The following is a 922,746-nucleotide window of genomic DNA, read 5'->3' on the forward strand; positions in this document are numbered from 1 at the left end:
GCCGGCGCCGTCGGTCGAGATGAGCTCGAGGACGGACTCGCTGACCTCGATGTAGCCGGCGAGCTTCTTGCGACGAGCGCGGACGTCGGCTCCGGCGACGCTGTAGAAGCAGTCCATCGGCGAGAGGAGCCGGCGAAGTAGCGTCCTCGTCGTGGCGGTTGTAGGCGCGGATGGTGGCCAGATACGCGAGGAAGGCCTCGCGCGCGACGGCGGGGATCGGGGCGGAGGTCGGGGTCGGAGCGGGCGGGTCGATGCTGGCGACGGCGGTGGGCGACGGACGTGCGGGCTCGGGGTCGGCGGCCGCGGGGCTCGACTGCCAGACCACGACGAGCACGGCGACCGTCGCAACGGCGCTCCACGCCAGCCAGGCGATGCGGCGGGCCTCGGCTCGTCGGAGGGCGTCGAGCAGGGCCGCGAGGTCGCGGTGCCTTCTTCGCCGCCCTGCTGGCGGCCGTCTGCTCGGCCTTCCTGTTCCGAAGCCGACCGCGAGCAAGCCCACGAGCCCGATCGCAGCCCCGCGCAGGGCGGCGGGGCGGACGCCTCGCCAGTGCGGTTCGCTGCTGCAGGCGCGGGCGCCCATCCGCGAGCGGCTCGGCGGCCTTTGATGTGCGTCACAGAACCCCTCTCGCCGTGCCCTTCGCATCGATCGATGCCCCCTCGTCCCAAGACTTCCCGGCAGAGCGAGGACGGTGACGACGCTGGATGCATCGAGTCGTCCTCCGACTGGAACACCCATCAACGGTCCACCTGTCGAGGCGACAGGTCGAGCTTACTGCCAGAAAGCAGAATGAACGATGACGACATGGAACAGGCTGATCCCCGGGTTGCTGACCGTGATCTTGAGCCCTCTGCTGCTCGCCGGCTGTGGAGCCGACGATTCCGACGAACGGCGCGAGGCCGATGTCCTCGACGTGACGGGAATGTCCGCTCTCGCCGCCGTCGAGGTCGACCGCATCGCGGGAGACCTGCTCCCCGAGCCCGTCACGCTCCTCGTCGAGACTGACGACGCGCTCACCCACAGCCGTGACGACGATATCGCGCTCGAGATCCCTAAGGATCCCGGCCGTCCTATCGCGCTGCGGGATCCGACCGGACGCGCGATGTTCAGCTTGCACCTGCCCGAGGCGATCGCCGCCGGCCCCGGCGCCGCAGCGGCGCCCGGACGCGTCGTCTACCGTGGCGCTGCCCCCGACACGTCGGCGCTCGTGCAGGTCAATCAGACCGAGGCCATCGCCTCCTTCTCCGTGCTGACGATCATCGACGGGCCCGCCGCTCCGGACGCCTTCACGTTCACCCTCGAGGTGCCCGAGGGCATCACTCTGGAGCTGCTGGCCAGCGGCGCGATCGAGCTGCGCGAATCCACCTCGGACGCGACCACGGCCGACGACACCGCGCTGGCAGTCATCGATCCGCCCTGGGCGCGCGACGCCGAGGGTCAGGCGGTGCCTGCTCGCTACACCCTCGATGGCCACGAGCTCACGCTGCACGTCGATCACCACGGCGCCTCGTATCCGGTGATCGCAGATCCGGCTGTGACGACCAACTGCGGCTTCGCCTCGTGCTCGATCTACTGGTCGCGAGTGACCACCAAGGAGATCTTCAACCACATGGACTCCATGGGTCCCGGTGGAGCGCTGGCGGCGTTCGGCTGTCCACACGCGCCCAGTGGCGCCGACAGGGTCGCGTGCCTGGCCGTCGCGGTCGGGGGCGCCGCCAGCCCGGTCTCGCTGGTGGCGCTGGGGCATATCATCGCCAACGCCGCCATCCACAACAAGTGCCTCAAGATCACCCGGACCCGCGGTGCGGGGGTCCCGACCTACGTGTCGACCAACAACGGCAAGTACTGCCATGACTGCTCGGTCCAGGGCAACGGCGACCGCGGGCTCGCGCTGCTGATGCTCGGCGGGCTTTTGTACATGCGCAAGCGCCGTCGCTGCAGCTGACCCGCATCGAACCGCGCCCGCGCCACGCGGGCGCGTCATCCCGCCGTCCACGAACCTCCATCACGATACCCCCATGCCCGACGCCACCCGGACCTTCGCACTATGCTGCCTCCTCGCCGCCTGCACCGACGAGGGCTCGTCCGCGAGCGTCGCGGCGTCCCACGACTCCGAGGCCGAGATTTCCGCCGTGACCTACCACGGCGCCGTCAAGGCCATCCTCGACGCCAAGTGCGTCCAGTGCCACGCCTCTGGCGGCGTCGGCCCGTTATCCCTGCAGACATACGAGGAGGCGCGCGTACTGGCACCTGTCTTGGCGGACATGCTCGCCGCCCGCATCATGCCGCCGTGGCCGCCCGACGACTCGTGCCGGGCGTACCGGCACGATCGCTCGCTGAGCGAGGAACAGGAGCGACTGTTGCTCGAATGGGTGGACCAGGGCATCGCCGAGGGAGATCCGACCGAATCCCTCGGATCGCCCTCGGGCTCGCAAGACGAGCTCGAGTACGACATCACCCTCGCCCTGGACGAGCTGTACACGCCGGTCCTCTTGCCTGACGAGTACCGCTGCTTCCTTTTACCCTGGCCCTCGGAACAGGGGCGGTACATCACCGGGCTGGGGGTCGTCCCGGGCGACCGCCAAATGATCCACCACGTCGCCGTGTACGCGATCCCGCCCGCCGACGTCGCCGTCTATCGAGCCCTCGACGACGCCGATCCCGCGCCGGGATACGTCTGTTACGGCGGACCCGGCGGGGGCGACACCGGCGCGGGATGGCGCGCCTCCTGGCTGCGCGTCTGGGTGCCTGGTAGCACCGACGACGCGATGCCGGAGGGCACCGGCATTCGCATCGAGCCCGGGTCCATGATCGCCGTGCAGATGCATTACCACACCCCAGCGAGCGCTCAGCCCGGCCCTACGCGCATCGCCTTCAGGACCGCGGCCGCGGTCGCGCGTCCCGCGGTCGTGCTCCCCTTCACCAACCCGTTTTGGGTCGACGGAAGTCAACCCATGCGGATCCCCGCAGGAGACGCCGCCGTCACACACAGCTTCGAATTCGATGTCGCACCGTAGCGGATCGTCGCGGAGAACCCGGGGATCGCAACGAAGGAGCTGATCTCGAAACCGAGCGGGATGCCGGCCGCCAACGGCTCGCACGAGTCCGGGACCATTTACAAGGCGTGCCTGACGTTCGTCCAGCACATCACGCAGACCGCCCCGTACGCCCGCCAGCTGCTCGTCGAGGGCTTCAAGGGCAACATCGCGGAGTTCATCCTGTTCATCCATTTCGTGTTCAGCTGCCTGCACCGCAGAAGCGACCTCCTCGATCGCTCCCCCGAGCTCGACGGCGAGCGCGACCGTCCGTTCCCGTTCGCGCTCGACCGAACGTCCCGCGATCCCCGTGCCACCGCCCAGGCGCTGCACCGCGTGCGCGACCTGCGTCGCCTGTTCATCACGAACGCGCTCCGTGACATGCTGGCCAGAGCTGAAGACCTGCCGAAATACCTGCCAATCTCGCAGGCCGAGCTGATCCTCGAAAAACAGCGCCTGGAGCTCGAGCTCAACCGCGTGCGGGCCGACGGCAAGCACCAGAGCGCCAGGCTCGACAGCCTGCAACAACAATTCCTGCAACAGACCGCCGAACGCGACCACCTGAAGGCGGAACACGGCCAGTTGAAGGACGAGTGCGCCCGGCTGGAGCACGAACGGGCGCTGCTCCAGCAACGGCTCGACTCCAGCAGGCTGGAGCCCGTCGTTCGTCTGTGGAAGTTGGCCCTCTCGGCGCTCAGGTCGTTGAAGCAGGCCAGCTTGTCTCGATGGCACAACCTTCAGAGTACGCTGAGAGCGTTGGTCTCCGCGAATGGGCGCGCCAGGCCACAATTGCCGGAGTGCGTGAGCGACTCCGCGGATACCATCGTCAGGACCGTCAACACCGAACCGCGCCAGAAGCCCCGGAACGTCGCAGCGTCCCCACGCATTCCTCCTCCGCTCCGCGCGCCACACTCTCCGCCCGGTGTGCGACCGCCGCAATGAGCGTCCCCGCCGCCGGCACCCTCGACCTCCGCGATGCGTCCGATGACCCGCGTGCTCCTGATAGGCAGCGCCTACGGCGGACTCGCCGTAGAGCCCAGCGTCGACAGCATGCACTCCTGGCTCTTGGGGAGGCTCTGCGGCGAGGACGAGATCGATCGGTTGGTCGGCGCACGGGCCAACCGCGCCGAGGTCCTCGCGGGTCTCCGCCGCCTGGCAGACGAGGACCACGGCGACGCGCCGGTCATCGTCTACTACGCTGGCCACGGTCACCTCTATCGCAGCGAGCTCGGCGCGTCCGAGCCTGGATCTCACGTCGCCTACCCGTTGCTGGTGACGATCGACCTCGACCGCTCGACCGGCGGAACGCTTCGTAGCGTGTTCGCCTCCGAACTGAGCCGGGAGCTCCGACGGATCGCACGGCGCGCACGCAACCTGACCGTTATCCTGGACTGTTGCCACGCGAGCGGCATGGTCCGCCTCGACGACGATATCGACGAAGATGTCGCGCGCAACTGCGAGCAGGCGCTCCACCGCGAAGCCTGCGCGCGTGTCGTCGAGAAGCGTCCGCTTGCGGTCCGCGGCCCGCGGCCCGACAAGCCGCCGACGTTCGCCGATCACGTGGTGGTTGTCGCCGCGAGCTCAGCCGGCGGCCGGGCCTACCCGCACCCCGCCACCGGGCGCATGCTCTTCACGGATGTCTTGCTCGCCGCGCTCGAGTCGCACACGACCTGGGACGCCGTGCTCGCCGCTACCCGCGCGGCCGTGCAGGAGGTATGGCCGATCCAGCAGCCCGCCGTGTTCGGCCCGCGCTTCCGCAGGCCGTTCTCGCTCTCGGAAGACCTCGCCGGACAAGACATGTATCGCGTGGAGCGCGTCGGTGGCGACGTCGTCCTCATGGCCGGGGCGCTGCACGGCATCGACCGCGGCGATCGCTTCGAGCTCCTCTCGAGACCCGGCGCGGCAGGTAACGGCCCGCTCGTCGCCGTGGCGCGGCCCGCCACGATCGACCCCGATCGCACACGCTTGCGAGTGCCGCTCGCCGTCGAGGCCCTCCCCCGGGTGTGTCATGCGCATCGACGCCGCGGCGGAAGGCTACCGGCGGTCATCATCGATTGCGACGCTCCTTCGGTACGGCGTCGACTCACGGAGCTCGTCACCGCCGCCGAACTTCGGCTGGTAGACCATGCGCCCGACCTTGCCGCCCGCCTCGAGGTCCTCGAGCGGACGCTGCACGTCCGTGACTGTCTCGGCGATCTGGTCCATCTCGCGGCTCTCGACAGACTCTGCGAGGATCGACTGTCTCGTTGTCTCCGTCGCCTGGGCACCTGGCAAGGCGTGGCCCGCTGGCTGCTGGGAGACCTCAGCAGCCAGCCGCTTCGCCGCTGCTATGAGCTGCGCTGGGGCACCGCGACCGGATCCGGCATCGTCTCGGTGCCCGGCCCGATCCGGGCTCGTCCCGGCGCTCTGCTCGGCGTGTCCCTGCACAACCTCGACCGGGGCGCTCCCGAGCTCTACGCCCACACCTTCCGGATCCGCGCAGACCGTGAGATCGAGGCGTGGTCCTCGGGGATCGGCGCGCAGTGCTTCGCCGCGCGTCAGTGCGTCACCGTCGCCGACCAACTCGCCGATGGTACGCGCGCGTATCGTATCTGCGCACCGCCGGCGCTGCCCCCAGGCTCCTATCGCGAATGGACTCTCGTGTGTGTCGCTGGCGAGGCTTTCGACCCTGACGCCATGGTGACCCCACCTGCTTTCCGCACGCTGTCATCCGGTCTTCGCCGCACGCCGAAGCCGTCGGCGCGCGGCGAGCCGCGCCCGCGAGCGTTCGATGTCCTCGTATTCCCCTATACCCTCGACATCCCCGGAGCTGACGAAGACGCGTGACATACGAGGGCGAGCCTCGTATGTCACGCGAGCGCGCACAGACGAACGCTGCGCACAGACTCCTCGAGGCGGCAGAGAGCCCGGCCCCGCCTGCTCTCACTTATCGTAGCACTTACACTTGAGATCGAGGAATCCTTCGCAATACCCGCCGTCGTAGTCGACGCTCTTGCAATGCTTGTGGCACTTGCCGTCCGACGGACAACCGAAGCCCTCGGCCGTCTCCGGAGGGTTCGTCAAGTCGTCGGTTGCGCCGTCCCGAGGCTCCCTGTCCTCGGTTCCCGCGCCCTCCCCGGCACCAGGCACGATGGAGGCGGCCTCGAGATCCGTTTCCCCGAGCTCGTCCACCGGCGATTCGAAGCGCTTGCCCGGGCCTGCGGGCAGTTCGCTGGTGGGGCCCTCCCGCGACTTCGTTATGCTTCCCGTCCCGAGCCCCTCGCTCGTCGTGCCGCCTCGCTCGAGCACCTCGAACTCGTTGGGATCGTCGCAGCCGGACAGCAGGGTCAACCCGACCAGGATGCTGGAAAAATGCTTCTTCATTGTCATGCATCTCCTTCGCCAGGTAGGTGCCGCGCTCGGCCTGCCTCGATCGGCACAATGAAGCGTTTGCACGATAAATTTGCCGCAAGGAGCACCCCCCGCCGCAGCGTGCGGAGCGAGAGAGGCCGGTCCGCCGACCAGCTACGTCGTCCGCTCGGGCTCGGACACCGGCCGCGCACTCGGCGCACCCGAGGGCGCATCCTCCCGCCCTAAAGCCGAACGTCGGCTCTGGTCACGTGGACCACGAAGAAGTTGGTCTCGAACTAAGCGTGTAGCCGGCGTTGTTGCGCCCTCGCCCTCGTCGCCCAACCGGGCGCACGCGCTCGCGGCCTTCACCAGCGCCCTGCCCGCCTCAGCCGCGGCCCCGGTGTTCTTCGCGCGCTCGGCTCGCAGGCGCGGCTCTTCCCGATCTCCATCCACCGGCGCAGCTCGTCGCCGGCGACGCCTCGCCGCGCTTCTTTGGTGATGATGGCCGGCGTCGCGGTACTCGCGGTCGGCGGGATCGCGTGGAGCATCAGCGGCGCGACGAGGCGATCGCCCGCCGGCAACGGCGGCGCCACGCGACGATCCACAGCAGGAAGAACAGGCTCGGTGGCGGCGTCGACGAGGAGCGGCAGCCGCAGCCGCTCGCGTCGTCGTCGTCCCCTTCCGCGGGTGACGAGCCGCCCGACGTGTCGCCGGCGCTCGCGTTCGACGTCGCCGTGTCGTCGGCGTCCATCGAAGTCGCCGACTCGGTTGGGGTGCCGCCTTCGTCCGCGCCATGGCTTCCGCCCTCGCCCCCGCCCTCGCCCCCGTCCGCGCACGTGCACGCGCCGGGCTGGCCCGGCGCGATGCAACCTTCGGCGCAGCTCGCAGCGTCGTCGCCGTCGCACGTTTCGTGCGGCTCGACGATGCCGTTGCCGCACATGCTCGCGCTCTTGCACGATTGCCCCGGGCACGAGCAGTCCTCGGCGCAGGCGCGAAAGCTCTGCCACATGCACTCGCCGAACGGGCGCGAACGATTGCCTCCGTTCGCGTTGTTGCCGTCGAGCTCGGGCACGCGGCCGCCCCCTGCGATGCAGCCGCCCATGCCGTCGGGACCGTAGTCGACGCCGTACTCGCCGCCGATCGGCGCGCAGTCATCCGGCTGCGTCAGCGCGCCGTGCTCGACCCAGCGATCCGCATACGCGAGCACGACGTCGCCGTTCACCGGCCAGTTCGCCTGCAAAGCCGGCATGATCCGCATCAAGAGCGCGGTGTACTGCGTCGGCTTCGCCGTGTTGTCCTGATACCAGCCGCCGGGCTCGAAGCCGCCGTCGATGGAGTGGTACGGATCGCGGATGGTCCGCGTCGACTGATCACCGAAGTCGTTCCAGTACGCCGCCTCGTCGCCGGTCGGCTGGCCCCACAGCGCGACGCCGCCTTCGCCCGCGTAGTAGCTCGCGCTCTCGAAGAAGCGCTCCTCGTCGATCGCCGCGAGATCGGCGAGCATCTCCGCGTCGGCGAGCATCGTCGCCGCGAACACGTACGCGTGCAGCTTGCCGCCGCCGTTGCCTCCGCCGCCGCGGAACAGGCTCGCGCCCTGCCGGTCGACGCCCCACACGTCGATGCCGTGCTGCACGTAGCCGACGAGCACGGGCATCTTCGTCGCGAGATCCTGCTCGGGCGTGCACGGCGGTGCGTCGCAGACGTCGGCCAGGTGCAGCCACCCATGCACGTCGGTGTCGTCGGCCCAGATGTCGGTCGACCACGGCCGGCCGTTCGGGATCGCATCTTCCGGCGGCATCAGATCGCACGTGACCGAGTCGCTCGTGTAGTCGAGCCGCAGGTGCCGCGTCCACGCCTCGGCGGTTGCGAGCGTGGGCACATCGGCGCAGTCGGCCGACAGCCGCGACAACAATTGCGTCTGCAACGTCGCCGCGGACAACGTCGGCTTGTCCGCGCCGACGAAAGGCGGACGAAACGCGGTGCTCGGATCGTCGGGCGCCGCGTCCACGATCGTCACCACCGCGGCGAACCGTCCGCATGATTTCTCGTCCGCATCGCCGTCGCAATCACCGACGGGATTGTCGGACACGTACTTGACGACCGAGCTGTTCGCTTCGACGTCGAGCGGCAAGCCGACCGCGTCGGCGTAGTCGCCGAGGCGATCGTCCCAGCGCTGCGGTCCGTTCGGATCGGGATTCACGTCGGCACCGTGACGACCCGGCGCACCGTCGGGCGTGATCGCGGCGATAGTGATCGCTGCGCCCGAGGCGACGACGAAGAACTCGCCCGTCACGTACTGCCCGCACTCGTACGCTTCGGCGAAGCGGAACGTGATGTCGTTGCCGGGGCCCGACGGGGCCGCGTAGCGCAGGCAGGGTCCGTCGCCGTCGGCGGTGATCGTGCCGTCGCACCCGCAGTCGGCGTGGGCCTCGGCCTCGGGCAACGCGATCGCTAGCACCGTCGCCAGCACGAGGCCCATCTGTGCATGAACATTCGAAGCGAATCTCGGAAGCAAGGGGGGCCTCGTCTCGGTGTACCGTCGGCCGGCGAAGGGTTGGCAGCGTCTACTGAGTGCGCTTGGGAAATTCCAAGCCACAGTACTCTCGCCGGGTCCAGTGCCAGAACACCGAGGGTCCGCGGATGAGGGCCGGGGCGGCACCCCCGTCGACCTTTGGGATCGTCGGACCGACGATCCCGCGTGAGCGGGGTTAGGGCGTGATGCGACAGCTCCCGCACCTTGCGCTGGCCGGACAGCGCGACCGCGTTGGTCAGCCAGATGAGCAGCGAATTGCTGCCTTCGATTAGGCCAGGGCTGCCGAACCAAGCGGAGGCGAGCGGGGGGTCAGTCACAGCTCGCCAACTTGCGTCCCCGGCAAGCCCTGCGGACGCTCCCCGAACCACCGATCGCCGAACCGACCCCCGAGCCAGCGGCCGCCGCCATCGGCTGACCGAGGCGGCTCAGCGCGCAGGCGCGGTTGAAGTGGGCGAGCCGGTGTAGTCGCCCTTGCGGTGGAGCTTGAGGGCGTCGCTGTTGTGCTTGTGGGCGGCCTTCGGTTGTTCGCGCAGGTCGCTGGACACCGCCCTGCCCGACCACGTCGTCGTGCTGGCCGACGACTTCCTCCACCTCACCGGCCACGACCCGCTCACCGGCGCCGAGCAGGGCATCCATCGACGGGAAGCGCTGCCCCTGGGCCGCCCGGAGGCAGCGCTCAGACCCGCCGCGGCGCTGACGGGTCTCGCGCGCATGGTGCAAGAAGCGACCGGACGGCACGTTCAAAAAAATCGCAAAAACCCGCAACGGTTCCCGTCTCCTTGTCGGCCTGGGCGATCGCGCCCGGTTCAGGGAGGAGCGCGCATGCAAACGGGATCGTAACGTTGGCCATCGCTGCCGGGGGCGGGCTCGTCATCCATGCGGTGACATTCACGGCCAACTCCGTCTGCGCCAACGTACAGCTCACCGAGACACCGGCAACGCCGCGACAGACGCCGAGAGGAACCCTCGACGACACCGGCGCGGACGAGGTGATGCGCACCAAGACGGCCGCGATGGTGCGCATCATGACCCTGCTTCACGGCGGCCCACTCCCTGCGCGCTCCCGTCGTCACCCGATGGCCCGGCGATCGTCGCCGGCAGAGTTCACGCGCGCGTGAACTGCAACGCTCGAGGGCACAGCGTCGTGCCCACTTTGTCTGAAGGTCGAACACATGAACAAAATCATCGTCATTTTTGCATCCCTGTCACTCGGGCTCGGAGCGGGCTGCGCGGGCGGCCTGAAGCTGGACAGCAATTCGCTGTTCAAGAAGAAGGCGGACGAATCGTCGGCTGCCTCGCCGGAGGCCGAGGTCGCCGCGGCGGGCGCGTCGGACAAGCCCACCGCGACCCCGCCCGCCGACCCCGCCGCGGAGCGGCGCGCGTACTACCAGCCGCTGATCGACGACGTCGATAAGCTGCAGCAGCTGCTGCCGGCGTGCTGTCAGAGCGAGGACTTTCTGCTGGAGCTCACGTCGCCGTACCCGAGCCATGAGTTCGTCAAGCAGTACAAGTCCGCCTGGTCGCACAAGTCGATGCGTAAGGCCGAAGACCTCGAGACGCCGGAGTGGAAGGCCGTCGAGGCGAAGTACGCGGAGCTCGACGAGGCGCTCGCCGCCGCGGTCCGCCTGCCGAAGGACGTCTACAAGGCCAAGGACGCGAAGCAGCTCAAGCGGATCTTCTCCGACTACGCCGCGAGCCACACCAAGAAGCCCGTCGTCGACGTCGTGCTGCTGTACGACGACTGGGGCCGCAAGTCGGGCAGCGAGTGGCACGGCGACCAGTTGGTCAACTACGATCAAGGGTTCATGCGCGGGTTCGTCGTCGTCAAGGGAGACTCGGGCAAGGGCGAGGTCTGGGAATTCACTCCGCGCAAGGATTTCCTGGACGGCGGGAAGGTCAAGTTCGACGTCTACGTGCCGGCCGAGGTCACGGACATCGCGCTCTCCTCCGTCGCCGCGAAGTAGGCGGAGCGCCGCGCGGCGCTCGCCTCGTTCCGCAGGGCGCGCTCGAGAGCGTCGCTCTGGCACGCCGCGGCCGCCTCGGCAAGGCCGAGGACGGCCTCGCCGGGCTGCACGCGCCCCTCGGCCTGCGCGCCGAACCGCGTTGCCCTGCGAGCACCTCGCGCTGGTGGAGCGCGCCTGAGTACGTCGTCGCCTGTGATAACGTGGCGACGTGCCCCGGCTCGCCCTCGCCGTCCTCCTCGTCGCCGCCTGCGGCCCGGCGACCGCGAACAGCGACAGCGACGCGACGACCGACCCCGCCACCATGGCCGGCACCTCGGGTGATTCGCCCACGCCGACCCCATCGACCACCACCGAGAGCACCACCCCGACGACCTCGGGCACCACCCCCTCGGGCCCGTCCTCGCAGTGCGGCCCGCCGTGCGAGCACACCTGGGAGTACGACTCGTTCCTGATCCCCGGGATGGTCGAGCCCGACTTCCGCTGCCTGACCCGCGTGCGCGGCGACCTCACTATCCCCGGGAACGCAGCTCACCAGCCTGATCGGTCTCGGCGCACTCGAGCACGTCGAACACATGTTCCAGCTCAGCGATTGCTCGGCTCCGTCCCTCCCCGGCCTCCACGGCCTCCACGGCCTGGATTCGCTGGCCCGCGTCGAGTCGCTGAACTTGCTCGGCCTCACCGGTCTCACCACCCTCGCTGGCGCACCGCTCCTGACCGAGCTCGCTCACCTCGACATCGTCGACAGCCCCGCGCTGCCGCAGGCCGCATTCGACGCTTTCCTCGCCCAGCTCACCGCCCCGCCGCTCGCCTGCCTCGGCCCGGAAGGCGACTGCATCTGCGTCACCCGCCCGTTCTGAGGCCGTCGAGCGCCACATCCGCGGTCCCCAGTGGGGTCCCGATCACCCACCCACGCCCCGTCTCCGTAGCTCGCCGCCGCTCCGCTCCGACGCCCCAAGATATTTGAGCCGTGCCGGCGCCGCGCGGGCACTTGACCCTGGGCACCTCCCATTGACCGCGCACTCACGACGCAGCGGCGTCGCCACGGGCACGCTGCTCTCCACCACTCGCTTCCTCGAAGAGGACGAGGCCTTTCTGCACGCGCTGCGGAGCGGCCACCGTGGCGCCGCGGCGGCCTTCTTCGAGCGCCACGCCGATCACGTCGAGCGGGTGCTCGTGCGCGTGCTCGGGGTCGATGCGGAGATCCCCGACCTCGTGCAGGAGGTGTTCCTCCGCGCGCTGCGGGGCATCGGGGACTTTCGCGGTGGACCCGACAAGCTGCGCGGATGGACGACCCGGATCGCCGTGTTCACGGCCCGCGGTTGCATTCGGCGTCGGCGGGCGCGATGGTGGCTGCGATCGATCGCGCCGGAGGAACTGCCGGAGCCACAGGCCGACGACGCGTCGCCCGAGCTGGCCCACGCGGCCGCGGGAGCGTTGCGGCTCTTGCATCGGCTGCCCGTCGACGAACGCATCGCGTTCTCGCTGCGGTACCTCGAAGAGATGGAGCTGCGCGAGATCGCGGAGGCCTGCGACACCTCGCTCGCCACGATCAAGCGCCGACTCGCCCGCGCCCAGGGTCGCATCCAGCGGCTGGCGGCCCGCGACGCCACGTTGAGCTCGTGGCTGCAAGGAGGGGACGGATGACCGATCCAGAGACCCCACTCGAGCGGTTGGGCGTCGCCATGGCGCGGATGCAGGATCACGGGCGCGCGGCACTGCCGAAGGCCAGGCTCGCCGACGTGCTGGCCGCCCTCGATGCACCGCGTCGCTCGAGCCGCCCCTTCCTGGCCGCGTTCGTGGCCACCGCGGCCGCGGTCTGTGTGCTCGCGCTGGTGTTGTTGCGCAGCCGCGAGGACGGATCCGCCGTGGTCGCGGGCGAGCCTGCGGCCGATCCGGTGGCGATGATGGGCGCGTACGTCACCGCACCGGCCGAGCAGGAGCTCGTGATCGAGTTCGCCAGCGGCGGCGAGTTTCGCCTGCATCCCGGTGGGCGCGCACGCGTCGAGCGGGCCGATGCCGACGAGGCGCGTGTCGTCCTCGTGTCCGGCACGGCGACGGTCGCCGTCCCCGTCGATCTCGCGACCCCCTGGCAGGTGAGCGCCGGACCGTTCACCGTGAGCTGTGCGACGTCCACGTTTACGATCACTTGGCGGCCGGACGAAGCGAGCTTCGCGGTCCAGGTACAGCAGGGTGAAGTCACCGTGCTGGGTCCGATGGCGGGGGAGACCCATGCCCTCGAGACGGGGCAGTCGTTGCGCATGGATCTGCACGACACCGCCGTCGTCCCGACCTCCCAGCCCGCGCCGAGCCCTCCTTTGCCCACCGCCGTGCTCCCCACCGCATCCGAGGCTCCGCCGCCCGAGCTCGAACCGCCGCGGCGCACCACTCGGTCGGCCAAGCCCGAGGCCGCGCGATCGATCGCACCGACGCCGCCGACTCCCCCCGAGGCCGCCGCCGAACCCTCGTGGCAACAGCTCGCGCAGCTCGGCCGCTATCGCGACGCCCTCACCGAAGCCGAACGCATCGGATTTGCCGACCTCGTGAGCTCCTTGCCGGCCGCGGACCTCCTGCGTCTGGCCGACACGGCTCGCTTCGCGCGCAACTCCGGGCGAGCTCAGAAGGCGCTCACCGAGCTGCGCCGGCGATTTCCCGACGCGCCGGAGGCCGGCACGGCCGGGTACATGCTCGGCCGCATCGCCTTCGATCTCGCGGCCGACTACGATCGCGCCACGCACTGGTTCTCGACCTACCTGAACGAGCATCCCGAGGGCCCGCTCGCGAAGGAGGCACTCGGGCGCCTGATGGAGTCGCAGGAGCGCGCGGGCCGGGCGAGCGAAGCGCAGGCGACCGCAAGACGATATCTCGCGCGCCATCCCGAGGGTCCACACGCTGATCTCGCGCACCGGCTCGGTGCGCCTTGAGCCTGTCGGTGCCGCTCGCATTCGCCTCCTTCGCGCTCGTCGCATCGCTGCTGGGCACCGGGCCGGCGCCGGGCGGTGCAAGCGATCGCGTCGCGGTGGTCGGTGGTGCCGACGACGAGACGATCGTCCGTCAGCTTCGCGCCGAGCTGTCCGCCCTCGGTTTCGAGGTGCTGGCACCGGAGGCCCCCGCGGAGGACGACGATGAGAGCTGGGCCGACGACCTCGGAGCAGTCGCCGCGATCCGAGTGGTCGAGCACGAGGCGCTCGAGATCCGCATCGTCGATCGTGTCGCCAGCAAGTCGGTGCGGCACCGCGTAGCGATTCCACAGCCGCACACGGAGGAGGACGCCCGCATCGTGGCCATGCGTGCGATCGAGCTCTTGCGGGCCAGCCTGCGCGAGCCGCAAGAGGTGCCCGTGGTCAGCCCGCCTCCTCCCAAGCCATCCACGCCATCGCCGACACGCCCCGCGGCCCCGCGCTTCTTTATCCATCTCGCTCCGGCGGTGGCCGGTAGCCCGGGCGGCCTCGGCCCATCGCTTCATGCCCTGCTCGGGCTGCGCTGGATGCCGCATCCGCACCTGGGGCTCGCGATCCAGGCCCTCGCACCGACCGTGGGCACCGTGGCGCGCGGCCCTGAGGGCACCGCGCAGATCCACACCGCGCTCGTGCTCGCCGGGTTGCACGTGTCGTTCGTGCCCCCGAGCGCACGCTGGCAACCCGACGCAGGCGTTGGGATCGGTCCCGCCTTCCTGCGCATGCGAGGCTCGGCCGCCCCGGCGTACGGCGACGCTACCGACGTCGTGACGTCCGCCGCACTCGTGGCCCGGTTAGGCCTGGCCGTCGCGCTGCGCCCACGGATTCGTCTCCGCCTCGACGGCCACATCGGGGCGCTCGTGCCTCGACCACTCGTGCGTTTCGCCGGTCGCACGGTTGCAGACTGGGGGCGACCCTTTGGCATCGGTGTCTTGGGGGTCGAAATAGTGCTCCCGTGATCGCGTGATTGTTGAGCCGCGGTGGGCGGGTCGGGACACTTCACGGTCCGGAGGAGTTGACGTGCGTCCCACCATTCTTTTGCTGATCGGTTCCGCTCTCGCCTGCCAAGCTTCGAGCGCAGGTGATCCCATCATTACCGGTAACGGCTCCACGACCGGAGATGCGAACACGACGGAAGGTACGGGCGCGACCGGGCCTGACGACGGTGACACGAGCCCGACGGGGCCCGGGCCCGACGACGGTGGCACGAGCGTGGGCGGCACCGACGGCGAGCCGGTGGACTGCGAGGCCCTCACCTGCGAGTCGTGGTGCGACGAGGGCACGTGGGGCGGACCGATCCCCACGGCCGAGACCGACGTCGTCGTGCCCGACGGCAAGGTCGTCCTGCTCGACTGCGACGCCGAGGCGAAGACCTTGACCATCGAATCGGGCGGCGCCGTCAAGGCCTCGCGCTCGACCTCGTCGACCTTGACCGTGCACGGCAACGTGATCGTGTGGGGCCGGCTCGATCTCGGCACGGAGGACGACCGGGTTCCGGCCGACGTCGTGGCCGAGCTCGTGTTCGCCGGCATGCACGACGACGACTACGTCGGCACCCCGAGCACGGTGTTCGGGGGGGAGGAATTCACGCCGCCCGTCAACACGCCGCTCGAGATCCTCGACACGGACGTGGGCCTGTGGGTGATGGGGCGTGGTGTGTTCTCTGCGGCCGGCGCCCTCAAGCAGTCCTGGTCGAAGTTGACCGACGGCACCGCGCCGGGCGATCCGACCCTGTCGGTGGAGGATGCCACGGGATGGCAGCCCGGCGATCGCGTGCTGCTGACGCCGACAACCGAGATCGCCGAGGCCGACTTCGCCGACCAGTTCGACGAGGCCACGATCGCGTCGGTGAACGGCCCCGAGGTGACCTTGGCGAGCGCGACCGCGTTCGAGCACGCGGGCTGCACGGATTGTGTGCGCCGCGGTGAGGCGGCCAACCTCACGCGCAACGTCGTCGTGCGTTCGTTCGACGCCACCGCCCACGCCCACGTGATCGTCGGGGAGGAGGGCGTCGCGCAGCTGGACAGCGTCGAGCTGCGCTGGCTCGGACCGCTTCGCGACTGCACCGCCGCCGACGAGCCGGCCCGCAGGTCGCCGCTGCGGTTCCATCAGCAGGCAGATGCCTCGGAGACCTCGTTCGTGCGGCACACCGCGATCTGGGCCAGCGGCAAGGACGGCATCGCCATCGAGCACAGCAACGGCATTGAAGTGACCGACGTCGTCGTCTACGACACGCAGGAGACCGCCGTGGCGCGCACCTACGACAACAGCGCCTGCGGCCTGCGCTGCACCGAGCGCGAGAAGTTCGAGCCGCGCGACAACGACTTGACCCACGTGCTCGCCGCGCGGGTGGCCGTACCGAACCGCGCCGAGGGTTGTGCTGCGATCGGCGGAGCCATCGCGATCTTCGCCGGCGGCGGAGACTCGCTGGACTGTGTCGTCACCGGTACTGCCTACAACTATGGCACTTTCGGCAACGTGGCCGCGTTCCACTGGTCGGAGACGGGCTCCGGCATGGCCCCGGCCGACCGCTTCGAAGGCGTCGTCGCGCACAACAATGCCGGCAACGGCATCTCGAACTGGCAGAACAACACGCGCAACGACACGCCCTACACCGCCAGCGCGTGGTCGAACGGAGCCCACGGCATCCTCCACGGGGCCTACGGCAACAGCATCTCGTACCAGAATATCGTCGCGATCGACAATGCCGAGCTCGGGTTCGCCATCAAGGGCATCAACCCGGACGAGGTCCCGCGCATCGAGGGCGCGACCTTGGACAACGGTGGAGTCATCGACTACACGTTCGTGCCCGAAGTGGCGCTCGTTCTCCGCGACTTGACCTTCACCGGCGAGCGCTCGCCCGCGTTCACGCAGATCCACGACGCGTGCAGCGGCGGCGACGAAACGGACCCCCAGGACGGCGAGTGCATCTTCGCCTGGCTGCGCATCGAGAACCCGGTGTTCCCGGCCGGCGTCGTCCCGTTCGACTTCGGCTGGCACCAGAACCTGCACACCGTGTGGGAGGTGCGCGGATTCTCCCATCCCGACTATCCGGACTTGCCGGCGAACTTCGACCTGTATCGCGCGGACAACATGGTCGCGGGGGGCAGCTACCACGCGGACTTCGACGCCTGGCTGGTGCCGCAATGAGGCGCGCGGTCTGGATGCTCGGATTGCCGTGGATCCTGAGCTGCACCGCGGGATCCGACGACGAGCTGCAGGCGCCGCTGGTCCTGCCGCTCGAGATCCTCGGCCCGGCCGGTACGGAGCGGATCGCCGACGTGTGGCTCGACGAGACCCAGCTCGCGGCGGCCGACTCCGCGGCGCTCGTGCTCACCCTGCACAACGTCGTGCAGCCCGGGTCGGCGGAGCTGGTCGTCAACGAGGGCGAGGCCATCGACGTGAGCGAGCCGTTCGTGCATCCGGACGGGCGCGTGGGCACGGCCGAGATAGCGATCGACCCCGGGCTCCTCGTACCGGGGGTGAACCACCTGGCCTTTCGCTACCCGCGTCAGGTCGTCGACGCGGGGGCGGCCGTCTCCGGGTATCGCGTCCTGCACGTGGCGCTCCGCATCGGCGACACCACACACGTGCTCGGCGAGCCCGACGAGGCGCCCGAACGGTGGCGTCCACTCCGAGACGACGCGGCGTCCATCGAGCGGGGCCGCTCGTACTTCCAGGACGTCGCACGCGACGGCGGACCGACGTGTGCGCGTTGCCATGCGGACTCGGGCGCCGATCTCCAGTACTACGCGTTCTCCGATCGCAGCATCGTCGAACGCGCGATGTTCCACGAGTTTTCGCGCGCCGAGGCCGAGGACCTAGCGAGCTACATTCGCAGCCTGCCCGTGCCCGCGGAAGGGCGACCGTATCGGCCAGCGTTCCAACCGGGCTCCGACAACCACGGCGCCGCCGGAGCGGGGCCGGAGTCCATCCTGCCCGACGACGCGAGCTTCGGCGAACACCTCTGGGGCGCCGCGAGCTTGCCCGCGGATCTGCCCTGGGACTGGCCGGAGACCGTCGACACGTTCGTGCTGCCGACGTCGATCGCGGTCCCCACCTTCGGGCGCTGGCTGCCGCGAAGGATCGACGAACGCTGGTTCACCCGCCGGGACGGAGAGCTCGCCGTCGCCGAGGCCGCGCTGGCCGACAATCCTTCTCTCGAGCACGCGCAGGCCTTCATGACCGCGGCCATGGCCGTGGGTCGGGAGCTCCTCGTGGAGGAGGGCGATCATCTCGCGCGAATCGACTTGCTGCGCTACGCGGCGGTCAAGCTGTGGGACTGGTCGCGACGCAACGGCTTTGACGATCTCGATCACGGCATGCCGGACGGCAGCCCGGCATTTCCGTACGAGGTCGGGTTCGCGTTCTTCGAGGCCGCCGATGCCCCGGGTGGGGTGCCCGCACCCATGGCGCAGACCCTGTCGTGGTGGTGGGCCCAGCTCGCAGCCAATCCCGGGCGCGGCCTCTCGACCGGTCAGCGCCCGCTCGACTACGAGGACGTGCTGACGGCGGCCGAAGCCGGCGGCGCGGGGCCGAACGAGATCGCGTTCCTGCACCTGTACGGAAGCTGGGAGGAGTCGCGCGGGCCGGTGGCCGACAAATGGGGCACCGAGCACGGCCCCGTGCGGCTGCTGGCGGTTCCGATGCGACGCCTCGACCCGGCCGGCCGCGCGACGATCCTGCGCCGCTTCTTCGCCAGGCAAGCCGAGTTTGTCGCCGAGGGCGGCGTGCTGACGCAAGCGCACCACATCGCCCTGTCCCAGGCGTGGAATCAAGGCTGCGCCGAGCTCTCGGCCGCGCAGCGCGATGCCCTGCGCGCCGCGGCCCCGGCCGAGATCCGACCGGACTTGGCCGGCTGTCCCTGAGCCGGCGACGGTCGCTCCGCCTGCGCGGCGTCGCGGACGTCGAGCAGGTCCCGCAGCTCGTCGGCGTGCGCGAGGTACTCGTGCAGCCCATCCGAACACAGCAACAGCCGGTCGCCGGCCATGAGTAGCCGGTGATCAGCTCCCTGGTCGTCCACCCGAAGACGGTAGGATCTCGACGCACCGAACGACCCGCGCACCGGGCCACTCGAGCTCGAAACCCGCCTCGGGACTGCCGAAGTCGGGTTCCTGTGCGTCGAGCCAGATTTACTTAACCAAAATCTAACTCTCTTTGCGGCCTGGAGTGGCAACCAGGGGCAAGGGGTGGCAAACCCTCACCTCCCGAAACGTATATATCGGCACCATGCGGTCGAATAGTTCTTCCGCGTGGCCGGCTTCTGCTGGGAGAGGTACTCTGCCTCGAACCTCTTCCAGAACTCCTTCAAAGTCTGGACGGTCCCCTGGGTCTTCTTGACGATCCTGTGCGCGGGAGCAGGTGCAACGATTGTCTCTTCTGCAGATGCAGCGACTCTCTCCTTTCTGGTCTCACAACCCAAGAGCTCGCTCCACACATCGCGTTTGCGGGTCTCCGCCCATGCAAACGCGCCAGCCTTATCCAGTCCCTCCGGCGCGACGCGTTTGTGACGCAGGCGCGGGAGGCCTTTGGACTTGTCGGCGGGGATGGTGAAGGTGACGAGCATTCGAGCGCTGTTCTTGTAGTTGTAAGGGCTGACGTTGATGTTCACGGCGCGGCGCTTTCCGCCGCGGGTCTCCGCTCCCAAGTCCACCAGAGGATGGGTGGCAAGTTCAGGCGCGAACTCAGATCGCCGGAGACCGCTCCATTTATGTCCGAAGAGACATGCTCGCTCGGCGGCCCCTCTATATTGTAAGGATAGGAGTCGTTGACGAACCCACCCGGTCTTTTCACCCTCGCCACGTCCCACCTCCCAACCTGCTCTATCTTCTTCGACGCCCGTCCGCGATGCGGAGCCCGCAAGTCCGCCCGGGCTCTCCCTATCGATCCGGTCGCACCAGCACGGCGTGCGACGTGCACAGGTTTCGTCTGGATTCAGCGCGCTCGCCACCCGCCGCGTCGCGCATCGACGTATTCCGACCAGCGCCCTTCGGCGGCGCGGACCGGCAGACCGAGCTCGATCAGCTCGGGCCCGTAGATGGGCCACTCGTGCGGGGCGTTCTGGCCCATGAAGACGGCCATCGCCTTCTCGACGCCCGCGGCGCCCTGGGTGGCCTGAAGCCGCGCCCGCAAGGTGCTCTGGAGGTGCCGCCGCATGGCGTCCTCGTACTCGCGGGCGGTCGCGTGGAGGCCGTCCTCGTCGCCGGCCTCGATGTGCTTCGCGCGCCGTCCGAACAACACCGGGTCCACTGCCGAGAGCGCCGCGTTCCGGCCGATGGCGATCTCACGGGCCCCGAGCGCGATCAGGGTCCCGCCTGAGAGCGCCATGTACGGGACCAGGCGGACCTACGGGAGCCCGCGAGTCCGCAGGGCGGCCGCAACATGTATCGGCACACCCGCTCGAGCTGCTTGCGGTCGCGACCGTCGACGGTCGTTGCGGCGTGCAGATGCATGCTGAACGCCGTCACCGTCAGGGGCGGTCGGGTCACGGGCTCGCACGGCGGAGCCAGGTGCTCGAGGTCGGCACCGACGACCCGCGGGACCAGGCCGAGTACCCCGACATCGACCTGCGCGCGACCCCCGAGGGCTACGTGCACCGCGACGGCGCGCCGTACCCGCGGCGCGAGGGCTGAGCGGCGTTCGCGGGCGAAAAAAATCTGCAATTGAAACGCGGCTCGCCTGGAACGACGCGGCGCCCGTGTGCATGCGGGGCGCGACCCTGATGGACTACCCCGACGCGTGCGCTCGACGTGCCGGTGCGAGACCGCTGAGGCGAGATCGATCCGCGCCGCGATGGAGCGCGCTCCATCGCGGCGGCGGGCCTCGCCGGCGGCGAGCTCACTCGACGTCGATGTCGGTGAGGGAGTCCGGCAGCGGGCCCGAGGGCTGCGCGGCGCGAGGCTTCATGAAGTTCGCCTGCGAGGGCTCGCGCATGAAGGCCGGCGGCGGGACGTCGCGGCTGTTCATGGAGTCGCCGAGGCCGGGCTCCTGCCGGGCGAAGAACGCGAGGATCGGCTTGACGCCGGCGATCTGCTCCTCGGTGGCGGCGTCGCGGATCGCCTGGTCGGCCAGCGCGGCGGCCATCGACTCGCGGATCTCGGCGATCTCCGCGTCGAGCTCGGCGATGCGTGCGGTGCCGTCGTCGATCACCTTCTGGGCCCGCGCGCCGCCCTCGCGGATGAACGCCTGCAGCGCGTCCACCTCGGCGCTCGCGGCCTGGATGATCTTCTGCGTCGGGACATCGAAGGCGGTGAACGCCGCCTCGACGATCTGCCGCTTCAGCGCGGCCGGCGAGTTCTCCGGCAGGCTCCGCAGCAGGTCCTGAGCCTTGGTCACGCGCTGCTGCTGCTCGACCTCGACGCCAGCCCGGCGGAGCACCGCCGGGAAGTCGATCTCGGTCGGGTAGCGCTCGGCGAGGCGAAATTGGGGCGGGGGCGGGGGAGCGGGTGGCTGGATCGGCATGGGTGCGGGTGCGGGTGCTGGTGCGGGTGCGGGTGTGGACGCGGGGACGGGTGCGGGGAGGAGCGCGGGCATGTCGTCATCGACATCGATCGGGCGGCTCCCGAACAGGCCCTTCAGGAAACTCATCAAGCCCATGGTCTGGCCCTCTCTGGCATGGGACCGACTTTACTCCATTTTTTGAGGGGGCGCGCTTAAGCGGTTCGAAGGGGGAATTTCGTCGAAGTGTCGAGTACGAGAACGCTTGGAGGTCCACGGAGCAGGGTCAGTTCGTGAACCACGATGCTCGACCTCGAACAGCTCTACAGAGCTCTCGGTCGGCAGGTATCGTGAACCTGGGCCCGGCGGGCACGCCGAGACGGACTCCTCGTCGGGCAAACGACAAGGGGCACGCCGAGACGAACTCCTCGTCGGGCAAACGACAAGGGAGGCCGAGCGCGGCGCTGGAGGCCGGTGCGGTCTACCGGTGAACAGCAAGAGCGGCGCTGGAGGTCACGACAAGGAGGCCGAGCGCGGCACTGCGTCCGCTCGGCGTCGCCACCGCCGGGACCGCCGCGCGCTTCCTCGCCGCCTTGCTGGCCGCCTCCCCGGTCGCCTGCCTCGTCGACGGCAGCGCCCGCATGCGCGAGCGGCCCATGGAGGGCATCCTGCAGGCCCTGCGGGCCCAGGGCGCCGACATCGTCTGCCGCGGCGCCGACGACATGTTGCCGTGCGAGATCAGGGGGCGCCCGCCTGATGACGTCGGCGCCGCGGCCGCGGCGGCGAGATCCGCCTGGCCCGTCCGCCGAGCTCCCGGTTCATCTCCGCCCTCCTGCTGGCCGCCCCGCTCGCCGCCGCCCCGCTGCGCATCGTCCTCGAGCAGGGCACCCCGGCGCGGCCCTACGTCGACATGACCCTCGCCTGCCTGCGCGACTTCGGGGCCGAGGCCGCGTGGGTCGAATCAGATGTCCTTCAGGTCAGCCCGGCCGAGCTGCGCGGGCGCGACTCCTGGTCGCGCTCGCTTCGGCGAGGTGCTCGCGCGCATGGGCGCCGCGGTCGAGCAGGGCGAGCACGACACTCTGGTCCGAGGGACAGGTTCGCTGCGCGGCGTCGACCTCGACCTGGCCGACATGCCCGACACCACCTTGACCGCCTGCGCGCTTGCGCTGCACGCCGCCGGGCCGACGCGGATCCGCGGCGTCGACGTCCTGCGTCACCACGAGAGCGACCGGATCGCCGCCGCCGCGACCGAGCTGCGCAAGCTCGGCGCCGCGGTCGTCGAGCACGACGACGGCCTAGACATCGCCCCGCCGGCCCGCATCACCGAGGGCGCCGCGATCGACACCTACCGCGACCACTGCGCCATGGCCTTCAGCCTGGCCGGCCGCGTCACGATCCGCGACCCCGGCCCGGCTGTCGGGGAGCGCCTGGACGGCGTCATGGGCGAAGGGCGGCCGCAACATGTATCGGCACACCCGCTCGAGCTGCTTGCGGTAGCGACCGTCGACGGTCGTTGCGGCGTGCAGATGCATGCCGAACGCCGTCACCGTCAGGGGCGGTCGGGTCACGGGCTCGCACGGCGGAGCCAGATGCGGACCCTGTAGTCCGAGCTGTACGCAGGCAGCAAGCGCCGGGTCCACGTCGCGGTCGTCGTCCTCGGCGACAGCGGCGACGACCTTGTGGACCTGCGCGAGCACGGCCGTCAGCCGCACTGGCGTCGGCGTCGCCACGGGCAAGAAGCGCACGTCAGCGCCGAGCTCCTCGAAGGCGTCAGTGACGAGGCAGTGCAAATACACGTAGAGGCCGAGGTCGCTGCGGAATCGCTGGACCACCGTGAACACCCCTGCGGAAAGCGGCCCTACCGAGCACAGCCCGTGACTCTCTTTGACGGACCACCGCATATCGTGCATCACCGCTCGCGCGAGGCCCTCAGCGACTTTCGCCAGGAGCACCTGGTCGTAGCCCAAACGCACTGCCAGCGGTCCCTCGAAGGAGAGGACCCATTGCCTGTCGCCGACCGCTGGCAACACGTGGTCGACCAACAACGCCGCTCCTTCCGCCATCCGCCGACCCATGCACGACGGGCAGAATCCCCGGCCCTTACACGAAAACGGTACGAGCAGCTCGTCGCCACACTGGCGGCACGCCGTCCGCACGAAGCCCTTCTCGAAGTCGCCGCACTCCGCGAACGCTTCGAGCTCCGCATTGACGAACTCCGGTAGCGCGCGCCCGCCCTCCTCGAGGCGCGCGAGGAAACCCGGCAGGTGGCGCCGGACGAGCACGGCGGCATCGCTGTCGTGGGTCTGCCGCGGGACGTAGATGCCCGGCCTCGCGCAGGCGGGCATGACGCTCGCCCCTGCACCCGCGCTGCCGCGCGCGACCCGCTCACCAAGTGGGCGAGATTCCTACCGAACCCCCACGCCTCGTCGTGACGTCCTTGGCCTGCAGACCGGCCGGGTGGCCCGCCCACTGGACGGCCGCCACGGGGCTGCCACCCATCCACCCAAGAGCGACGACAGCAAGGACCGCCGGCCGAGACGATTACCCGACATCGTCCGGGTTTTGGGGCAGATTTGTGGCAGCCAGAGGCACCCAGAGGCAACCCGTGGCAAGTCGCCCTCCCCGCCAAAGCGCCTCCGGGTGGAGACCCGCGGCGTTTTGGCAGCGGAGGGGCATCTGGCGAGGATGGGTCAGAACTTGTTCCACAGGTACTCAGTATCTCCCCGCCGGCGTGGAGATACGGGCATTTTGCGCTACGAACTTAACACTCGTAACCTCGGCCTAACCCTTTCGGGCTCGGGCGTTGGCGTTGGGGCCGGAGCAGGGACCCCTTCGTCCAGGCGGGCGATGCCGGCCTTCATGGCCTTGGCCGCGTTGCGGACGTGCATGTAGCCCTCGGTCGTGCTGGCATGCTTGTGGCGCGCTAGGAGCTGGAGCTCGTTCAGGTTCGCTCCCTTCTCGAGCAAGAGCGTGATGAAGGTGTGCTTCCCCTTGTGAAAGCCCCTCCAATCGACTCCCGCTCTGCTGGCCAACTCGATCATGTGCTTGCGGAACGCGCTCTCCGACATCCAGGCGTTCCGCTCACCCGGGAAGACGTGGTCGGTCAGCTTGCGATCCTTCCGCGCCTTCGCTAACTCGGAGCGGAGCCGAGTACGCATCGGCACGGACACCGCCTTCTTCCCCTTCGGGCACTTGAGGCCGGTCCTGTGCGCCGAATGCCTGACGTGGATTTCGCCGTTCCTGAGATCCACGTCGCACCACCGGAGGGCCAGCATCTCGTTCCGCCGGAGCCCGGCATCCAGACTCAGCAGGAGCGCCAGCACCCCGAGCTCATCCCCTTCCGCGGCGGCGAGGAGCAGTTCCATTTCCTCGTCCGTGTACGGATCCTTTTCGGCGGCATCCTGTGTCTTCAGCCGCTTGATCGTGGGAACCCCGGCTAGCTTCTCCTTCTCGACCTGTTTTGGCTCAGCTGGAATGGGACACGCCCCGGCCTGGTAGAAGGAGCCGGGGCAAGGACCGCCCATGAGCAAGAAGACACGTCGTCACCACACCCCTGACCAGAAAATCAACCTGCTGCGTCGACACCACCTCGAGAAGGTGCCGGTGTCGGAGGTCTGCGAGGGCGCCGAGCTGCAGCCGAGCGTCTTCTACGGCTGGCAGCGCCACCTGTTCGAGCACGGCGCCGCGGCGTTCGGGGAATCTCGCAAGCGCGTCGAGACTAGCCGGGAGCAGGAGCTGCTCGCGGAGAACGAGCGGCTCAGGGCTCGTCTGGCCCGCAAGGACGAGGTGATCGCCGAGGTGACCGAGGAGCTGGTCCGGACAAAAAAATCTGTTGGGGAGCCCTGACGGACCGCTGGGTTCCCCACGACGAGCGCGACCAGGTCGTCGACTTTGTGCACAGGCTGTCCGAAAAGACAGAGGTGCCGCTCGTGAAGTTCGTGGAGTGGCTGGGCATCGCCCGCGCCAAGTTCTACGAGTGGCGCCGGCGATACGGCAAGCTCAACGAGCACAATGGCAAGACCCCGCGCGACCACTGGATCGAGCCCTGGGAGCGTCAGGCGATCGTCGACTATTTCGACACGCACCCGCTCGAGGGCTATCGGCGGCTGACCTTCATGATGCTCGACGACGACGTCGTTGCCGTCAGCCCCGCGACCGCCTACCGCGTCCTGCGGGCGGCCGGTCGCCTCGATCGTCATCGACCGAAGCCGAGCAAGAAGGGCACCGGCTTCGTCCAGCCCCTCGGCCCGCACGTGCACTGGCACATCGACATCGCCGTCATCACCATCGCCCGCGTCTACTACTACCTGTGCTCCGTCCTCGACGGCTACAGCCGATACGTCGTGCACTGGGAGTTCCTCGATCGCATGACCGAGGCCGACGTCGAGCTCATCCTCCAGCGTGCCCTCGAGGCCCACCCTGGCGCTCACCCGCGGGTCATCTCCGATAACGGCTCGCAGTTCATCGCCGGCGACTTCCGCCGCTTCATCGACCTCGCCGGCCTGACCCACGTCCGGACCTCGGTGAACTACCCGCAGGCCAACGGCAAGATCGAGCGGTATCACCGGACCCTCGACAAGAACACCATCCACGCCGTCACGCCCGACGGCGCCCACGCCACCATCGCCACCCGCATCGACCACTACAACAACCACCGCCTTCACAGCGCGATCGGCTACGTCAGCCCGCGCGACAAACTCCTCGGACGCGAGACCGAGATCTGGGCCGGCCGCGATCGCAAGCTCGAGGCAGCCCGAGAGCTCCGACGCAAGCGCCGAGAATTGGACCACCTCGGCACCGCCGCGTAACTTCTCTCGACCCTCCACTTCACCCTCAGCGTCTCCGTTCGTCAACCCACCCTCTGTCCCGTTCACGCTGAGCCAATACACCGGAACTGAACCACGACTATCCGGCCCTCACCGCCGCTCGCCCGTATCCCCACGGTACCGCCGCTCGCCCGTAGATTTTTTCTTCGAGTCGCCATCCAGGCCGACCTCCTGCGTCACCTTAATACAGACGCTCAAACTTCCCCGAATCGGGAGAAGCCCAACTGAACGTCGCCGTCGATGTGTCGCTACTACGAGCGATGCCCGACATCGAACCAAGACAGGAGGATCATCATGTTGAGCACCATCTCGATGTTTTTCACGTTCGCACTCGTGATCTCCGGCCCCGCGCTCAGCGACGCCCCGGAGATGGACGAGCCCGGACGCGGTCCGGCCGTCCTTGCGGACCAGAGCGCGGAACAGGCTCGCGCGGAGTGCCTTGAGGTCGACCAGTCCAGGCAATACGAGGCGGGCATCTTCGGTCGAAGCGGCGACGACCACTACCCGATGAACGGGAAGACCATCACCCGCGTCGACCTCCAGGTCGACACGGGCGGACACGCGAGCGCACAGATCAACAAGCAGGACAGCACCGAGGTGGTGGTCCATTGGTGGGTCGATCTATTCTCGAGTGTCAGCTACACCCTCAAAGTCTGGGTGGAGTGCTGAGGTTCTGGGTGCCGGCGGCAGCGCTGCAGCGCCGCCCACGGCGGGTTTGACGACCTGGCCGCTTACGCATTCGGAAACTGCGCAGATGGGCCGCGCACCGTCGACTCGGCGTCGAGGTGAGCGGGCCCATCTGCCGGTGAGGGACCGCGCCCTCGTCCGGCTCTTGTAGCTCGCCACAATGGTGTTGCTGTTCCGGCGGCGCCAGGGAACAATCAGCCCGCTCAGCCGGGCGTGCATGCAGCGATCGGCTGCGCGTCCCCGATCTGCAGCGCCTCGACGGACGGAGCGAACATGTCACCGAAATCCTCGCGCTTGAGCGCCCCGCCGTCATAAAGCAGGGCGATGTCCGGCACCGTCTGCTCGATGGACAGCAGCTTCTCCGGGGAGGTGCCGATCTCGGCCGCGGCGAGCGCGGTGGTCAGCTCCACGCGGAGAAACGCGAAGTCCGCGATCCGGATCGGCTCGATCAGTCCACCGTCGTCCGCCTCGATCACGACCGGAACTTGGACTTTCTCGAGCGCCTTCATGAAGCTGTCCGAGTCCGTTTGCTGGAGGTCCATCACGTTCCCCTCGGGGTACAGGTTCTTCACTCCGACGATCGATTGTGACACATAATCCTCCATGTTGCTCATGATGTGAGCGCGGATCTCGTCGGCCCTGACGATGATCCCGGACACGTGGCAACCCATGCAGGAGATCCCGTTGACCACCGCGATCTCGTCTTCCTCGTTGTCGAGGTCCTTTACGATTTCAATCGGTGCCTTGTCGAGACGCTGCCCGAGATGGTTGACGATCGCGTAGGCCTGGAACCCGTTCGGCAGCGAGAAGATCACCTCGCCGCCGTCCGCCTGGAAGTCGAGCGGGTGCGCGAAGATGTTGCGCAGACCGTTTCTGTCAGCGAAGTCGAAGCTATGCCAGAAGTACCCGTCGCTCGAGATTTCCTGCCGCTCGACGATCCGGTTCACCTCCGCCACCCCGGAGCTGTAGAAGCCGGCCCGGGCGACGAGGTCCAGCGCCTGGTTGTTCTGCTCCGCGAGTGCATTGGCGGCCAGGTCGTCGATGCCGCTCTTGGCCGCGGCGAGTTCGGCCAGGGTCGCCGGGATCCGGAGGATCTCATGGTACAGCGGCGGACGCGCGACGATGTTCATGAACGACCGCCCCGGCTGCACGAACAGGGTGACCTTCCTGCCTTGTTCGTTCTTCAGGGCGTCCTGGATCGCGGCGGCGACGGGGTAGGCCTCGTTGACCCCATAATCGACCGAATACGGGTTGGCGCAGGCGATCTTGTCCCACAAGTCGGCGTCCCAGCCGAAGAGGCGCAGGTCGATGCGAAAGATGGCATCGTGGCTACCGGCGATCTCCACCGGGAAGGCGGGTTTCGACTTCTCCGACAGGCTGTTGAGCAGCTTGGTCAGCGCCTGGCGGTAGGTCTTCAGCTGAGCGGGGCAGTAGCCGGCGTTGTAGACGTCGATGAAGGAGATGTAACGCTGGAACTGCCGGTCGTTGGGATCGAGTTTCGACAGATCCGAATGGATCATGTCGAGCCACTGCTCCATCGTCACGGGTGCCTCCGGCGCGCACCGCGGCTCGCTCTGAGGGTCGGGACTTCGGCCGCCGCCCGGAGCGCTGCATTCGCCGATCCATGCCCCGAGGACCGCCATCTCTTCCGTGGACACCCCAGCCTGCGACGGGGGCGGCATCTCGCCCAGAACAATCCTCTGATAGATGAGCGAGTTGGCCGGATCTCCGGGCACGATCTTGCCGGTGGCCATCATCGCGTCGAGGTCCGTGATGTTGCTGAATTCCTCCTTGCCCTGCTCGCCGTGGCAACTTCCGCAGCGCGTCTGCAAGATCGCCTGAGTTTCGAGGCGTCGAGACTCGCATTCGGGTGCCGGCGGCTCATCGGTGGTCGAAGAGGCATCCATGCCGGTGCCAGAGGTGCCGGTCGTATCGCCCTCTGTGGCCGAGGTCTCCGGATTTACGCCATGGCTGCAGCCGTCGCAGCCGACTGCAGAGATCGTCAAGACATGGAACGACACGAGCGTGGACAGTCTCGTGGTCGACTTGAAGGAACAACGCATGATTCGCTCCTGAAGGGTCGGGGTTGGACTGGGTTCGACGATTTCACTGAACCGACTTCGTGACGAAGGCTCTCGCTGAACCTCGACGAGGTCCTAGGAGTCCCAGCAGTTGCTGGGCTGATCGTTGATATGCACCCAGAACCGTGTGTCGGGGACGTCGCCGAACGCGTACCAGGTCCAGCCGCCGCCTCCGTCGTGAAACTCGGCCATCCGCCAGCCGGGGCCGTAGCTGTCCGTGCAGAGCAGATCGGCGGCCCCAAGGCTGGTGAGGGCGGTCCCCTGGACAGCTACGGTCGTGGCGATGGTTCCGCCGGTCCATCCGTTGTAGAAATCCGTCTGCAGACCGTTCGGCTTCGCGGCCGCGCTCGGCTTGATGCACAATACAGGGAGGGCCGTCATGCACGACGTATCGCCGGAGTAAGGGTCGCAGCTCGAGCAACCGACGTGGGCGATGCCCCACTGTGCGTCGTGGTCGAGCTTCGCCCACGTCATGCCCTGGCGCCCCGAACATGCAGGGTCGGCCGCGAGCGGGGAGGCCCTCTCCACGCTCTCGTCGCTTCCCGCGTCGCTCTCCTCGCTGGAGGCGGACGACATGGCCTCGTCGCATCCCCCGCCGAGCAGGGCCAGCATGAGCATGAACTTACACATGGCTGAACTTCGCATTTGCGCGCTCCGTTTCGCGCCGGGTTCCCCCGGCTGTTCGTCACCGTCGTAATGTTCAGTGACCGAGCTCGACGGGGCGGATGGTTGTCCGCGTGACGCAGGGAATGACCGGTAGCGCAGGAGCGCGGAGGAGACCGCGACCCCGACGCGGCGCCCGCCGCGGCGACGGCCTGCAGCGCCGGCGAACACGCCGTTGCCCGCCCTGCGGCCTCGTCCATAAGCAGTCGTACGGGAGGGACCATGCACCGCGACCTCAAGGAGTTCTCTGACGACATCGAGCTGGCGCGGGCATGCGCGAGCGGCGATCTCGACGCGCGTCGCCGCCTCGTCCGCGAGTATCACCCGCACTTGCTGCGATTCTTCGGCAACAAGGTGGCGCGGGCACATGTCGGCGATCTCGTGAACGACACCTTCATCCGCCTCTTCGAGCGAGGCCTGGGCGCCTACGGCGGCCAGGGGCGGCTCCGATGCTTCATCCTGGGAGTCGCCTATCGTCGTGCCCTGGAACACTTTCGCGACGACGAGCGCGTCGCCCACCGCGACTCCTGGTCCGGCGACCCGTCCGATCGCCGCCCCTCTCCCAGCCGAATGTCCGCGCAGAAGCGTCGACGGCAGGACCTGTGCGCCGCGCTGCAAAGACTGCCCGCCAAGCTCCAGACGTCTCTAGAGCTCTACTACTGGAATGGCCTCACGACCGACGAGATCGCGGCGGTCGTGGGTCGGCCGACCGGCACCGTGCGCTGGGAGCTCCGGCGAGCCCGCGAATTGCTCAAGGAGTCGCTCGAGGCCGCCGACTTCGACGCCTCCGAGTGGCTCGATACGCTGTCGACGAGCTCAGCATGAGGGAGCCGAAGATGCACATCGATTCGTTGTTCCGTGCAGTGACCGGCCCGTGCTCGACCGACCGGCTCGACGTCGAACTCGTGGAGGCTCGACTCGTCAGTCCGGGCTGCGCGCCGCGGATCGGTCGCTTCATCCTGATCGAAGAGGTCGGCCGCGGCGGCATGGGCGTCGTCTTCGCCGCGTTCGACGCAGAGCTCGAGCGCAAGGTCGCCGTCAAGCTCTTGCACGCGGACGTGCCCAGGGAACGGCTCCTGCGCGAGGCCCAGGCGCTCGCAAAAATGGATCATGCGAACCTCGTCACGATCTACGAGGCCGGGGAGGACCACGGTCAAGGCTATATCGCCATGGAGTTCGTCGACGGCCGCTCCCTCGCCGAGCTGCAGCGCCAGTCGCCGGCTCCCTGGCGCCACTGGCTCCGGATCTATCTCGAGGCCGGCCGGGGGCTCCATCACGTCCACCTGGCGGGGCTCGTGCATCGCGACTTCAAACCCGACAACGTACTGGTTCAACGCGACGGCCGGGTGGTGGTCGCCGACTTCGGCCTGGCCAAACTCAGCGCTGTGACCGCCCCAGGATGCGCCGATACGGACCCGGGAGACGCGACGGACGACCGCTTGACCCACGCCGGCGCCAGGCCCGGGACGGTCCGCTACATGGCGCCGGAGCAGCTCATGGGTGACGACTGCGACGCGCGCAGCGATCAATACAGCTTCTGCCTCGCGCTCTGGCAGGCCGTTCACGGCGAGCTGCCGCTGGGGATCCATGAGCGCGACCAGATCGACGCGTGGCGCAGCCTCGGCCACAAGCGACTGAAGACGCCGATGTGGTTCCGGCGAATCTTGCTACGCGGCCTCCACCCGGAGCCTCGCCTGCGCTGGCCGTCGATGGAGGCCCTCCTCGACCGGTTACAGCAGGACCCAATCGCGCAATTGCGGCGAGCTGCGCTCGGGGTATTCGCCGGACTCGCCGTCGTCGCAGTCGCGTGGCTCGTGCGCGAGTACCTCGACGCGGCGGCCAACGAGGCGCTCGCCGAAGCGGCCGTGAGACAGTCCCAAAGCGAACTCGCGGAGCTCGTGCAGCACCGGCTCGACGACGTTCTCACATGGGCCACCTGGCGCGAACGAGACCCGGCGGTCAGGTCGAACTTCCTCGTCGACGTCCGCGATCCCGACGCGACGACGGAGTGGCGCAATGCCGCGATCGACACGCTCCTGCGCCCGAGCAGCCTGGCGATCCTCCGTGGGCACTCCGGCGAGCTCCGAGGGGTGGCCTTCTCGCCTGACGGCCGGCTCGTGGCGACTGCCAGCCTCGATCACACGATCCGCCTGTGGCGATCCGACGGCCAGGAAGAGCCTCAGCCTCCGCTTCGCGGGCACACCGACGCGGTGCATCTCGTGGCCTTCAGCCCCGACGGTCGGTTGCTGGCCTCGACCTCGCGTGACAGGACGGTGAGGCTATGGGACCTCTCCCGGCCAGGGACAGCGCCGCAGGTCCTCGTGGGCCACCAAGGTCCTGTTTGGTACGTGGCCTTCAGCCCTGACGGCCGCTGGCTCGCCACTAGCGGAGATCACGGCCAGGTGCTGCTCTGGCAGCGGAGCGACGACGGCCTCGACTTTCGCTCGAGTGGTGCTCTCTTGGGGCACGAGGGCGACGTCTGGCAGGTCGAGTTCAGCGCCGACGGCCGCCAGCTCGTCTCGGCCGGAGACGACCACACTGCGCGGATCTGGTCGCTCGAGACGCAGACCCTTCTTCGGATCCTCCCACATGACGGCAACGTCCTGCGCGCACACTTCAGCCCTGATGGCACGAAGGTGGTCGCCGCGTCCCAGACCGCGGCGCCGCGCGTGTGGCGGGTCGCGGACGGCCAGCGTCTCCATACTCTCGCCGCCGATGGCCAGGGGGTGCAGGATGCGAGGTTCGATCCCTCGGGCGAGCTGATCGCCACTGCAGGAAATGATGGGTCTGCCAAGCTCTGGTCCGCCGCCTCCGGCCGGCCGCTCCGCAGGCTGAAGCTCGGCCCTGGAACCTCGGCGATCGCTTTCTCGCCCACGGGCGATCTGTTCGCGGCGGCGTCCCCCTCCGGAGACGTCCGGGTGTGGCGAACCGAAGGGTACGGCGGCGCATACGAACTCATCGGTCACCAGGCATCGGTGTTTCAGCTCGAGTTCTCCGCCGACGGACGGTACCTCGTCGCTTCATCGTACGATCGCACCGCGCGGGTGTGGGACGCGGACGCGCTCCGCCACGGGCCCTCGCAGCCCATCCTCGAAGATGTACCGAACCGGGGGCTCGCCTGCGCCAGCGCGACTCTGTTCGCGCTGGCCAGGGAAGATACGATCGAGCTGCACGACCGTGAGACCGGTCGACTTCGACGACGATTGCACGTCCCCGCCGGAACTGCGAGGTGGTGCGTCCTCAGCCCGGACTCACAGGCCATGCTCGCGCTCGCCACCGACGGCGCCTTGTACCGCTGGGACCTGTCCCGCGACGATCGCGAGCTCCTCGTGTCGACCGACGCGAACGAGTTCATCTTCGCCACCGGCGGTGACGCGCTCGTCGGCCATCAGGACGGCAGCATCTCTCTGTTCAACGGTACCGGTGAGCGCATCGATCGCGTGAAGGCCCACGCCAAGGCGGTCAACAGCTTCTCGGAGCTCCTCCAGGGGCGATACATCGCCTCGGCGGGCGTCGATGGAAGCCTGGTGCGTCTCGACGTCTCGGACGGCCTGCGCCCGCAAGAGCTCTCGCCGCCGACCGGATTTCGCCTCGCCGGCAACCGAGGATGCGCCGACCGCGGGCTGCTGCCCGTCTGGAATTCGCGCAACGGCAGCGTGCTCCTCTGGGACATCCCGCGCGGCGTCATCGCGCATGAGTTCGGCGGCAAAGTCCCCAAGTGGGTCGACCTCGATTGCAAGCGCAACCTCCTGGCGATCATGCCCCGGAGCGGGGGTATACAGCGATGGACACTCGGCGGCAGCAGGCTCTCGCCTCAGCCGCCCGGCCTCGGCGGAGGTGCGTGGAGCGCCGTCTTCAACGACGAAGCGGCGCTGCTCCTCTTGAGCGATCTTCACGGCGGCTTGCGGATCTTCGAAGCCACCACCTTCACGGAGAAGGCCGCGCTAGAGGACGTCGGGACGCCGCTCCAAGTCGGCGGGGACGACGGGGCCCTGCTTTTGATGAGCCCAGCGGGCGGCGTCACGCGGATCGAGCTCTCCGCGCTCCTGCGCCCGAACGACGAGCTGCGAGTCGAACTTCGCCGGCGAACGACGGCCTGTCCTGACCTCGAGCAATGGCGAGCGGTGTATTCACAAGACGAGGCGGGAGCCCGCCGAGCGGCGGAAAAATGCGCCGCCCGTCACGGCCGCGGCGCGCCGGGGCTCGCTTCATGGTAGGCGCAGGGGCGGTCAACATCCCCCCGGCACAGGGTCACTTTCAAGGTTTCTGCTTCCTTGCTTCCTCCTTGGCCAGGCTTTCCTTGGCGCACCACGACGCGGTTCGTCGCACGGTTAGTGCGCCGGGATAAACCGGCAGAGAAGGAGGAGATGAGAGAGCTCCACATCGAAGGAGTAGCGACCCACGATGACCCCGAGTCCTGCGCCGGCACCCGCGAGGGTGCAGGTGAAGCGTCGGACAGGGGCACGTGCAGGCCGGGTATTGAGCCGCGAAATCAGATTCTTCAGGGCGCCGACGCTGTTAACTGGAGCGGAAGGCAACACGCACCGAACCGAGAGCGCGAGGCGCGGTGCGGCCCTGCGCGGTCGGAGACCCCGTGCATGCACGGAACCTCTCTGCGCGAGAACCGGGAGAGCTCCGGGGCGCCCATTGCGATGGCGTCGCTAGGGGACGCGTCGGGGAAGGCCATGAGCCGCAAGCCGACGATGCACGGCCCGGAGAAGTCAGACGGGCTCGTAGTACCTACGAAGTCGCCGAATAAGGCCGGTCCGGCGGCGGCGGAGGTGATGGAGGGAAGGAGCCCGGCCAAGGGGAACACGGAAGGGCAAAACGCGCCCCGGACACAGTGCCGGACCAGCGTGCCCAACGCGGCGCGGATCAGACGTGCGGCGATGTCGGCGCTCTCGCGGCGCGCCAGGGTCCAAAATCTCTCGCGCGGGCCGCGTCTCATACGACATTGTCAGGTAGGGGATCGGAGGGAGATCTCGCGCCAACCGTGCGTCCCGTACTCGCGTCGGATCAGTAATCGCAGGAAGCGACCTTCGTCATGGCACAGATCTGGGCGGTGCCATCGACGAGGTTGGGATTGTACACGCTGCTGATCTGCAGCTCGCCGACGGTCGCGTCAGTCGTCGAGGCTCCGTTGTTGTTCGAGGTCACCCGGGGGCTCGTGAAGATGCCCGTGGCCTGCCCATCGCTGTGCGACCTGCTGAGGTCAAACCAGAAGACGCTGGTCGGCGATGCGCAGCGTTTCGGCACGTTGACGCAGATCTGCGTGGTCGGGATCTCCATGCGCACGGCGAGCGACGTGATGCTCGCCGTCTGCGGCACCTCGATCTTGCAGTGGACGACTGGTGTGACGAGGCGCTGCCACATTGTGTGGGAGAGCAATTTAATCCACGCGCACTCTGCGGTGTCCAGCCATCCTGCCGCGGTCACCGAATCGGCGTTGAAAGACAGGCTGACGTTGGACTGGTGTCGATTGAGGGCGCCCGGTCGATCCTCAAGCCGGATGATCGAGCAGCCGTCCGGGAGCGGCCACCTCTCGGTGAGCGACACGGGCTTCCTGTCCTCGCACGAGGTGTTCTCGAAATAGAAGATCCGCTGCTCCAAGCGGCGGGTCTCGGCCTGGGGACAGGCGTACGAGATCGAGCCGGTGAGCGCCAGTCGGGTCGAGAACGCAGGTGGCACGCACATCGGGATGAACAGGTCCGATACGACCTTTCCACGGCGGTCTCGGGGCCGCACCCGGAGTTGCAGGCAGCGCCCGGCGTTCTCCGAGATCAGGGCAACATCGAAGACGACGGAGACCGAATTGGCGCTACCCCCCGCCTGCGCCTGCAACACCTTGAGCCGGGACTGCCGATTATCGTCGTATAGTTCGACCGTCGGGGCGCTCCTGTCCCAGAGTCTGAAGCCATGAAGGGTCGCACGCCCGCCGCTGGGTGGAACGACGCTCGGTGAGTGGCCGTCGAACTTCAGGTAGTCGAGCCGTGGTCGCCCCGGCTTGACGAATGGTACGCCGGTGCGCAGCTCGAGCAGCATCGTCTGTAGCCCGGCCGAGAACGATTCGATGTTCTGAAACGCACACCGCTGCTGGGTCGACAGCAGATTGCTAGCCCGCTCCGTGACTGAAAGTAGCCTCCTGGCGACCTCTTGTACGTCCAAACCAAGCCTCGTCAGCGGTACGTTCAATTCATCGTGAAGGAGTCGTCGGAGCTGTTCCGTCGTGATCCCGAGCTGCGTGGCGAGCTGTCCTGCCGTGATCCCTGCATCTCCGAATCCCGTCGCAATGACATTCCTGAGCGACTTCATGACTAAATCCACGGCGCCGAACAGCGCCGCCCCGGTGAGTCCGGGCGGCACCAGCGCGATCGCACTTGCCGGCTGGGCCGTGCTGGAGGCCGCCGAGCCGGACGGGCTCGTGGGCTCCGTCGGTACCCGAGGAGTCGACGCTTGCCCAGCGCATCCGAGACCGTGCGTCTGGGAGAGCAGAGCGGCGAGCACCACGCCGAACTTCGATCCTTTCCTACGGAACACGGACGAGCGCGACAGGTCGCCGGGGCGCACGAAGGGACAGCTCGAGGGGGCGATGATCATGACGAGATCCTGGAGGGGATGCGGGATGCCGATGCGCGCAGGAGCGACTGAAGACAAGGTCTCCAGTGCGTGCGGCCTCGCCGCGCCACCTCGGGCCGCGTTGCTGTGCAGAGCGTGGGTGATCGACCGCCACTGAGGCGGGCGTCGTCCATGATGGCGCGGGGCGCACCGAGTTCGAGGGCGTCGTCGTCGCCGGCGACGCCACCCGAGGCACCGGCCGCTCGGCCGTCGGGGTCGGTGAAGGCGTCAGCGAACAGGCTGCGGCTCGTCCTCGCCGGCACGTTGCTCAACGAGGATACGCCGCCGGTGAGAAGAAGGTGAGCGCCAGGTATTTGGGACATGTCCATGAGGACACCAAGGGCGACCCGTGAAGCGCGGCGCGGCTTACAGCATGTAAGCGTCGGTCATCAGGCAGAACATCGGGTCGCCGGGCTGCCCGATGTAGGCGCCGCGACCGTGCGGTGGATGATAGCGCGAGCGCTCAGTCGATACTCATGTTCGCCAGCGGACGCAGAAACATGTCCTCGGCTGGAGTGGCCGCGTGCTCGCCGGCCAGGTGTCGGCGGAACGCAAGCCGGAGCTCTCGCGCGTCCGTGTGACGGAGGCTCGTCATTTATTGCTCTTGGCTCGATTACACTTGCGGCACAAGATCTGAGCGTTGGCTGGAGTTCCATCGCCTCGGCTTGAACGCGCGATAATGTGGTCAAACTGCCACTCGTTCTCAGGCGGGGTCACCTTTCGCAAAGATCTCGAGGGCCTCACCGTCACGACTCCGCAATGCTCACATGCGACATTGCCGCCGTGCCTGGAACGATTCTCTTGAAGAATCCCTGGCTTGTCTCTAGAGAGAAACTTCATCCCAGCCCTTGCTCCTCCTGCGGATCCTGGGCTGCGAGAGCTTGGTTCGAACGATCGATAGGGCTTCGAGGGATGCTGGAAAGGCATCCCATCCCTACGCTCGCGCGTGGTTTAATTTTGCTCTATTTTATTTTCATAGGTTCAAAATAGTCAGAACGTTGTCTGTTCTGGGGCCTGCACCATAGCCAACGATCGATGCTGAGCTCGAGATCTTGTCTTCAGCTATCGGGTAGCAGTGGTTTTTGAAGACGGGCAAGTTGCTACAACTCCAAGTTCTTCAAGGATTGCCGTCGACCGCCGTCAAGATTCCATGCGGCGCGAGATTGGCGGCGGAATCCGGGGTGAATCCCCGACGAACTTCGGTTTGCTGTCGTAGCTGCGGAAAACGGCCCATCGTGATCGCCCAGATCGGTCCATCGTGATCGCGTAGATCGGCATCGTGATCGCGCCGATCGGCATCGTGATCGCGTAGATCGGCATCGTGATCGCGCCGATCGGCGTCGTGATCGCCCGGATCGGTCCTCGTGAGGACCGGCGGCGAATGCGCCTGCCGGCCAGGGCACGGAGATACCTGGCGTGGTACGCGCAGCCGCAAGCGCGAGGGGCGAGGTCGACGCTGAATCACCGGCCATTTCGCGTGGGAGGCGAAATGGCGACGCAGCGACTGACCATGAAGAACATCCGCGAGATCCTGCGCCAGAAGTGGGCGCTGCAGCGAAGCCACCGGGACGTGGCTGCGAGCCTCGACGTCAGCGCCGGCGTCGTCGGCAAGGTCGTCGGCAAGGCCAGCGAGGCTGGCCTCACCTGGGACGCGGTGCAGGCCCTCAGCGACGAGGAGCTGGAGCGCGTCGTCTACGACGGCGAGCCGGCGTCGCAGGCGCGGCCGCTGCCGGACTTTTCGTACATCCACACCGAGCGGCGGCGCAAGGGCGTCACGCTCGCGCTGCTGCACATCGAGTACCTCGAGAAGCACCCGAACGGGTACCGGTACACGCAATTCTGCGAGCTGTACCGCGCGTGGCTGAAGCGGCGCGGTCTGACCCTGCGGATCGACCATGTCGCCGGCGACAAGGCCTTCGTCGATTACTCCGGCAACAAGCTTCACATCGTCGATCCGAACACTGGCGAGTGCATCGCGGTCGAGCTCTTCGTCGGCGTGCTCGGGGCCTCGAACCTCACCTACGCCGAGGCGAGCATGACGCAGCGCGGCCACGACTTCATCGCCAGCAACGCGCGCATGCTCGAGTACTTCGGCGGCGTCCCGGCGGCGCTGGTGCCCGACCAGCTCAAGGCCGCGGTGACGAGGCCGTGCTGGTATGACCCGAAGATCCAGCGCACGTATGCTGCGCTCGCGGAGCACTACGGCACCACCGTGATGCCCGCCAGGCCCGGCAAGCCGCGCGACAAGGCCAAGGTCGAGAACGCCGTGCTGATCGCCCAGCGGTGGATCGCCGCCCGCCTGCGCGACGAGGTCTTCCACTCGCTCCCCGAACTCAACGCGCGGATCGCCGAGCTACTCGAGGACCTCAACACCCGGCCGATGAGGAAGTACGGCAACATCAGCCGGCGCGCGCTCTTCGAGCGGATCGAGCGATCCGAGCTATGCCCGCTGCCCGCCGTGCGCTTCGAGCACTGCGAGTGGAAGACCTGCCGCGTCAACATCGACTACCACGTCGAGATCGATCGGCATTACTACTCGGTGCCGTACACGCTCGTCGGCGAGGCCGTCGAGGCGCGCTTCACCGCGACGACCGTCGAGCTCCTGCACCGCGGCAAGCGCATCGCCTCGCACCCGCGCAGCTTTGTGCCCGGGCGCCACACCACCGATCCCGAGCACATGCCCAAAGCCCACCAGCGGCATGCCGACCGCTCGCCGAGCCGGATCCTCGCATGGGCCAAGCAGATCGGTCCGAAGACCGTCGAACTCGCCCAGGCGCTCATGAAGGAGCGCAAGCACCCCGAGCACGGCTATCGCGCCTGCCTCGGCATCCTGCGCCTCGGCAAGACGTACGGCGACGCGCGTCTCGAGGCCGCGTGTGCCCGCGCCGTCGTCGTCCGCGCGCGCTCGTATCGACACGTCGAGTCGATCCTCAAGAACGGCCTCGACCGCGCCCCGCTGCCCGACCTCCCCGCCGACACACCGGCCGACAAGCCCGAGGTCCACGAGAACATCCGCGGCCCTCGCTACTACAACTGACCGAAAGGATACATCGATGATGAATCAGCAGACCATGGAGAGGCTCAAGGAGATGCGGCTGAACGGCCTCGCCGCCGCCTGGCTCGAGCAGCAGTCGCGCACCGACTACGCCGGCCTCGGCTTCGACGAGCGCCTCGGCCTCCTCGTCGACTCCGAGTGGATGAGCCGGCAGAACGCCCGCCTCAAGCGCAACCTCAAGGAGGCGCGCCTCAAGCTCGGCAGCGCCTGCCTCGAGGACCTCGACTACGACGACCGCCGCGAGCTCGACAAGCCGCTGATCCGCCAGCTCGCCACCTGCAACTGGGTCGCGCAGCACCAGAACATCGCCATCACCGGCCCGACGGGCACCGGGAAGTCCTTCCTCGCCTGCGCCCTCGCCCAGCACGCCCTCCGCCGCCGCTACCGCGCCATGTACCGCCGCACCTCGCGGCTCTTCGACGAACTCGCGCTCGCCCGCGCCGACGGGACCTATGCAAGATTGCTCGCCAAGCTCGCCCGCGTCGACGTCCTGATTCTCGACGACTGGGCCATGACCCCGCTCGGACCGGCCGAGCGAAGAGACATGTCCGAACTGATGGAGGATCGATTCGGTGAACGCTCCACCATCCTGACCAGCCAGCGCTCGCCCGAGCTCTGGCACGACCAGATCGGCGACCCCACAACCGCTGATGCGATTTGCGATCGCATGCTCTCCCAGTGCCACCGCCTCATGCTAAAAGGCCCATCACGCCGCAAGGAGGTCGCCTCCCAGACCTGAACACCCCATCAGCGTCGCTTCGCTCCGTCCGCGCCGAGCCCGCAACCGCGTCGCTCCGCTCCGACCTCCGGAGTGATCACGATGACCGATCCACGCGATCACGATGGCCGGAATACGCAGTAGCTGCCGACCGCACCGCATCGGCCAGGAGCAGCGGTGTTCGTACACCGGCTCGCGGTCGAGTTGCGCGAGCGTAAGAGCCTATCGGGGAGGTTCAGCTTAAGTTTCGGATGGTGTTACGAGCGACGATGCGCGCCCGAGCCCGGCGGCCAGGCGGCTGCAAATCTTTGCGATCCGCTCCAACCCCTCGCGGCGACGGCACCTCGAAGACGGGCGACTATGTGGCCGTCGGTTACGCCAACGGCAGCGAGCGCTCGGGACACACCATGGAGGTCGGCGAGCGCCGCGGGTGCCGCGCCCCGTCTGCGTCCGAATGCCGAGTTGTTGCTGGAGGAGCGGCCGTCGGGAGCCTGACATCCACGTCCCTGCGCGGCCCCTGCGCGATCGGCCCTCGGAAGGAAGAGGGGTAGTCCGGCAGAGATGCGGCTACTTGCGCCTCGATCCCCCGCAGGCGGGGCTACACCCGCGCACTCGGCGCGGTGCCCCCTGACGTCTCAGCTCGAAACCCGCCTCGGAACTACCGAAGGCGGGCTCCTGTCTGTCGAGCCAGATTTACTTCACCAAAATCTAACTCTTTTTGCGGCTTGGAGTGGCAACCAGAGGCAAGGGGTGGCAAGACCCCTCCTCCCGAAAAACCCCGTGGACAGCAGAAGCGCGGGCGTTTGACGGTTGCCGGGTTTTTGCGGGAGGTGGCCGGCGGGTCAGAACTTGTTCCACAGCTACAAGCTCTCCAACCTTTGGGTGCCCCTATGCACGGGCGATTCTCCGAATAGCCTGGAAGATGGATGGCTAAGGCTTTTGCACATTATCTGGCACCACGTGCAAAGTGGTGCCAACGCGGTGCCAGGTTCGTTCTTGATGAGTGTCGACGTCGAGATTTGGCTATCGACGTCTTGGCGGAGGCATCGGCTCCACCACACGATGTCAATCCTTGCCCCCATTTGCACAAATCTGACGCAGGGTCCGCCGGAGTGGGCCTCGCGGAGTTCGCGCCAATTCCTCACGAAGGCCTTCCTAACCGGCTGTAGCGGTCATCCCGCCAGGGGTGCGCAGTACTCGAATAACCGTTCATCTCCCAGAACCCGAGCTTCTCCCGCGTCAGTAGCTCGATGCGGCTTATCCACTTCGAGCCTTTCCACGCGTACAGCTGCGGTGTGATCATTCGGACCGGTCCGCCGTGTTCGACGGGCAGGTCGTGGCCGTCGACCGTGTGGGCCAGCAGCACGTCGGGCTTGAGCGCCTCTTCGAGCGCCACGTTGGTCGTGTAGCCGTCGTAGCCGTGGCACATCACGTGGACCGCCGCCGCCGTCGGGTGCACCAGCGCCATCAGCTCGGCGAAGCGCACGCCGACCCATTGCATGTCCATCTTGGACCACGACGTCACGCAGTGGAAGTCGCTGGTGTCCGTGGTCTGCGGCAGCGCCATGAAGGCGGCCCAGTCGAGCGTGATCGGCTGCTCGACCGCGCCGTCGATCTTCAGCTGCCACTTCTCCTTGGGGACGATAGGCTTGCGCCCGAGATCGAGCACCGGCCACTTCTTCGTCACCGTCTGGCCGACCGGCAGCTTCGGCATCCCGTGGCGGTTCGGCGGGCCCGAGCCCTGCGGGCGCGCATCGGACAGCGCCGGCGTGTCGCGCATCCGCTGCTCCCAGCGCTCCATCAGCTTGCGCCGCGCCTCGACGATCCGCCGCTCCTTGTCTTCCGCGTCCTCGCTCATCCCCCACATTCTACTCGAGCGCGCCCGCGCGGCCGAGCGACCCCCGCCGGTACGGCCCCCCGGCCGGGCTTAGCGGATCGCCGGGCCCAGGCGCACCCCGGCGAGTCATCGACGCCGCCTACTCTCGCGCCCTCGCCTGCCCTGCGCGAAAGGGCAGGCCCATGTCCAACATATGCTCGATGGGACATGCCCGATCGGGCATGTCCCTCGCGCCATGCTCACTCGAGCGAGCCGACCATCACCAGGAACTCCTCTTCGCTGAGGATCTTCAGCGGGGCGCCGGCGGCGATCAGGTCCTCGGCCTTCTTCTGCTTGCTCGACTTGGCGCCGCGGCCGGCGCCGACTACCAGGAAGGACAGCGCCTTCGTCACGCCGGAGGGCACCTCGCCGCCGAGGGCTTGCACGCGGGCCTGGGCGACCTCGCGGGTGAACGCCTCGAGAGTGCCGGTGAACACGAAGCTCTTGCCGGACAGGGCCGCGCCCTCGACCGGGGCCGGCGCGGCCTCGCCGGGCAGCACCGTCACGAACTCGAGCAGCGCGTCAATCAGCTCCGCGCGGGCTGCCAGGCCGTGGACGATCGCGTCGGCGATCGCGTCCTTGATCCCGCGGACTGCCGTGAGGTCGGCCTGGTTGAGCTCGCGGATCCGCTCGAGGGTGCGAAACTCGCCGGCCAGCAGCAGCGCGTTCTGCTTGCCGAGGTGCTCGATCCCCAGCGCTTGCAGGAACACCGCCAGCGGCAGCTCGCGGTGCGCCTCGATCTGGTCGATCAGGTTCTGCGCGCTCTTCTCGCCCAGGCGCTCGAGCTCCTGCAGGTCGACCGCGCGCAGGCGGTAGTAGTCGGCCGGCGTGCTGAGCAGCTCCGCGTCGACCGCCGCGCCGATCACCTTCGGACCGAAGCCCTGCAGGTCGATCACCTTGGCGAAGTGCTCGAGCTCGCCGAGGCGGGCCTGCACGCACTTCTTCGGCTCGGCGCACCACAGGTTCTCGCCGTCGCGCTTCTTGCGGCGCTCGATCGGCCCGCCGCAGGCTGGGCACTGCGTCGGCAGGTCGAACGGGCGCGACGCCGGGCCCGACTCGACCACGCGCTCGACGTTGGGGATCACCCCGCCGCGGCGGGTCACCTCGACGCGGCAGTTATGGGTCAGGCCGAGCGACTCGAAGATGTTGAGGTTGTGCAGGCTGGCGCGGCCGATCCGCGCCCCGCTGAGCTCGACCGGCTCGAGCAGGGCCACCGGCGTGATCACGCCGGTGCGGCTGACCGACCAGAGGATGTCGAGCAGGTCGGTCACGCCCGAGTCGCCCTGGAACTTGTAGGCGATCGCGTAGCGCGGGTGATGGCCCGTGAGCCCGAGGCGCCGCTGCTCCTTGACCGAGGCGGTGCGGTAGACCACCCCGTCGATCTCGTAGTCGAGCTCCGGCCGGTTGCGGGCCCAGCGGTCGTAGCTGGCCTGCAGCCCGGCGCGGTCGACGAACTCGTGGTCGATGCCGCCGAGCCCGAGCTTCTTGAGCAGCTCGAACTTGTCGCGCTCGCTGTCGAACTCGGGGCCGATGATGTCGTAGGCGAAGAAGCTCAGGTGCGCGTTGCGGGTGTTCTTGCGCTCCTTCTGCTTGATCGACCCGGCCGTCAGGTTGCGCGGGTTGGCGAAGTCGCCCTTGAACTTGGCGAAGTCGCTGAGCTTCATGTACAGCTCGCCGCGGACCTCGAGCTCGACTCCGTCCGACGCGACGGTGCGCGGGATGTCCTTCACCTCGAGCGCGTTCATCGTGATGTCCTCGCCCTCGGTTCCCGAGCCGCGGGTGGCCGCCATTACCAGCTTGCCCTTCTTGTCATAGCGCAGGCTGCAGGCCACGCCGTCCATCTTCGGCATCACCAGGATCTCGCTGCTGAACTTGCCGGCCCAGCTCTGCAGATCGGTCTCGTTGTAGCACTTCTCGAGCGACAGCATCGGCCGCTGGTGGCGGACCGCCGCGCCGAACCGCTGCTCGGGCGCCAGCTGCAACGCCTCCTCCGCGTCCATCGCCGGCGCCTCGGCCGCCTGCGGCCCCATCTCGTCGAGCACCGCCGCGTCGGGCCGCAACCGCTTCAGCCGCTCGATCAGCTGGTCGTACAGCGTGTCCGGCAGCGTCGGCACGTGGTCGTCCCAGTACTCCTTGTTGGCCCGCCGGATCAGCACCTCGAGCTCGTCGGCCGTGAACGAAGGCAGCCGGGCGTTCACCGCGGCGGCGTCGAGGGTCTGCAGGTCGGAGGCGGGGGTCGTCGAGGCGCTCATGAGCGGCCGGGATGCTAACAAACCCGCGCCCGCCCGTCGCCCGCTCGCTTTCGCGCACACAGCGGGAGGCTGCAGGGGGCCCTGCAGCGAGTCGGCCAGGCCTGCAGCGCCACGAGCGAACGAACAAGCGTCCCCATCTCGGCGACTTGGCCCCCGCGACCCGCGAACGCCTGCCACCCGTGGTCGCCGCGCCGCTTACTTCTGCACGGAGCTCTGACTTCAGGCATCGCTGGGATGACTTCGCTGCCCGGCCGGCCCAGCCAACGTCATGTTAGGGTCGCCGTACATGATCGAGAGGATCGAGTTCGACCCCGAGATTTGCCGAACGCTCGGCCTGCAGAGCACCGAACTGCGGGGACTGAAAGATCTGGTCGTGCTCGCCGGTCCCAACGGGCAAGGCAAGTCGCGCTATCTCCGCGCGCTGGCGACACAGTGGTCGACGATTGACATGTATATTGGCAGGCTGCTGGCCAACCTCGGCTTCCACGATCGCTCGATCGACGAAGCTACGCCCGAGGAGCTCGGAGCCTTCTTTGTGGAACTCAGCACCGCATTTGCCGCAGAGATGCCCGGCGAGAAGCGACAGCAGCTCGAACGATACGCTGCGACCCTCGAATCCAGGGCTGAAAGCCATCGGCGCATCACCATGAGCGCCACGATGCTCGATCGAATACGCGTGGACCGCCGCTTGCCCAGACTCGTGCATGTCGGTCACCAGCCCTTCAAGAGCTCCGCGCAGGATTTTCCGCTGTCCACCCTGACGCAAAGAGCCGTGGATCACCTGAAGACGATGGCGACCTGGCTCTACCTCAAACAACACCCCGAGTACCAGACCTCGCGCGCGGGGAACATCGCCGAGCTCGACGCCTTTCAAGCGATCCTAAAGGCTCTCCTGGATACCGAGCTCGAATGCGGCGGTCTCGAAGAACGTTCTTCGTCGTTTTCGGGGCAGCCGGTCCTGTTCGGCCGACCTCTCCAGTCTCAGGAGCTCTCGGAGGGCCAGCGCATTTTGCTAGGTTGGGCGATCCTGATCCATCAGGAGGCGGGACAGATCCGCGGCGCGATCCTGCTGTTCGACGAGCCCGAGTCCCATCTTCATCCCGAAGTTTGCATCCGGGCGATCGATCGCCTTCGCGCCTCGGGTCCGGCGCAGATCTGGGTAGCGACGCACTCTCTGCCATTCCTCGCGTACGCCGGGGCCGAGCGTATATTTTCGGTGGTCGGCGGGAAGATCGGGTACGCCGGCAATGCGGTGATCCAGGTGCAGGACGCGCTACTCGGGGGGACCGAAGGCCGTGCGCGCTTGCGCAGCTTTCTTGCCGACGCGGATGCGATCGCTATCGCGGCCTATGCCCAGCAGTGCCTCGTACCCCCGGTGAGCGTGCCTGGCCACGAGCGCGACCCGCAACCGGCAATGGCCCTGGCGGCGCTCCGGAGGCGCATCGCCGCCGGGGAGCCCGTGCGTGTCCTCGATTATGCGGCCGGTCAGGGCCGCATCGCCCAGGCGCTGGCGAATATTCCCGACGCCGAGCGCTCAGCGCTTCGCTATTACGCCTACAACGACGCGGAGCACACGAGCCCAGCCGAGCACGAGCTTTGCCGTCAACGCGTCGCCGCGCTGGGGCAGGGGCCCGACGATGTATACTATGTCGACGACATCCGCGCGTACCAATCGCCTGCGACCGCCCACATGGACGCGGCATTGATGTGCAACGTCCTCCACGAGATTCCCCCCGACGCATGGATCCACACCTTCAAGAGCATCGCCCGGGTGCTCGCGCCGGCTGGGCAGTTGATCGTGATGGAAGACCAGCGCATCTCCGTCGGAGAGATGCCGCACGCCAAAGGATTCCTGGTGCTCGACGTGATCGAGATGGGGGCGTTGTTCAACGTGCCCCAAAACGCGCTGCGCACGTTCGACGCCTTGAACGGTCGCCTCACGCTCATCGAGATCCCGCGCGACGTCCTGCTGAACGTCTCTCCCGCGACGATCACTGCCGCGCTCGAGCGAGTGGCGGATCGAGCTATCAAGGGAATAGAGCGCTGCCGCCGCCAAGCCGATGGAACACGGGCTCACGCGCGAGGCCGAGAGCATGCGTTCTATACCATGCTGTACGCCAATGCGCATATCGCCTTGAAGACGTATCGCTGACTCGGCACGCCGCGAAGAAGCGCCGACCCTCGCGCGCGGAGCATCCGACTTCGCCACACGGATCGCGTCGCGGCGATCGACCTGCCGCCTGACAAAAGAAGCCCGACCACGCCCGCCCCGCTCGCGGACGCGAGCGCCCGGGTGCCATGATCGGCGAGGCGACCATGACGGCGGTGTCGTGCGGGTGCGCGGGTTCGCCCGTCGGAACGCCCGCAACCCTGCCGTGGCCCTCATCCGGCCCGTGGCACGCCTCTTGAAGAGCTCGGGGAACCTATGACTTCCCGCGCCTGTAGTCCCCTGCGTCTGGCTCTCCTCGCTCTTCCGCTCATGACTCTGGCCGTCGGCTGTGGCGACGATTCGGGCAGTGATTATGGTGGCAGCGCCACGAATGCGAGCTCGCCGAATTCGGGCAGCGGCAGCGACGGTGGCACCGGCGACGGGCCGGGCGACAGCTGGGACCCGGGCGATTCGGGCGGCGCCGGCACCGACGCTCCCGGCGACACCGGCGCTGGCTCGAGCGCCAGCGATTCGGGCGCCGATCCGACCGGTGCCGGCACGGGCACCGGCGAGGCCGAGAGTGACAGCGACACCGGCGGCGAGGAGCCGATCGATCCCGGCCAGCTGACGGCCGGCGAGTGGCGAGACCTCGACCACTGGGACTTCTGGATCGGCCTGCTCGGCGACGAGACGTGGTCGTCGATGGAGAAGCTGTGGAAGCTCTATACCAGCCAGCGCTTCGCAGTGGTCGCGGTCGCCGACCAGGTCCCGGTGGTCGACGCCGACGTCGTGCTGCTGGCCGGCGACCAGCAGACGGTGTGGACCGCTCGCACCGACGTGCGCGGCCGGGCCGAGCTGTTCAACGGCCTGCTCGGCGCGCCGGCCGAGGGTCCGTTCACCATTCAGGTGACCTCGGGTGAATCGACGGTCTCGATCGCCGATGCTCAGCCGTTCGCCGGCGATCCCGCGATCGCCAGCCTCGACGGCGCCGAGGCGCCGGCGAAGGTCCTCGACCTGCTGTTCATGATCGACACCACCGGCTCGATGGGCGACGAGCTCGAGTACCTGCAGGTCGAGCTCGCCGACGTGATCGCGGAGATCCGCGACAACATCGGCCAATCGTTCAAGATCCGCCTCAGCGTCAACTTCTACCGCGACCACGGCGACGAGTACCTGGTGCGCGAGTTCCCGTTCACCGAGGACATCGACACCGCCCTGGCCGACCTCGCCGCGCAGAACTACGACGGCGGCGGCGACTTCCCCGAGGCCGTCAGCGAGGCGCTCGATTCGACGATCCACGGCCACGACTGGAGCCCCTCGGCGGTGTCGCGCCTGGCGTTCCTGGTGCTCGACGCCCCGCCGCACGACAGCGCGCCGGACCTCTCGCTGATCCACGAGAGCGTCGGCGACGCCGCGGCCGCCGGCGTGCGCATCATCCCGGTCGCCTCCTCCGGCATCGACAAGAGCACCGAATTCTTCCTCCGCTTCGTCGACATCGCCACCGGCGGCACCTACGTGTTCCTCACCAGCCACAGCGGGATCGGCGGCGAGCACATCGAGCCGACCATCGGCGAGTACCAGGTCGAGCTGCTCAACAAGCTGCTGGTGCGCCTGATCAGCCAGTCGGTCCAGGGCGTCTGATTCGCCGCTCCGTGCGTTTCTCGAGACGAGAGCACGCGCTCTGCAGCGCGTGCTCTCGTCGTCGCGCGTTCCAGGGCCGGGGTGGGCGGATCGGCGAGCATCGCTGGGCCGGGCCAGTGATCGGCCGCCTCGAAGAGGCGAGGATCCGATCGAGCGTGCGCGGGGCGACGAATCGCGCGAGCGCGCCAGCGACGGGCCGGTTGCACGTTCGCGCGGATGAACGACGTACGCTGCCGGGATGCCGTCGTCCGACCCCTCGTCGTCACAGAAGACGCGACCTCGTGCGGGTGGGCGGCCTGTGCCATCCTCGGCTCTCATGCCAATCTCGCCTCGCCTCGCCGCGCTCGCGCTCTTCTCGGCCCCTCTGGCGAGCTCGGCTTGCGACCGCCCCGGCGATCCGACGAACGCCGCCGGGGCAGCGGAGGCGCCCGCGACCGACCCGTGGACGCTCGCGACCCTCGAGTCCCTGGGCGAGCGCGCCGCCGTGGTCGCAGTCGTGCGTCACGACGCCTGGCCGGCCGTGAACGCCCGCCTCGCCCCGCTCACGCCGCACTTCGGCGAGCAGCAGCTCTCGCGTACGGCCCTACTGCTGGCCGGCCAGTTACCTGTCTTTTTGCACATGCTCTTTGGACCAGCGGCATCAGCCGCTCCCCCGCTGACCGGCCTCGATCCGGCGCGCCCCCTCGTGCTCGCGCTCGACGAGCCGGCCCTCGCCGCCCCGGCCGGCCTGCTCGCCGCCGAGCTCTCGCGGCACCCGGGAGCGCTGCCCGGTCTGCGGCACGAGCTCGTGCTCCCGGCCGTCGATCCCGCCGGCCTCGCCGACGCGCTCACGCGCTGGTTCGACGGCCTCGGGCGCCAGGAGCCCGCCCTGGCCGCCGCCACGCCGGGGGCGCGGGCGTGGGTGCTGGGACCCGGCGATCTCGCCGCGGTCGTCCCCGCCGCCGACGCTGTCCGCGTCGTCGGCCTGCAGCGCGCGCTCGTCCCCGCCGGTGCCTCGATCGAGAGCGTCCCGCCGGCGCTGCGGGGCGAGCTCCTGCGGGCGAGCCCACCGGCCGCCGCTCGCACCACCGGGCTCGCGCTGGCGGCCGCGAGCGGCGAGCCGCTGGCCGTGTTGCTCCGCCCCCGCGTGTTGCCGGCGCTGCTGCAGTGGCAGCGCGCCCGTGCGGCCGCCGACGCGCTCGCGCTGGCTACCCACGTCGAGGGCGCCCAGCTCCGCCGCGCCTCGCTGGCCGCGCTGCTGCGCTGCGAGAGGGCGTTCGGCGACGGCGCCGTCGACCTCGACGACTGGCTGCTGACCGCCGCTGACGACCCGCACGGGCTGCGCCTCCGCGTCACGGCCGGCCTAACCCCGGCGGGCGCGCAGGCCCTCGGCGATCCGTCGGCCCGCGAACCGCTGGCGCTGCGCGGCCCCGCGGTCGCCAGCGCCGCCGTGCGCCTGACCCTCGTCGATCGGCCGGACCCGGGCGACGGTCGGTCGCTCCGGCTCGACGCGGCCGAGGCCCTGGCCGCCTGCGAAGATGTCCTTCCATACATGCTCTTTGGGACACCTATGTCCGCGCTCCGGGGCCCACGCATCAACATTCCCGCGACCCTCACCGCGCAGGTCGCTATCACTGCTCTCGCCGGCGACGACCTGCGCGGCGCGGTCGCCCTCGACCTCCCGGCGACCATCGCCATCGCGCCGCTGCAGGCCTTCGCCCGCCAATTCGTCACCGGCCTCGGCCGCGAATTCGTGCTGCACGACGAGCTCGCGGGCGAACGCCAGCGCGTGTCTTTCGGCATCGGCGTCGATCCGACGACCGTGTTCGCCGACACCACCGAACCAGTCGGGCTCGCCGCCGCCCGCGTCGACCTCTCCGTCCTCGCGCCGGCGCTCCGTCCCTTCGCCCCCGATCTCGTCGCGCCATTGCAGACGTATCGCAGGGCCGCCCTCGACCTCGGGCGCGAGGGCTCGCTGCTGCGCGGCGAGCTCGTGCTCGACGACGGCGAGCCGCTCGCGGCGCGCCCGCTGCCGGATCCCGCGAGCCTCGTCGGGCCGGCCCGCGCTGCCGCTGCGTCCTCCCCGGGCCTCGATTGCGCGCGCTCGTTCATCGCCCAGGCGATCGATACGCTCGACCTGGCCCGCCCGCCCGCTGCCCCGCCCGCGGGCGAGGCGCTCGATCGATCGCTCGCCGCGGCCGAGCCGGCGCTGCGCTGCGTCGAGGCCGATCCCGCGACCGCCGCCCACGCCCCCGCGCTCCGGCGCATGCTGCCGCTCGCGCTCGCCGACCTGCTCGCCGACGCCTTTCGCCCCTCCGAGGCCGCGCGCGTGCTCGCGGGCCCGTGCGAGGCCGGCGACGCGTTCGCGTGCCGGCGGCGCGCCGAGCTCGCGCAGCTCCCCGACGTCGCGCTGCCCGGGCTGCACTCCAACTGTCCCACGCACCACGCTCGCCACGCCCATCGCCTCGCCCTCGCCGGCGACCGCCTCGCCCTCGACGACCGCCCCGTCGCCGACCTCGCCGCGCTGACGCAGCAGCTCGCCGCGCTGGCGGAGGAGCGGGACCCCAGCCTCGAGCTGGCGATCGACAGCGCCACCACGTTCGCGGCCCTGCGCCCGCTGCTCGCCGCGCTGTCGCTCCGTCGCGACCTCCGCCTCGGCATCGTCGCCGGCCACGACCGCGGCATGACGACGTCCTATCAGATCCCCATGGCCGCGCCGCAGATCGCCGCCAGCCCGCCGACGTCCTCGCAGCTGGCGCCGATGCCGGCCCACCTGCGCGTCGGTGCCCTCGTGCTCACCGGCGACGGCACCGCGCTGCGCATGCGCACCGGCACGACCGCGCTCGGCAGCTATCCGTACCTGCACGCGACCACGATCGAGGCCGACGCGCGCGAGCGACCCGACAATCACCTGCCGCCGATGGTCGTCGCCACCGAAGAGACCCCGTGGTCGACCGTCGCCGTCGCTCTCGCCGGCACCTGCGACCCACACGCGCTCGCCGAGGACGTCGACGTGCAGGCGCTGCTCGGCCCGCCCGATCGCAGCGTATCGATCTTATGGGACCCCCACGGCCCCAAACCCCTCTCGGTCAAGCCGAAGGCGCGCGGCCCGAACAACATCAACTCCGGCCTGTTCAGCGCCAAGCCCCGCGTCGAGTACTGCTACGCCCGCGCCCTCGCCGACGCGCCCGCGCTCGCCGGCAAGGTCGTCGTCGAGTTCGCGGTATCGGCCGCCGGCGAGCTCGGCGCGGTGACGGTCGCGTCCTCGACGCTGCGTCACCCCGAGGTCGAGCGCTGCATCGTCGACGCGATCGAGCGCCACACCTCCTGGTCCTCGGCCGACGCGGACGCGGTGATCCGTTGGCGGTTCGACTTCACCCGCCGATGAGATGTCCCCGGCGGGTTCGGCGGCGAACCCATCGAGCCGACCATCGGTGAGTACCAGGTCGAGCTGCTCGACAAGCTCGCATCATGACATCATTCGGCGCACAGGCCCGCGACCGTACGCGCGTGCGGCGAATCGGGGAATGCTCGCACCAGCTCGGCCGCCGCTGCGCGGGCCTCTGCGCGCCGGCCGAGCTCGCACTGCGCCTGCGCGGTGAGCAGCATGCGCTCTTCCACCAGGTGGCCGTTCGGGAACTCGCGGGCGTGCTGCTCGAGGGAGGTCAGCGCCGCGCCCGGATCCTTGCGGCCGAGGGCCCCGCGAGCGGCTCGCAGCAGCGTCAGCTCCGCGTCCAGCCCCGGCATGTCCTTCGGGACATCTGCCGCTCGCGTCCCCGACTGCCGCGGCCGCTGCTCTTGCGGCGCGACGGTCGGCGCCGCCTCGGGAGCGGCCGACGAAACCGCCTCGCGCACCACCGGCGCCCCGCCGCGGGCCTGCGTCGCCTCCGCGCTCGTGTCGGTCGCCGCCGCCTCGTGCGCCGCCTGGCTGCCCGCGTCGCCGGTGTCCCGCTGCAGCAGCCGCGCGCGCGCTCCGACGACCAGCAGCAGCACCGCGGCCGCCACCAGCACCGCGCCCCACATCAGGTCGCGCCGGCGCGTCGAGGGCCGCACCGGCGGCGCCTCGTCCTCCTCGCCGATGGCCGCCTGCAAGCGGGACCACGCGGCCGCGCGCGCGTCGGCCGGCATGCGCTCGCTGCGATAGGCGGCGACGATGTCGCGGCACTTCTGCTCATTCAGACTCTGCGGATCCATCGCGACCTCCGGCGACGAAGCTGGCGAATCGCCTGCGCGCGCTGTTGAGACGGGAATAGAGGGTGTTGAGATTGACGCCGAGCTGCTCGGCGATCTCGGGCACCTTGAGGCCCTCGAGCTCGGCGAGCATGAACACCAGGCGGTGCTCCTCGGACAGGGTGGCGAGGAAGCGATCGACGAGCGCCCGCGCCTCGATCGCGGCGACCACCTCGTCAGGCGCCGGCCCGGAGCTCGGCTCGGGCGCGACCGTCAGGCGGCGCAGGTGACGGGCGTGGCTGCGCCGGTGGTGCAGCACCACGTTGCGGGTGATCCCGAACAGCCACGACGGCAGGCTCGCACGCCCGTCGTAGTCGGCGAGGCGGCGGTGGACCACCAGGAACACCTCGTGGAACGCGTCGTCGCGGCCGGCCCCCTCGACCCCGAAGTTGCGGAGCAGGCGCCACACGAAGTCCGCGTGGTCGCGGTAGACCTGCTCGAGCGTCGGCGTCGACCTCGGTCGGGGGCTGGGTTCGTGGGCGGCGGTCGGCTTCACGGCGACTTGTTGTGGTTTCCCGGCTCGCCGCCGATCCGTGAGCTCAGCCGGCCCTGCCGCGCCCGAACCGGAATTCGAGCCCCAGGGCCGCCCGCAGCGACACCGGCGCGATCGTGAACATGCGCCCGAGCCCGGCCGCGCTGAACGTCCCGCCGAGCAGCGGCACGCCGACGTCTGCGCCGAGCCAGAGCGCGAGCCAGGGCCGCGGCGCCCACGCGACCGCCGGCCCGAACACCACCGCCAGCCACGCGATCCGGTCGGTCCGCCCGCCCTGGAACCCGACCCCCTCGCCGAGGGCCTGCCCGCCCTCGAGGCCGCCACACAGCGGAAACTCGACCTGCCGCGCCCGCAGCACCCCGCAGCCGCGCGCGCCCACGGCCCACAGCCGCACCCGCGCCCCCGCCTGCGGATCGATCTGCGTGTACTCGGTCGTCGGCGCCCGGTACAGCCCCGTCACCTCGACCCGCCAGCGCCGGCCCAGGAGCCCGCCCGCGAGCCCGACCGCCGGCCCCACCCGCGGCGTCCCCAGCGCCTCGAGCCCGCCCGTGACGCGCACGAACCCTCGTAGCCGGGTCGCGCGAGCGGCTGGCTTCGGGGACATGTCGGAAGAGACATTCCCTTGGATGGGGCCCGGCCGAGTCACGCCAGTGCCCGCCGCGGGCTCCGGCGCCCGCTCGACCGGCGCGACTTCCGTCCCCGGGGGCAGATCGGACGCGCCGACATCGCCTGTCCCGAGGGACATATCACTCGCGCCGACCTCGGCCGAGGATGTCTCGTAGGACATGTCCTTCGGAGCGAGTTGGCCCGGCTCGGCGCTCGGCGCCGGCACGATCGCCCCTTCGGCCGGGCGCGTGAGCACGCCAGGGTCGACCACCACCGCGGTCACGAACGCGGCCGCGTCGCCGATCTCCGCGCACGAGCGGCCACGCAGGGTCCGCTTGCTGCGGCCCTCCGCCGCCTCGAGGTCGAGCGTCGCCGACCAGCGGCCCTCGGCCTCGCGGCGCACGTCGACGCTCACCCGGACCGGCCGCGACTCGGTGGCGCCGGCGAGGTAGCGCGCGAGGCTGTCCTGAAAGCCATGTTGAGCGCAGCGCGGATCGCCGCGCCAGGTCACTTCGATGTCTTGCGCAGGCAGCGCGGCGACGAGCGCGAGGACGAGGGGTCCCACGGCCGGGAGACTAGCGCGCCCGCGGCCCCGGCCCGGGGAGAATTTTCGCGACCCTGGCTCACGGAACTCGACCCGGCCGGGAAACCACCCAGCGCATGTCTATCGACTCCGACCTCGCGTGCGATCGATTCGCCGTCGCCACCATCCTCTTATCGACCGCTATCCTGGCCTGCGCCCCGCCTCGCGGCGACCTCGGCGTCTATACCGAGAACGACCCCGCGGACAGCACCGAGAGCGCCGGGACCACCAGCGGCGCGCCGACGTCGAGCGGCGGGCCAGACGCGCCGGAGCCGGCGAGCGAAGCGGCGTGCGCCGAGCAGACCGATCTGAGCGCCGCCTGGCACAACGTCGTGTTCGACCCGGACATCACCGCCGACGACTTCGCCGCCGCCTGCGCGGTCACCGACCTGCAGCTCGATCCGGCGCACCTCTTCCTCGACTGTGCCGGTCAGGGCGTGCGGATCGCCCTCGGCGACGCCCAGCTCTCGCCGCTCTTCGCCGTCGGCGACGCGGTCGCGCTCGACTACCGCTCGCTCGGCAACCGCTACGAGACATGGTTCACCCTGCGACGGCCGGACAGCGAGGCCACGCTCCTGCTCGCCGGCGTCCGGGCCGTCACCCTCGCCCCGGCCGGCGCCCCCGACTTCTTCGCCCCGTGGACCATGACCTCTGGCGCGGGCGCGTGCCCCATCACGCCCACCTGCGAGTCGCCGCGCGAGAAGCTCGCCGTCGAGTTCAGCCACGCGGACGGCGCGACCACCGTGCTCCCGCCGTCGCGGACGATCTTCGGCGCCTCTGCGCGCTACGAGCTGAACGTCGGCACTGCCCTCCTCAACTACCGCGAATTGCCCGGGTGCGACCTCACCGATCTCTCTCCGCACAACTTCGCGGCGCGGATCGTCCTCGCGCCCGCCCCGTGATCCAGCCCCTTCATCCATCATTACACCCACTCGAGAAATAACACTACCATGCAGACCCTCCCCCGCATCCTCGTCATCCTCCCCGCCCTGCTCATCCTTGGCTGCCTCGCGCCCAAGGGGAACCTCGGGCAATACACCGACTCCGACGGCGGAGAGACCGACGGCGCCACGACCGGCGGCGACGAGACCACCACCGCCGACGCGGGCACCACCCTCGAGAGCGAGACCAGCCCCGACGATCCGCCGCCGGCCTGCGCCGGGCCGGACGAACCGACCTCGGAGTCGGCGGAGTTCCTCTTCGACCCCCCGCTCGGCGGCGAAGGCTTCGCCGGCGAATGCGAGGTGAGCGCGATCGAGACGAATCAGGACGTCACCCAGGTCGCGCTGACCTGCGGCGAGCAGGCCGTGCAGCTCCGCCTCCAGCTCGACGAGCCGCTGGCTCAATTCGCGGTCGGAGACCCGCTGGTGCTCGACTATCGCGTGCAGATGTCGTTCGGCATCAGCGAGTGGTTCAGCCTGCGCTCGCCGGCCCCCGACGGCGCCCTGTTGCTCGGCGGCGTCGCGGCCGAGGCCCTGGTGCCCCCGAACGCCGACTCGTTCTTCGCCCCGCTGACCATGACGCGGCAGGACGGCGTGTGCCCGACGACGATCGATTGCGACAACCTGGAGGAGCCGATCGCAGTCGAGTTCACGCACGGCGACGACACTGCCGTGGTGTTCGCCCTGCACAGCGCGGTGATCGGCGAGTCGTACCGCGTCGGCGCCAGCACCGCCCGCAAGCACTACAGCGAGGCGAACGACGGCCTGGGCGGCTTCTGCGAGGTGTTCGACGTCCCCGAATACTACTACCGCCTGATGTTCCACCGCCTGGGCGAGTGATCGACGACTGCCCAGGATCCGGACGCGCGTCTGAATGTCCCTTCAGGACATGCTCTTTCAGGCATGTCAAGACGCGGTCCGGCTCGGCCGTTTGCCCCGCACCCTGTTCACGATCTCGGTCAGCGACGCGATCAGCACCTCGGGCGTGTACTGCGGCGGCGGGCGCAGCACGGCCTCGAGCACTGCGGCCCCGGTCATCGTCGCCAGCAGGTATATGGTGGCGTCGGGCACCATCGCGGTCTTGACCGCGCGCGCGCGCAGCTCGCGAGACGCGAACGCGATCTCGAGCAACAGCTCGCGCGCCTGCTCGACCGCGGGGATCTCCCACAGGAACGGGACCTCGCGGACGAGCACCGTGACGATCGAGCGCCGCTTGTGCACTGCGGTGAATATCGCCGTGATCCAGGCCCGCATGGCGTCCTCGTGCGGCGAGTCCACCAGCGTCACGTGGGCGCGCAGGTCGGCCACCAGCTCGTCCAGCACGTGGCGGACGACCTCGGCGACCAGCGACTGCTTATTGGGGAAGTACTCGTACAGCGAGGCGATACCGACGCCGGCGAGGTCGGCCACGTGGTTGGTGGTCAGCGCCTCGTAGCCGTCCCGCTCGAGGATCCGAGCACCGGCTTGCACGAGCGCGAGGTAGGTCGCCCGCGCCCGCGCCTGCGTGGGACGCTTGCGCGGCGAGAGCGAGGGTGGGGTGCGTTTCTTGGCCATGCGTGGAACCCGAGTCGAGCCGAGCGGTGATTCTGATACAGTTGTGGCTTCGAAACCGCACCGCCGACCGGCGCGCGCTGGCGTCATCCGCTCGCGCCGGAGCCGTGGGCCGGCGCGTACGACGAGGCGCGCCGGACCGCGCTCGGGGTCGAATGGGGTCCATCACCCTCATGGGCCGCATGAGGGCCGATGTTCGCCCGGGAAACCGAGTACCTCCATTCAGGCGTGGTGAGCGACGACCATGGTGACGGCGCCCGCCAGGCGAGAAAATGACCTCCAGCGGGCGATTACCGGCTGATCTCCCGGGGGCGACGCGCAGACCGCACGGTCTTACGGGGATCCGAGTATGATCGAGCTTTGCACGGGACTATCCTCGTGGTGAGGCGAGAATTCGATGTCCATTGCCACCCGCGTCGTCGCGTTCGCGTCCTTGATGATGTCTCCCTGCGTGGCTTGCTCCGACGTCCCCGCCGCGGGTGGAGACGGCGGCTCGTCCGCCACCGACGAGGGGGACGACTCGACGACCACGGGTGTCGACTCGACGGCCACGGGCGTGACCCCGACGACCACGGGCGTGACCCCGACGACCACGGGCGTGGACCCGAGCGGGACCGACTCGGAGAGCAGCGGCGACGAGCCGCCGCAGGGCTGCGTCGATTCCGACGCCCCTTGGCTGCAGGGCTACCCGATCCCTCGTGAAGATTCCCTACCCGGCGATCCGGTGCTCGGGCTCGATGCGCTGCTCACCGAGGACTACGTGTCGTGCGGGATCCCCTGGGAGCTGTTCCCGATCGCACAGCCCCTCCTCGGCACATACGCCGACGGGCCGAGCCTCGCCTGGCGCCCGGGCAAGAACGCCCAGGTCCCGGCCGGGTGGAACGTGCTCGAGATGAAGGACGGCTCGGAGCTCGTCTCGCCCAATTGCTTCAACTGCCACTCCGCGAGTTCAACGGCGAGCTGATCCTGGGTTTGGGTCGCCACGACGCCGACTTCACCAGCGACCTGTTCGCGCTGATGCAGCTCGTGCCTCCGCTGCCGGCCTTCACCGACGCGGGCAAGGCGTTCAACAAGTTCCTCCAGCGCTTCGCGGTGGTCGGTCCGGCTTCGATCATGCTCACGGCCGGGACCAACCCGGCCATCGAGTTCGCGTTCATCCTGCTCTCGCACCGCGACCCGGTCACTCTCGAGTGGTTGGACGAGCCGATCCAGGATCTGCCCGAGGACATGATGATCCCCGCCGATCCTCCGCCGTGGTGGCATTCGAGGAAGAAGGCCACGCAGTTCGCCAATGGCATGTCTCGCGGCGGCGACCACCGTGGCACCATGATCCTGGCCTCGTCGCTGTGTACCGACACCACGGCCGAGGCGGCGGTGATCCTCGACTATTTCATCGATGTCGTGGCCTACCTCGAGTCGATCGAGCCGCCCCAGTACCCCTATCCCGTCGACACCGAGCTCGCGGCTGCCGGGGAAGAGGTGTTCCTGTGTCACTGCGCGGGCTGCCATGGCAACTACAGCGCCGACGGGGAGAACGACTACTACCCCAACATGCTGATCCCGCTCGAGCTCATCGGCACCGATCCGGTGTTCGCCGCCTACGGCGCGGGAGAGTTCAACTACCTCGAGGAGTGGTTCGAGTCGAGCTTCTTCGGGGCAGTCACCCAGCTCGGGGTCACCGAGCCGTTCGTCGGCTACGTGGCGCCGCCGCTCGACAGCGTGTGGGCCAGCGCGCCCTACTTCCACAACGCTTCGGTCCCCACGCTCGACCTCGTGCTCGACAGCGGCGCGCGCCCGACGTACTGGAAGCGCGTCGACTTCGACAGCACCCACTACGACTGGGGCGCCCTCGGCTGGCCGTACGAGGTGCTCGACCATGGTCAGGACCAGGCGGGACCGCTCGAGCAGCGCAACCTCATCTACGACACCACCAAGCCGGGGCACAGCAACGCTGGCCACCCCTTCGGCGACGCGCTGACCTCCGAGGAGCGGGCAGCGGTGCTCGAGTACCTCAAGACGATCTGAGCGGCTCCTGTCCGCGAGTCAGCGCCCGCCGCAGCGACGGCTCGCACGGCTCGCGTGCGAGCCGTGAGACGTCCGTCAGCGCCCGTCGCGGCCGGCGAGCTCGCAGATCGCGGTGACCAGGTCGAACGGCTCGCACGGCTTGCCGAGGTGCTTCTGGTAGCCGGCGAGCAGCGCCCGCGTGCGGTCCTCGAGCCGCGCGTAGGCGGTCAGCGCCAGCGCCGGCGTGCGCCCGCCGTCGCCGACCGGGCGCTGACGCAGGCGGCGCATCCAGTCGTAGCCGTCCTCGCCGGGCATGGCGATGTCGGACACGATCACGTCGGGCCGCTGCTGCGTGACCAGAGTCAGCGCCTGCTCGCCGTTCTCGGCGGTCAGCACCACGGCGCCGGTCGGCTGGAGGAACGCGGCGACCAGCTCGCGCGCGTCGCGTTCGTCGTCGACGATGAGGATCTTGAGCCCGCGCAGGTCGGCCTCGCGCGGGACGGCCTCGCCGACGGCCGGGCCCGCGGCCGCGCCGGAGGCCACCGCGCTGACGCGGCCGGCCTGGCTGGCGCGGGTCGGCAGGCGCACCACGAACTCGGCGCCCTGGCCGACCCCGTCGCTGTGGGCGGTGATCGTCCCGCCGTGGCCCTCGACCAGGTGGCGCACGATCGCCAGGCCGAGCCCGAGCCCGCCGTGCTGGCGCGTCGTGCCCGAGTCCTCCTGGCGGAACTTGTCGAAGATGTGCGGCAGGAACTCGGCCCCGATCCCGCGGCCCGTGTCCTTGACGGTGATGACCACGAGGTTGCGCCCGGTCAGCTCGAGCGCCACGTCGACCTTGCCGCCGCGCTCGGTGAACTTGACCGCGTTGCTCAGCAGGTTCCACAGGATCTGCTGCACGCGCTCGGCGTCGCAGACCAGCGGGATCACCGGCGGCTCGGGCCAGAACGCCAGGCGCACGCCCTTCGCCTCGGCGGCCGGGCGGACGATGTCGAGCGCGGCCTCGGCGATCTGGACCAGCTCGGCCGGGCCGACCCGCAGCTGCAGCTTGCCGGTGATGATGCGCGTGGTGTCGAGCAGGTCCTTGATCAGCCCCGCCTGCGCCGACGCGTTGCGGTCGATGGCGTCGATCGCCTTCTGCCGCTGCTCCTCGCTCAGGCCGGTCCGCCGCAGCACCCGCGACCAGCCGAGGATCGCCTGCAGCGGCGTGCGCAGCTCGTGCGACACGACCGCGAGGAACTCGTCCTTGGCCCGGTTGGCCGCGTCGACGCGGGCGCGCTCGCGGCGGGACAGCTCGAGCAGGCGGGCGTTGTCGAGGGCGAGGGCGATCCGGCGCCCGAGCTCCTCGGCCAGGGCGAGGTCGTGGTTGTCGTAGAGCCGCCCCGAGCCCTTCCACGTGCCGACCGAGAGGGTGCCGAGGATCGCCCCCTGGACCGGCAGCGGCACGATCGCCGACGAGCGGACCGCCAGCGCGGTCAGGGCCTCGTGGTGCGCCGAGTCGCGGGCGATGCCGGCCAGGATCGCGTCGCTCTCGGGCACGAACAGCGAGCGCCCGCTCGCCATCACCCGCGCGTAGGTGTGCTCGCCGTCGCGGTCGAGCGGCAGGCGGCCCTGCGCCGCCACGTAGGTGCGCAGGCGGGTCTGCGTCGCCGGGTCGATGTGGGCCACCGCCGGGACCGCGAACGAGCCGTCGTCGCGGCGCAGGTGGATCACGCACCAGTCGCCGAAGCTCGGCACCACCAGGTCGACCACCCGCGCCAGGGTCGCGTCGCCGTCGAGCGACTCGGCCAGCACGCGCCCGGCCTCGGCCAGCAGCGCCATCGCCTCCTCGGCCCGCTTGCGCCCGGTGATGTCGAGCACCGTCTCGACGATGCCCTCGATGTTGCCCTCGAGCACCCACGGGTAGTAACTGACGAGGAAGTGCCCCGGCAGGCCGTGGCGCTGCGGCAGCATCACCGACACCTCGACGTCGCTGATCGTCTCGCCGCGGTCGCGGACCCGCTCGAGCATCGGCTCGATCAGCGGCGCCACCCACGGCACCACCTCCGACAGCCGCGCGCCGAGGTGGACGTCGACCGGCTGGTCGTTGATCGTCGCCAGCGCGCGGTTGATCCGGCGGTAGCGGAGCTCGCGGTCGAACACCGCGAAGCCGATCTGCGCGCCGTCGAGGATCGCCGTCAGCTCGGTCTCGGCGCGCCGGTGTTCGCTGACGTCGAACATCGACGCGACCATGCGCGTGGGCCGGCCGACCGTGTCGCGGGCGATCCAGCCGCGGTCGAGCACACGGACGAAGTTGCCGTCGCTGCGGGCGAACCGGTACTCCTCGACCCAGCGCTCGGCGCCGTCCTTGATCGCGCGCTCGACCCCGACCGCGACCCGCTCGCGGTCGTCGACGTGGATCCGCGCCAGCCACCAGTTCATGTCGTCCTCGACCTCGTCGGCGCGGTAGCCGAAGCGGGTCGAGATGGCCGCGTTCCAGCGGGTCTCGCCGGTCTTCACGTCCCAGTCGCGCAGCGCCTCGTTGGTGGCGCGGTTGACCAATTCGTAGCCCTGCTCGGCCCGCACGCGCTCGGTCAGCTCGAGCACCGTCGCCGCCACGCCGGTGACCGACCCGCGCGTGCGCACCGGGTAGAAGCACACGTACCAGGTGCGCTCGCCGTACAGGTTGAAGTGGTCGGTGGCGTACGGCACCCCGGTGCGCAGCACCTCGGCCAGCAGCGGCATCGTCACCGCCAGGTGCGGCGAGATCTCGCTCGGCGTGCGGCCCAGGTGCGACGCGGGCGACGCCCCGTTGAGCTCCGCCAGCGCCCGGTTGACCCGCACGTAGCGCAGCTCGCGGTCCAGCAGCGCCAGGCCGACCGACGCGCCCTCGAACAGCGCGTCGAGCTGCGCCCGCACCTCGTCGTCGCCGTGGAACGCCGCCAGCGCCGACGCCAGCTCCCGGCTCGGGCCGATGCGCGGGCGCATCGCGTGGATGTCGGTGGCGGTGCCGACCCACCGCTCGACCGGTCCGGCCGCCAGGCGGACCGGCTCGACGCGGGCGCGGTGCCACCGGAGGTCGCCGTCGCGGCGCCTGACCCGGAGCTCGCACTCATAGGGTTCTCCCCTGCCGAGGGCCTCGGCGTGGCGGGCCGCCAGCGCTTGCAGGTCGTCCGGGTGGATCACCCGGGCCATGACCTCGACCGGGGGTAACTGCTCGGGCACGCCGGCGTAGCGGAACCAGGCGGTGTTGACGAATTCGAGGTCTCCGGCGCCGCCATGGGCCCAGAGCAGGTGCGTCACCGCGTCGGCGAAGCGCCGCAGCGCAACTGTATTTTGAGACAGGTCCGACGCTGATGGGGGTCCAGCGGCCCCCGCTCGCGGCGGATCTCCCGACTCGCGCTGCACTGGGCAACCGTAGCACGAACGCCCCGCCGCCCGGCTGCGGCGGAGGGGCCTCCGGCGGCCGACGCGGACCGGGGCTTGGGGGCGGCAGGAAACTCGCGGCGCCGCGAGCGTCCGTGTACCGTTGGCGCGGGAGCCGAAGCATGCCCTCGCAGTTGACCGACGCCGAATGGAGCCAGCTTCTGTCGCGGATCGAGCGAGGCGAGTGTACGCCCTTCCTCGGGCCCGGCGTCGCCCTCGGTCGGCTGCCGCTGCCGGGCGACCTGGCGATGCGGTGGGCCGACGAGTATCAGTACCCGCTCGAGGACCGCTGGAACCTGCCGCGCGTGGCCCAGTACCTCGAGCTCGAGAAGGGGCCCCGGTGGCTGCGCGAGGAGCTGGCCAAGGCGCTGGCCGACGCGACCGCGGCCGAGGCCGGCGGCGACGTGCTGCAGCTGCTCGCGGAGCTGCCGTTCACGACGTACGTCACCACCGGCTACGACGACCTCCTCGCGCAAGCCCTGCGCGCCGCCCAGGTCCGCCGCGACGACCGCCGCACGCCGCGGAAGCCGCGGCTCGACTTCTGTCGCTGGCACGAGACGCTGCGCTCGGCCGCGATGCCGACCCCGTTCGAGGCCGACCCGCACTACCAGCCCTCGGCCGACGAGCCGTTCGTGTTCCACCTGCTCGGCCAGGCCGCCTTCCCGCAGTCGCTGGCGCTGACCGAGACCGACCACTACGACCTGTTCGTCGCCACCGCGCGCCACCCGAACACCGTGCCGCCGTCGGTGCACCGGGCGCTGCGCGGCGGCCCGCTGTTGTTCATCGGCCAGCCGCTGACCGACGCCAACTTCCGCGCCCTCGCCCGCAGCCTCGGCGGCGCTCACTACGGCGGCCTGCAGGACGGCACGCTCTCGGTCCACGTGCGCCCCGAGGGCAACGACGCCGCGATCCGCTACCTCGAGCGTCACTTCGGCGAGCAGCGCATCAAGCTGTACTGGGGGACCCCGCTCGAGTTCCTGCAGGAGCTGCGCGAGCGCTGGCTCCGCGACCACGAATAGCGCCCCGGAGGTCCATGTCCGCACCCAAATCAGGCCCGCAGAGCCCCTTCCCCGGACCCCGCCCCTACGAGGCCGGCGAGCGCGACCGCTTCCACGGCCGCGCCGGCGAGCGCCGCGACCTCGCGGCCCTGGTGGTCGCCAACCGCCTCACCGTGCTCTACGGCCCGACCGGCGCCGGCAAGACCTCGCTACTGGCCGCCGGCCTGGTGCCCGAGCTCGAGCGGGCCGGCTTCATGGTCATGCCGCTCGCGCGCCCCGGCGGCCTTCTGCCCCCGGGCACCAACCCGATCCACCTGCGCAACGTCTACAGCGCCAACGTGCTGATGCACTGGCACCACGGCGACCTCGACGGCGTCGTCAAGCACACCATCACTTCGTACCTCGAGGCGATGCAGGACCCGCGGCCCGAGCGCCCGCTCGCCCTGATCATCGATCAGTTCGAGGACCTGTTCGCCACTCACACCACCCAGTGGGAGCAGCGCGAGGCGTTCCTGCGCGAGCTGGTCGAGTGCCTCGCCAAGCCCGAGCGCGGGGTCGAGGAGCGGCCGGTGCGGGTCTGCCTGGCGATCCGCGAGGAGCAGCTGGCCGAGCTCGAGCGCTACGCTCCCCTCCTCCCCGACCTCTTGCGCGTCCGCTTCCGCCTCGACCCGCTGCGCCGCCCGGCCGCGATCGAGGTCATGACCCACGCCGCCGGCGGGATGTTCTCGCGGCCCGACGCCGAGAAGCTGGCGACCGACCTCGGGCACCGGCGCGTGCGCACCTTCGGCAAGCTGGCGCTGGTCCCCAGCGAGTTCGTCGAGCCGATGCAGCTCCAGCTCGCGTGCGACGAGAAGTGGCGCCGCGGCGGCAGGAGCGGCGCGATGGCCAAGCCGCGCGACCCCGACGAGGCGCTGATCCGCTACCTCGACGCCGGCATCGCCCGTGCCCGCGCCGGCTGGAACTCGGAGGCGAAGATCCGCCGCTTCATCGGCGACAAGCTGCTCACCCCCGAGGGCGCCCGCAGCGCGGTGATCCGCGGCAAGCGCAACACCGGCGGCCTGAACAACAAGCTGGTCGACCGCCTCGAGCAGGAGCGGCTCGTCCGCGCCGAGGAGCGCCTCGGGACCCGCTGGTACGAGCTCGCCCACGACCGCCTGCTCGAGCCGATGCGCCTGTCCAATGCGACATGGTTCGAAAGCCAGCGCCGCCGTCGCCGCGCCCGCCGGATCGCGCTGCTGCTGCTGCTGCTCGTCGGCGTCGGCGTGGCCGGCTGGTTCGGCGCGCAGTGGGCCCTCGCCCGCTATCAAGGCCTCGAGGGCGAGAAGTCCGGGGTCGAGGAGCAGCTCGCGGACGCCAGCCGCACCCGCGAGGCGCTCGAGCAGTCGCTGGCCAAGGCCGAGGGCGCCCACGCCGTCGAGCGCCTGCGGGCCCAGGCGCGCGGCCTCGACGTCGACCTCGTCGGCCTCGCCGACGACGTCCAGGCCGCCCGCGGCGTGATCGCCGAGATGGCCAGCTTCAGCCCGCGCGGCCGCGACAACGAGCCGGCCGACCTCACCAACTTCGTCGCCGTCGCCGCCGAGCTGCCCGGCCTCGGCGCCCGCCTCACCGGCCTGGTCCAGCGCCACGGCGAGCTCACCGCCGAGCTCACCGCCGCGAGCGCCGCCCGCCCGGTGGTCGAGGCTGACCTCAAGGCCCTGGCCAAAGAGACAGCCTCGCGCGGCCCCGAGCTCGAGCGCCTGCGCGTCGAGCTCGACGCCGCGGCCGCCGAGCAGACCCGCCAGCGCGCGCGCGTGCTGGCCGAGGTGGCCGGCTTCGAGGCCCCGCAGCGCGGCGCCAGCGGCGACGCCCGGGCCCGCGAGATGGCCCGCGAGCTGTGGCGCGACGCCTTCTTGCTGCTGCAGCGCGGCAGCACCGAGGACGCGCGCGGCCGGTTCGAGCGGGCCCACCTGCGCGACCCGGCGAGCGCCCCCTCGTGGGACATGCTCGGCCGGATCGCCCAGACCAGCGGCGACCTCAAGACGGCCGAGCAGTCGTACCGCAAGGCCCTCGCCCAGGCCCCCGACTACGGCCCCAGCCTCGGCAGCATGGCGTCGCTGTACCTCACCAAGGAATGGTTCCTCGACGCCGAACGCTGCGCCCGCGAGGCCCTGGCCGTCCAGCCGGACCTGCTGAGCGCCCGCATCGTCCTCCGCGCGGTCCAGCAGCGCGGCCAGAGCGAGGTCGAGAGCGACGAGGAAGGCCTGAGCCCGAAGAACCCGTGCGTCCGCGGCACGGCAGCCCCGGCGACCGCCCCCGCGGGCCCGCCCGCCAGCCCCGAGCCCGCCAAGCCGGCCGAGTGAGCCCGGCTTCGCGCACCCAGCCGCTCGCCCGGGCGGCTCGGCGCGGCCGCAGATCTGCGCCGGAACGCCCGCGAATCGTGGCACCGCGCGCAGTTCCTCGCCCCTGACCGAGCCTCCGCCTATGCTCGATCGGGCACCGAGCCCTGCCGTCCTCGATGACGAACGAGCCCGCCCCAGACCGCCCAAAGCGCAACGCGCCCGTCGTCCCGGTCCCGACCCCGACCGCGCTCCAGCCCGCCCCGACGACGCGACCGGCCCCGCCCGCGCCCGGCGCTCCCGACAGCGAATGGCAGGTGTGCGAGGCCGACCTGCCGGCGGTGATGGACGCCCTCACGCCCCTGTGCAAGCAGCTGAAGCTGCGCGATCGCTCGTCGCGCGACCAGGTGCACTGGCACCTCGAGCTCCTGCACCTCGAGCTCTGGATCGACGTCACTGCCGTGGCCGACGGCGAGCGCACCCTGGTGGGCGTGCAGATCCGTCCGGTCCGGGGCACCTTCGTCCGTCCGCCGGACACCTTCCTCCGCGATTACCTCGCCCTGATGGCGGCCCTGTTCGTCGTGCTGTCCCTCAAGAGCGGCGAGCCCGGGTCGATCGCGCTCGCGCTCTCGATCTTGAACCTCCCCCTCCTGGTCATCGCGCTCGCCGGCGGCGGGCCTTGGCGACGCCACTTCCGCGCCCAGGAGACGTGGGCGAGCGAATGGCGGCGCGAATTCTGGGCGGCTCTGCATGGGCGAGTCGGCCCGCGCGCGCTCTATCGCTGAACGCGTCCCCCCGAACGAGCAGACGGGGCTCATGTCACGAACCAGCGGCCTGGGCGAGCCGCCGACGATGACGCGACCTGCCGTCGCGGTCCTCGCATTCTCGAACGCGCGCGACCCATGCCGCACATTTTGCGAATGTCCACAGTCGCGCCCTCGGCCGCGCGCGCGGTCGTCGTCCGCCGCCCCCGGCCGACGCGCCCGCAACCCTCATTCCGCAGCGTGCAGTCCATTAAGGACAGCGCGTCGCCATCGGCCCACCCGGGCGTTTGTGCGCGGTTCGTCCGCCTCCGTCGACCTCGCCGTGCCCGCGCCTGCTGCGCATATCCTCAGGGCTTCTCGCATGTATCGATGCTTTGCACGCTGCCGAAGAGCGGCCGCGCGCGCCGGCGGTCCAGATCGATGCATTACCGAGCGGGCGCGCCGACGACGAATGCTGTTCCATCGCCAATCCATGGCGAGCGGAGCCGCCCATCGATACGCCGCCGTGCGAGATAACAATGAGTAGAGGCGCGTCGGGTGGCACGAACCCGTTCGGCGGACGAATGAGCGATCTCGCCGCGCCCGGTCCGCGGCGACGATAGCGACCTTCAGCCCGGTTCCGCCCCTGTTTGACGCCCTGCTCAGTCCGGTCCATCTAACCGGCGCGCCGGTCATGGGCCAAAAGGCGGACTGCGCACAATGGACTGCCCGTCGGGCAATCGCTCGATCACCACACAGCAGCGGCGAAGGCATCCGCAGGCCCCGAGGAGCCGGCGAGACGCCTCGTCATGCCGCACGCGATGCCCGGGCAGAGCGTCGCGAGACCGAAGCACGACGAACACATGCGAGAGTGAGGAGACATGGGAAAGCAGCAGATGGACAACAATGAGATGCAACTGCTCAACCAGGCGATCCAGGCCGCATTGCAAGGCGGATTCGGGCAGCAGTTCGGCGGCTTCGGCGGCCAGCTCCCCGAGGGCCAGTTCGAGAAGCTCGGCGACCTGATGCACGAGCGGGTCCGCGAGGCGATCCGCGAGAAGGTCGTCGAGGCGTTTCACGAGCGGCTGATGGAGGTGATGAAGGATCGCGTCCGTGACCTCGTGCGCCAGCGCCTGGGTCAGGAAATCCGGAACGCCCTCCTCGAAGGCCATGGCGCACCGGGCGGCTTCAACCTCGACACCGTCACCACTCGCTTGAGCGAGCGCTTCAGCGAGATGGTGCATGAACGACTCGTCGAGGCCATCCGCGAGCGGGTCGGCGACGCCCTCCGCGAGCGACTTCACAACACGATCCGCGAGGCCGTCAGCGAGGGGCCGACCGCGCAATTTTTGGACTGGAACGCGACGGAAGGCATCGCCTTCAAGATCCGCGAGCGCATCGAGACCGAGATCCGCGAGCGCGTCGTCGACATGGTCCGCGAGCGGCTCCGTGAGGCGATCCGTGAGCGCGTGCAACAGGCGTTCCGCGAGCGGCTCCCGGAGGCCCTGAACGCGGCCCTCTCGCAGAAAAAGGCGAAGGGTGGCGATCTCGAGGTCATCGTGATGCTCGTCCGTGACAAGCTGATCGACACGCTCGAGAGGCGCCTGGGCGAGGGCATGCGGGACCGCCTGCGTGAGATCATCCGCGACGGAGTGGAAGAGATCGTCCGCGACCGCCTGCGCGAGGCGGTCCGCGCGGCGCTGGCCGAGAAGTTCAGCGGCGGCCAGCTCGGCGGCAACGCAGGTTACTACCCCGGCTTCGGCGGGCAGAACGGCGGGCAGCAGGGCGGCTTCGTGATGGAGCAGCTCCGCGAGCGGATCATCGAGAACGTCCGCGACCGCGTCGGCGAAGCGGTGCGCGAGCGCCTCGAGACGCGCATCAAGCAGAAGATCGAGGACACCCTCCGCGAGCGGCTGGGCGGCGCCCTCCAGTCCGTCCTCGCCGAACAGACGACGCTCGGCGGCGGCTTCAACCCCGAGTATATCGTCGAAGCCCTGCGCTATCGCCTGGCCGAGAACCTCCGGTACGACGTGTCCGGCGCGGTCTTCGAGAGCGTCGGCGACGCCGTGCGTGAGCGCTTCGGCGAGGCGCTGCGGACCGCTCTCTCGCAACGATGAGCGGTCGCTACCCGGTCGGCCGCTGGCGCTCCACCACGACGTGAGCGTCCGACCGGCTCGATCGTATGATTCGAGCGAATGGGGTCGTCAGGCAGGCCGCGGTTCCGCGGCGTGCCCGTGCGGCGCGTGTGCCACACCATCGGCCGCGCGTCGCGCCTGCGTGCCTCGGGTGGACGATGAGCCGCCCGTCGCCGGCGCTCGCGTGCCGGCGGCGCCGTCGACCGCTGCCCCGGCCAGCACCACGCGCGGGCCTCGTGACGCACGTCAGCCCGGAATCACCTCCGTCTTGCAACCGAACAGCAGGTTGATCTTGCTGCCCTGCGGGGCCGCCGAGACCTTGTCGCAGCTCACCGGGCAGAGGATGATGTTCTTCGGCGCGGCGTTGTCATCATAATACCAGCCGCCGAGCAGAGGATCGCAGGCGACGGCGCCGTCCACGTGATAGAGGGTCTCGGGGACGCCGACGTTCTGGTCGATGAACTCGACGTTGACGTAATCGGGGTCGAGCGTCTCGCCCATCGGAGGTTCGGGGATCTGCCACTGGCACGCGAGCGGCTCGCTGCCCTGGATGATCTTCGTCGCCAGATCGTCGAACAGCGCCTGGAAGGTCGGCGTGCAGGCCGGGTTGCCGAAGCTGCAATTGCAAATATCGCCGCTCACGCCGCCGGTGGTGTTGACGATCTGCTGCCACACCTGGCCGACCTGGGCCGAGTTCGGACACGCGGAGTAGGCGTAGATGCCGGACATCCGCCAGGTGCGATTACCCATGCCGTCCGACATCATCGGATCGATCGCGGTATAATCCGCGATGAACCCGTTCGGGTTGTTGTGGTACTTGCCAGCGTCGCCCGAGCTCTCCTCGGCGTTGCGGGAGTCGTCGTCGGTGACGATGACGATGTATTTGCGCACGCCCGGGCGCAGGTGCGGCTTGTACACCGGGAACAGCTCGACGAGCTTGCGCGCCCCGTCGACGCTCTCGATCGGCCCCGGCGGGGTCGGCTGCGAATAATGGAAGTAGTTCGGCAGCTTGGTGTCGGCCGGGCACACCCCCGAGCCGAGCGGCGCCGGCACGCAGATGCCCGGCAAGATGAGGAACGGATCGCCGGCCAGCATCACCACGTGGACGTCGATGCCGCTGTTGATGATCTGCTGGCTGAAGCTGTTGATGTTGGCCTGCACCTGCGCGGCCTCGTCGACCATGCTGCCCGAGGTGTCGACCGCGAACACGATGTCGACCGGCTCGTAGGTCTGCTTGGCCTCCTCGGAGATGGAGCGGCAGATCTCCCCGGTATCGTCGGGGGGCGGGCCGCTGGTCTCGACAGTGCCGACATCGAGCTTCGGGGCCCCACCCGAGGTCGGGTCGCCGGGCGTGGTGCCGGTGCTGCCGTCGCTCGTGACGGTCGAGGTCGGACCGCCGTCGGTCTCGCCGCCGCTGCCGGCCGACGAGGACTCCGTGCCGGCCGACGAGGGAGCGGTCCCGGCCGAGCTCGTATCCGCGGTGATGGGCCCGAGCGAGTTGATGCCGGAGGCGGAGGTGTGCTCGGTCCGGCCGCCGTCGTCGCCACACGCGGACAGACACACGAGCGAGGCCAGCAGCGGGATGGCACGAGGACGCGAAGGCATGGCCCGCATCGTCGCACAGGTGGCCGCTGCACGCACGCGAGCCCGGTTCGCCTACCGGGGGAGCCAGCGTGGGGGCTGCTTGCCACGCCGACGAACACGCGAAAATCACGAATCCGAGGGACACCGTTTCATCGAATCACCCCGGAATCGCGGGTCGGGTCGCTACGGCCGCCCCGACCAGAACCCCTCACGCGCCCGGTACGTAGGTGACCCACTCGCCTTCTGCCAGTGAGAACGTGTCGCAGGCCGGCAGATCGCAAGCCACATCGGCGCCGGCGAGGCGCTGGGCTTCGAGGCAGAGCGCGCCGCCGGCCGACCACACCGCCTCCATCACGCCGAGCTCGCCGGGGCTCACCACCGTGCCGGCCGCGTTCTCCCAGTGGAGGGGCGTGCCGTTTTGCGTATAGCTGTGGCCGTCGCCGCAGTAATCGGCGGTGATCATGCGCAGCGTCGCCTGCCGCTGCGCCAGGCTGGCGGCGTGGCCGGCGCCGTCGAAGTCGGACTGCGGGCCGTAGTTCATCAATTGCAGCTTCGCCGCCGCCGAGCCGGCGCAGGCGAACGTCAACCAGCGGGGCTTGTCGGCCTGGATCGTCTTCGTCTCGAGGTCGTAGGTCTCGCCGCCGATCACGGTCACCGCGCTGGTGAGGACGTCGAGCAGGTCGCCGGTACACACATTGCGCACACCGATGAGCGCGTCGAGGTCGGGGTACACGAGCGTATAGGTAGAAACCTGCGGCGCGCCCTCCGCCCACGAATCGATCTTCTGGTGCCCGAGCACCGTGATCGGCAGCGGCAGCAACGAGCCCTGCGACTGGACCAGGATCGTCGCGCCGATCAGCTGGGCTCCGCGCAGCGTGGTCCCCTGCGCCGAGCGGGCCACGAGCGCGCCCTTCTCGACCCCGAGCTCGAATTTCTGCAGGCTGAGCAGCCCGAGCGCCGGCGGGACGAAGCCGATGATCCGCACGCCCTCGGCGTTGGCGAGCCCGTCGAGGTTGAGCTCGCGGATGGCCTTGCCGTTGACCTCCGCGGAGTTGAAGCCGCAGCGCCACACCGGGCAGGTCGTCGAGCCGCCGTCGCGCGCCTCGATCGCCTCATCCACCCATTCATCGTCGGGGAGCGCCTCCACGCATCCGCTCGCCAAAACACCTACACCCGCGATTATGCCGCCAACACCCCGAACCCGCATAAAACCTCCGCCCCCGACGCCGTCGGACACTAAACCCCAGCGCCCGTCTTCGTCAAGCACAATGTGATGATCCTATGCGCTGTGATGAATCCGCGTGCAACCCCTACTCGCACCTCCAGCGATGATTCGCCGTTCAGCGACCGCGGGCCTTCACGCGGAGGCCCTCGATCGCCGCCACCCGCCAGGCGAACGCGTCGCCGGCCCCGCGGAACCACTGCTCGGCAGCGTCGAGCTCGGCGAGCGCCCGCTGCCGGTCCTCCTGGCCCTGGCCGGCCAGCAGCACGCTCGCCAGCTCGACGCGGGCTCGCGCCAGCAGCCGCGGCAGCGACACGTCGCGCGCCTGGGCGGCGACGGTGATCGACGCCAGGCCGGCGACCGCGTCGGTCAAATGCTGGCGCGCCTCGGCGAGCTCGCCCTGCGCGGCGAGGTTGAGGCCGAGGCACAAATGAAGCTCGGCCTGCTGGACCGCGAGCCACCATTCGCCGCTCGCGCCCGACGGCGCAAAGGCGGCCCGCAGTTCGGCGATCTCGTCGCCGACCGGGCCCAGGCGCAGCGCCGCATAGCCGCGGATCAGCGCGATCTCGGGGCGCGTCAGCGCGGTGTCGTCGGGCGTCAGCCGCCGCACCAGCGCCGCCGCTTCGCGCCAGGCCGAGCGAGCCGCCGCCGGCTCGCCCGCCTCTTCGTGGCGCTGGCCGAGGTGGGCCAGGCACATCGCGCGCTGGGCCACGCGGTCGGCGGCGAACCGCTCGAGCACCGAGCAGCCGCGCTCGAGCACCTCGGCGGCCATGCGCGGATCGGTGAGCGAAACGCTGGCGACGATGCGAATCACCGCGCTGTGCGGGTGGGCCGGCCCGAGCTCGGTCTCGAAGATCTCGAGCGCCCGCAGCACCAGCATCTCGCGCTCGGCCGTGCCCGAGACCACCAGCGCCAGGTTGCTCAGCGTGAAGCCGACGTCGACGTGGCGCGGGCCCAGGGCCGCCATTCGCACCGCCAGCGCCTCGCGCAGCGTGACCTCGGCCTGGTGCAGGTCGCCGATGGCGAGCAGCGCCGAGCCCATGCTGTTGAGCACCTGGCCCGACAGCCGCGCCGGTCCCTGCAAACGCGCCGCGTATTCGCGGGCGAGGGCGATGTCCTCGCGCGTCTGCTCGGCCTGCCCGAGCTCGCGGCTGCGCCGGTGGATCCGCAGCGCCAACGCCTCGAGCGCAGTCTCGTCGACCTTGGCCCCGAAGGCCGTCAGGTAGGCGCGGGTCAGCAGCGCCTCGTCGTCGGCCCAGCGGCTGTTCATGTGAATCGTCAGCCGGGCGCGGGCGAGCAGCGCCTCGGCCAGGGCCGGCCGTGAATTGCGGGTATGGGCGGCGGCCAGCACCTCCTCGGCCAGCTCGATCGCCGCGACCTCGCGACCGGCGCGGTCGAGCGCGCCGACCCGCTCGAGCCGCGCGCGTTGATCGGCCAGCGCCGCCCGCAGCGCCGGGTCTTCGGGCAGCGGCGCCTCGCTGGCCAGCGCGCGCAGGTCGGCGCAATCGTCGACCGGCTGCAGGCCGCGGATGATCTCGAGCCCGCGCGCCGCGACCTCGCCGTCGGCCGCGCGCAGCACCGCGATCGCCTCGCGCAGACCGGCCTTGCGCTGCGCCAGGCACACCATTCTTTGATCGAGCAGCGCCTCCGAATTCTCACCGCGGCGGTGCGCCAGACACGAATCTTTGTGCGCGGTCATCCAGCCGCCGGCGTAGCCGTCGAGCGCGGCGGCGATCGGCGGCCACAGCTCGGTCGAGTGATACGGGCCCAGGCCTGCGAAGCGGCGATCGATCTCCTCGCGCTCGCTCGCGCCCCAGATCGCCGCGATCTCCTGCCCCGAACCATTGCAGGTCTCGTCGACCGGCGCCGGCCTGGCCGCCAGGTAGCCGCCCGCGCCGGCCAGCAGGGCCGCCAGCGTCGTGGCGGCCAGGGTCGGTCGCACGCGCGAGCGGCTGCGGTCGAGCGCTCGCAGCAGATCTTCCATCGAAGGCCAACGCGTCTCGGGCTCGGGCCTGAGGCCGCGGGCGATCACCGCGAGCAGCCAGGCCGGCACGTGGGTGCCCGCCGGCGGTGCCCGCAATTCGCCGTACCCGACCGACAGCGCGATGCTCTGCGTCGTCTCGCCGGCGAACGGGCGCTGGCCGTACAGCGCCTCGTAGAGCGCCACGCAAAAGCTGAATTGATCGGAGGCCGCGCTGACGACCTCGGCGCGGAACTGTTCCGGCGACATGTACGCCGGCGTGCCGACGAACTCGCGGCCGACCCACAGCGGCAATTCGGCGCCTGAACCGGCGCGCAGATGGGGCTCGATGCGGGCGGTCGTGGTGGCACACAGGCCGAAGTCGAGCACGCGCACCCGGCCGTCCTCGCCGAGCATCGCGTTGGCGGGCTTGAAGTCGCGGTGGACCAGCCCGGCCGCGTGGGCGGCCGCCAACCCGGCGCCGGCCTGGCGATACACTGCCACCACTTCTTGCCAGCTGCGGGAGCGCTCCTCGGACCAGGCCTGCAGCGTCTTGCCGCGGATGAATTCCATCGCCAGGAACACGTCCTGCCGGTGCGTGCCGACGTCGTGGACCACGACCACGTTCGGGTGGGACAGGCGGGCCATCGCCTGGGCCTCGCGCAGCAGGCGGGTGTTGCCGCGGGACGAATTGTCCTGGCTGCGGGTGTGCAAGATCTTGAGCGCGATCTTGCGGTCGAGCTCCGGGTCGTAGGCCGAATACACCGCCCCCATCGCGCCGCTGCCGAGGCGGTCGAGCACCGTGAAGCGCCCGATCGTCTCGCCCGGCTGGACCGAGACGTTTCGCGTCGACACCCGCACCGTCTGGCCCGACTGCGAGCTCACGGTGCTGCGCGTCGGGCCGCGGCCGCCGGCGCCGACCATCGCCGCGCCCTCGACCAGCAGCGCCCGCGTCGTCTCGGCCCGCCGCCGCAGCGCATCCGGGTCGGCGTCGCCCTCGCCCGCGTCGGTCCATACCTCTTTATCTCGCTCCACCGCGAGCGTACGCGCCAGCGCGTCCAGCAGGTCGCCCCATCCGTCGGTGTCGGACACGGTCACACGAGGCGGCCCGGCCGACAGCCCGCGCCGCAGCGCGCGACGGATGCGGCGCAGCGTGGTGATCCCGACCCGCTGCCACGGCACGTGGCGCAGCCACCCGCGGACCAGCGCGGCGTCGTCGGGGTCGCCCAGCGCCTCGAGCAGCCGCGCCGCGTGCTCGCGGATCGTCGCCTCGCCGGGCTCGTCCTCCGAGGACACCGCCGCCGCGCTGAGGCGGATGAGCACGGCGATGGCCGTCAGCACGCTGGCCTCTTCGGCCGAGCGCGCCATCTCCTCCCCGGCCTGGACCAGCAGGTCGCGCGACTGACAGGGCGCGGCTTTGCGCGCCAGGATCCGCGCCGCCAAATCGAGCCTGTGCAGGTCGAGCTCGGAGAAATGATCCCAGGCGCCGGGAATCGGGCGGTGAGGTGAATCCACGGCGACTTCGTCCGGCGGCGCTTCGGTGTCTTACAAGACGCGCTCCAACCGATCAAGCGAGCCGCGGACCGGGCCGCGGATCTCGACATTAATTGTGGTGCAGGCGAACTTCACCCGCCGCCGCTCCTGGTTCGCGCTGATAGAACGCGTTCCGGGGCGCAATGGAACGTCGTTTCCGTGGCAATACGTTGTTGCAGACGGCGAACTTTGATTCATCTTTCCGAGCGACTGCAGTTCGTGGCCGCGCGCATCGGTGTCGGACAATTCAACACCACCGCGAGTCGCCGGCGTTCCGGCCCATTGCGGGCAACGGTCGCCCGTCCGCACAAAGGTCCGCAGCGCCGCGGACACGGACACGCCGTCGGGCCGGCTGCGCGTTCGGGTCCGCCAGTCGCCAGTATAACGATTGTCGAGCCTTTGTTCGCCGACCGAGATTACGGTGAATGCCTGTTCGCCGCGATGTATTGTCGAGTCCGCTCTGACCAATTCAACTGACGGCGAGTGCGTCTCTCTCGTCGCAGCAATGATAACAGTGTTAGCGAGAAACAATTCTCGGTCGGAATGTACGCCGCCGCGTGAACACTGGCAGAACGCCTACTGACGAGCCCGCGTGGGGCTCTATCGGCGGGCGCCGCATCTTGCGCCGCCGGGTCGGAGGTGGTCGCTGATGCGCACCCTGCCGTTACGCCGCGACGGCGTTCGATCGCCGTGAATCCCGGGAATCTCCGGTGCTTGTGGCCACCCGCACATCTGCGGACCGGGGCGTCGAGGGTCATGGGATTGGCGCTTGACCGAGGATATGGGCCATGAGAGTTTCGACCCGCGAGAATAGTGAGAGCGCCGCCTGTGCGCGGCGCGTGGGAGGATCGAGGTATGGACATGCGACGCAATGAATTACGTCTCTTCGCACTGGCGACTGCGCTGACGTTCGGTGGGTACGCCTGCAATAGCGATCAGCTGATCGACACGGCCACCGACACCGCGTCGGACTCGGCCTCTGCCGGCCCCGCGTCCGCCACCGACACGGCGAGCGCGAGCGCCAGCGCCAGCGCCAGCGCCAGTGTCAGTGCCAGCGCCAGCGCGTCGGCCACGGCCACGGACAGCCAGAGCGGCTCCGATTCCAACTCGGACTCGCAGGCCACCACGCCCACCGAAGGGCAGGTCTCGGCGACTGACTCCGACGGCTCGGATTCGATCACCGACTCCAACGGTCCGGCCAGCAATTCCAACACCGACTCCGTCGGCACCGTCAGCGACAGCGACGGCACCGATTCTGTCGGCACTGTCAGCGACAGCAACGGCACCGACTCCGTCGGCACTGTCAGCGATTCCAACGGCACCGTCGGCACCGACTCCATGGGTACCGTCAGCGACAGCAACGGCACCGTCGGCACCGACTCCATGGGCACCGTCAGCGACAGCAACGGCACCGTCGGCACCGACTCCATGGGCACCGTCAGCGACACCAACGGCACCGACTCCATGGGCACCGTCAGCGACTCCGACAGCGACTCCGACACTGCAGGCCTGTGCGAGCCGGGACCGGGCGACAGCAACTGCGACGCCTGTCTCAAGGCCAACTGTTGCGACGCCTGGATCGAGTGCAACGAGGACGTCGACTGCCTGTGCCTGCTGGGTTGCGCGGAGAACGGCGGCAACGCGGTCTTCTGCGGGCTTCAGTGCCAGGTCAGCATCCCCACGCTGCTCAACACGGTCAACAACGTCCTGGGCGAATGCGGCCTGCTCGGCGAGTGCGGCCTGGCAGTGTGCCCGATCTTCGGGTTCGTGCTCTGATCGCCCGCGGGCGCCCTCGGCCCCGGACCGAACGTGACTCGACCGCCGCGCCTGCGGTCGAGTCCGCCAGTGTGGTTTTCTCGTGACCCAGTTTGATTCCAAGGAGAATGGCATTGAAGACACTACGCAGGAACACGCTCCTGGTCGCGCTCGCGGTGGCCGGAGCTCCATTGACCGAGGCCAGCGCCGCCGAGAAGGATAAAAAGACGGCGAGCGAAAAGTCCGGGATCCGGCGGTACCACCCCGAACGCAACACCGCGGAGATCGGCATCTTCCTCGGCACGGCGGTATTCGCCCGCTACCACGATTTCTACGACCCCGCGACCGCTCCGCAGGAGCGTCTGCGACGGCCGTCGTTCGAGGGCGGCTTGCGGGTGGCCTACTTCCCGCTGAGCTTCCTCGGCCTCGAGCTCGAGGGCGGAGCACTGCCGGTCACCTACGACCCCGGCGGGAGCGCCCTGCTCTACACCTTCCGCGGCCACGGCATCCTGCAATTGCCGTTCTTCCGCGTGGTCCCGTTCATCCTCGGCGGCTACGGCTTCATGGGCCTGCGCTCGAAGCCCGAGGTCGCCGGCAACGACATCGACCCGATCGGCCATTACGGCGTGGGCGTGAAGTTCCACGTCACGCGCATGTTCACCCTGCGCCTCGACGCCCGCCACCTGATCGCCGCCCAGGCGGCCCAGCAGACCGACGGCACCAGCCACCTCGAGGTCCTCGCCGGCGCCTCGCTCACGCTCGGGCGCAAGAAGCCCGCGCCCGCCGCGAAGGAGGATCCGGACCGCGACCACGACGGCGTGGCCAACAAGGACGACCAGTGTCCGGACGAGCCCGGCGACCTGCCCAACGGCTGTCCCGACCGCGACTCCGACGGCGACAAGGTGTTCGATTCGAAGGACCAGTGCCCGACCGTCCCGGGCATCGAACCCGACGGCTGTCCGCCGCCCGACCGCGACCGCGACGGCTTCCTCGACGCCGACGACAAGTGCCCCGAAGAGCCCGGCGTCGCGCCCGACGGCTGCCCGGTGCGCGACAGCGACGGCGACAAGCTCCTCGACCCCGACGACAAGTGCGTCGACAAGCCGGAGACTCGCAACGGCTTCGAGGACACCGACGGCTGCCCCGACGAGCTGCCCGCGGCAGTCACCCGCTTCACCGGCGTCATCAAGGGCATATACTTCGACCTCGGCAAGGCCAGCATCAAGCCGACCTCGAAGAAGACGATGGACGGCACGGTCAAGGTGCTCAAGGACTTCCCGGACCTGCGCGTCGAGATCGTCGGCCACACCGACAACACCGGCTCGCGCGAGGTCAACGTCGACCTGTCGCGCCGGCGCGCCGAGTCCGTCCGCGACTACCTGGTCGGCGCCGGTATCTCTCCCGAGCGCCTGCAGACCCGCGGCGCCGGCCCCGACGAGCCGATCGCCGACAACGGGACCGCGAAGGGCCGCGCCATCAATCGCCGCATCGAGTACAAGCTGCTCACCGAGTGAACCGCGAGCCGACCATCGCCGAAAGCTCGCCCTGCGGCGGCGAGCCTCGGCGAGCTCCGGAACACCACCGACCCGTGGCCGCGAGGCCTCCCTCCCGGCACACGAATCACAGCTCGCCGTCGACCTGGAAGGCGGCGGGCTCATCCCCCAAGCTGCTGGCCACGTAATCGCTAGGCGCATACGACGCCGGGGCGCGCCGTCGACCTTGAGACGGCAGACTTCGGCGTGCTCATCACAAGCTGTCGACGAGGGATACGCGAGACCTCCCTCGGCCGACGCCCGACGCCGGAGCTCGCCGTTTGGCAAGGCGGTGAGCTCCGGCGTGTTTTTCATGAATTGCCGACGAGCGCCTGCAGCCGATCGATCAATTGCGCGACGAGCTCGCCAGGAGCGGGCTCTTGTCCGCGCCCTGCACGACTGACGGGATCGTCATCGGCGCGGCGCGCCTGCCTGCCGCCGGGGCCGACGTCATGGTCAACGTCGACCCCGAGCTCGAGGAGCAGCCGGAGCTGGACGCGGGCGCCCTCCTCGCCGCTGTCCGACGGATCCTGACGATCACGACGGCGCAATGGCGGCAGATCGTCGACACGATCGCCGAGGACATCGAGGAGGCGGTCGGCGGCGAGGAGGTGATCGAGACCACCGACCTGCGCGACGATCTGGCTGTGCGCTCCGTGGTCGTCCTCCCCGACGCCGTCCTGCTGTCCTTCGCCGCGCCGAAGCAGTTCCCCGACAGCTGGATCCGGGCGCAGCTCGGCGACGATTTCGAAGTCGTCGAAGTCATCGTCGACGAGAAAGACGACGGCATCGAGACGGTCCAGTTCGAGTCCGCCGACGACCTCCTCGATCATCTGAGCTCGAGCGACGAAAGCTGAGCGCGTCGCTCGTTTTCAACGAAACGCAGGATAGAGCGGCAGCGGCAGCGCCTCGGGCCAGCGCCGCTGCAGCGCTTCCAGCAGCGCCTCGGCGGTGCCGCGCAGGGCGGGCAGGCGCTCGGAGGTAGCGGCGGCGACGAAGGCCTCCAGGCGCGCCAGGATGCGCGACCGCGTCGAGGCGATGCCCCACGGGGCGTCCTCCGCGATCGCCCGCTCGAGCAGCCACCCCAGCGACACGATCAGCCAGTAGCCGCCCATCGCCGCCAGCGCGGACTCGAAGCTCCGGTCGTCGTGCGCCGCCGGACAGCCGCGCGCCAGCTCGGCGCGATAGGTGCGCTCCACGCGGCTCAGCACCGCCTCGGGCAAGCGGTTGGCGCACCAGCAGGTCGGGAACTGCAGCCGCGCGTGGGCTCCGTCGCGCAGGGCGTGGCCGAAGCACCCGAATTCGAAGTCGATCAGGCGCAGGCGACCGCCGCCGTAAAAGACATTGTCGGGACAGGGGTCGCCGTGGATGTAGGCGAGAAAGGGCCCGGGGTGCGCGATTGCCTCGCAGATCGTCGCCACGTCGTCGGCGACGCCCGCGGCGGCCGGCGACCCGAGCCGCTCGAGCTGACCGCTTACACGATCGGCCTGCTCGCGCAGCTCGTTCGCCTGCCGGAGGCACGTCGCAGCGACGCCCGCGGACTTCGGGTCGACCGCCCGCGCGATCGCCTCGAAGCGAGCCTCGTGGCCGATCGTATCGGCATGCATCGCGCCGAGGCGGCCCGCGAGGGCCAGGAGCCCTGCTCGGCCCCGGCCGCGTCGCCTTCGAGCAGCGGCTCGACCAGGCTGTGATGCTCTCCGAGATCCTCGAGGACGATGAGGCCGCGGGCCCGGTCGCCGCCGTAAAAGCGCGGGCCGTGCGGCGATTCCCCGGCGACCTCGCCGAGGAATTCGGCGCCGGCCCAGTCGCCGAAGAACCGCCGGACATCCCACGAGTCGACCGCGTCCGGGTCGTAGGCGTCCGCCACGACCTGCTTGACGATCACGCGGGTCGGGCCGTCGGCACCGGCGACCGTGCAGCGCAGGAGCAGGTTGCGGCGCCCCTCCTCGCTCACGCGTTCGGCCGCGGTCACCCGCACCGGAGCCTCCAGGCCGGCCGAGAGCAGGGCCTCGACCGCTGCGCGCTGCCCCGTGAACGGATCTGCGTGGTCCGGGTCGGCAACGCTCACGCGAGTTTTTTTAGCATGGCGACGATCCCGAGGTGCCCCCGCGAGCACTCCCGAGCACAGTCCACACCCGCCGTCCTCTGCGCAGAAACTGCGCCAGCGCATCGACCTGCGCGCCACCTCCTCTTCACGGCGAGCCGTCCTCGCCGCAGAAGCTGCGCAGCACCTCCGCCGAGCCGCCGTGGCGTGGGCGGGCGCCCGCCCACGCCCGCCCACACGGCCCTGCGAATTTTTCTTGTGACCCCCGTGCCTCGAGCCGTGTGTATAGGTCAGCCCCTCCGCGGCGGGTCGAACACGGCCTCGGGTCTCGGGGCGAGCGTTGCCACACGACCCAGCCTCGCCTCGACCTCGATTTTTCGTGTGACCCCGACGACCCGGCCCGTGTGAGTACGGCAGACCCTTCGACGACTGACTTCAGCTCATGACACGCGTCCTCGTATCCCTTTTCACCGCTGTCCTCCTCTCGACCTCCGCCTGCGCCACGACCGTCCAGGCGCCCACCCACGCGCCCGCGCTCGGCTCCGACGCCAAGATCGTGGCCAAGAAGAACAAGACCGGCACCTACGCCGTGACGCTCGACGTCACCAACCTGGCGCCGCCGTCCCGCCTCGACACCGAGGCCACATCCTTCGTCGTATGGCTCGTGACCGGCGATCTGCCGGCCGTGCGGGCCGGCGCCCTGGCCTACGACGAGGGCGACCGCCGCGGTCAGCTCGAGGCGAGCTCGCCCAGCTCCGCGTTCAAGGTGCTGATCACCCTCGAGAAAGATCCGGCCCCGGCGAGCCCCAGCGGCAAGGGGATCTTCAGCGCCGACGTGGTGGCGCGCAAGTGAGTCCATGTTTCTTCGAATATGAGGCCGGCCCCGACCGGCCCATCTGCTGACACTCTCTTTTGAATAGAGAGTCTATTGAAAGATCGCCCGCCGCGCCCGCGAGGACGCGCGGGCAGCCGCGCCCTCGCGTCCGGCCGCGACGCGCCGCTGCCGACAATGGACAGAAGACATGAGACACCAATATTCACAGCGCCGCGCGCCCCTGTCGCCGCTCGCCAATCACGCCACCCGCGCAAGCAGGGCCGGCGATCGACGCGAACCACGATGACCCCATGAAGCCATCCTGCGGGGCGCACCTCGTGAGCCCGCGCCCTCTCACGACCGATTCGAATGCGGAGACCCCAGCATGTCGCTGCACCTCACGCCGCTGCCCTCCGGCGCCGCGGCCGGCCCCACGCGGGCGCTTGACCTCGACCCCGCGTCGGGGCCCGGAGCCCATGTCTGCCGCGACGTCGGCCTCCCGGCGCCCGTGCGAGAGCTCGCGCGCCACGGCCGATTTGCCGCCCCTCGCCGTCCGGGCGCCGCGCTCGCCGTCGACGCGAACGACCCCGTCCCGGGTCACCCCGTGGCGCCCGGCGCCGCCGCTGCGGACCCCTGCGACGCGCTGCACGAGACTCACGAGGCGCCGCGCGGCCGCCGCGAAGGCTGGTGGAGCGCTTGACATGCCGCGCTCGCAGGGCGAAATCGGGGCCGCCGACGGACCCCAGGGCGAATTCATGACGATCGAGCCCGACGACGCCTCGCTGGTGCGAGCGGCGGCCCAGCGCGGCCTCCCCGGTCAGCTCGCGTTCGAGACCCTCGTCGATCGCCATCAGCAGTGGCTGGTCCGCCTGCTGGCGCACCTGCTCGGCAACCAGAGCGACGCCGAGGACGTGGCCCAGGACGCGTTCGTCCGCGCCTTCCTGGCGATCGAGCAGTGCGGCGACGGGACCCGCTTCCGCGGCTGGCTCCGCGTGATCGCCCGCCGCCTGGCCTTCAACCACCGCCGCGACTCGCGGGCGCGGGCCCGCTACGAGGAAGAGAGCGGCCTGCCGATGACGCTCAGCGGCGAGTCGATGACCGGCCAGCTCGGCGAGCGCGACCTGCTCAAGCGGGTCCTCGGCGAGCTGGCCTACCCCTACCGCGAGATCATGGTGCTGCGCTTCGTCGAGGAGCTCCCGCTCAAGGAGATCGCCGAGGTGCTCGAGATCGGCGAGTCGGCGGCGAAGATGCGGCTCACGCGGGCGCGGACCGAATTTCAGCGCGAGTACGCGAAGCGAGGAGGTCGACGTGGCGACACCGGACTTGCTTGAGTCGGACTGGATCCACGGCGTCTTCGAGGTGCTGCGCGAGGAGCTCGTGTCGCTCGCGGCCGACTTCGGCGACCGCGTCAAACACGAGATCGATCAGGTCGCGGCGGTCGAGGCGGTGCGGCCGCCCAGCGCGGTCGCCCTGCTCGCGTCGGTCGCGGTCGAGACGGGCAACATCGCCGGCTCGCTGCTGACCGCCAGGACCACCGACGATTCACACGACGAGGAGGACGAGTGATGTTCAATGATCTTGCTCAAGAGGTCAGCAGGCTGTTGCCGACGGCCGCGCTGTTTGTCGCAGTCGTGATCGGCGGACTCGTCGCCTCGGCGATCGCCAGCCGCATGGCGCGCTGGGCCATCGAGAAGTCCGGGCTCGACGCCCTGGCCGAGCGCGCCGGCGCGGCCCGGCTGCTCTACGCGATCGGGGTCCGCAAGGGCGTGGCCCACCTCGTCGGCGGGCTCGTGTGGGCCGCCGGCCTGCTCGCCACCGGCGCCGCCGCGGCCGACATCCTCGGCCTCGAGGCGCTGTCCGCCGGCGCCGCCGCGCTGATCGCCTTCTTGCCGCGCCTGGCCGCCGCCGGCCTGGTGCTGTGCGTCGGCGCCGGCGTGGCGGGGGTGGTCCGGCGCGCCGCGATCGGCTTCGGCCAGCGCCGCGGCGACGTCGACCGCCCCGAGCTGCTCGGCAACCTCGCCTACTACGGCGTGATGACGGTGGCGGTGATCGTCGCCGGCGATCAGGCCGGCCTCGAGACCTCGCTGATCGAGACCCTGCTGATCGTCCTCGCCGCGATCACTGCCGCCGCGATCGCCCTGGCGTTCGCGCTCGGCTCGCGCCATTCGTTCCACAACCTCGTCGCCGGCCACTTCCTCAGCCGATTGGCCCGCCCCGGCGACACCCTCCGCGTCGGCGACGTCGAGGGCGTGGTCATCCGCTACTTCGGCGTGTGCGTGGTCCTCAAGACCGCCGAGGGCGAGGTCGCGGTGCCCTGCAAGGTGCTCCTCGATCACAACATCGGCCTGTCGCGCCTCGGCGCCAAGGCCCGCGCCGACCTCGACAGCCGACCTCCCGACGAGGTCTGAATCGCCCGCAGCGCCGCGCGGCGGCGCTGCCCGAGAGTGATAGCCGACCGCAGCGGACAGGCGCCGCTGCCCGGACGAGTGACACCGCAGCGATCGTCGTGACGCGCCCGTCAGGCGCGGCACCGCGGCCTCGTCTGCCCACGACCGGCCAATGTGCCAGTGCGTTCGCGGCGCCGCTGACGCTGCGATCAGGTCCCAACCCTGGATGGAGTAGTGCGATGCCCTCTGAGAACCAACAGCGAGGCTGGCATACTGGCGACGTGTCGGGCTCCGAGACACGGGCGGCGAGCGCCAGGGCGGCCGCGACCACCGTCGAACAGAGCGGGGCGGGCCCGGGTGCGCCGCCGCCCGCGTCGAACCCGGAGGCCACCCTCGAGGCGACGTACGACGACCTGGCCCGGCACACCCCGGAGGAGCGCTCGCCCGTCGCCGAGGCCGACGCGCCCGGCGATCGACTCGGGCGCTACCGCCTGCTGCGCGTGCTCGGCCAGGGCGGCATGGGCGTCGTCTACGTCGCCTACGACGAGCAGCTCGACCGCCGCGTCGCCATCAAGCGCGTCCGCACCGACTCGCGAGGCAGCAGCGCGCACGGGCGGATCCTCCACGAGGCCAAAGCGCTGGCCCAACTGTCGCACCCCAACGTGGTCCAGATCTTCGAGGTCAGCGCCTCGGCCGGGCGGATCTTCATCGCCATGGAGTACGTCGCGGGCCGCACCCTGCGCGCGTGGACGACCCGCTGGCGCGCCGCCGGCGGATCGCAACGAGAACTCTTGGACATGTTTGTTCAGGCAGGTCGTGGCCTGGCCGCCGCGCACGCGCAGGGGCTCGTCCACCGCGACTTCAAGCCCGAGAACGTGCTCGTCGGCGACGACGGCCGGGCGCGCGTGGTCGACTTCGGCCTGGTCACCTGGGGCGACGAGGGCGACGAGCCCGCGCCCGCGCCCGCCGCCGACGAGCGCGGCCCGCAGCTGCGACTGACCGCCGCCGGCGTGCTCCTCGGGACGCCCGCGTACATGTCGCCCGAGCAATTCGCCGACCGCCTCGCCGACCCGCGCTCCGACCAGTTCAGCTTCTGCGCCGCGCTCTACGAGGCGCTGTGCGGCGCGCGGGCGTTCGCCGGCGAGACCGTCGCCGAGCTGCACCGGGCGGTCCTCGCCGGCGACCTGCGCGAGCCGGGCGAGCGCGTGCCGCCGTGGCTGGCCGCGGTGCTGCGGCGCGGCCTGTCGCGGCGGCCGGAGGACCGCTTCCCGTCGATGAGCGAGCTGCTCGACCGCCTCGCCAGCGACCCGCTCGCCGCGCGCCGTCAGCGGCTCCGCGTCGCCGGGCTCGCCCTCGCCAGCGCCCTCGCGTCAATGCTGTTCGTGCTGCTGGCCGTCGAGCTGCGCGAGCAGTGGCTGCGGGCCCAGGTCGAGCGGGCCGCCGAACGCTCCCTGGCCGCCACCGAGGCGCGCATCGCCGAGGCGCGCGCGGCCGGCGAGCCGGGCGCGGGGGCGCGGGCGTTCGAGGCGTTCGTCGCCGACCCGCGCCACGACGGCACCCCGGCGCTCGCGCGCGCGTGGCTGCACGAGGCGGCGCGCCGGCGCGACGACGGCGACAGCGACGCCGCGCGCACCGCCTTCGCCTCGGCCTACGTGCGCGCCGCGGCGCCCGACCAGCAGCTCTTGGCCCTGGTCGGCCTGGCCCAGCTGTTCCGCGCCCGGCTCGAGTGGGACGCGCTCGCCAGCCTGTTCCGCCAGCTCGACCACGAGCACCCCGGCGCCGCGCCGGAGCTGGCGGAGCTGCGGCGCGACGTCGCCTTCGGCCAGCGCGACTTCGCGGCCGCCCGCGCCGAGCTGGCCCGCGGCGGCCCTGCCAGCGTGCGCGCCCTCGCCGAGGCGCTGGTCGGCGCCAGCGCGACCGGCTACCGCGACGTCGAGCGCGTCCACGTCGAGGCCGACCGCGTGGTGGTGCTGCCCCTTCACGACGACCCGCGCGCGGTCCACATCGCCGCCCGCGCCCCCGGCCTGCCGCCGCTGCGCGCCTTGCCGGCCGCCGCCGGGACCCGGACGCTGCAGGTCGCCCCGGGCGAGCCGCTGTTCGCGGTGGGCCGCGGCTACGAGAGCGGCCTGCCGGTCACCCTCTACCGCGCCGACCCGGACGCCCTCACGCCCCTGCTCACCTGGGACGAGGAGGTCCCGACCGCCATGGCCGCCGCCGACCTCGACGGCGACGGCGTGCGCGAGCTGTACGTCGGCACCAGCGCCGGCCGCGAGCTGATCTCGCTGACCCCGCGGGAGGGCGGCCAGTGGGAGCGCCGCGTCGTCTACTCCGAGACCGACACGCTCGAGTCGAGCCCCAGCGGGCTCGCGCCGGTCGACCTCGACGGCGACGGCACCCTCGAGCTCGCCGCCAGCTTCACCGGCTGGCGCGCCTACGACGTCCGCCTGCTCCGGCTCGACCCGGCGACGCGGACCCTGCGGACCGTCGCCCGCGACAAGCTCGGCATGGTCCTCGGCCTCACGCCGCTGCGCGGGCCCGGCGGCGCGCCTTTGCTGGTCGCCCACAACATGCACGTCGACGCCAGCTCGCTGGTGTTCCCGCCCGACCGGCCCCACGGCGACCCCGCGGGCCTCTACGTCTACGCGCAGGCCGGCGATCGCCTGGTCCGGCGCGACCGGCTCGCGCACCCGCTGCCGCCCGGCGCGGTCCGCTTCGACTCGTGGCCGCCCAAGGTCGGCGACGCCAACGGCGACGGCCGCGACGACATCGCCCTCGAGTTCGCGCGAGGCGGCCGCACGCACACCCTGTTGCATCTGCAAGAGGACGACGGCCGCTTCACCCCGGTGCTGCTCGGCGAGCTGCAGGTCCTCGGATTCGCGCAGCTCGACGACGACGCCGCCGACGAGCTGCTCGCCAACGTCCCCGAGCCCGATGGCGGCACCCGCCTATGGGTCGTCGGCGCCGGCGAGGAGGCGCTCGCGCCGGTCCCGACCCCGCCGGCCCCGACGGCGGCGCCGGGGCTCGACGACCCGGCCTGGAACCGCACGTGGCGCCACGCCCAGACGCTGCAGAGCCTCGGCCTGCTCGACGACGCCGCCCGCGAGTTCGCCGACCTCGGCCGCCGCGCCTCGCGGCCGACCTCGCGCGCCACCGCCTACTACACCGCCGCGGTGCTGCGCGAGCGCTCCGGCCGCGAGCGCGAGGCCCAGGCGCTGTTCCGCAGCGCGAGCGAGGCCCCCGAGCTGGCCGCCGACGCGCTGCAGGGCGCGATGCGGACCCAGCTCCGCCTCGGCGACTACGAGGGCGCGCAGCAGACCCTGGCCGCGCTCGATCGACTGCCCGCGCTCGCCGGCGCCGTCCGCCAGGCGCTCGCGCAGCGCTGGGCCCCGCTGGTCGCCGTCGGCCGCGAGCGCGTCGACATCGGCTTCGACCGCCCGCTCGCGCCCGCGTGGACGCTCGACAAGCCGCTCGGCCTGCGTCACCGACCCGGCGCGCGCAGCCTGGCGCTCGCCGCCGACACCGCGGGCGCGCTGGCCTCGCTGCCGGTCGCGTGGCGGGGCGAGATGATCGAGCTCGCCGCGGACATCACGGTCGCCGAGACCGAGTGGGGCAGCGGCTTCGAGATCGCCCTGGTCCCCGAGGCCGACGCGCCGACCGCCACGCCGACGGTCTGGCTCGGCGCGCACACCCTCGGCACCAGCCGCGGCGGCGTCGAGGTCGCGCGGGTGTTCATGTGCGGCCTGGGCGAGCGGCGCCTCGGCGACTTCCAGCAGCCCCCGCTCGCGCCGCGCAGCACCGCGGTCGCCACCCGCCTGACCATGCGCGTGTCGGTGATCCCGGCCCTCGACGAGATCGCCTGCGAGCTGACCCTGCCCGACGGCACCTCTCGCACCCTGCGCGAGCCGCTGACCGGCGAGCTCCCGCCCGCGGGCCGCCATCGCCTGGTCCTGCGCACCCACGACCAGGACAATTCGTGGCTGACCGCCGAGGTCCACGCGGTGACCCTGCGCGGCTTCGCGGCCATCGACGCGCCGCCGGCCGACCCCGCGCGCGCGAGCCTCACGCGCGCGCTCGTCCGCGGCGACCCGGTCGAGGCGCTGGCGCGCTTCGAGCAACTCGGCCCGCTCGCGCCGCCCGAGCAGGTGTGGCGGGCCCACGCCCTGCTGCAGGTCGGCCGGATCGCCGAGGCGCGCGCCCTGCTCGGCGCCTTGCTCGCCGCGCCGGGGCCCGTGGAGCCGACGCTGCTGACCGCGCTGCGCGCCCGCCCCGAGCTGCTCGGCCCGCTGCTGCGAGAGCTCGACCCGGAGCGCTTCCTCGCCGAAACCCACGCCTTGTGGCGCAACACCGCCGTCAACCACCTCGCCGATCCACGGGCCAGGGACGCGCTGCTCGCCGTCCTCGCCAGCTTCGACGCCGAAGCGCTGACGCGCCCGACGCAGCCCCCCGACCGCCGCGCCCGCGCCTGCGACCTGCTGACCTGGCGCGCCCGCGCGTACCTCCAGGCGGGTGAACCGGACCACGCCCGCGCCGACTTCGAGCGCGCGCTGGGCCTCGCCGCCGCGCTCGCCCCCGACACGCCGCAAGCGGCAGAGCGCTGGCTGCTCTGGCTCGACCTCGCGTCGCTCGCCGCCGCGGCCGGCGACGTCCCCCGCGCCCGCGGGGCGATCGACCGCGCCCTCGCGGAGAGCGAGATGCCGCTCCTCGTCGCCGACGTCGTGCGCGCCCGCCCCGAGCTCGCGCCCCTCGCCCGCGAGCAGTCCACGCCATGAGTCGACGACGTCGCCCCGCGGCGGCGACATGTCTCATGAGCCAGCTTCGCCTGGTCTTCGAGCCAGCTCGAGAATCAACGCGAGCCTGCGCCGCCGTCGCCGACGACCTGGCTCCGTCAGGACGTATGGAAGAAGAGCCCGTCCTGGGTCAGGCCGCCGGCCGCTTGAAGCAGATCACGAGGTCGTTGGTGTTGCCGGCGTAGAGAGAGAGCGCGGCGATCTCGAAGCCCTGGGCGCCTGCGGCCTGGGCGCGCTCGCTCGCCTCCTCGTCGTCGTCGACGTGCTCGCAGTATTGTTGCCACTTGGTGGCTGCGGGGTTCGGCGGGAACGCGGTCTGGGCCTGCGCGCCGCGCATGGCGTTGGCGCTGCATCCGAGGATGATACCGGCGAGGACGAGGGCGATGGACTTCCACGAGGTCGACTGCATGTTCGCGGGCAATCTGTCACACGGCCACGGACCTGTCGAGACGGTCCCGAGCATCGGTCCGTTTCGTGATCACAGGCGCTGCAGACCACACGCCATGGCGTCGTAGATGGCGTGGGTGACGGCCCGGAAGGTGAATCCCTCGGCGGCTCGGTCCGCCCGCCTCATCGCGCGGAGCGGTTCTCCGACGCCGCGGCGCGGAGCTCGTGCCCAGTGATGCCCAGTGATGCCCAGTGATGCGGTCGATCCGACGATTCGCTGCGGCGCGGGACGGATCGTCCGATTCCCCGCTCGGCCAGCGAGGCTGTCGGCCCGTCACTCCAGGCGCATGAGCTCGACCGCACACGTCTTTTCGCCCGAGTACGTCACCGTCCCGGCCAGCGCATCGTCGCTCTCCAGCGCGAGCTCCACCTCGTAATCGATGCGGCGCCCGTCGTCGCAGGTGATCGTGCGGGCGAAGCTCACGCTGTCCTGCCAAGCGTCCACGATGGGCGGGTCGCCCCCGCACAGCGCAGCGTCCGGTAGACCCAATGATGTGAAGAGCAGCGCCGCCTCGTCATTGGACGAGCCGGCGACGACGATCGTGAGGAGCACGGAGGTGTCGTCGTCTTCCGCGACCTCGCACGCCTGCGTGTGGCCCTTCCATTTGCCCATGAGCGGCGGCTGTCCGCAGCCGCCCAGCGCGAGGCTCGAGATCGTGAAAACGACGAAAAGAACGAACTTGTACATGACGCACTCCTCACGAGTCTTGCTGCCGCTCGTGTCGATGACACCGGCTATCGCAGCCAATGGCATAGCCGCCCGCCATGCACTGTCAAGGCCGCGGCGGCAAGGACGATCTGCGACCGGCGTCACAGGCACGGCCGCGTCCGATCGGCGTCCGCCTGCCATCTCGAACACGCGCTGTCGCCCATTCGTCATGGTTTTGAACGTCGAGCCGCCGTCGCAGCAACGCCGCCCCCAGCGGCCGCACAGGCGCTCCGCCGGCGACCGCGACCACGGGCTCTCCGAGTCGGCGCACGCGAGAATGCGATTCGCACTGTGAATATCGATCAGGCCATCCGGGCAGACGGGTCCATGCGCGAATCCCACGAGGTGGCTCGGCGACGCCTCGACGCCGTCCGAGTTGCCCCCTCGACGCCGCTCTTGCGGCGAGCGCATCGGCCCCGTCTGCCGCCCCGAAGAACCTGTCCCAAACGCCAGGTTCTTGCGAGGCTTCTCGAGCCATGGCTACTTCGCCTGGTCTTCGAGCCAGGTCTTCGCCACCGCCAGGGCCGCGTCGGCCTCCGAGGGCACCGCGTCGAGCGGGTCGAGCTGCACCTCGGCGACCACCGGCACCGGCAGGTGCGGCTTGACCCCGCGGCCGGGCAGCGGCTCGCCGCCGGCGCCGACGAAGCGGCCGGTGCTGAGCTTGATCGCCCAGCCGTTGCCGAGCTCGTGGATGCTCTCGACCGTGCCCTTGCCGAAGGTCGGCGCGCCGATCAGCGTCGCGCGCTTGTGGGTCGCCAGAGCGTCGGCCAGGATCTCCGCGCCCGACGCAGTCTCCGGCCCGATCAGCGCCGCCAGCGGCAGGTCCTTCCAGCGCCCGTCGCCCTTGGCCGCGGCCGCCTTGCCGGGCTCGTCGCGCCCGGTGGTCGTCACGATCGCCTGGCCGTCGCGCAGCAGCGAGCCGGTGACCTTGATCGCCGCGTCGAGCACCCCGCCCGGGCACGCCCGCAGGTCGAGCACCAGCGACTCGGCTCCCTGGGTCTGCAGCGCCGCCACTGCCGCGTCGAACTCGGCCGGCGTCGTCTCGGCGAACCCGCGCAGGCGCAGGTAGCCGACCTTGTCGCCGATCAGCTTCGACTCGACGTTTTGGATCGCCACGGTCTGGCGGACCAGCTTCTCGTGCCACTCCTCGGTGTCGCGCTGGACGAACAGGTCGATGGCGGTGCCGGCGGGGCCGCGGATCTGGTCGACGATCTCGACCATCGGCTTGCCCTTGATCTTCGCCCCGTCGATCTCGAGGATCCGGTCGCCGCGCTGCAGCCCCGCAGTGGCCGCCGGCCCGCCGGCGATGGTCTCGCGGATCACCAGCACCCCGGCGACCTGCTCGATCATCACACCGACCCCGACGATCGTCCCGCCGGTGCCGTGCAGCAGCTCGGCCAGCTCGCGCGGCGCCAGCAGCTCGTTGATCGGGTAGGTCGTCGGCTGACCGAGCCGCGCCAGCATGCCCTCGACCGCGCCGGTGTAGAGCGTGCCAGGGTCGATCGCCGCGTCGACGTAGTGCTCGGCGATCAGCTGACGGGCCTTGGCGAACGCCTTCTCGGCGTCGGGCATCGCCTCGGCCCGCGGCTTGGCCGGCGCCTTCGTCGACGTCGTCGCCGGCGCCTCGACCAGCGCGGGCCCCTCGACGGGCGCCTCCTCGGCCGCCGCCGCCGCGTCGTCGGTCGCCGGGTCGCAGGCGAACAGGGCCAGAGTCAACAGCGAGAGCGGTCTACGCATTTTTCTCATGAGATGTCTCCAGGGTCAGGTGCATTGGATTTTTTGAGAGCAGGCCGATCGTCGCTCGTCGGAAGCTCGGCGTCGCTCGTCGAGGTTCTGCCGGATGCGTCATGAAGCCTCGATCGTCGCTCCTCAGAGGATCGGTCGGTGGATCAGCGGCGGCGCGGCGGCGTCGTAGCCGCGGACCCGCGGGGACGTCGAGGTCGCCACGTCGTCGCGCCCCGACTCGCGCACCAGCCACAGCGCGGCAGGCAGCACCAGCGCCGCGACCACCGCGTACGCGGGCACCGGCCGCTGCACCAGCGCCAGCCCGCGGCGCCACCAGCTCGGGCGGAACTCGCGTTCGACGGCGGCCCGCAGCCGCTCGCGCACGGCCGGCGGCGGCGCCTCGTGGGCGGCCTGCAGCGCCCCGTCGAGGTCGGCGCGCAGGCGGCAGTAGGCCACCGCACAACCGGCGCATTCGGCCAGGTGCCGCGTCACCGCGCGGCGCGGCTCGGGGGCCAATTCGTCGTAGGCGTAGTCGATCAGCGACGCGTCGCACTCTTCACATTTCATCGGCGGAGCCTCCCTCCGTCAGCAGGCGACGAAACGCCTGGGTGGCGGCGTGCAGCCGCGATTTGATGGTCCCCTCGGCGACCCCCATGAGCCCGGCGATCTCGCGGTAGCTGAGCTCGCCGAGCTGCTTGAGCAGGATGAGCTGGCGCTGCGCCTCGGGCAGCGCCGCCATGGCCGCTTGCACTCGCGCGGCCTCGCCGATCCGCACGTCCGGCGGCGCCGCCTCGGCCGGCCGCAGCTGCACCTGGGCCCGCTCGCGCAGCGACGCGTGGCTGCGTTCGCTGCGCTGGGCCATGAGACAGGCGTTGCGGGCCACCGCGAACAGCCACGGCGCGAATCGCCCGCGCCCGGGGTCGTAGCTGCGATCGCGCAGCACTTTTAAAAAGATGTCTTGAAACAGGTCGTCGGCGACTGCGGACTCGCCGACGATCCGGCGGATGTAGCCGTAGAGGCGCCGCTCGTAGCGCCCGTAGAGCCGGTCGAAAGCCGCCAGCTCCCCGTCGCGCAGCGCGACCACGAGCTCTTCGTCGGGGACCTCGGGCATCCTCGTCGCCAGGTATGCCCGAGCCGGGCGATTCGTTCGCCGGTTCGCGCCGCCCCCGACGACCCGCTGGTGCGAGATCGCACAGCCCCGCGCGCCCGCGCTCCCACCGCGCGCTCCTGCTACTGTCGCCGCCGATGCCCGCGCCCGCGCTCGCCCGCCTGCTCGCCCGCCCCTCGTCGCTCCTGGCGCTGCTGCTGGCCTGCGGCGGTAGCGGCGGGACCACGACCACGGAGTCCGCCAGCACCGGCGACTCGAGCTCCGGCACCACCGCCGAGACGACCTCGACGTCGTCGCCGACGACCTCGACCTCGACCGCGACCTCGGACGAGCCGACCTCGAGCTCGACCTCGACCACCACCGGCGAGCTCACCGACACCGGCGTCGGCCCGACCAGCGAGACGACCACGACGACGGGCGACCTCACCACCGGCGAACTCTCGACGACGACGACCACCACCTCGTCGACCTCGACCACCGACGACACCACGACCACCGGCGACACCACCACCAGCACCTCGACCGGCGACACCACCACTGGCGACACCACCACCGGCGAGCCCGGCGAGCTCGGCGAGCTCTCGGGTGATTGCGGCCTCATCGATCTCATGGAGCTCGAATCACCGGAGCCGTTCGTGTTCACCGGCGCGATCGACTTCGGCGTGGTCGGCTACGACTATGACCTCTTGACCGCGGGCGGCCAGCAGATCTACGACGAGGGCAACCTCAACCCCGGCTCGCTGTACTCGGAGATCGTCGCCTACGAGGTGCTCGCGCGCTGCGAGACTGCGGCGCTGCTCAAGACCGAGGCGACGATCGTCTACACCAACCCGATGGGCAAGAAGACCGACTTCCTGGCCGAGATCGACGGCCTCAAGGTCGGCGTCAGCGTGGTGCGTGCGGTCGGTTTTCCCAAGGACGCCCCGTGGACGGTCGCCCAGGCCGACACAATTTTAAAGGGCAAGCTCGGCGACATCAAGCTCAGCAGCGCCAACGTCGCCCCCGCGGACGCGTGGGTCAAGCAGATCTTGAGCGTCGTCGCCTACGGGCCGATGCACAAAGAGAGCCTGCTGACCGCATACGCGGCCCTGGACCCGGCCCTCAAGGCCGACACGATCCTCGTCATCACCGTCACCGACGGCGACGACGCGTTCATCTACAACTGAGTTTCCTTAACGAAAACTGCCCTGAAAGACAGGTGCAGGAACCGGCAGCGAATGGGCGCCCCGTAGCTCGAGAGCGCCGCCCCCTTGCTCCTTCGCTAGCAGCGCCAGCGCCACGACGTCGTGCTCGCTCGCAAGGCCCGCCGCCGACCTCGGCGACCCGACAACTGCGGCGTATCGGACCTCGGCGGCGAGCACTCCGCCCCGGAAGCGGCGGGGCCGACTGCTCGCTCGGCCGCGCTGAGGCCGCTGCCCGTCACGCCGAGTCCGCTGGAAGAGTTGCCGCCGCCGCTTGCTCGAAGTTGCCGCGTCGGTGCCCTCATCCACGCTGCCCGTCATGGTCCTCCCCTCGATCCCCCTGCTCATCGCCGCTTCGCTCTCCACGGCGCCTGCTGCCAGCGCGGCGCCCACGACGCCCGACGAGTTCCTGGACAGCCTCCAGACGCCGGTCGGATTGGAGAACGTCCGGCCTGTCGTGGAGCTTCAGAAGGTCGGTCGAGTGTCCATCGCCGTGCATACCGACGACGACGGTTCGGGGGTGGGTCTCGTCGCCGTCGGCGAGACGGTCATCGCCGAGTTGAGGTTCGCCGAGGGGTCGACGGCCTGGGAGACAGCGGACTTCTCGGCCCTCAATCTTGCGCAGGTGCACGGGATTGCCGCCAGCATCATGCAGGTCTGGCACGAAGATGCGGTGATCGAGGCGTTCACGGCCGCAACGGTCGACGACCGGGACCTCAAGTGTAAAGTCGCCGGCTCGCTCGTTGGTGCCACTGCAGGCATCCTGGTCGGCGCCGGTTGCGGGATCTTTTTCAAGAGTCCGGTCGGATGTGGCAAGGCCGCAGGAACCGCCTTCGGTTACGCTTCTTTTTACATCACGGACAAGTGCAACGGCGCGCAGAATCATCGAGAGTGAGAAGGCTTTGGATCCGCAAGACATCGCGCAGTACAGGCCCCTGCCGCCGCAGCGGTGGGGTTTCCTGCCGACGAATCGATTCTGGTATCACGCCTCGCTGACCCCCATCTCCCTCGTCTTCTGGGCCGGCGCCGCCGTCTTCTTCACCGGCTTCGATCTCTTCGCCCTGGTGTGGTGGCAGCAGTCGCTCGTGTGGATGGTATTTTGGTGGGTCTGGGGCGGGTTGGTGGAGCGATTCACCAGGAGGTACCTGGCGCGCCGGCGGATGCGGGCGCTCGCGGGTCCACGAACGGCTCTCTCGGAGAGCCTCGAGGAGGTGGCCGTCGAGGCGCCTGCGGGCGAGCTGGCGCCCCTCGCAGAGCGGCCCGTTTTGCCGTCGCCCGCTCCTGTGCCGCCCCGAACTCTGGAATCGAGGTTGGCACTCGTGCAGCAGGTCGAGTCGTGGGACCTCGCGTACGAGAGGCTGTTCGGCCGCGGCGCAGAGGTCGCCCAGTTCGCGTTCAACCTCGCGTTCGGGCTGGCGATCTTCCATCCGAGCTGGTTCGTCAAGTTGCTGGGAATCCTGGCGCTGCTCGCTGCTGCACGCGGCGTCGGCTCGTGGGAACGCCGGGCACTCGGACGCGTGCGCGCAGCGCTCCCACCGAGCTCGGTATCCGAGTAGCGTTCGCTCTCTCGCCGGCCACGCACCGACATGTCCTTCAGGACATCTCACTCGCCGCGCAGGCGCGCGCGGTAGCCTTCCGGCGTCTCGCCGGTCCAGCGGCGGAACGCCCGGAAGAACGCGCTCGGGGCCGAGAAGCCGAGCAGGTACGACACTTCGGAGAGCGCCTGCGGGCCCGCCAGCAGCTCGGCCGCTCGCTCGCGCCGCACCGCGTCGACCAGCCCCGCCAGCGTCTCGCCCTCCGCTTGCAGCTTGCGCTGCAGGGTGCGCGGCGCCAGGCCGAGCTCGTCCGCCAGCTCGAGCAGCGTCGGCGCCCCGCGGTGCAGCCGACGGATGATCTGCAGGCGCACGCGCGCGCGCAGCGAAGCATCGGCCGGCAGCCGCGACAGCTGCCCGCGCGCGAACCGTTCGAAGAACGCGTGCATCGCCGCGTCCGCGCCCGGCATGCGCAGCGCCAGCTCGGTCCGCGGCAGCACCAGCTCGTCGCACAGCGCCCCGAACTCGACCGGCCCGAGCGCGCGCCGCAGCGCCGCGTCCTCGGTCGGCCCGCGCCGCAGCCGGACCGCCTTCACCGCCAGGGCGCGGCCGAGCCAGCGCGGCCCGTTGACGAGGAAATCGAGGAAAGTGACCTCGGCCATCCACGCGTGCGCGCGGCGGGGCGGACCGAACGGGGTGTAGCGCAGCGCCACCGAATCGTCGCCGAGCCGCACCGCCTCGAAGCGCTCGCCGTCGGTGTACAGCGCCTGGAACGCGACGAAGCGCTCCAGCGCCGCGCCGAGGTCGGGGCAGGTCTGCAGCAGGAAGCCGAGCGCGTCGAGGTCGCCGGCGTCGAAGGCGGCGACGAAGCGCAGGCTGGCCGCGTCGCCGAGCCGCTCGCACACCGCCTCGATCAATGCGTACACCCCGAGCAGCGGCACGCGAGCGTCGGGGTCGGCGAGCGCCGCCGCGCCGAGGCCCGAGCGCGCCAGCAGCTCGTCAGCCAAGAGCCCCCCGCTCTCCGCGAACGCGAGCAAGCGCGCCGGGAAGTGCGAGCCCATGGTCGGCTCGGTCGCCGGGTGGCGCGCTCGGTCAGTCGTTCTGGCGCGGTGCATGAATGCGGCCCCGGGCTCGCTGCGCCACTCTTTCCGACGCGCCGGGCCCCGCACAGGATAGCCGGCCCGCGCGGAGCCGACGACGATGCGCCACGAACCTCTGACCCACATCCGCCGCGACCACGCGGAGTCCATCGAGGACGCGTGGTACGCGGTCGCTCGCGCCCGCGCGGTGACGCGAGGTCGCCCGCTCGCCCTGCGCCGCTTCGGCCGCGCCCTCGCGCTGTTCCGCGGCGCCGATGGCCAAATCGCCGCAGTCGACGCCGCCTGCCCGCACCGCGGCGCCGACCTGGCCGCCGGCCGCGTCGTCGACGGCGCCCTGCAGTGCCCCTATCACGGCTTCCGCTTCGCCCCTGACGGTCATTGCGTCGCAGCTCCTTGCGAGGGTCGGGCCTTCCGGATCCCCGCCGAGCTCGCCGCCCGCACCTACCCCGTCCGCGAGGCCCACGGCTTCGTCTGGCTGTGGTGGGGCGCCCCGCGCGATGACTACCCCGAGCCGTTCTGGCCTGACGGCATGCCCGACGGCGAGGGTTGGCGCACCGCCACCGGCGCGCTCGAGTGGGACGTGCCGCTGACTCTGGCGATCGAGAGCAACCTCGACATTCACCACACCCCGTTCGCGCACCGCCGCGTCACCCCAGGCCTCGGCCACCGCCTCGATCCGTACGAGGCCCGCCTCGACGGCGACACGATCTACAGCGGCGGCACCCTGCGGCGCGACGACGGGCGCCCGTGGGACGGCCGCAGCGGCCTCGGCATCACCTTGAACTGTCACTTCCCCGCGCTGATCTTCGGCGAGTTCCGCGGCGGCCGCTTGCTCGTGGCGTTGGCCCCGATCGACGCCACCCGCACCGCGCTGCTGTTCCGCTACCACCTCGACGTGCCTGTGATCGGCGGCCTGCTGGCGCGGCTGATGGTGCGGGCCGAGCTGCGTCTGGTCCAGCCCGACGATCTCGCCCAGCAGCGCGCCGCGGCCCGCTCCGGCCTGCCGCTGCACGCCTGCCGCTTCGTCCCCTCGGACCGCGCGATCGTGCTGTGGTACAGCCTCTACCGTCGCCGCCTCGCGGCCCAGCGCGCCGCCGTCGCCCAATCATGACAGTCGGCCGACGCCGGCGAATACCCTGACTGCCACGAACGCCGCACACGTCGCATTAAAAAACGATGACGCGGGCCGGGGTCCGGCGCCCGCGTCATCGTCGATCCACTCCGCGGATCGGGCCCTACGGGGGAATCAGGCCCGGGTCGCGGCGAAGCGGCGGATCTCCTCGCGGAACCACGAATCGGCCTCCTCCGTGAACTTGTAGTTCTCACGGATGTACGCCATCGTGTCCTTCTCGACATCGGTGTACTTGCCGCCGTCGGTGACGGCGCCGATCAGCTGCTTGGCGTCGGTGAGGGAGATCCGGCCGTCACCCTTGCCAGCGGTGGTGCGCTCGGCGATCTCGAGCATCTGCTTGTCGAACTTCTTACCGTCGATGATCTTGTAGTACGTCTCGGACATGGTGCCGGGGACGATACCGAACATGGCGGGCTCATGCATGTCCGCTCATCGCCGGCGGCGACGGGCGAATGCGAGCAGGACCAGGAGCATCGCCGCCGGCGGGCGCGAGTTCGCGCGGCAGCCACAACCATCGTTCGTGCCGTCCGAACCGGCGGTCGCGCCCGAATCGCTCGCACCATCGCTGCCCGACGCGTCCGTCAGTCCCCCGCCGGTCGGGCCGTCACCGGTGGTCGCGGTCGTGGTCGGACCCGAGTCGCCGCCCGACGGGTCGGGGCCCTCGGTGGGATCGCTACCGCTCGTCGGACCGTCGCTGGTCGGGCCGCCGCTGGTGTCGGGGCCCTCCGACGTCTCGCCGTCCGACGTCTCGCCGTCCGACGTCTCACCGCCCGAATCGCCGCAGGCGGGCGCGGGCGCGGTCTCGTCGACGTTCTCGGGGCGCGGGCCGTAATGCGGCGCCTCGCACCCGGCCTCGAGCGCGCCGAGGTCCGGGGCCGCGCCGAGGAACCCGCCGAAGCCGGTCAGCGGCGCGCCGGCGTCGACCGCGAGTGAACTTTGGGACAGGCTCACGTCGACCTCGTCGACCACCGGCATGTAGCTGGCGGGCGCGACGTAGCCGCTGGCGAAGATGTCGTCGCCGAGCAGCGTGCCGTGGGCCTCGAACACCCCCGCGGCCTGCATCGCCGCGAAGTCGGGGTAATCGCCGATCCCCTCGAACTCGAACTGCCCGTCGGGCCAGTAGCCGTTGTAGTCGATCTCGCCGTTGGCCGACGGCGCGCTGAACAGCACCGTCTGCCCGCCCTCGGGCTCGGCGCGGGTGACGTAAAGGTTGTTCAGCAGGCGGAAGTCGTGCGCGGTGTCGGTGGTCTGGACCTGGTTGGCGCGGCTGGGGCTGACGAAGGTGTTGTGGAGGATGACCGCGCCGACGGTCTCGCCGGTGTCGCTGTTGGCGTGCAGCTTGGTCTGCTCGTCCTTGACGTTGACCACCACGTTGCGCAGCGCGTAGGCCGGCCCGCCGAAGATCGGCTGGAAGCTGAGCGGCGAGTACGAGTTGAGCAGCAGGTTGCGCATCGCCCGGGTGTTGCCGGTCGAGCCGTCGAGCTCGATCGCGTTGTCGTAGGCCGAGCGGGTGATGTTGCCGTAGATGTCGATCGCCCGCGCCCCGTCCTGCGCCGTCTTGATCGCGTCGCCCCAGCCGACCATCTCGTTGTGACACACGACGTGGCCGAAGCCCTGGACGACGATGCCGTCGACGTTGGCGTTGACGCCCCCGTCGTCCGAATAGACGTTGGGCCATGCCAGCGGACCGACCAGGGTGTTGTCGCACAGGTAGAAATCGAGCTGGTCCTCGCGCGCGCCGATGCCGAGGTTCACGTCCTCGATGTGGACGCGCCGGACCACGTTGCCCTCGGCGCCGGCGGTCTGGAAGCGGATCGCCCGGTTGGCGTTGCGGATCGTCAAGCGCTCGATGTGGACGTGGCTGCCGTAGACCTCGATGACGTTGCCGCCCGCGCCCTCGCCGTCGAGGATCGTGCCGTCGCTGCTGGCGCCGCGGACGACGATCGGGTCCTCGGCGGTGCCGCTGCTCTCGATCGACCAGGTGCCGCCATAGGTCCCGTCGGCCAGCTCGATGACGTCGCCGGGCTGGGCCGCCCCGAGCGCGTCGCCGAGCTCGCCGGCGTCGCTGACCTGGATCACCTTGGGCGCGGCCGGGTCGCCCGGCACCGGCCGCGTCGTCGCGGTCACCGTCCACGTCTCGTCGAGGCCGTCGGGGTCGACCGCGTGCAGCTCGAGCTCGTAGGTCGTGTCGGGCCGCAGGTCGAACACGCTGCCGGCGAACTGCTGCGGCACCTGCAGGTTCACCACCTCCGGCCGCACGCGGAACAGCGGCACGCCGACCTGCCATGCGGCCTCGCCCATCGGGCGGTAGCGCAGCTCGATCGCCGCGTCGCGGTCGTCGTCGTCGCCGATCAGCACCTGCACGCCGAGCGTCACCACAGTCGGCCGGTCGAGCACTGTCTCGACGATCGTCAGGTTCTCGGCCGCGAGCGCGGGCGCGGCGGTCAGCGTCAAAGTCGTAATCGTAAGGAGCGGGAGCGTACGCATGCCCGCGCAGCGTAGACAAAAACCGCGGGCGGTTGCGCCCGGGGCCGGGCCGCGGCGACGTGGGTAAGCCCGGGGCCTGCGCCCGCTCGCGCCGGCAGTCGCGGGCCCACACGCGCGATCATTTGACGTCGAGCTCGATCGTGAACTGCTGATCGCTGCCGAGCAGGTAGCGGTCGAACAGCGGCGAGTAGCTGCGCACGTGCATGGTCTTGCCGTCGGGCAGCAGCTCGAGCAGGCGCAGGTAGCCCTCGCCGCCGAGCTCGCGCATCTGATAGTTGGCCAGGATCTGATGCACCACGTTGCCGCGGTCGGTGATGCTCTCGAGGTAGCCGGTGCCATCGCCGAGCACGTGGCCGTTGAGGGTGAGCACGAAGCGGTGGCGGCGGATCAGCTTCTGCCACAGCTCCTCGCCGTCGTTGACCCCGCCCGGCGTGTCGTACTCGTGCGGGTTGAAGTCCTGCGGGAACGCAGGGTCCTTGTGGTCGTAGCGGCGATCGTTGTTGTTGAGGTACGCGTGGGTGACGAAGATGCCGAGGCGGTCCGGGTGCTGCTCCATCACCGCGTTGGCCCAGTCGATCACCGCGTCGCGCGGGCCCCACTCGAGCATGACAGCGATCCACTCGTGGCCGCCGGCGGAGAACAAATGATAGGTGTTGTCGAGCTTGCCCTTCTCGAAGGCGCCGCCGAAGCTCGGGCTCAGCGCCGCGTCGTCGAAGTCGAACCATTCGTTCATCTTCGTGTCGCGGGTCGACGCGTCGCCGGAGGGGCCGTAGTCGTGGTTGCCGGGCACGATCCCGTACGGCACGATCCCGTCGAGCAGGCTCATCGAGCCGCTGGCGCGCCGCCACTCGAGCTCGGTGTTGTTGTTGACGATATCGCCGAGGTGGAACGCGTAGGCGATGTTCAGCGCCTCGGCGTTGCGGGCGATCCACGACGTCTGGGCGTCGAATACGCCGGGGTAGCGCAGCGAGTAGACCTGGGTGTCGGGCAGCACCGCGAACAGCGTCGAGTCGGCGGTGAACGGCAGCGACTGCGGCGGCGGGGTCGGCTTGATCGGCATCGTCTTGCGCACGCACACGCCCTCGACGTGGGCGGCGAGGTTGGCGAAGAAGTTGGTGATGAAGGCCTCCTGCTGCAGGTCCGAGCCCATCGGCGCGTCGAGCGGCAGGCTGGCCAGCACGATCCGCCCCTGGCCGTACGCGCCCTCGAGCAGCGCCCCGTTCGAGCCGTCGCCCGCGCCCGCCAGCACCACCTCGAAGCCGCCCTGCTCGACGAAGGCGTCGCGTCCGAGCTCGCCGCGCCACGCCAGCCGGCCGCCGTCGATCTCGATGCCCGCGAGCAGCGGATGATCGGGGTCCAGCACCTCCAGCTCGACCAGCTTGGCCGCGCCGCGCCGCGCAGTGTGGGTCGTCGGCAGGAACGGCGGCACCGCCTCTGCGGCGGCCGACTGCGCCAGCTCGAGCACGACGTTGGCCTCGTCGACGAAGAAGTACAGGTCGTCGGCGTAGCTCTGCATGTACTCGGCGTATTCGGGCAGCTCGCTGGCGCCCGAGCCGAGCACGATCAGGCCGTCGAGGCCCCACGGGGACTGGTCGAGCGGCAGCGGACCGACAGTGAAGCCGGCCGCCTCGAGGCGCGCGCTCACGCCCTCGTAATCGGGGGCCATCACCCACGCGCGCGGCTCACCGTTGCCGCACGGCACGTGTTCGGCCTCGCCGAACGGCGCCGGCGTCGCCCCGTGACAGGCCGCCGAGAAGACGTATCCACCGAGGAAGATGCCCGTTCGCCCGCTCCGCCAAAACGCCATGCACCGAGCGTATCAACCGGGTGCATCAGCCTGGCGGAGGCGCGGCAATTTTTCGTGCGCGATTGTCACGACCAAGTGCCAGCGCGGACAGCCGGACCGCGCGCCGACCTTGCGAAGGTGGAAGCCAATTGTCACGACCGCGTGCCGGCGCGGCGAACCGGCTCGCGGGTCGACCTTGCGACTATGGAAGGATCGGCTTGGTGTCGCCCGACAGCGCGCGAATGACCCCACACGCCAGCCGGGCCCCGGAGTTACCGGCCGGCTCGGTCATCAGATCGTCCGGGTCGGCGTGGACGACCACCGAGCGGCCGAGGACCCCGCGCGGCCCGGTGTCGAGGGTGATGATGTCGGTGGTCATGGCGATCGCGGCCCGCCCCCCGGCGTCGGCCTCGATGTTGCCGAGGTCGCCGAGGTGGTGCTCGGGCCCTTCCGGCCCGCCGTGCATCTTGTGCTCGGGGTTGAAGTGCGGCCCGGCGCTGCTGCCGTCGGCCGCCGAACAGTCGCCGAACTCATGAATGTGGAAACCGTGCAATCCGGGCGTGAGCCCCTGGATCTGCGCGCGCACCCGCATGCGATTGGCGGTGACCCGGGTGAACTGCACGGTGCCCCGCACGCCGCTGCCGGCCAGCGGCTCCAGCGTCGCCAGCGCCGCGCCCTCCTCGCCGGACGACGAGGAGAAGCAGGCGAGCGGCCCCAGCAGCGAGAATAGCGAGAGCGCGGCGATGAACGAGGTCAATGGGCGCATGTGTGGACTCCTCGATCCGCAAGCGTGGGCCAACCCCCGACACCGGCAACCACGCGCACGCGACGACTCGCCCCCGGACGGGCCATTCGCGGCGACCTTTCAGCGATGAATCCTGTAGGGCCCGTCAGCTCGCGCTCCAGCGGCCCCGCCGCGAGGTCCGAAGCGCGAGGGGTCGATCTCCGCCGCCCGCCTCGCCCCCGGCGGGCCCTGCGACGCCCGCCCAGCCGTCCGCCCGGCAGCCGCGACGGACGCCGCGCGCAGCTCGATATGCCTCAAGGGACATGTCCATCCCCCCCGATGACTTTGCGCCGCGGGCGCCGCGGATCTGCCCGAAAGGACATATCCGCGAATGCGTGGCCTTGCCTCAGCCGATCAGCTCGCCCCAGAACGGAATCGCAGCGGTATCGACGGTCGCGGGCCGCTCGTACTCGGCGTCGACCAACTCTTGCAGGAGATAATCGCGGAGGTCTCGGCCGTAGACGATGATGTCGCTCTGCCACACCGACAGCACCAGCGTCGGGCCCTCGGCGAGCACGTAGCGATGGCCGTAGATCGGCAACAGCCGCGGCGCGCCCGCCACCAGCGTCTCCACGCGGGCGCGCCGCTCGTCCGCTTCGCCGGGCCGCGGGCCCCAGCTGTCGGGCCACAGCACATTGTTTTCGACGTCGAATACCAGCCCGTCGACGAGCTGGGCGAACGCCGCGCGGATCGCCGCCTCGTCGCGCTGCCAGTGGTAGAAGCCGGGTGCTTCGTCCGCGACCAGGCGGTCGTCGTCGTCGAACCCCGCGCAGAACATCCGCGGCTCGGTCGCGTGCAGCACCTGCAGGAACAGGCGATGCTCGGCCGGAAAGCGGACGTCGAATCGCTGCTCGACCTCCGCCAGCTCGGCGTCGGACAGCCCGCCCGTCCACCGCGTCCCGCGGCGCCAGTCGCAGCCGCCCGCGCCGTTTTTCTCGAAATCCGCGAGCGTCGGCTCTGCGCCGCGGCTCCACGCCTCCTCGGTCTTGGCGCCCAGCCACCGCAGGAACGGCTCGCCGAATTCGCCCGGGACTGTCTTCGTGGGCCGCTTCTTCGCCATGCGAGACTCTGGCGACAGCCTATCACACCGCGCCGCTTCGCCGGTGCTCGCCACGCGGACTGCCGGCCTCGAATCAATCGGGAACGCGCCCGCGCGGCCTTCGACGCGACGGAGTCAGTCCGAGGTCGCCGCGCGTACGCGTCGAGCAGCGATTCGTCGGACCAGCTCGACCCTCGGCGCCTGAGTCCGAATCGACATGTCCGTTCAGACATGTCCAATGAGCGCCGCGAACCTCCCCGACCTTCGCCGCCGCCCGCGCCGCTGCCCGCTGCCGATCCGCCTGCGTCCGCACATCCGCCTCCCGCGCCGTATCGGCCCGTGCGCGCGGCGCCCGGCCGGCGCGTGCGTCACTCACGGGTTTGCCATGTCGACCGGCCGGGGCATCCGCCTGCGCACGCTCTCGTGGGCCGTCACCCTCGTGGTGCTCGGCGTGGCGCTGGCGGTCACTGCGGCGCTGGTACTCTTGACCAGCTACATTCATCAGACCAATGACAGCCTCGCGGCCTCGGTCGAGAGCGTGCGATTGACGCGGGAGATCGAGCTCACCCTCGACCTGCTGGCCCACGTCGGCCCCGACGACCTGACCGCCCGCCACCTCCGCGGCGACCTGCGCGAGCTGTTGCAGGAGGCCGGGCACCACGTCCTCACCTCGCAAGAGGCCGCCACTCTCGTCGAGGCCGCCAACCAGATCGATCTGTATCTCAACGCAACCCGCGACCACCTGATCGCCCCGATCGAGCTGACGCGCCTGCGCGGCGCGGCGCTCGACGCCACCGATCGGTTCGTCGCGGTCAACGTCGCCCAGTCGCTGATCGCCCGCGAGCGGGCTGACCATTGGGACAGGCTCGCCAACCGCATCGGCCTCGGCTGCGGCGCCTTCTTGCTCGGCGCGGCCGGGCTGCTGGCCTGGTGGCTGCGGACGCGCGCGTTCCAGCCGCTGATCGGCCTGGCCGCGACCATGGAGGCCTTCGCCCGCGGCCGCCGCGACGCCCGCGCCGACGAGGTCGGCCCCCACGAGCTGCGCGAGATCGCCGGCCGCTTCAACGCCATGGCCGACGTGCTCGCGGCCCAGCGCGCCGCGCAGATGACCTTCCTCGGCGGCGTCGCCCACGACCTCAAGAACCCGCTCGCCGCCCTGCGCCTGGCCCTCGCCGCGCAGGCCCGCGATCCCGACTCGGCCGCCCGCACCCGCCGCACCTCGAGATCGTCGAGCGGCAGACCAGCCACCTCGGGCGCATGGTCGGCGACTTCCTCGACATCGCCCGCATCGAGGCCGGCAAGCTCGAGCTGCGGCCGGTCGACGCCGACCTGCGTGAGCTCGTGCGCGAGTCGGCCGCGCTGTTCGACGGCTACCCGCACCACCAGCTCGCCCTCGAGCTGCCGGACGAGCCGGTCGCCATCCGCTGCGACCCGCTGCGCGTGACCCAGATCGTCGTCAACCTGATCAGCAACGCCGTCAAATACTCGCCGCAGGGCGGCCCGGTCGGGATCGCAGTGAACGCCACCGACGAGCTCGCCACCGTCGCCGTCCGCGATCACGGCATCGGCATGAGCGAGGCCGAGGTGCGGCGGATCTTCGAGCCCTTCTCGCGCGTGGGCCTGTCGCGCGACGCCATCCCCGGGGTCGGCCTCGGCCTCCACGTGGTGCTGCAATTGGTCCGGGCCCACGGCGGCACCGTCGACGTCGACAGCGCCCCCGGCCGCGGCTCGACCTTCCGCGTCCACTTGCCGCGGCGCGGGCCCCCAGGCTGAGCGCCGGCGGAGGGCCATGCCGGGCGACGCCAGATCGCGCGCGCCGTCACGACGCCGCGGGTCGCGATGATGACGAGCGCACGACCTCGCCGTCATGTGGGATACCCCGGAACCGGCCCGATTTGCCCGCAGCCGCCCTCTTGCCGCGAAAGACGGCGTGGCCCGGGACTTGCTCGGTACACCGGTCATGCACAACCATCGCGCTCTTCGCGGCCTCGCTTGCGCCCTCTCCCTCCTGCTCGCCTGCACCGACAAGGGCGGCGACACCACCGAGGAGACCGGGACCGAGGGCACGCAGACCACCGACGCCGCGACCACCGACGCGCAGACCACCGAGACCCAGCCGACCGACGCGCAGACCACCGACGTCGAGACCGGCGCGCCGGTGGCCGGCTGCGAGTGCGCCGACGGCGATCCGTGCAGCGTGGAGCTGTGCGAGACCGCCTCGCTCGTCGAGGACGAGGACACCGGCGGGCAGGACGAGACCCAGCTCGAGCTCGCCCTGACCTGCGCGCTCGAGGCCCTGCGCGACCGCAAGGTCGGGCACATCGGCTGGCACGTGCGCAGCGGCGCCGGCCAGATCGACGAGCACGGCCACTTCGAGATGTTCGGCGACGGCACCGCGCGCTCCACCAGGGGCGGCGTGGCGGACCTGTGCGAATGGATCGTCGACGACGTCACCGTCGTGACCTTGAAAGATCCGTCCGTGTTCGCCGGCTGCCTCACCGAGCCGGCGATCGAGAAGCGCTTCTCCTGCCTCCGCCAGGCGGAGCTGGACTACCAGTCGACCTGCGTCGAGGGCGAGACCGACTGCAGCGGCGTGTGAGCCCTGCGCGGGCCACCGGGCTCGCGCGTGCACTCGAGCAGCTCCGCTCGACGCGCCCATCACAGAAGGGCGCGAATCACTCCTGTCGGCGCCCGCGCGAATCACTTCGGGCGCGGCTCGATCTCGGCGCTGGTCGTGCGCGTCAGCGTGCCCGTCTGGCACGTCAGCGCGACCTCCGGGAAGTGGAACACCCCCGCGTAGCCGCGCTCCTTCGCCTTCGGATCGTCGACCGCCTTGAGCGTGCCGTGGTAGAGCGTCTGCTGGTCGCGGCACACCTCGGGCACCTTGCTCGCGGTCAGCTCCTTGCCGCCGTTCTGCATCGGCGTCGGGTCGGCGGCCTCGCCCACCGGGCAGGACAGGAGCGCCAGCACCATCTCGTTGCTCGGCGCCGAGTCCAGGACCCCGAGGCCGAGGCCCATGCGCTCGCCGGCGAGCGGACCCTCGCCGAAGCTGTCGCCGGACTTGTAGACCCAGCGGACCTGTTCGGCGAAGCCGCCGCGCAGCTGGCCGTCCGGGACCTTGCAGTAGGGCACGTCGATCACTTTGTAGGCCGACGGCTGGCCGCACGCGGCGACGAACAACGACACGAGCACGAGGGAGCTGGCGCGCATGATGAGCGAGGTCTAGCACCGGCGCGCGGCCCGCCGCAACGCTCGACGAAACCGCCCTTCAGCTCTTCTCGGCCTCGGCGAGCAACTGAGGGGCGAACAGCTGCTGCAGGTCGGCGCCCTCCAGCTTGACGAAGCCGAGCTTCTGCGCGTCCTCGGCGTTGCGGATCAGCGCCGCCGGCACCGGGTCCGACGTGAATTCGAGGTTTTGCCACGCGCGGTCGATCGTCGCCGGGGCCAGGGCCTTCCCGGTGACCTTCTTGATCGCCGCGTTGGCGACCTCCCGGGCCTCGCCCGCGTGCTCGGCGATCCACTTGTTCGCGGCCGAGTGGCCGCGCAGCAGCGCCAGCAGCGTCGGCCGGCGGGCCTCGATCTGGCCCTTGCGGGCCAGCAGCACCGTGGTGGTGTAGCGGCGGTCGGGCCACAGGTCGCGCTCGTCGACCAGGACCTTGCCGCCGCCCTCCAGGATCAGGCGGGTCGCCCACGGCTCGGGCACCCAGGCGCCGGCGATCTCGCCCGACTGGAAGCTCTCGAGCGTCTGTGCGTTCTCCTGCGGGGTGACGCTGACGTCGCCGCCGCCGAATTCGTCGACCTTGAAGCCCTGGCCGATGAGCCATGTCCGAAGGGCCACGTCCTGGGTGCCGCCGAGCTGCGGGGTGCTGACCTTCTTGCCGCGGAGGTCGTCCGGCCCGCCGACCTCCGGGCGGACGACGAAGAACGCCCCGCCCGTGGCCGCGCCGGCGATCACCTTCACCTCGCCCTTCGACTTGACGTAGGCGTTGACGGCCGGGTTGGGCCCGACGTACGTGGCGTCGAGCGCCCCCGACAGCAGCGCCTCGATCGCCGCCGGCCCGGCGTTGAACGTGAACGTCTCCAGCGCCGTGCCCTGGGCCGCCAGCGCCTCGCGGAACAGCCCGCGCTCGACCCCGACCAGCGCCGTCGCGTGGGTGATGTTGGGGAAGTAACCGAGCCGCAGCGCCCCGGTGTTCTCGCTCGACGGGCGGCACGCGCTGGCGACGGCGAGGGCGGGGAGGCAGGCGGCGAAGCGGCGGCGAGACAGCGTCATGGCTGGGAGGGGTTTACCATAGTGGATCTCCTCCAGCATACTGAATCTCGCCGGACCTGGCGTCCTCGGCCGGTCCTGGGCTACCTCTCGCCCCGCGCGCCATGCTCCATCTGCTCCTGTTCGCCGCGCTCGCGCCGGCGCCGCCGCCCGCAGCGCCGCCCGCCGACCCCGACCGCTTTTATCCGCCGGCGCGCGAGCACCTGCTGCTCGCGCCGGCGACCGTGGGCGACGGGCCGCTCAAGTTCACCCCGGGCAAGGGCCTCGAGGTCAAGAGCAAGGACGGCCGCTACAGCCTGTCGCTCAGCCTGCGCACCGGCTTCATGTACAGCGGCCGGCGCCAGGGCGGGGCGGCCTACGACCACGCGTTCGAGATCCGCCGCCTGCGCCTGGTCTTCTCCGGCAACGTCTTCAGCAAGTCGATCAAGTACTTCGTGCAGCTGGCAGTGGCCCCGCGCGAGCTCAACTTCGTCGACGGGACCGCGCGCAACGGTCCGCTGCTCGACAACTACGTGGTGTTCGACCGCCTGCGCGACGCCAACCTGCGGATCGGCCTCTACCGGGTCATGTACACCCGCGAGCGCAACATCGCCGACATCAACCCGCTGCTCATCGACCGCTCGCTGGCCAACGCCGAGTTCAACGTCGACCGCGACATCGGCCTCGACGTCCGCTCCGAGGACGTCGGCGGCCTCGGCAAGCTGCGCTACTACGCGGGCGTCTTCATGGGCGACGGTCGCGACCAGAACCGCTTCAGCGACCCGGGCCTGATGTACACCGCGCGCGTCGACTTCCTGCCGTTCGGCCTGTTCGACGACTACGAGGCCAGCGACCAGACCCGCCTGCGAAGGCCGAGGCTCAGCCTCGGCTTCGCCTACGCCTTCAACGACCGCGCCCGCAACAACCGCGGCGTGCTCGGAAGCCCGCCCTCCGACGGCGGCACTACCAACTATCACAACCTCACCACCGACATGATGTTCAAGTGGGCCGGCTTCAGCCTCGAGGCCGCGTTCCTGTGGCGCCAGGGCCGGCGCAACCCCGGCCACGCCGTCGACGACATGGGCGCCCCGCTGCCCGTCGAGGCGGCCCGCAACGGCCACGGCTGGATGGTCCAGGCGGCGTTTTTGATCCCGCGGACCGGCCTCGAGCCGGCCCTGCGCACCAGCGGGATCCGCGGACTCGGCCTCACCTCGATGCCCGACCGCAACGAGCTCGGCGGCGGCCTCAATTATTACTTCGCCGGTCACAACCTGAAGCTGCAGCTCGACTACTTCCGCACCTGGGACCGCGACGCCGCCGATCTGGCCGGCGACCTGGTCCGCCTGCAGCTGCAAGTCGCGCTGTGACTCGGCCCGCAGCGCGCCGCTGTGGGCCCGAGAACGCTGTCAGATTATCGCTCGGGCGCGGGCGCGCCTTGCACGACGAGAGGGGCTTGCCCATTACGTTCGGCGTGCATGGTGTGCCGGTGGAGCCGCACGACCGGTTATTCGCAGCAGCTGTCCTCGGGGACAGCTTGCGAAGGAGCGCAGACGCGGGCGACCGGCCGGGCTCCGCGGCCGTCGGCGGCCAGGACCCGACCCTCGTCGCCACCCTCGAGACGCGGCCTCGCCGCCGCCCCCGCTCGCTGTGGCCGCCGACCGAGGCGCCCTCGACCGGCGAGACCCGCTACGTGTTCGGCGAGGTGTTCGCCGCCGGCGGCCTCGGCGTGGTCCGGCGCGCCCACGACCGCCGGCTCGGCCGCGTGGTCGCCATCAAGGAGCTCCTGCGCGACAGCCCCGACGCCCAGCGCCGGTTCGCCCGCGAGGCGACGATCACGGCCCGCCTGCAGCACCCGAGCATCGTGCCGCTGTACGACCTCGGCCGGCGGTCCACCGGCGAGCCGTTCTACTGCATGAAGCTCGTCGACGGCGCGAGCCTCGACGCCAAGATCCAGCAGGCCCGCGACCTGGCCGAGCGCCTGCGCCTGGTCGAGCACGTGATCGCGGTGGCCGACGCGATCGCCTACGCCCACGACCAGCGAGTCATCCATCGCGACCTCAAGCCGGCCAACGTGCTGATCGGCCGCTTCGGCGAGACCGTGGTGATCGACTGGGGCCTGGCCAAGGACCTCGCGCGGCCCGCCAGCGACGTCGAGGTCGATCAGACCGTGCGCTCGGGCGAGCGCAGCCGCATCGACGAGGACCTCACCGAGGTCGGGGCGATCGTGGGCACGCTGCGCTACATGCCGCCGGAGCAGGCCCGCGGCGAGTCGGTCGACGCCCGCAGCGACGTCTACGCCCTCGGCGCCCTGCTCTACCACGTGCTCGCCGGCCACCCGCCGTACGCCGAGGCGAGCGGCCCGGCGCTGGCGGCCCGGGTGATGGCGGCTGACCTCGAGGACCTGCGCGAGCGGGTCCCGGGCGTGCCGCGCGAGCTGGCCGCGATCGCCCACCGGGCCACCGCCGCCCGCCCCGAGCTGCGCTACCCCAGCGCCGCCGGCTTCGCCGAGGACCTGCGCCGCTTCCAGGCCGGCCGCATGGTCTCGGCCCACAGCTACACCCTGGCCGAGCGGCTGCAGCGGTGGATCCGGCGCCAGCGGGTCCTGCTGGCGTTCGCCGGCCTCAGCGCGGCCGCCAGCTTCTTCGCCTTCAAGGCCCACGAGGCCAGCTTCGACGTGTGCAGCGGCGGCGCCGCGGCGATCGCCGGCGCCTGGGACTCGCCGCAGCGGCGGGCCGCCGCCGACAACTTCAGCGCCGCCGGCCCGGCCTTCGCCCTCGAGGTGTGGCCACGCGTCGCCGCCTCGCTCGACGCCTACGCCTCCGCCTGGACCGCGCAGCACCACGAAGCCTGCCTCACCCACCGTCGCGGCGAGCAGTCCGATCATCTGTTCGACCGCCGCATGGCCTGCCTCGCCCAGCGCAAGGCGGCCCTGGCCGAGGCGGCCACCTTGCTCGGCGAGCGCGACCCCGAGGTCTCCCTGCACGCGCTCGAGCTGGTCGGCGGCTTGCCGTCGCTGGCGCGCTGCCACGACGTCGCCGCCCTCGACGCCGCAGTCGCGCCGCCCGCCGATCCCGAGGCCGCAGTGCGCGTGAGCGCGGTGCAGGACGGTCTGGTCAAGGTCGCCGCGCTCGACCGGGTCGCCCGCACTCCGGCCGCGCTCGCGCTGGCCGACGAGCTCGTGACCGAGGCCGAGGCGATCGGCCACGCGCCGACCCTCGCCGAGGCGTTGCTGCGGCGCGGCGAGCTGCGCCTTCACGATGACGCCGACGACGCCGCCACCCGCCTGCAGCTCGCCCAGCTCACTGCCGTGCGCGCCGGCGCCGACGAGATCGCCGCCGAGGCCGCCGCCCTGCTGGTGTTCGTGCGCGGGCGCCAGGCCGGCGGCACCGAGCGCGGGCTGTCCGAGCTGCCGATGGCCGAGGCGCTGGTCGCCCGCCTGCCGCCCCACGATCCGCTGCGCGGCCTCCTCCTCAACAACTCCGCAGTCCTGGCCCGCTCCGCCGGCGACCACGAGCGGGCCCGCCGGTTGCTCGACGAGGCGCTCCGGGTCCAGCGCGCCGCGCCCGGGCCGGCGCGGGTCGAGGTCGCGTACACGTTGACCAACCTCGCCATGCTCGTCGAGGACCCGGCGCCCCGCGAGGCCGCCCTGCGCGAAGCCCTGGCGATCCTCGAGCGCGAGCTCGGCCCGGCGCACGCGCGGACGATCGAGCTGCGCGTGCTCGTCAGCGTCTACACCCTCGATCCCCGGGTCGCGCACGCCCTCCTGCGGCCCGGCTGCGACGCGCTCGAGCGCTTCTCGCCCGGCGCCTCGCCGGTGCGCATCCGCTGCCTCGCTCACCTCGCCCATCACGCCGACGAGGCCGGCGACGAGGACGCCGCCACTGCCCTGCGGATCCGCGCCCTCGGCCTCATCGACCCGCGCTCCACTCTGGTCGAGGACATCGTCGTGCGCGCCCACCTCGACCTCGTCCGCGGCGCCCACGACGACGCGGTCGTTCGCCTGCGCGGCGTCCTCCTGAGCGACCTCGCCGGCGACACCTGGTGGGTGCGCGAGCGTCGGGCCGGCGTCCTCCTGTTGCTCGGCCTCCACCTGCGCGCCCGCGGCGACCTCGCCGCCGCCCGCACCGCCTTGCAGGCCGCGATCGACGACTTCGTCGCGGTCGCCGCCACCACCAGCAGCGTCGTCAGCGATCAGCAGCTCGCACGAGCCCGCGTGGCCCACGCCGAGCTCGCGATCCTCGGACCCCCCGATCCCGAATGGCAGGCTCAGGCTTTACGCGACCTCGACGAGGCCGACCGCTGGTACGCCGCGGCCGGCGTGGCTTACGCGTGGCGCCGGCACCAGCTCCGCGCCCTCCGTCGCCGCTTGACCGACCCCGCCTGAGATCGCCCGCGGACTCGCATCCGACCTCGGAACCCGGAGTTCCCCTCGTCACCGACCTTACGAGCAGACTGCTGCAGCGCCGCGCGCCTGAGTTCGCTCGCCCCCAGGGGGTCTGGAGGCCCGAAAAGCCGCGTTCGCCGGCCGCGCAGATCCGCCCGCCCTCGATCTCGGCCACAGGGCCCGCGCCCGAAATAAACATTCGGCGCTATAGTTTGAGCTCGATGACCGCCGCTCGCGCGACAATCCTCCCCGCCGGTATCACTCGCTGGGCGCTGTCCGCCGTCGCCGCGGCCGCGATCGTGGCCGCCTCGACCGCCGACGCCGCCGCCGACGCGCCAAAGATTTCCACCAAGATCACCGCCAAGGGTGAGGTCGTCGCCAGCGTGACCCTCGCCGCCGCGCCCGCCGCCGTGCGCGAGGTCCTCGGCAGCGCCGAGCGCTCGCACGGCCTCTCGCCCTTCACGGTGTCGGCCAAGGCCTCCCCCGACGGCAGCTGCGAGCGCGTCAAGCTCAAGACCCGCGGCCTGCTCTCGCCCTTCGAGCTCGAGACCCGCCGCTGCCCCACCGCCCACGGCTGGAAAGAGACGCTGATCGCCTCGGAGCACTTCGTCGAGTACTGGAACGAATGGGTGGTCGAGGACACCGGCGCCGGCGGCTCGAACGTCACCTTCAGGACGCGCACGATGCCCAACGTCGCCGTCCCCGAGGCGATCATCCAGTCCGAGACCCGGCGCGTGCTGGCCAAGCTGATGCACAACCTGTCCGCAGCGGTCGGCGGCGGCTGAGCGCGAGCGCCCCGGGGGCGCTCGAGCTTCTCGCCGCCGCACGCCCGTGCGACCCTCGCCGCGTGCCGCAGTGGTCGCTCGTCTGGCGCCTCGCGCCGTGTCTCCTCGCAGTGCTGCTCGTCGGCTGCATCCGCAGCCAGATCACCGAGGTCGAGCAGCAGTCGTTCGGCACCCGCACCTTCGCCGCCGGGTACGAGGCGACCTTCGCCGCCGCCCTCGACGGCCTGCGGGCGCTCGGCTACCAGCCCCTGTTCGTGAGCGCCGCCCAGGGCCGGATCACCACCACGCGCCGGCAAGCCGGCGCGACCGCCGGCATCGGCCTCGCTGGCACGTTCGCGGCCCCGCTGTTCCGCCAGTACGACCTCCGGCTCGTCCGCGTCGATCCAAGTCACACCCGCGTCATCGCCCACCCGCGCTGGTACGAGGGCGAGCGCGACCGCTCGCACGAGGCGGTGTGGCAGATGAGCGGCCGGGACGGCGAGTACGAGCACTGGCGCGCCCTGTTCGCCGAGATCGAGCGCGGCTGCAATCGCCAGGGCAGCAAGCTCACCGAGGCCGAGCTGCAGTCGCTCGGCACCCGCACCTTCGCCGCCGGGTACGACGCGACCTTCGCCGCCGCCCGCGACGCCCTGCCGGCGCTCGGCTACCAGCTCCAGTTCGCGAGCGCCGCCCAGGGCCAGATCACCACCGCCCGCCGGCAAACCGGCGTGAGCGCCAACACCACCCTCGACAGCGTGTACGTGCTCGCGGAGTTCCGCCAGTACGACCTCCGGCTCGTCCGCGTCGATCCGGGCCACACCCGCGTCGTCGCCCGCCCGCGCATCTACGAGGGCGAGCGCGACGTCTCGCACCTGGCGGTGTGGAAGATGAGCGGCCAGGACGGCGAGCCAGAAAACTGGCGCGCCCTGTTCGCCCAGATCGAGCTCGGCCTGTGAACATTTCCCAAAAGACATGTCTGTTTCTACATGTCGATATGAACATTGTATTTCGAGCATGTCCTTGGGGTCATGCAATTGGACGCGTCCAGCATCGCCGCGGGCGTTCACGATCACGTGCTCGCCACGCTCCGCCCGCGCCCTCCTCGCCGCAGACACCACGGCGTGAGCGCGGGCATCCACCATCCCGCGCTCACCATGAACCGCGCGCCCCGTGGGCAGCCGGCCGCCCACGGCGGGCGGTGAGCGCGGAGCGACGAGCCGGCGCGGGCCGGCGCGTCACGAGCGCGGCACGGTCGCGCCTCGCTGCAGCCGGGCCGCGATCGCCTGCAGCGGCGCGGCGAGCTCCGCCGGCTCGATCAGCGTGAACTCGACGCCCGCATGGACGATCAGCGCGGCCAGGGCCTCGGCCGAGTCAGCGCCGATGACGAACACCGAGCCGCTCGCGTCGGACGACTCCCGCAGGCCGATCCACGGCGGGACGCGCTCGGCGATCGCCTCCGGCGACGCGTGCAGGCGCACGCGAGCCTGCTGGCGGTACGGCGCCACGGCGATCGACCGCGACACGTAGGTGGCGACGTCCTCCGGCAGCTCGCGCGGCGAGAACCGGGCGCCGCGCGCCAGCTTCGGCGCCACGCGGTCGACGCGGAACGTCCGGAAGCTCTCGCGGCCCTGGTCCCACGCGACCAGGTACCAGACGCGACCGGTATGCACGAGGCGCAACGGCTGGACCTGGCGCGTCGTCGACTGGCCCTGCCGGTCGCCGTATTCGAAGCGCAGCTCGACCTCGTCGCGGCACGCAGCGGCGATCGTCGTCAACACACCGAGGTCGACCGCGGTCCCCCTGTCGAGCAACGACAGGGTCACTCCCGCCAGCGCGCCGAGGCGCCGGCGCAGACGCGACGGCAGGAGCTGATCGAGCTTGGCCAACACGCGCAGGGCGACGGCCTGCAGGTTGGCCACCGTCCCGGCGGCCCCGAGCGCGACGGCCACCGCCAGCGCCTCGTCGTCGTCGAGCAGCAGCGGCGGCGTCCTCGTGCCTGGGCCCAGGCGGTAGCCGCCGCCCGGTCCCGAGGACGCCTCGATGGCGTAGCCGAGCTCGCGCAGCCGGTCGACGTCGCGCCGGATCGTGCGGACATCCACCTCGAGCCGCTCGGCGAGCTCGTCCCCGGGCCACTCGCGCCGGGCCTGGAGCAGGGAGAGGAGCCGCAGCACCCGCGTCGAGGCCTTCACCGACCCAGGATAATCGAGGACCGATCCTGTCCTCAACCCCGGCTATGACTGGCGGCGCGTCGCAGACGCGAGAAAGGCAGCACGATGAGCGACACGACCAAGGAAGCGGGAAACGGTTCGAAGCGGACCTACCACGGGAGCTGCGTGTGCCGCAGGGTGCGCTTCGAGGCGGACATCGACCTCTCGCAGGGTACCGGCAAGTGCAACTGCACGAGCTGCTGGAAGCGACGCTGGTGGAGCGTCAAGGTGCGCCCGGCCGACTTCCGCGCGCTGGGCGGCGAGGAGGAGCTGAGCAAGTACCGGCCGGGCGCCGCGAGCGGTCACGGCGGGCACTGCAAGCACTGCGGCGTCACGCCGTACGGCTTCGTCGACGCGGCGGAGTGGAACGACGGCGAGTACGTGTCGGTCAACGTCGCCTGCCTCGACGACCTCGAGCCCGCCGACCTCATGGCGGCGCCGATCCTCTTCATGGACGGCCGCAACGACGACTGGTGGCACCCGCCTGCCGAGACGCGGCACCTGTGATCCTCGCCCTCACGGCCGGCGCAGCAGCAGCAACTTCAGCCACGTGCGTGGCATGGTCGCCGGCTCGCTCAGGCCCAGCGTCGGTACGCTCGACCCGGGCGGGACGTACGTCCCGCCGACGTGGTCCCACAGCGTCAGCAGCAGCGAGTGATTGCCGATCTGCGTCGGGTCGGCGCTGTGGTGCAAGCGATGCACCTCCGGCGTATTGAAAAACCGGGACAACCACGGATTGCGCGTGTCGACCCCGGTGTGCGACGACAGCCCGAGCGCGGTGTCGAACATCGCGTAGGCGAAGATCACGTCCGGCGCGAACCCGCAGGCCACCAGCGCCAGCACCGGCAGCGTGCGGAAGAAGAACACCAGGAGCGGCGCGTTGACCGTCGACATCAGCGCGTAGAGCTCGCGCGGGTAGTGATGCAGCGCGTGCATGCGCCACAGCAGCGGGTGCTCGTGCGACACGCGATGGATCGCGTAGGCGGCCCCGTCGGCGACGACGAAGCCGAGCGGCGCCGCGATCGCCAGCGGCAGCGACGCGGCCGGCCCGAAGCCCTCGGCGCCGAGCCACAGGGCCAGCTGTGCCGCCACGATCCCCCCGGCCCCGTCGAGCACCCCGCCGAACGCGAAGAACAGCGCGTCGCGCGGCACCTCGCGCAGCCGCGGCCGCCAGCGGCCCACTGTCAGCTCGAGCGCCGTCAACACCACGAGAAAGCCGGTCGCAGTCGCCCCGATCATCGGCCCCCGCGGTGAATCGGTGACCACCGTATAGGCCGTCAGCGCCGCTGCCACCAGCAGCGCCGTCGGCATCAGCCCCCGCCGGACCGCCACCTCCAGCCCACGTGCGACCTCCCATTTGCGCCCCGAAGTCATCTCCGCATCGATTGCCCGCATCGTCATTCGCTGACCCTCCTGCAACGTCATCGTCCAGCCTCGCGCCCATGTGCGCGTCGCCGCCCTCTCTCATGATTTCGCGGCGCAGCTCTCCACGTTCATCACACCGCCGAGGCCCCCGACGAGACCGGCGCAGTTCGGCTCGCACATCACCCGGTCTCTGTCAGCTCGCCCATGCCTCGCGCTCACGCGAGAGTCCGCGCTCCTCGCAGCCGCGCTCGCGCAGCTCGCCGTTCGCCGGTCTTTCCGCGTCGTCGGCTTTTTTCACCTCGAACTGCGCTCCTCCTCTCGTGCGACCCTCCGCGGCGCTCAGGCGTGGACCCGCCGCCAGTAATCGACGATCGCCCGCGCCCGCTTGCCCGTCGGCTCGGCGTAAGGGATCAGGCGCTCGAGCGGGTAGTCGGCCGGCAGGCAGCGGGCAGGTAGCGCAGGTTCGTCGACGAACGTCACCCGGTAGTGTGCCGGGCCCGCGGCCAGCCAGCGGCGGGCCGCCTCGTCGCCGTCGATTCCCGGCGCGTGCAGGTACCCCTCCAGCTCGCGCTCGAATCGCGCCAGCACGCGGGCCCGCTCCTTGACGTCGAACAGCGCCACCAGCCGCCGGTCGAGCGATGGATCGGACTGATCGGGGCAGCGGAACAGGAACAGGTGCTGCGACAGCCCGTGCGCCGCCACGGCCTCCTCGATCGGCGCCGTGTCGATCTGCCCGTTGATGTACACGTTCTGCGCCAGCTTCTGGAAGCCGTAGCTCTTGAGCGCGTCGCGCACGACCTGCCGCTCGCGCGTGTCGCCGGCCTCGAACGAGAAGATCGCCAGCACGTAGCCCTCGGGCCGCGCGAACCGCTGCTGCACCGCCAGCCCGATCGAGCTGCCCGGCGCCCCGAGTCGGTAGCGTGTCGCGCCCTCGTCGTCGAACGCCTCGATCGCCCCGCTGCTGCGCAGCCGCGACAGCGCCGTGCGGATGGCCCCCGCCCCGTGCCCGGCGAACTCCGCCAGATCGCGCATCCCCGCGGCCGTCGCGTGCGGCAGCCCGGCCAGCAGCGACGTGGATCCGCGAAACACCAGCGGCGCGATCAGCAGCTCGTTCAGGGACACGGCGTGGCGTTCGAGGAAGGACATGGGGCGCGTTACACGTTCGACTGCAAGTATCTGCATCTGTGTAACACGAGAAATCGGCCCACACAAGCCCCCACCGGGCGCAGTCTCGCGCAGCTCGGGCGCGACCTGGTCGCTATGGCCCGATCTGCCCGCTGGAGCTGCGCTCGCCTCCTCATGAACGCGGTCGTCGACAACTCATGGACATGCTCCGAGAGACATGTCCATCTCGGCACCGCGCCGGGTCGGGCGCCAGGCCAGCCGCCAGACTGGGGATCGTCAGACCCCGCCGGACGCGAGCATCCCTATATGCTCGAAAGGACATGCACCCGAGAGCATGCTCTCCAGTACATGTCCTTCCGGACCTGTCCGAAGGAGCCTGTCCCTCGGACCACGCCTCCGCGGCCTACTCGCCGGCCTTGCGGGCCGCCTCTTCGATGCGGCGCTGCTCCTCGGCGTCGATCACCCCGTCGCGCAGCGCTCGCTCGACCTCGCGGCGGACCGCCTCACCGGCGCGGACCCGGGCCTTCTGGACCCGCTTGGCCTCCTCGCCCGCGCGGCGGGCCTCGGCCTCGGCGCGGCGGCCCTCCGCCTGGATGCGGCGGCCCTCCGCCTCGATCTGCAGGCGCTCGCGCTCGACCCGGCGGGCCTCGTGCTGCGCGTCGCGCTGGGCCTCGCGCTGGATCCGCTTCGCGTCCTCCACGACCCGCTTGTGGTCGCGCTCGAGGCGACGCTGCTCGCGCTGCAGCTCGGCCTGGGCCCGCGCGCGCTCGCCGGCGGAGGCTCGCAGCGAGCGGGACACCTCGCGCTCGACCTCGTCGGCGATGCCGTCGACGTCGAGGTGCTCCAGCGCGTCGGTGAGGCCGGCGAGGTCGAGGTGTTCGACCTTGCGCTCGACCTCCGCGGCGATCTTCTCGGCCCGCCCGGCCAGCTCGGCGAGCTGCTGCGGGCTCAGCTCCGGCGCGCGGCGGGCCAGCGCCTCGGCGCGGCGCTTGAGCTCCTCGATCTTGGCAGCGTCGAGCTTGCTCGCCTGCTTGGCGATCGCCGCCGCCGCGCGCTCGAGGTCGCGGAGCTGCTTGGCGTCGATCACCTTGGCCTGGACCGCCAGCTTCCCGCCCTCGCGCACCAGCTTCTCCGACACCCGCGGCACCACGACCACGCGCCGCTGCGACCCGCCGTGCTCGTCGGAACAGCTGTCGTCGTCGTCGTCGTCATGGTCGTGCTCCACTGCGATGCGGAACGCGGGCGGCGACGGCGGCGTCGGCGGCGTCGGCGGCACCGGGCGCACCGGACCCACCGCGTGCGGCGGCCTCGGCGGCGGCACCACGTACTTCACCTCCGGCACGAACACCTGGACCGACGAGCCCGGCCGCCCCTGCTCGCGCAGCTCGGTCGCCTTCCGCTCGTGCCGCTCGGCCTTGCGCAGCGCCCGGCGCTGCTTCACCGACCGCGGATCGGCGACCACCTCGGGCGGCGTCGGCGGCGTCGGTGCGACGCCCAGCATCGTCGGCGTCGGCGGCGTCGTCCAGGCGCCCAGCGCCGTCGTCGGAGGCGGCGTCCAGGCGCCCAGCGCCGTCGTCGAGGGCATCGTCGGGGCCACACCGAGCACCGTCGCGGCCTCGGGGGCCGCCGACGCGAACACCGGCTCGGGCATCAGCTCCGGATCGGGCGCCACCGGCGGTTCGGGCACCTCGGCGCGCGCGACCGACAGCGACAGCCCCGGCGCGCCGAGGCCGACCATCGCCAGCAGCGCCGCGCCCAGCAGCCCGCGCCAGCGCTGGGCCCAGCGGCCGCGCTCGCGCTCGCGGGCGTCGAGCAGGCGCTCGACCCGGCGCACCAGCAGCGAGCTCTTGCCCGCCATCGGGCTGGCGAACTTTCCAGCCATGTCCGTGCCGCCGGGCCACTGCGCCACCTCCGTCAGACAGCGCGCCAGGTGCAGCCCCGACCCGGTGTGGCGGACCGCCCAGTCGTCGCACAGCTCCTCGGCCGCCTCTTGCATCCCGCGGCGGGCCACCCGGTTGAGCGGCTGGAAGAACAGCGCCGCCTCGAGCACCGACGCCAGCACCTGCCAGGCCGGATCGCGGCGCAGCACGTGGGCCAGCTCGTGGGCCAGCATCGCCTCTTGCTGGCGCGGCGCCAGCCCGTGCGCCCGCGCCGGCACCACGATCTCGCGGCTCGCCAGGGCCATCGGCGAACCTACCCGTTCGGACATGGTCAAACGGACACTGTCCTGAGGGACACGTACGTGCGCCATCAGCCGCAGCAGCCGCTCGCGCAGCGGACCCTGGCGCAGCGGCGTGCGCCCGCGCAGGCCCCGACGCAGCCGGACCGCCGTCATCCCCAGGCGGCCGAGCGAGGCCGCCGCGCCGAGCCCGAACAGCCCGGCGAAGATCCACGCGGTCAACCCGGCCTGCGACTCGCCGGCCGGCGGCGCCCCGGGGGCCAGCGGCGGGGCGGGCGGGACCATCGGCGCCATCATCGGCGGCGCCGTCGTCGGCGCGCCCAGCATCGCCGGCTCGATCACCGCCGCCGGCTCGACGAACACCGCGTGGTCGATCCGCACGTGCGCCGGCGCGGCGAACACCGCAGTCACGCCCTCGTCGGAGACCATCACCACCTGCGGCTCGCAGCCGACGCAGCCGTGCAGCTGCGGCATCATCACCGGCGCCGCCAGCTCGACCACCTGCGGAGGCGGCGGCGCGGTCGCGGTGTCGGGCGCCAGCGGCGGCTCGCCCGGCGCCAGCGAGCCGGCCTCGACGTGCATGCTGCCGAGCAGCGGCTCGACCCCGAGCCCCGTCTGCAGCGTCGCCGTGAACAGCCCCCCGACCAGCGACATCTTCCACAGCAAGCTGCGGGTCAGCGAGTCGAGCGGGAGGAAGCGGGTGAACGCCCACACGCCGCCGATCAGCACCGAGCTGTGCACGAAGTACGTGCCCAGCCAGCTCACCACCGTGTGCACCGCCGGATCAAACATCGTCGTCGTCCTCCGCGTCGCCGGATCTCTGGGCCAGGAGCTGCTTGAGCCGCGCGACGTCGTCCGGATCGACGTCCCTGTCCACCACCAGATGGCTGACGAGCGCCGACACGTCGCCGCCGAAGAAGTAATCGGTGACCCGCGACAGCATCGAGCGCCGAATCTCGTCTTCCGTGACGAGCGCGCGGTAGATGAACTGCCGCCCCTCGACGCGGTGCGTCACGGTGCCCTTCTTCTCGAGCCGCGACAGCATCGTCGACACCGTGGTCGGCGCCAGCTCGCGATCCTGCTCGAGCAAGGCCGTGTGGACATCGGTCGCGGTCGCCTCGCCGCGGTCCCACAAGATCCGCAGCAGGCCGAGCTGCAGATCGCTGAGTTGGTGTGACTCGCTCATGAACGACAGCCGTAGTACTACACGTGTAGTAGGGCGTCAAGCGGCCGCACCGCCGACTTCTCGCTTCGACCCCACGAGCTTGCACCCGGCTTCCTCGCGCGATATGCGCGAAGCCGCCGGGACTCCTCTCGACTCACCGCGCTCTTGTGACGGTCCAGCCCTTCGCGTCGCGCGATCCGATGTTTCTGGCGCTCCGGTTCATCGGTGCGCCAAGCGTCGAGGTAGGCCTCGGTAGCAGACGGCACTGAAGCGATCTGCCCCGCGATCGACGTCGACGCCCTCCATCCAGCCCGGAGGACCCATCTACAATGGCCGCGGAGGTCGCCGTGCCGCGTCGCTCGCTCCTGTTCGCAGGGCTCTTCGCAATCATCCCCTCGTCCGCCGCCGCGGCGCCCTGGCAGATCGATCCATCCCGCCTGCTGCCCGGAGTCGAGGGCGTGTCGCAGAAGGTCGAGCTCGTCGACCTCGACGCCGACGGCTTCGTCGACCTCGTCTTCGCCAACAGCCGCGGCAGCGCCACCGGCAGCGACGCCGACGCCCAGCCCAATCAGCTGCTGCGCAACGACGAGGGCCAGGGCTTCAGCGAGTGGCCCGGCGTCTTCGAAGAACCCGACAACGCCTATGTCATCAAGGCCGGCGACATCGACGGCGACGGCGACTCCGACCTCGTCGTCGGCGTCAACTTCCACGGGCAGAGCCACCTCCTCCTCCACGACGACGGCGCCTTCGTCCGCCACGACATCCTCCCCGGCACGCCCTGCAACATCGGCGATCTCGAGCTCGGCGACCTCGACGGCGACGGTGACCTCGACATCCTCGCCGCCGACTGGGGCATCCATCCACCGTTCGGCCACCCCGACGACGTCGGTGGCCCGCTGCGCCTGTGGCTCGGCGACGGCCACGGCGACTTCAGCGACGGCCAGGCCCAGCTCCCGCTCGGCACGGAGGCCTTCGTCGCCTGGTCCTTCGACCTCGAGCTCCTCGACTTCGACGGCGACTTCGACCTCGACGTCGTCCTCGCCTCGCGCGGCCCGGGCAAGGCCCTCGCGCTGAAGAACGACGGCGCCGGCAACTTCACCGTCCACCCGATCGCCGCCCTGCAGCCGGCCCTCGGCAAGGACATCAACACCGCCTTCGCGTCCGCCGACCTCGACGGCGACGGCGACCTCGATCTCGTCACTCTGGCCGACGGCCGACCTCCCCGAGCTCGACAACAGCGTCGGCGTCCTGCTCGCCGACCTCGACCACGACGGGCGCGACGACGCCGCGGTCGCAGTCGCCGACCCGAACGTCGCCAACGCCGTCCTGTTCGGCAGCGACGACCCCGACGGCGTCCCGGAGGACCTCGCCCCGCCGCACATCGCACCGATGGTCGTCCCCTACGATTTCGAAGTCCACAACGGCGACACCATCAGCCTCCGCGCGCGCGTCCACGACGCCAAGATCCCGGCGCGGTGGCACGATTTCCGCTTCGACCCCGAACGCGGCGATCCGGTTCACCACCGCCGTCTTCCCTACCTCGAATTCGCGAGGGTCGGTTCCCCGGACGAATTCCTGGCGCTCGCCGAGGACGACCCGCAAAAGCACGTCGTCGCGGGCGTGTGGTACGGCGAGGCCCTGTGGCGCTTCACCATGAACGTCCCCCCATGGGAGCCCCTGGCCGGGCGCATCTACTGGCGGGTCTGCGCGATCGATGCCGCCGACAATCAGCATTGCGCCGAGCCCTCGCAGCTCTCCGTCGATCCACCGGCGACGTGCGGCGACGGCGTCGTCGATCCATGGGAGCTGTGCGACACCGCCTTGCCTGGCAACTGTACCCAATGCCAGGCGATCTGCGGCAACTGCATCCGCGAGCCGATCGAGGACCCGCTGAGCTGCCCCGAGGACGGTGCGTGGGGCTTCCCCTGCAACCCCGACACCGGCCTCGCCAGCTGCGGCGACGGCGTCTGCGAGCCCGACGAGGAGGATTCATGCCCCCACGACTGCGGCCCCGACGGCAGCAGTGACAGCGGCGCTGGGGAGAGCGACAGCGCCACCACCGGCGGCGCCGAATCCGAAGACGGCTGCGGCTGTCGCGGCGACGCCACCGGCAGCGCGCCCGGCCTCGCCCTGCTCCTCCTGCTCGGCCGCCGGCGAGCGCAGCGAGTCGTGTGATTCCGCCGAGCCCGGGCGCACCCGTCACCTCGGGCGCACCGCAGTTCGTCCGATCGTCACCGCGCGGCCTCGCGTTCGCTCGCGCGCGCAAGCCCGCGCTTGTCGGCCTCGCGGCCGGCGGATACGCTGGCGATCGTGAACCCTCCCGGCACTGAATTCGACGAGGTCGCTCTCGGGCTCAAGGCCTCCACCGGTCACCGGGTCGCCGGCGCGTTGATGATCGTCAACGCCGCTCTGGTCCTGCTCGAGACCTTCATGATGCCGGGCTCGGGCAAGTCCGATCTGCTGCTGACCCCGAGCTTCCCCGTCACTGCGCTCATCGACATCGCCCTCGGCGTCAGCCTCCTGAGCGGCAGCGCCGGCGCGGTGCGGCTCAGCGTCATCCGCGTCGCTCTCGGCCTCGTGCTGTTCACCCTGATCCGCCTGCTCGCCGGCGAGTGGCTGGCCGCGGGCATGCAGCTCGGCGTCAGCGTCGCCTTCCTCCTGCTCCTCCTCGGCCACCCGCGCAGGCTGCGGATCGGCGTCGCCGCGGTGCTGTTCGGCCTCTACCTCGCGCTCGAGGGCCTCGGCCTCTACATCGTCCTGTCCGGCCAGAACCCGCTCGCCCGCGCCGTGCTGAGCGCCCGCGGCGAGCTGACCGGCGAGCCCGCTGGCGACGTCGTCGGCGAGCTCGTCGACTACCGCCTGCGCGCCCCGTCCGACCGCTGGTACCTGCGCACCGGCGAGGCCGCGCGGCGCGACAACCCGCTCGCCGATCGCTGGCTGATCCGCCCCGACCTCGACGCCCACATCCTCGTCATCGCCGAGCGCGTGCCCGACACCATGGTCCCGCTGGCCCCCTTCGTCGACACCGTCGTCGGCAACATGCGCAGCGCCGCCACCAGCTTCGAGCTGCTCGACACCGCCCCGCTGCCCGGCTACCCCGACACCGGCAAGCTGCTGCGCATGCGCGCCACCGTCGACGGTCAGAACATCGACTACCTCGCCGGCCTCGTCACCGCCTACGGCTCGGCCTATCAGCTGATCGGCTTCACCGGCGCGTCCAACTTCGCCGCGGTCGAGCCCGAGCTGCGCGCCGCGATCGAGTCGTTCGCCCTGCCGGCCAGCGCCGCCCTGCCGCAGGGCGCGGGCCGGGTGGTCGGCAACGCCGCGCCCTACGCCATCACCGCCCCGAACGAGCGCTGGATCACCGCCTCGCCGGAGATGCTGGCGCAGCAGAACCCCGACAGCGACCGGTGGATCGTGCGGCCCGACGTCGACGCCCACCTCACCGTCGTGCTGGAGCCGCTCGGCGAGGAGACCACGCCCGCCGCGCTGATGCAGCAGATGCCCGAGCGCATGCGCGGCAGCTGGCCGACCGCCAACTTCCACCCCGACGAGCCGCTCGCCGGCACCCACGCGAGCGGCCAGATCCTCCACGCCAGCGTCGCCGGGGCCCAGGGCGCGTTCGAGATCGACTACGCCCTCTACGTCGTCGGCCTGCGCGCCTTCCACGTCATCGCCATGGCCCCCGCCCCCGCCTACCCCGGCGTGCGCGACGAGCTGCGCCGGGCCCAGCTGTCGTTCGACCCCCCCAACGACTGAAGCGCGCGCCTTTCCGTTCGGACATGCCCCTGAGGACATGCTTTATCGAGCATGTCCCTTGAAGCATGCCCCGAAATACAGGCCGCTGCCCGCGCGCGGACGTCTGCGGGCGCGCCCGTGAGGCTTGAATTCGTGCGCGCTTTCGAGTACCTCCGAAGGATGCACCGTCGTCCGCGCCCGTGGCTCGCGCTCGTCGTCTTCAGCACCGCTTGCGCCGGCGGAGGAGAGCCGCAGGCGACCGACTCGGCGAGCTCGCCCTTCGTCACCATCGGGAACGGCGACAGCGACACCAGCGAGGGCGAGACCGACACGACCACCACCACCGGCCTGCCCGACCCGACGACCACCACCAGCACCACCGGCACCACCGACCCGGGCGAGCTCTCGACCACCACGGGAATCGGCCCGACCGGCCCCGACACCACCGGCGACCCCGACACCACCACCGGCACCACCGGCGAGCCGCTCGACCCGTGCCCGCAGATCCGCACCAACACCCCGAACGACCTGCTCAACGTCCGTCCGACCCCGTCGACGGCCATGGCGACGATCGCCACCCTGCCCGACGGCACTGTCCGCGACGTCCTGGCGATCGTGCAGGGCGAGAGCATCAACGGCGTCGACACGTGGTACCAGATCGAGGGCGACTGGCCCGCGGGCTACGTGTTCGCCAGCTTCGTCCAGTGCATCCCGGAGCAGCCGCCGCCCGACGAGAGCGGCTTCTTCTTGCCGCTGCAGTGCGGCACCAGCACCACGATCACCCAGGGCAACAACGGCGACTTCAGCCACATGGGCAACTCGGCCTACGCGTTCGACTTCTCGCTGGCCTCGGGCACCCCGCTGGTGGCGATCGCCGACGGCACGGTCAGCAAGCTGTACGCCGAGACCATGCCGGGCGACCCCTGCTACAACGGCGGCGGCCAGGAGTGCAACCCGTACACCAATTTCGTGACCCTGCTGCACAATGACGGCACCGGCTCGGTGTACGCGCATTTGAGCGCGGTCCAGGTCAGCATGGGCCAGGTCGTCCCGCGCGGCGGCGTCGTCGGCCTGACCGGCTCGACCGGCTGGTCGACCGGCCCGCACGCCCACGTCGCCCGCCAGGAGAACTGCGGCAGCGGCTTCTGCCAGTCGATCCCCGTCTCGTTCGAGGACGTGCCCGACGACGGCGTGCCGGTCACCGGCGAGACCGTCACCTCGCAGAACTGCCCGTGAGCGGCCGTTCATGTACCCGCTCGCGCCGTTCCAGTCGACCGACCGCGCCAAGCTGCACGCGGTGATGCGGGCCTTCCCGCTCGCCACCCTGATCTCCGCCGGCGCGCCCTGGCCAGCGGTGACGCAGGTGCCGCTCGTCCTCGACGACGCGCGCGGGCCCCACGGCGTGCTGCTCGGCCACTTCGACGGCAACAACCCCCACGGCGCCGCGCTGCGCGCCGACCCCCGCGTCTACGCGCTGTTCCACGGCCCTAATCATTACATCAGCCCGTCGATCTACCCGACCGAACAGTACCCCGGGTGGAATTACGTCACGGTCCATGTCCACGCGCTCGCCCACCCGCTCACCGACCGCGAGCGCGTCGCCGACATCCTGTTCCGCCTCGCCGAGCTGCACGAGCCGAAAGACTCCGGCTATCGCCTCACCCGCGAGCAGCGGAACTTCGAGCGCTTCCTCGACATGGTGTTCGGCTTCGAGCTCGAGATCGCCAGTATGCGCGCCATTTTTAAATTGGCGCAGGACAAGGGCGACGCGCAGGCGCAGATCGCCGCCGATCACCTGGCCGAGGTGACGCAGACCGATCTGCGGCCGCTGCTCACCGCCCTGCTCGCGCCCGAGAAGACCTGACCTCCAGGACATGTCGCCGTTCACGGCGAGATCAGCTCGCCGCCCTTCATCACGCCGCGGACCCCGTGGAGCAGCACGCGGATGTCGGTCAGCGGGTCGCCGTCGACCGCGACGATGTCGGCGAAGTAGCCGACCACGACCCGACCGACCCGGTTTTCGACGCCGATGCTCGCCGCGCCCCGGATCGTCGCCGCGCGCAGCGCTTCGAGCGGGGTCATGCCGGCATCGACGAACCACTCGAGCTCGCGCGTGTTCTCTCCGAACCCGGAGAACACCGCGTCCGAGCCCATCGCAATCTCGACCCCGGCGAGGTGGGCCAGGTTGGTGGTGGCGAGGTTCAACGCGATGTATGCGTCGAACTCTGCCCTCATCTCGGGGTCGTACTGGAAGTAACCGAGGTTGTCCCGGTAATAGCGGTTGTGGTCGATCGTCGGGACGTAGGTGATCCCCGCGGCGATCATGTCCATGAAGTCGATGGCGTCGAGGCCCTCGGGATGCTCCATGGCGTCCGGCCCGGCCATGATCACCAGCCTCGCGGTGTCCGCGTGGTACGCGTGGATGGCGATCGGCTTGCCGAGCAGGTGCGCCTCGTCGACCGCGGCCGTGAGCTGCTCGAGGGTGAAGGTCGAAGTGCAGACGAGCGTGTCATCGCTACAAGTGTCGGCATACACCTTGATCAGATCGGCGCCCTCCGCCACGTTTTGCTGGATCCGGGTCTTGATGGGCTCGATCGAGGGCACCGGCCCGGAGATGCCTCTCCCGGCGGTGTAGATCCGCGGGCCGACGAGTCTCCCCGCAGCGCTGTCCTCACGCATCCGGGCGAGGATCGGCGCCCCGGCGCCGGCGCCCTTGTCGATCACAGTAGTCACGCCGAGCTTGACCGTCTTCTCCGCCGCCTGGCGTGCCAGCACCTCCACCACCGCCGGTTCTTCATTGAGGAGCCACCATCTGCGCGACCATGGCTCGGTGCCGGGCTCGTCGTCGGTCTGAAAGGAGAAGTGGGTGTGCGCGTCGACGAGCCCGGGGACGCCGCTGTAGGCGGACCAGTCGATGATCTGCGCGCCGCAGGGAATTTTCGCCTCGTCGGTCTCGATGGCGAAGATCCGATCGTCGCGCACGATCACGATCGCGGGCGCGAGGACGCTGCCGTCCAGCGGATCGATCAAGCGCCCGAGCTTGACTGCACGATCGGCGCTGTCGCAGACGCCGGTCAAGTTGCTGCCGGCCGAGCCCCCGAGGCAGCCGACGAGCGCGAAGATGAAGCATCCGAGGCTGCCGAGTCGGGCCGCCGTCCCCAAAAGATCACGCGCCATTTCGACCCGGCGCGGACACTGCGCAGAATGAAAGGAGACGAAGACAAGAGCGGTGCATCCTCCTGCATACGATATAGAAAGACGAGCCGTCGATCCCCCGCTCCGACACGGCCCTCGACGCATGACTTGTCGCACGGAGGCCGCGTCCGGACTCGCGAAACCTCCCAGGGCGGCTCGAGAGACGACCGCCGCGAACCGCTCACGGGCAACAATTGAGGCGATTGCACACGTCGGCGTTCGGGTCCGTCAGTCCCGGCGAGCAGTGGTTCTCCACGATGCCATTCGTCAGACAATCGCAGGACCAGGGGGCCTCGCTGGCGAGCGTGCACTGGACCCGCCGCTCGCCCCTGTCCTGAGCGCACACCGCGATCACGTCCTCGTCGTCGCCCGGATCGCCGTCGCACACGCGCGGCTCGCCGCACTCGCCCGTGCCGAACACCGGGGCGCTGCAGCCGTTCGACCGGCACTCGCTGGCGGACACGCACGGCTCGCCGTCGGCGCTCAGCGCCACGCACAGCGGCTTTTCGGCCGACCAGTCGCAGCGCGTCCCGGCCTCGCAGCGATTGTCGGGGCACTGCTCGCCGACCGCCGGCAGCATCGCGCAGGTGCCGTCCTGCCATTGCGACGCGCCGCGACAGAACCCGCGGATGCACTCGCCGTCGCCGCGACACTTTCCCGCGGGCGACACCTTGCCGGTCAGGACCCGGCAATCGCTCAGCCCCGCGTCGGGCGGCCGATTCTGCACCGCGTACTCCTGGCAGCTCATCGCATTCAGCCGCTCGACGCAGGCCGCCGCCGCCTCCCCGTCCCATGCCGACCGCCCCGCCAGCGCCGAGCCCGCGACGCCGCGCTCGAACTCGACCAGCCGAGGCCCGTAGAACTCCTCGCAATCGGTCGCGTCGGCGACCGCCTCCTGCGGGAACGTCAGGAACAGCCGCCGCCGATCGACGGGCGAGCAGCAGTCGAACACCTTGGCGCAGGCCGCCTGCGAGAAGCGCCGGCCGAAGCCCGCCGGCGACAGCACCGCCGCGCCCTCGGTCTCGCCGCCGGTCGTGTCCACCACGCCGGTCGTGTCCACCCCGGCCGGCGAATCGGTGTCTTGCGTCCGCTCGGCGCAGGCGGACGACAGTAAGAGCATTGCGCCGACGAGCGAGCTTCGGATCATCACCCGGCAACGCTACGGCGCACCGTCGGCGCAGCAACGCGACCGTCGGCGATCGCTCCCGGGCTCGCCTGCGCCGGCCTCTACCGAATCAGCGGACTCTGCTGAACCATCGCCCGGCGCGGGCGACGTTGCAGCGAGCAAGCGACGGCGCTCGCCGCGTCACAGGTCGAACACCTTGTCGAACCGCAGCAGTTTGAAGATTGCCAGCGGCTGACCATCGATCCCGGCGATCCGCACCTCGCCGCCGAGCTCGCGGGTGTGCTTGTAAAGCGCGACGACTGCGGCCACACCCGGGGTCTCGATGTTCGTCAGCTCGGCCATGTCGAGGACGACGTGACGCCGGCCTTCGGCGACCAGCGCGTCCGTCAGCGCCGCGAATTCACGGACCGAAGTCCCGTCGAGGCTGCCGCTGAGAAAGAGGGTGCTCTGTTCGCCGTCGTCGCTGCGGGTGAAGGCCATCGCGCCCAGGGTACCCCCACGGCGGCGCGAACGCGACGCCGTCAGCGCGCGCGTCCGCGATCGTACCGCGCGCCCGCGCGCGGCTTTCAGCCCTCGCGCGGCACGAAGGCAGTGTCGGCCAGGTCGCCCTGCTCGAAGCCGAAGAAGATCCGCATCTGCTTCTCGAGGAAGTCGCGGCCCTCCTTCGACTGCAGGTCGAGGCGGTACGTGTTGATGAACTTGGGCGACTCGCGGATCCACATCTGCCACGCCTGGAGGCTGATGTTTTCGTAGAGCAGCTGGCCGAACTCGTTGGGGAACGGCTTGAACGGCAGGGCCGGCAGGTCCTGGTCGAGCTTCTTGCAGTGGACGATGCGGGGCGTGTTCATGTCGTCTCCGTCAGGGCCTTGCGGACCGTGTCGACCGCGTCGGCGATCTTGATGCGCTCCTGGCGGCGGTCGTCGCGGTAGCGGATCGTGACCGTCTCGTCTTGCAGCGTCTGGGTGTCGACGGTGAGGCAGTAGGGCGTGCCGACCTCGTCGTGGCGGGCGTAGCGGCGGCCGATCGCGTGCTGCTCGTCGTACTTGGCGTTGACGCCGGCGCCGAAGAACGCCTCGACCACCTTGCGCGCCACCTCGGGCATGCCGTCCTTCTTGACCAGCGGCAGCACGCCGACCTTGATCGGCGACAGGCGCGGGTGCAGGCGCAGCACCGTGCGAGCGCCCTTGCCCTCGGCGTCGGCGGGCTCCTCGTCGTAGGCGTCGCACAGCGCGGCCAGCACCCCGCGCGTGGCCCCGGCGGCCGGCTCGACCACGTGCGGCACGTAGTGGCGGCCGGGCTTGCCGGTCTCGGGGTCGACTGCCTCGGGGTCGAAGTAGGTCAGCTTCTTGCCCGAGCCGGCGGCGTGGGCCTTGAGGTCGAAGTCGGTGCGGCTGGCGATGCCCTCGAGCTCGTCCCAGCCCCACGGGAACTTGTACTCGACGTCGTAGCAGCCATCCGAGTAGTGGGCGAGCTCGTCGTCGTCGTGCTTGCGGAAGCGCAGGTTGTCGACCTTGATGCCGATCGACTTCCACCACTTCATGCGCTCGTTCATCCAGTAATCGAGGTACTTCGGGCCCTCGCCGGGCGGCACGAAGTACTCGCACTCCATCTGCTCGAACTCGCAGGAGCGGAAGATGAAGTGCTCGGCGGTGACCTCGTTGCGGAAGCTCTTGCCCATCTGGGCGATGCCGAACGGGACCTTGAGCGACAGGCTCTGCTGCACGTTCAGGAACTGCACGAACATCGCCTGCGCCGTCTCGGGCCGCAGGTACACCGACGACGCCGCCAGCGCGCCCTCGACCCTGGCCCGCAGCGCCTTGTCGTCGGCGCCCTCGGCCATCGCCTTGCGCACGATGTCGACCACGTCGCCGATCGGGTCGACCGGGCCGAGGCTGGTGCGGAACATCAGGTTGAAGCGGCGCTCGTCGCTCAGGAACGGCGAGCCGCAGTTCGGGCACACGTAGCCGGCCGCCCCGGCCTTGGCGCCGTTGAGCGTGCTGCCGTCGCGCTGCAGCTTGACGCCCGCCTCGGTCAGCTTCTCCTGCGCCGCCTTGGCCCGGCCCTTGTCGCCGAGGGTGATCGGCGCGTCCTCGCCTTCGGCCTTGCGCGGGGCCTTGTCGGCCCGGAAGCGCTCGCCGCAGACCTTGCAGTCGACCAGCGGGTCCGAGAAGTTGGCGAGGTGGCCGCTCGACTGCCACACCTCCGGCCGCATGATGATCGACGCGTCGATGCCGACCACGTCCTCGCGGCTGTGGACCATGAAGCGCCACCACTCGCTCATCAGGTTGCGCTTCAGCTCCGAACCCATCGGGCCGTAGTCGTAGGCGGAGCGCAGGCCGCCGTAGATCTCGGAGCTCTGGAACACGAAGCCCCGTCGCTTGCAGAGCGACACGATCTTGTCCATCAGGTCCGGTTTCTGGCTGTCTTCCATGGCGGCCGCGAGGTGTAGCACAGGGCTCCGGCCAGGCGCTACGGCCGGCCCGGGACCTCGCCGGGGCTGTCCGCGGCGGCGGCGGCCTGGCGGGCGACCAACCTTGCGTAGACCCCGCCCCGCGCCAGGAGCTCGCCATGGCGCCCGGTCTCGGCGATCCGCCCGTGGTCGAGGACGACGATCCGGTCGGCGTCGCGGATCGTGCTGAGCCGGTGGGCGATGACCAGGGTCGTGCGCCCACGCTGCAGCACCTCGAGCGCGCCCTGGACCAGGTGCTCGCTCTCGGCGTCGAGCGCCGAGGTCGCCTCGTCGAGGATCAGCACCTTGGGGTCGCGCAGCAGCGCGCGCGCGATCGACACCCGCTGCCGCTGACCGCCGGACAACTTCACCCCGCGCTCGCCGACCACCGTGTCGTAACCTTGAGGGAACTCGCGGATGAAGCCGTCGGCGTTGGCCGCCCGCGCCGCCGCCTCGATCTCCGCGTCGCTGGCCTCGAGCCGTCCGTAGCGGATGTTGTCGCGGACAGTCCCGCTGAACAGCACCGGATCCTGCGAGACCATCGCCATCGACCCGCGCAGGTCCTCGAGCCGCAGCGCCCGCAGGTCGTGGCCGTCGAGCAGGATCGCCCCCGCCGACGGGTCCCAGAAGCGCAGCACCAGCCGGCCCAGAGTCGTCTTGCCCGAGCCCGACGAGCCGACCAGGGCGCACACCTCACCTGGCCGAATGTGCAGGTCGATGTCGCGGACCACGGCGACGTCGCGGTCGCCGTAGGTGAAGGACACGCCGACGAAGCGGATCTCGCCGGCCAACGCGGGGTTCGGCACCGGCGCCGGCGGATCGGCGATGTCGGGCGGGGTGTCGAGGATCTCGAAGATCCGCGCGGTCGCGCCAAAGGTCGACTGCAACCCGCCGAGCAGCTCGGCCAGCGCGCCGACCGAGCCGGCCACCATCAGCGTGTAGAAGATGAAGCTGGTCAGCTCGGCGGCCGTGATCTCGCCCTCGATGACCATGCTGCCGCCGAGCCAGAACAGCCCCGCGATCGCGGCGAAGGCGAAGAAGCTGATCACCGCCGCGAACCAGCTGCGAGCGATCGCCCGCCTGATGAACAGCCCGAAGGTGTTCTCGATCGCGCCGCCGTAGCGCCGCACCTCGTAGTCCTCGCGCGTGAACGCCTGCACCGTCTCGATCGCCGCCAGGCCCTCCTGCAGCGCGCCGCTCGCGGTCGCCAGCTCGTCCTGGGCCTTGCGGCTGAGCTCGCGGATGATGCGGCTCCAGTAGTTGGCGGCGATCATCAGCGCCGGCACCACCGCCAGCATCGCCGCGGTCAGCTTCCAGTTCATCCAGAATAGCACCGCGATCCCGCCGACCAGCGTCAGCACGTTACGCAGGAAGATGCTGAGGTCCTGGCCGACGGTGCTCTGCAGGCGCGTGACGTCGTCGGACAGGCGCGACAGCAGCTCGCCGGAGCGCGTGCGGTGGAAGAAGCTCTGCGGCATGACCGCCAGGTGGCGGTAGAGCGCGACCCGCAGGTCCGCGACGACCCGCTCGCCGAGCCAGGTCATCAAGTAGTGGCGGAAGAACACGAACACCGCCTGCGCCAGGAACACCACCAGCAGCAGCACGGTGTTGTCGCCGAGCTCGCGGTAGGCAGCCTCGGTGTCGGCCGCGGCCGCGTTGGTGAACGCAGCCTCGGCCAATGCGCCGAAGTAGTACGGGTACACCAGCCCGAGCCCGGAGGCGATCACGAGGCACACCAGCGCGGCGACGAGCCGGCCGGTGTACGGGCGCGTATACGAGAAGACCCGCCGCAGACGCTCGACGGGCTTGATCTTCTGTTCTGGGGCGCTCTCGACCACACTCGCGGGCGGCTGGAGCACGAGCGCGGGGCGCGGCGGCTGGGCCATGGGGGACCGCAGCCTAACACGTCACTCGGGCCGCCTGACGGTTCCAGCCGGCCCGCGCGTCGGGGCGACTCACTGGCGCAGGCGGAGCTTGCCGGTGAGACCGGTCAACGTGATCTCCAGCCCGCCCATGGTCGTCTGCTGGAACACGATGTGGTCGTCGCTGGCGAAGTCGAGCGTGATCTGCTCGCCCGCGTTGCCGACGCTGATGTTGCCGGCCGGGAACGAGCCCGGCACGTCCTCCAGCGGCGACTCACCCGGCATCGCCAGCGCCTCGTTCGACGACTCGGTGATGTTGAGGATGCCGTTGACGAGGATGTTGTGGACCATGTCCATCATGCCGGTGAGCGTGCCGGCGTTGTGGTCGGAGACCGTGAACGGGAAGCCGACCGCGAACGGGTCGACGCCGGTGATCACGAGCTGCTGGATGACGAGCTTGACCGTGAGGATGAGCGGGATCTCGCAGGTCAGCTCGGGGGTGTCGGCGAAGTTGAGCGCGGCCGCGAAGACCTTGGCGGTGCCCTCGTCGTCGATCGTGACCTGCACGTCGCCGCCGGTCGCCACCAGGCTGACCGGGAACTCACAGCCGATGCCCATCTTGGCGCTCGCGGTCGAGTCGAGCTTGTTGAACTCGGGCGGGGCGCCGTCGGCGATGGTGAAGGTCAGCGGCGCGTCACACACGTTGCCGACGCTGTTGCCGTCGAAGTCGAGCTGATTCGGGTTGGCGTCGCAGCGGCAGTTGTCGTCCTTGTTGGCGATCGTGTCGCCGTCCTCGTCCGCGTCGTCGGCCGGCGCCGCGCAGTCGCCCGGCATCACCCCCGTGGTCGTGCTCGTCGTCGGAGTGGTGGTCTCCGTCTCCCCCGTGGTGGTGGTCGTCGTCGTCGAGTCGTCCGTCGTCGTCGGAGTGGTGGTCTCCGTCGTCGTCGTCGTCGTCGTCGGTTCGGTCGACGTCGGCTGGTCCGTCGTGCTCGTCGACGTGTCGGTCGCCGAGGTGTTGCCGTCGTCGCCGCACGCGGCCCCGACGAGGATCAACGAGGAAAGCAAGGAGGTATGCAGACGGGAGAGCATTCCTGCCTTTTATCACAAGCCCGCCGCGCGCGAAATTTCTCCAGGGTTCGCCCGGGCCCCCGGCAACGGCTGCGTGGGCGGTTTTCCGGGCCCGCTGGCGCCAGGGGCCGCTCGCCCTCGCCGGTCCGAGGGCGACCGCCGACGTGGATCCATGAGGCGTCTCGCTCCGGAAGAAGGGCTCGCGACCCGCGGCATCGGTGGTCGAGCCGCACGCCGGACACACCTCGGGTCGTCGACCTTCGCGGGCTCGGGCCGACCACTTGCCGCCGGCGCAGTTCTCCTCGACAGCGTCGGCCGCCGATCTCCCTGACCCACACTTTCTCCAGACGACCGGCTTGCGACAGTCGCTACTCGGAGCCGCGGCTGAGCGTGCGAGCTCGCCGACGCCGCCGACCGCGCCGCGCGACGACGGCGCATGATCGCCTCGCTCGCACGTGTCGGACTGCGACGACGTCGACGCGAGGTGTGGACTGGTTCGCACGGCTGCTTACATTCGCGACGGGCCGTCTGCGACGACGCTGCGGCCCGCGCCGACCCGGCAGAAGCGCTTCGCACGGCGCTGCGGGCGGCGCGGCGGGCTTTTGCGGTTTTGTGGTTCTCCGACCCACTGGCTACGGCCGATACGGTCGCCAGCAACTCGAGTAGCCACCTCTCCTGCCGCTCGTCACAACCCGTGTAATTTCGAAACGTTGCCGGTCGCGAAACCTGGCACATACTTCGCTAGTCGAAGAGTCAAGTAAGAAGGAGCCCTGTCATGGACGCACTCGCTTTTATCGCCCTCTTCGGCCTCATCCTCCCCGCGGTCGCGGCCGCGACCACCGAGGTCCGCGACCGGATCGAGAGCAACCGGCTCCACCGCGAGGTGCTGCGCACCTTCGCGGTTGCGAAGTCCGAGTGAGGCCGAGAATCTTTTCCACCCGCACGGGTGACTTCGTCCCCCCCTGAACGTCCCCGTGCATCACCGACGCCCGCGAGCCCCACGGCTCGCGGGCGTCGCCCTTTTTTTTAGAAACTCGACGCCCGCGAGCCACACGGCTCGCGGGCGTCGCTGTTTGCTCGCTCCGCGTCAGCTGGCCTGGCGCGCCGCGACCTCGCGCCGGTTGTCGCCCAGCACCGTCGAGATCGTGCGATCGATCCACGCGCCGATCGGGCTGTGGACCAGGCGGTCGGCCATTCGCCGGACTTGCGGGACCTGCACCCCACGCGCGAGCGCCTCGCCCGCCCAGAACTTGGGCAGCATCGACGCCGCCAGGCGCGCCCGGTAGCTCCCGGTCGCCAGCATCGACAGCCCGCGCTCGCTCTGGAAGTGGCGCGTGACCACGTCGGCCGCGATGCAGCCGCTCTCGAGCGCGAAGCCGATGCCCTCGACCGTGCCCGGCGAGACCAGGCGCGCCGCCTCCCCGACCCACATCGCATGCGCCTCGGCGACCGGCCCGACGCGGTTCGTGATCACTGCAGGGTGACCCATCCACTTGCCGACCTGCTCGGCGTCGCGGAGGCCGTCGCCCCAGTGTTCGTCGAGCAGCTCCTGGAACAGCGCCTTGAGGCGACCGGCCTCGGGCGCGTTCTCCGGGATCGTCAGGCCGATGTTCACCACCTCGCCGGGTTCGGGGAACATCCACGCGTAATAGCCGGACAGCCGGCGGTCCCACACCATGTGAGCAGTGCGACCATTGTAGGGCGTCCCGCGCCACCAGCCCATGATCGTGCGGATCGTCGTCTTCGGCTGCTCGTCGCGCGAGAACCGCGACGGCGAGCCGTCGGCGCAGATCACCAGATCCGCCTCGATGTCGCCGCTCTCGGCCTTGACCCCGCGGACCTGGCCGGACGGATCGCGCAGCAGCTCGAGCACCTTGGTGCCCTCGCGCAGCTCGGCGCCGTGCTCCACCGCAGTGCGCACGATGCCGTGGTCGAGCTCGACGCGCGGCACCACCCACGCCTCGATCCCCGCGTGCAGGCTCTGCTCGCCGCCCTGCGGTCCGCGCACCAGCATCGTGTCGATCACCCCGTGCTGCGGCGCGAACCGCTCGCGCAGGCCCAGCTTGACCAGCACGTCGAGCGCGTGCGGCGACAGCCCGCTGCCGCACACCTTGACGCGCGGGTACTGCGACTTGTCGAGCACGAGCACCTCGAAGGCGCCCGTGCGCGCGAGCGACAGAGAACAGGCGCCTCCCGCGGGACCGGCGCCGACGACGATGACTCTTGGTTTTCGCATATGCATGGACCCTAATCCAACGACGCGCACGGTGGACGACCACTCGCTGCGTCGAATGCGATCGACGTCACGTCAACGAGTCGACGATCGATTGTCAGATCGGTGCGACGACGTGCACCGCTTGCGAACTCCCGGGTCGCGTGACCCCGGGGATCGCCGCGGCTCTAGCCCTGAGTATCGAGGCCCAGCGTCGGGGGTCCGCCTGCCGGCGACTCGGGAGTATCAGGGGTGGAGAGAGCCTCGCGTACCCACAGTCCGACATCGCCGGGACCCACGGGTGGGAGTCCGCGACGCGCCGCGTGCAGCCACAGGGACAGCTCCGTGAGGTCGACGAACCGCTCCGCAGGTTGCTTGGCCATGCTGCGGCGGAGCAGCTCCGGCAGCGGGCTCGGCAGCGCCGCGAGCTCGGGGTCCTCGGGCAGCGGCATGCGGCGGATGTTCTCCATCGTCGCCAGCGGCCCGGGGCCGTCGAACGGCCGCCGGCCCAGCAGCAGCTCATGGAGCGTCACCCCGAGCGCGAACTGATCCGAGGCCGCAGTGACCGCCTCGCCGGCGACCTGCTCGGGCGACATGTACGCGAACTTGCCCTTCACCATGCGCCCCCAGGTGATGTCGCGCAGCGCCGTCGCCTTGGCGATCCCGAAGTCGGCCAGCTTGATGTCACCTGTCCTCGAGACCAGGATGTTGCCCGGGCTCACGTCGCGGTGCACGAGCCCCAAGGGCCGACCGAGCTCGTCGTTCAGCGCGTGGACGTAGACCAGCGCGTGGGCCACCTGCTCGGCCAGCCACAATGCCAGCCCCAGCGGCAGCGGCCGGCGGGCCAGCAGGGCCGCCAGGTCGGCGCCGTCCACGTAGTCCATGACCACGAAGTAGGCCCCGAAGTGCAGCCCGAGATCGTGGACGTGCACCAGGCCCGGGTGGCTGAAGCGCGCCCCCATCTTCGCCTCCGCGATCAGCAGGCGCTCGATCTCCGCGCGGCCGCGGTGCTCCGGGCGCAGCAGCTTGAGCGCCACCTGCTTCTCGAACCCGCTGGCCCCGTAGCGCAGCCCGAGCAGCACCTCCGCCATCCCGCCCCGGCCGATCCGGCGCACGACGCGATACGGCCCGAGGGTCGCGGGGAGCGGTTCGCTCACGAGGGGCCAGACTACGCGCTGTCGCGCGCCCTGTCTCCTCGTCCGCCGGCCCGCGCTTTCCCGCCGGGGGCCGCTATGCTGCCGCGGTGAGCTCGACCGTCGCCACCGTCGCCCTCGGCCACCCCAACTTCCCGGCCGCCGACGCTCGCCCCGCGCGCTGCCAGGTGGTCGTCGTCGAGGGCCCGGACATGGGCCGCGCCGCCGCGCTCGCCAGCGCCCCGCTCGTCGTCGGCACCGACCCCGCCTGCGACCTCGTGCTGCGCGACCCCCGGGTGTCGCGTCGGCACCTGCGCATCGAGACAGGTCCCGAAGGACAGTTCATGCTCGCCGACCTCGGCAGCAAGAACGGCACCCTCTACCAGGGCGCCGCCGTCGGCCAGCTCAGCGTGCCGGCCGGGGCCGTCCTGCGGCTCGGCCACACGACCCTGCGGATCCAGCCCGAGCCGGCGGCGCTGGCGATCGAGCCCAGCCGCAGCCGCCGCTTCGGCGACCTGGTCGGCGAGAGCCTCGTCATGCGCGAGGTGTTCGCGGTGCTCGAGCTGGCCGCCGCCAGCGACGTGTCGATCCTCCTCGAGGGCGAGACCGGCACCGGCAAGGAGGTCGCGGCGCGGGCGATCCACGGCGCCAGCGCCCGCGCCCGCGCCCCCTTCGTCGCCCTCGACTGCGGCGCCCTGCCCGAGTCGCTCGTCGAGAGCGAGCTGTTCGGCCACGTCAAGGGCGCCTTCACCGGGGCGATGCAGGCCCGCCGCGGCGCCTTCGCCCGCGCTCACGGCGGCACCCTCTTCCTCGACGAGCTCGACAGCCTGCCGCTGGCCCTGCAGTCGCGCCTGTTGCGGGCGCTCGAGGCCCGCACCGTGCGCCCGGTCGGCGGCGACGACGAGGTCGCGGTCGACGTCCGGGTCGTCGCCGCCAGCCAGCGCGAGCTGGCCGCCGCAGTGGCCGCGGGCGCGTTTCGCCCCGACCTCTATTATCGCCTCAGCGTCCTCCGCGTCGCCCTCCCGCCGCTGCGCGCCCGTCGCGAGGACCTCGCAGTGACCGCGCGCGCCTTGCTGGCCGCGCGCGGCTTCGAGGCCGGCGACATCGAAGGCCCCGGCCTCGCCCGCCTCGCCGCCCACGACTGGCCGGGCAACGTCCGCGAGCTGCGCAACACCCTCGACCGCGCCCTCGCCCTCTCCCCCGCCGCCCGCCGCTTCGCCGACCTGCGCCTGGATGTCCCCGGGGACAGCCAGGCCCAGGACGAGCTCAGCGTCCGCGCCGACCTCCCCTACGCCGAGGCCAAGCAGCGCCTGCTGCACGCGTTCGAACGCAGCTACCTGCGCGACCTGCTGGCCCGCAGCGACGGCAACATCTCCGCCGCCGCCCGCACCGCCGCGGTCGACCGCAAGCACCTGCGCACCCTCCTGCGCAAGCACGGCCTCGTGCCCGACGGCAGCAGCGACGATTGATCATATGTCTGTTCGTACATGTCCTGTCGCGCATATCCGATCGGACATGCGCAAGAGGACACCGCTCTCACTCGGTCATCGCAACCACGATCGCCGTGATGTTGTCGCGCGACCCGGCCAAAAACGCCTCGTGGACCAGCCGCTCGCACACCTCCTCGACCGGCCCGGCCGCGAGCAGCGCCGCGATCGCCTCTGGCGCGAGCGGCCCGGTCAGCCCGTCGGTGCACAGCAGCAGGCGATCGCCGGCGCGCAGCTCGACGCGGTGCAGCTCCGGCCGCTCCTCCTCGTGGGGCCCCAGCGCCCGCGTGATCACGTTGGCGTAGCCGAACTCCGCCAGCGGCGGCACCGCGACCCCGCCCTCGCGCAGCTGCTCGTACAGCGAGTGATCGCGGGTCAGCTGCACGAGCGCCGGCCCGCCTGTCTCTTCGCGCAGGCGGTACACCCGGCTGTCGCCGAGGTGGGCCACGATCGCCGAGCTCCCGAGCAGCGACACCAGCGCGATCGTCGAACCCATGTCGCGCAGCGAGCCCTGGCGGCCCGCGCAGATCCGCCGGTTCGCCAGGCGGATCGCCGCGTCGACCCGGTTCTCCGCCAGGCTGAGCGACGGGTCCAGCCCGTAAGGCCAGGTCGCCTCGGAGTCGGCCGCCACGTGCTGAAAAAATTCAGCCAGCGATTCGACCGCCAGCCGGCTCGCCACTTCACCGCCCGCGTAGCCGCCCATACCGTCGGCGACTGCGAACACGCCCTCCACCGGGTCGAGCAGATAAGCGTCCTCGTTTTGTTTGCGGCGGCCGACGAACGTATGCGCGCTGGCGATGAAGGCATGCATGCCCTCCCTCTTCCAAGCCGCGCGCCGCGGCCAACCCCGCGAAACTCCGCGCCCGCCTGGTGACCGGCCACCCCACCCCGCGCGCCCCTGCCCAGGAGAGGTGGAGACTCGCCACCTCAGCGCGGAGGACGCAGCGCCAGCGCACCGCCCTCGACGAACCTTCGCGCCCCAGGATCGCCCGCATCACCGCCGCCGCGGACGCCTCACGCGAGTCGTCGCCGGCGCGCCCGTGCGCCGCGATCGCCGCCATCCTCGTCCTGTTCCCGAGTCGATCCAGCGCACCCGTCCGCGCGAGCATGCGAAGAAATTCCGGCCACCCCACGGTTCTGAATCCTCATCGGTGGCGTCACGAAGTCGGCCGTCCTCCTTTCGTCAGCGACGCCCCGATCCACCCCAATCACGACCACGCCTCGCGCACAGCAGATCACCACGGCGAGCGTGGACATCCGCGGACGATCGGCAGCGCCGCCGACTCGCGTGTGACGGCCACGTCGCGAGAACGCGGACCGCCGATGTTATCTTCGCACCCCGTGGCTCCACCTCGCATCGTCCTCGCCGCCGCGTCCCTCGTGCTCGCCTGCAACGCCGGCCCCGCCGATACGTCCGCGAGCAGCACCACCGGCGACGCGACCGCCACGACCTCGGTCGACACCACTACCACTACGACGACCACCACCGGACCCGTCACCACCGGCGCACCGCTCACCACCGGCGACAGTGACACCAGCACCACGACCACCGGCGACGTCACCACCTCCTCGACCACCACCACCGGCGACGACACCACCACCGGCGGCCTCACGCGCTGCCCCGTGGTCGCAGCGCCGGCGCAGCTCAGCATCGTCGCCGACGACCAGATCCACGAGACCTCCGGCCTCGTCGCCAGCCGCAGCCAGCCCGGCGTGTTCTGGCTGCACAACGACTCCGGCGACGGCCCGCGCTTCTTCGCGGTCGACGCCGACGGCGCGCGCCTCGGCACCTTCGAGGTCGAGGACGCGCTGGCGATCGACTGGGAGGACATGTCCTCCGGGCCAGGTCCGACCCCGGGTGAATGGTTGTACTTCGGCGACATCGGCGACAACCCCGAGGCACGCCCCTCGATCACCGTCTACCGCCTCCCCGAGCCCGACGCCGCGGCCGCCGGCGGCGGGACCGTCACCGTCGAGGGCGTCGAGGCGATCGAGCTGGTCTACCCCGACGAGCCGCACAACGCCGAGACCTTGATGATCGACCCGCAGACCGGCGACCTCGTGATCGTGGCCAAGGGCGATCCGACCCGGATCTTCCGCCTCCCCGGCCCGGTCGCCGCGGGCGGCCCGTACACCCTCGAGGAGGTCGCGCCGATCCAGTTCCCGGCCGTCGTCGCCACCGGCGGCGACATCTCGCCCGCCGGCGACTTCATCGCCGTCCGCACCTATTTTCAGGCGTTCCTGTGGCTGCGCCCGCCCGGCGCCAGCATCGCCGACGCCTTCGCCGGCGAGCCGTGCACGATCCCCCTCGCCCTCGAGATCCAGGGCGAGACCCTCGCCGTCGCCCCCGACGCCTCCGGCTACTACACGTTGAGCGAGGGCGACGCGGTCCCGCTGTGGTGGTACGCCTTCGAGTAGCGCGTCATCTCATGCGCTTCAGGACATGCTCTCATGAACATGTCCCTTAGGTCACCCTTTGCGCCCCCTCTCATTCGCGCGCGAGCACGAAGATGCGATCGATGCAGTGCTCCCCGCGCCAGATCGTCTCCACCGCCGCAACCTCTCGCCATCCCAATCGCCGCACCAGCGCCAGCGAGCGCGTGTTGCGATCGTCGACGGTCGCCTGGATTCGCCGCGCCCCGAGCTGCGAGAACGCGTAATCACAGACCGCGCGGACCGCCTCGCTGGCCAGGCCGCGGCCTTGCTGGCGCGTCATCAGCGTGTAGCCGATGTCGGCGGTGGTCGGCTCGCCCGCGACCAGGCGCAGGCCCACGTCACCGATCAATGTCCCTTCGGACAGCAGCGCCAGCGCGAATTGATACCACACGCCCGGCACCCCCGGCCGGCCCGCGCGCAGCCCGGCGATGAATTCACGCGCCCCGGCCTCGTCGAATTCCGTCCACCCCTGATAGCGCGCCACCTCCGGGTCGGCGCGGTACGCTGCCAGGATCGCCGCGTCCTCGGCGCGGAACCGGCGGATCTGCAGGCGCGCCGTGGTGATGAAGCAATCTGTCTCTTCAGACATGTTCATCCCCCGCCGCGAAGAACAGCCCCGCGCCGCGGAACAGCCGCTGCGCCTCGTCGGTCGCGCACACCTGGCGCGCGCTCGCCTCGTCGACCGGCGCCGGCAGCCGCGCGTCGCGGCCGATCGCCAGCAGCGCCCCGTCGAACGCTCCGGCCAGGCGAGCCGCTGCCACGCAGTGGTCGCCGCGCAGCAGCGTCGCCAGCCGCGTCACGCTCGCCGCGTCGGTCCGCCAGCTACCCAGTTGCCCGCAAAGCCGCGCCCGCAGCTCCGGCGTGAACTGCTCCGGCGACACCCCACGCTTTTGCCATAGCCGCACGATCGTCTGCGCCCCGGGCAAGGTCGGCGGCTGCGACGGTTCGCCCAACCACGCCAGCGCGGCCAGCAATTCGTGAAGCGAAGCCCCGGCAGGGTCGAGCACGATCGCCAGGCCGCCGCGGACCAGCTCCGCCGCCAGCGCCAGGCGGAACCGCCGCTCGCGCTCGGCCTGGCGCTCGATCGCCGGGTAGACCACGATCGCCGGCTCGCGCTCGTTGCGGATCGCCACGCCCCCCTCCGGCCCGCCGCGGCCGACGCGGACCGGCAGCCGCAGCCCCGTCGCCGCGCGCAACCTTGCGACCTCCGGCTCGACGATCGCCTGCATTCGCATCGCCTCGGACAGATCCAGCAACGTCAATTCACGGGCTGCCCGGATCCCCGCAGTCGCCGTCACGAGCTCGCGCAAGCAGCCACGAATCGCCTCGCGCGGCTCCCCGCCCTCCTCGCCCGCGCCCCACGCCTCGCGCGGCGAGCCCTCGCTCGCCGCACACGCCTCGGGCTCATTTTCATCCTCCACGCGGCACCCCGGAAGCAGGAAGCCCGCGACTTGCCGCAGCGCTCGCGCGCGCCCCCGCTCACCTGTCTCTTCGACCATCTCCGCCAGCGCCAGCATCGCCCCCGCGTCGAGCGAGCGGGCCGCGCGCGTCTGCAGCTCCGTGCGCACCCGCCTGCGATCGGCCCGCCCGATCTGCCCCACAATCACCGAGCCGAGCTGCGTCAGCCGCTCCTCGCGCGCCAGTCGCAGCGCCGCCTCCACGATCTCGCTCGCCGCGCGCTCGGCCTCCGCGACATCACGCCCGCAGCGGCGACCTGCTGCCGCCACCCGCGCGTGCAGCTCGGCCGCCTCGCACCACGCCCGCTCGCACCGCACTCCGGCATCCAACGCCGCGCTCACCGCCGCCTCGACCTGCTCGCCCGCCACCTGCGGATCGCCCGCCCGCGCGATCGCCAGCGCTCGCCAGCCCTCCGCCTGCGCCGCCGGCCCTCCGCTCCAGGACATGTCCTCGAGGACAGCCCGCGCCCGCCCCCCGGCGCCCAGCTGCTCCGCCTCGACCAGCGCCCGCGCCACCCGCCGGCGCTGCCGCACCGCGGGCGGGCCGGGCACCCGCTCCAGCGCCGCCAGGCCGCGGACCACCCCCTCCGGCTCGCCCGCCCGCGCCTGAGCCACGATCACCCGCCACCACGCCTCCGGGTCGTCGGGCGCCGCCGCCAGCCACGCGCGCACCGCCGCGGCCGCCCCCGCGCGGTCGTGGAAGCGCAGCAGCTCGGCCTGCACCTGCGCCAGCGCCCGCGTCAGCCGGCGCGCCCCGGGATGCGTCGGCGCTGGCGCGTAGCTCAGGGCAGTCAGCGCCGCCGCGCGGTCGCCCGCCCGCAGCGCCGCCCGCAGCTCGGCCAGCGGATCCTCGGGCCCATCGGACATGTCTTTAAAAACATGCCCCTTCATACCTGTCCGTTCCGACATGCCCTGTCGCGCATGCCCTTCGGAACCTGTTCCTTGCGCCACGTCCGCGAGCACCACCCGCAGCCCGCGGCCTTCGCCGCGCACCCGCGCCACCTGGAGCCCGCGCGTGCGCGGCGGGACTGCCCCGGCCGCGCGGAACGCCCGCCGCACCAGCCACTCGGGCGCCAGCCGCAGCGTCGCCCCGTCCAGGCGCACCGCCCCCTCGCGCCCGCGCGAGAGCCCGCGCGCCGCCGCTTGCCACACTGCGGTCGCCGATGGCGCCAGCGGCCCCGTCGCCCACACCCGGCGGGCGCGCACCGCGATCTCCCCGGCCTCGACCGCCACTCCGAGCTCGATCTGCGCCAGCGCCGGCCAGCCGTCGTCGCGCGGCCCGGCCAGCGTCAGCACCACCGACTCGCCGGCCGCGTCGACGCTCACATGACCGATCGGCCAGGTCCCGATCGTCACCCCGCACAGCGCCCGCGCCGCGCCCTCGAGCGCCTCCGCGCTCACCTCGAGTCGGGCCTCGAGCGCGCGCCAGGAGCCCTCGCGCAGCGCCGCGGTGGAGCGCGGCCGATCCTCGCCGACCGGCTCGGCCACCAGGGTCGCGAGGCGCAGCCCCGGCGCCAGGTCGGCCGGGCCGGCGTGAAGCCGGACCCGCGGGCCGCCTGGCCCCTGGGCCAGCTCGAGGCGGAGGCCGAGGCCGCTCGCCTGTCCGTCACGACCGGTCGCCGACGCCATGGCCGTTGCGACCTGTCCCTTCAGCCAGCTAGCGGCCGCCGCCGCCCGTCAGGGCCGCCAGGTTGAGCATGCCGCCGCGGTTGCCGACGCGGTCGCACATCACGTACGGCCGCAGCACCCGGTTGCCCTTCTCGTCGAAGGCTTCCTTGGTGTCGTAGGTCATCGTCCGCGACACCCGGTCGGCGTAGGGGACGATGTCGCCGCGGGCCTTGTCGCCGAGGCAGGTGTGATAGGCGTAGCGGGCCGTGACCTTGGCCGCCTTGGCCTCGGACAGCTCGCGGTACAGCCCCGCGCGGGCGGCCGCGAAGCCCTCGTCGGTGGCCGTCTCCTTGCGCTCGACCGCTGCGAGGATGAAGCCGTCGGGCGTCTCGAACACCTGGTCGATGAACTCGGCCTTGGGATCGGCGGCCCACGCGGCCTTGGTGATCTCGGGGTTCACGCCGAGGCCGGGGATCGGCTTCTCCTTGCTGAACAGGCCGGTGACGCGCAGCTCGGGCTTGTCGTCGCCCGGCTTCGGCGCCGGCGGCGGGTCGGTCGGGAGCTCGAGCTGGTCGATGCCGCCGGCCGCCGGCCCGCCGAGCGCGTCGGGCGAGCGGAACAGCTGCTGCATCGTCGACCCGTCCTTGAGCGCCTGCAGCGCCTCGGCCGCGGCCTGCTTGGCCAGCGCCTTGCCGCGCTCGCGCATCAGCGCCTCCTCCGCGAGGTCGAGGATCGCCTCGTCCTGCGGCACGTCGCCCTCGCGCTGGCCCTCGACCTTGACGATGTAGAACGCCTCGTCGCTCTCGACCACGTCGGAGCGCGCGCCGACCTCGAGCTTGCGCGCCGCCTCGTCGACCGCCGGATCGAGCCCGGTGCCGGTGCCCTCGAGCGTCACCCACCCGTAGTCGCCGCCGCGGCGGCCCGTGTCGGCGTCCTCGGACGTCGCCCGCGCCACCGCGCGGAAGTCCTCGCCCGCCTGCAGCTTGGCCAGCGCCGCGTCGATCTTCGCCCGCGTCGCCGCCAGGTCGGTCGCGTACTTCTGCTGCGTCGCCTTGTCGGCGTCGACCGCCGGCGGCTGCGGCTTCTCGACTTCGATGAAGCGCAGCCGGATCTGCTTCGGCAGCTTGAGGAAGCGCGTGCCCTGCGACTCGAACTGCTTGACCAGCTCGTCCTTGTGCTCGGCCACGTACTTGTCGAGGTCCGCGCGCGACGAGTCGACCAGGTCGGCGAAGCGCCCGGCCTCGAAGCGGGCGTAGCGCAGCGACAGCTGGTTCTGCCGCTGGTCGTAGGCGTTGCGGACCTCGGCCTCGGACACCGTGATCACGCTCGCCAGCACGTCGCGCACGGTGCGGGCCAGCACCTCTTCGCGCTGGTACTCGAGGTAGCGGCGCTCGCCGACGCCGAAGCGCGGCAGCCAGTTGCGCTCGAACGCGGCGTAGTTGAACCCCTGACCGGCCAGCCAGTCCCACGTCTTGCCGAGCACGATCATGTGGCCGTCGGCCGTGAGATCTTCGGCGTCGCGGAGGTCGGCCACCAGGCCCATCCGCCGGCCCAGCTCGCCGAGCACGCGGCGCTCCACGATCGCGTCGAGCACCTCCTCACGCAGACCGAGCATCTCCTGCATCTTCGGGTCCTCGGGGATCCGGGTGGTCAGCGAGATGGCGCGGAACTCGTACTGGAAGTCCTCGTCCACCACGTTGGAGCCGTAGGTCTTGGCCAGCGGCTCGAGCCCGCAGGTGATCGCGTCGCTCGGCAGGCCGAAGCTGAGCCCGAAGGCGAGCGCCAGCATCCCGAGCAGGAGCCATGCGCCGATGGTCTTCATCGCGGTGCCACGGGGGGCCGCGCTCGTCTCGTCCGTCATGTCCCGGCGAAGCTAGCGGTAAGACGGCCCCCGGGAAACTCCGGGCCGCCTGTGGGCCCGCGGAATACGCCGGTCGGCTGCCGCGTTGGCCGCCGCGGAGCCGGCGCTCCGCGCTCCTGGGCCCGAAGCCGGCGACCGGCCGCCTATTGTGAGAAAAGCCGCAAGCCTCCCGCACAACGCCGCTGACTTGCCGTCTCCTGCTTCGGCGGGTACACCCGAACGCCGCGCGCAGCATGCTCTTTGACTGGGTATACGGCCTGTTCTCCAACGACATGGCCATCGACCTCGGGACCGCCACGACCCTGACGTACGTCAAGGGCAGGGGGATCGTCGCCCACGAGCCCAGCGTGGTGGCCGTGCAGAAGAAGGGCAGCACCAAGCGGGTCGTCGCCGTCGGCAAGGAGGCGAAGGAGATGTTGGGGCGCACGCCCGGCAGCATCACCGCCATCCGGCCGATGAAGGACGGCGTCATCGCCGACTTCGAGGTCACCGAGGCGATGATGCGGCACTTCATCAACCGGGCCCACAACCGCCAGACCCTGGTCAAGCCGCGGATCGTCATCTGCGTGCCCTCGGGCATCACCGAGGTCGAGAAGCGGGCGGTCAAGGACTCGGCGCTGGCGGCCGGGGCGCGCGAGGTCTTCCTCATCGAGGAGCCGATGGCCGCGGCGATCGGCGCCGGCCTGCCGATCACCGAGCCGGGCGGCAACATGGTGGTCGACATCGGCGGCGGCACGGCCGAGGTCGCGGTGATCTCCCTCGCCGGGATCGTCGCCTGCAAGAGCATCCGCGTCGGCGGCGACAAGATCGACGAGGCGATCGTCCAGCACGTCAAGCGCAAGTACAACCTCTTGATCGGCGAGCGCACCGCGGAGCGCATCAAGATCCAGATCGGCACCGCCGCCCCGACCCGCAACTTCATGACGATGGAGGTCAAGGGCCGCGATCTCGTCGGCGGGATCCCCAAGACCATCGTCGTCGACAGCGAGGAGATCCGCGAGGCCGTGAGCGAGCCGGTCGCGGCGATCGTCGAGGCCGTGCGCCTGGTGCTCGAAGCCGCCCCGCCCGAGCTGTGCGCCGACATCGTCGACAAGGGCATCGTCCTCACCGGCGGCGGCTCGCAGCTGCGCAACCTCGACGTCCTCCTGTCCGACGAGACAGGCCTGCCCTGCTTCGTGTGCGACGAGCCCGAGTTCGCGGTCGTCCTCGGCACCGGCGCGGTCCTCGACGAGCTCGACCTCCTCCGCGAGGTCGCGCTCCAGTAAGGAGCCCCGGAGGATGGCCGGCCTCCGCAGCGCCAAGAACGCGGTCCTGGTCGCGATCCTGCTCGGGATCCCGGCGCTCCTGCTGCGCTCGAGCCTGCAGGACCCGCGCGCGCTGGGCGGCTTCGACCGCATGGTCGTCAAGGTCGGCGCCCCGCTCGAGGCCGGGATCAGCTACGCCGCCGGCAACGCCGGCCGGTTCTTCGAGCGCTGGCTGCTGCAGGCCCGCCTGCAGGACGACAACGAGGCGCTCGCCGCCGAGAACCGCAAGCTCCGGCTCGACCTGCGCGGCCTGCAGCAGGTGGAGGAAGAGAACCGCGAGCTGCGGCGTTCGCTGCAGATGCGCGACAAGGTCGCCGAGGACATGATCGCCGCCGAGGTCGCGGGCGTCGAGCAGTCGCCGTTCTTCCGCGTCGTCAAGCTGCGGCTCGACCGCGGCGACCGCGTGGTCCGCCCTGGCATGGCAGTGATCGCCGACGCCGGCGTGGTCGGCCGCGTCGACCGCGCCGCCGACGATCACAGCGAGGTCATGCTGATCACCGACCCGCGCAGCAAGGTGGCGGTGGAGATCGCCAGCACCCGCGCGCCCGGCATCCTCGAGGGCATCGGCGAGGACCGCTGCGTCGTCCACGTCGCCGCCGACCTCGGCGTCAACGTCGGCGACATGGTCCAGACCTCCGGCGTCGACGAGCTGTTCCCCCGCGGCCAGCCGGTCGGCCAGGTCATCCGCGTCGACGACGTCGTCGGCGCCCAGCAGCGCGTCCACGTCGTCCCCGCAGTCCGCTTCGACCGCCTCGACATGGTCTGGGTCGTGCTCGCCAGCGCCCCCGCCCCCGACCCGAGAACCCCAACAAGTCCCCCGCGGCCGCGCACGGCCTCGGCCCGCTGCAGTAACTCACCTGTCCCGAAGTCCATGTCCTCAGGTTCATGCGTCCCCTGATCTACATCGCCCTCGGCTGGCTGCTCCTGGCCGCCGTCGGCGCCCTCGGGCAGACGTTCGGGCTCACGGTCATGCTCCCGGCCACCTCGGCCGCCCTGGTCTCCCACGTCGTGTTCGGGCGCGAGCTGTCGCTGCCGAGCGGCCTCCTGGTGGCGGTCACTCTGGGTTACCTCGAGGACATGGCCCAGGGGACACCCATCGGCCTGTTGTCGCTGGCCTACGGCCTGTCGTGCTGCGCCCTGGTGTGGTCGAGCCGGCGGCTCGCCGTCGAGGGCCCGATCGCCCGCGCCCTCGCGGCCGGGGTCGCCGCCGCGCTGATCGACCTCGTCACCTTCGCCCTGCTGCTGGGCGCCCGCCGCCGCCTCGGCGTCGAGACCGAGGCCCTGGTCGCCGGCCTGCTGCAGGCCCGCTGGCACGCCCTCGCCACCGTGCTCGCCGCCCCCGGCGTGTTCGTCCTCGCCGAGCTGGCCCTCGGCGCCTGGGACCGCGCCTTCGGCCGCCGCCCGCGCCCGGCCCGCCGCTCGCCGCTGCAGACCCGCAACGCCGGCCCGCCGCTCGAGGAGTCCGACCCGTCCGATTGGACATGAACCAATGGACATGACCTCATGACCAGCTTACGCGAGCCCGACGACCTGCGCGCCCTGCGGCCCCGGCTGCAGGCGATGGTGCTCGTGGTCCTGCTCGCGCTGATGGTCCTGCTCGGGCGCCTGTGTCAGCTGCAGGTGCTCGAGGGCGAGCACTACGTGCGCCGGGCCGAGCGCAACTTCATCGACACCATCGAGGCCCCGGCCCTGCGCGGGCGGATCTTCGACGCCCAGGGCCGGCCGCTGGCCAGCAATCGCCCGGCCTACACTCTTTACGTCACCCCGCGGCCGCGGGTCGTCGTCGAGACCGACGACCCGGGTGCACGCTCGCAGACCGGCTCGCGCGTGCCGCTGTCCGACGCCCAGATCGACGCGCTCGCCGACCTGGTCGACTTCGTCGACGCCGCCGACCGCGAGCAGTTCACCGCCGCGATCGTGCGCCGGCGCGACCGCGACGAGGGCATCTATCCGTTCGCGGTGCGCGGCAACCTGACCTGGCAGGAGTTCGCGCGGATCCAGACCCGCAAGGACGCGCTCGGCGACTGGCTCGAGATCCGCGAGAGCGCGCGCCGCTTCTACCCCGCTGGCGAGCTCACCGCCTTCGTCACCGGCTACGTCGGCGAGATCACCCCCGAAGGCCTCGCCAACTCCGCCGGCTCGTACCGCCCCGGCGACCGCGTCGGCAAGACCGGCATGGAGCGGCAGTGGGAGAACTACCTGCGCGGCCGCCCCGGCAAGCGCTCGCGCGTCGTCGACGTCCACCACCACCCGGTCAAGGATCCGCCGCGCGACGCCCTCGCCGCCCTGCCGCCCGACGAGGACCCGATCCCCGGCCAGGACGTCTACCTCACCCTCGACCTCGACCTGCAGCGCGTCGCCGCCGAGGCGTTCGCCGACAAGCCCGCCGGGGCGCTCGTCGCCATCGAGCCCGACACCGGCCGGATCGTCGCCATGCTCAGCGTCCCGGCGATCGACCCCAACCGCTGGCAGCAGCCGATCGGCCGCGACCAGTACAAGGCGTGGTCCGAGAGCCTGCTCAAGCCCTTCATCGACCGCACCGTCCAGGAGCACTACTTCCCCGGCTCGACCTACAAGGTCGTGTCGGCCCTGGCCGCGCTCGACGACCCGACCTTCGACCCCGAGAAGACGATCACCTGCGACGGCTACGTCAATTACGGCGGCCGCCGCTTCAAGTGCACGCACAAGCACGGCCCGGTCAACCTCGAGCAGGCGATCGTGCAGTCGTGCAACGTCTACTTCTACACGCTGGCGATCGACACGGTCCTCAGCCTCGAGCGCATGGAGCTGTTCGCGCGCCGGCTCGGCCTCGGCGAGCGCACCGGCATCGGCATCAACAGCGAGGCCAAGGGGCGCATCCCGACCGAGGCCTTCGAGGCGCGCGAGGGCACCTACCAGCGCGGCGTCCGCCTCAACAGCGCCATCGGCCAGGGCAACGTGACCGCCACGGTCCTGCAGGTCGCCGTCCTCTACGCCGCGATCGCCAACGGCGGCCGCGTCATGACCCCGTACATCGTCGACCGCATCGAGACCCCCGACCGCCGGCTCGTGCTGCAGAACAAGCCGCAGGTGCGCCGCGACCTCGAGCCGGTCCTGCCCGCCGACCGCGACCGGATCCACGCCGGACTCACCGGCGTCGTCAACAACGAGCTCGGCACCGCCTACAGCGAGCGGCTCGGCAGCGTCGTCGTCGCCGGCAAGACCGGCACCGCCCAGGTCGGCGCCCTCGACAAGAAGAACAAGAACCCCAAGCCCGGCCCGATCCCCGGCTTCGACTTCACCCAGGACCACGCCTGGTTCGCCGCCTACGCCCCCGCCGACGCGCCCAAGATCGTCGTCGTCGCCTTCGTCGAGCACGGCGGCGTCGGTGCCGACGCGGCCGCGCCGATCGTCATGAAGGTCATCGAGAACTACCTCGGCAGCCGCTCCGAGACCCCGCAGCCGCGCCGCCCCGGCGGCGTCCCCCCGCCGCTGCCCGGCCGGCGTGACAAGCAAGAGGTCCTCGGCGACAGCGGCCCCGCGCCCGACCGCACCGTCGCCCTCACCGGCGCCCGCCTGCCCGGCGACCGCCCGCTCGGCCCCCCGCCGCCCAAGTCCGAAGAGACAGGTCCTTCCGGACATGTCGCCAAGACCAGCCCGGCGCCGAGCCCCGGCCGCTCCGGCAGCAAGAAGAAGGCCGACAAGCCGGCGAGCAAGAAGAAGCACGCGTCCAAGAAGAAGCCCGCCGCGAAGGAGGTCCTGCCGTGACGTCGATCGGTCGCCCGCGCTCGCTGTTCCGGCGGATCGTGCAGAACATCGACTGGGTGATCGTCACCCTCGTCGCCGGCATCGTCGCGCTCGCGCTGATCAACCTCAACAGCGCCGGCACCGGCGACTGGAGCGGCAAGATCCAGGTCCAGATGCGCTGGCTCGGCCTCGGCACGATCGCCGCCGTGATCGTCGCCTCGCTCGACTACCGCGTCCTGCACCGTATGGCCTACGCCGCCTATCTCGGCGGCCTCGGCCTGCTCGGGCTCGTGCCGCTGATCGGCGTCATGCGCAACGACGCCCGCCGCTGGCTCGAGCTCGGCGACTACCAGTTCCAGCCGTCGGAGCTGATGAAGATCCTGCTGATCGCCGCGCTCGCGCGCTACCTCAGCGACCGGCCGAGCAAGGCGCCGCGCAAGGTCCGACACCTCATCGTCCCGTTCATCATGTTCCTCGTGCCGGTCGCGCTGATCGTCAACCAGCCCGACCTCAGCACCGGCATCATCTGCAGCCTGGTCGCGCTGACGATCCTCGCCCTCACCGAGCTCAGCCTCAAGAGCATCCTCGCCCTGATGACCACGGGCGTCACCCTGTTCATGCTCGGCTGGGCCTTCTTCATGCACAAGTACCAGCGCTCGCGCATCGACGTGTGGCTCAACCCCGAGGCCTACGCCGACAACGAGGGCTACCAGACCATCCAGGCCATGATCGGCGTCGGCAACGGCGGCTTCTTCGGCCGCGGCGTCCGCCAGGGCACCCAGAACACCCTCGACTTCCTGCCCTACGGCGACACCGACTTCCCGTTCGCCGTCTACGCGGAGGAGTGGGGCTTCCTCGGCGCCGCCATGGTCCTGATCATGTTCGCAGCCCTGGTCCTGTGGGGCCTCGGCCTCGCCTCCCAGGCCCGCGACCGCTTCGGCGCCCTGCTGTGCGTCGGCGTGTCGTCGCTGTTCTTCTTCCACGTCTGCATCAACGTGGGCATGGTCCTCCAGCTCCTGCCCGTCACCGGCATCACGATCCCCTTCTTCAGCGTCGGCGGCTCCAACGCCCTGGCGATGATGCTCGGCATCGGCATCCTGCTCAGCGTCAGCCGCTCGCGCCATCAACGAGGCTGACGCAGCACCAGCAGCGGCGCTCGGCGTCCCCCGAGCGCCTCGCATCGCTCACCGCGAGCGACCCGCGCTAGTCCGCTTCGCTCGCCGCGAGCGCCTTTTCGTAGCGGCCGCGGAACGAACACGACCCCGCGAACCAACCTCGGCGAAGCAGAGCACGCTGCCGCCTCGTTCGACTCCTCGCAACCGGGCCAGACAGCGCGCGTCAACGACGTCCAAGCCGCCGAGGTCGCCGAGGTCGCCGATCAATCCCCCTCGAGTCATCCAACGCCAGGCCGCATCCGTCACGCGCTCGCCTCACATGTCCGATCGGACACCTCACCGCGCCACGGCCCGCCTGCCCGGTCGCACGCGCCACGGCCCGCACCTGTCTCTCGGGACACCCAACCTCGAAATTGGCGCCCGCTCCCCGCAGCAGGTAAACCCTGCCCATGCCGCCCCGCCTCGCCTGCGTCCTCCTGCTCGCCAGCGCCTGCACCGCCCCGAACGGCCCGCCGGCGCCGGGTCCCGAGGCCGCGCGCGAGGAGGCGCCCGCGCCCGCGGCGGAGCGCCTGAAGCCGGCGACGCTCGGGGCCGCCTTCGAGCAGCCGGGCGATCCGCGCCAGCAGATCGATCACCTCACGGTCTGGGGTTGGTCGCGCGACGGCCGCTACTTCGCCTTCGAGACCTTCGACGCCGGTCCGGGCGCTGCCACCTGCGAGGGCGCGGCGCGGCTGTTCGTCGTCGACGCCGACAGCGACATCCTCGTGCCCGACGGCTACGTCGAGGTGCGCCCCAAGAGCCCCGACGCCCAGCCGTGCGACCCGCCGGACCTGCGGGCCGCTCTGGCGCCCAAGCGCACGGCCCTGCTGCAGGCGCGCGGCATCGAGGTCGGCCACCTGCTCGCGCCGGCCGAGCCGCAGGGGGCCGCCGCGTCGCGCCCGGGCACCAAGTCGTACGCGTTCGTCCTGCCCTCCGGTCAAACCGCGACCGCCACCCTCGAGGTCCTCGGCGGCGACCGCGAGCGCGCCCACGAGGGCAAGGGCGCCGGCTTCAAGCTCGACCTCGTCCGCGACGGTCAGGCCCCCCTGCAGCTCGAGCCGGGCGTGCGTCGCCGGCCCTACCTCTGGAATTACGACCTCGACCGCGGCCTCGTGTTCACCAGCCCCGACGGCTCGCACATGGCCGTGATGACCGCGACCACCGAGCTGAGCTTCGAAGGCGACCGCACCTCGTGGATGACGAACGCCTTCCGCCTGCCGGCCGGCTGGTGAGCCCGCGGCCCCGACAGATTCAGTAGGCGGCTCGGCCGTACGAATCATGCCAGTCGGGCCACCTCGCCGCACGAGGTCGGTCGCCCGACCTTCGGCCAATCATGCCAGTCGGCGCTGCCGCAGCCGTTCGCCCGTCTCGACGACTGCGGCGCGGGTGCTATCGATCGATCGGAGGCCCGGTCGATGCATCGCCTCGTCCCGATCACCGCAATCACAGTCGCGCTGCTGTCGTGCAGCTACAGCTATCACTCCGGCAGCGCGCCGCAGCCGAGTCACGGGCGGCCGACCGCGGGCAAGCCGGCGCGGCCGAGCAAGGGCAAGCCGGCGCGCCCGGCGAGCGCCGCCAAGCAGCCGACGGCCTCGACCTCGCCCGCCACGCGGCCGCCGACCCGCTCGCCGCGGCCGCCGACCCGACCGGCCGAGCCGACGACCGCCCCTGACCGCGTCTTCTACGGCGGCCCGGTGATCACCATGCGCGTCGACGGTGCCGGCAATCCGATCGTCGCCGAGGCGCTGGCGATCCGCGACGGAGAGATCGTCGCAGTCGGCGCGCAGGCCGACATTATTAAACTCGCCGACGGCGGTACCGAGAAGATCGACCTCGCCGGCAAGGCCTTGCTGCCCGGCTTCATCGACGGTCACGGCCACCTGGGCGTGGTCGCCCAGCGCAGCGAGCAGGTCCAACTGGCCCCGCCGCCGCTCGGCACGGTCCGCTCGATCGCCGACATGCGCCGGGCTCTGCGCGCCGACATCAAGCGGCGCAAGCTCGCCGGCGGCCAATGGGTGGTCGGCTGGAACTACGACGATTCGCGGCTCCGCGAGGCGCGGCAGCCCACCCGCGACGACCTCGACGAGGTCTCGATGATGCACCCGATCGCCGTCTATCACAGCTCCGGCGCGGTCGCGGTCGTCAACACCCCGGCGCTGCGCCTGCTCGGCATCGACGCCGACACCCCCGACCCTGCGGGCGGCCAGATCGGTCGTCAGCCGCGGTCGCGCGAGCCGAGCGGCGTGCTCGCCGACAGCGCAGTCTTCCTCCTCGAGCGCGCGCTGCCACGACCGAGCGACGACGAGTTGGCGACGCGGCTGGTCCAGGCCGAGCGGCAGTACGCGCGCCGCGGCTTCACCACCGTGCAGGACGGGGCGGTCGACGCCGACCAGCTCGAGGCCTTGCGCCGGCTCGCGCGCGCCAACAAGCACGAGGTCGACGTCGTCGCCTATCCGGTGGTCGCCAGCATGGCCGACGCCGAGCGCCTCGTCGGCCAGCGCTTCGGCGCCTGGGAGCGCGGCCTCAAGCTCGGCGGCATCGAGCTCGTGCTCGACGGCGGCCTGCAGTCGCGCTCGGCCTGGCTCGACGTACCGTACACCACCCCGCCGGCGGGCAAGCCTCGCGGCTGGCGAGGCGTCGCGCGCATGGCCGCCACCGAGGTCGAGCAGATCCTCGAGCTCGCGGTCGACCAGGGTTGGCAGGTGCTCGCCCACGCCGACGGCGACGCCGCGGCCGACCAGTACCTCGACGCGTGGGAGCGGGTCATCGAGCGCCGCCGCGTCGACGATCGCCGGCCGGTGTTGCTGCGCGCTCAGACCGTGCGCGAGGACCAGCTCGACCGCATGCGCGAGCTCAAGATGGTGCCGTCGTTCGCCAGCGCCCACCTGTACTACTGGGGCGACTGGTACCGCGACACCGCCCTCGGTCCGGCCCGCGCCGCGCGGCTCGACCCGGCCCAGTCGGCGCTCGCGCGCGGCCTGCTGTTCACCCTGCAGACCGACGCCCCCGCGATCCCTGCCGACCCCATGCTGCTTTTGGCCAGCGCGGTGAACCGCACCACCCGCAGCGACAAGGTCCTCGGTCAGGCCCAGCGGATCCCCGTGTTCGACGGCCTCCGCGGCCTCACCAGCAGCGGCGCGCACCAAGTGTTCGACGGCGAGCGCAAGGGCGAGCTCGCCGTCGGCCGCGTCGCCGACCTCGTGATCCTCGACCGCAACCCCCTGTCCGTTCGGACAGGTGACCTCGCGGCCTTGCGCCCGCTCACCACCTACCGCAGGGGCGCGCCGGTCTACCAGGCCCGGCCGCCGCGCTGAGGCTCATGCAGCCGGCGCGTCGGCCCACTCGACCAGCTCGATCACCACGCCGTTGGGATCGGTGACCATGAACAGCCGCTCGCCCCACGGCTCCTCGCGCAGCGGCAGCGTGATCGGCACCCCCTCGGCCCGCAGTCGCCGCTCCTCGCCCTCGAGGTCCTTGACCACGAAGGCGACGATCACCCCCGCCGCCCGCTGCTCGCGGAGCTCCGGCGGCAGCACCTCGATGCCGCGGCGCAGCAGCACCACATGCATCCCGGCGTCCTCGCGCTGCAGCGACGCGAACCCGTCCGCCGCCATCGCCTCACGAAACCCCAGATGTTTAATAAAAAAGGCGCTCGACGCCGCGACATCGTCGACGGTCAGCGACACTGCACTACCAGTGATCTGCACGGACAACTCCTCGAAGGGGAACACGACGGCCCTCGCCGTCTTTTTGATACGCCGTATACTATACGGTGTACAAAATTATTTCAAGACGAAACCGCCTCTTCTCGGACAAGATCGACTTCGAGCGAATCCGAGCGCCCGGCAATTCGCGCGGACGTGGCCGTCCGGATCGATCTCCGGCTTCGCCAACCCGGCGCCGTGAAGGCGCGCGAAGCTGACCCGAAGGACAGAGAGGGCTGGTCCCGACGACCCGCCTCTCTACCTTTCGCGCGAGACGCCCCGACGGGCGGTGCGCTCAGCTCACCTCTTTTTGGCGCAGCTGCGGCGAGGTCACGGACACGGTCACCTCGTAGTCGGCGGAGATCTGCAGCTCGTAGCGGCTCGGACTCCACCCGCGGCCCACGTTGACCCAGAACACCAGGGTCGCCGCGCCGCCCTGGCGCACGAGCTTGGGGGGCGCGAGCTCGTCGCCTTCGTACAGCGCGCTGATCCGCGGATAGTCGCGCTGATCCAGCAACTTCACGTCTCGCGACAGCAGCGCGACCGCGAGCCACGCCAGGTCCTCCGGGCTCGCCGAAGGATCGGGTCCCACGGCCTCGAGGCTGCGATAAGCGTGGGACAGCTCCACGAGCGGCTCCCCGGTCACCACGCTCGCGTCGGCCCGCACGACCCAGTACTGCAAGCCGCCGTGGCGGACCTCCCGGTCCTCGCCCGCGAACACCGTCCAGCCGGGCGCAGATACGCGGAGCTGCTCGAGATAGAACTTGGCGCCGGGCAGCCTCGCTCGCAGGTGCCGCTTCAGCACCCGCACGGCGCGCTTGGACTCGGCGTCTCGCGGCGGGTCGACGCTCATCGTGTAACACCCGGCCGTGCTCGCGGCGGCGCTCAGCCACGCGCCCAGCGCGAGCACCGTCAGACACCAGTGTCTACGTGCGGAGCTCGATCCGGGCGCGGCCATGCCTGTCCTCATGGACATGTCCCTCAGAACATCCCGCTCAAGCCGCCGCCAGCAGCCGGCCGAGGCGCGAGCCGAGCGCCACCATCAGCGCCCCGCCGCCGACGTGCAGCCCGAGCTGCCAGGCCAGCGGCGCCCAGCGGGCCTCGCCGGCCAGCTCGACCGTCAGCAGCGCGAACGCGCTGTACGTCGTGAAGCCGCCGAGCAGCCCCGCCACCGCGATCGTGCGCGGCGGCCCCTGCGGCATCAGCGGCGCCAGCACCCCGATCGCCAGGCAGCCGATCAGGTTGACCACCAGAGTGCCCGCGTGGGGCAGCGTCGCCGCGGCCCAGCGATCGACCCGCAGCGCCAGCGCGAACCGCAGGCACACCCCGCAGCCGCCGGCCGCGAACAACCCGAGCCAGTGCCACGCGGAGCTCAGCCGGCTCTCCCGCTCGCGCCGACGGCCCCCGAGACCGACGCGCTGGCCTTGAACGACACGTTGATGCTGATCGACGCCGTCGCCACCGCCGACGCCGCCGCGGTCACGCACGCGATCGCCTGCTCGCCCGCGCCCTGCAGCTTGCCGCGCAGCTCGCCGCCGAGGCGGACCAGAGTCTGCACCTCGCCGGCGATGTCCCGCCCCAGCTTGACCTGCGCCGCGATCAACACCGGCAGGTTGGCCGACAGCGACGCCACCAGCTTGCCGAGCGCCTGCGCCTCGCTCGACGTCTTGACCTCGAGCCGCGGCTTCGAGCACTGGGCCGAGAACTTCACGCTCGCCTCGCAGCTGGCCTTGCAGTCGGCGTCGACCTTCGGCGGCGTCACGTGGCCCTCGCACTTGGGCGCCTGCCAGGTGCCCTGGCACGACGCGTGGCACGTCGCGTCGCACTGACCGGTGCAGGTGCCCTCGCACTTGCCGGCGCAGCGGCCCTGGGCGTCCTTGACCGCGCAGTTACCCTGGCACTGGCCCGAGCAGCGGCCGTCGCACTGGCCCTTGCACGTGCCCTGGCAGCGGCCCGACAGCTTGGCCGGCGTGCACTGGGCCACGATCTCGCCCGGGTCGACGTCGACCTTGCAGCGGCCGTCGCAGCGGGCCCGCGCCGACGCGTCGACGTCGCACTTCGGCGGCGTGTAGCTCGCCTCGATCTTCACCCCGCCCTTCAGCAGCCCCTGCACCTTGGCCGCGACCGCACCGCAGGCGGCCTGCGGAGCCGTGGCGTTCTGGTTCGGCTGCATCGCCGCCGGATTGACGCCGATGTCGCCGCCGATCTTGCGGCACGCCGAGGTGACCTCGGCCTCCCACTTCGCGGACAACCGCTGCAGGTCCTTGGCCGCCTGCACGAAGGCCCCGACCTTCGCGTTGAGCTCGGCCTTGGCGGTGTACTTGACCCCGAGCGCGTCGCCGCCGCTCGTCAGCGCCGGGCAGGCGATCGCGCCGGCGACGTCGGCGATGTTGGTCGTCGTCTGACCTGCCCCCGAGGACAGGAAGTTGCACGCGCCGGCCACGGCGGCCGCGGCGAAGGTCACGGTGAGGGCCCGCGAAGTCTGCGACATGAACCGAGTGTCCCAGGTCGGCCCTGACCGCGCAATCGCGCCGCTCCGCAGAACCGGCGTTCCGCGGCGGGGACTCAGCACGAACCGACCGGGCAGCTGTAGCGCCCGTCGCCGCAGTCGGAGGCCGGCTCGGTGTTGCCGTCGGGCAGGGCGCAGCGGATCTGGCAGTTGCCGACGCCCTCGCACGAGGCCTCGCCGCTGACCATCACGACCTCGCAGTTCGACAGGTTGCGACAGTCGACCGCGCAGTCGGCCCCGCAGGCGACGTCGCAGTTGCTCACCGACTCGCAATCGACCGCACAGGCGTCGCCGCACTCGAGGTCGCAGTTGGAGTTGTTGTGACACGACAGGTTGCACATGTCGCCGCAGCCGGCGTCGCAGTTGCTCACGTCGTGGCACTCGGCGTCGCACCCGGCGGCCGGGCAGTCGAGCACGCAGTTGTCACCGCCGCTGCAGCCGCACACCGGGCCGGCGCAGTAGCCCGGAGCCGGCGGCGGTCCGCACGACCCGAGGGCGAGCGACGAGACGAACACGAACGAGCTGAACAGCGAGGCGCCGCGCATGGGCGGACCCTACCACGACCGCCGGGGCACGTACGCCCGCGTCCGCTCGCCTCGCGCCGGCCACGCGACCCGAGCGAGCGCCCGCGTCGAGAGGGTCCCGCGAGCACGCTGCAGTCGACCGCCCCCGGCCCGCTCGCCAGATCCCTGCGGAGCGCCCTGAGCAACGCCCCCGGGCTGCGCGCGAGCCCGCCTCGCCGGCCCCGGCGTGCGCGCCTGGCCCGTCCGCGACGGTGACCTCGAACCTCGCGGCCGCGCCTCGCAGGTCTCGCCGCTTGCGTCGCCGTGAGGCGGCGGCACAAAGCGTCGTCCCCCCGCGCGATCGATGACCTGTCCCTTCGGACATCCTCGCTCGCCGCTCCAGGAGATTTCGCCCATGAGGAAGTTGACCGTGGCCGGCGCGCTCGCCGGCCTGATGCTGCCGCTCACCGCCGCGCCCGAGGCCCGCGCCGCCGGCTTCGCCGCGCCCGAGGCGTGGTCCGAGGGCTTCGGCGTCGACAGCGGCTGGCGCGTCGACAGGCACCTGCGCCTGCTGGGCGACGTCGACGGCGACGACCTGGCCGACATCGTCGGCTTCGGCGAGCAGGGCGTCGTCGTCGCCCTGTCGACCGGCGAAGGCTTCGGCGAGCCGGCGACGTGGGTCGACAATTACTCGTACAGCAACGGCTGGCGGATCGACAAGCACCCGCGCTTCCTCGTCGACATGAACGGCGACGACATGGCCGACGTCGTCGGCTTCGGCAACGGCGGCGTGTTCGTGTCGCTGTCGACCGGCAGCGAGTTCCAGCCGCCCAAGCTGTGGCTCGACGACTTCACGATCACCCGCGGCTGGCGCGTCGATCGTCACCCGCGCTTCCTCGCCGACGTCGACGCCGACGACCGCCTCGACGTCGTCGGCTTCGGCAACGGCGGCGTCCACGTCGCCACGTCGACCGGCTCGAACTTCAGCCCGCGCGAATCGTGGCTCGAGGACCTCGGCTACGAGCAGGGCTGGCGCGTCGATCGCACCCCTCGCCTCGTCCGCGACGTCGACGCCGACGGCCGCGCCGACCTCGTCGGCTTCGGCGACGACGGCGTGTTCGTCGCCCGCGCCGCCGAGGGCCGCTTCACCGCGCCGAAGATGTGGCTGTCCGACTTCGGCTACGACCACGGCTGGCGCCCCGACAAGCACATCCGCCTGCTCGGCGAAGTCGGCGGCAACGACCGCCCCGACATCGTCGGCTTCGGCGACTACGGCACCCTGCTAGCGAACGGCCGCAGCGGCGAGTACGGCGAGCCCGAGCCGGTCCTCAACAACTTCGGCTTCAACCAGGGCTGGCGCGTCGACCGTCACCCGCGCCACCTCGCCGACATCGACGGCGACGCGCGCGACGACATCGTCGGCTTCGGCCAGACCGGGGTGATCATCGCCACCTCGAAGCAGACCGGCTTCCGCCCGCCGGAGCGGGCGCTCGAGGAGTTCGGCTACGCCCAGGGCTGGCGCCTCGGCGTCCACGTCCGCACCCTCGCCGACGTCGACGGCGACGGCCGCCTCGACATCATCGGCTTCGGCGACGGCGGCGTCCTCGTCGCCCTGGCCCGCGACTGACGCTCACGACTTCGACCAGTGGATCAGCAGGTCGGCGAACTGGTCGACGAGCGCGGCCATGTCGGGCCCGAGGGAGTTGGTCTCCTCGTAGTGATTGCCCTCGGCCTCGTTGATCCACGGCATCGTCTCGGCCAGCTGGAAGTCGTACTCGGGGATGATGTAGCCGAGCTCGTCGTTGCCGAGGCCGACGATCCAGCGGTACGTCAGGCCCATGCGGTCCTCGATGTACGGGCCCTCGGGCGCCGCGCGGAGGTCGGGCGGGTTGACGTTGTCGGGCTTGAGGAGCGGCACCCCGTCGGCGTTGATGTGCGAGCCGTCGTAGCCGCCGATCGCCAGCTCCGGCAGCAGCTCGCCGGGCACCGTCAGCATCTGGATCGGCCCGAGCTCGACCAGCGCCATCTCGGTCTCGATCTCCTCCTTGCCCGGCATGTCGGCGTTGAACACCTCGCGCTCGAGCACCTGCAGGTCGAACATCAGCTTGAAGTTGGTGTTGCGGACCCCGGCGCGGAACCGCTTGGCCGCGAAGCGCAGCGCCGGCCCCGTGATCTCCTCGCCCATCGCCACCGCGTCGAGCGCCATCTCGCCGAGCATCTGCCCGACCGAGTCGGCCTTCTCGAAGCTCGCCGCCTGGTAGGTCTCGCCGTCCGGGTTCTCGACGTTGACCCCGAGCGTCGTCATCATCCCGCCGACGGCCCCGTTGATGTAGATCGCCGGCCCGCCGAGGCCCGGCTTGCCCTCCGCCGTCTGCCACTCCGAGCCCGACTCGACGGTCCGGCGCAGCGCGTGGACGAAGTCGGACGTCACCAGGTAGTTGTCGTTGGCCAGCGTCTCCGGGTGACAGCCGTAGTTGACGAGCGTGGCGATCGGCATGCCCTCGGCGTCGACCAGGTGGGCCGCCGAGATGGTCTCGTCGGCGATCCACGGGTCGCGCGAGTCGCGGAGCAGGTTGCCCATGCCCTTCGGGTGGTAGGTCGACACGTCGACCTCGCCGACCCGCATCGACCCGACCTCGCGCATGTCCTTGAACGCGCCGACGATCGCCTCGACGATGGTGTCGCGGACCTGCTGGCGGTACTCCGGCGTGTAGCCCGAGGTGAACAGGTCCTCGCCCCACAGGCCCATCGTGTCGGGGCCCTCGTGGTTGTGCGTCGCGTGCACGATCAGGTAGTCGAGGTCGATGTCCTGCGCCGGCAGCAGCTCGCGGATCGCCTCGACGTCGTTGTTGAAGTAGCCGACGGTGTCGATCGCCACGATCGCCAGAGTCGACTCGCCCTGGCGGAACGCCACCGCCCGCGCCCACAGCCCGTCGCCGCCGCCGACCAGCCCGTGCGTCGCGTCGCGCACCCCGTAGGCCGGGCGGTCGTGGCCGAACCCGGCCATGAACAGCGGCTGCAGCTTCCCGTCGCCCTCGCCGGCGTCGGGCCCCGAGTAGCCGGGGTCGCCGGGGCACTTCTGGTCGCAGCCGCAGTCGAGCAGCATGTCGTCCTTCGGCTTCCACTCGTTGTCCATGTCGACGTCGACCCACTTCTCCCAGCAGTTGGGGACGATCGACAGCACCGCCGCGCCGGCCTCGAGCGGCGCGTCGGGCTGCGCGGCGCAGCCGCCCTGCGGGCCGTCGGGGCACCACAGATCCGGCGGCTCGGGCGGCGGGTCGCCGGTGGTGCCGTCGGTGGTCGTCGGCTCGCCGGTCGACGTCGGCGAGGTCGTGGTCTCGGTGGTCGTGATCGTGGTCGGCGGGTCGCTCGTCGGCGCCGCAGTGCCCGGCGAAACGGTGGTCCCGGGGTTGGTGGTCGCGGCGGTCGCGGAGGCGTCGTCGCCGCCGGCGGTCGGGTCGAGGCAACCGACGAGCGTGAGGCTGGAGAGGGCGAGAATTCGGCTGCTTCCACGCACGGTCATGGGCGCTCCAGGTCGATCGTCGCCAGGGTACAACAAGCGTGGGCGCGTTCCCACCGGCCCGTGCTAAGGTGCGCCGCCATGGCGACGCGGCACTACGGCTACACCGACGTCGGCCGGGTGCGCAGTCGCAACGAGGACGCGTTCCTCGCCGACGCCCAGCTCGGCCTCTTCATCGTCTGCGACGGCGTCGGCGGCCGGGCCCGCGGCGAGATCGCCAGCCAGGAGACCGTCGAGTTCATCGTCGACTTCGTCAAGGGCGACGCGACCGACATCGAGATCGCCCGCCACGGCGGCGAGCTCGATCAGGCGGCCCGCCAGCGCCTCGCGGCCCTGCTGCGCGGGGCCATCCAGAGCGCCTGCTACATGGTCCACACCATGGGCGAGATGGACCCTGACCGAAGGGGCATGTCGACGACCGCCTCGGTGGTGCTGGTCGCCGGCCAGGTCGCCACGGTGGCGTGGGTCGGCGACTCGCGGGTCTACCTGTGGCACGCCGGCGAGCACGTGCAGCTGACCGACGATCACACTCTGGTGAACGTGCAGATCCGCCAGGGCACGATGACGCCCGAGGCGGCCAAGCTGTCGCACCTCAAGCACGTGATCACCCGCGCGGTCGGCCACCGCGAGTTCGTCGAGGTCGACGTCCGCCAGCTCGAGCTGGCCCCCGGCGACAAGCTGCTGCTGTGCAGCGACGGCCTGCACGAGTACCTCGACGAGACGGGCCTCCTCGCCCGCCTGTTCCAGGCCGACCTCGCCACCGCCGCCCGCGAGGCCGTCCGCCACGCCAACATCAACGGCGGCCGCGACAACATCACCGCGCTGTTCGTCGAGTACACCGGCTGACCTTCCGGACATGCCCGAAAGGGCATGCCCCCACGGACATGCCCTATCGCACATGTCCCTTCAAACATGAGCGCGGCGGCTCGCTTGACGGGCAGCTCGAGCGAGCTCGGCTCGGCCGAGCGTCACGCCCTCGCTTCGACCTGCCCCGCGGGCTCACTGCGTCGTGCGCACGCAGCGGGCCGCCAGGGCCGTCTCGCCGCCGACCATCAGCTCGCGCCACGGCGCGTCGGGGGCCGGCGGCGTCGTGTCGTCGATCTGGACCGCCGCCCCGTCTTCGGCCCAGAACGGCCCCGGACCGCGGAACACGTCCGCCAGTTGCTGGATCTCCAGCAGCGTCGGCAGGCGGAACCCCGTCAGCGCCTCGCTGCCGTACGGCACGCGCAGCCCCGCGCAGAAGCGGCGCGCCTCCTCCTGGTTGACCGCCTCGACCACCCCGCCGAACAGCTCGAGCGAGCCTTCGGAGCGGACGATCGGGATCGGCGCCACCGAGGCCGGCACCTGCAGCGGCTTGTCTTCGGCGCGCAGGTCGGCGGCGCAGCGGAAGCCGAGGCGGGCGTCGGCGGCGACGACGTCCCAGCCCTCGAGCTCGACCCCCGGGAACTTCGGCGGTCGGGTCTCGCGGGCGGCGCGGCGCTGGCCGACGCTGCCGTACTTGTACACGTGGCGGACCGGGTCGCCCGCGGGCGGCTTGCAGGCCGCGTCCTCGCCGCAGAACGCCGACTGCTCGAAGATCGCGCGGGCCACCGCGAGCGGCCCGTCGGCGGCGCGGAACGCCTCGCCGACGAACGGGCGCAGCGCCGCGTCGGCGTCGTACGTGTCGGCCACCCACTCGAGCGCGTCGCTGCCCATCCCGCGCACGCCGAAGTACGAGCTGTCCAGACGGACATGTCCTGCGGGATAGAGGCCCTGCGGGATGTCGTCCTTGATCTGGTTGCCCCACGGGTACACGCGCGCGTCGGGGCCGCGGGCCGCGTACTCCCACTCGGCCTCGCTGGGCAGGCGAGCGCCGGCGTGGCGGCAGTAGGCCGCGGCCTGCTGGTGGCTGACGCAGGTCTGCGGCAGCGCGGCGGCGACCTCCGCCTGGAGGTCCGCGATCGGATCGGCCTGGCCTTCGGGGCAGGTCGCGGCCGTGCAGGCGCCGGCACTCACGCACGCCGCGTAGGCCCCGCGGGTGACCTCGTGCAGGTCGATCCAGAAGCTGCGCAGCGCCTCGTGGCGCGGCGGGTTGCCCGACCAGCGGACCGCCGGCAGCTCGCGCGACGGCGACGAGTTGAAGTGGTCGGGCACGTTGCCCATCACGAACACGCCGCCGGGGATCTGGACCCGCTGCACGTGCGGGGTCTCCCACAGGCCGATCGGCACGCACTCGCCGTGGATGTCGCGCCCGCTGCCGCGCCCGCACTCGGGCATCTCTTTCTCCTGCTTGGCCTTTTCGGCCTCGGACAGCTCGGTCACCTTCGCCAGCTCGGCCAGCGGCCGGGCCTCGCCGACGGCCACCGGCGCGGGCGGCGGGGCGTCGAGCGCGGCGAAGCGGCGGCTCGTGGCCTCGCAGGCGGCCAGACACAGGGGGACGACGAGGAGCGCGCGGGACATCATGGGCTGCGGAACTCGAAGCGTTGCAGATGGGACTGTGCCATGGGCGGGGTCGTCAGCGACAGCACGAACATCGCGATCGCGTTGAGCACCAGCCCGACCGCGCCGATCTGCAGGTCGAGCGGGTTACACCACGCGTACAGCCCCGGCGCCAGGATCTTGGCCAGGAACAGCGCGAACGCGACCCCGAGCCCGACGAACAGCCCGGCCTCGGCGGCCACGCGGTTGGCCCGCCGCCAGTACAGGCCGAAGATCACCGGCGGCAGGAACTGCACCGGCACCGCGTAGGCCAGCAGCAGCAGGTCGACGATCGACACCTTGCTGGCGACGACCAGCATCCCCAGGCCGAGCGCGAACAGCACGACCACGCCCATCCGCATCAGCCGCGTCTGCGCCTGCTCCGACAGCGGCAGGCCGAGCCCGGACACCAGCACGTCGCGGACGAAGATCGACGCCCCGCCGTGCAGCAGCGAGTCGCCGGTCGACATCGACGCCGCCAGCACCGCGGTGCAGAACGCCGCGAACACCCACGGCCCGCCGACCTCCGGCCGGCTGACGAGCCACAGCAGCACCCCCTCGTCGCGCGGCGCCCCGGGCAGCAGCAGCGCCGCGTAGCCGAGGAACAGCAGCGGGATCAGGAACACGAGGAAGCTCGGGTAGGTCACCGCCGAGTACTGCACCGCCCGCGCGCTGCGGGCCGTGAAGCACTTCATGAACACCTGCGGCCACATCGCGAAGCCGAGCGTCGACATCACGATCTCCGCGGTGTACTGGAACGACGACGTCCCCGGCGCCGGCCCGGGCAGCGTCAGGTACTCCGGGCGCTCGGCGATCACGCGGTCGAACATCGGCGCGATCCCGCCGAACAGCTGGCCCGGGATCGCCAGCCCGAGCCACCACACCACCGCCAGCATGGCCACGCCCTGCAGCACGTTGGTCCAGCCGACCCCGCGCATGCCGCCGAACATCACGTAGACGGCCACCACCGCGTAGACCACCGCCGCGCCGAGCAGCGGCGACCAGCCGAGCGCGTGGTGCATGACGATGCCCGCGCCCTTGAACTGGATCGCCAGGTACGGGATGAACGCCAGCAGCGACGCCGCGCCCATCACCGTGGTGATCCTGCGGCTGTCGTAGCGGGCCCCGATCAGCTCCGCCTGCGTCACCAGGCCGAGGCGGGCGCCCATGCGGCGCACCCGGGCCCCGAAGTAGAACACCGGCACGAACGCCGCGGCCCCGTAGGCCAGCATGTAGAACGCGTCGGAGCCCTTGCTGATGACCCGCTGCGGCGTGCCGAGCAGCGCGTAGGCGCTGAAGATCATCGCGCCCATGACGAAGTACATCAGCACCGGGCCGAACGAGCGCTCGCCGGTGACGAAGTCGTCGGCGCCGCCCGAGCCGCGCCTGCCGGCGACGAGGCCGATCGCCAGCGAGGCGGCCAGGTAGGCGAACACCGCGTACGGCGCGACCGCGCCCAGGTCAGCCACGGGGCTCGTCCTCGGCCTCGACGGCGTCGACGGCCCGGCTCAGGTACAGCCCCACCAGCACCGCAGTGTTGGCGAGGATGACGAGCAGCACGTACGTCAGTGACCACGGCACGCCGAACACGCGCGGCTCGATGTGGTCGCCCAGCAGCGGGTAGAGCGGCCACACCAGCATCGCCGTCGAGGCGACGAAGTACAGCGGCGACAGGCGAACCCAGCGCATGGCCTTCACTGATACGAGAAAATTCGCGCCGTTTACAGGCCCTTCCGGGGCTGCGCGGCCGGCGGTACACTCGCGGGCGCATGAGTCGCAGCACCCAGCTCGCCGTCGGCGAAGTCGCCCCCGACTTCAGCCTGCAGGACCAGGACGGCCGCACCGTCGCCCTCGCCGATCTCCTCAAGGAGCGCTGCGTGGTCCTCTACTTCTATCCGAAGGACGACACGCCCGGCTGCACCGTCGAGGCCTGCAGCTTCCGCGACAGCTACACCGTGTTCGCCGACGCCGGCGCCGAGGTCGTGGGCATCAGCAGCGACGGCGTCGAGGCGCACAAGGCCTTCGCGGCCAAGCACAACCTGCCGTTTCGCCTGCTCAGCGATCGCGGCGGGGCGGTGCGAGGCAACTACGGCGTGAAGAAGACGCTCGGCCTCATCGACGGCCGCGTCACCTTCATCATCGACCGCGGCGGCGTGGTGCGGCACGTGTTCTCGTCGCAGGTCCGGCCCAAGAAGCACGTGGCCGAGGCCCTCGAGATCGTGCGAAGTCTCGCATCCGCTTGAGCTCGGTGAGCATGCTCCACTCGAGTCGTTGCCTTTAGCCCCCACCCCCTGGGGCCCCCCTGGCGAACCGGGGAAGGTAGGCTGTACGGGGTGTAGGGGTGGCCTGGAACGATGTCCGGCCATCCCTCAACAAACCTTCAGTGTGATGCATGCCCGCAGGGCGCCGGTGGCACCGTCCCCCAAGACGGACCATGGTTGACCGAACGTCGAGCGCGGCGCCCGCAGCCCAGCGCGGCTCGACGCAGGAGACACAGCCATGAGCCTCTTTGCCAACATCGAACACCTGGCGGCCGCCCCGGGCGTCGTCGCCGTCACGATCGACTCACCCAACCACCCACGGGGATTCCGGGGCGTCGACAGCTGGTCGCCCGTCCTCGACGCCTCGCTGCAGCTGTTCGGCCAGACCGGGGAGGACACCATCCGCCTCGTCATCGGCCAGCACACGGTGATCATCCAGAAGGAGCACGGCGACACGGTCGCCGTCGTGTTGCCCACCGGGCACGCGATCGCCAAGTCGCTCCGGCGGATGATCCGCCGCCTCGCGAAGAAGGAGCGCGGCCCGGTCACGACCGCGCGAGCGCCGCAGGCGCCGACCGAGCAGCCCTCGGCCGGCACTTCCGAGCCCTCGCCGCTCGATCGACCGGAGGCGGCCTGACAGAGGCCCTCTGGGCCTTCTGGACCCCACCGCGCGGGCCTTTTGGCGCGCGCCTCCGCTCGGAGTGCGTGATGGGCGCACCTGGAACGAGTCGCCCTCCGAGCGGCGATCACGTCTGACGTGTCTCTTTCGACAGGTCGCGTGACCTGTCCTCAAGCACCACCGGACGCTCCCTGGCCGTCTGGTCCCCGAGCCCATCGGGCCAACTTCACCCTCCCGACGCGGCGCAGCCCACGACCTCGTGGCCTGCGCCGCGCTGCTATCATCCGCGCGTGCGATTCGCCGTGCTCGTCCTCGCCGTGCTCGTGTGCGCCTGCGGTGCGCACGACGACGCCCCGCCGATCGAGGTCAAGCCGGACCCGAGCTTGACGCTGCCGCCGATCGCCCGCGACCGCGACCCGACCACGCGCCCGCCCGGCACCGACCCGGCCGACGCGATGACGCTGCACTTTATCGACATCGGCCAGGGCGACGCGACCCTGCTCGAGTTCCCGTGCGGCGCGGCGCTGATCGACACCGGCGGCGAGAAGAACGAGCTCTACGACGGCGAGGCCGCGCTCTACGCCTACCTCGACGCCTTCTTCGCCCGCCGCGCCGATCTCGATCGCACCCTCGACCTGCTGCTCATCACCCACCCGCACATCGACCACAACCGCGGCGCTGTCGGCGTGCTCGAGCGCTACACCGTCAAGAACGTGGTCGACAACGGCGCCGACGCCCCGCACAGCCACAACGACGGCACCGAGGACCCGGGCGCGACCCAGCAGATGGCCGTGCACGCGTGGCTGCGCAGCCACCCCGACAAGAACGTGCAGTACCTCGCCGTCGGCGCCGGCGACGTGCCCGCCGAGGGCCTGCACAGCGCGATCGTCGACTCGATCGGCAGCTGCGCCCGCGCGCCCACCGACCCCAAGCTGACCGCCCTGTGGGGCACCGTCACCCACGACGTCGAGACCTACGGGGACAACCCCAACAACCACAGCGTGGTCGTCCGCGTCGACTACGGCGAGGCCTCGGCGCTGTTCACCGGCGACCTCGAGCTCATCGGCCTGAGCCGCCTGGCCGACCGCTACGAGAAGCACCCGGAGCTGCTCGACGTCGACATCTACCAGGTCGGCCACCACGGCAGTAAGAACGCCACCATTCACTACCAGATGGCCCTGATGAGCCCGCGCGTGGCCGTGATCTCGATGGGCCCGTACGAGCGGAATATTCCGTGGACCGCCCGCAAGTACGGCCACCCGCACATCGTCGCGCTGGAGCACCTCGTCCACCCCGAGTACGGCGTCCGCGGCCGCCGCGCCCCCACGCAGGCGATGGTCGGCTTCCGCGGCGCCTATCAAGACAAGGTCACCGAGATCTTCCAGCGCCGCACGATCGACCGCGCGATCTACGGGACCGGCTGGGACGGAACCGTGGTGATCGCGGCCCACGCCAACGGCTGGCTCGACGTCAAAACGCTCGGTCGCTGACCGCGCCGGGGTCGTCACCCCGGCTTTCGGATCGCCGCCCCCACGCCGGCCTATGCCGCAGACCACACGCGGGCGGACGCTCGCCGGCCGCGCCGACGCGCCTTGCCGCCCGCCGGTCCGCTCGCGCATAGTCCCCCGCATGCCCGGCCACGAGCACGTCCACGGCCCCGACTGCGACCACGACCACGACCACGATCACGCCCACGGCCACGTCCACGGGCCCGACTGCGACCACGACCACGGCCCCGCGCCCTACGTCCGCACCGCCCCGAAGATCGGCCGCAACGACCCCTGCCCGTGCGGCAGCGGCAAGAAGTACAAGAAGTGCCACGACGCGTGAGCGGCTGCGCCTGAGGACATGCCGCCTGGCGCATGTCCTGAAGGACACCCTCCTCGCCAGCCGCCCGCACCGCGCCGCGCTCGCTTCGCGCCAGGGTTTTGCCCCGCCGCGCGGGTCGCTGCCCGCGGGCGGCGAGCACGGCGACGTCGCCCTCTCCGACAGCTCGATGAAGGCGACGACATCGCCGCGGGCACCGGGGCCACCTGTCCGATCGGCCAGCCGCTGCGTCGTCCGTCCGCCTCGCCGCCGACGACCGCGCCGCGCTCGCTCCGCGCCGAGCTGCCCGCCGGGCCCGCTGCGACATGTCCCTCGTGACATGTCCCAAGTGCCATCCATAGGAGCGCCGCGCTCGCTACGCTGCCCGATCGCCCGGCTCCGCGCCGCGCTCGCGTCGCGCCAGGCCTGCGCCGCGCTCGCTTCGACATGTCCCCCGCGACATGTCCCGTCCGCCAGCATCGCCCGCGCCGCGCTCGCGTCGCGCCCGGGTCGCACCGCGCCGCGCTCGCCTCGACAGGTCCCTCGTGACAGGTTCCGTCCGACCGCTCGCACGCTCGCATCGCGCCAAGAATTTGGCAGCTCCGCCGCGCACCCCACTCACCCGACGTGTCCTGCGGGCCAGGCCCGCGGCGCCCCTCGGCCGCCCTCGCATCGCCCCGAATGTGCCGCTCTGCCTCGCGCTCGCTTCGCCCCAGGGTTTGTCGCCCCTGACCGGGCTCTCGACGCCGCGCCTCGCCGGCCGGAGGCCGCAGGTCCCATCCGACATCCGCGGCCGCGTCGCCTTCGCTTCGGGTCGAACCGCCGCGTCTCTTCCCCACAGGACATGCCCCCCAGGACATGTCCTTTCTACCAGCATCAATCCAGCGGCTCGTCGTCGCTCGGCGGCTCGAACAGCATCGGCGCCTCGTCGCCCTCGATCACCGCCCGGCCCCGGCCGCCGCGCTTGGCGTCGATCAGCGCCGCCTCGGCCTCGGAGAACAGCACCGACATCTCGTGGTTGTCGCGCGGCCACAGCGACCCGCCGGCGCTGAGCGAGATGCCCATGCCGAGGCCCAGAGTGCCGACGCGGCGGGCGATCGCCAGCACCTGCTCGTGGGTCGTGTCGGTCACCAGCACCGCGAACGCGTCGCCGGTGAGGCGGGCGACGATGTCGTGCGAGCGCAACGTCGAGCGCAGCATGACCCCGACCTGCTGCAGCAGCTCGTCGCCGGCCTTGTGCCCGCGGGCGAGGTTGACCCGCTGCAGGTAGTCGACGTCGAACAGCAGCAGCGCGCACTGCGAGCCGAGCCGCTGGGCCCGCGACTGCTCGTCGGCCATGCGCGTCTCGAACTCGCGGCGGTTGAACAGCCCCGTCAGCTCGTCGTGGCGGGCCAGCGTCTCCACGCTCTCGCGCAGGCGCAGGTTCTCCGACGCCAGCGCCGCGGTGTCGAGCAGGAAGCCGATGAACTCGCGCGCCTGCGGGTCGATCGGCGCGCGCCCGTACGGGTCGTCGGCGACCACGATCCCGAGCACCTTGTCGCGCAGGCGGATCGCCGCGACCAGGAACTCGCCCGGCGGCTCCAGGGCCGCCAGCGCCGGGTTCATCGGCCGCTCGCGGGAGAAGAGCAGCGGCCCGCTCGCCGCCAGCGCCTGCCCGATCTCGTCGCGCGGATCGGTCGTCACGTCGACCGCGATCGTGCGCACGAAATTCTCGTAGCGCGGCTCCGTCGTCTCCACCTCCGCGATCCGCTGCTCGAGCGACAGGCCCGTCGTCGCCCGCCCCGCCTCGGCCGCGTCGGCCGGCCCGATCGCCGACTCCCCGACCAGCGCCCGCCCGTCCTCGTCGTACACGAACAGCGCCGCCCGGCTGAACCCCAGGGCCAGCCCCGAGGTCATCCCGATCAGCAGGATCGTCCGCAGCCGGTCGATGCTGCCCGTCTCGAGCATCGCCCGGGTCAGCCGCCGCAGCGCCTCCTGCCGCGGTGACTCGCGCGCGAAGCGCTCGAGCGCCCCTGCGGCCTCGTCGACGTCGAGCAGGCTCTGCGCGACCCGCCGCGCGAGCGCGGGGATCCCTTCGGCCAGCTCGGCTGTCCCGAGGACCAGGTCCTTCATGCCATGGATGAAGCGCACCTTCGACCCGGCCGCGCTCATGCGGGCCCCGACCAGCCGCAGCGACGAACCGTGGCCCGCGAGCCGCAACAGCTGCAGCGCCAGCGGGGGCGCGTCCTCGGCCGGCGCCTCGACCTCGAGCGCGAGCGGCACTGCCAGCCGCTCGAAGAGGGTCCGGAGATCGTGCGGCACGTCGACCGCACGCACGGCCGTCGCCAGAGCCTCGGGGATCCCGCTGAACGCTGGGTCGGACATCGGCCCCGCGATGCTGGCAAAAGCCCCGCAGGCCAGCAACGGGCGCCGACGCGCATCCGCGCGCTTCAGCGGCCCGCGCGGCCACCGGCGCGGATTTGTCCGCGCCCGGCGCGGGCCGATCACCCCGCGTGGCGCGCGCGCGCGAACGCTCGCAGGGCCTCGGGCGCCGACCCCGTGATCACCGCGTCCGCCACCAGCTCGCCGATCGCCGGCGCGAACTTGAAGCCGTGCCCGGAGAACCCGCCGGCGACCCACACGCGCCTGTCCCCGGGGACATGGTCGATCACGAAGTCGGTCGACGGCGTGCAGGTGTAAAGGCACACCGTCGCGTGGACGAACTCGCCCCGCCCCGCCGGCAGGTACTCGGCCAGGAACGCGTCGAGCGGCGCGAGATCGGCGGGGTGGATCGCGCGGTCGACCCGCTCGGGGTCGACCGCCGCCTCGGCAGCCCCGACCTCCGGCGGCGGCACGTGGCACGCCAGCTTGAAGCCGGTCACGCCCTCGTGCCCGTACGGGAACCCGTACACGAAGCCCCCCGGGCCGAACGAGGCCCACACCGGCATCGCCGCCAGGCGGGCGATCGCGTGCGGGTCGGGCCGCGTCCACGCCAGCACCCGCCGCAGCACCTTCAGCTTGCCCGGCATGAACCCCGGCAAAAGCCCCGGCAGGTACGCCCCCGCCGTCACCACCACGTGGTCGGCCGGCAGCAGCGTCCCCTCTTCGAGCAACACCCGCGGCCGCTCGCCGAGCGCGACCTCGCGGACGCGCACGCCCGTCCGCCACACTGTCCCGAGGGACATGGCCTCTCGTTTTAGCGCTTCGAGACATGGCCCTACGCGCAGGTAACCGCCCGACGGCGTGAAGCAGGCCGTCCACCCCTCGGGCACCGCGATCGGGAAGCGCTCGCGGGCCGCGGCCGCGTCCATCCGCTCGTGCTCGACCTCCGCCGACACGCAGGCCGCGATCGCGTCCTGGTAGTCGGGGTCGTCCTCCGGCCCGAACTCGACCATCCCGGTGCGCACCAGCAGCGTCTCGCCGGCCTTCTCGCCGAGCGCCTGCCACAGCGCGTCGGCGCGGCGGACCAGCGGCACGTAGCCTGCCCCCTCGTGGTACGACTCGCGGATGATGCGGGTGTAGCCGGAGTGGCTGCCGTGCTCGTGCACGTGCGAGAAGCGCTCGAGCACCGTGACCTCGGCCCCGCGGGCGGCCAGCGCCCACGCGGTCGCCGAGCCCATCGTACCGCCGCCGACGACGATGACCTTCGGCCCGCGCATCGCCTCACTCCTTGGCCACGAAGCCGTACACGTCGGGCCCGCGCAGCGGCGGCAGGGCCGTCTTGCGGATCATCAGCGTGCGCACCGCCCACAGCTCGCGGAACACCCGGTAACGCAGCGCCGTCTGCTCGAGGTAATCGACGCCCGCCGAGCCGCCCGTGCCGGTGCGGCGGCCGATCACCCGCTCGACCATCCGCGCGTGTCGCTGCCGGAAGATCACGAACGCCTGCTCGAGCTCCACCAGCCCGTCGAGCACCTCGCGCGGCCAGGCCAGCAGCGGCAGCTCGCGGTAGCTCTCGATGAACAGCAGCGCCGCCCGCACCCGCGCCACCCGCAGGCGATCCTCCTCCGGAACCTCTTCCGCCAGCAGGAACTCGCGCGCCTTGACCCGCTCCTGCTTGTAGCGCTCCTCGATCCGCCGCCGGTCGGCCTCGCCGGGCGCCGAGTCGCGCACCAGGATCATCGCCTCCTCGGCCTCGATCGCCTGCGCCTTGAGGTAGTTCTCGACGAACCGGCGCACGTTCTCCGTGTCGCCCTCCTGCTCCGGCGTCGAGCCCTGGATCGGCGTGCGGTGCAGCCACTCGTTGATCGACTCGAGCAGCGTCGGCACGTCCTTCAGCCGCGCCTCGACCCGCTTCGACGCCGGCGACGGCCGCCCGTCGGGGTAGCGGAGCGCCCGCAGATAACTGTTGTCGTGGCCGAGCGGGATCCGGTCGTCCACCTTCAGACCCATGATGATCTCGATCTCCCGCAGCTGCGCCGACTGGAACCCGCTCGCTGGGCTCAGCTTGTCGCGGAAGCCGAGATAGTCGCGGGTCGTCATCGTCTCCATCAGGCGGAAGTGATGCGCGACCTGGTCGAACAACAAGGCGGTGCGGCGGATGCCGCGGACCGCGTCGGACAGCGACTGCTCGCGCACCTTCTCCTGCGCGAACAAATTCCGGACGCGCACCAGCTCGCGGATCGCCAGCTTGAACCACAGCTCGTCGATCTGGTGGATGGTGATGAACATCACCTCGTCGTTCTCGAGCTCCGCCTCGTCGGGTTCGACGCCCGTCTGCAGCGAGAGCAGCTCCTCGAGCTTGATGTAATCCCAGTAGAGGGTCGCCTTCTCGGCCATAGGCCGCGAAAGCTACGCCGTGTCACGCTCGCCCGGCAACGTCCGGCCGCGTGAGGCGCCGCCCGCGTGCTGCACGGGCGCCTCGAACCACCGCACCGCAGGTCCGTCTGGATCTCCGGGCACCGGCAGCTCCGCCTCTTGCAGCTCCACCGTGCTCAGCACCGTCACATGCGGCGTTCCGCGGGCCAGCAGCAGCGCGAACACCGGCCGCGCCCGCGCTGAACAAACGACGATCGGCGGCGGCCCATCCTCGTTTTTCCCGCCGACAACATCGTTCTGCAGCACGCGCCGGCGCCACGTCTGCCGCGAGCGGGCGTCGAGCCCCAGCCGCAGCCCGCGCTCGCCGCTCACCGCTCGCGACAGCAGCGCCGCCTCCGCGTCGCTCACCGGCCGCGTCCACGTCACCGCCCCCACTCGGGCGTGCGCGGCCACCACTTCGTGGACCCAGTGCGGCGCCAGCCGCTCGCGCAGCGCCGCCAGCCAGCGGCCGCGCTCGCCCGCCTGGCGCAGCAACGGCTCCGACGCGACCGCGTCGAGCAGCGCCGCGAACTGCGGCAGCGGCACCCGCTCGCGCAGCAGCCCGCGCGTCAGCTCGAGCAACGCCGCCGGCCCCACCGCCGCCAGCACCTCGCGGGTGACCGCCGGCTCGCGCGCGTGGTGGGCCTCGAGCACCGCCGTGATCGTGTCCAGATCGACCAGCGCGTCCGCCCCCCGCATCACCGCCCGAAACACCGCCGTGACGATCCTGTCCTCCAGGACATGCCCCGAAGAACCTGCCCGATCGACCCTACCTCTTCGATCATCTTTAAAATCTCCGCCCCTTTCCGACTCGCCGCCGGCCGCCCCCTCCGAGGATGGACCTGCCCGAACAGTCAGGTCACTCCCCCGCTCCGCTTCGCCCGCGGCTTCCCCCGACCACGGACCTGGCCGAACAGTCATGTCACTCCCTCGCTCCGCCTCACCCACTGCGTCCCCCGACCGCGGACCTGCCCGAACAGTCAGGTCACTCCCCCGCTCCGCCTCGCCCGCGCCCTCCCCCCATCTCTGACCTGCCCGAACAGTCAGGTCACTCCTCCGCTCCGCCTCCCCCGCTCCTTCCCCCGACCGCTGACATGCCCGAACAGTCAGGTCGCTTCCCCGCTCCGCGAGGCTCCCTACTCCGCCCAGATCCTCCGGCCCGCTCAGCACTCGCTCGCCGAGCCGCACCGCGAAGCTCGGCCCCGCGGTCACCACGATCGGCGGCACCTCCACGCCGAGCGCCCCGCTGCAGCGCCGCCGCAGCTCGGCCAGCGGCCGGCGCAGCGCCTGCATGTCCTTTTCGTCATGTCCCGAGAGACAGACCACGATCCGTCGGGCCGGCCGACCTCGGCGCCGCCGCGTCCACCACGCCAGCGCCCCCAGCCCGATCGCAGTGAGCCCGAACGCCGCGGTCGGCATCCCCGGCGCCAGCGCCAGCCCGGCCAAAAGCCCCGCCGGGGCCGCCAGCAGCCCCGGCGACCCCCACGTCGCGCGGCGCGGCGCCGGCTCCTCACGGTCGACCCGCGCCACCAGCAACGCCCCCGCCAGCCCGACCAGCAATGCAGGCACCTGGGCCAGCAGCCCGTCGCCGATCGCCAGCCGCCCGTACAGCTCGAGCGCCGTCGTCAGGCCGAGCCCGTCGCGCAGCCCCACCGCCAGCCCGCCGACGATGTTGATGCTCGTGAGCACCAGGCCGAGGATCGCGTCGCCGCGGATGAACTTCGCGGCCCCGTCCATCGCTCCGTAGAAGTTCGAGCGCTCGCGCAGGCGGGCCCGCAGCCGCGACGCCTCGGCCGCCGAGATCGCCCCGGCCCGCAGATCGGCCTCGATCGCCGCCTGGTGCCCCGGCAGGCCGTCGAGCGCGAAGCGGGCCGCGACCTCGGCGATGCGTTCGCCGCCGCGGGCCACCACCACGAACTGCACCACCGTCACGATCGCGAACACCACCGCCCCGACCAGCAGGTCGCCCTGAATCACCAGCGTCGAGAACGCCGCGATCACCTCGCCCGCGTCGGCGTCGCGCAGGATCAGCCGCGTCGTCGTCACGTTGAGCGCCATCCGCGTCAGCGTCATCAGCAGGACGAGCCGCGGGAACCCCAGCAGCTCCGCGCTGCGCCGCGCAGTCACGCCCGCCACCAGCGCAGTCACCGAGCCCGCGAGGCTCAGCGTCAGCAGCAGGTCGACCAGCCAGCGCGGCAGCGGCAACAGCGCGCACACGACCGCCGCCAGCACCCACAGCACCAGCCCGTAGCCCGGCAGAACCGCCCAGAAATCCTGTCCGGAGCCCACGGCTCGGCCGATGCGCATTGTCGCACAGGCTAGCCGCGCGCGAACGCGCGCCAAGATCGGCAAGTGTTCAGTGCGATTTCGCCCCTCGCTCGCCGCGGATCACACCGTGCTCGCCGCGTCGCTCCGGTCGCCATCGCCGCCGCGAAGCTCGCTCGACGAGCACGCCTCGGCTTCTCCGCGCTCGCGCAACGACACCCGCGCCGTCACTCGACTTCGATGCAGTACAGCCGAAACTGGCTGTCGCAGCTGCGCGGCGAGCAGGCAGTCCAGTTGCCGTCGACCGCGCCGAAGGCCCCCATCAACCCCTGCCCGCGATCGGCCTGCCAGTTGTTGCAGTTGGCCGCGTCGGCCGTGCCGTCGACGTGGGTGCCGGTCCACACGCCGTCGCTGCTGGTGGCGCACGACTCCATGAGCCACGGGATCGGCGTGCCCTGCTCGGTCACGTTGATCATGCCCTTCAGCGCGCCGGTCTCGAACGCCGTCGAACTGCTCGCCACCGGCGTGCCGCCGACCATCACGTACTCGCCGGTGTAGCTGCCGATGCGATCGATCGCGTTCGCGCCGCCGTCCGACAGCCACGCCCGGTACGTGCGATCCTTGACCGTCGCGACCTGCGACGCCTTCGCCAGCGCGTTGCAGGCGTCGTCGGCGAGGTCGAGCGAGCCGACCTCGATGCCCGTGTACGACGCGCTGGTGAGGAACACGAACCGCTTCTTCTTGTTCGGCATCTCGACGGTGCACAGGGCGCTGCAGCCGTCGCCGTCGGTCAGGTTGCCGTCGTCGCACTCCTCCACCGGCGGATCGATCGTCCCGTCGCCGCACACTGCCACGCCGGTGTCGTCGGTCGTCGTCGTGCCAGGGGTCGGGTCGATCGTCGACGTCACCGGCTCGGTCGACGTCACCGGCTCGGTCGTCGACGTGGTCGTCGTCTCCGTCGTCCCGAGAGACGTCACAGTGCTCGTCGGCTCCGTCGTCGGCGCGTCGCTCGTGCTCGTGCTCGTGCTCGTCGCGGACGCGTCCGTCGTCTCCGGCGCGGTCGTCGTCCCGGTCGTCGCGGCGCTCGTCTCGCTGCTCGTCGCGCTGCCGTCGATCCCGGACGGCGAGAAGCACCCCGAGGAGGCGAGGACGACCATCAGGACCTGCGACCGCGCGAAGGGCATCGGCCGCACTCTACTCGACGCGCGTCGCCCCGCACCAGTGGACCGAGCGTGACGCATCACCGACGAGCCACGCTCGTGGCGGACCCGCGCCCGGACCTCAGGCGCGCGCGCGCCAGACCCCGCGCAACGCCAGGGTCGCCGGCGGCTGCACGGCCTCATGGTGCAGCTTGCCGAGCAGCTGGAACAAGTTGAACACCACCAGAGTCGCGAACGCGCCCAGCTTGCTCACCGTCCCGAACACCGGCGGCCACAGACACAGCGCAGTGCAAGCCGCCGCGATCACCGGCAGCCCGACCACCAGCCCGGCAGTCAGCGCGATCGCCTGGCGCCGCCACCGTCGCGGGTCGAAGTCGGCGATCAACGGACCACCTGGCCCTTGGGACAGCCACACCCGATCACCTGTCCCGATGGACACCTCGACCGCGCGCGTCCACCCGGCCGCGCGCGTCGCCGGGGCCCGCGCGGCCGCGAACGCCTCCGCGCCGGCGCAGGCCGCCGCCGCCCGCTGACGCGCCCGGCCGACCCACACCGTCCCGCCGGCCAGCCCGACCCGCTCGGACCCGACCGCCACCACCCCGCCGAGCACCTCGGCCTCGTACGCGCGGTCGTGGAACCAGATCGCCGCGTCCCCCTTCGAGCGCCCGACCTGGCGCACCCGGTGGATCGCCGCCTGTCCCTCGGGACCTGTCCCTTCGACCACCACACCGGCCCGCGCCCGCGCCCCCCAGCGCCGCACCAGCCGGGCGCACTCGCCCCAGCCCGCCGCCGCGATCAGCAGCGTGTTGAGCCAGAAGATCGCCAGCGCCGCGTACGCCAGCAGGGCCGGGAAGCCGGTCACGCTGGCGCCCCTTCCGGTCCCGACTGCTCGCGCGCCGCCTGCTGCTCGGCCGCCGCCCGCCGCTCTACGCGGGCCAGCTCCTCGACCTCGCCGCCGTCGCGCACGCGCATGACCGGCCGCCGCCGCGGCAGCACGAACGTGCGCAGCAGGTACAGCACCATGCTCGGCTCGTCGAGCCGCGGCTCGATGCGCGGCGCCACCTCACGGCGGTGGGCCTCGGCCAGCTCGGTCCAGTGCAAGCCGGCGCGGTTGTGGTGGATCGTGTGGTAGCCGTTGTTGCACATGATCCAGTTGAACCACCGGCCGACGAAGTTGCGCGAGTGGTTGTACTCGCTCGACGGGTCGGTCGCGTCGTGCTGGATCAGGTTGATGCGGAGGATGCAGCGCGCGCCGTACAGCTGCGGCAGGGCGATGAACAGCAGCGCGCCCCAGAAGTCGTACAGCAGCGCCGCCCCGGTCAGCCCGAACGCGACCACGAGCTCGGTCATGTACTGGCGCACAAACCCCTGCTGCTTCGTCACCTGGGCCCAGCGGCCGACCCCCGCGAACGTGTTGGGCCCGGCGATGTTGGGGAAGTGGATCAGGTTGAGCAGGTGCCAGCGGAACGCCACGTGCGACGGGTCGGCCCAGTCGGGCTGGCCGTCGTCGGCGAAGTGGTGGTGCACCAGGTTGTGCGCCGGCACGTTGGCCGAGGCCGGATAGAGCGCGCCGAAGCTGAGGACGCTGCGCCAGATCAGGTTGAGCCGCTGCGAGTGGAAGATCCCGCGGTGCATGTGATTGTGGATCACGACCGCGTTGAGGAAGCTCAGCAGGCACGTCAGCGCGAACGGCAGCGGATGGCGCCAGGCCGGCGCGAAGTACATCAGGCCCATCAGGCCCAGGTACGCGCCGACGATCCCGACCTGCCGCCACTCGGCCGGATGGCGCACGAGCCAGGTCCCGTGCTCGCGCTCGCGCTCGTGCGCAGCCGGCTTCGCACCGGCGGCTTCGCCCTGAGAGACCATCGCCGCGGCACCATACTGCGCGCGCCGGACGGCCTCAATCTCCGCGCGCGTGGGGACAATCTCGACGCGCCCCGGCGCGCGTGATATCCCTGCCCCGCGCCTGTCCGCGCCCGTCTGCACCGTGACCGCTCACACCGGCATCGCCACCAACCTGTCCACGTGGCTCACCGCGCAGCCCTCGGTCCAGTACCGCAGGAACCCGTGGTTTTACTTCCTGTACGACGGCGCGTACCTGCTGGCCTTCCTCGCCCTCGACGCCTGGATCCTCGCCACCGGGCAGGGGCCGCTGGTCCAGTGGCAGTGGTGGTACCTGGCCCTGCTGCCGCCCGTCATCTACGTCCACATCCTGCTCAACGTCTTCATCCACAACTGCTGCCACGGCAACTTCCCGCGCCCGATCAACCGCCTGATCGGCGAGATCGCCGGCGTCCTGGTGATCACCCGCTACGCCTCGTGGGAGATCATCCACCAGCGTCATCACCGCTTCTCCGACGACCCCGAGCGTGACCCGCACCACGTGGTGCCGAACTTCTGGCGCTTCCTCGCCCGGACGATGCTCGTCAACGTCGAGAAGCAGCTGCAGAACCAGGCCTACGACCAGTTCGGCGACACCCCCGAGATGCGCCGCCGCGAGCAGCTGCGCAGCGTGCTCAGCTTCTCGGTGATGATCCCGCTCAACCTCGCGTTCTGGCTGCTGCTCGGCCCCGAGGCGTTCTTCTTCCTGTTCCTGCCGGCCCAGGCCGTCGGCTGGGTCCACGTCGCCCACTTCAACTGGGCCACCCACAACGCCCACTCGCCGACCGGCGACTACAAGCCCGTCAACCTCGACCACGGCCTCTACTGGCTCGGCAACCGCATCTGGTTCGGCCTGTACATGCACGCCAACCACCACAAGCGGGCCAACATCTTCAACCCGGCCAAGATGGACGAGGTCCTGGCCCGCCGCGCCGCCGCCCGCGCGCAGTGAGCGGCTGACCCCGCGGGCATGCTCTCCGGAGCATGCCCGTTCGCGCATGTTTTTAACGACATGCCCGTTCGGACATGGCCCTCAGGCCACGACGGGCACGCGGTGGCCGGCCTCGTCGGTCAGCACCTCGAAGGCCGCGCGATCGCTGCGCAGCTCGATCATCGGCCGCCCCGGCCGGCGCAGGCGCAGCTCGCAGCGGGCGATCTTGCTGTTGAGGCAGGTCTTGACCCCGCCGGGCGGGTTGCCGTACGCGAGCCCGACGAAGGCCGCGCGCGGGGCCCAGATCCGCGCCTCCACCGCGACGTCGCGGGTCTGCGACGCCAGCCGCCACTCGAACTCGGGCCCGCCGATCGCAACCTCGCCGCGGGCCCGCACCGCCTGCCACAACGAGTTGAGCGCATACTGCTCGCCCCCGTGGCGCAGCACCAGCAGCGTCATCGGCGGCGTCCACAGCGGCCCGAACTTCAGCCGCGCCGTCGCGCACTCGAGGAAGCTGTCCGGCGCGCCGTCGAAGCCGGCGACCTGGCCCCACGCATAGCGGTCGGTGTGGCGCGCGCCCCAGTTGTGCGACTGACTGCCGACCCACCCGTCGATCGCGTGCGCCTCGCCGTCGACGGTGATCGTGCCGGTGAACGCCGCGTTCGGTGAACCCACCAGGGACTTGGCCTTGGGGAACCCGCCCGCGTAGAGGTTGGCCGGCAGCAAGAGCAGCGGCGGCTCGGGGCTGTCGTAGGTCAGCTCCCACGCGAACGCGTGCGCCGCCCCGACGGCCGCGCCGCGCAGCCCATGGTCGTCCAGCGTGGCCTCGCCGACGCGCACGTCCAGGCGATCGCGGGCGAACGCGCAGCGCTCCCACGGCACCACCTGCTTGGCCGCGGCGATGACCCCGCGCTCGCCGTCGAACCAGATCGCCCACAGCTCGCCGACCGCCTTCTCGGGCTGTCCTTTGGGACAGAACACGGTGTAGCGGATCCACCACGCCAGCGGCCGCGTCGGATGGTTGGCCCGCTGAAAGTAGCTCTCGTAGTGCCCCGCGTCCGAAGCGGGATCGAAGCGGCAGGCGTTCCAGCGGTCGCGGTCGACAGGCACGGCGCGAGCGTGCCGCGAGCGCTCGCCGCTGTCCACGACCGCAGCACGGGCTCGCGCTCCGACAGCGAGGTCGACCGCGCGAGCATCGCGTGTCGCCGCGTCGCTGGCATCGCGTCGCCGACACGCGAACGCCCAGGCGTTCACCGTCCGCGACCCGCTCGCAGGCATCGGTGTCCGCCTCGCCGCTCACGCGACTTGGGTCGCCCGCGGACTGCCGCGTCGCTGGTCAAACGCCGCGTTTTTTGGCACTCCTGCGACCCGTGGCCCTCGCGCCTCAGCTCGCGGTCGTCGCCTGGCTCGCCCTCGCCGCGGCACCGATCGAGCTGCACACCGCCGCCGTCGATCCTCGCCTCACCGAGGCCGGCCTGCGCGCCCGCGTCGGCGACGAGCTCGACGCCTGGACGATCGACGTCCGCGCCGGCGCCGGCGAGCGCGAGCTCGACGTGCGCCTCCGCGGCCCCGACGGCGCCACGCGCACGCGCCGGCTGACCCTCTCGAGCGACACCCGCGAAGACCGCAGCCGCGAACTCGCCGCCAGCCTCGCGCTCCTCATGGATGAGGCTCCGCCCCCCCCGCGTGGGGGCAAACCTGCGACACCTCCCGCGCCCACGCCACGCCCTCCTTATCAAGGTTGGCTCGGCCTCGGCCCGCGCCTCGAGGCCGGCCCCGGTCTGGTCGAGGGCGGCGTCGACGTGATGGGCGGCGCCTGGCTCCTGCGCGATCACCTGCAGCCGATCGCGAGCCTCGGCCTCGGGGGCGCGGCGCCCGAGGACGTATCTCTGTTCCACCTCCGTTTCGGCGGCGGACTGGCCGCCGGCGCGTCGCTGCTCGATCGGCGGATCTGGCTCGGAGGACATGTCCTCGTCCACGCGCTGCGGTCGCGTGTCCGCGAGCGCGAGCGCATCGACGTCGACTGGATGTCGGCGACGGAGATCGGCGCCACGGTGCAATACCGCGGCCGGCGCCTGTTCCTCGGCGCTCGCACCGGGGTCGATCTCGTCCTGCCGTCGCGGCCGGTGCCCGGGCACGGGGCGCGGATCCGGCGCGGCCCGGCCCAGTGGATGCTCGGCCTCGTCATCGGCGTCGTCTTCGGCTGAGCGGCCTTGGATTCGCGGCGACCGACACGGTCTATAGCTACGTGCTCACCTCCGCTACACTCTGGCCGGCCATGACGTCGCGGGCCGCAGTCAGGGACGTGGAGAGCGCTGCCGTCCTTGCGGCCGCGCAGGACGGCGACAGGGCCGCCCAGGCCGCCATCTTCGAGGCCTACAAGGATCGCGTCGCCCGCCAGGTGTTCCGCATGACCGGCGACGCCTCGTCGGTCGACGACCTGGTCCAGGAGGTCTTCATCTCCGCCTTCTCGGCGATCGGTCGCTTCCGCGGCGACGCCCAGCTCGGCACTTGGCTCTACACCATCGCCGCCAACCGCGTGCGCAACTGGTGGGACTCGCAGCGCCGCCGCCGTCGTCGCGAGGACATCGCCTCGGCCAGCACGGGTGAAGACCCCGTGGCCACCCCCGAGGCCGACTTCGAGGCCACCCAGCAGCGCGAGCGCCTCTATCGCGCGCTCGGTGAGTTGCCTGACAAGCTGCGCGAGTCCTTCGTCGCCCGCGCAATCGAAGGCATGAATTTGCACGAGGCGTCGGCAGCTCTCGGCGTCCCGATCAGCACTGTCTCTTACCGCACCCGCCGCGCCGAGCAGCTGCTCTGCGCTGCGCTGGGGATCCCCTGGAGGGACGAATGACCCCCGAGATTCGCCCTCCCGACCTCGGCGAGCCCGCCGTCCGTTCGCCCGAGCTGCTGCGCCTGGTCCAGGCCGCCCGGTCCGCGCCCGCACCTGTCCTCAAGGTCAGCTCCGACGCGGTGTTCGCCGGCTTCCAGGCCCGCCGCCGCGACCATCGCCGCCTGTGGGCCGGCGTCGGCCTGGCCGTCGCCGCCGCCGTCGCGCTGGTCTGGGCCCGCCCTTCGTTCATGTCCTCCAGGACAGGTCCGTTGGAACCTGTCGCAACGAACAGCAGCGAGGCCGCCCACGTCGCCGCCCCGGCGCTGGCCGCCGCCGTGCGCGTGGTCGCCGAGGAGGGCCCGCCCGCGGGGGTGCGCGACGCGTGGCAGGTCGAGCTCCGCGACGGCCGCTACGACGTCACCGTCGCCGCGCACGCGGGCCCCGAGCTGCTGCGCGTCGACACGGCCGGCGGCACCGTCGAGATCGCCCAGGGCCGGGTCGTCATCGTCGTCGCCGGCACCCGCACCGAGGCCGAACTTCGCACCGGCGTGGCCACGTGGATCGCCCCCGACGGCGCCCGCACCCCGCTGGCCGTCGCCCCCGCCGAGGACGACGCACCTGACCCGAAGGCCAGCCCGTCCGACCTCGCCCGCCAAGCCGACGCCCTGCTGGCCGCCGGCCGCCGCGACGCCGCCATCCGCGTGCTCGACTTCCTCGTCACCGCCCACCCCGACAGCCCGCCGGCCCGCGCCGCCCTGCTCGACCTCGCCCGCCTCCTCAAGGCCGCCTCCCGCACCGACGAGGCCCGCTGCGCCTACGCCCTCTACCTCGAGCGCTACCCCGGCAAGGAGCAGCTCGCCGACGAAGTCGAGGGCGCCCTCGGCCGCCTCGGCCCCGGCCCCGCCTGCACCGGCCTGCGCCCGCGCTGACGCAGCGCTCGGACATGTCCGTGAGGACATGTCTCTTCAAACATCCGAAGCACTCGCCGACGAGGCGAGGACGCTCGCGCCGCGATCGGTGCACCACGTGCGGACCTGCCCGACGCTCAGGGCGACGCCGCTGCACGACCGCTGCCCAGCGGCTCCGATGCCGCGACAGAGTCGCAGTGCGCCACGAAGTTCAGAGCGACCTCCTCGTAGACCGAGCTGCCGGTGGCCCACGACACCGCGGAGCCCGGCTCGCGCCGTGACCCTCGTCTCAGGCTCGTCTTGCCACCGCGGCGACCGGCGGCAAGCTCCCTTGGACAGGCCCATCTTCCGCTGACGGAGCGGAGGGTGCCTCCACGCGCAGCAATTCAGCGGAGCCACTGCGATGCCTCTCACTCCCCATCCTTCGTTCGCCCGGTTCTCGCGTCGGCGTTTCATGCGTGCCGCCGGCACCGCTCTCGGCAGCGCTGCTCTGGTCGCAGCGAACCGCGCCTTCGCCGGGCCGGCGATCCAGCGGCCCATCACCGACTTCCTCGACGCCCAGGGCACGACCTCGATCTTCTTCCCGCCGGTCCCCGACCAGATCGGATGGGCATCGGCAGCCGCCGACCCGCCGGTCCTGATCGCCCTCGTCGACTACGCCGGGCTGGCTGCCGAGTTCCTGGCCGGTCTCGAAGATCCACTCATCCTCGGGACCACGATGACGGGCCACGTCCTCGACCGCCCGCTCGCCGACGGCCGCTCCGAGGTCACAGTCGTGCTGCGCACCACGAATGCCCTCACCTTCGTGCTCCTCGCCGACGACGACACCGACTTCACCAACAACCCGGTGCTGTTCGGCTACAAACCATCGGAGCTGGCCGCCGACCCGACGCTGACGCCGGCGCTCTCCCAGTCACACCTGAAGGTCGTCTTCACCAACACCGCCCCCGGTGCCGACCTGCCGGACCTGGTCGACGCCTTCATCCTCGGCAACGCCGCGGACGGGCAAGAGCTGCGCTCCCTCGCGTTCCGCGCCAACGGCAGCGGCCCGCTGCGCGAGGCGTTCGGCGTGCCCGAGGGGACGCCCGGCCGCAGCGTCGTCAGTCAGACCGGCCTCCTCACCACCGGCTTCCACGGCGCCGTCGCCGACGCCTTCCCCGTCGAACTCGTCAAACTCCACGTCGTCGGCGGTTGAGCCCCGCGAACCGGGCCCGTTACTCCTCGAGCTTCTCGAGCTTGCCCCGCACCCCGTAGGGCACGCCGAGCCGCACGCGGAAGCCCTCGACCTGGAAGAAGTTGCGGATGATCCCCTCGTTGATGCTCGCCGCGCGGTGGGCGATCGTCGCCAGATCTTTGAGCATCGGCATCACCGCCTTGCCCACGCCCTGGAACTCCTCGCTGAGCTTGCGCAGGTTCTTCAGCGCCGCGCCGCCGTCGGCCATCATCGTCTCGACCTTGCCGGGGTCGACCGCGTCGATCAGCTTCTCGCCCTTCGCCAGCAACTGCGAGGTGTCGTTCATCAGGGCATCGACCTTCGTCAGCAGCCCTGGCGTCTTCTGCTCGACGGTCGTCACCAGCGACGCCCCGCGCTCGATCATCCGTCCCACGTTCGGGTTCTCGAGGTGCGCCCGGGTCGCCTTGACGATCGCGCGCAGGTCCTCGCGGTTCTCGGCCAGCATCTCCTTCGTCGTCGTCAGCATCGTCTCGACATCGCCGAGCATGCGGTCGAGGCGCTCGCTGGGCAGCCCGCCCTCGTCGAGCGCCTTGGTCAGGGTGTCGACGCGCTTGACGATCCGGACCACGTGGCCGTAGAGCGCCTCGTCGCCGTCGACCACCCCGTTCATCGCGTTGAGCGCCTCGCCGATGTCGACGCTCGGATCGACGCAGGGGATCTCCGAGCCGGCAGGCAGCGGCGTCCCTGCCCCGGGCTGGCGCAGCTGTAGAAATTTCTCGCCGAGCAGGCCCTTCATCTGCGGTGATGCGCACGTCTCGGCGAAGATCGGCACGTCCGGGTCGATCCGCAGCTCGAGCAGCGCTCGGTTGCCGTCGATCCCGATCTTCTGGATCTGCCCGATCTGCACCCCCGCGATGCGGACCGCGTTGCCCTCGACCAGACCGCCGGCGTCGTCGAGGTGGAGGCGGTAGTGGTGACCAGACTTAGGTAACGCGCCGAGCTTCCACGCGAGCCCGCCGAGCGCGGCCAGCGTCCCCATGATGAAGATGGCGAGGGTTAGGTAGCGCGTGTTCATGGCTTCACCTCACAGGACCTGGATCGGCCCCTCCGTGGATCGCTCGAAGAACTGATTGATGGCCCGTTGATTGGAGCGGAGCACCTCGTCCTTGGGCCCGAACGCTTGCAGCTCGCCCTTATAAAGCAGCCCGACGTAGTCGGCGATCTTGCGCGCCTCGGCCGTGTCATGGCTGATGACCACGAAGGTCATGCCGAGCGAGCGGTGCAGGTCGAGGATGAGCTCGTCGAGCGTCGCCGACATCACCGGGTCGAGCCCGGACGACGGCTCGTCGCACAGCACGATCTTCGGCCGCAGCGCGATCGCCCGCGCGAACGCCACCCGCTTGCGCATCCCGCCGCTCAGCTCCGACGGCATCTTGCTCTGCGCGCCCTTCAGGCCGACCCGCTCCAGGTCGTCCGCCACCCGCGCCGCGATCTCCCGCTCCGACAGCTTCGCGTGCTGCCGCAGCGGGAACGCCACGTTGTCGCCGACGGTCATGTCGTCGAACAGCGCCCCGTCCTGGAACAGCATCCCGAACTTGCGGCGCAGCGCGAACAGCTGCTCGCGGCCGGCCGAGCGCCGCTCGTCGAGCCCCGTGATGTCCTTGCCCTCGATGAAGATCCGGCCCGAGTCCGGCTTCATCAATCCGACCAGGCAGCGCAGCAGCACCGACTTGCCCGTGCCTGACGGCCCGAGCATCACCATGATCTTCCCGGCCGGCAGCGTCAGCGACACCTCGTGCAGGACCCGGTTGGTCCCGAACGACTTGCAGACCTTGACGAGCGTGATCGCTGCTTGTTGCTCGGCCATGATCACCTCACGTACAGCAGCGCCGACATGAACATGTTGAGGACGATGCACAGCACCGCCGAGTGGACGATCGCGCGGTTGGTCGCCACGCCGACGCCCTCCGCGCCGTCGCGCTTGAGCGCGCGGTAGCCGTGGTAGCAGGACACGATCGCCACCAGCCAGCCGAACACCATCCCCTTGAACACCCCCGCGGCCAGGTCGCCGAGGTGGACGATGTCGCGGACCTGTTCCATGAAGGTCCCGCCGTTGACCCCCATCTGCTCGGTCGCCGCGTAGTAGCTGGCCGCCAGGCCGACCACGTCGGCGTAGCCGCACAGCAGCGGCAGCATCAGAGTCACCGCCCACAGCCGCGGCGCCACCAGCAGGCGCATCGGATCGACCGCCATCACCTCGAGCGCCTCGACCTGTTCGCTGATCTGCATGTTGGCCAGGCTGGCCGCCAGCGTCGCGCCGATGCGGGCCCCGCAGATCACCGCCGCCATCACCGGGTACAGCTCGCGGATCCCCCCCACCCCACAGAACAGCCCGAGCAAGTCCTGCCCGCCGAAGCGGACGAACGTGCCGTAGGCCTGCACCGACAGGTTCATGCCGGCGAACACGGTCAGCAGCGTGAGCAGCGGCAGGCTGCCGACCCCCGCGTCGAGGGCGTGGCGCACGAACTCGTCGCGCGGCGGCAGGCCGCTGAACTGGGCGACGAGCGCGCGACGGACGAAGTGCAGGAACTCCACGCCTACACCCCCAGCCTCAGCAGCAGCATGCTGACGAAGTAGTCCGCGACCAGGATCAGCACGATCGTCAGGGTCACGGTGTCGTTGGCCGCCTTGCCCACCCCCGTCGCGCCGCCGCTGGTGCGCAGCCCGAGGAAGCCGGCGATCAGGCCCACGGCTGTCCCGAAGGCCATGCACTTGCCCATGCCCACCCACAGGTCGACCAGCGACACCTGCGCGTACAGGTTGGCGAGGAACGACCCGTGGTCGACGCCCATCACCGGCACCGCGAAGAACCACCCGCTGACCAGCCCGAGCAGCGTCGTCAACACGCTGAGCAGCGGCGTCACGATGATGCAGGCGATGAGGCCCGGCACCACGACGTAGCGGATCGGGTCGACCGACATCACCGCCAGCGCGTCGATCTGCCCGCGCACCTTCATCGTCCCGATCCGCGCCGCGATCGACGAGCCCGCCTGCGCCGCCACCATCACCGACGCCAGCGCCGGGCTGTACTCGCGGAAGATCGCGGTCGCCAGCAGCGACGACAGCAGGCTCTCCGCGCCGAACATGCGGAACAGCCCCGCGCCTTGCAGCGAGATCACGGCGCCCACCGGCGCCACCGCCAGACCCACCGGGATCAGGCAGCGCCGGATCAGCAGGTCCATCACGCGCAACGTTTCAAACAGGTAACGCGGACCCGTCACCAGACAACGACAAACAGCACAGAGGAACTCGACGAACGCGGCGCACGCTTCAAACCAGCGGACCGACCGGTTCGTCACGGCCGCCTCCCCGGTTTGTGATGCTTTGGCGACATGGTCCCTCGTGCCTTTTAACCGTGGACCAGGTCCGGAGCGCAACAAAATTCTCGACACGACGGGCAGGCGCCGACGGCTGTGCAGCAGCGTGCACGACCGCTTGCGAGGCGGCCTCGCTGCCCCCTCGCCGGCCTTGACGGCCTCGCCGCGACCCTCGACCTGACCCGAGGGCCCTGCTTTGACTGCGGAGAATGCGACCGGGCGGCCCGCGCGATTTCGCGCAGAACCCTCCTAGCCCCCCCGGGGCGCCCGTTTCCGGCAAATTTGACTCCCTCCGCCCGAGCGGCCAATGTTCCCGGGTGAGGCCGGTGAACATGCGGCTCGTAACGGCAGCCGTCGTCGCATCCCTGGGCCTCGCTTGCGGCCCCGGATGCGTCACGCCCGGGCCTGCGCAACAAGCACAGGCCGTCCCGCCCCCCGATTCCGCGCCTCCGTCCGGCGGCGCGCCCGAGCCGGTGCAGGTGCAAGTACCGCCGCCGGGGCCGACTCCCGCCCTCACCGACGCCGCGCGGGACGCCCGGCTGTGGGCCCAGCGAGCGATCCTCGGCGAGCGAGCGGCCTTGCTCGAGGACAGCGCCGGTCAACCCTTCCCCGTGATCCCCGTCGCAGCCGGCACCGAGCTCCAGGCCGCGATGATGCCGGGCGCGGGCCCCGGAAACCTCGACGCGCTGCCCGGCAGCGAGGGCACCGGGCCGGCCGGCACGGGCGTCGCTCCGGCGATCAACGGCAACGCTCTCGGCCAGTTCATCCTGCTCCAGCGCGGCGCCGACGACCCGCTGCGCCACTTCCACGAGGCCCTGCGCCGCCTCGACCAGGGCCTCGACGAGGACGGCAAGGTCCGCGTGCTGCTGTACGGCGCCTCGCACACGGCCGCCGACATCTACCCGACCTACCTGCGCGCCTACCTGCAGAAGCGCTTCGGCGACGGCGGCCTCGGCTTCTATCCGCTGGCCAAGCCGAGCAAGTACACCCGACCTTTCGGCTGCACCCTCGACAGCTCGCGCGGCTGGAAGGTCGAGCACGCCCAGCGCTCGGAGGCGCGGGACGACGGCTTCTACGGCCTGCTGGGCGCCAGCGCCTCGGCCAGCAAGAAGCGCGACGTGACGCGGATCTCCTTTAATCCGCCGCTCGATCGCAAGGCCGAGCCGCCCACGGCCAGCCGCTACGACCTCTATTTCCTGCGCCAGCCCGGCGGCGGCAAGTTCCAGGTGCTGTTCGCCGGCAAGAAGGCGTTCACCGTCGACACCAAGGCCAAGCAGCCGGGCCCCGGGTACCACAGCTTCGAGCGCCCCGGCCCGCCCGAGTCGATCGAGATCCGCCCGGTCGGCGACGGCGAGGTGCGCCTGTTCGGCGTCACCGTCGAGAACGAGGCCAAGGGCGTGGTCGTCGACACTCTCGGAATCGGCGGCACGCGGGCCTCGAACCACCTCAAGTGGGACGAGTTCGTGTGGGCCGACAACTACAAGCGGCGCGACCCCGACCTCGTCATCCTCGCCTACGGCAGCAACGAGTCGGTCGACGACGACCAGCCGATCGGCGTCTACAAGAACAACCTGCGCGAGGTCCTCGCCCGCCTGCGCCGCGCCTCGCCCGACACCAGCTGCGTGCTCGTCGGCCCCGGCGACTTCCCGCTCAAGCGCCCCGACAACTCGCTCGGCCCGCGCCCGCGCGTCGCCGACATCGTCGCCGCCCAGCGCGAACTGGCCCAGGAGGCCGGCTGCGCCTTCTGGGACACCGTGCAGTTCATGGGCGGCGAGGGCTCGATGGCCTACTGGGCCGCGGCTCAGCCCGCCATGGCGATGTCCGACCACCTCCACCTCAACCGCCGCGGCTACACCCGCATGGGCATGGCCCTCGCCGACGCGTTGATGTTCGACTTCGACGGCGGCGCGCCCACGCCCGCGCCCGGCGGCGACCCCGTGCTCGCCCGCGAGGCCCCGCAGCCCGATCCCACCATGCCCGCCGGCGCAGTCCCGGCCGAGCCCGCCAAGCCCGCGACCGAGGCCCCCGACGCCCCGCCCCTGGCAGTCGTCCCGGCCTCCGCGCCCTGACTACCTCGCACTCGCTACCACGTCCGTCCCCGCGGCGACGCGCGCGACCACGACGTCGCACTCGCGACTTCGTCATCGCCGCCGCGACGCCGGCTCAGAACGCCAGGCCGAACGTCAGCCCGAACTGCGTCTGTCCGTTCGACCATGGCCGAACGGACATCTTGTTGTTCGCCCCCGCCTTCCACGCGCGTCGGGTGGCGATCCCGCGGCGCAGCAGGAACCCGCTGGCGACCGCGATCGGCACCGCGAACGCGAACGACAGCGAGCTCGACACGACCGCCGCGACGAACGGGTCGCCGCCGAGCGGACCCGTGCAGACGATCGTCGGATCGCGCTCGGGGTCCGCGCTCTGTCCCGTGCAGATCGATCGCACCCGAACCGCGCGCACCGCCTCGTATGTGCCCACACCGACCAGCGCGCCCGACACCGCGGCCGTCACCGCGCCGAGCCCGATCTCGACGTCGCCGCGCTCGCTCAGCGGCGCCAGCGAAGGTGGGGGCTGCCGCGGTGGTACGACGACCGCAGTCCCCTGCGCGCGGGCGCACCCGCACAGCATCGCCACGATCGTCGCGCTCGCTCGCATCCTCCGAGGTTCTACCCGAAAGCCCGAGGCCAAGGCCACCGCGGATCGCGTAGGATCGCCGCATAGGAGAGTCCCATGGCTCAACGCGCCGAGCGCATCGCCTTCGCCTGCCTCGCTTCAACCTTCTTGACCGTCGCCTGCGGCGACTCGTCCCAGAGCAGCGGCACCGACACCGCCCCGACCTCGACCGCCCCGACCGGCATCACCGTCGACCCGACCACCGGCACCTCGACCGGCACCACCGACACCAGCACCACCGACGACACGACCGGCACCACCGCGACGAGCACCACGGTCACGCCGACGTCGACGACCACCACCACCGATCCATCGGCCACCGACACCGACACCAGCACGACCGCGCCGCCGTGCATCGGCCTCGAGTGCCAGATCGATCCGTGCGACGGCAACAAGGACAAGACCACCCTCTCGGGCATCGTGTTCGCGCCCGAGGGCACCTTGCCGCTCTACAACATCACCGTCTACGTCCCGTCCGGGCCGCTCGATCCGGTGGCCGAGGGCGTCGCCTGCGACACCTGCGGCGGGGCCCTCCCGGGCGACCCGATCGTCGCCACCCTCACCAACACCAAGGGCGAGTTCACCCTCACCGGCGTGCCCGCGGGGCAGAACATCCCGCTGGTCGTCAGCGTGGGCAAGTGGCGCCGCGAGGTCGTGCTGCCCGAGGTCGTCGCTTGCGCCGACAACCTCGCCCCCTACGACCTCACGCGCCTGCCCAAGAACCAGAGCGAGGGTCACATCCCGAAGATCGCCATGGTCACCGGCGGCGCCGACCCGCTCGAGTGCCTGCTGCGCAAGATCGGCATCGAGGACGGCGAGTTCACCCCCGAGGACGGCAGCGGTCGCGTCAACCTGTTCGAGGGCGAGGGCGGGGCCGACCAGTACAGCAACGACCTCAACGGCGGCGCCGACTTCAGCGGCGCCAGCAACCTGTGGGGCAGCCTCGACACCTACAAGAAATACGACATGGTCCTGATGGCCTGCGAGGGCGGCCAGAACGGCGGCGCCAAGTCGAACGCGATGCGCCAGAACCTGGTCGACTACGCCGGCCTCGGCGGGCGCATCTTCCTGTCTCACTGGCACAACATCTGGATCGAAGACGGCCCCGACCCGTGGCCGAGCACCGCCGACTTCGTCAGCGAGCCCGACCTGCCCAACCCGGTCACTGGCAAGATCGACACCAGCTTCCCCAAGGGCCTGGCCCTGGCCGACTGGATGCTGCACGTCGGCGGCTCCGAGGTCCACGGCGAGATGGAGATCAAGGAGGCCCAGTACACCGTCGACTCGGTCAACGACATGACCTCGACGCGGTGGGTCTACACCGACTCGCCCGAGAACACGGTCCAGTACTTCACCTTCAACGCCCCGGTCGGCGTGCCCGCCGAGCAGCAGTGCGGCCGCGTGGTCGACAGCGACATCCACGTCTCGTCCGGCGACAACATCGGCGAGCCGTTCCCCACCGGCTGCGAGACCCAGGGCCTGTCCCCGCAGGAGAAGGCGCTCGTGTTCATGTTCTTCGAGCTCTCGGCCTGCCTTATCCCCGACGACGAGGACCCGATCCCCGGCTGACCCTCGGGACATCTCAGATGTCCTTCGAGACAGACCCTCGCCCTCGCGGCGAGGGTCTCCCCCGGGCCGGAATCACTCACCACATGTCCCCGAGGACATGAGAGAACCCGGCCGCCTCCTACTGCCCCCAGCCGCGAAGTCCGGGCGGACAGCCTGTCGCAGAGCCCGGCGCGCGATTGCGGCTCCTGGTCGCGCCGGGCTATGACGACGCATGCCCTCGTCTCGCCCGGCGCGCTGGTCCCTCTCCGCTGCGCTCACGCTAGCGACTTGCGGCGCTCCGGCCCCTGACGCGCCCCCTGTGGCCCTCGCCGAACCAGCCCCCGCCCCGGCGCCCGCTCCCCCCGCCGCGCCGACCGACCCGACCTACGCCAGCTACCTGCGCGCCCGCGGCCTGCTCGACCAGGCCCTCGCCGCCCACGGCGAACTCACAGGCCCGCTGTGGTGGCGCGCCCGCGGCACGATCGCCATCGAGGGCCATTATAAAAAACCTTACGAGGTCCACAGCAAGGCCTGGGAAGAGGTCGTCGAGCGGCGCGACGACGCCGTCCTGCGCCGCGTCAAATTCGACGACAAGCGCGAGGGCCTGACGATCTGCAACGGCGAGCGCGGCTTCTTCCGCGACACCGGCGATCCGCCCACCGACCAGCGCAGCGACGTAGTGCGCCAGTGCGACGCCCTCGCCCGGGCCCTGCCGCAGCAGCTCCTGCGCCGCGTCCGCGCCCACGCGAGCTCGCTGCGCTGGCTCGGCGAGGGCGACGACGGCGGCGTCGTCCACGACGTCCTCGCCTACGCCGACGCGAGCGGCAGCGCCTCGCTGTGGCTGCGCCGCGACGATCACCGGCTCGCGCGCTGGGAGCGGCTCGTCGCCCACCCGCAGCTCGGCGACGCCGCCGAGTCGGTGCGCTACGCCGACTACCGCGAGTTCGCCGGCGTGCTGCTGCCCGCGCGGCGGATCGAGCGCTGGCTGCACGAGGACGCCGCAGACACCCGCGACGTCACCCTCGAGCTCGTCGAGCGCGTCGGCCACGAGGACCTCGCCCCGGCCGAAGCCGAGGCGCACTGGCTTACGCTCGCCGGCACCGACGCACCGCCCGCACCACGCCCGCCGGCCCACGTCGTCGCCCTCTCGCCGGCCCTCTTCCTCGTCGAGCTCCCGGTCGAGGACTCGCGCGCCGCCTTCGCGGTGTTCGACGACTTCGTCGTCGTGCTCGACGCCCCGCTGCGCAGCGCCGCCGGAGAGGATCTCCTCGCCGCAGTGCGTGCCCACGCGCCGGACAAGGAGATCCGCTATGCCGTGTTCGGACATCACCACCCGCACTACAGCGGAGGCCTGCGTCCGCTGATCCACGCCGGCGCCACCATCGTCACCACCGCCGGCAACGTGCCCCTGATCGAGGACCTCGCGCGCCGGCCCCACGCGCTCGCGCCCGACGCCCTGGCCCGCGAGCCGCGCGCGCCGAAGTTCCTCGTCGTCGCCGGCAAGCACGTCTTCAGCGACGCCTCCGGCCACGCGCTCGAGCTGCACGATATCGGCGCGTACATCGAGCACACCGACTCGTACCTCGTCTATTACTCCCCGCGCGAGCGCCTGCTGATCGAGGGCGACCTGGCTTTCTTCCCTGTCACTGGCGAGGTGCCGCGCGCGTGGCCGGCGGCGCTGGGGCTCGCGCGAGCGATCGACACGCTCGGCCTCGACGTGGCGAAGATCGTCCAGACCTGGCCGCTCGCACGCCAGGTGCAGGTCGCCGAACGAGCGAAGTTGGATGCGATCGTCGCCGGCGCTCGGCCCTGACGAGCGTCTGCACCTGACCTCCGGGACATCCACCCGGACGCCGCCCGCGCACCCATGGACGCGCTGCCCTCGCGGCGCCGCCGGGATCTCGCCGCAAACGCTTCGGCCCGCGCGAGCCCGTCGGCGCGCGGCTGGACCCGCGCGCGGACCGGCCCTCGGGCCGGCCCCCACCAGTTCCCGCGCGTCCCCTCCCGTTGTGCGGCAGATCGCCGGGACCAGCGTTGACATGTCCGAAGAGACAGATCGCATCGCGCGATCGCGCCCGCCCTCGCGATCGTTCACGCGGGCGTGATCGCGCCGCGCGGCATGGCCCTTCGGACATCTTGCCGGCGCGGCGCACACAAGTAATCGCCGCGTTGTCGCCGTCGCGCCTCAGTGTCCTGTAAGATGAGACCCCTGATATGCCGCCCAACGATCCCAGGCCGCCTGCGAAACCGGCGCCGCGGCCACGTACCGCCGCCCCTGCCAGCACCGGCGAGATGAGGGCGCCCAGCAAGCAGTCGGCCTCGCTGCCCGGCACCGCCGCGGTCCCGGCCAAGCCCGCCCCGGGCAAGACGCCGCCGGCGCGCACGCCCACCCGGCCTGGGACCGGTTCTCTGCCCGGCGTCACCCCGACGCGACCCGGCACCGCTGCGCCCGCCGGCGCCACGCCCACGCGACCCGGCACCGCCGCGCCCACCGGCAACACGCGGCCCGGCACCGCCGCGCCCACCGGCAACACGCGGCCCGGCGTCGCCTCGACGGGCAGCGGCGCAGCGCAGGCGCGGCCGGCCCCGGCCAAACAACCGCCGGCGCCGATCGGCCCCGGCTCGGTGATCGACAGCCGCTACAAGCTGGAGCAGCCCCTTGGGTCAGGTGGCATGTCGACGGTGTACCGGGGCACACACGCCCGCACCGGCGGCAAGCTGGCGATCAAGCTGCTCGACCCGCGCCTGTCGGGCAAGGCCGACATGCAGCAGCGCTGCCTCGCCGAGGCGCGGGCGATGATGGACATCTCGAGCAACCACGTCGTGCGCGCCTACGACGTCGGCCAGACCCCGTCGGGGCAGGTGTACATCGTGATGGAGTACCTCGAGGGCGAGGACCTCGATCACATGCTCCAGCGCGAGGGCCCGCTGCCGTGGGCGCGCCTCGCCAACATGGCGATCCAGATCTGCAGCGGCCTCAGCTCGGCCCACGCCAAGGGCACCTACCACCGCGACATCAAGCCGCAGAACTGCTTCCGCGTCACCCTCGATCGCAACCCCGATCACATCAAGCTCATCGACTTCGGCATCGCCAAGGACACCAACAGCGGCCAGGAGCTGACGCAGGACGGCGTCCTGCTCGGCACGCCGGAGTACATGGCCCCGGAGCTGATCGCCACCAACGCGACGCCCGACGCCCGCTCCGACATCTACGCCGTGGGCGCGACGCTCTACAAGCTCATCACCGGCACCCCGCCGTTCTCGAGCAAGAACGTCCTCGACCTGCTCTACCACCAAAAGCACACCGCGCCCGAGGCCCCGAGCAAGCGCGCGCCCGACCGCAACATCCCGAAGATCGCCGACGACGTCCTGCTCAAGACGCTCGAGAAGGACCCGGACAAGCGCTACCAGAGCGCCGACGAGTTCGGCCAGGCGCTGCTCGAGTCGTTCGAGGCCGTGGTCGGCGCGCCGATGGTGCGGCACATGAGCCAGCCGTTCTTGATGGCGATCCCCGAGCGCTCGCGGCCCGGGACCACGCCGATCGGCACCGTCGCGCCGAACCCCACCCCGCAGGGCACCCCGCGGCCCGGCGCCACGCCGCTCGGCACGCCGACGCTCGAGGACGCCGAGTCTGCCACCCACTCGAGCGATCCGGTGGTGCGCGACGAGATCTCGCGCTCGCAGCAGTTCGACACCGACGCGCCGCGCCCGATCACCGGCAAGGACGTGGTCGCCCGCGGCGGCACCTTGCTGTCGCTCGCGCTGATGTTCGGCCTCGCCTCGTGGCTGGCCGCCCCGGCGCCCGGTCCGAACGACGCCGTCGCTGCTGCTGCTGCCGCCGCGGCCGGCGACGACCTGCCCGAGCCCGAGCCCGCCAAGGTCGAGGAGCCGCCGCCGGTCGTCAACCCGCCGCCGGTCGAGCCGCCACCTGTCCCTGAGGACAGCACGCCTCCGCCGGTCGAGCCGACCAAGGTCGACGCCCCGCCTGTCCCCGAGGCCACCAAGGTCGAGACACCGCCTGTCCTTCCGGACAGCAAGGTCGAGACCCCGCCGCCGGTCGCCCTCACCAAGGTCGAGGCCCCGCCCGAACCGACCAAGGTCGAGCCCGTCGCCGACAGCAAGCCGCCCGAGCCCGCCACCCCGCCGCCCGCGGGCACCGGCGTGCCCGACCCCGACTTCGCCTACCGCAGCGCCGAGAAGGAGCTGCGCGACCAGCACAAGTTCTTCCAGAACTGCCTCGACGGCGCCGGCCAGAGCACCGCCAAGCTGAAGTTCACCATCGAGGTCCGCAAGTCGGGCATGCCGCCGCACAAGATCAAGGTCATCTCGAGCAACGCCTCGGTACGGACCTGCGTGCGCAGCCTGTTCGAGCAGTTCCCGTTCGACTCCAGCCCGCGCGGCGGCGCCTTCGCATACACCTACAACAACGGCAAGGCGACCTTCGAGAAGCTGCCGCTGTCGACCCCCACTCCCTAGAGGTCTTCGGGACATGTCCTCCACGACATCTCAAGACAAGCCCCCGGGCATCGCCCGCTTCGGCGCCGGCGCGGCGCTGCTGCTCAGCCTGCTCGGCATCGGCGTCGGCGCGTACCTCACGGTGCTGAAGTTCCGCATGACCTTCACGCCGTGCGCCTCGACCAAGGGCGCGTGCGCGATCGGGGGCATGTCGTGCGAGGACGCGCTGCAGAGCAGCTGGTCGACCCTGTTCGGCCTGCCGATCTCGCTGTGGGGCTCGGCCTTCTACCTCGTCGTCGCAGTGATCGCCGGCGGCCTGTTCCTGCGCTCCGACTTCCTGCGCGGCGCGGCCCGCCCGCTGCTGCTCGGCCTGGCGCTGTTCGACATCGCAGTCAGCGCCGTCTACGGCAGCTACGCCTTCCTGATCCTCAAGGCCCCCTGCCCCTACTGCCTCTCGCTCTACGTCATCAGCGCCCTGCTGCTGATGTGCTCCCTGTTCGCCGTCCACGGGGCCCCGCGCGGCCTGTGGAAGCGGCTGACCACGCGGCGCCAGGCCGACCTGCTCGACGCCCTGTTCGTCGCCGGCGTCGTGTTCGTCGTCGGCCTCGGCGTGCAGTCGGTCGGCTTCCAGACCACGCGCCGGTTCGTCGACGCCAACACCGGCTGCGCCGCGCCGACCACCGCGCTGCCGGCCACCGCCATCGTCACCGGCGCCGCCGAGCCCAAGGTCGGCATCGCCCTGTTCCTCGACCTCAGCTGCCCGCACTGCTCGAACGAGTTCCGCAACGTCGGCCGGGCGATCCGCAGCAAGGAGCTCGACGTGCCGACGCGGGTCTACGTGTTCCACACCCCGCGCGCCGCCTGCGACACCGACGCCTTCCCGGCCGGCTACCCCAAGCACCACCCCGACGCCTTCAACGGCGGCGCCTGCCTCGCGGCCAAGGCCGCCGAGTGCGTCGAGAAGCTGCGCCCCGGCGCCGGCTTCGACATGATCGCCGCCCTGTTCGCGCTGCAGGCCGACCCCGACCCGAACGGCGGCCCGCTTTTCAGCCCCGTGCGCGTCGCCAGCAAGGCCGTCGACATCGGCCTCGAGATCGACCCGGACGACGCCGACAACGAACTGTTTCAGTGCATCAACAACGACAAGGACGGGCCGACGCGGATCACCGCGCACCAGAAGTTCGCCGTCGATCAGGACTACAAGGTCCCGACCGGCTACGTCTTCCCGATCGAGAACGGCGCGCCGCGCCTCGACACCGTCAACCACCTGCAGTCCGACTACACCGCCCGCGCGATCATCAACATCGTCCGCGGCATGGTGAAGGCCCCCTGATCCGAGCCGGCACTCATGGCCTCCGAGTTCGACACGACGACCAAGCTCCTGCTGGTGCTGACCGGCTTCATGGCCCTCATGGTGCTGCTGATCGCCTACGTGGCGCTCTTCCGCACCGAGGACCCGCTGCTCGCCCAGGCCGCCGGCGAGACGGCCAAGACCGCCCAGGTCGCGCCCGCGGCCGACTGCGACGCCAGCACGCCCGAGGGCTCCGCCAAGTGCCCGCCGGGGCAGTACTGCATGGGTGACAAGTGCGCCCCGATCGACGACCTGGCGATCTGCGGCGAGGGCGACAGCTGCCGCGACTGCGACTGCGAGATGCCGCTCGTGTGCCACCAGCTGCGCTGCCAGGACCCGGGCAAGCTCGAGCGCGCGCCCCTCGAGTGCGCCCGCAACGAGGAGCTGGCCAAGGCGGTGCGCAACCTGCAGAACAAGTGCGCCAGCCGCGACAAGAGCCTCGGCGACCTGGTCTCGACCCGCTCGTGCACCCCGTCGGACTGGGAGCAGCTGGCGATCGACGACCCGCAGTTCGACCTGATCCTCGCCGCCTTCCCCGGCCGCTTCTCGGTCCACTACCCGACCGGCCTGCCGAAGAAGGGCACCAACTGGCCGACCAAGACGGTGCGCGAGCACTACAAGCAGCAGATCCGCCGCTTCAAGGAGCAGCTGACGCGGGCCAAGCAGGTGTTCGTGATCGGCCGCGCCTCGCCCGACGGCGACCGCCAGGAGAACCACGACCTCGCCGTGCGGCGCATGGACATGGTCACGCAGATCATCGGCGAGGTCGTCAACGAGGGCCTGGCCGAGACCGAGCGCAAGCAGATCCCGATCCAGCCGTTCGCCATGCGCGACGCCAAGCCGCTGAACCCCGAGCGGTTCAAGAAGAGCTACCTCGACGTCCAGGACAAGCCGGGCGAGAAGACCCCGTCGCCGGTCGTCGCGTGGGACGAGACCAACCAGAAGCGCATGCAGAGCCTGCTCGACGGCGCGATCGACCTCAAGGACCAGAGCTCGCGCGACTGGACCGAGCTGTTCAACGCCATCAACCGCGTCGTCCTCGTCGTCCCGATCCCCTGCGACGGCACCGAGTACAAGCCGCCCAAGACCATCCTCGACGAGTCCGCCGGCTGATACCGCCATGTCCAGCGCCCCGACGCCGCCCCTGCTCGCCTACAAGCTGGTCGCCATCCTGACGACCTTCATCGCCGGCGTCAGCCTGTTGGTCGCCGTCATGCTCGTGCTCCGCCTCGGCAAGACCCGCGACCTGCTGCAGAGCAAGCTGCAGGCCTGCCCGTGCTGCCAGGAGGCGCTGGCAGGCCCGCCGCCGGCCGCCCCGCAGCCGGTCAACATGCCGGTCAACCAGCCGGTCAACCAGCCGGTCAACGCGCCCAAGACCTGACCGAAAGACCATGTCCGAGCCGACCCGCCTCGACCTCAAGGACACGGACCCTGCGCGGGCCAAGGCCCGGCTGTACGTCCGCTGGGCGGTGGTCAACGTCATGCTGACGACGCTGGCCTGCGGCCTCGCCATGCTGATCTGGCTCAAGGAGAGCGACGTGCGGCGCCAGCTCGCGCGCGTCCTGCAGCGCGAGAAGCAGGGCTGCGTCGACACCACGCGGGTGCTCGAAAGCAAGACCGCGCTGATCGTCGACCCCGAGGAGGTCGCCCCGCCGCAGGACCAGCCGCGCAGCGGCTACGTCGGCAAGTTCGGGACCCAGATCTCCCCGGCCATGCTGGTCAAGCTCGAGGCGATCCGCGACACAACCAAGCCTGCCGTCGAGGTCCGCTTCGGCGCGCAGGAGGTGCTGCCGTCGCAGGCGGTCCACGTCGTCAACCTGTGGGCGACCTGGTGCGGCCCGTGCAAAGCCGAGATGCCTGACTTCAAGGCCATGTTCGCCCGCAAGGCCGAGACGTGGAGCGACGCGGTCAAGTTCGTCCCGGTCCAGCTCAAGGACAACACCGACCCGCGCAAGTCCTACCAGGACTTCGCCGACGTCATGCCGCCCGCCGCCGTCAAGCTGGCCGACCGCAGCTACGACGAGAAGTTCGTCAAGGTGCTGGAGGGCGAGCAGGCGCGCCAGCTGTTCCGCGGCAACCTGCCCGTCACCTTCGTCCTCGACTGCAACCGCCGCGTGCGCTGGGCCAAGTTCGAGCAGCTGACCGAGGCCGACTTCGAGGACCTCGAGAAGCACCTCGACGAGCTGCACGCCGAGCTGGCCGACGACTCGCCCGACGCGTGGTGCAAGAAGCCGTGGCCCGGCAACGGCCGCTGCGAGGGCAAGGAGAACACGGCGGCCCACCACAGCCCCGAGGACTGCGGCGAGCTCAAGAAGCGCGGCCCCGCCGTCGAGACCCCGGTCCTCCCGCCCGTCGAGACCCCCGCCGACGCCTGTCCTCCGGGCCAGTTCCGCACCGCCGACGGCCGCTGCTCCCGCCTCAAGGGCGCCCCCGTCACCCCCAAGGTCGAGAAGCCCCAGGGGCCCAAGACCTGCGGCAACGGCGTCTGCGAGCCCGCCCGCGGCGAGAGCAGCCAGACCTGCTGCCAGGACTGCCCCTGCGACGCCCCGCTGGTCTGCAAGCTCGACGCCAGCGACCGCCACACCTGCCAGGCCAAGGGCCTCAAATAGCCCTGCCCGCTCGAGCATGTCCATCGAGACATGCTCGAGCGCCCGGCGAAGGGCCACCGCCTCGACCCGACCGGCACACCGGTGAGGCCGAGTCGGCTAATGTCCTTTCGGACATGCCCGTTCATACATCTTCAAACAAACATGTTCATCAGGACATGCCCCTGGGGGCATGCCCTGAAGCGAGCCTGCCGCTCGCGCTCAGAAGCGTCCGCTGAGCGTGAGCCCGAACGCCGAGCGCCCGGGTGCGCCGCCGACCCGCAGCGCCTTCGCGTACTGCGAGCTCTTCCCGCGCGACAGCCCGAACGCCAGCCCCAGCCCGGCGCCGGTCACCACCCCGACCCCGAACCCGGTGATCGCCGTGGCCGCCGCGTAGGTCGTCGCCGGCCCTTTCACGCCCTCGGACACGCTCTGCCAGGTCGCGTTCGGCGTCGCGTTGGCCTCGTTGAAGCCTCTCGCGGAGAGGACCACCCCGACGATCCCGCCGATCAGCGCCGCCCCGCCCAGGCCGGTCTCGACGGCCCACGCCACCCGCCGCGCCTTCTCGTTGCGGGCGAACCAGATCGGGGCGGTCGCGACCAGGCCGAGCCCTGCCCCCACGAGGCCCGTCCCGACCCCCCGCAACTCCGCCCCCGAGCGCAGCTTCGAGGAGCATTCCACCAGAGTGGGCCAATCGGCGCAGTTCATCGGATCGGTCTTCAGCGCCGGCCCGAACCTCGTCGCCTGCCCGACCGCCGTCACCACGATCCCGACCGCCGCCAGGCCCAAGCCGTCGCCGAGGGCGACGAAACCGGCCGTGCGACGCACCAGGGGGCTGTTGTCCGGTCCCGGCTTCGTCGGCGTCTCGGGACTTGTCTCCTTCGGCAGCGGCTTCAACGCCAGCTCCGCCGTCACCGGCGCGCCCGCGGCCACCTTGATCTGGACCTCCGCGGGTTCGGCCCCGGGCGCCTCGGCGCGGACCACCCACGTCCCCGGGTCGAGCTGGATCACCCCGCTCTGCGCCGCCCCGCTGGGCGCCACTGCCACCGGCAGCTGCGGCCGCAGGTCCGACGCCAGCTCGCTGACCCACCGCGCAGTCACTGTCGGTACGCCCGCGACCCCGTTGGCTTGCACGCGGACCTGCACGCTCGACACCTCGCGTCGCGCGACCTCGAGCTGCGCCTTCGCCTCGTCGCGGTCCGCCCCCTTCACCTCGGCCAGCGCCAGGTACTCGTTGAGGTACGCCACCGCGTGCGCGTAGTGGCGGGCCGTGTAGCGGGTGACCGCCGCGTTGAACAAGAACCGCGGCTCCTTGAAGTCCCGCCACAGCGCCTCGAACTCGAGCGCCGCCTCGACGTGCCGCTGCTTCTCGAACTGCTGGTACGCCGCTGCGACCCGCTGTTCCTTCGACGAAGCCGACGCCGCAGGCGCGTCCGCAGTCACCATCGCCATCGCCAGCGCGACACCTTGCACGATCAGCATGCGCCCTCGTTCCCCGACCGGGCCGCGAGTATAAGCCCCACCGGCCCGCGGGCCAAGCGACCCGCCGCCGCTGCGCGCCCGATCGCACCACCTGCTTCAACGGCCAGGCTCGCCCGCGCGCATCCGAATCTCGCGCAGCGTCCGCCTCCTGACGGCGACGCCGGGCATCGCCCCGACCCGGGCGCGGCCGCTCGAGCGCGCAGGCCTCGAGCTCGTAACAGTGGTACGGGCGCGCCTTGCAGCCGCGACACACGAGCCTCCCCGACCTTCGCAGGCTGCCTGTACGCGACCCACCGAGCTCCGCCGCCTCGTTTTCGCTGGTTTTTCAAAAAATGTTGCGCCCGGCGACCTGTGGGCCCGCGGTCGCGTCGCCTTGCGACTCGACCTCCGCTGCTCGCGCGCCAAGGCGCCGGGCGCCATCGGTCGCAACATCGCCGGAATTTCGCGTCGTCGGGACCGACGTTCTGCGAGATCTGCCTCGGCCCCTCGCCGCACCCTTGCGCTCGGCGGCCTCACCGTCGACCATGTCCACAAGCGCACCGCCATGCTCGCCCGCTCCTCGCTCGTCGTCCTCGTCCTGCTTCCTGCCGGCTGCCTGAAAGATCTCACCCAGATCGAGACCGGGACAGGCGGCGTCGTCACCGAGACCTCCACCGACACGACCGAACCGACCGAGACCACCGCGACGTCGCCCGCGACGACCGACGACAAGCCCGCCTGCGGCAACAAAGTGATCGAGCCCGGCGAGCAGTGCGACGACGGCAACGCCACCCCCGGCGACGGCTGCGAGGCCGACTGCACCAAGACACCCGGCGAGCTGTGTGGCAACGGCGTGGTGGACGAGGGCGAGGAGTGCGACGACGACAACGACGTCGCCATGGACGGCTGCGAGAACAACTGCACCGAGACCGTGATCCCCGCCTCCTGCGGCGATGGCAAAATGGACGCCGGCGAGGAGTGCGACGACGGCAACGACGACAGCACCGACGCCTGCACCAAAACCTGCAAGAACGCGGTCTGCGGCGACGGCGTCATCCTCGCCGGCACCGAGGAGTGCGACGACGGAGCGCCCACAGCGTCGTGCGACGGCGACTGCACGGCGGTCGAGTGCGGAGACGGGGTCATCAACGCGGAAGCCGGCGAGGAGTGCGACGATGAAAATTCGGACGACACGGACGCGTGCATCGCGTGCAAGACGGCGGTGTGCGGGGACGGCTTCGTCCAGGCTGGCGTCGAGGAGTGCGACGACGGCACCCCGGACGGCGACGATCTCTGCAACAAATGCAAGGACACCCCTTACCGCTACGTCTTCACGACGAACGCGACCTTCACTGGTAAATTCGGCAACATCACTGCGGCTGACAGCGCGTGCTTGAGCGCGGCTATGACGGCAGAGCTTCCTCTGACTGACACCACGCAGTGGGTCGCTTGGTTGAGCGCTAACGCGATCCAGGCTGTCCAGCGGCTCGACACCAATTTTACCGGCTGGTACGTCCTACCCACCACGCCGCCCACCCTCGTGACTCGAGGCTGGGCTGGGCTGACCTCCGGCACCCTTCAACACGCAATCGACGCAACGGAGACCGGCCAGGCGATTCCGGCACCGGAGACGGTCTGGACGAATACGGACATCGTCGGCGAGCTGCCTGCATCGAATCTCCATTGCAAGAGCTGGAACTCTTCAATGCCCGCGGACTCCGGCCGTGTAGGACTTTCTACCGCGACGAACAGCGACTGGACCGATCCGGCGTCCCCCGCATCTGCTACGTGCGATACCAAGCATCACCTCTATTGCATCGAAGACATTCTCTAGAGTCGCAAACGAGCATCTCGAGCCCTCGTCGTACAGGGCCAAGTATGGCCCCGCTCTGCCCGCCACCTCGGCAGCTCCTGCCGAGTACAGCTACGCGTCACGCAGTTCCAGGGGACCCATGCTGAACCGTGCCATCGTGCTCCTCGCCCTCACCACCGCCCACGGCTGCTTTTACAATCCGAAGGGCAGCACTGGCGATTTGACCGGAAGCACGACCGAGAGCACCACTTCCAGCCCCATTCCGACCCCGACCGCGACGACCGACGACAAGCCCGCCTGTGGCAACGGCGCGCTCGAGCCCGGCGAACTGTGCGACGACGGCAACGCTACCCCCGGTGACGGCTGTGAGGTCGACTGCACCAAGACGCCCGGCGAGCTGTGCGGCAACGGCATGGTCGACGAAGGCGAGGAGTGCGACGACGGCAACCACGTCGCCATGGACGGCTGCGAGTACAACTGCACCGAGACCGTGATCCCCGCCTCCTGCGGCGACGGCAAGACGGACGTCCGCGAGGAGTGCGACGACGGCAACGACGACGACACCGACGACTGCCTGTCCTCCTGCAAGAACGCGTTCTGTGGCGACGGCCAGCGCCACGACGGCGTCGAGGCCTGCGACAACGGCGGCGACAACAGCGACACCGCCTATGGCGGCTGCACCACCCAGTGTCAGTTAGGCCCGCGGTGCGGCGACGAGGCCGTCGAGGCCCCCGAAGAAGAGTGCGACGACGGCACCCCGGACGGCGATGATCTGTGCAACGCCTGCAAGAACGTTCCCTACCGCTACATCTTCGTCACCTCGGACACCTTCAAGGGCGACTTCAACAAGCTCCCTGGCGCTGATGCTCGTTGCCTCATCGCGGCATCCGATCTCCCGGCGGCGGAGGCGGCGGGATGGACCGCCTGGCTCAGCGATGACGAAACGAGCGCCTCTACCCGCATGGATACGACCTTCGTCGGTTGGTACGTCCTCCCCGGCCCCGAGCAAACTCTCGTTGCCAGGAACTGGGCGGGTCTCACATCGGGCAAATTACAGAACCCGATCAACCGGGATGAGGCCGGCGATCAGGTTCCGGCGAACGCGACCGCCTGGACCAACACCAAGGCCGACGGCAAGATCCTCTCGCTCGACACGGCCTCGCACTGCAACATTTGGGATTCGAACACCGGAACCGGCAGCGTGGGCAGCCCGAACGCCACCGACGCGATGTGGGCGAATACCGGAACCGTTGAGGACTGCAGCACCATGCACCACCTCTATTGCGTCCAAAACTGAGCTCAGGCGGTCCGGTCACGACCTCCTCGGAGCTCCCGCCGCTCGGGACTACGCCTATCGCAGGCCCCAGGAGACCCATGCCCTCTCACTCTTTGGCTCTTCTCACCGTCTTGGCCGCTCACGGTTGCTTCTATAACCCCGAAGGCACCCTGGTCCTCCCCGGCGAGACCACGGGATACGACACAACCGACCCCACGGCGACGACGACGCTGACCCCGGGCGACAAGCCCGCCTGTGGCAACGAAGTGCTCGAGCCCGGCGAGCAGTGCGACGACGGCAACGCCACCCCCGGTGACGGTTGCGAGCCCGACTGCACCACCACGCCCGGTGAGCTGTGCGGCAACGGCACGGTAGACGACGGCGAAGAGTGCGACGACGGCAACAACGTCGCCATGGACGGCTGCGAGAACAACTGCACCAAGACCGTGATCCCCGCCTCCTGCGGCGACGGCAAGACGGACGCCGGCGAAGAGTGCGACGACGGCAACGACGACAACACCGACGCCTGCACCAACACCTGCAAGAGCGCGGTCTGCGGCGACGGCGTCATCCTCGCCGGCACCGAAGAGTGCGACGACGGAGCGCCCAGCGCATCGTGCGACGGAGACTGCACGGCGGTCGAGTGCGGAGACGGGGTCGTCAACGCGGAAGCCGGCGAGGAGTGCGAGGATGAAAACTCGGACAACTCAGACACCTGTGTATCGTGCAAGATAGCGTTCTGCGGCGATGGCTTCGTCCAGGTGGGCGCCGAAGAATGCGACGATGGCACGCCAGCAGGCGATGATCTTTGTAATAGCTGCAAGATCAATCCGTCTCGACACATCTTCATCACCACGAGCGTCTTTAGCGGTGACCGTAACGGAATCGCCGGTGCCGATGGAGACTGCGTCGACGCGGCCAACGCCGGAAACATTCCCAACGCTGGTGATGTCGCCTGGACCGCTTGGCTCAGCTCAGGATCGAATCAAGCAGCCGAGCGGCTGGATCAGACCTTTACCGGCTGGTACGTGCTGCCGACAAATCCTCCCACCCTGGTGGCCAAGGGATGGGCAGGTCTGACCTCCGGCCAACTCATGCATGCGATCGACCACACCGAGAACGGAGAGGCCGTCCCGGAGCCGCTGACAGCGTGGACGAATACCCATATCGCCGGTGACCTGCCCGCGCTGAACTTGAATTGCTCGAACTGGAACTCGATGGACGGTGGAGCGTCAGGCCGCGTCGGCCTTTCGTCCGCCACGGACAAATCCTGGACGGATCCAGCCGAGCCCGCATCTGCGCCTTGTAACACGCAGCACCATCTCTACTGCGTCGAAAATCTGCCTTGACAGCTCATCAAAAACGTCGTCGCACTTACAGAAGCCGTGGTGAACTATATGATGGGCCCATCTACCGCCGTCTATGACAGGAGCAGTTGTCACCCCTTCCCGGAACCAGGCGCGCCTGGACTCCCGTGAAACCGCGGCCCAGGTGCGCAGTCCTCGACCAGGACAGAGGTGCCCCTTCGCAGCCCAAGGATCCGATGGCGTACCGCACCTCCACGCTCCTCGCCCTCATCGCCGCATCTGGCTGCTTCTACAACCCCCAGGGCAGCACGGGCCAGCCGGACCCGTCGACGGGCACAGGCGCGACCTCGAGCACCCTTCCGACCACGACCGACGACAACCCCGCCTGCGGCAACGGCAAGCTCGAGCCCGGCGAGCAGTGCGACGACGGCAACGCCACCCCCGGTGATGGCTGCGAGGTCGACTGCACGACCACACCCGGCGAACTGTGCGGCAACGGCACGATAGATGAGGCCGAGGAATGCGACGACGGTAACAACGACGACGGTGACGGCTGCGAGGGCAACTGTCGGCTCTCATTCACCACGGAGTGCGGAGACGGCAAGCTCGACCCTGGCGAGCAGTGCGACGACGGCAACAAGATGAGCGGCGACGGCTGCGAGAGCACCTGCACCATCACGCCGGTGTGCGGCGACGGCATGCAAGGCCCCGGTGAGCAGTGTGACGATGGCAATGAAATGGACGACGATGGCTGCCTCTCCACATGCGTGGCGGCCAAGTGCGGCGACGGCATCCTCTGGGCGGGCAAAGAGACGTGCGATGACGGGCCGATGAACGGCATGTATGGCCAGTGCAACAACGACTGCAGCGACCTCGGCGAGCGCTGCGGTGACGGCACGCGCAACGGCCCGGAAGAGTGCGACGACGCCAACCAAACGGATGACGACGAGTGCTCCAATACTTGCATCGCCCCCCGTTTGGTCTTTGCTACCGCAAGCAGTTTCAATGGCAACCTTGGTGGGCTCGTAGGCGCTGACGCGAAGTGCACTTGTACCGCAGATCGTCGCTCCAGCGTCATTCTCAAGCTGCAGGGAATCCCCTTCAAGCCCGCTCTCCATGCTCCCTCGTCTCCCAGCCCTGCTCGCTGTCATCACCGTCCACGGCTGCTTCTACAATCCCGAAGGCAGCTCGAACCAGCCCGACATGACCTCGGGCTCAAGCACGACATCGAGCGCCACTCCCCCCACGACCGACAACACGCCCCTCTGCGGCAACGGCCAGCTCGAGCCTGGCGAGCTGTGCGACGACGGCAACGCCCTCGACGGCGACGGCTGCGAGGCCGACTGCGCCTTCACGCCCGCCCCCGCTTGCGGCAACGGCGAGCTCGACCCGGGCGAGGAGTGCGACGACGGCAACGACGACGCCACCGACGCCTGCATCAACGACTGCACCCACGCGCACTGCGGCGACGGCGTCGTACAGGCTGGTGTCGAGGCCTGCGACGACGGCAACGCCATCGAGACCGACGACTGCCTGCCTTCCTGTATCGCCGCGGCCTGCGGCGACGACCGAGTCCATGTCGGCGTCGAGGCCTGCGACGACGGCGACGCCAACAGCGACACCGCCTATGACGGCTGCACCACTCAGTGCCTGCTCGGCCCGCGCTGTGGCGACGGCCAAGTCCAGGCCCCCGACGAGGAGTGCGACGACGGCACTCCCGAGGGCGACGACCCGTGCAACGCTTGCAAGAACGTCCCCTTCCGCTACGTCTTCGTCACCTCGAAGGCTTACACGGGCGACCTGAACAAGCTGAGCGGCGCGAATATCAAGTGCGCGGCCGCGGCGGACAGTGGCGACATTCTGGGCGACGGCTCCACGTGGATCGCCTGGCTCAGCGACGACGCTGGCTCTCCTGCCCTCGGCATGGACACCGCCTTCGACGGCTGGTACGTCCTCCCGGGAGCCCAGCCCGAGCTCGTCGCCCGCGGCTGGGCGGGCCTGACTGCGGGCTCCTTGCAGAACCGCATCGACAGAGACGAGTACGGCGCTCCGGTCCCCGCGGACGCGATGGCCTGGACCAACACCGGGGCCGATGGCGAGACTCTCGCGGCCGACACGGCCTCACACTGCAACCTCTGGGATTCGAATTCGGGCACGGGCAGCGTGGGCAACCCGAGCGCGACGGACGCGACGTGGACAAACGCAGGGGCGTTGTCCGACTGCAATTCATCGCACCACCTCTACTGCGTCCAGAACTGACCTCACCTCCCCCACTGCAGCCGGGCGCGGCCGCGCCTTGCTCGCACCGGAGCCGATGCTGTACCGTCGTTCGTCTCCCCCCTTCCCCGAGCCCGGCGCACTCGGACACTCGTGAGGCCGCGACCCCGGTGCCGAGTTCATGACGAGGACAGAGGCGCCGCTTCGCAGCCCCGGGAACCGATGACGTACCGCACCGCCACGCTCCTCGCCCTCCTCGCCGCTTCTGGCTGCTTCTACAACCCCCACGGCAGCGTGAGCCAGCCGGACTCGTCGACCGGCACGGACGCGACTTCGAGCACCCTCCCGACCACCGGCGACGGTGCCCACGCCTGCGGCAACGGCGTGCTCGAGCCGGGCGAGCAGTGCGACGACGGCAACCTCGTCGACGGCGACGGTTGCGATGCCGACTGCGGCTTCACGCCGGTCGAACTGTGCGGCAACGGCATGCTGGACGACGGCGAGGAGTGCGACGACGGCAACGCCGACGACAGCGACGCCTGCCGCGATAATTGCAAGAATGCCGCGTGCGGCGACGGGATCGTGCATGTCGGCGCCGAGGCCTGCGACGACGGCAACCTCGTCGACACCGACGACTGCCTGTCCTCCTGCGAGACCGCGACCTGCGGTGACGGCCTCGTGCACGAAGACGTCGAGCTCTGCGACGACGGCCGGGACAACGACGACACCGCCTACGACGGCTGCACCACCCAGTGCGAACCAGGCCCGCGCTGCGGCGACAGCCAGGTCCAGGCCCCGGAGGAAGAGTGCGACGACGGCACCCCCGGCGGCGACGATCTCTGCAACGCCTGCAAGAACGTCCCTTTCCGCTACGTCTTCGTCACCTCGCAGACCTACAAGGGCGACATGAACCAGCTCAACGGAGCCGACGCTCGCTGCGGCGTCCTGACGCTCGACTTCCCGGCCTGGGAATGGACCGCCTGGCTCAGCGACGACGGCCAGGGCGCTGCCGCGCGCCTGGACACCCAATTCGTCGGCTGGTACATCCTCCCCGGGCCGGAGCCGGTCCTGGTCGCTCGCAACTGGTCGGGCCTGGCTTCGGGGACGCTGCTGAACCCCATCAACCGCGACGAGACGGGCAAGCTCGTGGCACCCGACGCGCTGGCCTGGACCAACACCACGCCCGACGGCTCCATCCTCTCGCTGGACGCTCACTGCAGCATTTGGGACGCCCTCAGCGGCACGGGCAGGGTCGGCAGCACGAGCGCCACCGACTCGACCTGGACGGACGCCCAGACCGCCGCCGATTGCACCACCATGCACCACCTCTACTGCATTCAGAACTGAAGCTCGGCACCCGCGACCTCCGCGAAGCTCCACCCACATGCGCTCCCGCGAGTCCAGACTCCTCCCCCTGCTCCTCGTCGTCGGCGCCTGCTTTTATCATCCGACCGGCTCGACCCCCGCGACGGACAGCGAGGCCCCGCAGGACACCTCCTCCGGCAGCACCTCGAGCAGCGCCGCCGAGTGCGGCGACGGCCAGCTCGACCCCGGCGAGGCGTGTGACGACGGCAATCGCACCCCTGACGACGGCTGCGAGGACGACTGCAGCGTCACCCCCTCGCCTCTCTGCGGCAACGGCCAGCGCGATCCAGGCGAGCAGTGCGACGACGGCAACACCGTCGACGGCGACGGCTGCCAGGCCGACTGCACCGAGCCTCCCGTGTGCGGCGACGGCGTCGAGGATCCCGGCGAACCGTGCGACGACGGCAACGCGGACGACGGCGACGCCTGCCTCGCCGGCTGCGTAACTGCGACCTGCGGTGACGGCAAGCTCTGGGCCGGCAACGAGCCGTGTGACGACGGCGCGCTGAACGGCGCCTACGGTTATTGCGACACCGAGTGCAGCGGCCCCGGCCCGAGCTGCGGCGACAGCCTGCGCAACGGCCCCGAGGAGTGCGACGACGGCAACCTCTTCGACGACGACGACTGCTCCAACGAGTGCCTCGCCCCGCGGATCGTCTTCGCCACCGCGACGACCTACACCGGCGCTCTCGGCGGCCTCGACGGCGCCGACGCCAAATGTGCAGAGGCCGCGCAATGGCTCGACCTTCCGCCGGACGTTCAGTGGAGCGCATGGCTCAGCGACTCGAGCGCCGATCCAGCCACCGGCGGGCGCTTCGATACCCTCTACTCCGGTTATTACAAGCTGCCCACCGGCCCCATCGTCGCCCACGGATGGGGCGAGCTGACCACCTTGCCGCTCATCACCGGGATCGGCGTCGACGAGACCGGCAACACGCTGGACATCCCCGCTCCGGTCTGGTCCAACACCTTCCGCAACGGTACCCGCATCGGCGCCGATCACTGCGACGACTGGACCTCCGAGGCCGCCGAGACCCTGGGCCGCCTCGGCGTCGCCGGACCCACGAACATGACCTGGAGCGACGCCCCGGCCAACAACCCCGCGGCCTGCTCACAATTGTTCCACCTCTACTGTTTTCAGCGGACCGCCCCGCTCTGAGCGTTTTTTTGCGCAGCTCCGCCGTCTACCGTCGGCTCGCCCGCGAGGCCAGCGGCGGGTTCCACTCCATGACATCCAGCGCGAGGTCGGAGCCCGTGGCGAGCTCTCCGAGCACTCGCCGCAGATAGCTGGGCCACGAGGCCCTTCGCATAGGCCGCCAGCACCGTGGACGCCGAGAAGTCGATCGTACGATACGCGATCGGCCCCATGCTGACCCCCATGCGGGCCAGGAACCAGCGATAGAAGCGCGGCAACGGACGACCCGCGCGCAGCTCGATCTGCTCGATCTGCTGGGCGGTCGCGCCGCGCCACCCGGCCGCGAGGTCGGGCACGATGCGGCCGGGTGCGGAACGCCGGCGAGTTCTTCAGGTGCGCCCGCATCCGCCCGACCATCGCCGCTTCGGCGGTGTTCTTCGCGGCATCGCGCGACGCTCCGTCCTTGTAGGACGTCGTCACGCCTGACGGGTGCTTCATCCCCTTCGCCGCCTCGCAGAGCTCGACCGTCGTGAGGCCGGACTGGTCGGCGTACTTCTTGCCGCACTTGCAGTGAACGACCCCGAGCATCGTCTGCGGAGACGACACGCCGCTCTGCACGGCCGGCTTCACCGCCGCCTTGAAGTTCGTCGCCAGCGTACTTGCGTCCGCCGTGGTCGCCTCGCTCTCCTGGAACGCCTCGTGGGTCTTCTCGCAGACCGGGCAAACGTCCTCCGGCACCGCGATCACCGGGCCGCAATTTTGAATCACTCCCAGGAGCGTCGCGGCGTTCGCAGGTTCCCGCCGCCGGCGCAGTTGTTGAGCATCGGGTCCCCCAGCAAGTGGACGTTCTCCCCCTCCATTTTGACGTCCATCGCGCCCGGCCCCACGAACTGCGTCGGCCCATGCGTGTTGGCGGAGACGATCCCGCCGCCGGTGGCCTTGCTGGCGATGTCACCGACCGACTTGAAGCTCGCGCCCTTGATCGCCACGGCCTTGCCCTCGATGCGGACGTTCTTCGAGTAGCCTTTCGGCGAGTCCTCGCTGCGGCCGATGTTGGGCAGCGGCGTGGGTACGAACGGCGCCGGCGGGCCGGGCATCTTGCAGACGTTGGGCACCGTCGCGGCAGCGACGCCATGGCTGCCTGCCGTGACCGGGGTCTTCGGAGAATCGACGGTGACGCTCAATTCGTGCCTCCCAACGCCTCGGCCGCCAGTGAGCCGCGGGTGACGAGTATACCTGCAGCGACCGTGGTGCGCACCGAAGCGCGCCTGGGGTTCGAGGCCACCATTTTTTGGCGGGCACGGCGACGATCGACCAGCGATTCGCGCGCGCGCCATTCGCCCTCAGCGCGAACTCGGTTCGCACCGCGTTCGCGGTTCGGCCCGCTCCTCGGCGCTGGGCGCCGGCAGCTCGCTCGCCGACACCATTTCCCCGCCCACGATCTGTCCAAAGATCTCCGCCTGCGCGCGAGACAGCGCCAGCGACCGCTCCACCACCCACAGCAGCTCGAGCAGCTCCGCCGTCAGCGCCTCCGACCACGCCTCGGGTCGCAGCGCGTCGAGCGGCGACGACGTGCGGCCGCGGCGCTGCAGCATCCTGCCGGCCAACCACGACTGCACGATTTTCAAACCCGACACCTCGTAGTTCCACACCGCCGCCGACACCGGCGCGAAGCTTCCTTCTCCGACCGTGAGCACCTCGTCCGCGTACGAGAATCTCTCCGGCATCGCGCGCACGGGCGCCACGCAGCGCGCCGCCCCGTCTATCAGCCGCACCCGAAACGTGTGCAGCCCCAGCAGCTCCGCTCCGACCTCTGCGCAGCGCGTGAACAACTCCTCGTCGCGCGTCAGCGGCACCCGCGGCCCGGGCTCCGCCAGCTCCTCGCGCAGCGACTCGACGTACCCCGGGTGTCCCAGGCAGCCATACACGTACGCGAACAGCTCCTGCGCCGTCACTGTCCGTGAGAACATGTCCCTTAGCACATTGAGTACACCACGCGTCACGTTGGCCTGCGTCGCCGCGCGGTCGCGCCACAGCGGGATCACCCCCTTGTCGCCGAACGACCCGCGGAAGTGGTGCAGGTCGGGCACCTCCGCGCACGCCGTCACCGCCGGCCCGCGCGACAGCCCGCTCGACAACATCGTCGTCAAATAGACTTGCGACGGCCCGTGCGTCCGCCACAGCGCCGGTCGAAGGCGATCGCCGAGGCGGCCATCCGCCAGACAGAAGCGGCGGTCCAGCGAGCGCCAGGCGATCCGCGCGACCCGAGGCACCGGCGCCTCCGCCGGCAACGACGCCAGCGCCGGCAGCGGCGACCCATCGAGCAGATCGACCCCCGGCCGCGCGATCGTCCACGCCTCCGTCTCGCGGAACGCGGCCGCGCGATCGTCCGCCCGCAGCAGCGCTCGCCAGCGGCGCTCCAGCAGCTCCGGCGTCTCCGCGATCGGCCACGTTCGCTTCCACTGCGCCCCCGCGTGCTGCCACGGAAACAGGTCCACCAGCCGCGGCCAATCACCGTAGTCGCCCGACGCCCCGGGCACGAACGGCGCGTCCCACCCCTTCGGTGCGCGTGCCCACTCGAGCTCCTGCAACGATTGCAGCGCCCCGAGCGTGCGCAGCTTCTGCTCGCGGCTGTCCCCGTCTGCCAGCCGCGTGTACCAGACCTCCGCCGGCCGCGATCGATCCCCCTCCGCGCGTCGCACCCCGACCGCGATACACACCGGCGTGCGAATATTTTTGAAGACGTTGGCGGAGCGGCGCGGGCCGAGGGCGTCGCCGCCGAGGTCGACGATCCACAACGCGTCGAGCACCGCGCGCAGTCGGCGTCGCATCGCCGCGAAGCCCGGACCGCGCAGGTAGCTCGACGGCGTGATCAGGCACACCACCCCCGGCCCTTCCTGCTCGCAGCTCCACCACAGCGCCCAGCGCCAGAAATAGACATAGGCATTATAAAGATTCTTCGCGTGCTTGCCGACCGCGGCGTCGGGCAGGAAATCGGCCAGCAGCGGCCGCTCTCCGCGCTCAGGATCGCCGTGGCGGATCCACCCGCCGCGATCGCTCTCCGACAATTCGCGCCGGTCGTACGGCGGGTTGCCGATACACACACGAATGCGCCCCGCCTCGACGTCCTCCCCCTCCGCCCTCGCCAGAGTGTCTCGCAGCCTCACCCGCACTCCCGCCGCCGGCAGCCGCGCCCCCGCGACCCGCAGCGCGCGCGTGAGGCGAGCGTGCGCCGCCGCGAACGGCCCCGCGAGCACCTCGTGGGCCACGAGGTTGGTCCCGAGTCGGCTCGCGCACGCCGCGACGTCGCCGCCCGTCTCTCGCGCGCCACGCAGCGCGTCCGCCACGATCGCCAGCGGGTACACGCCGGTGCCGCACGCCGGGTCGATCGTCACCACCTCGGGCGCCGCGAACTCGAGCGGCGCCGCGAGCTCGCGCGCCAGCAGCTCGCGCACTGCCACGATTTGCGCGTGCACCACTTCCTTCGGCGTGTAGTAAGCCCCGGCCTCGCGGCGCAGCCGGCCGTCGTACGCCGCCAGGAATTCCTCGTAGAAGTACGCCCCCTCGCCCTCGCGCAGCGCCGCGAGCGACGCCTCGTCGAGCCCCGCGATCGTCGCCTCGAGCTCCCCCAGCGCCATGCCGATCTCCGCGCGATGCTCCGCCGCGGCTCGCAGCGCGCGCAGCAGCGGACCCGGCGTCTCCCCCAGGCGCGCGCACGCCCCCGCGACCTCCGGCACCGCATCGGGGAGCCCCAGCCGAGCCGTCCACAGCCCGTACGCGATCGTCTGCGCCATCGCCTCGGCGAACTCCGCTTCGCCGCCGCAGGCCGCCAGCGACCACTCGTCCGCGAGCGTGCGCAGCCGCGAGTTCGGCGCGGTCACGGCAGCCCGCAGCGCGTCGCGCAGCGCCCGACAGCCTGCGGCCAGCAGCGTCGCCACCTCGCGCGAACTCCTCGGGCCCGGCCGGCGCACGCGCGGAAACATAGCAGAGCAACATCGCGCAGGGCGGCCCGCGATCGCGCGGACGGCGGCCTCGCGCGAGGTGCGTGCATTCGCGCCCGCGGGTCGGCCGGCCCGCGGTGATATCCTCCGGACGGCTCATGCTTCATATCGCCGTCGAACGCGAGGGACAGCCGCGCAAAGAGCTCCGCTTCGCCAAGGACGTGGTCGTCGTCGGCCGCGAGGCCGAGCACGACCTCCAGCTCAACTTCGAGGACGGCGCCTCGCGGCAGCACGCCCGCCTGAGCCACGAGCGCGGCCAGCACTTCGTCGAGGACCTCGGCTCGCGCAACGGCACCAAGGTCAACGGCAAGCGGATCGCCGCCAAGACCCCGATCAAGGCCGGCGACGAGGTCGAAGTCGGCAAGGTCAAGATCTACCTGGTCGGAGAGGCAGGTGCGGCCGGCAGCCGCGGCACCGCGCGCGTCCAGCCGCGGACCGACGACGACGACGCAACCGTCCAGCGCACCGTCAAGCAGGCGCCCAAGCCCGCCAAGGCGGCCGCGCCCGAACCTGCCCCGAAGGCCAGGCCTGCTCCCGAGCCCGCCAAGCCCGCGCCCAAGGCCCCGCGGCCGGCGCCCGAGCCCGAAGCTGGCCTTCCGGACAGCAGCATCCGCGTCAACCTGCGCCAGCCCGAGCCCGAGCCGGCGGCCGCGCCGGAGCCCGAGGGCAAGCCGACCGGCCCGATCAACGACGAGAACGAGGCCTGCCGCAGCCAGATCGATCCGCTGGCCCGGCGCTGGCGCGACCTCGGCAAGCCCGAGGGGCTCCTGCTGCACGGCCCGCTGCTCAAGCGCGGCCTCGCCTGGGCGGGCAGCGACCGCAAGCTGCGGCCGCGCCCGTCCGAGCTGCACCGCGAGTTCATCTACGCCAGCCGCGGCGACCGTCGCCACCGGATCCGCGACCTCGGCCTGCGCGCCGGGGCGCTGACCGTCGCGCTGGTCGGCGGCAACGTGGCGGCGCACGTGCTGCACGACGACCTCGTGCTCAAGGACGCCGCCGCCGGGCGTGAGGCCGGCGCCGGGCAGTGCACGCCCGACAACCCCGCGGTGCAGCGCGCCAACCTCCTGGCCCAAAAGGCAGCCGAGCAGACCGACCTCGAGCTGGCGATCCTCGCCGGCACGCGGGCCGTGAGCGCTGCCGACGGTCCGTGCGCGCGCCAGTCGGACGCCGAGCGGGCCCTGCGGATCGCCCTCTCGCGCCAGCGCAGCCGCGTCATCGGCCGCGGCAATTCGCCGATCCGCAACGCCGACGTCGCCCGCGACGAGCGCGACGTCGTCACCGTCGACGACACCGGCGCGGTGCTCCTCTACGACCGCACCGGCGCCACGCAGCCGAAGACGCTGCCCTCGAGCAGCGGCGCCGGCAAGGTCGCGGCGCTCGGGCCCGAGGGTCGCTGGCTGGCCGTCGGGACAGGCAAGGGCACCGTCGACCTGTGGGACCTGCAGCAGCGCACCGCGCCCAAGCTGACCAAGCAGCTCGAGAGCCACCGCGACCCGGTCACCGCGATCACCTTCAGCGAGGACGGCCGCTTCTTCGCCACCGGCGACCGCCGCGGCAACGTCACCGTGTGGGACATGCGCGGCACCGACGCCGGCGCCAAGCTCGGCGAGCTGCGGCAGCACACCGGCGCCATCGAGCAGCTGGTGTTCCGCGACGGCGGCAGCCGCCTCTACTCGTTCGGCGGCAAGACTGCGGTCGCCACCGACCTGCAGGACGGGCGCAAGAAGGGCAAGCAGCTCAACCTCGCCATCGGCGGCGACGCCACCGCGTTCGCGGTCAACGGCGAGGGCGACGAGGTCGTCGTCGGCGACAGCATCGGCCAGGTCGTGCGCTGGCGCGTCCGCACCCTCGCGCGCGCCCAGCAGGACGCCCTCGCCAGCCACACCGGCGCGGTCGTCGACCTGGCGTTCCTCCCCGGCGCGCGCGCCGTCCTGTCCCTCGGGACAGACAAACAGCTCATCGTCACCGAGCTCGATCAGATGATGCGCGAGGGCAGCGAGCCGCTGCGCGTCGGCCTGCGCGGGCTGCAGTCCGAACCCAAGGCCCTGGCCGCCGACCCCACCGGGCGCCGGATCGCCGTCGCCGCCCAGGACCACAAGATCTACGTGTGGGACGCCGCCCAGCGCCACACCTCGGCCCAGCCGGTGGTCGTGTTCGACGAGCACGTCGACACCATCGAGTCGGTGCTGCCGAGCTACGACGGCAACTCGCTGCTGTCCGCCTCGGCCGACGGCACCTTGCGTCTGTGGCCGCTGCAGAACGCCGACGCCGGCGGCGCCCTGGCGGTGCTCAGCGATCACCGCGGCCCGATCACCGGCCTGGGCCTCAGCAGCGACGGCGGCCGTATGGCCTCGCTCGGCCAGGACAAGGCCCTCCGCGCCTGGCGCCTCGACAACCGCGGCACCCCGCGGCGGATCCTCGAGCGGACCTTCGAGCAGGCCCCGCAGGCCCTCGCAGTCAGCCCCGACGGCCTGTGGGCGGCCGTCGGCGTCGAGCGCCAGCTGCTCGTCTACAGCCTCAGCGGCGGCGAGCGCGAGCCCAAGCCGATCGAGCGCGCCCAGCACGACGACCTGATCAGCCACGTCGCCTTCAGCCCGGACAACCGCTGGCTGGTCAGCGCCGACTTCTCCGGCGCGATCAACACCTGGTCGATGAAGGACAACGGCCCCGAGGACAGCCCGGCCCGCAACGTCGCGCTCGGCCGCTCGGTCACCGCGCTGGCGCTGTCGCCCAGCAGCCCGTACTTCGCGGTCGCGGCGGCCGACAACCGCGTCACCCTGTGGCCGATGACCGGCAACGGCGGCGAGCAGCAGGTCGTGCAGCACGAGAAGTCGGTGCTGTCGCTGACCTTCAGCGGCGGCGGCGACTACCTGGTGTCGACCAGCGACGACGCCCGCGCGATCCTCCGCACCGTCGACAAGGGCAAGACCGCCGAGCTGCCCGAGCGCTCCGCGGTGGCCCACGACTCGCGCGTTCGCGCGGCCGCCTTCAGCCCCGACAAGCGCTGGCTGGCCACCGGCAGCGACGACGGCGTCATCAACATGACCGACCTCAAGAAGACCACCGAGCGCAGCAAGCCGCTCAAGGGTCACGAGACGGCCATCACCGCCCTGTTCTTCGAGCCAGGTAGCGAGCTCCTGGTGTCCGCCAGCGCCGACAAGTCCTTGCGCCTGTGGCTCGTCGACGACCTCGACCGCGGCGGCGAGGTGAGATCGATCCCCCTCACCGGCCACGCCGGGCCCGTCAGCGCCATGCGCGTCGACGGCAGCGGCCGCCTGCTCGTCAGCGGCGGCGCCGACGGGGCGCTCCGCGTCTGGCCGCTCAAGCACGACCTCCTGATCGCGCTGGCCTGCCGCACCGTCGGCCGCGACTTCAGCGACGACGAGTGGAGCACGCTCTACCCCGGCGAGCCGGTCGAGCCGCTGTGCGACGGCAAGTAGCCGGGCGCTGCGCACATTCGTCGGCGAATGAGGGCACCCTGCCGGTGACGTCATTCGCCGCGCTCACACCAACCCGCCGTTGGCGCGCAGCGTCTGGCCGTTGACCCACCCGCCGTCGGGGCCGGCGAGGAACGCCACCACGGCCGCGATGTCCTCGGGCTGGCCGAGGCGCCCCAGCGGCGTCGCGGCGACCATGCGATCGATCAGCGCCTGCGGCTTGTCCTTGAAAAACAGGTCGGTGGCGGTCGGCCCGGGGGCGACCGCGTTGACGGTGATCGAGCGGTCGCGGAGCTCCTTGGCGAGCACGCTGGTGAGCGCCTCGACGGCCGCCTTGGTGGCGACGTAGACGCCGTAGAGCGGCTGGCGCAGGCCTACGGTGCTCGACGAGAAGTTGATGATGCGTCCGCCGGCACGCAGGCGACGGCTGGCCTCGCGCAGGGTGTTGAAGGTGCCGCGCAGGTTGACCTCGACCTGGCGCTCGAAGGTCGCGTCGTCGGTCTCGGCGATCGTCGCCATCGCCATCACGCCGGCGTTGTTGACCAGGACGTCGACCCCGCCGAAGGCCGCCTCGGCCGCGTCGAACAGGTAGCGCACCGCCCCCGGGTCGGCGACGTCGGCCTTCAGCGGCAGCGCGCGGCGGCCCGCTCCTTCGAGCTCGCGGGCCAGCGCCTCCGCCGGCGTCGGGTCGCGCGAGTAGTTGACCACCACCGCGAAGCCGTCGGCCGCCAGGCGCGCCGCCACCACCGCGCCGATGCCCCGCGACGCCCCGGTCACGATCGCCGTCCGCTTGTTGCTCTCGCTCATGCGCGACTCGTAACACCCGCTCGCGCGCGCACCGGGAGGCGAGCCGACGCGCGCGCGAATCGTCGCTTCCACTCCGGCGGCTCGCCCGGCGGCCTCGCCTGCGCGGGCGGGGCGCCGGCTCACTTCGCGTTGCTACACGCGGTGTCGGTCGGGTCGCACTTGAAGCGGACGTGGATGTGATGGATGTGCCCGTCCGAGTGCATCACCAGCGCGGGCGTGCCCTTCGGCCGCGGCCACTGGATCAGCTTCTTCAGCTCGGCCGGCGTCTCGCCCTCGGCGACCGCAGCCTTGTGCAGCTCTTCTTGCAGCCAGTGCGACAGGAAGATCTCCTGGATCGCCCCGGTCGAGTGCAGCGCGCGGATGAACCGCCACGTCGTGCGCCAGTCGACCTCCTCGGGCTCGGGGCGGCAGCTCGTCGTGCTGCAGTTCTTGCAACCGTCGAGGTAGCGCTTGCGCTTCACCTGCAGCCAGATGTCGGCGTCGCGGCCCGACTGGTGCGACTTGTGACGTCCGTAGCCGCCGCCGTCCTTGAGGCTGAGGTCGGCGATCATGACCTGGTTTATGGTGAAGCCCTGGGCGCGGAACTCGGCGATCCCGCGCAGCAGCTGCGACAGCGTGTGGTTGGTCGCGTAGGCGTGCGAGGCGCAGCGGACGTCGGCCAGCCCCGACGGCAGCAGCTGGACCGGGTTGACCAGCGTCCCGCTGGTCACGCCGCCGACCGAGCTCGCGCCGGAGGGGACGATGAAGATCGGCAGGTCGTCGGGGTTCGGCGTCTTGGCCCCGAACTGACCGGCGTCGATCCACAGCGTCAACTCCTCGCCGCCCTTCAGCCGGTCGGGCGCCTTCGGGTTGAACTGGCGCAGCTTGTCGACGCTCGTGCTGTACAGGTTGGCCACCGCCAGCCAGTCCTCGCCCTCGCCGACGGTGTAGTACTCCTGGACCAGCGGCGGCCGCGGCGGACGGGTCGTCCGCACCTTGAGCTTCATGTCCGGCAGCAGCGTCGTCACCCCGCCGTTCCACTGCTGCAGCAGCACCGGCGACACCTCGTAGTAGCGGGCGATGTCCTCGAACGACTCGCCCGGGCTGACCTGGTGCTCGATCCACTCCTCGCGCGCAGTCGGTCCCGAAGGACCTGTCCTCTCGGCCACCTGATCGTCGACCGCAGTCGGGCTCGGCGGCGGCGGCTCGGGCTGCGCCGCCTCGGGCCGGCGGAACAGGAAGATCGCCAGCGCCCCGAGCAGCACGCCCGCGGCGGTGAACTGCAGCGCGCGGCGGATCATGTGCGCCCGCATGCTCGCGCCGACGAACTCGCGCAGCAGCGGCTCCGCCTCGACCTCGGCCCGCTGCGCCGGCACGGCCATCCAGCCCTCGGCCAGCCCCAGGTCGCGGCCGTGCAGCAGCAGCCGCCGCGCCCGCCCGTGGTCGACCCACTCGCGGGCGTAGCGGGCCAGCCGGCGCTGCTCTGCCGCCCGCTGCTCGTCCTCGCCGCGGGCCAGCGCGACCGGCTCGAACTTCAGCTTCTGCTCGATCTTCCGGTCGCGGTCGTCGTCGGCGATCTCGAGCACGTAGGCGCCGACGCTGAGGCGATCGCCGGGGCCGAACTCGGTCGGCTCGATGCAGCGGCGCGAGTTGATGAAGGTGCCGTTGCGCGAGCCGCGGTCGGTGACGATGAGCTTGTCGCCGCGCGCGGAGATCCGGCAGTGCTTGCCGGACACGCCGTGGCCGCCGAGGACGAGGTTGGAGTCGACGCTGCTGCCGAGCTGCATCTCCGGGCCCTTGAAGGCGACCCGGCGCTCGTCGCCGTCAGGTGATATGACCTTGAAGACAGGTCCGTCGACCACGGAGTCCTCCTCAGCTGGCCAGCAGCATGACGAGCAGGCCGACCAGGATCAGCAGGCCGCAGGCGACGTTGACGATGATCAGCGTCTTCTGCAGCGACCACTCGGCCGGCTTCTTGGCGACGGCGGCGGCGGCATGGCCGTCGAGCGCCATCGTCGCCTCGGCCGGGCGCGCCCGCGACGACACCGCCGACGCCGCGTCGGGCAGCGCCATGGTCGTCTCACCCTGCGGGATGTTCGGGTCGGGCAGGATCATCGTCGTGTCCTGCCGCGCCGGCGCCCCGCCCTGGTCGGGCAGGATCATCGTCGACTCGCCCCGCGGCCCCGACGGGTCGGGCAGGATCATCGTCGACTCGCTCGGCGGCGGTGGCTTGGTCTGCCCGAGCACCACGGTGCCGCCAGCGCCGACGGCCGGGTGGCTGTCGGTGCGGAACACCACCGTGCGATCGACCGGCGCCTCGTCGCCGCCGGCCCCGGTGGTCGGCGCCACGACGGTGCGCCCGGCCCCGGTGGTCGGCGCCACGATCGTGCGCCCCGGCGCCTGCGGGTCGACCACCGTCGCGCTCACCGGCCGCAGCGTGGAGAGGTTGTTGTTGGGACCGGTGATACCTGTCCTCGGGGACAGGCTCGGCGCGACCACGGTGCGGTCGGTCTGCGGCATCGTCGCCCGCTGCGGCGTCGGTGCCTTCTGCATCAACAGGTTGGCGCCGCTGCGGCCGGGCCGCTTGGTCGACATCAACGTCGTGGTCGTGTCGTCCTCGTCGTCCTCTTCTTCGGTGACGGTGCCTGACGGCCGCGGCGTCTGGCCGCGGACCTCGATCATCGTGCCCGCGGCCGTCACCGGCGCGCCGGGAGTCATCCCCGGGAAGCGGCGCACGTGGGCGATCGCGTCGGCCATCGCCTTGAGATCGGCGAAGCGCTCTTCGGGCTGCTTGCCGAGCGCGCGGCGGATCAGGCCCTCGACGCCGACCGGCACGCCGGCGTCGGGCGCCGCGTCGGCGAGCTTCGGCGGCGGCTCGCCCATGATCTTGCGGGCGATCTCGTAGTACGACTGGCCCTGGAACGGCAGCTGGCCGCTGACCAGTTCGAACAGCACGACCCCGAGCGCGAACACGTCGGTGCGCTCGTCGGTCGGCCGGCCCTCGAGCTGCTCGGGCGCGCGGTAGTCGACGGTGCCGAGCGCCGAGTCGACGCGCGTGCTGTCGTTCGAGACGATCTCCAGCTCGGCGGTCGCGTAGTCGAGGATCCGTACCTCGCCGCGGTCCGTGACGAAGATGTTGCTCGGCTTGATGTCGCGGTGTGCCGTCCGCGTGCTCGCATAGACCGCGTGGAGGATCTCCGCCGTCTGGCCGCACAGCTCGAGCGCGCGCATCCACGGCATCCGCCCGAGGCGCGCGCGCAGCTTGCCGACGTCGTCGCCGGTCAGAGAGTCCATCACCACGATCGGCGGGTTGCGCGAGGCCAGCCCGAGCCCGCGCGGCAGCACGAGCCCGGAGTGGCCGGCGCGACCGGCGGTCGCGACCAACTTGGCGTAGCGGTCGAGCGCGTCGTCGCCGGCGCGCCCGGGCTCCAGGACCTTGAGCGCGACGGCTCTCTGGCCCTGGGTGTCCCAGGCGCGGAACACCTGCCCGACTCCCCCGCCTCCGAGGGACTCGCGCAGCTGGTAGCGACCGCCGACGACGGTGCCGACCCGATGTGACGAAGTGACTGTCACCTGGCTAGGACTTGTCCAGCTTGCCGACGAGCGACAGGGTGAACTCGGCGCCCTCGAACTTGAGGTGCGGCTCGATGGCCAGGTTGCAGCGGAACCAGCCGACCTGCCCCTCGACCTCCTCGACGATCACCTTGGCCTTGCGCAGCGGCTTGCGCGAGCGCGTGGCGGCCGGCGGATCGGGCATGTCCGACACGTACTGGCGGATCCAGTTGTTGAGCTCGCGGTCGAGGTCCGCGCGGCTCTTCCACGTGCCGATCTGCTCGCGCTGCAGGACCTTCATGTAGTGGGCGAGGCGCGTGATCACGAACATGTACGGGAGGCGCGTCCCGAGCATGTAGTTGGTCTGCGCAGCCAGTCCCTCGGCGGTCTTGGCGAACACCTTGGGCCGCTGGATCGAGTTGGCGGAGAAGAACGCCGCGTTGTCGGAGTCCTTGCGGAACACCAGGCCGATGAAGCCCTGCTCGGCGAGCTCGTACTCGCGGCGGTCGTCGAGCGAGGTCTCGGTCGGGATCTTGCTCTTCAGCTCGCCGCCCTGCTCGTACTGGTGGAGCGGCAGGTTGTAGACCGCGCCGCCGCCCTGCGGGCCGATGATGTTCGGGCACCAGCGGTACTTGGCGAAGCTGTCGGCGATCTTGGCGGCCATCGCCAGCGACGCCGGGCCCCACAGGTACGCGTCGTGGTTGTCGATCACCTCTTCGGTGAAGTCGAACTGCTTGACCGACAGCTCGCTCTCGCGCTTGCCGTACGGCGCGCGCAGCATGAAGCGCGGCGCGCACATGCCGAGGTAGCGGGCGTCCTCGGTCTCGCGCAGGCTGTTCCACTTGGCGTACTGCGGGCCCTCGAACAGCGCCTGCAGGTCCTTGAGCTTGGGCAGGTCGGTGAACGACTGCACGCCGAACATCTTCGGCGAGGCGTTGCCGAGGAACGGCGCGTGCGACATGGCGCCGACGGCCGCGAACTGCTTGAGCAGCTGGATGTCTTCGGTGCCCGTGCCGAAGTCGTAGGTCGAGCAGATCACCCCGTAGGGCTTGCCGCCGAACACGCCGAAGTTGTTGCGGTAGATCGTGTTGTAGAGGCCCGACTTGGTGATGTCGGGGGCGTCCTCGAAGTCGACTCGGAGGTCTTCCTTGGTCGCGTTGACGATCTCGAGGCGGACGTTCTCGCGGAAGTCGATCTGGTCGACCAGGTACTTGAGGCCGCGCCAGGACGACTCGAGCTGGCGGACCTGCGGGTGGTGGAGGACCTGGTTGACCTGCGCGGTGAGGCGGCGGTCGATGTCGGCGATCATCTCGTCGATGAGGCCCTTGTCGATCTTCGGCGCGACCTCGGTCGAGCGCAGGAGATCGTCCATCAGCTTGCGGGTACCGCGGCGGACCAGCTCATAGGCCTCGCCGTCGGTCGGGCCGAGCTTGGTCTCGGAGAGCAGCGAGTCGAGTAGCGAGTCCTGAACCTCGGTCTGCCGCTGCGACGCTGTCTGGGAATTCGTGTCCGTCATGTCCTAAAACTCCTTCTGATTCCAGCGCGGGCGCCTCACGACCCCGGCTTGTCCTCGATCCCCAGCTCCTTGATCAGCCGCGCGCGCTTGTCCGGGTCGCGCAGCGCCTCGACCAGCTTCTTCTTGAACTCCGGCACGTTGCCGCCGACCAGCGGGCCCTTGAGGGCCGTGAGCGCGTTGCGCAGCTCCATCAGCTCCTTCAGCTCCGGCACCTGCTCGACGATCCCCTCGGGGCGGAAGTCCCTCAGCGTGTCGAACTTGAGGTTCAGCGAGAGGTCGCCCTGGTCGCCGTCGGTCAGCTTGTTGCTCACGCTGATCGAGGTCTCGAGCTTCTGCGCCGCCATCACCTTGTCGAAGTTGTCCTTGTCGACGTTGATGGGCACGCGCTCCTCGACCGGCCTGTCGTCCTGCCGCCCCGTGAAGTCGCCCAGCATGAGGATCTTGAGCGGGAGCTCGACGTCCTCCGCTGCCCCGTCCGTGGCCGGCTTGTACGTGATGTTCACGCGCTCCTTCGGCGCGACCGATCCCTCTTTACCCTTGCTCATGAAGGCACCATCCTCGCGGACACTACTGTTTTCCTCGCCCCGTCTGTCCCCGCGGTGCGCCAGACAGCGGCACCTCTGCGGCATGGACCATAGAACGGCCGACCGTCCGACGTCCAGAGCGTGCGACGAGCGCCGCGATCGCGCGCGCGCGAAATCACCGCACGCTGACGCCGACGTAACGCAGATAAGGGCGCAGATAAGGGCGCTCCGGACGTCGACTCGAGCTCGCGCGAAAGTGACACCGGCGCGTTTTCGAACCTGCGCGATTCTGCGAGCCAAAGTCGCGTTGAAGGCCGCGCAGGCGCGAAAATACCGGGGTTGTCGCCGTAGCCGGCCCCGGGGCCTTTGATATGGTGTCCCGCATGGCTGAGACCGTCCATCTGTACCTGAAAGCGAATGGCCAAGACATCCAGGGCGAGAGCTCGCAGACCTCGCTCGGTCGCGAGAACTCCATCGAGTGCGTCGAATTCCAAGACAGCGTCCGCACCGCGCGTGAGCACGGCAGCCGCGCCGCCGTCGGTCGCCGCGTGCACGCCCCGATCCGGATCGTCAAGCGCATCGACAAGAGCTCGCCGCTGATCGCCAAGGCCCTGTGCCGCAACGAGAGAATCGACGCCGAGTTCAAGTTCTTCCGCCCCAATCCGAACGGCGACGGCACGACCGAGCAGTTCTTCACCGTCAAGCTGGAGAACGGCCGCGTCGACTCGATCGAGCGCCTCTCGCCCAACGCCCTCGACCCGGCCGAGGCCAAGGCCCCGCCGCTCGAGACGGTGAGCATCGTCTACCACACCATCACGTGGGTCTTCGTCCCCACGGGCGCCGAGTTCGTCGACTCGTGGTCGAACAGCGACGGCGCGTAATCGACGTTCGTTGCACATAAAACGGTCTGGCGCGTGAGTTCGTCTCCGCGCCTGACCGGCTCGCCTTTCTACTATAGCTGTCCCCCTCCATCCCCAACCTTCCCCGCGAGAGACCCCGCATGCGCGTCGACCCGAAAGCGATCGTTCGAAGGCTCAACCCGACCTGCACCTCGATGCTCGAGGCCGCGGTGTCCCACGCCGCCAGCTCCCGCTACTACGAGATCGTCCCGGAGCACCTGCTCGCCGCCATTTTGAACGGCGAGGACACCGACGCGGCGAAGATCCTCTCGCACTTCAATCAAGACGCGACGCGCCTGCGCCAGCGCGTGCAACGTGTCCTCGAGACCATGCGCACCGGCAACGCCGGCCGCCCCGTGTTCGCCGAGACGCTCTTCCAGTGGCTCGAGGACGCGTGGGTCGTCGCCTCGCTGCAGTACGGCGCCACCGAGATCCGCACCGGCCACCTGATCCAGCAGTGGTGCGCCCGCGGCCACCGCTACAGCGCCGAGACGCTGGCCGAGCTGGCCGCGGTCGACCTCGAGACGCTGCGCAAGGACCTCGACGGCATCACCGCCGGCTCGAAGGAGGCCGTGCGCGCCGCCTCTGCGCCCGCCGGCGGCACCGGCGGCGGCGGAGCAGCCGCCGCGACCCCTGTGGCCGCCGGCGAGCAGGCGCTGCGCCGCTTCACCTCGTCGTACACGCAGAAGGCCCGCGAGGGCAAGATCGACCCGGTGTTCGGTCGCCACCAGGAGATCCGCCAGCTGGTGGAGATCTTGATCCGCCGGCGCAAGAACAACCCGATCATCGTCGGCGAGCCCGGCGTCGGCAAGACCGCGCTCGTCGAGGGCCTCGCCCGCGCGATCGTCGAGGGCGACGTCCCGACCGCGCTGCAGGACGTCGAGCTGCTCGAGCTCGACATGGGCCTCATGCAGGCCGGCGCCGGCGTGCGCGGCGAGTTCGAGAAGCGCCTCAAGGCCGTCATCGAGGAGGTCAAGTCCTCGCCGAAGCCGATCGTCCTGTTCATCGACGAGGCCCACACCATCGTCGGCAACAAGGACAACGACGCCACCAACATCCTCAAGCCCGCGCTCGCCCGCGGCGAGCTGCGCACGATCGCCGCCACCACCTGGTCCGAGTACAAGAAGTACTTCGAAAAGGACGCCGCGTTCGCCCGTCGCTTCCAGCTGGTCAAGGTCGACGAGCCGTCCGAAGAGCAGGCCCTCGTCATGCTCCGCGGCCTGCGCGACACCTACGAGCACACCCACACCGTGACGATCCGCGACGAAGCGCTGATCGCCGCCGTCAAGCTCAGCCACCGCTACATCTCCGGCCGCCAGCTGCCCGACAAGGCGGTCGACCTGCTCGACACCGCGTCGACGCGGGTGAAGATCGAGCAGGCCTCGCAGCCCGAGTCGATCCTGCGCCAGGATCAGGAGCTCGCCGCGCTGAAGCGGGAGATCGGCGCGCTCGAGCGAGAGGACCGCGAGGGCAACCTCGTCGACCTGGCCCGCCTCGCCGAGCTGCGCGACAAGCTGCGCGCCGGCGAGGACGAGCGGGCCGCGCTCGACAAGCGCTGGCAGGAGGAGAAGGAGGCCCTCGTCGCCGTCGACAAGGCCCGCGAGGCCCTGCGCACCGCCGGCGACGCCGCCACCGAGGAGCTCCGCGAGGCCAAGCGCACCGCCGACTCCGTCCTCATCGCCGCCGGCGGTGAAGAGCGCCTGATCCACGCCGAGGTCGACAGCGACGCGATCGCCCGCGTCGTCTCCAACTGGACCGGCATCCCCGTCGGCAACATGAAGCGCGACGCGATGGAGAGCCTGCTGCGCCTCGAGGACACCCTCACCGAGCGCGTCAAGGGCCAGCCCAATGCGGTCAAGGTCGTGTCGGAGACGCTGCGGATCGCCCACGCGGGCATCCGCAACCCGAGCACCCCGATCGGCGTGCTGCTGTTCGTCGGCACCAGCGGCGTCGGCAAGACCGAGACCGCGACAGCCCTCGCCGACCTGCTCTACGGCGGCGAGCGCTTCATGACGACGATCAACATGTCGGAGTTCCAGGAGAAGCACACGGTGTCGCGCCTGATCGGCTCGCCGCCGGGCTACGTCGGCTACGGCGAGGGCGGCGTGCTCACCGAGGCGGTCCGCCAGCGGCCCTACTCGGTGGTCCTCCTCGACGAGTGCGAGAAGGCCGACCTCGACGTCATGAACCTGTTCTACCAGGTGTTCGACAAGGGCATGCTGTCGGACGGCGAGGGTCGCCTCATCGACTTCAAGAACACGATCGTGATCCTCACCAGCAACCTGGCCTCGGACGCGATCATGAAGCTGACCGACAACGGCCTGACCCCGCGCTCGCCCGAGGAGCTGGTCGAGGCGATCCGGCCGACGCTGTCGAAGCACTTCAAGCCGGCGCTGCTGGCCCGCATGTCGATCGTGCCGTTCCAGCCGCTGCCGCCGCCGGTGCTGCGCGAGATCACCGAGCTCAAGCTCAAGGGCCTGCGCAAGCGCCTGTGGGACAGCCACAAGATCGAGGCCGTGGTGCTGCCCGAGGTCTACGACGCCATGGCCGCCCGCTGCAACGAGGCCGAGACCGGCGCACGCAACGTCGATCACATCCTCCGCGGCTCGCTCATGCCGGTGCTCAGCCGCAAGCTGCTCGAGACCTTCGCCGCCGGCCAGCAGCCGAGCAAGGTCCAGATCGGCCTCGGCAAGGAGGAAGGCGAGGCCTGGGACATCACGTTCGATCCGCTGCCCGCCTGACGACGATCGCCCGCGCTCGTCCGCGGGCGACGAAGTAGCTCCACCCCCGAGGATGCTCCATCCTCGGGGGATGTCGTTTAAACAACGTGCCCAAGTCTGCGTCGTCTTCCTGGTCGCTTGCGGCGCTCCGGGCGACAAGAACACCTCCGCGTCGACGAGCTCGACGACCGGCGTGACCGGCGGCAGCGACACCGGCACGCAGGGCGCGAGCACCTCGACCAGCGCCGCTGCGACCTCCTCCGCGGCCACCACCGACTCGACCAGCGCCACCGCGACGTCGACCGCGACGACCAGCGCCACCACCGGCCCGACCAGCGGTGACTCTGGCAGCACCGGCGGCGCGTGCTCGAAGCAGACCGAGCCGTGCAACGCCGGTCAGCAGTGTTGCGACGGCCTCACGTGTTGCTCCGGCGTGCCGGTCCCGCGCGGCGAGGAGTTCTGCAGCGACAATTGCCCGATAAGCGATCGCAACGCCAAGACCGACCTGCGCCCCGTCGACGCCAGCGAGGTCCTGAGCCGCGTCGTCGCCCTCGACATCACCACCTGGCGCTACAAACACGACGGCGCCGAGGTCCGCCATCTCGGCCCGATGGCGCAGGACTTCAAGGCAGCGTTCGGGCTGTGGAACACCGATCGCATGATTTTCCCGCTCGACGCTGCAGGCGTATCGCTGGCGGCGATCCAGGGCCTGCACCGCCGCCTCGTCGCCGCCGAGGCCGAGAACGATGACCTGCGGGCGCGGCTCGATCGCCTCGAGCGCCGCCTCGCCGCCCTCTCGCCCGCGCAGCCCTGAGGTCCGCAGGAGACGTGTCGGAGCTCACGGCGATGGATCCTTCGGACATGTCCTGAAAGATCGGCGGCGTGGAATCTTCGCGGTACCTCGCACGTAGGGCCCCGTCAGCATGGAACCGAGCAAGCACTCCGCATCCCTCGATCTGCGACCCTTCGGCCTCCTCGGCGTCGGCGTCGCGCTGGTCCTCGCCACGTACATCGCCAGCAGCACCTGGGAGCGAGTCCGCGTGCGCCCGCAGATCCACACGATCCAGGTCACCGGCTCGGCCAAGAAGCGCATCGTCTCGGACTTCATCGAGTGGACCGCGACCGTCGAGGCCAGCGCCGCGAACCGCACCGAGGCCTACCGCGCGCTGCACGACCACGCCAAGCGCACCGAGGAGTTCCTGATCAAGGGCGGCGTGCCGAAGGACCAGATCTGGCTGTCCTCTGCCAGCGTCGATCCGTCGTACGAGACGCAGTACCAGGGCACCGGCGACAACCGCATCGAAAAACAAGTGCTCACCGGCTACGACGCGCTGCAGGAGATCAAGGTCCGCTCCAACGACGTCGCCCTGGTGGAGAAGATGTCGCGCGAGGTCACCGAGCTCCTCGAGCAGGGCGTGACCATCAGCTCCGACGCACCCGAGTACTTCTACACGAAGCTCGGCGACGTCAAGATCGAGCAGCTCGCCGAAGCCTCGCGCGACGCCCGGACCCGCGCCGAAAACATCGTCGCCTCGGCCGGCGGCGCCGAAATCGGCGCCCTCCGCACCGCCGACATGGGCGTCATCAACGTCAACCCTGCAAACTCCACGCAAGGCTCGTGGGACGGCAACAACGACACGTCGTCGCTCGAGAAGGACATCATCACGATCGTCCACGCTACGTTCGAGCTGAAGTAGGGCTACGCGGGCTTTGGGTTTTTTTGGGCTGGTTTTTGGGCAAGCGGTCCGCGAGAGGCGAGACCGCTTGCGGCACGTGCGCGCCTCCGTCGAGCGCGGACGCCGCACGACGAACCGGCGCCCTCGACATCCCGCGGCCCGGCATGCCGATGTCCCAGACCGCGGCGGCCTCCCTGGCTCGCTTCTGCTGCTGCAGGCGCTTAATATAATCCTCCGTCGTGGAGAAGTGCTTGTGTCGTGCGTGGGCCTGTAGCCGCAGCGGATCGAGCCCGCGATCCGCGAGGATCGTCAGGCACGTGTGCCGCATGACGTGCGGCGACGTCACCGGCACGCCGGCCTGATGCTGCAGCCGGCGGAGCCACCTGTCGACGATGGCCGGCGTCAACGCCCGGCCGTTCGGTCGCAACAGGACGTGGTCGTCCGGTCCCTGCGGCAGCTCCTCGAGAGCTTCCCGCAGATCTGACGACATGCCGACGGGCGCTGCTTCGCCGCCCTTCGGCGACGCCTCCTGCCCGTCGGACAGGTTGTGCGCGACGTTGATGACCCCGAGGTCGAGGCTGATGTCACCCCACCGCAGCGCGCACACCTCGCCAGATCGAAGCCCCGCGTGCGCCAGGAGGAGCACGAACACCCTGTCTCGCGCTTCCCCTGCGCAGCGGGTGTGGTGAATCAGCGTATCGAGCTGGGCCTCGGTGTAAGGCTCCCTCCCCATCCGCTTGGGCTCCTTCTCTCGATCGAACTTCGGCCGCTCTGCGATCACCCCCCAGATCTTCGCCTGCCGCAGCATCACCTGCAGCAAGTCGATCACGAAGTTGCGCGAACGCGGCGACAACCGGGCGACCCGCGCTCTCAGCTTGGCCATCGCGTGGCGGTCGATGTGATCGATCGGCGTCGTACCGATCGCCACATGCAAGTCATGCTGCCACCGACACCGGTAAGCCCGACGCGTCGCGGGCTTGCAAGTAGGTAAATATTCGCTCTCGAATCGCACCCAGAACTCGTCGACCGTCGGCGCGCTGTCTTCGAACTCTTCTGCGACTTTCTCGACTTCCTTCCGGTGACGGACCACCGGTGCCGGAGCCGGGACGCTCTCCTGTGATTCGTTCTTCCTCCTGTCGCCGAACACTTCGGCCATGACCTCATTCCGCTGCGCCTCACCCCAGGCAAGGGCTCCCGCCTGGTCCAGCCCCGCAGGCGCGACCTTGCGGACGCGCCCTTTGTCGCGGGACAGACCCGGAATGGTGAAAGTGACCATCATGCGGCTCTTGTCGTAGTTGTAAGGGCCGGCAGAAATTTTCACGTTCCGCTTGTGCTTTCTGCCGCGGATCTCCGCCCCCACGCTAAGCAGGTCCTCCCTGAACCAGCAAGCTCGGCCGCCTACATTGCGCAATGGCGGCAGCGTTCCCCTGGATACTGCGCTACGCACCGCCTTCTGGCTTCTACAGAAGATCTGCGCGATGTCGCTCACATACAGGATCCTAGGCAAATCGCCGACTTCCGGCGGCGCGATCTCCCAACCCATATCCACCCCTAACGACAGCGATCGTTCACCAATTTTGCCTGCTCGCCCGGGAGTCGGACATAAGGTCCGCCCGAGCTGCGCCGCGCTACCATGCCGCCTGAGTGATCAAAACCCGGCGACGCCGACATTATCGAGGCCCCGAACCGAGCCGAGCAGGTCGATTACCGTGCTCGTCTCGGTCCGCGAGAGCCCGCAGACCTGCCCCGATAGGCCGCTCTCAACCTGCAGAAGGCGGGAGAGCCTTGACCTCGACGCACACGGTCCCTCGCGCATCAACGTAGCTGCGGAGCCGCCAGCCGCTCCGAACGGCTTGATGGCCCTGGATCGCGCCCAACACAGCGCCGAGACCGGCGCCGACGACCGTTCCCCAGCTTGCGCGATTGGTCATACCGCACAGCAACAGACCCGCGGCTCCGCCGGCGATCGCCCACCGCATCGCCGACAAGGACGTGATTCCGAACCATTCCCTCAAGTCGACGCTCGAAGACGGATCCCACTCGACGACGATACCCGCCCTCTGTTCCGCCCGATCAAGCGCGCCTCGCAGAAGACGCAACGCTTGCACCCCCTGGAAGATGAGCCGTCCCCGCTCCACGAGGATCTTGCACATCTCCTGGACCTCCGCCTCCCGGGCGGCATCCCAGTCTCGTCTCATGACCTAACCTCCCTGCATCACTCGATCGGTGGACCATTTCCACGTGGTCGCGAGGTGAGCCCCTCGACCATTCTTCCGAACGATTCGAACGTGCGCTCCAGCGCCGCGACTCGCCGTTCGTGCGTGTCGTAGACGCTAGCCGGCTCGCTGTGAGGTTGGGCAACGGCGCCTTCCGCATCATCGGTACGCGCCGTCGCCCACGGACCCTGCACGACAGTCTTGAGCTCGCCCTCTGACTCCTGCATCACATCCGGCGTATCGTCGGCCGCGGGTGCAACCTCAACCGTACTGACGCTCGCCTCTCGATCTCCGGCCAACTCGGGGGCCGCCGAGATCGCTGCCGGCTCGCTTGCTGCTTCAGGCCTGTAGGTGAATTTCGGATCAGCGACGGCGAGAAGCATCGTGAGGTCGCGGCATTTCGCCTCGAGCGCCGCGACGCGCAACTCCATGTACTCCGCATCGGGATCGGGCTTCCTTCGTTCTTTGCCGGAGCCGGACGGAGCCGGCTGAGGAGGCTCCGCCTGCGGCGGCGGTGGAGGCGTTCGAGCCGAACCGAGCTGGCTCGCGGCTGCAGCGGCAAATTCCTCAAACGACAGCGTCGGGACGGAAGCACCCTCGTGGCTCTGCGGTGGTGCCGATGGAGTTGCTGACGTCCAGCCGCTTCGGATGACATCCGCCAGGTCGGTGCGGATTCCAAGGCCCTCGAGCCTCTGGCGGATATCCCGCTCACCCGCCCGCTCGGACTCTCGCGGCTTTGGGGCTGACTCCTGCTCGTGAAGCGCGACGAGCCCGCCGCCGACGAACTGCAGCAACCCCGTCATGATGCGCACCCAGGGCTGCTCTTCGGCCGCTGGGATTGCCCCGAAAAAGTGGACACTTTGCTTATGCCGCTCGAGTCTGCGCCTGCTCGGCGTAGAAGCTCTCCTCGTAGGCGATCGGGGTCGAGTAGCCGATCGACGAGTGGCGACGCTGGCGATTATAGAACACTTCGATCCACTCCGATATGGTCGTCCTCGCATTCTCGCGGGTGAGGAAGATCGTGCGGTGGACGAGCTCGGTCTTCAGCGTGCTGTTGAAGCTCTCGGCGACCGCGTTGTCCCAGCAGTTGCCCTTGCGGCTCATGCTGCACGTCATGCCTGCCTGGCGTAGGGCCTCGCGGTAGTCGTCTGCGGCGTACTGGGAGCCGCGATCGGAGTGGAAGACCAGCCCCTCGTCGGACGGCTCACGGTGTCCCAGAGCGGCCCTCAGCGCGCCGAGGACCAGCTCCGTGCGCATGTGGTCGGCCATCGACCAGCCGACCACGCGGCGCGAGAACAGGTCGATGATCACCGCGAGGTAGAGCCAGCCCTCGAGGGTCCACACGTACGTGATGTCGGCGACCCAGGCCTTGTCGGGCTTGCTGGCGGTGAAGTTGCGATCCAGGACGTTGTCGGCCACGGGGAGTCTGTGGTTCGAGTCGGTCGTCCTCGTGAATTTCGGCCTACGACGGCCCTGGATCCCCTCTTCGCGCATGATCCGGGCGACTCGCTTACGACTGACCTTGCGGCCACGTCCTCGTAGTTCGCTGCGGACTCGCGGGCTCCCGTAGGTCCGCCTGCTCGCGGCATGGATCTCCGCGACCTCCTGGGCGAGCGCCGCGTTCTCCTGCGCTCTCGCCGATGGTTCACGTGTCTTCCATGCATAGTAGCCGCTCATGGAGACCTCGAGGCTCTCACACATCATACTGACCGGGAAACTGGCCTCCTCCGCCGCGATGACCTGGAAGACGGTCACGTCTCCCTGGCGAAGAAGGCCGCCGCTTTTTTTAAAAAATCGCGCTCCATCTCGACCCGCTTCAATTCCTTGCGCAACCGGACGAGCTCGGCCCGCTCATCCGTCGTCAGCGGTCCTCGCGGGGCCGGGCTCTGGTTGATCTCTTCCTGCCTTGTCCAGTTCCTCAGCGCGCTCACCGTCAGGCCCATCTCTTGGGCCACCTGCGTGACCGATTTGCCTGAATTCTTCACGATCTTGACCGCTTCCGCCTTCTGCTCCGGCGTGAATGCTCTTCGCTTCTTCTTGCTCATGCCCTTCAACCCTCTCTACTCCGGACTCATCGAGGGTGTCCACGAGATCGGGGCAGCTTCACGCTGCCATGGGCGTTTTTACGTCCTCCATGCTGTACCTCCCTCATCCCTCTCGCTGACGCTATGCGTCCTTCACGATCTTCGTCGCCTTCAGTCCGCCGATCACGAACCGCTCGAACTGCTCGTTTCGCCACGAGCGCCGCTCCTCCCCCTCGACCCGTCGCGGGCCCGCGTTCATGGCCTGGAGGCCGCGCACGTACTCCTGGAACTCGATGACGCGGGCGCCGCGGGTCATGAGATCGATCTCCTCGAGACTCGTCCGGACCTTGCTGTACTGCTGCATCATCTCGTCGGTCAGCCTTCGCTGGCACTCCAGATGCTCGGCGAACATCATCGAGCCGAGTTTCAGGATGGCCGCCATGGGCGCGAGCGTCGAATCGGCGGGGCGGACATCGGGGGCGCTGGCCGGCGACGGGCCAGCGCCGGACACGTTGTCGCCTCCGAGCTGCACGATCGTGCCATCGATCCAGAGCCGCTTGCCCGGGTAGAGCCGAAGGAACAGCTCTACCGACTCCTGCAACTTGTCCTTTGGAACATGCACTTCAAGACACGCGCGGTCCTGAGCGTCGAGCAACCTCACCACATGCACGGCAGCAACCTCCGCCCGAACACTGGCACTCGCGAATCGGGTCCGCAAGTGCCTAATTTCGACCACCAACGCCAGTTGGGTGTCGCTTGAGCATCTCCGAGCAGGACCGTGGAGACGCGGTTCATGGCAATTTTGTGTACGTATTCCTGTGTCGATCGATAGGCTGCCTTGCGCCGATTGCTGCACGCATTGCTACAGCAGAGCTGTACGCGTTGCCTGGCGCATCGCCCGCTGGACGCTGTACACGTTGCAGTACACAGTCACCTCGCTCGTGCTACCCTGAGCCGTCGATGAGGGCGATGGCGTTTGACGAGCAAGGGGGGATGCGGGACGTGCTCGACATGTTCAAGCACTGGCACGAGTTCTGTCGTGCCACGGCCAAGGGCTTGGCGAGCACCCCGGACGACGAGCTCTTCGTGGTCCGGCAGCTCGGGCTTCCGAGCAGCCGGGTGCTCGCCGTCGTCGATCCCGACACCCGGCACATCTCGGTGCTCGGGGTCGGGGTCTATCCGCAGCTCCGCGAGCTGCATCGGCTCGCGCTCCACGCGTTCCGGAGCGGCATCGGCGACGTACTGTTTCCGCCCCTCACGGTCCAGCTCGGAGGAGTCGAGACGCGCTTCCGCTATGCGGGGCACGCCAGCATCTTCGCGTTCGCCGATACCGGAGCATCCCCGCGTTCAAAGGAGCGAGCCGTCGTGCTCGCGGTACTCCCGGGCGGCTTCACGCTGGCGGCCATCCAGCACAAGCGTGCGCTTGTGATCGCGCAGGGACGACTGAACGAAATCGCAGGTCTCGACCTCGATCGAATGAGCATCTGGGACAAACTCCCTGTGGCCGACTACGAGGTCGCGCGCTTGCCGTCGAGCGATTGGATGTACGTGCCCGCCACCTTCAGCCAGCGGGGACAGGCCGGCCGCCTCCAACAAAAATCGCGCGGCATCCCGGCGACCGAGGATCCGGCCCGACTCGAGGCCACGCTGGGGGCCGCGCTTCAGGCATCGATCATCGAGGAGATACCGATCGGGACCCGCGGTCGTCGAGAGCTCAGCGACTTCCTGGTGGACGTGGCGCGCCTCGCGGTGCAAGGCGAACCCGACATCACCGGCTCAGCCAGGGAGATCGCCGTGCGGCTGGGCAAAGCCCTGGGCCGCCCACCGCGCTCGACTCGGTCCACCAACACGAGCCTCGCCCTACTCGTGGAGCACAGCGAAAAACGCAAAGGCGAAGCCTTGGTGTCACGCCTGACGCCGCATCGATGGGCCATCCATCTCCGAGAGCTCGTGGACGAGGATGGCACGGTGCGTGGTTCGCTCTTCTCCCGGTGGTCGGCGTTGCACGCGGTCCTCGTCGGGGAGCACGAACCCGCGTCGGAGAGCGAAGTGACGCGCTCGCGGATCCGCGGCGGTCTGGGTGGCGCCGTGGTCAAGAAGCGGAACGAGATTCCTTACATGTTCGATTGCGGCATGGTGGACGAATACAACCTCCGACGGCAACGCGAGAGCGAGATGATGCAGCTTCGCGTCCGCCATGCAGAGGAGCTCCGCGTGCTTGCCGAGGAGCTCGCCCAAGCTCGCCAGCAGCGCGACCAGGCCATCGCGGAGAACGCCCAGCGGGCTGCACAAGTAGCAGAGACCGACGGCCGGCTCGACCGCCTCCAGCATCGCTTCGCGGCCGAGTTCCAACGAGTGACCAAGCTCGCAGCCCAGGCGGGCATCCTCGAGCGCAACAAGGCGGTGGTGCGGGCGCTGCAGGAGGCCGTCGACCGGCGGGACTGGCCGGCCGTCGAGGCGCTGCTCGCTCCAGGCTTCGTCCAGCACGATCCTACCGACAACCGGGCGCCGGTCGACCGCGCCGGCTTCATGAATCGCTTGCTGCTCGACGCGGAACAGAACCCGGCCACCCAGGAGCACGTCGACTTCCTTGTCGCCGAGGAGGACCTCGTGGCTGTCCACCTGCACCACGCCCGCTCGTCGACAAGCATGCGGCTCTTCAGGATGACAGGCGGCCAGATCACTGAGGCATGGGGCGGGGACCTCGCGTGTTCGGGCCGCGCGGCGAACCTTCGGTCGGTCGCGGACACAGCCGCGAATGAGGCCGCCGTGCAAGCTAGCAGCCCGAGGTAGAAGTCGTTGGAACGAAATCGCTCAGGCGAGCCTCGGGTAAGCGAAGCGCTCGGGAGGTCGAGCCTTCGTCGGAATTTGCTGCGAGCCGCGTCCGAAGAGTGCTCGGAGCCACCGCAGGAGCGTGAGGACAGCCACGATTACGGCAGAAAGTGCGGCCCGAAGGCCCTGGAGGGCCTTTGGTTTCCCGATTCCGTGGACCATTCGCATGATCAGACTCAAGTTGAATCCGGCGGCGTGGATGACCAGCCGCTTGAGGATATTGTCGTGACCCCGCACGTGGACTCTGCGCATGCCGCCGGAGTCGAGCATGTGTGCGAAGGGCCGTTCGACCAGCTCGCTGCGCTTCTTCTGCAGCTCCTTGCCCTTGCTCCGTTTCATGCGGCGGCGGTTCCGGCGGACCGCGTCGCGCTCGGCCTGCTTGCCCTCCCACCGCCGACGACCTCGCGCGGGCTCCGGAATATAGCTGCGCACGTCGACCCCCTCGAGAGAGGTCATCACGTCGTTGCTGTGGTAGCCCTTGTCGGCGACGACCTCCTCGACGCGCTCGGCGATCTGCTCCCTGGCCTTCTCCGAGCCCTCCTGGCGCACCTCTGCGAGATTGGCGTCGGCGACCTCCAGCGTCTTTTCGAGGGTTTTCGTGTCGCCCGCAGCGCCGCCGTGCACCGTCACGCCGACGATCGCCCCGGTCTCGAGGTCGACTGCCTGCTCGTGCTTGTGCGCGAGGTGAGTGCTGCCGTTCTTCATCTTCATGATCTGCGCCTCGGGATCGTGCGGGTGCACCCACTCGTCGTTCGAGCCCTTCTTCGGCCGCTTGCGGTCGAGCCGCGCCAGGTCCTCGCGCGTCGGTTCCTCGATCCCCTCGGCCTCCGCCAGATCGGTCAAGTACTCCTTGTACGCGCGCCCGTCGTCGCGCCGAACAATCGAGCGCAGCGCCGCGTTCGCCTCGAGCGTCGTCGCGTCGATCCCCAGCGTCTTGCCGCGCAGCAGGCCGTGCTCCGCCACCAGCTCGAGCACCCGCGTAAAGACTCGCTCGTGCACGTCGGTGCTCAGCCGGCGTCGCGTCCGCGAGATCGTCGAGTGATCCGGCGGCTGCTTCTCCAGCCCGAGCCCCAAAAACCGCCGCAGGCTCAGCGAGTCAGCGATCCGCCAGGCGATGCCCCGCTCGCTGCCGATCCCCTCGAAGTAACCGATCAGCAGGCACCGGAAGTACACCCCCGGCGCGAGGCCCGGTCGTCCCATCACCTCGGCGTAGAACTGCTGGCACTGCTTCTCCGCGAAGCGGTCGAAGCCGTGCTTCCGCAGCAGCTTGTCGAGCGCTTCATAGAACGGGTGCCCGAGCCCCTGCAGCTTGTCATACGTGATGAACAGCGTCGGCTGCTCCCCGTTGTCGTGCCCCATCGCCATGGCAAAGCCACTTTATCAGCTTCCCGAGCGGCGCGCGATAGCGCGCACCTCTCTGCTGTTCGCGAGATTCCTCGCAGCGTGGTTACCGCGACTTTCACCACGGGCTGCTAGGGAGCAGGCCGCCCACCGCGGCGAGGCATCCGCCGAGGCGAGCCGTCCCCTTCGTGACCGTTGAGCCTGTCGTCTCGTCGCGCCCAGGCCGTCCGGCTCGACTCCTGCGGAGCTCACCGAGCGGGCGAGCCAGAGGTCTGCCGCCGACACTTGTGAGCGATAACGCGCCGTGCGATTATGCGCTTCCCAAGCCACGCCGATCCTTGTGAGCGTCTCCGCGCTGTGCGAGGATGCGCGCTCTCGCCACGCCGGAGCCCCCCATGAGCCATCGCCGCCGAAAACTCGCTCTCTTCCCCACCGGCGAGGGGCTGCCCCAGGGTGATGACCCGGCTCTTCCAGGCCCGGTGTCCGGCGCTGCGCACTCGGCGCTCAGGTGGCCGCAGGCTTCGGCGTTGGTCGGCTCGACCTGGTCTACCGCGCATACAGCGCACTCCGGCATGACCGACCCGGGAAGGCTGCGCGCCCTCAACGAGGATGCCTTCCTGGCGGATGGTCGCCTCGGCCTGTTCATCGTGGCTGATGGCGTGGGTGGAAGGCCCTTTGGGGGCCTTGCTGCTGGCGAGGCCGTGTCCGTGCTCTGGGAGCGGATCTGGCGTGAGACCCAAGCGATCGGCGCCTTGATGCCCGGCCGAGGTGCGGACTGGGTGGGTAGCGAGGCTGTCGTGCAGATCGGAGGCGTCGTTCGCACGGCGATGCAGGACGCTTCTCAAAAGCTCCGCGCGATGGCGAAGATAGATAGCCGATATGGAGGGATGTGTACGACGGCCTCGGTCGTCCTCGTCGCCGGCGAGGTCGCGGTGGTGGGACAGGTCGGAGACTCGAGGGTGTATCACGCGCGCGGCGCTACGGTCCGGCAGGTCACTGAGGACCACACGCTGCTCAACCTGCAGGTCAAGCAAGGGCTCGTGATTCCGGAGCAGGCACGCGGCCGTAGATCGCCTATCACCCGAGCGCTCGGCTTGGCTGATGAATTGGAGGTCGACATTTACGCCGTGCCCGTCGCGCGAGGAGATCGGCTGCTGCTGTGCTCCGATGGCCTGCACGAATACTTCGAGCGCGGAAAGGTCCTGCGGCACCTGTTCCAGCTCGACATCCGAGCCGCCGCTCCCGCCGCCGTCCGACACGCCCGGCGGCGCGGGGGGCGGGACAACATCACCGCGCTCTTCGTGGAGATCCTCGGACCGGGTTAGGCGCCGCGACGCCCGCCCTGTAGCGCGCTTGATGCGTATGTTGAACTCGCTATAGAGGTAGGGCATGCAAGCTTGCAGAGGCCCGTGGCGCTTCACGCGGCTGAAGCCGTCGCGAAGCTGGGAGGTTGAACGGCCGTGATAGGCACCGACACCCCACAGGCCACGGGCTCGTGGGACGCGGCGTGGTTGTCGTTGGGCTTACTCGATCGGATCGCGGATGCGCGCAGTCGCGCAATCGAGAAACGCGTCCAATGGGGCCCAGGGATCCCGTTCTCGACGGGTGTTGAAATGATGGGGGGTCCAGCTTACAAAAATATCAACCTCAGCCGCGGCTAGCTCGCCTGGGCAGCGCTTCAGCCGGATGGCACGGTTTGGTATGGTCTCGTCGGCTACGAGGCGCCGATGGACACGGACCTACAGGGACAGCACGACGAGGACGAACTCGTCGCGGACGGGCACGACGTCGACGAAGAGGTCGACGACAGCGACTCGTCGTGGGAACTCGACGACGATCCGGACGAGCCGGGGCTCGTGCGCGAGGAGTCGCCGCCGCCGTGCATGCTGCCGGGGAAATTCGAGGTGCGCGACCTAATCGGCGAAGGCGGCATGGGCCGCGTCCATCGCGGCTACAGCCTCACGCTCGGCCTCGACGTGGCGATCAAGCTCATCGATCCCGCTTTAAAGCTGCGGGAGGACAGCCGTGAGCGGCTCCGCCGCGAAGCCGTCGCCCTCGCCGCGATCAACCATCCCAACGTGGTCCGCGTCTACGCTTGCGACGAGACGCCCGAGAAGCAGCTCTTCATCGTCATGGAGCTGCTCGACGGCGAATCGCTGCGGAAGATCCGGGATCGTCGCCTACGCCTCTCCGCCACGGAGGTCCTCGAGGTTGGCCTGCAGGTATGCGCCGGCGTCGGGGCCGCGCACGGCCTCGGCATCGTGCATCGGGACCTCACCCCCTCGAACATCATGCTGCTGCGGGGACCGGATATCCGAGTAAAAACAATCGATCTGGGGGTCTGCCGGCTCCTGGACACATTCTATTCACGCCATCCCCAGCGTTATGAGGATCCACCGGGCTCCCGTTTGGCGACACCGCTCGGAGTGCAGTACGGCAACCCCGAGTACCTCGCGCCCGAACTCCTGCTGCGCGACCCGCCGTCGCGGCCGAGCTTCCAGACCGATGTCTACGCGCTCGGGGTGATCCTCTACGAGTTGCTCGCCGGGCGTCACCCGTTCAAGCCCGGCGACCGCTCGGAGCCGCGACCGATCCGCTCGCTGATGCCGGGGTTCACGGACGACGAGCTCGAGCGGGTCCTCCGCAACGCGCTGCGCCCTGACCCGAAGGACAGGATCCAGAGCATGGCCGAGTTCGCCGAAGAGCTCTCCATCGCGCGCGGGTTCCTGGCGCAGCCCGCTGAGCCAGCGATATCCGCAGGCTCGATCGCTTCGGCGCTCGACCTGCTCCCGCAGGGAACGCCAGCGCTGCCGGTGGACTCGTCCATTTCTGACGCGGACGATGTGGTCAGCGAGCGGCCCGCGAAGGGAGCAGCAGTCGTAGCGGCGCTCATGGCGCCCGTCCCGCTGGACAAGCTCGCACCGCCGACGGCGACCTCGGGCACCGCTGCGGCAGCCACGACGGGAGCGCTCTCGAAATCCCTCGTCGGCACGGCGATGACGATGTGCGTCGCCCTCGGGGTCGTCGGGACGAAGACCGCCGACGCGTTCCTCGCCGGCGTCAACGAGCCCACGGTGGAGGCCGCGGCGAAGGACGAAGTCGACGCGGACACGCAGGCGCGTTTCGAGCGCCTCGAGCGGAAGCTCGAGGTGCTCGAGCAACAGATCGCCGCCGGTTCCCCGTCACGCTCCGGCGCCGCCGTCCCCAACCTCGCCTCCTCGCCTGGACCCGCGCCGGAGGTCGCGGCCGTGTCGACGGCGACTCCCAGCGCTGTCGAGAAGTCAGCGACACGCGCTCCCTCGCCACGCCAACGCGCGATCGTTCGCGACCTGGGCACCGTGGCGGCCGACGTTGGCGTGTGCTTCCGGCGGCACGGCGGCAACCTCGAGAGCCAGCTCCCGGTTCGCGTCGTCATCAGCGCCATGGGGCTCGCGGAGCGCGTGACCCTGCCCAAGGAGAGCACGGGCGCGCTGATCGACTGCGTGACCCGTGTGCTCCGCTCGCGCCAGTACCCAACCGGGCCCGCGGCCGAGTCCGTGCGCCATGTCTTCAAGTTCAGGTAGGGACCCCATGCGTACCGCCCGATTTTCTCTCACCTGTGCCCTCGCGTTCGCCCTTGCCGCTCCGCCGGCGCGCGCGGAGGAGCCGATGACATGGACCCCTGAAGCCCTCGAGCTCAACGCGCGAGGGGCCGAGTTCGGCCAAGCGCAAGACTACGCAGCAGCGTACGAGGCGTACTACGCCGCGTACAAGGCGATGCCCGACCCGATCCGCTACCACCGCGCGCGCGACTGGGTATTCGGGTCGATGCGGAGCTCACTGCTCTCGCTGTACGAAACGACAGGCGAGGCTAAGTACCTGTGCCAAGTGCGGCGGATCCTGCTCGAGCATCTCGAGGAGTTGATGATCGCGTTCGGTGAGGACGCGGAGATCCCCGACGAACCCGGAATCCGTCGCCGCCTTCAGCAGGTCGACGAGGACATGCGCGCGCACGTGCCGAAGCCCGGCGAGAAAGAGTGCGTGCTCCCGACGACGCCCCGCACACCCGCACCGAAGCAGGTGGTGATCCGGACGGTGCCCGTGAAGGTCCCCAAGCCGGTGCCGGCACCACCCTCACCGCGCTCGCGCGGGATGCTCGCCGCCGGTGCGACCAGCCTCGCCGTCGGCAGCGCGCTCCTCGGCGTCATGACCTACGCGCTCGTCGCCCGTCGTACTGCGTACGAAGGCCTGCGCGAGCTCGATGCCGCAGCCGAGGGTCCGCTCGATCCCGTGGCGCAGGCCAACGCGGACGCTCTACGTCGCGCGGGCCAGATCAACTACACGGCCGCCATCGCCACCGGGATCAGCGGCGGTGCGCTCGTGCTGACGGGCATCGGGCTCGTCGCGGGTTCTCGTGGCCGCGCGCGTCGCACCGCCGCGGCGCCCGTCGTCTCCTCGGGCCTGACCGGCCTGGTTCTCCACACTCAGTTCTAGATCGAGGTCATCCATGTCGCGCCACACCTTCGCGCCTCTCACTCTTCTCGCCCTCGGAGCCTGCAACACCGAGCAGGCGTATCAGGACCTGATCCAGAACCACGGCCAAACGTGGGACACAACGGCCGCCGCGTCGACAAGCGGTGCGGTCCCAACCGCCGGCGAGACAGCACCCACGACGTCGGCGAGTGGTGGCAGCGGTAGCGACGGCGCAACCGCAGGCACCGAAGGCGACACATGGCCCACGGGCACCAGCGGCACGCAGCTCGACCTTCCGCCGGAGCTCGCCTTCTCCGTCACACCCGAGGCTGTCCAATTGGCCACGTTCGTCGAGCTCGCCGCGACGTGCGTGGATGACGTCGGGATCGCCGAGGTGCGGTTCTTCGTCGACGGCGCGCCGCTCGCCAACGTTGCTGCGCCGCCCTTCGCGGCCCAGTGGCCCGTCAAGTCGACCGACGAGGATGGGCCGCGGAGCCTTCGCGCCGAGTGCGAGGATCTCGCCGGGCACGTCGTCGTCGATGAGCGGACAGTCGACGTCGCGCTACCCCAGTCTGGCACGATGGGGTGGCCGGCAACGCATCCCTCGGAGAACTGGGCTTCCGAAGCGCTCGACGCCTCGCCCGCACCGGACGGTTCATGGTGGGTCTGTGGCTACGACAGCGACGGCGACGGGGGCGCCGCGATGTGGCTCGCCCGCTACTCGTCGAGCGGCCAGCTCCTGTTCGACAAGCTGATCTCCCGAGGTCCGGGCTTCTCGGGCACATGCTCCGGTATCGAGTCGTTCCCCGACGATCCTCACCGAGCAGCGCTCACCGGCGCCTGGACCAAGGACGGGCTATCGCCGACGCTCTGGGTCGGCGTGGTCGACGACCGTGAGACTGAGTTCCTCCGCGCCGAGCACAAAGACACCCTCGTGGGCGAATTCGGCAACGACGTCGCGGTCACGCCGAACCATCAGATCCGGGTCACGGGCTACAAGATGATGGCTAACGACGACTATGACATCATCTACCACGCGATGACCGTGGACGGGGAAAAGCATCAGCTCGCATACGCCGGAGGCGACCTGTACACATCTCCATACGACGGCATCAAGAATATGGACGTCGGCGAGGCGATCGTCATCCGACCAGATGGCACCTCGCTCATCGCCGGACGCACAAACTCGTACCAAGGCAACTCTCGGGGCATCATCGCGCTCGTAGGATCCGATCACGAGATCGTCGAGAACGACGTGTGGCCGTTCGTCCCGTCGCTTCCCGACGAACAACACCAGGGCTTCAATGACCTCACGGTCACGGATGACGGCCTTGTAGCGACCGCAGGTTGGTGGCGGCAGAAGCTCGAATTGGCAGCCCGGCCTCGGCTCCTGCATTTCCAACTCACCGATCTGGCTACCGAGCCGGATGCCTACACGCAGTCGGCCGTGGGCGAAGCCGCAGCGCGCTCGCTCGCGCGGATGAGCACCGGGTCAATCATGGTCGCCGCTGTGTGGGGCAACGAAGTCGAAGAAGACGACATCTGGCTGAAGAAATACCCTGCAACCGGTTGGGAATCTGAGCCCGACGGAGTGTGGCCGCAGACCTATTCCGGCTTCTTCCATGGTAACGATGCGCCGCACGCGATTCGTATCAATGCCCTTGACGAGATCTTGGTTGTGGGGTTCGAGACGGTGCAGGTGATCAAGAACGGCAACGCCGTGAGCGTACGGCAGGCTTGGCTCCGCGCCTTTCACGGCTGACACTCACCCGGGCGGGATAAAGCGATCACACACCTCGTCGATCTTGGTGATCGCCGCCGTGACCAGCGGCGTAAAATCGTCAGTGGATCGGCAGCCGAGGACGCTGTTGGGCATCATCTCGGCGAACGTCCGAATGCGTGTCGGATAGTTGCCGCAGGGCTCCCCCCCGACCCCTTCGGTAAGAGCCACGAGGACTACGCCGTCCGCGTAGTTGTTCTTGAGCGCCAGAAGTTCCTGTACCCACTCCGCGGGGGTCCCGGGACTAAAGCTTTCGTCCATCGATGACACCAGGACGATTACGAGCATCGCATCGTCGCGCAAGAAGCCTGCGTTACACCCCCCCTCGGCGATCATCTCGGGCTTGAGCGCGGTTATTGGGGTGATCGCCGGACGATTGAAATTCCCCATGTCGCTCCGACCGACCCGTAGTAAGCAGTCGAGCGCCTCAGAGAATTGAGGGTCCTGACTGCGCACATAGCGCCGCCCCTCGGTAGTCGGGCACATCTTGTTGATGGCCCCCACCCCCCGTGGGTAAACGGAGCCTGCTCCATGCGCATTATCACACTCATCTTCGCTGGCCGCACAGGCTAGCTCGGGGATGATGTCGCAGGGCGGATTAGGGACCCCAGTCATCCCCTTGCATTCGCTGTAACACAGTTCATCGGCTGCATTGTAGAATTGGTCCGTCGTGCTCGTGACCATGACCTGCAGGTCGTAGTTCTGCGCCTCGGTCGTGAGAGCGTTGACGAGCCCGAGTAATCTGGCAGCCTCGTGCTCCGCGAGCGTGCGGCCTTCATCCTGCTGGCTCTCCAGCGGACCCCCGATATGGTTGAGCGCGAGGAGAACATCAATCTTCTCGCACCCCTCGGGCACCGGCTCGAGCGTGTCGAAGTTTGGCATGTCCGGCGGCGGGGCGACGGTCGTGTCCGAGCCGGTCGAGGAGGAGGTCGAGGTCGACGACGTGCCCGAGTTCGAGCTCTCCTCGCCGGGCCCGCTGGACGAGCTGCTCGATGAGGGCGCCGAGGGGTTGGTCGTGATACTCGTCCCCCACCCCGAAGACTGCCCGTTCGGCGAGTTCTCGCAGGCGGCTAGCCCCAAAAGCACGAGGGCGTGGGTCAACGGACGTCGCACGGTAGGGAGAGTATCGCGTTTCACGCGCAGGATCCAGATGCAGACTGTCCCGGAAGAGGGCGCGCGCCCACCGCGCATCGCCTCCATTTTATCCAGGTTCGGGATCGTACCAGGACTGTTGCACACAGACGATACGGCGCTCGCTGGAACAGATAGTATGGGCAATTAGCATGAAGTCGCCCTCCATGTAGTAGCCAAGACGGAACCAGCCGACGAACGACAATCCCCCGATCTCTTGTTTTGATTCTGAAGTCCAGTCCGCACACATCCGCCCCTCTGGACTGGGCCAGGGCAGATCGGGGTTCCAATCCGGGGTGGGAAAGATCCCCGTCCACATGCTTGCGTCGAGATCTTCCAGCACTTCCCCCATCTCCGTGACATTGATAGGGGCGAGAAACTTCCCGTACAGCAAGTGCTCAAAGTCGTGGGCGACCTTGACAATGTCGGGCCGGATGTAGCGACCTGGGGAGTGAAAGAAGGTTTCTTTAGGCCCGGAAGTGGATGTCCAAAGCCACGCCTTGTATGTTCCGCCGAGCCCGCCTTTCGCGGCCAAGCTCTGGCACTTCAGATCTGCGCCCGCGACCCCTCCCAGATTTCCACTGTACTTCTCGCTCGAGATGAAGACGAGCATCGAAGGGGCGGTGCAGTTGGGATAGCACGCGTCGCCGTAGATGTCGTTTCCATCGTCGCACTCCTCCCCTGCAGCCTTGTTCCGGTACCCATCTCCGCACTCGACGGGAGTACAGTCGCCGTCACACGTCGGCGTGCTCCCGACCTCGTCGCATGCTTCGACGCCCTCGCGCACAAGACCGTCGCCGCACTCTGCACGCTCACAGGAGGTCAGGCAGTCGTCGGCATCGTCCGCGTTGCCGTCATCGCACTCTTCGTGCCCGGCCCAAACTTCGGCATCACCGCACGTGGCGCTCAGGCAGGTCAGCACGCATCCATCCGATGAATCGGAGTTGCCGTCGTCGCACTCCTCCACGCCGAGCCACACGACCCCATCTCCGCAGGTGGCGACGAGGCAGTTGGAGAGGCAAGCGTCGGAGTCGTCAACGTTTTGGTCGTCGCACTCCTCGCCCGGCTCGACGACGCCGTTCCCACACTCGGCGGGTGTCGGCGAGGACTCCGACTCACCCGGCGCGTAGGACGTCGAGGTCGGTGCGTCGCCATCCGTCGTCGGCGTCTCGTCCGGAGGCCCGGACGTCGTGGAATCATCGGACGTGGCCGGCGGCTGCGCTCCTGTATCGACGGCCGGAGCGTCTTGCCCACAGGCCATGACCACGGCGAGCGCCAAGGGGGGAAGTACAGGTTGGGAGATGCTGCTGATGGGAATGGGCATACCTATCCCTAACGTGTGATCAAGCACGAATACTGAGAACGGCCGCTTCGGACCGCCGCAGGAGCGAACGTTGGTGCCGAACATATGGCTGCGAGCCATTGCCCGTCAAATTGAGATTTCTGTAACGGAGAATACGAAACCCCTTGGGAACTTGAGATGGATGTGTTCCGGCTTACGCGAGTCTCACATGCTGCTCGCGGCCCAGCGCACCATCGCCTTGCGCATCTCTTCGCGGGCGCTCCGTCCGGTCGTCGACGCGCGGGACAATGCCTGGCCTACGGTCCCCGAAATTTGAAAACGTAACGGACTATCGTTGCGGTCGGCCCAGCGGAGTAGCGGCGGGCACTGATCGCTGTGGTCACGCACCTGCTCAGGCCTGGGCGGCTATCCTTCGGCAGCATGACACGCACAGCCTCGCCGGCACTGCTGAGTTGCACCCGGACGGAAAGCTCCGCGGTGAGGTTATCGCCGTGCCGCGCAAAACACACGCCAACGGCATCTCGCACAGCGGCCAGCTCGCGGCGGATCGCCCGCTCGCGCAGGCCAGGGCTCCGCGGCGTGGATTCCGGAGGTTGATGCGTCACCGCGGCACCTCGCGCCGGCTCTTGCTCCTCTTCGAGCTGCCGTGCGAGGGCCTGGACTGTATTCTCCAACCGCTCAAGGCGGTCGCTCACCCCTGCTGGAGGAGCCGGGGCGAGCGCCGAGCCGGCCTGCTCTCGAAGCGAGAGTGGCTCGGGCGAGGCCAAGGTCTCGGCGCCTGCCTCGCCCGGCCGAGGCACGGCGCCCGCGTCCGCCTGGTCGCTGGTCAGCAGGCGCGGCGCATCCGTGAGGGCCAGGATGCCGACCGCCAAAAGCGGTACCATCCCGAACGCGCGGGCTCGCCGACCACCGACCGACCCCATTCCGGCTGCGGACGAGACCGTCACGGGTTGGCCGTTGGGATACGTCGAATCCGGCGAGGTCTTTGGAAGGCACCTACGGACCGCCTCGGCCAGCTCGAGGGCGCTCGCATATCGCTTTGCCGGGTCCCGATGCAGAGCGCGTAGCACGAGTTCGTCGACCATGGACGACAGCCTCGGACCCACGTGCCCGCTGGGCGGCAGGAGCGGCACGAATTCCAGGCGATACGCGATGTCTTCCCAGTTCTGTCCCGTGACATGCGGCTTGTTGGTGAGGAGACGATAGAGCGTCGCGCCGAGCGAGTAGATGTCCGACGCGACGGACGGGCGAGCTCCGTCGATGAGAAGCTCGGGTGCGAGGAAAGCCGGCGTCCCGACGACCATGCCCTCGCTGGTCTGTTCGTCGGCGACACGTAGATCCTTGGCCACGCCGAAGTCGATCAACTTCACGAGCTCGGCGCCGTCCTCCTTGACCAGGAAGCAGTTGGACGGCTTGATGTCGCGGTGCAAGATCCCGCGCGCATGTGCGGCCGCCAGCGCGTCGCACAACTGAAGCACGATCGCGGCGGCCCGCGTCCACGGCATCGGCCCCTCGCGCTGGAGGAGCTGCGCGAGATCGTGACCGCGCAGGTACTCCATCACCATGTAGCTCTCACCCTCGGGCGTCTGACCGTAATCGAGCACGCGCGGGATGTGCCGATTCCGCCCGACGATCTCGAACATCGCCTGCGCCTCGCGCAGGAACCGACGGCTCGCGCCTGGGATCGATGCTCCGCGGCGATCCAGAAGCTTCACCGCCACAACGGCGCCCGAGAGATCCTTGTGCTCGGCGCGATAGATCGAACCCATTCCGCCGGCGCCGAGACGTTCGACCAGGCGGTAGTTCCCGGCCAGCATGCCGAGCCGCGGATCACCTCGGATGCTCGAGGTCGCCGCAGAGTCGTCTACAGGCGGCGCATCGGCGACAGGTTCGAGCTTGACGAACATCGGACAATCTCATCCAAGCAAGAGAGCGTCTGTTGTGGAGGTTCGGAGATTCGGAGCAACACGCATTGGAGCGAGCCCCGCGCCGGTTAGACCGGCTTCCTGGGCGCTGGTTGACGGAGCAGTGCGAGGAGAGGTTCGGCCTCTTCGTCGGTGAGCGTGTACTTCGGCAGCGTGCGATAGAGCCGCTCGAGCTCGCCCGTGCAGGTCGGAGCAGGGTCGGTCGCAGGCTCCACGTCGGTCTCCCGGAGCGAGCCTTCGGCCAGCGCGAGGCCGAGCCGGCCCCGACAGTTACACGGGTTGCCGGGGTCGAAGTGCTCGCAGTGGGGTCCGAGCCTGCGCTCGAGCGGCAGCCGAGCCCGGGCGCGCAACGTGGCGAGGTTGCCGGAGTTGGTGCGGAGGATCTGGGAGACCGTCTCATCGGGCAGACCCAGGACGTGCCGCAGGACGAACGCGCAGCGCGGGGTCTCGGCGATCGAGCGGAGGACCGCGGTGAAGCAGACCCGACGCAGGGCACCCGCAAGAGCGGCAGTCCGGGCCGGGTCATCCTCGAGGTCCGGAGGCAGGTTTCGCGTCTCCTCGCCGCTCCACACCGCAGGGAGCGTCTCCTCGACCGGACGCGCGCGTGTACCTCGCCGTGCGATGGTGTCGCGCACGAGCCGAAGCAGCACTTCGCGTGTGACCTGCTCGGCGTTGACCGGGATGCTGTCGACCGCGAACCTCACGACGTCGAGCGCGTCGGTGCGGTTGCCGAGGACATAGACGGCGAAGGTGAGCGCCTGGTCGAGGGCGGCGCGGAGTTCAGTGGAGTTCACGGGATTCCTCCTCGGAGTGAAGGAAGCGAGCGGCAGCGTCGGGGTCGATGATCTGCGCGTGACCGTCGGCGACGATCACACCGGCGTCGGCGAGCCTCTCGATCGCCTCGTACATGGCGATCCGCGAGCTACCGACGTAATCCGCGAGCTCGGCCATCGAGAGCGCCGGAGCGATCTGCAGGCGGCCGCAGCGGTGCGGATGACCGGCGGCGAGCTCGAGCAGGGCGCTGGCAGTGCGCTCGAGGAGCGGCGCGCGGAGACGAAGAACGAGGCGGTCTTCGGCGCTGCGAAGCCTGGCGCCGACGAGGTCAAGAAGGCGGGTGCGAAGCCGGGCGTCCGCCGCGACGAGCACGGCGAGTGCGGCGAGTGCGGCTCGCGGGAACGCGAGGAGCTTGCAGGGCAACGCCGCTTCGGCGAATGAGTCTCGGGGCATGTCGGAGAGGACAGACTCCTCGCCGAAACACTCACGAGCGTTGTGGTAGCCCAAGGTGATCGTGCCGCGTGCCGTCGATCGGTAACGACGCACCCTGCCGCCGACGACGGCGTAGAGAGTGTCGGCGGCGTCGCCGGGCTCGTAGATGGTGGCGCCCCGCTGGAACTCGAGGCAGGCGGACGCGGCAGCGAGCTGGCCCAGGCGGCGGGCCGTGAGACCCTCGAAGAGGGGTTGCTTCCGCAGGTACCAGAGGATCAGGTCGGTCACAGGCTCCCCCTCGCAGCCGCTGTGGCGGCGTCGACTCCAGCCAGGGCGCGCACCAGGCGCAGAGCCAGTGAGGCAGGCCATGCCTGGTGATTCGGGCCTCCTCGGGCGGTTTCGAGCACGTTCTTGAGTCGTCCTTGATGACACAAAATAGGAACCATTAAGGACCACAAAAATCTCTCGTCAAGGACTTTCTCGCCTTGTTACCCGGCTCCGCGGGAGGTATCTTCCGCGCGGGATGTTCGAGGACTCTTGGAAGCCGAAGCCGGTCCCGAAGGACTACGTCCTCGTCGAGGAGCTCTCCGAGGTCGCCGGCGTCGACCGCAAGTCCCTCCTCGAGTGGAGCCGCGCCGGCCTTTTGCCGAAGCCGCAGAGCAGTCGCGGCCGCGGGATCGTCTCGAAGTGGCCGAGGATTGCGCTCGAGCTGGCCAAGGTCGTCCGCAAGTACCGCGAACAGGGCTTCGGCCTGCTGGAGATCCGTCCCTACCTCATCAAGGCGTTCGGCGAGCGGATCCTCGACGTGCTACCCGAGCCGACGATCCCGACGCGCAAGCGGGGTCGCAAGACCGCAACATCGTCGGACTCCGAGCCTCCTCAGCGGGAGGACCCGAACGGCTGACAAATTTCAGCATCATTGAGATGGATGTATTCCCGCATACCAAGATTTCGTATTCCTCGTGCCTTCAACCCTCCCTAAGTTCCCCAATAGGCTCGCCATGGTTCGGCGACATCTCGGTGAGATCGGGCGTTCCCGGCGGGGACCTCGACACCCTGTTCCACGCATGGTGCTCTGGCGATGAGTGAGATCGAGAACTTCACCCCATTCGCCCACGGCTCGGCGTGTGGGTACGGGCTCGATGATCGCGCCTACATGATCCATTGTCTGGCGGCTCGCTTTCACCTACCCCCGCCCGGCAGCGCACATCACGGTCCCCTGCTACTCGGCGAACAGCGTGCGCCGTCGATGGCGGACGAGCACTGGGGAGACCCCGCGGTCACGAGCCTCAAGTTCCCTGGCCAAGGCGTCCTCGCGCGCCCGGGCGCCGAGGCCTACGTCGTCGGCTCGGCGTATGCTCCGCGGGGACGCGAGGTCACAGCTCTACGCGCGAAGGTGCGAGTCGGGCCATGTGCCAAGGCTGTGCAGATCACTGGAGCACGGACCTGGCAACGCGGCGTGACAGGCTTGCGCCCGAGCGCACCGGAGCCGTTCACGTCCATGCCGATCCGTTACGAGCGGAGCTTTGGCGGCACGCGCACGAACGCCAAGGGCGAGGTCGTCGCCCAGGAGCCGCGCAATCCGGTCGGGGTCGGGCTCGCCGCCGATGCCGCGGACGCGGTCGGTCAACCGCTCCCGAACCTCGAGGACGCCGGCGAACCTCTAGCCTCATGGGATCAGCGCGTCGCCCCGGCTGGGTTCGGCCCGATTCCTGGGAGTTGGCAACCCCGGCTCGGCTTCGCCGGGACCTACGATTCCGAGTGGGTCGCCAAGAGAGCGCCCTTGTGGCCGAAGGACTGTGACCCGCGGTTCTTCGGAGCGTCGGCCTCCGGACTCTCGGCGCCCGCTCCGTTCCGCGGCGGCGAGGCGGTGCTCCTCGACGGTTTCGCCCCGGAAGGGCCCTTCGAGTTCACTCTGCCCTCCTTCCGGGTGATCGCCAAACACACGTACACAGACCACCAATCGCGCCATGCTCTCGCATGCGACGGCGTGCTCATCGACACCGACGAGCGTGCGATCACCCTGTTCTGGCGCACTGCGGCGCCGCTCGAGCAAGGCCTCCGGCGACTGCTCCGGACCACGATACGACTGCTCGAACCGTGGGAGGAGCCGGTCGAATGAGCGCGGCATCGATCCTCGGCGTGGGAGCATGCACGCCCATCGGCACCACTGCGGCCTCGTCCGCGGCGGCGTTTCGCGCCGGCATCGTTCGCTTTCGGGAGATCGATGATTCCGCAGTAGAGTCCGCTCGAGCTTCATATCTGAGCCAGATCCCCTGGGGCCGCTCCTGCGCCGAGCGCACGCTCGAGCTGACCAGGCGCGCACTCCTCGAGCTGGCGAGATCGTTTCCGCTCGATCCGGTGAGCCGGCTCGCGGCATGGATCGGGATCGCCGAGGCGGAGCCGGAGGCCGCGGCGGTTGAGCGAGCGCTGGCGGGTCATCTGCACGCGACATTTCCCGGGCTCGTGGGACCTCCGACATTCCTGCGCCACGGCCGCGGCGCCTTCTTCACCGCGCTCGCGGCGGCCCAGCGAGCTCTGCTTGCGCGCGACTGCGACCTCGCGCTCGTCGGCGCCGCCGACTCTCTTTGCGCGTCCGGGCCGCTGGAACGCCTTACGCGAGAGCGGCGGCTGCTCGGCCCCGAGCTCGAAGGGGTCATACCGGGCGAGGGGGCAGCTTTCTTGCTGCTCGCGCGGCCGGGCCTGGTCGCTCGCGCCAGGGGGACCCTGCTCTGTTGCGCGACGGCCCGTGAGCCACGGCATCGCCGCCAGGACGCACCCAACATCGCCGAGGCGCTGACGGCAGTGTTCCACGAACTGCGGGCCCACCCGGCGACGCAAGGCCGACGCGCGGACTTGCTGCTCACCTGCGAGACAGGGGAGCCGTTCTGGACGACCGAGCTGGCGACGGCCTATCTTCGCAACGTCCCGTTGATGCCCGAGCCCTTCACCCGCACGACCGCCGCCGAGGGACTTGGCGACCTCGGCGCAGCCGGCGGTGCCGTCATGACCGCGCTCGGGCTCTGCTGGCTCGTTCGCCCGCTGCGGCCACCCGCACCGGAGAGCCCGCAGTCGTTGCTCATGGTGTGCGGCTCGTCGGACGATGGCCACGCCGGCGCTTGCCTGATCGAAGGCACGACGAAGGAGGAGGCAAGCCGATGAGCGACACGACGGCCAACGGCAAGACGATCCTCCACAAGGGCGACCGCCTGAAGCACGTCGCCATGGCACCCGACGTGTGCAAGACCCCCTCGCCGGGGGGCCCCGTCCCGGTGCCCTACCCGAACGTCGCCAAGTCGAGCGACCTCGCCAAGGGCACCAAGTCGGTGACCATCGAGGGCACCCCCGCTGGGATCGCCAGCTCGCACATCCGCACCAGCAGCGGCGACGAAGCCGGGACCGCCGGCGGCGGCATCATCTCCGGCAAGACCAAGGGTACTCTGAAGTGGCTCCGCTTCAGCCTCGACGTCAAGTTCGAGGGCAAAGGCGTAGTGCGCCACCTCGACGAGGGGCTCCACAACGGCAACGCCAACAACACCTACGGAAAACTCCAGGGCGGGACGTACCCCGGAAAGGCGCTCGAGGAGCAGGACATCCTCTGCGACAATTGCGGGCAGTCGATCAACAGCGCCGGCCATGTCCAGCTCAAGCCCTCTTCTTCTGCGAGCCAAGCCGCTGACGCCGCGAACGATCACACCGCCGCGGCCGTGGTGATCGAAGGGGTGAAGAAACCATTCCTCGGGAAAGCCGGCGACCAACGAAGCTTCGTCCTGAACACGAATAATTTCAAGGATCTCGCCAAAAATTTCAAGTCGGGCAAGAAGATTGAGCCCTGGAGCGAGACCGACAGATTCCGGGCCGGGAACTGTGCCGAACAGAAGGCACTTTTCGCCGCATTCAAGTCGGGGAACCTTCAAATCCCGCCGGGTGACGGCGTGAACCTCTCGGTGTTGCAGCAGGAGGGTGGAGGCAAGAAGTTGGTCGAATCCTGCCGCACGTGTAAGCGAGTCCTGGCCTCCATGATGTGTACGAACGACCCTCCCGAGAAGAAAGGGAAGAAGTGATGCCAGGTAACGACAGCGACGCGTACTGGGACGCCGAGATCGACGCGTGGGTCCGGTACTTTTCCGCGTACACGGAATGGTTCGGCGAGCGCATGGTGCCTGCGTCTGAGGCCGATGTGCTGCGCCTCGAGAAGCTAGCTGGCCGCAGATTCCCGGCGGAGCTTCGAGCCTTTCTGCGGCGGATGGGCCACACTCAGCGCGGTGCGCTCGACCCTTTCATGGAGGACTACATCTACGGCATCGACGCCGTCGCCAAGTTCTATCAAGCTCCTCGCGTCCCGGCCCCGCCCGAGGCCGTCTACCTGTGGACGCTCGGCGGAGACTGTGAAATGTTCCTAGACACGGCCCAGGAGCCTCCATACCCGGTGATCGGTTACGGGTGGTATTTTGGGGAGTACGGCGCCATCATCCCGGGCTCGCATCACCCATACATCTACCATGGCAGCCACAGCCTGATGCAGTTCCTGTACTGCGAGGCGTTCCGCTGGCTACGCGTTAGGATGCTCGCGCACAAGACTCGAGTACAACGATCGACGCAGGAACCCGGAGTACCGCCGACCGCAGCGCGCATCGGACAATTCCGAGAGCTCGCGGTGAAGCTAGGATTTTCTTCCGTGCCCTACATGACGGGAGAGCTCGCGTACTACAACCGCGACGACGCCTCTTTTATGCTCTACCCTGGATCCGAGGATAGGATCACGATCCACGCAAAATCCGAGCGGGAACTCGGGCGCCTGCGGGAGATCCTCGTCGATCAACTCGACATGTACGCCCTACAGTGAGAAGGTCCCGCTTGAACGATTCGGCCCAATTATCGAGGAATCGGCGACCAAATACAAAACTTCTCTGGCTCCGAACCTGCGGTCGTCGCGAGAGCTTCCGCAAGGAAATCCGCGAGCGGCTCGCCGAGCACAACCTCTCCCACTTGATGCCAGGCTCGGCTCCGACGCGACCTCCCCCGGCGCCCTCCCCCGGACTTAGCCTGCGAGACAATGTAAGATGGCTCTCCCGACGCTCAATCAATCCGAGGACACCACCCGCGCAGCCTGCCAGGCGCTCGTCGACGCCGAACTGCCTCGTTCGTGGAAGGTCGCTCAGCGCGACATCGAGATCGCCGAGGACGCACGCGATGGCGATCGCCGCCAACTCCTCGTGCGCTGGCCGGGGGGCGAGATCATGCTGCACGTCCGCGTAGCAAACCGGAACACGGAGCGGCCGAACAAGCCCGATGACCAGGGCCACACCACAGGCATCGGGGTCTGGGCCCGCAAAAGTGGCGGCGGAGAGGTACTGTGGGCCAACATCGAATGGAAGCTGCGTGATGCAATCCGTGAGAAGCAGCGAAAGCTGCCCCTCATCGCCAGGAACAGCTTCTACGAGCGCGTCGTCGACGACGATCCCGAACGCAACAGCCGTTACGGCGAGCAGGCACGGGTCATCGCCAATCACAGCGGGCTCGGGAGCAAGGCCGACGTTTTATGCGGCACATACGACCTCGAGACTCGCTCGTGGGAGCCGACGCCCGGCGAGATCCTGCGCCGATTCGTCACGCTCGGGCTGATCAAGACGCACTTCTACTCGGGAGCGCGCTACCAGATCCAAGGCGCCCCCCTGTTCGTCGTCGAGGGCGACGTCCCCGGCTCCGCAGAGTCGGCAGGCGAAGGCAGCTTGGCGGCCGACGAGCCCACAGCCGAGCCCTCTCTAGCGATGCGGATCCTGTTCCCGGACAGCTTCACCCCGCTCGCCCTCACCCCCGAGCGCGTAGCGACCCGCCTCGCCGGCTTCGAGTGCCCGCCCGGCGTCCTCGAGCGCTGCTGCGCCGCCCTCAACGCCGGTAAGCACCTCCTCCTGCTCGGCCCGCCCGGTACCGGCAAAAGCACGATTGCGGCCGCACTCGCCGCCCAGGCCCACGCCGACAGCGCCTGTGGCGGCGACGCCAAGCTCGCCACTGCCTCCGCCGACTGGTCGACCTACGACACGATCGGCGGCTGGGCCCAGCAGGCTGACACCCGCCTCGCCTTCCGCGAGGGCATCGTCACCCGCGCCCTCCGCGAGCGTCGGTGGATCGTCCTCGACGAGGTCAACCGCGCCGACATTGATAAATGTTTCGGCGAGTTGTTCACCGTTCTCAGCGGCGGCACCGTCGTCACCGCCTACACCGACGCCGAAGGTCACGAGGTCACGATCGGCCCCGGCGCCGAGCCCTACAACTTCGGCCCGCACATCCGCCTGATCGCCACCATGAACGTGCGCGACAAGGCCAGCCTGTTTCGCCTGTCCTACGCCTTCATGCGCCGCTTCGCGGCCGTGCATGTCCCCGGCCTCGACGACGACGCCTTGCGTCGCCTGGCCCAGCGGACAGGTGAATCTCGGGGGATCGCCCCCGACCGCTGGGAGCTTGCCGCGCGCGTCCTCTCGCGAGCGCAGGGCCTCGGCAGCGCCGTCGACCTCGGCCCCGCGCTGCTCCTGGACCTCCTCCAGTACGCCGCCCAGCGCCCCGGCGCCAGCCATCAGCGGGCCGTCGGCGAGGGCGTCGAGCTGCTCGTCTTCCCCCAGCTCGAGGGCGCCGAGGACAACCACGCCCAGGAGGCCATCTCCCGGATCGAGCGCCTCTTCACCGAGGACGACGTCCGCCACGAGCTGCACACCAGCCTGCGCAGCTACTTCCCGCACCTCCGCCGCCCATGACCGAGCGCACCTGGGAGACCTGGCTCGAAGGACAGTTCCCGGCGTACCTCCTGCGTTGCGCCGAGGGCCACCCGCGCCCGGCCACTGCAGTCGCCCGCGCGCTCGCCCGCCTCGCCGGCGACGCCGACAGCCTGCACCAGCTCGCCGCGCTCGCGTTCCTGCTCGACCCCGGCAGCGGCGTCGAGCGCCTCGTCTGCGACGACCTCCCGGCCTACCTGCGCCGGATCCATCCGCGCAGCGAACGCGTCCGCGAGGAGCTCCGCGGCCACGTCCGTGGCCGGATCGACTGGGGCCGTACCCTGGTCCTCCAGCAACAGACCCGCGACCCCGCCCGTGCCGTCACCACCAGCCTCCGCCGCTCCTTCAGCACGCCGGAGCTCCTGCTCGTTCGCTGGCTCGTCGAGCGGATCCGCCTCGCCGCCGCGACGCTCGGCCCGAGCGAATATGCGCGCGACGATCTCTGGATCGGACGCCTCTCGCGGATCCACAACGCCGCCGAGACCTGCCTCCGACACGCCGCGCTGCGCGACCTCCCCGAGTCACGCCCGACTGCTGACACCTACCGCGCGTGCGAGCAGAGCCGCGATGCCGCGATCCGCCACGCCGCCATCATCGCCCACGACCACGCCAGCCTCCTCCCTCGCCCCAAACTCGAGCACCTGCGCGACGCTCTCGCCCGCTACTCCCTCGTCCCATACCAACCCGAGACGCGCTTCGAGCTCTACATCCTGCTCACCCTGATCGAATCCATCGACCGCGCCTGGCCCGCGGCCACCCGCAAGAACACCCTGATCGCCGCCAAACGCCGGGCCATCGCCACCTGGCGCGAAGGCCAGGCCGTTCTGCGCCTGTTCTACAACCAGCCGGCCGAGCGCGGCGCCTACACCCTCGCCCTCCTCCACGCCTACGATGCAAGAGCCCACCTGCGCCCCGACCTCCGCCTCGTCTTCGAGGACGACCGCCGCAAGGTCGAGCTTTTGCTCGACGCCAAACTGTCCAGTGACCTCGGCTACCTGCGCGCCGCCTATCTCAAGATGCACGGCTACCTCGCCGACCGGCCCCACGCCTTCGGCAACGACGTCCACCCGAAAGCCATCATCCTCGCCGAGCGGCGCCTTGCCCGCCCGCCCCGTCCCACCGACCCCGTCGTCTACCTCGACCCGACGAGCTGCCGCGAGTCCGGCGCGCTCGACACGTTGATGACCCACTGGCTGGCCCAGCTCCTCTCCCCGGCCACATGAAGTCGCGCCGTAAAGCCCTCTTCGCGGCATTCCAAGCGGAGATGCTTCCTGCTCCTTGGGGCGAGAGCGTGAGCCTCGGTGTACTGGAGCAGATCCCCGGGAGTCGCTACAGGAGATACAAGCCATCCTGTAACACCTGTAAGCGAATCCTGGCTTCCATGATGTGTACGAACCCAGCATCGCCTGAGGAGAAGACATGATGCGAAATAAGGACGACGAGCACTTCTGGGCTGCCGAGCTCGACGCGTGGGCCCGGTACTTCGCCGCCTATGCCGAAGGGTTTGGCGCTCGTTTTGCGCCCGCGTCCGAGGACGATGTCCACCACTTGGAGGTACTCGCAGGCTTCGTATTTTCGCCTGAACCTCGGGCCCTCCTTCGACGCCTCGGTCGCACCCCGCACGGAGCCGCCGCTCCATTCATGGAGGACTATGATTTCGGCATCGACGCGATCGCCACGTTCTACGCGGCCTCCACGGTCCTACCCCACCAGGAGCCGTGTACCTGTGGACGCTCGACCGACAGTCCGAGATGTTCCTCGACACCACTCAGGGCCCCCCGTTCCCGGTGATCGGTTATGAGTGGGGTTTTGACGATGAAGACGAGCCTATCCCGGGATCGCATCGCATGTCCGTCAGACAACGGAGGCGGATCTAGGGCAACAGCCAGGCAACAGCGCGTTCAAAATTCGTCCGACGATCTCCATTTTTTACTTGACTTAGAGCGGGTCGTGCTTTCTACGGCAAGTCTCCTGGACGCACATCTTCTTCCACTGCTCGAGCAATAGGACACGAACTTCGACCTCATCGCCCCCCAGGGATCCTGTGCCACATTCCGCGTTGAGCGACGTGATACAGTGATCGGCCACGCGCAAAATTTGCGCCCAACGAAACTCGCAGTGCGCCAGGACCCGGACTAGCGCAAGAACGATCTTTTTCGCGTCCACGCGCGAACGAGTTGATCGAGCGCCTCGCGGCAACGACTGTATGTCCTGAGGGCAACTCGCGGCACTCTCCCGCAGCATGGAGCTCGACGACCCTTCCGTGTCTTCCGCTGACGCCCAGCACGTCAGCGAAGTCATGCGCGAGCATCCCCTTGGCGCCTCGCGCCTCGGGGACCTCGAGGCAAGGCTCCACAAAGAACGGCTGCGGGAGAAGCTCCTTGGATCGGCGCAGATGCCGGTGGTTGTCGGCGCTCGGTGGGTGCTGCGCGAGAAGATCGACGGCGGCGGGATGGGGGTCGTCTTCAGAGCGTTCGATCCCAAGCTTCAGCGGGACATTGCCCTCAAAGTTCTGCGCCGGGGAGCAAGCGGATCTCCCGAGGACCGACGCAAGCGACTCGAACGGGAGGCGCGCGCCATGGCGAAGGTCGAGCATCGGAACGTCGTCCACGTCTACGACTTCCACGTCGATGACGATCCCGAGGAGCTCACGTTCGTCGTCATGGAGTTCGTCGCGGGCACGACGCTCCGCGGGTGGTTGAAGGCCTCTCCACGCACGTGGCCGGAGATCGCCAAGAAGTTCCTCGACGCGGCCCAGGGGATTGCGTGCGTCCACGGACACGACATCGTCCATCGGGACATCAAGCCCGACAACATCCTGATCCGTGCCGCGGATGAATGGGTCCTCCTCGGCGACTTCGGCCTCGTGCGCGCCCCCGCCGATGACGCCCAGGACCTACGCTCGCCGGCGGTCGACGAGGCGGGGCAAACCCCGCTGCGGCTGACGCCTGCGGGAGGGGTGGTCGGCACCCTCCCGTACGTCGCGCCTGAACACTTCGACAGGGGCGAGGCGGACTCGCGCAGCGACCAGTACAGCTTCTTCGTCTCGTTCCACGAGGCCCTTTACAAGAAACATCCCTATAGTGGGAGCTCGGCGGCCGAGCTTCGGAATTCGATCAGGGAGGGGCTAAAACCCCTCGAAGCTGGCCCGCTCGGCGTACCGCGATGGCTTCGTGAGGCGCTCCACCGCGGGCTCTCCGAAGACCCCACCAAGCGCTTCGGCTCGATGAAAGAAGTGATCGGGACGCTCGAGCGCGGCCTCAACGTAGCACGCTTGCGACCCCTCGCGTACACACTCTTCACGGCCGTGCTGATCACAATCCTCGGAGCCCTGACATGGCCCGTGCGGCAAAGGCCGTGTGAAAACCTCGAGCGCAACATCGCCGGGCTCTGGGATGAGCCGGGCCGGGGGTCGGGCAGCTTCAGCTTCGACGCAGGCGAATCGTCAACTGCCGCGCATGCGCCGCAGTTCTTGCAACGCGGATTCGAGGACTACCGCGAAACGTGGCTCGAACTCAAGCGGGACACCTGCCGCCTTCGTGCTGCCCCGGATGACGACACGAACGACGAGCGAATGCGCCTGGCCTTGGCGCAAGACGCCTGCCTCGGCGAGAGCCTCGGGCTGGCTCGAGCCATCGGCAAGCGGACACAGGAGGGAGGAGCCGCAGTTGACGCGGCGACTCCGGAACTCGTCCAGGCGCTACAGGACAGCGTGACACGTTGTCGATTCCCGGGGTCGCTCGCGCCGGGAGGCCCACGTGACGTCGCCTCTTTACACCTGCTGAGCACCGCCCGGGAGCGCATCTCCGATGCCCGCGTGCAGGAATACGCGGGCAACTATGAGGCCGCTCTGCGCCTAGCCAACGAGTCGCTCGTCGTAGGTAGCACAATCGGCGATCGGGTGCTGACCGCCGAATCGCTGCTGCGCCTCGGGCGGACCCACTCCTTGCTTCGACAGCGTGAGCTGGCGAGCGCGGCCTTGCGGCGCGCGCAACGGCTCGCTCAGTCCGCCCAGCACGCGGAGCTCATCCATGAAGCGTCAGTCGAGCTCATGAAGACCCTGATCCTCGACTTTGAGGACATCACGCAAGCGAAATTCATCGCCGACGCCTTTATCCGCCCTGCCATTGAAGGATGGACGGCCCACCAGCCGCGTCGGCAGGCGGACGGTCACGAAGCTCTCGGCATTCTGGCTCGCGCCGAGGGCCGTTCGGATGCGGCAATTGAGCACCACGAGGCGGCTCTGGCGCTCCGCCGCGGGGTTGGCGGATGGGGGCCCACCGGGGACTCGTTCCGTTCCCTGCTTAACCTCGCTAACGTCCTCTCTGAACCAGGCACCACGCTCGAGCAACGCTCCCGCGCCCGCAGCCTCTACAAGGAATCTCTACAACTCGCCGTTGCTGCGTTCGGCGGCCTTCATCCGCGCACCTTGGAGGTTCGCACTACCTATGCCCTCTTCCTGGACGAAGGCGGCGAACAGGAGACTGCGCGCGAACAACTGGCGCTCGCGCTACCCGCCGCCGAGCGATACTTCGGCAAGGAGAGCTGGCGCACTGGCAAATTGCACCTGCAGCTCGGTCGCCTCGCTCTCGTGGACAACGACCGTGCGACAGCCCAGGCTCACCTCGACAGCGCGCTTCCGCTGCTGAAGACCCACGCGGCACGAGAGCATGTCCATGGCGACTTCGTGACCGCGCTGCACTTCCGGGCACTGCTCCACCGCGACGCCGGAGAATATCACGCCGCTCTGTCCGACTACCAGACCATCCTCGATCTGTTGGGTCCTGCGCCGCGTGATCGATTCACGTATCGTCAGACCCTCATTTACCATGCCGAGGCACTCCTTCACCAGGGTGCCGCCGACGACGCCATCCGCAGCTTGGAGCGAGCGCAAGCGCACGCACCGGCCAGCGGCGACGACCTGGACGTGCTCCTGCTCGCGGCCCTCGCCGACGGTTACCACCGGATGGGCCGCAAGAACGAGGCTCGCGCGGCGGCGAACGACGCCGCGGCGGCGTACACAAGACTCGGCCTCGCCGATCCCGAGCTCATCGACATGATCGAGCGGGCTCGCGCCGACGACTAACTGGGAACCTCCAACCAAGAGAGTCCCATGGCGGTCGACATTCCCAACACCTCCCCCATCCTTTTCACCGCGGGCTACGACGCGAACGGCGCCCTCCAGCTACTGTATGGCACCCAGTACCTGGCCGACGAGGACGATACGGTCCTCGCCTCCATCGTCGAGATCAGCTCCACGGCTCTGTGCACCGTCGACTTCACCCACAACGGCTCTATTCGGAACGTCTACGCGTTCACGATCGGTGCCACCGGCGGCCTCACCGCCTGGACGCGCTCGGGCTCGAACTCGATCTCCGCCACGGTCACGCAGGCCATGATCACCAGCCAGTCCTGGTACATCTTCGACTTTGTCGCGCTCGATGTGCCGAACGGCACGTCGCCCCCCAACCTCACCACTCAGAGCCAGGCAGAACAGCAAGGCGGCCGCATCATCCGCGTCAAGATCCGGAAGGATGATGTCCGCCCGATCCCCCCGATCAAAGGGAATGGCCAGTGAATCACGCCAAGACCGACAAAGAGCTCGTCCACATGTGGGCGACCGGCGACAGCCAAGCCGGCGCCGAGCTGATCGAGCGTCATAGCGTCGCCGTGTTTCGTTTCCTTCGCAATAAGGTCCCCGAGCACGCGATCGACGAATTGTCGCAGGTGATCTTCGAGGCATGCGCACGCGGCATCGAGAGCTTCCGCGAGGAGGCCTCGTTCCGCACGTACTTGTACAGGATCGCCTGTAATCGAATCGTCGACTTCTACCGCAAGCAGCACCGCGCGGTGAGCGTCGTCGATATCGACGTCCTGACGCATTCGATCGAAGACCTCGGCGCCGGCCCCTCCACGTGGCTAGCGCGCCGAGAAGAGCAGCGGATCCTCATCAACGCGCTCCGCCGGCTCCCTTTGCAGGACCAGATCGTCCTCGAGCTCTTCTACTGGGAGGACATGACCGCCGCCGAGATCGGCGAGGTCATGAACGTCGTCGAGCCGACTGTCCGTGGCAGGCTCCGAGCCGCAAAGAAGCGACTCGCCGAGCTGTACCAAGAGACAAGTGCCGCCGGGCCCCGCGGCGAGGACACCGAACAGGACGTTCAGAGCTGGCTGTGTGACATCCGCGGCCAGCTCGCCAAGAGCTGAATCGAACGATCACGGAGGCGGAGGAGGGGCACAAGCCCCTCCTCTGCGTTCACTTCTTGGGCGGGCGCCTCGGCAACGGGATCCATCCCCGCGAGTCGAAGCCCTCTTTGCAGTAGCCACGGATGTCATCGGCCCCCGGGCGATTGTCCGCCTCGACCTGTGCACGTCCCTGCTCGAGCGCCGACTCCAGGCTCTTCCCAAAAGCTAAAGCGCGGTAGAAGCCCTTGGTGAACGAGATGGCCGTCTTGTCGTTCAACGGCTGGTCGACGCCGATGACAAAGTCGAAGTAGCGCTGCAGCTCGACCGCGAGCTTGGCGGAGAAACACGCGTTGACCACGACGACGCGCACGTTCGGCCCCGCCGCACGGAGAGCTCGCACGATCCCCGCCATGGGCACCGGCCGTCCCTTGTTGGCGGGATCGACCAGACAGATGTCGCCCGCCTCGGATCCATGCGCGCTCAAATGCACGACGTGGGGGTCATGGGCGTTCATGCACCACATCAGGTCGTCGGTCGTGACCGCCGTCTCGGCGAAGAGCTCGAAGCGCGGACTGTCGATGGCATCACGCAGCTTGTGCTTGAGCTCCCGGAACTCCGTATCGATGTCGAGCCGCGCCTCATCGCGGGGGCTCGCCCCCAGCGCCAGGATTCGCAGCGTCTCGCTCTCAATCCGACGCGGATACCTCAGCGCCGGAACATACGACGTGGCCGCATAGTTCGGAAACTCGACCGGCCCGTGGATGTTCGGGTTGATCGACCGCCCGACCATCGCGGCGAGCTGCGCCGGCCCGGCGACGAAGATCACGAGCCCCGTGTGTTGGTGGAATCGGCGGCGAATCCCCTGGATCTCGCGGTCGAGCTGATCCGACGCCGAGTCCGCGTTCGCGTCCGTGATCAGGCGGCGGACGCCGTTCGTGCTGATCTCCAGGACCCCGGCGATCGCCGTCCCCTGCTCCTTCATGTACTCGCGGATCATCGCGAAATCCATGGTGTGTTCGGTCGACACGAACACGGCGACCTTCCCCGAGCCGTCGAGGCCGTCCAATTGGCGAACGGCCGAGAAAAATGGCGCCCTCGTCCCCTCGGGCGGTCGTCGAATCGGGACATGATGCCACTCGTTCTCGTAGCGGTTCAGCACGGTGATCGTCGCCCACTTCGACAGCCGAGTGGCGACGTAGGCGAACAGCGGCAACGCCGCCCGACCGGTCAGATAGTAATGCACGTCGTGGTCCGGCAACCGGCGCGCGTGCTCGGCTGCGGACTCGATCATCTCGTCGGCTGCATCGAGCCAGGCGTCCCACGCGATCTCAGTGGCACTGCGCGCGGTCTGGACTACGCCGAACTCTGACAGGCGGAGAACGTGCTGCCTCCCGCTCGGGATCTGGCCCTCGAACTGCTCGGTTCGGATCTCGTTGTCCCGCCACGGATCCAGCACGATGACGATGTGTAGTTGCTTGTTCTGCGATTCGGCCATTGTCCTCACCTCTCATGGTGCAGTGTCGTCTTGAATGGAGTCACTTGAAATCTTCACCGAAGAGCTCGCGCCAGAGCTGCCTGGACTCGCGCTCATCCTCGGTCTCGATCGCTCTGCGAGCCTTGTGAGCCCCGGTCTCGGCGAGATTCACGAACGCCGCGAAATCGATGGCAGGGACTCGAGCCAACACGTTTTGGCTCGGGACCCCGTGATTGGGCAAGACTGGGGTCTGACGTGTCCGCGCGTGCCAGGCGTACTTGTCGCGTATCGCCTCGAACGTCCCTGCGACCCCCTCCGCAACCGATCTGATACCATCCGGGCAGCAGTCGTCCACGAGCCGCTCCAGCGGATAACCCTTCGGGTGCGTCGGAAGCGAGCGATGCCTCCGGTGCCACCATTTGATCGCCTTGACGACGTTGACGAAGTGTCCGTTGCAACTCGCGTTTCGCTGCCGCGTCCAGGCGATCTGCGCTAGCGGGTGCGTTGGTTCCCAGCGCGACGTCTCGCGGCTGGGGATGAGGAGAGGGCTCAGCGTCCAGGCGGCCGTCTCGGCGGTCGTCGGTTGCGGCGCCTCGTCCAGCGGAAGCCCGGCGCATTCACCGCGCAGGACCTCGATCTCACACGGCGCCGAGGTCACGACCAGCTCGAGATGAACCCCATCCAGCTCGATCCCGAGCGAGCGCCCCTGCGAAGTCCAAACGTCTCGATAATATTGGCGCAAGAACGTCTTGAACCGGCCCAGTACATCGTTGGGCGAGGTTCGGCGCGGAGCGATATCGGTCACCACGACGACATCGACGTCGACGCGCCGGCCGTCTCTCGACCGGATCGCCGTCGCCCGGCGAAAGCTACCTTGTAAGAATATTCCGACGATGCAATGCCTGAGATCGCTATCGGCGAGGAGGCGCTCTCTTAGTGCTCGGTGCCCCGCCGTCGCAGCCGCGCGCTGACCCTCGGTCGGGCGGATGCGCTCGAGAAACTCTGAGAAGGCGCTGGTTGGTTGCATCGCAAATAGTAGTCGTCATGCGCAGCCTCTCGATCACCCGGCGTCGTGATTGCCGTGCGTGTCGTTCGAGCCTTTGCTTCGATCGACCATCGCACCGCGTGCTATCTCACGAAAATTGTGGCTGCCAGGTTGATCGGCGCCACCGGTGACGTCGACCATCACTCTGAGGGCCGAGCTCGCCGTCACACCAGCATGTCCACGTTGCCCAGCCGCTTCCGCACGTTCCTCTCTCTGATCCGACCCAGCCAGGTTCAGCTCCGCAAGCTCCGCGCCGCGCATCTCCTATTGAGCCGACACCTCCGACACAGCCCGGAGCTACAGCCGTACTTCGTGTCGACCTTCCTCCAGGGCAGCTACCGCCGCTCCACTGCCCTCGGCGCGCTCGGCGACCACTCGGGCTCCGACGTCGACCTCGTGCTCGTCACCAACCTGGATCCCGAGCGCCACGACCCCGAATCGGTGCTCAAGCTGTTACGCCCGCTCATCCGGCGGCACGGCCCCACATGGCGCGTGCAGGAGCGCTCATTTCGACTGTCCGACGGAGACATCTCGCTCGACCTTGTCGTCGCATCGGCCCCGACTCAGGTCGACCTCGCCTACCTCCGCGCAGAGGCTGCCGCCGAGCCGCTCGACGACAACGACCTCCCCAGCGCCGGCGAGCAGAATGCCTGGAAGCTTCAGCCGCTGTGGATCCCCGATCGCGGCGCGAAGAGCTGGCGGCGCACCTGTATTGGCTCAGCGTGAACGGGACAGAGGGTGGGTTGACGAACGGAGACGCTGAGGGTGAAGTGGAGGGTCGAGAGAAGTTACGCGGCGATGCCGAGGTGGTCCAATTCTCGGCGCTTGCGTCGGAGCTCTCGGGCTGCCTCGAGCTTGCGATCGCGGCCGGCCCAGATCTCGGTCTCGCGTCCGAGGAGTTTGTCGCGCGGGCTGACGTAGCCGATCGCGCTGTGAAGGCGGTGGTTGTTGTAGTGGTCGATGCGGGTGGCGATGGTGGCGTGGGCGCCGTCGGGCGTGACGGCGTGGATGGTGTTCTTGTCGAGGGTCCGGTGGTACCGCTCGATCTTGCCGTTGGCCTGGGGGTAGTTCACCGAGGTCCGGACGTGGGTCAGGCCGGCGAGGTCGATGAAGCGGCGGAAGTCGCCGGCGATGAACTGCGAGCCGTTGTCGGAGATGACCCGCGGGTGAGCGCCCGGGTGGACCTCGAGGGCGCGCTGGAGGATGAGCTCGACGTCGGCCTCGGTCATGCGATCGAGGAACTCCCAGTGCACGACGTATCGACTGTAGCCGTCGAGGACAGAGCACAGGTAGTAGTAGACGCGGGCGATGCTGATGACGGCGATGTCGATGTGCCAGTGCACGTGCGGGCCGAGGGGCTGGACGAAGCCGGTGCCCTTCTTGCTCGGCTTCGGTCGATGACGATCGAGCCGGCCGGCCGCCCGCAGGACGCGGTAGGCGGTCGCGGGGCTGACGGCAACGACGTCGTCGTCGAGCATCATGAAGGTCAGCCGCCGATAGCCCTCGAGCGGGTGCGTGTCGAAATAGTCGACGATCGCCTGACGCTCCCAGGGCTCGATCCAGTGGTCGCGCGGGGTCTTGCCATTGTGCTCGTTGAGCTTGCCGTATCGCCGGCGCCACTCGTAGAACTTGGCGCGGGCGATGCCCAGCCACTCCACGAACTTCACGAGCGGCACCTCTGTCTTTTCGGACAGCCTGTGCACAAAGTCGACGACCTGGTCGCGCTCGTCGTGGGGAACCCAGCGGTCCGTCAGGGCTCCCCAACAGATTTTTTTGTCCGGACCAGCTCCTCGGTCACCTCGGCGATCACCTCGTCCTTGCGGGCCAGACGAGCCCTGAGCCGCTCGTTCTCCGCGAGCAGCTCCTGCTCCCGGCTAGTCTCGACGCGCTTGCGAGATTCCCCGAACGCCGCGGCGCCGTGCTCGAACAGGTGGCGCTGCCAGCCGTAGAAGACGCTCGGCTGCAGCTCGGCGCCCTCGCAGACCTCCGACACCGGCACCTTCTCGAGGTGGTGTCGACGCAGCAGGTTGATTTTCTGGTCAGGGGTGTGGTGACGACGTGTCTTCTTGCTCATGGGCGGTCCTTGCCCCGGCTCCTTCTACCAGGCCGGGGCGTGTCCCATTCCAGCTGAGCCAAAACACACCCATCCCCTCGCCCAGCTCGAGCGCACGCGCGCGAAGAACCGGCTCACCGGAGGTCATTACATCAATGTCGTCAAGGTGCTCCGATTCTGGGCACTGCACACCCCCGGCATGCCGGAGCACCCCAAGAGCTACCCGCTGGAACGCCTTCTCGAAGAGTGTTGTCCCGACGACATCGACAGCGTCGCCGAGGGCATCGCGCGCACGCTGGAGGAGCTCGCCCGCCGCTATCGCAACGGCAAGAGGCCGCGACTGGCGGGCCACGGGGTCCGCGATCAGGACGTCTTGGCACGAGTCCCCGCCGCCGACTTCGCAACCTTCGTTCAGCTCGCCGCGTCGGCGGCCGTCGCGGCCCGCGGTGCGCTGGACGACGACGATGAGCAGTCCAGTGCCGCAGCGTGGCGAATACTGCTCGGCCCGCGCTTCCCGACCAGTCCGACCGTCTCCGAACCGAGCACGACGCGGTCGAACACGGACAACCTCATCGAGGAGCTCCGGCAACGCCGACACGTCGTCTTCACGGGCATCGAGGAGATCCGGACCCTCAAGCGCATCCTCGAGCGAGCCGTCGAGGTGCTTGATCTTCGGATCGAGTGGGATCCCAGCTCACCTCCCGAGCTACGCGATCATATCGGCGTGATCGGCCTGAGCGCCGCCCGCTGGGGTTTGATGGGCGCGGGTGTCGGCCTCGCCATCGGCGCCGCGACGTCTGTGCCTCGCAAGTGGATGTGGGGGGTCGCCGTCCTCGGCGCGCTCTACGGAGCGCATCGCGGCGCCACACAAGTACGCGAAGGCTGGCGCCTGCGCTGCTGGTACATCGCTCCCGACGTCCCGTGCGTCGAGGTCATCGCTGGGAGTTCCTCATGATGGTCGATCGACCACCGAGGACGGACGACTAATTCCTTGCAAGAGACAGATCATGCGAACCGTGACCCAGGCCTTTCAAGAATTTCTCTCCAGTCTTGAACTCACCGAGACGCAGCGCTCGGATGCGAGCGTGCAGCACACTTACCTTCGCTCGGCGCTACAGAAGGAGCTCGACGTGGAGGACAACTTCCTCTCCGGATCCTACGCGCGGAAGACCGCGATTCGGCCCCTGCACGACATCGACGTGTTCCTCGTCCTCAAGGACTGCAAGGCCCACAACCCGCGTTCTGCGCCAAGCACGGTGCTCGAGACCATCCAGTCGGTCTTGGAGAAAACCTACCCGAAGAAGACGGCGGTCGTGCAATCGCGGTCGGTAAACATCGCGTTCACCGGCACGGAGATCGCCTACGACGTCGTGCCGGCCTTCGGCGATGGCGACGCCTATCAGATCCCCGACCGTGATACCAACAAGTGGATCGCCACGGATCCTCGCATCCACGCCGATCTGGCGACTTCGGCCAACGAGACCGCAAACAAGCGCCTGAAGCCGTTGTTGAAGGCCATCAAGCACGCCAATCACAAGCACGGCAAGCTCGCGCGCTCCTTCCACCTCGAGGTGCTGTCCTGGAATGTGCAGAGCGTCGCCGAGGGCTCCTATCTCGACGGCCTTATCGAACTGCTAGCTGGACTCCAGGGCTCGATCTGCGACAAGTGTCCCGATCCGGCGGGACTCGGGCCGGATATCCAGCCTGAGCTGTCGCGCTGCTTGAAGACCCAGAAGTGGCTGTCCGACATGACCTCGCTCGCGCGCGACGCCGGTCGAATGGCCGCTGACGGACGCACCGGCGAAGCGCACGCCAAGCTCTTCGAACTGTTCGGCGAGCGGTGGCCCGAGCGTGGCAAGGCGGCCGCCCAGGTGGCATCTGCCATCATCTCGAGCGTCCGCAGCTCGGGCGTCGACGGTTCGGGCACCCGGTGGGGATAAGCAGATGGGCCACCTCTCGGACACACGACTTCTCGCGGAACTGCGGGCGCTTCGCGACCAATATCCGAGGATGCGCATGCTGCCGTGCGACATCGGCGCACCCACCCTCGAGGGTGCGCTGTCGATCGACGGGGAGACGTGCTGGGTTCGACTGACGCTGCCGCCCGGCTATCCCGCCCTCCCTCCAGAGCTGCGCGAGATCGACGGCGAGCGCGGCAACATCGTCCCCTTCGGTGGACGAGACAACCGTTTCCCTGACGGGACGATCTGCCTGTTCCCGCACGGAAATGACCCGCAGGCCTGGAGTCCTGAGCGTCTGGCAGTGGAAGCACTCGAGCGATTCACGTCGCTCGTCCGCCGCGATCGTGCGCGTGGTGAAGGGCGTACGCTCCACCGGATCGGCCGAGAGCGGCTGATTATTCAGGCGACGGCGGCAGCGATCTTGCGCGTGCCTCGCGGCTACGGCACCTTGCATGCGCGTCGACCGGACTCAGGACGTGGGGATTTTTTTGTGGATTGGGCGGAGTGCGAGACCCTGCCGCTCCGACCGCACCCTGAACTCAGCCCCGGCTGGCGTGCTGCGCTCCGGCACGAGGACTCCATCTTCTGGCTACGCGTCCCCATGGATGGCGCCGAGTGGGCGACGATTCTCGCCGGCAGCGCCGCTCTCGACGAGTTCCTCGGGGGACGCATCCCGCCCGCGCTGCACGACCGGCTCCGGAATGCGTCGCTCGCGGTCCTCGTTCGGGAAGAATCAGAGGCCCTCGACGCTGTCTTGGTGCACCGACCACGTGCTGCGATCGGAACGATCCTCGTGTGCCAAGTGCTGGTGTCGTCCCCGGAGGCGCTCCGCCACGCGCGAGCGGACGCCATCATTCCTCAACGAGACGCCCTGGCGAGGGTTCGAATCGTCATGATCGGCCTCGGCTCGCTCGGCGGTGCGATTGCCCTCGCCCTCGCTCGAACCGGAGTGCGCCGATTCACTCTGATCGATCCCGACGTGCTCACGCCGGAGAACTTGTCTCGCCACACTGGGACCGTCGCCGATCTCGGCAAGGCAAAGGTTGAGCTCGTCGCCGACGCTATTCGTGCGATCGACCCCGATGCCGAGGTTCAGACGATTCGGAAATTTTTGACTTGCGACCTCCCGTGGCTCGGGGCCCACGCCGAGCTCGAGACACTGCTCGAGAGCGACGAGCCTGCGCTGCTTGTGACTACCTGTGCGGCCGACGCAGTCGAACTGCAGGTCAACGCCCTCGCGCTGCGCACTCGGACCCCGGCGCTGTATGCCGCCGTTCTCGGAGCTGCGGATCACGGGCGTATCTTTCGGGTCCTCCCTGGCGAGAGCGCCTGCTACGAGTGCATTCGCGCCGCGCAGAGCGCGTCGCCAGCGCTACACCCTCGCTTCGAGCTCCCGGAAGATCCCCAGCGAGTGCCTTACCTGCACCCGGAATTGCCCGGTCTCGGGATCGACGTCGCCCAGATCGCGCTCCTGACTGCCAAGTTCGCGCTGCAGACGTTGGGCACCGTGTGGGACCTTGGTCTCGGGCTCACGAAGCAGTCCGGAGATCACTTGTTATGGACCAATCGAGGCGGTTGGGTCTTCGATCACCCACAGCAGCTACGAATCGAGCGGATCCCTCGGGACCCGAATTGCCCGGCCTGCGGCGATGCAGCGCAGGCGGAGACAATCACTCCGGCGGATGCTGAGGCGCTTGCGGCACTCAAGCTCGAGCTCACGAAAACGGGCGAAGAAATGCGTACTCCTGGCGCCGAATAGCCTTCCCGCGGCTTGGCCTACTCGATAAGACGATGACGCTCTATTCGCCGCGACTGCACTTCGAGAGGTTGTCCGGTTACGATGTCCAACCCACCGCGGCCACTGTTCCGGGTATTCGAGTGCCACCTAGCGAGAGCAGAGTTCCAGGCAACTCGACCTGGTTCGAGGCGCTCCAGCACAAACCTTCGTACCCCGCCATGATTCACGATCTCCGGTCACTCGAGCCCGCACTCAAGTACCTGCTCGACGGCCTTTCGACAACGGACACGACGTACGCAGCCGCAAACGACCGAGCCGAACGGTACGCTCGCTCCCTTGAGAACGACCGGGACTTCGGAGTGGTTGGAACGCGGATAGGCGGCTCCATTGGCAAGGGCACGGCCATCGCGCCGCTTAGCGATGTCGACTTGTACGTGTACCTGTCGCAGGAACACTGGCGGACCTCACGCCGCGAGGCTCTTTTGCCCAGCACCGTCATCGGACGCCTCCGCGCTCGAATCGTGAAGCGGTTGCATTTTGAGATCAGCGAGGGCCATGTAAGCATCCGCTCGCAGAAACACTCGGTCGGCATCCGCTTTAGAAAGCCGAATTCGGTTGGGATAGATGTCGTCCCCGCGCTCGTCGAGAACGGCGACGCGAGCGAAGCACTCATTCCGCGGCGGGGGACAGACGAATTCGTCGAAACTTCAGTGGAGCGGCAAATCGATCTTATCAAGCGCCTTGACTCCCCATTCCGGTATCTCCGACGTGGCATCCGTCTTCTTAAGTTCTGGAATCGACAGACCGATGTTGGGCTTCACTCGTATGCCGTCGAAGTCCTCGGGATGCATGCCGTGCACCGCGACTGCAAGCGTACCGATACAGGAGTTTTTCTCTCTGCGCTCCGCTTCATCGCCGCGACCGACATGCGCTCGCCTGTTTACATCGATCACTTCTTTCGCTTCTCACCCCGCGCCAGACGTTCCTGTATTATTATGGACCCAGCCATGCCGAACAACAATTTGGGAGAATTGCTGGATGCTCGGGACGGCTATCGTTTGGGCGCTGCGGCTCGCAGCACCTTACGCAAGCTTGACAAGGCAGCGGATTTCGCAGATCGTGGAAATATGCGTATTTCGGCGGAATGTCTCTCCGAGGCGTTTGGTCAGCCCAGGCTATTCAGATAGATGACTCCGAATGGTCACGTGCGCTCCACAGCGAGACCTCCAAGAACAGTCTCCATGCGGCTTGGGCTCGACCGAACCCGTCTCTCGCGCGCGACGCAGCGTTCGATCGACGGTCGCTCGACCCACGCGGAAGCGCTTGGCGAGCTGCTCGTAGGTCTGCCCGTCCTGTGCGCGGGAGGTTGAGGATGATGTGGCGGACTGGGTTCATGGCGCTCTCCGATCTCCCCGGCGGCGTCCACGGTGGTCGCTCGAACCGAGGTGGAGAACTGGTCGCAGCAGCCAGCGACCCGATCACGATGGATAACGCCGTAAAGTCTCATTCATCGAAGAACCGCGGGCATGATCGGATCCGCTGGAGCGCGCGACTGCATGGAGAACTCTCCTGCATGGAGCTCGCGTGGTTCAGTCTCGAGCGACCTTCACTTCCTGGTTTCAGTCCATCACGGGGCGACCGCCCTATCCATATCAGGAGGCCTTCGCTCTCGCGCCGGAGTTGCCGGACATCCTGTCCGTCCCCACCGGCGCCGGGAAGACCGCGACCGCCGTGCTCGGCTGGCTGTGGCGGCGGCGCTTTGCCGACGAGGGCACGCGGCTCCGCACCCCGCGACGACTCGTCTTCTGCCAGCCCATGCGCACGCTCGTCGATCAGACCTGGCAGAACGCCTGCGCCTGGCTCGAGCGGGCCGGGCTCCCAGCGCGCGAGCACGTCTTCCGCCTCATGGGCGGCGCCGTGGAGCACCGCTGGGACCTCCACCCGGATCGCGACGTCGTCCTTGTCGGCACCCAGGATCAGCTCCTCTCGCGCGCCCTGGCGCGCGGCTATGCCATGAGCCGCTACCGCTGGCCGTGGCACTTCGCCCTGCTGCACAACGACTGCCTGTGGGTCATCGACGAGGTGCAGCTCATGGGCGTGGGGCTCACCACCACCGCGCAGCTCCAGGGGCTGCGCGAGCGCCTCGGCACCGCCCTGAACGCGCGCACCTTGTGGATGAGCGCAACGCTCGCGGAGGGCAGCCTCGCCACCGTCGATCTGCGCGAGCGACCACTCACCACGCTGGGGCTCGGCGACGCCGATCGGCGCGCCCCGGGCCTCGCGCGGCGCCTCCGCGCCCACAAGCGGCTCGTTCGCAGCGACATCCGCGTCACGAAGAAGGACCCCGGGACTCAGGCGCTCGCCGCCGAGGTGCTCGCCGCGCATCAGGACGGGACGCTCACCCTCGTCGTCGTCAATCGTGTCGCGCGCGCTCAGGCGCTGTTCGAGGCGCTGCGCCGGCGGGGCTCGGGGCGCGTGGCGCTGATCCACAGCCGCTTCCGGCCCGCCGATCGAGCGGCGCACCAGGCTCCCGTCCTGCACCCCGCGGACGACCGGCCATGGACGGGCATCCTCGTCGCCACGCAGGCCATCGAGGCCGGGGTCGATCTCGACGCCAGGCTCCTCTTCACCGAGCTTGCGAGCTGGTCCTCGCTCGTCCAGCGCTTCGGCCGGTGCAACCGCGCCGGCGAGTACGAGGGCGCCGAGGTCCGCTGGATAGACGTCCCCGACGAGCTCGCGGCGCCCTATACCAGGGACGCGCTGAACCACGCTCGTGCCCGCCTGGCCGCCCTCGCCGACGTCGGCCCCGAGGCGTTGTCCGGACTCCCGCACGACGTCGCCGCCCCGACGCCGCCGGCGCTGCGCCGCCGCGACCTCCTCGAGCTCTTCGACACCCAGCCCGATCTCGCCGGACACGACCTCGACATCGCCCGCTTCGTGCGCGACAGCGACGACGTCGACGTCCAGCTGGCCTTTCGCACATGGCCCGGAGACCACGACGGCGCGCCGCCCCCCGCCGACTCCCCCGCGCCCCACGAGCGCGAGCTGGTGCGCGTCGGTGTCGTCGCGCTCCGCGACTTCATGAAGAAGGCCGGGCGCCCCGCCGCCTTCCGCTTTTCCAGCGAAGACGGCGCCTGGCACCTGGAGGAGCGCCCGGTCCCCGGGATGACCCTGCTCCTGCCGCTCCACATCGGCGGTTACGACCCCGCGCTGGGCTGGACGGGCGACCCGTCGCATCACGCGAACGACCTGCGCCCCTCGTCCGGCCACCCCGAAGATCATGACGCCGCCGATCGCTGGACCGCGGGCTGCAGTGACTACGTCCTGCTGTCGCGCCACGCCCAGGACGTCGCCGAGGAGCTGCGGGCGCTCGCCGTCACGATCGGGGGCGATCACCCGTGGGAGCTGCTCGAGCGGGCCGCTCGCTGGCACGACCTCGGCAAGGTTCACCCTGTCTTCCAGCGCATGCTCCTCGCCAACCTCCCCGCCGGGGATCTCCGCCACGCCGCCGGGCCGTGGGCCAAGAGCGACCAGCTCCGGGGCGCCCGCTGCGAGCGGCGCGGGTTCCGGCACGAGCTGGCGAGCGCCCTCTCGTACCTCGTCCATCACCCCGACGACGACCTCGGCGCCTACCTCGTCGCCGCTCACCACGGCAAGGTTCGCCTGTCGATCCGGCCATGTCCCAACGAACAGCCTCCCGCAGATCCCGGCCGGCGGTTCGCCCGCGGCGTCTGGGACGGCGAGCCGATGCCTGGCGCCGACCTGGGCGACGGCGTCCGGGCCTCACCCGTCACGTTGCGGCTCGACGCGATGGAGCTCGGCGCCCACGGCGATAAGCCGAGCTGGCAATCGCGCGTGCTGGCGCTGCGCGACCGCCTCGGTCCGTTTCGCCTCGCCTTCTACGAGACTTTGATTCGCGTGGCTGACGCCCGCGGCACCATGCGCCATCTGCCCGAGGAGTCCGCGGATGCCTGAGCTGTACCTCGACGGCTGCCGCCCCGAACCGCTCGCCCACTACCTCAAGGCGCTGGGCGTCCTTCGCCTCGTCGCCGAGCAGGCCGATCCGAACGCCCGCGGCTGCTGGCGCGGCGACGCCTTCGTCCTGAGCACCGCGCTGCCCGCCGACGCGCTGGTCGAGTTCTTCCTGCAGCGATACGTGCCCACGCCCTTCGTCGGACCCTGGAACGGCGGCAGCGGGTTCTACCCGAGCGATCAACAGTCCGGGATCGAGGCGCTCTCGACCTCGACCGCCGCCCGGTTCGGCCCCTACCGCGACACCCTCGTCGCCGTACGGCGTGTGCTCGATCGGCTCGGCCTGCAGCAGAAGCCCGACAAGGACGCCAAGAAGGACCTCGTCGAGCATCTCCGCAGCGAGCTCCCCGACCCCGCGCTCGACTGGCTGGACGCGGCGCTGGTCCTGACCGACGCGGGCCTCGACTTCCCGCCGCTCCTCGGCACCGGGGGCAACGACGGCCGACTCGAGTTCTCCAACAATCACATGCAGCGGCTCGCCGAGCTGCTCCTCGCCGCGACCGTACCCTTCCCCGCGCCGCTGCGGGCGGCCCTCTTCGGCGAGCCGACCCACGGCCTTTTGCGCGACAAGGCCATCGGCCAGTTCGCCCCCGCCCAGGCCGGCGGCGCCAACGCCAGCCCGGGCTTCGACCGCGACTCGCTGGTCAACCCCTGGGACTACATCCTCATGCTCGAGGGCGCCGTGCTGTTCGCAGCCGCGGCCACGCGCAAGCTCGAGTCGGCGGGGCCCGACGCGCTCACGTTCCCGTTCACCGTCCGCGCCAGCAGCGTCGGCTACGGCTCCGCTTCCATGACGGACGAGGCTGACACGCGCGACGAACTCTGGCTCCCGCTGTGGCAGCACCCCGCCGGCCTCGTCGAGCTACGAGCCCTGTTCTCCGAGGGTCGCGCCAAGGTCGACCTGAGGCGGGCTGGCAGCCTCTCGAGCCGCCCTGCCGTCACCGGCGTCGACTTCGCCCGCGCCGTCACCAACCTCGGCGTCGCCCGCGGCATCGACAGCTTCGTCCGCTACGGCTTCCACGTCCGTAACGGGCTCTCCTACCTCGCCACGCCGCTCGGCCGCTGGCGCGTCCCCGTTCGCCCGAGCGAGCACGTCGATCTGCTCACGCCGCTCGACGCCTGGCTCTCGCACCTCCGCCGCCGAGCCACCGCCAAGGGCGCCCCCGCGTCGCTGCGCCGGGCCTCGCACCGCCTCGAGGCCGCGCTCCTCGACCTGTGCCGCAGCGCTGCGCCCTCCGACGTGCAGGCCGTGCTGATCGCCCTCGGTGACGTCGAGGCCTCCCTCGCCCGCGCGCGCCAGCACGCCGAAGCGCGGCCGGTCCCTCGCCTGCCCGCGCTGTGGATCGAGCGAGCCGACGACGGCTCCCTCGACTTCCGCCTGGCCGCCGCGCTCGCCGGCGCTGGCCTACGCGCGCGGCTGGTCCCGGTGCGCGGCGGAGCCTGGACCGACGCGGACGCCGCTCGCGTCGTCTGGACCGACGCCGATCTGGTCCGCAACCTCCATGCCTGTCTCTTACGCCAGGAGATCGAAGACGGCGGGACCGCGCGTGGCGACGACGCGCGCAGCGACGCCACCATGGGCCGGCTCGACGACACCCGTCACCCACGTCGCTTCGCCGCCCTCGGCGACCTCGCCGCCTTCATCGACGGCCGCACCGACGACGCGCGCCTCGAGGCGCTCGCGCGCGGGCTCTCGCTCCTCGACTGGGACAGCATCCCCCACCGCGCGCCGCCTGGCCTGCGAACGCCCCCGCCGTCGAGCTTCGCCCTCCTGGCCCTCGCGCTCCGCTGGTGTCCTCCGGGACAGGCCCCGCGGCGCACCCCAGGCCTACTGACCCGCGCGTGCGCCGGCGATCTCGCGCGCGCCGTCGAGCTCGCCCGCCGGCGCCTCCGCGGCTACGGCGTCGCCGTCCCGGCCAGCGAATTCATCGCCGCCGCGCCGACGCGAGTCGCCGCCGCCCTCGCCTTCCCGCTGTCTCACCGCGCGCTCCCCGAGCTGCTCTCGCTCCTCGTCCCCCGTCACGTCCGCAACCTCGACCTCTCCCCGCTTGAGCCCACCCCATGACCCGCCTCGACCTCCCCTCCGCCCCGCGCCTGCTCCTCGAAGCCGACCTGCGGCCCATCCAGGGCACGCGCTTCCAGCCCACCGGCTTCCCCGATCTCGGCGCCGCCACCTATCGCCTCCCGGACGAGCGCGGCACCGAGATGCTCCTCGTCGAGTCCGCGCAGTCCGTCGCCAATCGCCTCGAGTCCGCGGTGTGGGACGATGCCGAGGACGATCTCGTCGCCCCCCTGCGCGGCCTGCCGTACGTCAAGGTCGTCCGCGACGGCAAAGCCCTCACCAACAGCCTGCTCGAGGCCCACCGCCTCAACTCGGTATACATCAAGAACAGCGACATCTTCGAATCCATTCGCTCCGAGATCGGTAAATCTGGCGACCAACCTATCAAACGTCAATCGTTTGTCGGCACTCTCTGCAAGTACGATCCGAGCTGTCTCTTGCACGGAATTTTTATTCCCGAAAAAAGCACCAATGCCCTCCGCCTCGCGCGGGCGCTCAGCGGCTTCATCGAGGCCCGCGACGTCCGGGTCGTCAGCGGCGGGGGCGTCAAGAACGACCGTGTCCACGCCGGCAAGGACGCCTCGGGCGCCGGCGCCGACGCCGGCTTCGGCAACGTGCCCTATCACCGCGACGAGTACACCGCCGGCTCGATCACCGCCTACTTCAACCTCGACCTCGCGCAGCTCCGCAGCTACCGCCTCGGCGCCGACCTCGAGCGGCTCCTGTTCGGCCTCGCCGTCTTCAAGATCCGCCGCTTCCTCGGCGAGGGCCTGCGCCTGCGCACCGCCTGCGACTTCGAGGCGACGACCGTCCGTGTCACCCGCCTCGACGGCTACGACCTCCCCGGCCTCGGCGTTGTCGCCGAGGTGCTGCCCGAGCTGATCGCCGCCGTAGCCAGGGCCGGCCTCTTCGCCACTCCTGCGATCACCGTCGCCCATTATCAGGAGCCCGGGAAGGCCAAGCCCGAGGCCGCCGAAGGCGCGAAGAAGAAGGGCAAGGGCAAGTGATCGCCGTCGCCTTCGAACTCCTCGCCGGCCGCTATCACGCCACCGGCTGGGATCACCACGTCAACGAGGGCACGGTCGAGTGGCCGCCGTCCCCGTGGCGGCTCCTGCGGGCCATGCTCTCGGCCGCTCTCCGCGAAGCCCTCCCCGCCGATCGCGTGCGCGCGCTCCTCCTGCGATTCGCGGGCCTTCCGCACTATCACCTCCCCCGCGCCGCCGCGAGCCACCTCCGGCACTACATGCCGCTCGCCGACGACAAGACCACCAAGGTCTTCGACGCCTTCTACGCCTTCGAACGCCCGGCGGAGCTCGTCGTCACTTGGCCGGAGGTACACCTCGACGCGCCCGAGCGCGAGCTCCTCGCTGCCATTCTCGCGGCCATCCCTTACCTGGGCCGGGCCGAGAGCTGGTCCCACGCGCGGCTCTGCGACCCCCCTTCGACGAGCGACGTGATCGCCCGGCCAGCCGCCGACGAGCCGTCCGAACACCGCGCTCGTCTGCTCGCGCCACGACCTGCCGACGAGTACCGCGCCTGGCGCGACGGCTACCTCGCCGCGCTCGATCCCAAGCAACGCAAGCGCTTGTCGCTGCCGACCGACGTCTGGGAGGCGCTCCATCAGGACACCGACGCGCTCTTCAAGGACGGCTGGTCGCGCCCTCCCGGCGCGCGCTGGGTCGACTACACCTTTGACGTCGACCCCCTGTCCTCGCGCCGCACCGCCCATCGCCCGGCCACCCTCGCCACACCCGCCCCGGATATCGCCCGCTTCGTCCTCGACAGCGCTGTCCATCTCCGCGTCGAGAAGACCCTCTGGGTCGCCGAGAAGCTGCGTGCCGCGCTGCTGAGCAAGCTCGGGAACCTCGCCCCGGGCGATGCTCCCTCGCTGATCGGTCACGGTGACGACGCGGCCCCGCTCACCGGCCACCGTCACGCCTACTTCTTGCCCGAAGCCGACGCCCGCGGGTTCATCGATCACGTCACCGTCTACGCCCCCGGCGGCTTCGATCCAGCGGCCGTACGCGCCCTGCAGTCGCTGCGCGAGCTCCACGGGCTCGGCAGCCACCCGACCTATCCCACCCTCGTCGCCCTCGGCCAGCGCGATCGACTTGAACGATTGCCCGCCCTCTTCGGCCGCAGCGACACCTGGGAGACCCTCACCCCGTTCATCCCGCCCCGCTGCCCGAAGCTGCGCCGCGGCGAACTCCGCGACACGCCCGAGCAACAGCTCCGCTGGCTCTGCCGTGAGGTCCTCGGCGAGGAGCCACTCACCGTCGAGATGTTCTCCCCGGAGGAGGCCCGGCGCCGAGGTCTGCACCACTTTCGCAACGCCCGCCGTCGCGGCGCCCCCGTGCCTGGCGGCGCTGCAGCCCACGGCGCCCGCTTCCGCTTCACCGCACCGATCGCCGGCCCGATCGCTCTCGGCTACGGCGCCCACTTCGGTCTCGGCGTCTTTCGCCCGGTCGTCGACAAAAATTTTTGATCGAGCGCCGGCGACGAACGACTAGAAGGTCGACGGCCTAACCGCCGGAACCCTCCCATGTCCGACCGCATCGACCTCAGTGGGTTCGCGGACCCGTGGCTCGTCGGCTACGACGCCCACGGGATCCAGGAGCTCATCACCGCCAGCAATCGACCACTCGCCATGCTCGGCGCGAGTGGCACGATCACCCGCTTCGACAGCTACGCCGCCTCGTCCGCGCCCGTCTCGGTCTTCGCTGGCGGCGGCCGCGGGGTCGAGCTCGTCGACGGCCACGACGCCGCGATCGCGCGATGTCGGCTGCTCGAAGCGCACTACGCGGAGCAGACCTTCGGCGGCCCGCTCTCGACCGCGGCCGTGCCCCTCGACCGGCTCGACCAGGCCGCCAGCCTGCGCTGGCTACGACAACGCCTCGAGCTGCTCGCCGACGCCGCGCGTCCCCCGGGGCACGGCTATCTGGCGGCCTATACGCGCAAGAGCGATCAATGCGCCGACTGCGGCGGGTATCAGGCCACTCATGAGTCTCAACGCCGGGACGCTCGCGGCGAGCGCGTCTGCCTGCGCTGTCACGCCATGACCCAGCGCGGGCGCCTGGCGAGTGAGCGCTCCGGCGAGGAAATCCAGTCGCTCCTCGAGCTCGCCCCGCACGGCCAGTACCTCGCCGCGCTCTCCCTCGACGGCAACAACCTCGGCGCCTTCTTCGAGGATCTCCGCACGCTCGACGACACTCGCCGGGCCAGCGGCGCGCTCAAGCAGGTCTTCTCCGACGCGCACGCCGCGGCCAGTCGCGCGATCGGAAGTCGCCACGTCTCGCTCGCCACCGGCGGCGACGACATCCGCCTGTTCCTCCCGCAATCCCTCGTGCTTCGTTACCTCGACGCGCTGATCCCCGAGCTCGAACGAACGGCCGCCGCCCTCGCCGCCCGGCCGCCCTTCCGCGGCCGATTCGACCGCTTCGGCGTCGGCGTCGGCGTCGTCCTCGCCGACGCGCACCTGCCCGCCAAGCGACTCATGGAGTACGCTCACGATCTCGAGCAGTCGGCCAAGCGCCACTGCCGGACGAACGGCCCGCGCTCTGCGATCGACTTCGCAGTCCTCACCGCCGGCGACGCCTCCCGCATCGAGCCTTCTCTTCGTCGCCGGGGCCGTAAGCCGCTCGGCTTCGGCGAGACGTGGGAAGACGCCCTCCGCGACGCCGCCGCGCTCGCCCGGGTGCCGAGCTCGCAGCGCTCGCTGCTGTTCGACGAGCCGGCCGATGATTGTAAAGAGTTTGGCAATCAATGGCGCTACCAGGTCGCCCGCCACGCAGAATGGCGGGCCTGGTACGACGCGACTGGCCGGGAATGGCGCGACGCCGAGGCCGTCGTGCGCGACCGCCCGCGCGCACATCACCTCGATCTCCTGCACTTCCTCGCGCCCGATCCGCGCGCCGCGGCCTCGACGACCGCCCGTTGAACCAGGACACGTGCATGTCTCGTCCCTTCACTCTCACCATTCGCGCGCACGGCAGCCTCGCGCTCGGCGGCGTCACCGGCGTCGAGCGCGACCATCACAGCGCATCCGCCCGGGACGCCGCCGGACGACCGTTCATCCCTGCCACCGCCCTCCGCGGCGTACTTCGCAGCAACCTCGAGGCCGTGCTGCGCGGCGCGGACTGTCCGGCCTGCGCCGGTGGCACCGGCCTCGCCCCCGACGCGCCCACGGGCGCTCGCCCCGGGCCTTGCACGCTGGGTCCGGAGGGCGCGCGCTGCCTCGCGTGCCGGCTCTTCGGCGGGCACCACGAACGACTGCCTGACGGCGCCGCGTTCTTCTCCGCCCTCGTCCTCGCCGACGCCGTCCTCCCCGACGACTCGCCTCCGCCCGCCTGGACCACCCGCAGCACCGTCGGCATTCGCCGCGACACCCGCAGTGCTCGCCAGCACGTGCTCGCCCAACAGCGCGTCCCCACGCCGGACGACGCGCTCGTCTTCGTCGCACACGGGCGACTCCTCGATGCCGATCTGGAGTCGTGCCTGCACGCCGCGGTTTCGGCGACCACTCACATCGGCGCCGGCCGGAGCCGTGGCCTCGGGCGCATCGAATGTGTCCTCCGATTCGACCCCCCGGCGGAGGCGCCGGCCATCGCCGTCGAGGGCGACAGCGTCCGCCTGCGCCTGCGCCTGGTCTCTCCGGCGTGCATCGGCGTCGCCTTCGCCGACGACAACCTCCGCGACACCCGGCGGGAGATCCCCGGCTCGGCGCTCCGCGGCGCGATCGGGTTCGCCCTCGCCGAGGCGCTCGACGGCGTACACACCCGCGAGCGCCCCGACGCGGCCTTCGAGCGGTTGGTCGCCGAGGACGGCGCCCGCTTCGGCTTCCTCTACCCTGTCGACGCGAAGAGCGTCCCCCTCGACGCCGCGCCGCTCCCCATCACCACCCTTGGGTGCAAGTTCGAACGCCACGCGCATCCCGTCGTCGACGGCTTCCTCGACGCGATCGCGGCCACCCTCGCCGACTCCGCCGTCGTCGCCGCGCGCGTACACGACACCTCCCACGTGTCCTGTCAGACCTGCCGCGCCCCCCTGAGGACCCTCCGGGGCCCGCGCGAGCACAAGTCCGCCGTCGCTACCCGCACGATCACCCGCCTCGCCATGGATCGGCAGCGCGGCTCGGCGCGGAGCGAGATGTTGTTCTCGCAGGTGCTGCTCGAGCCTGGCCTCCACCTCGAGGGCTCGATCGACAACATCCCGGCGGAATGTCGCGACCGGCTCGCGCTCGCCCTGTCGCGCCCGCTCGCCCTCGGGCGGGGCCGCGCGCACGGCTGGGGCCGCGTCGAGGTCCAGGTCGTCCCCTCGCTCGACCTCCCGCCGCTGCGCCAGCGCGCCGCCGACTTCCACCACGCCCTGGGCGAGCGGCTCGCGCGAGCCGGACTCTCCCCTGCCGAAGCGGCCCGCTGGATCCCCATCACGTTGCACGCCCCCATGATCCCCGACGCGGACGAGGAGGACGGTGAGCAGGCAATCCTCCGCACATTGCCGGGCCGCGTCGCCTACAAGGCCCGCCGCTTCACGCGTGAGGGCGGCTGGGACCAGCGGGAGCACGGCCTCCAGCCGGCGCTCGCCGTCGCCGCCGGGGCCGTCTTCGCCGTCCAACTCCCCGAGTCCGCGCGGCTCGAGGACCTCTTGCCCCGCCTCGCCCATCTCGAGCGCGACGGCCTCGGACTCCGTCGCCACCAGGGCTACGGCGCCCTCCGCTGTTTCGACCGGATTCATTGCTGACACCACGATGCAAACCAACCTCGCAGACCTCCGTCCCCACCGCCAGGCGCTCGTCCAGGCCGCCGAGAGCGTCTTCAGCGATCCTCACTCGTTGGAGCGCGAGCGGGAGCTCAAGTCACAGCTCAATCACCGATCGCCGTCTGCAACGAGGCGACCTGCACCGAGGAGATCGAGCTTTACCTCCGCTACCAGTCGGCCCGCGAGGGCCGCCACATTGGCACCGACATGGTGCACGCGATCATCGAGGCCATCCACAAGGCCTTCGAAAAGGGCCTCCCCGACGAATCCCGGCTCGGCGCCTGGCGGCTCTACGCCGTCTATCTCGCGCGTGCCTATACCTATCGCGCCGCGGTCCTCAAGGCCAATCCGCGGACCGCGAGCCACCCCAACCGTGAGATGCGAGGGAGGCAGCGATGAGCGCCGCCGACTTCCACGTCTTGCGTCGTCGCCTCCGCCTCACCGGCGAGCTCGTCACTGTCACCGCGCTGCACGTCGGCAGCGGCGGCGCGGGCGAGCTCGACGGCGCCGACCTCCCGGTCCTGCGCGACAGCGACGGCTTCCCCTATATCCCGGGCGCCAGCGCCAAGGGAGTCCTCCGCGCCACCATCGAATCGCTGCTGCGTGGGGCCCTGCCCGATCGCTCGCACCCGCTCTGGCCCTGCGACCCGCACCACGAGGCCCCGCGTGAGTCTGATCGCGACGGCGCCTGCGGCTTCCACAAGAGCAACCAGCGCACCCACGCCGAAGCCAGCATCGACCGCCACTGCCCCGTGTGTCGCCTCTTCGGGTCCCGCGTCCTCGCCAGCCACGTGCGCATCACCGACGCGCGCGTCCACGCCGACCAGCGCGACGGTCACCCGCCGATCGAGATCCGTGACGGCGTCGGCATCGACCGCGACCTGCGGACCGCCCGCAACGGCCTCAAGTATGACTTCGAGGTCGTCTCCCCGGGCACGCGCTTCGCCCTCGAGGTCTTCGTCGACAACCCTGAGCCCTGGCTCATGGGCCTCTTGCTCGTCGCCTTCGAACAGCTCGACGAGGGCTTCGCCGCGCTCGGCGGCTTCAGCTCGCGCGGCCTCGGGCGCGTCCGCTGGCGCTGGACCGAGCTCCGCAGCATCGAAGCTCGCGCGCTGCTCGTCGGGAAGCCCGAGACCGTCCACACCGACGTCGACCGCGTCTTCGCCGGGTACCGCGAGGCGCTGGCGAAGCACCTGGAGGAGGGACCGACTCATGTTCAAGCGTAGTTACAACCGCGCCATCCTGCGCATCGAGCTCCGCACCGTCTCGCCGCTCCTCATCAAGGCCGGCGACTCCGGCCTCGGCCCCACCGCCGCCCAGCTCGCCTGTGTGCGCACCCGCCACGCGGACGCTGGCGTCGAGACGACCGTGTACATTCCGGGTTCGAGCCTGCGCGGGGTCGTCCGCGCCGCCGCCGAGGCGTCGCTCGCCGGGAAGACCTTCGTGAACCACCACGGTCCCGTCGACGGCTACCGCGACCCCTTCGACACGGCCTCTGGGCGCTCGATTGCAGGTGGCCCGCCGCCACCCACCGCCGAGATCCACCGCAGTCACCCGCTCACGATGCGACTGTTCGGAAGTACCAGCCTCAAGAGTCGTTGCTCGATCCGCGACCTCTTCCCCTGGTCGCCCGGCACCGCCCGCATCTCGCAGGCCGACACCTTCACCCAGGCTAACCGGACCGAGCTGCGCAACAACGTCGCCATCGATCGCGTACTCGGCTCGGTGAAGCACGGCCCCTGGGACGCCGAGCTCGTCCCCGCCGGCGTCTCGTTCTGGGGCGACCTCGCCCTCGAGAACTACGAGGTCTGGCAGCTCGGCCTCCTCGCCCGCGCCTTCGACGAGCTGAACGACGGCTTCGCGCAGCTCGGCTCCGGCAAGAGCCGCGGTCTCGGGGTCGTCCGTCTCACCGTCACCACGCTCGTGCATGAGCAGGCCGCCCGGGCCGGCGCTCGCCCGCACGGCGTCGCCCACCTCGCCGACGCCGAGACACGCCGCGCCTACGACCTCTTCTCCGAACCTCCGGACGCCCTGCCGATCGCAGACGGCGAGCCGCGCGGCCTGCATCGCCGCTTCACCGTCACCGACGCGGCCCCGTGGCTCGACGCCGGCCGTCGCGCGCTCGCCCCCCTGGAGTCACCCGCATGAAGCCCACCAGCCCCGCCCCAGGCTACGCCTTCATCTCCCTCCCCGAGCGCGTCGACCGGCAGCCGCGGCCGCCCCACGCCGCGCACGATCGTCGGCACGAGGCCACTTACTCCGGCACCTTGCGGCTCACGTGGCTCGCCGAGCAGCCCATTCACATCGGGACCGGCTTCAAGCGGCTCGTCGGCGACCGGAACGCACGGGCCATCCTCCGAGAGCACGCCCGCCTCGGCGACGTCCCCTGCATCCCCGGCTCCAGCCTCAAGGGCGTCCTGCGCGCCCGCTTCGAGGCCGTCACGCACAGCTGCTTCGACCCTCCGAAGCACGACGTCCGCGTCAAGATTCGCTCCTCGACCTTCAACGAGCGCGGCATCACCCACGCCATCCTGAACGCCGACGCCGTCCGCGGCTTCGAGCGCACCTGCAGGAGCCCGGGCCCGCTATGCCCGGCGTGCGCTCTGTTCGGGGCCCTCAACCTCCGCAGCCGCCTCGTCGTCACCGACGCGCGCCCCGCCGCGCCCACGCTCGACTCGTACACCATCCCCGAGCAGTTCGTCCCCAACCTTCATCACGTCGGGCGTCTTCGTGTCCGCGAGTCGGACAACGTCCTCGAGATCCAGCGCCTGCACGGCCGCAAATTCGCGGTCGGCCGCGACGAGCGCCCCCCGCCCTCCAACTATGCACACGCGGCGGCCCAGCGTCAGGCCCAGCCGCAGCGCCTCGAGGTCCTTCCGGTCGGCACCCACCTGCACAGCGAGCTTCGCTACACCAACCTCACCACCGCGGAGCTCGGCGGGCTCCTCGCCGCCCTCGGCCTCGCCCCGCGCAGTCGGCTCAAGATCGGCGGCGGCAAATGTCACGGCCTCGGCCGCCTCTTCCTGGCCGAGCACACGCACAGGCCCCGTGGGAAGCACGACGATGAGCCGCTCGACCTGGACGGCTGCGCCCACGCCTTCGCGCGGAGCCCGGCCTGTCAAGCCGCGAACCTCGCCCGCCTCGTCGCACTTCACGGGGAGGACTGCTGACATGCTGACCTCCGCGGAATTCGTCGAGCTCGAGCAACGCGCCGAGTCCTTCACCACCAAGAACCACCATCGATTCCTGTCGAACGCCCTGATGTGTCTGCGCCGCACCCACGATCCCGTCGCGGCCTTCGAGTTGCTGGCTCGAATGACGGGACGGCGCGACGAGGCCAGCGCCCTGCAGGACGTCCGCGGCTGGTACGAACAATTACTGGCACGGCCCGCGCGTCTGGACCCCGACAAGATCGAGCTGTGGCTCGCCTGGACCCGACGCCTCGCTCGCGTCCAGGAGGCCGAACCTCGCAATCGCCAACAGCCCGATCGCGGGCGCCCCCACGCGCGTGACGTCCGGCCCTCCGTGACCCTCGACGCCCAGCTCCGCTTCTTGCGGCAGCGATACCCCGCGCCGCCTTCCCTGCCTCCGCCTTCGCCTCCACCCATCCCAGGCGCGCCTCCCCTCGCCTCCGTCGGGCCCCGCCACGTCGAGCGCCCCCCATTACCGCAAGCGCTCACCGTCCTGTTCGCCCGCCATCAGGACGCGATCAAGACGCTCAAGGGGCTCGCCAAGCAGACCGGCCCTGGACAGCACCCGCCGAGGCCCATCCCGCTCGCACCCGTCAGCGGCAAGTTCCCGGCGGAGCTCGACGAGGTCGTCCTCGACGGCGCCAGCGCCACCGGCGTCCCCGATTACCTGCAGGCGCTGACGAAGCGCTACCACGGCAGCGCCTTCCCGTTCCACGTCACGAACCTCGCCTGGGAGGGGGACCGCGTCGTCGCCCGCGCCATCCTCCTCGCGCCGCCGCCGACCTGAATCGGGCGCGCAGCCCCATCCCTGCTCAGAAGCCGGAGACGACCGTTCGCAGCCCGAACCGGTCGTCTTCGCGTGTCCGGAACAAGGAAGCGCGTCGCTGTTGCTCTCGCCGAGATCAAGCACGCGGAGGCCACGCTCGATCGAGCTCGTTCGCGCGACTACACGTCAGCCGGCCCCCGCGGGACCGTGTGAACGCCCTGCTCAGCTTCGGCTACTCCCTCCTGATCCGCGACGCCACCGCCGCGGCCGCCCGCGTCGGCCTCGATCCGATGCTCGGCTTCTTGCACGTCGTCCACCCGGGGCGCCCCGCGCTGGCCCTCGACCTCGTCGAACCCTTCCGCGCCGCCTGGGTCGACACCGCCGTGCTGCGCCTGATCGCCACCCGCGGCATCGACCGCGACGACTTCGTCTTCTCGAGCGCAGGCGTCGCGCTCACCGACCGTGGCCGTCGCGCCCTCATCGGCGCCTACGAGCGACGCGCCGACGAGCTCACCACCCACCCTCGCTTCGGCTACCGCATGAGCTATCGCCGTCTCCTCGAGCTCGAGGCCCGCGTCCTCGGCAAGTGGCTCGTCGGCGAGATCGATCAATTCACCCCGATCTGGACCCGGTGATTTCAATGCGCTCTCATTACATCGTCAGCTACGACATCGCCGATCCGTCGCGCCTCCGCCGGGTGCATCGCACGCTGCGGGACTTCGGCGACGGCATTCAGCTCAGTGTCTTCGCCTGCCAGCTCACCGACCGCGACCGCGCCGTCCTCGAGTGCCGCCTGCTCGAGATCCTCAACCAGCGCGAAGATCAGGTGCTCTTCATCAAGCTCGGCCAGGTCGCCGAGGACGGCGATGCACCGCCGCGCTGCAGCGTACTCGGCCGCAAGCTCACGCCCGGCTTTCGTCCGCGCGCTCGTCTACTGATACAGCCCGACTCGAGGGATTTGGAGTATCTTCATGCCTACGAAACGAACCCCGGACACCGCGCTCATGCAGACCATCGACCGCGACGAACGCGTCCTCGCCTGCGACCTCCTGCGCAACCTCTGCGACCTCCTGCGCGGCGTCCTCGACGACCTCCTCCTCGGCGGTCCCCACCTCGAGGTCCAGCAGCTGCAGGAGTCGGTCGAGTATCTCGTCCTCTCCTCGCGCTACCACGGCCGAGCACTCAATAACGCCAGGATCTCCCGCCGCGGAACGATTCGTCGGACCCCATCCGACAACGTACCCGAACCGGCCCGTCCGTTCCTGCGGCTGGGCTCGTACATCGGCGCCTTCCGCTCGCACCAACTCCTCGCCGTCGAGCTCGGTCAGCAGGCTGCCGCACCGGCGCCGCCAGGCCGAGAACTGGGCGAGAGTGCTGGACCCCCCCCGGAGGACCACTCCGGCCGCTTCTCGACCTACCGTCGAGACCTCACCGGCGCCGCCATCGACGCCCACCTGCAGGGGGACGTGTGGACTATCGACATCGACGGTCAGGTCCACGCCTTCCGCCCCCACTCTGGCGACTCGAACGAACCCTGAATCGTTCGCCTGACGGCGGCAAGATCCGTTCCAGCCGCCGGCCTCGCTCCGAGAATGCACGCGACCCCCGACCGTGCCACCCCCGGGCCCTCCGTGCAAACCTTCCCAGAACGCCGTCTCCCCCGCGCTTGACGCCCCTTGACAACCCTGGTGCAGAACAGGAACCTGGGCACTGAGCCCTCGCCCATGCCACCGCGTGCATCCTCGACCGACAAGCCGAGCGATCTCGCAACCCTGGCCCCCAGACCCTCGCCGCCTCGATCTCGAGGCGGACCCGTTGAAGCTTGATCGGCGTGCCGGTGAGGCCCCACGCGCGACCGCCACGCCGCCTCGATCTCGAGGCGGACCCGTTGAAGCGGCGGGACCGGCGGCTGGCCGGGTAGGAGCATGTCGACTCGCCGCCTCGATCTCGAGGCGGACCCGTTGAAGCTTTTTCGCCATGGGGACCTCGGTGGTGCGCGCCGCTCGCCGCCTCGATCTCGAGGCGGACCCGTTGAAGCGGTGAGGGTCGCGGCGCCGGGAGCACGGGCGTGGTCGGCTCGCCGCCTCGATCTCGAGGCGGACCCGTTGAAGCCCGACACATGCAGATGGCTTGTGGGACCGGTGGCCCTCGCCGCCTCGATCTCGAGGCGGACCCGTTGAAGCGACCGACGATCGGTCCAGAATCAGAACCTCGGACGAATCTCGCCGCCTCGATCTCGAGGCGGACCCGTTGAAGCGACACCATCGATCGCGCCTTCCACGAGTGGTCCCTCCTCGCCGCCTCGATCTCGAGGCGGACCCGTTGAAGCATCGGGGAGCCCTGGTCCGACCTCGGCCTCGTCGAGGCCTCGCCGCCTCGATCTCGAGGCGGACCCGTTGAAGCCGAGCCGGCGAGCGGCGATGGGTGCTTGAGGTGCAGCCTCGCCGCCTCGATCTCGAGGCGGACCCGTTGAAGCTGCGCGACGAACACGGCGAACTGCTGCTCGGCCCACCTCGCCGCCTCGATCTCGAGGCGGACCCGTTGAAGCCGCGGAACGCCGCTCGCAGGACCCGGCCTCGCTGACTCGCCGCCTCGATCTCGAGGCGGACCCGTTGAAGCAGGATCTCGACGGCCTCGGGGCTGAACATCGACAGGGCGCTCGCCGCCTCGATCTCGAGGCGGACCCGTTGAAGCCCATGGACGTCCTCGGCTACGCCCGCTCCCTTTACCTCTCGCCGCCTCGATCTCGAGGCGGACCCGTTGAAGCCTGCACGTCGACGCCGGCCTCCTCAGCATCGGCACTCGCCGCCTCGATCTCGAGGCGGACCCGTTGAAGCATCGGCCCCTTGAAGGAGATCCCGGACCGGATCCGCGCTCGCCGCCTCGATCTCGAGGCGGACCCGTTGAAGCGTCGCGGTCGGTGGCGCGAACCTCGGCGAGAACGACCTCGCCGCCTCGATCTCGAGGCGGACCCGTTGAAGCCCCGTGGTCCATCAGTGGCAGGGCCAAGTGCGGTTCTCGCCGCCTCGATCTCGAGGCGGACCCGTTGAAGCTGCCCCCGCTCCAGCATCGGCTGTTCTCCATGCCCGGTCTCGCCGCCTCGATCTCGAGGCGGACCCGTTGAAGCAAGGCGGCCGACCAAGGCGACCCGCGGGACCTGCACCTCGCCGCCTCGATCTCGAGGCGGACCCGTTGAAGCATCGTCGCCGTGTCGATGGCCGGCAGCGAGGCGATCGCCTCGCCGCCTCGATCTCGAGGCGGACCCGTTGAAGCCTCCCCGGGCAGATCAACGCGGCCACCCTCGCTGTCTCGCCGCCTCGATCTCGAGGCGGACCCGTTGAAGCGAGGAGGCGAAGGCCGTGCTCGCCGCCGTGTTCCCTCGCCGCCTCGATCTCGAGGCGGACCCGTTGAAGCAGCACCGCGCACCCGATGAACCTCGCCGGCGAGGCGACTCGCCGCCTCGATCTCGAGGCGGACCCGTTGAAGCGCAGCGTCCGGCATCTCGTCGCGCCAGGCCTGATGGGCCACTCGCCGCCTCGATCTCGAGGCGGACCCGTTGAAGCGAGGTCAGATTGTGGGCCTCGTCGGCGACTACAATCTCGCCGCCTCGATCTCGAGGCGGACCCGTTGAAGCGCCTCCTCGGTCGTGGCGCGCGCGTAGCTGTCGACCTCGCCGCCTCGATCTCGAGGCGGACCCGTTGAAGCCCGACGACGGACGCGGGGGCCGCGACCAGCACCCGCCTCGCCGCCTCGATCTCGAGGCGGACCCGTTGAAGCCAACTGCCGTCGCTGTAGACGCGCAGGAGGTCGCCTCGCCGCCTCGATCTCGAGGCGGACCCGTTGAAGCATGCACCGGTAGTGCGAGCTCACGACCGAGTGCATCACCTCGCCGCCTCGATCTCGAGGCGGACCCGTTGAAGCACCGACAAACCGATCTGGCTGGTGCCGGTCGTCAACTCGCCGCCTCGATCTCGAGGCGGACCCGTTGAAGCGCCACGAGGCGGCCAAGGGCGGCTTTGCCCACTACTCGCCGCCTCGATCTCGAGGCGGACCCGTTGAAGCAAGCCCGGCGTCGACGGCCACGTTCACCTCGACGACCTCGCCGCCTCGATCTCGAGGCGGACCCGTTGAAGCGGTGATAGCGCGCGCGGGCGGCCGCGCTGCTCAAGCTCGCCGCCTCGATCTCGAGGCGGACCCGTTGAAGCCTCGAGCGAGTCTCTGAACCGCTTGCGCTCGTCCTCCCTCGCCGCCTCGATCTCGAGGCGGACCCGTTGAAGCTCGAGCTCGTACGCGCTGGCCTTGTCGAGCCCCTGGACCTCGCCGCCTCGATCTCGAGGCGGACCCGTTGAAGCACCAGCTCGGTGACGCGGCTCCGCGTCTGGTTGACCCTCGCCGCCTCGATCTCGAGGCGGACCCGTTGAAGCACGCCGAGCGCGCGCGCGATGCCGGGGATCCCGGCCTCGCCGCCTCGATCTCGAGGCGGACCCGTTGAAGCACGCCGAGCGCGCGCGCGATGCCGGGGATCCCGGCCTCGCCGCCTCGATCTCGAGGCGGACCCGTTGAAGCGCCCTGCAGGGCCGTGTTGGGGCGGCGCTGGGTGAGGCCCTCGCCGCCTCGATCTCGAGGCGGACCCGTTGAAGCTACGCGCTGACCTGCGACTCGCTGAGCGTCTCGTCCACCTCGCCGCCTCGATCTCGAGGCGGACCCGTTGAAGCCAGATCGCGCGGAGGTTGGCCTTGCCCTTGGCCGCCTCTCGCCGCCTCGATCTCGAGGCGGACCCGTTGAAGCGACATGGTGGCGCGGAGACGGCGGACCAACTCGCCCCCTCTCGCCGCCTCGATCTCGAGGCGGACCCGTTGAGGCCCGAGCGCCGTCGAGACGCCCGCGGCGGTCGAGAGACTCGCCGCCTCGATCTCGAGGCGGACCCGTTGAAGCCGCATCGAACCCGAGCTCGGCCAGCGGCCCGAGAACTCGCCGCCTCGATCTCGAGGCGGACCCGTTGAAGCGTTCCAGGTCCGCCGGTGCCGAAGGAGCGCGGGCTCTCGCCGCCTCGATCTCGAGGCGGACCCGTTGAAGCTGCATAATCGGGATGCAGCCCTCTCTCAAGCCACTCTCGCCGCCTCGATCTCGAGGCGGACCCGTTGAAGCTTGACGCAGAACCGGTGCGACACGCCGAGGCCGGGCCTCGCCGCCTCGATCTCGAGGCGGACCCGTTGAAGCAACGTCTGGCGCACGCTCCCCGTCGCCGCCGACGCGACTCGCCGTCTCGATCTCGAGGCGGACCCGTTGAAGCGCTCGCCGGAACGACGATGAGCGGCCGGAGGTTTCTCTCTCGCCGCCTCGATCTCGAGGCGGACCCGTTGAAGCACGAGCGCCCGCGCCAGCTCGCCGAACGGTGCCGAGACGGCCTCGCCGCCTCGATCTCGAGGCGGACCCGTTGAAGCCGCGCCTCGGCGGGCCATCGTTCGAGGTCGCGCGCCTCTCGCCGCCTCGATCTCGAGGCGGACCCGTTGAAGCTGCCGGACGTCGCCACGGATGCCCGTGCGCCCCGCTCGCCGCCTCGATCTCGAGGCGGACCCGTTGAAGCGGAGGGGGCAGCGCTGGCCACCGTGCGAGGCGATGACTCGCCGCCTCGATCTCGAGGCGGACCCGTTGAAGCGTCGCTTCGTACTTCGTGTGGCGCGTGCTGTACGGCCTCGCCGCCTCGATCTCGAGGCGGACCCGTTGAAGCAACCGGTGCCAGAAGACGCTGAGTCGACCCGTCACGACGACTCGCCGCCTCGATCTCGAGGCGGACCCGTTGAAGCTTCAACGCGCGCGGCCTCTCCGGCGCCGGCGGCGAGCTCGCCGCCTCGATCTCGAGGCAGACCCGTTGAAGCTCGTGGGCGGCGATCGACTGGGAGGTCGGGTAGCGCTCGCCGCCTCGATCTCGAGGCGGACCCGTTGAAGCACGTTCGCGCGCGGCGCGAACGTGGACAGGATTCTGGACTCGCCGCCTCGATCTCGAGGCGGACCCGTTGAAGCAAGGATGATGGTGTCGATATCGCGCTGGGGGGCGCTCCTCGCCGCCTCGATCTCGAGGCGGACCCGTTGAAGCAAGCGGGCGGGCTTCGTGTCGCGCGGCGCGATCGACTCGCCGCCTCGATCTCGAGGCGGACCCGTTGAAGCAAGGCACGGTTCGCAACCCGAGGCCGAATGTCACCTCGCCGCCTCGATCTCGAGGCGGACCCGTTGAAGCGGCAGCCGCGGGTTCACCCGCACCAGCGCCTCGAGCCTCGCCGCCTCGATCTCGAGGCGGACCCGTTGAAGCTTCTTCGCCTGTTGCCATTGCTGCAACTCTTGCCACTCGCCGCCTCGATCTCGAGGCGGACCCGTTGAAGCCGCGTGGTCGTGCTGCGGGTGCCGCGGGTCACTCATGCTCGCCGCCTCGAGATCGAGGCGGACCCGTTGAAGCGATCGCGGCCGTCGCTCGCTTCTACGCCGCGCAGGCGCTCGCCGCCTCGATCTCGAGGCGGACCCGTTGAAGCGAGCCGGTGACGTTCAGCGCGCTCCCGTACACGTCTCGCCGCCTCGATCTCGAGGCGGACCCGTTGAAGCTCGTCCACTTCGGTTGCCTTCAAGATGGCCGACCCCTCGCCGCCTCGATCTCGAGGCGGACCCGTTGAAGCCGGGGTGTGCGCCATGGCTGACGCGCCGACCCAACACACTCGCCGCCTCGATCTCGAGGCGGACCCGTTGAAGCGATGCGTCGACGCCGAGGCGCTTCGCCAGCGCGGCGACTCGCCGCCTCGATCTCGAGGCGGACCCGTTGAAGCAGCAAAGCCTCGTGCTGGCGCGTGCTGGGCTACGTCTGGCTCGCCGCCTCGATCTCGAGGCGGACCCGTTGAAGCCACGTGGAACCTCGATCTCGAGGCGGACCCGTTGAAGCGGGAGACCTCGGCCCTCATTGGCGTGGACGCGTCCCTCGCCGCCTCGATCTCGAGGCGGACCCGTTGAAGCGACAGCAGCCCGCTCATGAGCTTGCCCACCTCCGCCTCGCCGCCTCGATCTCGAGGCGGACCCGTTGAAGCCGAATGCGAACAGCGATTTCATGATTCCTCCACGACTCGCCGCCTCGATCTCGAGGCGGACCCGTTGAAGCTCGGAGCGAACCTTAGCGGACTCGCCGCCTCGATCTCGAGGCGGACCCGTTGAAGCTGTCTTCGACAGCACACATTTGAATTTCATCCTCAATACTCGCCGCCTCGATCTCGAGGCGGACCCGTTGAAGCCCGAAGAAGTCGCGCTGAACGGCCGGGCTGTCCGGCTCGCCGCCTCGATCTCGAGGCGGACCCGTTGAAGCATGATGCTGGCGAGCTGAGGGTCCAGCGCGTACACCCTCGCCGCCTCGATCTCGGGGCGGACCCGTTGAAGCGAGTGGAACACCGACTGTCTCACGTGCGAGGGCGGCCTCGCCGCCTCGATCTCGAGGCGGACCCGTTGAAGCGGCCTCTTGGCGCCCACCGCTGCCGCGCCCCCAGTACCTCGCCGCCTCGAGCTCGAGGCGGACCCGTTGAAGCCCGAGAGCGACGCCGCCGATGAGAGACCCTCCTCCCTTCTCGCCGCCTCGATCTCGAGGCGGACCCGTTGAAGCCGGACAGTTGACGGAGCGACCAGCCGCTCGCCTTCCGCTCGCCGCCTCGAGCTCGAGGCGGACCCGTTGAAGCGAGTCGGCCGCCCGAGCGAAGGGCCTCATCATCCCCCTCGCCGCCTCGAGCTCGAGGCGGACCCGTTGAAGCGACCGACTCGGCGCCAGCGCCAAGCTCGTGCTCACGCTCGCCGCCTCGATCTCGAGGCGGACCCGTTGAAGCAAGGGGTACCTCCGACGAGGCCGTGTTGCCGCTCCGCCTCGCCGCCTCGATCTCGAGGCGGACCCGTTCTCGCCGCCTCGAGCTCGAGGCGGACCCGTTGAAGCCGGTAGCCGCCGACCGTGAGCCGCAGCGCGAAGCCCTCGCCGCCTCGAGCTCGAGGCGGACCCGTTGAAGCACCGCGCCGGGTGAGGCCAGACTCTACCGGCTCGCCTCGCCGCCTCGAGCTCGAGGCGGACCCGTTGAAGCGCGGCAGCCATGCGGGGTAAGCTCGTGTGTGTTCCTCGCCGCCTCGATCTCGAGGCGGACCCGTTGAAGCGTCATACGCTGAAGCCACATGCCGCCGCCCTGGTACTCGCCGCCTCGAGCTCGAGGCGGACCCGTTGAAGCATCGCGGTGACCGCCGCGCGCAGAGACTTCGCCATCTCGCCGCCTCGAGCTCGAGGCGGACCCGTTGAAGCGTGGCGTTGGCGGCGAAGTGATGCCGCTCGGCGTACGTCTCGCCGCCTCGAGCTCGAGGCGGACCCTTTGAAGCCCGTCCTGCTAGATGGCGACCACATCACCAGCAGCCTCGCCGCCTCGAGCTCGAGGCGGACCGTTGAAGCTCTTGGCGATGGGTTGGGTCGAGCGTACTATCTCAACTCGCCGCCTCGATCTCAGGCGGACCCGTTGAAGCCCGATGTCGCCTGGTTGGTTGTGCTCTGCGAGCTGGCGACCTCGCCGCCTCGATCTCGAGGCGGACCCGTTGAAGCATGGAGACGAACCCGAACGCCGAGGTCTACGCGGTCCTCGCCGCCTCGATCTCGAGGCGGACCCGTTGAAGCATTGTCGCCGGGTCCAGCTGGATTCCGGAGAACTCCCTCGCTCGCCGCCTCGATCTCGACGCGGACCCGTTGAAGCATTCGCTCAAGGTCGGCCAGCGAGACTCCGTCCGACTCGCCGCCTCGATCTCGAGGCGGACCCGTTGAAGCCAGGGCGGCGCGGTGAGGGTCGTTTCGTCGGTCGTCACTCGCCGCCTCGATCTCGAGGCGGACCCGTTGAAGCATGCCCGCCCTGCTCGCCTTCGCCAGCATCCTGGCCACTCGCCGCCTCGATCTCGAGGCGGACCCGTTGAAGCTCTTGCGAGCAGGCCTACTGCCTCGGGCCGGTGGCTCGCCGCCTCGATCTCGAGGCGGACCCGTTGAAGCTCGAGCAGGTTAGGCTCCATCGCGTCGATGAGTTCGCCCTCGCCGCCTCGATCTCGAGGCGGACCCGTTGAAGCCTGATCCACTGGTCCAAGCACGTCTTCGGTTCCTCCTCGCCGCCTCGATCTCGAGGCGGACCCGTTGAAGCCCGGCGAGCACGTTCGGCCCGCGCTCGAAGCGGACTCGCCGCCTCGATCTCGAGGCGGACCCGTTGAAGCGGCCCACCCCCGGTCGCCACGAAAGCTAGGGCGCACCTCGCCGCCTCGATCTCGAGGCGAACCCGTTGAAGCTTCAGGGGGTCACGGGTAGAGCTACGGCCTGGCATCTCGCCGCCTCGATCTCGAGGCGGACCCGTTGAAGCAGACCGCCACGGATGCCGCTGGCCTTGTTGGCCACTCGCCGCCTCGATCTCGAGGCGGACCCGTTGAAGCATGTACACGTTATTGAAGTCCTCGTAGGACAGCGCCTCGCCACCTCGATCTCGAGGCGGACCCGTTGAAGCCCCTCGTGCATGGTGCATTGCGCCATCGGAGCCTCGCCGCCTCGATCTCGCGGCGGACCCGTTGAAGCCTTCCAACTTGAGCGAAATAGCGGCGGACGATGACCTCGCCGCCTCGATCTCGAGGCGGACCCGTTGAAGCACGAAAAAAACTCGCCAGCGCGGGCCGGAACCGAAAGCTCGCCGCCTCGATCTCGAGGCGGACCCGTTGAAGCCATCCCCTTCGCGACCGGCATCGCCGGCGTTTCCATCTCGCCGCCTCGATCTCGAGGCGGACCCGTTGAAGCACGATCCCGCCCGACGCCATGACGCCGCCCGCTGCCTCGCCGCCTCGATCTCGAGGCGGACCCGTTGAAGCTGCCGGAACTCTTCGTTCGGTTCGCCGCCCTTCGCTCGCCACCTCGATCTCGAGGCAGACCCGTTGAAGCTTCGGCGGGCGACGACGGCCCTCCTGTTGTGTGCACTCGCCGCCTCGATCTCGAGGCGGACCCGTTGAAGCAAGGTCGTCGGCTTGAGCTTGTCGGCCTCGCGCTGCCTCGCCGCCTCGATCTCGAGGCGGACCCGTTGAAGCACGATAGGGCGGGTCGTCCTCGCCTCCGCCCATCACTCGCCGCCTCGTTCTCGAGGCGGACCCGTTGAAGCGAGCGGCTGGCCGGCATCCCTGTCGGCCTCGTGCGCTCCTCGCCGCCTCGTTCTCGAGGCGGACCCGTTGAAGCTCTCGTCGGGGTTGTATGCGCACCCACGGCTCCGGCTCGCCGCCTCGTTCTCGAGGCGGACCCGTTGAAGCCACATCCAGGTGCAGAAGCAAATCAGCGGCGCGGCTCTCGCCGCCTCGATCTCGAGGCAGACCCGTTGAAGCATGACTGCCTTCAACGCGGCGGAGGCCTACTGACATCTCGCCGCCTCGATCTCGAGGCGGACCCGTTGAAGCGAGATCGCGGACCTGCTGCAGCGCGTCGGCGATGCAGCTCGCCGCCTCGATCTCGAGACGGACCCGTTGAAGCTGGCTGGTGATGATCGAGACGCGCTGCAGCGCCTGCCTCGCCGCCTCGATCTCGAGGCGGACCCGTTGAAGCCACACCACCAGCGCGCGCAGGCCGCTCGATGAGCGACTCGCCGCCTCGATCTCGAGGTGGACCTGTTGAAGCTATAGCGGCGCGGTGGGCTTCGTCTCGGTGGTCATCTCGCCGCCTCGATCTCGAGGCGGACCCGTTGAAGCGTCCGTCATGCCGCCCCTCTGCACCGAAGGGGACCCTCGCCGCCTCGAGATCGAGGCAGACCCGTTGAAGCATCGTCGGCTACTCGAAGTCCGCGCGGAAGATCGTGCCGCCGCCTCCATCTCGAGGCGAACCCGTTGAAGCAGGTTCACGAGCGCAAGGAGGGTTCCGCCCACAAGCTCGCCGCCTCGATCTCGACGCGAACCCGTTGAAGCGTTGAAGCTTCTCGAGTAGCAAAGTAGCCAGGCGACCCACGCCAGGGTCGACGCCGCGGCGACGGTCAAGCAAGTCTCTTGCTATCAACAGTTCGCGCAGCAGGCGGGACATCGACCACATCTGGCCCCGCTCGCTCGGCGGGATCGACCACCCGCTCAATTACCAGGTCCTCGACGCCCACCTCAACCGCAGCCTCGGCGCCGGCATCGTGCAGAAGTTCATGACCCAGCCCCTGGCGCTCGTGCAGGGCCTGACCGTCTCGGCGCTCGCCTCCCTCTCGTGCTGACGGTGCGGCGACCCGCTGGACGCGCATTGTCCCATCATGGAGTGTCTCCCATGGCCTCCAAGGCTCGATATCTCTATCAACGATCTCGCCGAGATGATCCGCGGCGGGCAGCTCCGGCTCTCTGAAATGCAGTGCCGGTATGTGCAGCGTGCCACACGGGACGACGCCGCGCGGCCCGAGGAGGTCCTGCCCGTCGCCACACCACCGACCGTCCTTTTCTGCACCCAGGCATGAGGGCGAAAACAATCACGGCATCCGAAGCTGTTTTTGGGCAACTTTTGGGGCACCCCGAGGCCTCCCGCCGCAATCCGCGCCCTCGCCCGCTCTCCCAGAAGCGCCCCAAAGTGGAGATCCGCGGCGGTTTGCGGATTGGGGGCATTTGGGGGAGCGGGCTAGGCCATGGACATCATTAATCCTCCACGCCCCGGTCTTAGAGACCGGTGATCGCGCCGGCGTCTTCAACGCGCCGATCCGGCGCGGCGGGAATGACATTTGACGGCTGCGCGCTACATCACCTGTGCGCTCTAGAATCGGGTCGACGCCGCTCATGTCGACCGAGGTACGCTAGCCGCCGTCTCGTACGTCTACTGGACGCAGCCCGCCGCCAACAGCCGAGGCGGCGGGTGCGATAGGCGTCGACTCAGGGTTCGAAGGCAGCAACGAACAGGTCCCAGCCGCCCTTGCTCGTCTTGGGTCCGTCACCGAGGTTGATCCCGCCCTGGAACCGGCCCGAGAACGCGACGTCGCCGGCCGCCGATCCGGCGACCCCGAGGCCGCCCTGGTCCGCGTCGTCGCCGAAGTGCTTGCTCCACACGTGGTCGCCGGACGGCGCCAGCTTGAGCAGGAACGCGTCGCTGCCCCCGTCGGAGACCAGCGGGCCGCCGCCGAAGTCGCACATGTTGGTGAAGTTGCCGGTGACGAGCACGTTGCCGGCGCCGTCAGTCGCGACGTTGAGCGGCAAGGCCCCGCCGGCCTGGCCGAGCATCTTGCTCCACCGGTGCGAGCCGTCGCTCTCGAACTGGGCGGCGAAGCCGAACACCTGCGCCGTCACCAGCGGCCCGCCGCCAAAGTCGGCGCTGCCGCTCATCTCGCCGACGAGCGTCACTCGCCCCCCGCCACCGATCGCCAGGCCGCGGCCGATCTGCGACGCGCCATTGCCGAAGCGCTTGGCCCACATTGCGTTGCCGCCGGAGTCGAACCGCGCGAGGAACACGTCCTCGGCGCCCGCGCTGGCGAGCTGACCGTTGCCCGGATTGATGACACCCTGGAATCCCCCCGCTACATACACGTTGCCGGTCGCGTCGGCGGCGAGTGCGGTGACGTACTGTTGCATGCCGTCGCCGAAGCGCAGACTCCACACGTGGGCTCCCGACGACGTGAACTTGCTGACGAATGCGTCGGACAGGCCCGCCGCGTTCATCACGCCGCCGCCCAGGTCGAGCGGGCCGACGAATCGTCCGCCGAGCAGGACGTTACCGCTGGCGTCGACGGCGACCCCGCCCGTATGGACGGACCCGGGGGCAGAGTCGAACGACTTGCTCCACACGTGCTCGCCGTCGCCGGTGAACTTGACCAGGTACGTGTCCTCGGTGTTCTCATTATTCGTCAGCGGGCCGCCGCCGAAGTCGATGCTCCCGTTGAAATCGCCGGTCAGCACGATCTCGCCGGCGGGGCCCACCACGACCCGCCACACGTCCTGGAGGTTCGCGTCGCCGAAGCGCTTGCTCCACAGGTGCTGGCCCGTGGGAGAGAACTTGGCGAGGAGCACGTCCGACCCGCCCTTGGGCGCCAGCGGGCCGCCGCCGAGGTCGATCGGGCCGGCGCTCCAGGCCGCCAGCACCAGGTTGCCGGCGCCGTCGTAGGCGACATGCACGCCCTCGTCGTTTTTCTCGCCGCCGGCGACCAGGCTCCACGCTTGCGCGCCGTCGCTGTCGCACGGGTCGACGCCGTCGCAGTCCTCGTCACCCTCGATCTCGCAGCTCTCCGCGGCCGGCAGGACCTCGCCGTCGCACAGGCCCCACGTCTCGTCCGGGCCGCACGTCTGCTGCCCGGCCGCGCACAGGCCGACGCCGAGAGTGTCGGGCGGGCCGGAGTAGCAGTCCTGCGTGTCGCCAGGGCTGCATTCGCCCGGCACCCCGGTGTCGGTGCTGTCGGGCCCGTTGCTCGGGTCGACGGCCGTGGTCTCGCCCGTCGTGGCGTCGGTGGTCGTGTCGGTCGGGTCGTTCGTCGTCGGCCCCACAGTGGTCGGATCGACGGTGGTCTCGCTCGTCGCCATCGTCGCGCTGCCCTGGCTCTCGGACCCGATGCTCATGGTGCCCGGTCCGCCCGTCGTCGGCGTATCGATGGTCGTCTCGCTGCTGTTCGTCGAGTCGCTCGTGGTCGCGGTCGTCGAGTCGCTCGTGGTCGCGGTCGTCGAGTCGGTGCCGGAGGTCGCGGAGGTCGTGCCAGGCTGGTTCTGGCAGGCGGCGACGAGCGCTGGAAGGAGGACGTATCGGAATCTACCCATGCCCGCCGTATAGCCTGTCGGACCGCTCCTCGCAATCGCCGTCTCCGCGCACACGCGGCGACCGCGAGGCGCCCGGCGAGAGACGCTGCGCACGATCGGGGGCCGCTATTCATCCGCCGCGTCGACTGGCAGCAATGCGAGAACATCCCCTCATCCACGTGGCATCGACGACGGCCGACGCGCAACATCGTGACCCAGCCGGCTCGTGATACGACCGATTCGAGTCTCGGTCACCGCCCCTGGTACGGACTGCGTCGGCCCCCTCTTGCCGGCCATGTCCCTCGATTGGCCGAGTCTCACTTGCCGACGGATCTCCCTGTTCCAGTTGGCGCACCTCGGGGGCCGCCCCCCGTCGACCTGGCCTGCAGGAGTGTCGCAACTTCGCTTACAGCATCACCACCACCCAAGAAGCTCGCTTTCCGCCGGCTCCGGCGAGCGCCTGTCAGGCGCCATTTCCACCAAACCAGCGTCCGGATTGGCCCGGATGCGCCGTGGCGAGTCGCAATGTCATCACCGTGCTCGAGGCCGGATTGACCGACGCGCGCGTGTGGATCGCCATGGAGTACGTGCCCGGGACGACGATGCGCGACTGCCTGAGGTGGGCGAGCCGGGCCAGGCTCCGCGCCTCTCGCGGGGTTCGCTCGCGTTGGCTCGCAGGGAAGGCACGAGTGTCGATCAGCCTGACCGCCACCGTGCGCTCGAGCTGGGGATCGAAGGTGCGGTACACGATGCCCATGCCGCCTTCGCCGATTCGCTCGCGCAGCTCGAAGCGACCGAAACGCGGCGAGCCGGCCTTGCGACTGAACATCGCGGTCATCAGTCGCGCGAACGGGGGCGAGCCCTGCGCCAGTGCCTGCCGCACTCCGGCGACGTGTGGAGGCAGAAGAGGTCACCGGCGCCTCGCGCCGCGCGACGACCTCACAGTTTGTTCAGGTGTACGAGGTCTGCTCGAGTGTCGACAATTTCTCGCGCAGCTCTTCGGCGATCGCGTCGACCCTCGATGGCCGGAAGTCCGCTCAGGGCGCCGACAGCATGAACACCATCACCGCGGCGATGATGACAATTACGATCACGGCGACGTGCATGATCATCGCCGCGCTCGCGGCGGGTGGCGGCGGCGGCGGGGCTCCGAACTGCGGGAGAACCGGCGGAGCGGGCACCTGCGCGCCCTGCCAGGGCGAGGGCGGCGCGGCCGGCGGGGTCGCGCCGGGCACGATCCCCAGCGCGAAGACCTGCCGCAGCGCCTCGACCTTCTGCCGCGCCTCGGCCACGTGGGGGTGCGCAGTGCCGCAATACTGGCAGGCCGGCTTGTCGAGGTCGGCGGGGCCGAGGTTGGAGCCGCAGTTCGTACAACTGACTGGTGCGTTCATGGCGGCTCCGCGGCTCACGGCGTCTTCGACAGCGCGCTCGCCTTGACCCACATCTGCCGCCCGTCGTGCAGCACGACGGAGACCTGTCCCCCGCCGACCTGTCCGACCGTGCAAGGCAGGCGCTGGCCGTCGTCGAGCTGGACGAACACCTGCATGCCTGGGCCGATGCCGTTGGCGATCGAGCCGTAGCCGAACAGCTTGAGCCAGATCCGGCCGAAGAAGCCGACGTTCTTCGACGCCTGATCGTAGGCGGCGGCCGCCTGCGCCTGCGCCGCGGCCATGTGCGCAGCGACGTTCTGCTGCGCCATGTTGCGCGCCATCTGGTTCTCGATCCCCTGCGGTGAGCTGCCGAACGTCGACCCGGGCGCGGCGGGCCCAGCCGCTGCCCCGCCGCCGGCGGTGCGCATGATGTTGACCGCGCGGTGCTGACCGCCGGCGGCGAGGCGGGCCGCCTCCTGTTCGACCATCAGCCCGTAGCCGCCGTACGTGTGCGGGTTCTGGGGGATCCGCTGGCCGGTCCAGGCGCCGGCGATCTGCGTCCACGCGGCCGAGTCGAGGCCGTAGGTCGCGAGCATCCGGTCGAGGCCCCAGGCCTTGGCCGCGGCCGACAGCGCCACGAAGTCCTCGAAGGAGACATCGACCGTCCCGCGCTTGCGCGCGAGCGCGGCCTGGTAGAGCGGCTGGAACGCTTGGGCCACCTGGCCCATCAGCGAGACGTCGCGCATGCGGTCGGTCCAGCCGCGCACGGCGGCGTCCCAGTCGGAGCCCGCGACGCCCTGCGCCTGGACGATGCGGGCCTGCGCCTCGGGATCGTTTTCGTGCCCGGCGACCTCGGCGCAGAGCTCGGCGTATCGTTCGAGGGAGATTCCTTGGATGGGGCTCATTGCTGGATTCACGAGGCCCCCTCCGACGCCGACACCGTCACAGTCTTCACTCGCGATGCCAAATTGTGACGCGCTCTACAACGAGCGTCCCGGCCGCGCGCGCGCTGTCGGCCCATTCTTGCTCGTCACCGCGGTCGGATGCCCGATCGTGCGCACCGGACCGCGTCCTCGCGCGCGATCGCGTGGCCCGAATTCGGGCGAGCGCTCGGCCGCGCGGAGGATCGCGCCGACGTGCCTTTGCGCGAGGGCGACCCATTCAGTAGAACACCGGCGTATCCCCGAGCGCGGTTCGGGGTAGAGGGCGAAAGCCGTCTCCGGGCGGAGGTCGGGTACTTCGCAGGGTGGCGGGCGTGGTCGGACGTCGTGCCGGCCCCGCTCGAGCGCGTCCGTCCCCACACCGCATTGCGCGGGTGCATTGTGCAATCGGGGTTGACGGCGTCGGGCCGTGTGCGCAAGGCGGCGGGGTGGCGACGATTCCTTATCGTCCTTCGAACTCGAGCGACATCGCCTCGCCGCGGATGTTGACCACGAACGCGCGACCGTCGATGGCGAGCCCCGCAACAGCCGTGCCGAACTCCGGTGGGAGCGGGACGGAGGGAGTGGACGTCCCGCGTCGGAGGTCGACTACCTCGACCGTCTCGGTCAAGCCGCCGACGACGACGAGACGGTGGCGCGCGGGCAAGATGACGGCCACCGGTCCCAGGGAGCGCTCGTCGTGGAGCTGGCCCACGGTGGTCCATGCATTCGCCTGGGCGTCGAATCGTTCGATCTCGGGGATGCCCCATGCTTCGCGATAGTCGGCGTTTCCTCCGAGCACGAGGCCAGTCCCGGCGAGGAGCACCCCGACGTGCTCGTGCCGGGGCTGGACGTCGCCGGCGCGCCAGCGGTCACGCCAGGGATCCCAGCGCTCGAAGCGAGAGACGAGGAATGCCTTGCCCGAGGTGTCGCGCCCGTCGCCGCCGTGCACGATGGCCCCCCCGCGCGTGAGCGGAAACGCGACGGCCCCGCTGCGAGCGTGCGTCAGATCGGCTGCCTGGGTCCAGTGGTCAGTGACTGGATCGTAGACGTCGACGCGCGAGAGGGGAGCACCCGTCGCGTCCACTCCGCCCGCGACGAGGACGCGGCCGTCCGCGAGGCGTGCGGTGGCTTGCCCGAGGCGGGCGACCGGCAGCGGAGCGGCGATATCCCAGGTGTCGCGGCCCGGATCGTAGCGCCAGGTCTCGCTCGTGCTCCGATCGTAGGTGCTGGTCTCGCCGCCGCCCACGACGAGGATGTCGCCCCCACGGAGGACGACGACGTCGTAGTCGATCCGCGGTCGCGGCAGAGGGGCGCGCGGCGCCCATGCGCCGGTCTTGGGATCCCGTTGCACGAGCCCTCGCGTCGTTTCAGTCGCCGCCAGCGCGAGGACGCGCTGCTTCGAGACGCGAACGAGCACGCCTGCCGCGTCGGCGCCCGGGCCCGGTCGTGACACCCAGGAAGCCTGCTCGGCGGGAGCGGAGGCGGCGAGCAGGAGACGACCGACGAGGAGGATAGAGAGCACAACTGCCACGATATCACCTCTGTGGCCCCGGCGACGTTGAGCGTGCATTTGCCCGACGCCATCGAGGTCGCGTCGCTGATCGTTTTATAGAATTCGCGAGAAAGATCGCGGCGGCCGGGAACCTCGCGGCCGGGCGTCCGTGGGACGGGGCGAACGAAGGGTAAGGTTCTTGTTCATGCGCCACAGCCTTCTCGCGCTGCTCGTCGCCGTCGCCTGCACCCCGAACACCACCGATCCGGTCTCGGCCGGGCCGCCGGCCGCCGCTCCCTCGCCCGCTGCCGCATCGTTGGTGCCGTCCGTGAACGCCGACCTGCGCCCGCGCGACGCCGCCGCGTCCGCTGCCCTGGCGACTCCGCTGCGCTGCGATCGCGCGATCCGGTGCGGCGAGATCGGGGCCTCCGAGCGCGAGCGTTGTCTTCGCGCGACGCCGCGCGAGAGCGTCCTCAACGGCACCGAGCGCGCCCTGAAGGCGGGCCGCTATCGCTTCGATCCGGAGCTCGCGGCCGACTGCCTCAAATTCCTCGCCGAGGCGCCATGCCACGTCGCGTACGAGGCGGTCCCTGACGGCTGCCTGAGCGACGCCGGTTTGCGCCCCGCGGTGCCGCCCGGCGGCGCGTGCGAGCACAAGGACGAGTGCATCGATGGCATCTGCACCGGCTCGTATGCCTGCCCGGGGGTCTGCCGGGCGCTCACGTCCGAGGTCGGCGGGCGCTGCGATTGGGATACACCGTGCAGCGAGCACCTCTTCTGCGACGGCGGAACCTGTCGCCCGCGCGGCGACCTCGGCGCGGCTTGCGAGGGCATCGGGGGCACCGGGGAGGGCTGTCGACCCGGCCTCCTGTGTCAATACCCGCTGGACGGCGGCCACCCGCACAAGCCGCAGCCTGCACGACTCGGCTCGTGCCAGCTTCCGCGCGGCGTCGGTCAACCGTGCCGCAGAACCGTGCACGACCATGACGACTGCGCCGCCGAGTACTTCTGTGACTTCGGCCTTGCCACGCCCGTGTGCCGCGCTCGGCTGCCTTCGGGGGTCGCGTGCCCCTCGGTCGATGCATGCGCCGATGGCCTGCGTTGCGACGGCCTCTGGCTCGCCGATCACTCCACCGTCTACGACATCGTCGAGCTCCCCATAATCAAGCGCGACGAGGTGCGCGCGCTGGTCAGGCCTGGCGTCTGTCGCCCCGTCGCCGACCAGGGCAGCGCGTGCGAGTTCACCGCCGACGCCACGCACTGCCCCGCCGACATGCGCTGCAGCGAGGACAACGTCTGCGTCGCGCGCGGCGACACCGGCTCGGCCTGCGAGAGCGACCGCGACTGCGGCGACACGCTCTACTGCGACGCGGCCAGCCGCACCTGCCGGCCCCAACTCCACCTCGGCGAGCCTTGCTCGCCCGTCACGATGGATGACGATGCCTGTGGGTTCGATACCTGCGACCCCTGTTTGTTCGGCACCTGCGACCCGCGCGCCCGCCGTTGCGTCCCCGACTGCGGCCCCGACGACTGACGTGTTTCCTCAGCGACCTTCACCTTCGCCAGCCGCTCCGCTGTCCGGAGCCTGTCAATGACTTTGAGACACGGTGCTGGTCAGGTTTAGTGAATGTGAGATTTCGCCGGAAAGGCGCTCGGAGGATGGACCCGTCGTGCTGCGCCTGTCCGTAAGGACATGGACGTCGTACTCGCGAAGATCGCGGTCGGGACGCCGCGGGCTCTCGTGCTTGAGTCGCCATCAGATTCATGCCTCCGTTGACTCGCCCGATTGCAGGCCGAACGCCACCCTCGGGTGCTCTTCGACGAACGTCGATCCCGACGAAGCAAGGATTTCGACGAGACGACTCCGTTGCGGACTTGTCGCATCGGTGATAGTCGACCTCGACACGCGCTCGCCCCTCGATTGCTCCTCGGTGCAGCCCGTTTGGAAGGCATTCCTGGTGTTCCTCATCGCCGCATGCACAGCAAGATTTTCGACCGGGCTACACCGTTGCTGACTCGCCGCATCGGCGCCCGACGGCCTCGCCCCGCGCACGCCCTGCCTACTCGATGGCTCCTCGTTGCCGCTCGCTTGGAAGGCACTCCTGGTGCTCGTTGTCGCCGCAGGCACGGCAAGACTTTCGACCGGGTTACACTGTTGCTGACTCGTCGCATCGGCGCCCGACGACCTCGCCCCGCTCACGCCCTGCCTACTCGATTGCTCCTGGTTGCCGCTTCTCTGGATGGTTGGGTTGCTCATGCTCTTGATTCACGGACTCGCCCTGCTCTCTAAATTTCGCTAGGGCCGTGTCTCACACGACATTGTCAGGTAGGGGTCCGCACCAGGTGCAGCCGTCCCGGCAGGTCTCGCTGAGCGGCAAGGCGCCGCCGCTCGACCCATAGTGCGTGGCATCCTGTCGAGTGACGGGGCGAGGCTTCTTGGCCTATGGGTGCGGACCGTACCAAACCGCCCCGCTCTCGCGCCCGTTCCACCGCTCTCTGTCCTCGTTCGCTCCCCACGAGCGTGTGAAGGCAATGCGCCAGCCGGAAGGCCCCGCCCAGCTCGGTCGACCTGTCCGGCGGCCTCTGGCCACGGACTTGGGTCGTCGCGCCGTTTCGCACTAGCGACCGCGCCGGCGCGCGAACCAGGCCGGGACCGTGGTGCCCGGCGGGACATCGTCGCCGTCGAAGGCGAAGCGCCCGGCGAGGTCGTCGGGCGCGAACTCAGGGCTCGACCACGTCGCGCCGAAGTCGCTCGTGCGGTAGGTGTAGCGCCCGGGCGCGGTGCCGCTGATTGGTGCCGCCGGGTCGTCGTCCCAGCGCACCACCAGCGCGCCGCGGCCGGCGGCGTCCATCTGCAGCCCCTCGACGCCGGCCATGTAATACGGCTTGCGCACGTGGCCGCGGAGCCGCCAGCTGCGCCCGCCGTCCTCGCTGGTGACGATCGCCAGCGTCCACGACGGAGCCTCGACGGCCGAGTCCGCGACCAGCCAAATCCGCCGGCGATCGTGGGATGTCTCGACGACGACCCACCGCGCCTGCGTGAGGTCGTCGACACGCTCGAGGTCGATCAGGTTCGGTCGCGCCTCGCTCGCCGGATCGAACCACACGATCGCGGGACGGGTGGCGGTCGGCAGCGACGGGCCGTACGAGGCGAAGACGACCCCGGGGAGCGTGTCCGTCGGTTGCAGCGAATCGACGGCGATCCACGGCTGCAGCTCCTCGACACTCACGGGACGGCTCGCCAGGGCGACGTCGGCGGCGACGAACCACGGCTCGACCTCGGACGGTGGGGGAGTCGGCTGCCGCGGTCGCCCGGCGTCGACGGTAGGTTGCCCCGTACACGTCGCAAGGACGAGCGTCAGCAGGCATGCGCGCATGCGTGGACCGTATCGGGCCGCGCGTCGCCGGTCAAACCGCGAGGATCAGCGCACGCGCACGGCGACGACCGAATGATCGTCCATGTCGTCGCGCCGCGAGACCGCGTGCGTCAGCGCGGCCACCGTGCGTTCGGGCGAGGGGGGTGCATCCGGCGAGGGTAGCTTCCGAGAGCCGTATTCACGCGGTTTGATCAGCGCACGAACGCGTCCCCGTACTCGACGTCGGCGACCGCGATCTCGACCGCCGCGGCGGGGCCGAACCAGGCCGGCCGCGGGTTGTCCGCCTCACTCCTCGTGGAGGGCCGTCCTGGCCAGCTCGCCCGTGGCTGGATCGACGACGGCGTAGTAGGTGCCCGGTCCCCGGCCAGCGACGGTCGGATCGACCTCGGTGACGACCGTCTCGCGGAGTACGCCGCGGACGATGACGGTGCGGTCGGAGAGCGCGTAGTCGCCGTCGACGTCGACGCCGTGGACGGTCGGCTGCTTCGTGCGGGTCTGCGGGCCGATGATCGTGACCGTCTTACCGACCGCGGCGGCCGGCTGCGAGCGATCGGTGATGACCGTCTCGCCGGGGTCCGTGAGCGCCGTCGGGGCCGCGGGCGGAGGGCTACCGGCCTGACCGCAGGCCGCGAGCAGGACGATCAGGAAGGCGAGGCTGCGCATGCGGAGATCTTAGTTCAACGGAGGATGCTCGTCGCCCGCTCGACCTCCGACTCGTGCAGCTTGGGGGAAACACGCGCCGGGGTCCGACTGCGCGCTGTAGACCAGCGGCGCCGCCGGCCCCTCGTTCGGCTCACCGCGGCGATCCAGGACGCGACGGCCCCAGCTCGATGAGCGCCCCGAGGCTCATCTGTACGAGCTGGGCCATGAGCGCGCTATTGTTGTGGTTCCCGGCCGCGTTGGCCGTCACCGCCACCCACGTGCGTCGCCCCGGCACCTCGCCGACGGCGGCGCCGAAGCCGAAGTCGTTGCGACCCGAATAGGAGTACGCCGCCTCGCCGCCGACCGACAGCGCACGCGTCCCGAGGATCTCCCTGCGGAAGGCGTCGCGCGTCTGCGCGTCGAACAGCGCCCCCGCCTCGACCGCGGCGGACCACTTCACCAGGTCATCGACGGTCGAGACCAGCCCGCCGTTGCCCATCAGCGCCCACGACGGCTCCGGCCAACAAGCGGGCGAGTTGCAGCCGAAGCGGTCCTCGTCGTAGCCGACGGCGACCTGTCCCTCGGGCCATAGGTCGTCACCGTACAGACCCGTCCGCGTCATCATCGCCGGGGCGAACAGGCGGGTCTGGAGGTACTCGGCGAACGGCACGCCCGCCGCCTCCTCCACGACCGCGGCGAGCAGCGTGTAGCCCGAATTCGAGTACGCCTCGGTCGAGCCGGGCGAGAACTGCAGCGCCTGTGCGAAGATCCGCTGCAGCGCGGTCGCGCGATCCATCGCCTCGAAGTCGCCCTGCGTATCGTGATACTCGTGGAAACCGGCCCGGTGGGTGAGCACCTGCGCCAGCGTGATCGCGGCCTTGTCGGCGGGCACGCCCTCCAGCAGCGCACCCAGCGTGTCCTCGCGCGCCAGCACACCCTCGGCCGCGAGCTGGTAGATCGCCGCCGCGGTCATGACCTTCATGATCGACCCGCAGTCGAACGCGGTCCGGCTGTCGTTCTCGAGCCCGCGCGCGCGGTCGGCCAGGCCCACGCCCCCGTGCCACACCAGCACGCCGTCGCGGATGATCGCCACGCTGCCGGAGAAGCCGTCCTCGCCGGCCCGCAGGGCCTGCTCGCGCAGCCGCTCGGCCGACGCCAGGACGCCGATCTCGGTCGTCTCGCAGGCCAGGAGGCCCAGCGCCAGCGCTTCCTGCATCGGCGGCTCGCATGTCTCTTGGGCCAGCTCTCCCTTCTCCGGCGTGTACGAGTCGTCGAACTGGACCTCGATGTCACCCGACACGTCGATCGTCAAGCTCTCGGCGGCCAGCCCGATCTCCGCGATGCACTCGCGGTACACACTCTCGGCCGCTGCGAGCGCGCTCGGACACTGCGGCGAATCACCCGCCTCGCACGCGACCAGCATCACCCACGCGACGGCAAGCCGCCATGTCGCGCCCCGGTTGTCTCGATTCATGACACCTCCGCGACCTCAACGAGACCTGTCGCGCGGAAGTTCCGCCCGCGCCGCTGCGATCGCCGCCTCGACCTGCTCGCACCCCACGTCATCCACCGCGGCGTCGACCTTCAGGAAGCCGCGCGTCACCGCCACGCGGCCGCAGGCGCCGTCCAGGCTCACCTCCTCACCATCGGCGACGACGCTGAGCGCGGAGCCTTCCGCCGTCCGGCGCACCCAGACGACGCCCTGCACCACCTCGACCACGACGCGGCCGTCGCCGCGGCGGCGCCACTGCACGTGCGAGCCGGGCTCGCCGACCACCTCGGCGACGCCCGGCACCTGCAGATGGGTGCGACCCGCGGCGCTCGCGGACGCGGGCGGTTCGGGGCGCAGCATCGCCGCTGCGCCGACCAGAAGCCCGCCGACCGTCCCGCCGACCGCGAACGTCCGGGCCAGCGCCCACCGCCTCTCGGCAGGCCGTGCGGGCGCGCCGGCGTCGGCCCGCTCCAGCACGCGCTCGGCGAAGCCCGGCTGCGGCGCGGGCGCGCCCCAGCCGTCGAGCAGCCGGTCGATCTCCTCCGACGTGTCCTTTGGGTCAGCCAACGCGCTCCTTGATGAGTAGCTGTTCGAGCCGCGTGCGCGCGCGGTGCAGCCGCGACTTCACCGTCCCGAGATCGATCTGCAGCGCCTCGGCGATCTCCTGGTACTCGAGGCCGTGGAGCTGGCGCAGCACCAGCACGCTGCGCTGCTCGGCCCCGAGCTCGGCGAGGGCGGCCTCGACGCGCTGCCCGAGCCGGCGAAACTGCGCCAGCTCGTCAGTCTCGCGCGACGGCAGGCGATGCACCGTCTCGTCGAACGACTCGAGCGGCACGCGTTTGCGCCGCAGGTGATCGATGGCGACCCGCGCCGCGATCGTCACGATCCACTTCCTGAGGTGACCGGGCCCGTGGTCCTCGAAGCGAGGCAGCGCTCGATGCACGCGCAAGAACGTCTCCTGCGCCAGGTCTTCGACGTCCGCCAGGGCCGCGCGGAACAGCATCTGCGCGAGCACGGCATGCACCGCGTGCTGATGCGCGACGACCAGCGCACGAAAAGCCTCGCGGTCTTCCCGCGAGGCTCGCTTCCGCACGTTCGCCTCGAGTTCGTCGGACACGGAGGGCTCGCCCAGGTTAACGAGAGTGGCTCCCGCCGAGTTCCGCCGCGCGATGACCGACAGCTCCAGCACTGCCAGTGAGCCGACGACCTCGACCGCGAGCCCACCACCACCGACGCCACCATCACCGCCGCCGAGTCCACGACAGGAGGTCGCTGCAGCGGCCAGGAGCACGCAAGGCAGGGTTTCCGTCATGGAGTCGTTCGCGCGCGGCGTGGCGTTGAGTCGGTCTCCGCGGCCCCCGCGCGTTGCCCCCGCGGCGCGCGGCCTGCTATCGATCGCCACCATGTCGCTCCGCGTCGCCCCGCTCGTCCTCCTCGCGCTCGCCGCCTGCTTCGTCGACGGGGCCTCCATCACCGACGGAAACGGGCCGGGCACCGCCGCGCCGCAGACCACCACCGCCGCTGTCACCAGTGACATGCCCGAAAGTACAGGTGGCCCCACGACCGGCGCGGAGCCGACGACGGCCGACACCGCGACCACCGGCAGCGTCACCACCAGCCTCGACACCGGCACCACCGTCGCGCCGCCGGAGACCTGCCCGTGCTTCGGGGGCGACGGGCCCTACTGCGGCCAGGGCGTCGCCGTCGAGGCCGCCGCGGCCGGCTGCGAGATCGCCGTGCTCGCCGGCCATGAGGGCGACATCCTCCACTGCGAGGCCGGCGAGTGGAGCCTCGACGCGGCCTGTGAGGCCGGCTGCGAAGTCACCGCCCCGGGCGAGGCCGACGCGTGCCTGCTGCCGGTGTGCGACTGCTTCGTCAAGGAGGCGTGGTGCGGCAGCGGGGCGGCCGCGCACGGTCTCACCCTGGACCCGCCATGCACCGTGCCGCTGGTGCCGGAGCACAACAACGACATCCTCGGCTGCGATGGCGAGACGTGGATCGTCAAGCAAGAGTGCGAGAAGGGCTGTCACGAGGAGATGGTGGGTGTGCCCGACAGCTGCAACGATGACTCCGACTACAAGCTGCCGTACGCGTGCGGCGACGCGTTCACCTGCAGCCAGGCCAACTTCGGCTCCTCCCACCAGGGCAGCCAGGCCTACGCGTGGGACTTCGCCATGCCCAGGGGCACTCCCGTGCATGCCGCCCGCGGCGGCACGATCGCCTACCTCGAGGTGCGCTCGCCCAACGGCTCGCAGTGCTACGATCCGCCGGGCCTGCTCGAGGCGTGCCACAACAAAGCCAACTTCATCGGCATCAAGCACGCCGACGGCACCGTCGCGCTCTACATGCACCTGCAGGAGATGAAGGTCCAAAAAGGCGACGTCGTGCAGCAGGGCCAGCTCATCGCCCTGTCCGGCAACAGCGGCTACACCTCCGGCCCGCACCTGCACTTCCAGCTGCAGAACGACTGTGGGATCTGGTTCTGCAGCTCCGTCCCGGTCAGCTTCGCCGACGCCCCCGGCCTCGCCAAGAACGACAAGGTAACCTCGGGCAACTGCCCGTGAGCGCGTGCGCCTTTCGTCTGCGACCGCGGCCGGGCCGGGTCGTATGTCCTTCAGGACATGACCTGCGATCGTCGGGGAACCGTCCCACAAAATATTTCGATTCAGTGCGCTTCATCCCCACCCATCGCCAGAGGGGGCGCGGCGACGCCGGAGTGTGCTACCCTGGCCGCGTGTCGAGCGACATCCGACGAAGACTCTGCGTGCCGGCGCTCCTTGCTGTGTCGACCGTGTCCGCGGCACCGGCCTGTAGCGACGACGAGAAGATGACGGAGCCGACGACGGCGGCGACGACGACGGACGCGACCGACAGCACGACGACAGGGACGATCACCGGCACGACGATGGACCCGACCATGGCGACGATGGTCACCGGGACGGACACCGGCGCGGTGCCCGAATGCAGGATGATAAAGGATCAATCTACCTGCGAGGCGACGCCGCTGTGCATGTGGCCGCCGGAGGAGTCGGAGTGCATGCTCGATTGCATGCAGATCGACGACGAGGCCGTCTGCATGGCGACGCAGGAGTTCTGCACGTGGGTCGACGGCAAGTGCGAGATGCTGGTCATATGATAGCATCCCCGGCGGCCCGGTCGGGCTGCGAGACCATGCTCCACTGGATGCTCCATCATTGGCCACTCCCCGGCGGAGTGGCCGCCCTCGCCGCAACTCTCACTGCACGTTTCACGCGTCTTGATGCCGTCGGCCGAGGAGGTTGCCGGGTCAGCACCTATGATGGCGTCGCCGTATCGGTGCTGGTGTCGCCGGTGGTCGTGCCGGTCGTGTCGGTCCGCCACTCGACGCCCGGCAGCCGACTTTGATGACATCGCCGCTCGCATACAGGTGGTCATATACCCCGTGGGCTTCGGCGACGAGGTAGCCCGTGTAGCCTAGAGCTGCGTGAAAGGCGTCGGCGAACACGATCGCGGCCGTCGACGCCTTTCCCTCGGCCTACCTCGAGCAGCGTCGCGCCGCCGTCGCCTTCCGCGCCGGGAACCAGGCCCGGCTCGTCGTTCAGGCAGTGAGCGGTCGTCACGCCCTCGACCATGGCGAGTCGCGCATGCGGTCGATCATGAAGTCGACGAATACGCGGACCTTGATCGGCAGGCGGTTGGTCGGTGGCGGCGCGGCGCTCACCGATGCGTTCAGTCGGCCGTCTCCGGGTGACCCTCTCGCGTCGGTCGCGGGACGGTCCGAACGCTCGTCGAACGCGGAGGCTCGTGGCGGGATCATGGGCGCGCGCGGGCGGGGGCTATGCAAGACCGCAGCGCCTCGCGGAGGTTGCTGCGGGTCGGCATGCGGCTGATGTCGATGCCGAGCTCGACGATCGTCCGCGCGACCGGGGGCGACAGTCCGCTGATGATCGCTTGAGCGCCGAGCAGCTGGACCGCACGGATGATGCCGACGAGGTGCGCCGCGGTGGCGTCGTCGATCTCGTCGACCCCGGTGAGGTCGATGATCGCGTGGCGGCTGCGGGTGGCGACGATCCGCTGGAGGAGGTTATCGGTGAGCTCGAGGGCGCGGGTGTCGTCGAGGGCCCCGACGATCGGCACGGTGAGGATCCCGTCCCAGACCTCGATGATCGGCGTGCCCAGGACCCGGATCAGCTCCTGCTGGCGCTGGATCAGCTCCTGCTTGTCGCGCAGGTCCTGCTCCTGGCGCTCCTGCTGAGCGCGGCCGAGGGCGACGATTCGCTCGTGCGCCTCGCGCAGCTCCGCGGTGCGCTGCGTGACCTTCTCCTCCAGGTGGCCGTATAACCGGGCATTCTCGATCGAGATCGCCGCCTGGGCAGACAACAGCCGCAGCATCTCGACGCGCTCCGGCGTGAACGCGCCGGCGGCCAGGGTGTTCTCGAGGTAGATCACGCCCGCGGGCCGGCCCTGGAAGCGGATCGGTGCGACGAGCAGCGAGCGCGGCAGGTGGCGGCGGATGTACGGGTCACCTGAGAACGGCCCTTCGCTCGGGGTATCTGCGAGCGCGACGTTCTCTTCGGTGCGTGCGACGTACTGCACGACGTCGATCGGGACGTCTGGGCTGTCCGCGAGGGCGACCCCACGCAGGATGCTCGGGCGCGCGTCGTCGAGGTCGCGGCCGGCTTCGATCCGCAGTTGCTCGTCCTCGCGCAGCACCAGGACGCCCCGGCGCGCCCCGGCGTTCTCGAGGATGATGTCGAGCAGGCGCTCGAGCAGGCGCGGCAGCACGATCTCGCCCGACAGCGCCTGCGAGGCCTTGAGCACCGAGCGCACGTCGAGCTCGACGTTGACGCTGTCCCGCGGCGCCCCCGGCCGGCGCGTCTGCTCGCGGGGGAGCAGCTGTGGCCATTCACGTTCGAGGCGGGCGACGACCGCGTCTGCGCCCCAGCGGGCGTAGCGGCGGTGGGCCTCGGTGAGGTAGGCGCGGGCGATCGTCTGCCGGCCGAGCCGGGCATAGAAACGGCCGCACAGCTCGTCGGCGAGCGCCTCGTCCTGAATGTACCCGCCGGACGAGGCCGCGGCGATTGCCTCGTCGTACAGCGCGCTGGCGGTCGCGTCGCCGGCGAGACGGCGCAGCTCGGCGTGCAGCAGCAGCGCGCGGTGGCGCAGGTTGACCGGGCAATGTGCGGCCCAGACGTCTAGCTTCGCCGCGAACGCGGTCACCTGGCCGAGGAAGCGCGCGGCGGTTTCGGGGTCGACCTCGTCGTGGGCTACCGCGTACGCGAGGCCGCCGTAGAAGTGGTACGCCGGGTTGCCGTGCCAGCTGGCGATGCCGACGATGCTCGGGTCGGTGTCGTCGCAGAGGCGCGCGGTCTGGAGGTGCGCGCCCTGGAACACGCCGAGGATCACCTGGTAGAAGTTGGCGAAGAACAGCGAGGCGCGGTTGTTGATCCGGCGGGCCTCGGCGATGACGGCGGCGATGTCGATCCACTCGCCCTTCAGCCTGTGCGGCTCGTCGACCGGCTGGGTCAGGTTGTGGCCGATCTGGCCGATGGCCCCGACCATCCAGGTGATCGCGTTGAACTTGTCGAGCCGCCACATCGGCAGGTACGACCTCGACTCGGCGAGCACCTCCGGCAGCGGCGTACCGCGCAGCAGGCTGTTGGTGTTCGAGTTGACGGTGTTGTAGAACGCCCAGATGTACTGCCCGGTCTCGATGCCGATCTGCAGGCCGAACAGCAGCGACTCCTTGTAGCGCGCGTACGGCTCCTTCCAGTGCTGGACGAACGCGCCCCACATGTTGTTGAGCATCGCCTGCGACTTCTTGTCGGGGTGCAGGTGGTCGAGCTGCACTCCGGCGCGCCCGAACAGGTACCCGCGGTCGACGTCGCCGATGGCGCACAGGTACGTGCCGAAGTTGATGTACGCGTAGAGCGAGTGCTTCGACACGCCGTGGCGCAGCGAGTTCTGCACCATCTTCATCACGGTGATGCCGAAGTTGTTGGTCGCCAGGAAGTAGCAGGGCGCGAACATCTCCTGCATCACGTCCTGCAGCGCGGCGATCTCCTGGTCCTGCAGCGTCGGGAGCTCGGTCAGCGCGGCGATCATCGCCGCGTCGGTGCGGGCGGTCGGGTCCGGTCCGATCTTCGCCTCGAAGTGCTGGTCGAGCAGCGCGAGGGTCGCCGCGAGCTCGGCCGCGAGCGCGGCGTCGTCGGGAAATGCCGGCAGGTCGATGGCGAACGGGCGCAGCGCCGCGAGGCCCTCGTCGAGCGCGGCCGGCAGGTCGTTCTTGAGCACCTGCACGTTCATGATCAGCCGGCGCACCGCCGTCTGGTCGAAGCGCCCGCGGGCGCGGGCGTAGCAGGCCTCGAGCGTGGCGAGCGCGGCGTCATGCAGGTCGCACAGCGACTGCATGACGCCGGTGCGGGTCGCGTAGACGAGCGCGAGCTCGTAGTGGACGTCCCACGCGTCAGCGGGGAGCATGGACGCCCCGAGGGTCAGGTAGCGCAGCGCCCCGGCGAAGGCCGCCGACTCCTCGGCCTTCTCGGCCGCAGCGAGGCCGAGGCGCACGAGGCCGAGGCGCTCGTCCAGGTCGGTCAAGAGCCCCGCGGCGCTGCTCAGGTGCCCGACGACGTCGAAGAGGCCCTGGCGGTCGCCGCTGGTGAGCCGCGCGCGTAAGAGCCGGCCAATCTGCAGGTGCACCGCCGGCCGCTCGGTGATGGGGATCAGCGAGTAGGCCGCCTCCTGCACCTTGTCGTGGGCGAAGTGGATCTGCTCGCCGCGGACGACCACGAGGCCCTCCTTGAGCGCGCCGTCGAGCCGCGCGTAGGTCTCGTCGGGGCCGCACTCGCTGACCGTGGCGAGCATCGACAGGTCGAAGCGGTTGCCGATCGTCGCCGCGAGCTTGAGTGCGTCCTGCGTCCGGGCGGGCAGCCGACGGAGCATCGACGCCATCAGGTCGACGACGTTCGCGGTGTACTGCAGCGACTCGATCTTGCGCAGGTTCCACTGCCAGCCGTGGCCGGCGACGTACACCAGCGCGCCCTGGTCGTACAGCGAGCGCACGAACTGCTTGATGAAGAACGGATTGCCGCCGGTCTTGCGCAGCACGACCTCGGCGAGCGCGCCGCAGTGCGGGGTCTTCAGGCTGTCGCTGATGAGCTCGATGATGTGCGACAGGTCGAGCGGCGTCAGCACGATGTCGCGCACGGCGACCCCGCGCGCCTGCAGATCCTCGCGTGCGCGCATGAACGGATGCGCAGGGCCGACCTCGTTGTCGCGGTAGGCGCCGCAGAAGAACATCGACTCCATCTGGTCGGACTGCAGGATGCTGCGCAAGAGCCCCAGGCTGGCCGCGTCCATCCACTGCAGGTCGTCGAGGAACAGCACGAGCGGGTGGGCGCTGCGCGCGAATACGGACACGAAGCGCTCGAAGCACAGCGTAAACCGGTTCTGCGCCTCGATCGGGCCGAGCGCGGGCGCCGGCGGCTGCTCGCCGATGATGTGCACGAGCGACGGCAGCATCTCGCAGACGACCTGGCCATTGTTGCCGAGCGCCTCGCGGATCGCGGACCGCCAGCGGCGGAGCCGGCTCTCGCTCTCTGACAACAGCTGCCGCAAGAGCCCCTCGAACGCCTGCAGGATCGCGCTGTAGGGCATGTCGCGGTTGTACTGGTCGTACTTGCCCGAGATGTAGTAGCCCTTCTCGCGTGCGAGCGGCTTCAGGATCTCCTGCACGAGCGACGACTTACCGATCCCCGAATAGCCGGAGACCAGCACGATCTCGCGCTGCCCGCCGAGCACGTCCTCGAAGGCCGCGACCAGCCGCTCGATGTCGTGCTGGCGCCCGTAGAGCTTCTGGTGCAGCTTGAACAGCTCGCCCGAGTCGTGCGCGCCCGCGACGAGATCGCCGATCTCGCCGGTCTCCGCGAGCCGTCGGCGGCACTCCAGCAGGTCGGCGACGAGCCCGGAGGCGGCGTGGTAGCGGTCCTCGGCGGTCTTGCGCAGCAGCCTGTGCACGATCGAGGCGATCGCCGGCGGCACGTGGGGGACGAGCTCGGCGAGCGGCGGCGGGAGCACGGCGATGTGCGCGTGGAACAGCTCCATCGGGTCGTCGGCCGTAAACGGCGGACGCCCGGCGAGCAGCTCGTAGAACACGACGCCGAGCGAGTAGAGGTCCGAACCGGCGTCGACGCTGCGATTCATCCGTCCGGTCTTCTCCGGCGAGACGTACGGCAGGATGTCCGCGAGCACCGCCGGGTTGTAGATCGCCTCGTGCTCGCGCGTGATCTCGGCCTCGACGCCGAAGCCGAGCAGCTTGACCGCGAGCGGCGCGTCGTCCTCGGCCGGGCGGACGAGGATGTTGCGCGGGCGGATGTCCCCGTGCAGGATGCGGAGCCGGTGGATGTCCTCCAGGCCCTGCGCGATGCTCAGCGCCAGGTCGAGGAACGACGGGATGTCCAGCGGCCCGCGGGCGCGCAGGTGGGTCGCGAGGTCCTCGCCCGAGAAGTCCTCGAGCACGATGACGAGGTCCTCGGGGTGCTCATCGACGCTGATCACCCCGAGCACGTGAGGCGAGGTGACCGCGCGGATGACCTCGTATTCGTGCTTGAAGCGGGCGATGTCCGCGATCCGCGTGCCGTCAGTCCTCAATGTGCGCAGCAGCACGGAGCCGCCGTCGGGCGCCCGTCGCACGCGGTAGAGCGCGCTGGAGGGCGTCTGGTGGAGGGTCTCGACAATCTCGTGGCCGTGCAGGCGGTTCATGATCGGTGCGATGCTCCCGGCGAGGTCGAGGTCGATGGTGAAAGCGTTCGTCACCTCACTGGTGATATTGATTTCTTGCAATATTCTTGATATCGAATACGGTCTCGTGAGGAGAACGACTCATCGTACTCCGACCGAACGCGTTGTCAACGGCGTTTATGCAGGTTTACGCCGTTCATTAAAATCGATTTCAGAAATGCTCACAATGACCGGCGCTGCGTCCGCGGCGCCGGCCATTGTGAACATTTACTGAGACTGCTTCAGCCTCCTTGCAATGGCATACGTCACCATGTGCGATCGGCTTGCGCGACGCGGCGATGCAGGCACGAGATCCTCGGCGGGGGCCGTACGCGGGCACGCAGGACCCTGCCGTGCTCGCCGCAGCCGTAGAACTCGCCCGCGCGGCATCGCACGCGCGTGCCTGCATGCCCGCACGGGCGACTCTGCGCGCGGGAAGCCTCGGCTTTCGCCCGAGCGGGCGGCGCCCGCGGTCGATATGCCTCGTATTAGACTGCCCGCGAGGGCGGGCACGAGCGCCTCGCCGGGCTCGGCGCGGTCGGATGATACTCGGGCTCCTCAGCTTGATCGGCGTGAGGGTCGGCTCGCTCGTCGATGCTTCGGCGCCCTCTCGTGCGACAGAGAGATCGCGGTAGGGACCGCCCTTCGCCCTTCAGCTCGGGCCCCCCGCACAGATCCGAGCGAGCGGAACTACCACACTCGGGTTCGATCGGCGAAACGGTCTTATCATCACTTCGCGGACCTCGCCGACATGTGCCTCCTCGCAGGTCGACCTGCGAGAGGCACGACGGCCGCGGTGTGGGCGGTGGGCGCGGGCTGCCGAGGTACGAGCTCTCGTCACGACGTAGTTCGCCGCAGTAGCCGTTCTTGTCCCACCAGGGCGCCTTGAGGCGCCTCGAAGCGCCGCGCACGCGCCCCCCCGCACCGCCAGGGCTCGGTGTTCTTGCGGTTCGCGCCTCACTTTATGCATGTTACCGCGAAGCGCCGCGAACCGCACGTCACCCCTTCGCGGCGCGCCACCTACTGCACCTCGTCCAGCCACCATTGGCGAGAACACCGCTACCTGGGCCTGTCTGCCTCGTGGGGCGTCCGTACGCCTCCACTCGCATGAAACATGCTGTCATGTTTGCAAACATCCGGGCCATTCGTGCGAGGTTTCGCCTCTGTGCTGGCCGGCGGCGTCGCGGAGTGCAACCCGAGTCCACCTTCGATCCTTCCCGAGAGGCTGGAACAGCGCACCGGCTCGCTGGATTATGTCGCCCTTGAACGCACCGAACCTGTGAAGGGTGCGTTGATTCTTGCCTCCGCCGTCTCGACTCGACGGTAGAACGATTGCAGGTGGGAAGGCGCACGGCCGGGACCGCCGGAACGCTCTCTCGCGTGTGGTCTCGGTGACCTGGGATCGTCCGCCTGAATCCTCTCATGCACGAGCTCTCGCCGACCTCGTGCTGCGGCGGCACGTCCTGGTCGTGCTCTACTTGCTCACCGCCGGAGCGGCCGACCTCGCTGAGGGCGCCGGCGGCCCCCTCGGCCCGGCTCTCGCCACGCCGACCTTCGCGCGTAGTCCTTGCGCGACAGACCGGTCGAGGCCCAGGCCGCCGCGCGGCGACCCCACCGCCCCTGCGTCCTCATGGACCACTTCCGGCGGCGCAACTCCATCTGCTCCCGGACTTGAGTCCTCGGCGTCGCCCGAACGCCGCGTCTCCCGCCGTGGCCTCATTCTCCTGGTCAGCTCTTGCGCTCCCGGCCAGTCTTGCGCTCGACACGTTGACAAAGTTCCCGTTCAGAACTCCTTAAGCGCGATGCTCCCCGGCGAAAGACCGCAGGGCCCGCCTGGCGGCCCAGCCGCGCGGGTCAGCGCCAGCCGCGCGACGGTGCTCCCGGCGGCTCGCGTGCTCGCCTTCGGGCTGAGCTACTACCTTTGCGCGGTCCTCGGCGCTGCGATCGCCGGGGCCGCTCTGCCTTTCGTGAGCTTCTGGCCGCCGTCCGGGATCTATCTCGGTGGCCTCTTGCTGACGCCTGCAAGGCAATGGCCTGAGATCATGTTGGGGGCTGCGCTCGGCAACATCAGCTTCGACGTGCTCCACGGTATACCGTTCCCCGTATCGCTAGGCTTCTACGCCGGCAATACATTGCACGCGGCGGCGGGCAGTTGGGCGGTTCACCGCCTGGTGACTCCCCGCCCCAAGCTCGAGTCGGTGCCCGAGCTCTTCGGGGTCCTGCTCCTCGGCGGAGTCGCCGGAGCTGGGCTGGGCGGACTCATCGGGGCAGGCGTCTTGGTGCAGGCCGAGAGGAGCCACGACTTCGTCGAGACCTGGGCGCAATGGACGACAGGGACGGCCATGGCGACGCTGCTCGTCACGCCGGTGGTGCTGAGCTGGTTCGGGGATGCCAGCGACGAGAGAAGCGCCCGCTCCGCAGGTTGGTGGCTCGAGGTCGCCGCACTCGTCGCTGCCCTGGTGGTCATCACCATGTTCGGCGGGACGCAGCGCGAGCTCCTGCTCTTGCCCCCCCTGCTGTGGTCCGGAGTGCGCTTCGGTACCAAGGGCGCCTCGCTCTCGTGCCTCCTCGTCGCACTCTGCCTGGGCGTCTCCGGCGCTTCCCTTCTCTTCGCCTGGCTCCCGATCGAGCCCAGCACGGGTCACGAGCTCTTGACCACCAAGGTCTTCCTGGGGGTCTCGAGCATCGTGGCCTTGGTGCCGGCGATCGTGCTCAGCCAGCGGGCCCGCGTCACCCGTGCCTTGCAGGCGAGCGAGCTGCGCCTCGAAGAGGCGAACCGGCGCAAGAGCGAGTTCCTGAACATGCTCTCCCACGAGCTACGCAACCCGCTCGCGCCGATCCGCAACGGCCTCTACATCCTGAGCCGCGCACCGCCCGGCAGCGAGCCCGCCCGCCGCGCGCAGGCGATCATCGAGCGGCAGGTCTCGCACCTCACGCACCTGGTCGACGACCTCCTCGACATGACCCGCATCAACCGTGGCAAGGTCCAACTCAGACGCGAACGCCTCGAGCTGAACGAGCTCACGCAGCGCATGGTCGAGGACTACCGCTCCGTGTTCGTCGAGAGCGACGTCCAGCTCGAGGTGCAGACGGCTCCGCGAGACATCTGGGTGAACGGCGACCCGACACGACTGGCGCAGGTCATCGGCAACCTCCTTCAGAATGCTGCCAAGTTCACCCCACCGGGCGGCAGGACGACGGTCTCGGTCGACACGGACCCCGCTAGCGATCGGGCCGTCGTTCACGTCGAGGACACCGGGCCGGGGATCTCGCCGGAGCTCCTGCCGCGTCTGTTCGAGCCGTTCACGCAGGCGGACGCGTCCCTCGACCGCGCCAAGGGGGGCCTCGGCCTCGGCCTCGCGCTCGTACGCAGCCTGGTCGAGATGCATGGCGGCTCGGTCGGCGCAGCGAGCTCCGGTAGGGGCAAGGGCGCGTGCTTGACCATCACACTGCCCCTCGCCGACCCGGCCGAGCCGAGCCCGAAGAGGGCCGCCACGGCAGCGGCACCCCGCCGCGTCCTCGTCGTCGAGGACAACGTCGACTCTGCCGACAGCCTGCGCGAGGTGCTCGAGCTCGATGGACACGAGGTCGCCGTCGTCTACCGCGGGCGCGAGGCGCTCGAGAAGGCGCGAGTCTTCCGTCCGGACATCGTGCTGTGCGACATCGGCCTGCCCGACATAGATGGTTATGCGGTGGCCCGGGCGCTGCGCGCTGACGAGGAGCTCAGGCGTTGCACGCTCGTCGCCCTGACCGGCTACGCGCAGCCCGACGACGCGACCCGGGCCAGGGCGGCTGGCTTCGACGCCCACCTGGCGAAGCCCGTCAGCATGGAGGCGCTGCAGCGGGTCCTCGCCGGCGTCCCCAGGGACGACCGCGACGAGTAGGTCCTCTCGTCTTGGTTCGCTCCTCGCTCGACGTCCTATGAAAGACCTACCAGCACACCGTGCAGGCCACGGAGGATCTGATGAACCAGGGCCAGCGCCGCCCGCCGCCAAAGTCGGCGCTGCCGCTCATCTCGCCGACGAGCGTCACTCGCCCCCCGCCGCCGATCGCCAGGCCGCGGCCGATCTGCGACGCGCCGTTGCCGAAGCGCTTGGCCCACATTGCGTTGCCGCCGGAGTCGAACCGCGCGAGGAACACGTCCTCGGCGCCCGCGCTGGCGACCCGCGCACCCGCCGTTGCGTTCCCGACTGCGGCCCCGACGACTGACGTGTTTCCTCAGCAACCTTCACCTTCGCCAGCCGCTCCGCTGTCCGCACCTGCTCGCGGTCCGCGAACTGGTGGAGCGACTCCTGCGGGCCCGGCCTCGGGAACTTGAAAGCGTCGGGGCGCGACCACGCGCCGCTCGACCCGTATTGCGCGGTATCCCTGTCGAGTGAGGGGGCCGAGGCTTCTTGGCCTATGGGGGCGGACCGTACCAAACCGCCCCACTCTCGCGCCCGTTCCACCGCTCTCTGTCCTCGTTCGACCCCCGATTCCGCGTATCCTGGCCGTCCTGGCGCCGGCTCCCCCTGGAGAGCGTGACCATGTCCTCTCGCCGCCTCGTCACCGCTGTCGTCGTCCTGCTCGGCTGCGACCGTCACGAGTCCGCCGAGCTCATGTGCGCCGATCCCTCGCCCACCTTCGGCTGCCCCGACCCTCGGGCCCAGCCTGTCGCTCGACCGCCGGGTGCGGCGCCCTCGCTCGCAGTACCCGCCGTCCCCGCTGATCGCCGCTGCGGTGAGGCCGGCGAACTCCCGACCGAGCTTCCACCTGACCTCGCCGCTGGCCGTACGCCCCTCGGCAGCGGCATCCTGCACCCCGGAGACCAGCTCGACATCGGCAAGACCCGCCTGCGCTACGACGCCTCGACTACGCACGGCACCCATCGCGTCAGCCGCCGCGGGCCCGGCCTCCACATCGAGATCGACCGCGCGGAGGTCGGCCCGGACGCCCCCTGGGGCACCCTCGTGCCGCTCGACCCCGACGAGCGACAACCTGTCCTCGTCGGCCCCTATCGCTTCGACCTGCGCACATCCGCTGGCGATCCGCCCGCCGACCTCACCGTCACCGTCACCCGCGACCTCTGCCCTGCCGCCGCCGTCGTCGAGCCCGCCGACGCCCCGCGCAGCCTGTGGCTCAGCACCGAGGGCATCCGCACCCATACCTACGACGTCTCGGGTCAGTTTCTCCAACTCGCCCTCCACGGTCACGGCGTTGCCCCGCGCGTCTCCATCACCGACCGCGGCTATTTCTACTGGCACGAGCCCCGGCCCGGCGTCCCACACCGGCTCCGCGTTGGCGCCCGCATCGTCACCATCGAGCGCGTCGTCCCCGGCCCCAACACCCGCTTCGACGGCGTCTGGCAGGCCGACGGCGACGCTCGCCTGCACGTCCGCGCCCGCATCGAGCCGCTTCCGCCCGGCCCCGAGATCGCACCCGTCGCGCCCACCGACCCCTGCACCCCGAACGCCGAGCGCACCACCGTCCCCCCCCAGCTCCAGACCGCGCCGAAGCTCCTCGCTGATCGTCCCCTCGACCGCGGCAAGCACCTCGCCCTCGGCCCGTTCACCGTCGGCTACGTCACCGTCGAGCTCCCCCCCCTCGGCAACGGCCCCGACCGCGAGAAGGCCCAAACCGTGTCCCACGTGCAAGTTCTCGCCGCCAAGCCCTACGAGTTCGTGCTCGACTTGCGCTCGGGCCCGCGATTCGTTCGGCACGGTGAGAACCTCTTGCGCATCGACCCAGACGACTCCGGCGACCGCGTCCGCGTCCGCCAGTTCGGCGCGGTCTGTCCCCACGAACGCACGCTGCCCGCGTTCCAGGCTCCGACCTATGTTTGGCTCGGCACCTTCGGCCGTACCTACGTCAGCGTCCCTGGTCGCGCCACGATCCCCCTGAGCCTCGCGCTCCGCGTCGACATCGACGGCCCCAGGCTCGACCTCGGCAGCGCCGACGCCTCCTTCTCGTATCCCGTACGCCCCGACCAGATCGGCCTCGCCTTCACCCTCCGCGAGCACCTCGTCGAGATCGTCGACGTCGTCCCCGCCCCGGGCACACGCCACGACGGCCAGCGCTGGCAGACCTATGGCGCAGTCCCCGTCGTCAACGTCCAGCTCGCGGTCACTCCGCTGTCGGCGCCCTGATTGCGCCGTGTCGTGCGCCCAGCCCGGCGCCATCGAGCCCCTCGACGTAGGCGTCGAAGGTGCCAGCGTCCCGGATGATGGGCGAAAGCAATCACGGGTACCCCAAGCTGTTTTTGGGCAACTTTTGGGGCAACCCGAGGCCTCCCGCCGCAATCCGCGCCTTCGCCCGCTCTCCCAAAAGCGCCCCAAAGTGGAGATCCGCGGCGGTTTGCGGATTGGGGGGGATTTTGGGGAGCGGGCTAAGCCATGGACATCATCACGATTGTCCACGCTACGTTCGAGCTGAAGTAGGGCACGCAGGTTCGAGTCTTGGGCGAGCGGTCGCCAGCGGCGAGACCGCTTGGAGCGGAGCACCGACATGGCCGCGTAGCCCCCCGCCGCCTGCGACAAGCAAATTCGGTTCGACGGGCGGTGACAGCCACCCGCACAGCTCTCCGCATTCTGGATCTGCTGTACCGTCGTCACCGTCGGATGAGTTGCACAAGCACGAGGCGACGGCGCGGGCGACAATGACGGAGGTGGACGAGCTGGGCATCGGATGGCGATTCTCGGTTCACGCTGCTTCTGTGCCGGCAGCCAGGAAACCGGCTCACGCCGCGGAGCCATCGGGCCAGCGCCGCTCGCTGGGCTTCGAGCTCCGCGAGGAGGGCCAGCAGGCCCTGGCTCCCGGTAAGTGAAGCGGATGGAGAATGCGACGATTGCATCGTGGACCTCGAGAGCAGGTCCACGCCGAATGTGAAACCGGCTCAGTCAATCACGCCGATAGCTGTCCTCGACGTCTTCGACGCTGAGCGGATTGTCGCGCTCCTCGATCTGGCGCGTGAGCTCCTCGATGTGACGACGCGCCTCGGCGAGTCGGCGCTTGATGGTCGCCAGGCTGAGCTCCATCTGCTCGGCGATCTCCTCGAGAGCGAGGCCCTCGCAGCGCAGCAGGAACGCAGTACGCTCCTCTTCATCGAGCCGCTGGAGCAGGATCTGCACGCGGAGCCGACGATCCAGGCGCTGGCTCGGCGAGGTGACGGCGTTCGGCGTCTGCGAGCTGCGGAACTCCTCGGAGGTGCGGGTCCGCGTGCGGAACTGAAGCAGCTTCTTCCGCGCGATGCCCATCAGGAACGCGCGCGGCTTTTCGATCGTCGCCGGGTCCTTCTCCAGCAGCGTCTGGAGGGTCTCCTGGGCGAGGTCCTGCGCGTCGGCGTAGGGGACGCCGCTGCTGCGAAAGAAGCGGTTGAGGGCGTCGGCGTGCGCGTTGACGAGCGCGGCGATGGTCGAGGTAGTGGGCTTGGTCATGGTGAGGGTCTCGTCGTCGTGGTCCCGCGAGGGGCCGAGTTCGGCTCACGGATCTTTCAAATCGGAGCACCCGGGCGAACCGTCGCGCTCGCCCGCGCACTGGGCACGGCAGTGTTGGATCGACTTCAGGCCCCTACAGTGGATACACCGCGTGGCGCATGGCTGGTCGTCAGCCACCCGGAGCCGGTTGCGTTCTCGGTCGCTACGACTGCCGACGAGCAGACTTCCCTTGTTCCCCTTGACCCCGACATGGCCGCGGACCTTGTCCGACTCGAAGGTGAGAAATAAATCGTAGGAGAGACCCTCGAGGACGAACTTGCCGGTAGCGGCGCCGAGCAGCGGCGCGAACTCTTCGACGGCGATCTCTCGGTGACTGAGAGTGCCGTGCGTGTTCTTCAAGCTGGCGTTGTACCGGCACCTCCGCTTGTCGCGTAGGCGGAGCTCGAGCGAGTACAGAGCGGCGGTGTCCTTGAGGAACCATTCGCCTGTCACGAGTTCACCAGGACAATCGAACCTCGCGGGCACAGGCGCAGACGCGGGCGCGGGTGGCGGTGAAGGATCCGGCTTTGAAGATGGCGGCGGAGTCGCGGGGTCGACGGATACGGGTTCGGCGGACTCCTGCGCGGCGACGAGGAGTTCTTCGGGCGGCGGCGGGGCCTCGGCGCTCCAGAAGCCGAGCGCTGCGAGCACGCCGACGACTGTCGCTACGCCGACCGCCGGGAACGCGAGCCAGGACCACGAACGCCCGGATACGACCGCGGCCGGCGCCGTCGCGGCCGACTGGTGAGTGTCGCTCGACAAGTTGACGTTCGCCAGCACCGTCGGCGCGCTCGCGATCGACGCGGCGCTGCGGAGCTCGCCGTAAAACTCGCGCAGGTGCGCGACGAGGTCGGTCATCCGCGGGAACCTGCGGGTCGGATCGGGAAGGAGCGCCCGCCGCAGACAGTCGAAAAGCGCCGGAGGCACGCCTCTGGCCAGCTTCGGCGACGCCGAGACGACCCGCCGGCTCGGGTCGAGGTCGTCGATCGGGTACGGAAACTCGCCGCACAGCGCCTCCCACAGGGCCGCGGCGAACGAGAACTGATCGCTGCGGGCCTCGGCGCGGCCGCGCAGGGCCTCGGGGGCCATGTAGGCGAGCGTACCGACGATCGCGCGCTGCTCTGGGTTCTTGCTGTCGAGGTGCCCGGCTGAGGGTGAGTCGAGGATCGCCAGACCGAAATCGACGAGCTTGGGCTCGCCCCCCTCGTCGAGCATCACGTTCTCGGGCTTGAAGTCGCGGTGGACGATCCCGCCTGCGTGCGCGGCGGCGAGTCCATCACCGGCGCGGCAGAAGACATCGAGGACCTCCCACGCAGGGTGCGGCTCCGCCATCCAATGGCGGAGCGTCGTACCCGACAGCAACTCCATCGCCACGAGGAAGCAACGGAGCTCGCCGGGCCGAAACTCGTCGGCGTCGAAGTCATGAACGACCACGATGTTGCGGTGGCGCAGCGCCGCGAGCGTCTGCGCCTCGGTTCTCACCGCCTTGGCCAGGGCGTCCTGGGCCAGCCCCGGATAGAGCTTGAGCGCGACCTTGCGCCCGAGCTTGCGATCCAGCGCCTCGCAGACGACCCCGCTCGCGCCGTAGCCGAGCAGCCGGACGATCATCAGTCGGCCGTTGCTCGAGACGAGCTGCTCGCTCCCGAGCCGAGCCAGCAACAACGCATGCCGCAAGCGAGTCTCGAGGTCTCGGACTGCTTCCTGGCGGTCGAGAAGGGTGATGCCGGCCACGGCAATCGCACGATATAGCAGCCGATACCGGCCGGATCTGCGTACGCGGCCCGGCCCAGTAAGTTAACGCCGTGAACTGATGCGCGGCTTCGCGCACCCGTGGCGCCTGGGGGGCCGGCTCCAATCGACGGAAGTCCCGCAACTTCCGCGTAATCTTGCGACATTCATCGCGTCGCTGACCCAGCGCAAGAGCTCTCAGGTTACTCCCGCAGTGAGTAGCGCGCGGCTGATGATGTCTGCCAGTTCGCCGCGCTCCTCGGCCTCGTCAACTCGACCAGGGTGAAGGAGGGGCGTCTCATCCCCACCGGGCATGTCTTTGGCGGCATGCCGTCGGCCGAGCAACTTCGGCGCTGCCTTCGAATCGACGCTCGACCACCGTCCGCCTTCGAGACGGGTGCCTCCTATGAAATTGTTCATGCACTGTAACCATTTATGACTCCAAGCGGAATTCCTCCAGGCGCGCCACGCGACGACATTCGGCAGCGCTCCGCGCGAGCGTGTCACGAATTCGGTGAAGACGCGTCAGGGACCCGCACCCGATCGCGCACACTCGGTTCATGATCCAGCCTTCACGCGCCTCCCGGCGCATCACGCGATCGACAGGCCGGCGCTCGTTGCTCGCCGCGGCGTGCGCGACGCTGTTGATGGCCTGTCGTGGCGGCGAGCTCGCCGCCGCGGTCACGCCGCCGAACAGCGTCCAGGTCACCGAGTTGGCGCATCGATGGGTCGATGAGGTCGGGCGAGCGCGGGGGCTCGAGAGCTCTGCGCCGCTCGCGGTCGTCGTGACGAATGCCCAGGAGCTCAAGGCGCGAGCGGAGAATGATATCAGGGCGCAATATCATCAGGACGAGCTCGAGCAGACCCGGCGGGTCCAGGTGAGCCTCGGAATGCGCCCGCCAGGGCCCGCGCTCGACGGCCCGCCAGGCACGATCTCCGTCTCGCTGGCGGGCATGTACGATCCACCCAGCCGGTCGCTCTGGATCGACGCGGGCGCCGAGTCGTTCGAATTCATCGTCGCCCACGAGGGCGTGCATTTCCTGCAGGACATGCACTTCGGGCTCGACCGATTCCTCGCCCCGATCACGGGGGACAGCGACGCCGAGCTCGCGCGCACGCTGCTGGTCGAGGGCGACGCCAACGCCGCCTGCATCGCATGGGAGTCGGGTGAGCGCGACCTGGCGTCGACGTCCCCGGAGACGTTGCGCGAGCGAGGAGTCCAGGTGCTCGACGCCGAGGAGGAGGCGTTCGATGACCCCGTCCTCGGCTGCATCCACATGCTCCCCTACAATTACGCCCCGAGCACCATCGTCGAGCTCGTTCACGAGCGAGGCTGGACTGCGATCGACGCGCTCTACCGCGACCCGCCGGCGACGAGCGAACAGATGCTCCATCCCGCCAAGCTGTCCGCTCGCGAGCCGGCGATCCCGATCGCGGCGCACCCCGAGCGGCTCGCGGGCGCGCTGCCGCGGCACACTTCAGTCCGCCAGGATACCCTCGGCGAGGCGAGGCTCTTCTGCATGCTGGCGGCAGTCGTCCCGTCCGAGCGCGCGAGTGCGGCCGCTGCGGGCTGGGGCGGCGACCGAATCGTGGTCCTCGAGACCAGCGATTCGCGCGACCTCGCCCCGCTCGTCCTCGGCCTGATCGCGTGGGATGGGCCCGACGAGGCCGCCGAATTCGAGCCGGTGTTCCGTCAGTACCTCGAGGAGAAGCTCCCCGGGCGATACCAGCTGGAGCGCCGTGGGCGTGACGTCCTGTTCGCCACCCAGGTTCCCACCGACGCCCCGGCCACGCTGCTCGCGCACGCGTGGAATGTCTTCGTGATCCCATCGTGATCACACCTGGCAATCGAGGGACTTTCTCCACGCTCTGAAGGCCCCAGCTGGGGGATCGGGGCGACCGTTGACAGCGCATTGCGAGCGGATGGATAAACTCTCGCCATGGACACGCTGGTGAATCTCTACAACGTCCACCTCCGCCCGAAGCGCGCATTCGTGTGCCTCGCGGGGGTTGCCCTCGTCATGGGCGGTTGTCAAGACGCTCCCGGTCAAGGGAGCGCGTCCGACGCTCAGAGTTCGACGACGGCGCCGGGCAGCTCCAGCGAGGCTTCGACGACCGGCTCGACCACGACGCCGACGACTGGAAGCCATGGCGCGAGCACCACCCATCCCGGCGGGAGCTCCAGCACGGGCGACGAGAGCAGCAGCGGCGATGTCGACGGCACCAGCGCAGGCAGCACCTCGGCGGGGAGCACGACCACGGACGACGGCGACGAGCCCGTCGCCAGCCCCTGGGTACCCGCCGACTACGAGCTCGTGTTCAACGACGAGTTCGACGGCGCCGAGCTCGACACCTCGAAGTGGTGGACGCGGTACGTCTACGAGGACGGCATGCTCGATCACCTCAACGACGAGCAGCAGCTCTACCGCGAGAAGGACAATCACATCATGACCGGCAGCTCGATCAAGCTCACCGCCCGCAAGGTGAGCGACGACGGGCCCAAGGCGATCAACTACGAATCGGGGATGCTCCGCTCGAAGACCATCATGAAATATGGTTACTTCGAGGCCCGCGTGAAGATGCCGCCCGCGATCGGTGTCTGGCCCGCCTTCTGGCTCAACGCCGAGGTCCCGCCGTGGCCGCCGGAGATCGACATCTTCGAGTTCGTCAACAACGGCGTGGAGGACAAGGCCAACATGATCCACACCGGGGTCGTGAACCACGGGGCGCAGGGCGGCGAGTTCCTCTACGTCGATCCGAAGTTCAACAAGCAGTGGACCTTCTGGACCGCGCCCTTCGACTTCCCCGACGACTTCCACGTCGTGGCGGTCCTGTGGGACGACACGAGCGCGGCCACGTACGTCGACGGGCAGATGATCGTGCAGCGCGGCTACAAGTGGGTTCACGACGACGGGACCGACGCGGGGTACGCCCACGTGCTCTTGAACCTCGCCATCGGCGGCGAGTGGGCGGGCCGGCACGGGATCGAAGACGCCGCGTTCCCGCAGAGCCTCGAGATCGACTACGTGCGCGTCTACCAGAAGACGAAGGACGTCAGCCAGAGCGTGGTCGGACACGAGCTTTGCCCGCCCGATGGCGGTTGTTGACCGGAGATCCCCTGCCGGCCTCCGGGCAGGTCGGCCGCGAAGGTCGAGCTCGCTGCAGCCCGCCGTCTTTCGGCAGGTGCGGAGCCCGCCGGCATCGCGTAAGAAGAGGCCGCCATGCCGACCTTCGCTGCGCTGTCCCGCCTCGTCCCGCTCACTCTGCTCGTCGCCGCGGCTTGCGGGCCCACGGAGCCCGGCGGTACCGGGGCGACGACGAGCGCCGGCGACACACCGGGGACCTCGAGCGAGACCAGCGGCGACCCGGCGGAGAGCACCTCGACGAGCACGGGCGACGTCACGACGAGCGACGTCACGACGGGTGAACCGACCACTGGTCCGGCGGTCACGAGCACCACCGACACCACCAGCACCACCGACCCCACCGACACCACCAGCACCACGAGCACCACCGAGGCCACGAGCACCACCGGCGATCCCGATGTGCCGCTGCAGTGCCCCGAGGCCATCGACCAGGCGATCCTGGCCTGCGTCGCCGATCTGCAGAGCGATCCCGAGCTCGCCGCGGGCAACTTCCTCCTCGATCTGCTGTTCATGTGCAGCGACGCCGAGCCGGTCGCCGACGATTACGACGCGCACTGCGCGAACGCCCCGGACGACCCGATCTGCGCCCTCGAGTATCCGCAGTTCGTCGAGGACGTGCTCCCGGCGTGCATCACTCGCGCGCAGACGATCCTGTTCGCCGACGTGTGCCTGCTGCCGGGGTCGTACGACGAGCTGTTGTTCGCGCCGGCGGTCGTGCTGATGGATCGGCGGCTCGTGACCGACGCCGCCGAGCTCGATGCCACCGAGCAGGAGCAGTTCTTGCGGGCGAGCGCGGAGATCGGGGTCGCCAGCGCGACCGTCGAGGAGGCGCTCGGCGCCACCGACGAGGGCGCGGTCGAGCAGCTCACCGTCCTCGATGTCGGCACCGATCGCGTGCTCGTGCTGTATTCGGCGCGCTACGCCGGCGTCCGCCACGGCCGCATGTTCTTCTGGCAGACCTTCACGATCGCCGGCGCGGTCGAGGCCGACGTGTTCACCCGCTGCGGGGTGGAGCAGACGATCGAGGGTCGGCCCTGCGAGGACGCGCTCGCGTGCGGCGACGAGCACACGTGCTTCGACGTGCTCGTGGGCGAGGGCGGCGTCGTGCTCGCGCCGGGCACCTGCGTGTCGGAGGCCGCGATCCCGGGCGACGGTGCCGCTTGCAGCGCGCACGCCGATTGTGAGCCGAGCATCGGCCTGCTCTGCCTCGACCGGCTCGAGGGCGAGGGCGACGGGACTTGCCGACCGGGCTGGATGCGCCGCAGCTTCGCCGGTCCTGCCGGTGATTCGCAGCTCGTCGAAGACGGCACCCTGCTGCTCCCGATCCTCGCCTCCGGCATCGCTACCGTCCCGACCGGCGCGTACCTCGACCTGCAGATCGTCCAGGATCAGGCCAACAGCCTCGCCGTCCACCTCGTCAATCCGGGCGGGACCAGCACCACCGTCACCGTCTCGGAGGGCCCGGTGATCGATCTGCAGTTGTTCGAGGTCGGCGTGCCCACCGACGAGAGCGCCGGCGGCACCTGGCACCTCGCCGTCGAGGACCTCGGAGGGGCCGCGAGCGGCGTCGTCACGCGGCTGGCCTTGACCCTCGACACTCGCTTCGATTGATTCGAATGCGCGCGGCCCCGTCGCTCGATCGCTGGCGGCGCGCTTCCATCCGCGCGGTTCGGAGCTGACGCGTCGAGGCTCGATGGATACGATGCTGGCGATGCCTCGCGCGCTCGTGTCGCTCCTCGTGATGTCCGCCTGCGCCCGCGAGACCGCCGTCGACCCGGTCGTGCCCGAGAAGGCACGGCAGGCGCCCGCGGAGGCCCCGGCACGGGGCGTCGCGCCGGCCCCGGTCGTGGGCCTGCGAGCGACCGCGATCGCGGTCGGCGGCGCCACTTCGTACGCCCGGATGATCGACGGTACAGTGCGAGGCTGGGGTGACGGCGCTCGTTTCGCGCTGGGGCGCGAGGACGCCGCGGCTGTCAGCTATCCGCTGGCGATCGCAGGAGTCGCGCGCGCGACGGCGGTGTTCGCCGGGGGCACCGACATGGCCACCGCGTGCGCCACGATCGACGACGGCCGCGTGCTGTGCTGGGGCGCTCGCCGCGGCTTCCCGTTGACCCGCGAGCTGAGCGTCGAGGGCGTACCGGCGACGGAGGTGCCCGCACTGGCGGGCGCGCGCGAGATCACGATCGGCTCGGGCTTCGGCTGCGCGTTGATGGCGGACGAGACGGTGCGCTGCTGGGGCGGCGTACCCGGGTGGGTGGAGCTGCCGCGACAGCGCGAGCCGGAGCCGGTCCCGGGGCTGGACGGCGTGGTCTCGGTGCGCGCTGGATGGTCGTACGTGTGCGCGCTCGGCAAGGACGGCCGCGTGCGCTGTTGGGGCAAGAACTACGCGCTTCAGGTCGTTCCGTCCGAGAGTAAATCCTTCGTGGCGAAGGTGCCGACCGTCGTCGCGGGGGTCGAGGACGCGGTCGAACTCGCGGTCGCCCAGCACTTCGGCGCGGCCCGTCTCGGCGACGGGACGCTGCGCGTCTGGGGCGGCGAGGCCCCCGTCGATGTGTCACCGGGACGCGTGTCCCCGCTGGCGCTCGCCGGCACGCCGGTCGCGCTCTCGAGCTCCGGTGTCGGCTCTCATGTCTGTGCGATCGCCGAGCGCGGCACGGTGCAGTGCGTCGGCTACAACCGTTACGGTCAACTCGGCGTCCCGCCCGGCCAACGCTTCGCCGCGAAGACGATGGTGGCGGTCCCGCAATTGACCGACGCGGTCGCAGTGGCCACGTCGCAGAATCACAGTTGCGCGCTCGTGCGTGACGGCAATGTGTGGTGCTGGGGCGGCAACAGCCGCGGCGGCCTCGGTGACGGCACGCTGAGCGATACCCCCGAACCTCGGCCCGTGGCCCACCTGCTCGACATCACGCCGCTCCCGCCCTCGCCGCCCCGGCTCGTCGACGACGGGCCGGTGGAGTCTTACGAAGGCCTCCCCGAAGGTTGCGCCCATCCGACGCTGGCGCTGACGCTCCCGGGCCGCGAGCGGACGGACTTCGCGGTGAAGTCGGCGTATGCGCGAATCGCCGACGATGGCAAGACGGCATCGATCCACCTGCGCGACCACGGCTTCGACGTCGCAAAGACCTTTTGGTACGAGCCGCCGCGCGGGGACCGACTCCACCTCGAGCTCGTCCTCACCCACACGAAAACCGTGAAGCAGCAGCGCCGCGATCCCGCGACCCAGAGAGTGATCCACAGCGAATGGGTCAAGCTCCCCTTGAAGCTGAAGCCTGGCGTTCACCGCACCTTCGCGGCCTGGCTCGCCCTGGATTCGCCGGGGGCCTGGTCCTCCGTCGAGTTCATGCTCACCGCCGCGGACAGACCGATCCTTCTCGAAGCCTCGCCGGTCCGCGGCGCCGATACTCAGGAGGTCACGATCACCCGCCTGGGCCCGGACTGGATCTGCGGCGCGCTCGCCGTTTCGAGCCCGCGCGGGACCCTGACCGGAGAATTCGCCGCACGCGTCCACTCGCCGTGAGGGCGAGCGAGGGTGTGCCGCCGCCCACGCGTGGGCGAAAACGCGCAGCGCAAATCTGCGCGCATCGGCCACCCCGAGCCTTGTGAGCGGCTACGCGCTGTGCGAGGATGCGCGGACCGGAGCCTCATGAGCCGTCGCCGCCGCAAACTCGCGCTCTTCCCCACGGGCGAGGGGCTGCCCCGGGGGGACGACCCGGCGCTGCCGGGGCCGGTGTCCGGCGCGGCGCACCCGGCGCCAGGTGGCCGCAGGCTTCGGCGTGGGTCGGCTCGACCTGGTCAGCCGCGCACACCGCGCATTGCGGCATGACCGACCCGGGAGGCGGCGCGCCCTCAACGAGGATGCCTTCCTGGCGGATGGTCGGCTCGGCCTGTTCATCGTCGCCGACGGCGTCGGTGGCAGGCCATTCGGCGGCCTCGCTGCCGGCGAGGCGGTGTCGGTGCTGTGGGAGTGGATCTATCGTGAGACCCGAGCGCTCGGCGCGAGCTGGACGGGTGGCGAGGCTGCCGTGCAGATCGCGGGGGTCGTTCGCTCGGCGATGCAGAACGCGTCTCGTACGCTGCGCACCATGGCGAACACCGATCTTCGCTATGCAGGGATGTGCACCACCGCCTCGGTCGTCCTCGTCGCCGGCGAAATCGCAGTGGTGGGACAGGTCGGAGACTCGCGGGTGTATCACGCGCGCGGCGCGGAGGTCCGTCAGGTCACCGAGGACCACACGCTGTTCAACCTGCGGCTCAAGCAAGGGCTCGTGACCTCGGAGCACGCGCGCGGCCGCAGATCGCCCATTACCCGGGCGCTCGGCCTGACCGACGAATTGGAGGTCGACATCTACGCCGTGCCCGTCGCGCGAGGGGACCGGCTGCTGCTGTGCTCCGATGGCCTTCACGAGTACTTCGATCGCGCGAATGTCCTGCGCCACCTGTTCCAGCTCGACATCCGGGCCGCCGCTCCCGCCGCAGTGCGACACGCCCGGCGGCCCGGCGGGCGGGACAACATCACGGGGCTCTTCGTGGAGATCCTCGGCCCGGGTTAGCGGGCGCTCATCGAGCGAATGGCTTGACGGCCAACCAGGCGCCCGTCAAGCGCCGCCGCGGCGGACCGTTCACTGCGGATTGAGCCGGGATGTTGTCACTCGTGCGAGCCCCGAACCCGTACCTCGGGTCTCCGGTCTCTCCCGCCCGCCGGCGGCGATTGCCTGGACCCCGGATTCATGTCGGAGCAATGGCGGCATGCCACGATAGAGTCGAATGATGCCTGTCCTGTCGGACAGACGTTCGCGCAGCCCGCGGACCTGCGCTGGCGCGTGCGCGCGAGAAAAATCTGTGCTGCCTGCGAAACCTTCGGGCCGTGGCCTGGGACAGTCCTGAAAGGTCTCAGGACGCCGGCATGATCCATGGGCCAGGCGTCGACGCTCCCTGATCATCCCTATGGTTCCAACCATTAGACTTCGCACCTGCCTGTTTTCCTCCGTCCTGGCGCTCGCCCCGCTGGCAGTCGACGCGCACGCCGTCGCTCCGACCGTCCCCTTCGCTGCAGCGACCCGCGTCGAACCCGCGCCCCAGGAGGCCCCGTACAGGGCCCTCGTGGCCTCGCGGCACCCCGCGCGCGGCGTGCCCTCGCTGCTGCTCGCGGCCGACGGCGCTCCGCCGCGGGCGAGCAGCGCCGAACAAGCGGCCAGGCTGCACCTCGAGCAGCAGCGCCAGGCGTACGGCGTCTCGCGCGAGGCGCTGGCCGCCACCCGTGCCCTGTTCACGCACGACGTCGGCCGCGGCGGCGTGCTCGTCGCGCTGCGCCAGAGCGTCGGCGGCATCGAGCTGTTCGGCAACGACATCAAGGTCCTGCTCGATCGCTCGCACCGACTCGTGGCCATCTCCGGCAGCCCGCACCCGGCCGGCGTCGCCGCCCCGCTCGTCCCCTCGACGTCGGCGAAGACCGCGGCGATCGCCGCGGCGCTGCGCCAGATCCACGGCGTGGCCGTCGAGCCCAGTTGGTTCGTCGCCGACGCCACGCCGCGCTCGGACGACTTCGAGCGCTTCGTGCTCGGCACCGGCGACGCCGGCAGGCTCGGGCTGCGCCGGCCCGCGCGCGTGAAGCCGGTGTACTTCCCCGTCGGCGACGCGCTGGCGCCGGCGTACCTCGTCGAGCTGCAGTCCTTCACCAGGGAGCAGCCCGAGTCCGCAGTCCATCAATACGTGATCGCCGTCGACGACGGCCGCGTGCTCTGGCACCGCAACGCCAGCGCGCACGCGGGCTTCCAGTACCGCGGGTTCATCGGCGCCGACGGCCGCCCGCTCGACGGCCCGACCGAGGACTTCACGCCGTACCCGTCCGGCGCCCCAGACCCCGAGGATCAGACGCAGCAGTTCGTCGAGCCGAACCTCGTGACGATGGAGGGCTTCAATCACAACCCCGACGACCAGGCCGACCCGTGGCTGCCGGCCGACGCGACGCAGACGTTCGGCAACCACGTCGACGCCTACGTCGATTTCCACGACCCGAGCGGGTTCCAGCCCGCCAGCGGTGAATTCCGCGCCAGCGTCAGCGCGCCGGGTGTGTTCGACTACACCTACGACACCGCCGGCGAGCCGCTCGCGAACGAGGTGCAAGGGACCGCGGCGATCGTGCAGGCGTTCTACACCACCAATTGGCTGCACGACTGGTGGTATGATTCGGGCTTCGACGAGGCCGCCGGCGCGGCCCAGTTCGACAACTTCGGCCGCGGCGGGATCGACGGCGATCGCCTGCGCGTGGAGGTGCAGGACGCCGCGTACGCGGAGAAACGCGACCGCGCGTCGATGCACACGCCCTTCGACGGCGAGTCGCCGTGGATGGAGCTGGCCCTGTTCAGCCCGAAGAGCTTCACCGCCGAGCTCACCGTCCCCGCGCTGGGCACGTCCTTCGAGGTCGGGGCCGCGGTGTTCGGTCCCAAGGTGTTCGACCTCTCCGCCGAGCTGGTGCTCGCGGACGACGGGGAGGGCACGCCGTCGGACGCTTGCCAGCCGATCGTCAACGACGTGGCCGGCAAGATCGTCCTGATCGACCGCGGCGGCGGTTGCATCTTCGTCCCCAAGGCCGAGACCGCGCTCGCGGCCGGCGCGGCCGGCGTCATCCTCGTCAACAACAAGCCCGGCGATGGCTCGTTCCGGCCGGGCCGGGAGATCGGCGCCCCGAACCCGCAGATCGCCACGGTCGGCCTGTCGATGGAGGACGGCGCGACGCTCAAGGCTGCCCTGCTGAACGGGCCGCTGGTCGCCGACCTGAGCGGGCTGACCACGCCCGACCGCGACGTCGCGCTCGACAACCTCGTCGTCGCCCACGAGTACGGCCATTACATCCACCACCGTCTGGTGGCCGCCGGCAACCTGCAGAGCCTGGCCCAGAGCGAGGGCTGGAGCGATTTCCTCGCCCTTCACCTGGCCCTCCGGTCAGGCGACGACCTCGCCGGCGCCTACGGCCATTCCAGCTACGTCGCCCCGGCCGGGGGGCCCTGGTTCGGCCTGCGGCGGTACACCTATTCGACCGACATGAGCAAGAATCCGCTGACCTTCCGGCACATCCAGGACGGCGAGCCGCTGCCCGACGGCGCGCCGATGCAGGCGAGCGCGTCGCCCAATTCGGGGGTCCACAACGCCGGCGAGGTGTGGGCGACGATGCTGTGGGAGGTCTACGTCGCGCTGCACCAGGCCCACGCGGGCGATCTCGAGTTCGACGCGGTCCGCCGGCGGATGTCGGACTACGTCGTCGCCGGCATGATGCTGGCGCCGACCCAGCCGACCTACACCGAGCAACGCGACGCGCTCCTCACGGCCATCGGCCAGCACAGCGTCGAGGACTTCGTCGCCGCCGCGCAGGCGTTCGCGCGCCGCGGCGCCGGCACGTGCGCAGTCTCGCCGCCGCACGACTCGGAGACCCTCGTCGGCGTGGTCGAGGACTTCGAGGTCCGTCCGCAGGGGGCGCTCGTCGCCGCCAGCCTCGACGACGCAGTCGACTCGTGCGACGGCGACGGGCTCCTCGACGCCGGAGAGTCGGGGCGCCTGACCGTCACAGTGCGCAACTTCGGCGCGGCGCCGCTGATCGGCGCCACCCTCACGGTCGTCGGAGCGCCGGACAACCTGGCCCTCGGGCCAGCTACGTCGATCGCCGTGCCCGAGGTCGGCCCGCTCGCGGAGGTCGAGGTCAGCTTCGACGCCCAGCTCGCGGCCGCGAGCGGCGCGACGCCGCTGACGCTCACAGTGCGCCTCGACACCCCCGCGGGCTGCGAGGCGAGCACCGAGCTGCTCCTGCCGACGGCGCTCGACGCCGACCGCACGCCCGCGGGCGGCAACGCCGACGACGTCGAGTCCGCCGCCACGTCGTGGACGATCGGCGGGACCGGCGGCGAGGCAGTGTGGTCGCGCGTGCCCTCGGCGACCTCCGGCACGATCTGGCACGCCACGAGCTCCAGCACCGTGAGCGACACCTGGCTCGCCTCGCCGCCGCTGAAGGTCTCGCCCGATCAACCGTTCGTCGTCAGCTTCGAGCACATGCACGCGTTCGAGGTGCGCGTCGATCCAATGCTGACTTTCGTGGACGGCGGGGTGATCGAGATCTCGCGCGACGGCGGCGGGACGTGGGAAGACGTCGCAGCCCACGTGAAGAAGAGCCCGTACACCGCGCCGATCCTCGGCGGGCTGAACCCGCTGTTCGGCGAGGGCGGCGTGGTCGGCTTCAACCCCTCGTACCCGCAGCGCGACCCGGTCTCGCTCGACTTCGGGACGTCGCTTTCCGGCGAGACGGTGCAGCTGCGCTTCCGCGTCGGCACCAACCCGAGCACCGGGGGACACGGCTGGGACCTCGACAACTTCGAGTTCGCGGGCATCGTCGACGGCCCGTTCCCGCAGTGGATCGACGACGACGGCGAGTGCGACGGCGAGTCGCCGACGACGACCGCAGACGGCACGGGCACGGGCACGGGCGACGATTCGTCCGCCACCGGCGCGAGCGACACGAGCGACGAGCAGCCGAGCGGCGAGGACGGTTGCGCCTGCTCGGCCGAAGGCGAGGGCGGGCCGGCGGCGCTGCAATTCGCGCCGCTGCTGCTCCTGGCGGCGCTGCGCCGCCGCTCGCGCCGCGCTCGTTGAAAGCGCGCGCGTCGATGGCTCACGGCGGCCGCGAGCTCGACGGGCTCGCGGCCGCGGTGCCGGAGTGGCCGCTGGAATGTCGGCACCATTATCGGTAGCCACCAGTCCGCGCGCCGGCCTGCTTGCCCCTCATCGGGCTCAGCCGGCGCCTGCTTCCACGACCGGTTGCCAGAAGTAGCAGTTCGCGGGCACCGCCTCGCCCTTGAGCGCCCTGGCGAGCTTGCACTCGCGCCCGGCGAGCGCGTCCATCGTGAAGAGGAGGCTCTGCATCGGGATATGGGCCTCGGCAGAGACCGTCACTGTGACCTCGTTCGGGAACATTTCCTTGTAGCTCTTCGCCCGCTGTTCGAGCGCAGCGTAGTCGAAGCGGGCATAGTCATTGAGGGGTGTGCCCGGTTTGGCCAGCGGGATCGTCGGCGCTTTGGAGTTGGTCGCCTTGCCGGCCTCGGCGCCCTCCTGCTGGCCATCCGCGGAGATCAGGAAGCCATCTTCCAGAACCATCACCTTGAGGTTCAGCGGCTTCTCCTTGGGCGCGTCGTCGGGCTTCTTCTCGGCGCTGGCGGCCGAGAAGCGCGGCGGCGAGACGTTGATGGAGGCAAAGGACGCGTACTCCATCGCCGCGAGCAGGAGCGGGATCATCAGGAACATGACGTTCATGACGGGGAGCAGATCGGCGACGATCTCCTCTTCTTCGAACTTCTTTCTCTTCTTGCGCATCGCGTCATCTCCATTTCCAGGGAGCAACAACGAGTCGGGGCTGTTGCACCTGCGCGGCGATCAGATCGAGTGATGTCACATGGAGGCGTGGCCTCCTGATAAACCTCTGCACAATCATTCCTGGGGCTGGAGCCTCGCGCCCGAGGGTTGCATGCTCCGGTCCCTACAGTGTCGCGGTCGCGAGCGACCCTACAGGCCAGCGACAGGAAATTTCACGGGCCGCGAGACGAGGCCCTGGCGACCGATCGATGCGTGTCCGCCACCACGTCCGGAAATGGGACGACCACCCGCAGTGCCGCGGCAGACGAAAACCCTACATGGAGGATCGCCCGAGCAGATCCCCATAAAACCGCAGCGGGCCGCGGCTCGCGCTCCCCGCTCGCGCGCGGGGAGCCGACCGCGTTTCAGAACGCTACGCCTGCTTGACGAAGGCGCGGGGCGCGATCCCCCAGCGCGGGTCGCCGGCCAAGGCCGCGCGGCACTGGGCGAAGTTGGTGGCCCCGGTGATCCGCGCGAACGCAGCCTCTGCGCCCTCGACCTGACGATTGACGCACTGCGCGAGCGCGCACATCGCATATTCGAAATAGTCGCCGCCGAACGCCTCCTTCACGGGCATGGCCTCGAAGCCGAGGTTGTCCCAATTCGTGGCGTGGATGTTCCCGTCGTCCAGGTCGGGGCCGTTGGGGCGACCGGCGAATCGCTCGAAGGTGATCCCCCAGTTCGCGTCGAACGCCGCTTGCTGCTGGTTCTCGGGCCAGGAGAGCGCGCTGCAGACCCGCGAATAGGCCTGATAGGCCCAGTGCCAGCCCTCGGGGTTCGTGCCGTCCGACATGCGCTGGACCAGGCCCTCGCCCATCCACTGCATGAACGCGTCGGCGTCCGCCTGCTGGCTGGCGTCGATGACCTTGAGGTCGAGCACCCACGCGACCGAGCCGACCACGTAATCGCTCATCCACGTCCGCTCGCCGCCGATGTCGCCCCAGTACATCTGGTCCGGCTCGATGACGAGGCCGAGCGCGTTCGTGTGGTAGCCGCGCATCCACACGAACGACGCCCCCACTGCGCTGGCGTACCCACGGCGAAGCCGGGCTCTGCTTGCAGTCGAGGACGAGCTTGTCGGTGGGGACCGGCTCGTCCCCGGTCGTGCTGGTCGGCACCGGCTCGTCGCCGGTCGAGGTGCCGGTCGTCGGGGTCGTGTCGATAGGCTCGGTCCCCGTCCCGGTGGTGGAGGCGTTGGTATCGCCGGAGGTGCTCGCAGTGGTGTCACCGTCGTTGCCGCCGCATGCGCCGGCGAGCAGGCAGGTCGCGACGAGGAGGGAGCGCCGCGAACCGGAGAGGTCGCGCATGTGCGGGCGCATGTTCCGGGTGGTCTTCGGGACAGATCCATTCGTGGTACCCGCAATGTTCTCGACGCCCCGGGCGCGGCCGTCCGGCACGGTCCCTTCGTCGACCGCACGGCTGCCCTGGCGGCAGAACGGGCAGGACGACGCGGCGCTCGGCAGTTGTCGATGGCAACGAAAGCAAGGCTGCATGGCGGGGCACGCTAGAGGAGCCGCCGAAGGCCAGTCACGGCGGCGAAGCGCCGAGAATGAGCATTCATTGCGCTCTGCTCAATCGGGGGGTGCAGTCGACACAGGGCGAGAATGCGCCGTGTCTCCCCGCGGCCACGAGCGCGGCACCGGGGCGAGTCCCGTGGTCGAACGCTGACGGCGTGTCTCCGCGCGACCAGGGCCGGGCGTGCATCCGCACGCTTACGCCGACGATTGTGTCGACAGCGACTCGCACACGATCGAGAGTGCTCCGATCCACCTGCTCGAGCTGCGAGGATCCACCCGGCTGCCTCGACGTCGTCGACGGCGAGCAAGCCGAGCGTGCATCGACGCTCGGCCGTGAACTCCCGCGCTGCGGCGGTCAGTGAGCCCACCCGAGACCGAGGCGGCGCGTCGCACTCACGCGGCCGGCTGCGCTGCGAGGAAATCGAGCACAGTCGCGACGAACGTGTCCGGGTGCTCGATGTTGGACAGATGCACCGCCGGCAACACCACCAGCCGCGCTCCGGGCACGGTCGCGGCGATCTGCTCGCCGTGCGCCAGAGAGGTCACTGTGTCGTCGCGGCCGGCGATCACCAGAGTGGGCGCGTCGATCAGCGCGATGGTGCGGCGCAAGTCGGCGTCGCGCACGGCCGCCCAGGCGCCGGCCAGGCCGCGGCGATCGGTGGCGAGCAGCATCGCCCGGAACGCGTCGACGACCGGATCGCCGGCCTGCAACATCGCCGGCGGGAACCAGTTGGCGAGGAACATCTCGGCGGTGGCTTTCATGTCGGGCGCGCGCAGGACCGCGGCGATGCGCTCGTCCCACTGCGGCGCCGGGCCGAGATAGGCGGCGGTGTTGCTCAGCACCAGCCGGCCCAGCCGCTCGGGCGCATGCACGCCGAGCCACTGCCCGGTGAAGCCGCCGAGCGACAGGCCGAGGAAGTGGGCGCGCGCGATGCAGAGGCCGTCCAGCAGCTCGAGCACGTCGCGGCCGAGGCGATCGAGCGAGTAAGCCCCGGCCGGCACCGCGGAGGCACCGTGGCCCCGGGTGTCGTGGCGCAGCACGCGAAAGTGACGCACGAGCGCGGCGATCTGCCCGTCCCACATCGCCATGGTGGTGCCGATCGAGTTGGCCAGGGCGAGCACCGGGGCGTCGGCCGGGCCGTCCAGGCGGTAGGCGAGGCGGGTGCCGTCGCCGGCGGTGAAGAAGGATGCATCGTTCATGGCATGGGTCCCTGTGCGGACGCGCGGAGGCGCCGCGGTCCAAAGCTAGGCACTGGGGCGCTTTGATAAAATTACAAAATTTGCACAAACTCTGTAACTTTCTCCGACATGGCCGAGTTCACCCTGCACGACCTCCAGTGCTTCGACGCGGTGGTGGGCGCCGGCGGCTTCCAGGCCGCGGCGGCGCAGCTGCACCGCTCGCACCCTGCAGTGTTCGCCGCGGTCGCCAAGCTCGAGCGGCAGCTCGACCTGCGCCTGCTCGACCGCAGCGGCTACCGGGTGGCGCCGACCGCAGCCGGCCGCTCGTTCCTCCGCCGGGCCCAGGCGCTGCTGCGCGAGGCGGACAGCCTGCAACGGCACGCGACGCAGCTGGCGATGGGCGAGGAGAGCGAGCTGCGGGTGGTGGTCGGCGACCTGTGCCCGCTGCCGGCGACTCTGGGCCTGCTCGGCCGCTTCTTCGCGCAGTGCCCGACGACGCGGCTGCACCTGCACTTCGAGGCGGTCTCCGGGCCCCGTGAACGCCTGCTCGACGGCGAGGCCGACCTGATCTTGCACCCGATCGACAAGACCGACCCGCAGCTGGAATGGGTCGATCTGTGCAAGGTGCCGCTGGTGCCGGTGGCCGCGCCGGGGTTCCTGCCGGCCCCGAACCCGCGCTCGCTCCGCCCGGAGCTGCTGCGCGAGTACACGCAATGCGTGCTCCGGGACACTGCCCGCCATTCGCCGCCGCGCGACCATTTTTTAATAAAAGGGGCGCCGCAATGCACCGTGGCCGACCACGCGATGAAGAAGGAGATCGTGCTGCAAGGGCTGGGCTGGGGCCACCTGCCCCGCTTCCTGGTCGAGCGCGAGCTGGCCGAGGGGCGGCTGCTGTGCCTGTCCGGGCCCCGTCTGCCAGGTCTGGTGGAGGACCTGGTGGCGGCGCGCTGCAGCGACCGCCCGCACGGGCCGGTGGCGACGCGGCTGTGGCAATTTTTGAAAGAGCAGGCGCCGCGGTTCCGCGCGGTGGTCAAGACCGGGGGGAGCAAGCGGCGGGAAACTCGCTGACCCGAGAGAATGGCCCTTCTCTTTGCGATGATTCGACGCGGCGGTGCCGCGTGTCACGTGATATCAGGCGAGCGCGCGAATGGGCGCACCCTGCTGTATTCGACCCCCGCGAGCGCACCGACGAACAGCCCCTCGAGCCCGACGTGCGCGAGGCCGAAGATGCTCGCAGTGTCCGCGGTGATGGCGACGATCGCGGCGCAGACGGCGACCCACGCGAGGTTGGCGACGACGAGGATGTCGATCGCGCGGCGGGTGGGCGTGTGCCCGCGCGAGGCGCGAACGGCGAGCGTGCCGGAGTAGCAGGAATAGGCGAGGTTCACGGCGCCGATGAAGAGGACGAGCGCCGGCGGGAAGGCGTGGAGCTGCGCGAGGACGTCGTGGATCGCTAGCACCACGACGCCGGCGACGCAGGCAGCGGAGCCGTCGAGCCAGAGGATCGCGCGGGCGCGGCGGGGCATCATGACGGGCGAGCGTAGCGCGAAAGCCCGGGCCGTCCCAGGGCCGCGGATTCGGCGCGCGCGTCGAGGGAGGCGCGTCAGAGCGGCGTGATCGAGACTGTCGCCGTATAAAAGGTCGATGGAGCGCCCTGGTATTGCTGGTAGGGGTTGTCGGGGCCGAGGACGACGAGCGGCGTCGTGATTCGACCGCCCGCGTCGGCGAACACGGCGTACTCGGTGGCCACGCCCTGGCCGTCTTCGATCGCCACGCTGTGCGGCGCGCCCGGGACGTAGAGCGGCGCGGTCGTCACCTCGGCCTCGCCGCTGCCGTCGAGGGTGAAGCTCTCCGGTCCCTCGACGACGAGCGTCGCCAGCTCGGCGACCGCGCGCAGCATGCTCACCTCGTAGCCGAACGCCGCGAATTCGTCGTCGGCGCTGGTGTACGTGAAGGCGGTCGGCGCGGGCGGCGGAGCGGCGAACACCGCCATCAGGTGCGGGAGCCAGTCGGCCAGCCACGGGCTCCACCAGGTGAAGCTGTGATTCGCCAGGGTCTCCTCGATGTAACGAGGCCCGGTGCCGGCCTCGATGACGGTGCAGGCGCCGTTCGTGCAGACCGACCGCTCCGGATCGAAGCCGGCGGCCGCGACCGCGGCGTGGAAGCGCTGGTTGAGGACGTGAATTTGACCGTCGTCGTCGGTGCCGCTGTAATACGTGAGGTCGACGGGGCCGAGGTTCTCCACGAGGTCGACCGGATTGTGGGCGCGGTAATTGAGCTGCTGGGCGTTGTGGGCCCACAGCGGCTCGTTGTTGTAGGGGCCGAAGATCGCGTTGGCGTCGGCGGCGGCGCCGATGCCGGAGGCCCAGACGATGATCTGCTGCGGCGAGTAGGTCATGTCGAGTCCGCCCGAGAAGGATGCGGCCGCGACGAAGAGGTCGGGGTGGCGCGCGGCGTAGGAGAGCGCGCCGAAGCCACCCATCGAGAGGCCGGCGATCGCCCGACCCTCCCGCGTCCCGTGGGTGCGGAGGTTGACGTCGATCCAGCGCACGAGCTGGTGAATATGAAAGGTCTCGTAGCGCGGGGTGTCGTCGGCCTCGCGGACGAACCAATCGGTGTACCAGCCCTTCCCGCCGCCCTCGGGCATCACGACGATGAGCTCGAGGTCGGCGGCGAGCACGTCGGCGCCGCCGTCGGCGGTCCAGTCGACGTAGGAGCCAGTCCCGCCGTGGAGCAGGAAGAGCACGGGATAGGCGAGCTCCTGGCCGTCGTCGTAGCTGGCGGGCAGGAGGATGCGGGCGCGCGCCTCGGGCTGCTCGATGGCGCTGGTCGAGGGCGGAAACGGACTCTTCGGATCGATCGCCGCAGTGGCAAAGGTGACGTCGAAGAGGCGCGGATCGCCGGGCGGGCGCTCGTTCACGGCGTGGAGCCCGTTGACGTCGACGAAGTCCTGGGCGCGGGCGGACGAGATCGCCGCGAATGGGAGCAGGAGGCCGAGGAGGGTCGTCGGTCGGATCATGGTCGCTTCTCCCGAGGTTCGAGCGGCAAGGGAGCGAATGGGCCGCCGGGTCGAGTGTGGCACGGCCAGGGAGGCGGCCAGGGCGATTGGCGTGTGACGAAGCGTGGGGTCCATGAAGCGGCATTCGCACCCCAGGCGTCGTCGAGCTCGCCAGGAAGCGCGAATGGTGAGCGCCTGTCCTTGGGGACAGGCGATCGCGGAGCGTGGCCGTCGAGCTCGCCGGCGTGCTCGAATGAAAGAGCCTATGTTTCGAAACAGCCGATCGCGGTGCGACTCCGCGCGAATGGTGGTAGCCTGTCCCTTGGGTCAGACTCTCGCGGTGCTGCGCGCGGCCATCGCGTCGCCCTCTGCCGAAGACTCAGCCGCCGTCGAGCCGCTGGCGGACGTCCTGGGCGTAGCGGCTGCGGGGGAAGCGGCGCAGGAACTCGGCGCCGGCCTGCGCGGCGTCCCGCTCGCGGCCGAGGCGGTGCAGCGCCTCGACGCGCCCGTGCAGGGCCTCCTCGGCGAGGGCGCCCTGCGGGGCGTCGCGGAGGTAGCCGTCGAAGGCCGAGAGGGCGCCGCGCGAGTCGCCGAGCGGGCCGAGCGAGAGCTGACCGAGCGCGACCTGGGCGGTGCGGGCGAGCGAGGTGTCGCCGTGCTCGCGCAGCAGGCGGCGATAGATGCGGGCGGCCGCCCGGTACTTGCCGGCCCCGCGGAGGGCGTGCGCCTCGTCGATGAGCTCGCCGGGGTCGCTGGCGGGACGCGGCTTGGCGGGAGCGCCCCGCTCGGAGCGGCTGCCGCCTTCGGGGACGACCTGCGCGAGCGAGTCGGCGGTCTCGCCCTCGGCGAGCAAGCGCTCGACGTCCCCCTCGCGCAGGCGGTGGGCGCCGCGGACCGCGGTGATCCGCCAGCGCTGCGGCTCGGCGACGATCAAGAGGGCGCCGGGCTCGTCGCTGACGATCGCCACCCCGGCGACCTCGACCCAGACGATGCCGACGCCGGCCGGCGCGACCTCGACGCGGACGCTGCCGCGCTCGACGGCGAGGACCGCCCCGCGCACCCGCAGCTCGGCCTCGTCCTCGGCGCAGGCGGTGAACCGGTCCGCAGCCCCGACGCAGGCCGCCCCGGCGAGCCGCAGCGGGCCGTCGACGAGGGGCTGCTGCAGCGCGAGCGGGCCCTCGCCGGTGGCGCTGCCGCGGAGCAGGCGCAGCTCGGTGGGGATGTCCTTCGGGACAGGCGCAGGCTCGGGCGCGCGCGCGGCGAGGCTGTCCTTCGCGGCGGGCGAATCATCGGGGCTGTCCTTCGGGACATGCGACGATTCTTCGCGTCTGTCCTTCGGGACAGACGCGGCGAGCGGCGACGACGTGTCTTCAAAAGCGTGTCCGAAGGGGCGAATCAGCAGGAGCCAGGCGGCGGCCGCGGCGAGGGCGACGCCCATGCCGATGACGAGGGCCGAGCGCCGGCCGCTCGCGGGCCGCGCTCCGGTCGCGCCGGTCTGGCCGGCGAGGAAGCGGTCGACTGCGACTGCGACGAGCGCGTCGTCGGCGGCGGGGTCCTGCGCTTCGGGCTCGCCGCGGCGGAGGGCGTCGAGCAGCTCGCGCTCGCGCCGGGTGGCAGGGCCGTCGCCGCGGTGGGCCGCGAGGAAGGCGGCGTCGTCGGCCGCGAGCGGGTCGCCGCCGAGGGACGCGTCGACGAGCCGGCGCCAGCGTCGGTCCTCGGGGGTGTCGTCGATTGCTTCGGGGTCGTGGTGCATCGGAGGCTCCGTCACGGGTTCGGACGGCCGAGGTTGAGGTCGCGGCGGATGAGCTTGCGGAGGGTCTCTTCGGCCTTGAGGACCCGCGACTTGACGGTCGGCACCGGCGCCCCGGTCAGCTCGGCGATCTCGGGCAAGGTGTGGTCGAGCGCGTGGCGGAGCACGAGGGCGATCCGCTGCTGCTCGGGGAGGAGCTCGAGGTAGTCGGTGACTGCGCGCGGGATGTGCTCGCGGAGGTCGTCACCGCGATCGGGAGGCTCGCTGCCGGGGTCGTCCTCGTCGTGGGCGACGACGGCGAGCCGGCGGCCGCGACGGAGCCAGCGCATGGTGACGCGGACGGTGATCCGGCGAGCCCACGCCTCGAGCGGGCCCTGGCCGGCGTAGGTGCGCGCCGACTCGAGCAGCTCGATGAGGGCGGACTGCGAGACGTCGTCGGCGTCGGTGCCGGAGCCGAGGAGCGCCCGCGTGACCCGGCGCGCGACCGGCAGGAGCCGGCGGGCGAAGCTGGTCGCGGCCTGGCGATCGCCGGCGGCGGTCGCCCGCGCGAGCGCGCGAGCCTCGGCGTGATCGGCGAGGTCGTCAGGCGGCGCGTCGGCCGGGACGGCCACGAGCACGGATGCGGGGGCCTTGGCGAGCAATCGCCGGTAGGGTGGCCCGGCGGCGGCCCGGCGGATGAAAAAAAAGCTGGCGGCGGGCTGGCGCGCTCTGGCGAGGCCCGGGCCGGCGGGCGCGGTGGCCCGCGAGGGCGAACGCGAAACGACCGCCTCTAGCGCACCCAGACGAAGCCCAGGCCGGCGGTGGCGCCGACGGTCGGCGGGCGCACCAGCGGGGTCGTGCCCACGGGCGTGCGGGCGACGAGGTCGAAGTTGCGCAGCCAGATGTCGAGGCCGGCCGCGAGGACGAGGGCGAAGCCGCGCCCGAGCTGCACGCCGAGGCCGACGGTCGGCGCGACGCCGACCCGCACTCCCGCGCCCCCGCGCGCCTGCGAGCCTTCGCTCGGCCGCCAGACGACCGCCTCGCCGCGCCCGACCAGCGCGGGCTCGACGAAGACGCGGCGGCGAGCCCCGAGCGGGACGCGGACGCCGATCCGCAGGGTGAAGCCGACGCGGCCGAGGCGGAGGCGGGCGTCGGTGAAGCTGTGCTGGCCGAGCTCCGGGGTGAGCACGGGGTGCAGGAGGCCGGCGCCGCCCACCGCGACGACCAGACCGCGGCGGCCGAGGAAGCCGACCTCGACGCCGAGCCCGCTGGCCCACGGCAGCTGGGCGGCGTAGCTCGAGCCGACGTAGCCCAGGCCGAGCAGCAGGCGCACGGGCGGCGTCGGCGGGGGCTTCGGCGGCGGCGCGGCGGGCTGCGGCGGGGGAGGAGGCGGCGGCGGCTCCGCCTCGGGCACCGGCACCGCGATCACCTCCATGTCGGCCGGCGCCTCGCTGGCCGCGAGCGAGGCGACCAGGCCGCGGATGACGACGCCGAGGATCTCCCGCGTCTCGCGCGGCTCGTCGGGCGTGTCGAGGTGCCGCGTGTAGAGCCGCTCCGGCGCGCCGAGGAGGAGATAGACGGTGCTGCCCTGCCCGGCCCCGGCCTCGATCCACACGACCGCGCCGACGCCCTCGGCGAGGCGCTCGCGGGCCCACTCGAGCTGCTCCGCGAGCGCGGCGGCCGGCCGGACCTCGACCGCGGGGCCGACGTCGAGATCGGCGAGGTGGCCGCGCAGGGCCTGGACGACCGCGACCGCGTCGATGCGGCCGCCCTCGATCACGCCGACGACGATCCGCCGCGGCAAGGTGGCGGTCTCGGTCGCCCCGCCAGGCGGGCTCACGGGCGCCGGTTCACCGACGACGAGCGCGAGGGCCAGAGGGATGGCGACCACAGGGCGCCAGTTGTATCCCGGCCCGGCAGCGCCGACCAGCCGGGGCGCGGCGGGTCAGCACTCCAGGCAGGTGCCCACCACTGTGGTGCCCTGCGGATCGAGCTCGATGTTGTTGGACTCGCGGATGCCTCGCCACTCGAACAGGCCGCCGCCGAGGTCGGTCGCGGCGTGATTCCAGCGATCGACGACTGCGGCGTCGGTGGCGAGCTGGACCCACCAGGCCGCCCGCGCGGCGCCGGTGCTGGTGAGCGTGAGCTCGTAGCAGGAGCCGGTCTCCCAGTCGCTGGTGAGCGCGCGCGCGACAGTGAGCCCGTCGGAGACGTCGACGACGACGAGGCCGCAGCGGCCGTCGGCCGGCTCGCCGCCGTCGAGCCCCAGGACCTCGCCCTCGCCGCGGCAGGCCAGCAGCGCGGCCGCGAGCAGGACGACGCGAGGGCGGCGGCGAGCTCGAGCAGCGGCGCGCATGCCCTCTTCTAGCCGGCGGACCGCGGGCAGGCAACGGCGCGCGCAGACCGACGCGCCGCTGCCGGACCGCCCCGCCTCACTCGGCGCGGCGGACGAAGTGCTCGCTCGCCGCCAGCTCGACGTAGAACTCGCGCAGGCCGAGCTCGCCGTCCTGCAGCGCAGTGCGGGCCTCCTCGGCGAGGCAGTTCTCCTCGACGCCGTAGGCGAAGTTGGCCAGCAGGCCGCTGACGCAGTCGGTCGTCTGCCCCAGCTCGGCCAGCTTGCTCGACATGTCCGTGAGGCCGTCGAAGGTGATCAGCGGCACGAGCTTGGAGTCCACCGCCTGGCCGGTCGCGTCGATCGGCAGGCCGTTCTCGTCGGCGCGGAAGCGGCCCGCGCCGTCGAAGTGCTCGAAGCCGAAGCCGATCGGATCGAAGTACTGATGGCACGACTGGCAGGCAGGATCGCCGGCGTGCGCGACCTCGTAGCGCTCGCGGGTGGTCTGCGCGCCGGGCATCGGCGGATCGATCGCCGGGATGTTCATCGGCGGGGGAATGTGCGGACCGCACAGCAGCCGGTCGTAGACGAGCAGGCCGCGCTTGGTCGGCGACGAGCTGTCGGCGTGGGCCTGGCCCGCGAGCACCGAGCCCTGGGCCAGCAGACCGACGCCCCAGTCGGCCGGACGCTCGACCACCGCGCTGTCGCCGGCGACCTGACCGAAGCCGTAGAACTGCGAGAGCGTCGCGTCGAGCACGGTGAACGGCGCGGTCAGCAAGGCCCGGACGTCGCCGTCCTGGGCGAACACCACCTCGTCGACGAAGCGCTTCGTCTCGTCGATCATGCGCATGCGGATGTCGTCGAAGCCGACGACGTCGAGCTTCACCTTGCTCTCGACCTGCGGGTACTTGGCCCACTGGCGGAAGAACAGGTGCAGGACGTCCTTGCCGCGCGGGGTCGACAGCAGCGCGCTGGCCTCGGCCATGCGCGCCTCGGGGGTGGCGAGCGCGCCCTGCTCGGCCTTGGCCAGCAGCTCCGGGCTCGGCGTGCTGCCGCCGTAGGTGTACGCGAGCGCGGTCGCGATCTCGTGCTGCGTCAGCGCGTGGCCGCCGTCGCCCGGCTCGCCGAGCTCGCTGCGGTACACCGCGTGCGGCGACTGGATGAGGCCCACGAGAGTCCACTTGAGCGCGACGGGGAACTCGACCTCGGCGGCGATCGAGGCGAAGTGCGCCTCGTAGCGCGCCCGCTCCTCGGCCGTCAGCGGGCGGCGGAACAGCCGCTGGCCGTAGGTGCCGATGAACTCGGCGGCGCAGGCGGAGTCGGGGCTCTGGGCCGCGCACGGCAAGATCACCGGCAGCACCGCGGGCGCGGTGACTGCGTCGCCGACCTCCTCGGCGGTGGCCAGCCACTCGGCCGCGGTCTGGTCGCCGACGAGCAGCGTCGCCGCGTCGTTGGTGAAGCCGTGCTTCGAGGCCGGATCGATGCCCAGCTGCACCCCGGACCAGGTGGCCTCGATCTCGGGGAAGATGTCGCGCAGCGTGTGCTCGAGCTCGACCTGAGTCAGGCGCCGCAGCACCCGCGCGCCCAGCCGCGACTGCTCGCAGCGCCCGGCCGGGTTCACCGGCGGCGGGTCGGCGTCGGTGTCGCTCGCGGCGCCGGTCGGGTCGTCGGTGGTGGTCGGGACCCCGGCCGAGGTGCCGGCGGTGTCGGTGTCGCTGCCGGCGGCGTCGGTGTCGCTGCCGGCCCCGCCGTTGCCGCTCGGGCAACCTGTCCCGAGGGCCAGGCTGAAGGCGAGGTACGCGTGTCGGGAGGAGAGGTGGATGCGTGTCATGCCTTGAGCTCCTGGATGGCAGAGACCGACTGACCGCCGATCGAGCCGAGCGGGACGTCCATGGCGTCGGCGAGGCTCGCCAGCATGTCGATGTGGCTGCGCTCGACCTGCACCACCTGCTGCGTCTTCAGGTAACCGCCGCCGCCGCCGATCAGGATCGCCGGCAGGCTCGAGCTGACGGGCTGACCGTCGATCCACACGTCCGAGTGGTCCGAGTTGTGATTGGCGCCGTCGGACACCTCGCTGCACACGTAGACCAGCGAGTTGTCGAGCACGGTGCGGGTCGGGTCCTCGACGTCGAGCGGGTCGGGCTGGTCCAGCACCTTGAGGAACTTCTCGGCCAGGCGCTCGAAGAACCACTTCTGGCACTGCGCGAACTCGGCCCGGCCAGCCGCGTCCCACGAGTGCGAGACGGGGTCGTGGTGACCCTTGGCGATCCCCGGGCCGCCCTCGAAGCCGAAGTTGAGGCCGGCGTTGACCCACATGTTCTGCAGCGTGATCACGCGCGCCGAGCCGCACATGAAGGCGTACGCGCTGGCCTCGAGGTGCGCGTCGAGCAGCTTGCCGAAGAAGCTCTGGTTGAGCGGGTCGAGCCCGGCGACCGCGTCGACGGCCGGCAGCGCCGGCTTGGCGTCGCAGCTCACCATCGGCGGCGGCGGCCCCTCGCCCGAGGCCTTGGCCTTGAGGTTGCGGATCGCGTCGAGGTGCAGCGCCAGCTTGTTCTCCTCGCGCGTCAGCCCCGACACCGCCCCCTGCATCGCCTCGATCTCGCCCTCGGTCAGCCCGAGCGTCGCGGCGCGGAACTTGTTCTCGTCGACGCCAGGCATCGGCATCGGCGCCGGACCGACGCCCTGGAACAGCTGCGTCACCGCCTCGACCGGGCTCTCGATCGGCCGCACCCACGAGCCGTGCTTGACCAGGTAACAGTCGCTGTAGAAGCCGGCCCCCTTGTCGTAGGGGATCGCGCCGAGCACGTGCGGAGTGACGCCCATGCCCTCGGCGATCAGCCGGTCGATCGAGTCGCTGCCCTCGCCCTCGGCGAAGCCGGTCAAGGTCGCGCGGATCGCCACGTGGTTCGAGATGCCGCCGTTCATCGACAGGCCGCGGACGACCGCGACGCGGTCGCGGTACGGGAGCAGCGGGCTCAGCACGTTCGAGCCCTGCAAGAAGGCGTCGCCCTCGCCGTACGGCCCGAGGTGCTCGGGCGGCATGCCGTGCGGGACGTAGAAGATGAAGAGGCGCTTCGGCCGGTCGCCGGGGGCGGCGACCGCCAGGCGCGACATCTGGGCCGCGAGCGGCGCGGCGATGCCGAGGCCCAGCGCCTTCAAAAAGGTGCGGCGCATCAGTCGGTGCTGCGATCGGTGCATGCGTTCCTCCGCGCGCGCAGGCTGCCCGCGCGCGATGTTCGACAGGGAGAGTGACAGGAGCAGGAGATCGTGGCCCGGGCGGCTTCGGACGAGCCGCGGGGACGTCGCGCGACCGGCGTCGCGGGAGCATCTTGGGGTGACCCAAGGTTCATGGCTGTAAGTTCATGTCGATAAGTTCATGTCGCGCCCCGCGAGCGTCGACCGGGCGACGTCTCACGTCCCCTGTGGCGCGCCGCGGATGAGGTGGATGAAAAAAATTTTCGGGCCGCGACGGCGCGCCCCCGCGCGGTCAGGGGCGCGTCATCGCTCGCGCCGGCGAGGCGCGTGGGCGCACCGGCGCCTGCGAGGAATCCCCCTCGTAGGGGCGCCCGGCCGCACCGTGTCCTCACTGGAGCGCAGGGCCTCACCCGCGCGCCGGGCGCCGGCGCTCGAGTATCAAGGGCCCGCATGCCTCGCCGCCATCATTCGCCGTATGTACTCTCTTCTTGTGCCATTGCGCTGACCCTCGCCGCGGTCGCGCGCGCCGAGATCCCGCCGCCGGTCACGTGGACCGATACCGCGGAGGTCGACGCCTCTCCCGGGTCTCTCACCCGTCAACCAGGCATCGGCTGGACCGCAGGGGCGGCCTCCGTCCAGACGATCCCCGCGGGCGACGGCTACGTGCGCTTCTCGTCGCAAGAGGCCAATCTCCACAAGATGGCCGGTCTCGGCCACGACGCCGACCGCAACTATACGGACATCGAATACGCGTACTACCTGCGCGACGACGGCCTGGTGGAGATCTACGAACAGGGCTCGTCGCGCGGGCTCGTCGGGGTGCACACGCCCGGCGACATGTTCCAGATCGAGGTGCACGGCCAGCAGGTCCGCTACCGCAAGAACGGGCGGGTGATCCACACCAGCGCGTTCACGCCGGCGTATCCGCTCGCGCTCGACACCAGCCTTTACCACGCAGGCGCGACGATCCGCGAGGCCGAGCTCGTGGCCTGCGCATTCGAAGACGACCCCGACTGTCTCCCCACGGAGGCGTGGCAGGGCGTGCGCTACGCGGAGGCGAGCGAGTGGGCGGGCGCCCTGCGGCTCGAGCGGGTCCCGCTGTCCGGCATCGGCTGGAACGCCGGCGCCTCGTCGGTCGAGCACCTCGGCGACGGCGACGGCTCCCTGTGTCTCTACCCCGAGCAGACCAATCGGCTCGTCATGGCCGGCCTCGGCCGCGACGACGACGACCCGAGCTACACCGACATCGATTACGCGCTCTACCTGCGCGATGACGGTCTCCTCGAGATCTACGAGCACGGCGCCTCGCAGGGCTTTTTGACCACCTACGACAGCGCCGACGAGCTCTGCGTCCAGGTGCTCGCGGGCCAGGTCCGGTACGTCAAGAACGGCGCGGTGATCCACACCAGCCTGACGCCGCCCCCCGCCTCGCTCGCCTTCGACACCAGCCTCTACAGCCCGGGTGCGGCGATCAACGGCGTCCTGGTCCCCTGCGTCGCGGGCGACCTCGGCTGCATCGACGAGGGCGCCTGGCGCAACGTCCGCTACACCGAGGCGAGCGGCGACACCCTGCGACGGCTCTCCGGCGTCGGCTGGAACGCCGGCGCCGCCTCGGTCGCGGTCCTCGGCGAGGGCGACGGCTACGTCGCCTTCACCACCGAGGAGAAGCACCTGGCCAAGATGGCCGGCCTCGCTCACGCCGACGATCACCAGAGCTACACCGACATCGACTACGCGTTCTACATGCGCGGCGACGGCTGGCTCGAGATCTACGAGCACGGCCATTCACGCGGCGTGGTCGGCACGTACGAGCCCGGAGACCAGCTGCGCGTCGAGGTCCAGGGCGAGCAGGTGCGGTGGCGCAAGAACGGGGTCGTGCTGCTCACGCGCCAGGGCGTGCCGGACTACCCGCTCGCGCTCGACACCAGCCTCCTCCAATCGGGCGCGACGATCACCGGCGCCCAGGTGCGCAGCTGCGGCGTCGGCGACCTCGAGTGCATGCCCGAGGGCGTGTGGCGCAACGTCTACTACGCGACGGCCGACGGCGGCCTGCTCACGCGCACCCCGGGCTACGGCTGGAACGCCGGCGCGTCGTCGCAGAAGACGCTGACCAGCGACGGCTACGTCCTGTTCGGCACCCACGAGCTCGGCCTGGCCAAGATGGCCGGCCTCGACCATTCCGACGCCGACCAGAGCTACACCGACATCGACTACGCGTTCTACCTGCGCGGCGACGGTTTGCTCGAGATCTACGAGAAGGGTTACTCGCAGGGCCTGTTCGGCACCTACGACGCGGACGACCTGTTCTCCGTCGAGGTGTCGGATCTCCAGGTCCGCTACCGCAAGAACTGGGTGCTGATCCACACCAGCACGACGTCGGCCGATTACCCGCTCGCGCTCGATGCGAGCCTGCTGCAGGCCGGCGCGACCGTCGTCCATCACGACGTGCACGCCTGCGACGCCAGCGACGACGGCTGCATCCCGCCGGAGATGTGGAAGAACGTCCGCTACGCCGCGGCCGAGGACGACACCCTGACCCGCGTGCCGATGACCGGCACTGCATGGAACGCCGGGGCGTCCTCGGTCGCGGCGATCACCATGGGCGACGGCTTCGTGCAGTTCTCCACCGACGAGGCGGACCGGGGCAAGATGGCCGGCCTGGGCCGCAACGACGACAATCAGAGCTATACCGACATCGACTACGCGTTCTACCTGCGCGCCGACGGGCTGCTCGAGGTCTACGAGCACGGCGCCTACCGGGCCTCGGCCGGCACCTACGAGGCCGGCGACGTGTTCCGCGTCAAGGTCGCGGACGGCGTCGTGAACTACTCGCACAACGGCGCAGTGGTCTATACCAGCGCCGCGCCGCCGCTGTATCCGCTCGGCCTCGACACCAGCCTCCTCCAAGAAGGCGCGACGATCACCGAGGCGCTCGTCCAGAGCTGGGGCCTGTAGCTGCATCCGCGACGCGCGAGCTGCTCGCGCGTCGCGGCTCCGGCCTCACATCGCGGCGAACAGCGACGTCTCGAGGTGGAGGATCTTGAACGGCAGCTCGGGCGGCTGGAACATGTAAAGCACCCGGAAGACCTCGCTGTCGATCATGTAAAGGCGGCCCTCGGCCACGGTCGCGCTGGTGAGGCCGGTCGGCACCGAGGTCGTCGTGCGCACCACCGCTTGCGTGTGCTCGTCGCCCGCGAACGTCAGCTGCTGCACGCCGCCGTCGTAGATCACGTAGAGCTCGTCGCCGAGGAACTCGAGCCCGTCGGGGCCGGGGAAGCGCGGATCGCCGGGCATCGAGAACGGGTCGCCGGAGAACGTCACCTCGGCGATGTCCGACGGGTCGCTCAGGGACACCCGGTACAGCGCCGGCGGCATCGTCTTGACCACCAGCAGGTCCTCGCCGCCGGGCGCGATGTCGAGCCCGTTGAGGCCCATCGAGCCGCCGGGGGCGAACTGCGGGCTGGTGGCGAACACCTCGAACTCGTCGTCCTCGCCGATCCGGTAGATGTTGGGCAGCACCGAGTCCGTGGCGTAGACCACCCCGTCCCCGTCCGTCGTCAGGTCGTTGCAGAACGACGGTTCGCCGAGGTCGATGGTGCGTACGAGCGTCCCCTCGTCGATGTCGAACGCGACGACCTTCGAGTTCGGGACCGGGTCGGTCTTGACGTCGACCTGACAGACCCACAACAGGCGCCGCGCGACATCGACGTGGGCCCCGCTGAACGACACCATCGGGTCGGCCGAGGCGTAGAACACTTCCTCCTGCCCGAGCCCGGACATCCGGGTGATCTCCCCGCCATTGATCGCGGTGGCGAAGAAGGAGTAGGTCAGCTCGTCGTAGGCGATCCCCTCCGGCAGCGAGGTCGAGCTCGCCAGGGAGTACTGCTCCGGCAGGGGGATGTCACACGAGGCGAGGACGGGGAGCGCGGCGGCGATGGACAGCAGGACCGTGTTCTTCATGGCGACCTTTCGTCGTCGGCGGAGAAATAACCAGCTGTATGTGATCTGAAGGAGAGAACGGATCACGCCGACGAGGCAACCTGGCCGCGCGGTACGTCACGCTCTTACCGCAGGCTCCTCCTCGGCCTCATGCCACGGCGAGACGCGCTGTCGGCTGCACGAACCTTGCGGTCGCGTCGGTCTGGGACCCCGGTTCGGCCACGCGTGATTCACGTGTACCCCGCTCGTCCGATGGCCGTCCGCCTACCCTGATTCACCAACCCAGGGTCGGCAACTGGGTCACGCAGCACCCGAACGCGGCTCCACGGAGCCCCGCCGCGCCCCGAGCCCGCGGCGATTCGCCGACCTGCAGCGTTCAGGGCGAACGGACGAAGCGAGGGTTGTCCTTCCCGATGACCCACCGCCTCTACAGGCCCAGCAGGGACGTTGTGAGCCACTCGTCGCTTTGCGCCTGTAACCCGGCCTCCAGCGCTCCCCTGCGCCTTGCGCGCGAGGCCCTCAAAACGGGGGTCCCGTGACCTGTGAGCGAGCGATACGCGGATGAGCACGCCATTTAGAAAGGCGGCCAAGTACGCACAGCGAGCTCGAGCACAGTGGTTCCAGCACGCCTCGCAAAACACCGTGAGCTCGCCTCGGGCCGGGGCCGCCCGCCCGACCTCATGCCTGGGGTGTTTTTACCTCGGGGCCGCTCGCTCTCACTGACATGTCCCGAAGGTTATGTCTTCAAGGACATGTCCCGCGGCTTCGACTGCCAGCAATCGCGCGATTCACGGCAGGCACATGTTCGCCGGGTCGAGGTGGTCCCAGCCGTAATCGCCGTTGCAGTACTTGCCGTAATTGGGCCACTCTTTCATGTCGTCGTCGACGTACGTCGCGTTGGTCGGGTCGTACGTGTACTGGCACAGGTCGCAGCCGTCGGGCACGGCGTCGAGGTCCTGGTCCCACGTCGGCATCAGGCACAGGTACTGCCAGAGGTCGGTCGGCGCCTCGACGTGGCAGGCCTTCATCTTGTGCGCCTTGCCGTCCTCGCTGAGGGCGAGCGCCTCCTCGCAGCCGGGCGGCAGCTCCAGCACGCCGGGCGGCAGCGGCGGCAGGTCGGCGACGTCGATCGGCTCGCCGTCGGGGTCGAGGAGCGCCTGGCCATTGTATGTCGTCACGCAGCAGTAGCCGCCCGCGCTGACGTCGTAGAATCCGAACGGGCGCGGGTTGTCGCGCTCGACGCACCCCTCGTGCTGCTCGCAGGCGGCGCCGATGAAGTCGCCGTCGGGGTCGTCGTTCGCGGCCTCGTCGAGCTGCTCGGGGTTCGGCGTCCACGGGCAGTTGTCGCACGCGTCGCCGACGGCGTCGCCGTCGTGATCGACGTGGTTGCAGAGCTGCGCCGCGGTGCATTTCGCGCCGCCCGGGCAGTCCTCGTCGCTCGCGCAGGCGCGCCGCTCGACCGGCTGGCGCGGGCAGGCGTCGACGATGTTGGCGAGGCCATCCTGATCGAAGTCGTCGCCCTCGAGGAAGCCGACGGGACCGGCCGCCCCGGCGCTCAGCATGCCCTCGCAGGCGTCGCCGACCAGGTCGACGTCGGCGTCGTCCTGGCACCCTGCCGCCTGGACGTCGGTCGGCTGGCCGACCACGTGCGGCGCGAGCCCCGGACCGTCGCCGTAGCCCTGGCAGTTGGCGACGCGCACGCAGTTGTCGCAGCTGTCGCCGACGCCGTCGCGGTCGCTGTCCAGCTGCGACGGGTTGCTGCGCACCCGCATGTAGAACGGCACCGACGCGACCTGCTTGTTGTAGATACCGATGTAGCGCGAGCACACGTCGCAGCCGTCGCCGACGCCGTCGTGGTCGTTGTCGGCGCTGTTCTGATCGCTCGCCACCACCGGGCACAGGTCGGCGATGTCGCCGAAGCCGTCGCCGTCGATGTCTTCCTGCCCGGGGTTGAGATGATCGGGCGCGTTGTCGCAGTCCCAGACATAGCCGTCGCGGTCGCGGTCGAGGCTGCACTTCGTGACCGGGTCCATGCACGTCGTCGCCGCCGGATCGTCGCAGACCGGCGGCACCGGGATGACCTCGTCCTCGCCAGTGGTCCCGGTCGTGCCCGTCGTGCTCGTCGACAGGTCACCGGTGCTCGTCGGCTCGCCCGTGGTCCCGGTCGGCTCGTCGCCGACGGTCGTGGTCGAGTCAACGCCGGTGCCGGTGGTCGTCGAGTCGTCGCCGCCGGTGCTGCCCGTGGTCGGCTCGGATTCGCTAGTCGTGGTGCCTTCGGAAGGACAGGCGGTCAGCAAGAACGCGCCGGTCAACGCCAGCGACCGCAGCCGGGGAGTGAGACAGAGGCTCATGCCGGCGGAGTAACCGCGGACCGCGGAAAAATTGCGGCGACCTCGCGAGGCCGCCGATGCGACGAAATCGTGGGTGTCGGCGGAAGACCCCGACGAGACCCCCGCGCGTCATCGACTCACGCCGCGGCAGGACGCGCGCATGAGCTCCCAGGCCCCAGCTCGCGCGTCGCCGCGAGGGCCCGCGCTCCCGCTCAGCCCGGCATGACCGCGTTGAACAGCCCGCCGCCGGTCATGTCGGAATACGTGTAGTGGTCGCCGGCGATGAGCACCTGCGTCTTGACGTAGGTCTCGGGGTCGATGCGATAGGCCCAGCCGCCGTAGTCGACCATCCACACGAAGCCGTCGACGTCGATGCTGACGCCGACCGGGGTCGAGCACTGCTCGAAGGTGTGGAACTGGACGGCCGTCATCGTGTTGGTGTCGATCTGGTTGAGGCCGCAGCCGTGGGTCCCGCCGGCGTTGGCGGCGACCCACGCCATGCCGTTGCCGTCGACCGCGAGCCCGCGGTGGTTCTCGGCGGAGTTGGGGATCTGGTGGAACGTCTCGGTCTGGGCGTCGAACATCGCCACGTTGCCGTTGTTGTACGGCCCGAACCACACGTTGCCCTTGCCGTCGACGGTCATGCCGTAGAACTGGATGCCCTCGCCGGGGTAGCGCTTGACCTCGAGCGTCTCGGTGTCGATGCGGACCAGCTCCTGGTAGACGTTGATGAACCACACGTAGCCGTTGCCGTCGGCAGCGGCGCCGTACGGGGAGATCTGGCTGGTCCAGTTGTCGAGCGGGATGGTCGCGTCCTGCACCCCGGTGGCGCCGTCGAAGCGGCCGATGATCGCGTGCGTCGGCGCGTCGAGCCAGCCGACCCACACCTTCTGGTCGTCGTACTTGCACGTCGCCGGGTTGAAGTCGCCCGGGGCCCACGCGGTCCCGCGCGGGCCGCCGTTGTAGCCGAACGGCGCCGGGCTCACCGGCGTGTTCCACAGCATGCACTCGTCGCTGCCCCACGGCAGGAGGTCGTCCTTGTTGCTCGACGTGGTGATCACGCCGTCGCCGTTCTTGTCGACGCAGTCGCCCTTGTCGGCCGCGAACTTGGTCACGCTGTACGAGGCCCGGTTCGACACCACCACGAAGTGACCGTCGATGTTGACCGACGTGCGCGACGAGCTGGCCGCCGGCGGGTTGGGGTCGGCGTAGTAGCGGCCCTCCTCGATCAGCGTGGTCGTGTTGACCTTCGAGATGCTGCCCTGCGAGGTGTTGGCGACCCACAAGTAGCTGAAGTCGAAGCCGCCGCGCCCGCTCCCGCCGCCGCACGGGTCGCCGGTGGTCGTGGTGTCGGGGCCGGTCGAGGTGGTGAGGTCGGGGCCGGTCGAGGTGCTCGTGGTCGGGCCGGTGGTGCCGGTGATCGTCACGTCCTGCGTGGTCGTCGGCGCGGTCGTCGTCGTCGCCTCGCTGGCCGAGTTCGAGGCGGTGCCCGTGTCGCCGGTCGTCGTCTGCGTCGCGCTGCCGGTGCCGCTCGTCGGCTCGGTCGCGGTGCCCGGCGTCGCCGTGCCCTCCGACTGGCCGGCCGTCGCCGAGGCCGTGGCGCGACCGTCGTCGCCGCAACCGACGAGCCCGAGGACCGCGAAGATGCACCCTACCAACCGACGCGTGGAAACCATCGACCGCACGCTATCACAACCTCTTCTATAGCGAGGTCATCCATGCGCCCGACTGCCGGGCAGATCTCCCGGCGCGCGCGCAACACCAGACCGGCGATTCGTCGGTGCCCCGCCTCCGGCGCGCGCCTTGACTCCCCACCTGGCCACGTCACGGTTCGAGCATGAACCCGAACAAGAACTTCAAGCCCTCCCACGACGACACCGATCGCGACCGCGGCGGGCCGAACACCGGCCTCAACCAGGTCAACCCCAGCGACACGCCGCGCAACCGCGAGGACGGCGAGAAGGGCCACCAGGGGGGCGACCCCGGGGAGGTCCGGCCCAGTCATCTGCAGCACAACCGCGACAGCCAGCCGGACGGCCACCGCGATCTCGGCTACGACCCCAGCGATCCGCGCGAGATCCGCCGCCGCGGTAAGAACCCGCAGACCGAAGGCAAGCCGTGAGCGGCGGCCTCGCCCCGCTCTCTTGCCCGTGACGGGCGCGCGCGCCCCCGGCCCGCGCGCCCGTCACGTCGCGGTTCACGGACTGCGGTCGTTCACCTCGCGCATGAACCGAGCATGCGCGCTCGCATCGGCTTCCTCCTCGGCCTCGTGCTCTGCGGCTGCCTCAGCGCCGAGGGCATCACGCGCCGCATCGTCCCCACCGCGCTCGACGAGAGCGTCGGCTTCCTCGAGGACCCCGAGTCGCAGCGCCGCATCGAGCGGTTGATGCTCGACCCGCAGGTGCAGCACGCGGCCCGCGAGCTCAGCAAGACTCTGGTCGACGGCGTCGTCGAGGCGATGACCGACGACGAGCGCCAGGCCGAGCTGCGCCGCGCCTCGGCCCGCTACATCGAGACGGTCTCGGCCGCCGCCGCGCGCAGCTTGCGGTCCGACCTCGGCCCCGCCGCGGCCGAGGCCGCCCGCCACGCGGTCGCGCGGGTGCTGGACGTCGGCCTGTCCCCGGAGACACGTCAGGACATGCGCGCGCTGGCCCAGACGCTGACGCGGGCGACGGTCGACGGCCTGATGGAGGCGGCCGGTCGCGGTCTGCGCCACGACCTCGGCCCGGCCCTGCGCGCGGTGATCGAGGACGAGCTCGGTCCGGGTCTGCGCACGGTCGTCGCCCGCGACCTCGCGCCGAGCCTGCGCCGGGTGCTCGCCGACGAGCTGACCCCGGCGCTCGGCCTGGTCGCGCGCGAGGTGACCCACCAGATCATCATCGGCGGCCACGACGGCCTGCAGGAGCTGCGCTTCCGCGAGCGCGCCGGACAGTTCGAGGTCGGCTTCTGGGCCCACCTCGACGCCCTGCTCCACAAGGGCCTCCAGCTCAGCGCGATCGTGGCCTGGGCGCTCGCCGCGGTGGCGCTGGTGCTGTCGATCCTGTTCGGCCGGGCGATCCTCCTGCGCCGCCGCCTCGACGAGGAGCGCCTCCGCAGCGAACGCATGCTGCTCGGGGTGATGCGCGGCCTGCAGCAGGGCAGCGACAAGCCCGAAATCGAGGCCTTCCTCGCCCACCTGCGCGAGCGCGACCCCGACCTCGCCGACGACTCCTTCCTGGAAGAGCTGGCCCGCCGGGTGTCCCAGCCCGGCGGCCGCGTCGGCCGCCCCCGCCGCCGCCTGTGAGCATGGATCATGTCCCCAGGGACATGCCTCTATCGACATGCCCGAGCGGGCATGCCCTTCAAGACATGTCTTTCAGAACCTGCCCTGAAGCACCAGGCCGGCGCCGCCGCGCAGCCAGGTCGGCGCCAGGCCGAGGTCGCGGCGGGCCCGCTGCTGGCCGGCCGCGCCGGCGCCGATCAGGCCGATGCCGGTGACGACCAGCACGCCGCCGACCACTGCGGTGGCGATCGCCAGGGTGTTGGCGGCGGTGCCCTGGTCGAGCAGGTCGCGATAGACGGCAGGGTCGGTGACGCCGTCGGCCTTGGCGGCCTCGCCGTCGCGGTCGACGCGGGCCCCGCGGGCGAGGCCGTAGGCCATCACCCCGAGGGCGATCGCCCCGGCGCCCGTGAGCGCGCCGCCGGCGATGGTGAGTCGACGCGCGCGCCGGGCCTCGCGCTCCGAGGTCGCGCGGGCCTCGGCCTCGCGCGCCTCGCTGGCTTTCTGGGCCGCAAGGAGGGCCTCCGCGTCGTCCTCTCCGCGCGCCTCGGCGTTCTCGGACGCGGCCTGCTTGTCGGCCGCCTCGCGCTCCTCGGCGACGCGGATCTTCTCGCGCAGCTCGTCGAGCGTGCCCTGCACCTTGGCGGTGGTGTTCTTGTCCTTGGCGCTGATCGTCTGGAGGTAGTTGTCGAACAGCCGCTCGGCCTTGCGGAGGTACACGAGCTGCGGGTCGAGCTCGTACGCCTCGACGCAGGCCTGGGCGATCTGGTAGGCGAGCACGTTGCGCCGCTTGTCGTACGCGGGCTCGTTCGGCAGCGCCGCGTAGGCCTGCGTCCACAGCTCGATCGCGCCGGCGTAGTCGGCCGTCTCGAAGCGCGTCTGCGCCTCCTGCGCGAGCGCGCTGATCTTCGCGTTGAGCTCCTCGCTGGCCTTGGCCGGCGCCGCAGCGCGGACCTCGGGCACCGCCGGCAGGACGGCCAGCGCCGCCGCGAGCCCTGCGGACAACCATCGCCGCCCGTGCGTCGCCATCGCCATGAAGGGCCGCGATCATATGCCGCCGGGCCCCACGGCCACAAGGCGCAGTTCCGCGCGCGTAAATGGCAGTTTGTAATGCTCGTGTCTTATGGGACAGGTCGGCGGACGTTGCACCGCCGGCACGTCCTCGTCGATACTGCCAGGCGATGGCGCGCCCGCTATTCGTCGCCTGGGCGCTCGCGCTCAGCGCCTGCTTCACCGGCGGTTTCCTGTCCGGCCAGCCCTGCACCGCCGACAGCGACTGCGGCCCGAGCCTGCGCTGCGAGGCCGGCGTGTGCGGCGGTCCCTCGGCGCAGACGAGCCCGACGACGACCACCACCACCGCCGCGCCGACCACGACGACTACCGCGAGCGATCCGACCACCGTCGAGCCGACGTCGACCACGACGACCACGACGACCACCGACACGACGCTGACGCCGCTGACGACCACGACGTCGACCGGCGACGAGGAGACCAGCGGCGGCGGCTGCGGGATCGGCCGCTGCAAGGACCTCGACCTCCTGTTCGTCGCCGACAACTCGCCGAGCATGTTGATCAAGACCCTGATCCTGCTCGACTTCATCACCGAGTTCGGCAACCAGATGGTCCCCGAGCTGCGCCAGGCCTGCAGCGTCCACCTCGGCGTGGTCACCACCGAGGCCTACCCGCACAACCCCGTCGAGTGCCAGAAGCTCGGCGCGCTGGTCACCGCCGACAACAACGGCAACCCGTGCACCTTCACGGAGGGCCTGCCCTACGCGACGCTGCCCGACCTCGACATGCCGCTGACGCTCGAGTGCCTGTTCAACATCGGCTCCGACGGCGACCCCGACGAGAAGCCGGTCGACACCCTGTTCTCGACGGTGGGCGCGCTCGACCCCTCGCTCAACACCGGCTGCAACCAGGGCTTTTACCGCCCGAGCGCGTTCCTCACGGTGATCATGCTGGCCGACGAGGACGACGACAACAACGACGCCCAGGGCCACGACGGCTCGGAAGAGATCTTCGAGAGCTTCTGGACCGGATCGCTGACCAACATCAAGCCGACCGGGATCGACGACCTCTACATGGTCGGCCTGCTCGGCGATCCCAAGATGGGCCAGCCGGCCTGCGCCTGGAACCCGACCGAGAACGACGACGGGTTCGGCACCGAGACGACCCCCAAGCTGCGCGCTTTCATCCAGTCGCTGCCCCCGGAGCGTCACGCGATCGACACGCTGTGCAACGTCGTGCCTGGGGGCAACGCGTACGCGGCGCTGCTGCAGGAAGTCCGGGCCGAGATTCGCGCCGCGTGCGGGGCGTGACCACCGCGGGCTGGCGTGCGGTATCGTGGCAGTCGTGAGTGCCGAGGAGCAGCCCCAGCCGGATGTCGACGTCGAGCCCCAGGCCGAGCCCGTCGCCCCGCCGCGGCCTGCTGCCAAGATCGCCGCGCCGCCGTCCACCGCCCAGGCCTTCGCCCCGCCCGCCCTCAAGTTCCCCGCGCCGCCGCCCACCGGCCAGGCCTCCGCGCCGCCGACCCTCAAGGCCCCCGCGCCGCCGGCCATCAAGCTGCCCGCGCCGCCCGCGGTGAAGCCCTTCGGCTCGCCGGCCGCCCCGCCGTCGGTCGGTCCAGTCGCCGCGCCGACGCAGGGGCCCGTCGCGCCGGCGCCCGTCGTGCCCACGCCGACGCCCAGCGTCGTCGCTGCTGCGTCGCCCCTCGCTCCCACGCCCGCGCCCACGAGTAGCGCCCCGATCGCTGCAGCGACGCCCGTCGTCCCCGCGCCCACGAGCCTCGGCCCGATCGCCGCGCCCACGCCCGCGCCGAGCTCCGTCCTCGACGCGCTGATCCCCGTCGCCCCCTCGCCCGCGCCGACCTCCGTCCTCGACGCGCTGATTCCAGTCGAGCCCGTCGATCCGGACGTCGACCTCGCCGACGCGACGCCCGTCGAGCTCGCCGAGCCGACCCCGTCGCCGCAAGCAGCCCCGCCGCCGACCGACACGCCGACGCGGATGTCGGGCTCGAACTCGTCGAGCTTCAGCCACCCGCCCGTGCCGGCGCCGGCGACGATCCACGAGGGCGAGGTGCTCGCCGACCGCTACCGCGTGTATCACCGCCTCGGCAAGGGCGGCATGGGCGAGGTCTACCTCGCCGAGCACATGGACATCGGCCGCAAGGTCGCGATCAAGACCCTCAACGCCCACCTGCAGGACAAGCCGGAGATCGCCGATCGCTTCATGCAGGAGGCGCGGACGTCGTCGCGGGTCCGCCACTCGAACATCGTCGACATCACCGACTTCGGCAAGACCGACCACGGCGCGCCGTTCTTCGTCATGGAGTACCTCGAGGGCGAGGACCTCAAGTCGGTGCTCAAGCGCGAGCGCGTGCTGCCGTGGGAGCGCGCCCGCGACATCATCCTACAGGTGTGCGCCGCGCTGGCGGCCGCGCACGCGCACGGCGTGGTCCACCGCGACCTCAAGCCCGACAACATCTACCTGATCCGCCAGGACGATCAGGAGCTGGTCAAGGTGCTCGACTTCGGCATCGCCAAGGTCATCAGCGAGGCCGGCGACGAGATGACGCAGACCGGCGTGCTGCTCGGCACGCCCGAGTACATGTCGCCCGAGCAGGCCCAGGAGCAGCCGCTCGACGGCCGCTCCGACATCTACGCGATGGGCGTGCTGATGTTCCGCATGTTCACCGGCCGCCTGCCGTTCCGCGCCAAGGCGTTCATGGCGGTGCTGGGCATGCACATGCAGCAGCCGCCGCCGCGGCCGAGCGAGGTGGACCCGAACCACGCGGTCAGCGAGCGCCAGGAGGCGGTGATCCTGCGCTGCCTGGAGAAGAAGCCCGAGGACCGCTACCAGACGGCCGACGAGCTGGCCGCGGCGATCCGGGCGATCGACGCCGCCGGGGCGTTCGACATCCACTTCGAGGTGGTCCCGGCCGCGCCGCCGCGCCGCCTCCTCGGCCCTGCGCTGGCGGCCGTCGGCCTGGCCGCGCTCGTCGGCCTGGGGGTGTTCCTGGCCGTGCGCCCACCTGCCCCGCAGGACATGCCCGAACAGACAGCCCCGTCGCTGGCCGCCGCGCCCGCAGCCGAGCCGCCGACCACCGCGGCCCAGCCGGCCCCGCCGACCCCCGCGCCCGAGCCGACGCCGGTGGCGAAACCTGTCCCCGAGGACAGCCCGCCCCCGACCTCGCCCGAGCCGGCGAGCAAGGTCGCCAAGAAGGCGAAGGAGTCGAAGGAGAAGGAGCCCCGGCAAGCCGCGGTCGCCAAGTCGACCCCGTCCAAGGGCCCGCTGGCCGCGCTCGGCGACGCCGAGATCAAGGCCGCCGCGGCCGGGCTGTCGGGCGCGCTGAAGGCCTGCTCGGAGCTGGGCATCCCCGGCACCACCTACAAGGTCGACGTCGAGGTCGGCACGAGCGGCAAGGTCACCAGCGCGACCGCCCACAAGCCGGCCCGCGGCTCGGACCTCGGCAACTGCGTCGAGGAGGCGGCCGGGCGCGCCCGCTTCCCCGCGCTCGCGTCGCCGCAGAAGGCCACTCTGGCGCTGCGGCTGTGAGGCCGTCCGCGCCTGTCTCTTCCGCCAGGTGAAGTCCGCGCCTGCGGGCGGGCGGGCAGCACCGCGCCGCGTGGAGGGCCCGCTCTCCATGGCTGTTCCTTCGCACATGTCGTAAGAAACATGGCCGTAAGAGCATGACCATCAGGGCATGCCTCGGCACCAGCGCCGGGCCGTCGCCCTCGCCGGTGCCGAGCCTGGCCGTCACGTCCGCGACGGCGCGTCAGCCCGGGCAGATCTTGAAGGCGTCGGCGCCGAGGTTGTTGCCGGGGTGGCAGTCCGCGATCTTGTCGTCGGGGTCGACGTCGACGAACACGTTGCCCGTGCCGGCGAGGTTGGCGACGCACTGGACGATCTCGCACTGGCCGGGTTGCAGCAGCATCGTCGTCGCGGCCTCGCAGACGACGGTGGCCATGCTGACGTCCTGCTCCATGGTCAGGGTCTCGAGGAAGGCGACGGTGACGCCGTCCTGGACCGCGTTGGTGCCGCGGTTGCACACCTCGGCGGTCAGCTCGATCTCGCCGGCCCCGAAGGAGCAAAGCTCACCGATCTCGGCGAGCTCGACGGTGAGGTCGGCGATCTGCAGGGCGCCGACGTCGCCCTGGCTGTTCTGGCGCAGGTTGTTGAGGCCTGGCGTCTGCCAGTTGTTTTTAAACTCGCTGCGCGGGGGGACGCGGGCGTCGTCGGTGACGTGGGTGACGGAGTAGACGTGTTGGTTCCACACCGGACGGGAGTTGGCCCAGCGGTCCATCGGGTCGCGGTAGATGGCGAAGCCGGTCGAGGCCTTGAACGCGCCGCCCTCGGGGAACAGCGGGTCGGTCGGCGGGCAGCCGCCGGCCGGGGTGCGCGGGACGATGATCTCGGTGGCGAAGTCGCCGTCGACGTCGGCGATCGTCGGATAGTCGAGGCCGGTGGCGCTCGAGGCCGGGGTGCTGAAGAGGACGGTGCCGGACTTGCCGTCGTAGACGCGGAGGTAGCACTCGTCGCGGTAGACGGCCTCGCCGTCGCCGTCGCCGTCGAAGTCGAAGATCGACGAGCCCGTGGTCCTGGACGACTCGTCGTTCGAGGGCTGGGCCCACAGGACGCCGTCGGGCAGGTTCTTGGCCGCCTGCTCGGGGGTGCGTTCGCAGGTGCCGCCGGGGCGCTCGGGCGGGCTCATGCCCATGAGCGACGCCTGGCAGTCGGGGTCGTAGACGACGTACTGCGACGCGCCGGCGGAGGCGAACTCGACCTGGCCGTCGCCGTCGAAGTCGCTGATCGTGACCGGGCCGCCCTCGTCGGGCTCGTCGGCGGGGCCGGTCTTGTAGGTCTCGATCGGGCCCCAGACGACGGCGCCGTCGAGCGACTGCACGCGGAGCTGGCCCTTGTCGCCGGGCGACGACAGGACGACGACCTCGGGCTGCTGGGCAGGATCGACGCCGGGGATGTTCGAGTAGAGGCCCGCGTCGGCGACGCCGGTGAAGCCGTTTAGCTGCATCGGATTGGCGACGAACCACGGCTTGTCGACCCACTCGGTGGTCACGTCGTCCCAGCCGGCGACCCGACGTGCGGTCACGAGATCCATCTGCCCGTCGAGGTCGACGTCGGCGGTGTACTCCATGCCGGTGGCCTCGCTCGCCAGCCAGGTGGTGAGCAGGCAGCCCTCGGCGTCGAAGACCTGCCGGCCGACGAGGATCTCCGGGCGGTCGTCGTCGTCGAGGTCGATGAGCAGCGGACTGGCGAGAGTGCTGCCGCTGCTGAAGTAGAGCGCCATGTCGTCGTTGTCGCAGTCGCGGCCGTACCACATGCGCTCCAGCACCGGCGGGTCGACCGTGGAGTCGATGCGGACGGCGTAGAGCCGGACCTTCTCGGCGTCGTCGTCGGAGTCGAGCTGGTAGCTGACGAGCTCGGGGTGGCCGCCCTGCGGGACGTCGCCGTCGAGGTCGCCGACCGCCCAGGTGGCGGCGTAGCTCGGGCGGTTGGTGAAGTCGGGCTCGTCGACGCCGCCGAGGCGCATCTGCTCCTCGCAGGTGCGGCCGTCGAACACGCGAAGGGTGCCGAGGCGGCTGTCGCTGGCGTTGTGGAAGGTGGTGACGATGATCGAGGGCTGGAGCTTGCCTGGATCCTTGTCGAGGTTGAGGTCGGCGATCGACGGGGTGGTGTAGATGCGGTTCGAGGCCGCGGTCGGGTCGTCGGGGGCGGTGCCCGTCCACTCGCATTGCAGGGTGGGAGTGACGCCCTCGGGGATCGGGGGCTTGGTGCAGTCGGGGTCGTTGATGACGGCGGGCGGAACGTCGTAGGGGATGCACACGCCGTCGGCGTCGCAGTAGGAATCGCCGGGGCAGTCGTCGTGGGTGACGCAGGGACCGAGGTCGGGGATGCAGGTCTCGTACTTGCAGATGAAGTTGTCGGGGCAGCCGCCGCAGGCGGGATCGCCCGTGGTGTCGACCGTGGTCGCGGTCGGGTCCGTCGACGTGGTCGAGGTGCCGGTGGTCGGCGGGTCGACGGGGTCGGTCGCGCCGGTGTCAGGGTCGGACGTGCCGGTGGTCGAGGGCTGCCCGGTCGTGCTGCCCGGGATGCCGGTCGGGTCGCTGGCGGTGACATCGGTGCTCGAGCCCGCCGAGGTGTTGCCATCGTCGCCGCATCCGGCCCCCCACGTCACTGCACCCACCAGGACCCACGGCTTCCAACGCTTGCGCATGGGTGCATCGTCGACAACGGGGTGTGCGGCGTCAAGCCGCGGCACCGCGCGTGCCCGTGCGCCTGTCCAGAGGGACAGGTGATGAAGATCCGTCGCCGGGCGCCGGGGGACGGAGGCCTCGATGGTCTCCGACGCACCCGCAGCGGTGCTCAAGGCAGCTCGAGGCGAAGTACCGCGCGTGCTCTTCGTGCACCGGGATCGAGCAGCTCGCGGGTGCTCGGTGTGCCGCAATGCAGACCGCAGGGGAGCACCGGCAGTCCGTGTCAGGGTTGCCCGGGATGCCGGAGAGCGTTCGACCGCGCGCCGCGGGCGAGCGCCCGCCGCACGCAAGCAGACGCACGCGAGGATCGCGGCGAGGCGCCGACGCTGCCGCACGGGACGTGGCGGCTCCCTCGAACTCGGACATGGGAGCGGCGCGGTCGCGTCGCCGCAGAAGGTCACTCTGACGCCGCGGCCGTGAAGCCGCGAGCATGTCCCCCGGGACATGTCCCCTCCAGTGTGCCATCCTGGGCGCCATGGACGATCGCCTCGGCACGCTGACCGACCTGTTGCAGCAGACCCCCAGCGAAGCGCTGTGGACCGCGCTCTGTGAGGAGCTCGCGCAGTGGGAGCCGAAGGCGCTGGCGCAGGTCGCCCTGCCGCGCGTGCAGGAGCAGCTGGAGCGCTGGCCGGACGAGGTGGAGCGCTGGGCCGACGCCGGGCCGCTGGTGACAGTGCAGCGCGTGGCGGGGGCCGCTGCGCTCAAGAAGCTGGCGCAGGCGGGCCAGCCGGTGCGGTGGCTGGAGCTGCGGCTGAGCGCCGTGGGCGAGCGCGCGGTGCCGGGGATCGTCGCCAGCCTGCAGGCGCTGCAGCCGTACGGCCTGTCGCTCGAGGTCGAGGAGGTGGACGACGGCAACGGCGTCGCGCCGCTCGCCGAGCTGGACGCGCCGCGGCTGCGCGTGTTGACGATCGAGGCGCCCGGGCTGGGCGACGCCGCCGCCGAGAACATCGCCGACAACCCGAAGTTGACCGGGCTGATGCGCCTGTCGCTCGCCGGCTCCGGGCTCACGAGCGCGGGGGCCAAGGCACTGGCCAAGGGGGCGCACCTGGCCAGCCTCACCGCGCTGGACCTCGCCAACAACAAGCCGGGCGACGCCGGCCTGCGCGCGCTGCTGCAGAGCCCTCACCTCGGGCGGCTGACGAAGCTCTCGCTGGCCGGCTGCGGGCTCGGACCGAAGGCCGCCCAGGTGCTGGCGCAGAGCAGCGCGGTGGCTCGATTGACGACGCTCGAGCTGGCCGACAATCGCCTCACCGCCGCGGGGCGGGCCGCCCTGGCCGCGTCGCCGCACCTGGGCGAGGCGGTCAAGCGCGCGCTGCCGGACTGACCCAGCGAATCATCGAGACGAAGGGCGGGCACGCCGACCACCCTCTCGCGCGGTGATGACATGGATGACCCGAAGGACATGTCACATGTCCTCTAGGACATCATGGTCGGCTATCCGAGGGACATTTTTAAAAAATGTCCCCGAGGACAGCCTCAGCTCTTCGGCACCAGCGCCGCCGCCCGCACCGGGTCGAGGCCGGCGAGGCGGGCCAGCGCCGCGTCGACGATCGCCTTCTCGGCCGGCTGACCCTTCGGCGCGCTGCGGACGTGGCCCTCGAGGCAGCGGGCGGCCAGCTCCGGCTCCCACGCCTCGAGGTGCTGCCCGTCGATCTCGCCGACGAGGCCGGCGAACAGCGAGCGGGCCAGGCCGAGCTCGCCGCCGTCGAGGCAGGCCTCTGCCAGCTCGACGCGGCGGAGGAAGCGAGACCGCCCGCCCACGGCCGACTGCACGCGCGCGGCTCCGAGGCGCAGGCCCTCCTCGCGCTTGCCGCGGAGCAGGCCCTTGATCTGCGCGATCGCGGCGTCGTCGATCCCGCTGGCCACCGGCGCCGCGATCACGATCTGCGCCGGTCCCCCGGCAGTCGCCGCACCGCCGCCGCCACCGCCGCCGCCGCCGCCGAGCGCCTCGCGCTCGAGCAGCGCCCGGGTCGCGTCGCTGCACATCGGCACGCCCGAGTTGTCCTTGAGCTCGAAGATCTTCGGCAGGCGCGTCAGCAGGGCGCCGACCTCGGCCAAAAGGCCGCGCAGGGCCGCGTCGTGATCGGGGCCGAGGTTTTTCAGCGCCTCGATGCTGTAGCGGTGGAGGTCGAGCGTGAACCGATTCATCGGCAGCAGCGACTCGCTGTTCTCGACCAGCTCGGGCCACTTGCCGGCGTTCATCAGCGCCTCGAGGCGGTTGCGCTCGCCCTCGGGCAGGCCGTTGATCGCGGTGTTGCCGTCGGGGCGGATCGGCGGCGGCGCGGCGATGTAGATCCACAGGCCCGAGCGCAGCAGGCGATAGGCCAGCGCGTCGCTCGTCTTGGCCCGGCGCAGCGCGTGCCCCAGCTTGACCAGCTCCTCGCCGGTGCCGCGCAGGAACTTGTCGACCGCGGCGAGGTCGGCGGTCGGCGCGGCGGCGACGGCCTTGGGCGGCTCGATCACCACGGCCGGCTTCGGCGGGCTGGCCTGAGAGACAGGTGGCGGCGACGGCGGGGGCGGCGGCGCAGGCGGCGGCGCCTGGGGCGGCGGCGCCGGTGCCTCGACCTTCGGCGGCGGCGGTGGCGGCGGCGGAGCGGCCGGCTTGGGCGGCTCGGGGGCGGGGATCGTCAGCAGCAGCTGATCGATCGACTGCAGCAGCGGGCGCAGGTTGGGCGCCTGGTCGGCGTAGCGGGCCCGCACCACCTGCTGCAGCCGCGTCGTGTTGTCCTTGAGCTGCTCGAGCGCCGCGCGCTCGCTCGGCTTCGGCTGCCACGCGCCCAGCTCCGGCTCGAGCAGCTCGAGCACGCCGCGCAGCGCCCCCGCGCGGCCGCGCAGGCGGGCCGCCGGCGGGAACGCGGTGTCCCAGAACGCGTCGGCGACCTCGGCGAGGATCGCCAGGCCGAGCGCGAGGCCGTCGATGCGCCGCGTCTTGAACCGCGCCAGCGCCTGGTGGCACGCCACCCGCAGGTCCTTCGCCTGCGACTTCAGCACCACGTCGGCGTTCTGCACGATCCCGGCCCAGTCGATCGCCCCGCCGGTCGGCGACTGCAGCTTGTCGACCTCGGCCAGGATCGCCTGGTACTCGGCCGACTCGGTCGGGTCGCGGCCCGCCGGGTTGGCCCCGGCGATCGGCGCGAGCCACGGCGCAGCGATGTCCTTCGGGGTCGGCTTGGCGGGCGGCGGCGGCGGCTCGGACGCGGCGACCGGCGGCGGCGCGGCGGGGGTCGCAGCGGCGACGGGCGGCGGGCTCGCGGGCGCGGCGGCTGACTGTGAGGACATGTCCGGAGCGACCTGTCCCGAAGGCGCTTCGGGCTGCGCCTCGGCCTTGGGCTCCGGCGGCAGGGTCGCCTGGATGCTGTCGAGGAGGTCCGACCACTCCTTGAAGGAGGGCACGTGGTCGCCGAGCTTGTCGCGGGCGCGGCCGCGGAGCTGCTTACTGGCGGTGACGAGGGCGGTGATCGCCGCGCGGTCGGACACCTGCGGGGTGTAGCTCTGCAGCGCCGAGGCGGCGTGCTCGAGCAGCCACTTGAGCGCGGTGCCGCGGCCCTTGGCGCGGGCGACCGGCGGGTACATCGTGTCCCAGAAGCGGTCGAACAGGCCGTCGACGACGAGGACGGCGACGGCGAGGCCGTGGATCCCGCGGGTCTTGTGCAGGGCGAAGCCGAAGTAGGCGGCGACGAGGAGGTCCTTGGCGACCTTGCCGAGGATCTCGCGGCCGAGGCTCTCGACGCGCGGCCAGCCGACGGCCTCGCCGATCGGCGAGTTCTCCTTGTCGACCTCGACCCGCAGCTCCTGGTAGCGCTCGTCGGTGCTGGGGTTCTTGCCGCCCGGCTCGGCGGCGGAGATCGGCGCGAGCAGGGCCTCGGCCTCCTTGATGAACACCTCGGCGATCGCCACGGCTCCCTCCTATTCCCCTGGGCTCACTCGCGCGAGCCCGTGCTCTTCTCCAGGCGCCCGAGCAGCGACAGCGTGAACGAGGCGCTGTTGTGCGTGAGGTGCGGCTGCAGCAGCAATTGACAGCGGTACCAGCCGGTCTGGCCCTCGACCGACTCGACCTTGATCGAGGCCTTGCGCAGCGGCTTGCGGGCCCGCGTCTCCCAGTGCGGGTTCTCGACGTCGGACACGAAGCCGCGCAGCCAGTCGGTCAGCTCCTTCTGCAGGGTCTGCCGGCTGTCCCACTGGCCGAGGCGCTCGCTCTGCACGCGCTTGATGTAGTGCGACAGCCGGCACACCAGGAACATGTACGGCAGCTGGGCGCCGAGCCGCTCCGAGGCCTGGGCCGCGCGGCCCTCCTCGGTGTCGGCGTACTTGCGCGGCTTCTGCGTCGACGAGGCCGAGTGGATCATCGCCCCGCCGGAGGCGCGGTCGTAGACGAGGGCGATGAAGCCCTCCTCGCTGAGCATGTGCTCGATGCGGCTGGTGACCAGGCACTCGAACGGGCACCGCGGCGCGAGGCCCGGCATCGACGGGAAGCCGATCTGCGTCAGCCCCTCGATCATGCCGCCGGCGCGCGAGCCGATGATGTACACGCACCAGCGCGTGCGCGCGAAGCTGTCGATCGCCCGCACCGCGAACGCGAACGAGGCCCGGCCCCACAGGTAGTGATCGTGGTCGTCCTCGACGCGCTCGCGGTAGCGCAGCTGCATGAAAGGGTCGCCGTCGACGCGGTACGGCACGCGCAGCAGGAACCGCGGCAGGCACAGGCCGACGTAGCGCGCGTCCTCGGTGTCGCGGAAGGCGTGCCACAGGCGGTAGCGCGGGCCGCCGAGGATCGCCCGCAGGTCGCGGACGCGCGGCATCTGATCGAGACACTCGAGGCCGAAGAAGCCGGCCGCGGCGTTGGCGATGAACGGCGAGTGGGACATCGCCGCGACCGCGGCGCACTGGCGCAGCAGCCCGAGGTCCTCCGCCCCGGGGCCGAAGTCGTAGTCGGCGCAGATGAGCCCGTACGGCTTGCCGCCGAACGTCGCGTAGGCGCTCGTGTACACCAGGCGGTACAGGCCCGACTGAGGGATCTCCGGCGCGTCGGCGAAGTCGTCGGCCAGCTCCTGCTTCGTCACGCTGACCAGCTCGATGAACGTGTTGTCGCCCTCGCGCACGTGGTCGACCACGAACCGCAGCCCGCGCCACGCCGACTCCAGCGCCTGCACGTTCGGGTGGTGGATGATCTGGTCGAGCTGACGGGTCAGCCGGCGGTCGAGCTCGGCGATCATGCTGTCGACGTGGACCGCGTCGACCTGCTCCGACGCGCGCCAGGCCGCCGTGCGGGCCAGCCCGGCGAGCACCGTCTTGAGCCCGCGGCGGACCCTCGGGCGGTCGCTCTCGGGCACGCCCTCGAGCAGCGCTTCGAGCACCGTCGCCACGGTCAGCTGCCTCCGCAGGGCGTCATGTTGGTGAACAGCCGCTTCGGCGGCAGCACGTCGGCGGCGCGGACCAGCGACAGGAACTGCTTGCTGCCGTTCGGCAGGCCGAAGAACGCGGTGCCGCCGCGGACCCGGCGCGGCCGCACGCGCACGTCGAGCTGGCCGAGGTTGTACGACGTCATGTCGAAGCGGAAGTTGATGACCTCGTCACCCTTGAACTCCGGCACCGCCGACGGCGGCTTCTCGAGCAGCTCGAACAGGCCCCACTCGCCGGACATCGCTAGCACCTTGTTGCCCTGGCGCCCGTAGGCCTTGAGCGAGGCGCCGTGCTCCTCCTTGCCGGGCCAGCGCATCAGGGTCGGCTTCTCGTTGCCGCACGCGAAGTCGATCTTCTTGCCCTCGATCGAGACCTCGACCTTGCTGACCTGCGGGTTGCAGGCGAGGATCAGCTCGAAGTCGACGCGCAGCTCCTCGTTCTGGAAGAACACCGTGCCGATGTCCTGGGCGCGGTTGAGGAAGCGGATCACGCCGGAGTCGAGCTTGGGCCCGTCGTTGCGGCCGCGGTCGCGCAGCTCGACGGTGTTGCCCTCGAGCACGACGTAGCCGGACAAGAGCTCCTCGCGGGCCTTGCGGATGAAGCCATTCTCGGGGTGGAAGAACTCCTCGAAGTCGGCCACCGCCGCGTCGCTGCGCGAGTCGGCGGCGAACGGGTAGCGGCCGTCGAAGCGCTCGTACATCGGGTCGACGATGCGCGCGCACCAGTCGGCCACCGCGCCGGTGCCCTGGTCGCGGACCAGCATGCGCAGCAGCTCCTCGAGCGGCGTGACCAGCAGCTTGGTCGTGCCCGCCGTCCAGGTGTCGAGCTCGGCGTCCTGCACGAGCGACTTGGTGAAGTCGATCGCGCCGCGCAGCTGCTCGACCAGCGCCTTCTCCTCTTCCTTGTTCTCGAGCGCCTTGCCGATCGCGTCGCGCAGCTCCTTGAGCCGCCCGTGGTACTGGTCGAGCCCGGCGGCGCCCTCCTTGCCCTCGGGGGCGACGCCGAAGATCACCAGGCGCGCGAACTCCTTGCGCACCGCGTCCGCCTTGACGAGGCCGCCGGTGTTCTTGTCCTTGTCCTTGCTCAGCAGGGCCATCAGCGACTTGTTGTCGCCGTAGTCGTAGTCGTCGGTGATCTCGCTGTGGCGCTTGAGCTCCGCGAACACCCGCCACAGCGGCAGGCGCGGGCCCTTGACCAGCTCGCCCATCAGCCGCTTGCCCTCGTCGAGGCTGGTCGGCGGGGCGATGCGCGTGCGCTGGATGAAGCGGCGCCACTCCTCCGTGTACATCTTGAAGTACTCGGTCCGCATCTCGGCGCCGCGCCGGCGCTGGCGCGAGCTGGCCTGGGCCTGGTCGAGCCCGAGCACCCACGAGTCGGCCTCGAGCGCGCTCGCCAGCTCGCGCTTGACGTAGGCCCAGCCCTCGATCGTGAACGCCGCCCGCACCTCGGTGCCGTCGTTCTCGAGGTCCGGCAGGCCGGTCAGCGTGCGCAGGTTGATCTTCGACAGCTCCTGGATGCCGTTGACCTCGTCGACGATCTTGTCGACCTCGGCGCGCACCGAGTCCTCGCGCTTGAGGATCTCCTGCACCTGCTCGATGAGCGGCGCCTCGCGCGGCAGGTTGAAGTCGCTGTCCTGGGCGAGGTCGATGTACTTGTCGACCGCGCGCTCGATCGCCGCGTACTCGGCCGTGCCGGTCTGCGTGCGTGCGCTGCCGGACCAGCGGATCCGCAGCGTCTCGCGCAGGAACTTCGACTCCTGCGTGATCGGCTGCATCTCGTAGTTCTTCTTGTCGCCGGTGACGAGCAAGTAGAACCGCAGCGACAGCCGGTTGCGCACCCGATCCTCGATGTCGGGGATCAGCTCCGGCGACTCGAAGCGGGCCGCGAAGTCACGCAGCTCGGCCTCGGCCTTGTCGCGCAGGGTCGAGGTCACGCCGGCGAACATCGCCTTCTTGTAGAAGGTGCGCAGCGGCGGCACGACCTCGTCGCGGAACAGGCCCCACTCGCGCACGTCGTCGCGGTCGTCGCCGCTCTCGTCCTCCCAGCGGGCCAGGAGCTCGCGCAGCGGCACGATCTTGCCGCTCTCGACCGGGACGCGCCGGCGCCCGCCGAGCTCGGCCGCGGCCGCGGCGCTGGCGTCGGCGGTCTGCTGGTTGAGCTCGCGGTTGCGGCCGGCCGCGCCGGCCGAGTCGAGCGCGACGTACAGGCCGACCATGCCGAGCGACGCGCCGACGGCGACCCGCTTGAACGTCGACCGCTGCAGCGCGCGGGTGGTCCGACGCGCCAGGCCGCCGGCCCGCAGCACGTGGGTGCCGACCAGCTCCTCGGCGAAGATCCGCTTGCTCGACGCCGGGTCGGGCAAGGCCGGGGTGAAGTTGCCGCGTGTCTTTTTGGCCAGGTTCTCGAGGACAGCGTCGACGACCGGCTCGCCGTCCTGCAGCGCGCTGGTGAGGAACACGCCGCGCAGGCGCACCGGGTCGCCGCCGCGGGCCGCGAGCACGCGCTGGGCGATGGCGGCGAGCGGCTCCTGCATGCCGGCGATCTGCTGCACGAGGGTGTAGATCCGGCCCTGGCGCGGCGGATCGGGCTCGCGGAAGCGGCTGAGCAGGCGCAGCGCGCGGCGGTCGAGCCAGCCGGCCAGCGCGTCGAAGCGCGAGCGCAGCTCCTTGACCGCGAGCTCCTCGCTGCGGCCGTCGGGCAGCTCGAAGCCCAGCGGCGCGCTCAGGTTCTCGAACGCGGCGAGCACGTCGCCGAAGCCCGACAGGCGGTCGAGGCGGGTGACCACCAGGAACACCGGCACGTGGACCTGCAGGTTCGTCACCAGGTCCGAGACCTCGGCGGCGAGCAGGTCGCCGATCTCGCCGGCGCGGGCGATCGGGTCGGCCGCGGTGACGAGGTCGTCGGCGGCGACGCACAGGACGATCGCGTGCAGCGGCTGGCTGCGCTTGTTCAGCAGCTTGAGCTCCGCGAGCCACGACTTGCGCAGGTCCTCGCGGTGCGCGAGCGCGTGCGGGACCTCGACGAACACCGCCTGGCCCGGGGCGCTGAACAGCCGCGGACGGTCCTCGGGCGCGGCGCTGGCGTCGGCGCCTTTTACGGGGCCGTTGTGGTCGTACTCCGGCAGGCGCTTCGGGTGCGGCCCGCCGAGCAGGCGCGTCTTGCCCTGGCCCTGCAGGCCGAGCACCGCGACCCACGGCGTGTCGGCGCGGGCGCTGACGAAGCGCGGCCGCGCCGGCGCGGTCGACTTCTGGTGGCGCTCGACGTGCTTGATGGTGGCCGCGACGTCGCGCAGCCGGTTGTCGAAGTCGAGCTGCTCCTGGCTGGCCTTCGGGTTGGCCTTGTCGACCGCCGCCTTCTTGGCCCGCAAGAAGTTGATGAAGGTGACGATGCCGGCGATGAGGACGACGACCGCCATCAGCGCCGCCGTCCACCACACGTACTCCTGCGGCAGCCTGAGGTAGCGGACCGCGGCGACGACGGCGGCGATCGCCGCGCCGGCGAACGTCAGGACGTAGATCATCCCCTTCACGGCACGCCCTCCTGCAGCCGGCCCGCCAGCGCGTCGGCGTCCTCGGACAGCTCGCTCTCGTAGCCGCACAGCAGCGCGACCGAGAACAGCAGCGCGATCGCGCCGATCCAGACGGCGATGTTACTGGTGCGACTCGGACGCTTCCACTCGGCCTCGGCCGGCGGCGGCAGCCCGTCCTCGAGCGCGAGCCGGTCCTTCAGCTTGTCGCCGACGCGGCGGCACAATTCGTCGAAGCCGCGCTCGTTCGACCGCGCGACGTACTTGCCGCGGAACCCGAGGAACAGGCAGGTCGCGTACACCTGCAGCACGTCGAGCGCGTCCTCGTCGTCGCGGCGGGCGCCGAGCAGCTTCTCGAGGTGGACGAAGAAGTTCTCGCCGGCCCGGACCTCGTTGAAGTAGTCGCGCTGCAGCAGGTGGTCGACCCAGAAGTCGGCGACCGGACCCGGGGTGGCCTGGGCGACCTCGTCGATGAAGGCGACCAGCGCGTACTTGATGAGCCGGGCGTTCTCGGCCCCGAACCCGGCCTTGCGCGCCGCGGCCTCGGTGCTCTCGACCTGGTCGACCGCGCTGCGGTGGAGCGTCGCCACGTCGGCGACGCCCTCCGGCTGATTCAGCAGGAGCGCGTGGTCGAAGCAGACCCGCGTCACCTCGTAGATCCGGTGCATGCGCTAGTCCTCCCGCGCCAAGATCCCCATGAGCGTGACCTTGGCCCGCCGCGGGTCGTAGGGCGGCTTGATGTAGATGGCGATGGTCCGCTCGTTGAGGATCTCGCGCCAGTGCGGGTCGTCGGTGGTGACCATGAAGTAGACCTGCCGCGGCCGGATCGGGATCTCCGGCGGCGGGCGGTGGGCGGTCTTCAGCGGCACGCCGAGCACGTTGTTCTTCACGACCAGCGGGATGCGCTTCCAGCTGGCGATCTTGGCCAGCTCGGGCACCTCGTTGGCGACCTGCTGCTGCTCGCCCTCGGCCTCGACCGCGAGCACCCACTGCGTGCAGCGCTGCAGGCGATCGTCGCGGAGCTCGCCGATCCACGAGTTGTCCTGGCGGGCCCGCAGCGGCACCGTCACGAACGCCTCCTGGATCACGAGGCCCAGCAGCCGCTTGATCTCGTTCGTCAGCTTGCCGAACGCGCCCTGCAGGTCGTTGTACTGGAACGCCGGCAGCTCGGCCGGGTCGCCCTCCGACGAGAACGTCATCAGCGCGCCGCACAGCCGCGACAGCTCGACGTACACCGGCCACGGCGACGTCGCCGGCGCCTCGCTGAAGTGCTTGAGCACCGGGATCGCGCCGCTCAAGGTCTGCAGGAAGAGGTAGCGGGTGATGTCCTGGGCGTTGAACTCGATGCGCACGCCGTCGCGGGTGCGCCGCTCCTCGGCGAGGCGGCGCCGCTTGGTCACCGACAGGCTGAGCAGGTCCTGCAGCGAGGCGAGCAGCGCCGGCGCGGCGCCGATCGTCAGGCACGGCGGGATGTACTCGTCGTTGAGGCGGAACCCGCCGGTCTCGTCGCGCACGATCTCGGCGACCTTGATCGCGGCGTAGTCGTCGCGCGGCTCGCTGCCGAACAGCAGCACCAGGTTAGGCTCGCTGAACTGCAGCTCGCGCTCGCTGCGGGCCAGAGTCAGGTCGAACACGTTGCGCGTGACCGTCTTGTAGCGCTGCAGCCCCGCGGTGACCTCGGCGCCGGCGTAGTTGGCCACGCCCTCGCGCAGGGTCGGCAGGGCCAGGAACACCTCGACCGAGCGCATGCTCGGCGGGAACGCCGGGCCGATCGGCCGGCTCGCCGGGCGGCTCTGGCTGGTCGCCTCGAACATCACGGCGGTGCCGTCGGGCAGGACGCCGCGGAAGGCGGTGAGCGCCAGCTGGCCCGCCTTGATCGCGCCGGCGTCGAACGAGATCGCCGCGACGCCCCAGCTCAGCGCGGTCATCACCCCCAGCCGCGCCGCCAGGTTCTGCTCGTGATACAGGTCCTGCTGCTGCATGTGCTGCGGGCACAGCAGCATCCCCTCGTTCCACACGGGTCGTCCGCTCAGCATCGCGTCATCCTCTCCAGTCCTAGCGTCCGGGCAGCTTCGGGGCGGTGGGCGCCGTCGGCTTCGACGGCATGCTCGGGGCCGACGGGGCGCTCGGCGTCGACGGGGTCGACGGCGTCGTCGGGGTCTTCGGCACCTGCGGCGTCTTCGGCACCTTCGGCATCTCGGCCTTCTTTTTCTTCTTCTTCGGCTTCTTCTTGGCCGTCGACGGCGCCGCGCACACCGTCTCGAAGGTCGACAGCTCGAAGCCCGACGGCGCGAACGCCCCGCCGGTCAGCTCGCTGCGCTCGAGCGAGACGTAGAGGCACGGCAGCCGCGGCTCCTCGTCCTCGGCCACCGCGGCGCACTGGTCCTCGCGGGTGTTCGGCGGCACCGCCATCGAGGCGTACCAGGCCGAGCCGATCTTCTCGCGGAACTGGGCCACCACCACCAGGTGCGTGGTGTTCGGCTTGAGCGCGATGGTCATCTTGTCGCGCGTCAGCTTGTCGGCCGTCGACGGGTAGGCGACCAGCTCGCGCTTGTCGATGAACTCGTCGCCGAACACCTTCTCGCCCTCGGTCGCCATCGCGTCCGGGTCGAGCGGCTGATCGAGGCTGGTGATGCCCTTCAGCTGGTAGACCACCAGCGTCGTCGGCCACGACTCGCCGCCCTCGCCGACGTTGACCACGTCGGACACCTGGACCAGCGCCTGCACGCCCGGCTGGGCCTCGCACGGCGGCTTCGACTCGTCACCGGCCCGGCAGCCGAACGCCGCCGCGGCCAACACCAGCGCCGCGGGCCACACGACCGCCGACGGCACCCTTCCCTCGCGCCCTGTCACAGCGGCGAACTTAGCAGAAACCGCCGCAGCTCTAGCACGACGATTCGCCGTGCTCGATGCCGCTCACGCGCCGCAGGGGCGCGAGCGCGTCACACCAGCGTGGGTGTGACACCGGTCGACTGCAGCGCCGACTCGTCGTCGCCGCGCGCGAACAGCTCCACGAGATCGCCGCGCCGCAGCTCCGCCACCTGCGCGACGATATCGCGCCCCGACAGCGAGCGACGCAGCGCCACCACCACGTCGAAGCAGCCCGCCACGTAGGCCCGCAGGTGCGCCGGATCGGCGCCCGCCGACGTCAGCGCCAGCGTCGCCTGCATCCGCTCGAGCCCGACCTCGACGTTGTCGGCCGCGAGCACCGCGATCGTCGCCCCGCCGGGGCGCCTCGCCGTCGCGCACAGCTCCGCGACCTCGACCCCGCCGACGTCCTGTACGAACAGAAAGTCGGGTCGCATCCGCGCCGCGCTGCGCACCGCCGCGGCGGCGTCGCGCCCCGCGTCGAGGACGATCGCCCGGCTCGCCAGCGCCGCCGGCACCGGACCGCGGTGGACCACGACCACCCGGACGTCGCCCGGCAGCTCCATCGCCATCGCCCCGAGCAGCGCGGTCGCGTCGGCGCGGGTCGATGAACACACAAGGAAATTGAGGCGCTGCCGCAGCGCCGCCGCCAGCATCTCGGCGGCCGCGGGCGACAGCGTCTTGCGCTCGCCGAGCTGCGCCAGCGACAGCGTGTCGCCCGCCGCGCGGCTCAGCACGAGGATCGGGCCGGAGGCGGCGATCGGTCGCCCGACGGCGTGGACTGCCACGCCGGCCTCGGTGACGCCGTCGACGATCGGCGCGGTCGCGGTGGTGCGCGTGCCGATCAGCCGCTCGAGCGCCAGGCCGACCGCCTGCTCGCACGAGAAGCGGGCCGGATGGCGCGAGCGCTGCTCGCCGCGCCGGACCTCGATGTGGCTCGCGCCGGAGACCAGCACCTCCGACACCGCGGCGTCGGCGAGGATGTCGTCGAGGGGACCGGTGCCCGCGACCTCCTGCGCCAGCCAGTCGATCCACTGCCGCCGCTGGCGGGGGTCGGCCATCGTCAGCGTGCGCTCGACGATCTCGCGCGCGGCCGCGAGCGCGCGGACTCGCGCTTGCGGCCCCGGGGGCTCGCCGAGCAGCGCCTCCGAGGTCTGGCGGAACGCCAGCGCGAGCGCGTCGTCGAGCGTGCGCGGCGGCTCCGGATCGGGCTCGGTGCGGCGCGGCGCGACGGCGGTGCGGCGCATATCCGCGCCGTAGGGCCGGGCCGGCGCGTCGGCGGTCTCCGGGGAGATCCGGAACGATCCGCTGCCGGGCGGGCCGACCTGCTCGACCATGCGCACGGGCACGTCCTGCGCCGCGATCGGATCGGCGGGCGTCGGCTCGGCCGAGCCGAGCAGCAGATCGGGCGGCTCGCCGATCGGCTCCGGACCGCCCTGGAACTCGTCGTACTCGCCCGGCTCCTGGCCCTCGCCGTAGGCCTGCGGGTCCTCGAAGTCGGGCCCCGCCGAGTACGACTCCTGGACCTCGTGGCCCTCCTCGGCCCGCTCGAAGTGGAGCGTGAACACGCCGATGTCGACGGCGTCGTGCGGCGCGAGCACCACCGGGCCCCGCACCATCTCGCCGTTGACGAAGGTGCCGTTGGTCGAGTTGTTGTCGACCAGCACGATGCCCTCTTCGTTCTCGATCACGCGGGCGTGGACGCTGGACACGCGGTTGTTGGGCAACACCACGTGGTTGCGGTCGACGCGACCGACCGTGATCTGCGGCAGCGTGAACTCGTGAACCTCGTCCTGGCTGGAGTCTTGGCGGCGGATCGTGACGCGGATCATCAGTGGTTGCTCCCGCGCGCGCGCGGCGGCCTGCTCGACATGATTGACTCGAGTCGGGCGGGCAAGGTAAGGCCTATGGTACCCATGAGCCAGGTGGATCGGCACATGAATCTGCGGGCGCCTTCGAACTCTGTCCTTCGAGGCAAGCTCGCCTGGTGTCGACCCCTGGCGGTGCTCCTCCTCACGGCTCTGACCGTGAGCGCATGCGCTCGCCGGCTCGATCTCACTCCGGGCGAGCTCGGACGCATCAAAGAGAAGGACTCCGAGCTCAAGACCCTGCGCGTGGTCCCCAACAAGAAGCTCATCTCGATCTACCGCGAGTCGTCGGTCAATCAGAGCTACGACGTCACCAAGCGCAAGATCACCGAGCGCGGCGCCTACCGCCCGCTCGAGCGCATCATCGGCAAGAACACCCCGGGCAAGGTCCTCTCGACCACCGAGCACAACGGCATGCCGGTGCTGTGGGTCAGCTTCGACAACGAGTGCGAGGACACCGCCTGCGCCTACGCCTTCGCCCAGACGGAGCTCGATCGCTACACCCTCATCAAGGTGCCCGACCGCGAGAAGTTCGACGAGCCGGTCAGCTACCGCCGTAACACCTTCAAGCGCAACCAGCTGCGCTACACCAAGCAACGCTCGCTGGCCGAGGCCAACGAGGTGTTCGCGGTGGTCCGCAAGTCCGGCAAGGTCCTCACGATCGACCTGCAGATCCGCAAGGACACCTACCGCCCGACCCGCTCCGCCGTCGAGCGCGCCGGCGGCGCCGACTGAACCTGTCCGCAAGGACAGCTCGCACCCGGCCCGCGCGATCGCCTGACCCTCGAGTCAGGCGCTCGCGCGCCCGCGTATGCCCGGACAGCTGCCCGCCGCGAGCCTCCCGCGGCAGATCTGCTCCCGCGCCGAAGCGCCCGTTCGATCTGCCGGGCGAACCCCAGTTCGCCGGACGCCCCGGCTCGGGCGTCGATCTCGTCGGCCGCGCGTCGTCGCTGTCGATCACGGGCACCGAGACGTCGCCATCGCGTCCCGGACTCCGTCGTCCCCGCAGCGCCGCAGTCGTCCCCGCCCGTGCCCGCCGGTCCAGCTCGCCTTTCGTGACGTCCATCGGACAGAGCTCCGCCGATCACTGCGCGCCGCCCTCGAGCGAGAGGAGTCGGGGCCTCGAACGAGCATGTCTTTTTCGACATGTTCTCCGGGACACGCGATCTCCTCACCCTCCGGTCGCAGGAGCGACCGCATCGACGAGCATCACCCGGGATCGACCCGCGCTCCTGCTCTGCCGCCCTTCACGGATCGACGCGGTAGCGATCGATGAACGGCCCGCGGTCGTCCGACGGGTCGTCCTCGGTGCCGTTGTCGTCGAGCCACAGCGAGACCAGCAGATCGACCGTGCCATCCGGCTGCGGATCGGCGAAGATCCCCGCGGGCTCGAGGTCGAGCGGGAACTCGATCGCCTCGTCCCCGCGCGTGCGACCGACCTGAGGATGCACCACCAGCTTGCGCGACTCGGGCAACGCGTACACCAGCGCCGGGTAGCCGCTCGCGTCGAGGTCGAGCAGCACGAGGTGGACGTAGCAGAGCTGAGGCCCGAAGGGCGACGACGTCTGAGTGGGGCCCTCGCTCTCGGTCCACGCCGCGCTCGTGGCGAAGCTGCCGTCCATACGCCCTCGCGCGATCGCAAACACTCCCGGCGTCAGGGCCCCCATCTTGTGCGTCGTGTTCCCAGCGACGAGATCGACGATGCCGTCACCGTCCAGGTCTCGCGCGAGCACCGTGCCCGCCACGGACGGCAACACCGGCGCGTCGGTCAGCGTCCCCGGCACGAGCAGCCCCTGCGGGTCGCTCCGCATCGTCCACACCCGCCCGAACCCGTCCACGAGCACCAGGTCGTCGCGCCCGTCTCCGTCCAGATCGACCACCACGGTGACGATGTTGTCCTGCGCCGCGAACGGCCGGAGGTCGAGCTCTTGCTCGAGCTCGAACAGCTCTCCCGGGGGCGCGTCGGGCTTCACGCGGAACACGTAAGCCCGGTGGAGATTGGGCGCGAACACCAGCTCCGTCGCGCCATCGCCGTCGAAGTCGGCGAACGCCCCGTCGAACCGGCTCTCCGGCTCGTCGAACTCGATGTCGTACTCCCAGGAGAGGTACCGTTCGTAGTCGAACTGGTAGCCGGGTCGGGCATGTAGCGTGAGGCCGAGGAACGTAAACGACTGGACGTCGTACGACGAATACTCGTACTGCATGAACGCCAGCAGGTCGGTGAAGCCGTCGCCGTCGAAATCTCGCGAGCTCGCACGGTAGACCGCGTGCTGGAGCCCGTCCTCGTCGACGAACTCGCCCCGATGCACCACCTCCCAGGCGTGCGGCCGTTCGCGTATCAGCCCGAAGTGTCCGCCCAGTCCTCCGTCATCGACGTAATACTCCTGCGCGCCGTCGCCATCGAAATCACCGGGTAGCAGCACCCTTCCGGCGAAGGTCGAGGGTTTGCGCTCGACCTGCACACAGACCTCCCTGTCGACCTCGATCCCGTCGCCGCACTCAGGAAATGACGCCGGCGCGGGCTCATCACCACAAGCCAGGACGAATCCAAGGACCCCGAGCAGCATATGCCGCTGCGCCTGCCCTGTCCCCGGCGCGTGTCCGTCGCCGCCGATGACCGAGCGCCGCCTCGGCATCGCCCATGGAGGACGGCGGTGCCATCTGCCAGTATCGATGTTGGTGCGAATCCGCGGCACATCCGCCTCCTGCGCCCGTCAGGGCCACAGGAGTGGAGCACTCGTTCGCCTCTTCGGCCAACCCGCACGAGTTGCGTTCCCACGCGAACTCGCGTTGGTTCCCCGCAACTCGCGTTGGGCCTCGCGCTTACCCGCCGGTGGGCACCTGCGTGGTGTTCTCGAGCCGCGTACGGGTCCATGCGCTGCGCGGCGCGATGAACACCCCGTCTTTGAACACCAGCGGGCGCTTCTCGGCGGCGTCGATGCGCTCCTCGCAGGGCGTCGCGGTGTTCTTGGGGTCGCAGTCCTTGCTGCGGATCGTCTCGTCGACGATCGGCACGCCCTTCTCGAACTTGAGCAAGCGGACCAGGTCGTAGCGGCGGATCCACCCGTCCTTGAGCGTCAGCTCGAAGTGGTCGGACAGGACGAAGCGGGCCGGGCCGATGTCGACCCCGTCCTCGATCATCGGCGCGCTGACGAAGCGCTGCTCGACCAGCGGCAGCAGCTGGGCCTCGCGCGAGCACTTGCCGGCGCCCTGCTCTTTGGGACAGATCTCGCTCTCGACCACCAGCACCTTCGAGTCCTCGCCGAGCGGCTCGAGGCGCAGGCGGGCCCGCTGCGCGGGGGCCTGGACGCTGCCGATCCCGCGGACCTCGAGGCCGCGCTCGACCCACCGGACCAGCGCTACCGGCCCGAGCGCGTCGCCGTTGCCGAGGTCCTGGATGCGCGCCCACACCAGCAGCGCCCCGTCTTCGCCCTGCGTGAACGTCACGTCGCCGTCGCCGAGGCGGCGCTTGTCGAGCGGGCGCGCGGTGGCTCGCGGGTCCTCCTTGAGGTTGTCGGGCCAGGTCACCTCGATCGGCCTGCCGCTGCACTCGCGCGGCTCGTCGGGCGGCTCCATCGCCATGCGGTTGAAGTTGCGGACCAGCACCGAGTACCACACGTCGACCGGCAGGGTCTGAGTGTCGGCCTCGCTGGCGCGCTCCGCCGCCACCATCGACGGGCAGATCGGCATGTCGCGCTCCTTCGGCTTGCAGGCGCCGGCGGCGAGGAGCAGCGCCGTCCCGGCGAACATCGTCATCATCGACCTACGCATCTTCTTCCTCCTCGGCGTCCTCGTTCGACTGCACGCGGATGCCGGCGCGCGCCAGCTCCTCGCGGATCGCTCGTCCGGCCGCGCTGCGGAACACCTTGCCCAGGCCCTCGTCGCCGTCGCCGAACACCGACTCGTAGCGCTCCTCGAAGCGGCGCCACAGCGCCCCCGCGCGGGTCGGCCACGCCGCAGTCACCGAGCGCTCGATCTCCCGCGGCGACAGCGTCTCGCCGACCTTCTGCCCGCCGCCGACCGTTCCCCGCAGCGCCCCGCGCAGGTGGGCCATCGCCGCCGCGAACACCTCCGCCAGCTGGTGCGCCCGCTCCTCGCGGGTCGCTCGCCAGTCGAGCAGGTAGCGCAGCAGGTCGCCCTCCGACTCGGCGATCAGCAGCGGGTTTTCCTCGCCCTCGATGCGCACCCCGAGCTCGCCGCCCTGGCGGTGCATCAGCTCCTGCAGCTCCACGGTCGCGACCGCGAAGGCCCGCAGCGCGGCGACGCAGCGGTCGAGGAAGCGGCGCGTCTCGTCGACGTTGCCGGGCGGGCGCAGGCCCTCGAGCACCTGCTCGGCCGCCTGGGCGACCGCGCCGAGCTCGGCCTGCTGGTAGAACTCGGCGCCGCCCTGATCGAGCGCGGCCGGCCCTTCGCTACCTGTCCCGAAGGACAGCGGCGGGAACTCGCGCTGCAGCAGCAGCGCCTCGCCGCGGTCGCGCCCCGTCGACAGCTCGGCGATCGCCGCCGAGAACGCCGCGTCCCAGGCCGAGTGGCCCTCGCGGAGCTTCTCGTACATCGGCCGCAGGCGCAGGATCGCCTGGTGCAGCCGCGACAGGTTCATCTGCTGCGTGCCGCCCTCGGGGATCAGCGACGGCGGCTCGTCGCCGTCGCCGAGCTCGCCCTGCGCCGACCGGCGGTCGCGCATGTGCAGCTCGTCCGGCGGCGTCGGCCCGGGCGCCGAGCCGCGGGGTCGGGCGCCGCGCGAAGCTGGCTCTTCGAGCAGGTCGGGCGGACCGTCCTGCTGCTGCTGTTGCTGCGCGCCCTCGACCTTGTGTTCGAACAGCAGCTCGACCGGGCCGATGCTGATCTTCACGCGGCCGCGGACCTCGACCCGGCCGCCGGAGGCGACGCGCTGGCCGTCGACGCTGAGGCCGTTGGCGCCGCCGAGGTCCTCGACGCGGGCGCCGCGGGCGTCGAACTTGGCGACCGCGTGCCACGACGACACGAACTTGTACGGCAGGTGGAGCTCGTTCCCGGGGTCGCGACCGATCCGCACCGGGCCGCGCTGGAACTCGTGGCGCTTCTGCCGGTGCTCCTCGGTGTCGATCACAGTGACGACCAAGCTGAACTTCGGGACCTGTCCTTTGATCACGCCGCTCCCTCGCGCCGCTTGCCCATCGGCACTGCCATGCGGGTGGTGAGGCCGGCTTGCTTGCTGCGGGCCAGCCACAGATCGTCGGCCAGCCGGCGCTCGCCGAGGCGGGCCGGCGGGTACGTCATGTCCTGGATCTCGAGGATCATGTCGAGGTGGAGCGGCTCGTCGAGGAAGGTGTCGAGCACCTCCGCGGCGCGCTCGTAGGCGCGGCCGCCGGGCGTGAACTCCTTGTAGTTGTCGCCCGACAGCGGGCCGACCACCACCCGCGCCGCGCCGGAGCGGTGCATCACGCTGGTGCCGAGCACCGTCGTCGCGCCGACGCTGGCGGTCGCGCCGCCGAGGCGCGACCACTCGGCCGGATCGATCGGCATCCACTCGCCGGTGAACGGCTCGCAGCGGATCGACGCCGTGCCGAGGCAGTCGTCGAGGGCGATCCGCAGCGCCGCCTCGAGCATCTGCGGCGAGCGCACGCCCGAGGCCAGCACCGGCGCCAGGCGCAGCAGCTGGCCGACCGACAGCGCCCGCTGCCGCTCGCCGACGCCGAGCAGCGCCAGCACGCGCAGCGTCCACGGGTCCTTGCCGTCCTCGCGGAAGCCGCCCGGGTAGTCGAGCTGGCGGACCCCGCGGTACAGGAGGCTGAGCAGGCGATGGTGGAACAGGCCGAGCACCCCGCGCACGACCTCGCCGTGGTCGTCGTCGCGATCTGCCTCTTCGGCCATGTGCAGCGGCAGCGGCGTGGCCGCGCCGGTCAGGCCGAAGAAGTCGGCGACCAGGCGCGCGCGCAGGCCGTCGGCGCCGCGCTCGAGCGCGACCGACTCGACCTCGGCGCGCAGGAAGCCGAGCCCGGGCGCGTGGGCGAGCAGCACCCGCTCGTCCTGGAAGCGCTCGCCGGCCCCGAGCTCGCCGCCCTTGGTGGCCGCCGTCAGCACGTCGACCGCGGTGAAGAAGTCGACCAGACCTGGCGCTTCGGCCAGGCGCTCGGCCCACGACTCCGCCGTCTCTTTTACAGGCCGATCTGCACGGGCCACGCGAACTCCGCCTTGGAGGGGACGAGGGTGATGACGACCTCGCTGGCCGCGTTGAGGCTGACGAGCGAGCCGAACAGGGCGTTGAGCACCGCGCCGAACACGAACGCGTTGCCGGCCGAGGGGAAGCCGGTCTCGTCGAGCTCGATGCGGGTGCGGACCGCCCGGATCGGGATGCCGTAGACCAGCCGCGTCACCGTCTCGCGCTGCAGCCGGCGCACCGACTCGATCTGGCGCTCGTTGCCGCGGCCGATCTGCACGTTGCCGAGGCCCTGGAGGTTGTAGAGCCCGAGCAACGCGCGCAGCGCCTCGACCTCGACCAGGCCGCGCTGGCCGATCGCCAGATGCGACAGCATGCGCCACAGCGCCTCGGAGCCGAGCGGCACGCGGATCGGCGCGGTCACCTGGGTGATGTTCTCGTAGCCGCGGAACATCGCGCCCGGCGTCGTCTCGGTGATCTGGCCCGGCTGCAGCTCGCGCGGCAGGCCGCGGTTGGTGCACACCAGCTCGATCGACACCGACTCCTCTTGCGTCGGCGCCGAGCCGGCCGGCTCGTCGAGCGTGATGTACGTGTCGACCCCGTCGTCGATCGCCTCGACCCGGCGCAGCGAGTAGTGCGGCGTCGAGCGGGCCGCGCCGGCATGTGTGAAGCGATAAAACGGCAGGAACTGGCGCCGCGTGTTGGTCGCGCGGCCGACCCCGGTCACGCCGCGGACCTCGTAGACCTCCATGTGCCTGGGGTCGACGCCGTCGGCCCGCAGCAGGTGCTCGCGCTCGAGCGGCGAGTACTGCACCGGCTCGGCCGCGACCTCGAACAGGTTGACTGCGGGCGTGCAGTGGAGGCGGAACGTGTCCTTGCCGACCTGGGTCGGCAGCGGCGGCGGGCGCTCGAACTCGAGGCGCAGCGTCAGCTCGTTGGTGGTCAGCTTGACCTTCTCGAGGCCGAGGAGGTCGAAGAAGTGGTACTTCTCCGGCAGCGTGAAGTACTCGAGGATCGCGCGGTAGCCGGTCGGCGCGGTGTCGGGCCACGGGAACACCGCGGTGTCGCGCGACAGCCCGACCAGCTCGACCGCCTTGGCCCCGAGCTGCACCGTGCCGCCCTCGCCCTCGCCGGTCTTGGCGGTCGCGCCGGTGAAGTGGCGCGACAGCCACATCATCAATGTCGCCGGCAGCGACGGCTCGCGGTGGTGGAGGAAGAACCGCAGCCGCTCGCACTCGGCCAGCACGCCCTTGCCGGTCTCCGACAGCCGCAGGGTGATCTTGATCGCCGGGCGGGCCGCCACCGAGTCGTCGAGCGACGCGTCGACCACCTCGACCGGCGCGAGGTCGACGTCCCAGCACGTGCGGAACTTGCAGGCTGTCCCTTCGACCAGGCGTGACTGCAGCACCCGGCCCTTCGCCACCTTGTGGCGGTTCCGCAGCGCCCGCATGTTGGGCTGGAACTCGACGATCGTGCTCGCCGGCAGCGGCCGCAGGTAGTGCGGCAGCAGCAGCTCGGCGAGCCCATGGACGATGCTCGGCGCCACCGCGTCCATGCGCGCGCGGATGCCGGCCGCCTGGAACGCGAACGCCTCGATCAGCCGCTCGACGTCCGGGTCGCTGCTGCGCTCCTTGAGCAGGCCGGCGGTGGCGGGGTTGGCCTCCGCGAACGCGCGCGCCATCTCGGTGATGAACGCGAGCTCGCTCTTGTAGTAGTGCGAAAAGCTCATCGTCGTCTCACCGTCCCGAGACCTGGATCTTGCCGGTCGACGTCATCTCGGTGCGCACGCGGAACACCCCGCGCTGGGCCCCGCTGGCCAGCCGCGCCGACACCTCGAACGCGATCATCAGCGTGTCGCCGCTCGGGACCGGGTGGACCGAGACGTTGCGCAGGCGCGGCTCGTACTTGAGGATCGTCGCGCGGATGCTCTGCTGCAGCACCTGCGTCGCCTCGGGGAAGTTGTGCACGACGTCGGCGAAGTCGACGATGCCGAAGTCGGACGCCGACAGCGACTCCCCGGCGCGCGTGTTGAGCAGCTCCTGCAGGTGCGTCACGATCGACTCGAGCTCGCCGATCCGCTGCCCACCTGTCGACAGCCGCGCCAGCAACCCCCGGCGCGGCGCTCTCGGGCCCGACCCCTGGCTCGTGGAATTCATCGGCCTGCTCGATCCCCCCGTGCGCGCGACGCCGCGCCTCCCGGCCCGGCGGACTGCGACGATAGCAGGCAGGCGGGGCCGCGGACCAGACGGCTCCCGCCTCGCCGCCCCGCGCGAGCGCGCGCATGCGAGCACGCGCGGCGGACGCCCGCCCACATCACATGACCGTTCAGACAGGTCTAAAAAGACATCCACCGGTCGCGCGTCGAGCTTCGCCGCGTCGCGACTCCGGGTGGAACCCGCGAGAGCGGGCCCGCCCCGATCTGCGTCCGCGCGGCCTCGCGGCGACGACGCGGACGCGGTGGCGCGCCTCGGCCGGGCGCCCTGTGGATCTCCTCGCACACGCGGCCTCGCGCCTCACCGGCCGGCGAGGGCCGCGCTGGTGCGGGGCCACTGCTTCGCCGCCGCGATCTCGACCGGCGTCCGCGGGTCGTAGGTCGCCTTGGCCGACCCGCCGGCTCCCATCGACAGCCTCACGATCTCGGCCGCCTCCGCGTCGCTCGTCCCGTGCTGCACCGCCTCCCACGCCGCCGTCTCGCCGTTCGGGCAGGCTCGGGCGTCACCCCGTGGGCCAGCGCGGTCGCCACGAACTCGCGGCCGCGGCCGGCCAGCGCGCAGCGCCTGCTCTCGAGGACATGTCCACGAAGACGCATCACATGTCTCTCGGGACACCCGCCGAGTTCACCGCCGCGGGCCCAGAGTCGGCGCCCCGTAATAGAACCATACCGCCAGCAGCGAATCGGTGACTGCGCACTGGGCCGACGACGTCGGCACGAACGGCACGATCGGCTGGCCCCACAGGTGATGCGCGACGTCCCAGCCGACGTGCATCAGCCAGGCCGCGGCGATCCAGCGGTACGACGCCAGGCCGCGGAACGCCGCGTAGGAGGCGGCCGCAGCGAACGCGAATTCCCACCCGCCGAGGCCGCCGCCGAGGTAGGCCGAGCCGGCTCCGGCGACGAAGATCGCCATGAACTGGTGGCGCGTCGGCTCGCGCAGGCGCGAGACCAGCAGCACGAACACGAAGGCGACCGCGACCGCGAGGGCCGCGTCCTGGACTGTGAACGCGTGGGGCATCGCCGGCCAGCGTGCCGCCGCGGCCGGGCGCCGACCAGCGGCGAGGACGCCAACGATCGCCCGGTTTCGGCCAGCCTCGCGCGGGTTGACGGCCGGCGGCGAACCTCTACTCTCGGCTCTGGTGGACCCGGCCTCCGATCGCGAGCTCGTCGACGCCTGGCGGCAGGGCGACCGCGCGGCCGGCCACGCGCTGTTCGACCGCTACTACGAGCCGGTCGCCCGCTTCTTCTTCAACAAGGTCGACGGCGACGGCGCCCGCGACCTGATCCAGCGGACCTTCCTCGGCTGCGTCGAGGGCCTGGCGAACTTCCGCGGCGACGGCGAGTTCCGCAGCTGGCTGTTCGGCATCGCCTACCGCCAGCTGTGCCGCCACTACCGCGGCCGCGTCGGCGAGCGCGCCGTCGTCGACTTCGAGCAGCTCTCGGTCGCCGACTGCCAGCCCTCGCCGAGCCAGCACGCCGCCTCGGGCCAGGAGCTGCGGCTCTTGCTGGCCGCGCTGCAGCGCCTGCCGCTCGACTACCAGGTCGTGCTCGAGCTGCACTACTGGGAGAGCATGACCACCGACGAGATCGCCGCGGCGCTGGGCTTGCCGCCGGGCACGGCGCGCTCGCGGGTGCGACGCGGCCGGCAGCTGCTCGAGGAGAGCCTCGCCGCCGCCGCGCGCTCGCCGAATCTCGTCGAGAGCACCCTCGCCGGGCTCGAGCGGTGGATCGCCGCCGTCCGCGTCCACGTGCGCGGGGCCGAACGATGATCGCGAGCGCGAGCGCGCCCGGGCCGGCGACGAAAAAAAATCGCCGCGACCTTAAGCAAGCCGACCTGCTCGCGGAACCACCGCGCCGGAGACCGACATGGCCCTGGCAGCGACTTCCCAGCACAACATCCTCCTCGAGATGGCGGACGTGACCGCCCACGACCCGCGCGACCTGTCCGGCGCGCCCGACTCGACGCTCGCGCCTTGCCTGCCGCGGCCCAGGCTCGCGCAAGACCTCGAGCACCGCGTCCACAAGGCCGCCCTCGCCGCCGAGCTGTTCGACAGGCCCGCCGAGGTGGTGCGCGTCGGTCCCTACCAGATCTGCCGCCGCCTCGGGCAGGGCAGCATGGGCACGGTCTACCTCGCCGACGACGATCGCCTCGCCCGCCAGGTCGCGCTCAAGCTGCTGCACGAGGAGCAGTCCGGGCCGCGGCTGCAGCGCGAGGCGCTCGCCCTGGCCCGTCTGTCGCACCCCAACGTCGTCCAGGTGTTCGAGGTCGGGGTCGCCGACGGTCGCGCCTTCGTGGCGATGGAGTACGTCCCCGGGCAGACCCTGTACGCCTGGCTGCGCGCTTGCCCGCGGCCGTGGCGGGAGGTGCTCGCGGTGCTGCTGGACGCCGGTCGCGGCCTCGCAGCGGTCCACGCCGCGGGTTTGGTCCACCGCGACTTCAAGCCCAGCAACGTCGTCCTCGGCGACGACGGGCGCGCGCGCGTGTTCGACTTCGGCCTGGCCCGCTCGCTCGGCGACGCCGACGACCCCCACGCGAGCGGCTCGCCGGGCGCCGAGCCGCTGACCGCCCTGACCCGCACCGGCGTGCTCGTCGGCACGCCGGCGTACATGGCCCTCGAGCAGTTCCACGATCACGTCCACGACGCGCGCAGCGATCAGTTCAGCTTCTGCGTCACCCTGTTCGAGGCGCTGTACGGCGTGCGCCCCTACGACGGCCCGACCGTCGCCGATCTCTATCGCGCGCTGGAACGCGGCTGCCTCGTCGACCCGCCCGCCGGCTCGCAGGTGCCCGCGTGGCTGCACGCCGCCGTGGTCCGCGGCCTCGCCCGCGACCCCGCTGCGCGCTGGCCGTCGATGACCGCCCTGCTCGCCGAGCTCGGGCGCGACCGCGACCGCGACCGCGTCCGTCGCCGGTGGTTCGCCGGCGCCGCGCTCGGCCTCGGCGCCCTGGCCCTCGGCCTCGTCGTTCCGCTCGCCCACGAGCACCGCCACCAGCGCGCCTGCGAAGCGGCGGCCGACGCCGAGCTCGCCGAGGTGTGGCGCCCCGAGGCGCGCATGGCCGTCCTGCGCGCCCGGGGCATCACCGCCGCGCGGCCGATCGGCCCCGAGCTCGAGGGCATCGATCACGAGCTCGAAGGCGAGGCCGAGCACTGGCGAGACCGCCGCGTCGAGGCCTGCGTGCGCCCGCCGGCCCGCGTCGCCGACGCGACCTGGTTGCAAAGACAGATGCAGCGCTGCTTCGACGCCACCCGCCGCGACCTCGCCACCAACCTCGAGGTCGCCGGCGAATCGACGACCCGGACCGAGCACCGCTTCTTCTTCTTGCCGCGCCCCGCTCGCTGCCTCGACCCCGACCACCTCGTCGCCACCACCTGGTCCGACGACCCCGAGGTGCAGCGCCACGAGCAGCTCGTCCGCGCCCAGCTCCTCCGCGGCGTGCTGGCCGAGCGCACCGGCGACCACGCCGGCGCCGAGCGCCAGTTCACCGCGGCGGTCGCCGCCGCTACCGCGAGCGAGACCTCGCTCGCCCTCGCCGGCCGCGAGGCCGTGGCGCGGGTGAAGTTCACCGTCGGCGACCGGCGCGGCGCCTGGGCGGCCCTTGAGGCTGCGTTCGCCGCCGTCACCGCCGCGCGGGCCGAGCTGCCGAGCTTCGAACTCGACGCCCTCGACATGCAGCTCCTCCTCGGCGCCGCCACCGGGACCTCGCGCCTCGACCACGTCGCGCTGTTCGAGGGCCGCGAAGCCACGCCCGGGCTGACCCTCGCCCAGCGCCTGCATCGGATCACGATGCCCTCCGCGGACGGGCCCTCGTGGCGCTCGAAGATCGTCGGCGTCACCTCCGGCTTCACCCGTGAGTTGCTCGTGCCGCTCACCGTCGCCGCGCAGGCCTTCGCCGAGCTCGGCGAGTTCGAGCTCGCCGAGGACGCCGCCCGCCACGGCCTGGCGACCCTCGCCGTCCACCCCGGACGCCCCGCCCTCGGCCTCGACCTCGCGCTCACCCTGGCCCGCGCCTACCTCGGCCTCGGCCTGTTCGATCGCGCCGAGGAGGCCCTGACCGCCGCCCGCGCCACGCTGCGGCGCACCGTCGATCCGGCCGCCTCCGCCCGCCGCGGCTGGTTGCAGCTCACCCTCGTCGAGGTCCGCTTGGCCCGCGGCGACCGCGACGTCGCGGCGCGCGATCTTGATGTCCTCGAGGACATGTCTCAAAGCGCATCCGAGCTCGACGACCGCTTCGCCCCGGCGCTCGCGCGGGTCCGCGGCCGCCTGCTGGCGCTGCAGGGCGATCGGGTCGGCGCCGCCCGCGAGCTCGCGCGCGCCCGCGAGGGCCTGGCCGCCAGCCACGGCCTCGCCCGCCTGCGCCTGGTCGACGTCCACCTCGACGAGGCCCGCCTCGCGCTCGCCGACGATCGCCCGCGCGCCGCCGAGGCCAGCCTGCGCGAGGCCCTGCGCGAGCACGAGGCTCTGGTGGGACCCGATCACGTGTCGCGGCTGCCGATCGTCGCGCTGCTCGGCCTCACCCACCACGCGCTCGGCGACCTCGCGGCCGCCCAGGACGACCTCGCCCGCGCTCGCGCGCTCGTCGACGCCCGCCTCGCCGCCACGCGGGCCCACGACGCCCTGCCCGATCCGCTGCCTCGCGCCCTCGCCCGCCTCGAGCGCGCGCCCGATCACGCCTGGGCCTTCCGCCCCGCCTCGCGCGAATCACAGTCCCGCGATCCGGAGCTCCGCCGGCTCGCCGCCCTGCTCGCAGCCCCGTCGAATGCGACACCGATGATTCCCATCCATCGATGAGACCCGCGGCTCCGCCGAACACGATTGCAATGCAGCGAATGAGCGCTTACCAGGTCCCCTGAATCATGGCGGGCCCGCCCGAGCCTCGTGCGGGTATCTTTCATCCACAGGCGACGAGCCGCCCCCGAAGTCCTCGCAGCTCCCCGAGGACGTCCGCGAGCGACCGAAGAGGCCCGCTTCGGCCGCTCGCGCCCGGGCGTCTGCAGGTACACTGGCCCCCGCATGGCCCGCAAGCGCGCTCCTGCCCACTCCTTCCGCGCCCGCTTCGACGCGATGGTCGCGGCCCTCCGCAAGCACCCGAAGATCGAGGTCTACGAGGTCGTCGTCCGCCCGCCGGCGAGCGCCGCCGACCTCGCGGCCGCCGAGGCTGCGATCGGCATGCCCCTGCCGCCGGAGATCCGCGCTTTCTACGAGGCCCACGACGGCGTCTTCCTCGAGTGGGGCCTCAAGGGCGAGGAGTACGAGCGCACCGCCGCCTTCGACGGCCCCGACGACAATCATCCGCCCGGCTGCATCAACCTCCTGCCGGTCCGCCGCGCCATGTCGCCGTCGTGGGAGGAGGACTCGCACGTCAACGAGATCCAGCCCGACCACCAGGAGCTGCTGTTCGGCGCGCCGCTCGACCCCCAGCCGGAGGTCCGCGCCGTGTGCGTCGACAACTACGCCCGCTACCACCACGGCGACCTCGTCCTCGGGCCGACGCCCGTGATGGTCGTCTCGACCGATTACGGCGCCGACATGGACTCGTCCGATTTCGTGTCGTTCCCGGTCTACCTCGACCTGACTCTCGCCCTGTTCGGCGTCGACCGCTACGAGCACGGCGTTGGCATCGGCTGGAGCCGCAAGCCGAAGCGCGTCGAGGCGTGGACGAAGCAATTCGAGCTCGACGCCCTGCTCGCCAAGCTCGACGACGACGGCTACAGCGACGACGAGGATGACGAAGAGAGCGAAGAGCAGGACGACGAGTGACAGCAGCGAGGGCGAATCACCGCCCCACGGGGTATCTGTCTCTCCGGACATCTACAGCCATTGCCGCGCTCGCGCCGCTGCGAGCGCGTGATACCCCGGCGCTCAGGCCGCGCGTCGGCGCCGGCGCCCGAACAGCCCCCTGACGAGGGTGCCGTAACCGCGGGTCGCCAGTCCGGCCAGGCGGCGCAGCCCGGAGCTCGAGCTGTCGTCGGGCTCGTCGTCCGGCGGGTCGGTCTCGTTGGCGGCGGCCAGGATCTTCAACACGGTCGGCTCGTCCACCGCCGCAGCCCCCGCGTCCTCCGGCAACAGCTCCGAGAACGGCCCGGACTCCTCGCGCTGCACCCATTCGTCGAACTCGTCGTCCTCCTCGAGGTCGTCCTCGCGGATGAACGAATCATCGAACGCGCCCTCGAGCGGGACCTCGCGGATCTCCCCCAGCTCCTCGAAATCAAGCACCTCCTCCGGCTCCGGCTCGCTCACGTTCTCGACCCACACCGCCTCGTACACCCGCATGTTCGAGCTGCGGACCGTGAACTGCTGCGTTTGCCGCCTGCCGCGCGCGTCCGCCAGCGACACCGTGATCTCGACCTGGTCGAACAGGTCGCCGAAGTCGAACAGCGCGGCGAACTCCTCGGCCGCCTCCCGCGCGCTGTCGCACAGCAGGTACTTCTCGATCGGCCACTTCGCGGCCGAGACCCGATAGTATCGCGCACGGTTGTCGTCTGACTGAGTCATGGTGTCCCCTTCCGGTGTCGAGTCGTACGGACGGCCCGCGATCGAGCGCGTCATTCGCCGCCGATCGCGCATTGCCTGCACGCCTCGCGCGATCGAGACATCGATCGAATCATCGCAACGCGACGGCCCGTCTCGCCCGCCGCACTTTGACACATTTCAATTTGTCGCTCCGACTTGTCAAGTCATTCTTTGCACCGGTGGCAAAAACCGGCGGTCCCGGCGCCGACTTCGCATTCGCGCGCCGACCGCCGACTCATAGGACCGCCTCTCTCGTTTTCTTTTAATAAGAGAAAACATCGTCCCTGCGGCCCAGCGTGTCGGTCGGGGTGCGCGCGCGACCGCGATGATACGAGGACAGAGATCGATCACTCACAGAACAGCGGTCACGCGTCCGGACAATCCGCGTGACTGCGTGAAATCGTCACTCCCGCCGCTGCAACGGGTTTCACCCCGTGGCACGATCGAGGGGCGCTCCGCTCGCGCTCACGGCGGGCCAGGCTCGCCCCGCGGGCCCGCGCTCGGCCGCTCTCGGTTCGCGTGCTCGGGGTCCCGGCGGCAACGTCGCGGCTGTCATTCGCCGCGGCTCACGGCTACCGGCAGCACGCTCTCGCCCGATGGATCGGCCCCGAGGTGCGCGCTGCCCCAACACACGATCGACCCGGCCCGTAGCGCCGCGCACGCGCGCCAGCTCCCGACCATTCTTTCGGCCACTCGAACCCGAGGCGCTGATTGAACACACCCGAGTTCCCCCAGCAATGCACCGTCCCTGCTTCGACGACCGCGCAGCTGTGATACGGCCCCGCACAGACGTCGCGCGCTCGACCGGGCAGCTGCACAGGCGCCGGGGCCTCGGGCCACGCGTGGTAGCGGCCGTCGTGGGACGCGAAGTACCGCGGGAGGCCCCACCACGACACCTCTCCCGTCGTCGTCAGGGCCACGTGATCGTAATCCGCGACACCGGCCGCCACGATCTCGTGATTGCGGTACAGCGCCACGCGCGAATCGCCGTCTTCTTTTCGTGGGAAGGAGCGACCCCAACACAACAACCCGGGCCCGGTGCCGCGCACACACGTGTCGTGTCCTCCGACGAACACGGCGGTCACCTCCCCGAGCCCGTCCACGCGTGCGAACGGCAACCCGACCTGCGGGTCTTCACGGCCCAATTGGCCGTCCTTGTTCGATCCGCCGCACGATACAGTGTGATCCTCGTGAAGCACGCAGAGGTGCTCCTGCCCGAGCGCGATCGCCGTCGCCCCACCCAGGCCGGCGATCCGTCCCGGCACCTCCCCGAAATGCTCGCCCCAACACGCGACCTCGCCGTCGTCGAGCAGCGCGCAGATGTCGTCGGCGTCCCCGACCAGCTGAACCACGCGCGCGTCGCCGATGCCGCGCGCCGGCGCCGCCGGCTCGGCGGCACGCTGCTCGTTCTGGCGCTCTCGCATCGGCTCGACGCGCTCGATGGCACAGCCGGCCGCCAACACAATTAGCACGAGGCGAGAGGTGGCCGGCATGCCGGAGCTAGGTCGGGTCTTTTTCGAACGTCGTCACGCCCGGCGGCAGCTGCACCCACGAGTGCCGGCGGCAGTCGTAGACCGAATCCTCGGGCGCGGGGAAGCTCGGGTCGGCGAACGCACCGACCGCGACGAGCACCGTCGATTGTTCATGCCCCTCTTCAGTGTGGAACACGGTCGTCCCGCACACCGGGCAGAAGCGGAAGGTGAAGCGCCCGCCCTGGTCGCCGACGTGGACGTACTCCGTCGCGGTGCCGGAGACCTCGTACGGCGCGGCGAAGGCGGCCAGCGCAGCGAAGACGCTGCCGGTCCGGCGCTGACAGGCCAGACAGTGGCACACCCCGACCCCGAGGGGTTCGCCCTGCACTTCGATGCGCAACTGACCGCAAGAGCAAGAAGCTGTTCGAGAACGCATTGTTTTGTTTTTTAAAAGAGAATCGTGGCGGTGGAGTCTCGGCCCGCCTCACGCGACGACGGGCGCCCGAGCGTAGCCCGGGCAGCCCGTCGGTGGCAACGACGCGTCCGCACGACGCTGTGCGTGGCGCCCGGCGGCAACTCCCTCCGGTGCCTGGGCGCGGTCGCTGCCGAAACAAAAAAAACGCTTCGCTGACTCGAACCCGTGATCGCGGTGCGGATCGACCCACCGAGCGTCACGGCGAACGGCGCTCGTCCCTGAGGCGCCGTCATCGAGACGGCCGCTCGCCCCGGATACCGGGACGAGCGCGCCGTCCGTCGCGGCCCGGCCATCAGCGCCTATCGCCGCCGCGGCCGCCCTGGCCGCCCTGGCCGCCCTGGCCGCCCTGGCCGCCCTGGCCCTGATTCTGCGAACGCGACCGCCGATTGTTGTCGTCGTCGTCGTCACGCTCGCTGCGGGTGCCCTCGTCGCGGCGCTGGTTCTGCCCGCCGCCGTGCGACGCCTGGCCGCCCTTGGCCCCGATCTCGGCCATGTGCTCGCGGTCCTGGCTCACCGCCTCGCCGCCCTTACGACCGGCCTCGCGCGCCTCCTCGGGCGTGAACTCGTGCGCGGTGCCCTTCTCGTGGGCCGCGCGACCGCCCATGCTGGCGATCTCGCGCTGCTTGTCCTCGTCCATCCCGGCGAAGCCTCGGCCCTCCCCGCGGTTCTGGTCGCGGTCCTGATTGCGGCTCTGGCTGCGGTCCTGGTCGCGGTTCTGATTCTTGCTGTCGCTGTTGTTTGCCATGACTAATACTCGCTTTCCGTGCTTGGCGTTGGTTCGCGGCGGGCCGTCGATGGCTCGCCGCGTCGTCCCCGGGCGGTCGGCGCGATTCATGGCAGCGGCGTCTCATTCACCGTACTGCATTTCGTCGCCGCGACCGACGTTCGGTGGACTCGCGGGCATCGTGAGCGGAAACGCGAGGCCGGCAAGTCCGACGAGTCGCGATCCGCGAAAGTATCGACCGCTTTTCGCATCCGCGGCCGCCGACGGGGACGCGCCTCGGCAGAGGCCGCCCCGCTCGCCACTCGCACCCACTTCATGTCGACACTCCGGCCCCTCAGCGCAAAAACCGCCGCCCTCGCCAGCGCCGACCATCGTTGCAAACGCAAGTATTTTCCCTTGCGGCCGGCAGCGTCACATTTCTTCGCCACGCATCGAAGACCGCCGCGCGCAGCGCGACGGCCCGACTGCATCGATTTCCTTGCTCACATCAAAGCCGAGCCGCGCCCCATCGCCCGTTCGCCGCGGGCGCCGCTCCGGCGCCGACCGGCCGCGAGGAAATCCCCTCGGCGTGGGCCTCTCACGGCCCGCCGTTGGCGGTCCAGCCGGCGAGGATGCCGTGGTCCTCGAGCGTGGTCGAGCGATACACGGACACGTGCGTCCACGTGTCGTGGCCGCTGCCCTGATACGGCTTGCCGTCGGTGCTCCACCCGGACGAGTCCGACCAGTAGCGGACATTGACGCCGTCGTACGAACCGATCACCTCGGCGATCCCCTTGATCTCGTCGCTGGCGATCCCGGCGATCAGCCACTTGAGCCAGTCGCGCGAGGCCGGCCAGTCCATGCCGATGTCGATCGCCGCCGCGTGCCACTCGCACACCGGCTCGTTGGCCGCGCCCTCCAGCGAATAATCGTCGGCCGGCAGATTGGCGGCCGGCACGTGGAAGCCGTAGGTGTGATTGGCGTCGCCGCAGATGCCGAGGAACGACCCGCCGATCGTCGCCAGCCGCTGCTTCTCGATCAGCAGCGCCGGCGGGGCGGTGCACGGCGGCTCGCAGGCGGCGTCGACGTCGTAGCCGCACACCCCGGCGATGCACAGCAGCGCGCCGCAGCAGTCCTCGCCGTTCGGCGTGTTGCAGCCGATCCCCTCGTTGCCGCAGCACACCTGCCCGAGGCTCGTCGTCCCGCACTCGAGGCCCTCGCAGCACTCGCCGCCCTCGGTGCACGGCGTGGTCGCCGGCAGGCACATCGGCGCGCCCGAGCTCGAGCTGTCGACGTCCATCGTCGTCGTCAAGTCGCCGCCGCCGCTGCTGCTGGTCGGGCCGGTCGTGGTCGTCAGCGCGCCGCCGCTGCTGCTCGAGCTGTCACCGGAGCTCGACTCGTCGGCGTCGGTCTGCCCCGAGCCGGGCCCCGTCGGGCCGACGCCGGTGGGGCCGGCCATCGTGTCGGTCAGCGGATTGCCGGTATCCGCACAGGCGCTCGCCAGGACCGTGGCAAACAGGAACCTCTTCATGAGTCACCTCCTCGCGCAGGAGAGCACGAACGCCGCGCTCTGGACAGCGGAAATCACCGGCTGGGTGCGCGAGCCCTCGAGCAGGTGCCTCGCCGCGACACGCCGACGAGCGGCGGGCAGGCCAATCGGCGGCGCGCAGGCGCTGCAGCATCGGCGAAGCTTCCGAGGCCGGTGCCGACGGGCGCGACGAACGACTCCTGCTCGCCGAGCGCGGCGGCGTCCTGAATCACACCTGAAGCGACGGAGACGGGCGCGCGGGAAACTCGAACGCTTCGTGCAGCGCGCAGACAGCCCGTCTCGCGTCGCTCCCGCGCAGCAGGCAACTGATGCGCAGCTCGTGCATCACGAAGTCCAGCACGGTGATGTCCTGCTGCGCGAGGCTCCTGCAGAGGCGCGCGGCGATCCCTGGATCCGAGTGAATACCGATGCCCACCAGCGACACCTTGGCGAGACCGCTCGAGATCCGGAGCATGCCCGCGCCGAGGCTCGAGACGAGCTGCTCCAGACAATGCCGGCTTCGGGGCAGCTCCTCCTCCGGGAGCGCGAAGGAGATGTCCGCGAGCGCGTCCTCCGGCGCCCTCCTCGTGTGGCGGAACATGTCCACGCAGACGTTCCGCTCGGCGAGCAGGTGGGTCAGTTGCACGACGAACTCGGGGTCGTGCTTCAAGCCGACGAGCTCGACCCTCGCCTGACACGGCGCACACGCCAGCCCCGTGAGCGCCCGGGCCTCGATCACCTGCTGCCGGTCGACGATCCGCGTGCCCTCCACGTCGGTGAACGAGCTCCGCACGTGCACGGGAACTTTGTGTTTCATGGCCACCTCCACGCTTCGCACCTGAAGGACCTTGGCGCCGAGCGACGCGAGCTCCAGCATGTCCTCGTAGGACACTGCCGAGAGCTTTTGACCGTCGGGGCAGACCCGTGGATCCGCCGTGTAGACGCCGTCGATGTCGGTATAAATCTCGCAGACATCCGCGTCGAGAGCCGCGGCGATGGCGACCGCCGTGGTGTCCGAGCCGCCGCGTCCCAGCGTGGTGATGTTCCGAGCCTCGTCCACGCCCTGGAACCCCGCGACGACCGCGATCCGTCCGCGGGCGAGCGCGTCGAGGATCGGGCCGCGTTCGACGCGTTGGATGCGGGCCCGCGTGAACGTGCTGTCGGTGAGCAGGGGGAGCTGGTGCGCGACGAACGAGCAAGCCTCGCCGCCCTCGGCCTGAATGGCCAGCGCCGTGAGCGCGACCGTCACCTGCTCGCCCGTGGCGACGACCACATCTTGCTCGCGGCCGTCGGGGAGCGGGAGGATCGCCTGCGCGAGCGCCACCAGGCGATCTGTCTCGCCGCTCATCGCGCTGACCACCACCACGACGTCGTGCCCCGTGCGCCGGCTCGCCAGGGCGATCCGCGCGACATTGCGGATCCGCTCGACGGTGGCCACCGACGTGCCGCCGAACTTCTTGACGATCAGGGGGCGCGCCGCGACGGCGGGCGCGTCCCCGTCTGGTGGAGCAACCTTCATCAGCCGAACCTCGGCATCTCGGGGGCCCGCGTGTCGATCGGGGAGGGCTTGTGGTGCGCGGCCCGCTCGCCCTTCCCCCCCCACACCACCTCTTGCAGCCGCGTGAGCGTGTCCGTCGCGGCGGCCCGCTGGAACACATTGCGCCCGACGCAGAGCCCGGCGGCGCCGTACGCGACGACCTGCGTCGCCAGCTCGAGGAGCTGCCCCTCCGAGCAGACCTCGCCGCCCGCGAAGAAGATGCTCGTGTGCTCGCGGATCCCGTCGAGCAGCGACGGGAGTTGCGCGATGTCCGTGGGCGCGGCCAGCTTGAGCGCGTCGGTCCCGAGCTCGACGCAGGCCCGCATCAGGTGACGGAGCCGCCGCGCGCGCGCGCCCTCTCCGTCGCAAGGCACCTTGTCGTAGAGCATGGTCAAGACGGGCAGTCCGAGGCGCTGCGCCTCGTCGACCACCGCGCCTAGCTGGGTGAGGTTGTGTGCGTCGTTCTTGCCATCGAAGTTGATCTGGAGCGAGACGGCGTCGGCGCCGAGGCGCAAAGCTGTCTCGATCGAGGTCAGCCTCTCCTTGCGATCCGGCTCCGGAGCCAGGGACGTCATGCCATTGAGTTGGACCATCACGCCCACGCGCCGCAGGAGGTTGCGGCTCCCGAGCCGCTCCACCATCCCCTTGTGGGCGACGATGCCGGTGATCCCGGGATGGCCGATCCAGCGCGCGATCCGGGTCATGCTGTCGAGCCCGTCGATCGGGCCGATCGTGAGCCCGTGATCGATAGGCACGATGATGCCGCGCCCCGAGCGTGGCTCGAGGAAGCGCGACCAACGAATTTTTTTGGCGACTCCATCCATGACTGACCCCCTCACACCTCGGTGATGTGCTCGTCGACCTTGATCCCCACATGGCGCCCGGGCGCCGCGAGGTGGCCGAGGATCTTGTCGCCCGGCACGAGCTGGGTGATGTTGAGCGGACGTGCATCGTCCGAGAAGATGCGGACGTGCCAGTCGTCCTGCATGATCACGTTGACGCGCTCGCCCGACGCGAACTCGGCCTCGATGAGGCGCAGGGGCCGGATCTCGATCTTCATCCGGCCGACGGTGGCGCGCCGCGTCGCGCCGCTGCGATCGACGAGCATCACGGGAGAGCCCGCGCGCAGCTCGCTCATGTAGTCCGTGCGGTCACCGAAGTTGTAGACGTAGCTGTGCACGGCGCCGGCGTTCACGCGGAAGGGCCGCAGCTCCATGTACGGCAGGAAGAAGACCTCGGGACAGCAGAGGATCGCGCCCTGCGAGGTCGACCCGACGAGGATGCCCTCGGTGGGCGTGAAGAGCGTGGTCGTGTCGATGCAGCTCCGTGTGCCCATGCCGATCGACGCCGTGCGTACGATGGACGCGACCTCGAGCTTCACGACCGAGCGGTCGAGCCGCCCGAGGCGGTCGACGAATTCGCCGAGCACCGCGTGCGAGCGCGGCGAGAACATGACGCCGTCGGCGCCGACCTCCATGACGCCGAGGGTGACGATGGCGTCGTCCACGTCGGTCGGGGAGTCGATCTCCTTGATCAGCACGGTCTGCGTCGCCTGCAGAGTGGCGATCACCAGCTCGAGCGGGATGTTGGTGGGGTCCCGGAAGCGGACCATCAGGTAGTCGTGGCGGTGGCCCTCCCGGACAGTGCCGCGCAGGCTCGCCCCATCATCGACGTAGGCGCGATAGCAGGTCGAATGGCCCATCTCCCTGGCCCTCTCGAGCAGGTCGAGGGCCGGGCTGGCCACCACGACGTCCTTGCCGCAGTGCGGCAGGGACGCGAGCCGCGCGAGGTCCTCCACGGCGTCGGCGTGGTAGATCTTGAGCATGCGCGCCGGGATGGCGGGCGCGAGCGCGCTCAAGTTGCTCGGATAGAGGACGACGCCGGTGTAGGCGAGGCCGAAGAGCCGCTCGAGCATGCCGTCTCGATCGGCCGGGCTAGAGATCTCGGCGGTGTCGAACCAGACGACGAGCGCGTCGGGTGCCTCGACCCGGTTGCGCTCGCCCTCGATACGATCGAGTCGGATCCGCTGGCGCTTCTCCATGTCGACGGGCTCGGCGCCGGCCGAGGTGTTCATCGGGGACGTGTTCATGTTCGATCTCCTTTCCACTCGTGCTCACGCCGTCACATAGACGGGCTTGCTCATCATTCCGAACGAGACTGGTTCTCTCCGATCATAGAGCGCCCCCTTGGGGGCCAGCTCGACCTGCACCGCCGCGCCGTGGTCCCGCGTCAGCGCCGCGAGGAGAGCGGGCTCGACGTGATCCTCGTCTCGCTCCCGCTCCACCACGAAGCGCAGCCCGTCCGGCAACGGTGACACGGTCCAGAAGCGCCGGCTCGGCAGCCTGGAGACGATCGCGTCGAGCTCCCAGAGGTCGAAGACTCTCCCCTGGATCGACAGGACATCCTCCGCGCGGCCGCGGACTTCGAGCACATCTCCTCGGCCGCAGGGGCACGGCGCTTCGCTGCGCCGCACCCGATCGCCGGTGAGATAGCGGATCATCGGCACGGCCCTCGGGGTGAGGGAAGTGACGACCAGATGACCGATCTCGCCGGCCGCGACCTCGCGTTCCAGGCGATCGTCGAGGACCTCCATGACGACCTGATCCAGCCAGGGATGCAGCCTGCGCTCGGCGCAGTCCATCGCCAGCGGCCCGGTCTCGGTCATCCCGTAATTGTCGTAGACCGGGACGCCGAAGAGGCTCCCCACGAGCTCGCGGCGGTGGGGTGACAGCGGCTCGCCCGCGCAGCAGATCGCGCGGAGACGCGGGAAGTCTCGCCGGGGGTCGAGGCCGGCCATCTCGGCGGCCTCGGCGATCATCACCGCCGTCAGCGAGATGGTGGCGAGGACCGTCACCTCGAGCTTTCGCATCAACTCGAGCACGCGCGACAGCGGGGTAATGGTGGTCCGGCTGTCGGCAGGGATCACGCACGCGCCGCGGTGCTGCGCCGCCGCGTGGATGCAGTGTCCGATGGTGGAGAGCGCGTAGGGGAAGCGGACGAGCACCCGGTCGCCCGCGCTGAGCCCCACACCCCACCGCGCGAGGCCCCCGCGGATCTCCGCGAGGTCGCGGGCGCTGTACCACACGGAGACCGGTTCGCCGGTCGTCGCGGATGATTCGTGATACTGCAGCAGTTCGCGCCCGGGGACGCAGATGAGCCCGTGCGGCGAATGGCGGCGCAGATCCACCCTGGTGGTGAGGGGGAGCGCGGTGAAATCGTTCCACGTCCGCAGCGACGTGCGCGGCAGGCGGGAGCCGTAGAACGCCGAGCCGCGCGCGTGGGCGAGGACGCGGTCGAGCGCCGGGAGGTGCTCCTGGTAATCGGCCATGGCTGTCCACTCCCACGCTCACGCCGTGTCGAGGCGGAGCAGCGCGCGGATGTTGCCGCCGAGGATCTTGTCCCGCTCGTGCTCCGGGAGCGGGAGGAAGAGGATCTTCTTCAGCTCCACGCCTGGATGGGAGAGCGGGTATTCGGAGCCGAAGATCACCTTGCTCGCGCCGACGCGCTTCAGCGTCTCGCGGATGTGGAGGTAGCTCCCGAGCGAGGTGTCCACGAAGAAGTTGTCGAGCTCGGCCGCGCCGCCGGTCGCCTCGCCATCCGCGGGGGGAGCCCCCATGTGCTCGAGGATGAAGTTCGTCCGCGGGTGTCGGCGGGCGAGCGCGACGAAATCGGAGGTGTTCGCCCCTGGCCTCCAGCCGATGTGCGAGACGACGGGGACCTGTCGGTCGCCGCAGAGCGCGGCCAGCTCGTCCATGCACCGGTCACCGAACGAGAACTTGTGGACGATCGGGGACACGACGAGACCCCGGAACGCCGCCGCCAGATGCTCCTCCAGCTCCTCGCAGGCGCGTGGGCTCTCGGGGTTCACCGTCGCTATGCCCCAGAACCGGGAGCGCGAGCGGCAGGCGGCGGCCACGTAGTTGTTCCTCGCTACGGGCTTCGCCTTCCCGTTCCCCGAGACGAAGTTGTTCATCCATCGCACATCGATCATGCCGCCGGGGGAAACCACCGCCCCCTCGATGCCGCTCTCCTTCAGCACCGCGACGTAGTTCTCCAGGGAGCCGTAGCTGGTCTGCGACAGGTGCGCGTGTCCATCGATGATCATCGTCTCTCCCCCTCTCCGACTACGCGTGCACCACCCGCGTCGCCTTGCTGGTGGGGCGAGGCATGTGGTCTTCCAGCTCGAGGTCGAACGACAGGCCGGTCGCCGCTCTCATCTTCGCGACGATCGCCTCGATCAGCGACGAAGAGGGCTGCACGCCCTCGGCGAGCTCGCAGCGGATCTTGACGCGGCCGTCGCCCGAGCGGGGCACGACGAACTCGAACCAGTTCCCGACCTCGGAGATCTGCATCAGCGCATCTTCGAGATGGAGCGGCGAGACCGACCGCCCCTCGGCCCGGACCTGATCGACCGCGCGACCCCGCATGCGGAATCGGGGCAGCATGGTGCCGCACGTGCAGGGCGCTTCCTCCAGCAGCCCGAGGTCCCCGGTCCGGAAGCGAATGAGCGGGCTGTCGTAGCGGAGCAGCGCCGTGACCACGATCTCGCCGATCTCACCCGCGAGCACGGGCGCCCCGGTCACGGGGTCGACGAACTCGACGATCGCGTGCGCCTGCGGCACATGATAGCCGTCGTGCACGTCGCACTCGATCCCGAGCATCCCGCACTCGAGGGAGCCGTAGAAGAAGTTCGCCGTGGTCCCCCACGCGTTCTCGACCCGCTTGCGAAAGGCGGGCGAGCAGCCCTCGCCGGTCAGCCACATCTTCTTCAGGTGCAGGCTCTTCGGGTCGAAGCCCCGCTGCGCGGCCTCCTCGGCGAGGACGATGGCCCAGGAGGGGCTCGTCGCGACCACGTTGGGGCGCAGGTCCTCCATCACGGTGATGGTCTTGGCGGGGGTGGAGTAGGCGCCACCCTTGCCGACCGGGAGAACCGTGGCGTGCTGCCCGTCCATGAAGGTCTTGTGGAAGGCGAGCCCCGCTGCGCTCATTTCGTAGGGGAGCGCGTTGAGGCAGACATCGCCGGGGCCGACGGCGAACAGCTTCGAGTACCGGAGCGCGAGGTCGGGGAGCAAATGGTCGCGCCGCGTGTACATCATATAGATCTCTTTGCCCCCGGTCGTTCCCGTCGAGACCTGGACGAGCGAGATGTCTCGCTTGTCGCACGCGAGGAGCTGCCAGGGCTTGCCGCGGAGCTCGTCCTTCGTCAAAAACGGGAGCTTGCGGAGATCATCGAGGCGCTGCACTTCGCGCGGCCCGACCCCGGCCTGCTCCATCTTCGCGCGGTAGAAAGGGGATTTGTCGTAGGCCCGCCGCACGATCGCCGTGAGCGACTCGGTCTGATAACTCACCATCTCGTCGGCCGACAGGCTGTCCACATCCTTGGATCCGGACAGGTGACGGTGGATGGCGTCGGGGGCCTCGATCGTGGGGAAGTTGTGGGAGAACGACGAGTGCAATGGATTGAGTCCTTTCCATCTTCGCTAGCGCGTCCTGGCGACGCCCAGCCGGCCGCCCTGGCGAGCGGTCGGGCGGGAGCCGCTGGCCGTCGCTCGGGCGGGAATGTTCTGCCACGCCCTCAAAGGCGCGCCACGAACCTTTGCCTCTAGACATTCGTAGGGGGCACTGACTGGCTCCGCAGTCCCCGGCTTCGTCACCACGCTCGCGTGACTCCGTCGCTCGCGCCAGGTCCGGATGGCCACGGACATGTCGCAACCTTCAGGCCGGTGCCTTCCGAAGGCGCCGCGCCGCGCCCGCTCCGCCACGATCGGACGCAGGCGCGACGGCCTCGACAACGAGCGCGCGCATGCGCCCGGCTGCCGCTCCATCGCCTGCTCACGGGCCCGAACGCGAGGTCGAGCGGCCTGCCGCGCTGACGCAGCGTACCTGTGCTTCGAGACATGTTCTTGGAGGCATATCGGCCTGGCGCCGTGCGACGGGACAGCGGGCTCCGGGCCGCCCATTCCGTGACCAGTCGGGCTAGCTCTGGACGGCCAGCGCGCGGATGCTGAGACCCGCGCCGGGCGCCGCGAATGAACAGGTCGCCTCGGCGGTCGGTCACGGACGCCGAGGAGGGTCCCGAGCAGGTCAGGGACCGCGAAAACCGCGGGCGTCGACCAGGCCGGGGTAATCCGGCGCGTCGATCTCGATCAGCTCGGCGGGGATGGCTCGCTCGATGCGCTCGAGCGCCCCGGCCAGGCGATCGGCGTTGAGCGTGGCGAGGGCCGTGTTGTCGCGGACGTCGCCCCACGAAAGGGGCGCGTAGATGTCGGTATTCAGCTGCAGGCGGAGACGGATCGGGTCGTCGGTCGCCGGATCGAGTCGGCCATTCTCGTCGAGATCGATGTCGATCCACAGGAGTGCGCCGTGGTCGATCTCGATGGGCCGCAAGTCGAGCCCCGCGCATACGAGGGTCAACGTGACACAGACCTCCACCACGTCGTCATTCTGGCGGATGAAGTCTCGCGCCTGCTCGAGCATGCCGGGCTCGTCCGCCTCCAAGACGAGGGCGCCCTCCCCCTTCGACCGCGCCGACACCTCGAGCTCGGTGGCCCGCGCGAAGCCACCCAACAAGGCGGGGAGGTCGGCCATGATGTTGGAGATCCAGCGACCCCTCGACTCTCCAGACGCGAGCGAGTCGCCGCCGGGACCGCCGCTCACGGTGGCGCGCGGGCGGTAGATCCAGGACGCCAGCTGGCGACGGGCGCCCGGCGGTGGCTCGCGCACCCCGAGGTCCGCGTCGGTCACGAGCACCTCCGGATGTTCGCCGGCGTCGTCGACGATCGGGTCGTGCATGCGCTCGCCGGCGACGCGGCGACGCACGTCGTCGCTCGCGCGGCCGCGACCGGAGCGGTCACGGAGAGCGTCACGAACGCGTGGACCGAGCGGCGCTCCGACTGGCCCCAATTCGGGGCGACCACCGTGACCCACCTGGAATTCGACCCTGCCGAGCCGCCCGACGACCCCGATCTCGCCGGCGCTCGCTGGGTCGCGCGTCGCGGCGTCGATCTCACGCCCCTGATCACCCTCGACACCGTCGTCGACGCGCCCCCGTGCCTGGTGGGCGATCACCTGTACGCTGCCGGCACGGACGGTCTGCTGCGCGTCGCGCTCGACCGTCCGGTCCCCTCGCTGACGCTCCTCCACCCGGAACCCCGCGTCCCGATCGCCTGCGATCGCCACCGCGACGTCGACGTCGTCTGGCTTCCAAAACATGTCCTCGGGGTCACGGACGACGGCGCGCCGGCCTGGTTCGTCGACCTCGACGGCTGGTCGCTCGCGGGTCATGAGCGCACGAGCGAGGTCCTGCCCGACCGCCCGCTGGTCTTCGTCGGACGCCCCCCGCGCGAGCAGCGGCTGCTCCTGCTCGATCTGCGCGAGCATCGCGTGGTGGGAGCGGTGGACGTCGCGGACTTCGTCGCTCGCGTGCATCACGATCCGCGCCGCTCGTTCGTCGGGCTCGCCGCCCGGCGACCCGGCCAGGCATGGCTCATGTCGACCTTCGACGGCTCCACGGGCGCGCCGGGCGGGGCCGTGTTCGTCGACGCCGCTCCGCCGCTCTCGTTCCACGTCCTCGGGGACACGCTCTGGCTCACCGGCGACGGTCCCGCTGCCGCGCGTCTCGACCCGTCGACCTTGCAGCCCCGCGACGCACAGCCCGCGCTCGGGCTGCGCGACGCGTCCGAGTGGCTCGCTGCGCGCTGGCCCGCCGTGCTCGCTCCGCCCCGCGCGGGGCCTCCAGGCGAGCCGCAAGGCCCGCCACGCCTCGTGCGGCCGCTCCTCGACCGGGACCCCGGGCCCATGCCGCGCTGGGCCCGCGAGCCCCTCGACGCGGCGACCCGGGCGCTGGCGCACGCCGACGCGACGCGACCCGTATGGCTGCTCGCGTGGGACATCCAGGAGAGCAGCGAGGGCGAGCGCTCGCATCACGCCCTCGTCGCGCTCGAGCTCGCGGACGCACGCGGCGGTCCGCGATGGCTAGTGGCCTTGATGCAGCGCCGCTTCGAAGGCGAGCTCGCCGAGCGCTCGCCCGAGAGCGCCGCGCCCTGGGGCGTGCTCGAGACATCTCGCTGGCCCCGACGACTGATCGTCGCCCGTCGCCCGACCGGCGCCGACCTCGAGCGCCTCCTCGTCCGCAGCTCGGTCTGGACCGACGCCAGCTACGCGGGCTCGCGCTTGCTGGTCGACGGCTGGTTCGTCGACGGCAACGTCATCGACTCCGCGTGGCACGAGCTCACGGGCGAGGCTCCGCGCTGGTCGTACCCCGCGCCGCTCGAGCGACCCGAGTGAAGCAGTCGACGGAGCCACCGGCGGCCCCGGGCTCGCAGGGCCGCGCGCCCCGCCCACGACCTCGGCGGCGAGATCGAGCAGCGGTTCCTGGACCGCACCGAGGAGGGCCCATCAATCCGGTGAGATCCGTCGGCGCGTCCCGGAGGTCCCCTGTCCGCGATTCATGGGTGGTCGGCGGCCGCAACCACCCTCACGCGGCGCGCTCTCGCCCGGATTCGACCTGTTCCATTCGACATCTCTTTAAATTAAAGAGACCGTCGCGTGCGATTCGCTGGGGGTGGATCGTCCCCGGCGAATGAATCACCCCGCCGGCAACGGATATCGCGGCGTCGCCGCCGTTCAATCGCCACGAAAAAGAATCACGCCCGCAATTGTTCCTGGCTCGGCGGTCACTAGCCCGGGGAAGACCCAAAGAGCGCAACCGGGCGGCCCGCGCCACGCGGCCCCGCGCCGACACACCATTGCGCGTCGACGGTCGTCACCGCCGAGAGCCGACGTGCATCCCTCACCCTCGAATCATTCTCCGCCCCTCCGATCGGGGACTGGCCCCCCGCACGATGCCCCGGGGGGCCCGCCCCGCGTCGTGGTCGCCCGAACCGACGAAACGGGGGACCCGCCGACGGTGCGACCGTGCCGGCTCGCCGCGCCCGCCGCGATCGTGCCAGTCGCGATAGTCGGGCGGCCGCCGCGCGCATTCGCAGACGCCATGCCCGATTCATCGTGACAGCAAACGCCGACTGCGGACGATCGTCTGGACATTCGACCGGGCTGGTAGCCCGGGCGCACTGTCACGATTCTCTCGAGAATCACCGCAGCGCGCCGAGCGGCGCGCCGCGGTGAATCGCGGCACTCTCGGCTCACACGCGTCCGGAGAAGAACGCGGTGCAGCCGACGGTGTGGAGCTCGTAGCGGGAGAAGCTGCGCTTCAGGGCGGTTTCGAGGCCGGCGAGCGTGTCCCAGCGATTCGACATCGCGCCGGAGCGTTGATACACGTCGAGGGCCAGCCGCGCGAAGAAGTGCTTCATGCTCAGGTCGTAGAGCAGCGTCGAGCCGAACACCACCCCGCCGGGGTTCAGGCACCCCTTCAGGTTCTCGAACACGGTGACCGCCTTGTCCTCGATGAGGCCCGGCAGGCAGTGCAGGAGGTAGCTGATGCCGATCGAGTCGAATTTCTCGGGGATCCGCAGCGGCTTGAGGATGTTGCGGCGATACAGGGTGACGTCGCTGTAACGGCGGATCCGCTCACGCACGAACACCAGGGTGTTGGGGTTGAGGTCGACCAGCGCGATATGGGGGGACACCCCGGGGAAACGGCAATGATCGAGGAAGTACCCCGACCCGACGCCCGCGTCCAGATGACGGTCGCTGACGTGCGCGTCGTAGTGCTCCACCATGCGCGCCGTCGGGCAGCGCCACAACAGGTTGTTGTTGAGGTTCAGGACCAAAAAGTCGTAGCGCGGCAGGAACGAGCGGGTGTACGCCGCCTGTCCGGCCTCCGTGGCCATATCGAGAGTCTCGGCGACGTCCGAATCGATCGCGTGTTCCAAATGTACCTCCATCGGCGGTGTGGTTATCAGTGGCATTCAACCAAGTCAAGCGCACGATCGGCGATGCGAGCATGTCGTTTTAAAGCCCCACGATGTTGCGTCGCATCGCGCGAATTAAGGCCTTGCTGGTGGTTCTTGCCTGTGTATATTCCACCCCCGCCGCGCACACCATTACCGCGTGGCACGCGCCAGCGCGCAAATAAACACTGGATGCTGTATGGACTTTCAATGGTCGGATTCGCAAGACGAGCTGTATCGCCGGGCGCTGGAGCTCGCGCAGCGGCACTTCGCCGGCGCCAGCCGCGTCTGGGCCGATCACGCTTTTGACCGCACCCATTGGGACATTTGCGCCGAGTTCGGGCTGATGGGGCTGTGCGTCCCCGAGGCGTACGGCGGGCTCGGACTGGACGCGCTGACCACCGCCCGCGTGGTCGAGGCATTCGGGCGCGGCTGCGAGGACACCGGCCTGGTCTTCTCCGCGGCGGCCCACCTGTTCGCGGCGGCGATGCCGATCGTCGAATATGGCGACGAGGCGCTGAAGGCGGCGCTGCTGCCCGCGCTGGCGCGCGGCGCGGCGATCGGCGCCAACGCCATCACCGAGGGCGAGGCCGGCTCCGACGCGTTCGCCCTGCGCACCGAGGCGCGCCGCGACGGGGAATTCTACGTACTCGACGGAGCGAAGAGCTACGTCAGCAACGGCCCGGTCGCCGACGAATTCGTCGTCTACGCGACGATGAACCGCAAGCACGGCTACCTCGGCATCACCGCATTCGTCGTCGCGCGCGACACGCCCGGGCTGCGCCTCGGCGAGCCGCTGGCGAAGATGGGCCTCAAGAGCTCACCCGCCTGCTCGCTCTACCTCGAAGGCTGCCGCGTCCCCGCCGCCCGCCGGCTCGGCCGCGAGGGCCAGGGCGGCGCGGTCTTCCAGGCCTCCATGCAATGGGAGCGCTCGTGCCTGTTCGCCGGCTACGTCGGCATGCTCGAGCGCCAGCTCGCTCAGGCCGTCGAGTACGCGCGCACCCGCCGACAGGGCGGCAAGCCGATCGGCAAGCACCAGGCAGTCGCGCACCGCCTGGCCGAGATGAAGCTGCGGCTCGAGTCGGCCCGCCTCCTTCTCTATCGCGCCTGCTGGCTGCGCGACCGCGGCGAGCCGGCCGTCGCCGAGGTCTCCATGGCGAAGCTGGCGATCAGCGAGGCGGCCCGCCTGTCGAGCCTCGACGCCATCCAGATCCACGGCGGGATCGGCTTCGCCGCCGATTACAACGTCGAACACATGCTGCGCGACAGCATCCCGGCGACCCTGTTCTCGGGCACGTCGGAGATCCAGCGCGACCTGATCGCGCGTGAAATGGGGCTGTGACGATGCTGCTCGCCGACCTCGTGATCCAATCGGCCCGCCGCGACGCGACCTCGAGTGCAGTGATCGGCCCGGACGGCACACTGACCTACGGCGAGCTCGACGCCCTCGCCAATCGCCTGGCCCGCGCGCTGGGGCGCCGCGGCGTGACCGCCGGCGACCGCGTCGGCCTGTGGCTCGAGAAGGGCGGTCGCGGGGTCGCCGCGATGCAGGCCTGCCTGCGCCTCGGCGCGGTCTATGTCCCGCTCGACCCGCTGAGCCCCGCGCCGCGCATCGCCGGCATCCTCACCGATTGCGAGATGCGCTGCGTCGTGACCACCGAGGCCCGCCGGGCCGCGCTGGCCGCCGCCGGCGCGCCGCCCGAGCTCGCGGTGCTGCACGTCGACACCGACTGGGACGAGGTGCTGCGCGAGTCCGCCGATTCGCTGCCGCCGCCGACTCGCGGGCCGGACGACCTGGCCTACATCCTCTATACGTCCGGCTCGACCGGCCGCCCCAAGGGCGTGTGCATCAGCCACCGCAACGCCCTCGCCTTCGTCGAATGGGCGACCGGGGCGATCGCCGCCGCTGCCTGCGATCGATTCGCCAATCACGCCCCGTTCCACTTCGACCTCTCGGTGCTCGACCTCTACGTCGCCTTCCTCGCCGGCGGCGCGGTCGCGCTGGTGCCCGAGGGCCTCTCGTACGCCCCGCGGCGACTGGTCGAATTCATCCAGAGTCACCGGATCAGCGTGTGGTATTCGGTGCCGTCGGCGCTCGCGCTGATGATGGAAGAGGGGGCCCTCGATGCCGCCGCCGCGCCGACGCTGCGGACGATCCTGTTCGCCGGCGAGCCGTTCCCGGTCAAGCCGCTGCGGCGACTGCGGCGCGGCTTCCCCGACGCGCGCCTGTTCAACCTCTACGGCCCGACCGAGACCAATGTCTGCACCTTCTACGAGGTCACGACTCTGGCCGACGATCGCAGCGCGCCGGTCCCGATCGGCCGCGCCTGCTCGGGCGACGAGGTGTGGGCAGTCCGCACCGACGGCGAGCGCGCCGGCCCGGGCGAGGAGGGCGAGCTCCTGGTCGCCGGCCCGACGGTGATGCTCGGCTATTGGGGGCAGCCGCCCCAGCGCGGGCCGTACGCCACCGGCGACATCGTCCGCGCCGACGACGACGGCGAATACACGTACGTCGGCCGCCGCGATCACATGGTGAAGATCCGCGGCCACCGCGTCGAGCTCGGCGACATCGAGGCCGCCCTGCTGCAGCACCCCGACATCCGCGAGGTCGCGGTCGCGGTGCGCGGCGTCGGCATCGACGCCCGGCTGCACGCCTTCGTCGTCGTCGCCCCGCCGGCCGAGCTGACGCTGCTCGGCCTCAAGCGCCACTGCGCCGAGCGACTGCCCCGATACATGATCCTCGATGATTTCACGCCGATCGCCGCCTTGCCGCGGACCGGCAACGGCAAGGTCGACCGCCTCGCGCTGGCGCGGCTCGCGGCGGCCTCGTCTCCTCCACCCAAAGAGCAGCCATGAGCACGTCCGACGCTATCGAACAAGCCCTCAAACAGTACGTCGCCCGCGAGATCCTCGACGGCAAGGACATCGGCCTCGACGCCGACACGCCGCTGCTCGAGTGGGGCGTCATCAATTCATTGGAGATCGCGCGGCTCCTCGGGTTCGTGCGCGAGCAATTCGGCGTGGTCGTGCCGCTCGAATCGGTGACCGCCGAGCACTTCAAGGACCTGCGCGCGCTGACCGCATTGGTGGCCTCGCTGAAGGGCTGACCCGGGCCTCGCCTGGTCGCCGCAGTCGCACCGCCGCAATCGCGGCGGGGCCGGAGATTCTTTTTGTCTGCAGTGGAGCGAATCGTCAATGTCGAACGTGGATTTTGATATCGGGATCATCGGCGGCGGGCCGGCCGGGTCGGCCACCGCCTCGTACTTGTCGCGCGCGGGCCTCAAGTGCGTCGTCTTCGAGCGCGAGCTGTTCCCGCGGCCGCACGTGGGCGAGAGCCTGGTGCCGGCGGCGACGCGGGTGTTCAAGGAGATCGGCTTCCTCGAAACGCTCGAGAAGGCCGGCTTCCCCAAGAAGTACGGCGCGGCCTGGACGTCGGCCGACCGCGCGCCGGTCTACGCCATGCAGTTCGAGGGCCTGTCGGCCGATTGTCACGTCGACATCCGCTTCGACGAGCGCGAGCAGGCCGGCGTCGACCGTAATCACACCTTCCACGTCGACCGGGCCAAGTTCGACCTGATGCTGCTGCAGCACGCGCACCAGCTCGGCGCCGAGGTCTACGAGGGCGTGCGCGTGCGCGGCGTCGACCTGTCCGACCCGACCCAGCCCACGGTCCACTTCAAGCTCGGCCAGCAGGACATCCGCACCCGCGTGCGCATGGTGATCGACGCCAGCGGCCGCCACACCCTGCTCGGCAACCAGCTGAAGCTCAAGGTGGTCGATCCGGTCTTCAACCAATACGCGCTGCACGCCTGGTTCGAGGGCTACGACCGCACCCGCCTGTCCCACGGCCGCGGCCAGCCCGAGTACATCTTCATCCACTTCCTGCCGCTGACCAACACCTGGGTGTGGCAGATCCCGATCACCGAGACAGTCACCAGCATCGGCGTCGTCACGCAGAAGTCGAACTTCGCCAAGAGCCGGCAGGACCGCGAGCAGTTCTTCTGGGAGTGCCTGCAGAGCCGCCCCGAGCTGTACGAGGGCCTGCGCGCGGCCCAGCAGGTCACGCCGCTCAAGGACGAGGGCGACTACAGCTACGCGATGCGGGAGATCTGCGGCGACGGCTTCGCCCTCGTCGGCGACGCCGCGCGCTTCGTCGACCCGATCTTCTCGAGCGGCGTCAGCATCGCCCTCAACAGCGGCCGCCTGATCTCGCACGACATCCTCGCCGCCGCCGAGCACGGCGACTTCCGCCACGAACGGTTCCGCACCTTCGAGACGCTGATGCGCCGCGGCACCCGCAACTGGTACAACTTCATCAACCTCTACTACCGCCTCAACGTGCTGTTCACCGCGTTCGTGCAGGACCCGCGGCACCGCATCGACGTGCTCAAGCTGCTGCAGGGCGACATGTACGACGAGGACGAGCCGGCCGTGCTGGCCGAGATGCGGCGGATCGTCCGCGAGGTCGAGCGCAACGATCAGCACATCTGGCACAAGTACCTCGGCTCGCTGACGTCATCGACGTTCTCCGAGGCGTTCTGAGCCGGCGCGGGGACTTATCATGGCCACGCCCGTCCTCGAGCCCGTCGCCGTCGTCGGCATCGGCTGCCGCTTCCCCGGCGCCGCCGACCCCGCCGCTTACTGGTCGCTGCTGCGCGCCGGTCGTCACGCCATCGGCGACGTCCCGCCGTCGCGCTGGGACGCCGCCGCGCTGTACGACGCCGACCCGCAGCGACCCGGGCGCACCCTGTGCCGCAGCGGCGGCTTTTTGCCGGCGGTCGACGGCGTCGACTGGCGGGCCCTGCGGCTGTCCCCGCGCGAGGCGAAGGCCATCGACCCGCAGCACCGCCTCCTGCTCGAGGTCGCCTGGGAGGCGCTGGAGGACGCCGGCCTCCCGCTCGAGGCCGTCGCCGGCAGCCGCACCGGCGTGTTCGTCGGCGCGACCTGGAACGACTACGCGCGCATGCAGTCGCGCGACCGCGACCGCCTCGACGGCTACGCCGCCGCCGGCACGCCGATGGCCTTCGCGGCCAACCGTATCTCCTACACCTTCGACCTGCGCGGCCCGAGCGTCGCCCTCGACGCCACCTGCTCCGCCTCGCTGGTCGCGCTGCACCAGGCCTGCCAGAGCCTGTGGAGCGGCGACTGCACGCTCGCCCTGGCCGGCGGGGTCAACCTGATCCTCGCGCCCGACAGCGCGATCATCATGTCCAAGGCCGGCGTGCTGTCGGCCCAGGGCCGCTGCCGGGCGCTCGACGCCGACGGCGACGGGTTCGTCCGCGGCGAGGGTGCCGGCCTCGTGGCGCTCAAGCTGCGCTCGCAGCTCACTGCCAGCGATCGCGTGTACGCCTACGTCCGCGGGGTCGCGATCAACCACAACGGCCGCGGCCCGTGGATCATGGCCCCGCGCGCCGAGGCCCAGACCGCGGCGATCCACGACGCCCTCGCGCGCGCGGCCGTCGACCCGGCCGACATCGACTACGTCGAGCTGCACGGCACCGGTTTTCCGCAAGGCGACGCCACCGAGACCGCCGCGCTGGGGGCGGTCCTCGGCGGCGCGACACGCTCGCGGCCGTGCGCCGTCGGCTCGGTCAAGACCAACCTCGGCAACCTCGAGCCGGCCGCCGGGATCGCCAGCGTCATCAAGGTGTGCCTCGCGCTGCACCACGGCGAGCTGCCGCCGACGCTGCACCTCGAGCGGGTCAACCCCGCGATCGACCTCGCCGGCCTCGGCCTCGCCGCGCAGACGGAGCTGACGCCGTGGCCGCAGCGCGAGCGGCCGCGCCTGGCCGCCGTGACCACGACGTCCTTCAGCGGCGTCAACGCCCACGCGGTGCTCGCGGGGGCTGAACCAAGTGCGGACCTGCCGGTGTCGCGCGGCCCGCTGCCGCTGCCGCTGTCGGCCCGCGACCCGCGGGCGCTGCGTTCCCACGTCGCCGCGATGCTCGACGTCCTCCGCGGCCTCGATCGCGACGACCTCGCCGCGCTGCGCGACGTCTGCTTCACCGCCGCGGTCCTGCGCAGCCACCACACCCATCGCGTCGCCGTGGTCGGCGACTCGGCCCCCGCCCTGGCCGACGCGCTCGAGCGCTGGCTCGCCGATGCGAGCTCCGCTCCCGCGAGCGATCCGCAGTGCGCCGCCTACGTCGCCGGCCAGACGATCGACTGGCGCGCAGTCGTCCCGGCCGGCCGCTGCGTCTCGCTGCCGACCTACCCGTGGCAGCGCGAGCGCATGTGGCTCGAGTGGCTCACCGAGCCGCCGCTTCTGGACGCTGAATCAGAAATTTCGGAGAAAATTGATTCTCCGGCCACCACCACCGCCGATCCCATCACCCCCGATTTGGCCGCCGGCACCTTGCTCGCCACCCTGCGCGACGTCCCGCCCGGCCTGCGCCGCGCTCGCTTGCAGCGCCACGTCGAGCAGGCCCTGCGTGCCGCGCTCGAGCTGCCCGACGACCTCGCCATCGCTCCGCACGCGCGCCTGTTCGACCTCGGCGTCAGCTCGCTGACCGCGCTCGCCCTGCGGACCCGCTTCCAGCGCGAGCTCGCCTGCGAGCTCTCGCCCACCTTGTTGTTCGATCACCCGAGCCTCGACGGCCTCGCCGAGCGCCTGCTCGCCGCCGCCTTCCCCGCCGCGGTCACCGACGCCCCGGTCGACGCCCGCGCCCGCGAGGTCGCCGCGCTCACCGAGGTCGAGGCCGAGGCCGAGCTGGCCCGCCGGCTCGAGCACCTCCGGAGGTACTTGCCATGACCACGCCCGAGCTGTCCCCGCTCAAGCAGGCCCTCCTCGCGCTCGAGCGGCTGCAGGCCCGCGTCGACGAGCTCGAACGCGGTCGCAGCGAGCCTGTCGCCATCGTCGGCGTCGGCTGCCGCTTGCCCGCCGGCATCGACGACCCGGACGCGCTGTGGCAGTTGCTCCGCGCCGGCGGCACCACCCGCGTCGAGGTCCCGGCCGAGCGCTGGGACATCGCCGCCCACCACGATCCCGACCCGACCGCCCCGGGCAAGGTCGCCAGCCGCTACGGCCACTTCCTGCGCGACGTCGCCGGCTTCGACGCCGCCTTCTTCGGCGTCTCGCCGCGCGAGGCGGAGCGCATCGACCCGCAGCACCGCCTGCTCGCCGAGGTCGCCTGGGAGGCGCTCGAGGACGCCGGCGTCGCCACCGCGGCGCTGGCCGGCACGCGCACCGGCGTGTTCGCCGGCATCATGAGCAGCGAGTACGGCAAGCTGCTGGCCGACGGCGACCCGGCCGCGATCGACACCTACTGGCTGACCGGCAACGAGATGTCGTTCGCGCCGGGCCGGATCGCCTACCTGCTCGGCCTCCAGGGCCCGTGCCTGGCGATCGACACCGCCTGCTCCTCCTCTCTGGTGGCGGTGCATCAGGCCTGCCGCAGCCTGCGGGCCGGCGAGTGCGACCTGGCCCTCGCCGGCGGCGTCAGCCTGGTGATCACGCCCGAGCTGACGATCGCCCTGTCGAAGTCGCGGGTGATGGCGGCCGACGGCCTGTGCAAGACCTTCGACGCCGGCGCCGACGGCCTCGGCCGCGGCGAGGGGGCGGCGATGATCGTGCTTCGCCGCCTCGCCGACGCCGAGCGCGACGGCGACCGGATCGTCGCGGTCATCCGCGGCTCGGCGATCAACCACGACGGCGCCAGCGGCGGGCTCACCGTCCCGAGCGGCGCGGCCCAGGAGGCCCTGATCCGCGCCGCCCTCGTCGACGCCGGCGTCGAGCCGCGCCAGGTCGGCTACCACGAGGCCCACGGCACCGGCACCGAGCTCGGCGATCTCATCGAGACGCGGGCGATCGCCGCCGCCCTCGGCCCCGGCCGCGACGCCACCGCCCCGCTGCGGCTCGGCGCGCTCAAGGCCAACATCGGCCACCTCGACGCCGCCGCCGGGATCGCCGGCCTGGTCAAGGCCGCGCTGGTGCTGGCGCGGCGCGAGTTCCCGCCGCACCCGACGCTGCAGCACCGCAATCGACATGTCCCGTGGGACAGCCACGCGATGAGCGTGCCGACGTCGCCGACCGCGTGGCCCGACGACGGCCGGCCGCGGATCGCCGGCGTCAGCGCGTTCGGCCTCAGCGGCATCAACGCCCACGTCGTGCTCGCCGAGCCGCCCGCGTCGGAGCTCCCCGCGAGCGCCGACCCGCGGGCCCAGCTGCTCGTCGTCTCGGCCCGCAGCCCCGAGGCCCTGAAGGCCCTGGCGCGCGCCTTCACCGACCTGCTGCAGGCCGAAGGCGCCCCGCCGCTGGCCGCAGTCGCGGCAGCCGCGGCCCGCCGCCGCGATCATCACGAGCACCGCCTCGCGGTCGTCGGCGCCACTCACCACGACGTCGCCGAGCGCCTGCGCGGCTTCGCCGACGACCCCGCCCACGCCGACTGCCAGGCCGCCCGCGCCCGCCCGCGCGCCCGCTCGCGGATCGTGTTCGTGTTCCCCGGCCAGGGCTCGCAGTGGCTCGGCATGGGCCGCCAGCTGCTCGCCGAGGAGCCGGTGTTCCGCGCCGCCCTGGCCGAGGTCGACGTCGCGGTGCGCCGCTTCACCGGCTGGTCGCCGTCGCAGGTGCTCGCCGGCGATCCCGACGCGCCGCCGCTGACGACGATCGACGTCGTCCAGCCGACCCTGTTCGCGGTGTCGGTCGCGCTCGCGGCCCTGTGGCGCGCCTGGGGTATCGAGCCGGACGTGGTCGTCGGCCACAGCATGGGCGAGGTCGCGGCCGCCTGCGTCTCCGGGGCGCTCTCTCTCGACGACGCGGCCCAGGTGATCTGCGAGCGCAGCCGCCTGATGCGCCGCCTCGGCGGTCAGGGAGCCATGGCCGCGGTCGAGCTCGCGGCCGCCGACGTCGCTATCGCCCTCGCCCGCCACGGCGGCCGCGTCACCATCGCCGCGCTCAACGGCCCGCGCTCGACCGTGATCGCCGGCGACCCGGCCGCGATCGACGTCCTGCTCGCCGAGTGGCAGGCGCGCGAGGTGTTCTGCCGGCGCGTCAAGGTCGACGTCGCCTCGCACAGCCCGATGGTCGACCCGCTGCGCGACGACCTGCTGCGCGCCCTCGCCGGCATCCGCCCGCGCGCCGGCGCGGTCCCGCTGCACTCGACAGTCACGGGCGAGCGGATCCACGGCGCCGAGCTCGACCCCGCCTATTGGTGGAAGAACCTGCGCGACCCGGTCCGCTTCGCCCCGGTGATCGAGCGCCTCCTCGGCGACGGCCACGACGTCCTGCTCGAGGTCAGCCCGCACCCGGTCGTGCTGCCGTTCCTCTCGGCGATGGCGGCCGAGGCTCACGCGCGCGAGCCCGGCGACGGCCCGGCCCTGGCGCTGGCGAGCCTGCGCCGCGAGCAGGACGAGCGCGCCGCGCTGCTGGCCGGCCTGGCGACCCTGCACGTCCACGGCCACCCGCTCGCGTGGGCCCGCCTGTGGCCGGGCAAGGCCCCGCACGTGGCCCTGCCGCGCTACCCGTGGCAGCGCCAGCGCCACTGGCTGCCGACCACGCGCCGACGCCCGCGCGCCGACGAGGCCCGCCGCGAGCACCCGCTGCTCGGCTCCCGCTTCGCCGCCTCGGTCGCCACGCCGACGCAGTTCTGGCAGACCGACCTCGCCGCCGACGACCCGCCCTGGCTGGCCGACCACAAGGTCCAGGGCGCGACGGTGCTGCCGGGCGCCGCGACCCTCGAGATGGCGCTGACCGTCGCCGAGCTGTCCCTCGGGACAGGACCCTGGCAGCTCGCCGACGTCGGATTCTCCACCGCGCTGGTGCTCGCCGACGATCCGCGCCAGGTCCAGGTCGCGGTCACGACGGAAGCCGACGCCGCCACCATCCAGCTCGCCAGCCGCACCGGCGACGCCGCGTGGACGATCCACGCCACCGCCCGCGCGACCCGCTGCGACGCGACCTCTCCCATCATTCGCGACCTCGCGGAGATCCGCGCCCGCTGCCGCGAGTCGCTGACCGGCGACGCCTTTTATAAAAAACTCAATCAACAAGGCCTCGAGTACGGCCCGGCCTTCCGCGGCGTGCAGTCGCTCGTCCACGGCCCCGGCGAGGCGCTGGCCGAGCTGCGCTTGCCGCCCGCGCTGGCAGCCACTGCCGAGCGCCACCGGATCCACCCGGCCCTCCTCGACGCCGGCCTGCACACGATCCTCGCCGCCTTGCCCGACTGTCTGCGCGCGACAGGCCCGGCCCTGCCGATCGCCGCCGAGCATGTCCGCCTGCACACCCGCCCCGGCGCCACTCTGACCAGCCACGTCCGCCTGCGCCCGGGCGCCGGCGAATTCGCGACCGCCGACATCGAGCTGCTGGACGCGCGCGGCGCAGTGATCGCCGAGATCGTCGGCCTCCGCGTCCAGCGCCTCGAAGCCAAAGTTCAACCAGCCGCCTTCGCAGTCACCTGGGAGCCGACCGAGCCCGCCAAGCCCAGCGACGACATCGCCGCGAGCTGGATCGTCGTCGGCGACCCCGACGACCTCGCCCCGCTGACCGCCGCGCTCGTGCAGCGAAACCAGCGGATCACCGCAATCGCCCTCGATCGCCTCCATCACGACCTCGGCCCCGCCCTCGCCGGCGATGCTCCGCGAGGCGTGGTCTGCATGATCCCGCAGCGCGCCAGCGACCTCGGCGAACGCGGCTGGCTCGGCGCCCTCGAAATCATCAAAACCATCGTCGGTCGCGACGCAGCGCCGCGGCTGTGGCTCGTCACGCGCCAGGCCCACGACGTCGGCGGCGAATCCATCGAGGTCGATGCGTCGGCCGCGATGGCCTGGGGCCTCGGGCGCACCGTCGCCTACGAGCACCCCGAGCTCCGCTGCACCCGCGTCGACGTCCTCGCCGATCCCTCGGCCTTCGCCCAGCTCGCCGGCGAGCTGCTCGCAGGGCGCGACGACGACGAGGTCGCCCTGCGCCCGGACGGCCGTCGGATCGCCCGCATCGTCCCGCGCCCGCTGCCCCCGCCCGCAGCCTTCCCCGTCCGCCCCGACGCCACCTACTTGCTCACCGGCGGCCTCGGCGGCCTCGGCCTCGAGGCCGCGCGCTGGCTGGTGCAGGCGGGCGCGCGCCACCTCGTCCTCGTCGGCCGCAGCGGCGTCACGAGCGACGCTCAGATCGCGGCGATCGCCGGGCTCGCCGAGGCCGGCGCGCAGGTCGTGGTCGAGCGGGCCGACATCGCCGAGCCGGCCGAGCTCGCGCGCGTCCTGAGCTCCGTGCAACTGCAAGGACCACCGCTCGCCGGCATCGTCCACGCGGCCGGAGTCCTCCACGACGGCCTCGTCGTCGACCAGGACCGCGAGCGCCTGCGCAGCGTGTTCGCGCCGAAGGTCCGCGGCGCCTGGAACCTCCACCAGGCCACGCGCGACCTCCCGCTCGACTTCTTCGTCCTCTACTCCTCGGCCTCCTCGCTGTTCGGCTCGCCGGGCCAGGCCAACTACGCCGCCGCCAACGCCTTCGTCGACGCCCTCGCGGTCCAGCGCCGCGCGGCCGGCCTGCCGGCCCTGGCGATCCACTGGGGCGCCTTCGCCGACGTCGGCCTCGCCGCAGCGCGAGCCGATCGCGGCGCTCGCCTGGCCGAGCGCGGCATGGCCTCGCTCGACCCCGCCAGCAGCGGTCCCTTGCTCGGTCGCCTGCTCGCCGCCGGCGAGCTGCAGCTCGGCGTCGCCGCCTTCGACCCCGCGCGCTGGCTCGAGTACCACCCGCAGATCGCTCGCAGCGGCCTGTTCGCGCGCCTGCGCGAGCAGATCGCCGCCACCGACGCGGCCCCCGATCTGCAGGCCGCGCTGACGACCGCGACGCCGCCCGAGCGCGCGCGCCTGTGCGAGCAGTTCCTGCGCGATCAGGTCGCCCAGGTGCTGCGCCTGTCGCCGACGCAGATCGATCACGACGCCCCGCTGAAGCACCACGGGGTCGACTCGCTGATGGCGATCGAGCTGAAGAACCGGGTCCACGCGCGGCTCGGCGTCCGGCTGCCGGTGGTGTCGTTCCTGCAGGGGACGACGCTGCGCCAGCTCGGTCGCGAGCTCGGCGAGCGATGGACCGAAGAGCGCCTCGTCGAGGCGATGCGCGACCGCGGCGACGCTGCCGGGGCCGCCGACGAATGGGAAGTGACCCGCTTATGAACGTGACACAGCTCCTCAACGAACTGGCGCAGCAGAACATCCGCATCGCGGCCGACGGCGACGACCTCACAGTGCGGGCGCCTCGGGGCGCGCTGACCCCGTGGCTGCGCGAGCAGCTGCTGCAGCACAAGCCCGCGATCCTGGCCCTGCTGCGCCGCGACGTCCGGGCCGATGCCCAGCCCGCCGTCCCCCGCGTCACCCCCGACCTCGCCGCGCGCCATGAGCCGTTCCCGCTGACCGACATCCAGCAGGCCTACTGGGTCGGCCGCATGTCGGAGTTCGACCAGGGCGACGTCTCGATCCACTTTTACGTCGAGGTCGACGGCAGGAGCCTCGACCTGCCGCGCCTCGAGGCCGCGTGGAACCGCATGGTGCGGCGCCACGACATGCTGCACTCGGTCGTCGCCGCCGACGGCCGCCAGCGGATCCTCGAGCAGGTCCCCGACTATCGATTCATCGTCGCCGACCTGCGCGAGGTCGCAGACGTCGACGCCGCCCTGGCCGCAGTCCGCGACGAGCTCTCGCACCAGGTGCTGCCGAACGACCGCTGGCCGGCCTTCGAGATCCGCGCCTCCCTCCTGCCGGGCGGCGTCACGCGCCTGCACCTCAGCGTCGACCTCGTCAACATGGACGGCGGCAGCCTCATGCTGCTGCTCGACGAGTGGACCCGCTCCTACTTCGACGCGAACACGTCGCTCGAGCCGCTCGAGCTGAGCTACCGCGACTACGTGCTCGCCGAGCTCGAGATGCAGAAGTCGCCGGCCTACCAGCAGTCGCTCGCCTACTGGAAGCAGCGCGTCCCGCAGCTGCCGCCCGCGCCCGAGCTGGTGACCGCCGGCGGCCCGCGCGGCCGCACCCGCTTCGTCCACAAGACCGCCAAGGTCGAGCGCGCCGCGTGGGAGCGGCTCAAGGCCGCCGCGACCGCCCGCGACCTGACCGTGTCGTCGGTGCTCGCGGCCGCCTACGCCGAGGTCCTGGCCGCGTGGGGCAAGGGCCCCGACTTCACCCTCAACGTCACCCTGTTCAACCGCCTGCCGGTCCACCCGCAGGTCGACGCGATCCTCGGCGACTTCACCTCGATGATCCTGCTCGGCGTCGAGGGCTCGGCCCACGCCGACTTCGAGGCGCGCGCGCGGGCGATCCAGCAGCAGCTGTGGCACGACCTCGAGCACCACGAGGTCAGCGGCATCGAGGTCCTGCGCGAGCTGGCGCGGGTCCGCCAGCAGTACGCCGGCGCGATCATGCCGATCGTCTTCACCAACATGCTGAACCTCGGCGCCAAGGGGTTCGCGCCGCTGTACACCGCGCTCGAGCGGCTCGGCAGCGTCGAGTTCATCCTCACCCAGACCCCGCAGGTGTGGCTCGACTACCAGGTCCACGAGGACGCCGAGGGCCTGCGCCTGACCTGGGACGCCGTCGAGGGCCTGTTCCCGCCCGGCATGGTCGACGACATGCTGGCCGCCCACTGCCGCCTGCTGCGCCGCCTCGCCGACGACGAGCAGGCCTGGCGCGGCCCGCTGCTCCTGACGCCACCTGACCAATTGGCCAGCCACGACGCCGCCAACCGCACCGAGGCGGCGATCCCCGACGTCCTGCTGCACCGCCTGTTCGAGGCCCAGGTCCCGCGCCGCCCTGACCACCCCGCGGTGATCGCCGGCGGCCGCACCCTCACCTACGCCGAGCTGCACCGCCGCGCCTGCCAGGTCGGCAACCGCCTGCGCGCGCTCGGGGCAGTGCCCGACGCCCTGGTGGCGATCGTGATGGAGAAGGGCTGGGAGCAGGTCGTCGCCGCGCTCGGCATCCACATGGCCGGCGCCGCCTACGTCCCGATCGACCCCGCCGTCCCGCCGGCGCGCCTGCACTGGCTGCTCGCGCACGCCGAGGTCAAGCTGGTGCTGACTCAGTCGCACCTCGACGCTCGCCTCTCCTGGCCCGCCGACGTGCAGCGCCTGCGGATCGACGGCGACGACTTCACCCGCGAGGACGACGCCCCGCTGGCCCCGGCGCAGCGCCCGGGCGACCTCGCCTACGTGCTCTACACCTCCGGCTCGACCGGTCAGCCCAAGGGCGTGATGATCGAGCAGCGCAGCGTCGTGAACCGCATGCTCGACGTCAACCTGCGCGCCGGCGTCGGCCCCGACGACCGCTGCCTCGCGCTGACCGCCCTGCACCACGACCTCTCGGTGTGGGACATCTTCGGCGTGCTCGCGGCCGGGGCCACCATCGTCGTGCCCGACGCCGCCGCGGTGCGCGACCCGGCCCACTGGACCGCGCTGATGCGGCGCGAGCGGGTCAGCCTGTGGAACTCGGTGCCCGCCTTCCTCGAGATGCTCGTCGAGCACCTGGGGCACAGCCCCGGCGACGTCCCCGAGGCCCTGCGGTGGGTCATCCTCGCCGGCGACTGGATCCCCGTCGGCCTGCCCGACCGCCTGCGCGCCCACCTCCCGCGCGTCGACATGATCGCCTCCGGCGGCCCGACCGAGACCACGATCTGGGACATCTGGTACCCGATCGGCGCAGTCGACCCGGCCTGGCGCAGCATCCCCTACGGCCGCCCGCTGACCAACAGCCGCTACCACGTGCTCGACGCGACCCTGCGCCCATGCCCGACCTGGGTCCCGGGCGAGCTCTGGATCGGCGGCGCCGGCCTGGCCCGCGGCTACTGGCGCGACGAGGCCCGCACCGCCGCCGCCTTCGTGGTCCACCCCGTCACTGGCGAGCGCCTCTATCGCAGCGGCGACCTCGGGCGGTGGTTGCCCGACGGCAACATCGAGTTCCTCGGCCGCGCCGACAACCAGGTCAAGGTCGGCGGCGTGCGCATCGAGCTCGAGGAGATCGAGGCCGAGCTCGGGCGTCACCCGCAGGTCCGCGCCTGCGCAGTGATCGCCAAGGGCGAGCCGGGCGGCGCGCGTCACCTCGTCGCCTTCGTCGTACCGGACGAGACCGACGCCCGACCCGAGCCCGACGACGCCCCCCGCCCGCAGGGCGCCGACCCGTCGCTCGACGACCCTGCCGCCAAGCTCGAGTTCAAGCTGCGCCACCACGAGCTGCGCAGCGACCTCGCCGGTCGCCCCGCGGTCGCTTTGCCCGCGCCGGACGCCGACCCCCTGTCCGCCCTCGTCGCCGCCCGCCGCAGCCACCGCGGCTTCCGCCCCGAGCCGGTCCCGCTGGCCGCCCTCGCCGGTCTCCTCGCCGGCCTGCGCGCCCACCGAGACGGCGACCTGACCCGCCGCGGCTACCCCTCTGCCGGCAGCCTCTACCCTGTCCAGGTGTACATGTTCGTAAAGCCAGGTCGGATCGACGGCCTGGACGGCGGCGCCTATCACTACGACCCGGTCGAGCACCGCCTCGTACGCCTCGGCGACGACCTCCCCGACGCCGGCGTCCACGCCCCCGTCAACCGCCCCGCCTTCACCGCGGCCGCCTTCTCGCTGCTCCTCGTCGGCCAGCGGCGGGCCATCGAGCCGCTCTACGGCTCCCAGGCCCACGACTTCTGCCTGCTCGAGGCCGGCTACGCCAGCCAGCTCCTCATGCTCGCCGCCGCCCAGCACGGCCTCGGCCTGTGCCCGATTGGCGGCCTCGACGACGCCGCCCTCCGCGGCCCGCTCGGCCTCGACGACGGCCACGTCGTCCTCCACAGCCACGTCGGCGGCCTGCCCGACGTCCAGGCCGCCTCGCCCCCGCCGGCCGGCCCGCTCGGCCCCACCGGCCTGCGCGCCTGGCTGCGCACGCGCCTGCCCGAGGCCCTGGTCCCTGCGACCTACGTCCTCGTCGACGCCCTGCCGCGCACCGCCAACGGCAAGCTCGATCGCAAGGCCCTCGCCGCCCGCAGCGTCACCGACGCCAGCGCCCCCGCGCCGGCCGCCAGCGGCCTCGCGGAGCGCGTCGCCGCCATCGTCGCCGATGTCCTGAAGGTCGATCGCCTCGAGCGCGATCAGAACTTCTTCGAGCTCGGCGCGACCTCGGTCCACCTGGTGCGGATCGCCGGCCGCCTGCGCACCGAGCTCGGCTGCCAGGTCACTGTCACGACCCTGTTCCGCGCCGCCACGGTGCGCGTGCTGGCGGGCCAGCTCGAGCTCGGCGCCGCCGAGGAGGCCGCGACCCAGATCCAGCAACAGGCCCAGACCCGCGTCGAGGCCCGCCTGGCCGCGCGAGGCCGCCGCGGCCGCGGAGGCGACCATGCCTGACGCGCGACGCCGGGCCCACGCTCGCCACGACCACGGAGCCAGCGATGACTGACATCCCCGAGCACGCGATCGCCATCGTCGGCATGGCCGGTCGCTTCCCCGGCGCGCCCGACCTCGACACCTTCTGGCGCAACCTGCGGGACGGCGTCGAGTCGGTCGCTCGCCTCGGCGACGACGACCTGCGGGCGGCCGGCGTCGACCCGGCGCTGGCGGCCCGGCCCGAGTACGTGCGCGCGCGACCTGTCCTCGGGGACATCGAGTCGTTCGACGCCGGCTTCTTCGGCGTCAGCGCCCGCGAGGCCGAGCTGATGGACCCGCAGCAGCGCCTGTTCCTCGAGTGCGCCTGGGAGGCGCTCGAGGACGCCGGCTGCGACCCGTCGCGCTTCGACGGGGCGGTCGGCGTCTACGCCGGTTCGACCATGAGCACCTACTACGCCGAGAACCTGCGCGGCGCCCCGGCGGCGCAGGGCTGGCCCGGGTGGTTCCAGGCCTTCATGGGCAACGACAAGGACTACCTCGCCACGCGCCTGGCCTACCTGCTCGACCTGCGCGGCCCGTGCGTCGCCGTCCAGACCGCCTGCTCGACCTCGCTGGTGGCAGTGCACCTGGCGAGCACCGCCCTGCTCGACCGCGAGTGCGACCTGGCCCTCGCCGGCGGCGTCACCATCCGCCTGCCGCACCGCGCCGGCTACCTCTACGAGCCCGGGGCCCTGTTCGCGCCCGACGGCCGCTGCCGGGCCTTCGACGCCGACGCCCGCGGCACGATCTTCGGCAACGGCTGCGGCGTGGTGGTCCTGCGCCGCCTCGAGGACGCGCTGGCCGCCGGCGACCCGATCCACGCCGTCGTGCGCGGCTCGGCCGTCGGCAACGACGGCGCCCACAAGGTCGGCTTCACCGCCCCGAGCCAGGCCGGCCAGGCGCGGGTGATCGGCGAGGCCCTCGGGATCGCCGGCGTCGACCCGGCCTCGATCCAATACATCGAGGCCCACGGCACCGGCACCCCCCTCGGCGACCCGATCGAGTTCGCCGCCCTGTCGACCGTGTTCCGCGACGTCAAGCCCCCGCACCAGATCGCCGTCGGCTCGGTCAAGCCCAACATCGGCCACCTGGAGTCGGCCGCCGGCGTCGCCAGTTTAATAAAGACAGTGCTGGCCCTGCGCCACCGCCAGCTCCCGCCGAGTCTCTTTTTCAAGACACTCAACCCCGAGATCGACCTCGACGGCAGCGCCCTCCACGTCAACGCCGCGCTCACCGCCTGGCCCGAAGGCCAGGAGCCGCGCCGCGCCGGCATCAGCTCGTTCGGCATCGGCGGCACCAACGCACACGTCATTTTGGAAGAGGCCCCGGCCGCCGCGCGCGTCGCCCCGCGCGAAACATCGAATCACGGCAAAGCAGCGCAAACGGATTCTGCACGCTGTTTTGCAGCGACCGCTAACTCTGCGCACCGCGAATCAGCGGCCGTTGATTCTGCATCCCGCGATTCGGCGCTCCCCGATTCGGCGCTCCCCCATTCCACGCACCCCGTCGACGCCCCGGACGCCCTCCTGCTCCCGCTCTCGGCCCGCGACCCGCAGGCCCTGCGCGCCCTCGTCGGCGCCTGGCGCTCCCGCCTCGCCGAGCCCGCCGCCGACCTCGATCTCGCCGACCTGGCCCATGGGTCAGGTGTGCGCCGGGCCCATCACCCGTGGCGCCTCGCGGCAGTCGGCCGCGACTGCGCCGAGCTCGACGCCGAGCTCGCGCGCCTCGAGGCCGGCCTCGACGAGACAGGCCGCCGCGACGCTGGCGCCCGCCCGCGGGTCGTGTTCGTGTTCCCCGGCCAGGGCTCGCAGTGGGCCGGCATGGGCCGCCGCCTGTTCGCCCGCGAGCCGGCCTTCCGCGCCGCCCTGCAGGCCGTCGACGCCGCGGTCCAGCGCCACGCCGGCTTCTCGCCGATCGCAGCCCTGCAGTCCGACGAGGCCGCCTGGCTCGGCCGCATCGACCATCTGCAGCCGGTCCTGTTCGCCGTCCAGGTCGCGCTCGCGGCCCAGTGGCGCGCCTGGGGCGTCGTCCCCGACGCGGTCGTCGGCCACAGCATGGGCGAGATCGCCGCGGCCCACGTCGCCGGCGTCCTCGACCTCGACGACGCCGCGCGGATCGTCTGCGTGCGCAGCCGCTTGATGCGCCCGCTCGGCGGACGCGGCGCCATGGCCGTCGTCGAGCTGTCGCAGGCCGCCGCGCGCGAGCGCCTGCGCGGCCGCGAGGACCGCGTCTCGATCGCGGTCAGCAACAGCCCGCGCAGCACCGTGCTCTCGGGCGACCCCGACGCTCTCGAGCAGATCCTCGGCGAGCTCGCCGCCGATGGCGTGTTCTGCCGCAAGGTCAAGGTCGACGTCGCCTCGCACAGCCCGCAGGTCGACCCGCTGCGCGCCCCGCTGCTCACCGCCCTGCACGGCCTCGCGCCCAGGCCCGCGCGCGTGCCGATGACCTCCACCGTCGACCTCGGCGACGTCGCCGGCCGCGAGCTCGGCCCCGAGTACTGGGTCCGCAACCTCCGCGAGCCGGTCCAGTTCGCCGCCGCGATCGATCGCCTGCTCGTCGGCGGCGACGCAGTGTTCGTCGAGATCGCCCCGCACCCGGTCCTCTTGCCGTTCGTCGAGTCGATGATCCAGGAGCGCGGCCGGCCCGACCTCGCGGTCGTCAGCGGCCGCCGCGACCAGGACGAGCGCGCCGTCCTCCTCGCCGCGCTGGGCGCCCTCTACACCCGCGGCTACCCCGTCGAGTGGTCCAAGCTGCACGCCCGACCCGGCCGCCCGCTCCCGCTGCCGCGCTACCCGTGGCAGCGCACGCGCCACTGGATCGCCCCGACCCGCGCCGCCGCGATCGGCAAAGTCCACGGCGCCCACCCATTGCTCGGCGGCGCCCTGCGCTCCTCGCTCGACCGCACCTGGTTCTGGGAGCGCAGCCTCGACCTCGCCGCCGCCCCCTACCTCGCCGACCACCGCCTCGGCGACATCGTCCTCGTCCCCGGCGCCGAGTTCATCGCCATGGCCCTCGCCGCCGCCGAGGCCGTCGGCGCCGGCGCCCACGCCCTCGTCGACCTCGCCCTCCACAGCCCCGCCGTCGTCCCCGACGACGGCAGCCTCCAGCTCCAAACCGTCCTGCGCGCCGACCCCGACGGCTTCACCGTCCAGATCGCCAGCCCCGCCGGCGACGACGCCTGGCAAGTCCACGTCACCGCCACCCTCCGCCCGCGCGCGCAGGCCGACGCGACGAGCCCGATCGGACATGTCCCTTCGAGCAGCAGCATCAGCGCCGCGACCAGCCCGATCGGACATGCCCCTTCGACCAGCCATGCCGCGACGCCGACCGACCCGTCCGCACATGCCCCTTCGGACATCCTCCCGGGATCTTCGACCGGCCCGGTCGGACATGCCCCTTCGACCAGCGTCGCAGCGACGCCGAGCCGCACGCTCGCACATGACCCTTCGGACAGCCTCGCCGCCCTGCAGACCCGCCCTGTGCTCGCCGGCCCCGACTATTATAAAAATCTCGCCGAGGTCGGCCTCGGCTACGGCCCCGCGTTTCAGGCCGTGCGCCGCGTGTGGGCCGGCGACGGCGAGGCACTCGGCGAGCTGCACCTCCCCGACGGCGTGACCGGCGACGCCCCTCTGCACCCCGTCCTGCTCGACGCCGCCTTCCAGGTCCTGCTCGCCGCCCACGGCGAGGTCGATCCGACCGCCGGCGCGCGCGTCCTCGCAGGCATCGAGCGGCTCGTCCTCCACGCCCGCCCCGGCCCCGTCGCCCACAGCCACGTGCGCGTGCGCCAGGCCACCGCCGACGGCTTCCTCGCCGACCTCGACTTGCACGATCTGCACGGCGGCCTCTTGCTCACCGCCGTCGGCCTGCAGCTGCGCCGCATCGACTTCGCCGCGGTGCGGGCCCGCCACGCCCCCCGCCCTGCGATCCCCTACATGGCCCCGCAGTGGCAGCCCGGCCCCGTTCCCGTCCCCGCCGCGCGGCCCGGTCGCTGGCTGCTCCTCGCCGATCCGGGCCCGCTCGCCGACGCCCTGATCGCCGGCCTGCACGCCCGCGATCAGGCCTGCGAGCGGCTCCCGCTGCGCCTCGCCGCCGACGCCGACACCCTCGTCCAGGCCCTCGAGTCCCGCCGCGAAGGCCTCCCGCTGCGCGGCCTCGTACACCTCGGCGCTCTCGGCCCCGACGCCTCCGCGCCTCCCGGCCTCGCCGCCCTCGCAGCCCACGGCACCTCCGCGCCGCCCGACCCTGCCCTCGCCGCCGACGCCTCCGCGCCCCTCGACCCGGCCGCCCTCGACGCCGCCCAGCGCCGCGGCTACGGCGTCGGCCTCCACGCAGTCCAGGCCCTCGCCCGCCTCGCCTGGCGCGATCCGCCGCGCCTGTGGTTCGTCACGCGGCGCCTCGCCGCCCTCCCCGACGCCGCGGCGATCGACCCCACCCACGCCCCGCTGTGGGGCCTCGGTCGCACCGTCCCCTTCGAGCACCCCGAGCTGCGGTGCAAGCGGGTCGACATCGACAGCGACCTCGCCACCGTCGACGCCCTCGTCGCCGAGCTGTGCGCCGACGATCCCGAGGAGGAGGTCGCCCTGCGAGGCGCCCGTCGCCATCTCGCGCGCGTCGCCCCGCTCGAGCTCCCGCTCGCCGGTCCTCCGCCGATCCGCAGCGACGCCACCTACTTGATCACCGGCGGCCTCGGCGGTCTCGGCCTGCTCGCCGCCGGCTGGCTCGTCGATCGCGGCGCACGCCACCTCGCCCTCCTCGGCCGCAGCGCCCCCGGCCCCGCCCAGGCCGAAGCAGTCGCCGCGCTCACGCATCGCGGCGCCCGCGTCGAGCTCGTCCACGTCGACGTCGCCGACCCCGACGCCCTCGCCGCCGCGCTCCACCGCCTCGACGCCGCCATGCCTCCGCTGCGCGGCATCCTCCACGCCGCAGGCGCCCTCGACGACGGCCTCATCGCCGGCCAGAGCCTCGATCGCCTGCGCACCGTCCTCGCCCCCAAGCTCCACGGCGCCTGCAACCTCCACCGCCTCACCCAGGCCCGCCCGCTCGACTTCTTCGTCCTCTACTCCTCCGTCAGCGCAGTCCTCGGCGCCCCCGGCCTCGCCAACTACGTCGCCGCCAACGCCGCCCTCGACGCCCTCGCCCATCATCGCCGCCGCCTCGGCCAGCCGGCCACCAGCATCAACTGGGGCCTGTTCTCCGGCGTCGGCATGGGCCTCGTCGCCGACGCCGGCGCCCGCCTGTCCTCGCGCGGCGTCGGCGACATCCGCCCCGAAGACGGCGCCGCGGTCCTCTTTGAAGCGATCGCCAGCGCCCGCCCGCAGCTCGGCGTGGCCCTCCTCGACTCGCAGCAATGGCTCGAGTTTTATCCGCAGCGGGCCGCCTCGACCGTCCTCGCCCCGCTGCTGCGCCGCGGCCCGCGGACCCGCCCCGCGGCCCCTGCGGCCGCGGCCCTGCGCGCCGCCCTGCAGGACGGCGACCTCGCCAGTCGCCGCGCCGCGCTCGACCGCTTCATCACCGCCCAGGTCGCCGAGATCGTCCGCATCGACCCCGCGCGGGTCGACCGCGACCTGCCGTTCCGCCAGCTCGGCTTCGACTCCTTGCTCGGCCTCGAGCTGCGCAACCGCCTCGAGGCCGGCCTCGGCCTCACCCTCTCGGCCACCCTGATCTGGACCTGGCCGACCGTCCACGACCTCGCCCGCCACCTCGGCGAACGCCTCGGCTGGGACGCCCCGCCGCCCGCACCCGCCCCCGCGCCCGCCCTCGACCTCGACACCCTCTCCGACCAGGAGCTGCTCGAGCTCGGCGAACAACTGCTTACCTGACCCTCGGGACATCCGACATCCGATGGCCGCTCACGACCTGTCCTCCGGGACAAATCGCCACGCCTCACCGAGCATCACTTGGGACATGTCCCCCGGGACACATCACCGCCCCTGGCGCCGCGCCTCGACCTGCCCCCCGCCAAGCACAGCACCTTCGCTCACCGAACTCCCCGCGCTCACGACGTGTCGTCCTCAAGGACACATCACCGCGCGCATCGACCCCGCCTGATCTGTCCCCGAAGCCAGCTCTCCACAGCGCCCTTGCTGACCCGCCGCGCCCAGCCGCCCTCGCCCCAGCCCCGGACCGCCATGAGCGACCCATCGACCCCTGATTTTCGCGCCCTTTTTAAAAAATCGCTCGAGAAGGTCGCCGAGCTGCGCACCGCCCTGGCTGCCCGCGAGCAGGACGTGCGCGGGCCGCTGGCGATCGTCGGGATCGGCTGCCGCTTCCCCGGCGGCGCCGACACCCCCGAGGAATTCTGGCGCGTCCTGCAGGGGGGCGTCGACGTCGTGCGCGAGCTGCCCGAGGCGCGGTGGCCGTTCGACCCTGCGCTGCAGGCGGCATCCGCCACCCGCTGGGGCGGCTTCCTCGACCACGTCGACCGCTTCGACGCCGGCTTCTTCGGAATCTCCCCGCGCGAGGCCGCCGTCCTCGACCCGCAGCAGCGCCTCTTGCTCGAGGTCGCCTGGGAGGCCCTCGAGGACGCCGGCCAGCCCCAGCCCGTGCTGAGCGGCAGCCGCACCGGCGTGTTCGTCGGCCTCACCACCCTCGACTATCAGCAGCGCGTCCTCGGCGGCGAGCCGACCGACCTCGACGTCTACTCTCTCACCGGCAACAGCCAGTGCTTCGCCGCCGGCCGGCTCTCCTACCTGCTCGGCCTCCAGGGCCCGTGCGTCGCAGTCGACACCGCCTGCTCCTCCTCCCTCACCGCAGTCCACCTCGCTAGCGACAGCTTGCGCGATCGGCAGTGCGACCTCGCCATCGCCGGCGGCGTCAACCTGATCCTCTCCCCCGTCGCCACCCACATGCTCGCGCAGGCTCAGGCCCTCTCGCCGAGCGGTCGCTGCCGCACCTTCGACGCCGCCGCCGACGGCTTCGTCCGCGGCGAGGGCTGCGGCCTCGTCGTCCTCAAGCGCCTCGCCGACGCTCGCCGCGACGGCGACCGGATCTGGGCCCTCGTGCGCGGCAGCGCCATCAACCAGGACGGCCGCTCCACCGGCCTCACCGCGCCCAACGTCCTCTCGCAGCAGGCCCTCCTGCGCGAGGCCCTCGCGCGCGCCGGCCTCGCCCCCGAGCAGGTCGGCTACATCGAGACTCACGGCACCGGCACCCCTCTCGGCGACCCGATCGAGATCGAAGCCCTCAAGGCCGTCTACGGCCGCCCGCGCGACGACGGCTCGCAGTGCCGCCTCGGCGCCCTCAAGACCTGCACCGGCCACCTCGAAGCCGCCGCCGGGATCGCCGGATTGATCAAGGCAGTCCTCGCCCTGCAGCGCCGGCAGATCCCCGGCAACCTCAACTTCGAGACCCTCAACCCGCGCATGTCTCTTGAAAACACGCCGCTGGTCGTCGCCTCCGAGGCGACCGCCTGGGAGCCCGGCCCCGCCCCGCGGATCGCCGGGATCTCCGCCTTCGGCTTCAGCGGCAGCAACGCCCACGTCCTGATCGAAGAATTTTCCGACGAATCGTCATCGACTGATTCGCCGCCCCCGTCCGCGCCACAATCACCACACACCGCCGGCATCTCCGCCGAGCCGCCTCTGCTCCTCCCGCTCTCGGCCCGCGCTCCGGCGGCCCTGCGTCAGCTCGCCGAGCGCCTGCGGGCCCGGCTCGAGCGCCTCACCGATCGCCATGAGCTGCGTGACCTCGTCCACACCGCCGCCCGGCGGCGCACCCATCATTCGCACCGCCTCACAGTCGCCGGCCGCGACCTCCACGACCTGCGCGCCGGCCTCGACGCCTGGCTCGCCGGTCGCGACCATCGCGCAGTCGTCGACGGCCACCTGCGTCCCGGCGGTCGCCCCCGCATCGCCTTCGTCTTCCCCGGCATGGGCACGCGCTGCGCCGGCGTCGGCCGTCAGCTGCTCGCCGACGAGCCCGTGTTCGCCCGCGCCTTCACCGATGCTGCCGACGCAGTGCGGCGCCACGGCGACATCGACGTGCGGGCCGCCCTCGCCGACGACGATCTGCTGACCCGCGTCGACGTGTTCCAGCCCACCCTCTTCGCAGTCGAGGTCGCCCTCGCCGCCTTGTGGCAATCGTGGGGCGTCCGGCCCGACGCCGTCGTCGGTCACAGCCTCGGGGAGATCGCCGCAGCCCACGTCGCCAGCGCCCTCCGCCTCGACGACGCCGCCCGGATCGTCTGCGCCCGCAGCCGCCTGCTCACCGACCCGCGCGCTCGCGGAGCCATGGCAGTCGTCGACCTCGCCCCCGAGCACCTCCTCCCGCGCCTCGGCGAATTCGCCGGCCGCCTCGTCGTCGCCGCCCACAACGCCCCCGCCGCCACAGTCGTCTCCGGCCCTGCCGCCGACCTCGACGACCTCCTCGCCCGCCTCGCCGCCGACGGCGTCGACGCCCGCCGCCTCAAGGTCGACATCGCCTTCCACAGCCCGCACATGGACCCCCTGTGCGCCCCGCTCGCGCACGCGCTCCGCGACCTCGAACCGACCCGCGGCGCCGTCCCGCTCTACTCGACGGTCAGCGGCTGCCCCCTCGATCCGTCCCGTCTCACCGCCGCGCATTGGGTCAACAACCTGCGCGCCCCCGTGCGCTTCGCCGACGCCGTCGCTCGCCTCCTCGCCGACGGCATCACCCTCTTCCTCGAGGTCGGCCCGCGACCGAGCCTGCTCGGCTTCCTCGACCTCGCCCTGCGCGCCGCCGGGCCCGAGCGCCTCGCCCTCGCCAGCTTGCGCAGCGGCCTCGACGAGCCCACCGCCATGCGCGCCGCGCTCGGCGCATTGCACACTCGCGGCTATCCCGTCGATTGGCAGCAGCACGCCCCCGCCGGCCGCTTCGTGGCCCTGCCGACCTACCCGTGGCAGCGCGAGCGCCACTGGCTCGACTACGCCCCGCGCCGCGCCGCCCCAGCCCCCGCCGCCTCCTCGGATCTCGGCGAGCACCTCGACCTCGCCGACCCCCCCGGCGGCCACCTGTGGCGCGGTACCATCGATCCGCGGCGCACCCCTTATTTGTGCGACCATCGCGTCCACGACCAGCCCGTCGCCTCCGGCGCGGTCCTCCTCGACCTCGTCGCCACCGCCGCCGCGTTTGCCCTCGACCTCGGGCCCGCAGCCGCCGCCCCGCTGCACCTGAGCGACCTCCGCCACGGCGCCCCGCTCGTCCTCGCCGACGACGCCGCCCGCGCCCTCCAGACCTCGCTCGTGCCCGAAGGCGACGGCCGCTGGCGAATCACCCTCGCCAGCCGCCCCCACGAATCGCGCGACCCGTGGACCCGCCACCTCTCCGCCACCATCGAATCAGCGGTCGCCGGGAATCACTCCGAATCACCGCACCACGACGATCCCCACCTCGCAATCGCCCCCACCGAATCATTGCACTCCGCGAGCGACCGCCCGGGCCTCGCAGCCCACTCGCGCTCCGAAGGCGAGCCCGCCCGATCTCCTCCCCCCGCGAGCGCCTCCACGGACCTCGGCGGCCGCGGCAAATCGACGCACTCCCCGATCGACTGCCCGGGCCTCGCAACCCCCTCGCGCTCCGCCGAACCCGAGCCCGCCGCATCACCGGACCTCGGCGGCCGCCGCGAATCTCCGCACTCCCCGAGCGACTGCCCGGGCCTCGCAGCCCCCTCGCGCTTCGCCGAACGCGAGCCCGCCGAATCATCCGACCTCGGCGCTCGCAGCGAATCATCGCACCTCGCCAGCGACCGCCCGGGCCTTACAGCCTCGCGCCCCGCCGGCCACGCCCCCGCCGAATCACCACGCTCCGCGAGCGACCGTCCCAGCCCCGCGCATCCCGCCGGCTCCCCCTCGCTCGCCGCCCTGCGCGAGCTCTGCCGCGAGCCTGTCGACCTCCCCGCCTTCTACGCCCGCCTCGAGGCCGGCGGCAGCAGCTTCGGCCCTGCCTTTCGCGGCGTCGATCGCCTGTGGCGCGGCGACCAGCAGTTGCTCGCGCGGGTCCTCCCCGCCCCCGGCCTCCCGGCGGAAGCCCTCACCTCCTTGCACCCGGCCGTCATGGACGCCTGCGTCCACGTCCTCGCCGCCGCCCGGCCCGGCGACGCCCCGCTCGCCCTCGTCGGCGGCGGCATCGACCGCGCCCGCCTGCGCGCCCGCCCGCGCGGCACCTGTCTCTGGAGTCATATCGTCATTCGCCCCGCCGACCCCGGCCTCGTGCTCGGCGACCTCACCATCTTCGACGAGCACGGCCAGACGATCGCCGAGCTCGACGGCGTCCGCCTCCACGCCACCGCCGCGCCTGCGGCGAGCCACGACCTCCGCCGCCGCCTCCTCGACCTCCCCGCCGACGAGCGCCCCCACCTCCTCGAGCAGCACCTCGTCGGCCTCCTCGCCGGCGTCCTGCGCATCGACCCCGAGCGGATCGGCGTCGACGGTGAGTTCGCCGACCTCGGCCTCGACTCGATCATGGTCGTCGAATTGCGCGATGCTCTGCGCGCCGGCCTCGGCCTGCAGATCGCCGCCGCCCTCGTCTGGCAACATCCCAGCATCCGGACCCTCGCCGCCTGCCTCCTCGCCCGCCTCACCGCCCCCGAAAGGACCGCCCAGTGACCGCCCGCGACCCCGCCGCGCTCTGGTTCCACAGCCCGCGCCCGCGCCCTGACGCCCGCCTGCGCCTGTTCTGCTGCGCCCATGCCGGCGCCGCCGCGCACGTCTTTCACGCCTGGCCGACCGGCCTCCCGGCCGACGTCGAGGTCTGCGCGGTCCAGCTCCCGGGCCGCGCCTTTCGCCTCGCCGAGCCCGCCTACACCGCAGTCGAGCCGCTCGTCGCCGCCCTCGACGCCGCCGCCGCCCCGCTGCTCGACCGCCCCTTCGCAGTGTTCGGCCACAGCATGGGCGCCCTCGTCGCCTTCGAGTGGACCCGCGCCCTCCGTCGCCGCCGCGGCCCGCTGCCCGAGCGCCTGTGCGTGTCCGCCTTCCGCGGCCCGCACCTGCCCGACCCCGCCACTCCGCTGCATCGCCTCGCCGATCACGAGTTCGTCGCCACCTTGCAGCAGCGCCACGGCGTCCTCGACGACGCCCTCGCCGACCCCGAGCTGCGGGCCTTGATGCTCCCCGTCCTGCGCGCCGACTTCACGGTCCTCGAGACCTACGCCCACCGCCCGGAGCCCCCCCTCGATCTGCCGCTCCACGCCTTCGCCGGCAGCGACGACCGCGGCGTCCCTCCGGCCCAGGTCGCCGCCTGGGCGCTCCAGGCCGGCCGCGGCTTCAGCCTCGACGTCCTCCCCGGCGGCCACTTCTTCCTCCACACCGCCCGGGCCGACCTGCTCGCCCGCCTCTCGCGTCTGTTGTCTGCGCCTCAGGAGCTCCCGTGACTGCCACCACCGCCGCACCCATCGTCTTCGACCCGAGCGACCTCGGCTTCATCGCCGACCCCTACCCGACCTATCGCCTGCTGCGCGAGCAGGCCCCGGTGTATCGCTGGGAGCCCGCGCGGATCTGGGTCGTCAGTCGCTACCACGATGTCGTCACCGTCCTGCGCGACCGCCGGTTCAGCCTCGACGACAGCCATTGGGAGTTCGCCGCCCCGCCGCCCGCGAGCGCCCAGCCGACCCCCTACCAGCACTTGATGAAGAACAGCCTGTTCCGCCTGCCGGAGGTCGACCACCAGCGGATCCGCCGGCTCGTCGCCCCCGCGATGAGCCCGCGGACCCTCGTCGGCCTCCAGCGCGACGTCGACGCGGTCGTCGGCGACGCCCTCTCCCGCCTCGCCGGCCGCGACGACGTCGACCTCGCCCGCGAGTTCTCCGAGCGGATCCCCCTGCGCGTCATCGGCCGGATGTTGCAGATCCCCGAGCGCCACGAGGAGACCTTCCGTCGCTTCGGCCTCGCCCTCATCGACTCGATCAGCGTCGCCCTCTCGCCCGACGAGTTCGCCGCCACCATCGCCCCGATCCCCGCCGGCCTCGACATGCTCAACGAGGTCATCGAGGAGCGCCGCCGCGATCACGAGCCCGGCCTGCTCACCGCCTGGATCGAGGCCGAGGAGGCCGGCGAGCGGCTCACCCGCGACGAGCTCGTCGCCCTCGCCGGCAGCATGATCACCGCCGGCACCGACACCGCGGTCCAGCTCGTCAGCTTCGCCGTGCTCGACCTCCTGCGCCACCCCGACCAGCTCGCCCGCCTGCGCGCCGACCCTGGCCTCGTCCGCGGCGCGGTCGACGAGGTCCTGCGCTTCGACCACTTCGGCAAGGGCGGCGTCCCGCGCTTCCCGCTCGAGGACGTCGCGCTCGGCGGCCAGCAGATCCGCCGCGGCGAGATGGTCATCGGCCTGGTCGGCTCGGCCCTGCGCGACCCCGACGTGTTCCCCGACCCCGACCGCCTCGACATCGGCCGCAGCCAGGCCCAGAGCATCGCCTTCGGCAGCGGCCCGCACTTCTGCGCCGGCGCCTCCCTCGGCCGCATGATGAGCCAGACCGCCGTCCTGTCGCTCGTCACCCGCTACCCCGAGCTCGCCCTCGCCGGCCCGCCGACCTTCGAGAGCCACGCATTTTTGCGCAAGATCAGCCACCTCCCCGTGCGCCTCGGCCCGGCGGCGTGAATCACCCGAGAATTCGCGGCCCCAGGCTATCAGCCCTTCGCGTCGCGGACGTCTTCGCCCCGCTCGGCGAACGCCTTGAAGTCCTGCATGTGCTGCTGCGACTGCTTGCGGAAGACGCCGGGCATCAAGAGCCCCACCATCCGCATCATCAGGCCGCTGAACCGGTACTCGCTCTCGCTCTCCCAGAGCGTCGTCTGCGGACCGGCTTCGGTCAGCCGGTCGCGCACGGCGCTCCACATGCCGTCGCCGACGATCTCGCGGTCGAAATGGACGACGCTCCCACTCGGGATGTCGTGCAGGTCCACCGGTTCCCGGCGTGTGACGGTCTCGGTGCACTCGAACTTCTGCTTGCCCATCTGCAGCACGACCCGCGACGTGGTGCCGAGCTGGCCGTGCGCCCCTTTCAGCGGCTCGTGCAGCACCAGGCCCCGCAGCCACTTCGGCAGATGTGCCGGGTCTGCGAGCATCTGGGCCGCCCTCTCCCGCGGCAGGGCGATCTCGATCGAGACGGTGAACTTCATGGCGGAGCGCTCCAGGTTCTCAAGTGGACGGAGGGACGATGTCCCTACCGTCTTTCTTATACGCGAAGGTCAACATCTGGATCGAGGCTCTCAGGGAGCTGCGATGCGAGGGCGAACCGCGCTTCGCGGCGTCGATCGATGCATCGCTCGTCACCCGCTACCCCGAGCTCGCCCTCGCCGGCCCGGGGCCCCAGGCTGTCCATACACATGTCTCATGAGACATGTGATGGAGAGCCTTGGGGGTCAGGGCGATCGAGCGCGTGCGGAAGCGCCGGCTCGGTAAGCGCGCGCAGCCGGCGGCGCCGAGCAAACGCTCGGACGAAGCCGGTGAGGGCAGCGATCCAGAGTACGCCCAGGGCTTTTGTCCACCATCCCGGGTAGAAGATAAAACAGAAGAACGCCAGGTTGACGACGTGGTGCACCAGGACGTCGTATCTCCCGAACGACCGCGACATGAAGTCCTCGTAGTCATCGAGTCCGCCCATATTCCAACGCGAACAGGGCGCAGGTACTCTCTCCGTCGATGAGGACGCTACACCCGAATCAGCGACCGGCACGCGCCGATGTCGCTGGGCGAGCCAATTGCGGGCAAGCCGCTCCACGAGGCCCCCCCAGATTTGATAGTACAGGTAGGACGCCAGCGCGCTCTGCCACCAGGCCACCGGAACATGTAGCGTGAGCGGAAAGATGAGCAAGAAAAGGGGCAGCCAGAAGAGGAGCGCGATGGGCGTGAGGAATGCCCGCGCCCAGAATTGCTCCGTCGGCAACCATCCCCAAGGCTGAGGCGGGAGCGGTGTATAGACACTGAGCGCAGACATGAAGTCCCGTCTTGGCTAGTTCTGCGCGCTCCCGCATTTCTTATGCACAATAGCCCCGGTCTGCGCGCCCACCTGAGTGCCCAGACCGACACAGGCGGGGGTGCCGAGACCTGCCGTCCCCCACTCACACCCCGCGATGACGCCGGCGGCGATCGCCAGGCCGCTGAGCCCGGCTGCGACCTCGCAAAGGAACCGATCCGTCGCGGTCAACACCTCGAGGACGACGTCGTGGTCCCAGACTTGATACACGCTCGCGGCCAGGAGATGCACCTCCTCGCCGGTGAGGTCGCCGAAGGCCGTGCTTTCCTCCACGACCTCGGCGCCCACGAATTCCTGTTCGACGAGCACGCGGCGGTCGAGTGTCAGTCGCGCCACGCCGGCGCCATCCTCGCCAATGCGCGCGGCAATCACGACGTGGCCGAGCGGGATGTCATAATCGACCTGCATGGAGGCCCCGTCCGCGGACTCGACGGCGGCAGCGACCTCCCGGAGCTCGATCGGCGATTCAAGGTTATTCAGCACGGTCTCCACGTCCGCGTCCGCCGCGCCATTCGACGAGGGCCCCCTGTCGAGCTCAGGGGACAGGAGGAGGGAGAGGACGGCGAGGGCGTGCATCACCTTCCCGTACGCCTCTGGATGGGCGTCGCGGGCGCCACCACGAAGATCGCCGTCGTGCCTCCTGAATGCGTATTTGCAGGATCCCGCCTCTCATTGTGCGGAGGAGGCGCCGCCGCCGCGGGCGATCGCGGGTGCGCCCGCGTCGGCTCAGGGCAGCAGCGTGATCGGGAGCTGCGCGAGCACCTCGTAGTCGACGTCGGCGTCCGCGCTCTTGAACGAGCCGATCGCGCGCTCCTGGACGACGTATTCGCCGGGCGGGAAGGCCGGTCCGAGGTCGACGTGCGGGCCCTGCCAGTTCCAGCCCTTCCACTCGAGCTCGCCGGGGTAGACGCCCGGCTGCAGGGTGGTCGGCGGGATGTCGAGACCGGGGCACAGGCCCTGGTTGCAGAAACAGTACATTTCGTCCCCGCCGAAGATCCGCGGCGCGACGATGAGGCCGCTCGCCTCCGGCTCGTCGCAATCGCCGGCGTCCTGGCGGTAGCGCTGCACGTCCGGCAGCGCGGCCTCGACGTGGACCTCGTAGTGGAAGACCACGCCGCTGTGCGCCTCCGCCACCGTGAACGTGCAAGGCTGCGGCGGGAACACGATCGTCACGCCGGGCAGCGACGACATGCTCGTGCCCTCGCACAGCACCGGGTCACCGGTATCGGTCGTGTCGCCGCTCGTGCTCGAACTCGTCTCCGCGCTGGTGGTGGTCTCGCTGCCGGACGTGTCATCGCCGGTCGAGGTGGCCGCGGCGGTGGTGGTGCTCTCGCTGCTCGTCGCCGCCGGTTCGGTGGTCCCGCCTGTCGTCGGCGGATCGCTCGCGGTCGTGACGCTCGCGGTCGTGGCGTCGGTCGTCGCGCCGGCCGTCGCGCCGGTCGTCGTGCCGGTCGTCGCGTCGGTCGTCGCGTCGGTGGCCGTCGTCTCGCCCTTCTCGGGCGTGCAAGCGAACAGCACAGCGGAGACGAGGGCGAGCGCGGTTCGGCGGCGAGCGGGCATGCGAAAATGACGACAGCAACTCTGCGCGCTCGTGTCAACCTTTGGTCGGCGCGCAGAGGATGACGAGCGCCTGCGGGCGAGCTCGTGCTCGAGACATGTGGGGACGAGCTCGACGAGTGCGCGGGGGTTCTGCGCCACAGGTCCGAGCTCGATCGGGCGCGCGGACATGCAAGTGACGCGGCCCTCAGCTCCGGTGCAGCCGGAAGCCCTGCTGCCCCGCCTGCTCGAGCCCTTCCTTCAACCGCATCGACGGGATCTCGTAGTCCCCGCCGTTCTGCTGGCGATAGGCGATCGGTGCATCGACGAACAACCCCGCGAGGCGGCGATCGAGCTCGCCCGCCACGCTCTCGAAGCGCGCCGCGTCCATCTTGCTCGCGCGATAGACCACGAACGGATCGAGCACCGAGAAGCCGGGATAGAACAGGATCCCGTGCTGGATGGGGAACAGCAGGTCGTCGATCGGCCCGTTGATCCCGCGCTCGAGATAATGCTCGGACCAGCCGCCGGTCGTCACCACCAGCATCGCTCGCTTGCCCGCGAACACCCCCTCGCCGTAGCGTTCGCCCCAGCGGCGGTCCGAGTGCTCGCCGACCCCGTAGGCGAAGCCGTGCGCGTACACCCGCTCGACCCAGCCCTTCAAGATCGCCGGCATGGAGAACCACCACAGCGGGAACTGCAGGATGACCGCGTCGGCCCACAGCAGCCGCCGCTGCTCCTCGGCCACGTCCGCGGTCTGCGTGCCCTCGGCGAACGCGCGGTGCGACGCCGCGACGACGTCGAGGCGCGCCCCTGCGGCCTCGGCCGGGAAGTCGGCGCCGTCGAGCGCGGCCTTCCAGCCGTGCGCGTAGAGGTCGGACACGATCACCTCGTGCCCCTCGGCCGTCAGCGTCGCGACCATGCGATCGCGGAGCGAACCGTTGAGCGAGCGCGGCTCGGGGTGGGCGTAGACGATGAAGATCTTCATGGCATCCTGGTCCTTCGCGAAAAAGCGGGCCGCCGGGCGGGCCCCGGCGGACGCCCTCGATCTTGGGCCCTCCCCCGCCCGCGTTGAAATCGCCGCGCTTGTGTGCTGCTATCACCCGCGTGGATAGCAGCCGCCTCGACCTCAACCTGCTCGTCGCGCTCGACGCCCTGCTCGCCGAGCGCAACGTGACGCGGGCGGCCCGGCGCCTCCACCTCAGCCAGCCGGCCCTGTCGGCCCAGCTGCAGCGCCTGCGCGACCTCCTCGGCGACCCGCTCCTCGTCCCTGCGCAGCGCGGCATGACTCCCACCAAGCGCGCGCTCGAGCTGCAGGCCCCGCTGCACGAGGCGCTCGAAGGCGTCCGCGCCGCCCTCGCCACCGGCGCCGGCTTCGATCCCGCCACCGCCCGCCTGACGATCTCCGTCGCCGCCTCCGACTACATGCAATACGCAGTGCTGATGCCGCTCGCCTTTCAGCTGCGGCGCGAGGCCCCGGGCCTGCGGCTCGCCTGGCGGGCCCTCGACGTCGCCCAGCTCGCCGCCCAGGCCGAGCGCGGCGAGGTCGACCTCGCCTTCCTCACCCCCGAGTCCGCGCCCGAGTCATTGCGCAGCCGCAAGCTCCTCGACGAGCGCTACGTCGTCATCGTCCGCAAGGGCCACCCGCACGTCGCGTCCCCGATCGATCTCGACCAGCTGTGCGCCCTCGACCACGTCGTCGTCAGCCCGAGCGGCGGCGGCTTCACCGGCCCCACCGACGCAGCGCTGGCCGCTCACGGCCGCGAGCGCCGCGTCGTCCTCTCGGTGCCCTCGTTCCTCATGGTGCCCGAGCTCGTCGCCCGCTCCGACCTGGCCGCCCTGGTCCCCGAACGCATCGCCCGCGACCGCGCCGACCGCCTGCAGCTGCTCGAGCCCCCGGTCCCCGTCCCCGGCTTCGCCATCACCATGGTGTGGCACCGCCGGGCCGCCCGCCACCCGGCCCTCACCTGGCTCCGCGACCGCGTGCGCAACTTCGCCAGGAGCGTGTAATGCGATCACTACACGCACCGCCGCCGCTGCCCGTCGAGCTGCCTCGCCAGCAACGCGTCCGCGAGCAGCCCGTGTTCACGGCCGAGGCCGTCACGCAGACCACTCGCGGAGCGACACGCTGACGACGCCCTCCCCCGGGACCACGCGCGTGAACACGTTGTCGACGCAGCTCATGTCGAACTCTCTTTCCACGGCCCAGGGCATGATCCAGATGTAGAGCCTTCCGTCGCTGCGGATCTGCGGATCGATCGAGTCCGCCATCGAGGCGGCGAACGGCTGCTCTCCCGCGACGCGGTCGCTGAAGAGCTCGATGCCGTGGCCGACCAGCGGCCAGTCGTCCTCGCCGCTCAGCTGGAAGGTCCCCTTGCCATACGCCACCCAGTTGTGGACCGTCGAATGGATCGTCATCTCGAAGGCGTACTTGCCCCCGTCCTGCTTGAGCCGCTGGACGAACTCCGTCACCAGCGCCCTGCAGCTCTCGTCCGCGCTCGGGCGCGGGCGAGTCGCCAGCTCCTGCGGCGAGCCGTGGGGGTCGCCCTCGTCCGCCGACACCGGGACAGGAACGAAGCCGCTGGCACATACGCCGAAGATCCAGGGAAGCGCCCCCTTGAGACTGGTAGAGATCACCATGACATCTCCTTCGCGGGCTCCGCCGCCGGGAGCACCACCGTCAAACCATGAGGCGACCGCTCACGCTTTCCAGCGGGCGGCCGAAATTTCGGGCAGAGACGCACCGACATCGGCTGCGGTCGAATCGGTGCGCTCGCTACACGAGCGGCCTCGACATGCCGCACGGTGGTCGAAGCTCGAACCATCCGCGGCTCAATTGTCCGGGATCTCCGGCGTCACCAGCAGCCCGAACAGGTACAGCGAATCTTGCCACCCCAGGTAGCACCCCTCGACCGGGATCGCGTCCGGCAGGTTCTCCTGGGTGACGCGAACCTCCGTCCCGCACGAGACCTTCCGCAGCTCGATGGTGGTCACGATCTCACCGGGCATGTTCGGGTCTTCGAACGTGTCGGTGTAGCGGATTTTTTCGTGAGGGACGAGCTCCAGGTACTTGCCGCCGAAGCTATGGCTGTTGCCGGTGGAGAAGTTGGTGAAGCTCATGCGGTACGTGCCGCCGACCTTGGCTTCCAGGTGGTGCACGGTGCAGGTGAAGCCGTGCGGCGGCAGCCACTTCGCGAGGGCAGCCGCGTCGAGGAAGCCCTTGTAGACGCGCTCCGGCGGCGCGGCGATGACGCGATGGAGGCGGACGGTGTTGTTCTTGGCAGACATGTGGTTTCCTTTCGGTGGTGGAGGCGTGGCCTCATGTCCACGTCGAACGAGCCTCCGCGAATTCGACAGCGATCGGTCGCGGGCCGCAAAAAAAGTCATCGAGCGCGTCGATGGCCGCAGCGGGCTCGACCGGGGCGGCTGGCTGCGACGAGCGCGGCTCGCGCGGCGGCAAGGCCGGGCCGATCCGGCCCACGGCTGAGCGCGCCGCGGTGGGACCGCTCGACACCGTTGGGTTTTACCGCCGGAGAGAGGATTGGGCACGAAGCAAAGAAGTTCTGGCATGAAACCGATGATGCGGGCGACGTAATTTGACGCCGCGCCCCACCAGTGACGGCGAGGCTCCGCGCCTCGGCTTCGGCACCCAGGAAAAAGCCATGATCACGATTCATCACCTCGGCCACTCGCAATCCGAGCGCGTCGTCTGGCTCTGCGAAGAGCTGGGCGTCCCCTACGAACTGCGCCGCTACCGACGCGACGCGGTCACCCGCCTCTCGCCGCCCGAGCTCAAAGCACTGCATCCGCTCGGCGCCGCGCCGCTGCTCGAGGACCGCGACCTGCTGCTCGCCGAGTCGGCCGCGATCGTCGAATACATCATCGTCAAGCACGGCTCCGGCCGGCTCCGGCTCGCCCCCGATCATCCCGACTACGCCGCCTATCTCTACTGGTTCCACTTCTCCAACGGGAACCTGCAGCCCGCGCTCCTCCGGCTCATGACGGTGAGCCGCGCGGGTCTGCCGGAAGACCACCCCGCGCAGGCTTCGGTGCAGATGCGGCTGGATCGCGTGATGCAGCTGGTGGACGCGCGCCTGCGCGAGGCCACCTGGCTCGCCGGCGGCGAATTCACGGCCGCGGACATCATGAGCGTGTTCTCGCTGACCACGATGCGGCTCTTCCAGCCGATCGACCTGCGGCCGTATCCGGGCATCCTCGCCTACCTGCAGCGCATCGGCGAGCGGCCGGCCTACCGCCGCGCGCTCGCCGAGAGCGATCCGGACCTCGCGCCGCTGCTCGATTGAGCAGTCGCAAGATTTCACGCCGCCGGCGTCGACGACGAGCGAGGCATGTCTTGCTTCGGCGAGGCGCCGAACTTGCGCGTGTACTCGCGGCTGAACTGCGTGGCGCTCTCGTAGCCGACGTCGAACGCCGCCGCCGAGACCGACGCCGCCCCGGCTCGCAGCAGGCGCCGCGCCGCGAGCAGCCGCAGCTCCTTTTGAAATTGCAGCGGCGACATTGCGGTGATCGCCTTGAAGTGCTTGTGAAACGACGACGGGCTCATCCCGACGCTGCGCGCGAGCTCCGGGATAGCGATCGGCGTCCGGAAGTCGTGGCGCAGCTGCGCGATCGCCCGGGCGATCGCGCTGGCGTGGCTGTCGCGGCGAGCCAGCATGCGCAACATGCCGCCCATGGCGGCGGTTGCCAGTCGATAGTGAATCTCCCGCGTGATCAGCGGCCCGAGCACCGCCGCATCCGTGCGCGTGCCTGCGAGCGCGACATAGCGGGCGAGCGCATCCACGAGCGACCCATCGCACGCGTCGACCGCGAGCGGACGGGGCTCCCCGGTCGAGGGCGCGCTGTCGGCGATCTCGTCGTACAGGCTGCGCAGCGTGTCCAGGTCGACGTCGACCAGCAGCGCGAGATACGGCGCCTGCTTGACGCGTGCGATCACCGGGAGATCATGACTGACCAGCAGACACTCGCCGGCGCCCATCGGGAACGACTCGGCGCCGAGCACTGTTTCTTTCCGCCCCTGCAGGACGAGGATGACGACCGGCTCGTAGATCGCGGCCTCGAACGAGGTCGGCCGGTGATGGCGGAGAACGCCGAGCTTCGGCAGAGGCCGCACGAACTGGCTGCCGGAGCCGTCCGGCCGTGGGAGTTGCCGCGCCACCCGATCGGCGAGTTCGGCGAGGTTCATGCTCGTAGCCTAGCACCGCACCGCCGCGCGCTCGCGCGAGGCCACCTGTCCCCCGGGACATCCCCGACTGCCCGCCGTCTGCGCTCGGGGACGCCCTTCGTTCCGCGCTTGGGCGACGCCCCGGCCCGCCCCGCGCGCCGCTTTGGTTTAAAATAGGCGCCGTGGCCGGCAAGTCACCCCTCGCCGAGAACATCCGCGCGATCCGTGCCGAGCGGAAGGTCTGGAGCGGCGTCGAGGTCGCAGCCATCGACGTCTACAGCGGCGGCGAGGGGCGCGTCGTCCTCGAATTGACCGGCCAGCGCTTCCGCCTCGGCGTCATCCTGCAGCAGGTCGGCGGGTACTGCGAGAGCCGGTACGCGCTGGGACGGCCGGGCGTCACCCGCAACCCCGGCGCGCGCTTCCTGGCCCTCACCCCCGCGGGCATGCCCCTGTGGGGCTACAGCGACCGGATCTCGTACTGCCACGAGCTCGCGCTGTCGTTCGACGCGGCCGAGCTGTCGACCCGCCTCGGCGAGCCGCTGCGCGACGACCTCGACCTCGCGCCGCGGCCGTGGCTGTCGAACGAGCGGATCTTCGCCCTCTCGGAGCTCCTCTCCGCCGAGGTCACCGGCGGCGGCGAGTTCGGGCAGCTGTACGGCGAGAGCCTCGTGCTCGCGCTCCTCGTCGAGTACCTGCGGGCGGTCCGCGGGCCCGCGCCCGCCTCGCGCAAGGGCGGCCTGTCGGCGCGGCAGCTCCGCGAGGTGTGCACATACATGCGAGAGCACCTCGGCGCTCCCGTCGGCCTGCGCGAGCTCGCGGCCCTCAGCGGCATGTCGCAGGCGCACTTCAGCCGCGCCTTCAAGGCCTCGACCGGCGTCCCGCCGCACCGCTGGCAGCTCCACACGCGGGTCGAGCGGGCGCAGCAGCTCCTGCTCCGCGCCGACGTCTCGCTCGCCGACGTCGCCTTGCAGCTCGGCTTCGTCGATCAGTCGCACCTGACCCGCGTGTTTCGCCGGGTCGTCGGCGCCACCCCGAGCGCGTGGCGGCGCGCGCACGGCCGGCGCGCGCGCTAGCAGCTCGCGCGCCGACGAGTCGGGCCTCAGCCCGCGCCGCGGCTGCCGGTGCGGAGCAGCTGCATCTCCCACGCGAACGCCACGCCGGTGCCGCCGCCGTGGGCCATCATGTTCTCGGCCAGCGCCGGCACGCTCGCCTCGCGGGCCCAGTCGCGCTGCAGCTCCGAGCCGAAGACCATCCAGGTGAGCGGCACTGCGCCGGCCTGGATCATCCGTCGCACCGCCATCTCGTGGGCCTCCGGCGACACCCCGCCCGACGCGTCGGTCACGAAGTAGACCTCGTAGCCCTCGCCGAGCGCGTGGATCACCGGCATCGCCAGGCAGATCTCGGTCCACAGCGCCGCCATCACGATCTTCTTGCGGCCGGTCGCCTTGACCGCGTCCACCACCCGTTTGTCCTCCCAGGTGTTGATGAACGTGCGGTCGATCGGCTTCTGCTCGGGGAACACGTCCTGCAGCCCCTTGATCAGGTAGCCGCCGCGCTCCTCGAGCACCGTCGTCAGGATCGTCGGCACGCCGAAGGACTTGGCCGTCTTCGCCAGGGCGACGACGTTGTTGATGACCATCGTCGGGTCGTGGCTGTGCAGGTTGGCGAACTGGAACGGCTGGTGGTCGATCAGCACGAGGACGCAGTTGTCGGGGGTGAGCAGCGCGTCGAGGCCGGTTTTCTGGCTGGTCATGGCATCTCCTGGCGAGCCGCGGACGGCTCGCTCGCCGGCGGACCCTAGCCAGGCGCCCCGTCGCGGCGCTTGGACGATCGTGCCGTCCTGGTCGATCCGTGCCGCGGGCTCGCCCGACCCCGCGCTCCGAGCCGCACCGAGCGCAGCGCCGGCGAAGGCCGCACGCGCGCCCACCGGCAGGATGCATCGACCTGCCGGCCGCCGGGCCACCCTCACGCGCTGGCGCGCGTGCGGGTGAGCTGTCGCGCCGGACAGATTCACGGCAGCGAGTCGGCCGCCAATGACAGCAGCGCAACAATGACGGCATTGCAACGATGAATGCGCTTCCACTGAAATGATAGGTCCGCGTCTTTCATTCGTGACACCTCACGAACGACCCCGCGGCGCATCCTCCGCCGCGAACGCGGATTCGTGGTACCGACCGGATTTCGCGTCTCGATCCGGCCTGCGCTCGCTCACGTCGGGGCTCGTCGCGCGGCGCCGCCTCTGCCGGCTCTCTGCGGCGCCGCGGCGGAAGCACGATGGTCAGGCCACGACGTCGAGCGGGAGCTCGGCGCGTGGGTCGAGGCCGGCGATCGGCATCTCGGCCAGGAGCGCGTAGGCTCGCGGCCCGTCGCTCGGCGCGAGCTCCGGCGGCAGCGGCAGCGCGAATTCTCGCACGATCCGCTCGCCGCTGCGCAGCACGGGCGCCTCCAGGGGCAGCTCCGCCGCGGCCACCTGGCGCCGGCTCTCGCGGTCCGGCGGCGCCGCGGCGCTGGGCAGCGTGTGCGTGAGGTGCTGCTCGTCGAAGTGGAGCAGCACGCGCTCGACCGGCACCTCGTAGGTCCCGCCGAGCAGCACCAGGGTGCCGCGGAGGACCTCGCCGGGGCGCACCGGGCCGACGACGCCCTCGATGGCGAGGGTAGGTGTACCGATACCGACCGCGCTCTTCAATCGATGGATGAATTTCATCGTGTCGCGACTATACTATATGGCCAACGGGGCGCAGGCGGCGGCTCCCACCAATGGTGGCACACCCTCTCCTTCGAACCGGAATAGCTTCTCTGCATTCGACAGACGCGAAACAGGACGATGCTGACGCTCTACCGACCCGAATCGATCTTCTCGCCCCGGCACGCCCCCAGCTGGCTGCTGTTCACCTTCGCCGCCGGCGCCGTGAACGCCGCCGCGCTGATGGCCTGCCAGACCTACGTGACACACGTGACAGGCACCGTCACCCGCCTGGGCATGGAGGTCGTGCACTTCGAGCCGTTCCTCGACTTCGCGCTGGTGCTCGGCTGCTTCATCGGCGGCGCGATGCTCTCGGGCCTGCTCATCAACGGGCGCGCGCACGCAGGCAAGCCGCCGCTGTTCGGCGTGCCGCTGTGGATCGCCTTCTGGCTGGTGCTGTTCACCGCCCTGGGCGGCCACTTCGGCCTGCTCGGCACCTTCGGCGGCGCGGTCACCCACACGGTCGACTTCCTCCTGCTGTCGCTCCTCAGCTTCGCCATGGGCCTGCAGAACGCCGCCATCGCCACCAGCACCGGCCTTCTGGTCCGCACCACCCACCTCACCGGCCCCGCGACCGACCTCGGCATCCACCTCGCCGAGCTGTTCTTCACCACGGACGAGGCGCGCGCGCTCGCCAGGCGCCACGCCGCCCTGCGCGCCGGCAAGATCGCCGCCTTCGCCGCCGGCGCCGCGGTCACCGTCCCGCTCGCCTATCGCTTCGAGTTCCTGGCGTTCCTGCTGCCCGCGGCGATGATGCTGGTAGCGATCACCCTGAGCTTCTTGCCGGAGCGGATCGCCCGCGAAGTCCGGGCCCGCCGGCGCGACCGGGGCGTCGGCCGGACCGCCGTCGACGGCGCCTTGCCGTGAGCGACATGGCCTCAGGGACAGCTCGATGCCGCCGGCGGCGTGGCCCCTGATCGCGGATCGACCTGCTTTAAAAAACATGTCCTCTGCGCCATGTATGTAGCCTGACGCGCGTGACTCGGGTCCTCCTGGCGTCCGGGGCAGGTCTCCGTATTGAGACCCGCAGCGAGTGTTTCACCGCAGCGCGAGAAATGATCGCAGCGCGCGCGAGGCCCGCGCAGCGGACGGGCTGTCGCGTTCCCCCGGCTTCGCGCGCTCGCCGGGGCGCTCGCGCGGCCTCGCCGGCGCGTCTCGGCTAGCATTCCGGCCCGCTCCGCGATCATGCAGTCCCTCGCCCTCGCCCTCGCCCTGTTCCTCACCTCGACCGCCGCGCCCCAGGCCGCCGCTCCGCCGCCGGCCGCCCCGCCGGCCGCCACCATCGACGCCAAGACGCGCGCGGCGATCGAGGCGGTCGCCTACGACTACCTCGACGGTCAGCTCGAGGGCGACCCGGCCCGCGTGGCGCGAGCGCTGCACCCCGACCTGGCCAAGCGCGCCGTCGTCGGGGCAGGGCCGACCTCGCGCGAGGTCTTCCCGCTGCGCCGCATGAGCGCCGACGAGCTCATCGAGCTGACCCGCCAGGGCGCCCTCAAGACGCCCAAGGAGCAGTGGAACCGCTCGGTGCGCGTGCTCGACGTGACCGGCACCGCCGCAGTCGTGCGCGTCGAGACCCCGTGGTTCGTCGACTACTTCCACATGGGCCGCTTCGGCGAGCGCTGGCTGATCGTCAACGCCCTGTGGTTCAATAAACCGCAGCAGCCCGGCTGATGCACCGGCGCGAGCGCGGATCGTCGACGCCTCATGGTTCGACGAGCTGCAGACCGCGGCCGGTCACGTCTCCTTGGGCAGGTCCGGCCGCGCGCCCCACTCGTTCCACGAGCCGTCATAGAGGCGCGCGTCGGCGTGCCCGAGCACCTGCAGCACCAACCAGGTCAAGCTCGCGCGCATGCCGGACTTGCAGTAGACGACGACGGTCTCGCGCTCGAGGGCGCGAGCGTACAGCTCGCGCAGCGCCGGCAGCTCCTCGAGGCGACCGTCGTCGGTCACCGCGGACTGCCACGGCACGTGCCAGGCGCCGGGGATCCGTCCGGCCTTCCACTCGTCGTCGCTGCGCACGTCGAGCAGCAAGACCGCGGGGTCCTGCAAGTGCGCGGCGATCCACGCCGCATCGACGCCGAGCCGGCGCTGCTCCTCGCCGAGCCGCGGCCCCTCCCCGACGACGACCTTCGACACCTCGCTCGTCTGCGTCCCACCGGCCGCGACCCACGCCGCGTGACCGCCGTCGAGCACGCGGACCTTGTCGGCGGCGTGGCCGAACCACCGCAGCGTCCACACCACCCGGGCCGCCGGCGGGCTCGCGCGCTCGTCGACGACCACCACCTCGTCGCCGAGCTCGACCCCGAGGCCCGCCATCGCGGCCTCGATCGCCGCCCGCGGCGCCAGCTGTTCCGGCACCCCGTCGACCTCGGCCCGCAGCTGCTTGACGTCGAGGTGCAGCGCGCCGGGGATGTGCCCGCCGGCGTAAGCCTCGGCGGGCCGGACATCGACGACGACGCGCCGCGGATCGGCCGGCGCTCGCAGCAATGCGTCTACCGCCACCATACCGACAGGCTCGCGCGACGCCTCGCCCGCCGCCACCTCGGGCCGGCACCCGCCAGCGACGCACAACCACGCGATCGACCACGCACGCATCATCGCATCACCTCATCATCCTCCGGTCGAGCCGACGCTCCTCCGCGCCGCGAGAGCTCGACCAGCCCGTCGCCCTTCGCCGGCTCGACCCAACTCGAGCTCGAGCCAGCCGACGCCGCTGCGAGCGGCGCAGCCGAGCTCTGATTCTCGAGGGCTCGCAAGCACCGGCTCATTGTAGCGCAACGAGCCCCGCCGCACGCCCGGGCCGGCCTCGCTGCCGGCGCGCCCACGACGAGGCGGAGCGCCGACCGAGCTGAGCCTACTTCGCGCGCGCGGGCTTCTTCGCGGCGACCGCCTTCTTCGGGGCCGAAGTTTTCTTCGCAGCCGAAGCCTTCTTCGCTGCCTTCTTCGCTGCAGGCGCCTTCTTCGCCGCCTTCTTCGCTGCAGGTGCCTTCTTCGCCGCCTTCTTCGCTGCAGGCGCCTTCTTCGCCGCCTTCTTCGCTGCAGGCGCCTTCTTCGCTGCCTTCTTCCCAGCAGAAGGCTTCTTCCCAGCCGAAGCCTTCTTCGCGGGCTTCTTCTCCCCGACAGCAACCCTCTTCGCGCCGGAGAGCGCCTTGCCTTGCGCGAGATTCAGGGCTTGCTCGTGGGCGACGAGGTATTGCTTGGCGGAGACCTTGCGCGCGTGCGCGTAGGCCTTCTCGAGGATGGGAGCGGCGTCGCTGCCGAGCGCCTCCACGATGTCGAAGGCGTAGTCGCCGAGCCGGAGCAAGCCGTTGGACGCGGCCCGCTCGGCGATCGCCGCAGCGCGCCGAGCGTCGGGCGCCGCCGCCATGAGGATCTCGGCTCCGCCCCACCCGGACCTCCCCACCGCCTTCATCAGGCGATCGATCTGCTCGGCCGCCAGCGAGGTGTTCCGCGAGAGCACGAACGTGAGCATGGCGCGCCGCCACCAGTGGCCCCCCTCGTCGGACCCCTCGTACGCCGTCTTGCCGGCGGGCACACCGTCGAGCAGATCCTCGCAGGACGCACAGGCCTTGGCCAGCTCCGCCTCGCTCATCGTCGACACCCGACAGCGCAGCGCCCACCAGAGGGGCTCCATCTCCCGGGCCAGGTCCCACGGACCTCGGGCATTCTCCGTCTCCGGTTCGCCGACCTCGTCGATTTCGAGAGCTGCCACGGCGCCGTCGAGGCCCAGCGTCCTGATGACGTAAAACAACGGCTGCGACGACAGCACGTCGACGGCGAAGCGGAAGCCGCCGACCTCGGTCCAGAGCGCCACCAGAGCACGCGCGATCGCCCAGTTCTCCCACGCCTCCCAGTTCGTGTTGGGCGGCCTGAAGACCAGCGTCGCGCGGAGCACCTCCTCGGGGATCGTCAGCCGCTTCGGAGGCTTTGCCTGCTTCAGCGATTTGGCCACCGCTGCTGCAATGGCGGACGCGTTTCCCTTCAGCTTCGGAAGCTTCACCTCGCCAAGGCGGGACCACGCCTCGGCCAGGTTCGGCGCGGCGTCGTCCGGCTCGGCCTCATGGGCGCTGCGCCACCCGTGAAGCTTGCGTCGTTCGTTGCTGTTCCACCCAATGGCGCTCATTGCGTCGCCTGTAACTCAGGCAGCTGGAACTGTCCAGCGCAGCCTTGGCCTGCCCGGCGTAGGAGTTCTCCTCATGGGCGATCGGGGTCGAGTACCCGATCGACGAGTGGCGAGGCCGCCTCCCGGAACGTCCTGCCGTAGCGCCCAGGTAGCGCCCGCGACAGAGGCCGCAAATGACAACAGCCCGATCGGCATACCGCCAGCACCGGCAGCCTTCACCCGGGCGACGAATCCGTCGACAAACGCGTTTCGAAGGGTCGAGTGGCCGAGGGCACGCGCCGTCCCGGCGCGCTCGCGTCGGACGACGCGGGCGCCGCTCCTGCGATCAGCCGCCACCGATCGGCGGGACCGGGGTCCACGCGAGGCCCCAGCCGAACGAGGGCTCGATGTACGAGCAGCCGGTGGTCTCGCAACCGCCCCACTCCACCGAGAGCCGGCCGCGGTAGCGCGCGCCCGCGAGGCTGGAGGCGTAGAAAGTATAGACATTGTTGTACGTGCTGGCGTCGAGGAGCCACGCCTCGCCGGCGACGTTCGACCACGTCCCGCTGACGAGCTTCTGGATCGTCAGGGTCTTGTCGTCGTAGGCGCCGCTGCCCTGATGGGCCACGCAGGCGCCGATCCACGTCTGCGAGTTGTTGGTCGAGCCGGGGGCGAAGTACAGCGCCGCGGGCAGGTCCTCCTGCGTGTAGAAATCGGTGGCGTCGTGGGCGCTGAGCGGGCCCAGGTCGCCCGACCACTGCGAGTCCCAGCTCAGGACGTTGCAATAGCCGGAGAGGTCGTGATAGCCCTCCTCGTTGAGATTCGGCGGGGCCAGCGACTCGGTCGGGCCGATCTTGAGCGGCCGCGGCGACAGCTCGGCGACCTGCTCGTGATGGAGCTGAAGGCGCGTCAGCGCGGCCGGGTCGTGGCCGCGGGCAGCCACGTAGAGCTCGAGCGGGGTCGCATCTTCGGCCCTGGCCTTCGCCAGCGCGGACGGGCGACCGGCGGGCCGGCCCTCCATCACGGCGACGTCGCCGTCGCCGAGGTCGATGAAGGTGAGCGACGCGCCGTCGTCCCCCTCGAGCGTCTCGATCACCGAGCCCACCACCGCCTCGGACTCCGGCAAGTCGTCGCCGAACACCACGAGGCTGAGCGCGGGTGAGGCTTCGGGCGTACACGCAGGCAGCGCCAGGGCGAGGGCCATGAGATGCATGGTTCGCGAGATCATCGTCTTCGTCAGCATTCGTCCGTCCATTCTCGAAGTTGTCGAGGTCGCGCGCGCAGCTCGCCCGCGCGGTCGACGGCGCATCAAGCAATCGATGTACCCGCGAATTTTCGTGGAGAATTGCGACGTGTACCGCTCGCACCGCCTGGCGTCGCGCCGGCTGCCCCATGGGGCCCCATGGGGCAGCCGCGGGGCGGCTGACAGGACCGTTGGTCGGCAGTACCCACCTGCGCGGTCAGCTCGTCGAGCATGCGCTGCGGCGGCGGTGCGCTGCGCGCGCGTTTCATCACGGCGCGAGCATGACACGCCGGGCGAGCGTGAAGGCCACGTCGGCGCCGCTGCGTGCGCCGCCGGAAAGCGGTACATCGGCGTGCGCGCGGAGCTCGGTGTCGTCGAGGTCGAGAGGCCGCGAGCAGCGCTACGTCACCCCGACGCCCCCAGCAGTTGCTGCCCGAGCGCCTCCGGGCAGCGCCACACATCCGCCACCGGCTCGTATGTACATACCGTCGTGCGCGCGCTCGATCGCGGCGCGGCCGGCGGCTGATCGTCCGCCGCGATGTCCGTGAGCCGGCTGGTCTCGCGCAGCTGCAGGTCCGCGTGCCCGTCGCCGTCGACATCGCGGGCCAGCCACACCGTCTCCGCCATCGACTCGCTGCCCCCGACATCCTCCGCGCGCATCACGTGCCGACGCGTCGCCGAGAACTGCACGTGCAGATCGGCCGCCTCGAGGATGAACCCGACCTCGCCGCCCTCGTGTTCCATCGCCTGGTCGTGCTGCGGCCGCTCGACCGGCACGATCACCGTCAGCTCCGAGCGCCCGTCACCGTCGACGTCGTACACCTTGAACTTGTGGGGCACATCGTCGACCCGCATCGACCCGTCGAACAGCCGCCTCCGCCCCAGCACCGCGCCGTCGCGCACGCGGGCGACCTCCCACGCGAACACCTCGCGCCCCGCCGCCGACCACATCACATACGGATCGGCGATCGCCCCCGCGAGGCACACGCTGAGCTCCCCCGGCTCCGCGTCGCACGCGTCCAGCCGCGCCTCCAACCCCGCCAGCGCCGCCTCGAGCCGCCCCGCTCGCCGCTCCTGCGCCTGCCATGCCCGCGCCCCGTACCAGCGCAGCAACACCAGCTCCTCGCGCCCGACCGCCCGTCGATCGACCACCTCGACCACCTCCGCGTCTTCCCCTGCGAGCACCCGGCTCAGCGCCTCGAGCTCCACCGCCGACCCACCGGTCGTCGCGCCATCCTTCCCCGCCGCCTCGCGGACCTCCGACCCGACATCCTTACTCACAACAACCTCCCTCCCGGGTCCGACATTCTTGCCCGCGACAACCTCCTCCGTCCCGACATCCTTTCCACCCATCACTTCCGCGGCGCCATCCTTCGCCGCCCCCACCGTCCCCGCGGCCCGATCCGCCGCCACCGACGCGACCTCCCCGGCCGGCCCAGCCACGACCTCCGCACCCCCATCACTCGCTCGCCCACCGGTTCCCTCGCGAACCGTACAACCCATCGCACCGCTCAGCGCGACGATCCACCCGAACGCGCGAGATCTCGGGATCGACATGCGGCCCAGTCAGCCACGCTCTCCCCGCCGCGTCAACCAGACCGCCCGCGCGCGACTACCCGCTCTGGAACAAGACACCGGCCCATGCGAAGGCCTACATCGTTGGCTTCAAGGCGGCACGCAGATACCGACCTGATTGCCGAAGATGGTCTGGGCGAGGAAGTCGAAGCATTCGCCACCGTCCGGGCACACGGCGCCGTCCTGGAGGTTGCAGAGGGGGGCGCAGCAGAACGTGTCGGCGCAGTCCGGCGCGAACGGGGCCGACACGCAGATCTGGCCGGCGCCGCACAGATCCTCGGGCGTGGAGCCGCACGGCGTGCCCACGGGGAGCGGCTCCGGATCGACGCACGAGGCGTTCAGGTCGCCCTCGAACCAGATGAAGCCGCACGCGGTGCCCTCCGGGCAGGGCGCGTGGTTGAAGGGGTTGCAGAGCGGGCCGTCGCAGCCCGGCTGACACCCGCCCTCGGGAAAGTCGCACACCTCGCCGTCATCGACGATACCATCGCCGCACATCGGCACCACGCAGCCGCGGTCCGTGCAGCGCTCGCCGGCGGGGCAATCGGCCGTCTCCTCGCATTCGAAGCACTTGGGCTCGTCGGGGAAGAGCTCGTGCTGCTGGCCGAGCCCGGCCGCGCAGGCGTCGATGCACTGCTGCATCGATTCAGGTGTGCCTTGCCAGCACGTGCCCGTCGGGCCGAAGCCCTCCTGCGCCTGCGGCAGCTGCTCGGGCGCGGTGACGGCGAGGCAATCGAGGTAGGCGTCGCACACCTCGCGGGTCGGCTCGGCGCCGCCAGTGCTCGTCGGTTCGGCGGCCGTGTCGGTGGCCGTGTCGGCGGCCGTGTCGGTGGCCGTGGTGGTGGCAGTGTCCGGGGCCGTGGTGGCAGCCGACGGATCGCTTTGCGGCCCGCTCATGCTCAGGGTCGCTCCGACCGAATCGAGCGGGTCGGTGTTGGACCCGCACGCGAGCAAGGAGAGGGCGAGCGTCCAGCCGCACATGTCGCGGCGCCGAACATCGGAGCGTGGGATCATCACGGCCTGATTACCAACGAAGGCGCGTGAAGAACAAGCCCGCGGGACCCGCGCGGCCGAGGGGCCAGCGAGGCAAGTCGGACTCCGGCGAGCGGCGCGACGCATGTCGGTCGCGGCCCCGGCTCAGCCCGGCGGGCGCGGGCACTTGCCAGTACCCGAAGCGCGGTTGTTGTCGACCCGGCACTCGTGCCACGCGTGCATCGGCATCGCGTCGTCGACCACCACCCACACCACCGAGCTGCCGTCGACCACCCCGGGCGGCGGGTTCGGCAGCTCGAGCACCACCTCCTCGGCCTCGGCGGGGTACAGCACCTTGGTCGTCACCCCCATCCCGAGCGCCACCCCGCCGTTGTCCGGGTCGCCCTCGTAGAAGTACACCGGCACCCCGACCGGCACGGAAGCCGCGCCGATGTTGCGCACGCGGGCCGTCAGCCCGTACGCCTCCGGCGCGCACTGCAGGCGCAGATCGACGATCAGGTCGGGCGCCGCGCCCGGCGGCGACGTCGCACCGCCCACCGATCCCAGGCCGGTGAGAGGTCGGCGACGATCGTGGCATGCGATCGAGCTGCTCTCGCCAGCCGCATCGTCTGCCCGCGTCCCTTCGCTCTCGCGTGCCAGATGCGAAGGTCGGTTAAGGCCGCTTTGGAAGGGGAGATGACGCTGCGAGTGCGAAAACATATGGCTCAGAGAGCACCAGTATCCTTTCGCATACGTTATGCGGCCATCGCCAACGCCAGAGCTCTGGAGGAGAGCTCCCGAGGGGCAGCGCTCTAGCTGTAAACCATGCGCTGAACCCGCCTTCCTCTTGTGAACAGTCTAGAACGCCCCCAGACTTAGAAAGACAACAAATCGAAAGGGGGTCCTCTTCACCCCCTGAACCGTCCGTCACATCCCACACCGCAAATGCATATCCCGAGTGCGACATCAGCGTAGCCATGAAGAACGAGCGGCCCCCAGCGTCCACGAGCCGTACCTCTTCAAAATAATGGCGACAGATGAGAGGAGGGCGAAGGACCTTGAAATCGCAGGCATCCAAAAAGAAAACCACATTTGCCCCAGGATCGAGAATGCAAAAAATCGCCAAGCACATCCTCCCGCCGAAGTGGCCCGGCTGGACCCGGTAGGGATTGCGCAAACCCATAATATAGTTCTCGGGGCGAATGATATCGAAAAACGGGGTAGCCACAGATTTAATGATGTCGATGGAAGAGCAGGCCTGGCAACCATCTGGGCCTCGAAATAACATAAGCACATCCGGCTCGACTAAATACGCGCGCAGGAGTTTTCCTGCTTGATCGCTCCACATTGCAGCCGAATCTGGCCAAGCCAATTTTGAACTCGGCACTACCCAGGTATTGACGAGGTTGCGCTCGTGATAGGCGTACCCGCTTCCGTCGCTAGACTCGATAAATACTTGCCATGACCCGCTCTCGGAAACGGCGCACCAGCGGGCGATGCGCTTCCCCGGACTTACCCTCCATTCCAACTCCGGCGTTGGGCCCACACCTCCCCATCGGTAGAGAAATTCTTGGCTTGAGGCCCCGAGTTTTCCTCCCACAAAACACATGCTGTCTGCGACCGTAGCCCTAGCTACAAATTTTCCGCCCTCGATGAAAACTTCACCATTTTTCTTCTGAACCATGATGGAGATTGCCGAACGATTTAGGCTTTCCTTTCGAGCCAGAGCGACAGCAGAAGTCACATGAGTGACGTCTGTCGAAGCCGCTCTCCCAGTGGCCAAATATCCTTGGCTCAGCGAGCACGGATCCAAGGCGACCAGATTTGCACCCGCCTCGAAAATTCTCTCAAGATTCTCCAAAGCGTAATGACTTATCGGTCTGTCTACTCCAGGGCATCCGAAGCCAGCGAAAATAATCGCTTCCCCACCATCAACGGCGCTGTGCATGCTCAATCCGTGCCGTTTCCCATAAGCTAAAACATCCCGAGGAATATCAGCGATATCCTGTGCCACCATACCGGCGACATCAAGATATCGCCGAAGTCGCTCTAGCGTGGCTGAATCGTGCAACTGTTTAGATGCAGCACATTTCCACTCTCGAATCTCCACCCTGTATTTAGCGGGCACGAAACCCATTTGACCATACTTAAGCCTCAGTACAGACAGGGCAGCTTCGAGTTGAGATGCGGCATCGGCATCGCTTCGATATGCGTTAACAGACTGCTCAATCAGACTTCCCGCAACTCTATCGCTCACTCCTTCGGCATTATTCCACAGTTGTTTGCCGGGCCCATTCTCCGACAATTTGCGGATCATTTCGGCAGAGCGATTAATTGCCGCGACATCCAACGGACGACTCAGGTAGAACGCGGCCTGCATGTAGCCTGAGGCGGAAACAGGAGGCGCACCCCTAGTTTGATTTTGAATCTCGAGCGCTGCAAGGAGTTCGCTCCCAGAGGCAGTCCAAGAAAGTTGCTCCTCGAGTAGCAGGCGCAGATTCTCGGCTTTTTCAAAGGCGTCATCGAGGTTCGTAAGCACGTGGGTGAGCGCTTGGGTCCAAACATCCACATCCTTCTCCATTTCATCGACAACCTGAACAACGGTTTCCACATGCGCGTTAATCTGCCTGAGATAGGCTGCCAAGCCACTGCGAGAACTGACTAGAATTGGAATTCCGGCAGCAATAGCCTCAAGCCCGACCAGCCCGAATCCTTCCTCACGAGATGGCATCAGCACAACGGCAGCGCTTCGGATGTCATGTGCGACTGCATTCTCGTCGGCAGAGAAAGGGCGAAGTATAAATCGTGACGTTCGCGCCCCCGGAAGCATTGCAGATTCGATCAATTTTACAGCTGCGCGATCGGATGATTGAGCACCGCGGATGACTGCTATCGGTTCCCCCATTTCAGACGGCAATTTAGTCCTGGAAACAGCCGCGGCTCCGATGTCAAATCCCTTGATTGAAGCATCCGAACCTCTGCCAAGCATTAAGCAATGACGCTCCGGCGGCGGAGTCCTAGCCGGGTTCCAAGGATGAAACTCGGTTGGAAGCCCTGGCATAAAATTATGCACATGGCACCGCGCAAGCGTTGCCATGTGTCGTTGAAGTAGCGGACCCACGGCTGCCACCAGATCCGCAGAATCACAGTGTTCCAGCTCGACCTTCCTATGCTCATCTCCCTTATCCATGGACTTGGGGAACTCGCTGCGAATATGCGCAATTAACTCTGGACGCGTATGGACAAAATGAATGCGCCGACACTTGTGTGCGCTTGCGAGATCCTCAGCAATCTTGCCCGTGATTCGCCCATGCCCGATTATGACGTCGGACGGATACTCCTGGGGTGAAGCCACCTCATCGAGGGTTTTTAGGCTGACGCCGTGAGCTGCTGCATCTTTGAACTCTGTTTCATTATACTTTTCGACAATGCATGTTACTTCGTGGTTGAGTCGTCGTAGCCCTAGGACGAGATACCGGTTGAACGTCGAGAGCCCGCCCTTCTCCGAACCCCAGCCGGTTCCGACACTAATAATGCGAAGCCGCTTGGCAGCGGTGGATCCACGAGGTGGGCCGACAGTCTCGTTCACAGACATGTGGAGGATGCTAGCACGCCCTCCTGGCCACGACACGGTCATGGTTCATGGCACTGCCTTGCCGAGCTCAGGGGCAAAACCCGGAAATGACCAAGAAAAGGCGGTTCGACATGGTCCAGGACGTTGGCGACGCCAACGTCGGGGAGTGATCAACGGTAACCCCCCACGCGCCCGGACCAGCCTGAAGCCTCGCTAGGCGACCGGGGCCCAGCTCAGCCCCGCGGGCGCGGGCACTTGCCGGTGCCGGAGGCGCGGTTGTTGTCGACCCGGCATTCGTGCCACGCGTGCATCGGCATCGCGTCGTCGACCACCACCCACACCACCGAGCTGCCGTCGACCACCCCGGGCGGCGGGTTCGGCAGCTCGAGCACCACCTCCTCGGCCTCGGCGGGGTACAGCACCTTGGTCGTCACCCCCATCCCGAGCGCCACCCCGCCGTTGTCCGGGTCGCCCTCGTAGAAGTACACCGGCACGCCGACCGGCACCGAAACCGCGCCGATGTTGCGCACGCGGGCCGTCAGCCCGTACGCCTCCGGCGCGCACTGCAGGCGCAGATCGACGATCAGGTCGGGCGCCGCGAACTCGCCCTCGGGCTGCACGTTCTGGCGGAAGTTGTTGAGCCGGGGCACCGTCCAGTTGGCGACCTCGACCGTCGAAATCACTCCGCTCTCCTCAGTATTCGTCACATGATACGTGTGTTCGTGCCGTCCTGGATCTTCGACCCCAGCCGTCGCCGTCGAGCGTGAACAAGGGCAGCGACGGGCCGGTCGCGCTGCGTGTAAGTTCGAGCGAGGACGTTCGTTGTCGGGGACCATGAGAGGCCTTCTCGTCCTTGCCGGCATCACGTGGCTCGCCGGCTGCCCCCTCCCGTGCCCGCGCGGCACGCGTACTGACGGCGGCGACCAATGCGTCGACTTGAGGGTCCCGGAGCCGCCGCCCTCCCGGCTGACCCTCGTCAACGGCACCGGCGACCCGCTCGCGGTCAGCGTGCGCGTCTCCGAGCGGCCCTTGTTCTGCAGTGCCATCGGTGCCGACGAAGCGCCCGCCGTGATCGCAACCCTGTTTTCCCCCGCGGACGGCGGCTCCGCACCCGAGCGGTACGTCCGCGCGACGCGGCTCGGGGACGTGGCGAGCCAGGAGAGCTGGGAGTTCGAGACCGAAGCGCGCTGCAGCGCGCTTCGCATCTGGATCGGCGCCGAGCACGACGGCCACGATCTGATTGCGCGTACGAACGCGCGGCTCACCATCGTCCCGGGTTCAGGGCCAGGCACCTACACGATTCAGGGTGCCGACGAGGTGCACTCGGTGCCCCCGCCATTCTGCCCCACGATGATGCAGGGCCCCGAGCACATCCCTCTCACGACGCTGTGGTCGCACACGAAGCAAACGCTCGGCCTCGGCGAGCCCACCGGTCCAGTCTGTCTACTCGGTGACGCCCTCGTTCGTCCGACCACCTTGCAGCTGTGGAAGAGCGCTGACGAAATGACCGACGTTGCCCCGGGCACCACCGTGCGCTCCGTCCCGGCTTGCAGCAATTGTCGTGAAGAATACACGCTGCTCGGCGGCATCCGCCTGCTGGTCCCGCCGAGCAACTGGCGGATCGATCGCCGGATGTCCGACGCCGAAGAGCACGTCTTCTTCGACGCAGCGCTGGTGCAGGGCAACGGCCTCGGCGGGTTCGGCGGCGCGGTGGCACCTCCGCCGTAGGCGAGCCTCGACTTGCGACCCCAGCGCTCGATGATCGCGGTCGCTCGACACCGAACCTATTGCGCCTGTCAAGCCCCTGGAGCGGGGACCCGAGCCCCGCCGGCACGGCGGCGAGCACCACAAGGGACGCGGGCCGGCCCCCCCACGACAGCGCGGCGGGACGTGGGTAGAGTCGAGCGATGACCGTCCAGACAGCGCTCGTCTTCGTGGTGGTGGCCGCGTCGCTGCTCCTGTTCCTGCGCGCCGGCAAGCGCCTGGTGCCGGCGATCGCCCTGGGTGCGAGCGTCCTGGAGGCCCTGCTGGCGCTCCGGCTCGTCCAGCTGAGCCTCGCGGGCGTCCCCTTGGGCCTGATCCTCGGCGGCGCGCTCGCCGGCTGCGGCGCGCTGCTGTACCTGCGCGTGAGTCAGAAGCCGCAGATCGCCGCAGCGACCGTCATCGCCCTGGTCGGCGCGATGCAGGTGCTGGGGGTGGTCCTCTAGGCGCGCCGCGAGCGCGGCCATAGCCGCGGCAGGAGCAGCGCCCCCGCCAGGGCGGCAGCGAGGACGCATTGTGCCTGGCCGCCTACACGTCGCGGCTGCACACGTAGAAGCTCATGTCGTCGCAATAGCTCCCGTGGCAGCGGACCCCGGTGATGAAGCGGTTCGCGCCCTCCGGATACGACAGCGCCCCGTCCTCTTCGGAGTAGCGGTCGGTCCATTCGCAGTCGGTGAGCGTGGCGGGCTGGCCGAGTGGGCGCGGGGTGGCCACCACCGATTCCCCGAACCCCTCAAGCACCGTGGCGAGCTGGACCTGTCTTTTATGCGCCGGATGATGGGCTGCTGTTGGTCTTGTTGCGACCCCGTCCGCTCCTCTCGACCACGACTGCCCCTCGCCCCGGTCGGGGCCTGATGATCGCCGGCGGCGTGGCGCTCGCGTGCAGTCTCTCGCTCGCCGGTGTGGCCACCTACACGGGTGCCGGTCTGCTCGAGACCCGCCGCGAAGCGCGTGCGCTTCACGACATGGTCGATGGCTATGCAACCGACCTGCAGTTCGCCCGGGACGCCATGCTCAGGCAGGACTACCAGCGCCATGGGACGCAGACCCTCGCGCTCGCGCTCGCCAGCGGCACGATGATGGTGGTCGGCGCCGTGTTGCTGGGCGTCGGCGGCAGGCGGCTCGCCCGGGCTCCGTCGCAGACGGCCCCTCCTCCCCGTTCCCGGCGGAGTTGCTTTCCGTGCGCGATTCTGAACCAATGCCCGGGAGGCCCCAGATGTCCACCGCTCTCCGCGTGCTGCTCCCCCTCGCGCTCGCCTTCGTCACGCCGCCTACGATGGCGACGACAACGTCGAGGCGAGCCCGGCCCGGCGCAGCAGGGCGTCCCTCGCTGGAATCCGAGCAATATGCCGACCCGCCGCACCCAGATGCTCCTGGCCCGGTTGGGCAACCACCGGAAGATGTTCGCCTTCCTCTACCATCACCGCCACGAGATCTTCGACGACGCTTTTCAGGACCAACTCGAAACCATGTATCGAGACAGAGGCGAAGGCAAGGTGCCGGTGCCGCCGGCGCTGCTTGCGATGGCCGTGCTCCTGCAAGCTTATCATGGGGTTTCTGATCGCGACAGGGTCACCGAGTAGAGGAGCAGGTCACCGAGTAGAGTAATGAATCACCGAGTGGAGGAGCGGGCCGTTGCTTAGGGATTGATGCAGCAGCACTTCTTTGTGGGCCAATCACAGCCATCGCCCGTCATGTGAGAAAAGCCGCGGTCCCCGCAGTAGTCTCCACACTTTCCCGCCCAAAAGGCGTCGCAGCTGCTCGGGTGAAAACAGTTATCGTCGAGGCTCGGTTCTACCGGCGCGGCCAACGAACCGTCAACCGAATCGGTTTCCATGGGCGTGTCGCAAGCGAAGAAGACCTCGTCCTCGGGCTCGGGGGCCGCGACGTCGGGCGCGATGACGGCCATGGCGCCGACGAGAAGAGTCTGGAGGTAGTCTGCGATGGTGATGAGATTCAGCATGCTCGTCTTCTCTTTGTCGTTGAGTCGCGGCGCCGTCGGCCCATTGGCGTCGGCCCCGGCGCTTCCAATAATGCGGGGGCCCCTAGGGACCGTCCAGCGAGCGACCACGGATTTTGATGGTGTGTGTATCCCATGCCAGACTCATCAACACCCGAGTGCGGCCTTGCAGAGCTGACGTTCGGCGGCGAGACCCCCCCTCGACCTGGTCGCCGAGGCTCGCCTCGATCGCCTCGTCCTGGTCGCCGAGGCTCACCGCGACCTGGTCGCTGAGGCTCACCTCGATCGCCTCAACCTGGTCGCCGAGGCTCGTCTGGTCGCCGTGGCTCGCCTCGACCTGGTCGCCGAGACCAGATGTGTGGGGGAGCGGTCGGAGGCGCAGACTGCGGATCATCCGCTCGCCGGTCCCGGCGTTTCCTCGCGCGGATGATCCCGCCCTCCCGAAACCACAACGCTCGCCGATGCGAGCGTTGCGGTCGCCGTAGGTGACGAAGTTCCCGAGCGCGCTCGTGAACGTCATGCGGCTCTCGTTGCCGAAGAACTGCAGGGCGATGCTCTCGGGCATCGCCGTGGCCGACTTGCCGGACTGGTTGGCCTTGCGCCCGAGGCAGTGCTCGCGCACGGCCTTGGCGCCGGCGTCGACCGAGGGGTAGTCGTCCTTGTCGGTGCAGTCGCAGCGGGCTCGGCGGACGCGCCGGTTCAGCCCGGCGGGCGCGGGCACTTGCCCGTACCCGAGGCGCGGTTGTTGTCGACCCGGCATTCGTGCCACGCGTGCATCGGCATCGCGTCGTCGACCACCACCCCACACCACCGAGCTGCCGTCGACCACCCCGGGCGGCGGATTCGGCAGCTCGAGCACCACCTCCTCGGCCTCGGCGGGGTACAGCACCTTGGTCGTCACCCCCATCCCGAGCGCCACCCCGCCGTTGTCCGGGTCGCCCTCGTAGAAGTACACCGGCACCCCGACCGGCACGGAAGCCGCGCCGATGTTGCGCACGCGGGCCGTCAGCCCGTACGCCTCCGGCGCGCACTGCAGGCGCAGATCGACGATCAGGTCGGGCGCCGCGAACTCGCCCTCGGGCTGCACGTTCTGGCGGAAGTTGTTGAGCCGGGGCACCGTCCAGTTGGCGACCTCGACCTGCGGCGTCACCCCGCTCTCCTCCGTATTCGTCACATGATACGTGTGTTGATTCCACACGCGACGGGTCCGCACCCAGGTGCCGAGGCTGTCGCCGAAGATCCGCACCCCGGTCTGCTTGGTGCCGTCGCAGGTGATCCCTGAATAATCATTGGAGACTGCGACGATGTCCGCGTGCCCGTCGCCGTCGACGTCGGCCACCAGCGGGTACTCGACCAGAGTGCCCGTCGTGTTGCAGGTGCTCCACAGCACCGTCCCGTCGCTGCCCTTGTACACGCGCAGCGTCGTCTCGTCGGAGTAGATGACCTCGGCCGAGCCGTCGCCGTCGAAGTCGAACACCGACGAGCCAGTGGCCGCCGACGAACAGTCCTGGGTCTGCTTGATCCACAGGAACGTGTCCGCGTCGGCCACGTTCGGGTCCATCAGCTTCTTGCCGTCGAACACGGCGTAGCCGACCCCGCCCGCGACCGCGACGTCGGGCGTGCCGTCGCCGTTGAAGTCGGCGATCGTCTGCGGGCCGCCGCCCTGGATGTTGCCGGCGGAGCCCGGGGGGCACAGATCCGGCGACAGCGGGCCGTTGATGTCGATGCCGGCGCGGAGGATCTGGACCCCGTTGGCGGCCATCGGATCGTGGCGCCAGATGATCAGGTTGTGCGGCAGCAGGTTGCCGCCGTTGGCGATCGTGGCGACCTCGGCCTTGCCGTCGAGGTCGAGGTCCGCGACCGCGCTCCACGACCCCTCGAGGCCGGTCGCGGCCATCACCCCGCCGGCCGCGTTGTAGGCGCCCGTTGCGTGGACGATGTCGAGCTGGCCGTCGCCGTCGAGATCCGCCGCGGTGTTGATGTGACCGCCGAGCGCGGTCTCGATCGCGCCCGTCTTGCCGTCGAGGACCGCGCTGGGGGTCAGCACCTCGGGGGCGCCGTCCTGGTCGAGGTCGGTGATCGACACGAACACCCCGGAGCCCTGCACCGGCGAGGTCCACAGGATAGTGCCGTCGCCGCGGAACGCGACGGCCTTGCCGGTCGTGGTGGTGGCGACGACCTCGTTGCCGGGCACCCCGTCGATGTCTCCGCCCGCGAGCTCGCGGCCCGGCGCGATCGGGTCGACCGCGTCGAAGTAGGTCCACTTCTCGACGAGCTGGCCGCCGACGATCGAGATGACGTGGATCGTGCCGTTGTTGTTGTAGTCGCCGTTGTCGAACGTGGAGAACACGATCTCCGGGATGTCGCGCTCGTCGACGATCAGGTCGCAGTTGTCGTCGTCGAGCTGGACGACGATCGGCGTCATCATGACGTCGCCCTTGTCCCAGTGGTACTTGACCACCGGCGTGAACGCCCCCGGCGGCGGCTTGTACTCGCACGTCGTCAGGCAGGTCGGCGGCTCGCCGGGGTCCTGGCCGTCGAGGCAGATCGGCGGCGCCGGCAAGCACTTGCCGGTCGCCGGGGTGACCCCGCCCTGGCACATGCCGCCCATCATCTCCGGCTCGCCGAGCGAGTATTCACAATACTCCTCGTCGGCGCATTCGCTGGCGTCGATGCAGGTGTCACCGGGCATGACGCAGGTGTTGAACGAGCAGAAGCCCCCGTCCGGGCAGCAGACGTCGCCGCAGGTGCGATCCTCGGTGGGGCAGCACTCGCCGCCGATGCAGGTGCCGCCCTGGTCGGCGCAGTCGGCCGGACACACCGGCTCCGCGGTGGTGCCGTCGGTGCTCTCGGTGTCGCTCGTCTGCGTCGTCGAGGTCGCCTGCGAGTCGCCGGCGGTGCCGGTGCTGCCGTCGCTGCCGGCCTCCGTCGGCACCGTGCTGCCGTCCGTCACGGTGGTCGTGGGCGAGCTCGAGGTGAGGCTTTCCGTGGCCGATTCGCGGGCATCATCGCCGCAGGCCGCGCTCGCCGCGAGACCCCAGCACAAGAGCATCCTCGGAGTGGGCTTCATCGGCGCAGGGTAACGAAGCTCGCTCGCCGACGCGAGCGCGTCGCGGCCGCGCTCAGGATGGCGCGCGTGCAACGGTCTGCGCGGCCCGGGATCGCGCCTGCTTGTCGCGCTTGCCAGGCGAGCCCCGCGCGTGAAACCCTGCCCCCCGAGGAAGCACGCGCATGCGCAACGATCGGGCGGGTTTTGGCAATGGGTGGATCGTCTCGCTGACCCTCGTGGCGGCGCAGCAGGCCGGGTGCGGCGACGACGGGCGGCCGCAGGGCCAGACCTCGGCGAGCGCCGGAGCGACCACCGGCACCACCACCACCACCGGCGCGACGCTCGATCCCACCACTACCGCGCCCACCACCTCGACCAGCGCGAGCGGCAGCGAGGGCACCAGCACCACCGGCACCGGCGGCGTGCAGTTCGACGTCGGCAACGGCGACGACACCGACAGCGGCACCACCGGCGCGCCCAACCTGTGCAAGGTCGCCTCCGACGGCGACGCCGGCAATTGCCGCACCAAGGCCCCGCCCGACGCCTTCAGCCCCGAGGTCCAGTGGAGCTGGCCGGGCGTCGGCGAGGACGTGTTCAGCGGCGTCTCGCCGCTGGTCGCCAACCTCACCGACGACAACGGCGACGGCGCGATCGACCTGTGCGACGTCCCCGACATCGTCGTCGTCGCCGGCCCGGGCGACGGCGTCGAGCCCGACACCGGCCACGTCTACGTCCTCGACGGCGCCACCGGGTCCCTCCATTACTCGATCCCCGACCCCGTCTACGGCTATTCGAGCCCAGCGCTCGGCGACATCGACAATGATGGCGTCCCCGAAATCATCGTCTTCGCCCACGGCGACGTCGTCCGCGCCTTCGAGCACGACGGCACTCCCAAGTGGACCTCCGCCCCGGTCGCCGCCGCCGCGATCCGCGGCGCCGTGGCAATCGCCGACCTGAACGCCGACGGCAGCCCCGAGATCCTCTTCAGCGACTCCGTCCTGAGCGCCACCGGCGAGGTGCTGTGGAACGTCCTCGACGGCGCGTGGAGCTACGCCACCCCGGTCGCCGCCGACCTCGACGACGACGGCTTCCTCGAGGTCGTCTATGGTCATAGCGCCTACCGCCACGACGGCACCCCCTATTACACCAACGACGCCGTCCCGATCGCCTCCTTGCCCCACGTCGCCGACCTCGACGAGGACGGCCTGCCGGAGATCCTCCTGTCCACCGGCAATGGCCTGACCGTGCTCGAGCACGACGGTACCACCAAACCGGGCCACCTCGACCTGCGCCTCACCGACGCCGCGCCCGAGCACGCCTTCATCTGGCTGCGCCCCGCCGCCATCCACGACTTCGACGGCGACGACCTGCCCGAGTTCTCGCACAGCTCCGCCGCGCAGTACGCCATTTACGACACCAACCCGGCCGCCATCCAGTGGCAGGCCGCGGTCCTCGACCAGAGCGGCGCCGCCGGCGGCACCGCCTTCGACTTCATCGCCGCCGGCGCGGCCCAGGCGATGTACGCCGACGAATACAGCCTGTTCGTGTTCGACGGCGCCGGCAACCCGCTGCTCGAGGTGCCGCACACCAGCCTCACGTACATCGAGTTCCCGGTGGTCGCCGACGTCGACAACGACGGCAGCGCCGAGATCGTCGTCGTCTCCAACCAGAGCCTGCAGGGCCCGCCCTCGCCCACCGTCCAGGTCATCCGCGACGTCGAGGACCGGTGGATCCAGGCCCGGCGGATCTGGAATCAACACACCTATCACGTCACCAACGTCCGCGAAGACGGCACCATCCCCGCGGTCGAACCGAAGAGCTGGCAATTGCTCAACACGTTCCGCACCCAGGCGCAGATCGAAGGCGGCGCGGTGTGCGACCCGCCGGGCTGAGACGCCGACAACCCCATGCTCAGCGTGTGGAACAGCGCGCCTATCACATCCGCGAATCCCGAGAACACGCAGTCACCTGAACGCCGAGTGGAACCGGCGGTCGACGCTCAGCGCCGAAGCGCTCAGAGCAGATCGGGCACCGAGGCGGCGGGGGGTCGCGCGCTGGACGGGCGCGGGCGGTCCGGAGATACTGGCCAGGTGTGGGAGGTCGCAGGGGCGCTGGTCGTGGTCGTGGTCGCGGTCGCGGCGATGCGTCCGTCGACGGCCGAAGCATGCTCGTGCCGGGCTCCTCCGCGGGGCCAGTTCTTTGTCGGGACGAACGGCGAGACGCCGGCCGACGCGCCAGGGATCGCATGGTCCGGTGACGCATTGAAGTCGTACATGGAGGACGATCCGTCGCACGTGACGAAGGTCGAGCGGCACTACGGAAGGAGCCGCAATCCGGTGCGGTTCTCGCTCGTAAAGCGCGGCCGGTTCGAGTTCATCGCTCCCGAGGGCGGGCTCAGGGCCGGCGAGCGGTACGACGTCGTGGTCGAGATGAAGTGGGGGAGCAGGACGGACAGGTTCGAGACGGCGGTGAAGGTCGAGGCCGGACCCCTCGCCCTCGCCGAGGCGCGGCTGGTGCTGTCGCCGCGGCGCAGGGAGACGGTCGACGTGCCCCCGCAAGATGCGGTCTCGTGCAGCGACGAGATCGAGGCCGACGTGGTGCGGGCGCGCGTCGAGCTGCCTCCGACGCTCGAGCCGTACCGCGACTACCTGCTGTACGCGACGATCGTCGACGGCGAGCCGCGCGAGAGCCCTCCCCGCAGCGCGTGCGGACAGCGGCGCCGGCAGCAGCCCCGACAGCTGCGGTGGCTCGAGTACGACCCGCTGTTCGCGGCGTGCGACCGCGAGGACGGGCTCGCGCCGGGCGTGCATACGGTCGCGGTGCGACTGGAGACGCCAGACGGGCGCACGTTTACGACGCCGGAGCAGCGCTTCGAAGTCGACTGCGCGACTTCGCCGGTGAGCGAAGCACCGGCTCCGGCTCCGATCGAGGCGCCGCGGTCGGCGGAAGCAGGGCCGCCGCCGGTCACCCACGGCTGCGCCCTCAGCGGGGGGCCGAGGTGGTGGCTGGTCGTCGCGCTCGCGGTGCGCCGACGACGTGGCCTTCGGGGCAGGTCCTGAGCGGCCTGCCCGAACGGTTCAGCGCATTCCGTTCCACTTCGTGCCCCGTGGCCGCCGACCCGTCGCCGGTCTCCCGCGGCTGCACTCGTAGTACACGATCCGCCCTCGTGGCTACCGGTCTGCGGATGCTCGCCCCCCGCCGCCGAACTTTGCGATCAAGGCGGCGCGTCCCTCAGGTCCATCGGCACGGGTCCGGCGAACCGCCCCGAGGTCCTCTCATCGACGCCCGGGCCGATCAGGCGTGTATCCTCGATGGCGCCCCAGACCAGCGCCCTGCCCTCGACACGCGACTCGGACGCGGTAGCGACGTCGGCGCCGAGCCCGGGCGCCAGCGCCTTCACGACGCGCAGCCGCGAGGCCGGGGGGAGCCGATTCCCGGGCTTGAATCTCACCGAATACGCGACGTCGGCCACGAGCACCGCGCGGACCATCGCCACCTCGGCGCCCGCCGCACGGGCCGCCTCGATCGCCTGCCGACACGCGGGAGTCCGCGGCACGATCGGGCGCGGCACGCCGGCGTCGGGCAGGGAGAGCACGCGGACGTCCAGCGGCCGAACGTCGATGCGCCTGACCGTGCTCAGCGCGGTTGCGGCGCGGACCGGCAGCACGGCGTCCGTATCGACGCGAAAACTCCGCCCGCGGCGCAGCCGGCGAGTGATGTCGGGGCGCGACACGAGCGGCTCGACCCCGCCGGCGAGCACCTCGCTGGCAGTGCATAGGATGCCGACCTCCAGCGGGTCTCGTCGGCTCATGACAACGACTGTCCCGGGGGACAGGAGGCGCGTCGGCGCGCGCAGCTCGCTATAGCCGCCATCGGCGAGGATCCGTCCGGGGGAGGGATGGCAGCCCGACAGCAGCAACGCGACGAGCAGCGTCGCACCGGGCCGGCGTCGCCGCCCCTTCACTTTTTCGCGACCAGCGTCCGAACGCACGGCGTCGATATTACACGCGCGGAGCCGTCACAGCGTGGGGCAAGCGAACCGCCGCCCGAGGCTCGAGTCGTGCAACGCCCGCGTCCCGCCTTGAGTCCCGACCCCGAACCGGTCCTGGCCGGAGCGGCGTACTGCTCTGACCAGCCCGGCGGCGGCCTCGAACTGTGCGAGCGCCATGATGTCCTCGACCTGCTCGGCGAGCGCTCGCTTCGCCACGAGCTCGGCGTCGCAGCAGCTCGGCGGGGTGCGCCGAGGAGCCACGCCCGTACGGCCGCGAGTGACCGTCGCGCCGCGCCGGTGCGCGGAGGGCCCGCGTCACGAGGCGACGGGCCGGGTCGGATCCGAGACGTCCGTCTCGCTCACGAAGCCCAGCTACTCCTCGAAGGCGACTACGCAGGCGCCCCAATTCATCCTCAGTAAGATTCGATGCCGGTACTCGGATTCTCGGGCCGGACCCAAGCGATCCATGGTGCCGAAGTACGCGACATACAACCGACTGAAACGGGTCTGTCCGACGGGCTCATGATCAATCGTCCTCACCTCGAGAGCATAACCATCGCCCGACTCGAGAGGCTCGAAGCCGGATGCCTTCGGAATGTGGGCCGCGGTGTCGAGCCGAGGATAGTCCACGACGAGGTGCCTCAGGAGCTCGACGTACTCCTCTCCCCCTAGCACCTCGGCGAACTCGGAACGCGACTTGTCGTCGACGAAGATCTCGAACTCTTTCGTGAGCGGCAGATCATTCGGCGACAACGCAATGAAGTCGCCCGCAGATCCCCAGAGCTCTCGGCGAGCGCGCCGGTGCAAGGCGTCGATCAGCTCGGTCGTGGGAGACACCGCCAGGCCAGGATGCTCTGCGCCTCGATACCGCACGGTGAAAGGCCGTCGGGCCAAGCGGAACACACCATCTGCGTCGGCGACATCCTTGCCGTCCTGGATGATCGACAACTTTTCACATGGGCCGATCGCTTGCGACGCCGTGGCCGGCGGCATCCGAGGTGTCGTCGAAGAGCATCCAGCGGCGAGGAACAGGAATGGCGCGACGACTCGGACCCTGAACACGGGCCGAGTCTACAGCGTTTCGAGCGCGGCGGCGAGGAAGTCACGCAGGTCACGTCGTGCTGGTGCTGCCGAACCCGCCCCCTGGGCTCCCTGCGCATCCGAGTCGCTCCTCGCTGCTCGGGTGAGCGTCGTAGCAAAAGCTGCGGCGGCGCGCTCGCCGGCAATGCACATTCCGACGCGGCGAAGTACGGCGATCCCCGGCAGAGCGCCGCCCTCGCCGACGAGCGGCCGCGTCGCTCTGCCTCCGCGCTCGGCCGCTCGGCCTGGCTGTCAGCGGCGCGGTCCCCTCGGTCGTTCGAGGCCGCGATCCGCCACGTGCTCCGATTACAGTTCCATGACCGCGTCGCACGGGTGCGCTCGCGGGTCGCGGTCGTTGCGACCGTCGCCGTCCGCGGGTACATGTCGACCGTCCTGAAGGGTTTGCAGCGGCGATCGGCCGGCGTCGGCTTCGCCGTCGCGGCCTGCAGAGCCGCGCGACTCGTTGCGCGACCACCACCAACCGGACGGCTGAACATGGACGAGCACGACAGTTGGTACACGCTCCTGATGCCCGAGTTCTGGGCCCGCCTGGAGTCCAGCGCCGCCGAGCACCTGGCCCGAGACGAGGCCTTTCTGATCTTCGGCGCCACCCACTTCACGCTGGTCCACGTCGCGGGCGCGGTCCTCGCCTTCGTGTTCATCATCATTGCGGCGCTGTGCTACCGCGCGAGCCTGCAGGACAGCTCGCGCGGCGTGGTTCCTCCGCGCCGCTTCGGCCTCGCCGCCATGGTCGACGGATTCGTCGGTGCCGTCTATCGCCTCTCGGCCGACGTCATGGGCGAGGACGACGCCCGACGGTTCCTCCCGCTCACCGGCACGCTGGCGCTGTTCGTCTTCGTCTGCAACATTCAGGGCCTGATCCCCGGCCTGCTGGCGCCCACCCATACGCTGAAGACCAATCTCGTGTTCGCGCTGATCGTCTTCCTCGTCTACAACGTGGTCGGCGTGGTGCGGAACGGCTTCGGTTACCTCGCCCATTTCCTCGGGCCGAAGATCGGCGGCTTCCCGTGGCTGTTCCCGCTGATGCTGCCGGTCGAGCTCGTCCACAACCTAAGCCGTCCGGTCTCGCTGTCGCTGCGCCTCACCGGCAACATGGTCGCCGACCACAAGGTGGTCGGCGTGGTCGCCCTGATGGCGCCGCTGCTGGTCCCGCTGCCGTTCCTGCTGCTCGGCACCGTCGTCGCCATCATCCAGACCCTCGTCTTCACGCTGCTGACCATCATCTTCATCAGCCTCGCCGCCGAGAACGGCGAGGAGCACTGACAGCTTCTCGGGCCGGCGATCGCCGACCACGGCAGGCGACGGCGGGATACATCGGCCGACCTCGGGCGGTCTGGTTCCTTGTGGTCGTCATGATCGCCGCCGCCGGTCCAGGGCCCCGGATGCGCGGCGGCCGGTCACCATGCGCCTCCTGCGGCATCTCGGCCACCAGGCGCTCCTGGCCCCGCAGCGGCCCTGGCCCCGCGCGTCCCCTCGTCACTTCGACCCCACCCGGCCCAGGTCCTCGCGCCCGAACGGACCCCGCCTGCTTACTTCTGATGCGGCCGCGCGTCGAACGGCAGCGTGATGGTGAAGGTGGTCCCCATCTCCTTGTCGCTCTCGACCTCGACGGCGCCGCCGTGGGCCTCGGCGCAGGCGCGGACGAACGCCAGCCCGAGCCCCCAGCTTTCTCCTGCCTGCGGCGCCCGGCGCCGCTGCGAGAACACGTCGAAGATGTGCTCGCGGTACTCGGCGGGGATCGGGTCACCGAAGTTGTGGACCGACACGCGCGCGTCACCGCCGCGACGCGCGAGCCGGATTGCGATCTGCGTGTCGCCACGCCCGTACTTGAGCGCGTTGACGACGAGGTTCCACAACGCCCGGCGGAGCTCGTCGCGGCTCCACATGCCGCGAACCTCCCCGTCGGCTTCGATGGCGAAGCGCGGGCCGTGCTGGGCCTCGAGGTCCTGGACGACGTCCTCGGCGACCTCGCGGAGGTCGCACCAGTCGATGTTCAGCGGCAAGCGCTGGCCGGCCTCCATCCGGCTGACGTCGAGGAGGTCGCGGATCATGAGATCGACGCGCTCGAGGTTGCGCTCGATCCGCCCGACGATATCGGGCCGGGCGGCCCGGTCGCCGAGCCGGACCAGGGTGTGGGCGCTCATCTTGGCGCTGGCCAGCGGACCGCGGAGATCGTGCGCGAGGATGGCCGTGAAGCGCTCCCGCAGCGCACGTTCGGCCTCCAGCTCCTCGATCCGAAGCCGCAGTTCCGCGTGCAGCTGCCCGTTCTCGAGGTGCAGGGTCATCCCCTCGCCGAGCGCTTCGATGCGCCGGAGCTCACGGGTGGAGAACGGCCCCTGGACGCGCGTGCCCACGTACATTACGCCGCGGATCCGGTCGCGCCGCGGGAGGCGGACGCCGAGCAGCGAGTGGATGCCGCTGCGTCGCAGCCCGTCGCTGACCACGAGCTCGGTCGCAGCGACGTCGTCGATGGCGACCGGCTCCTCGCTCGTGGCCATCAGGCCGGTAACCGTCGCAGGGTCGAGCGACGTCATGATCTCTTGCAAGTCGTCCTCGGCGAGCCCGACCGCGGCCTGCGTCACCAGCAGTTCGCTCTGCGGATCGTACAGGAACAAAGCCGCACACTGCGCGGCCATCGCCTCCATGATCACCGCCAGCATCTCTTTCAGGTGCCCTCCGAGCGGCGCCGCGGGTGTGTGGAGCGCTTTGTCGGCCAGCGTCCGCAGCTGTCGGAGGTAACGCTTCTCGCGCTGCTCGTCGAGCTGCATGTGCACCTGAAACGAGTCGGTCGTCCGCACCATGATGTTCTGCAGCGCGAGGAAGATCCGCGCGAGCTCGTCGGGGGACGGCCGTTCGTCCGTCGGGGCCGTCGCTGCGCAGGAAAAGATGCAGCGCTCGAGAATGGCGAACTCCTCCACTACCTCCGCGACTTCGAATCCCCAACGGATTCGATCCGACAGGTGGCTCTCGATGTGACGCATGAGAACCTCCTCATCGGCGCCGCCCGTCAGCGCCGCCAGACAGACCGGCATCAAATTCTTGAGCTCGACGTCGGAGAGCCCGCGGGCTGACGCCGCGCGGCTGGCCTCGCTGGCCCACGCCTGGAGGATTTTGTCCCCGTGACGGTCGAGGAAACCGGTCGAGGACGCCACATCATAATTATACTCCGTGATCTGTGCCGTGGTCGACGTCGCGTCGACGACTCTCGAGCTTGGTCGAGAACGACGTAAACAGATCGTCGACATCGGCCCCCAGATCGAGCGCTTGACCTCGAGCGCGTTTGGCCCGAGCGCAGCAGCTTCAGCCTGTTGCGAGCGCGAGCGCAACGACATCGAGCGGTGTCGGACGCGGCCACTGACGATGACACATCCACGACGTGCCGCGGAGTAGGCGCGTCCGCATGCTTTGAAGGCCATGGAACCACACACGCCGAATGACACCCGAAACGACGCGCTCGCCGGCCACGAGCTCCTCAGGCGACACTGCCGCGAGGTGCTCCGCCTCGGCCGGCGGGCCACCGAAGACACGGGCGACCGCGCCGCACGCCGGTAACTCGCAGAGGAGATCGGCGTGCTGGTCGCGGCGATCCGCTCCAACCTCGGCACCGAAGTCGACGCACTGCGGCCGCTGATCGAAGTAGCCGACGCCTGGGACCCCGCTCGCGCGCAACAGCTGGACGGTTCGCACGCGCACCGCCATGGTGCCGCGGCCGACGCGGAACGCGCGGCGACCGACGGCGCGGACACCGATCAACTCGTGGTCACGGCGCGCCGTCTCGTGCAAGAGCTGCTGCGCGCGCTCCGCTGGACGGCGCGTGATGTCCTCGGCGAGGAGCTTCTGCGCGACGACGTGGTCATCATCGATCAGGAGAGCGGCTGAGGCTGCGACAATTCATGGGCAGGTATCGCTCGCGGCGCGCCAAACCCCTGACGGATTGTTGATACATGACCCATGGGGCATGTATCTGCTCTGCGGTCGCGAGGCTGGCCGAGGGCGTCGCCGCTGGCGCCCCCGTACCCGCGGACGTGTCCCGCGAAGTAAGGCTGCAGCGGCCGCTCGACGCGATGCTACCGCCGAGCTTGCGGTCGGCTGCCTTGCCGCCCACAAGAACCTCATGGCACGCGAGCCGGGACATCCGGCGCCCAGAGCGCCCCTTGCGGGTCGGGACCCCGACCAGGGAGCGTATACCTGCACCAACCATCCGGAGGTGCGCCAGCCGGGCCTGGGGACGTGCCCCAAGTGCGGCATGCCTCTCGAGCCAGTCGGGGCCTCGGCGGCTCTGCGTCGCCTCGAATGGGTGTGTCCGGTGCATCCGCACATGCTCCGAAGCGAGCCCGGCATCTGTCCCCTCTGCGGCACGGCGCTCGAGCCGCATGGAGTCCCTCGTACGGGGATCGAAGAGAGTGGCGATCTGCGGGCGATAAAGCGAAGATTATGGGTCGCCGCGCTGCTGACGACCCCGCTGCTCCTCCTCGCCGCCCTTGACCTCTCGTCGACGCACGGAGCGCTCGCGTGGCCCGGCACGCCGGTGCTCGTCCAGGTGGTGCTGGCGTCGCCGGTGTGCACGTGGGCGGCGTGGCCCTTTTATGCCCGGACGTCGCTGTCGTGGCGCAGCCGCCGCCTCGATGTCTTCACGCTGGCGGGGCTCGGCGCGGTCGTGGCCTACGGCTACAGCCTGGTCGCAGCGTTCGTGCCGCAGGTCTTTCCATCGGCGTTCCGGTCCCAGGACGGGCAGGTCGCGGTGCACTTCGCGGCCGCGTCTGTCTTCGTCACCCTCGGGCTCCTGGGACGGGTGTTGGAGCTGCTCGCCCGCCACCGGCCCGGGGCGGCGGTCCGCAGAATGCTCGACACGGCGGCGCAATCGGCCCGCCGGCTCGCCCAGGACGGCAGCGAGGAGGAGGTCCCGCTCGAGGTGGTCCGCGTCGGCGATTGTCTGAGGGTCAGGCCCGGCGACAAGGTCCCGGTCGACGGCATCGTGCTCGAGGGGCACAGCTTCGTCGACGAATCGATAGTGACGGGTGACCCGATTGCCGCCGAAAAGCGCGCGGGAGACTTCGTCATCGGCTCCACTCACAACGGCGGCGGCGCGCTCGTCGTTCGCGCGGAGCGAGTGGGCGCGGACGTGTTGCTCGCGCGCATCGTGGCCATGGTCGCCGAGGGCCGGCGAACTCGCGCGCCCATTCAGCGGCTCGCCGACGTCGTCGCCGCGTACCTCGTGCCGGTCCTGGCGGGCCTGGCGGGCCTGACTCTCCTCGTGTGGGGCGCGTGGGGCCCCGAGCCACGAATGGCCTACGCCCTGATCCATGCGACCTCGGTGCTGATCGTCGCCTGTCCGTGCGCGCTCGCACTGGCGACGCCGATGTCGATCATGGTCGCGGCCGGGCGGGCGGCGACCGCCGGCGTGCTGTTCAAGAACGCCGAGGCGATGGAGATGATGCGGCGCGTCGACACCCTCGTCGTCGACAAGACGGGCACGCTGACCGAGGGGAGGCCGAAGCTCGCCGCGATCGTCGCCACGGCGGAGATGGACGAGGCAGGGATCCTGCGGCTCGCTGCGAGCCTCGAGCGCGGCAGCGAGCACCCGGGAGCGGCGGCGATCGTCGAGGGGGCAGCATCCCGCCGGCTCGAGCTCGCCGCGGCGGAGCAGCTCACGGCGATACCGGGCGAGGGCGTCACAGGCGTCGTCGACGGACGTCGCGTCGCGGTCGGCAACCTGACGCTGATGCGCCGCCTCGGCGTCGCGCCTGGATCGAACGTCGAGCACGCCCATACGCTCCGCGCGGAGGGACACACCGTCATGCTCGTCGCAGTCGACGGGACGATCGTCGGCCTCGTCGATGTCAGCGATCCGATCAAGGCGAGCACGGCGGAGGCGATGGCGGCGCTGCGCGCCGAGGGCCTCCGCGTGGTGATGATCACCGGCGACGATTGGACGACCGCCGACGTGCTGGCGCGCAAGCTCGGCATCGACGAAGTCATGGCCGGAGTGGGACCGGATCAGAAGGCAGGCGCGGTCGCCCGACTGCAGGCGCAAGGTCGGCTCGTCGCCGTGGCCGGCGACGGCATCGACGACGCGCCTGCGCTGGCACGCGCGCAGGTCGGCCTCGCAATGGGTACAGGGGCGGACCTGGCGAGGGACAGCGCGGACATCACGCTGGTCAAGGGCGACCTGCGCGGCGTCGTGCGTGCGCGTCGGCTCAGTCGGGCGGCGATCGGCAACGTCAAACAGAACTTGATCCTCGCGTCGATCTACAACGCCGCGGCCATCCCGATCGCCGCAGGCATTCTTCACCCGGCGTTCGGACGCTCGCTCGACCCCGGCGTCGTGCTCGCGGTCATGTTGCTGGGCTCGGTCTCGGTGATCGCCAACGCGCTCCGGCTGCGTCGGCTGAGGCTGTGAAAAGGAGGCCCGCCATGCGCCGCCGCCTGACCGCGAGCGAGCGCGCGACACAGGCTCGGCCGCCCGCTGGCGCGCGCAGGATTCGCGGCCACACTTCGCCGCGGACGCGTCCGATGCAGCGAATGACCGGACTCGACGCGAGCTTCCTTTATATGGAGTCGCCGTCGGTGTCGATGCACACGGTCAACCTCATGCTTTTGGACGTGTCGCAGGTACCGGGCGGCTACTCGTTCGCCCGGATCAGGCGGCTGTTCGAGCGCCGCCTCCACCTGGTCCCCCTGCTCCGGCGCAGGATCGTGGAGGTCCCGGGCGACCTCTACCATCCGGTGTGGATCGAGGATCCCACGCTCGACCTCTCTCAACACCTGCGACGGACGAAGCTGGCGCCCCCCGGCGACAGACGCGCCCTCGAGTCCCTGGTCGGCGAGATCCTCTCGACTCACATGAGCCGCGCCCGCCCGCTGTGGGAGATCACCTTCGTCGAAGGCCTCGAAGGGGACCGGGTGGCGCTCATCTGCAAGGTGCACCACGCGGTCATCGACGGCGCGGCGATGACCACAGTGCTGGAGCGGGTGATGTCCAGCGATCGGGACGACCACGACGTGGCGCCCCCGACGAGCACGTGGACCGCGGAGCCGCTGCCCGGCGCGCGACAGCTCGTCCTCGACGCGCTCCGCGATCGCCTGCGGAGCCTGTCCCGGCTGCCACGCCTCCTCGGAAGGACAGCGCGCGCCGGCGTGCAGCTGCTGCAGCGCACGCGCGGCCACAAGCTCTCGCTCCCCTTTGCCGGGCCCCGGACCGCGTTCAACGCCCCGCTCACGCCGCGACGCAGCTTCGCCACCGTCGACCTGCCGCTCGCGGACATGCTGGCCATCAAGACCCTGACTGGTTGCACGCTCAACGACGTCGTCCTCGGCGTCGCCGCCGGCGCGCTTCGGCGCTTCATGGATCACCACGGCGAGGTCCATCGACGACCGCTGCTGGCGAGCGTCCCGGTCGCCACGGGCGGGCTCGAGGACGTGCGCCTCAGCGGAAACAAGGTGTCGAGCCTCCTCGTCTCGCTGCCCACGGATGTCGCCGATCCGCTCGTGCGCTTGCGAGAGATCCACGCGCTCACGGAGGCAGCCAAGGACGCCCACGATCACGAGGTCGGCGGCTTGCTCGAGCAATGGAGCGAGTACGCGCGCCCCTGGCTGATACAGCTATTCATGAACCAGGTGCTGCCCCGCCTGCCGCGACCGCCGGTGAACCTCGTGATCTCGAACGTGCGCGGGGCGAGGGAGACACAATACCTCGTCGGCTCCGCGCTCGACAGCGTCTACCTCGGCGGGCCGCTGCTCGAACAGATCGGACTCAATCTGACGGTCTGGAGCTACCGCGACACGGTGCATCTCGCCGCGGTCGGTTGCCCCGACACCATCCCCGATCCCCGCCTCCTGCTCGCAGAATGCGAGCACGCGCTCGCCGAGCTCGTCGTCGCGGTCCAGCGCGCCGGGCCGGCTGGCGGCCGTCACATTCAGTCCCATGAATGACGACGAGACAGACGCCGTTCGGCGCGAACAGGCTCGCAGGCTCATCCTGCTCGCAACGGTGGTGGGCGCGTTCTACCTCTGCTGGTTGATGCTCGAGCCTTTCGTCGACGTGCTCCTGTGGGCAGGGGTGTTGACCTTGACCTTCGAGCCCGTCCACCGGCGCATCCTCGCGCGCGTGAGGCGGCCCGACCTGAGCGCCGGGTTGTCGACCCTGTTCGTGATCGTCGTGATCGGAGCGCCGATGAGTCTCGTGACGTGGGCGATCGCCCGCGAGATCGCGCCGGCAGTCGGGATGCTGCAGACAGTGTTCGGGCAGCTCCTCGACCCCGACTCCGAGCTCACCGGACCGGCGATGCGGTGGTTGGGTCGCCACGTCGACCTCGTGCAGATCCGGCACCAGATCAGCGAACAATTGCGGGCGCTCGGCATGCAGCTCGCCAACCGGACGATCGGCGTGCTCGGCAACGTGCTCGGCCTGTTCATTCGGGCGTTGTTCGTCGTATTCGTCACGTACTATCTGTTCCGCGACGGGAGGATGGTGCGCGACGCGATGGCGAGCGCGATCCCCCTGCACGACCGACAGACCCGCGAGATCCTGCGCCGAATCGGCGAGGTCGTCGGCGCCAGCGTCCACGGCGTGCTCGTCATAGCGACGCTTCAGGGCGTGCTCGGCGGCCTGGCGTTCGCCGTGCTCGGCGTGCCCTCGGCCATCGTCTGGGGGGTGGCGATGGTCTTCCTGTCGCTCATCCCGCTCGCCGGCGCGTTCGTGGTCTGGATCCCGGCGGCGATCTACCTCGTCGTGTCCGGCGCGTGGATAAAGGGCATCCTGCTCGCGCTTTGGGGGGTCCTGGTCATCAGCCTGGTCGACAACTTCCTGCGGCCCCGGCTCGTCGGCAAGCGGGCCAAGCTGCACGAGCTCTTCATCTTCTTCGCGGTGCTCGGCGGATTGCAAGTGTTCGGGCTGATCGGCCTGGTGCTCGGGCCGGTGGTGCTGGCGATCGCCCTCTCGCTGTTCGAGGCCTTTCGCCACCCCGGAGACGCCGCGGCCGCTCCCCCGCCGGAGCCGGCTCCGCTGCAATGATATCCGTGGTGGCATCACAAGACCATGGCGTCGAGCCTCGCATATACTCTCCAGGTGCTGGGCGTCGTCCTGGGCACCGCGGCGGTCACGAGCCTGGCCTCGCAACGGTTCGGGCAACCGCCCATATTCGGTCATCTGCTGGCAGGTGTCCTGCTGGGGCCGCACATGCCTTGGAAGATGATCGCTGGCCCCGGCGGCGACGCCCTCACGCACGCCATGTCCGAATTCGGCGTCATCCTCCTGATGTTCGGCATCGGCATCGAATTCAACCTGCGAAAGCTCGCCCGCATCGGCCCGTCGACGGGGATGACGGCGCTGTTCGTCGTCGGGCTGATGGTCTCGGGCGGCTACCTGGTCGGGCGAGCGTTCGCTTGGACCAGGGTCGAGAGCCTGTTCATCGGCGGGTGCGTCGCCATATCCTCGACGATGTTCGTCGCCAAGGCGTTCGAGGATCAGCGCCTCGGCGGGGAGTTCACGACGGTCACGGTCGCCATCCTCGTGTTCGAGGATCTCATCGCGATCCTGTTGCTCTCGGTGCTGACGGCGCTCGCCGCGGGCACCGGCCTGGCCGCGACTCAGTTCGCGCTGACCCTCGGCAAGCTGCTCGGTTTCCTCGTCTTGATGCTCACGGCGGGCCTGCTCGTCGTCCCGCGCTTCCTCCGCCGCGTCATCGGACAATATCGGGCCGAGTCGACGCTGATCGCCGGGATCGCCATCTGCTTCATTACGACTGCGCTGACGTCGGCCGCGGGCTATTCAGTCGCGCTCGGCGGGTTCATGGCCGGACTCCTCGTCGCCGAATCGGGGGAGGGCGCCCGCGTCGAGCACGTGGTTCGGCCGCTGCGGGACATCTTCGGCGCGCTGTTCTTCATCGCGGTCGGCATGTCGATCGACCCGTCGCGAATCGTCGCGCACTGGCTCCCAGTGCTCGCGCTCACCGCCCTCGTGCTCGTCGGGAAGGTCGCCAGCGTCTCGCTCGGCGCGGTCCTGTTCGGTAATGGAGTGCAAACTTCCGTGCGCGCGGCGATGAGCCTCGCGCAGATCGGCGAATTTTCGTTCATCATCGCCGGGCTGGGCATCGCCTCCGGAGTCACCCGCGAGTTCATCTTTCCGGTCGTCGTCGGCGTCTCCCTGCTCACGTCCGTGATCACCCCGTGGATGGTGCGGCGCTCCCAGGACGCCGCCGCGGGGCTCGAGGCGCGCCTGCCCGTCAGGCTGCGCCTCCTGATAGCGATCTACGTGGCGTGGACCCAGCGCCTGTGGTCCGCCCCGCCGGTGTTCACGGCGAGGGGCCGCCTCGCACGGGACGCGCTGTTTCTGGTGGTCGACGCGGTGTTGTTGGTCACCGTGCTCGCGGCATCGAGCGGGGTCCGAGATGCGCTCGAGGCCCTCGTGTCCCGCCGCCTCGCGCTTCCGGCGACGCTCGTGCGAGTCGTGTGGATCGCAGCGACGCTGCTGTTCGCCTGCCTGTTCTTCGTCGGTGTTCTCCGACGCAGCGCCGCACTCGCCCGCACCCTCACGGATGATACCGTGCGCCATCACGAGCTCGGCGCCCCGGAGGACCGGCAAGCGCCGTGGTCCGCGCTGACCGTCATGATCGAGCTGGCCGTGCTCTTCACCGTCGGCATACCGCTGGTGATCGTCTCCCAGCCGTTCGTCCCCTTCCGTTCGGGCGTGCTCGTCCTGGTGCTGGTCGTCGCCGTCCTCGCTCACAAGGTGTGGCAGGGCATCACCACGCTCGAGGAACATACCCATGCCGGCGCCGAGCTCATCGTCCGCATGCTGGCGCGTCAGGGACGCGAGCCCGTCGAGGTCGCCGAGCCACCGCAACCGGCGCGCGATCTGCCCTGCTTGGGACGGATCCGCCTCGAGGCGGGCAGCATCGTCGCTCGCAATGGGCTCAACCCATTCGACATCACGTCGCGCAGCGGCGCCAGAATCGTCGCAATCGAGCGCGAAGGGGCCGGTGCTCTCCTACCGCCGCCGCAACAACAGCTCGAGCCCGGCGACGTCCTCGTCGTCCTCGGCCCCGAAGCAGCGCTCGCGGCGGCGCGAACCATCCTCCACGCCGACCCGGAGCCTTGAGGCACGCCTGTTCATCGTCGAGCCGTCGCCATTCATCCAACCTCAAGTGCGACAGGTGGGGTTCCTTGTCGCGGCGGCCAGCTGGCTGGCGGCCTGGCGGCCGGCGCTGCAGGAGTGTCTGGACAGGCTCAGGGCCCCAAATGCGCGACCGCGCGATCTCCCGGTTGTCTCGAAAATTCGTCCCGATTTCGTCGCGGAATCGAGATTCCGCGTCAGTTGGGCCCGAAGCCGGGCTTCTGCTCAGTGGTGGCCGCCGGTGGCCGTTTGGTGGCCATGGCAGCGTAGAAGGCGGCCGCCTTCTCGGCATGGGTGTCCTCGTCCACGTGGATGTATCGCGCGGTGGTCGACACATGCGCGTGGCGAGCTTGTCCCTGGATGAGGGTCAAGGGGGCATTGTGCTCGCCCATGACAGACACGCCCGTGTGCTTGAACTTGTGGGGCGACCACACAGGGACCCCGGCGCGCCAAGCGCTGGCTGGTCCACACTCTTTGCCTTCTCGGCCTGCTCGCCTTCGGCCTCGCTATCACTTTCCTCTACATGATCGTCAGCGCCAGCGACAATTCCTTCCACTGGCAATACGCCCTCCCTTTCTCCACCGGTCTGATCGGCTTCGCCTCTCCACTGGTCCACTGGATCAAGTGGAGCGATGATTGGTTCCGCGAGCACGCGCGCGCCGAGTTCGCCAACCGCAAGTTCAACGCCGACGCCACCCGAGCCGCCTGGCTGGTCGAACTTCTGCTCGAATGGTCCAAGGAAGGCCGCGAGGCCATGCCCCCGGCCGTCGTCGAGAGCTTGACAAAGAATCTGTTCACCGAGACGGCGAGCGAGGCGCCCAGCCACGCGTCCGATGTCCTGCAGCGCTTCGTCAGCCGGCTCGCCAACGTCCGCGTCGACTCCGCCGGGGTCGAACTAGGGACCACGCGGGCCGCAAAGCCGACGAAGCCGTGACGGCCTCAGCCGGCTACGTAGTAACTGCGTCTAGCAGCTACACGCCGACCCGCCGCCGTGGCAAGGTGCGCTCGGCCAGCAGCGCTTCTGAAGTACAGCAAGGGCGAGGCTGACAGCCTCAGGCGTCGCCTCGAGCTCTTTCGCGATCGTCACATGGCTTGGCATCCTAGCGACCGTTCGGCCGCCCTGGTTCCGGCCTCTCCTCGCAGCCAAGTCCAGCAGGTACCCAGCGACGCGCACGGCGACGGAAGGGGTCGCGCGCGGTGACTTCGCCGGTCTCGTCGCGTTGGCGATGTCGTCGACTCGGAGGGCACGCAGTTTCGGAGCCCGGGTGAGCAGTTCGCGCAGGTCTCCGAGGGTCATGTCACCCTGCTCCCGCAGCAGCGCGAGGATCGACTCGCGACAGCGACGCTCGTACTCCTTCACGATCTCGTCGACCTTCATCGCCCAACGCCTATCACGCCCCGGTCGCAGTCACAAGCGTCGGCAAACCACCGCGTCGAGCGCCGGCGCCACGCGAGGGCCGCCCACCAGTAGGTTTGTGGCCAGCGCCGCGACGTTCGCGGCGAAGCCGGATGATCAACAAGCGCTGGGGTCGCAAGCCGGGGTGACCATTGTGTTGGTGGTTGGAAACACGGGTCGTCCGCTCGTGGACGCTCTCCGCGCGGTGGGCAACCTTTGGGGCATGCGGCCATGGTCCCGGCCTCTCCTCGCCCTCGGTCTAGCGTTCGGCTGCCAGCCGTCGCAGACCGACACGACGCCCTTCACAACGGCGCCACCGAACCCGGGTATTTCCGACCCGAGCACCAGTTCCTCGGTATCCGTCCGGCGATCTGCGTCGTGACGCCAGGGGGCCGGGGACCTACAAGGGAACCGGAGGCTGAATGTCGAAAGAGACCGATGAAGATCGTGAAGACCGCGGCGCGGTCGTGCTGCAACCTGAGCCGCCGGCGCGAGGGACGTTCGCGCTGCTGATCCCGAGCAACATGTATTGGCAGGCGAGCTCGTTCGGTGGGGCGCTGCGGCTGGACTTCCGGCCGATGCGGCCGAAAGAACGGGCTGGTCGCGGACGGGAGAAGGTCAAGCCATGAGCAGGGCGACGGAGGCGACGTGGCGCAGGCGGGTCGACGGCTGGAGCGCCAGCGGTGAAACCTGCAAGGAGTACGCGGCGCGCATCCGGGTCAATCCGCACACCCTGGGCTGGTGGAAATGGCGGCTGCACGCGGCGCAGGCCGATGCACGCGACCAGTGCGTGAGGGACGTCGGTTTCGTCGAGGTGACGCAGGAGGTCGCCGCCTCGGTGGCCGACGAGGCCGGCGTGCTCGAGCTCGAGGTGGCCGTGTCGTGATTCGGATCCGCGGGCGCGTCGAGGCCGACATGCTCGGCCGCGTGCTCGACGTGCTGGAGGCGCGCCGATGATCCCGGCGTCGGTGCGGATCTTCGTATGCATCGAGCCGCAGGACATGCGGCGTGGGTTTGATGCACTCGCGCTCGGCTCTCCGCCGCTTGCGGCGTGTCGGCACCGGCACGTCGACATCGCCTTCGACCGCCCGCTCCGGCAGCGGCGCCGATGGTCTGGCTCGGGGCGCACACGATCGGCACCAGCCGCGGCGGCGTCGAGGTCGCGCGCGTGTTCATGTGCGGCCTGGCGCACTGGTCCGCGATGACCCGGTCGCCGCGCTGGCGGAGTTCGACCGCGTGGGCCCACTCACGCGGGCCCACGCGCTGCGGCAGGTCGGTCGCGTCGCCGAGGCGCGCGCGCGGTGGGCCGCGCTGCTGGCCGCCCCCGGACCGCGGCGTTCGGCTCACGCGGCGGTGGGCGCGAGTTCTGTTAGGGTCGGCGATATGCGAATCGCCGCCGCTTCCCTCGCCTCGCTCCTGCTCGTGACTCTCGGCTGTAAGTCCGAACCTCCTCCTTCTTTCTGTTTCGCTGGATTGAAGGAGGTCAAGGACCCGGGCCTCGGCTTCGAGGGCGTCGGTTTTCCCGCAGGCGGCATCGCGTGCGCCTCGGAGGACCCCAGGGACAGCTCGTCCGCGTACGTCGCGTACCGCGAGGGCACCGCGGAGGAGGTCGCGGCGAAGCTGGTGGCGCACATGGCCGCGGCCGGCTGGAAGGAGCTGCCGCTCCCCGCGGCCACCGAGAAGGCGAACTTCGAGATGCTCGTGGCCGGGCAGGACCCGGGGATCACGAAGCTGTTCGCCAAGGACGGCAGCCAGGAGCGCCGCCTCGGGATCATCGAGAAGGGCGTAATTGTCCACATGCACAAGCAAGATTGCGCCCCGAAGCCGGGCGGCGCCGTGAACGACTGGTGCCAGTGACACCGCACCCGGCGCGGGTGGGTCACCACAGGTGGGCGTCGTGGTAGAGCGGGAGCCCCGGGTCCTGCTCGGGCAGCGGAGCAGGGGGCGGGACGGGGCGAGCTCGGCGGCTGTCCCTGCGTGGGTGAGATGCCAGACCTGCACGCCGCGTACGCGAAGGTGAACGGCGCCGGGCCCGGCAAGAAGAAGGACGGCCTACGTCGGCTCGGTCCGGTCGAGCGGCCGAAGATCGAGTTCGTGTCCGTTTCGCTCCACCAGAGCCCTGACGACGTCCAGGCTTTTCGCAAGGAACACTGGTCGATGCCGTGGACGCACGCGTTCGTCGGACGTGCGCGCGAGAAGGAAGTCATGGAGACCGCGGTCCTCGTCGACGGCACCGGCGTCATCGTGGAAGTCGGCGGTGCGCTCCGGCGCGAGCGCCTGCTGCCCACACTCGAGCGGGCGCTCATGCAAGAACGATCGTCGGGGCGTTGACTCGGCCGTATGGCCACGCCTCGACGCCGATTGCGTGGCGTGTTGGAGACGGTTCGTTCTTTCACGAAAGAATGCTCAACGAAGCGCTTCGGCAGGGCCGCCGAGATCGCCCTCGCGCAATCCGCGACCTGGTGGGCCCTGTTCCCCGCAACTTTGACCGGGGTCGGCCTCGCGGCCGGCCTCGCTACTACCGGCTAACACAAGCCCGCAGCACGCCGTGGCGAGCGTGACGAGGAGCGAGCGCTGGGGCTCGAGAGCGAGTACGGGGCCGCCCCAGGAGGCTCCTGGATTGGTGGCCATGTGGTGGCCATTCTCGGGGAATCCTGGTTCACTCCGGACCCACGCGTGACACCCGCGATCCCTCTCGAAACACCCGTTTGATGGAGAATCCGCGGCTTTCGGCGAGCGGGGGTGTTTCTGAGGGATCGCGTCTCGATTTTGTCGCGATCCGGGCAGTTTTCGATACAACCTCTCAAATTCGGACCCGTAGTGCGGTCTAGCTGGGGCTATACACCACATCACCAACGTCCGCGAGGACGGCACCATCCCCGCGGTCGAACCGAAGAGCTGGCACTTGCTCAACACGTTCCGCACCCAGGCGCAGATCGAAGGCGGCGCGGTGAGCGACCCGCCGGGCTGACACGGCAGCAGTCGCGCCGCAGCGGGTGGAGTCCGGTTCAGCGGTCGGCGGACTTCCACCACCCAAAGTTGGCGGGTGCCTGGGCCACTGGCTCGATGATCTCCCACGCCTCGGCGATCAGCCCGTCCTCGAACCGCCAGATGTCGACCACCGCGATCCCCGGACCGGCGCCGGGAAGCCGGCGCTTCGAGTACATCACGACGTGGTCGCCCGCGGCCAGCATGTGCCGGATCTCGACCTGCAGTTCGGCCATCGGCACCGGGCGCGCAGCGGCCAGCCATTCCGCCCGGGTCCGTGAGGTCGAGTCCGGCCGGTGGTGGACGAAGTCCGCTCTCAGCAGCGGTTCGAGCGTGTCGATGTCGCCCGTCTCGATCACCTTCGCCAGCGCCCGTTCGACGATGTTTCTGTTCTCCGTGGTCATGGGCGCAGTGTTTCCGCGGTCGCCACGGTTGTCGATGAACTCCGATTTCATGGCGCTCCGCTCCAGGACGAGTACTCTCGACCAGCGTGTACACGATCGGGGAACTCCTGCGGCAGTGGCGGCAGCGCCGGCGGCTCAGCCAGCTCGAGCTCGCGCTCGCCGCCGACGTCTCGCCCCGTCATGTCAGCCTGGTCGAGACCGGCAGGTCCAACCCGAGCGCCGACATGGTCCTCCGGCTGGCGAAGCAGCTCGGCGTGCCGCTGCGCGAGCGCAACCGGCTGCTGCTCGCCGCGGGCTTCGCACCGCGGTATGCCGAGCGGCCGCTCGACGACGACGCGCTGTCGGCGGCCAGGGACGCGGTCGGGAGGGTACTCCGCGCGCACGAGCCGTATCCCGCGCTGGTCTTCGATCGCCGGTGGAACATCGTGATGACCAACCGTGCCGTCGACCCGTTCTTCGCGCGCGTCGCTCCCGACCTGCTGCGGCCGCCGGTCAACCTGGTGCGGCTGGGGTTGGATCCACGGGGGCTCGCCTCGCTGGTCGTCAACCTGGCCGACGTGCGCGCGGTGTTCCGCTCCCGGATCACGCGCCAGCTCGCCGCCGCTCCCGACGCCGAGCTCCTCGCGCTCTACGAGGAGCTGCTGGCGTCCGACCCCGAAGAGGCGCCGGGCCCGACGGTCGAATCCAACGTCCTGATCCCGATGATTCTCCGCGTCGACGGCCGGGAGCTGCGCCTGTTCTCGACCATCACCACGTTCGGCACCCCGATGGACATCACGCTGGACGAGATCGCAATCGAGTCGTACTACCCGGCGGACGAGGAGAGCGCCGCCTACTTCACGAGGTCCGGCTGAGGGTCGTTCCGGGCCCGCCACGCGAGCGCGAGTCGATCGAGAGGCAGGTCGCGGGCGGCGAAGTCCTCCACGAGGCTGGCCGAATCGTCTCGGCGGCCATGGACGAGCCGCCGGACGAGGCGGGCGAGGCTCGAATCCTGCTCACGGCCATCCACTTGCTGCTGCTCGCGTCGGTGTTCGTCGCGCGACCGTCCCCATCCGCGAAGAATTCGCCGTCGAACGAAGAGCTGCAAGCACCCCCGCACGAGGTGAGCAGCCGGACGCGGCGCAGGTCGCCGAGTACGCGGTAGAGGTGTCCGAGGACAGCAAAGGGTCACCTGTGGTTCGGGACCTCGGGTAAAGACGCTGCGCGCCTGACGGGCGAACGCTCACCTATTTCACCGAGCAGGACGGCCTATACGGAAATACCATCACCAGCATCGTCCTCGACACCGCACATTCGGAGCTCGTCGCGCGCTCACCGGCTCCGGCGAGCGCCCAATGTCATCTCGCCAATGCGGCGTGCCAGTGGCCTCGGATCGCGGGCGCCCGGCGCCAGAAGCGCACAAATCACGCCGAACCGTGTACACCTCGGGCCCGGAGGGCTCCAAGAGGACCGCCCGATTTCGCGCATGGGTCAGCCAACGGCAAGTGCGGGGCTCAGACCACAAAGGACGTCTGTCCGCGCCGAATTTGCGCCTAAAACGCGCGCTGGCGCGCGGCGGGGCCACGATGACCGAAAAAGGCCGCGAATTTCCCAGGAGGAGATCTCCCGCGGCGTTCCCGCGAGGTCCGATCGACGTCCGAATTGGCGAAACCGCGAGCGGCCCACGGTTGCGACCTGGACTCTGTTCTAGTTGCGGGCTGGGTAAAACGCGGCGTCCACGCGCCCCCATCGGCTCGAATCAGCGCGGGCGATGCCGCCCATTCGCGGGGATGCGGTCGCCGGTTCACGGTGCCTTCCCTGGCTTCCATCGCCAGCCGTTCTCGTGAGCATATCGCCGTCGTCCCACGAACCCAGGAGATAGCGATGACTCGGAATAGAGTTCAATTTGCGTCGTTGGCTGCGATGATGATTGGTGCGATCGGTGCATTCGGATTGGTCGGCTGTACCGATACCGACGTCGACGAATCGGACCTCGACGGCGTCGAATTCAAGAAAGATGACGATCCGAAGTTCCCGTTCCCGGGCGAGAGCGTCTCGGCGGAGAAGCTGCCGTTCGTCGAGCCGATCGAGGCGGCCGAGGTGTTCGTCCAGAAGTTGCCCAAGGCGACCGAGGCCGGTGAGAACGTCGCGGTGCACATCAAGCTGGAGGAGCCGCATAACAAGGAGCTCAGCGACAGCCTGATCCGCGTCGTCGGCGACCCCAAGAACCCGATGATGCTGGTGCGCAGCGACGCCCTGGTCGAGCTCGGCGTGCTCAAGACCAGCCCCGGCAAGCAGTTCTTCACCGCCTTCGCCACGCTGACCGACGAGGAGCTCGAGCAGCGCGTGAAGGCCGAGGCGACCTTCGAGAAGTTCGGCGAGACGACCAAGGACCGGATCGTCTTCCAGGGCCGCAACCCGATCGCCGTCACGACGGGCATCAAGTTCGACATCGGCGTGTTCGACACCGGCGTCCCGGTCGCGCTCGGGCCCTGTCCGGTCATGCCGATCTCGACGCCGGCGCGCTGGGAGGAGGCGCTCGTCATCACCGACCTCGCGGTGGTCCGCGACAAGAACCGCACCAATGACGTGTGCGATCCCGGGCTCGACAACCCCAACGGGGTGTGGACATTCAAGCACCTGATGGAGGAGATGGCGATCGGCTCGGGCCTCAGCACCAACGACTTCGTCGTCAAGTGGCTGTCGACCTGGCTGACCAACCAGGTCGTCAACGACGACACGATCCCCGCGCGGACGCAGATGTTCCAGCAGGTGATCCGGCCGTGGGCCAACGCCAGCGGCGTCACCTCCTCGCTGGTGGGCGGCAACCTGACCCTCGGCGGCCCGCTCAACCTCGACAAGGCGCCGTTCCGCCTGTCCGCGATCGTCAACCGCATCGACCTCGGCAAGACCAGCAGCGGCGGCGGTTATTTCGGCGGCGGCATGCCGCTGTCCGCGGGCGAGATGCGCTTCGTGTTCGGCGTGCAGAACCTGAACGGCTGCAGCCAGCTGCCCTTCTCGGTGATCTTCGAATACGGCGTACCGCGAGAGGACTGTGCGGCGATCAAGGACTGGGCGAACCAGTGGATCCGCCTCAGCGACCCCTTGCTGCCGCGATTCTCGTCCTCGTGGCGCGCGCACCTGGAGAGCATCACCGAGAACGTGGTGCTCAACGGCGCCGCGCCGACCAAGGGCAACCAGAACGCGATCAACCAGATCCGGACCAACGAGAACGCGCTCAACTTCCATTGGGAGCTCCGCGAGTTCACGCTCTCCACCGAGGACGCGCTCACCGGCGTCGACACGCCGGCCGACGGCCCGCTGCTCCCGCACACCGTCGCTATGACCCCCGACGACAGCGTCTACGACGCGAACGCCGACGGCAACATCGACGACTGGACGCTGTTCACGCCGATGCCGCCGTCGGGCGCGCCCGGTGCGGTCCTGTCCGAGGTCTCGATGGGCGCGTTCTTCACGTCCGGCGCGAGCGGCAACACGGTCGTCGGGGACTGCAGTCCGGCCTTCGAGATGCCGCTCGAGGCCAGCGGCATGCCGCTGCGCGGCGGTAACGCGTTCGTGGCGCCCGTGACCCACTGGCAGATCGACGCCGCCGCCCCGAGCGATCCGCGGGAGGTCTGCGCGCGCCAGCAGTTCTCGGTCAACACCTGCAGCGGCTGTCACTTCGCGGACACGAGCACGTCGTTCTTCCACGTCAACCCGACAGTCGCGCCCGCGGCCCTCTCGGACTTCATGACCGGCACCGGCGCCGGCAACGTGCTGGCGGTGCCCGACCAGCAGTGGGGCCCCGGCGTGGCGTGGATGGAGTTCGCCGACCTCGATCGCCGCCACAACCGGCTCTACGAGATCGCGTGCAACAGCTGCGGCCGCAGGGTCGTGTTCCCGCACCTGATCGACCTGATCGTGGAGTTCAACGGCGTGGTCCCCGTGGACGCCGTCGCCGGCAAGGATTCGCCGTTCAAGGTCGGTCCGGTGAAGGGCCTCGACACGGTCAAGCAGCTGCTCGCCGCCACCGCGAAGGCCGACAAGGACGCGGTCACGCAGGACGTCGAGCTGAGCAACTTCACCGGCACGAGCCAGACCTTCGTGCACTGAGTTGCGCCGCGCGGCGCTCGCGGCCGACGACGCCGCGAGCGCCGGGGCTGCCTCGATCCGATCGCAGGCGAGCGCTCCGTGGCCGCAGCTCGCTCGACGACTGCCGATCGCGCGCGCAGCGCCGGCGGTCGACGGCCGGGCCGCGGCGCGCCGTCACTTTTTTGTGCAACGCTCGCGGCTCCGGCGGCATGCAGGGGCTGACCCATGGCGCACTCTGAGATGACGGCCACCCTGCTGGCGGACCTACGGTGGTTGCGGCAGTTCGCGCAGGTCCTGGCGCGCGACGGAGACGAGGCTGACGACCTCGTACAGGAGGCGCTCGTGGCCGCGTGGCGGCGCGGGCCGAACAGCGAGGGGTCGCTGCGCCCGTGGCTGGCGACGGTGGTGCGAAACCTGTTTCGCATGCGCCTGCGCGCCGACGCCCGACGCGAGCGGCGCGAGCAGACGATCGAGGGCCCGACGTCCGCGCCCGACCCCGATTGCGAGCTCGAGCGCCTGATGGTGCTGAAGATCCTGCTGAGCGAGATCGAGGCGCTGCCGGCGGACGACCAGCGGATCCTGATGCGTCGATTCTTCGCAGGGGAGCAAGCGGTCGACATCGGCCGCGAGCTCGGTGTACCGGCCGCCACGATCCGCTCGCGCCTCAATCGCTCTCTGAAGCGCCTGCGCGAGCGCCTGGACGCGCGCTGCGACGGTCGCAAGAGCTGGTGCGCGGCGGTCCTGGTCGGGCCGCCGGCGCTGCCGACGACCCAGGCGAGCGCGGCGACGAAAGGCGGCAGCATGAGCCTGATCGTGAAGGGGTTGCTGGTGGTGACGACAGCGGCGGCAGGCGTGGCCGGATGGGCGGTGCTGACCCGGCCGCCCGGCGAATCACCAGAGATGGTCGAAGAGACAGGCGACAAGACGACCGCGATCGCGGCGCCGGCGGCGACCGATGCGGCCGACCCACGGCGCGAGGCCTGGGAGCGGCGCAAGCGGGAGATCCGGCAGGTGCTGCCGGCGCTCCCGCAGCCGGCACCGACGCCCGCGCGGCCGAGCGACGGCCTGCGAGCGGCCTTCGACGCGTGCATGCGAGACCTCGGGGCGACGGGCAGCGGCGCGCTGACGATCGACTTGATGGAGATCGGCGCCCCGGACATCGGGACGATCTATGAGTCGGTGGAGATCGTGGAGTCGACGTTCCCCGATACGGAGGTGCTGACCTGCCTGACGGAGTCGATGCTCGGCTGGGTCGGCGAGGCGCCGACGGAGAGCTTCGAGCGCCTGTCCCGGAGCACGATGGTGCTCGGGGAGCCGGCCGACGACGCGGAGAAGGAGCGCCGACAATTCGAGGCGGTCGTCGGGGCGCACGTGCGCGAGATCCAGTTCTGCGAGAAGAGGGCGCCAGGCAGTCAGGGCCGGATGACGCTGCTGTGGACGATGGGCACGCCGCAGGACGACCGGCTGCGCGCGAGGACTGTGACGCCGACGCTGTCGGAGGTGCCGCAGGCGATCGTCGACTGCGCGGTAGAGCGGGGGCTCATCTGGGCGTTCCCGGCGAAGATGGCAGAGAAGTCCTACGAATACGCGTTCGTACTGCCGATCGCGGCGACGAAGGCCGGGCCGTAAAGCCCCGCACGTGCAGGGCTCGGGCCCAGCGCAAGCTACTCCTGCTCGCGGTGCTTCACCCGGGCTGGTGGATGAGCGCCCGCTCCGGGGATTGCGGACAGACACTGATCATGGGCTCGTCCGTGGATGCGGCTGGCCAGATAGGAGTGCCCAGCTCCGGCTCGTGCACATCGCGGGACGGCTCGTCGCAAGCGCGCGCCGCATGGGCCGAGGCGAGGGCTGACCCATGCCGCTCACTGCCGTGGCTCGCTCGGCGCGCCCGAACTGGCGAGCAGCGCGAAGCCGTCGTCGCACACCATTCCGCGTCCGCTCCCCGGTTGCCATCCCCTCGCCATCGCCGCCTGGATCAGCCGCGCCGCGAGTGCGGGTCGATTGAGGTTATAGGCGACGCCATCGACGAGGAGCCTGCCGTCGTATCCGCCCCAGCCCTGGCCCGCGGTGGTGCTCCCGCCCTCACCGTCGACGAAATGGACCCGCAGCGCGCCGCGGCGCTCGCCGTCCCGCCAGGCCGAGACGCGCTCGACGCAGCGGTGATTGCCGTCGACTTCCAGATGCCCGTGCGAGCGCGTCCAGCAGAAGCGTTCGCCGTCGATCACGAGTCGCCGTGGGACTCCCACCATGGCGAGGGTAGCCACACGCGACGCCGCCGGTCAACGATCGGCCCGAGTCGCTGCGATTGCCGAGGCCGTCGAGGAGGACGGATCCGAGCACCTGGTGCGTGCGCGTTCTTCGAGCTGAAACACGCCACGGGCCAGGAGCGAGCGATGGACACCGGCGGCTCCTCAGCCGGTGATCGTTCGCAGCAGCTCGCGGATCTGCTCGGCCTGCAGCAGCATGCCGTAGGTCGTCGCTCCGGGGATGGCGCGGACCAGCAGGCCGACGACCTCGCCCTGCCCGGACAGCAGCGGGGCGCCGCTGGTACCGCCGAGGACGAGGTTGGGGCGATCGAAGGCGACGACGCCGAGGCCGCGATCGTCGGCGACCTTGACCGCGCGATGCAGTCGCTTCGTCCGCGGAGCGCCGGCCCGCACCGATCCGGCGAGGAACACGACGTCGCCGGGGATCGGGTTGCGGGCCGCCAATCGCAGCAGCGGAAGCCCGTGGCGGGCGGGCAGCGCGAAGGCGCAGAGGTCGAGGGTCGGGTCGTCGCCGGTGGCGCCGGCGATCGCCAGAGAGCGGCCGGCGACGCCGGTCGGCGCGCCGTCGAAGGGGTCGGTCAGCTTCACCGACTCGACGAAGCGATCCATGAACTCGCCGGGGACGTCCTTCGAGAGGCCGCCGGCGGGGCCGAACAAATGCTGGCAGGAGACGAGCAGGTCGCGGCCGAGCTCGGGGAAGGCGAGCGGGAACGCGGAGCCGGCGGTGAACGGGCCGATCGCGGTGACGAACTCGGGCTTGTTGACGGCGCCGCGCTTGAACAAAGGAGCGCCGGGGTCGTCGGCGTCGTCCTCCTGTTCGGGCTCTTCTTCGTCCCCAAAGCGGGCGTACAGGCGCGGCAGGTGCTCGCGCAGCAGCTCGCGGGTGAACGTGGCGCCCTTCAGGCGATCTGCGGGCCAGGTCGACTGGCCTTCGATCTCGACACGGTGCGTGGGGCCCTCGAACTCGCGGCCCTGCGAGCGCTTGTAGGCGACGGCGGCGGCGCCGAGCATCGCCTCGCAGCTCGGGTGCTCCTTCAATGGATGGTCGGCGAGCGAGTCCGGGTCGTGGATCGCGGCCATGTAGACGCGCTCGCCCTGCCCGATCAGCCAGCCGCGGAAATAGTCGAAGCCGTCGTCCGAGCAGCCGCCCATGATCGTATACGCTGCCGCCCACAGCTCGCGGCGGCGGGCGGCGCCCTGGTGGGCCCAGTACCAGGCGTCGAATGCGGCGATGTCGTCGGCGGGCAAGTCGGCGAGCAGGTCGACGAGCGCGGCGGCGGTGCGGCGCGTGCCGGCGTCGCTGCGAGCCGCGTCGATCAAGTTCCAGAAGCGTGTCCGGTCCACCGCTGCTGCGTAGCCCGATACAGGCGGCGACACAAGACCCGACGCATTCCGCGCGGATTCGCCCGCGTGCCCGGGCGTCGTCCTCTCAATCGCGTGCTACAGCTCGAGGCGGAACCGATCGAGGTGCTTTTACTCCTCGACCACCCGATCGTCGGCCTCGACCACGACATCGGCGGCGAACAGCCCCGCCCGCACGAGCACCGGATCGTCCGTCGGAAACGTGATGGCCGCCTCGATCGGCCCGTGCAGCTCCAGGGCCTCGTGGATCAGCCCGCGGCGCGGGCAGCCTGCCACGAGCAATCGCGTGCTCGTGGCATTCGAATCGTCGGCGGAGCGCTGCCGTGAATCGCAGTGGAGAGTCGCGAGCGCTCAGCCGATATCGAGCTTCTTCATCAGTCGCTTGAGCTGATCGCGGCTGCGCAGACCGAGGAGCCGCCAGGCCTTCTCGCGGACCCCGCCGGATTGCTCGAGCGCCGCGACGATCTGCTCCCGCGTCAGGTCGCCCGGCTCGGTGCTCGGCTCCGGCACTCGCGGCGCGGCGCCGCGGGCCTCGAGCTCCGGCGGCGCGGTCAGGCGGCTGCCGACGCTGACCGCGATCGACCGCAACAGCAGCGCCTTCAGCTCCCGCACGTGCCCCTTGTAGGGGTGATGCGCGAGCGCGCCGATCAGGCCCGCGTCGGGCAGCGGCGTGGCGTCGCCGCCCGGACGTCGAGCGGCGAGGCCCTCGCCGGGCGCGTCGCGGAGGAGGTGGCGGACGATCAGCGGGATGTCCTCGGGGCGCTCGTCGAGCCCGGGGACCCCGATGGTATGGATAAAGCGGGCGCGGAGGTCGTGCTTGAGCTCGTCCGGGTCGCGGTTGGTCGCGCCGATGAAGCGGACATTTGCGGTGCGGCTCCCGGTCTCGCCGAGCCGCGTGTATTGGCCGCAGTCCATGACGCGCAGGAGATGGGCCTGATGCGCGTGCGGCAGCTCGCCGAGCTCGTCGAGGAAGAGCGTGCCTTCGTGGGCCTCGCCGAGCATGCCGACGCGGTCGGGCGTGCCGGGGTTCGGGTAGTCCTTGATGTTGCCGTACAGCTCCGCGTCGAGCAGGCTCTCGGGGATGGTGGTGGCATTGCGCGCCACGAGGGTCCGCCGTCCCGATCGCTGGTGGATCGCGCGAACGATCGGCTCCTTGCCGGCGCCGCTCGGCCCGTGGACGAGCACGTGCTCGGCCTGCGGCGCGACGAACGCGAGCGCGTGCCGGAGCTCCCACGCTGCCGCGGATTCGCCGACGATGCCGAACGCGTCGGCCTCGCCGAACGGGAACGGATCGACGCCCGCCGGCTCGCGCGGCCAGTCGCTCGGTCGGTGGGTGTAAAGCAGCGAGAAGCGGTCGACCGCAGTGACGACGTCGCCCGGTACGACCACCGCGCTCTCGACGTCGTGGCCGTTGACCTGCAGCCCGCCGCGCCCGAGCTGCTCGACGAGCAGCGCGCCGTCGGCGAGCGGGGCGATGCGCAGCTGCCAGCGCGAGACTCGGCCGTCGCGCAGGGCGCCCGTCACCGTGCGCTCGAACGGGCGCAGGCGCGTCAGGACCAGGGGCATCGCGCCGTCCTCGCCCGGCTCGACCGCGCGGCCGAGAGTGAACGGCCCGTCGACGCCCGGCGGCAGACAGGCCACCTCGCCGACGCGCTCGGGCTCCTCCAGGGACCACACGAGGGCGAGCGCCGGGGTCATCTTCTGCGCACCGGCGCCGGGCGTCCGCGGCGAGACGCGGTCGTCCCAGGTCGACTCGTGCGGCTCGCGCAGGGTCATCGCGGACGGCAGTCTACCCCACCTCTCGCGGCCGCAGCCGGACGCCCGCACGACGGCGCCGGCGCCGTCGCGCCGAAGCGACCGCTCGCAAGTGTGGGCACCCGCGGGCTCCGGCACAGCTCGCCCTCCGCGCCGCGAGACCGGGCAGGCGCGCAGGAGCTCCGCGAGCGCCTTCGAACCGATGGCGTGCTCCGGGCGCCGTTCGGCATACTGCGCCGTGGCGCGGCTTGACCAGCACCACGGACATCAACGCCGAAGCGGCGACGCTCCCGACGCTGGACTCGAACAGCAGCGAGCCGCCAGCGACTGAGGCGAGGGTACCGGACCGCGCCGCGTCGGGCGCGGGGCACCAGCTCGGCCGCTACCGGGTGCTGCGCGTGCTGGGCCAGGGCAGCGCCGGGGTGGTCCACACCGCCTACGACCAGACCCTCGACCGCGTCGTCGCGCTCAAGACCATCCGCACCGACCGCAGCACGTCGACGGGCGTGGGCCGGTTCATCCGCGAGGCCAAGGCCCTCGCCCGCCTGTCTCACCCCAACATCGTCCACATCTACGACGTGAGCACCTCGGGCGGCCAGGTGTTCCTGGCGATGGAGTTCATCCGCGGCCGCACGCTGCGCCAGCACCTCGCCGACCCCGGCGGCGCGCCCTGCTCCGACATCGTCGCGCTGTTCGTCGCGGCCGGCCAGGGGCTCGCCGCGGTCCACCGCGCGGGGCTCGTCCACCGCGACTTCAAGCCGGACAACGTCATGGTCGGGGACGACGGCCGCGTCCACGTCCTCGACTTCGGGCTCGTCCGCGACGCCCAGGGCGAGCCCTCGCAGGAGACGGGCGGCCGCGGCGTGTTCGACGTCGATCTGACGACGACCGGCTGCGTGCTCGGGACCCCGGCCTACATGGCGCCCGAGCAGCACCGCGGCGGCGAGGCCGACGCGCGCAGCGACGTGTTCAGCTTCTGCGCGTCGCTGTACGAGGCGCTCTACGGCCAGCGCCCGTTCGTCGCCGACAGCTACGAGGCGCTGCGGGCGGCGATGCTGGAGGGGACCGTGCGCCCGCCGACGCAGTCGCGCGTGCCGGCGTGGCTGCGAGACGTGGTGCTCCGCGGGCTGCGGGCTGATCCCACAGCGCGCTGGCCGGCGATGGAGCCGCTGCTGGCGGCCCTGGCCGCGGACCTCGGGGCGAGGCGCCGCCGCTGGCTGCGGCGGATCGGCCTGGTCTCCGCGATCGCTGGCCTGACGCTCGTGGGGACGCTGGCGACATTGCAGCTGCGGCGCGCGTGGCTTCAGGAGCGGGTCGAAGCCCTGGCGGCCGAGCACCTCGCCGGCGTCGAGGCCGAGCCGGTCGTCGAGCGAGCCGACGCGGCGTTCGCCGCGTTCGTCGAAGATCCAGCGCATCGAGGGACCCGCGCGCTGGCGCAGGCCTGGCAGCACCGGGGCGATCGCCGAGGCGCCGCGGGCAGGCGCGACGAGGCGCTCGCCGACTACGCCCGCGCCTACGCCGAGGCGTCCACGCGCGAGGACGCGAGCGAGGCGCTGCGACGGATCGCCCGCATCCACCTCGGCGGCTGGAACACCGCGACGTTCTCGCAGGTCGTCGCGACCTTGCCCGCCGAGCTCGACGATGCCGAGGCGACGGACCTCCGCATCGCCGCGGCCCTGCGCCGGCGCGACTTGCCGGCCGCGAACAGCTTCACCGACGCGTCCTCGTCGCGCTTCGCCGGGCTGCGTCCGTTGATCCGCGAGCTCACGCCGGGCCTGCCGGTGGGCATCGGCGCGAGCGCTGCGATCGCCTTGCCCGCGGGCGGGCCGTGGAGCGCCGCGATCGTCGACGACACGGATCACGAGCTCGTGCTCCTCGACCACCAGCTCCGACCCGGCCCCCGCTGGCGCTCCGACGCGGGGATCTATCTGGTGCAGGGCGACGCACCCTGGGCGCTCACGCAGCACGGCGACGAGGGCCGGCTGCTCGACGTGACGCGGCCGGAGCCTCCGCTGGCCCGCTTCCCCGCCGAGGTCCTGGCCTTCCCGCGCGGCATCGTCGACGCCGACCGCGACGGTCGCCCCGAGCTGTACTTCGGCTTCAAGTGGCCGGTGCGCGGGTTTCATGTCGTCGATCCCGAGGGGATGCGAGTGGCCCACGAGCCGAGTCACCGCACCGGCTCCGACCTCGAGGCGATCGTCGCCGCCGACCTCGACGGCGACGGGGTGCAGGAGATCGTGGCCGCGTTCGGGCCGCCCCGCGCCTTCGACTTGCGCGTGTTCCACGTCGATCACGCCGGCGAGCTCGAGCTGGTCGGTCGCCGGCAATTCGGCTGGGTCCGCATGCTCGGCTTGCTGCGGCGCCCGGACGGCACCCCCGCGCTGGTCGCTGTCCGCGACGGCCGCGGCGAGAACGTCGACGTGTTCCCCGAATCACCGCACTACGGCGAGGCCCCCGGGGTCTATTTGCTGCGCTGGTCCGGCGCCGAGCTCACCACCCTCGCCCACGCGCCTCCGCCCCACGACTTGCCGCTGATCGCCGAGGACGACTTCGTGATCGCGGACCTCGACGGCGACGGCCACGACGAAGTCGCGGTCCCGCTGCGCGAACCCGGCGGTGCCGCGCGCCACACCCTGCTCGTCCGGCAGACCGTCGACGGCGGGCTCGACCCGTTCGTGCTCGGCCACTGCGAGCCGCTCGCCGCGGTGCGCCTGGCCGCCGATGCACCACACCGGCTGCTCGTGGCAGACTCCGCGACGCGCGCCCTGTGGGCCCTCGGCGCGGGCGACGAGCCCTTCCCGCCGGTCGCGGCCCCGCCGTCGGCCTCCGTTCCGCCGCCGCCGGCGCTGACCGACGACCTGCTGCGCAAGCGCTGGACCCGTGCCGACGATCTCGCCGCTGCCGGCATGCCCGCGAGCGCCGCCGAGGTCCTCCGCGACAGCGCGTCCATGGTCGGCGACGAGGGCGTCCGCCGCCGCTTCCACGAGCGTGCGGCCGCGCTGTTCGCCAGCGCCGGCCAGCCGGCGGCCGCCCTCGCGCTCGACGCCGAGAACCTCGACGATCCTGCGCTCGCCCCGGACGCCCTGCTCCGCCGCGCCACGCTGCTGACCGACCTCGGCTCGTACCAGGAGGCCGCGAGCGCCGCCCGGCAGCTCCGCGCTGACCCGGGCCGCAGCGCCGCGCAGGAGGAGGCTGCCGCGGCGATCCTGGGGCGCCTCGCCTCCCTGCTCGACGCGCGCGAGGGCGTCGAGCTGCGCTTCGACGCGGCGACCCTGCCGGCCTGGCGCTTCGATCGCCCGGCCACCCTCCGGATGGATCCGGTCGCGGGCGCCCTGCACGTCGAGGCGCTGGCGAGCCAGGGCCGCCTCGCGGCCTTGCCCGTGCGCTGGGACGGCGGGCCGCTCGAGATCGAGGTCGAGCTCGACGTGGCGCGGGCCGAGTACAATTCGGCGCTGAGCTTCGCGCTGGTCGACGAGGCGGGACGGCCGCTGATCGGCGTCGACGTCGGCGGCCGCGGCGACCGCAAGTTTCGCCTCCACGAGATCGGCTGCCAGCCCGTCGGGCAGTACCGCGAAGTGTTCGCCGCGCGCCCGGTGTCCTCCGCAGCGACGCCGCACCGCATCGTCATGCGGGCGACGTTCTTCCCCGACCGCGGCGTGACCGAGTGCGTCGCGGACGACGACGGGCAGCGCACGCACGAGCCGCTCCGCCAGGCGACGCACCCGCGCCCCGGCCGTTACTCGCTCGTCATCGGCAACACCGACCCTTACGCGGAGAACCTCCTCGTCGCCGATCTCCGCCGCATCACGCTCCGCGGCGCGCGGCTCGACGACGTCGCAGCGGACACCTCCCCGGCGGCGCGGATCGGCCGGGCCCTGGTCACCGGGGACGCACCCGCGGCCTGGGCGCTCCTCGAGCAGATTCCGCCCACGGATCCGCGTCAGGCCCTGCTCGCCCTGCTCGTCCACGATGCGCTGGCCCGGCTCGTCGACCCCGCCGTCGTCGCCACCGCGCTGTCCGGCCTCGAGGACGCGGACCTGCTGCATCTGCTGCGGACCCGACCCGGCCTGGCGCCCGCCGTGCGCGCGGCAGCCGGGGCCCGGATCTTCCGCCCCCTCGCCGAGGCCTGGCTCCCGCTCGCGCGCCATCACTTCGACGACCCCGCGCTCCAGCGCGAGCTGCTCGCGGCGCTCGACGGGATCGAGACCCTCACCGCCGACGACGACGCGGACCGCCGCGCCCTCGGGGTGCTGCTGCACGCGCGCGCGAAGATCCACCTGCAGCTCGGTCGCCACGCGCACGCCCGACGCGACTTCGAGCAGGCGCTGGTCGCGTTCGGCGCCTCGCCGGACGCGCCGGGCGAGCCGCTGCGCACTGCGACTCACCTGGCGCTGGTGTTCATGCTCGTCGACGACGACCCCGACGCGGCGCTGGGGCACATGCTCCGGGCGGTCGCCTGCGACCACGCGCCCGAGCTCGCCCAGGACCGCCTGCGTCACGAGCCCCGGGTCGCGGCCCGCGCCGCCGCCGACCCTGCCTGGGCCCGAGTCTTGACAGAGGCGCCGCCGCCCGCGACCTGCGCGGGGCCGTCCGTCCGCTGACAAAAAGCGATAATCAATCCACGTGCTGTCCCAAGAGACATCACGTGATGTCTTAAAAGACATCCGACGAAGATCGTCGTCCGCGACGTCGAGGCCGGCGGATCCAGGCCGGGCAGATCTGGAACCAGCGCACCTATCAAGGCCTCTGCGTCCGTGAAGACGGCATCATCCGCGCTCGAACCGGTGAGCTGGCAATTGCTCGCCACGCCCCGCGGCCGCGCGCAGATCGAAGGCGGCGCCGTGTGCGATCTGCCCGGGTGAAGCCCCCTGCGCAAGTGCAAACTTGGCACGAGCGCCCCTGCGACTTTCTGCCCAGATCGGGCCGACCGCCAGGCGAATCTCATGACCCGCCCCCGATACGGGCGGAGAGGGCGCGGGCGGACGATCGGCCGCGGAATATGTCCGGGCCCGACGCGTGCGGCCAGCAATCAGCGTCCTCGCAGTGTCCGCGGAAGAGCTCGCCGAACCGTCGTCGGACTCGCCGTACAACGACGGAAGGGGCATTCTCGAGCGCGCGACCGTGCGCCGCGCAATTGACGGCGACGACGCTCCGCAATCTGCGAGGATTGACAGTGGGCGAGCGCCACAACTACGGTACGGTCAAAGGTTCCGGCGATCGAGCATGAGCCACCAGGTGCGGAGATCTTACGAACGCGGTGAAGTAGCGACTGGCGAGCCGAAGCACTTCGTGCTGGTCCACGGTGCGTGGCACGGCGCGTGGTGCTGGGCGACGACGGCGCGGCTGCTCTTGGCACGCGGGCACCGCGTGACCCCGCTCGACCTGCCCTCCCACGGCGCCGACGAGACCTCGCCGGCCTCGGTGACCCTCGGCCACTACGCCGGCCGCGTGATCTCGGCCGTCGATGAAATCGAAGGGACCGTCGTCCTGGTCGGGCACAGCATGGGGGGTATCGTCATCTCGACGGTCGCCGAGGCGCGCCCCGCCAAGGTCGAGAAGCTCGTCTACCTGTCCGCGTTCCTGCTGCCGAACGGCACCTCGCTGCTCGACGTCGCGTTGCAGGACAGCGACTCGCTGGCGACCCCGAACCTGTGCGTCAAGCCCGACGAGGGCGTCGTCGACCTCAACCGCGACGCGATCGCCGACATCTTCTATGCCGATTGCGAGCGCGAGGTCGTCGACCGCGCGCGCACCCTGCTCAAGCCGAACCCGCTCGCGCCGTTCGCCACGCCGCTCGCCCTGACCGACGGGGGCTACGGCAGCGTGCGACGATTCTACATCTCGTGCGCCAAGGACCGGGCGATCACCCCGGCGGCGCAGCGGTCGATGCTCGCGGCGATGCCGTGCGAGGCGGTCCACGAGCTCCACACCGATCATTCGCCGTTCTTCTCCCAGCCCGACCGCCTCGACGACGTCCTCGTCGAGATCGCCCGGGCCTGACGGCGGCCCGCTTCAGTCCTGACAGCCGATCCGCTCGTCGTCGAGCGCGACGTCGTCGATCCACGCGGTGAACCCCGGCGGCGACTCCTGGTAGTTGACCCAGCCGATGCGGACCTCGCTGAAGGCGTCGGGGATCTCCGAGCCCGCGTAATTGCCCGGCCCGTTGGCGATGCTGATCTGCTCGACGATCGCCCCGTCGATGTAGAAGTCGTAGCTCTGCGTCGGCCCGTCGATGTGCCACTCGGCGCAGTGCCACTGGTCGTCGAACTTCCAGTCGTAGTCGCTGCCCTTGCCGAACTCCGGCCCGTTGGGCTGCACGTTGTAGAGGTACTGGAAGTGATTGCCGTTGCCGTCGTTGTTCCAGCCGTCGACGTCCTCCTTGACGGTGTCGACGACGCGGACCTCCTGATCGCCGGTCGTCGGTCCCTTGCCGTAGAGGGCCACGAGCGTCGAGTGGACGAAGGCGTCCGGGACCGGGAGCGCGACCTTGTAGCGGATCCGGCCCCAGTGGCCGCTGCCGAGCGCGGCCGCGTCGTGGTAGATGCGGCGCTCCCACACCGGGATCGGGCCCATCTTCAGCGAATGAGAGCCGCTCACCGCCGCGTCGTCGGCGACGCCGATCGGGTCGCCGTGGCGGACCCAACCCGGCGGGATCGCGCCGACCTCGGTGTCGTCGAAGCTCTCGCACAGGAGGTACTTGCCGGGCGGGCACGGCCCCACGTCCGGCTCGCCCGTGCTGGTGCCGGTGTCGGAGGTGGAGGTGCCCACGGTGCCGGTCGGCTCGGCGGTGGTGCCCGCGGTCGCCGGGTCGGTGCTGCTGGTGCCGGGCCCGCTGCTCGTGCCGCTCGTGGGCTCGTCCGTCGTCGCGGAGGTCGCCGCGGAGCTGGTCGTGCCTCCGCCCTCGGTGCTGCCGCCGCTGCTGGTGACGTCGCTGCCGGTGCTCGCCTCGGTGTTCGTGGCGCTGGTCGCCGGCTGCGAGGTGCAGCTCGCTCCGCCGAGCACGACGGCCGTCATCACGGCTCGCCGAACCCATGACGACTGCGCACAAAGGCCGCTCACCCCACCTCGCTCGAATGTCCTGTCCGCCCCCGTCTTCCGCATGCTTCCCGCTCCCCTCTCGGAGCTCAGGAACACCGATCCCCGCCCGCGCTGTCAAGCGCCGGTCGCGGCGGTGCCCACTGCCCCCAGAGCGGGTGCGCCCGATACCACCAAGAGTGTCGAAATCGCCATAAGCGTGCGGCGGACCGCGTGGTGGTGAGCTCTGATCGAGATCAGACCATGCGCCTCGGAGGTGAAATGATGGACAACGACGAGAACTTGGACAGCGCGGCGCGCTTGTTTGGGACCGGAGGTGCCGAGAGGCGGCTGGTTTACGCTGCAGGTCTCGGGATTCGTTCTACCTTGGAAGCGCTGAGCCCGGCGATACGGTGCAGCTCGACTTCAAGCCCCCGGTGGAGCTGTGGCGCAGGAAATGGGCTGTCGACGACGCAGGAGAGTTAGCGAGCCACGTGGACGTGTAGCCGGCCCGCCCCGCGTAGAGCGAGACGCCGTAAATCGGACGCATACACGTGGACGTGTGCAGGGCGAGCGGTCTATCGTGCAGGATTTACGCGAAGGCCGGCGTCAACGCGCGGACGCCGAAGGTGGAAGTCGAAGCTGGCAAGCGCTGGCGCGACGGGTCCGACCCCCTGGTGAACTTCGCCGAGGTGATAAACATCACCTCGCAACTCTCCTGAAAGTCAAGGCCGCTCAACAGCGTCCTCGGCGCTGTCACGCTAGCGAGCCATGCTCCGCCAGTGTAGTCCGGGCACAGCCGTGCCGACTCGACGGCTCGTCGTACAGGCACAGACGGGGAGTCGGTCGACCGGAATCATCCGATGCGGGCGATTCCGAGAGTTCGGAGGAGTTTGTCGAGACTCCGCGAGCCCTGTTGGCCTGGTCCAAAGGCACGGGCGCGGTCGAAGTCGACGGCCTCGAACAATCGGGGCCCGTCGACGGTCTTCGAGTACTGACGGCCGAGAAGGCGATCGAGCTCAACACAGCCCTTGCGATCGCGGGCCCCCATGCTTCCCTCGAAGCACACAAAATTCGGTGCGACCCGGAATTTTCGGGACGCGAAAAGACCTCTGGCGTCGGCAAGGATCCACGCTTCGAATGTCCGATCCGCTATGACTACATGCACATCAACGGATCCGACCTGGGCGATAATGGCAGAATGAAGCGCCTTGGCGAATTCTCCGGCACATTCCGCACGCTGCTCACGATCGATACATAGGATGACCCTCGCGCGACCGGCTGCGATATGCGCCTTCACTTTAGGAGCAACCATCTTAGCAATCGCTAGGACCGTCATGTGCGAACCTATGCCGTTGAGGTTGGTCGGATGCAGCGGTGGGCAATCGGGAACAAGCTTTTTCTTATGAAGCAGTGGAAGCGCCTTGAACTCCGTTTCCCCTTCGACAATTAGACCGATAGTTGGCTGAACCACGCGAGAGGTGAGTCGCCGGCTCATGCTTCGCTCTCCGGAATCCCACCGAGAGTGCCATCCATCCATACCTCACCGAGTTTTTGTCCGCTCTCAGCCAGAATAGCGCTCAACGCACGCTCCTTCTCAGTGGCAGCTGTCACACGAGTGCCCATCTCCCCGTGATTCTCGACAATGTAAAGAGCTCCAGGATCCTGGATAGCATCAATAAGAGTGGGAGAATGGGTCGTCAGCAGTAGCGGGGCATTTCGAGTGGCGCTCTGAGCTCGCAGCATCAACTTCCGCAAGGCCCATGGATGCAACGCGTTCTCCGGCTCCTCGATCGCCAGCACGGTGTTGTCGCCTGCCCCCTCAAGCACGAGCAGCAGGGCGAGCGCATGCATGACTCCGTCTGAGACATTGCCCTGACCCAGGCCTTCGTCGATGTGCTTTTCCTTGAAGCGCAACGCAACCTGCCCCGGCAAAAGGTGAACGGTGTCTATGTCCTCGATACGAGGGTAGACTTCCTGAAGTCCAGTCAAAACGCGCTTGAAAACAGCAGATGTTTTTCGCAGTCGCTCGACAGCGAGCGGTAGTCCTTCCCCTGCAGTACCGATCAATCGACCGTGTCGAGATCCTTGCAGGTAGGCGTCACTACGGAGGGCCGATGCATCGAGGCGGAGCCGAGTGACCGGCAGAAGTGGACCTATACCAAGCAAGCGGGGCAAAATATTGAGGAGGAGACTCCGCGTCCCCTCGGTCTTCCACCTATTTACCCATTCCAAGAATCCGTGAGGCTCGTCGATGACGGTGCCTTCATCGATACGCTTGACGACGTCTTTCTCGCAGATAACCACCAGGTCTTTCTTCCTTGGAGAAGACAGGCGGAATTCCTGGCGGTCAATCTTTACGTCTCCAGCCACCTCACCTCCGCTGAGCCGGATGTCCACAGTCATCCTAAGGGGGGAATGGGACCAGCGATAGGAATGGACGTTCGAGGACAGAGCGAAGCGGATATAGCGGCACCTCCTCTTGGCACGTCGCACAAGGTGGTCGTACCCTCCATGCAGTTCGATCGGCTCAGTCACCCCCTCGGATAGGATATCCAGAAATATGGAAAGAGCTTGGAGGATATTTGTCTTACCTGCGCCGTTCGGCCCCACGAACACCATCAATGGATGGAGATCGAGCTTCAGGTGCTTGATGGATTTAAAGTTCTCAACTTCAAACCATGAGGGCCCGAGTGTTTCGAGGGCATCGACGGTCTCGAAGCCCGTGAGCTCATCGCGCCAGCCACGAATGGCTGCGGCACGTCTATTCGCAGTGCTATCGGCGAGGCCCGCATACTTTCTGATCCGCTCCGCGATATTTGATAAGTCTGGAGGCGCAGAGCCAAAGAGTCCCGGCGCGAGGCGCTGGACGAGCTTGGATGTTTCCAGGACCTGCGTCCACGCGGCCGCCTGCTTGGCCTTCGACCTCGCGGCAATGACACGCTTGCCGGCGGCCGTTAGGGACCAGGTATCCCCCTCGTGAGTGGCAAGGTCGAGAAGCTCGGCAGCATGGAGGGCGTACGCCAACGCCCGCGGCTGAAAGCCAGTTTGTTCTTGCAGAGCGACGCGAGTTAAACCGCCCTCGGCTAGCCCAGCGAGGGCCGAACGGATGTTAGCGAGGCTGGCCTGCGGAACTTCGAGCGCCATGGGTCGCCGGAGGATACCATAGTCAGCGGAGCCGAGCAGACAGGTACCCGGGCGGGTATGCCCGCGACTGCGGCACGAACGCCCGCTTCTCCGTCCGTCCTGTTCGAGATGACCGTCCCTCCGTCAGCCCACACGCGCGCACCGCGCCTGTTCTCCCGAAGCGACTGCCTGGCCGTGCTGGCTAGAGGGCGAGAGCGGCTGGTCGTCAGCGGGCCGCGAGCCCCGCGAGGAACTCCGCGACCTCCTTGCGCCGCTTCGACTTCGCGTGGGCGGCGGCGGTCTTGCCCTTGTCGTCGACCGCGTCGACGCGGGCCCCGGCCGCGAGCAGCCGCTTGACGAGCGCCATGCTACCGAACGCCGCGGCCATCATCAGCGGCGTCTCGCCGTACCACGGCACGTTGGGGTCCGCGCCGGCGCGCAGCAGGCTCTCGAGCATCAACAGGTAGTCGGCCTCGGGCGCGTGGTCGGAGAAGCTCGAGCTGTTGAGCATGGACGCGATGATGCTCTCGGGCGTGCCCCACTTGCCGTCGAGCAGCGGGGTGGCCCCGCGCTCGAGCAGGAGCGCGACGATGCTGGCCGCGTTGGCGCTCAGCGCATAGCCGAGGATCCGGCCCCCGCTCGGGCCGAGGGTGTTGGCGTCGACGCCGGCGTCGAGGAAGGCGCGCACGACGTCGGTGTGCTGGTTCTGCATCGCCGGGATGATGAGCGGCTCGTCGTATTGATTGCGCACGTCGAGCAGCGACTTGTCGGCCGCGAGCAGGCGCGACACCGTCGCCGCGTCGCCGGCCTCGACCGCCGCGAACAGCTCCTCCTGCGGCTTCGAGCCCGTCTTGCGCACCTTCCGGCGCTCGAGGAACCCCGATTCGTCGAACGCGAGCGAGCCGTCCTGCAGGGAGTTGCGGTAGTCGACGAGGTACGCGGCGATGTTCTCGGCGAGGGGGCCGAGCGGGCCCTCGGTCTTCTCCCACTTGACGATCTGGCCCCTGGCGCCGTTCGGTCCCGGGTCCAGGTCGGCGCACATCAGGTTGCCGCCGCCGTCCTCGGCGATGGGGATGAAGCCGCGGCTCCACCACACGAAGCGGATGCTGCCCGCGTCCTTGTCGAGCGCGCGCGGCTTGGCCTTCTTGAACGCGCCCTCGTCGACGAGCTCGTTGAGGCCGGTCCACCGGTCGTATGCCAGCGGCAGGTCGAGCAGCGTGTACTCCATGAAGGACCGGCTCGGGTGCCCGAGGCCGCCGGCGAAGTGCGCCTTCAATGTGTCCTCGAAGGCCTCCCCGTACTCCTCTTCCCAGCGGGCCTGCGCCGCGCTGGCGTCCTTGGGCGCGCGAGGCGGCTCCGGGCGGAAGTTCTCCGTGTCGTTCTCGGCGAACCAGTTGTCCACGAACTGCCAGTGGTCGGCCATGATGTCGCGCAGCGTCGCGACGTGATCGCTGAGCCCCGGCGTCTTCTTCGCGGCTGTCTTCTTCGCCGTCGATTTCTTCGCGGCTGTCTTCTTGGCGGCAGTCTTCTTCGCGGCAGTCTTCTTCGCCGCCGTCTTCTTCGCCGCCTTGGCCGTGGCTTTCTTCGCCGCCGCCTTTTTTGAAAATGCCGTCTTCGACGCGGATGATTTCGCCTTCGCCGTCTTCTTCATCGAATCTCCCGGGGCTCGGTTTGGGGGTGGATGCCGAGTTGGATCTCAGTGACGATGCAGCGAAACGTGTTCTACGAGATGAGCGGCGAGGATGGCAAGCGCTCGCGCGGCGTACGGCCAATCCGCGTCCGTGTCGCGGCGCTCTGGTCCGCTCCCCCGGGGCTGCGTCCAGGCGCTTCCCGATGACGACGAGCGTGCCCCCTCGTGACCGCGTCACGAGGGGGGAATCATGCGCTGCACGCCGAGCGAGGCCCGGCGACGCGCGCACATCGTCCGACACGGGCGCGGCTCATTCCCAGCACAGCGGGACTACGATCGGCTCGCGCATCGTGAAGTCGAGCTCGTCGAGCTCGATGACCTCGAACGACTCGTCGGGCCACACCAGGTTGCCGTTGCACGACGCGAAGTAATGCGAGTCCTCGAGGCGGATCTTCGTATAACCCGGGTGGCCGGCCCACATCAGCGCGTTGGACAGCGGCGCGCCGCGGCCCTGGTCCTCGCAGATGTTCTCGCGGCAGCGGGTGCGGCGGAACACCACCCCGTCGCTCCCGGCGTAGTCGGAGAAGCAGCCGTTCCCCATCCGGATCGCGTCGACGTCCTCGACCACGCCGAGCGCCAGGTCGCCGTCGAAGATCACCCCCACCCCCGACGGCGAGTTGTTGCCGTCGATCATGCCGCGGCGGATCTCCACGTCCACCGACTGGTAGATGTTGACGTTGTCCTCGGGCCACGAGCTGGCCTGCGGGTTTATCACCGAGAAGTCCTCGAGCACCCCGCCGTTCGACTTGTCGAACTGCACCAGCTGCCCGCGCGGGAACGGCCCGCGGAAATCATGGCCCTCGAGGAAGCTCAGCTCCGCGTCCGGGCACTCCACGAGGTAGATCCCGCTCGAGCCGCGGACCAGGCGGGCGCCGGTGACGACCGGGCGGGCCGAGCCGTAGCACTCGATGTTGTTGAGGCCGTCCGACGGGTTTTGCCCCTCGGCGGGGGCGCCGGTGTGCTCGATCGCCACGTTCTCGATGTGGATGTCGTCCGAGCCGCCGCCGATCGCGATCCCCGGCCCGCCGGCGTGCTCGATCCACACGTTGCGGATCGTGACCCCCGCGTGGCCCTCGACCGTGATCGCCGGGCCGCGGGTCGACACGATGTGCAGGTTCTCGATCACCTGGTCGTCGGCCTCGACGACGATCGGCCCGCTCTCGCCCAGCACGCAGGCGGGCAGGTCGCCCGTGGTCGACGTGCCCGTCCCGGTGCTCGGATCGGTGCTCGCGGCGGAGGTGGTCTCCGTGGTCTCGGCCGTGGTCGCGCTGGTCGTCGTCGGCTCGAAGGTCGTCGCGGTGGAGCTCGTGGTCGGGTCCGCAGCGCCGCTCGTGCCGGTGGTGTCGGAGGTCGACGCCTCGACGGTGGTGCCGCCGCTGGTCTCGGAGCCGCTGCCCGTCTCGCCCGCCGGGGCCCCACCACCGCACGCAGCGGCGCCGAGGATCGCCGCGGCGATCAACGTCCCTTGCGGGGCTCGTCTTGCGTTGAAAAGCCGGAGAGAAATCATCGGGGGATGCTAGTGGAGTCGGGCTTTGATTGCACCCCCACGAATGCGTACAGCGCCGGCGCGAGGCCGCGCAGCGGCGATCATGGGGGCGCTCGGGGGCCCGACGGCTCCGACTCGGGGTGGCCCGGCTACGGCCGACCTCTCGCGGGATTCTCGGTGATTGATAGCAGTCACCGCGCGACTGCCGACAAATTCACGCCCCGCGCGACTACTCCGCCGCGGCGACCTTCTCGATCCCCGCCACGCGCGGCCAGCCGAACAGGCCCGGGCGCACCACGAGGACCACGCGATCGCCGACGGCGAGGCCGACCACGTGCGGGTTCAGGCGCGAGACCTCGATCTCGTCGCCGCCTGCACGGAAGTCGCGGAACACCAGCGCGTCCGCCCCCTTGCGCGCCCTCGCCTCGCGCAGCACTTCGGACGGGTGGCGCTCGAGCGGTCCGCCGCCGAGGAACGCGTTGGCCAGCAGCCCGGCCGCCAGGACCCACAGCGGCGGCGCGATCGCCACGAACCAGAAGCCCGCCGAGCGCGCTCGGACCATCGGCGGCGTGCGCCAGACCAGCGCCGCGACCACCACCCCGGCGGCCAGGAGCACGAACCACGGGCCCCGGTCGATCGTGTCGGCCACGCGCCACGCGACGATCGCCGGGCCGATCGCGGCCAGCAGCACCAGGTACATGCGGATCGAATCGGAAGAGGAGCTCGCCACGGCCGCGCCTAGCGTGCCGAGCCGACGCGGGCCCCGTCAAGCCCGGTCGTATACGCCCGCCCTCGCCTTTCCGGGGCCGCTCCCGTCCGCGGCACGGTCGCAAGGGTCGACCTCGCCCCTCCGTCGCACGACCCCGGCCCGTATGTCGACACCCCTCCTCTCGGGCCTCGCTCCAATGAGCGGAGCCCTGCCGGCCGCCCGGTCGCTCGCCGCCGTCACGACTGCTGACATCGATTGTCGGTCCCGGGCGCCGCCACCGCCGCATCCACGCTCTCGCGTCGGCCAGCCGGAGGCGCGTGCCGCGACCGGCACTGCGAGGATTCGCCGGTCCGCGGCTCGCTACGCGGGCAGAGCCGCGTGGACGGGCGCGATCCTGCGCCTACGATGTGATCGTTGTCGACGGCTCCGATGTCGCCCACGGCGCCAGCTTGTCGCCTCACCGGCCGGCGCTAGCATGCAAATCAGCGCAGTCTGCTCTCCGTCGGCCCACGTGTGAATAGTTTAGCGCGGGGGTTTGCGGGCTCTACCGTGGAAGCGAGGCCGGAAGTGCCGCCGCGAGAACGCATCTTGGTCGATTGCAAGGACGTCGAACACTCGGCCGCTCGCGCGTGGCTTGCGACGTGGCTGGCGATCGCCGCGCTCGTGGTCGTGGCCTGTCAGCCGGGCCCGGGCGAGCGAGACCAGGTCGCCGAGCTGGGCGACGAGCTCGACAATGCTGTCTTTCGCGACCGCGTCGTCGCCGTCGTGCGTGGCGTGGCTGCGGGCGAGCCAAACACCCCCTGCGCCTTGCCCCCGACCGCCGAGCAGCCGCTCCGCGTCGCAGTCTCGCTGTACGACGGGGGCGCGGTCGTGGGCCGCGGGACCGCGACCCACGACGAGCTGTGCGTCTCTTTAAAAGAGGCCGCCGGGCTGGCCCTCGCGGCCTCCGGCTACGATAGCGAGCGCGTGGAGCAGGCGCGCTTCGTCGTCGAGCTCGTCGACCTCGAGTACGCCCTGGTCGAGCACGACGGCCACGGCGTGGAGCTCGTCGGCGGCCTCGTGCCCGCGCGCGTGCTCGACCGCGACATGGTGCGCCGGCGCATCGACGAGGGCACCGCGTACCTCTTGCGCGTGATGGATCCCGAGCTCGGCGGCGTCCACAAATACTATCACGCGCCCACTGACAGCTTCGACGACCGGCTGCACACCATCTACACCGCCTCCACCCTCTACACCTTGCTCGCGGTCTACGCCCGCGACCGCGACGAGCGCCTGCGCCAGCCGATCGAGCGCGCCGCCGGTTTCTTGCTGTCGATGCAGCGCGTCGCCCCCGGCCAGCCCGCCCACGGCGCCTTCCACTACTCCCTGGACCTCCGGCGGCACGAGCGAGAGCCGCGGTTCGTCGTCGGCACCACTTCCAAGTCCATCTTTACCTTGATCGATCTGCACGCCTTCAGCGGCGACCCGGCTTACCTCGACGCCGCCCGGCTGGCCGCCGACTGGCTCTTGACCATGCAGGACGAAGGCGGCCGCGTCGCGTCGGAGCTGCGCCTCGACGCCGATGGCGCGTGGAGCGTGGCGGAGCAGGAATCATTGCTCTACACCGGCCAGGTGCTCTCGGCGCTGTCGCGCCTGTACGAGGTCACCGACGACCCGCGCTACCGCGACGCCGCCGCGCGCACCGCCGGCCGGCTCGCCGACAGGACGGAGCGCGAGGGGTGCTACCTCGGCGACGATTATCGTCAGCCCAACCCGATCTCGAGCTCGTGGGTGGTCCTGTCCTTGTTCGACTTCGCCCGCGCCGGCGACGACCCGGCGATTCGCAAGGTCGTGTACGATTGCGCGGACGAGCTGCTCGCGCAGCAGATCGACGACCCCGCCGACGTCTACCGCCATGGCCGCTGGCAGGCCTCGCTGTCGAGCAGCGGCAACGGCTGGCTGGCCGAGGTGCTCTCCGAGCTCTACCTCGATTGCCCTCGCGGCGACGGCGACGGCTGCGCCCGGTTTCAGGGCGCAGTGATCCTGCTGTTCCGTCTGCTGACGCAGTACACCTATTCGCCGGCGAATTCGTTCATGACGAAAAACCCGGCCATGGCAGAAGGCGGCCTGTTCTGGAACCCGCAGGAACGTTACGTGCGCACCGACTCGGTCTGCCACGCCATGAACGCCTACGTGTTCATGGTCGACCGATTGGCCGCCGGCGTCCTCGTCGAGCTGCCCGAGCCGCCCTTGGCCGAGCGCCTCGGGCTCGCCGCGCGCTCGGGCCGGGTCGTCGACGAGGTCGACCGCGGGGCCGAGGAGGAAGACGAGTTCGCTGCCGAGACCGTCGAGTGACGCGCTGCCCGGCGGCGGGTCTGTTCACGACAGGAGAATGAAGATGCAAAGGTCACGAGGGTTCATGGTGCTCACCCTGACGTTTTTGGCCGCCGGGCTACCCGGCTGCGCATGGCAGCCGCCCGGCGCGTCCGTCGACGTCACGGCCGGCGACGAGACTGGCAGCCAGGAGCGCGAGGGCATCTCCCCCGAGCTCGTCCGCGCCGATTCGTGTGGCGACGTCGCGGCCAACCTGAAGGGCAAGATCGTTCAGGCCATGGAGGCGCGCTTGCAGGCCAACCTCGACCGCGCGGTGCTCGCGGCCACCTACACCTGCGAGGAATACGGCGAGGAGGAAGAGGAAGAAGAGGAGGAGGAAGAAGAGGCCGACGCCGGCGCGACGGCCAGCGAATATTCGGGGACCAATGTGCAGGTGGCGGACGTCGACGAGGCCGACTTCGTCAAGAACGACGGCGGCTATTTGTACGTCCTCGGCGACGGCCGCTTCCGGGTCCTGGACGCCTGGCCCGCGGACCAGGCCCACGCGCTCTCCACCTTCCCGATCAAGGGCACCCCGAAGCGAATGTACGTCCACGAGGACACCGCGGTCATCTACTCCTCCCTCGAGGAGCTGGACCAGCCGTCGCCCGACGACCCGTGGAACAGCGGCGGCGTGGTGGATAACGAGTGTACCTACGGCTACGATTGTGACTTCACCGGCGACGGGCACAAGCTGCAGATCACCGTGCTCGACCTCGCCGATCGCGCCAAGCCGCGCCTGCGGCGCGAGATGGTGTTTGGTGGCTCGTATCTGAACTCCCGGCGCGTCGCCAAGGATGTCCACACCGCGGTGGTGTTCCCCGAGCTCGACGTCCCCGACCTGTCCTACTGGCCAGACGCGCTGCCGGTCACCTGGTGCGGGCTGAAGGAGCACGGCGTCTCGGTGCCCGAGGTGCAGGCGCTGTTCGACAAGCTGCGCCTGGCCAACCTGAAGCTCATCGACGCGACCCCGGCGACCGAGCTCCTGCCGTCGGTCCGCGACGTCCGCTACCTCGACGGCGGCGGGCTGCAGGTGACCGAGGGCCCGCTGTCGTCCTGCGACCAGGTGTACCTCTCGCAGTCCAGCGACACCCGCGGCTTTTTGTCGCTGGTCTCCTTCGCCATCGGCGAGGTGGCTCCGCCCGGAGCCAGCACGATCATGAGCCGCCCCGGCGCGGTCTACGGCTCGAAGGACTCGCTCTACGTCGCGGTGAGGCACGCCCAGGAGGCGGGCCAGGCGTGGTTCTCGGGCCTCGGGGACGGCGTGAACGAGGCCACCAGCGTCCACAAGTTCGCGCTCGAGCCCGGCGGCGCGGCCGCAGCGTACGCCGCCAGCGGCGTGGTCAAGGGCCGCATTTTGAATCAATTCGCGATGGACGAGCGCCACGGCACGCTGCGGATCGCCACCACCACCGGGCACCTCCCCGACCCGGCGGTCCACAGCACCGTCACGGTGCTGAGCGAGCACGGCTCGCAGCTGGTGGAGCTCGGCAGGGTCGACAACCTGGCCCCGAGCGAAGACATCCGCTCGGTGCGCTTCCGCGGCGACATCGGCTTCGTCGTGACCTTCAAGAAGACCGACCCGCTGTTCGTGCTCGACCTCGCCGACCCCGGCGCGCCGAGCATCAAGGGCGAGCTCAAGATCCCGGGCTACTCGACGTACATGCACCTCATGGACGACGACCACCTGCTCACGATGGGCTACGACGCCGACGATCAGGGCGACTTCGCGTGGTTCCAGGGCCTCCAGCTGCAGGTCATCGACGTGGCCGATCTGGCGCACCCCGAGGTGCTGGACAAGGAGGTGATCGGCACCCGCGGCTCGACGTCGGACGCGGCCACGGATCACCTGGCGTTCACCTACTTCAAGGCGCGCGACCTGCTCGCGGTGCCCATGACCATCTGCGAGGGCGGCGGCGGCGGTAACTACGGCGACATCATGACCTTCAGCGGCCTCCTGGTCTACCGCGTGACGGTGGACGGCGGCTTCGAGCTGCTGGGCGGCGTGCCCCACGAGGAGCCCGAGACGCCGCAGGCGTGGAGCGGCAAGTGCAACAATTGGTGGACGGACTCCGCGTCGAAGGTCAAGCGCTCCGTGTTCATGGAAGACTGGGTGTTCTCGATCGCCCTCGATCGCATCAACGTGGCGCACCTCGACGATCTCGCGCACCCCACCGCGTCGATCCCGTTGACGGGTAAGTGATGGCAGAGCGCCGGCGGTCGCTCGCGGCCGCCGGCGTCCTGCGTCGCGGCGATCCAGCGTGGCGTCGCCGGGCGCAGATCGTGCCCTTCGCCGAGTCGGAGGCCTCCGGAGAGGCCGCGGGGCCTGCGCTACCGCTCTCGTCGCGCGGGTGAACCTGAGCGCGGCAGTGGACGGCCTGAGCGAGCGCCTCGAGGAGACCTTGGCGGTCGTGCGCGATGCGACCCGCGATGCGAGCGTGGACGAGCGCGAAACGGCGCTCGAGAGGGCGCGTCGCCGACCCGCCGATCTGCTTCGCACGTCGCTCGAGCCTCGCCTTGACGCCGCAGAGGCCGGACCAATACGGTGTTGCCGTCGGCGATGCCCGCCGACGGCATCTCACCGCGCAAAGAGCGGCCGGCCAGAGGTTACGAGTCATCATGGACCACAAGACATTCGTCGATCAGATGTTCGCCCGCGTCGATATGCTCGACGCCGAGGGCTTCGCGGCCTGCTTCACCGAGCGAGGCAGCTTCCAGTTCGCCAACAATCCGGTGGTGACCGGTCGCGCCGCCATCCAGGACTTCATCGCCGGCTTCTTCGCCGCCATCGGCGGCATCCGCCACCGGTTCGAAAACTGCTGGAGCCTCGGCGACCGCGCCTTCTCCAACGGCTTCGTCACCTACGTGCGCAAGGACGGCAGCGAGCTCACCGTGCCGTGGGCCACCATCTGCCGCTTCGAGGACGGCAAGTTGGCCGAGTACCTCGCGTACGTCGACGCGTCGAAGCTCTTCGCCCCGTGAGGCCCTGGTAGCCCATGGCCAGCGCTTCGCCGGTCACGCGGGCGCCGACTCTCCATCGCATTGCGGGGGTCAGCCTCAAACCTCCTCCCCGCTCTCGATCACCCGATGCACCAGGCCGTACGCCTGGGCCTCGCGCGCGTTCATCCACAGGTCGCGCTCGGTCTCCCGCGTGAGCTTGGCGAGGTCCTGGCCGGTCGCGGCGGCGAAGATGCGGTTCAGTCGCGCGCGCATGGCCGCGATCTGCACCGCCTCGATCTCGATGTCCGCCGCGGCCCCGCGCAGGCCCCCGCTCGGCTGGTGCAGGAGGAAGCGCGTGTTCGGCAGCGCGAATCGGTTCTCTCGCCGCGCGGCGACGAAGATCAGCGCGCCCGCGCTGGCGACCCACCCGCTGCCGATCATCTTGACCTCGGGCCGGATGAAGCGAACCACGTCGTGGATCGTGTCCCCCGACTCGACGTGGCCTCCCGGCGAGTGGATGACGACCCGGATCGGCGCCTCGCTCTCGCTCGCGAGCGCGAGCAGCTGCGCCGTGGTCGCCTGCGCGAGCTCGCTGGTAATCTCGCCGAAGATCAACACCGTCCGGCTCTTCAGCAGGCTTCGGCGCACTTCGTCGGCCAACGCGGGGGCGCGCGGCCGGTCCTCTTGCGGCTCGTTCGGGTCCGGATCGGAGTCCATCATGGCCCCTGCAGCGTCCCGTGACCGCGACCGCCTCGCCATGCCCCGCAGGCGCGTCGTCATGCCCGATCGTCTCGATCGCGTGCGGCCGCTGGACAGGCCGGCCCTGCGCGAGTCACCATGCGGTCATGGCGGACGAGCTCGACGAGCAGCTTCCTCGCGGAGTGGCGGTGTCCCGGCGGCAGGGGGCGCCGCCCTGGCAGGTGGACGCGGGCGAGCGCCCGAGCCTGCACGTCGTCGTGGAGGGCTCGTTCCACCTCGTGCAGCACGAGCAGCGGGTCCTCGAGCTGGCGCCGGGCGACCTCGTGCTCGTCGGCGCCGGCCCACCCGGCGCGGCGCCCTGCGAGCAGCGCTTGCGGTGCCTCCCGTCGCTGCCCGGCGCTCGCTCTTCCCACGCCGAGCTCCTCTCGGCCACGTACGCCGCCGCGCCCGCGGAGCTGCCGGCGCTCGCCCCCGTCGTCCACCTCCCGGCCGCGGACACGCGCGACTCCCCGGGCCTCCTGGCGATCGTCAGCTTGCTGCGCGCCGCGCTGGCGGACCCCGGCGCGGGGCAGGAGGCGCTGGCCCGCTCGCTGCTGCAGCCGCTGCTCGCGTACACCCTGCACAGCCACCGCCGTGCGCTCGCGGCCACCCGCACCGTCGATCGGCGGATCGCCCGCGCGCTCCAGCTCATGCAGGCGAAGCCGACCGAGCGCTGGACCGTCGCGGCGCTGGCCAAGGCGGCCGGCCTGTCCCGCGCCGCGTTCGCCCGGCGCTTCCTCGCCGAGCTCGGCGTCCCACCGCTGCGCCACCTGACCACCATCCGCATGCAGCGCGCAGCCCGGCGCCTCGCCGAGAGCGACGACTCCCTGGCGGCCGTCGCGGCCGAGGTCGGCTACGACTCGGAGTTCGCGTTCAGCCGCGCGTTCAAGCGCCACATGGGCGAGGCTCCGGCCGCGTTCCGCCGCCGCTGCAGCGCCCACGGAGCAGCGCTCGCCCTCCCGGTCGTCTGCGCAGCGGCGTGAGGCCATCGCCCGGCGGCGCGAGGCGACGGATCCGTTTGCAGCGACTCCATCGTGCATTCACAGCACGTGCAATGAGATCAAGGTGCCATGCGGGTGATTTCACCCTGCAGCGAGGCCGAAATTCGGCGCAGCTCGCGGGCACGGCGCCTGTCGATGCCGAGCTGCTCGAGGGATTGCGCGAGGTTAGTCGCGGTCTCCGCGAGCACCGGCAGCGAGGCGTCCGGTGAGGCGCGCAGCAGTTGCATCGCGCGCTCGAACAACGGCAGCGCCAGCGCGGGGTGGCCGAGCGCGAGGTTGGCCCGACCCATGCCCTGCAGCGGGAACGCCAGCGCCGAGGGGCTGGCGGGCGGATGGCGAGAGAGATGGTCGGCAAGCCGCGCGTATGCCGGCAGCGCCTCGCCGCAGCGGTTCAGCTCACACAGGTGATCACCGAGGCTGGTGAGGACCTCGGCGAGATCGAGCGGGAAACCATGGCGATCATGGACGGTGAGCAGCGCCTCGACGATCGGCAAGGCGGCGCTGTGGTCGCCCCGCGCGCGATAGACCTCGGCCAGGATACCGAGGGCGACCACGCGTTCGGGGTGATCGGGCGGGAAGTGGGCGTCGAACACGGCGAGGGCCGCGCGCGCGAGCGCCTCGGCGGCGCCCGAGTCGCCGCTCTCGGCAGCCCCGCGCGCGAGGTAAAGGTCGGCCGAACCGACGCGCGGGCTGCCCGGCCCGTCGATCCGGCTGAAGATCTCGCGGGCCTGCAGGAGGAGACGCCGCGCCGCTGCGAACTCGCCCAGCTCGAGGTGCGTGAGCCCGGTATTGAAGGCGACGGCCGCGGTGGCCGGATGCTGCGGTCCCCAGCGCTCGAGCTGTTCGTCCAGCAGTTCCTGCTGGCTGGCCAGCGCTTCACGCAGCCGGCCGCTCTCGGCCAACGCGTTGGCCAGCTGCTGGCGCGCTTCCACGACCTCCGGGTGGTGGCTCGGCAGTTGCTCCTCGCGGAGCGCTAGCGCCTCGCGACGCAACGCCTCGATAGCGTCGTGGCGCTGCTCGAGGATGGCGATAGCGGCCGCCGTGTCGAGGAGGCTGGCCGCGCCCAGCGGTGAGCGGCCAGGGAGCGCGTCGAGGGCGCTGCGCGCTCGATTGAGCCAGGTGCGCGCATCCTCGGCGTTCCCGCGGTCCCGTGCATGGATCCGGGCCAGCTCGTTCCACAGCTGCCAGACGATCGCGTCGTGCGAGGCGGCGACGGCGAGCGCGTAGGCCTGATCGAGAGTGCCGATCGCCGTACGGCTGTCGCCGAGGTCCTCGGCCTCGATCCGGGCCCGTAGCAACAGCGCCTCCGCCTGGCCGATGCGATCGCCGAGGGCGACGCTGGCCGCCAGCGCCGACGCGACGACCGGCCGCGCGGCGCGACCGTGCCGGATCTGCAGCAGCAGTTGCGCCCGTTCGAGCTCCGCCCCCACCTGTGGCTGCGGAGCGGGGGTCTGGAGCTGCTCGAAGCCCAACCGCTCACACGCCGCGGGATCGGGGAGGGTGGCCAGCCACGTATCGACCGCGGCAATATGGCTGCCGTCGCCCTCGCGCAGCAGCCGGACTCGCTCGGCCAGCGCCTGCCGGCCGCGCTGGAGGCACTGATAGCTGCGCTGTAACGATTCGGCGGAGCGCTCGCGGCGCGCATGGGTGGCTTCGCAGGCGCTCAGCGCGGTCGCGTGCCACTGCGCGACGTAGGCGTCGAAGCCCTCGGAGACGCGCCGCCCCGCGACGTCCTCGTACGAGAAGCCACCAGCCTGCATCTTTCGCGCGAGCTCCTGGCGGCGCTCGGCGTCCCAGATCCCGTCGAACACCGTCGGGTCGCGGAGGCAAGAGGGCGGCGGATCGACCGTCATCCACGCGAGCGACCCGCACAGGGCGACCACGCCCGCGATGCTCACCCCGATGCCGAGCCACCGCCGGCGCGCGCCGGCCTCGAGCGCGACGACCAGGTCGCTCATGCTCGGGAAGCGTCGGCGGGGGTCGTGCGCGAGGCCGCGGTCGAGCAGCCGCCGCAGCCGACGCGGAACCCGGCGCGCCGACGAGTCGGGCGGCGCGCGCGGGGCAAACGTCACGGGATCGAAGGGAAGAACTCCGTATACCGCCTCGAACAGCGTGATGCAGAACGAGAACTGATCGCTGCGCGCGTCAGGCCGGTTGCCGCGGTGCTCGGGCGACATGTACGCCGGCGTGCCGGCTCCGAAGCTGCTGCCGGCGGGCGCGTGGCCAGGCGCGGTGGAATCGGCGTGGACGTCGGGCAGGGTCGGCGCCGACGGTCCGGCCTCATCGGCGCCGCGCGCCAGCCCGAAGTCGGCCAGGCGGACGCGGCCGTCTTGCCCGACCAGGATGTTGCTCGGCTTGATGTCGCGATGCACGAGTCCGGCCGCGTGCGCGGCCTCCAACCCGCGTCCGGCAGCGACGAAGACGGCGAGGATACCGGTCAGGGGCCGGGCCTGCGCTTTGAGCCAGGCGTCGAGCGTGACGCCGTCGACCAGCTCCATGACGACGAAGACGCTGTCGTCGACCTCGCCGACCTCGTACACCTGGACCACGTTCGGGTGCGATAGTCGGGCCTGCGCGCGCGCCTCGGCCAGCAGCCGGGCCCGTTCGCTGGCTCGTCGACCGGGCTCGCGGATCACCTTGAGCGCGACCCGCCGGCCGAGCTTGTCGTCCTCGGCGGCGTAGACGACCCCCATTCCGCCGCGACCGAGGATGTCGAGGACGCGGAATCGGCCGATGTAGATCGGCTCGTTCTCCTCGCCGAACAGACGCGCGCTGATCCGGCGAAAGATCGCCTCCTGCTCGAGCAAGCACGTGGCCTGGGTGGCGAACGTGGCGTCGTCGGGGGTCGACAGCATCGCGTGTGCTTCGCGTCAGATCCGCTTGACGCGGACCTTGATGATGATGCGCGGCGGGGCCTGGTCGTCGTCGAAGTCCCAGCCCCAGGTCGTGCCGGTGGCGGCCGGCGCCTGGACGATCAGCACGAGGCCTGCGGCGCTCCGCGTCTCGTACTCGCCGCCGTTGCCGGCCCCGCACCACGCATCCAGCCTGAGCGTACGAGCGGCAGTGCCCGGCTTGGGAAGGAACTTGATCTCGGTGGCCGTCGCGGACGCCACCTCGGCTGCAACGGCACGGACGAGGTTGTTGCTCGTCGGCCCGTCGTAGCATTCGCCCGAACTGTTGTAATAGAGAATGAGCCCGCTGGTATATTCGAACGGTTTAAAGTCGAACTCGACGCAGTCTGCCATATTCTCCCCATCTCCCTGAACGCCAATCATCGCCGGCGCGAGCGACCGTCGCCGCGCCCCGAACGGTAGTGTCTCTCGCGGCGCGTTCCGTCAGGCTAGCCGAATTTCCCGAGCTTCTGCTATGATGCCTGATTGATGTCGAGCGATCTCGAACTCCTCAAAGGGTGGCGTGCCGGCGATCGGGCGGCGGGCAACGAGCTGTTCAAGCGGCACTATAAGCCGATCTATAACTTCTTCCGCAACAAGGTCGACGACGGCATCGAGGATCTCGTCCAGCGGACCTTCCTCGCCTGCCTCGAGGCGGCGGAACGCTTCCGCGAAGAAGCCTCCCTGCGGACATTTCTGTTCGGAATCGCTCACAATCTGCTGCGAGACCGCTTCCGGCGAAGTCGTCGCGCCGGAGAGGCCGTCGACATCGAAACACAGTCGGTGGTCGATCTCGGCGCCAGTCCCACGTCGGTGATGGCAGCGCGCGACGAGGAGAATCTACTTGTGCAGGCGTTACGCCGGATCCCGGTCGCGGCGCAGGTCATCCTCGAGCTCTATTTCTGGGAGGACATGACGGGGGCCGAGATCGGCGCGATCCTCGGGGTGCCCGAGAACACCGCGCGCAGCCGCCTGCGCCGGGCCAAGGAGCAGCTCGCGGAAGTCATGGAGAAGCTGCAGGCGAGCCCGGAGCTGCTCGCTAGCACGCTGTCGAACATCGAGGCGTGGGCGGGCGGGCTGCGCGACCAGCTCGGCGCGGCCGCGCGCAGGTGAAGAATCATCCGGACCCGGGGACAAAATCGCCGGCGCCGGACACTACCACCGCATGCCGACTGAGCTGTTCGAGGCGCTCACGGGCCTCACGATCGCTGATATCGCGCGAGAGCTGCGCTTCCGCGGCGTCGAGGACGGGCCGACCCCCGGCCTCGTCACGCCGCCGCCGCCGCCGGTGCGCGAGCGCCTGCGTCGCTTCGCCACCAAGGACCTCCTGGCCGGGCTGGACATCGACACGCGCGTCCTGTTCGTCACCATCTATCGCGCCGACAATCGCAAGGACGTGCGCGAGTTGACCGCGAGCGGGCAGCTCCGGGTGGCAGAGGCCACCGCCGCCGTTTTCAACACCGCCGACATCTACTCGACCGGCTACGCGAGCGTCCGCCTGCACACCCAGAAATACGGCCTGTCGCTCAACCTCTGCCCGAGCGAGCGCTTCTTCGACCAGGAGTGCGGGGCCCGGGCCACCGCCGTGCTCGTGGCGCCTCAGCTCGTCGCCACCTCGGCGCACGTGCTCGTCAGGGCGAAGGGCGCGGAGGACCTGCACTTCGTCTTCGGCTTCCACGCGCGCTGGGACGGCAGCACGATTACCGAGTTACCTGCCAGCGACGTCTACCAGGGGTACGAAGTGGTCGGGATGCACCTCGACGAGGAGCGGGGCATCGATTGGGCGGTCGTGCGATTGAACCGAGCCGTCAAGGGCCGCCTTCCGGCCGTCATTCGACGCAAGGGCCGGATCGAGGACCAGCGCGGCGTATACGTGATCGGGCACCCGTGCGGGCTGCCGGCCAAGTTCGCCGACGACGCGCGGGTGCGTGAAAACGACGACGTAGCGCTCTTCTCCGCCGATCTCGACACCTACGCGCAGAACAGCGGCTCGCCGGTGTTCGACGCCGAGACGGACGTGCTCGAGGGGCTCCTCCGCGGCGGAGAGCGGCGCGACTGGCCGGAGCTCTCGCAGTGCCGCACGTCGGTCGTCTTGGACGCGCCGGTCGGCCGCCTCAAGCAGTGCGTCCGGGCCACGCTGTTCGAGCACCTGATCCCCGAAAAGATCGCCTGACCAGCGCGTGACCTGCAACCGGAGCGGCGTCGCACCCGACGTCGCCAGATACGTCGCGGCCGTGAACGCCGCGACAAGGAGAGTGAGCATGGTAAGTATCCAGAGGATCAGCGGCACCTATTGTGAAATACTTCCGGCCGGCGACGCCCGAGCGCCGCACGAGCTACGCCTCGACATCGACGGCGACTGCCCTCAGATGGCCGCCAGCGGGACGCTCCGGCGGCCCTTCGCGGAGGACGTGTACTGGTTGGCTCACCCGCTCGCGCGCGTCGACGACCGGACATGGCGCGGCCCCGTGGTCCTGAGCGAGCCGACCACCGTCGGTTACGATGCGGTCGAGTTGCGCCGCGTCGACGGGCCGGACGACGACGCGTCGCTGGTCGATCTGACGCTGCTGCGCGCCGGCCAGATCGTCGCCGAGCACCGCCACGTACGGCGCGGCGCGGCCTTCGTCGCCGTCGAGTTCGAGCTCGACTACGTCGCCGGCGTCGAACCGGTGCTCGGCATCCGAACGCACGCGCACCCGCACCGCCCCGCGAGCCTTCCGGACGAGGAGTTGACGCTGGTCGGGGCGTTCGCCCGGGCCGGCGTCGAGGTGACGACGACGAGCGGCGACGGGCTGGTGCCGCTGAAGGGCGCGGGCGCCGACGAGCTGTGGAGCGACGGCGAGCTGCACGACGCGATGCAGACCTACTGGAGCCGCTTCGCCGATCGACCGCAATGGGCGCTGTGGGTGTTCTTCGCCGGGCTGCACCGCGACGGCGACGGCCTCGGCGGCATCATGTTCGACGACATCGGCCCCAACCACCGTCAGGGCGCCGCCATCTTCCACGATTCGTTCATCAGCAGGGCGCCGGCCGGCGATCCGAACCCGGCGGCGTGGGTTCAGCGGATGCGCTTTTGGACGACGGTGCACGAGATCGGCCACGCGTTCAACCTGGCGCACTCGTGGGAGAAGCAGCTCACCGGCTATCCACTGCCCTGGCTGCCCGTGGCCAACGATCCGCGCGCGAGGAGCTGGATGAACTATCCGTACAACATCGAGCCGACCGGCGAACGTTTCTTCAGCGACTTCGAATTCGCGTTCGCCGCCGACGAGCTGCTGTTCGTTCGCCACGCTCCGCGGCGCTTCGTCCGCATGGGCGACGCGAGCTGGTACGACAACCACGGCTTCTCGCGCCTGCTCCCCGCCCCCGGGCTCGAGCTCAGCCTCCACGTCGGCAACAGCCGGCTCGAGTTCCTCGAGCCGGTGGTCCTCGACGTGCGCCTGCGCAACGCTGGGCCCGAGCCGGTGACGCTCCCCGCGGCGCTGCTGCGCAGCCTCGACAGCCTGAGCGTGGTCCACAAGCGCATCGGCCGCCAGGCGCGCCGGCACATCCCGTTCGCCACGTACTGCGGCGACGAATCCGAAGTCACGCTCGCGCCCGGGCAGAGCATCACCGAGGCGCTGTACGTCTCGGCCGGCCGCAACGGCTTCGACATCAGCGCGCCCGGCCGCTACTGCTTGCAGGCGGCCGTGCTGCTGAAGGGCGACACGGCCGTCGTCTCACCGCCGCTCGAGCTGCGGATCGCCCCGCCCCTGAGCCGTGAGCAGGAAATCGTGGCACAGGACTACTTCAGCGAGGACGTCGCCCGGGTCATGGCCTTCGACGGCTCGACCGTACTCACCCGCGCCAACGACACGTTGCGCGAGATCGCCGAGATGGAGGCGTCGCGCGCGGCGATCCACGCCAAGATCGCGCTGGCGATGCCGCAGGTCCATCCATGGCAGACGATCGACTTCACGCGGCGCGCGCTCATGAAGCACAACGTGGACCCCGAACCGGCCAGCGACGTCTTGCACGAGCTCCTCATCGACCGCGCCCGCGAGGCGGTGCGCTCGCTGTCGTCGACCGATTACCGCCGCTACGGCGACTTCCTGCAGAAGATCCGCGACGCCGACCTGACGAAGGCGAGCCTGCCGATCACGCCGCGGATCAACCAGGCCCTGCGCGAGTACGGCATCGCCGGGGTGCAGTCGCTCGCTGAAAAGGGAGGCCCGGCATGAGCCGCGAGCTCGTCATCGGCGCCTCCATCATCGTCGGCAGCGCGAGCGCTCGCGTGACGACGCTGCGGACCTACAACAGCAAGCACTACCTCGTGACCTGCGGCCACGTGTTCCGCGGCACAGACGAGGTGCGCCGGCCGGGCTCGGACGTGGTCATCGCCCGGCTGTCGAACAACCTGCTCGACCGGCCGCGCTCGGTCGACCTGGCGTTCGCCGAGTTGACCGTGGAGGGGATGGAGATCATGCACCCCAACGCGCAGTGGGAGACGGCCCCGCCGGGCGGCGCTGGGTGGATCGCCCGCGAGGGCCGCAAGCTGCGGCAGACGGTCGTCGACGCGTACCCCGTGTACGACGCGCCATTCTACCCGTCGGGCCCCTACATTCGCACGCGCTTCGCCGGCGAGGAGCCCGGCGACTCCGGCGCATGCCTCCTGCGCGAGGACCTGAGCGAGCGGCGGATCTGCGGGTTGCTCAAGGGCCGGGCCGAGCTCGACGGGCAATGGTTCGGGTTCTACGTGCCGCTCGACGGCCTATTGTGACAGTTCCGGCGAGTGCCGGTCGAATGTAATAACAACAGAGAGGATTTGATACAATGCTGGGTGTATTGGTGGGACTCACCGTCCTCGCGGCGCCGCCTGTGGCCAACGGAGAGACGGAGATACTGAGCGTCGAGGTCGAGGCCCCTGAGCTTGGGGCGATGCGGCGGAAGGCGTACTTGAGCAGCCGCATGAGCGCCGCCGAGCTGAGCGGGACCATCGGTGCGGATCTCGTGCGTGCGATGGGTCAGGTCGTGCTTGACAAGGCGGTCCAGGCCGGATGGGAGATGACCCGGCGCGAGCTGATGAGCCTCGCCAAATGCGGCGATAAGCGCGGGAGGGCGCGGGCGGCCTGCGCGAAGGACGAGGACGACCCATGGATGCCCACGACCTATCGGGTGCTCGAGTCGAGCCGGCTGCAAGACCTGATGGCCCAGCCGGAGACGCTGCTGCGGGCGGTCCTCGGCGACTGGTTCGATCACATGCGCCCGGGGCACGCCTTCGAGCTGGTGGGGCAGACGCTCGGCGGCGTCTCCGTCGAGCGATTGATCCGCGCCTGGCGCTCGAACGGGAAGTCGGGGCTGAGCTCGACCGCGGTGACGGAGATACGTGCGGCGATCCTGAAGGTCGCGGACAAAAACACCTGCGAAGCCCTTACCGGTGTGGTCGACAAGGCGCTGTGGGTGGGAGCCATGTGCGTAGCCGCGACGAGATCGGCGCAAGCCGCCATCCGGGGCTCGTCGCCGTCGGGCGTCGTCGACAGCAGCGACGCCGCGGAACCGGGCGCACTGACCTCGTGCCAGAATTTCGACAGCTGGATCGATCAGTGCCACTTCGCGGCTTCGGACCGGGAGCTCGTGGTCGCCGCGCTGCGCGCTCACGCAACGGTCTTCGAGTTCGGCGGAAGAGCCAAGTGGTGGCGCGACGCGATCAACCTCGTCTTCGAGCTGGCGAAGATCGACCCTGCGAAACTGGCCGCGGACAAGGTGACAGAGCTGGAGCAGCGCCGGCAGCGCGTCGAGTGGATGCAGGCGGTGATCGTCGGGCTCCTCGACGAGGACTGGACCCGAGTGGCGGGCGGAGCGACCTCGATCGTGGCGGATTGGATCCTGACGATGAAAAAAACCGCCGCGACGGCCGAAGAAGCCTCCGAGGGGGCCGACATCGGCAAGAACACGGAGAAGGCCGAGGACGACAACTCGTCGAACTCCGCAGACTCGCAGGCCGGTCTGGAAGCGTTACAGAAGGTCGTCGGCTTCCTCGCAGGGATCGGCCGGTACGCCGCGAGCTACAGCGAGAAGGACAGTGAGGTCGCGGCGCAAGCGCGCAAGGACGCGATCGCCGATCTGGTCTCGCGCATGGCCAGTCGGCGCGAGCGGACCCGGGGCGCGGTGTTCTCGCTCGGAGGTTCGTTCGGGTTCGTCGCCGGTGTGCGCTCGGAGGTGGCACCGGACAGGACCAGCAACCTCGCGCCGGCCAGCCCCATCCACCTCGGCCTGGGCCTCGGGGTCGATACGTATCACGGGGCGAGGAAGACCCGTTCGGTCGGGTTTCACGGCGAGGTGTCGGTGCTCGATCTTGGCCAGTACGTCGCGTTCGAGAACCGCAAGCTCGACCTCAAAACGCCAGAGCTGGCAGCCTCCCTGGCGCCGAGCATCAAGCTCGGCATCCGCGTCGCCCTGCGCGAGACGCCGCTGTTCCTGGCCCTGTTCGGCGGATTCAATCCGTTCCTCCGCACGAAAGCGGCCGACGCGACCGATGGCAACATGACGTTTACGCTCGGGGCGATGTTCGGCGTCTACGTTCCGTTCCTCGACTTCAACTGAACCAGTGCTCGACCTGCGTCTGGCTCGGCCCGCGGGGTCCTCGTGCGTCCGAGCGGGTTTGCCAACGCGGCCTTCACAATGACCCCTGGCCGATCTTGTGGTACCTCCGACGAAGAGCGCCTGAATGACTGATTCCAGCGAAGAGTCCCGGATCGCCCTCGCGCTCGCCGACATCAGCCGCGCGTATCTGTCGCAAGGCGAGTTCGCCGCGGCCGAGACGACCCTGCGCCAGTGCATCGACGCGAACGTCCGGCTGCTCGGCACGCCGCGGCACGCGAGCGTCGCGGCGCTCCTCGACATGCTGGCCGTCGCCCTGGTGCAGCAGGGCAAGAACGAGGAGGCAGAGGCGATCTTGCGCGAGTGCGTGGCGATCAAGGTCGAGGAGCACGGCGGGCCCGCGCACGAGGAGGTCGCCCACTCGCTCCACGGACTCGGCGAGGCGCTGTCGCGCCAGGGGAAGTTCGAGGAGGCCACGAAGGTCTTCCACGCGAGCCTCCACGCGCTGCATCAGGCGACCGGAACGGAGTGGCCGGCGGACGCGGGCCCGACGCTCCAAGCGCTGGCAATGACGCACGTCCAACTCGGCCAGTACGTACAGGCCGAAGAGGCCTGGCACCGCAAGGTCGAGCTCGGCGAGCGGCTGCACGGCACGATTGCCAACAGCGAGACCCTCTCGGCGCTCGGGATGCTCGCCCAGCTGTGTCTGCGCCGGGTCCAGCGCCCCGCGGACGCGCTGCGGTTCAGCACCGGAGCGTGGCAGGCGGCCCTGGCGGGTCAGCTGTGGGAGCACGTCCTGCAGATCGGCCCGGTGCACCTCGCGTGCCTCGCGGGCAACGCCCAGCCGGTAGAAGCCATCGAGCAGGTGGTCCGCGCCCTGATCGAGGTGATCGACCGCTTCCACGAGGGACACCCGCTGCGGTCCCACGCGATCTCCGAGTTGCAGCGGCTATACCCCGGACCAGGGGCCGCGAGCGGGTAAGACGCGCGCCAGTCACTCCGAGTTTCATGAAGGCGTCGACGACGCCCTATTTAAATAAACCCGAGGCCCCGCGGCAGGAACCCGCACGCGGGACGCCGGCCCGCCGCTTTCTCTACTTCGGCGACGGCGGATAACAGATGAAGCAGGCGCCGCAGCTCGAGTACGGCGTCTTGGTGCCCCAGGCGATCTTGTTGTTGCAACAATCGTAGCCGTACTGGCCCACGACCGTGGTGCGGCTGGCGTCGCTGTAGTAGGTGCAGTTGCTCGCCGCATCCACCGAGGAGGCGCCATACAGCGCGCCCACGGCGAAGAGGGCCAGGAAGAGGACGGTGCGTCCAACTTTGTTCATGGGTCGCTCCTTTTGAGTGTGCCGGACGTCGCGCCCGGCACACCCAGCTTATCGCAAATCAGCGAAATGCGAGCGACAGAATGTGGGTTCACCGCACCCCAAATGTCATCACGATCTGGGGCTTGTCTCGCCAGTGCGGCCGCCCCCGAACCGAAAACTCTCATGCGCTGGCAGCGAATGGCACGCGACGTCGATCACCGAACTCGCGGCCGCCTCGCGCGGACTCCGCGGCGCAGTGAGGTTTCCCGAGGCTTGCGATTGGCAGCGGCCTGAGCGTTCGCCGAGCCACGAATGACCCGGGCGCAGCAGCTCCTCGTATCACCACACCTCGGGCGGGAACGCTCCATTCGCCGTGTTCGCAGCCTCGACGAATTACCTCAGCGCCCGCGCCGGAGCGCCTCGATCAACGCCGGGTGGATGAAGTGCATCTCGCGGTAGTTACCGGTCTCGCGATAGACCTCGCGGCCCGCAGCGTCGATGAACAGGTGCGTCGGATAGCCGTTGATCCCGACCATCGAGCGCCAGCCGTCGTCCCTGGCGATCGGCGCGCGGAACCCCGCGGTCCCGTGCAACGCCGCGATCCCGTCGGGGTCGCTCGTCACGACCACGAATTGCACGTCCTTGCGCCCGCGATAGCGCTGTTGCAGCTTCGCCAGCTCGGGGGCCTCGAGCCGGCACGCGGTGCACCAGGGTTCGGTCGCAATCACCACAGTCACGCGCCCGCGCAAGGCCTCGCTCGAGATCCGGCCGCCGCCCCGCAGGTCGAGCTCGAACGGCGCGAGGGGCTGCGGCGCCGCAGCTCGCGCGGCGAGTACCGCGGCGATCCGTTCGTCCTTCCGTTCGCGTTCCAGCCGCGCGATCGTGCGGTCGAGATCTTTCGCTTTCCCGCCACGGGTAAGCACGAGTTGCTGGAGGCGCTCGCGGCACGCTCGCGCCGGCGCCCCTTCCTGCACGATCGACCGCGCGAGGATCTGCTCGGCCCGATGCACCTCGCCGTCGCGTTCGGCCAGCTCGGCCGCCAACAGCGCGATGTCGGGGTGCGTCGGCCACAGCTCGTGCGCCCGCGAGGCGTCCGCGCGCGCGTCCTCCACCCTGCCCGCGCGCAGCTGCACGAGCCCGCGGGCGTGGTGGGCGAGCCCCCGCATGGCCCGCCGCAGCTCCTCGAGTTCGCCGGGCGTGGCCACCAGAGCGAAGCCGGGAGGCGTATCGTCCGCGAGCGCGAGGGCCCGCTCGGCCAGCTCGCGCGCCAGCTCGAGGTCCCCGCTCCGCTTCGCCAGGAGCACGGCCGCCTGGGCGTCGTACGACGCTCCGAATGGCGCCGCCAGCACGGCGCGCGCCACGGCTTCGACCCGCTGCAGCGGCGCTCGCGGATCGCACTGCAGAAATTCGATCAAGGCCGCTGCAGTCGAATTGCGCAGAGACAGGTCGCGCAGCCGCGGCCTGTCGAAGAATGCGTCGACGGGCGCGCGTGCCTGCGCCAGCTCGTCCGCCGGCGGCAGCTCGCCCCTGGCGAGCGCCATCCTGCACCCCCCCACCGCGCCGAACACCGCGACGAGCTCCGAGTCCCAGCGCTCGACCGCCCGCACGTCGGGGAAGCGCAGCCGCACGTCGTCGTAGATCGCCTGTGCGGCTTCGGTCGCCCCGAGCTGCTGCAGGCCGTCGACGAGCTGCGCGAGCGCCTCCGGCTCGGCGCGATGACGGTCGGCCAGGGCCACGAGCTCGGCGATCGCCGCGGCCCGCAGCGAGGCGTCCTGGCGCGCCGCAGCCACGCGGGCCCGCGCTCGCAGCACCGTGAGCGCAAGGACGTCGGGGCGCCGCGCGAGCGCCCGCTCGACGAGCTCGAGCGCCGCGTCGGCGCGCTGGACACTCAACCATCCCTCGGCCGCTCGCGCGACTGCCAGCGTCCCCGAGGGCGCAGTCTGCTCGGCCTGGGCGACGAGCGCCTGCACTTGCTCGTGGCTCGGTCGCACCGGCAGCGGCGCGGCGCTCAGCCGAAAGAAGGTCATCCCGATGCGCTTCGCGTGCACGAAGTCCCGCACGCTGTCGGGCAGGTCGGGCAGCGCCGCGAGGGCTGCCAGCCCGTCCTCGTCGCTCTGCAGCTCCAGGACCTGGGCGTGCAGCCACACCGCGTCGGGATGGTCGCCGAGGCGAGCGCGGGCCCCCGTCACCAGCGCGGCCAGCTCGCGCCGAGGCAGCTTGCCCGCCTGCTCCTGGGCGCGCAGCAGGAGCGCCCACCCGGACCCTTCCGGGAGCGCCGCGCGGTGCCTCGCCAGCGCCTGGGCATCGTTGTCCGCCAGCGCGGCCATGGCTGCGAGCCAGTGCCAACGGTCGTCGCCGGGGCTCTCCGCCGGCTGCGCCCGCACCAGCGCATTCGCGGCCTCCACGCGCCCTTCGAGCAGCAGGTCGCGCAGCGCATCGGCCGCGCGCGCGCTCGCCTGCGAGTGCTCGCCCGCGCGAGGCTCCGCTGCCGGTCGCTCCGTCGCCGGCGGAGCCGGCCGCGCACACGCGAGGCCGACGACTGCGAGCACCACCAGAGTGCGCAACGATCGGAGTCGCGGCCCGGAACACCTGATCATGTTTTCACCATCGAGACGGAGCGGCTCTCGCATGACCTGGCCAACGCCGAGAGGATGCCGCGGATCTCCACGATTTCACAAGCCGTCAAAGACCGGGCCATGATAGCCTTTGGCCTCGCCCGCCAGGCTCGGCTCGGCCATGAATTTGCGTCCTCTCCGCTGGCCCGACGACGCGCCTCGGCTGCAGGTCTTCGACGCGTCCTACAGCACCTCGGCCCTCTTCGTGCCGGAGGTCGTCGACATGTCCGTGGTATTGCGCGAGACCGGCCTGGCCGTCCCCTTCCACAAGACCTACGCCCCCGAGACGCTGGTGGAAGCCGCCGCCACCGCCGCGTTCGCCGTAGCCACCGAATCGACGAATGGCATTTTCGAGGGGTTCGCGACCGTGCAGCTGCAACGATGGAACCGCAGCGCCGAGCTGAGCGCCTTGTTCGTCGCGCCGGGCAGTCGTGGTCGAGGCCTCGGCCGTACTCTTCTGGCCGCCGCTCTGGACTTCGCCCGCAGCGAGCGCGTGCGCTGCTTGACTCTCGAGACCCAGACCAGCAACGTGCCCGCGATCCGATTCTACCAGCGCATGGGCTTCCGCTTCTGCGGGATCCACACCGCCCTCTACGACCCCGCCGCGGTGGCGCCGGAGGAGGTCGCGGTGTTCTTCACCTACGCCCTCGACGTCCCGTGAGCACGCGAATGCCATGACTCGAGCGGCCGTCGCCTGCTCGCCTGATCTCGCGAATGGCAGCACCGCGAATGGACGCGCCCTCGGCACCCGCGCCTGCGTCCGACAGGGCCGCGCCACCCGACTGATCTTTGAGCAGATCCGCCTGCCGAGCGGCAGCGACGGCCCGCGAGGACGGCCTGCGCGTGCAGGCGGTCCTCGCCGGGCTCGACGGGCCGCGCGTCGGCGCGCTGGACGCGGCGCTCGCGGGCGTGTGCGGTGCCCAGTGCCTCGCGCGAGCGCTGCCGGTCGCACCGCCGCTCGCCCTCGCACGCGAGCCCGCGGGCCGGCCGGCGGGCGCAGGAGGTTCCCCGATCATCCTCCCGCACGCATCTGTTACGCTGTCTGGCGTCGACTCGTCCGTCGAGTGCGACAGCGGGCGCCAGCGATGTTCAAGATCCGCGCGGACCAGGCCGACACGCTCGCCGACGACGATCTCGTGCGTCGAATCATCGCTTACTTGCAGGTCCGCATGCCGGACAAGATCGCCAGGCACGACCCGTTCGACCTGCGCGCGGTGATCGTCCACTGCTTCGAGATCGCCCGCTCCTACGCGATCCACAGCGAGCGCGGCCTGTTCACCTTCGTCATGGACATGCTGGCCGTCGGGCCATGTTTTCACGTGCAGCCGAAGATCCAGGCGATCCTCGATCAGCGCGACCTCGACGAGCAGGTCCGGCTCGACCGCATCGTCGACGACGTCGACGACGCCGCGTGGGAGGAGGCCGCGCGGATCACCAACCCCGCGGCCTACTGGGACGACGTGCTGGCCGAGGCCGACAAGACGAGGAGATAGGCGATGGGCGCGCGCGACACTGCGAGAGGGGTCCAGGGCGAGTCACAGGCGTTCCCGGCGTCGCGGCCGGGCGCGACCTGTCCGTGCCAGAACCCGGGCCGCAAGCTGCGGGCCGGGGTCTTCTTCGACGGCACCAACAACAACCGGGCGCGCGACGAGCCGCGGCAGGGTCACACCAACGTCGTCCGCCTGTTCAACGTCTTCAAGGACACCGCGACCGCCGACGAGCGCTACGTCAAGCAGTACATCGACGGCGTCGGCTCGATGGACACCGACGCGCGCCAGCGCCAGGCCGAGGCCGAGCGGGCCGCCGTCCAGGACCGGTGGTTCGGCGCCCGCTGGACCGCCGCGGTGACCAGCCGCGGCTCGCAGATGGCAGACACCGGGGCCAACGTCGCCGGCATGGCCGGCGGCCTCGGCGGTGAGGAGCGGCTCAATCGCGCCTACTTCTGGCTGCGCGACCGCTGCGGCGAGCTGCCGCTGCAGGCGTGCAAGACGGTCGACGTGTTCGGCTTCTCGCGCGGGGCTGCGCTCGCGCGCACCTTCGTCAACCTCGTCAACATGGCGCTGCGCAAGACCCAGCCGCACGTCACCGTCCGCTTCGTCGGCGTCTACGACACCGTCGGCTCGTTCGGCCAGGCCGGCGACGACGCGAACCCCGGGCAGAACCTCTACATCGACGCCACCGACTCGATGGGCGTCGCCCACTACACCGCGCGCCACGAGTACCGGCAGAACTTCCCCCTCTCGGTGATCCCAGGCGTCGACCGCGAGTACCCCGGCGCCCACTCCGACGTCGGCGGCAGCTACCCGCCGAGCGAGAACGGCAAGGTCAACCACCTCGCGTTCATCCCGTTCCGCGACATGTACCAGGTCGGCAACCGGTGGCACATGTGGAAGTCGAGCTGGACCACCCAGCTCCACGGTCTCGCCACCGCCGAGGTCCAGCCGCTGAAGGTCCGCTCGGACCAGCTCGCCGGCCCCGCGACCAAGCCGCTGAACACCCACGAGCGCCTGAACGCCCAGCAGCGCGAGTTCTTCAACCTGTACATCCACGAGTCCGCGGTGAGGCCGCGCGGCTGGGTCTCCGGCCTGTGGAACGACGGCGTCAGCGGCCACCTCACCAACGTCGGCAACCAGTTCGACGAGTCGGGCGCGCGCCGCGAGTTCACGCATCGCCGGCTGAGCCTGACCGCCGACCCGCCGTCCTTCCGCTGGCGCTGACGCCGAGCCCGGCAGCCCGCCGATTGTGGGCAGTGGCGATCCTCCATTCGCTGGTGCCCGGATCCTCCCGGCAGGTCCGATCGACGTCGGATGAATGACAGATCCGCGCATCGGCCGGCGGCCACGAGCCAGGCTTTCGGACCGCGGTTCCGGTCGGCTGACGGAACCGTCGGCAAGCAGCCACTGATCACTGCAAGCACTCCAGCAGCGCCGCCCTCGATCGGGCAGTCGCGCCGCTGTGCCCGCTCTTTTTTCCCCCGGAGATTCGTATGACCAGGCTTCCAGTATCGTCGTCCCCGCGGCGGCTCGACCTATCCCTCGACGCGCTCGTGTTGACCGTCGGCCTCGGGCTGTTCGCCGCCTGCCCCGGCGAGAGTCCAGGCGACACGACTGCGACCGCGGGCGACCCGGAATCGACATCCACCTCGCAGGGCGACCCGGAGCCCGAGTCCACCGGCCCGACGAACACCGCGAGCACCGCCGACCCCACCGGAGAGTCGACCGCACCGCTCGGCCCGGACTCCGAGACGAGCTCCACCTCCGGCAGCACCACCGACGAGACCAGCACCACCGACGAGACCAGCACCACCAGCGAAACCACCTCGGGCAGCTCCACCTCCGGCAGCACCACCGACGAGACCGGCACCACCGACGAGACCACCTCCGGCACCACGGGGCAGCCGATCGACTGCGCGCCTGACCTCGCGGTCCTGCAGGGCTCTTATTCGATCGAGAACCAGCTCGACGTCGAAGCGCTCGCCGCCTACAAAGAAATCACCGGCGACCTGACGATCCACGCCCCCGGCCTGGCCAGTCTGGCCGATTTGCAGTGCCTGCAGCGGATCGGCGGCGATCTCGACATCCGGGAGACCGCGCTCCCGAACCTGGACGGCCTCGACAGCCTCGCGGAGGTCGGCGGCCAGCTCCTCATCGAATACAACTACCAGCTCGCCGACCTGCACGCGCTCGGCAACCTGACCTCGATCGGCGCTCAGGCGCAGCAATTCGGCCACTTCAAGCTCCGGGGCAGCCCTCTGCTCAAGGACCTGACCGGGCTCGGAGCGCTGAGCTTCATCGGCTGGAGCGTGCACATCACGGGCAACGGCCTCGAGACCCTCGCGGGGCTCGGCGCGACCAGCGTCATGGGCGAGGTGCGCGTCGAGCACAACGACGACCTCGTCGACGTCCTCGGCGTCGCCGAGTTCATCCCCACCAGCACCATCTACTTCCTTCACAACGAGAAGCTGTGGTGCGGCAACGCCGAGATGGCGCTCACCTTGATGAAGGCGAACGGCTTCAAGGGCGGCATGTTCCTCGACGACAACCTCAACGGTTGCGGAGACCTCTGACCACGCGTGTCAGCGCCGCAGCTCGGACGAGTACCAGCGCACGACGTCCTCGCCGCGCTCGTAACGCTCGAGCCACTGCGCGGCGAACTCGGGCAGCGGCTGGTCCTCGGGGTCGTGGTTCGGCATCTGCGATTGCAAGATCCGCAGCGACGCGGTGCGGCGCTCGCTCGAGGGCACGCCGGCGAAGCTGTCGGGCAGCGCGGCCGATTCCCGCCCGAACATCGTGCGCAGCTTGTGGCGCAGCTGGAAGCTCGGCAGCAGCACGCGCGCGTCGATCTCGCGGTCGGCGAGCGGGACGTGGGCGTTGAAGCCGGCGATGATCACCTCCAGCACCCGGTTCATGTGCAGCACCACCGACGGCAGGATCGCCAGGCGGTAGGCCTCGCCGCCGCCGAGCGCGCGATAGACGATCAGGGCCGAGCTGCGGTGCTCGACCTCCTCGACGAAGTGCCACAGCAGCATCGACGCGACCCGCTCGTCGCCCGGCCGGAACAGCCGCTCCTCGTTGTCGAGCAGCAGCTTGAAGGTGGGCGTGAAGGTCGCCTCGAGATCGGCGATGTAGGCGAGGTGATACTTCAGCGACCGGGTCTCGAGCAGCGCGTCGAAGCAGCCGATCGCCTGGTCCAGCATCTGCTGCAGGCCCGGGTACTTGCGGATCAGCGCCTTCAAGTGCTGCCGGTGGACCCGCGCGTGCTGGGCCTCCTGGCGCAGGAAGGCGTCCGCCTCGGCGGCGACGAAGTGGTCGGAGATCTGCGGCATTACCTGCCGCACCGCCTGCACGATGTATTTTTCGAAGGCGATGGCGATGACGCTGATCATGTTCGTCATCAGCGAGAACGCCGGGTTGTGCCGGTTCCACAGGAACGGGACGTCCCCGTCGAAGTCGAACTGCACCCGTCGTACCTGCAACGTGGTCATGCGTCTGCTCCCGGCTCGATGCATTCACGGGCATCACTCGCGCCCGGAGGTATCCAGGCTACGCCGCGCGCGCGGGTGCGACAACGCGCAAGTTCACGCGGACCGCGGCCGCGCGGCGACTCGCGGCCTGACCTGGGGTCTGTCGGCCCGTCTCCAAACGGGCCGGCGCCTGCGGTTCACGCCCCGGAGTCGCCGCGGAACCCCTGCCACATGCGGTGGAGCCCCGCGATGTCGCTCGAGCAGAACAGCGGCATGGCCTCGTGGAGCCGCTCCAGCGGCCAGTCCCACCACGCCATCTCCAGCAGCATGGCGATCTCCGGGTCCGCGAAGCGCTTGCGGATCGGCTTGGCAGGGTTCCCGCCGACGATCGTGTAGGGCTCCACGTCGCGGGTGACGAGCGCGCGGCTGCCGATGACCGCGCCGTGGCCGACGCGCACGCCCGGCATGAACATCGCCTCGGCGCCGATCCACACGTCGTTGCCGATCACCGTGTCACCGGCCGGCTGGAAGGCGTCGCGCGCCCCCGCGAAGGCCGGCACCTCGGGCATGTAGAAGAACGGGAAGCTCGACACCCACTCGTGGCGGTGCCCCTGGTTGCCGGCCATGATGAACGCGGCGCCGGTGCCGATCGAGCAGAAGCTGCCGATGATCAGCTTGTCGACGTCGGTGCGATCCGGCATCAAATAGAGCGCGCAATCGTCGAACGAATGGCCGTGATAATAGCCGGAGTAGTAGCTGAACCGACCGGCGACGATGTTGGGGTTCTTGACCTGCTCGGTCAGCAGCTTGCCCCGGAACGGGCTTTCAAAAAAATTCATCACAGGAGCTCTCGGTCTCGTCGGACGCGCAGTTTACTCGAAATTTTTAGCCGCCGGGACCGGAGACTCTCCCAGCCGCGGGCGCCGCCTGTCCCCGAGGCCGCGGAGCTCACCGATCGGCGAGGGCGTCGGCGACGACGCGGGACATCGCGGCGATGTCGAACGGCTTGCTCAGGAAATAGCGCGTGTCGATGAGGCGCTCGATCTCTTGCATGTCGGCGTAGCCGCTGGCGATCACGACCGGCATCTTCGCCCCGCGGGCGCGCACGGCCTGGATGAACTCGGCGCCGTTCATGACCGGCATCGCGAAGTCGACGAACAGCAGGTCGGGCGCGGCCTGCTCGACGCTTTTCAGGCCCTCCTCGGCGCTTGCGACCGCGCCCACGCCGTAGCCGAGCGACTGCAGGCCTTCGACCACGGCGCGCCGGACCTCCTCGTCGTCCTCGACCACCAGGATCTCGAAGCGCCGCGCCGGGCGGTCCGAAGCCCGCGGCGGCTCGGCGCAGATCTCGTCGCCGTCGGGCTTGCTCTGCAGGGGCAGGAGGATCTGCACCGTCGTGCCTGCCCCGGGCGCGCTCTCGACCCGCGCCGTCCCGCCGGACTGCTTGGCGAAGCCGTAGACCTGCGACAGGCCCAGGCCGGTCCCCTTGCCGACCGGCTTGGTGGTGAAGAACGGCTCGAAGATCTTGCTCTGCAAGTCGGACGGGATGCCGACGCCGTCGTCCTTGACCGAGATCGCCACGTACTCCCCGGGCGGGAGTTCGCTGCGCGCACCGTCGCTCCTGGCCGCCTGCACGTGGAGCCGGCCGCCTGCCGGCATCGCGTCGCGGGCGTTCATGCTCAGGTTGAGCACGGCCATCTCGAGCTGATTGGCGTCGACGAACGCGTGCAGCTCCTCCGCGCCGGTCGTCATCTCGAGCGTGACGTTCGCGCCGAGCGCGAGCGTCAGCAGGTCCCGCATGTCGTGCAAGACGCCGCGGATGTCGTTGATCCGCGGCAACATGGACCGCCGCCGCGCGAATGCGAGGAGCTGGCCCGTGAGGCGCGCCCCGCGGCTCACCGCGTCCTTGGCCCGCTGGTTGGTGGCATGAATGTTCGGGTCCTCGGTCATCATGTCGACGAGGTCGAGGTTCATGCTGACCACGTGCAGCAGGTTGTTGAAGTCGTGGGCGATGCCGCCGGTGAGCTGACCGAGCGCCTCCATCTTCTGCGATTGGGTCAGCGCCTGCTGGGCCCGTTCGCGCTCGGCGATCTCGGCGGTCAGGCGATCGTTGGCGCTGGCGAGCGCCGCCGTGCGCTGGGCGATCCGCGTCTCGAGCAGGGCGTTGGCCTGATCGACCTCCGCCCGCGCCGCGGCCAGCTCGGCCCAGTGGGTACGCATCGCGTACTGGCGCTGGCGCGCGCGCACTGCCGACTTGGCCGCGCTCGCCAGCGTCTCGGCGTTGAGCGGCCGCTCCAGCAGGAGGAGGTTGCCGAGCTCGCGCAGGGTCGCCGCAATGGACGCGGGGCGGCGACGGGCGTGACGCAGCGCCAGGACGATGAAGGGGAAGTCCGACCACGCCGGTTGACGCGCCACCCACTCGCGGAGGCTGGCCTGCGGCTCCGCGGCGAGGGCCTCCTCGGTGAGGATCGCACACGCGGCCCCCTCGTCGAGCCGGGCGAGCAGGTCGCGTTGATCGGAGCACGCCAAGACCTCCAGCGAGACCGACCGCAGCACCCCCGCCACGACCTCTGCGTCGCGCCCTCGTGGCGTGTAGATGAGGACACGTTGCTCCACGCGCTCAGCCCTCGGACGCCGCGTCTTCGTCCCCGTCGGCCAACAGCGGGCGCGACCCTTGATAATGCGGGACGCCGCCGAGCACGCCCTGGAAGTCGAGCAGCACGTCGCCCACCTCGATGCCCCCGGCCGTCAGACGGAACTCGCGGATCGTCGACTCGTGCGCGTTCGTGCGGCTCTTGGTGACCGACAGCGCCTTCAGCAGCTGCCCGCGCGCCTCGAAGTAGCGGAACAGCAGCATCGAGTCGCTGAGGTAGCTGAGGTCGACGTCCATGCGACCCTCGCCCAGCACGCCGTGCTGCCCCAGGATCAGGATCGTGATGACGCCCTTCTGATTGAGGTACGCGAGCAGCTCGTGCATCTGTAACACCAGGAAGCGGCTGCCCGGCATCGCGTGCAAGTACGCGTTGAGGCTGTCGATGACCACCATCGTCGCGCCTGCCTCCACGGTGTGGCGCACCCCGTGGGCGAACTCTCCGGCCGACATCTCGGCGGGGTCGAGCTGCAACAGCTCCAGCTGTCCGTCATCGACGTAGCGGTGGACATCGATGCCCAGCGCCGCCGCGCGCTGCAGCATGACCGACCGGGTCTCGTCGAAGAGATAGAAGGCGCACCGCTCGCCGCGTCGGAGCGTCGCCTCGACGCACGCGAGGGCGGTCGTGGTCTTGCCGGCGCCGGTCGGCCCGGTGAAGAGGACGCTGGTCCCGCGCGCGAGGCCGCCGCCGAGGATGCTGTCCAGCGCCGGGTTGCCCGTCGAGACCACGGTGTGCTCGACGTCGGTGCGGTGCTCCGCCGCCACCAGCCGCGGATAGACCTCGATGCCGCCGGTGCGGATCTCGTAGTCGTGCTCGCCGCCGCGATACTTGAGGCCACGCAGCTTGCTCACCCGCAGGTTGCGCCGCTCGGGCCCGTACTGGTGGGTGTGCTGCTCGAGGCACAGGACGCCGTGGGCGATGCTGTGCAGCTGCAGATCGTGGTGCGCGACCGTGCGATCGTCCAGCAGCATGACGGTGCAGCCCTTGCGGGCGAAGTAGTGCTTGAGCGCGAGGATCTGCCGGCGATAGCGGAGCGGGTCGTGGGCGAGCATGCGCATCTCGGACAGGCTGTCGAACACCACGCGCGTCGGGTTCTCCCGCTCCAGCGCCCGGATCACGCCGTCGACGGTCTCCCCGAGCTCGACCTCGGAGGGGTGCAGGATCGACTGCTCGGACGCGCCGCCCAGCTCGGCGGGCGAGACGAGCTCGAACACCCGGATGCCCTCGAGCGACCAGCCGTGCGACGCCGCCACGACCTCGAGCTCGCTGTGGGTCTCGGACAGGGTGATGTACAGCCCGACCTCGCCGCGGTCCCGCCCCGCGAGCAGGAACTGCAGACCAAAGGTGGTCTTCCCGGTCCCCGGCGCCCCCTCGACGAGGTACAGGTGGTCGCGCGGGAGGCCTCCCCCGAGGATGTCGTCGAGGCCGGTGATCCCGGTCGGCGCACGCGGCTGCGAGAAAGGCTTTGGAACGGCTCGAGTCATGGCTGAAAACCGGTCGTGTTCGCTGTATGGATGCGTTCGACAGGCGGGGCAACCGGAGATTTCCCTGGTTCCCCCCGCGAGCGAGCCACGGACCCGCTGCTTTCGTTCCTCGCCACATGCGAGTTGGCGCATTTTGCGAGCCGGTCGCGGGCATCGCGCATTCTGGTGAGACGCGGAGAATGCCCGGTGAATTTTTGGGGGGGGTCGAGATCCGCACCCCGTCGATGCACGCCACGACCTGCTGCAACTCGCGTCGCGCAGGCTCGCTGGATGCGCCGACTGTTCGTCGAGGACCCACTGCGCAGCATCATGGATCGCCCCAGCGCCGCATCGGCACCACCGCCCGTCGTCTCCGCAGGCCTGGCGTCGCCGCGGGCGGCTGAGGTATCGCTGTCCGCGTGACCTTCGTCGTCTGCCTCGGACCGTCGCGCCGGGCCGCGCTGCCCGACCTCGACGCGCGCTGGCGCGATCGGCCTCGCCACGGCGATCGCCGGGCGGACGAGCGGGCGAGCGCGGGTCGCCCCGGCGCTGCACCCGATCGCCGCGAATCACCGCCTGGTGGTCTTCTAGCGCCTGATCGTCCAGCCCAGGGAGCTCCGAAATGCACGCGACCCACGATGCGCCGCGCACCGTCCTGATCACCGGCGGGGGCCGCGGGATCGGAGCCGCGACCGCGCGGCTCGCCGCGCGCGCCGGCTATCGCGTCTGCATCAACTACGTCGCCGACGACGCCCGCGCCCGCGAGGTCGTCGCCAATTGCAGGGCCTGCGGCGTCGATGCGATCGCGGTGCAGGCAGACGTCGCCTCGCCCGCGGACGTCGAGCGGCTGTTCGCCGCCTGCGAGCGCGACCTCGGGTCGATCACGCATCTCGTGAACAACGCCGGGATCATCGGCGCGCCGGCGCGGGTCGAGGACGTCGCGGCCGCGACGGTCCACAGCGTGCTGGCCGTCAACGTGGCCGGGGCGATCTTGTGCACCCAGCAGGCGATCCGTCGCATGTCGACCGAGCGGGGCGGACGCGGCGGCGCGATCGTCAACGTGTCGTCGATCGCCGCAGTCACCGGCAGCCCCGGCGAGTACGTACATTACGCGGCGTCGAAGGCCGCGCTCGAGACGTTCACGATCGGCGTCGCGCGCGAGGTCGGCCCGCTCGGGATCCGCGTCAACGCAGTCCAGCCCGGCACCACCGACACCGAGATCCACGCCCGCTCCGGCAACCCCGACCGCCCGGCGATGGTGGCCCGAATCGCCCCGCTGCGCCGGGTGGCCGCCGCGAACGAGGTCGCCGAGGCGATCCTGTGGCTGCTGTCCGACCGTGCGTCCTACGTCTCCGGCGCCGTCGTCAAGGTCACCGGCGGCCTGTGAGCCGGAAAAACATGTCTCTTCAGACATGTCCTTTCCATCATCGAATCTCGCCCACGACCGCGGAGCTCGGCGCTCGTGATCCGGGCGCCGTCGCCCGGCCCGCGCGTGCGCTTTCGCGCCATCACATGGCCTTTGGGACATGAGCGGCGCCGGCTCCGACGCAGCCCGTGTCCACCGTGCCCACGATCCGTCGCGCCCGCATCGTGACAGCGGGCACGGGGCGCCGCGCGTCGGGGCCGGCCGTCCCGTGGCATGATGGGCGCGTATGTTCGCCCGCCCCGCTCGTGCAGGTCTCGTCCTCGTCCTGGCAGCTTGCGGTCCGGCTCCGGCCGAGCCGACCACGACGGAAGGCGGCAGCACCTCCGGCGAGCCTGGCACCACGGTCGACGACGCCAGCGCCACGTCGCCCACCACCGGCTCGCCCTCTGGCTCGACCAGCGACGACGACACCACCCCGACGACCACCACGACCACGGGCGACACTCTCACCGAGCCGTCGACCGTGACCGGGCCGGACACGACCACCGGCGGGCGCGACTGCACCGTCGTCGAGTTCGCGGACGCCAACCTCGAGGAGAAGGTGCGCGCGGTGCTCGACCTCCCCGAGGGGCCGATCCCCGGCGACGTCCTGGCTGCGCTGCCGCAGCTCGGGATGCAGAAGATGAACACCGGGCCGATTGTCGACCTCGGCGGGCTCGAGTGCGCCACCGGCCTCACCGGCCTCGCGCTGCTCGGATATTCCGAACTCGGCGACGTCGGAGTCGCACCGCTCGCCGCGCTCACCCAGCTCGAGGGCCTCCGCCTCACCGGCACCGCCATCACCTCGCTCGCCCCGCTCGCAGGCCTCACGCAGATGCAAGACCTCGAGCTTTACGACAGCGTCTCCACCGACCTCTCGCCGCTCGCGGGATTGACCGGGCTTCGGCGTCTGGTGCTCGACGAGACGCCGATCGCCGACCTCTCGCCGCTCGCCGGCCTCGTCGCGCTCGAGCAGCTGCACCTCGAAGCCACGCTCGTCACCGACCTGTCGCCGCTCGCGGGCCTCACCGCGCTGCGCGTCCTCGACGCCAGCAAGACCCCCGTCGCCGATCTCTCGCCGCTCGCCGGGCTCGTGGCCATGGAGGAGCTCTCGCTCGGCAAGACCGCGATCACCGACCTCGGCCCGCTCGCAAGCATGAGCGCCCTGCGGGTGCTCGACATCAGGTCGACCGCGATCGCCGATCTCTCGCCGCTGACCGGCCTGCCGATCCACGAGCTCTCCGCCGCGAATTGCCAGATCTCCGACCTCGCGCCCGTCGCAACCTGGCCGACGCCGCACTTCCTCAGTCTCGACGATAATCAGATCGTCGCTATCGCCCCGCTGCTGGCGACCGACTGGCTCGTCGACGAGTTCAGCTGCGGCATGGTGGGCCTCACCGGCAACCCGCTGTCGGCCCAGGCCGAGCTCGACGCGGTCACCCTGTGCGACACCACCCTCGTGCGTGTGACCGCCGGCGACATCATGTGCGGCGGCACCCCCGGCTGCTTCATGCCATGACCGAGAGGACATGTCCTCTCGGGCATGCAATGAATGGCGCGCGCCGTCGCGCTGGCTCAGGGGCTCTGCAGCTGGCCCATGAGCCAGTAAGGGCCGACGCACGCGGCGTCGAGCGGCGCCTTCAGCTGCCCGCGCAGCGCGTCGTTCAGCTCGACCTGGCCGCCGCCGGTGCGCAGCGGCTCGCCGACGCGGGCGACCACCTTGCCGGCGCCGTCGACGATCTCCACGCGATCGCCGGTGCGGCGCGCAGTGTAGCCCGGCTGCCAGATCAGCAGGTGACCGAGCTCCTTGCCGTCGGGGCTGACGCGCAGGCAGCCGGATTGCTCGATCAGGGTGCCCGAGAGCAGCGCCTCCATGAACGCATCGCTGGCCTCGCGCAGCTCCGGCAGGACGGGCACCGCTCCGGCCGCCGCGGGCGGCTGCGCGGCGGGCGAGGGCACGGGCGTGGGCGTGGGCGCGGGAGCAGGCGCAGCGGCGGGCGTCGGGGCCGGGCGCGAGCCGGCGTCCTGGGCCGGCGCGGAGCAGGCGAGCGCGAGGACGGGGCCGATCATGGAGAAGAATAGTTTGGCACGCACGCGGTGGTTGTCGCATGTCGGCGACACCGTCCACAATCGGGGTCCCACGCATTCACGGCGCCGCGCGGATCGGCGCGAGGTGGAGCGCACGCACTGGGCGTGCGCTCGCGGGGACCCCGAGGTTCGCCGGCCGTGCTGCATCGAATGACCAAACCCTCGGAGCAGCCCGAAGGCGGGACACGGCGAACCGCTCCGGGGTTGACGCAGGCGATTCACCACGGCGGAAGGCGCGAGCCCGGCCACCGCGGTCCGCACATTTGCGCCTCGCACCGAATCATGCGACTCGGCGACGGCGACGCAGCGCCAGGAGCGGGAGCGCCAGCGCGGTGAGCCAGCCGCCGCGCGGATCGGCCACGCAACCGCAACCGGCTTCCCCGCCCGCGCTCATGCCTCCGGAGTCGGACTCTTCGCTCGACGTGTCGCTCGACTCCCCGGGGCCGCTGGTCGGCTCCCCGGGGCCGCTGGTCGGCTCCCCGGGGCCGCTGGTCGGCTCCCCGGGGCCGCTGGTCGGCGCCTCGGTGTCGCTGGTCGGCGCGCCCGTGTCGCTGGTCGGCGCGCCCGTGTCGCTGGTCGACGCGTCGGTGTCGCTGGTCGACTCGCCGGTCTCGCTGGTCGACTCGCCGGTCTCGCTGGTCGTGGTCTCCTCGTTGGGTTGGCAGGCGCCGGCATCGCCGACGAGCCGCGGGAATGGACCGTCGACGAGCCCCTGGAAGTGGAAGTTGTCGAGCGTCCAGCCGCTCTGGCTGAGCAATGGATCGGTGGCGATCCGGAAGCGAATGCGCATGGTCTGGCCGGCCAGCGCCGTGCCGAAGTGGATGACGACGGGGCTCAGCTGCGGATAACCCAGGCTCGTCTTGACGAAGGCCGAGCGAAGGACGAGCGGGTTCTCGGCGCTCTGGATCTTGCCGCTGTATCCGACGTCCCCGACCTGGGCGGCGTCGTACCAGGTCTGGCCGTCATCGGAGGACAGCTCGATGACGCCGCCGTCCCACGCGATGCCGTAGACGGCGTCGAAGGCGTAGGCGTGATCGAAGGCGAGCGAGAAGTCCTGGTCCCCGGCGACCGTGAAGGCCGGCGAGACGAGGGCGGTGTCGGTCGGGGCGCCGAGGTTCTTTCCGTGCCAGGCGTGGCCGTCGGGCCCGGACTCGCGCGTCCACACGGATGCGCCGGCGTCACCGGTAGGAGTCCAGGCGGAGGCGGCGACCTCGACGTCGTCCTCGCTCGCGCCGGTCGGCGCGACGTCGGCGCTCAGCGTCGCGTGCACGATCTGCTCGACGGGAGCCTCGCACCCGCCGGGCGCCGTCAGTCGCACGCGCAGCGCCACGCGCGTCGGCTCGGTGATGCCGGGGTCCAGCGTGACGGCGATCGTGTACGGGCTCGTCTGCTGCGGCGCGAGTTCGGGCAAGGTGACGACGGGCCCGTCTGGGAACACCAGGCCCGGCGGCGGCTCGACGATCTCGACCGTCGCGCCGGCGGCGAGCGGCACGACGCCGCCGTTGTAGACCTCGAACGCGACCCGACCGGTCTCCTCGTCGTCGAGGATGCCGTCTTGGTCGCACGAGACGACGCTGTCGTCGAAGTTCGCGCCGAGCAGCACGCCGCGGCCGCGCAGCTCGTAGTCCTCGACCACGCCCTCGAGGGTCGTCGAGAACCTCGGCGGCGACTCGGCGCAGGTGCCCGCCCCGCGATCGGCGAAGGCCGCGGCGACCGCGAGCATGTCGTCCTCGCTGGTGGCGGCGATCGCCATGAGCAATGCGTCGCGCTGCTCGGTGAAGGTCGGCTCGTAGGGCGCGAGCATCATGCCGGCGACGACGTAGTCCGACATCCTGCGCCGGACGGCCTCGAACCCGATATCGTCGGCGTGGAGCTCCTGCAGCGCGACGTAGCTGTCCCACAGCATCTGCGCCCACACCTGCCCCGCGTTGTGCTGCTGGCTGTTGGGGAAGCCGGTCGGGCTGAACAGCGGGCCCTCGGGCAGCTGCACATCGTCACCGATGTGGCGGAACGTCAGCGGATTGACGGCGAAGTCGGTCGAATAGACGTACTGGCGCCAGTTCCAGTACTGGGTCGGGTCGATCGAGGACCAGGGCGAGATGTTGAGGGCGCCGTGGAGGTCGTCGCCCTCGCGGATGCTCATCAGCAGGGCGTTGAAGTCGCCCCACCCCTCGCTCGCGGCCAGACAGGTCGGGCTGCCCCACTCGACGAGGCGGTTGTGCAAGTAGTGGCCGAACTCGTGCGCGATCACCTGCGAATCGAGGCCCGCGTCGCGGGTCGGGCCCGCCTCCGCCGCCATGTGCACGGTGAGCGCAGGACCCTCGAGCGCGTCCTTGAGCACGTCGCCTTCGGCGAGGGTGAGGCCGAGGGTCGGGATGTTCGGGTTCGCGAACGAGAGGTCGTCGAGCGGCACGACCGGCTCGTCGGCCGCGACGTCGTCGGCGATCAGCACCCCGACCGCGCCCTTGTCGAGGATGTTCTTGGCCTGGGTCTCGAAGATGCACTCGCCCCGGTCGACGAGGACGATCTTGCCCGCCACGTCGTTGATCAAGGGCTCACAGCCGTCGCTTTCGTTCGCGCCGGCGCCGTCGTCGCCGAGCACCAGCGGCGCGGTGACGTCGTAGACCGCGGGGCCGAACTCGGAGACCTGCCCGTCGAGCACCAGCCCCAGCGGATCCACCGACAGGTCGCTGAGCTTGCGGATGCCGTCGAACAGCCGCAGTCGCAGGCGCGGCGAGACGCCGTCGAGCGTGAGCGACATGCTGGCGTTGTTGCGCAGGCCGACCTCCCACCCGTTCAGGACCTCGACCAGCATGGGATCGTCGTCCTCGCCGCCGCGCCCGTAATTGTCGAGCTGCGCGTTGCCCGTCGCCTCGACCAGGCCGGAGTCGTACCACCAGTCGTGCTGCCAGTTGGTGACGTAAAAGGCGTGCGTCAGCGCGGTCATGATCTGCTCGTCGTTGGCCGTGGCCGCCTGCGTGAAGTCGTAGACGCGATCGAACACGCCGGGGGCGGTGACGGTGGCACGAAAGCGGTCGACGACCGGATCGGTGTCCTTGGGATCGATGTAGGTGTCGACGTTGTTGCCGACAGTCTGGGTCGCGTTGGCGGGCAGCCACGGATCGGGGACGCCGTCGGGGTTGGTGTTGAGGCCCTCGACGGTGACGAGCGCGGCGTCCGAGTAGCCGTCCGGGAGGACGTTGGGGAAGCCGGTCGGGTGCGGGTTGAAATCGACGAGCGGACCGTCGAGCGGCCGGCGATCGACCGGGTCGGCGTACACGCGATACTGATGGGCGTACAGGGTGGCGTCGCGGCGCATCAACAACCGGCCGTCGTCGGCGGCGACGACGTATTGAAACACGTCGTCCTTGGCCCCGAGCCGGGTCTGCAGCTCGACGAGGTAAGCGGGGACGAGGGTCTCGCCGAGCGGGAAGTAGATCGGCCGCGCCCGCGCCGGCTCGGCGAATCGCAGGCCCTGGCCGGCCGCGCGCTTCGGACCGCTCGCCGCGAAGCGTCGCCACTGGTTGCGGCCTTCGATCTCGACGAGCGGCACGGTGACTGCGTCGCCGTGGAGGTCGCGCAGGGCCGCCGCGATCGCGGCCTCGGGGGAGGTCGTGAACGGGCGCGCCGCGCCGGGATGCGCACCGGGGTGCAGCGCCCCGGATACGGCCAAAAGGCGCAGCGAACGGTCGAGCAGCAGCTTGACGTCGCCGTGATGGAGGTCGACGCCGCCGACCGTCTGCCGCAGGGCGACAATGATGCCACCGCGCCCGGTGTCGTGGACGAACAGGGTCCGCGCTCCGGCGAGCACTTCAGGCGTCGCCCCATACGCGTCCAGGTGGTGCGCCAGCTGCGAGCGGGCCGCCGATTCGGGGGAGCGCCCAGCCGGCTGCGCCTGCCCGTGGGAGATCCACATCAAGGAGGGCGAGCCGAGCCCGGGCGCGCGGGCAACCGCGAGGCCACCGTGCACGGGAGTCGGCGCCACCTCGGGGGCGAACGCCGACGCGTCGAAATTGCTCCGCTGCCCTACCGGGGCGTCGGCGGCGACCAGAGCGAGCGGCATGACGAATGAAGAGACCAAGCACAGAGTCATGCCCAGCAAGTATCCGCCCGGGCATGCAGTATTGGTCCCTTCACCGAATTTTGCCGTGACTTGACGAGCCGCTCGCGGTCGACAATTCCGCGGAGCGGTGAAACCAACACTGGAGTGACCTTTGGCCGCTTCGCGGTTGCGCAGCGGCGAATCGCGCCGCGCGCACGCTCCTGTGTTTCGTGATTCGTCGTGGTCGGCCGCGTCACGCCGGCTCGCGGAATGAGCGCAGTGAGCTGACGGCTCGCTCGCGGGCAACGATTTCTCCGAGCGGTGGATAGGCGGCGCCACGCTGGCGCCTGGCCGACTTCCCTGGCGAACGGGCCGGCCAGTCGCGCCGCGCGGCGCCCTCGCTCTGTGATCGTCCTGGTCTGCCGCGTCGGCGCGCTCGTGGAATGAGCGCAGTGGGTCGACGGAACCTCGCTGGCGACGATCTGCTGGCCGAGCGCGGCCTGTCGCGCCGCGTCGCGCTGATGGTCCCGCACTTCCTCGTCGCGCCGCACGCGGTCGCCGGCTCCGACCTCGTGATCACCCTCGCCCAGCGGGTCGCCCGCGCCTTCGCTACCCGCCTGCCGCTGACGATCCACGAGCCGCCGCTGGCGATCCCACGGTTCGCCATGCACCTCTACTGGCACGAGCGTCGCCCCCTCGACCCTGCCCATCAGTGGCTCCACCAACCACTGCTGGCGATCGCCAAGGAGCTCTGACCTCGTCGGCGCGCATGGACACCGTGACTCCGGTCTCGCCGGTTCCACCTTCACGCCCCGTTGATTCGTCCAATTGATTCGTCACCGCGGCGCGAGCGAGGCGCTCCCGCGCCGTCACTCCGCCTCGGGCGGATCGCGCAACGCTTCCTCGCTCAGATGCTCGTGTTGCAGCGTGATCGCTTGTAGCGCGCCCGCCCGCCGCTCGGTATCACGTGCCTTCCGGAGCACCCGGTCAGCTTCGGCGGTTTCGCCGCGCTCCTGGAGGTCCCGAGCCATCTGTTCGAGCAACATCACGCATTCCTCGAGCGCCCGGGTCACTTGCCAGAGGCTGTGGTCCACGGCCTCGGTGACACCGGCGAGCAGCGCGCTCTTGCTGAAGGCGTGCCCGGTGTGGCAACGGAACCGAGTCATGGTTCCTTCTTTGAGCTTGACCAGAGCGCCGTGGCACTCGGGGCAGGTGAACGGGCTCAACTCCGTGCACTCCATGATGCCTCGCGCGAATGCATTGCCGCCGGCGGCGACAGCGACCTCGATCTCCATCTGTCTGTCAGGGTCGCGGACAGTCTCACTCGCAGCCGCGGGCCCCTGGCGCGACAGACGAGCGAGCAGGGGTCCCATGTCGCGCGCCGGCAGGGAGTGGTCGATCTCGACCTGCTCCAGCGCGTTCAGCGGCATCGCATTATGAGCGGCATCCTCGGGGTCCTGAACCACCGTCTTGCCGCCGAGCCGCTTGATGCTCCAAAGCCCCGAGGTGCCGTCATCGAGGACACCCGAGAGGACGACGCCGATGACGCGGGTGCGATACGTGTACGCAGCCGAGCGGAACAAGGCGTCGATCGAGGGGCGGAAGCGGTTCTCCCGTGGGCCTTTCTTGACGCCGATCCGGTCGCCGTCGATCAGCAGGTGGTGGTCGGGCGGCGCGACATAGATCTGCCTCGGCCGAATCCTGTCCCCGTCTTGCGGATGGACGGCCGACAGCGGCCCACTCCGGCTCAGGATCTGGGGCAGACGGCTGACTGCATCCGGAGGGACATGCAGGACGACGAAGACGGTGCCCAGGAGGTCCGCCGGCAGCCCCGACACGAGCTGTTCAAGGCTCGTGACGCCGCCGGCAGACGCCCCAACGACGATGATGCTCGAACTTGGTTCCATCACTGCTCCGGGATAGTGTCGTGGATAGGATGGATGCCACCGACCTGCACTCACGCCGTCGCCGACGGCATGACCAGCCGTGGCGTCCGCTGCGCCGCTCTTCGAGCCTGGCGCCCACCGCCGGCCCTGCCAGCGAATGCCGATCCACGGCGACGTGAGTCCACCCCCGGCGCGCCGAGTCGCCCCGTTGCGACGGCCGCCGCAAATCGCGCCGCCGCCGAATGACAGCGTGTGGCGGCCGCGCATCGACCGGGCTCATCGGATACGCGCTCGGCAGTGGTCCCCGGGGGCCACGGGCTAGCGACCGATCGCGTCACCGCGGAACCGTTGGTTCAAGTTCGAGGCGCGCCCTTCTGCGAGCACGGCGTCAGGGACCTGTCGGAGCTCCCAGACGATTCCACACCACTCGAGGCACTTCAGGACATAAAACGTCACGTCCACCTCCCACCAGTAGAAGCCCTGGCGCGCGGCGCCCATGTAGTGATGATGATTGTTGTGCCAGCCCTCGCCGAGGGTGAAGAGCGCGATGAGCCAGTTGTTTCGACTGGTGTCCGCGGTCGCAAAGCGCCGCTTACCCACGACGTGGGCGAGCGAGTTCACCACGAAGGTCGCGTGCCAGACGAGGACGGTGCTGAGAAAGAAGCCGACGAACAGGCCGGACCACCCGAGCGCGAGCCACACGACGAGCCCGAGGCCCAGCGGTGGCACCAGCCAGTGCTTGTCGAGCCAGACGAGCTCGGGGAACCTGGCCAGATCGCGGACCCGATGGTGCGCCCGGACCTCACTGCCGCGCTCAGCCAGCCAGAGCACGTGCGAGTGCCAAAATCCGTGCTGCACCGGCGAGTGCACGTCCGGCGGCGCGTCGGCGTACTTGTGATGGTTTCGATGATGCGCGGCCCACCACAGTACGCCTTTCTGCATCGTGCTCTCGGCGACGATCGCCAGGATGCACTGGAACCACCGGCTGGTCTTGAACGTCCGGTGCGAGAAATAGCGGTGATAACCCGCCATCACGCCGAGCAGCCTGACGAAGTAGAGCACCCCACACACGATCCAGTCGATCGGCCGCGCGCCGGTCCATAGCGCGGCGAAGCAGAGCAAGTGGACCGAGATGAAAGGGACAAAACCCACCCAGTCGTAGCCCCGCTCGCGGTGCAGGGCCGGGTCCATGGATATCGACGGGAGCGCTGGAGCGAGCGTTGGCAAAGTACCCTCACTGTGCGTCACCACCGCTGCCGCGCCCGTCGTCGTTGCGTAACCACGCGTCGCCGTTGTGTCGTCGAGGTCGTCGATTCGGGGTTGTGCCGCGGGCGCCGCGGACAAAAAGAGTTGGTTGAGTCGAATCTGATTCGAAAGACAGGAACCCGCCTTTTGTAGTCACGAAGGCGGGTCTTGCGCTCGATGGAGAGCGGGCGCCAGACCCGCGTCTGCGAATCGAGTGGAGCGCATCGCCGCGGGCGCAGCGGTCCCGCGCGGCGTCCGCTGCACGCCTCGCGGCGGGCGCGAGCCGCTCACCGGAGCGCGCTCGGCCGGTTCTCCATCATGATCATGACGATGACTGCCGACCGACCCGTGGCGCCTGCCTCCCGCGAAGAGGCAGCAGTTCGCCTGCTCGCGCAACAGACCTTCAGCCGGGTCGCCGGTGCGCCCTTGATCGAGGGCAACGCCGTCGAGCTGCTGATCGACGGCCGGGCCAACTTCGACGCCTGGCTGGCGGCCATTCGCGGGGCGCGCACGTCGATCCTCCTGGAGAATTACATCTTTGACGACGATGCGTTGTGCCGTGAGTTCCGCGATGCGCTGGCCGAACGCGCGGCGGCGGGCGTCCGAGTGTGCGTGATCCGCGACTGGCTGGGATGCCTCGGCAAATCACGGGACCACATCTGGAGGGCGCTGCGCATGGTCGGCGGCGAGGTCCGCACGTACAACCCGTTCAGCGTCGCCAGTCCGTTCGGATGGGTGTCCCGTGATCATCGCAAGCTGCTGGTCGTCGACTCCGAGGTCGGCTTCGTCTCGGGGGTGTGCATCAGCAAGGAGTGGCTCGGCGATCCGGCGCGCGGCACGGCGGCCTGGCGGGACACCGGGATCGCCCTGCGCGGGCCGGCGGTCCGCGACCTCGCGGTGGCCTTCGCCGACAACTGGGCGAGCCTCGGCGACAGGCTGCCCGCTCGGTTGTCGATCCTCTGCGAGACGCCGCCGATCGCGGGCGACACCGCCGTGCGCGTGGTGGCGACATTACCGAGCACCGCCGGGCTCTATCGCCTCGATCAGATGCTCACGGCCCTGGCCCGGCGGACGCTGTGGCTGACGGACGCATACTTCATCGGCACTTCACCGTACGTGCAGGGGCTCGCGGCCGCCGCACGCGACGGCGTGGACGTGCGCCTGCTGGTGCCGGGCTCGAGCGACCTGCCGGTCGTCGGCGCGCTGTCACGCACGGGCTATCGCTCGCTGCTCGCGGCCGGGGTCCGCGTCTACGAGTGGAATGGGCCGATGCTTCACGCGAAGTCGGCGGTGGTCGACGGCCGCTGGGCGCGGGTCGGCTCGAGCAACCTCAACATCGCCAGCTGGATGGGGAACTGCGAGCTCGACGTGGCGTTCGAGGACGAGGCGTTCGCGCGGCGCATGGAGGCGCAGTACGAGGAGGACCTCCGCGGGGCGACCGAGGTCGTGCTCCGTTCGCGCCGCCGCGGTCAGGCCAAAGGGTCCGGGCCGAGCGCGGGGTCTGGAGGCGCCGCCGCGGGCGCCTTGCGCCTGGCGAATACTGTGGGCGCCGCGATCACGAACCGTCGGGTCCTCGGGAGCTCGGAGGCGGGGATCTTGCTCGGGGGGGCGTTGGTGCTGTTGGCCACCGCGGGGGTCGCCCTTTACTGGCCGCGGGCGCTGGCCTGGCCGCTCGCCGCACTCGCGCTGTGGTCGGCATTCGGCGTGATCGTCAGATACATCGGCGTCGTCCGCAGGGCGAGATCGCGGCGGCGCGCGGCGCCCGCGCCGGCTCGAACGAAGTCACAGTAGAGCAGGCACTGCACCATCAACGTCGCCGAAACGAGCTCGCTTGTGCCGACAGCCGAATCCGCTGCATCGTCATCGCATGAGCCGGGACAATCCGTCTCGTGCCGCCATGAGCTCCGCCATCGCGTTGCGCAGCCGCTCCCCCACAATCTGCTTCTCGGCCCGCTCCGTAACGACGAGTTCGGCCATCGCAACCGTCAACTCGCCCTCGGCGACCGTCATCCTCTCCTCGGCGGCGGCGAGCCTGTACCTGCGTCGAATCTTGCCGAACATGACCTGACTTTCGTAGGCCGTCAGTAGCGGCCTATGCGACGCCTTGCAAACTCCGCCGCAAGCAGGGCCCGGCCGTGCTGGGCTTCCCGCAGGCGCCGAGCGCTTCGCCGGCTCTCCGGCGGAGGTTTACTGGCCCACAACGAGGCCCATGCCCGCATGAGCACGCGGATGAAAAAATTCCACATCGTTCGTCCCGTTCGACCGCTTCGCCGCAGCGGTCTCAAGGCCGCGAGTCATGCGAATTTTGGCGGGATAGGATGGAAAGTCAAACTCCAAAGCTCGCGCGGCGCTCCCGCCAGCGGTGAACTGCATGAAATCAGCCCTCTATTCACAGAATACTGGAAACCGCGCATCCTCACGACGCGAATTATCGGCTCCCTCTCGAGGGCTGGTCCCGCAGGCCGCGAAGGCCGCCCGGTCTTCTTGCGACGCTGCTGAATTCTTGACCATGGCCTCGTCCTCGCCCGCTCGCGCCGATGCCCCTCTGCGGGCGGACTCGAGGCGTCGTCGCGGCCCCTCCGGGTCGGCGCGCCGACCAGGCGTGCCTCAAGGCTCCGGGTCGGCGTGAGCCTGCCGAGGGTCAGCGCAAATCGAGCCGCGGCGCGTGCACGAGCGGGGAGTCATGGATGATTCGCGCGAGCACTTCGGGGTCGACTGGCTTGATCAAATGCAGATCGAAGCCGGCCTTCTTGACATTCTCCGTGTCCGATGCGAGGCCGTGACCGGTCATGGCGATGATGAGGGCGCCTGCCGTCGACGAGGCCGCGCGGAGGGCCCGGCACACCTGGTAGCCGTCCATGGATCCGGAGAGGCTGAGGTCGCACAGGACCACGTCGGGTGGATCTGCGAGCGCCGCTTCCACCCCCGCTGCGCCGGAGTCGGCGATCGCGGCGGTATGACCCCACAGGTCGAGCAACATGCCGAGGCTCTGGGCGGCGTCCTCGTTGTCCTCGATCACGAGCACGTGCCGCCGCTCGTCGGGGCCGCCTGGGAGCTCCGGCGCGTCCGCTTCCGCGGCGGACGGAGCTGAAGCCACGAGGGGCAAACGAAGCGAGACCTCCGTACCACGACCCTGGCCCGCGCTCGTCGCCTTGACCGTGCCCCCGTGCAGCTCGACCAGCGCCTTGACGAGCGAGAGGCCGAGGCCGAGGCCGCCCCGCCCTCGTGCGAGGTGAACGTCGGACTGCGCGAAGGGCTCGAAGGCCCTGGCCAGGGTCTCGGGGTCCATGCCGACGCCGTTGTCGCTCACCCGCACGACCGCAGTGTCGCCTCGCCGCTCGAGCACGACCGAGATCCGACCGCCGGGGTCGGTGAATTTGAACGCGTTGCCGAGGATGTTGCTGATGCATTGCGACAGCCGCACCGCGTCTCCGTTGACCGGGAGAGGCTCGGGGGCGGTGAACTGCACGGAGACACCCGCGCGGGCCGCCTCGGCGCGGTGATCCTCGACCACGGTGCGGACCACGGCGACGAGGTCTTCGCGCCGCTTCTTGAGGAGGATCTTCCCGCTGGAGATCCGGGAGACGTCCAGCAGATCATCGATCAGCCGGGCCATGTGCCCGGCCTGGCGATCGACTATTTCCACCGCCCGCTGGAGCTCGGGGGTGGGGGCCGGCACGGCCCGCCGCAAATAATGAATCGCGTTGCGGATCGGCGCGAGCGGGTTTCGCAGCTCGTGGCCCAGCAGCGCGAGGAACTCGGTCTTCTTCCGATCCGCCGCGTTGACCTCGTGGAAGCGCTTCTGGCTCTCGCGGAGGGCCTGTCGGTCGCGCGCGTGCTCGGTGATGTCGCGCGCGATCCACGAGACCGCGGCCCGGCTGCCCTGGGTGTCGGCGATGGGCGATAGACTCGCCAGCACCCGCACCGGCGAACCGTCTTTTCGCTGCAAGAACGCCTCGATCGGCGGACTGCGCTCACCGCGGAGGGCCGCGGCGAAGGCCGAGCCGAACGGCGACGATTCGCCGGGGGCGACGAGGAAGCCGAGCGGTCTCCCGGTGGCTTCCTTCGCAGTGTGACCGAACATCAGCTCGGCGCCGTGGTTCCAGGTCACGATCGCAGCGCGGTCATCGAGCGCCAGGATGGCGTCGTGGGACGACTCCACGATCGCCGCGAGCCGGCGCGCCGAGTCCCTGGCGGACTTCAAATCGGTGATGTCGACGAATGTGATGACCACGCCGATGACCACGTTGTCGGTCGTTCGGTAGGGCTGGATCCGCTGCAGGTACCAGACATCCGTATCCAGCAGGTGGACCTCGCGTTGCATCGTGGACTGGGTCTGCAGCACTCGCTCGGCGTCCGCGACGAGGTCACCGCCGGCGAACTTCGGGACGATGTCGGTGATGTCGCGCCCGACGTCGCTGTCGATCAGGCGAAACAGTTGGCTCGCCTCGGGCGAGAAGCGCTTGATGGTGAGGTCGCCGGCCAGGAACACGGTGGCGATCCGGCTGCTGACGAACAGGTTTTGCAGGTCGCTGTTGGCCTTGTCGAGCTCCTGGAGCTTGCGGCTCAGCTCGGCGTTGACGGTATGGAGCTCCTCGTTGATCGATTGCAGCTCCTCCTTCGAGGTCTGGAGCTCTTCGTTGGACGACTGGAGCTCCTCGTTGGACGATTGCAGCTCCTCGTTGGTCGACTTCAGCTCCTCGTTCGCGACCTCGAGCTCTTCGACCGCCGTCTGCAGGTTCTCCCGCGTGCTGCGCAGCTCGGTCTCCAGCGCCACGGCGTGCGCTTCGCCGATCGCGGGGGCGCGGCCCTCGGCCTCCGCCTGTTCGGGGCTCAGGGAGGTGCCTGCCTCGTAAAAGATCACGGCGTACAGATCGGAGTCCGCGCCGAGCTCGAGGAGCGGCCGGACGACGATGTCGACCGGCTGAACGCGGCCGTCGACGGGGAGCGAGACTCCGCGCTGGATCCGCTCCTGGCGCTTGCTGGTGGCCTCGCGCAGCAGCACGTGCAGGTGCGGCCGGAGCTCCTTGCTGGCCATCTCGAGCACGTTCATCCCCGCCGCGCCCGGCGCGAGCTCGAGGAACTTCCGCGTCTGCCCCGAGACGAACACGATCCCGCCGTTGCCGCGGACGATGACGGCGGGGGGCGCATAGACGGCGAGGATGAAGCGCTCGAGCGTTCGGGTGAGGTTCTGATCCCGGGCCGCCGGCTCGTGGCCCTGCGGCGCCACGGCGAGCCGACGACCGGGCAGGCCGAGTCCCCCGACCGGAAACTTGACGGCGACCTTCGCCTCCTTCCGCTGGAAGATCCGTTGCTTCGCATCGACGGCGGTGAACAGTTCGGGGTGGGCCGTGACGTTCTCGGACGGTCCGAGCAAAAGGAAGCCGCCCGGGCGGAGACCGTAGTGGAACAACGGAAAGACGGTCCGCTGGAGGTCGCTCTCGAGGTAGATCAGCACGTTCCGGCACGAGATCAGGTCGAGCCGTGAAAACGGTGGATCGCTGATGATGCTGTGCGTCGAGAAGACGCACATGTCCCGGATCTCCTTGCGGACCTGCCAGCCCCCGTTCGGTCGGGGCGCGAAGAAGCGTTCGAGCCGCTCCGGGGAGACCCGGTCCGCGATCGTCTCCGGGTATCGCCCGGCGCGCGCCACCTCCAGCGCTTCGTCGTCGATGTCGGTGGCGAAGATCTTGGCGCCGAGGGCCGCCGTCTGCGGCGCCTCCGCCAGGAGCATGGCGATCGAGTAGGCTTCCTCGCCGGTGGCGCAGCCGGGGACCCACACCCGCACGAGGTCGTCGGCCGCCCTGTCCGCGAGGATCCGCGGCAAGACGTCTCGAGCCAGCGCCTCGAACAGCTCGGGATCGCGGAAGAATTGGGTCACGCTGATCAGCAGGTCCTGAAACAGTCGATCGACCTCCGCCGGCGTGTTCTTCAACATGTCGACGTAATCTTCCAGCGAGCGCTGCTGGAGCACGTGTATTCGCCGCTGCACCCGTCGTTCTATCGTCGAACGCTTGTAGCGGCTGAATTCGCGGCCGGTCCTGCGGTGGATGAGCGCGCACAACTGATGCATCAGCAAGTCGTGCTCGCGCGCCTTGGTCACGTCGTGCGCGCCGTCGACCGGGCGGGCGCCGGCGTTCTGGATGCGTGCGACGTACTCCATCACCTTGGCGGGCATCGCCTCGACCGGGAGCACCCAGTCGACCTGGCCCGCGTTGATCGCGGTGCGGGGCATCGTGTTGTACTTCGCGGAAGAGAGCTCCTGTGCCATCGCCACCCCGCCGTGCTCCTTGATCGCCTTGAGGCCGAGGCTGCCGTCGCTGCCGGTCCCGGAGAGGATGACGCCGATCGCTCGCTCCCCTCGCTCCTCCGCCAGGGAGCGGAGAAACGTGTCGATGAGGTTGGTGCGATCGTCTCGCGCTTCGAGTCGAAGCGCGCCGTGCTCGAGCGTGAGGGCCGCGTTCGGAGGGATGACGTACACGTGGTCGGGCTCGATGGGCGCTCCGTCCTCTGCCGCGCTCACCGGCAGCGCCGTCTGCTTGGCGAGCAGTTCGGGCATGAGGCTCGGGAGGTGCGGGGCGAGGTGCGAGACGACGACGAAGGCCACGCCTGGCTCGGGCGGCACGTGGGCGAACAATTGCTCCAAAGCCTCCAGGCCGCCGGCGGAGGCGCCGATACCGACGACGGGGACGAGAGCCGAGCGTTCCTCCGAACTGCCGGGGCGAATAGAGGTCGGCACGTGCACTTCCTCGAGGGGTCAGTCGTCTGCGTGCAGCAGAGCAACCCGATCGCATAGCACGCGGATGTCCCCCGACGCAATCCAAAGAGCTGGCCACGGCCCAGGCCGCTTTCGCGTGCAAGCCCCGTGGACAGGGGTGCAACCGCAACAAAGACGCGAAGGCGGGGCTCACACGCCCCAGGCGAAAAAAAACGCTCTGCTCGAGTCGACGAAGACGTGGCGTCACTGGCACGCCGCAGACTGTTCCGGTCGCTCAGGACCTTTCCGCGCCGTCCGGTTCGCCGACCCTGCGCTCGACGAGCGGCTCCTCGCGCGGTCAGCTTGACGAGCTCCACCGTCGCCACCGGCGCCAGCGAGCAGCCGAGCACCAGCGCCCAGTCGACGCCCTGGAGCGGGACGGTGCACAAGACGACCTGCCGGGCCTGATGTTCGAGCCACTCGTGTGCATGCCGTGCGCGGCCGACTGCCACCCCGGCACCATCGACGACGTCCTGCCGCTGTCGGAGACCTACGCCAGCCTGATGACGCTGTGGTTCTACCGCGCGCTCTACCCCGGGGCCGGCCAGGCCGACTCGTGCGCGACGCCGACGCGGCTCAGCCTCGGCGAGAACCGCGACCCGCACGACGCCGCGTGTCGATTCAGCAGCCGCCCGCGCGAATCGTACGATCGCGGCGCAGGCCGGCCGGGAGGGTCGCCTCGTCGAACGTGTCGGTCGTGCGACACTCGGCCACGTCGGCGGGCTGCTCGCCGCGACCGCAGCGCCCGCACTCGATCGCCGCGCCGACCCGGGCCTCCCGCGCCGCCGCGTCGGCGAGCCACGGGTAGTCGGACAGCGGCGGGCGGTGCCGGACGTGCCGACGGTGCCCGCAAGCGAGGCGGACGATCCACTCGCCGGCGGCGTCGCGCTCGAAGCCGAGGATCCGCCGCGGGACGGCGAGGCCCGCGTCACCTTGAGTATGGGTCGGGTCGGTCACGGCGTCAGTCTACCGCGGACCGCGGCGACGCCGGCAGGACCTCGAGGTCGACGAGGATCTGCCGCAGCTCCGCGACGCGCTCGGGTTCCAGCGGCCGGAGCGGCGCCCGCAGCGGCCCCACGCGCGTGCCGCACAGCTCGAGCGCCGCCGCGATCGCGCGCGGCAGGCCGTGGGCGACGATGAATTGTAAAAAGGGCAGCTGGCGGTAGAACGAGCGCCGCGCACCGTCGAGGTCGCCGCGCATCACTGCCTCGTACAGCTCGACGTTGAGGCGCGGGATCACGTGCGGGGCGGCGGTACACCAGCCGCGCGCGCCGGCGGCCAGGGCCGCGAGCGCGAGCGGGTTGCTGCCGTTGTAGAACGCGACGTCCTCGCCGCACAGCTGCACGAGGCGGTGCATGCGGTGCACGTCGCCGGTGCTCTCCTTGACCATGGTGACGTTGGGGATCTGCAGCAACCTGGCGATCGTGTCGGGGCCGAGATCGAGGCCGCCGGTGGCCGGGTTGTTGTACAGCGCGATCGGGATCGAGATGGCCTTCGCGACGCTGTCGAAGTGAGCCACGATCTCTGCGTCGGTGAGCTTCCAGTAGCTCATCGGGATGATCATCACCGCGGTGGCGCCGACCTGCTCGGCGTGGCGAGCGTGATGCACTGTCCGCTCGGTGGTGAGGGCCGAGACGCCGACCAGAGTCGGCACGCGCCCTGCTACCCGCTTGACCACAGTCTCGGCGACCGCCTCGCGCTCGTCGTCGGACAGGTACGGCAGCACGCCGGTGCTGCCGAGCGGGGCGAGCGCATGCACGCCAGCGGCCAGCATGTCGTCGACGATCCGCGCGAGCAGCGGCTCGTCGACACGACCGCCGTCGGTGAACGGAGTGATGGGATACGCGATGATCCCCCGCAGCGGCGCGTTCATCGGCCACCTCCACCGGTCTCGTGGTTGGCGTCGAACAGCTGGTCGCCGCGATCGGGCACCTCCTCGCGCAGGGCCACGCCGCCCATGTTCTGCAGCATCGGCGCGTTCTCGCAGGCGAGATAGCGCGCCCGGCCGCTGCCGGTGTTGACGTGGTTGTGCCAGGCCCACACGGGCACGTACACCGCGTCACCCTGCCGCCAGTCGACGCGCCGGCCGCCGACGTACGAATAGCCCTCGCCCTCGAGGATGTAGAGGAGAGTCTCGTAGGTGTGACGGTGGCGGTTGGAGGATTGCCCCGGGTCGAGCCAGCCGATCGTCATGCTGATCGCGTGTGACGGCAGGTCGACGAAGAACACCGGGTGCTTCCTCGCCTTCGAGTAATCGCCGTGCTGCCCGGCCGCCTCGACGGCGGGGTGGCCCAGCCGCTCGGGCATCACGACCCGCGGCCGGGGCGGGGTCTTGTCGAAGTCTGCCGAATGGAACCTCTGCGTCATGATCGCTCCGCTTTCTTGGCCGGCGCCGCCGGCTTGCACGGAGAAAGAGATAGCGCCACACTGGACCCGTGGGAGGAGCCAGAATGAACATATCGAGGGGTCCAGATCGCCGCCCGTGGCGCTTCGACCTCGCGCTCGACCCGGCCGCCGCGGTGCCGCGGCAGACGCAGCTGGCGCGCGCTCTGGTGGCGGAGATCCAGCGCGGACGGCTGGCGCCCGGGGCGTTCCTGCCGGGCAGCCGCACTCTGGCGGCCCAGGTCGGCGTCAACCGCAAGGTGGTGGTCGCGGCGGTCGACGAGTTGGTCGCGCAGGGGTGGCTGGAGGCGCTGCCGGCCCGGGGGATCCGGGTGGCAATGAATCTGCCGCGCTCTCCGGTCGGCGACGTGCAGTCGCGCCGCGAAGAGGCCCCGCGGATCGTCGAGCGCGAGCCGGCGCTGCTCCGCATCGGCGACGGCGTCCCCGACGCCCGCATCGCCCCGGTGGACGCGCTCGCGCGGGCGCAGCGCCGGGCGCTCCGGGCCCACGTGCGCGCGGCAGGGCAAGGCTACGGCGACCCGGCCGGCGACCCCGTGCTGCGCGAGGTGCTGGCCGGCTTCGTCAATCAGGCCCGCGGCCTGTCGTGCTCGCGCGACGAGGTGGTCCTGACCCACGGCAGCCAGGGCGCGCTCAGCCTGTTCGCGCTCGCGCTGCTGAAGCCCGGCGACGTCGTCGCGGTCGAGCACCCGGGCTATGCGCCGGCGTGGCGGGCGTTCGAGCTGGCCGGGGCCGCGGTGGTCCACGTCGAGGTCGACGCGCACGGGCTCCGCACCGACCTGCTCGAGGCCGCGGCCAGGAAGCTGCGCGGGCGGCTGAAGGCGGTCTACGTCACCCCGCATCACCAGTATCCGACGACCGTCGCGCTGGCCCCGGAGCGGCGCATGCATCTGCGGCGGATCTGCGAGCAGTACGGCGCGGTCATCGTCGAGGACGACTACGATTACGAGTACCACTTCGACGGCACCCCGCTCCTGCCGCTGTCCGCCACCGCCGCACCAGATGGCCCGCCCTTCGTCTACGTCGCCTCGCTGTCGAAGCTGCTGGCCCCGGCCGTGCGGCTCGGCTACGTCATCGCCGCGCCGGCGATCGTCGCGCGCCTGCGGGCGACCCGCGAGAGCCTCGATCGTCAGGGCGACGTCGTGCTCGAGCGCGCCATCGCCGAGCTGATCGAGGACGGCGAGCTGCAGCGCCACGCCCGGCGCGCGCGGCAGCTCTACGCGCAGCGCCGGGACCTGCTCCTGCAGCGCTTCGCGGCCAGCCCGACGCTGGCGGCCAGCTTCGCGTGCGAGCGCCCGAGCGGCGGCCTCGCGCTGTGGGTCCGGATGAACAGTCCTGCCGCCGTCGACCAGCTGGTCACGCGAGCGCGGCGGGAGAACCTCGTGCTCGCCCCCGGCTCGGTCCACCTCGCGCGCGGCGAGGTCGCGGCGTTTCGCTTCGGCTTCGCCGCGCACACGCCCGAGGAGCTGACTGCGATCTGCGAGCTCCTCGAGCGATGCCTGTCGCGCCGCCTGCAAAAGGGGCGGTGAGCCGCGGGGCGCTCACGGGGACGCCGAGGTGGTGCGAGAAATGCTTCGCCGCGCTGCCAGCGCCACCTGCGGGCCGCTCACGGGGACGCCGGCGGGCTCTCGGCCGGGGCGGGTGCGAGGACCGTGCGGAACGCTCGCAGCGCCGCGCCGTGGAAGATCGTGCTGTGGTGCTCGTCGGGCATCGGCGCGTAGTGCCAGCGCACCCCCGGCGCGTCGACCTGGCGCAGCGCGTCGGCGACGACCTGCGCGTGGCGCTGCATGTCCGGCTCGTCGGAGGTCGCCAGGAAGAGCGTCCGCGGCGGCTGCCCCGGCTGCTGCAGGCGAGCGGCGGCCTGCTGCGGGAGCGACCCGCGATCCCACCACGCGCTCGGGTCGATGGCGATGTACGTGTCGAACAGCGCGGGCTCGACGAAGAACGTCTCGAGCACGAACAGCCCGGCCAGCGACTCGCCGACGATCGCGGTCTCCTCCGTGACGCGGTAGCGCTGGCGGATCTCCGGCATCAGCTCCTCGCGGAGGAACCGGCGGAACGCGGCCGAACCGCCGACGCGCGGGGCGATCTTTCGATCCTCCGGGTCGTTCGTCGGACCGGTCAGGTCGCGCCGGCGCTCGGTGTTCTCGATGCCCACCACCAGGAACGGCCGCATCGTGCCGTTGGCCGTCGAGACCTGGACGATCCCGGTGATGTGGTGAAAGTCTTCCTTCATGCCGCCGTCGGGCATGTAGAGCACCGGCAGCGGCGTGTCGTCTGCTTCATGGCCGGGCGGCGTGTAGATATTGATCCGTCGCGTCTCGCCCAGCACCCGCGAGTCGATCGTGATCGAGCGGCCGAAAGCCAGCTCCGCCGGGGCCGCAGTCGCCGGCGCTGGCGCGGCCGCGCAGCCGCACAGCAGCAGGCATGCGAGCGAGACCGTGCGGGTGCAGCGATGCATGCGAGGCCGAGGGCGCCGGGGACCAGACCACGGAACCTGCGCGGGGGTCAAGCCGGAGGCCGCCGCTGGGCAGTGGAGGCCTCGAGGGCCGCGCCCGCGCCCCAAGTCGTGTCGCACTCGGCGACCTTGCCGACCATCTCGCACGGGTATGCGTCGCCGGCCGGGCACTTCGCGGGGAAAGGACCAGGACACTCGGCGTCGCAGTTCGAGAAGCCCCACAGCGGATCGCCCTTGACGACCATAATGTGGTCGTCGAAGTTGACGAACTTGGTCTGGATCTTCTCGTCCACGGTGGCGCGGCAGCCGATGGGGGAGTCTCGTCAATTGGATTGCGGACGACGCGCAGCTCAAGGAACGCGGGCGGGGAAAACCTTAGGAGCGCATCAGCCGTGAACCCCGAGCGATTCCGCTGTGCAGCAGCTCACGGAATACGATGTTCTACACCGACTTTTGCCGCGCTTCGCCGATCGTAGACTGGTGGGCGGAGAGTAGAATTATACGTCGCACCATTCGCTCCATCGGATCGATGTTCCACCTGTGGTCGACGAACGAGCGTACTGCAAATCGGAAAAGGACTGAGAACACCATGCGAAGAACTCATCGAGTATCTGCATTCATTATCACGCTCTGCCTCGCCCCGGCGCTGGCGCTGGCGCGCGGACCCGACTTCGATCGCGACGGGTACGACGACCTGGCCATCGGGGCGTTGGGGGAGAAGATCGGCACCACCTTGACGGATGCCGGCCTGGTCAACGTGCTGTACGGCAGCTCGCTCGGGCTCGACGATCCGGCCACGCGCATGACGGCGATCTGGCAGGACGTCACCGACGTCGAGGACGACTCGGCGATCAACGAGTGGTTCGGCTCCGCGCTGGCCTGGGGCGACTTCAACGGCGATTGCTTTGACGACCTCGTCATTGGGGTGCCCGGGCAGACGGTGGGCGCGGCGACCCAGGCGGGGGCCCTGCACGTGTTCTACGGCTCCAGCACCGGGCTGCGCAAGTTCGACGATCACGTGCTGACGCGCGCGAGCGCGGGGGTCCCGGGCGCTCCGGCGGACAGCATGTACTTCGGCCGCGCCCTTGCGGCCGGCGACTTCAACGGCGACGGACGCGACGACATCGCCGCGGGCTACATGGACGACCCCGGGGTGATGATCATCTACGGCGGCAACACCGGGCTGAACGGGACGAACGGCCCCGGCGCGCACACCTTCGTGGGCACGGCCAATCACCAGGGCTTCGGCTTCGGGCCGTTCGCCGCGGGCGACTTCAACTGCGACGGCCACGAGGATCTGGCGATCGGGGACATCAGCTACCTCATCGGCACCGACGAGGTCGGCCGCGTGGACATCATCTACGGGTCGAGCAGCGGACTGTCGACGTCGGCGGGCCCTGGCGCAGAGTACTTGCTCAACCACGCCGGGCCGACCGACGGCGACGTATTCGGGAGCTCGCTGGCGGTCGGGAACTTCAACGGCGACAGCGCGAACGGGCACGAGTGCCAGGACCTCGCCATCGGCCTCCCGCAGGTGGGGATCGGGCTGGCGTCGGGCGCGGTCGCCGTGTTCTACGGAACGGCGGCCAGCGGGGTCCAGTCGTCGTCTCCGGCGGACGATTACATCGACGCGGGCTGGGGCTCGCTGCAGACCGTGGGAGCGTTGGCCGCCTTCGGATGGTCGGTGGCCGCGTCGTACGCCGACAACGACGGGTACGCGGATCTGCTCGTCGGTGACATGAGCGAGAACGCCCACGGGGCGGTTCATGTCATTCGAGGGTCCGCGAGCGGCCTGACCGACGTGAACAACAAGGTGTGGGATCAATCGACGCCGAACGTGCCGGGCACCCCGGAGGTCGTCGACGGGTTCGGTTACCTGCTCGCGTGCGGGGACTTCGACGGCGCTGGCGCCGAGGACGTAGCGATCTACGTGTCGAATGAGCTCGCCACGGCTCCGGACCAGGGCGTGGTACAGGTGCTGTACCTCTCGAGTGCGAGCGCGCCGACGATCGTGTCTGGCGAGGAATGGCAGCAGAGCGACATCGGCTCGCTGGCGACCGAGCCCGAGGACTACTTCGGCGGCGTGATGGCGGCGTCGCGCCCGATCCGCAGGAAAGCACCGGCCGAGTGCCTCATGTGAGCACTGCGGGGGCAGGCGCCCGCGCTGGCGGACGGCTGCCTCGGGTGCGCTCGTGACGCTCGCGGCAGGTATCACGACAGCCGGGTTCTGCTTCATGCCCAAAACGCTCGCAAGGCGACACGCGTGGAGCTGTTCAAGAGTCACGCTGGCGTCGACTTGCGACCCCAGCGCTTGCTGATCGCCCACCCCGGCGCGAACAGACCACCCGAACGCTGCGGCTCCGGTCGCCAGGTGGCGCCACGCGTTCTCGAGGTCTACAGCCGCGACCAACTCGGGCAAATGATCGCCTACCTCGAGACCGAGGAGGGAGCCGAGGATCATTTGCTCGCTCTCCTGCTCGTCTACAGCGGGCCGCGGATCGGCGAGGCGGTCGGGCTGCACTGATCCGACGTCGGCCTCGCCGGCGGGACCATGAAGATCTTTCGCAACATGATGAAGGGCACCATGCAGGACGCGCCGAAGGGCGTGGTCGGCACCATCGCCCTGCATTCCGTCTTGCGCGAGGCGCTGCGCGACTATCAGAAGCGCCGAAGCGGCGAGCGGATCCTCAAGGTCAAGGACCGAGCCGCAGGCAAGCGGGTACGGAAGTGGCAGAGGAAGATCGGCGGGGCCGTCTACGGCCCGCACCGGATCCGTCACTCGGTCCTCACGCACAGGGCCACTCGGACCTCGAGATGACGCTGCGCTACTCCATCCACCTGAACAAGGCCGCGCTCACCGCCGGGGCCGTCGCCGCCCTGGACTTCACGCCCGCCCCGCTCAAGCACCCGGCGAAGCGGACGAACTTCACCCTCGCGCCGCCGAGTGGTACCCCGCTGGCAACTAGCGGCAACGCCGCCCGAAACTAGCTCATACGCGAGAATTGGGCCCGATCAGGATCCCCGCCTGCGTCCCACTCCGCCGCTCCGTGCCGCCTGCGGAGAGCGTCGCCGGCCCCGCTCGTCGCCGCGCGAGAGGTCCACGGCCTGGCGGCGAGAGCGTCGCTACCGACAGCGGACAGCAGCTTGCGCAGGTTGTGAGCCGTGCAGACGAGGCGTCATTCGAGCTGCACCTGCTTCGTGCCGCGCATGAAGTAGCGGGCGAAGCATGTGTCCGCGCTTGACCAGTCCGGCGACCGCCACGGCCGGAGAACCTGGCCGAAGAGACCGCGAGGAGCGGCTGCCGGATCCCCGCCGCACGCATCGCCTTCGCCCCCGGAACTCCCTAGGAGGGCAAATCGATGCCGCGGCCGGGACACGTAGCGACGTCCTCGCGCCGGAATCTCGACGAGGACAAATCAGCGACCCACGAGCGACGCCCCCAGCGCGAAGGTTGCGCGAAAGCCCGCTCGCCGCTCTGGAGCCGCTCGCTCCACGCGACATTCTCGCCTGCGCAAAGGCCGACGGCGGCGCGCGGCGCGGAACCCGAGGCGAGCGCCCGTCAAGCGCATTCGTCGGCACGACGCGCTCTTGCCAGACGCGACATGCCCGCCGTCTGGAGGGCGATGTCCTCTCGCCGGGGTCAGCCCGATGCGAGCGCCCGTCATGCCGACCAATCGACGTCGCCCTTCTCTTCACTACAGCTCCTGCGGGCGTCGCGGCTCACCGACGCGGCGATCTCGCGGCGAAGGTCGGGACAATTCGTCACTGGCCACATGGCGCTCAGGACAGCGAGTGACTTCAGCACAGCCGCGAAATTCACGACAGGCGCCGGCCTCCTCGCCATCTGCGAGCGTGGCTGGGGACAAGCGCGGGCCCCTGGGGCTCCCGCCTCGTTGTCCCATGGGACTTGGGCCCGGCGAGGCGGGCGGGGGCCGCGATTCGGCCCCGACTCGAGTGGCACGCCGGTTGCTGAAGCGAGGCAGTGGCCGACCGCCGGCGACAGGGTGTCCTGTTGCGATCGAGGACTGCGACATGGTGCGCCGAACACCCCGGAAATCGACCGTCGCTCGCCGCCTCGGCGTGCCCCCGATCGCACAGGCCTGCGTCGAACCTCACGTCGATTTATCCGGCGCCTGCGAGGAGCCGTCGTATGATGAATCGGAGCTGCCCCTCGTATTCACCCCGCGCCTGGGCGAATACGGGGTGGGCGTCCGTCCCACGGCTCGAATGTGCGGAGTTCGAATCGGAGGCGACCCGAGGGTTCATTCATGCCAGCGCAGCCGCGCCCGATCGGCGGGGGGCCGCGCCGGCCCGCTCGCGCCGGCGCGGCGGAGACATCACGACTCACTTCGATAGACACGCATCGCGCCGCTCGAGCGCCGCGACGGGCGTCCGCGACTCATGAGCGCGCCCGCCTCGCGGCCGCGCTGCCTTGGTGCACCTCACGACAACGACTACCATGATTGAACCGACGATTGCACCGATCTCGCTGGAGCAGGAGCGGATGTGGCTCCTCGCCCGACTGCACGGCTCCGTGCCCGCCTTCCACGAGCGCGGCGGCGCCTGGCTCGACGGCGACGTCGAGCCGGCGCGGCTGCGCGAGGCCGTCGCCCAGATCGCCGCGCGTCACGAGGTGCTGCGGACCACCATCGGCGAGCGCGACGGCCGGCCGGTGCAGCGGGTGTCGGCCGCGACGGAGCTGCCGCTCCGCGTCGTCGCGCTGGGCACCGACCTCGATCCCGCCAGCGACCGCGACGCCCTCGCCGCCGCCGCCGACGAGGCCGCGGTCCCCTTCGATCTCGAGCGCGGCCCGCTGTTCCGGATCACCCTCTCGCCGAGCTGTTCGCCGCCTGTCACGAGCTCCCGCTGCCTCGGCAAGGAGCGCAGTACCGGGACCACGCGCGCTCGCAGGCCTCGCCGGAGGCGCGAGCGCGGGCCGAGGCGCAGCTCGACTACTGGGCCGAGGAGCTGGCCGGCGCGCCGGCGGCCCTGGCCCTGGCGACGGACCGGCCGCGGCCCGCGGTCCAGACCTTCGCCGCCGCCGACGAGGCGCGCGTGCTGCCGGGCGAGCTGACCCGCGCCCTGGCCGGCTTCGCCGCCGCGGCGGACACCGACCTCGACGTCCTCCTGCTCGCCGGGCTGCAGGCCGTGCTGCACCGTCACGCCCGGCAGGACGACATCCTCGTCGGCGCGCCGCTGGCCGGCCGCGGCGACCCGCGGTTTGCTCGCGCCATCGGTTACTTCGGCAACCCCGTGGTGTACCGCGGGCGCTTCGCCGGCGACCCGCCGTTCCGCGAGGTCGTCCGCCGGCTCCACCGCGCGGTGCAGGAGGGCCGGCGCCACGGCGACGTGTCGTTCAAGTCGGTCGTCGAGCGGCTCGCCCCGGCGCGGGACCCCGGACGGACCCCGCTGTTTCAGGTCCTCTTCCACGTGCGCCCGCCGGCCGCCGCCTCGCGCGAGGGCGCGAGCTTCACCCTCACCCCGGTCGACATCGACCTGCGGCACGTCGCCTACGACCTCGTCGTCACCGCCCAGGCGATCGCCGGCGGCGACGGCCTGGTGCTGCGCGTCGAGTACAACCGCGACCTGTTCGACCCCGGCGCCGCGGCCGGCCTGCTGGCCCAGTGGGAGGTGCTGCTGCGCGGCGCGCTCGAGGACCCGGACGCCGCGGTCTCGCGCCAGCCGCTGCTGCTCCAGGGCGAGCGCCGCCGCGTCGTGCGAGCCCTCGACGCCCGCGACGCGCCCGCCTTCCGCGGCCCCGATCGCCTGCACGCCCGCGTCGAGGCCCACGCCCGCCGCGACCCGGCCGCGCCGGCGCTGCGCTTCGCCGGCCGCAGCATCGATTACGGCGAGCTCGATCGCCGCAGCAACCAGGTCGCCCACCTGCTGCGCCGGCTCGGCGTCGGCCCCGACGTGCTCGTCGGCGTGTGCATGGAGCGCTCGGTCGACATGATCGTCGCCATGCTCGCGGTGCTCAAGGCCGGCGGCGCCTACGTGCCCTTCGACCCGACCCACCCGCCGCAGCGCCTCGCCTTCATGCTCGCCGACGCCGGCGTCCCGGTGCTGCTCGCCACCGGCGATTGCCTCGGCTGGCTGCCGGAGCGGAGCGTGCAGGTCGTCGACTTCGCGGCCGACCGGGCGCAGCTCGACGCCGAGCCCGAGCACGCCGTCGCGCCGCTCGTCGGCGAGGGCCCCGACGCCGTCGCCTACGCCATGTACACCTCCGGCTCGACCGGCCGGCCCAAGGCCGCCTACGTCACCCATCGCAACGTCCTCAACCTGGTGGTCGACACCGATTACGTGCAGGTCGAGCCAGGCGACCGCGTGGCCCAGACCGCCAACGCCTCGTTCGACGCCGCGACCATGGAGATCTGGGCCGCCCTGCTGCACGGGGCCGAGCTCGTCGGCGTCGCGCGAGAGACCGCGCTCGCGCCGGCCCGCCTGGCGCAGACGATCGCCGACGAATCGATCGGCTTCATGGTCCTCACCCCGGCGCTGTTCGCTGCGGTCGCGCGCGAGGTCCCGGGGGCGTTCGCGCCGCTGAAGACTCTGGTGTGCGGCGGCGACGTCCTCGACCCCGAGGCCATCCGCCGGGTCCTGGCCGCCGGCCCGCCGCGCCACCTGATCAACGGCTACGGGCCCACCGAGGCGACCGTGTGCGCGACCTGGTACCGCGTCACCGCGCCGCCGACCGCCGGCGTCGCGCTCCCGATCGGCCGGCCGGTCGCGCGGGTCGCGGTCTACGTGCTGGACCCCCACGGCGAGCCCGTCCCGCCCGGCGTGTGCGGCGAGCTCTGCGTCGCCGGCGACGGCGTCGGTCGCGGCTACCACCGCCGCCCCGAGCTCACCGCCGAGCGGTTCCCCCGCGACCCGTTCGCCGCGCGCCCCGACGCGACGATGTACCGCACCGGCGACCTCGGTCGGCTGCGCCACGACGGCCAGCTCGAGTTCCACGGCCGCATCGATCAGCAGCTCAAGATCCGCGGCTTCCGCATCGAGATCGGCGAGATCGAGGCCGCGCTCGCGGAGCAGCCGGGCGTGCGCCAGGCCGCGGTGATCGCAGTCGAGGTCGCGGGTGACAAGCGCCTGGTCGCCTACGTCGCCGCCGACGCGGCCGACGACGCGCTCGCGCGGGCGCTCCGCGGGGCTCTGGCCCAGCGCCTGCCCGAGTACATGGTCCCCGCCGAGTTCGTGCTGCTGGACGCCCTGCCGGTCACGCCGAACGGCAAGCTCGACCGCGCCGCCCTGCCCGCCCCCGACGCCCGCCGCTTGACGGCCGGCCGCGAGTTCGTGGCCCCGCGCTCCGAGCTCGAGCAGTCGCTCGCCGACATCTGGCGCGAGCTGCTCGGCCAGCCGCAGGTCGGCGTCCACGACGACTTCTTCGCGCTCGGCGGCCACTCGCTGCACGCGGTGCAGCTGTTCTCCCGCCTGCGCGCGGTGTTCGGCGTCGAGGTCCGCTTCCAGGAGTTCTTCGGCCGCTCGACCGTGGCCGAGCTGGCGACCCTGATGCGACGGGCCCGCAGCGCCCCGAACCTCGCCGGCGCGATCGCCAGGGCGCCGCGCGGCAAGCCGCTGCCGCTGTCGTTCGGCCAGGAGCGCCTGTGGTTCATGAACCGCCTCGCGCCGCAGAGCCGGGCGTACAACTGCATGTACCCCTATCGCCTGAGCGGGGCGCTCGACGTGGCGGCGCTGGACCGCAGCCTGCGGGCGCTGGTGGAGCGCCACGAGATCTTGCAAACCACCTACGCGGAGATCGACGGCCGGCCAGTGCAGCGCGTCGACGCATCGACGCAGCTCCGCCTCACGGTCACCGACCTGCAGCACCTCGCGCCGGCGGAGCGCGAGGCCGAGGTGCGGGCCCAGCTCGACGCCGAGGCCCAGCGCCTGTTCGACCTCGAGCGCGGCCCGCTCTTCCGCGCCGGCCTGCTCAAGCTCGGCCCCGACGAGCAGGTGTTGTGGCTGCACTTCCACCACCTGACGATGGACGGCTGGTCGACCGAGCTGGCGTTCCGCGAGCTCGCGGCGCTCTACGCCTGCGCCTCGCAGGGCCTGCCCGACGACCTGCCGCCGCTGTCCGTGCAGTACGCCGACTTCGCCGCGTGGCAGCGCGAGCGCGCCACCGACGAGGCGACCGCGCCGCTGCTCGACTTCTGGAAGCAGGCCCTGCGCGGCGCCCCGCCGCTGCTCGACCTCCCGGGCGACCGCCCGCGGCCGCCGGTCCAGAGCTTCGAGGGCGCCGCGGTGAGCTTCGAGCTGGCGCCGGCGCTCACGCGAGCCCTGCGCGACCTCGGCGCGCGCCAGGGCCTGACCCTGACGATGACCCTTCTGGCCGCCTGGGCCGCGCTGCTGCACCGCCACGCCCGCGTCGACGACCTCGTGATCGGCATGCCCAGCGCCAACCGCGACCGCGTCGAGCTCGAGCGGACCATGGGCTTCTTCGTCAACACTCTGGCGATCCGCGTCGACCTCGCCGGCGACCCGACCGTCGCCGAGCTGCTGGGCCGCGTCCGCCAGGTCTGCCTCGCCGCCTACGACCACGACGCCTTGCCGTTCGAGCGCCTGGTCCAGGAGCTGCGGCCCGCCCGCGACGCCGGCTACAACCCTGTCGTCCAGGTCGCCTTCGCCCCGCAGCCGCCCGCCGGCCGCACCCTGCAGCTGCGCGGCCTGACCTCGCAGCACCTCGCCGCCGACGCCCGCAAGGCGATCTTCGACCTCTCGTTCTACTCGTGGGAGAGCGCCGGCGGGGTCGCCGGGATCTTCGAGTACTGCACCGACCGCTTCGAACGCGCCACGATCGAGCGTTTGGTCGGCCACCTGACGGCCCTGCTCGCCGCGATGGCGGCCGACCCGGCCCGCCGTGTGTCCGCTCTGCCGATGCTCACCGACGAGGAGCGCCGACTGGTCGCGGCGTGGAGCGCCGGCCCGGCCATCACTGCAGATGCAAGCACCGCCGACGACCGAGTCGAGCCGCGGAGCGGCGATGCCGATGCAAGCACCGCCCGCGATCGACTCGAAGCCCGTGGCGATGCAAATGCAAGCACCGCCCGTGATCGACTCGCGCCGCATGGCGGCGGTGCAGATGCAAGCACCGCCCGCGACCGATTCGAGTCCCGTGGCGGTGATGCGAATGCAAGCACCGCCCGCGACCGATCCGAGCCCCATGATGGCAATGCGAATGCAAGCACCGATGCACGCACCGCCCTCGACCTGTTCGAAACCCAGGCCGCGCGCACTCCCCAGTCTGTCGCAGTCGCCACCGACGCGCGCGCCCTGACCTACGCCGAGCTCGACCGCCGCGCCAACCACCTCGCGCACCGCCTGCGCGCCCTCGGCGTCGCCGCGGAGGCGCGCATCGGCGTGTGCATGGAGCGCTCGCCCGAGCTGGTGGTCGCCCTCCTCGCGGTGTGGAAGGCGGGCGCGGCCTACGTCCCGCTCGACCCGGAGGGCGGCGCCGAGCGCCTGGCCTTCATCCTCGCCGACGCCGGCGCCCCCGTGCTGCTGGCCGGGCCGCGGGTCGAGCTGCCCGGCTACGCGGGCCGGGTGCTGCGGATCGCCGACGACCGCGAGCTCGACGAGCGCCCGCCGCCGCGCCGCACCGGCCCCGAGTCCCTCGCCTACGTCGTCTACACCTCCGGCTCGACGGGCCGGCCGAAGGGCGTGCTGGTCGAGCACCGCGGCCTGACGAACCTCGTCGCCTGGCACGTCCGCAGCTTCGAAGTCGGGCCCGCCGACCGGGCGACTCTGGTGGCCAGCCCCGGCTTCGACGCGTCGGTGTGGGAGATCTGGCCGTACCTGAGCGTCGGGGCCAGCCTCGCGGTGCCGGCGGCGACGCTGCGGCTGTCGCCCGAGGAGCTGCGCGACTGGCTGGTCCGCCGCGCGATCACGATCTCGTTCCAGCCGACTGCGATCGCCGAGGAATTGCTGCGCCTGCAGTGGCCCGCGCGCTGCGACCTGCGCGTGCTGCTGACCGGCGGCGACCGCCTGCGCGTCCGGCCCGGCGCCGGCCTGCCGTTCGCCCTGGTCAACAACTACGGCCCGACCGAGGCCGCGGTCGTCACCACCTCGGGCCTCGTCCCACCGCTCGCTCCCGGCGAGCCCGCGCGCGAGCCGACCCTCGGCCGCCCGATCTCCGGCGCCCGCGTCCACGTCCTCGACCCGCACGGCCAGCCGGTCCCCGTCGGCGTCCCCGGCGAGCTTCACATCGGCGGCCGCGGCGTCGCCCGCGGCTACCTCGGCCGCCCCGAGCTGACCGCCGAGCGCTTCGTCCTCGACCCGTTCAGCGACGTCCCGGGCGCCCGCATGTACCGCAGCGGCGACCTCGTCCGCTGGCGCGACAGCGGCGAGCTCGAGTTCCTCGGCCGGCTCGACGAGCAGGTCAAGATCCGCGGCGTCCGCATCGAGCCCGGCGAGATCGAGGCGGCCCTGCGCGAGCACCCCGCGGTCCGCGACGTCGCGGTGGTCGCCACCGAGGACGGCCCCGCGGCCAGGCGCCTGGTCGCCTACTTCACGCGCGCCGCAGTCGACCTCGTCCCCGACAGTGACTCGCACGCCGAGCACGTGTCGGCCTGGCGCGCCCTGTACGACGCGACCTACGGGCGCGAGCGCGACCGCGTCGACCCGAGCTTCGACATCGTCGGCTGGAACAGCAGCTACACCGGCTCCCCGTACGACCCCGCGGCGATGCGCAGCTGGCGGGACCGCACCGTCGAGCGCCTGCTCGGCTTCCGCCCCGCGCGGGTGTGGGAGATCGGCTGCGGCACCGGCCTGCTGCTGCTCCCGCTCGCGCCGGCCTGCACGGCCTACCTCGGCACCGACTTCTCGCAGCAGGCCCTCGACGCCATCGCTTCGGCCCTCGCGCCCGCCCTGGCCCACGTGACCCTGCAGCGCCGCGAGGCCGCCGACTTCACCGGCGTCGCCGCGGAGGGCTTCGACCTCGTCGTCCTCAACTCGATCGCCCAGTACTTCCCCGACGAGGCCTACCTGCGCGCAGTGCTCACCGGCGCGGTCCGCTCGGTGGCCGCCGGCGGCGTGGTGTTCGTCGGCGACGTGCGCAGCCTGCCGCTGCTCGCCGCCTTCCGCACCTCCGTCGAGCGGGCCCGGGCCGCCGCCGACACCCCGGTCGCCGCGATTCGCGAGCGGGTCCGTCGCGCCGTGGCCAGCGAGGAGGAGCTGTGCGTCGACCCTGCGTGGTTCTTCGCCGTCGGCGACGAGCTCGCGCGGATCGGCCACGTCGAGGTGTGGCTCAAGCGCGGCCGCGGCGACGACGAGATGACCCGCTATCGCTACGACGCCGCCCTGTTCGTCGGCGACGCACTTTCGACGGTCGAGCCGGAAGTCACCCTCGCGTGGACCGACCTCGCCGCGCTCGAGCGACGCCTCGCCATTCGCGACGTCGCCGCGCTCGAGCTGCTCGGCGTCCCCAACGCCCGCGTGGCCGACGACGCCCGCGCGGCCGCGGCCCTGCAGGACAGCGCCGGCGAGACCTTCGCCGAATTGCTGACCCGCACCCGCGCCCCCGCGATCGAGCCCGAGGCGCTGTGGCAGCTCGGCGAGCGGCACGGCTGGACCGTCCGCATCACCTGGTCTCAAGGACATGGCCCCGGGGCCATGGACGTCCTGTTCGAGGCCGCCGCCGACCCGCAAAGACCGCGGGCCTGGCAGCGCACCCGGCCCGTCTCCGACCCCCACGCAACGCTGGTCCACGCGCCGCTGCGCACGCGCAGCACCCAGGACCTCGCCCCCGCGCTGCGGCGCCACCTCGCCGATCGGCTGCACGACGCCATGATCCCGTCCGCCTTCGTCCAGCTCGACGCCCTGCCGCGCACGCCCCACGGCAAGCTCGATCGCCGCGCCCTGCCGGCCCCGTCGAGGCCACAGCGACCGGCCGCGCCCGCGCCCGCGAGCACCGACCTCGAGGCGACCTTGACCGCGATCTGGCGCCGCCTCCTCGACCTCGCGGAAGTCGGCCTCGACGACCCGTTCTTCGACCTCGGCGGCCACTCGTTGCTGCTCGCCCAGGTGCGCGCCGCGATCCGCACCCAGCTCGGCCGCGACGTCCCGATCGTCGAGCTGTTCCAGCACCCGACGATCCGCAGCCTCGCCGCCCACCTCCGCGGCGCCGCCGAAGAGCCCGCCCTGGCTCCCGTCCCCGCCCCCGCCTCCGGCGACGCGATCGCGATCGTCGGCATGGCCGGTCGCTTCCCCGGCGCCGCCGACGTCGCCGCCTTCTGGGCCAACCTGAGCGCCGGCGTCGAGTCGATCACGGTCACCGACGAGGCGACCCTGCGCGCCTTCGGTCTCGCCGCCGCGCCGGGCCTCGTGCCCGTCAGCGGCGTGCTCGCCGACGCCTTCGCCTTCGACGCCGAGCTGTTCGGCGTCAGCCCGGGCGACGCCGCGTTGATGGACCCGCAGCACCGCGTGTTCCTCGAGTGCGCGTGGGCGGCGATGGAGCACGCCGGCCACCGCCCGAGCGGCCACCCCGGCACCGTCGGCGTGTTCGCCGGCTGCGACGCCCCCAACTACTGGATGGAGCAGATCGGCTTCCGCGGCGGGCCGCTGGCCAGCGAGCACTACCGGGTCGCCGGCGCCAACATGGCCGACGGCCTGACCACCCGCACCGCCTACAAGCTCGGCCTGCGCGGCCCGGCGATCACCGTCCTGTCGGCCTGCTCGACGTCCCTCGTCGCGGTCCACCTCGCCTGCCGCAGCCTGCTCGCCGGCGAGTGCGACGCGGCGCTCGCCGGCGGCGTCGCCATCCCTCCGCCGTCGCGGGTCGGCCACGTCCACGAGGAGGGCTCGATGGTGTCGCCCGACGGCCACTGCCGGCCCTTCGACGCCGACGCCGCCGGCACCGTCAACGGCAGCGGCGTCGCCGTGGTGGTCCTGCGCCGCCTCGCCGACGCGCTGGCCGACGGCGACACCATCCACGCGGTGATCCGCGGCTCGGCCGTCGGCAACGACGGCGCGCGCAAGGTCGGCTACACCGCGCCCGGCGTCGACGGCCAGGCCGAGACGATCGCCCGCGCCCTCGCGGTCGCCGACGTCGACCCGAGCAGCGTCGGCTACGTCGAGGCCCACGGCACCGGCACGCGCCTCGGCGATCCGATCGAGGTCGCGGCCCTGACCCGGGTGTTCCGCGCCCGCACCGACGCCGTCGGCGTCACGGCGCTGGGCTCGGTCAAGGGCAACATCGGCCACCTCGGCGCCGCCGCCGGCGTGACCGGCCTGATCAAGGCGACCCTGGCGCTGCAGCACGAACAGGTCCCGCCCACCCTGCACTTCCGCCGCCCCAACCCCGAGCTGGCGTTAGGGCGCAGCCCGTTCTTCGTCAACGCCGCGCCGCTGCAGTGGCCGCGCGGGGCCACCCCACGGCGCGCCGGCGTGAGCGCGTTCGGGCTCGGCGGCACCAACGCCCACGTCGTGCTCGAGGAGGCCCCCGCGCAGGCGCAGTCGACCTCGTCGCGCCGCTGCCATCTGCTCCCCCTGTCCGCCCGCACGGAGGCCGCCCTGGCCGCCAGCGCCGAGCGCCTCTCGGTACATCTGCAAGCGCACCCCTCTTTGAACCTCGCCGACGTCGCCCACACCCTGCGCGTCGGCCGGGTGGCCATGCATCACCGCCGCGTCCTCGTCACCCGCGACGGCCGCATCACCTGCACCGCCGAGGGCACCGCCGCCGGCGCTCCGCCCCCCGTGGTGTTCATGTTCCCCGGCGGCGGCTCGCAGCAGCTCGACATGGGCCGCGAGCTCTACCGCAGCGAGCCGGTCTACCGCGCCGCCCTCGACCGCTGCGCCGACGCCTTCCAGGCCGAGCTCGGCCTCGACCTCCGCGCCCTGCTGTTCCCCGCCGCCGACGCGCGGGCCGCCGCCGCCCAGCAACTGCTGTGCCCGTGCGAGAACCTGGCGTCGATCTTCTCGACCGAGGTCGCTCTGGCCGAGCTGCTGCAGTCGTGGGGCATCCGACCGGCCGCGGTCACCGGCCATAGCCTCGGCGAGTACGCCGCGGCCCACGTCGCCGGCGTCCTCTCCCTCGCCGGCGCCGCGGCCCTGATCGTCGAGCGCGGGCGGATCTACGAGGCCCTGCCCGCCGACGCCGAGACCCTGATCGTCCGCGTCTCCGAGGCCGAACTGACGCCGCGACTCGGCCCCGGCGTCTCGCTCGCCGCGGTCAACGGCCCCGAGGTCTGCGCCGTCTCCGGCACCCGCGCGGCCCTGCGCGACCTCGAGGCCGCGCTCGTGCGCGAGGGTCGGGAGGTCACCCGCCTGGCGATCGCCACCGCCGCCCACTCCGCCCTCGTCGAGCCGTTCCTCGGTCGCCTGCGCGAGCGGGCCGCGGCGCTGAGCTTCGCGGCGCCGCAGATCCCGATCGTCTCCAACCTCAGCGGCCGCTTCATGACCGCCGAGGAGGCCCGCGATCCCGACTACTGGGCCCGCCACCTGCGCGGCACCGTCCGCTTCGCCGACGGCCTGGCGACCCTGCTCGCCGACCCGGGCCGCGTCTTCATCGAGGTCGGCCCCGGTGTCACTCTGACCAAGCTCGCAACCCGTCACCCGCACGCCGGCGCCGACCGCCTCGTCGTCGCGGCGATGGCCCAGCCCGGCGTTTTCGACGACGACGCCGAGGCGCTGCTGGCCGCGGTCGGTCGCCTGTGGTGCGTCGGCGTCGAGCTCGACGGCGCCGCGCTGGCGGCCGGCGAGCCGCGCCGGCGCGTGCCGCTGCCGACCTACCCGTTCGCGCGCACCCGCCACGTCTACGCCGGCCCGCGCGCCGACCACGGCGCGCCGACCGACCGCCGCATCACCCTCGACCTCGCCAAGGCCGCCGACGAGCTGGCGATCAAGCTGCGACGCCTCCGCGACACCGCTCGCATCCGCGACGACGACGCCGCCCTGGTCGCCGACCTCGATCGCGTGTGCGCCAGCCAGATCTACGCCTACCTGTTCGCCGACAGTCAGCGCACCACCTTCGACCGCGGCGAGCTGCTGGCCCGCCTCGGCGTCGCCGCCAAGTTCACCCGCTACGCCGAGTTCTTCCTCCGCACCCTCGAAGAGGAGGGCGCGCTCCGCCGCGACGGCGACGTCATCGAGCTGCTGCCCGCCGCCCGCGAGCTGGCCGCGCCCGCCGACCTCGCCCGCCGCTTCGCCGCGCGTCACCCCGACGCCGGCGGCCTCCTCGCCCTCGCCGAGCACTGCGGCGCCCACTACGGCCCCGCCCTGCGCGGCGAGATCGACAACACCGCGGTGCTCCACCCCGACGGCTCCTACGCCCTGGTGCGCCCGGCCGAGGAGCTGCTGCTGCGGACCTCGCACCCGCAGCTGTACGTCCGCATGGTCCGCGACCTGGTGCTCCGCGCCGTCCGCAGCGCCGGCGGGGCGCCGCTGCGGATCCTCGAGTTCGGCGGCGGCCAGGGCCGACTCACCTGGGAGCTCGCGCCGCTGCTCGACGGCCTCGACGTCGAGTACTGGTTCACCGACATCAGCCGCTACTTCACCCTCCAGGCCGAGGAGCGGGCCCGCGAGGAGGCGCTCGGCGGCATGCGCTTCAGCCGGCTCGACCTCGACGAGGACCCGATCCACCAGGGCTACCCGCGCGGCTACTTCGACATCATCGTCGGCCTCGATGCGCTGCACGTCGCCCGCGACCTGGCCGCGAGCGTCGCCGGCCTGCGCCAGGTCCTGCGCGAGGACGGCCTGATGATCGTCGTCGAGGTCACCCGCCTCGCCACCTGGCACACCGCCCTGTGGGGCCTCGAGGAGGGCTGGTGGTCGTTCACGGACACCGAGCTGCGGCGCGGCTCGCCGGTCCTGCCGGCCGCCGACTGGCAGGCGCTGTTCGAGGCCCAGGGCTTCCGCTGCACCCGCGTCCTGCCCGAGCAAGAGGACGAGCGCACCGCCACCGACCACGTCGTGATCGCCGCCCAGGCCCACCCCATCGGCCGCGAACCCGCCGCGACGACCCCCGCCCAGCAACCCACGCCCGCCCGCGCCGGCTCCGGCCGCCCCGCCACCCCGCCGCGCACCGACCAGGAGCGCGCCATCGCGGCGCTGTGGCAGCAGGCGCTCGGTACCCCGTGCGAGGACGTGCACGCCAACTTCTTCGCCCTCGGCGGCGACTCGTTGATCGCCGTCGGCCTGCTGACCCGCCTGCGCGCCGCCTTCGGCGTCCGCCTCGACTCGCACGCGCTGCTCGAGCGGCCGACGATCGCCCAGCTCGGCGAATTCATCGACGACCAGCGGCGCGCCGCCGCGGAGCCCGACCTCATCGTGCGGCCCGCCGACAACCTCGTCCAGCTGCAGGGCGGCGGCCTGCAGCGCCCGCTGTTCCTCGTGCACGCCGTCGGCGGCCACGTCTACAGCTACGCCGAGCTGACCGGCCACCTGCAGCTCGACCAGGCCGTCTTCGGCCTGCGTGCCTTCGCGGCCGACGAGCGCCGGGCCCACGCCGGCAGCATCGAGGCGATCGCCCGCGCCTATCTCGAGCGCCTCCGCGCCGTCCAGCCCGAGGGGCCCTACCACATCGGCGGCTGGTCGTTCGGCGGCGCGGTCGCCTTCGAGATGGCCGCCCAGCTGCGCGCCGCCGGCCAGACCGTCCTGCCCCTGCTGATCGACAGCCCGGCCCCGACCCACTTCCGCGACGTCGCCGCCGCCGTCGAGGCGCGCGCCTTCCGGGTCTTCTCCGCGGAGCTCGGCGGGGCCGAGCTCGACGCGGCCGAGACCGCGGCGCTCGAGGCCCTGCCGCCGGCGGAGCGGCTGTCCGCCCTGTTCGCGCGGGTCCAGCAGTCGCGCACTGCGCCGGACATCGTCGAGGTGCGCCAGCTCGAGGAGCTGCTGCAGGTCCTGTCCGACAACATCCGCACCTGGTGCCGCTACGAGCCGCGTCACTCCCCGGGCCCGCTGCTGCAGTTCCGCGCCCGCGACCCGGCCAGCTTCCTCGTCGCCCGCGAGCGCGGCCTCGGCGGCGCCCTCGGCTGGGAGCCCTTCGCCGACGCGGTGGAGGCCCACGAGGTCCCCGGCGACCACTTCTCGATCATGAAGGGCGACCATGTTGCGCGGCTCGCCGCGGCGATGCGACCCTACCTGCGCCGCTGACCCGGCGGCACGCGACCCGCCGCGCGACATCCCTCGCCGCGGCGGTGCGACCCTCCCCCCGCCGACCCGATCATGCCCGCCGATCCTCGCCTCGATCCCGAAGCGCTCGCCGCCCTCCAGGGCGAATTCCGCGGCGAGCTCGTCGACCCCGCGCACCCCCGCTACGACGCCGCCCGCGCGGTGTGGAACGCCCGCATCGATCGCCGGCCGGCGCTCGTCGCCCGCTGCACCGGCGTCGCCGACGTCGTCGCCGCGGTCCGCTTCGCCCGCGCCCGCGGCCTGCTCCTCGCGGTCCGCGGCGGCGGCCACGACGTCGCCGGCAACGCGGTGTGCGAGGGCGGCCTCGTCCTCGACATGAGCGGCATGAAGGGCGTGCGCGTCGACCCGGCGCGCCGGACCGTGCACGCGCAGGCCGGACTGACCTGGAACGAGCTCGACCGCGAGACCCAGGTGTTCGGCCTGGCGACCACCGGCGGCCAGTGTTCGAAGACCGGCGTCGTCGGCGTCGGCCTCGGCGGCGGGGTCGGCTGGCTCATGCGCCAGCACGGCCTCACCGTCGACAACATCCTCGCGGTCGACCTCGTCACCGCCGACGGCCGGTGCCTCACCGCCAGCGCCGACCAGCACCCCGAGCTCTACTGGGGCCTGCGCGGCGGCGGCGGCAACTTCGGCGTCGTCACCGGCATCGAGCTGCGCCTGCACCCGGTCGAGCGCATGGTCGTCGGCGTCTTCATGCACCCGGCCGAGCGCTTCGCCGAGGCCCTGCGCGCCTTCCAGGCCAGCGCCGCCGCCGAGCCGGACGAGATGTGCAGCGTCCTGCTCTGCGCCGAGATGCCGGCCATGCCGACGGTCCCTCCGGAGATGCGCGGCGTCCTCGGCGTCATCATCGTCGCCAGCTACCACGGCCCGCTCGCCGCCGCCGAGCAGGCCTTCGCGCCGCTGCGCCGGTTCGGCCCGCCGACCGCCGAGATGGTGCGCGAGGTGCCCTACACCACGCTGCAGACCATGTTCGACGGCGGGCCCGCGGCCTCCTACGGCAACGGCCAGTGCATGCGCTCCGAGTTCTTCGCCGACCTGTCCGACGCCGCCATCGCCGTCGTCGAGGACCAGCTGCGCCGCGCCCCGTCGCCGATGTGTGGCTTCGAGCTGCTCCACCTCGGCGGCGCCGTCGCTCGCGTCCCCGAGGACGCGACCGCCTTCCCGCGCCGTGACGCCCCCTGGTTCGGCCTGTTCCAGTCGACCTGGAAGGACCTCGGCGACAGCGACCGCCACCTGCGCTGGACCGTCGACGCGTGGCAGGCCCTGCGGCCGTTCGCGCTCGGCGGCACCTATGCGAACTACGTCGACGACGAGCCGCAGGAGCGCATCGCCGAGGCCTTCGGCCCCGCCAAATACGGCCGCCTCGTCGACCTCAAGCGCGCCTGGGACCCGGACAACTTCTTCCGCATGAACAAGAACATCCGCCCGTGACCGGCGGACCCTCCGCTCGCTGCTGAATACTCTTCAACGCGGCGAGAGAGGCGAGCCGAACCGCCTGCTGCCTCGATTCGCGCGGCTGCGACGATTCCCTGCACCTCGCCGGCGCCTCGCCGCAATCGGCCCGGGGCCCCGCGCGGTCGCCTGTCCGGCCTCCGCTCGCCCGCCGGCCGGTACACGCAATTCCTGCTCGACGAGGGGGTCTCCTCGCCGCGGGAATGCGTTCGAGCCCCCGCTGAATTGAGGGGAGAGCAGCCTGGTTTTCGTTCACTCCAATTCTCGGGTCTCTCTATTCGAAAAATGAAGAAAAGAATACCCAGCCGTGGGAACACGACTGTCCTCTTCTCGCCCGGTCGAGACCGCCCTCAATTTACCCGTGACGGATCGCGGTCACAATCAGCGGCTGCTCACGCGCCGCGCTCGCGGCTTTCGGGGCGCGTGCGTCCACCCACGTGAAGCAGAATGCTCGCTGCGGCCCGCAGCCGGGCCCGAATCGACCGTGACGTGCGGGAGTACGTCGACGATGGCGAGGCGCGTGCAACTCGGCAGGCTCCTCGTCGGCGCCCTTCCGTCGGAGCCTCGCTCGCGCGAGCGCGAGAGTTTTTCGACATTCGACGTACCCTCGTCCGCACCTCCACCCACCCTAAAATCAAACCCGCTGCCGCCGGCACGGCAGCGACGACCGCGGCGAGTCGGGCGCCGGGCCCGCCGGGAAAAACAATCATGGTGGCGTCGCTGGGGGCTGCCCGCTATCCTGCCCGCCCATGCTTGGTAGCAATCTCGAGACTGTCTTTGTGCGAGTGATGGCGAGCCTCGGGCTCATGTTGGCGGCCTGTTCTTCGAACGGCAACGACTCGGCCGGGGTGACCGACGGCGCGACGAGCTCGTCCACCGACGCGAGCGAGACCGACGCGCAGACGACGACCGACACCACGGTCACGCCGCCCACGAGCACGAGCGGCGAGTCGGCCTCCGAGACCGGCACCACCACCACGACCACCGCGCCGACCTCGACGACCGACGCCACCACGGAGCCCGTCGACCCGAGCGAGACGACGACGACCGACCCCACGGCGACGACCACCGACGCCACCACGACGACCACGACCGACGGCACCACCACCACCGACGGCACCACCACCACGACCAGCACTACCGACACCTCGAGCACGACCGACCAGCCGCCCGACTGCGTGCCGACCGAGGACGTCGAGGTCACCTGCGACAACATCGACAACGACTGCGACTCGAACGTCGACAACATCGACGCCGGCAACGACGGCATCTGCGACTGCCTCAACATCGGCATCCTCGGCGACATGGGCTACGCGCCGAGCGCGGACTTCCAGGCCTGGCTCGAAGACCAGGGCTCCGCCGTCACCCGCACCAAGCTGCTCAACAACCCCGGCGTGGTCACCCCGGCGTTCCTCGCCAACTACGACCTCGTCCTGATCGACCGCATCGAGCGGGCGCTCAGCGCCGACGAGGCCGCCGCGCTCGAGGCCTTCGTCAAGGACGACGGCCGCGGCATGATCACCCTCATCGGCTACAACTTCGACAACCAAAACCCGGTCCCCGAGCGCGACCGGGCCAACTCCGCCCTGGCCCCGTTCGGCCTGGCCTACGAGGGCGCCTACTTCGGCGACGGCGTCATCCCGACCTTCGATCCGGTCCACCCGATCTCCATGGGCATCTCCGACGTCAACTTCGCCGGCGGCATCCAGCCCGTCGACGTCGAGAACCAGGGCACCTCGGAGGTGTTCGCCACCGTGCAGGCGTCCAACGCCGGCATCGCCCACCAGACCGACATGGAAGGCGGCCGCGTGGTCGTGTGGGGCGACGAGTGGATCACCTTCGACAGCGACTGGCAGGGCTACGCCGACGTCCAGCAGTTCTGGGTGAACATGGTCGGCTGGGCCAAGCCGAAGGACTTCTGCGGCGCCCCGCAGTGAGCCGCGAGAGAGCCGCCGCCGCGCCGACGCGCGGCGGCGCCGGTAGCGAATGACGAGCCGATCGCCCCGCCGACCGGCGGCCTCGCCCGCGGCCGCGCGGGCCCTCGCAAACGAAATGCGCAATCACACCGCCGCCAAGGCGAGGTGAAGCGGTTGTTTCGTCGGGAGACCCGTGAACCGGCGCCCGGGTTGATCCCAGGCGCGTCTCCATCCGACTAAATCGTTCGAGGTAGGTGTGGACCTCACCTTCTTGCGGATGAAAGCTCGAGGCTCGGGCTTGTAAGCTCGCGGGCTGCAAGGGATACTAGCCACGAAATCCCGATAAGGGAGGGGCATTTAATTACACTATGACTACCTTCACCTTTTCCAAGGAGCTGGCCCCTGTCCCGATTAGCTGGGAATTGCTAGAGCAGTGTGAGACATCCCTGCTACTCCAGATCACCCAGGACTTCTATGTCGACCCCGAGGGGATTCGGACAACGCTTACGCTAATATCGCAAGAATACTCAGAGATGGCGAGTGGGGTGCAGCACTACAGCGCACGGAAACTCCCAGAGGGATGCGAGGTAGCGATATTATCCATCAGGTGCGAGCAAATCGGCTTGGATTTGAGCTTCGAACTGTCTCCGATTCAACGAGGAAAGATCTATCTCTCGGGAAAGGCCGACTTCGATCGATCCGGAACGCGGCTCAAGGGTTTGTGGAGCGCTCTCGAGGCGTTGCTCAGGAGCCGTGCCCTACCCACGAAACTTCCCCAGCCAAGTACGTCCCAGATGTCAGCCCGGATCCCTTCTTGCAGGATCGGCGGCGAGAATCTGACGAAACTCGGGCAGTATGTCGACGCCGCACTCAAGCAGTTCCTAGGCCAGGCACATCGTCTCGTCGAGGATATCGATATCGTCGTTGACACACGGAACGGGAGCCGCGCCGTGCCTTCACTCGGTGACGTCTGCGACATTCTCGATGAGGTCCGGAAGGTGGATGTGCGCATTCGACGCGGGTCAAAGGACCGATCGGCGGACGTTACGATCACTCTGGACCCGAAGAGCAGAGAGAATCAGCTCTCTGTTTCTCTGTCTGCATTCGACGATCCAAGCTCGCTCTCGGAGGGAGCTAAGATCGTCCAGGGTCTCACGGTGAGGATCGCTAGCAGGCGCACGTATCACCACGTCCTGTACTGGGGACCTCATCGGGGTTTGCTGGCGTACATGGGGATCGTGTTCATTTGCGAGCTGTTTCTTCTTTCCGACCGTGTCTCGGCCGTTATTCTGCTGCCTTTGCTCATGCTCCCGTTCGCGGTCATGGCGGCACGGCGACGGTTCCCCTACATCGTGTTCGAGCCCTTCAAGCTCGCTACGTTCGATCAGGTCCTGACTGTTGTCGTCCCGGCGGTGTTCACCCTGGTGCTCCTACCCGTCGTGATCACCTGGCTTTCGGGAGCGGACTGACAGCAGGTATCACATGGGTTGATGCCGCATCACTTTGGCGAGACATGCGCAGAGGCGCAGTGCGACGGAAAGACGATTTTCGTTTACGGTGATCCTATTCTTTGCATGAAAGACGAGAGCGCTCTCAACTGCTGCACCGACTCGAACTGAGCAGCGAGCGCCCCTCATACCCCGCCCCCCGTGATCACGCGGATCGAGTCGCGCTCGGGTGTGCGGGGGTCGCTGGCGAGGCGGAGGATCTGGTCGTCGGGGACGACGTACAGGTCCTCCATCGGGCGCATGTGGTGGACGGCGCGAGCGCCGATCCGGATGTCCTTGACGGCGAGGACGCCGGGCACGGCGCCGACGACCGCCTCGATGGTGAGGCGCTGCAGCGGGGCGCCGAAGGTGAAGGTGTCGGGGGCGAAGTAGCCGGGGCCTGTCGACCCTGACGAGGTCCAGGCGCCTTGCTGCGCCCGGCGCCGCGCCGGCCAGCGGTGCGACTCGCTCAGCGCGAGCGCCAAGGCGCCTCCGACGAATTCGGCGTCGGAGGGAGCCTGTCACGGCGTGAACTTCGCCAAATACACATGATAGCCGCCGTTCCCGAGGCTGACGGCGAGGAACACGTGCCCGTCCGGACCGACGACGACGCCGTGACCGCCGTGGTCGACGTAGCCGATATTGTAGCGCTTATACCAGATAAAGTCGCCCGTGGGATCGAGCTTGTCGAGATGGACCTGTTTGTCGGGGTTGTAGCCGGCCTGCAAGATATTGCCCGCGGCGTCGAGCGCGAGCGCGTAGCTGGTGCCAGCGGCAGCATACGTATCGCTCCACTGCAGCGCGCCCTCGGCGTCGAACTCGCCGAGCCACATCGCCGGCGCCTCATCGCCGACGTAGAACTTGCCGCTGACGAGGATCTCCCCGCTCGGCCGCAACGTCACCGCATACGCCGTCCCGCCGCCGCCGTCGTAGTCGGGGTACGGATTGGCCGACCACAGGAGATCGCCGTCGGGCGTGAACTTGCCGAGCCACAGGTTGCCGCCGCGCTCCTGGCCGGCGACGAAGATGTCGTCGAACGGATCGATCGCCACCGCGTTCGCCGAGTCCATCGAGCCCGCAATCGGCCCGTCATGGAGCTGCGTCCACACCTCGTCGCCGGCGGCCGTGTACTTGCGGATCCACACGTCGCGCTTGCTCGGCGCTGCGTTCGCCTCGGAGTCACCGACGACCACGATCGCGCCGGTCGAGTCCTCGGCGATCCCGTAGGCATGGGCGCTGTAGGGGGCCGCGTATTGGCGCGTCCACACCTCGTCGCCGGCAACGGTGCGCCGCTCGATGTAGGCGGTGCCCTGAAAATTGCCGCCGCTCCAGCGATAGCCGGCGATCAGGACGTCGCCGTTGCTCGCCACTGCCACCCCCTTGGGGATGAACGACAGGGGGTCCACCAGAGTGCGGGACCCGTCGACGTAGTGGGCCCAGGCGAGCCCGCCGACGTTGCTGGCGAAGTTGGACGAGACGAGCGCGAGGTTGCCGTTCGGGTCGGCGGCCGCGGCCTCCAGCCTGCCCCCGTACAGGTCGTGCTTGGTCTCCCACAGCTTGTAGCCCGGCGTCACCGTGCAGTCGGGCTCGCAGCCGTCGTTCTTGATCATGTCGGCGTCGTCGCACTCCTCCATGCCGGTCCATACGACCCCGTCGCCGCACTTCGCTGACACGCAATCGTTGCGACAGGCGTCCTGGTCATCGTCGTTGGCGTCGTCGCACTCCTCGACCCCAGCCCGCACGAAGCCGTCACCGCACGTGGCTTGCTTGCACAACGACGTGCACGAGTCATGGTCGAGCACGTTGCCGTCGTCGCAGTCCTCGCCTGGGTCCATCTCGCCGTCGCCGCACTCGGTCCCGCCGCGGGTGGTCGAATCGCTGCTGCTGTCGGACTCACTCGTGCCGGTCGAGCCGGTCGTCTCGCCTTGCTCGGCCGCGAACACGCAGATGTCGAAGCTGGCGAGGCACTGCATACCCGCGGGGCAAGACTTTCCGCCCGAGCAATCGAGCACGCAGGCGGTCTGCTCGTCCTGCAGGATCGGCACGCACTTCGACACCGCCGTCGCGCCGGCGGGGTCGACAAAGCAGTCGCAGTCGTCGCTGCAGCCGAGCGAGCAGATGCCGAAGCTCGGCGCGTCGGGGTCGTCGACGATGCACAACGGAGAGGACCCGGCGCACGACTCCCCGTGCACACAATCGTGATAGCTCTCCTCGGGCCTCTCGGGGCAGGCGCCGTCATCGCTCGTGCTCGTCGTGCTGCTCATATTCCCTGTCGTCGAGGTGCTCGTCGCATCAGGGGTCGTCGGCTCGAGGCTCGTCGGCGTCGTCGTCGTGAGACTGGTCATCGTCGATGTCATCGCCGCGTCACCGGTGGAGTCCTGCGCGGCCGTCGTGCCGTCGCTGCCGGTCACGGGCGTGCCGGTCGAGTCGAGGCCGCTGTCGTTCGGGCAGCCAGCAGAGGTCCATAGCGAGATCCATACGACGGCTGTTCCGCCGCCACGTCGATGATTCATCTTCATTGGAGGCGACGCTACAGGCGTAAAGGCCGGGCTGCCATCGCCCTCCTGCGCATTCATGGTGACCCAACTCATCCTTCGCCACTTACTTCTGGGCGTTCTCGCGCACAAGGGCGGCCTCCGCTCGAGCCCGGCGCCGAACTGCTGCTCATCGCCCGTGTGCGAAGCTTGGCCGCCTGCCGCGCAGGCCGCTGCCAAGGCCGGGTGGACCGCGGTCGCTGGGCCAACGAGGCGAGATTTCCGCCACCTGGGCGCCGCTGTTCAACCTGCTGACGATGGTGGCGGTCGCGCCCCCACGATGATGCGGTCGGCATCGAGGTCGAAGATCGCTGCGGCGGCCTGTCCCCGGAAGCACAAGAACAGATGTTCGACCTGAAGACGAGTCGGGCCCGCGCGCCGCGGAGCTACGGGTTCGGCCTGGCGATCGCCCGCCAGGCCGTCGAAGCTCACGGCGGCACCTTGAGCGTCAGCGATCTGCCGCACGTCGGTGCGTGTTCACCGTCTTGGTTCCTCGCACGCAGCGTCTAGCCTCATGAAATGTTAGAAAGGCTCACCCGGGGCGCGACCGCGGGTTGACCAGCCTGAGCTTGGTCATGCGGCGCCGCAGCGCGTGTCGGGTGATGCCCAGCAATTTGGCGCGCCGATGATGGAACCGACGCGCACGAGCGCCTCAAGGCAACTGAGACACGCTGTCAGAGCTGAGCTCTCATGCGTTCGATGATCACCGGGAGCAGGACGCCTAGCAAGAGGAACTTGCAGACGCCGATCCAGGCTCTCCGGCGCCGTTCCGACTCGCGGTTGAAGAATATCGTGTAAGGGTAAAGTCGAGGGACGGCAAAGGGGGTGATGTACGACGCGATGGCCAATAGGCCGAACGTCATCAGGACCCCGGGAGTCTCGCCGAGCTTCACGACACAGCCGGCGCTGACGGCGATCCCGAGGATCGTGCACAGAACCAAGAGCAAACCGTTGTGAGCGAGTTTGTGATTGTTCCGCACCGGGCGGGTGCCTACGGTCACCTGATTGTAGATGTCATTGGTAAATTGGGCCGCATTCGGGAGATCTCCTTTGATGTGCAGCGTGGCTTCGGAGAGGGTGAACTTCAGCTCGATGAAAACTCCCTTCAATGTCACGGGATTCACGTCGTAGCTGTCGGCGTCTGCTTGGGATGTGAAGATCCACATGCAGAGCTTGACCTCGCGGGTCTTGTCCGGGAAATATCCGCCCTCGTACCTCCGCTCGAGCGAATCTCCCGAGTTGTACGTGTCGGCGCTCGCGGGCCCCTTCACCGAGATCAGCGAGCGATAGCTGGCGACTTCGCTGGCCAGACCGCGTGCAGTCGCTCTACATAGCTCCTCCAGTTTCTGCAGCGTGGAGATCGACAATTTAATCGAGGTAACTTCTCGAGTCTCGTCTACGGCGCCTGTCTCTGGCAGGACGGATCGTGTATGGCTCTCAGGTAACGTCGCCAGTGTCCGTGTGATGATCTCCAGCAGAGTGTTCGGCGCTAGGCCGGCGGTCAGCGTGAGAAAGACGGTCTCGGGTGACAGCTCTAGGCGCGCATGGAGACCGATCGTAGCGGCATCGGCGAGAATTACGACCCCTACCAACTCGCCGGCGGGCGCTAGATCGGTCTTTTGGAGTTCGGTGCCTGTCCACGTGCAGCCGCTTCCCTCCGCCTGAAAATGCCATTGTATGTCGGCATCGCGCGCAATCGGCGCAATATTTCTCAGTAGAGCGTCTCGGGTCGACACGAGGTTGTCATGAATCAAGGCTATTCCGGGGCGGGAGCGTGTCGCCGAGCTGAGGCAGAATGGGCTGCCGAGCTCATCCTCGTCGACCCTGGCGAAGTCTCCACGGAACAGCGGCGCGATGTTTCTTCCGTATGCTGCCATAATATTGGCATGTGCGATATGAAGATCTTCCATGACGAAGGCGATTCTCGCCCATAACCGTTCCGCGGAGCAAGGGGATTTGCGCGAGCCGGAAATACTCGTGAAGCGAAGCGCTGGGTGGCGCTCGGTCAGTCCGCGCAAGTGCGGCGGGCCGCGGCATCGACTGACACCGTGATATTTCGGGGCGCCGTCCTCGCCAGCGACCGCTCGTCGGAAGCGAGGGAGCGGACACGAAGTGTGGCAGGCTGCGCTGACCCGCTGCCACCCAGGTCGCGAATTCCCTCATGCGTCAGAGTTGAAAGTCCCCGGTAAAACCCTTGCTCCGGCAGTCTCGAGGTGGGATGAAATGCATTATAGGGAGATGGTGCCACCGAAGACGCACATTGCACGACACAATTTGTCTAAGCGGTGGCACCACGACGGCACTCTGTTCGGGCCGTGCGCACGCTCCCTCTTGACCGTCGCCGACCCTCCATCGACAGAGCCAGCTCCCTGCACGCGACCGCTCGCGTGAATGAGCAAAGTGAGGGCTTCGCCGGCGCTCACGCCGGTTCGTCGGGCTCGGGCAGATCGAAATACCCACGCGCCAGCGCCCCGGCGCAGGCCGCCAGATACTCGGCGCTGAAGCGGGCCCGCACCCGTTCGCGCGTGGCGTCCACCGCCTCCGGCGCCCACTCGAACGGCCAGCCGAGCACGTCGCACAGGGCCTGCGCGGCGCGACGCGACTCGCCCGGCTCGTACGAGGTCGGGGTCCGCACGTCGGAGTCGTCGAGCAGCGCGACGAGGCCGGCGATCGGCGTCGCGTGGCCGAGAGCGGCGAGGCCCCACAGCGCGAACACCCGCGTGCGCGGCTCGGGGTGCGTCAGGTTGGGCTCGAACACCAGCGCCGCGATCGGGTCTTTGAGCTTGCGCAGCGCGTCGAGCAGCACGAAGGGCGTGTCCCGGCCTGCCGTATGCGCCATGAGGATCTCGACCGAGCCGCGGTCGCCGAGCTCGCCGAGCGCGTCGACGGCCCACGCCCACTCGGGGTCGTCGGCGTCGCGGGCGATCGCGCGGAGCTCCGGGATGAAGCGCGGCCGCGTCTTCATGCCCTGCACCAGCCAGTCGCGCGTCTCGTCGCGCACGCCGAGGAGCTCGCGGACCTCGTCGTCGGCCGGACCGCCGGGCTCGGCGTCTCCGAGCGCGAGCAGCACATCGACGCGCCGGCGCGCCCGCTGCTTGCTGCCGCGAGCAGCGCGACGCAGCGCGGGCAAGCCATTCTCGCCGAGCGCGGTGACCTCGGCGACCAGCCGCGCCAGCCCCTCCGCCGACGAATTTTTTAAATGGGGCTGCAGGGCGAGGACTGCGGGATCTGGCCGGGCCATGGGCGCGAGCTTTCACGCGCCCCCGGGAGGCTGTCAACCGCGCCCTCCTCGAGGAGACACGCCCACTGCGTGCCTCGTCCTCGCCCTCCCTCGCGCCCACGACGAGCCTCTCGACGGAGCGGGGTCATCGGCGGCGCGAGGATGAGGCGGCGTCGAGGTTCGTCTCGCAGATCGGTCCCGTCGTGTCGATCCGAATCGATGCACCGTCGTCGGCGGCCTCCTAGCTAGGGCCGCCTCCGCCTCAACAACAGCCCCGCCCCCGCCGCGACCAACAGGCACGCACCCCCGTAGACCAGCCTCGGGTCGATCGTCGACGCGTCCGCCACGGACGCCGCCTCGGGCCTGGCGGCCTCCACCGCCTTCGCCTCCACGGTCTTCGCCTCGACGGTCTTCGCCTCCACCGCCTTCGCCTCCACCGCCTTCGCCTCCACCGCCTTCGCCTCGCCCGCCCCTGCCGTCCCCGCACTCACTGGCGTCCCCGCATCCGCGGCCGCGCCCCACGGCGCCCCGATCAGGCTGCCCGCAAAATACTTCACCTCCTCCTCTTCACCGTCATCCGCATACGGATCGATCACCTTCACATCCCCGCGCGAGCGCTTCCGCGGGTCCTGCACCTTCCCGCTGCCCCACAGCCAGCGCACCACCTCGAGCGCCAGTTTTTCACCCTCGCGCCGCACCGCGTATGTCACTACTCGCGAGCGCTCGGTGTAAATCTTCACCACCGCGTCCATCGCCAGCGCCACGCCCGTGCGCACCACCGCCGGGTCGCGCGAGAACAGCCGCCAGCGCTCCTCGTTCGACATCGCGTCGAGGCGAGCGATCGCCCCGTCCTCCACCGGGAACTCGGCCCGCGGCAGCCCGAAGAAGTAACAGCGGGCCATCGGCCCCTCGTAGTTGGTCGTACTTTCGAACTGCTCGCCCTCGACGACCACGAGGTAACCGTCGTACTCCTCCTCATCGTCGCCGTAGAGCTCGAGCCGGGCGTCCGCCCGCTGCTTCAGCTTCTCCTCGAACGACTCGAACGCCCCCGATACCTCGCACGGGTACGGGTACACGACCAGCACCAAGTCGCCGAGCCCCGCCACCCCCTCGACCACGATGCTCGTCTTGGCCTCGCCGTACTTCTCCGAGTCGAACGGCACAGCGTCGGCGGCGGCCACCCCGGCGACCGCCGCGATCACGAGCCCGAGAACCGCCGCCATCGCCCGAGCTCCGCGCCCCCGTGGGACCTTCGTCATGCGCCGAGCCTTTCATCGTTCGCCCGCCCCCGCAACCACCGGCGGACCGGGGACGCGACGCTCGATTCGCCCGTTGTTTACCGCGCGGTCGCGCCCCGCAGCTCGCCCGCGTCAGCAGCCGCCGCTGCTCGCCGGCATGTACCCTGATTCGTCGGACACCGGCTCAGCGAGCCGGGCCACCCGTCCATGCGCGATGCCGTCGCGCTCGCGCCTCGGCGCGGCCCCGCCCGGTCAATTCGCCCCGCTGCGGACCCACTCGATCACCGTGCAGAGCTGCCCCTCGGTGAGCACCTTGCCGATCGGCATCGGGTTGCCGCCGCCGCCCACTACATTGGTCTGCTGATTGAGCAGCTTGAACAGCAGATAGCTGCGATCGACGTCGCCGGCGGTGACGATGTCGATCGTCGCCATCGTCGACGGCACGCCGACCATGCTGTCGCGGAAGCTGGGCCCGTCCTTGAAGATCAGCGCCGTGCCGACGCCCTTGCCGTGGCAGTTGCACGCGCCGACCACTGCCTGCCACGCCTGCCCCGCGCTGACCTGCGCCGGCGCGCAGTCGGGCGGCATCAGCGGCATCGGCGGCACGCACTCCTGCTGCTTGCACACCGCCTGGTCGCAGTCGCCATTGTTGAAGCACCCCTCGCCGAGCGAGCACTTGCCGCAGTACGGCCCGCCGCAGTCGACGTCCGGCTCGTAGCCGTTGGCGACCCCGTCCGAGCACGTCGGCGCCACGCAGGTCGTCGTGCATTGGTCGTTGTCGTCGTCGTCGCCGTCGTCGCACTCCTCGACGCCCGCGTGCACGAAGCCGTCGCCGCAGCGGGCCTCCTCGCAGATGCCGAGGCAGGCGTCCTCCTGACTGTCGTTACCGTCGTCGCAGGCCTCGCCGGGCTCGACGAAGCCGTTGCCGCAGCCGCCCGGGACGCAGTCGTTGGGGCAGTCGTCGGACTCGATGAGGTTGCCGTCGTCGCACACCTCGACGCCGGCGTACACCAGCCCGTCGCCGCAGCGCGCGAACGTACACGAGAGCGTGCAGGGGCCGTCGTCGGCGTTGAGATCGCCGAAGTCGCACTCCTCCGGCGACTCGGTCACGCCGTCGCCGCAGCCCTCGGGCGGCTGGCCCGTCGACCCGCCCGGCGAGTCGCTCATCGTCGCGGACGCGACCGTGGTCGCGGGCTCGCCGGTCTCGCCGGCCTCGCTCGTGGGCCCGACGCCGGTCCCGGCGGGCTCGTCCGTCGCGACCCCGGGGTCGGTGCCGCAGGCCGTCGCGGCGAGGCAGAGAGAGAGGACCAGCGTGCGCATGCGGAGCCCGAGAGTGCCAACGAGCCCGCGGTCCGCCAAGCCGCGAACGCCACCGCGCCGCGAGCGCGACGCATGCCCGCGAGCGCCCCCGCCCGCCCAGGGGTCCAGCGCAGGCCAGGCATCCCCGGAGGCGCGGCCACAAAACCCCGAGCACGCGGCACATCGCCGACTCGCGTGTCGGCTTTCTTCGCGGTCATGGGGGCGAATGTCGCGTCCACCTCGACGCGCTCCCGAAGCGATCGCCCACGCCCTCGCTCGTGCAGGCGTCGCGCCTACGCCGGTGCGCCACTTCGACCCGGCTGCATCGACACGTCGACCCGACGCGGCAAGACGAGCTCGCGCTCACGACGAGCGCACGCCGCCTCGACCTCGGGGCGCGCGTCCGAGGCGGACGACCTCCTCGTGCGGCCCAGCCGCGGGTCGCCGTCATCGGTCCGGCGCCGCCCGGCCTGCCCGACGGCTCGATCGCCGTGCCCGACGTCCCCGCGGTCGCCCGCGCGATCGAGGCCAGCGCAGCCGAGCTGCTGTGGGTCTCGCTCGCCGGCGACGAGCATGGCTCCCATAACATGTCCCGAGAAACATTTTCTAATTTCTCCGCAGCGATCACCGCCGAACCTGTCCTTCAGGATATCCCCGTAGCGATCGCCCGGACGGACGCCGGAGAGGCCGCGACGGTCGTTCTCGCCTGCCTGCGAGCGGGCGCGTGGGCCCGGCTGGCTCTCGCCTTCCCGCCGGCGGGCGACTCGAAGTGACGCCTCGCTCTTCTCGCGGCGCTCTCACCCACGCCACGAGCTCGCTACGCAATCAACGACCCCGGCCCGCCGACGGCCACGCCCATTCCCCGGCGAAATTGCTGCGCGGCGATCCGCCGATTGACGATCCGCGGCCGGGACGGCAGGCTCTGCCGCGAGGTGTTCTTTTAAAAATGTTCGAGTACAGCCCGGTATGGCCCCACGGGGCGCTACAGCTCGCCTTTCCTGAGGTCTTCTACGTCGTCGGCACCAACCGGACCCATCATGCCGGCGTCGACATCCAGACCAGCCGGACCATGACCGTCGTCCGCGAGGGCGACGCCCTGACCCTGCTCAACACCGTGCGCCTCGACGACGACGGCCTGGCGGCGCTCGACGCCCTCGGCCAGGTCCGGCACGTCGTCCGCCTCGGGGCCTTCCACGGCCGCGACGACCCGTTCTACTGCGACCGTTACGGCGCCACCCTGTGGGCCTTGCCGGCCGCCACCCACGCCGACGGCCGAGCCACCGCGCGGGCGCTCACGCCGGACGGGCCCTTCCCCCTGGCCGACGGCCGGGTGTTCGAGTTCACCTCCGCCCGCTTCCCCGAGGCCGCCGTCCTGCTCGCCCGCGAGGGCGGCATCCTCGTCACCTGCGACGCGATCCAGAACTGGACCGAAGTCGACCGCTTCTTCTCGCCGCAATGCGGCGAGCTGTTCGCCGACCAGGGCCTCATCCGCCCCGCCAACATCCCGTCGACGTGGCGCCACGCCTGCGCGCCGAGCCCCGACGACTTCGCGCGCCTGCTCGCGCTGCCGTTCCGCCACCTGATCAGCGCCCACGGCGAGCCGCTGCGCGACGAGGCCCACGCGCGGATCGCCGCCAGCGTCGCCGAGGCCTTCCCCGCGTGACCGCCCGACGGCTCGAGTGAACCCGCCCCCGGCAGAGCTCGAGCCCTCGCGCCGGTACCAGATGTCTCTCGGGACAGGTCGTAAGTTCCTGTCCCCAGGGACATGTCGATCATAAGCCCGGAATCACCGCGCGTCGCGCGCGAATGCACCTTATGGACATTCACGGGGTGCCCACATTGTCCCGCCCCCACGCCCCGGTCGCCAGCGACCGCGGCGAGAATTGCTCGAAGCGCCAGCGCGAAGCCAGCGCCCCGCGCCGCCGCACCACCTGCTGCGCCCGCACCCGCCACAACCGCTCCGCGCCCGCGACCTGCGCGAGCTCCTCGCCCGCCAGCACCAGCTCGGTCGGCCCGGAGATCTGCAGCAAGTGGCCGCGCGCGAAGTCGACGAACACCAGCCCCGCGCGCGGATTGACCAGCAGGTTGCCCAGAGTGTTGAAAAACAGGTTGCCGGCGAAGTCGGGGATCGTCAGCACCTCGCCGTCGACGCGCACGAAGCCCGGGCGGCCGCCGCGGTGCGACACGTCGACCCCGCGGCGGGCCGGGTCGCCGTCCTCGTCGACGTAGCTGGCGACGAAGAACGTATCAGCTGTCGTGATCGCCAGGCGCGCCGCCTCGTCGAGGCCTGTCATGCGCTCGGCGGGCGCCGCCTCGCGGACGACCTCCACCGGCGTGCGCGTCTGGATGTACTGCGGGCAATTGCCGAACGACCACTCGGCCGCCACAGTGAAACCTGCGTCGTCGCGCCCCCGCACCCGGCCGTTGACGCGGTTGCGCCGGCGCGTGGGCAGCTCGATCCCGAGGCACCCGAGAGCCGCCCCGACGGTGAGCCCCGCGCTCGCGGGATCGTCCGGGTCCGGCAGCGCGTCGACCCGCAGCGTCCGCGGATCGGGCGAATGCACGAACCCTGGCTCGCCCTCCACCAGAGTCGCCCACGGGTCCCCGGCGTCGTCGACCGCCCCGAGCACGAGGAACGGCAGCTGCGCATAAAACGTCCGGTGCTGGTCCGGCATGTGGTCCCGGATCACCCGCGCGCCGACCTCGGCCATGCGCTCCGCGACCCCGTGCCGGGCCTGCAGCTGCACCTCGCCCGCGTGCCACGGACTGCGATGAATCGTCGACATGATCGCCTCCCTCGTTTGTCCGCACCCGTTTGTCGTCATTCGCGCGCCAGGCCGATCGCGCTCGCCTGCATCGGCACGAACCCCGGCAGCGCCGCGACGCGGGCCAGCCACGCGCGCACCGCCCCGTACTCTGCCAGTGACACGTCGCCCTCGGGCGCGTGGGCCACGTACGTGCAGCAGGCGACGTCGGCGATCGTCACCCGGTCGCCGGCGAGGAACTCGCGCCCGCGCAGCTCCGCGTCCATCACCCGCAGCAGCGCGTGGGCGCGGCCGATCACCTCCTCGGCGTCGAACTTCGCGCCGAGCAGCGTGATCAGCCGCGCCGCCCCCGGCCCGAACGCGAGCGGCCCGGACGCGACCGACAGCCAGCGCTGCACCGCCGCCGCCCCCACCGGGTCGGTCGGCAGCCACGCCTCGCCGCCGTCCTTGCGCGCCAGGTAGACCAGGATCGCGGTCGAGTCGGCGACGACCGTCCCGTCGTCGTCGAGCACCGGCACCTGGCCGAACTGATTGAGCGCGAGGAACTCCGGCCGCCGCTGCGCCCCGGCCAGCAGGTCGACGTCGATGAGCTCGGCCGGCAGGCCGAGCAGCGACAGGAACAGCTGGACCCGGTGCGCGTGCCCGGACAGCGGGTGACGGTAGAGCTTGATGGTGCGGCCTCGAGGCATGGCCCGAGGATGCGGCGCCCCGCCGGCCGCAACAATCCTGCGGATTGACACTTCACCATTGCACGTGCTGCAATAATCGCCGTGGACCGGCTCGACGCCATGGCCGCCTTCGTCGCGGTCGCCGACCTGCGCGGTTTCGCCCCCGCGGCGCGCAAGCTCGGCATCTCGCCCTCGGCGGTCACGCGCCTGGTGGCCGCGCTCGAGGAGCGGCTGACGACCCGCCTGCTGCAGCGCACCACTCGCTCCGTCAGCCTCACCGACGCCGGCGCGCGCTACCTCGAGCGGGCGCGGCAGATCTTGAGCGACCTCGACGAGGCCGAGGCCGCGGTCCAGGCCGAACAAGGCGCGCCGACCGGCCGCCTTGTGGTCGCGGCCTCGGTCCTGTTCGGCCGCCTCGCGGTCGCCCCGGTGCTGTCGGACTACCTCGCGCGCCACCCCGGCGTCGTCGCCGAGCTCACCCTCTCCGACCGCAACGTCAACCTCGTCGAGGACGGCATCGACGTGGCCGTCCGGATCGGCGCACTCACCGACTCGAGCCTGCACGCGCGCCGCGTCGGCGCCACCCGCCGCGTCGTCGTCGGCGCGCCCGCCTACCTCGCCCGCCGGCCAGCGCCGCGCCACCCGGACGAGCTCGCCGACCACGCCATCGTCCACTTCACCGGCCTCGACCCCACCCCCGCGTGGCGCTTCGTCGTCGCCGGCCGCCCGCACCCCGTCGCCCTGCGCCCGGTCCTGGCCACCAACAGCACCGACGCGACGATCGCCCACGCCGAGCGCGGCGGCGGCCTCACGCTCGCGCTCGCCTACCAGGTCGCCGAGGCCGTGCGCGCCGGCCGGCTCGCGGTCGTCCTGGCCGAGTTCGAGCCGCCGCCGCAGCCGATCCACCTGGTCTACCCGAGCGCCCGCCTGGTCCCGGCCAAGGTCCGCGCCTTCGTCGACCTGGTTTTAAGAACATGTGACTGGAGCTTCGTCGCGCTGTGAACCACCGCGGCGCTCTCGTCACGACCTCGCGCCGCATCGACTCATCCAAATGACCCCACGGCTGCGGCCGGCCGGACTCCTCGCCGTCTGCCTGCCGCTGTACCGGCGCCTGTCCTCGGGGACATCCGATGCTCGTGCCGACCTCGCGCCGCCCCGACGCGCCGAATGACCCCGCGGCCGCGACCACAGCCGTACTCGTTCCTGGCAAAATGGAACCCGCTCCTCACCGTCCGCCTGCCGCTGCGCCGTCGCCTGTCCTCAAGGACATCTGCTGATATTCCTCCCTGCACCGCACCGGCGGCGAACGGCGCAACTCACGATTGACGGTCCGCCCGCCCGCGCAGCCCCCCGAGCAGGAACTCCGCGGTCTCGGCCGCGACCACCTCGACCGGCGCGCCCGAGGCCACCGCCCGCCGGCCCGCGTGCACGACCCCGACCATCCGCTCGACCAGGCGCTGCACGTCGGCCACCGGGCGGAACAGCCCCGCCGCGGTGCCCTGCTGGACGATGCCGGCGACGATCTCGAACACCGGCGCGAAGCAGGCCGCGAGCGACATACTCACGTCCTCGGGCAGCAGGCCCTCGAGCGCGTTGACGATCGAGATCCCCGACACCCCCGGGGCCAGCGCCGCGAGCTGCCGGCGGACCAGCAGCGCCAGCCGGTCCTCGGGGTCCTCGACCGCCGCGCACGCTTCCACCAGAGCGCTCACGATCGGCGCGGCCTCGGCCTTCACCACTGCGACGAGCAGCGCGTCCTTGGTCGGCGCGTAGTTGTAGATCGTGTTGCGGGCGATGCCGGCGTGGCGCGCGATCGCGGCGAGGGTCAGCGCCCCGTAGCCCTCCTCGTGGACGGCGCGGATGAACCCCTCGCGCAGGCGCTGCCAGGTGGCCTCCCGGTGCGCGGCGATGGTGGGCGCGGCGATCCTCGGCATCGAGACCCTTGATCGGACAAAAGCCCGCCCCCCGCAACCGCCTACTCGGCGAAATCGACGTTCATCGGGCGCACGAAGTACTGCTCGACCGGGCTCGGCACGTCGCTCTGCCGCCGCGTGCCGCCCAGCAGGCGCAGGCCCTTCATCAGCACGTGGGCGACGGGCCCGCTCGGCGTGAACACCTGCGACTTGAACCGCGCCGCCCGCTGGTGCTGACGCGTGAACGGCATCAGCCGCGCCTCCCACTGGCGCAGCCCCGCCTCGACGTCGCCCTCGTGGCGCGCCAGCAGCCGCCCGAGCAGCGAGCCGGTCGCCAGCCCCACCGACGCGCCCATCCCCGAGTACAGCGTCATGCAGCACGCCGCGTCGCCGACCAGCACGGTGCGACCGGAGCACCAGGTGCGCATGCTGACCTGATGCACCGAATCGAACAGGTAATGCTCGGCGCGCTCGAACTCGTCGAGCACGTGCTCCAAGATCTCCCCGAACGGCTCGGGCCCGTAGGTCCGCCGCAACACCGCCCGCGCCGGCTCGCGGAACTGGGCGTCGATGTCGCGGGTGCGATAGGAGAACAGGGCCGTCGGCGCACAATCTTCGAATGGGAACACCCACAGCGACCGCCGCGGCTCGGCCAGGATGAGGCCGTGGTCGACCGGAAAGTAAGGCACCTGCGCGCGCAGCTGGAACGCGCAGATCATCGCGTGCATCGGCTTCATGAACCGCTCGTGCGGGCCGAAGACGAGGCGTCGGACGGTCGAGCGCAACCCGTCGGCGCCGACGACCAGATCGAACCGCTCGCACCGCTCGTGACCGGCTGCATCCCGCGTGCTGACGAGCGCGCCCCCGACGACGTCCTCGATGGCCGTCGGCACGGTCGAGTAGCGCACCTCCACGTCGCCCAGGTTTTCAAATAACGCGGCCTCGACGTCGCCGCGCAGCACGCCCTGCGGCTCGCCCGGCTGATCGAGAAAGCCGCCCGTCTGCGTGCGGTCGCCCCCGCGGGTGACCGCCCAGGTCTTCGCCCGCCTCGGCGTGCGCGTGTGGACCGCGTCCATCACCCCGAGCCGCCGCGCCGCGCTGAGCCCGGTGCCGAACAGCCCGATGAAGTACCCACCGAGCCGACGCTGCGCGGCCCGCTCGATCACAGTCACCCGCCACCCCGCCTGCCGCAGCCCGATCGCCGAAGCCATGCCGGCGATGCCGAGTCCGACGACGAGGGCTGAACGCTGCGTGCTCATACGTTTCTCCAAGGCTCCAAAGAAGGCCGCGATTCTCGGTTTACGACGGTACGTCGCGAAAACAAGAGGGCGCGCCCGCAAGCCGCCCTGGCGGACCGCCGAGGCACCGTGACTTATCGCCACCTCTGCATTGTCGGAGGCCCAGGCCGCGCAAATTCGCACCGTCGATGGTGCGGTGATTCGGCTGGTACCACGAATCCTTGCGCGAGCGACTCACCGCCACGCCATGGATCGACACCGTGAATCGTCGCCCCTCGACTCACCGCCACGCCTTCGGCCGGTACCACGAATCCTTGCGCGAGCGACTCACCGCCACGCCGTCGACCGACCCGTCGACCGCGGCGGCGAACAGCGGCCGGGCCGCGCGGCGCGGGGCCGCAAGGTCGCTCGCCATCACGTACGCTGGTGGGTGGCAGCTTCGTCGACGGCGACGGCACGCTGCCCTGGTAGACGAGACTGCGCGGCCCGCCCGGCCCGCGAGAGGCCGTGCGCTTCGTCATGGGCCCGCGGCGCCCGGCGCCGGAGCGTGCGCCGCGCGACCGGCCGACGCGGGCCATCTGGCAAGGCGCGGGCCCGCATCGAAAAAAATCTCCGCCCATGTCACAACCGGCACCGGCTACCTCGTCTTGTCCCGTGAGCGTGCAGCGAGCACGCGGGAGACGAACATGACGACCCCACGACTGCAGAATAACCCGTTCAAACTCGCCCCCGAGGGCACCAAGGCGATGATGGCGCTCGAGGCGAGCTTCAAGGCGAGCGGCCTCGAGCACAGCCTGATGGAACTGGTGAGGATGCGCGCCTCGCAGATCAACGGCTGCGCCTTCTGCATCCACATGCACGCCACCGACGCCCGCAAGGCCGGCGAGACCGAGATGCGGCTCTACATGCTCAACGCGTGGCGCGAGTCGTCCCTCTACACCCCGCGCGAGCGGGCCGCCCTCGCCTGGACCGAGGCCCTCACCCGCGTCGCCGACACCGGCGCGCCCGACAGCGACTACGAGCTCGTCAAGGCCCAGTTCAGCGAGGCCGAGCAGGTCCATCTGACCCTCCTGATCGGCTCGATCAACGCGTGGAACCGCCTGCAGGTCGGCTTCCGCGCGGCCCATCCGGTGGAGCCGCCGAGTGCAGCAGGCTGACGACGCGATGGCAGAGTTCGAGGCGCAGCGGCCACGGCTGCAGCGCCTCGCCTATCGCATGCTCGGCTCGGTCGCCGAGGCCGAGGACGTCGTGCAAGACGCGTGGCTGCGCTGGCGCAGGGTCGAGGCGCCGGTCGACGCCCCCGCCGCCTATCTGCGCCGGGTCGTCGCCCGCCTCTGCCTCGACCGCATGAAGTCCGCGCGCGCGCGGCGAGAGACCTACGTCGGCGACTGGTTGCCCGAGCCGTTGCTCGCCCCGGAGTCCGACCAGAGCGACGAGCTCACCCTCACCCTCATGCTGGCGCTCGAGCGCCTGTCGCCGCTCGAGCGCGCCGCGTTCCTCCTTCACGACGTCTTCGGCGTCGCGCTCGGCGAGGTCGCCAGCACCCTCGACCGTGACGCCGCCGCGGTGCGCCAGCTGGCCGCCCGCGCGCGCAAGCACGTGCAGGCCGCCCGCCCGCGCTTCCGCGTCGAGCCAGCCGAGGCCGACCGCATCGCCCAGGCCTTCTTCGTCGCCTCGCGCGACGGCGACCTGCAGGCGCTGCAGACGATGCTGGCCGAAGACGTGGAGATCCACGCCGACGGCGGCGGCCGGGTGCAGGCCTTCCGCAACCCGATCCGCGGCCTCGCGCGGGTGCTGCGGCTGTACGCCGGCCTGCACCGCAAGTTCAAGGATCCGCCGCTCTTGCTGCGCCCGCTGGTGATCGACGGCCTGCCCGGCTACGCCAGCATCGAACGCGGCCGCATCTTCCAGACCACCGCGCTCGAGCTGCGAGACGGACGAATCGCCGGCATCTACATCGTCCGCAACCCGGACAAGCTGCGCCACGTGGCGGCCGCGCTGGCCGCCGAGCCGGACGATTCGTAGAAGTCCTCGCAATCAACGAGCACGCGGCAGCCGTCTCCTGAGTCAGCCGGTTTCGTTCGACGGGACTATTTCCTTGCTCGAGCGATGCCCGTCAAACAACGTGCGCCACGTCGCCGCCGCACTGGCCGCCGTGCCGGACGATTCGTAGAAGTCCTCGAATCAGCGAGCGCGCGCCAGCGGAGCCGTCTCCTGGGTCAGCCGCAGTCGAAAAGCACTATTTTCTTGCTCAAGCGATTTGTCCACATGGCCGAACGTACATGATGGTATGTTCAGGTCGTAAAGATTGACTGGTAGGTGAGGCGCATGTGTCAACCTGACCCCGGATGGACAGCTCCCCAACGCCGATGTCGAGGGCAACTCCCACGTGGCCCGTCCACAAGGAGATCGGCGCAGACTACCTCGGCGAGGTGATCGACGACCGCTACCGCATCGTCGAGCGGTTGGCCCAGGGCGGCATGGCCCATGTCTTCATGGCCAAAGATCGGACGCGCAAGTGTTACGTGGCGCTCAAGATCTTGCACCGGACCGGGCCGGAGTCGCGGCGGCGCTTCGAGGTCGAGGCCGAGGTCCTCAGCAACGTCCAGCACCCACACATCGTGCGGCCGATCGCGTTCGGCCACACGGCCGATGCACAGCCGTACATGGCGCTCGAGTACCTCGAGGGCGAGACGTGGTCGCAGCGGCTCGCCCGCGGGCCTCTGCCGTGGCGTGAGGTCGTCGAGCTCGGCGCCCAGATCGCGGGCGCCCTGCACGCGCTGCACAACCTCGGCGTGATCCACCGCGACGTGAAGCCCGACAACATCATGATCGTGGCCGGCGGCGATCGAGCCGTCGCCAAGTTGATCGATCTCGGGCTCGCCAGTGTCGGCACTCCGTTCCGCGAGGCCCAGGACGCGCGCTTCGCCTCGCAGGTCCCGGAGCGCCACAAGACCCAGCTCGGCCCCACGATCGGCACCCCTCCGTATCTGCCGCCCGAAGCCGGTCTCCAGGCCGCCGAGCCGCGCCTGGACGTCTACTCGCTCGGCGCCACGCTGTACCAGCTCTGCACGCGGACCTTGCCCGACAGGACCGACGTGCGGGCGATCCAGGCGGTCCGGCCGGACAGTGAGGCACCCGAGGATCTCTCGCGGCTGCTTCGTGCCGCGCTCGATCCAGACGTGGCCGACCGCCTTCCGTCCGCCGATCACCTGCGGCGCGGCCTCGAGGCGATTCTGGCCGCGCACCCGCCGACGCCCCGCTCCAGGCATCTGTTCGGCGGCTGCTACGATCGCCTCGAGTTGCTCGGCGTCGGCGCGAGCGCGATCGTCTACCGCGCCTCCGACCGCGAGCTGTCGCGGGAGGTCGCGCTCAAGGTGCTGCGCGACGCGAAGCCGAGCGACGACGACACGCTCCGTTTCCGCCGCGCGGCGAAGATCCTGTCGGCGCTGCGCCACCCGAGCATCCCGCTGATCCACCACTTCGGCGTCGAAGTGAGCGGCCCAGCGCGTGATCGAGAGCAGCGCTTCGCCGTGACGGAGCTGTGCTCCGGCTCGCCCGCGTCCGACTTCACGCGCCCTGACAGACACCTGCGACCCGACGAGGTGATCATGGTGGGCCGTCAGCTCGCCGGCGCCCTCGCGGCCGTGCATGCGGCCGGCATCGTCTACCGCGACCTGCACGTCGGCAACGTCCTGATCGCGCGAGGCGAGCAGCCGCAGGCGTGGATCTTCGACTTCGATCAGGCGCAGGTGTCGCCGGAGTTCTACGCCCGCGTGACGGAGCGCTGGGCGACGCCGCCCGAGGAGCGCGTGGAACCGGCGAACGAGAAGCCGTTGCAACGCATGGACTACGCGGCGCCGGAGGTGCGCGCCGGCGGGGCGTTCACGGCGGCGAGCGACGTGTTCGCGCTCGGGCTGCTGCTGTACCGCCTGCTCACCGGCCTTCGGCCGTTCCCGCCCGAGGGCGGCGCCGCGACTCCCGCCCGGAAGGTGTGTCCCGGGTGCGCGGCGGGTCTCGATCGCCTGCTGCTGTCGATGTTGAGCCCGAGCCCGAACTCGCGGCCCACGCTGGCCGCGGTGCAGACCTCGCTGGAGGACGAGCAGGCCGAGCTCGCGGCGGAGCAGGAGGAAGCCGCCGCCGCGAAAACCTCGACTGCGCGAGGGGTCGACGCGTCGCCGTCTGCAGCGGTCGCACAGCCCGCGGCGGCGACGATGGCCCTCTTGCACAAGTTCGCGCCGAGCGCCGACGCTGTCCCGCTTGCGGCCGGGGCGGTTCTCACCGCCAACAGGGCACCGCGGAAGCACGGCCGACTCGTGACCGGTCTGCTCATGGCGCTCGGTCTGATCGGCGCGTGGTGGTCGCTTCGGCCGGAGCCTGTCGCGACGCAAGTCACAGCCCGCCCAGAGCAGGCCCCGGCGGAGCGCCGAGCGGAGGACCCGCCCCTCGTCCACCGCGACGCCGAACCGTCGTCCGCGAACGTTCAGCCGATCACCGTCCCCGAGCAGATGCCAGCCTCGCCGACCCCACCTGCGTCGGCCGTCGCGACGGCCTCGAAACCGCAGGAGACCGCCGCTGCGACTCGAGCCACAAGACCGCACAAGCCTGCTCCTGTCGCCACCTGGGAGGCCCGCATGCTCAAGGCCGAAACCAGCGCGCGCCGCTGCCTCGATGCGGCCGGGATTCAGCCGCGGCCGCTCCTGGTCACGATGGCGCCCGACGCAGCACCGCAGGTCCGCGGGGTCAAGTTCGATTCGCCGCAAGCGCGGTGCGTCCGAGAAGCGCTCGAGCGATACCGCCTCCACGCCCCGAACGGCCTTCGTCAACACACCTTCTTCGCCAAGCAGGCCCCGTAGGAGTCGTCATGCTGACGCACCTTGTCCTCGCTCTCTCGATGCTCGCGTCCCCTCCATCGGAGGCGGCCGCACAGGCCGCGTTCAACGCCAAGGATTACGAGAAGGCCCTCGAGCTCTACCTCGAGCGGGCCGCAGATCCGGACGTCCATCGCCCCGACGCGGTCTATGGCGCCCACGACAGCCTGATCGCGCTGCACGGCCAGACCGGCGACCCGGCGCAGCTCTGCCGCGCCCTCGCACTCGCACGCGAGCTGTTGGCGCAAGGGCCGTTCGCCGACACGGACGAGCGCGGGTCCTGGGAGGAGATCGAGGCCAGGGACGTCGAGGAGATCGAGCGCGCTGGCATCACGTGTCCGGCGTCGCCGACACCAGCGCCACCCGTCGACGACCCGCGCGCAGAGCAACCGCGGACAACCCCTCCGAGCGTCAGGGTCGAGAAACTCCCTGCGCCACGACCTGGCCCGAAGGACAGCCCGCCTCCCTGGCGCCCGCGGGGTCAAGTCGCTGCCGCCGCGGTCCTCGGCGCCGTCGGAGTGGGACTACTTAGTTGGATGGGCGGCGCGCTGGTAGGCCGAGCCCGTGCGAAGCATGAGATCGCCGCCATCACCGCCGCCGCGATGGCCGTCGACCGCGACGTCACTGCGGCTGAACGCGCCGCGGCCTACGAGGCGAACGACCGCTACCGCCGTCTCGACGGCACCGCGAAGGCCGTCGGCATCGCCGGAGGCGTAATCTTGCTTACAAGTTTGGCAGTGCTACTCATCCCGCCACGCCAAGGCCCCCGCACGCGTCTTCGTGCCAGCAACGCCGGCTTCGTATACTCCTTCTGACCATGGCACGCCGATCCGCCCCCGTCGCTCTCCTGGCTGTCGCGCTCGCGTCATGCACGAATGCCCCGACCTTCGCGGCCTTCATGGCCTACGACGACGCTCATATGTCCACGGGGACAGGTAGCAGCAGCGGCAGTGATACCGACAACACGACCGTCCCAAACAGCACCGCCGCAGAGACCGACTCCGACCCAGGGACGAGCGCGGCGACGGGCATCGAAGGCGCGAGCGACGGCGAGGACAGCAGCACTGCCGGCGAAGCCGGGCTGACGCCGCCGCGGATCCTCGCGGTCGACGTGCCCGCCTCGGTTCACCTCGCAGGGCCGGTCACGGTGAAAGTGACCGCCGTGCACGCGACCGCCGTGCAGGGCACGCTCGACGGCGTCGAGCTGGACCTGTTCGAGGACCAGGGCGGCGGCGTGTGGCTCGGTCACGCGCCGATCTTCGGCGCGGTCGACAACGGCGACCACGTGGTCGAGGTGACGGCGACCAACGGTCCGCTCGCCGCCACCTGGCCGCCGGTATTGTTCACCGTGTCGACACCGGCACCCGGCGGCCAGGCATGGGCGGTGCTCGCTCCGCCTGCCTCGACCACGCGGCGGGCGGCGGTCACCGCCGAGGGCGACCTGGTCGAGGTCGGCGCCGTGGAGGTCGAGGGCGTGATGAAGCCGGCGATCCGCAAGCGCTCCGCGGCCAACGGCAATGAAATGTGGGCCGAGGGGACGATCTTTCTCGACACACGCGAGGGCTCGGCAGACGCCGTCACGGTACGGTCGGACGGGTGGATCTGGGTGGCGATGAACGTCGCCAACCCGAACAAGAAGTGGCAACCGCGGATCGTCCTGCTCGACGCCGAAGGCCACGCGACCAGCGTCGAGGCGCCGACCGAGCCCGGGCCCACGGTGCGGGGCATCGCCGCGACCGACGACGGTGGCTTCTTCGCGGTGGGGTTCGGCGGATCTGGCTTCGGAGACATGGACGTCGTGTACTGGCGGATGACCGGGGAGGACGTGGCCACGGCCAGCGCCAAACAGTGGGACCACTACCCGCCGGAAGACGAGTCCAAGAAACACAAGTTCGACGACCTCGCCTTCGACGTCGTCGTCGTCGACGACGTCGCGTGGGTCGTTGGCGCGAGCACGGGCGACCACGACCTGCTCCCCAACAGCAAGCCGGTGACACGTGGCCTCGTCGTCCGGATGGACGTGAACACCGGTGTGACGCTCGGCCCAGTGGCTCTCGCCGAGCCGGGGAACGTTTGGCGCCACAGCATGTTCCTCGCCGCAGGGCAACATCCCGACGGCGTCGTCGCCATCGGCAACGAGAGCACCGACGACGGCACCACGCAGCGGATCACTGTCCAGGCGTTCGACGACAGCAACGCGCGGATCTACTACTCGAGCGGGTGGACAGCGCCGGTCGCGTACGGGACAGGCGTCGCATGGACCGCCCACGGCGCCGTCCTGGCCGCTGGCGTCGTGCATGACGGCGACGGACTTCGCGGCGTCCTCTACGGCCGCGGGGTGCCGGGCCTCAACTTCGATCACTGGCTTCCGGGGACCGAGCCGTCGGCCGCGAACGGGCTCGCCCTCGACGCCTATGAGCAGGTGTTCCTGGTCGGGGACCGAACGATTGGCGGCGTACGACAGGCCAGGGCCTCACGCATCCAGCGGTAACCCCCCTCACTGCGGGATGAAGCTGTTGCACGCCTCGTGTACGAGGCTCGCCGCGGCGCCGTTGAAGAACGTCGAGTATTCGGGGGCGCACATGTCGCCGGCGTCGTGGTATGGGAACAGCTCGATCACGTCCTGAAGGTGCATCGGCCCCGGAGGCTCGTTGTACTTGCAGCCCGGGATCGGGTCGCCGACGAGCAACTGCGGGAGGAGGGCGAGCGCGACGATCGAGTCCTCGTCACCGCCCTTGGCCGCGACCACGGCGTCGCGGACCTTCTTCGCGCCCAGCAGCGAATGATCGTCCTCGGTGTCCATGATGAACACGAACACCAGGAGCGCGTCGGGTCGGAGAAAGCCGGCGTTGCAGCCCTCGGGTCCGTTGATCTCGGGTGACAGCGCCGCGACGAGCGAGTCGGCGAGCGGCGGATCGTCGCCCCACGTGCCCACCTGCGCGATGCACTTGAACGCTTCGACCGGCTCCGACTGCTCCGCCGTGATGTAGCGGTTGCCGTCGTGGAGGACGCACGGCTTGTTGTACGCGAAGGAGCCTGCGTTGAAGACGAGACCGGCACCCAGGGTCTTGTCGCACGTCCAGACCTGATCGACGTACTTGCCGCACTCGTAGTCGAGCGCGTGTTGACCGCAAGTGCCCATGTTCAAGCAGTAGTCCGGCGACTCGCACTGCTGGCCGCGCCACGTCCCGTCGGTGTTGATCGAGATGACGTGCGGGTCGAAGTCGGCGAAGTCGCCGGCGATCGTCTCGATGAAGCCGGGCAGGCTCGCTACCAATTGATCCTGCTCGGTCGCCATCGTTCCCAGCGCCGAGATCGCGAACACAAAATCGATCTTGCCTTTGCAGCCCGCAGGCGTCGGGTCGTCGAGGTCGGGCGGCAGCTGCATGTCGAACGTCGACGCCGCGCCCGAGCTGCTCGCGGCGGTGCTGTCCTCGGCACCCCCGCTGGTCGAGCTCGACGTCGAGGTCGCCGTCGTCGTGCTGCCCGAGCTGCTCGACGTGTGCGCCACGGAGGTGACGCCCGTCGACGAGAACGCCGGCGAGCCATCAGTGCCGCAGCCGAGCGCGAGGGCAACGGCGAGGGCGAGGAGACGGGTCACCCTCAAAGGGTAGCGCGGCGCGCGATGTCACGCATAGCTGCGCCATCGGCGCGCATGGCCGGCAATCTCGCTCACACGTCGTTCCCAAGAGGGTGATGGGTGAGCTGATGCCCGAGCCGCGCCGCTGGCGGAGGGCATGCCCGCGGGTCGCCGTGGGCCGTCGAGCGTGCTCGCTGACTCGCTCGGGCCGAGCGCGCCGGCGCCACACGCGAAAACGCTGGCCTGGGTTCGCCCGAGGTCGCACTCAAGCACGTCGGATGGCCAGCACGTCCTCCCGGCCCGTCTGGCCAGCTCATGAGCTCGCCCACGCCGTGCTCTGGCTGGCTTCCAGCGAGGCTTCATACGTTACTGGCACAACGCTCGCCGGGCCGCGGCTTCTCGCCCGCTGACCGGCGACGCACCCCCGGCACGATACGTGCGGCGGCCTGCTTGCGGCGAACGCCGCACGCACGGTATTCCCGCTCCATGCGCAGGGTTCGCTCGTTCGGTTCGCTCCTGGTGGCAGTCGCGTCGCTCGTCGCTTGCGGGTCATCGTCGAACGAGACGGACACGGCGACCGGCGCCGAGAGCGAGGATCCGCGCGAGATCTGCGACCGCTACCTCGTCTGCATCGCTGCCGTCGCGCCGTCGGGGCTGCCGGCCGCGCAGATGGGCTTCGGCGACGACGGCTCGTGCTGGCAGGGCAGCGACAAGGACGCCCAACTGTGCATTGACGCCTGCGACGCCGGCCTGGAGATGTACCACGAGCTGTTCCCCGACCAGGCGAAATGCGACCGGTGCCAGGGCCACGACGATTGCGACCAGGCCGCCGGCGAATTGTGTTACCAGGGCGAATGCACCGTGACGACCTGCGGCAACGGCGTGGTCGAAGCCGAGGAGATCTGTGATTCGGCGCGGCCCGACTGTGACGCTGATTGTCAGGGGCCTTCGGCGTGCAACCCGCTCTCGGGGTACGGCTGCGAGTCCGACGCGTGTGCCCTCTATCCCGTCGGCGGCAGCGACCCTGGCATCGTCGCCCAGTGCGCCCAGTTCACGGTGATCCCCGCCGGCGAAGCCTGCGAGATGACGAGCCTGGGGCTGTGCGAGCCTGGGTTCGCCTGCACCTCCCCCGCTCAGCTCCCGACCTGCGACCCCGCCGGCCAGGATGGCTGCTGCGCGCGGCTGTGCATGCTGGACATGGCGACCGAATGCGCCGACGGGGAGGCCTGTCTCGCATATGCGCCGCCCCTCGACTACGTGTTGCCCGCCGATCTCGCCCACATCGGCGTGTGCGTGCCCGGCTGAACGGCTTCAGGAACATGTCCCGCGAGCCGGACCTCGCAGACGAGGGCCGACGGCGACCTGCAGGCGCTGCAGACGATGCTGGCCGAGGACGTGGTTTACTCCGACGGCGGCGGCCGGGTGCTGGCGTTCCGCAACCCGCTCCGCGGCCTCGCGGCCGACTGCGCCGGCGAATCACCCGAGAGCGGCCGCGAGCCCGCGCGCAGGCGCTCGAGGCGGGCCGCGCTGGCAGCCGCACGCGCCTCGGCCCGGGCGAGCTCGGCCTGCAGCTCGTACGCGTCTCGGACCGCCTCTTCGCGGCTGCTCCGCGCCCCTGCCAGCTCGGCCTCGAGCTCGCCCGAGCTCTGCTGCGCCACCGCGAGCTCGGCTCGCAGCGCGATGAGTTGCTGCTGGAGCGCCGCGATCTCCTTGCCGCCGAACAGGGCCATGCCCGCGACCTTACCAGTCGCGCCGGCCCGCCGCATCGCGTCCGCTCGCGGCCCAGCTCGTCCCCGCCCGCCCCGTCAGTGCCCGCCCGCCGCATACAGCGGCAGCAGGGCGATCGTCTTCGCAAACCCGACCGGGTCCTCGACCAGCGCCCGCCCGAGCTCGAGCGCCGCCTGAGTCCCGTCGGCGACGATCGACTTGGCGAGCTCGATCGACACTGCACCGCGATCGAAGCAACGCTCGGCTCGCAGCTCGCCGACCACCACGATGTCGTCCTCCCCTTCGCGGGTGAACGTGCAGTCGACGGTGAACGCGAAGAACCGCGCCTCGTAGTCCCACTCGCCCAGCTCCAGCGAGCAATCCTCGGCCGGCACCCACTCGTCCTGGCTGTCGGCGTACACGCCGATGTCGTTTTGCCACACCCCGTTCTCGTTCAGCTCGATGGCGACGCCGAAGGCCACCGGGTCGCTCTCGTCCGCGGCCATGGCGAACGCGAAGCTGCGGTTGAACGCCCCGGTGTGCTCATTGTCGGTCCCGTCCATCTCGCACGACCCCGACGGGTCGTCGGCCCACACCGCTCGCTCGCCGCCCAGCTCGCGCTCTTCCCCGCCGACGGCGACTACCAGCGACGAGGTGACGATCGCCGGCTCGCGCTCGTGCCCCAGATCGGACACCAGCCTGCACGCGACGAGACAACAGAGCAGCACGGAGACGACGTATTTGTTCATGGCGGTCGGCAAGGCGAAGCGCGGGCCCAGAATAGGCGACGCGGCCAGCACTGTCACCTCGCAGGCGATCGTCGCGCAGGCCGCGCGACGCAGCCCGACGCCCCGGTGCCGCGCTCCAGTGCCAGCGATCACGAGCGACGTGTCCCTCCGCGCCCCGCCGAGAATCCACCACCTGCCCTTTAACACATGTCCCACGAGACATCCATTCACCCGCCGCCGCCGCCCCTCGCGGCGCCGAGGCGCGAATTCGTCGGGGCTTCGGGCCCTCGCGGGCGGTCACGGCGCGTCGATTTGCGGCGCCTCCGCACCGCCCGGCGGTTCGCAGACGACTGCATCAAGACGACGAGCAGTATTCGCACGTCGGCGGCGGTTCTACGGCCGGCCGGGCCTCAGGGCGATCCTGCGCGGGCGGGCGCAACAATCGCACTCGCATCATGGTTCGCCGGAGACAAGCCATGAGCATTCAAAATTACATCGGACGAGTCCTCGGCGTGGCGATGGCCCCCCTCGCGTTCGTGGCCAGCGCGGTCCGCCGCGACCGGATCTTCCATCCCGACGGCGTGCTCTACCGGGCCGAGGTCAAGCCCGACGCGCAGCACGGCGCGCTCAAGCCCCTGGCCAAGCGCCTCGGCGGGGCCGCGCTGGTGCGCCTGTCGGGCGCGCTGTGGCGCTGGCCGCAGGGCCGCCGCCGCCCCGACCTGCTCGGCGTGGCGCTGCGCGTCCGCGGCAACGACGAGACCACCGTGCGCCTCCTGCCCGGCGACCAGGACCTCTCGTTCGTCACCGCGACCACGGTCCTGCGCCGGCCGATCTCCACGTTCGCCACCGACGCCGGCGACTTCCTCGACAACTCCTATCATTCGATCTTCCCCTACCTCCTCGACGACCTCGGCCGCGTCTACCTGCGCCTCGTCCCGCTCCAGCCCGCCCCCGCCGGCGCCGATCGCAACCAGCGCCTCGCGCTCGCCGTCACCAAGGAGAAGGCGACCCTGCGCCTCGAGCTGCAGGCCGCGGCCCTCGGCGACGACTGGCACTCGCTCGCCACGATCGACCTGCGCGAGCACCTCGAGGTCGACGAGGACGCGTTCGAGCTCCACCCCGGCACCTCGGCGATGGGCCTCGTCCCCGACGGCTTGATGCAATCGGCCCGCCCCGAGATCTACGCCGCAAGCGAGGCCGGCCGCCGCCTCACCGAGCGCTGACGGCCTTCGCGGCGCGGGACCCGGACGGCCGGACTGACAATATGTACAGGCCGCGAGCGGACGGCTCCGTCGCCCTCTCGCGGCCTGCGCGTGCTCACGACCGTCGGCCGGGCGCGTCCAGAGTGCCTCGATCTACCGGCCGCGCGATCACGATGCCGAGCGGCACGATGGCGATGCCGAGCAGCGCGATCACGATGGGGCGTTTTCCGCCTCCGGGCGAGCACCGCAGGCCCGCCGGCCGAAGGATCATACTCTGCGGATCCCGCGAGCTCCTCGACGAGGCGCGCGGCGCAGGCTCCGCTCCTCGGGCATGGTCCGCACAATCGCGCCCGGGAAAAACCCGGACCTGCGAGGCCCCTGGTCTCGACAATGGGTGACGCGGGGGTGCTGGCGGGCACCCGAGTCGCGCCCTCATTAAAAGGATCCGAACAGAAGTCTCGATCATCACCGCCCTCTCCTGAGCGCTGCGCTCGCCTGGTCCATTCGTGGCACCGCCAGCACCTATGCCGCGAAACCAATCTCACCCCCCGGCGTTCCCGACAATACCCGGCCTCCTCCTCATATCTCCGATTGACGAGAACGCGCAGAAATTAAAGGCTTGATCGAGGTTTCCCTCGGGGATAGGTTGCCGCGTGTGGTGGGGCGATGACTGTAGTGGGCGAGACCGATCGCGGCGTACGGATCATAACAATCAGACGGCCCGAAAAGCGAAACGCGCTCGACGCCGCGACCTGTGACGGGCTCTTGAGCGAATTCGAGGGTGCCGCCGACGACGGCGATATCAGGGTCTTGTTGTTGCAAAGCGATGGTCCGTCGTTTTGCGCGGGGCTCGACCTCAAGGAGGCCGGCGCGTCGCAGACGACCCCCGCGCACGAGCGGCTCTTCTCCGCGTTCGCGTGGCTTTCGAAGCCCCTGATCACCGCGGTCCAGGGCCACGCCATCGGCGGTGGCCTCGGGCTCGCCGTCCTGGGAGATATCATCTTCGCCGCCGACGACGCCCAGTTCGGGCTCCCGGAGGTCACGCGGAGGCTCTGGCCGTATCTCGTGTTCCCTGCGGTGTCGCGGCGAATCGGCGAAGCGCACGCGCTCGAGCTGGCGCTCCACGGCGCCCTGATCGGCGCTCAGGAGGCGGAGCGGCGGAGGCTGGTGTCGCATGTCGTTCCAGCCGGGGCGTTGAGAGCTCTGGCGCTCGCGGCTGCGCACGGGATGGCGCGGCACGACGCCGAGGTGCTCCGGCGAGGCCTCGAACATGTACGCGCACACACACGCGCGGAGTGGACGGGCGCGGTCGCCCGGGCGGCGAGCGCCCGCGCCGAGCACCTCGGGAAGATGCTATGAATCACGAACGTTCCTACGGTTCCATCGTTCACAGTGACATGCCGTACCTGCGGCTGGACATCCCGCCGCCGGGCGAGGCCGTGCTCGCCGAGGCCGCGAGCCGGATCCCCCACTTCGTCGATCACCGCGAGGGCGAGGTCCCCGACGGCCGCTGGAAGGCCCTCGCCCTTCACGGGCTGGGGAGCGACAAGACGCTCGGGTTCGAAGCCTATGGGGTCCCGGAGGCCGGCCAGGCCGACGCGTACCAGTGGACGGACGCGGCCGACCTGTGCCCCGCGACGACGGCCTATGTCAAGACCACGTTCCCGGAGGCGCAGTTCGGCCGGGTCCGGCTGATGTTGCTCCGGCCGGGGGGGCGAATCCCCTTCCATGCCGATTACAGCGAGCGCAAGCTCGCCTCGATCTCGATCGCGCTCAACCATCCGGCGGGTTGTCGGTTCCTCTACCGCGATCGAGGCGTCGTCCACGAGGTTCCGTTCGCCGACGGGCGGGCCTTCGCGGTCAACCTCAGCTACGAGCATTCCGTCGTCAACGACAGCCAGGTCGACCGCTTTCACCTCATCGTGCACGTCCTCCGCGGCAACGCCCAATTCCGCGAGTTGTTCCTGCGGAGCTTCTCTCTGTACGGCGACCCGCGCGAGGGCGTGAGCGGGCAGCGGCCAGTGATCGGTTGAGGCGGCGCTCCGACGTTCGAGTCTGTCGCCGGCCGAGGTCGGTGGCACGAGTGGAGAAAGGATCTGGGTATGGATAACGGCGAGTTCGATCCCGCGGCCGGGGTCTCGGTGTCCGAGGCCGTCGAGGCAGACGTAGCGATCATCGGCGCGGGGATGCTGGGCCTGTTCAACGCCCTCCAGTTCGCTAAGCGCGGCCTCCGCGTGGTGATCGTCGACAACCTGACCGACCGAAAAGAGAGCTACAAGGTCGGCGAGTCGATGCTGCTGTTCACCAACGCCTTCCTGCGGACGATCGGCGGCGTGGAGCCGTTTCTGCCGCAGTGCTTCCCCAAGCGGGGCGTGTGGATGACGCACGGCACGGAGGGCGCGCAGAGCTTCGAGGGGGCGTCCGAGTGGGGGGCGCAGGCCGATTTCCATCCGCCTCACTATCTCTACGACAAGCTGTGCGGCGACAAGTGGTCGAGGTGCATGTTCCTCGACATGCAGATGGTCCGCCCCGAGCTGGAGCGCTTCATGGGCGACCAGGTGCGGACTCACCCCAAGATCACGCTCTACGACACCGCGAAGGTCCGCGACGTGCTGCTCGACGAGGGCGACGGGCCGCACACGGTCGTCTGGTCGTCCAGCCGGGACGGAAAGCCGTCGAGCGCGCGTGTCCGCTGGGTGCTGGATTGCTCGGGCCGAAATCGATTCCTGGCCAAGAAGATGAAGCACGCGGTCGACATGGAGGACGGTTTCCAGACGACGGCCGCGTGGGGCCAGTTCAGCGGCGTGACCGACGCGCTGTTCGGCGAGCGCTGGGTATTCAACGACGAGGATGGCGACAAGAGCTCGCGTGATTACTTCACGGTGCACATGTGGGGAGAGGGGTACTGGATCTGGGTCATCCGGCTCGGCGGCGACCGCATCAGCATCGGGGTCACGTGGGACCAGCGCCTGCCGCCACCAGGCTCCTCGCTGCGGGAGAAGTTCTGGAACGTCATGCGCCGTCACCCGGTGCTGGACGGACTCATCTCCGAGGACACCCTGCTCGAGTTTCGCAGCTACCGCGACGTGCAACACCTGACCGACACCTTCGTGAGCGAGCGGCGCTACGGCATGGTCGGCGACGCCGCGTCCATCATCGACGCCTACTACAGCCAGGGGATCTCGCTGGCGATGGTGACCTCCTGGCACATCGCCAACATCGTCGAACGCGACCTGCGCGAGCATCGCCTCGATCAGGCCTATATCGATCGGGTGAACGACGCCACGGTGCAAGATTGGCAGATCATGCGAAACATGGTGCGAGAGAAGTACTCGCCGGCCATCGCGGACAGCCGCTTCTTCGCGCTCTCCCACCTCCTCGATTTCGTGGTCCTGTTCGCCTCGGGCCCGGTGCGCGCCGACCTGGTGCGCTGGCTCATCGACACCGAGGGCGACACGTCGAGGGAGACGCCGGAGCTCCGAGCGATCCGGGACCGGCTCGAGCGGTGCCTGTATTTCTCGCAGACCACGGCCTGGCGCTGGCTGTCCCCCGAGCGCGTGCAGGCGATCCAGCGGGCCCTTCAATCCGCCATCGCGGAGCGGGCGCGGTTCCGGCTCGATCATGGGATCGGCGGGCCCACCCTCAAGACCATCGTCGGCTTCACGAAGCCCTTGCCGCCCCTCTGGCGCCTGCCGCTGCTGAAGGCGGGCAAGGTCGTCACCCTCTCGGCGCTCGACGTGGTGAAGTCGGGCGGGGCATCGTGGATCCAGCGTCTGCCGATCTCCTTCGAGGGGCGGCTGCGCTGGGTGATCCGCCTGCGGCACCAGGCGGCCGTGGGGCTCTTCGCCGCCCTGTACGCCTACGATTGGGCAGAGACAGCCCTCCACAAGCTCCGCGCGCCCCGGCCCAGGGTCCGCGCCGATGCGGCGGCCGAATAGCGCCCGGCGTCGCGGTCACCACCGCTTTGCGGCTCGAGGACAGCGGGCGCCCCCGCTGGACCGCGCTCACTCGGGCCGGCGCGCGCGGAACTTGAACGCGCGGCCCGGCTCCGCCTCGACCGCGATATCGACGAAGCCGACGGCCGCGAGGCGCCGCGGCAGCGCGGCCGGGTCGACCAGCACCATCGTGTCGAACAGGTGCAGCAGGCGGAAGCCCGCGCTCGTCATGCTGTCGGCGCCGGCGAACGTGCCGCCCGGACGGAGCACGCGCAGCGCCTCGGCGAACAGGCGGTCCTGCAGCGCCAGCGACGGCACGTGGTGCAGCATCGTGAAGCACGCCACCGCGCTGAAGCTGCCGGCCGCGAACGGCATCGACGTACCGTCGCCGTGGACCACCCGCACGCGCTCGCCGAGCCGCCGCGTCAGGCGCTCGGCCAGCGCCGGGTCGATCTCGATCGCAGTCAGCGACTGCACGCGCCCCGCGAGCACGCGAGTCGTCGCCCCGTAGCCGGGGCCGATCTCCAGCGCAGCGTCGCCGAGGTCGACGCCGGCCAGGGCCCACGGCAAGAACTTGCGCTCGACTGCGGCGGCCCAGGTGTCCGAGGCGCACAGCCACTGGTGAACACGATTCATCGGCATGCGCGAACGCTAGACCTCGCGCCGCCTGTCCGCCATGCGCTACTCTGACAAACGATGTCGCGAACGAGACAAGCCGCGTTCGGCCTGCCCCCGGGGGTCGGCGCCATCGCGGTGGGCAGCTTCGAGATGGCCTCGGCGATGCGGTTCGACTGGCACCGGCACCCGATGCACCAGCTCGCGTGGGCGGCCAGCGGCGTGCTGGCGGTCAGCGTCGGCGCCGCCACGTGGGTGCTGCCGCCGCCGCGCGCCCTGTGGATCCCCGCCGGCATCGTCCACGCGGTCGAGGCCTCGCGGCCGGCCACCATGCGCAGCGTCTACGTGCGCAAGCGGGGCTGCGAGATCGGCTGGACCGCGCCCACCGTGGTGGCAGCCACCCCGCTGGTGCGCGAGCTGATCGGCATGCTCGCCGAGCCCGGCGGCAGCAAGCGCGCGCGCGGGCACGCCGAGCGGCTGCTGCTCGAGCTGCTGCGACCGCTCGAGACCACGCCGGTCGCCCTCGGCATGCCGGTCGATCCGCGGGCCCGTCGGGTCGCCGACGCCCTGCTCGCCGACCCCGCCGACGCGCGCACCCTGGCCCAGCTCGGCCGGGCCGCCGGCGCCAGCGCGCGCACCCTGGCCCGCCTGTTCCTCGCCGAGACCGGCGCGTCGTTCGGCCAGTGGCGCACCCACCTGCGCCTGCGCGCCGCGCTGGGGCACCTCGCCGCCGGCACCCCCGTCGCGGTGGTCGCCGAGCAGGTCGGCTACGCCGGCGCCAGCGCGTTCGTGGCCGCGTTCCGCCGCCACCTCGGGGTCGCGCCCGGGGCGTACTTCGCCGGCTGCTAACATGTCCCCGGGGACATCTTGTAAATCGGAGCAGAACTCAGGCTCGTCGAATCATGATATGTCCTATGAGACATATCATCACCTGAAGCGAAGCCAGGCTCGGTGGTCAGCGACATGTCTCCGAGGACATGTGCATCTCACGTAGCTCGGACGTCAGTCGGCGGCTCCTGCCAACGTCCGCGTCATCGCCTCGAGCGCAAGCAGCTGAAGGTTCGTCGGCGCCGCCAGCAGGACGCGCGGGCGGCGAGCGGGCGGGAGGGCGAGCGTGAGCTCGAGCAGGTACCCGGGCCGCCGCCGCATCGCGCCGAACCGCAGCCCCCGGACCAGCGCCTCGGGCGAATGCGCCGCGCCGGCGACGTATCGCCGGCCGTCGACGAAGCGCTCGCGGTGCCGCGTCCACCACTGCAGCACCGCCATCGGATCGGCGCGCGGCAGGTCGTCCTCGGGGCGATGCTCGAGCGCATCATCGTCCTCGCGCGGCAGGTCCATGTGCGCCGCGGCGAGGTCGACGCCGGTCACCGCCGAGAAGACCTCCCCCGCCAGCGGACCCGCGACCGGATCCTCGAGCCATTCGAGCGCCGCCTCGACGACCTCGGGCGTGCCGTGGAAGCCGAGCGCCCACAACGCGGCCGGGCGTCGCTTGCGATCGGCCAGCGCCGCCTCGATCGCCGCGATGTCACCATCCTCTCCGCCCAGCGCCAGCAGCAGCATCGCCGCGCCGCCGTCGACCTCGTGCATGCGCTCGCGCGCGCGCGCCCACGCGGGCGCGAGGCCCAGGCGCACCCCGGCGTCGATGGCCGCGTCGAGCACCGACGGCTCCAGCTCCTGCAGGCCCGCGGTCACCGCCCGCACGAAGCGCCCCGGATCGGGCTCGTTCGCCACCGCCCGCAGCGCCATCGCCCGCGTCGCCGCGTCGTCGCTGGCCAGCAGCAGACCCAGAGTGTCGCCGAGCGGCTCGTGATGCAGCGCCAGCACCTCGGCCGCGGCCGCCACCACAGTGTCGTCGTGATCGGCCAGCAGCTCGCGCAGACGCGGTCGCAGCCGTCGCAGCTCGACGCACGCGAGCGCCCGCACCAGCGGCGCGCGCTGCCGCGGGCGCGCGCGCTGCACCTCGGCGATCGCCGCGAGCGCCTCGTCGCAGCGCGGACCCTGCAGCAGCGCCAGCGCGGCCGCGCTGACCCGGCTCGGCTCGTCGCCGGCCAGCGCCGGCAACAGCAGCCGCTCGGCCACCCGCGCCCCGCCGACCACCAGCCCCTCGAGGTGCGCGAACAGCCGCTCCTCGGGCCCCTCGGCCACCTCGTCGAGCGTGTAGTCCGGCGCGACGAGGCTGTGCTGCCACACCCCCCACAAAAACTCCGCCTCGTCGAGGTGCTCCTCGACGACGTCCCACAGCGGCTCGACCTCGACGCGACGCATGGCCTCAGTTGATCTGGACCGAGCCGCCCTTGATCCGGTTCGTCCCGCGCGCGTGCGTCTCGACGTACGCGCCGCGGATGACGAGCTTGCCGTCCTTCTTGAGCGAGATCGAAGCCTCTCCGCAGCGCAGCTCGAGCTCCTCCTCGCCGGTCACGACCACGCGCTTGCCCGCGACCCGTGATCTTCGCCGCGGCGCCGCGTCCTGCACCAGCCCGACGATCAGCGGCCGCTCCGGGTCACCGCCCTCGAACAACAAGGCCGCGGGCGTGCGCGCGGCCGCGGCCCTGCGCAGCGCGGCCCGATCGAGCGCGACGAGCAGGCGCGCCGGCACCGGCCCGGCCGGGTTGCCGGGGTAATCGACGATGCAGCCGCGCCCCTGCTCGAAGGCGACGATGGTCCCGACGATCGCGGCCGGCAGCACCGGCGCCGGCGGGACCAGCTGGACGACTGCCGAGGAGGCGGACTTGCGCGCGGCCATCGTGAACTCCTGCTCTGCTCAATTGAGCTTGATCATGGCGCCCCGCACCGTGATCCGGCCGCTCGCCTGGACGTCGAGCTTGCCGGCCTGGATGGACAGTTCGCCGGTCTTCTTGACGACGATCGTCGCGCCGCCGCACTGGAAGGTCAGCTTGTCGGCCACCACCACGCTCGCCTGCTTGCCGACCGAGACGTTGAGGTTCTGCCCGGCCGTGACGTTGACGTGACGACCGGCCCCGAGCGCGAGGTTGTGCCCCGCGCTCGCGGTGATGTTCTCGGCCGCCTGCACCGACTTGCCGCCGCCGACCTGCTCCGAGCTGTCGCCGCCGACGGCCACGCTCTTGCCCAGGCCGACCTGCTCTGCCTTCGCCAGGCCCACGGTCTCGTTCATCGCCCCGCCGACGCTGACCTGATAGCCCGCGCCGATCGTCAATGCGCTGGCGAGCGTCACCATCTCGGACCGGGTCGCGCCGATCACCGTCGACTGGTGAGCGCCGACCGCCAGCGACATGTTGCCCCCGATCGTCTCGGTGTGGTCGTTGCCGACCTGGATCGTCCTGTCGTGGCCGACCGAATCGCCGTGATCGCGGCCGACCGCCTCGCTGCGATCGTTGCCGATCTTCAGTGAAGCGTCGTGCCCGATCTGCTCCCCGTGGTCGTGCTCGACGATCACGTTCCAGTCGCGCTGCCCGTGGATGTAGATCTCCTCGCGGCCCTTCGCGTCCTCGAAGCGCAGCTCGTTCGACCCCCCGCCGCCCGGCGTCGACTCCGTCTTGAGCGTGCTGCGGGTCTTGTCGGCCGGCAGCGGATACGGCGGCGCGTTGAGCCCCGTGTACACGCTGCCGGTGACGAGCGGGCGGTCCGGGTCGCCCTCGAGGAATTCGACGATCACCTCGTGCCCGACCCGCGGGATGAACAGCGCCCCGAAGCCATTGCCGGCCCACGCCTGGCCGACGCGGACCCAGCACGAGCTCTGCTCGTCGCGCGAGCCCTGGCGGTCCCAGTGGAATTGCACCTTCACCCGCCCGTGCTCATCGACGTGGACCTCCTCGCCGGGCGGGCCGACCACCGTCGCAGTCTGCGCGCCGCGGACCTGCGGGTGCGGCGTCCGTCGCGGCGCGCGGTACGGCAATTTTTTATCAGCGCCCTCGAACTCGTTCGAATAGTGAAAGGTGTCGAACGCGCCCTCGTCGAGCGCCTGCGGCTGCTCGCCGCGATGCGTCACGCGCACGACCCGATAGTCGCCCTCGAGGTGGCCGCGGATCGGGTCCGACAGCGTGAACGCGAAGCCGGGCACCAGGCGCGGGCTGTCGCTGGTGCCGACCCCGCGCCGGCGACCGGCCTGCAGCGCCTCGAGCCGCAGGCGCGCCTGCTGCCCGCCGTGGTGCGGCGCGCCCTTGCCCGGCTCCTGATACCCGCCCGGGTAATCGTAGACCTCGCGCTCACCGTCGCCCTCGCTCGCCTCCATCAACCGATCGGGCTGGTGCAGGTTGCGATCGCGCAGCGAGACCCGCTGCGGCCGCAGGCCCTCGCTCAGGCGAAACGTCTTGAGGTGCTCCTGCTCGGCCTCCGAGTTGAAGCTCAGGGTCGGCTCGCCCTCGATCGGGTCGCTGGCGTCGCCGCGGTCCGTCATCACCAGCACGTGCCGCGTCTCGCTGTGCTCGTGATAATAGAAGATCCCCGCGTCCTCCATCAGCCGGCTGATGAACTCGAGGTCGCTCTCGCGGTACTGCACGCAATAGTCGCGCGGCGCGTACGCGGCCTGAAGATCGAGACGGAAGTCGGAGCGCGGGATGCCGGCCGCCTCGAGCACCTTCGTCAGGATTTGCGGCGTCGACTGCTTCTGGAAGATCCGGCAATCATGGCGCTGCTGCAGGCGCCAGATCGCCGGCGTCAGCGTCAGCTCGTACAGCGTGTAGCTCGAGCTCTCGCCGATGTAGCCCGCCTCGCACACGAGCCCGTGCACGTGGCGCGTGGCGTGCAGCCCCTCGATCGTCAGCACCGCAGGCTTGCCGACCAGCTCGTCGAGCGAGATCGTGGCCGCGGCGAGCTCGATGCGGAACTCGAACAGCGCCGAGATCGCCTCGCGGCCGGTGAAACGGACGACGCGCAGCTCCTCGCCGCAACCCTCGACGGCGAACGTGAACAGCGCGCGATTGCCGAGGAGCGCCGGCAGGCCATCGGAGGACACGGCCGAGAACGTGACATGGATCGCCATGACGGCAAGCCCGCCGCGGCCGCGCGCTCGGGCTCGCCAGCCCGCGGGCAGGGCGGGCCCCACGCATGATTCGTCGCGATGGGGGCGAGCGGATGCACAATGAGGCCTCCCGACTGCGGTTGCGCGAGTTGCTCTCCTCGCGCCCGCGCGCCGCGTCCGCCTGCGCCGCGGCCTCCTGGTGCGACGCCGACGAATCCTCGCGCCGGGCCTCGTGCCGAGCGCCGCTCCATGTGCCAGGACAAGCGGTGACCACCGCATGAGTGTGCATATTCGAGCGCGCGCGGGCCGACCGGAGGCAGCATGACCGTCCTCCACAATTGGACGCCCTTCGCGGCCCAGGCGAGCCCATCCGTGGACCGCGACGGACGCGATGTTTTGGTCGTCTGCGTCGCCGGCACCTTCGTCATGGACGAGGCCACGCGCGTCGCTCACGAGCAGGTCGCCCCGCCGACCGAAGACGTCTATTGGGGGGAGCCCGGAGCCTCGAGCCTGCGGATCGCCGGCCAGACCACGTATGATCGCCCCGGCACGGACATCTACCTCGAGGGGTTCGCCTGGACCCCGGGTGGGCGACCCGCCGAGCGTTCACGCGTCGAGGTCTGCGTCGGCCCGTGCCGGGTGACTGCGACGATCACCGGCGAGCGCGTGTGGACCCGCGGGCTCGCCGGGCTGCGTCCGTCGGCCCCGCGACCATTCACGCAATTGCCGCTGCGCTTCGAATACAGCGCCGGCGGCCCCGACGATCCGCGCAATCCGGTCGGCCGCGGCTACCGCTCGGCGCAGGCGGCCGAGGGCCAGCCGCTCCCGGCGATCGAGGCCGAGGATTCTCCGTGCGAGCGCTGGGAGGATCGCCCCCCGCCCGTCGGGTTCGGCCCTGTCGCCCCTCAATGGCAGCCCCGATTGGGTCTCGCCGGCACCTACGATTCGCAATGGAGGGAGCAGCGCGCCCCGCTGTGGCCGGCCGATCTCGACCCGCGCTTCTTCAACGCCGCCGCCCCCGGCCTGGTGGCCACGCCCGGCCTCGTCGGCGACGAAGCCGTACGCCTCGAGGGCGTGAGCCCCGACGGGCCGCTCGCGTTTCGCCTGCCCCGCCTCCGCCTGCGCGCCACCCTGCAGCGCCGGCGCGGCCGTCAGGCCCGGGCCATGGCCCTCGACGCGGTCGCCCTGGCCACGGAGACCCGCCGCTTCACCCTGTACTGGCGGACCTCCTTCGCCATCGCGGACGACTGGCTCGAGCTCGAGGGCGTCCACGTCCGCGCCCTCGAATCATGGGAGGCCCCATGAACGCGCCGGGGCTCGCATTGATGCGCGTCGGCCTGGGCACGCCGCTCGGCCTGACTGCGCCGACGACCCTCGCCGCAGCGCGCGCGGGCATCGTGCGCTTCGCCGAGACGACCCACGAGGACCGCCACGGCGAGCCGCTCCGCGCCTCGCGGCTGACGCGGCTCGACCCCGCGTGCGAGCGGAGCCGGCGGATCGCCGCGCTCGCCGGCTGGGCAGTGCAGGACTGCCTCGCCACCCTGTCGTCGCAGTCGCCGCTGCCGCTCTACTTCGCCGCGCCCGCCGCCAGCGACGCGCCGGTGGACGAGGCCGCCATCCTCGAGGCGCTGCGGATCGAGGCCCCCGTGCCGCTCGAGCTGCGCGAGGTCGTGCGAGGCGGTCGGGCCGGCATGTTCCAGCTCCTGGCCGCAGTCGCCCGCGACGCCCCGCCCCTCGCCCTGGTGCTCGCGGCCGACAGCCTGTGCGACGCGATCACGCTGCAGAAGCTCGGCGAGCGCGACCGGGTGCTCGGCTCGCGCCGCGACGGCCTCATCCCTGGCGAGGCCGCCGGGGCGCTGCTCCTCGCGCGCGACCCGGCCCCGACCGGCGAGCGCCCGCTGGCGCGAATCACAGCATGCACTTTGGGACAGGTCGGTCGCGGCCCCGAGCGCGTGGGGGCGCTCGCCGACGGCCTCGGCGACGTGTTCGCCCGGCTCGCCCGCCAGCCCCTCGTCGGCGACGAGCGGCCGCGCTGCGTCGCCAGCTGCCAGACCGGCGAGGTGTTCGAGGCGCGCGCCTTCAGCTACGCCGCCCTGCGCCAGGCCCCGCTGATGCCCGAGCCGCTGGTCCACCTGCGGGCCTGCGACAGCTTCGGCGACACCGGGGCCGCCGCGCCCGCCCTCGCCCTCGCCCTCGCCCTGCACCGCCTGCGCGCGCACCCCGGCCGCGCCCTGCTGTACGCCAGCGGCGAGGACGGAGCCCTCGGCGCCTGCGTCCTCGACGTCGCCGCCACCGACCCCGGAGCGACATCATGACGCGCACCTTCGCCAACGGCCGCACCATCGTCCACCAGCGCGACGGCCTCGTCGACGTCGCCGGCCCGCCCGACGTGTGCAAGACCCCGACGCCCGCGGGCCCCGCCCCGGTGCCCTACGTCAACGTCGCGCGGACGATCGACCTCGCCCAGGGCTCGCGGCGGACCCGCATCGACGGCGCCCCGATCGCGCACGCCGGCTCGAACATCTTCATGAGCACCGGCGACGAGCCCGGCACCGCCGGCGGCGGCGTCATCTCGAGCCGGATCCGCGGCAAGCTGCGGTGGCAGTCGTCCAGCCTCGACGTCCGCGTCGAGGGCAAGGGCGTGGCCCGCTTCAACGACGCGGTCGCCCACAACGGCAACACCTTCAACACCGCGTTCATCCAGGCCGGCAGCACCGGCTGGGCCTACGGCGACGACTCCACCTGGCCGTGCCCGATCTGCTTGCTCGGTCCCGCCTCCCACCGCGTCCACGAGACCCCGGACAGCTCGCAACTCGCGCAGCAACTCCTCGTCGAGCTCCGGCAGGCCCACAGCGACTACGTGCAGAACCAGCCGAACGTGGCCGCAGCGCTCGCTCAAGCCCAGGCCGAGGAAGCGCAGGCCAGGCAGGCGAAGCAGAATTTCGAGGCCTCGCTGGCAACCCCGAGCAGCTCGTCCCAGGCCGACCCGTTCGCCGATCCGCCGGGAGCAGGATCGTCGGGCGACGGGCAGTCGGGCGGTCAAGCGCCGCTCACGAAGGAGCAGAAGAAGCAGCAGAAGCAACAGCTGAAGCAGCTGAAAGCTCAGTTGAAGCAGTACGACGATCGCATCAAGGCCGCCCTCGCCAAGCAGCGTGACATCGGCGCGGAGAACAACAAGACGGCGGTGCAGAAGAAGACGGGGAACGGCGGGTACATGATCGGCGTCATGATCTGCAAGTGCAACGAGATCTTCGCCGCGATGTCGGGGCAGACGATCCCCGGCTTCAAGGCGGTCGTCGAGCGACAGGGATGGACAGCGTGCGAAGAAACGCCGACGGTGGACGATTACGCCGCCGCGAACCCGATGATCGGCGTCGTCAATCGATGGGCCTTGCAGCGCCGCTGGAACGACGCCCAACGCCGCAACGACAAGGGCCAGGCCTTCTACAATCCGCCGGGAAAGTGCGCCGCCTCGAAGCTGGTGACGCGCAAGGACAAGCACATCCCCAAGGCCATGACCGAGTTGTTCTTCGCCCCGACCCCGCCTCACGAGCTCCGACTCCGCTACCGCCGTTATCAAAACGACGGCTGGGACCCGTGGCGGGTCGCGCAGCTCCACCTGTCGTTCGGGCGGGTCGACCCGCTGGCGCTCGAGGAGTCCTTCCCGCACGGGGTCACCGTGCCCTCCTGCCTCTCGTGCCAGTCCCTGGTGCCCCTGACCCTCTGCCTTCATCAGTGGCGGAAATGTCCCTCCGGGAAGCAACCGCAAACGCCGGCGACCACGTCCGAAACGCAACCCCTCCTGCAACCGGACCCGCCGCCCGCAGCGAACGGGGCGGGTTCATCCTCGACCTCGTGACGCGCGACACGAACGCGATCGACCCCGCCTCCTGAGCTGGTGCCCCCATGTCGTTCTCCGCGATCTTCGCCTTCCTCACCGCCCGCGTGCCCGACCTGCCCGCCCAGATCCGCGGCGCCACCTCCGACGACATCGACAGGCTCGCCGAGCTGTGCCCGCGGCCGCTGCCGCGCGCATACCTCGAGTTCCTGCGGGCGATGGGCGGCTCGACCGGCAGCTTCTCGGCGCTGCCCATCGCCGACTGCCGCGCCTCCGAGCTGTGGCCGCATCTCCGGTCCACACCGCCCGCGTATCCGACCGACCGCTATTTCAAGATCGGCCTCGACCTCGGCATCGGCCGCGACATCTGCGAGGACTGGTTCCTCGATCTGCAGCGCGGCGATCCGGACGACCCCCCCGTCGTCAAATTCGAGGACGAGGGCGACCCCGACGCATTTCACGAGGCACGGGCCCACGTCGTCGCGCGCGCGTGGACGGCCCTGCTGCAGCGGCACGCGTTCCTGTTCGGCGCGGTGGGCAGGCGTTCGTTCCGGCAGGAGGAGGTCGTCGACCCCGCGAACCCGCGGTGCATCGACGAGGCCGCGGCGATCTGCGAGCGGCTCGGCCTGGCGCCCGCCCTGCCGTCGCAGCCGGGCCTGCACACCCTCGAGCGCGCCGACCTGTCGGTGCTGCTCGAGGTGCCGCCGAACATGCTGCGGCTCGAGATCGCGGTCGGCGCCGACACTGCTCGCGTCGGGCAACACTTCCTCGAGATCCTCCGCGACAACCTCGACGCGGCAGGTGATGCGTGAGCGCGATCGGAGACACTCTGGCGAATCGATTCGAGCTGCGCGCGCGGCTCGGCAGCGGCGGGCTCGGCGAGGTGTTCGCCGCCCACGACCGACAGACCCGCCGCGAGGTCGTCGTCAAGGTCCTCGACGTCGCGCCGATCGCCGCCGACAAACTGACTCGCCTGGCGACCCTGCTCCGCACCGCGACCAGCGTGGACCATCCCGCGGTCGCGCTGCCGCGGATCCAGATCGGCACGTCCGAGAGCCCGCCGTTCCTCGCCGGCGAACGGATCGCCGGCGAGGACCTCGCCGAGCTGCGACGCCGCGCGGGCCCCCTCTCGTGGCAGCGCGCGCTCGCCATCGTCCACGCCTGCACGGACGCCCTGTCCGCCCTCGCCGCGGCCACCGGCGCTGCCCATCGCGCCCTCAAGCCCGGCAACATCCGCGTCACTGCCGACGACGAGGTCCGGGTCCTCGACTTCGGCATCGCCGAGCTCGGCGTGCAACCGGTGCCCGCCGACGAGCACGGCGTGGTCGCCGAGTACCGCGCCCCGGAGCAGCTCGCCGGCGCCCCCGGCGATCCGAGCTCGGACGTGTTCACTCTCGGCGTGCTGCTGTTCGAGCTGACGACCGGCGTGCATCCATTCACCGGCCCGACCGCCTTCAAAGCCGCGCGCGCGGTCACGTCCCAGCGCGCAGCGCCCCGCCCCTCGGCGCTCGCCTCCGCGACGCCGCTGCCCTCGCAAGTCGAGGCGCTGATCGTCCGCGCCCTCGCGCCGCAGCCCTCGCAGCGGTTTCAAGATGCCGCCGAGCTGGCGCGTCACCTCGCGCTGATCCGCCGCTCACCCGGCCTGACGCCGCGGACCTCCGCCGCACCGTCGCCGCCGACCGCCGAAGACGACGAGCCGACGCAACACGGCGAACTCCCGGAGAGCGCCGAAGATCGCACGACGATCGTCAGCCTGCCATCCGCCTCGGGCCGAGGCTCGCCACCGCCGAACGTCGGTGCGAGCGAGACCCCAAAAACTGAGGTACCGGCGACGCATCAACGATCGGTGACGACGGCCTCCCCGAGCATCGACGCGCCCACGTCCGAACGACTCGAGGCCCCGACGCCGAATCGATCGCTCGCGCCGGAGGTCGATCATGCCGACACGCTCGAGGCCCCCGCCCCGAAGATCGATCATGCCCGCGCGGTTGAAGTCGAGCGAACCGAAATCCTGACGGCGAACCGCTCCACGGCGCCGGCAGCGATCGCCCGTCCCGACGCGCCCGCAGGCGAGCAGACCAAGGCGCTGCCGAGGAATCGACCCGCGACGCCCGAGGTCGTACGAATCGGCGCGACCGAGGTCGAGCGAACCGAGCCCCTTGCGACGAATCGACCCTCGATGTCGAAGCTGGTCGAGCGCGCCGACGCGACCCTCGCCGACCGTACCGAGGTCGGGCCGACAGCGACCACCACGCCGACGACGGACGATCCCGTCGACAAGACATTCGCCGATCGCATCGATCGTACGGAGGTCTTGCCGACCCGCGCGCAATCAGCGGACCCGACGCTCGTCCTGTCCGCAGCGGAGCCCTCTCCCCCGCGCCCAGTCCTCGCTCCACGTGAGCCGTCCCCGGCGATCGTGCGCAGCGACGACGACGACCGCACCGTCCTCATGGCGCGAGACCCCCGCCCCGCCGCAGTAGCGAATCGTCCAGTCCCCGCAGCCCCCGCCCCCGCCGCGGCACCTCCAGCCGCGCGCAGGTCCCAGCTGTTCTGGCCCGCGCTGTTCTGCCTGATCTCCCTGGCCCTCGCCTTCGTCGCCCTGCTGATCTTCCTGCGGTCGTAGCGATCGCCGCAGCCAGCGCGGTGACCGATCGCCTGCCCCAAAGGACAGGCCCATTCTCATTTTTAAACGAAAAGAAATCAGCGAGCGCAGCGGAACCCGAGGAACGTCTGTCCGGCATCCGCCGCGAAGCCGAGGCGGGAGCTCGTCGCGAGTTGATCTTCAGGATGCGAAAAATCGCCGCCGCGGGCCTCGCGGCCGAATGTCTCGTCCTTGAGGATCGCGCAGTCGCGACACATCGGACCCATCGTCCCGTGATAGTCCAGCACCCATTCTGCGACGTTGCCGGCGAGATCGGAGTGCCCCCATTTGCCGTCGCCCGCCGGCGTCGAGCCGACGGTCGGCAGCAGGCACGCGTCGACCGCAGTGTCGCAGCCGAAGTTCGCGCGCGAATCATCGGCCGGCTCGGAGCCCCACGGGAACTGTCGCTGCTCGTTACCGCCGGCGGCCGCGTAGTTCCACTCCGTCTCGGTCGGCAGCCGGCCCTCGTCCCACGCGCAGAACGCGAACGCCAGGTACCACGAGACGCAGTTGATCGGCGCCATCTCCTTGTCGCCCGGCGCGTCGGTCCACGTGCGGAAGTTCGGGTCGCACTGCAGCGACACCTGCAGGGCGGCCGCGTCCTCCGGCAGCATCGCGTCCCACTCCGCCTGCCAGCCGCTGCCGTCGATGCGCGGGTGAGCCCCCGCCCCCGGCACCGGCCGGTTGCGCGGGTAATCGGCGACGAACTGGCGGAACCGGCCGACAGTGACCTCGTAGCGGTCGAGCTCGAAGTTCGCCACCGTCGCCGGCAGGGCCGGGTCGTTCACGCGGTCGAACCCGCCGCCTGCGACCGCCCCGCTCGCGCAGCAATCGTCATCACCCGCCGCGCCGCAAGCCGGCTCCACCCCCTCGCAATGCGGCAACGCCAGCACGTTCGGCTCCACGTCGGGAAAGCACCCCGCCGACAGCGCGACCACGGCACAAGCGATTCGCTTGGTCATAATATTCTTTAAAACCTCCCCACGACGCCGAGCCCGCCCGCGCCTGGCGACAGCCACGGCGTCGCAGTCGCCGTCCGCGCGGCTCTCCGCTTGCCTGCCTTCGACCGCGCGATCTCCACGATCGCCACGGTCACCGCCGCCAGGCCCACTGTGCCGAGACCGATGAAGAGCCCGAGGTCGCGGTTCTTGCGCGCGTTGTCGGCCGCGAAGTCGTAACCTGGTTCGCAATAGGTCCCGCCCGGGACGTCCTGACAATGCGCCTTCAAGTCGGCGACCGCTGCCCGGTTGTCGACGAGGAAGTACACCGAAGCCCCCATCAGCCCCAGCCCCACCCCGCCGGTGGCCCACGCCCACGCCGGCACCTTGCCGCGCTTCTTGCGATCCTTCGCGTCGGCCGCCTCGACGTGCACCAGCGCCAGCTTCAAGGTCACTGTCTCGGTCTTGCCCTCGACGAGCTCGACCGATCGCCGCAGCGGCTGATGCCCCGGCGCGCTGGCCCCGATCTCGTGCTGCCCCGGATCGATCGGCACCGCCTCGCCCAGCTCGCTCTCCTGGACCGGCTGTCCGTCGCGCGTGATCACCACCTCGGCCGGCGCGTCCTCGACGACCACGCGCAGCCGCGGCAGCCGCGGCTCGAGCGCGGCGATCCCCTCACGCGCGAGCGCCTCCAGGCCCTTGCGCCGGCGCGCGTCCCGGGTCTCCTCATTGTGCTCGATCGCCGCCTGATAGGCCGCCCACGCCGACGCCAGCTTGCCCGCGCGCTCGTGGCATTTGGCCAGATTCAGCGCCGTGCCCGTCGACGGATACAGCGCCATGCTGTCGACGAATTTCGGGCAGCCGCCGGCGTCGTCGCCGGCCTCGACCCGGGCGCGGCCCTCCTTGAACAGCGCCTCGGCGGCCGCCTTGTCGCCGCTCGCAGGCGCGGCCGCAGCCGGGCCCACGTCCGCCAGGCAGAACACGCACGCGAAGGCCGCAGTCAGCCCGCGCCGCCGGATCGATTCACATCTGGTCGAGGAGATCATCGCTTCGTTTCGGACGCGAGGCGCCGCCCGTGCGCCGCGATTTATGGGTCGACTGCGCCGGCTTCGCCGCCGGCGCCGGCGCAGGTGGCTGCGGAGCGGACTGGGGCGGAGGATGCGGCGAATCGGCAGAGGCTGGTGCAGGCAATGGCGCCGGAGGCGCAGGCGCGACGTTCGTCGGTGCTGCGATTGGCTCCGCCGCCGGGGGCTGCGCGACCGGAGGCGAGACCCCCCAAACCAGGGCGGCCACCAGCCCGATCACCGACAATCCCCCGACCACGAATAATGCGACTCGCAGGCGAGACCCGGACCCTCCCCCGGAGGCCTCCGCCAGGGTCCCGCTCGCGGGCAGCGTCGGCAGGAATTCGGCCGCGCTGTGACTGCCGTCGGCGCCGGGTCGGCGGCTCGGCGCGCGCTCGCCCGCGGCCAGCAGGGCCGCCGATTCGCCCGCGCCCGGCAGGGCCGCGAACGCCTCGACCAGCTCCGTCGCGCTCTGGAACCGCTCCTCGAGCGGCCGGGCCAGGGCGCGCGCGAAGAAGCGATCGACCTCGGGGCCGAGGTCGGGCGCGACCTCCGAGGCGCGGGGGATCGGCGCAGTGCAGATCGACACGAACACGTCGCCGATCTCGCCGTCGCGGAACGGCAGCTTGCCGGTGAGGCAGCGAAACGCGATGACGCCGAGCGACCACAGGTCCGTGCGGAGATCGACCTGCGTGCTGCTGCGGACCTGCTCCGGGCTCATGTACCGCGGCGAGCCGAGCACCGCGTCGGCGTGGGTCGGCTGGTCGGCGTCGATGACACCCGTGGACTTGGCGATCCCGAAGTCCAGGATCTTCACCACCTCGTCGCCGGCTTGGCGCGCGAGAAAAACGTTGGCCGGCTTCATATCGCGATGGATGAGGCCGATCTCGTGCGCCCGGCGCAGCGCCTTGCCCACGTCCTCGACGATCCGCCGCGTCGCCGCCAGCGACAGCCGCCGCTCGCGCGCGAGCCGGGTCGCCAGGTCCTCGCCCTCGAGCAGCTCCATCACGATGTAGGGCGCGCCATCCTCGATCCCGTAGTCGTGGACCTGCACCGCGTGCGGGCTCTTCAGCATGGCCGCGGCCTTCGCCTCGCGCTCGAAGCGGGCCCGCAGCTCCGCCGAATCGGCGAGCTCCGGCGCCATGAACTTCAGCGCGACGTCGACATCGAGCTGAAGGTGACGGGCCACCCAGATGCTGCCCATCCCGCCCTGCGCCAATACGCGCCCCAGGCGGTAACGCCCCGCGACGATCGTGCCTGCTTCGTGCCCGGCCACGCGGCAAACGTACTGCTGGAGCCGGTGGGGTCGACCGGGCGCGGCGCACCGCCGGGCCCGATCGGCCTGTGAAGGCACGCTCGGGGCGGCGGAGCGGACGCGACAGCACCATGCGGCCCGCGGGCCGGTTCGCGCGCAATACCCGCCTCGCGGAGCCCTGGCCGCATTTCAGGCCCCGGCCGCCGGCCGCGTCGAGGTTTACCCCGATTCGCTACCGCCGGCGCCGCCGACCGATCCACCCCAGCAAGCTGCACAGCCCCATGGACATGACCCATGAGCCATGTCCTTTCGGACCGACGCTGCAGCCGAACATGCCCGCGTCGTCGCCCACGTCCGCGTCCCACGCCACGTACGGCGCCTCCGAGGCCAGCTGGCCCAGCGCCCGCGCATTGCCGGCCGCGTCGTGGGCGACCAGCGCGAAGTGATAGAACTGGTCGGGGTCGAGCCCCGTGATGAACACCGACGTCTGGTCGGGGGCGATGAAGTCGCTGCACACGCGGCTCCAGTCGAGCCGCTGCATCTGCGGGCTCACGCACAGCTCGCACGAATCGCTGCACAGGCCCTCGTCGGAGTTCTGGTCGCCCTCGTCGCACTCCTCGCCCGGATCGACGTGTCCGTCGCCGCAGATGCCGAGGCCGTCCTCGGCGACCTTCACCAGACTGTGCGGCTCTCCGCCGCACACGCTGTCGACCGTGTAGTAGCTCGTGCCGTCGGCCGCCTCGTCGCGCGCCGGCGCCGGGAACGACAGCTCCGGCCCGTATTGCCACTCCGTCTCGCACACCACGCGGAAGCCGGCGATGTCCTGCGAACCGGGCGAGCTCCAGCTGAGGAGCACCCCGCCCGCCCGCGGCTCGGCCCGCAGGTCGTACGGCAGCTCGTACGGCGGCTCGAAGTCGTAGCGCAGCGGCTCGCCCGCGACCTCGGCGTCGTACACGAATTCATCCTCCTGACAGCCCTCCGCCCCGTCGGCCTGCGGGTCGCACAGCCACACCCCGCCCTGGCCCTCGCCCTCGCAGCCGCGCGCCAGAGTCGTGTACGGCGACCCGACTTCGCGCTGGGTCGAGGCGACATAGCTGTTCAAAAAAGCCGGGTGGAACAGCGCCGAGAAGCCCTCCCGGAACACCGCCGCCGGCTCCGCGAGCAGCACGCTACACAGCCCGTTGCGCCCCTCCGCCGCCTCGCGCCCGGCGCAGCGGTTGCCGACGAACCCGAGGATCGTCCGCGCCGCCGTGCCCACTCCGCCGTCGGCCTGCAGCTCGGCCTGGATCGGCACCCCGCACTCGCAGCGGGCGCGGTTGACGAAGCGCTCGCGCTCGCCGTCGTCGAGCGTCCGCAGCGGTTCGCCCTGCTCGTCGAGGATCGAGTAGCGCACCCGCACTTCGAGCGATTCGTCGACCGCGAGCGCCTGGCCCGTCACTGCGAACACACCCGCACCGACGACCCACGCCACGGCCGAACGACGCACCCATCCACGAGGCTCTCGAAGCATGGCCGTCCAACCGGGCCGCTCCTGCGAGTATTCCCCGCCTCGATGCCGACCTCCGCACCGCTCCGCCCGGCGCCCTCGAGGTCCTTGCACGCGACACCGGCCGAGCTACGGCCGCGCGCCCGCGCCCCCTCCCCGCGGCCGTCCTCACCCGCGAATCACCGGACTGCGGCGATTGCTCGCGCCGCGAGCGACGAATCGCCGATCCGACGAATCCCCATACTCCCACATAAAGTCTCCCATGCCTTGCGGCGTACTGACCGCATACGACACGAGCCTGCGGAACTGCGCGTCAGCGGCGATGAGCGGCGATGACAGCGGCGATGCGCGCGAGCTCGGCGGTGCGGCCGGACTCGTCGAGCGAGGCGAGGCGCGAGACGTCGACGATGTCGACGCCCAGCGCCTCGTTGACGACGACCGCGAGCGCCCAGGACGATCGATGCAATTCCCGCTCGGGGGCGAAGTCTCGCCAGTGGCTGACGATACGCATGTAGGAGGCGTCGGCGAGCCACGGCAGCTCATCCGCGGTCAAGCGCAGGCGCATGAGCTCGGCGAACGGCTGGATCGTGGGGAGCTGCTGCGCCGGCACGGACGCCTGCCAGTAGCTCACGCCGCCCGGCTGCTGCCACTGCCGGGCGGTCATCTGGCGCAATCGTCGATCGCGTCGGTCAGGTCTCCGTCGGACCGCACCGCCCGCGACCGCTCGACGCGCTCGACGGTCGCGTGCCAGGTCAAGATCCGCAGGGACGTCTCGTCCTGGCCCAAAAGCCAGCCGACATGGGTCCTCGTCGTCGCCGCGCCCGCGCCGTCCGCGTCGACCGTCACGCGCGTCCAGACCGCGCCTGGCGGCCGCGGTGGCCATACCCGCGTGGCCGCACGCTCCAGCGCGGGGCCCGTCCACGTCCTCACGGAGGTCGCCGCGTCGGGCCGAGCGGTCGCCGCCTTGCCCACGCGGCCGCACGCCGACCGCGCGGACGCTCGCACGCCCGGATGTGGATGATCGACGAGTCGCGCGATCGCTGCGCTCGCCAGACCGCGTGCGTGGGCCTGCTCGATCGCCTCGACCAGCGCCGCGTGCGAACGCGTGGCCGGTGTAGCGACGATCTCGGCGAGGATCGCGTCCGCCGCGGGGGTCGGCGAGCGCCGCAGGATCGCCAGCGCCGCGGCCTCACCCTCGACGAGCGGCTCCGCGAGCAGCGCCTCGACGACCGGCAGCGCCGGATCGCCGCTCGCCTTGTCTGCGAGCTCGCGCGCGAGGTGCACGAGCAACGCGTCGATGTCGCCGGATCCGCCCCAGATCGGGGCACGCTTGCGTCCGAGTCGCCGGTCCGCCCCCGCCTGCCGGATGAGCGCGGCGAGACGCTGACCGCTGCGCGCAGCGTCTCGACCTGCGAGCTCCGCCACGAGCCGCGTCACGTCCGGATATTCTCGGCGATCGGCGTACCACGCCGCCAACGTGGCGAACGCCGCGCGCCCGGGGGCGTCGGGGCTCACGGGATGGGCCGCTGGCGCGGAGGGGAACGCGAGGGGAGCGATGCCTTCCGCGGCGGTCCCGCGATCACGGCAATCGGCCCCGGCTGCGGGAGCACTCGCCGCGGCCGTCGCATCGCCCATCGGTTCCGGCGCACCGACCCGCGCCGGCGAACCGGAGCAAGCGACGACGAGGAGCGCGACGAGGGGACGAGCGAGCACAGCGGGCACCCTAGCTTACACGCCTTCGCCGGCTCGGGGAGGCAGAAGGGCGAGACAGACCAGGTCCAGCGGCGCCTGGAGTTCGATCTATTCCCCGGACTGGTACAGCGATTGGACCCTCGCCCGGATGGACGACGGATGATCGTTCGTCGCCACGAGGAACTTCGACGCTGGCGGCGGCCATGGCCTCCGGGTGATCGGCGCGCCATCGATCGACGGAATCACCACACTCTCACTTTTTACGCGCCGGCGCCGACCGCATCGCGTACGCGATCCCGTGCTCGAGGCTGGGCAGCGTCTGCGCCCCGCCGAAGTCGGCCCCGAGATCGACGAGCATCCGCGCCACCTCCGGCTTGATGCCCGTCAGCACCAGCTCCGCGCCGAGCAGCCGCACCGCGCGGGTCACGTCGGCCAGCGCCCGCGCAGCCACCTCGTCGACCCGCGGCACCCCGGTGACGTCGAGCAGCACGAACGCGGCCCGCCGCGCCTGCACGCCCTCGAGGATCGCCTCGAGCAGGCGGCCGGCGCGGTCGGCGTCGACGTCGCCGACCAGCGGCACCGCCACCACGTGGCGGGCGATCGGCACCAGCGGGGTCGACAGCGCCAGCAGCGTCGCCCGCTGGGCCTCGATCACCTGCTGCTGCAGCCCCACGTGCTCGGCCGCCGCGACCTCGAGCGCGGCAGTCCGCTCGGCCACGCGGGCCTCGAGCTCGGCGTTGAGGCGCAGCACCGCCTCGCGGTCGCGCCGCTGCTCGGTGATGTTGCGGACCACCTTGATGAGTCCGTCCTCGCCGACCCGGATCACCCGCGCCTCGTACCACTCGGTCTCGCCGCCCATGTCGAGCGCGTACTCGAGGCGGGCCTTGCCTGCCGGGCCCGCCGCGATCGCGAACGTCGCCTCGAACTGCGCCCCGACCTCCGGCGGCAGCACGTCCTGCATGCGCTTGCCGAGGAAGAACTCCGGCCCCACGAACAGCGGCGTCGTCGGGCTGGCGAGAAAGTGCGTGATCGTGCCGTCGAGGCGCAGCTGGAAGAACAGGTCGGGCATCCCGCGGAAGATGATCTCGAGCGCCGCTGCCAGCTTCAGCCGCTCCTCGGTCGCGCGCTGCGCCTCGACGGCCTCGCGCTCGAGCCGGGCGACGCGGGCCCGGAGTTCGTCGTTCTCGGCGCGCAGACGGGCGGCGGTCGCGGTCTCTTCCATGGGTGTGGCGCGGACGATAGCCGAGCCGCGCGCGGGCACGTGCCCGCCGTTGCGGTCGACCGTTGCGCGAAGTCACCAGGCCGCCGCGCGGCCGCCCAGCCGGCGCCCCGCCCAGACCCGCCCGCGCGGGCTCGCCGGCCGACCATGAACGGCGGTTCACGCAGCCCCGCCGACGACACCCCACGAATGCCCCGTCTTGCTGTCATCATTCGCGGCGCCCGTCGCGAAACACGTATCATCGTAGTTCACGAATCGCGGCCCTGCCCGCGCGCGCGGGCGCGCCCGAATGTGAGCACTGGCCTGCGCGCAGAGGTCGTCATCGCCGGGCGCCGCCGCGCGGCAACGCCTCAGCATCTCGCCCACGGGAGCCGCGACCCTCGGCAAAACTCCCGGCCTCGCCGCGCGCCTCGCCGATCCCGCGCCGAAGCGCGTGATAGTGTCGCTTTCGTGCCCACCATGTCGACGATCCAGCGCACGCTGCTCTTGCCGGTGATGGTCGCGCTCGGCTGCCCGCAAGGCGGCGATGTCGCCACCCAGGGCGACCCGAGCACGACCGGCGACACGGCCGCGAGCACGGCCACCGGCACCGACGTCCCGACCACCGGCGCCAGCGGTCCCGGCCCCACCTCGAGCGGCACCGGCGCGACGGGTGATACCGGCGACACCGGCGACACCGGCGAGCCCCCCGGCGAGCCGTCCGGCAACGCGCTCGATCAGAACGCCCTTTTCACCTGCGACGACCGCCCGGCCCTGCCGCCCGCCGACCTGCGCCTGCTCGACCGCCAGGAGTGGACCCGCAGCGTCGGCACCTGGTCCGGCACCGACCTCGCCAACAACCCGCTGTACCCGCGGGCCGCCCACCGCTACTCGACCTACAGCGACGACGAGGCGCTCGACCCCAGCGTCCTCTCGCTCTACCTCGACGTCGTCGGCGGCTCGGGCACCTCGTGGACGGTCGGCAAATGGGACGTCGGCCGCGTGCGCACCGTGATCGAAGATCCCGAGTGTCAGTGCTTCCTCAGTGACGCCGCGCCCGCCCCCGAGTGCGTCGATTACTTCGTCCGCCGCTACCTCGAATTCGGCGCGGTCTATCGCCCGGTCGACGACGAACAATTCGCGGCCCTCCGCGAGTTCGCCCAGTCGGTGCTGGCGGCCGAGGCCGGGGTCGAGTCGCGGCCGGCGACGATCAAGCGGATCGCCGCCGCCGCGTGGATGACCGCGGGCGCGCTGCACCGGCCCGAGCTCGGCGAGGGCCAGCCCGACGAGCACGGCCGCCTGCGCCTCGGCGACTGGGAGCTGGCGCAGGCGATCGCCTACGCGCTGACGCGGTCCCCCGCCGGCGTCCCCAGCGTCAATCGCACCTACGAGGCCGGCTTCACCAAGGGCGACATCGACGGCGACCTCGGCGACCTCCTCGACGCCGCCGCCGACGGCACGATCAAGGACCCCGAGGTGGTCGCCACTCTGGTGCGCGCCCACTTCGGCGGCCTCGACGAGGAGCGCCGCGACCTCCTGTTCGAGCCGCACGACGGCCGCTGGTGGGAGAACCAGGGCGAGTATTGGATGGCCACCGGCGTGCGCGCCTTCTTCCGCGAATGGCTCGACTACGGCGGCCTCGCCGACAAGCCGGAGAAGGTCGAGGTCGCCAAGACCTCCGCGTGGATGGGCGGCGAGGTCGAGTTCAGCTACCAGAACACGGTCAGCGGCATCTACGGCTACGAGAACACCCTCGTCACCCAGCTCGACGACATGATCGCGCGCATCGTCGCCGGCGACCAGGACGTCTACGGCCAATTGCTGACCTCGCGGATGTTCTACACCCCGGGCACCGGCGGCTATCAGGAGGGCGAGAGCTCGATCTGGAAGTCGACCGCCGAGATGAACCGCGTCTACAACGTCCAGGGCGTCACCCCGACGACCCGCGAGGCCCGCTGGAAGCAGCTGCCGGAGGGCGAGCGCGCCGGCGTGCTCACCCACCCGGCGTGGCTCGGCGCGCACTCGCTGTCGTTCGAGAACGACCCCAACCTGGTCCACCGCGGCAAGTGGATCCGCGAGGAGCTCCTGTGCCAGAACATCCCGGACCTGCCGCTCAACGTCGCCGCCATGCTGACCGAGGCGTCGCGCGAGCAGTCGGCGCGCCAGCGGATCTCCGAGCAGATCGACGCCGACCCGTACTGCAACGGCTGCCATCAGATGATGAACCCGCTGGGCTATCCGTTCGAGATCTACAACCACGCCGGCTTCCTCCGCGTCGAGGATCACGGCGGCCCGCCGAACGGCTCCAGCGTGCTCGCCAACATGCCGGCGCCCGAGCTCGACGGCGCGGTCACCAGCGCCATCGACCTCAGCACCCGCCTCGCCGGCTCGAAGTACGCCAAGCGCTGCTTCATGCGCCAGGCCTTCCGCTTCTTCGCCGGCCGCGAGGAGACGATGCACGACGGCTGCACCCTGGTGGCCATGGAGACCGCTTACGACGAGAGCGGCGGCGCGTTCAGCGAGCTGCTGATCGCCTTGTTCAACAGCGACAGCTTCCAGTACCGCGTGCCCGAGTGAGCGGCGACGATCCGGAGACCCTGCCATGTTCACACGTCGTAACTTCCTCACCACCGCGGGTCTGCTGACCGGCGCCGGCCTGTTCGGCGGCGCCGCGCTGACCGGTCGGCGCAGCCGCGCGGCCGACGGCGATCCGCGCCGCGTCGTCATCTTCCTCGAGGGCAACGGCATCCGCCCCGCCTGCGTGCGCGACCCGCTGACGCTCGAGACGCTGCAGGGCTACGCCGACAAGCCGATCGAGAGCAACCGCGACTACGGCCACGACGACCCTGTCCTCGTCCCCGCGGCGCCGCTCAGCGAGGCGCGCTCGCTCGGCGCCCTGGCCGGCGTCGACGACGACATCTCTTTGGTCGAGCGCGCCTGCCTGGTGCTCGGATTGTCTGCGACCTACGTCGGCGGCGGCCACTCGACCGACCATGGGGCGCTCAGCGCCTCGCGGGCCGCAGGTGGGCCGGCCGGGCCGACCATCGAGACGGTGCTGTCGGCGATCCCCGAGGTCCGCGGCAACACCCCGTTCGACGCCATCCGGATCGGCGTCGGCGCGGCCACCACCCCGCTCAACTACGCCAGCTGTGCCTTCGACGCCGGCAAGCCGGCGCCGGTGTTGCTCAGCCCCGCGGCCTCGTTCGCCTCGCTGTTCGGCTCGGTCGCCTCCGGCCAGGCCGGCGAGGAGTTCGAGACGCGCAAGCAACTGCTGGAGTTCGCGCTCGAGGACGTGAGCCGCGAGCTCAAGACCTTCAGCGGCTCGAAGCGCGGCCGCGCCAAGCTCGAGACCTACGAGGCCTCGCTGCTGACCATGCTGGCGCGCAACGACCAGATCGTCGGGATGAAGGGCGCGCTGCAGGCCGTCAAGCCGCTCGGGCCCGGCGAGTCCGACCCCGATCCCTACGCCTCGGACGACCCGCTCGAGCAATTGCGCCTGCAGTCCGACATCGCCACCGCCTCGCTGCTGGCCGGCCTCACCAACGTCGCAGTCATCACGTTCGGCGCCGGCGCCTACTACTGGTCGCTGCAATACCCGAGCCTCGTCGACCTCTACCCCGGCCAGCAGGTGCTCGGCGGCCACGACCTCCGCCACGGCGAGAGCCCCGAGTTCCACGAGGTGCTGCACGAGGTCACCAGCCGCGGCGTCGCCGAGATGGCACGCATGGCCCGGACCCTGGCCGCGCACCCCGAGCAGGGCGGCACCATGCTCGACAACACCCTCCTGCTCTACATGTCCGACAACGGCGAGCAGCACCATTCGAACGCCGAGGAGTGGGCCATGCTGCTGCTCGGCGGCAACAACATGGGCTTCAAGACCGACGGCCGCAGCGTCACCTACCCGAAGAGCGGCCACGAGAACAATCGTCAGACGTCCAACCTGTTCAACTCGCTGCTCCACGGCGCCGGCGTGCCGACCGACGACTTCGGCCACAACGACCCGGACACCCGGATCGCCGAGGGCCCGCTCGCCGAGGTGTGGGGCTGACGCTCACGACCCGCCGCCCCGGCGCGCCGGGGCGCGTGGGCCCACGGCCGTCCGCAACCCCTCTAAAGCCTCGCCTGCCCCACGCGCCGGACGCGAGCCGCCGAGGCCTCTACTCTGACTCGATGACACACGAGGGCGAGCGGCTCGAGCTTGGGCCCCTGCGCGCGACCTTGCTGCAGGCGCTGGGAGTGGTCGCTACCGTGGGCTGCGTGGAACGACCCGTCGGGGGCAGCGAGTCGGAGACCGGCACGAGCACCGCCGCATCGAGCACCGGCGAGGCGACGACCGACATCGTCGAGAGCACGGGCCCCGGCGCGCCGACGACGGGCCCGGTGCCGGATCTGTGCGAGCCGGACCCCGACGATTCGCAGGGGCTCCTCTGAATCCCGAAGACCGGCCTCTCCTGCGGCGCCTGCGACGACGCGTGTCAGAGCTCGGAGCAGGCACAGGAGCTGGCGTCCACGCTCCAGGACGACCCGTGCTGCTTCTGGTCGACCGTGGTGCTGTGTGGCCCCAGCGAGATGAACGGGTCCTGCTGTTACACCGTGCGAATCGACGCCTGCGGCTGTGACGGACGGCCGCTGGTGTTCGCCGGGACAGCGCATACCGCCGCCCCGACGCCCCGGCGCGACTGGCTCGCCGAGCTGCAGCTCGGCGCGCTCGAGCTCTCGCCCGCGGCGCGCGCGGCCGCGATCGCGCGCTGGACCGCGGCCGCGCTCGACGAGCACGCCTCGATCGCCGCGTTCGCGCGCTCCGCTGCGCAGCTGCTGGCGCTCGGAGCTCCCGCCGAGCTGCTCGCGGACACCGCCGCGGCGATGGCCGACGAGGTGGAGCATGCGCGGCGCTCGTTCGCCGTCGTCGCGCACCTCGGCGACGACGCCGTCGGGCCCGGGCCGATCCCTGCGGCTCTGACCGCGGACCTGGCGTGTTCGCTCGAATCGGTGGTGCGCGAAACGTTCGCCGGCGGCTGCGTCGGCGAGACGATCGCTGCCGCGATCGCCGGCTGCGCCGCCGCGCGCTGCATCGATCCGGCCCTGCAGGCCGTCCTGCGCGAGATCGCCGAAGACGAGCTGCGTCACGCCGCGCTCGCCTGGCGGACCCTGCGCTGGGCCCTCGCACAGCCCGGGAGCGAGCACCTCCGCGATACCCTCGCCGCCTCGATCGCGCCCCCGCCTGTCCTCGACGGCGACGAAGAGCTCGACCTGTCCCCCGTGGGCCGCCTGTCGCGCCGCGAAGAGGCCACCATCGCCGCCGCGGTCTGGCGCGAGGTCGTCGCTCCCTGCCTTGATGCACTTAAAAACATGTCCTGTACGACATGTCCTGATGCACATGCCCGCGACGACTCCCTGGAATCGTCCCGAGGACCGCGCGCCGCCCTGATCTGAAGCGCTGCCGGCAATGACCACCGCGACTCGCATCCCGAGGAGGTGTGCAGCCGAGCTCACGGCTGCGACGGCGGCGGCAACGGCACCCCGCGCGGCAGCGTCAGCGTGAAGCGCGTGCCGGCCTCCGGCGACGACTCGACCGAGAGGTCGCCCCCGTGGGCCCGCGCGAGCTGCCGCGAAATGTGTAGACCGAGCCCGAGCGACACCCTCGCGTTCGCGTCCGGGTCGGCGCGCTGGAACGGCTCGAACACCGAGCCGAGCCGCTCCGGCGCGATCGGCTCGCCGCGGTTGTGGACCGCCACGGTCACGCGGTCGGGGGCCAGCTCCGTCTCGACCCGCACCAGCGAATCCGTCGGGCTGAACTTGAGCGCGTTGTCCAGCAGGTTCGTCAGCACCTGGGCGATGCGGTCGGGGTCCCAGCAACCGACCATCCGCTCGTCCGCACCGGCGCGCTCGATCGTGCGGCCCGGATGCGTCAGCATCGCCTCGTCGATCACCTCCCGCAGCAGCAGCCGCAGGTCGACGGTCACTGGCTTGACGGAGATCCGGCCCTGGTTGCGCGCCTGCGTGAAGTCCAGCAGGTCGCCGATGAGCCGCATCGCCCGGTCGGTGGCGCCGCGCAGCCGCTGCAGCTGGCGACAGACCGGCGCCGGCAGGTGCTCGGTCCGCCGCATCAACTCCGCACAATGCGTGATGATGGTCAACGGATTGCGCAGGTCGTGCGACACCACGCCGATCAGCTGCTCCTCGTACTCGCGCGCCTTCAGCAGCGCCTCCTGGGCCGACTGCACGTCGGCCTCGCGCTCCGTCGAGAATTGCTCGACCGCGGCGGCGACCCCCGTCGACGCCGCGTGGATCAGCAAGCGCGAGGCGCCGATGTCGAGGCACGGCTCGGTCTCGGCGAACAGGTCGAACAGGACATCGAGCAGGACCGTGTATTCGTCGACCACCGCGCGGATGTCGAAGCCGTGGCGATAGCGCTGCGTCCCGTGATCGCGGGCCACCCGCCCCGTCGACGTCGGCGGGTCGGTCTCGCCGCACGGATCCTCCTCCGCCCCGCGCCGCAGCGCCGCGGCCAGCTCCTCCAGGAACTCCGGCAGGCGGTCGACCAACTCCGGGGCCGGCAACGGCCGCGCGGCCACGCCCTCGGCCCGGACGCGGCGCAGCCAGCGGTCGACGATCACCTGCTGTTCGCGCTCGAGTCGATCGGCCAGCGCATGGGCCTGCTGCGAGCACGTCGGCATCGTGCGGCCAGGGTAGCGGAGGCTCGCCGGCGCGCCGACCGAACGCCCGGCGAACGACCCCGACGCGCGGACGCGCGGGCGAGACTGCGGCCCGCCCACCGGCCCCCGCGCGCCCGGCGAGGCCGGCGCCGCCGCGCTTGTCCGCAGTCGCCGCTTCCGCCACCATGGCGCGCAGTGCCACGAATCCTCCACGACCTCGCCTGCCTCGACGATCGCCGCCTCAGCCCGTATTGCTGGCGCAGCAAGTGGGCCCTGGCCCACAAGGGCCTCGAGTTCGAGACGCGCCCGCAGGGCTTCACCGCCATCCCGCGGCTCTACGACGGCGCGCACCGGACCGTCCCGATCCTCGACGACGACGGCCACGTCGTCGCCGACTCGTGGGCCATCGCCGACTACCTCGACGACCGCTACCCCGATCGCCCGCGCCTGTTCGAAGGGCCAGCCGAGCGGGCCCTCTGTCGATTCACCGAGTCGTGGCTGTTCGGCACCCTCGTGCCGCTGCTGATGCCGATGCTCGCGCTCGACATTCACGATCACGCGCGGCCCGAAGATCGCGCCTACTTCCGCGAGAGCCGCGAGCAGTGGCTCGGCCGTAGCCTCGAGGCCGCAGCGGCCGGGCGTGAGGAGCGGCTCGCCGACGTGCGCGCGGCCTTGAACCCGCTGCGCCTCACCTTCACGGTCCAGGGCCAGCCGTACCTCACCGGCGAGCGGGCGGGGTACGCCGACTACATCGCCGCGGGCCTCCTGCAATGGGCCGCCTCGGTGGCGACGCTGCCGCTGCTGGGGCGCGACGATCCCGTGGTCGCTTGGCTCGAGCGCGTGCGCGACCTGCACGGCGGCCTCGGCCGCACCAGCCCGATGTACGCAATTGCAGTGTGACGATCGCACTGCCATGAACTCGGTGAGACCACGACGATGGCCGCGCACCCGTGCCCGACCATCTCTGGCATATTCGCCGCATGCCACGCACGCGATCGATCTGCGCGGCGGCGCTGCTCGCCGCCTGCAGCAGTAAGGCCGTCGACACCGCCACCGACACGACGACGACCACGGGCTCGACCTCCGCGCCGGACACCGCCGGCACCTCGACCGCGACCACCGAGGGCGACGACACCACCACGACCACCACTTCGACGACCTCGAGCTCGAGCGCGCCGACGAGCACCACCGGCGCCCCGACCACCGGCATCGTCACCACCACCGGCGGCGACACCACGACCACCACCGGCACCACCACCGAGGCCATGCCGAGCGGGCCGAACGTCGACGTGTCCGACCCGCAGCTCTTCGAGTTCTCGTTCAAGGCCAACGAGGCCGACCCGGCGGCCGCGCTCGCGCTCGGCAACCAGCTCGCCGAGCTCGACACCACGGCGCCGCTGCAGGGCCGCCTGGTCGTCTATCTGCACGGCGCCGGCGCGCCGACCACCTGCGGCTCACAGGCCCACGGGGTCGTGCTCGCGCGCATGGGCTTCCACGTGATCCACCCGTGCTACGTCAGCGACTACGGCGTCGGCAACTGCGGCGACGACATCGGCGGCTGCCGCCTCGAGGCGTTCGAGGGCGTCGACCACCACGACTTCATCACCATCCCGCCGCCCGACAGCATCGAGACGCGCGTGGTCAAGATGCTGGAGCACCTGCAGGCGCTGCACCCCGGCGGCGATTGGCAGTACTTCATCGAGGACGGCAAGCCGCGCTGGTCGGAGATCGTGATCTCGGGGATCTCCCACGGCGCCAGCAGCTCGGGCGTGATCGGCATGAACCGCGCGGTCGAGCGCGTGGTCATGCTGTCGGGCCCGCTCGACAGCAACCAGGCCTGGCTGAAGGGCGACCCGCTGACCCCGATCGACCGCTTCTGGGGCTTCACCCACACCGGCGACGAGCAGCACCCCGGCCACCTGCAGAGCTTCAGCGACATGATGCTGCCCGGCGAGCCGTTCGTCGTCGACGGCGCCGCCCCGCCCTACATGGATTCGCACCGCCTCGTCACCTCCGCCGCCACCGGCGACGGCCACGGCTCGACCCAGGCCGGCGGCTCGTCGCCCAAGGACGGCGACGTGTACGTATTCGAGCCGGTCTGGCGCGCGATGTACGGCGCCGACTGAGCGCCGCGGACACATGTCCCAGAGGACATATGACATGTCTCTCGGGACATAGCGAACCCGCCCGCGCCGACGCCTCTCGCCGGCCGCACCTGGGGCCGAGAAAGCCTCAGGGAAGGACCCCAGGCCGCGAGCGCCGCACGTTCCCCGAACGGAGAGACCCTTGACGTCGGCGGGTGGGACGGGCACACGAATGGCCGGAGACTGACAACATGCGTACCTCTTTCAATTACGCGCACGTTTCGACCGCCGTCACCTTCGCCGCGGTCTTCGGCCTGCTCGCGCCGTCGCTGGCGCAGGCCGCCACGCTGACGGTGGGCGCCGACAAGCAGTACAAGACCGTGAAGGAAGCGGTCGGGGCGGCCAAGAGCGGCGACGTCATCGAGATCGATCCGGGCGAGTACGTCGACGACATCTCGTCGATCAAGGTCGGCGACCTGACGATCCGCGGCGTCGGCGACTCCCGTCCGCACCTGCGCGCCACGGTCCCCCCGCCCAACAAGAAGGGCATCTTCGTCGTCGAAGTCGGGGTCGGCCCGGTCACCGTCGAGAACATCGAGTTCTCGGGCTCGAAGATCAGCGAGGGCGACGGCAACAACGGCGCCGGCATCCGCGCCCAGGGCACCGACCTGACCGTCCGCAACTGCTACTTCCACGACAACCAGAACGGCATCCTCGCCGGCGACGGGTTGATGACGATCGAGTACTCCGAGTTCGCCTACAACGGCGAGGCCGGCTACGAGCACAACGTCTACATCGGCACCGCACCGAAGTTCGTGTTCCGCGGCAATTACTCGCACCACGTCAAGTCGGGCCACGCGGTCAAGTCGCGCGCGCTCGAGAACCACATCGTCTACAACCGCCTGATGGAGGAGGCCGACGGCAACGGCTCGGCGCTGATCGACCTGCCGCAGGGCGGCCTCTCGTACGTGATCGGCAACCTGATCCAGAAGGGGCCGATGGCGGAGAACAAGTACCGCATCGTCTTCTACAAGGGCGAGGGCGGCACCAACCCCGACCTGCGCCTGTTCGTCAGCCACAACACCTTCGTCAACGACGGTGCGCCCGCCGCGGTGTTCGTCGAGGCCAAGGCCGGCACCGAGGTCAACGTCTACAACAACCTGTTCGTCGGCCCCGGCACCCCGATCAAGACCGGCGACCCCAACACCAAGATCGTCGACCTCGGCAACCTGCAGACCGAGGACGCCGGCCTCGTCGACCGCTCCGGCTACGATTACCACCTGCTGGACGGCGCGCCCGGGATCGACGGCGGGGAGGCCCTCGACGCCCTGCTGATCCCCGATTCGCAGTACGTGCACCCGAGCCAGACCGAGGACCGCCCGGTCGTCGGCGCGCCCGACATCGGCGCCTACGAGTTCGGCGTCGACGAGAACACCACCGGCGACGAATCGGAGACCGGCGATTCGACCACCGGCGACTCGACCACCGGCGACGATTCGACCACCGCGCCCGACCCGGAGACGACCGCCGGCCCGACCTCCGACGGCCCCACCACCGGCGGCCCCACCACGGACGACCCCACCACCGGCGCCGACACCAGCGACGGCGACACCGGCACCACCGGCTCCGCGCCGACCACCGAGGGCAACCTCGGCACGACCGACGCGACCGGCGGCGACGCCACCGACACCGACAGCGCCACCGGCTCGGCCGGCGACGACGACGGCGGCTGCGGCTGCCGCAACGACGCCGGCGGCGGCCCCGGGGCGCTGCTGACCGCCTTCGCGGTCTTCGGCTTCACCGCCCGCCGCCGCCGCCGCTAGCCTCGGGCATGCCCGAAGCGAGCGACGACGCGACGCAACACGAAGACCTGCGCCTCGACGGCCCCGCCCTCGAGGCGCTCGCACGCATGGCGAACCCGTCGGACATGTCTTTCACGACATGTCTTTTATGCCATGGACCACCGGCCCAAGCTCAGCCGAGCCCCGGCAGCGGCCCGGCGTTGAGCGACGGCTCGCCGAAGCTGTCCCCGGGCACGCCCATCGCGTTCATCACCGCCACCAGCAGTTGGTTGTGCGGGACCCCGCCGTACTGCAGGTAACGCCCGGGCTTGAACGCCCCGCCGGCGTGGCCGAACAGCAGGAACGGCATGTCGTTCTTGTCGTGGGCCCAGCTGTGCTCGGAGCCGTGCAGCACCGCGGTGTGGTCGAGCACCGACCCCTCGGCGTCGGGCGCGGCCTTGAGTGCGGCGACCAGCTTGGCGAGCTGCTGGAGGTGCCAGTCGAGGATCGCCAGGAAGTTGCCGGCCTTGCTCTCGCCGTTGCCTACGTCGGCGAAGTCCTCCCAGAAATGGGAGATCTCGTGGTGCTCGCGGTAGCCGTAGTCGGGCTCGCCGTCGAACGACAGGCCGAGCCACGGGAAGTAGCTGGCCCCGCCGCCGCCGTTGCGGAAGGTCAGCGTGATCACCCGCGTGATGTCGCACTGGAACGCGAGCACGATCAGCTGCGTCATCGCGTCGAACCACGGCGTCAGGTCGGCGTCGGCGATCGGCGCCAGCGCCCCCGGGTCCGGCGGATCGCACACGACCTCCTTGCCGATCGTCAGCTCGACGGTGCGGATCGCCTCGAGGTGAGCGTCGATGCGCTGCTTGTCCGCGCCGCCGATCTTCGGCGACAGCGCCTCGTAGTCCGACGCGACCCGGTCGAGCACGCTCTTGCGGCGCTTGATCAGCCGCGCCAGCTCGGCCGGGTCGAGGCCCGGGTCGCCGAACAATTGCGCGAACACCTCGAGCGGCTGGACCAGTCGATTGGGCCCGCCGCCGTGCTTGAAGTGCGACAGGCTGCCGTGATTGGCCCACCCGCCCACGGCCCCGAGCTGCAGCGCCGGCAGCCGGGTCGCCGCGCCGAGCTGGTTCGCCAAATGGACGTCGAGCGAATCGTTGTCGACCCGCCACTCCGGGCCGATCTTGCTGCCCGTGAGCAGCGCCATGCTGCCCTCGCGGTGGCCGTCCTGGACCCCCAGGAGCGCCGAAGCCAGGGTGATCCCGCGCAGCACGATCATGTCGTCGCGCACCGCCGCGAACGGCGCCAGGCTCGGGCTCAGGTCGAACTGGGCCTCACTCTGCACATTGCTCGGCCACCACTGGGCCGGCGCCATGCCGTTGGGGATGTAGGTGGCGAGGAAGCGCCGCGGCGGCGCGGCCCGGCCGCTGCGGGCTCGCGGGCCGCCGCCCGTGGGCTCGTCGCAGCCCATCGCCTCGAGCAGCGGCAGGGCGATCATCGCCCCCGCGGCCCCGCGCAGCACGGTGCGTCGACTGATGCGATTGCGCGCCATCAATTGCCTCCTGCCCGCGGCCGGAACCGGAACGCGTCGGTCTGCGTCAGCGCGATCAGCAGATCGCGCAGGTCGCCGTCCGACCCGTCGAACCGCGCCGCCAATTCGTCCATCGTGCACGCGTCCTGCCCGGCGCCGACGCTGCGGCCGTACGCGTGGCGGAAATACTGCTTCAGCACGCACGCCCGCACCGCCGGCGCGTCGGCCAGCAGGTGCATCATCTCGACCGCGTCGGCGAACTCGCCCTCGATCCCCTGACCTGCCAGGCTGCCCGAGGCGTCGATCGCCGCCCCGCCCTCGTCGGCCATCCACCCGCCGATCGCGCTGTAGTGGCCGAACGCGTGCCCCGGCGGGTTGATGCTCGCGTGGCAGCCGGCGCACGTCGTGCCGTCCGCCTCCGTCAGCGCCTCCCAGCGCGCGCGCGTCGTGTCGCCCAACTCCACCGCCGGCGGCTGCATGACGATGTCGGGCGGCGGCGGCGGCGTCTGGCCGCACAGGAGGCGCTCGATCACGAACTTGCCGCGCAGCACCGGCGCCGGCGCGTTCGGCTTGGCCAGCGCCCCGAGGATCGCCGCGTGGGTGAACATACCCGCCCGCTGCGTCGGGTCGAGCGGCGTCACCTCGAACTCGTCGGTCTGCGGATCGCCGTCCTCCGCCGAAAGCCCCGCCGCCGCCGCGTCGACGCCGTAGAGCGGCGCCAGATCGGCGTTGAGCAGCGCGTACGGGGCCGTCAGCAAGGTCCGCAGGTCGGCGGCCTCGGCGTCGAACAGCACGTGCTCGGCGAACCGCTCGGCCTGCGCGACCAACATGTCCTTCAGGCCATCGAAGCCCGGGAACAGCCCGCCGTCGCGCTGGACCCCGCGCACCGTCCCGAGGTGCAACCATTCGCGGTGCAGCTGGCGCACCCGCCGACGCGCGTGCGGGTGCTGCAGCATGCGCTCGGCCTGGGCCACCAACTCCTCCGGCGTCGCCAGCGAGCCCTGCTCGGCGGCCGCGAACAGCTCGGCGTCGGGCATCGAGCCCCACAGCAGATACGACAGCCGCGCCGCGGTCTCGTACGGCGTGAGGCGGTCGGCCGCGCCGTCGTGCGGGCCGGCCCCGAGCTCGACGCGGTAGAGGAACTGCGGCGATTGCAGCATTCGCGTCACCACCAGTTCGACGCCCTCCGCGAACCCCTCGCCCTCCGCGATCGCGTCGTCGTAGCTGGCCAGCAGCCCCTCGCGCTCGCCGTCGGCCAGCGGCCGCCGGTACGCCCGCCCCGCGTACGCGTCGACGAACTCGCCGGCGCACCCGCGGTCCGCTGCCGGATCGCCCGCGCACGGCAGCAGCTGCGGCAATACGGCCACCACGTCGGCCGCGATCGCCTCCGCCGCCCCGAGGTACGTATACACGTGCTGCCACGAGACCGTCAGCAGCGCGACGTCATTGGTGAAACCGTTGCTGTCGCCCTCGTAGGCCAGCCGCGCCGCCGGGCTCTTCACCACCTCGGCGCCGAACAGGTCGATCACCGTCGCGTTGAACTCGCTGTGGCTGAGCCGGCGGAACACCTGCTCGCCCGGATGCGCCTGCTCGCACGGACCGAGCGGCTCGCCCGTCGTGCCGGTCCCCGTCGGCGCCTCGCCCTCGGTCGCTCCCGTGGTCGGCAGCGTGGTCCCGCCGGCCTCGCTCGCCGTCTCGACCGTCGCCTCGCTCGCCGAGTCCGTGCCTGCTGGATCGCTGCAACCGCCGGCGACGATCGCCGCCGCCACCAGTCCCCGCGCCACTCTGTCCCGCCGCACCCGAGCACCATGGCCGAGCGGGCCGCCTGGCGCTATCCGGCGATCCATGGGGTCTCCGCGGCCGCGCACGCGGATCCGCCCGTGACCTCCGCGAATGACTGCGACGCCGATGCACCCCACCGCGGGCCCCGGCCCACGGCGACTCGCAAGCTGTCCCTCGGAACAGCTCCATCCCGCCCCTGCGCCGCCGATCAGCGCACTAGCCGTTGCACTGCTCTTCCCCGTACTCGCAGTAGTTGATCGGCTCGGCCAGGCAGACGTGCGCGCAGCCGTTGCAGTCGAAGTCGCCGCCGAGCGTCTGCCCGATCTGGCTGCAGAACGGCCGCTCCGGCTCGTCGCATTCGCTGTCGAACCCGCCGATCCCGTTGCTCGGCGTGCACGGTTTGTAGCACTCGCCGTTCTCGACCGGGCCCCCACAGTCCCAATCCTCGCACACGAAGTCGCCCGGCTGGCAATCGCGCTCGTACGGCGACTCGCCGGTCGGCTCGCCCGTGCTCGTGCTCGTCCCGCTCGTGCTCGTGCTCGTGCTCGTCCCGCTCGCATCCGTGCTCGTCCCGCTCGACGCCTCGGAGGTGACGTCGCCGTCGCTGCCCTTGCCGGGCTCGCGGATCGTACAGGCCGAGGCGCTCAGCAAGACTGCGAGGACGGACACGCGGCGCATACGACTCGCAATATAGCCGCTCCCGCTTCCACGCGCGCAGACGCGGTCTGCACGTGAGACCGCCGCTACGGGCACTCGTCGGCCCCGAAGTCGCACTGGTTCTGCGGCTCGGCCATGCAGATGTGGACGCACGAGTTGCAGGAGAAGTCGCCGCCGTCGGCCAGGCCGACCTGACTGCAGAACGGCCGCTCAGGCTCGTCGCACTCGCTGTCGGCGGCGCCGACCTCGCCGTCGGGCGTGCACGGTTTGTAGCACTCGCCCGGGAGCGTCGCGTCCTCGCAGCCCAGGTCGCCGTCGCACACGAAGTCCCCGGGCTGGCACTCGCGGTGGTAGTCGGGATCTCCCGTCCCGTCGGTCGTGGTCGGCGTCGTCGTCCCCGGCACCGTCGTCGCATCGGTCCCGTCGGACGTCGTCGTCGTCGCGTCGGTCGTCGGGCCGGTCGTCGTCGTCGTCGTCGCGTCCGTCGTCGTGCTCGTCGAACTCGTCGACGTCGTCGCGTCCGTGTCGGTGCCCTTGCCGGTGTCGGAGCAGGCCGTGCTCGTCGCAATGCAATGCAACGCGAGCGCGGCCGCGAATGAGCGGTGTCGCAAGCCAATCATCGGCAGACCGTACCGCGCGGACGCGCGGCCGGCAACCGGGCTCATCCGCGAGCCCGGCGCGCGAATTCCTGCGAGCGCGCTATTCCTCGTCCTCGGCGCTCATGCGGACGTGGACCCGGCCGTCGTCGGCCGGCGCGCTGGCCCGCGCGGCCAGGGCCTTGGCCGCGCCGTCCGGGTCGCCGACCAGGAACACCGCCGAGCAGGTGCCCGAGTGCGAGAACTTGGCCTTCTTGCGCAGCACGTAGGCCACGCACTCCTTCACCTTCTTGGGCGCCTTGCCGACCACCTTGGCCTGCAGCAGCTTGCCGTCCTCGAACTCCCACTTCACCGCCAGCGCCGCGCCTTCCTTCGCGCACGAGTCGAGCGAGTCCTTGCCCTTGGCGACCCCCGCGACCACCTTCGCCAGCGCCGGCTCGCCCTGCGCGGCCATGCGGCACGCCAGGTCGCGCGTCTCGAGCCCGCCCGCGCCCAGCTCGGCCACCTTCGTCGTCAGCTCGAGCTCGACCGGCTGGCCCCCGGACGCGCTGAGCTGCTTGACCACGTGGCAGGCGTCGTCGATCTGCCACTCGCACGCCTTGGCGAAGTGCTGCTCCGCCTTGGCCACGTCGCGCTTGGTGCCGGTGCCGTCGTGGAACGCGATGGCAGCCTTGAAGCAGCCGTACGCGCTGTGCCCGACGCACGCGTTGATGTACGCGTTCACCCCGCGCATCTTGGCGTCGGCCGAGCTCTGCGAGAACAGCAGGTCGCCCACGCCGGTGCAGCCGTCGATGTCGCCGAGCTTGCAGCCGCTCTGGTACATCTCGATCGCCTGCGTCAGGTCGGCCTCGACCCCGCGGCCGGCGTGCAGCTGCTGGCCCGCCCGCGTACACGCCGCCGGCCGGCCGCCCGCGCACGCCTTCGTCGCGAACTCGAGCTCGATCTGCGGCGTGCCCGTCCCCTCGCGCGCCATGTCCGAGCGGCGCTCGCACGCCTCCGGGTAGTCGTTCGCGCACGACTTCTCGTACACCTCCGCCGCCTTGGCCAGGTCGACCGGCCCGCCGCGACCGTGCTGGTACAGCTCGGCCAGGCGGAAGCACTGGAACCCGTCGTTCTTCTCGCACACCGCCGTCAGCGGCTCGCGGGCGTTGTCGTAATCCTTGTAGAACATGGCCGCTTCGGCCTGCTCGACACATTGCGCGCCGAAACACGAGTCGTCGCCCGACGGCGTCTGCGTCGACTCCTTGTGACAGCCCGCCGCGAGCGCGAGCGAGAGGAGGATGACATCGAAACGGAAACAGCGACCCCTGCGGCGCACCCCGCCATGAAAAGACCAGGTCCGCGGCCACGTCAACGAAAATCTCGTCGCAGCGCCGATGCGGCCTTGTATGCCGCTCGGCGCCCAGCGGATACCGGCGACGCAGCGAAACAATTCGGCGCGTCCGCACCCTCGCTCGCCCGACGGCGCCAGCGCTCGATCGCGCCCCGCGCGTGCTCGCCGGGCCTCGCGCTCGCGCAGCTGCGCGGCGCTCGCATGCCGCGCCGACGTCGGCGAGCGCGTGTCGGTGCAGCGACGCCGTGCGCGCCGCGCGACCGACGGCTCGACGCGCGTGACACCTGTCCGCCGCGACGAGGTCGAGCCCCGAGCTCCTCGCATTCGCGACCCCGCAATGTCAGCACCGCCGCTCCGCCGACGGGCCGCGCAGCTGTCGATGATGCAATCTACGCCGGCCCCGCGGCCATACTGGGGGGTCGGGACCACAACGGCCAAAATGCCGTGGATCCCCCATTTATGTGCAAATAGACGGCCCTGCGCGGGCCCTCGCGTAGACTCGCGGGCGATGCAGATGCATACGACGATCGCATGGGTGGTGGCGGGGTTCGCCGTCGCGGCCTGTCCTGGCAATCAGGGCACGAGGGCGACGGACAGCAGCGACCCGACCGGCGACCCGACCGCAGGCACCGCCGGCGACCCCACGGGCACGAGTCCCGCCACTGCGACCGCCGATTCGACCACCGCCGACCCGCCGACCACCGGCACCACCGCGACGACCGCAGTCACGGTCACCGACCCCGGCACCACCACCACGACCACCGCCGAGCCCGGCACCACCACCGATTCGACCACCGACGATTCGACGGCGACGACGGCCACCACCGGCGAGCCCGGCACCACCACCGGCGGCCCGATCGATTGCAGCGACGAGCCGCCGATCCCCGCCGGCCCCGACGTCGTGCTCGCGCCCGAGTTCGCCGAGTTCTACAAGACCTACGAGCTCGGCCAGGTCCCGGGCATCCCCACCGACTCGCGCCTCGGCGGCTGCGCGATCTCCAGCGAAGACCCCGACGTCCTCCTCGTCGCCGGCGACTCCGAGACCGCCACCGGCAAGGTGTGGGCGATCGAGGTCGTGCGCGGCAATTGCGACCACATCGTCAACTTCAAGGGCGTCGCCCAGCTCGTCGCCGACACACCTTACGTCGACGCCAACCTGGCTCTGGTCGAGTCGGGCCTGATGTTCTACACCGCCTGGCCGATCAACCAGATCGGCCAATTGCTGCCCGGCCAGATGGCCCCCGCCGTCGCCACCGACATGGCCGCGCTCGGCGTCGAGAACTCCGTCAGCGGCCTCGGCTTCGTCCCGCCCGGCTTCCTCGACCCCGGCGGCATGCGCACGATCACCTGGCCCGGCGGCAAATGGTATCACCTCGACCGCACCGCCAATGGCGACACCTTCACCCTCGCCAACGCCCAGCAGACCGCCGCCCTGCCGTTCGGCCCCGGCGGCTTCGCCTACGTGCCGAAGGGCTCGCCCGGGTTCGAGGTCGACCACCTGATCGTCTCCGAGTGGTCGGCCGGCACCGTCGGCGTCTACCAGGTCGACGACCTGGGCGATCCGCTGCCCGAGTCGCGCAAGGACTTTTACCTCGACTTCCCGAGCCCGTGGGGCGCCTACTTCGAGCCGCTCACCGGCGACTTCATGTTCCTCACCTGGGGCGCCGGCCAGGACCGGATCTACATCGTCCAGGGCTTCGAACCGCCGCCGCCGATCCCCCAATGAGGGCAGCGCCGCGGCCCCGGCGATAACGACGATTCACCGGCGGCTGGGCGCCCGCGTTCGCGGGCGCCCAGCGTCCGGGCGCGCAATCGCGGCTTGACGCCGCCGCCCTCGCTCGTCGCATCATGACCGCGAAGAGGAGTTCTTTTAAAAATGAGTGATGCTTTCGGGTTGGTCGAGCGCGCCGCGGCGGCGCGGGGGTTCGATACCAACGTCGTCGTGGGGCCGGACGTCGCGCGCAAGTTCGTCGCCGACGGCTATCGCTTCTGCGTCCGCTACGTCAGCCACAGCGCGACCGAGGGCGAGTCCGACATCTCGCGCGACGAGGCCCGGGGGATCCTCGGCGCCGGCCTGGCGCTGATGATCGTCCAGCACGTCCGCCGCTCCGGCTGGTCGCCGACGGCGGCGCTCGGCAGCAGCGACGGCGCCCTCGCGGCCCGTCACCTCGCCGAGCTCGGCGCTCCCGCGCAGCTCACGGTGTGGACCGACGTCGAGGGCGTCGACCCCAGCGCGCCGGCGGGCGACATCCTCACGTACGGCAACGCCTGGTACACCGCGGTCGCCGCCGCCGGCTTCACGCCCGGCCTCTACGTCGGCCGCCTGCCGCTGACGAGCGCGCAGCTGTACCGCGGCCTCAAGTTCCGCAACTACTGGAAGTCCGGCATCGCCCAGGTCGACGTCCAGCGCCGCGGCTATCAGATGCTGCAGCTCCCGCCGGCCAACGACCTCGTCCACGGCATCCACGTCGATCACGACGCGATCCAGCCGGACGAGCTCGGCGACCTGCCCACGTGGTGGATCGGCCGCAGCGACCTGGCCGCCAGCTGACCGCTCACTCGCGGTCCGGCCGCAGCGGCGCCTGCACGCGCGGGTGCGGCCCCGTGCGCGCCGGCGGCGTCACCCAGCCGTAGCGATGCGACACCACCCGCAGCGCGAACGTCACCGCGATCGCCACCGCCGCCGCTCGCGGCGGCCGCCACTCGAGCGCCACGGTCAGCCCGCAGAACAGCGTCGCCCCGGCGCCCGCCACCAGCGCGTAGTACTCGCCGGGCTTGAACAGGAACGGCTCCTCGCGCACCAGCACGTCGCGCAAGAGCCCGCCGCCGACGGCGTTGAGCACCCCGATGAAGCTCGCCGCGCCGACGCCGAGCCCGAGCGCCAGCGACTTCTGCACCCCGACCACCGCGTAGGTGCCGAGGCCGATCGCGTCGACCACGAACAAAAGCCCGCGGATCCGGTCGAGCGCCGCGGCGAAGAAGTAGCCGAACACGCTGGCGATCAGCACCACCAGCAAATAGCGGCTGTCCTGCACGCACACCGGCGGGCCCTGCTGCAGGAACAGCCCGTCGCGCAGGAGCCCCCCGCCGACCCCGGTCGCCAGCGCCACCACGAACAATCCCACCGGGTCGTAGCCGCGGCGGGCCGCCAGCAGCGCGCCGCTGAGCCCGAACAGCAGCGTCGCGCCGAGGTCGAAGTAGAGCGGCAGCTGGAAGAACTCCTCGGGGTGGACGACCACGGGCCCGAGCATAGCGCCGCCGCGGGCGCGCGGATCTGCCAACACCGCGGTCGCCGCCCGCGCTGCTACCATCGGCCGCATGGCCACGCAGTCGATCGACATCGTCAACAACCCCGCCAACCCGGCCAACCCCGGCACCGACCAGCTGCTCGACCTGCCCGCGGGCGGCACCGTCGAGCTCTACGGCGAGAAGCCCGGCGCGACCCTGCTGGTGCGCGTCACGGGCCTGAAGCGCGAGGCCGAACACGGCGGTCAATTCCTCATCGAGGGCTTCGTCCGCCTGCCGAACGAGACCGAGGAGGCGCGGGTCGAGAGCAGCTTCTACAACGCCGCCACCGGCCGCGGCACGCTCCACGTCGACGCCCGCTTCGCCGAGCGCTACCAGGCGCTGGCCGACGCGATCGCCGACGTCACCCACGCGACCCGCCCGCGCTGACCTGCACCACGCCGGCGCCTCGCGGTCAAGCGCGCCCCGCCTTCGTGCAGCGAGCCGTGACCCGCGATCGCCGCGACCCCTTCGCACGCGTCGCGCACGAGCACGTGCGACCCATCCGCGCCGCCGCGGCGCAGTTGCTCCGCCGCGCGCTGCCACGACGCGCTCGCGGGCCGATCCTCGGCGCGCCGCGGCTCTTCTCATCGGGGCATCCCGCGGCGCGCGGTGTGATCCGGCCGGCAACGCCGCGCGCGCCGGGCCTCTAGACTCCGCCCGCCATGTCCACGCCCGACAAAATGTCCACGAGCGACCGCGTCATCATCGGCCTGCTGGCGTTCTTCCTCTGCATCGCCTTCTCGCTCGAGCTCTACTGGATCGTCTACAACGACAGCTTGGTCGCCCGCGCCGACCACGAGCTGTTCGCCAGGCTGTTCCAGATCTACGGCGACGCCGACCGGGCGTACTACGACAAGGTCACGCCGATGGCGATCGGCCTCGAGCAGATCAACGTCTTCATCACCCAGATCGTCAACGTCTGGTTGCTGTGGGCCATCGTCCAGCGCGTGTACTACCGCCACATCCTCCAGCTCTTCGTCGGCTCGTACCTCGCCTACTCGGTGGTGCTCTACTTCTGGGCCGCGCACGTCACCGGCTACCCCGACATGCGCTACCAGTCGCCCTACACCTTCTTCCTGTTCTACGCGCCCAACCTGCCGTGGCTGCTCGGCTACGCCTACATGGCGTGGGACTCGATCCGCTACCTCGGCGCGCGCCTGCGCGGCCACGACTCCGCCGCGTGATCGCGCCTCGCGGCCTCGCTCCGCGGCCCCGTGCTAACGTCGGCCGCGGAGCACCCGCGTGACCACGTTGAAGCCCTTCCGTTACGGCAAGAGCCGCGAGCTGGCGACCACGCCGATCTTCCGCCTGCAGGAGATCGAGGCCGAGCACCCGCGCACCGGCAGCCTGCGGCCCTACGTCACCCTCGACGCGCCCGATTGGGTCAACCTCGTCGCCCTGACCCCCGAGGGTCAGCTCGTGCTGGTCCGCCAGTGGCGCCACGGCACCCGCCGCTTCGAGCTCGAGCTGCCGGCCGGCGCGATCGAGCCCGACGAGACGCCGGAGCAGGCGGCCGCGCGCGAACTGCTCGAAGAGACAGGTTACTCCGCCGCCTCGATCGTCCGCCTCGGCGAGGTCGCCCCCAACGCCGCGTTTCAGGGCAACCGCTGCTACACCGTCCTCGCCGAGGGCTGCCGCCGCACCGGCGAGACCGCCTTCGACGAGGGCGAGGACATCGAGATCGTCCTGTGCAGCCCCGCCGAGCTGCGCCCGCAGGTCGGCGACACCGTGATCAACTCGATGGTCATCTGCGGCCTCTACTGGTGGTTCGAGCGCCAGGGCCGAGTCGCCTGGCCCTGAAGACATGTTGTCCTGAAGCGCTTCGTCCACGCCTGCCCCGAAGGCCAGGCCATCAGCGCCCGTCCACCTCGCATCGATTCGCTGCGCTCCCTGTCCCGAAGGCCAGGCTCTCAGCGCCCGTCCACCCCCGCGCGACGCTCCCACGAAGCCGCGCTGTGCTCCCGCGGCGCTCCCGTCTCGCGCAGCGCCGCCAGCCCGGCCTGCACGCATTCGAGGTCTTGCTCGCCCGTCCCGCCGCCGACCCCGATCGCCCCGATCGCCCGCCCCTCGACCACGATCGGCAGCCCCGCGCCGACCGAGCCAAGCCGGGGCAGCCGGGCCACCCCCGGCGGCAGCACCTCGCTCGGCGGCGACGGCCCGAACAGGGCCGTGAAGGCCTTGCTCTGCGCCACCTCGGAGCTGACGAGCGGCGCGCCGGCCATGCGACACAGCGCCATCACCACCCCGCTCGCGTCGAGCACCGCCACCGAGCGCGGCACCCCGAGCGCCCGCGCCTGCTCGACCACCGCGAACACGACCGCCTGGGCCGCGAGATGCGAGACGCTGAACTTGACGTCGCTCGATTCCATGGTCGTCCTTCTGCTTGCCGCCAGTCGATTTCGTAACGCCCATTGGCCGCATGCCCGCAGATCCATCTGCCGAAACGACGCTCACGACGCGTCAGCGCACCGCCACCGCAACCGCGGCGAATCATACTCGGGTCACGCGGGGCCGGCGCGACCTTCGACAGGGCGAATTGCACCGGCCGCAGCGCCGTCGGCTCGCCACCGCGCCGCCCCCCCCGCGAATACGTCGACTATCACTGTTTCCAGGCGGTGCCCCCGCGCCGCCGTCCGCGATTGCGACCGCACCGGCGCGTGCGGACCGCGCCGGCGACTCGCGGTCTGCGAGCAACAGTGAGGCCGCCGGCCGACGGGGCCTCGACGGCCGACGGGACGACCGACGCGGGTTCGTGCTCGGTCGCCGCGACGTGCATGGCCTGCCGCTTCATTCTCCGGCACCCCGGCCTTCCGTCACCCCGAGTGGCGATCGAGAGCCCGCGCCCCGCGAACCTCCGCGTACCCGCCTGCGCAGCGCGCCCGCGGCCGGACGGCCGGCGTCGGACGGCGCGCGAACTCCTCGCAATCGTCGCCCGCGAGCTCACGTCACAATCCGCACAGCCGCGCTACCACCATTCGCCGCGCGGATCGGCGGTCGCATTTTTTACGGCGCCTGACTCAAAGACCACACATGCCTTCGACTCGCCCTGAGTTCGCTCACGATTATTGACTGCAATGATGCAAGGCGGCCCACGTGGAGCTGACTGGCAGTCGCGCGCCCCGGACCACCCCCCTCGGCCCCGCCTGCACTCCCCGCCCTCGTCGCCGACATCGACCCCACCGCGGGCTCCCGCGGCCGGCCTCCCCGTCCAAACTCGCCGACGTCGTCGCCGGCCGAACCCCACGACGCCGCGCTGTTCATGCGGGCCAGCGAATGACCAATCGCCGGCCGCAGATCGATCTCGCGAGAGGCCGGCCCGCGACCTCACGCGCGGCGTGCTCGGAGATCCCGCCACGGCGCCCCGCCACAGCCGCGGCTCGCGATTGCGTCGCGACGCCGACGTCGCACCGCCGCGACGCAGTCACCCACCTGCGATCGCCGTCCTGCCCGCGCCGCCGGCCGCGAGCGTCGCTGTGGTAGCTTCCGCGCGATGCATCGCGTTCGAATCATAGCTGGCAGCGTTTCTCGTCCCTCGGCGCCCCGGCGCTGGAGCCTCGGCCTGCTCGGAAGCCTGTGGCTGACGGCCTGCCCGAATAACCCCTCCGCCAGCGGCACCGACACCGACACCAGCAGCAGCGGCACCGATACCACCACCGAGGCCCAGACCACGACCCCGCCGACCACCACGGTCCCCACCACCTCGACGTCCGAACCGACCACCACCACTACCGAAACCTCGACCACCACGGGCACGACCACCACCACCACCGGCGACACCGAAACCGGCGGCGACGGCGTGTGTGGCGACGGCATGCTCGACGTCGGCGAGGCGTGCGACGACGGGGCCGACAACGGCCCGGGCAAGTCGTGCAACGCGACCTGCGGCCTCAACGTCTGCGGCGACGGCGACGCCGGTCCCGACGAGGAGTGCGACGACGGGGCCGACAACGCCGACGGCAACAGCTGCAAGGCCGACTGCACCGACAACGTCTGCGGCGACGGGGCCAAGGGCCCGGGCGAGGGCTGCGACGACGGCAACGACGTCGACGACGACGAGTGCAGCAACACCTGCGCCCTCGCCTCGTGCGGCGACGCAGTCGTCGGCCCGAGCGAGGAGTGCGACGACGGCAACACCGACAGCACCGACGAATGCACCGAGACCTGCACCCTCGCCACCTGCAGCGACGGCTTCCTGCAGCTCGGCGCCGGCGAGGAGTGTGACGACGGCCCCGACAACGCCGACGCCGCCGCCTGCACCGGCGAATGCAAGCTCGCAGTGTGCGGCGACGGCCACGTCTTCAGCACCGGCGACGGCCTCGAGGAGTGCGACAACGGCGGCGACAACGGCCCCGGCAAGGCCTGCAAGGCCGACTGCACCCTCAACGTCTGCGGCGACGGCGACCAGAGCCCCGACGAGGCCTGCGACGACGGCAACCAGGAGCCTGGCGACGGCTGCTCCGCCGCGTGCAAGCTCGAGGCCTGCGGCAACGCGGTCCTCGATCCGGGCGAGGCCTGCGACGACGGCCAGAACGGCGACAACGACGACGGCTGCACCGACCTGTGCAAGCTGCCCGCCTGCGGCGACGGCTTCGAGCAGACCAGCGAGGGCGAGGGCTGCGACCTCGGCCCGCAGAACAGCGACACCGGCGCCTGCACCCTCGCCTGCGCCGACGCGACCTGCGGCGACGGCCTCGTCCAAGCCGGCGTCGAGCAGTGCGACGACGGCCCCAACAACGGCCCCGGCAAGGCCTGCAGGGCCGGCTGCCTCGCCAACGTCTGCGGCGACGGCGACCAGGGCCCCGGCGAGGGCTGCGACGACGGCAACACCAGCGACGACGACGCCTGCACCAGCGCCTGCAAGCCCGCGACCTGCGGCGACGGCATCAAGCAGCCCGGCGAGGCGTGCGACCTCGGCGACGCCAACAGCAACACCGGCGCCTGCACCCTCACGTGCACCCTGCCCGCCTGCGGCGACGGCTTCGTCCAGGCCGGCGCCGGCGAGGCGTGCGACGACGGCAACCTGTCGAGCAGCGACGCCTGCCTCGCCACCTGCCAGCCCGCGGCCTGCCACGACAACGTCCTCCACGTCGGCGTCGAGCAGTGCGACGACGGCAACACCGACGACACCGACGCCTGCGTGCTCGAGTGCGTCGACGCCACCTGCGGCGACGGCCTGCTCCACGCCGGCGTCGAGCAGTGCGACGACGACAACACGATCGCCACCGACGCCTGCACCAACGCCTGCAAGCCCGCCACCTGCGGCGACGGGATCGTGTGGGCCGGCCAGGAGCAGTGCGACGACGCCAACGCCAACAACGACGACGCCTGCACCAACGCCTGCACCCTCGGCCTGTGCGTCAACGGCGTCCAGAACGCCGGCGAGCTCGGCGTCGACTGCGGCGGCCCCTGCCCCAAGCAGTGCCTGGTGATCAACGAGGTCGACTACGACCAGCCCGGCACCGACAACGCCGAGTTCGTGGAGATCTTGAACGTCTCGAGCGGACCGGTGAACCTCACGGGCCATTGGCTGGTGCCGGTCAACGGCAACGGCAACGCGCCCTACTCGGCGGTGGACCTCGGCGCGTCGTTCCCCACCCTGGCCGCCGGCCAGTACCTGGTCGTGGTGTGGGGCAACGTGACCGTCCCCAACGGTCAGCTCAAGCTGGTCGCCAGCATGATGAGCGTCATCCTTCAAAACGGCTCGCCCGACGGCGTCGCGCTGGTGCACGTGCCGAGCAAGCAGTACATCGACGCTTTGTCCTACGCCGGCGAGATCAACGGCGTGACCTTCATGGGCGTCGGCCCCTTCAACCTGGTCGAAGGCGTGTTCGCCAACCTCGTCGACAACGGCGCGACCGGCTCCCTGGCCCGGATCCCCAACGGCATCGACACCAACCAGATGGGCGCCGACTGGAAGCTGACCGCCGCACCGTCCCCGGGCGCCGCCAACGTGCCCTGAGCTGTGAGGCGCGCGGCTGCCCCGCACAGGCGCAGCCGCGCGAATCACCCAATCTTACAGATGTCCTCATGGACATGTCTGTATCGGCATGTCCCCAAAAACATCCTCGGCGCTCCCCGCGTGGGACGCGGCGGGTCTCGTCGCCGGAGCGACCGGAGCGGGCGAAGGCGGCGGACGCTGGCGCGGACATCGTCAGCGTCGCTGCGCACGGCTCGGCGGCTTCGACCGGCGAGCCGTCGTCGTCGGCTGAGTGCGTCCGACGCCCGATGCGAGCGTCGCACCGAGCCGGCTCAGCACCGACTCCATCTGCGGGACGAATTCCTGCCCTTCGATCAGCTCCGCATCCTGCCCCACCATCGCGAGCTGTGCGACCAGCGCTTCGATGCTGTCGGCCCCGACTCGCAGCAGGCTGTGGCGTGCGCCATCCGGTTCGAGGATTCCGCACCAGGTGGGAATGCGGGACGCAAGCGTGGTCGCACTCCCTCTCAGGCGCAGCGTCACCCGGCAGGCGAACGGCGCATAGGCGATCCCGCGCTCGATGTGTGCAGCGACATCGGCCGGTTGCGTGCGCGCAGCGAAGACGGCGCCGGTGATCGGCCGGGCCACGATGCGGTCGACCCGGAACGTGCGCCAGTCGCTGCGCGACAGGTCCCAGGCGATCAGGTACCAGCGCCGGCCGTAGCTCGCGACGCGCAGGGGTTCGACCCGCCGACGACTCGCTTCGCCGTGATGATCGCGATAGGCGAACTCCAGTGTCAGGCAATCGCGACACGCGGTCGCTATGCCGGTCAGGATGTCGGCATTCGCCAGCGGCTCGCCCATGCGCAGCGCAATCGTCACCGCATGCAACGCCGATGCGCGCCGCCGCAGTCGCGCCGGCAACAGTTGGTCGAGCTTCGCAAGCAGGCGCAGCGCGGTGTCCTCGATGCCGCCGATGGACGCGGTGGCGACGCGCAGCGACATCGCCAGCGCCACCGCCTCGTCGTCGTCGAGCACCAGCGGCGGCAGATCGGCACCTCGGCCGAGCGAGTAGCCGCCACCGATACCGGCCGAGGCCTCGACCGGGTAACCGAGTTCGCGCAGACGATCGACGTCGCGCCGCACGGTTCGCGTGTCCACGTCCAGAGTCTCCGCCAGCGCCGCTCCCGACCAATGGCGGCGTGATTGCAGCAGACTGGCGAGGCGCAGCAGGCGGGCCGAGGTGGACAGCATGCCCAAGGCTATCGAGGACAGAAGCTGTCCGCAATGGGCGCTAGTCTCTCTTCAATCCCCACCCACCTGGAAGGCCCACCATGAGCGAGCCCATCATCACCTTTTTCCACAATCCGCAAACCCGTTCCGCCGGCGTGCGTGTGCTGCTCGAAGCACTCGGAGCGCCGTACGAAGTGCGGTTCATCGACTTCAAGGCCGGTGCGAACCGCACGCCGGAATTCCTCGCGCTCAATCCGCTGGGCAAACTGCCGACCATCCGGTATCGCGATACGGTGGTGACCGAGCAGGTCGCGATCTACATCTACCTGGCCGACCTGTTCCCGGCGGCCGGACTGGCGCCGGCCTTCGACGATCCACGTCGCGGCTCCTATCTGCGCTGGATCGCGTTCTACGGCGCGAGCTTCGAACCCGCGGTGGTCGACCACGCGATGAAACGCCCGGACATCGACGCCGCGACCGCTGGCTACGGCAGCTACGGCACGATGCTGCAGACGCTGGTCGAACAGCTCGGACGCGGCGACTACCTGCTCGGCGAACGTTTCAGCGCCGCCGACGTGCTGTGGGGCAGCGCGCTGCGCTGGACCACAGGTTTCGGCATCGTGCCCGAGCTGCCGGCGATCCGCGCCTACATCGATCGCGTCTGCGCGCATCCGGCCTTCGCGCGTGCCGCCGAGCTGGACGCGGGATTGATCGCGGAGGGTCGCGGTTAAGTGATTCAAACGGCCTTTTCCCGCCCGCGCGAGCGGTCGCGCTCGGCTTTTCGTGGGCGCGAGCGCGCGGGAAAAAGCTGATTGCAACCGGATGGAACCCGGCCCGGGCCTCACTCGACCGGCTGCACCAGCAGCTCCGCGCCCTCCGGCCGATCCGCCCAGCTCGCGAACGCCCCCGCGAACGAGGCCGCCGCCGCCGCGATCGCCGGCGGCTCCCCGCCCTCGAGCCCGACCGCCCAGCAGGCCTCGCCGGCCCGCAGCGGCCGCGGGTACGGCCGCACCCGCGCCCCCGCGTCCTCGAGCGCCAGCAGCAATCCCATCACATGTCCCTCGAGCCAGCCGACGCACTCCGCCCGCGCCTCGCCGCCTCCTTGCAGCCTCAGCTCGACGCGCCGCGGATGCGCCGACGGATCGACCGCCGCCATCCAGGCCGGATCGCCCGCGGCCAGCAGCGTCGGCGCGCGGCGCAGCTCCGCGTGCAGCAGCGTCAGCGTCGAGCGGGTCACGTGGCGCGCCGAGTTGAACGACGGCGGCGTCGGCGTCCAGATCGGCCACAGCGGCTTGCGCCCGCCCCTCGGCTCCGGCGGCGGCTCGAACGCGATCGCGGCGCCCGGCGTGCGCGCAGCCAGCAGCATGAAGAAATGGCGCAAGAGCGCCTCCGGCTCCGCGGCCACGCCCGCCTCGCCGGCCGCGCGCACCGCCCACGCGGTCACGAGCGCCCACGTGTAGCCGCCGAGCAGCCCCCACGCCCCCGCGTCGAGCTGGCGCGCGCGGGCCCACCCGCGCACTCGCGCCAGAGTCTCGCGGAACACGCTCGAATCGTAGTACTCGGCGACCAGGATCACCAGCGAGTCGGCGTCGACGCAGCCGAGCGCCGCGCGGCGGCTGGCCTCGTCGAGGATCGCCAGCTCGCCCGGGTCGAGCGACCCGAGCGCCCGCGACTGCAGCGACGGCGGCAGCCCGGCGTACTGCAGGTCGACCGCGATCCCCTCGAACCTGCACTTCAGGACAGGCAGCCCCGCGCTCTTCACGGTGCGCACCGCGAGCAGCTCGCCGGCCGCGGCCAGCCGTGCCGTCAGCGCCGCGAACAGCTCCGCGCGGTCGACCCCGTCCGCGCCGGCCCACACCAGGTCGAGGTCGCCGTCCGGCCGGGCCACTCCGAGCCGCGCCGAGCCGACCACGTGCAGCTGCGACCGCTCCTGCACCGCCGCAGTCGCCCGCTTGAACGCCGCCGTCACCCGCTCGTGCGTCGGCGACGGCCAGCGGCCGAACGGCGGCAAGCTCCCCCACGGGCCCTCCGTGATTTCCTGTTCTTCGGGACAGGTCGGCACCGACGCCCGGATCTCGAACGGCTCGTCCTCGCGGCGGCTGATCAGGTGCACCGCCTCGACCGTGAATTCCAGCGCGCGCCAGCTCGACCGCCAGCCTTTGATCGCGGCCGCGATCTCCGCCTCGCTGCCGGTCAGCTTGGCGATCGTCAGGTGCGGCACGAAGCCCGGCCCGCGCGACGACTGCTCGTCGCACAGGGGAAACAGCGCCGCCGCTGCCGCCTGCAGGGCCATCAGCGCCACGGGAGGATCGCTGACCGGCTCGAGCCACACCGTCGCGCTGCCGCGGTGGTCGAACCGGCGCACCTCCTTCAGCGCGATCCGCAGCGGCAAGAGCCCGCGCAGCGCCGCAGTCAACGCCGCGGCCGCGTCGGCGAACAGCGCCTCCGGCACGAAGCCGTACACCAGGTTGATGTGCGGCATCCAGCGCCCGTGGCTCGGGTCGTGTTCGGCGCGGATCGCCTGGATCGCCGGCCACGCCTCCGCCGGCGGGATCACCACCAGCGCGCTGCGGTGCACCGGGCTCGCCGCGGCCAGCCGGGCCCGGCGCGCGGCCATGTCGGCGTCGGCGACCACCTGCAGCAGCGCGCACACGCCGAAGTGATCCGACGCGAACATCTCCTGTCCTTCAGGACCTGTCCCGAAGGGCTTGTCACCGAACAGCGTGGCGTCGATCGGCGCCAGCGCCCCCGCCGGCGAGCGCAACAGCGCCCGGTCGAAGCGGGCCGCCCTGCCCGTGCGGCTGGCCAGCCGCGCCAGCGGGTTGGCCTCGGGGTCGAAGGTGAAGCCCGGGTGGTGCGGGTGAACCTCGCGCCACACGTCGACCAGGCCGGCGCGCGCGAGCTGCTGGTCCTCCTCGCCGTCGCCGAAGTTGAGGTCGCCGAGGACCAGCGCGTCGTCGACGTCGGCGCGGCCGAGCCGCTCGACCAGCACCGCCAGCTGTTCGGCGCGGCGGTCGTCCGCGTCGGCCTTGCGGTTGCTCGTCAGGTGCACCGCCGCGACCGCCAGCCGCCGGCCCGCCAGCGCCAGGCGCCCGACCACCAGCCGCTTGCGCGCCGAGAACTCGTGCAGCTCGAGCGCCAGCGGCCAGCGCGACAGCAGCACCTGCCCGTACGGCTGCAGCCCCTCGGCGTCTGGCCCTGCGGACACGTAGTAACTCTCGCGCAGCCACGGCGCCGTCAAAAGCTCGGTCCACAGCCGCGGCGTCACCTCCTGCAGCGCGACGATGTCGGCCTCGCGCTCGCGCAGCAGCTCGGCGCACGCCGGCGCGCGCGCCTCGCTGTACAGCTGCTCCGGCTCGTAGAGGTCGAACAGCACGTTGTAGGTCGCGACCTGCAGCGCCTCCACCCGCGCCTCGTGGAGCCCCGTCGCCGCTACCGGCAGCCAGGCCCCGCGCGACGGGTCGAAGCGGAAGCACGGCCGCGTCTCGAACACCGCCGGGCCCGGGCGAGGCTTGCTGCGCCGCGTCGGCGCCGGCGCGGCGACCGGCGCCGGCGCGCACGCGCGGGCGATCGCCGCGTGATCTGCGGCCGGGCTGTCACCTGACCCGAAGACCAGGTCAATACGCGCCCGGCGATCCCACACGATCAGCTCGCCGGCCTTGATGAAGAAGATCCGGTGCCACGGGATCTCGTTGTCGCCGGCCAGGAACTCGGCGAGCGGCGCCTCGCGCACGCCGGCGAAGCGCTCCTCGTAGCCGACCACGAACCGACGCACGTCGAACGTCGCGTCGAAGCGGAGCCGCCCGACCACGTCCTGCACCGGCCGGAGCCCCTGTCTGTCGCGCTGCTTCGCCATGACCGAACCGCCCGCGGGCCACGTCGCGGGGACCCGAGGCTAGGCAGGGACGCCGGCCCGCGCAAGGGGTTTGCCCGGCCGCGCGCCCGCGCGCCGATGTCTGCGCGTGCATGCCCCGCGCTGCAGTTCGCGCGCCGTCGTGCGCGCAGCAGCGCCCCGGCCGGCGGTGTTACCGTCGCCGCATGCATCGCTTGCTGCATGTCGCGACCTCGTCTCTCGCCCTCGCCCTCGCCAGCGCCACGGCCCACGCCGCCGAGGTGCCGGTGGCCGATGTCGACGCCCTCCTCGCCGCCATCGCCGCCGCTCAGCCCGGTGACACCATCGTCCTCGCCGCCGGCGACTACGAGGTGCATCAGGGCAAGATCGCCTGCGAGACGCCCGGCACCGCCGACGCCCCGATCGTCGTCCGCGCCGCCGAGCAGGGCGCGGCCAAGCTGCGCCTCGACTCGCTCGAGGGCTTCCACGTGCGCGCCCCGTACTGGCGCTTCGAGGGCCTCGACATCGAGGGCATCTGCGCCGCCGACAGCGACTGCGAGCACGCCTTTCACGTCACCGGCGCCGCCAGCAACACCCACATCGTCGGCAACCGCCTGCACGGCTTCAACGCCATGATCAAGGGCAACGGCGAGCCGATCGGGCCCAACAACTCTTACGAGCACCCCGACGACGTCGTCGTCGAGTACAACGAGTTCTTCAATGAGGCCCCGCGCGACACCTCCAACCCGGTCACCCCGATCGACGTCGTCGGCGGCCAGCGGTGGATCCTCCGCGGCAACTTCATCCACGACCACGCCAAGGGCGGCGGCGACAACATCAGCTACGGCGCCTTCCTCAAGGGCCACGCCAAGGACGGCATCATCGAGCGCAACCTGGTCGTGTGCGAGCTGCTCCACAGCGGCCAGGTCCGCCTCGGCCTGTCGCTCGGCGGCGGCGGCTCGGGCCCCGACATGATCTGCGAGGACGGCGCGTGCAAGCCGGAGCACGAGCGCGGCATCGTGCGCAACAACCTGATCCTCAACTGCTCCGACGTCGGCATCTACATCAACGCCGGCGCCGACTCGAAGATTTTCAATAACACCCTCTACAACACCGCCGGCATCGACATGCGCTTCGCCGAGACCACCGGCGTCGTCCACAACAACCTGCTGATGGGCAAGATCCGCGACCGCGACGGCGCCGTCACCGACAAGCAGAACAACGTGGTCGAGGCCACCCTCGACCAGTTCGCCGCGTGGTTCGCCGACCCGGCCGCGCAGGATTTTACGCTGGTCGACGGCGCCGCGTTCGTCGACCTCGGCCTGGCCGTGCCCGAGGTGACCGACGATTACTGCGGCAACGATCGCAGCGACGGCGCGCCCGACATCGGCGCGATCGAGTACGACGGCGAGGGCTGCAACGGCGGCTTGCCGGTCCCCGGCGGCAGCGGCGGCGACACCACCACGACCGGTGACACGACCGGCGAACCCACCACCGGCGAGCCAACCTCCGGTGATTCCGGCGAGCCCACCACCGGCGGCTCCGACGGCCCGACCACCACCAACCCGGGCGGGACCGACGGCGAGACGTCGCTCGGCGAGTCGACCGGCAACACCACGCAATCGGCCACCGACGGCAGCAGCGCCACCGCCGGCGACACCTCGCCCGCGACCGACGACGACGGCGGCTGCGGCTGCCGCAGCGACGCGACCGCCGGCGGGCCGCTCGCGCTGCTGGCCCTGATCGCCCTGCGTCGCCGTCGCCGCCATTCGTAGCAGTCGCTCACCTTCGTGAACCCCGGAGCCGCGCGGCAGCGGGCGACCGCCGCGCGGCTCATCCGCACCATCCACGAGCGCTGGTTGCCGTCACAGCGCCGCGCTCGCCCAGTCGCCACTCGTCGCAGTCGCTCGCCCGCGTCCCTCACGACCCGGCCCTCGAGGATCCTCGCAGTCGCGGCGCAGCGAGCGACCTCCACGCGGCTCCCGTTGAAGCTCATTCGTCGCAGTCGCTCGCTCCCGCGACTCACGCATCCTGGGCCGTCCGCTCGCGCATTCGCCCGCGGGCGAGTCGATCACGTCCATCGACGACTCGTCCTCGCGTCGAGCCCGGGTTGCTGTCGATCTGCCGAGTGCCATGCTCCTGCGCTCCGCAATCTTCCCAGTCGCCGGCGGACCGCCGGCAGGAGCCCGCATGCGCGCACGCTTTGCAATGACCTCAGTGATGACCGCCGCTCTCGTGTTGTCCGCCACCGACGCCGCGGCCGCGGAGGTCGCGACTGCGATCGGCCCGATCGTCGGCGGCGAGGACGGCATGGTCGTCGCGTCGAGCAACGAGGCCGCGCGGGTCGGCGCGCAGATCCTCGCCGAAGGCGGCAACGCGGTCGACGCCGCGGTCGCCATCCAGTTCGCGCTCGGCGTCGCCGAGCCCGGCTTCTCCGGCATCGGCGGCGGCGGCTTCATGATGATCTACGACGCCGACGACGACGCGGTCACGGTCATCGACAGCCGCGAGCGCGCCCCCGCCAGCGCCAAGCCGAAGATGTTTCTCAAGAAAGACGGCGAGCCGATCCCGTTCGCCAAGCGGCGCACTCTCGGCGTCGCCGTCGGCGTCCCGGGTGCTCTGGCCGCGGCCGAGTACGCGCGAGCCGAGTTCGGCACCCGCTCGCTCGCCGACCTGATCGCGCCCTCGATCGCGCTGGCCGACCACGGCGTGATCGTCAGCCGGCTCATGGCCGCCAGCCTCGTCGAACACCAGGCAGTGTTGGCCGCCAACCCGGCCGCCAGCGCCCTGTTCCTGCCCGGCGGCAAACCGCTGACGATCGGCCAGCTGCTGGTCCAACCCGAGCTCGCCGACACCCTGCGGCTCCTCGCCGACGACGGCATCGACGCCTTCTACCACGGGCCGATCGGCGAGGCCTTCGTCGCCGAGGTCCAGGCCGCCGGCGGCGGCATGAAGATGTCCGACCTCGATCATTATGAGATCACCGTCGACGACCCGGTGCAGGGCCAATACGGCGACTACGAGATCGTCACCGCCGCGCCGCCCAGCTCCGGCGGGCTCACCGTGCTGCAATTCCTCGACATCCTCGAGCGGCTCGACATCGGCCAGTACCCGTTCGACTCCAGCCTGCGCTACCACCTGGTGATGAAGGCGATGCACCTCGCGTTCGCCGATCGCAACGCCTACCTCGGCGACCCCGAGTTCGTCGACATCCCCCTCGCCGGCTGGCTCGCCCCCAAGTACATCAAGAAGCGCGCCGCCCTGATCGACCTGACCGAGAACACCTGCCCCGTGCCGCCCGGCGCCATCGCCGGGGTCCCGCCCGCGCTCGCGCCGGTCGAGCTGATGAACGGCGACCCGCAGACCACCCACGTCAACGTCGCCGACCGCTGGGGCAACCTCGTCACCTTCACCGTCACCATCGAGCAGCACTACGGGACAGGCCGCCTGCTGCCGGGCTACGGCTTCTTCCTCAACAACGAGCTGACCGACTTCGACCCGCTGCCGGCCGGCCCAACTCGCCGGCGCCGGACAAGCGGCCGCTCAGCAGCATGGCGCCGACGCTGGTGTTCCAGGGCGGCGAACCCGTCTACGTCCTCGGCTCGCCCGGCGGTCCGCGCATCATCACCGCGGTCGCCCAGGTCTTGCTCGACCTGCTCGAGTACGACCTCGACATCGAGCAGGCGATCGCCAAGCCGCGGATCTACAGCGCGCTCTGCAACGAGAAGGCCCGCTGGGAGAGCGACCTGCCCCGGACCGTGCGCGACGAGCTCGAGGCCCTCGGCCACCGCTTCCGCGACGAACCGCTCGAGGTCGGCGACGTCAGCGTCATCGCAGTCGACGGCGGGACCTACGTCGGCGTCGCCGACCCCCGCCGCGACGGCGTCGCCGTCGGCATCACCCGCGTCGACGGCGATTGAACCGAGTGCGACGTATCGAGCGAGTGACCGGCGCCGCCCTCGATCATTCCCCTCGGCGCCCCTCGCATGCCGAACAATACACCTCGATCGGCTCGAGCGTGAACGCCACCGCGTTCGACCCGCACCCCGCGCAATGGCGATGGAGCGGCGCGTCGTCACAATACGGGCACATCCCTTTAATAAATACTCGAGTGAGGCAGCGGCCCGGCAGCCCGACGAAGTGGCAGCCGCAGACCGCTCGCGCTTCACGATCTTCGGGCTCGCTCATGGCTCGCTCCCCGGCTCTCGACCGCTCGCGCCGCAGCCGGGGTCGGTCATGATTCGTCCACTGTCTTGCCCGAACGTCGCGCCCGGTGTTTGCTCGCAGGCTCCGGGCTGCCGAGGCGCTCGAGTACGCCGCGAGATCGGGCGCCCCGACCTCCCGGGCCTGCGTCGCCCACCCGGCCGCGCGTCGCAGCGTCGCCTCGAGCTGCTGGCCGTGATAGGCCGCCTGACGATGCTGCTGTGCCGCAGCATGAACCTGTACGGCCGGGGTTCGGGGGTGTTCCGCGAGGGTCTCAGGCGATTCCCGCTTCAAAACGCTCAAGCGCGTGCGTCGATTCCAGGGAGCCCGAAGCGCCCCACGACCTCGCGACGGCCGACGTCGGCCAGGACGATGGTGCCTTGAACGAGGAGCGCGAGCGTCCGGCCCGTGGGGTCGAATGCGGCGGCTTCCGGCGGGGGGTGGAGCCGCACGGCGTCGCCCGCCCGATGATCACACAGGACACTCCTGGACCACAGGAGGTGCCACGCACCATCGCAGAAGGCCACCGCGTTCGCCGAGAATTCGTCGTCCTCGCCGTGGTCCTCCTCGCCGGCGCGACCGGCGTCGCTCGAAAGGATGTCCCACCGCGGGATGTCGCCGTCAGGGGGCTCAGAGGGACAAGCGTGCGGAATGCCCCGACCAAGCTCGATGATCTCCGTCCCGCTGCCCTCCTCGCCGACCCAGGCGAGCGCCATTCCTGGCGCATAGGCGATGGCAGTGGGCCGATCTCCGCCGGCACGAAGGCGCCGAATCTGTTGACCGTCGGCGGTCGTAAGGAACAGATCCTCTGGTTCGTCGTTGGTGACGAACCGCAACGCCACGCCGGGCGGCGGGCGATCCAGGTAAACGCCTGTCTCGCAATCGATCACCGATATCTCGCCCAGGATGGGTGCGATCCGAGTGACGCCCTCATTGTCGACGTGGACGAGGTCGTCACCGAAGCCCGAATCGGTGGAAGTGAGCGTCGGATGAGTCGCCCCGAAGAACCCCTCGAATACGGCGAATCGGCCACTCACCACACCGCGGAGCCTGGTACCCGCGGGCGGCAGCACGGAGAGGCCGTTGCCGGCGCGATCCAGGATCGACACGCGATCTCGAAGCTGCACGATCAGCCGTTCGGAGCCGACGAACGCGATCGATCGCGCCTCGCTGTCCGCGAGACCATCGGGCACTCGAACGAGGGGCGGCACGAGGCGCTCGTAGCTCCGGCGCGTCTGGCGAACGACAGCCTCGAACGCCAGTTGCACCTGGATACTCTCGTCTCGGAGGATCGGGGGCGGCGCGTCGAGCTCGAGCAACCTGCGCTCGCGCGTCGCTCGCTCGACGAGGTTCAACCACGTCTCGTTCAACGGCCCGATCCATGGAGTAACCTGCGTGGGCGCATCGATCGGGGCCAGCGGTCTATCGCCAGGTGGAGGGACGGGCACCTTTGCGATCGTGCAGAGGGGGAGAAGGGGGTGCTCCGGGTCGGAGCGCCGCAGCGCTTCCGCGAGCCCGCAAGGACCGATGAGATCGCCGTCGTCGAGGTCGTCGGCGAGCACGACCTGCCATCGTATCTTCTGCTCTGGAACGTCGACTCCGCGGCCGCTCCGCTCGCGCGCGTCCACCGGACGGAGCGCCTTCTTTCCACCCACCACGTGGCGCAGATCCTCCACGTAGATGCCGAGGGGGCCGGCGAGATGCCAATATACGGACGGGTGAACGACATTGGCAACTTCCAGGTGTCCCCACCGCTCGTCGCGCAGCCTTGAACGATCGCACAGCACGCCGCAGCGAGGACAGGTGACACCCCGCGACGTCTGTCCCTCGGTCGCACCGCAGGCGCACCGATCATCGAGCACCGGGCCGAAGATCACCTCGCTGAAGATCCCCCGCTGCGCCGCGCGCATCCTCTCTTCTCTCGCCACCGGATAGAAAGTCTCGGTGCTCGTCACCGCTCCTTGCGAGCGAGCGCCCTCATTCGCCTGTCCCGTGAGCGTAAGCAGCGCGCGCATGGCGTCCTCGGGATCCGCGGAGAAGAAGGCGGCGAGGCGTTGCTCCTTCATGCGCACAGCATAACGAGTTGTGGCCGCGAACGCGAGCGACCGACACGGGCCTCGGCGAGCACATCGAGGTGCCTGCAGCGTCCGCGAGCGTGAGGGAGCATCCCAGTTCGTGCCCCGAGCCGGCTCGTGCGCCGAGGCTGGGCGAGTGGGGCCACGGTGCGCGACGGCGATGCGCGGCCAGCAACGCCGGTGCGGCGGCAAGGCGCCGGAGGCGAATCAGGCAGAGCCCGCGCCATCGGCCGGCCCTCCGTTGCCGCACGCACCAGGCGAGCCTGACGGCGGCCGCTTGCTCGTCCTTGCCGCCGGCCTCACGAGCGTCCTCCGTCACCGTAGCGAGACGTGCAGGGGATGCGCTTGCGAGCGCGCATGAGGTGACTCATCGCCGGGTGAGCCGGGCGCGGCCGCAGGACCGCGTGGGTGTATCCTTCTGGTCGCTATGCCGAACGCATCCGCGCCCCGACCTCGTCCCCGCCGCTGGTCGATCTTCGGCGCCGTGTTCGCGACAGCGAGCTGTGGCGCGCCGCCAGCGTCCGAGGCGGAGAGCGGGGCGATGATGGCCTGGGTCGCCGGACTGGGGCTCCCGGCGGGTGCCCACGACATGGCGCTGCCGGATGCACTGCGAGCGTCGAGCCAGGACGGACGCGTTCGGGTGCTGGTCGGTGGCGACAATCGACGCTGCCTGCTGCTCAAGCGGCAGATCGGCTACAAGGACAACTTCGAGGGCGCGCTGTACTGCGACGCGCCGGTGCGGCTGGACGAGATCGTCGAGCGTCCAGGTGCGCCGGCGGTCGTCTCGATCACCGGCGACGCGGAATTCGAGGAGCTGTACGTGCGCGCGGGCTACGGCGACCGCCGCTTCGCAGTGTACTTCGATCTCAATTGACCGCTGCCAGGTTCGGGGCGGCCCGGGTCGCGGCGCTTCTCTGAGTAAGCGGGTGGGCAGCAGGCGACCGCCGGCGGTCGTCGATACGTCTTTTCCGCTGGTGCGACCCGTGACGAGTCACGAACGGTAGCGCTGCGCTCTCGGCGGAGCGCAACCAAATCACTACGGTCTTCCGCGTCCCTGACGGCGGTTGTCCGTGAAGACGAAACCGACGCCATCCTTGTCGCGTTTGATACAGAGCCACTCGTCGGCGTTGCGGTCGGACTCGAGGATCTCGAACTCGATTGACGGGGGCTCCCCAAGAGCGATAGCCTCGAGAACGACATCTTCGACCGTGATGAGTTCGAAGGGCGGGGGGCAACCACCCTCGGGCTCACCATCACCCGCAGCTGCTGGCGACGGCGTCCCCCAAACGACCAAACTGGAGAATACACCAAGTGTAAGGTTACGGAGGGTGCATCTGACGATAACTCGCATATCCTTCCCCTTTCCTGTCGGTGATCCGCTTTGAGCCCAGGCATGCTCAACTCCCGTACGGAGCTGACTCCGCACGGATCGCCAGTCATGCCGCCGGACTCCCGGGTCGACCTTTGAATGCGGCGGGCTGGCGGATCGAAATCTACTGCCCTCGCTCACGGTGACAAGTGATTTACCTCGCCTGCGCGACTGTGGGCCAGCACGAGCAAGAAGACCCACGCCTTGCGCTCACGGCCGCTGTCGGGGTCGTAGAGGCATCGCGCACGCCACATCGTCGAGTCGCCAAGGGCCGATACCCACAGCGGGTGCGTCTCGACCGCCAGTGGCCACGGTCGGAGGTTGGGCCGCAAGGGATCGACGGTGCCGAGGACGGCGCACACCGCCTCATGCTCGGTGAGCAGCTCATTCCGAGCGGCACCTCGTCGGCCGCACGTTGCGCAAGACCATGGCCCGGACAGGCACGTCGCGTGGGTCGGAGCCGGCACGGACCAGGGCCTTCGTGAAGCCCGTGACCCGCGGCCGTGTTACCTTCGCCGACACTTCGACGAAATTCCCCCTTCGAACCGCTTAGGCGCCCCTGAACCTCCTGCCGCATGCCCCGCGAGTGGTTGTTGAGGGAACGGTCGAAGCGTCCGCGCCGGTGAACAGCTCGTAACAGACGTGGTGGGGCGAGAGGCCCGGACGTAGGGCAACCTCGCCGCCGCGCGCTACGGTCTCATCATCATCGAGTCCGGGCCTGGGGCTTCGACGATCTGCTCCACACCGAGGAGGGATGCGAACGCCTGCGCGAGCGCGGCCTTGTTCATCGGCGCCTCTCCGGGCATCTTCAGCGCGAGCCCGCGGATCCCGTTTTCCCAGTCGAACGTCCGCAAGCAAGCCTCGGGCAGGTAGAATTCCTTCTCGGCGTGAAACGTACGCCAAGTCTCACCCGGGAGACGCAGGCATCCTTCCACGATCCAGCTGTCATCGTCCACCACGACGTCGAACGAGATCTCCGCCCGTTCGCCGAAGAAGAACGAGGGCTCGACGCTTCCTTCGAGCGCGGTGAGGTGACGTTCGATCACCGTGCGGTACTCGTGCTTCGCCGGCAGGTACACGATGTACTTCCAGCGCTGCGTCTCGGCCACGGCCGTATGGTCCTGCATCGGCTCTCGCCAGAAGACGACGCCTTCCAGCCCATTCACGTCTGCTTGCCACGGCGCGTCGGTGACGACCTTCACCCACCCATTCACGGCGAACGCCGGGGGGCCGGGTTCGGGAGGCGGGCCCTGACCCGGCTCCGCGGCAGGCTCGCACAACATCGGGTCCATCTGGAGGAGCGGCGTGCCGCCGGCGGGGCGGCGCGCCGCGAGCTCGGCGATGAACGCCTCGATCTCGTCCTCGAAGGGCAGCCGCGGCGAGCCGGCCGGGTCGAAGGTCGGCAGTTCGGGCGGCGGCAGGCCGAGCCTGGCGAGCACGCTGGTACACACGCGCAGGTCGTCGAACCAGGAGAACTGCGGGCCGTCGGCCCAGGCCTCGCGGTAGCCGGCGAGCGCCAACGGTCCGGCGAGGTCGAGCTCGCCCAGCGCGAGGTGGGCCGCCGCGAGGATGCCCGCGACGCGGCGATTGTCGTGGCGCGTCGCGGCGACGCGGGCGTCGGCGAGCGCCTTTCGGGCTTCGGTGTGTCGGTCGAGGTTGGCGAGGCAGACGGCGCGCCAGGCGTGGGCGCGGGCGCCGTCGGATCCCATCCGACGTGCGAGCTTCACCGCCTCGGACATGTGCGACAGGGCCGCCGCGAATGCGCCGTGGGCCGCCTCGATCCGGCCGGAGAGCAGATGCCAGTCGGCGGCCAGATCCACGCACAACTTGCTCGTGAGATGGGCCGACACTTCCTCGAGGAACGGCGCCGGGTCCTCGCCGCGGGCGAACGCGATGGCGGCGCGGCAGAGGTCGAGGGCGAAGGTGTCGTGTGCCTTGCCGAGGGCCGCCATGTCGGCCTCTGCCTCGTCCCAGCGGCCGAGGTCGGTCGCCAGCACTGCGCGGGCGTGGAGCGGGCCGCTGCTCACGTGGCCATGCGCGAGCATCAGTCGGTGGGCGAGGGTCAAGGTGTGCATCGCGGCGTGGGTGCGGTTGGCGGCCGCGAGCGACTGACCCCGGTCGAAGAGACTGCCCCTCAGATTGCCGGGACGGCGGCGTTCGAGGTTGAGGCGGACCGCCACCTCGCGCATGGCCGCGGCTTCGGGTTCGCGCCCGACCTGGGCGAGCGCACACGACAGGTCGCAGATCCGCCAACTCTGGGCCGTATGGTCGTCCAGGGCCGGGGGCTCGCACAGCCCGTCCGGGAACAGCGGGGTCAGGAGCTCGATCGTCACCTGGTTTGCCGAGAGGTCGTCGAGGCGGTCACTCAGGCGCTCATCGTAGAACTCCGAGGCCCTGTCGAGGTCGCCGAGGCCGACGTATGCGCGGTAGGGCTCGAGCGAGCGCCGCAGGTCGGCGATGCAGGCGACTTCGTCGCCCTCGGGCGGGGCGCGGACGAAGTGACGGCGGACCGCGGCGGACGCGGCGGTGCTCTCATCGTGGTCGAGGCGCCTCAGCGCGTGGGCGCGGACGACCGGATGGAGGTCGTAGCGGTTGCTGCTGCGGTCCCACGTCAGGAAGCCGCGGGTCTCGAGCAGGCACAGGTCGGCGTGGACGTTGGCGAAATGGGCGCGGGTCCCGGGCTGGCGGGCGTACGAGTCCGCGAGCGCGTGATAGATGTCCCAGTTGGCGCAGAGGGCCCGCAGCTTGTCGCGTCGATCCAGCAACTCGCGCCGGGTGTCGTAGTAGGTCTCGGTGGCGAGCTCGGCCTCGACCTGGCGCAGCCGGGCGCGCGGGGGCGGGGGCGGGCGTCGCAGTCCGAGCGGCGTGCCGAAGAGCCCGAGCACATCATCGAGCTCGGCCGCGTAGTGCAGCGGGGCGAGCCGCGCCAGCAGGCGCTCGGCGCGAGCCGGCAGGGCGTCGAACGCGACCTCGAGGATGCTCTCGCGCAACTTGGCGGGCTCCCTGTCGAGGATCTCGGCGAGCAGCCAGGGTCCTTCCTGCATGCAGCCCGCGAGCAGCCGCCACAGCAAGGCGTGGTGATCGAGCGTCGCCATGGCCCGGGTCGCGCGCCCGACCCCTGGGCCGTCCGGATCGAGGCCGAGCTCGCGCAGCAGCGCGGGCAGCTCGGCGGGGTCGAGGCCGTCGAGCGTGCGCAGCTCGACGCCGGGCGCGAGGCCCTCGCCGTCGCGCAGGTCGGTCGGGAAGATCCGCGAGGTCGCCAGCAGCCGCGACGGGCTCCCCTGACACAGCGCGCGCAGGAACTCGCCGTCGCGCGGGTCGGTGAACGAGTGGAGGTCGATGGCCTCGTCGGCGACCTCGTCGGGGAGGCGCATCGCATCGAGCCGGTGGTACGCGACCAGGGCTCGCTCGAGACCGTCGACGACGATCAGGAACGGTCGCGCCCGCACGGCCGCGAGCACCTGGCGCTCGAGCTCCTCGCGGGGACCGTGGGCCGCCTCCGCGGGCGGCACCCCGGCCGCGTAGGCCGCGAGGCGACGGATCAGGGCCTCGAAGTGCGCGCCGCGCTCGTAGAAGCTGAACCACATGCAGCCGGCCCACGGCGGCGCGTCGGCGAGCCGCCGCTCGACCCACGCCCAGGCCAGCGCGCTCTTGCCGACCCCGCCGCGCGCGCTGATCACCCGCGCGGTCTGCCCGTGCGCGAGCCAGGTGTCGAGCTCCGCGAGGTCGGCGGCGCGGCCGGTGAAGGCGTTCGACTGGAAGTACGGGTGGACGAGGTGCGGCGCGGGCGGGGCCGGCGTCTCGTACGGGCTCACGTGGGGTTCTGGGACCGGTTCATCGTCCAGGTCCGCGTCGTCGAAGGTCGCCTCGGGAGGCAGGGCGAGCAGGCGCAGCTCGGCGTAGGCGGCGGGGCCGAGGTCCGCGAGCGGGCCGTCCGGGAGCCTCAGGTCGGCCGGGCCCGGATCGTCGCCGACGCGGACGACGAGCGCGCCCTCGGGTTCACATGTCCCGTAAGACATGTCCAAAGGGACAAGGCCTGCGCGCCAGACGGCGTCGACGACGGCGGCCCGGGCGGACTCGGAAGCGTGAACGACGACGCGGCGCATCGGCCTCATGGCCGCGGAGGATCTCCCATGGGTGGGACTTCCACAAGCGCATGCACGCCCGCGCCGCTCACGACGGGCGAGCTGCCGTGCTGGACGAAAATGAGCGATTGCGAGGACCGCGAGGCGATCATGGGCAGGCCCGACTGCCAGCTTTCAGTGAAAGACGACCTGACCGGAGCCCGTCTGGTCGACCTGGCGATCGCCGGGCTCACCCCACACGTGAATGGTACCGGAGCCGGTCAATTCGATGTCGATCAAGCCGCTGGCGCTCAGCTCGATGAGGCCCGAGCCGCGCGAACGAGCGACGGCGGCCTCAGCGACCAGCTCGCGGGCGAAGATCCCACCCGAGCCGGCGCTCTCGAACGAGATGTCACGGACCTGCCCGCCGAGGTGCAGGTCGCCCGAGCTGGTCGAGCGCACCTCGACCGCCGGGGAGGTCAGCGCTTCGACGACGAGCCCGCCCGAGCCCTGGTGGAGGATCTGCGTCAGTTCAGCCGCCTCGCCCAGGACCTCGACGTGGCCCGAGCTGCTGTTTTCGACCGCGTGCAATTGCCGGACTTCGACCTCGACCCGGCAGTCGCCGCGCGGGCGCAGCGAGTTCAGCCCGCGAGAGTCGATCCACAGCACGTCGCCGTCGAGGTAGGTCTCGATGTCGTCGACGAGGTTGGAGTCGCAGACGACCCGCACGGCGTCCTCGTCGGCGAACGCGATCTCGATGTCGAGCGAGGTCGTGTTGTGGACGGCGTCGAACCCACGAAGCGCGCGCTCCTCGACCACGACGTCGCCGTTGCCCGTCAGCGGGAAGCAGCCGCCAAGGGCGAGGGCGAGGACGGGGAGCAGGCGCGAGAGAAGGGGACGATGACAGAGCGGCATGACGGCGCTGCAACACCGGACGCGGGCGTCGGCGTCACCGGCGATCGACGTGCGCGTACGCGCCTGGGCGGGGTCTCGCCGCGGCAATCTCTTGGGGGCCTCGGTACTCCCACGCATGACCCCGCGCATCGGACCGCCCAACCGCGGAGGACCCTGGCGTGCGCGGCTCTGTGCGGACGTCCATGTCGCGGCAGGGAGCGAGCCTGTAACGCACCAAGGGGACAATGTGCTCCCGTGCGACGGGGGAACCACGCTCATCGAGCCCGAGGCGAGCTGCAAGCGCAGCAGGTCGCCGCGACGCTCGAGCTGTCGCGGACCGAGGTCGGGCGCAAGCCCGGCCACCGGCCGCCGCGGCCATGCATGGCCGCGCCGCTGGCGGCACGTCGATCACCTGCTCCTCCACGCCACGACCGCGCGTAAGAGCTCCCACGCCGGCCTCATGCCCTGGCAGAATGGCGCGCGTGAAGGTGATCCGCCTGTTCCTCATCTTCGTCGCGTGTGCGGGGTGCACCGAGCCTGTCCGCGTGGTGGACGCGTTGATTGTCGAGGAGCAACTCGAGCGAGTGACCGGCGCCGCCCTCCATCATTTCACGCGGCGCCGCTCGCACGCCGAACAACACACCTCGATCGGCTCGAGCGTGAACGCCACCGCGTTCGACCCGCACCCCGCGCAATGGCGGTTGCGGTTGCGTTCTCCCAGCGGCACGCGCAGGTGGTCGGCGAGCCGCAGCAGCATCGTGCGGCTCGGGAGCGAGCGGCCGGTCTCGACGAAGCTCAGGTACCGGGTCGAGACTTCCACCTGAAGGGCCAGGTCACTCGAGCATGACGCTCGAGGTCGCGCCGCTTCGCAAGACGCTGCGCTCGGCGTACCCTGTGACCATGGAGCCAGGCACACGGAACACCTTACCTACGCAGTCGGTGACGGTGTCGCCGTATGCCCCTACAGCTCCCAGCACGGGCGCAACGGCTCCGCCTCCGGATCGGCTCGTCCGCGGGACGCTCGTCGGACGCTACATCGTGATCGACCTCGTCGGCGCCGGTGGAATGGGCGCGGTGTATGCGGCCTACGATCCGGAGCTCAACCGCAAGGTCGCGCTCAAGCTATTGCTCCCCGGCAGCGCGTCCGAGCCGATCCGCCAGGCGCGGCTGCTCCGCGAGGCGCAGGCGATGGCCCGGCTGTCCCACCCGAACATCGGCGCGATCCACGACGTGGGGACCTTCCACGAGCAAGTGTTCTTCGCCATGGAATTCGTCGCCGGGGTCACGCTCCGCGCATGGTTGCAGGCGCGCGCGCACGGATGGCGGGACGTGCTCTCCCTGCTGGTGGCGATCGGCCGCGGCGTCGCGGCGGCGCACGCCGTGGGGATCGTGCATAGCGACCTCAAGCCCGAGAACGTCATGATCGGCGCCGACGGACGCCCGCGGGTGATGGACTTCGGGATCTCGCGGGCGGAGCGGACGGCGGAGGAAGATCCGACGCTGTCCGGGCTCATCCCGCGCACCGACGTGCTCCGGACCGAGCAGGGCGCCGTGCAAGGCACGCCACCGTACATGGCGCCCGAGCAATGGCGATCGGGCGAGACGAGCGTGCTTTCGGACCAGTTCTCCTACTGCGTCGTCGCATGGGAGGCTCTGTTCGGAGAGCGGCCGTTCCCCGTCGACGCGGCGGCGAGGGCCGCGGTCGGTGAGCCGCTGCGCCCCGGCGCGCCGCCGTCGTCTGCCCGGGTGCCTTCCTGGGTCCGGCGGACGCTGACGCGCGGGCTATCGACCCGCCCGGAGGATCGCTTCCCGTCGATGAACGCGCTCCTGGACGCGCTGACGTCGGGCCAGGCGCGCCGGCGCAGGTCGTGGCTGGCGGCCGGAGCGGCCGCGGTCGCGCTGGTCGGCGGCGGGGTCGCTGCGACGCGATCGTGGCAGCAGCAGCGACACGTCGCCGCCTGCGAAGCGGCCGGCGCGAGCATCGTCGGCGACGTGTGGACCGACGAGGTCCGCGCCCGCGTGCGCGCAGCGATGGCCGCGACGGGTATCCCCGACGCCGAGTCCGTCGACGCGCGAGTGGCAGGATGGACCGACGCGTGGACGACGCGCTGGAAGGAGGTCCGCACCGACGCGTGCCTTGCGAGCGATCCGGGACCCGTCCCGTGCCTGGACGATCAGCGCCAGCGGCTGGCTGTGCTGCTCGAGGCGATGGCCGAGGTGCCCGAGCGCGGCGTGATGGCGCGGGCGATTCATCAGGCCGCCGCGCTCCCGGACCCGCGAACGTGCGCCGACCCGACGCTCGCGCGCTCGCGCCCACCCACGCGAGGAGACGAGGCGCTGTCGGCGTCGCTGCGCCGGGACCTGCGACGCGGCGAGCTGATGACCGTGACGGGCCGCACGGCGCAGGCCGGCACGGTCATCGAAGGGGTGCGCGAGCGGGCCGAGACCGAGGGGCTGCAGGTGTTGGTCCTCGAGGCGAAGCAGGCCGCCGGGGCGAACGCCGAGCGGGCGGGCGACTACGCGGCCGCCGAGCGGACGCTGAGAGAAGTGCTGACCGCCGCCGGCGCGGCGGGGATCGACGACCTCGCCATCGCATCGGCGACCTCGCTCGTCAGCGTCGTCGGCATGTCACTGGGGCGCCACGCCGAGGGCTTGCTGTTCGGCGAGGTCGCGGAGATGCTGGTGCATCGCCTGGGTCAGACGGACCGGCCGCCGCACGCGCGACTGCTGATGCACCTCGCGGCGGTGCATCACCGGGCCGGAGCGGTGCGCGAGGCCCTCGCTAGGTCGGAGCGGGCGTGCGAGATCTTCCGGCGTGAGCTCGGCGCGGCGCACCCCGAGCTGGCGACGGCGCTGGACCAGGTCGCTTCCCTGCGCAGAGACCTCGGCGAGTACCGCGAGGCGATGGGGCTCTACCAGGAGGCGCAGGACATCGCTACGGCGTTGTTCGGACCGCACAGCATCGAGGTGGCAGCGAGCCAGGCGAACATGGGGACGCTGCACCTGTACCTCGCAGAGCGCGCCGAGGCGATGGCGCTGCAGAAGCAGGCGGTGGCGACATACACCACCATCCTCGGCCCGAACCACCCCGACGTCGCGCGCGCGCGCAGTAACCTCGCCAACGTACTGGCGGAGAGCGGGGAGCTCGCGGCGGCGCTCGTCGAGCAGCGCGAGGCGCTGCGGGTGTTCGAGGCGGCGATGGGCCCGACGCACCGCGACCTCGGGACGATCCTGCACGACCTCGCGTACGCACAGGGGCTGTCCGGCGAGCTGCCGGCGGCGGAGCAGAACCTGCGCCGCGCCCTGAGCATCTGGGAGGCCGCGTTCGACGCCAACGACCCCCGCATCGCGGCGCTGCTGAGCGCGCTCGGCGAGGTGCTGCTGATGTCCGGGCAGCCGGAGGAGGCGGTGAAAGTGCTCGAGCGGAGCGTGCGGATCGGCGAGGCCAACGGCGCCCTGCCCGAGCGGCTGGCGGACGCCCGCGTCGCCCTGGCGAAGGCCGTGTGGGCGGCCCGCCGCGACCGCGTGGGGGCGCTGGCGATCGCGGCGAAGGCGACGGCGGTGTACCGCGCGGCGGGCTCGGCTCGCGCGGAATTCCTCGCCCAGACCGAGGCCTGGATGCGCGAGGTCGACGCGACGCCGGAGCGCGTCGAGCCAAATCCGAAGAGGTCCAAGCCAGCTGCTCCGCTGCACCCTTGACCGGCTCTACATCAACATCTTCCGGATCCGCCGCCAGCTCGCCGAGGCCGGTGTGGCGGATGCGGCGGGCGGGCACCGGGCTCCTTCGGATCGGGGTGTCGCAGCTCGAGGTCGTGCCCTGCGCTGAAGTTCGGCGCGCTCGAGCGCACCCACGCGGCATCGGCCGCGAGCTTCACTGTCACAATCTGTAAGATCGTTGAAAGGCGGCTTCGCTTGCTCTACCTCCGAGCCTGTGCAAAGCTGCCTCGGCTCGACCTCCGGGATTGACCGGAGCATCGGGCTGCCGGGCCGAGCTTTGCGCGACAGCGGGCCCGAACCGAGCGGTTGCTCGCCCTGACGGGGCTCGGGCCGAGGTCGGCCCATGGCGTCGAACGAACACCAGAGGTGAAATAACATGTACCGAAAGACATATCGTTGGATCTTGACCGGGGCCCTGATGTGGGCCGCCGGTTGTGACGAGGGCGTGCCTGCCGGGGACGGCGACGACGAAATTGCGCTGCGTCCGTACGCCTGCCCAACCTGGAAGTGCGGCTTCAATTCGGCGGAGGTGAACGGCCGCTCCATCCGCGAGCTCAACCTCGACGGCGCGACCAATGGTGAGGGCGCGCGGATCGTCGGCTTTCTGGCGCCCGCCGGGTTGCTCGGCAATTATCGCCTCGACGTCGAGAACGACGCGCTGCTCGCCCGCAACCCGAATGGCCAGACCCTGCGCGGCGCGCAGCTCATCGGGGCGACGATTCTGGTCCAGGAGCCGGGGCTGTTGTCGTTGCCGGTCCCGATCACCGTGCTCGGCTACCAGGAGATCGATTCGTGGGCCGAGGACGCGCCGAAGGTGCCGACCTACGCGCTCCTCTACCCCGACCTGGGCGCGCTGCTCGGCCTGCGCAACGTCTGTAGCGGGGACCTGCTCGACACCCTCGCCAGCGCGGCCACGGTGATCGGCGGCGAAACCTACGACCTCGACGACAAGACAGTGAACCCGAACCGAAGTCGGTGGATGACGATCGCCTGCGCTGGCTCGGCCGCCGCCAAGATGCGCCTCCTCGGTTACGGCCCGCAGTCGAGCGCGACCACGCCGGCCCAGCGGCAGGCGACGCTCAAGATGGTCACCGCCGACTACTGCGGCGGCGGCGACAGCTACACGCAGAACGGCACCGAGGTCCGCTGGGCCAACGCGAGCGGCACCGTCGCCCCCGACTCTGGCGTCCCGCTCGGCGAGCTCGAGGCCGTGTGGACCGAGGACGGCGCGCTGTGTCTCGACAGCCCGCGGGTCGCCGGCACGGTGGCGGACTGCAGCTTGCCGAGCTGCGCCGGCCTATCGGTCGCCGACGGCGAATGGGTCACGTACACCGCCGAACGCGAGGCCACAGGCGGGGGGTGATCGGTCCCTGGACGTCTCGGACTCGCGGAGGCTCTCGGGTCCTCGGCCACACACGAGCCCTGACCCCGTGGCTTCGGCTGGAGGTCGAGGCGACGCCAGAGCGCGCCGACCCGACCCGACGCCGACGAAGTCGCAGCCGGGAGGCACCTCCGCTCGGCCGGGCCCGGCGCGCGAGCCCGAGCGACAGCACCGCGCGGCCCCCTCGCCGCCGTGATGGATGGACGAGCCCGCTCGCCATCGCCGCGCCCGCGGTCCGGCCCGCGAGACACGCCGCAGCCCGCGACGCCGCCCTGGTATTATGGGCACATGGGCAGGATCGAGAGCGACGAGTCCGAGGGTCGGCCGCTCCCCGAACGCGCCATCGTGGGCCGCTCGCGCGCCAGCCAGGTCTGGCTTCAGGATCCCCGCGTGTCGGCGGAGCACGCCTGCTCCGCTGGAACGACGGCCAAGCTGCGCCACGCCCGCCGCCTTCGACTCCCTGAGCCGGCACGCGGATGGTCAGGCGCCGAGAACGTTCTCGAAGTAGCCGGGACCCGAGCTCGGCAGGATCTCGGAAGCGCTGGTGTAGCGCAGGGTCTCGGTTTCCCAGGCGTGGTAGCCGCTCATCCACGCGGTCATTACCTCGATAGAGGTGTCCACGTCGGTCCGTTCGGACGGGCTGAGGCCGAGCTGGGCGCACATGGCCGGTACCTCGGCGGCCAGGTGCTGGAAGCGGGTGCAGCGGCGGAGGACTTGCCGGCGGGCCTGGGCGACAGCTTCCTGGCGGGAGCATTGGCGGACGTGCTCGATGACCAGGACGAGGTTGTCCATGTCGCCGCGGGCTTCCTCCTTCTCCAGCGAATAGACGTCGTTGCACATCACCGTGATATCCACCGCGATCTCCCGCATGATGCGCAGATGCGGGCTGTGGAAGGCCGCCGCCGGGACCGTGATGCCGGCGGCCCGCTCCCCGAGGGATATGGGCAGGGCAGTGCCGCCGATGCCGCGGCGGACCTGGAGGTAGCACTCCATGTCGGCCGGTGTGCCCCGCAGGCGGCCTATCGCTTCGTGGGCCTGCGTGGCGAAGTAGTACTCCCACTCGTGAGCGACTCGCGACGTCCACCCGGCAGGCGCGCCGTTGGTGCTGCGCTGCCAGAGGTCGGCGAACGCCCTCGAGCACGGATCGCTGTCGGCGGAGAGCGTGGCGCCGTGGACGATGTCGATCAGGCCCTGGCACACCCGTGCCATACGCTCGGGGGCTCGGCAGAGGGGACCATCGAGTTGGTCGTCGAAGACGAAGAAGAACCCCATCGCATCCGTGACCAGGTCTAAATCCGGGCCCTGGGCGTAGGGGAAGCCGTAGGCGGCGAGCCGCGGCATGTCCCACGAGGAGTACCAGTCCACGGCCTCCCGGCTGACGACCAGTCCGTGCTGTTGAACCCAGGCGAGGTTGCGGCGGCGGGCGCCTTCCAGCTCCGGACTGATGTGCAGTGAGAAGGGCAGGTCGAATGTGACGTCTTGAGGCATGGTCAATCCTCAGTGGCGCGAATCGTCGTGGCCACGGCAGGAGCGCCCGCCGGTCACCCGGTCGATTCCGGGAGAGCCGGCAGGCGTTCAACGTGGGCAGATGCGGGGCATGCGGTTCGTCCGCGTGCTCGAACCGATGAGGTGACGTTGCTCGGCCCCGCAGGGGTCCCTAGAACCAGAGGTCCGTGCCGAGCCAGCGGTAGATCTCGTCCTTCGCGTCGACCCCGAGGACCGTCCCGTCGTAGCCGACGGACACGTGCTTCAGCGACCCGTCGATCTTCTCCCACTCGTTCTCCCCGGTGTAGCGGAAGACCTGATTGCCGCTGTCGACGCCCCAGATGTGCTTCGCCGAGCCGACGGAGACCTGCTTCAGCGTGCCCGTGAGCTTGCGCCACTTGTTGTCGCCCAGGTAGCGGAAGACGGCGTTGGCACTGTCGACGCCGAAGACCGTGCCGTCCGACCCGACAGAGACGTAGGTCAGCGATCCGTCGATCTTCTCCCACTGGTTCTCCATCGTGTAGCGGAAGATCTGGTTGCCGCTGTCGACGCCCCAGATGTGCTTCGCCGAGCCGACGGAGACCTGAACCAGCGAGCCCGTGAGCCTGCGCCAGTTCCACCTGGTACTCGCGCCCAGGTTGTGGAAGACCCCGCTCACTCGATCGGTTCCGAAGACCGTCCCGTCCACCCCGACGGAGACGTGATCCAGGGACCCGCTGATGCCCTCCCAATCGCCCTCATGCCTGTAGCGGTAGATCTGTTGATTCGCGTTGACTCCCCAGATGTGCTTCGCCGAACCGACGGAGATCTGCTTGAGAACGCCAGTCACCTTGTGCCAGGTCCATGCCATGATCTTGCTCCTTGTTTGAGGGCCATACGGTCGAGTTGCAGATTTTGGGCGGCGTAGACCCCCCTCATAATGCCGCCCTTGCCCAGGGTCCTCGGCATTGTGCAATCGTCCCGCGTGGCGCAGGCACGGTGATACTCCAAACAGCGACGGATTCATCTTCATCCGGAATTACATCGGCCTCTTGCAAGCGAGCGCGACGGCGCACAGGGATCCGCCGCGCCGGGGACGCGGGCGAGCACGCGCCCGAGGCGCGGCGGCACGCGCCGCGTCGCGGTCCCGCCCGCTACATGCCGAAATTCGACGAACGGACGGACCGTACCCGCGAGCGCGGAGCCGTGCGCCCGCACGAAACTGGCCGAGTCGGCTCTTGGGCCGGGATGCTGACGGTATCATCCGCCGCCGCTCGGTCCATGTCGACGACCCTACCAACGCTCACCGTGCCGGTCTCGGCCGGCGCAGACACCCTCGCCGCCCCTCACGTCCACCCGCCCGCGGATCTGCTCGCCCGGGGCGTGAGCGTCGGTCGATACATCATCATCGACTGCATCGGTTCCGGGGGGATGGGGCGAGTTTATGCGGCGTACGATCCGGATCTCGGCCGCAAGGTGGCGCTCAAGCTGCTGCACGACGTCGCGCCGAACGACCAGCGCCAGACCAGGCTCCTGCGTGAAGCGCAGGTGATGGCACGTCTGTCGCACCCGAACATCTGCCCGGTGTACGACGTCGGCGGCTTCCACGGGCGCGTCTTCTTCGCCATGGAATTCATCGACGGGGTGACGCTCCGGGCGTGGCTGCGGGCGCGTACGTATGGGTGGAGGGAGCTCCTCGCGGTGTTCCTTGCGATCGGTCGCGGGATCGCGGCGGCCCACGCGGAGGGCCTCGTGCATAGCGACCTCAAGCCCGAGAACATCATGCTCGGCGCCGAAGACCGGCCCCGGGTCATGGACTTCGGGATCGCCCGCGCCGACGGGGCGCCGCGAACGGAGGCGCCGCGGCCGTCGCTGTCCGGGCTCGCGCTCGCGGCGGAGAGCGGCGGGACCAGGACTGTCAAAGGTACCCCGCAATACATGTCCCCCGAGCAATGGCACGAGGACTCGGTCGACGCGCGCTCCGACCAATTCTCGTTCTGCATCGTGCTCTGGGAGGCGCTGTCCGGAGAGCGACCCTTCGCCGACGGCTACGTCTCCGCGCAAGTGTCCGCGCAGCAGGGACTCCGCCCACGCGCACCCACGCAGCCCGCAAGGGCGCCGTCGTGGCTGTACGCCATTCTCGTGCGCGGTCTGTCTGCTCGAGCAGCCGACCGATTCCCCACGATGGACGCGCTGCTGGCCGCCCTGGCCTCCGGGCAGTCCCGGCGTCGCCGCTCCTTCATGGCCGTCGGAGTGTCCGCGCTGGCGCTTGTGCTTGGCAGCGCCGCCGGGGTGCGCTCGTGGGAGCACACGAAGCACGTCGCCGCCTGCGAGGACGCCGGCGCGAGCATCTTCGCGGACGTGTGGAACGACGCGGCGCGCGCGCGCCTGAAGACCAGCTTCATCGCCTCGGAGCTCCCCGACGCCGGCGACCTCGCCGTACGGATCGCCGTGTGGCACGACACGTTCGCGGAGCGCTGGCGTCAGGTCCGCGCCGAGGCGTGCCTCACCGACGACGCGCGGCCGCTCGCATGCCTTTACAATCAACGCCAGCGGTTCCTCGGCCTGCTCGACGCACTCGCGGAGGAAGACCCTCGGGCGCGGTCCAGGGCGATCCGGATCGCTGCTGGGTTACCAGATCCGCGGGCCTGTACCGACCCGGTGCTCGTGCAGTCCTCTCCGCCGGCCGGGGGCGTCCATGAACAATTGCAGGCGACCCGCTTGCAGCAGCAGTTGCAGCGCATCGAGGTCCTCGGAAACACCGGCAACATGCCCCAGGCGAGGGCGCGCGTGCAGGAGGTGCGCGGGCTGGCCGCGAGCGCGGGGTTGCGAGGCGTGCATGCCGAGGCGACGAAAGTCGCCGGTCTGCTGGCCGACTGGGACGGCGATTACGCCGGGGCGACGCGACTGCTGCGAAGCGCCGTCGTGGAGGCGGGCGCGCTGAAGCGCGACGACATCGCCGCCGACGCGGCGATCCGGCTGATCCTCGTCCTCGGCGAGCACATGGCCCGGCACCAGGAGGCGCTGCTGGTCGGCGACTTCGCGGAGATGCTCGTGAGACGGCTCGGTCAGACCGAGCGCTCCCGCGGTGCCAAATTGCTCAGCTTCCTGGCCGTCGTCCACCAAGGGACTGGGGCGCTGTCCGAGGCTCAGGCCCTCGACGAGCGGGGGCTCGAGCTGCTGCGCCGCGAGCTCGGGGAGGTACATCCCGACCTGTCGCTGCAGATGAGCCACCTCGCGGTGATCTACAAGCAGCAAGGCAAGCACCGCGAATCGCTGGCGCTGTTCGCCGCGGCGCTGGCGAACGCCGAGGCCCTGTACGGCGCGACCAGCCTCGAGGCCGCGACGTGCCTCACCAATATGGGCGCAGTGCATGCCGAGCTCGGCGAGCCGGAGGAGGCGCTTCCGCTGCAGGAGCGGGCCCTGGCGATCTTCGAGCGTGCGTACGGACCCGATGCCCCGGATGTCGCGCGGACACGCCACAACTTCGCCGTCGCGCTGGGCGCGGTCGGTCGCCGCGAGCAAGGTCGAGAGCAGCTCGAGCGCGCGTACCGGGCGATCGAAGCCGCGCTCGGCCCGAACCATCCCGAGACGGCGCTCACCCTCTTCGGACTCGCCTACGCGCAGATGCAGCTCGGGGAGCTCGAGGCGGCGGAGCTCAACTTCCGCCGCGTCCTGGCGGGCTGGGAGACCGTGCTGGGGCCCGAACATCCGCAGCTCGTCATCGCCTTGAACGCGCTCGGCGAGTTCGCGCTGAAGGCAGGGCGCACGAAGGAGGCGATCGACCTCCTCGAGCGCAGCATCAAGATCGGGGTGAGCCGCGGCTCGCCGCGCGAGCTCGTCGCCGACGCCCGCGCAATGCTCGCTCACGCGGTGTGGGAAGCCCGCGGCGACCGGGCCGGCGCGCTGGAGCTGGCGGGGCAGGCTGCCGCCGTCTTTCGCGAGGTCCGCGGCCAGCGCGTCCCGGCCCTCGCCGAACTCGAGGCCTGGATGCTGGAGCTCTCGGCTCGGTGAGGCCGGCCAGGTCTCAGCGCTCGAGGAGCGGCACGACCTCGAGCGAGCCGACCCCGATTCGTAGCAGTCCCGTCCCGGGGCGCCGCTCGATCAGCCGCGCCGCGTCGGCGATCCCGGCCTGGGCGAGCTGACGGCGACTGCGGAAGATATCGATGTACAATCGATCCCCCTCGCAGCGGAGCTGGCGGAGGAGATCGTTCTGCTCGATCCACCCCTGCCGATCGGCGGGCACGGATGCGTCGCGCAGTCGCACGCGCGCGAGCAGCAGCAGCGGATAGTGATGGACCCTGACCTTGAGGTCGATCACTCCTCCGGGGTGGAGCGCGAGCAGCTCCACAGTCTCCTCGTCGCCACTGACGCGAAATCGGAGCCCGATCGTGTCGATGGTGGGCCCGCTGCGGCTTGACTCGTCCGTCAGCGGCAACGCTCCGGGCAGGTGCAGGCGCCATGCGCCGCTCGCCGAGCGGACGACGGCGCCGTCCTCGGTCGCGCGCACCTCGCCGGCCTGCTCGATCGACCACCCGGAGTTGCCGCCGCGGTACACCGTGAGCTCGGGCTCGTCCGACTGGGGCAGTACGAGCAGGCCATCCTGCGCCTCGATCGCCGGTCCTTCGTCGAGCGGCACCGCGAACGGCGTCGGCGGCTCTCCGCCGGCGAACACGTAGCCGTCCGGGCTCCCGAAGCCGAGGGTCGTTCCCGGCGACAGGGAGACGCGTTCGCCGAGGCCGAGCCGGCGGCCCGCGACGAAAGTGCCGTTGCGGCTGCCCAGATCCTGAATCTCCCAGGCCCGGCCGTTCCAGCGCACGAGCGCGTGCTCCCCCGACACCCTGGAGTCCTCGAGCTGGACGTTACATACGCGGGAGCGGCCGAGTATGCTGCGCTCGCGGAGGAACCACGCTCCCGCCCCATTTGTTCGTCGAAGTTCGGCCATGGCGCGGTCCGAAGATAGCGCACTGTAGACCTGTAGTGTGCGCAGCGGCGTGCACTGGCACCCCTGCGCGCCCCCGCGCTCGTGTCGATGAGGGGATGTCCTGGCGCTTTAGAGCCCGTGCGCCCCGTGAGCGAGGCTCAGGAGCTCACGGTCTCTTCAGCAGGCGCCTCGAGACGTAATCGACGAACGCCCTCACCTTCGGCGGGGTGTGGCGGCCCGCCGCCCACACGAGATGCGAGCTCATCCGCTCGCCGATGTGCTGTTCGAGGACCTTCACGAGCGCACCCGAGGCGAGCTCGTCGCTCACCAGGATCTCGGCGACATAGGCGAGCCCCAGGCCGCGGAGTGCGAAATACGTGAGGAGCTCGAGATTGTCGGCGACGAGCGAGGTGCGCCCGACCTTCGGGAGCGCCTGCTCGGGCTCCGCGAGCGCCCATTCGTGGAGCCGGCCGCTCGTCGAGCGCCGCAGCTGGAGGCGGTCGTGGGAGGCGAGGTCACGCGGATGGCGAGGCGTCCCACGCCGCGCCAGGTAATCCGGAGATGCGACGAGCACGAAGCGAAACTTCCCGAGCTCGCGGACGCGGAGCGTCGAATCCGCCAGGGGACCGGAGCGGATCGCGGCGTCGATGCCCTCGCGCACGATATCGACGTTGCGGTTGGTGGAGACTACCTCGAGATCGATCGACGGGTACGCCTCCTGAAAGTCGGCGAGCACCCGGTGGAACGGACCTCCGGCCACCGGGATGCTCACGCGGAGCAGCCCACGCGGCGCGCTCGCCGTCTCCGACAGCTCGGCCTCGGCGGCATCGATCTCGGCGAGGATGCGGCGGCAACGCGCGACGAAGCGCTGACCCGCGGGGGTGAGGCGGAGGCTGCGGCTCGTACGCTCGAACAGACGCACGCGCGTGCGCTCTTCGAGGCGCGTGATGCTCTTCCCGACCGCCGACGGCGAGATGCCGAGCTCGCGCGCCGCCCCCGCGAAGCTCCCGCTCGCGGCGACCTGCACGAAGACGTTCAGCGCGACGACGCTCTCCACGTCCGCGATCTTACGCGGACCGCGGCGGCCGGAAAACCGCACGATCCAGGACATCAGAGTCCTGGATGCCCGGACCGGCCGCGGCGGTGTGCGTGGCGCGTGAACAGCCTACGTTGCGCGGCATGCAAACTCGTACCCTCGTCGATCCCGAGCTCGTCCCGTTCCTCGATTCGCTCCCTTCGTTCGACTTCTCCCCCGAGACGCTGCCGGAGATCCGACGCGTCGCGAACGAGACTCCGCCGCTCCACGCCCCCGAGGTGCAGGGCGTGAGGCGCGACGAGGTGCACGTCCCGGGGCCCGAGGGCGAGCCGCCGGTGCGCGTCGTCGTGCATCGCCCCGAGACGACGGTGGGCGAGCGGCTCCCAGCAGTGCTTCACGTGCACGGCGGCGGCTTCGTGATGTGGGGGCCCGAGATCAGCGATCTCCGTAACCGGTTCATCGCCGGCGATCTGCGGTGTGTCGTGGTCTCGGTCGACTATCGACATCCGCCCGAGACGCCCTTTCCGGGGCCCATCGAGGATTGCTACGCGGCCCTGCGGTGGCTCCACGACACGGCAGATACTCTCGGGGTGGACCCCGCGCGCATCGCGGTGCAGGGGGAGAGCGCGGGCGGTGGCCTCGCTGCGGCGCTCGTGCTGCTCGCGCGCGACCGCAAGGAGGTCCCGGTCGCGTTCCAGGTGCTCGTGTACCCGATGCTCGACGACCGCACGGGCACCGACGCCGACCCGCACCCGAACGCCTTCACGGGCGAGTTCGTGTGGACGCGCGCGAACAATCGCTTCGCGTGGCGCGCGATGCTCGACCGCGAGCCGGGGGAAGGCGACGTGTCGCCCTACTGCGCACCGGCCCGCGCCGCCGATCTCACGGGCCTGCCGCCCACGTTCATCCAGGTCGGGTCGCTCGACCTGTTCCTCGACGAGGACCTCGTCTATGCCCAACGCCTGACGCGCGCCGGCATTCCCACGGAGATCCAGGCGATCGCCGGAGCTTTCCACGGCTTCGACATGATGCCGGGTACACGGATCGGCGCGAGGTTCGCGACGGCCGCGCACGAGGCGCTGCGTCGCGGGCTCGGATTCTGAGGGCTCAGGCCAGGGTACTGCATGCTCTGCACACCGCCCGACGCCGACGACGAGGCCGAGAGGGAGTTGTTCGATGAACGCCTCGAGCACGGCGAGCAGGTCGTCCTGCACGTCGGTGCCGGCGCTGCGGCGGAGCTGCCACTGCGCGAGCACCGACGCGATAGGCGAGCCTGGAGTCGATGTCGCCGAGGACGATGTGGTTGCGCCGCAGCGTGACAGCGATCCCGCTGCCCCCGATGACACCGTCGCTAGCCCGCGCTCGATCGTGCTGAACGCTCGCACCGCCGGCGTGCGGCGGGCGACGATGCCGTCGTATCGCTGCAGCTCCGCCTCGTAGCGCCGCGTTCGCGCCGCCTGTCGCTCACGCGCCTCGTCGGCCACCGACTTCGCCGCCGCGCCCGCGGCGACGGCCTCCTGACGCACGTCGCTGCCGGGCTCAGGCCGAGGTTGTTGGGGGGCCGTTTCCCAATTCGCCCCTCGAGCGCTTGGGCTGGCTTGGTCGTCTTCTTCCGTAACCCATTCGTCCACGTCTGCTGGTTACGCGGAGTTGGCCTCTCGGGGCGCGCTCGCGGCGCTCGCGAGGGAAATGTCGGTGCTCCTGCTTGCTTGACAGGTGGGGCCGGTCGCATAGGGTTCCCAGTATGTCGCAGCCCAGCGAGGCCCAGGATACATTGGTCACGTTGTACCGTGGCGAAGCGGCGGCCGCCGAGGCTTATGATCGTGCGCTGAAGAAGTTCGCGGGGCAGCCCGAGGAACCGATCCTGAAGGAGATCAGGGCCGAGCATCGGGAGGCGATGAAACACCTCGAGCTCGAGCTCAGGCGTAACGGCATCGTGGCCCCGGAGGGCCCGGGTCCCTGGGGCGTGGTCTTCAACGCGCTCGGGTCCCTGACCGCGCTGGTCAACGACGAAGTCCCGCTGCAAATGCTGCAACACGGCGAGGAGGTCGGGATCGAGGAACACGAGCGGGCCCTCGCCTCCGGAAGCTTCTCGCCCGATGTCACCCGACGCATTCGCGAGAGCAGGGATCGCTGCGAACAGCACCGCGAGCGCCTCCAGAATCTACGCGATGTGATTACCACCCAGCCCAACCGACCGATGATTTGACCGTCCGAGCGGGCCTGTTTGGACAAGACCGCCTGCTGCGATTCGAGCGTCCTTGCGGCTCGCTCACTGCGACGGAGGGCCCTGGCAATCGGTGCAGCGACGGTTTCGCCGGCCAGCGCACGAGGGCGCGGGTCGTGATCACCCAGCCATGCCAGCCGGCGAAAACAGCGGCCAGGGCTATGGCCACACGCGCCCGCGGTCTGGCGGGCTCCAGCGCTCGCAGTGCGGTCCGATCGACTCGCCCGGCGAGCTCATCGCCGTGGAGCCATCGCCTGCTCCACACCTCTGCGGTCGCGATGGCCAGCCTCGTCTTCCGCTCACACGCGACAGCGCATGTAAAACCGCTGTCCACCACGCCCCCGCACGTGCGATGCTCCCGGAGATGAACCCTCGCGCTCACGGGGCACTCCAGGCCGAGATCGGGCTGTGCGTGCGACCCGGCCGCGACCTCGTCGAGGTCGCGGCGGGCGCGAGCACGAGCATCATCGCCGTCGCCGAGGAGATGGGCGGCCATGGCTGCGGCTGGCTCGGCGCGCGCCGCGTCGTCCGAGCGGTCGTCGAGCGGCGCGGTGTTGCAGCGATACCGCCCACCTTCGTCGGCGCGGCCAGCGAGCGTGATCTCCCTGAGGCCCGGCGTCGGTGGTTCGTTACGCATGCGGCCGTCGAGGTCGACGCTCTGCCCCTCGACCTCGCCGACGCGTTCGTGGCGCTCGATCGCGAGGCGCTGGCCGTCGCCATGCCAGCGGGGCCGCCGATAGCGCTCGCGGTCGGTTGCATCGCCCTCACGCTCGACGGTGTGCACGTTCGTGGGGCGCACGCGGGCCCGGGCCGCGCCGTGGTGCTGCGCCGCGGCCGTATGCGCCCCGAGGAGCTCGTGGGCCCGCAGCTGTTGGAAGGTGTGCCGATCGAGGTCGTCGCCAACGCGCTCGGTATGCTCGCGACGAGCGGGCGCGCCGTCGAGCGGTTCGAGACCGGTCTCGCGGCCGGCGACGTGCTGCTCGCCTGCTCGCGGCCTCTCGACCTCGAGGATTCCGAGCTCCTCGCGCTCGTCGACGCTTACGCCGATGCACCGCTCACTGCCCTCGCCCGCGCCATCGAATCCCGCGTGGGCTGCGCGCGCAGTGGTGGCGACGCGGCCTTCACGCTCGTACGGTGCGTTACACTCGCGCCGTGACGGACAACACTGCACCCGCGCGCAGCCTCACCGTCGCCGCGCAGCGCAAGCTCAATCAGCTGAGCTGGCTCGACGACCAGATCGAGCTGGTCGCCGCAAGGGTCGTCGACGGCCACGCCGGCTGACCTTTTAGCTGGCTGCAGCGCTGGCGGCGTGGGGACCTGCTAAAGCCCCGCGCGGCGCGGTCTGGCGGCCGGCGTCTCTCCGTTCACCCTTCGCGGTGACATCGCTTACGGGAGCGGCCTGTTCCGCAGGGTCGCGTTGTTCTTGTAGGCGTTCTTGTAGGCGTCGTGGCACGTTTTGCAGTCGGCCTTTACGTCGTCCGACTTGTTGGCCTTGAGGTCGTCGAGCGTCTTCTTGGCAAACTTGGTCCAGTCCTTCATGTCAGGGCCGCCGAATGTTTGGATCTTCTCGATCCCTTTGGCGACCGCGACGAAGTCGCCGCTCGCCATGGGAGTACCCACGTTGTCGCGCATCCACTTCTGGAGCGGACAGGGCTTCGTCGTGCCATTGCACTGACCCTTGGCGATCGCCGTGCTCGGGAGCGCGGTCAGGAACAGGCCGCCGACAGCAGCGGTAGCAAGAGCGAGAAATGCGAGTTTCTTCATGTCGTTTGGTCCGGTGGATGGCGCCACAGCCCAGCCTTCGTCGGGAGGACGGCCGGCCAGAGCGACGCTCAAGGTTGAAGAGCGCCGACCACTCCATCGCGATCCAAAAAAATTCGAACTTTTTCTCCGTGGTAAGCCCGCCGGAGTCCCCGAGCGCGATGTCGCTCGACCAAGAGCGGAGCGCAGCTGGAGGCCGCCGCAGAGGCGAGCGCCCAAGAGCGTCGCGTGGTGGACATGGCCCGCGCCGCTGGGGCGCCGCGCTGGTGGCCAGGCGAGACGCCGCCGCGGAGCCGCACCTGCGGCGCTGTCTCGCCATCCGCGAGCGCCGCTTGCCCGAGGCAGACCCGAAGATACTGCAAGTCCGCGTGACCCTGGTGGAGTGCCTCGTCGATCAGGATAGGCACGCCGAGGCGGTCGCGCTACCGGATCGCGTGTTCGAGGTCCTCGGTCCGGTTGCGCCTGCCGACCTCGCTTCGCTCGCCGAGCTGCGCGCCGGGTCGACGACAACGGCGTGCTCCTCGGCGCGATGAGCGGTGAGGAGGCCGAGCAAGCCCGCTCGCTCCTCGCCTACATCGAGTTCGTCAAGGTGGACTCCGGTCACCTGGTCACGCCGAGAAGACCGACGAATTCCTGCAGATCGTCCTCGACTTCGAGCCGCGCCTGCATCCGTGAATCGACCGGGGTTCGATGGGTTTCATGATCGCCATGGGATCGCTCCCTGATTCGCGGCGGTGGCTCTCCCCCGAATCGTGCCCCGGGCCCCATCCTCGCATCAGGCCGCGTTCACGGACGATCCCGGCAGCTCCGCCAGCAAGGCCTCGAGCACCTCCGGCGCGGCGGGTTTGACGATGTGGCGATCGAAGCCGGCCTCGCGGGCGCGGGCCTTGTCTTCCTCCTGGCCCCAGCCGGTGAGGGCGACGAGGACCGGCTTCTCGCCCCAGGGCTCTGCGCGCATCCGGCGGGCCGTCTCGTAGCCGTTCATGGTCGGCATGCCGATGTCGAGGAACACCACCTCGGGGCTGAATTCGGCGGCCAGGCGCAGCCCCTCGAGCCCGTCGTGGGCCACGCGCGTGTCGCATCCGATCAATTCGAGGAACTCTGCCAGGCTGAGCGCGGCGTCGCGGTTGTCGTCGACGACCAGCACGCGGTGACCCGCGCCCTGCACCGCCTCGCACGCCAGCGCCGGCGGCTCTGCCGGCCGCGAGCTCGACGGGGCGATCGGCAAGTGGACCGTGAACTCGCTGCCCATGTCGAGGCCGCCGCTCCTGGCCTCGACCGTGCCCCCGTGCATCTCCACCAGTTGTTTGACCAGCGACAGGCCGATGCCGAGCCCGCCTTGCGATCGCTCGTGGGCTTCGGTGACCTGCGCGAACAGGTCGAACACGCGCGGCAGCATCTCCGGCTCGATGCCGATGCCGTTGTCCTTGACGCGGACCACGACCTCGCCGGATCGCCGCTCGACCGTCAACCATATGTGACCCCCGGGCGGCGTGAACTTGGCGGCGTTGCCCAGCAGGTTGGCGAACACCTGCGCCAGGCGGACCGCGTCGCCCTCGACGCACACCGGCTCCGGCAGCGACTCGACCGTGAGCTCGTGGTGATGGTGCTCGATCAGCGGCTGGACCGTCTCGATCGCGCTCTGCAGCGCCTGCGCCAGCGCGACGCGCTCCTTTCGCAGTTCGATCTTGCCGCGGCTGATCCGGCTGATGTCGAGCAAGTCGTCGATGAGGCGCACCATCTGCCCGAGCTGCCGCTCCATCATCGCCTGCGCCCGCTCGGCCATCTCCTCGTCGACGCCCGCGCGGCGGACGATCGCCAGCCCGTTGCGCAGCGGCGCCAGCGGGTTGCGCAGCTCGTGGGCGAGCGTCGCCAGGAATTCGTCCTTGCGCCGATCGGCCAGCCGCAGCGCCTCCGCCTGCCGTTCCAGCAGCTCCTTGGACCGCCTCGCCTCCGTCCAGTCGCGCATGATCTTGAGGAACCCGTGGTACTCGCCGCCGTCGCGCAGCGGCATCATCAAGCCGCTGCCCCAGAAGCGGGTGCCGTCCTTGCGCAGGTGCCAGCGTTCGCTGTGGGCCCGGCCGTCTCGCCGCGCCGCGCGGATCTCCTTCTCGGGCACCCCGCGCGCCCGGTCCTCGGGCGTGAACAGGACGGCGCCGTCCTTGCCGACGATCTCGTGCTCCTCGTGGCCGAAGACGTTGTTCGCCCCCGCGTTCCAGCTGGTCACGATCCCTCGCGCGTCGACGGTGAAGATCGCGTAGTCCTTGGCGCTCTCGAGGATGAGCCGGAGCCGCTCCTCGCTCCGCGCTCGCGCTTCCTCGGCCTCCTTGCGGGCGGTGATGTCGCTGACGACGCCGAACATGCGGACGATCTGCCCCTGCGTATCGCGCACCAGCTTCGCGCGCGAGTCGATCCAGCGCCAGCCGCCGCCGGCCAGCGGGATGCGGTACTCGTTCTGGTACTTCCCGGTGGCGAGGCACTCCGCCACGGCGCAGCGATCGCGTCCCAGGTCGTCGGGGTGGAGCCGCGATTCGTACAGCTCGAACGTGATCGGCGTGTCCGGGGCGACCCCGAGCAGCTCGCGCGTCAGCGGCGACCAGAAGGCGCGCTGGGTGCGTAGATCCATCTCCCACTCGCCGAGCTCGGCGCCCTCCATCGCCAGCCGCAGCCGCTCCTCGTGGTGCTGCAGCTGCTCGCGCAGCCGCTCGCGCTCGCTGACGTCGAGGCAGGCCCCGACCGCGCCCCGCACCGCGCCGGCGGCGTCGAACAGCGGCGCGGCGTTGCCCAGCAGCGTGATCACCGTCTGATCGGGGAGGACCAGGTCGACCTCCACGTCGGTGACCGGCGCCCCGGTGGCGATGGCCAGGCGCAGCGGCGTCTGTTCCAGCGGGAGCTCCCGGCCCTCGCGCTCGAAGCGGAGCCACCCTCGCTGCTCGGGCGGGAGTCGGGCCGAGATGTTCGAGCCGGGCGGCAACTTCAGCAAGCGGCAGCCCGCCTGGTTGCCGACCACCTCCCGACACTCGGGGTCGCGCGCCAGCCAGGCCACGGCCGGCATCATATCCATCAACCGCTCGATCTCCTCGCCGCGCTGCCGCAGCGCCTCCGTCGTCCGCTGCGAGGAGCCTCGGCGCGTCGCACGTGGACGCTCGCACGCCGCGCAGATGCCGACCGCAGTGGCCGCGAAGATGGCCAGCTCCGACCAGTCGGCGGCGCCGGCCGTCGTCTCCGGCGAGAGCAGCCAGACCCCGCCGGCCGCGGTGCACAGGAGCGTCGTCAGCAGACCGGGCCACGGGCCGCCGACGATGGCCGAGACGAGCACTGCGGGCACGAACGGCATCAGCGCCGCGCACCCTGGCCCCGAGGACGACAGGGCCAGCCAGGCCATCACGGCCCACGCGGCCGCGCCGATCGCCAGAGCGTACAGCATCCATGGGCGGGGGCCTTCCAGGACTTCTCCTCCTGCCGCATCACCTCGAAGGATCTGTGTGTGCATTCGGCCGGCGGGCCACGCACAGCGAGGGCAAAGTTCGGTCCGCAAGCGGCAACCGCCGTGCCCGAGCCGCGACGAGCTCAGGCATCGCCGACGGTGCGGCCGTTGCGGCGCCCGACAGCGACCTTATCCGCCGCGGACCCGGGCGCCCGGGCCGCTGACTCGCGCGAAGTCGTGTCCGGCGCGCGAGCCACGGCCGGGCCGGGCGCGCCGCGAGGAGACCGCGGCGCCGGGCGTTCGCTGCGGCGCGAACCCCCAGCGGCGCGGGCTCTCGGCGACGCGTCGACGTCTTCGCGGCTCGCCCTTCGCGCGACGTGGTCATCCAGCGACGACGGCGCGGGCCGACTCGAGCAAAATGCCTGCATGTCGACCTCCGCCGCGCGCCTGCCCCTCCCCATCGCCATCGCCCTCGCGTGCGCGTGCGGGGACGCGAACACCACCGCGACTTCGGACACCGCGTCCCTCACGAGCACCGGTATCGACACCGGCGAGACGACCGCGCTCGCGACCACGGATTCGCCGGGCACGATTGACAGCAGCGGCGCTCCCCCGACCACCGGTCTCTCGACCACCGACGCCACCACCCACGCCACCACCGGCGACCCCACCACGGGCCTCTCGACCACCGACGACACGACCAGCACCACCACCACCACCGGCGGCGACGACGGGCCCTTCGCCGTCTATCTCGATCCCGCGGGCGACGACGCCCACGGCGGGTCGTCGCCCGACGACGCGGTCCTGACCCTCGCGCGGGCCCACGAGATCCTCGTCGCTGCGGCCCCCGACCGCGACGTGGAGGTGCGGATCGCCCAGGGCACCTACGTCGGCCAGAGCGTGACCTGGACTTACTATCACCCCGACCACCGGGTCGCCTTCATGCCTGCCGATTATGCCGACGGCGACGGCATCGACGACATCGCCGGTCGCCCCGTGTTCGACGGCGACGGCGCAGGCGCCCTCCTCACCCTCGACGTCGCCGCCGGGGAGGAGACGCACCTCGAGTTCTACTACCTCGAGATCCAGCATTACCTGCATTACGGCCTGTACTTCCGCGGCGATCGCCTCGATCCGGAGGGCGGCTGGAACGGGGGCAACCGGATCTACGGCGTGTACTTCACCGAGATCGGCAGCCTTCACGTGCCCGGCGAGCAGGGCTACGGCGCGATCGACCTCGTCAATTCGCGCGCCAACGACATCCGCAACAACCACTTCGTCGCCGTCGAGAACCACGCGCAAAAGGCCGGGTTGATGCACGGCGTGTACATCGCCCATCACAGCACGGGCAACCAGATCCGCGGCAATCAATTCACCGAGATCAGCGGCGACCCGATCCGCCTGCGCGACGACAGCAACGCCAACGTCATCGAGGACAACACCTTCAGCAACACCGGCAGCGTCGCCTTCTACTCCGACTGGTACTGCGACCCCGAAGCCAACCCGAACTGCACCAAGCCCGGCGGCGAGTGCCCGTCGTGGCAGAACGAGTTCCGCGACAACGCGCTGCACTGCGGGTACGGCGGCGAGCAGCTCCCGACCTTCTCGTACATCCAGGGCGGCGCCGATTACGTCCCGCCGAGCTGCCCCGACCACTTCGCCGACGGCTGGAAGCGCCTCTCCACCAGCGGCAACACCACCGCTTGCCCGTGACCGCCTGACCTTCGTCTCACAGGGGTCGAACTCGTGGGCGCGGGCGTCGACCTCGAGAGGAGCATGGAGGTCGCCGGCGGTGGCGATCTGCTGCAAGCCATCGACCAGAAACGGGGCGGACGTCTCGTTCGGGCTCATGTCGCATCTCGCCGGCGTGAGGCGGCTTCACCCCTCTCCGTGATGGACGAGCTCGCATCGGACGGTGAATTCGCGCGCTGAAGCGCCATGCCTGGGGGCGGACGTCTCGTCCGAGCTCATGTCGCATCTCGCTGGCGTGAGGCGGCTTCACCCCTCTCCGTGATGCTGCGGGTCTGGCACGGGATAGAACGAGGCGATGCAGCATGAATTCTCTCCCTCCTCGATCCACCTCGGCGACGCCGTGCGGGCAGCGGCGCATCCTCGCGTCGCATACGGCCTCGCCAGGATCGCGTTCAGCGGCGTGACACGCCGATCGCTACCCTTCCTCTTCTCGCTCGCCTTCTTCGGCTGCGATGACTCGTCGCCGCCGAGCGTCGAGACGACCAAAACGCCGCCCCTGCCGCCCGCACCGCCGCCGCGAGCCGCCGACAACCTCGACGAGTACATGTCGTTGTGCGACGGCGGCGAGCCCTTCCCCGCTGCGAAGCCGTACAAGAAGGGGGCGACGTCAGCGGACATCAGCCGCGTGGTGGCGTTCGAGAAGTACAAGGAGTCCGCCGATCCGGCCTGGCGGCACCTGACGTCTGCACCGATCGACGCCTGGTCGGCGGAAGACCCGGCGGACGTCCAGCTCGTCGCCTGCGTCGAGGTGTCCAAGCGGCAGCTGCGACGCAGCTGCGAGTTCAAGGACAGCGCGGGCGAGCAGTTCAAGCTCGACCTCTACGACATGTCCCACGCGGTCCGGGTCGTCGAGGCCGCGACCGGCAAGGTCGTGCTCGAGCAGACTTTCGAGCTGGGGAACACCGAGGGGTGCCCGGCCTTCGAGCTGTTCGGCAGCAGCACCAGCGACTATCGCGGCGTCGACTACAAGCACAAGCTGATGGCCCTGCTCGCGCCGTTGCAGCCCGAGGGCGCGAGGCCACCGCCGCCCCTCAGCTTCGTCGAGCTCGCGCGCGTATGCGACGGGGTGGCCTTCCCCGGGACGGCCCGCTACGACAAGAGCGCCGCGCAGAAACACCCGCTCTACACGACCTTCCGCACCGACGAGTCCGCGCCGCTCACCTTGGCGGCCCCCCCCGAGAACTACGACGCGAGCGAGTCGATCGGTGACCCCGCGGCGTACCAGCTCGTCGCCTGCGTCGTCGGCAAGTCCGAGAAGAAGCGGAAGGACTGTCGCTTCGACGGCGGCGCCGTGGTCGAGCTCCACGAGGGTACTGTCGAGGTCGCTGTCTACGCGACCGCGACCGCCGAGTTGGTCGAGAAGAAGACCTTCAAGGCGACCGGCGGCACCTGCCCGATGCTCTTCAGCGTCCCGGACGACACCAAACGGGCCGCCTGGCTCCCGAAGATCGAGCCGGCCTACCACAAGTACATGGCCGCGCTCGTGGGCCCGTGACGGGCCCACGAGCCACCGTCATGCGTGTCCCATCAGGTCTGGGCCATGGTACGGATGTGCTTCACGAGACCGGGGTGGGCGGCGGCTGCGGCCTGCAGGGTCTCTTGGGCGGTGCCGAAGGTACGGCTCGCGTCGAGGGTGCGCACCCACGCCTGCATCGGCGCCGAGGCCTCGAAGGAGCCGCGCAATGCACCGTTGTCGCCCACGCCGATCGGCTCGACACCACAGGCGATGAGCCAGGCGAAGTCGATCAGGTCGCGACCGAGCACTGCCACCTCGCCGTCGCGGCCGAGCTTGACGACGGGGGCGTGGTCGACTTCGACCTCGCCCACCAGGTGCAGCGCATACTGACCGCCGGCGCCGTCTTGTACGAAGGTGAAGAACTCCTCGTCGGCGATGGGCTTTCGCATCCAGTCCGAGGGCCGGTACTCCTGGTTGTATCGCTCGTAGAATTCGAGGTCGCTCACGGTGCAGCGCCCGTTCATGACCCAGTCGGCGATCTGTTCGACGAGAGAGGGGAAGGCTTTCATGCCTCGCCGATAGCACGGTCCGTGAGGTCGATGTTCTGTCACGGTGCCTTTTCGGGGCCTGCCGCGCGTGCGTCCTGGCTGGTTCGAAGCGGTCGACGAGCATATGCCTGGTCCACCATCGCACCACCCCCGACATGGAACCCATCGCGGCGCTTCGACGGAAGCGGCGATGCGGACCGCCTCGACCTCGAGCAGCTCATCGATCCGCCGCCTCCTGGCGCGAGTGCCGAACGGCGGGCGCCTGAGGTAAAGGCGTCTCTGTACCTGTCCAACTCGCTGATCGGCCTCGCGTTCCGCCGCGCTTCGTCACCTCGTGCACGAACTGTTCGAGTACTACGAGAGTCGCCGAGGGTTAGCGCTCAAAGCCGAGTCCGCTGCGGAGGTCGGTCAGCCTGTCTCGACGGCCGACCTCTTCTCCGAGGCGCACAGGTGCTGTGTCGGGCTCCCGGAAGACGGCGGCGGCCGGTCACAACACGCAGCGCGGCGTCCCGAGGCGGCGCAGCGTCCGGCCCTCCGGCACGATCAGCTGATAGCGCCCGGCGTCCATGAGGAGGAGCTCGGCGCGGCCGTCCTGATCGAGGTCGGTCACGCGGTTGATGCTGACCGGGTCGTCGAGGGTCAGGGCCAGCGCGAGCTCGCCGGTCGCGCTCCACCGGACGGCGAGCGCTGCGAACACGAAGCCGCCGGGGAGGCCCTCTTCCTTCGCGTCGAAGGTCGAGGCGACGGCGATCGTATAGAGCTGCTCGTCGCGGCCGTCGCCATCGAGGTCGACCCGCCCGGCGGTGAGCGGGTCGTACCGCGACGCGTGCTCGACGGCGATCCGGCGCGCCTCCTCGGGGATCGACGCGAGCACCTGCGCACGCTCGGCGTCGGACGGCTCGAAGTCGGCGAGCGGGCGGATCGCGTCGGCACGCGCCGCCGGCCAGATCTGGAACAGCCCCCAGCGCTCCGCCGGCGCCTCGACCTCGAGCGCCGGCGCCGGCTCGCAGGTGCTCGAGACGACGCGGCCGAGCACCTTCGCCGTCTGGCCGCCTGCGGCGTTTCTGAAGCCCTCCGAGGCGACCTCGTCCCCGACCGCCACGCCGGCGAGGCACCGCTCCGGGTCGCTCTCGAGCGCGCCGCCGAGGTGGCAGGCGACCGGCACCAGGGCGCCGTCCTTCCCCGAGACGAACAGCACCGTCGAGGCCCTCGCCGGGGCCGCGGGGGCCTCGACGGGCGGTGCGGCCGGCGGGGGCGGTGCCGGGACGTCGGCCGGTCGATCGCTCGTCGGCGCGGCAGCGTTGCACGACACGAGCAGCCCGACGAGCAGCAGACGCGTGCACGTCCTCGATTCGAGGAGGGCGTCCCGGGCGGGCATCAGGTCGTCCGAAGATAGCGGCTCCGCGCCCGGCAGGCCACCTCCTCCTCAGCGACCAGCCTCATTTCCCCGGCGCCTCGCCAACCGAACAAGTGGCCCTCGCCCCCGCAGGCAATCACCAGAGGTCGGCCTGGACCTTGACGCCGAGCACCGCGTAATCGTCGAGGTCGGAGGCGTCGCAGTGCGGCAGCGCGTCCCAGCCGATCAGCGTCAGCACCGGATCGATCCACAGGCGGTGCATGCCGGTCTGGGGCGAGCCGCCGCGGCAGGTCGCGCCGGTCTCGCCGTAGCCGGCCTCGATGTCCCAGTTGCTCTGGGAGGTCCAGGTGAAGAGGCCGCCGATCGGGTCGTGCGGCGAGATCTGCTGGCCCGGGACCGTGCGCGAGCCGCCGGCGTGCCACGCCATCCACATGAGCAGCATCGGCGTGCGCTGGCTCGGGTCGAGGCCGCGGGTCGCGTTCGAATCGTAGAAGGCGTTGAGCCGGTACTGGCCCTTCGACACCGCGCCGTTGAGGCAGCCGTTGATGAAGGTGCCCGGGGCGACCTCGATGCTCGGCGTGCCCTTGCCGATCGAGAGCGCGACGTTGGGGCTCAGCACCGAGCTGAACTTGTACGCGCTGCCGAGCTGGCCGCCCTCGGTCTCGTTCGGGCAGGTGTGGTACCAGCCCTCGAGCGTCTCGTGCTCGGGATAGAGCTCGGTGTCCGCCGGCACGGCGTCGGTCACGAAGGTGTAGCGGCAGATCGTGATGCTGGGATCGTAGAGGCCGGGGTCGCACTCGGCGTCGGCGATCCTCAGGTGCGCGAGCTTCCGAGACCCGTCCTCGTACGAGTCGAGGTAGACGTAGAACCTCGCGCCCTCGACGGCCTCGCCGCCGATGATCGTGTTGGTCACCACCGACCGCAGGCGCAGCTCGCCGTTGTCGCCGACCGCGATCTGGGCCACGCCCTCCGTCGTCCCGCCGAAGATGGCGGTGGCGCCCTCGATGAACACTTCGGCGGTCTCGTTCTCGACCGGCGTGTTGAACGTCATCGCGATGTTGCTCAGGTAGTGGTCGCCGATCTTCGAGGTGTTGTTGATCGGCGGCGGCGTGCAATCCGGGGTGGTGCAGCGGAGCGCGACGTCGTCGTCCGCGGCGAACCCCGGCCCTGTCGCGTCGTCGCAGGCGACGCCGAGGATGAACGTGGAAGCGAGGAGGAGAGAGATAGTGTTGGTGGAGGTGCGCATTGTAGTGCCCGAACTACGTCCGGGAGGGTGATCGGGGACCGCGGATCAATTGCCGCGCGCTCGAGTTTTTTCGCCGAGCCCTGACGCGAGCGCGAGCGCACGCGCCATCGCGGGCGGCTCCTCGAGCGAAACGGTCGATGGCTGCGTGTCCATGCCTTCGCGGTCAGTCCCCGCGCCCGCGAGTCTCCGTCACGGGTCCCGTCGATCCTCGCCTGCGCGATGACGCACGAAAGCCGGCCGAGCCCTCACGCCTCCGCCGACCGGCAGCCCGGCCCCGATTCGGCCACACTACCGGCGGAGTCGACCTGCCGTGGCGAGCGACCAAGGTACCTGCGACGAGGCCGACGGCGCCGACGCGCGCACGCCCGCGGGCCTCGGCGACGACGACACGCTCCCGCGGGCGATGGCGTCGCTGAAGCAGGGCGAAGACCCGCTCGACAAGAAGCTGGTCAAGCGGGCCCTGTTCCCGCGCCGGACCACGCCGGTCCAGATCGGTCGCTTCCAGATCTTGAGCCTCGTCGGCCGCGGCGGCATGGGCGTCGTCTACGCCGCCTACGACGACCTGCTCGACCGCAAGGTCGCGGTCAAGGTGCTGCTCGCCGACACCGCCCGCGACCCCGCGCTGGCGCGCAGCCGATTGATGCGCGAGGCGCAGGCGATGGCGCGGCTGTCTCACGCCAATATCGTCACCGTCCACGAGGTCGGCCAGGACGACGGCCAGGTGTTCGTGGCGATGGAGTTCGTCCGCGGCACCACCCTCGAGGCGTGGGCCCGGCAGGACCGCCCCTGGCGCGAGGTCGTCGCCACCTTCGTCCGCGCCGGCCGCGGCCTCGAGGCCGCCCACCGGGCCGGCTTCATCCACCGCGACTTCAAACCCGCCAACGTGATGGTCGGCGACGACGGTACGGTCAAGGTCCTCGACTTCGGCCTCGCGCGCGCGGCCGACGACCTCGAGCGCGCGCCGTCCGACCTGCCGCACTACGTCGCGCAGGCCGACTCGCACCTGACCCCGCTCACGCGCACCGGCGCGGTCCTCGGCACGCCGGCGTACATGTCCCCGGAGGCGCACCGCGGCGAGCCGTCGACCGCGGCGAGCGACCAGTTCAGCTTCTGCGTGTCGCTGTATCAGTGCCTCTACGGCGCGCCGCCGTTCGACACCACCTCGCTGGCGACCCTGCTCGCCGACCCGCGCCGCGGCGCCGTCGCCCCGCCGCCCGCGGGCACGCCGGTGCCGGCGCGCGTCTATCGGGCGATCCGCCGCGGCCTGTCGCTCGCGCCGGAGGACCGCTTCCCGTCGATGACGGCGCTGCTCGCCGCGCTCGAGCACGATCCGGGCGCGGCCCATCGCCGCCTCGCCGCGCTCGCCGTCACCGCCGTGGTAACCGCGGCCGCCGGCTTCGCCGCGGCGAGCAGCGGCGGCTCCGCACCGCAGCGCTGCCCCGACGCCTCGGCCGAGCTCGCGGGCGTGTGGGACGGCGAGCGAGCGCAGGCCGTCCGCACGGGCCTCTCGGCGATCGGCAGCCCCGCCGCCGCGGACGCGCTCACGACCGTGCTGCGGCGGATCGACGCCTACGCCGCGGCGTGGGTCGAGATGCGCAACGAGGCCTGCCTGAGCCACGCCGAGGCGCGCCAGCCGGCGGCGCTGTTCGACCTCCGCACCGCCTGCCTCGACCAGCGGCGCGCCGGCCTCGACACGCTGGTCGCCGCGCTCACGCAGGTCGACGCGGCCGGGCTCGACAGCGCCGTCCAGGCGAGCGTCAACCTGCCCGCGCTGGCCCGCTGCGCCGACGTCGAGGCGCTGACCGCCGACATCCCGCCGCCCGACGACCCGCGGCTGCGCCTGCGCGTCCAGGCCCACCGCGAGGCCCTCGCGCGCGCCCAGGTCCGCGAGGACGCCGGGCAGTACGCGCTCGGCCGGACCATGGTCGAAGATGTCCTCGCGGACAGCTCGGCGCTGGCCTACGAGCCGCTGCACGCCGAGGCGCTGCTGCGCGCCGGTAGCCTGGCGATGGAGGCCGGCGACCACCACGCGGCCGAGCGAGCCTTCGCCGACGCGATGCAGACCGCCGTCGGCTGCGGTCACGAGGCCGTCGCCGCGGTCGCCAGCTCGAAGCACGCCTTCTTGCGCGCCGTGCCGCTGAACCAGCTCGCCCAGGCGCAGGCCGAGCTGCCGCTGGCGGCCGCGCTCAACCGGCGCGTGCGTCACGAGGTCGACCTGTACGCCGAGTTCCTCAACAACCTCGGCGTCGTCGAGGCCACCGGCGGCGAGCTGGCCGCGGCGCGCCAGCACTGGGAGGAGGCCGTGGCCCTGCGCGAGCGTCACGGCCGCGGCGAGACCCTGGGCGGCCTCAACACCCGCGCCAACCTCGGCTGGCTGGCCCACTCCGAGCGCCGCGACGAGGACATGATCGCGATCTACACCCGCACCGCCGCGCTGTCCGAGCAGCTGTTCGGCCCGCACCACGCGGTGCACCTGCGCTACGCGTTCCTCCTCGCCGGCGGCCTCGGGCGGCTCGGACGCCCGCGCGAGGCGATCGATCGCCTCGCCGATCTCGAGCAGCGCTTCGATCGCCTCGGCAACGACTACATGCACGGCCAGGTCCTGCACATGCTCGCGTTGCTCGAGATCGACGAGGGGCGGCTGACCGCCGCGCGCGAGCACCTGGGCCGCGCGCTCGCGGCCGTGCCGGAGTCGTCGTGGGTGTTCGACGCGGTGCTGTGCGAGCGCGTCCACCTGCTCGGGGCCTCGGGCGACGCGCCCGGGATGCAGCGCGAGTACGACCGCGCCGTGGCGCGGCTGCCCGCCCCGCCCGACCCGCTCGGACGCAGCTATCGCTGCCTGCTGTACAACCGCGCCCAGGCCCTCGACGCGCTCGGGCGCACCGCCGAGGCGCTGGCGCCGCTCGAGCAGATCCTCGCGGCGCTGCCCGACGAGCGCACGCTCGAGACCGCGGAGATATCGCTGGCGCTCGGCGAGTTGCGACTCGAGCTCGGCCTCCTCGACGAGGCCGAGGCCGACCTCCGGCGCTCGCTCGCCGGCTTCGAGCGCGTCGTCCCTCCCGGCAACCTGACGATCGCCCGCAACCTGCTCGCGCTCGCCGAGCTGGCCCTGAGCCGCCGCCGCTTCGCCGACGCGACCGACCTCGCCGGCCAGGCGCTGGCCCTCTACGGCGCCGTCGCCGAGCCCGACCACCTGCCGGTGGCCCGGGCCCGCTTCGCCCGCGCGCAGGCCCTGACCGGGCCCGCGACCGCCGCCCCGCCGGAGGCGCGCGCCGACGCCGAGGCCGCGCTGGCGATCTGGCGCGCCAAGTCGCGGACCGAAGACACCCGGCGCGCCCAGAGCTGGCTCGCCGCGCACCCGGCCGCGCCGGCACTCTGAAGGTGTCTCTTGGGGCATGTCTAAAGAGGCATGTCCTGAACTATCTTCCTGGACCACCGTCCCGCACGTCCGAGGAAAGCGGCGGTGAGATTCTCCGGCGTCGAGGGTTCGCGGACGACCTACTCTACCTCGGTCTTCCCGTCGTCGGGGTCGACCCATCGAGGCCGCCGAGAACGTCGCGCAGGTGCTTGCCGCCGCCGAGCGACGTTCAGCGGCTCGCGGGACGGGCCCCCGATGCGGACCGCGGCGTCTTCTTCCGCGTCTCGCGGATCATGTCGAGGAACGCGCGGAGCACCGGCGGCACGTACTGCGCGCTCGGATGATAGAGGCACAGACCGCCGAGGCTCGGCGTCCAGTCTTCGAGCACGCGCACGAGCTTGCCGGACTCGAGCTCGTCCGCGATGAACCACTCCGGAAGGTACGCGAGCCCGACGCCTTCTCGCACGGCCGTGCGCATCACCGTCGGCGCGTCGAGCGTGAGCGGCCCCCGCACGTCCATCGCGACGTGCCGGCCGCGCCGCGAGAGCTCCCACCGATAGATGTCCCCGCTCGGCCGCCGCGGGCGGATGCACGGATACTGCAGGAGGTCGGCGGGCTTGTCGATCGGCGGTCCGCTTCGAAGGAGCTTCGGCGTGCCGGCGATGACGAAGCGCACCTCGAGGCCGAGCGGCTCGGCGATCATGTCGCGTGGGACGTCGTCGGCCAGACGAATGCCCGCATCGAAGCCGGCCGCGACGATGTCGATGAGCCGGCTCTCGGTCACGAGATCGACATGCACGCCCGGATGACGCCGGACGAACGGGAGCACGAGCAAGTCCGTGATCCGCTCCGCCGCACCGATCGAGCAGTTGATGCGGAGCGTGCCGGAGAGCGTCGCGCGCGCCGTCTTCGCCGAGTCCATCGCACCCCGGATGCGCGCCACCGCCGGTCCGACCTCGGCCACGAAGCGCGCGCCCGCCTCGGTGAGCGACACGCTGCGCGTGGTCCGGTTGAACAGCCGCACGCCCAGACGCGCCTCGACGCTCGCGACCTGCGCGCTCAAGGCGGTGCGGGACGTCCCGAGCTCGGCCGCCGCGAGGCGGAAGCCCTTCGTCCGGGCGACGGCGAGGACCGCTTCGAGTTCGGGGAGGCCGCGCATTGTCCCGATATCCGGGATAGCACATGCCGATTCGTCCCGCTTATCCGACCGACACTCTCCGCCTATGTTCTCGGCATGAACCTCGAACTCGAAGGCAAACGCGCGCTCGTCACGGGCTCGAGCGCAGGTCTCGGTGAGGCGATCGCCAAGCGCCTCGCCGCGGAGGGCGCCCGGGTCGTCGTCCACGGGCGGAACGAGGCGCGCACCCGCGCCGTCGCCGCGTCGATCGGCGGCGCCGCCGCGCTCGGCGATCTCGCCACCGACGAAGGCGCCGATGAGGTCGCGAAGGTCGCCGGCCACGTCGACATCCTCGTGAACAACGCCGGCGCCTATCCGCACCACACCTGGGCCGACGCGACGCCCGATCGATGGGCGCAAACGTATCAGACGAACGTCATCTCCGGCGTCCGCATGATCCAGCGCCTCGTGCCCGGCATGCGCGCGCGCGGGTGGGGACGCATCATCACGATCGGCGGCGGTCTCGCGACCCAACCCATCGCCGGCCTCCCCGACTACAACGCGTCCCTCGCGGCCCGCCACAACCTCGCGGTCTCCCTCGCGCGCGAGCTCAGAGGCACCGGCGTCACCTCCAACGTCGTCGCCCCGGGCGCCATCCGTGTCGCGGCGCTCGAGACGGTCTTCCTGCACATGGCCGAGGAGCGCGGCTGGGGCTCGACCTGGGAAGAGATCGAGCCCCGCGTCGTGAACGAGGTCGCGCCGAACGACCTCGGCCGCTTCGGTCGACCGGAAGAGGTCGCCGCCGCCGTCGCCTACCTCGCGAGCCCCCTCGCCGCCTACGTCAGCGGCGCGACCCTACGCATCGACGGTGGCGCCATCCAAGGCGTCTGACGGCAGGAGCTCGGCCGCGCCAAGCGCTGGCGTGATCGCTATTGGCCAGAGTGTCGGAGTCACCTCCGGGTCACGCGAAGCCGCCGTCAAGGATACGAGCCTGGGTGAGACGTCGCCGCCTCGGCCGTGAGACCGAGGCTGACCTTCAGGACAGGGTCGCCAGGGCCGAGCGCTCGAACACGCCGAGCTCGTCGTGGCGGCCGTCGCGGATCTTCCGGACCCACTGCGGGTCGGCCAGCAGCGCGCGGCCCACGGCGACGAGGTCGAACTCCTCGCGCTCGAGCCGGCGGACCAATCCGTCGAGGGACGCCGGCCGCGACGACGCGCCGCCGAACGCGGCGATGAACTCGCCGTCGAGCCCGACCGAGCCGACGGTGATCGTCGGCTTGCCCGTGACCTTCTTGGCCCAGCCGGCGAAGTTGAGCTCCGAGTCGGCGAATTCGGGCTCCCAGAACCGCCGCTGCGAGCAATGGAACACGTCGACCCCGGCCTCGGACAGCGGCGTCAGCCACGCTTCGAGCTCGCGCGGGTTCGCGGCGTTCTTCACCTCGAAGTCCTGGGCCTTCCACTGTGACAGCCGGAGGATCACCGGGATGTCCTCGCCGACGCCGGCGCGCACCGCCCGAACCACCTCCGCGCCGAACGCCGCGCGCTCGCCGATGGTCGCGCCACCCCAGCGGTCGGTCCGCACGTTGAGGCCGCCCCAGAAGAACTGGTCGATCAGGTAACCGTGCGCTCCGTGGATCTCGACCGCGTCGAAGCCGAGCTCGCGCGCCGCCCGGGCCGAGCGTCCGAACGCCGCGATCGTGTCGGCGATGTCCTCCTCGGTCATCGGCTCGAGCACCTGCTTGCCCGGCGTGACCAGCCCCGACGGGCTGTCGACCCGACCGAACGGCCGCCAGTCCGCCCCGATGCCGCGCGACGAGCCGACGTGCCACAGCTGCGGCGCGATCCTCCCGCCCGCGGCGTGCACCTCGTCGGCCACGCGCTTCCACTGCGGCAGGGCGTCGCCGTGGAACACCGGCACGTTGGCGTCGTTGCGCGCCGCCGGACGCTCGACCACCGTGCCCTCCGTGACGATGAGCCCGACCTCCCCCTGTGCGCGCCGGCGGTAGTACGCGGCGACCTCGGTCGTCGGGATGCCACCTGGCGAGAACGAGCGAGTCATGGGAGCCATGACGATGCGGTTGGGCAAACGCAGCGAGCGGACCTGCAGCGGCCGGAACAAAGAGTCGATGCTCATGAGACCTCGGGGACAGCGACCGCGGCTTCGCGGTTCACTGTGCCGAAATTTAGTTCACTAGACTGGACGGTCAAGATGGCCCGCGGCGGCCCCCTCGTGCGATAAATCCGAGGCAGGCCGGTCAGAACGCGACCACGGTGTGCCGCGAGCCCGCGACCGGGCGCCATGCCCGCCCCCCGGGGTATGTGCCGAGGTCGCGGCGAGCCTTCACCTCAGGCATGGCCTTGGTCGAGTCACCGAGGATGGCTCCTGCGAGCGAACAAGGACATGAGGTCGTTCCGACCGCACGAGCCGTCACTCCAATCGTGGCTCCGTATCAGCGCAGTCGATCGGCTTCATGAGGCATGCTCGGACGGAGGGCGTGTCTCGGTCCCCTTGCCCGGGGTGATGAAGATCAGTTCGGAGGGTGCCTGGACCCGCACGCGGTGCCAGACACCCTGCGGTACGATGCAGGTCTGAAACCCGCGCAGCTGCGAGACGCGGTCGCCATCGGCCTCGTGGAACACCACGTCGATGGCCCCCGAGAGCAGGATCAAGATCTCGTCGCCCGCGGGGTGCATCTCGCAGTGATCCGAGTCCTGGTCGAGGTTGAACAATCCGAGCAAGCGACCCTCCAGCAGGTCGTCGCGCCGCATGAGCGCCTCCCAGAAGTGTTCGCCGACATCGACGGGGGACGCTCCGCCCAGGTTCGACAGGTGGACGTACGTGCGCGCGAGGGTGAAGGCCGAGAGATGCCGGGTGTCGGTCGTCATGCCGTCATCGTGCGGGTCCGGCCGTCGCGGGGATTGTAGAAATTTCACGTGCGTCGAGCGGCACGTGCGTCGAGTCGACGTGCGACCGTGGCCGGTACGCAGTCGGGTTCATCCCCGAGAATTCGCGAAACTCGTGGATCAGGTGCGCCTGGTCGTAATAACCGCACTCGACGGCCAGCCGCGCCCAGTCGATCCGCCGCCCCTGGCTGGCGACGTCGAGCACGCGATGAAACCGGAGCACGCGGGCGAAGCGCTTCGGCGTGAGCCCCACGACCTTTGAAAAATGGCGGATGAAGCGCGCGGAGGTCATCCCGAGCTGCTTCGTCACCTGGGTCACGCCGAGCCCGCGACCGAACGAGCTCACAGCGAACAGGACGGACGGATCGGGCTCCAGCGGCCTTGTCGCCTGGGCGAGCAGCGCGGCCTCGAAGGTCCGCAAGATCGCCTCCGTGCCGGCGGCCGCGAGCAATCGTTCGCGCAGCAGGGCCCCCGTACGGCCCCACAGCGCGTCGAGCTCGACGTACGTCTCGGTCGCATCGACCGGGGTCGCGACAAAGGGGAACGCACCGCCTGGCCGAAAATTGATCCCGACGATGTCGCGCTGCTCGTCCGTGTCGATGGCAACGCACTTGGTGCGGGCGCCGCACACGATGGCGCCGCGCAGGCGATGAACGACCGCGTCGCCCTCGCCCGGGTACAAGCGCATCTCGTCCTCGTGCAGATTCACGAGGATCTGCAGGGAGCCCGTGGGCAGGACGCGCTCGTACGCATGGCCGAAACGGCCCCGAAAGCGCCATATCGAGGCGACGAACGGGGCTAGCGCGGGCGATGGCGAGCGGCTGACGAGCGACATTCTCGACAACAGGATGCGACACGCCGTCGGCGATCGCCAGGGGCAAGAGCGGGCCGTGCCCTCGAGCACTCGCATCCGCGGCCGCTTCGCCCTGCGCTGCGCGTTCGTCAACCACCGTGGCCGAAGGACGTCGAAGGTGTCGTCGATCTGGTCCGAAGGACAGGTGCCGAGGTCGCTACGGACACCGCCGCGGGGCCGTTCGGCCCGTCGCGGCCGCCTCAGGCGCCCTCGATGATCCTCTGGTGGATTGGGGCGGCGCTCCACGAGCCCTGGGGCGGCTTCCACCACAAAGGTCGCGGGACCTGGTCCTCGTCGCCGCGCCTCGCCAGGGAACCTCTTCCGCGGTCAGTCGGTGATCCACGTGTACGTCGCCCACGCCAGCCCGCGACGTCGATCCTCGAGCACGAGGAAGACTGACCACGAGTTCGCCTCGGCGTAAGGTTCTTGCGGGTCGTAGCGCGACCACTGCCAGCCCTTCATCGCCGCCTGCAGCGCGCTGCCCGACACCGGCCAGCGCGTGCCGGCCAGCGCGGCCAGCAATCGCCACACCGCCCGTCGCGCCTCCACCATCCCGTGGCCCTCGGTCCATGGCCCACTGTCGCCATGGGCCCGCAGCAAGCACCACAGGGCCTCCTTCCACGTGCACGGACCCACGAGCAACTCGCGGGGTCCCAGCAGCCCCGCGAGCGCCTGCGGTCCCGAGCCCGCGACCTTGACGACACGCTTCTCGACGTCGCCGAACACCGAGAGCACAGGGCCCCACGCGCGCTCGCAGGCCAACTCCTCGATCGTCGGCGGCAGGGTCGTCGGCGTCAGCTCGCCGGCGAACTCGTGGCCGCTCCACGACAACCCCCCCGGCGAGTGCATCGGCACGTCCGGCCACGGCTCCCAGCGGAACCGCCGCAGCGGCATCCCGGAGAACGGGCCGCGTCCGGCGAGCGCCTCGCCGCGGAGCACCCGCGCCTCGGCCACGCTCCACGCCGAGGCGTCGTCGCGCAGCAACGGCCGCAGCTCGGCCCACGTCCCACGGGCAGCGAGCCGCTCCCACGGAGCGCGCGTCGCAGTCGCCACGTCGTCGCGGACCAGCGCCGCCGCCTCGGCGAGCGGCGCCCACGAGATCAGCGCTTCCTCCCACGTGCGGAGATGCCCGCGCAAAGGGGCCTCCGGGGCCATGAACAGCGGGTGCTGCCATGCCCACGCGCGCAGGTCGAACAGGCTCCGCCAATCACCGCCGACGATCACCGCCTGCGCCGCCGCGCTCAGCTCGTCGCAAAGCCGCATGAACGTGCGGCCGGGCGGCGGTGCGGGGGTCAGCGCCGCCTGCAGCTCGGCCAGCGAGCGCGACGCGACCGGCCTGGGCTTGCGAGGGGCCACCGCGAGCGAGCATGCCATGGCGCGTCCGGGCCGTCTCCGGACGCGAGCGCAGGTCGTGAGGCCGGTTACGCAGCGCCGATCCGCGCGGCCAGGTCGACCTGCCGCGCTTCATCCCCGACGCGCCCGACGGCGACGGCGACGGCGACCACGCCGTGCCCGAGATCGAGCCGCCGCCGCTCGCCACCCTGATCGCGTAGGCAACCAATCTGTCCCCAAGGACATGTCTACGGCGGACATGCATGCGCTGGGCGTCTCACGGGCGACGGTGTATCGCCGACGAGAGCCCGCCGCTCATCTGTCCAGGTCGGGCACACCACGACTCGAGCTGGCTCACGCTCGACTTCCTCGTGACCCCAGGTCGTGTGGACTTTCAGCAGACGCCAGCCGCGCCTGTTTCGGTCGCCGCAAGTGAGCCAACGAGGGATGCCAGGCCATCGCGTTCGCTCTGGTATTCGAGCTCGGCGCCTTGCGATCTTCGCGTTCTTGTCCTACCCACCCCGCATGCTCAACTCTGCCGAGCGTCGAGAACTATCTTACCAGCGGTGGGAAGCTGCCGCGGACGAACTGTCGATGCTGCGAACGGCACTTCGAAACGCCCCCAACGATGAGCTGCGCCAGCGTCATCGCGCTGTCATGGAACAGTTCAAACAGCTCACGGACGACCTCTACGCCCCCTGCCTCGCCTCGGCGTCGGCTTCGCGCGGCAGGTCGTAGATCTCCGGGCGCAGTCGCTCGAGCCGTGGCTCGATGCCGTAAACAGGCGCTCCAGGGTCCCGATGAGCCACCTCGAATTTCTCCCCGGGCGGACAGGCGTACGAACATCACCGTAGACGCGGCCCTGCGATCCACCGTCTGCCAGGACGCGAGGTCACGTCTTTGTCGCGAGCATCGGGATTGGTCGTGACACTCCGGAACACCGTCGCGACCTTCGCCGCCCATCCATGTGTCTGCGACTGACTCCGTCCGCGCTCAGGCAATCAGCAGCCACAACACTGCGAGGACGAGCCCTGCGACGCATATGAGGCTGATCCAGATCGAGGCCTTCTTGAACGGACCCTCCGCCGGTTTCGAACTCGTCGACACCGGCACTGTCGTCGGCTGATCCGGCTTGGCAGCCAGTGGTCGAACCTCGGCGGTAGGCCGAACTTTGACCGGCTCCCGAGGCAGCGAATCGAAAGGTAGCGGCCCGACTGTCGGAACCGGGCGTGCCGGTTCGGGCGGCAACAGTAGCGTCGTATCGACCGGGAGCGGCGGTATGACGATTTTCGCAGTCGGCGGGTCGTCGCCCGCAGTCGATCGTGGGCTCGCCAGCGGGACTGCTGCGCTCGCCTTCGCTTGGGCCAACGCGAGCGGACCCCTGGGCGACTTTCCAGGCGCGGTCTTCGTTTCTTCGCGAAGGATTGCGCCGTCCGTTCGCACGACCTCTGTCCGCTCGGGACTTACCGGCTCAGGACGGTGGACCGGAGGGAAAATCTCCGTCCTGTCGGTGATCGCAGGTGCCGGAGTCGGCGAGACCGGAGGGAAAATCTCCGTCCTGTCGGTGATCGCAGGTGCCGGAGTCGGCGAGACCGGAGGGAAAACCTCCGTCCTGTCGGTGATCGCAGGTGCCGGAGCCGGCGAGACCGGAGGGAGGAGCTCGGTCCTGTCGTTGACCGCGCGTGCCGGAGTCGGCGAGACCGGAGGGAGGAGCTCGGTCCTGTCGTTGACCGCACGTGCCGGAGTCGGCGAGACCGGAGGGAGGAGCTCGGTCCTGCCAGTGACCGCAGCCGACATCGCGGCAGAAGCTGCCGATGGCGGCGACGGCTGGATCGCTACATTCGCCAGAGCCGGCCCCGCTCCGACTGCAGCTCGCGGCTTCGCGGATGGCGTCACGCTCGCGCTCGGCGGCGCCGAAATGATCGAGAGCGGGGAAATCTCGGGTTTGGGATCGGGCCGAGGAGCCGCCGTGGGCGTCGCCTTGACCGGCGCCTCGGCGACACCCAGCAGCTCGCGGAGTCCCGCGCGCATCGCCGCGAGATCGGGCCGCTGCGCCGGATCCTGAGACAACGCCTTGGCCATGAACTCGTCCACCGGCCCCGGCACCGCGACGAGCGAGCGCAGCCGCGGCGGCGTCTTTCCAGCCGACTTCTGGCTCGTGATCAGCTCGAACAGGATGACCGCGAGCGTATATGCGTCGCTGCGCGAGTCGCCGCCGCCTTGCCCCTGCTCCGGCGCCCGATAGCCGGCCTCGTCAGGGCGGCCGAGCTCCAGCTCGGCCACTCCGAAGTCGAGCAACCTGACATCGTCGCGAACAGTCACTGCGCAGCGCGACGGCGTCAGGATCCGGTGAGCGACGCCCGTCGCTGCGTGGGCCCCGAGCAGGATCTCAGCCGCGCGCTCGCCGAGCATCAGGGCGCGTCGCCACGGCATCGGCCCCTGGTCGCGCAATTTGTCGAATCCGCGGAACGCCTGCGGCTCGGCCAGGCAAAATGGCGGCACCGGCGGCGTGCTGGCGACCCCCTGCGGCAGCACCAGCCCCGCGATCTTGCCGGCCGTCGCCGCGGCGACGGTCCGAGCGAACGCAGCCCACGCCTTCGGGTGCGCGCACGCCGGGTCGAGCAGCAACAGCGCGACGTCGAGGCCCGAATGGTGATCGAACGCCAGGAACGCCCGCACTGCGCCCTCGCTCCGGAGCGGCGACTTGAGCTCATAGCGGCCGGCGCAGCGATCGCCGATCTGCGGTGAGAACGAGGTCGACACGCCGACGAACGGCCAGCATGCACGCGATCGCCTGCGTCCGTCAATTGCGGATCTCGATGTCCGCTGGCCTTCGCCCCGTGTTCGCCTCCGCGCGGCGCGATCCAGGCTGTGCGCGATCGGTCGCAACGCGCGTCTCGGTCGCCTCCGGATCATGATACGATCGCGGGATCCATGCCTGACGCCGCTCGCATCAGCGACTTCCACGTGTGCCCGAAGGTCGAGCCCGGCCCCGTTCCGCACGTCGGTGGTCCGATCTTCAGCGGCAGCGCCAACGTGATCATCGGGTTTCTGCCTGCCGCCCGCGAGGGAGACAGCGTCGTTTGCTTTCCGATCGGTCCGACCGACAGGATCAAACGGGGCTCGGCGACCGTGCTGATCAACAGCCGCCCCGCTGCCCGCCGGTCCGACCCCGGTTCGCACATTTCCGGCGACCTGATCGTCGCCGGCTGTCCGACGGTCGTGATCGGCGACTCCACCCAGGCTTTCACCTTTCGCGGGGCCGCCCGGCGCGGCACCCCGTTTTGCGAGGAATGCGAGCGCAGGCGCCGTGAGATGGACGATCGCGACGACTCCGCCGAGGTCCTCTCACCCGATCCCGACACCGCGACCCTCGACGACGACCATCCCCCGTCCGGCGCCGAGCTCGGTCGCGACTTGCTCGCGAGCTCCTTGCTCAACAAGGAAGGGCTCGCCGCCCAGCCCAACCGGAACGACGGCCTCGACGACGAACGCGTCGCCGCCAGGGTTGCCGTCGCATATCAGTTCTACGCCGCCCACGCTGGCCAGAGGTTCAAGCCGAGCAGGCTGACCTCGCACATCCGCGCGATCGACCTCTCGCAGCCCGTCGAGGTGATCGCGGTCGCCGCCCAGACGCTCCACCAGCGCGGCTACCCGGGCGGGGCCAATGGTGAGTACTTCGCGCTCGACCCGGACCTGACGCCCGAACAGCTCGGCACCTCCGCGATCGTCCCCGGGCCCGACGGCACACGTGTCTCAAGAGACAGACGCACCGTCGAGTACGGCGAAGCCCCCGCGTTCGGCCTCAAGAGCACCGCCGCTGCCGTGATCGACACCTGGACCTTCCCGAGGACCGCCACGGATCCCGGCGAGCAGATCTCTTGCGAGGGCGGCGGCACGCAGGTGTACGTCCCGCGGGCCTTCCACGTCTCCAGCCGCAACGTCTGAGGCGACGCCATGGCCGACGTGATGCGGATCCTGTCGCGCGACGCCTTCGCCGAGGTGCTCACCGAGGCCCGCCGCCGCACCCGGACGCTCGACCCCTCCCGTTGGCCGCTGCTGCGGCAGATCGAGGCCCAGCTCCAATTCATCGCCGAGCAGACCAAGAGAGGCCGCGTGCCTCACGAGGACGATCGCTTGCGCACCACCCTCGGCCCGCTCGCTGCTCGCAACCTCGAAGACATCGACCCCGAGTACGCCGACCAGCTCGAGGAGCTCGACTACACATTTCGCCGCTACCCGCAATTGCCCGCCGGCCCGCCCGTGCGCCGCCGCGGGGTCTTGCAGGTGTGGTCCGGGCGCGAGACCTACCGCAAGCTGGTACTCGACCTCGGCGTCCCGCGCACCGTCGGCAACGCCCACGCCGACTTTGTCGTCCACGGCTCCCCCGACGGCTCCCCGCACTTTCAGATCGTCTGGGACGGCGTCAGCGCCCACGTCCAGGCTGAAGGCTCGCACCGCCTCGCTGTCAATGGTGAGTCCACCTGGTATGGCGAGATGGCCAACCGCGGCTGGATGACCGCCGTCCGCACGACCTATCGCTTCCTCGTGGAGGACCGAACCCCGCCCCCCGAGCCCGTCGCCCCCTCCGCCGCCGCCCTCGCGGCCCTCACCGAGCTCGAGCGCCGCTGCCATACCGGTCATCTCTACGCCATCATCGACGCCGCCCGCTCCGACCGCGCCCTCCAGCTCGTCGAGGAGAGCATCGACCCCTACGCCTCCCTCTACGACGGCGAACAGGGCCGCGCTTTCGACGACATCGCTCCCTACCTCGTACACCTGCAGCCGGGCTCGTGGCTGCTCGAGCGCCTCGTCACCGAGGGCTGGGGCGACGCCTGGGGTATTTATGTGCAGAGCGGCGCCGGCTTCGACAAGGTCCGCCGCCACCTTCGCCAATTCCTCAAGGTCGAAGTCGAGGGTGAGGCAAAGCCGATGTTCTTTCGCTTCTACGACCCACGGGTGCTACGCACCTTCGCCGCAGTGATGGCGCCCGAGCAGAGATCGGAGCTCCTGAAAGCAGTCGACGGGGTCCTGTTCGAACGATCCGGCCCCGACCTCCGGATGGGCGTCATCGAGTGAGTCCGGCATGGGTCGTTCGGCCGCGAGCATTTCCGAGGGGCGGGCGTGGACGCGCGCCGCGTCGACGATTGTCGATCGGCAGGCACGCGTGTTAGTGTCCCGCCTGCGACGGCGATTGCGCGTAGATGCATGCGCGCGCGGGCGAGGGCGGAGGGTCGACGGCGAGCGATGTTGAAGATCAGCGCCACGCAGCGGGGAGCGTTCGAGCGCGCGGCGCTCGCGGACTTCGACGCGCGCATGTTGACGCACCTCGAGCGGTTCAGCCCGCGTCACCTGCGGATCGTCGGCGATCCCGAACTCGGCGCGCTGATCGTCGTCGGCCACGAGCGAGCCGAGCTGTACGGGCTGGTATCCGAGCGCAGCAAGCGGATTTACATCGAGCTGATGCTCATGTTCGGCAGCGGCTTCGCCACCGATCCCCAGCACGTGTGGGCGGTGGAGCCGCTGCGCGCGGGCGACGACGAGTACAGGCGAGTCGACCGGCTCCGCGACGCGGCCTGGCGCCACCTCGACCGCACGGCCAGCGACGACCTCGACGCCGCAGGGCGCTCGCAGCCCGGTCGGGCGGCCGCCCAGCTGCAGCAGTTCGCGCAGTTCGAGCGCGCGCCGAGCGACGAGGCGGGGCTCGACCTGCGGGCCCTGCTGGTCGCGCTGCTCCGCCGAGTGTTCCCGGCCAAGTGCGAGGACATCGGGGAGCCGGCGCTGGTCCGGACGGTCGAGCAGGCGCTGGCGACGGCGCGGACCTTCGCGCTGGTCACCGAGCGCGGACAGGCGCTGTTCGTCGGTCTCGCGGTGATCTTCGGCGCCGATTTTCATCGCGATCCGCAGTTCACGTGGGCCGGGCGGGCGCTCGCCGAGGTCGGGAGCGCGAACGAGAGGACGCGGATCGAAGCGCTGCTGCGCGGGGCGACCGGGTGCCTCGATCGCTTCTGGGCCGAGGAGGGGTGATGGGATTAGGCAGCGGAGTCCAGCGGGGGCAGAGCGAGCGCGGGCCGGCGGCGGCGACCCGCCCGAACAGCACGGTCGAGGCGTGCATGGTCGAGTATCACCTGCACGTCGACGCCGACCGCGACGGCGTCGTCGACGACGATCGCAGCCACAACGACCGCTGGGCGTGGGGCCCCGGCAGCAAGGGCGCGATCATCCTGTGCAACAACGACGACGAGAATCGGAGGCGCCGCTGCGACAACGAGGACGCGGAGATCAACGCGGCGCCCGACCCCGATGACATCGCCCCGCTGGTGATCCGGCGCGTGGCCGGGCACCCGCCTGCGCCGGGCTCGTGGCGCGGGTTCCTCGAGGTCTCGGCCGAGGACGCGCCGCGCGTGCGGGTGTTCGCCAGCCGCAGCAGCGAGGCGGCGCAGGTGCTCGGCGCGGGGGTCGTCGTGCCGAGCGAGGGCAGCACCGCGGAGGCCGGCGAGGCGACCGAGGGCGACGGGGCGGGGGCCGGCGAGGCGGCCCAGAACGTCACCCCGGCGGTGCTGAGCTGGACGCTCCCGGACCTGAACTTCACCGAGAAAGAGCTCGGGGTCGAGGCGGTGATGTACGCTCAGGGCAGCTTCAACGGCGAGGTCGTGATCAAGCTGCGGATCGAGCGGGGCGCGGCGGGGACGCACGAGGAGCAGGTCCGGCTGCGGGTCGCGCCGTGGATCGCGTTCAACCACCTCGACCCGACGACGCGGGTGTACGTCGGCGAGGCGATCGACAACGCGGAGTTTCGCCGCGACCTCGCGGCCCAGGTCGCCGCGGCCGGGCTGCCCCCGCCGGAGGTCGCAGAGGCGGCGTACGGCAGGGATCGCTGGTTGCAGGACGCGATGGAGATCGGGTTCTCGAGCCTGCCGCGGACCGGCCCCCCGGCGGCGCGCCACCTGCCGGTCGTGCTGCGCACCGCCAACGACCGCGAGAAGATGGGCTGGGGGCCCATCGACCGCTACCCGCGCGAACGGATGCTCGAGCCCGGCTTCGGGTGGGTCCAGGCGATGCCGCCGAGCAAGAGCGGCGGCACCCTCGACTCGTTCGGCAACCTCGAGTGCTCGCCGCCGTTCACCCACAGCGGTCGCGGCAAGGAGTACAAGTTCGGCCGCCTGATCTACGGCGAGCACCCCGGCGGCACCGCCCGGCGCAACATGCAGCGCGATGTCGTCGATTTCCTGCGCGCGCAGCGGGTCCAGGAGCCGTTCGCGCTCAACACCGGGTGGCTGGAGGTCGGTCACGTCGACGAGGTGATGTCGTTCGTGCCGGTGAAGAACGCGCCCAAGAAGTTCAAGGTCGCGCTCGCCAGCCCGACGGAAGCGGTGACGATCCTGCGCCGACTCAAAGCGGCGCGGCAGGGCACCGCGCCGCTGCTGCGGCTCACGCCGCCGCCGCCGCTGCCCGATCATCCGCCGGATGTCATGACGCCGCAGGACCAATACGACAGCTACCACCTGCGCACGGTCGACGAGGTGCTCGACGACTCGTCTTTCATGAACGTGCAGACGACGGTGCAGGGCTCCATCGATGGCATCAAGGCCAAGCTCATGGACGAGCTCGACCTCGCGGAGACCGACTTCATCCCGTTGCCGGTGCTGTTCATGACGACCGAAAATAATCTTCACGTCGCGTACACGCCAGGGGTGGTCAACATGCTGGTATTGACGAAACCCGACAAGACGGTGCGGCTGGTGATCCCCAAGCCGTTCGGGCCGGAGGTCGGCGGGGTGTGCCAGTTCGAGAGCAACATCCGCACCGCGCTCGGGCCGCCGGCCGACACCGGCGTCGACCTCGAGTTCGTCGACGATTTCTTCACGTATCACGTCAATTACGGCGAGATCCACTGCGGGACGAACAGCAAGCGGGAGCCGCCGGTCGATCGCTGGTGGTGGGAGCAGCAGGTATGACGCAGAAATGGCCAGAGTTCGCGGCGCTGCGGAGGCTTCACGGCGAGGACTACACGCACCAGCGTGACCGGGTGCTCGCCGACCCGACGGCGGTGATGACCTACCTGCCGGCGTACGCCGGCGACCCCGACTGGCTGTGGCGGACGCTGGCGGCGATCGTCCGCGGCTGGAGCGAGCACGCGGCGCTGTATCGTCAGGTGCTCGCGGAGCTCGATCAGGTCAACGTCGCCGCCGAGGGCAGGAAGGTCACCGGCATCTCGCGGATCTGGACCCGGTACGGGATGAAGGCCCGCAACGACTACGGGCCGGCGATCTTGCCGCTGTGCTGGGAGGTGATCCTCAAGTTCGGCGACCTGTGGCCGCAATGGAAGGTGATCACGTTCCTCGAGATGATCAGCGCGGTGCCGAAGGCGGAGTCGGTCGAGCCGGTGCTCACATTCATGCAGGAGGTCGCGCCGATCGACTTCATCGAGGCGGCGACCAACACGCTGCGCGACCTCCCGACCGCCGACGTGCAGCCGGCCCTGGTGGCGCGGATCGTCGTGGTCGAGGCGGCGGTACGCGCCCGCGGCAGCCTCGACCCGCGCAGCGCGGAGCTCCTGCGCATATGGTCCAAGCTGCGCCAGGAGGCCGCAGACGACCTGCCGCCGCCGCCCTGACCAGGTGCGAGCGAGCCCGATGCCGAGCAACTTGTACGCCCACTGCCACGCAGCGATAATCGCGGGCGTGGAGGCGTCATCCGGCGAACGAGCCGCGGCCGCGCGCGCGCGCGGCGAGCTCGCGGCGGCCACGGAAATTGCAGAGGCCGCAGTCGCCGCGGCTCCCGCCGATCCGCGCGGATGGGTGCTGCTCGGATCGATCGACCACCTGCGTGGAGATCTCGAGCGAGCCGCGTCGCGCTATCGTCGGGCTCTGGCGCTCGCTCCACGCGACGCCGCGGCGCACGCGGCCCTGGCCGTCAACCTCGTACAACGAGGGCAGCCCGCGACTGCGCGCGCCCACTTCGCGGCGGCGACGTCCCCCGACGCCTCGCCGCCGCTCGCCGACCTGCAATGGCTGCAGGCGTTCCAGCAGGCGCGGGAGCTCGACGAGGCCGGCCCTGCGCTCGCGTGGTCGCGCTGCGCGACGCCCCTGCCTTGTCCGCGAGCTCCGGCGGAGCTGCCGGCGGGCCCTCCGCGGGAGCGTGGGCGCGTGACCTGGTCGCTCGCGGACCTCGTCGCGGCGCTCCGCACGTCGTCGCGGATCGTCGCGCTGACCGGCGCTGGCATGTCGGCGGCGAGCGGGCTGGAGACCCGCAAGCAATTGTGGCAGCGCTTCACACGCGACGACGCCGTCAGCATGGCCCGCTTCCGCGACGATCCTGCGACGCTGTGGTCGGTGATCCGCGCGTTCTGGGGCGATCGGCCGCACCCCGCAAACGCTGGCCATCAGGCGCTCGCGCGCCTGCCCAACCTCGCTGCGATCGTCACGCAGAACGTCGACGAGCTGCACCAGGCCGCCGCCGCCGCCGCCGGGCGATCGACGCCGGTGATCGAGCTGCACGGCAGTCTGTCGCGGACACGCTGCCTCGACTGCGGGCGCTCCGGCGAGGCGTCAGCGCAGGCGCTCGCGGCCTCCGGCCGACCGCTGCCCCCGCGCTGCACCTGCGGCGGCGTGCTCCGCCCCGAGGTGGTGCTGTTCGGGGAGCAGGTCCCGGCCGCGGCGATGGCGTCCGCGCGAGCCCACGCAGCCGCAGCCGATCTCCTGCTCGTGATCGGCTGCGCCATGGATGTCTCGCCGGCGCGCGAGCTGCCGCTGGTGGCCGCGCGAGCCGGGGCGCGGATCGTCGAGCTCAAGCGCCGGCCGTCGCGCCTGGCCGCGGCGGTGCTCGTGCATCACGTCCCCGGCGCGGCGGAGGACATCCTGCCAGCGGTGACGACGGCGCTCGCAACCTCGGAGCCAGGACATGACGCAAGACCCTGACGACCCCCCGCTGCTCGTGCGCCTGCCGGCGCTCGAGGACGACTTTGCGGGCCGGGTCCGGTTTGTCCGGCGCACCGGCGACGTCGTCGCGGCCGAGGACCCGATCCTCGAGGTCGAGCTGTCCAAGATCGTCGCCGAGCTGACCGCCCCGCGCGCCGGCGTGATCGGGCGACTGTTCGCGGCGGACGACGACGAGCTGCAGCCGGGCGCGCCGCTGTACGAGCTGTGGCCGCTTCCGCCGCCCGTGCCTGCGCCCGATATCCCCTTTCCCGCCTTCTCGGGGGTGCAGCAGCCCTGCGACGTGGAGCACCTGCTCGCCCGCGCCCGCGCCCTCGCCGAGGATCGCGCGGAGGTGTCGACGGCCGAGATGGCGCTGCTGTGCGTCGCCTCCCTGCGCGCCCTGACTGCGACGCCGGCGCTGCTCGAACGGGCGCTCGCCCCCTTCCTGGCGGAGCCGGGCCTGCGGATCGCCTGCGGCGACGTCCAGGCCGACGGCACGCGCTGGGTGCAGATCGACGTCGGCCCGGACGCCTCGCCGGAGCAGGTCCTCGGCGCGCTCCGGACCGGGACGCGGCTGCAAGACGGTGAAGGAGCGTACGCCACGCTGCAGGTGGTCCGCATCGCGCCGCCCGCGGCGCCGCTCGTGCTGCCGGGCCCGCGCCTGCGCCCCGGACTGACGATCTTCGCCGGCCCGCCGACGCCGCAGCCCGTGGTCGTGGGGACCACGGTGGCGGTGCGGCCGATCTCGACTCTGACGATCACGGCGGACGCCACCGTCGCCCTCGCCTCGCTGCTGCGCTTCGCTCCCATGCTCGCGGAACAGCTCGGCGTGGTGTGACACGACGAAGTGTTCACCGGTGACGCGAATGGCAGCCGTGCCGTCGGCCGGCCGAGAACCACTCCACGCCTGGCTCCGCGCCAGGGCCCTGAAAAAAAGTTCCCTTGTCAGCACACCCAGCTTCATCGACGCTCGTGGCGGTCTTTCAGCACACGACCGTGCGCGCATGAGGGCGAGAGGGCATGACGACGAGCGAGCAAGCCAACCGGCCGCGCTGGAAGCATCAGGCGGGGTTCTTCGAGATCTGGTTCCTGTGTGTCTTCGATCCAGGGGGTGAGCGCGCGTGGTGGTTGCGCTACACTCTCTTCAATCCGGCCCCGGGCGCTCCGGGTGAGCCGCGGGCCACGGTGTGGGCCGCAGCCTTCGATACCGCGGCGCCGGACCGGCCCGCCGTGGCGGTGAAGGCCATCCATCCGCTCTCCGCCTTCGACGCCGGGACGCCGGGGCGTTTCGGCATCCGCATCGGCGACGCCGGCCTCGCGCCGGGCAAGTGCCACGGCGAGGTCGTCTCGGGCGAGCACGCCATCGCCTGGGATCTACGCTACACCCCCGAGTCCGCCCGGGCCGTCCGGCGGGCGCCGCGAGGCATCGACCTGCTGCCGCTGACCACACACGTCAACCACTCGCACGACGGCATCATCTTCACCGGGACAGTCACCGTCGACGGCGAGCGCTTCGACGTGCGCGGCGCCCCTGGGCTGCAGAAGCACCTGTGGGGCCACCGGCGCGTCGAGGAGCTGACCTGGCTGTACTGCCCGAGCTTCCGCGAGGACTCGGAGGCCCGCCTGGAGGCCCTCCGCGTGCGCCCGCGGCGCGAGCGAGGCCCGTGCCTCACGCCCATCTACCTGCGCACCGCGAAGGCGCGCCACGCCTTCCACGAGGTTCCCGGCCTGCTGTTCACGCAGATCCACACGCCTCGCACCGGTGAGCTGCACCTCGCGGCGACCTCGGCGACCGTGTCCGTGAAGGGTCGTGCGTGGTGCGATCCGCGGACTCTGGTGGGCTACGCGTACCGCGATCCCGCTGCCTGGGACGTGTTCGTGGCCCAGAGCGACGTGGCCCGCTGCGAGCTCGAGTTCTTCTCCCGCGCCCATCCCTGGGCGGCCTGGAAGCCGGATGGGGAGAAGCTCACCTCCGCCGTCTGCGCCCTGGAGTTCCACGGCCCCGAGCGACTCGCGGGCGTGCGCTACGTCGAATGGGACGACACTGGGCCGCCGGCTTCACCGTCACCGGCCGAGTGATACCCGAACGCGCGCTCATCCGCGAGCCATGCCTGGTCTTCGGGACATGTCGTGAAGGTCATGCGAATCGTGGCGGCGACGAGGCTCGGCGTGCACCGAATTGCGGACGAAGAAGCCGCGGACGATCAAGATGCTGGCCTCGACGCTTTGATCCCGACCTGACCGAGCATATCACTGCGCCGCCGCGAACTCGTCGACGGGCCCGGAGAGCGCGGCGAGGAACGCGAGCAGGTCGGCGCGCGCGTCGGCTTCCAGCGGCCGCCGCTCCGCGTGGTGCTCGACCATCAGATCGACCGCTTCGGCGAGCGTGGCGATCGACCCGTCGTGCAGGTAGGGCCCCGTCTCGGCGACGTTGCGCAGCCCCGGGACCTTGAACACGCCGCGGTCGCGCTCGTCGCCGGTCACTGCGAAGCGCCCGGCATCCGGCGTCATGCGGCCGAGCAGCGGTCGGAACTGGCCGCCGCCGAGCGCCGCGCCGTCGTGGCAACCGTCGCACCCGAGCTCGAGGAACAGCCCCAGCCCGCGCAGCTCGGCGGCGTCGAGCGCCTCGTCGTCCCCGCGCAGGAAATCGTCGATCGGGGCTGGCGTCAGCAGGGTGCGCTCGAAGGCACCGATCGCCCGGCCGACGTTCGCCAGCGTGAGCGGGGCGGCGTCGTCGGGGAATGCCGCGGCGAACAGCCCGGGGTATTTGGGTGAGGCCGCGAGTGTCGCCTCGACCGTCGCCGCGTCGGGCATGCCCATCTCGACCGGGTTCAGGATCGGTCCGGTCGCCTGCTCCTCGACCGTCGCTGCGCGACCGTCCCAGAACTGCGCGACGTGCAGGAACGCGTTGAAGGTCGTCGGGCTGTTGCGCCCGCCGCGTTCGCTCGCGAAGCCCGGGGAGGTCGCCTCGCCGTCGACCCCGTGGCGCGCGAGGTCATGGCAGCCGTTGCACGACAGGGTGCCGGAGCGCGACAGCGCTTTCTCGAAGTAGAGCGCCCTGCCGAGCTCGACGCGCGGGGCGGGCAGGTCCGGGTCGACGGTCGGCAGCGGCGCGAGGTTCCCCAGCGCCTCGGCTCGCAGCGCGGTCGCGTCGGGCTCGTCGATGCACGAAAGGAGCGACGTGAAGAGTGAACAGACGAGGAACAGTTCGGTCCGGCGCGTAGGCATCGGGCGACGAACTTGTCCGACGCTGACGCTCATGGCGACTTAATCGGCGCTTAAACGTTCGGCGCGAGCGAGCCACTCGCGCTTAAATGGTTGGCTTCGTCGGCGTCGAGATGCGCCATCGCAGCGGCCTGCTCGCCGGCTTCGGGGCGCGCGCGGACGGGCTGCGACTCGGGGCGCGTGCGCGACGGCGCCGTCGTGCAGTTGATCGCTCCTTCAGGCGCGCCGGTGTTCCGGCTCGGCGGCTTCGAGCTGGCAGCGGCCGCCGAGATCGGCGAGGGCTGGGGCCAGCCGCGACGTCGCCGCTGAGCCCCGACGCGAGCGGCGGGTGCGTGGCCCGAAACGCAGGAGCAGACGCGCAGCGCCCTGCCCCGCGCTCGCCGGCAGGAGCAGCGCGCAGTGCCCCGCGCGACGTCCCCGGGTGCAGCGCACAGTGCCCGCGGCGCGCTCCAGACTGGAGCGCCGCGCGTCGACGGCCGCGCGAACTCGGTTGACGGGGCAGCACGCGCATGCTGTGCTCGTAGCGAGCGATGCGCAGGACGTTCTTGTCGTTGGGCCTTTGCGGCGGGGCGCTGCTGTTCGCCTGCCTTGAAGACGGCGGCACCGATTCCGGCGGGCAGATGATGTACACCACCCACGGCAGCGTCAGCGACGGCCACAGCAGCGTCGGCGACATCCTCGCCGCGCCCGGCGACGGCGTGTTCGGCGTCCAGAGCGGCAGCGGGCTCGGCCAGATCCGCGACGGCTGGACCGTCGAATACCAGAAGCTCCTCGTCTCCGTCGGCACCGTCACCTTCACCAGCGCCAGCGCCGGCGAGGTCGAGATCGCCACCGACTTCGTCGTCGACCTGCTGAGCCTGCCGATCGGCGGCGCCCTCCTCGATCACGTCGACGGGCGCGAGAAGCCGTCCGCGATCGCCTTCACCCTGCCGCCGGCGACCGCCGGCAAGTCCCGGCCGCTGTCGCGCTACACCCTCGACCAGGACGTCGAGCTCATGGCCGCGGGCGGCTACTCGCTCTACGTCGAGGGCACGATCGAGAAGGCCGACGGCATGTCGTGCAAGCCCGACGTCCCGTCCGATTGCGCGCCGGCCCCGGTCGTCCGATTCCGCTGGGGCCTGCCGCAGGGCGTCGCCTACGACGATTGCGTATGGACCGACTACACGGTCTTCACCGAGAACGTGACCCTATCGTTCCCGGCCGTCGCCTGGCTGCAGACCGCCATCGGCTCCGAGCGCCCGACCTTGCGCGCGCAGTGGATCGCCGACGCCGACCTCGACCGCGACGGCGAGACCACGATCGCCGAGCTGCGACAGATCGGCGCGTCCACCCTGCTGAGCCGCCGCCGCGGCTATGATCTGTCCGGCGCCGCGGGATCGGTCGACACCGTCTACGACTTCCTGCGCGAGCAGGCGCGCCAGATCGGCATGCGCGCCCGGGGGGAGTGCGGTTCGGTCACCAACCTCTGAGGCGCCCGGCCGAGCCGGACCGGCGGCTCGCTTCAGGCGCCGAGCCGCCGAGGCTCGGCCACGGGAGCTGTGGATAGCGGACGTCGCTCGACCGCATAGGATTCGGCTGGCTGTTTGGACAGGCCCATCGGTGTGCCCGGAGCACGTCGGCGAAGTCGTCCTCCCGTCGCAGTGGCCAGCGTCCGCCGGAGGCCGCCGGCCACGTCACTGCTCCAGCGCCCAGAGGGCGATGATCAGCAGCGCGATGGCGGCGAACACCGCGATGAAAACGATCAATCCGCGGTTCGGCGGCGCCAGTGATTGGGGCTGCGGTGCCGGGGGCTGAGGCGACGGCGTCGGAGCCACCAGTGCGGAGGCCGGACGGTTGGCAAGGGCCCGCAGTTCATCACGGACTCCGCGGGCAGCTTGCGGCCTCTGCGCAGCTTCACGCGCCAGCAGTTGGCTCAGGAGGCGGTCGAGTTCAGGCGGCAGATCCGGAATCTCGGGCGCGAGCGCCGACGGCGTCTGCGTGAGCTGTCGGATCGTGATGTCGGACAGCTCGCCGCCGTCCCAGAGCTCGCGCCCAGCGAGGCTCTCCCAGAGGATAACCCCGAGTGCGTACATATCCGTGCGGTGATCGGTCGGCTCGCCTGCGGCTTGTTCCGGCGCCATGTAGCCGGGGGTGCCCATCACGGTGCCGAGACGCGTCAAGGGGGTCATGTCCGCAGCTGAATCGGCGACGCGAGCAAGTCCGAAGTCCAGTACCTTGACCACCGTGGCGTCCTCGCGGGTCTCGAGGAGGATATTGTCGGGTTTCAGGTCACGATGGATGATGCCGGCCCCATGGGCCGCCACGAGTGCGTCGGCGATCTGGGCGCCGATGTCGCAAGCTTTCCGCCAGGGCAATTTCCCGCTGGCGATCGTGTTCGTCAGCGTGCGCCCACGGACCAACTGCGTGACCAGGTACGCCCCGCCTCCCGGTAGCGGGCCGAAGTCGATCGCGCGGACCACGTTCGGGTGATCGATCTTCGCCGTCGCCATCGCTTCACGCCGGAAACGCTCGGAGATCTCGGCGTTGCCGGTGTACTCGGCGTGGATCATCTTGACCGCGACCATCGTGTGGAGGCTGAGCTGCTCCGCCGCGAACACAGCTCCCATGCCCCCCTCCCCGATCAGCTCACGGAGTTGATAGCGGCCCTCCAGCGTGTGCCCGATCCACGCTGTCGACGGCGCGCCAGGGGCGGGAGAGTGGAGCGATGCGATGTTGCTCAAGATGACTCCGAAGGCGGGGTTCAGAAGGAGCAGGAGCAGGAATTGGAGGGGGACGGGCCGCTCGAGTTCAGTGCCACTTTCCCTTGCCCTTCCACTTGTGCTTGCCAGTGCCCCGGCCTCGTGCGCATGTGTTCGGGCAGTGGCAGACCGACGGCCGTAGTCTCCAGGCTCGATGTGCGGCGGTCAACAGTCTCCCCGCATGGCGCACCAGCCGCCGAGTCCTCGAACGCGTGCCGTGGCGCGAACCCATCCTCTCTTGGAAAAGTTCATGCGCGGCCGGTCCAAGAAATTTTCCCGAGCAAGCGGTCGTCCCGATGCGCCCGGCGCGAACGGTCCGTCGAAGAAAGTTCTTCCGCCCGTGGTGGGTCGAGTTGGAGAGGCCGCGCAATGGAGCCCTCCTCATGCGGCCCTGCTGCTGGGCCTGACTCGCTGCGCTGAGCGCCGCACCGACAGGGGCCTGTAGCGGCTGATAAACCTCGTTACCACGACAGGTGCTGCAAATACGGCTCGGATTTGGCCGAGGGTGATGCCCAGGCCGGCGCTGGGCCCGCTCCTCATGGACGGGGCACTCGGGTATAGTCCACCCCGCTTTCGCCATGTCGAACGGTCCCGAGAGCACCGCCCTCGAGTCGCGCTGGGTCGGCCGTGTCGTCGACGAGCGCTACAAGATCGTCGAGGTGCTCGGCGAGGGCGGCATGGGGGCGGTGTTCGTGGCCGAGCACCTGCGTCTGCGCAAGCAGGTCGCGTTCAAGACGATCAGGGCGGAGTTCGCAGCGCACACCCAGGCGGAGGCCCGCTTCGAGCGCGAAGCTCTGGCGACCGGACGCCTCGACCATCCCCACGTCGCCAGCGCGATCGACTACGGACCGCTGCCCGAGGGCGGGTTCTATCTGGTGACGCAGTTGGTCCGCGGCGAGAGCCTGAGCAAGCGCCTCGAGGCGGGGCCGCTGCCGTGGCCGCAAGTGTGTCTGCTCGGCAGCCAGATCGCCGATGCGCTGGCAGCGGCGCACGCGCTCGGCATCGTCCACCGCGACCTCAAGCCCGACAACATCCTGCTCGAGCAGCGCCGCGACGGGGCGCTGCACGTTCGCGTGGTCGACTTCGGGATCGCACGCGTGTCGGGCGAGCAGGCGACCATCGCCGACGTCGCTCAGCCGCTGACCCGCATGGGCGCCGTGATCGGCACGCCGGGATACATGCCGCCCGAACAGGGCACGGGCCAGCAGGTCGACTTGCGCGCCGACCTGTACGCGCTCGGCGTCGTCCTCTGGGAGTCGTTCACGGGACAGCAGCTTTGGCAGGGCGACACGCTGGTCGAACTGCTCACGCGCCAGCTCGGGCGCCCCGCGCCGAGCCTGCGCGCAGACGTGCCCGAGGCCATGGCGGGGATGATCGAGCGGCTGCTGGCCCGCGTTCCTTCGGAGCGCCCGGGGTCGGCGCTCGAGGTGCGGGACGAGCTCCGTCGTCTGGTGTTCGGCAACGAGGTCAGCATCCCGCCAGCGGCTTCCACGAGCGCAGCGCTTTCGTCAGCGATGTCGGGCAGCGCAGCGAGACCCTTCGTGCCCACGCCAGGCGAAGTGACTCACGCCGACGTACGAAGCGGCACGACGGCAGTGACCAAGACATCCGGAGTGCTCGAGCCTGGGACATTCTCGAAGAGTCCCCGCGGTGTATGGATCGGCGTGGCGGTGGCGCTCGTGCTCGTCCTCGCCGTGCTCGCGTACGGCCGCGGCACGACGGACGAGAGCCCCAGCGAGACGGCTGTCGGCATCGAGCCGGCCCCTGTCGACACCAAGCACACGCCGCATGCGACCGTTGACGAGCTCATCGCCGAAGCGCCTGCGGGCTATGCCGAGGACGTCAAGATGTTGCTCATCAGCAGGCATCCGCAGGCCCGTCGACTCGCAAGTGAGACGATCGCGGGTGCGCCGTCCAGAGACTTGAGGAAGATCCCGGAGTACCTCCGCGACTTCGCCCGGTTTGAGCTGGCCGACGACTGCGACGACAAGAAGGCCATCCTGAAGAAGTTCGAAACAGCCCAGGAGGTCCGGGCGCTCTCGGGGCTGAAAGCCATCGCTGGCGGACGGAGTGACCCCTGTGAGCTCCGCGACGAGCTCACCCGCCTGATCGCCCGCTTCGAGTCAGGAGCGTGAGCCGAGCCGGGCGAGCCGCCGGTCACGGTTCGAGACGGGGGCCTTGAAGCCAATCACGCAGCGCGTGTCGGTGGTCTTGACCACGAGCATCTGGGTACGAAGGTGACATAGGCGACGAAGATCGCGGCTTGCTTGGCGCGGCGCTTGGAATCGCCGCGGGTGGGCCGGTCCAACGATCAGTGTCCATCCCTGCGCTCGTAGAAGACCTCCGTGGCGCAGGCCGTCACCTCGAGCGCGCCGCGCCAGTGATCCCCGGTTCCAGTTCGGTCCCGGCCCATCAAAAGGAAGGCCCTTGCCTGGCGCTCATGCCGCCCGCGCGATGTCGTACGGGCGACACGATCTGTTGCGATGCGTGGCGTCGTCGGCCGCGCACCGCTGCTCCGGCGTCTCGCGCGGGCGCCATTCACGTCTCGAATGAAATGACAGGATGTAGACCGTGGCCAAAATCTTGATCGTGGAGGACAACGAACTCAGCCGCGACATGCTCTCACGACGGCTGCGCCGCAGGGGCTATGAGGTGATGGTCGCAGTCGACAGCTCGGAGGCCATGGCCATCGTCATGACGGACAGGCCCGATGTCGTACTCATGGACCTGAGCCTCCCCGAAATGGATGGCTGGGCGACCACGCGCATCCTCAAGAACACCGAGGCGACCGCCAGCATCCCCGTCATCGCGCTGACCGCACACGCAGGGCCTGGCGACCGCGAGATGGCTCTCGATGCCGGTTGCGATGACTACGACACCAAGCCGGTCGAGCTCACACGGCTGCTGGCAAAAATCCATCGTTTCGTCTGCGGCCCCGAAGTCGGAGCGAGCGGCGACCGCCGTACGAACTGAGCTCCACGATGGCGATCACTCCTGCCGCGATCGTCCGATGCGTGCTAAGGTCGCAGCAATGCCCAAGTTCGACGTCGTCTCTGCAATTGAAGGTCGCAAGCGTCAGCTCCTCGTCGAGGAGCTGCGGAAGCGCCATGAACTCACGATTGGCGAGCTCAACCAGCTGGCGCGCGGCGAGCTCGGCCCGCTGCTCCGCTCGATCACGATCGCTGAGCTGATGGGGTCCGCGCCGGTGTCGAGCGTCTCGGGTGCCGCCCGGCGGCCCGCCGCCTCCGGGCAGCCGGAGACCCGGGTACCCCGACGGAAGCCGGTCGACTCGCCCTCCTCGCAGAACAAGCCCTTGCGCAGCGAGGTCGTCACCCGCACGGCGGCGGGACGGGAGGCGTTCGATGAGCAGATTCTCGCGGCGATCAAGGCGATTGGAGGACCCGCGAGCGCGACGGAGCTCCAGCACCGCGTCGGCGGTACGAACATGCAGATCCGCTCGGGGGTCAACCGCCTGATCGAAGCCGGCCATGTCACGTGGACGGGCAAGGCTCGCGGAACCCGCTATTACCCGGCCTGAGCCGGCGTCGCCTTGGACGGATCCAGGCACCGCGACCTCCGACTACGGGTCTTCAACGTCGACGTCAGCTTGTAGTGAAACCGCTCGGCGTCGCTAGCCACTGTCACCAAGGTGCCGTCGTCCATGAGCGACAATATCTGGCAAAGAATTCATGAGAAGATGATCATTGCGGCTCGCGGCCGCCTGCCGGAGCCGCCGCCGGGCAGCCAGGTGATCCGCGTGAGCTGCGAAGTCGCACCGGCTGCCTTGCGACCCCTCCTCGAGGCGCGACGCATGACCGAGGCGATCCTGGGCGAGGCGAGGTCGGGGCGGACCCGCCCGCGGACCCGCACGCTGTTCGGCGACACGCCAGAGCGCGCGACGGAGGCGGTGGTGGTCGAGCTGTGGAACCGCCTCGCCAAACAGGACGGTGCCCGGTGGGTGGTCGTGTTCGACGCGGTGGAGCAGGCCGACGAGGCGACCCTGGCGGCGCTGACCCGGATCGTGCAGCAGTCCGGCTGGCTTCGGTTGCCGCTGCTGCTGGTGTTCCGTGACGAGCCGAAGGAGGCCGCGGCCGAGCTGCTCGCCGCCGTGCGTGCGCGCGACAGCGACTCGGTGGTGCGCGGGGAGGAGGTGCTCGCCAGCGAGGCGAAGTCGATCCAATGGAGCTCGTTGCCTCCCGACGTCCTGCGCGCGCTCCGGGCCGGGGCGCTGATCGGCCCGGGCTTCGAGATCAGGATCCTCGCCGAACTGCTGTCGGTCGATCCGGAGCTCGTGCTCGAGCGGCTCCAGCACGCCATCGATCTCGGCGTCCCGGTCGAAGATCGGGGTGAAGGCAAGTTCTCATTGCCGAGCTCGGCACTCTCGGCTCTGTCCGCGTCCATCATTCCGTCGCTCGCACAGGCGTGGCACCGAAAGCTCGGGCGGCTGCTTGGCGCTCGGGCGGCCAGGACCGTCCCGCCGCCCCCTCCCGCTCCGGGAATCGCGGGGGTAGCAAAGTTCCAGGCCGAGAGCGTCGACGACGCCCGTGTCGCGGAGCTCATCGACATGTCTCATGAGGTCGTCGACCTGGCCTCAGAGGCAGCCGAGGCCGCGTCCGGAACCTCGGGCGCTGGTGTTGACGCCGGTCCGCGCCCCGTCGCTCCCGACATGAGCCGCCCGCAAGCTGTCTCCGGGGAGATTTCAGATCGAGTCGAGCCGGCCCAGGGCACGGCGCCTCGGCGCCCGGTTCAGCGCAAGACCGTACTCGCCCCGCCCGCCGAGGGCGCACGCTCGACACGGCGCAAGACCTTGCTTCTGAAGCCGGACGTGGACATGCCGGCGCCGGTCGAGTTGAGCGCGACCGGGAAGGTCGCAACGACCACGGCCGGCGACCCTCTGATCGACAACGTTCGGGCGGCCGAGCACATGCGCCGGGCCGGCGACCTCGATTCGGCGGCGGAGCACCTGTGCGAAGCGGCCCGCGAGGCGGCAGAGATGGGCGCGCCGCAGGCCGCGGTGGAGCATGCCAATGGGGCGCTCGCGCTGCTGGCGACGCTGCCGGTCGGCGTGTCTCGACAGCGACTCAAGGCACGAGCGCTGCTCGAGCTGGGGCGAGTCCAGTGGCAAGCGCCGGGCTACGAACACGGGTTCACGCTGGCGCTGGCGCGTTCGTCGCTCGAGGCAGCGCGCGCCGAGCTCGACCCGGACGCGCCGGTCGACCTCGTCGTCGATCTGGCGCAGGCGCTGGCGGGGGTCCACTTCGACCTCGGTGATCCGCCATCGCTCGCGCGGGCGCTCGCCGAGGTGGAGGAGGCCAGCCGTGTACTGCACGCGGCGAATGACCCGATCGGCGCGGCCTGCCTGTTCAACGATCAGGCCGCGGTGCATGTCCGCATGGGCGACGGCGCCCACGCACTGAAGCTCTTGCGCGCGTCTCGTGCGATCTTCGACGCGCGCGCCCAGGACGATCCGGTAGCCCTGCGCGAGCTCGCCGAGTCGGAGCACCTCCTGGCCAACTTGCCGCTTCATGCGCGGATGCGACTCGGTCGGGAAGAGGAGGGCTACGCGATCGGTCTGGACCATGCGCTCGCAGCAGAGCGGGCGTTCAGGGAGCTCGACGATGACCGCGAGCTCGCCCGCGTGTGGGAGACGATGGGTCGCCTCGAGCTCAAGCGCCTTCGCCTCGAGGAGGCCAGGCACCGGCTCGAGGCCGCCTTCGAGGCGCAGACACGAATCGGCGACCTGACGGGCCTGGCGCAGACCACGGAGTTTCTGTCGGAGGTGCTGGCGTGGTGCGGTCGCAACGCCGAGGCGATCACGATGCTCCGCGACTCGGTGATCTACAACCGCGACAAGGGGTCGCCGCGCGGGCTGATCTCCAACCGCCAGGCGTTCACCGCGTTGTCGTCGCGTTTTGCACAACTGCCGCAGCACGCGGACGGTCTCCGGGAGGTGGAGATTTTGTTGGCCGCCGGCGAACGCGAGCTCGGCGTGTCCCGACCATCGGACGCGACCGCAGTGCGTTGAACATCCTTCCGCGCGGCGCCAGGGCGTTCTGGGCCGCGATTGCGAACGGTCGCGGGCATCGGCTTGCGCTCTTGGTACTCGCGTAGGCCCAGGAGCCCCGGCGGCGTCACTCGCCCGACCGCAGACACAGCCGGCCGACCGCGAACAAGAAGTCGGCGACCTGCGCGACCGGCAGCTCCGGACCGGGCCGAAGGTGGCCCGAGACCTCGCGGATCTGGATCCGCATCACGTCGCCCTGCGCCCACGAGGCGAACCGCCGCGTCAGTCGCATGCGCTCGCCGTTGCTCAGTTCGAACTCGACGTACGGCTGATCGCTGCTGTCGGTCGTCTCGATGAAGTTCGGTGCCGCCATGTTCTCGATGGTCCCACAAGCCGACCTCGGGCGAACGGGTCCCGCACGCTCGAAGCCGAGCCGACCCCGACCCGCCCCGGCGGCCACCTGCGCCAGCCTTGTGGCTCGAGGCGCCGCGAGGTCGCGCCCCGGCGCTCGTCGAGCGTCCCTGAGCTGCAGGCGGCGCTGACCCCCGCGCCGCCGCCCGGCCGCACATTCATGCGGCTTTGCGACGAGCTGAGCGCCGCAGCGCGGGCGGTGATCGCCGGCGGCGATTGGCGGGCCCTGTAGAGCTCGCTCGCAGGGGCGCCATGGAGGCTTGTGCGCCTGCAACGAACGGGGCGCTGCGGGGGGAGCGTTCGGCTATCCTCTGCGGCCCTCACGACTGGACACTCTCATGCGACATCGATATCACGCGCTCTCGAGCACGCCACTCTTGTTCGCAGCCCTGGTGGGCTGCCCCGCGCCCGAAGCCGGCGAGACGGGGACGGAGACCGCGACGCAGGCGACCACGGACGAGACGACGGGGGCGGCGAGCTTTCCCACGACGACCACCACCGAACCGCCGCCGACGACGAGCGAAGGCACGACGGACGGCACGGCGACCGACACCGGCGAGGACACTGACACGGGCGAGCCGTCGGAGGACGTCGATCTCGACCCGTGGCGCGACGCGATCATGTACTTCGTGTTCGTCGATCGCTTCGCCAACGGCGACCCGGGCAACGACGCGCCGATCGGCGCCCCGGTCGACCCGGAGGCCGACTACCTCGGCGGCGACTGGAAGGGCATCACCGACAAGATCGAGGAGGGCTACTTCACCGCCCTCGGCGTCGACGTGCTGTGGCTGAGCGTGCCGATGGACAACCCCTCGAAGGGCCACCCGGACCTCGAGATGGTCCACTACTACAGCGGCTACCACTCGTACTGGCCAGAGCACCTCGACCAGCCCGAGGAGCACTTCGGGACGATGGAGGAGTTCAAGGCGCTCGTCGACGCCGCGCACGCCAAGGGCCTGCGCGTGGTCCTCGACTACGCGATGAACCACGTCTACATCGACTCGCCGGTGTACGACGACCACCCGGAGTGGTTCTGGCCGCTCGACCAGGACTACGGCGGCGAGACCAAGGAGTGCCTGTGCGGCCACGCCTGCTCGTGGGACGAGCCGACCGAGCGCAAGCGCTGCTGGTTCACGCCGTACCTGCCCGACTTCGACTTCACCAACCCCGAGGCGCGCAAGTTCTCGATCGACAACGCGCTGTGGTGGATCACCGAGACCGGCATCGACGGCTATCGCCTCGACGCGCTCAAGCACATCGAGGACGAGTGGATCCTCGAGTTCCGCGACCGTGTCGAGCAGGAGATCGAGCCGCAGACGAAGGCCCACTTCTACACGGTGGGCGAGACGTTCACCGGCGACAAGGCGCTGCTCAAGTACTACGTCGAACCCGGCAGGATGCTCGACGGACAGTTCGACTTCCCGATGCGCATGGCGATCGCCGCGACGGTGCTCCGCCGCCAGCGCACCGAGGAGGGCGTGGTGAAGCCGACGTCGATGCAGGAGCTCGACCAGTTCCTGACCGACAACGAGGGCTTCTACGAGCCGGGCCTGATGAGCAACTTCCTCGGCAACCATGACATCCCGCGGGTGATCCATCAGGCCGAGGACACGCCGCGGTGGGATAACGAGTGGAGCGGCAGCGGCACCGAGCAGTGGGACAGCCCCCCGCCGCTGCCCGCGGGCGTGTCTGCGTTCGAGCGCCTGGCCAGCGCGTACACGGTGATGCTGACGCTCAACGGGATCCCGCTGATCTACTACGGCGACGAGATCGGGATGGCCGGCGCTGGCGACCCCGACAACCGCCGCATGATGGACTGGGACGACGCCGCCTACACCGAGGGCCAGAAGCTGCTGCTCACGCACGTCAAGAAGATGACCGCGATCCGCAAGCAGCACCCGGCGCTCAGCCGCGGCGCCCGCACGACGCTGTCGGTGACCGACGAGACCTTCGCGTACGAGAAGACCGACGAGGACTCCGGCGACCGCGTGCTCGTCGTGATCAACCGCAGCGACGAGCCGCAGACGGTCGAGGGCGTGCCCGCCGGCTCGTACACCGACCTGCTGTCCGGCGACGCCGTCGAGGGCGGCGCAATCGAGGTGTCCGCGCGCACCTCACTCGTGCTGACCCAGTGAGCCGGCTCGCTCGACCCAATAGAGCGCGGCCACCGAGGCGCTGGTGTGCAGGCGAGCACCTCGCGCCGAGGTGGCAATGATGCCCTTCGGACAGGTCGGCTCGAAGGGATCGCAGGTCGGCGGCGGTTCACGCCCGAATGTCCTTTTGCCGGCCTCAGGAGCCGGGCGGCCGATAACGGCGAGCGTCACGACGCGCCGTCTCGGCGCGAGCCTGCACCTCGACATCCGCGCTGCCGGCCACGACCTCGGCGCCGACGCGCATCTTCGCCGTATGCCCGGGTGGGCCGGGCGACGGCAGCACGCGATCGAAGCCGGCCCAGATGCGGGTCATCAGCCCCGGCGCGGCGCCCTGAGCCCGCACCGCGAGCCACGAGCCGGGGGAGATCGCGCGCTGGCGGTCGCCGTGGATCGCCGCGTCGACGACGATCCGCGCGGCGCGGTCCGTGCTGCTCGCCGACCACCTCGAGGTCAGGCCGCGCGCGAACCACTTGAACTCCTCCTCCTCGCGGCCGTTGAAGTGGGTGTACAGCGACGCGCCGTCGGCGAGCGGCGGCGGCGTGATCGTGCTGACGAGGATGCCGTCCTTGCGCAGCTCGACCGTCAGCACCTCCGACCAGCCGGTCGCGGCGTACTTGCCGACGACATAGGCCGCGTGATGGGGGATCGGGATCTTGCCGGCGACCGACGTGATGTTGACGATGCGGCCGAAACCGCGGGCGCGCATGTGGGGCAGCACCGCCATCGTCGGCCGGTAGTGCACCCAGAAGATGTTGCGGATCGCCGCCTCGAGATCGTCCGGGTGCAGCTCGGCGACGGGGCCGAAGAATATCTGCCCCGCGTTGTTGACGAGGACGTCGACCGCGCCGAATGTATCGAGCACACCCTTGATGAATGCCTCGACCTGGACCGGGTCGCTGGCGTCGCAGGCCATGCCGAACACGTCTGCGCCTCGCAGGCGGAGCTCGGCGACTGCCCGGGCGATCGCTTCGCCGTCGCGGCCGCAGATGGCCAGCTTGCAGCCGTGGCGCAGGAACTCGCACGCGATCGCGTAGCCGAAGCCACGGCCGCCGCCAGTGACGACGACGACGCGGCCCTGCAAGGCGATGCGTCGTCGTCGACGCGAAAGCATCCGCGCCCCCGCTGCGACGCCGAGCGCCCCTCCCACGATCGCCGAAATTCGCCGGAACATCCCCGGTCCGTGGCCGAGGAACACGGCCTCGCAAGCGAGGGCCCCGTCCGGGCCGCGAGGACCGGGCAAGCTCGCCCGGCGGCGAGCTGGTGAACGATCCGGGCGGAGCCGCGGCGGAGAGAGCGCGGTGCGTCCCCACGAGGAAAAGGCGCGAGAGCCGTCCGCCGGTCGGGCGTGGCGCAGCAGGCGGGAGTGCATCACCGGGTCATGCCAGCGCCGTACGCGTGCTCGTCCTCGGCGGCACCGAGGCGCTCGAGGCCTCGTTACACGTCGCGGGACCCTGCCACCGCGCGCCGTAGTCGAGACTTCGGCGCTCCACAGCCGGCCGGCTGCAAGGGCGGCATGCCCGCATGCGCGAGGGCGTGTGCATCAAGGAGCTCGCGCCGGCCTCTCTCGGCTCGATCGTGATGCGGCGACGTCGCGCGCAGGTGTTCGTCGCCGCGCTCCGCGAGGTGCCGCTCGACGACCGCCGCCGGTCGAGCTCACTCGGACTTCTCCACGTCGACGATGTCGTCGAACGACAGCCCGCTCGATCGCTCGCCGCGACCGACCTGCTTGCGGACGCCGAGCCACACGTGGGCCTCGCCGTTGGTCGCGCGGGTGCGCTGAAACGACTTCGTGACGCGGATGCCCGCGCGGGGGACCTCCTCCTCGTGGACGAAGAACTTGGCCACCGGGCCGCCGTCGAGGCCGGGGCGCAGCAGCCCGGTGCGGGGCTCGATCAGCGCCGGCTCCGGCGCCGGATCGCCCGCGATCGTCCGCGGCATGCGGCTGCGCTGCAGCTGGACCTCGCGGTTGGAGCCGGGCACATGCACGGGGACGAACGGGATCCAGTGCTCGGGCACGGAGGTCATCGCCCGGTAGCTGATCGCGGCCGCGTAGTCCTCCGACTCTGCCGGCTCCGACGCGCCGACCCGGTCGCGGTGGTACTTCGCCGTCTCCTCCGCGGCCTCGCTGCCCGACTGGCCCTGGCCGGTGACGCCGGGGATCACGGCCTCGATCGCCCACACCATGTTGGCCATCTCGTCGCGCACGAGGTGCACGTCCTCGAGCGGTCGGCCCTCCTGCGACGGGGCCGTGCATGGCGGCAGGAGCAGGCTCGTGTCGGCCTCGACCGGGTCGTCGCCCTTGACGCTCAGGGTGTACATATTCCAGCGGTGCCAGCTCTGATCGTTGCCCTTTCCCGCGGCCTTGAGCCAAAACCGCTCGCCGAACGAGTTGGTCACCGCCATTCCCTCGACCTCGGCGAGGGTGCCCGCCGGCAGGCGGAACGGCACGAGGAACCAATCGTTGGCGTACACCAGCCCGAACTCGATCAGCAGCAGCTGCGCGAGGTCCGTCGTCGACGGCTTGACGTCGCCGAAGTCGGTCTTGCGGTCCTCGAGCGCCCACCAGCGCGTGTCGGGCATCCCCTCGAACGCCACCGGGGTCGGGATGAACGAGCGCGTGACCGGACTCTCGGGGGGCAGGAGCGCGGGCAGCGGGCCGAAGCCGGGCTCGCCCGGGTCGTGGTCGAAGGCGTACCAGTCGAGGTGTCCGTGGGCGTACTCGTCGGCGGCGAGCACCTTCTCCGCGCCCTTCTTCTGCACCGAGCAGGCGAACGCGTACTCGAGGGACGCCGGCTTCCACGCCGCCTCTGCCGCGGGTACGCGGTAGATCGACGCGAACCACTTCACGAGCTCGTCGCCGAGCTCGTCGAGCGCGGCCTCGTCGACGGCCGATCCGGTGGTGATGCCGTCCGACGCCCGCGGCGCTCCCGCTTGCCCGACCAGGTAGAGATAGAGCTCCCCGCCGTCGATGCACCGCCCGGCCAGGGCGGCGTATTGCTGGACGGCGCCGCGGTGCGCGGACACGGGGGCCGACGCGGCGTCCGCGGTCGGCACCTCGAACCGGTACTTCTCGCGGAACTGGACCTCGTAGGCGCCGAGGCCGGCGGCGGACAGCATCCTGCGCCACTGCCGGCCGATCTGCGCGCGCATGTCGAGGTGCATCTTCTGCCCGCTCGCGCTCCACTGGATCGGCAGCTGCTCCACCTTCGCCTCGAGCGGGGCGGCCAGGGACAGCGCCTCGGGGGCGCCGCCCTCGGACCGGTACTTGGTGAGCGGCGTGGTGTGCATGTGGATCTTGGCGAAGACGGGCCAGCCGGCGTCCTCCCCCTGGTACTCCCCCGTCTGCCACTGCCTCGTCAGCATCCACAGGGCGTCGCGCACCTCGGCCTTGAGCGCGCGGTCGAAGTCCGCGGTCCGCGGCCTGCCCTCGAGCCGGTTCCACATGACGGCGGTCGGCCGAGTGGGTTTGATGACCGCATCCACGTCCGTGACGACATATTGTCCCTTCATCGCCTCAGCCTCCGAATTGATCGTAAATATTGTTGTTGAAGGCGATGTTGGTGGCGATGGTCACCTGATACAGCGTGGTCGCCATCATCGTCGCCGGCAAGAACTGGCCGTAGCCCAGGTTGCCCACCTTGTCGGGCTCCACGGCGCGCCGCTTCGCGGCCGCGAGCGTCTCGTGCAGCGCTCCGACCACGTGCTCCCAGTGCCAGGTCCCCGTCAACACCGGCGGGACCACCAGCAGCATGGCCTGGGGCGGTGCGGCGCGCGGCCGGTCGAAGTGGAACGTCACGCCGGTCACCTGATCCTTCGCCGGGATGACCTCGGTCCATTCGTCGATCAGGAGGCCGCACTGCGGCGCGGCCTTGTGGAACGGACCAGCGAAATGCGCGGTGTACAGCAGCCGGTCGCCGGTCGGGGCGTACCCGTGCGGGATCTCGAGCCCGAGCCAGTGATCGTCCGTCCGGTAGGGCAGCTGCAGCGCCGTGAGCTCGACGGGGTCGCCGGTGAACGCCTCGGCGAGGGTGACCGCGTTCTCCCAGTGGAGCAGCTTGTCACGCACGCGCGCGGCTCCGTACAGCCAGTCGTCCACCGGGAACCGGCGATTGCGGGTGGTGCTCAGATAGTCGAGCAGCGCCGGGGCGCCCGCGAGGGAATTCTCGAGCTCGGCGCCGCGGACCGGCGACAGGGTGAAGCGGGGCAGCAGCTTGATCTCGTCGCCGAGCACCGGGCCGGCCGCCGCGAGCATCCGCCGCACCCGCCCCTCGGCGTGGTCGATCGCCGCCGCCTCGGCGAGCCCGGCGGTGGCGCTGGCGATCCGCGTCGCAAGCTCCTCGGCGAGGCCCTCGACACGAGCGACGAGGTCCGCGCGCAGCGCGATCATGGCGGCCTTCTGATCCTCGATGTCGAGCGGGGCCGCGTCGTGCTGCGCGGCCAGCAGCGCCTGGGCCTCGACGGCCGCGACGTAGTCGACCAGCTCCGTCGGGCCTGCCGTCTGGAGGTCCTTCCAGGCGGCCAGGCGCGCGTCGAACAGCGCCTTCTTCGCCTCGACGGCGGTCTTGAAGTCGAGCGGTTGCGCCGGGAGATCCACGGTGGTGGTCGACGCGATCGTCCCCTCGGCCGCGAGGAGCACAGCGAACTGCTCCTCCTCGGTCGCCAGCGGCGAGAACGTCGCCAGCTTCGCGGCGTACTCGAAGGCCTTCTCGTCCCAGCGGGTGACGAGCTCGCCGACCTTGGCGATGACGGCCTGGAAGATCGCGCGCACGCTGCTGTGAATGTCGCCGGTGCCCGTATTGGGGACCCCGTGCAACGCGGCGCCGAGGAGCGCGTCCGTGACCGCGTGGACGTAATCGTCGAGGTCGGCCGGATCCGCGACGAGCGCCAGCAGCGTCGTCCTCCGCGCCTCCAGCACCGCGGCGGCTGCATTGATTCGCGCCGCCAGCTCGGCGAATTCGTAGGTGACCCCGGCGGCCACCGTCTCGGTGGGCAGGCCGACGTCGGTGGGCCCGAGGAAGCGGCTCTTGAGCGCGAGGCTCCGCAGGCTCGCGATCAGCGGCGCGAGCTCGAAGAACGTCGCGTTGTCGACGACGGGCTGGGCGTAGTGGATCCGGATCGGGTACGCCGGGTGCGCGCCGTGGTAGCGGAGGAACTGCTCGATCCGGTCGTCGAGCTCGGTCATCGCCTGCTCTGCGTCCGGGTCGAGGTGAAGCAGATCGATCGCCGAGAGGCCCAGGTCGTTCAGGGTGATGATCGTGTGCGTCTCGAGCAGCGACAGCCCGGTGTAGGTGACCTGGCAGGCGATGACGGCGGGATCGGGCAGCCGCGCCGCGAGCCACGCGTTCAGGGGCGCCTCTGCCGCGGCCCGGGGGGTCGGGCTGGCCGGCGGGGCGGCGGCCGGGTCGAGGTGCAGCACCACGCGGTGGGTCAGCGTGGTGCCGCTCCGCGGCGTCCTCACCACCTCCGGCTCAGGCGGATACTTGCCCTTGCTGAACGCCGCGGTGTTCGCCGCGGACCGCTCGAAGTTGCCCTGGACCACCTGGTACACGCTCTCGGCCATCAGGAGGTCCGAGACCGCGTCGTGCAGGTCGAGCAGCGCGTCGACCTCGGCGTTGATCGCCGTCTCCGCGGGCGACGAGGGGTTCGGGTACAGCTTGCCGCTGGCGCGCACGTGCTCGGCGAGGCGCAGGCCGTCGACCACGTTGCGGGCCTCGAGCGATTCGATCTCCTGCTGCCCGTCCGACTTGGTCGAGTTCAACTTGTCGGCGACCAGCGGGAACTGTTGCCGGAGCGAGCCGATGAACTGGTCGACCTCGGCGAGCCCGTGCCGGTCGTGCAGGCCGCGCTCGAACCGGTAGCCGAGCAGCGCGGCGAGGCTCTGACCGTTGCGAACGCCCTCGAGCAGCGCCAGGGCCCGGCGCACCCGCTCGGACGACAGGTTCACCGCCATCCGCTGCTGCGCCTCCGGGCTCGCGTCCGAGGCGTTCACCATGTACGCGTTCTTCAGGATCGCCGCGGTGGCCGCGTGGTTGATCGAGGGCGCGTGGATGTAACCGCCGTTGCCGCTGTCCTCCACCAGGGGCGCCTGCCCGGGCTTGGCGAAGATGGCGCTCTGGTCGGGCGTGAGCGTCGCGGGCGCGAGTTGCTGCGCCCTGGGCTTCACGCCCTCGAGCCAGCCGTACGCGCCGAGGTAGATCCCCGTCTGGCCCTGGCCGAGCATCTGCTCGCGCCGCAGGGCCGCGAGCCCCGTCTTCCACGCGTCGAGGCGGTAGCTCGCGCAGTCGACGTGCTCTGCGAGCAGCCGCTCGAGCCGCGAGGTCGGCGTGTCCTTGAGGACATCCAGCGCGCGGAGCATCGCGGCGAGGTCGGCCCCCCACGCACCTTCCGGGTACGCGCGCTCGATGAACTCGACGAGCGGCGAATCGTCGCCGGTGACCTTCTTCTCCACCCGGTAGAGCTGGATCAGCTTGTTCTGCAGCGCCTCCGTGGCCGAGACGATCGGCTGCAGGTGCAGGAACGCGGGCTCCCTGCGGGCGATCGCGGGGTCGACCAGACTGTGCTGGTGGAGCAGGCGGATGGCTGCCTCCCAGTAGCCCAGCATGAGCGCGTGGCGCAGCATCAGGTACAGCAACGCGGACGGCGCCGCGCCCTGGCCGAGGTCGTTGAGGCGGATCGCGTCGAACTTCGACTCGGCGAGCCATTCGATGTAGTTGTGCCCGTCCGGCGTGTACACGCGGATCGGCGCGGTCTCGGACAGCGGCACGTCGTCGACCACGGGCCCCTGGAGGAGCACGCTGCCCTCGAAGAAGTACTTATCGACGATCGGCGGGCGCGCGTTCGGATCGTTGAAGCCGAACGGGTTGCTCAGGAACGCCTTGTGGAGGTCGCCCGCGTCGTTCAGCGCGCTCCAGTTGCCCCCGCCGCATTGCCACTTCAGGCGCTCGAGGGCCATATCCAGGCTCTGCGCGTAGCGCTGGTGGTACTCCACCGAGCCGGGGTGCAGCCCGAGGATGTCGAGCAGGGTCTTGTGCGCATCCCCGGGGGCGCCCACGTGCGCGGCGGCCTGCGCCAGCGTGTCCCAGTGGACGTCCATCTTCGCCAGCACGCCGTGGAGCTTCACCAGGTAGCTCTGGGTCAGCGGGGCGGGCCCGTCGCCCGAGGGCTGGTACTGCGAGAAGGCCATCGCCGGCAAGATGCCGTACGGCTGCCGACCGACGCGCACCGCGGGGAGCGGCCCGCGGCCCGAGACGTGGCGGAGGAAGAACCGCCGCGTGGCGTCGATGAGGCCGTCGGAGAACACCGGCGGCATCATCTCCTCCATGAAGTAGCCGAGCGTCGCGGTCCACAGGGCGGTGTTCATCGCCCGCGCCTCGGCCTGGTCGCGGCCATTCGCGTGCGGCACGCTCTTCAGGCCGGCGGTGGCGACGCCGAGGTACCGCGCCAGCCACTCGCCGTCGCTGCGCGCGAACGGGTCGGCGGTCTCGACGAACGCCTCCTTGCCTTTCAAGACCACGTCGAACGAGGCGTCGGCGTCGTCCGCCCAGGAGTAGGCCGCGCCGTCGCCCTCGGTGTTGTTGGTCGGGCTGCCCTGGGGGACGAGGCTGAGGCCGCGCTTGCTGTGGTGGTGATGTGCGAACAGGGTCTCGAGCAGCGTCTTGCCCTGCGCGTGATCGGCCGAGAAGCGCACGCCGAGCACGACCAGCCGCTCGAAGCCGTTCACGTCCTCGCCCAGCGAGGTGTCGAGGTCGACCTTGAACCCCATGCCGACGTCGACCGCGCGCTCGAAGTCCACCGTCCAGCGCAGATCCTCGTTGAGGACGAGCTCGTCCTGCTGGGCGTGGAGCTGCTCGGCCGACGGCAGCGAGCGATCGGGGCCGACGGCGAGGCCGTCGGCGACGACGTTGCCGACCACGCGCTTGACCTCCACGTCGTTGTTGTAGGCCATGAGGACGAACCGATCCGGTAGCGCCCAGGCCTTCGGCGCCTGCGACCACGACGTCTCGCGGGCGGCCGCGGGCGGCGCGAGCAGGAGCTTGGCGCACTTGACGTGGACGCTCGCGCGCGGCAGCTCTCCCGGCGGCTCCTGGGCGAGGTTCTCCGGCGCGAAGGACTTCAGGATCGTGTCGACCACCGTCGGGTCCTGGACGGCGCCGGCCAGCGCAGCGAGGGCCTGCGCCTGCATCGCGGCGTCGCCGTCGGCCTTCCAGAACGTCTCCCAGAAGGTGCAGGCGGCGGCCTCGTGGGTCGCGGGCAGCGTCACCGCGGGGAACACCACGAGCACCACGTCCTCGGGGTTCGCCTTCACGGGCTTCGCGGCCAGGTTCGTCGGCGCGTAGGTCTTCACGATCCACTCGGCGCGCCCGGAGCCGTGCGAGGCGACCAGGGCCCGCCAGGCCCCGCGCTCCTGCGCCTCGAAGCCGCCGGCCTGCCACATCTCGCTCCAGAACGCCCGCCCGCTGGCGACCTCGGCCGCCGACAGCAGCTCCTCGAACGCGTCGATCTGGCACTCGTCGGGGTAGACGCGGACCCAGAGCTGCTTCTTGGTGACGTTATTGACGATCACCTCCTTGAAGCGCGTCTCGAGCCGCAGCGGGAACAGCAAGATCGGGTGGTCGTCGTCGAGCTGCTGGATCTCCGCCGCAGGATCCCAGTACGCGGCGAGCGTCTGCTGCAGCGAGGAGGCCACGCTCCGCAGATGCGCGAGCTGCACCCGGTTGGCGTCGATCTCGGTCTGGAGCACCGTCGCCTGCTGCTCGAGGGCGGCGTGCTGGGTCGCCCAGACCGGGTCATCGACGTCGCGGGACCGGCGAATCGCGGCGAGTCGGCGCTTGATCTCCTTGAGCTGCTCCCGCCGCGCCGCCTGCTGCGCGGCGAGCTGCGCATGCGCGGCGCGCCGGGCCGCGAGCTCGGCTCGAGTATCCTGGTAGGTAGTCATATGATTTCACTCGGGCTTGTTGTCGGTTGTCAGGGGAGCATGCGAGACGCATGCACTGCGACGAGCACGGGGACCTGATAGAGAATGTAGGCAAGCTCGGCGGAGTTCGTATTGGCGTCCCAGGACGCCTGGGCGTCCTCACCGCCGGGGTTGCCGAGCGCGATCGAGGTCTGGCTGAGATCGATCGAGGCTCCGGACGGCGTGCCCAGGTGGGCCCAGGCGAGGTCGTTCCAGGTCTGGGGCGGAGGCGGCGAGCCCTCCGCTTCGTCGAGGCCGAAGCGCGGCTCGCCCGGGCGCTCCTGGATGACGAAGAACCAGCCGGCGTCCCCCTGGAGCGGATCGGGGTCGCCCGCCGCGTCTGCGGCGGTGAGGTCGAACCCGAGGAAATAGATGTCCGGATCGACCTTGGCCTCGAACAGCGGGACCCGGACGGCGCCGGGCGCCGGGTCGAGCCGGCGCTCGTACGCGCCGCCCGGTTTTTGGTGCCACACCGCCTTCTGCGCGTAGAGGACCGCGGTCGGGTAGCGCTTGAGCAGCTCGCCGCGGACGACGAGCACGATCTGGGCCGCGTCGCCGCCGGCCCCGCGGTGGTTGTGCTCGCCGAGCTCCGAGAGCTTCGACCACTGGTGGATCTTCGGGATGTCGCGGAGCGCCTCCCGCTCGGCCTCCTCGGCCGCGTCGGGCAAGACGCTGCCCGCGTCCCAGAACTGCCGGAAGTAGCTGCCGCGCTGGTCGCACGGGTACTCGCGCCACAGCAGCTCGCGGCCCATCTCGTGGTTGAGGCCGACCATGTAGGCCTCGACGAACTTCTGGTTGGTCTCCAGCAGCGTGAGGCTGTTCTGCGGGATCAGGTGGATCTGCGGCAGGAACAGCTCGGTGGACAGCTCGCTCAGCGGCTCGTACATCGGCAGGTCGAAGACCGGGTAGGCCATCACCGGCGCGAATGTCTCGACCATGTCGGCCTGCACCCACGCCGGGAGCTGCACGGTCTGCTGCGTCCGCTTGGGGATGGAGGTCGCGGGATCGAGGGCCTCCAGCGTGGACGCTACGACGCCGCCGAGGTCGAGCGGTGATTTCTCCGGGACCTTGAACTCGACCGACGTATACGTATAGACGTCGATCAGGGCCTGGCCGAATGCCTTGCGCGCGTCGGGCCCGCCCGGGTACTCCAGCGACGGCTCGATCTCCTCGATATCTTTCGGCGTCTGTCGTTCGTCGAGGGTCTCGATCTGGGGCTTCGGCACATTCGCCGCATCGAGGTGGCCGGCGACGTCCGCGAGCGTGCCGGCGCCGTCCGGCCGGGGTTTCGCCGGCGCCGCCGGCATCGTCCCGGCGTTGATCGCCTCGACGATCGCGGACGCAGCGCTGCTGAGGCCGAGCCGCTTCATGATCGTCGCGCCGGGGCGGGTCAGCCGGCGGAATTGCGCGGAGGTGACCGCCGACGGCACGACGCTGTCCGCGACGCGCTTGTGCACGGTCAGCCCGGCGGAGAGGACGCGCCGATGGACCGGCGCGGTCAGCAGGAACGCGTCGGTCGTGGCGAGCGAGGCGATGTGCTTGTCGTAGAGGCACGTCGATACGCTCTTGGCGACCTGCGCCAGCCGGAGCTGGTTGTTGGCGGCGATGACCTCGCCGACCTGCTCCCAGGCGGCGGTCATGTAGTCTTCCTGGCCCTTCTGGATGACCCTGGTCCCGAGCCCGGCCGCGACGCGAAAGCGCGGATCGAGGTTGAGCTCGTGCAGCCAGTTCCTCGAGGTCGGGTCGGAAGTATTGTCCGGCTCGACGCGGCGGGCGAGCGCGTGCCAGCGGCCGTACAGCGGCGAGGTGACGACCGGATCGCCGGCCGGCGCCTGTTGCTGGTACTCGTCGGCGAGGTTCAGCCGGGCTGCCAACGCCTCCTGGAACGGGTGCGGATACGGATGCGGCGTCTCGTCCCACTGGTCGTACGCGAGCACCTCGTTTTGGTCGGCGCCCGTGAGGCTGTCCAGGGGCACGCGCAGGGCGCCGCCGAGCTTGAGCACGCCCGCGAGCGCGTCCGGGAGGTCGATCGCGGGCAGGCCCGAGCCCGGATGATTCACGTCCATGTCGCGCACGCCGACGCGCTTGTCGACCGGCTGGGGCTGCAGCAGCTTGACCAGTTGCTCGAAGTCGCCGAGCGCCCCGGTGCGGAAGCGGAAGCGATGATAATAGGGGTAGTGATTCGGGATCTGGGATCGGCCCGGCGCCCACGCCGACACGGTCGCCGCGCCTTCGACCACCAGCCCCAGCCCGGCGAGCCTCCCGATCTCGAACGCCGGGATCAGGAACGCGTGGTAGGTCGTGTCCGGCTCGAGGCGACGCGGGCACAAGATCCGCGAGTAGGCGCGATCGGGGTTGGCCTCGAGCGCCGCTTCGAGGCTGGCCTCGGGGACATCTTCGTTGACATGCACGTGGGCCCACGCCCACAGCTGCGCGGCGGGCGGGAACACCTTGCTCAGGTCGGCGGCGGCGGTGAGCTCGATGAAGGGCAACGGCCGCCCCTGCATGTTCTTGCCGTCCTTGAACTCGTCCTCCGTCAGGGCCACGAGCGCGAGCCACGGCGAGAGCCGCTCCGGCGAGGCAGGCGCGGCCGGCGTGTAGCGCCACGGAAAGTCCTCGTCGTAGAACTCCACGTACGGCAGGTAATTGGGCTCGAAGCCGACCGTCCAGTGACGCGGCTCGACCTTGACGATCGCCTTCTTGTCGATGCCGACGATGTCACCCGGGCCGTAGAGGCCCACTTCCCTGGGGATCGTCTGTTGGACGGCGCCTCCCGGGCCGGTGCCGGTCGCCGTCAGTTCGACCTCGATCGTCGCGCGGGTGGCCCCGGAGACGGTCGTGATGCTGTTGGCGATCCCGGTCCGCAGCCAGGAAAGGAATGAATAGGTGGGGTCTTCCGCGCTCACGACGCTTTTACCTCGTAGTTGGGGATCACGTGCAACGAGCCCTTCAGCGCCGGGTCACCGGCGAGCGCCTGCTTCATGTGATCGTTGGCCATGGCGTGGCTGGTGAAGGAGGCCGCGCCGCCGTGCGGCGTGTTGTCCTGCGTGGACGCGACGGTGTACCCCTCCGCGGCCACCGCGACCTTCTCGGCGTGGGGCTGCATCTGGCTCTTCTTCCGGTGCGACAGCTGCGAGCGAGCGACCGACGCGCCGCCGAGGAGCGTATGGAACAGGGCCCCGGGGATCAGTTGCAAGGCGTTGTTCGGCGGCTTGGCCGGCGCCTTGTCGATGATCGTCGTCTCGTAGGCGATCGTGCGAACCGTCTTCTTGCCGGACTTGAGCGCGCCGTCGCCGATCTCGATGACCACGCCGCCGTTCATCGGTTCGTACGACGGGCGCGACAGCTTCTCGGCGTCGGTCATGGTCTGGAACTGACCGGGCGCGAATTGCTCGGTCACCGGCGACAGGCCGTGAACGGTCGAACCGGTGGTCGCCGCGGTGATCTCGACGCGGTGGACGTCCTCCGGCTGGCGGTTCCCCACCCTGTCCAGAGTGAAGCCGAGCGGGACGGCGCGCTGGCTCATCACGAGCTTGCCCGCGGGGTGCAAGACCAGGGGGCCGGGCTCGAGCTTGCGCAGCGACACCAGCAGATTCTTCGATTTGGGCGCGAGCGCCCTCCAGTTGGCGTCCTTGCCGACCTCGCCCGCGAACAGCTGCATGACGTCGATGCCGGGCAGCGCGGTGTTCTTCTTCTCGCCCCAGGTCTCGTCGAAGTCGACCTCGATGTCCCAGAACAGGATCGAGACGCTGCCCCTGCCCTTGATCCGCCACGGCGACGGCCCCTCGAGCGAGGCCTTGAGGTGGATCGTCAAGACGTCGAAGCCGAACACCTCGAGGCAGAACCCGCCCGAGACCCCCGCGACGAAGTAGAACGGCGAGAACTGCAGCAGGACGTCGTAGCCGAGGTGGCCGGAGACGTTGAAGTCGTCGAAGCCGAAGAAGGCCTCGGAGCGCGAGCCGAACTGCACCGTGTTGGAGGTGATCGCGAAGTAGGACTCCATCCGGATCCGGGCCCAGGAGGTGTCCAGGATCGAATAGGTGATCCGTCGCAGCGACGGCAGCGCCAGCGGCGGCGGCTCGTAGGTCGGATGGAACCCGCCCACCGACAGGAGGAACTGCGGGTTGTCCCCCCACGTCAGGCGCACGGCCATGTCGCCCTCGAGCGTGATGAACAGGATCCTCGACTCGTAAAGGCTCGCGTCGAAGGCGAACATCTTCTTGTCGAAGTCGAGCGTGCCGATGAAGGCGACCTTGATGACGATCAGCGCCGCGGCCTCGTCCGGCAGGTTGAGCGCGAGGATGCCGGCGATGGCGACGTTGCCCGGGATCTCGATGAAGAGCCCGAGCGTGAGCGTGATCAGCGTGGGCGTGCCCCAGCCGATCTTCGCCATCGGCCCGACGACGAACTTGCCGTCGTGCGCGGGGAAGAAGGACTTGAGGTCGCTGATGATCTTCGGCGCGTTCTTGACGACGTCCTTGGGGAACAGCACGCTGTTGATCGCGCCGGTGCGGATCCCGCCGCGCAACGCGTCGAGCATCATTCGGCGGTTGTAGCCGAACAGACCGCCCACGCCGTTCAAGGTGAAGCCGAAGCCGAGCTGGATCGGGGTGAACTCGGCGCTGATCAGGATCAGCAGCGAGAACCCCTTCGAGCCGTCCGGCATCTTGGTGGTGATGAGCCCGACCGCCTTCACGGTCACGAGCTCGAGCACCGCGATCTCGAGGGCTCCGGCGTACTCCTCGCGGTCGAAGTCGAAGAACAGGTAGCCGCCGCCCTTGGCGACGCCGGCGTCGAGGCTGAGGCCGACGCCCTTCGGCGGCTTGAAGCCGAGTGAGAGGTCCAGCGGCCCGGCGTTGCCGCTGCGGTCGTCCTTGAGCGACAGATCGATCTTCAGCCCGATGTCCTCGACGACCGCCTCGAGCGGCCCGAGCGCGGCCTTGATGTCGGCGCCGATGCTCGTCGGGAATTGGTTGCCCTTGACGCCGACCGAGAAGGTGAGAGCATCCAGCTCGACCGGCCCGAGCGCGAGGTGCAGCGGGAGCTTGATCTCGAGCGCGCTGCTACCAGTGAAGGTGATGCCGTGCTTGGACGAGGCGGTGAAGCCGAGGTCGAACTGCGACTCGACGTGGACGCCGGACAAGATCTTGCCCAAAAACCCGTCGGCCTGGTCGAGCGCGATCACCAGCTCGCCGCCGGCGAGGCCGCCGCCGACGTGGAGCTCGCCGCTCGCCTCGCTGGTCCCGGCGTCCCACTCGAACTCGGCGCCGGCGGTGAACTCGAATCGACGCAGGGTGAGGCGGCTCCCGCCCGGCTGGCCGAGCAGGACGTACGGCTCGGCGGCCTGGGTCCGATCGGCGGCGATCTTCAGCTCGATCGCACCATCGTAAGTCCCGGGCGCCGGCGGCACGATGCGGACGCCGTCGTCAGGGGTGAGCACGAGCTCGGTCAGGTTCGGCAGAGACAGGTCGACGGCGAGCCGGGCGCTCCAGTCCTCGCTGCTCCACACGTGCTCCGCGGCGGCCTGGTCGGCCTTCAGACGAATCGCAAGCCCTTCCTTGGCGCCGGCGGCGACCGGCTCGAGCTCGAAGTCGACGACGTCGAGCTTGGGGACCGGACCGCTGGTGTCGAGCAGCACCGGGGCGCCGCGCGAGGCGAGGAGGCGCTCGAGGTGCTCGAGCAGCTTGGAGTGATTGAAGGTCGGATTGCCCCAGCCGTACAGGGTCTTCAAAACATTCGCCGGCGACTTGAGCCATTGACCCAAGCGTTCGAGCTTGAAGGTCGACGTCTCGTACGGGACGTCGAGGGGGTCCGGCGATCCTCCGTTGTGCTGTTGCCGCTCGAGGATGCCGAGCAGCTCCAGGGTCTCGTTGACCCCGCGGAACTGGTGGAGGTACTCGACGATCGCATAGTTGAACATGCGCTCGGGGAGCTTGGCGAGGGTGGGCGGGTCGACGTCGAGCCCTTGCAGCGAGTCGAGGGCTTCGAGGGCCGCGATCACGTCCGCGAGCTTGGCGATCAGCCCAAGGCCGGCGGACATGGTCTTGCCCACGTCCTCGTCCTCGATGGCGTCGCTGAGCTCCGCCGCGCGCTGGACGGCGTCGCGTAGGCCGCCGATCAGCGACTTGAGCGGACCCTGCAGCAGGGCGCTCTCCTGCGCACCGGTGATCGGGATCTCGAGCGCGGCGAACAGCGTGCGCGCGTGCCCGGGCGCCAGTTGGCGCGTGAGCCTGTCGAGCGCCTCAGTGATCGCCACGAGCACGAGCTCGAGGGTGCCGTCTGCGTTGCTCACGCTTGCTCCTCTTTCTTGAGCCCATCGGCGAGCTCATGCAGGCTGTCGAAGCGGCGGGCATACTCCAGCGCCGTGTCGAGATAATTTGTCGCGACCTCTGCGAGCGCGGCGCTGCCGTGTTCGGCGAGCACCCGGGCCATCGTGCGGATCAGCGCCTCGCGGGCCACGCCGTCGATCTCCGGCGGAATCGGGTGGTCCGGGTCGCGCACGTTCTTCACCAAGTGGTTGACGAACCCGGGGCCCTTGTGGCGGTGCCAGGCCACGGTAGCCCGTCGATTGGTATTGACGAGGTGGAGGATCTCGCTTCGGTGCGTCAGCAGGATGTCGGCGATGAGGCGCCCGCCGGTGGATCCGAGGAACGCGGCCCGCAGGCGCGCGGCGTGACCGGCGCCCGGGTCGTCGACCACGAACGGCGTGTCTTCCAGTGTATCGCTGCCGGGGACCAAGTTTGCGTTGGACACGGGCGTGGCCTTCAGCCAGGCGAGGACGGGGTGGATGTGGGACGCGTAGGCCCGGGTTCGGGTGTCCCCATCGATCGAGAACACCATGCCCACGATCTGGTGCTGGGCGTTCAACACGGCGGCGCCGGAGTCGCCCTCGTCGGCGAAGTTCAAGAGCTTGTTGTTGGCGTCCTTGCTGATCGATTCAATGACGATCACGTTGTCATACAGATAGGGCGCCATCACATCGATCACCCTGCCCTCGGTGAGGCCGGTCTTGTTTCCAGACTTGAGCACGATGTATGGCTTGGGTTTGGGATTGCCCTCCACCCACTCGATCAGATCGATGTGCTTCACGCGGGAATGGTTCGTGATGCCACCAGAGAGGTGCTGTACCGCGTTCTTGAACCTGGTCTTTTCACCGCCGCAAAGGGACTTGCAGCACGTGGTCTCCTTCTCGACATTCAGCTTGGCGGCCGCACAATCGATGAAATAGGGGTATTTGTCACTGCTGGCGCCGGGGTCGTCGTCGTAGCGGAAGAATCGAGAGCTTCTGTAGCTCTTGTCGAGGATCTCGGCGATCGATTTCGCAAAGTGCCACGCCTCATCGCCCGGTTTGTACACTTTCTTGTCGGGCCCGTTGGGGACGGAGGGATTCTCGATCAATACGTGTTTGCAGGTCACCGCGAGGACGTTCTTGAGCTTTTCCTGACCCGTGAGCAAGTCCAGGGTGGCGAAGAAGCCCAGGGTCCCGGGGCCGATCCCATGGTCCGTGGAACTGTGTCCGCTGTGGATTTCGACCCCGCTGACGAGCACGTCATGCTGCGAACCCGGAACCTCCTTGACGTTGGGAGGGACCAGGTGCTTCGCCCTGACGTTGATCGTGCAGATGGGGGGGTACGGAAGCTCGAGAGATACATCGGAAGGCACCTTGATCGTGCCGCCAATGTTCGTGCCGTTGGAATCGAAATAGACCCGGAACGCAACCTGAGGCGGATCGTCCACCTGCCCGTCGGTCTCTCGGAGGCCGAATCCGACGCCGAGGATGTACGGATGTAGGGGGTCCGAATTGTGTATCTCCTTCAGTTTATTGCTCAGCTCGTGTTGCTTGGTGACCAGTTGAACTTGAGTCAGCGTCATGAGGCCCCTCTGGGTTTGTCTTTTGCGGAGAGGTGCGGCCCGGAGCGAGGAGCCGCAGCGCGGCGCCAGGACGGCTCGCGCTTCAGCAGCGTCACGTCGAGCCGGTCGAGCAACGGATGAATGTGGCAGGCGTAGGCCTCGGAGGCGGGTCCCTGGCCCATCCCCCACAGCAGGCCGACGGCAGCGCCGCGCTCGTTCACGATCAACGCGCCCGAGTCACCGGCCGCGACGAAGTTGCCGGTGCGGCGGGCGGCGGGCCTGTCGTCGCGGATGATCAGGTTGCGGAGCCGCTGCTCGCCTCGCGCCGTGGCGATCGGCGCGGCCACGTCGACGACCCTGCCGACGGTGATCCCGCTGGCCTGGCCGAATTTGTAGACCCGGGGCGACCGCCCGTCGATCACGTCCAGCGGGTGGACGCGCGCGATTCCCTTCACCGTGGTGACTCCATGGGCGCCGGGCGGCGGCAGCTCCGGGGTCGCGTGGACGCCGTGCTCCGTCAATAATCGCGCGGTCGCGCAATCGATGAAGTACGCCTGCGCCGCTTCGCCGGGGTATCCGTACGTGTAATTGTCCGCACAGCCCTCGTCGGCGATCGCCGCGACCGGATCGAGGCTGTCCGCGTGGAATACGCATAGTCCGCCTCGGCGGGTGTATTGGGGCTGGTAGACGAAGTCGCCGCGCCGCGCCCCGTGCGCGAGCAACACGTGCCGGTTGGATACGAGCACTGGAGTCGTGCGCCCGTCCGGTCCGCGCGCGCTGGCGAAGCAGCCGAGCGTGCCGAGGCCGGCGCCCTCGGGCCCGCTGGACGGTCGGTCGACCCATTCCTTTAAATTGGTGATGGCGAGGCCGGACGTGAGCGCGTGGCGAGGCGCCGATTCGAGGTCGACGGTGGGTACGCCGATGCGCGCCTGCAGCACGTCGGTGGCGAGGCCCGCCAGCCGCTCGGGGATGATCTCGACGCGCCGGAGCTCGCAGCGGGGGACTTTCCTGCGCACGTAAACTCGCAGCGCGGCGGATTCGGTCACCTCGCCGCCCGTCTCCTTCCACCCGAATCCCACGCCCGTCACGCCCGGGAGACGCAGGAGGGCTCGCTCCGCATGAAGCACCAGCTCGTGGATTTCGCCGGCGGTTTTCATGGGCGTCTCTCCACGTTCCACAGGTGCGAGCGCCGCTCGTGGGCGGCCCTCGTAAAGGTGTCGCCCCCGCGTGCATCCATCACCGGACCAGTCTCCGACCCTGCTGTCGAGGCGGCGCTCCACGCCGGCCGGGGCGCTCTTTTTAAGAGTGTCCCAGGGCCGCGGTACACGACGATGCCATCGCCGGACGGCTCCTCGAATTTCGCCGTCGTGGCGGTGCCGGGGGCTCCGTCGGGAGACGCTTCGACCGTGTCGCGGCGCGGGCACGCGACGAGCCCGAGTGAATCCGCCGGCACAAGAGCATGCGAGCTCCGGCGTTCTACTGGTGCGGTATGGATCATCGGCTGCGACATGGTCCGTTCTCGCCCTCGCGCTCGTAAGCACGCGAGGCTCTCATCACCGCGACCTTGCAGGTCGTCTCAATGTACCAGTGGCCACCGCGACCGCAACGATCGCGGCACTCGAGCAAGAAACCGAAATTCTTTCTGGCCGGCCGCGTCCGGCCCGCTCGTGGTCCGCCCGTGCTCGGTGCTCTAGCGATCGACTTCCTCGCCCGAACAAGTTCCTCGCGCGCCCGTGCGCCTCGTGCGGCCGCCGGGCTTTCATCAGATTCGGTACTAGTGTCGCCACCGAGGCGTCGTGCTCTGCTCGAGCTCGAACAGAGATCGAGCACGCTCTTGGGTGAACCGCCAGGTGATTTTGCCGTTTTGTCCGATGGACATCCGGAGGCGCTCGAGGCACCCACGGACCATGGGCTCGCTTCGATCGCTGCAAACTTTGACCAAATGCCGTGCCTCGGGCTTTTAGTGTACGGCACGCGGATTTGTGTGCGTCAACCGTACGTCTGACGCCGCATTCTTCACGTCGATGGTTCTGCGCGGATTTCCGGGTCAAGCGACATAGCCATCGTCTGACGAGTGACGGGTAATGCCAAGCGGCGCTGAGCACGTTCGATCGCCCACCCTGACCCAGGCCTCCTGCCGAAGCGCCGCGACCGTTCGATAGCGTCTCCCTTCACCGCAGGCGCTCCCGCCCTCGATCGGCACCCTACTCCAGGCCGCCGGCTGAGCCAAGAGCCCTCGGCCCGCGAAGGAGTAGCGGCAGAGGCGATCGAGCTGCTTGCGGTCGCTACCGTCAACGGTGGTGGCGGCGTGCAGGTGCATCCCGAAAGCCAACACAGTCAACGGCGGCGGAGCCCCCGAACTCGCTCGCGGGAGCTTGGTGCAGGCCGACGAGCGAACGCTGCACGCTGGCGGCCAGCGGGGGATCAACGTCGAGGTCGTCGTCAGTATCGGCGGCGAGGGCAGCATCATGGACCTGGGCGAGCACCGCTGTCATGCGCTCCGCCGTCGGCGCCGCCACGGCAGGAAGCGCACGTCGGCGCCGCATTCCTCGAGAGCGCCGTCGGTGACCAGACAGTGGAGATGGACGAACAGGCCGAGGTCACTGCGAAAGCGCTGGCCCACCGCGACCACCCCAGCATGCAGCGGCGCCACCGAGGCGAGGCCGTGCCGCTGCTTCACCGACCGTCGCATGTCCTGCATCACCGCCCGCGCGAGGCGCTCCTCAACGCATGTGCTTCTCCGGGCGCCGCGCAATCTACCTGACGCCAATGCCACGGAACCCTCGCCGAACCCTACCCGGATTCAGGCCCGCACCCGCTTGGCGGCGAACGCGGTGAAGAATAAGGTGGGCCCGTTCTCCGCGCGGCATTCATCCTTTTGTTGTCGTCCCACGCGGGACTAAATTGGGTGCCAATCGCGGACAGATCCGGTCGCCGTAAGGTGTCCACAACATCATTGCCGGAGATCGTCAAAATCTTTTCATCTCCAGGTCTTTTCGGCCGTCGGTGCTATGCGGAGCAGATCAGAGAGCACATGGAAGGAGTCTGGTAACAGTCGGGCGGTGCGGATGACGCCCGGTAGAATGACGGCAAACAGAGCCGCGTACAGCAAGGTTCGTGCGTAGCTGTACGCATCACCTTCACCGAAGAGCTCTTCCACTCACTCGAGTCAGAGACGTGTCTGAGGCAGTGCCGCGTGGACCTCGCGGATGGGGACAATCCCGACCGCATCAACCGCGGCATCGACCAGAGCGCCACGAACTCCAGATCGAAATCGCGCATCCTCCCCCCGAGAATTCCCCGATGGCCGACCTTGTTCCCTGTGGGCAGATGGAGCGGTGCATCGCATCGGGTGGGCCAGGATTCTCGCCCGCGTGTTTGGGATGGACATCACTATCTGCCGAAAGTGCGGCGGGCGGATGCGCGTGTTCGAGGTCGCCATTGGCCCCGACGCGGTCATCCGCACCCTCCATGGGGCCCCCGCTCCGCCTCGCCCGCGCCTCCTGGACAGGTTTTGTTGTTCGCCTGATCGCGTGATTCTGGGTGATGCGCGCTCGACCTCGTGCGTCCCGTAGCGTGGTTGCAGACTGGTTCGCGCCCCCGAAACACACGCATCATCAAGCCCCGTTCACACCCGCGCCGAACTGTGCAAACCCCCAGCCGCCTCAGCTCCCTCGACCTTCCCCTACCTAGCCACCCAGCCGAATCCCCGCTTCGAACTTCTTCTTATTAAGCGCGAGACCTCACGAACCATCGTTCACGAGGGGCTTGAAGCAGCTCATCGACGCACCTACAGTTCGAGCACTGGACGATCCTGGCGACGAGCTCGCAGGATTGCACCTGATATTCAGCAGCACTCAAGGAGTGAAAACATGTCTGTTATGTATCGGTCGCTCATCGCAATCGCTCTCGGCATCGCGTTCGTCCCCGCGCCAGGTCTCGCGCGCGGGCCCGACTTCGATCTCGATGGTTACGAGGATCTCGCCATCGGCGCCTGGGGCGAGTGGGTATCGTCCATCCAAGAAGCGGGGATGGTGAACGTGCTCTACGGCAGCTCGAGCGGGCTCGAGGCGCCCGTCGACCGTTTGACCTCGCTCTGGCAAGACCTGGCCGGCGCCGAGGGGGCTTCGGAGGAAACCGACGAATTCGGTCGAGCCCTGGCATGGGGCGACTTCAACGGCGACTGCTACGACGACCTCGCCGTCGGCGTCCCCAGCGAGAACGTGGAGGCCTCCACGGGAGGCCAGCGCTCGAACGCGGGCGCCGTGCAGGTGTTCTACGGCTCGAGCACTGGTCTTCGCGTCACCGATGACTTGCTCCTCACCCGCGAAAGCACCGGCATTCCCGGAGATGCATACGCGGGTGACTTTTTTGGGAACGTCCTCGGGGCGGGCGACTTCAACGGCGACGGATTCCACGATCTCGCCATCGGGGCGCGTGACGCACAGCCTCCGGCTTTGGGAGACGGGGCAATGGTGATCGTGTACGGCGGAAGCACCGGCCTGAGCGGCACGAATGGACCCGGCGCGCACAAGATCACTCCGCCCACGAATGCGGGGCAACCGGACGTGATGGCGACCGGCGACTTCAACTGCGACTCCTACGAGGATCTCGCCTTCTCCGAATACGGCTACAACGGCAATGGGCGAGTCGACGTCATTTACGGCTCGGCCACCGGGCTCTCCGCCTCGGCCGGCCCTGGCATGGAGTCGTTCGTGCCGAACCACCAGGCCGGTTACGGCACAGCGCTGGCCGCGGGCAACTTCAACGGCGACACCCTCAACGGAATTGCGTGCATCGACCTCGCTATCGGCGCCCCCTTAGGGAACCAAAACGCTGGCTTCGTCGACGTCTTGTACGGCACGTCGGCGAGCGGTCTTCAGACGGCCGCTCCGCTCTGGGACCAGATCAGCCAGGACTGGGGCAGCATGGAGGGCGTAGGGCAGGCGGACACGGACCAGTTTCAGTACTTCGGACGGGCCTTGACCGCCGGGCGCATCGACCGCGACGCCTATCACGATCTGGTGATCGGCGCTCCGGCCGAGAACGACGGTCGCGGCGTCATCCACGTCGTCCGCGGGACCTTGAGCGGCCTCGTCGACACCGACAATCAGATGTGGGATCAGGACTCCGCGTTCGTCCCGGATGCTCCCGAGGCCGGCGACTACTTCGGCGAGCTTCTGACCTGCGGCAACTTCACGGGCGAGCGCCCCGATGACATCGGGGTCTACACTCGGAACGAGTATGGGACCGGCCTTGAGGGTCATGGCTCCGTCCAGGTGCTCTACACCTCGAACTCCTCGGTGCCCACCCTCGACGCCGGCGAGCAGTGGAATCAAGGCCTCATCGACACCCAGTTGATGGAGTCGGACGACCATTTCGGCTCCGCCTTGACCCCCTCGCGCCCCATCCCGTCCAGGATTCGCTCGCAGTGTGTCATGTGATTGGAGCCGGGGCTCCGCGCCGCCGGCGCCCCGTGCCGCCCATTGCAACCGCGCGTGCCCTTCGGCTTTCGGCAGTGTCGAGGGACCGGCAAGCGGATCGCGGTTCTTGAGGTCGACGCCGGGGGCCTGATCCGACTCGTCGACATGAGCGGGTCGGGGCGCCGCGATCGGCGTGGATGGTCAGTTGGGTCCGAACGGCCTGGCCGACCTCCCCCGCGCCCACGGCGATTGAACCGAACGCGAGGGTTCGGGCGAGTGACCTGCGCCCCTCGTGTTCATTTCAGTCGGCGCCGCTCGCACGCCGAACAATGCAACTCGATCGGCTCGAGCGTGAACGCCACCGCGTTCGACCCGCACCCCGCGCAATGGCGGTGGAGCAGCGCATCGTCACAATACGGGCACAATTCTTCGCTCGGCACCGGAGTGAGTTAGCGGCCGGGCAGCCCGACGAATTCGCAGCCGCAGACCCTTTGCGTTTCGCTATCTCCGGTCTCGCTCATTGCTCTGTACCGCTCGTGTCGTGGCCTCGGCCGGTCATGATTCGTCCACCGTCTCGCTCGAACGTCGCCCCCGGCGCTTGCGCGCTGGTTCCAGGGAGATCGGCGTCATGCCGTGGCGATAGGCTCGCAGCAGGTTGCGAGCGAGCTGCGCGCCCTCGTCGTCCGGGAGCTCGCGCAGCCGCAGGACCCACGCCTCGACGCTGCGCTCGTCGCCCTGCCACCCCACGGGCGCCAGGACCTCGACCAGGCAGGCGAACTCGGCGCGCTGTCGGGCACGAGCCATCGGCAGACGGTACTACGGAGCGCGCCGCCCGGCGACGGCACCGCCGCACGCCCATGCGCGCGAGCGTCCGCCGCGACCCTCAATGGCGAATCACTCGGGTCCCGGCGTCAGCACTCGAGCCGCGGCCACTCCGGCGTGCCCTTCGGGTCGAGGTCGATCGCCGCGGTGTGTCCCGCGACCAGGTCGCCCGCCGAGAACAACAGGGTCGCCTCGCCCGCCGCGTACACAGTCACCGCGTCGAGCCGCAGCGAATCACGGACCTTCGCCTCGGAGCGCGTCTCGCCCGCGCGCCACAGCGGCACCTTGCGGGCCATCCAGTTCGCCAGCTGCTGCTTCGCCGCCTCCAGGTGCGCGCGGACCTGAGCCATCGCCGCTTGCACCGTCGACACCAGCTCCGCGTCCTCGACATCGACGACGAGCACGCGGACCCCGCCGCCGTCGGTCCCCTGCCAGCCGAGCGAGTTCGCAGTCAGTCGGCCCACGCCCGCGACCTCGATTGCGCGCGACCCCTCGGCGAGGATCGTCTCCAGCTCCGCGAGCTCCTGGATGTTCAGGACCGTCCACGACGACGAGCCGTCGGCGTTGCGGATCCGCACCTCCCGCCCCTCGATCGAGAATTGGCTGCCGGCGCGGATCCTGGCGGCGATCGTCTCGGCCCTGCGTCGCGCTTCGCTCATGCGACTGTCAGTATTGGCGACGGCGACGCCCCTCTCAAGGAGACCCGCGCGCCGGCTCGCGCTGCGTCGTCCTTCACCGCCATAGCGGGCGCTCAGCCTCGAAACGCGCGGAAGCCGGCGGCGTCGAACGGCTCGCCCTTGGCCCACACGCTGAACTCGACCTAAGAGGCCAGGGTCTCGTAGTCGAGCACGTCGTCGGTCGGCCCGCTGCCGCTCCGAATCGACCATCGACATCGAACGCGCGACGAACATGGCGACCCGCGGGTCTTCCGCCGGGTCGCGGGCGAGCACCGCGGAGTCGGTGCCGAACCTCGACGAACACGACGGTGGTCGCCGTCGCGCCTCAGCGCTTGAGCACCTGGTAGTGGCTGACGACGCCCTTTTTATAGTTGGCGGCGAACGTCACGCCGCCGGCCTTCCACTCGTCGCGGTAGACATCGGCGGTGAGGGGCATCGCGGGGATGGTAGCGAGATACCGACGCGGCGCTGCCGGGGTTCCCCTGCGGACAGCATATCCACGGATACGCCTCGCGCAGGGCCGGCCGACCCCGGTCCTCGCCTTCGCCTCGTCAGTCGCCCCGATGAATCATCATCATATTAAAAGCCTGCGGCACAGGGTCCGTCCATTCGAGGCACTCGCGGGCCATCGTGTGCAGGTCGCGGAAGCGGCCCGCGAGGTTGACGACCACGCGATAGTCGCCGACATCCGTGCGCGTCTTGTGCGTCACCGGCACGGTCGGCCCGCCCTGCGACATCTCGACGAGCAGGGGGTCCCACGGGTCGTCGCAGTCGGTCGCCTGCCCGCATTCGCTGCCGTCGTGCGCCAGGGTCAGCGGCGCGAAGAAGTCCGGCATCCCCGCCGGCAACAGCTCCTGGGTCTCCATCCCGGCGAGCAGCAGCGTCGGCGCCGGCTCGACCGTCGACAGCGTGAACCACCAATCGCTCGCCCACGGCTGGGCCCGCGCGACCCACCGCAGCCGGTACGACTGGTCGAGCTGCAGCGCGACGCCGAAGTCCTCCGGCGCCACCGCCAGATCGATCATCGCCGTGGCGCTGGCGCAATCGAGCGTGAAGTGGAGCTTCAAATCCTCGGTGACGTCGATCAGCGTACAGTCGCCGTCGAACTCCTGATCGAGGGCGTCCCCGCCCGGCCACGGATCGAAGTACACGACCGGATACGAGAGCAGCGACGGATCGGGCTCCAGACACTGCAGCGGCGGATCGCCGCCGGTCGCGCTGCCATCGCCCGTGGTGTCGCCGGTCGTGCCGTCCTCCGAGGTCGTCGCGAGCCCGGTGGACTCGCTTGCGGTCGTGGACTCGGTAGTCACAGGCTCGCCGGTGCTGCCGACGGTCGAGACGCCCGTCGACGGCGCGTCGTCCGGCGAACCAGTCGAGGGCGAGGAGCCGCCCGCAGTCGACCCGGACGACGACCCGGACCCGGACTGCTGGACGTCGGTGTCGGTGTAGACGCCGAGATCACCTTGCCCCGGACAGCCGACGCTAGCGGTGAGCAGCGCCCCGGCGAACCACAGAAAGTTGGGAGAACCCGCGGATGACACGACCATGTAGCCGTGATTTCCCGGCCCCGGCGATTTCCGTGAGCCCGCCAGGCGAAAACCGTCCGCGGCGCCCGAGCCGCTGCGCGGGCCGGCCGCATCGCCCCACGGCCGCGTCGTCCCAGGCGAGCCGCGCCGCGGCACCTCGATCGCCCGCGGCGACCTCAGATGTGCTTGCGCGCCACCGCCACGGTGAGCCGCTGATACAGCGACGGCAGCAGCCGGGCCATCAGGTCGATGAAGTGCGCGTCGGGGCCGACCAGCACGCGTCGCTTGTTCTTCTCGACCCCGCGCAGGATCGTCTCGGCCGCCACCTCCGCGGTGGTGATGAAGTTCTTCTCGAACTTGAGGTTCGCGTTCGAGGGGTCGGCGCCGAGCGACGCGATGCTCGGATCGATGCGGCCGGCGCGGGCGATGTTGGTCTTGATCCCGCCGGGGTGGACGCTGGTGGCCGAGACGCCGCAGCGGAGGATGTCGAGCTCCTGGCGCAGCGACTCGGTGAAGCCGCGGACCGCGAACTTGGCCGCGTTGTAGGCCGACTGCGACGGCACGCCGATGAGGCCGAACACCGACGACGTGTTGACCACGTGGCCGTCGCCGCTCGCCTTGAGGTGGGGCAGGAACGCGCGGGTGCCGTGGACCACGCCCCAGAAGTTGATGTTCATCAGCCACTCGAAGTCTTCCAGGCGCATGCCCTCGACCGTGGCCCCGAGCCCGACCCCCGCGTTGTTGAAGATCAGGTTGACCTTGCCGTGCTCGCGCGCCACCTGGTCGGCCCACGCGTAGACCGCCTCGCGGTCGGCCACGTCGACGCGCTGGGTCGTCACCTTGACGCGAGCGTCTCGCAGCAGCGCCGCCGTCTCCGCCAGGCCGACCTCGTTGACGTCGGACAGCGCCAGGTGGCAGCCGCGGCGCGCCAGCGCCAGCGCCAGAGTGCGACCCATGCCCGAGCCGGCGCCCGTGATCGCCGCGACCTTGTCGGTGAAGCTCTTCATGTCCGGTCCATAGCAGCTTTGCCGCCGCCGGCCCAGCGCGACGACCGCTCGCTATCGGCCGACCCGGCGCGGCCCCCGACCCTCTCAGTCGAGCCAGCCGCTCCTCGGCTCGCGCGCCGCTGGATCGACGTGCACGAGCACCTTGGTGACCGGCCCCACGATCGCGCGCACGCCGGCCTGCAGCTCGAGGAACAGGTCGTGAGCGGCCCGCGTGGTCATGTCCGGATCGACGACGACGTGGAAGTCGACCACCGGCAGCTTGCCGCCGCGGGTCTTGAAGTCGTGGAACGACTCGATCTTGTCGCAGGCGACCAGCAGCTGCCGCAGCTCGGCCACGACCACGGGATCGAGGCTGCGATCCATGATCACGTCGAAGCCCTCGCGGATGATCGTCGTGGCCGAGTACATCAGATACAGCGCGAGGGCGATCGAGACGACGGTGTCGATGCGCGGCTCGCCGGTGAGCTCGACCAGGATCAAGGCGGCGAGCACCCCGAGGTTCGTCCAGATGTCGACGGTGTAGTGGAGCGCGTCGGCCTTGAGCACCAGGCTGCCGGTCTCGCGCGCGACCTTCCGCAAATAGGCCACTGTGGCGAGGGTCAGGCCGAGGAGCGGCAGCATGACGACGATGCCGAGGCATGGATCGTGGCCGGTCTCGCCCGCGATCGCGCGCGCGATCGCCTGATAGATGATGAAGCCGCCGGCGGCGCAGATGAAGCCGCCCTCGAACATCGCGCCGAGCCCCTCGATCTTGGCGTGCCCGTAGTTGTGCTCCGCGTCGGGGGCGCGGTGAGACACGCGCAGGACCACGATGTTGGCCGCCGACACGAACAGGTCGCCGAGCGAGTCCGCGGCCGAGGAGAGCAGGGCCATGCTGCCGCTGGAGACCCCGACGACGAATTTGGTGACGGCGCCGACGATCGCGTTGGCCATGGCGACCTGGACGGCCCGAACTTCGCGCTTCACGGCCGTAATCGTAGCACGCACGCCGAGCCCGGCGATCGCCGCCGCGTCGCTGAGAATTTTCTCAATCGACTCTCAATTTCGCCGCCGCGGATCACGGGAGGGCGCACCATCGATTCGCCACGCCGCGCCTCGTCGAAGACGGATGCACGGTGGTGCGGCTCATTCGGGCTTCAGGAACACCTCCTGCACCCATCCGCACGTACCGCCGTTCTGGCACGGCACGCACGCGCCCGGGTTCTGCGCCGAGCAGCCGCCCCCGGCCCCCGCGCCGTCGCTCGCCGGCGTCAGCGTCGGCGCCCCGCTCGAGATCACCTCGACGAAGTCCCACAGCACCCCCTGCGCGTCGCGGGTATGATAATAGGACTGCACGCGGTCGCCGTAGTGCAGCCAGTACTTGGTCGTGCTGTTCTGCGCCCAGTACAGATAGGCCCCGAACGGGTACACCAGGAAGAAGTCGGGGTCGTTGCCGTTGGCGAAGCAGGTGATCGACGGGTGCGGCACGTCCTTGCCGCACTTGTGAGTGCCCGCCGGGTAGCTGACGATCTTGCGGTGGGCCGTCGGCGTGAGGGCGCCGCCGCTCATGGCCCCGCACTCGAGCCGGCCGCAGTCGTCGGCGCCCTCGCTGCACGGGTTGGCCGCGCCGCAGGTGATGTTGTTGCCGGCGCACGCGGTCGGCTGGCCGCACGCCGCGCTGGCCTCGTAGTCGAGCCCCGCCGGCCCGCGCGCGCACGGGTGCGCCGGGTCGAAGCCGGCGAACACCATCGCCGCCGGGTCGTAGTAGATCCACCCCTGCATGTGGCTCGCCCCCGAATACGCGTACCCCCAATGGAACCCGGCGATGCCGGCTCGCAGCGGCGGCGCGCTGTCGGTGCAGGCGGCGATGTCCTGGTTGCCGCAGGTGTCGCCGCTCTGACAGTCGCCCGCCGGCATGTACCACGGCCCCGTGGTCGACAGGCCGATGTACGAGCCGGCCGGGATCGCCTGCAGCACCACGCCCTTGCTCGTCGGCCCCGGCGCGAACACCTGGTTCGGATCGCCCGAGAAGTCGCCGGAGTACTGCAGCACCGGCGCGACCGCGCGGAACGGATAATACCCGGCGTTGATGCCCCTCGCGGTCCACGCCTGCGCCAGGTCGGCGCAGCGGCCCCCGCCCTCGGTCGTCACCGCCTCCGCCGGCTTGCAAGCCGCCGCCCCGCACTGGTTGGGCGGCACGCCGTTGCCGCACACCTGGTCTCCTGGACATGTCCCGCAGTTCAGGGTGCCGCCGCAGCCGTCGGCCAGCTCGCCGCAGACCGCCCCCGCCGCGGCGCAGTCGGTCGGCACGCAGCCGGTCGGGTCGGGCGCGTCGGTGGTCGCCGGCGGCGTCGTCGTCGTCGTGGTCGTCGGCGTCGCAGTCGTCACGCTCGTCGTGGCGCCGGTCGACGTCGTGGCGGCGGTGGTGCCCGTCGCGTCGGCGCTCGTCGCGTCGGTGCTGCTCGCGCCGCTGCTCGCCGGCCCCCCGCTCGCCGCAGTCGATGCGCTCTCGATCGGCTCCCCCGAATCACCGCAGCCGACCAGGACCGCCGCGAACGCCATGAGACCCATCATTCCGTGACAGTGCGAGAGCCCGCGCATCCTTCGCGTATGCCAGGCTTCGCGCCGGCTGCCAACCGCGCGCGAATGCAGTCCTCCGCGCTCACAGCGAGCTCAACGATTCACAGCTCGCGGTCGACTCGCCGATGCAGACCGCGAACAGGCTGCCCGGCGCGAGCAACCGGGTCATCAGCTCGGCGACCGCGTCGGCCCTGGCCAGGACCACGTCGCGCGCCTCGCCGCGGTAATAGTCGAGCGGCAGGCCGTGAGCGACGATGTAGACGAGGCGCTCGGCGATCGAGTCGCTGTCGGCAGCCCCGGCCAAAATGCGCGCCGCGACCGGCCGCTGCGCCGCCGCCAGCCCCGCCGCGACCCCCTCGGCGGTGCGCAGGCGCGCCAGAGTCTGCCGCAATTCGGCGATCCCCTGGTCGAGGTGCACCGCGTCGATTTCGCCGCCGATCAGCACCATCTCGGCGTCGCACAGCTCGTCGCGGGTGACGCTGAGGCCGTACGTGACCCCGAGCCGCTGGCGCACGCCGTCGACGGCGTCTTCGAGGAGCTGCCGCACCAGCGACACTGTCCCGGGTTCGCCGCGCAGCTCGCTCGGCACCACGAATCCGAGCAGCACCCCGATCTGCGCATTCGTCGTCGGCGTCTCCAGGTGCAGGACCTTCGACGTCACGCGCGGGGCCGGGCGACTCGGGCGCGCCGGCGGGGCCGCGCGCTCGCCCCACGGGCCTTGCCGGCCGCCGAACGCCGCCTCTACGCGAGCCCGCGCGGCCGCCTCGTCGAACCCGCCGGCGACGATCAGCGTCGCCCGCCCGGCGCGGAAATGCTGCTGGCGGAAGGCGGCGATCGCCGCATCGCTGAGCTCGTCGAGCGTGCGGTCCAGGAACAGCGGCTCGACGCATTGATCGAGGACCCCTCGCGCGAGCTGTCGCCGCGTCGACTCGGCGGCGCGCTGCTTTTCGATCTCGCGGTATATCCCGTCGACCTTCGCCGCGCGCTCGGCGAAATCGTAGTCCCCGGCGATCACCCACGCCGCCAGCCCGCGCAGCAAATGCTCGGCCTCGCTCGCCAGCCCGCGCGCCTTGAAGATGGTCAGGTCGAGGTTGATGAACACGTCCGTCTCGGCCCCGCCGGCCGTCATCTTCGCCACCGCTTTGGCGTGCGGGCCCTGCTTCGGCGGGGCCACCAGCGCGGCCGCCAGCGCGGGCAGCAGCGGGTGCTCGGGGGCGTCGACGGCCCCGGCCTGGATCACCAGGCGCACGTCGACCAGCGGGCTCGACGACGGCGCGAGCACCACGGTCAGGCCATTGGCCAGAGTGAAGCTGCTGTTGCGACGGGTCGCGGGGATCTCGCTGAGCAATCTGGCCGCGACGTCGGGCCGGGCGGTGACGGGGTGGGCGTCGTCGGTCAATCGCGTCACCGCGGTGACCCCCGACCCGGCCCGCGCCGTCGACGGCTCGAGCGCGAACACCCGCGTGCGTCCCGGAGCCAGCACCTGCTCCGCCACCCGCGTCAGCGCGGCCGGAGTGAGCCCGTCGATCGCGCGCAGGTCGGTGGCCAGCGTCCCGCGCCGCGACCCGTCCGCGACCTCGACCAGCCGCTCTGCTCGCGCGTCGAGGCGTTCGAACCGCGTCGCCGCCGCGATCCGCAGCCGGCGCCGCAGCGCCTCGACCTTCTGCTTGTCGGCCGCGTCGCCTCGCACGTTGGCGACCGCCTGCGCCAGGATCTCCTCGGCGAACGCCCGCACCTCGGCCTGCACGCCGCCGGTGGCGATGAAGATCATCGCGGGCGCAGCGCTGCCGCCGAGGCGATGCACTTCGAGGCCCGAGATCTGCCCGTACGCGCCGACCAGCTCGCGGACCTCGCGTTCGACCGCTTCTGCGAGGATCGCGGCGAGCCGTCCGTCCTCGCTGTCCGCGGGCGGGAGGTGCAGCACCAGCGCGCTGCCCCACCCGCCGGGCAGCCCCGCCAGCGTCTCGCGCCCGCCGACGACGGCGACCGGCGGCACCGCGACCTCCGGCAGCGTCGTGCGCTTGGCGAGCGGCTTCAGCGTCGCCTCGGCGGCCGCCAGCGCGCGCGCCTCGGTCACGCCGCCGGTGATCGCGATCGACGTGTTGCCCGGCGTGAAGCGGCCGCGCAAATAATCACACACGTCCTTCGCCGTCAGCGCCGACACCGTCTCCGGCGTGCCGCCGAGCACGTGGCCATAAGGGTGGTCCGGCGAATAGATGCTGGCGAGCAATCGATCGTACGCGCCGACCGACCCGCGCGTGCGCGTCTCGATCTCGCTCAGCACGACGTTGCGCTCGCGCGCGAACACTTCGGGCCGCACCTCGCACGACCCGTCCAGCGCCGAGGCGAACAGCTCCAGCACCGTCGGCAGGTGCGCCGCCACCGTCGTCGCCATGAAGTCGACCGAATCCGCGCCGGTCGTCCCGCCGTACGCCAGCGCCTCCTCGCCCAGCGCCGCCAGCACCGTCCGCCCGTCGGCCAGCGTCCGCGCGAACGCCACGTGCTCGCTGAAGTGCGCCAGCCCGGCCTCCGCGCGCCCCTCGTTGCGGCTCCCCGCGCGCACCCGCATGTGGACCCGCACCAGATCGCCGGACGCATCGGGCGCCACATACAGCCGCAGGCCGTTGGCGAAGGTCCGCCACGAGCCCTCCGGCCCTCGCGCCGCCCGCGGCAGCCGGGCGGTCCCGCAGCCGACGAGGACGAGCGCCAGCAGGACCATCCACCCGCTCAGCGCCCGCGAATACCTCGAGGCGCGGGTCGCCCAATGCACATACCCCGCCCCCCGCGAGACCCCTCTCGCCGCCACCCGACCGCGGCGCCGCACCGTCGACGCCGCACCGGCCCGATCGGCCCCGAGGAACTCGTTCGCTACGCTCTGGTTCACGACGGGCACAGCCGTGACTGCGTATCACAGCCGCCAGGGCGCGGACACCCCGCGATCACGCCGCAGCGGACGAGCCCGACTCCAGGTCCAGGAATCACAGCAGCAGGCACGCCGCGGTCGGCATCTCGCTGTCGACCGCGAGCAGGCACTGCGCGCGCAGGCTGATCTGCACGATCTCGCGCGCCTCGGACTCGTTCGGCTCGCGACCGATCGCCGCGAGCGCCCGCGCGCGGGCCAGGTCGGCCTGCAGGCGCGCCCGCGCCAGCCCGGTGAATTCGTCGGTCCCGCGCGCCCCGCCCTCGCCGAGCCCCGCGGCCAGCAGCTCGGCCAGCACCGCGGCGTCGGCGGCTCGCACCGGCTGATCGCGCGCCCATACTGGCCGATCGGGCATGTCCGCGAGGACACGTACGTGGGCCTCGACCACGGCGATCGCCGCCAGCATCTTGTCGTACTTCAGGGTGTCCGGGGTGTCGCTCGGCTGGTGGTAATGCGGCGAGCGCCCGGTCGAGACGAACAGCGAGGGGATCTCCCGCTGAAAGAACGCGCCGTGATCGCTGAACGCCTGCCGCCCGTGCGGCAGATCTTCGACCAGGCGCAGGTGCATCGCCCGCACGAGCAACCGCGGGTCGTCGGCCAGGGCCGGCTCGGGCCGCCGCGCGAACGTCTCGCGGCCCATCACGTACAGCGGCGAGCGATGGCCGTCCCACAGGTCGCCGCCCAGCAGGTCGAGGCAGACCACCGCGACCAGCTGCTCGCGCGCGACGGTCGGATGCGCGACGAAGTGTTCCGAGCCCATCGTCGGCGTGCGGTAGTCGGGCGGCTCCTCGGCGTCGAAGGCCGCCAGCAGCACGCTGCGCGCCGGCGGGTCGGCGGCCAGCCGCCTGGCCACCGCGAGCGCGACCGCCACCCCGCTGGCGTTGTCGTCGGCGCCGGGATAGACGACGCCGCCGTGCTCGCCGAGGTGGTCGTAGTGAGCCGTCAGCACCACGTGCTCGCCGGCCCGCGCCGGGTCGCGCCCCGGCACCCGCGCCAGCACGTTGGCCCCGCGCGGCAGCGGCTGCTCGAAAGAACCTGTCTCTCCGGCCATCTCGAGCCCGTACGCCTGCAGCCCGGCCACGATCGCCGCCCGCGCCGCCGCCCCGCCCGGGCTGCCGTTGTCGCGTCCGGCGCACCCGGGGCCCGCGAGCAGCCGGACCCAGCAGCGCAGCGCCGCCGCCTCGTCGCCCTCGCCGGCGCAGGACGTCGGCGGGCTCGAGTCCGCGGGCGGGTCCGGAGGCGCAACCTCGACGTCCGGCGCCGGCGTCACCCGCCCCACCCCGGCCCGCTCGCCGCAAGCCACCAGCAAGCAGGCGGCGGCGAACAGACGACCGGGCCACATCCCCGCGACCGTAACACAGGCGCCGAGCCCGCTGGGCCCGCGGATTCCCCGAGGCCTCGCCGCATTGCGCCCCCCGACGACCTCGAGCCCCTCATCGGGGTCGGAAGACCGCAGCTCTCATCCCCGATCCGGGCCGCCCCTGCGCAATCACCGACACGGCAATTTGTGTGCCCGTATACCAAAATTTCGTGTTGCTCGCGGCCGCGCCGCTTTCTACATTCTCCCTCCGAATCGGGAGGTCGGTATGATCAACCGCCATTTCGCTGCATATACCCGCAACAGCCCCACGCCCCGCCGCCCGCAGGTCCCGAAGGGGGCGCGATGCTCGAGGTAGAGATCGACGTCGAGGTGGTCGAGCCGCCGCCGACCGGCGCGCCGCTGGACTTTCGCGAGCGACTGGTGCTCGCGCTCAAGACCACCGACGCGAGCGTGCTCGCGGCCGCCGAACGGGCCTTCCGCGGCGTGTGGCCGAGCATCCATGACTACATCGTCGAGCGACTGGCAGCCGACCTGCCGCCAGGGCTGGGCTGGGTGCTCGACTGCTGCGACCCCGCCGGCCTGCGCCAGGGCTACGAGGCCGGCGAGCGCGAAGTGTGGGCCATCCCGCTGGGCCACGGCCAGGCGATGGTGTTCGAGAGCGCCGAGGCCCTGGCCTAGGCAGTCGCCGATCCGCGACGCCTCGCCCGACCCGTCCCGCGTCGTCACGTCGCCCTCGCGCGGCGGCCCGAGCTCGCCCGAAGGCGACCGGACGTCGGGCTCGAACGGCTCGCCGTCGAGCTCGAAGCGATATCCGTCGGTGACCGGCCCGCTCCGACCGTCCGCACAGACAGTAGCGACCGGCCTGGCGACGCGACCGCTTCGACGCGCGCCTCGGGCGGGCGCTCCGCGGCGCCGGTGCACGCGACGAACCCGAGGAGCAGCGCGAGGACGCGGTCGCTCGTCGGGTCCGGCATTCATGAACTCTACGGCATCCGCCGCCGGCCGTCGAACGCGAGATCTAGATGTTGATCGATTGCGGGATCTGCGAAGGCAGCAGATAGCGGTAGTTCGGGCGCCGCAGGTTGCGCTCGCGGATCGTCTGCTCCACCGCCGCCAGCCGGCGCCCGAACGCTGCCTCGAGCTCCTTGCCCGCGCCCGGCCCGAAGTAGCTCACCGGACCGCGCGAGTAGTGACCGAGCCGGCCGTGGCAATGCGTCCCCAGCAATTTCAAAATGAACAGCTGGATGTGCGCCGATTCGTGGTCCGGCAGCATCTGCATGTATTCGGCCTCCGACACGTCCGGTCCGGCCGGCAGCGGTCCGCGCAGGGCCAACGGGTAGTGCGGCGCATAGGCCATGGGGTCCGCCTGCGGGAAGTTCACCGCAGCGTGCTGGGCGCTGCCGTTCCACACGATCTGAGTGACCATCTCGATCAGGTAGCCGCGCGTCCGCACCTGCGCCCCGCCCTCGCCGACCCCGCGGATGCCCCCGCCGACCAGCCGGCCCGCCGCGTCGGTCGCACGATACGCCCCCACCTGGCGCACCATCGCCTGCAGCTCGCCGTCGGTGGCCACCGCCTCGTCGCTCGCGTAGTGGTGATGCACGTAGTCGCGGACGAACGACTCGATCGCCGCCCACACCAGCTTGCCGTCGTCGCGGTACGGATAGTCGGCCAGCACTCCTGCGTCGTCGACCCCGCGGGCCGCCAGCTGCCGCGGGAACATCGACGCGTTGAAATCATGAGACTGCACCGCCTGGCCGCACAGCTGAATCGCCCCGCCGATCGTCGGCAGCAGCAGCTTGTCCACGTAGCCTGCCGGCGACACCAGCGATTGGTCGGCGCTCGCGTTGATCGACAGCGTCCCCTCGAAGTGCGGCACCAGCAGGCGGTGCAGCGGATGCCGCGCCGACAGGTTGTTGTGGACCGCCAGGCAGAACGCCTCCTGCACCAGGTGCGTCAGGCCGAGGTGGCTGATCGTCTCGTGCACCGTGCCGTCGGCCGCGTGGACCGCCGCCTTGGCCGCCGTCCACGCCAGCCCGTCGCGCGGCGTGAACACCGGGTAGCGGCGGCCGCGGTGGCCTTGCGGGAACAGCTGAATCGCGATCGGCCTCAGCTTCCCGCCGATCGCCGCGAACAACGCCAGCGGCGCCACCACGACCTTCTCGCGCCCTTTGCCCGCGTAGGCCGCCTCACGGGCCTCGTAGGCCGCGTTCCAGCCCGCCGGGTCGGTCGCGTAGTCGATGTCGATGCCCGCGGGCACCGGCACCGAGCCCGGCTGCACGCCCAGCAGCTCGCGGTATTCGCAGACGAACAGCCGCCCCTCCGCCCGCGCCGCCGCCAGGGTGTCGGCCTCGCCCACCGCCGCCGCGTAGTGCTCCGCCTCGACCGCGAAGTCCGGCGGCAGCCCGACCTGTGGATCGACGCGGCGCAGCCACGCCGGGTTGGGACCTGCGAGGCGCATGCGGGCGAACGTCGAATCGACGTGCAGCTCGGCCACCTCCGCCGGCAGCCGCCATTCGTGGAACAGCCCCGCGTAGTCGGCGAGCCGCGCGACGGGCAGCCCCGCCTCGCCGGCCACCACCACCTCTCCCACCTCGCGCAGCCCGCCCTCCAGCCCGCCCTTCTCGACCGCGAGCATCAGCTCTGCCAGCTGCGCCGGCTCGGGCAGCCCCGACACCTTCACCGCGTTGACCACCAGGCGCGCCGCCACCCCGGCCAGGCCGCGCCGCCACCCCGCGTCCGGCCGCTCCGTGTCCGCCAGCGCCGCGCACATCGCCAGCCCGCGAATGTTGGCCTTGTCGTAGCTGTAGCGGTACGCCTCGCGGGCGAGCTCGAGCCGCCGCTCGCGCCCCGGGCGGTCCGGATCGTCCTGAGGGAGGCTGAGCTGCGGCGGCAGGAGGTCGAACTGCGGAACGATGTCGGCGATCGGATTCATGGGACCTTGATTGGCAATGATGGCACGCGGGTCCGGGGTCGGGCTGGCCGTAGACGGACAGCCGGTGTCCTCCGCCCGGCCAGCGCTCGCGCGCCGCGAATCACCGCTCTCGCGTGACCGGGCGCCGGTTCGAGCCGACGGCGCGCAGTCCTTGCCGGCCCGCGAATCCTCCTACCTCGCGCAGGGCCGTCCGCGATCGGCAATCAGGACGCGGACGGCGGGCTCTGCGCGAAACCGCGCAAAGCACGCACACGCGGCCCCCTTGCCTGTTCTGCCGGGATTTCCGACTATTCGACGCAGGTGTCCTTCATCAACACCAAGGCCGGCGAGATCGGCGTCAAGGTCGTGTACTTCGGCCCGGCTCTGGCCGGCAAGTCGACCAACATCCGCACGATCCACCGCAAGACGCGGCCGGCCTTGCGCGGGCGGCTCGACGAGATCGCGGGCGACCTCGAGCCGATGCTCTCGTTCGACTTCGCCCCGGACACCTTGCCGCGGATCGCCGATCGCTACCGCGTGCGGCTCCACCTCGTCACGGTGCCGGGTCCGGTGATGAGCCCGGTCTCGCGCAAGCTGGTGCTGAAGGGCGTCGACGCCGTCGTGTTCGTCGCCGACACCCAGGAGGAGGGCGGCGAGCTGGTGCGCTTCGAGGACAACGTCGAGTCGATGCAGCAGCTGCTCACGCTGCTCGACGACCTCGGGGTCGACAGCGCGGTCATGCCGATGGTGCTGCAGTACAACAAGCGCGACCTCGTCGAGGGCCCCGCGCTGCGGCCGCCCGAGACGGGGCATTCGCAGCCGATCATCCTGTCGACGCTGGAGGCGCTCGACGAGGCGGTAAACCCCAACGGCCTGCCGACGATCGAGGCCGTCGCCACCCAGGGCATCGGCGTGATGGACACCCTGCGGGTCGTCGTCAAGGACCTGCTCGAGCCGCTGCGCGCCGAGTACGAGAGCAGCGGCGACCGCTACCCGATCGCCGCCGGCAGCTCGGGCGGCTGGCCGCGCCTGTGACCGTGACATGTCCCGAGGGACAGGCGCCCACCGCGGCCGGCGGCGCCTGCCCCCAGGACGCGGCGCTCAGTCTTCCTGCTTCGCCTCGTACGAGTCGATCAGGTGCTTGTAGTTGGGCACGTGCTCCATCATCAGCTTCTTGAAGCCGCCCTCGTCGTCTCGCCAGTCGCGCAGCAGCTCCGACGCCGCCGCGAACCACGACATCGGCTGCGCCCCGGCCACGACCATGCGGGCGATCGCCCCGCCGGCCGAGCCCACGCACAGCGAGCCCGACGCGTCGGTCACCACGTAGACCTTGTAGCCGGCCTCGAGCGCCGACAGGGTCGCGAACGCCACGCACACGTCGGTCGTGATGCCGGCGATGATCAGCTGCTTGCGCCCGGTCTTCTTGACCGCCTTGACGAACTCGGCGTTGTCCCAGGCGTTGATCTCGCCGTCGCGGCGGACGATCTGCGCCTTCGGCAGGCGCTCGCGCAGCCCCGGCATCAGCGGTCCGTTGGGTCCGTCCTCTTTGCTGGTGGTGACGACCACCGGTAGCTTGAACAGCTTGGCGGTGTCGGCCAGCGCGAGCACGTTGTGCTCGAACACTGTGGGGACGTGGTCGTGGACCAGCTGGAACAGGCCCGACTGGTGGTCGATGATCAAAAGAGCCGCCTCGTCCTTCGACAGGCGGTCGTACTTCACTTTTGCGCGTTCGGTGTCCATGATGTGTCCTTTCGAACAAGTACGCAGGCGCGCGTTGAATCGCGGCCTGCGACCGGACACCATTCGCCACGGACCGCGGCGCGCGAGGCTCCGGCCGCGAAGGCGGTCCGGCCCGTGTTCGGCCGCCTCGCCGCTCGCCCCCGCGCGGGCGGTCGCGGCCGCCGCGGCGCGCCCGTGCGCCCGGACTCGGCCGACCTGTCCGTCGAGACAGCGCAGAGACGCCGCCAGCGCCGCGCGCTCCTCGTCGTTCGGCGCGCCCAGGACCCCGTGCGGGCCGCCGCCCCGATCACTTCGGACAGCGCCGTCGAGCCGGCGTGCGCCTGCCCCTCATGACATGTCCTAAAGGCCAGATAGCCCGAGCTCGCCGTCGGCGATCAGCGGCCGGGCGACAAGCGCTCGTGCCGGTCCGCGCAACTCCCGTGGTCGTCGTCTCGGCCCGTCACGCGTCCTTCGCCGCCACGTGCGTGCGTCGCCACTGCCGGACCGCCACGTACACGAGCGTGTACGACAGCCCCGCGAGCGTCGGGATCGCCACCGCCGCGCCGAGGGCGAACGGCCCGAGCATCGACGTGAACAGGTCCCACCAGCCGGCGCCGTCGAGCGCCCGCAATTCGGCCCACGACGGCAGCGGGCGGCCCATCAGCGCCAGGCCGAGATACAGCTCGCCGGCGTAGAACGCCGCCCCGGTGACCGGGTTCACGACCGCAGTGCCGAGGTACGTCGCCGGGATGTTGACCTTGAGCAGCGGCGCCAGGGCCAGGGCGATCAGCATGCCCGCGAACGGGATCGGGATCAGCGACAGCCCGACGCCGAGGGCGAACCCTCCGGCGACTCCTTGCGGCGTGCCGTTCAGCGCCAGCAGCCCCGCGACCCAGGTGCGGACCCGCCCCATCACTTCGTCTCGTGCTTGTCGTTCTTCTCGAGCTCCGCGTTCGCGGCCTCGACCCCGGCCTTGGCCGCGTCCTTGATCTCGCGGAACTCGGTCTTGCCCTTCTCGAGGGCCTCGCGCGCGCCCTGCTCGACCTTGTCTGCGCCGTGCTGGATGTGCCTGGCCGCGTCCTCGGCCCCGTCCTCGATCTTCTCGCCGGCGACCTTCGCCCCCGACTCGACCACGTCGACCGCCTTCTCGGCGCCCACGCGGACCTTCTCTCCGGCCGCCTTGGCCGCCCGGGCGGCGGCATCGACCGCCTCCTTCGTCTCCTCGGCCGCGCGCTTGCTCGCCGCCGAGTCGCCGCAGCCGGCCAGAAGCCCCGAGAGCACGACCGCGAGCGCTTGAATTGTGTGTCCGCGCATGGATTTGTCCTCCGAAATCGGCCCCAAGCGTGATCGCGAACTCCGGTTCGGACAAGCACGCTTGCATATCTACTCGGGAGTAGATATGGTCGACGAGGATGGGTCGACCGGCAGCAGGGAGCAACACCACGGCCACCCCCGAGCGGCTGCTGGACGCCGCCGACGCCGTGTTCGCGCAGCACGGGTTCCGCGGCGCCCGGCTCGAGGACATCGCCGCCGCCGCGGGCATCCGGCGGCCGTCGCTCCTCTATCACTTCCCGTCCAAGGAGCTGCTCTACAACGCGGTGGTGCGGCGCACCTTCCAGCGCCTGGGCGCCGCGCTGACCGAGGCGATGCTGCAGCCCTCGAGCTTCTCCGAGCGCTTCGACGCCATCATCGACACCTACACCCACTTCCTCGAGGAGCACCCGGAGCTGGCGCGGATCCTCGTGTGGGAGCTGCTCGACGGCCAGGGCCCCGGGCGCGTCGTCCTGCTCGAGCAGGTCGTGCCGCTGCTCGACCTGACCGAGCGGTTCGCCCGCATCGAGGGCCGTCGCCACATCCGCGCCGACCTGCCCGTGCGCGCGGCGATCTTGCAGATCGCCAGCGACCTCGTGCTGCGCACGTCGGCCCGCGAGTTCAAGAGCGCCCTGTGGGGCGACCAGGTCCACGCGCGGGTCCTCGCCCGCGCGCTCTTCTTCTCGAACACCAGCGGAGACTAGCGATGCAAGTCAAGGAGCTCCTGAACCAAGCCAGCGCCTACAACCCGAGCACCGTCTTACAGAAGGTGCTACGCAGCGGCAACGTCAAGGTCGCCCTCAACCTGCTGGGCCCGGCGATCCGCGGCCTCGTGCTCCACGGCGGGCGCAGCAGCACCAGCGAGATGCAGGCCAATCACAAGGCCCACTTCGACTGGACGTATCAGCGGACCCAGCCCGAGATGGCGCGCCTGTACGAGATCGCCAAGACCTCGCAGTGGAACGCGACCACCGACCTCGACTGGTCGATCGACGTCGACCCGTTCGACGCGCGCAGAGAATTGTTCCCCGAGCAATTGTCGCCGCTGCCGAGCATCCCCGCCTACCGCAAGCTCGACGTGCGCGGCCAGCAGATCCAGCGCCACGCGCTGCTGGCATGGATGCTGTCGCAGTTCCTGCACGGCGAGCAGGGCGCCCTGTTCGCCGCCTGCCAGGTCACCGAGGCCGTGCACTGGGTCGACGGCAAGCTCTACGGCAGCACCCAGGTGGTCGACGAGGGCCGCCACGTCGAGGTCTTCTATCGCTACCTCAACGACAAGCTCGGCAAGCTCTACACCGTCAACGACAACCTGTTCACCCTCATCGACGCGCTGATGACCGACGGCCGCTGGGACCTCAAGTTCCTCGGCATGCAGATCATGGTCGAGGGCCTGGCCCTGGCCGCGTTCGGCACCCTGCGCCAGACCAGCCGCGAGCCGCTGCTGCGCGAGCTGCTCAAGTACGTCATCACCGACGAGGCCCGCCACGTCCACTACGGCGTGCTGTCGCTGCGCGACTTCTATCATCAGTTGCCCGAGCCCGACCGCCGCGAGCGCGAGGACTGGGCCTTCGAGGTCGCGGTGCTGATGCGCAACCGCTTCCTCGCCCACGAGTTCTACGACGAGTTCTACGCCCACGCCCTCAGCCGCAAGCAGTGGGACGAGCTGATCCTCAGCTCGTCGTACATGCAGAACTTCCGCAAGACCATGTTCCGCCGGCTGGTCCCCAACCTCAAGCGCATCGGCCTGCTCACCGACCGTATCCGCCCGCACTACGCCGCCCTCGGCCTGCTCGAGTGGGAGAACGAGCGCGCCGCCCCCGACATCACCGCCGGCGACCTGATCCGCGACTCCGACACCCCCGTCGCGCTCAACTGAGCACCTGTCCTGCGGGACATCTCATCTGTCCCGCAGGACACGCCGATCAATCGAAGCAGACCTCGGCGGACGGCTGACAATCCTCGACCCACGCCGCCGGGTCGGCGCACTCCGGCGTGAAGGCGATCAGGCACGACTCGAAGAACTCGCGCGGCTTCAGCATGCAGTCGACGATCTCCGCGTAGCCGGGCGGCTTGGTCTGCGAGCGCCACTGCCAGCGCACCTCGTCGGTCCCCTGGCCGCGGGGGATCAGCCGGTGCAGCGCGCACGGCCCGTCGCACCGCGCCACCTCGATCACGCCGCTCGTCCGGTCGTACAGGGCAGCCAGCGCGCACATGCCCTCGGGGCCAGCCGCCTCGCAGCCGCCCGGACAGTCCCAGCGCGAGCACAGCTGGTCGTCGAGGCACGCGAACAGCCCCTCCGGCAGATACGGCCCGCCCGCCGGCGGCTCCTCGCTCGTCTCTTCCGCCGCGCTCGTCGTCGTGGGGCCTTCCGCACCCGACGTCGAGGTCGAGCCCTCGCTCGCGCTCTCCTCCGACCGTTCGCCGCACCCGCTCCACAGCGCCAGGCCCACCAGCAAGCGATGCCACATGCCTCGACGATAGCCGCGGTCCCGCGGCCTCGCGCGTCGGGTCCGATCGCGGTACGAGCATCGCGCGCATTCGCACGCGGGGCGCGGCGCGACGGCGCCGCCTGCCGCAGGCATCATGCGCCGGTGACCGCCCCCCAGCTCCGCCAGATCGGTGCGACCCAGGTCCTCGTGCTGCCCGACTCGGGCCCCAGCATCGGCACCGCCGACGACGCCATCCAGCTGATCGGCGACGCCTCCGCCAGCGACGCCGACACCGTCGTCGTCCCGGTCGCCCGCCTGCACCCCGACTTCCTGGTCCTGCGCACCCGCATGGCCGGCGAGTTCGCCCAGAAGTTCGTCAACTATCGCCGCCGCCTCGTCCTCCTCGGCGACCTCTCGCTCGCCCTCATCGACAGCGACGCCCTCCGCGACTACGTGCGCGAGGCCAACCGCGGCGACGACGTGTGGTTCTTCGCCGACTGGCCCGAGCTCGAGCGACGCCTCGCCGGCGACCCGGACTGAGCGAGAGCCACACGAGCGATGCGCCTCTCCACGTCATTTCACCAGGTCGTCTCGTCGGTCGGTCGCCTGCGCTCGCGCGTGTTCCTCGGTTTCTTGGGTACGGCCCTCCTTTCCTGCGGCGATGACTCGGCGACGAGCACGGAGAGCGACACCGCCACGGACGAGCGGGTCCTGCGGATCTCGGAAGCGGTCGAGTTATGTACAGTGACTCCCTCGCCCTCGTCGCCGCTGTTTCACGCGCGGGCGATCTTGCGGCTGGACGAGGGCGAGGTCTCGCTGCCCGCCGAGCCCGACGTGGACACCCCGACGTGGCTGCCGTTCACCCTGCGGACCGGCCCTGACGGCCCCGAGCTCCCCTGGGCCGAGGGCGAGGGCGCCGTGAGCGTCGCGGCCGACAGCGTCCCGCATTCGATCTACTTCCTCGACGAGGCGTATGGGTGGGAGACTGTCGTGTATGTCGACAATCCGAACGCGATGACGGTGAGAGGCGATCGATTGCTCGTACAGGTCGCATACCCTGCCGGCACCCGTGTCTTCGAGCTCGCCCCGATCACCACCCTCGACCAGGAGCTTCGCCTCCGGGTCCTCGCGTTCGTCCCCGGGCTCGCGGCGACCGACCCGCCGCAACGAACCCTGGCCGCTCCGTGCGAGCTGACCGACGTATCGGTGGACCGTATCGACGTGACCCTGGCAGAGGGAGCGGTGTCGTTTCACACGCGCCCCGCCCGCTGGGGAGGCCTCGACGGCTTCACGGTCCTGGCCGAGGGCGAGGTCGACGGCGTCCCGTTCGAGGTCGACAGTTACTGGGACCTCGAGTACGCCACGAGCAATGTCGAGGGGCTGTACGGTGTCAGCCCGCGCATGGCAGTGCGATTCGGCGAACGACCGGACGGCTCCTGCATCCTGCTCGTCGAACCGGACCCCTTCGCGCCCGAGCCGGTCTACTTCGCCAGCGTCCTCGATTGCGCGCAGAACAAGCTGCGGGACCTCTCCCTGCAGTCCATCGCCTTCGTCGCCGGTGGCGGTGAAAACCGGTGGTAGCTCGCCCGTCGTCGACAGCGCGAGCGACGACGAGGGCGACGCCCCGCGCCGCAGGTCGCGCTCGGCTGGCGCTTCACGCTCGAGACCGTACGACCCGCCCACCCCGTGCGTCCTGACGGTCGAGCGCGCCCTCTGGCCGCGGCGGCGCTCCGCGCGTTCACGCGCGACCTATTTTTCGACCACGAGCGCGTGCTCGCGGACATCGTCGAGCGGATCGTCCCTCGCGTGGTCCCATCGCTGACCGGGATGCTCTAGACTCGGCGCACACGGATGGCCACGACCCAAAACGAACCGACGAGGCGCGCTGTCCTGGTCTGCCCCGCGTGTGATGCGTCGCTGACGGCTCCGCTTCGTGCCGTCCCCGATCCGCGGCTGTTCGCCCCGCCGCCGGCGATCCGTCGCCAGGGGCTCCGGGCAACGCAGGGCTTTTGGCGCCGGGCGGAGCCGGGGGAGCTGTCGCAGGGCCTACCGACGCACCCATTCCCCGTCTCGATCCATCCCCACGATCTCCTCGTCCACCAGGTGGTGACCAGCAGCCCCGGGTGCTGCGGCGTCTTCTCCGAGGACGGGAGCGCCAACCTGCACTGCCGTTGTGGTGCCCCGGTGGGCGTGCTGATCGACGAGTGTGTCTTCGACCTGGAGGTGCGCCTCGGCGCGCTCTGGCGGGTCGGCGGTGACGACGAGGTCCGCGTCGACGAGCTCGCCGACGATCGCGTGCGCCGCAGCCTCGATCGATGGTCCCGCGTTCGCTTCGCGGGCCCACCGGTCTCGCTCGACACATCCTGGGACTGGACGGCGAGCGAGGTCCCGACGAGCCGGGAGGTCGAGCACCTCGAGCTCCACCTGATCGCCGGGGACGACGGCGTGGCGGTGCATGCGGTGGTCGACGGGCGCGCGATCGCGCTGCCCCTCGCTCCCATCGATCTGCTGCGAGCCATCGCCCTCGAGCGGCTCCCCGTCGGCAACGAGGGGCTCGCCCTCCGCTACGACCTGCTGATGTCGCTGCGCGAGAACCGGGTGGTGTCGTCCTGGGGGCTGTTGCGGCGGGGGAAGGACGTCGAGCTCGTCGAGAGCCCGGCCTCGACCACCTATCCGACGGGCTTCGACATCTACGAGCTCGCTGGCATGCCGCTCGCCGAGGCCCGCGCGATCGGCGTCGTGATAGGCCGCGAGACCGAGTCCAGAGGGTGGCGCTTCTCCGAGGCGGCGCTGCTGCGCGCCTGGTCGGCAGCGATCGCGGCGTGCGAACCGGAGCGCCTGCCTGCTTCGGAATAGCCGCGGAGACCTCCTGCGTCACCGTCGACCCGCTTGCGCCCCCTCGCCTCCGTCGCCCTGCTCATGGTTCGACCCTCGTCCGCGCTCGGGTCGCCCTTCGTCGGTCTCTTTCGACATTCAGCCTCCGAGACCCCGCCGCCGAGTACAAGCAATCCGCCGCCGCCAAGAGCTCGGCCTCGATTGAAACCGAGAGCGCCGCGCGCGACAGCCCCGTCCGCGAGGACCCTTTCTTCTGACAGTGACGCCGTCGCCCACACGCACCGCAGCCCTCGCGCGCCATCGACCGATCGGCGAGCCGCACCCCGCTCACGCGAATCACTGCACTACCTCCTACCCGTCACATCCTGGCGATCCCAGCCATAGGCCCCCGCGATTTTTGTCACGGCCCCGTCACCCTTCCTCGCGTCGTTTCGCCCCTGCATCGGTGTTCTAACCGCCTTTGCATGAGCAGCGCCCTCCTCTCTCCGATTCGCCTGCGCAACGGCCTCGTCGCGCGCAACCGCGTCTGGCTCGCCCCGCTGACCAACCAGCAGAGCCACGACGACGGCGTCCTCTCGACCGCCGAGCAGCGGTGGCTCGAGCGGCGGGCGGAGGGCGGCTTCGGCGTCGTCGAGACCTGCGCCGCGCACGTCTCGCAGGACGGCCAGGGCTTCGACGGTCAGCTCGGCGTGTGGGGCGATCATCAGCTCCCGCGCCTGCGCGAGCTGGCCGCCGCGATCGCCCAGGCCGGCGCGCTCGGCCTCGTCCAGCTCTATCACGGCGGCGTGCGCTCGCCCTCGCGGCTCACCGGCCGACGGCCGTGGAGCGCCAGCAGCTTCACCGAAGCGGGGCGGCCCGAATTCGAGGTCCCGCGCGCCGCCGACGTGTCCGACATCGAGGCCGCGATCGACGCCTTCGACCAGGCCGCCCGTCGCACCGCCGCCGCCGGCTTCCACGGCGTCGAGCTGCACGGCGCCCACGGCTATCTGCTCGGTCAATTCCTCAGCAGCACCATGAATCAGCGCACCGACGAATGGGGCGGCAGCTTCGCCAATCGCGCTCGCCTCATTCGCACCATCGCTCGCCGGGTCCGCGCTGCCACTCCGGCGGACTTCCTCGTCGGTGCGCGGATCTCCCCTGAAGATTTCGGCTACGCCCGCGGCCTCGACCTCGACGAATCGCTGCAGCTCGCCGCCTGGCTGGCCGAGGACGGCGTCGACTTCCTCCACGTCTCCCTGTGGGACAGCAAGAAGAACACCGCCAAGCGCCCCGACCAGCACCCCGTCCCGCTGTTCCGCGCGGCCTTGCCGAAGCACGTCCCGCTCGTCGTCGCCGGCAACATCTGGACCCGTGCCGAGGCCGAGGCCGAGCTCGAGCGCGGCGCCGACTTCGTCGCGCTCGGCAAGGTTGCGATCTTGAACCCCGACTGGCCGCTGCGCGCCGCCGACCCGTCGTACCAGCCCGAGCGCGGCCCGCTGACTCCCGCTCAGCTGCACGACCTGGCGATCAGCGACGTCTTCGTCGACTACCTGCGCCGCTTCAAGACCATCGTGCGCGACGCGTGACGTCCCGGGTCGCTCGCGCCGGTTTCCCCGGGTGGAGGGGGCCTACCGGCGCTCCCTTCTCCGTGATCGCGGCGAACCGTCACCGGACCCAGCAGGAGTTCTGCCTCGACATCGCAGCCCGGTGAAGCGGTGTCCCGCGAATACGCATCCTGTCCTCCGAGCCATCTCATACGAATCCGGCGTCCCGCCGCGTGGCCGGGCACTCGCGGCGCGACGCCGCACTGGCACGATGAGCAGCGCTCCCCCGCGAGCACCCCCTCGCGGGCGCGCATTCGCAAGGCTCCGTTCGCAATCGCGCCGCGGGCGATCGTCTTCTCGCTTGTTCGCCCCCCTGTTCGTCCCGTATGAGCGGAGCATGCGGATCCTCCTCGTCGCCTCGCTCGCGCTCGCCTGCCACTCCGGCCCGCAGGAGGTCTCCTCCGAGTACAAGCCCGAGGTTCCGCCCCCGGCCCCGACGCCCCCGCCGACGCCCGTCGTCGCGCCCCCGCCGACGCCCGTCGCCGCGCCCGAGCCCGCGCCTGCCCCCGCCGAACCGCCGACCTGGCAGACCGGCCCGGACCGCTATCAACTCCCGACCAAGGTCCGCTGGTCGGAAGAGGAGGGCCCGTTCTGTGGCGTCCACGTCATCGACCTCGCCGCCGGTGAGACGACCACGCTCCTCTCGCGCGACCGCAGCACCTGGGTCGTGCGCGCCGGCAAGACCGAGACGCCGACGGCCGTCGAGTTCGTGAAGACGCCGCGGCCCGCCGGGCTGCTCAAGCGAATCGAGCCGCTCTTCGAAAAACCCGGGCCCGGCTCGACCGTCCTCGTCGAGCCGGCGCACCCGTTGGTCCCCGAACCATTCGAGCTCGCCGACGTGCGCATCCTCTTCGGCGACTTCGCGCTGCTCGGCGACAAGCTCTACGGCATCGGCCTCGTCAAGGAGACGACCCTCCTCGAGATCGACCCGAAGGCCCGCACCTTCGTGCCCCACGTCCTCAAGGGCAAGTCGCCCGACGCGGTGTTTCCGGACGGCCCCAACCTCGCGCTGTACCTGTCCGGCGCGCGCAAGAAGTCGGTCGCCATCTACGATCCCGCCGCGCGAAAGATCGTCCGCGAGCTCGAGATCCCCCGCGACCTCGAGCCCGAGTGCCGGCGCACTCACCACTACTACGGCGAGGAGGAAGTCTATTTCCTGTCGGAGGCCGGGCGCTTCTACGTCGGCTTCGCGTGCTTCCCCGACGCGTGAGCAGCGCCCCTCTCTCATGACCGCCGGGGTGGGCATCGTCATCCCTCGTCCGGTCGCCTCGCACCTGCGCGTGGCGCACGCGCGTGACGGACCTCGTTCGCCTCGCAACTCGCCGATCGCTCTGCTATCCCGTCTCCTGGCTCGCGTGGCTCCCGACCGCCTGCTCGAGGCGCGTCGTCTGTTATTGCGCCGCGCGCCTGTCCACCCTTATGGCCGACTCGTCGCGTATCCTCCTCACCTCCTCGTTATTGTTGTCGATGCAGGTGGCAGCCTGCTCCGAGCCCGTCGCCGGCAGCGAGGGCGAGCCGACCACCAGCGGCACCGGCACCGACGACACGACGACCACCACCGGCGACTTGCCCACCGGCACCAGCGGCGTGACCGCGGACACAGGTCCCAGCGAGCCGACCGCGACCACGACCAGCGGCACCTCGACCACCGGCGAGGACGTCATGCCCGAGCCCGAGGTGTGGGACGGCGAGAAGCTGCCGTGGGAAGAATTCGGCCGCTGGACGTGGGTCCCCTTCCCCGACTCGCAGTGTCGCGACGGCAGCAGCACGGGGATCTGGATGCGCTACGGCAAGGGCCCCGGCCTCGCCATCTTCTTCGAGGGCGGCGGCGCCTGCTTCAACGCCCTGACCTGCGCCAACAACGACGCGAGCTTCGACCCCAGCTGGACGTTCGGGTGGGACGGCATCGGGCTCTTCGACGCCGACTGGACCGACAACCCGATCCACGACTGGAACGTCGTCTACGTCCCCTACTGCACCGGCGACGTCCACTCCGGCAGTCGCACCGATGTCGAGGTTCCGGGCGTCGAGGGTCTGCAGCAGTTCGTCGGCTACCGCAACGTCACCGCCTACCTCGACCGCATCGTCCCGACCTTCAAGGCCGCGCCCAACGTGCTCGTCACCGGCGTGAGCGCCGGGGGCTTCGGCGCCGGCATCCATTACGACCGGATCGCCCGCGCCTTCCCCGACGCGCGCGTCACCCTGCTCGACGACTCCGGCCCGCCGCTCGCCAACGACGTGCTCGCGCCGTGCCTGCAGCAGCAGTGGGACGACCTGTGGGGCCTCGAGGACGCCCTGCCCGCGGACTGCGACGACTGCTTCCCCAGCGCCGGCGGCGGCCTCGTCAACCTCGCCCGCTACCTCGGCGAGAAGCACCCCAAGCAGCACCTGGGCCTGGTCTCCTCCACGCAGGACGTGACGATCCGCTTCTTCTTCGGCTACGGCGAGGACGAGTGCATGCCGAAGACCATCAACGTCCCCGCCGGCGAGTTCGAGGCCGGCCTCGTCGACCTGCGCGACCATTACGTCGCCGAGCCCGCCGGCGTGTGGAGCACCTACCTCGTCGGCGGCAACGGCGACCACGTGTGGACGGTGGGCCCCCGGTTCGCGAACACCTACGTCCAGGGCGTCCGCTTCGTCGACTGGTTCGCCGACCTTCTGGTCGGCAAGGCCGGCCACGTCGGCCCGTGACGACATGCTCCTTCGGACATGCTCGAACAGGCATGTCCGAGAGACCATCCGCTGTAGGCGACTTCTCCACCCCTCGGTGACCGTCCGACCGCTCCTGCCGCGGCCGCGACGTCGCACCTGACCCGCGCGGCGCGGCGGAGTCGCCGCCGGGCTCGCGAGATTCGTCGCGGCCCTGTCGGATGGCCGGGCGCGTCTGCTACAGCAGGGCGATGATCGACCTCTACACCGCAGCCACGCCCAACGGGCACAAGGTCTCGATCGCGCTCGAGGAGATGGCCCTCCCTTACGAGGTCCACGCGCTCTCGCTCACCCGCGGCGACCAGAAGCAGCCGGAGTTCCTCGCCATCAACCCCAACGGCCGGATCCCCGCGATCGTCGACCGCGACGCCGGCGACTTCGCGGTGTTCGAGTCGGGGGCGATCCTCATCTACCTGGCCGAGAAGACAGGTCAATTCTTGCCCACCGACGTGCGCGCGCGCAGCCGCGTGATCCAGTGGCTCATGTTCCAGATGGGCGGCGTCGGCCCGATGATGGGCCAGGCCAACGTGTTCTTCCGCTACGCGCCGGAGAAGATCCCCTACGCCATCGGCCGCTACCAGCGCGAGGTCCGGCGCCTGCTCGAGGTGCTCGACAAGCGGCTCGCCGAGGCCGAGTACCTCGCCGGCGACTACTCGATCGCCGACATCGCCACCTGGCCATGGGTCCGCGGCCACGACTGGGCCGGCGTCAGCGTCGACGGCCTCGACAACCTCCAGCGCTGGCTCCGCGACATCGGCGAGCGCCCCGCCGTGCAGCGCGGCCGCAACGTCCCGCCCTCCGAGCCGCAGCCGAACGACAAGACCGTTCAGGACATCCGCGACAAGCTGCTCGCGTGAGCATCGCTCTTGCACTTTAGTACATGTCCATAAGGACATGTCCGAATCGCCACCTCACGTCAGCCCGTAGAGCGCGTCGACCAGCGCGTCGAGGGCGGGCGCGACCGAGACGTCGCCGGCGGTCCAGCGGTCGACCAGCGCGACGATCTCCGCGGCCGTCTCGGCGTCCCATTCATAGGGCGCCGGGATCGGCAGCCCGCGCAGCTGGCGGGGCCCGATCCGCAGGTACCCGCGGGCCAGGCGGTCGCCGCCGTGGACGTGCTGATAATAGTCGTCGAGCGCGCGGCTGTGGAGGATCGCCGCCAGCACCCGCAGGTCGGCCGGCCACCAGCAGATCGTCGTCGACTTGCCGGCCAGGACCTCGCCGCGGGCGTCGATCATCGCCTCGAGCGAGCGCGTCATGCCGGCCACGATCAGCTTCGGCGTGCGCGCCTGGGCCAGGCGGCGCGGCGGCAGCCGCTCGGGCGCCGCGATCACCGGGCGGAGGAAGCTGCGTCCGAGGTAGCGCAGCGGCGTCTTGCCCCACAGCTCGGCGCAGCGGTCGATGGTCCCGCTGTTGACCACGCGCAGGCCGGCCTCGCCATCGACGATGAGCTCGGCGATCGCGTAGGCCTCGGCGACCGTGGCCGCGCCCCACACCTGGGCCAGCTCGCCGAGCGGCTGGCCGACCGCGCGCATGTGGGCGACGCAGGCCGCGTCGCCGCGCCCGGAGATCGGCCACGGCCCCTCGGACAGACCTGTCCCCAGGGACATCTCCTCACATTCGCCGGCCCCGCGCGCCAGCGTCGGCGGCGGCGCCTCGCCGGCCCCGCGGCGGGCCACGAACGCCAGCGGATAGACCCCGGCGGCGAACGGCGGCGCGTCGCTGAGGTCGTACAGCGCCAGCACCCGGGCCTCGCGCGTGAGCAGCCGGCGGGTCGCCGCCGCGTAGTCGGCCGAGGCCAGCTTGTTCGGCACCACCAGCGCCAGGTGCCCGCCCGGCGCGCACAGCCGCAGGCCGAGCTCGATGAACACGCAGAACAGGTCCCAGTTGCCGCGCGCCGTCTCGTAGCGGCCGGCGCAGTGGCGGCGCAGCGCCGCGTGGTGGCGCGTCATCGCCTCGGCGTCGACGTAGGGCGGGTTGCCGAGCACCGCGTCGAAGCCCCCGGCCGCCGCCGGGAACTCGGCCGCCCACACGAACGGCGGCCCCGCCGCGGCCGGCGCGTCGGCCCCGAGCAGCGCGTTGCCGACCTTGATGTTCTCGGACATGTCCTCGGGGACAGCCCCGGCCAGCTCGGCCACCGCCGCGCGCGCCAGCAGGATCGCCGCCGGGTCGACGTCGACGCCGAAGATCGCCGCGCGCAGCAGCGCCAGCCGCTCCTCGGCCCCCCACGCCGCACCTGTCTCTCGGGCCATCTGCTCGCCGCGGGCCAGCAGCGTCCGCCCCGCCGCGATCAGGAACGCCCCCGCGCCGCACGCCGGGTCGACCACCCGCACCGTCGCCGTCGGCGCGGCCGCCAGCACGCGCCCGAGCGCGTCGTCGACCAGCCGGTCCACCAGCGCCGGCGGCGTGTAGAACACCCCGTCGCGCTTGCGCCGGACCGGGTCGAGCCCGCGCTCGTGCGCCCGCGCGGCCTCGTTCATGCCGGCGATCCCGGGCGCAAGGCCGCCAGCAGCACCAGCGCGGCGGCCAGCGCCAGGCCGGCGCCGATCGAGAACGCCACCTGGGGCCCGAGCGCGGCCCAGAACACCCCGAACAGCAGGCTCGCCGGCAGCGCGGCCAGGCCGACCGCCGCGTGGTAGAGGCCGAACGCCGCGCCTCGCTGCGCGCTCGGGGTGAGGTCGGCGACCAGCGCCTTGGCTGCCCCTTCGGTCAGGCCGAAGTACAGCCCGTAGACCAGCAGCAGCCCCCACAATTGCCAGGCCGCGTCGGCGTGGGCGAGCCCGAGGTAGACCAGCGCGTAGAGGCTCCAGCCGCTCAGGATCGCCGCGCGACGCCCGAGCCGGTCGGCCAGGAGCCCCCCGGGCACGCTGCTCGCCATCTTCGCCAGGTGCAGCGCGACCCACAGCGCGATCAGCTGCCCGAGGCCGTGGCCGAACCGCTCGTGCGCGTACAGCAGCAAGAACAGATCGCTGCTGTTGCCGAGGGCGAACAGCGCCGCCGCGGCGACGAACCCGTACAGGCGGCGCGGCAGCCCCTCCGCCTCGGCCCCCGGCCCGCTCGTCGGCGCCGCCGCCGGCACGATCTCGCGCACCGCGAACACGATCACCGCCACCGCCAGGAGCCCCGGCACCAGCGCCGCCGCGAACACGATCCGCAGCGCCGCCAGCTCGTCCTCCGCCGGGATCGCAGCGTCGCCGCGCCAGAACCCGTAGCCGAGCAGCAGGTGCAGCAGCGCCAGCGCCAGCAGCGGCCCCAGCACCGCGCCGGCGTGGTCCATCGCCCGGTGGAACGAGAACGCCAGCCCGCGCCGCGCGGCCGGCACCGCGTCGGCGATCAGCGCGTCGCGCGGGCTGGTGCGGACGCCCTTGCCGACGCGATCGACGAACTTCAGGGCGATCGCGTGGCCGCCGGTGGTCGCCAGCGAGAACAGCGGGCGCGCCAGGGTCGACAGCCCGTAGCCGGCCACGATCAGCGCCTTGCGCTTGCCGAGCCGGTCGCTGAGGCGGCCCGACACCAGCTTGAGAAGGCTCGCGGTCGCCTCGCCGAGGCCCTCCATCAGCCCCAGCGTCACCGCCGCCGTCTTGGCCGGCACCAGCCCGGCCACGAACACCGGCAAGAGCGGGTTGATCATCTCGCTCGACAGGTCCGTGAGCAGGCTGACCACGCCGACCGCGAGCACGTTGCCGCGGACCACCGCGCCCCATCCGGGCGCAGGTGCGGGCGTCCTGGGGCCTTCGCTCACCCGGCCAGTTTACCCACGCCCGCCCGACTGTGCTACCACTCCCGCGCGGCCGCTCGCTCGCACATGCCCGGAGAGACATGTCCCAACATACAGCCCCGTCCGAACGCCTCGCGCCGGTGATCGCCCCCTCGCTGCTCAGCGCCGACTTCTCCCGCCTGGGCGAGGAGGTCGTCGCGCTCGACCGGGCCGGGGCCGACTGGATGCACGTCGACGTGATGGACGGCCGGTTCGTCCCCAACATCACGATCGGCCCGCTGGTGGTCAGCGCCCTGCGCCCGCACACCTCGCGCGTGCTCGACTGTCACTTGATGATCGAGGAGCCCGAGCGCTACGTCGAGGCCTTCGCCGACGCCGGCGCCGACATCATCACCGTCCACGTCGAGGCCTGCCGCCACCTGCACCGCAACTTGCAGCAGATCCGCGGCCTCTCGCGCAAGGCGGGCGGCCGGGTGCTGGCCGGCGTCAGCCTCAACCCGCACACCCCCGTGTCGTCGCTCGTCCACGTGCTCGACCTGTGCGACGTCGTCCTCGTCATGAGCGTCAACCCCGGCTTCGGCGGCCAGCAGTTCATCCCGGCCGTGCGGCCGAAGATCCGCGAGCTGCGGGCGATGATCGCCGCCGCTGGCCTGCCGACCCGCATCGAGGTCGACGGCGGCGTCACGGTCGACACCATCGCCGACATCGCGGCCGACGGGGCCGACGCCTTCGTGTCCGGCACCGGGGTCCTGCGCAGCCCGCAGTTCGGCCGCGACTACGCGGCCGCCATCGCGGCCCTTCGGGGAACCGCCGATGCCGCCATGATCTGGCGCACCTGACCGGGCGCCCGGCCGCTGCCCGGGAAGTTGGCTGAAAGCGCAATCGGTGTCACAAACGAGCGCGCCGATTCCGCCATGCCGTCGCCCGTTCGTTGTCCCTCGTTCGTCGCGTTCGCCCTCGTCCTCGCAGCCGCCGGCGACGTCGCAGCCCAGTCGCCCACGCCTGCGCCCGCCCAACCTGCTCCCGCCGAGGAGAGCGAGCCGGCCGAACCTGCGCCCGCTCCCCCGCCGCCCGCCGGCTCCGCCGCCTCGACGGCGAAGACGACCGGCACCGTGGGCGCCCAGGCCCCGGCCAGCAGCGGCGCCACCAACCTCGACGACAACAAGTTCGCGACCACCGGCGCCAGCGAGCCGATGGACGCGACCGAGGCGGAGATCTCGGCGGGCGGCCTGTTCACCTCGGGCAACGCCCGCTCGGCCGCGCTCACCGGCGGCGGCCGGTTCCGGATCCGCCGCAAGATCCACGAGTTCCAGGCGCAGCTGCTCGGCAACTACGCGCAGGCGGCGATCCGCCTGCCGGACGGCGAGCGCACCGGCCAGCTGACCGCCGGCAACGTCCAGGGCCGGGTCCGCTACGACGTCTATTTCCACCCGCGGGTCACGTTCTTCACCATGTTGACCGCCCGCTTCGACCCGTTCCTCGGGCTCAACATGCGCATGCGCGTCGACCCGGGCTTCGCGTTCTACATGGTCAACCAGCCCAAGCACCGCCTGTGGGCCGAGGTCGGCTACGACTTCCTGTACGACCAGCGGCGGGTCCGTCGCGGCGCCGACAACTCGCAGTGCCCGGCCGGCACCAGCCTGGTGCTCGACGTGCCGAACACGACCGCGGCGATGCCGACCTGCGCCGCCCGCCCGAGCGTCGCCACCCACTCGGGCCGCGTCTTCCTCGGCTACAGCAACCTGCTGTCCGAGTACGTGACCTTCACCACCGGCATCGAGTACATCCAGGCGTTCGCGCCGTTCCGCTCGAACCCGGTCGAGACCGACGGCGGCAAGGCGCGCACCAAGTCGTGGGTGAACTGGGACATCGCCCTGACCACCGCGCTCGGCAAGCGCTTCGCCTTCGCCACCAGCTTCACCCTGCGCTACGACAACGCCCCGCTGCCGGGCATCAAGAAGCTCGACACGATCACCTCGTTCAGCCTGGTGTTCAAGTTCATCTGACCTGTCCCTCGGGTCATGCGGCGCGAGCTGTCCCGCGGGACATCCTCGCGCGGCCGCCTGGCCCTCGGGACATCCGCCTCACGCGGGCACGTCGCACACCGCCTCGGCCTCCGGCGCGACGCAGCGGTCGCCCTCGCCGCACTGCAGGTGGCCGATGCACTGGACGTAGCCCGTGTCCGGGCCGCAGCTCTCACCCTCGCTGCCGCGGCGGACGCAGACCTGCGCGCCCGCGTTCGCCTGGCACTCGGCGTAGGGCAGGCACTCCCAGTCGGCGCAGGCCTCGCCGGCCCCGGGCTTCTTGGCGCACCGGTTCGACGCGTCGCAGTAGTTGTCGAAGCGCGCGCACTGCGGGTAGTTGAAGGCCATGCAGCTCTCGCCCTCGTTCGGCAGCGCCCGGCAGGTCCGCCTGTCGTCGCCGTCGCGATAGCACCGCAGGCCCTCGGCGCAGGTCTCGCCGTCGGAGCAGTCGCCCCCGCTCTCGACCAGCTTCTTGCAGTCGAAGTGGTTGAAGTCGCAGTACAGCCCCTCGGCGCACGAGCCCGTGTCGTCGGCGCAGCTTTGGCCGGCCTCGCGGCGCGCGGTGCAGACCGTGAACAGGAACGTGTTCGGGTCACGGGCGCAGAAGGCGTCGTCCGCACAGTCCGAGCCGCTGCACGGGTCGCCGATCTCCGGCCCCGCCCCCGTGCTCAGCACCCGACACGCGCCGGCGCAGCAGGTGCCTTCCTCGCAGCCGCCCGGCGGGAACCCGCACACCGCATCGCCGGCGCACTCCTCCGAGTTGAGGCACGGGTCGTAGTTGCGGACCTTGCCGACGAACACGTCGCGGCACACCTCCGGCCCCGCCGTCGGCCCGACGCTGAACAGCACCCGATCGAGCAGGTCGCCCTCGCACACCTGCGCGCTGACCTGCTCGAGGCAGGCCTCGGCCGCCTCGGCATCGAACCCCACCCGGTCGGCCTCCAGCGCCGTCAGCAGGTACTGGAAGCGCCCGTTCGAGTCCCACACCAGCGCGTCGCGGCACTGCCCGCGCGACTGGAACACCGAGCAGCCGGTCGACCAGGCGCACAGCGCCTCCTCGTACTCGCCGGCGAAGTTCTCGGGCGTCGCCGACTGGGCGCACCCCGCCGCCGCACCGAACCACAGCACCAACCCGGGGATCGTCTTCCTCATCATAATGTCCTCCAAGACATGTCCTAAGCGCTATGTTCCTTGAGGCAGCTCGTCCTCGCCCGGGACCGCGCACGCGCCGGCGAGCGCCGGCGCCCGGCAGCGGGCCGAGGCCGGGTCCCAGCCGTCGCACTGCAGGGCCCCGGCGCAGCGGATCGAGTCGCCGCACGGCTCGCCCTCGCGGGCCAGCGCCACGCAGCGCTGGTCGTACCAGTCGCAGCTGCTGGTCAGGTCACACGGGCCGGTCGCGCACGAATCGCCCGGCCCCGGCGCCGGCGCGCACTGGCCCTGCGGGTTGCAGAACGCGCCGAGCGTGGTGCAGCCGAGGTACCAGTCGGGCAGGCAGGCCCCGCCGAGCGGCGCGAAGGCGTAGCAGCGGCCGTCGCTGACGAAGCCCGGGTCGGCGCAGTAGAGCCCCGGCCCGCAGCCGACGTCGCCGAAGTCGGCGCACGACTCCCCCTCACCGAGCAGCGCCCGGCACTCGCCGCTGTTGAAGTCGCAGTAGCCGTCGGCGACGCACTCGTCGAAGCCCTGGCAGGCAGCCCCGACCGGCTGCTTCGCGGTGCACACCGTGAACGCCCCGGTGTTGCTGTCGCGGCCGCAGAAGCTGCCCTCCTGGCAGCGGCTGTTGCCGTTGCACGCCGTCCCGATCGGCAGCGACGCCAGCGGGCGGCAGCCGCCGAGGCAGCACGCCTCGCTGCAGCTCGGGTCGAAGCCGCACACCATCGACGCCGCCTCCTGCGGCGCGCACTCGACCGACAGCAGGCACGGCCCGTTCACCACCATCGTCCCGCGCAAGATCGCGTTGCAGGCCGCCTGCCCGGCCAGCTCGGCCTCGTTGGCCGTGTACGTGCCCGGCATCTCGCAGCCGCGCGCCTCGACGTAGGCCAGACAGCTCGCCGCCGCCTCCGCGTCGAACACCAGCCGCCCCGCCGCCTCCGACGCCAGCAAGTACTCGACGGCCTGCCCGCCGTCGCCGGCGTCGAGCCGCGCCTCCGCCAGCAGCCGCGGCGGATAGACCGTCTCGAAGAATTCGACCGCGCGGCAGTCCGCCGCGTCGGCGAACGCCCCGCAGCGGACCGCCCAGCCACAATATGTCTCTTCGGCCAGATCGAAGAAGTCCGCCAGGACGATCGCCTCGCCGGTCGTCCCGGAGTCCGCGCCCGTGCCCGAGTCGGTGTCGGTCGCCGTCGGCTCGCCGCCGCACGCCAGCACCCCGACCACGACCACGGCGACACCCCGACGCGAACCCAGGCGCATGCCCCACGCTACGGGCCGCGCGCGCGGCCTGTCAACGCGCCTGCGCCAGCGGAGGCGCCGGCGGGCTCGCGGCCGCGGAACGTCGCTCCGCCAGGGCTTTGCGGGCTCCGGCCGCCTCGCCGATCAAGACCGTCGCCGCGCAGCTGGCCGACAGGCTCGAGCGGGCGCGCTCGACCGCCCTGCGCACGCAGCCCGTCAGCTTGGGATCGGCCGCGTCGACCCGCACCAGCCCGGCCCGCCCGCCGCGGTAGCTCCAGACCACCGCGACCGCCGCCCCGGCCGGCGCGCAGGCGTCGAGCGCCGCCTTGTGCGCCGCCACGCCCTCGAGCGCCTCCGCCAGCGCCAGCGGGTCGGTCTGCGGCATGCGGCAGGCCAGCTCGTGGACCGTCAGCCCGGCCATCGTCAGCGTCGGCGCGCGGCTCGTCAGCGCCACCTCGATCTTGCGCCCGCGCGACCGCTTCAGCTGCGCCGCCAGGCCGCACGCGTCGTCGTCCCCGCCCTCGCACGCGCGCGCGAACAGGCCGGCCGCCCGGGTCGCGTCCGCGGGCGTGCCGACCCCGCGCAGCGCCGCCAGCCCCTCGCGCAGGCACCCCGCGGGCTGGGCCCCCGCGCACGCCCGGGCGAAGAACTCGACCGCGCGCGCGTTCTCGCCGGGCCGTCCGTTCGCCTCGTCGTACAGCAAGATCCCCGCGTTGAAGCAGCCCGTCGCGTGCCCGAGCCCGCACGCCTGCGCGAACGAGCCGGCCGCGCGGCCCGGATCGCGCGCCGGCAGCCCGCGACCCGCCTCGTAGAACAGCCCCGCGGTGAAGCACGCGAACGGGTCCTGCTTCGAGCAGCCCAGCTCGAACATGCCCAGCGCCCGCGCCGGATCGGCCGGCACGGCTGTCCCTTCGGCCAGCATCGACCCGACCGTCGCGCAGGCCTCGGCGAAGCCGAGCCGGCACGCGCGGTCGTACAGGCCGACCGCCCGCGCCGGCTCCCTCGGCCCGTCGCCGACCCCGCCGCGGAGCACCCCGGCGAGGTTCGAGCAGCCGGCCGCATGTCCCAGAGAACATGCCCGATCGAGCAGGCGCACCGCCTCGTCCGGGCGCTGCAGCCCCAGCGCCTGCATGCCCTCGGCGTTGCACTGCGCCGGTTCGCAGCGGAGCGGCGGCGGTCCGGCCGGCGGGGCCGGCTCCTGCGTCGTCCCCGAGCAGGCGGACAGGACCCCCAGGAGGCCCGCGGCCACGAGCGGGAGACGCCGGTCCATGCGCATATTTGCGCGAGCGTGGCCTACCCCCCCGGGAGGGTCAATCCTCCGCCGGCGCGGGCAGCCCGTCGAGCCCGCCGCGAACGATCTGCTCCCTCGTGCGGCCACGCGCCTCGCCTCGCGACGCGACCGCAAGGACGTCGACCTCCTCGCCATCAATCTTCGCTGGGCCCGAAAGGGTGACGCCCGCGCGCATCGCCTGCACTTGCCGTGCATCGCCTCGACCGCGGAGCTGCGGGCGCCTCGCTCCGGCGATCGCAACCCTGGACAGGGACTACACGCATCACCGCCGCCGCGGGCTCCCTCCCCCTCTCGCCCTGTCTCTCGCCAGCACCGCCTGAACGGCCTCCGCCGGCCGCGCCGAGCTAATCGACGCCCGCGCCGCGAAGACCTTTGGGCCACCGCCGCCAGCCAACCCTGAACAGGGACTACACACATTTACGCGAGCGCCGACGGTCCTCTCCGACCCCCAGCCGCTTCGCCTGCGCGCGACCGCGGCCGCCGGGTCAGAGCGTGGCGGCCGCGTCTCGCCGCTCCGCGCACGACATGTCCCTTCAAACATGTCTCATCAAACACCTCGTGATCCCGACGCGTCCGTTCGCCGCCCACATCCGCGACCTGCGGCTGCCGGTGTGTGCGAACGCCACGTCGTCAGCCCGGGCCGAGCCGGCGCTGTGGGGGTCCGCTCGGCGGCGGGCGCGATCGTCTCGCCGGCGGTAACACGCGGGATCTTCCCAAGTTTTCGCGTGGCATCGCGGCGGACGCGCCTTTCGTAGCTGTCATGATCGAGGGGGACGGCGCGTGCGAAAGCTGCGTATCCTCCTGGGACGCGAGGGGCCTTCGGGTCTCTCGGCGGCGGAGAGCTCGACCATGACCATCACGGACGCGACCGAGAGCGGCGCTGGTTTGACTGGCATCGGCACCCCTGAGCAGCGGCAGCTGTTGCGCGTGCTGCAGGCCGTGCGCGACGGCGACTTCTCGGCCGAGCTCCCGGGCGACTGGACGGGCCTGGGCGGCAAGATCGCCGACACCGTCAATCAGATCATCGTCGCCAACCGGGTCATGGCCGGGGAGCTCGAGCGCATCGGCGAGGTCGTGGGCAAGCGCGGCCAGACGCGCCAGCGCGTGCGCGGGCACAACCGGGCCGGCGCCTGGGGCGAGATGGAGGACTCCGTCAACACCCTGCTCGACGACCTCCTGTGGCCGACGGCCGAGGTGAGCCGGGCCATCGGCGCCGTCGCCAAGGGCGACCTGACCCAGACCATGCGGCTCGACGTCGAGGGCCGGCCGCTGCAGGGCGAGTTTTTGCGCTCGGCCACGATCGTCAACACGATGATCGACCAGATGAGCGTGTTCACCAGCGAGGTGACGCGCGTCGCTCGCGAGGTCGGCACCGACGGCAAGCTCGGCGGCCAGGCCCAGGTGGCCGGCCTGTCGGGCGTGTGGAAGGACCTGACCGACAACGTCAACTCGATGGCGGGCAACCTGACCGCCCAGGTGCGCAACATCGCCGAGGTGACCATCGCAGTCGCCAGCGGCGACCTCTCGCGCAAGATCACCGTCGACGTCCGCGGCGAGATCCTCCAGCTCAAGGAGGCGATCAACACCATGGTCGACCAGCTGCGCTCGTTCGCCTCCGAGGTGACCCGCGTCGCCCGCGAGGTCGGCTCCGAGGGCAAGCTGGGCGGTCAGGCGATCGTCCCGGGCGTCGCAGGCACCTGGAAGGACCTCACCGACTCGGTCAACGCGATGGCGCTGAACCTGACCTCGCAGGTGCGCAACATCGCCGAGGTCACCACCGCAGTCGCCCGCGGCGACCTCTCGCGCAAGATCACCGTCGATGTGAAGGGCGAGATCCTCGAGCTCAAGAACACCATCAACACGATGGTCGACCAGCTCAACGGCTTCGCCGCCGAGGTGACGCGTGTCGCCCGCGAGGTCGGCACCGAGGGCAAGCTCGGCGGTCAGGCGCAGGTCCCCGGCGTCGCCGGCACCTGGAAGGACCTCACCGACAACGTCAACTCGATGGCGTCGAACCTGACCGCGCAGGTCCGCAACATCGCCGAGGTCGCCACGGCGATCGCCGGCGGCGACCTGTCCAGAAAAATCACCGTCGACGTGCGCGGCGAGATCCTCCAGCTCAAGGAGACGCTGAACACGATGGTCGAGCAGCTGCGCTCGTTCGCCTCCGAGGTGACGCGCGTCGCTCGCGAGGTCGGCACCGAGGGCAAGCTCGGCGGTCAGGCCCAGGTGCCCGGCGTCGCCGGCACCTGGAAGGACCTCACCGACAACGTCAACGGCCTCGCCTCGAACCTCACCTCGCAGGTCCGCAACATCGCCGAGGTCACCACCGCCGTGGCCCGCGGCGACCTCTCGCGCAAGATCACCGTCGACGTCAAGGGCGAGATCCTCGAGCTCAAGAACACCATCAACACGATGGTCGACCAGCTCAACGGCTTCGCCGCCGAGGTCACCCGCGTCGCCCGCGAGGTCGGCACCGAGGGCAAGCTCGGCGGTCAGGCCCAGGTCAAGGGCGCCGGCGGCACCTGGAAGGACCTCACCGACAACGTCAACGCGATGGCGTCGAACCTCACCTCGCAGGTCCGCAACATCGCCGACGTCACCACCGCCGTGGCCCGCGGCGACCTCTCGCGCAAGATCACCGTCGACGTCAAGGGCGAGATCCTCGAGCTCAAGAACACCATCAACACGATGGTCGACCAGCTCAACGGCTTCGCCGCCGAGGTGACCCGCGTCGCCCGCGAGGTCGGCACCGAGGGCAACCTCGGCGGTCAGGCCCAGGTGCCCGGCGTGGCCGGCACCTGGAAGGACCTCACCGACAACGTCAACTCGATGGCGTCGAACCTGACCTCGCAGGTGCGCAACATCGCCGAGGTCACCACCGCAGTCGCCCGCGGCGACCTCTCTCGAAAGATCACCGTCGACGTCAAGGGCGAGATCCTCGAGCTCAAGAACACCATCAACGTCATGGTGGACCAGCTCAACGGCTTCGCCAGCGAGGTGACCCGCGTCGCCCGCGAGGTCGGCTCCGAGGGCAAGCTCGGCGGTCAGGCCCAGGTACCCGGCGTCGCAGGCACCTGGAAGGACCTCACCGACTCGGTCAACGCGATGGCCTCCAACCTGACCTCGCAGGTGCGCAACATCGCCGAGGTCACCACCGCCGTCGCCACCGGCGACCTCTCGCGCAAGATCACCGTCGACGTCAAGGGCGAGATCCTCGAGCTCAAGAACACCATCAACACGATGGTCGACCAGCTCAACGGCTTCGCCGCCGAGGTGACCCGCGTCGCCCGCGAGGTCGGCACCGAGGGCAAGCTCGGCGGCCAGGCCCAGGTGCCCGGGATCGCCGGCACCTGGAAGGACCTCACCGACAACGTCAACTCGATGGCGTCGAACCTGACCTCGCAGGTGCGCAACATCGCCGAGGTCACCACCGCCGTCGCCCGCGGCGACCTCTCCAGAAAGATCACCGTCGACGTCGAGGGCGAGATCCTCGAGCTCAAGAACACCATCAACACGATGGTCGACCAGCTCAACGGCTTCGCCGCCGAGGTGACCCGCGTCGCCCGCGAGGTCGGCACCGAGGGCATCCTCGGCGGCCAGGCCCAGGTGCCCGGGGTCGCCGGCGCGTGGAAGGGCCTGACCGACAACGTCAACTCGATGGCGTCGAACCTGACCTCGCAGGTCCGCAACATCGCCGAGGTCACCACCGCGATCGCCCGCGGCGACCTGTCGAAGAAGATCACCGTCGACGTCAAGGGCGAGATCCTCCAGCTCAAGGACACCATCAACACGATGGTCGACCAGCTCAACGCGTTCGCGGCCGAGGTGACCCGCGTCGCCCGCGAGGTCGGCACCGAGGGCAAGCTCGGCGGTCAGGCCCAGGTCAAGGGCGTCGCCGGCACCTGGAAGGACCTCACCGACAACGTCAACGTCATGGCCGCCAACCTGACCAACCAGGTGCGCGGCATCGTCAAGGTCGTGACCGCGGTGGCCAACGGCGACCTGCGCCAGGAGCTCACGGTCGAGGCCAAGGGCGAGGTCGCGGCGCTGGCGACCACGATCAACAACATGACCGGCACGCTCGCCATCTTCGCCGACCAGGTCACCTCGGTCGCGCGCGAGGTCGGCGTCGAGGGCCGGCTCGGCGGCCAGGCCAACGTGCCCGGCGCCTCCGGCACCTGGAAGGACCTGACCGCCAACGTCAACCTCCTGGCGGCCAACCTGACCACCCAGGTCCGCGCCATCGCCGAGGTCGCCACCGCCGTGACCAAGGGCGACCTGACCCGCTCGATCCAGGTCGACGCGCGCGGCGAGGTCGCCGACCTCAAGGACAACATCAACGCGATGATCGACAACCTGCGCGCCACCACGGAGCGCAACAACGAGCAGGGCTGGCTCAAGACCAACCTCGCCAGCTTCACGCGCATGATGCAGGGCCAGCGCGACCTGATCACGGTCGGCCAGCGCCTCCTGTCCGAGCTGGTGCCGCTGATCGACGCCCAGCAGGGCGTCATGTACGTCATGGACGGCCTGAACGGCGAGGCCGCGCTGTCCCAGCTGGCCAGCTACGCCGACGCCCGCGACCCCAAGAACCCGCGCCAGTACGCCGTCGGCGAGGGCCTGGTCGGCCAGTGCGCGTTCGAGCGCCAGCGGATCCTGCTGTCGCAGGTGAACGACGAGTCGGTGGTCATCAGCTCGGGCCTTCTGACCGCCCGCCCGCGCACCGTGATCGTCCTGCCGGTCCTGTTCGAGGGCCAGGTCAAGGCGGTCATCGAGCTCGCCTCGCTGCGCGAGTTCACGGCCTCGCACCTGGCCTTCCTCGAGCAGCTCACGGGCAGCATCGGCATCGTCATCAACACCATCGAGGCGACCATGCGCACCGAGGGCCTGCTGATGCAGTCGCAGCAGCTGGCCGGCGAGCTGCAGGCGCAGCAGAAGGAGCTGCAGCAGACCAACGAGGAGCTGGCGCAGAAGGCCAAGCTGCTGGCCGAGCAGAACGCGGAGGTCGAGCGCAAGAACCAGGAGATCGAGCAGGCCCGCCGCGCCCTCGAGGAGAAAGCGGCCGAGCTCGCGCTGACCTCGCGCTACAAGTCCGAGTTCCTCGCCAACATGTCGCACGAGCTGCGCACGCCGCTCAACAGCATCCTGATCCTCGGCCAGCAGCTCGCCGACAACATCGAGCACAACCTCAACGAGCGCGAGGTCGAGTTCGCCAAGACGATCCACGGCGCCGGCACCGACCTGCTCAACCTGATCAGCGACATCCTCGACCTGTCGAAGATCGAGTCGGGCACCGTCACCGTCGACTCCGAGGAGCTGCCGTTCTCCAGCCTGCGCGACACCGTCGAGCGCAACTTCCGCCACGAGGCCGAGAACCGCGGCCTCACCCTCACCACCGACTTCGCCGCCAACATCGGCCGGGCGATCACCACCGACCCCAAGCGCCTGCTGCAGGTGCTCAAGAACCTGCTGTCGAACGCCTTCAAGTTCACCGAGCGCGGCGGCGTCCGCCTCGAGGTCAAGCTGGTCGCCAGCGGCTGGAACCCCGAGCACCCGGTCCTCAGCAGCGCGCCTGGGGTGGTCTCGTTCTCGGTCAGCGACACCGGCATCGGCATCCCGCCGGAGAAGCAGCGCATCATCTTCGAGGCGTTCCAGCAGGCCGACGCCGGCACCGCCCGCAAGTACGGCGGCACCGGCCTCGGCCTGGCGATCAGCCGCGAGCTCGCCGGCCTGCTCGGCGGCGAGATCAAGCTGCACAGCGTGATCGGCAGCGGCAGCACCTTCACCCTCTACCTGCCGCTGCAGTACCAGGGCCCGGCCGCCAGCAAGCTCCCGCAGCGGCCGCAGCACCACGCCCTGACCGCCCCGGCCGCCAACTCGCCCGTCCACACCACCCAGATCGTCGACGACCGCGACCTCCTGAGCCCCGGCGACAACTCGCTGCTGATCGTCGAGGACGACCCGCACTTCGCCCACCTCCTGCTCGAGGTGGCGCGCGAGCGCGGCTACAAGGGCCTCGTCACCCTGCGCGGCGCCGACGCCGTCGGCCTGGCGATCCAGTACCGCCCGACCGCGATCTCGCTCGACATCTTCCTGCCCGACGTCCACGGCTGGGCGGTGCTGAGCCAGCTCAAGCAGAACCCGGCGACCCGGCACATCCCGGTGCAGATCTTGACGCTCGACGACGAGCGCCAGCACGTGCTCGAGCGCGGCGCCTTCACCTACCTCAACAAGCCGCTGTCGCGCGACAGCCTCGCGGCCGCGTTCGACCGCATGAAGCGGTTCGCCAACAAGACGCCGCGCGAGCTGCTGATCGTCGAGGACGACGCGGTCGAGCGCCGCAGCCTGTCCGAGCTGCTCGGCCACGACGACGTGAAGATCACCGCCGTCGACAGCGGCTCGGCCGCCCTGGTCGCCCTGCGCGAGCGCCCGTTCGACTGCGTGGTCCTCGACCTGCGCCTGCCCGACATGTCCGGCTTCGAGCTGCTGTCCCGCCTGCAGCACGAGCCGACCATGCGCGACCTGCCGGTCGTCGTGTTCACCGGCAAGGAGCTGTCGCCGGCCGAGGAGAGCCAGCTGCGCAAGGTCGCCAAGAGCATCGTCCTCAAGGACGTGCAGTCGCCCGAGCGCCTGCTCGACGAGACGGCGCTGGTGCTCCACCGCGACATCACTGCGCTGCCGCTCAACAAGCAGCGGATGATCGAGCGGCTCCACGACAACAACGAGGTGCTCGTCAACAAGCGGGTCCTCGTGGTCGACGACGACGTGCGCAACATCTTCGCCCTGTCGTCCCTGCTCGAGCGCCAGGGCATGCGCGTCATCAGCGCTTCGACCGGCCAGGAGGCCATCGACATCGTCAAATCCTCCCCGGATTTGGCGCTGGCCCTCGTGGACATCATGATGCCCGAGATGGACGGCTACGAGACGATGCGGCGGATCCGCAAAGATCCCGGGCTCCGGCGCCTGCCCATGATCGCCCTCACCGCCAAGGCGATGAAGGGCGACCGCGAGAAGTGCCTCGAGGCCGGCGCGTCCGACTACATCGCCAAGCCGGTGAACACCGAGCAGCTGCTGTCCTTGCTGCGGATCTGGCTCCACAGGTGACGGAGGTTGTCGTCATGACCGCGCGCGACCGAGTCAACATCCTCCTCGTCGACGACCAGCCGGCCCGGCTGCTCAGCTACGAGGCCATCCTCGCGCCGCTCGAGCAGAACCTGGTGCGCGCGTCCTCGGGCGTCGAGGCGCTGCAGAAGCTGCTGCGCGAGGAGTTCGCCGTCATCCTCCTCGACGTCAGCATGCCGGAGATGGACGGCTTCGAGACCGCGGCGATGATCCACCAGCACCCGCGGTTCGAGCGGACGCCGATCATCTTCGTCACCGGCCACAACATCACCGACCTCGACGCCCTCCGCGGCTACGAGCTCGGCGCGGTCGACTACGTCTACGTCCCGATCGTCCCGGAGATCCTGCGCGGCAAGGTCTCGGTGCTGGTCGAGCTGCACCTCAAGCGCCAGGAGCTGGTGCGAGCCAACCGCGAGCTCGAGCAGGCCAACGCCCAGCTCGCGCTGGCCAACACCACCCTGCAGGCCGAGAAGACCCGCGAGCTCGAGCAGCTCAACGCGGTGCTCGAGCGGGCCAACGCCGGCCTGGCCGAGGCCAACCGCACCCTCGCCGCCGAGGTCGCCGAGCGCCTGCGGGCCGAGGAGGCGCTGCGGCACACTCACGAGCAGCTGCGCGAGGCCGACCGCCAGAAGGACGAGTTCCTGGCCATGCTGGCCCACGAGCTGCGCAACCCGCTGGCCCCGATCCACAGCGCCGTCGAGCTGATGGGCGTCAAGGAGATCGAGGACCCCGAGATCCGCTGGTGCCGCGACGTGATCGAGCGCCAGACCGAGCAGCTGCACCGCCTCGTCGACGACCTGCTCGACGTCTCGCGGATCACCCAGGGCAAGATCAAGCTGCAGAGCGCCCCGCTCGAGGTCGCGGCGGTGATAAGCCGCGCGCTCGAGACGACCCGCCCGCTGATCGACGCCCGCCGCCATCAGATCGCCGTCAGCGCGCCCGACGACCCGATCTGGATCGAGGGCGACCGCACGCGCCTGACCCAGGTCGTCGGCAACCTCCTCAACAACGCCGCCAAGTACACCCCGGAGGGCGGGCAGATCCGCCTCACCGTCGAGCTCGCTGGCCCCGACGCGCTGGTGCTGATCCGCGTCGCCGACTCGGGCACCGGGATCTCCGGCGAGATGCTGCCCAAGGTGTTCGAGCTGTTCACGCAGGTCGACCGCACCGTCCACCAGGCCCAGGGCGGCCTCGGCATCGGCCTGGCGCTGGTCCGCCGCCTGGTCGAGCTGCACGGCGGCTCGGTCGCTGCCCACAGCGAGGGCCCCGGCAAGGGCAGCGAGTTCACCGTCAAGCTGCCGCTGCTGCGCCGCGAGACCGCCGCCGAGCCGGCCCCGGCGACCCAGGCGGCCCCGGCCCCGAGCCCCACGGCCCGCAAGGTGCTCGTGGTCGACGACAACGTCGACGCCGCCCTCAGCCTGGCCGGCCTGCTCAAGGTGAGCGGCAACATCGTCGAGACCGCTTACGACGGCCTGCAGGGCATCGACGCCGCCGACCGATTCCGCCCCGAGGTCATCTTCCTCGACCTCGGCATGCCGAAGCTCGACGGCTTCGGCGCCGCCTCGTGGATCCGCTCGCAGCCGTGGGCCGAAGACGTGCTCTTGATCGCAGTCACCGGGTGGGGCCAGGAGGACGTGCGTACGCGGACCCAGCAGTCCGGCTTCGACGCCCACCTGGTCAAGCCGGTCAACTTCGCCAAGCTGAGCCGGCTGATGGACCAACACCGCAGCGCCGGGCGCAAGAGCGTCGGTTGACCCCGCCTGCCCGCGCGCCCGGGGCCCCCGACATGTCCTGAGAGACAGGCCTCGGTTCCTGTCTCCTGAGACAGCCTCGGACGTCCGTCCGCTCGCCCGGGACCGGCGCGGCTGCGCCCGCGTCATTGCCGCACTTCAGTACCGTGTTTTCACGACTATTGAGGGAATTCCGTGTCCGCGGTAGCAATCTTGCGCATGGCCGCACCGCCTCGCCCTCCCCGCGACGACGATCCGCGCTCGGAGCCGTGGGCGTCGATCGACGAGGTCGCCGCGCACCTCGGAGTGCGCAAGGACTCGATCTACCGCTGGATCGAGCGCCGCGGGTTGCCGGCGCAGAAGATCGGCAAGCTGTGGAAGCTGAAGCTGTCGGAGGTCGACAAGTGGATGCTGGCCGAGGGTCAGCGCCGCTCGGAGACGCCGGGGCAGAACCCGGCGACGGCGACGCCGAAGGACTTCGTGCTGGTCGTCGACGACGACGAGATGGTCCGCGAGTCGTTGCGCGACTTCCTGGTCGACGAGGGCTACGGCGTGCTGGCCGCCGCTGACGGCGTCGAGGCGTTCGAGCTGCTCGCCGCGCCCGCCACGCCGCTGCCGGCCGTGATCGTCCTCGACCTCAAGATGCCGCGCATGGGCGGCCAGGAGTTCCGCGAGGCCAAGGCCCGCGACCCTCGCCTGGCGCCGATCCCCGTGCTGCTGGTGACCGCGGAGCGCCGCGTCGAGGCCGGCGGGGCGATCGTGCTGCGCAAGCCGATCGACCTCGGCGCGCTGCGCGAGGCGCTGCGCAAGCTGCTGGAGCGCCGATGAGGAGCCCGCGATGAGCCGCACCGCTGACGACGACACCCGCGCCGCCGAGCGACGCTTCGCCGCGCTGGCGCAGGCGACCGGTCAGACCGTGTGGCGGTTGGCGCCCGATGGCTCCCGCCCGCTCGAGGACTCGCCGGGCTTCCGCGCGCTGACCGGCGTGAGCCGCGAGCAATGGTCGGAGCGCGGCCTGCTCGCCGGCGTGCACGCCGACGACCGCGAGCACGTCGAGGCGGCCGTGCGCGCCGCCTTGGCCGGCGACGCCGCGTGGGAGCTCGAGGTCCGTCTGCCGCGCCCCGACGGTCAGCACGCCTGGACGCTGCTGCGCGCCGCGCCGGTGACCGACGGGCGCGGCGAGCGGCTCGAGTGGGTCGGCGTCGCCGCCGACATTCACAAGCGCAAGGACATCGAGGCCTTCCGCGGGATGATGCTCGGGATCCTCGGCCACGACCTGCGCAACCCGTTGAACGCGATGATGGTCTCGGCCCAGCTGGCCCTCCTGCGCGCGCGCGAGGAGCCGGTCCGCACCCCGCTCGAGCGCGTGCTCGCCAGCGGCGAGCGCATGGGTCGCCTCATCGAGCAGCTGCTCGACCTGACGCAAGTGCGGCTCGGCCACGGGATCGCGGTCAGCCCGGTCGCCGCCGACCTGCGAGAGATCGTCGAGCAGGCGATCGAGGAGCTGCCGAACGGCAAGACGCGGGTCCGCTTCGACGCCGTCGGCGACCTGCGCGGCACGTGGGACTTCGATCGCCTGCTGCAGGTCGTCACCATCCTGGTCGGCAACGCCATCGATCACGGCACGCCCGGCACCGCGATCACCGTGCGCGCCGTCGGCGACGCGCCCGACGCAGTCGAGCTGACCGTCCACAACCTCGGCCCCGCCGTCCCCGAGAGCGTGCGCGACTCGGTGTTCGAGCCGTTCCGCCGCACCGACCCCGCCCGCCGCCACGGCGCCCGCGCCCTCGGCCTCGGCCTGTTCGTCACCCGCCAGCTGGTGCTCGCCCACGGCGGGACGATCGCGTTCGAGTCGAGCGACGCCGGCGGCAACCTGATGCACGTCCACCTGCCGCGACGCCCCCCCGCGTAGCACCCGCGACGACTGCACTCTCGGCCGCGCGAGCCGACGCCTCGCCGCGAGCGACCTCCTCGCACGACGAGCGACGCTGACGCCGCGTCACCTTCGCTTCGAGCGACACGCATCACCGCCCCTCGACGAGCGTCGCGACGCTGACCTGACGTCACGCCGACACTTCGAGCGACGTCCGACGGCATCGACCCTCGCCCGCCCCACGACGAGCGACACCTCTCGAGCCACGTCCGCCGGCATCGAACCTCGACCGCCCCACGACGAGCGACACCTCTCGAGCGACGTCCGACGGCATCGAACCTCGACCGCCCCACGACGAGCGACACGGCTGTCACGACGTCACCGTCCGCACCTTCTCGCGCGGCGTCCGGCCTCGACTCCGACCGTCGCACGACGAGCGACGCAGCGCTGACACGACGTCACCGCCCGCACCTCGCTGCGAGCGACGCGTCCCCGCGCGAGAGTTCCCCGCTGCTGCACCGTTCGCCCGCCGGCAGCAGCCGCGCGACCTCGCGGCGCATCACCGTCGTCACGCCCGTCTCGCTACCCGCACCGCATTTTCTGCCGCGAGCGATACCGTCGCGTTCACGGCCGCCCCTCTCCGCCTCGACGAGCTCAGCGGCGGTCCTCGCCCGCTGCGCGGGGCGCACCACCGCCGCGTCCGCCGGCCTCGCCCTCAGCGCAGGCCCGCGGACCGAAACAGCCATTTACGCGGCCCTGGGGGCCCGTCCGGGCCGTTCCAGCCGCTCCGACCATTCGGCCCGACGGCCACCCCCCATTCGCAAATGTGGTGACTCGCCGACCGTCGCCGCGATCTCGTTCCCCTCGAGTCGGGCCTTTCGAAGGCATTGTTCACACTATTTTAAGGTTATACCTGATGACAAGATCGGTTTTAGCCCTATTTTTGGCCATCACGAAACGAGGTCTCAGTCGGACAAAGTCGAGTAAAGTCGAAGAAAAACCGCGTATATGCCGCGCTTAACAGCGTTCTTTATGAGATCTTGATGCGAATACCCCCTCTTCTTTACGTCCTCTTTATCTGATCATTGCGAATCTATTGGAGGTCAGACGAGGGGTCCACAATGCTGAATCGAATCACCACTTCCGGGAATGATTGCTCGTTCAATGCGCCGATCGCTGGTGCGACGACCGCGCGGTACTTCCGCGAACTCGCCGATGTCACGGTGATGGGGAAGGACGAGGAGATGGCCGCGGCCACGCGTCTGATCGAGCTGAAGAAGGCCATGTGGGCCGCCTTCCTCGCCTACCCGCCGTTCGTCTCGGCCATCTGTGCCCTGATCGCCGAGCGCCTGTCGGCCGAGGCCGTCCCGCCGGCCGTGCTCGAGGCGGTCGAGAAGACCTCGCGGGCCCTCCGCGACCGCGTCCTGAAGAGCCACGAGGAGGCCTTCAACGCCGCGCGCAACGCCCTCATCGATCGCCTGGTGTTCGCCGACGTCGACAGCGTCGTCGCCGACTCCATCCTCGCCGACCTCACCGGCCTCGAGGGTGACCGCGGCGTCGCCACCAACATGAAGGTGAAGCCGCCCTACCGCGACAGCGCCCCCTTCGTCCGCTACGTCGCCGCCGCCCGCAAGTCCCACAACGCGGTGATGCTGGCCAAGAACGCCTTCGTGCGCTCGAACCTCCGCCTCGTCGTCGCCATCGCCCGCCGCTTCGCCCGCAGCTCGATCCCGCTGCAGGACCTCATCCAGGACGGCAACATGGGCCTGATGAAGGCCGTCGACCGCTTCGACCCCACCCGCGGCTGCCGCTTCGCCACCTACGCGGCCTGGTGGATCCGCTACGCCATCACCCGCGCCATCGTCGACACCGACCGCAGCGTCCGTCTGCCCCTCCACATGATCGACGCCTGCAAGAAGGTCAACCGCGCCCGCCGCGAGTACGAGGTCATGTACGGCCGCACCCCGACCGACGAGGAGCTGTCCTCGGCCACCGGCATCAGCATGGAGCGCATCCAGCGGATGAGCTGGTCGCTCATCGACCAGCCGCTCAGCCTCTCGCTGCCGGCCACCCGCGACGGTGAGAGCAGCCTCGCCGACACCCTCGTCGACGCCAGCCAGGCCACCCCCTACGAGCTGATGGACTCCGCCCTGCTGCAGGACGCCCTGCTCGAGGTGTTCGAGAAGCTGTCGCCGATGGAGGCCGACATCCTCCGCAAGCGCGTCGGCCTGGACGGCGAGCCCGAGCTCACCCTCAAGGAGATCGGCGCCAACTACTCGCTCTCGCGCGAGCGCATCCGTCAGCTGCAGGAGCAGGCGCTGCGCAAGCTCCGCTCGGAGTTCGAGCGCCGCCAGCTCATGTAAGAGTTCCTCTGGACCCTCTGACGACCCCCGTCCACGAGCCGGACGCCCCCACCGCGGGGCGCCCGGCTCGCGGCTTTTTGTCCGGCAAAACCCTCGGCCGGAGGGCTTGCGATCAGGCCAGCAAGCTGGGCCATGTCCCTCACGTACGAGTTCGCCGCGCGAGCGATCGCGGCGAGGGGACACCGGCGGCGCGCGCCGTTCTTGAGCCCGGCAACGAAGAAATGACGGCGCCGTCGCCGTCATCCCGGCCCGCCTGGCCCGACGTGACGTAGCCGAGTCCGCTCGGCCGACTTTCCAGGTTGCCGCTTGTCCATCCGTCACCCTAAACTGGCCGTTGCCGACTGCGCTCGGCACGCCCCGCGAGACGGCAACCACGATGATCGGAAGCACCGCCACCGAACGCCTGAGCATCCCCAAGGCCCGGACGGGGATCAACGGCCTCGACGACATCACCGGGGGCGGGTTGCCGCGGGGGCGGCCGACGCTCGTGTGCGGCAGCGCCGGCTGCGGCAAGACGCTGATGGCGATGGAGTTCCTGGTCCGCGGCGCGACCGAGTTCGACGAGCCCGGCGTGTTCTTCGCCTTCGAGGAGACGCCCGACGACCTGACCGCCAACGTGCGCTCGCTCGGCTTCGACCTCGAGGACCTGGCCGCGCGCGACAAGCTGGCGGTCGAGCACATCCACGTCGAGCGCAGCGAGATCGAGGAGGCCGGCGAGTTCGACCTTGAGGGCCTGTTCATCCGCCTGGGCCTGGCGATCGACACCATCGGCGCCAAGCGCGTCGTGCTCGACACGCTCGAGACCCTGTTCGGCGGCTTCGACAACGAGGCGATCCTGCGCTCCGAGCTGCGGCGGCTGTTCCGCTGGCTCAAGGACCGGGGCGTCACCGCCGTCATCACCGCCGAGCGCGGCGACGGCACCCTCACCCGCCAGGGCCTCGAGGAGTACGTGTCGGACTGCGTGATCCAGCTCGACCACCGCATGCACGACCAGGTGTCGACGCGGCGGCTGCGGATCATCAAGTACCGCGGCACCCACCACGGCACCAACGAGTACCCGTTCCTCATCGACAGCGACGGCTTCTCGGTGCTGCCGCTGAGCTCGCTCAAGCTCGACCACGTCGCCTCGACCGAGCGCGTGTCGACCGGCATCGAGCGGCTCGATACCATGCTCGCCGGCGGCGTGTACCGCGGCACCAGCGTGCTGCTGTCGGGCACCGCCGGCACCGGCAAGTCGAGCATCGCCGCCCACATGGCCGCCGCCTGCTGCCAGCGCGGCGAGCGCTGCCTCTACTACTCGTTCGAGGAGTCGCCGCAGCAGGTGCTCCGCAACATGCGGTCGATCGGCCTCGACCTCGCGCCCTGGTTCGCCAACGGGATGCTCCACTTCGTCTCGACGCGCCCCACCTTTCACGGGCTCGAGATGCACCTGGCGACGATGTTCAAGCACATCCGCGAGTTCGACCCGCAGCTCGTCTGCATCGACCCGATCAGCAACTTTGTCGCCGTCGGCACCGCGGGCGAGGCCCACGCCATGCTGCTGCGCCTGGTCGACTACCTCAAGAGCCGCCAGACCACCGCGGTGTTCGTCAGCCTGGTCAGCGGCGGCAAGGGGTTCCTCGAGGCCACCGAGCAGAACGTCTCGTCGCTGATCGACACGTGGATCCTCCTGCGCGACGTCGAGCTGGGCGGCGAGCGCAACCGCGGCCTCCACGTCCTGAAGTCGCGCGGCACAGCCCACTCCAACCAGGTCCGCGAGTTCGTACTCACCAGCCACGGCGTCGAGCTGCGCGACGTCTACGTCGGCCCCGAGGGCGTGCTGACCGGCTCGATGCGCCTGGCCCAGGAGGCCAAGGAGCGCGAGGCCGCCGAGGCCCGCCGCCAGGCCATCGCGCGCAAGCGGCGGGAGATCGAGCGCAGGCGCCAGGCGCTCAGCGCTCAGATCGCCGCGCTGCGGGCCGAGGCCGAGAGCGAGGAGCTCGAGCTCGAGCTCTTGCTGTCCGCAGAGGAGGCCGTCGACCGACGGCTGTCCGACGACCGCCTCGGCATGGCCCAGAGTCGCCGCGCCGAAGGTGACAAAGAAGAGGAGGAGACGGCATGAACAGCGAGCACGAGGTACGCCCGGGGTCCCCTGACCCTGATGTGTGGGAGCTGCGGCTGTACGTGGCCGGTCAGACCCCAAAATCGATGCAAGCGCTGCAGAACCTCCAGAGGATCTGCGAGGAGCACCTGGCCGGCCGCTACCGGATCGAGGTCATCGACTTGCACAAACACCCGAAGCTGGCCAAGCAAGACGAGATCGTCGCCATCCCGACGCTCGTCCGCAAGCTGCCCGACCCGATCCGCCGCGTCATCGGCGACCTGTCGAACCTCGAGAAGGCGCTGGTCGGCCTGCAGCTGGTGCCTGCTTCCACGCCATGACCCATCGCCTCACCGCCCCACCCGCTCGCGCCTGTCCCTCCGACCAGGCACGCCGCGCCCGCCCCGCCGCGGGCGTCTGCACGAACACCTGTCTCTTCGGCCAGCTCCCTCGTCCCCGCCGGCGGGCCGCGGGGGTTACGCCGTGAGCGACGCCCTCGCCGCCGCCCAGCGCGAGCTCGAGGAGCTGCGCATCCGCCTCGCCGAGGCCCAGGAGACCATCCGCGCGATCCAGGGCGGCGAGGTCGACGCCCTCATCATCAGCCACGCCGAGGACGCCGAGCCGCCGCGCGTGTTCACCCTCGACGCCGCCGACAAGCCCTACCGGCTGCTCGTCGATCAGATGCACCACGCCTCCGCCGCGCTGACGATCGACGGCGTCGTGCTCGCCTGCAACACGCAGTTCGCGCGCCTCTTGCGCCGCGAGCGGCAGGCGATCCTCGGCCAGCCGCTGCAGCAGCACATCGACCCGCCGGGCCTGCCGGTGTTCGAGGCGCTGCTGCGCGACGGCCTGGCCGCGCTGACCGAGAGCGAAGTGATGCTGCGGCGCGCCGACGGCGAGCGCCTGCCGATCGTCCTCGGCGTGCGGGCGCTGCACGAGGGCGTCGCCGGCGTGTGTCTGCTGGTCGTCGACCTCAGCGAGCAGAAGCGGCGCGAGCGGCTGATCGCCGACGAGGCGACCGCGCGGGCGATCCTCGAGCAGGTCGCCGACGCAGTGGTCGTGTGCGACATCGAGGGCACCGTCCTGCGCGCGAGCCGGGCGGCGCACGACCTGTGCGGCGCCAACCCGTTGTTCCAGCGGTTCCAGCAGGTGTTCGCGCTGTCGCGCCACGACGCCCCCGGCAAGCGCGTCGACCTCGACGCGGTGTGGCGCGGCGAGCCGCTGCGCGGCCTCGAGGTCAGCTTCGACCGGCCCGGCGGCAAGCGAGCCGAGCTGATGCTGGGCGCCGGTCCGCTGGTGGTCGCCGGCGGCGAGCGGCTCGGGGTGGTGATCACGCTGACCGACATCACCTCCCTGCGCGAGGCCGAGGACGAGCTGCGGCGGCGCGCGAGCGAGCTCCAGGCCGTCGACCGCCGCAAGGACGAGTTCCTGGCGATGCTGGCCCACGAGCTGCGCAACCCGCTGTCGCCGATCCAGTCGTCGCTCGAGATCATGAACCTGCAGGCGCTCGACGACCCGCTGGCCAATCAATGCCGCGACGTCATCGAGCGCCAGGTCCAGCAGCTCACGCGGTTGGTCGACGACCTGCTCGAGGTGTCGCGCATCAACACCGGCAAGATCCAGCTGCAGATGGAGCGCATCGACCTCGGCGCCGCGGTGCTGCGCGGCATCGAGACCAGCCGCCCGGCGGTCGACGCCAAGCGTCACCGGCTCCAATTCGCCTGTCCGCCCGAGCCGGTGTGGGTGCGCGCCGATGCGACCCGGATCGCCCAGGTCATCGGCAACCTCGTCAACAACGCCGCCAAGTACACCGAGATCGGCGGCGAGATCGGCGTGCGCCTCGAGTACGAGGACGGCCGCGCCGTCGTCCGCGTGCGCGACAGCGGGATCGGCATCCCGCAGGAGATGCTGGCCGAGGTGTTCGACCTGTTCACGCAGGTCCACCGCTCGCTCGACCGCTCGCAGGGCGGCCTCGGCATCGGCCTCGCGCTGGTCAAGCGGCTGGTCACCATCCACGGCGGCCAGGCCGAGGCGCACAGCGACGGCCCCGGGCTCGGCAGCGAGTTCGTGGTCCGGCTGCCGCTGTGGAACGGCGAGCGCGCCGGGCCCGAGGCGCCGCGCGTCGACAAGGCCGCGGCCGCGGGTCCGAGCCTGCGCGTGCTCGTCATCGACGACAACCGCGACGCCGCCGAGCTCCTGGCGGCCCTGCTCGGCATGCTCGGCCACAAGGTCCAGACCGCCGCCGACGGCCCGAGCGGGATCGCCACGGCGCTCGCCTTCGTGCCGCAGCTGGTGCTGTGCGACATCGGCCTGCCGCTGCTCGACGGCTACGGCGTGGTCTCCGACCTGCGGACCCGCCCGGAGTTCGCCGAGACCCGCTTCGTCGCCCTCACCGGCTACGGCCGCACCGAGGACCGCCAGCGCTCGCAAGCCAGCGGCTTCCACGCCCACCTGATCAAGCCGGTCGGCCTCGCCAAGCTCAAGACGCTGCTGCGCCCCCCGCAGGCCGGCGAATTCGAGACATGACCGCTCGGCCAGCCGAGCCCGCCCGCGGCCAGACCATACGCCCCGAACCGGGCGGACTCGACCGCCCGGGCGCCTGACCGTTCGGACAGCCGCTCGCCCGGCCCTACGTGACCGTTGGGACAGCCGAGCGCGTCCTGCTCGCCCGCGGCGAGACCTGCCCCTTCGGACAGCCGCCGGCGACCTGGCCCATGTTCATACATGACCCTTCGGACAGCCTAGTCCACCTCGCTCGCCCCGCGACGAACATGCCCTTTAGGACAGACGATCGTCCTCGACCATCCGCAGCTCGCGATGGGCCCCTTCGGATATTCGCGCCCGCCTCGCTCGGCGACGACGCTACCTGCCCCTTCGGACAGCCGAGCGGCCTCGACCATCCGCCGGTCACGACATACCCCTTCGGACAGCCGAGTCCGCCTCGCCCGCCCGCCCGCCATACCTGCCCCTTCGGACAGCCGAGCCCGCCTCGTCCGCGAGCCATACCTGCCCCTTCGGACAGCCGAACCCGCCTCGTTCGCCGCCGCGCGACCTGCCCCTTCGGACAGCCGAGCGGCCTCACCCACCCGGCGCGGTCGCTACGGGCAGCCCGATGGCGAGGGTCATGCCGCCGCCGGCCGGCGACGGCTCGTGCCACAGCCGGCCGCCGTGGGCTTCGACGATGCTGCGGGCCACGAACAGCTCGGTCGTGGTCCGGCGGCGGGCCAGGGACGGCCGGCCGAGGTCGGCGATCACGTCGCTCACCCGCAGCACGATCTCCCCGCCGGCCACCTCGCCGCGCAGCGTCACCGCCCGGTCCCCGCCGGCGGCCCGCAGCGCCGACTGCAGCGCGCTGCCGACGGCCCGGACCAGGCGCTCGTGATCGCCGAGCACCGACGCCTCGCCCAGCTGCAGCGATTGCTCGATCCGCACCTTCCGCGCCGACGTCGACGACGCCCGGCCCACCGCCTCCGTCACCAGCTCCACCATGTCGAGCGGCGTCCGCTCGAGCAGCTCCGGGCTCCCGCGCAGGTCCGCCACCTCGTGCAGCCCGCGCGTCACGTCCTGCAGCCGTTGCGACGCGCTCTGAAGCATCTCGCTCACCATCTCCTGCTCCGGCGAGCCGCCGCCGAGCCCGGTGAGGTAATCGCGGCACAGGCAGATGTTCATCAGCGGGTTGCTGATGTCGTGGGCCACCATCTCCAGCAGCTGGGCCTCGCGCTCGCGCAGCAGCGTCGCCATGGCGGCCGCGTACTGGCGGTCGAGCAGCTCGTGCAGCGCCTCGCCGACCTCGCCCTCGCGATCGGCCGGGTCGAGGTGTCCCGCGACGGCCCGGCGCAGCGTCGCGAACTCGCGGGCGAGCGCCTCGGGCCCGGCGTCTTCGCGCGCGCGCCCGGCTCCGTGACCGCTGGCGGCGTCGGCCGGGGCCGCCTCGTCGGTCGCTTCCAGCAGCTCGGCCAGCTCTTCCACCAGCATCTCGGCGCCGTCGAACAGCTCGACGAACGCGGGCAGGCGCTCGCGCAGGCGAAGCGCGGCGTGGGCTCGGGACGAAGGGGGAGACAGCCGGTCCGGCATCGTCGGCCGCGCAATATGGCACAGACGCGACTGGCGCGTGAAGCTCCGCGCCGCCGTCCGCGCCGCGCACAGCCCGTCAATTCCCCCGCCACGACAGGTCTGCGCCGGTGATTTTCGCGCGATCGTCGAGTTCGTCGCCGACTCACGTCGCTACGCGATCGTCTGCGACGGCGCCGATCCGCGAAGTCCCCACCCTCCGCGCCGCGCCACCACGACCGAGCGCTCGCCGCGTCGTCTTCATCCGAGCATCCGTCGTCATCCGCTGCCCACGCGCCGCGTTCGTCGCATATGTCCCAAAAGCCAGGCACTCCGTCCCCTCGGAGTAACCCCTGACGCGGCGAAAACACGCCGAGGCCGGAGGAATCACCCGCCGGTTTCGCTGCGGACCGACGGCGGGACGTCGAGCTCGAGCGGCACGCCCAGCCGCGCCGCCAGCAGCGCGGCCGCCTCGCTAGCCGCCGCCTCGCGCGTCGACTCGCCGGGCGGGTCGAGGCGCAGCGACCAGAGCGCGACCGTCCGCGCGTAGGTCCGCACCTCGAGTGCGAGCCAGCGGCTGACGTCGCCGTGCTTCGTCACCTCCTCGGTGCTGCGCGCGACGATCGCCACCGGCCCCAGCACCGGCTCGCTGATCCGGCGCACCGCCCCGCGGTACACCAGCTCGAGCTCGCCGCGGACGACCACGACGCGCCGCGGCCCCTCGAAGAGGAACCCGAACAGCGCCACCCGCAGGATGATGTACAGGGTGACGCCGTACGTGAGCCCCTGCAGCACGACGCCCAGCGAGTCGGCGTGCGTCAGCATCACGTACGCGATCAGCACTTCCAGGCCGACGAGCAGCAGCACCAGCGAATACAGGCCGACGCGGAGCGCCCACTCCGAGCGGCTCCGGCCGCGCGACAGCACCAGCCGCGCCCCGTCGTCGACCTCGACGACGAAGGGCCGAAACGGATCGCCTGCAGTCGCCTCGCTCAAGACCTCCACCATACCGCAGCCGAGCCCGCCGCCGCCGCGCGCAGACTCGCGCGCTCGTGCAGGTATCCCACACCGACGACGCCACGCCCTGCGGCCGCGCCCGCGCGTCGCGCTCGCCGTCGTCGTGACGCTCGGCACCGGCTGCAGGTCCGGCCGTGGTCGTCTCACCGAGGTTGCAGGTACACCGGCCCCTCGCGCGATCGACCCCTCGTACCTGGGCTCGCTGCGCGTGCGCTCGCGATCGTGAGTCCGCGACGATCGTGACAGCGGGCCCGCATGTCCCTTCGGCCACCTGTGCGAACCTCGCCGACGTCTCCGACCGATCGCCGCGCCCCGGCCGCGCGAGCTCTTTCCGCGCTGCGAGGCGTCAGCGGCCGGCGCCGCGTCCGCCCGCGCGTGCGTGCGGCATGAACGCCGACCGCCTGACCGAACTCAGCCACAGCGATCCGATGCGACACTCGCGATGCACCTCGCACCGCAGCTCCCGAAGCGTGGTTCGTCCACCGTTCACCGCGAGGGGCTCGCGCGGGTGGGCGACGACCTCACGACAGCAGTCGACGACGTTGCGAGGCGACGCGGGACCTACGACACTGACGATCAGCATGCACGATCCCAGCAGTATGGATCAGCTCGAGCAGCTGGAGGCATCGCGCGCCCGTCTGGCCGCGATCGTCGACAACTCGCACGACGCCATCGTCAGCAAGACGCTCGACGGCATGATCACCTCGTGGAACTCGGCGGCCGAGCGGATCTTCGGCTACACGGCCGCGGAGGCGATCGGCCGGCCGGTGACCCTCATCATCCCCGAGGACCGGATCGAAGAGGAGAAGATGGTGCTGTCCAAGATCCGGGCCGGCCAGCTCGTCGATCACTTCGAGACGGTGCGGCGGCGCAAGGACGGCCAGCTCGTCGCCATCTCGCTGACGGTCTCGCCGATCAAGGACCGCACCGGGCGCATCATCGGCGCCTCGAAGATCGCCCGCGACATCACCGAGAACGCCCGCGCCGAGCGCGAGCGGGCCCAGCTCTTCCTCGACCTCCAGCGCGCCAACCAGGCCAAGGACGAATTCTTGGCCATGCTCGGCCACGAGCTGCGAAACCCGCTCAACGTCATCACCATGGCGCTCGACGTGCTCCAGCAGGAGCCGTCCGAGTCGGGGCGGGCGCGGGCCATCATCGCCCAGCAGGCCACGCACCTGAAGCACCTGGTCGACGACCTGCTCGAGGTCGGCCGCGTCGTGGCCGGCAAGATCCGCCTCGACCTCCAGACCGTCGACCTCGGCGAGCTCGCCCGCGACCACGTCGCCTCGCTGCGCACCGCCGGCAAGTTCCTCCTTCACGGCGTCACCTGCGAGACCCACCCCGCGCTGGTCCAGGCCGACCCGCAGCGGCTGCGGCAGATCCTCGACAACCTGATCGGCAACGCCCTCAAGTTCACCCCGACCGACGGCACGATCGCCGTCCGCGTCGACGTCTCCGACGACATCGTCGCCCTCGAGGTCAGCGACAGCGGCATCGGCATGAGCCCCGAGCTGCTGCGCAACGCCTTCGACCTGTTCGTCCAGGGCCACCGCGACGCCCATCGCGCCGAGGGCGGCCTCGGCCTCGGCCTCACCCTCGTGCGCCAGCTGGTCGAGCTCCACCACGGCTCGGTCGAGGCCTTCAGCCAGGGCGAGCACCAGGGCAGCCGCCTGCTGGTCCGCCTGCCGCGCCACGCTGCCAGCACGGTCGCGCGCCCGGCCGCGAAGCTCGCGCGCACCAAGGTGCCGCCGCAGCGGATCGTCGTCGTCGAGGACAACAAGGACGGGCGCGAGATGCTGCGCAAGCTGCTGGAGCTGTCGGGCCACGAGGTGGAGGAGGCGGCCGACGGTCCGTCGGGGGTCGAGCGGATCTTGCAGTTCGCCCCGCGCATCGCGCTGATCGACATCGGCCTGCCCGGCTTCGACGGTCATGAAGTGGCGCGGCGCGTGCGGGCGCGCCAGTCGAGCGAGCGACCGCCGATCCTCGTCGCGCTCACCGGCTACGGGCTCGAGGCCGATCGCCAGGCCACCTTCGCCGCCGGCTTCGACCACCACCTCACCAAGCCGGTCGGCCTCAAAGATCTGGCGAAGGTGTTCCACGCCCACGCGAACGACCTCGGCAGCGGGTGAGCCCGCGACTCGCTGCACAGGGCACCGAGTCGACATGTTTCGAGGGACATCATGACGCCATCTGCTCGCGCGACGGTGCGCCCAGACCGGCCGCAAAGACCCTCCTCGCCCGCGACTGTCCTTCGGGACATCCTCGATCGCCGCGACCCGCCACGAGCATGTCCTTCGGGACAGCTCATCCGAGCTCGCCCCAGCGCACCACCGTGCCGTCCTCCGACGCGCTCCACAGCGCCCCGTCGGCCCACGTCAGGGCCAGCACCTCGTCGGTGTGGCCGTGGAGCGCCGCGACCTGCTCGCCGCCGGGCACGCGGTGCTGGGTGATCGCGCCCGAGTCATAGCCGACGAACAGCCACTCGTCCGTGAAGCACAGGCTGATCGCCGAGCTCCGCTCGCCCGGCAGCTCCGGCGTCAGCTCGGTCACCGCCCCCGTGGCGACGCGGACCAGCCGCGGCCCGGCGAACGAGGCCACCGCCGCGAACGCGCCGTCGGGGCTGAGCGCCACCCCGCGCCCGCCCTTGGCGATCGGCGTCGACAGCAGCGACTTCCCTTTGGGGATGCCGACGACCTCCAGCTGCTCGTCGGCCATCACCGCCGCCGCAGTGTCGGCCAGCGCCAGCCGCGGGAAGCGTCCCTTGAGCTTGACGTTCTTGGCCCACTTCGTCGCCCCGAACGCGCGCCACTGCCCGTGGCAGGTCGGCTCGGCGCGCAGCTGGGCCGGATAGGAGTGCGAGATGACGCCCCACGTCGCTCCACCCGGCGCCACGGTCACCTCGCCGGCAGCGCGCTGGACCTCGACCGACTCGAGCGCCTCGCCGGCCGCGTCGAGCACCGCCACCACCAGCGGCATACTCGGCCCCTGTTCGTGCAGCACCAGCAGGCGCTGACCGTCGCGCGTGCGGGCGACGTCGTGGACGAGCGTGCGCGCGAGCATCCGCGTCGCCCCGCTCGCCAGCTCGATCTCCTGCACCGAATCGATGTAGTTCGACGACTGCGTGTGCTGCACCGTCAGCGCCCCGCCGTGCACCATCACGCGCCGCAGGCCGCGGCTGTAGCCCATCAGCCTGGCGCTCGGCTGCTCCGGGCGGTCCATCTGCCAGATCGTCACGCCGGCGTCGCGGAAGTCGATCGCCGCTACGTGGCTGGCGCTGGAGGCCGCCGCCTGGCCGCGCCAGCCCGGATGCGTGCCGATCGTGCTCGGCTGCGTGACCGCGAAGACCGGGCTCTCGGCCGCGACGTCCCACACCTGCACGTCGCCCAGGCCGCCGTGAAACGTCAGCCGGCTGCGGTCGTGCGCGATGGTCCCGGTCCTGGCGCTCGACCCCACCTCGCGGGCGTGGACGAACGCGCCGTCCTTGAAGCCGACGCGCTCCCCGCGGGTGCCGACCAGGCCGCCGTCGTCCGCCACGAACAACGGCTCGGGCGCCATGAAGAACGGGCTGTCGGCGCGCGGCTCGGCCCGGCCGTCGGGGTGGACGACGAGCATCTTGTTGCCCTGCATGTACACCGCGCCGTCGCGGCGGACCGCCAGCGCGCCGGCGCGGTTCGCCTCCTGCGGCAGCTCGAGCTCGCGGAGCACCGCGCCCGTGAGCGCGTCGACGGTGTAGAGCACCGGCGCCGGGCCGCTGCGGCGCCAGTACACGCGCGCGCCGTCGGGTGCGAGCGCGCCGCAGAACTGGTAGCCGGGGATCGGCGCTGGCACCAATGAGACCACGCGCCCCGACCCTGGCCACACGCGCACGACTGCGCGCCCTCGCGGCTCGCGGACCGCCGCCACCACCGATTCGCCGTCGGGGTGGGCCACCATCCATTCGACCCCGCCGATGCCCTCGACGGCCGCGCGCGGCGGCGAGGGGGCTGCGGGGTCGTGCAGGGTGATGCCCTGGCTCGAACCGACGACGAGCGAGCCGTCGGCGAGGAACGCCAGCGCGTGCGGCTTGCCGGCGAAGACCCGCAGCGCGGGAGAGCGCGGCGCGGCGGCGAATTGGACGATCGGAGCGGTGTTATGGGGGGTCCACGGCATGGGGTGAGGCCGGAGGATATCAGCGCCCCGAGCGTGTTCGTTCGCGAACTTTCACGAGGGCGAGATCGTTCTGCCCGCGAGGTGCACTGCTATCGCGTGACCCCGACTCCAGGGCGCGTGCTTTCTCGTGACGGGACCGACCGCGACCGGCCATGTTCGGCGAACGCCGGTGTGAGTCCGGTTGCGAGGCGGCGACGAGCGGAGCGCCGTGGTCTTGCTACGCTGCGCGCCTGTCGCTTGCTGGTTCGAGCTCGTCATCCGCAATGACTTGCCCATACCTCGGAGAAAATGATGCATAAGTCCGCCCGATTCATCACCCTGTTCTGCGCCGTGCTGCTCGCCGGTTGCTCCGACTCTACTTCCAAAGCCACCGGGACCCCGACGACGACGGAGGACCCGTCGACCTCGACCAGCGACACCAGTGACTCCAGCACCGCCGCCCCGACCTCCAGCGGGACGACCGGCAGCACCACCGTCGAAGACCCGACGAGCAGCATGACCGACGGCGAGGCGTCGATGTGCGACCCGTGGCTGCAGGACTGCCCGGACGGCTACAAGTGCATGGCCTTCGCGCCCGAGGGCGAGCCCGCGTTCACCGGCAACAAGTGCACCCCGGTGACCGAGAACCCCGGCAAGGTCGGCGACCCGTGCAACGTCGAGGACGGCTGGTGGAGCGGCGTCGACGACTGCGACTACGGCCTGGCCTGCTGGAACATCAACCACGACAACAACACCGGCCAGTGTGTGGCCCTGTGCACCGGCAACGAGGACGCCTACGACTGCCCGGGCTCGGCCGACATCTGCGTGTTCTGGGTCCCCGGCATCGCGCACGTGTGCCTGCAGGGCTGCGACCCGCTGCTGCAGGACTGCCCCGACGGCCAGGGCTGCTTGCCCGACTGGGCCAGCAACGGCCAGCGGTTCGTGTGCCTGGCCGAGTACTCGTTCGAGGAGGGCCAGGAGTTCGACCCGTGCCAGTTCAGCAACGTGTGCGACCCGGGCCTCCTGTGCTGGGGCTCGGCTTCGGCGCTCGAGTGCGATCAGGACATCAGCGCCTGCTGCATCTCGTTCTGCGACATCTCCGATCCGCAGTGCACCGGCGAGGGCGCCGAGTGCGTGTCGTTCTACGAGGGCGTCGGCGGCGAGCCGCCCCCGGCCTTCGCCGACGTCGGGATCTGCGTGATCCCGGGCTGAGCGATCACAGGTGAATCATCGCATGTCTCATGGAACATGCTCCATGAGACATGCGCTTTGACGCCACGACGGCGCTCGCCGCCGCGGCTCACCGCCGGCGGCGCCGCAGCACCAGCCCGAGCAGCACCAGCCAGCCCGCGGAGCGGCCCTCGCCGTCGCTGCGGCAGCCGCAGCCGCTCTCCTCGTCGGTAGAGCTCGAGGTGGTCGCGCCGGCCGAGGTCGTGTCCGAACCTCCGCTCGAATCGGCGCCCGTCGCCGCGGTGGTCGAACCGGCGCCGCCGGTCGGATCGTCGCCCGTGGGATCACCGCCCGTGGGATCACCGCCCGTGGGATCACCGCCGGTCGCATCGTCGCCGGTCGCAGCGCTCGTCGGTTCGCCCGTCTCGCTGCCGGTGCTCTCGCCGCCGGTCGTGTCCTGCCCGGGCTCGGTGACCGCGGGATCGAGGTCGTCCGGATCGGCGCCGTCGCACGAGGCGTTGCTGACGCCGTCGCCGTCGACGTCGCAGGCGAACGCCGGCAGATTGGCGAAGAACGGGATGTTCGTCAGCTCGGGCGAGCAGATCGCAGTGTTGATCGGGTTCGAGTCGGCGAGCAGGATCACGTTGCGCTCGACGCCGAGGAACGGCTCGTTGTCCGCCGTCTCCACCACCACCTGCGTCGCCGGCCCCGGGATCACGTGGTCGGGCGCGGACGAGTGGAACACGGTGAGCCCCGTCGTCAGCGGGTGCGGGTGGAAGATCGCCGCGTCGGAGCAGCCGTACGACCCGCCGTGGGTGAAGCGCGCCTCGACCCCGAGCTCCGGCAAGAGCGCGTTGAACACCCCGGACGGCTCGGGCGAGTAGCCGTCGTAATCGGACACCAGCACGAGCGCCCCGCCGCGGTCGACGAACTCGACCAGCGCGCTGGCCTCCGCCGGGCCCGGCGCGGCCCCGGGCAGCACGACGATCACGAGGTTGTACGCCGACAGGTCGGCCGGCAGCTGGGGCGCGCGCTCGACCGGGCTCGCCCCGCCCGAGGCGAGCCCCTGCTCGAACGCCTCGTAATCGAAGCCCCAGTACTCGCCGTCCCAGATGAACGCACCGCGGTCGGCGGCCTGCGCCTCCGCCACGGACAGCAGGACCGTGCTCGACGTCAGGAGCGCCAGAGTCCGCGAGGTCGCGCGCAATCGCATGAGGCGCGTCTAACCCAGACGGCCGCGGACATCAATCACCGGGGCGCCGGGTGCCGGCGAGTGGCTCGGAGACCTCCGGCCGCAGACCGTCGCAATTGTCGGCAGTGAGACGAAGGTCCGCGTGACGAGAGGTGAGAATCAAGGGCATCGGGTCGGCACCGATTCTCCTGCGTCGCGACTGCGTGCCAGCCTGACGCTGGAGGACCTTCGCCATGGCCGAATCGGAGCTGATCGATCCCGCCGCGCTCGCGGCTCATAACCCGTTCGACTTCGCCCAGATGGCCGATCCGTACCCGTTCTACGCCGCGGCCCGGCGGGCGACCGCCGCCTTCTTCAACGCCCCGCTCAACAGCTGGTTCATCACCCGGCCGGAGGACATGCAGGCGATCTATCGCGACCCGGCGCGGTTCTCCTCGAAGTACATCATGAGCGCTCACAAGGAGCTGCCGCCCGAGGTCTTGCAGGTGTTCGCCGGCGAGCCGCCGTGGCTGCCGACGCTGCTGACCACCGACCCGCCCGATCACACGCGCATGCGCAGCCTGTTGGTCAAGGGCTTCGCCCCGCAGAGCATCGCCGCCCGCGAGCCGGCGATCCGGCAGCTGGCCGACGAGCTCATCGACGGCTTTCACGCCGACGGCCACGCCGACGTGGCGCAGCAGTTCGCGTTCCCGTTCACCGCGACGGTCATCGGCGACATGCTCGGCATGCCGCGCGCCGACATCGACCGCCTCAAGCGCTGGTCGGGCGACTGGTTGCGGCTGATCTGGTGCGTCGAGCCGATCGAGCGCCTGGTCGAGTCGGCGCGCGGCCTGCTCGCCTTCCAGGAGTACTTCAAGGATGTCATCGCCGAGCGGCGGGCGCGACCCGGCAGCGACCTGCTGTCGGTGCTGATCCAGGCCCGCCTCGACGACGGCGATCGCCTGAGCGAGGAGGAGCTGGTGGCCGTGCCGATGCAGCTCATCGTCGGCGGTCACGAGACGACGATGTTCGCCATGAGCAACGCGCTGGCGCTGTTGATCCAGCGGCCGGACGACCTCGCGGCAGTGCGCGCCGACCCCGGCCTGCTGCCGGGCTTCATCGAGGAGGTGCTGCGCTTCGAGACGCCGCTGCTGTTCAACCAGCGCCAGACCATCGCCGCGGAGACCATCGGCGGCGTGACGATCCCGGCCGACAGCTCCTTGCAATTGCTCCTCGCCGCCGCCAACCGCGACGAGGCCCTGTTCCCCGAGCCCGACCGCTTCGACCGGCGACGCGCCAACGCCGACCGTCACTTCGCGTTCGGCCGCGGCATTCACTTCTGCCTCGGCGCCGCCCTCGCCCGGCTCGAGCTGCGCGTCGGCATCGAGCGCCTGCTGGCGCGACTGCCCGACCTGCGCCTGCGACCCGGCGCGCCGCCAGAGCGCGCGCGGGTGATCCTGTTCTTCGGCTACGACCGCCTGCACCTGGCCTGGGGTGCGGACGGCGCGTGAATCATCGCAGTCCTCAGCCGCGCGAGCTCGTCCCGGTCGCGCGCAGCGGCGGCGAGCCCGGCTCGTTCGCGGCCGCCTCCGCGAGCGACAGGTACCCCTCGGGCGCCAGGCTGGTCGCCAGCATGACCTCGTTGATGTCGCGGTGGGCCAGCCAGGTCTGGCTGCGACGGTGCTCGGCCTGCGACCAGAACGACTCGATGACCTCGAGCCACGGCAAGAACGTCGCCAGCCGCTCGAGATCGCTGCGCGCCGCCGGCATCGCCTCGTAGGGGCCCGGATCGCGGCGCGCTGCGGCCGTGAGCCGTTCGACCGCGTGCAGGCCGATCGCCAGGCCGAGCTCGCGGAACGCCAGGCGGCGGTTCGCCGGCTGCTCCAATGGCCCGGGGCGCAAATACGCGGAGGCGCCGGCGCTGGCGGCCGCGAGCACCGGGGCCAGCAGCGCCTCACCGCCGGCGCCGCGGCGAATCAGTTGATCGAGGCGATACGCGTCGCTCATGAGCCCGCCGAGCCCCAGCGGATCGTCGGTGGCCCAGTCGCGGTGCTCGGCGATCGCGGTCATCTCCGCGATCTCCGGCGCCAGGTCGGGACCTTCGGCCCCCTCGCCGCGACCGGCGCGGAGCTGCAGGTACGTGACGAGCCCGTCGAGCGGATCGTGGTGGCCCATCGACGGCACGAGCGGCCGACTGAGGTCGATGCTCATCTTCCAGTGCATCCGCTTGCGCGCCCCGGGCCGCGGCGCGTACGTGAAGCCGGCGTGGGCCGCCGCCGCCAGCTCGCGCGCCAGCCCGTTGCCGACCCGGTCGCCGGTGACGCGGGACAGCCGATCGAGCGCGTGCATCCACTTCGTCAGGTAATGATAGTACTGCCCGTCGCGCTCCCACTCGAGGTCCGGCTCGAACGGCTCGTCGGGCCCGCGCTCGGGCAGCGGCTTGCCGATCCGCAGCCCCCCGCGCGTCGGGTGGGCCTCACCTGCCTCGGGGGACAGGCCGCTGATCCACCGCCCCGCCCGCGGGTCGTCCGGCCGGTGGCGCCCGAGCACGTGATGGACCTGCTCGACCAGCCGCACCGCGACGTCGTAGAGCGGCGCGGAGCCCCACGCGCAGGCCAGCCCGAGCAGGTTGCAGACCGCGAACGCATCGGTCCACAGGTAGCGCCGCGGCGGCCGGTCCGACGTGAGCCCCGTGCGCGCCGCGAATTGCAGCATCAGCTCGACTGCTGCCTCCTGTCTGTCGGGTCCGCTCACCGATCGTCCCTCGCTCCTCATTGATCGATGCACGCAGGCAAGCATTGCTTGCAACCTCAGGCGGGCCTTCGCGCCGCGTTCGCCTGCGTTGCCTCGAATCATTCCTGGCGCCGCGCCGCTCGCCGCCTCCGCGTGCGCTGCGCCGAGGCCACACAGCGGCGCTTGCTCCTGGCCGATGTCGCCCGCCCGTCCCGCGCTCCAATCACTGCACGAGGCCGCTGACGACTCCCCTCGATTCGCCGTTCACCGGCGATCCTCGGCCACCGCGATCGGCCGAGCCTGGCCGGCGCGAATCGATCTGCGGCCACGGTTCGGTGCGCTCGACCGGGACGGGACCGCGGGTATGTTCGCCGGTGTCATGGACACGAGCGACGAGTGGATCGATCTGCAGCTGGCCGGCCGGGGCATCACCGACGAACGCGTGCTCGAGGCCTTTCGCACCGTCCCGCGCGCCGAGTTCGTCCCGGAGGAGCTCGCCGACCTCGCGCACGAGGACGCCCCGCTGCCGATCGGCGGCGGACAGACCATCTCCCAGCCTTTCATCGTCGCCCTGACCCTGGAGGCGCTCGAGCTGCACGGTGGCGAGCGCGTGCTCGAGGTGGGCGCCGGCTCCGGCTACGCGGCCGCGGTCGCCAGCCGCCTCGCCGGCGAGGTCTTCACCGTCGAGCGGCTCGAGTCGCTCGCCGACGACGCGAGCAAGCGCCTCGCGCGGCTCGGTTTCACCAACGTCCGCGTCCGCTGCGGCGACGGCACTCTCGGGTGGCCCGAGCACGCCCCGTACGACGCCATCGCCGTGGCCGCCGGCGGTCCTGCCGTCCCGCGGGCGCTGCTCGACCAGCTCGCGCCGGGCGGTCGACTGGTCATGCCGGTCGGCGCGGACGCGGACTCGCAGACGCTCGTGCGCATCACCCGGGAGCATGACGGCCGCCTGCGCGAGGACTCGCTCGGCCCGGTGCGCTTCGTGCCGCTGATCGGCGAGCAGGGCTGGCCCGACGAGAGCGGCCTCGTGCGCGCGCCGGCGCGGGAGGACGACCGCGCACTGCCCATGCTGATCCGCGAGTGCGGCGAGCCGCTGCGCGACCTCGACGCTCACGCCCTCGACGCCCTGATCGATCGCATCGGCGACGCCCGCCTGGTGCTCCTCGGCGAGGCCACGCACGGCACCAGCGAGTTCTACCGCCTGCGCGCGCGGCTGTCGCGGGCGCTGATCGAGCGCTGCGGCTTCGACTTCGTCGCGGTCGAGGCCGACTGGCCGGACGCGATGCGGATCCACCGCTACGTCACCGACGCGCCGCGCTCGCACGTCGAGTTCGCCCCCTTCTCGCGGTTCCCGACCTGGATGTGGCGCAACGAGGAGGTCAGCGAGTTCGTCGAGTGGCTGCGCGCGCACAACCTCGGCCGCCGCGAGCGCGCGCGGCGGGCCGGCTTCTACGGGCTCGACCTCTACAGCATGTTCACGTCGATCGCCCACGTGCTCGCCTACCTCGACGACGTCGATCCGGACGCGGCCCGGGTCGCCCGCGCGCGCTACGGCATGCTGACCCCGTGGCAGCAGGACCCCGCCGCCTACGGCCAGGCGGTGCTCGTCGGTCGCTACGCCAGCTCGGAGACGGCGGTGGTGGCCATGCTCCGCGACATGCTCGAGCGCCGCCTCGACTACGCCGGCCAGGACGGCGAGGCCTTCTTCGACGCCGCCCAGAACGCCCACGTCGTGACCAATGCCGAACGCTACTACCGCGCCATGTACTACGGCTCCGCCGCCTCGTGGAACCTGCGCGACACCCACATGTTCCACACGCTGCAGGCCCTCCTCGGCTACCACGGCCCCGACGCCCGCGGCATCGTCTGGGAGCACAACTCGCACCTCGGCAACGCCGAGGCCACCGAGATGAGCGTCCGCGGCGAGCTCAACGTCGGCCAGCTGTGCCGCGAGCAGTTCGGCGACGCGGTCTACGCCGTCGGCTTCGGCACCGATCACGGCACAGTCGCCGCCGCCTCCGACTGGGGCGGGCCGATGCAGCGCATGCAAGTGCGCCCGTCCCTGCCCGGCAGCTACGAGCGGCTGTGCCACGACGCCCGGGTGCCCGCATTCCTCCTGCCCCTCCGCGCCCCGCGGCGGCCCGAGCTCCGCGACGAGCTGATGCAGCCGCGGCTCGAGCGGGCCATCGGCGTGATCTACCGCCCCGACTCCGAGCGCATGAGCCATTACTTCCACGCCAGCCTCCCGCTGCAGTTCGACGAGTACGTGTGGTTCGACGAGACCCACGCAGTCGAACCACTCCAGGCCCGGAGCCGCCCGAGCCCCGAGCTGCCCGAGACCTACCCCTTCGGCCTGTGACCGCGGGCCGTCGGCGGAGTTTCAATCATATGTCCCATGGGACATATGTTCATACCGTCCGACTCTACTCCGCGACCCGAGCCCGCGCGAGCAAGGCCCGGGCCTGCAGCCATGGGGCGTGTTCGGCCTCGGCGGTCGTGGCGTAGATCGACTCTGCCCGGCTCGCCCACTGCGCGGCCTCCTCGAGTCGACCCTGCGCGAGCGCGAGCTCGCCGAGGGCCAGCATGGCGTCGGCGAGCTCGAGGTTCTGCGGCGACAGCACCGCCTCGAATTCCGCGAGCGCCGCCCGCAGCTCGCTGTCGGCGGCCTCGGGCTCGCCGAGCTGCCCGCGCAGCCGGCCCAGCTCGAGCGAGAGCCGCCCCCGGCGCGCCACGTGGACCGGATCGTCCGACTCGACCAGCACCGCCCGCGCCTGCTCGAGCGGCACCAGAGCCTCGCGCAGCCGCCCGAGCGACGCGAGCGCTTGCCCGTGGCTGCGGAAGACCTCGTGGTACCTGAAGCTGCGGACGTCGGTGCGTTCGTCGATCCCCGCGAACGCCTGGTCGCGCGCCTTCTCCATCGCCGGCACGTCTCCCGCCGCCGCCGCCGCGCGCATCAGCACCGCCCACTCGCGGACAGAGAAGTTCTCGGGGCTGGTCCGCTGGGCCGCGACGAAGTGCTGCATCGCCGCGCGGCCGTCGTTCAGGGCCAGCTCGGCCTGACCGAGGCCGAGCTGGACGGTCAATCGCATGACCTTGTTCTCGCCCTCGCCGACGCTGGCTTCCAGCTCCTGCATTCGCGCCCGTGCCTCGCGGGTCCGGCCGAGCCCCGTCAATGCGTAGGCGAGCATGCTCTCGTACATCGCGCGGTCGGGGTGATTCGGGCCGGACAATCGCTCCGACAATTCGATCACGCGGCGGAGGCTGGCCGCCGCCTCCCCGTATCGGCCGACGATCAGCAGCTGCCCGCCGAGGTTGTACAGGATCGCTATGCCCAGCGGCGTCTCGATCCGACCGTGCGCCTCGTGCAACGCGACGGCCTCCTCCCACTGCGCCCCGGCGGTCGTCCAATCACCCGCGTGCGCGTAGATGGCCCCGGCGACGTTGAGGAATTCGCCGTAGATCGCGACATCCCCGGCGGCCCTGCGGTTCAGCGCCGCGATCAGTCGCAGCTCCGCCCGCGCCTGGTCGGGCCGCCCGAGCCGATAGGCCAGGAGGTGCCCGCGCCGGGAGCTCGTCAGCGCCGCGACGGCCTCGTGGCCCGCCCCGATCGCCGTGCCCAGCGCATCGTCGAACGACTGCAGCGCCGCCGTCAAGGCGCCGTCGCGCACCTGCAGGCTCGCCTTGCGCAGATGGGCCTCGGCGAGCAGCGGCTCGTAGGTCGCCGCCTTCGCGTCGGCCAGCACGTTCTCCACCAGTTGCAACCCGAGGCGGGTCTGCCCCGTGTGCTCGTGGACCTCGGCGCGCGCCAGAGTCTCGCGGTGCTGCTGGACCCGCGCGCCCAGCAGAGCATCTCCGGGCGGCGGGATCGCGGCGGTCAGCGCCTTGGTGTCGGCGCAGGTCACCAGCGCCGGCAGCCCGCCGACCGTCTGGACCAGGTCGTCGAGGTTGGTCGCGTCGGCGAGCGCGAAGGCGCCGACGGTCGCGTCGAGGGCGGCTCGCCGTTGATCGAGGCACGAGGTCTGTAGATCGAACAGATGCGCCGACTGCCGCCCTTCGGCATGCGCGCGACAGGCGTCGTTCCGCATCTGCACCCAGGTCGTCGCGTAGCGCTCGAGCTGCGGCTCGACGGCGGCCAGGATCTCCTCTGCCCGCGCCGGCGCCTTGGCCCGCACCGCTGCGCCGACCTCCGCCGAGCGCTCGCCGTCCCACACGCCCGCGAGCTCCGGGCCCGCGTCCGGGCACAGCTCCGCCCCCGGATTCCCCGCGGTCGCCATGACTCCGCCCGCGCCGGCGATCACGGCGGTCGCGGCCAGCGCAGCGGCGCGGCGATAGATCGCCCCCGGGTCGCGCTCGAGCTCCGCCAGCAGCTCCGTCATCGACGCGAAGCGGGCCGCAGGAGCGGCCATCAGGCCGCGACGGAGCGCCTTGAACACCCGCGCCGGCACCGGGCTGCTCGAGGGCGGCGGCCTGACGCGGCCCCGCACCGCGTCCTCGCGCAGCGCCTGGAATGATTCCGTGGAGAACGGCCAATCACCGTACAGGCTCTGATACAGCGAGACGCAGAAGCTGAACTGATCGCTCTCGGCGCTCGCGCGCAGTCCCAGGTGCTGCTCCGGCGACATGTAGCCCGGAGTGCCGAGGATCACGCCCGTGCGGGTCAGCGGCCGCAGCAGCAAAGCAGCTTCCGTACCTGCCGTGATCTCGCTCGCCAGCTCCTCGCCCAGGTCGTCGTCATGCAGACGCGCCAGGCCGAAGTCGAGGACCTTGACCTGCCCGTCCTCGCCGATCATCGCGTTCTGCGGCTTGAAGTCGCGATGCACGAGCCCGGCCCGGTGCGCCGCCTCGAGGCCGCGGCCCGCCTGCACGAACGCGGCCAGGATCTGCCGCCACGACGGCGACTTCTGCACCCACGCGTCCAGCGTCTGGCCGCGGACGAACTCCATCGCCACGTAGATCATGTCGTCGACCTGTCCGACCTCGTGGACGGTGACGATGTGGGGGTGCGACAGCCGGGCCATCGCCTGGGCCTCGCGCAGCAACCGTCGCCGCGCGTTCTCCTGCTCGCGGACGACCTCGCGGTGCAGGACCTTGACCGCGACCTTGCGGTCGAGCTGATCGTCGTAGCAGGCGTAAACCACGCCCATGCCGCCGTGACCGACGAGCCCCAGCACGTTGAACCGCCCGAGCCGCACCGGCTGAGCGCGGCGGGGGAACAGCGCCCGCTTCACCAGCAGCTTGCCGAGCGGGTCGCCCGCATCGGGAGGCGGCACCGCCATCGGCGTCGCCCGGTCCTGGTCGCCGTCTCCCACCCGTTCGGAGGCCGGCGTGACCCCGGCCGCGTCGGAGCGCGCGGTCGCGGCGAGGGAAGAAGGACCGAGGTCGAGCGGCATGGCGGCCTGCTCACCTGCCAGTGCTCCCGCGGGAGGATTCAATTGCGTGTCGCCCGAGGAGCGATTGGCCGGACCGTCGTCCATCCGTGACATCCGTCGCGTGGGCTCGATCATATACGTGATACCCCGGCCCCGCGTGATGTCCGAAGCGGGTCCATGGCTCGGGGCGGAATTGCTCACTTTGCCCGCCTATGCTTCTTCCTCACGCGCAGGCCGCCTCGGGTGATGGCCGAGTGCGACCCCGCGACCCTCTCGCGCCGGAGCCGCGAGGTGCGAGAAAAACTCGGCGTCGGACGCAATTGGATCTGGACCAATCGATACTCCCCACATCAACACCAACCCCCATGAGCTCCGGATCGGCCCGGGGCCCGAACCCCTGAGACGAGACGAACCCCACTATGCGCTCCTCTACGAAAGCCCTCCTCGCCCTGAACATCTGCCTCGTGGCCCCGGCCGGCGCCTGCGACGACCTCGCGGCGAACGACGGCGGCGGTTGGGCGGACGATCCGGTCGCCTTCCGCGAGTGCCTCCCGCCCGAATGCACCACCAACTCGCCGTTCGTCGGCGATTACCCGTTCTCCAATATCCGCACCAAGCAGATTTCCCCGGCCAGCACCCCGATCGACGGTGTCCTAGCCTCCTCGGCCTGGGGCTCGGGGCACTTCCAGCGCGCCGACAACAGCTGGGTGACCTTCAACTTCCTGGTCCCGACGGAGGAGGGTCGCCTGTACGCATATAATTCAGCCACCAATACGCGAGACTACATCGACCAGGGGAAGCAGGCGTTCTTTACGATCACGATCACCGATTCTTCCGTCAGCCCCACGACTACGAACACGTATCAGATGTGGATCAAGGACGTCACGACGGCCTCCCCGACGCCGAGCTTTACCGCGTGGAAGTACACGATCGCCACCAAGGCGCCGCCGCCGACGGTCGACTTCCCCTCGGTGGGCAGCCCGATTTCTTTTCCGCCCTTGACCCCCTGGGGTGGTACGTACTACTCGATCTGCCCCGTCTCCGCCGAGGAGACCGGCGAGGCGCTCATCCTCCAGTCCGCCAAGCTCGTGTTCGACGGCGACGCCGCCTGGCTCGAGGACGGCTACGGCTGGGGGCCGGAGAACGCCGAGGTCTCGTCCCACGCGGTGATTGCCTGCCAGGGGCACGCCTTCTCCAAGCCGCAAGAGTTACTGGGCGTCGCCCCCAATTCGCGCGACAGCACGGCGCACTACGCCGCGCGGCGCTACGGCCTCGCCAACTACAACGCCCTCGCCGACGCCTACCGCGCCTTCTTCGCCGGCGAGCCGCGGACGCAGCTCGGCACCCCCGTCTTCTTCAAGGACTTCGCCCACAGCCCCCCGTGGTTCGACCAGACCACCAGCGCCTATCTCCCCTCGACCCCGCCGCCCGTCGGCTCATGGCAGTTCGTGCTCGAGTCCGTGTACAAGGACGTCGACGCGCTCGGTAACCCGCTCGGCGCCAATTGCTATTACACCGACGCCAACTCCCCGAGCGGCGCCCATCGCCTGTACAACCCGCCCGGCGGCAACGCCAACCTCCCCGGCTGGAGCAGCATGACCAGCTGCGGCGCCACCCAGAGCAGCTGGGACGACTTCGGCCCGGTCGGCGCCTTCGTCCTCAAGAACATCCTCCCCGGCGGGGGCGGCTCCTGAAGCCGCTGGTCGCCCCGCTCCCCGGCCCCGGATCGCCGCGAAGACGCGAGCTCGCGTCCACCGGGGAGCGATTGCCCAGCTCCTCTTCCGTCTGTGACACCTATCGTGTGAGTTCATCGTATCCGCGGCACCGACGCGCCGCGTGTCGTCCGGATCGAGTCGGGGCGGGGCGCGCGACTGCACACACCGCGCGTGGTGCTTCTTCTGCACTCGTGGACAGCATCCGTAAGGCCGAGCGTGCCGCCGCGGCTCTCACGCACGCGAGCGCCCAGCGCGAGAAAACTCGACCGCAGGGCATTCCTTGGTTCTGGACCAATTCGTCCTGCCCCCATAAACCACTGCGCCACCATGGGCCCCGCGTCGACCCACTTCGGCCGGGGCCGAACTAAACCCAGAGACCAGACGACCCGCATGCGCTCCTCGATCCCAGCTCTCCTCGCCTTGAACTTCTCCCTCGCGGCCACCACCGCCTGCGACGACGGCCTCGCGGCGCACGACGGCAGCGGTTGGGCCGACGACGCTGTCTCCTTCCGCGAGTGTCTCCCGCCCGAATGCACCACCAACTCGCCGTTCGTCGGTGACTTCCCGTTCTCCAACATCCGCACCAAGCGGAACGCCTCGGCGGACACGCCGGTCGTCGGTGTCTCGGCCTATTCTCGCTGGAACCAGGGGACCTTTCAAAAGGCCGACTACAGCTGGATGTCCTTCGATTACCTGCTGCCGACCGCGGAGGGCCGGCTGTACGCCTACGATTCGGCCACCAACACCGCGGAAGCCATCGACCAGGGGCGGCAGGTCTTCTTCGCCCTGTCGATCTACGACAACTCGGTCAATCCGCCGACGAACAATACCGTCGCGCTGTGGATCAAGGACGTCACGACGAGCTCCCCGGCGCCGGGCTTCGACGCGTGGAAATATACGATCGCCACCAAGGTGACGCCGCCGTCGAGCGACTTCCCGTCGGTGGGCAGCCCTGCCGACGTTCCGCCCACGACCGGGCCGAACCCGTGGAGCGGCACCTACTACTCGATCTGCCCCGCCTCCGACGACGAGAGCGGCGAGGCGCTCATCCTGCAGTACTCCAAGCTCAAGTTCGACGGCGACGCCGCCTGGCTCGAGGACGGCTTCGAGCTCGGCCCGGTCAACCTCGAGAGCCCCTCCATCTCGGTGATCGCCTGCCAGGGCCACGCCTTCTCCAAGCCGCAGGAGTTCCTGGGCATCACCCCCAACTCCTACGTCGACGCCAACTTCCCCGGCGAGCGCAGCTACGGCCTCGACAACTACACCGCCGCCGCCGACGCCTACCGCGCCTTCTTCGACGGCGAGTCCCGCACCGTGCTCGGCACCCCCGTCTATTTCAAGGACCTCCGGCACAACCCTCCCTGGTTCGACCAGACCACCAGCGCCTATCTCCCCCCGCCCCCGATCATCGGCAGCTGGCAGTTCATCCTCGAGTCCGTCTACAAGGACGTCGATTCCTTCGGCGACCCCCTCGGCGCCACTTGCTATTACACCGACGCCAACTTCCCCAGCGGCGCCCATCGCCTCTACGACCCGCCGGCTGGTAACGCCAACCTCCCCGGCTGGAGCAGCATGCCCAGCTGCGGCGCCGCTCAGAGCAACTGGGACGACTTCGGTCCCATCGGCGCCTTCGTCCTCAAGCACGTCATCCCCGCTCCGCCCGCCTCCTAGCGTTCGCCGCTGCCCCGCTCGAGAGCGCGCCGCTGCACCTTCGCCCGGCGCGCCCTCGCGCGGTTCGCGACGGTCGGCACCGGGTGAGTGGTCGACCTCCCGCGCGCCGGCTACCTTCGGCCGATGCGCACCTCGACCTATGTCCCTACGTTCGCGCTCCTCCTGCTCGCCGCCTGCCCCGGCGGCCAAGACGGCGAGACGGACGGCGCGCCCGCGACGACGAGCACGGGAGTCACCACCGAGCCGACGACCGGCAGCACGAGCGGACCGCAGGAGACGACCGGCGAGACCACCGACGCACCCACGACGACCGGCGACCCCACGACCGCCTCCACCGACACGACCAGCACCACCGGCACCAGCACGACCGACACCACCGACACCACCAGCACCACCGACGCGAGCGGCACGGACACCGGCGATCCGGCGATGCTGCCGGGCGACATTTTAAAATTGACGAACTGGAAGCTGACGCTCCCGGTCGACACCGATCATCCCGGCAGTCCCGACGAGATCGAGCAACCCGAGCTGGCGAGCTTCGTCGACCCGCTGTACTTCCATTTGAATGACGCGCTGGACGGCGTGGTGTTCCGCGCCCACGCGGGCGGGACCACCACCGACAACTCCGGCTACCCGCGCTCCGAGCTGCGCGAGATGATCGACCAGGGCGCCGACGAGGCCGCGTGGTCCTCTTCGCGCGGCACCCATCGGCTCTTCATCGACCAGGCCATCACCCACCTCCCCGGCGAGAAGCCCCACATCGTGGTCGGCCAGATCCACGACGACGAGGACGACGTGATCGTGTTCCGCCTCGAGGGCAGCAAGCTGTTCATCGACCTCAACGGGGACGACGGCCCGGTCCTGACCGAGGACTACCAGCTCGGCGACCGCTTCACGGTCGCCTTCGAGGTCAGCGACGACCACGTCGACTGCTACTACGACGGCGCGTTCATCTACAGCCACCCGCAGGCGTTCTCCGGCGCCTACTTCAAGGCCGGCGCCTACGTGCAGTCGTCCTGCCAGGGCGACAAGCAGGTCCCGGGCGAGTCGTGCGAGGCCTACGGCGAGGTCGTGATCTACGACGTGAGCGTCGAGCACACCTGAGCCGGGCTCCCGGCGGCCCTGATGCACGCGCGCGCCGAAGCGCTCGTCGCCTTCCTGGACCGCGCGTGCTAGGTTCCGCGCCGCATGTTCGCGGCGCCCCTGCTCGCCGTCACCCTCTCGGCCGCGCCGACCGATCCGTCGCCCGCACCGCCGCAGCGCGTCGACCTGCCCGAGCCGCGACCTGTCCCTCGGGTCACCCTCACCGAGGCGCCCGGGCGGCCGTACTACGGCCTGCCGAAGCGGCGCTTCGTCCCCGGCTTCCGGATCGGCGTCGGCCTCGGCGCCCGCCTCGCCGGCCAGCGCAGCGACAGGGCCCACTTCGCCCTCGACGCCCTGCTGTACGCCCGCGCCGGCCTGCACCGCGGCCGCAACCAGGCCGCCCTGGTCCCCGCGCTCGGCTACAGCCTCGGCGCCGGCAAGGTCACCCGCGAGCACCTCTTCCTCGCCGGCCTCGGCCTCGGCCTCCTCGGCAAGGACGACGCCTCGCTCGCAGTCGTGCCCGCAGTCGTCGTCGGCGTCGCCGAGCGCCAGCGCGCCCTCGGCGTCCGCACCTCCCTCGTCCTCGACACGGGCCAGCTCGGCATCGTGCTCGAGGTCGCCCACCAGTACCTCCACCTCCCGACCGGCCACCGTCACGAGCTGCGGCTCATGTTCGGCCTCGACCTGATCCGGGTGTTCCGTTGATCGCCATGCTCCGCCGCGCCGCCTCGCTGGTCCTCGCCCCCGCCCTCGCCTGCGGCCCCTCGCTCTCGCAGCTCGAGCGCGGGCACCACTACGACGAGGCGATCTGCGGCGCCGCCGAGGGCGCCTTCCCCAAAGGACAGGTCGCAGAGGTCATCCGCCGCGCCCTCGATCCCGCGGTCCACGTCGCCGCCGTCCCGCGCGAGCAGCTCGCCGCCGCCCTCGGCGACGACGCGCCCGAGCTCGAGCGCTTCGTGCTGCTGCGGATCACCCACGATTCGAACACTATCCCGCTCGACCGCTTCGTCGCCCACTTCACGCTGCGCAGCGACCAGCCCTTCGTCCGCGAACCGACGGGCCCGCAGCCCGACGGCGACCCGAACGGCGCCGCCATCTCCGCCGTCGGGGTGTGGGGCGACGGCAAGTCCGTCTCGCTCCAGCCGACCGACCTCCCGCGGCTCGCCACCGTCTTCGCGGAGCACCTCCCCGGCCCGTACACCGTCCAGCCGGACGCGCTCGAGAAGGCCATTCACGTGGTCGGCACGGTCGGCGCCGCGGTCGCTACCATCGCCACGCTCGGGCTCTTCGGCGGCCTCCTGCGCGGTCGCGGCGCCGGCCCGCAGCCGCGCACCGAGTACCCGACCGACGCCGAGGTCCGGCGCGCCGCCCCGCGTGCCACCCGGCTGTTCGACGCAGTGGCCCACCTGCAGACCTCCTGTCGAGACAAGCCCGGCGCCCGCTGCCAGACCCTGGCCCTCGTCCCGCGCCCGCCCGACGAGTCCGCCGCGCTCGTCCTGGAGGTCCACCTCCGCTACGGCGCCCGCTACGGCAGCACGTGCTCGTTCGCCGACATCCACGAGAAGCTGCAGATCGCCCTGCCGCCCGGCCCGACCCTCGAGGCGCGCCTGGCCGCCGCGTTCGGCGACGACATGCGCCGCCTCGCCCTCGCGCCGACGACCTCGACCTCGCCTTGAACCGTCACGCCGGCGCCCGAGCCTCCTGTCCCTTCGGACAGCTCTCGTGACCCACTGCGCGCGCCAATACGCGCCGCATCATTTCGTGACTCTGACTTTCGCGACAGGTCGACGCGAATCGGCGCCGACCTCGAGGCCCTCATTCTCCGGGGCCCCCTTTTTTAGAAGAAAGATTCCGCGATCAGCAGAACGGGCATGCGCACTCGATCCCCGGCGTCAGATCGTGGCACTCGGTGTGCGGCGGCGAGGCGTCGCAGATCTCCTGGCCGCACCCGCAGTCGATCTCGGGCGCGTCGCCGCAGGCGACCGGCTTCGGCTCGCACACGTGGTAGGCCCCCTTCTGGCCCTTGAGCACGCACACCAGTGGGTCGGGGTCGGTCGTGCAAGCGGCGCAGTCGGGGGCCCAGTCGCAGGCCTCGACCGGCGTGCACTGGCCGGACCAGCAGTCACCGACGACGCTCGGCAGCGTGCCGGCGGCGCAGTCGGGCGGCTGGGTATTGCAGGTCACTCCGACCGGGTTGCACGTCACATTGTCGAAAGTGCAGCGGCCGAAGCGGCACACCGCCTGCTGCGGGCCGAGGTCGTAGGTGCTGCACACATCGACGAAGCACTCGGGGACGTCGCAGGCCGGCGGCTGCTCGCCGACGGCGATCACGTCGCAGGTGCAGCAGTCGGTGAAGATCTCGCAGTCGCTGTCCTGCTCGCAGGTCGCGCCCATCGGCTCGCCGGTGGTCTCGCTGGTCGTCTCGCCGGTCGTGGTCGTCGTCTCGCCGCCGGTCTCGGTCGTCACCGCGCTGGTCGTCTCGCCGGTCGTCTCGCTGGTCGTCGCCGGCACCGCGGTGGTCTCGCTCGTCGCCGGGCCGGTCGACGTCACCGGCGACATCGTCGTGGTCGTCGGGCCCGAGGCCGAGGTCGTCACCGCCTCGGTGGTCGCAGTGGTCGTCGTGGTCGTGTCGGTCGACGTCTCGGTCCCGGTGTTCGGTCCGGACGACTCGGTGCTCGCCACCGTCGTCGCAGTGGTCGTCGCCGTCGAGTCGCCGCAGGCCGGGAGCGAGAGCAGGAAGATCGCCGCGAGGGCGCCGGAGAACCATGTATGGGAAGCCATGGGCACTCCTCTACCACAGCCCGCCAGGCCCACCAGGCGGCCGCAGCGAACCGCCCGCGAGCCGCGCGGCGCCGTCGTTCTCGGCCGTTTCCGGGCGTTTCCGGCGATTCGGTGAGGAGCCCGCTGCGCCGGCTCACATGTGCCGGCGACGGCGCGCTTGCCTCGCGCCTCACACCGCCCGACAATCGCCGCGCCATGGACAAGACCTACCCCAGCGCCGACGCGGCCGTCGCCGACCTGCGTGACGGCATCACCCTCATGAGCGGCGGCTTCGGCCTGTGCGGCAACCCCGAGAACTTGATCCAGGCGATCCATCGCAAGGGCGTCCGCGACATCGACCTCGTCAGCAACAACTGCGGCGTCGACGGCGTCGGCCTCGGCATCCTGCTCGAGGCCGGGCAGGTGCGCAGCATCACCGCCTCGTACGTCGGCGAGAACAAGACCTTCGAGAAGCTCTACCTGTCGGGCAAGCTCAAGGTCACGCTGGTCCCGCAGGGCACCCTGGCCGAACGGATCCGCGCCGGCGGGGCCGGCATCGGCGGCTTCTACACGCCGACCGGCTACGGCACCCCGATCGCCGAGGGCAAGGAGGTGCGCGAGATCGGCGGCCGCTGGTACGTGCTCGAGGCGCCGCTCAAGGCCGACTTCGCCATCGTCAAGGCGTGGAAGGGCGACACCCACGGCAATCTGGTGTTCCGCCGCACCGCCAACAACTTCAACCAGGCGATGGCCACCGCCGCCAAGGTCACGATCGCCGAGGTCGAGGAGTTGGTCCCGGCCGGCGCGCTGGACCCCGACCACGTCCACACCCCGGGCATCTACGTCCAGCGCATCATCCTGGGCGAGCGCTACGCCAAGCCGATCGAGTTCCGGACCGTCCGGAGCGCCTGACCTTTTCGCCAGGTCCGAAGAGACAGATGCACGGCGGCCACCAGCGCATCGACGTCGAGTGGCTCGCGCTCGCCGCGGGCCTCAAGCCGGCGATCCGGATCGCCGCGACCGCGCTCGAGGCGAGCGCGATCGCCGGGCGCTTCCAGGCCATGGGCGCCGCGGTCGTCACCGCCCGCGGCCCGGTCGGCGTCCACCGCCACGAGCACACTCTGGTGTACGTCGCCCGCGACCCGGAGGCCGCCGCGGCCGCCCGCGCCGCCGAGCGCCCGCTGCTGGCGACCCACCTGCCGCCGCGCGACAAGGCCTACTACGCCGGCGAGCTCGGGCGCCGCCTCGGCTACCCGCGCTGCTGCGTCGACGCCTTCACCGCGCGGATCCTCCGCGGCCCGGGCAAGCTACGCGCGGGCGACCGCGACAGCGTCCACGAGGACTACGTCGCCGCCCACGACGCCTACGTCGCCAAGCCCGACTGGCGCCTCAACAACCTGCTGCTGCGCCAGCACCTGCGCCTCGTCACCTTCGAGCCGTGCCGCTACGACTGCGGCCTCGCCCTCGCCTTCGCCGCCGAGGTGCTGCGCCTGTGCCACGCCAGCGACGGTCCCTCGGCACATGTCCTCGTGGACAGGTTGCAGCGCCCGCTCGTGCTCACCGCCGCCGGCGCGCGCGCGTGGGCCCGGCTCGAGCGCGGCGCCTCGCCGCGGGTGGTCGCCGCCGAGGCCCCGCGCGCCGGCGATCCCGCCGCGCGGCCCGACCCCGCCGACGAGGTGCTCGCCGCTCGCCTGCCGCGCCTCGCGCTGGCCGAGCTCGGCGATCCCCCGCCGCTGCTCCTCGACTTCTCTGCCTGATCTCCCGCTGCTGTTACCCTCCACCCTGGAAACCACGCCATGCCCCTGTCCCGCGAGCAGATCGTCCAGCGCGTCGCCCGAGAGCTTCGCGACGGCTACTACGTCAACCTCGGCATCGGCATGCCGACCCTCGTCGCCAACTACATCCCGGCCGGGATCGACGTCGTGCTCCACAGCGAGAACGGCCTCCTGGGCATGGGCCCGTTCCCGCGCGAGGACGAGGTCGACCCCGACCTGATCAACGCCGGCAAGCAGACCATCACCTTCCAGGCCGGCGCCTCGTTCTTCGGCAGCCACGACAGCTTCGCCATGATCCGCGGCGGCCACATCGACCTGTGCGTGCTCGGGGCCATGGAGGTCAGCGAGCGCGGCGACCTCGCCAACTGGATGATCCCCGGCAAGAAGGTCAAGGGCATGGGCGGCGCCATGGACCTCGTCGCCGGCGCCCGCCGCGTCATCGTCTGCATGGAGCACAACAACAAGGACGGCGAGCCCAAGCTGGTCAAGACCTGCGCCCTCCCGCTCACCGGCAAGGCCGTCGTCCACGAGGTCGTCACCGACCTCGGCTATTTTAAGACCGGGCCCAAGGGCCTGATCCTGGCCGAGATCGCCCCGGGACACACGCTCGACGAGGTCCGCGCCCGCACCGGCTGCGAGGTCCACGTCGAGGGCGAGCTCGCCACCGTCGCGGTGAACTGAACCTTCGAGCATGCCCGAAGAGACATGCCTTTAAAGGCATGCTCTTCGGGACATGTCCTTCGGGCGTCGCAGGCAGGCTCGGCTCCGAGCCTTCAGCCGCGACGCCGGCTCATTGGCAGGCGATCGCCAGCGCCTCGCACTCGCCCGCGGGCGGCGGATTGGTGCTGCCCATGGTCTTCAAGATGCACGCCTGGCATAGCTCCTCGTCGACCGCACAGTCCGGCGTCGCCGCGCAGGTGCTCTCGGCGCACTCTTGCAGCTCTTGCAGCTTGAGCATCTCCGCCGGGGACAGCAGTTCGAGGCAGTTGGTGAAGAGGCACTCCTTGGCGTCGTATTCGGGCGGGGTCGGGTGCGGAACCTGAAGCATGCAGGAAAGCATGCACATGATGCCGTCGCGGCAGGTGTTCAGCCCCTCGGCGCCGGTGGTCGTGAGGTCCTCGGCCGCAGTGCTCGTACTGCCGGGCATGCTCGTCGTCGGCGTGTCGCCCGTCGTCGTCTCGGCCGTCGTCGTCCCCCCGCCCGCCGTCGTCGACGTGCCCCCCTCGGTGCTCGTCACGGGCCCGGCCGTGTCGGACGAAGTGGTCTGCGGCTCACAGTCGCCGATGCAGTGTTCGTTCGACCCGCAGCCGGCGAGCGGAGCCGTCGAGAGGGCCAGGAGATAGGTCAGGCGATGCAGCATGATGCGTGTGTGCCCGCGCCGCCCCGCTTCCGTTCGCCGATTTTCGCGCGATGCCGGCCCTCGCGCGAGCGCCCGAGCTAGCGACGCGCCCGCGACGCGGAGGCCCCCGAGCGCCGGCGGCGAGCCGTCCACGCACCGCAGTGACTGGCGGCCCGGCGATCGGCAGAACCTGCCGGAGGTCGGTCGGCAGAAACTTCCGCTCGTCCTCGCCGTCGCCGCAACCCCGCGAGATCAGCGGGCCCCGAGCGGGCACGGGGAGTGAACACAGGTCGGCCGAGGAGAGACGACGCGAACGCCTCGCTCTCCGGAGACCGCCATGAGCCACAGCAATCCCGTTCACGAAGGCATCGATCGCACCTACGCCCGCTTCGTCCGCGAGCTGCCCGCAGAACTCGCCGCGATCGCGCACGACCTCCCGCATCGGCTGGGGCTCACGCCGAACCCCGGCACGCCGTGGAGCCGCGTTTTTAATAATGGGGCGGTGCTCGGCTTGCCGATGCTGCTGCTCGCCGATCCGTCGCGCGTGCCCCCGGAGGTCGCCCGCACCGCCGCTGCGGCCCACCTGTTCGCCATCATCGGCGCGTTCGCCCGCGACCGCATCGACGACGGCCAGGTCGTCGTCGGCCTGCGCGAGCGGGCGATCATCGAGCGCCTCGAGCGGGCCCGCGACGCCGCGCTGGCTCCGCTGCGCGCGCTGGCCCCCTCGTTCATCCGCGACTTCGCGTGGGCCGAGCGCATGACCGCCGAATCGGTCGCAGAGGAGCGCGCGACGGCGGCGGGCCAGGAGCCCGCGACTCTGGAGCGCTACCTCGCGGTCGCGTGGAAGAAGCAAGGCCTGGCGTTCCCTGCCGCGCTGGCCGCCGCCGCGGCCGCCGGCCTCCCTGCCGAGGCGCAGCGGCAGGTCGAAGCCGTTGCGGCCGGCGCGGCGCTCGGGCTGCAATACCGCGACGACGTGGTCGACTGGGAGGACGACCTCGTGCACGGCTTTGCCTGGGCCCCTGCCGTGTTCGCATCGGCCTCCACGGCGCCCGCTTCAAGCTCGACCCTGGCCGCGCGCCTGCACGCCTGCGGCGGCCTCGTGCGAATGCTCGGGATGTCGAGCGCGGCCTTCGGCTCGGCCGCCAACGCGGCCGCTGCTCTCGGCGCAGAGGCCCTGGCGACGTGGGCCCGCGAGCAAGCCGAGCTCACCGCCGAGCTCGCGCGCCGCGAAGCAGACAGCCCCGGCTTCGCGGTGAGCTGGGAGCGCGAGCGCAAGGCCCGACGCGAGCGCCAGCAAGCCCTCGCAGTCGCGGCGGCCTGATCGCCGCGCCACGGTGTGATGATGGACCCGTGCAATGAATGCATCGCCGAGGGCGAGCGTTCCCGCGACCCTCACGCCTTGCGCAGCTCCTCGAGCACGCCCCGGCTCACCTGCTTGAGCGTCTCGAACACCCCGACGCCGCGAGCTGCGATCGCCTCACCGTCGGGGTGCTGCCACGGATTGATCGCCCGGCGCAATTGCTCGACCGGCAGCGCGCCGGCGACGTCGCGCTTGTTGTACTGGAACACGGCCGGCAGCTTGCCGAGGTCGAGGCCGCGGGCGCTCACCTCGGTGTTCAGCTTCTGCACCCAGGCGACGTTGTCGAGCAGCGCGGCCGGGCTCGAGTCGGCGATGAACACGACGCCGTCGGGCGGGCCGCTGCCGAGCTCGTCGAACACGTTCCGCGTCCACGAGCCGTCGCTGGGGCAGCGGAGCAGGGCGAACACGATCGCGTAGCCGCGCAGCTCGCCGAGCGCCAGCGGGAAGCCGACGCTCGTCTCCTTGGCCGCGGGCGGCCGATCCGGCGGGCTGGTGCGGCGATGGACGTCCTCGAGGTTCGCCCACTTGCCGGCGGCCGGCGGGCCCCAGTAGACGATCTTCGCGTAGATCCGCCGCGCCTCGTGGTCGATGCTCGCCATGCTGCGGCGAGTATATCGGCTCCCGCCGCCGGCTCGCCGGCTCGCATCGTCGACCACGTCCTCGTCGGCTTCGCGTCGCGCGCCCTGGGCACGTGGGCGAGCCTTCGCTATCGTCGCGGCGATGACCGCCGACGCCCGCCTCGCCGAGTTCCCCGTCATCCGCCGCTGGCCGGTCGCGTGGGGCGACCAGGACAGCTTCGCGCACGTCAACAACGTCGTTTATTTCCGCTGGTTCGAGTCGGTGCGGATCGCCTTTTTTGAAGAGATCGGCTGGACCCGTGGCGGCCACACCGGCGGGGTCGGCCCGATCCTCGCCTCGACCTCCTGCAATTTTAAAATTCCCCTCACCTATCCGGACGTGGTCATCCTCGCCGCCCGCGCCGAGGACATCGACGACGATCGCTTCACCATGCGCTACCGGATCGTCAGCGAGCGCCTCGATCGGGTCGCCGCCGAGGGCGAGGGCCGGATCGTCAGCTTCGACTACGACGCCGGCAAGAAGGCCCCGCTGCCCCCGGAGATCCGCGCAGCGCTCCTGGGCCTCTCCTCGTGACTCTCGAGGTCGAGCCGCGAGACCTGTCCCGCGGGACATCTGATCCTCGCGGTCACCTCGAGCCGGGCGCCCCGCCGGGGCTCACGACTGCACGTGGCTCGGTTCCATGAACACCACCTCCCAGTGATGCCCGTCGAGGTCGTAGAACGCGCGGTAGTACATGAACCCGTGGTCCTTCGGCTCGCCGATCGCCCTGCCGCCGTGCTCGATCGCCGTGTCGACCAGGCGGTCGACCTCCGCGCGGCTGCTGGCCGACAGCGCGAACAGGCCCTCCAGGTGCGTGCGCGTGTCGCAGATCTCGCGCGCGGTGAAGTCCTTGAAGCGGTCCTCGGTCATCAGCATGAAGAACGCCTCTTCGCTGACGATCATGCAGGTCGCCTTCTCGTCGGTGAACTGCGGGTTGAACGAGAACCCCAGCCTGGTGAAGAAGTCGACGGTGCGCTTGAGGTCGCGGACGGCCAGGTTGACGAACAGCTTGCGAGAGTTGGTGACTGCCATGGTGGTTCCTCCTTGAAGGTTCTGGACTACAGACCGGGGTCGCTCCGTGAACTCATCGGTCGCTCACAAAAATTTTTCACGGGTCCAGCGCCGGCGGCAGCCCGAAGCGCGGGAACAACGCCGCGGTGTCGAGGAACGAATTGAGGCCGACGATCTGTTCGCCGGCAGTCTCGAGCACGATGAGCGCCCACGCAGCGTGGCCGCCCTCCGGGTTCGGCCGGTACTGCCCGAACGCCAGCGATCCCGAGGCCGCCGTGGGCACGAGCCGCGAGCCGCGGCAGCCGGCGCCGCGGCCCGACAGCCAGGCGCGGATCGTCGGCAGCCCGCGCAGCCACAGCGAGAACGGGGGCATCGACAGCGTCGCGTCCTGGTGGAGCAGGCTCGACAGCGCGTCCATGTCGTAGCGCTCGAACGCGTCGACGAACCGCTCGAGCAGCTGCGACTGCGACGCCGACAGCGACGCGCGCCCCGTGCCGACCCCGCGGCTCGCCAGCGTCGCGCGGGCCCGCTGCAGCGCGCTGTTGACCGCCGCCACCGACGTCTCGAGGCTGCCCGCGACCTCCGCCGCCGGCCAGCCGAGCACCTCGGTGAGCAGCAGCACCGCCCGCTGCTTCGGCGGCAGGTGCTGCAGCGCCGCCACGAACGCCAGGCGGATGCTCTCGCGCAGGCTGGCGCGCTCGTACGGGTCCGCGTCGGCCGGCAGCGCGTGGAAGTCGGGGATCGGCTCGACCCATTGCTCGCCCGGCAGCGACACCAGCGCGTCGTCGATCGTGCCCATCGGCCCGAGCTCCATCGGCCGCGCCCGCCGCGAGCGCCGGCTCAGCGCGTCGAGGCACACGCGCGTGGCGATCCGGTACAACCAGGTGCGCAGCGACGACCGACCCTCGAAGCGATCGAGCGCCCGCCAGGCCCGCACCAGCGTGTCCTGCACCGCGTCGTCGGCCTCCGCGGCCGAGCCGAGCATGCGGTAACAGTGACCGGTGAGCGCCGCGCGGTGCTGCTCGAGATCGTTCGCCGTCGCGTGAGGGCTGGCGACATCGTTCATCGCCGCCGAGGTGTACCAGGCCCGCCCGCCCCGGCAAAGCGCCTTGAAGCCGCCGGAACCGGCCGCCGCTGCGGCAACGAAGTAGCGGCCCGCCCCGAGCGACGGCCAGCCCCCGCTCCGCCTTCCCGACTCGAAGGTCCTACCCGTCGACCCGCCCCCGTGATGAACCTCGGGCTCGGTGAACCGGTCGCGGGGGCGATGCGGGATCGCTGCACCCCCGAGCCGAGCCCATCACGCACGGTCTCGTCTGCCACGCCCCGGCCCATCGCCCAGCACCCGACGGATCCTTCGGATCGTCCCGAGCGCCCAACCTGTCCCTCGAGACATCACGACCTGTCCCCGGAGACATCCCCCGACCCCCCCCTCGTGCGCCTCGGGCCATCCCCCGGGCAACCTTGTCTTTATTAAAATGTCCCTGGAGACAGGCTGCCTGAGCACCCGCCGCGTCCCCGGCGCGGCGCGTCTGCGCGCCTCCGGCCCCCGGGCCGGCTGGCTCTGCCGTTGCCCCCGCCCGCACCTGCGCGGGCTGACCGCCGGGGGCGGGCCGGCTAGAGTCGTCGCATGCGTCCGATTGGCTTACTGCTGTGCGTCTCGGCCTGCACCCTCGACAACCCGGCCTTCCGCGTCACCGACACCGAGGGCGGCAGCGCCAGCTCCGCCGCGAGCGCCGACCCGACGCGGCCGACCAGCACGACGAACGGCTCGACCACCGCGAGCAGCGACGCCTCGGGCTCGACCACCGACGAGCCGGCCACCACTGCCTCCGGGACCTCCGCCAACGTCAGCGACAGCGCCGTCACCACGGAACCGCCGGCGACCTCGAGCACCACCGACGAGACCACCACGACGACGACCACCACCGACCCGCAGCCGATGACCGCCACCGGCGACACTACCGGCCCGGTGTCGTGCGGCCTCATCGACGTGATCCCGCCGCTGCTCGCGCTGGGCCTCCTCGACGAGAATCAGACGCCCACCCCGGAGAACTGCGCGGCGTGGCAGGGCAAGGAGTTCGCCGGCAAGCTCGAGGCCACTCTCGGCGGCTTCAAGGTCCTGGAGCACCAGGACTGCCCGTCGATCGACGTCCCGGCCGACGGCTTCAAGTTCGACATCTCGCTGCCCGATGTCCCGTCGCACAACTCCGAGTGCGTCAAGCTGCGCTTCGCCGTCCACCCGGGCACGTGCCTCGTCTCCTTCGTCACCGTCACGCACGGGACCATGCCTGTCCTCACGGGCAGCTTCGGCCGCCACGAGTTCGAGCCGCCGTTCGTGCCGCAATACGAGCTGACCGACACCTGCGGCGCCTGCCCGGGCTGCTGCGCACCCGGCCCCGACCCCGGCACCTACGACGTCAAGATGGACGACAAGCCGGTCGTCGAGGGCGGCAACCTGCCGTTCGAGCACCAGAGCAAGCAGCACCTGTTCTACAACGTGCGCGCGCACGTCCACGGGCCCGAGTGCCTCGACAAGCCCAGCCCCGCGGACTGGCTGCACTTCGACTGGGTCGTGCTGCGCCTCGAGTGAGGCGCAGCAGCGCGGCGCGCCTCAATCGATCGGGTGCATCGCCCCGCGGATCGTCTGGTGCACCACCTGCGCGCCGACCTCGAGCCGGCGAGCGATGTCCTCCATCACGTGGAGCTCCTCGTCGCTGACCGAGCCGTCGGCGGCGGCGACGATCGTGAGGTGCTGGATCAGCTGGGCGCGGTTGCGCAGCGGCACCTCGAGGGCGGCCTGGATCCGCCCGTCCAAATCGCCGAGCAGCTTGGGCACGTCGGTCGGCTCGTCGGCGTGGTCCGAGCCGAGCAGGCGCCCCAGCGCCTCGAGCTCCGACGCCTCGACCCCGCCCGACGCGGCCGCCACCGCCAGGCCCGCGGTGTAGAGCAGCCGTCGCAGCGTGTCCGAGGTCTGGTTCTTCTCCTCGAGGTACGACGGCTCCATCAGCTGCAGGTCGCGCTCGATCACCTGCTCGACGTCCTCCAGCTGCCACGCGCTGTCGGTGCTGCGGCCCAGCGCCTGCAGGTACGGCTCCGAGCGGCTGAACGCCCACACCGCGCGCACGCGCACCGGGTTGTATGGGTGCGTGCTGAAGCAGTCGAGGGTGTCCTCGTCGTACTCCTTCTCGCGCGCCTCCGGGGCCGAGGCCAGGCTCTCGACCTGACGGGCGAAGGTCGCCAGGTCGGGCCGCACGCGCTCGCTGGCCATGCCGCTGGCGAGTTTAAAAAAGCCGCTGGCGGCCGCCTCCGGGTCGCCGGCGCACAGCAGGCCGATGCGGTCGGCCGACAGCTCGGCGCTGCGGCACCACGCGTACAGCCGCAGCGACGTCGGCCGCGAGACGAACGGGATCCCCAGCTCCTCGATGGTCGCAGTGATCGGCATCGGCAGGCCGTAGTGGTCGAACACCGCGTGGCCGAGCTCGTGGCCGATCACGAACCGCAGCTCGGCCGGCGTGAACGCCTCGAGCAGCCGGCTCGACAGCGTCAACACCGTCGGGCCCTTGACCTCGCGGTAGCAGGTCGCGTTGAACTGGTGCTCGGGCGTCACGTACACCTCGACCGGCGACTCGTAGCCGAGCATCTCCTTGCACTGCGCCACGGTGTCGGCGATCTCCGGCGACATCGACCGCGTCAGCCGCAGCGTCGAGCTCAGCAGGTTGCGCCGGTAGCCGTAGCCCTTGCCGCCGCGCCACTCGCGGAGCTTGGCCAGGGCCTTGCGCACCCCGAAGTCCTGCATCACCTCGTCGCGCAGCTGCTGCTCGCGCCGGACCTGGAACTGCCGCGGATCAATGCGCATCACTTCACCTCTCGCGTCACACCTGTCTACACGCACGAAGCGCGCCGCCCGGACCGCCTGTCGGCCCCGGGTCGGCGCGCCGCGCTACTCGCTCACGCCATTACGCGCGGGCATACTTGAGCGTCAACACCTCGAGGATCTTGGTCGCCAGGGCGTCCTCGACGTTGAGCACGCGCTGCATCGCCTCGAGCATCGCGTCCTCTTGCTCGTCGACGTCGCCGCTCGACATCGCGATGTCCGCCGCCAGCAGGTACGCCTTGTTCTTGACCAGCTGCGACGACAGGTCGCCGAGCGCCTTGACCGAGTCCTTCAGGTTGGGGAAGCGCTTCAGGATCTTCACCGCCTCCTGATACACGTCGCCGAACTCCTTGCCCTCGAACTCGGGCAGCTGGGCGAAGTAGCTCTCGACGGTGGGCAGCTCCGCCTCGTCGAAGCTCCCGTCGGCGCCGCACATCAGCAGCATCCCGTGGAGCAAGAGGGCGTCGTCGGTGGGCTTCTTCTGCGGCGTCACCTTGCCGGTCAGTTTGGACAGCAGACCCATGTAGTCACTCCTTGATCCCGCAGCGCGGGCGCAGGAAGTGTCGGCGAGGCGACCGCCGCGTACAAGGGTTTCCCGGCGCCGCCGCGCCGCTCGCCTGATTTCCGCCAGAACGTCGTTATCAGGCCCATGCGGCGGCTTCTCGGTGCTCCGGGCCGGACCCGGCGCGGGCGGCCGTCCCCACGGCTGCCGCAGCGACCCGCCGCAAAACCGCGTATCGCCGCGGCCTCGCCCCGACCTCTGCACACGCAACGACCCGCCGACCGGGCGCAGATCTCGCCCGCGGACGAAGGTCCGCGGCGCGACCCACCTCGCGGAGCACCGGCGGCCAGGCCCCGCCTCGTCAACCCGGCCGGCCCGCCGCGGACCCACGAGAGCGGCCACCCGGGCGACCTGCACGAACTCCTCTCCAGAAGCGACCGCCGAACCGCCCACGCGCGCCCTCGCGGTCGTGGCCGCGCGCCGCCGGCGGTGGCGCACTCGACGCCCGCGGCTGCGTAAGCATCCGTTCATCTTTCTCGGCTCGCTGTCGCCGGTCGCAGCGGCCGCCTTCGCTAGCTTGGTCGCGCCGCGGAGCCGCGCATGGCCCGGGCGGCCGCCACGTCGCCTGGCAGCCGCGGGCCCACGCGCCGGCCGAGGTGACGCATGGGCCAGTCGCTCGCACCTCGTCGCCTTGTCCTCGCGTACTCGACCTGGACACGATTTCGGCCAGCGTTTGCGGCGCCGTCGGCCTCGCTCGGGCGCGGAGCGCCGCGCGCTCATTCTGCCAGCGACGACGCGGCGACCGACACTCGGCGGTACGCCGCGCAGCGGCCCGGATCGCGGCTGCTAAGGGGTATGAAGCTGCGCGCGGCGGACGGTGAATTCTTCGTCATGCGCTCGTGCCCGGCCCTGTCTGTGGGCACGCTCGAGTCCACGGACGCCGTCCGAGGCGCGCCGTATTTGGCCGGCGAACATCGTTGGATTCGTCACCGCTCGGCCAGGGAGACCCTCGACAATGACCACATCAGACGCCGCGCTCGCGCACGGCCCCCGCGATCGCCTTCGTCACGCGCTCGAGCGGGCGGCTCAATGGTTGCCGATCCAGGCCCCGCTCGAGGTCTTCGTCCACAACAACCTGCTGGTCGCGTTCCAGCACCTGCCGTTCCATCAGGCGATGCTGGCCGCGCGCCGCAAGCTCGGCGTGCGCGGCTACTTCCCCGAGGATCGCTACCGCCAGGAGCACGCCGCCGGCCGGATCACCGAGGCCGACCTCGACGCGGTGTTCGCCGACGAGCCGCTGTCCGACGAGCCGCTGGTCCCCGGCTTCCCGTCGGCGCGCGCGGTGGCCCGCACCGTCACCCGCTACAGCATCGGCGCCGAGACGCCGGCCGACCTGCACTGGAAGATCGTCGAGGAGCAGGCGACCACTTATTTCGCCGCCGACACCGGCGACGACGCTCGCAACGCCATCCTCGCCGCCACCTCCGACTGGCTGCAGCCGCAGCTCGCCCACCTGCAAGGCCACGAGGCCGAGCTCGCGGCGCACATCGTCGGCCGCCCGCCGTTCCGCACGCCGATGGCCGAGCTGACGGCCCTGCTCGGCGACCGCCTGCACGCGGCGGCGTTCGCCGAGCGCCGCGAGCCGGTGGCAGTGCGCGCGCTGTGGACCGCCTGCGTCGACGCCTGCGCCCACTACGCCGGCATGCCGGTGATCGGCGCGCGCAAGCTGTGGACCCACCGCGAGCTGCTGCGCGCCTGCAGCGACATCGACGCCAACGACCTGGTGCACCCGGTGCTGATCCCGCTGTGCGCGGCGTTCCTCGACCGCGGTCAGTCGCACTGGTCGATGCCGGACCGCGGCGCCGGGTTCTTCCTCGCGTGGCTGCGGATCAAGCAGGCCGGCGTGTCGATCCGCCCGAGCTGGCTGGTCGGGGCCGACAAGCGGATGAAGGACTGGCAAGCCCGCGGCGTGACTGCCGAGGACGCCGCGCTCGAGCTGCTGGCGGAGCTCGGCGTCGAGCCCGACGAGTACGAGGCCTACGTCGAGCGCACCCTGCTGCAGCTGCCCGGCTGGTCCGGCATGTTCCACCGCCTGGGGCACGCGCCGGGCCCGATCGGCCGCTCGCGCGCCAAGGTCGAGCTGCTCGACTTCCTCGCGGTGCGCCTCGCGCTCGACCTGTTCGCCTTCCGCGACATCGCCCGCCAGGTCGGGCACGACGGCCCGGCCGCGCAGATCCGCCGCTTCTGCGCCCGCCTGCCGCAGATCGCCCCGCCCTCCGTCCGCGGCCCGCACGACACCGCCTGGCCGCTGTTCCAGCTGGCCCAGCACGCCGGCATCGGCGCGCCGACGATCCGCGCCGCCGGCCGCGGCGAGATCGACACCCTCGTCGCGTTCCTCGACCGCCACGACGACATGACCCGCATGCGCCTGTGGCACGAGGCCTACGAGCGCCACTACCGGGTCTCGCTGCTCGACGCGGTGGCGGCCAACGCCCGCGTGGCCTGCATGCCGAAGGTCGCGCCGCGGTTCCAGGTGATGCTGTGCCTCGACGACCGCTTCGAGTCGTCGCGCCGCTACCTCGAGGAGATCTCGCCGGAGGTCGAGACCTACGGCGGCCCGGGCTTCTTCGGCGTGGCGTTCGCCTACCAGGGCATCGACGACCCGCGCACCTTCCCGCTGTGCCCGGTGATCGTCACCCCGCAGCACCGCATCGACGAGGTCGTGCTGACGCAGCAGTTCGACCTCGCTCAGCTGCGCAAGCAACGGCTGCAGCGGATCGCCCGCGCGCGCGAGCTGTTCGGCCGGGCCTCGCGCTCGCTGTGGCTCGGCCTGCTCGTCAGCATCGTCACCGGCGTGTTCTCGGTGGTGCCGCTGCTGCTGTCGATCTTCGCCCCGCGCACCGCCGGGCGCCTGCGCCAGACGCTGCGCAAGAAGATCCTGCCGGAGCCGAAGACCCGCCTCACGCCGGCGCGCATCGGCCTCGACAAGGCCCCGGGCGAGGACCTGCTGCCCGGCTTCTCGGTCGACGAGATGGCCGCCCGCGTCGCCTCGCTGCTCGAGAACCTCGGCATGACGAAGCGCTTCGGCAAGCTGATCGTCGCCCTCGGCCACGACACCTCGTCGGTCAACAACCCGCTGCTGGCCGCCTACTCGTGCGCCGCCTGCGGCGGCCGCAGCGGCGGGCCCAACGCGCGCTACCTGGCCCACATCGGCAACCGCCCCGACGTGCGCGAGCGGCTGGCCGAGCGCGGCATCGTCATCCCGCCCGACTCCGTGTTCGTCGCCGGGGTCTACGACACCTGCGCCGAAGCGATCGCGTGGATCGACGAGGACCTGCTGCCGGCCTCGGCCCGCAGCGAGCTCGCCGACCTCAAGGTGATCCTCGACGAGATGTGCCGCCGCAACGCGATCGAGCGGGCCCGCCGGTTCGTGACCGCGCCGAAGCTCAGCGGCCCCGAGGCGGCGAAGCGGCACGTCGAGGCCCGCGCGGTCGACCTCGGCGAGCCGCGCGCCGAGCTCGGCCACGCCACCTGCGCCTGCAGCATCGTCGGCCGGCGCGAGCTGACCTACGGCCTGTTCCTCGACCGCCGCTGCCTGCTGATCTCCTACGACCCCACGCAGGACCCCGACCACAAGATCCTCGAGCGCACCCTCGCCGCCACCTCGCCGGTCGGCGCCGGCATCGCCCTCGACTACTACTGCTCGAGCGTCGACCCCGAGAAGCTCGGCTCCGGCACCAAGCTGCCGCACAACGTCACCGCCCTGGCCGGGGTGATGAACGGCTCGTCGAGCGACCTGCGGACCGGCCTGCCGACCCAGGCGACCGAGATGCACGAGCCGATGCGCCTCGAGGTGATCGTCGAGGCCACGCCCGAGGTGCTGCAGGACATCCTCACCCGCCAGGCCGCGGTCGCCGAGCTGGTGCTGAACGAGTGGGTGCGGGTCACCGCGATCCACCCCGACACCCGCGAGATGTGGACCTTCGACGCCCGCTTCGGCTTCCGCAAGTACGCGCCGAACCCGGCCCCGCTGCCGGTGGTCGCCCGCTCCGAGGACTGGTGCGCCGGCCGCGTCGACTGCCTGGCGCCGGCCCGCGTCGTCACACCCAACGAGGTGAAGCATGCTCCCTGATCTGCTGTCCGCCGGCTTCGCCCTGGCGCCGGTGTGGCCGGCGCTGGCGGCGATCCTGATCGCCCTGCTACTGCTGCCGCGCACCCGCCCGTCGGAGCGCCTGGTCGCCCGCATCACCACCGCCGCGGTGTGGCTCAGCCTCGTCAGCGCCGCCTGCGGGGTCCTGCTGCACCTGTCCCATGGGCCAGTCGATTACCGGCTCGGCAATTGGTACGACGCCGCCGAGTACAGCTTCCCGCTGGTCATGCTGTTCGACGGCCTGTCGGCGGCGATGTCGGCGTTCGTCGCCCTCATCGTCCTGACGACGGTGCGGTTCTCGGTCACCTACCTCCACCGCGAGCCCGGCTTCATCCGCTTCTTCGTGCTCACCCTGTTCTTCGCCGCCGGCATGCAATTGCTGGTTCTGGCCGGCAGCGTCGAGCTGCTGTTCATCGGCTGGGAGTTCGTCGGTCTCAGCTCGGTGCTGCTGGTCGCCTTCTTCCACGAGCGGGCCATGCCGGTGCAGGCGGCCCTGCGCGTGCTCGTCACCTACCGCGTGTGCGACATCGGCCTGCTGCTCGGCGCCGTCGGCCTGCACCACTGGCTCGGCACCACCGTGTGGGTCGACATCTTCGCCGCGCTGCCGCGCCACAGCGGCACGGCGGCCGGCCTGGCGGTCGCGCTGGCGCTGGTGTTCGCGGCCATGGGCAAGTCGGCGCAGTTCCCGGTCGGCGGCTGGCTGCCGCGGGCGATGGAGGGCCCGACCGCCTCGTCCGCGGTGTTCTACGGCAGCCTCTCGGTCCACGCCGGCGTGTTCCTGCTGCTGCGCGCGGCCCCGCTGATCGAGCAGTCGCTGACGGCGCGGATCGTCCTGGTCGTGGTCGGCCTCGTGACCGCCGTGATCGCCGCGCTGAGCAGCCAGGTCAGCGCCGACGCCAAGTCGGCGGTGGCCCACGCGACCGCCAGCCAGGTCGGCCTGATGTTCGTCGAGTGCGGCCTCGGCTTCTACACCCTCGCCACGATCCACCTGATCGCCCACGCCACCCTGCGCTACTACCAGTTCCTGCGCACGCCCACGGCCCTTCACGACGCGCTGTGGCAGCAGGCCGCGCTCGGCCGCACCGACTCCGACGAGGCCGCCGCCCGCTGGGAGGGCGTGGCCCTGGTCCGCCGCCGCGCGCTCTACCGCCTCGCGCTCGAGCGGTTCGCGGTCGAGCCCGCGCTCGACCGCCTCGTCACCCGCCCGATCATGAACCTCTCGCGCCTGCTCGACCGCCTCGAGGGCGGCCTCCTGGCCCTGCACGGCCGCCAGCCCGAGGCCGGCACCGGCGCGCCGCTGCCGGTCATGGCGCCCGACCTGAACGGCGCCATCGCCCCGCCCTCGCCCGTCCTCGCGCCCGACATGCCCGCGCCGGAGGCCCGCACATGACCCACGACCTCGTCGCCCTCGCGATCCCCCTGCTGTGGCTGTTCCCGCTGCTGGCCGCGTTCGTGGTCCAGTTCATGATCCGCGAGCCCACGCGCCAGCGCGACGTCGCCATCGGCGTCGCCTGGGTGGTGTTCGCCGTCGCCCTGGGCGCGTTCCTCCTCAACGGCTGGGACTCGCACTTCGACCGCGACGACCTCGAGTCGGGGCTGTTCCTGTCGCTGCGCTTCCACATGGCGGTCGACGGCCTCAACGCCCTGCTGCTGCCGATGACCGCCGCGATCGCGCTCGCCTCGCTGCTGTCGACCCCGCGCTCCGACCTGCGCGGCAACACTGCCGCGCGGATCCTCGCCGCCCTCGGCACCTTACTCGGCTGCTTCCTCGCGCTCGACGCGGCCACCCTGTCGCTGTTCTGGATCGGCTCGATGCTGCCGCTGTGGCAGGACACCCGGCGCAGCAAGTCGCGGCCGCTGCACCTCGTCATGACCCTCGCGATCGCCGGCACCACGCTGGCGCTGGTCGCCGCGCTGGTGCTCATGGCCCAGGCCGGGGCCGCCGGGTCCGCCTCGCCGTTCGACCTGTTGGCGCTGACCCAGGCCAGCACCTCGCTGCCGCCGGCGGTCGGGTGGTTGTTCCTGTTCGCCGCGCTGCTGCGCATGGGCATCTTCCCCATGCACCTGTGGCTGACCGCGGCCGGCTGGCGCGCCCCCGGCTACTCGGCGATGCCGGCGCTGTTCACCTCGCTGGGCTCGTTCGGCCTGGCGCGCGTGGTCATGCCGCTGTTCCCGCGGCTGTGCGAGCAGGTGTCGACGCCGCTGGTGATCCTCGGCGCGGTCACTGCCCTCTACGGCGCGGTCCTGGCGGTCGGGCAGTACGACCTGCGGCGCGTGATCAGCTACTTCTGGGTCAGCCAGATGGGCCTCGTGCTCACCGGTCTGGCCACGCTCAACGCCCCCGGAGTTTCGGGCGGGCTGCTGCAGTCGATGTCGTCGGTGGTCGAGGTCTGCGGCCTCATGCTCATCGCCCTCGAGGTCGAGGCCCGGGCCGGCACCACCGACATGCGCCTGCTCGGCGGCCTGGTCCGCCGCGCCCCGCGGCTCACCACCGGCTTCCTGTTGCTGTCGGCCTCTGCCGTCGGCTTCCCCGGCACGATCTCCTTCGTCGCCGAGGACCTGGCGATCCAGGGCCTCCTCTACGAGCACCAGCTGGCCGCGGCGCTCATGCTCGTCGTCACCGCGATCAACGGCGTCGCCCTGTTCAAGGCGTTCAAGCAGACCTTCCTCGGCCCCGGCTCGCAGCACGCGAAGGACCTGCGCTCCTTCGCCGACCTGCGCGGCTGGGAGTACCGCGCCTCGGTCGCGCTGATGGCCACCCTGCTGATCGGCGGTCTCATGCCGCAGCCGCTGCTCGCAGTGCGCGCCGGCGTCGTCGACGCCCTGCAGAAGCTCGAGCCCGCCAAGGCCGTGGCCCACGCCGCCCCGGCGCACGACGACGACGACGATGACGACGATTGAGCCGGGGCGCGCGAGTGACATGTCCCTTCAGACATGTCTCTCGGTAGAGCCCGCGCTCCTGGCCACGAGCCGAGCGTCCGCGCGTCGGCGCTGCCGTGCCTCAGCCGCTCAGCACGAGCGACCGGCTCTCGGCCGCGTCGGTCACGTCGACGCGCGCGCAGCGGACCGGCATCGACACCCGGTCGCCCTCCCCATCGAGGATGAGCTGGCCACACACGGTGTACGTACCGGGCGCGACGTCCTTGAAGACGAGCGGCTCGGTGGCGTCCCCGCCGCCGTTCAGGACCATCCGACCGATCGCTGACTTGGGCGCCGTCAGGTCGTCCATACCGGCGACGTCGACCTCGCCGGGGACAAGCCAGCCCAGGGCGTGATCGGTGCCGGCCGGCGCCTGGAGGTCGACGCGGAGCTTCCGCGGCTCCGCGAGCCGGTAATCGACCCACGCCCCGACACCCGCCGCGACCCACTCGATCACGACAGGGCTCGCCTTGGCTTCGACCGGTTTGGTCGGCACCCCGGTGCAATACGTGTTCAACAGGACGAGCAGCGCGCTCGCGTGGATCCTCGAATTCCTGGGCGACAGCACGCCCCTGTTTAGCAAGGCGGGGGAGACGTCCGCAAGATCCGGGCGCGAGCGGCTTGCGCTGGGTGGGAGCACCACGGTCAGCGCGCGACGAGCTAGCCGGTCCGTGCTCCCGCGCGTTCGTTGGCCGCGCGATGGAACGGGTTGGCGCGGCCGGAGGTGTCATTGTCGGCCTGCCAGCGCGGCGTCCAGCGGACGATGCACCGGGCAGCGTGTTCGCCGGGGAACAGCGCCTCGAAGCGCTCGCGGTAGACGTACGCCTCCGCGGTCGTCGGCGTCGCGTACGGGAAGCGCTCCGCCGCCCGCGCCAGCTCGTGCGGACTGACCACGCGCTCGGCGTGCGTCCGCAACGCCTCGACCCATCCGTAGCCGACGCCGTCGGAGAACTGCTCCTTCTGGCGCCACAGCACCGACGCCGGCAGGAGCGGATCGGCCTCGTCGACGAACGCCTGGCGCAACAGCCACTTCTCGATCCGCGCCTCGCCGCCGGGGCCCGCGCTGCGCGGCTGCTTGAGCTCGGGCGGCAGCGACATCGCCAGGTCGAGGAACGCCAGGTCGAGGAACGGCACCCGCGCCTCCACTCCGTGCGCCATCGTGCTCTTGTCGGCGCGCAGGACGTCGCTGAGGTGGAGGTTGGCGACGCGCGCCACCGTCTCGCGTCGCAGCTCCTCCGGATCTTCGGCGTAATAGAAATAGAGATAGCCGCCGAAGATCTCGTCGGAGCCCTCGCCCGATAGAACGACCTTGACCCCTCGGTCGCGAATATAGCGGCTCAGGAAATACATCGGGATGCTCGCCCGAATCGTCGGAATATCATAGGACTCGACGTGCCGGATGATGTCGTCGAGCGCGGCGATCCCGTCCTCCACCTGGAACAGGACCTCGTGGTGCGTGGTGCCGAGGAACTGCGCGACCTCCCGGGCGGCGCGCAGGTCGGGCGCGTCCTTGTGGACGCCGATAGCGAAGCTGTGGATCTCCGCGTGGGGATCGCGGGCCCGCACGAGTCGGGTCGCCAGCGCGGCGATCAGGCTCGAGTCGAGACCGCCCGACAGCAAGAGGCCGAGCGGCACGTCGCTCATCAGCCGCTTCTCGACCGCGTCGGTCAGCCGCTGGCGGAGCGCGGAAGGGTCGCGGGTCGCGCTCGCCTCGCCGCTCAGCCACGCGGGCGCGTACCAGCGGCGCAGGCCGCCGCTGCGCGTCATGAGGTGGCCCGGCGGGAACACCTCGAACGACACGCAGTTGTCGATCAGCGCCTTGAGCTCCGACGCGAACCACAGGTTGCCGGCGCGGTCGCGGCCGTAGTAGAGCGGCTTGATGCCGATCGGGTCGCGCGCGACCAGCCAATCGTCGCCGTGGACGGCGGCGAAGGCGAAGATCCCGTCCAGCGCCTCGACGCAGGCCTCGCCGCGCTCCTCGTAGAGATGGGCCAGGACCTCGCTGTCCGAGCCGCTGACGCAGGGACGACCGACGGCGGCGAGCTCGCGGGCGAGCGCGCGGAAGTTGTAGATCTCGCCGTTGTGGACCACCGCGGCGCCGTCCCGCCCGCGGATCGGCTGTTTGCCCTGCTCGGGATCCATGATCGCGAGCCGTCGGTGGCACAGCACCGCGCTGCCGAGGCGCATCCACAAGCCGCTGCCGTCAGGGCCGCGGTGGGCCAGCCGCCCCGCCGCCGCCTCCGCCGCCGCCGCGACGTTACCGTCGATGTCGCCGAACACTGCAATGATCCCGCACATACCTGTCACCTCCGCTGCGCGTCGCGCAGGGCTCGCTGGAAGAAGAACTCGGGTTCGTCGCCGGCCGGACGCAGCTCGTCGAGCCAGGCGGCGCGCTCGTCGTACTCGGCGAGGAACGAGCGGCCCACCCACGCCGGATCGCGCCCCTGCAGCATCCGCAGCGAGAAGCACGGCTTCCCGCCCGACTCGACCACGCCGTCGACCACGACCTTCCCCGGCGTGGCCGACATCGACGGTCCGCGGGCGGTGCGGCACAGGCCGGACACCTGCCGCTGCGCGTCGCTGAAGATCGTCAGCGCCCGCGCGAGCGGGACCTTGAAGTACTCCTTGGGGCCGGTGTCGCGCTCGACGAACATGTAATACGGCACCGCGCCGAGCCGCACTTGCGCCCGCCACAGCTGCGCCCACACCCGCGGGTCGTCGTTGACCCGGCGGATCAGCGGCGCCTGACAGCGGATGACCGCGCCCGTCGAGCGCACGCGGCGGATCGCCGTGACCGCGGCCGGCGTCTCGAGCTCGCGCGGGTGCGACGAGTGAGCCATCAGCGCCAGGTGCATCCCGCGCTCGGTGACCTCCTCGAACAGCCGCAGGAGGTCGTCGGCGTCGGCGTCGGTCGTGAACCGGAACGGCCAGTACGCCAGCGCCTTGGTGCCGATCCGGATGCTGGTGAGCCCGGGCAGGCGGGCCTCCAGCAGGGGCTCGATCGTGCGGCGCAGCGCCGCCGTGCGCATCACCAGCGGATCCCCGCCCGTGATGAGCACGTCGGTCACGTCCGGATGACGGCGCAGGTACTCGACCAACTGCTCGGACTCGCGGGCAGCGAACTTGAGATCGTCGAGGCCGACGAACTGCGGCCAGCGAAAGCAGTACGTACAATAGGCGTGGCACGTCTGCCCCTGGGCCGGGAAGAACAGCACCGTCTCGCGGTACTTGTGCTGCATGCCGCGCAGGGCCCGGCCGTCCTGGGTCGGCACGTTGAGGGTGATCTGGCCGGCCGGATGCGGGTTGAGGCCGCGCTGGATCCGCCGCACCGCCGCCTCGATCTCGCCGCCGGACGCCTCGGCGCGCAGCAGATCGGCGACGATCTGCAGATCGGCGGAGTCCAGCATTCCGGGCTGGGGGAACGTCAATTGATAGATCGGATCGTCCGGGACGCGGCTCCAATCGATGAGCTCGTCGAGGACGTAGCGATTGACCCGAAACGGCAGCACGCGGGCCACCGCCGACAGCTGCAGGCGGACATCGGCCGGGAGCGCGGCGATCTGCGGGATGGATGCGAAGTCGCGCAGCGTGATCGGAGAGTAGGTCGGTCGTGGCGGTGAGGAATCAAGCACGAGGCCTCCCGAGCTCGCGCGTCTGAATGCGCGGCAAGGTGCATGAGCAAGGGATGTGCCAAGGGCCGCCGCGAGCCAGGGCGGCGGCGAGACGCCGTCGGCGAAGCCTCCGCGCTTCCTCGCTCGCCGGCCGGCGCCTCGCCGGGCAGGGAAAAATGCCCGGTGACCGGGCAAGATGCCCGCCCTGGTCGCGTTCACCGCCGGTTTGGCGCGGTTTCCCAATTGGCGCGAAGCGTGCTTGTCTTGCCGGCCATGAACGCGCCCCATCTCCGCCTCAAGCGCTGGCGTACGGGCTTGTTGGCGACCGCGATGGTGTTCGCAATCGGCGCCATCGCCGCTCTGGGAGTGATGGACGAGCGCTCGCTGGTGTCGACGACGCGCATCGAGAGCTCGCGCGAGACACGTGTGCTGGCAGAGGTGCTGGCGTCGGAGTTCCGGGCCGGCCTGTCCGCGCTCGGCGAAGGCGAGCCGGCGGGCGCCGCCCACGCCGAGGATGGTGCGTGGCGCTTCGCGAACACCTCGTTCGTGGTCGAGCCGCGCCAGCTCCTCCACGAGGACGCCATCGCCAACGACGCCGATCACCGCCTGCTGGTGTGGGCGACCGCGACGGACGACCTGCGGACCATCGAGGGCGCGCCCGTCGACCTCCCGAGCGTGGTCCAGGCCGCGACCGTGGGCGAGAGCAGCGCCTGGTTGACGCCGACCGAGGCGCTGCGTCTCGGGCTACCCGAGGAGCTCGCGGTCGCGGGCCTGTCGCGCGTGGAGGACCCACGGTTCGGCGAGTGGATCCTCGCAGTCGTCAGCTCGACGGAGCGCCAGCGTGCGCGCGAGTCTCGTCGCTACGCCCGGACCATCATCATGGTCAGCCTCGCCAGCCTCGTGGTGCTCGGCTTCGGGTGGGTCCTCCTCCGCACGCAACGACAGGAGCGGGCCTTCGAGCGCATGCTGGCCCGCGAGTCGATGCGCGCCCACCAGGAGGTCCAGCTCGCCCGCGAAGGGCGAGCCGCGACGATGTTGACGTTCGCTGCCGGCATCGCCCACGAGCTGTCGACGCCGCTCGGCGTGATCGCCATGCGGGCCGAGCAGCTCGAGAACAACGCCGAGGACGACCGGGCTCGCCGCGGCGCGCGAGCGATCACCGAGCAGGTGGCGAAGATCCGGGAGAACGCGCGCGGCTTCCTGGCCATCGCCCGCGGCGCTGCGCCCCTGCGCGAGCGGTTCCCGGCGGCCGACGTGCTGCGCAGCGCGGTCGCTCGCGTCGGCCACCGATTCGAGCGCGCCGGGGTCTCGCTCCGCGTCCACTCGTTGTCCGAGCTGCCGTGGATCTACGGCGACGCGCGGCTCCTCGAGCACGCCCTGACGAACCTGCTGCTCAACGCGTGCGATGCTTCGCGCGAGCGCGGCGAGGTCGAGCTCGGCGCGTCGCTGCGGGGCGGGCAGCTCGAGATCGCGGTCAGTGATCGCGGCGCCGGCATCGATCCCAACGTCCGCGCGCGCATCCAGCCGTTCTTCAGCACCAAGGCCGAGGGCACGGGCCTCGGTCTGGCGATCGCCAGCGAGGTCATGCGTATGCATCGAGGCGAGCTTCGGTTCGAGGACCGTCCCGGCGGCGGGACGAACGCCGTGTTACGCTTGCCCGCCGAACCCATGTCCGACGATGCTCTCGCCGACGAAGCACAAGACGCGCATCCTGCTGGTTGACGACGACCTCGACATGCTCGAGGCCCTCAGCGACGGCCTGACGGAGAAGGGGTTCGACGTGGCCGCGGCGCGCTCCGCCGAGGCGGCGCTGGTGCACCTCGCGGAGGCGAACTTCGACGTGATGGTGACCGACCTGCGCATGACCGGGGCCGACGGCTTGACGTTGCTCGCCCAGGCGCGGGCCCTCAACCCGCAGCTGCCCGTCATCGTCATGACCGCCTACAGCGCGCTCGACACTGCGATCGAGGCCGTGCGCCGCGGCGCCTTCCACTACCTGGCGAAGCCGTTCCGGGTCGACGAGCTCCTCATCTTCATCCGCCGCGCCTTCGAGGATACGCAGCTCCGCCGCGAGGCCGAGGTGCTGCGCCACGCCCTGCGCGTCCAGCCAGGGCCGCCCGGCCTGCTGGGCACCAGCGCGGCGATGCAGGAGCTGTTCCGCATCATCGACCGCGTCGCGAGCACCTCGGCGCCCGTCCTCATCACGGGCGAGACCGGCACCGGCAAGACGCTGGTCGCCTCGACCCTCCACCAGCGCAGCGGTCGCGCTTCGGCCCCGCTGGTCGCCCTGAACTGCGCGGCCCTGCCCGAGAACTTGTTGGAGAGCGAGCTGTTCGGTCACGTGCGGGGGGCGTTCAGCGGCGCCACCTCCAGCTCGGCCGGCCTGTTCTCGGCCGCCGACGGCGGCAGCATCCTGCTCGACGAGATCGGCGAGATGGCGCTGCCGCTGCAGGCGAAGCTGTTGCACGTGATCGAGCGCGGCGCCGTGCGCCCGATCGGCGGGATGAAAGAGCGGCCGATCGATGTCCGCATCCTCGCCGCCACCAACCGCGATCTCGAGCAAGCCGTGCGCGACGGCCGGTTCCGTGAGGACCTGCTGTACCGCCTCAACCTGGTCGTCCTCGAGCTGCCGCCGCTGCGCGAGCGCCACGGCGATCTGCCCGAACTGATCGATCACTTCCTCGGCAAGGCCAGGGCGCGCTACCCGGACAGTCCGGTCTGCAACTTCTCTCGCGCGGCCCTCGAGCGGCTGCTCGCCCACCCGTGGCCCGGCAACGTCCGCGAGCTGTCCCACACCATCGAGCGTCTGGTCCTGCTCGGTCACGGGGCGATGATCGAGGTCGCGGACCTGCCCCGCAGCTTCAGCGCGCCCCCGGACTCGAACCCCGCGTTCGACGCGATCCTGCCGATGCGAGAGATGCAGCGCCGATACGCCGCCTGGGTGCTCGAGCAGGTCGATGGGATCCGCGCCCACGCGGCCCGCCGCCTCGGCATCGACGTCAAGACTCTCGGGCGACTGTTGGGCACGCAGGAGGCCGCCGACCTCGACGTAAAAGAGTGAGGAGCGGACCGCGCGTCCTCGATCTCCGGGCTCCGCAGCCAGAGTGTTCGCGGCGGTACCGGCGTCGTGACCGGCGGCAGCTCGATGCCCGAGGCCGCTGCGATGTCTCCGCCAGCGCTCGGCGGCCTCGAGCGTCGCTGCGCGAAATGTCATACGCGAAGGGCGCTACCCGCAATTTCCTCGTCAGACGTCGCAGCCCCCCGCGATAGAGTGCTCAGGCAAGGGTGCACCGGCGTACGTTCGTCGGCAGCAGGATTTGGCTCACCCGGTCGTCGAGTGAGCGCTGAAATGGTCGGGCCGCCATTTCGCAGGCCGCCGTGTGCGGCTGCGGAGGCAAGCCCGTGCAACAACCGAATACCCCCGACCCCGCACCTGCTCCGGCCGGCTGCGCGCTCCGACTGTTTTGGATGCTCATCGGCAACGCGATCGTGTACGCGTCGCTGGCGGTGATCGCCATGAATGGGGAAGCGTTCCCCTCGGTGCTCGACGGCGTCGTCTGGCTCACCGTCGGGTCGACGGTCGTCGCGCGCCGGGTCGATATCACGCGTTGGGCCGGAAAGACGGCCAGCGGCGAGCCCGCCACGCTCGCGCACTGGCGCCGCTACGCGCTCACCGTGGTCTCGTTGACCGCGCTCGCGTCGGTGCTCGCGCACGTGATCGGCGGCTCGCCGGCCTCGTGATCTCCGAGACCCGGAGGCTCCAGTCCTCGCGCACCGGCGAGCGGACGTCGTCCGGATCACAGATTCGCGGCCCTTCCGGCGGTGGGGCCGCAGGCACGGGGGGAAACGAGCACACCATCGTTCCCGGCCGCGAACTATCGCTCGCCGCCGGCGTGCTTGTGCCCTGTCGAAGCTCGCCCAACTTCCGGGTGCCTCGTCTTCGAGCGCCCGGAGTGAAAGCCATGTCGACCGCCGAAATCTCTGACAACAAGTGGGAGCTAGAAGCCTCCAGGCCGCCGATCGCCACCACCACGGGGGTCCTTCAGATCGTCGCCGTCGCCGCCTTCGCCGCCCTGTTCGTGTGGATGCTGTCGTTCGCCATGACGGGCATCTTCGGCGCCAAGCGCGACACTCTCGCCGATCAGTACGGTCGCCTCACCGTCGACGGCAAGCCCGCCGCGGCGCCCGCTCCCCGCTGAGGCCGCGAGAGCTCCCGCGCCCCTTCGCGTCCGGGCGCCGCGGGTCGTCGGCTCATCGGATGTCCCATAGGACATTTCCTTCTGGACATGTCGCAACAAGCAGCTCGGAAGCTCGCGCCGAAGCCTGCTGCGGCGCGTCCGCTCGACTCGACGCGGCGGCACTATCGAGATGCGCCTGCTCGGCGGCCTGGCCGGCCGCGCCCCGCGGCTCACCGTCCGTTCCTGCACGATCTCCGTCGTCGTCGAGGACCTGGCGATCCAGGGCTTCCTCCACGAGGCGCCAGCTCGTCGCGGCGTTCCTGCCCCTCGTCCCCGCGATCGACGGCGTCGCCGCGGCCCCTCGCAGTGCGCGAGGACCTGCGCTCGTTCGCCGACCTGCGCGGCTGGCAGTACCCGCCTCCGTCGCGCGGACGGCCAGCCTGTGGCTGCTCGTCGTCCGCGCCGGCGTGGGCGACGCCTTGCAGAAGCGCGAGCCGACCGAGACGGCGGCACACGTCGACCCCGCGCACCATGACGACGACGACCGGTGACGATGCGTGTCGTCATGGGGACGGTCGACCACGTCGCCTCGCCCGCGATGGGCCTGGCCCGCGATCGACTCGCCCGCGACCACCTCGCGCCTTTCATCGCTGCCAGCCCTCGCCGCGACTCCCGCCGGACTCCGCCGATGCCGGATCTCCCTTGGCGGACATTCGGCGCCGTTGCGTTACGCCGCGGTAATGCGCGAATGCGAGCTTGCCGCCCGAATTGTTGCATCGCCGTTCAGCAGCGCCTTTTGCGCATTTCGCCTCGAAGCGCGCCCAGACCTACTTCTATTTCATTTGCCGGCCGCCGAACGGCGGTCTAGCCTGAGGTCCCGCTCGCGCGACCATGCGCCGATCCCGATGAGAGCCCCGACAGGAGTTCCCCGTGAAGCGACTTCTTAGCGCCGTGCACACGCTCTTGCTCGCGACCCTGGTCGCGGGGTGCTCGGGCGCCAGCTCTGCCCCTGCGCCGGCCGCGACGGAGCGGTCGGTCGGCGAGCCGATGGGCGACCCGGATAGCCGGCATATCAGCGTCGAGGAGCGCTCTCTCCCTTACGTGAAGATCGAGGAGGCGGCGCTGGAGCCCGAGCACGCGGCCATCCGCGCCCCGGCGCGCGTGGCCTTCCGCGACGGCGCGGTGTCGACGGTGGGCGCGCCGGCGCCGGGCCGCATCGTCAAGCTGATGGTCGAGGCCGGTGAGAGGGTCGAGGCCAACGCTCCGCTGGTGGTCATCGCCAGCCCGGAGGCGTCCGAATACGCGATGGACCTGGCCCGCGCGCGCATCGAGGTCGACGCCGCCAACGACGCGGTCAAGCGCCAGGAGGACATGGCGACCAAGGGTGTCGGCCGCGAGGTCGAGCGGATCGCCGCCAAGCACCGCCTCGCCGAGGCCAAGGCGGCCCTCGTCCACGCGCAGAAGACCGTCAACATGCTCGGCCCCAACTCCGGCGGCATGGTCACGGTGACCGCCCCGATCGAGGGCACCATCCTGCGCCGCCTCACCACGGTCGGCGCCCAGGTCGAACCCGGCGGCGACCCGCTGTTCGAGATCGGCAACCCCGAGGCGCTGTGGGTGGTCGCCGAGGTGTTTCAGGACGACCTGCTGCTGGTCCGCGAGGGCGCCAAGGTCACCCTCGAATTCGCGGCCCGCCCCGGCGCGGTCATCGGCCACGTCGTCGGCATCGGCGTCCTCGTCGACACCGGCCTGCGCCGCGCCCCGGTCTACGTCGCCATCGACGAGGCCATCTCCGGCCTCACGCCCGGCGCCTACGCCCGCGCCAGCATCCTCGCGCCGGCCGAGCAGGGCGTGACGCTGCCCAAGACGGCCGTCCTGATCAAGGACGGCACCCACTCGGTCGTCTACGTCGAGGAGTCGCCCGGCAAGTTCGCCCAGCGCGACGTCGTCCTCGGCCACACCTTCGGCGAGCACGTCCAGGTGATCTCGGGCATCAAGCCGGGCGAGCGGATCGCCGTGGCGGGCGCCCTCCTCATCGACGGCGAGGCCCAGCAGCTCCTCTGAGCCGGGCCGCGCCCCGGCCCCTCCGCGCCGCTTCGGCACGAGGTCCCATGATCGCAGCCCTGATCCGCATCTGCATTCAAAAGCGCCTCGCGGCGATCCTGATGACCCTCGTCGTCGCGCTGTACGGCCTGCAGGCCTACTTCAAGACGCCGATCGAGGCCTATCCGGACGTCACGAACGTCCAGGTCAACGTCGTCGCCCAGCTGTCGGGTGCGGCGCCGGAGGAGATCGAGCGCCAGGTGACGATCCCGCTCGAGCGGGCCCTGAACGGCACGCCGGACATGATCCAGATGCGCAGCGAGAGCCTGTTCGGGCTCTCGATCCTGTGGCTGGTCTTCAACGACGAGGCCGACGCCTTCAAGGCGCGCACGCGGATCGCCGAGCGCCTGCTCAACGCCGAGCTGCCGGAGGAGGCCGAGGTCAAGCTCGCGCCCGACGCCACCCCGCTCGGCAAGGTCTACTACTACCGCCTCACCAGCGACCGCCACTCGCTCTACGACATCCGCTCCGAGCAGGAGTGGACCGTCACCCGCGTGCTCAAGCAGGTCCCCGGCGTCGCCGACGTCGTCGGCATGGGCGGCTTCCTCAAGGAGCTGCACGTCGAGGTCGACCCCCAGCGCATGGCCGCCTACGGCCTCACCCTGCTCGACATCACCGAGGCGCTCGAGCGCTCGAACAAGAACGTCGGCGGCGGCATCAAGCGCAACGGCGACCAGCAGCTGGTCATCCGCGGCATCGGCTACCTGCGCACGCCCAAGGACGTCGAGGACGTCGTGCTCGAGAGCGAGGGCGGCACCCCCGTCACCGTCGGCGACGTCGGCCGCGTGCTGCAGGCCTACACCCCGCGCCAGGGCACCGTCGGCTACAACGAGGAGCGCGACATCGTCGAGGGCATCGTCCTGCTGCGGCGCGGCGAGAACCCCGACACCGTGCTGGCGGCGCTGAAGCTCAAGATCGACGAGCTGAACCGCGAGATCTTGCCCGAGGGCATGGCCCTCGAGCCGATGTACGACCGCAGCACCCTGACCGGTCACACCCTCGAGACGGTCAACCACAACCTGGTCAACGGCTTCCTGCTGATCGTCGGCCTGGTGTGGCTGTTCCTCCGCAGCATGCGCGGCTCGCTGATCGTCGCCGTCGTCATCCCGCTGTCGCTGCTGGCCGCGTTCGCCGGCCTCTACCTGCTCGGCCTGCCGGCCAACCTGATCTCGATGGGCGCGATCGACTTCGGGATCCTCGTCGACGGCGCGGTCGTCCTGGTCGAGAACGTCATCCACGAGATGCGCCTCCACAAGCCGACCAGCCGGCGCGAGGTGCTGAGCCTGGTCGCCAGCTCGGCCATCGACGTCGCCCGGCCCACCTTCTACGCGATGGCGATCATCATCGCCGCGCTGATCCCGGTGTTCACGCTCGAGAGCGTCGAGGGCCGGATCTTCCGCCCGCTCGCGCTCACCTACAGCTTCGCCCTGATCGGCGCGCTGGTGTTCGCGCTGACCGTCGTCCCGGCCCTGCTGGCGCTCACCCTGCGCCCGCGCGACGCCGAGCTGCGCGACCCCAGGTTCCTCATCGTCCTGCGCGACGGCTACGCCCGCCTGCTGCGGGCCGCCCTGCGCGCCCGCGTGGTCCCGATCGCCCTGGCGCTCGGCCTGCTGGTCGCCGGCGGCGCCGCGGCCACGCGCATCGGCACCGAGTTCCTGCCCGAGCTCGACGAGGGCGACCTCTACATCTTCGTCGAGATGCCGCCCTCGGTCTCGCTCGAGAGCGGGCAGAACATCCTCGCCGAGGTCCGCCGCAAGATCATGGAGTTCCCGGAGGTGCTGGCCACGCCCTCGGAGCAGGGCCGCCCGGAGGACGGCCTCGACAACGAGGGCACCAACATGGCCAAGGTGTTCGCCCGCCTGCGGCCCAAGGAGAACTGGCGCCGCGGGCTCGCCAAGGAGCAGCTGATCGACGACATGCGGGCCAGCCTGGCCGAGATCCCCGGCGTCAGCTTCAACTTCTCGCAGCCGATCAAGGACAGCGTCGAGGAGGCCGTCAGCGGCGTCCGCGGCAAGATCGTCGTCAAGGTGTTCGGCACCGACCTCGCCGCCATGCGCGAGACGCTGGTGCGCGTCATCGACGCCGTCGGCGACGTCCCCGGCGTGGTCGACCTCGGCCTCTACCGCGACTCGTCGGTGCCGCAGCTGCAGATCGTGCTCGACCGCGGGGCCCTGGCCCGCAGCGGCATCAGCGTATCGGCGGCCGACAACGTGATCGAGACCGCCATGGCCGGCCACGTCGTCACCAACCTGTGGCAGGAGGAGCGCCTCGTGCCGGTGCGCGTGCGCCTGCCCGCGGTCGAGAAGGCCGACGTGTCGAGCATCGGCGAGATCCTCGTGCCCTCGCCCGCCGGCGCGCGGATCCCCCTGCGCGACCTCGCCGACATCCGCATCGCCAGCGGCCGCGCCTCCGTCATCCGCGAGGCCAACCGCCGCTACCTCGCCCTCAAGTTCAACGTCGAGGGCCGCGACATGGGCTCCACCGTCAAGGACGCGATGGACGTGGTCGCGCGCGAGGTCACCGTCCCCGAGGGTCAGTACCTCAAGTGGGGCGGCGAGTTCGAGAACCAGCAGCGCGCCATGGCTCGCCTGCAGGTGATCGTCCCGATCGCCCTGCTCATCGTCCTGGCCCTCCTGTACGGCGCCCTGCAGTCGGGCGTCAGCGCCGTCCTGGTCATGCTGTGCATCCCGTTCGCGCTGACGGGCGGCCTGTTCGCGCTGTGGGGCGCCGGGATCGCCCTGTCGGTCAGCGCCGCCGTCGGCTTCATCGCCTTGCTCGGGCAGGTGTCGCTCGCCGGCCTGCTGGTCGTCAGCGCGATCGACCGCCTGCGCAACGAGGGGGCCGAGCCGCTGCGCGCGGTCGTCGAGGGCGCGACCTCGCGGTTCCGGGCGCTGCTGATGACCGCGCTGCTGGCGATGCTCGGCCTGATGCCGATGGCGGTCTCGACCGGCATGGGCAGCGAGACGCAGAAGCCCTTCGCCGTCGTCATCATCGGCGGCATGGTCACCACGTTGTTCGTGGCGCTGTTCATTTTGCCCGCGTTCACCAGCTTGCTCGGGCGGCGGCGGGCGACGGCCGAAAATGAAGCCGAGCTCACTCCGCCTGCGCATTGACGGCGCGATATCTCCACACACGAACTCGAGTTCGCAATTGTGACGTTTATCACCCCTTCAATCGCTACAGGGGGATGACCGGCGACGATTCTTCGGCGCCGCTGCTTGCTGGCTTCTTGCGGCTCGTGTAGCTTCAATCTCCAGAATGGAGCGGCGCGTTGGATTCGGCCGTTTGTGGGCGGTGCTCGCGACGTTCGTCGCGCTCGCCCTCGCGGTCGTATTCACCGCGGCGCCGTCCCAGCGGCTGTTCGAGCGCTTCTCCGAGGACAGCGTCAGCATCCCTGCGGTCCACGATACGCCGTTCGTATCGCGCCAGCAGACGTTCGACGCCCAGCGCAGCACCGGCGCCGCCCCGAGTCCCAGCAAGAAGTGTCCCGCCGCATTGCCGTCGCTGTTGTCGCCGCTGTACGCGTCGACGCATTTGACGACGATGTCCGGACATCAGTCCGCTGAATGGCCGTCGTCGCGGCGTGGCCGACCGACCGCACGTGGGCCGCCGATGGTCTGACCATAGTGGGGGCCGCACCTCGGCCCTCTGGGTCAGACACCCCACAATTCAATCGCCACTGAATGGCCATACGGCCACAGTGGAGCGGTCGGTCCGTCATGATTCGTCACCTCGTTCGCTTGTGCGTCGATAAGCGACTCGCAGCGATCATCGTCACCTTCGTGCTCGCGCTGTACGGCGTCTCGTCGTACCTACAAACTCCCATCGAGGCCTATCCGGACGTCACCAACGTCCAGGTCAACGTCATCGCGCAGATGCCCGGGTTCGCCCCCGAGGAGATCGAGCGTCAGGTGACGATCCCCCTCGAGCGCGCGCTCAACGGCACCCCGGACATGGTCCAGATGCGCAGCGAGAGCCTGTTCGGGCTGTCGCTGATCTGGCTCGTCTTCAACGACGAGGCCGACCCGTTCAAGGCGCGCATGCGGGTCGCCGAGCGATTACAGGGGCTCGACCTGTCCGAGGGCGTCAACGTCCGGATCGCCCCCGACGCCACCCCGCTGGGCAAGGTCTACTACTACCGCGTCGTCAGCGACCGCCACACCCTGTACGAGCTGCGCACCGAGCAGGAGTGGACCATCGTCCGCCACCTCAAGCAGGTGCCCGGCGTCGCCGACGTCGTCGGCATGGGCGGCTTCGTCCGCGAGCACCACGTCGAGGTCGACCCGGCCCGCCTCGCCACCTACGGCCTCACCCTGCAGGACGTCACCGACGCGCTGGCCAAGGCCAACCGCAACGTCGGCGGCGGCTACCAGCGCCACGGCCAGGAGCAGCTGGTCATCCGCGGCATCGGCCTGCTCGAGAACGCCGACGACATCCGCGAGGCAGTGCTCGCCAACGAGGGCGGCACCCCGGTCACCATCGGCGACGTCGCCCAGGTCATCGAGGCCAACACCCCGCGCCAGGGCTCGGTCGGTTACAACGACCAGAAGGACATCGTCCAGGGCGTCGTCCTGCTGCGCCGCGGCGAGAACCCCGACACCGTCCTCAAGGGCATCCACGCCAAGATCGAGGAGCTCAACGCCAAGATCCTGCCCGAGGGCATGTCCCTGGTGCCGATGTACGACCGCAGCGTGCTCATCGAGCACACCCTGCACACGGTCTACGAGAACCTGCTGGTCGGCTTCGTGCTGGTCAGCGGGCTCGGCTGGCTGTTCCTGCGCAGCATCCGCGGCTCGCTGATCGTCGCGGTCACCATCCCGCTGGCCCTGCTGACGGCCTTCACCGGCCTCTACCTGCTCGGCCTGCCGGCCAACCTGATCTCGATGGGCGCGATCGACTTCGGCATCATCGTCGACGGCGCCGTCGTCCTGGTCGAGAACGTGATCCACGAGGCCCGGGTGCAGAAGCCCCCGGACCGCAAGAGCATGCTCGAGGTCGTCGCGCACTCGGCGATCAGCGTGTCCGGCCCGGCGTTCTTCGCCATGGCGATCAACATCGCCGCCCTGATCCCGGTGTTCACCCTGCAGGGCGTCGAGGGCCGCATCTTCAGCCCCCTGGCGCTGACCTACACGTTCGCCCTGCTCGGCGCGCTGGCGTTCTCGCTGACCGTCGTGCCCGCCCTGTGCGCCGTGTTCATGCGGCCCAAGGACGGCGACATCAGCGACCCGCGGTTCCTCATCATCCTGCGCGAGTGGTACCGCCAGGTCCTGATCGTCCTGCTGCGTCAGCGCTTCGTCGCCATCGTCGCCGGCCTGGCGCTGCTGGCGGCCGGCGTCGTGGCCGCCCGCGGCCTCGGCACCGAGTTCCTGCCCGAGCTCGACGAGGGCGACCTCTACGTGTTCGTCGAGATGCCGCCGAGCATCGCGCTCGAGTCCGGCCAGGACATCTTGCAGGAGGTCCGCCGCAAGATGCTGGAGTTCCCGGAGATCGAGAGCACTCCCTCGGAGCAGGGCCGGCCGGAGGACGGCATGGACAACGAGGGCATCAACATGGCCAAGGTGTTCGGCCGGCTGAAGCCCAAGTCCGAGTGGCGGCCCGGCCTCACCAAGGAGATGCTCATCGACCAGGTGCGCGCCTCGCTGACCGAGATCCCCGCCGTCCGCTTCAACTTCTCCCAGCCGATCCGCGACTCGGTGGAAGAGGCCGTCAGCGGCGTCCGCGGCAAGATCGTCGTCAAGGTGTTCGGCACCGACCTGACGCAGATGCGGGCGACGCTGCTCGACGTCATCGCGGCGATCAAGGACGTGCCCGGCGTGGTCGACCTCGGCATCTACCGCGACTCGATCATCCCGCAGCTGCAGATCAACCTCGACCGCAAGGCGCTGGCCCGCAACGGCATCAGCGTGCACGACGCCGAGACGGTCATCGAGACCGCCCTGGCGGGCACCACCGTCACCAACATGTGGGACAAGGAGCGGATCATCCCGACCCGCGTGCGCCTGCCGCCGGTCGCCAAGTCCGACCTCTCGGCCGTGGCCGAGCTGCTGATCCCCTCGCCGACCGGCGCGCGCGTCCCGCTGCGCGACCTGGCCACGATCGAGGTCGCCAGCGGCCGCGCCTCCGTCATCCGCGAGGCCAACAGCCGCTACCTCGCCATCAAGTTCAACATCGAGGGCCGCGACATGGGCTCGACCGTGGCCGAGGCGATGGAGACCGCGGCGCGCAAGGTCCACGTGCCCGAGGGCGAGTACCTGGTGTGGGGCGGCGAGTTCGAGAACCAGCAGCGCGCCATGGCCCGCCTCAAGGTCATCGTCCCGATCGCCGTGCTCATCGTGTTCGGCCTGCTGTACGCCGCGCTCGGCTCCGGCATGAGCGCGCTCGTCATCATGCTGAGCGTGCCGTTCGCCCTGACCGGCGGCGTGTTCGTCCTCCGCCTCACCGGCATCCCGCTGTCGGTCAGCGCCGCGGTCGGCTTCATCGCCCTGCTCGGCCAGGTGTCGATGGCCGGCCTGCTGATGATCAGCGGCGTCGACCAGCGCCGGCGCGAGGGCCTGGCGCTGCGCGAGGCGGTCATCGAGTCCGGCGTCGACCGCTTCCGCGCCCGCCTCATGACCGGTCTGCTGGCGATGTGCGGCCTCATGCCGATGGCGGTCTCGACCAGCATGGGCAGCGAGGTGCAGCGCCCCTTTGCGCTGGTGATCGTCGGCGGTATGGTGACCACGCTGTTCGTGGCCCTGTTCTTCCTCCCGGCCCTCTACAGCTACCTCGCGCCCAGGCAGGCAAAGTCCCATGAACAACACTGATCGTCGCTTCGCGCCCGTCCGGCTCGCCGGCAGCGTCCTGCTGTCGGCGGCCGTGGCCCTGCCCGCGGTCGCGTCCGCGGCTCCGCCCCCCGGCCAGGAGGAGAGCCGGCGCGACCTCGAGGCGAAGACCAAGCTCGACCTCTCGCGCGAGTGGGCTGCCTACGGCCAGGACCAGGATCCGGAGCCGTTCGCCGACTACCTCGACCGCCGCTTCCGCCTCCGCCGCGACGTCGGCCGCGGCCTCGTCATGGCCGGCGGCGTCACCTTCCTCGCCGGCGCCTTCGCCCTCATCTACGGCCTCAGCGACCTGCCCGACCGCGGCCGACCGTCGAAGGTCACCGGCTACACCCTCGCCGGCATCACCGGCGGCCTGTGGCTGGTCGGCGGCATCCTGTGGGGCATCAACGGCAAGCGCCTCGACAAGCTCGAGACCGCGGTCCTCGGCTTCGGCGGCCGCGGGCGCGTCCGCCTGCAGACCGCCGCCCCCATCCTTTTGCCCCGCGGCGCCGGGTTCGGCGTCAGCCTGGCGTTCTAGCGAATCAGGAGTGAGACCGATGACCCGCCAGCGAATCACCCGCGCCCTGTGCCGCCTCGCGCTGCCTCTGGGCCTGGCTCTCGGGACAGGTTGCAAGTCCAGCCAGCCCGTCGAGGTGGCCAGCGTCACCCAGCAGCCGCCCGCAGGTCCGCTCGGCTCGTCCGAGGACGGCCTGCACTTCCTGCCGGCGGCCTCGCGGCCCTACGTCGAGATCCAGCCGGTCGCGATGGAGCCCGAGCACGCGGCGATCAAGGCCCCTGCGCGGGTCGCCTTCCGCGACGGCGCGCTGTCGCGGGTCGGCGCCCCGATCCCCGGCCGCGTCGTCAAGCTGCACGTCGAGGTCGGCGAGAAGGTCAAGGCCGGCGACCCGCTGGTCACCATCGCCAGCCCCGAGGCCTCGAGCTTCCACATGGAGCTCGCGCGCGCCCGCATCGAGGTCGAGACCGCCAAGGACCAGCTCGAGCGCCAGAACCAGATGGCCAAGCAGGGCGTCGGCCGCGAGTACGAGCGGGTGGCCGCGCAGCACCGCCTGGCCGAGACGCAGGCCTCGCTGCAGCACGCGCAGAAGGCAGTGTCGCTGCTCGGCAAGAGCTCCGGCGGCACCGTGGTCGTCGAGGCCGCGATCGAGGGCATGGTGCTGCGGCGCTTCGCCACCGTCGGCGCCCAGGTCGAGCCGGGCGGCGACCCGCTGATCGAGATCGGCAACCCCAACGCGCTGTGGGTCGTCGCCGAGGTGTTCCAGGACGACCTCGCCCTGGTCCACGACAGCTCCAAGGTCACGCTCGAGTTCGCGGCCCTGCCCGAGCCGGTCGAGGGCCACGTCGAGGGCATCGGCGTGCTCATCGACACCGGCCTGCGCCGCGCCCCGGTCTACGTCGCCATCGACGGCGAGGCCCCCGGCGTCACCCCCGGCATGTTCGCCCGCGCCAAGATCCAGACCCCGAGCACCACCGGCGTCACCGTCCCGCGGACCGCCGTCCTGATCAAGGAAGGCAAGATCTCGGTCGTCTACGTCGAGGAGCGCGAGGGCGTGTTCAGCCGCCGCGAGGTCGCGACCGGCCACACCTTCGGCGAATATGTCCAGATCCTGTCCGGCGTCAAACCGGGCGAGCGGATCGCGGTGTCCGGCGCGCTGCTGATCGACGGCACGGCGCAGCGGATCCTCTGAGTGCAGCCCCATCCAACCGAAGCGACGCGCAGGACGTGAACGACGTGACGAACGTGAAGAGCGTGAAGAGCGTACCCCAGCAAGGCTCGCCCGCGAGGCGAGCGCGCGTGCAGCTCGTGGCCGCGGCGATCGGCGCCACGCTGGGTCTGCCGCAGGTCAGCGCCGCGTCGCCGGTGGCCAACGCGGTGCCGGTGAAGGCGGTGCAGACGCCGGGCATGCCGCCGCCGCAGCAGCAGACGTACACCGCCGAGCTGCCCGACAGCGTCACGCTGCAGGAGGTCTTCGACCTCGTGAGGAGCCGCAGCCCGCGCTACAAGGCCTACGAGGCCGAGATCGACGTCGCCAAGAGCGAGGTCACCGCGGCGCGGGTGCTGCCCAACCCGACGCTGAGCCTCTCGATCCTCTACCTGAACGTCGGCTTCAACCAGAACGGCGTCGCCACCTACTACGCCAACGCGACCCTGCCGATCCTCATCGCCGGCCAGCGGCGCGCCCGCGTCAAGACCGCCGACTACGGCGTGCGCTCGGCCGAGGCCGACCTCAAGGCCAACTACCACGAGCTCGCCTACGAGGCGCGCGAGCTGTTCATCGAGCTCCAGGCCGATCAGGCCCGCGTCAAGGTGCTCGACGAGGCGCTCGCCGACCTCGCGCGGCTCGAGGGCATCGTCGGCGCGCGCAAGCAGTCCGGCGTCGAGACCGACTACGACACCCTGCGCATCAACGTCGAGACCTCGACGTGGAAGGCCCGCCGCGCCGAAGAAGAGGCCGCCGCGCAGGACACCGCCGGCCGGCTCGGCGTGCTCCTGGGCATCCCCTCGTGGTACCCGGCCGCCGAGGGCGAGCTGCGGCAGATGGGCCTGCGCGGCGACGCCGACCAGATGTGGCCCGACGTCGAGAAGTCGCAGCCGCGCATCGTCGCCGCCACCAAGTACGAGGCCTACGCGACCAAGAACATCGACCTGTCGAAGCGCGAGCGCTGGCCGGTGCCGTCGATCACCGCCGGCACCGTGGCGATTCAGAACTACTACTCGATCTCGACCCAGGTCGGCATCACAGTCCCGATCCCCATGTTCGACTGGGGCCAGGGCATCATGGCCCAGGCCAACGCGCGCAGCCAGCGGGCCAAGCGCGAGCGCGAGGCAGTCGTCGCCTCGACCCAGGCCGAGCTCAAGCGGGCGCTGCGGCTTTTGGAGCACCGCCGCAACGCGCTCGCCACCTTCGAGCTCGACGTCCTGTCGAAGCTGCCGACGATGAAGCAGATGGCCGAGGACAGCTTCCGCGCCGGCCAGTCCCAGCTGATCGAGCTGCTCGACGCCACCCGCGCGCGCTTCGAGGTCAAGCTGACCCAGGTCGACATGCTCGAGGCGGTGGTCCAGGCCGAGGTCGACGTGCTGGCCGTCACCGGGCGGATCGAGGAGACCGGCGGAGGGCGATGACGTGATGCCGACGTCCAGGCACCGCCTCGTCTCGGCCGCAGTCGCGGTCCTCGCCCTGCCCGTGGCCATGGGCCCGGGCCGCTGCGGCTTCATCTCGGACTTCACCGAGACGTTCCTGTTCACCGAGGAGATCGATCGCATCGTCCTCAACACCGACGACGGCAACATCGACGCGGTCGCCTACGACCGCGAGGGCATCTTCATCCGCCGCCACAGCTTCGGCTACCTGCGCAGCTTCCTCGACCCGGTGGAGCGCATCGACGGCACCGACCTGATGCTCGACATCCACTGCAAGTTCGAGGGCAACTGCAGCTTCGACCACATGATGGAGATCCCGCTCGGCGTGGCGCTCGACATCACGATGTCGCACGCGCTCATCGACATGGGCTACGTCGACAGCGCGCTCGAGATGACCTTCGAGACAGGTTACTTCTACGGCGTGCGCCTGGCCACCCCGACGTTCGCCCTCACCGCCGACGAGGCCGACGTCGACGCCGAGTTCGTGGTCGCGCCCGAGACGCTGACCATCGCCCTCGGGACCGGCGACGTCGTGCTCCAGCTCCCGGCCGGCAGCTACGCCTGCAACCTCGACGCGGCCGCCGGGAAAGTCAGCCTCGACGGCGTCACCTGCGACGACGCGGCCGCTGCGATCCTCGACGTGCAGGTCGACGAGGGCGACATCACAGTCACGGGGGTCGCTCCATGACACGCAGTCATTCGCTATGGCGGGTGGTGCCGCTGGTCCTCGGCCTGCCGCTGCTCGGCGGCGCCAGCATCTGCGGCGTCGTCCTCGTCGACATCTCCCAGCGCGACCTGATCATCGAGCCGATCACCTCGATCGCGCTCTCGACCGACCAGGGCTCGATCGAGGTCGACGCAGTCGGCCGCAACGGCACCAGCCTTCTCTATTACATGCTCGGCTCGCTGCGCGACATCGGCGACGTCGGCCACGAGCTCGACGGCGACCACCTCGACGCGATAGCGATCTGCAACCGCCTCAGCTTCTGCAACGTCAACTGGACCGCCGAGATCCCGCTCGGCGGGATCGCGGTCGACGTGCAGGCCAAGGACGGCTCGGCCAGGCTGCTCGCGGTCGACGGCCCCGTCACCGTCGACGCCGCCGGCGGCCTCGAGGCCATTCACCTGCGCTCGCCCGAGCTCACTGTCACGGTCGAGGCCGGCGACGTCGTCGTCGACTTCGTCGACCCGCCGACCGCAGTCAGCATCGACGTCGGCGAGGGCAACGTCGAGCTGACCCTGCCGCCCGGCAGCTACCGCTGCGACTTCGAGTCCGGCGACGGCGAGGTCGACAGCGCCGCGATCACTTGCGACCCCGCCGCGACTTCCGCGATCCAGATCTCCGTCGGCACCGGCGACATCGTCGTGTTGGAGGGACAAGCGCCATGAATCACCGCACCATGCTTTCCATCGCTTCGGCCATCACCGTGGCCGCGTTCGCCGGGGTCGCCCACGCCGCCCCCGAGCTCGACGTGCTGGCCTCGGCCGCCCTCGGCGACGACCTCGGCGGGCGACCGGTCGCCGTCGGCCTCTCTGGCGACGGCGTCGTGCTGGCCAGCCAGAGCCCGCAGAACAGCAGCGTCGTGCGCCTCGACCCGTTCGGCGCCCCGGCCGGCGCCGCCGCGCTGGCGGGCCGCGTCGACGACCTCGCGGTCGACCGCCGCACCGGCGACATCGCAGTGGTCGGCGACGCCGGCCTCACTGTCTTCAGCCCCGACCTGGACCTCCTGTGGCAGCGCCCGCTGCCGGCCCGCGGCGCGCGCGAGCCGGTCCGCCGGGTCGACGTCGGCGAGCGCGGCACCATCGCAGTGAGCGCGGCCGGCGAGGTCCGCACCTTCTCGCCCGACGGCGACGAGCTGGCGATCATCGCCACCGAGGGCGCGGTCGTCGACCTCGCGGTGTTCGACGCCGAAGGCGTGGTCGTCACCACCGGCTGGCGCTCGCGCAGCGCCTGCGGCGAGACGATGGACCTCGCCTCGCTCGCGGCCTACGCCTCGGGCGGCGGCCCGCCGCTCTGGCAGGCCTACGGCGACCTCGCCGAGGCCGACCTGTGCGGCGACCACCACGACCTGCGCGCCAGCACCCGCGGCGTCGCGGTCGCCCGCGGCGACGACGGCCTCCTCTACCTGCTCGCCGAGGTCGAGGGCGCCGGCAACGTGTTCCGCGAGCGCCCCGGCGCCCCGGGCGTGCCGGCCAGCAACGTCGCCTTCGACAGCTTCACCGTCGGCGACGATGCCCAGCCGGCCCTGTTCGCCTACTACGCCCGCTTCACCCCCGCGGGCGAGCACAAGGTCGGCCAGTTCTTCCTGTTCCCCGACGACGGCTCGCTGGTCGAGCCGCGGGCGATCGCCGCCGACGTCGCCGGCAACGTCCACATCACCGGCGTCACCAGCCACAGCCTCGGCGCCGCCCACGACGTCGCAGTCACCGAGGAGCTGCACGCGCTGTCCGGCTTCTACCAGGTCGTCGACGGCGACTTCGGCGGCCGCCGCGAGTGGCGGCAGCTCGAGCTCGACGGCCTCACCACCGACGTCGCTGCGTTCGCGCTCGCGGGCGACCGCGCGGTGTCCGTCCTCGACAGCGCGCCGCGCCGCGGCCGGTCCGAGTCCGCCCCGCCCGGCGGTCCGCTGGTGATCGTCCTGCCGCTCGAGCCCGGCAGCCTCGAGGGCAAGAAGCGGCCCGAACGCGAGGGCGTCGGCACCTTCGGCTACGAGAGCGGCGTCGCCGGCTCCGACCCCGCCTGTTACTGCGACGCCGGCCGCACGCCCACGCCGCTGACCCTGCTCGCGCTCACCACCTTCGTCCTCGCCTGCCTGCCGCGCCCGCGCCGTCGCGCCTGACCCAGGCCTCGCCATGCAGCCGCGCTCCCCTGCCACTCGTTGCCTGGCCCTGTCGCTGGCGGTCGCGCTGGCTTGGGCGCCGACCGCCGCCGCTGCGCCGCAGATCGCCATCCCGGTCGAGCGCGCCCTCGAGGCCGAGGTCATCGCGGTCCCGGTCCCGCCCTCGACCAGGCCGGGCCCGCGTGACCCGACCGCCATCACCGCAGTCGCCGACGCCAAACAGTTCATCGCCGAGGGCCGCCACGACGAGGCAGTCGAGCGCCTCGACCTCGCCAGCGAGCTCGAGCCGACCTGGGCCGAGCCGGTGCGCCTGAGGGCCGAGGTGTTCGCCACCCTCGCCGACAAGTACGAGCCGAGCGAGGCGTTCATGGCCTCGCGCGCGGCCGACCTGCAGCGCCTGCTGGTGCTCGAGCCGGACGTCGACACCCAGGCGCGGCAGCAGGAGATCGCCGCGCTGCAGCAGCGCAGCCAGGACGCCGCCGAGCTCGAGGCCCGCCGCCGCAAGCTCATCACCCCGGCCTTCCTGGTGATCTGCGCCTCGGCCGGCCTCCTGATCGCCGGCGGCTTCCTCTACGGCATGAAGCCAAACGAGTTCCTGCAGGCGACCGCGTGGCGCTACGAGCACCGCGACGACGCCGGCCTCGGCATGCTGATCGCCGGCGGGATCTTGCTGCCCCCTGCGATCGTCCTCGGGGTGCTCGCGGCCAGACAATCGCGCCGCGACTCGGCCCTGCGCGACTTCAACGTCACCACCCACCGCCCGCGCAACCTCAGCGTCGGCCCGCAGGTGCTGCGCGCCGGCGGCGGCCTCGGCCTCAGCTTCCGCTTCTGAGCGCCCGCTATCGAGGACATGGCTCTCGGGCCATGTCTGAAAGGTCATCCTACGCTGCGCTCAGGGCGTCGCGGCGGTCACCGTGATGTCGCCGCGGCCGACCTGCACGTCGAGGACCGCCGCGGCCGCGTCGTCGCAGGTGATGCCCGAACGGGTGACCTCGCCCGCGTCGGAGGCGAAGTTGCAGCGGTAGCTGCCCGCCGGCACCGCGAGCGTGACGTCGCCCTCGCCGAGGTCGACCGTCACCGACTCGGGCGGGGTCACGAATTCGAGGCGGACGTCGGCGCGCTCGGCGGTGACGCTGACGTTGGCCGACTCGATGCGGGTGGCCTTGAAGCCCCCGAGGCCGAAGTCGGCGACGATGTCGCCGTCGGTCTTCCCGAGGTCGATGAACGCCTCGTTCATCGCGATGTGGAAGCTGGTCCCGAGCGGGACCTCGAGCATGTGGTCCCAGGTGCAGTGCTGCGAGCCCATGCAGTGGGCCTCGAAGCGGTACATCCCGTCCTCGATGGTGACGTCGGGCGGCAGCGGCAGCTCGCTGGGGAGGCCGAAGGTGTGGCGCTTGACCTGCGTCATCGGCCGGTCGTACGTGATCGCGGTGACCGTCCCGCGGTCGACCACGATCTCGATGCGATCGATCGGGTCGGGCACCAGGAAGGTCTCGGTGAAGTCCTGCGTGACGTCGGCCTGACAGCCGAGCGCGCACGAGCCGACGAGTATCGCTATCCCGGTCCGATTCTCACGAGCGTTGCGAAGCGGCGCGCGCACGAAGAGAAGGATACCGACGTGCAGGTTTCGATCAAGCTCCCGCCGCATCGGCGTGCGCGGCGGCGGCCGCTTCAGTTCGGGTTCGGGCCGAGCACGCGCGGCAGGTCCTCGCGCGCGCCCCACTCCGACCACGAGCCGTCGTAGATGCGGACGTCCGGGTGCGCCAGCATCTTGAGGGTCAGCCAGATCAGGCTGGCGCGCATGCCCGACTTCGAGTAGGCGACCACGGTCGAGGCTTTGAACAGGTCGCCGTAGAGGGCGAACAGGCGCTTGTCGTCGAGGAAGCGGGTGCCGTCGCGGGTGGTCTGCCAGGGGACGTTGACCGCGCCCGGGATGTGACCGGCCTCGTACTCCTCGGCCTCGCGGCCGTCGATCAGCGCGACCTTCGGATCGCCGAGATGCGCGGCGACCCACACCGCGTCGACGCGGCGGGCATTGCTGGGAGTGTGCAGCGTCACCGGCTTGCCGGCGTCGAGCCGCGTCGAGAGGACCGTCTCGACCGGCTCCCCGGCCGCGGTCCAGCCGGCGAAGCCGCCGTCGAGCACCTGCACCTGCCCGGACGCGTACCCGTAATAAAGCAACGTCCACACCAGGCGCGCCGGCGGCGGGCCGTTCTCGGCGTCATAGGCGATCACGTGGTCGCCGCTGCGCACCCCCGCTGCCGTGAACGTCGCCGACATGTTCTTGGCCGGCGTCACCTGCCCCGGCACCCCGCCGACCACGCTGCTCAGCGACTCCGGGTCGAACCGCACCGCCCCCGGGATGTGCCCGGCCTCGTAGTCCTTCTGGCTGCGCAGGTCGAGGATGCTGACCCGACCGCGCGCCATCAACGACTTCAGCCCTGCGGGGTCGACTGCATAGACGCTGCGCGGGCAACCACTCGGCTCGTCGGTGCAACGCTTCGGCCCCGGCGGCTGGCAGCCGGCGATGAACAGCGCGACGACGGCCACGGTGCCGAGACGAAGCAACATGTCCGGCAAGATTGGCGCACTTCGCGGCGCGGCGCAAGCAATCCGGCCCACGTCGACGCGCATGGCAAGAGCGCCGACCCTTCGGTCTGCTGGAGTCGCATTCACCCGAGCGACCCGCCGCGCCCGTGTCCCCGGCGGGCGCGGGCGCCCCCACCTGCGATCGCCGTCACGCCGCCGATCGGCGGCGAGTCGAACCGCGGACAGGACGACCCGCGGCGACGCACATCGAGGGCACCTGACCTTTCAGCCAGCTCTGTGCGAGGCCCGCCCGCTGCCCGCAGCGCCCGCGTGGAGGCCAGCGAGCGAAATCGCCCGCCCCGCGTCAATGCGCCGGCAGCGGCTGTCCGCCGCGCCAGGCGCCGCCGGTGCGGCCGATCCGGCGCACGCGGAAGGCCAGGAAGATCAGCGAGAAGCCGACGAACAGCGCCCACACGCCGATGTACACCATCATCGCCAGCGCCCCGGCGCCCGGCATCGTCATCATCACCACGCCGAACAGCACGCCGGCGAGGCCGCTGAGCGCCAGCCACCATTCGCCCTCGATCTCCTTGCGCAGGCGGATCGCCATGTCGATGCGCAGCACCCCGGTGATCACCGCGAACGCGGCGATGTACATCAGCAGCACCAAAGTGGTGATACCCGGCACCCGCAGCGCGAGCAGACCGAACGCGACCCCGCACAGGCCCTCGAGCAGCATCAACCACCAGTGCTCGTTCTCCTTGCGCCCGACGAACGCGCCGCCGATCAGGAACACGCCGTCGATCAGCACGAACACCGCGAACCACATCGTCAGCGCGATCAAGGAGATGCCGGGCGCGGCCAGCGTCAGACAGCCGAACAGCAGCGCCAGGATGCCGCGCAGCAGCAGCGACCACCAGGCGGTCGAGAGCGATTCACAGAGCATGGGACCTTCTTTCGCCGAGGAACGTGACGCAATCCCGCACCCCGTCCAGCGGACCCAGCGACGATTGGCACCCGCGCCCGCCCCGCCGGCCGGGCCCACGAATCCGCGGAGTTCTTACCGTCGCCTCGCTCGCTGCGAATCAGCAGCCCCGGCAGTCGCCGCCGGCCGGGCCCTGCCGGGCCGCGATCCCGTCCGCGAATCAGCAGACCCGACCGCCGCCCGCCTCCGGTCAGCGACCCCGACCGCCGTGCGCCCGACCACACCGACCTTCGTCGGATCAGCGCTCGCGCGAATGAGCGGACCCGACGCCAGCCGTCCGCTCACTGCGGATTTATCACCTCGAGCCGGGTCCCGCCCGGGTAAGCGTACGACGTCACCTCGGTGTAGCCGTAGTTGACGATCCCGAACGGCTCGGCGCTCTCGGCCAGGTGGGCGCCCTCGGCGATCGGCCAATCGGCCACCTCGTAGCCGCCCACGGCGTGGTATCCGCCGACCATGAGCCCGTCGACGAACACCTCCGCCGCGCCCTGCACCCGGACGATCTGCGCGTAGTGTTGTGAATAGCCGGTGCCGGTGGCGAACGCGTAGCGGTCGAGGAATTGCTCGACCGGGATCGCCTGCACCATCGCTGGATCGCCGGTGCCCGCGCCGCCGTCCTGGCTCTCGAGGTACTGCACCGGCAAGAACGGCTTGTCGCCGGCGAAGATCACGCTGGTCCCGGTCGCCACCACCAGCTCCTTCCATTCGCCGCGGTTCAGCGCCAGCGGCGTGCCCGGCAGCGGCGGGTCGGTCTTCACCGTCGTCCCGTCCTCGCCGCCGTACACCCGCCAGTAGTGCTTCTCCTGGCCGCGCGCGGGCGAGTGGGCGCCGACGTACTCGAGGCCCCAGTACGCGAGCGGAAGCATCTGCTCCTCGACGTGGTCGCAGTACGACACGTTGCTGCTCGGCACGTTGGCGCACTCGACCGCGCCGACCACCCAGATCGGTCGGTCGGCGGCGACGAGCGTCCCGGACAGGTCGCCGTTCGGCCCGGGCGCGATCACCTGCAGCGTGTCGAAGCGGTTCAGCACCACGGTCCCGGTCTGGCCGGCGAACACCTGCGGCACCCCGGTCCCGCCGCTGGTGGTCACGGACGGCGTCCACGTCACCGTGGTCTCGTCCGCGATCGCGATCACGTTGAAGTAGCTCGGCGACTCCTCCTGCGTCTGGCGGTACGACGCCACCACGTAGCTCGCCTGCAGCGCGTGCTCGGGGAACAGCATCGACGCGTCATTGGTCGCCTGCGCGCCGATCGGCGAGTGCTGATAGGCCACCACCGGCACGTCGCTGTCGATGCGGTAGGACCCGCCGATCCGCAGCGCCGACACCTTGTCGATCGGCGGATTCGCCAGAGTGAACGTGTGCGTCTTGCCCGGCGCGATCGTCACCGGCGCGCCCTGGGGCGCCTCGACGTTCTGCCCGGTCGGCGCCAGGTACAGCTGCACCGTCGCCGTCTTGCTCGCGTGCGGGTTGCCGACCACCACCGAGTCGTTCTCCTCCGCGTAGTAGTTGTCCATGCGGTTGGCGAAGAACGAGCAGCCGACGGAGCTCGGCGTCGCCTCCGCCAGGTCGCACAGCGAGAAGCACTGGTCGCCGATGCACGTGTCACCCGGGCCGCACGCGACCGGCGGCGCGTAGCCGCTGCCGTCCTCCTCGCACTGCGCATAGTGATCCTCGTCGACGCACTTCGTGCTGCCCGGCGGGCAGGCCCCCGTCGAGCACACCCCGCCGATGCACGTCTCGCCCGGCTCGCACGGCTGCGGCGCGAACGACACGCAGTCGGCCTGGCACACCAGCAGTTGCTCGCCCTCGCACGCGCCCGGCTCACCCGGCCTACAGGTGCACGCGGGCTCGCCGGTCGAGGACGTCGCCGTCGTGTCCGGCTCCGCGGTCGCGCTCTCGGTCGGCGTCGCCGTCGTCGTCGCCGACGCGCTGCTCGTCGGCGGCGTCGCAGTCGTCTCCTCGCTCGTGGCAGTCGTCGCGGGCGAGTCGCTCGTGGGCGTCACCGACGTCGTCGACGCCGACGCGCCTGCATCGGCGGGCGGGTCGTTGCAGGCGGCGAGCAGGCACAGCAACCAGGGACCGGCGAAGCGCGAGTGACGGGGCATCACGCGCGAAGTTCGCCAAAACTCGCGGCCGAGGCAACTCGGGCCCCACCCTGCTGCGGCCGGAACCTTGCTCCTCGCGGCCGGGTGCGCCTCGCTCTCACACCTCGCCCGCAGCTCCTGCGTCCTGCCGGGGCCCGCCTGTCTCGAAGGTCAGACCCACGCACCCTGGCGACCGCGGGCAGCAGCTTCCCGAACGTCAGGCCGACGCCCCTGGGCTCGGGGTCCCGCCCGCGGGCCACGGCAGCTGTCCCGAAGGTCAGCCGGCCTCCCGCGGGCCCGCGGAAGCTGTCCCGAAAGTCAGGCCCTCGCGGCCTGTCGACCTGCCTGCGGGCCCTCGGTGCAGCTGTCCCGAAGGTCAGGCCGACGCCCGGGCCGCGTCCTCGACCCGGAGCGGCGCCGCGGTGGCGGCCACGATCGCCTCGAGAGTCACCCCCGGGGCGCGCTCGACCAGGCGGAAGCCGTCGTCCTCGACCGCGATCACCCCGAAGTCGGTGATCACCAGGTCGACGCAGCGCATCGCAGTGAGCGGCAGGGAGCAACGGCGGACCAGCTTCGCCCCGCCGTCGCGGTCGGTGTGGGTCATCACCGCGATCACCTTGCGCGCCCCGGTGGCCAGGTCCATCGCCCCGCCGATCCCGGCCACCTTTTGCCCCGGCACCATCCAGTTGGCGAGGTCGCCGTTCTCGGCCACCTGCATCGCCCCGAGCACCGCGACATCGACGTGGCCGCCGCGGATCATCGCGAAGCTCAGCGCCGAGTCGAACGTCGACCCGCCGGCCACGATCGTCACCGTCTGTTTGCCGGCGTTGATCACCTGCGCATCGACCTCGTCGTCGTACGGGAACGGCCCCATCCCCAGCAGCCCGTTCTCCGAGTGCAGCAAGATCCCCGAATCGGGCGGCAAGTAGTTCGGGATCAGCGTCGGGATCCCGATCCCCAGGTTGACCACGCTGCCCGGGCTCAGCTCCCGGGCCGCTCGCGCGGCCATGTCTTCGCGGCTCCACGGCATGGCGGCCGGATTGTGGACCCCGGCGGCCCCGCGAGGCAACGGCCCGCCGCGCGATTCCGCGCCTCGTGCGCGTGACCAGCCCTCCCTCCGGATTGCCCTTGGCGGCCGTTTGCGGGCACATTTCGCCGGCATGCGGCTCGTCCTCCTCGCGCTCGCGGCGCTCCTCGCCTGCGCGCGCCTGGGCGGGGCGCGCGACGACGACGACGAGCGCGAGGTCCGCGTCGCCGGCGAGCCGCTGACCGCCGAGCAGCAGGCGCGCCTGGTCGACCACGCGCGCGCCGGCGGCCTGCTGTGGTGGCGCCTGCCCGGCGAGGGCGGCCACCGCTGCGAGCCCTGGCGGCTCGTCCCCGACCCCGGAGATCCCGGGCGGGGCCGCCTCCTCCTGGTCACATCACCTGTCCCCGCGGACAGCCCTGCCCTCCCCGCCCCCGCGGACCCGGCTGACGCCCCCGAGCCATCTGTCCCGGAGGACAGCCAACCCACGCCGCCCGAGCCGCAAGCAGCCGCCCCTCGCTGGCCCGCGGCCCTGCTCGCCCAGGCCCCCTCAGCTGTCCCCGAGGACAGCCACCCAGGCCCGGGCATCCTGCTCGCCCTGGCTCCGGGATCACCTGTCCCCGAGGACAGCCTGTCGCTCACGGCCCTCGCCTGGCCCGTCTTCCCGCCCGCCCCCGCGGACAGCCCCGCTCCCGAGCCTGCCCCGATCGACATGTCCCTAGGGACACCCACGATCCAGCTCGGCTATCGCCTGGCCGAGGGCCACCTCACCCTCACCGCCCCCGAGCACGAGCTGCCGGTCGCCGCTCCCCCCGGCACCCAGAAGGCCGTCGGCCGCGCCCTCACCTGCGTCTTCACCGGCATCGCCCTCAGCGGCCCCGCCGGCGGCGCGCGGCGGCTGATCCTCGCCGCTCGCGAGCGCTTCTTCTTCAGCGAAGAAGCCTGCGCCGCCGCCGGCTTCGCCGACGATCCGCCCGGGCTCGACGAGCTGCGCACCGTCGGCTGCGCCGGCGCGCTCGCCGATCCGGCCACGCGCGCCCGCCTGGAGCGCCCGCCCCCGCGTGACGCCCCCGACGCCGCCGCCCGGCTCCACCGCGTCCGCAACCTCCACCACCTCCGGCGCGGCCCCGACGGCGCGCTCGTGTGCGACGTGTGGCGCAACCGGCCCGAGCGAACCGCCGGCCACGGCCGCCTCGAGCACCGTGGACGCGACGAGCGCGGCCGCTTCGTCCGCAGCTACGCCTACGACGTCGGCCCCGGCTACCTCACCCTCCAGGGCCCCGCCGAGTTCCGCCGCATCGAGCTCGACGGCCAGCGCACCGACGTCGTCCGCGCCAGCAGCTGCCTCGTCACCCGCGGCGTCACCGGGGTCGACGCCGCCGCCATCGAACTCGGCGGCGAGCGCTGGTACCTGTCCCGAGGTGCATGCGACGCCGCCCGCCTCGCCGGCGCCCCGGCCCCCGCCGGCGCCGTCCCCCTGCTCGTGCCCGACTGCGAGTGAAACCCGGCCCGGCGCGCTGCCTGTCCCGAAGTACATCCGCCGTCCCCCTGCTCGTACCCGCCCGGCCCAGGCGCTCTGCCTGTCCCGAAGTACATCCGCCGTATCCCTGCTCGTACCCGGCTGCGCGTGTGCCCCCGGCCGGGCGCGAGACATGTCCCCGAGGCGCACGTGACGTCGCCCGCTCTTCTGCCTCGCGCCCCACGAGTCGCCCGTCTGCGAACGCCGCGGCCACCTCTCCCCAGGTTCACGTGATTCACTGCGCCGCTTCGCCGGTGCTCATCCTCACCGGCCGCGCGCCGGCGAGCGCTCGCACCTGTCTCGAAGCCCATGTGACACCGATCGCATCGTCCGCGCTCTCGCGCCCCTCTGCGCCGCCGGCGGTGCCCGCATGGGTGCGACGACCCTCGATCCGCGCCGCCGGCCGGCGGAATCACATGGCCTGAAGTTCATGTGACGTCGTTCGCATCCGCTGCGCTCCTGCGCCCTTCTGGGCCCACCTGCGAGCGCGAAGCAGCGCCGGCGAGCTGGCGCCGCCGGCGCGAGGCTGCCCCGGACAGGCGTTCGCATGGGTCGTCCGACTTGATGTTTTTTTGGTGCGGCAGATCGCGGAGGGCCGCGGAGCCCGCTCCGCCGGCGGTCGTGCCGCGGCGGCCCTCTCCGACGATCGTCACGATCGCAGCGCGCCTGACCCGAGAGACAGCTGCACCATGATCACCCGCGCTATCGACATCGGCATGGACGTCGCGCTCCCGGAAGACCTCGAGGACCTGTGCACCACCCGGCGCACCTTGAGCCCCGCGGAGCGCGAACTGTTCGGCACCCCCGCCGACTCGCTCGGTCGCTACTCGCTCCTCGGCAAGCTCGGCAGCGGCAGCATGGGCGTCGTCTATCGGGCCTACGACCCCCGGCTGCAGCGGCCTGTCGCCGTCAAGATCCTCTACCCCACCGGCAAGAAGACCGCGCAATTGGTCTCGATCGGCGACACCCGGCTCCTGCGCGAGGCCCAGGCGATCGCCCGCCTCTCGCACCCCAACATCGTCGCGGTCCACGACGTCGGCGTCGTCGGCGACCGCGTCTTCCTCACCATGGAGTACGTCGAGGGCCCGACCCTGCGCCAGTTCTGCGACGCCCCGCGGAGCTGGCGCGAAGTGCTGCCCCTGCTGATCCAGGCCGCACGCGGGCTCGCGGCGGCGCACCGCGGCGGCGTCATCCACCGCGACATCAAGCCCGACAACATCCTCGTCGGCGACGACGGTCGCGTCCGCGTCGTCGACTTCAGCGTCGCCCGGCCGCAGGGCTCCTGCGCCGAGACCCTCATCGGCAAGTTTCGCATGACCGACACCGAGACCAACGTCCTCGTCGGCACCCCCGCGTACATGGCCCCCGAGCAGCTGCGGGCCGCCCCCGCCTGCGCCCGCTCCGACCAGTTCGCCTTCTGCGTCACCGCCTACGAGTGTCTGTTCGGCGAGCGCCCGTTCGCGGGCCCGACCCTGCGCACCCTGATCGACAACGTCCTCGCCGGCCCGCCGACCCAGCCGCCGCCGTTCACGCAGCAGATCCCGCGCGCCCTCTATCAGTGCCTCCTCCGCGGCCTCGCCCTCGACGCCGACGACCGCTGGCCCGACATGGACATCCTCGTCGCCCAGCTCGAAAACCTCGCCGCCCGCGGCCAGCGCCGCTCCGCCCTGGTCCTCGCCGCCTCGCTCGGCGCCGCCGCGGCCCTCACCGTCGGCGCAGTCGCGGCCCACTTCAGCGGCACCAGCTGCTCGCACACCGAGCTCGCCGCCCACATCAGCGCCCGCTGATCCGCACCGCGAATTCGACATGCCTGTCTAAGAAGGCCGCCGCTCCCGTCGCATCCTGCTTCTGTATCGACATGTCTCCGACGACATGTCTCTTACGGCATCCATTGGCGGCAAGCCCACCGCCCCTCCCTCCCGGCGCCGCGACGGACTGCGCACGTCGCCGAATGACATGTCTTTGGGGACATCCGCCGGCTCGCCGACCGGCTCCCGGCGCTACATCGGGCCCCGCACATCGCCGCGAAACATGTCTTTGGGGACATCCGCCGGCCGCCGCCCCGCCTCACCCGGCCTGGCGGCGCCGCAGCGCCAGCAGGCCCAACAGCCCCAGTCCCCAAGCCCCCAGCCCGCCATGCCCCGCCGAGCAGCCGCAGCCTGACTTCTCGCCGCCACCCTTGCCGTCGCTGTCGCTGTCGCCGTCCGTCGCGGTCTCGCTCCCCTCGGTCCCGGTCGAACCACCGCTCGAGCCGCCGCTCGAATCGCCGCTTGAACCGTCGCGGACCTCGACCATGACCACCTCGGATTCGAAACCGCTGCCGAACCCCTGGAGCTTGTGGACTCCCGGGCTCAACGTCACCTCGAAGGTGCACCACCAATCGTGGTCACAGACGGCGACCTCGACGTCGTCGACCCACAGGCTGACGTCGCCCGGTTGCATGTACGAGTAGCTGATCTCGACCGGCACGACGGCGTCGGGCGTGCCGTCGAACACTGCCCCGTCGTCCGGCGAGAGGATGTCGACCTCCGGCGGAGGATGCGGCTCGAAGCCGGTGTCGGTGTCGGTGTCGGTATCGAGCGCGGCCGCCGAGGCCGGCGCGGTCGCGAGCAGCAGCGCAGAGCAGATCAAGCCAAACGAACGCATACCCCAGGGTCGTAGCAGGCGGCCGCATCCGCTTCAAGTCGGGCGGCGTCACCGCGCCGGCCCGGGCTGCATCAGTGACATGTCCCGAGAGGCATCTCGACTGCCGGCGCGCGGCCCATCACTCCAGCGACTCGTCTCGCCGGCCGGGGCCACGATCGAGACATGCCCCCAAGACAGGCTCAGCATCGACGCGCGCCCCTCACTCCAGCCGCCACCACACCCCGCCCTCGCCTCACTCGCGCCAGATCGGCTGCGTCCACGCCCTGCGCCCGTCGGCCGCGCGCACCCGGGCCCGCACGTACGGCCCGGGCGCCTCTGCCAGCGTCATCGTCGCCCGCGGCCCTGTCACCGTGCGCAGCACCTCGCCGCCGGCCCCCACGAACTCGATCGTCACCCCTGCCTGGGCCGCCTCGACCGTCAGCGCCCCGTCCGCGCGCGTCACCGAGTTCAACAACAGACCCGTCGACGCGTAGAACTCGCCGGCCAGCAGGGCCGCGCGGATCGCCGGCAGATCGCGGGTCGCGTGGACCACCACGAACCCGCGGTCGCCGGTGTACGCAGTCTCGCCGCGGGCAGTCACCGCCGGCGCGTCGTCGTAGTGGTGCGCGTCGTCCGTCGCCACCGCGAACAGCCGCGCCCCGCTCGTCAGCGCCGCGTCCCACAGCGCCTCCGTCGACGGGTGCGCCGCGTCGCCCGCGTTGTTCGAGTCGACCGCCTCGTTCGCCAGCTCGAACAGCCGCAGCCCCGACCCTGACAGCGCAGTCAGCAGCCCCGCGTCGGCCGCGTAGTGAAAGTTCGGGTGGTTCAGCATCGCCACCCCGCCGAGCTCCTCGCTGGCCTGCAGCGCCCGCGTGAACAGCTCGTCGCGGCGGGGCGAGCTCGCCGGCGGGAACTGGAACCGGCCCGTCCGCTCCGCCGCCACGAACAGCGCATTGACGTGCAGCAGGCAGCGCAGCCCCGGCTCGGGCGGCGGCTCGCAGCGCTCGACGTTCTGCGTCAGCTCGACCCCCGGCGCCACCAGCATGCGTCCCGCGCGGGCCGGCGCGCTCACGAAGTTGTGGTCGGTCACCACCACGAAGTCGAAGCCGTGCGCCTCGTACCAGCGCAGCGCCGCCGCGACCGGCGTCGCGCTGTCGCCCGAGTTCTCGGTGTGAAGATGCAGCTGACCCTTCAGCCATGTCTCTTCGGGCATGACCGCCGGGACATCCTCGTCGATCGCGGCAGCGGCCGGCTGCGCCGGCGCCTCAGGCCGCGAGCAGGCCAGCCAGCAGACCGCCGACCCGAAGAGCGCACATGTGCGACCCGAGCTCCGCACCCCGCCATCTTGCCAGGTTTGCCGCCGAGGAGCCCCGCAGAAAACTTCGTCCGACCACGTTGTCAGCGCCGGGCCTCGGGCCCTACCCTGAGGCGATGCATCGCCCCCACAGCTTGAACTCCGCCGCGCTCGGTCTGCTGAGCCTGGTGTTCGCCTGCGCCCTCCCGCCGGCCGCCGACACCGAGACTGCCAGCGACGGCTCGACCGCGACCACGACCGACACGACCAGCGGCGGCGCGAGCGAGACCACCGTCCTCGACACGACCCCCACCACCACGAGCACCGACACCGGCGTCACCACCCTCGACCCGCCGACCGGCACGACGACGAGCACGACCGCCACCACCGACGACACCAGCACTACCGAACCCGCCTGCCTGGCCGAGTGCGGCGACGGCGTCGTCGAGTGCGACGAGGCGTGCGACGCCGGCCCCGACAACAGCGACCTCGAGCCGGGCGCCTGTCGCACCGACTGCACCGCCGCCGGCTGCGGCGACAGCGTCGTCGACTACCCCGACGGCGAGCAGTGCGACGACGGCAACGCCAGCGACGGCGACGGCTGCAGCGCCGCCTGTCAGGTCGAGTCCGGGGCCGCCTGCGGCGACGGCCTGCTCGACCTCGATCAGGGCGAGGAGTGCGACGAGGGCGACGTCGACCCCGCGGACGGCTGCGGCCCGAACTGCCAGCTCGAGCCTCCGGGCGGCGGCTGCGGCGACGGCATGATCGACCCGTTGCTCGAGGTCTGCGACGACAGCAACCTCGACAACGGCGACGCCTGCAACCCGACCTGCAACCTCACCAACACCACCTCCCTGTTCGTCGGCGCCCAGGGCCAGCTCGGCCTCAAGGACGGCGTCGGCGGCGAAGCGCGGATCTCCGGCACCGGCGGCCTCGCAGTCGACCTCACCCACCTCTACCTCGCCGACGCGCAGAACAACTGCATCCGCCGCATCGACATCGCCACCTCCGAGGTCGAGACGATCGCCGGTTCGAACACCGGCATGAGCGGCTTCGCCGACGCCCCCGACGGCCAGGACGCCCGCTTCGCCGGCCTCGACGCCATCGCCACCGACGGCAAGACCTTGTGGGTCAGCGACGGCATGAACAAGCGCCTGCGCGCGGTCAGCTTGACCCCGCCGTTCGCAGTCACCACCGTCGCCGGCAACGGCATGACCGGCGTCGCTGACGGCATCGGCGACGCCGCCTCCTTCGACGACAACCGCGGCCTCACCTACTACGCCGGCCACGTCTACATGGTCGACGCCAGCGCCGCGGTGCTGCGCCGCTTCGACCCCGCCACCCAGGAGGTCGTGACCCTCGCCGGCCTCGCCTACGAGAACGGCGGCGACGACGGCATCGGTGACGCCGCGCGCTTCGTCAGCCCGCGCTACTTGACCTCCGACAACAGCGGCATGCTCTACGTCGCCGACACCAACGGCTTCGCCCTGCGCAGCTTCAACACCGTCACCGGCCACGTCGGCACCTTCGCCGGCACCGGCAGCGCCGGCTACGTCGACGGCGTCGGCACCGAGGCCGCGATCCACCGCCCGCGCGGCCTCGCCAGCGACGGCGCCAGCCTCTACTTCGGCGAGTTCGCCCAGCACACCGTCCGCCAGGCCATCCTCGCCACCCGCGAGGTCTCGACCAACGTCGGCCAGCACTGCAACGGCGACATGGTGTGCCCCGGCGGCTACGGCGAGGGCTTCGGCATCGAGTCGCGCTTCAACGGCCCGTTCGCGCTCGCCTACCACTACCCGAGCCGCTCGCTGTTCGTGCTCGACAGCGCCAACCGGATCATCCGCCGCGTCGAGTGATGTTCACTCGACCGAGTCGAGGAACTCGTCGACCAGCTGGTTGAACAGCGCCGGGCGCTCCCAGTAGATCGAGTGCCCGGTCTCCGGCACCTTGACAAAGCGCCCGCCGACCAGCATGCGCGCCAGGTGGGCCACCGAGTCCGGCGCGCACACGAAGTCCTCGTCGGCCGTCATGCACAGCGTCGGCACCTCGAAGCCCTCGAGGTCGCGCGCGGTCACCGTCCGCAAATCCAGCAGGACGTCGCGGATCGCTCGCTTGTCCGCGGCGCCGAGGATGTCCATCCCGCGGTAGAGCTCGTGCATCGCCGGCTGGTCGCGCACCATCCGCTCGCCGGCCGCCGGGTGGACCCCCTTCATGAACGCCGCGGTGGCCCGCCCGCGCAGCCGGTTGATCGCCGCGTCGATCTCCGGCGTCGTCACCTGTCCCGTCGTACAGGCCATCACCAGCGCCCGCACCTTCTCCGGCCGCCGCAGCGCGTAGCCCAGGCAGCTCCACCCGCCCATCGACTGCCCGACCAGGCGCACGTCGTCGACGTGCAGGTGCTGCAGCAGCGCGTCGAGGTCGTCGACGAACCTGCGCGGCCCCTGCCCCGACCCGTCCTTCGACGGCGCGAAGCCGCGGTGCGAGAACACCACGCAGCTGAACCGCTTGCGGAAGTGCGGCACCTGCTGCCACCACGACAAAAACCCGCCCCCGAGCCCGTGCGCGAACACGAGCGGCGGCCCGCTGCCGTGCACCTCATAATAAAGCTCGCCGTCGGGCAGGGTCAGCACCGCCATGACGCCACCCTATCGCGCTCCGCCCCGCCGCGGAAGCCCCGCCCCCGCGGGCCCTCGCGCGCACATCCTCGCAGCCCGTAGCACCCGGCGCGCCCCTCGCCGCCCCGGCGGCCGCTGCCTGCGCACGTCCGTTCCGCGGGGCACCTGCTTTTCGTGCAGATGTCCCGAGAGACATGTGACATGCGGCTCTCCTCGATCCGGATCGTCAATCGGCCTGGAAGATCACCCGCTCGAAGTCGATCGAATTGTTGAGAAATTCGTCCGCGCCGCAGCGCCAGCCGGAATCCAGCTCGTCGGCGAAGGTGTGCCAGCACAGGCGCAGCTCCGGGTCGATTTCCCCCGGGTTGCCGAATAGTGTGTCGCACGAAGTCCGAGATACCGTGGCACCGGCGGGCGCGAAGCCCCACGAAGAATCGTCGCTGAAATACCAGGCGACGCCGTTGGCTTCGTGCTTGCCGTCGACTTGAGCGCCGACGTCGAACAGCACGTCGGCGCGGTCGCCCATCGCCAACAGCTGGAAGTCGGTCGCGCCGACCGGGCGGCAAGCCATGAGCAGCTTGGACCCGGTGCACTGTTCGCCGAGAATCCCCCCGGTGAGGTCGGGCTCGATGTTGGCATAAAGGTCCGAGAAACACTGAGTCCAGCCGACGAGGTCCGCTTCGGGCACGCCGACCTGGGGCCCCTCGGCCCAGTACAGCTCGCCGCCGTCGTCGTCGTCGTCGTCGTCGTCGTGATCGTCGTGATCGTCATGATCGTCGTGATCCAGGTCGCACTGGAAATCGCGGACAGCTGGGATCGTGCACAATAGACCGCTAAGCAGGATCGTGGTGTAGTTCATGAGACCCTCCCTCGGGAGATATCCGCCCGACTCGTACCCACTATGTTATCCCCCCTCGCTGACGCCGCAATGACGAGGATTGACGCCGCTCACGCCCCGCAGCCGCTCGATGCGACGGAAGGGCGAGAGGGCCGAGGCACACGCAGTCTCGCCGAACGTCGGCCGGTACGCGCTGCTCGGCTCACAGACGTTGCACTCGCCAGTGATCCTCGCTTCGCGAGGCGCCGCGGCGCTCGGTGGAGCGCCGAGCACCGCGCTCGCACCATCGACAATCACCGAATCACGCTCTCAGCGCGGACCCGGAATGACGCGCTCGGCCCCGCCTTCGCCGCCGGCCGGCCCCGCCGCGAGGCATCCGTCAGCGGCCTGTCCCGAAGGACATCTCACCCGCCGCGCCGATGGTCGGCCTTTAGCCCTGCGCCCCGAGCACCACGATCCCGTAGTGGGCGACGAACAGCACGACCTCGGCGCCCGGCCGGCCGTCGAGGTCGCCGATCGCGACCTTCACGTCGACGTCGTGGCTGCGCACGCGCAGCAGCGGCCGGCCCTCCGGATCGTAGACGACCACGCCCGCCCTGTTGGCGATCAGGACGTCGTTGCGGCCGTCGCCGTCGAAGTCCTGGTCGAGCCTCGGCGCCGGGTCCCAGTCGCCCTTGAACAGGTCGATCGTCTCGTCCCCGACGGCGAGCCGGCCGGCCAGCGTCCGGCCCTTCGGCACCGCCACCCCGCGGTCCGTCACCTCGCCGCGCGCGCCGATCTGCACGAGCTTGTCGTCGGTGTGCACCACCACCGCGCCGGCCGGGTCGAGCTGCACCGCCGCGAGCTCCTTGAACGGCGGCGACGTCCACAGCGGCTCGGGCACCGCCTTCATCGCCACCACCCGGTCGCCGTCCTGCAGCAGCAGCTCCTGGAACCCGTCGCGGTCGAGGTCGCGGTGGCCCGCGTAGCGGAGGAAGTTCTTGCCCGTGTGCTCCCAGAACAGCTCGCCGGCCTGATCGAGGACCTTGAGCTCGCTCCAGTTGCCGACGATCCACTCGCGCCTTCCGTCGCCGTCGAGGTCGGCCGTGTCGAGGTTGTTCGCGTAGCCGGTGAGCGCTCGCGACGGCAGCGCCTCGCCGCTCGCCGACCAGCGCATCAGGCCCTCGCGGCCGACCGCGGCGACCTCTCCGTCGGCGCTCCCGAGCGGCGCCGCGATCGTCACCGCCTCGAGCTCGCCGCGGACCGGCCGCTGCCAGCGCACGCCCCAGCCCGCCGGCGCCTGCTCGACCGTCAGCAGCTTGCGCCCGCCGTCGCCCTCGCGCTCGACGATCGCCTTGATCTCGTGCTCGAGCTTCTCCTTGAGCTGCGGGTCGTAGCCGGTGCGCGCGTGGGCCACGTTGCCCTCGCGGTCGATCACGTACAGCGCCGGCACGCCGCGGTAGTTGTACTCGGTGAGCTGCGCCGGCTCGTCGAGCAGCACCGGCAGGTCGAGCTGGTGCTGCTTCATGAACGGCGCCAGCTTCGAGCGGCTGTGGAAGTCGTCGATGCTGATCGCCAGCACCTCGACGCCCTTGGCGCGGTGCTCCTCCTGGAACTTCTGCAGCAGCGGCATCTCGCGCTTGCAGGGGCCGCACCAGGTGGCGAAGAACGTCACCAGCACCACCTTGCCGCGGTAGTCGCGGAGCCGCACCGTCTCGCCGTCGAGGCGCTTCAGCGTGAAGTCCTGCGCCGGCTGGGCGCCCGCGGTCACGACGAGGTCGTCGCCGCCGACCCCGAGCTCGCCGCGCAGGCGCTCGTACGTGGCGCGCAGCTCGACGTCGGCGACGACCCCGAGCGCCCGCTTCAGCGCCGCGCGGGCGCCGGCGGCGTCGCCTTTGCGGTGGCGCAGCTCCGCCTCGAGCACGTGCAGGTCCTCGGCCACGCCCGCCGCCAGCGACCCGCGGCGCTCGCCTGTCGCGTCGACGAGCGCGATGTCCTTGACGAACCTGTCCGTCTCCGCGTGGCCCCGCTCGACCGCTCGCAGCGCCTGGTCGATCGCCCCCTCGCGCAGGTGCAGCCGCGCCTCGGCGACGAACGTCCGGGTCCGCTCGAACGCGATCCACCGCGTCCTCGACTCGCGCCATTGTTCGTGGTCGAGCAGCGCGATCTCCCGCTCGTCCTGCGCCAGGCGCTCGCGCGCCAGCTCCAGCAGGGCCAGCCCGGCGGCGCCCGGCAGCGGGTGCAGCAGGTGATAGCGCCCGACGATCTCGGTCGGCGCATTCGACTTCGGCCGCAGCTTCGCCAGCGCCGCCAGGTGCCCCGCGACCTCTCGCGGGTCGTACCCGCCCTTCTCGATCAGCGCGTCGGCCAGCGCCTCGAGCACCAGCGCGTTCGTCTGGTGCTCCGGGTGTTGGCGGGCGAACGCGCGGCATTGATCGATCCGCGCGTCGAGCTCCGTCAGCTTCGCCGCCGCCTCACCGGCCTGCTTGATCTCTCGCCACTTCGCCAGGGCGATCGGCGGTCGTTCGTCGACCTCGACCGCCGCGACCTCCGCTGGCTTGGCCGCCGGCTCCTCCGCCCCCGTGGGCGCCCGGACGGGGACGACCGACAGGGCCGCGGGCTCGGGCTCGAGCTCGCATACTTGCTCGGGGGCGCAGGCGACGGGGAGAAGCAGAAACAATGGGAGGAGGGGCGCGGTGGGAACTGCATGGCGAATGGACCTCGATGGACGGAGAAAAAAGAACCCTCGGCCGGCGAACGCGGCGAGGCCCCTTTAGCAAGGTCGGTGCCGCTCTTTTCCGTGTAGTTTCCGCGACGGTCTCGCGGCCTCGGGTCTCGCTCGTGCGTCAGCCTGGCAATCGAGCCGCGGCCGCATGACGAAGTGGCCGGCCGCCCGCGGGGCGCCGATCTTCGCCTCGGCGAACGCCCCGACGAACCCGACAGGGCGAGCGGCGGCACGCTGCGAGGCCGGCCGTCTTCGTGCCTGCGCCCGCCGAATCGAACCGGCGCCGCGATCCCACGTCCTCCGCCACATCTTTAATAAGGTAGCTGTCCCGAAGGACATCTACGATCTTTCCAGCCGACGACCGAGCGAGAGGTCGGACGCGACCCGCCCCCTCACCGCGCGTTCGGGCCGGCCAGCGCCACCGCGTCGGGGCCCGCGGGGAAGCGCAGCTGCCCCGACGTGTCGGTCGCCGCGCGGAACACCACCTCCGCCACGTCGGCCTCGGTCGTCACCGCGGCCGGCCGGGTGAACGCCGCGAACACGCGCTCGGCGAACGGTGCGTAGGCCTCGGGGATCAGCGTCGCCGGGTTCGGCCCGTTGTTGGCGAAGCGCGTGGTCGGCCCGTAGCCCGGCTCGACCAGCTTGACGCGCACGTCGAAGTCCGCGAGCTCGTGCGCCAGCGAGGCGGTGAACCCCTGGATCGCGGTCTTGCTGGCGGTGTACACCGCTACCAGGGGCATCGGCGCCAGAGTCACGCTCGAGGTCACGTTGACGATCACGCCCGACCGCCGTGCCCGCATCTGGGGCAGCACCGCCTGCGTCATCGCCATCACCCCGAACGTATTGGTCTCGAACACCTGGCGCGCCAGCGCCATCGGCGTCGCCTCGAACGCCCCGAGCGCCCCGACGCCGGCGTTGTTGACCAGCACGTCGATAGGCCCGCTCGCCGCGATCGCGGCCGCGATGCTGTCGGGCTGCGTCACGTCGAGCGCCAGCACCCGCAGCCGCTCCGACCGGGGCAACAGGTCTTCGCGCGGCGTCCGCATGGTGGCGACCACGTTCCAGCCCTGGGCGAGGAAGTGGCGCGCGGTCTCGAGGCCGTAACCGGAGGAGCAACCAGTGATGAGCACGTTCTTCATGGAGTTGACTGTAGCGACCCGAAGCCGGACTATCTATCGCAAGAAGTCCAACTTTCATTGGCGAGCGTCCAGACATGACCGACCCACTCTCGCAAGTCATCGCCCTGCTGCAGCCGCGCGCCGTGTTCTCGAAGCCGATCAGCGGCGCCGGGCGCTGGGCCGTGCGCTACTCCGAATTCGGCCATCCGAGCTTCTGTACCGTGCTCGAGGGCAGCTGTCGCCTCGCGGTCGACGGCCACCGGCCCCTCACCCTCGAAGCCGGCGACTTCCTGCTATTGCCGGCGACCCCCGGCTTCACCATGTCGGGCTTCGAGCCGGCCACGCCCGAGCGCATCGACCCCAAGCTGACGCCCGCGCCGACCGCCGAGGTCCGCCACGGCACGCGCGGCGGCCGGCCCGACGTGCGCCTGCTCGGCGGCTACTTCGTGTTCGACTCGCCGGACGCGAACTTGCTGGTCTCGCTGCTGCCGGCGGTGATGCACGTGCGCGGCGTGGAGCGACTGTCGCTCATGGTGCGGCTCGTCGGCGACGAGGCCGGCGAGCGCCGGTCGGGCCGCGACCTCGTGCTCACGCGGCTGGTCGAGCTGCTGCTCATCGAGGCGCTGCGCTCGCTCCCCGGCGAAGACACGCCGCCGGGCCTGCTGCGCGCCCTCGCCGACCCTCGCCTCGCGCCCGCGCTGCGGCACATGCACGCCCACTTCGCGCGCCCGTGGACGGTGGCCCAGTTGGCCAAGACCGCCGCGCTGTCGCGCTCGGCCTTCTTCGAGCGCTTCACCGGCGCAGTCGGTTTGCCGCCGATGGAGTACCTGCTCGCCTGGCGCATGGCAGTCGCCAAGGACCTGCTGCGCCGCGAAGACCTCGGCCTCGGCGAGGTCGCCGAGCGCGTCGGCTACGCCTCCGCCAGCACCTTCAGCACCGCCTTCAGCCGTCACGTCGGCCAGGCCCCGAGCCGCTACGCCCGCGCGCCGTAGGAGGCAACGCCGGGGCGATTGCGAATCGCCAGGCAGCGACGCCATCGCGCAGACGGCGACATGTCCCGAAAGCCAGGCCCGAAGTGCGGCCGCTCATGCCTCGGGTCGCCCGATCGTGGCCAGCGAAGCCCCATCACGCCCGCGTGCTCCCATCATTCGGGACCCGCGCAAATCATGAGAGGCGTGACAATCACAGCAGCGTGCGCACGCAGCCACGCCGCTCACCCGCCGAGCACCCTCTCGAAAAACCACCACAGCCCTGCCAGCACGATCGCCCCCGAGATCCACTTCGCGCCGCCGAACCGACGATACGGCTCCCAGCGCCCCAGCAGCAGCAGCACCGGCAGCACCAGGGCCAGCACTGCCAGCTGGCCTGCCTCGACTCCGAGGTTGAACAGCAGCAGCGCCGGTCCGACCTCTCCGGCCGGCAGCCCCAGCTCCGCCAGCACCCCCGCGAAGCCGAAGCCGTGGACGAACCCGAACGGCAGCGTGATCCGCCAGCGCCCGGCCGCGTCGGGCACGAAGAAGTTCTCCACCCCCACGTACGCGATCGACAGCGCGATGGCCGGCTCGACCCATGCCCCGCTGGGTGTCCAGATCCCCAAAGTCGCCAGCGCGAGGCTCAGCGAGTGGCCGAGCGTGAACGCAGTGATCACCGCCACCAGCGAGCGCAGGCGGCCGCCGACCACCACCAGGCCGAGCAGGAACACCAGGTGATCGGTCCCGATCAGGATGTGCTCGACCCCCAGCTCGAAGTACGCTGACACCGGCCACGCCGGTGGTTCCGCCTCGCCGCCCTCGGCCGCGATCGTCGCCGTCGGCGCGCGCGCCTGCAGCACCGGCTCGGCGAAGATGTCCTCGGGGCCAGCTCCCGGCCGCTGGAACTGCGCCAGGTGGCGGTGCCCGGACGACAGCCCGTCGAACAGCGACCACGTCAGAGTCAGCTCCCTGGGCGGCCGCGAGCACTCGAAGCGCAGCGCCAGCGACGCCCCGTCCTCCTCCGTCAGCCACGCCCGCGTCGCCGTCCCGACGCACGCCTCGCCCTCGACCGCCAGCCCGACCCCCGCGACCACCGGTTCCAGGGCCGCGCCCGCGCCCGCCAGCTCGGCCTCGCTCAGCGCCCCGTCGCCGTCAGCGTCGAGCCCCGGCGCCAGCGCCCGCAGCTCGCCGCGCGCGAACGTCAGCTCGACCGTGACTGCGGCCCCGTCGACCGTGTACACCCCGCGCGACAGCCCGACCTGGTGAGCCCCGGCGAGACGTGGGATCACCAGCCCCAAGAGACATGCCCCGATAAACATGCTCCGAGCGACATGTCCAAACGGCCCTGTCCTCTCGAACACTTCTTTCGAAGGCTGACGGTCGTGCAGAAGCGCTCTCCTGCGCCGAGAATACCCGATCTCCTCGCTCGGGCGCCATCAGAAGCGGATGCTGGCCGCGTCGACGCCAGCGCGGCAGCTCAGCTGCGGTCGATGATCTTCGGGTGGACTCAGCGAACTGAGCGCGGCCCGAGCGATACCGAACGACTCCTGGAGATCTTTCCCCTTGCCGATCGCACGGTACAGCGACCGCGAGAAGACGCGTGCCGCGTCATCGGAGATCTTTTCCCTCATCCCCACCACTGCGTCGACGCGCTCCGTCAGGACGGCCGTCGCCAACCCGCTGAAACAGGCATTGAGGACGACGCAACGGGGAGGTCGACGCAGCGCACCGAGCAAACGGGCGAGCGCGTCGTAGCGCAGACGACTCGTCGACCCCCCCGCTCCGACGACCAGCATCGTCCCGTCCGCACCCCCATGACCCGCGAAGTGCAAGAGCGCCGGGTTGTGGTCGGCGATCAGATCGAAAGTCTGCTCCGCCGTGACGGACCACCCCCACACCAGCGAGAATCGCTCGCGGACTTGACCCAAACCGAGCTCGTCCTCGATGTGGCCCGCCTCTCTGGCGAGCTCGAGCGGAGCCTGGCCTTCAGGACATGACATTAGGACCAGAGCGACCTGCTTGCTCGAGACAGCGCCGCCCGGGCCGCCAGCCGGAAAGGGATCGAAGCCGAGGCAGGCGACTGCAGCCGTCCGCAGCGCCTCGTCATGCTTCCGAAACTCCCCCAGACGCACGAACAGCTCTCGCTCGAGGTATCCGAACTGGCGCAGGCGCTCGATCACGGCGAACACGTACTGATCTACCGCGACCACCGAGTCGGGCAACCCGGTGACGATATCCGCGTAGTGAGTGGCGATGAATCGCCGCAAGTCGGGCGGCGACACGCGCTGGACGAGGTAGTGGTGCAAGGGCTGGGGATACGGCGACATGTCTGCCATCGACTCCGAGGTGCCGCTCACCAGGGCGACCGATCACCTCGCCGGACCCATGATCGGATGCGCCGACTCAACAGCCCCAGCGCACTGCGATCTCGTCGATCTCCCCCGCTCGATTCGGACGCGCCTCACGCAACGCATCGAACAGCGCCGTGTCCACCTTGCCATGCTGCTTCAAGGCCTGTACCGCCCTGTGAGCCACCTCGGCGAGATCGGTCTCCCAGTGGACTTTGCTGACGAGCGAGCCCAAGGCCTCCGTGAAGGTGAAGAACCGCTGGAGGTCCTCGCCCTTGAACGACTTCTCGAAGAACTCGGCCAGCGCCCGTTCCGCTTCGGCGTCCCCCACCCGAGCCGGTGGCGGCCCCGGCGACAGGAGTTCCAGCGTCGGCACGAAGCCGCCCTTGTCGCGCTGGTGGTCGTAGACCTTCACCGGCGGGTCCGCTTTGGGCAGCAGGCTCAGGCCGCACTGAACTGCCACGGCCGCCGGCACGGCCGGGAACAGGTGGATCCGGCAACGCGGCCCGTGCGTCGCTCGGATCCTGGTCAGCAGGTCTTGATAGACCGTGGCGAACTCTTGCAACTGCGCCTCCGTCTGCAAGATGTCGCGGCGCGGCTCCTCGACGGCGATCTCGTACATCGCACACGGGCTCGGGGGCAGCGCCACCTCTGCTTCTTCTGGATGCACTTTTCCGCTGATCGACAGCAGCAACGCCACGTGAGTCCCGCGCGTCGCGTGGGTGACGACGTTCCAAGAGGACTGCTCCGGCCGCGAATCCCCCCATGTCCATCCAGCGGGCCCGTGGAACCGGTTGAACACGCGGATCTCCTGTTTCTCCCCCAACGCCTCTCCGAGCACCATCAGGAGCGGGATCGGAGCGAGCGCGAACACGCTGATCCGCCGAACGGAGATCGGGCGACCTGCTGCAGAAACCCGCTCACTTTGAGCCGGATCTCCGCCGCCAACAGTTTCCACGTCGCCGGCTCGGCATCCGACACCTCCAGTAACGCGAGGTCGATGTCCAGGCCTCCCGGAAGAGCCTCCCACGGCGGCAAGGCAGCGTGGATCTGCTCCGCGCTCCAGAGCCCCTTCTGGCGGCCGATGTTGGCGGACAGGCGAATGACGTGGGTCTTCAAGGCAGGGTCGTCCATGGGTACTCCCCCGGAAGTGGCATCCGACGGCCCGAACGATCACTGCCGCACCGAGGTGATCGGTGGGGCCGCTCCGAGGCACCTCGTATCCACCGAGGAGGAACCCGTGAAGAGCCTCAGCTCCAAGAGTCCGTCGCACCGGCGGCTGTCTGCGTTCGTCGACTGGATCCGCACGCCCGACGATCGAGAAGAGCGGATCAAGAGCCAAGCCGACGAGGTGCGACGGCGGCTCCGCGGCAAGGCCGAGAGCGACAAACTCATCATCCGCTCCATGCCGTTCTCGGGTTCGTACGAGAAAGGCACGGGCCTGCGCCGGCACATGCAGGGTGAAGCCGAGATCGAGGGACAAGACGTCGATATCGCCATCGTCATCGATCCGCGCAGCGTCCCCGCGGGCGCCGACCGTGAGCGACTCATCGAACGCTTCCTGAGCTACTTCCGCGCCAGCTACCCCGACACGCAGGCGTCAGCGACACGGAGCTCCGTGCGGGTCGCGTTCGTGGGCAGCAAAGTGAACTTCGACCTCGTACCGATGCTGGCGGTGGAGGGCACCGACCGTGAACAGTTGTTGTTCCGCAGCAACGGCGAACGCCGCCGGACCTCGATCCAGAACCACATCGAGTTCGTGCGGCGTCGTAACAAGCGCAGTAACGAGCTGCCCGGCCGGGTGAAGTTCAACGAGTGCGTCCGGCTCGTCAAGTGGTGGCGCCACTACTGTGAGGGCAGCGCGCAACAGATCGAAGAAGTGCCCAGCATCCTCGTCGACCTGTTGTGCGCCAAGGCCTTCGACCAGCACGGGGTCGCCGCGACCTACACCGAGACGCTCGCGCAGTGGTTCTCCACCATGGCGGATCTGGCCCTGCGCAGGCGATTGGTCGCCTTCGACGACTTCGGCTCGGTCCCCGACCGTACCGCGGATGACCGCCAGTGGGCCGTCCTCGACCCCGTGAATCCGGACAACAACGTCCTGCCGCTGGCGTGGAACAATCTTCACATCGGCGAGCTCGCCGACTGGCTGTCCAACGCCCGCGACCAGTGGGCCGAGGTCGAGAGCCTCGAACGGGTCGACGAGGTCGACAAGTCGCGCCGGGTCCTCATCGAGCTGTTCGGCAACCCCTTCAAGCATCACGGGGAGCTGTGATGGCCTCGACCTTCACGACTACGGAGGCCTCGACGTTCACCGAGGCCCGGGCACGGGCCGTCATGGTGAAGGTCTTCGGAGACTTCACCGCCATGAAGAATGCCGGGCTCATCTCGGCCGCGCGCGCCGAGGAGTGGCACGACGTGCTGCTGTTCGGCCTCTATCAAGAGGCCGTCGACCTGTTCCAGGTCGCGTTCACCAGCCCGGCGGGCCAGCAATGGGCGCTGAACTTCCAGGTCAGAGACGATGGTTCGGTCACCACGGACCAGCGTCCCGGCGGGATCAACTACGCAGGCTTCCCCGAGGGCACCACCGTCCGCATGACCGTACAGCTGCGCCTGCACGCACGTGGCCGTCAGAAGGTCCTCGACCACATGAAGGAGCGCGGCTGGGGCATGAACGGCACCATCCTGACCGGCGACGCCTATGTCGACCGCCAGTACTCGCAGAACAATTACGGCCTCACGCGCACCAAAGTAGGAGAATGGAAATGAGCGAGCTGACTCTTCTGGAGACCAAGCATCCTGACAAGTCCGCGCGCCGTCGATATGACGCCCTCGTCGGCATCGACGCGCAAAAACAACGCCTCCTCGACGATCTGGTCCTGATGCTCGCGCCCCGTGAGTTCGAGAAGTGGCGCGTGCGGCACCATCCCCGCGGTCTGCCCTTCGCCGAAGCGGGAGCTGCCAGCAGTCGCTTGCTGCTGCTGTCCGGCGAAGTCGGCTGCGGCAAGACGGCCCTCGCATCCTCGGTGGCGACGCCGCTGGCGGAGAGGCTCGAGCAGCGAGTTCTCGTGCTCGAGACGCCCTCCGACATCCGCGGTTGGGGCAAGGTCGGTGAAATCTCCGCGCGCCTCACCGACGCGTTCACGCAGGCCAAGGCCCGCGCACGAGAATTCGACGCTGCCCTCCTCATCATCGACGAGGCCGACGATCTCGCCACCAGCCGCGCGCAGATGCAGGCCCACCACGAGGATCGCGCGGGGCTCAACGTCCTCCTCAAGCAGCTCGACTTGCTGGCGCGCGAGAAGGTCCCGCTGGTGACCCTGCTCATCACCAACCGCGCCTCTGCGCTCGATCCGGCGATCCTCCGCCGTGCGGCATCGCACCTGAAGTTCTCACGCCCCGACGCGAGCGCCCGCGAGGCCTTGTTCCACGCCATGCTGCTCAAGACCTCGACCACGGAGCGCGACATCACGGCGCTGATCGAGGCCAGCGAACGCGAAATCCCCTTCAGCTACTCGGATCTGACCGAGCGCCTCGGCCGCCTGGCACTGCGCCGGGCTTGGAGCGCGGATCGTCCGTTCGATGCTGCCGTCCTGCGGGAGACGCTCGCGGAGCTGGAGCCCTCGCCGCTCATCGAAGAGGCCTAACCGGCGCTCGTCCGGTGGCGGCGCACCGCGGCCCCGTCCCAATTAAAAAGCGCTTCAAAACCTGTGAGGGCCTGAAGCAGCGAACCCGAGCGGGCCGGGGGGATACGTCGCGTGGATAGTGTGCGTGGCGCCGGCGCGACTCCGGCGTTCACGGTCCCGCGGGGGTAGTGGCGGGCCCATGCCGACCCGTCACGTGGCGGCGCACAATTTTTTCTTTTTCGCGCCCGGCCGGCTTGTCGGCCCGCCCTTCGCCCGGCTCGTCGAAGTCGGGGCCGAACACCTGGGCCCCCTCGCTGCGGATGGCCGCCGCGATCGCCGGGATGTCGGCCTGGGTGACCCTCGTGCCCTCCGCGATCGGCAGCGGAAAATTCTTGGGCAGCCAGGTGCCGAACTCGAACTCGACCGCGGCGAGCTCGGAGATCTCGCGGTCACCGATCCGGTGGTCGATGACCAGCGGCAGCGGGGGCGGCTGGCCCTCGCAGGCCTCGCGGACCGCCGGGTCGTGGACCAGCCAGGCCGGGACCGGCGACTCGGTATGGATATACCGCCGGGTCACCAGAGTGAACTCGGGCACCCGCTTCTTCGAGTCCCACCACAGGCCGTCGACCGCCTGCATCGCCGCCCGCGCGCCGTCCTTGGGCAGCGCCCCCAGGCGGCGCAGGGCCTCGCCGATCCACGCCTGCATCGCCAGGTCGTACTCCTCGCGCGAGCGGATCTCGCCGTCGAGGACCAGCCCCGCCGCGAGGTTGATGCCGAGCACGTTCGAGTACACGTCCTCCGGCGAGAACGACGACAGCCGCTCCGACACCCCCGGCACGCTCTCGAAGCCGTACCACGTGACCACCTCGTGCCACGTCGACAATTGATAGACCGCCCAGCTCGCCAGAGTCACCGCCGTCTTCCACCGGCCGTGGCGCTCGATGATCCCCGGCGGCAGCGCCTTGACCACCACCCGCCGCTTCGTGCCCTCCTCCGGCCAATCGACGGTCGCCGCCTCGGGCAATCGTCGCGCCAGCTGCAGCGCCAAAAAGAGCGTGCGATCGGCGGTGTCGCGCACGTGGGCGATGTCGAGGAACCCGCCGCGGCAGGTGTAGACCAGCCCGTTGCGCTCGCGCGTCGCGTCGCCCTTGTCGTAGCCGTGCGGCCCGATCTCCTCCGGCGCGCGGATGTTCTCGTTCTTGTACAGCGGCACCGGCACCGGCCCGACCTCGGCCCGCAGATCCTGGCCGAACGCGCAGCACGGCCGGAGCTTCTGCGGCGGGTCGAACACCGGCACGCTGGCCGGGTCGAAGTCGGTCGCCACGTCGGCCGGGTCGTGCAGCGCGCGCGCGACCTCGCGGCTGTCGACCACCAGCGGCGCCTTCCACGTCGGCGCGCAGGCCGTGATCGCGGCGACGAGCGGTGCCAGCAATCGCCCCGCCCCACGCCTCGCGGCGCTCGTCGGGGCCTCCCCACCTATGTCGGCATTCGCGTGTGCGCTCCGCACGTTCTATGCTCTGATCGCGACATGACCGTCCGGCAATGCCTGGTGCTCCTCCTCGCCTGCTGCGCGCTCGGCCTGGGCGTCCCGCTGCTGCTGGGCGTCACCTATTCGGCGCGGCTCTCGTCGCACGACACCGGCTTCTTCGCCGTGCAGGTCGACGACGCGATCGCCGCGGACGCGCAGCCGCGTAGACCGCGCCGCAGCGTGCTGGTGGTGATCGACGGCCTCGGTCACGAGGCCGCCAAGACCATGGGCGCGATCGCGCTCCTGCGCGAGCACGGCCAGTGTCGCAAGACCGCCGTCGGCGTGCCCTCGATGTCGCGCCCGGTGTACGCCACGATCTCCACCGGCCTCGAGCAGGACCGCACCGGCGCCCGCGGCAACGACGACGAGGCCCCGCTGTTCGCCCAGTCGATCTGGCAGCGGGCCCGCGCCGCCGGCATGTCGGTCGCGGTCGTCAGCGAGCTGACGTGGTGGGAAGAGCTGTTCCCCGGCGCCTTCACCCACTACGACGTCCTCCCGCTCGACGCCGACTACTTCGCCGCCCTCCCGCCGGCCGACCTCCAGCTCGTCCACCCGCTCTACGTCGACGAGGTCGGCCACGAGCACGGCGCCGCCTCGCCCGAGTACGCCGAGGCGGTCGCGCGCGCCGATCGCGAGCTCACCGGCCTGCTGCGCACCCTCGACTTCTCTCAGGACCTCGTGATCCTCACCGCCGATCACGGGCACTCGCAGCGCGGCGGCCACGGCGGCGCGCAGGAGCCGATCGCCAATGTCATGACCTGCCACGCCGGCTTCGGCGTCCGCCGCGACCCCGACTACGGTCATTTACGAATCACCACAGTCGCCCCGTCGCTGGCGCTGCTGCTCGGCCTGCCGTTCCCGGCCCACATGCGGGCCGGCGACGACGACCTCGACGCCCTGTTCGCCATCGCCGACCCGGCCGCCTTCCCGCCGGCCTACCTCGAGGACCGCCGCGCCGCCGTCGAGCGGTTCCGCCGCGCCAACGAGGACGCGGTGCGCGCGTGGCTGCCCGACAGCGCGGGCAGCTGGGACGCCTTCTACGAGGCTTGGCGCCAGCGCCACCGCAGCGGCGCGCGGGTGCTGGTCGCCGCGCTGGCGCTGGTGTTCCTGCTGCAGCTCTACCTCCACCGCCGGCGCGAGCAGCAGGGCGAGGCCCGCAGCGCCGCGCTGTTCGGCCTCGGCTTCCTCGCGGTGTTCGGGGCCGTCACCTACGCCCTGCAGGTCGGCCTGCGCGGCAGCTTCGACCTCAGCTCGGTCGCCGGCCGCGCCGACCTCATCGGCTTCACCCTCACCATGGGCTTCGGCTGGACCACCCTCGCGGTCGTCGTCCACTGGCTGGCGCGCCGCGATCGCTGCGCCCTGATGCTCGACCTCTCCGCCATCCTCCTGGCCGGCGCCGTCCTGTCCGCCGCCCACCCGCTGGTGCTCGGCTGGCGCCTCGGCTTCCCCGTCCCCTCGCCCACGGTCTACTTCTTCCCCTACTTCGCCGCCCTCATGTTCCCCGCGGTCACCGGCGTCGCCGTCGTCGTCGCCGCCCTGGTCGGCCTGCGCCCGCTCCGCCGCCGCTCCGACATGATCGCAAAGACATGACCATCGGGGCATGCTCTCTCGAGCATGCCCCCGAGGACATGTCCTTCAGCCCACCCGGCGGATGCGGAACGGCAGCATCGTCTGGACCAGCGGCGAGCAGAAGCGCGACAGCGACAGCGACTCGTGGACCGCGCGCACCGGCACCTCGCCGACGCGGGTGGCGACCTGCGTGCGCGCGTAGAACGGGGTGTCCTCGAGCGTGCGGATCACCGTGGCCGGGGCCCCGTCGGTCCGCGTGGAGCGGGGGATCCACCAGCGCGTGCGCCCGAGCGTCATCGCGTGCGCGGCGGCCAGCGGCTCGACCTTGCCGTCGGCGTGGAACACCCGCCCGAGCTGCAGCTGGCTGCCGTCGCGGCGGTGGGCGTCGTACAGCACCACGGTGCGGTCCGGCAGCGCCGCGCGCGACCAGCTCCAGTCGACGAAGGCCGCCTCGAGCGGCTCCTCGCCGAAGTTCGCGTCGTGGTAGCCGGTCCCGCGCAGCGTCAGCGCCGGCGCCGTCAGCTCGGCCTCCACGTGCGCGTGCGGGGCCGCCGGGAACCACGTGTGGCGGCCGCGGGCGTCGAGCCGCTCCGGGCGGTCGGGGAACGCCGACGGGTACAGGCGCACCGTCCCGGCCACCCGCTGGCCGAGCACCGCCGTGCGCTCGTCGAAGCGGACCACCAGGCAGTCGCCCTCCCACGCCATCGAGCTGCTGCCGACCTGCAGCCGGTCCGGGCCACGCTCGACCTCGCTGGCGCCGTACTCGGAGAACACCCACGCGTCCACTCCGGGCCCGTAGAGCGCCACGTTGATCGCGCAGTGGGCCATCGGGTCGGCCGCGCCGGCCGGCGCCCTGGCGCGGGCCTTGGCGTAGTACGGCGAGAACACGCTGCCGACGAAGGCGATGATCGTCAGTCCGTGGCTGCCGTCGTCGCTGAGCGCGTCGAGGTACCACCAGCCGTAGCCGCCCGGAGGGACCAGCCGGTCGAACCGAGGCCCGCGCACGCCGTCGCCGCGGCGAACCGACCGCTCAGCGTCGCCATCGGCACCCCCGCCCCCGGATGCACGCTGCCCCCGGCCACGTACAGCCCCGGCAGCTTCGTCGTCGCCGTCGGCCGCCCCAGCGCGTCCAGCAGGCCCCGTGTCGCCGTCCCGTACAGCCCCCCGCCCGAGCCGGGGAACCTCGCCGCGAAGTCGTCGGGCGTCGTCACCCGCGGCGGCTCCGCGGGCGCCATCGACAGCCCGCAGCGCTCGATCACTCGCCATGTCGCTCGTTCGCATGCCTCGATCTCCCTCGCCGTGAGCCACCCTTCGCCGCCGCGTGGCGGCGCGTTCACCAGTACGAACAGGCGCTCCGGGCCGACCGCCGCGAGATCGGCCTGGCGATCCGGCGCACACACGTAGACGGTCGGCTCGGCCGGGAGCGCCCCACGGTCCAGCAGGGCCGTGAACTCGGCCGCGTAGTCCCGCGAGAACAGTACGTTGTGATAGGCCAGCGGCCAGCCCTCGGCCGTGCCGCGCAGGCACCACGTCACCGCCGACAGCGAGCGGCGGGACTTCGGCGGCGCCTTCACGGCTCGCGCCGCCTCCGCGCCGAGCAGGCCGCCGCCCAGCGCCGCCAGGTCACCGGCGAAGATCACCGCCTCGCACGGCACCCGCTCCCCCGACGCCAGCCGGACCGCCCGGACCCGCGAGTCGGCCTCGATCGCGGCGACCTCGGCTCCGTGGCGGATCTCCGCTCCGTGGCGGCGGGCCAGCTCGGCGACCGCCCGGGTCAGCGCCGACATCCCCCCGGCCGGGGCCCACACTCCAGTCTGCTCGACGTGGGCGATCAGGTTGAGCGTCGCCGGGGCCTCGAACGGGCTCGAGCCGTAGTACGTCGCGTAGCGGCCGAACAGCTGGCGCAGCCGCGGGTCCTGGAAGAAATCGCCGAGGGCCTTCCACATCGTGCGGTGGAAGTCGAGGCCGAGGGCGCCCGGCAGCCCGCGCAGGCCGAGCGAGCCGACCAGGCTCGCCAACGTCGGCTGCGCCGTGCGGATGAACGGACCCTGGACTTTCTGGTAGATCGCCTCTGTGTGGCGGCAGAACGCGAGGTACCCGGAGGCGTCGGCCGCCGAGGCGAAGCGGTTGATCGCCGCCGCCGTGGCCTCGCGGTCGGCGTACAGGTCGAGCCGCTCGCCGTCCTGCCACGCGTGGCGCGCCAGCACCGGCAACGGCTGCAGCCGCACGTGCTCCGCCAGCGCGGCGTCCGCATCGGCGAACAGCGACTCGAACACCCAGCGCATCGTCAGCACCGTCGGCCCGGCGTCGATCGACTGGCCTCCGACCCGCTCCTGGCGCACCTTGCCGCCGACCTCGGCCCCGCGCTCGAGCAACAGCACCGAGGCCCCGCGGCGGGCACAGTCGACGGCCGCCGCCAGACCTCCGGCCCCGCCGCCGATCACGACTACGCGGGGGCTCTGCTTCACCACCACCATGACTGTCGCCAAATTATCGCGACCACTCCAGGTTTCAAGTCTTTGTCCAACGATCGGCGCATGCATTGACAATCCTTGAACACGCAGGCACACTTTTGCGCCTATCTCCGACTCATAGGCGGCCCGGGCGGGCCTGAGCAGCGGCCATGGATTCTCGACGGCGCATCGACCGAGCCCTGAAGAGCTGCCTCGACCAGGCGACCGCACCCCCCTGTCCGCCGCGGCTGGGCGAGGCGATGCGCCACGCCGTCTTCCCGGGCGGGGCGCGATTTCGCCCCGAGTTCTGCCTGGCGGTCGCGGAGGCCTGCGGCGGCGCTCACCCGGCCCTGGCGGACGCGGCCGCGGCCGCCATCGAGCTGCTGCACTGCGCCTCGCTGGTCTACGACGACCTGCCGTGCTTCGACGACGCGGCGGTCCGGCGCGGCCACGCCACGGTGCACGCCGCGTTCGGCGAGGAGCTGGCGATCCTGGCCGGCAACGCCCTGATCGTCCTCGCCTTCGACGCCCTCGCGCGGGCCGGCGGCCCGCACCCGCACCTCTTGCCCGGCCTCTTGCGGGTCGTCGCGCGCGGCGTCGGCGGGCCCTCGGGCATCGTCGCCGGCCAGGGTTGGGAGTCCGAGGTCGGCCTCGACGACCTCGGTCGCTACCACCGGGCCAAGACCGGCGCCCTGTTCGAGGCCGCGGTGATCGCCGGGGCCATGACCGGCGGCGGCGACCCCTTGCAGTGGACCGGGCTCGGCTATCGCCTCGGCGAGGCCTACCAGATCGCCGACGACATCCGCGACGCCTACGGCCGGCCCGAGCTGCTCGGCAAGCCGGTCGGCCAGGACCGCGCCCACCACCGGCCCTCCGCCGTGCGCGAGCTGGGCCTCGACGGCGCCACCGGCCACCTCAGCGAGCTCGTCGACCAGGCGGCCGGACGGATCCCCGCCTGCGCCGGCCGCAGCGACCTCCTCGCCCACCTGCGCCACTGGTCCGAGCAGCTCCTCGCCGCCCCGCCGCCCCTCGCCGCCAGCCTCCGCTCGTGACCGGCGACGCTCGCCAGCTCGTCCGTTCGCCCGCGAGCCGGGGCCGCCGGCGCAGAGCCTGCGCCGCGCCCTTTCACGGCCCCGCACCTGCTTTCCGGCCACCCCGGTCCGGCGCGGCCGTCCGGCCTCGCTCGTCATCCCCCGCATTCGGCCCTCGCTCGCGCCCGATCCTCGCGCAGACTCTTCACTCCTCACCCGAGCCCACGCCATGACTCGACCGCCGCCGTCCTTGCGCGCGCAGAAGCAGGCCGTCCCGCACGCCTTCGACCGCGTCGCCGCCCGCTACGACCTCCTCACCGGCATGAACCCCGGTTACCACAAGCACCTGGGGCGCAGCGCCGAGCGCATGCGGATGCCGGAGGATGCTGACCTTTTGGACCTGTGCTGTGGGACAGGTCTCTCCACCCTCGCGCTCGTGCGCACCTACCCGCGCGCGCGCATCACCGGCCTCGACGCCTCGGTCGGCATGCTCGACCTGGCCCGCAAGAAGCGCGAGCTCACCGGCGTCCGCTTCCTGCAGGGCGACGCCATGGACCCGGCGGCCTACGGCGCGAGCGGCCCGTTCGACGGCATCTTGATGGCCTACGGGATCCGCAACATGCCGGACCCCGACCTGTGCCTGCGCCGGCTGCTCCCGCTGCTCAAGCCTGGCGGCGTGGTCTGCTTCCACGAGTACAGCGTGCGCGACTCGCTGCGGGCCCACCTGGTGTGGAACGCGGTGTGCCTCGGCATCATCATCCCCGCCGGCCTCGTCACCTCGCCGGGCTCGAACATCTACCGCTACCTGCGCCGCAGCGTGAACGCCTTCGACGGCGCCGCCGCCTTCCAGCGCCGCCTCCAGGCCGCCGGCTTCTGCGACACCCAGTCGGCCACCATGGACGGCTGGCAGGAGGGCATCGTCCACACCTTCCTGGCCCGCCGCCCCGCGTGAGCCATACCTGCAGCGCGGCCGCCTCGCGCGATCGCGCCACCTGTCCCCGAGGACATTAGCCATTCCTGTCCCGAGAGACATCTCCTGAGCACCTTCGACCGATTCGCTTCCCCCTCGTTCATGCCATGCTGGGAATCTCCCGCCGACTCGCCAACAATCCTGACCGGAGCGCCCCGGTCGCCCTGCCGCGGCCGCTCGACGTCCTCGTCGTCGGCGGCGGCATCGCCGGGCTCGCGGCGGCCACCGTCCTGAGCGAGCGAGGCGCTCGCGTCACGGTGCTCGAGCCCGAGACCTTCCTCGGCGGCCGCGCCGGCGCCTGGACGGACACCCTCGCCGACGGCACCCGGTTCGAGATGGAGCGGGGCTTTCACGCCTTCTTCCGCCAGTACTACAATTTGCGCGCCTGGCTGCGGCGCATCGACCCGGAGCTCGGCTTCCTGCGCCCCGTCGACGACTACCCGCTGCTCGGCCCCGACGGCCTGCGCGAGTCGTTCGCCGGCCTGCCGAAGCTGCCGATCTGGAACCTCGTCAGCCTGATCCGCCGCAGCAGCACCATGACCTGGCGCGACGCCCTGCGCGTCGACGACACCTGCGGGCGGGCGATCATGGCCTACGACCCGCTCGCCACCTACGCCCAGTTCGACCGCGAGGACGCGCGCAGCTTCCTCGACCGCCTCGGCTTCCCGCCGCGCGCGCGGCAGATGCTGTTCGATGTGTTCGCCCACTCCTTCTTCAACCCGGAGCAGGAGTTCAGCGCCGCCGAGCTGCTGATGATGTTTCACTTCTACTTCGTCGGCAACCCGGAGGGCATCGTCTTCGACGTCGCCTCGGGCCCGTTCTCCACCGCGATCTGGCAGCCGATGGCGGCGGTGCTCGAGCGCCGCGGCGTCCGCCTGCGCACGGGCGAGGGCGCCGTCCACTTCACCCGCACCAGCGACGGCCGCCATCGCATCACCAGCTCCAAGGGACAGGTCTACGACGTCGACGCCTGCATCCTCGCCACCAGCGTCCCGGCGCTGCAGCACCTCGTCGCCGAGTCGCCCGGGCTCGGCCATCCGCGAGGCGTCGCGCCCGAGGACCCCGGGGCCGGCCACTGCTGGCGCGAGCAGGTCGCGGCCCAGACCGTCACCGCCCGCTTCGCGGTGTGGCGGCTGTGGCTCGACCGCCCGAGCGCCCCCGGCCGCTCCCCGTTCGTCGGCACCACCGGCCTCGGCCTCGTCGACAACATCTCGCTCTACCCGCTGTTCGAGGACGAGAGCCGCGACTGGGCCGCGCGCACCGGCGGCAGCGTCGTCGAGCTGCACGCCTACGCCCTGCCCGACGCGCTGGAGGAGCCGGAGATCCGCGCCGACCTCCTGCGCGCCCTCCACGAGCTCTACCCCGAGACGCGCGACGCCAAGATCATCGACGAGCGCTTCCTGCTGCGCCAGGACTGCCCCGCCTTCCGCCCCGGCGCCCATCCCCAGCGCCTCCGCGTCGACACCCCCGACCCGACCCTCTACCTCGCCGGCGACTTCGCCCACACCCCGTTCCCCACCGCGCTCATGGAGCGCGCCGCCAGCACCGGCATCCTCGCCGCCAATCACATGCTTCACCACCACGGCGCCGCCGAGGAGCCGCTGTGGTCCGTCCCCCCGCGCGGCCCCCTGGCCCGCCTGATCCACCGCAAGGGCCTGCGCCACCCGGGCTAGCGCCCGTCCGCGCAAAAGCCCCCGGTCGACCAGAGAACGCGCCCCGGGCCGCAGCGACCGCACCACGGAGGATCACCCTGCGTCTGGCCTCGGCGCGACATTGACAGCAATCCGGGCACCCTTTCGGGTGCGTCGCCGCCTTGCCGCATTGCTTGTCGGCCACGCACGACAGGACGAATCCCCGACCCCGCCCTCGCGGACGCACGAGCGCCTCGCCGCTCGCGCCCGCGCTCGAGCGCCGCGGTCCGAGGCCGCGCCTGCACGGCCGAGAAATACCGTGATACGGCGACCTGGGCCCGATCGAGCATTGCCCCGCGGCGTCGATGCGAGCGCGATGTGGCATGATCTGCGCGAGCGCGCCGCGGGCTATACGCGCGCTCGCAGCCGTCGCTCTCGAGCGAGGCTCCGTGAACCCCGTCGAAGCACGAGGAAAGCGGCAGGTACAATCCGGCTAGCGCGTCGCGTCGACCTCACTATGCTTGCACCGATGCTTGCGCGAATTAGCATTTCATGCGGGACAATGTGGGCAATGGTCGCGGCGCTGAGCGGTTGTGGCGGCGTCGGTGGCACCCCGGGGACCGACACCGATACCGGCAGCAGCACCACCGGCATTCCGGGGATCACCAGCGTCACCACGACCGAGACCGGGCCGACCACCACCGGTTCGACCACCGACGGCGCCATCAAGTTCGACCTCCCCGTCGGTCCCGGCAGCGAGACCGACAGCGACGGCAGCGACACCAGCGTGTGTGCCGACGCCGACGTCACCTTCGAGCCGCAGATCCCCACCGTCCTGCTGCTCATCGATCAATCCGGCAGCATGACCACCCAGTTCGGCGACACCGACCGCTGGGAGGCCGTCTACAACGCCCTGCTCGACCCCGACGACGGCCTCGTCCCCCAGCTCGAGGGCCAGGTCCGCTTCGGCATGGCGCTCTACACCAGCTTCGAGGGCAACCAGGGCGGCCGCGAGTGTCCCGTCATCACCGAGACCCCGCCCGCGCTCGACAACTACCAGGCCATCGCCGCCACCTGGGACGCCAGCCAGCCCGAGGACGAGACTCCGACCGGCGAGTCGATCGCCGCAGTCACCCCGACCCTCGTCATGGACCCCTCCGAGGGCACCAAGATCATCGTCCTCGCCACCGACGGCGAGCCCGACACCTGCGCCGAGCCCAACCCGCAGAACGGCCAGGAGGAGTCCGTCGAGGCCGCCGCCGCCGCCTTCGGCCAGGGCGTGCGCACCTACGTGATCAGCGTCGGCAACGAAGTCAGCGACCAGCACCTGCAAGACGTCGCCAACGCCGGCGCCGGCGTCGGCAACGGCGACCCCGACGCCCCGTTCTACAAGGCCGACGACG

At 70.6% G+C, this 922,746-nt stretch carries 687 protein-coding genes, 3 pseudogenes and 1 CRISPR repeat array (2 of these 691 running past the window's edge); of the genes and pseudogenes, 351 read left to right on the forward strand and 339 right to left on the reverse strand.

Annotated elements, in window-relative coordinates:
• Positions 1-117 carry the 5' portion of a hypothetical protein gene (locus OV090_RS39915; protein ID WP_267710098.1) on the reverse strand. 174 nt of this gene lie to the left of the window's left edge, so 117 of the gene's 291 nt are visible here — the first part of the coding sequence; the start codon lies at positions 115-117; the stop codon falls past the left edge of the window.
• 716 nt (positions 118-833) lie between these two features.
• Here OV090_RS39915 and OV090_RS39920 point away from each other — a divergent pair.
• The 4 genes from OV090_RS39920 to OV090_RS39935 all read left to right on the forward strand — a co-directional run bounded on the left by OV090_RS39920 (position 834) and on the right by OV090_RS39935 (position 5,859).
• A complete protein-coding gene (locus OV090_RS39920; RefSeq protein WP_267710099.1) occupies positions 834-1,943 on the forward strand; it encodes a hypothetical protein in 1,110 nt (369 codons plus the stop codon).
• A 73-nt stretch (positions 1,944-2,016) separates the two neighbouring features.
• Positions 2,017-3,015, forward strand: a complete 999-nt coding sequence (locus OV090_RS39925) for a cytochrome c (RefSeq protein WP_267710100.1) — start codon at positions 2,017-2,019, stop codon at positions 3,013-3,015.
• A 60-nt stretch (positions 3,016-3,075) separates the two neighbouring features.
• Entirely contained in the window at positions 3,076-3,975 is a 900-nt protein-coding gene (locus tag OV090_RS39930) for a hypothetical protein (RefSeq protein WP_267710101.1), read from the forward strand.
• Between the two features lie 42 nt (positions 3,976-4,017).
• Positions 4,018-5,859 (forward strand): caspase family protein, encoded by a 1,842-nt coding sequence (locus tag OV090_RS39935; RefSeq protein ID WP_267710102.1) that lies wholly within the window; start codon positions 4,018-4,020, stop codon positions 5,857-5,859.
• Between the two features lie 96 nt (positions 5,860-5,955).
• Here the strand turns inward: OV090_RS39935 and OV090_RS39940 are convergent, their stop codons facing one another.
• Both OV090_RS39940 and OV090_RS39945 read right to left on the reverse strand, forming a co-directional pair.
• Positions 5,956-6,396, reverse strand: a complete 441-nt coding sequence (locus OV090_RS39940) for a hypothetical protein (protein WP_267710103.1) — start codon at positions 6,394-6,396, stop codon at positions 5,956-5,958.
• Between the two features lie 514 nt (positions 6,397-6,910).
• Positions 6,911-8,842 carry a hypothetical protein gene (locus OV090_RS39945; protein WP_267710104.1) on the reverse strand — a complete coding sequence of 644 codons (1,932 nt, stop codon included), beginning with the start codon at positions 8,840-8,842 and terminating at the stop codon, positions 6,911-6,913.
• 896 nt (positions 8,843-9,738) lie between these two features.
• Between OV090_RS39945 and OV090_RS39950 the strand changes: the two genes are divergently transcribed.
• The 8 genes from OV090_RS39950 (at position 9,739) to OV090_RS39985 (ending at position 18,682) form a co-directional block, all read left to right on the forward strand.
• On the forward strand, positions 9,739-10,014 hold the full coding sequence (locus tag OV090_RS39950) for a hypothetical protein (RefSeq protein ID WP_267710105.1): 276 nt from the start codon (positions 9,739-9,741) through the stop codon (positions 10,012-10,014).
• 54 nt (positions 10,015-10,068) lie between these two features.
• Entirely contained in the window at positions 10,069-10,860 is a 792-nt protein-coding gene (locus OV090_RS39955; RefSeq protein ID WP_267710106.1) for a hypothetical protein, read from the forward strand.
• Between the two features lie 572 nt (positions 10,861-11,432).
• A complete protein-coding gene (locus tag OV090_RS39960; RefSeq protein WP_267710107.1) occupies positions 11,433-11,717 on the forward strand; it encodes a hypothetical protein in 285 nt (94 codons plus the stop codon).
• A gap of 151 nt (positions 11,718-11,868) precedes the next feature.
• A complete protein-coding gene (locus OV090_RS39965) occupies positions 11,869-12,504 on the forward strand; it encodes an RNA polymerase sigma factor (protein ID WP_267710108.1) in 636 nt (211 codons plus the stop codon).
• Complete coding sequence (locus OV090_RS39970; RefSeq protein ID WP_267710109.1) at positions 12,501-13,781, forward strand: FecR domain-containing protein; 1,281 nt, start codon at positions 12,501-12,503, stop codon at positions 13,779-13,781. Before OV090_RS39965 ends, OV090_RS39970 begins: the two co-directional genes overlap by 4 nt.
• Positions 13,778-14,773, forward strand: coding sequence for a hypothetical protein (locus OV090_RS39975; protein ID WP_267710110.1), 996 nt, complete (start codon positions 13,778-13,780; stop codon positions 14,771-14,773). Before OV090_RS39970 ends, OV090_RS39975 begins: the two co-directional genes overlap by 4 nt.
• Before the next feature lie 253 nt (positions 14,774-15,026).
• Positions 15,027-16,964: a G8 domain-containing protein gene (locus tag OV090_RS39980; protein WP_267710111.1), complete on the forward strand. Its 1,938-nt coding sequence runs from the start codon at positions 15,027-15,029 to the stop codon at positions 16,962-16,964.
• A 131-nt stretch (positions 16,965-17,095) separates the two neighbouring features.
• Positions 17,096-18,682, forward strand: a complete 1,587-nt coding sequence (locus tag OV090_RS39985) for a hypothetical protein (protein WP_267710112.1) — start codon at positions 17,096-17,098, stop codon at positions 18,680-18,682.
• A gap of 332 nt (positions 18,683-19,014) precedes the next feature.
• Here OV090_RS39985 and OV090_RS39990 read toward each other — a convergent pair whose 3' ends face one another.
• On the reverse strand, positions 19,015-19,425 hold the full coding sequence (locus OV090_RS39990) for a hypothetical protein (RefSeq protein ID WP_267710113.1): 411 nt from the start codon (positions 19,423-19,425) through the stop codon (positions 19,015-19,017).
• A gap of 323 nt (positions 19,426-19,748) precedes the next feature.
• Positions 19,749-20,141, reverse strand: a complete 393-nt coding sequence (locus OV090_RS39995) for a hypothetical protein (protein WP_267710114.1) — start codon at positions 20,139-20,141, stop codon at positions 19,749-19,751.
• A gap of 182 nt (positions 20,142-20,323) precedes the next feature.
• Here OV090_RS39995 and OV090_RS40000 point away from each other — a divergent pair, with 182 nt between their 5' ends.
• Complete coding sequence (locus OV090_RS40000) at positions 20,324-20,446, forward strand: hypothetical protein (protein WP_267710115.1); 123 nt, start codon at positions 20,324-20,326, stop codon at positions 20,444-20,446.
• Positions 20,447-20,651: 205 nt separating this feature from the next.
• Here the strand turns inward: OV090_RS40000 and OV090_RS40005 are convergent, their stop codons facing one another.
• From OV090_RS40005 to OV090_RS40020, 4 genes are all read right to left on the reverse strand, one after another.
• Positions 20,652-21,275, reverse strand: a complete 624-nt coding sequence (locus tag OV090_RS40005; RefSeq protein WP_267710116.1) for a hypothetical protein — start codon at positions 21,273-21,275, stop codon at positions 20,652-20,654.
• Between the two features lie 953 nt (positions 21,276-22,228).
• Positions 22,229-22,537, reverse strand: coding sequence for a hypothetical protein (locus tag OV090_RS40010; protein ID WP_267710117.1), 309 nt, complete (start codon positions 22,535-22,537; stop codon positions 22,229-22,231).
• A gap of 9 nt (positions 22,538-22,546) precedes the next feature.
• Entirely contained in the window at positions 22,547-23,596 is a 1,050-nt protein-coding gene (locus OV090_RS40015; RefSeq protein ID WP_267710118.1) for a transposase zinc-binding domain-containing protein, read from the reverse strand.
• A 408-nt stretch (positions 23,597-24,004) separates the two neighbouring features.
• Positions 24,005-24,775: a tyrosine-type recombinase/integrase gene (locus tag OV090_RS40020; RefSeq protein WP_267710119.1), complete on the reverse strand. Its 771-nt coding sequence runs from the start codon at positions 24,773-24,775 to the stop codon at positions 24,005-24,007.
• On the opposite strand from OV090_RS40020, the gene OV090_RS40025 reads away from it, so the two are divergent.
• The 3 genes from OV090_RS40025 to OV090_RS40035 all read left to right on the forward strand — a co-directional run bounded on the left by OV090_RS40025 (position 24,774) and on the right by OV090_RS40035 (position 26,746).
• Positions 24,774-25,097 carry a transposase gene (locus OV090_RS40025; RefSeq protein WP_267701425.1) on the forward strand — a complete coding sequence of 108 codons (324 nt, stop codon included), beginning with the start codon at positions 24,774-24,776 and terminating at the stop codon, positions 25,095-25,097. The genes OV090_RS40020 and OV090_RS40025 overlap by 2 nt on opposite strands.
• Positions 25,098-25,180: 83 nt before the next feature.
• A complete protein-coding gene (locus OV090_RS40030) occupies positions 25,181-26,059 on the forward strand; it encodes a DDE-type integrase/transposase/recombinase (RefSeq protein ID WP_267710120.1) in 879 nt (292 codons plus the stop codon).
• A 312-nt stretch (positions 26,060-26,371) separates the two neighbouring features.
• Complete coding sequence (locus tag OV090_RS40035; RefSeq protein ID WP_267710121.1) at positions 26,372-26,746, forward strand: hypothetical protein; 375 nt, start codon at positions 26,372-26,374, stop codon at positions 26,744-26,746.
• A gap of 221 nt (positions 26,747-26,967) precedes the next feature.
• On the opposite strand, the gene OV090_RS40040 is transcribed toward OV090_RS40035, so the two are convergent.
• Positions 26,968-28,785, reverse strand: a complete 1,818-nt coding sequence (locus OV090_RS40040; RefSeq protein WP_267710122.1) for a c-type cytochrome domain-containing protein — start codon at positions 28,783-28,785, stop codon at positions 26,968-26,970.
• A 135-nt stretch (positions 28,786-28,920) separates the two neighbouring features.
• Entirely contained in the window at positions 28,921-29,490 is a 570-nt protein-coding gene (locus OV090_RS40045; RefSeq protein WP_267710123.1) for a flagellar hook-length control protein, read from the reverse strand.
• A 240-nt stretch (positions 29,491-29,730) separates the two neighbouring features.
• Here OV090_RS40045 and OV090_RS40050 point away from each other — a divergent pair, with 240 nt between their 5' ends.
• Together OV090_RS40050 and OV090_RS40055 are read left to right on the forward strand one after the other, a co-directional pair.
• Positions 29,731-30,333: a sigma-70 family RNA polymerase sigma factor gene (locus tag OV090_RS40050; protein WP_267710124.1), complete on the forward strand. Its 603-nt coding sequence runs from the start codon at positions 29,731-29,733 to the stop codon at positions 30,331-30,333.
• On the forward strand, positions 30,330-33,725 hold the full coding sequence (locus tag OV090_RS40055) for a protein kinase (RefSeq protein ID WP_267710125.1): 3,396 nt from the start codon (positions 30,330-30,332) through the stop codon (positions 33,723-33,725). Before OV090_RS40050 ends, OV090_RS40055 begins: the two co-directional genes overlap by 4 nt.
• A gap of 799 nt (positions 33,726-34,524) precedes the next feature.
• Here OV090_RS40055 and OV090_RS40060 read toward each other — a convergent pair.
• Both OV090_RS40060 and OV090_RS40065 read right to left on the reverse strand, forming a co-directional pair.
• Positions 34,525-36,105 carry a hypothetical protein gene (locus tag OV090_RS40060; RefSeq protein WP_267710126.1) on the reverse strand — a complete coding sequence of 527 codons (1,581 nt, stop codon included), beginning with the start codon at positions 36,103-36,105 and terminating at the stop codon, positions 34,525-34,527.
• Between the two features lie 1,158 nt (positions 36,106-37,263).
• Positions 37,264-37,443: a hypothetical protein gene (locus tag OV090_RS40065; RefSeq protein ID WP_267710127.1), complete on the reverse strand. Its 180-nt coding sequence runs from the start codon at positions 37,441-37,443 to the stop codon at positions 37,264-37,266.
• A gap of 169 nt (positions 37,444-37,612) precedes the next feature.
• Here OV090_RS40065 and istA point away from each other — a divergent pair, with 169 nt between their 5' ends.
• Together istA and istB are read left to right on the forward strand one after the other, a co-directional pair.
• Positions 37,613-39,160 (forward strand): IS21 family transposase, encoded by a 1,548-nt coding sequence (gene istA, locus OV090_RS40070; protein ID WP_267710128.1) that lies wholly within the window; start codon positions 37,613-37,615, stop codon positions 39,158-39,160.
• Between the two features lie 16 nt (positions 39,161-39,176).
• On the forward strand, positions 39,177-39,917 hold the full coding sequence (gene istB / locus OV090_RS40075) for an IS21-like element helper ATPase IstB (RefSeq protein WP_267710129.1): 741 nt from the start codon (positions 39,177-39,179) through the stop codon (positions 39,915-39,917).
• 1,120 nt (positions 39,918-41,037) lie between these two features.
• On the opposite strand, the gene OV090_RS40080 is transcribed toward istB, so the two are convergent.
• Both OV090_RS40080 and ligA read right to left on the reverse strand, forming a co-directional pair.
• Positions 41,038-41,754: a molybdopterin-dependent oxidoreductase gene (locus tag OV090_RS40080; RefSeq protein WP_267710130.1), complete on the reverse strand. Its 717-nt coding sequence runs from the start codon at positions 41,752-41,754 to the stop codon at positions 41,038-41,040.
• Between the two features lie 218 nt (positions 41,755-41,972).
• A complete protein-coding gene (gene ligA, locus OV090_RS40085) occupies positions 41,973-44,024 on the reverse strand; it encodes an NAD-dependent DNA ligase LigA (protein WP_267710131.1) in 2,052 nt (683 codons plus the stop codon).
• A 286-nt stretch (positions 44,025-44,310) separates the two neighbouring features.
• Between ligA and OV090_RS40090 the strand changes: the two genes are divergently transcribed.
• From OV090_RS40090 to OV090_RS40100, 3 genes are all read left to right on the forward strand, one after another.
• Positions 44,311-46,176, forward strand: a complete 1,866-nt coding sequence (locus tag OV090_RS40090; RefSeq protein WP_267710133.1) for an AAA family ATPase — start codon at positions 44,311-44,313, stop codon at positions 46,174-46,176.
• Between the two features lie 327 nt (positions 46,177-46,503).
• Entirely contained in the window at positions 46,504-47,814 is a 1,311-nt protein-coding gene (locus OV090_RS40095) for a VWA domain-containing protein (protein ID WP_267710135.1), read from the forward strand.
• A 316-nt stretch (positions 47,815-48,130) separates the two neighbouring features.
• On the forward strand, positions 48,131-51,181 hold the full coding sequence (locus OV090_RS40100; RefSeq protein WP_267710136.1) for an AgmX/PglI C-terminal domain-containing protein: 3,051 nt from the start codon (positions 48,131-48,133) through the stop codon (positions 51,179-51,181).
• Positions 51,182-51,270: 89 nt separating this feature from the next.
• On the opposite strand, the gene OV090_RS40105 is transcribed toward OV090_RS40100, so the two are convergent.
• The 3 genes from OV090_RS40105 to OV090_RS40115 are packed head-to-tail and all read right to left on the reverse strand — an operon-like array spanning position 51,271 to position 53,687.
• Entirely contained in the window at positions 51,271-51,987 is a 717-nt protein-coding gene (locus tag OV090_RS40105; protein WP_267710137.1) for a tetratricopeptide repeat protein, read from the reverse strand.
• Positions 51,965-52,519 carry a sigma-70 family RNA polymerase sigma factor gene (locus tag OV090_RS40110; RefSeq protein ID WP_267710138.1) on the reverse strand — a complete coding sequence of 185 codons (555 nt, stop codon included), beginning with the start codon at positions 52,517-52,519 and terminating at the stop codon, positions 51,965-51,967. Before OV090_RS40110 ends, OV090_RS40105 begins: the two co-directional genes overlap by 23 nt.
• Positions 52,520-52,562: 43 nt before the next feature.
• A complete protein-coding gene (locus OV090_RS40115; RefSeq protein WP_267710139.1) occupies positions 52,563-53,687 on the reverse strand; it encodes a hypothetical protein in 1,125 nt (374 codons plus the stop codon).
• Between the two features lie 95 nt (positions 53,688-53,782).
• On the opposite strand from OV090_RS40115, the gene OV090_RS40120 reads away from it, so the two are divergent.
• Positions 53,783-54,607: a hypothetical protein gene (locus OV090_RS40120; protein ID WP_267710140.1), complete on the forward strand. Its 825-nt coding sequence runs from the start codon at positions 53,783-53,785 to the stop codon at positions 54,605-54,607.
• A gap of 48 nt (positions 54,608-54,655) precedes the next feature.
• On the forward strand, positions 54,656-55,486 hold the full coding sequence (locus tag OV090_RS40125; RefSeq protein ID WP_267710141.1) for a hypothetical protein: 831 nt from the start codon (positions 54,656-54,658) through the stop codon (positions 55,484-55,486).
• A gap of 66 nt (positions 55,487-55,552) precedes the next feature.
• Here OV090_RS40125 and OV090_RS40130 read toward each other — a convergent pair whose 3' ends face one another.
• On the reverse strand, positions 55,553-56,200 hold the full coding sequence (locus OV090_RS40130) for a TetR/AcrR family transcriptional regulator (protein WP_267710143.1): 648 nt from the start codon (positions 56,198-56,200) through the stop codon (positions 55,553-55,555).
• A 394-nt stretch (positions 56,201-56,594) separates the two neighbouring features.
• Between OV090_RS40130 and OV090_RS40135 the strand changes: the two genes are divergently transcribed.
• Positions 56,595-57,161, forward strand: coding sequence for a hypothetical protein (locus OV090_RS40135; protein ID WP_267710145.1), 567 nt, complete (start codon positions 56,595-56,597; stop codon positions 57,159-57,161).
• Complete coding sequence (locus OV090_RS40140; protein ID WP_267710146.1) at positions 57,122-58,222, forward strand: hypothetical protein; 1,101 nt, start codon at positions 57,122-57,124, stop codon at positions 58,220-58,222. The genes OV090_RS40135 and OV090_RS40140 overlap by 40 nt, the downstream gene beginning before the upstream one ends.
• Positions 58,223-58,297: 75 nt before the next feature.
• Here the strand turns inward: OV090_RS40140 and OV090_RS40145 are convergent, their stop codons facing one another.
• Positions 58,298-61,585, reverse strand: coding sequence for a PAS domain S-box protein (locus OV090_RS40145; RefSeq protein WP_267710147.1), 3,288 nt, complete (start codon positions 61,583-61,585; stop codon positions 58,298-58,300).
• Positions 61,586-61,725: 140 nt separating this feature from the next.
• Between OV090_RS40145 and OV090_RS40150 the strand changes: the two genes are divergently transcribed.
• The 4 genes from OV090_RS40150 to OV090_RS40165 all read left to right on the forward strand — a co-directional run bounded on the left by OV090_RS40150 (position 61,726) and on the right by OV090_RS40165 (position 67,776).
• The gene (locus OV090_RS40150) at positions 61,726-62,622 is read left to right on the forward strand and encodes an SIR2 family protein (protein WP_267710148.1); all 897 of its coding nucleotides are present in this window, start codon (positions 61,726-61,728) and stop codon (positions 62,620-62,622) included.
• Positions 62,623-62,636: 14 nt separating this feature from the next.
• Positions 62,637-64,940: a hypothetical protein gene (locus OV090_RS40155; protein WP_267710149.1), complete on the forward strand. Its 2,304-nt coding sequence runs from the start codon at positions 62,637-62,639 to the stop codon at positions 64,938-64,940.
• A gap of 155 nt (positions 64,941-65,095) precedes the next feature.
• A complete protein-coding gene (locus OV090_RS40160; RefSeq protein ID WP_267710150.1) occupies positions 65,096-65,701 on the forward strand; it encodes a hypothetical protein in 606 nt (201 codons plus the stop codon).
• An 839-nt stretch (positions 65,702-66,540) separates the two neighbouring features.
• Positions 66,541-67,776, forward strand: a complete 1,236-nt coding sequence (locus OV090_RS40165; protein WP_267710151.1) for a hypothetical protein — start codon at positions 66,541-66,543, stop codon at positions 67,774-67,776.
• A gap of 264 nt (positions 67,777-68,040) precedes the next feature.
• Here OV090_RS40165 and OV090_RS40170 read toward each other — a convergent pair whose 3' ends face one another.
• The 4 genes from OV090_RS40170 to OV090_RS40185 form a co-directional block, all read right to left on the reverse strand.
• Entirely contained in the window at positions 68,041-69,399 is a 1,359-nt protein-coding gene (locus OV090_RS40170; RefSeq protein WP_267710152.1) for a vWA domain-containing protein, read from the reverse strand.
• Positions 69,400-69,586: 187 nt separating this feature from the next.
• Positions 69,587-70,498, reverse strand: a complete 912-nt coding sequence (locus tag OV090_RS40175; RefSeq protein ID WP_267710153.1) for an ADYC domain-containing protein — start codon at positions 70,496-70,498, stop codon at positions 69,587-69,589.
• A 220-nt stretch (positions 70,499-70,718) separates the two neighbouring features.
• On the reverse strand, positions 70,719-74,075 hold the full coding sequence (locus OV090_RS40180; protein WP_267710154.1) for a serine/threonine-protein kinase: 3,357 nt from the start codon (positions 74,073-74,075) through the stop codon (positions 70,719-70,721).
• Positions 74,076-75,028: 953 nt separating this feature from the next.
• Entirely contained in the window at positions 75,029-75,433 is a 405-nt protein-coding gene (locus tag OV090_RS40185; RefSeq protein WP_267710155.1) for a hypothetical protein, read from the reverse strand.
• Here OV090_RS40185 and OV090_RS40190 point away from each other — a divergent pair.
• From OV090_RS40190 to OV090_RS40200, 3 genes are all read left to right on the forward strand, one after another.
• The gene (locus OV090_RS40190) at positions 75,432-75,869 is read left to right on the forward strand and encodes a hypothetical protein (protein WP_267710156.1); all 438 of its coding nucleotides are present in this window, start codon (positions 75,432-75,434) and stop codon (positions 75,867-75,869) included. The genes OV090_RS40185 and OV090_RS40190 overlap by 2 nt on opposite strands.
• A gap of 113 nt (positions 75,870-75,982) precedes the next feature.
• Complete coding sequence (locus OV090_RS40195; protein WP_267710157.1) at positions 75,983-77,362, forward strand: OmpA family protein; 1,380 nt, start codon at positions 75,983-75,985, stop codon at positions 77,360-77,362.
• 398 nt (positions 77,363-77,760) lie between these two features.
• On the forward strand, positions 77,761-78,237 hold the full coding sequence (locus OV090_RS40200; RefSeq protein ID WP_267710158.1) for a hypothetical protein: 477 nt from the start codon (positions 77,761-77,763) through the stop codon (positions 78,235-78,237).
• Between the two features lie 15 nt (positions 78,238-78,252).
• On the opposite strand, the gene OV090_RS40205 is transcribed toward OV090_RS40200, so the two are convergent.
• A complete protein-coding gene (locus OV090_RS40205; RefSeq protein ID WP_346660438.1) occupies positions 78,253-78,972 on the reverse strand; it encodes a phosphotransferase in 720 nt (239 codons plus the stop codon).
• Positions 78,855-79,496 carry a hypothetical protein gene (locus tag OV090_RS51220; protein ID WP_346660414.1) on the reverse strand — a complete coding sequence of 214 codons (642 nt, stop codon included), beginning with the start codon at positions 79,494-79,496 and terminating at the stop codon, positions 78,855-78,857. The genes OV090_RS40205 and OV090_RS51220 overlap by 118 nt, the downstream gene beginning before the upstream one ends.
• A 370-nt stretch (positions 79,497-79,866) precedes the next feature.
• Between OV090_RS51220 and OV090_RS40210 the strand changes: the two genes are divergently transcribed.
• The 6 genes from OV090_RS40210 (at position 79,867) to OV090_RS40235 (ending at position 87,394) form a co-directional block, all read left to right on the forward strand.
• On the forward strand, positions 79,867-80,277 hold the full coding sequence (locus OV090_RS40210) for a hypothetical protein (protein WP_267710160.1): 411 nt from the start codon (positions 79,867-79,869) through the stop codon (positions 80,275-80,277).
• 346 nt (positions 80,278-80,623) lie between these two features.
• Entirely contained in the window at positions 80,624-80,938 is a 315-nt protein-coding gene (locus OV090_RS40215) for a hypothetical protein (protein ID WP_267710161.1), read from the forward strand.
• 1 nt (position 80,939) lies between these two features.
• Positions 80,940-81,569 carry an RNA polymerase sigma factor gene (locus OV090_RS40220; RefSeq protein WP_267710162.1) on the forward strand — a complete coding sequence of 210 codons (630 nt, stop codon included), beginning with the start codon at positions 80,940-80,942 and terminating at the stop codon, positions 81,567-81,569.
• A complete protein-coding gene (locus OV090_RS40225) occupies positions 81,547-81,804 on the forward strand; it encodes a hypothetical protein (RefSeq protein ID WP_267710163.1) in 258 nt (85 codons plus the stop codon). The genes OV090_RS40220 and OV090_RS40225 overlap by 23 nt, the downstream gene beginning before the upstream one ends.
• A complete protein-coding gene (locus OV090_RS40230; RefSeq protein WP_267710165.1) occupies positions 81,804-82,646 on the forward strand; it encodes a mechanosensitive ion channel domain-containing protein in 843 nt (280 codons plus the stop codon). Before OV090_RS40225 ends, OV090_RS40230 begins: the two co-directional genes overlap by 1 nt.
• Before the next feature lie 260 nt (positions 82,647-82,906).
• Entirely contained in the window at positions 82,907-87,394 is a 4,488-nt protein-coding gene (locus tag OV090_RS40235; RefSeq protein WP_267710166.1) for a protein kinase, read from the forward strand.
• A 148-nt stretch (positions 87,395-87,542) separates the two neighbouring features.
• On the opposite strand, the gene OV090_RS40240 is transcribed toward OV090_RS40235, so the two are convergent.
• From OV090_RS40240 to OV090_RS40260, 5 genes are all read right to left on the reverse strand, one after another.
• Positions 87,543-87,821 (reverse strand): hypothetical protein, encoded by a 279-nt coding sequence (locus OV090_RS40240; protein ID WP_267710167.1) that lies wholly within the window; start codon positions 87,819-87,821, stop codon positions 87,543-87,545.
• Positions 87,822-88,133: 312 nt separating this feature from the next.
• A complete protein-coding gene (locus tag OV090_RS40245; RefSeq protein ID WP_267710168.1) occupies positions 88,134-88,979 on the reverse strand; it encodes a hypothetical protein in 846 nt (281 codons plus the stop codon).
• Between the two features lie 69 nt (positions 88,980-89,048).
• Positions 89,049-90,305, reverse strand: coding sequence for a S41 family peptidase (locus tag OV090_RS40250; RefSeq protein WP_267710169.1), 1,257 nt, complete (start codon positions 90,303-90,305; stop codon positions 89,049-89,051).
• Between the two features lie 132 nt (positions 90,306-90,437).
• Complete coding sequence (locus OV090_RS40255) at positions 90,438-90,860, reverse strand: zf-HC2 domain-containing protein (RefSeq protein ID WP_267710170.1); 423 nt, start codon at positions 90,858-90,860, stop codon at positions 90,438-90,440.
• Positions 90,850-91,404, reverse strand: coding sequence for a sigma-70 family RNA polymerase sigma factor (locus OV090_RS40260; protein WP_267710171.1), 555 nt, complete (start codon positions 91,402-91,404; stop codon positions 90,850-90,852). Before OV090_RS40260 ends, OV090_RS40255 begins: the two co-directional genes overlap by 11 nt.
• 134 nt (positions 91,405-91,538) lie before the next feature.
• Here OV090_RS40260 and OV090_RS40265 point away from each other — a divergent pair, with 134 nt between their 5' ends.
• The 3 genes from OV090_RS40265 to OV090_RS40275 all read left to right on the forward strand — a co-directional run bounded on the left by OV090_RS40265 (position 91,539) and on the right by OV090_RS40275 (position 94,138).
• A complete protein-coding gene (locus OV090_RS40265) occupies positions 91,539-92,567 on the forward strand; it encodes a hypothetical protein (RefSeq protein ID WP_267710172.1) in 1,029 nt (342 codons plus the stop codon).
• A 334-nt stretch (positions 92,568-92,901) separates the two neighbouring features.
• A complete protein-coding gene (locus tag OV090_RS40270) occupies positions 92,902-93,477 on the forward strand; it encodes a hypothetical protein (RefSeq protein WP_267710173.1) in 576 nt (191 codons plus the stop codon).
• 7 nt (positions 93,478-93,484) lie between these two features.
• Positions 93,485-94,138, forward strand: coding sequence for a hypothetical protein (locus OV090_RS40275; protein ID WP_267710174.1), 654 nt, complete (start codon positions 93,485-93,487; stop codon positions 94,136-94,138).
• A 47-nt stretch (positions 94,139-94,185) separates the two neighbouring features.
• Here OV090_RS40275 and OV090_RS40280 read toward each other — a convergent pair whose 3' ends face one another.
• On the reverse strand, positions 94,186-95,175 hold the full coding sequence (locus tag OV090_RS40280; RefSeq protein ID WP_267710175.1) for an AraC family transcriptional regulator: 990 nt from the start codon (positions 95,173-95,175) through the stop codon (positions 94,186-94,188).
• Between the two features lie 139 nt (positions 95,176-95,314).
• On the opposite strand from OV090_RS40280, the gene OV090_RS40285 reads away from it, so the two are divergent.
• Positions 95,315-96,325 (forward strand): aromatic ring-hydroxylating dioxygenase subunit alpha, encoded by a 1,011-nt coding sequence (locus OV090_RS40285; protein WP_267710176.1) that lies wholly within the window; start codon positions 95,315-95,317, stop codon positions 96,323-96,325.
• Positions 96,326-96,460: 135 nt separating this feature from the next.
• Here the strand turns inward: OV090_RS40285 and OV090_RS40290 are convergent, their stop codons facing one another.
• From OV090_RS40290 to OV090_RS40310, 5 genes are all read right to left on the reverse strand, one after another.
• A complete protein-coding gene (locus tag OV090_RS40290; protein ID WP_267710177.1) occupies positions 96,461-96,754 on the reverse strand; it encodes a hypothetical protein in 294 nt (97 codons plus the stop codon).
• A gap of 21 nt (positions 96,755-96,775) precedes the next feature.
• Positions 96,776-98,833, reverse strand: a complete 2,058-nt coding sequence (locus OV090_RS40295; protein WP_267710178.1) for an MYXO-CTERM sorting domain-containing protein — start codon at positions 98,831-98,833, stop codon at positions 96,776-96,778.
• 118 nt (positions 98,834-98,951) lie between these two features.
• Positions 98,952-100,640, reverse strand: a complete 1,689-nt coding sequence (locus tag OV090_RS40300) for a metallophosphoesterase (protein ID WP_267710179.1) — start codon at positions 100,638-100,640, stop codon at positions 98,952-98,954.
• A 181-nt stretch (positions 100,641-100,821) separates the two neighbouring features.
• Positions 100,822-101,385: a superoxide dismutase family protein gene (locus tag OV090_RS40305; protein WP_267710180.1), complete on the reverse strand. Its 564-nt coding sequence runs from the start codon at positions 101,383-101,385 to the stop codon at positions 100,822-100,824.
• Positions 101,386-101,749: 364 nt separating this feature from the next.
• A complete protein-coding gene (locus OV090_RS40310) occupies positions 101,750-102,463 on the reverse strand; it encodes a hypothetical protein (RefSeq protein ID WP_267710181.1) in 714 nt (237 codons plus the stop codon).
• A gap of 364 nt (positions 102,464-102,827) precedes the next feature.
• Between OV090_RS40310 and OV090_RS40315 the strand changes: the two genes are divergently transcribed.
• The 3 genes from OV090_RS40315 to OV090_RS40325 all read left to right on the forward strand — a co-directional run bounded on the left by OV090_RS40315 (position 102,828) and on the right by OV090_RS40325 (position 105,041).
• Positions 102,828-103,886 (forward strand): HAMP domain-containing protein, encoded by a 1,059-nt coding sequence (locus tag OV090_RS40315; protein WP_267710182.1) that lies wholly within the window; start codon positions 102,828-102,830, stop codon positions 103,884-103,886.
• Positions 103,784-104,215, forward strand: coding sequence for an ATP-binding protein (locus tag OV090_RS40320; protein ID WP_267710183.1), 432 nt, complete (start codon positions 103,784-103,786; stop codon positions 104,213-104,215). Before OV090_RS40315 ends, OV090_RS40320 begins: the two co-directional genes overlap by 103 nt.
• Positions 104,216-104,402: 187 nt before the next feature.
• Positions 104,403-105,041: a hypothetical protein gene (locus tag OV090_RS40325; RefSeq protein ID WP_267710184.1), complete on the forward strand. Its 639-nt coding sequence runs from the start codon at positions 104,403-104,405 to the stop codon at positions 105,039-105,041.
• 101 nt (positions 105,042-105,142) lie between these two features.
• On the opposite strand, the gene OV090_RS40330 is transcribed toward OV090_RS40325, so the two are convergent.
• Both OV090_RS40330 and OV090_RS40335 read right to left on the reverse strand, forming a co-directional pair.
• Positions 105,143-105,652, reverse strand: a complete 510-nt coding sequence (locus OV090_RS40330) for a hypothetical protein (RefSeq protein WP_267710185.1) — start codon at positions 105,650-105,652, stop codon at positions 105,143-105,145.
• Positions 105,653-105,710: 58 nt separating this feature from the next.
• Positions 105,711-106,715 carry an ABC transporter substrate-binding protein gene (locus OV090_RS40335; protein ID WP_267710186.1) on the reverse strand — a complete coding sequence of 335 codons (1,005 nt, stop codon included), beginning with the start codon at positions 106,713-106,715 and terminating at the stop codon, positions 105,711-105,713.
• Between the two features lie 101 nt (positions 106,716-106,816).
• On the opposite strand from OV090_RS40335, the gene OV090_RS40340 reads away from it, so the two are divergent.
• From OV090_RS40340 to OV090_RS40355, 4 genes are all read left to right on the forward strand, one after another.
• Positions 106,817-108,058, forward strand: a complete 1,242-nt coding sequence (locus OV090_RS40340; protein WP_267710187.1) for a hypothetical protein — start codon at positions 106,817-106,819, stop codon at positions 108,056-108,058.
• 167 nt (positions 108,059-108,225) lie between these two features.
• The gene (locus OV090_RS40345; protein WP_267710188.1) at positions 108,226-111,075 is read left to right on the forward strand and encodes a serine/threonine-protein kinase; all 2,850 of its coding nucleotides are present in this window, start codon (positions 108,226-108,228) and stop codon (positions 111,073-111,075) included.
• Positions 111,076-111,296: 221 nt separating this feature from the next.
• On the forward strand, positions 111,297-111,860 hold the full coding sequence (locus tag OV090_RS40350) for a hypothetical protein (protein WP_267710189.1): 564 nt from the start codon (positions 111,297-111,299) through the stop codon (positions 111,858-111,860).
• 62 nt (positions 111,861-111,922) lie between these two features.
• Positions 111,923-112,795, forward strand: a complete 873-nt coding sequence (locus tag OV090_RS40355; RefSeq protein ID WP_267710190.1) for a hypothetical protein — start codon at positions 111,923-111,925, stop codon at positions 112,793-112,795.
• Between the two features lie 279 nt (positions 112,796-113,074).
• On the opposite strand, the gene OV090_RS40360 is transcribed toward OV090_RS40355, so the two are convergent.
• Complete coding sequence (locus tag OV090_RS40360) at positions 113,075-114,028, reverse strand: YafY family protein (protein WP_267710191.1); 954 nt, start codon at positions 114,026-114,028, stop codon at positions 113,075-113,077.
• Between the two features lie 84 nt (positions 114,029-114,112).
• On the opposite strand from OV090_RS40360, the gene OV090_RS40365 reads away from it, so the two are divergent.
• On the forward strand, positions 114,113-114,553 hold the full coding sequence (locus OV090_RS40365; RefSeq protein WP_267710192.1) for a GFA family protein: 441 nt from the start codon (positions 114,113-114,115) through the stop codon (positions 114,551-114,553).
• A gap of 9 nt (positions 114,554-114,562) precedes the next feature.
• On the opposite strand, the gene OV090_RS40370 is transcribed toward OV090_RS40365, so the two are convergent.
• From OV090_RS40370 to OV090_RS40395, 6 genes are all read right to left on the reverse strand, one after another.
• A complete protein-coding gene (locus tag OV090_RS40370; protein ID WP_267710193.1) occupies positions 114,563-115,447 on the reverse strand; it encodes a sterol desaturase family protein in 885 nt (294 codons plus the stop codon).
• A 303-nt stretch (positions 115,448-115,750) separates the two neighbouring features.
• A complete protein-coding gene (locus tag OV090_RS40375; protein ID WP_267710194.1) occupies positions 115,751-116,557 on the reverse strand; it encodes a hypothetical protein in 807 nt (268 codons plus the stop codon).
• Positions 116,558-116,939: 382 nt separating this feature from the next.
• The gene (locus OV090_RS40380) at positions 116,940-119,507 is read right to left on the reverse strand and encodes a M56 family metallopeptidase (RefSeq protein ID WP_267710195.1); all 2,568 of its coding nucleotides are present in this window, start codon (positions 119,505-119,507) and stop codon (positions 116,940-116,942) included.
• Complete coding sequence (locus OV090_RS40385; protein ID WP_267710196.1) at positions 119,500-119,901, reverse strand: BlaI/MecI/CopY family transcriptional regulator; 402 nt, start codon at positions 119,899-119,901, stop codon at positions 119,500-119,502. Before OV090_RS40385 ends, OV090_RS40380 begins: the two co-directional genes overlap by 8 nt.
• 17 nt (positions 119,902-119,918) lie before the next feature.
• Positions 119,919-121,115, reverse strand: coding sequence for a hypothetical protein (locus OV090_RS40390; protein WP_267710197.1), 1,197 nt, complete (start codon positions 121,113-121,115; stop codon positions 119,919-119,921).
• On the reverse strand, positions 121,078-121,482 hold the full coding sequence (locus OV090_RS40395) for a hypothetical protein (protein ID WP_267710198.1): 405 nt from the start codon (positions 121,480-121,482) through the stop codon (positions 121,078-121,080). Before OV090_RS40395 ends, OV090_RS40390 begins: the two co-directional genes overlap by 38 nt.
• A 51-nt stretch (positions 121,483-121,533) precedes the next feature.
• Between OV090_RS40395 and OV090_RS40400 the strand changes: the two genes are divergently transcribed.
• From OV090_RS40400 to OV090_RS40415, 4 genes are all read left to right on the forward strand, one after another.
• The gene (locus OV090_RS40400; protein WP_267710199.1) at positions 121,534-122,055 is read left to right on the forward strand and encodes a hypothetical protein; all 522 of its coding nucleotides are present in this window, start codon (positions 121,534-121,536) and stop codon (positions 122,053-122,055) included.
• Positions 122,056-122,190: 135 nt separating this feature from the next.
• Positions 122,191-123,639, forward strand: coding sequence for a hypothetical protein (locus tag OV090_RS40405; RefSeq protein WP_267710200.1), 1,449 nt, complete (start codon positions 122,191-122,193; stop codon positions 123,637-123,639).
• A 159-nt stretch (positions 123,640-123,798) separates the two neighbouring features.
• Complete coding sequence (locus OV090_RS40410; protein ID WP_267710201.1) at positions 123,799-124,854, forward strand: peptidoglycan DD-metalloendopeptidase family protein; 1,056 nt, start codon at positions 123,799-123,801, stop codon at positions 124,852-124,854.
• A 10-nt stretch (positions 124,855-124,864) separates the two neighbouring features.
• Positions 124,865-125,482: an FMN-binding negative transcriptional regulator gene (locus OV090_RS40415; protein ID WP_267710202.1), complete on the forward strand. Its 618-nt coding sequence runs from the start codon at positions 124,865-124,867 to the stop codon at positions 125,480-125,482.
• A gap of 20 nt (positions 125,483-125,502) precedes the next feature.
• Here OV090_RS40415 and OV090_RS40420 read toward each other — a convergent pair whose 3' ends face one another.
• The 7 genes from OV090_RS40420 to OV090_RS40450 all read right to left on the reverse strand — a co-directional run bounded on the left by OV090_RS40420 (position 125,503) and on the right by OV090_RS40450 (position 133,339).
• Positions 125,503-126,918, reverse strand: coding sequence for an amidohydrolase family protein (locus OV090_RS40420; RefSeq protein ID WP_267710203.1), 1,416 nt, complete (start codon positions 126,916-126,918; stop codon positions 125,503-125,505).
• Positions 126,919-126,994: 76 nt separating this feature from the next.
• Positions 126,995-127,960, reverse strand: a complete 966-nt coding sequence (locus OV090_RS40425) for a hypothetical protein (RefSeq protein WP_267710204.1) — start codon at positions 127,958-127,960, stop codon at positions 126,995-126,997.
• Positions 127,961-128,119: 159 nt separating this feature from the next.
• Entirely contained in the window at positions 128,120-128,419 is a 300-nt protein-coding gene (locus tag OV090_RS40430) for an STAS domain-containing protein (RefSeq protein ID WP_267710205.1), read from the reverse strand.
• Between the two features lie 86 nt (positions 128,420-128,505).
• The gene (locus OV090_RS40435) at positions 128,506-128,787 is read right to left on the reverse strand and encodes an oxidative damage protection protein (protein ID WP_267710206.1); all 282 of its coding nucleotides are present in this window, start codon (positions 128,785-128,787) and stop codon (positions 128,506-128,508) included.
• On the reverse strand, positions 128,784-130,370 hold the full coding sequence (locus OV090_RS40440; RefSeq protein WP_267710207.1) for a glycine--tRNA ligase: 1,587 nt from the start codon (positions 130,368-130,370) through the stop codon (positions 128,784-128,786). Before OV090_RS40440 ends, OV090_RS40435 begins: the two co-directional genes overlap by 4 nt.
• Before the next feature lie 38 nt (positions 130,371-130,408).
• Positions 130,409-132,274, reverse strand: a complete 1,866-nt coding sequence (locus tag OV090_RS40445; protein ID WP_267710208.1) for an ABC transporter transmembrane domain-containing protein — start codon at positions 132,272-132,274, stop codon at positions 130,409-130,411.
• Positions 132,275-132,343: 69 nt separating this feature from the next.
• Positions 132,344-133,339 carry a hypothetical protein gene (locus OV090_RS40450; RefSeq protein WP_267710209.1) on the reverse strand — a complete coding sequence of 332 codons (996 nt, stop codon included), beginning with the start codon at positions 133,337-133,339 and terminating at the stop codon, positions 132,344-132,346.
• A gap of 754 nt (positions 133,340-134,093) precedes the next feature.
• Between OV090_RS40450 and OV090_RS40455 the strand changes: the two genes are divergently transcribed.
• A complete protein-coding gene (locus OV090_RS40455) occupies positions 134,094-134,237 on the forward strand; it encodes a hypothetical protein (protein ID WP_267710210.1) in 144 nt (47 codons plus the stop codon).
• Between the two features lie 168 nt (positions 134,238-134,405).
• On the opposite strand, the gene OV090_RS40460 is transcribed toward OV090_RS40455, so the two are convergent.
• Positions 134,406-135,554: an NAD(P)/FAD-dependent oxidoreductase gene (locus tag OV090_RS40460; protein ID WP_267710211.1), complete on the reverse strand. Its 1,149-nt coding sequence runs from the start codon at positions 135,552-135,554 to the stop codon at positions 134,406-134,408.
• A 164-nt stretch (positions 135,555-135,718) separates the two neighbouring features.
• Positions 135,719-136,687 (reverse strand): serine/threonine-protein kinase, encoded by a 969-nt coding sequence (locus OV090_RS40465; RefSeq protein ID WP_267710212.1) that lies wholly within the window; start codon positions 136,685-136,687, stop codon positions 135,719-135,721.
• Positions 136,688-136,773: 86 nt separating this feature from the next.
• Here OV090_RS40465 and OV090_RS40470 point away from each other — a divergent pair, with 86 nt between their 5' ends.
• Positions 136,774-138,132 (forward strand): sigma 54-interacting transcriptional regulator, encoded by a 1,359-nt coding sequence (locus tag OV090_RS40470; protein WP_267710213.1) that lies wholly within the window; start codon positions 136,774-136,776, stop codon positions 138,130-138,132.
• Between the two features lie 67 nt (positions 138,133-138,199).
• Here OV090_RS40470 and OV090_RS40475 read toward each other — a convergent pair whose 3' ends face one another.
• Complete coding sequence (locus OV090_RS40475; protein WP_267710214.1) at positions 138,200-138,961, reverse strand: protein phosphatase 2C domain-containing protein; 762 nt, start codon at positions 138,959-138,961, stop codon at positions 138,200-138,202.
• A gap of 530 nt (positions 138,962-139,491) precedes the next feature.
• Here OV090_RS40475 and OV090_RS40480 point away from each other — a divergent pair.
• Complete coding sequence (locus tag OV090_RS40480; RefSeq protein ID WP_267710215.1) at positions 139,492-140,568, forward strand: hypothetical protein; 1,077 nt, start codon at positions 139,492-139,494, stop codon at positions 140,566-140,568.
• 70 nt (positions 140,569-140,638) lie between these two features.
• Here the strand turns inward: OV090_RS40480 and OV090_RS40485 are convergent, their stop codons facing one another.
• The 3 genes from OV090_RS40485 to OV090_RS40495 are packed head-to-tail and all read right to left on the reverse strand — an operon-like array spanning position 140,639 to position 145,512.
• A complete protein-coding gene (locus OV090_RS40485; protein ID WP_267710216.1) occupies positions 140,639-141,175 on the reverse strand; it encodes a GNAT family N-acetyltransferase in 537 nt (178 codons plus the stop codon).
• Positions 141,168-143,672, reverse strand: coding sequence for a hypothetical protein (locus OV090_RS40490; RefSeq protein ID WP_267710217.1), 2,505 nt, complete (start codon positions 143,670-143,672; stop codon positions 141,168-141,170). The genes OV090_RS40485 and OV090_RS40490 overlap by 8 nt, the downstream gene beginning before the upstream one ends.
• A 28-nt stretch (positions 143,673-143,700) precedes the next feature.
• Positions 143,701-145,512 (reverse strand): peptidylprolyl isomerase, encoded by a 1,812-nt coding sequence (locus OV090_RS40495; protein WP_267710218.1) that lies wholly within the window; start codon positions 145,510-145,512, stop codon positions 143,701-143,703.
• 233 nt (positions 145,513-145,745) lie between these two features.
• On the opposite strand from OV090_RS40495, the gene OV090_RS40500 reads away from it, so the two are divergent.
• The 7 genes from OV090_RS40500 (at position 145,746) to OV090_RS40530 (ending at position 155,010) form a co-directional block, all read left to right on the forward strand.
• The gene (locus tag OV090_RS40500; protein WP_267710220.1) at positions 145,746-146,777 is read left to right on the forward strand and encodes a rod shape-determining protein; all 1,032 of its coding nucleotides are present in this window, start codon (positions 145,746-145,748) and stop codon (positions 146,775-146,777) included.
• Between the two features lie 13 nt (positions 146,778-146,790).
• Positions 146,791-147,714 (forward strand): rod shape-determining protein MreC, encoded by a 924-nt coding sequence (gene mreC, locus OV090_RS40505; RefSeq protein ID WP_267710221.1) that lies wholly within the window; start codon positions 146,791-146,793, stop codon positions 147,712-147,714.
• Complete coding sequence (locus OV090_RS40510) at positions 147,702-148,301, forward strand: hypothetical protein (protein WP_267710223.1); 600 nt, start codon at positions 147,702-147,704, stop codon at positions 148,299-148,301. Before mreC ends, OV090_RS40510 begins: the two co-directional genes overlap by 13 nt.
• 18 nt (positions 148,302-148,319) lie before the next feature.
• Complete coding sequence (gene mrdA / locus OV090_RS40515) at positions 148,320-150,563, forward strand: penicillin-binding protein 2 (RefSeq protein WP_267710226.1); 2,244 nt, start codon at positions 148,320-148,322, stop codon at positions 150,561-150,563.
• Positions 150,560-151,678 carry a rod shape-determining protein RodA gene (rodA, locus tag OV090_RS40520; RefSeq protein ID WP_267710227.1) on the forward strand — a complete coding sequence of 373 codons (1,119 nt, stop codon included), beginning with the start codon at positions 150,560-150,562 and terminating at the stop codon, positions 151,676-151,678. Before mrdA ends, rodA begins: the two co-directional genes overlap by 4 nt.
• Positions 151,679-152,106: 428 nt before the next feature.
• The gene (locus tag OV090_RS40525; protein ID WP_267710228.1) at positions 152,107-152,928 is read left to right on the forward strand and encodes a DUF2259 domain-containing protein; all 822 of its coding nucleotides are present in this window, start codon (positions 152,107-152,109) and stop codon (positions 152,926-152,928) included.
• 183 nt (positions 152,929-153,111) lie between these two features.
• Entirely contained in the window at positions 153,112-155,010 is a 1,899-nt protein-coding gene (locus tag OV090_RS40530) for an amidohydrolase (protein WP_267710229.1), read from the forward strand.
• A gap of 3 nt (positions 155,011-155,013) precedes the next feature.
• On the opposite strand, the gene OV090_RS40535 is transcribed toward OV090_RS40530, so the two are convergent.
• From OV090_RS40535 to OV090_RS40555, 5 genes are all read right to left on the reverse strand, one after another.
• Entirely contained in the window at positions 155,014-155,403 is a 390-nt protein-coding gene (locus tag OV090_RS40535; protein WP_267743392.1) for a VOC family protein, read from the reverse strand.
• Between the two features lie 292 nt (positions 155,404-155,695).
• On the reverse strand, positions 155,696-156,310 hold the full coding sequence (locus tag OV090_RS40540) for a hypothetical protein (protein WP_267710231.1): 615 nt from the start codon (positions 156,308-156,310) through the stop codon (positions 155,696-155,698).
• Between the two features lie 85 nt (positions 156,311-156,395).
• On the reverse strand, positions 156,396-156,749 hold the full coding sequence (locus OV090_RS40545) for a CrcB family protein (RefSeq protein WP_267710232.1): 354 nt from the start codon (positions 156,747-156,749) through the stop codon (positions 156,396-156,398).
• 23 nt (positions 156,750-156,772) lie between these two features.
• Positions 156,773-157,891 carry a hypothetical protein gene (locus OV090_RS40550; RefSeq protein ID WP_267710233.1) on the reverse strand — a complete coding sequence of 373 codons (1,119 nt, stop codon included), beginning with the start codon at positions 157,889-157,891 and terminating at the stop codon, positions 156,773-156,775.
• A gap of 74 nt (positions 157,892-157,965) precedes the next feature.
• A complete protein-coding gene (locus OV090_RS40555; protein ID WP_267710234.1) occupies positions 157,966-158,454 on the reverse strand; it encodes a hypothetical protein in 489 nt (162 codons plus the stop codon).
• Positions 158,455-158,827: 373 nt separating this feature from the next.
• On the opposite strand from OV090_RS40555, the gene OV090_RS40560 reads away from it, so the two are divergent.
• Positions 158,828-160,039 (forward strand): VCBS repeat-containing protein, encoded by a 1,212-nt coding sequence (locus OV090_RS40560; protein WP_267710235.1) that lies wholly within the window; start codon positions 158,828-158,830, stop codon positions 160,037-160,039.
• Positions 160,040-160,042: 3 nt separating this feature from the next.
• Here OV090_RS40560 and OV090_RS40565 read toward each other — a convergent pair whose 3' ends face one another.
• Positions 160,043-161,935, reverse strand: coding sequence for a hypothetical protein (locus OV090_RS40565; protein WP_267710236.1), 1,893 nt, complete (start codon positions 161,933-161,935; stop codon positions 160,043-160,045).
• 78 nt (positions 161,936-162,013) lie between these two features.
• On the opposite strand from OV090_RS40565, the gene OV090_RS40570 reads away from it, so the two are divergent.
• Complete coding sequence (locus OV090_RS40570) at positions 162,014-162,778, forward strand: protein phosphatase 2C domain-containing protein (protein ID WP_267710237.1); 765 nt, start codon at positions 162,014-162,016, stop codon at positions 162,776-162,778.
• Positions 162,779-162,931: 153 nt separating this feature from the next.
• On the opposite strand, the gene OV090_RS40575 is transcribed toward OV090_RS40570, so the two are convergent.
• The 3 genes from OV090_RS40575 to OV090_RS40585 are packed head-to-tail and all read right to left on the reverse strand — an operon-like array spanning position 162,932 to position 166,078.
• Positions 162,932-164,374 carry an SUMF1/EgtB/PvdO family nonheme iron enzyme gene (locus OV090_RS40575; protein ID WP_267710238.1) on the reverse strand — a complete coding sequence of 481 codons (1,443 nt, stop codon included), beginning with the start codon at positions 164,372-164,374 and terminating at the stop codon, positions 162,932-162,934.
• Positions 164,371-165,858 (reverse strand): sodium:solute symporter family protein, encoded by a 1,488-nt coding sequence (locus OV090_RS40580; RefSeq protein WP_267710239.1) that lies wholly within the window; start codon positions 165,856-165,858, stop codon positions 164,371-164,373. The genes OV090_RS40575 and OV090_RS40580 overlap by 4 nt, the downstream gene beginning before the upstream one ends.
• Positions 165,851-166,078 (reverse strand): hypothetical protein, encoded by a 228-nt coding sequence (locus OV090_RS40585; protein WP_267710240.1) that lies wholly within the window; start codon positions 166,076-166,078, stop codon positions 165,851-165,853. Before OV090_RS40585 ends, OV090_RS40580 begins: the two co-directional genes overlap by 8 nt.
• Before the next feature lie 80 nt (positions 166,079-166,158).
• Here OV090_RS40585 and OV090_RS40590 point away from each other — a divergent pair, with 80 nt between their 5' ends.
• The 4 genes from OV090_RS40590 (at position 166,159) to OV090_RS40605 (ending at position 169,099) form a co-directional block, all read left to right on the forward strand.
• Positions 166,159-166,632: a peroxiredoxin gene (locus tag OV090_RS40590; RefSeq protein ID WP_267710241.1), complete on the forward strand. Its 474-nt coding sequence runs from the start codon at positions 166,159-166,161 to the stop codon at positions 166,630-166,632.
• A gap of 256 nt (positions 166,633-166,888) precedes the next feature.
• Positions 166,889-167,287 (forward strand): hypothetical protein, encoded by a 399-nt coding sequence (locus OV090_RS40595; protein WP_267710242.1) that lies wholly within the window; start codon positions 166,889-166,891, stop codon positions 167,285-167,287.
• A gap of 272 nt (positions 167,288-167,559) precedes the next feature.
• Entirely contained in the window at positions 167,560-168,759 is a 1,200-nt protein-coding gene (locus tag OV090_RS40600; RefSeq protein ID WP_267710243.1) for an MBL fold metallo-hydrolase, read from the forward strand.
• Positions 168,760-168,898: 139 nt separating this feature from the next.
• Positions 168,899-169,099 (forward strand): SEC-C metal-binding domain-containing protein, encoded by a 201-nt coding sequence (locus tag OV090_RS40605; protein ID WP_267710244.1) that lies wholly within the window; start codon positions 168,899-168,901, stop codon positions 169,097-169,099.
• 852 nt (positions 169,100-169,951) lie between these two features.
• On the opposite strand, the gene OV090_RS40610 is transcribed toward OV090_RS40605, so the two are convergent.
• The 7 genes from OV090_RS40610 to OV090_RS40640 form a co-directional block, all read right to left on the reverse strand.
• Positions 169,952-171,439, reverse strand: a complete 1,488-nt coding sequence (locus OV090_RS40610; RefSeq protein WP_267710245.1) for a GGDEF domain-containing protein — start codon at positions 171,437-171,439, stop codon at positions 169,952-169,954.
• Positions 171,440-171,558: 119 nt separating this feature from the next.
• Positions 171,559-172,713 (reverse strand): N-methyl-L-tryptophan oxidase, encoded by a 1,155-nt coding sequence (gene solA, locus OV090_RS40615; RefSeq protein WP_267710246.1) that lies wholly within the window; start codon positions 172,711-172,713, stop codon positions 171,559-171,561.
• Positions 172,714-172,717: 4 nt separating this feature from the next.
• The gene (locus OV090_RS40620; RefSeq protein ID WP_267710247.1) at positions 172,718-173,833 is read right to left on the reverse strand and encodes a tryptophan 2,3-dioxygenase family protein; all 1,116 of its coding nucleotides are present in this window, start codon (positions 173,831-173,833) and stop codon (positions 172,718-172,720) included.
• A 12-nt stretch (positions 173,834-173,845) separates the two neighbouring features.
• Positions 173,846-176,158, reverse strand: a complete 2,313-nt coding sequence (locus OV090_RS40625) for an FHIPEP family type III secretion protein (RefSeq protein ID WP_267710248.1) — start codon at positions 176,156-176,158, stop codon at positions 173,846-173,848.
• Positions 176,159-176,343: 185 nt separating this feature from the next.
• Positions 176,344-177,300, reverse strand: coding sequence for a DUF4215 domain-containing protein (locus OV090_RS40630; protein ID WP_267710249.1), 957 nt, complete (start codon positions 177,298-177,300; stop codon positions 176,344-176,346).
• 97 nt (positions 177,301-177,397) lie between these two features.
• Complete coding sequence (locus OV090_RS40635; RefSeq protein ID WP_267710250.1) at positions 177,398-178,138, reverse strand: hypothetical protein; 741 nt, start codon at positions 178,136-178,138, stop codon at positions 177,398-177,400.
• Positions 178,135-179,142 carry a fatty acid desaturase gene (locus tag OV090_RS40640; RefSeq protein WP_267710251.1) on the reverse strand — a complete coding sequence of 336 codons (1,008 nt, stop codon included), beginning with the start codon at positions 179,140-179,142 and terminating at the stop codon, positions 178,135-178,137. Before OV090_RS40640 ends, OV090_RS40635 begins: the two co-directional genes overlap by 4 nt.
• 121 nt (positions 179,143-179,263) lie before the next feature.
• Here OV090_RS40640 and OV090_RS40645 point away from each other — a divergent pair, with 121 nt between their 5' ends.
• Positions 179,264-180,109 (forward strand): fatty acid desaturase, encoded by an 846-nt coding sequence (locus OV090_RS40645; protein WP_267710252.1) that lies wholly within the window; start codon positions 179,264-179,266, stop codon positions 180,107-180,109.
• Positions 180,110-180,190: 81 nt separating this feature from the next.
• Here the strand turns inward: OV090_RS40645 and OV090_RS40650 are convergent, their stop codons facing one another.
• Positions 180,191-181,198: a hypothetical protein gene (locus OV090_RS40650; protein ID WP_267710253.1), complete on the reverse strand. Its 1,008-nt coding sequence runs from the start codon at positions 181,196-181,198 to the stop codon at positions 180,191-180,193.
• Positions 181,199-181,458: 260 nt separating this feature from the next.
• On the opposite strand from OV090_RS40650, the gene OV090_RS40655 reads away from it, so the two are divergent.
• The 4 genes from OV090_RS40655 to OV090_RS40670 all read left to right on the forward strand — a co-directional run bounded on the left by OV090_RS40655 (position 181,459) and on the right by OV090_RS40670 (position 185,024).
• A complete protein-coding gene (locus tag OV090_RS40655; RefSeq protein WP_267710254.1) occupies positions 181,459-182,295 on the forward strand; it encodes a hypothetical protein in 837 nt (278 codons plus the stop codon).
• A gap of 71 nt (positions 182,296-182,366) precedes the next feature.
• Positions 182,367-182,942, forward strand: coding sequence for a sigma-70 family RNA polymerase sigma factor (locus OV090_RS40660; protein ID WP_267710255.1), 576 nt, complete (start codon positions 182,367-182,369; stop codon positions 182,940-182,942).
• Entirely contained in the window at positions 182,939-183,850 is a 912-nt protein-coding gene (locus OV090_RS40665; protein WP_267710256.1) for a tetratricopeptide repeat protein, read from the forward strand. Before OV090_RS40660 ends, OV090_RS40665 begins: the two co-directional genes overlap by 4 nt.
• A gap of 433 nt (positions 183,851-184,283) precedes the next feature.
• Positions 184,284-185,024 (forward strand): hypothetical protein, encoded by a 741-nt coding sequence (locus OV090_RS40670; RefSeq protein ID WP_267710257.1) that lies wholly within the window; start codon positions 184,284-184,286, stop codon positions 185,022-185,024.
• Between the two features lie 19 nt (positions 185,025-185,043).
• Here the strand turns inward: OV090_RS40670 and OV090_RS40675 are convergent, their stop codons facing one another.
• From OV090_RS40675 to OV090_RS40690, 4 genes are read right to left on the reverse strand one after another with little or no spacing between them, the layout of a single operon-like run.
• Positions 185,044-186,078, reverse strand: a complete 1,035-nt coding sequence (locus tag OV090_RS40675; protein ID WP_267710258.1) for an MlaD family protein — start codon at positions 186,076-186,078, stop codon at positions 185,044-185,046.
• 9 nt (positions 186,079-186,087) lie between these two features.
• Complete coding sequence (locus tag OV090_RS40680) at positions 186,088-186,870, reverse strand: ABC transporter ATP-binding protein (protein WP_267710259.1); 783 nt, start codon at positions 186,868-186,870, stop codon at positions 186,088-186,090.
• A 2-nt stretch (positions 186,871-186,872) separates the two neighbouring features.
• Positions 186,873-187,598, reverse strand: a complete 726-nt coding sequence (locus OV090_RS40685) for an ABC transporter permease (RefSeq protein ID WP_267710260.1) — start codon at positions 187,596-187,598, stop codon at positions 186,873-186,875.
• 2 nt (positions 187,599-187,600) lie between these two features.
• Entirely contained in the window at positions 187,601-188,362 is a 762-nt protein-coding gene (locus OV090_RS40690) for an ABC transporter permease (protein ID WP_267710261.1), read from the reverse strand.
• Positions 188,363-188,859: 497 nt separating this feature from the next.
• On the opposite strand from OV090_RS40690, the gene OV090_RS40695 reads away from it, so the two are divergent.
• Positions 188,860-190,449: a GDSL-type esterase/lipase family protein gene (locus OV090_RS40695; protein WP_267710262.1), complete on the forward strand. Its 1,590-nt coding sequence runs from the start codon at positions 188,860-188,862 to the stop codon at positions 190,447-190,449.
• 94 nt (positions 190,450-190,543) lie between these two features.
• On the opposite strand, the gene OV090_RS40700 is transcribed toward OV090_RS40695, so the two are convergent.
• Positions 190,544-191,032, reverse strand: a complete 489-nt coding sequence (locus tag OV090_RS40700) for a hypothetical protein (protein ID WP_267710263.1) — start codon at positions 191,030-191,032, stop codon at positions 190,544-190,546.
• A 75-nt stretch (positions 191,033-191,107) separates the two neighbouring features.
• On the opposite strand from OV090_RS40700, the gene OV090_RS40705 reads away from it, so the two are divergent.
• The 7 genes from OV090_RS40705 to OV090_RS40735 all read left to right on the forward strand — a co-directional run bounded on the left by OV090_RS40705 (position 191,108) and on the right by OV090_RS40735 (position 201,013).
• A complete protein-coding gene (locus tag OV090_RS40705) occupies positions 191,108-192,619 on the forward strand; it encodes a carboxypeptidase regulatory-like domain-containing protein (RefSeq protein ID WP_267710264.1) in 1,512 nt (503 codons plus the stop codon).
• 298 nt (positions 192,620-192,917) lie between these two features.
• Positions 192,918-194,411, forward strand: coding sequence for a hypothetical protein (locus OV090_RS40710; RefSeq protein ID WP_267710265.1), 1,494 nt, complete (start codon positions 192,918-192,920; stop codon positions 194,409-194,411).
• Between the two features lie 479 nt (positions 194,412-194,890).
• Positions 194,891-197,074, forward strand: coding sequence for a protein kinase (locus tag OV090_RS40715; protein ID WP_267710266.1), 2,184 nt, complete (start codon positions 194,891-194,893; stop codon positions 197,072-197,074).
• 13 nt (positions 197,075-197,087) lie between these two features.
• Complete coding sequence (locus OV090_RS40720) at positions 197,088-198,386, forward strand: vitamin K epoxide reductase family protein (protein WP_267710267.1); 1,299 nt, start codon at positions 197,088-197,090, stop codon at positions 198,384-198,386.
• A 15-nt stretch (positions 198,387-198,401) separates the two neighbouring features.
• Positions 198,402-199,517: a hypothetical protein gene (locus OV090_RS40725; RefSeq protein ID WP_267710268.1), complete on the forward strand. Its 1,116-nt coding sequence runs from the start codon at positions 198,402-198,404 to the stop codon at positions 199,515-199,517.
• Positions 199,518-199,524: 7 nt separating this feature from the next.
• Positions 199,525-199,785 (forward strand): hypothetical protein, encoded by a 261-nt coding sequence (locus OV090_RS40730; protein WP_267710269.1) that lies wholly within the window; start codon positions 199,525-199,527, stop codon positions 199,783-199,785.
• Positions 199,786-199,795: 10 nt separating this feature from the next.
• The gene (locus OV090_RS40735; RefSeq protein WP_267710270.1) at positions 199,796-201,013 is read left to right on the forward strand and encodes a TlpA disulfide reductase family protein; all 1,218 of its coding nucleotides are present in this window, start codon (positions 199,796-199,798) and stop codon (positions 201,011-201,013) included.
• 198 nt (positions 201,014-201,211) lie between these two features.
• Here OV090_RS40735 and OV090_RS40740 read toward each other — a convergent pair whose 3' ends face one another.
• Positions 201,212-202,471 (reverse strand): hypothetical protein, encoded by a 1,260-nt coding sequence (locus tag OV090_RS40740; protein WP_267710271.1) that lies wholly within the window; start codon positions 202,469-202,471, stop codon positions 201,212-201,214.
• Positions 202,472-203,015: 544 nt separating this feature from the next.
• Between OV090_RS40740 and OV090_RS40745 the strand changes: the two genes are divergently transcribed.
• The 3 genes from OV090_RS40745 to OV090_RS40755 all read left to right on the forward strand — a co-directional run bounded on the left by OV090_RS40745 (position 203,016) and on the right by OV090_RS40755 (position 206,888).
• A complete protein-coding gene (locus OV090_RS40745; RefSeq protein ID WP_267710272.1) occupies positions 203,016-204,284 on the forward strand; it encodes a DUF4215 domain-containing protein in 1,269 nt (422 codons plus the stop codon).
• A 118-nt stretch (positions 204,285-204,402) separates the two neighbouring features.
• On the forward strand, positions 204,403-205,560 hold the full coding sequence (locus OV090_RS40750; RefSeq protein WP_267710273.1) for a DUF4215 domain-containing protein: 1,158 nt from the start codon (positions 204,403-204,405) through the stop codon (positions 205,558-205,560).
• Between the two features lie 77 nt (positions 205,561-205,637).
• Entirely contained in the window at positions 205,638-206,888 is a 1,251-nt protein-coding gene (locus OV090_RS40755) for a DUF4215 domain-containing protein (RefSeq protein ID WP_267710274.1), read from the forward strand.
• Positions 206,889-207,421: 533 nt separating this feature from the next.
• Here OV090_RS40755 and OV090_RS40760 read toward each other — a convergent pair.
• The gene (locus tag OV090_RS40760) at positions 207,422-207,964 is read right to left on the reverse strand and encodes a hypothetical protein (RefSeq protein WP_267710275.1); all 543 of its coding nucleotides are present in this window, start codon (positions 207,962-207,964) and stop codon (positions 207,422-207,424) included.
• Between OV090_RS40760 and OV090_RS40765 the strand changes: the two genes are divergently transcribed.
• From OV090_RS40765 to OV090_RS40780, 4 genes are all read left to right on the forward strand, one after another.
• Entirely contained in the window at positions 207,963-209,105 is a 1,143-nt protein-coding gene (locus OV090_RS40765) for a DUF4215 domain-containing protein (RefSeq protein WP_267710276.1), read from the forward strand. The two genes, OV090_RS40760 and OV090_RS40765, sit on opposite strands and share 2 nt — an antisense overlap.
• A gap of 180 nt (positions 209,106-209,285) precedes the next feature.
• Complete coding sequence (locus OV090_RS40770; RefSeq protein WP_267710277.1) at positions 209,286-210,410, forward strand: DUF4215 domain-containing protein; 1,125 nt, start codon at positions 209,286-209,288, stop codon at positions 210,408-210,410.
• A 37-nt stretch (positions 210,411-210,447) separates the two neighbouring features.
• Complete coding sequence (locus OV090_RS40775; protein WP_267710278.1) at positions 210,448-211,587, forward strand: DUF4215 domain-containing protein; 1,140 nt, start codon at positions 210,448-210,450, stop codon at positions 211,585-211,587.
• Positions 211,588-212,200: 613 nt separating this feature from the next.
• Positions 212,201-212,326 (forward strand): hypothetical protein, encoded by a 126-nt coding sequence (locus OV090_RS40780; RefSeq protein WP_267710279.1) that lies wholly within the window; start codon positions 212,201-212,203, stop codon positions 212,324-212,326.
• A gap of 1 nt (position 212,327) precedes the next feature.
• On the opposite strand, the gene OV090_RS40785 is transcribed toward OV090_RS40780, so the two are convergent.
• Both OV090_RS40785 and OV090_RS51225 read right to left on the reverse strand, forming a co-directional pair.
• Positions 212,328-212,747, reverse strand: a complete 420-nt coding sequence (locus OV090_RS40785) for a PAAR-like domain-containing protein (RefSeq protein ID WP_267710280.1) — start codon at positions 212,745-212,747, stop codon at positions 212,328-212,330.
• 159 nt (positions 212,748-212,906) lie between these two features.
• The gene (locus OV090_RS51225; RefSeq protein WP_267710281.1) at positions 212,907-215,534 is read right to left on the reverse strand and encodes a type ISP restriction/modification enzyme; all 2,628 of its coding nucleotides are present in this window, start codon (positions 215,532-215,534) and stop codon (positions 212,907-212,909) included.
• Between the two features lie 128 nt (positions 215,535-215,662).
• On the opposite strand from OV090_RS51225, the gene OV090_RS40795 reads away from it, so the two are divergent.
• A complete protein-coding gene (locus tag OV090_RS40795; protein WP_267710282.1) occupies positions 215,663-219,004 on the forward strand; it encodes an FHA domain-containing protein in 3,342 nt (1,113 codons plus the stop codon).
• Between the two features lie 63 nt (positions 219,005-219,067).
• Here the strand turns inward: OV090_RS40795 and OV090_RS40800 are convergent, their stop codons facing one another.
• The 5 genes from OV090_RS40800 to tssB all read right to left on the reverse strand — a co-directional run bounded on the left by OV090_RS40800 (position 219,068) and on the right by tssB (position 225,400).
• A complete protein-coding gene (locus tag OV090_RS40800) occupies positions 219,068-219,808 on the reverse strand; it encodes an SDR family oxidoreductase (RefSeq protein WP_267710283.1) in 741 nt (246 codons plus the stop codon).
• Between the two features lie 119 nt (positions 219,809-219,927).
• Positions 219,928-221,649 (reverse strand): penicillin-insensitive murein endopeptidase, encoded by a 1,722-nt coding sequence (locus tag OV090_RS51230; protein ID WP_267710284.1) that lies wholly within the window; start codon positions 221,647-221,649, stop codon positions 219,928-219,930.
• Between the two features lie 10 nt (positions 221,650-221,659).
• Positions 221,660-223,360 carry a serine/threonine-protein kinase gene (locus tag OV090_RS40810; RefSeq protein WP_267710285.1) on the reverse strand — a complete coding sequence of 567 codons (1,701 nt, stop codon included), beginning with the start codon at positions 223,358-223,360 and terminating at the stop codon, positions 221,660-221,662.
• A gap of 4 nt (positions 223,361-223,364) precedes the next feature.
• Positions 223,365-224,855: a type VI secretion system contractile sheath large subunit gene (gene tssC, locus OV090_RS40815; protein ID WP_267710286.1), complete on the reverse strand. Its 1,491-nt coding sequence runs from the start codon at positions 224,853-224,855 to the stop codon at positions 223,365-223,367.
• A 35-nt stretch (positions 224,856-224,890) separates the two neighbouring features.
• Positions 224,891-225,400 (reverse strand): type VI secretion system contractile sheath small subunit, encoded by a 510-nt coding sequence (gene tssB / locus OV090_RS40820; protein ID WP_267710287.1) that lies wholly within the window; start codon positions 225,398-225,400, stop codon positions 224,891-224,893.
• 362 nt (positions 225,401-225,762) lie between these two features.
• On the opposite strand from tssB, the gene tssD reads away from it, so the two are divergent.
• The 4 genes from tssD (at position 225,763) to OV090_RS40840 (ending at position 230,695) form a co-directional block, all read left to right on the forward strand.
• The gene (gene tssD / locus OV090_RS40825; protein ID WP_267710288.1) at positions 225,763-226,260 is read left to right on the forward strand and encodes a type VI secretion system tube protein TssD; all 498 of its coding nucleotides are present in this window, start codon (positions 225,763-225,765) and stop codon (positions 226,258-226,260) included.
• Between the two features lie 119 nt (positions 226,261-226,379).
• Entirely contained in the window at positions 226,380-229,019 is a 2,640-nt protein-coding gene (gene tssH, locus OV090_RS40830) for a type VI secretion system ATPase TssH (RefSeq protein WP_267710289.1), read from the forward strand.
• 70 nt (positions 229,020-229,089) lie between these two features.
• On the forward strand, positions 229,090-229,812 hold the full coding sequence (locus tag OV090_RS40835) for a tail fiber domain-containing protein (RefSeq protein ID WP_267710290.1): 723 nt from the start codon (positions 229,090-229,092) through the stop codon (positions 229,810-229,812).
• A 109-nt stretch (positions 229,813-229,921) separates the two neighbouring features.
• Positions 229,922-230,695 carry an SIMPL domain-containing protein gene (locus OV090_RS40840; protein ID WP_267710291.1) on the forward strand — a complete coding sequence of 258 codons (774 nt, stop codon included), beginning with the start codon at positions 229,922-229,924 and terminating at the stop codon, positions 230,693-230,695.
• Here the strand turns inward: OV090_RS40840 and OV090_RS40845 are convergent.
• From OV090_RS40845 to OV090_RS40865, 5 genes are all read right to left on the reverse strand, one after another.
• A complete protein-coding gene (locus OV090_RS40845; RefSeq protein ID WP_267710292.1) occupies positions 230,676-232,217 on the reverse strand; it encodes a site-specific integrase in 1,542 nt (513 codons plus the stop codon). The genes OV090_RS40840 and OV090_RS40845 overlap by 20 nt on opposite strands.
• A gap of 217 nt (positions 232,218-232,434) precedes the next feature.
• On the reverse strand, positions 232,435-232,872 hold the full coding sequence (locus OV090_RS40850; RefSeq protein WP_267710293.1) for a hypothetical protein: 438 nt from the start codon (positions 232,870-232,872) through the stop codon (positions 232,435-232,437).
• 17 nt (positions 232,873-232,889) lie between these two features.
• Entirely contained in the window at positions 232,890-233,684 is a 795-nt protein-coding gene (locus tag OV090_RS40855; protein ID WP_267710294.1) for a hypothetical protein, read from the reverse strand.
• A 70-nt stretch (positions 233,685-233,754) separates the two neighbouring features.
• Positions 233,755-234,935 (reverse strand): IS3 family transposase gene (locus tag OV090_RS40860; RefSeq protein ID WP_267710295.1). Its coding sequence is split into 2 segments (ribosomal slippage): positions 233,755-234,680 and positions 234,680-234,935, totalling 1,182 coding nucleotides; the frame shifts between segments, so codons are not numbered across the junction.
• A 121-nt stretch (positions 234,936-235,056) separates the two neighbouring features.
• Positions 235,057-235,569, reverse strand: a complete 513-nt coding sequence (locus OV090_RS40865) for a hypothetical protein (RefSeq protein WP_267710296.1) — start codon at positions 235,567-235,569, stop codon at positions 235,057-235,059.
• Between the two features lie 314 nt (positions 235,570-235,883).
• On the opposite strand from OV090_RS40865, the gene OV090_RS40870 reads away from it, so the two are divergent.
• Entirely contained in the window at positions 235,884-237,707 is a 1,824-nt protein-coding gene (locus OV090_RS40870; RefSeq protein ID WP_267710297.1) for a nuclear transport factor 2 family protein, read from the forward strand.
• 21 nt (positions 237,708-237,728) lie between these two features.
• Here OV090_RS40870 and OV090_RS40875 read toward each other — a convergent pair whose 3' ends face one another.
• Positions 237,729-239,111 carry a transposase gene (locus tag OV090_RS40875; RefSeq protein ID WP_267710298.1) on the reverse strand — a complete coding sequence of 461 codons (1,383 nt, stop codon included), beginning with the start codon at positions 239,109-239,111 and terminating at the stop codon, positions 237,729-237,731.
• 548 nt (positions 239,112-239,659) lie between these two features.
• Here OV090_RS40875 and OV090_RS40880 point away from each other — a divergent pair.
• The 4 genes from OV090_RS40880 to OV090_RS40895 all read left to right on the forward strand — a co-directional run bounded on the left by OV090_RS40880 (position 239,660) and on the right by OV090_RS40895 (position 245,301).
• Positions 239,660-240,412: a protein phosphatase 2C domain-containing protein gene (locus OV090_RS40880; RefSeq protein WP_267710299.1), complete on the forward strand. Its 753-nt coding sequence runs from the start codon at positions 239,660-239,662 to the stop codon at positions 240,410-240,412.
• 402 nt (positions 240,413-240,814) lie between these two features.
• A complete protein-coding gene (locus OV090_RS40885; RefSeq protein ID WP_267710300.1) occupies positions 240,815-242,650 on the forward strand; it encodes a serine/threonine-protein kinase in 1,836 nt (611 codons plus the stop codon).
• Between the two features lie 7 nt (positions 242,651-242,657).
• Positions 242,658-243,560, forward strand: a complete 903-nt coding sequence (locus tag OV090_RS40890) for a hypothetical protein (protein ID WP_267710301.1) — start codon at positions 242,658-242,660, stop codon at positions 243,558-243,560.
• A 13-nt stretch (positions 243,561-243,573) separates the two neighbouring features.
• Entirely contained in the window at positions 243,574-245,301 is a 1,728-nt protein-coding gene (locus OV090_RS40895; protein WP_267710302.1) for an Ig-like domain-containing protein, read from the forward strand.
• A gap of 3 nt (positions 245,302-245,304) precedes the next feature.
• Here OV090_RS40895 and OV090_RS40900 read toward each other — a convergent pair whose 3' ends face one another.
• The 5 genes from OV090_RS40900 to OV090_RS40920 form a co-directional block, all read right to left on the reverse strand.
• Entirely contained in the window at positions 245,305-246,201 is an 897-nt protein-coding gene (locus tag OV090_RS40900; RefSeq protein WP_267710303.1) for a hypothetical protein, read from the reverse strand.
• A gap of 319 nt (positions 246,202-246,520) precedes the next feature.
• Complete coding sequence (locus tag OV090_RS40905) at positions 246,521-247,729, reverse strand: DUF4215 domain-containing protein (protein WP_267710304.1); 1,209 nt, start codon at positions 247,727-247,729, stop codon at positions 246,521-246,523.
• Positions 247,730-248,049: 320 nt separating this feature from the next.
• Positions 248,050-249,660 carry a serine/threonine-protein kinase gene (locus OV090_RS40910; RefSeq protein WP_267710305.1) on the reverse strand — a complete coding sequence of 537 codons (1,611 nt, stop codon included), beginning with the start codon at positions 249,658-249,660 and terminating at the stop codon, positions 248,050-248,052.
• 86 nt (positions 249,661-249,746) lie between these two features.
• Positions 249,747-250,472 carry a hypothetical protein gene (locus OV090_RS40915; RefSeq protein WP_267710306.1) on the reverse strand — a complete coding sequence of 242 codons (726 nt, stop codon included), beginning with the start codon at positions 250,470-250,472 and terminating at the stop codon, positions 249,747-249,749.
• The gene (locus tag OV090_RS40920) at positions 250,459-251,172 is read right to left on the reverse strand and encodes a Crp/Fnr family transcriptional regulator (RefSeq protein WP_267710307.1); all 714 of its coding nucleotides are present in this window, start codon (positions 251,170-251,172) and stop codon (positions 250,459-250,461) included. Before OV090_RS40920 ends, OV090_RS40915 begins: the two co-directional genes overlap by 14 nt.
• Before the next feature lie 235 nt (positions 251,173-251,407).
• Between OV090_RS40920 and OV090_RS40925 the strand changes: the two genes are divergently transcribed.
• The 7 genes from OV090_RS40925 to OV090_RS40955 all read left to right on the forward strand — a co-directional run bounded on the left by OV090_RS40925 (position 251,408) and on the right by OV090_RS40955 (position 258,877).
• A complete protein-coding gene (locus OV090_RS40925; protein WP_267710308.1) occupies positions 251,408-251,788 on the forward strand; it encodes a MerR family transcriptional regulator in 381 nt (126 codons plus the stop codon).
• A 177-nt stretch (positions 251,789-251,965) separates the two neighbouring features.
• On the forward strand, positions 251,966-253,006 hold the full coding sequence (locus OV090_RS40930; RefSeq protein ID WP_267710309.1) for a DUF2169 domain-containing protein: 1,041 nt from the start codon (positions 251,966-251,968) through the stop codon (positions 253,004-253,006).
• Entirely contained in the window at positions 253,003-254,046 is a 1,044-nt protein-coding gene (locus OV090_RS40935) for a beta-ketoacyl synthase N-terminal-like domain-containing protein (protein WP_267710310.1), read from the forward strand. The genes OV090_RS40930 and OV090_RS40935 overlap by 4 nt, the downstream gene beginning before the upstream one ends.
• Positions 254,043-254,948: a DUF4150 domain-containing protein gene (locus OV090_RS40940; RefSeq protein WP_267710311.1), complete on the forward strand. Its 906-nt coding sequence runs from the start codon at positions 254,043-254,045 to the stop codon at positions 254,946-254,948. Before OV090_RS40935 ends, OV090_RS40940 begins: the two co-directional genes overlap by 4 nt.
• On the forward strand, positions 254,948-255,730 hold the full coding sequence (locus OV090_RS40945; protein WP_267710312.1) for an SMI1/KNR4 family protein: 783 nt from the start codon (positions 254,948-254,950) through the stop codon (positions 255,728-255,730). The genes OV090_RS40940 and OV090_RS40945 overlap by 1 nt, the downstream gene beginning before the upstream one ends.
• Positions 255,731-255,947: 217 nt before the next feature.
• Positions 255,948-257,636, forward strand: a complete 1,689-nt coding sequence (locus OV090_RS40950; RefSeq protein WP_267710313.1) for an AAA family ATPase — start codon at positions 255,948-255,950, stop codon at positions 257,634-257,636.
• The gene (locus OV090_RS40955) at positions 257,633-258,877 is read left to right on the forward strand and encodes a hypothetical protein (RefSeq protein ID WP_267710314.1); all 1,245 of its coding nucleotides are present in this window, start codon (positions 257,633-257,635) and stop codon (positions 258,875-258,877) included. The genes OV090_RS40950 and OV090_RS40955 overlap by 4 nt, the downstream gene beginning before the upstream one ends.
• Before the next feature lie 106 nt (positions 258,878-258,983).
• Here the strand turns inward: OV090_RS40955 and OV090_RS40960 are convergent, their stop codons facing one another.
• Entirely contained in the window at positions 258,984-259,199 is a 216-nt protein-coding gene (locus OV090_RS40960; RefSeq protein ID WP_267710315.1) for a hypothetical protein, read from the reverse strand.
• Between the two features lie 697 nt (positions 259,200-259,896).
• Between OV090_RS40960 and OV090_RS40965 the strand changes: the two genes are divergently transcribed.
• From OV090_RS40965 to OV090_RS40975, 3 genes are read left to right on the forward strand one after another with little or no spacing between them, the layout of a single operon-like run.
• On the forward strand, positions 259,897-262,740 hold the full coding sequence (locus tag OV090_RS40965; protein WP_267710316.1) for a serine/threonine-protein kinase: 2,844 nt from the start codon (positions 259,897-259,899) through the stop codon (positions 262,738-262,740).
• A 27-nt stretch (positions 262,741-262,767) separates the two neighbouring features.
• The gene (locus OV090_RS40970; protein WP_267710317.1) at positions 262,768-263,232 is read left to right on the forward strand and encodes a hypothetical protein; all 465 of its coding nucleotides are present in this window, start codon (positions 262,768-262,770) and stop codon (positions 263,230-263,232) included.
• A gap of 32 nt (positions 263,233-263,264) precedes the next feature.
• Complete coding sequence (locus tag OV090_RS40975) at positions 263,265-263,861, forward strand: sigma-70 family RNA polymerase sigma factor (RefSeq protein WP_267710318.1); 597 nt, start codon at positions 263,265-263,267, stop codon at positions 263,859-263,861.
• 49 nt (positions 263,862-263,910) lie between these two features.
• On the opposite strand, the gene OV090_RS40980 is transcribed toward OV090_RS40975, so the two are convergent.
• Both OV090_RS40980 and OV090_RS40985 read right to left on the reverse strand, forming a co-directional pair.
• A complete protein-coding gene (locus tag OV090_RS40980) occupies positions 263,911-265,335 on the reverse strand; it encodes an SAVED domain-containing protein (RefSeq protein WP_267710319.1) in 1,425 nt (474 codons plus the stop codon).
• A gap of 40 nt (positions 265,336-265,375) precedes the next feature.
• Positions 265,376-266,341 (reverse strand): nucleotidyltransferase, encoded by a 966-nt coding sequence (locus tag OV090_RS40985; protein ID WP_267710320.1) that lies wholly within the window; start codon positions 266,339-266,341, stop codon positions 265,376-265,378.
• Positions 266,342-266,533: 192 nt separating this feature from the next.
• Between OV090_RS40985 and OV090_RS40990 the strand changes: the two genes are divergently transcribed.
• Positions 266,534-267,085, forward strand: coding sequence for a hypothetical protein (locus OV090_RS40990; RefSeq protein WP_267712120.1), 552 nt, complete (start codon positions 266,534-266,536; stop codon positions 267,083-267,085).
• A gap of 62 nt (positions 267,086-267,147) precedes the next feature.
• Here the strand turns inward: OV090_RS40990 and OV090_RS40995 are convergent, their stop codons facing one another.
• The gene (locus tag OV090_RS40995; protein WP_267710321.1) at positions 267,148-268,026 is read right to left on the reverse strand and encodes a DDE-type integrase/transposase/recombinase; all 879 of its coding nucleotides are present in this window, start codon (positions 268,024-268,026) and stop codon (positions 267,148-267,150) included.
• Between the two features lie 83 nt (positions 268,027-268,109).
• Positions 268,110-268,433: a transposase gene (locus OV090_RS41000; protein WP_267701425.1), complete on the reverse strand. Its 324-nt coding sequence runs from the start codon at positions 268,431-268,433 to the stop codon at positions 268,110-268,112.
• A gap of 178 nt (positions 268,434-268,611) precedes the next feature.
• Between OV090_RS41000 and OV090_RS41005 the strand changes: the two genes are divergently transcribed.
• From OV090_RS41005 to OV090_RS41090, 17 genes are all read left to right on the forward strand, one after another.
• Entirely contained in the window at positions 268,612-269,367 is a 756-nt protein-coding gene (locus OV090_RS41005) for a hypothetical protein (RefSeq protein ID WP_267710322.1), read from the forward strand.
• Between the two features lie 61 nt (positions 269,368-269,428).
• The gene (locus tag OV090_RS41010; RefSeq protein ID WP_267710323.1) at positions 269,429-270,352 is read left to right on the forward strand and encodes a nucleotidyltransferase; all 924 of its coding nucleotides are present in this window, start codon (positions 269,429-269,431) and stop codon (positions 270,350-270,352) included.
• A gap of 76 nt (positions 270,353-270,428) precedes the next feature.
• Complete coding sequence (locus tag OV090_RS41015) at positions 270,429-272,132, forward strand: ThiF family adenylyltransferase (RefSeq protein ID WP_267710324.1); 1,704 nt, start codon at positions 270,429-270,431, stop codon at positions 272,130-272,132.
• 32 nt (positions 272,133-272,164) lie between these two features.
• A complete protein-coding gene (locus OV090_RS41020; RefSeq protein WP_267710325.1) occupies positions 272,165-273,298 on the forward strand; it encodes a nucleotidyltransferase in 1,134 nt (377 codons plus the stop codon).
• A gap of 397 nt (positions 273,299-273,695) precedes the next feature.
• Positions 273,696-276,086, forward strand: coding sequence for a CRISPR-associated helicase Cas3' (gene cas3, locus OV090_RS41025; RefSeq protein WP_267710326.1), 2,391 nt, complete (start codon positions 273,696-273,698; stop codon positions 276,084-276,086).
• Positions 276,079-278,208, forward strand: a complete 2,130-nt coding sequence (gene csx17, locus OV090_RS41030) for a type I-U CRISPR-associated protein Csx17 (protein ID WP_267710327.1) — start codon at positions 276,079-276,081, stop codon at positions 278,206-278,208. Before cas3 ends, csx17 begins: the two co-directional genes overlap by 8 nt.
• Positions 278,205-279,212: a type I-U CRISPR-associated RAMP protein Csb1/Cas7u gene (gene cas7u, locus OV090_RS41035; RefSeq protein ID WP_267710328.1), complete on the forward strand. Its 1,008-nt coding sequence runs from the start codon at positions 278,205-278,207 to the stop codon at positions 279,210-279,212. Before csx17 ends, cas7u begins: the two co-directional genes overlap by 4 nt.
• Positions 279,209-280,690, forward strand: coding sequence for a type I-U CRISPR-associated protein Csb2 (gene csb2, locus OV090_RS41040; RefSeq protein WP_267710329.1), 1,482 nt, complete (start codon positions 279,209-279,211; stop codon positions 280,688-280,690). The genes cas7u and csb2 overlap by 4 nt, the downstream gene beginning before the upstream one ends.
• A 57-nt stretch (positions 280,691-280,747) precedes the next feature.
• Positions 280,748-282,142, forward strand: a complete 1,395-nt coding sequence (locus OV090_RS41045; protein ID WP_267710330.1) for a hypothetical protein — start codon at positions 280,748-280,750, stop codon at positions 282,140-282,142.
• 14 nt (positions 282,143-282,156) lie between these two features.
• Positions 282,157-283,944, forward strand: coding sequence for an RAMP superfamily CRISPR-associated protein (locus tag OV090_RS41050; RefSeq protein WP_267710331.1), 1,788 nt, complete (start codon positions 282,157-282,159; stop codon positions 283,942-283,944).
• Positions 283,945-284,169: 225 nt separating this feature from the next.
• Entirely contained in the window at positions 284,170-284,361 is a 192-nt protein-coding gene (locus OV090_RS41055) for a hypothetical protein (RefSeq protein WP_267710332.1), read from the forward strand.
• Entirely contained in the window at positions 284,358-285,188 is an 831-nt protein-coding gene (gene csx7 / locus OV090_RS41060) for a CRISPR-associated RAMP protein Csx7 (RefSeq protein WP_267710333.1), read from the forward strand. Before OV090_RS41055 ends, csx7 begins: the two co-directional genes overlap by 4 nt.
• Positions 285,175-286,110, forward strand: coding sequence for an RAMP superfamily CRISPR-associated protein (locus OV090_RS41065; protein WP_267710334.1), 936 nt, complete (start codon positions 285,175-285,177; stop codon positions 286,108-286,110). The genes csx7 and OV090_RS41065 overlap by 14 nt, the downstream gene beginning before the upstream one ends.
• The gene (locus tag OV090_RS41070) at positions 286,107-287,132 is read left to right on the forward strand and encodes an RAMP superfamily CRISPR-associated protein (RefSeq protein ID WP_267710335.1); all 1,026 of its coding nucleotides are present in this window, start codon (positions 286,107-286,109) and stop codon (positions 287,130-287,132) included. Before OV090_RS41065 ends, OV090_RS41070 begins: the two co-directional genes overlap by 4 nt.
• A gap of 1 nt (position 287,133) precedes the next feature.
• Positions 287,134-287,940 carry a hypothetical protein gene (locus OV090_RS41075; RefSeq protein ID WP_267710336.1) on the forward strand — a complete coding sequence of 269 codons (807 nt, stop codon included), beginning with the start codon at positions 287,134-287,136 and terminating at the stop codon, positions 287,938-287,940.
• Between the two features lie 17 nt (positions 287,941-287,957).
• Complete coding sequence (gene cas1 / locus OV090_RS41080) at positions 287,958-288,554, forward strand: CRISPR-associated endonuclease Cas1 (RefSeq protein WP_267712121.1); 597 nt, start codon at positions 287,958-287,960, stop codon at positions 288,552-288,554.
• 336 nt (positions 288,555-288,890) lie between these two features.
• Complete coding sequence (locus tag OV090_RS41090) at positions 288,891-289,457, forward strand: hypothetical protein (protein ID WP_267712144.1); 567 nt, start codon at positions 288,891-288,893, stop codon at positions 289,455-289,457.
• Between the two features lie 248 nt (positions 289,458-289,705).
• Positions 289,706-294,809: a CRISPR direct-repeat array (repeat unit 36 nt; unit sequence CTCGCCGCCTCGATCTCGAGGCGGACCCGTTGAAGC).
• A gap of 4,999 nt (positions 294,810-299,808) precedes the next feature.
• Here the strand turns inward: OV090_RS41090 and OV090_RS41095 are convergent.
• The 5 genes from OV090_RS41095 to OV090_RS41115 form a co-directional block, all read right to left on the reverse strand.
• On the reverse strand, positions 299,809-301,674 hold the full coding sequence (locus OV090_RS41095) for a nucleotide-binding protein (protein WP_267710337.1): 1,866 nt from the start codon (positions 301,672-301,674) through the stop codon (positions 299,809-299,811).
• A 442-nt stretch (positions 301,675-302,116) separates the two neighbouring features.
• Positions 302,117-302,491 (reverse strand): hypothetical protein, encoded by a 375-nt coding sequence (locus OV090_RS41100; protein WP_267710338.1) that lies wholly within the window; start codon positions 302,489-302,491, stop codon positions 302,117-302,119.
• Between the two features lie 199 nt (positions 302,492-302,690).
• Positions 302,691-303,044 (reverse strand): hypothetical protein, encoded by a 354-nt coding sequence (locus tag OV090_RS41105; protein WP_267710339.1) that lies wholly within the window; start codon positions 303,042-303,044, stop codon positions 302,691-302,693.
• A gap of 14 nt (positions 303,045-303,058) precedes the next feature.
• A complete protein-coding gene (locus OV090_RS41110; RefSeq protein WP_267710340.1) occupies positions 303,059-303,928 on the reverse strand; it encodes a hypothetical protein in 870 nt (289 codons plus the stop codon).
• A 478-nt stretch (positions 303,929-304,406) separates the two neighbouring features.
• A complete protein-coding gene (locus tag OV090_RS41115) occupies positions 304,407-305,468 on the reverse strand; it encodes a kelch repeat-containing protein (protein WP_267710341.1) in 1,062 nt (353 codons plus the stop codon).
• A 175-nt stretch (positions 305,469-305,643) separates the two neighbouring features.
• On the opposite strand from OV090_RS41115, the gene OV090_RS41120 reads away from it, so the two are divergent.
• Positions 305,644-306,972, forward strand: a complete 1,329-nt coding sequence (locus OV090_RS41120; RefSeq protein ID WP_267710342.1) for a hypothetical protein — start codon at positions 305,644-305,646, stop codon at positions 306,970-306,972.
• 1,084 nt (positions 306,973-308,056) lie between these two features.
• Here OV090_RS41120 and OV090_RS41125 read toward each other — a convergent pair.
• The 5 genes from OV090_RS41125 to OV090_RS41145 all read right to left on the reverse strand — a co-directional run bounded on the left by OV090_RS41125 (position 308,057) and on the right by OV090_RS41145 (position 312,354).
• Entirely contained in the window at positions 308,057-308,815 is a 759-nt protein-coding gene (locus tag OV090_RS41125; protein ID WP_267710343.1) for a hypothetical protein, read from the reverse strand.
• Positions 308,816-309,100: 285 nt separating this feature from the next.
• Positions 309,101-309,478 (reverse strand): hypothetical protein, encoded by a 378-nt coding sequence (locus tag OV090_RS41130; protein WP_267710344.1) that lies wholly within the window; start codon positions 309,476-309,478, stop codon positions 309,101-309,103.
• 130 nt (positions 309,479-309,608) lie between these two features.
• On the reverse strand, positions 309,609-310,931 hold the full coding sequence (locus tag OV090_RS41135) for a serine hydrolase domain-containing protein (protein WP_267710345.1): 1,323 nt from the start codon (positions 310,929-310,931) through the stop codon (positions 309,609-309,611).
• Positions 310,932-310,946: 15 nt separating this feature from the next.
• A complete protein-coding gene (locus OV090_RS41140; protein ID WP_267710346.1) occupies positions 310,947-311,516 on the reverse strand; it encodes a hypothetical protein in 570 nt (189 codons plus the stop codon).
• Complete coding sequence (locus tag OV090_RS41145; protein WP_267710347.1) at positions 311,509-312,354, reverse strand: sigma-70 family RNA polymerase sigma factor; 846 nt, start codon at positions 312,352-312,354, stop codon at positions 311,509-311,511. The genes OV090_RS41140 and OV090_RS41145 overlap by 8 nt, the downstream gene beginning before the upstream one ends.
• On the opposite strand from OV090_RS41145, the gene OV090_RS41150 reads away from it, so the two are divergent.
• Positions 312,353-313,513: a M23 family metallopeptidase gene (locus OV090_RS41150; protein WP_267710348.1), complete on the forward strand. Its 1,161-nt coding sequence runs from the start codon at positions 312,353-312,355 to the stop codon at positions 313,511-313,513. The two genes, OV090_RS41145 and OV090_RS41150, sit on opposite strands and share 2 nt — an antisense overlap.
• A 227-nt stretch (positions 313,514-313,740) precedes the next feature.
• Positions 313,741-314,085, forward strand: coding sequence for a hypothetical protein (locus OV090_RS41155; RefSeq protein ID WP_267710349.1), 345 nt, complete (start codon positions 313,741-313,743; stop codon positions 314,083-314,085).
• A 656-nt stretch (positions 314,086-314,741) separates the two neighbouring features.
• On the opposite strand, the gene OV090_RS41160 is transcribed toward OV090_RS41155, so the two are convergent.
• Complete coding sequence (locus tag OV090_RS41160; RefSeq protein WP_267710350.1) at positions 314,742-319,742, reverse strand: AAA family ATPase; 5,001 nt, start codon at positions 319,740-319,742, stop codon at positions 314,742-314,744.
• A 1,346-nt stretch (positions 319,743-321,088) separates the two neighbouring features.
• On the opposite strand from OV090_RS41160, the gene OV090_RS41165 reads away from it, so the two are divergent.
• Positions 321,089-323,590 carry an ATP-binding protein gene (locus OV090_RS41165; protein ID WP_267710351.1) on the forward strand — a complete coding sequence of 834 codons (2,502 nt, stop codon included), beginning with the start codon at positions 321,089-321,091 and terminating at the stop codon, positions 323,588-323,590.
• Between the two features lie 46 nt (positions 323,591-323,636).
• Here the strand turns inward: OV090_RS41165 and OV090_RS41170 are convergent, their stop codons facing one another.
• Entirely contained in the window at positions 323,637-323,846 is a 210-nt protein-coding gene (locus OV090_RS41170; RefSeq protein ID WP_267710352.1) for a hypothetical protein, read from the reverse strand.
• Between the two features lie 386 nt (positions 323,847-324,232).
• On the opposite strand from OV090_RS41170, the gene OV090_RS41175 reads away from it, so the two are divergent.
• Positions 324,233-325,831 (forward strand): hypothetical protein, encoded by a 1,599-nt coding sequence (locus OV090_RS41175; protein ID WP_267710353.1) that lies wholly within the window; start codon positions 324,233-324,235, stop codon positions 325,829-325,831.
• 750 nt (positions 325,832-326,581) lie between these two features.
• On the opposite strand, the gene OV090_RS41180 is transcribed toward OV090_RS41175, so the two are convergent.
• Positions 326,582-327,118 (reverse strand): RNA polymerase sigma factor, encoded by a 537-nt coding sequence (locus OV090_RS41180; protein WP_267710354.1) that lies wholly within the window; start codon positions 327,116-327,118, stop codon positions 326,582-326,584.
• 45 nt (positions 327,119-327,163) lie between these two features.
• The gene (locus OV090_RS41185; RefSeq protein ID WP_267710355.1) at positions 327,164-328,888 is read right to left on the reverse strand and encodes a serine/threonine-protein kinase; all 1,725 of its coding nucleotides are present in this window, start codon (positions 328,886-328,888) and stop codon (positions 327,164-327,166) included.
• A gap of 557 nt (positions 328,889-329,445) precedes the next feature.
• Between OV090_RS41185 and OV090_RS41190 the strand changes: the two genes are divergently transcribed.
• From OV090_RS41190 to OV090_RS41215, 6 genes are all read left to right on the forward strand, one after another.
• Positions 329,446-330,720, forward strand: coding sequence for a hypothetical protein (locus OV090_RS41190; RefSeq protein WP_267710356.1), 1,275 nt, complete (start codon positions 329,446-329,448; stop codon positions 330,718-330,720).
• Between the two features lie 105 nt (positions 330,721-330,825).
• Positions 330,826-331,992 (forward strand): glycoside hydrolase family 16 protein, encoded by a 1,167-nt coding sequence (locus OV090_RS41195; RefSeq protein WP_267710357.1) that lies wholly within the window; start codon positions 330,826-330,828, stop codon positions 331,990-331,992.
• Positions 331,993-332,106: 114 nt separating this feature from the next.
• On the forward strand, positions 332,107-333,642 hold the full coding sequence (locus OV090_RS41200; RefSeq protein ID WP_267710358.1) for a hypothetical protein: 1,536 nt from the start codon (positions 332,107-332,109) through the stop codon (positions 333,640-333,642).
• Positions 333,643-333,742: 100 nt separating this feature from the next.
• Positions 333,743-335,551, forward strand: coding sequence for a hypothetical protein (locus OV090_RS41205; RefSeq protein WP_267710359.1), 1,809 nt, complete (start codon positions 333,743-333,745; stop codon positions 335,549-335,551).
• Between the two features lie 238 nt (positions 335,552-335,789).
• On the forward strand, positions 335,790-336,584 hold the full coding sequence (locus tag OV090_RS41210) for a protein phosphatase 2C domain-containing protein (protein WP_267710360.1): 795 nt from the start codon (positions 335,790-335,792) through the stop codon (positions 336,582-336,584).
• A 550-nt stretch (positions 336,585-337,134) separates the two neighbouring features.
• Positions 337,135-340,671, forward strand: coding sequence for a M36 family metallopeptidase (locus OV090_RS41215; protein ID WP_267710361.1), 3,537 nt, complete (start codon positions 337,135-337,137; stop codon positions 340,669-340,671).
• A 138-nt stretch (positions 340,672-340,809) separates the two neighbouring features.
• Here the strand turns inward: OV090_RS41215 and OV090_RS41220 are convergent, their stop codons facing one another.
• The 3 genes from OV090_RS41220 to pcaD form a co-directional block, all read right to left on the reverse strand.
• Positions 340,810-341,388 carry a biopolymer transporter ExbD gene (locus tag OV090_RS41220; protein ID WP_267710362.1) on the reverse strand — a complete coding sequence of 193 codons (579 nt, stop codon included), beginning with the start codon at positions 341,386-341,388 and terminating at the stop codon, positions 340,810-340,812.
• 412 nt (positions 341,389-341,800) lie between these two features.
• The gene (locus tag OV090_RS41225; protein ID WP_267710363.1) at positions 341,801-342,448 is read right to left on the reverse strand and encodes a hypothetical protein; all 648 of its coding nucleotides are present in this window, start codon (positions 342,446-342,448) and stop codon (positions 341,801-341,803) included.
• Positions 342,449-343,337: 889 nt separating this feature from the next.
• Complete coding sequence (gene pcaD / locus OV090_RS41230) at positions 343,338-344,144, reverse strand: 3-oxoadipate enol-lactonase (RefSeq protein WP_267710365.1); 807 nt, start codon at positions 344,142-344,144, stop codon at positions 343,338-343,340.
• A 108-nt stretch (positions 344,145-344,252) separates the two neighbouring features.
• On the opposite strand from pcaD, the gene OV090_RS41235 reads away from it, so the two are divergent.
• Positions 344,253-345,191, forward strand: coding sequence for a LysR family transcriptional regulator (locus tag OV090_RS41235; protein WP_267710366.1), 939 nt, complete (start codon positions 344,253-344,255; stop codon positions 345,189-345,191).
• Positions 345,192-345,244: 53 nt separating this feature from the next.
• Here the strand turns inward: OV090_RS41235 and OV090_RS41240 are convergent, their stop codons facing one another.
• The 8 genes from OV090_RS41240 to OV090_RS41275 all read right to left on the reverse strand — a co-directional run bounded on the left by OV090_RS41240 (position 345,245) and on the right by OV090_RS41275 (position 354,380).
• Positions 345,245-345,652 (reverse strand): hypothetical protein, encoded by a 408-nt coding sequence (locus tag OV090_RS41240; RefSeq protein WP_267710367.1) that lies wholly within the window; start codon positions 345,650-345,652, stop codon positions 345,245-345,247.
• Positions 345,653-345,726: 74 nt separating this feature from the next.
• The gene (locus OV090_RS41245; RefSeq protein ID WP_267710368.1) at positions 345,727-347,142 is read right to left on the reverse strand and encodes an alpha/beta hydrolase family protein; all 1,416 of its coding nucleotides are present in this window, start codon (positions 347,140-347,142) and stop codon (positions 345,727-345,729) included.
• 358 nt (positions 347,143-347,500) lie between these two features.
• Positions 347,501-348,889 carry a hypothetical protein gene (locus OV090_RS41250; RefSeq protein ID WP_267710369.1) on the reverse strand — a complete coding sequence of 463 codons (1,389 nt, stop codon included), beginning with the start codon at positions 348,887-348,889 and terminating at the stop codon, positions 347,501-347,503.
• On the reverse strand, positions 348,886-349,488 hold the full coding sequence (locus OV090_RS41255) for a sigma-70 family RNA polymerase sigma factor (protein ID WP_267710370.1): 603 nt from the start codon (positions 349,486-349,488) through the stop codon (positions 348,886-348,888). The genes OV090_RS41250 and OV090_RS41255 overlap by 4 nt, the downstream gene beginning before the upstream one ends.
• A gap of 152 nt (positions 349,489-349,640) precedes the next feature.
• Positions 349,641-350,741: a hypothetical protein gene (locus OV090_RS41260; RefSeq protein ID WP_267710371.1), complete on the reverse strand. Its 1,101-nt coding sequence runs from the start codon at positions 350,739-350,741 to the stop codon at positions 349,641-349,643.
• A 54-nt stretch (positions 350,742-350,795) separates the two neighbouring features.
• Entirely contained in the window at positions 350,796-351,206 is a 411-nt protein-coding gene (locus OV090_RS41265) for a hypothetical protein (protein ID WP_267710372.1), read from the reverse strand.
• 76 nt (positions 351,207-351,282) lie between these two features.
• Positions 351,283-353,013: a DUF1592 domain-containing protein gene (locus OV090_RS41270; RefSeq protein ID WP_267710373.1), complete on the reverse strand. Its 1,731-nt coding sequence runs from the start codon at positions 353,011-353,013 to the stop codon at positions 351,283-351,285.
• A complete protein-coding gene (locus OV090_RS41275; RefSeq protein WP_267710374.1) occupies positions 353,010-354,380 on the reverse strand; it encodes a DUF1552 domain-containing protein in 1,371 nt (456 codons plus the stop codon). Before OV090_RS41275 ends, OV090_RS41270 begins: the two co-directional genes overlap by 4 nt.
• Before the next feature lie 447 nt (positions 354,381-354,827).
• Here OV090_RS41275 and OV090_RS41280 point away from each other — a divergent pair, with 447 nt between their 5' ends.
• Entirely contained in the window at positions 354,828-357,332 is a 2,505-nt protein-coding gene (locus OV090_RS41280; RefSeq protein WP_267710375.1) for a hypothetical protein, read from the forward strand.
• Between the two features lie 45 nt (positions 357,333-357,377).
• Here the strand turns inward: OV090_RS41280 and OV090_RS41285 are convergent, their stop codons facing one another.
• The 3 genes from OV090_RS41285 to OV090_RS41295 form a co-directional block, all read right to left on the reverse strand.
• Complete coding sequence (locus OV090_RS41285; protein WP_267710376.1) at positions 357,378-358,337, reverse strand: hypothetical protein; 960 nt, start codon at positions 358,335-358,337, stop codon at positions 357,378-357,380.
• 767 nt (positions 358,338-359,104) lie between these two features.
• Positions 359,105-360,667, reverse strand: coding sequence for a thrombospondin type 3 repeat-containing protein (locus OV090_RS51235; protein WP_267710377.1), 1,563 nt, complete (start codon positions 360,665-360,667; stop codon positions 359,105-359,107).
• A 191-nt stretch (positions 360,668-360,858) separates the two neighbouring features.
• A complete protein-coding gene (locus OV090_RS41295; protein ID WP_267710378.1) occupies positions 360,859-362,322 on the reverse strand; it encodes a lyase in 1,464 nt (487 codons plus the stop codon).
• A 161-nt stretch (positions 362,323-362,483) separates the two neighbouring features.
• On the opposite strand from OV090_RS41295, the gene OV090_RS41300 reads away from it, so the two are divergent.
• Together OV090_RS41300 and OV090_RS41305 are read left to right on the forward strand one after the other, a co-directional pair.
• Complete coding sequence (locus OV090_RS41300; RefSeq protein ID WP_267710379.1) at positions 362,484-362,768, forward strand: hypothetical protein; 285 nt, start codon at positions 362,484-362,486, stop codon at positions 362,766-362,768.
• A 114-nt stretch (positions 362,769-362,882) separates the two neighbouring features.
• Complete coding sequence (locus tag OV090_RS41305) at positions 362,883-363,929, forward strand: hypothetical protein (RefSeq protein ID WP_267710380.1); 1,047 nt, start codon at positions 362,883-362,885, stop codon at positions 363,927-363,929.
• A 72-nt stretch (positions 363,930-364,001) separates the two neighbouring features.
• Here the strand turns inward: OV090_RS41305 and OV090_RS41310 are convergent, their stop codons facing one another.
• On the reverse strand, positions 364,002-364,940 hold the full coding sequence (locus OV090_RS41310) for a hypothetical protein (RefSeq protein WP_267710381.1): 939 nt from the start codon (positions 364,938-364,940) through the stop codon (positions 364,002-364,004).
• 146 nt (positions 364,941-365,086) lie between these two features.
• On the opposite strand from OV090_RS41310, the gene OV090_RS41315 reads away from it, so the two are divergent.
• Positions 365,087-366,226 carry a hypothetical protein gene (locus OV090_RS41315; protein ID WP_267710382.1) on the forward strand — a complete coding sequence of 380 codons (1,140 nt, stop codon included), beginning with the start codon at positions 365,087-365,089 and terminating at the stop codon, positions 366,224-366,226.
• A gap of 34 nt (positions 366,227-366,260) precedes the next feature.
• Positions 366,261-368,462, forward strand: coding sequence for a protein kinase (locus OV090_RS41320; RefSeq protein WP_267710383.1), 2,202 nt, complete (start codon positions 366,261-366,263; stop codon positions 368,460-368,462).
• A gap of 220 nt (positions 368,463-368,682) precedes the next feature.
• Here OV090_RS41320 and OV090_RS41325 read toward each other — a convergent pair whose 3' ends face one another.
• Positions 368,683-371,139 (reverse strand): hypothetical protein, encoded by a 2,457-nt coding sequence (locus OV090_RS41325; protein ID WP_267710384.1) that lies wholly within the window; start codon positions 371,137-371,139, stop codon positions 368,683-368,685.
• A 515-nt stretch (positions 371,140-371,654) separates the two neighbouring features.
• Between OV090_RS41325 and OV090_RS41330 the strand changes: the two genes are divergently transcribed.
• Complete coding sequence (locus OV090_RS41330) at positions 371,655-372,503, forward strand: hypothetical protein (RefSeq protein ID WP_267710385.1); 849 nt, start codon at positions 371,655-371,657, stop codon at positions 372,501-372,503.
• Positions 372,504-372,655: 152 nt separating this feature from the next.
• Here the strand turns inward: OV090_RS41330 and tssA are convergent, their stop codons facing one another.
• From tssA to OV090_RS41365, 7 genes are all read right to left on the reverse strand, one after another.
• Entirely contained in the window at positions 372,656-375,076 is a 2,421-nt protein-coding gene (tssA, locus tag OV090_RS41335) for a type VI secretion system protein TssA (RefSeq protein WP_267710386.1), read from the reverse strand.
• Positions 375,077-375,099: 23 nt separating this feature from the next.
• The gene (gene tssC / locus OV090_RS41340; RefSeq protein WP_267710387.1) at positions 375,100-376,542 is read right to left on the reverse strand and encodes a type VI secretion system contractile sheath large subunit; all 1,443 of its coding nucleotides are present in this window, start codon (positions 376,540-376,542) and stop codon (positions 375,100-375,102) included.
• 2 nt (positions 376,543-376,544) lie between these two features.
• Positions 376,545-380,099, reverse strand: a complete 3,555-nt coding sequence (locus OV090_RS41345) for a type VI secretion protein IcmF/TssM N-terminal domain-containing protein (protein ID WP_267712122.1) — start codon at positions 380,097-380,099, stop codon at positions 376,545-376,547.
• Positions 380,100-380,104: 5 nt separating this feature from the next.
• Positions 380,105-380,773 carry a DotU family type IV/VI secretion system protein gene (locus tag OV090_RS41350; RefSeq protein ID WP_267710388.1) on the reverse strand — a complete coding sequence of 223 codons (669 nt, stop codon included), beginning with the start codon at positions 380,771-380,773 and terminating at the stop codon, positions 380,105-380,107.
• A gap of 3 nt (positions 380,774-380,776) precedes the next feature.
• The gene (tssK, locus tag OV090_RS41355; protein ID WP_267710389.1) at positions 380,777-382,141 is read right to left on the reverse strand and encodes a type VI secretion system baseplate subunit TssK; all 1,365 of its coding nucleotides are present in this window, start codon (positions 382,139-382,141) and stop codon (positions 380,777-380,779) included.
• A gap of 19 nt (positions 382,142-382,160) precedes the next feature.
• Positions 382,161-382,958 (reverse strand): type VI secretion system lipoprotein TssJ, encoded by a 798-nt coding sequence (gene tssJ, locus OV090_RS41360; protein WP_267710390.1) that lies wholly within the window; start codon positions 382,956-382,958, stop codon positions 382,161-382,163.
• An 89-nt stretch (positions 382,959-383,047) separates the two neighbouring features.
• Positions 383,048-384,805 (reverse strand): ATPase, T2SS/T4P/T4SS family, encoded by a 1,758-nt coding sequence (locus tag OV090_RS41365; protein ID WP_267710391.1) that lies wholly within the window; start codon positions 384,803-384,805, stop codon positions 383,048-383,050.
• Positions 384,806-385,000: 195 nt separating this feature from the next.
• Here OV090_RS41365 and OV090_RS41370 point away from each other — a divergent pair, with 195 nt between their 5' ends.
• Positions 385,001-385,576: a hypothetical protein gene (locus OV090_RS41370; RefSeq protein WP_267710392.1), complete on the forward strand. Its 576-nt coding sequence runs from the start codon at positions 385,001-385,003 to the stop codon at positions 385,574-385,576.
• A gap of 512 nt (positions 385,577-386,088) precedes the next feature.
• On the opposite strand, the gene OV090_RS41375 is transcribed toward OV090_RS41370, so the two are convergent.
• The 8 genes from OV090_RS41375 to OV090_RS41410 form a co-directional block, all read right to left on the reverse strand.
• On the reverse strand, positions 386,089-387,153 hold the full coding sequence (locus OV090_RS41375) for an FG-GAP-like repeat-containing protein (protein ID WP_267710393.1): 1,065 nt from the start codon (positions 387,151-387,153) through the stop codon (positions 386,089-386,091).
• A 511-nt stretch (positions 387,154-387,664) separates the two neighbouring features.
• The gene (locus OV090_RS41380; RefSeq protein WP_267710394.1) at positions 387,665-388,612 is read right to left on the reverse strand and encodes a hypothetical protein; all 948 of its coding nucleotides are present in this window, start codon (positions 388,610-388,612) and stop codon (positions 387,665-387,667) included.
• Positions 388,605-389,972 carry an FHA domain-containing protein gene (locus tag OV090_RS41385; protein WP_267710395.1) on the reverse strand — a complete coding sequence of 456 codons (1,368 nt, stop codon included), beginning with the start codon at positions 389,970-389,972 and terminating at the stop codon, positions 388,605-388,607. Before OV090_RS41385 ends, OV090_RS41380 begins: the two co-directional genes overlap by 8 nt.
• Entirely contained in the window at positions 389,969-391,003 is a 1,035-nt protein-coding gene (tssG, locus tag OV090_RS41390; RefSeq protein WP_267710396.1) for a type VI secretion system baseplate subunit TssG, read from the reverse strand. The genes OV090_RS41385 and tssG overlap by 4 nt, the downstream gene beginning before the upstream one ends.
• Positions 390,979-392,709 (reverse strand): type VI secretion system baseplate subunit TssF, encoded by a 1,731-nt coding sequence (tssF, locus tag OV090_RS41395; protein ID WP_267710397.1) that lies wholly within the window; start codon positions 392,707-392,709, stop codon positions 390,979-390,981. The genes tssG and tssF overlap by 25 nt, the downstream gene beginning before the upstream one ends.
• A 7-nt stretch (positions 392,710-392,716) precedes the next feature.
• Positions 392,717-393,136 carry a type VI secretion system baseplate subunit TssE gene (gene tssE, locus OV090_RS41400; protein WP_267710398.1) on the reverse strand — a complete coding sequence of 140 codons (420 nt, stop codon included), beginning with the start codon at positions 393,134-393,136 and terminating at the stop codon, positions 392,717-392,719.
• Positions 393,137-393,493: 357 nt separating this feature from the next.
• Complete coding sequence (locus OV090_RS41405; RefSeq protein ID WP_267710399.1) at positions 393,494-393,652, reverse strand: hypothetical protein; 159 nt, start codon at positions 393,650-393,652, stop codon at positions 393,494-393,496.
• 165 nt (positions 393,653-393,817) lie between these two features.
• Positions 393,818-394,213: a DUF6010 family protein gene (locus OV090_RS41410; RefSeq protein ID WP_267710400.1), complete on the reverse strand. Its 396-nt coding sequence runs from the start codon at positions 394,211-394,213 to the stop codon at positions 393,818-393,820.
• Between the two features lie 121 nt (positions 394,214-394,334).
• Here OV090_RS41410 and OV090_RS41415 point away from each other — a divergent pair, with 121 nt between their 5' ends.
• From OV090_RS41415 to OV090_RS41425, 3 genes are all read left to right on the forward strand, one after another.
• Positions 394,335-394,964, forward strand: a complete 630-nt coding sequence (locus OV090_RS41415) for a sigma-70 family RNA polymerase sigma factor (protein WP_267710401.1) — start codon at positions 394,335-394,337, stop codon at positions 394,962-394,964.
• A gap of 97 nt (positions 394,965-395,061) precedes the next feature.
• Positions 395,062-397,986, forward strand: a complete 2,925-nt coding sequence (locus tag OV090_RS41420; protein ID WP_267710402.1) for a protein kinase — start codon at positions 395,062-395,064, stop codon at positions 397,984-397,986.
• Positions 397,987-398,208: 222 nt separating this feature from the next.
• Positions 398,209-398,955, forward strand: coding sequence for an SMI1/KNR4 family protein (locus OV090_RS41425; protein WP_267710403.1), 747 nt, complete (start codon positions 398,209-398,211; stop codon positions 398,953-398,955).
• A gap of 102 nt (positions 398,956-399,057) precedes the next feature.
• On the opposite strand, the gene OV090_RS41430 is transcribed toward OV090_RS41425, so the two are convergent.
• Positions 399,058-399,690, reverse strand: coding sequence for a hypothetical protein (locus OV090_RS41430; RefSeq protein WP_267710404.1), 633 nt, complete (start codon positions 399,688-399,690; stop codon positions 399,058-399,060).
• Positions 399,691-400,628: 938 nt separating this feature from the next.
• Here OV090_RS41430 and OV090_RS41435 point away from each other — a divergent pair.
• Positions 400,629-401,177 (forward strand): hypothetical protein, encoded by a 549-nt coding sequence (locus OV090_RS41435; RefSeq protein WP_267710405.1) that lies wholly within the window; start codon positions 400,629-400,631, stop codon positions 401,175-401,177.
• A 31-nt stretch (positions 401,178-401,208) separates the two neighbouring features.
• Here OV090_RS41435 and OV090_RS41440 read toward each other — a convergent pair whose 3' ends face one another.
• The 10 genes from OV090_RS41440 to OV090_RS41485 form a co-directional block, all read right to left on the reverse strand.
• The gene (locus OV090_RS41440; RefSeq protein ID WP_276600426.1) at positions 401,209-401,616 is read right to left on the reverse strand and encodes a GFA family protein; all 408 of its coding nucleotides are present in this window, start codon (positions 401,614-401,616) and stop codon (positions 401,209-401,211) included.
• A gap of 331 nt (positions 401,617-401,947) precedes the next feature.
• Entirely contained in the window at positions 401,948-402,400 is a 453-nt protein-coding gene (locus OV090_RS41445) for a KGG domain-containing protein (RefSeq protein ID WP_267710407.1), read from the reverse strand.
• A gap of 556 nt (positions 402,401-402,956) precedes the next feature.
• Positions 402,957-403,889 carry a hypothetical protein gene (locus OV090_RS41450; protein WP_267710408.1) on the reverse strand — a complete coding sequence of 311 codons (933 nt, stop codon included), beginning with the start codon at positions 403,887-403,889 and terminating at the stop codon, positions 402,957-402,959.
• 226 nt (positions 403,890-404,115) lie between these two features.
• Entirely contained in the window at positions 404,116-405,405 is a 1,290-nt protein-coding gene (locus tag OV090_RS41455) for an aspartate kinase (RefSeq protein ID WP_267712123.1), read from the reverse strand.
• A complete protein-coding gene (locus tag OV090_RS41460; protein ID WP_267710409.1) occupies positions 405,405-406,247 on the reverse strand; it encodes an aldolase in 843 nt (280 codons plus the stop codon). Before OV090_RS41460 ends, OV090_RS41455 begins: the two co-directional genes overlap by 1 nt.
• Before the next feature lie 11 nt (positions 406,248-406,258).
• Positions 406,259-407,512, reverse strand: a complete 1,254-nt coding sequence (locus OV090_RS41465) for a 3-dehydroquinate synthase II (protein WP_267710410.1) — start codon at positions 407,510-407,512, stop codon at positions 406,259-406,261.
• A gap of 24 nt (positions 407,513-407,536) precedes the next feature.
• Complete coding sequence (locus OV090_RS41470; protein WP_267710411.1) at positions 407,537-408,751, reverse strand: AMP-binding protein; 1,215 nt, start codon at positions 408,749-408,751, stop codon at positions 407,537-407,539.
• 18 nt (positions 408,752-408,769) lie between these two features.
• Positions 408,770-409,528 (reverse strand): amidohydrolase family protein, encoded by a 759-nt coding sequence (locus OV090_RS41475; protein ID WP_267710412.1) that lies wholly within the window; start codon positions 409,526-409,528, stop codon positions 408,770-408,772.
• A 19-nt stretch (positions 409,529-409,547) separates the two neighbouring features.
• Entirely contained in the window at positions 409,548-410,879 is a 1,332-nt protein-coding gene (locus OV090_RS41480; protein WP_267710413.1) for an AMP-binding protein, read from the reverse strand.
• Between the two features lie 628 nt (positions 410,880-411,507).
• The gene (locus OV090_RS41485; protein ID WP_267710414.1) at positions 411,508-412,242 is read right to left on the reverse strand and encodes a hypothetical protein; all 735 of its coding nucleotides are present in this window, start codon (positions 412,240-412,242) and stop codon (positions 411,508-411,510) included.
• On the opposite strand from OV090_RS41485, the gene OV090_RS41490 reads away from it, so the two are divergent.
• Entirely contained in the window at positions 412,210-413,709 is a 1,500-nt protein-coding gene (locus OV090_RS41490; protein ID WP_267710415.1) for a hypothetical protein, read from the forward strand. The genes OV090_RS41485 and OV090_RS41490 overlap by 33 nt on opposite strands.
• 857 nt (positions 413,710-414,566) lie before the next feature.
• Here the strand turns inward: OV090_RS41490 and OV090_RS41495 are convergent.
• Positions 414,567-415,214, reverse strand: a complete 648-nt coding sequence (locus tag OV090_RS41495) for a class I SAM-dependent methyltransferase (protein ID WP_267710416.1) — start codon at positions 415,212-415,214, stop codon at positions 414,567-414,569.
• Between the two features lie 259 nt (positions 415,215-415,473).
• On the opposite strand from OV090_RS41495, the gene OV090_RS41500 reads away from it, so the two are divergent.
• From OV090_RS41500 to OV090_RS51240, 11 genes are all read left to right on the forward strand, one after another.
• Positions 415,474-416,616, forward strand: coding sequence for an acyl-CoA dehydrogenase family protein (locus tag OV090_RS41500; protein ID WP_267710417.1), 1,143 nt, complete (start codon positions 415,474-415,476; stop codon positions 416,614-416,616).
• Positions 416,617-416,618: 2 nt separating this feature from the next.
• Positions 416,619-418,130, forward strand: a complete 1,512-nt coding sequence (locus OV090_RS41505; protein WP_267712124.1) for an amino acid adenylation domain-containing protein — start codon at positions 416,619-416,621, stop codon at positions 418,128-418,130.
• Positions 418,127-418,381, forward strand: coding sequence for an acyl carrier protein (locus OV090_RS41510; protein ID WP_267710418.1), 255 nt, complete (start codon positions 418,127-418,129; stop codon positions 418,379-418,381). Before OV090_RS41505 ends, OV090_RS41510 begins: the two co-directional genes overlap by 4 nt.
• Positions 418,382-418,469: 88 nt before the next feature.
• Positions 418,470-419,816, forward strand: a complete 1,347-nt coding sequence (locus tag OV090_RS41515) for an NAD(P)/FAD-dependent oxidoreductase (protein ID WP_276604817.1) — start codon at positions 418,470-418,472, stop codon at positions 419,814-419,816.
• A gap of 19 nt (positions 419,817-419,835) precedes the next feature.
• Positions 419,836-422,025 carry a beta-ketoacyl synthase N-terminal-like domain-containing protein gene (locus OV090_RS41520; protein WP_267710420.1) on the forward strand — a complete coding sequence of 730 codons (2,190 nt, stop codon included), beginning with the start codon at positions 419,836-419,838 and terminating at the stop codon, positions 422,023-422,025.
• Positions 422,022-427,382, forward strand: a complete 5,361-nt coding sequence (locus OV090_RS41525; RefSeq protein ID WP_267710421.1) for a type I polyketide synthase — start codon at positions 422,022-422,024, stop codon at positions 427,380-427,382. The genes OV090_RS41520 and OV090_RS41525 overlap by 4 nt, the downstream gene beginning before the upstream one ends.
• Positions 427,379-431,569 carry an amino acid adenylation domain-containing protein gene (locus OV090_RS41530; RefSeq protein ID WP_267710422.1) on the forward strand — a complete coding sequence of 1,397 codons (4,191 nt, stop codon included), beginning with the start codon at positions 427,379-427,381 and terminating at the stop codon, positions 431,567-431,569. Before OV090_RS41525 ends, OV090_RS41530 begins: the two co-directional genes overlap by 4 nt.
• Before the next feature lie 44 nt (positions 431,570-431,613).
• Positions 431,614-437,406, forward strand: a complete 5,793-nt coding sequence (locus OV090_RS41535) for a type I polyketide synthase (protein ID WP_267710423.1) — start codon at positions 431,614-431,616, stop codon at positions 437,404-437,406.
• Positions 437,407-437,715: 309 nt separating this feature from the next.
• Positions 437,716-442,149, forward strand: coding sequence for a beta-ketoacyl synthase N-terminal-like domain-containing protein (locus OV090_RS41540; RefSeq protein ID WP_267710424.1), 4,434 nt, complete (start codon positions 437,716-437,718; stop codon positions 442,147-442,149).
• Entirely contained in the window at positions 442,146-442,913 is a 768-nt protein-coding gene (locus OV090_RS41545; RefSeq protein ID WP_267710425.1) for an alpha/beta fold hydrolase, read from the forward strand. The genes OV090_RS41540 and OV090_RS41545 overlap by 4 nt, the downstream gene beginning before the upstream one ends.
• Positions 442,910-444,139: a cytochrome P450 gene (locus OV090_RS51240; RefSeq protein ID WP_267710426.1), complete on the forward strand. Its 1,230-nt coding sequence runs from the start codon at positions 442,910-442,912 to the stop codon at positions 444,137-444,139. The genes OV090_RS41545 and OV090_RS51240 overlap by 4 nt, the downstream gene beginning before the upstream one ends.
• A gap of 29 nt (positions 444,140-444,168) precedes the next feature.
• Here the strand turns inward: OV090_RS51240 and OV090_RS41555 are convergent, their stop codons facing one another.
• The 5 genes from OV090_RS41555 to OV090_RS41575 all read right to left on the reverse strand — a co-directional run bounded on the left by OV090_RS41555 (position 444,169) and on the right by OV090_RS41575 (position 448,041).
• Positions 444,169-444,660, reverse strand: a complete 492-nt coding sequence (locus OV090_RS41555) for an SRPBCC family protein (protein ID WP_267710427.1) — start codon at positions 444,658-444,660, stop codon at positions 444,169-444,171.
• 212 nt (positions 444,661-444,872) lie between these two features.
• Positions 444,873-445,427, reverse strand: a complete 555-nt coding sequence (locus tag OV090_RS41560) for a hypothetical protein (protein WP_267710428.1) — start codon at positions 445,425-445,427, stop codon at positions 444,873-444,875.
• 66 nt (positions 445,428-445,493) lie between these two features.
• Complete coding sequence (locus OV090_RS41565; RefSeq protein WP_267710429.1) at positions 445,494-446,093, reverse strand: hypothetical protein; 600 nt, start codon at positions 446,091-446,093, stop codon at positions 445,494-445,496.
• A 150-nt stretch (positions 446,094-446,243) separates the two neighbouring features.
• The gene (locus OV090_RS41570; RefSeq protein WP_267710430.1) at positions 446,244-447,077 is read right to left on the reverse strand and encodes a hypothetical protein; all 834 of its coding nucleotides are present in this window, start codon (positions 447,075-447,077) and stop codon (positions 446,244-446,246) included.
• Between the two features lie 184 nt (positions 447,078-447,261).
• Positions 447,262-448,041, reverse strand: coding sequence for an NAD(P)H-dependent oxidoreductase (locus tag OV090_RS41575; RefSeq protein WP_267710431.1), 780 nt, complete (start codon positions 448,039-448,041; stop codon positions 447,262-447,264).
• A gap of 119 nt (positions 448,042-448,160) precedes the next feature.
• Between OV090_RS41575 and OV090_RS41580 the strand changes: the two genes are divergently transcribed.
• Positions 448,161-449,063 (forward strand): LysR family transcriptional regulator, encoded by a 903-nt coding sequence (locus OV090_RS41580; RefSeq protein ID WP_267710432.1) that lies wholly within the window; start codon positions 448,161-448,163, stop codon positions 449,061-449,063.
• A 90-nt stretch (positions 449,064-449,153) separates the two neighbouring features.
• Here OV090_RS41580 and OV090_RS41585 read toward each other — a convergent pair whose 3' ends face one another.
• Positions 449,154-449,693 (reverse strand): hypothetical protein, encoded by a 540-nt coding sequence (locus OV090_RS41585; RefSeq protein WP_267710433.1) that lies wholly within the window; start codon positions 449,691-449,693, stop codon positions 449,154-449,156.
• Between the two features lie 192 nt (positions 449,694-449,885).
• Complete coding sequence (locus OV090_RS41590; protein WP_267710434.1) at positions 449,886-450,341, reverse strand: SRPBCC family protein; 456 nt, start codon at positions 450,339-450,341, stop codon at positions 449,886-449,888.
• Between the two features lie 374 nt (positions 450,342-450,715).
• Between OV090_RS41590 and OV090_RS41595 the strand changes: the two genes are divergently transcribed.
• A complete protein-coding gene (locus OV090_RS41595; protein ID WP_346660439.1) occupies positions 450,716-451,357 on the forward strand; it encodes a glutathione S-transferase in 642 nt (213 codons plus the stop codon).
• Between the two features lie 14 nt (positions 451,358-451,371).
• Here the strand turns inward: OV090_RS41595 and OV090_RS41600 are convergent, their stop codons facing one another.
• On the reverse strand, positions 451,372-452,256 hold the full coding sequence (locus OV090_RS41600; RefSeq protein ID WP_267710436.1) for an AraC family transcriptional regulator: 885 nt from the start codon (positions 452,254-452,256) through the stop codon (positions 451,372-451,374).
• A 161-nt stretch (positions 452,257-452,417) separates the two neighbouring features.
• Here OV090_RS41600 and OV090_RS51245 point away from each other — a divergent pair, with 161 nt between their 5' ends.
• A complete protein-coding gene (locus OV090_RS51245; RefSeq protein ID WP_267710437.1) occupies positions 452,418-453,308 on the forward strand; it encodes an AraC family transcriptional regulator in 891 nt (296 codons plus the stop codon).
• Positions 453,309-453,334: 26 nt separating this feature from the next.
• Here the strand turns inward: OV090_RS51245 and OV090_RS41610 are convergent, their stop codons facing one another.
• Positions 453,335-453,988 carry a hydrolase gene (locus tag OV090_RS41610; RefSeq protein ID WP_267710438.1) on the reverse strand — a complete coding sequence of 218 codons (654 nt, stop codon included), beginning with the start codon at positions 453,986-453,988 and terminating at the stop codon, positions 453,335-453,337.
• A gap of 525 nt (positions 453,989-454,513) precedes the next feature.
• Positions 454,514-454,939: a sporulation protein gene (locus OV090_RS41615; RefSeq protein WP_267710439.1), complete on the reverse strand. Its 426-nt coding sequence runs from the start codon at positions 454,937-454,939 to the stop codon at positions 454,514-454,516.
• Positions 454,940-455,059: 120 nt separating this feature from the next.
• Here OV090_RS41615 and OV090_RS41620 point away from each other — a divergent pair, with 120 nt between their 5' ends.
• Complete coding sequence (locus OV090_RS41620; protein ID WP_267710440.1) at positions 455,060-455,845, forward strand: YoaK family protein; 786 nt, start codon at positions 455,060-455,062, stop codon at positions 455,843-455,845.
• A 318-nt stretch (positions 455,846-456,163) separates the two neighbouring features.
• Entirely contained in the window at positions 456,164-456,649 is a 486-nt protein-coding gene (locus tag OV090_RS41625; RefSeq protein ID WP_267710441.1) for a nuclear transport factor 2 family protein, read from the forward strand.
• Positions 456,650-456,712: 63 nt separating this feature from the next.
• Here OV090_RS41625 and OV090_RS41630 read toward each other — a convergent pair whose 3' ends face one another.
• From OV090_RS41630 to OV090_RS41665, 8 genes are all read right to left on the reverse strand, one after another.
• Positions 456,713-457,483 (reverse strand): rhodanese-like domain-containing protein, encoded by a 771-nt coding sequence (locus OV090_RS41630; RefSeq protein ID WP_267710442.1) that lies wholly within the window; start codon positions 457,481-457,483, stop codon positions 456,713-456,715.
• 349 nt (positions 457,484-457,832) lie between these two features.
• Complete coding sequence (locus OV090_RS41635; protein WP_267710443.1) at positions 457,833-459,101, reverse strand: hypothetical protein; 1,269 nt, start codon at positions 459,099-459,101, stop codon at positions 457,833-457,835.
• A gap of 325 nt (positions 459,102-459,426) precedes the next feature.
• A complete protein-coding gene (locus OV090_RS41640; RefSeq protein WP_267710444.1) occupies positions 459,427-460,293 on the reverse strand; it encodes a hypothetical protein in 867 nt (288 codons plus the stop codon).
• A gap of 435 nt (positions 460,294-460,728) precedes the next feature.
• Positions 460,729-461,880 carry a hypothetical protein gene (locus OV090_RS41645; protein ID WP_267710445.1) on the reverse strand — a complete coding sequence of 384 codons (1,152 nt, stop codon included), beginning with the start codon at positions 461,878-461,880 and terminating at the stop codon, positions 460,729-460,731.
• Positions 461,881-461,988: 108 nt separating this feature from the next.
• A complete protein-coding gene (locus OV090_RS41650) occupies positions 461,989-462,909 on the reverse strand; it encodes a hypothetical protein (protein ID WP_267710446.1) in 921 nt (306 codons plus the stop codon).
• A 123-nt stretch (positions 462,910-463,032) separates the two neighbouring features.
• On the reverse strand, positions 463,033-463,425 hold the full coding sequence (locus tag OV090_RS41655; protein ID WP_267710447.1) for a hypothetical protein: 393 nt from the start codon (positions 463,423-463,425) through the stop codon (positions 463,033-463,035).
• 115 nt (positions 463,426-463,540) lie between these two features.
• A complete protein-coding gene (locus OV090_RS41660; RefSeq protein ID WP_267710448.1) occupies positions 463,541-466,462 on the reverse strand; it encodes a glycosyltransferase family 4 protein in 2,922 nt (973 codons plus the stop codon).
• A 212-nt stretch (positions 466,463-466,674) separates the two neighbouring features.
• Entirely contained in the window at positions 466,675-467,124 is a 450-nt protein-coding gene (locus OV090_RS41665; RefSeq protein WP_267710449.1) for a hypothetical protein, read from the reverse strand.
• 253 nt (positions 467,125-467,377) lie between these two features.
• On the opposite strand from OV090_RS41665, the gene OV090_RS41670 reads away from it, so the two are divergent.
• Together OV090_RS41670 and OV090_RS41675 are read left to right on the forward strand one after the other, a co-directional pair.
• Positions 467,378-468,169, forward strand: coding sequence for a hypothetical protein (locus OV090_RS41670; protein WP_267710450.1), 792 nt, complete (start codon positions 467,378-467,380; stop codon positions 468,167-468,169).
• Positions 468,170-468,348: 179 nt separating this feature from the next.
• Entirely contained in the window at positions 468,349-468,648 is a 300-nt protein-coding gene (locus OV090_RS41675) for a hypothetical protein (RefSeq protein ID WP_267710451.1), read from the forward strand.
• Between the two features lie 82 nt (positions 468,649-468,730).
• On the opposite strand, the gene OV090_RS41680 is transcribed toward OV090_RS41675, so the two are convergent.
• Positions 468,731-468,943: a hypothetical protein gene (locus OV090_RS41680; RefSeq protein ID WP_267710452.1), complete on the reverse strand. Its 213-nt coding sequence runs from the start codon at positions 468,941-468,943 to the stop codon at positions 468,731-468,733.
• 605 nt (positions 468,944-469,548) lie between these two features.
• Here OV090_RS41680 and OV090_RS41685 point away from each other — a divergent pair.
• Positions 469,549-469,764: pseudogene (locus OV090_RS41685) on the forward strand (IS5/IS1182 family transposase); the annotation flags it as partial.
• Positions 469,765-469,841: 77 nt separating this feature from the next.
• Here the strand turns inward: OV090_RS41685 and OV090_RS41690 are convergent.
• Both OV090_RS41690 and OV090_RS41695 read right to left on the reverse strand, forming a co-directional pair.
• Positions 469,842-470,165 (reverse strand): hypothetical protein, encoded by a 324-nt coding sequence (locus OV090_RS41690; protein WP_267710453.1) that lies wholly within the window; start codon positions 470,163-470,165, stop codon positions 469,842-469,844.
• Positions 470,166-470,247: 82 nt separating this feature from the next.
• Positions 470,248-473,232: a VCBS repeat-containing protein gene (locus OV090_RS41695; protein ID WP_267710454.1), complete on the reverse strand. Its 2,985-nt coding sequence runs from the start codon at positions 473,230-473,232 to the stop codon at positions 470,248-470,250.
• A gap of 161 nt (positions 473,233-473,393) precedes the next feature.
• On the opposite strand from OV090_RS41695, the gene OV090_RS41700 reads away from it, so the two are divergent.
• Both OV090_RS41700 and OV090_RS41705 read left to right on the forward strand, forming a co-directional pair.
• Complete coding sequence (locus OV090_RS41700; RefSeq protein ID WP_267710455.1) at positions 473,394-475,103, forward strand: FG-GAP-like repeat-containing protein; 1,710 nt, start codon at positions 473,394-473,396, stop codon at positions 475,101-475,103.
• Between the two features lie 198 nt (positions 475,104-475,301).
• Positions 475,302-476,270, forward strand: a complete 969-nt coding sequence (locus OV090_RS41705; protein ID WP_267710456.1) for a hypothetical protein — start codon at positions 475,302-475,304, stop codon at positions 476,268-476,270.
• A 155-nt stretch (positions 476,271-476,425) separates the two neighbouring features.
• Here the strand turns inward: OV090_RS41705 and OV090_RS41710 are convergent, their stop codons facing one another.
• The 3 genes from OV090_RS41710 to OV090_RS41720 form a co-directional block, all read right to left on the reverse strand.
• The gene (locus OV090_RS41710) at positions 476,426-477,202 is read right to left on the reverse strand and encodes a hypothetical protein (RefSeq protein ID WP_267710457.1); all 777 of its coding nucleotides are present in this window, start codon (positions 477,200-477,202) and stop codon (positions 476,426-476,428) included.
• A gap of 27 nt (positions 477,203-477,229) precedes the next feature.
• Positions 477,230-477,463 carry a hypothetical protein gene (locus OV090_RS41715; RefSeq protein WP_267710458.1) on the reverse strand — a complete coding sequence of 78 codons (234 nt, stop codon included), beginning with the start codon at positions 477,461-477,463 and terminating at the stop codon, positions 477,230-477,232.
• Positions 477,464-477,574: 111 nt separating this feature from the next.
• The gene (locus OV090_RS41720; protein WP_267710459.1) at positions 477,575-478,150 is read right to left on the reverse strand and encodes a hypothetical protein; all 576 of its coding nucleotides are present in this window, start codon (positions 478,148-478,150) and stop codon (positions 477,575-477,577) included.
• 21 nt (positions 478,151-478,171) lie between these two features.
• On the opposite strand from OV090_RS41720, the gene atpB reads away from it, so the two are divergent.
• Positions 478,172-479,566: a F0F1 ATP synthase subunit A gene (atpB, locus tag OV090_RS41725; protein WP_267710460.1), complete on the forward strand. Its 1,395-nt coding sequence runs from the start codon at positions 478,172-478,174 to the stop codon at positions 479,564-479,566.
• 266 nt (positions 479,567-479,832) lie between these two features.
• On the opposite strand, the gene OV090_RS41730 is transcribed toward atpB, so the two are convergent.
• On the reverse strand, positions 479,833-481,455 hold the full coding sequence (locus OV090_RS41730; RefSeq protein ID WP_267710461.1) for a GAF domain-containing sensor histidine kinase: 1,623 nt from the start codon (positions 481,453-481,455) through the stop codon (positions 479,833-479,835).
• A 418-nt stretch (positions 481,456-481,873) separates the two neighbouring features.
• Between OV090_RS41730 and OV090_RS41735 the strand changes: the two genes are divergently transcribed.
• The 5 genes from OV090_RS41735 (at position 481,874) to OV090_RS41755 (ending at position 489,401) form a co-directional block, all read left to right on the forward strand.
• Positions 481,874-482,182, forward strand: a complete 309-nt coding sequence (locus OV090_RS41735; RefSeq protein WP_267710462.1) for a hypothetical protein — start codon at positions 481,874-481,876, stop codon at positions 482,180-482,182.
• A complete protein-coding gene (locus tag OV090_RS41740) occupies positions 482,121-484,703 on the forward strand; it encodes a copper-translocating P-type ATPase (RefSeq protein WP_267712125.1) in 2,583 nt (860 codons plus the stop codon). The genes OV090_RS41735 and OV090_RS41740 overlap by 62 nt, the downstream gene beginning before the upstream one ends.
• 122 nt (positions 484,704-484,825) lie before the next feature.
• Complete coding sequence (locus OV090_RS41745; protein ID WP_267710463.1) at positions 484,826-486,235, forward strand: wax ester/triacylglycerol synthase family O-acyltransferase; 1,410 nt, start codon at positions 484,826-484,828, stop codon at positions 486,233-486,235.
• Positions 486,228-487,316 carry an AI-2E family transporter gene (locus tag OV090_RS41750; protein WP_267710464.1) on the forward strand — a complete coding sequence of 363 codons (1,089 nt, stop codon included), beginning with the start codon at positions 486,228-486,230 and terminating at the stop codon, positions 487,314-487,316. Before OV090_RS41745 ends, OV090_RS41750 begins: the two co-directional genes overlap by 8 nt.
• A 24-nt stretch (positions 487,317-487,340) precedes the next feature.
• Positions 487,341-489,401: a cation:proton antiporter gene (locus tag OV090_RS41755; protein WP_267710465.1), complete on the forward strand. Its 2,061-nt coding sequence runs from the start codon at positions 487,341-487,343 to the stop codon at positions 489,399-489,401.
• A 212-nt stretch (positions 489,402-489,613) separates the two neighbouring features.
• Here OV090_RS41755 and OV090_RS41760 read toward each other — a convergent pair whose 3' ends face one another.
• Entirely contained in the window at positions 489,614-489,850 is a 237-nt protein-coding gene (locus tag OV090_RS41760; RefSeq protein ID WP_267710466.1) for a tyrosine-type recombinase/integrase, read from the reverse strand.
• 89 nt (positions 489,851-489,939) lie between these two features.
• Here OV090_RS41760 and OV090_RS41765 point away from each other — a divergent pair, with 89 nt between their 5' ends.
• Positions 489,940-490,350 carry a hypothetical protein gene (locus OV090_RS41765; protein ID WP_267710467.1) on the forward strand — a complete coding sequence of 137 codons (411 nt, stop codon included), beginning with the start codon at positions 489,940-489,942 and terminating at the stop codon, positions 490,348-490,350.
• Positions 490,351-490,380: 30 nt separating this feature from the next.
• On the opposite strand, the gene OV090_RS41770 is transcribed toward OV090_RS41765, so the two are convergent.
• Positions 490,381-490,794, reverse strand: a complete 414-nt coding sequence (locus OV090_RS41770) for a helix-turn-helix domain-containing protein (RefSeq protein WP_267710468.1) — start codon at positions 490,792-490,794, stop codon at positions 490,381-490,383.
• 440 nt (positions 490,795-491,234) lie between these two features.
• On the opposite strand from OV090_RS41770, the gene OV090_RS41775 reads away from it, so the two are divergent.
• From OV090_RS41775 to OV090_RS41790, 4 genes are all read left to right on the forward strand, one after another.
• Positions 491,235-491,441: a hypothetical protein gene (locus tag OV090_RS41775; protein WP_267710469.1), complete on the forward strand. Its 207-nt coding sequence runs from the start codon at positions 491,235-491,237 to the stop codon at positions 491,439-491,441.
• Positions 491,438-491,698 carry a hypothetical protein gene (locus OV090_RS41780; protein WP_267710470.1) on the forward strand — a complete coding sequence of 87 codons (261 nt, stop codon included), beginning with the start codon at positions 491,438-491,440 and terminating at the stop codon, positions 491,696-491,698. The genes OV090_RS41775 and OV090_RS41780 overlap by 4 nt, the downstream gene beginning before the upstream one ends.
• Before the next feature lie 497 nt (positions 491,699-492,195).
• Positions 492,196-492,669, forward strand: coding sequence for a hypothetical protein (locus tag OV090_RS41785; protein ID WP_267710471.1), 474 nt, complete (start codon positions 492,196-492,198; stop codon positions 492,667-492,669).
• A gap of 159 nt (positions 492,670-492,828) precedes the next feature.
• A complete protein-coding gene (locus OV090_RS41790) occupies positions 492,829-493,143 on the forward strand; it encodes a hypothetical protein (protein ID WP_267710472.1) in 315 nt (104 codons plus the stop codon).
• Between the two features lie 677 nt (positions 493,144-493,820).
• Here the strand turns inward: OV090_RS41790 and OV090_RS41795 are convergent.
• Complete coding sequence (locus OV090_RS41795) at positions 493,821-494,204, reverse strand: nuclear transport factor 2 family protein (RefSeq protein WP_267710473.1); 384 nt, start codon at positions 494,202-494,204, stop codon at positions 493,821-493,823.
• A gap of 86 nt (positions 494,205-494,290) precedes the next feature.
• On the opposite strand from OV090_RS41795, the gene OV090_RS41800 reads away from it, so the two are divergent.
• From OV090_RS41800 to OV090_RS41810, 3 genes are all read left to right on the forward strand, one after another.
• Positions 494,291-495,058 carry a helix-turn-helix transcriptional regulator gene (locus OV090_RS41800; RefSeq protein WP_267710474.1) on the forward strand — a complete coding sequence of 256 codons (768 nt, stop codon included), beginning with the start codon at positions 494,291-494,293 and terminating at the stop codon, positions 495,056-495,058.
• A gap of 1,078 nt (positions 495,059-496,136) precedes the next feature.
• The gene (locus tag OV090_RS41805) at positions 496,137-498,296 is read left to right on the forward strand and encodes a hypothetical protein (RefSeq protein WP_267710475.1); all 2,160 of its coding nucleotides are present in this window, start codon (positions 496,137-496,139) and stop codon (positions 498,294-498,296) included.
• A 204-nt stretch (positions 498,297-498,500) separates the two neighbouring features.
• On the forward strand, positions 498,501-499,904 hold the full coding sequence (locus OV090_RS41810; protein WP_267710476.1) for a sigma-70 family RNA polymerase sigma factor: 1,404 nt from the start codon (positions 498,501-498,503) through the stop codon (positions 499,902-499,904).
• 233 nt (positions 499,905-500,137) lie between these two features.
• Here OV090_RS41810 and OV090_RS41815 read toward each other — a convergent pair whose 3' ends face one another.
• The 4 genes from OV090_RS41815 to OV090_RS41830 form a co-directional block, all read right to left on the reverse strand.
• A complete protein-coding gene (locus OV090_RS41815) occupies positions 500,138-500,500 on the reverse strand; it encodes a hypothetical protein (protein ID WP_267710477.1) in 363 nt (120 codons plus the stop codon).
• A gap of 186 nt (positions 500,501-500,686) precedes the next feature.
• A complete protein-coding gene (locus OV090_RS41820; protein ID WP_267710478.1) occupies positions 500,687-501,886 on the reverse strand; it encodes a DUF4240 domain-containing protein in 1,200 nt (399 codons plus the stop codon).
• Between the two features lie 129 nt (positions 501,887-502,015).
• On the reverse strand, positions 502,016-502,180 hold the full coding sequence (locus tag OV090_RS41825) for a hypothetical protein (RefSeq protein WP_267710479.1): 165 nt from the start codon (positions 502,178-502,180) through the stop codon (positions 502,016-502,018).
• A gap of 75 nt (positions 502,181-502,255) precedes the next feature.
• Positions 502,256-503,680 carry a sigma 54-interacting transcriptional regulator gene (locus tag OV090_RS41830; RefSeq protein WP_267710480.1) on the reverse strand — a complete coding sequence of 475 codons (1,425 nt, stop codon included), beginning with the start codon at positions 503,678-503,680 and terminating at the stop codon, positions 502,256-502,258.
• A gap of 227 nt (positions 503,681-503,907) precedes the next feature.
• On the opposite strand from OV090_RS41830, the gene OV090_RS41835 reads away from it, so the two are divergent.
• Together OV090_RS41835 and OV090_RS41840 are read left to right on the forward strand one after the other, a co-directional pair.
• Complete coding sequence (locus tag OV090_RS41835; RefSeq protein WP_267710481.1) at positions 503,908-508,260, forward strand: serine/threonine-protein kinase; 4,353 nt, start codon at positions 503,908-503,910, stop codon at positions 508,258-508,260.
• A gap of 634 nt (positions 508,261-508,894) precedes the next feature.
• Positions 508,895-509,659, forward strand: a complete 765-nt coding sequence (locus OV090_RS41840; protein ID WP_267710482.1) for an alpha/beta fold hydrolase — start codon at positions 508,895-508,897, stop codon at positions 509,657-509,659.
• Positions 509,660-509,671: 12 nt separating this feature from the next.
• Here OV090_RS41840 and OV090_RS41845 read toward each other — a convergent pair whose 3' ends face one another.
• The gene (locus tag OV090_RS41845) at positions 509,672-510,676 is read right to left on the reverse strand and encodes a hypothetical protein (RefSeq protein WP_267710483.1); all 1,005 of its coding nucleotides are present in this window, start codon (positions 510,674-510,676) and stop codon (positions 509,672-509,674) included.
• 913 nt (positions 510,677-511,589) lie between these two features.
• On the opposite strand from OV090_RS41845, the gene OV090_RS41850 reads away from it, so the two are divergent.
• Positions 511,590-511,934: a hypothetical protein gene (locus OV090_RS41850; RefSeq protein ID WP_267710484.1), complete on the forward strand. Its 345-nt coding sequence runs from the start codon at positions 511,590-511,592 to the stop codon at positions 511,932-511,934.
• Between the two features lie 233 nt (positions 511,935-512,167).
• On the opposite strand, the gene OV090_RS41855 is transcribed toward OV090_RS41850, so the two are convergent.
• From OV090_RS41855 to OV090_RS41870, 4 genes are all read right to left on the reverse strand, one after another.
• Positions 512,168-513,820, reverse strand: a complete 1,653-nt coding sequence (locus OV090_RS41855) for an ATP-binding protein (RefSeq protein ID WP_267710485.1) — start codon at positions 513,818-513,820, stop codon at positions 512,168-512,170.
• Between the two features lie 205 nt (positions 513,821-514,025).
• A complete protein-coding gene (locus OV090_RS41860; protein WP_267710486.1) occupies positions 514,026-515,450 on the reverse strand; it encodes an ankyrin repeat domain-containing protein in 1,425 nt (474 codons plus the stop codon).
• Positions 515,451-515,739: 289 nt separating this feature from the next.
• Entirely contained in the window at positions 515,740-516,996 is a 1,257-nt protein-coding gene (locus OV090_RS41865) for a hypothetical protein (RefSeq protein WP_267710487.1), read from the reverse strand.
• Positions 516,997-517,204: 208 nt separating this feature from the next.
• Entirely contained in the window at positions 517,205-517,705 is a 501-nt protein-coding gene (locus OV090_RS41870; RefSeq protein WP_267710488.1) for a hypothetical protein, read from the reverse strand.
• A 546-nt stretch (positions 517,706-518,251) separates the two neighbouring features.
• On the opposite strand from OV090_RS41870, the gene OV090_RS41875 reads away from it, so the two are divergent.
• The 3 genes from OV090_RS41875 (at position 518,252) to OV090_RS41885 (ending at position 523,018) form a co-directional block, all read left to right on the forward strand.
• A complete protein-coding gene (locus OV090_RS41875) occupies positions 518,252-520,018 on the forward strand; it encodes a prenyltransferase/squalene oxidase repeat-containing protein (protein WP_267710489.1) in 1,767 nt (588 codons plus the stop codon).
• A 43-nt stretch (positions 520,019-520,061) separates the two neighbouring features.
• Complete coding sequence (locus OV090_RS41880) at positions 520,062-522,239, forward strand: beta-propeller domain-containing protein (protein ID WP_267710490.1); 2,178 nt, start codon at positions 520,062-520,064, stop codon at positions 522,237-522,239.
• Positions 522,240-522,655: 416 nt separating this feature from the next.
• On the forward strand, positions 522,656-523,018 hold the full coding sequence (locus OV090_RS41885) for a nuclear transport factor 2 family protein (protein ID WP_267710491.1): 363 nt from the start codon (positions 522,656-522,658) through the stop codon (positions 523,016-523,018).
• Between the two features lie 75 nt (positions 523,019-523,093).
• On the opposite strand, the gene OV090_RS41890 is transcribed toward OV090_RS41885, so the two are convergent.
• Positions 523,094-523,696, reverse strand: coding sequence for an ATP-dependent Clp protease proteolytic subunit (locus OV090_RS41890; protein ID WP_267710492.1), 603 nt, complete (start codon positions 523,694-523,696; stop codon positions 523,094-523,096).
• Positions 523,697-523,821: 125 nt separating this feature from the next.
• On the opposite strand from OV090_RS41890, the gene OV090_RS41895 reads away from it, so the two are divergent.
• A complete protein-coding gene (locus OV090_RS41895) occupies positions 523,822-524,697 on the forward strand; it encodes an AraC family transcriptional regulator (RefSeq protein ID WP_267710493.1) in 876 nt (291 codons plus the stop codon).
• 77 nt (positions 524,698-524,774) lie between these two features.
• On the opposite strand, the gene OV090_RS41900 is transcribed toward OV090_RS41895, so the two are convergent.
• Positions 524,775-527,570: a serine/threonine-protein kinase gene (locus OV090_RS41900; protein ID WP_267710494.1), complete on the reverse strand. Its 2,796-nt coding sequence runs from the start codon at positions 527,568-527,570 to the stop codon at positions 524,775-524,777.
• A 15-nt stretch (positions 527,571-527,585) separates the two neighbouring features.
• Positions 527,586-527,960 carry a hypothetical protein gene (locus OV090_RS41905; protein WP_267710495.1) on the reverse strand — a complete coding sequence of 125 codons (375 nt, stop codon included), beginning with the start codon at positions 527,958-527,960 and terminating at the stop codon, positions 527,586-527,588.
• 135 nt (positions 527,961-528,095) lie between these two features.
• Here OV090_RS41905 and OV090_RS41910 point away from each other — a divergent pair, with 135 nt between their 5' ends.
• From OV090_RS41910 to OV090_RS41935, 6 genes are all read left to right on the forward strand, one after another.
• Positions 528,096-528,719, forward strand: coding sequence for a sigma-70 family RNA polymerase sigma factor (locus OV090_RS41910; RefSeq protein WP_267710496.1), 624 nt, complete (start codon positions 528,096-528,098; stop codon positions 528,717-528,719).
• A 52-nt stretch (positions 528,720-528,771) separates the two neighbouring features.
• Positions 528,772-529,779: a serine protease gene (locus tag OV090_RS41915; RefSeq protein WP_267710497.1), complete on the forward strand. Its 1,008-nt coding sequence runs from the start codon at positions 528,772-528,774 to the stop codon at positions 529,777-529,779.
• A gap of 88 nt (positions 529,780-529,867) precedes the next feature.
• Positions 529,868-531,826 (forward strand): hypothetical protein, encoded by a 1,959-nt coding sequence (locus tag OV090_RS41920; RefSeq protein WP_267710498.1) that lies wholly within the window; start codon positions 529,868-529,870, stop codon positions 531,824-531,826.
• Entirely contained in the window at positions 531,823-532,365 is a 543-nt protein-coding gene (locus tag OV090_RS41925) for a hypothetical protein (RefSeq protein WP_267710499.1), read from the forward strand. The genes OV090_RS41920 and OV090_RS41925 overlap by 4 nt, the downstream gene beginning before the upstream one ends.
• Positions 532,366-532,418: 53 nt before the next feature.
• Entirely contained in the window at positions 532,419-534,188 is a 1,770-nt protein-coding gene (locus OV090_RS41930; RefSeq protein ID WP_267710500.1) for a hypothetical protein, read from the forward strand.
• Positions 534,189-534,312: 124 nt separating this feature from the next.
• A complete protein-coding gene (locus OV090_RS41935; RefSeq protein ID WP_267710501.1) occupies positions 534,313-535,167 on the forward strand; it encodes a tetratricopeptide repeat protein in 855 nt (284 codons plus the stop codon).
• Between the two features lie 112 nt (positions 535,168-535,279).
• Here OV090_RS41935 and OV090_RS41940 read toward each other — a convergent pair whose 3' ends face one another.
• Positions 535,280-535,516 carry a DUF6289 family protein gene (locus tag OV090_RS41940; RefSeq protein ID WP_267710502.1) on the reverse strand — a complete coding sequence of 79 codons (237 nt, stop codon included), beginning with the start codon at positions 535,514-535,516 and terminating at the stop codon, positions 535,280-535,282.
• Between the two features lie 377 nt (positions 535,517-535,893).
• A complete protein-coding gene (locus tag OV090_RS41945; RefSeq protein WP_267710503.1) occupies positions 535,894-538,092 on the reverse strand; it encodes a TlpA disulfide reductase family protein in 2,199 nt (732 codons plus the stop codon).
• A gap of 139 nt (positions 538,093-538,231) precedes the next feature.
• On the opposite strand from OV090_RS41945, the gene OV090_RS41950 reads away from it, so the two are divergent.
• From OV090_RS41950 to OV090_RS41965, 4 genes are all read left to right on the forward strand, one after another.
• A complete protein-coding gene (locus OV090_RS41950) occupies positions 538,232-538,771 on the forward strand; it encodes a GNAT family N-acetyltransferase (RefSeq protein ID WP_267710504.1) in 540 nt (179 codons plus the stop codon).
• Positions 538,772-539,195: 424 nt separating this feature from the next.
• A complete protein-coding gene (locus tag OV090_RS41955) occupies positions 539,196-539,603 on the forward strand; it encodes a hypothetical protein (protein ID WP_267710505.1) in 408 nt (135 codons plus the stop codon).
• Between the two features lie 3 nt (positions 539,604-539,606).
• A complete protein-coding gene (locus OV090_RS41960) occupies positions 539,607-540,827 on the forward strand; it encodes a DUF2235 domain-containing protein (protein WP_267710506.1) in 1,221 nt (406 codons plus the stop codon).
• Between the two features lie 269 nt (positions 540,828-541,096).
• Positions 541,097-542,176, forward strand: a complete 1,080-nt coding sequence (locus tag OV090_RS41965; protein WP_267710507.1) for a hypothetical protein — start codon at positions 541,097-541,099, stop codon at positions 542,174-542,176.
• A 9-nt stretch (positions 542,177-542,185) separates the two neighbouring features.
• Here OV090_RS41965 and OV090_RS41970 read toward each other — a convergent pair whose 3' ends face one another.
• The 4 genes from OV090_RS41970 to OV090_RS41985 all read right to left on the reverse strand — a co-directional run bounded on the left by OV090_RS41970 (position 542,186) and on the right by OV090_RS41985 (position 547,208).
• On the reverse strand, positions 542,186-543,094 hold the full coding sequence (locus OV090_RS41970; RefSeq protein WP_267710508.1) for a metal-dependent hydrolase: 909 nt from the start codon (positions 543,092-543,094) through the stop codon (positions 542,186-542,188).
• A 176-nt stretch (positions 543,095-543,270) separates the two neighbouring features.
• Complete coding sequence (gene catB / locus OV090_RS41975; protein ID WP_267710509.1) at positions 543,271-543,915, reverse strand: type B chloramphenicol O-acetyltransferase; 645 nt, start codon at positions 543,913-543,915, stop codon at positions 543,271-543,273.
• Positions 543,916-544,021: 106 nt separating this feature from the next.
• The gene (locus OV090_RS51250; RefSeq protein ID WP_267710510.1) at positions 544,022-545,689 is read right to left on the reverse strand and encodes an ATP-binding protein; all 1,668 of its coding nucleotides are present in this window, start codon (positions 545,687-545,689) and stop codon (positions 544,022-544,024) included.
• Between the two features lie 4 nt (positions 545,690-545,693).
• Complete coding sequence (locus tag OV090_RS41985) at positions 545,694-547,208, reverse strand: ATPase domain-containing protein (RefSeq protein WP_267710511.1); 1,515 nt, start codon at positions 547,206-547,208, stop codon at positions 545,694-545,696.
• A 601-nt stretch (positions 547,209-547,809) separates the two neighbouring features.
• Here OV090_RS41985 and OV090_RS41990 point away from each other — a divergent pair.
• Entirely contained in the window at positions 547,810-548,574 is a 765-nt protein-coding gene (locus OV090_RS41990) for an SDR family oxidoreductase (protein WP_267710512.1), read from the forward strand.
• A 265-nt stretch (positions 548,575-548,839) separates the two neighbouring features.
• Positions 548,840-550,111: a leucine-rich repeat domain-containing protein gene (locus OV090_RS41995; protein ID WP_267710513.1), complete on the forward strand. Its 1,272-nt coding sequence runs from the start codon at positions 548,840-548,842 to the stop codon at positions 550,109-550,111.
• Positions 550,112-550,167: 56 nt separating this feature from the next.
• On the opposite strand, the gene OV090_RS42000 is transcribed toward OV090_RS41995, so the two are convergent.
• Both OV090_RS42000 and OV090_RS42005 read right to left on the reverse strand, forming a co-directional pair.
• Positions 550,168-550,686, reverse strand: a complete 519-nt coding sequence (locus OV090_RS42000) for a hypothetical protein (RefSeq protein WP_267710514.1) — start codon at positions 550,684-550,686, stop codon at positions 550,168-550,170.
• A gap of 274 nt (positions 550,687-550,960) precedes the next feature.
• Complete coding sequence (locus tag OV090_RS42005) at positions 550,961-554,773, reverse strand: M36 family metallopeptidase (protein ID WP_267710515.1); 3,813 nt, start codon at positions 554,771-554,773, stop codon at positions 550,961-550,963.
• A 401-nt stretch (positions 554,774-555,174) separates the two neighbouring features.
• On the opposite strand from OV090_RS42005, the gene OV090_RS42010 reads away from it, so the two are divergent.
• The gene (locus tag OV090_RS42010; RefSeq protein ID WP_267710516.1) at positions 555,175-555,477 is read left to right on the forward strand and encodes a LysR substrate-binding domain-containing protein; all 303 of its coding nucleotides are present in this window, start codon (positions 555,175-555,177) and stop codon (positions 555,475-555,477) included.
• 114 nt (positions 555,478-555,591) lie between these two features.
• Here OV090_RS42010 and OV090_RS42015 read toward each other — a convergent pair whose 3' ends face one another.
• Both OV090_RS42015 and OV090_RS42020 read right to left on the reverse strand, forming a co-directional pair.
• Positions 555,592-556,629 carry a chemotaxis protein CheB gene (locus OV090_RS42015; RefSeq protein ID WP_267710517.1) on the reverse strand — a complete coding sequence of 346 codons (1,038 nt, stop codon included), beginning with the start codon at positions 556,627-556,629 and terminating at the stop codon, positions 555,592-555,594.
• A gap of 297 nt (positions 556,630-556,926) precedes the next feature.
• Positions 556,927-557,799, reverse strand: a complete 873-nt coding sequence (locus tag OV090_RS42020; RefSeq protein WP_267710518.1) for an acyl-CoA desaturase — start codon at positions 557,797-557,799, stop codon at positions 556,927-556,929.
• Positions 557,800-558,183: 384 nt separating this feature from the next.
• Here OV090_RS42020 and OV090_RS42025 point away from each other — a divergent pair, with 384 nt between their 5' ends.
• The gene (locus OV090_RS42025) at positions 558,184-559,644 is read left to right on the forward strand and encodes a phospholipase D-like domain-containing protein (protein WP_267710519.1); all 1,461 of its coding nucleotides are present in this window, start codon (positions 558,184-558,186) and stop codon (positions 559,642-559,644) included.
• Positions 559,645-559,713: 69 nt separating this feature from the next.
• On the opposite strand, the gene OV090_RS42030 is transcribed toward OV090_RS42025, so the two are convergent.
• The 5 genes from OV090_RS42030 to OV090_RS42050 all read right to left on the reverse strand — a co-directional run bounded on the left by OV090_RS42030 (position 559,714) and on the right by OV090_RS42050 (position 566,977).
• Positions 559,714-559,914, reverse strand: a complete 201-nt coding sequence (locus OV090_RS42030) for a hypothetical protein (RefSeq protein WP_267710520.1) — start codon at positions 559,912-559,914, stop codon at positions 559,714-559,716.
• A 580-nt stretch (positions 559,915-560,494) separates the two neighbouring features.
• Entirely contained in the window at positions 560,495-564,592 is a 4,098-nt protein-coding gene (locus tag OV090_RS42035; RefSeq protein ID WP_267710521.1) for a chemotaxis protein CheB, read from the reverse strand.
• Positions 564,593-565,231: 639 nt separating this feature from the next.
• Positions 565,232-565,567: a DUF3565 domain-containing protein gene (locus tag OV090_RS42040; RefSeq protein WP_267710522.1), complete on the reverse strand. Its 336-nt coding sequence runs from the start codon at positions 565,565-565,567 to the stop codon at positions 565,232-565,234.
• Between the two features lie 4 nt (positions 565,568-565,571).
• Positions 565,572-566,483 carry a dihydrodipicolinate synthase family protein gene (locus tag OV090_RS42045; protein ID WP_267710523.1) on the reverse strand — a complete coding sequence of 304 codons (912 nt, stop codon included), beginning with the start codon at positions 566,481-566,483 and terminating at the stop codon, positions 565,572-565,574.
• Positions 566,480-566,977, reverse strand: coding sequence for a cupin domain-containing protein (locus tag OV090_RS42050; protein ID WP_267710524.1), 498 nt, complete (start codon positions 566,975-566,977; stop codon positions 566,480-566,482). The genes OV090_RS42045 and OV090_RS42050 overlap by 4 nt, the downstream gene beginning before the upstream one ends.
• 83 nt (positions 566,978-567,060) lie before the next feature.
• Here OV090_RS42050 and OV090_RS42055 point away from each other — a divergent pair, with 83 nt between their 5' ends.
• On the forward strand, positions 567,061-568,539 hold the full coding sequence (locus OV090_RS42055; RefSeq protein ID WP_267710525.1) for a PLP-dependent aminotransferase family protein: 1,479 nt from the start codon (positions 567,061-567,063) through the stop codon (positions 568,537-568,539).
• Between the two features lie 77 nt (positions 568,540-568,616).
• Here OV090_RS42055 and OV090_RS42060 read toward each other — a convergent pair whose 3' ends face one another.
• Positions 568,617-569,471, reverse strand: coding sequence for an alpha/beta hydrolase-fold protein (locus tag OV090_RS42060; protein WP_267710526.1), 855 nt, complete (start codon positions 569,469-569,471; stop codon positions 568,617-568,619).
• Between the two features lie 47 nt (positions 569,472-569,518).
• Positions 569,519-569,761 carry a hypothetical protein gene (locus OV090_RS42065; protein WP_267710527.1) on the reverse strand — a complete coding sequence of 81 codons (243 nt, stop codon included), beginning with the start codon at positions 569,759-569,761 and terminating at the stop codon, positions 569,519-569,521.
• 296 nt (positions 569,762-570,057) lie between these two features.
• Here OV090_RS42065 and OV090_RS42070 point away from each other — a divergent pair, with 296 nt between their 5' ends.
• The 9 genes and pseudogenes from OV090_RS42070 to OV090_RS42110 all read left to right on the forward strand — a co-directional run bounded on the left by OV090_RS42070 (position 570,058) and on the right by OV090_RS42110 (position 591,429).
• Positions 570,058-571,608: an FG-GAP-like repeat-containing protein gene (locus tag OV090_RS42070; RefSeq protein ID WP_267710528.1), complete on the forward strand. Its 1,551-nt coding sequence runs from the start codon at positions 570,058-570,060 to the stop codon at positions 571,606-571,608.
• 231 nt (positions 571,609-571,839) lie between these two features.
• Positions 571,840-571,992: a hypothetical protein gene (locus OV090_RS42075; RefSeq protein ID WP_267710529.1), complete on the forward strand. Its 153-nt coding sequence runs from the start codon at positions 571,840-571,842 to the stop codon at positions 571,990-571,992.
• A gap of 27 nt (positions 571,993-572,019) precedes the next feature.
• Positions 572,020-572,286 carry a hypothetical protein gene (locus tag OV090_RS42080; RefSeq protein WP_267710530.1) on the forward strand — a complete coding sequence of 89 codons (267 nt, stop codon included), beginning with the start codon at positions 572,020-572,022 and terminating at the stop codon, positions 572,284-572,286.
• On the forward strand, positions 572,283-572,456 hold the full coding sequence (locus OV090_RS42085) for a hypothetical protein (RefSeq protein ID WP_267710531.1): 174 nt from the start codon (positions 572,283-572,285) through the stop codon (positions 572,454-572,456). Before OV090_RS42080 ends, OV090_RS42085 begins: the two co-directional genes overlap by 4 nt.
• A 1,471-nt stretch (positions 572,457-573,927) precedes the next feature.
• Positions 573,928-574,287, forward strand: a pseudogene (locus tag OV090_RS42090) (condensation domain-containing protein); the annotation flags it as partial.
• A gap of 47 nt (positions 574,288-574,334) precedes the next feature.
• Positions 574,335-586,553 carry a non-ribosomal peptide synthetase/type I polyketide synthase gene (locus tag OV090_RS42095; RefSeq protein WP_267712126.1) on the forward strand — a complete coding sequence of 4,073 codons (12,219 nt, stop codon included), beginning with the start codon at positions 574,335-574,337 and terminating at the stop codon, positions 586,551-586,553.
• Positions 586,554-586,625: 72 nt separating this feature from the next.
• A complete protein-coding gene (locus OV090_RS42100) occupies positions 586,626-588,023 on the forward strand; it encodes an FAD-binding oxidoreductase (RefSeq protein ID WP_267710532.1) in 1,398 nt (465 codons plus the stop codon).
• Between the two features lie 770 nt (positions 588,024-588,793).
• A complete protein-coding gene (locus tag OV090_RS42105) occupies positions 588,794-589,981 on the forward strand; it encodes a hypothetical protein (protein WP_267710533.1) in 1,188 nt (395 codons plus the stop codon).
• A 347-nt stretch (positions 589,982-590,328) separates the two neighbouring features.
• Entirely contained in the window at positions 590,329-591,429 is a 1,101-nt protein-coding gene (locus tag OV090_RS42110) for a hypothetical protein (RefSeq protein ID WP_267710534.1), read from the forward strand.
• 164 nt (positions 591,430-591,593) lie between these two features.
• Here the strand turns inward: OV090_RS42110 and OV090_RS42115 are convergent, their stop codons facing one another.
• The gene (locus tag OV090_RS42115; RefSeq protein ID WP_267710535.1) at positions 591,594-591,932 is read right to left on the reverse strand and encodes a hypothetical protein; all 339 of its coding nucleotides are present in this window, start codon (positions 591,930-591,932) and stop codon (positions 591,594-591,596) included.
• A gap of 36 nt (positions 591,933-591,968) precedes the next feature.
• Positions 591,969-593,711, reverse strand: a complete 1,743-nt coding sequence (locus tag OV090_RS42120) for a DUF4215 domain-containing protein (RefSeq protein ID WP_267710536.1) — start codon at positions 593,709-593,711, stop codon at positions 591,969-591,971.
• Here OV090_RS42120 and OV090_RS42125 point away from each other — a divergent pair.
• Positions 593,701-593,955 (forward strand): hypothetical protein, encoded by a 255-nt coding sequence (locus OV090_RS42125; protein ID WP_267710537.1) that lies wholly within the window; start codon positions 593,701-593,703, stop codon positions 593,953-593,955. The two genes, OV090_RS42120 and OV090_RS42125, sit on opposite strands and share 11 nt — an antisense overlap.
• A 269-nt stretch (positions 593,956-594,224) precedes the next feature.
• On the opposite strand, the gene OV090_RS42130 is transcribed toward OV090_RS42125, so the two are convergent.
• From OV090_RS42130 to OV090_RS42150, 5 genes are all read right to left on the reverse strand, one after another.
• The gene (locus OV090_RS42130) at positions 594,225-594,413 is read right to left on the reverse strand and encodes a hypothetical protein (protein ID WP_267710538.1); all 189 of its coding nucleotides are present in this window, start codon (positions 594,411-594,413) and stop codon (positions 594,225-594,227) included.
• A 242-nt stretch (positions 594,414-594,655) separates the two neighbouring features.
• Entirely contained in the window at positions 594,656-595,891 is a 1,236-nt protein-coding gene (locus tag OV090_RS42135; RefSeq protein WP_267710539.1) for a hypothetical protein, read from the reverse strand.
• Positions 595,892-596,400: 509 nt separating this feature from the next.
• Positions 596,401-597,222, reverse strand: a complete 822-nt coding sequence (locus OV090_RS42140; protein ID WP_267710540.1) for a hypothetical protein — start codon at positions 597,220-597,222, stop codon at positions 596,401-596,403.
• 224 nt (positions 597,223-597,446) lie between these two features.
• Positions 597,447-598,424: a hypothetical protein gene (locus OV090_RS42145; protein ID WP_267710541.1), complete on the reverse strand. Its 978-nt coding sequence runs from the start codon at positions 598,422-598,424 to the stop codon at positions 597,447-597,449.
• A gap of 267 nt (positions 598,425-598,691) precedes the next feature.
• Entirely contained in the window at positions 598,692-599,759 is a 1,068-nt protein-coding gene (locus tag OV090_RS42150) for a DUF4215 domain-containing protein (RefSeq protein ID WP_267710542.1), read from the reverse strand.
• A 470-nt stretch (positions 599,760-600,229) separates the two neighbouring features.
• On the opposite strand from OV090_RS42150, the gene OV090_RS42155 reads away from it, so the two are divergent.
• Together OV090_RS42155 and OV090_RS42160 are read left to right on the forward strand one after the other, a co-directional pair.
• Entirely contained in the window at positions 600,230-600,511 is a 282-nt protein-coding gene (locus OV090_RS42155) for a hypothetical protein (protein WP_267710543.1), read from the forward strand.
• A 173-nt stretch (positions 600,512-600,684) separates the two neighbouring features.
• Positions 600,685-601,401, forward strand: a complete 717-nt coding sequence (locus tag OV090_RS42160) for a hypothetical protein (RefSeq protein WP_267710544.1) — start codon at positions 600,685-600,687, stop codon at positions 601,399-601,401.
• Positions 601,402-601,561: 160 nt separating this feature from the next.
• Here the strand turns inward: OV090_RS42160 and OV090_RS42165 are convergent, their stop codons facing one another.
• Together OV090_RS42165 and OV090_RS42170 are read right to left on the reverse strand one after the other, a co-directional pair.
• On the reverse strand, positions 601,562-602,524 hold the full coding sequence (locus OV090_RS42165) for a pyridoxamine 5'-phosphate oxidase family protein (RefSeq protein WP_267710545.1): 963 nt from the start codon (positions 602,522-602,524) through the stop codon (positions 601,562-601,564).
• Positions 602,525-602,559: 35 nt separating this feature from the next.
• Positions 602,560-603,192 (reverse strand): glutathione S-transferase, encoded by a 633-nt coding sequence (locus OV090_RS42170; RefSeq protein ID WP_267710546.1) that lies wholly within the window; start codon positions 603,190-603,192, stop codon positions 602,560-602,562.
• Positions 603,193-603,273: 81 nt separating this feature from the next.
• On the opposite strand from OV090_RS42170, the gene OV090_RS42175 reads away from it, so the two are divergent.
• Positions 603,274-604,173 (forward strand): LysR family transcriptional regulator, encoded by a 900-nt coding sequence (locus OV090_RS42175; RefSeq protein ID WP_267710547.1) that lies wholly within the window; start codon positions 603,274-603,276, stop codon positions 604,171-604,173.
• A 314-nt stretch (positions 604,174-604,487) separates the two neighbouring features.
• On the opposite strand, the gene OV090_RS42180 is transcribed toward OV090_RS42175, so the two are convergent.
• The 3 genes from OV090_RS42180 to OV090_RS42190 form a co-directional block, all read right to left on the reverse strand.
• On the reverse strand, positions 604,488-605,105 hold the full coding sequence (locus OV090_RS42180; protein ID WP_267710548.1) for a TetR/AcrR family transcriptional regulator: 618 nt from the start codon (positions 605,103-605,105) through the stop codon (positions 604,488-604,490).
• A gap of 41 nt (positions 605,106-605,146) precedes the next feature.
• A complete protein-coding gene (locus tag OV090_RS42185) occupies positions 605,147-606,343 on the reverse strand; it encodes an FAD-dependent monooxygenase (protein WP_267710549.1) in 1,197 nt (398 codons plus the stop codon).
• 259 nt (positions 606,344-606,602) lie between these two features.
• Positions 606,603-606,737, reverse strand: a complete 135-nt coding sequence (locus OV090_RS42190; RefSeq protein ID WP_267710550.1) for a hypothetical protein — start codon at positions 606,735-606,737, stop codon at positions 606,603-606,605.
• A 271-nt stretch (positions 606,738-607,008) separates the two neighbouring features.
• On the opposite strand from OV090_RS42190, the gene OV090_RS42195 reads away from it, so the two are divergent.
• The 5 genes from OV090_RS42195 (at position 607,009) to OV090_RS42215 (ending at position 613,684) form a co-directional block, all read left to right on the forward strand.
• Positions 607,009-607,479: a carboxymuconolactone decarboxylase family protein gene (locus OV090_RS42195; protein WP_276600047.1), complete on the forward strand. Its 471-nt coding sequence runs from the start codon at positions 607,009-607,011 to the stop codon at positions 607,477-607,479.
• A gap of 7 nt (positions 607,480-607,486) precedes the next feature.
• Positions 607,487-608,347 (forward strand): sigma-70 family RNA polymerase sigma factor, encoded by an 861-nt coding sequence (locus OV090_RS42200; protein ID WP_267712128.1) that lies wholly within the window; start codon positions 607,487-607,489, stop codon positions 608,345-608,347.
• Positions 608,348-608,691: 344 nt separating this feature from the next.
• Positions 608,692-611,178 carry a protein kinase gene (locus tag OV090_RS42205; RefSeq protein ID WP_267710551.1) on the forward strand — a complete coding sequence of 829 codons (2,487 nt, stop codon included), beginning with the start codon at positions 608,692-608,694 and terminating at the stop codon, positions 611,176-611,178.
• Positions 611,179-611,186: 8 nt separating this feature from the next.
• A complete protein-coding gene (locus OV090_RS42210) occupies positions 611,187-612,008 on the forward strand; it encodes a hypothetical protein (protein WP_267710552.1) in 822 nt (273 codons plus the stop codon).
• Positions 612,009-612,010: 2 nt separating this feature from the next.
• The gene (locus OV090_RS42215; RefSeq protein ID WP_267710553.1) at positions 612,011-613,684 is read left to right on the forward strand and encodes a hypothetical protein; all 1,674 of its coding nucleotides are present in this window, start codon (positions 612,011-612,013) and stop codon (positions 613,682-613,684) included.
• A gap of 6 nt (positions 613,685-613,690) precedes the next feature.
• Here OV090_RS42215 and OV090_RS42220 read toward each other — a convergent pair whose 3' ends face one another.
• Positions 613,691-614,794 (reverse strand): hypothetical protein, encoded by a 1,104-nt coding sequence (locus OV090_RS42220; RefSeq protein ID WP_267710554.1) that lies wholly within the window; start codon positions 614,792-614,794, stop codon positions 613,691-613,693.
• Positions 614,795-615,259: 465 nt separating this feature from the next.
• Here OV090_RS42220 and OV090_RS42225 point away from each other — a divergent pair, with 465 nt between their 5' ends.
• Positions 615,260-616,078 carry a hypothetical protein gene (locus tag OV090_RS42225; protein ID WP_267710555.1) on the forward strand — a complete coding sequence of 273 codons (819 nt, stop codon included), beginning with the start codon at positions 615,260-615,262 and terminating at the stop codon, positions 616,076-616,078.
• Positions 616,079-616,173: 95 nt separating this feature from the next.
• Here OV090_RS42225 and OV090_RS42230 read toward each other — a convergent pair whose 3' ends face one another.
• Together OV090_RS42230 and OV090_RS42235 are read right to left on the reverse strand one after the other, a co-directional pair.
• Positions 616,174-616,503, reverse strand: a complete 330-nt coding sequence (locus OV090_RS42230) for a hypothetical protein (RefSeq protein ID WP_267710556.1) — start codon at positions 616,501-616,503, stop codon at positions 616,174-616,176.
• A gap of 75 nt (positions 616,504-616,578) precedes the next feature.
• Positions 616,579-617,229, reverse strand: coding sequence for a hypothetical protein (locus tag OV090_RS42235; RefSeq protein ID WP_267710557.1), 651 nt, complete (start codon positions 617,227-617,229; stop codon positions 616,579-616,581).
• 455 nt (positions 617,230-617,684) lie between these two features.
• Between OV090_RS42235 and OV090_RS42240 the strand changes: the two genes are divergently transcribed.
• From OV090_RS42240 to OV090_RS42255, 4 genes are all read left to right on the forward strand, one after another.
• The gene (locus OV090_RS42240) at positions 617,685-618,431 is read left to right on the forward strand and encodes a hypothetical protein (RefSeq protein WP_267710558.1); all 747 of its coding nucleotides are present in this window, start codon (positions 617,685-617,687) and stop codon (positions 618,429-618,431) included.
• 645 nt (positions 618,432-619,076) lie between these two features.
• Complete coding sequence (locus OV090_RS42245) at positions 619,077-619,769, forward strand: enoyl-CoA hydratase/isomerase family protein (protein WP_267710559.1); 693 nt, start codon at positions 619,077-619,079, stop codon at positions 619,767-619,769.
• 38 nt (positions 619,770-619,807) lie between these two features.
• Positions 619,808-620,443, forward strand: a complete 636-nt coding sequence (locus OV090_RS42250; protein ID WP_267710560.1) for an aspartyl/asparaginyl beta-hydroxylase domain-containing protein — start codon at positions 619,808-619,810, stop codon at positions 620,441-620,443.
• Positions 620,444-620,512: 69 nt separating this feature from the next.
• A complete protein-coding gene (locus tag OV090_RS42255; RefSeq protein ID WP_267710561.1) occupies positions 620,513-622,348 on the forward strand; it encodes an FAD-dependent monooxygenase in 1,836 nt (611 codons plus the stop codon).
• Between the two features lie 66 nt (positions 622,349-622,414).
• Here OV090_RS42255 and OV090_RS42260 read toward each other — a convergent pair whose 3' ends face one another.
• On the reverse strand, positions 622,415-622,987 hold the full coding sequence (locus tag OV090_RS42260) for a class I SAM-dependent methyltransferase (protein ID WP_267710562.1): 573 nt from the start codon (positions 622,985-622,987) through the stop codon (positions 622,415-622,417).
• 54 nt (positions 622,988-623,041) lie between these two features.
• Between OV090_RS42260 and OV090_RS42265 the strand changes: the two genes are divergently transcribed.
• A complete protein-coding gene (locus tag OV090_RS42265) occupies positions 623,042-623,809 on the forward strand; it encodes a helix-turn-helix transcriptional regulator (RefSeq protein ID WP_267710563.1) in 768 nt (255 codons plus the stop codon).
• Between the two features lie 153 nt (positions 623,810-623,962).
• Here the strand turns inward: OV090_RS42265 and OV090_RS42270 are convergent, their stop codons facing one another.
• From OV090_RS42270 to tssI, 3 genes are read right to left on the reverse strand one after another with little or no spacing between them, the layout of a single operon-like run.
• Complete coding sequence (locus OV090_RS42270; RefSeq protein WP_267710564.1) at positions 623,963-625,225, reverse strand: TIGR02270 family protein; 1,263 nt, start codon at positions 625,223-625,225, stop codon at positions 623,963-623,965.
• A gap of 4 nt (positions 625,226-625,229) precedes the next feature.
• Complete coding sequence (locus OV090_RS42275; RefSeq protein WP_267710565.1) at positions 625,230-625,703, reverse strand: DUF6484 domain-containing protein; 474 nt, start codon at positions 625,701-625,703, stop codon at positions 625,230-625,232.
• An 18-nt stretch (positions 625,704-625,721) separates the two neighbouring features.
• Positions 625,722-627,920, reverse strand: coding sequence for a type VI secretion system tip protein TssI/VgrG (gene tssI, locus OV090_RS42280; protein WP_267710566.1), 2,199 nt, complete (start codon positions 627,918-627,920; stop codon positions 625,722-625,724).
• A gap of 300 nt (positions 627,921-628,220) precedes the next feature.
• On the opposite strand from tssI, the gene OV090_RS42285 reads away from it, so the two are divergent.
• The 5 genes from OV090_RS42285 to OV090_RS42305 are packed head-to-tail and all read left to right on the forward strand — an operon-like array spanning position 628,221 to position 634,363.
• The gene (locus OV090_RS42285; RefSeq protein WP_267710567.1) at positions 628,221-629,204 is read left to right on the forward strand and encodes a DUF2169 domain-containing protein; all 984 of its coding nucleotides are present in this window, start codon (positions 628,221-628,223) and stop codon (positions 629,202-629,204) included.
• A complete protein-coding gene (locus OV090_RS42290) occupies positions 629,201-630,214 on the forward strand; it encodes a 3-oxoacyl-ACP synthase (RefSeq protein WP_267710568.1) in 1,014 nt (337 codons plus the stop codon). The genes OV090_RS42285 and OV090_RS42290 overlap by 4 nt, the downstream gene beginning before the upstream one ends.
• The gene (locus tag OV090_RS42295) at positions 630,211-631,758 is read left to right on the forward strand and encodes a DUF4150 domain-containing protein (protein ID WP_267710569.1); all 1,548 of its coding nucleotides are present in this window, start codon (positions 630,211-630,213) and stop codon (positions 631,756-631,758) included. The genes OV090_RS42290 and OV090_RS42295 overlap by 4 nt, the downstream gene beginning before the upstream one ends.
• A 47-nt stretch (positions 631,759-631,805) precedes the next feature.
• On the forward strand, positions 631,806-632,549 hold the full coding sequence (locus tag OV090_RS42300) for an SMI1/KNR4 family protein (protein WP_267710570.1): 744 nt from the start codon (positions 631,806-631,808) through the stop codon (positions 632,547-632,549).
• The gene (locus OV090_RS42305) at positions 632,546-634,363 is read left to right on the forward strand and encodes a serine/threonine protein kinase (RefSeq protein WP_267710571.1); all 1,818 of its coding nucleotides are present in this window, start codon (positions 632,546-632,548) and stop codon (positions 634,361-634,363) included. The genes OV090_RS42300 and OV090_RS42305 overlap by 4 nt, the downstream gene beginning before the upstream one ends.
• A gap of 77 nt (positions 634,364-634,440) precedes the next feature.
• On the opposite strand, the gene OV090_RS42310 is transcribed toward OV090_RS42305, so the two are convergent.
• The 7 genes from OV090_RS42310 to OV090_RS42340 all read right to left on the reverse strand — a co-directional run bounded on the left by OV090_RS42310 (position 634,441) and on the right by OV090_RS42340 (position 642,038).
• Positions 634,441-635,343, reverse strand: coding sequence for an SUMF1/EgtB/PvdO family nonheme iron enzyme (locus OV090_RS42310; protein ID WP_267710572.1), 903 nt, complete (start codon positions 635,341-635,343; stop codon positions 634,441-634,443).
• 8 nt (positions 635,344-635,351) lie between these two features.
• Positions 635,352-636,365: a hypothetical protein gene (locus tag OV090_RS42315; RefSeq protein ID WP_267710573.1), complete on the reverse strand. Its 1,014-nt coding sequence runs from the start codon at positions 636,363-636,365 to the stop codon at positions 635,352-635,354.
• The gene (locus OV090_RS42320) at positions 636,343-637,659 is read right to left on the reverse strand and encodes a serine/threonine-protein kinase (protein WP_267710574.1); all 1,317 of its coding nucleotides are present in this window, start codon (positions 637,657-637,659) and stop codon (positions 636,343-636,345) included. Before OV090_RS42320 ends, OV090_RS42315 begins: the two co-directional genes overlap by 23 nt.
• A 211-nt stretch (positions 637,660-637,870) precedes the next feature.
• Positions 637,871-639,124 carry a hypothetical protein gene (locus tag OV090_RS42325; RefSeq protein WP_267710575.1) on the reverse strand — a complete coding sequence of 418 codons (1,254 nt, stop codon included), beginning with the start codon at positions 639,122-639,124 and terminating at the stop codon, positions 637,871-637,873.
• Between the two features lie 313 nt (positions 639,125-639,437).
• Positions 639,438-639,788: a hypothetical protein gene (locus tag OV090_RS42330; protein WP_267710576.1), complete on the reverse strand. Its 351-nt coding sequence runs from the start codon at positions 639,786-639,788 to the stop codon at positions 639,438-639,440.
• The gene (locus OV090_RS42335) at positions 639,785-640,639 is read right to left on the reverse strand and encodes a hypothetical protein (RefSeq protein WP_267710577.1); all 855 of its coding nucleotides are present in this window, start codon (positions 640,637-640,639) and stop codon (positions 639,785-639,787) included. Before OV090_RS42335 ends, OV090_RS42330 begins: the two co-directional genes overlap by 4 nt.
• Before the next feature lie 430 nt (positions 640,640-641,069).
• Positions 641,070-642,038 (reverse strand): STAS domain-containing protein, encoded by a 969-nt coding sequence (locus tag OV090_RS42340; RefSeq protein WP_267710578.1) that lies wholly within the window; start codon positions 642,036-642,038, stop codon positions 641,070-641,072.
• 456 nt (positions 642,039-642,494) lie between these two features.
• On the opposite strand from OV090_RS42340, the gene OV090_RS42345 reads away from it, so the two are divergent.
• From OV090_RS42345 to OV090_RS42360, 4 genes are all read left to right on the forward strand, one after another.
• Positions 642,495-644,591 (forward strand): DUF1588 domain-containing protein, encoded by a 2,097-nt coding sequence (locus OV090_RS42345; RefSeq protein WP_267710579.1) that lies wholly within the window; start codon positions 642,495-642,497, stop codon positions 644,589-644,591.
• Positions 644,592-644,616: 25 nt separating this feature from the next.
• On the forward strand, positions 644,617-646,062 hold the full coding sequence (locus OV090_RS42350) for a DUF1552 domain-containing protein (protein WP_267710580.1): 1,446 nt from the start codon (positions 644,617-644,619) through the stop codon (positions 646,060-646,062).
• 122 nt (positions 646,063-646,184) lie between these two features.
• Entirely contained in the window at positions 646,185-646,445 is a 261-nt protein-coding gene (locus OV090_RS42355; protein ID WP_267710581.1) for a hypothetical protein, read from the forward strand.
• A gap of 114 nt (positions 646,446-646,559) precedes the next feature.
• Positions 646,560-647,447, forward strand: a complete 888-nt coding sequence (locus OV090_RS42360) for a hypothetical protein (RefSeq protein ID WP_267710582.1) — start codon at positions 646,560-646,562, stop codon at positions 647,445-647,447.
• A 56-nt stretch (positions 647,448-647,503) separates the two neighbouring features.
• On the opposite strand, the gene OV090_RS42365 is transcribed toward OV090_RS42360, so the two are convergent.
• Positions 647,504-648,691 (reverse strand): sensor histidine kinase, encoded by a 1,188-nt coding sequence (locus OV090_RS42365; protein ID WP_267710583.1) that lies wholly within the window; start codon positions 648,689-648,691, stop codon positions 647,504-647,506.
• 174 nt (positions 648,692-648,865) lie between these two features.
• On the opposite strand from OV090_RS42365, the gene OV090_RS42370 reads away from it, so the two are divergent.
• From OV090_RS42370 to OV090_RS42380, 3 genes are all read left to right on the forward strand, one after another.
• Entirely contained in the window at positions 648,866-649,570 is a 705-nt protein-coding gene (locus tag OV090_RS42370) for a glutathione S-transferase family protein (protein ID WP_267710584.1), read from the forward strand.
• 80 nt (positions 649,571-649,650) lie between these two features.
• Positions 649,651-650,796, forward strand: coding sequence for a hypothetical protein (locus tag OV090_RS42375; protein WP_267710585.1), 1,146 nt, complete (start codon positions 649,651-649,653; stop codon positions 650,794-650,796).
• A gap of 209 nt (positions 650,797-651,005) precedes the next feature.
• Entirely contained in the window at positions 651,006-652,577 is a 1,572-nt protein-coding gene (locus OV090_RS42380) for a right-handed parallel beta-helix repeat-containing protein (RefSeq protein WP_267710586.1), read from the forward strand.
• Between the two features lie 151 nt (positions 652,578-652,728).
• Here the strand turns inward: OV090_RS42380 and OV090_RS42385 are convergent, their stop codons facing one another.
• The 5 genes from OV090_RS42385 to OV090_RS42405 all read right to left on the reverse strand — a co-directional run bounded on the left by OV090_RS42385 (position 652,729) and on the right by OV090_RS42405 (position 658,272).
• Positions 652,729-654,087 carry a DUF1552 domain-containing protein gene (locus OV090_RS42385; protein ID WP_267710587.1) on the reverse strand — a complete coding sequence of 453 codons (1,359 nt, stop codon included), beginning with the start codon at positions 654,085-654,087 and terminating at the stop codon, positions 652,729-652,731.
• On the reverse strand, positions 654,087-655,865 hold the full coding sequence (locus OV090_RS42390) for a DUF1592 domain-containing protein (protein ID WP_267710588.1): 1,779 nt from the start codon (positions 655,863-655,865) through the stop codon (positions 654,087-654,089). Before OV090_RS42390 ends, OV090_RS42385 begins: the two co-directional genes overlap by 1 nt.
• Positions 655,866-656,064: 199 nt before the next feature.
• Positions 656,065-656,526, reverse strand: a complete 462-nt coding sequence (locus OV090_RS42395) for a hypothetical protein (RefSeq protein ID WP_267710589.1) — start codon at positions 656,524-656,526, stop codon at positions 656,065-656,067.
• 65 nt (positions 656,527-656,591) lie between these two features.
• On the reverse strand, positions 656,592-657,116 hold the full coding sequence (locus OV090_RS42400; RefSeq protein WP_267710590.1) for a hypothetical protein: 525 nt from the start codon (positions 657,114-657,116) through the stop codon (positions 656,592-656,594).
• Between the two features lie 88 nt (positions 657,117-657,204).
• The gene (locus OV090_RS42405) at positions 657,205-658,272 is read right to left on the reverse strand and encodes a tetratricopeptide repeat protein (RefSeq protein WP_267710591.1); all 1,068 of its coding nucleotides are present in this window, start codon (positions 658,270-658,272) and stop codon (positions 657,205-657,207) included.
• A gap of 670 nt (positions 658,273-658,942) precedes the next feature.
• On the opposite strand from OV090_RS42405, the gene OV090_RS42410 reads away from it, so the two are divergent.
• Entirely contained in the window at positions 658,943-660,160 is a 1,218-nt protein-coding gene (locus tag OV090_RS42410) for a hypothetical protein (protein WP_267710592.1), read from the forward strand.
• 150 nt (positions 660,161-660,310) lie between these two features.
• The gene (locus OV090_RS42415; protein WP_267710593.1) at positions 660,311-660,985 is read left to right on the forward strand and encodes a glycoside hydrolase domain-containing protein; all 675 of its coding nucleotides are present in this window, start codon (positions 660,311-660,313) and stop codon (positions 660,983-660,985) included.
• 4 nt (positions 660,986-660,989) lie between these two features.
• On the opposite strand, the gene OV090_RS42420 is transcribed toward OV090_RS42415, so the two are convergent.
• Positions 660,990-661,673, reverse strand: a complete 684-nt coding sequence (locus tag OV090_RS42420; RefSeq protein ID WP_267710594.1) for a trimeric intracellular cation channel family protein — start codon at positions 661,671-661,673, stop codon at positions 660,990-660,992.
• 79 nt (positions 661,674-661,752) lie between these two features.
• Here OV090_RS42420 and OV090_RS42425 point away from each other — a divergent pair, with 79 nt between their 5' ends.
• From OV090_RS42425 to OV090_RS42435, 3 genes are all read left to right on the forward strand, one after another.
• Entirely contained in the window at positions 661,753-662,109 is a 357-nt protein-coding gene (locus OV090_RS42425; RefSeq protein WP_267710595.1) for a hypothetical protein, read from the forward strand.
• Positions 662,110-662,384: 275 nt separating this feature from the next.
• On the forward strand, positions 662,385-662,906 hold the full coding sequence (locus tag OV090_RS42430; protein ID WP_267710596.1) for an emopamil-binding family protein: 522 nt from the start codon (positions 662,385-662,387) through the stop codon (positions 662,904-662,906).
• Between the two features lie 58 nt (positions 662,907-662,964).
• Positions 662,965-663,522, forward strand: coding sequence for an NUDIX hydrolase (locus OV090_RS42435; protein ID WP_267710597.1), 558 nt, complete (start codon positions 662,965-662,967; stop codon positions 663,520-663,522).
• 110 nt (positions 663,523-663,632) lie between these two features.
• On the opposite strand, the gene OV090_RS42440 is transcribed toward OV090_RS42435, so the two are convergent.
• Positions 663,633-664,091 carry a heme-binding protein gene (locus tag OV090_RS42440; protein WP_267710598.1) on the reverse strand — a complete coding sequence of 153 codons (459 nt, stop codon included), beginning with the start codon at positions 664,089-664,091 and terminating at the stop codon, positions 663,633-663,635.
• Between the two features lie 1,121 nt (positions 664,092-665,212).
• Between OV090_RS42440 and OV090_RS42445 the strand changes: the two genes are divergently transcribed.
• Positions 665,213-667,681, forward strand: a complete 2,469-nt coding sequence (locus OV090_RS42445; protein WP_267710599.1) for a DUF4215 domain-containing protein — start codon at positions 665,213-665,215, stop codon at positions 667,679-667,681.
• 192 nt (positions 667,682-667,873) lie between these two features.
• On the opposite strand, the gene OV090_RS42450 is transcribed toward OV090_RS42445, so the two are convergent.
• Positions 667,874-668,893 carry a WYL domain-containing protein gene (locus OV090_RS42450; protein WP_267710600.1) on the reverse strand — a complete coding sequence of 340 codons (1,020 nt, stop codon included), beginning with the start codon at positions 668,891-668,893 and terminating at the stop codon, positions 667,874-667,876.
• 80 nt (positions 668,894-668,973) lie between these two features.
• On the opposite strand from OV090_RS42450, the gene OV090_RS42455 reads away from it, so the two are divergent.
• Positions 668,974-669,603, forward strand: coding sequence for a glutathione S-transferase family protein (locus tag OV090_RS42455; RefSeq protein WP_267710601.1), 630 nt, complete (start codon positions 668,974-668,976; stop codon positions 669,601-669,603).
• Positions 669,604-669,713: 110 nt separating this feature from the next.
• Here OV090_RS42455 and OV090_RS42460 read toward each other — a convergent pair whose 3' ends face one another.
• Positions 669,714-672,728 (reverse strand): poly(A) polymerase, encoded by a 3,015-nt coding sequence (locus OV090_RS42460; RefSeq protein WP_267710602.1) that lies wholly within the window; start codon positions 672,726-672,728, stop codon positions 669,714-669,716.
• Positions 672,729-672,910: 182 nt separating this feature from the next.
• On the opposite strand from OV090_RS42460, the gene OV090_RS42465 reads away from it, so the two are divergent.
• Positions 672,911-674,479 (forward strand): MYXO-CTERM sorting domain-containing protein, encoded by a 1,569-nt coding sequence (locus tag OV090_RS42465; RefSeq protein WP_267710603.1) that lies wholly within the window; start codon positions 672,911-672,913, stop codon positions 674,477-674,479.
• 439 nt (positions 674,480-674,918) lie between these two features.
• On the opposite strand, the gene OV090_RS42470 is transcribed toward OV090_RS42465, so the two are convergent.
• The gene (locus tag OV090_RS42470; protein ID WP_267710604.1) at positions 674,919-676,136 is read right to left on the reverse strand and encodes a hypothetical protein; all 1,218 of its coding nucleotides are present in this window, start codon (positions 676,134-676,136) and stop codon (positions 674,919-674,921) included.
• Here OV090_RS42470 and OV090_RS42475 point away from each other — a divergent pair.
• Complete coding sequence (locus tag OV090_RS42475) at positions 676,094-676,624, forward strand: gamma-glutamyltransferase (protein ID WP_267712129.1); 531 nt, start codon at positions 676,094-676,096, stop codon at positions 676,622-676,624. The two genes, OV090_RS42470 and OV090_RS42475, sit on opposite strands and share 43 nt — an antisense overlap.
• 582 nt (positions 676,625-677,206) lie before the next feature.
• Here the strand turns inward: OV090_RS42475 and OV090_RS42480 are convergent.
• A complete protein-coding gene (locus tag OV090_RS42480) occupies positions 677,207-678,973 on the reverse strand; it encodes a hypothetical protein (RefSeq protein WP_267710605.1) in 1,767 nt (588 codons plus the stop codon).
• A gap of 553 nt (positions 678,974-679,526) precedes the next feature.
• Between OV090_RS42480 and OV090_RS42485 the strand changes: the two genes are divergently transcribed.
• On the forward strand, positions 679,527-679,856 hold the full coding sequence (locus tag OV090_RS42485; protein WP_267710606.1) for a hypothetical protein: 330 nt from the start codon (positions 679,527-679,529) through the stop codon (positions 679,854-679,856).
• A 1,184-nt stretch (positions 679,857-681,040) separates the two neighbouring features.
• Here OV090_RS42485 and OV090_RS42490 read toward each other — a convergent pair.
• The 3 genes and pseudogenes from OV090_RS42490 to OV090_RS51255 form a co-directional block, all read right to left on the reverse strand.
• Positions 681,041-684,370, reverse strand: coding sequence for a hypothetical protein (locus OV090_RS42490; RefSeq protein ID WP_267710607.1), 3,330 nt, complete (start codon positions 684,368-684,370; stop codon positions 681,041-681,043).
• A 240-nt stretch (positions 684,371-684,610) separates the two neighbouring features.
• On the reverse strand, positions 684,611-685,330 hold the full coding sequence (locus OV090_RS42495) for a head GIN domain-containing protein (RefSeq protein ID WP_267710608.1): 720 nt from the start codon (positions 685,328-685,330) through the stop codon (positions 684,611-684,613).
• Between the two features lie 682 nt (positions 685,331-686,012).
• Positions 686,013-686,141, reverse strand: a pseudogene (locus tag OV090_RS51255) (helix-turn-helix transcriptional regulator); the annotation flags it as partial.
• A gap of 206 nt (positions 686,142-686,347) precedes the next feature.
• On the opposite strand from OV090_RS51255, the gene OV090_RS42505 reads away from it, so the two are divergent.
• A complete protein-coding gene (locus tag OV090_RS42505; RefSeq protein ID WP_267710610.1) occupies positions 686,348-689,008 on the forward strand; it encodes a serine/threonine-protein kinase in 2,661 nt (886 codons plus the stop codon).
• 394 nt (positions 689,009-689,402) lie between these two features.
• Positions 689,403-690,389 (forward strand): ADYC domain-containing protein, encoded by a 987-nt coding sequence (locus OV090_RS42510; protein WP_267710611.1) that lies wholly within the window; start codon positions 689,403-689,405, stop codon positions 690,387-690,389.
• Between the two features lie 498 nt (positions 690,390-690,887).
• Here OV090_RS42510 and OV090_RS42515 read toward each other — a convergent pair whose 3' ends face one another.
• Both OV090_RS42515 and OV090_RS42520 read right to left on the reverse strand, forming a co-directional pair.
• Positions 690,888-691,895, reverse strand: coding sequence for a hypothetical protein (locus OV090_RS42515; RefSeq protein WP_267710612.1), 1,008 nt, complete (start codon positions 691,893-691,895; stop codon positions 690,888-690,890).
• Positions 691,896-692,064: 169 nt separating this feature from the next.
• Positions 692,065-692,742 (reverse strand): tectonin domain-containing protein, encoded by a 678-nt coding sequence (locus tag OV090_RS42520; RefSeq protein ID WP_267710613.1) that lies wholly within the window; start codon positions 692,740-692,742, stop codon positions 692,065-692,067.
• 11 nt (positions 692,743-692,753) lie between these two features.
• On the opposite strand from OV090_RS42520, the gene OV090_RS42525 reads away from it, so the two are divergent.
• Positions 692,754-695,885, forward strand: coding sequence for a serine/threonine-protein kinase (locus OV090_RS42525; protein ID WP_267710614.1), 3,132 nt, complete (start codon positions 692,754-692,756; stop codon positions 695,883-695,885).
• Between the two features lie 13 nt (positions 695,886-695,898).
• Here OV090_RS42525 and OV090_RS42530 read toward each other — a convergent pair whose 3' ends face one another.
• Positions 695,899-696,816 (reverse strand): FHA domain-containing protein, encoded by a 918-nt coding sequence (locus OV090_RS42530; protein WP_267710615.1) that lies wholly within the window; start codon positions 696,814-696,816, stop codon positions 695,899-695,901.
• Positions 696,817-696,961: 145 nt separating this feature from the next.
• Positions 696,962-697,852 carry a LysR substrate-binding domain-containing protein gene (locus OV090_RS42535; RefSeq protein WP_267710616.1) on the reverse strand — a complete coding sequence of 297 codons (891 nt, stop codon included), beginning with the start codon at positions 697,850-697,852 and terminating at the stop codon, positions 696,962-696,964.
• A 122-nt stretch (positions 697,853-697,974) separates the two neighbouring features.
• Here OV090_RS42535 and OV090_RS42540 point away from each other — a divergent pair, with 122 nt between their 5' ends.
• The 4 genes from OV090_RS42540 to OV090_RS42555 all read left to right on the forward strand — a co-directional run bounded on the left by OV090_RS42540 (position 697,975) and on the right by OV090_RS42555 (position 701,339).
• The gene (locus OV090_RS42540; protein ID WP_267710617.1) at positions 697,975-698,934 is read left to right on the forward strand and encodes an alpha/beta hydrolase; all 960 of its coding nucleotides are present in this window, start codon (positions 697,975-697,977) and stop codon (positions 698,932-698,934) included.
• 641 nt (positions 698,935-699,575) lie between these two features.
• Positions 699,576-700,040, forward strand: a complete 465-nt coding sequence (locus tag OV090_RS42545; RefSeq protein WP_267710618.1) for a DUF2383 domain-containing protein — start codon at positions 699,576-699,578, stop codon at positions 700,038-700,040.
• Positions 700,041-700,410: 370 nt separating this feature from the next.
• Positions 700,411-701,214, forward strand: a complete 804-nt coding sequence (locus tag OV090_RS42550; RefSeq protein WP_267710619.1) for a hypothetical protein — start codon at positions 700,411-700,413, stop codon at positions 701,212-701,214.
• On the forward strand, positions 701,211-701,339 hold the full coding sequence (locus tag OV090_RS42555) for a hypothetical protein (RefSeq protein WP_267710620.1): 129 nt from the start codon (positions 701,211-701,213) through the stop codon (positions 701,337-701,339). Before OV090_RS42550 ends, OV090_RS42555 begins: the two co-directional genes overlap by 4 nt.
• A 105-nt stretch (positions 701,340-701,444) precedes the next feature.
• Here OV090_RS42555 and OV090_RS42560 read toward each other — a convergent pair whose 3' ends face one another.
• The gene (locus tag OV090_RS42560; protein ID WP_267710621.1) at positions 701,445-701,822 is read right to left on the reverse strand and encodes a hypothetical protein; all 378 of its coding nucleotides are present in this window, start codon (positions 701,820-701,822) and stop codon (positions 701,445-701,447) included.
• Between the two features lie 365 nt (positions 701,823-702,187).
• Here OV090_RS42560 and OV090_RS42565 point away from each other — a divergent pair, with 365 nt between their 5' ends.
• Complete coding sequence (locus tag OV090_RS42565; RefSeq protein WP_267710622.1) at positions 702,188-702,352, forward strand: hypothetical protein; 165 nt, start codon at positions 702,188-702,190, stop codon at positions 702,350-702,352.
• Between the two features lie 242 nt (positions 702,353-702,594).
• Here OV090_RS42565 and OV090_RS42570 read toward each other — a convergent pair whose 3' ends face one another.
• Positions 702,595-705,246, reverse strand: coding sequence for a PAS domain S-box protein (locus OV090_RS42570; protein ID WP_267710623.1), 2,652 nt, complete (start codon positions 705,244-705,246; stop codon positions 702,595-702,597).
• A gap of 426 nt (positions 705,247-705,672) precedes the next feature.
• On the opposite strand from OV090_RS42570, the gene OV090_RS42575 reads away from it, so the two are divergent.
• Positions 705,673-706,959, forward strand: a complete 1,287-nt coding sequence (locus OV090_RS42575) for a right-handed parallel beta-helix repeat-containing protein (RefSeq protein ID WP_267710624.1) — start codon at positions 705,673-705,675, stop codon at positions 706,957-706,959.
• Between the two features lie 439 nt (positions 706,960-707,398).
• Positions 707,399-708,493, forward strand: a complete 1,095-nt coding sequence (locus OV090_RS42580) for a hypothetical protein (RefSeq protein WP_267710625.1) — start codon at positions 707,399-707,401, stop codon at positions 708,491-708,493.
• 32 nt (positions 708,494-708,525) lie between these two features.
• Here OV090_RS42580 and OV090_RS42585 read toward each other — a convergent pair whose 3' ends face one another.
• The 3 genes from OV090_RS42585 to OV090_RS42595 form a co-directional block, all read right to left on the reverse strand.
• Positions 708,526-709,023: a hypothetical protein gene (locus OV090_RS42585; protein ID WP_267710626.1), complete on the reverse strand. Its 498-nt coding sequence runs from the start codon at positions 709,021-709,023 to the stop codon at positions 708,526-708,528.
• Positions 709,024-709,489: 466 nt separating this feature from the next.
• On the reverse strand, positions 709,490-710,380 hold the full coding sequence (locus OV090_RS42590; RefSeq protein WP_267710627.1) for a hypothetical protein: 891 nt from the start codon (positions 710,378-710,380) through the stop codon (positions 709,490-709,492).
• Between the two features lie 115 nt (positions 710,381-710,495).
• On the reverse strand, positions 710,496-711,605 hold the full coding sequence (locus OV090_RS42595) for a hypothetical protein (protein WP_267710628.1): 1,110 nt from the start codon (positions 711,603-711,605) through the stop codon (positions 710,496-710,498).
• Positions 711,606-711,915: 310 nt separating this feature from the next.
• Here OV090_RS42595 and OV090_RS42600 point away from each other — a divergent pair, with 310 nt between their 5' ends.
• A complete protein-coding gene (locus OV090_RS42600) occupies positions 711,916-714,984 on the forward strand; it encodes a serine/threonine-protein kinase (RefSeq protein WP_267710629.1) in 3,069 nt (1,022 codons plus the stop codon).
• Between the two features lie 208 nt (positions 714,985-715,192).
• Here OV090_RS42600 and OV090_RS42605 read toward each other — a convergent pair whose 3' ends face one another.
• Positions 715,193-716,122: a LysR family transcriptional regulator gene (locus tag OV090_RS42605; protein WP_267712130.1), complete on the reverse strand. Its 930-nt coding sequence runs from the start codon at positions 716,120-716,122 to the stop codon at positions 715,193-715,195.
• 75 nt (positions 716,123-716,197) lie between these two features.
• Between OV090_RS42605 and OV090_RS42610 the strand changes: the two genes are divergently transcribed.
• On the forward strand, positions 716,198-716,971 hold the full coding sequence (locus tag OV090_RS42610; RefSeq protein ID WP_267710630.1) for an SDR family NAD(P)-dependent oxidoreductase: 774 nt from the start codon (positions 716,198-716,200) through the stop codon (positions 716,969-716,971).
• 145 nt (positions 716,972-717,116) lie between these two features.
• Here OV090_RS42610 and OV090_RS42615 read toward each other — a convergent pair whose 3' ends face one another.
• The 4 genes from OV090_RS42615 to OV090_RS42630 form a co-directional block, all read right to left on the reverse strand.
• The gene (locus OV090_RS42615; RefSeq protein ID WP_267710631.1) at positions 717,117-718,214 is read right to left on the reverse strand and encodes an NADH:flavin oxidoreductase; all 1,098 of its coding nucleotides are present in this window, start codon (positions 718,212-718,214) and stop codon (positions 717,117-717,119) included.
• Positions 718,215-718,549: 335 nt separating this feature from the next.
• A complete protein-coding gene (locus OV090_RS42620; protein ID WP_267710632.1) occupies positions 718,550-718,966 on the reverse strand; it encodes a hypothetical protein in 417 nt (138 codons plus the stop codon).
• 4 nt (positions 718,967-718,970) lie between these two features.
• Entirely contained in the window at positions 718,971-719,819 is an 849-nt protein-coding gene (locus OV090_RS42625) for an AraC family transcriptional regulator (protein ID WP_346660415.1), read from the reverse strand.
• 345 nt (positions 719,820-720,164) lie between these two features.
• Positions 720,165-721,193 (reverse strand): hypothetical protein, encoded by a 1,029-nt coding sequence (locus OV090_RS42630; RefSeq protein ID WP_267710634.1) that lies wholly within the window; start codon positions 721,191-721,193, stop codon positions 720,165-720,167.
• Between the two features lie 501 nt (positions 721,194-721,694).
• Here OV090_RS42630 and OV090_RS42635 point away from each other — a divergent pair.
• A complete protein-coding gene (locus OV090_RS42635; protein WP_267710635.1) occupies positions 721,695-721,907 on the forward strand; it encodes a hypothetical protein in 213 nt (70 codons plus the stop codon).
• A gap of 255 nt (positions 721,908-722,162) precedes the next feature.
• Here OV090_RS42635 and OV090_RS42640 read toward each other — a convergent pair whose 3' ends face one another.
• A complete protein-coding gene (locus OV090_RS42640; RefSeq protein WP_267710636.1) occupies positions 722,163-723,932 on the reverse strand; it encodes a hypothetical protein in 1,770 nt (589 codons plus the stop codon).
• 171 nt (positions 723,933-724,103) lie between these two features.
• On the opposite strand from OV090_RS42640, the gene OV090_RS42645 reads away from it, so the two are divergent.
• The 8 genes from OV090_RS42645 (at position 724,104) to OV090_RS42680 (ending at position 733,168) form a co-directional block, all read left to right on the forward strand.
• Entirely contained in the window at positions 724,104-725,117 is a 1,014-nt protein-coding gene (locus tag OV090_RS42645; RefSeq protein WP_267710637.1) for a PAAR domain-containing protein, read from the forward strand.
• A gap of 9 nt (positions 725,118-725,126) precedes the next feature.
• Positions 725,127-726,248, forward strand: coding sequence for an immunity protein Tsi6 family protein (locus OV090_RS42650; protein ID WP_267710638.1), 1,122 nt, complete (start codon positions 725,127-725,129; stop codon positions 726,246-726,248).
• A 168-nt stretch (positions 726,249-726,416) separates the two neighbouring features.
• A complete protein-coding gene (locus OV090_RS42655; RefSeq protein ID WP_267710639.1) occupies positions 726,417-727,196 on the forward strand; it encodes a hypothetical protein in 780 nt (259 codons plus the stop codon).
• Positions 727,196-729,127 (forward strand): protein-arginine deiminase family protein, encoded by a 1,932-nt coding sequence (locus OV090_RS42660; RefSeq protein WP_267710640.1) that lies wholly within the window; start codon positions 727,196-727,198, stop codon positions 729,125-729,127. The genes OV090_RS42655 and OV090_RS42660 overlap by 1 nt, the downstream gene beginning before the upstream one ends.
• Complete coding sequence (locus tag OV090_RS42665; protein ID WP_267710641.1) at positions 729,124-729,786, forward strand: hypothetical protein; 663 nt, start codon at positions 729,124-729,126, stop codon at positions 729,784-729,786. Before OV090_RS42660 ends, OV090_RS42665 begins: the two co-directional genes overlap by 4 nt.
• Positions 729,787-729,853: 67 nt before the next feature.
• The gene (locus OV090_RS51260; RefSeq protein WP_267710642.1) at positions 729,854-731,089 is read left to right on the forward strand and encodes a Sir2 family NAD-dependent protein deacetylase; all 1,236 of its coding nucleotides are present in this window, start codon (positions 729,854-729,856) and stop codon (positions 731,087-731,089) included.
• Entirely contained in the window at positions 731,073-731,927 is an 855-nt protein-coding gene (locus OV090_RS42675; protein WP_267710643.1) for a lipoyl domain-containing protein, read from the forward strand. The genes OV090_RS51260 and OV090_RS42675 overlap by 17 nt, the downstream gene beginning before the upstream one ends.
• Before the next feature lie 182 nt (positions 731,928-732,109).
• Positions 732,110-733,168 (forward strand): hypothetical protein, encoded by a 1,059-nt coding sequence (locus OV090_RS42680; protein WP_267710644.1) that lies wholly within the window; start codon positions 732,110-732,112, stop codon positions 733,166-733,168.
• Positions 733,169-733,339: 171 nt separating this feature from the next.
• Here the strand turns inward: OV090_RS42680 and OV090_RS42685 are convergent, their stop codons facing one another.
• Complete coding sequence (locus tag OV090_RS42685; protein WP_267710645.1) at positions 733,340-734,317, reverse strand: cytochrome c peroxidase; 978 nt, start codon at positions 734,315-734,317, stop codon at positions 733,340-733,342.
• 527 nt (positions 734,318-734,844) lie between these two features.
• Between OV090_RS42685 and OV090_RS42690 the strand changes: the two genes are divergently transcribed.
• The gene (locus tag OV090_RS42690; protein WP_267710646.1) at positions 734,845-735,783 is read left to right on the forward strand and encodes a hypothetical protein; all 939 of its coding nucleotides are present in this window, start codon (positions 734,845-734,847) and stop codon (positions 735,781-735,783) included.
• A 204-nt stretch (positions 735,784-735,987) separates the two neighbouring features.
• On the opposite strand, the gene OV090_RS42695 is transcribed toward OV090_RS42690, so the two are convergent.
• The gene (locus OV090_RS42695; protein WP_267710647.1) at positions 735,988-737,034 is read right to left on the reverse strand and encodes a serine/threonine-protein kinase; all 1,047 of its coding nucleotides are present in this window, start codon (positions 737,032-737,034) and stop codon (positions 735,988-735,990) included.
• Between the two features lie 596 nt (positions 737,035-737,630).
• Between OV090_RS42695 and OV090_RS42700 the strand changes: the two genes are divergently transcribed.
• From OV090_RS42700 to OV090_RS42715, 4 genes are all read left to right on the forward strand, one after another.
• Positions 737,631-739,187 (forward strand): serine/threonine-protein kinase, encoded by a 1,557-nt coding sequence (locus OV090_RS42700; RefSeq protein ID WP_267710648.1) that lies wholly within the window; start codon positions 737,631-737,633, stop codon positions 739,185-739,187.
• A 436-nt stretch (positions 739,188-739,623) separates the two neighbouring features.
• Positions 739,624-740,025, forward strand: coding sequence for a response regulator (locus OV090_RS42705; protein ID WP_267710649.1), 402 nt, complete (start codon positions 739,624-739,626; stop codon positions 740,023-740,025).
• Between the two features lie 58 nt (positions 740,026-740,083).
• The gene (locus OV090_RS42710; RefSeq protein ID WP_267710650.1) at positions 740,084-740,590 is read left to right on the forward strand and encodes a hypothetical protein; all 507 of its coding nucleotides are present in this window, start codon (positions 740,084-740,086) and stop codon (positions 740,588-740,590) included.
• Positions 740,591-740,713: 123 nt separating this feature from the next.
• On the forward strand, positions 740,714-743,077 hold the full coding sequence (locus OV090_RS42715; protein ID WP_267710651.1) for a hypothetical protein: 2,364 nt from the start codon (positions 740,714-740,716) through the stop codon (positions 743,075-743,077).
• Positions 743,078-743,183: 106 nt separating this feature from the next.
• Here the strand turns inward: OV090_RS42715 and OV090_RS42720 are convergent, their stop codons facing one another.
• Entirely contained in the window at positions 743,184-743,429 is a 246-nt protein-coding gene (locus OV090_RS42720; protein ID WP_267710652.1) for a hypothetical protein, read from the reverse strand.
• Positions 743,430-743,805: 376 nt separating this feature from the next.
• On the opposite strand from OV090_RS42720, the gene OV090_RS42725 reads away from it, so the two are divergent.
• Positions 743,806-745,602 carry an alpha-amylase family glycosyl hydrolase gene (locus OV090_RS42725; RefSeq protein WP_267710653.1) on the forward strand — a complete coding sequence of 599 codons (1,797 nt, stop codon included), beginning with the start codon at positions 743,806-743,808 and terminating at the stop codon, positions 745,600-745,602.
• 154 nt (positions 745,603-745,756) lie between these two features.
• On the opposite strand, the gene OV090_RS42730 is transcribed toward OV090_RS42725, so the two are convergent.
• From OV090_RS42730 to OV090_RS42765, 8 genes are all read right to left on the reverse strand, one after another.
• Positions 745,757-746,701 (reverse strand): SDR family oxidoreductase, encoded by a 945-nt coding sequence (locus OV090_RS42730; protein WP_267710654.1) that lies wholly within the window; start codon positions 746,699-746,701, stop codon positions 745,757-745,759.
• A 572-nt stretch (positions 746,702-747,273) separates the two neighbouring features.
• Positions 747,274-749,130 (reverse strand): hypothetical protein, encoded by a 1,857-nt coding sequence (locus OV090_RS42735; protein ID WP_267710655.1) that lies wholly within the window; start codon positions 749,128-749,130, stop codon positions 747,274-747,276.
• Between the two features lie 4 nt (positions 749,131-749,134).
• A complete protein-coding gene (locus OV090_RS42740; RefSeq protein ID WP_267710656.1) occupies positions 749,135-754,555 on the reverse strand; it encodes a hypothetical protein in 5,421 nt (1,806 codons plus the stop codon).
• Positions 754,556-754,584: 29 nt separating this feature from the next.
• Entirely contained in the window at positions 754,585-757,479 is a 2,895-nt protein-coding gene (locus OV090_RS42745; RefSeq protein WP_267710657.1) for a hypothetical protein, read from the reverse strand.
• Positions 757,476-760,865 carry a DUF6603 domain-containing protein gene (locus OV090_RS42750; RefSeq protein ID WP_267710658.1) on the reverse strand — a complete coding sequence of 1,130 codons (3,390 nt, stop codon included), beginning with the start codon at positions 760,863-760,865 and terminating at the stop codon, positions 757,476-757,478. Before OV090_RS42750 ends, OV090_RS42745 begins: the two co-directional genes overlap by 4 nt.
• Positions 760,862-762,445 (reverse strand): hypothetical protein, encoded by a 1,584-nt coding sequence (locus OV090_RS42755; RefSeq protein WP_267710659.1) that lies wholly within the window; start codon positions 762,443-762,445, stop codon positions 760,862-760,864. Before OV090_RS42755 ends, OV090_RS42750 begins: the two co-directional genes overlap by 4 nt.
• Positions 762,442-763,581 carry a hypothetical protein gene (locus OV090_RS42760; protein ID WP_267710660.1) on the reverse strand — a complete coding sequence of 380 codons (1,140 nt, stop codon included), beginning with the start codon at positions 763,579-763,581 and terminating at the stop codon, positions 762,442-762,444. The genes OV090_RS42755 and OV090_RS42760 overlap by 4 nt, the downstream gene beginning before the upstream one ends.
• A gap of 1,334 nt (positions 763,582-764,915) precedes the next feature.
• Positions 764,916-765,104, reverse strand: coding sequence for a transposase (locus OV090_RS42765; protein WP_267710661.1), 189 nt, complete (start codon positions 765,102-765,104; stop codon positions 764,916-764,918).
• Positions 765,105-766,296: 1,192 nt separating this feature from the next.
• On the opposite strand from OV090_RS42765, the gene OV090_RS42770 reads away from it, so the two are divergent.
• Positions 766,297-767,868: an FG-GAP repeat protein gene (locus OV090_RS42770; RefSeq protein WP_267710662.1), complete on the forward strand. Its 1,572-nt coding sequence runs from the start codon at positions 766,297-766,299 to the stop codon at positions 767,866-767,868.
• A gap of 534 nt (positions 767,869-768,402) precedes the next feature.
• On the opposite strand, the gene OV090_RS42775 is transcribed toward OV090_RS42770, so the two are convergent.
• The 8 genes from OV090_RS42775 to OV090_RS42810 form a co-directional block, all read right to left on the reverse strand.
• Positions 768,403-768,651: a hypothetical protein gene (locus OV090_RS42775; protein ID WP_267710663.1), complete on the reverse strand. Its 249-nt coding sequence runs from the start codon at positions 768,649-768,651 to the stop codon at positions 768,403-768,405.
• A gap of 107 nt (positions 768,652-768,758) precedes the next feature.
• Positions 768,759-769,328, reverse strand: a complete 570-nt coding sequence (locus OV090_RS42780; protein WP_267710665.1) for a hypothetical protein — start codon at positions 769,326-769,328, stop codon at positions 768,759-768,761.
• A gap of 569 nt (positions 769,329-769,897) precedes the next feature.
• Entirely contained in the window at positions 769,898-770,893 is a 996-nt protein-coding gene (locus OV090_RS42785; protein ID WP_267710666.1) for a hypothetical protein, read from the reverse strand.
• Positions 770,894-771,048: 155 nt separating this feature from the next.
• Positions 771,049-771,879: an SDR family NAD(P)-dependent oxidoreductase gene (locus OV090_RS42790; protein ID WP_267710667.1), complete on the reverse strand. Its 831-nt coding sequence runs from the start codon at positions 771,877-771,879 to the stop codon at positions 771,049-771,051.
• A gap of 84 nt (positions 771,880-771,963) precedes the next feature.
• Complete coding sequence (locus OV090_RS42795) at positions 771,964-772,845, reverse strand: cation diffusion facilitator family transporter (RefSeq protein ID WP_267710668.1); 882 nt, start codon at positions 772,843-772,845, stop codon at positions 771,964-771,966.
• A 159-nt stretch (positions 772,846-773,004) separates the two neighbouring features.
• A complete protein-coding gene (locus OV090_RS42800) occupies positions 773,005-774,420 on the reverse strand; it encodes a hypothetical protein (RefSeq protein ID WP_267710669.1) in 1,416 nt (471 codons plus the stop codon).
• A 100-nt stretch (positions 774,421-774,520) separates the two neighbouring features.
• Complete coding sequence (locus OV090_RS42805) at positions 774,521-777,157, reverse strand: M16 family metallopeptidase (RefSeq protein WP_267710670.1); 2,637 nt, start codon at positions 777,155-777,157, stop codon at positions 774,521-774,523.
• Between the two features lie 259 nt (positions 777,158-777,416).
• Positions 777,417-778,700: a M20/M25/M40 family metallo-hydrolase gene (locus tag OV090_RS42810; RefSeq protein WP_267710671.1), complete on the reverse strand. Its 1,284-nt coding sequence runs from the start codon at positions 778,698-778,700 to the stop codon at positions 777,417-777,419.
• Positions 778,701-779,021: 321 nt separating this feature from the next.
• On the opposite strand from OV090_RS42810, the gene OV090_RS42815 reads away from it, so the two are divergent.
• Positions 779,022-779,357: a hypothetical protein gene (locus tag OV090_RS42815; RefSeq protein WP_267710672.1), complete on the forward strand. Its 336-nt coding sequence runs from the start codon at positions 779,022-779,024 to the stop codon at positions 779,355-779,357.
• 340 nt (positions 779,358-779,697) lie between these two features.
• Here OV090_RS42815 and OV090_RS42820 read toward each other — a convergent pair whose 3' ends face one another.
• On the reverse strand, positions 779,698-781,614 hold the full coding sequence (locus OV090_RS42820; RefSeq protein WP_267710673.1) for a lipoxygenase family protein: 1,917 nt from the start codon (positions 781,612-781,614) through the stop codon (positions 779,698-779,700).
• Between the two features lie 300 nt (positions 781,615-781,914).
• On the opposite strand from OV090_RS42820, the gene OV090_RS42825 reads away from it, so the two are divergent.
• A complete protein-coding gene (locus OV090_RS42825) occupies positions 781,915-782,628 on the forward strand; it encodes a GTPase domain-containing protein (RefSeq protein ID WP_267710674.1) in 714 nt (237 codons plus the stop codon).
• A 66-nt stretch (positions 782,629-782,694) separates the two neighbouring features.
• Here the strand turns inward: OV090_RS42825 and OV090_RS42830 are convergent, their stop codons facing one another.
• The 3 genes from OV090_RS42830 to OV090_RS42840 all read right to left on the reverse strand — a co-directional run bounded on the left by OV090_RS42830 (position 782,695) and on the right by OV090_RS42840 (position 784,626).
• Positions 782,695-783,333: a hydrolase gene (locus OV090_RS42830; protein ID WP_267710675.1), complete on the reverse strand. Its 639-nt coding sequence runs from the start codon at positions 783,331-783,333 to the stop codon at positions 782,695-782,697.
• 439 nt (positions 783,334-783,772) lie between these two features.
• On the reverse strand, positions 783,773-784,225 hold the full coding sequence (locus OV090_RS42835; RefSeq protein ID WP_267710676.1) for a DUF2062 domain-containing protein: 453 nt from the start codon (positions 784,223-784,225) through the stop codon (positions 783,773-783,775).
• Entirely contained in the window at positions 784,225-784,626 is a 402-nt protein-coding gene (locus tag OV090_RS42840; RefSeq protein WP_267710677.1) for a hypothetical protein, read from the reverse strand. Before OV090_RS42840 ends, OV090_RS42835 begins: the two co-directional genes overlap by 1 nt.
• Positions 784,627-784,724: 98 nt before the next feature.
• Here OV090_RS42840 and OV090_RS42845 point away from each other — a divergent pair, with 98 nt between their 5' ends.
• Together OV090_RS42845 and OV090_RS42850 are read left to right on the forward strand one after the other, a co-directional pair.
• Positions 784,725-785,327: a TetR family transcriptional regulator gene (locus OV090_RS42845; protein ID WP_267710678.1), complete on the forward strand. Its 603-nt coding sequence runs from the start codon at positions 784,725-784,727 to the stop codon at positions 785,325-785,327.
• Between the two features lie 2 nt (positions 785,328-785,329).
• Positions 785,330-786,499 (forward strand): ferritin-like domain-containing protein, encoded by a 1,170-nt coding sequence (locus OV090_RS42850; protein ID WP_267710679.1) that lies wholly within the window; start codon positions 785,330-785,332, stop codon positions 786,497-786,499.
• Between the two features lie 46 nt (positions 786,500-786,545).
• Here the strand turns inward: OV090_RS42850 and OV090_RS42855 are convergent, their stop codons facing one another.
• Complete coding sequence (locus tag OV090_RS42855) at positions 786,546-787,091, reverse strand: hypothetical protein (RefSeq protein ID WP_267710680.1); 546 nt, start codon at positions 787,089-787,091, stop codon at positions 786,546-786,548.
• 123 nt (positions 787,092-787,214) lie between these two features.
• Between OV090_RS42855 and OV090_RS42860 the strand changes: the two genes are divergently transcribed.
• The 7 genes from OV090_RS42860 to OV090_RS42890 all read left to right on the forward strand — a co-directional run bounded on the left by OV090_RS42860 (position 787,215) and on the right by OV090_RS42890 (position 795,036).
• Positions 787,215-787,592 (forward strand): DUF4180 domain-containing protein, encoded by a 378-nt coding sequence (locus OV090_RS42860; protein WP_267710681.1) that lies wholly within the window; start codon positions 787,215-787,217, stop codon positions 787,590-787,592.
• A gap of 93 nt (positions 787,593-787,685) precedes the next feature.
• Positions 787,686-788,633, forward strand: coding sequence for a hypothetical protein (locus OV090_RS42865; protein ID WP_267710682.1), 948 nt, complete (start codon positions 787,686-787,688; stop codon positions 788,631-788,633).
• 270 nt (positions 788,634-788,903) lie between these two features.
• Positions 788,904-789,908, forward strand: a complete 1,005-nt coding sequence (locus tag OV090_RS42870; RefSeq protein WP_267710683.1) for a hypothetical protein — start codon at positions 788,904-788,906, stop codon at positions 789,906-789,908.
• Positions 789,909-790,351: 443 nt separating this feature from the next.
• On the forward strand, positions 790,352-791,452 hold the full coding sequence (locus OV090_RS42875) for an NADH:flavin oxidoreductase (protein ID WP_267710685.1): 1,101 nt from the start codon (positions 790,352-790,354) through the stop codon (positions 791,450-791,452).
• A gap of 355 nt (positions 791,453-791,807) precedes the next feature.
• Positions 791,808-792,680, forward strand: a complete 873-nt coding sequence (locus tag OV090_RS42880; RefSeq protein WP_267710686.1) for a hypothetical protein — start codon at positions 791,808-791,810, stop codon at positions 792,678-792,680.
• A 209-nt stretch (positions 792,681-792,889) separates the two neighbouring features.
• A complete protein-coding gene (locus OV090_RS42885; protein ID WP_267710687.1) occupies positions 792,890-794,161 on the forward strand; it encodes a pectin acetylesterase-family hydrolase in 1,272 nt (423 codons plus the stop codon).
• A 209-nt stretch (positions 794,162-794,370) separates the two neighbouring features.
• Positions 794,371-795,036 carry a glutathione S-transferase N-terminal domain-containing protein gene (locus OV090_RS42890; protein WP_267710688.1) on the forward strand — a complete coding sequence of 222 codons (666 nt, stop codon included), beginning with the start codon at positions 794,371-794,373 and terminating at the stop codon, positions 795,034-795,036.
• Between the two features lie 54 nt (positions 795,037-795,090).
• On the opposite strand, the gene OV090_RS42895 is transcribed toward OV090_RS42890, so the two are convergent.
• Both OV090_RS42895 and OV090_RS42900 read right to left on the reverse strand, forming a co-directional pair.
• A complete protein-coding gene (locus tag OV090_RS42895) occupies positions 795,091-796,659 on the reverse strand; it encodes an N-6 DNA methylase (protein ID WP_267710689.1) in 1,569 nt (522 codons plus the stop codon).
• Positions 796,656-797,921: an MFS transporter gene (locus OV090_RS42900; RefSeq protein ID WP_267710690.1), complete on the reverse strand. Its 1,266-nt coding sequence runs from the start codon at positions 797,919-797,921 to the stop codon at positions 796,656-796,658. Before OV090_RS42900 ends, OV090_RS42895 begins: the two co-directional genes overlap by 4 nt.
• A gap of 77 nt (positions 797,922-797,998) precedes the next feature.
• Here OV090_RS42900 and rpe point away from each other — a divergent pair, with 77 nt between their 5' ends.
• The gene (gene rpe / locus OV090_RS42905; RefSeq protein WP_267710691.1) at positions 797,999-798,736 is read left to right on the forward strand and encodes a ribulose-phosphate 3-epimerase; all 738 of its coding nucleotides are present in this window, start codon (positions 797,999-798,001) and stop codon (positions 798,734-798,736) included.
• 75 nt (positions 798,737-798,811) lie between these two features.
• Positions 798,812-799,903 carry a DUF481 domain-containing protein gene (locus OV090_RS42910; protein WP_267710692.1) on the forward strand — a complete coding sequence of 364 codons (1,092 nt, stop codon included), beginning with the start codon at positions 798,812-798,814 and terminating at the stop codon, positions 799,901-799,903.
• 78 nt (positions 799,904-799,981) lie between these two features.
• Here the strand turns inward: OV090_RS42910 and OV090_RS42915 are convergent, their stop codons facing one another.
• Genes OV090_RS42915 through OV090_RS42925 form a run of 3 tightly spaced genes read right to left on the reverse strand, consistent with a single transcriptional unit; the run spans position 799,982 to position 803,579 of the window.
• A complete protein-coding gene (locus tag OV090_RS42915; RefSeq protein ID WP_267710693.1) occupies positions 799,982-801,073 on the reverse strand; it encodes a hypothetical protein in 1,092 nt (363 codons plus the stop codon).
• 30 nt (positions 801,074-801,103) lie between these two features.
• Positions 801,104-802,330 carry a hypothetical protein gene (locus OV090_RS42920; RefSeq protein WP_267710694.1) on the reverse strand — a complete coding sequence of 409 codons (1,227 nt, stop codon included), beginning with the start codon at positions 802,328-802,330 and terminating at the stop codon, positions 801,104-801,106.
• 31 nt (positions 802,331-802,361) lie between these two features.
• Entirely contained in the window at positions 802,362-803,579 is a 1,218-nt protein-coding gene (locus tag OV090_RS42925) for a tetratricopeptide repeat protein (protein ID WP_267710695.1), read from the reverse strand.
• Between the two features lie 870 nt (positions 803,580-804,449).
• Here OV090_RS42925 and OV090_RS42930 point away from each other — a divergent pair.
• The 8 genes from OV090_RS42930 to OV090_RS42965 all read left to right on the forward strand — a co-directional run bounded on the left by OV090_RS42930 (position 804,450) and on the right by OV090_RS42965 (position 821,297).
• The gene (locus tag OV090_RS42930; RefSeq protein ID WP_267710696.1) at positions 804,450-810,707 is read left to right on the forward strand and encodes a HAMP domain-containing protein; all 6,258 of its coding nucleotides are present in this window, start codon (positions 804,450-804,452) and stop codon (positions 810,705-810,707) included.
• Positions 810,708-810,721: 14 nt separating this feature from the next.
• On the forward strand, positions 810,722-812,479 hold the full coding sequence (locus OV090_RS42935; RefSeq protein WP_267710697.1) for a response regulator: 1,758 nt from the start codon (positions 810,722-810,724) through the stop codon (positions 812,477-812,479).
• A gap of 195 nt (positions 812,480-812,674) precedes the next feature.
• Positions 812,675-813,283: a response regulator gene (locus OV090_RS42940; protein ID WP_267710698.1), complete on the forward strand. Its 609-nt coding sequence runs from the start codon at positions 812,675-812,677 to the stop codon at positions 813,281-813,283.
• Positions 813,284-813,293: 10 nt separating this feature from the next.
• Positions 813,294-814,367 carry a PAS domain-containing sensor histidine kinase gene (locus OV090_RS42945; RefSeq protein WP_267710699.1) on the forward strand — a complete coding sequence of 358 codons (1,074 nt, stop codon included), beginning with the start codon at positions 813,294-813,296 and terminating at the stop codon, positions 814,365-814,367.
• A gap of 1,082 nt (positions 814,368-815,449) precedes the next feature.
• On the forward strand, positions 815,450-816,691 hold the full coding sequence (locus tag OV090_RS42950) for a sigma-70 family RNA polymerase sigma factor (protein WP_267710700.1): 1,242 nt from the start codon (positions 815,450-815,452) through the stop codon (positions 816,689-816,691).
• A 376-nt stretch (positions 816,692-817,067) separates the two neighbouring features.
• Positions 817,068-818,792, forward strand: coding sequence for a circadian clock protein KaiC (gene kaiC / locus OV090_RS42955; RefSeq protein WP_267710701.1), 1,725 nt, complete (start codon positions 817,068-817,070; stop codon positions 818,790-818,792).
• Positions 818,789-819,112, forward strand: a complete 324-nt coding sequence (locus OV090_RS42960; protein ID WP_267710702.1) for a circadian clock KaiB family protein — start codon at positions 818,789-818,791, stop codon at positions 819,110-819,112. Before kaiC ends, OV090_RS42960 begins: the two co-directional genes overlap by 4 nt.
• A 142-nt stretch (positions 819,113-819,254) precedes the next feature.
• Positions 819,255-821,297, forward strand: coding sequence for an ATP-binding protein (locus OV090_RS42965; RefSeq protein WP_267710703.1), 2,043 nt, complete (start codon positions 819,255-819,257; stop codon positions 821,295-821,297).
• A 552-nt stretch (positions 821,298-821,849) separates the two neighbouring features.
• On the opposite strand, the gene OV090_RS42970 is transcribed toward OV090_RS42965, so the two are convergent.
• Entirely contained in the window at positions 821,850-822,845 is a 996-nt protein-coding gene (locus OV090_RS42970) for a HAMP domain-containing sensor histidine kinase (protein ID WP_267710704.1), read from the reverse strand.
• Between the two features lie 363 nt (positions 822,846-823,208).
• The gene (locus tag OV090_RS42975; RefSeq protein ID WP_267710705.1) at positions 823,209-823,817 is read right to left on the reverse strand and encodes a hypothetical protein; all 609 of its coding nucleotides are present in this window, start codon (positions 823,815-823,817) and stop codon (positions 823,209-823,211) included.
• Between the two features lie 602 nt (positions 823,818-824,419).
• Here OV090_RS42975 and OV090_RS42980 point away from each other — a divergent pair.
• Positions 824,420-825,967 (forward strand): PAS domain S-box protein, encoded by a 1,548-nt coding sequence (locus OV090_RS42980; protein WP_267710706.1) that lies wholly within the window; start codon positions 824,420-824,422, stop codon positions 825,965-825,967.
• Between the two features lie 175 nt (positions 825,968-826,142).
• Here OV090_RS42980 and OV090_RS42985 read toward each other — a convergent pair whose 3' ends face one another.
• On the reverse strand, positions 826,143-827,987 hold the full coding sequence (locus OV090_RS42985; RefSeq protein WP_267710707.1) for a hypothetical protein: 1,845 nt from the start codon (positions 827,985-827,987) through the stop codon (positions 826,143-826,145).
• 288 nt (positions 827,988-828,275) lie between these two features.
• Between OV090_RS42985 and OV090_RS42990 the strand changes: the two genes are divergently transcribed.
• A complete protein-coding gene (locus tag OV090_RS42990; RefSeq protein WP_267710708.1) occupies positions 828,276-829,178 on the forward strand; it encodes a hypothetical protein in 903 nt (300 codons plus the stop codon).
• Positions 829,179-829,266: 88 nt separating this feature from the next.
• On the opposite strand, the gene OV090_RS42995 is transcribed toward OV090_RS42990, so the two are convergent.
• Entirely contained in the window at positions 829,267-830,349 is a 1,083-nt protein-coding gene (locus tag OV090_RS42995; RefSeq protein ID WP_267710709.1) for a DUF4350 domain-containing protein, read from the reverse strand.
• A gap of 212 nt (positions 830,350-830,561) precedes the next feature.
• Here OV090_RS42995 and OV090_RS43000 point away from each other — a divergent pair, with 212 nt between their 5' ends.
• Entirely contained in the window at positions 830,562-831,818 is a 1,257-nt protein-coding gene (locus tag OV090_RS43000) for a cytochrome P450 (RefSeq protein WP_267710710.1), read from the forward strand.
• A gap of 13 nt (positions 831,819-831,831) precedes the next feature.
• Here OV090_RS43000 and OV090_RS43005 read toward each other — a convergent pair whose 3' ends face one another.
• On the reverse strand, positions 831,832-833,061 hold the full coding sequence (locus OV090_RS43005; RefSeq protein ID WP_267710711.1) for a hypothetical protein: 1,230 nt from the start codon (positions 833,059-833,061) through the stop codon (positions 831,832-831,834).
• Between the two features lie 358 nt (positions 833,062-833,419).
• Here OV090_RS43005 and OV090_RS43010 point away from each other — a divergent pair, with 358 nt between their 5' ends.
• Positions 833,420-835,399, forward strand: coding sequence for a protein-L-isoaspartate(D-aspartate) O-methyltransferase (locus OV090_RS43010; protein WP_267710712.1), 1,980 nt, complete (start codon positions 833,420-833,422; stop codon positions 835,397-835,399).
• A 64-nt stretch (positions 835,400-835,463) separates the two neighbouring features.
• On the opposite strand, the gene OV090_RS43015 is transcribed toward OV090_RS43010, so the two are convergent.
• The gene (locus OV090_RS43015) at positions 835,464-838,430 is read right to left on the reverse strand and encodes a serine/threonine-protein kinase (protein WP_267710713.1); all 2,967 of its coding nucleotides are present in this window, start codon (positions 838,428-838,430) and stop codon (positions 835,464-835,466) included.
• 398 nt (positions 838,431-838,828) lie between these two features.
• Between OV090_RS43015 and OV090_RS43020 the strand changes: the two genes are divergently transcribed.
• The 5 genes from OV090_RS43020 (at position 838,829) to OV090_RS43040 (ending at position 844,554) form a co-directional block, all read left to right on the forward strand.
• Positions 838,829-840,103, forward strand: a complete 1,275-nt coding sequence (locus OV090_RS43020) for a hypothetical protein (RefSeq protein ID WP_267710714.1) — start codon at positions 838,829-838,831, stop codon at positions 840,101-840,103.
• 441 nt (positions 840,104-840,544) lie between these two features.
• Complete coding sequence (locus OV090_RS43025) at positions 840,545-841,795, forward strand: hypothetical protein (RefSeq protein WP_267710715.1); 1,251 nt, start codon at positions 840,545-840,547, stop codon at positions 841,793-841,795.
• Between the two features lie 123 nt (positions 841,796-841,918).
• The gene (locus OV090_RS43030; RefSeq protein ID WP_267710716.1) at positions 841,919-842,899 is read left to right on the forward strand and encodes a polysaccharide lyase family 7 protein; all 981 of its coding nucleotides are present in this window, start codon (positions 841,919-841,921) and stop codon (positions 842,897-842,899) included.
• Positions 842,900-842,983: 84 nt separating this feature from the next.
• Entirely contained in the window at positions 842,984-843,583 is a 600-nt protein-coding gene (locus tag OV090_RS43035) for a hypothetical protein (RefSeq protein WP_267710717.1), read from the forward strand.
• A gap of 5 nt (positions 843,584-843,588) precedes the next feature.
• On the forward strand, positions 843,589-844,554 hold the full coding sequence (locus tag OV090_RS43040; protein WP_267710718.1) for a hypothetical protein: 966 nt from the start codon (positions 843,589-843,591) through the stop codon (positions 844,552-844,554).
• 181 nt (positions 844,555-844,735) lie between these two features.
• Here OV090_RS43040 and OV090_RS43045 read toward each other — a convergent pair whose 3' ends face one another.
• Positions 844,736-845,659 carry a hypothetical protein gene (locus tag OV090_RS43045; RefSeq protein ID WP_267710719.1) on the reverse strand — a complete coding sequence of 308 codons (924 nt, stop codon included), beginning with the start codon at positions 845,657-845,659 and terminating at the stop codon, positions 844,736-844,738.
• A gap of 195 nt (positions 845,660-845,854) precedes the next feature.
• Here OV090_RS43045 and OV090_RS43050 point away from each other — a divergent pair, with 195 nt between their 5' ends.
• Genes OV090_RS43050 through OV090_RS43060 form a run of 3 tightly spaced genes read left to right on the forward strand, consistent with a single transcriptional unit; the run spans position 845,855 to position 848,094 of the window.
• Positions 845,855-846,550, forward strand: coding sequence for a CoA transferase subunit A (locus OV090_RS43050; protein WP_267710720.1), 696 nt, complete (start codon positions 845,855-845,857; stop codon positions 846,548-846,550).
• A gap of 26 nt (positions 846,551-846,576) precedes the next feature.
• Complete coding sequence (locus OV090_RS43055; protein WP_267710721.1) at positions 846,577-847,395, forward strand: hypothetical protein; 819 nt, start codon at positions 846,577-846,579, stop codon at positions 847,393-847,395.
• A 39-nt stretch (positions 847,396-847,434) separates the two neighbouring features.
• Positions 847,435-848,094 carry a CoA transferase subunit B gene (locus OV090_RS43060; RefSeq protein ID WP_267710722.1) on the forward strand — a complete coding sequence of 220 codons (660 nt, stop codon included), beginning with the start codon at positions 847,435-847,437 and terminating at the stop codon, positions 848,092-848,094.
• Between the two features lie 109 nt (positions 848,095-848,203).
• Here OV090_RS43060 and OV090_RS43065 read toward each other — a convergent pair whose 3' ends face one another.
• Complete coding sequence (locus OV090_RS43065; protein ID WP_267710723.1) at positions 848,204-848,773, reverse strand: hypothetical protein; 570 nt, start codon at positions 848,771-848,773, stop codon at positions 848,204-848,206.
• 316 nt (positions 848,774-849,089) lie between these two features.
• On the opposite strand from OV090_RS43065, the gene OV090_RS43070 reads away from it, so the two are divergent.
• A complete protein-coding gene (locus OV090_RS43070) occupies positions 849,090-850,073 on the forward strand; it encodes a hypothetical protein (protein WP_267710724.1) in 984 nt (327 codons plus the stop codon).
• 71 nt (positions 850,074-850,144) lie between these two features.
• Here OV090_RS43070 and OV090_RS43075 read toward each other — a convergent pair whose 3' ends face one another.
• On the reverse strand, positions 850,145-850,711 hold the full coding sequence (locus OV090_RS43075) for a gliding-motility protein MglA (RefSeq protein WP_267710725.1): 567 nt from the start codon (positions 850,709-850,711) through the stop codon (positions 850,145-850,147).
• Between the two features lie 121 nt (positions 850,712-850,832).
• On the opposite strand from OV090_RS43075, the gene OV090_RS43080 reads away from it, so the two are divergent.
• Entirely contained in the window at positions 850,833-851,264 is a 432-nt protein-coding gene (locus OV090_RS43080; RefSeq protein WP_267710726.1) for a thioesterase family protein, read from the forward strand.
• 81 nt (positions 851,265-851,345) lie between these two features.
• Here OV090_RS43080 and OV090_RS43085 read toward each other — a convergent pair whose 3' ends face one another.
• The gene (locus OV090_RS43085) at positions 851,346-851,762 is read right to left on the reverse strand and encodes a VOC family protein (RefSeq protein WP_267710727.1); all 417 of its coding nucleotides are present in this window, start codon (positions 851,760-851,762) and stop codon (positions 851,346-851,348) included.
• A gap of 76 nt (positions 851,763-851,838) precedes the next feature.
• Positions 851,839-852,807, reverse strand: coding sequence for a sigma-70 family RNA polymerase sigma factor (locus OV090_RS43090; RefSeq protein WP_267710728.1), 969 nt, complete (start codon positions 852,805-852,807; stop codon positions 851,839-851,841).
• 561 nt (positions 852,808-853,368) lie between these two features.
• Between OV090_RS43090 and OV090_RS43095 the strand changes: the two genes are divergently transcribed.
• Positions 853,369-854,331 (forward strand): hypothetical protein, encoded by a 963-nt coding sequence (locus OV090_RS43095; RefSeq protein ID WP_267710729.1) that lies wholly within the window; start codon positions 853,369-853,371, stop codon positions 854,329-854,331.
• A gap of 21 nt (positions 854,332-854,352) precedes the next feature.
• On the opposite strand, the gene OV090_RS43100 is transcribed toward OV090_RS43095, so the two are convergent.
• Positions 854,353-855,597: a M48 family metallopeptidase gene (locus OV090_RS43100; protein ID WP_267710730.1), complete on the reverse strand. Its 1,245-nt coding sequence runs from the start codon at positions 855,595-855,597 to the stop codon at positions 854,353-854,355.
• A 100-nt stretch (positions 855,598-855,697) separates the two neighbouring features.
• Positions 855,698-856,138, reverse strand: coding sequence for a tellurite resistance TerB family protein (locus OV090_RS43105; protein ID WP_267710731.1), 441 nt, complete (start codon positions 856,136-856,138; stop codon positions 855,698-855,700).
• 994 nt (positions 856,139-857,132) lie between these two features.
• Between OV090_RS43105 and OV090_RS43110 the strand changes: the two genes are divergently transcribed.
• The 3 genes from OV090_RS43110 to OV090_RS43120 are packed head-to-tail and all read left to right on the forward strand — an operon-like array spanning position 857,133 to position 863,168.
• Positions 857,133-860,249, forward strand: a complete 3,117-nt coding sequence (locus OV090_RS43110) for a DUF2309 domain-containing protein (protein WP_267710732.1) — start codon at positions 857,133-857,135, stop codon at positions 860,247-860,249.
• Complete coding sequence (locus OV090_RS43115; RefSeq protein WP_267710733.1) at positions 860,239-861,657, forward strand: proton-conducting transporter membrane subunit; 1,419 nt, start codon at positions 860,239-860,241, stop codon at positions 861,655-861,657. Before OV090_RS43110 ends, OV090_RS43115 begins: the two co-directional genes overlap by 11 nt.
• Entirely contained in the window at positions 861,654-863,168 is a 1,515-nt protein-coding gene (locus tag OV090_RS43120) for a proton-conducting transporter membrane subunit (RefSeq protein ID WP_267710734.1), read from the forward strand. Before OV090_RS43115 ends, OV090_RS43120 begins: the two co-directional genes overlap by 4 nt.
• Positions 863,169-863,268: 100 nt before the next feature.
• On the opposite strand, the gene OV090_RS43125 is transcribed toward OV090_RS43120, so the two are convergent.
• The 3 genes from OV090_RS43125 to OV090_RS43135 are packed head-to-tail and all read right to left on the reverse strand — an operon-like array spanning position 863,269 to position 866,755.
• A complete protein-coding gene (locus OV090_RS43125; protein ID WP_267710735.1) occupies positions 863,269-863,829 on the reverse strand; it encodes a hypothetical protein in 561 nt (186 codons plus the stop codon).
• 17 nt (positions 863,830-863,846) lie between these two features.
• Positions 863,847-865,484 carry an asparagine synthase B gene (asnB, locus tag OV090_RS43130; RefSeq protein WP_267710736.1) on the reverse strand — a complete coding sequence of 546 codons (1,638 nt, stop codon included), beginning with the start codon at positions 865,482-865,484 and terminating at the stop codon, positions 863,847-863,849.
• Between the two features lie 5 nt (positions 865,485-865,489).
• Positions 865,490-866,755, reverse strand: a complete 1,266-nt coding sequence (locus OV090_RS43135) for a lysine 2,3-aminomutase (protein ID WP_346660440.1) — start codon at positions 866,753-866,755, stop codon at positions 865,490-865,492.
• Positions 866,756-867,070: 315 nt separating this feature from the next.
• Between OV090_RS43135 and OV090_RS43140 the strand changes: the two genes are divergently transcribed.
• The 15 genes from OV090_RS43140 (at position 867,071) to OV090_RS43210 (ending at position 886,710) form a co-directional block, all read left to right on the forward strand.
• Positions 867,071-868,519 (forward strand): HAMP domain-containing sensor histidine kinase, encoded by a 1,449-nt coding sequence (locus OV090_RS43140; RefSeq protein WP_267710738.1) that lies wholly within the window; start codon positions 867,071-867,073, stop codon positions 868,517-868,519.
• Positions 868,476-869,858 (forward strand): sigma-54 dependent transcriptional regulator, encoded by a 1,383-nt coding sequence (locus OV090_RS43145; RefSeq protein WP_267710739.1) that lies wholly within the window; start codon positions 868,476-868,478, stop codon positions 869,856-869,858. Before OV090_RS43140 ends, OV090_RS43145 begins: the two co-directional genes overlap by 44 nt.
• A gap of 341 nt (positions 869,859-870,199) precedes the next feature.
• Positions 870,200-870,538, forward strand: coding sequence for a hypothetical protein (locus tag OV090_RS43150; protein WP_267710740.1), 339 nt, complete (start codon positions 870,200-870,202; stop codon positions 870,536-870,538).
• A 221-nt stretch (positions 870,539-870,759) separates the two neighbouring features.
• A complete protein-coding gene (locus tag OV090_RS43155) occupies positions 870,760-870,996 on the forward strand; it encodes a hypothetical protein (protein ID WP_267710741.1) in 237 nt (78 codons plus the stop codon).
• Between the two features lie 909 nt (positions 870,997-871,905).
• Positions 871,906-873,039 carry an efflux RND transporter periplasmic adaptor subunit gene (locus OV090_RS43160; protein ID WP_267710742.1) on the forward strand — a complete coding sequence of 378 codons (1,134 nt, stop codon included), beginning with the start codon at positions 871,906-871,908 and terminating at the stop codon, positions 873,037-873,039.
• 47 nt (positions 873,040-873,086) lie between these two features.
• Positions 873,087-876,191, forward strand: coding sequence for a CusA/CzcA family heavy metal efflux RND transporter (locus OV090_RS43165; RefSeq protein ID WP_267710743.1), 3,105 nt, complete (start codon positions 873,087-873,089; stop codon positions 876,189-876,191).
• A 145-nt stretch (positions 876,192-876,336) separates the two neighbouring features.
• The gene (locus OV090_RS43170; protein ID WP_267710744.1) at positions 876,337-876,699 is read left to right on the forward strand and encodes a hypothetical protein; all 363 of its coding nucleotides are present in this window, start codon (positions 876,337-876,339) and stop codon (positions 876,697-876,699) included.
• A 98-nt stretch (positions 876,700-876,797) separates the two neighbouring features.
• Complete coding sequence (locus OV090_RS43175; protein WP_267710746.1) at positions 876,798-879,881, forward strand: CusA/CzcA family heavy metal efflux RND transporter; 3,084 nt, start codon at positions 876,798-876,800, stop codon at positions 879,879-879,881.
• The gene (locus tag OV090_RS43180) at positions 879,868-880,416 is read left to right on the forward strand and encodes a hypothetical protein (protein WP_267710747.1); all 549 of its coding nucleotides are present in this window, start codon (positions 879,868-879,870) and stop codon (positions 880,414-880,416) included. The genes OV090_RS43175 and OV090_RS43180 overlap by 14 nt, the downstream gene beginning before the upstream one ends.
• A gap of 19 nt (positions 880,417-880,435) precedes the next feature.
• A complete protein-coding gene (locus OV090_RS43185) occupies positions 880,436-881,584 on the forward strand; it encodes an efflux RND transporter periplasmic adaptor subunit (protein WP_267710748.1) in 1,149 nt (382 codons plus the stop codon).
• Between the two features lie 35 nt (positions 881,585-881,619).
• Entirely contained in the window at positions 881,620-883,020 is a 1,401-nt protein-coding gene (locus tag OV090_RS43190; RefSeq protein WP_267710749.1) for a TolC family protein, read from the forward strand.
• Positions 883,021-883,024: 4 nt separating this feature from the next.
• Positions 883,025-883,726 carry a hypothetical protein gene (locus tag OV090_RS43195; RefSeq protein ID WP_267710750.1) on the forward strand — a complete coding sequence of 234 codons (702 nt, stop codon included), beginning with the start codon at positions 883,025-883,027 and terminating at the stop codon, positions 883,724-883,726.
• Positions 883,723-884,427 (forward strand): hypothetical protein, encoded by a 705-nt coding sequence (locus tag OV090_RS43200; RefSeq protein WP_267710751.1) that lies wholly within the window; start codon positions 883,723-883,725, stop codon positions 884,425-884,427. The genes OV090_RS43195 and OV090_RS43200 overlap by 4 nt, the downstream gene beginning before the upstream one ends.
• An 11-nt stretch (positions 884,428-884,438) precedes the next feature.
• Entirely contained in the window at positions 884,439-885,878 is a 1,440-nt protein-coding gene (locus tag OV090_RS43205) for a hypothetical protein (RefSeq protein WP_267710752.1), read from the forward strand.
• 13 nt (positions 885,879-885,891) lie between these two features.
• Positions 885,892-886,710: a hypothetical protein gene (locus OV090_RS43210; protein ID WP_267710753.1), complete on the forward strand. Its 819-nt coding sequence runs from the start codon at positions 885,892-885,894 to the stop codon at positions 886,708-886,710.
• A 60-nt stretch (positions 886,711-886,770) separates the two neighbouring features.
• On the opposite strand, the gene OV090_RS43215 is transcribed toward OV090_RS43210, so the two are convergent.
• From OV090_RS43215 to OV090_RS43235, 5 genes are all read right to left on the reverse strand, one after another.
• Complete coding sequence (locus tag OV090_RS43215; RefSeq protein ID WP_267710754.1) at positions 886,771-887,478, reverse strand: hypothetical protein; 708 nt, start codon at positions 887,476-887,478, stop codon at positions 886,771-886,773.
• Between the two features lie 71 nt (positions 887,479-887,549).
• Positions 887,550-888,449 (reverse strand): sulfurtransferase, encoded by a 900-nt coding sequence (locus OV090_RS43220; RefSeq protein WP_267710755.1) that lies wholly within the window; start codon positions 888,447-888,449, stop codon positions 887,550-887,552.
• A gap of 322 nt (positions 888,450-888,771) precedes the next feature.
• Positions 888,772-889,353: an HdeD family acid-resistance protein gene (locus tag OV090_RS43225; protein WP_267710756.1), complete on the reverse strand. Its 582-nt coding sequence runs from the start codon at positions 889,351-889,353 to the stop codon at positions 888,772-888,774.
• Between the two features lie 320 nt (positions 889,354-889,673).
• Positions 889,674-891,500 (reverse strand): IgGFc-binding protein, encoded by a 1,827-nt coding sequence (locus OV090_RS43230; protein ID WP_267710757.1) that lies wholly within the window; start codon positions 891,498-891,500, stop codon positions 889,674-889,676.
• A 355-nt stretch (positions 891,501-891,855) separates the two neighbouring features.
• Positions 891,856-892,509, reverse strand: a complete 654-nt coding sequence (locus OV090_RS43235; RefSeq protein ID WP_267710758.1) for a 3-oxoacid CoA-transferase subunit B — start codon at positions 892,507-892,509, stop codon at positions 891,856-891,858.
• A gap of 130 nt (positions 892,510-892,639) precedes the next feature.
• Between OV090_RS43235 and OV090_RS43240 the strand changes: the two genes are divergently transcribed.
• Positions 892,640-894,004: a hypothetical protein gene (locus tag OV090_RS43240; protein WP_267710759.1), complete on the forward strand. Its 1,365-nt coding sequence runs from the start codon at positions 892,640-892,642 to the stop codon at positions 894,002-894,004.
• 707 nt (positions 894,005-894,711) lie between these two features.
• Positions 894,712-895,809, forward strand: a complete 1,098-nt coding sequence (locus tag OV090_RS43245; RefSeq protein ID WP_267710760.1) for a serine/threonine-protein kinase — start codon at positions 894,712-894,714, stop codon at positions 895,807-895,809.
• 280 nt (positions 895,810-896,089) lie between these two features.
• Here the strand turns inward: OV090_RS43245 and OV090_RS43250 are convergent, their stop codons facing one another.
• Both OV090_RS43250 and OV090_RS43255 read right to left on the reverse strand, forming a co-directional pair.
• A complete protein-coding gene (locus tag OV090_RS43250; RefSeq protein WP_267710761.1) occupies positions 896,090-896,668 on the reverse strand; it encodes an MYXO-CTERM sorting domain-containing protein in 579 nt (192 codons plus the stop codon).
• A 232-nt stretch (positions 896,669-896,900) separates the two neighbouring features.
• A complete protein-coding gene (locus tag OV090_RS43255) occupies positions 896,901-897,860 on the reverse strand; it encodes a CehA/McbA family metallohydrolase (protein ID WP_267710762.1) in 960 nt (319 codons plus the stop codon).
• Between the two features lie 218 nt (positions 897,861-898,078).
• Here OV090_RS43255 and OV090_RS43260 point away from each other — a divergent pair, with 218 nt between their 5' ends.
• Complete coding sequence (locus OV090_RS43260) at positions 898,079-899,797, forward strand: hypothetical protein (RefSeq protein WP_267710763.1); 1,719 nt, start codon at positions 898,079-898,081, stop codon at positions 899,795-899,797.
• Positions 899,798-899,800: 3 nt separating this feature from the next.
• Here the strand turns inward: OV090_RS43260 and OV090_RS43265 are convergent, their stop codons facing one another.
• The 4 genes from OV090_RS43265 to OV090_RS43280 form a co-directional block, all read right to left on the reverse strand.
• Positions 899,801-900,577, reverse strand: a complete 777-nt coding sequence (locus OV090_RS43265) for an alpha/beta hydrolase (RefSeq protein ID WP_267710764.1) — start codon at positions 900,575-900,577, stop codon at positions 899,801-899,803.
• A gap of 205 nt (positions 900,578-900,782) precedes the next feature.
• Complete coding sequence (locus tag OV090_RS43270) at positions 900,783-901,415, reverse strand: hypothetical protein (RefSeq protein ID WP_267710765.1); 633 nt, start codon at positions 901,413-901,415, stop codon at positions 900,783-900,785.
• A 409-nt stretch (positions 901,416-901,824) separates the two neighbouring features.
• Positions 901,825-904,053, reverse strand: a complete 2,229-nt coding sequence (locus OV090_RS43275; RefSeq protein WP_267710766.1) for a redoxin domain-containing protein — start codon at positions 904,051-904,053, stop codon at positions 901,825-901,827.
• Between the two features lie 437 nt (positions 904,054-904,490).
• Positions 904,491-905,237 carry an SDR family oxidoreductase gene (locus tag OV090_RS43280; protein WP_267710767.1) on the reverse strand — a complete coding sequence of 249 codons (747 nt, stop codon included), beginning with the start codon at positions 905,235-905,237 and terminating at the stop codon, positions 904,491-904,493.
• A gap of 74 nt (positions 905,238-905,311) precedes the next feature.
• Between OV090_RS43280 and OV090_RS43285 the strand changes: the two genes are divergently transcribed.
• A complete protein-coding gene (locus OV090_RS43285) occupies positions 905,312-906,208 on the forward strand; it encodes an AraC family transcriptional regulator (RefSeq protein WP_267710768.1) in 897 nt (298 codons plus the stop codon).
• A gap of 221 nt (positions 906,209-906,429) precedes the next feature.
• Here the strand turns inward: OV090_RS43285 and OV090_RS43290 are convergent, their stop codons facing one another.
• The 4 genes from OV090_RS43290 to OV090_RS43305 form a co-directional block, all read right to left on the reverse strand.
• Positions 906,430-907,506 carry a HupE/UreJ family protein gene (locus OV090_RS43290; protein WP_267710769.1) on the reverse strand — a complete coding sequence of 359 codons (1,077 nt, stop codon included), beginning with the start codon at positions 907,504-907,506 and terminating at the stop codon, positions 906,430-906,432.
• A 117-nt stretch (positions 907,507-907,623) separates the two neighbouring features.
• Positions 907,624-908,493, reverse strand: coding sequence for a CHAT domain-containing protein (locus OV090_RS43295; protein WP_267710770.1), 870 nt, complete (start codon positions 908,491-908,493; stop codon positions 907,624-907,626).
• 97 nt (positions 908,494-908,590) lie between these two features.
• Positions 908,591-909,409: an SAVED domain-containing protein gene (locus OV090_RS43300; RefSeq protein WP_267710771.1), complete on the reverse strand. Its 819-nt coding sequence runs from the start codon at positions 909,407-909,409 to the stop codon at positions 908,591-908,593.
• Complete coding sequence (locus OV090_RS43305) at positions 909,379-909,669, reverse strand: hypothetical protein (RefSeq protein ID WP_267710772.1); 291 nt, start codon at positions 909,667-909,669, stop codon at positions 909,379-909,381. Before OV090_RS43305 ends, OV090_RS43300 begins: the two co-directional genes overlap by 31 nt.
• A gap of 16 nt (positions 909,670-909,685) precedes the next feature.
• Here OV090_RS43305 and OV090_RS43310 point away from each other — a divergent pair, with 16 nt between their 5' ends.
• Genes OV090_RS43310 through OV090_RS43320 form a run of 3 tightly spaced genes read left to right on the forward strand, consistent with a single transcriptional unit; the run spans position 909,686 to position 912,182 of the window.
• Positions 909,686-910,810: a CBASS oligonucleotide cyclase gene (locus tag OV090_RS43310; RefSeq protein ID WP_267710773.1), complete on the forward strand. Its 1,125-nt coding sequence runs from the start codon at positions 909,686-909,688 to the stop codon at positions 910,808-910,810.
• Positions 910,810-911,304: a hypothetical protein gene (locus tag OV090_RS43315; RefSeq protein ID WP_267710774.1), complete on the forward strand. Its 495-nt coding sequence runs from the start codon at positions 910,810-910,812 to the stop codon at positions 911,302-911,304. The genes OV090_RS43310 and OV090_RS43315 overlap by 1 nt, the downstream gene beginning before the upstream one ends.
• Positions 911,301-912,182 (forward strand): ATP-binding protein, encoded by an 882-nt coding sequence (locus OV090_RS43320; protein ID WP_267710775.1) that lies wholly within the window; start codon positions 911,301-911,303, stop codon positions 912,180-912,182. Before OV090_RS43315 ends, OV090_RS43320 begins: the two co-directional genes overlap by 4 nt.
• A gap of 148 nt (positions 912,183-912,330) precedes the next feature.
• Here the strand turns inward: OV090_RS43320 and OV090_RS43325 are convergent, their stop codons facing one another.
• Complete coding sequence (locus OV090_RS43325; protein WP_267710776.1) at positions 912,331-913,593, reverse strand: DUF4056 domain-containing protein; 1,263 nt, start codon at positions 913,591-913,593, stop codon at positions 912,331-912,333.
• 96 nt (positions 913,594-913,689) lie between these two features.
• On the opposite strand from OV090_RS43325, the gene OV090_RS43330 reads away from it, so the two are divergent.
• Entirely contained in the window at positions 913,690-915,279 is a 1,590-nt protein-coding gene (locus OV090_RS43330; protein ID WP_267710777.1) for an alkaline phosphatase family protein, read from the forward strand.
• A gap of 45 nt (positions 915,280-915,324) precedes the next feature.
• Here OV090_RS43330 and OV090_RS43335 read toward each other — a convergent pair whose 3' ends face one another.
• A complete protein-coding gene (locus tag OV090_RS43335; RefSeq protein WP_267710778.1) occupies positions 915,325-916,263 on the reverse strand; it encodes a carotenoid 1,2-hydratase in 939 nt (312 codons plus the stop codon).
• Positions 916,170-917,735, reverse strand: a complete 1,566-nt coding sequence (gene crtD, locus OV090_RS43340) for a 1-hydroxycarotenoid 3,4-desaturase CrtD (RefSeq protein WP_267710779.1) — start codon at positions 917,733-917,735, stop codon at positions 916,170-916,172. Before crtD ends, OV090_RS43335 begins: the two co-directional genes overlap by 94 nt.
• A gap of 146 nt (positions 917,736-917,881) precedes the next feature.
• Between crtD and OV090_RS43345 the strand changes: the two genes are divergently transcribed.
• The 4 genes from OV090_RS43345 to OV090_RS43360 all read left to right on the forward strand — a co-directional run.
• Positions 917,882-918,763 carry a polyprenyl synthetase family protein gene (locus OV090_RS43345; protein ID WP_267710780.1) on the forward strand — a complete coding sequence of 294 codons (882 nt, stop codon included), beginning with the start codon at positions 917,882-917,884 and terminating at the stop codon, positions 918,761-918,763.
• Between the two features lie 208 nt (positions 918,764-918,971).
• Complete coding sequence (locus OV090_RS43350; RefSeq protein ID WP_267710781.1) at positions 918,972-919,694, forward strand: class I SAM-dependent methyltransferase; 723 nt, start codon at positions 918,972-918,974, stop codon at positions 919,692-919,694.
• Between the two features lie 125 nt (positions 919,695-919,819).
• On the forward strand, positions 919,820-921,385 hold the full coding sequence (locus OV090_RS43355; RefSeq protein ID WP_267710782.1) for an FAD-dependent oxidoreductase: 1,566 nt from the start codon (positions 919,820-919,822) through the stop codon (positions 921,383-921,385).
• A gap of 529 nt (positions 921,386-921,914) precedes the next feature.
• Positions 921,915-922,746: the 5' portion of a VWA domain-containing protein gene (locus OV090_RS43360; protein ID WP_267710783.1), read on the forward strand. Its footprint extends 269 nt past the window's final position; only the first 832 of its 1,101 coding nucleotides appear in the window; the start codon lies at positions 921,915-921,917; the stop codon falls past the right edge of the window.

The sequence above is a fragment of the Nannocystis sp. RBIL2 genome (assembly GCF_026626745.1).
Lineage (GTDB): Bacteria > Myxococcota_A > Polyangia > Nannocystales > Nannocystaceae > Nannocystis.

Bases quoted from the DNA above. Each gene is read 5' to 3' on its own strand.
- OV090_RS42700 (WP_267710648.1), top strand. From the start codon at position 737,631: ATGTCGAACGGTCCCGAGAGCACCGCCCTCGAGTCGCGCTGGGTCGGC.
- OV090_RS41245 (WP_267710368.1), bottom strand. From the start codon at position 347,142: ATGATCCGACCGACGACCCTCCTCGGCCTCCTGCTCCCATTCGCGGCG.
- OV090_RS42495 (WP_267710608.1), bottom strand. From the start codon at position 685,330: ATGCCGCTCTGTCATCGTCCCCTTCTCTCGCGCCTGCTCCCCGTCCTC.
- OV090_RS40495 (WP_267710218.1), bottom strand. From the start codon at position 145,512: ATGACGGACGAGACGAGCGCGGCCCCCCGTGGCACCGCGATGAAGACC.
- OV090_RS42315 (WP_267710573.1), bottom strand. From the start codon at position 636,365: ATGATCTCCTCGACCAGATGTGAATCGATCCGGCGGCGCGGGCTGACT.
- OV090_RS40660 (WP_267710255.1), top strand. From the start codon at position 182,367: ATGACGTCGCGGGCCGCAGTCAGGGACGTGGAGAGCGCTGCCGTCCTT.
- OV090_RS39945 (WP_267710104.1), bottom strand. From the start codon at position 8,842: ATGGGCCTCGTGCTGGCGACGGTGCTAGCGATCGCGTTGCCCGAGGCC.
- OV090_RS42790 (WP_267710667.1), bottom strand. From the start codon at position 771,879: ATGAAGAGCTTCACCGACAAGGTCGCGGCGATCACGGGCGCCGGCTCG.
- OV090_RS42805 (WP_267710670.1), bottom strand. From the start codon at position 777,157: ATGGTCCTGCTGGCGCTCGTCCTCGTCGGCTGCGGGACCGCCCGGCTG.
- OV090_RS41205 (WP_267710359.1), top strand. From the start codon at position 333,743: ATGCCTCGCGCGCTCGTGTCGCTCCTCGTGATGTCCGCCTGCGCCCGC.
- istB (WP_267710129.1), top strand. From the start codon at position 39,177: ATGATGAATCAGCAGACCATGGAGAGGCTCAAGGAGATGCGGCTGAAC.
- OV090_RS41065 (WP_267710334.1), top strand. From the start codon at position 285,175: ATGTTCAAGCGTAGTTACAACCGCGCCATCCTGCGCATCGAGCTCCGC.
- ligA (WP_267710131.1), bottom strand. From the start codon at position 44,024: ATGAGCGCCTCGACGACCCCCGCCTCCGACCTGCAGACCCTCGACGCC.
- OV090_RS41700 (WP_267710455.1), top strand. From the start codon at position 473,394: ATGCGCAACGATCGGGCGGGTTTTGGCAATGGGTGGATCGTCTCGCTG.
- OV090_RS41275 (WP_267710374.1), bottom strand. From the start codon at position 354,380: ATGCACCGATCGCAGCACCGACTGATGCGCCGCACCTTTTTGAAGGCG.
- OV090_RS41450 (WP_267710408.1), bottom strand. From the start codon at position 403,889: ATGAAGAGGTTCCTGTTTGCCACGGTCCTGGCGAGCGCCTGTGCGGAT.
- OV090_RS40245 (WP_267710168.1), bottom strand. From the start codon at position 88,979: ATGCGCTCGCCGCAAGAGCGGCGTCGAGGGGGCAACTCGGACGGCGTC.
- OV090_RS40560 (WP_267710235.1), top strand. From the start codon at position 158,828: ATGAGGAAGTTGACCGTGGCCGGCGCGCTCGCCGGCCTGATGCTGCCG.
- OV090_RS40755 (WP_267710274.1), top strand. From the start codon at position 205,638: ATGCCCTCTCACTCTTTGGCTCTTCTCACCGTCTTGGCCGCTCACGGT.
- OV090_RS41925 (WP_267710499.1), top strand. From the start codon at position 531,823: ATGAGCCGCGAGCTCGTCATCGGCGCCTCCATCATCGTCGGCAGCGCG.
- OV090_RS40800 (WP_267710283.1), bottom strand. From the start codon at position 219,808: ATGAGCGAGAGCAACAAGCGGACGGCGATCGTGACCGGGGCGTCGCGG.
- OV090_RS40025 (WP_267701425.1), top strand. From the start codon at position 24,774: ATGAGCAAGAAGACACGTCGTCACCACACCCCTGACCAGAAAATCAAC.
- OV090_RS42085 (WP_267710531.1), top strand. From the start codon at position 572,283: ATGACGCTGCGCTACTCCATCCACCTGAACAAGGCCGCGCTCACCGCC.
- OV090_RS42050 (WP_267710524.1), bottom strand. From the start codon at position 566,977: ATGACGCAGAGGTTCCATTCGGCAGACTTCGACAAGACCCCGCCCCGG.
- OV090_RS43195 (WP_267710750.1), top strand. From the start codon at position 883,025: ATGCCGACGTCCAGGCACCGCCTCGTCTCGGCCGCAGTCGCGGTCCTC.
- OV090_RS43265 (WP_267710764.1), bottom strand. From the start codon at position 900,577: ATGGCGGTGCTGACCCTGCCCGACGGCGAGCTTTATTATGAGGTGCAC.
- OV090_RS39995 (WP_267710114.1), bottom strand. From the start codon at position 20,141: ATGGCGCTCTCAGGCGGGACCCTGATCGCGCTCGGGGCCCGTGAGATC.
- OV090_RS42845 (WP_267710678.1), top strand. From the start codon at position 784,725: ATGGGTCGACCGGCAGCAGGGAGCAACACCACGGCCACCCCCGAGCGG.
- OV090_RS40155 (WP_267710149.1), top strand. From the start codon at position 62,637: ATGTCCGCACCCAAATCAGGCCCGCAGAGCCCCTTCCCCGGACCCCGC.
- OV090_RS42925 (WP_267710695.1), bottom strand. From the start codon at position 803,579: ATGGACCGGCGTCTCCCGCTCGTGGCCGCGGGCCTCCTGGGGGTCCTG.
- OV090_RS42780 (WP_267710665.1), bottom strand. From the start codon at position 769,328: ATGAGCGAAGCGCGACGCAGGGCCGAGACGATCGCCGCCAGGATCCGC.
- OV090_RS43035 (WP_267710717.1), top strand. From the start codon at position 842,984: ATGTTCGCGGCGCCCCTGCTCGCCGTCACCCTCTCGGCCGCGCCGACC.
- OV090_RS40015 (WP_267710118.1), bottom strand. From the start codon at position 23,596: ATGCCCGCCTGCGCGAGGCCGGGCATCTACGTCCCGCGGCAGACCCAC.
- OV090_RS42300 (WP_267710570.1), top strand. From the start codon at position 631,806: ATGTCGTTCTCCGCGATCTTCGCCTTCCTCACCGCCCGCGTGCCCGAC.
- OV090_RS40005 (WP_267710116.1), bottom strand. From the start codon at position 21,275: ATGCCGATCCAGCCACCCGCTCCCCCGCCCCCGCCCCAATTTCGCCTC.
- OV090_RS43095 (WP_267710729.1), top strand. From the start codon at position 853,369: ATGCGTCCGATTGGCTTACTGCTGTGCGTCTCGGCCTGCACCCTCGAC.
- OV090_RS40370 (WP_267710193.1), bottom strand. From the start codon at position 115,447: ATGACGATGCGGGCAATCGATGCGGAGATGACTTCGGGGCGCAAATGG.
- OV090_RS41295 (WP_267710378.1), bottom strand. From the start codon at position 362,322: ATGGTTTCCACGCGTCGGTTGGTAGGGTGCATCTTCGCGGTCCTCGGG.
- OV090_RS41420 (WP_267710402.1), top strand. From the start codon at position 395,062: ATGGCCCTGGCAGCGACTTCCCAGCACAACATCCTCCTCGAGATGGCG.
- OV090_RS39935 (WP_267710102.1), top strand. From the start codon at position 4,018: ATGACCCGCGTGCTCCTGATAGGCAGCGCCTACGGCGGACTCGCCGTA.
- OV090_RS41235 (WP_267710366.1), top strand. From the start codon at position 344,253: ATGGCCGAGTTCACCCTGCACGACCTCCAGTGCTTCGACGCGGTGGTG.
- OV090_RS40425 (WP_267710204.1), bottom strand. From the start codon at position 127,960: ATGATCCGAAGCTCGCTCGTCGGCGCAATGCTCTTACTGTCGTCCGCC.
- OV090_RS40910 (WP_267710305.1), bottom strand. From the start codon at position 249,660: ATGTTCGTCAAGCTCGAACCTGTCGCCGATGCGCCGCCTGTAGACGAC.
- OV090_RS39930 (WP_267710101.1), top strand. From the start codon at position 3,076: ATGCCGGCCGCCAACGGCTCGCACGAGTCCGGGACCATTTACAAGGCG.
- OV090_RS41910 (WP_267710496.1), top strand. From the start codon at position 528,096: ATGTCGAGCGATCTCGAACTCCTCAAAGGGTGGCGTGCCGGCGATCGG.
- OV090_RS41830 (WP_267710480.1), bottom strand. From the start codon at position 503,680: ATGACCCTGCGCGAGCCGCACGAGTCGACCTGGGACGACCGCGTCTCG.
- OV090_RS43225 (WP_267710756.1), bottom strand. From the start codon at position 889,353: ATGCTCTGTGAATCGCTCTCGACCGCCTGGTGGTCGCTGCTGCTGCGC.
- OV090_RS42275 (WP_267710565.1), bottom strand. From the start codon at position 625,703: ATGGCCGCGCGCAAGTCCGCCTCCTCGGCAGTCGTCCAGCTGGTCCCG.
- OV090_RS42590 (WP_267710627.1), bottom strand. From the start codon at position 710,380: ATGCCCGCCCGGGACGCCCTCCTCGAATCGAGGACGTGCACGCGTCTG.
- OV090_RS42110 (WP_267710534.1), top strand. From the start codon at position 590,329: ATGACTACCTTCACCTTTTCCAAGGAGCTGGCCCCTGTCCCGATTAGC.
- OV090_RS41365 (WP_267710391.1), bottom strand. From the start codon at position 384,805: ATGATCCGCGTCACGATCCGCCGCCAAGACTCCAGCCAGGACGAGGTT.
- OV090_RS41575 (WP_267710431.1), bottom strand. From the start codon at position 448,041: ATGAAGATCTTCATCGTCTACGCCCACCCCGAGCCGCGCTCGCTCAAC.
- OV090_RS41855 (WP_267710485.1), bottom strand. From the start codon at position 513,820: ATGGCGCTCGAAGTTCCGCAGGCCAGCCTCGCTAACATCCGTTCGGCC.
- OV090_RS40620 (WP_267710247.1), bottom strand. From the start codon at position 173,833: ATGGCCGAGAAGGCGACCCTCTACTGGGATTACATCAAGCTCGAGGAG.
- OV090_RS42100 (WP_267710532.1), top strand. From the start codon at position 586,626: ATGCCCGCCGATCCTCGCCTCGATCCCGAAGCGCTCGCCGCCCTCCAG.
- pcaD (WP_267710365.1), bottom strand. From the start codon at position 344,144: ATGAACGATGCATCCTTCTTCACCGCCGGCGACGGCACCCGCCTCGCC.
- OV090_RS40250 (WP_267710169.1), bottom strand. From the start codon at position 90,305: ATGCGTAGACCGCTCTCGCTGTTGACTCTGGCCCTGTTCGCCTGCGAC.
- csx7 (WP_267710333.1), top strand. From the start codon at position 284,358: ATGAGCGCCGCCGACTTCCACGTCTTGCGTCGTCGCCTCCGCCTCACC.
- OV090_RS41280 (WP_267710375.1), top strand. From the start codon at position 354,828: ATGCCTCGCCGCCATCATTCGCCGTATGTACTCTCTTCTTGTGCCATT.
- OV090_RS42020 (WP_267710518.1), bottom strand. From the start codon at position 557,799: ATGGACCCGGCCCTGCACCGCGAGCGGGGCTACGACTGGGTGGGTTTT.
- OV090_RS43040 (WP_267710718.1), top strand. From the start codon at position 843,589: ATGCTCCGCCGCGCCGCCTCGCTGGTCCTCGCCCCCGCCCTCGCCTGC.
- OV090_RS40975 (WP_267710318.1), top strand. From the start codon at position 263,265: ATGTGGGCGACCGGCGACAGCCAAGCCGGCGCCGAGCTGATCGAGCGT.
- OV090_RS42190 (WP_267710550.1), bottom strand. From the start codon at position 606,737: ATGGCGAGCGACCTTGCGGCCCCGCGCCGCGCGGCCCGGCCGCTGTTC.
- OV090_RS41000 (WP_267701425.1), bottom strand. From the start codon at position 268,433: ATGAGCAAGAAGACACGTCGTCACCACACCCCTGACCAGAAAATCAAC.
- OV090_RS42465 (WP_267710603.1), top strand. From the start codon at position 672,911: ATGCATCGCTTGCTGCATGTCGCGACCTCGTCTCTCGCCCTCGCCCTC.
- OV090_RS42815 (WP_267710672.1), top strand. From the start codon at position 779,022: ATGCTCGAGGTAGAGATCGACGTCGAGGTGGTCGAGCCGCCGCCGACC.
- OV090_RS42150 (WP_267710542.1), bottom strand. From the start codon at position 599,759: ATGCGCACGCTGGTCCTCTCTCTCTGCCTCGCCGCGACGGCCTGCGGC.
- OV090_RS41285 (WP_267710376.1), bottom strand. From the start codon at position 358,337: ATGAAGAACACGGTCCTGCTGTCCATCGCCGCCGCGCTCCCCGTCCTC.
- OV090_RS42940 (WP_267710698.1), top strand. From the start codon at position 812,675: ATGGCCGCACCGCCTCGCCCTCCCCGCGACGACGATCCGCGCTCGGAG.
- OV090_RS43175 (WP_267710746.1), top strand. From the start codon at position 876,798: ATGATTCGTCACCTCGTTCGCTTGTGCGTCGATAAGCGACTCGCAGCG.
- OV090_RS42205 (WP_267710551.1), top strand. From the start codon at position 608,692: ATGTCGAGGGCAACTCCCACGTGGCCCGTCCACAAGGAGATCGGCGCA.
- OV090_RS40705 (WP_267710264.1), top strand. From the start codon at position 191,108: ATGGCTCAACGCGCCGAGCGCATCGCCTTCGCCTGCCTCGCTTCAACC.
- OV090_RS42615 (WP_267710631.1), bottom strand. From the start codon at position 718,214: ATGAGCATCGACTCTTTGTTCCGGCCGCTGCAGGTCCGCTCGCTGCGT.
- OV090_RS43185 (WP_267710748.1), top strand. From the start codon at position 880,436: ATGACCCGCCAGCGAATCACCCGCGCCCTGTGCCGCCTCGCGCTGCCT.
- OV090_RS43010 (WP_267710712.1), top strand. From the start codon at position 833,420: ATGGACACGAGCGACGAGTGGATCGATCTGCAGCTGGCCGGCCGGGGC.
- OV090_RS42200 (WP_267712128.1), top strand. From the start codon at position 607,487: ATGGCAGAGTTCGAGGCGCAGCGGCCACGGCTGCAGCGCCTCGCCTAT.
- OV090_RS42330 (WP_267710576.1), bottom strand. From the start codon at position 639,788: ATGACCGCCCGGCAGTGGCAGCAGCCGGGCGGCGTGAGCTACTGGCAG.
- OV090_RS41195 (WP_267710357.1), top strand. From the start codon at position 330,826: ATGGACACGCTGGTGAATCTCTACAACGTCCACCTCCGCCCGAAGCGC.
- OV090_RS42685 (WP_267710645.1), bottom strand. From the start codon at position 734,317: ATGCCTACGCGCCGGACCGAACTGTTCCTCGTCTGTTCACTCTTCACG.
- OV090_RS42230 (WP_267710556.1), bottom strand. From the start codon at position 616,503: ATGGCCCTGTTCGGCGGCAAGGAGATCGCGGCGCTCCAGCAGCAACTC.
- OV090_RS43290 (WP_267710769.1), bottom strand. From the start codon at position 907,506: ATGTTTATCGGGGCATGTCTCTTGGGGCTGGTGATCCCACGTCTCGCC.
- OV090_RS42960 (WP_267710702.1), top strand. From the start codon at position 818,789: ATGAACAGCGAGCACGAGGTACGCCCGGGGTCCCCTGACCCTGATGTG.
- OV090_RS43350 (WP_267710781.1), top strand. From the start codon at position 918,972: ATGACTCGACCGCCGCCGTCCTTGCGCGCGCAGAAGCAGGCCGTCCCG.
- OV090_RS41940 (WP_267710502.1), bottom strand. From the start codon at position 535,516: ATGAACAAAGTTGGACGCACCGTCCTCTTCCTGGCCCTCTTCGCCGTG.
- OV090_RS40980 (WP_267710319.1), bottom strand. From the start codon at position 265,335: ATGGCCGAATCGCAGAACAAGCAACTACACATCGTCATCGTGCTGGAT.
- OV090_RS41505 (WP_267712124.1), top strand. From the start codon at position 416,619: ATGCTGCTCGCCGACCTCGTGATCCAATCGGCCCGCCGCGACGCGACC.
- OV090_RS43345 (WP_267710780.1), top strand. From the start codon at position 917,882: ATGGATTCTCGACGGCGCATCGACCGAGCCCTGAAGAGCTGCCTCGAC.
- OV090_RS42690 (WP_267710646.1), top strand. From the start codon at position 734,845: ATGCGCAGGACGTTCTTGTCGTTGGGCCTTTGCGGCGGGGCGCTGCTG.
- tssF (WP_267710397.1), bottom strand. From the start codon at position 392,709: ATGAGCTTTTCGCACTACTACAAGAGCGAGCTCGCGTTCATCACCGAG.
- OV090_RS41120 (WP_267710342.1), top strand. From the start codon at position 305,644: ATGCGCCACAGCCTTCTCGCGCTGCTCGTCGCCGTCGCCTGCACCCCG.
- OV090_RS40775 (WP_267710278.1), top strand. From the start codon at position 210,448: ATGCGCTCCCGCGAGTCCAGACTCCTCCCCCTGCTCCTCGTCGTCGGC.
- OV090_RS41600 (WP_267710436.1), bottom strand. From the start codon at position 452,256: ATGAACCTCGCCGAACTCGCCGATCGGGTGGCGCGGCAACTCCCACGG.
- OV090_RS39960 (WP_267710107.1), top strand. From the start codon at position 11,433: ATGTTCCAGCTCAGCGATTGCTCGGCTCCGTCCCTCCCCGGCCTCCAC.
- OV090_RS40680 (WP_267710259.1), bottom strand. From the start codon at position 186,870: ATGGCCGAGCAACAAGCAGCGATCACGCTCGTCAAGGTCTGCAAGTCG.
- OV090_RS40305 (WP_267710180.1), bottom strand. From the start codon at position 101,385: ATGCGCCCATTGACCTCGTTCATCGCCGCGCTCTCGCTATTCTCGCTG.
- OV090_RS43065 (WP_267710723.1), bottom strand. From the start codon at position 848,773: ATGCTGCATCGCCTGACCTATCTCCTGGCCCTCTCGACGGCTCCGCTC.
- OV090_RS40060 (WP_267710126.1), bottom strand. From the start codon at position 36,105: ATGATCATCGCCCCCTCGAGCTGTCCCTTCGTGCGCCCCGGCGACCTG.
- OV090_RS43180 (WP_267710747.1), top strand. From the start codon at position 879,868: ATGAACAACACTGATCGTCGCTTCGCGCCCGTCCGGCTCGCCGGCAGC.
- OV090_RS40630 (WP_267710249.1), bottom strand. From the start codon at position 177,300: ATGCCCTTCGCGCGGTCGCAGGTCCTGATGGTCGTCCTCGCCTCCTCG.
- OV090_RS40720 (WP_267710267.1), top strand. From the start codon at position 197,088: ATGTCCTCCACGACATCTCAAGACAAGCCCCCGGGCATCGCCCGCTTC.
- OV090_RS41960 (WP_267710506.1), top strand. From the start codon at position 539,607: ATGGGCGCGCGCGACACTGCGAGAGGGGTCCAGGGCGAGTCACAGGCG.
- OV090_RS42880 (WP_267710686.1), top strand. From the start codon at position 791,808: ATGCGGATCCTCCTCGTCGCCTCGCTCGCGCTCGCCTGCCACTCCGGC.
- OV090_RS40230 (WP_267710165.1), top strand. From the start codon at position 81,804: ATGTTCAATGATCTTGCTCAAGAGGTCAGCAGGCTGTTGCCGACGGCC.
- OV090_RS41350 (WP_267710388.1), bottom strand. From the start codon at position 380,773: ATGCACCGGATCTACGAGGTGACGCGGGTCTGCTTCGACCACGCGCTC.
- OV090_RS40880 (WP_267710299.1), top strand. From the start codon at position 239,660: ATGACCGACCCGGGAAGGCTGCGCGCCCTCAACGAGGATGCCTTCCTG.
- OV090_RS42830 (WP_267710675.1), bottom strand. From the start codon at position 783,333: ATGGACACCGAACGCGCAAAAGTGAAGTACGACCGCCTGTCGAAGGAC.
- OV090_RS41495 (WP_267710416.1), bottom strand. From the start codon at position 415,214: ATGGCCACGGAGGCCGGACAGGCGGCGTACACCCGCTCGTTCCTGCCG.
- OV090_RS41315 (WP_267710382.1), top strand. From the start codon at position 365,087: ATGGCGCGCCCGCTATTCGTCGCCTGGGCGCTCGCGCTCAGCGCCTGC.
- OV090_RS41500 (WP_267710417.1), top strand. From the start codon at position 415,474: ATGGACTTTCAATGGTCGGATTCGCAAGACGAGCTGTATCGCCGGGCG.
- OV090_RS39940 (WP_267710103.1), bottom strand. From the start codon at position 6,396: ATGAAGAAGCATTTTTCCAGCATCCTGGTCGGGTTGACCCTGCTGTCC.
- OV090_RS41270 (WP_267710373.1), bottom strand. From the start codon at position 353,013: ATGACACGCATCCACCTCTCCTCCCGACACGCGTACCTCGCCTTCAGC.
- OV090_RS41950 (WP_267710504.1), top strand. From the start codon at position 538,232: ATGAATTTGCGTCCTCTCCGCTGGCCCGACGACGCGCCTCGGCTGCAG.
- OV090_RS40945 (WP_267710312.1), top strand. From the start codon at position 254,948: ATGCCAGGTAACGACAGCGACGCGTACTGGGACGCCGAGATCGACGCG.
- OV090_RS40055 (WP_267710125.1), top strand. From the start codon at position 30,330: ATGAGGGAGCCGAAGATGCACATCGATTCGTTGTTCCGTGCAGTGACC.
- OV090_RS41810 (WP_267710476.1), top strand. From the start codon at position 498,501: ATGGCGCACTCTGAGATGACGGCCACCCTGCTGGCGGACCTACGGTGG.
- OV090_RS43280 (WP_267710767.1), bottom strand. From the start codon at position 905,237: ATGAAGAACGTGCTCATCACTGGTTGCTCCTCCGGTTACGGCCTCGAG.
- OV090_RS40840 (WP_267710291.1), top strand. From the start codon at position 229,922: ATGGAACCGAGCAAGCACTCCGCATCCCTCGATCTGCGACCCTTCGGC.
- OV090_RS41440 (WP_276600426.1), bottom strand. From the start codon at position 401,616: ATGCGTTCTCGAACAGCTTCTTGCTCTTGCGGTCAGTTGCGCATCGAA.
- OV090_RS40335 (WP_267710186.1), bottom strand. From the start codon at position 106,715: ATGACGCTGTCTCGCCGCCGCTTCGCCGCCTGCCTCCCCGCCCTCGCC.
- OV090_RS40565 (WP_267710236.1), bottom strand. From the start codon at position 161,935: ATGACCGTGCGTGGAAGCAGCCGAATTCTCGCCCTCTCCAGCCTCACG.
- OV090_RS42395 (WP_267710589.1), bottom strand. From the start codon at position 656,526: ATGCGCCGCGTGTCCGTCCTCGCAGTCTTGCTGAGCGCCTCGGCCTGT.
- OV090_RS42680 (WP_267710644.1), top strand. From the start codon at position 732,110: ATGACGACGAGCGAGCAAGCCAACCGGCCGCGCTGGAAGCATCAGGCG.
- OV090_RS42385 (WP_267710587.1), bottom strand. From the start codon at position 654,087: ATGGCGCGCAATCGCATCAGTCGACGCACCGTGCTGCGCGGGGCCGCG.
- OV090_RS40885 (WP_267710300.1), top strand. From the start codon at position 240,815: ATGGACACGGACCTACAGGGACAGCACGACGAGGACGAACTCGTCGCG.
- OV090_RS42260 (WP_267710562.1), bottom strand. From the start codon at position 622,987: ATGCCGATGAATCGTGTTCACCAGTGGCTGTGCGCCTCGGACACCTGG.
- OV090_RS42245 (WP_267710559.1), top strand. From the start codon at position 619,077: ATGACTGTAGTGGGCGAGACCGATCGCGGCGTACGGATCATAACAATC.
- OV090_RS42340 (WP_267710578.1), bottom strand. From the start codon at position 642,038: ATGGAAGAGACCGCGACCGCCGCCCGTCTGCGCGCCGAGAACGACGAA.
- tssD (WP_267710288.1), top strand. From the start codon at position 225,763: ATGGCTGAGACCGTCCATCTGTACCTGAAAGCGAATGGCCAAGACATC.
- OV090_RS43210 (WP_267710753.1), top strand. From the start codon at position 885,892: ATGCAGCCGCGCTCCCCTGCCACTCGTTGCCTGGCCCTGTCGCTGGCG.
- OV090_RS40210 (WP_267710160.1), top strand. From the start codon at position 79,867: ATGACACGCGTCCTCGTATCCCTTTTCACCGCTGTCCTCCTCTCGACC.
- OV090_RS42070 (WP_267710528.1), top strand. From the start codon at position 570,058: ATGCGAAGAACTCATCGAGTATCTGCATTCATTATCACGCTCTGCCTC.
- OV090_RS41090 (WP_267712144.1), top strand. From the start codon at position 288,891: ATGCCTACGAAACGAACCCCGGACACCGCGCTCATGCAGACCATCGAC.
- OV090_RS40065 (WP_267710127.1), bottom strand. From the start codon at position 37,443: ATGCCGATCTACGCGATCACGATGCCGATCGGCGCGATCACGATGCCG.
- OV090_RS41900 (WP_267710494.1), bottom strand. From the start codon at position 527,570: ATGCTGTCGACCCCCGACGACGCCACGTTCGCCACCCAGGCCACGTGC.
- OV090_RS43050 (WP_267710720.1), top strand. From the start codon at position 845,855: ATGGACAAGACCTACCCCAGCGCCGACGCGGCCGTCGCCGACCTGCGT.
- OV090_RS40940 (WP_267710311.1), top strand. From the start codon at position 254,043: ATGAGCGACACGACGGCCAACGGCAAGACGATCCTCCACAAGGGCGAC.
- OV090_RS42295 (WP_267710569.1), top strand. From the start codon at position 630,211: ATGACGCGCACCTTCGCCAACGGCCGCACCATCGTCCACCAGCGCGAC.
- OV090_RS40050 (WP_267710124.1), top strand. From the start codon at position 29,731: ATGCACCGCGACCTCAAGGAGTTCTCTGACGACATCGAGCTGGCGCGG.
- OV090_RS40510 (WP_267710223.1), top strand. From the start codon at position 147,702: ATGCGTCCCCTGATCTACATCGCCCTCGGCTGGCTGCTCCTGGCCGCC.
- OV090_RS41785 (WP_267710471.1), top strand. From the start codon at position 492,196: ATGCGAATCGCCGCCGCTTCCCTCGCCTCGCTCCTGCTCGTGACTCTC.
- OV090_RS43230 (WP_267710757.1), bottom strand. From the start codon at position 891,500: ATGCCCCGTCACTCGCGCTTCGCCGGTCCCTGGTTGCTGTGCCTGCTC.
- OV090_RS41430 (WP_267710404.1), bottom strand. From the start codon at position 399,690: ATGACTCAGTCAGACGACAACCGTGCGCGATACTATCGGGTCTCGGCC.
- kaiC (WP_267710701.1), top strand. From the start codon at position 817,068: ATGATCGGAAGCACCGCCACCGAACGCCTGAGCATCCCCAAGGCCCGG.
- solA (WP_267710246.1), bottom strand. From the start codon at position 172,713: ATGCGCGGGCCGAAGGTCATCGTCGTCGGCGGCGGTACGATGGGCTCG.
- OV090_RS41630 (WP_267710442.1), bottom strand. From the start codon at position 457,483: ATGGTGGCGGTAGACGCATTGCTGCGAGCGCCGGCCGATCCGCGGCGC.
- OV090_RS41955 (WP_267710505.1), top strand. From the start codon at position 539,196: ATGTTCAAGATCCGCGCGGACCAGGCCGACACGCTCGCCGACGACGAT.
- OV090_RS43020 (WP_267710714.1), top strand. From the start codon at position 838,829: ATGCGCTCCTCTACGAAAGCCCTCCTCGCCCTGAACATCTGCCTCGTG.
- OV090_RS41145 (WP_267710347.1), bottom strand. From the start codon at position 312,354: ATGGTGGCGATCGATAGCAGGCCGCGCGCCGCGGGGGCAACGCGCGGG.
- OV090_RS42985 (WP_267710707.1), bottom strand. From the start codon at position 827,987: ATGCCGTGGACCCCCCATAACACCGCTCCGATCGTCCAATTCGCCGCC.
- OV090_RS40415 (WP_267710202.1), top strand. From the start codon at position 124,865: ATGTACCCGCTCGCGCCGTTCCAGTCGACCGACCGCGCCAAGCTGCAC.
- OV090_RS41640 (WP_267710444.1), bottom strand. From the start codon at position 460,293: ATGCATCTCATGGCCCTCGCCCTGGCGCTGCCTGCGTGTACGCCCGAA.
- OV090_RS41180 (WP_267710354.1), bottom strand. From the start codon at position 327,118: ATGACCAAGCCCACTACCTCGACCATCGCCGCGCTCGTCAACGCGCAC.
- OV090_RS40740 (WP_267710271.1), bottom strand. From the start codon at position 202,471: ATGCTGATCGTGCAAGGTGTCGCGCTGGCGATGGCGATGGTGACTGCG.
- OV090_RS40670 (WP_267710257.1), top strand. From the start codon at position 184,284: ATGCGTGCCGCCGGCACCGCTCTCGGCAGCGCTGCTCTGGTCGCAGCG.
- OV090_RS42460 (WP_267710602.1), bottom strand. From the start codon at position 672,728: ATGGCGAAGCAGCGCGACAGACAGGGGCTCCGGCCGGTGCAGGACGTG.
- OV090_RS41645 (WP_267710445.1), bottom strand. From the start codon at position 461,880: ATGTCGATCCCGAGATCTCGCGCGTTCGGGTGGATCGTCGCGCTGAGC.
- OV090_RS40215 (WP_267710161.1), top strand. From the start codon at position 80,624: ATGTCGCTGCACCTCACGCCGCTGCCCTCCGGCGCCGCGGCCGGCCCC.
- OV090_RS40835 (WP_267710290.1), top strand. From the start codon at position 229,090: ATGTCGTTTAAACAACGTGCCCAAGTCTGCGTCGTCTTCCTGGTCGCT.
- OV090_RS42610 (WP_267710630.1), top strand. From the start codon at position 716,198: ATGAACCTCGAACTCGAAGGCAAACGCGCGCTCGTCACGGGCTCGAGC.
- OV090_RS41200 (WP_267710358.1), top strand. From the start codon at position 332,107: ATGCCGACCTTCGCTGCGCTGTCCCGCCTCGTCCCGCTCACTCTGCTC.
- OV090_RS40735 (WP_267710270.1), top strand. From the start codon at position 199,796: ATGTCCGAGCCGACCCGCCTCGACCTCAAGGACACGGACCCTGCGCGG.
- OV090_RS42760 (WP_267710660.1), bottom strand. From the start codon at position 763,581: ATGAAAACCGCCGGCGAAATCCACGAGCTGGTGCTTCATGCGGAGCGA.
- OV090_RS41325 (WP_267710384.1), bottom strand. From the start codon at position 371,139: ATGCGCAAGCGTTGGAAGCCGTGGGTCCTGGTGGGTGCAGTGACGTGG.
- OV090_RS41740 (WP_267712125.1), top strand. From the start codon at position 482,121: ATGTCCTCGGCGAGGAGCTTCTGCGCGACGACGTGGTCATCATCGATC.
- OV090_RS42855 (WP_267710680.1), bottom strand. From the start codon at position 787,091: ATGTGGCATCGCTTGCTGGTGGGCCTGGCGCTGTGGAGCGGGTGCGGC.
- OV090_RS40125 (WP_267710141.1), top strand. From the start codon at position 54,656: ATGCAGACCCTCCCCCGCATCCTCGTCATCCTCCCCGCCCTGCTCATC.
- OV090_RS40265 (WP_267710172.1), top strand. From the start codon at position 91,539: ATGCCCGCGCCCGCGCTCGCCCGCCTGCTCGCCCGCCCCTCGTCGCTC.
- OV090_RS41105 (WP_267710339.1), bottom strand. From the start codon at position 303,044: ATGAACGCACCAGTCAGTTGTACGAACTGCGGCTCCAACCTCGGCCCC.
- OV090_RS40575 (WP_267710238.1), bottom strand. From the start codon at position 164,374: ATGATGTCCCGCGCGCTCCTCGTCGTCCCCCTGTGTCTGGCCGCCTGC.
- OV090_RS42560 (WP_267710621.1), bottom strand. From the start codon at position 701,822: ATGAAGAAACTCGCATTTCTCGCTCTTGCTACCGCTGCTGTCGGCGGC.
- OV090_RS42515 (WP_267710612.1), bottom strand. From the start codon at position 691,895: ATGCCTCAAGACGTCACATTCGACCTGCCCTTCTCACTGCACATCAGT.
- asnB (WP_267710736.1), bottom strand. From the start codon at position 865,484: ATGTGCGGGATCATTGCAGTGTTCGGCGACATCGACGGTAACGTCGCG.
- OV090_RS40445 (WP_267710208.1), bottom strand. From the start codon at position 132,274: ATGGCCCAGCCGCCGCGCCCCGCGCTCGTGCTCCAGCCGCCCGCGAGT.
- OV090_RS40760 (WP_267710275.1), bottom strand. From the start codon at position 207,964: ATGGAGAGCGGGCTTGAAGGGGATTCCCTGCAGCTTGAGAATGACGCT.
- OV090_RS40490 (WP_267710217.1), bottom strand. From the start codon at position 143,672: ATGGCGTCGGCGACCGGTCGTGACGGACAGGCGAGCGGCCTCGGCCTC.
- OV090_RS43260 (WP_267710763.1), top strand. From the start codon at position 898,079: ATGCATCGCCCCCACAGCTTGAACTCCGCCGCGCTCGGTCTGCTGAGC.
- OV090_RS42430 (WP_267710596.1), top strand. From the start codon at position 662,385: ATGTCCACGCCCGACAAAATGTCCACGAGCGACCGCGTCATCATCGGC.
- OV090_RS42840 (WP_267710677.1), bottom strand. From the start codon at position 784,626: ATGCGCGGACACACAATTCAAGCGCTCGCGGTCGTGCTCTCGGGGCTT.
- OV090_RS43100 (WP_267710730.1), bottom strand. From the start codon at position 855,597: ATGCGCATTGATCCGCGGCAGTTCCAGGTCCGGCGCGAGCAGCAGCTG.
- OV090_RS41075 (WP_267710336.1), top strand. From the start codon at position 287,134: ATGCTGACCTCCGCGGAATTCGTCGAGCTCGAGCAACGCGCCGAGTCC.
- OV090_RS40365 (WP_267710192.1), top strand. From the start codon at position 114,113: ATGAGCGACACGACCAAGGAAGCGGGAAACGGTTCGAAGCGGACCTAC.
- OV090_RS41920 (WP_267710498.1), top strand. From the start codon at position 529,868: ATGGTAAGTATCCAGAGGATCAGCGGCACCTATTGTGAAATACTTCCG.
- OV090_RS41220 (WP_267710362.1), bottom strand. From the start codon at position 341,388: ATGCGCAAGAAGAGAAAGAAGTTCGAAGAAGAGGAGATCGTCGCCGAT.
- OV090_RS40295 (WP_267710178.1), bottom strand. From the start codon at position 98,833: ATGCGTACGCTCCCGCTCCTTACGATTACGACTTTGACGCTGACCGCC.
- OV090_RS40595 (WP_267710242.1), top strand. From the start codon at position 166,889: ATGAGCCTCTTTGCCAACATCGAACACCTGGCGGCCGCCCCGGGCGTC.
- OV090_RS42215 (WP_267710553.1), top strand. From the start codon at position 612,011: ATGGCACGCCGATCCGCCCCCGTCGCTCTCCTGGCTGTCGCGCTCGCG.
- OV090_RS40485 (WP_267710216.1), bottom strand. From the start codon at position 141,175: ATGTCTGAAGAGACAGATTGCTTCATCACCACGGCGCGCCTGCAGATC.
- OV090_RS41190 (WP_267710356.1), top strand. From the start codon at position 329,446: ATGATCCAGCCTTCACGCGCCTCCCGGCGCATCACGCGATCGACAGGC.
- OV090_RS42195 (WP_276600047.1), top strand. From the start codon at position 607,009: ATGACGACCCCACGACTGCAGAATAACCCGTTCAAACTCGCCCCCGAG.
- OV090_RS42950 (WP_267710700.1), top strand. From the start codon at position 815,450: ATGCTGAATCGAATCACCACTTCCGGGAATGATTGCTCGTTCAATGCG.
- OV090_RS40525 (WP_267710228.1), top strand. From the start codon at position 152,107: ATGCCGCCCCGCCTCGCCTGCGTCCTCCTGCTCGCCAGCGCCTGCACC.
- tssB (WP_267710287.1), bottom strand. From the start codon at position 225,400: ATGAGCAAGGGTAAAGAGGGATCGGTCGCGCCGAAGGAGCGCGTGAAC.
- OV090_RS41305 (WP_267710380.1), top strand. From the start codon at position 362,883: ATGCGCGCTCGCATCGGCTTCCTCCTCGGCCTCGTGCTCTGCGGCTGC.
- OV090_RS42350 (WP_267710580.1), top strand. From the start codon at position 644,617: ATGTTCACACGTCGTAACTTCCTCACCACCGCGGGTCTGCTGACCGGC.
- OV090_RS41530 (WP_267710422.1), top strand. From the start codon at position 427,379: ATGAACGTGACACAGCTCCTCAACGAACTGGCGCAGCAGAACATCCGC.
- OV090_RS42410 (WP_267710592.1), top strand. From the start codon at position 658,943: ATGCAGATGCATACGACGATCGCATGGGTGGTGGCGGGGTTCGCCGTC.
- OV090_RS40330 (WP_267710185.1), bottom strand. From the start codon at position 105,652: ATGCGCGCCAGCTCCCTCGTGCTCGTGTCGTTGTTCGTCGCCGCGTGC.
- OV090_RS41755 (WP_267710465.1), top strand. From the start codon at position 487,341: ATGGCGTCGAGCCTCGCATATACTCTCCAGGTGCTGGGCGTCGTCCTG.
- OV090_RS42850 (WP_267710679.1), top strand. From the start codon at position 785,330: ATGCAAGTCAAGGAGCTCCTGAACCAAGCCAGCGCCTACAACCCGAGC.
- OV090_RS42025 (WP_267710519.1), top strand. From the start codon at position 558,184: ATGACTGCCGACCGACCCGTGGCGCCTGCCTCCCGCGAAGAGGCAGCA.
- OV090_RS41970 (WP_267710508.1), bottom strand. From the start codon at position 543,094: ATGACCACGTTGCAGGTACGACGGGTGCAGTTCGACTTCGACGGGGAC.
- OV090_RS40325 (WP_267710184.1), top strand. From the start codon at position 104,403: ATGCACAACCATCGCGCTCTTCGCGGCCTCGCTTGCGCCCTCTCCCTC.
- OV090_RS40770 (WP_267710277.1), top strand. From the start codon at position 209,286: ATGACGTACCGCACCGCCACGCTCCTCGCCCTCCTCGCCGCTTCTGGC.
- OV090_RS51235 (WP_267710377.1), bottom strand. From the start codon at position 360,667: ATGAGCCTCTGTCTCACTCCCCGGCTGCGGTCGCTGGCGTTGACCGGC.
- OV090_RS40715 (WP_267710266.1), top strand. From the start codon at position 194,891: ATGAGGGCGCCCAGCAAGCAGTCGGCCTCGCTGCCCGGCACCGCCGCG.
- OV090_RS41330 (WP_267710385.1), top strand. From the start codon at position 371,655: ATGGACGATCGCCTCGGCACGCTGACCGACCTGTTGCAGCAGACCCCC.
- OV090_RS41570 (WP_267710430.1), bottom strand. From the start codon at position 447,077: ATGCCCGCTCGCCGCCGAACCGCGCTCGCCCTCGTCTCCGCTGTGCTG.
- OV090_RS41615 (WP_267710439.1), bottom strand. From the start codon at position 454,939: ATGAAATTCATCCATCGATTGAAGAGCGCGGTCGGTATCGGTACACCT.
- OV090_RS41795 (WP_267710473.1), bottom strand. From the start codon at position 494,204: ATGACCACGGAGAACAGAAACATCGTCGAACGGGCGCTGGCGAAGGTG.
- OV090_RS41860 (WP_267710486.1), bottom strand. From the start codon at position 515,450: ATGAAGAAGACGGCGAAGGCGAAATCATCCGCGTCGAAGACGGCATTT.
- OV090_RS41660 (WP_267710448.1), bottom strand. From the start codon at position 466,462: ATGTCTGTGAACGAGACTGTCGGCCCACCTCGTGGATCCACCGCTGCC.
- OV090_RS41535 (WP_267710423.1), top strand. From the start codon at position 431,614: ATGACTGACATCCCCGAGCACGCGATCGCCATCGTCGGCATGGCCGGT.
- OV090_RS43030 (WP_267710716.1), top strand. From the start codon at position 841,919: ATGCGCACCTCGACCTATGTCCCTACGTTCGCGCTCCTCCTGCTCGCC.
- OV090_RS40965 (WP_267710316.1), top strand. From the start codon at position 259,897: ATGGAGCTCGACGACCCTTCCGTGTCTTCCGCTGACGCCCAGCACGTC.
- OV090_RS43120 (WP_267710734.1), top strand. From the start codon at position 861,654: ATGACCCACGACCTCGTCGCCCTCGCGATCCCCCTGCTGTGGCTGTTC.
- OV090_RS40240 (WP_267710167.1), bottom strand. From the start codon at position 87,821: ATGCAGTCGACCTCGTGGAAGTCCATCGCCCTCGTCCTCGCCGGTATC.
- OV090_RS43255 (WP_267710762.1), bottom strand. From the start codon at position 897,860: ATGCCCGAAGAGACATGGCTGAAGGGTCAGCTGCATCTTCACACCGAG.
- OV090_RS43075 (WP_267710725.1), bottom strand. From the start codon at position 850,711: ATGGCGAGCATCGACCACGAGGCGCGGCGGATCTACGCGAAGATCGTC.
- OV090_RS40315 (WP_267710182.1), top strand. From the start codon at position 102,828: ATGTCGACCGGCCGGGGCATCCGCCTGCGCACGCTCTCGTGGGCCGTC.
- OV090_RS41310 (WP_267710381.1), bottom strand. From the start codon at position 364,940: ATGGCGATGGCGACGCACGGGCGGCGATGGTTGTCCGCAGGGCTCGCG.
- OV090_RS40795 (WP_267710282.1), top strand. From the start codon at position 215,663: ATGCTTCATATCGCCGTCGAACGCGAGGGACAGCCGCGCAAAGAGCTC.
- OV090_RS42445 (WP_267710599.1), top strand. From the start codon at position 665,213: ATGCATCGCGTTCGAATCATAGCTGGCAGCGTTTCTCGTCCCTCGGCG.
- OV090_RS42870 (WP_267710683.1), top strand. From the start codon at position 788,904: ATGGCCACGACCCAAAACGAACCGACGAGGCGCGCTGTCCTGGTCTGC.
- OV090_RS42650 (WP_267710638.1), top strand. From the start codon at position 725,127: ATGGCCGACGTGATGCGGATCCTGTCGCGCGACGCCTTCGCCGAGGTG.
- OV090_RS42180 (WP_267710548.1), bottom strand. From the start codon at position 605,105: ATGCCGAGGATCGCCGCGCCCACCATCGCCGCGCACCGGGAGGCCACC.
- OV090_RS43170 (WP_267710744.1), top strand. From the start codon at position 876,337: ATGGAGCGGCGCGTTGGATTCGGCCGTTTGTGGGCGGTGCTCGCGACG.
- OV090_RS41525 (WP_267710421.1), top strand. From the start codon at position 422,022: ATGACCACGCCCGAGCTGTCCCCGCTCAAGCAGGCCCTCCTCGCGCTC.
- OV090_RS41465 (WP_267710410.1), bottom strand. From the start codon at position 407,512: ATGAACACGTCCCCGATGAACACCTCGGCCGGCGCCGAGCCCGTCGAC.
- OV090_RS40455 (WP_267710210.1), top strand. From the start codon at position 134,094: ATGGACGCACTCGCTTTTATCGCCCTCTTCGGCCTCATCCTCCCCGCG.
- OV090_RS40260 (WP_267710171.1), bottom strand. From the start codon at position 91,404: ATGCCCGAGGTCCCCGACGAAGAGCTCGTGGTCGCGCTGCGCGACGGG.
- OV090_RS41610 (WP_267710438.1), bottom strand. From the start codon at position 453,988: ATGACCAGCCAGAAAACCGGCCTCGACGCGCTGCTCACCCCCGACAAC.
- OV090_RS40165 (WP_267710151.1), top strand. From the start codon at position 66,541: ATGGGAAAGCAGCAGATGGACAACAATGAGATGCAACTGCTCAACCAG.
- OV090_RS41770 (WP_267710468.1), bottom strand. From the start codon at position 490,794: ATGAAGGTCGACGAGATCGTGAAGGAGTACGAGCGTCGCTGTCGCGAG.
- OV090_RS40875 (WP_267710298.1), bottom strand. From the start codon at position 239,111: ATGGCGATGGGGCACGACAACGGGGAGCAGCCGACGCTGTTCATCACG.
- OV090_RS43165 (WP_267710743.1), top strand. From the start codon at position 873,087: ATGATCGCAGCCCTGATCCGCATCTGCATTCAAAAGCGCCTCGCGGCG.
- OV090_RS42285 (WP_267710567.1), top strand. From the start codon at position 628,221: ATGACCGTCCTCCACAATTGGACGCCCTTCGCGGCCCAGGCGAGCCCA.
- OV090_RS43110 (WP_267710732.1), top strand. From the start codon at position 857,133: ATGACCACATCAGACGCCGCGCTCGCGCACGGCCCCCGCGATCGCCTT.
- OV090_RS43305 (WP_267710772.1), bottom strand. From the start codon at position 909,669: ATGGACGACCCTGCCTTGAAGACCCACGTCATTCGCCTGTCCGCCAAC.
- OV090_RS42060 (WP_267710526.1), bottom strand. From the start codon at position 569,471: ATGCATCGCTGCACCCGCACGGTCTCGCTCGCATGCCTGCTGCTGTGC.
- OV090_RS41445 (WP_267710407.1), bottom strand. From the start codon at position 402,400: ATGGCAAACAACAGCGACAGCAAGAATCAGAACCGCGACCAGGACCGC.
- OV090_RS42970 (WP_267710704.1), bottom strand. From the start codon at position 822,845: ATGCCGGACCGGCTGTCTCCCCCTTCGTCCCGAGCCCACGCCGCGCTT.
- OV090_RS42710 (WP_267710650.1), top strand. From the start codon at position 740,084: ATGCCCAAGTTCGACGTCGTCTCTGCAATTGAAGGTCGCAAGCGTCAG.
- OV090_RS42140 (WP_267710540.1), bottom strand. From the start codon at position 597,222: ATGGCCCGGCCAGATCCCGCAGTCCTCGCCCTGCAGCCCCATTTAAAA.
- OV090_RS43055 (WP_267710721.1), top strand. From the start codon at position 846,577: ATGCACGGCGGCCACCAGCGCATCGACGTCGAGTGGCTCGCGCTCGCC.
- OV090_RS42910 (WP_267710692.1), top strand. From the start codon at position 798,812: ATGCCGTCGCCCGTTCGTTGTCCCTCGTTCGTCGCGTTCGCCCTCGTC.
- tssH (WP_267710289.1), top strand. From the start codon at position 226,380: ATGCGCGTCGACCCGAAAGCGATCGTTCGAAGGCTCAACCCGACCTGC.
- OV090_RS40080 (WP_267710130.1), bottom strand. From the start codon at position 41,754: ATGAGCGAGGACGCGGAAGACAAGGAGCGGCGGATCGTCGAGGCGCGG.
- OV090_RS40220 (WP_267710162.1), top strand. From the start codon at position 80,940: ATGCCGCGCTCGCAGGGCGAAATCGGGGCCGCCGACGGACCCCAGGGC.
- OV090_RS42995 (WP_267710709.1), bottom strand. From the start codon at position 830,349: ATGCGATTGCGCGCGACCTCGCGGACTCTGGCGCTCCTGACGTCGAGC.
- OV090_RS41515 (WP_276604817.1), top strand. From the start codon at position 418,470: ATGTCGAACGTGGATTTTGATATCGGGATCATCGGCGGCGGGCCGGCC.
- OV090_RS41540 (WP_267710424.1), top strand. From the start codon at position 437,716: ATGAGCGACCCATCGACCCCTGATTTTCGCGCCCTTTTTAAAAAATCG.
- OV090_RS43330 (WP_267710777.1), top strand. From the start codon at position 913,690: ATGACCGTCCGGCAATGCCTGGTGCTCCTCCTCGCCTGCTGCGCGCTC.
- OV090_RS40610 (WP_267710245.1), bottom strand. From the start codon at position 171,439: ATGTCCGACCCAGCGTTCAGCGGGATCCCCGAGGCTCTGGCGACGGCC.
- OV090_RS40135 (WP_267710145.1), top strand. From the start codon at position 56,595: ATGTCCATTGCCACCCGCGTCGTCGCGTTCGCGTCCTTGATGATGTCT.
- OV090_RS40765 (WP_267710276.1), top strand. From the start codon at position 207,963: ATGCTCCCTCGTCTCCCAGCCCTGCTCGCTGTCATCACCGTCCACGGC.
- OV090_RS41865 (WP_267710487.1), bottom strand. From the start codon at position 516,996: ATGATTTCTCTCCGGCTTTTCAACGCAAGACGAGCCCCGCAAGGGACG.
- OV090_RS41675 (WP_267710451.1), top strand. From the start codon at position 468,349: ATGACCGTCCAGACAGCGCTCGTCTTCGTGGTGGTGGCCGCGTCGCTG.
- OV090_RS40120 (WP_267710140.1), top strand. From the start codon at position 53,783: ATGTCTATCGACTCCGACCTCGCGTGCGATCGATTCGCCGTCGCCACC.
- OV090_RS42660 (WP_267710640.1), top strand. From the start codon at position 727,196: ATGGGATTAGGCAGCGGAGTCCAGCGGGGGCAGAGCGAGCGCGGGCCG.
- OV090_RS40160 (WP_267710150.1), top strand. From the start codon at position 65,096: ATGACGAACGAGCCCGCCCCAGACCGCCCAAAGCGCAACGCGCCCGTC.
- OV090_RS41045 (WP_267710330.1), top strand. From the start codon at position 280,748: ATGTCCGACCGCATCGACCTCAGTGGGTTCGCGGACCCGTGGCTCGTC.
- OV090_RS42310 (WP_267710572.1), bottom strand. From the start codon at position 635,343: ATGACCAAGCGAATCGCTTGTGCCGTGGTCGCGCTGTCGGCGGGGTGC.
- OV090_RS42635 (WP_267710635.1), top strand. From the start codon at position 721,695: ATGCTCAACTCTGCCGAGCGTCGAGAACTATCTTACCAGCGGTGGGAA.
- OV090_RS41775 (WP_267710469.1), top strand. From the start codon at position 491,235: ATGTCGAAAGAGACCGATGAAGATCGTGAAGACCGCGGCGCGGTCGTG.
- OV090_RS43205 (WP_267710752.1), top strand. From the start codon at position 884,439: ATGCTTTCCATCGCTTCGGCCATCACCGTGGCCGCGTTCGCCGGGGTC.
- OV090_RS40035 (WP_267710121.1), top strand. From the start codon at position 26,372: ATGTTGAGCACCATCTCGATGTTTTTCACGTTCGCACTCGTGATCTCC.
- OV090_RS40460 (WP_267710211.1), bottom strand. From the start codon at position 135,554: ATGCGAAAACCAAGAGTCATCGTCGTCGGCGCCGGTCCCGCGGGAGGC.
- OV090_RS43245 (WP_267710760.1), top strand. From the start codon at position 894,712: ATGATCACCCGCGCTATCGACATCGGCATGGACGTCGCGCTCCCGGAA.
- OV090_RS43155 (WP_267710741.1), top strand. From the start codon at position 870,760: ATGTCGACCGCCGAAATCTCTGACAACAAGTGGGAGCTAGAAGCCTCC.
- OV090_RS42405 (WP_267710591.1), bottom strand. From the start codon at position 658,272: ATGTTCTACAAGGATTACGACAACGCCCGCGAGCCGCTGACGGCGGTG.
- OV090_RS41620 (WP_267710440.1), top strand. From the start codon at position 455,060: ATGCTGACGCTCTACCGACCCGAATCGATCTTCTCGCCCCGGCACGCC.
- OV090_RS42675 (WP_267710643.1), top strand. From the start codon at position 731,073: ATGACGCAAGACCCTGACGACCCCCCGCTGCTCGTGCGCCTGCCGGCG.
- rpe (WP_267710691.1), top strand. From the start codon at position 797,999: ATGTCCCAACATACAGCCCCGTCCGAACGCCTCGCGCCGGTGATCGCC.
- OV090_RS43235 (WP_267710758.1), bottom strand. From the start codon at position 892,509: ATGCCGTGGAGCCGCGAAGACATGGCCGCGCGAGCGGCCCGGGAGCTG.
- OV090_RS40930 (WP_267710309.1), top strand. From the start codon at position 251,966: ATGAGTGAGATCGAGAACTTCACCCCATTCGCCCACGGCTCGGCGTGT.
- OV090_RS42485 (WP_267710606.1), top strand. From the start codon at position 679,527: ATGGCCTGGGTCGCCGGACTGGGGCTCCCGGCGGGTGCCCACGACATG.
- OV090_RS41690 (WP_267710453.1), bottom strand. From the start codon at position 470,165: ATGCTGAATCTCATCACCATCGCAGACTACCTCCAGACTCTTCTCGTC.
- OV090_RS43070 (WP_267710724.1), top strand. From the start codon at position 849,090: ATGAGCCACAGCAATCCCGTTCACGAAGGCATCGATCGCACCTACGCC.
- OV090_RS43140 (WP_267710738.1), top strand. From the start codon at position 867,071: ATGAACGCGCCCCATCTCCGCCTCAAGCGCTGGCGTACGGGCTTGTTG.
- OV090_RS41935 (WP_267710501.1), top strand. From the start codon at position 534,313: ATGACTGATTCCAGCGAAGAGTCCCGGATCGCCCTCGCGCTCGCCGAC.
- OV090_RS41110 (WP_267710340.1), bottom strand. From the start codon at position 303,928: ATGAGCCCCATCCAAGGAATCTCCCTCGAACGATACGCCGAGCTCTGC.
- OV090_RS42380 (WP_267710586.1), top strand. From the start codon at position 651,006: ATGCGTACCTCTTTCAATTACGCGCACGTTTCGACCGCCGTCACCTTC.
- OV090_RS41880 (WP_267710490.1), top strand. From the start codon at position 520,062: ATGCAAAGGTCACGAGGGTTCATGGTGCTCACCCTGACGTTTTTGGCC.
- OV090_RS41595 (WP_346660439.1), top strand. From the start codon at position 450,716: ATGATCACGATTCATCACCTCGGCCACTCGCAATCCGAGCGCGTCGTC.
- OV090_RS40750 (WP_267710273.1), top strand. From the start codon at position 204,403: ATGCTGAACCGTGCCATCGTGCTCCTCGCCCTCACCACCGCCCACGGC.
- OV090_RS43200 (WP_267710751.1), top strand. From the start codon at position 883,723: ATGACACGCAGTCATTCGCTATGGCGGGTGGTGCCGCTGGTCCTCGGC.
- OV090_RS41130 (WP_267710344.1), bottom strand. From the start codon at position 309,478: ATGCGCAGCCTCGCCTTCCTGATCGTCCTGCTCGCGGCCTGCGGTCAG.
- OV090_RS42455 (WP_267710601.1), top strand. From the start codon at position 668,974: ATGAGCGAGCCCATCATCACCTTTTTCCACAATCCGCAAACCCGTTCC.
- OV090_RS40105 (WP_267710137.1), bottom strand. From the start codon at position 51,987: ATGGATCCGCAGAGTCTGAATGAGCAGAAGTGCCGCGACATCGTCGCC.
- OV090_RS39925 (WP_267710100.1), top strand. From the start codon at position 2,017: ATGCCCGACGCCACCCGGACCTTCGCACTATGCTGCCTCCTCGCCGCC.
- OV090_RS41015 (WP_267710324.1), top strand. From the start codon at position 270,429: ATGCTGCCGTGCGACATCGGCGCACCCACCCTCGAGGGTGCGCTGTCG.
- OV090_RS41510 (WP_267710418.1), top strand. From the start codon at position 418,127: ATGAGCACGTCCGACGCTATCGAACAAGCCCTCAAACAGTACGTCGCC.
- OV090_RS42810 (WP_267710671.1), bottom strand. From the start codon at position 778,700: ATGTGGCCCGGTCGTCTGTTCGCCGCCGCCTGCTTGCTGGTGGCTTGC.
- OV090_RS43060 (WP_267710722.1), top strand. From the start codon at position 847,435: ATGCCCCTGTCCCGCGAGCAGATCGTCCAGCGCGTCGCCCGAGAGCTT.
- OV090_RS40100 (WP_267710136.1), top strand. From the start codon at position 48,131: ATGCCAATCTCGCCTCGCCTCGCCGCGCTCGCGCTCTTCTCGGCCCCT.
- OV090_RS42540 (WP_267710617.1), top strand. From the start codon at position 697,975: ATGCAAACTCGTACCCTCGTCGATCCCGAGCTCGTCCCGTTCCTCGAT.
- OV090_RS42835 (WP_267710676.1), bottom strand. From the start codon at position 784,225: ATGGGGCGGGTCCGCACCTGGGTCGCGGGGCTGCTGGCGCTGAACGGC.
- OV090_RS43000 (WP_267710710.1), top strand. From the start codon at position 830,562: ATGGCCGAATCGGAGCTGATCGATCCCGCCGCGCTCGCGGCTCATAAC.
- OV090_RS41890 (WP_267710492.1), bottom strand. From the start codon at position 523,696: ATGATGGACTCCGATCCGGACCCGAACGAGCCGCAAGAGGACCGGCCG.
- OV090_RS42945 (WP_267710699.1), top strand. From the start codon at position 813,294: ATGAGCCGCACCGCTGACGACGACACCCGCGCCGCCGAGCGACGCTTC.
- OV090_RS42655 (WP_267710639.1), top strand. From the start codon at position 726,417: ATGTTGAAGATCAGCGCCACGCAGCGGGGAGCGTTCGAGCGCGCGGCG.
- OV090_RS40850 (WP_267710293.1), bottom strand. From the start codon at position 232,872: ATGAGACGAGACTGGGATGCCGCCCGGGAGGCGGAGGTCCAGGAGATG.
- OV090_RS40870 (WP_267710297.1), top strand. From the start codon at position 235,884: ATGGCGTTTGACGAGCAAGGGGGGATGCGGGACGTGCTCGACATGTTC.
- OV090_RS40555 (WP_267710234.1), bottom strand. From the start codon at position 158,454: ATGCGCGGCGCCTCGCTGTTCAGCTCGTTCGTGTTCGTCTCGTCGCTC.
- OV090_RS41905 (WP_267710495.1), bottom strand. From the start codon at position 527,960: ATGGCAGACTGCGTCGAGTTCGACTTTAAACCGTTCGAATATACCAGC.
- OV090_RS41765 (WP_267710467.1), top strand. From the start codon at position 489,940: ATGATCGTCAGCGCCAGCGACAATTCCTTCCACTGGCAATACGCCCTC.
- OV090_RS40170 (WP_267710152.1), bottom strand. From the start codon at position 69,399: ATGCCTTCGCGTCCTCGTGCCATCCCGCTGCTGGCCTCGCTCGTGTGT.
- OV090_RS40475 (WP_267710214.1), bottom strand. From the start codon at position 138,961: ATGCATGCCTTCATCGCCAGCGCGCATACGTTCGTCGGCCGCCGCAAA.
- OV090_RS41625 (WP_267710441.1), top strand. From the start codon at position 456,164: ATGCAGTCCCTCGCCCTCGCCCTCGCCCTGTTCCTCACCTCGACCGCC.
- OV090_RS40150 (WP_267710148.1), top strand. From the start codon at position 61,726: ATGCCCTCGCAGTTGACCGACGCCGAATGGAGCCAGCTTCTGTCGCGG.
- OV090_RS40950 (WP_267710313.1), top strand. From the start codon at position 255,948: ATGGCTCTCCCGACGCTCAATCAATCCGAGGACACCACCCGCGCAGCC.
- OV090_RS43090 (WP_267710728.1), bottom strand. From the start codon at position 852,807: ATGAACGATGTCGCCAGCCCTCACGCGACGGCGAACGATCTCGAGCAG.
- OV090_RS40045 (WP_267710123.1), bottom strand. From the start codon at position 29,490: ATGCGAAGTTCAGCCATGTGTAAGTTCATGCTCATGCTGGCCCTGCTC.
- OV090_RS41565 (WP_267710429.1), bottom strand. From the start codon at position 446,093: ATGCACGCCCTCGCCGTCCTCTCCCTCCTCCTGTCCCCTGAGCTCGAC.
- OV090_RS41635 (WP_267710443.1), bottom strand. From the start codon at position 459,101: ATGAGCGCCATTGGGTGGAACAGCAACGAACGACGCAAGCTTCACGGG.
- OV090_RS40400 (WP_267710199.1), top strand. From the start codon at position 121,534: ATGAACGTCCCCCCATGGGAGCCCCTGGCCGGGCGCATCTACTGGCGG.
- OV090_RS43115 (WP_267710733.1), top strand. From the start codon at position 860,239: ATGCTCCCTGATCTGCTGTCCGCCGGCTTCGCCCTGGCGCCGGTGTGG.
- OV090_RS41585 (WP_267710433.1), bottom strand. From the start codon at position 449,693: ATGGTGATCTCTACCAGTCTCAAGGGGGCGCTTCCCTGGATCTTCGGC.
- OV090_RS40255 (WP_267710170.1), bottom strand. From the start codon at position 90,860: ATGAAATGTGAAGAGTGCGACGCGTCGCTGATCGACTACGCCTACGAC.
- OV090_RS42885 (WP_267710687.1), top strand. From the start codon at position 792,890: ATGGCCGACTCGTCGCGTATCCTCCTCACCTCCTCGTTATTGTTGTCG.
- OV090_RS41470 (WP_267710411.1), bottom strand. From the start codon at position 408,751: ATGGCCGATTACCAGGAGCACCTCCCGGCGCTCGACCGCGTCCTCGCC.
- OV090_RS41150 (WP_267710348.1), top strand. From the start codon at position 312,353: ATGTCGCTCCGCGTCGCCCCGCTCGTCCTCCTCGCGCTCGCCGCCTGC.
- OV090_RS40985 (WP_267710320.1), bottom strand. From the start codon at position 266,341: ATGCAACCAACCAGCGCCTTCTCAGAGTTTCTCGAGCGCATCCGCCCG.
- OV090_RS42575 (WP_267710624.1), top strand. From the start codon at position 705,673: ATGTCGACCTCCGCCGCGCGCCTGCCCCTCCCCATCGCCATCGCCCTC.
- OV090_RS42785 (WP_267710666.1), bottom strand. From the start codon at position 770,893: ATGGTCGTGTCATCCGCGGGTTCTCCCAACTTTCTGTGGTTCGCCGGG.
- OV090_RS42510 (WP_267710611.1), top strand. From the start codon at position 689,403: ATGTACCGAAAGACATATCGTTGGATCTTGACCGGGGCCCTGATGTGG.
- OV090_RS40095 (WP_267710135.1), top strand. From the start codon at position 46,504: ATGACTCTGGCCGTCGGCTGTGGCGACGATTCGGGCAGTGATTATGGT.
- tssC (WP_267710286.1), bottom strand. From the start codon at position 224,855: ATGACGGACACGAATTCCCAGACAGCGTCGCAGCGGCAGACCGAGGTT.
- OV090_RS41930 (WP_267710500.1), top strand. From the start codon at position 532,419: ATGCTGGGTGTATTGGTGGGACTCACCGTCCTCGCGGCGCCGCCTGTG.
- OV090_RS40290 (WP_267710177.1), bottom strand. From the start codon at position 96,754: ATGTTCGGTATCGTCCCCGGCACCATGTCCGAGACGTACTACAAGATC.
- OV090_RS40340 (WP_267710187.1), top strand. From the start codon at position 106,817: ATGCTCCATCTGCTCCTGTTCGCCGCGCTCGCGCCGGCGCCGCCGCCC.
- OV090_RS42005 (WP_267710515.1), bottom strand. From the start codon at position 554,773: ATGACTCTGTGCTTGGTCTCTTCATTCGTCATGCCGCTCGCTCTGGTC.
- OV090_RS42030 (WP_267710520.1), bottom strand. From the start codon at position 559,914: ATGTTCGGCAAGATTCGACGCAGGTACAGGCTCGCCGCCGCCGAGGAG.
- OV090_RS42250 (WP_267710560.1), top strand. From the start codon at position 619,808: ATGCCGTACCTGCGGCTGGACATCCCGCCGCCGGGCGAGGCCGTGCTC.
- OV090_RS40185 (WP_267710155.1), bottom strand. From the start codon at position 75,433: ATGGAGTCGGTGCCGACGGTGCCGTTGGAATCGCTGACAGTGCCGACG.
- OV090_RS41985 (WP_267710511.1), bottom strand. From the start codon at position 547,208: ATGACTCGAGCCGTTCCAAAGCCTTTCTCGCAGCCGCGTGCGCCGACC.
- OV090_RS42160 (WP_267710544.1), top strand. From the start codon at position 600,685: ATGTTCGAGTACAGCCCGGTATGGCCCCACGGGGCGCTACAGCTCGCC.
- OV090_RS41125 (WP_267710343.1), bottom strand. From the start codon at position 308,815: ATGCGCGCATGCCTGCTGACGCTCGTCCTTGCGACGTGTACGGGGCAA.
- OV090_RS41650 (WP_267710446.1), bottom strand. From the start codon at position 462,909: ATGATCCCACGCTCCGATGTTCGGCGCCGCGACATGTGCGGCTGGACG.
- OV090_RS41460 (WP_267710409.1), bottom strand. From the start codon at position 406,247: ATGGATGGAGTCGCCAAAAAAATTCGTTGGTCGCGCTTCCTCGAGCCA.
- OV090_RS42440 (WP_267710598.1), bottom strand. From the start codon at position 664,091: ATGGAATCGAGCGACGTCAAGTTCAGCGTCTCGCATCTCGCGGCCCAG.
- crtD (WP_267710779.1), bottom strand. From the start codon at position 917,735: ATGGTGGTGGTGAAGCAGAGCCCCCGCGTAGTCGTGATCGGCGGCGGG.
- OV090_RS40310 (WP_267710181.1), bottom strand. From the start codon at position 102,463: ATGGCGAAGAAGCGGCCCACGAAGACAGTCCCGGGCGAATTCGGCGAG.
- OV090_RS39970 (WP_267710109.1), top strand. From the start codon at position 12,501: ATGACCGATCCAGAGACCCCACTCGAGCGGTTGGGCGTCGCCATGGCG.
- OV090_RS42895 (WP_267710689.1), bottom strand. From the start codon at position 796,659: ATGAACGAGGCCGCGCGGGCGCACGAGCGCGGGCTCGACCCGGTCCGG.
- OV090_RS40440 (WP_267710207.1), bottom strand. From the start codon at position 130,370: ATGGAAGACAGCCAGAAACCGGACCTGATGGACAAGATCGTGTCGCTC.
- OV090_RS41590 (WP_267710434.1), bottom strand. From the start codon at position 450,341: ATGTCTGCCAAGAACAACACCGTCCGCCTCCATCGCGTCATCGCCGCG.
- OV090_RS43270 (WP_267710765.1), bottom strand. From the start codon at position 901,415: ATGAACTACACCACGATCCTGCTTAGCGGTCTATTGTGCACGATCCCA.
- OV090_RS42365 (WP_267710583.1), bottom strand. From the start codon at position 648,691: ATGCCGACGTGCTCGCAGCAGGCCCATGCGCTGGCCGATCGACTCGAG.
- OV090_RS40665 (WP_267710256.1), top strand. From the start codon at position 182,939: ATGACCCCCGAGATTCGCCCTCCCGACCTCGGCGAGCCCGCCGTCCGT.
- OV090_RS40890 (WP_267710301.1), top strand. From the start codon at position 242,658: ATGCGTACCGCCCGATTTTCTCTCACCTGTGCCCTCGCGTTCGCCCTT.
- OV090_RS42605 (WP_267712130.1), bottom strand. From the start codon at position 716,122: ATGCGCGGCCTCCCCGAACTCGAAGCGGTCCTCGCCGTCGCCCGGACG.
- OV090_RS40730 (WP_267710269.1), top strand. From the start codon at position 199,525: ATGTCCAGCGCCCCGACGCCGCCCCTGCTCGCCTACAAGCTGGTCGCC.
- OV090_RS40570 (WP_267710237.1), top strand. From the start codon at position 162,014: ATGGCGACGCGGCACTACGGCTACACCGACGTCGGCCGGGTGCGCAGT.
- OV090_RS41265 (WP_267710372.1), bottom strand. From the start codon at position 351,206: ATGCGCGCCGCTGCTCGAGCTCGCCGCCGCCCTCGCGTCGTCCTGCTC.
- OV090_RS41520 (WP_267710420.1), top strand. From the start codon at position 419,836: ATGGCCACGCCCGTCCTCGAGCCCGTCGCCGTCGTCGGCATCGGCTGC.
- OV090_RS42045 (WP_267710523.1), bottom strand. From the start codon at position 566,483: ATGAACGCGCCGCTGCGGGGGATCATCGCGTATCCCATCACTCCGTTC.
- OV090_RS43250 (WP_267710761.1), bottom strand. From the start codon at position 896,668: ATGCGTTCGTTTGGCTTGATCTGCTCTGCGCTGCTGCTCGCGACCGCG.
- OV090_RS42170 (WP_267710546.1), bottom strand. From the start codon at position 603,192: ATGCCTCGAGGCCGCACCATCAAGCTCTACCGTCACCCGCTGTCCGGG.
- OV090_RS43315 (WP_267710774.1), top strand. From the start codon at position 910,810: ATGGCCTCGACCTTCACGACTACGGAGGCCTCGACGTTCACCGAGGCC.
- OV090_RS42480 (WP_267710605.1), bottom strand. From the start codon at position 678,973: ATGAAGGAGCAACGCCTCGCCGCCTTCTTCTCCGCGGATCCCGAGGAC.
- OV090_RS42450 (WP_267710600.1), bottom strand. From the start codon at position 668,893: ATGCTGTCCACCTCGGCCCGCCTGCTGCGCCTCGCCAGTCTGCTGCAA.
- OV090_RS40550 (WP_267710233.1), bottom strand. From the start codon at position 157,891: ATGTCGCAGACTTCGCGGGCCCTCACCGTGACCTTCGCCGCGGCCGCC.
- OV090_RS43355 (WP_267710782.1), top strand. From the start codon at position 919,820: ATGCTGGGAATCTCCCGCCGACTCGCCAACAATCCTGACCGGAGCGCC.
- OV090_RS42775 (WP_267710663.1), bottom strand. From the start codon at position 768,651: ATGGCTCGTGCCCGACAGCGCGCCGAGTTCGCCTGCCTGGTCGAGGTC.
- mrdA (WP_267710226.1), top strand. From the start codon at position 148,320: ATGACCAGCTTACGCGAGCCCGACGACCTGCGCGCCCTGCGGCCCCGG.
- OV090_RS42645 (WP_267710637.1), top strand. From the start codon at position 724,104: ATGCCTGACGCCGCTCGCATCAGCGACTTCCACGTGTGCCCGAAGGTC.
- OV090_RS41895 (WP_267710493.1), top strand. From the start codon at position 523,822: ATGGCGGACGAGCTCGACGAGCAGCTTCCTCGCGGAGTGGCGGTGTCC.
- OV090_RS40925 (WP_267710308.1), top strand. From the start codon at position 251,408: ATGTTCGAGGACTCTTGGAAGCCGAAGCCGGTCCCGAAGGACTACGTC.
- OV090_RS41745 (WP_267710463.1), top strand. From the start codon at position 484,826: ATGACCGGACTCGACGCGAGCTTCCTTTATATGGAGTCGCCGTCGGTG.
- OV090_RS42345 (WP_267710579.1), top strand. From the start codon at position 642,495: ATGTCGACGATCCAGCGCACGCTGCTCTTGCCGGTGATGGTCGCGCTC.
- OV090_RS40745 (WP_267710272.1), top strand. From the start codon at position 203,016: ATGCTCGCCCGCTCCTCGCTCGTCGTCCTCGTCCTGCTTCCTGCCGGC.
- OV090_RS42915 (WP_267710693.1), bottom strand. From the start codon at position 801,073: ATGAGGAAGACGATCCCCGGGTTGGTGCTGTGGTTCGGTGCGGCGGCG.
- OV090_RS42375 (WP_267710585.1), top strand. From the start codon at position 649,651: ATGCCACGCACGCGATCGATCTGCGCGGCGGCGCTGCTCGCCGCCTGC.
- OV090_RS41780 (WP_267710470.1), top strand. From the start codon at position 491,438: ATGAGCAGGGCGACGGAGGCGACGTGGCGCAGGCGGGTCGACGGCTGG.
- OV090_RS41915 (WP_267710497.1), top strand. From the start codon at position 528,772: ATGCCGACTGAGCTGTTCGAGGCGCTCACGGGCCTCACGATCGCTGAT.
- OV090_RS42105 (WP_267710533.1), top strand. From the start codon at position 588,794: ATGCTTGGTAGCAATCTCGAGACTGTCTTTGTGCGAGTGATGGCGAGC.
- OV090_RS42890 (WP_267710688.1), top strand. From the start codon at position 794,371: ATGATCGACCTCTACACCGCAGCCACGCCCAACGGGCACAAGGTCTCG.
- OV090_RS41020 (WP_267710325.1), top strand. From the start codon at position 272,165: ATGACGCTCTATTCGCCGCGACTGCACTTCGAGAGGTTGTCCGGTTAC.
- OV090_RS40380 (WP_267710195.1), bottom strand. From the start codon at position 119,507: ATGTTTGATCCGGCGGTGCACACGGTGGTGAGCTGGCTGGGCACGTAC.
- OV090_RS42720 (WP_267710652.1), bottom strand. From the start codon at position 743,429: ATGGCGGCACCGAACTTCATCGAGACGACCGACAGCAGCGATCAGCCG.
- cas7u (WP_267710328.1), top strand. From the start codon at position 278,205: ATGACCCGCCTCGACCTCCCCTCCGCCCCGCGCCTGCTCCTCGAAGCC.
- OV090_RS42290 (WP_267710568.1), top strand. From the start codon at position 629,201: ATGAACGCGCCGGGGCTCGCATTGATGCGCGTCGGCCTGGGCACGCCG.
- OV090_RS43085 (WP_267710727.1), bottom strand. From the start codon at position 851,762: ATGGCAGTCACCAACTCTCGCAAGCTGTTCGTCAACCTGGCCGTCCGC.
- OV090_RS41750 (WP_267710464.1), top strand. From the start codon at position 486,228: ATGAATGACGACGAGACAGACGCCGTTCGGCGCGAACAGGCTCGCAGG.
- OV090_RS43320 (WP_267710775.1), top strand. From the start codon at position 911,301: ATGAGCGAGCTGACTCTTCTGGAGACCAAGCATCCTGACAAGTCCGCG.
- OV090_RS41005 (WP_267710322.1), top strand. From the start codon at position 268,612: ATGCCGGAGCACCCCAAGAGCTACCCGCTGGAACGCCTTCTCGAAGAG.
- OV090_RS42530 (WP_267710615.1), bottom strand. From the start codon at position 696,816: ATGGCCGAACTTCGACGAACAAATGGGGCGGGAGCGTGGTTCCTCCGC.
- OV090_RS42595 (WP_267710628.1), bottom strand. From the start codon at position 711,605: ATGCGCACCTCCACCAACACTATCTCTCTCCTCCTCGCTTCCACGTTC.
- OV090_RS42225 (WP_267710555.1), top strand. From the start codon at position 615,260: ATGCGCAGGGTTCGCTCGTTCGGTTCGCTCCTGGTGGCAGTCGCGTCG.
- OV090_RS41990 (WP_267710512.1), top strand. From the start codon at position 547,810: ATGCACGCGACCCACGATGCGCCGCGCACCGTCCTGATCACCGGCGGG.
- OV090_RS40990 (WP_267712120.1), top strand. From the start codon at position 266,534: ATGTCCACGTTGCCCAGCCGCTTCCGCACGTTCCTCTCTCTGATCCGA.
- tssI (WP_267710566.1), bottom strand. From the start codon at position 627,920: ATGGCGATCCATGTCACGTTCTCGGCCGTGTCCTCCGATGGCCTGCCG.
- OV090_RS42265 (WP_267710563.1), top strand. From the start codon at position 623,042: ATGTCGCGAACGAGACAAGCCGCGTTCGGCCTGCCCCCGGGGGTCGGC.
- OV090_RS42800 (WP_267710669.1), bottom strand. From the start codon at position 774,420: ATGGCGTTCGCGGCGGTCCTGGTCGGCTGCGGTGATTCGGGGGAGCCG.
- OV090_RS43080 (WP_267710726.1), top strand. From the start codon at position 850,833: ATGACCGCCGACGCCCGCCTCGCCGAGTTCCCCGTCATCCGCCGCTGG.
- OV090_RS40640 (WP_267710251.1), bottom strand. From the start codon at position 179,142: ATGGTCTCTCAGGGCGAAGCCGCCGGTGCGAAGCCGGCTGCGCACGAG.
- OV090_RS40895 (WP_267710302.1), top strand. From the start codon at position 243,574: ATGTCGCGCCACACCTTCGCGCCTCTCACTCTTCTCGCCCTCGGAGCC.
- OV090_RS42080 (WP_267710530.1), top strand. From the start codon at position 572,020: ATGAAGATCTTTCGCAACATGATGAAGGGCACCATGCAGGACGCGCCG.
- OV090_RS40420 (WP_267710203.1), bottom strand. From the start codon at position 126,918: ATGCGTCGAGGGCCGTGTCGGAGCGGGGGATCGACGGCTCGTCTTTCT.
- OV090_RS41300 (WP_267710379.1), top strand. From the start codon at position 362,484: ATGAACCCGAACAAGAACTTCAAGCCCTCCCACGACGACACCGATCGC.
- OV090_RS43220 (WP_267710755.1), bottom strand. From the start codon at position 888,449: ATGTTGCTTCGTCTCGGCACCGTGGCCGTCGTCGCGCTGTTCATCGCC.
- OV090_RS43285 (WP_267710768.1), top strand. From the start codon at position 905,312: ATGACCGACCCACTCTCGCAAGTCATCGCCCTGCTGCAGCCGCGCGCC.
- OV090_RS41695 (WP_267710454.1), bottom strand. From the start codon at position 473,232: ATGAAGCCCACTCCGAGGATGCTCTTGTGCTGGGGTCTCGCGGCGAGC.
- tssE (WP_267710398.1), bottom strand. From the start codon at position 393,136: ATGAATTCCACGAGCCAGGGGTCGGGCCCGAGAGCGCCGCGCCGGGGG.
- OV090_RS41410 (WP_267710400.1), bottom strand. From the start codon at position 394,213: ATGCCCCACGCGTTCACAGTCCAGGACGCGGCCCTCGCGGTCGCGGTC.
- OV090_RS40430 (WP_267710205.1), bottom strand. From the start codon at position 128,419: ATGGCCTTCACCCGCAGCGACGACGGCGAACAGAGCACCCTCTTTCTC.
- OV090_RS42210 (WP_267710552.1), top strand. From the start codon at position 611,187: ATGCTGACGCACCTTGTCCTCGCTCTCTCGATGCTCGCGTCCCCTCCA.
- OV090_RS42875 (WP_267710685.1), top strand. From the start codon at position 790,352: ATGAGCAGCGCCCTCCTCTCTCCGATTCGCCTGCGCAACGGCCTCGTC.
- OV090_RS40700 (WP_267710263.1), bottom strand. From the start codon at position 191,032: ATGCGAGCGAGCGCGACGATCGTGGCGATGCTGTGCGGGTGCGCCCGC.
- OV090_RS43105 (WP_267710731.1), bottom strand. From the start codon at position 856,138: ATGGGTCTGCTGTCCAAACTGACCGGCAAGGTGACGCCGCAGAAGAAG.
- OV090_RS40375 (WP_267710194.1), bottom strand. From the start codon at position 116,557: ATGTCCTTCCTCGAACGCCACGCCGTGTCCCTGAACGAGCTGCTGATC.
- OV090_RS41475 (WP_267710412.1), bottom strand. From the start codon at position 409,528: ATGATCATCGATGGACACGCGCACCTGTCGCAGACCAGCTACGGCTCC.
- OV090_RS40020 (WP_267710119.1), bottom strand. From the start codon at position 24,775: ATGGGCGGTCCTTGCCCCGGCTCCTTCTACCAGGCCGGGGCGTGTCCC.
- OV090_RS41885 (WP_267710491.1), top strand. From the start codon at position 522,656: ATGGACCACAAGACATTCGTCGATCAGATGTTCGCCCGCGTCGATATG.
- OV090_RS42620 (WP_267710632.1), bottom strand. From the start codon at position 718,966: ATGACGACCGACACCCGGCATCTCTCGGCCTTCACCCTCGCGCGCACG.
- OV090_RS42935 (WP_267710697.1), top strand. From the start codon at position 810,722: ATGACCGCGCGCGACCGAGTCAACATCCTCCTCGTCGACGACCAGCCG.
- OV090_RS41345 (WP_267712122.1), bottom strand. From the start codon at position 380,099: ATGATCTACGTCCTGACGTTCGCCGGCGCGGCGATCGCCGCCGTCGTC.
- OV090_RS42930 (WP_267710696.1), top strand. From the start codon at position 804,450: ATGACCATCACGGACGCGACCGAGAGCGGCGCTGGTTTGACTGGCATC.
- OV090_RS40450 (WP_267710209.1), bottom strand. From the start codon at position 133,339: ATGCTCTCCCGTCTGCATACCTCCTTGCTTTCCTCGTTGATCCTCGTC.
- OV090_RS42270 (WP_267710564.1), bottom strand. From the start codon at position 625,225: ATGCGTCGCGTCGAGGTCGAGCCGCTGTGGGACGTCGTCGAGGAGCAC.
- OV090_RS40385 (WP_267710196.1), bottom strand. From the start codon at position 119,901: ATGAGCGAGTCACACCAACTCAGCGATCTGCAGCTCGGCCTGCTGCGG.
- csx17 (WP_267710327.1), top strand. From the start codon at position 276,079: ATGCCTGAGCTGTACCTCGACGGCTGCCGCCCCGAACCGCTCGCCCAC.
- OV090_RS40585 (WP_267710240.1), bottom strand. From the start codon at position 166,078: ATGCGCTGGGTTCGCCTGTCGCCGCTGTACTTCGTCGCCTCGACGGCG.
- OV090_RS40955 (WP_267710314.1), top strand. From the start codon at position 257,633: ATGACCGAGCGCACCTGGGAGACCTGGCTCGAAGGACAGTTCCCGGCG.
- OV090_RS42545 (WP_267710618.1), top strand. From the start codon at position 699,576: ATGTCGCAGCCCAGCGAGGCCCAGGATACATTGGTCACGTTGTACCGT.
- OV090_RS43015 (WP_267710713.1), bottom strand. From the start codon at position 838,430: ATGCCGCTCGACCTCGGTCCTTCTTCCCTCGCCGCGACCGCGCGCTCC.
- OV090_RS43045 (WP_267710719.1), bottom strand. From the start codon at position 845,659: ATGGCTTCCCATACATGGTTCTCCGGCGCCCTCGCGGCGATCTTCCTG.
- OV090_RS42055 (WP_267710525.1), top strand. From the start codon at position 567,061: ATGAACATATCGAGGGGTCCAGATCGCCGCCCGTGGCGCTTCGACCTC.
- OV090_RS42120 (WP_267710536.1), bottom strand. From the start codon at position 593,711: ATGAGCAGCACGACGAGCACGAGCGATGACGGCGCCTGCCCCGAGAGG.
- OV090_RS41135 (WP_267710345.1), bottom strand. From the start codon at position 310,931: ATGAATCGAGACAACCGGGGCGCGACATGGCGGCTTGCCGTCGCGTGG.
- OV090_RS42570 (WP_267710623.1), bottom strand. From the start codon at position 705,246: ATGCTGTACGCTCTGGCGATCGGCGCGGCCGCGTGGGCCGTGATGGCC.
- OV090_RS42135 (WP_267710539.1), bottom strand. From the start codon at position 595,891: ATGGAAGATCTTCATATCGCACATGCCAATATTATGGCAGCATACGGA.
- OV090_RS42240 (WP_267710558.1), top strand. From the start codon at position 617,685: ATGAGCATTCAAAATTACATCGGACGAGTCCTCGGCGTGGCGATGGCC.
- OV090_RS40900 (WP_267710303.1), bottom strand. From the start codon at position 246,201: ATGCCAAACTTCGACACGCTCGAGCCGGTGCCCGAGGGGTGCGAGAAG.
- OV090_RS40500 (WP_267710220.1), top strand. From the start codon at position 145,746: ATGCTCTTTGACTGGGTATACGGCCTGTTCTCCAACGACATGGCCATC.
- OV090_RS40410 (WP_267710201.1), top strand. From the start codon at position 123,799: ATGCACCGTCGTCCGCGCCCGTGGCTCGCGCTCGTCGTCTTCAGCACC.
- tssK (WP_267710389.1), bottom strand. From the start codon at position 382,141: ATGCTGAGCGGACGACCCGTGTGGAACGAGGGGATGCTGCTGTGCCCG.
- OV090_RS40270 (WP_267710173.1), top strand. From the start codon at position 92,902: ATGGTCCTCCCCTCGATCCCCCTGCTCATCGCCGCTTCGCTCTCCACG.
- OV090_RS42770 (WP_267710662.1), top strand. From the start codon at position 766,297: ATGTCTGTTATGTATCGGTCGCTCATCGCAATCGCTCTCGGCATCGCG.
- OV090_RS42740 (WP_267710656.1), bottom strand. From the start codon at position 754,555: ATGACTACCTACCAGGATACTCGAGCCGAGCTCGCGGCCCGGCGCGCC.
- OV090_RS43145 (WP_267710739.1), top strand. From the start codon at position 868,476: ATGCTCTCGCCGACGAAGCACAAGACGCGCATCCTGCTGGTTGACGAC.
- OV090_RS42715 (WP_267710651.1), top strand. From the start codon at position 740,714: ATGAGCGACAATATCTGGCAAAGAATTCATGAGAAGATGATCATTGCG.
- OV090_RS42725 (WP_267710653.1), top strand. From the start codon at position 743,806: ATGCGACATCGATATCACGCGCTCTCGAGCACGCCACTCTTGTTCGCA.
- OV090_RS40285 (WP_267710176.1), top strand. From the start codon at position 95,315: ATGCGCCACGAACCTCTGACCCACATCCGCCGCGACCACGCGGAGTCC.
- OV090_RS42755 (WP_267710659.1), bottom strand. From the start codon at position 762,445: ATGACGCTGACTCAAGTTCAACTGGTCACCAAGCAACACGAGCTGAGC.
- OV090_RS40590 (WP_267710241.1), top strand. From the start codon at position 166,159: ATGAGTCGCAGCACCCAGCTCGCCGTCGGCGAAGTCGCCCCCGACTTC.
- OV090_RS41455 (WP_267712123.1), bottom strand. From the start codon at position 405,405: ATGAAGGTTGCTCCACCAGACGGGGACGCGCCCGCCGTCGCGGCGCGC.
- OV090_RS41965 (WP_267710507.1), top strand. From the start codon at position 541,097: ATGACCAGGCTTCCAGTATCGTCGTCCCCGCGGCGGCTCGACCTATCC.
- OV090_RS40190 (WP_267710156.1), top strand. From the start codon at position 75,432: ATGGGTACCGTCAGCGACAGCAACGGCACCGTCGGCACCGACTCCATG.
- OV090_RS40970 (WP_267710317.1), top strand. From the start codon at position 262,768: ATGGCGGTCGACATTCCCAACACCTCCCCCATCCTTTTCACCGCGGGC.
- OV090_RS40935 (WP_267710310.1), top strand. From the start codon at position 253,003: ATGAGCGCGGCATCGATCCTCGGCGTGGGAGCATGCACGCCCATCGGC.
- OV090_RS40300 (WP_267710179.1), bottom strand. From the start codon at position 100,640: ATGGCGTTTTGGCGGAGCGGGCGAACGGGCATCTTCCTCGGTGGATAC.
- OV090_RS42425 (WP_267710595.1), top strand. From the start codon at position 661,753: ATGGCCACGCAGTCGATCGACATCGTCAACAACCCCGCCAACCCGGCC.
- OV090_RS40350 (WP_267710189.1), top strand. From the start codon at position 111,297: ATGACCGCCGCTCGCGCGACAATCCTCCCCGCCGGTATCACTCGCTGG.
- OV090_RS42735 (WP_267710655.1), bottom strand. From the start codon at position 749,130: ATGAAGGGACAATATGTCGTCACGGACGTGGATGCGGTCATCAAACCC.
- OV090_RS40530 (WP_267710229.1), top strand. From the start codon at position 153,112: ATGCATCGCCTCGTCCCGATCACCGCAATCACAGTCGCGCTGCTGTCG.
- OV090_RS41995 (WP_267710513.1), top strand. From the start codon at position 548,840: ATGTTCGCCCGCCCCGCTCGTGCAGGTCTCGTCCTCGTCCTGGCAGCT.
- OV090_RS42920 (WP_267710694.1), bottom strand. From the start codon at position 802,330: ATGCGCCTGGGTTCGCGTCGGGGTGTCGCCGTGGTCGTGGTCGGGGTG.
- OV090_RS40675 (WP_267710258.1), bottom strand. From the start codon at position 186,078: ATGAACACGCGCTACCTAACCCTCGCCATCTTCATCATGGGGACGCTG.
- OV090_RS42490 (WP_267710607.1), bottom strand. From the start codon at position 684,370: ATGTCTTACGGGACATGTGAACCCGAGGGCGCGCTCGTCGTCCGCGTC.
- OV090_RS42585 (WP_267710626.1), bottom strand. From the start codon at position 709,023: ATGAAAGCCTTCCCCTCTCTCGTCGAACAGATCGCCGACTGGGTCATG.
- OV090_RS40845 (WP_267710292.1), bottom strand. From the start codon at position 232,217: ATGGGTTGGGAGATCGCGCCGCCGGAAGTCGGCGATTTGCCTAGGATC.
- OV090_RS42980 (WP_267710706.1), top strand. From the start codon at position 824,420: ATGCACGATCCCAGCAGTATGGATCAGCTCGAGCAGCTGGAGGCATCG.
- OV090_RS42550 (WP_267710619.1), top strand. From the start codon at position 700,411: ATGCTCCCGGAGATGAACCCTCGCGCTCACGGGGCACTCCAGGCCGAG.
- OV090_RS41555 (WP_267710427.1), bottom strand. From the start codon at position 444,660: ATGAAGTTCACCGTCTCGATCGAGATCGCCCTGCCGCGGGAGAGGGCG.
- istA (WP_267710128.1), top strand. From the start codon at position 37,613: ATGGCGACGCAGCGACTGACCATGAAGAACATCCGCGAGATCCTGCGC.
- OV090_RS43240 (WP_267710759.1), top strand. From the start codon at position 892,640: ATGCGGCTCGTCCTCCTCGCGCTCGCGGCGCTCCTCGCCTGCGCGCGC.
- OV090_RS40130 (WP_267710143.1), bottom strand. From the start codon at position 56,200: ATGGCCAAGAAACGCACCCCACCCTCGCTCTCGCCGCGCAAGCGTCCC.
- OV090_RS41945 (WP_267710503.1), bottom strand. From the start codon at position 538,092: ATGATCAGGTGTTCCGGGCCGCGACTCCGATCGTTGCGCACTCTGGTG.
- OV090_RS42665 (WP_267710641.1), top strand. From the start codon at position 729,124: ATGACGCAGAAATGGCCAGAGTTCGCGGCGCTGCGGAGGCTTCACGGC.
- OV090_RS42355 (WP_267710581.1), top strand. From the start codon at position 646,185: ATGACACACGAGGGCGAGCGGCTCGAGCTTGGGCCCCTGCGCGCGACC.
- OV090_RS41095 (WP_267710337.1), bottom strand. From the start codon at position 301,674: ATGGGTAGATTCCGATACGTCCTCCTTCCAGCGCTCGTCGCCGCCTGC.
- OV090_RS42990 (WP_267710708.1), top strand. From the start codon at position 828,276: ATGATGCATAAGTCCGCCCGATTCATCACCCTGTTCTGCGCCGTGCTG.
- OV090_RS42235 (WP_267710557.1), bottom strand. From the start codon at position 617,229: ATGAACAAATACGTCGTCTCCGTGCTGCTCTGTTGTCTCGTCGCGTGC.
- OV090_RS40280 (WP_267710175.1), bottom strand. From the start codon at position 95,175: ATGGGCTCGCACTTCCCGGCGCGCTTGCTCGCGTTCGCGGAGAGCGGG.
- OV090_RS40605 (WP_267710244.1), top strand. From the start codon at position 168,899: ATGCCCGGCCACGAGCACGTCCACGGCCCCGACTGCGACCACGACCAC.
- OV090_RS42255 (WP_267710561.1), top strand. From the start codon at position 620,513: ATGGATAACGGCGAGTTCGATCCCGCGGCCGGGGTCTCGGTGTCCGAG.
- OV090_RS40625 (WP_267710248.1), bottom strand. From the start codon at position 176,158: ATGCGCATCGGCCGAGCCGTGGGCTCCGGACAGGATTTCTGGGCGGTT.
- OV090_RS42015 (WP_267710517.1), bottom strand. From the start codon at position 556,629: ATGGAACCAAGTTCGAGCATCATCGTCGTTGGGGCGTCTGCCGGCGGC.
- OV090_RS41055 (WP_267710332.1), top strand. From the start codon at position 284,170: ATGGTGCACGCGATCATCGAGGCCATCCACAAGGCCTTCGAAAAGGGC.
- OV090_RS41240 (WP_267710367.1), bottom strand. From the start codon at position 345,652: ATGATGCCCCGCCGCGCCCGCGCGATCCTCTGGCTCGACGGCTCCGCT.
- OV090_RS42625 (WP_346660415.1), bottom strand. From the start codon at position 719,819: ATGTCGCTCGTCAGCCGCTCGCCATCGCCCGCGCTAGCCCCGTTCGTC.
- OV090_RS41050 (WP_267710331.1), top strand. From the start codon at position 282,157: ATGTCTCGTCCCTTCACTCTCACCATTCGCGCGCACGGCAGCCTCGCG.
- mreC (WP_267710221.1), top strand. From the start codon at position 146,791: ATGGCCGGCCTCCGCAGCGCCAAGAACGCGGTCCTGGTCGCGATCCTG.
- OV090_RS42415 (WP_267710593.1), top strand. From the start codon at position 660,311: ATGAGTGATGCTTTCGGGTTGGTCGAGCGCGCCGCGGCGGCGCGGGGG.
- OV090_RS41425 (WP_267710403.1), top strand. From the start codon at position 398,209: ATGGCCCGCAAGCGCGCTCCTGCCCACTCCTTCCGCGCCCGCTTCGAC.
- OV090_RS41100 (WP_267710338.1), bottom strand. From the start codon at position 302,491: ATGACCGCGATGTTCAGTCGCAAGGCCGGCTCGCCGCGTTTCGGTCGC.
- OV090_RS42820 (WP_267710673.1), bottom strand. From the start codon at position 781,614: ATGAATCCGATCGCCGACATCGTTCCGCAGTTCGACCTCCTGCCGCCG.
- OV090_RS42520 (WP_267710613.1), bottom strand. From the start codon at position 692,742: ATGGCATGGACCTGGCACAAGGTGACTGGCGTTCTCAAGCAGATCTCC.
- OV090_RS40435 (WP_267710206.1), bottom strand. From the start codon at position 128,787: ATGAACACGCCCCGCATCGTCCACTGCAAGAAGCTCGACCAGGACCTG.
- OV090_RS39955 (WP_267710106.1), top strand. From the start codon at position 10,069: ATGAACAAAATCATCGTCATTTTTGCATCCCTGTCACTCGGGCTCGGA.
- OV090_RS40725 (WP_267710268.1), top strand. From the start codon at position 198,402: ATGGCCTCCGAGTTCGACACGACGACCAAGCTCCTGCTGGTGCTGACC.
- OV090_RS41175 (WP_267710353.1), top strand. From the start codon at position 324,233: ATGTCCTCTCGCCGCCTCGTCACCGCTGTCGTCGTCCTGCTCGGCTGC.
- OV090_RS41380 (WP_267710394.1), bottom strand. From the start codon at position 388,612: ATGCGTAGGTCGATGATGACGATGTTCGCCGGGACGGCGCTGCTCCTC.
- OV090_RS41070 (WP_267710335.1), top strand. From the start codon at position 286,107: ATGAAGCCCACCAGCCCCGCCCCAGGCTACGCCTTCATCTCCCTCCCC.
- OV090_RS42165 (WP_267710545.1), bottom strand. From the start codon at position 602,524: ATGTCGACGATTCATCGCAGTCCGTGGCACGCGGGCGAGGTGCAGCTG.
- OV090_RS42145 (WP_267710541.1), bottom strand. From the start codon at position 598,424: ATGGCGGCGGTTCTCGGGCTCGTGATCGCGGCGGTCGCCGGGGTGGCC.
- OV090_RS40090 (WP_267710133.1), top strand. From the start codon at position 44,311: ATGATCGAGAGGATCGAGTTCGACCCCGAGATTTGCCGAACGCTCGGC.
- OV090_RS42185 (WP_267710549.1), bottom strand. From the start codon at position 606,343: ATGAGCACGCAGCGTTCAGCCCTCGTCGTCGGACTCGGCATCGCCGGC.